The organism is Flavobacterium sp. TR2 (genome assembly GCF_025252405.1).
In the GTDB taxonomy this organism is placed as follows: Bacteria; Bacteroidota; Bacteroidia; order Flavobacteriales; family Flavobacteriaceae; genus Flavobacterium.
This window is the reverse complement of record NZ_CP104307.1, coordinates 2,767,305-3,690,050: the sequence shown is the minus strand read 5'-3', so window position 1 is coordinate 3,690,050 and position 922,746 is coordinate 2,767,305. Positions and strand designations below refer to the sequence as shown.

Annotated in this window: 817 protein-coding genes, 4 tRNA genes, 4 pseudogenes and 1 riboswitch (2 of these 826 running past the window's edge); of the genes and pseudogenes, 371 read left to right on the top strand and 454 right to left on the bottom strand. The window is 35.1% G+C overall.

Translation table 11 applies throughout. The annotated features are described in order from the left end of the window. The 8 genes from lon to N4T20_RS16230 all read left to right on the top strand — a co-directional run. A protein-coding gene (gene lon / locus N4T20_RS16265; RefSeq protein ID WP_260670176.1) for an endopeptidase La crosses the window boundary here: on the top strand, nucleotides 1-679 show its end. Its footprint begins 1,775 nt before the window's first position; 679 of the gene's 2,454 nt are visible here — the last part of the coding sequence; its start codon lies off the left edge, out of view; it ends in the stop codon at nucleotides 677-679. Nucleotides 680-820: 141 nt separating this feature from the next. Next, nucleotides 821-1,840, top strand: a complete 1,020-nt coding sequence (porQ, locus tag N4T20_RS16260; protein ID WP_260670175.1) for a type IX secretion system protein PorQ — start codon at nucleotides 821-823, stop codon at nucleotides 1,838-1,840. Then, on the top strand, nucleotides 1,841-2,029 hold the full coding sequence (locus N4T20_RS16255; protein ID WP_260670174.1) for a hypothetical protein: 189 nt from the start codon (nucleotides 1,841-1,843) through the stop codon (nucleotides 2,027-2,029). A gap of 2 nt (nucleotides 2,030-2,031) precedes the next feature. After that, entirely contained in the window at nucleotides 2,032-2,724 is a 693-nt protein-coding gene (gene cmk, locus N4T20_RS16250) for a (d)CMP kinase (protein ID WP_260670173.1), read from the top strand. 69 nt (nucleotides 2,725-2,793) lie between these two features. Beyond that, on the top strand, nucleotides 2,794-4,170 hold the full coding sequence (locus N4T20_RS16245; protein WP_260670172.1) for a nucleoside permease: 1,377 nt from the start codon (nucleotides 2,794-2,796) through the stop codon (nucleotides 4,168-4,170). A gap of 140 nt (nucleotides 4,171-4,310) precedes the next feature. Then, complete coding sequence (locus N4T20_RS16240) at nucleotides 4,311-5,012, top strand: hypothetical protein (protein ID WP_260670171.1); 702 nt, start codon at nucleotides 4,311-4,313, stop codon at nucleotides 5,010-5,012. Nucleotides 5,013-5,442: 430 nt separating this feature from the next. After that, complete coding sequence (gene rpsA / locus N4T20_RS16235) at nucleotides 5,443-7,218, top strand: 30S ribosomal protein S1 (RefSeq protein ID WP_012024823.1); 1,776 nt, start codon at nucleotides 5,443-5,445, stop codon at nucleotides 7,216-7,218. A gap of 146 nt (nucleotides 7,219-7,364) precedes the next feature. Continuing rightward, a complete protein-coding gene (locus N4T20_RS16230; protein WP_260670170.1) occupies nucleotides 7,365-11,060 on the top strand; it encodes a T9SS type A sorting domain-containing protein in 3,696 nt (1,231 codons plus the stop codon). Between the two features lie 126 nt (nucleotides 11,061-11,186). On the opposite strand, the gene N4T20_RS16225 is transcribed toward N4T20_RS16230, so the two are convergent. Then, on the bottom strand, nucleotides 11,187-11,726 hold the full coding sequence (locus N4T20_RS16225; protein WP_260670169.1) for an ExbD/TolR family protein: 540 nt from the start codon (nucleotides 11,724-11,726) through the stop codon (nucleotides 11,187-11,189). A 213-nt stretch (nucleotides 11,727-11,939) separates the two neighbouring features. Here N4T20_RS16225 and N4T20_RS16220 point away from each other — a divergent pair, with 213 nt between their 5' ends. After that, entirely contained in the window at nucleotides 11,940-12,494 is a 555-nt protein-coding gene (locus tag N4T20_RS16220) for a fasciclin domain-containing protein (protein ID WP_260670168.1), read from the top strand. Between the two features lie 83 nt (nucleotides 12,495-12,577). Here the strand turns inward: N4T20_RS16220 and N4T20_RS16215 are convergent, their stop codons facing one another. From N4T20_RS16215 to N4T20_RS16185, 7 genes are all read right to left on the bottom strand, one after another. Then, complete coding sequence (locus N4T20_RS16215) at nucleotides 12,578-13,423, bottom strand: EamA family transporter (RefSeq protein ID WP_260670167.1); 846 nt, start codon at nucleotides 13,421-13,423, stop codon at nucleotides 12,578-12,580. 61 nt (nucleotides 13,424-13,484) lie between these two features. Further along, nucleotides 13,485-13,628, bottom strand: a complete 144-nt coding sequence (locus N4T20_RS16210) for an SsrA-binding protein (protein WP_111368963.1) — start codon at nucleotides 13,626-13,628, stop codon at nucleotides 13,485-13,487. Between the two features lie 187 nt (nucleotides 13,629-13,815). Beyond that, entirely contained in the window at nucleotides 13,816-15,687 is a 1,872-nt protein-coding gene (locus tag N4T20_RS16205; protein WP_260670166.1) for a M56 family metallopeptidase, read from the bottom strand. A 10-nt stretch (nucleotides 15,688-15,697) separates the two neighbouring features. After that, entirely contained in the window at nucleotides 15,698-16,066 is a 369-nt protein-coding gene (locus tag N4T20_RS16200; RefSeq protein ID WP_008468912.1) for a BlaI/MecI/CopY family transcriptional regulator, read from the bottom strand. Between the two features lie 28 nt (nucleotides 16,067-16,094). Continuing rightward, a complete protein-coding gene (locus N4T20_RS16195) occupies nucleotides 16,095-17,699 on the bottom strand; it encodes a M56 family metallopeptidase (protein ID WP_260670165.1) in 1,605 nt (534 codons plus the stop codon). A gap of 7 nt (nucleotides 17,700-17,706) precedes the next feature. Next, nucleotides 17,707-18,075, bottom strand: a complete 369-nt coding sequence (locus N4T20_RS16190; protein WP_260670164.1) for a BlaI/MecI/CopY family transcriptional regulator — start codon at nucleotides 18,073-18,075, stop codon at nucleotides 17,707-17,709. A 168-nt stretch (nucleotides 18,076-18,243) separates the two neighbouring features. After that, nucleotides 18,244-19,458 (bottom strand): MDR family MFS transporter, encoded by a 1,215-nt coding sequence (locus N4T20_RS16185; protein ID WP_260670163.1) that lies wholly within the window; start codon nucleotides 19,456-19,458, stop codon nucleotides 18,244-18,246. Between the two features lie 99 nt (nucleotides 19,459-19,557). Between N4T20_RS16185 and N4T20_RS16180 the strand changes: the two genes are divergently transcribed. From N4T20_RS16180 to N4T20_RS16150, 7 genes are all read left to right on the top strand, one after another. Beyond that, the gene (locus N4T20_RS16180) at nucleotides 19,558-20,157 is read left to right on the top strand and encodes a DUF1684 domain-containing protein (protein WP_260670162.1); all 600 of its coding nucleotides are present in this window, start codon (nucleotides 19,558-19,560) and stop codon (nucleotides 20,155-20,157) included. Beyond that, nucleotides 20,157-20,804: a TatD family hydrolase gene (locus N4T20_RS16175; RefSeq protein ID WP_260670161.1), complete on the top strand. Its 648-nt coding sequence runs from the start codon at nucleotides 20,157-20,159 to the stop codon at nucleotides 20,802-20,804. The genes N4T20_RS16180 and N4T20_RS16175 overlap by 1 nt, the downstream gene beginning before the upstream one ends. A 179-nt stretch (nucleotides 20,805-20,983) precedes the next feature. Beyond that, nucleotides 20,984-21,697 carry a tRNA threonylcarbamoyladenosine dehydratase gene (locus N4T20_RS16170; RefSeq protein WP_260670160.1) on the top strand — a complete coding sequence of 238 codons (714 nt, stop codon included), beginning with the start codon at nucleotides 20,984-20,986 and terminating at the stop codon, nucleotides 21,695-21,697. Between the two features lie 187 nt (nucleotides 21,698-21,884). Then, complete coding sequence (locus N4T20_RS16165; protein ID WP_260670159.1) at nucleotides 21,885-22,547, top strand: HAD family phosphatase; 663 nt, start codon at nucleotides 21,885-21,887, stop codon at nucleotides 22,545-22,547. A 70-nt stretch (nucleotides 22,548-22,617) separates the two neighbouring features. Beyond that, nucleotides 22,618-23,460: a DUF2911 domain-containing protein gene (locus N4T20_RS16160; RefSeq protein ID WP_260670158.1), complete on the top strand. Its 843-nt coding sequence runs from the start codon at nucleotides 22,618-22,620 to the stop codon at nucleotides 23,458-23,460. Between the two features lie 175 nt (nucleotides 23,461-23,635). Continuing rightward, entirely contained in the window at nucleotides 23,636-24,163 is a 528-nt protein-coding gene (locus tag N4T20_RS16155) for a TetR/AcrR family transcriptional regulator (protein ID WP_260670157.1), read from the top strand. Further along, on the top strand, nucleotides 24,163-24,576 hold the full coding sequence (locus N4T20_RS16150) for a nuclear transport factor 2 family protein (RefSeq protein WP_260670156.1): 414 nt from the start codon (nucleotides 24,163-24,165) through the stop codon (nucleotides 24,574-24,576). Before N4T20_RS16155 ends, N4T20_RS16150 begins: the two co-directional genes overlap by 1 nt. Before the next feature lie 13 nt (nucleotides 24,577-24,589). Here the strand turns inward: N4T20_RS16150 and N4T20_RS16145 are convergent, their stop codons facing one another. The 13 genes from N4T20_RS16145 to N4T20_RS16085 all read right to left on the bottom strand — a co-directional run bounded on the left by N4T20_RS16145 (nucleotide 24,590) and on the right by N4T20_RS16085 (nucleotide 39,689). Then, a complete protein-coding gene (locus tag N4T20_RS16145) occupies nucleotides 24,590-25,219 on the bottom strand; it encodes an MCP four helix bundle domain-containing protein (RefSeq protein WP_260670155.1) in 630 nt (209 codons plus the stop codon). A 27-nt stretch (nucleotides 25,220-25,246) separates the two neighbouring features. Beyond that, nucleotides 25,247-25,849: a hypothetical protein gene (locus tag N4T20_RS16140; RefSeq protein ID WP_260670154.1), complete on the bottom strand. Its 603-nt coding sequence runs from the start codon at nucleotides 25,847-25,849 to the stop codon at nucleotides 25,247-25,249. A 254-nt stretch (nucleotides 25,850-26,103) separates the two neighbouring features. Then, on the bottom strand, nucleotides 26,104-27,828 hold the full coding sequence (locus N4T20_RS16135; RefSeq protein ID WP_260670153.1) for a sodium:solute symporter: 1,725 nt from the start codon (nucleotides 27,826-27,828) through the stop codon (nucleotides 26,104-26,106). Nucleotides 27,829-27,942: 114 nt separating this feature from the next. After that, nucleotides 27,943-30,474 carry a PIG-L family deacetylase gene (locus N4T20_RS16130; RefSeq protein ID WP_260670152.1) on the bottom strand — a complete coding sequence of 844 codons (2,532 nt, stop codon included), beginning with the start codon at nucleotides 30,472-30,474 and terminating at the stop codon, nucleotides 27,943-27,945. A gap of 172 nt (nucleotides 30,475-30,646) precedes the next feature. Continuing rightward, a complete protein-coding gene (locus tag N4T20_RS16125) occupies nucleotides 30,647-32,272 on the bottom strand; it encodes a hypothetical protein (RefSeq protein WP_260670151.1) in 1,626 nt (541 codons plus the stop codon). A 207-nt stretch (nucleotides 32,273-32,479) separates the two neighbouring features. After that, nucleotides 32,480-33,001, bottom strand: a complete 522-nt coding sequence (locus N4T20_RS16120; protein WP_260670150.1) for a hypothetical protein — start codon at nucleotides 32,999-33,001, stop codon at nucleotides 32,480-32,482. A 185-nt stretch (nucleotides 33,002-33,186) separates the two neighbouring features. Continuing rightward, nucleotides 33,187-34,971, bottom strand: a complete 1,785-nt coding sequence (locus tag N4T20_RS16115) for a hypothetical protein (protein WP_313771874.1) — start codon at nucleotides 34,969-34,971, stop codon at nucleotides 33,187-33,189. Between the two features lie 126 nt (nucleotides 34,972-35,097). Further along, a complete protein-coding gene (locus N4T20_RS16110) occupies nucleotides 35,098-36,198 on the bottom strand; it encodes an AI-2E family transporter (RefSeq protein ID WP_260670148.1) in 1,101 nt (366 codons plus the stop codon). A gap of 101 nt (nucleotides 36,199-36,299) precedes the next feature. Then, on the bottom strand, nucleotides 36,300-36,830 hold the full coding sequence (locus N4T20_RS16105) for a mechanosensitive ion channel family protein (RefSeq protein WP_260670147.1): 531 nt from the start codon (nucleotides 36,828-36,830) through the stop codon (nucleotides 36,300-36,302). Nucleotides 36,831-36,840: 10 nt separating this feature from the next. Next, nucleotides 36,841-37,425 carry a Maf-like protein gene (locus N4T20_RS16100; RefSeq protein WP_260670146.1) on the bottom strand — a complete coding sequence of 195 codons (585 nt, stop codon included), beginning with the start codon at nucleotides 37,423-37,425 and terminating at the stop codon, nucleotides 36,841-36,843. Continuing rightward, nucleotides 37,418-38,344, bottom strand: a complete 927-nt coding sequence (locus N4T20_RS16095) for a geranylgeranylglycerol-phosphate geranylgeranyltransferase (RefSeq protein WP_260670145.1) — start codon at nucleotides 38,342-38,344, stop codon at nucleotides 37,418-37,420. The genes N4T20_RS16100 and N4T20_RS16095 overlap by 8 nt, the downstream gene beginning before the upstream one ends. 72 nt (nucleotides 38,345-38,416) lie before the next feature. Next, the gene (locus N4T20_RS16090) at nucleotides 38,417-38,944 is read right to left on the bottom strand and encodes an HAD family hydrolase (RefSeq protein WP_260670144.1); all 528 of its coding nucleotides are present in this window, start codon (nucleotides 38,942-38,944) and stop codon (nucleotides 38,417-38,419) included. Continuing rightward, complete coding sequence (locus N4T20_RS16085; protein ID WP_260670143.1) at nucleotides 38,928-39,689, bottom strand: Rossmann-like and DUF2520 domain-containing protein; 762 nt, start codon at nucleotides 39,687-39,689, stop codon at nucleotides 38,928-38,930. The genes N4T20_RS16090 and N4T20_RS16085 overlap by 17 nt, the downstream gene beginning before the upstream one ends. Nucleotides 39,690-39,976: 287 nt before the next feature. On the opposite strand from N4T20_RS16085, the gene ccsA reads away from it, so the two are divergent. Then, on the top strand, nucleotides 39,977-43,198 hold the full coding sequence (gene ccsA, locus N4T20_RS16080; RefSeq protein WP_260670142.1) for a cytochrome c biogenesis protein CcsA: 3,222 nt from the start codon (nucleotides 39,977-39,979) through the stop codon (nucleotides 43,196-43,198). 67 nt (nucleotides 43,199-43,265) lie between these two features. Here ccsA and N4T20_RS16075 read toward each other — a convergent pair whose 3' ends face one another. From N4T20_RS16075 to N4T20_RS16060, 4 genes are all read right to left on the bottom strand, one after another. Next, a complete protein-coding gene (locus N4T20_RS16075) occupies nucleotides 43,266-43,997 on the bottom strand; it encodes a DUF3667 domain-containing protein (RefSeq protein WP_260670141.1) in 732 nt (243 codons plus the stop codon). Between the two features lie 24 nt (nucleotides 43,998-44,021). Next, on the bottom strand, nucleotides 44,022-44,411 hold the full coding sequence (locus N4T20_RS16070) for a DoxX family protein (protein WP_260670140.1): 390 nt from the start codon (nucleotides 44,409-44,411) through the stop codon (nucleotides 44,022-44,024). Between the two features lie 84 nt (nucleotides 44,412-44,495). Next, a complete protein-coding gene (locus tag N4T20_RS16065) occupies nucleotides 44,496-45,284 on the bottom strand; it encodes an anti-sigma factor (RefSeq protein ID WP_260670139.1) in 789 nt (262 codons plus the stop codon). Next, entirely contained in the window at nucleotides 45,284-45,814 is a 531-nt protein-coding gene (locus N4T20_RS16060; protein WP_260670138.1) for an RNA polymerase sigma factor, read from the bottom strand. The genes N4T20_RS16065 and N4T20_RS16060 overlap by 1 nt, the downstream gene beginning before the upstream one ends. Before the next feature lie 763 nt (nucleotides 45,815-46,577). Here N4T20_RS16060 and N4T20_RS16055 point away from each other — a divergent pair. Then, nucleotides 46,578-47,165 (top strand): glutathione peroxidase, encoded by a 588-nt coding sequence (locus N4T20_RS16055; protein WP_260670137.1) that lies wholly within the window; start codon nucleotides 46,578-46,580, stop codon nucleotides 47,163-47,165. Nucleotides 47,166-47,300: 135 nt separating this feature from the next. Here N4T20_RS16055 and N4T20_RS16050 read toward each other — a convergent pair whose 3' ends face one another. Both N4T20_RS16050 and N4T20_RS16045 read right to left on the bottom strand, forming a co-directional pair. Next, entirely contained in the window at nucleotides 47,301-47,798 is a 498-nt protein-coding gene (locus N4T20_RS16050) for a GNAT family N-acetyltransferase (protein ID WP_260670136.1), read from the bottom strand. 15 nt (nucleotides 47,799-47,813) lie between these two features. Continuing rightward, the gene (locus N4T20_RS16045) at nucleotides 47,814-48,989 is read right to left on the bottom strand and encodes a thioredoxin fold domain-containing protein (RefSeq protein ID WP_260670135.1); all 1,176 of its coding nucleotides are present in this window, start codon (nucleotides 48,987-48,989) and stop codon (nucleotides 47,814-47,816) included. A 177-nt stretch (nucleotides 48,990-49,166) separates the two neighbouring features. Here N4T20_RS16045 and menD point away from each other — a divergent pair, with 177 nt between their 5' ends. From menD to N4T20_RS16005, 8 genes are all read left to right on the top strand, one after another. Continuing rightward, nucleotides 49,167-50,828, top strand: coding sequence for a 2-succinyl-5-enolpyruvyl-6-hydroxy-3-cyclohexene-1-carboxylic-acid synthase (gene menD, locus N4T20_RS16040; RefSeq protein WP_260670134.1), 1,662 nt, complete (start codon nucleotides 49,167-49,169; stop codon nucleotides 50,826-50,828). A gap of 91 nt (nucleotides 50,829-50,919) precedes the next feature. After that, nucleotides 50,920-51,261, top strand: a complete 342-nt coding sequence (locus tag N4T20_RS16035; RefSeq protein ID WP_260670133.1) for a DUF2853 family protein — start codon at nucleotides 50,920-50,922, stop codon at nucleotides 51,259-51,261. Nucleotides 51,262-51,432: 171 nt separating this feature from the next. Continuing rightward, nucleotides 51,433-52,284 (top strand): S1 RNA-binding domain-containing protein, encoded by an 852-nt coding sequence (locus tag N4T20_RS16030; RefSeq protein WP_260670132.1) that lies wholly within the window; start codon nucleotides 51,433-51,435, stop codon nucleotides 52,282-52,284. Nucleotides 52,285-53,033: 749 nt separating this feature from the next. After that, nucleotides 53,034-53,867: a 1,4-dihydroxy-2-naphthoyl-CoA synthase gene (locus tag N4T20_RS16025; protein WP_111369033.1), complete on the top strand. Its 834-nt coding sequence runs from the start codon at nucleotides 53,034-53,036 to the stop codon at nucleotides 53,865-53,867. 101 nt (nucleotides 53,868-53,968) lie between these two features. After that, nucleotides 53,969-54,931, top strand: a complete 963-nt coding sequence (gene menA, locus N4T20_RS16020) for a 1,4-dihydroxy-2-naphthoate octaprenyltransferase (RefSeq protein WP_260670131.1) — start codon at nucleotides 53,969-53,971, stop codon at nucleotides 54,929-54,931. A gap of 33 nt (nucleotides 54,932-54,964) precedes the next feature. Then, a complete protein-coding gene (locus N4T20_RS16015) occupies nucleotides 54,965-55,642 on the top strand; it encodes a metal-dependent hydrolase (protein ID WP_260670130.1) in 678 nt (225 codons plus the stop codon). Between the two features lie 258 nt (nucleotides 55,643-55,900). Beyond that, nucleotides 55,901-57,139 (top strand): tetratricopeptide repeat protein, encoded by a 1,239-nt coding sequence (locus N4T20_RS16010; RefSeq protein ID WP_260670129.1) that lies wholly within the window; start codon nucleotides 55,901-55,903, stop codon nucleotides 57,137-57,139. A 106-nt stretch (nucleotides 57,140-57,245) separates the two neighbouring features. Next, nucleotides 57,246-58,280, top strand: coding sequence for an o-succinylbenzoate synthase (locus N4T20_RS16005; RefSeq protein ID WP_260670128.1), 1,035 nt, complete (start codon nucleotides 57,246-57,248; stop codon nucleotides 58,278-58,280). 314 nt (nucleotides 58,281-58,594) lie between these two features. Here the strand turns inward: N4T20_RS16005 and N4T20_RS16000 are convergent, their stop codons facing one another. Both N4T20_RS16000 and N4T20_RS15995 read right to left on the bottom strand, forming a co-directional pair. Continuing rightward, entirely contained in the window at nucleotides 58,595-59,140 is a 546-nt protein-coding gene (locus tag N4T20_RS16000; protein ID WP_260670127.1) for a hypothetical protein, read from the bottom strand. A gap of 18 nt (nucleotides 59,141-59,158) precedes the next feature. Then, nucleotides 59,159-60,070 carry an OmpA family protein gene (locus tag N4T20_RS15995; RefSeq protein WP_260670126.1) on the bottom strand — a complete coding sequence of 304 codons (912 nt, stop codon included), beginning with the start codon at nucleotides 60,068-60,070 and terminating at the stop codon, nucleotides 59,159-59,161. Nucleotides 60,071-60,253: 183 nt separating this feature from the next. Here N4T20_RS15995 and N4T20_RS15990 point away from each other — a divergent pair, with 183 nt between their 5' ends. Together N4T20_RS15990 and N4T20_RS15985 are read left to right on the top strand one after the other, a co-directional pair. Next, complete coding sequence (locus N4T20_RS15990) at nucleotides 60,254-60,727, top strand: CYTH domain-containing protein (RefSeq protein WP_260670125.1); 474 nt, start codon at nucleotides 60,254-60,256, stop codon at nucleotides 60,725-60,727. 1 nt (nucleotide 60,728) lies between these two features. Then, on the top strand, nucleotides 60,729-61,697 hold the full coding sequence (locus tag N4T20_RS15985) for a YpdA family putative bacillithiol disulfide reductase (RefSeq protein ID WP_260670124.1): 969 nt from the start codon (nucleotides 60,729-60,731) through the stop codon (nucleotides 61,695-61,697). A gap of 98 nt (nucleotides 61,698-61,795) precedes the next feature. Here N4T20_RS15985 and N4T20_RS15980 read toward each other — a convergent pair whose 3' ends face one another. Beyond that, entirely contained in the window at nucleotides 61,796-63,364 is a 1,569-nt protein-coding gene (locus N4T20_RS15980; RefSeq protein ID WP_260670123.1) for a protein adenylyltransferase SelO, read from the bottom strand. Nucleotides 63,365-63,532: 168 nt separating this feature from the next. Continuing rightward, nucleotides 63,533-64,066 carry a peptide-methionine (S)-S-oxide reductase MsrA gene (gene msrA / locus N4T20_RS15975; RefSeq protein ID WP_260670122.1) on the bottom strand — a complete coding sequence of 178 codons (534 nt, stop codon included), beginning with the start codon at nucleotides 64,064-64,066 and terminating at the stop codon, nucleotides 63,533-63,535. 184 nt (nucleotides 64,067-64,250) lie between these two features. Here msrA and N4T20_RS15970 point away from each other — a divergent pair, with 184 nt between their 5' ends. After that, nucleotides 64,251-65,738: an aminotransferase class V-fold PLP-dependent enzyme gene (locus tag N4T20_RS15970; RefSeq protein ID WP_260670121.1), complete on the top strand. Its 1,488-nt coding sequence runs from the start codon at nucleotides 64,251-64,253 to the stop codon at nucleotides 65,736-65,738. 497 nt (nucleotides 65,739-66,235) lie between these two features. On the opposite strand, the gene N4T20_RS15965 is transcribed toward N4T20_RS15970, so the two are convergent. The 6 genes from N4T20_RS15965 to N4T20_RS15940 all read right to left on the bottom strand — a co-directional run bounded on the left by N4T20_RS15965 (nucleotide 66,236) and on the right by N4T20_RS15940 (nucleotide 70,971). Next, complete coding sequence (locus N4T20_RS15965) at nucleotides 66,236-67,978, bottom strand: APC family permease (protein ID WP_260670120.1); 1,743 nt, start codon at nucleotides 67,976-67,978, stop codon at nucleotides 66,236-66,238. A 107-nt stretch (nucleotides 67,979-68,085) separates the two neighbouring features. Further along, nucleotides 68,086-68,556: a nuclear transport factor 2 family protein gene (locus tag N4T20_RS15960; RefSeq protein WP_260670119.1), complete on the bottom strand. Its 471-nt coding sequence runs from the start codon at nucleotides 68,554-68,556 to the stop codon at nucleotides 68,086-68,088. A 47-nt stretch (nucleotides 68,557-68,603) separates the two neighbouring features. Next, on the bottom strand, nucleotides 68,604-69,128 hold the full coding sequence (locus tag N4T20_RS15955; RefSeq protein ID WP_260670118.1) for a hypothetical protein: 525 nt from the start codon (nucleotides 69,126-69,128) through the stop codon (nucleotides 68,604-68,606). Between the two features lie 12 nt (nucleotides 69,129-69,140). After that, complete coding sequence (locus tag N4T20_RS15950) at nucleotides 69,141-69,617, bottom strand: hypothetical protein (RefSeq protein WP_260670117.1); 477 nt, start codon at nucleotides 69,615-69,617, stop codon at nucleotides 69,141-69,143. Nucleotides 69,618-69,623: 6 nt separating this feature from the next. After that, nucleotides 69,624-70,301 (bottom strand): peptidoglycan DD-metalloendopeptidase family protein, encoded by a 678-nt coding sequence (locus N4T20_RS15945; RefSeq protein ID WP_260670116.1) that lies wholly within the window; start codon nucleotides 70,299-70,301, stop codon nucleotides 69,624-69,626. A 4-nt stretch (nucleotides 70,302-70,305) separates the two neighbouring features. Next, the gene (locus tag N4T20_RS15940; RefSeq protein ID WP_260670115.1) at nucleotides 70,306-70,971 is read right to left on the bottom strand and encodes a spermidine synthase; all 666 of its coding nucleotides are present in this window, start codon (nucleotides 70,969-70,971) and stop codon (nucleotides 70,306-70,308) included. Nucleotides 70,972-71,035: 64 nt separating this feature from the next. On the opposite strand from N4T20_RS15940, the gene N4T20_RS15935 reads away from it, so the two are divergent. Beyond that, on the top strand, nucleotides 71,036-71,587 hold the full coding sequence (locus N4T20_RS15935; protein WP_260670114.1) for a 1-acyl-sn-glycerol-3-phosphate acyltransferase: 552 nt from the start codon (nucleotides 71,036-71,038) through the stop codon (nucleotides 71,585-71,587). Between the two features lie 84 nt (nucleotides 71,588-71,671). Here N4T20_RS15935 and N4T20_RS15930 read toward each other — a convergent pair whose 3' ends face one another. After that, the gene (locus N4T20_RS15930) at nucleotides 71,672-72,127 is read right to left on the bottom strand and encodes a helix-turn-helix transcriptional regulator (RefSeq protein ID WP_260670113.1); all 456 of its coding nucleotides are present in this window, start codon (nucleotides 72,125-72,127) and stop codon (nucleotides 71,672-71,674) included. Nucleotides 72,128-72,439: 312 nt separating this feature from the next. On the opposite strand from N4T20_RS15930, the gene N4T20_RS15925 reads away from it, so the two are divergent. From N4T20_RS15925 to N4T20_RS15910, 4 genes are all read left to right on the top strand, one after another. Further along, on the top strand, nucleotides 72,440-73,594 hold the full coding sequence (locus tag N4T20_RS15925) for a M14 metallopeptidase family protein (RefSeq protein WP_260670112.1): 1,155 nt from the start codon (nucleotides 72,440-72,442) through the stop codon (nucleotides 73,592-73,594). Nucleotides 73,595-73,671: 77 nt separating this feature from the next. Continuing rightward, the gene (locus tag N4T20_RS15920; RefSeq protein ID WP_008468989.1) at nucleotides 73,672-74,151 is read left to right on the top strand and encodes an Lrp/AsnC family transcriptional regulator; all 480 of its coding nucleotides are present in this window, start codon (nucleotides 73,672-73,674) and stop codon (nucleotides 74,149-74,151) included. 92 nt (nucleotides 74,152-74,243) lie between these two features. After that, nucleotides 74,244-76,829, top strand: coding sequence for a phosphoenolpyruvate carboxylase (locus N4T20_RS15915; protein ID WP_260670111.1), 2,586 nt, complete (start codon nucleotides 74,244-74,246; stop codon nucleotides 76,827-76,829). A gap of 11 nt (nucleotides 76,830-76,840) precedes the next feature. After that, the gene (locus tag N4T20_RS15910; protein ID WP_260670110.1) at nucleotides 76,841-77,356 is read left to right on the top strand and encodes a DinB family protein; all 516 of its coding nucleotides are present in this window, start codon (nucleotides 76,841-76,843) and stop codon (nucleotides 77,354-77,356) included. Between the two features lie 211 nt (nucleotides 77,357-77,567). On the opposite strand, the gene recQ is transcribed toward N4T20_RS15910, so the two are convergent. The 6 genes from recQ to N4T20_RS15880 all read right to left on the bottom strand — a co-directional run bounded on the left by recQ (nucleotide 77,568) and on the right by N4T20_RS15880 (nucleotide 86,937). Then, nucleotides 77,568-79,682 (bottom strand): DNA helicase RecQ, encoded by a 2,115-nt coding sequence (gene recQ / locus N4T20_RS15905; protein WP_260670109.1) that lies wholly within the window; start codon nucleotides 79,680-79,682, stop codon nucleotides 77,568-77,570. Nucleotides 79,683-79,818: 136 nt separating this feature from the next. Continuing rightward, the gene (locus tag N4T20_RS15900) at nucleotides 79,819-80,235 is read right to left on the bottom strand and encodes a DNA primase (protein ID WP_260670108.1); all 417 of its coding nucleotides are present in this window, start codon (nucleotides 80,233-80,235) and stop codon (nucleotides 79,819-79,821) included. 8 nt (nucleotides 80,236-80,243) lie between these two features. Continuing rightward, the gene (locus N4T20_RS15895; RefSeq protein ID WP_057117936.1) at nucleotides 80,244-81,212 is read right to left on the bottom strand and encodes a deoxyhypusine synthase family protein; all 969 of its coding nucleotides are present in this window, start codon (nucleotides 81,210-81,212) and stop codon (nucleotides 80,244-80,246) included. A 99-nt stretch (nucleotides 81,213-81,311) separates the two neighbouring features. Next, nucleotides 81,312-82,715 (bottom strand): arginine decarboxylase, encoded by a 1,404-nt coding sequence (locus N4T20_RS15890; RefSeq protein ID WP_260670107.1) that lies wholly within the window; start codon nucleotides 82,713-82,715, stop codon nucleotides 81,312-81,314. 303 nt (nucleotides 82,716-83,018) lie between these two features. After that, nucleotides 83,019-84,086: a 3-dehydroquinate synthase gene (gene aroB, locus N4T20_RS15885; protein ID WP_260670106.1), complete on the bottom strand. Its 1,068-nt coding sequence runs from the start codon at nucleotides 84,084-84,086 to the stop codon at nucleotides 83,019-83,021. Between the two features lie 142 nt (nucleotides 84,087-84,228). After that, the gene (locus N4T20_RS15880) at nucleotides 84,229-86,937 is read right to left on the bottom strand and encodes an O-antigen ligase family protein (RefSeq protein ID WP_260670105.1); all 2,709 of its coding nucleotides are present in this window, start codon (nucleotides 86,935-86,937) and stop codon (nucleotides 84,229-84,231) included. A gap of 158 nt (nucleotides 86,938-87,095) precedes the next feature. Between N4T20_RS15880 and N4T20_RS15875 the strand changes: the two genes are divergently transcribed. Next, nucleotides 87,096-88,265, top strand: a complete 1,170-nt coding sequence (locus N4T20_RS15875) for a proline dehydrogenase family protein (protein WP_260670104.1) — start codon at nucleotides 87,096-87,098, stop codon at nucleotides 88,263-88,265. Between the two features lie 176 nt (nucleotides 88,266-88,441). Here the strand turns inward: N4T20_RS15875 and N4T20_RS15870 are convergent, their stop codons facing one another. Further along, on the bottom strand, nucleotides 88,442-90,226 hold the full coding sequence (locus tag N4T20_RS15870) for an ABC transporter ATP-binding protein (protein WP_260670103.1): 1,785 nt from the start codon (nucleotides 90,224-90,226) through the stop codon (nucleotides 88,442-88,444). Between the two features lie 359 nt (nucleotides 90,227-90,585). Here N4T20_RS15870 and N4T20_RS15865 point away from each other — a divergent pair. From N4T20_RS15865 to N4T20_RS15850, 4 genes are all read left to right on the top strand, one after another. Further along, nucleotides 90,586-90,660: transfer RNA gene (locus tag N4T20_RS15865), tRNA-Val, on the top strand. A gap of 59 nt (nucleotides 90,661-90,719) precedes the next feature. Next, on the top strand, nucleotides 90,720-90,971 hold the full coding sequence (locus N4T20_RS15860) for a GIY-YIG nuclease family protein (protein WP_260670102.1): 252 nt from the start codon (nucleotides 90,720-90,722) through the stop codon (nucleotides 90,969-90,971). 790 nt (nucleotides 90,972-91,761) lie between these two features. Continuing rightward, nucleotides 91,762-91,836, top strand: a tRNA-Val gene (locus N4T20_RS15855). Between the two features lie 79 nt (nucleotides 91,837-91,915). Continuing rightward, nucleotides 91,916-91,996: transfer RNA gene (locus N4T20_RS15850), tRNA-Tyr, on the top strand. A gap of 119 nt (nucleotides 91,997-92,115) precedes the next feature. On the opposite strand, the gene N4T20_RS15845 is transcribed toward N4T20_RS15850, so the two are convergent. From N4T20_RS15845 to N4T20_RS15825, 5 genes are all read right to left on the bottom strand, one after another. Next, a complete protein-coding gene (locus N4T20_RS15845; RefSeq protein WP_260670101.1) occupies nucleotides 92,116-92,910 on the bottom strand; it encodes an MBL fold metallo-hydrolase in 795 nt (264 codons plus the stop codon). 73 nt (nucleotides 92,911-92,983) lie between these two features. Further along, nucleotides 92,984-93,547 (bottom strand): Crp/Fnr family transcriptional regulator, encoded by a 564-nt coding sequence (locus tag N4T20_RS15840; protein WP_260670100.1) that lies wholly within the window; start codon nucleotides 93,545-93,547, stop codon nucleotides 92,984-92,986. Nucleotides 93,548-93,555: 8 nt separating this feature from the next. Continuing rightward, a complete protein-coding gene (locus N4T20_RS15835; protein WP_260670099.1) occupies nucleotides 93,556-94,032 on the bottom strand; it encodes a hypothetical protein in 477 nt (158 codons plus the stop codon). Between the two features lie 258 nt (nucleotides 94,033-94,290). Next, nucleotides 94,291-95,349 carry a serine hydrolase gene (locus tag N4T20_RS15830; RefSeq protein ID WP_260670098.1) on the bottom strand — a complete coding sequence of 353 codons (1,059 nt, stop codon included), beginning with the start codon at nucleotides 95,347-95,349 and terminating at the stop codon, nucleotides 94,291-94,293. A gap of 170 nt (nucleotides 95,350-95,519) precedes the next feature. After that, a complete protein-coding gene (locus N4T20_RS15825; RefSeq protein WP_260670097.1) occupies nucleotides 95,520-96,050 on the bottom strand; it encodes an endonuclease V in 531 nt (176 codons plus the stop codon). Between the two features lie 188 nt (nucleotides 96,051-96,238). On the opposite strand from N4T20_RS15825, the gene N4T20_RS15820 reads away from it, so the two are divergent. The 3 genes from N4T20_RS15820 to N4T20_RS15810 all read left to right on the top strand — a co-directional run bounded on the left by N4T20_RS15820 (nucleotide 96,239) and on the right by N4T20_RS15810 (nucleotide 98,136). After that, the gene (locus tag N4T20_RS15820; RefSeq protein ID WP_260670096.1) at nucleotides 96,239-97,081 is read left to right on the top strand and encodes a chromate resistance protein ChrB domain-containing protein; all 843 of its coding nucleotides are present in this window, start codon (nucleotides 96,239-96,241) and stop codon (nucleotides 97,079-97,081) included. 82 nt (nucleotides 97,082-97,163) lie between these two features. After that, nucleotides 97,164-97,661: a hypothetical protein gene (locus tag N4T20_RS15815; protein ID WP_260670095.1), complete on the top strand. Its 498-nt coding sequence runs from the start codon at nucleotides 97,164-97,166 to the stop codon at nucleotides 97,659-97,661. Nucleotides 97,662-97,740: 79 nt separating this feature from the next. Further along, nucleotides 97,741-98,136 carry a VOC family protein gene (locus tag N4T20_RS15810; RefSeq protein WP_260670094.1) on the top strand — a complete coding sequence of 132 codons (396 nt, stop codon included), beginning with the start codon at nucleotides 97,741-97,743 and terminating at the stop codon, nucleotides 98,134-98,136. Here N4T20_RS15810 and N4T20_RS15805 read toward each other — a convergent pair. After that, the gene (locus N4T20_RS15805) at nucleotides 98,116-98,547 is read right to left on the bottom strand and encodes a serine acetyltransferase (RefSeq protein WP_260670093.1); all 432 of its coding nucleotides are present in this window, start codon (nucleotides 98,545-98,547) and stop codon (nucleotides 98,116-98,118) included. The genes N4T20_RS15810 and N4T20_RS15805 overlap by 21 nt on opposite strands. A 172-nt stretch (nucleotides 98,548-98,719) precedes the next feature. After that, nucleotides 98,720-99,118 carry a VOC family protein gene (locus tag N4T20_RS15800; protein WP_260670092.1) on the bottom strand — a complete coding sequence of 133 codons (399 nt, stop codon included), beginning with the start codon at nucleotides 99,116-99,118 and terminating at the stop codon, nucleotides 98,720-98,722. A gap of 120 nt (nucleotides 99,119-99,238) precedes the next feature. Between N4T20_RS15800 and N4T20_RS15795 the strand changes: the two genes are divergently transcribed. Next, the gene (locus N4T20_RS15795) at nucleotides 99,239-99,589 is read left to right on the top strand and encodes a DUF2200 domain-containing protein (protein ID WP_260670091.1); all 351 of its coding nucleotides are present in this window, start codon (nucleotides 99,239-99,241) and stop codon (nucleotides 99,587-99,589) included. Nucleotides 99,590-99,660: 71 nt separating this feature from the next. Here N4T20_RS15795 and N4T20_RS15790 read toward each other — a convergent pair whose 3' ends face one another. From N4T20_RS15790 to N4T20_RS15720, 15 genes are all read right to left on the bottom strand, one after another. Then, nucleotides 99,661-100,218: a DUF4256 domain-containing protein gene (locus tag N4T20_RS15790; protein WP_260670090.1), complete on the bottom strand. Its 558-nt coding sequence runs from the start codon at nucleotides 100,216-100,218 to the stop codon at nucleotides 99,661-99,663. Nucleotides 100,219-100,231: 13 nt separating this feature from the next. Continuing rightward, nucleotides 100,232-100,609, bottom strand: a complete 378-nt coding sequence (locus tag N4T20_RS15785; RefSeq protein WP_260670089.1) for a DoxX family protein — start codon at nucleotides 100,607-100,609, stop codon at nucleotides 100,232-100,234. A 5-nt stretch (nucleotides 100,610-100,614) separates the two neighbouring features. Beyond that, a complete protein-coding gene (locus N4T20_RS15780; RefSeq protein ID WP_260670088.1) occupies nucleotides 100,615-101,082 on the bottom strand; it encodes an SRPBCC domain-containing protein in 468 nt (155 codons plus the stop codon). Between the two features lie 3 nt (nucleotides 101,083-101,085). Then, a complete protein-coding gene (locus tag N4T20_RS15775; protein WP_111369098.1) occupies nucleotides 101,086-101,403 on the bottom strand; it encodes an ArsR/SmtB family transcription factor in 318 nt (105 codons plus the stop codon). A 136-nt stretch (nucleotides 101,404-101,539) separates the two neighbouring features. Then, nucleotides 101,540-102,592, bottom strand: coding sequence for a linear amide C-N hydrolase (locus N4T20_RS15770; protein WP_260670087.1), 1,053 nt, complete (start codon nucleotides 102,590-102,592; stop codon nucleotides 101,540-101,542). Nucleotides 102,593-102,768: 176 nt separating this feature from the next. Further along, complete coding sequence (gene abc-f, locus N4T20_RS15765; protein ID WP_260670086.1) at nucleotides 102,769-104,361, bottom strand: ribosomal protection-like ABC-F family protein; 1,593 nt, start codon at nucleotides 104,359-104,361, stop codon at nucleotides 102,769-102,771. A 201-nt stretch (nucleotides 104,362-104,562) separates the two neighbouring features. Then, nucleotides 104,563-104,934 carry a hypothetical protein gene (locus tag N4T20_RS15760; protein WP_260670085.1) on the bottom strand — a complete coding sequence of 124 codons (372 nt, stop codon included), beginning with the start codon at nucleotides 104,932-104,934 and terminating at the stop codon, nucleotides 104,563-104,565. A gap of 216 nt (nucleotides 104,935-105,150) precedes the next feature. After that, nucleotides 105,151-106,083, bottom strand: a complete 933-nt coding sequence (locus N4T20_RS15755) for a transglutaminase (protein WP_260670084.1) — start codon at nucleotides 106,081-106,083, stop codon at nucleotides 105,151-105,153. A gap of 19 nt (nucleotides 106,084-106,102) precedes the next feature. Then, nucleotides 106,103-106,954, bottom strand: coding sequence for a substrate-binding domain-containing protein (locus tag N4T20_RS15750; RefSeq protein ID WP_260670083.1), 852 nt, complete (start codon nucleotides 106,952-106,954; stop codon nucleotides 106,103-106,105). 66 nt (nucleotides 106,955-107,020) lie between these two features. After that, the gene (locus N4T20_RS15745) at nucleotides 107,021-107,497 is read right to left on the bottom strand and encodes a DUF4265 domain-containing protein (RefSeq protein WP_260670082.1); all 477 of its coding nucleotides are present in this window, start codon (nucleotides 107,495-107,497) and stop codon (nucleotides 107,021-107,023) included. After that, the gene (locus tag N4T20_RS15740; RefSeq protein WP_260670081.1) at nucleotides 107,497-107,889 is read right to left on the bottom strand and encodes a VOC family protein; all 393 of its coding nucleotides are present in this window, start codon (nucleotides 107,887-107,889) and stop codon (nucleotides 107,497-107,499) included. The genes N4T20_RS15745 and N4T20_RS15740 overlap by 1 nt, the downstream gene beginning before the upstream one ends. A 3-nt stretch (nucleotides 107,890-107,892) precedes the next feature. Further along, nucleotides 107,893-108,333: a DinB family protein gene (locus tag N4T20_RS15735; RefSeq protein ID WP_260670080.1), complete on the bottom strand. Its 441-nt coding sequence runs from the start codon at nucleotides 108,331-108,333 to the stop codon at nucleotides 107,893-107,895. Between the two features lie 11 nt (nucleotides 108,334-108,344). Further along, complete coding sequence (locus tag N4T20_RS15730) at nucleotides 108,345-109,214, bottom strand: nucleoside phosphorylase (protein WP_260670079.1); 870 nt, start codon at nucleotides 109,212-109,214, stop codon at nucleotides 108,345-108,347. A gap of 144 nt (nucleotides 109,215-109,358) precedes the next feature. Continuing rightward, nucleotides 109,359-109,691, bottom strand: coding sequence for a translation initiation factor (locus N4T20_RS15725; RefSeq protein WP_091497835.1), 333 nt, complete (start codon nucleotides 109,689-109,691; stop codon nucleotides 109,359-109,361). Between the two features lie 111 nt (nucleotides 109,692-109,802). Further along, a complete protein-coding gene (locus N4T20_RS15720; protein ID WP_260670078.1) occupies nucleotides 109,803-110,753 on the bottom strand; it encodes an isopenicillin N synthase family dioxygenase in 951 nt (316 codons plus the stop codon). Nucleotides 110,754-110,940: 187 nt separating this feature from the next. Here N4T20_RS15720 and N4T20_RS15715 point away from each other — a divergent pair, with 187 nt between their 5' ends. Continuing rightward, nucleotides 110,941-112,917 carry a dehydrogenase E1 component subunit alpha/beta gene (locus N4T20_RS15715; protein WP_260670077.1) on the top strand — a complete coding sequence of 659 codons (1,977 nt, stop codon included), beginning with the start codon at nucleotides 110,941-110,943 and terminating at the stop codon, nucleotides 112,915-112,917. Nucleotides 112,918-112,958: 41 nt separating this feature from the next. Here N4T20_RS15715 and N4T20_RS15710 read toward each other — a convergent pair whose 3' ends face one another. Continuing rightward, nucleotides 112,959-113,432 carry a hypothetical protein gene (locus N4T20_RS15710; protein ID WP_260670076.1) on the bottom strand — a complete coding sequence of 158 codons (474 nt, stop codon included), beginning with the start codon at nucleotides 113,430-113,432 and terminating at the stop codon, nucleotides 112,959-112,961. Nucleotides 113,433-113,443: 11 nt separating this feature from the next. Further along, nucleotides 113,444-113,845, bottom strand: coding sequence for a glyoxalase (locus N4T20_RS15705; protein ID WP_202002736.1), 402 nt, complete (start codon nucleotides 113,843-113,845; stop codon nucleotides 113,444-113,446). 81 nt (nucleotides 113,846-113,926) lie between these two features. Between N4T20_RS15705 and N4T20_RS15700 the strand changes: the two genes are divergently transcribed. After that, the gene (locus N4T20_RS15700) at nucleotides 113,927-114,346 is read left to right on the top strand and encodes a hypothetical protein (protein WP_260670075.1); all 420 of its coding nucleotides are present in this window, start codon (nucleotides 113,927-113,929) and stop codon (nucleotides 114,344-114,346) included. Nucleotides 114,347-114,573: 227 nt separating this feature from the next. Here N4T20_RS15700 and N4T20_RS15695 read toward each other — a convergent pair whose 3' ends face one another. Together N4T20_RS15695 and N4T20_RS15690 are read right to left on the bottom strand one after the other, a co-directional pair. Then, the gene (locus N4T20_RS15695; RefSeq protein WP_260670074.1) at nucleotides 114,574-115,821 is read right to left on the bottom strand and encodes a mechanosensitive ion channel family protein; all 1,248 of its coding nucleotides are present in this window, start codon (nucleotides 115,819-115,821) and stop codon (nucleotides 114,574-114,576) included. Beyond that, on the bottom strand, nucleotides 115,814-116,107 hold the full coding sequence (locus N4T20_RS15690; RefSeq protein WP_008464118.1) for a DUF3817 domain-containing protein: 294 nt from the start codon (nucleotides 116,105-116,107) through the stop codon (nucleotides 115,814-115,816). The genes N4T20_RS15695 and N4T20_RS15690 overlap by 8 nt, the downstream gene beginning before the upstream one ends. A gap of 104 nt (nucleotides 116,108-116,211) precedes the next feature. On the opposite strand from N4T20_RS15690, the gene N4T20_RS15685 reads away from it, so the two are divergent. The 4 genes from N4T20_RS15685 to N4T20_RS15670 all read left to right on the top strand — a co-directional run bounded on the left by N4T20_RS15685 (nucleotide 116,212) and on the right by N4T20_RS15670 (nucleotide 121,266). Continuing rightward, entirely contained in the window at nucleotides 116,212-116,745 is a 534-nt protein-coding gene (locus N4T20_RS15685; protein WP_260670073.1) for a DUF6155 family protein, read from the top strand. Between the two features lie 110 nt (nucleotides 116,746-116,855). Next, a complete protein-coding gene (locus N4T20_RS15680; protein ID WP_260670072.1) occupies nucleotides 116,856-118,391 on the top strand; it encodes a DEAD/DEAH box helicase in 1,536 nt (511 codons plus the stop codon). Nucleotides 118,392-118,586: 195 nt separating this feature from the next. Beyond that, nucleotides 118,587-119,921, top strand: a complete 1,335-nt coding sequence (locus N4T20_RS15675; protein WP_260670071.1) for a DEAD/DEAH box helicase — start codon at nucleotides 118,587-118,589, stop codon at nucleotides 119,919-119,921. Between the two features lie 79 nt (nucleotides 119,922-120,000). After that, nucleotides 120,001-121,266 (top strand): NAD(P)/FAD-dependent oxidoreductase, encoded by a 1,266-nt coding sequence (locus tag N4T20_RS15670; protein WP_260670070.1) that lies wholly within the window; start codon nucleotides 120,001-120,003, stop codon nucleotides 121,264-121,266. A 116-nt stretch (nucleotides 121,267-121,382) separates the two neighbouring features. Here the strand turns inward: N4T20_RS15670 and N4T20_RS15665 are convergent, their stop codons facing one another. Beyond that, the gene (locus N4T20_RS15665) at nucleotides 121,383-122,612 is read right to left on the bottom strand and encodes a multidrug effflux MFS transporter (RefSeq protein WP_260670069.1); all 1,230 of its coding nucleotides are present in this window, start codon (nucleotides 122,610-122,612) and stop codon (nucleotides 121,383-121,385) included. A 144-nt stretch (nucleotides 122,613-122,756) separates the two neighbouring features. Between N4T20_RS15665 and N4T20_RS15660 the strand changes: the two genes are divergently transcribed. Then, the gene (locus N4T20_RS15660) at nucleotides 122,757-123,173 is read left to right on the top strand and encodes a hypothetical protein (protein WP_260670068.1); all 417 of its coding nucleotides are present in this window, start codon (nucleotides 122,757-122,759) and stop codon (nucleotides 123,171-123,173) included. A gap of 86 nt (nucleotides 123,174-123,259) precedes the next feature. Further along, the gene (locus N4T20_RS15655; RefSeq protein WP_260670067.1) at nucleotides 123,260-123,643 is read left to right on the top strand and encodes a hypothetical protein; all 384 of its coding nucleotides are present in this window, start codon (nucleotides 123,260-123,262) and stop codon (nucleotides 123,641-123,643) included. Nucleotides 123,644-123,826: 183 nt separating this feature from the next. Here the strand turns inward: N4T20_RS15655 and N4T20_RS15650 are convergent, their stop codons facing one another. Both N4T20_RS15650 and N4T20_RS15645 read right to left on the bottom strand, forming a co-directional pair. Then, nucleotides 123,827-124,129: a hypothetical protein gene (locus N4T20_RS15650; protein WP_260670066.1), complete on the bottom strand. Its 303-nt coding sequence runs from the start codon at nucleotides 124,127-124,129 to the stop codon at nucleotides 123,827-123,829. A 60-nt stretch (nucleotides 124,130-124,189) separates the two neighbouring features. Continuing rightward, complete coding sequence (locus N4T20_RS15645) at nucleotides 124,190-124,633, bottom strand: hypothetical protein (RefSeq protein WP_260670065.1); 444 nt, start codon at nucleotides 124,631-124,633, stop codon at nucleotides 124,190-124,192. Between the two features lie 157 nt (nucleotides 124,634-124,790). Between N4T20_RS15645 and N4T20_RS15640 the strand changes: the two genes are divergently transcribed. Further along, a complete protein-coding gene (locus N4T20_RS15640) occupies nucleotides 124,791-124,973 on the top strand; it encodes a hypothetical protein (protein WP_260670064.1) in 183 nt (60 codons plus the stop codon). Between the two features lie 244 nt (nucleotides 124,974-125,217). Here N4T20_RS15640 and N4T20_RS15635 read toward each other — a convergent pair whose 3' ends face one another. From N4T20_RS15635 to N4T20_RS15590, 10 genes are all read right to left on the bottom strand, one after another. Next, entirely contained in the window at nucleotides 125,218-126,069 is an 852-nt protein-coding gene (locus N4T20_RS15635; RefSeq protein ID WP_260670063.1) for a hypothetical protein, read from the bottom strand. 6 nt (nucleotides 126,070-126,075) lie between these two features. Further along, complete coding sequence (locus N4T20_RS15630) at nucleotides 126,076-126,597, bottom strand: hypothetical protein (protein ID WP_260670062.1); 522 nt, start codon at nucleotides 126,595-126,597, stop codon at nucleotides 126,076-126,078. A gap of 157 nt (nucleotides 126,598-126,754) precedes the next feature. Beyond that, nucleotides 126,755-127,300 (bottom strand): hypothetical protein, encoded by a 546-nt coding sequence (locus N4T20_RS15625; protein WP_204251808.1) that lies wholly within the window; start codon nucleotides 127,298-127,300, stop codon nucleotides 126,755-126,757. After that, nucleotides 127,293-127,469, bottom strand: coding sequence for a hypothetical protein (locus tag N4T20_RS15620; protein ID WP_260670061.1), 177 nt, complete (start codon nucleotides 127,467-127,469; stop codon nucleotides 127,293-127,295). Before N4T20_RS15620 ends, N4T20_RS15625 begins: the two co-directional genes overlap by 8 nt. Before the next feature lie 103 nt (nucleotides 127,470-127,572). Further along, a complete protein-coding gene (locus N4T20_RS15615; protein ID WP_111369146.1) occupies nucleotides 127,573-127,968 on the bottom strand; it encodes a hypothetical protein in 396 nt (131 codons plus the stop codon). A gap of 111 nt (nucleotides 127,969-128,079) precedes the next feature. Then, a complete protein-coding gene (locus N4T20_RS15610; protein ID WP_111369148.1) occupies nucleotides 128,080-128,559 on the bottom strand; it encodes a hypothetical protein in 480 nt (159 codons plus the stop codon). A 3-nt stretch (nucleotides 128,560-128,562) separates the two neighbouring features. Beyond that, a complete protein-coding gene (locus N4T20_RS15605; protein WP_260670060.1) occupies nucleotides 128,563-129,282 on the bottom strand; it encodes a hypothetical protein in 720 nt (239 codons plus the stop codon). A 110-nt stretch (nucleotides 129,283-129,392) separates the two neighbouring features. Next, complete coding sequence (locus N4T20_RS15600; protein WP_179004504.1) at nucleotides 129,393-129,563, bottom strand: hypothetical protein; 171 nt, start codon at nucleotides 129,561-129,563, stop codon at nucleotides 129,393-129,395. A gap of 3 nt (nucleotides 129,564-129,566) precedes the next feature. Then, a complete protein-coding gene (locus N4T20_RS15595; protein ID WP_260670059.1) occupies nucleotides 129,567-130,760 on the bottom strand; it encodes a hypothetical protein in 1,194 nt (397 codons plus the stop codon). A 293-nt stretch (nucleotides 130,761-131,053) separates the two neighbouring features. After that, nucleotides 131,054-131,380: a hypothetical protein gene (locus tag N4T20_RS15590; protein ID WP_260670058.1), complete on the bottom strand. Its 327-nt coding sequence runs from the start codon at nucleotides 131,378-131,380 to the stop codon at nucleotides 131,054-131,056. A gap of 969 nt (nucleotides 131,381-132,349) precedes the next feature. On the opposite strand from N4T20_RS15590, the gene N4T20_RS15585 reads away from it, so the two are divergent. The 3 genes from N4T20_RS15585 to N4T20_RS15575 all read left to right on the top strand — a co-directional run bounded on the left by N4T20_RS15585 (nucleotide 132,350) and on the right by N4T20_RS15575 (nucleotide 135,567). Continuing rightward, on the top strand, nucleotides 132,350-134,266 hold the full coding sequence (locus N4T20_RS15585; RefSeq protein ID WP_260670057.1) for a DUF294 nucleotidyltransferase-like domain-containing protein: 1,917 nt from the start codon (nucleotides 132,350-132,352) through the stop codon (nucleotides 134,264-134,266). Nucleotides 134,267-134,269: 3 nt separating this feature from the next. Then, complete coding sequence (locus N4T20_RS15580; RefSeq protein ID WP_260670056.1) at nucleotides 134,270-134,866, top strand: 3'-5' exonuclease; 597 nt, start codon at nucleotides 134,270-134,272, stop codon at nucleotides 134,864-134,866. Between the two features lie 308 nt (nucleotides 134,867-135,174). Continuing rightward, a complete protein-coding gene (locus N4T20_RS15575; protein ID WP_260670055.1) occupies nucleotides 135,175-135,567 on the top strand; it encodes a hypothetical protein in 393 nt (130 codons plus the stop codon). Nucleotides 135,568-135,625: 58 nt separating this feature from the next. Here N4T20_RS15575 and acs read toward each other — a convergent pair whose 3' ends face one another. From acs to N4T20_RS15540, 7 genes are all read right to left on the bottom strand, one after another. Next, nucleotides 135,626-137,536, bottom strand: a complete 1,911-nt coding sequence (gene acs, locus N4T20_RS15570) for an acetate--CoA ligase (protein WP_260670054.1) — start codon at nucleotides 137,534-137,536, stop codon at nucleotides 135,626-135,628. Nucleotides 137,537-138,029: 493 nt separating this feature from the next. Further along, nucleotides 138,030-139,499, bottom strand: a complete 1,470-nt coding sequence (gene ilvC, locus N4T20_RS15565) for a ketol-acid reductoisomerase (RefSeq protein WP_260670053.1) — start codon at nucleotides 139,497-139,499, stop codon at nucleotides 138,030-138,032. Nucleotides 139,500-139,563: 64 nt separating this feature from the next. Then, the gene (ilvN, locus tag N4T20_RS15560; protein WP_260670052.1) at nucleotides 139,564-140,082 is read right to left on the bottom strand and encodes an acetolactate synthase small subunit; all 519 of its coding nucleotides are present in this window, start codon (nucleotides 140,080-140,082) and stop codon (nucleotides 139,564-139,566) included. Between the two features lie 88 nt (nucleotides 140,083-140,170). Then, entirely contained in the window at nucleotides 140,171-141,859 is a 1,689-nt protein-coding gene (ilvB, locus tag N4T20_RS15555; protein ID WP_260670051.1) for a biosynthetic-type acetolactate synthase large subunit, read from the bottom strand. Between the two features lie 59 nt (nucleotides 141,860-141,918). Next, the gene (ilvD, locus tag N4T20_RS15550; protein WP_260670050.1) at nucleotides 141,919-143,592 is read right to left on the bottom strand and encodes a dihydroxy-acid dehydratase; all 1,674 of its coding nucleotides are present in this window, start codon (nucleotides 143,590-143,592) and stop codon (nucleotides 141,919-141,921) included. Between the two features lie 270 nt (nucleotides 143,593-143,862). Continuing rightward, nucleotides 143,863-144,981, bottom strand: coding sequence for a 3-isopropylmalate dehydrogenase (gene leuB, locus N4T20_RS15545; RefSeq protein WP_260670049.1), 1,119 nt, complete (start codon nucleotides 144,979-144,981; stop codon nucleotides 143,863-143,865). Between the two features lie 50 nt (nucleotides 144,982-145,031). After that, a complete protein-coding gene (locus N4T20_RS15540) occupies nucleotides 145,032-146,198 on the bottom strand; it encodes a 2-isopropylmalate synthase (RefSeq protein WP_260670048.1) in 1,167 nt (388 codons plus the stop codon). 155 nt (nucleotides 146,199-146,353) lie between these two features. Here N4T20_RS15540 and N4T20_RS15535 point away from each other — a divergent pair, with 155 nt between their 5' ends. Further along, complete coding sequence (locus N4T20_RS15535; RefSeq protein ID WP_260670047.1) at nucleotides 146,354-147,898, top strand: hypothetical protein; 1,545 nt, start codon at nucleotides 146,354-146,356, stop codon at nucleotides 147,896-147,898. Between the two features lie 239 nt (nucleotides 147,899-148,137). Here the strand turns inward: N4T20_RS15535 and N4T20_RS15530 are convergent, their stop codons facing one another. From N4T20_RS15530 to N4T20_RS15520, 3 genes are all read right to left on the bottom strand, one after another. Then, on the bottom strand, nucleotides 148,138-148,995 hold the full coding sequence (locus N4T20_RS15530) for a penicillin-binding transpeptidase domain-containing protein (protein WP_260670046.1): 858 nt from the start codon (nucleotides 148,993-148,995) through the stop codon (nucleotides 148,138-148,140). Between the two features lie 22 nt (nucleotides 148,996-149,017). Then, nucleotides 149,018-150,673 (bottom strand): M1 family metallopeptidase, encoded by a 1,656-nt coding sequence (locus N4T20_RS15525; protein WP_260670045.1) that lies wholly within the window; start codon nucleotides 150,671-150,673, stop codon nucleotides 149,018-149,020. A gap of 164 nt (nucleotides 150,674-150,837) precedes the next feature. Next, on the bottom strand, nucleotides 150,838-152,496 hold the full coding sequence (locus N4T20_RS15520) for a M1 family metallopeptidase (RefSeq protein WP_260670044.1): 1,659 nt from the start codon (nucleotides 152,494-152,496) through the stop codon (nucleotides 150,838-150,840). 144 nt (nucleotides 152,497-152,640) lie between these two features. On the opposite strand from N4T20_RS15520, the gene N4T20_RS15515 reads away from it, so the two are divergent. After that, nucleotides 152,641-153,339, top strand: a complete 699-nt coding sequence (locus N4T20_RS15515; RefSeq protein ID WP_260670043.1) for a carbohydrate-binding family 9-like protein — start codon at nucleotides 152,641-152,643, stop codon at nucleotides 153,337-153,339. Here N4T20_RS15515 and N4T20_RS15510 read toward each other — a convergent pair whose 3' ends face one another. From N4T20_RS15510 to N4T20_RS15460, 11 genes are all read right to left on the bottom strand, one after another. Then, the gene (locus tag N4T20_RS15510) at nucleotides 153,340-153,870 is read right to left on the bottom strand and encodes a hypothetical protein (RefSeq protein ID WP_260670042.1); all 531 of its coding nucleotides are present in this window, start codon (nucleotides 153,868-153,870) and stop codon (nucleotides 153,340-153,342) included. A gap of 183 nt (nucleotides 153,871-154,053) precedes the next feature. Next, nucleotides 154,054-154,650, bottom strand: a complete 597-nt coding sequence (gene hisIE, locus N4T20_RS15505) for a bifunctional phosphoribosyl-AMP cyclohydrolase/phosphoribosyl-ATP diphosphatase HisIE (protein WP_260670041.1) — start codon at nucleotides 154,648-154,650, stop codon at nucleotides 154,054-154,056. Nucleotides 154,651-154,750: 100 nt separating this feature from the next. Beyond that, nucleotides 154,751-155,506, bottom strand: coding sequence for an imidazole glycerol phosphate synthase subunit HisF (gene hisF, locus N4T20_RS15500; RefSeq protein WP_260670040.1), 756 nt, complete (start codon nucleotides 155,504-155,506; stop codon nucleotides 154,751-154,753). Between the two features lie 78 nt (nucleotides 155,507-155,584). Next, nucleotides 155,585-156,325, bottom strand: coding sequence for a 1-(5-phosphoribosyl)-5-[(5-phosphoribosylamino)methylideneamino]imidazole-4-carboxamide isomerase (gene hisA, locus N4T20_RS15495; RefSeq protein ID WP_260670039.1), 741 nt, complete (start codon nucleotides 156,323-156,325; stop codon nucleotides 155,585-155,587). Nucleotides 156,326-156,403: 78 nt separating this feature from the next. Further along, nucleotides 156,404-156,997, bottom strand: coding sequence for an imidazole glycerol phosphate synthase subunit HisH (gene hisH / locus N4T20_RS15490; RefSeq protein WP_260670038.1), 594 nt, complete (start codon nucleotides 156,995-156,997; stop codon nucleotides 156,404-156,406). A gap of 89 nt (nucleotides 156,998-157,086) precedes the next feature. After that, on the bottom strand, nucleotides 157,087-158,223 hold the full coding sequence (hisB, locus tag N4T20_RS15485) for a bifunctional histidinol-phosphatase/imidazoleglycerol-phosphate dehydratase HisB (protein WP_260670036.1): 1,137 nt from the start codon (nucleotides 158,221-158,223) through the stop codon (nucleotides 157,087-157,089). A gap of 163 nt (nucleotides 158,224-158,386) precedes the next feature. Beyond that, on the bottom strand, nucleotides 158,387-159,436 hold the full coding sequence (hisC, locus tag N4T20_RS15480) for a histidinol-phosphate transaminase (protein WP_260670035.1): 1,050 nt from the start codon (nucleotides 159,434-159,436) through the stop codon (nucleotides 158,387-158,389). A gap of 79 nt (nucleotides 159,437-159,515) precedes the next feature. Further along, a complete protein-coding gene (hisD, locus tag N4T20_RS15475; RefSeq protein WP_260670034.1) occupies nucleotides 159,516-160,814 on the bottom strand; it encodes a histidinol dehydrogenase in 1,299 nt (432 codons plus the stop codon). A 117-nt stretch (nucleotides 160,815-160,931) separates the two neighbouring features. Continuing rightward, a complete protein-coding gene (hisG, locus tag N4T20_RS15470) occupies nucleotides 160,932-161,789 on the bottom strand; it encodes an ATP phosphoribosyltransferase (RefSeq protein WP_260670033.1) in 858 nt (285 codons plus the stop codon). Between the two features lie 312 nt (nucleotides 161,790-162,101). Then, nucleotides 162,102-163,502, bottom strand: coding sequence for a sensor histidine kinase (locus N4T20_RS15465; protein WP_260670032.1), 1,401 nt, complete (start codon nucleotides 163,500-163,502; stop codon nucleotides 162,102-162,104). A gap of 4 nt (nucleotides 163,503-163,506) precedes the next feature. Continuing rightward, nucleotides 163,507-164,169, bottom strand: a complete 663-nt coding sequence (locus N4T20_RS15460) for a response regulator transcription factor (RefSeq protein ID WP_260670031.1) — start codon at nucleotides 164,167-164,169, stop codon at nucleotides 163,507-163,509. 200 nt (nucleotides 164,170-164,369) lie between these two features. Here N4T20_RS15460 and N4T20_RS15455 point away from each other — a divergent pair, with 200 nt between their 5' ends. Next, nucleotides 164,370-166,505: an LTA synthase family protein gene (locus N4T20_RS15455; RefSeq protein WP_260670030.1), complete on the top strand. Its 2,136-nt coding sequence runs from the start codon at nucleotides 164,370-164,372 to the stop codon at nucleotides 166,503-166,505. Between the two features lie 200 nt (nucleotides 166,506-166,705). On the opposite strand, the gene N4T20_RS15450 is transcribed toward N4T20_RS15455, so the two are convergent. Further along, nucleotides 166,706-167,704: a zinc dependent phospholipase C family protein gene (locus N4T20_RS15450; RefSeq protein WP_260670029.1), complete on the bottom strand. Its 999-nt coding sequence runs from the start codon at nucleotides 167,702-167,704 to the stop codon at nucleotides 166,706-166,708. A 325-nt stretch (nucleotides 167,705-168,029) separates the two neighbouring features. On the opposite strand from N4T20_RS15450, the gene N4T20_RS15445 reads away from it, so the two are divergent. After that, nucleotides 168,030-168,830 (top strand): hypothetical protein, encoded by an 801-nt coding sequence (locus N4T20_RS15445; protein ID WP_260670028.1) that lies wholly within the window; start codon nucleotides 168,030-168,032, stop codon nucleotides 168,828-168,830. A gap of 152 nt (nucleotides 168,831-168,982) precedes the next feature. On the opposite strand, the gene N4T20_RS15440 is transcribed toward N4T20_RS15445, so the two are convergent. From N4T20_RS15440 to N4T20_RS15335, 22 genes are all read right to left on the bottom strand, one after another. Continuing rightward, the gene (locus tag N4T20_RS15440) at nucleotides 168,983-169,948 is read right to left on the bottom strand and encodes a YeiH family protein (protein WP_260670027.1); all 966 of its coding nucleotides are present in this window, start codon (nucleotides 169,946-169,948) and stop codon (nucleotides 168,983-168,985) included. A 74-nt stretch (nucleotides 169,949-170,022) separates the two neighbouring features. Continuing rightward, nucleotides 170,023-170,919: a LysR family transcriptional regulator gene (locus tag N4T20_RS15435; protein WP_260670026.1), complete on the bottom strand. Its 897-nt coding sequence runs from the start codon at nucleotides 170,917-170,919 to the stop codon at nucleotides 170,023-170,025. A gap of 249 nt (nucleotides 170,920-171,168) precedes the next feature. Beyond that, nucleotides 171,169-171,528: a hypothetical protein gene (locus tag N4T20_RS15430; protein WP_260670025.1), complete on the bottom strand. Its 360-nt coding sequence runs from the start codon at nucleotides 171,526-171,528 to the stop codon at nucleotides 171,169-171,171. Between the two features lie 388 nt (nucleotides 171,529-171,916). Then, a complete protein-coding gene (locus N4T20_RS15425) occupies nucleotides 171,917-173,944 on the bottom strand; it encodes a hypothetical protein (RefSeq protein ID WP_260670024.1) in 2,028 nt (675 codons plus the stop codon). Nucleotides 173,945-174,023: 79 nt separating this feature from the next. Further along, nucleotides 174,024-174,770 (bottom strand): 3-oxoacyl-[acyl-carrier-protein] reductase, encoded by a 747-nt coding sequence (fabG, locus tag N4T20_RS15420; RefSeq protein WP_111369193.1) that lies wholly within the window; start codon nucleotides 174,768-174,770, stop codon nucleotides 174,024-174,026. A gap of 172 nt (nucleotides 174,771-174,942) precedes the next feature. Beyond that, complete coding sequence (locus tag N4T20_RS15415; protein WP_260670023.1) at nucleotides 174,943-175,218, bottom strand: hypothetical protein; 276 nt, start codon at nucleotides 175,216-175,218, stop codon at nucleotides 174,943-174,945. A 112-nt stretch (nucleotides 175,219-175,330) separates the two neighbouring features. After that, the gene (locus tag N4T20_RS15410) at nucleotides 175,331-176,695 is read right to left on the bottom strand and encodes a DUF4302 domain-containing protein (protein ID WP_260670022.1); all 1,365 of its coding nucleotides are present in this window, start codon (nucleotides 176,693-176,695) and stop codon (nucleotides 175,331-175,333) included. Between the two features lie 30 nt (nucleotides 176,696-176,725). Beyond that, the gene (locus tag N4T20_RS15405) at nucleotides 176,726-177,583 is read right to left on the bottom strand and encodes a putative zinc-binding metallopeptidase (protein WP_260670021.1); all 858 of its coding nucleotides are present in this window, start codon (nucleotides 177,581-177,583) and stop codon (nucleotides 176,726-176,728) included. 20 nt (nucleotides 177,584-177,603) lie between these two features. After that, on the bottom strand, nucleotides 177,604-179,091 hold the full coding sequence (locus tag N4T20_RS15400) for a RagB/SusD family nutrient uptake outer membrane protein (protein WP_260670020.1): 1,488 nt from the start codon (nucleotides 179,089-179,091) through the stop codon (nucleotides 177,604-177,606). 13 nt (nucleotides 179,092-179,104) lie between these two features. Continuing rightward, on the bottom strand, nucleotides 179,105-182,815 hold the full coding sequence (locus N4T20_RS15395) for a SusC/RagA family TonB-linked outer membrane protein (RefSeq protein WP_260670019.1): 3,711 nt from the start codon (nucleotides 182,813-182,815) through the stop codon (nucleotides 179,105-179,107). Between the two features lie 230 nt (nucleotides 182,816-183,045). Beyond that, nucleotides 183,046-184,161: a FecR family protein gene (locus N4T20_RS15390; RefSeq protein ID WP_260670018.1), complete on the bottom strand. Its 1,116-nt coding sequence runs from the start codon at nucleotides 184,159-184,161 to the stop codon at nucleotides 183,046-183,048. A gap of 91 nt (nucleotides 184,162-184,252) precedes the next feature. Next, nucleotides 184,253-184,858, bottom strand: coding sequence for an RNA polymerase sigma factor (locus N4T20_RS15385; RefSeq protein ID WP_260670017.1), 606 nt, complete (start codon nucleotides 184,856-184,858; stop codon nucleotides 184,253-184,255). A gap of 474 nt (nucleotides 184,859-185,332) precedes the next feature. Next, nucleotides 185,333-187,777: a T9SS type A sorting domain-containing protein gene (locus N4T20_RS15380; protein WP_260670016.1), complete on the bottom strand. Its 2,445-nt coding sequence runs from the start codon at nucleotides 187,775-187,777 to the stop codon at nucleotides 185,333-185,335. Between the two features lie 122 nt (nucleotides 187,778-187,899). Further along, nucleotides 187,900-188,328: a hypothetical protein gene (locus N4T20_RS15375; protein ID WP_260670015.1), complete on the bottom strand. Its 429-nt coding sequence runs from the start codon at nucleotides 188,326-188,328 to the stop codon at nucleotides 187,900-187,902. 152 nt (nucleotides 188,329-188,480) lie between these two features. After that, nucleotides 188,481-189,353, bottom strand: coding sequence for a succinate--CoA ligase subunit alpha (sucD, locus tag N4T20_RS15370; RefSeq protein WP_057118027.1), 873 nt, complete (start codon nucleotides 189,351-189,353; stop codon nucleotides 188,481-188,483). A gap of 86 nt (nucleotides 189,354-189,439) precedes the next feature. Continuing rightward, nucleotides 189,440-189,802, bottom strand: coding sequence for a nuclear transport factor 2 family protein (locus tag N4T20_RS15365; protein ID WP_260670014.1), 363 nt, complete (start codon nucleotides 189,800-189,802; stop codon nucleotides 189,440-189,442). A gap of 49 nt (nucleotides 189,803-189,851) precedes the next feature. After that, nucleotides 189,852-190,733, bottom strand: a complete 882-nt coding sequence (locus tag N4T20_RS15360) for a UDP-3-O-(3-hydroxymyristoyl)glucosamine N-acyltransferase (RefSeq protein ID WP_260670013.1) — start codon at nucleotides 190,731-190,733, stop codon at nucleotides 189,852-189,854. A 121-nt stretch (nucleotides 190,734-190,854) separates the two neighbouring features. Further along, nucleotides 190,855-191,421 carry an elongation factor P gene (efp, locus tag N4T20_RS15355; RefSeq protein WP_260670012.1) on the bottom strand — a complete coding sequence of 189 codons (567 nt, stop codon included), beginning with the start codon at nucleotides 191,419-191,421 and terminating at the stop codon, nucleotides 190,855-190,857. A 129-nt stretch (nucleotides 191,422-191,550) separates the two neighbouring features. Further along, entirely contained in the window at nucleotides 191,551-192,336 is a 786-nt protein-coding gene (gene lpxA / locus N4T20_RS15350; RefSeq protein WP_260670011.1) for an acyl-ACP--UDP-N-acetylglucosamine O-acyltransferase, read from the bottom strand. Between the two features lie 74 nt (nucleotides 192,337-192,410). Further along, the gene (locus N4T20_RS15345; protein ID WP_260670010.1) at nucleotides 192,411-193,799 is read right to left on the bottom strand and encodes a bifunctional UDP-3-O-[3-hydroxymyristoyl] N-acetylglucosamine deacetylase/3-hydroxyacyl-ACP dehydratase; all 1,389 of its coding nucleotides are present in this window, start codon (nucleotides 193,797-193,799) and stop codon (nucleotides 192,411-192,413) included. Continuing rightward, nucleotides 193,792-194,835 (bottom strand): UDP-3-O-(3-hydroxymyristoyl)glucosamine N-acyltransferase, encoded by a 1,044-nt coding sequence (lpxD, locus tag N4T20_RS15340; RefSeq protein WP_260670009.1) that lies wholly within the window; start codon nucleotides 194,833-194,835, stop codon nucleotides 193,792-193,794. The genes N4T20_RS15345 and lpxD (N4T20_RS15340) overlap by 8 nt, the downstream gene beginning before the upstream one ends. Nucleotides 194,836-194,874: 39 nt before the next feature. Further along, nucleotides 194,875-196,104, bottom strand: coding sequence for an HD domain-containing protein (locus N4T20_RS15335; protein WP_260670008.1), 1,230 nt, complete (start codon nucleotides 196,102-196,104; stop codon nucleotides 194,875-194,877). Between the two features lie 223 nt (nucleotides 196,105-196,327). Here N4T20_RS15335 and N4T20_RS15330 point away from each other — a divergent pair, with 223 nt between their 5' ends. The 4 genes from N4T20_RS15330 (at nucleotide 196,328) to N4T20_RS15315 (ending at nucleotide 200,140) form a co-directional block, all read left to right on the top strand. Next, a complete protein-coding gene (locus N4T20_RS15330; RefSeq protein WP_260670007.1) occupies nucleotides 196,328-197,881 on the top strand; it encodes a bifunctional response regulator/alkaline phosphatase family protein in 1,554 nt (517 codons plus the stop codon). Between the two features lie 101 nt (nucleotides 197,882-197,982). Further along, complete coding sequence (gene tsaE, locus N4T20_RS15325; RefSeq protein WP_260670006.1) at nucleotides 197,983-198,390, top strand: tRNA (adenosine(37)-N6)-threonylcarbamoyltransferase complex ATPase subunit type 1 TsaE; 408 nt, start codon at nucleotides 197,983-197,985, stop codon at nucleotides 198,388-198,390. A 139-nt stretch (nucleotides 198,391-198,529) separates the two neighbouring features. Further along, nucleotides 198,530-199,729 carry an alanine dehydrogenase gene (locus tag N4T20_RS15320; RefSeq protein WP_260670005.1) on the top strand — a complete coding sequence of 400 codons (1,200 nt, stop codon included), beginning with the start codon at nucleotides 198,530-198,532 and terminating at the stop codon, nucleotides 199,727-199,729. A 36-nt stretch (nucleotides 199,730-199,765) separates the two neighbouring features. Next, the gene (locus N4T20_RS15315; RefSeq protein WP_260670004.1) at nucleotides 199,766-200,140 is read left to right on the top strand and encodes a DUF4258 domain-containing protein; all 375 of its coding nucleotides are present in this window, start codon (nucleotides 199,766-199,768) and stop codon (nucleotides 200,138-200,140) included. A 112-nt stretch (nucleotides 200,141-200,252) separates the two neighbouring features. Here the strand turns inward: N4T20_RS15315 and N4T20_RS15310 are convergent, their stop codons facing one another. Further along, the gene (locus N4T20_RS15310) at nucleotides 200,253-200,921 is read right to left on the bottom strand and encodes a uracil-DNA glycosylase (protein ID WP_260670003.1); all 669 of its coding nucleotides are present in this window, start codon (nucleotides 200,919-200,921) and stop codon (nucleotides 200,253-200,255) included. A 112-nt stretch (nucleotides 200,922-201,033) separates the two neighbouring features. On the opposite strand from N4T20_RS15310, the gene N4T20_RS15305 reads away from it, so the two are divergent. Beyond that, on the top strand, nucleotides 201,034-203,199 hold the full coding sequence (locus tag N4T20_RS15305; protein ID WP_260670002.1) for an endonuclease MutS2: 2,166 nt from the start codon (nucleotides 201,034-201,036) through the stop codon (nucleotides 203,197-203,199). Nucleotides 203,200-203,565: 366 nt separating this feature from the next. Next, complete coding sequence (locus N4T20_RS15300; protein ID WP_260670001.1) at nucleotides 203,566-203,979, top strand: thiol-disulfide oxidoreductase DCC family protein; 414 nt, start codon at nucleotides 203,566-203,568, stop codon at nucleotides 203,977-203,979. A 153-nt stretch (nucleotides 203,980-204,132) separates the two neighbouring features. On the opposite strand, the gene ettA is transcribed toward N4T20_RS15300, so the two are convergent. The 3 genes from ettA to holA form a co-directional block, all read right to left on the bottom strand. Beyond that, entirely contained in the window at nucleotides 204,133-205,824 is a 1,692-nt protein-coding gene (ettA, locus tag N4T20_RS15295; protein ID WP_260670000.1) for an energy-dependent translational throttle protein EttA, read from the bottom strand. A 57-nt stretch (nucleotides 205,825-205,881) separates the two neighbouring features. Then, the gene (locus N4T20_RS15290; protein ID WP_008464023.1) at nucleotides 205,882-206,064 is read right to left on the bottom strand and encodes a CAL67264 family membrane protein; all 183 of its coding nucleotides are present in this window, start codon (nucleotides 206,062-206,064) and stop codon (nucleotides 205,882-205,884) included. A gap of 64 nt (nucleotides 206,065-206,128) precedes the next feature. Then, nucleotides 206,129-207,133 (bottom strand): DNA polymerase III subunit delta, encoded by a 1,005-nt coding sequence (gene holA / locus N4T20_RS15285; RefSeq protein ID WP_260669999.1) that lies wholly within the window; start codon nucleotides 207,131-207,133, stop codon nucleotides 206,129-206,131. Between the two features lie 105 nt (nucleotides 207,134-207,238). Here holA and N4T20_RS15280 point away from each other — a divergent pair, with 105 nt between their 5' ends. Genes N4T20_RS15280 through N4T20_RS15270 form a run of 3 tightly spaced genes read left to right on the top strand, consistent with a single transcriptional unit; the run spans nucleotide 207,239 to nucleotide 209,602 of the window. Next, nucleotides 207,239-207,691, top strand: coding sequence for a type I restriction enzyme HsdR N-terminal domain-containing protein (locus N4T20_RS15280; protein ID WP_260669998.1), 453 nt, complete (start codon nucleotides 207,239-207,241; stop codon nucleotides 207,689-207,691). Between the two features lie 24 nt (nucleotides 207,692-207,715). Then, the gene (locus N4T20_RS15275) at nucleotides 207,716-208,735 is read left to right on the top strand and encodes a glycosyltransferase family 2 protein (RefSeq protein WP_260669997.1); all 1,020 of its coding nucleotides are present in this window, start codon (nucleotides 207,716-207,718) and stop codon (nucleotides 208,733-208,735) included. 33 nt (nucleotides 208,736-208,768) lie between these two features. Next, nucleotides 208,769-209,602, top strand: coding sequence for a flagellar motor protein MotB (locus N4T20_RS15270; protein ID WP_109193363.1), 834 nt, complete (start codon nucleotides 208,769-208,771; stop codon nucleotides 209,600-209,602). Between the two features lie 187 nt (nucleotides 209,603-209,789). Here the strand turns inward: N4T20_RS15270 and N4T20_RS15265 are convergent, their stop codons facing one another. From N4T20_RS15265 to N4T20_RS15250, 4 genes are all read right to left on the bottom strand, one after another. Further along, entirely contained in the window at nucleotides 209,790-210,410 is a 621-nt protein-coding gene (locus N4T20_RS15265) for an L-threonylcarbamoyladenylate synthase (RefSeq protein ID WP_125720625.1), read from the bottom strand. 135 nt (nucleotides 210,411-210,545) lie between these two features. Next, nucleotides 210,546-212,882 carry an ATP-dependent helicase gene (locus N4T20_RS15260; RefSeq protein ID WP_260669996.1) on the bottom strand — a complete coding sequence of 779 codons (2,337 nt, stop codon included), beginning with the start codon at nucleotides 212,880-212,882 and terminating at the stop codon, nucleotides 210,546-210,548. 577 nt (nucleotides 212,883-213,459) lie between these two features. Then, a complete protein-coding gene (locus N4T20_RS15255) occupies nucleotides 213,460-213,759 on the bottom strand; it encodes a hypothetical protein (RefSeq protein WP_260669995.1) in 300 nt (99 codons plus the stop codon). 118 nt (nucleotides 213,760-213,877) lie between these two features. After that, the gene (locus N4T20_RS15250; protein WP_260669994.1) at nucleotides 213,878-214,645 is read right to left on the bottom strand and encodes a sulfite exporter TauE/SafE family protein; all 768 of its coding nucleotides are present in this window, start codon (nucleotides 214,643-214,645) and stop codon (nucleotides 213,878-213,880) included. Nucleotides 214,646-214,769: 124 nt separating this feature from the next. Between N4T20_RS15250 and N4T20_RS15245 the strand changes: the two genes are divergently transcribed. Continuing rightward, entirely contained in the window at nucleotides 214,770-215,294 is a 525-nt protein-coding gene (locus N4T20_RS15245) for a hypothetical protein (protein ID WP_260669993.1), read from the top strand. A gap of 15 nt (nucleotides 215,295-215,309) precedes the next feature. On the opposite strand, the gene N4T20_RS15240 is transcribed toward N4T20_RS15245, so the two are convergent. The 3 genes from N4T20_RS15240 to N4T20_RS15230 all read right to left on the bottom strand — a co-directional run bounded on the left by N4T20_RS15240 (nucleotide 215,310) and on the right by N4T20_RS15230 (nucleotide 218,864). Continuing rightward, nucleotides 215,310-215,744, bottom strand: coding sequence for a hypothetical protein (locus N4T20_RS15240; protein ID WP_260669992.1), 435 nt, complete (start codon nucleotides 215,742-215,744; stop codon nucleotides 215,310-215,312). A gap of 20 nt (nucleotides 215,745-215,764) precedes the next feature. Next, complete coding sequence (locus tag N4T20_RS15235) at nucleotides 215,765-216,673, bottom strand: patatin family protein (protein WP_260669991.1); 909 nt, start codon at nucleotides 216,671-216,673, stop codon at nucleotides 215,765-215,767. Nucleotides 216,674-216,803: 130 nt separating this feature from the next. Beyond that, on the bottom strand, nucleotides 216,804-218,864 hold the full coding sequence (locus N4T20_RS15230; protein WP_260669990.1) for a M1 family metallopeptidase: 2,061 nt from the start codon (nucleotides 218,862-218,864) through the stop codon (nucleotides 216,804-216,806). 94 nt (nucleotides 218,865-218,958) lie between these two features. On the opposite strand from N4T20_RS15230, the gene N4T20_RS15225 reads away from it, so the two are divergent. The 3 genes from N4T20_RS15225 to N4T20_RS15215 are packed head-to-tail and all read left to right on the top strand — an operon-like array spanning nucleotide 218,959 to nucleotide 220,588. Further along, nucleotides 218,959-219,702, top strand: a complete 744-nt coding sequence (locus tag N4T20_RS15225; protein WP_260669989.1) for a diphthine--ammonia ligase — start codon at nucleotides 218,959-218,961, stop codon at nucleotides 219,700-219,702. Beyond that, nucleotides 219,703-220,083, top strand: coding sequence for a hypothetical protein (locus N4T20_RS15220; RefSeq protein WP_260669988.1), 381 nt, complete (start codon nucleotides 219,703-219,705; stop codon nucleotides 220,081-220,083). A gap of 1 nt (nucleotide 220,084) precedes the next feature. Next, nucleotides 220,085-220,588 (top strand): hypothetical protein, encoded by a 504-nt coding sequence (locus tag N4T20_RS15215; protein ID WP_260669987.1) that lies wholly within the window; start codon nucleotides 220,085-220,087, stop codon nucleotides 220,586-220,588. Between the two features lie 3 nt (nucleotides 220,589-220,591). Here the strand turns inward: N4T20_RS15215 and N4T20_RS15210 are convergent, their stop codons facing one another. The 4 genes from N4T20_RS15210 to N4T20_RS15195 all read right to left on the bottom strand — a co-directional run bounded on the left by N4T20_RS15210 (nucleotide 220,592) and on the right by N4T20_RS15195 (nucleotide 223,902). Then, nucleotides 220,592-220,993 (bottom strand): DUF4348 domain-containing protein, encoded by a 402-nt coding sequence (locus N4T20_RS15210; protein WP_260669986.1) that lies wholly within the window; start codon nucleotides 220,991-220,993, stop codon nucleotides 220,592-220,594. Then, a complete protein-coding gene (locus N4T20_RS15205; RefSeq protein WP_260669985.1) occupies nucleotides 220,993-221,532 on the bottom strand; it encodes a DUF1697 domain-containing protein in 540 nt (179 codons plus the stop codon). Before N4T20_RS15205 ends, N4T20_RS15210 begins: the two co-directional genes overlap by 1 nt. 32 nt (nucleotides 221,533-221,564) lie before the next feature. After that, nucleotides 221,565-223,337: a hypothetical protein gene (locus tag N4T20_RS15200; protein ID WP_260669984.1), complete on the bottom strand. Its 1,773-nt coding sequence runs from the start codon at nucleotides 223,335-223,337 to the stop codon at nucleotides 221,565-221,567. Between the two features lie 133 nt (nucleotides 223,338-223,470). Then, nucleotides 223,471-223,902 carry a hypothetical protein gene (locus N4T20_RS15195; protein WP_260669983.1) on the bottom strand — a complete coding sequence of 144 codons (432 nt, stop codon included), beginning with the start codon at nucleotides 223,900-223,902 and terminating at the stop codon, nucleotides 223,471-223,473. A 242-nt stretch (nucleotides 223,903-224,144) separates the two neighbouring features. On the opposite strand from N4T20_RS15195, the gene recG reads away from it, so the two are divergent. Then, complete coding sequence (recG, locus tag N4T20_RS15190; protein WP_260669982.1) at nucleotides 224,145-226,253, top strand: ATP-dependent DNA helicase RecG; 2,109 nt, start codon at nucleotides 224,145-224,147, stop codon at nucleotides 226,251-226,253. A gap of 197 nt (nucleotides 226,254-226,450) precedes the next feature. Here recG and N4T20_RS15185 read toward each other — a convergent pair whose 3' ends face one another. The 3 genes from N4T20_RS15185 to N4T20_RS15175 form a co-directional block, all read right to left on the bottom strand. Continuing rightward, on the bottom strand, nucleotides 226,451-227,053 hold the full coding sequence (locus tag N4T20_RS15185; protein ID WP_260669981.1) for a PAS domain-containing protein: 603 nt from the start codon (nucleotides 227,051-227,053) through the stop codon (nucleotides 226,451-226,453). 93 nt (nucleotides 227,054-227,146) lie between these two features. After that, nucleotides 227,147-228,001, bottom strand: a complete 855-nt coding sequence (locus N4T20_RS15180; RefSeq protein WP_260669980.1) for a hypothetical protein — start codon at nucleotides 227,999-228,001, stop codon at nucleotides 227,147-227,149. Between the two features lie 29 nt (nucleotides 228,002-228,030). Next, nucleotides 228,031-228,630, bottom strand: a complete 600-nt coding sequence (locus tag N4T20_RS15175; protein ID WP_260669979.1) for a redoxin domain-containing protein — start codon at nucleotides 228,628-228,630, stop codon at nucleotides 228,031-228,033. A 477-nt stretch (nucleotides 228,631-229,107) separates the two neighbouring features. Here N4T20_RS15175 and N4T20_RS15170 point away from each other — a divergent pair, with 477 nt between their 5' ends. From N4T20_RS15170 to N4T20_RS15150, 5 genes are all read left to right on the top strand, one after another. Continuing rightward, nucleotides 229,108-230,166, top strand: coding sequence for an efflux RND transporter periplasmic adaptor subunit (locus N4T20_RS15170; RefSeq protein WP_260669978.1), 1,059 nt, complete (start codon nucleotides 229,108-229,110; stop codon nucleotides 230,164-230,166). A gap of 121 nt (nucleotides 230,167-230,287) precedes the next feature. Further along, complete coding sequence (locus N4T20_RS15165) at nucleotides 230,288-233,386, top strand: efflux RND transporter permease subunit (RefSeq protein WP_260669977.1); 3,099 nt, start codon at nucleotides 230,288-230,290, stop codon at nucleotides 233,384-233,386. Between the two features lie 34 nt (nucleotides 233,387-233,420). After that, entirely contained in the window at nucleotides 233,421-234,731 is a 1,311-nt protein-coding gene (locus tag N4T20_RS15160) for a TolC family protein (protein WP_260669976.1), read from the top strand. A 243-nt stretch (nucleotides 234,732-234,974) separates the two neighbouring features. After that, nucleotides 234,975-235,838: a bestrophin family protein gene (locus N4T20_RS15155; RefSeq protein WP_260669975.1), complete on the top strand. Its 864-nt coding sequence runs from the start codon at nucleotides 234,975-234,977 to the stop codon at nucleotides 235,836-235,838. 73 nt (nucleotides 235,839-235,911) lie between these two features. Then, complete coding sequence (locus N4T20_RS15150) at nucleotides 235,912-236,835, top strand: AraC family transcriptional regulator (RefSeq protein WP_260669974.1); 924 nt, start codon at nucleotides 235,912-235,914, stop codon at nucleotides 236,833-236,835. A 378-nt stretch (nucleotides 236,836-237,213) separates the two neighbouring features. On the opposite strand, the gene N4T20_RS15145 is transcribed toward N4T20_RS15150, so the two are convergent. The 3 genes from N4T20_RS15145 to N4T20_RS15135 form a co-directional block, all read right to left on the bottom strand. Next, complete coding sequence (locus tag N4T20_RS15145) at nucleotides 237,214-237,585, bottom strand: DUF779 domain-containing protein (RefSeq protein ID WP_260669973.1); 372 nt, start codon at nucleotides 237,583-237,585, stop codon at nucleotides 237,214-237,216. 66 nt (nucleotides 237,586-237,651) lie between these two features. Next, complete coding sequence (adhP, locus tag N4T20_RS15140; RefSeq protein WP_260669972.1) at nucleotides 237,652-238,686, bottom strand: alcohol dehydrogenase AdhP; 1,035 nt, start codon at nucleotides 238,684-238,686, stop codon at nucleotides 237,652-237,654. A 62-nt stretch (nucleotides 238,687-238,748) separates the two neighbouring features. After that, complete coding sequence (locus N4T20_RS15135; protein WP_260669971.1) at nucleotides 238,749-240,254, bottom strand: aldehyde dehydrogenase family protein; 1,506 nt, start codon at nucleotides 240,252-240,254, stop codon at nucleotides 238,749-238,751. A gap of 273 nt (nucleotides 240,255-240,527) precedes the next feature. Here N4T20_RS15135 and pheT point away from each other — a divergent pair, with 273 nt between their 5' ends. Next, nucleotides 240,528-242,948, top strand: coding sequence for a phenylalanine--tRNA ligase subunit beta (gene pheT / locus N4T20_RS15130; protein ID WP_260669970.1), 2,421 nt, complete (start codon nucleotides 240,528-240,530; stop codon nucleotides 242,946-242,948). A 353-nt stretch (nucleotides 242,949-243,301) separates the two neighbouring features. On the opposite strand, the gene N4T20_RS15125 is transcribed toward pheT, so the two are convergent. From N4T20_RS15125 to N4T20_RS15115, 3 genes are all read right to left on the bottom strand, one after another. Then, complete coding sequence (locus N4T20_RS15125) at nucleotides 243,302-244,126, bottom strand: N-acetylmuramidase family protein (protein WP_313771873.1); 825 nt, start codon at nucleotides 244,124-244,126, stop codon at nucleotides 243,302-243,304. Continuing rightward, nucleotides 244,123-246,267 (bottom strand): hypothetical protein, encoded by a 2,145-nt coding sequence (locus tag N4T20_RS15120; protein ID WP_260669969.1) that lies wholly within the window; start codon nucleotides 246,265-246,267, stop codon nucleotides 244,123-244,125. Before N4T20_RS15120 ends, N4T20_RS15125 begins: the two co-directional genes overlap by 4 nt. A 77-nt stretch (nucleotides 246,268-246,344) precedes the next feature. Beyond that, nucleotides 246,345-248,360 carry a hypothetical protein gene (locus N4T20_RS15115; RefSeq protein WP_260669968.1) on the bottom strand — a complete coding sequence of 672 codons (2,016 nt, stop codon included), beginning with the start codon at nucleotides 248,358-248,360 and terminating at the stop codon, nucleotides 246,345-246,347. Between the two features lie 257 nt (nucleotides 248,361-248,617). Between N4T20_RS15115 and N4T20_RS15110 the strand changes: the two genes are divergently transcribed. From N4T20_RS15110 to N4T20_RS15095, 4 genes are read left to right on the top strand one after another with little or no spacing between them, the layout of a single operon-like run. Next, nucleotides 248,618-249,043 (top strand): hypothetical protein, encoded by a 426-nt coding sequence (locus N4T20_RS15110; RefSeq protein ID WP_260669967.1) that lies wholly within the window; start codon nucleotides 248,618-248,620, stop codon nucleotides 249,041-249,043. A gap of 5 nt (nucleotides 249,044-249,048) precedes the next feature. Continuing rightward, nucleotides 249,049-249,696: a hypothetical protein gene (locus N4T20_RS15105; protein ID WP_260669966.1), complete on the top strand. Its 648-nt coding sequence runs from the start codon at nucleotides 249,049-249,051 to the stop codon at nucleotides 249,694-249,696. Further along, nucleotides 249,669-250,451 carry a sensor histidine kinase gene (locus N4T20_RS15100; protein WP_260669965.1) on the top strand — a complete coding sequence of 261 codons (783 nt, stop codon included), beginning with the start codon at nucleotides 249,669-249,671 and terminating at the stop codon, nucleotides 250,449-250,451. Before N4T20_RS15105 ends, N4T20_RS15100 begins: the two co-directional genes overlap by 28 nt. Beyond that, nucleotides 250,441-251,091, top strand: a complete 651-nt coding sequence (locus N4T20_RS15095) for a response regulator transcription factor (RefSeq protein WP_260669964.1) — start codon at nucleotides 250,441-250,443, stop codon at nucleotides 251,089-251,091. The genes N4T20_RS15100 and N4T20_RS15095 overlap by 11 nt, the downstream gene beginning before the upstream one ends. Here N4T20_RS15095 and N4T20_RS15090 read toward each other — a convergent pair. Further along, complete coding sequence (locus N4T20_RS15090; protein ID WP_260669963.1) at nucleotides 251,088-251,600, bottom strand: adenine phosphoribosyltransferase; 513 nt, start codon at nucleotides 251,598-251,600, stop codon at nucleotides 251,088-251,090. The genes N4T20_RS15095 and N4T20_RS15090 overlap by 4 nt on opposite strands. 114 nt (nucleotides 251,601-251,714) lie before the next feature. On the opposite strand from N4T20_RS15090, the gene N4T20_RS15085 reads away from it, so the two are divergent. From N4T20_RS15085 to N4T20_RS15045, 9 genes are all read left to right on the top strand, one after another. Beyond that, nucleotides 251,715-251,788 (top strand) — tRNA-Arg (locus N4T20_RS15085). Between the two features lie 298 nt (nucleotides 251,789-252,086). Further along, on the top strand, nucleotides 252,087-252,419 hold the full coding sequence (locus N4T20_RS15080) for an ArsR/SmtB family transcription factor (RefSeq protein ID WP_260669962.1): 333 nt from the start codon (nucleotides 252,087-252,089) through the stop codon (nucleotides 252,417-252,419). A 10-nt stretch (nucleotides 252,420-252,429) separates the two neighbouring features. Then, entirely contained in the window at nucleotides 252,430-252,915 is a 486-nt protein-coding gene (locus N4T20_RS15075) for a GNAT family N-acetyltransferase (protein ID WP_260669961.1), read from the top strand. 32 nt (nucleotides 252,916-252,947) lie between these two features. Continuing rightward, nucleotides 252,948-253,421 carry a DUF6428 family protein gene (locus tag N4T20_RS15070; RefSeq protein ID WP_260669960.1) on the top strand — a complete coding sequence of 158 codons (474 nt, stop codon included), beginning with the start codon at nucleotides 252,948-252,950 and terminating at the stop codon, nucleotides 253,419-253,421. Between the two features lie 27 nt (nucleotides 253,422-253,448). Next, entirely contained in the window at nucleotides 253,449-254,063 is a 615-nt protein-coding gene (locus tag N4T20_RS15065) for a low molecular weight phosphatase family protein (RefSeq protein WP_260669959.1), read from the top strand. A 1-nt stretch (nucleotide 254,064) separates the two neighbouring features. Continuing rightward, nucleotides 254,065-255,150, top strand: a complete 1,086-nt coding sequence (arsB, locus tag N4T20_RS15060; protein WP_260669958.1) for an ACR3 family arsenite efflux transporter — start codon at nucleotides 254,065-254,067, stop codon at nucleotides 255,148-255,150. 5 nt (nucleotides 255,151-255,155) lie between these two features. Continuing rightward, nucleotides 255,156-255,671: a metallophosphoesterase family protein gene (locus N4T20_RS15055; protein WP_260669957.1), complete on the top strand. Its 516-nt coding sequence runs from the start codon at nucleotides 255,156-255,158 to the stop codon at nucleotides 255,669-255,671. Between the two features lie 255 nt (nucleotides 255,672-255,926). Then, the gene (locus tag N4T20_RS15050) at nucleotides 255,927-256,565 is read left to right on the top strand and encodes a Crp/Fnr family transcriptional regulator (RefSeq protein ID WP_260669956.1); all 639 of its coding nucleotides are present in this window, start codon (nucleotides 255,927-255,929) and stop codon (nucleotides 256,563-256,565) included. A 6-nt stretch (nucleotides 256,566-256,571) separates the two neighbouring features. Next, the gene (locus N4T20_RS15045) at nucleotides 256,572-257,144 is read left to right on the top strand and encodes a hypothetical protein (protein WP_260669955.1); all 573 of its coding nucleotides are present in this window, start codon (nucleotides 256,572-256,574) and stop codon (nucleotides 257,142-257,144) included. Nucleotides 257,145-257,841: 697 nt separating this feature from the next. Here N4T20_RS15045 and N4T20_RS15040 read toward each other — a convergent pair. Both N4T20_RS15040 and dinD read right to left on the bottom strand, forming a co-directional pair. Then, the gene (locus tag N4T20_RS15040) at nucleotides 257,842-258,282 is read right to left on the bottom strand and encodes a hypothetical protein (protein ID WP_260669954.1); all 441 of its coding nucleotides are present in this window, start codon (nucleotides 258,280-258,282) and stop codon (nucleotides 257,842-257,844) included. 62 nt (nucleotides 258,283-258,344) lie between these two features. After that, nucleotides 258,345-259,199 carry a DNA damage-inducible protein D gene (gene dinD / locus N4T20_RS15035; RefSeq protein WP_260669953.1) on the bottom strand — a complete coding sequence of 285 codons (855 nt, stop codon included), beginning with the start codon at nucleotides 259,197-259,199 and terminating at the stop codon, nucleotides 258,345-258,347. 240 nt (nucleotides 259,200-259,439) lie between these two features. Here dinD and N4T20_RS15030 point away from each other — a divergent pair, with 240 nt between their 5' ends. The 6 genes from N4T20_RS15030 to N4T20_RS15005 all read left to right on the top strand — a co-directional run bounded on the left by N4T20_RS15030 (nucleotide 259,440) and on the right by N4T20_RS15005 (nucleotide 265,750). Then, complete coding sequence (locus N4T20_RS15030) at nucleotides 259,440-260,429, top strand: PEP/pyruvate-binding domain-containing protein (protein WP_260669952.1); 990 nt, start codon at nucleotides 259,440-259,442, stop codon at nucleotides 260,427-260,429. 258 nt (nucleotides 260,430-260,687) lie between these two features. Beyond that, a complete protein-coding gene (locus N4T20_RS15025) occupies nucleotides 260,688-261,875 on the top strand; it encodes a PAS domain-containing sensor histidine kinase (protein WP_260669951.1) in 1,188 nt (395 codons plus the stop codon). Next, nucleotides 261,872-262,921 (top strand): response regulator, encoded by a 1,050-nt coding sequence (locus tag N4T20_RS15020; RefSeq protein ID WP_260669950.1) that lies wholly within the window; start codon nucleotides 261,872-261,874, stop codon nucleotides 262,919-262,921. Before N4T20_RS15025 ends, N4T20_RS15020 begins: the two co-directional genes overlap by 4 nt. 117 nt (nucleotides 262,922-263,038) lie before the next feature. Next, nucleotides 263,039-263,491 (top strand): Hsp20/alpha crystallin family protein, encoded by a 453-nt coding sequence (locus N4T20_RS15015; protein ID WP_260669949.1) that lies wholly within the window; start codon nucleotides 263,039-263,041, stop codon nucleotides 263,489-263,491. Nucleotides 263,492-263,562: 71 nt separating this feature from the next. After that, a complete protein-coding gene (locus N4T20_RS15010) occupies nucleotides 263,563-264,393 on the top strand; it encodes an ATP cone domain-containing protein (protein ID WP_260669948.1) in 831 nt (276 codons plus the stop codon). Nucleotide 264,394: 1 nt separating this feature from the next. Further along, a complete protein-coding gene (locus N4T20_RS15005) occupies nucleotides 264,395-265,750 on the top strand; it encodes an MBL fold metallo-hydrolase (RefSeq protein ID WP_260669947.1) in 1,356 nt (451 codons plus the stop codon). On the opposite strand, the gene N4T20_RS15000 is transcribed toward N4T20_RS15005, so the two are convergent. Both N4T20_RS15000 and N4T20_RS14995 read right to left on the bottom strand, forming a co-directional pair. Further along, a complete protein-coding gene (locus N4T20_RS15000; protein ID WP_260669946.1) occupies nucleotides 265,747-268,245 on the bottom strand; it encodes a cation-translocating P-type ATPase in 2,499 nt (832 codons plus the stop codon). The genes N4T20_RS15005 and N4T20_RS15000 overlap by 4 nt on opposite strands. 84 nt (nucleotides 268,246-268,329) lie before the next feature. After that, nucleotides 268,330-268,767, bottom strand: coding sequence for an OsmC family protein (locus N4T20_RS14995; protein WP_260669945.1), 438 nt, complete (start codon nucleotides 268,765-268,767; stop codon nucleotides 268,330-268,332). A 290-nt stretch (nucleotides 268,768-269,057) separates the two neighbouring features. On the opposite strand from N4T20_RS14995, the gene N4T20_RS14990 reads away from it, so the two are divergent. The 5 genes from N4T20_RS14990 (at nucleotide 269,058) to N4T20_RS14970 (ending at nucleotide 272,072) form a co-directional block, all read left to right on the top strand. Then, nucleotides 269,058-269,570 (top strand): hypothetical protein, encoded by a 513-nt coding sequence (locus N4T20_RS14990; protein ID WP_260669944.1) that lies wholly within the window; start codon nucleotides 269,058-269,060, stop codon nucleotides 269,568-269,570. A gap of 51 nt (nucleotides 269,571-269,621) precedes the next feature. Continuing rightward, complete coding sequence (locus N4T20_RS14985; protein ID WP_260669943.1) at nucleotides 269,622-270,290, top strand: BON domain-containing protein; 669 nt, start codon at nucleotides 269,622-269,624, stop codon at nucleotides 270,288-270,290. 194 nt (nucleotides 270,291-270,484) lie between these two features. Next, nucleotides 270,485-270,646, top strand: coding sequence for a hypothetical protein (locus N4T20_RS14980; RefSeq protein WP_260669942.1), 162 nt, complete (start codon nucleotides 270,485-270,487; stop codon nucleotides 270,644-270,646). Nucleotides 270,647-270,694: 48 nt separating this feature from the next. Further along, nucleotides 270,695-271,186, top strand: a complete 492-nt coding sequence (locus N4T20_RS14975) for a hypothetical protein (RefSeq protein ID WP_260669941.1) — start codon at nucleotides 270,695-270,697, stop codon at nucleotides 271,184-271,186. A 52-nt stretch (nucleotides 271,187-271,238) separates the two neighbouring features. Beyond that, complete coding sequence (locus N4T20_RS14970) at nucleotides 271,239-272,072, top strand: universal stress protein (RefSeq protein WP_260669940.1); 834 nt, start codon at nucleotides 271,239-271,241, stop codon at nucleotides 272,070-272,072. 92 nt (nucleotides 272,073-272,164) lie between these two features. On the opposite strand, the gene N4T20_RS14965 is transcribed toward N4T20_RS14970, so the two are convergent. Next, nucleotides 272,165-272,605, bottom strand: a complete 441-nt coding sequence (locus N4T20_RS14965) for a hypothetical protein (protein ID WP_260669939.1) — start codon at nucleotides 272,603-272,605, stop codon at nucleotides 272,165-272,167. 250 nt (nucleotides 272,606-272,855) lie between these two features. Between N4T20_RS14965 and N4T20_RS14960 the strand changes: the two genes are divergently transcribed. Next, nucleotides 272,856-273,494 carry a hypothetical protein gene (locus N4T20_RS14960; RefSeq protein WP_260669938.1) on the top strand — a complete coding sequence of 213 codons (639 nt, stop codon included), beginning with the start codon at nucleotides 272,856-272,858 and terminating at the stop codon, nucleotides 273,492-273,494. A 52-nt stretch (nucleotides 273,495-273,546) separates the two neighbouring features. On the opposite strand, the gene N4T20_RS14955 is transcribed toward N4T20_RS14960, so the two are convergent. The 3 genes from N4T20_RS14955 to N4T20_RS14945 are packed head-to-tail and all read right to left on the bottom strand — an operon-like array spanning nucleotide 273,547 to nucleotide 275,655. Then, nucleotides 273,547-274,242 (bottom strand): TIGR00730 family Rossman fold protein, encoded by a 696-nt coding sequence (locus N4T20_RS14955; RefSeq protein WP_260669937.1) that lies wholly within the window; start codon nucleotides 274,240-274,242, stop codon nucleotides 273,547-273,549. Between the two features lie 57 nt (nucleotides 274,243-274,299). Beyond that, entirely contained in the window at nucleotides 274,300-274,971 is a 672-nt protein-coding gene (locus N4T20_RS14950; protein WP_260669936.1) for a BON domain-containing protein, read from the bottom strand. 24 nt (nucleotides 274,972-274,995) lie between these two features. Then, the gene (locus tag N4T20_RS14945; RefSeq protein ID WP_260669935.1) at nucleotides 274,996-275,655 is read right to left on the bottom strand and encodes a BON domain-containing protein; all 660 of its coding nucleotides are present in this window, start codon (nucleotides 275,653-275,655) and stop codon (nucleotides 274,996-274,998) included. Nucleotides 275,656-276,389: 734 nt separating this feature from the next. Between N4T20_RS14945 and N4T20_RS14940 the strand changes: the two genes are divergently transcribed. From N4T20_RS14940 to N4T20_RS14925, 4 genes are all read left to right on the top strand, one after another. After that, nucleotides 276,390-277,268: a helix-turn-helix domain-containing protein gene (locus tag N4T20_RS14940; protein WP_260669934.1), complete on the top strand. Its 879-nt coding sequence runs from the start codon at nucleotides 276,390-276,392 to the stop codon at nucleotides 277,266-277,268. Nucleotides 277,269-277,356: 88 nt separating this feature from the next. Beyond that, the gene (locus N4T20_RS14935) at nucleotides 277,357-278,409 is read left to right on the top strand and encodes an alpha/beta hydrolase (RefSeq protein WP_260669933.1); all 1,053 of its coding nucleotides are present in this window, start codon (nucleotides 277,357-277,359) and stop codon (nucleotides 278,407-278,409) included. 10 nt (nucleotides 278,410-278,419) lie between these two features. Next, nucleotides 278,420-278,992 carry a sugar O-acetyltransferase gene (locus N4T20_RS14930; RefSeq protein ID WP_260669932.1) on the top strand — a complete coding sequence of 191 codons (573 nt, stop codon included), beginning with the start codon at nucleotides 278,420-278,422 and terminating at the stop codon, nucleotides 278,990-278,992. A 102-nt stretch (nucleotides 278,993-279,094) separates the two neighbouring features. Then, nucleotides 279,095-279,499, top strand: coding sequence for a cupin domain-containing protein (locus N4T20_RS14925; protein WP_260669931.1), 405 nt, complete (start codon nucleotides 279,095-279,097; stop codon nucleotides 279,497-279,499). 576 nt (nucleotides 279,500-280,075) lie between these two features. Here the strand turns inward: N4T20_RS14925 and N4T20_RS14920 are convergent. From N4T20_RS14920 to N4T20_RS14890, 7 genes are all read right to left on the bottom strand, one after another. Further along, nucleotides 280,076-280,441: an AraC family transcriptional regulator gene (locus N4T20_RS14920; protein WP_260669930.1), complete on the bottom strand. Its 366-nt coding sequence runs from the start codon at nucleotides 280,439-280,441 to the stop codon at nucleotides 280,076-280,078. Between the two features lie 167 nt (nucleotides 280,442-280,608). Further along, nucleotides 280,609-281,418, bottom strand: coding sequence for a hypothetical protein (locus tag N4T20_RS14915; protein WP_260669929.1), 810 nt, complete (start codon nucleotides 281,416-281,418; stop codon nucleotides 280,609-280,611). 37 nt (nucleotides 281,419-281,455) lie between these two features. Beyond that, the gene (locus N4T20_RS14910) at nucleotides 281,456-283,015 is read right to left on the bottom strand and encodes a DUF1254 domain-containing protein (protein ID WP_260669928.1); all 1,560 of its coding nucleotides are present in this window, start codon (nucleotides 283,013-283,015) and stop codon (nucleotides 281,456-281,458) included. An 80-nt stretch (nucleotides 283,016-283,095) separates the two neighbouring features. Further along, nucleotides 283,096-284,628 carry a DUF1254 domain-containing protein gene (locus N4T20_RS14905; RefSeq protein ID WP_260669927.1) on the bottom strand — a complete coding sequence of 511 codons (1,533 nt, stop codon included), beginning with the start codon at nucleotides 284,626-284,628 and terminating at the stop codon, nucleotides 283,096-283,098. Nucleotides 284,629-285,689: 1,061 nt separating this feature from the next. Beyond that, nucleotides 285,690-286,994 carry a glutamyl-tRNA reductase gene (gene hemA, locus N4T20_RS14900; RefSeq protein WP_260669926.1) on the bottom strand — a complete coding sequence of 435 codons (1,305 nt, stop codon included), beginning with the start codon at nucleotides 286,992-286,994 and terminating at the stop codon, nucleotides 285,690-285,692. A gap of 277 nt (nucleotides 286,995-287,271) precedes the next feature. Then, entirely contained in the window at nucleotides 287,272-287,859 is a 588-nt protein-coding gene (locus N4T20_RS14895) for a hypothetical protein (RefSeq protein ID WP_260669925.1), read from the bottom strand. Nucleotides 287,860-287,878: 19 nt separating this feature from the next. Continuing rightward, entirely contained in the window at nucleotides 287,879-288,313 is a 435-nt protein-coding gene (locus N4T20_RS14890; RefSeq protein ID WP_260669924.1) for a hypothetical protein, read from the bottom strand. 311 nt (nucleotides 288,314-288,624) lie between these two features. Between N4T20_RS14890 and N4T20_RS14885 the strand changes: the two genes are divergently transcribed. From N4T20_RS14885 to N4T20_RS14860, 6 genes are all read left to right on the top strand, one after another. Continuing rightward, the gene (locus tag N4T20_RS14885; RefSeq protein WP_260669923.1) at nucleotides 288,625-288,993 is read left to right on the top strand and encodes a hypothetical protein; all 369 of its coding nucleotides are present in this window, start codon (nucleotides 288,625-288,627) and stop codon (nucleotides 288,991-288,993) included. Between the two features lie 548 nt (nucleotides 288,994-289,541). Further along, nucleotides 289,542-290,231, top strand: a complete 690-nt coding sequence (locus N4T20_RS14880) for a VIT family protein (protein WP_129748776.1) — start codon at nucleotides 289,542-289,544, stop codon at nucleotides 290,229-290,231. Nucleotides 290,232-290,344: 113 nt separating this feature from the next. Then, complete coding sequence (locus N4T20_RS14875; RefSeq protein WP_260669922.1) at nucleotides 290,345-290,782, top strand: thioredoxin family protein; 438 nt, start codon at nucleotides 290,345-290,347, stop codon at nucleotides 290,780-290,782. A gap of 40 nt (nucleotides 290,783-290,822) precedes the next feature. Continuing rightward, nucleotides 290,823-291,716 (top strand): FAD:protein FMN transferase, encoded by an 894-nt coding sequence (locus N4T20_RS14870; protein ID WP_260669921.1) that lies wholly within the window; start codon nucleotides 290,823-290,825, stop codon nucleotides 291,714-291,716. Then, nucleotides 291,713-291,946 (top strand): DUF4266 domain-containing protein, encoded by a 234-nt coding sequence (locus N4T20_RS14865; RefSeq protein ID WP_260669920.1) that lies wholly within the window; start codon nucleotides 291,713-291,715, stop codon nucleotides 291,944-291,946. Before N4T20_RS14870 ends, N4T20_RS14865 begins: the two co-directional genes overlap by 4 nt. A gap of 21 nt (nucleotides 291,947-291,967) precedes the next feature. Next, complete coding sequence (locus tag N4T20_RS14860) at nucleotides 291,968-293,152, top strand: DUF3570 domain-containing protein (RefSeq protein ID WP_260669919.1); 1,185 nt, start codon at nucleotides 291,968-291,970, stop codon at nucleotides 293,150-293,152. A gap of 518 nt (nucleotides 293,153-293,670) precedes the next feature. Here N4T20_RS14860 and N4T20_RS14855 read toward each other — a convergent pair. Together N4T20_RS14855 and N4T20_RS14850 are read right to left on the bottom strand one after the other, a co-directional pair. Continuing rightward, nucleotides 293,671-293,835 (bottom strand): hypothetical protein, encoded by a 165-nt coding sequence (locus N4T20_RS14855; protein ID WP_025572058.1) that lies wholly within the window; start codon nucleotides 293,833-293,835, stop codon nucleotides 293,671-293,673. After that, a complete protein-coding gene (locus N4T20_RS14850; protein ID WP_260669918.1) occupies nucleotides 293,822-295,303 on the bottom strand; it encodes a recombinase family protein in 1,482 nt (493 codons plus the stop codon). Before N4T20_RS14850 ends, N4T20_RS14855 begins: the two co-directional genes overlap by 14 nt. 342 nt (nucleotides 295,304-295,645) lie before the next feature. Here N4T20_RS14850 and N4T20_RS14845 point away from each other — a divergent pair, with 342 nt between their 5' ends. The 21 genes from N4T20_RS14845 (at nucleotide 295,646) to N4T20_RS14745 (ending at nucleotide 331,188) form a co-directional block, all read left to right on the top strand. Continuing rightward, a complete protein-coding gene (locus N4T20_RS14845) occupies nucleotides 295,646-296,530 on the top strand; it encodes a nucleoside triphosphate pyrophosphohydrolase family protein (RefSeq protein WP_260669917.1) in 885 nt (294 codons plus the stop codon). Between the two features lie 21 nt (nucleotides 296,531-296,551). Further along, entirely contained in the window at nucleotides 296,552-297,559 is a 1,008-nt protein-coding gene (locus tag N4T20_RS14840) for a nucleotide kinase domain-containing protein (protein WP_260669916.1), read from the top strand. Between the two features lie 12 nt (nucleotides 297,560-297,571). Next, nucleotides 297,572-298,063, top strand: a complete 492-nt coding sequence (locus N4T20_RS14835; protein ID WP_260669915.1) for a TIR domain-containing protein — start codon at nucleotides 297,572-297,574, stop codon at nucleotides 298,061-298,063. After that, complete coding sequence (locus N4T20_RS14830) at nucleotides 298,063-298,677, top strand: hypothetical protein (protein WP_260669914.1); 615 nt, start codon at nucleotides 298,063-298,065, stop codon at nucleotides 298,675-298,677. The genes N4T20_RS14835 and N4T20_RS14830 overlap by 1 nt, the downstream gene beginning before the upstream one ends. A 4-nt stretch (nucleotides 298,678-298,681) precedes the next feature. Further along, complete coding sequence (locus tag N4T20_RS14825) at nucleotides 298,682-299,245, top strand: toll/interleukin-1 receptor domain-containing protein (protein WP_260669913.1); 564 nt, start codon at nucleotides 298,682-298,684, stop codon at nucleotides 299,243-299,245. A 16-nt stretch (nucleotides 299,246-299,261) separates the two neighbouring features. Continuing rightward, nucleotides 299,262-300,050, top strand: a complete 789-nt coding sequence (locus N4T20_RS14820; RefSeq protein WP_260669912.1) for a TIR domain-containing protein — start codon at nucleotides 299,262-299,264, stop codon at nucleotides 300,048-300,050. Further along, complete coding sequence (locus N4T20_RS14815; RefSeq protein ID WP_260669911.1) at nucleotides 300,043-301,230, top strand: toll/interleukin-1 receptor domain-containing protein; 1,188 nt, start codon at nucleotides 300,043-300,045, stop codon at nucleotides 301,228-301,230. Before N4T20_RS14820 ends, N4T20_RS14815 begins: the two co-directional genes overlap by 8 nt. Continuing rightward, nucleotides 301,227-302,159 carry a hypothetical protein gene (locus tag N4T20_RS14810; RefSeq protein WP_260669910.1) on the top strand — a complete coding sequence of 311 codons (933 nt, stop codon included), beginning with the start codon at nucleotides 301,227-301,229 and terminating at the stop codon, nucleotides 302,157-302,159. The genes N4T20_RS14815 and N4T20_RS14810 overlap by 4 nt, the downstream gene beginning before the upstream one ends. Nucleotides 302,160-302,305: 146 nt before the next feature. After that, on the top strand, nucleotides 302,306-303,211 hold the full coding sequence (locus tag N4T20_RS14805) for a toll/interleukin-1 receptor domain-containing protein (RefSeq protein WP_260669909.1): 906 nt from the start codon (nucleotides 302,306-302,308) through the stop codon (nucleotides 303,209-303,211). Between the two features lie 816 nt (nucleotides 303,212-304,027). Further along, a complete protein-coding gene (locus N4T20_RS14800; RefSeq protein WP_260669908.1) occupies nucleotides 304,028-305,230 on the top strand; it encodes a glycoside hydrolase family 88 protein in 1,203 nt (400 codons plus the stop codon). Between the two features lie 11 nt (nucleotides 305,231-305,241). Next, on the top strand, nucleotides 305,242-307,224 hold the full coding sequence (gene hepC / locus N4T20_RS14795; protein WP_260669907.1) for a heparin-sulfate lyase HepC: 1,983 nt from the start codon (nucleotides 305,242-305,244) through the stop codon (nucleotides 307,222-307,224). Nucleotides 307,225-307,381: 157 nt separating this feature from the next. Beyond that, nucleotides 307,382-309,358, top strand: coding sequence for a heparin-sulfate lyase HepC (gene hepC, locus N4T20_RS14790; protein ID WP_260669906.1), 1,977 nt, complete (start codon nucleotides 307,382-307,384; stop codon nucleotides 309,356-309,358). A gap of 952 nt (nucleotides 309,359-310,310) precedes the next feature. Further along, complete coding sequence (locus N4T20_RS14785; protein WP_260669905.1) at nucleotides 310,311-313,463, top strand: SusC/RagA family TonB-linked outer membrane protein; 3,153 nt, start codon at nucleotides 310,311-310,313, stop codon at nucleotides 313,461-313,463. 16 nt (nucleotides 313,464-313,479) lie between these two features. Further along, entirely contained in the window at nucleotides 313,480-315,366 is a 1,887-nt protein-coding gene (locus N4T20_RS14780) for a RagB/SusD family nutrient uptake outer membrane protein (RefSeq protein ID WP_260669904.1), read from the top strand. 225 nt (nucleotides 315,367-315,591) lie between these two features. Continuing rightward, entirely contained in the window at nucleotides 315,592-316,971 is a 1,380-nt protein-coding gene (locus N4T20_RS14775; protein ID WP_260669903.1) for a sulfatase, read from the top strand. A 19-nt stretch (nucleotides 316,972-316,990) separates the two neighbouring features. Further along, the gene (locus N4T20_RS14770) at nucleotides 316,991-319,675 is read left to right on the top strand and encodes a DUF4962 domain-containing protein (protein WP_260669902.1); all 2,685 of its coding nucleotides are present in this window, start codon (nucleotides 316,991-316,993) and stop codon (nucleotides 319,673-319,675) included. A gap of 75 nt (nucleotides 319,676-319,750) precedes the next feature. Further along, entirely contained in the window at nucleotides 319,751-323,788 is a 4,038-nt protein-coding gene (locus tag N4T20_RS14765) for a two-component regulator propeller domain-containing protein (RefSeq protein ID WP_260669901.1), read from the top strand. A gap of 190 nt (nucleotides 323,789-323,978) precedes the next feature. Next, entirely contained in the window at nucleotides 323,979-325,106 is a 1,128-nt protein-coding gene (locus tag N4T20_RS14760; protein WP_260669900.1) for a DUF4861 domain-containing protein, read from the top strand. A gap of 53 nt (nucleotides 325,107-325,159) precedes the next feature. Beyond that, on the top strand, nucleotides 325,160-325,951 hold the full coding sequence (locus N4T20_RS14755) for a gluconate 5-dehydrogenase (RefSeq protein ID WP_260669899.1): 792 nt from the start codon (nucleotides 325,160-325,162) through the stop codon (nucleotides 325,949-325,951). 392 nt (nucleotides 325,952-326,343) lie between these two features. Continuing rightward, a complete protein-coding gene (locus tag N4T20_RS14750) occupies nucleotides 326,344-329,943 on the top strand; it encodes a heparin lyase I family protein (RefSeq protein ID WP_260669898.1) in 3,600 nt (1,199 codons plus the stop codon). A 360-nt stretch (nucleotides 329,944-330,303) separates the two neighbouring features. Continuing rightward, complete coding sequence (locus N4T20_RS14745; RefSeq protein ID WP_260669897.1) at nucleotides 330,304-331,188, top strand: AraC family transcriptional regulator; 885 nt, start codon at nucleotides 330,304-330,306, stop codon at nucleotides 331,186-331,188. Between the two features lie 120 nt (nucleotides 331,189-331,308). Here the strand turns inward: N4T20_RS14745 and N4T20_RS14740 are convergent, their stop codons facing one another. The 15 genes from N4T20_RS14740 to N4T20_RS14670 form a co-directional block, all read right to left on the bottom strand. Next, nucleotides 331,309-332,535 carry a RidA family protein gene (locus tag N4T20_RS14740; RefSeq protein ID WP_260669896.1) on the bottom strand — a complete coding sequence of 409 codons (1,227 nt, stop codon included), beginning with the start codon at nucleotides 332,533-332,535 and terminating at the stop codon, nucleotides 331,309-331,311. Nucleotides 332,536-332,600: 65 nt separating this feature from the next. Then, on the bottom strand, nucleotides 332,601-333,404 hold the full coding sequence (locus N4T20_RS14735) for a DUF2490 domain-containing protein (RefSeq protein ID WP_260669895.1): 804 nt from the start codon (nucleotides 333,402-333,404) through the stop codon (nucleotides 332,601-332,603). 12 nt (nucleotides 333,405-333,416) lie between these two features. After that, nucleotides 333,417-335,459: a TonB-dependent receptor gene (locus N4T20_RS14730; RefSeq protein WP_260669894.1), complete on the bottom strand. Its 2,043-nt coding sequence runs from the start codon at nucleotides 335,457-335,459 to the stop codon at nucleotides 333,417-333,419. Nucleotides 335,460-335,461: 2 nt separating this feature from the next. Next, nucleotides 335,462-336,349: an urea transporter gene (locus tag N4T20_RS14725; protein ID WP_260669893.1), complete on the bottom strand. Its 888-nt coding sequence runs from the start codon at nucleotides 336,347-336,349 to the stop codon at nucleotides 335,462-335,464. A gap of 33 nt (nucleotides 336,350-336,382) precedes the next feature. Continuing rightward, a complete protein-coding gene (locus N4T20_RS14720) occupies nucleotides 336,383-337,081 on the bottom strand; it encodes a hypothetical protein (RefSeq protein ID WP_260669892.1) in 699 nt (232 codons plus the stop codon). Nucleotides 337,082-337,087: 6 nt separating this feature from the next. Further along, nucleotides 337,088-337,885, bottom strand: coding sequence for an urease accessory protein UreD (locus N4T20_RS14715; RefSeq protein WP_260669891.1), 798 nt, complete (start codon nucleotides 337,883-337,885; stop codon nucleotides 337,088-337,090). A gap of 4 nt (nucleotides 337,886-337,889) precedes the next feature. After that, the gene (ureG, locus tag N4T20_RS14710; protein ID WP_260669890.1) at nucleotides 337,890-338,528 is read right to left on the bottom strand and encodes an urease accessory protein UreG; all 639 of its coding nucleotides are present in this window, start codon (nucleotides 338,526-338,528) and stop codon (nucleotides 337,890-337,892) included. Nucleotides 338,529-338,540: 12 nt separating this feature from the next. After that, the gene (locus N4T20_RS14705) at nucleotides 338,541-339,230 is read right to left on the bottom strand and encodes an urease accessory protein UreF (RefSeq protein ID WP_260673117.1); all 690 of its coding nucleotides are present in this window, start codon (nucleotides 339,228-339,230) and stop codon (nucleotides 338,541-338,543) included. A 1-nt stretch (nucleotide 339,231) separates the two neighbouring features. After that, nucleotides 339,232-339,735 (bottom strand): urease accessory protein UreE, encoded by a 504-nt coding sequence (gene ureE / locus N4T20_RS14700; RefSeq protein ID WP_260669889.1) that lies wholly within the window; start codon nucleotides 339,733-339,735, stop codon nucleotides 339,232-339,234. Beyond that, the gene (locus N4T20_RS14695; RefSeq protein ID WP_260669888.1) at nucleotides 339,735-340,322 is read right to left on the bottom strand and encodes a hypothetical protein; all 588 of its coding nucleotides are present in this window, start codon (nucleotides 340,320-340,322) and stop codon (nucleotides 339,735-339,737) included. The genes ureE and N4T20_RS14695 overlap by 1 nt, the downstream gene beginning before the upstream one ends. Nucleotides 340,323-340,403: 81 nt before the next feature. Further along, nucleotides 340,404-342,125 carry an urease subunit alpha gene (gene ureC / locus N4T20_RS14690; RefSeq protein WP_260669887.1) on the bottom strand — a complete coding sequence of 574 codons (1,722 nt, stop codon included), beginning with the start codon at nucleotides 342,123-342,125 and terminating at the stop codon, nucleotides 340,404-340,406. Continuing rightward, on the bottom strand, nucleotides 342,122-342,493 hold the full coding sequence (gene ureB, locus N4T20_RS14685) for an urease subunit beta (RefSeq protein WP_260669886.1): 372 nt from the start codon (nucleotides 342,491-342,493) through the stop codon (nucleotides 342,122-342,124). Before ureB ends, ureC begins: the two co-directional genes overlap by 4 nt. A gap of 13 nt (nucleotides 342,494-342,506) precedes the next feature. Continuing rightward, a complete protein-coding gene (gene ureA, locus N4T20_RS14680; protein WP_260669885.1) occupies nucleotides 342,507-342,809 on the bottom strand; it encodes an urease subunit gamma in 303 nt (100 codons plus the stop codon). A gap of 346 nt (nucleotides 342,810-343,155) precedes the next feature. Beyond that, nucleotides 343,156-343,548 (bottom strand): hypothetical protein, encoded by a 393-nt coding sequence (locus N4T20_RS14675; RefSeq protein ID WP_260669884.1) that lies wholly within the window; start codon nucleotides 343,546-343,548, stop codon nucleotides 343,156-343,158. Nucleotides 343,549-343,938: 390 nt separating this feature from the next. Beyond that, a complete protein-coding gene (locus N4T20_RS14670; protein ID WP_260669883.1) occupies nucleotides 343,939-344,484 on the bottom strand; it encodes an alkyl sulfatase C-terminal domain-containing protein in 546 nt (181 codons plus the stop codon). A 33-nt stretch (nucleotides 344,485-344,517) separates the two neighbouring features. On the opposite strand from N4T20_RS14670, the gene N4T20_RS14665 reads away from it, so the two are divergent. The 4 genes from N4T20_RS14665 (at nucleotide 344,518) to N4T20_RS14650 (ending at nucleotide 348,575) form a co-directional block, all read left to right on the top strand. Continuing rightward, nucleotides 344,518-344,907 carry a sensor histidine kinase gene (locus N4T20_RS14665; RefSeq protein ID WP_260669882.1) on the top strand — a complete coding sequence of 130 codons (390 nt, stop codon included), beginning with the start codon at nucleotides 344,518-344,520 and terminating at the stop codon, nucleotides 344,905-344,907. 201 nt (nucleotides 344,908-345,108) lie between these two features. Then, nucleotides 345,109-347,253, top strand: a complete 2,145-nt coding sequence (locus N4T20_RS14660) for a catalase (protein ID WP_260669881.1) — start codon at nucleotides 345,109-345,111, stop codon at nucleotides 347,251-347,253. 143 nt (nucleotides 347,254-347,396) lie between these two features. After that, nucleotides 347,397-348,185 (top strand): ferritin-like domain-containing protein, encoded by a 789-nt coding sequence (locus tag N4T20_RS21800; RefSeq protein WP_313771872.1) that lies wholly within the window; start codon nucleotides 347,397-347,399, stop codon nucleotides 348,183-348,185. Nucleotides 348,186-348,188: 3 nt separating this feature from the next. After that, entirely contained in the window at nucleotides 348,189-348,575 is a 387-nt protein-coding gene (locus N4T20_RS14650; protein ID WP_260669880.1) for a hypothetical protein, read from the top strand. A 910-nt stretch (nucleotides 348,576-349,485) separates the two neighbouring features. Here N4T20_RS14650 and N4T20_RS14645 read toward each other — a convergent pair. The 18 genes from N4T20_RS14645 to N4T20_RS14560 all read right to left on the bottom strand — a co-directional run bounded on the left by N4T20_RS14645 (nucleotide 349,486) and on the right by N4T20_RS14560 (nucleotide 376,922). Continuing rightward, nucleotides 349,486-350,142 (bottom strand): porin family protein, encoded by a 657-nt coding sequence (locus tag N4T20_RS14645; RefSeq protein ID WP_260669879.1) that lies wholly within the window; start codon nucleotides 350,140-350,142, stop codon nucleotides 349,486-349,488. A gap of 433 nt (nucleotides 350,143-350,575) precedes the next feature. Then, nucleotides 350,576-351,043, bottom strand: a complete 468-nt coding sequence (locus N4T20_RS14640; protein WP_260669878.1) for a hypothetical protein — start codon at nucleotides 351,041-351,043, stop codon at nucleotides 350,576-350,578. A 407-nt stretch (nucleotides 351,044-351,450) separates the two neighbouring features. Next, the gene (locus N4T20_RS14635; RefSeq protein WP_260669877.1) at nucleotides 351,451-352,476 is read right to left on the bottom strand and encodes an META domain-containing protein; all 1,026 of its coding nucleotides are present in this window, start codon (nucleotides 352,474-352,476) and stop codon (nucleotides 351,451-351,453) included. A 312-nt stretch (nucleotides 352,477-352,788) separates the two neighbouring features. Beyond that, nucleotides 352,789-353,424 (bottom strand): MEDS domain-containing protein, encoded by a 636-nt coding sequence (locus tag N4T20_RS14630; RefSeq protein WP_260669876.1) that lies wholly within the window; start codon nucleotides 353,422-353,424, stop codon nucleotides 352,789-352,791. A 27-nt stretch (nucleotides 353,425-353,451) separates the two neighbouring features. After that, on the bottom strand, nucleotides 353,452-354,150 hold the full coding sequence (locus N4T20_RS14625) for a DUF1826 domain-containing protein (protein WP_260669875.1): 699 nt from the start codon (nucleotides 354,148-354,150) through the stop codon (nucleotides 353,452-353,454). Nucleotides 354,151-354,180: 30 nt separating this feature from the next. Further along, nucleotides 354,181-354,795 carry a YdeI/OmpD-associated family protein gene (locus N4T20_RS14620; protein ID WP_260669874.1) on the bottom strand — a complete coding sequence of 205 codons (615 nt, stop codon included), beginning with the start codon at nucleotides 354,793-354,795 and terminating at the stop codon, nucleotides 354,181-354,183. Between the two features lie 211 nt (nucleotides 354,796-355,006). Then, nucleotides 355,007-356,431, bottom strand: coding sequence for an amino acid permease (locus N4T20_RS14615; protein WP_260669873.1), 1,425 nt, complete (start codon nucleotides 356,429-356,431; stop codon nucleotides 355,007-355,009). Nucleotides 356,432-356,519: 88 nt separating this feature from the next. Then, nucleotides 356,520-357,239, bottom strand: coding sequence for a hypothetical protein (locus N4T20_RS14610; RefSeq protein WP_260669872.1), 720 nt, complete (start codon nucleotides 357,237-357,239; stop codon nucleotides 356,520-356,522). A gap of 87 nt (nucleotides 357,240-357,326) precedes the next feature. Further along, complete coding sequence (locus N4T20_RS14605) at nucleotides 357,327-358,268, bottom strand: glycosyltransferase family 4 protein (protein WP_260669871.1); 942 nt, start codon at nucleotides 358,266-358,268, stop codon at nucleotides 357,327-357,329. A gap of 246 nt (nucleotides 358,269-358,514) precedes the next feature. Beyond that, nucleotides 358,515-359,465 (bottom strand): aldo/keto reductase, encoded by a 951-nt coding sequence (locus N4T20_RS14600; RefSeq protein WP_260669870.1) that lies wholly within the window; start codon nucleotides 359,463-359,465, stop codon nucleotides 358,515-358,517. A 98-nt stretch (nucleotides 359,466-359,563) separates the two neighbouring features. Continuing rightward, nucleotides 359,564-362,512, bottom strand: a complete 2,949-nt coding sequence (locus tag N4T20_RS14595; protein WP_260669869.1) for an FAD-binding and (Fe-S)-binding domain-containing protein — start codon at nucleotides 362,510-362,512, stop codon at nucleotides 359,564-359,566. A 178-nt stretch (nucleotides 362,513-362,690) separates the two neighbouring features. Beyond that, a complete protein-coding gene (locus tag N4T20_RS14590; protein ID WP_260669868.1) occupies nucleotides 362,691-364,988 on the bottom strand; it encodes an aminotransferase class III-fold pyridoxal phosphate-dependent enzyme in 2,298 nt (765 codons plus the stop codon). Nucleotides 364,989-365,176: 188 nt separating this feature from the next. Continuing rightward, a complete protein-coding gene (locus N4T20_RS14585; protein WP_260669867.1) occupies nucleotides 365,177-367,312 on the bottom strand; it encodes a beta-galactosidase in 2,136 nt (711 codons plus the stop codon). 236 nt (nucleotides 367,313-367,548) lie between these two features. Next, nucleotides 367,549-369,555: an MGH1-like glycoside hydrolase domain-containing protein gene (locus N4T20_RS14580; RefSeq protein WP_260669866.1), complete on the bottom strand. Its 2,007-nt coding sequence runs from the start codon at nucleotides 369,553-369,555 to the stop codon at nucleotides 367,549-367,551. A gap of 136 nt (nucleotides 369,556-369,691) precedes the next feature. Further along, nucleotides 369,692-371,191: a RagB/SusD family nutrient uptake outer membrane protein gene (locus N4T20_RS14575; RefSeq protein ID WP_260669865.1), complete on the bottom strand. Its 1,500-nt coding sequence runs from the start codon at nucleotides 371,189-371,191 to the stop codon at nucleotides 369,692-369,694. Nucleotides 371,192-371,213: 22 nt separating this feature from the next. Next, nucleotides 371,214-374,336: a SusC/RagA family TonB-linked outer membrane protein gene (locus N4T20_RS14570; protein WP_260669864.1), complete on the bottom strand. Its 3,123-nt coding sequence runs from the start codon at nucleotides 374,334-374,336 to the stop codon at nucleotides 371,214-371,216. A 170-nt stretch (nucleotides 374,337-374,506) separates the two neighbouring features. Beyond that, the gene (locus tag N4T20_RS14565) at nucleotides 374,507-376,060 is read right to left on the bottom strand and encodes an aldehyde dehydrogenase family protein (RefSeq protein ID WP_260669863.1); all 1,554 of its coding nucleotides are present in this window, start codon (nucleotides 376,058-376,060) and stop codon (nucleotides 374,507-374,509) included. 52 nt (nucleotides 376,061-376,112) lie between these two features. Then, complete coding sequence (locus N4T20_RS14560) at nucleotides 376,113-376,922, bottom strand: DUF1338 domain-containing protein (RefSeq protein WP_260669861.1); 810 nt, start codon at nucleotides 376,920-376,922, stop codon at nucleotides 376,113-376,115. 190 nt (nucleotides 376,923-377,112) lie between these two features. On the opposite strand from N4T20_RS14560, the gene N4T20_RS14555 reads away from it, so the two are divergent. After that, complete coding sequence (locus tag N4T20_RS14555; protein ID WP_260669859.1) at nucleotides 377,113-377,583, top strand: Lrp/AsnC family transcriptional regulator; 471 nt, start codon at nucleotides 377,113-377,115, stop codon at nucleotides 377,581-377,583. Between the two features lie 250 nt (nucleotides 377,584-377,833). On the opposite strand, the gene katG is transcribed toward N4T20_RS14555, so the two are convergent. Then, entirely contained in the window at nucleotides 377,834-380,110 is a 2,277-nt protein-coding gene (gene katG, locus N4T20_RS14550; RefSeq protein WP_260669858.1) for a catalase/peroxidase HPI, read from the bottom strand. A gap of 496 nt (nucleotides 380,111-380,606) precedes the next feature. On the opposite strand from katG, the gene N4T20_RS14545 reads away from it, so the two are divergent. Next, on the top strand, nucleotides 380,607-381,398 hold the full coding sequence (locus N4T20_RS14545) for a polysaccharide lyase (RefSeq protein ID WP_260669857.1): 792 nt from the start codon (nucleotides 380,607-380,609) through the stop codon (nucleotides 381,396-381,398). A 279-nt stretch (nucleotides 381,399-381,677) separates the two neighbouring features. Then, nucleotides 381,678-382,844, top strand: coding sequence for a chromate transporter (locus tag N4T20_RS14540; protein WP_260669856.1), 1,167 nt, complete (start codon nucleotides 381,678-381,680; stop codon nucleotides 382,842-382,844). A gap of 69 nt (nucleotides 382,845-382,913) precedes the next feature. On the opposite strand, the gene N4T20_RS14535 is transcribed toward N4T20_RS14540, so the two are convergent. Further along, nucleotides 382,914-383,936 (bottom strand): LLM class flavin-dependent oxidoreductase, encoded by a 1,023-nt coding sequence (locus N4T20_RS14535; RefSeq protein WP_260669855.1) that lies wholly within the window; start codon nucleotides 383,934-383,936, stop codon nucleotides 382,914-382,916. Nucleotides 383,937-384,087: 151 nt separating this feature from the next. After that, nucleotides 384,088-385,608, bottom strand: a complete 1,521-nt coding sequence (locus tag N4T20_RS14530; protein WP_260669854.1) for an arylsulfatase — start codon at nucleotides 385,606-385,608, stop codon at nucleotides 384,088-384,090. 380 nt (nucleotides 385,609-385,988) lie between these two features. Between N4T20_RS14530 and N4T20_RS14525 the strand changes: the two genes are divergently transcribed. From N4T20_RS14525 to N4T20_RS14505, 5 genes are all read left to right on the top strand, one after another. Then, nucleotides 385,989-387,464, top strand: a complete 1,476-nt coding sequence (locus N4T20_RS14525; RefSeq protein ID WP_260669853.1) for a DUF1254 domain-containing protein — start codon at nucleotides 385,989-385,991, stop codon at nucleotides 387,462-387,464. Between the two features lie 358 nt (nucleotides 387,465-387,822). Next, a complete protein-coding gene (aspT, locus tag N4T20_RS14520) occupies nucleotides 387,823-389,517 on the top strand; it encodes an aspartate-alanine antiporter (RefSeq protein WP_260669852.1) in 1,695 nt (564 codons plus the stop codon). A 34-nt stretch (nucleotides 389,518-389,551) separates the two neighbouring features. Next, the gene (aspD, locus tag N4T20_RS14515; protein ID WP_260669851.1) at nucleotides 389,552-391,198 is read left to right on the top strand and encodes an aspartate 4-decarboxylase; all 1,647 of its coding nucleotides are present in this window, start codon (nucleotides 389,552-389,554) and stop codon (nucleotides 391,196-391,198) included. Nucleotides 391,199-391,227: 29 nt separating this feature from the next. Further along, nucleotides 391,228-392,277 (top strand): type II asparaginase, encoded by a 1,050-nt coding sequence (locus tag N4T20_RS14510; protein ID WP_260669850.1) that lies wholly within the window; start codon nucleotides 391,228-391,230, stop codon nucleotides 392,275-392,277. A 20-nt stretch (nucleotides 392,278-392,297) separates the two neighbouring features. Beyond that, nucleotides 392,298-393,491 (top strand): OprO/OprP family phosphate-selective porin, encoded by a 1,194-nt coding sequence (locus N4T20_RS14505; RefSeq protein ID WP_260669849.1) that lies wholly within the window; start codon nucleotides 392,298-392,300, stop codon nucleotides 393,489-393,491. Nucleotides 393,492-394,006: 515 nt separating this feature from the next. On the opposite strand, the gene N4T20_RS14500 is transcribed toward N4T20_RS14505, so the two are convergent. The 4 genes from N4T20_RS14500 to N4T20_RS14485 are packed head-to-tail and all read right to left on the bottom strand — an operon-like array spanning nucleotide 394,007 to nucleotide 398,698. Continuing rightward, the gene (locus tag N4T20_RS14500) at nucleotides 394,007-395,167 is read right to left on the bottom strand and encodes an ABC transporter permease (protein WP_260669848.1); all 1,161 of its coding nucleotides are present in this window, start codon (nucleotides 395,165-395,167) and stop codon (nucleotides 394,007-394,009) included. After that, nucleotides 395,136-396,320, bottom strand: coding sequence for an ABC transporter permease (locus N4T20_RS14495; protein ID WP_260669847.1), 1,185 nt, complete (start codon nucleotides 396,318-396,320; stop codon nucleotides 395,136-395,138). Before N4T20_RS14495 ends, N4T20_RS14500 begins: the two co-directional genes overlap by 32 nt. Further along, a complete protein-coding gene (locus N4T20_RS14490) occupies nucleotides 396,320-397,309 on the bottom strand; it encodes an HlyD family secretion protein (protein WP_260669846.1) in 990 nt (329 codons plus the stop codon). Before N4T20_RS14490 ends, N4T20_RS14495 begins: the two co-directional genes overlap by 1 nt. Beyond that, on the bottom strand, nucleotides 397,310-398,698 hold the full coding sequence (locus N4T20_RS14485) for a TolC family protein (RefSeq protein ID WP_260669845.1): 1,389 nt from the start codon (nucleotides 398,696-398,698) through the stop codon (nucleotides 397,310-397,312). It lies immediately after the preceding gene. A gap of 482 nt (nucleotides 398,699-399,180) precedes the next feature. Between N4T20_RS14485 and N4T20_RS14480 the strand changes: the two genes are divergently transcribed. From N4T20_RS14480 to N4T20_RS14460, 5 genes are all read left to right on the top strand, one after another. Then, nucleotides 399,181-400,284, top strand: coding sequence for an IS3 family transposase (locus N4T20_RS14480; RefSeq protein ID WP_260669844.1), 1,104 nt, complete (start codon nucleotides 399,181-399,183; stop codon nucleotides 400,282-400,284). Nucleotides 400,285-400,311: 27 nt separating this feature from the next. After that, nucleotides 400,312-401,469: an IS3 family transposase gene (locus N4T20_RS14475; RefSeq protein ID WP_260669843.1), complete on the top strand. Its 1,158-nt coding sequence runs from the start codon at nucleotides 400,312-400,314 to the stop codon at nucleotides 401,467-401,469. Nucleotides 401,470-401,557: 88 nt separating this feature from the next. Next, nucleotides 401,558-401,701 carry a hypothetical protein gene (locus N4T20_RS14470; protein ID WP_260669842.1) on the top strand — a complete coding sequence of 48 codons (144 nt, stop codon included), beginning with the start codon at nucleotides 401,558-401,560 and terminating at the stop codon, nucleotides 401,699-401,701. Between the two features lie 1,265 nt (nucleotides 401,702-402,966). Then, nucleotides 402,967-403,425: a hypothetical protein gene (locus tag N4T20_RS14465; RefSeq protein ID WP_260669841.1), complete on the top strand. Its 459-nt coding sequence runs from the start codon at nucleotides 402,967-402,969 to the stop codon at nucleotides 403,423-403,425. A 4-nt stretch (nucleotides 403,426-403,429) separates the two neighbouring features. Further along, nucleotides 403,430-403,759, top strand: coding sequence for a hypothetical protein (locus N4T20_RS14460; RefSeq protein WP_260669840.1), 330 nt, complete (start codon nucleotides 403,430-403,432; stop codon nucleotides 403,757-403,759). A gap of 50 nt (nucleotides 403,760-403,809) precedes the next feature. On the opposite strand, the gene N4T20_RS14455 is transcribed toward N4T20_RS14460, so the two are convergent. Then, nucleotides 403,810-404,727 (bottom strand): hypothetical protein, encoded by a 918-nt coding sequence (locus N4T20_RS14455; RefSeq protein ID WP_260669839.1) that lies wholly within the window; start codon nucleotides 404,725-404,727, stop codon nucleotides 403,810-403,812. A 334-nt stretch (nucleotides 404,728-405,061) separates the two neighbouring features. Here N4T20_RS14455 and N4T20_RS14450 point away from each other — a divergent pair, with 334 nt between their 5' ends. Beyond that, on the top strand, nucleotides 405,062-405,454 hold the full coding sequence (locus N4T20_RS14450) for a hypothetical protein (RefSeq protein ID WP_260669838.1): 393 nt from the start codon (nucleotides 405,062-405,064) through the stop codon (nucleotides 405,452-405,454). Here the strand turns inward: N4T20_RS14450 and N4T20_RS14445 are convergent. From N4T20_RS14445 to N4T20_RS14435, 3 genes are all read right to left on the bottom strand, one after another. Continuing rightward, nucleotides 405,451-405,621, bottom strand: a complete 171-nt coding sequence (locus tag N4T20_RS14445) for a hypothetical protein (RefSeq protein WP_260669837.1) — start codon at nucleotides 405,619-405,621, stop codon at nucleotides 405,451-405,453. The two genes, N4T20_RS14450 and N4T20_RS14445, sit on opposite strands and share 4 nt — an antisense overlap. A gap of 18 nt (nucleotides 405,622-405,639) precedes the next feature. After that, the gene (locus N4T20_RS14440; RefSeq protein ID WP_260669836.1) at nucleotides 405,640-406,884 is read right to left on the bottom strand and encodes an IS1595 family transposase; all 1,245 of its coding nucleotides are present in this window, start codon (nucleotides 406,882-406,884) and stop codon (nucleotides 405,640-405,642) included. A gap of 524 nt (nucleotides 406,885-407,408) precedes the next feature. Next, nucleotides 407,409-408,329, bottom strand: coding sequence for an NAD-dependent epimerase/dehydratase family protein (locus N4T20_RS14435; protein WP_260669835.1), 921 nt, complete (start codon nucleotides 408,327-408,329; stop codon nucleotides 407,409-407,411). Between the two features lie 176 nt (nucleotides 408,330-408,505). Between N4T20_RS14435 and N4T20_RS14430 the strand changes: the two genes are divergently transcribed. Then, on the top strand, nucleotides 408,506-409,324 hold the full coding sequence (locus N4T20_RS14430) for a helix-turn-helix transcriptional regulator (protein WP_260669834.1): 819 nt from the start codon (nucleotides 408,506-408,508) through the stop codon (nucleotides 409,322-409,324). Here the strand turns inward: N4T20_RS14430 and N4T20_RS14425 are convergent. Beyond that, on the bottom strand, nucleotides 409,321-409,773 hold the full coding sequence (locus tag N4T20_RS14425) for a hypothetical protein (RefSeq protein ID WP_260669833.1): 453 nt from the start codon (nucleotides 409,771-409,773) through the stop codon (nucleotides 409,321-409,323). The two genes, N4T20_RS14430 and N4T20_RS14425, sit on opposite strands and share 4 nt — an antisense overlap. A gap of 110 nt (nucleotides 409,774-409,883) precedes the next feature. On the opposite strand from N4T20_RS14425, the gene N4T20_RS14420 reads away from it, so the two are divergent. From N4T20_RS14420 to N4T20_RS14410, 3 genes are read left to right on the top strand one after another with little or no spacing between them, the layout of a single operon-like run. Beyond that, nucleotides 409,884-410,750, top strand: a complete 867-nt coding sequence (locus tag N4T20_RS14420; protein ID WP_260669832.1) for an AraC family transcriptional regulator — start codon at nucleotides 409,884-409,886, stop codon at nucleotides 410,748-410,750. Nucleotides 410,751-410,810: 60 nt separating this feature from the next. After that, entirely contained in the window at nucleotides 410,811-412,019 is a 1,209-nt protein-coding gene (locus N4T20_RS14415; protein ID WP_260669831.1) for an MFS transporter, read from the top strand. Between the two features lie 3 nt (nucleotides 412,020-412,022). Then, the gene (locus N4T20_RS14410; protein WP_260669830.1) at nucleotides 412,023-412,823 is read left to right on the top strand and encodes a siderophore-interacting protein; all 801 of its coding nucleotides are present in this window, start codon (nucleotides 412,023-412,025) and stop codon (nucleotides 412,821-412,823) included. Nucleotides 412,824-413,159: 336 nt separating this feature from the next. Here N4T20_RS14410 and N4T20_RS14405 read toward each other — a convergent pair whose 3' ends face one another. From N4T20_RS14405 to N4T20_RS14385, 5 genes are all read right to left on the bottom strand, one after another. Further along, the gene (locus tag N4T20_RS14405; RefSeq protein WP_260669829.1) at nucleotides 413,160-414,584 is read right to left on the bottom strand and encodes a SusD/RagB family nutrient-binding outer membrane lipoprotein; all 1,425 of its coding nucleotides are present in this window, start codon (nucleotides 414,582-414,584) and stop codon (nucleotides 413,160-413,162) included. Between the two features lie 12 nt (nucleotides 414,585-414,596). Continuing rightward, on the bottom strand, nucleotides 414,597-417,788 hold the full coding sequence (locus N4T20_RS14400; RefSeq protein WP_260669828.1) for a SusC/RagA family TonB-linked outer membrane protein: 3,192 nt from the start codon (nucleotides 417,786-417,788) through the stop codon (nucleotides 414,597-414,599). Between the two features lie 1,502 nt (nucleotides 417,789-419,290). Next, nucleotides 419,291-419,734, bottom strand: coding sequence for a hypothetical protein (locus N4T20_RS14395; protein WP_111375968.1), 444 nt, complete (start codon nucleotides 419,732-419,734; stop codon nucleotides 419,291-419,293). Between the two features lie 184 nt (nucleotides 419,735-419,918). After that, nucleotides 419,919-420,491, bottom strand: coding sequence for a hypothetical protein (locus N4T20_RS14390; protein ID WP_260669827.1), 573 nt, complete (start codon nucleotides 420,489-420,491; stop codon nucleotides 419,919-419,921). Nucleotides 420,492-420,753: 262 nt separating this feature from the next. Further along, a complete protein-coding gene (locus N4T20_RS14385; RefSeq protein WP_260669826.1) occupies nucleotides 420,754-420,957 on the bottom strand; it encodes a hypothetical protein in 204 nt (67 codons plus the stop codon). 211 nt (nucleotides 420,958-421,168) lie between these two features. Between N4T20_RS14385 and N4T20_RS14380 the strand changes: the two genes are divergently transcribed. Continuing rightward, entirely contained in the window at nucleotides 421,169-422,593 is a 1,425-nt protein-coding gene (locus N4T20_RS14380) for an NAD(P)/FAD-dependent oxidoreductase (RefSeq protein ID WP_260669825.1), read from the top strand. 232 nt (nucleotides 422,594-422,825) lie between these two features. Next, complete coding sequence (locus N4T20_RS14375) at nucleotides 422,826-423,029, top strand: hypothetical protein (RefSeq protein WP_260669824.1); 204 nt, start codon at nucleotides 422,826-422,828, stop codon at nucleotides 423,027-423,029. A 39-nt stretch (nucleotides 423,030-423,068) separates the two neighbouring features. Here N4T20_RS14375 and N4T20_RS14370 read toward each other — a convergent pair whose 3' ends face one another. The 6 genes from N4T20_RS14370 to N4T20_RS14345 all read right to left on the bottom strand — a co-directional run bounded on the left by N4T20_RS14370 (nucleotide 423,069) and on the right by N4T20_RS14345 (nucleotide 429,281). Continuing rightward, nucleotides 423,069-423,317, bottom strand: a complete 249-nt coding sequence (locus N4T20_RS14370) for a hypothetical protein (RefSeq protein WP_260669823.1) — start codon at nucleotides 423,315-423,317, stop codon at nucleotides 423,069-423,071. Between the two features lie 173 nt (nucleotides 423,318-423,490). Then, a complete protein-coding gene (locus tag N4T20_RS14365) occupies nucleotides 423,491-424,510 on the bottom strand; it encodes a cytochrome-c peroxidase (RefSeq protein ID WP_260669822.1) in 1,020 nt (339 codons plus the stop codon). A gap of 220 nt (nucleotides 424,511-424,730) precedes the next feature. Beyond that, nucleotides 424,731-425,597, bottom strand: a complete 867-nt coding sequence (locus N4T20_RS14360; protein ID WP_260669821.1) for an MbnP family protein — start codon at nucleotides 425,595-425,597, stop codon at nucleotides 424,731-424,733. A gap of 44 nt (nucleotides 425,598-425,641) precedes the next feature. Beyond that, nucleotides 425,642-427,621 (bottom strand): TonB-dependent receptor plug domain-containing protein, encoded by a 1,980-nt coding sequence (locus N4T20_RS14355; protein WP_260669820.1) that lies wholly within the window; start codon nucleotides 427,619-427,621, stop codon nucleotides 425,642-425,644. Nucleotides 427,622-427,625: 4 nt separating this feature from the next. Further along, entirely contained in the window at nucleotides 427,626-428,549 is a 924-nt protein-coding gene (locus tag N4T20_RS14350) for a FixH family protein (protein WP_260669819.1), read from the bottom strand. Nucleotides 428,550-428,879: 330 nt separating this feature from the next. After that, a complete protein-coding gene (locus N4T20_RS14345) occupies nucleotides 428,880-429,281 on the bottom strand; it encodes a hypothetical protein (RefSeq protein ID WP_260669818.1) in 402 nt (133 codons plus the stop codon). Nucleotides 429,282-429,660: 379 nt separating this feature from the next. Here N4T20_RS14345 and N4T20_RS14340 point away from each other — a divergent pair, with 379 nt between their 5' ends. The 5 genes from N4T20_RS14340 to N4T20_RS14320 all read left to right on the top strand — a co-directional run bounded on the left by N4T20_RS14340 (nucleotide 429,661) and on the right by N4T20_RS14320 (nucleotide 433,340). Next, entirely contained in the window at nucleotides 429,661-430,476 is an 816-nt protein-coding gene (locus N4T20_RS14340) for an alpha/beta fold hydrolase (RefSeq protein ID WP_260669817.1), read from the top strand. Between the two features lie 163 nt (nucleotides 430,477-430,639). Beyond that, complete coding sequence (locus tag N4T20_RS14335; protein WP_260669816.1) at nucleotides 430,640-430,930, top strand: GNAT family N-acetyltransferase; 291 nt, start codon at nucleotides 430,640-430,642, stop codon at nucleotides 430,928-430,930. 159 nt (nucleotides 430,931-431,089) lie between these two features. Then, complete coding sequence (locus N4T20_RS14330; protein WP_260669815.1) at nucleotides 431,090-431,710, top strand: alpha/beta hydrolase; 621 nt, start codon at nucleotides 431,090-431,092, stop codon at nucleotides 431,708-431,710. Continuing rightward, entirely contained in the window at nucleotides 431,710-432,060 is a 351-nt protein-coding gene (locus N4T20_RS14325; protein WP_260669814.1) for a hypothetical protein, read from the top strand. The genes N4T20_RS14330 and N4T20_RS14325 overlap by 1 nt, the downstream gene beginning before the upstream one ends. A 341-nt stretch (nucleotides 432,061-432,401) precedes the next feature. Next, nucleotides 432,402-433,340: a ring-cleaving dioxygenase gene (locus N4T20_RS14320; RefSeq protein ID WP_260669813.1), complete on the top strand. Its 939-nt coding sequence runs from the start codon at nucleotides 432,402-432,404 to the stop codon at nucleotides 433,338-433,340. 546 nt (nucleotides 433,341-433,886) lie between these two features. On the opposite strand, the gene N4T20_RS14315 is transcribed toward N4T20_RS14320, so the two are convergent. The 9 genes from N4T20_RS14315 to N4T20_RS14275 all read right to left on the bottom strand — a co-directional run bounded on the left by N4T20_RS14315 (nucleotide 433,887) and on the right by N4T20_RS14275 (nucleotide 446,812). Further along, entirely contained in the window at nucleotides 433,887-434,669 is a 783-nt protein-coding gene (locus tag N4T20_RS14315) for a hypothetical protein (RefSeq protein WP_260669812.1), read from the bottom strand. Between the two features lie 80 nt (nucleotides 434,670-434,749). Beyond that, the gene (locus tag N4T20_RS14310; protein ID WP_260669811.1) at nucleotides 434,750-436,159 is read right to left on the bottom strand and encodes an efflux transporter outer membrane subunit; all 1,410 of its coding nucleotides are present in this window, start codon (nucleotides 436,157-436,159) and stop codon (nucleotides 434,750-434,752) included. A 2-nt stretch (nucleotides 436,160-436,161) separates the two neighbouring features. Then, entirely contained in the window at nucleotides 436,162-439,317 is a 3,156-nt protein-coding gene (locus N4T20_RS14305; protein WP_260669810.1) for an efflux RND transporter permease subunit, read from the bottom strand. A gap of 27 nt (nucleotides 439,318-439,344) precedes the next feature. Then, nucleotides 439,345-440,478 (bottom strand): efflux RND transporter periplasmic adaptor subunit, encoded by a 1,134-nt coding sequence (locus N4T20_RS14300; RefSeq protein WP_260669809.1) that lies wholly within the window; start codon nucleotides 440,476-440,478, stop codon nucleotides 439,345-439,347. Between the two features lie 447 nt (nucleotides 440,479-440,925). Then, entirely contained in the window at nucleotides 440,926-441,681 is a 756-nt protein-coding gene (locus tag N4T20_RS14295; RefSeq protein WP_260669808.1) for a LytR/AlgR family response regulator transcription factor, read from the bottom strand. 5 nt (nucleotides 441,682-441,686) lie between these two features. After that, nucleotides 441,687-442,781: a sensor histidine kinase gene (locus tag N4T20_RS14290; RefSeq protein ID WP_260669807.1), complete on the bottom strand. Its 1,095-nt coding sequence runs from the start codon at nucleotides 442,779-442,781 to the stop codon at nucleotides 441,687-441,689. Between the two features lie 38 nt (nucleotides 442,782-442,819). Beyond that, the gene (locus N4T20_RS14285) at nucleotides 442,820-443,866 is read right to left on the bottom strand and encodes a beta-ketoacyl-ACP synthase III (RefSeq protein WP_260669806.1); all 1,047 of its coding nucleotides are present in this window, start codon (nucleotides 443,864-443,866) and stop codon (nucleotides 442,820-442,822) included. A gap of 613 nt (nucleotides 443,867-444,479) precedes the next feature. Next, entirely contained in the window at nucleotides 444,480-445,313 is an 834-nt protein-coding gene (locus N4T20_RS14280; RefSeq protein ID WP_260669805.1) for a universal stress protein, read from the bottom strand. Nucleotides 445,314-446,068: 755 nt separating this feature from the next. Next, a complete protein-coding gene (locus N4T20_RS14275) occupies nucleotides 446,069-446,812 on the bottom strand; it encodes an SDR family oxidoreductase (protein ID WP_260669804.1) in 744 nt (247 codons plus the stop codon). A gap of 249 nt (nucleotides 446,813-447,061) precedes the next feature. Here N4T20_RS14275 and N4T20_RS14270 point away from each other — a divergent pair, with 249 nt between their 5' ends. Continuing rightward, nucleotides 447,062-447,397, top strand: a complete 336-nt coding sequence (locus N4T20_RS14270; protein WP_008463411.1) for a winged helix-turn-helix transcriptional regulator — start codon at nucleotides 447,062-447,064, stop codon at nucleotides 447,395-447,397. 243 nt (nucleotides 447,398-447,640) lie between these two features. Here the strand turns inward: N4T20_RS14270 and N4T20_RS14265 are convergent, their stop codons facing one another. Continuing rightward, on the bottom strand, nucleotides 447,641-449,401 hold the full coding sequence (locus N4T20_RS14265) for a carboxypeptidase-like regulatory domain-containing protein (RefSeq protein WP_260669803.1): 1,761 nt from the start codon (nucleotides 449,399-449,401) through the stop codon (nucleotides 447,641-447,643). Nucleotides 449,402-449,835: 434 nt separating this feature from the next. Between N4T20_RS14265 and gndA the strand changes: the two genes are divergently transcribed. The 4 genes from gndA (at nucleotide 449,836) to N4T20_RS14245 (ending at nucleotide 455,550) form a co-directional block, all read left to right on the top strand. Continuing rightward, nucleotides 449,836-451,245: an NADP-dependent phosphogluconate dehydrogenase gene (gndA, locus tag N4T20_RS14260; protein WP_260669802.1), complete on the top strand. Its 1,410-nt coding sequence runs from the start codon at nucleotides 449,836-449,838 to the stop codon at nucleotides 451,243-451,245. Nucleotides 451,246-451,275: 30 nt separating this feature from the next. Further along, nucleotides 451,276-452,808, top strand: a complete 1,533-nt coding sequence (gene zwf / locus N4T20_RS14255; protein ID WP_260669801.1) for a glucose-6-phosphate dehydrogenase — start codon at nucleotides 451,276-451,278, stop codon at nucleotides 452,806-452,808. Beyond that, entirely contained in the window at nucleotides 452,789-453,505 is a 717-nt protein-coding gene (pgl, locus tag N4T20_RS14250; RefSeq protein ID WP_260669800.1) for a 6-phosphogluconolactonase, read from the top strand. Before zwf ends, pgl begins: the two co-directional genes overlap by 20 nt. Nucleotides 453,506-453,825: 320 nt before the next feature. After that, the gene (locus N4T20_RS14245) at nucleotides 453,826-455,550 is read left to right on the top strand and encodes a hypothetical protein (protein WP_260669799.1); all 1,725 of its coding nucleotides are present in this window, start codon (nucleotides 453,826-453,828) and stop codon (nucleotides 455,548-455,550) included. A gap of 172 nt (nucleotides 455,551-455,722) precedes the next feature. Here the strand turns inward: N4T20_RS14245 and N4T20_RS14240 are convergent, their stop codons facing one another. The 3 genes from N4T20_RS14240 to N4T20_RS14230 all read right to left on the bottom strand — a co-directional run bounded on the left by N4T20_RS14240 (nucleotide 455,723) and on the right by N4T20_RS14230 (nucleotide 458,217). After that, nucleotides 455,723-456,091 carry a hypothetical protein gene (locus N4T20_RS14240; protein WP_260669798.1) on the bottom strand — a complete coding sequence of 123 codons (369 nt, stop codon included), beginning with the start codon at nucleotides 456,089-456,091 and terminating at the stop codon, nucleotides 455,723-455,725. 673 nt (nucleotides 456,092-456,764) lie between these two features. Then, nucleotides 456,765-457,364 (bottom strand): REP-associated tyrosine transposase, encoded by a 600-nt coding sequence (locus tag N4T20_RS14235; protein ID WP_260669797.1) that lies wholly within the window; start codon nucleotides 457,362-457,364, stop codon nucleotides 456,765-456,767. A 523-nt stretch (nucleotides 457,365-457,887) separates the two neighbouring features. Beyond that, a complete protein-coding gene (locus N4T20_RS14230) occupies nucleotides 457,888-458,217 on the bottom strand; it encodes a hypothetical protein (protein ID WP_260669796.1) in 330 nt (109 codons plus the stop codon). Between the two features lie 467 nt (nucleotides 458,218-458,684). Between N4T20_RS14230 and N4T20_RS14225 the strand changes: the two genes are divergently transcribed. The 7 genes from N4T20_RS14225 (at nucleotide 458,685) to N4T20_RS14195 (ending at nucleotide 467,654) form a co-directional block, all read left to right on the top strand. Next, nucleotides 458,685-459,035, top strand: a complete 351-nt coding sequence (locus tag N4T20_RS14225; RefSeq protein WP_260669795.1) for a hypothetical protein — start codon at nucleotides 458,685-458,687, stop codon at nucleotides 459,033-459,035. A 215-nt stretch (nucleotides 459,036-459,250) separates the two neighbouring features. Then, nucleotides 459,251-460,345 carry an efflux RND transporter periplasmic adaptor subunit gene (locus tag N4T20_RS14220; RefSeq protein WP_260669794.1) on the top strand — a complete coding sequence of 365 codons (1,095 nt, stop codon included), beginning with the start codon at nucleotides 459,251-459,253 and terminating at the stop codon, nucleotides 460,343-460,345. Nucleotides 460,346-460,395: 50 nt separating this feature from the next. After that, entirely contained in the window at nucleotides 460,396-463,512 is a 3,117-nt protein-coding gene (locus N4T20_RS14215) for an efflux RND transporter permease subunit (protein WP_260669793.1), read from the top strand. 248 nt (nucleotides 463,513-463,760) lie between these two features. Continuing rightward, nucleotides 463,761-465,245 carry a TolC family protein gene (locus tag N4T20_RS14210; protein ID WP_260669792.1) on the top strand — a complete coding sequence of 495 codons (1,485 nt, stop codon included), beginning with the start codon at nucleotides 463,761-463,763 and terminating at the stop codon, nucleotides 465,243-465,245. A gap of 406 nt (nucleotides 465,246-465,651) precedes the next feature. Further along, nucleotides 465,652-466,212, top strand: coding sequence for a Crp/Fnr family transcriptional regulator (locus tag N4T20_RS14205; RefSeq protein WP_260669791.1), 561 nt, complete (start codon nucleotides 465,652-465,654; stop codon nucleotides 466,210-466,212). Between the two features lie 200 nt (nucleotides 466,213-466,412). Then, nucleotides 466,413-466,739 carry a DMT family transporter gene (locus N4T20_RS14200; protein ID WP_111376437.1) on the top strand — a complete coding sequence of 109 codons (327 nt, stop codon included), beginning with the start codon at nucleotides 466,413-466,415 and terminating at the stop codon, nucleotides 466,737-466,739. A 468-nt stretch (nucleotides 466,740-467,207) separates the two neighbouring features. Next, nucleotides 467,208-467,654, top strand: a complete 447-nt coding sequence (locus tag N4T20_RS14195; protein WP_260669790.1) for a GNAT family N-acetyltransferase — start codon at nucleotides 467,208-467,210, stop codon at nucleotides 467,652-467,654. Nucleotides 467,655-467,658: 4 nt separating this feature from the next. Here N4T20_RS14195 and N4T20_RS14190 read toward each other — a convergent pair whose 3' ends face one another. Further along, the gene (locus N4T20_RS14190; RefSeq protein WP_260669789.1) at nucleotides 467,659-468,522 is read right to left on the bottom strand and encodes a LysR family transcriptional regulator; all 864 of its coding nucleotides are present in this window, start codon (nucleotides 468,520-468,522) and stop codon (nucleotides 467,659-467,661) included. Nucleotides 468,523-468,585: 63 nt separating this feature from the next. On the opposite strand from N4T20_RS14190, the gene N4T20_RS14185 reads away from it, so the two are divergent. After that, nucleotides 468,586-469,107 carry a GNAT family N-acetyltransferase gene (locus N4T20_RS14185; RefSeq protein WP_260669788.1) on the top strand — a complete coding sequence of 174 codons (522 nt, stop codon included), beginning with the start codon at nucleotides 468,586-468,588 and terminating at the stop codon, nucleotides 469,105-469,107. Between the two features lie 11 nt (nucleotides 469,108-469,118). Continuing rightward, on the top strand, nucleotides 469,119-470,012 hold the full coding sequence (locus N4T20_RS14180) for a DMT family transporter (RefSeq protein ID WP_260669787.1): 894 nt from the start codon (nucleotides 469,119-469,121) through the stop codon (nucleotides 470,010-470,012). A gap of 91 nt (nucleotides 470,013-470,103) precedes the next feature. Here the strand turns inward: N4T20_RS14180 and N4T20_RS14175 are convergent, their stop codons facing one another. Both N4T20_RS14175 and N4T20_RS14170 read right to left on the bottom strand, forming a co-directional pair. Next, on the bottom strand, nucleotides 470,104-471,438 hold the full coding sequence (locus N4T20_RS14175) for a sensor histidine kinase (RefSeq protein WP_260669786.1): 1,335 nt from the start codon (nucleotides 471,436-471,438) through the stop codon (nucleotides 470,104-470,106). Nucleotides 471,439-471,440: 2 nt separating this feature from the next. Continuing rightward, the gene (locus tag N4T20_RS14170; protein WP_260669785.1) at nucleotides 471,441-472,790 is read right to left on the bottom strand and encodes a sigma-54-dependent transcriptional regulator; all 1,350 of its coding nucleotides are present in this window, start codon (nucleotides 472,788-472,790) and stop codon (nucleotides 471,441-471,443) included. A gap of 285 nt (nucleotides 472,791-473,075) precedes the next feature. Here N4T20_RS14170 and N4T20_RS14165 point away from each other — a divergent pair, with 285 nt between their 5' ends. Next, nucleotides 473,076-473,786, top strand: a complete 711-nt coding sequence (locus tag N4T20_RS14165) for an ABC transporter ATP-binding protein (protein ID WP_260669784.1) — start codon at nucleotides 473,076-473,078, stop codon at nucleotides 473,784-473,786. A gap of 4 nt (nucleotides 473,787-473,790) precedes the next feature. Then, complete coding sequence (locus tag N4T20_RS14160) at nucleotides 473,791-476,202, top strand: ABC transporter permease (RefSeq protein WP_260669783.1); 2,412 nt, start codon at nucleotides 473,791-473,793, stop codon at nucleotides 476,200-476,202. A 169-nt stretch (nucleotides 476,203-476,371) separates the two neighbouring features. On the opposite strand, the gene N4T20_RS14155 is transcribed toward N4T20_RS14160, so the two are convergent. Continuing rightward, the gene (locus tag N4T20_RS14155) at nucleotides 476,372-476,926 is read right to left on the bottom strand and encodes an NAD(P)-binding domain-containing protein (protein ID WP_260669782.1); all 555 of its coding nucleotides are present in this window, start codon (nucleotides 476,924-476,926) and stop codon (nucleotides 476,372-476,374) included. Between the two features lie 217 nt (nucleotides 476,927-477,143). Between N4T20_RS14155 and N4T20_RS14150 the strand changes: the two genes are divergently transcribed. After that, nucleotides 477,144-480,104: a sensor histidine kinase gene (locus N4T20_RS14150; RefSeq protein WP_260669781.1), complete on the top strand. Its 2,961-nt coding sequence runs from the start codon at nucleotides 477,144-477,146 to the stop codon at nucleotides 480,102-480,104. Here the strand turns inward: N4T20_RS14150 and N4T20_RS14145 are convergent. The 16 genes from N4T20_RS14145 to N4T20_RS14070 form a co-directional block, all read right to left on the bottom strand. Next, nucleotides 480,101-480,730, bottom strand: coding sequence for a response regulator (locus tag N4T20_RS14145; protein ID WP_260669780.1), 630 nt, complete (start codon nucleotides 480,728-480,730; stop codon nucleotides 480,101-480,103). The two genes, N4T20_RS14150 and N4T20_RS14145, sit on opposite strands and share 4 nt — an antisense overlap. Nucleotides 480,731-480,733: 3 nt before the next feature. After that, nucleotides 480,734-482,167 carry a glycosyltransferase family 2 protein gene (locus tag N4T20_RS14140; RefSeq protein ID WP_260669779.1) on the bottom strand — a complete coding sequence of 478 codons (1,434 nt, stop codon included), beginning with the start codon at nucleotides 482,165-482,167 and terminating at the stop codon, nucleotides 480,734-480,736. Between the two features lie 13 nt (nucleotides 482,168-482,180). After that, complete coding sequence (locus N4T20_RS14135) at nucleotides 482,181-483,002, bottom strand: hypothetical protein (RefSeq protein WP_260669778.1); 822 nt, start codon at nucleotides 483,000-483,002, stop codon at nucleotides 482,181-482,183. 1 nt (nucleotide 483,003) lies between these two features. After that, nucleotides 483,004-484,218, bottom strand: coding sequence for a tetratricopeptide repeat protein (locus N4T20_RS14130; RefSeq protein ID WP_260669777.1), 1,215 nt, complete (start codon nucleotides 484,216-484,218; stop codon nucleotides 483,004-483,006). Next, nucleotides 484,218-484,583, bottom strand: coding sequence for a response regulator transcription factor (locus N4T20_RS14125; RefSeq protein ID WP_260669776.1), 366 nt, complete (start codon nucleotides 484,581-484,583; stop codon nucleotides 484,218-484,220). Before N4T20_RS14125 ends, N4T20_RS14130 begins: the two co-directional genes overlap by 1 nt. Nucleotides 484,584-484,657: 74 nt before the next feature. Next, complete coding sequence (locus N4T20_RS14120; protein WP_260669775.1) at nucleotides 484,658-486,643, bottom strand: GAF domain-containing hybrid sensor histidine kinase/response regulator; 1,986 nt, start codon at nucleotides 486,641-486,643, stop codon at nucleotides 484,658-484,660. 166 nt (nucleotides 486,644-486,809) lie between these two features. Further along, nucleotides 486,810-487,448, bottom strand: coding sequence for an NAD(P)H-binding protein (locus tag N4T20_RS14115; protein WP_260669774.1), 639 nt, complete (start codon nucleotides 487,446-487,448; stop codon nucleotides 486,810-486,812). A gap of 353 nt (nucleotides 487,449-487,801) precedes the next feature. Next, nucleotides 487,802-490,081 (bottom strand): DUF5074 domain-containing protein, encoded by a 2,280-nt coding sequence (locus N4T20_RS14110; protein ID WP_260669773.1) that lies wholly within the window; start codon nucleotides 490,079-490,081, stop codon nucleotides 487,802-487,804. Between the two features lie 150 nt (nucleotides 490,082-490,231). Beyond that, nucleotides 490,232-491,431, bottom strand: coding sequence for a cell surface protein (locus N4T20_RS14105; protein WP_260673116.1), 1,200 nt, complete (start codon nucleotides 491,429-491,431; stop codon nucleotides 490,232-490,234). A 10-nt stretch (nucleotides 491,432-491,441) separates the two neighbouring features. After that, nucleotides 491,442-492,587 carry a DUF5074 domain-containing protein gene (locus N4T20_RS14100; RefSeq protein WP_260669772.1) on the bottom strand — a complete coding sequence of 382 codons (1,146 nt, stop codon included), beginning with the start codon at nucleotides 492,585-492,587 and terminating at the stop codon, nucleotides 491,442-491,444. Then, on the bottom strand, nucleotides 492,584-494,632 hold the full coding sequence (locus N4T20_RS14095) for a TonB-dependent receptor (protein ID WP_260669771.1): 2,049 nt from the start codon (nucleotides 494,630-494,632) through the stop codon (nucleotides 492,584-492,586). The genes N4T20_RS14100 and N4T20_RS14095 overlap by 4 nt, the downstream gene beginning before the upstream one ends. 109 nt (nucleotides 494,633-494,741) lie before the next feature. Beyond that, nucleotides 494,742-494,946, bottom strand: a riboswitch (cobalamin riboswitch). Between the two features lie 152 nt (nucleotides 494,947-495,098). Beyond that, on the bottom strand, nucleotides 495,099-495,746 hold the full coding sequence (locus N4T20_RS14090) for a porin family protein (protein ID WP_260669770.1): 648 nt from the start codon (nucleotides 495,744-495,746) through the stop codon (nucleotides 495,099-495,101). A 65-nt stretch (nucleotides 495,747-495,811) separates the two neighbouring features. After that, on the bottom strand, nucleotides 495,812-501,949 hold the full coding sequence (locus N4T20_RS14085; protein ID WP_260669769.1) for a M4 family metallopeptidase: 6,138 nt from the start codon (nucleotides 501,947-501,949) through the stop codon (nucleotides 495,812-495,814). A gap of 391 nt (nucleotides 501,950-502,340) precedes the next feature. Continuing rightward, the gene (locus N4T20_RS14080; RefSeq protein WP_260669768.1) at nucleotides 502,341-503,822 is read right to left on the bottom strand and encodes a tetratricopeptide repeat protein; all 1,482 of its coding nucleotides are present in this window, start codon (nucleotides 503,820-503,822) and stop codon (nucleotides 502,341-502,343) included. A gap of 244 nt (nucleotides 503,823-504,066) precedes the next feature. Further along, nucleotides 504,067-504,978, bottom strand: a complete 912-nt coding sequence (locus tag N4T20_RS14075; protein ID WP_260669767.1) for a YybH family protein — start codon at nucleotides 504,976-504,978, stop codon at nucleotides 504,067-504,069. Nucleotides 504,979-505,068: 90 nt separating this feature from the next. After that, complete coding sequence (locus N4T20_RS14070; protein ID WP_260669766.1) at nucleotides 505,069-506,133, bottom strand: NAD(P)H-dependent flavin oxidoreductase; 1,065 nt, start codon at nucleotides 506,131-506,133, stop codon at nucleotides 505,069-505,071. 244 nt (nucleotides 506,134-506,377) lie between these two features. Between N4T20_RS14070 and N4T20_RS14065 the strand changes: the two genes are divergently transcribed. The 3 genes from N4T20_RS14065 to N4T20_RS14055 all read left to right on the top strand — a co-directional run bounded on the left by N4T20_RS14065 (nucleotide 506,378) and on the right by N4T20_RS14055 (nucleotide 508,062). Then, the gene (locus N4T20_RS14065; protein WP_260669765.1) at nucleotides 506,378-506,968 is read left to right on the top strand and encodes a hypothetical protein; all 591 of its coding nucleotides are present in this window, start codon (nucleotides 506,378-506,380) and stop codon (nucleotides 506,966-506,968) included. A gap of 126 nt (nucleotides 506,969-507,094) precedes the next feature. After that, on the top strand, nucleotides 507,095-507,580 hold the full coding sequence (locus N4T20_RS14060; protein ID WP_260669764.1) for a GNAT family N-acetyltransferase: 486 nt from the start codon (nucleotides 507,095-507,097) through the stop codon (nucleotides 507,578-507,580). Nucleotides 507,581-507,582: 2 nt separating this feature from the next. Beyond that, the gene (locus N4T20_RS14055; protein ID WP_260669763.1) at nucleotides 507,583-508,062 is read left to right on the top strand and encodes a MarR family winged helix-turn-helix transcriptional regulator; all 480 of its coding nucleotides are present in this window, start codon (nucleotides 507,583-507,585) and stop codon (nucleotides 508,060-508,062) included. Here N4T20_RS14055 and N4T20_RS14050 read toward each other — a convergent pair. Continuing rightward, on the bottom strand, nucleotides 508,059-508,415 hold the full coding sequence (locus N4T20_RS14050; RefSeq protein WP_260669762.1) for a winged helix-turn-helix transcriptional regulator: 357 nt from the start codon (nucleotides 508,413-508,415) through the stop codon (nucleotides 508,059-508,061). The two genes, N4T20_RS14055 and N4T20_RS14050, sit on opposite strands and share 4 nt — an antisense overlap. A 109-nt stretch (nucleotides 508,416-508,524) precedes the next feature. Between N4T20_RS14050 and N4T20_RS14045 the strand changes: the two genes are divergently transcribed. From N4T20_RS14045 to N4T20_RS14035, 3 genes and pseudogenes are all read left to right on the top strand, one after another. Then, on the top strand, nucleotides 508,525-509,157 hold the full coding sequence (locus N4T20_RS14045; RefSeq protein WP_260669761.1) for a nitroreductase family protein: 633 nt from the start codon (nucleotides 508,525-508,527) through the stop codon (nucleotides 509,155-509,157). Between the two features lie 270 nt (nucleotides 509,158-509,427). Beyond that, the gene (locus N4T20_RS14040) at nucleotides 509,428-509,805 is read left to right on the top strand and encodes a hypothetical protein (protein WP_260669760.1); all 378 of its coding nucleotides are present in this window, start codon (nucleotides 509,428-509,430) and stop codon (nucleotides 509,803-509,805) included. A 317-nt stretch (nucleotides 509,806-510,122) separates the two neighbouring features. After that, nucleotides 510,123-510,566 (top strand): annotated as a pseudogene (locus N4T20_RS14035) (transposase); the annotation flags it as partial. Between the two features lie 555 nt (nucleotides 510,567-511,121). Here N4T20_RS14035 and N4T20_RS14030 read toward each other — a convergent pair. Beyond that, nucleotides 511,122-511,628 (bottom strand): hypothetical protein, encoded by a 507-nt coding sequence (locus N4T20_RS14030; protein ID WP_260669759.1) that lies wholly within the window; start codon nucleotides 511,626-511,628, stop codon nucleotides 511,122-511,124. Nucleotides 511,629-511,938: 310 nt separating this feature from the next. Between N4T20_RS14030 and N4T20_RS14025 the strand changes: the two genes are divergently transcribed. From N4T20_RS14025 to N4T20_RS14015, 3 genes are all read left to right on the top strand, one after another. Beyond that, complete coding sequence (locus N4T20_RS14025) at nucleotides 511,939-512,697, top strand: helix-turn-helix domain-containing protein (protein ID WP_260669758.1); 759 nt, start codon at nucleotides 511,939-511,941, stop codon at nucleotides 512,695-512,697. 31 nt (nucleotides 512,698-512,728) lie between these two features. Continuing rightward, the gene (locus tag N4T20_RS14020) at nucleotides 512,729-513,925 is read left to right on the top strand and encodes an NAD(P)/FAD-dependent oxidoreductase (protein WP_260669757.1); all 1,197 of its coding nucleotides are present in this window, start codon (nucleotides 512,729-512,731) and stop codon (nucleotides 513,923-513,925) included. A 114-nt stretch (nucleotides 513,926-514,039) separates the two neighbouring features. Then, nucleotides 514,040-515,107, top strand: a complete 1,068-nt coding sequence (locus tag N4T20_RS14015) for an outer membrane protein assembly factor (protein WP_260669756.1) — start codon at nucleotides 514,040-514,042, stop codon at nucleotides 515,105-515,107. A gap of 77 nt (nucleotides 515,108-515,184) precedes the next feature. Here the strand turns inward: N4T20_RS14015 and N4T20_RS14010 are convergent, their stop codons facing one another. The 3 genes from N4T20_RS14010 to N4T20_RS14000 all read right to left on the bottom strand — a co-directional run bounded on the left by N4T20_RS14010 (nucleotide 515,185) and on the right by N4T20_RS14000 (nucleotide 518,324). Further along, nucleotides 515,185-515,598: a 3-hydroxyacyl-ACP dehydratase FabZ family protein gene (locus N4T20_RS14010; protein WP_260669755.1), complete on the bottom strand. Its 414-nt coding sequence runs from the start codon at nucleotides 515,596-515,598 to the stop codon at nucleotides 515,185-515,187. 1,183 nt (nucleotides 515,599-516,781) lie between these two features. Then, nucleotides 516,782-517,168 (bottom strand): DoxX family protein, encoded by a 387-nt coding sequence (locus tag N4T20_RS14005; protein ID WP_260669754.1) that lies wholly within the window; start codon nucleotides 517,166-517,168, stop codon nucleotides 516,782-516,784. Nucleotides 517,169-517,310: 142 nt separating this feature from the next. Further along, nucleotides 517,311-518,324 carry a zinc-binding alcohol dehydrogenase family protein gene (locus N4T20_RS14000; protein ID WP_260669753.1) on the bottom strand — a complete coding sequence of 338 codons (1,014 nt, stop codon included), beginning with the start codon at nucleotides 518,322-518,324 and terminating at the stop codon, nucleotides 517,311-517,313. 243 nt (nucleotides 518,325-518,567) lie between these two features. On the opposite strand from N4T20_RS14000, the gene N4T20_RS13995 reads away from it, so the two are divergent. The 5 genes from N4T20_RS13995 (at nucleotide 518,568) to N4T20_RS13975 (ending at nucleotide 522,050) form a co-directional block, all read left to right on the top strand. Next, nucleotides 518,568-519,125, top strand: coding sequence for a GNAT family N-acetyltransferase (locus N4T20_RS13995; RefSeq protein ID WP_260669752.1), 558 nt, complete (start codon nucleotides 518,568-518,570; stop codon nucleotides 519,123-519,125). Nucleotides 519,126-519,132: 7 nt separating this feature from the next. After that, a complete protein-coding gene (locus N4T20_RS13990; protein WP_260669751.1) occupies nucleotides 519,133-519,567 on the top strand; it encodes a DoxX family membrane protein in 435 nt (144 codons plus the stop codon). A gap of 145 nt (nucleotides 519,568-519,712) precedes the next feature. Further along, nucleotides 519,713-520,549, top strand: a complete 837-nt coding sequence (locus N4T20_RS13985; RefSeq protein WP_129746830.1) for a sulfite exporter TauE/SafE family protein — start codon at nucleotides 519,713-519,715, stop codon at nucleotides 520,547-520,549. Beyond that, nucleotides 520,536-520,943, top strand: coding sequence for a DUF1634 domain-containing protein (locus N4T20_RS13980; protein WP_260669750.1), 408 nt, complete (start codon nucleotides 520,536-520,538; stop codon nucleotides 520,941-520,943). Before N4T20_RS13985 ends, N4T20_RS13980 begins: the two co-directional genes overlap by 14 nt. An 84-nt stretch (nucleotides 520,944-521,027) precedes the next feature. Next, nucleotides 521,028-522,050 carry an LLM class flavin-dependent oxidoreductase gene (locus N4T20_RS13975; RefSeq protein WP_260669749.1) on the top strand — a complete coding sequence of 341 codons (1,023 nt, stop codon included), beginning with the start codon at nucleotides 521,028-521,030 and terminating at the stop codon, nucleotides 522,048-522,050. Between the two features lie 305 nt (nucleotides 522,051-522,355). Here the strand turns inward: N4T20_RS13975 and N4T20_RS13970 are convergent, their stop codons facing one another. Then, a complete protein-coding gene (locus N4T20_RS13970) occupies nucleotides 522,356-524,791 on the bottom strand; it encodes a TonB-dependent receptor (protein WP_260669748.1) in 2,436 nt (811 codons plus the stop codon). A gap of 236 nt (nucleotides 524,792-525,027) precedes the next feature. Here N4T20_RS13970 and N4T20_RS13965 point away from each other — a divergent pair, with 236 nt between their 5' ends. From N4T20_RS13965 to N4T20_RS13955, 3 genes are all read left to right on the top strand, one after another. Further along, the gene (locus N4T20_RS13965) at nucleotides 525,028-526,305 is read left to right on the top strand and encodes an acetyl-CoA C-acetyltransferase (protein ID WP_260669747.1); all 1,278 of its coding nucleotides are present in this window, start codon (nucleotides 525,028-525,030) and stop codon (nucleotides 526,303-526,305) included. 280 nt (nucleotides 526,306-526,585) lie between these two features. Continuing rightward, the gene (locus N4T20_RS13960) at nucleotides 526,586-528,496 is read left to right on the top strand and encodes a fumarate reductase/succinate dehydrogenase flavoprotein subunit (protein ID WP_260669746.1); all 1,911 of its coding nucleotides are present in this window, start codon (nucleotides 526,586-526,588) and stop codon (nucleotides 528,494-528,496) included. An 84-nt stretch (nucleotides 528,497-528,580) separates the two neighbouring features. Then, a complete protein-coding gene (locus N4T20_RS13955) occupies nucleotides 528,581-529,327 on the top strand; it encodes a succinate dehydrogenase/fumarate reductase iron-sulfur subunit (RefSeq protein WP_260669745.1) in 747 nt (248 codons plus the stop codon). Nucleotides 529,328-529,514: 187 nt separating this feature from the next. Here N4T20_RS13955 and N4T20_RS13950 read toward each other — a convergent pair whose 3' ends face one another. Beyond that, nucleotides 529,515-530,264, bottom strand: a complete 750-nt coding sequence (locus N4T20_RS13950) for a 4-hydroxy-tetrahydrodipicolinate reductase (RefSeq protein WP_260669744.1) — start codon at nucleotides 530,262-530,264, stop codon at nucleotides 529,515-529,517. 357 nt (nucleotides 530,265-530,621) lie between these two features. On the opposite strand from N4T20_RS13950, the gene N4T20_RS13945 reads away from it, so the two are divergent. The 3 genes from N4T20_RS13945 (at nucleotide 530,622) to N4T20_RS13935 (ending at nucleotide 531,849) form a co-directional block, all read left to right on the top strand. Next, nucleotides 530,622-531,053, top strand: a complete 432-nt coding sequence (locus N4T20_RS13945; RefSeq protein WP_260669743.1) for a DUF1810 domain-containing protein — start codon at nucleotides 530,622-530,624, stop codon at nucleotides 531,051-531,053. Nucleotides 531,054-531,199: 146 nt separating this feature from the next. Then, the gene (locus tag N4T20_RS13940) at nucleotides 531,200-531,442 is read left to right on the top strand and encodes a VOC family protein (protein ID WP_260669742.1); all 243 of its coding nucleotides are present in this window, start codon (nucleotides 531,200-531,202) and stop codon (nucleotides 531,440-531,442) included. 2 nt (nucleotides 531,443-531,444) lie between these two features. Further along, a complete protein-coding gene (locus N4T20_RS13935) occupies nucleotides 531,445-531,849 on the top strand; it encodes a hypothetical protein (protein WP_260669741.1) in 405 nt (134 codons plus the stop codon). Between the two features lie 59 nt (nucleotides 531,850-531,908). Here the strand turns inward: N4T20_RS13935 and N4T20_RS13930 are convergent, their stop codons facing one another. From N4T20_RS13930 to N4T20_RS13910, 5 genes are all read right to left on the bottom strand, one after another. Beyond that, on the bottom strand, nucleotides 531,909-533,909 hold the full coding sequence (locus N4T20_RS13930; protein ID WP_260669740.1) for a heavy metal translocating P-type ATPase: 2,001 nt from the start codon (nucleotides 533,907-533,909) through the stop codon (nucleotides 531,909-531,911). A gap of 740 nt (nucleotides 533,910-534,649) precedes the next feature. Next, nucleotides 534,650-535,924, bottom strand: a complete 1,275-nt coding sequence (locus tag N4T20_RS13925) for an efflux RND transporter periplasmic adaptor subunit (RefSeq protein ID WP_260669739.1) — start codon at nucleotides 535,922-535,924, stop codon at nucleotides 534,650-534,652. A 1-nt stretch (nucleotide 535,925) separates the two neighbouring features. After that, nucleotides 535,926-537,167 (bottom strand): TolC family protein, encoded by a 1,242-nt coding sequence (locus N4T20_RS13920; RefSeq protein WP_260669738.1) that lies wholly within the window; start codon nucleotides 537,165-537,167, stop codon nucleotides 535,926-535,928. A 137-nt stretch (nucleotides 537,168-537,304) separates the two neighbouring features. Continuing rightward, nucleotides 537,305-540,424 (bottom strand): efflux RND transporter permease subunit, encoded by a 3,120-nt coding sequence (locus N4T20_RS13915; RefSeq protein ID WP_260669737.1) that lies wholly within the window; start codon nucleotides 540,422-540,424, stop codon nucleotides 537,305-537,307. A 120-nt stretch (nucleotides 540,425-540,544) separates the two neighbouring features. Next, on the bottom strand, nucleotides 540,545-540,868 hold the full coding sequence (locus tag N4T20_RS13910; protein ID WP_294963660.1) for a DUF6660 family protein: 324 nt from the start codon (nucleotides 540,866-540,868) through the stop codon (nucleotides 540,545-540,547). 294 nt (nucleotides 540,869-541,162) lie between these two features. On the opposite strand from N4T20_RS13910, the gene N4T20_RS13905 reads away from it, so the two are divergent. Further along, nucleotides 541,163-542,284, top strand: coding sequence for a hypothetical protein (locus tag N4T20_RS13905; RefSeq protein WP_260669735.1), 1,122 nt, complete (start codon nucleotides 541,163-541,165; stop codon nucleotides 542,282-542,284). Nucleotides 542,285-542,296: 12 nt separating this feature from the next. Then, nucleotides 542,297-543,067 carry a porin family protein gene (locus tag N4T20_RS13900; RefSeq protein WP_260669734.1) on the top strand — a complete coding sequence of 257 codons (771 nt, stop codon included), beginning with the start codon at nucleotides 542,297-542,299 and terminating at the stop codon, nucleotides 543,065-543,067. Between the two features lie 248 nt (nucleotides 543,068-543,315). On the opposite strand, the gene N4T20_RS13895 is transcribed toward N4T20_RS13900, so the two are convergent. Genes N4T20_RS13895 through N4T20_RS13875 form a run of 5 tightly spaced genes read right to left on the bottom strand, consistent with a single transcriptional unit; the run spans nucleotide 543,316 to nucleotide 549,896 of the window. Then, entirely contained in the window at nucleotides 543,316-543,915 is a 600-nt protein-coding gene (locus N4T20_RS13895) for a chemotaxis protein CheB (protein ID WP_260669733.1), read from the bottom strand. Beyond that, entirely contained in the window at nucleotides 543,894-544,706 is an 813-nt protein-coding gene (locus N4T20_RS13890) for a CheR family methyltransferase (protein ID WP_260669732.1), read from the bottom strand. Before N4T20_RS13890 ends, N4T20_RS13895 begins: the two co-directional genes overlap by 22 nt. After that, nucleotides 544,703-545,080: a response regulator gene (locus N4T20_RS13885; protein WP_260669731.1), complete on the bottom strand. Its 378-nt coding sequence runs from the start codon at nucleotides 545,078-545,080 to the stop codon at nucleotides 544,703-544,705. The genes N4T20_RS13890 and N4T20_RS13885 overlap by 4 nt, the downstream gene beginning before the upstream one ends. An 18-nt stretch (nucleotides 545,081-545,098) precedes the next feature. Continuing rightward, entirely contained in the window at nucleotides 545,099-548,665 is a 3,567-nt protein-coding gene (locus N4T20_RS13880; RefSeq protein WP_260669730.1) for a response regulator, read from the bottom strand. 16 nt (nucleotides 548,666-548,681) lie between these two features. Next, complete coding sequence (locus tag N4T20_RS13875) at nucleotides 548,682-549,896, bottom strand: response regulator (protein WP_260669729.1); 1,215 nt, start codon at nucleotides 549,894-549,896, stop codon at nucleotides 548,682-548,684. Between the two features lie 391 nt (nucleotides 549,897-550,287). On the opposite strand from N4T20_RS13875, the gene N4T20_RS13870 reads away from it, so the two are divergent. Both N4T20_RS13870 and N4T20_RS13865 read left to right on the top strand, forming a co-directional pair. Beyond that, nucleotides 550,288-551,133, top strand: a complete 846-nt coding sequence (locus tag N4T20_RS13870; protein WP_260669728.1) for an SDR family oxidoreductase — start codon at nucleotides 550,288-550,290, stop codon at nucleotides 551,131-551,133. A 144-nt stretch (nucleotides 551,134-551,277) separates the two neighbouring features. Continuing rightward, nucleotides 551,278-551,538 (top strand): SemiSWEET family sugar transporter, encoded by a 261-nt coding sequence (locus N4T20_RS13865; RefSeq protein ID WP_260669727.1) that lies wholly within the window; start codon nucleotides 551,278-551,280, stop codon nucleotides 551,536-551,538. 64 nt (nucleotides 551,539-551,602) lie between these two features. Here the strand turns inward: N4T20_RS13865 and N4T20_RS13860 are convergent, their stop codons facing one another. Next, nucleotides 551,603-552,427: a hypothetical protein gene (locus N4T20_RS13860; protein WP_260669726.1), complete on the bottom strand. Its 825-nt coding sequence runs from the start codon at nucleotides 552,425-552,427 to the stop codon at nucleotides 551,603-551,605. A gap of 1,561 nt (nucleotides 552,428-553,988) precedes the next feature. Then, nucleotides 553,989-554,330, bottom strand: a complete 342-nt coding sequence (locus N4T20_RS13855; protein WP_260669725.1) for a hypothetical protein — start codon at nucleotides 554,328-554,330, stop codon at nucleotides 553,989-553,991. 198 nt (nucleotides 554,331-554,528) lie between these two features. Between N4T20_RS13855 and N4T20_RS13850 the strand changes: the two genes are divergently transcribed. Continuing rightward, a complete protein-coding gene (locus N4T20_RS13850; RefSeq protein WP_260669724.1) occupies nucleotides 554,529-557,351 on the top strand; it encodes a PAS domain-containing protein in 2,823 nt (940 codons plus the stop codon). On the opposite strand, the gene N4T20_RS13845 is transcribed toward N4T20_RS13850, so the two are convergent. Further along, a complete protein-coding gene (locus N4T20_RS13845; RefSeq protein ID WP_260669723.1) occupies nucleotides 557,341-557,772 on the bottom strand; it encodes a response regulator in 432 nt (143 codons plus the stop codon). The two genes, N4T20_RS13850 and N4T20_RS13845, sit on opposite strands and share 11 nt — an antisense overlap. A gap of 231 nt (nucleotides 557,773-558,003) precedes the next feature. Here N4T20_RS13845 and N4T20_RS13840 point away from each other — a divergent pair, with 231 nt between their 5' ends. After that, on the top strand, nucleotides 558,004-558,504 hold the full coding sequence (locus N4T20_RS13840) for a pyridoxamine 5'-phosphate oxidase family protein (protein ID WP_260669722.1): 501 nt from the start codon (nucleotides 558,004-558,006) through the stop codon (nucleotides 558,502-558,504). 132 nt (nucleotides 558,505-558,636) lie between these two features. Here the strand turns inward: N4T20_RS13840 and N4T20_RS13835 are convergent, their stop codons facing one another. The 3 genes from N4T20_RS13835 to N4T20_RS13825 all read right to left on the bottom strand — a co-directional run bounded on the left by N4T20_RS13835 (nucleotide 558,637) and on the right by N4T20_RS13825 (nucleotide 560,731). Continuing rightward, nucleotides 558,637-559,350 carry a DUF72 domain-containing protein gene (locus tag N4T20_RS13835; RefSeq protein WP_260669721.1) on the bottom strand — a complete coding sequence of 238 codons (714 nt, stop codon included), beginning with the start codon at nucleotides 559,348-559,350 and terminating at the stop codon, nucleotides 558,637-558,639. Next, nucleotides 559,347-560,078: a DNA-formamidopyrimidine glycosylase family protein gene (locus N4T20_RS13830; RefSeq protein WP_260669720.1), complete on the bottom strand. Its 732-nt coding sequence runs from the start codon at nucleotides 560,076-560,078 to the stop codon at nucleotides 559,347-559,349. The genes N4T20_RS13835 and N4T20_RS13830 overlap by 4 nt, the downstream gene beginning before the upstream one ends. A 68-nt stretch (nucleotides 560,079-560,146) precedes the next feature. Beyond that, nucleotides 560,147-560,731: a ferritin-like domain-containing protein gene (locus N4T20_RS13825; protein ID WP_260669719.1), complete on the bottom strand. Its 585-nt coding sequence runs from the start codon at nucleotides 560,729-560,731 to the stop codon at nucleotides 560,147-560,149. Between the two features lie 187 nt (nucleotides 560,732-560,918). Here N4T20_RS13825 and N4T20_RS13820 point away from each other — a divergent pair, with 187 nt between their 5' ends. Further along, entirely contained in the window at nucleotides 560,919-561,464 is a 546-nt protein-coding gene (locus tag N4T20_RS13820; RefSeq protein ID WP_260669718.1) for a hypothetical protein, read from the top strand. A gap of 76 nt (nucleotides 561,465-561,540) precedes the next feature. Here the strand turns inward: N4T20_RS13820 and N4T20_RS13815 are convergent, their stop codons facing one another. From N4T20_RS13815 to N4T20_RS13780, 8 genes are all read right to left on the bottom strand, one after another. Next, on the bottom strand, nucleotides 561,541-562,188 hold the full coding sequence (locus N4T20_RS13815) for a DUF5661 family protein (protein ID WP_260669717.1): 648 nt from the start codon (nucleotides 562,186-562,188) through the stop codon (nucleotides 561,541-561,543). Between the two features lie 92 nt (nucleotides 562,189-562,280). Then, entirely contained in the window at nucleotides 562,281-562,445 is a 165-nt protein-coding gene (locus N4T20_RS13810; RefSeq protein WP_008463190.1) for a DUF1328 domain-containing protein, read from the bottom strand. Nucleotides 562,446-562,522: 77 nt separating this feature from the next. After that, nucleotides 562,523-563,617 (bottom strand): DNA topoisomerase IB, encoded by a 1,095-nt coding sequence (locus N4T20_RS13805; RefSeq protein ID WP_260669716.1) that lies wholly within the window; start codon nucleotides 563,615-563,617, stop codon nucleotides 562,523-562,525. A gap of 42 nt (nucleotides 563,618-563,659) precedes the next feature. Then, nucleotides 563,660-563,899, bottom strand: a complete 240-nt coding sequence (locus N4T20_RS13800; RefSeq protein WP_260669715.1) for a Rho termination factor — start codon at nucleotides 563,897-563,899, stop codon at nucleotides 563,660-563,662. A gap of 246 nt (nucleotides 563,900-564,145) precedes the next feature. Further along, on the bottom strand, nucleotides 564,146-564,739 hold the full coding sequence (locus tag N4T20_RS13795) for a hypothetical protein (protein ID WP_260669714.1): 594 nt from the start codon (nucleotides 564,737-564,739) through the stop codon (nucleotides 564,146-564,148). Nucleotides 564,740-564,753: 14 nt separating this feature from the next. After that, nucleotides 564,754-565,149, bottom strand: coding sequence for a hypothetical protein (locus N4T20_RS13790; protein ID WP_260669713.1), 396 nt, complete (start codon nucleotides 565,147-565,149; stop codon nucleotides 564,754-564,756). A 24-nt stretch (nucleotides 565,150-565,173) separates the two neighbouring features. Further along, complete coding sequence (locus tag N4T20_RS13785) at nucleotides 565,174-566,040, bottom strand: XAC2610-related protein (RefSeq protein ID WP_260669712.1); 867 nt, start codon at nucleotides 566,038-566,040, stop codon at nucleotides 565,174-565,176. A gap of 35 nt (nucleotides 566,041-566,075) precedes the next feature. Next, on the bottom strand, nucleotides 566,076-566,312 hold the full coding sequence (locus N4T20_RS13780) for a hypothetical protein (protein WP_260669711.1): 237 nt from the start codon (nucleotides 566,310-566,312) through the stop codon (nucleotides 566,076-566,078). 123 nt (nucleotides 566,313-566,435) lie between these two features. On the opposite strand from N4T20_RS13780, the gene N4T20_RS13775 reads away from it, so the two are divergent. Beyond that, nucleotides 566,436-567,023 (top strand): DUF4142 domain-containing protein, encoded by a 588-nt coding sequence (locus tag N4T20_RS13775; protein WP_260669710.1) that lies wholly within the window; start codon nucleotides 566,436-566,438, stop codon nucleotides 567,021-567,023. Nucleotides 567,024-567,235: 212 nt separating this feature from the next. Here N4T20_RS13775 and N4T20_RS13770 read toward each other — a convergent pair whose 3' ends face one another. The 5 genes from N4T20_RS13770 to galA all read right to left on the bottom strand — a co-directional run bounded on the left by N4T20_RS13770 (nucleotide 567,236) and on the right by galA (nucleotide 575,665). Then, entirely contained in the window at nucleotides 567,236-568,219 is a 984-nt protein-coding gene (locus tag N4T20_RS13770) for an aldo/keto reductase (RefSeq protein ID WP_260669709.1), read from the bottom strand. A 1,286-nt stretch (nucleotides 568,220-569,505) separates the two neighbouring features. Continuing rightward, nucleotides 569,506-570,558: an NAD(P)-dependent alcohol dehydrogenase gene (locus tag N4T20_RS13765; protein WP_260669708.1), complete on the bottom strand. Its 1,053-nt coding sequence runs from the start codon at nucleotides 570,556-570,558 to the stop codon at nucleotides 569,506-569,508. Between the two features lie 389 nt (nucleotides 570,559-570,947). After that, a complete protein-coding gene (locus N4T20_RS13760) occupies nucleotides 570,948-571,346 on the bottom strand; it encodes a cupin domain-containing protein (RefSeq protein ID WP_260669707.1) in 399 nt (132 codons plus the stop codon). Between the two features lie 308 nt (nucleotides 571,347-571,654). Next, nucleotides 571,655-572,524, bottom strand: coding sequence for a helix-turn-helix domain-containing protein (locus N4T20_RS13755; protein ID WP_260669706.1), 870 nt, complete (start codon nucleotides 572,522-572,524; stop codon nucleotides 571,655-571,657). A gap of 318 nt (nucleotides 572,525-572,842) precedes the next feature. Further along, on the bottom strand, nucleotides 572,843-575,665 hold the full coding sequence (galA, locus tag N4T20_RS13750) for a beta-galactosidase GalA (RefSeq protein WP_260669705.1): 2,823 nt from the start codon (nucleotides 575,663-575,665) through the stop codon (nucleotides 572,843-572,845). Nucleotides 575,666-575,878: 213 nt separating this feature from the next. Between galA and N4T20_RS13745 the strand changes: the two genes are divergently transcribed. After that, on the top strand, nucleotides 575,879-576,259 hold the full coding sequence (locus tag N4T20_RS13745; protein ID WP_260669704.1) for a hypothetical protein: 381 nt from the start codon (nucleotides 575,879-575,881) through the stop codon (nucleotides 576,257-576,259). 237 nt (nucleotides 576,260-576,496) lie between these two features. Here the strand turns inward: N4T20_RS13745 and N4T20_RS13740 are convergent, their stop codons facing one another. Beyond that, nucleotides 576,497-576,991 (bottom strand): TlpA disulfide reductase family protein, encoded by a 495-nt coding sequence (locus N4T20_RS13740; RefSeq protein WP_260669703.1) that lies wholly within the window; start codon nucleotides 576,989-576,991, stop codon nucleotides 576,497-576,499. Nucleotides 576,992-577,230: 239 nt separating this feature from the next. Between N4T20_RS13740 and N4T20_RS13735 the strand changes: the two genes are divergently transcribed. After that, on the top strand, nucleotides 577,231-577,533 hold the full coding sequence (locus N4T20_RS13735) for an ArsR/SmtB family transcription factor (protein WP_260669702.1): 303 nt from the start codon (nucleotides 577,231-577,233) through the stop codon (nucleotides 577,531-577,533). 7 nt (nucleotides 577,534-577,540) lie between these two features. Then, complete coding sequence (locus tag N4T20_RS13730) at nucleotides 577,541-578,647, top strand: NADH:flavin oxidoreductase (protein WP_260669701.1); 1,107 nt, start codon at nucleotides 577,541-577,543, stop codon at nucleotides 578,645-578,647. A 260-nt stretch (nucleotides 578,648-578,907) separates the two neighbouring features. On the opposite strand, the gene N4T20_RS13725 is transcribed toward N4T20_RS13730, so the two are convergent. The 4 genes from N4T20_RS13725 to N4T20_RS13710 form a co-directional block, all read right to left on the bottom strand. Further along, the gene (locus tag N4T20_RS13725) at nucleotides 578,908-580,047 is read right to left on the bottom strand and encodes an acyltransferase family protein (protein ID WP_260669700.1); all 1,140 of its coding nucleotides are present in this window, start codon (nucleotides 580,045-580,047) and stop codon (nucleotides 578,908-578,910) included. 105 nt (nucleotides 580,048-580,152) lie between these two features. Beyond that, complete coding sequence (locus tag N4T20_RS13720; protein ID WP_260669699.1) at nucleotides 580,153-580,800, bottom strand: DUF1349 domain-containing protein; 648 nt, start codon at nucleotides 580,798-580,800, stop codon at nucleotides 580,153-580,155. Between the two features lie 141 nt (nucleotides 580,801-580,941). Next, entirely contained in the window at nucleotides 580,942-583,158 is a 2,217-nt protein-coding gene (locus N4T20_RS13715; protein WP_260669698.1) for a glycoside hydrolase family 3 C-terminal domain-containing protein, read from the bottom strand. Between the two features lie 206 nt (nucleotides 583,159-583,364). Beyond that, nucleotides 583,365-585,008, bottom strand: a complete 1,644-nt coding sequence (locus N4T20_RS13710; protein ID WP_260669697.1) for a DUF6377 domain-containing protein — start codon at nucleotides 585,006-585,008, stop codon at nucleotides 583,365-583,367. 114 nt (nucleotides 585,009-585,122) lie between these two features. On the opposite strand from N4T20_RS13710, the gene N4T20_RS13705 reads away from it, so the two are divergent. Continuing rightward, the gene (locus tag N4T20_RS13705; protein ID WP_260669696.1) at nucleotides 585,123-585,467 is read left to right on the top strand and encodes a 5-carboxymethyl-2-hydroxymuconate Delta-isomerase; all 345 of its coding nucleotides are present in this window, start codon (nucleotides 585,123-585,125) and stop codon (nucleotides 585,465-585,467) included. 122 nt (nucleotides 585,468-585,589) lie between these two features. Here N4T20_RS13705 and N4T20_RS13700 read toward each other — a convergent pair whose 3' ends face one another. Further along, nucleotides 585,590-587,848, bottom strand: coding sequence for an acyl-CoA dehydrogenase (locus N4T20_RS13700; RefSeq protein WP_260669695.1), 2,259 nt, complete (start codon nucleotides 587,846-587,848; stop codon nucleotides 585,590-585,592). Between the two features lie 218 nt (nucleotides 587,849-588,066). Then, nucleotides 588,067-588,981, bottom strand: a complete 915-nt coding sequence (locus N4T20_RS13695; protein WP_260669694.1) for an EamA family transporter — start codon at nucleotides 588,979-588,981, stop codon at nucleotides 588,067-588,069. A gap of 108 nt (nucleotides 588,982-589,089) precedes the next feature. Between N4T20_RS13695 and N4T20_RS13690 the strand changes: the two genes are divergently transcribed. Further along, the gene (locus tag N4T20_RS13690) at nucleotides 589,090-590,511 is read left to right on the top strand and encodes a PLP-dependent aminotransferase family protein (RefSeq protein WP_260669693.1); all 1,422 of its coding nucleotides are present in this window, start codon (nucleotides 589,090-589,092) and stop codon (nucleotides 590,509-590,511) included. Nucleotides 590,512-590,946: 435 nt separating this feature from the next. Here the strand turns inward: N4T20_RS13690 and N4T20_RS13685 are convergent, their stop codons facing one another. From N4T20_RS13685 to aspA, 6 genes are all read right to left on the bottom strand, one after another. After that, nucleotides 590,947-591,894, bottom strand: a complete 948-nt coding sequence (locus tag N4T20_RS13685) for a bestrophin family protein (RefSeq protein ID WP_260669692.1) — start codon at nucleotides 591,892-591,894, stop codon at nucleotides 590,947-590,949. A gap of 123 nt (nucleotides 591,895-592,017) precedes the next feature. After that, nucleotides 592,018-592,740: a hypothetical protein gene (locus N4T20_RS13680; protein ID WP_260669691.1), complete on the bottom strand. Its 723-nt coding sequence runs from the start codon at nucleotides 592,738-592,740 to the stop codon at nucleotides 592,018-592,020. Nucleotides 592,741-592,822: 82 nt separating this feature from the next. Further along, nucleotides 592,823-594,205, bottom strand: a complete 1,383-nt coding sequence (locus tag N4T20_RS13675; protein ID WP_260669690.1) for a HAMP domain-containing sensor histidine kinase — start codon at nucleotides 594,203-594,205, stop codon at nucleotides 592,823-592,825. Between the two features lies 1 nt (nucleotide 594,206). Further along, nucleotides 594,207-594,881: a response regulator transcription factor gene (locus tag N4T20_RS13670; protein ID WP_260669689.1), complete on the bottom strand. Its 675-nt coding sequence runs from the start codon at nucleotides 594,879-594,881 to the stop codon at nucleotides 594,207-594,209. Between the two features lie 193 nt (nucleotides 594,882-595,074). Beyond that, nucleotides 595,075-596,346: an outer membrane protein assembly factor gene (locus N4T20_RS13665; protein WP_260669688.1), complete on the bottom strand. Its 1,272-nt coding sequence runs from the start codon at nucleotides 596,344-596,346 to the stop codon at nucleotides 595,075-595,077. Nucleotides 596,347-596,502: 156 nt separating this feature from the next. Then, nucleotides 596,503-597,912, bottom strand: coding sequence for an aspartate ammonia-lyase (gene aspA / locus N4T20_RS13660; RefSeq protein ID WP_260669687.1), 1,410 nt, complete (start codon nucleotides 597,910-597,912; stop codon nucleotides 596,503-596,505). A gap of 154 nt (nucleotides 597,913-598,066) precedes the next feature. Between aspA and N4T20_RS13655 the strand changes: the two genes are divergently transcribed. Both N4T20_RS13655 and N4T20_RS13650 read left to right on the top strand, forming a co-directional pair. Then, on the top strand, nucleotides 598,067-598,645 hold the full coding sequence (locus N4T20_RS13655) for a pentapeptide repeat-containing protein (RefSeq protein ID WP_260669686.1): 579 nt from the start codon (nucleotides 598,067-598,069) through the stop codon (nucleotides 598,643-598,645). 34 nt (nucleotides 598,646-598,679) lie between these two features. Continuing rightward, the gene (locus tag N4T20_RS13650; protein ID WP_260669685.1) at nucleotides 598,680-599,153 is read left to right on the top strand and encodes a hypothetical protein; all 474 of its coding nucleotides are present in this window, start codon (nucleotides 598,680-598,682) and stop codon (nucleotides 599,151-599,153) included. Between the two features lies 1 nt (nucleotide 599,154). Here N4T20_RS13650 and N4T20_RS13645 read toward each other — a convergent pair whose 3' ends face one another. The 4 genes from N4T20_RS13645 to glyA all read right to left on the bottom strand — a co-directional run bounded on the left by N4T20_RS13645 (nucleotide 599,155) and on the right by glyA (nucleotide 603,109). Then, nucleotides 599,155-599,652, bottom strand: a complete 498-nt coding sequence (locus N4T20_RS13645) for a GNAT family N-acetyltransferase (protein ID WP_260669684.1) — start codon at nucleotides 599,650-599,652, stop codon at nucleotides 599,155-599,157. A gap of 1 nt (nucleotide 599,653) precedes the next feature. Continuing rightward, nucleotides 599,654-600,694 carry a GMP reductase gene (locus N4T20_RS13640; RefSeq protein WP_260669683.1) on the bottom strand — a complete coding sequence of 347 codons (1,041 nt, stop codon included), beginning with the start codon at nucleotides 600,692-600,694 and terminating at the stop codon, nucleotides 599,654-599,656. A gap of 399 nt (nucleotides 600,695-601,093) precedes the next feature. Further along, on the bottom strand, nucleotides 601,094-601,687 hold the full coding sequence (locus N4T20_RS13635) for a tRNA-(ms[2]io[6]A)-hydroxylase (RefSeq protein WP_091496894.1): 594 nt from the start codon (nucleotides 601,685-601,687) through the stop codon (nucleotides 601,094-601,096). 147 nt (nucleotides 601,688-601,834) lie between these two features. Beyond that, entirely contained in the window at nucleotides 601,835-603,109 is a 1,275-nt protein-coding gene (gene glyA / locus N4T20_RS13630; protein WP_260669682.1) for a serine hydroxymethyltransferase, read from the bottom strand. 110 nt (nucleotides 603,110-603,219) lie between these two features. On the opposite strand from glyA, the gene fahA reads away from it, so the two are divergent. After that, entirely contained in the window at nucleotides 603,220-604,503 is a 1,284-nt protein-coding gene (gene fahA / locus N4T20_RS13625) for a fumarylacetoacetase (protein WP_260669681.1), read from the top strand. A 102-nt stretch (nucleotides 604,504-604,605) separates the two neighbouring features. On the opposite strand, the gene N4T20_RS13620 is transcribed toward fahA, so the two are convergent. Together N4T20_RS13620 and N4T20_RS13615 are read right to left on the bottom strand one after the other, a co-directional pair. Next, nucleotides 604,606-605,790, bottom strand: coding sequence for an endonuclease/exonuclease/phosphatase family protein (locus N4T20_RS13620; RefSeq protein ID WP_260669680.1), 1,185 nt, complete (start codon nucleotides 605,788-605,790; stop codon nucleotides 604,606-604,608). A 200-nt stretch (nucleotides 605,791-605,990) separates the two neighbouring features. After that, a complete protein-coding gene (locus N4T20_RS13615; RefSeq protein WP_260669679.1) occupies nucleotides 605,991-607,031 on the bottom strand; it encodes an agmatine/peptidylarginine deiminase in 1,041 nt (346 codons plus the stop codon). A gap of 185 nt (nucleotides 607,032-607,216) precedes the next feature. Between N4T20_RS13615 and N4T20_RS13610 the strand changes: the two genes are divergently transcribed. Beyond that, complete coding sequence (locus tag N4T20_RS13610; protein ID WP_260669678.1) at nucleotides 607,217-608,737, top strand: choice-of-anchor I family protein; 1,521 nt, start codon at nucleotides 607,217-607,219, stop codon at nucleotides 608,735-608,737. Between the two features lie 201 nt (nucleotides 608,738-608,938). Then, complete coding sequence (locus tag N4T20_RS13605) at nucleotides 608,939-610,198, top strand: OmpA family protein (RefSeq protein WP_260669677.1); 1,260 nt, start codon at nucleotides 608,939-608,941, stop codon at nucleotides 610,196-610,198. A gap of 290 nt (nucleotides 610,199-610,488) precedes the next feature. Here N4T20_RS13605 and N4T20_RS13600 read toward each other — a convergent pair whose 3' ends face one another. The 4 genes from N4T20_RS13600 to clpB form a co-directional block, all read right to left on the bottom strand. Beyond that, nucleotides 610,489-611,379, bottom strand: coding sequence for a carbon-nitrogen hydrolase (locus N4T20_RS13600; protein ID WP_260669676.1), 891 nt, complete (start codon nucleotides 611,377-611,379; stop codon nucleotides 610,489-610,491). Between the two features lie 185 nt (nucleotides 611,380-611,564). Beyond that, nucleotides 611,565-611,981 carry a hypothetical protein gene (locus N4T20_RS13595; protein ID WP_260669675.1) on the bottom strand — a complete coding sequence of 139 codons (417 nt, stop codon included), beginning with the start codon at nucleotides 611,979-611,981 and terminating at the stop codon, nucleotides 611,565-611,567. A gap of 345 nt (nucleotides 611,982-612,326) precedes the next feature. Further along, complete coding sequence (locus N4T20_RS13590; RefSeq protein WP_260669674.1) at nucleotides 612,327-613,205, bottom strand: DUF808 domain-containing protein; 879 nt, start codon at nucleotides 613,203-613,205, stop codon at nucleotides 612,327-612,329. Nucleotides 613,206-613,602: 397 nt separating this feature from the next. Then, nucleotides 613,603-616,200: an ATP-dependent chaperone ClpB gene (clpB, locus tag N4T20_RS13585; protein WP_260669673.1), complete on the bottom strand. Its 2,598-nt coding sequence runs from the start codon at nucleotides 616,198-616,200 to the stop codon at nucleotides 613,603-613,605. A gap of 206 nt (nucleotides 616,201-616,406) precedes the next feature. Here clpB and ytxJ point away from each other — a divergent pair, with 206 nt between their 5' ends. Then, nucleotides 616,407-616,796 (top strand): bacillithiol system redox-active protein YtxJ, encoded by a 390-nt coding sequence (gene ytxJ, locus N4T20_RS13580; protein WP_260669672.1) that lies wholly within the window; start codon nucleotides 616,407-616,409, stop codon nucleotides 616,794-616,796. Nucleotides 616,797-616,879: 83 nt separating this feature from the next. Here ytxJ and N4T20_RS13575 read toward each other — a convergent pair whose 3' ends face one another. After that, nucleotides 616,880-618,043: a hypothetical protein gene (locus N4T20_RS13575; RefSeq protein WP_260669671.1), complete on the bottom strand. Its 1,164-nt coding sequence runs from the start codon at nucleotides 618,041-618,043 to the stop codon at nucleotides 616,880-616,882. Further along, the gene (locus N4T20_RS13570; RefSeq protein ID WP_260669670.1) at nucleotides 618,040-619,041 is read right to left on the bottom strand and encodes a DUF2157 domain-containing protein; all 1,002 of its coding nucleotides are present in this window, start codon (nucleotides 619,039-619,041) and stop codon (nucleotides 618,040-618,042) included. Before N4T20_RS13570 ends, N4T20_RS13575 begins: the two co-directional genes overlap by 4 nt. A gap of 225 nt (nucleotides 619,042-619,266) precedes the next feature. Here N4T20_RS13570 and N4T20_RS13565 point away from each other — a divergent pair, with 225 nt between their 5' ends. Further along, nucleotides 619,267-620,583: a T9SS type A sorting domain-containing protein gene (locus N4T20_RS13565; RefSeq protein ID WP_260669669.1), complete on the top strand. Its 1,317-nt coding sequence runs from the start codon at nucleotides 619,267-619,269 to the stop codon at nucleotides 620,581-620,583. Nucleotides 620,584-620,670: 87 nt separating this feature from the next. Here the strand turns inward: N4T20_RS13565 and argH are convergent, their stop codons facing one another. From argH to N4T20_RS13515, 10 genes are all read right to left on the bottom strand, one after another. After that, nucleotides 620,671-621,951 carry an argininosuccinate lyase gene (gene argH / locus N4T20_RS13560; RefSeq protein ID WP_260669668.1) on the bottom strand — a complete coding sequence of 427 codons (1,281 nt, stop codon included), beginning with the start codon at nucleotides 621,949-621,951 and terminating at the stop codon, nucleotides 620,671-620,673. A gap of 168 nt (nucleotides 621,952-622,119) precedes the next feature. After that, entirely contained in the window at nucleotides 622,120-623,190 is a 1,071-nt protein-coding gene (locus N4T20_RS13555) for a M20 family metallo-hydrolase (RefSeq protein ID WP_260669667.1), read from the bottom strand. Nucleotides 623,191-623,482: 292 nt separating this feature from the next. After that, nucleotides 623,483-624,256, bottom strand: a complete 774-nt coding sequence (gene argB / locus N4T20_RS13550; RefSeq protein WP_260669666.1) for an acetylglutamate kinase — start codon at nucleotides 624,254-624,256, stop codon at nucleotides 623,483-623,485. 101 nt (nucleotides 624,257-624,357) lie between these two features. After that, nucleotides 624,358-625,305 carry an N-acetylornithine carbamoyltransferase gene (locus N4T20_RS13545; protein WP_260669665.1) on the bottom strand — a complete coding sequence of 316 codons (948 nt, stop codon included), beginning with the start codon at nucleotides 625,303-625,305 and terminating at the stop codon, nucleotides 624,358-624,360. 137 nt (nucleotides 625,306-625,442) lie between these two features. Further along, complete coding sequence (proB, locus tag N4T20_RS13540; protein WP_260669664.1) at nucleotides 625,443-626,204, bottom strand: glutamate 5-kinase; 762 nt, start codon at nucleotides 626,202-626,204, stop codon at nucleotides 625,443-625,445. Between the two features lie 218 nt (nucleotides 626,205-626,422). Then, nucleotides 626,423-627,616 carry a glutamate-5-semialdehyde dehydrogenase gene (locus N4T20_RS13535; protein WP_260669663.1) on the bottom strand — a complete coding sequence of 398 codons (1,194 nt, stop codon included), beginning with the start codon at nucleotides 627,614-627,616 and terminating at the stop codon, nucleotides 626,423-626,425. Nucleotides 627,617-627,698: 82 nt separating this feature from the next. Beyond that, nucleotides 627,699-628,832, bottom strand: coding sequence for an aspartate aminotransferase family protein (locus tag N4T20_RS13530; RefSeq protein WP_260669662.1), 1,134 nt, complete (start codon nucleotides 628,830-628,832; stop codon nucleotides 627,699-627,701). A 159-nt stretch (nucleotides 628,833-628,991) separates the two neighbouring features. After that, entirely contained in the window at nucleotides 628,992-629,969 is a 978-nt protein-coding gene (argC, locus tag N4T20_RS13525) for an N-acetyl-gamma-glutamyl-phosphate reductase (RefSeq protein ID WP_260669661.1), read from the bottom strand. Continuing rightward, complete coding sequence (locus N4T20_RS13520) at nucleotides 629,962-631,155, bottom strand: argininosuccinate synthase (RefSeq protein ID WP_260669660.1); 1,194 nt, start codon at nucleotides 631,153-631,155, stop codon at nucleotides 629,962-629,964. The genes argC and N4T20_RS13520 overlap by 8 nt, the downstream gene beginning before the upstream one ends. Before the next feature lie 55 nt (nucleotides 631,156-631,210). Then, complete coding sequence (locus N4T20_RS13515) at nucleotides 631,211-631,858, bottom strand: GNAT family N-acetyltransferase (RefSeq protein ID WP_260669659.1); 648 nt, start codon at nucleotides 631,856-631,858, stop codon at nucleotides 631,211-631,213. Nucleotides 631,859-632,059: 201 nt separating this feature from the next. Here N4T20_RS13515 and N4T20_RS13510 point away from each other — a divergent pair, with 201 nt between their 5' ends. Next, complete coding sequence (locus N4T20_RS13510) at nucleotides 632,060-632,227, top strand: hypothetical protein (RefSeq protein ID WP_260669658.1); 168 nt, start codon at nucleotides 632,060-632,062, stop codon at nucleotides 632,225-632,227. Between the two features lie 270 nt (nucleotides 632,228-632,497). Here N4T20_RS13510 and N4T20_RS13505 read toward each other — a convergent pair whose 3' ends face one another. Next, on the bottom strand, nucleotides 632,498-634,768 hold the full coding sequence (locus tag N4T20_RS13505; protein ID WP_260669657.1) for a M1 family metallopeptidase: 2,271 nt from the start codon (nucleotides 634,766-634,768) through the stop codon (nucleotides 632,498-632,500). 185 nt (nucleotides 634,769-634,953) lie between these two features. On the opposite strand from N4T20_RS13505, the gene N4T20_RS13500 reads away from it, so the two are divergent. The 3 genes from N4T20_RS13500 (at nucleotide 634,954) to N4T20_RS13490 (ending at nucleotide 637,030) form a co-directional block, all read left to right on the top strand. Beyond that, the gene (locus tag N4T20_RS13500) at nucleotides 634,954-635,808 is read left to right on the top strand and encodes an aldose 1-epimerase family protein (protein WP_260669656.1); all 855 of its coding nucleotides are present in this window, start codon (nucleotides 634,954-634,956) and stop codon (nucleotides 635,806-635,808) included. Nucleotides 635,809-635,815: 7 nt separating this feature from the next. Continuing rightward, a complete protein-coding gene (locus tag N4T20_RS13495) occupies nucleotides 635,816-636,364 on the top strand; it encodes a GNAT family N-acetyltransferase (protein ID WP_260669655.1) in 549 nt (182 codons plus the stop codon). A 111-nt stretch (nucleotides 636,365-636,475) separates the two neighbouring features. Continuing rightward, entirely contained in the window at nucleotides 636,476-637,030 is a 555-nt protein-coding gene (locus tag N4T20_RS13490) for a DUF3575 domain-containing protein (RefSeq protein ID WP_260669654.1), read from the top strand. A 4-nt stretch (nucleotides 637,031-637,034) separates the two neighbouring features. Here the strand turns inward: N4T20_RS13490 and N4T20_RS13485 are convergent, their stop codons facing one another. Together N4T20_RS13485 and N4T20_RS13480 are read right to left on the bottom strand one after the other, a co-directional pair. Continuing rightward, nucleotides 637,035-637,259, bottom strand: coding sequence for a VF530 family protein (locus N4T20_RS13485; RefSeq protein WP_260669653.1), 225 nt, complete (start codon nucleotides 637,257-637,259; stop codon nucleotides 637,035-637,037). A gap of 103 nt (nucleotides 637,260-637,362) precedes the next feature. Next, the gene (locus N4T20_RS13480; RefSeq protein WP_260669652.1) at nucleotides 637,363-638,019 is read right to left on the bottom strand and encodes a porin family protein; all 657 of its coding nucleotides are present in this window, start codon (nucleotides 638,017-638,019) and stop codon (nucleotides 637,363-637,365) included. A gap of 141 nt (nucleotides 638,020-638,160) precedes the next feature. On the opposite strand from N4T20_RS13480, the gene smpB reads away from it, so the two are divergent. The 3 genes from smpB to N4T20_RS13465 all read left to right on the top strand — a co-directional run bounded on the left by smpB (nucleotide 638,161) and on the right by N4T20_RS13465 (nucleotide 640,428). Continuing rightward, nucleotides 638,161-638,616, top strand: coding sequence for an SsrA-binding protein SmpB (gene smpB / locus N4T20_RS13475; RefSeq protein ID WP_095951591.1), 456 nt, complete (start codon nucleotides 638,161-638,163; stop codon nucleotides 638,614-638,616). An 80-nt stretch (nucleotides 638,617-638,696) separates the two neighbouring features. Beyond that, nucleotides 638,697-639,335 carry a hypothetical protein gene (locus N4T20_RS13470; protein WP_260669651.1) on the top strand — a complete coding sequence of 213 codons (639 nt, stop codon included), beginning with the start codon at nucleotides 638,697-638,699 and terminating at the stop codon, nucleotides 639,333-639,335. Nucleotides 639,336-639,420: 85 nt separating this feature from the next. Continuing rightward, nucleotides 639,421-640,428 carry a helix-turn-helix domain-containing protein gene (locus N4T20_RS13465; protein ID WP_260669650.1) on the top strand — a complete coding sequence of 336 codons (1,008 nt, stop codon included), beginning with the start codon at nucleotides 639,421-639,423 and terminating at the stop codon, nucleotides 640,426-640,428. 30 nt (nucleotides 640,429-640,458) lie between these two features. On the opposite strand, the gene N4T20_RS13460 is transcribed toward N4T20_RS13465, so the two are convergent. Beyond that, entirely contained in the window at nucleotides 640,459-641,100 is a 642-nt protein-coding gene (locus tag N4T20_RS13460) for a protein-L-isoaspartate(D-aspartate) O-methyltransferase (protein WP_260669649.1), read from the bottom strand. A gap of 470 nt (nucleotides 641,101-641,570) precedes the next feature. On the opposite strand from N4T20_RS13460, the gene N4T20_RS13455 reads away from it, so the two are divergent. The 7 genes from N4T20_RS13455 to N4T20_RS13425 all read left to right on the top strand — a co-directional run bounded on the left by N4T20_RS13455 (nucleotide 641,571) and on the right by N4T20_RS13425 (nucleotide 648,322). Continuing rightward, nucleotides 641,571-642,536: a Gfo/Idh/MocA family protein gene (locus tag N4T20_RS13455; protein ID WP_260669648.1), complete on the top strand. Its 966-nt coding sequence runs from the start codon at nucleotides 641,571-641,573 to the stop codon at nucleotides 642,534-642,536. Between the two features lie 84 nt (nucleotides 642,537-642,620). Beyond that, on the top strand, nucleotides 642,621-643,508 hold the full coding sequence (locus N4T20_RS13450) for a 3-hydroxyacyl-CoA dehydrogenase family protein (RefSeq protein ID WP_260669647.1): 888 nt from the start codon (nucleotides 642,621-642,623) through the stop codon (nucleotides 643,506-643,508). 11 nt (nucleotides 643,509-643,519) lie between these two features. After that, complete coding sequence (locus N4T20_RS13445; RefSeq protein WP_260669646.1) at nucleotides 643,520-644,179, top strand: YggS family pyridoxal phosphate-dependent enzyme; 660 nt, start codon at nucleotides 643,520-643,522, stop codon at nucleotides 644,177-644,179. Between the two features lie 73 nt (nucleotides 644,180-644,252). Next, a complete protein-coding gene (locus tag N4T20_RS13440) occupies nucleotides 644,253-645,614 on the top strand; it encodes an exonuclease domain-containing protein (protein WP_260669645.1) in 1,362 nt (453 codons plus the stop codon). A 30-nt stretch (nucleotides 645,615-645,644) separates the two neighbouring features. Further along, entirely contained in the window at nucleotides 645,645-646,484 is an 840-nt protein-coding gene (locus N4T20_RS13435) for an ion transporter (RefSeq protein ID WP_260669644.1), read from the top strand. 153 nt (nucleotides 646,485-646,637) lie between these two features. Continuing rightward, entirely contained in the window at nucleotides 646,638-647,567 is a 930-nt protein-coding gene (gene miaA, locus N4T20_RS13430) for a tRNA (adenosine(37)-N6)-dimethylallyltransferase MiaA (protein WP_260669643.1), read from the top strand. A gap of 8 nt (nucleotides 647,568-647,575) precedes the next feature. After that, nucleotides 647,576-648,322, top strand: a complete 747-nt coding sequence (locus N4T20_RS13425; RefSeq protein ID WP_260669642.1) for an acyl-[acyl-carrier-protein] thioesterase — start codon at nucleotides 647,576-647,578, stop codon at nucleotides 648,320-648,322. Between the two features lie 93 nt (nucleotides 648,323-648,415). Here the strand turns inward: N4T20_RS13425 and N4T20_RS13420 are convergent, their stop codons facing one another. From N4T20_RS13420 to N4T20_RS13335, 18 genes are all read right to left on the bottom strand, one after another. After that, entirely contained in the window at nucleotides 648,416-648,949 is a 534-nt protein-coding gene (locus tag N4T20_RS13420) for a hypothetical protein (RefSeq protein WP_260669641.1), read from the bottom strand. Nucleotides 648,950-649,023: 74 nt separating this feature from the next. Then, a complete protein-coding gene (prfH, locus tag N4T20_RS13415) occupies nucleotides 649,024-649,713 on the bottom strand; it encodes a peptide chain release factor H (RefSeq protein WP_260669640.1) in 690 nt (229 codons plus the stop codon). Next, nucleotides 649,701-650,306, bottom strand: coding sequence for a hypothetical protein (locus tag N4T20_RS13410; protein WP_260669639.1), 606 nt, complete (start codon nucleotides 650,304-650,306; stop codon nucleotides 649,701-649,703). The genes prfH and N4T20_RS13410 overlap by 13 nt, the downstream gene beginning before the upstream one ends. A gap of 13 nt (nucleotides 650,307-650,319) precedes the next feature. Continuing rightward, the gene (locus N4T20_RS13405; RefSeq protein WP_260669638.1) at nucleotides 650,320-651,711 is read right to left on the bottom strand and encodes an RtcB family protein; all 1,392 of its coding nucleotides are present in this window, start codon (nucleotides 651,709-651,711) and stop codon (nucleotides 650,320-650,322) included. Further along, nucleotides 651,701-652,462 carry a hypothetical protein gene (locus tag N4T20_RS13400; protein ID WP_260669637.1) on the bottom strand — a complete coding sequence of 254 codons (762 nt, stop codon included), beginning with the start codon at nucleotides 652,460-652,462 and terminating at the stop codon, nucleotides 651,701-651,703. Before N4T20_RS13400 ends, N4T20_RS13405 begins: the two co-directional genes overlap by 11 nt. A 491-nt stretch (nucleotides 652,463-652,953) precedes the next feature. Then, complete coding sequence (locus N4T20_RS13395) at nucleotides 652,954-653,670, bottom strand: response regulator transcription factor (protein WP_091496987.1); 717 nt, start codon at nucleotides 653,668-653,670, stop codon at nucleotides 652,954-652,956. A 3-nt stretch (nucleotides 653,671-653,673) separates the two neighbouring features. Next, nucleotides 653,674-655,260 (bottom strand): sensor histidine kinase KdpD, encoded by a 1,587-nt coding sequence (locus N4T20_RS13390; RefSeq protein WP_260669636.1) that lies wholly within the window; start codon nucleotides 655,258-655,260, stop codon nucleotides 653,674-653,676. A 59-nt stretch (nucleotides 655,261-655,319) separates the two neighbouring features. Then, on the bottom strand, nucleotides 655,320-655,916 hold the full coding sequence (coaE, locus tag N4T20_RS13385) for a dephospho-CoA kinase (protein ID WP_260669635.1): 597 nt from the start codon (nucleotides 655,914-655,916) through the stop codon (nucleotides 655,320-655,322). 2 nt (nucleotides 655,917-655,918) lie between these two features. Next, nucleotides 655,919-656,917, bottom strand: coding sequence for a glycosyltransferase (locus N4T20_RS13380; protein WP_260669634.1), 999 nt, complete (start codon nucleotides 656,915-656,917; stop codon nucleotides 655,919-655,921). Nucleotides 656,918-657,043: 126 nt separating this feature from the next. Further along, nucleotides 657,044-658,234, bottom strand: coding sequence for an enoyl-ACP reductase FabV (fabV, locus tag N4T20_RS13375; RefSeq protein WP_260669633.1), 1,191 nt, complete (start codon nucleotides 658,232-658,234; stop codon nucleotides 657,044-657,046). Between the two features lie 21 nt (nucleotides 658,235-658,255). Further along, nucleotides 658,256-658,777 carry a hypothetical protein gene (locus tag N4T20_RS13370; protein ID WP_260669632.1) on the bottom strand — a complete coding sequence of 174 codons (522 nt, stop codon included), beginning with the start codon at nucleotides 658,775-658,777 and terminating at the stop codon, nucleotides 658,256-658,258. A 9-nt stretch (nucleotides 658,778-658,786) separates the two neighbouring features. After that, the gene (gene recN, locus N4T20_RS13365) at nucleotides 658,787-660,439 is read right to left on the bottom strand and encodes a DNA repair protein RecN (protein WP_260669631.1); all 1,653 of its coding nucleotides are present in this window, start codon (nucleotides 660,437-660,439) and stop codon (nucleotides 658,787-658,789) included. 56 nt (nucleotides 660,440-660,495) lie between these two features. Next, nucleotides 660,496-661,380 (bottom strand): DUF4835 family protein, encoded by an 885-nt coding sequence (locus N4T20_RS13360; protein WP_260669630.1) that lies wholly within the window; start codon nucleotides 661,378-661,380, stop codon nucleotides 660,496-660,498. A 64-nt stretch (nucleotides 661,381-661,444) separates the two neighbouring features. After that, complete coding sequence (gene coaBC, locus N4T20_RS13355; protein WP_260669629.1) at nucleotides 661,445-662,665, bottom strand: bifunctional phosphopantothenoylcysteine decarboxylase/phosphopantothenate--cysteine ligase CoaBC; 1,221 nt, start codon at nucleotides 662,663-662,665, stop codon at nucleotides 661,445-661,447. 7 nt (nucleotides 662,666-662,672) lie between these two features. Next, nucleotides 662,673-662,990, bottom strand: coding sequence for a DNA-directed RNA polymerase subunit omega (locus N4T20_RS13350; RefSeq protein ID WP_008463064.1), 318 nt, complete (start codon nucleotides 662,988-662,990; stop codon nucleotides 662,673-662,675). A gap of 9 nt (nucleotides 662,991-662,999) precedes the next feature. After that, a complete protein-coding gene (locus N4T20_RS13345) occupies nucleotides 663,000-663,794 on the bottom strand; it encodes an outer membrane protein assembly factor BamD (protein WP_260669628.1) in 795 nt (264 codons plus the stop codon). A gap of 137 nt (nucleotides 663,795-663,931) precedes the next feature. After that, on the bottom strand, nucleotides 663,932-664,813 hold the full coding sequence (gene dapA / locus N4T20_RS13340) for a 4-hydroxy-tetrahydrodipicolinate synthase (RefSeq protein ID WP_260669627.1): 882 nt from the start codon (nucleotides 664,811-664,813) through the stop codon (nucleotides 663,932-663,934). A gap of 15 nt (nucleotides 664,814-664,828) precedes the next feature. Next, complete coding sequence (locus N4T20_RS13335) at nucleotides 664,829-665,341, bottom strand: DUF6913 domain-containing protein (RefSeq protein WP_260669626.1); 513 nt, start codon at nucleotides 665,339-665,341, stop codon at nucleotides 664,829-664,831. 47 nt (nucleotides 665,342-665,388) lie between these two features. Here N4T20_RS13335 and N4T20_RS13330 point away from each other — a divergent pair, with 47 nt between their 5' ends. Both N4T20_RS13330 and N4T20_RS13325 read left to right on the top strand, forming a co-directional pair. Then, the gene (locus tag N4T20_RS13330; protein WP_260669625.1) at nucleotides 665,389-666,168 is read left to right on the top strand and encodes a 5'-nucleotidase C-terminal domain-containing protein; all 780 of its coding nucleotides are present in this window, start codon (nucleotides 665,389-665,391) and stop codon (nucleotides 666,166-666,168) included. A gap of 131 nt (nucleotides 666,169-666,299) precedes the next feature. Beyond that, nucleotides 666,300-667,211, top strand: a complete 912-nt coding sequence (locus N4T20_RS13325) for a bifunctional metallophosphatase/5'-nucleotidase (RefSeq protein ID WP_260669624.1) — start codon at nucleotides 666,300-666,302, stop codon at nucleotides 667,209-667,211. On the opposite strand, the gene N4T20_RS13320 is transcribed toward N4T20_RS13325, so the two are convergent. The 9 genes from N4T20_RS13320 to rpsF form a co-directional block, all read right to left on the bottom strand. Next, the gene (locus N4T20_RS13320) at nucleotides 667,198-667,890 is read right to left on the bottom strand and encodes a hypothetical protein (RefSeq protein ID WP_260669623.1); all 693 of its coding nucleotides are present in this window, start codon (nucleotides 667,888-667,890) and stop codon (nucleotides 667,198-667,200) included. The genes N4T20_RS13325 and N4T20_RS13320 overlap by 14 nt on opposite strands. After that, nucleotides 667,880-669,883 carry an NAD-dependent DNA ligase LigA gene (ligA, locus tag N4T20_RS13315; RefSeq protein WP_260669622.1) on the bottom strand — a complete coding sequence of 668 codons (2,004 nt, stop codon included), beginning with the start codon at nucleotides 669,881-669,883 and terminating at the stop codon, nucleotides 667,880-667,882. The genes N4T20_RS13320 and ligA overlap by 11 nt, the downstream gene beginning before the upstream one ends. A 243-nt stretch (nucleotides 669,884-670,126) precedes the next feature. Further along, nucleotides 670,127-672,064, bottom strand: a complete 1,938-nt coding sequence (locus tag N4T20_RS13310) for an OmpA family protein (protein ID WP_260669621.1) — start codon at nucleotides 672,062-672,064, stop codon at nucleotides 670,127-670,129. An 11-nt stretch (nucleotides 672,065-672,075) separates the two neighbouring features. Next, a complete protein-coding gene (locus N4T20_RS13305) occupies nucleotides 672,076-673,008 on the bottom strand; it encodes a type IX secretion system membrane protein PorP/SprF (protein ID WP_260669620.1) in 933 nt (310 codons plus the stop codon). Between the two features lie 47 nt (nucleotides 673,009-673,055). Next, nucleotides 673,056-682,964: a gliding motility-associated C-terminal domain-containing protein gene (locus N4T20_RS13300; protein ID WP_260669619.1), complete on the bottom strand. Its 9,909-nt coding sequence runs from the start codon at nucleotides 682,962-682,964 to the stop codon at nucleotides 673,056-673,058. Nucleotides 682,965-684,127: 1,163 nt separating this feature from the next. After that, on the bottom strand, nucleotides 684,128-684,601 hold the full coding sequence (locus N4T20_RS13295; protein ID WP_260669618.1) for a DUF6495 family protein: 474 nt from the start codon (nucleotides 684,599-684,601) through the stop codon (nucleotides 684,128-684,130). A 125-nt stretch (nucleotides 684,602-684,726) separates the two neighbouring features. Further along, nucleotides 684,727-685,167 (bottom strand): 50S ribosomal protein L9, encoded by a 441-nt coding sequence (gene rplI / locus N4T20_RS13290; protein WP_260669617.1) that lies wholly within the window; start codon nucleotides 685,165-685,167, stop codon nucleotides 684,727-684,729. Between the two features lie 68 nt (nucleotides 685,168-685,235). Beyond that, nucleotides 685,236-685,532, bottom strand: coding sequence for a 30S ribosomal protein S18 (gene rpsR / locus N4T20_RS13285; RefSeq protein WP_002987043.1), 297 nt, complete (start codon nucleotides 685,530-685,532; stop codon nucleotides 685,236-685,238). A gap of 5 nt (nucleotides 685,533-685,537) precedes the next feature. Next, the gene (gene rpsF, locus N4T20_RS13280) at nucleotides 685,538-685,879 is read right to left on the bottom strand and encodes a 30S ribosomal protein S6 (protein ID WP_068842999.1); all 342 of its coding nucleotides are present in this window, start codon (nucleotides 685,877-685,879) and stop codon (nucleotides 685,538-685,540) included. Nucleotides 685,880-686,056: 177 nt separating this feature from the next. Here rpsF and N4T20_RS13275 point away from each other — a divergent pair, with 177 nt between their 5' ends. Beyond that, nucleotides 686,057-686,755 (top strand): LytR/AlgR family response regulator transcription factor, encoded by a 699-nt coding sequence (locus N4T20_RS13275; protein WP_008463025.1) that lies wholly within the window; start codon nucleotides 686,057-686,059, stop codon nucleotides 686,753-686,755. 8 nt (nucleotides 686,756-686,763) lie between these two features. On the opposite strand, the gene priA is transcribed toward N4T20_RS13275, so the two are convergent. From priA to nadC, 7 genes are all read right to left on the bottom strand, one after another. Then, the gene (gene priA, locus N4T20_RS13270) at nucleotides 686,764-689,214 is read right to left on the bottom strand and encodes a primosomal protein N' (protein WP_260669616.1); all 2,451 of its coding nucleotides are present in this window, start codon (nucleotides 689,212-689,214) and stop codon (nucleotides 686,764-686,766) included. 47 nt (nucleotides 689,215-689,261) lie between these two features. Next, on the bottom strand, nucleotides 689,262-689,666 hold the full coding sequence (locus N4T20_RS13265) for a PIN domain-containing protein (protein ID WP_260669615.1): 405 nt from the start codon (nucleotides 689,664-689,666) through the stop codon (nucleotides 689,262-689,264). After that, nucleotides 689,666-689,929, bottom strand: a complete 264-nt coding sequence (locus N4T20_RS13260) for a hypothetical protein (protein ID WP_260669614.1) — start codon at nucleotides 689,927-689,929, stop codon at nucleotides 689,666-689,668. Before N4T20_RS13260 ends, N4T20_RS13265 begins: the two co-directional genes overlap by 1 nt. Nucleotides 689,930-689,989: 60 nt before the next feature. Continuing rightward, complete coding sequence (gene bla-B1-FLAV, locus N4T20_RS13255; RefSeq protein ID WP_260669613.1) at nucleotides 689,990-690,724, bottom strand: subclass B1 metallo-beta-lactamase; 735 nt, start codon at nucleotides 690,722-690,724, stop codon at nucleotides 689,990-689,992. A 10-nt stretch (nucleotides 690,725-690,734) separates the two neighbouring features. Further along, entirely contained in the window at nucleotides 690,735-691,163 is a 429-nt protein-coding gene (locus N4T20_RS13250; RefSeq protein ID WP_260669612.1) for a DUF2147 domain-containing protein, read from the bottom strand. A gap of 1 nt (nucleotide 691,164) precedes the next feature. Continuing rightward, the gene (locus N4T20_RS13245) at nucleotides 691,165-692,088 is read right to left on the bottom strand and encodes a YihY/virulence factor BrkB family protein (protein ID WP_260669611.1); all 924 of its coding nucleotides are present in this window, start codon (nucleotides 692,086-692,088) and stop codon (nucleotides 691,165-691,167) included. A 133-nt stretch (nucleotides 692,089-692,221) separates the two neighbouring features. Next, nucleotides 692,222-693,079 (bottom strand): carboxylating nicotinate-nucleotide diphosphorylase, encoded by an 858-nt coding sequence (gene nadC / locus N4T20_RS13240; RefSeq protein ID WP_260669610.1) that lies wholly within the window; start codon nucleotides 693,077-693,079, stop codon nucleotides 692,222-692,224. Nucleotides 693,080-693,283: 204 nt separating this feature from the next. Here nadC and N4T20_RS13235 point away from each other — a divergent pair, with 204 nt between their 5' ends. From N4T20_RS13235 to rlmH, 7 genes are all read left to right on the top strand, one after another. After that, complete coding sequence (locus N4T20_RS13235; RefSeq protein WP_260669609.1) at nucleotides 693,284-694,384, top strand: DNA alkylation repair protein; 1,101 nt, start codon at nucleotides 693,284-693,286, stop codon at nucleotides 694,382-694,384. Nucleotides 694,385-695,054: 670 nt separating this feature from the next. Further along, nucleotides 695,055-695,936 carry a pirin family protein gene (locus tag N4T20_RS13230; RefSeq protein ID WP_260669608.1) on the top strand — a complete coding sequence of 294 codons (882 nt, stop codon included), beginning with the start codon at nucleotides 695,055-695,057 and terminating at the stop codon, nucleotides 695,934-695,936. Between the two features lie 2 nt (nucleotides 695,937-695,938). Next, a complete protein-coding gene (locus tag N4T20_RS13225; protein WP_260669607.1) occupies nucleotides 695,939-696,334 on the top strand; it encodes an OsmC family protein in 396 nt (131 codons plus the stop codon). 5 nt (nucleotides 696,335-696,339) lie between these two features. Beyond that, complete coding sequence (locus tag N4T20_RS13220; protein ID WP_260669606.1) at nucleotides 696,340-696,624, top strand: GNAT family N-acetyltransferase; 285 nt, start codon at nucleotides 696,340-696,342, stop codon at nucleotides 696,622-696,624. 197 nt (nucleotides 696,625-696,821) lie between these two features. Beyond that, on the top strand, nucleotides 696,822-698,237 hold the full coding sequence (locus N4T20_RS13215) for an adenosine deaminase (RefSeq protein WP_260669605.1): 1,416 nt from the start codon (nucleotides 696,822-696,824) through the stop codon (nucleotides 698,235-698,237). Nucleotides 698,238-698,390: 153 nt separating this feature from the next. Continuing rightward, nucleotides 698,391-698,696 carry an antibiotic biosynthesis monooxygenase family protein gene (locus N4T20_RS13210; protein WP_260669604.1) on the top strand — a complete coding sequence of 102 codons (306 nt, stop codon included), beginning with the start codon at nucleotides 698,391-698,393 and terminating at the stop codon, nucleotides 698,694-698,696. Nucleotides 698,697-698,885: 189 nt separating this feature from the next. Then, complete coding sequence (gene rlmH / locus N4T20_RS13205) at nucleotides 698,886-699,359, top strand: 23S rRNA (pseudouridine(1915)-N(3))-methyltransferase RlmH (protein ID WP_111283719.1); 474 nt, start codon at nucleotides 698,886-698,888, stop codon at nucleotides 699,357-699,359. A 178-nt stretch (nucleotides 699,360-699,537) separates the two neighbouring features. Here rlmH and N4T20_RS13200 read toward each other — a convergent pair whose 3' ends face one another. Then, a complete protein-coding gene (locus tag N4T20_RS13200; protein ID WP_260669603.1) occupies nucleotides 699,538-700,170 on the bottom strand; it encodes a hypothetical protein in 633 nt (210 codons plus the stop codon). A gap of 132 nt (nucleotides 700,171-700,302) precedes the next feature. After that, nucleotides 700,303-701,127, bottom strand: a complete 825-nt coding sequence (folP, locus tag N4T20_RS13195; protein ID WP_260669602.1) for a dihydropteroate synthase — start codon at nucleotides 701,125-701,127, stop codon at nucleotides 700,303-700,305. A gap of 215 nt (nucleotides 701,128-701,342) precedes the next feature. Here folP and N4T20_RS13190 point away from each other — a divergent pair, with 215 nt between their 5' ends. The 17 genes from N4T20_RS13190 (at nucleotide 701,343) to N4T20_RS13110 (ending at nucleotide 714,754) form a co-directional block, all read left to right on the top strand. Then, a complete protein-coding gene (locus N4T20_RS13190) occupies nucleotides 701,343-701,885 on the top strand; it encodes a DUF1599 domain-containing protein (protein ID WP_260669601.1) in 543 nt (180 codons plus the stop codon). 91 nt (nucleotides 701,886-701,976) lie between these two features. Beyond that, nucleotides 701,977-703,077 (top strand): BT_3928 family protein, encoded by a 1,101-nt coding sequence (locus N4T20_RS13185; protein ID WP_260669600.1) that lies wholly within the window; start codon nucleotides 701,977-701,979, stop codon nucleotides 703,075-703,077. A 147-nt stretch (nucleotides 703,078-703,224) separates the two neighbouring features. After that, nucleotides 703,225-703,677: a hypothetical protein gene (locus N4T20_RS13180; RefSeq protein WP_260669599.1), complete on the top strand. Its 453-nt coding sequence runs from the start codon at nucleotides 703,225-703,227 to the stop codon at nucleotides 703,675-703,677. 323 nt (nucleotides 703,678-704,000) lie between these two features. Continuing rightward, nucleotides 704,001-704,501 carry a TlpA family protein disulfide reductase gene (locus N4T20_RS13175; RefSeq protein WP_260669598.1) on the top strand — a complete coding sequence of 167 codons (501 nt, stop codon included), beginning with the start codon at nucleotides 704,001-704,003 and terminating at the stop codon, nucleotides 704,499-704,501. Between the two features lie 51 nt (nucleotides 704,502-704,552). Beyond that, a complete protein-coding gene (tpiA, locus tag N4T20_RS13170; RefSeq protein ID WP_260669597.1) occupies nucleotides 704,553-705,305 on the top strand; it encodes a triose-phosphate isomerase in 753 nt (250 codons plus the stop codon). Between the two features lie 215 nt (nucleotides 705,306-705,520). After that, nucleotides 705,521-706,354: a 50S ribosomal protein L11 methyltransferase gene (gene prmA / locus N4T20_RS13165; protein WP_260669596.1), complete on the top strand. Its 834-nt coding sequence runs from the start codon at nucleotides 705,521-705,523 to the stop codon at nucleotides 706,352-706,354. Nucleotides 706,355-706,390: 36 nt separating this feature from the next. Beyond that, a complete protein-coding gene (locus tag N4T20_RS13160) occupies nucleotides 706,391-706,666 on the top strand; it encodes an ATP-dependent Clp protease adaptor ClpS (protein ID WP_111376979.1) in 276 nt (91 codons plus the stop codon). 86 nt (nucleotides 706,667-706,752) lie between these two features. After that, entirely contained in the window at nucleotides 706,753-708,264 is a 1,512-nt protein-coding gene (locus N4T20_RS13155) for a WG repeat-containing protein (protein ID WP_260669595.1), read from the top strand. A 109-nt stretch (nucleotides 708,265-708,373) separates the two neighbouring features. Next, nucleotides 708,374-709,645 carry a sterol desaturase family protein gene (locus N4T20_RS13150; protein WP_260669594.1) on the top strand — a complete coding sequence of 424 codons (1,272 nt, stop codon included), beginning with the start codon at nucleotides 708,374-708,376 and terminating at the stop codon, nucleotides 709,643-709,645. 8 nt (nucleotides 709,646-709,653) lie between these two features. After that, nucleotides 709,654-710,340: a lysoplasmalogenase gene (locus tag N4T20_RS13145; RefSeq protein ID WP_260669593.1), complete on the top strand. Its 687-nt coding sequence runs from the start codon at nucleotides 709,654-709,656 to the stop codon at nucleotides 710,338-710,340. 17 nt (nucleotides 710,341-710,357) lie between these two features. Then, nucleotides 710,358-710,804 carry a 2-dehydro-3-deoxyphosphooctonate aldolase gene (locus N4T20_RS13140; RefSeq protein WP_260669592.1) on the top strand — a complete coding sequence of 149 codons (447 nt, stop codon included), beginning with the start codon at nucleotides 710,358-710,360 and terminating at the stop codon, nucleotides 710,802-710,804. 74 nt (nucleotides 710,805-710,878) lie between these two features. Then, nucleotides 710,879-711,160, top strand: coding sequence for a hypothetical protein (locus N4T20_RS13135; RefSeq protein WP_260669591.1), 282 nt, complete (start codon nucleotides 710,879-710,881; stop codon nucleotides 711,158-711,160). 229 nt (nucleotides 711,161-711,389) lie between these two features. Continuing rightward, nucleotides 711,390-712,208, top strand: coding sequence for a 3-deoxy-8-phosphooctulonate synthase (gene kdsA, locus N4T20_RS13130; RefSeq protein ID WP_260669590.1), 819 nt, complete (start codon nucleotides 711,390-711,392; stop codon nucleotides 712,206-712,208). Between the two features lie 19 nt (nucleotides 712,209-712,227). Continuing rightward, entirely contained in the window at nucleotides 712,228-713,133 is a 906-nt protein-coding gene (locus tag N4T20_RS13125) for a hypothetical protein (protein ID WP_260669589.1), read from the top strand. A 99-nt stretch (nucleotides 713,134-713,232) separates the two neighbouring features. Beyond that, nucleotides 713,233-713,907 (top strand): YiiX family permuted papain-like enzyme, encoded by a 675-nt coding sequence (locus N4T20_RS13120; RefSeq protein ID WP_260669588.1) that lies wholly within the window; start codon nucleotides 713,233-713,235, stop codon nucleotides 713,905-713,907. A gap of 86 nt (nucleotides 713,908-713,993) precedes the next feature. After that, on the top strand, nucleotides 713,994-714,446 hold the full coding sequence (locus tag N4T20_RS13115; protein WP_260669587.1) for a ubiquinone biosynthesis protein COQ4: 453 nt from the start codon (nucleotides 713,994-713,996) through the stop codon (nucleotides 714,444-714,446). Between the two features lie 5 nt (nucleotides 714,447-714,451). After that, nucleotides 714,452-714,754, top strand: coding sequence for a hypothetical protein (locus N4T20_RS13110; RefSeq protein WP_260669586.1), 303 nt, complete (start codon nucleotides 714,452-714,454; stop codon nucleotides 714,752-714,754). A gap of 213 nt (nucleotides 714,755-714,967) precedes the next feature. Here the strand turns inward: N4T20_RS13110 and N4T20_RS13105 are convergent, their stop codons facing one another. The 13 genes from N4T20_RS13105 to dnaK form a co-directional block, all read right to left on the bottom strand. Further along, nucleotides 714,968-716,359 carry a M20/M25/M40 family metallo-hydrolase gene (locus N4T20_RS13105; protein WP_260669585.1) on the bottom strand — a complete coding sequence of 464 codons (1,392 nt, stop codon included), beginning with the start codon at nucleotides 716,357-716,359 and terminating at the stop codon, nucleotides 714,968-714,970. A gap of 166 nt (nucleotides 716,360-716,525) precedes the next feature. Further along, complete coding sequence (locus N4T20_RS13100; RefSeq protein WP_260669584.1) at nucleotides 716,526-718,445, bottom strand: discoidin domain-containing protein; 1,920 nt, start codon at nucleotides 718,443-718,445, stop codon at nucleotides 716,526-716,528. A 32-nt stretch (nucleotides 718,446-718,477) separates the two neighbouring features. Then, nucleotides 718,478-719,251, bottom strand: a complete 774-nt coding sequence (locus N4T20_RS13095) for a glycerophosphodiester phosphodiesterase family protein (protein WP_260669583.1) — start codon at nucleotides 719,249-719,251, stop codon at nucleotides 718,478-718,480. 90 nt (nucleotides 719,252-719,341) lie between these two features. Continuing rightward, complete coding sequence (gene bglX / locus N4T20_RS13090; RefSeq protein WP_260669582.1) at nucleotides 719,342-721,642, bottom strand: beta-glucosidase BglX; 2,301 nt, start codon at nucleotides 721,640-721,642, stop codon at nucleotides 719,342-719,344. 93 nt (nucleotides 721,643-721,735) lie between these two features. Next, nucleotides 721,736-722,449: a prolyl oligopeptidase family serine peptidase gene (locus N4T20_RS13085; protein WP_260669581.1), complete on the bottom strand. Its 714-nt coding sequence runs from the start codon at nucleotides 722,447-722,449 to the stop codon at nucleotides 721,736-721,738. Nucleotides 722,450-722,455: 6 nt separating this feature from the next. Next, nucleotides 722,456-723,829 (bottom strand): glucoamylase family protein, encoded by a 1,374-nt coding sequence (locus N4T20_RS13080; RefSeq protein WP_260669580.1) that lies wholly within the window; start codon nucleotides 723,827-723,829, stop codon nucleotides 722,456-722,458. A 73-nt stretch (nucleotides 723,830-723,902) separates the two neighbouring features. Then, nucleotides 723,903-725,387 carry a RagB/SusD family nutrient uptake outer membrane protein gene (locus N4T20_RS13075; protein WP_260669579.1) on the bottom strand — a complete coding sequence of 495 codons (1,485 nt, stop codon included), beginning with the start codon at nucleotides 725,385-725,387 and terminating at the stop codon, nucleotides 723,903-723,905. Nucleotides 725,388-725,391: 4 nt separating this feature from the next. Then, a complete protein-coding gene (locus N4T20_RS13070) occupies nucleotides 725,392-728,421 on the bottom strand; it encodes a SusC/RagA family TonB-linked outer membrane protein (protein WP_260669578.1) in 3,030 nt (1,009 codons plus the stop codon). Nucleotides 728,422-728,665: 244 nt separating this feature from the next. Then, nucleotides 728,666-731,410 carry a LuxR C-terminal-related transcriptional regulator gene (locus tag N4T20_RS13065; RefSeq protein ID WP_260669577.1) on the bottom strand — a complete coding sequence of 915 codons (2,745 nt, stop codon included), beginning with the start codon at nucleotides 731,408-731,410 and terminating at the stop codon, nucleotides 728,666-728,668. Nucleotides 731,411-731,512: 102 nt separating this feature from the next. Beyond that, nucleotides 731,513-732,697 carry an acetate/propionate family kinase gene (locus N4T20_RS13060; protein ID WP_260669576.1) on the bottom strand — a complete coding sequence of 395 codons (1,185 nt, stop codon included), beginning with the start codon at nucleotides 732,695-732,697 and terminating at the stop codon, nucleotides 731,513-731,515. 86 nt (nucleotides 732,698-732,783) lie between these two features. Further along, the gene (pta, locus tag N4T20_RS13055) at nucleotides 732,784-734,877 is read right to left on the bottom strand and encodes a phosphate acetyltransferase (protein WP_260669575.1); all 2,094 of its coding nucleotides are present in this window, start codon (nucleotides 734,875-734,877) and stop codon (nucleotides 732,784-732,786) included. 66 nt (nucleotides 734,878-734,943) lie between these two features. Next, nucleotides 734,944-736,017 carry a magnesium/cobalt transporter CorA gene (gene corA, locus N4T20_RS13050; RefSeq protein ID WP_260669574.1) on the bottom strand — a complete coding sequence of 358 codons (1,074 nt, stop codon included), beginning with the start codon at nucleotides 736,015-736,017 and terminating at the stop codon, nucleotides 734,944-734,946. A 201-nt stretch (nucleotides 736,018-736,218) separates the two neighbouring features. Continuing rightward, complete coding sequence (gene dnaK, locus N4T20_RS13045) at nucleotides 736,219-738,102, bottom strand: molecular chaperone DnaK (protein ID WP_260669573.1); 1,884 nt, start codon at nucleotides 738,100-738,102, stop codon at nucleotides 736,219-736,221. A gap of 384 nt (nucleotides 738,103-738,486) precedes the next feature. Here dnaK and N4T20_RS13040 point away from each other — a divergent pair, with 384 nt between their 5' ends. The 5 genes from N4T20_RS13040 to N4T20_RS13020 all read left to right on the top strand — a co-directional run bounded on the left by N4T20_RS13040 (nucleotide 738,487) and on the right by N4T20_RS13020 (nucleotide 741,092). Then, entirely contained in the window at nucleotides 738,487-738,975 is a 489-nt protein-coding gene (locus tag N4T20_RS13040) for a hypothetical protein (RefSeq protein ID WP_260669572.1), read from the top strand. A 44-nt stretch (nucleotides 738,976-739,019) separates the two neighbouring features. Next, nucleotides 739,020-739,418 (top strand): NUDIX hydrolase, encoded by a 399-nt coding sequence (locus N4T20_RS13035; RefSeq protein WP_260669571.1) that lies wholly within the window; start codon nucleotides 739,020-739,022, stop codon nucleotides 739,416-739,418. A gap of 95 nt (nucleotides 739,419-739,513) precedes the next feature. Next, nucleotides 739,514-739,975, top strand: coding sequence for an SRPBCC family protein (locus N4T20_RS13030; protein ID WP_260669570.1), 462 nt, complete (start codon nucleotides 739,514-739,516; stop codon nucleotides 739,973-739,975). Nucleotides 739,976-740,053: 78 nt separating this feature from the next. Continuing rightward, nucleotides 740,054-740,527 carry a DUF1203 domain-containing protein gene (locus tag N4T20_RS13025; RefSeq protein WP_260669569.1) on the top strand — a complete coding sequence of 158 codons (474 nt, stop codon included), beginning with the start codon at nucleotides 740,054-740,056 and terminating at the stop codon, nucleotides 740,525-740,527. Between the two features lie 127 nt (nucleotides 740,528-740,654). Continuing rightward, nucleotides 740,655-741,092 (top strand): acyl-CoA thioesterase, encoded by a 438-nt coding sequence (locus N4T20_RS13020; protein WP_057122622.1) that lies wholly within the window; start codon nucleotides 740,655-740,657, stop codon nucleotides 741,090-741,092. Between the two features lie 93 nt (nucleotides 741,093-741,185). Here the strand turns inward: N4T20_RS13020 and N4T20_RS13015 are convergent, their stop codons facing one another. Further along, nucleotides 741,186-741,878 (bottom strand): hypothetical protein, encoded by a 693-nt coding sequence (locus N4T20_RS13015; protein WP_260669568.1) that lies wholly within the window; start codon nucleotides 741,876-741,878, stop codon nucleotides 741,186-741,188. A 281-nt stretch (nucleotides 741,879-742,159) separates the two neighbouring features. Here N4T20_RS13015 and N4T20_RS13010 point away from each other — a divergent pair, with 281 nt between their 5' ends. The 7 genes from N4T20_RS13010 (at nucleotide 742,160) to N4T20_RS12980 (ending at nucleotide 748,213) form a co-directional block, all read left to right on the top strand. After that, a complete protein-coding gene (locus N4T20_RS13010; protein ID WP_260669567.1) occupies nucleotides 742,160-743,149 on the top strand; it encodes an alpha/beta fold hydrolase in 990 nt (329 codons plus the stop codon). A gap of 50 nt (nucleotides 743,150-743,199) precedes the next feature. Next, entirely contained in the window at nucleotides 743,200-743,589 is a 390-nt protein-coding gene (locus N4T20_RS13005; protein ID WP_260669566.1) for a DUF1398 domain-containing protein, read from the top strand. Nucleotides 743,590-743,603: 14 nt separating this feature from the next. Beyond that, entirely contained in the window at nucleotides 743,604-744,461 is an 858-nt protein-coding gene (locus tag N4T20_RS13000) for a ThuA domain-containing protein (protein ID WP_260669565.1), read from the top strand. A 43-nt stretch (nucleotides 744,462-744,504) separates the two neighbouring features. Beyond that, nucleotides 744,505-745,302 (top strand): hypothetical protein, encoded by a 798-nt coding sequence (locus N4T20_RS12995; protein WP_260669564.1) that lies wholly within the window; start codon nucleotides 744,505-744,507, stop codon nucleotides 745,300-745,302. 34 nt (nucleotides 745,303-745,336) lie between these two features. Beyond that, nucleotides 745,337-746,185: a sulfurtransferase gene (locus N4T20_RS12990; protein WP_260669563.1), complete on the top strand. Its 849-nt coding sequence runs from the start codon at nucleotides 745,337-745,339 to the stop codon at nucleotides 746,183-746,185. Between the two features lie 168 nt (nucleotides 746,186-746,353). Continuing rightward, nucleotides 746,354-747,595, top strand: a complete 1,242-nt coding sequence (locus tag N4T20_RS12985) for an ATP-binding cassette domain-containing protein (protein ID WP_260669562.1) — start codon at nucleotides 746,354-746,356, stop codon at nucleotides 747,593-747,595. Beyond that, nucleotides 747,596-748,213 carry a hypothetical protein gene (locus tag N4T20_RS12980; protein WP_260669561.1) on the top strand — a complete coding sequence of 206 codons (618 nt, stop codon included), beginning with the start codon at nucleotides 747,596-747,598 and terminating at the stop codon, nucleotides 748,211-748,213. Between the two features lie 185 nt (nucleotides 748,214-748,398). Here the strand turns inward: N4T20_RS12980 and N4T20_RS12975 are convergent, their stop codons facing one another. Continuing rightward, on the bottom strand, nucleotides 748,399-749,442 hold the full coding sequence (locus N4T20_RS12975) for an RluA family pseudouridine synthase (protein WP_260669560.1): 1,044 nt from the start codon (nucleotides 749,440-749,442) through the stop codon (nucleotides 748,399-748,401). Continuing rightward, entirely contained in the window at nucleotides 749,432-750,052 is a 621-nt protein-coding gene (locus tag N4T20_RS12970; RefSeq protein ID WP_260669559.1) for a PASTA domain-containing protein, read from the bottom strand. Before N4T20_RS12970 ends, N4T20_RS12975 begins: the two co-directional genes overlap by 11 nt. 435 nt (nucleotides 750,053-750,487) lie before the next feature. Between N4T20_RS12970 and N4T20_RS12965 the strand changes: the two genes are divergently transcribed. From N4T20_RS12965 to N4T20_RS12955, 3 genes are all read left to right on the top strand, one after another. Continuing rightward, complete coding sequence (locus N4T20_RS12965) at nucleotides 750,488-751,459, top strand: D-alanine--D-alanine ligase (RefSeq protein ID WP_260669558.1); 972 nt, start codon at nucleotides 750,488-750,490, stop codon at nucleotides 751,457-751,459. Nucleotides 751,460-751,603: 144 nt separating this feature from the next. After that, nucleotides 751,604-752,062 carry a pantetheine-phosphate adenylyltransferase gene (gene coaD, locus N4T20_RS12960; RefSeq protein WP_095954720.1) on the top strand — a complete coding sequence of 153 codons (459 nt, stop codon included), beginning with the start codon at nucleotides 751,604-751,606 and terminating at the stop codon, nucleotides 752,060-752,062. A 79-nt stretch (nucleotides 752,063-752,141) separates the two neighbouring features. Beyond that, nucleotides 752,142-752,720, top strand: coding sequence for an alkylphosphonate utilization protein (locus N4T20_RS12955; RefSeq protein ID WP_260669557.1), 579 nt, complete (start codon nucleotides 752,142-752,144; stop codon nucleotides 752,718-752,720). Nucleotides 752,721-752,923: 203 nt separating this feature from the next. On the opposite strand, the gene N4T20_RS12950 is transcribed toward N4T20_RS12955, so the two are convergent. Together N4T20_RS12950 and N4T20_RS12945 are read right to left on the bottom strand one after the other, a co-directional pair. After that, entirely contained in the window at nucleotides 752,924-753,370 is a 447-nt protein-coding gene (locus tag N4T20_RS12950) for a hypothetical protein (protein ID WP_260669556.1), read from the bottom strand. Between the two features lie 267 nt (nucleotides 753,371-753,637). Further along, on the bottom strand, nucleotides 753,638-755,002 hold the full coding sequence (locus N4T20_RS12945) for a DEAD/DEAH box helicase (protein ID WP_260669555.1): 1,365 nt from the start codon (nucleotides 755,000-755,002) through the stop codon (nucleotides 753,638-753,640). 164 nt (nucleotides 755,003-755,166) lie between these two features. Here N4T20_RS12945 and N4T20_RS12940 point away from each other — a divergent pair, with 164 nt between their 5' ends. After that, nucleotides 755,167-756,894 carry a M14 family metallopeptidase gene (locus N4T20_RS12940; protein WP_260669554.1) on the top strand — a complete coding sequence of 576 codons (1,728 nt, stop codon included), beginning with the start codon at nucleotides 755,167-755,169 and terminating at the stop codon, nucleotides 756,892-756,894. A 289-nt stretch (nucleotides 756,895-757,183) separates the two neighbouring features. On the opposite strand, the gene N4T20_RS12935 is transcribed toward N4T20_RS12940, so the two are convergent. Together N4T20_RS12935 and N4T20_RS12930 are read right to left on the bottom strand one after the other, a co-directional pair. Then, nucleotides 757,184-757,579 (bottom strand): hypothetical protein, encoded by a 396-nt coding sequence (locus N4T20_RS12935; protein WP_260669553.1) that lies wholly within the window; start codon nucleotides 757,577-757,579, stop codon nucleotides 757,184-757,186. Nucleotides 757,580-757,648: 69 nt separating this feature from the next. Further along, nucleotides 757,649-759,001: a hypothetical protein gene (locus N4T20_RS12930; protein WP_260669552.1), complete on the bottom strand. Its 1,353-nt coding sequence runs from the start codon at nucleotides 758,999-759,001 to the stop codon at nucleotides 757,649-757,651. Nucleotides 759,002-759,553: 552 nt separating this feature from the next. On the opposite strand from N4T20_RS12930, the gene N4T20_RS12925 reads away from it, so the two are divergent. Both N4T20_RS12925 and N4T20_RS12920 read left to right on the top strand, forming a co-directional pair. Further along, a complete protein-coding gene (locus N4T20_RS12925) occupies nucleotides 759,554-760,138 on the top strand; it encodes a hypothetical protein (RefSeq protein WP_260669551.1) in 585 nt (194 codons plus the stop codon). Nucleotides 760,139-760,369: 231 nt separating this feature from the next. Then, nucleotides 760,370-760,600: a DUF4287 domain-containing protein gene (locus tag N4T20_RS12920; protein WP_260669550.1), complete on the top strand. Its 231-nt coding sequence runs from the start codon at nucleotides 760,370-760,372 to the stop codon at nucleotides 760,598-760,600. Nucleotides 760,601-760,804: 204 nt separating this feature from the next. Here N4T20_RS12920 and N4T20_RS12915 read toward each other — a convergent pair whose 3' ends face one another. Beyond that, the gene (locus tag N4T20_RS12915) at nucleotides 760,805-761,455 is read right to left on the bottom strand and encodes an NUDIX hydrolase (protein ID WP_260669549.1); all 651 of its coding nucleotides are present in this window, start codon (nucleotides 761,453-761,455) and stop codon (nucleotides 760,805-760,807) included. Nucleotides 761,456-761,462: 7 nt separating this feature from the next. On the opposite strand from N4T20_RS12915, the gene pyrE reads away from it, so the two are divergent. Beyond that, entirely contained in the window at nucleotides 761,463-762,107 is a 645-nt protein-coding gene (gene pyrE, locus N4T20_RS12910) for an orotate phosphoribosyltransferase (RefSeq protein WP_260669548.1), read from the top strand. Between the two features lie 213 nt (nucleotides 762,108-762,320). Continuing rightward, entirely contained in the window at nucleotides 762,321-762,713 is a 393-nt protein-coding gene (locus tag N4T20_RS12905) for an SRPBCC family protein (protein WP_202001231.1), read from the top strand. Nucleotides 762,714-762,896: 183 nt separating this feature from the next. On the opposite strand, the gene N4T20_RS12900 is transcribed toward N4T20_RS12905, so the two are convergent. Beyond that, nucleotides 762,897-763,625 carry a biotin--[acetyl-CoA-carboxylase] ligase gene (locus tag N4T20_RS12900; RefSeq protein ID WP_260669547.1) on the bottom strand — a complete coding sequence of 243 codons (729 nt, stop codon included), beginning with the start codon at nucleotides 763,623-763,625 and terminating at the stop codon, nucleotides 762,897-762,899. 92 nt (nucleotides 763,626-763,717) lie between these two features. On the opposite strand from N4T20_RS12900, the gene rsfS reads away from it, so the two are divergent. The 8 genes from rsfS (at nucleotide 763,718) to N4T20_RS12860 (ending at nucleotide 770,472) form a co-directional block, all read left to right on the top strand. Continuing rightward, on the top strand, nucleotides 763,718-764,089 hold the full coding sequence (gene rsfS, locus N4T20_RS12895; protein WP_177210090.1) for a ribosome silencing factor: 372 nt from the start codon (nucleotides 763,718-763,720) through the stop codon (nucleotides 764,087-764,089). Nucleotides 764,090-764,104: 15 nt separating this feature from the next. Then, entirely contained in the window at nucleotides 764,105-766,030 is a 1,926-nt protein-coding gene (ftsH, locus tag N4T20_RS12890; RefSeq protein WP_260669546.1) for an ATP-dependent zinc metalloprotease FtsH, read from the top strand. 118 nt (nucleotides 766,031-766,148) lie between these two features. Continuing rightward, nucleotides 766,149-766,754 carry a lactate utilization protein B/C gene (locus N4T20_RS12885; protein ID WP_260669545.1) on the top strand — a complete coding sequence of 202 codons (606 nt, stop codon included), beginning with the start codon at nucleotides 766,149-766,151 and terminating at the stop codon, nucleotides 766,752-766,754. A 1-nt stretch (nucleotide 766,755) separates the two neighbouring features. After that, nucleotides 766,756-767,646 carry a phosphatidate cytidylyltransferase gene (locus N4T20_RS12880; protein WP_260669544.1) on the top strand — a complete coding sequence of 297 codons (891 nt, stop codon included), beginning with the start codon at nucleotides 766,756-766,758 and terminating at the stop codon, nucleotides 767,644-767,646. Next, nucleotides 767,636-768,289: a phosphatidylserine decarboxylase family protein gene (locus N4T20_RS12875; RefSeq protein ID WP_198857211.1), complete on the top strand. Its 654-nt coding sequence runs from the start codon at nucleotides 767,636-767,638 to the stop codon at nucleotides 768,287-768,289. Before N4T20_RS12880 ends, N4T20_RS12875 begins: the two co-directional genes overlap by 11 nt. Then, nucleotides 768,290-768,559: an acyl-CoA-binding protein gene (locus N4T20_RS12870; protein WP_260669543.1), complete on the top strand. Its 270-nt coding sequence runs from the start codon at nucleotides 768,290-768,292 to the stop codon at nucleotides 768,557-768,559. A gap of 8 nt (nucleotides 768,560-768,567) precedes the next feature. Further along, entirely contained in the window at nucleotides 768,568-769,347 is a 780-nt protein-coding gene (locus N4T20_RS12865) for a superoxide dismutase (protein WP_260669542.1), read from the top strand. 66 nt (nucleotides 769,348-769,413) lie between these two features. Continuing rightward, nucleotides 769,414-770,472: a glycoside hydrolase family 130 protein gene (locus N4T20_RS12860; RefSeq protein WP_260669541.1), complete on the top strand. Its 1,059-nt coding sequence runs from the start codon at nucleotides 769,414-769,416 to the stop codon at nucleotides 770,470-770,472. Nucleotides 770,473-770,651: 179 nt separating this feature from the next. Here the strand turns inward: N4T20_RS12860 and N4T20_RS12855 are convergent, their stop codons facing one another. Next, nucleotides 770,652-772,523: an alpha-amylase family protein gene (locus N4T20_RS12855; protein WP_260669540.1), complete on the bottom strand. Its 1,872-nt coding sequence runs from the start codon at nucleotides 772,521-772,523 to the stop codon at nucleotides 770,652-770,654. A 282-nt stretch (nucleotides 772,524-772,805) separates the two neighbouring features. Between N4T20_RS12855 and N4T20_RS12850 the strand changes: the two genes are divergently transcribed. From N4T20_RS12850 to N4T20_RS12820, 7 genes are all read left to right on the top strand, one after another. After that, nucleotides 772,806-774,482, top strand: coding sequence for an OstA-like protein (locus tag N4T20_RS12850; protein ID WP_260669539.1), 1,677 nt, complete (start codon nucleotides 772,806-772,808; stop codon nucleotides 774,480-774,482). A 140-nt stretch (nucleotides 774,483-774,622) separates the two neighbouring features. Beyond that, nucleotides 774,623-775,816, top strand: coding sequence for an aspartate aminotransferase family protein (locus N4T20_RS12845; protein WP_260669538.1), 1,194 nt, complete (start codon nucleotides 774,623-774,625; stop codon nucleotides 775,814-775,816). 264 nt (nucleotides 775,817-776,080) lie between these two features. Continuing rightward, entirely contained in the window at nucleotides 776,081-777,475 is a 1,395-nt protein-coding gene (locus tag N4T20_RS12840; protein WP_260669537.1) for a tetratricopeptide repeat protein, read from the top strand. A gap of 2 nt (nucleotides 777,476-777,477) precedes the next feature. Further along, the gene (locus N4T20_RS12835; protein WP_111378469.1) at nucleotides 777,478-778,230 is read left to right on the top strand and encodes a shikimate dehydrogenase family protein; all 753 of its coding nucleotides are present in this window, start codon (nucleotides 777,478-777,480) and stop codon (nucleotides 778,228-778,230) included. A gap of 55 nt (nucleotides 778,231-778,285) precedes the next feature. Beyond that, on the top strand, nucleotides 778,286-779,038 hold the full coding sequence (locus N4T20_RS12830) for a lipid A phosphoethanolamine transferase (protein WP_260669536.1): 753 nt from the start codon (nucleotides 778,286-778,288) through the stop codon (nucleotides 779,036-779,038). Between the two features lie 250 nt (nucleotides 779,039-779,288). After that, nucleotides 779,289-781,268 (top strand): DUF349 domain-containing protein, encoded by a 1,980-nt coding sequence (locus N4T20_RS12825; RefSeq protein ID WP_260669535.1) that lies wholly within the window; start codon nucleotides 779,289-779,291, stop codon nucleotides 781,266-781,268. A gap of 423 nt (nucleotides 781,269-781,691) precedes the next feature. Further along, nucleotides 781,692-782,111: an OsmC family protein gene (locus N4T20_RS12820; protein ID WP_111283188.1), complete on the top strand. Its 420-nt coding sequence runs from the start codon at nucleotides 781,692-781,694 to the stop codon at nucleotides 782,109-782,111. Between the two features lie 59 nt (nucleotides 782,112-782,170). On the opposite strand, the gene N4T20_RS12815 is transcribed toward N4T20_RS12820, so the two are convergent. Together N4T20_RS12815 and gyrA are read right to left on the bottom strand one after the other, a co-directional pair. Then, nucleotides 782,171-783,439 (bottom strand): tetratricopeptide repeat protein, encoded by a 1,269-nt coding sequence (locus N4T20_RS12815; protein ID WP_260669534.1) that lies wholly within the window; start codon nucleotides 783,437-783,439, stop codon nucleotides 782,171-782,173. 37 nt (nucleotides 783,440-783,476) lie between these two features. Continuing rightward, nucleotides 783,477-786,122: a DNA gyrase subunit A gene (gyrA, locus tag N4T20_RS12810; protein ID WP_260669532.1), complete on the bottom strand. Its 2,646-nt coding sequence runs from the start codon at nucleotides 786,120-786,122 to the stop codon at nucleotides 783,477-783,479. A 258-nt stretch (nucleotides 786,123-786,380) separates the two neighbouring features. Here gyrA and N4T20_RS12805 point away from each other — a divergent pair, with 258 nt between their 5' ends. The 3 genes from N4T20_RS12805 (at nucleotide 786,381) to N4T20_RS12795 (ending at nucleotide 791,264) form a co-directional block, all read left to right on the top strand. After that, nucleotides 786,381-788,927: an ATP-dependent Clp protease ATP-binding subunit gene (locus tag N4T20_RS12805; protein ID WP_119789945.1), complete on the top strand. Its 2,547-nt coding sequence runs from the start codon at nucleotides 786,381-786,383 to the stop codon at nucleotides 788,925-788,927. Nucleotides 788,928-789,276: 349 nt separating this feature from the next. After that, on the top strand, nucleotides 789,277-790,644 hold the full coding sequence (gene rimK / locus N4T20_RS12800) for a 30S ribosomal protein S6--L-glutamate ligase (protein ID WP_008462738.1): 1,368 nt from the start codon (nucleotides 789,277-789,279) through the stop codon (nucleotides 790,642-790,644). A gap of 101 nt (nucleotides 790,645-790,745) precedes the next feature. After that, complete coding sequence (locus N4T20_RS12795; RefSeq protein ID WP_260669531.1) at nucleotides 790,746-791,264, top strand: DUF421 domain-containing protein; 519 nt, start codon at nucleotides 790,746-790,748, stop codon at nucleotides 791,262-791,264. 2 nt (nucleotides 791,265-791,266) lie between these two features. Here the strand turns inward: N4T20_RS12795 and N4T20_RS12790 are convergent, their stop codons facing one another. From N4T20_RS12790 to hutH, 4 genes are all read right to left on the bottom strand, one after another. Further along, nucleotides 791,267-792,262, bottom strand: coding sequence for a WG repeat-containing protein (locus N4T20_RS12790; protein ID WP_260669530.1), 996 nt, complete (start codon nucleotides 792,260-792,262; stop codon nucleotides 791,267-791,269). Between the two features lie 190 nt (nucleotides 792,263-792,452). Beyond that, on the bottom strand, nucleotides 792,453-793,784 hold the full coding sequence (locus N4T20_RS12785; protein ID WP_260669529.1) for an inorganic phosphate transporter: 1,332 nt from the start codon (nucleotides 793,782-793,784) through the stop codon (nucleotides 792,453-792,455). 30 nt (nucleotides 793,785-793,814) lie between these two features. Then, nucleotides 793,815-794,459 carry a DUF47 domain-containing protein gene (locus N4T20_RS12780; RefSeq protein WP_008462731.1) on the bottom strand — a complete coding sequence of 215 codons (645 nt, stop codon included), beginning with the start codon at nucleotides 794,457-794,459 and terminating at the stop codon, nucleotides 793,815-793,817. Between the two features lie 49 nt (nucleotides 794,460-794,508). Continuing rightward, complete coding sequence (hutH, locus tag N4T20_RS12775; protein ID WP_260669528.1) at nucleotides 794,509-796,023, bottom strand: histidine ammonia-lyase; 1,515 nt, start codon at nucleotides 796,021-796,023, stop codon at nucleotides 794,509-794,511. Nucleotides 796,024-796,589: 566 nt separating this feature from the next. Between hutH and thrA the strand changes: the two genes are divergently transcribed. From thrA to N4T20_RS12735, 8 genes are all read left to right on the top strand, one after another. Beyond that, the gene (gene thrA, locus N4T20_RS12770; RefSeq protein WP_260669527.1) at nucleotides 796,590-799,037 is read left to right on the top strand and encodes a bifunctional aspartate kinase/homoserine dehydrogenase I; all 2,448 of its coding nucleotides are present in this window, start codon (nucleotides 796,590-796,592) and stop codon (nucleotides 799,035-799,037) included. A 159-nt stretch (nucleotides 799,038-799,196) separates the two neighbouring features. Beyond that, nucleotides 799,197-800,117, top strand: coding sequence for a homoserine kinase (locus tag N4T20_RS12765; RefSeq protein ID WP_260669526.1), 921 nt, complete (start codon nucleotides 799,197-799,199; stop codon nucleotides 800,115-800,117). Nucleotides 800,118-800,267: 150 nt separating this feature from the next. Further along, nucleotides 800,268-801,557, top strand: coding sequence for a threonine synthase (gene thrC, locus N4T20_RS12760; protein WP_260669525.1), 1,290 nt, complete (start codon nucleotides 800,268-800,270; stop codon nucleotides 801,555-801,557). Nucleotides 801,558-801,828: 271 nt separating this feature from the next. After that, nucleotides 801,829-803,010 carry a hypothetical protein gene (locus tag N4T20_RS12755; protein ID WP_260669524.1) on the top strand — a complete coding sequence of 394 codons (1,182 nt, stop codon included), beginning with the start codon at nucleotides 801,829-801,831 and terminating at the stop codon, nucleotides 803,008-803,010. 180 nt (nucleotides 803,011-803,190) lie between these two features. Beyond that, on the top strand, nucleotides 803,191-803,538 hold the full coding sequence (locus tag N4T20_RS12750; RefSeq protein WP_260669523.1) for a hypothetical protein: 348 nt from the start codon (nucleotides 803,191-803,193) through the stop codon (nucleotides 803,536-803,538). A gap of 82 nt (nucleotides 803,539-803,620) precedes the next feature. Then, nucleotides 803,621-804,109 (top strand): hypothetical protein, encoded by a 489-nt coding sequence (locus N4T20_RS12745; RefSeq protein WP_260669522.1) that lies wholly within the window; start codon nucleotides 803,621-803,623, stop codon nucleotides 804,107-804,109. 330 nt (nucleotides 804,110-804,439) lie between these two features. After that, entirely contained in the window at nucleotides 804,440-804,946 is a 507-nt protein-coding gene (locus tag N4T20_RS12740; RefSeq protein WP_260669521.1) for a GNAT family N-acetyltransferase, read from the top strand. Between the two features lie 244 nt (nucleotides 804,947-805,190). After that, a complete protein-coding gene (locus N4T20_RS12735) occupies nucleotides 805,191-805,739 on the top strand; it encodes a HutD family protein (RefSeq protein ID WP_260669520.1) in 549 nt (182 codons plus the stop codon). Nucleotides 805,740-805,900: 161 nt separating this feature from the next. On the opposite strand, the gene N4T20_RS12730 is transcribed toward N4T20_RS12735, so the two are convergent. Beyond that, nucleotides 805,901-806,473, bottom strand: a complete 573-nt coding sequence (locus N4T20_RS12730) for a Crp/Fnr family transcriptional regulator (protein ID WP_260669519.1) — start codon at nucleotides 806,471-806,473, stop codon at nucleotides 805,901-805,903. Nucleotides 806,474-806,721: 248 nt separating this feature from the next. Here N4T20_RS12730 and N4T20_RS12725 point away from each other — a divergent pair, with 248 nt between their 5' ends. Beyond that, on the top strand, nucleotides 806,722-807,840 hold the full coding sequence (locus N4T20_RS12725; RefSeq protein WP_260669518.1) for a polysaccharide lyase family 1 protein: 1,119 nt from the start codon (nucleotides 806,722-806,724) through the stop codon (nucleotides 807,838-807,840). 221 nt (nucleotides 807,841-808,061) lie between these two features. Here the strand turns inward: N4T20_RS12725 and N4T20_RS12720 are convergent, their stop codons facing one another. From N4T20_RS12720 to N4T20_RS12710, 3 genes are all read right to left on the bottom strand, one after another. Beyond that, complete coding sequence (locus tag N4T20_RS12720) at nucleotides 808,062-808,445, bottom strand: DUF3037 domain-containing protein (protein ID WP_260669517.1); 384 nt, start codon at nucleotides 808,443-808,445, stop codon at nucleotides 808,062-808,064. Then, nucleotides 808,435-809,217, bottom strand: coding sequence for a HipA family kinase (locus tag N4T20_RS12715; protein WP_260669516.1), 783 nt, complete (start codon nucleotides 809,215-809,217; stop codon nucleotides 808,435-808,437). Before N4T20_RS12715 ends, N4T20_RS12720 begins: the two co-directional genes overlap by 11 nt. Nucleotides 809,218-809,771: 554 nt before the next feature. Beyond that, on the bottom strand, nucleotides 809,772-810,629 hold the full coding sequence (locus N4T20_RS12710) for an NAD(P)H-hydrate dehydratase (protein ID WP_260669515.1): 858 nt from the start codon (nucleotides 810,627-810,629) through the stop codon (nucleotides 809,772-809,774). 347 nt (nucleotides 810,630-810,976) lie between these two features. Here N4T20_RS12710 and gcvT point away from each other — a divergent pair, with 347 nt between their 5' ends. The 4 genes from gcvT to N4T20_RS12690 all read left to right on the top strand — a co-directional run bounded on the left by gcvT (nucleotide 810,977) and on the right by N4T20_RS12690 (nucleotide 815,673). After that, nucleotides 810,977-812,059 (top strand): glycine cleavage system aminomethyltransferase GcvT, encoded by a 1,083-nt coding sequence (gene gcvT, locus N4T20_RS12705; protein WP_260669514.1) that lies wholly within the window; start codon nucleotides 810,977-810,979, stop codon nucleotides 812,057-812,059. 198 nt (nucleotides 812,060-812,257) lie between these two features. Continuing rightward, the gene (locus tag N4T20_RS12700) at nucleotides 812,258-814,288 is read left to right on the top strand and encodes a S41 family peptidase (protein ID WP_260669513.1); all 2,031 of its coding nucleotides are present in this window, start codon (nucleotides 812,258-812,260) and stop codon (nucleotides 814,286-814,288) included. Nucleotides 814,289-814,565: 277 nt separating this feature from the next. Beyond that, complete coding sequence (locus N4T20_RS12695; protein WP_012024626.1) at nucleotides 814,566-815,279, top strand: YebC/PmpR family DNA-binding transcriptional regulator; 714 nt, start codon at nucleotides 814,566-814,568, stop codon at nucleotides 815,277-815,279. A gap of 184 nt (nucleotides 815,280-815,463) precedes the next feature. Beyond that, complete coding sequence (locus tag N4T20_RS12690; protein WP_260669512.1) at nucleotides 815,464-815,673, top strand: hypothetical protein; 210 nt, start codon at nucleotides 815,464-815,466, stop codon at nucleotides 815,671-815,673. Nucleotides 815,674-815,714: 41 nt separating this feature from the next. Here N4T20_RS12690 and N4T20_RS12685 read toward each other — a convergent pair whose 3' ends face one another. Further along, a complete protein-coding gene (locus N4T20_RS12685; protein WP_260669511.1) occupies nucleotides 815,715-816,620 on the bottom strand; it encodes a LamG domain-containing protein in 906 nt (301 codons plus the stop codon). 347 nt (nucleotides 816,621-816,967) lie between these two features. On the opposite strand from N4T20_RS12685, the gene N4T20_RS12680 reads away from it, so the two are divergent. Continuing rightward, complete coding sequence (locus N4T20_RS12680; RefSeq protein ID WP_260669510.1) at nucleotides 816,968-817,987, top strand: DUF481 domain-containing protein; 1,020 nt, start codon at nucleotides 816,968-816,970, stop codon at nucleotides 817,985-817,987. Nucleotides 817,988-818,089: 102 nt separating this feature from the next. Here N4T20_RS12680 and N4T20_RS12675 read toward each other — a convergent pair whose 3' ends face one another. The 3 genes from N4T20_RS12675 to N4T20_RS12665 all read right to left on the bottom strand — a co-directional run bounded on the left by N4T20_RS12675 (nucleotide 818,090) and on the right by N4T20_RS12665 (nucleotide 822,581). Beyond that, the gene (locus tag N4T20_RS12675; protein WP_260669509.1) at nucleotides 818,090-818,989 is read right to left on the bottom strand and encodes a LamG domain-containing protein; all 900 of its coding nucleotides are present in this window, start codon (nucleotides 818,987-818,989) and stop codon (nucleotides 818,090-818,092) included. Nucleotides 818,990-819,333: 344 nt separating this feature from the next. After that, nucleotides 819,334-820,374: a PLP-dependent cysteine synthase family protein gene (locus N4T20_RS12670; protein ID WP_125719571.1), complete on the bottom strand. Its 1,041-nt coding sequence runs from the start codon at nucleotides 820,372-820,374 to the stop codon at nucleotides 819,334-819,336. A 71-nt stretch (nucleotides 820,375-820,445) separates the two neighbouring features. Next, complete coding sequence (locus tag N4T20_RS12665; protein WP_260669508.1) at nucleotides 820,446-822,581, bottom strand: S9 family peptidase; 2,136 nt, start codon at nucleotides 822,579-822,581, stop codon at nucleotides 820,446-820,448. A gap of 69 nt (nucleotides 822,582-822,650) precedes the next feature. Between N4T20_RS12665 and N4T20_RS12660 the strand changes: the two genes are divergently transcribed. Beyond that, nucleotides 822,651-822,971: a YbaB/EbfC family nucleoid-associated protein gene (locus N4T20_RS12660; protein ID WP_008462685.1), complete on the top strand. Its 321-nt coding sequence runs from the start codon at nucleotides 822,651-822,653 to the stop codon at nucleotides 822,969-822,971. Nucleotides 822,972-823,101: 130 nt separating this feature from the next. Here N4T20_RS12660 and N4T20_RS12655 read toward each other — a convergent pair whose 3' ends face one another. Next, nucleotides 823,102-824,121: a threonine aldolase family protein gene (locus N4T20_RS12655; protein WP_111366620.1), complete on the bottom strand. Its 1,020-nt coding sequence runs from the start codon at nucleotides 824,119-824,121 to the stop codon at nucleotides 823,102-823,104. A gap of 151 nt (nucleotides 824,122-824,272) precedes the next feature. Between N4T20_RS12655 and prfB the strand changes: the two genes are divergently transcribed. The 8 genes from prfB to hemN all read left to right on the top strand — a co-directional run bounded on the left by prfB (nucleotide 824,273) and on the right by hemN (nucleotide 832,086). Continuing rightward, a protein-coding gene (prfB, locus tag N4T20_RS12650) for a peptide chain release factor 2 (RefSeq protein ID WP_111366622.1) occupies nucleotides 824,273-825,371 on the top strand; the annotation gives its coding sequence in 2 pieces (ribosomal slippage) (nucleotides 824,273-824,335 and nucleotides 824,337-825,371; 1,098 coding nt in all). A 100-nt stretch (nucleotides 825,372-825,471) separates the two neighbouring features. Next, the gene (msrB, locus tag N4T20_RS12645; RefSeq protein WP_260669507.1) at nucleotides 825,472-825,918 is read left to right on the top strand and encodes a peptide-methionine (R)-S-oxide reductase MsrB; all 447 of its coding nucleotides are present in this window, start codon (nucleotides 825,472-825,474) and stop codon (nucleotides 825,916-825,918) included. A gap of 329 nt (nucleotides 825,919-826,247) precedes the next feature. Next, nucleotides 826,248-827,246, top strand: a complete 999-nt coding sequence (gene lpxD, locus N4T20_RS12640; RefSeq protein ID WP_260669506.1) for a UDP-3-O-(3-hydroxymyristoyl)glucosamine N-acyltransferase — start codon at nucleotides 826,248-826,250, stop codon at nucleotides 827,244-827,246. 154 nt (nucleotides 827,247-827,400) lie between these two features. Further along, nucleotides 827,401-829,029: an acyl-CoA carboxylase subunit beta gene (locus N4T20_RS12635; RefSeq protein ID WP_260669505.1), complete on the top strand. Its 1,629-nt coding sequence runs from the start codon at nucleotides 827,401-827,403 to the stop codon at nucleotides 829,027-829,029. Between the two features lie 123 nt (nucleotides 829,030-829,152). Further along, nucleotides 829,153-829,575 (top strand): DoxX family protein, encoded by a 423-nt coding sequence (locus N4T20_RS12630; RefSeq protein ID WP_260669504.1) that lies wholly within the window; start codon nucleotides 829,153-829,155, stop codon nucleotides 829,573-829,575. Between the two features lie 96 nt (nucleotides 829,576-829,671). Then, the gene (locus tag N4T20_RS12625) at nucleotides 829,672-830,019 is read left to right on the top strand and encodes a hypothetical protein (protein WP_260669503.1); all 348 of its coding nucleotides are present in this window, start codon (nucleotides 829,672-829,674) and stop codon (nucleotides 830,017-830,019) included. 106 nt (nucleotides 830,020-830,125) lie between these two features. Then, nucleotides 830,126-830,602 (top strand): hypothetical protein, encoded by a 477-nt coding sequence (locus N4T20_RS12620; protein ID WP_260669502.1) that lies wholly within the window; start codon nucleotides 830,126-830,128, stop codon nucleotides 830,600-830,602. 119 nt (nucleotides 830,603-830,721) lie between these two features. Further along, the gene (gene hemN / locus N4T20_RS12615) at nucleotides 830,722-832,086 is read left to right on the top strand and encodes an oxygen-independent coproporphyrinogen III oxidase (protein ID WP_260669501.1); all 1,365 of its coding nucleotides are present in this window, start codon (nucleotides 830,722-830,724) and stop codon (nucleotides 832,084-832,086) included. A 109-nt stretch (nucleotides 832,087-832,195) separates the two neighbouring features. Here the strand turns inward: hemN and N4T20_RS12610 are convergent, their stop codons facing one another. From N4T20_RS12610 to N4T20_RS12575, 8 genes are all read right to left on the bottom strand, one after another. Then, a complete protein-coding gene (locus N4T20_RS12610; protein ID WP_260669500.1) occupies nucleotides 832,196-832,897 on the bottom strand; it encodes a sulfite exporter TauE/SafE family protein in 702 nt (233 codons plus the stop codon). A 182-nt stretch (nucleotides 832,898-833,079) separates the two neighbouring features. Next, complete coding sequence (locus N4T20_RS12605; protein ID WP_260669499.1) at nucleotides 833,080-833,529, bottom strand: FixH family protein; 450 nt, start codon at nucleotides 833,527-833,529, stop codon at nucleotides 833,080-833,082. 101 nt (nucleotides 833,530-833,630) lie between these two features. Continuing rightward, the gene (gene ccoG, locus N4T20_RS12600) at nucleotides 833,631-835,049 is read right to left on the bottom strand and encodes a cytochrome c oxidase accessory protein CcoG (RefSeq protein ID WP_260669498.1); all 1,419 of its coding nucleotides are present in this window, start codon (nucleotides 835,047-835,049) and stop codon (nucleotides 833,631-833,633) included. Nucleotides 835,050-835,059: 10 nt separating this feature from the next. Beyond that, entirely contained in the window at nucleotides 835,060-835,998 is a 939-nt protein-coding gene (locus N4T20_RS12595; RefSeq protein ID WP_260669497.1) for a cbb3-type cytochrome c oxidase N-terminal domain-containing protein, read from the bottom strand. 2 nt (nucleotides 835,999-836,000) lie between these two features. Then, nucleotides 836,001-836,195 carry a cbb3-type cytochrome oxidase subunit 3 gene (locus tag N4T20_RS12590; protein ID WP_202001081.1) on the bottom strand — a complete coding sequence of 65 codons (195 nt, stop codon included), beginning with the start codon at nucleotides 836,193-836,195 and terminating at the stop codon, nucleotides 836,001-836,003. 7 nt (nucleotides 836,196-836,202) lie between these two features. Then, entirely contained in the window at nucleotides 836,203-838,386 is a 2,184-nt protein-coding gene (ccoN, locus tag N4T20_RS12585; RefSeq protein WP_260669496.1) for a cytochrome-c oxidase, cbb3-type subunit I, read from the bottom strand. Nucleotides 838,387-838,388: 2 nt separating this feature from the next. Beyond that, a complete protein-coding gene (gene ccoS / locus N4T20_RS12580) occupies nucleotides 838,389-838,580 on the bottom strand; it encodes a cbb3-type cytochrome oxidase assembly protein CcoS (RefSeq protein WP_095930917.1) in 192 nt (63 codons plus the stop codon). 115 nt (nucleotides 838,581-838,695) lie between these two features. Beyond that, a complete protein-coding gene (locus tag N4T20_RS12575) occupies nucleotides 838,696-841,083 on the bottom strand; it encodes a heavy metal translocating P-type ATPase metal-binding domain-containing protein (protein ID WP_260669495.1) in 2,388 nt (795 codons plus the stop codon). Between the two features lie 202 nt (nucleotides 841,084-841,285). Here N4T20_RS12575 and N4T20_RS12570 point away from each other — a divergent pair, with 202 nt between their 5' ends. Continuing rightward, complete coding sequence (locus N4T20_RS12570) at nucleotides 841,286-841,969, top strand: Crp/Fnr family transcriptional regulator (protein WP_260669494.1); 684 nt, start codon at nucleotides 841,286-841,288, stop codon at nucleotides 841,967-841,969. Here the strand turns inward: N4T20_RS12570 and mazG are convergent. The 3 genes from mazG to def form a co-directional block, all read right to left on the bottom strand. Then, nucleotides 841,966-842,736 carry a nucleoside triphosphate pyrophosphohydrolase gene (gene mazG, locus N4T20_RS12565; RefSeq protein ID WP_260669493.1) on the bottom strand — a complete coding sequence of 257 codons (771 nt, stop codon included), beginning with the start codon at nucleotides 842,734-842,736 and terminating at the stop codon, nucleotides 841,966-841,968. The genes N4T20_RS12570 and mazG overlap by 4 nt on opposite strands. A 98-nt stretch (nucleotides 842,737-842,834) precedes the next feature. After that, nucleotides 842,835-843,320 carry a DUF5606 domain-containing protein gene (locus N4T20_RS12560; protein WP_008462651.1) on the bottom strand — a complete coding sequence of 162 codons (486 nt, stop codon included), beginning with the start codon at nucleotides 843,318-843,320 and terminating at the stop codon, nucleotides 842,835-842,837. A 60-nt stretch (nucleotides 843,321-843,380) separates the two neighbouring features. Further along, complete coding sequence (gene def / locus N4T20_RS12555; RefSeq protein ID WP_260669492.1) at nucleotides 843,381-843,971, bottom strand: peptide deformylase; 591 nt, start codon at nucleotides 843,969-843,971, stop codon at nucleotides 843,381-843,383. A 202-nt stretch (nucleotides 843,972-844,173) separates the two neighbouring features. Here def and N4T20_RS12550 point away from each other — a divergent pair, with 202 nt between their 5' ends. Further along, nucleotides 844,174-846,396: an FUSC family membrane protein gene (locus tag N4T20_RS12550; protein ID WP_260669491.1), complete on the top strand. Its 2,223-nt coding sequence runs from the start codon at nucleotides 844,174-844,176 to the stop codon at nucleotides 846,394-846,396. Nucleotides 846,397-846,435: 39 nt separating this feature from the next. On the opposite strand, the gene N4T20_RS12545 is transcribed toward N4T20_RS12550, so the two are convergent. The 5 genes from N4T20_RS12545 to N4T20_RS12525 all read right to left on the bottom strand — a co-directional run bounded on the left by N4T20_RS12545 (nucleotide 846,436) and on the right by N4T20_RS12525 (nucleotide 849,827). Beyond that, nucleotides 846,436-847,929: a malate:quinone oxidoreductase gene (locus N4T20_RS12545; protein WP_260669490.1), complete on the bottom strand. Its 1,494-nt coding sequence runs from the start codon at nucleotides 847,927-847,929 to the stop codon at nucleotides 846,436-846,438. 126 nt (nucleotides 847,930-848,055) lie between these two features. After that, nucleotides 848,056-848,469 carry a Holliday junction resolvase RuvX gene (gene ruvX / locus N4T20_RS12540; RefSeq protein WP_008462647.1) on the bottom strand — a complete coding sequence of 138 codons (414 nt, stop codon included), beginning with the start codon at nucleotides 848,467-848,469 and terminating at the stop codon, nucleotides 848,056-848,058. A gap of 45 nt (nucleotides 848,470-848,514) precedes the next feature. Further along, nucleotides 848,515-848,796 carry a type II toxin-antitoxin system RelE/ParE family toxin gene (locus N4T20_RS12535; protein ID WP_260669489.1) on the bottom strand — a complete coding sequence of 94 codons (282 nt, stop codon included), beginning with the start codon at nucleotides 848,794-848,796 and terminating at the stop codon, nucleotides 848,515-848,517. Then, nucleotides 848,786-849,019: a hypothetical protein gene (locus tag N4T20_RS12530; RefSeq protein ID WP_260669488.1), complete on the bottom strand. Its 234-nt coding sequence runs from the start codon at nucleotides 849,017-849,019 to the stop codon at nucleotides 848,786-848,788. Before N4T20_RS12530 ends, N4T20_RS12535 begins: the two co-directional genes overlap by 11 nt. A 175-nt stretch (nucleotides 849,020-849,194) precedes the next feature. Beyond that, a complete protein-coding gene (locus N4T20_RS12525) occupies nucleotides 849,195-849,827 on the bottom strand; it encodes a PAS domain-containing protein (protein ID WP_260669487.1) in 633 nt (210 codons plus the stop codon). A 264-nt stretch (nucleotides 849,828-850,091) separates the two neighbouring features. Between N4T20_RS12525 and N4T20_RS12520 the strand changes: the two genes are divergently transcribed. Next, a complete protein-coding gene (locus N4T20_RS12520) occupies nucleotides 850,092-850,907 on the top strand; it encodes a 2,3,4,5-tetrahydropyridine-2,6-dicarboxylate N-succinyltransferase (protein ID WP_008462641.1) in 816 nt (271 codons plus the stop codon). A 55-nt stretch (nucleotides 850,908-850,962) separates the two neighbouring features. On the opposite strand, the gene N4T20_RS12515 is transcribed toward N4T20_RS12520, so the two are convergent. The 3 genes from N4T20_RS12515 to N4T20_RS12505 all read right to left on the bottom strand — a co-directional run bounded on the left by N4T20_RS12515 (nucleotide 850,963) and on the right by N4T20_RS12505 (nucleotide 853,480). After that, on the bottom strand, nucleotides 850,963-851,712 hold the full coding sequence (locus N4T20_RS12515; RefSeq protein WP_260669486.1) for a glycosyltransferase family 2 protein: 750 nt from the start codon (nucleotides 851,710-851,712) through the stop codon (nucleotides 850,963-850,965). Between the two features lie 9 nt (nucleotides 851,713-851,721). Continuing rightward, on the bottom strand, nucleotides 851,722-852,435 hold the full coding sequence (locus N4T20_RS12510; RefSeq protein ID WP_260669485.1) for a polysaccharide deacetylase family protein: 714 nt from the start codon (nucleotides 852,433-852,435) through the stop codon (nucleotides 851,722-851,724). 295 nt (nucleotides 852,436-852,730) lie between these two features. Continuing rightward, complete coding sequence (locus tag N4T20_RS12505; protein ID WP_260669484.1) at nucleotides 852,731-853,480, bottom strand: glycosyltransferase family 2 protein; 750 nt, start codon at nucleotides 853,478-853,480, stop codon at nucleotides 852,731-852,733. Between the two features lie 127 nt (nucleotides 853,481-853,607). Here N4T20_RS12505 and N4T20_RS12500 point away from each other — a divergent pair, with 127 nt between their 5' ends. Then, complete coding sequence (locus N4T20_RS12500; protein WP_260669483.1) at nucleotides 853,608-854,672, top strand: glycosyltransferase family 9 protein; 1,065 nt, start codon at nucleotides 853,608-853,610, stop codon at nucleotides 854,670-854,672. Nucleotides 854,673-854,694: 22 nt separating this feature from the next. After that, nucleotides 854,695-855,465, top strand: a complete 771-nt coding sequence (locus N4T20_RS12495) for a glycosyltransferase family 2 protein (RefSeq protein WP_260669482.1) — start codon at nucleotides 854,695-854,697, stop codon at nucleotides 855,463-855,465. Here the strand turns inward: N4T20_RS12495 and N4T20_RS12490 are convergent. Then, nucleotides 855,446-856,213, bottom strand: a complete 768-nt coding sequence (locus tag N4T20_RS12490; RefSeq protein ID WP_260669481.1) for a lipopolysaccharide kinase InaA family protein — start codon at nucleotides 856,211-856,213, stop codon at nucleotides 855,446-855,448. The two genes, N4T20_RS12495 and N4T20_RS12490, sit on opposite strands and share 20 nt — an antisense overlap. 60 nt (nucleotides 856,214-856,273) lie before the next feature. On the opposite strand from N4T20_RS12490, the gene N4T20_RS12485 reads away from it, so the two are divergent. The 3 genes from N4T20_RS12485 (at nucleotide 856,274) to N4T20_RS12475 (ending at nucleotide 859,217) form a co-directional block, all read left to right on the top strand. Next, nucleotides 856,274-857,233: a hypothetical protein gene (locus N4T20_RS12485; protein WP_260669480.1), complete on the top strand. Its 960-nt coding sequence runs from the start codon at nucleotides 856,274-856,276 to the stop codon at nucleotides 857,231-857,233. 156 nt (nucleotides 857,234-857,389) lie between these two features. After that, nucleotides 857,390-858,553 (top strand): acyltransferase family protein, encoded by a 1,164-nt coding sequence (locus tag N4T20_RS12480; RefSeq protein ID WP_260669479.1) that lies wholly within the window; start codon nucleotides 857,390-857,392, stop codon nucleotides 858,551-858,553. Nucleotides 858,554-858,656: 103 nt separating this feature from the next. Continuing rightward, nucleotides 858,657-859,217: an L-threonylcarbamoyladenylate synthase gene (locus tag N4T20_RS12475; protein WP_260669478.1), complete on the top strand. Its 561-nt coding sequence runs from the start codon at nucleotides 858,657-858,659 to the stop codon at nucleotides 859,215-859,217. Nucleotides 859,218-859,495: 278 nt separating this feature from the next. Here N4T20_RS12475 and N4T20_RS12470 read toward each other — a convergent pair whose 3' ends face one another. After that, the gene (locus tag N4T20_RS12470) at nucleotides 859,496-860,620 is read right to left on the bottom strand and encodes a cysteine desulfurase family protein (protein WP_260669477.1); all 1,125 of its coding nucleotides are present in this window, start codon (nucleotides 860,618-860,620) and stop codon (nucleotides 859,496-859,498) included. Nucleotides 860,621-860,707: 87 nt separating this feature from the next. On the opposite strand from N4T20_RS12470, the gene N4T20_RS12465 reads away from it, so the two are divergent. Then, entirely contained in the window at nucleotides 860,708-861,706 is a 999-nt protein-coding gene (locus N4T20_RS12465) for a hypothetical protein (protein ID WP_260669476.1), read from the top strand. Nucleotides 861,707-861,856: 150 nt separating this feature from the next. Here the strand turns inward: N4T20_RS12465 and N4T20_RS12460 are convergent, their stop codons facing one another. Further along, nucleotides 861,857-862,408, bottom strand: a complete 552-nt coding sequence (locus N4T20_RS12460) for a Smr/MutS family protein (protein ID WP_260669475.1) — start codon at nucleotides 862,406-862,408, stop codon at nucleotides 861,857-861,859. Nucleotide 862,409: 1 nt separating this feature from the next. Continuing rightward, complete coding sequence (locus N4T20_RS12455) at nucleotides 862,410-862,583, bottom strand: hypothetical protein (protein WP_008462622.1); 174 nt, start codon at nucleotides 862,581-862,583, stop codon at nucleotides 862,410-862,412. A gap of 108 nt (nucleotides 862,584-862,691) precedes the next feature. Between N4T20_RS12455 and N4T20_RS12450 the strand changes: the two genes are divergently transcribed. After that, nucleotides 862,692-862,976 (top strand): DUF2752 domain-containing protein, encoded by a 285-nt coding sequence (locus N4T20_RS12450; protein ID WP_260669474.1) that lies wholly within the window; start codon nucleotides 862,692-862,694, stop codon nucleotides 862,974-862,976. An 86-nt stretch (nucleotides 862,977-863,062) separates the two neighbouring features. Here the strand turns inward: N4T20_RS12450 and N4T20_RS12445 are convergent, their stop codons facing one another. After that, complete coding sequence (locus N4T20_RS12445; RefSeq protein ID WP_260669473.1) at nucleotides 863,063-863,764, bottom strand: DUF1003 domain-containing protein; 702 nt, start codon at nucleotides 863,762-863,764, stop codon at nucleotides 863,063-863,065. Nucleotides 863,765-863,955: 191 nt separating this feature from the next. Here N4T20_RS12445 and N4T20_RS12440 point away from each other — a divergent pair, with 191 nt between their 5' ends. The 3 genes from N4T20_RS12440 to N4T20_RS12430 all read left to right on the top strand — a co-directional run bounded on the left by N4T20_RS12440 (nucleotide 863,956) and on the right by N4T20_RS12430 (nucleotide 866,739). Further along, the gene (locus tag N4T20_RS12440; RefSeq protein WP_035690666.1) at nucleotides 863,956-864,747 is read left to right on the top strand and encodes a serine O-acetyltransferase; all 792 of its coding nucleotides are present in this window, start codon (nucleotides 863,956-863,958) and stop codon (nucleotides 864,745-864,747) included. A 1-nt stretch (nucleotide 864,748) separates the two neighbouring features. Continuing rightward, nucleotides 864,749-865,636: a cysteine synthase CysM gene (gene cysM, locus N4T20_RS12435; RefSeq protein ID WP_260669472.1), complete on the top strand. Its 888-nt coding sequence runs from the start codon at nucleotides 864,749-864,751 to the stop codon at nucleotides 865,634-865,636. A gap of 116 nt (nucleotides 865,637-865,752) precedes the next feature. Further along, entirely contained in the window at nucleotides 865,753-866,739 is a 987-nt protein-coding gene (locus tag N4T20_RS12430) for an aldo/keto reductase (RefSeq protein WP_260669471.1), read from the top strand. Between the two features lie 60 nt (nucleotides 866,740-866,799). On the opposite strand, the gene N4T20_RS12425 is transcribed toward N4T20_RS12430, so the two are convergent. Further along, nucleotides 866,800-867,849: a sensor histidine kinase gene (locus N4T20_RS12425; RefSeq protein WP_260669470.1), complete on the bottom strand. Its 1,050-nt coding sequence runs from the start codon at nucleotides 867,847-867,849 to the stop codon at nucleotides 866,800-866,802. A gap of 159 nt (nucleotides 867,850-868,008) precedes the next feature. Here N4T20_RS12425 and rlmD point away from each other — a divergent pair, with 159 nt between their 5' ends. From rlmD to N4T20_RS12410, 3 genes are read left to right on the top strand one after another with little or no spacing between them, the layout of a single operon-like run. Then, a complete protein-coding gene (gene rlmD / locus N4T20_RS12420) occupies nucleotides 868,009-869,421 on the top strand; it encodes a 23S rRNA (uracil(1939)-C(5))-methyltransferase RlmD (protein ID WP_260669469.1) in 1,413 nt (470 codons plus the stop codon). Nucleotides 869,422-869,427: 6 nt separating this feature from the next. After that, nucleotides 869,428-869,967, top strand: coding sequence for a DUF6452 family protein (locus tag N4T20_RS12415; RefSeq protein WP_260669468.1), 540 nt, complete (start codon nucleotides 869,428-869,430; stop codon nucleotides 869,965-869,967). Then, entirely contained in the window at nucleotides 869,939-870,778 is an 840-nt protein-coding gene (locus N4T20_RS12410; RefSeq protein WP_260669467.1) for a DUF6048 family protein, read from the top strand. The genes N4T20_RS12415 and N4T20_RS12410 overlap by 29 nt, the downstream gene beginning before the upstream one ends. Before the next feature lie 148 nt (nucleotides 870,779-870,926). Here the strand turns inward: N4T20_RS12410 and N4T20_RS12405 are convergent, their stop codons facing one another. The 3 genes from N4T20_RS12405 to N4T20_RS12395 all read right to left on the bottom strand — a co-directional run bounded on the left by N4T20_RS12405 (nucleotide 870,927) and on the right by N4T20_RS12395 (nucleotide 873,224). Continuing rightward, nucleotides 870,927-871,619, bottom strand: a complete 693-nt coding sequence (locus tag N4T20_RS12405) for an aspartate/glutamate racemase family protein (protein ID WP_260669466.1) — start codon at nucleotides 871,617-871,619, stop codon at nucleotides 870,927-870,929. Between the two features lie 15 nt (nucleotides 871,620-871,634). Continuing rightward, on the bottom strand, nucleotides 871,635-871,871 hold the full coding sequence (locus N4T20_RS12400) for a hypothetical protein (protein ID WP_260669465.1): 237 nt from the start codon (nucleotides 871,869-871,871) through the stop codon (nucleotides 871,635-871,637). A 189-nt stretch (nucleotides 871,872-872,060) separates the two neighbouring features. Further along, nucleotides 872,061-873,224: a class I SAM-dependent RNA methyltransferase gene (locus tag N4T20_RS12395; protein ID WP_260669464.1), complete on the bottom strand. Its 1,164-nt coding sequence runs from the start codon at nucleotides 873,222-873,224 to the stop codon at nucleotides 872,061-872,063. Between the two features lie 136 nt (nucleotides 873,225-873,360). Between N4T20_RS12395 and N4T20_RS12390 the strand changes: the two genes are divergently transcribed. The 5 genes from N4T20_RS12390 to N4T20_RS12370 all read left to right on the top strand — a co-directional run bounded on the left by N4T20_RS12390 (nucleotide 873,361) and on the right by N4T20_RS12370 (nucleotide 877,239). Further along, nucleotides 873,361-874,125, top strand: coding sequence for a class I SAM-dependent methyltransferase (locus tag N4T20_RS12390; protein ID WP_260669463.1), 765 nt, complete (start codon nucleotides 873,361-873,363; stop codon nucleotides 874,123-874,125). A 97-nt stretch (nucleotides 874,126-874,222) separates the two neighbouring features. Further along, complete coding sequence (locus N4T20_RS12385) at nucleotides 874,223-874,891, top strand: ZIP family metal transporter (protein ID WP_260669462.1); 669 nt, start codon at nucleotides 874,223-874,225, stop codon at nucleotides 874,889-874,891. 589 nt (nucleotides 874,892-875,480) lie between these two features. Then, complete coding sequence (murQ, locus tag N4T20_RS12380) at nucleotides 875,481-876,293, top strand: N-acetylmuramic acid 6-phosphate etherase (protein ID WP_260669461.1); 813 nt, start codon at nucleotides 875,481-875,483, stop codon at nucleotides 876,291-876,293. Between the two features lie 76 nt (nucleotides 876,294-876,369). Further along, nucleotides 876,370-876,591, top strand: a complete 222-nt coding sequence (locus N4T20_RS12375) for a DUF6095 family protein (protein ID WP_260669460.1) — start codon at nucleotides 876,370-876,372, stop codon at nucleotides 876,589-876,591. A 75-nt stretch (nucleotides 876,592-876,666) separates the two neighbouring features. Next, nucleotides 876,667-877,239, top strand: a complete 573-nt coding sequence (locus N4T20_RS12370) for a pentapeptide repeat-containing protein (RefSeq protein ID WP_260669459.1) — start codon at nucleotides 876,667-876,669, stop codon at nucleotides 877,237-877,239. 95 nt (nucleotides 877,240-877,334) lie between these two features. Here N4T20_RS12370 and N4T20_RS12365 read toward each other — a convergent pair whose 3' ends face one another. Continuing rightward, nucleotides 877,335-878,138 (bottom strand): DNA alkylation repair protein, encoded by an 804-nt coding sequence (locus tag N4T20_RS12365; RefSeq protein ID WP_260669458.1) that lies wholly within the window; start codon nucleotides 878,136-878,138, stop codon nucleotides 877,335-877,337. A 131-nt stretch (nucleotides 878,139-878,269) separates the two neighbouring features. Here N4T20_RS12365 and N4T20_RS12360 point away from each other — a divergent pair, with 131 nt between their 5' ends. The 7 genes from N4T20_RS12360 (at nucleotide 878,270) to N4T20_RS12330 (ending at nucleotide 886,112) form a co-directional block, all read left to right on the top strand. Then, nucleotides 878,270-878,620 (top strand): winged helix-turn-helix transcriptional regulator, encoded by a 351-nt coding sequence (locus tag N4T20_RS12360; RefSeq protein WP_260669457.1) that lies wholly within the window; start codon nucleotides 878,270-878,272, stop codon nucleotides 878,618-878,620. Between the two features lie 11 nt (nucleotides 878,621-878,631). Next, nucleotides 878,632-879,207 carry a DUF1572 domain-containing protein gene (locus tag N4T20_RS12355; RefSeq protein WP_260669456.1) on the top strand — a complete coding sequence of 192 codons (576 nt, stop codon included), beginning with the start codon at nucleotides 878,632-878,634 and terminating at the stop codon, nucleotides 879,205-879,207. Between the two features lie 296 nt (nucleotides 879,208-879,503). Continuing rightward, on the top strand, nucleotides 879,504-879,875 hold the full coding sequence (locus N4T20_RS12350) for a DNA topoisomerase IV (RefSeq protein ID WP_260669455.1): 372 nt from the start codon (nucleotides 879,504-879,506) through the stop codon (nucleotides 879,873-879,875). 195 nt (nucleotides 879,876-880,070) lie between these two features. Then, nucleotides 880,071-881,990 carry a DUF294 nucleotidyltransferase-like domain-containing protein gene (locus N4T20_RS12345; protein ID WP_260669454.1) on the top strand — a complete coding sequence of 640 codons (1,920 nt, stop codon included), beginning with the start codon at nucleotides 880,071-880,073 and terminating at the stop codon, nucleotides 881,988-881,990. Next, nucleotides 881,990-882,619 carry a PolC-type DNA polymerase III gene (locus tag N4T20_RS12340; protein WP_260669453.1) on the top strand — a complete coding sequence of 210 codons (630 nt, stop codon included), beginning with the start codon at nucleotides 881,990-881,992 and terminating at the stop codon, nucleotides 882,617-882,619. The genes N4T20_RS12345 and N4T20_RS12340 overlap by 1 nt, the downstream gene beginning before the upstream one ends. A 163-nt stretch (nucleotides 882,620-882,782) precedes the next feature. Next, nucleotides 882,783-884,258, top strand: coding sequence for a hypothetical protein (locus N4T20_RS12335; RefSeq protein WP_260669452.1), 1,476 nt, complete (start codon nucleotides 882,783-882,785; stop codon nucleotides 884,256-884,258). Between the two features lie 69 nt (nucleotides 884,259-884,327). Further along, nucleotides 884,328-886,112, top strand: a complete 1,785-nt coding sequence (locus tag N4T20_RS12330) for a cytochrome-c peroxidase (protein WP_260669451.1) — start codon at nucleotides 884,328-884,330, stop codon at nucleotides 886,110-886,112. A gap of 59 nt (nucleotides 886,113-886,171) precedes the next feature. Here the strand turns inward: N4T20_RS12330 and N4T20_RS12325 are convergent, their stop codons facing one another. After that, complete coding sequence (locus N4T20_RS12325) at nucleotides 886,172-886,669, bottom strand: hypothetical protein (protein ID WP_260669450.1); 498 nt, start codon at nucleotides 886,667-886,669, stop codon at nucleotides 886,172-886,174. Between N4T20_RS12325 and N4T20_RS12320 the strand changes: the two are divergent. After that, nucleotides 886,649-887,380: pseudogene (locus N4T20_RS12320) on the top strand (AAA family ATPase); the annotation flags it as partial. The gene N4T20_RS12325 and the pseudogene N4T20_RS12320 overlap by 21 nt on opposite strands. A gap of 46 nt (nucleotides 887,381-887,426) precedes the next feature. On the opposite strand, the gene N4T20_RS12315 reads toward N4T20_RS12320, so the two are convergent. From N4T20_RS12315 to ychF, 9 genes are all read right to left on the bottom strand, one after another. Beyond that, the gene (locus N4T20_RS12315; protein ID WP_260669449.1) at nucleotides 887,427-890,141 is read right to left on the bottom strand and encodes a DNA gyrase/topoisomerase IV subunit A; all 2,715 of its coding nucleotides are present in this window, start codon (nucleotides 890,139-890,141) and stop codon (nucleotides 887,427-887,429) included. A gap of 22 nt (nucleotides 890,142-890,163) precedes the next feature. After that, nucleotides 890,164-891,267, bottom strand: coding sequence for a YhcG family protein (locus N4T20_RS12310; RefSeq protein ID WP_260669448.1), 1,104 nt, complete (start codon nucleotides 891,265-891,267; stop codon nucleotides 890,164-890,166). A gap of 20 nt (nucleotides 891,268-891,287) precedes the next feature. Further along, nucleotides 891,288-893,156 (bottom strand): DNA topoisomerase IV subunit B, encoded by a 1,869-nt coding sequence (locus tag N4T20_RS12305; protein WP_260669447.1) that lies wholly within the window; start codon nucleotides 893,154-893,156, stop codon nucleotides 891,288-891,290. Nucleotides 893,157-893,319: 163 nt separating this feature from the next. Next, nucleotides 893,320-894,495, bottom strand: a complete 1,176-nt coding sequence (gene pncB / locus N4T20_RS12300) for a nicotinate phosphoribosyltransferase (protein WP_260669446.1) — start codon at nucleotides 894,493-894,495, stop codon at nucleotides 893,320-893,322. Nucleotides 894,496-894,571: 76 nt separating this feature from the next. Beyond that, on the bottom strand, nucleotides 894,572-895,552 hold the full coding sequence (locus tag N4T20_RS12295) for a transglutaminase domain-containing protein (RefSeq protein ID WP_260669445.1): 981 nt from the start codon (nucleotides 895,550-895,552) through the stop codon (nucleotides 894,572-894,574). Then, entirely contained in the window at nucleotides 895,553-896,077 is a 525-nt protein-coding gene (locus N4T20_RS12290) for an NADPH-dependent FMN reductase (RefSeq protein ID WP_260669444.1), read from the bottom strand. 116 nt (nucleotides 896,078-896,193) lie between these two features. Continuing rightward, nucleotides 896,194-897,108 (bottom strand): YihY/virulence factor BrkB family protein, encoded by a 915-nt coding sequence (locus N4T20_RS12285; RefSeq protein WP_260669443.1) that lies wholly within the window; start codon nucleotides 897,106-897,108, stop codon nucleotides 896,194-896,196. 248 nt (nucleotides 897,109-897,356) lie between these two features. Beyond that, nucleotides 897,357-898,034, bottom strand: a complete 678-nt coding sequence (locus N4T20_RS12280; protein WP_260669442.1) for a TIGR02117 family protein — start codon at nucleotides 898,032-898,034, stop codon at nucleotides 897,357-897,359. Nucleotides 898,035-898,433: 399 nt separating this feature from the next. After that, on the bottom strand, nucleotides 898,434-899,528 hold the full coding sequence (gene ychF / locus N4T20_RS12275) for a redox-regulated ATPase YchF (RefSeq protein WP_260669441.1): 1,095 nt from the start codon (nucleotides 899,526-899,528) through the stop codon (nucleotides 898,434-898,436). 297 nt (nucleotides 899,529-899,825) lie between these two features. Here ychF and N4T20_RS12270 point away from each other — a divergent pair, with 297 nt between their 5' ends. Beyond that, nucleotides 899,826-902,492, top strand: a complete 2,667-nt coding sequence (locus tag N4T20_RS12270) for a TonB-dependent receptor (protein ID WP_260669440.1) — start codon at nucleotides 899,826-899,828, stop codon at nucleotides 902,490-902,492. A gap of 205 nt (nucleotides 902,493-902,697) precedes the next feature. On the opposite strand, the gene N4T20_RS12265 is transcribed toward N4T20_RS12270, so the two are convergent. Both N4T20_RS12265 and N4T20_RS12260 read right to left on the bottom strand, forming a co-directional pair. Continuing rightward, a complete protein-coding gene (locus N4T20_RS12265) occupies nucleotides 902,698-903,861 on the bottom strand; it encodes a hypothetical protein (RefSeq protein ID WP_260669439.1) in 1,164 nt (387 codons plus the stop codon). A gap of 171 nt (nucleotides 903,862-904,032) precedes the next feature. After that, nucleotides 904,033-904,383, bottom strand: a complete 351-nt coding sequence (locus N4T20_RS12260; protein WP_260669438.1) for a 4Fe-4S dicluster domain-containing protein — start codon at nucleotides 904,381-904,383, stop codon at nucleotides 904,033-904,035. A gap of 148 nt (nucleotides 904,384-904,531) precedes the next feature. Here N4T20_RS12260 and N4T20_RS12255 point away from each other — a divergent pair, with 148 nt between their 5' ends. From N4T20_RS12255 to N4T20_RS12230, 6 genes are all read left to right on the top strand, one after another. Then, nucleotides 904,532-905,599: an acyl-CoA reductase gene (locus tag N4T20_RS12255; protein WP_260669437.1), complete on the top strand. Its 1,068-nt coding sequence runs from the start codon at nucleotides 904,532-904,534 to the stop codon at nucleotides 905,597-905,599. A 93-nt stretch (nucleotides 905,600-905,692) separates the two neighbouring features. Continuing rightward, nucleotides 905,693-906,763: a 3-phosphoserine/phosphohydroxythreonine transaminase gene (serC, locus tag N4T20_RS12250; RefSeq protein ID WP_260669436.1), complete on the top strand. Its 1,071-nt coding sequence runs from the start codon at nucleotides 905,693-905,695 to the stop codon at nucleotides 906,761-906,763. Between the two features lie 106 nt (nucleotides 906,764-906,869). Further along, entirely contained in the window at nucleotides 906,870-907,820 is a 951-nt protein-coding gene (locus N4T20_RS12245) for a D-2-hydroxyacid dehydrogenase (RefSeq protein WP_260669435.1), read from the top strand. A 103-nt stretch (nucleotides 907,821-907,923) separates the two neighbouring features. Beyond that, nucleotides 907,924-908,487 (top strand): DUF937 domain-containing protein, encoded by a 564-nt coding sequence (locus tag N4T20_RS12240; protein WP_260669434.1) that lies wholly within the window; start codon nucleotides 907,924-907,926, stop codon nucleotides 908,485-908,487. Nucleotides 908,488-908,684: 197 nt separating this feature from the next. After that, on the top strand, nucleotides 908,685-909,119 hold the full coding sequence (locus N4T20_RS12235) for a DUF6146 family protein (RefSeq protein ID WP_260669433.1): 435 nt from the start codon (nucleotides 908,685-908,687) through the stop codon (nucleotides 909,117-909,119). A 31-nt stretch (nucleotides 909,120-909,150) separates the two neighbouring features. Next, the gene (locus N4T20_RS12230) at nucleotides 909,151-909,453 is read left to right on the top strand and encodes a DUF6787 family protein (protein ID WP_111424094.1); all 303 of its coding nucleotides are present in this window, start codon (nucleotides 909,151-909,153) and stop codon (nucleotides 909,451-909,453) included. Here N4T20_RS12230 and N4T20_RS12225 read toward each other — a convergent pair. Beyond that, nucleotides 909,450-909,749, bottom strand: a complete 300-nt coding sequence (locus tag N4T20_RS12225; protein ID WP_260669432.1) for a hypothetical protein — start codon at nucleotides 909,747-909,749, stop codon at nucleotides 909,450-909,452. The two genes, N4T20_RS12230 and N4T20_RS12225, sit on opposite strands and share 4 nt — an antisense overlap. A 210-nt stretch (nucleotides 909,750-909,959) precedes the next feature. On the opposite strand from N4T20_RS12225, the pseudogene N4T20_RS21795 reads away from it, so the two are divergent. The 4 genes and pseudogenes from N4T20_RS21795 to N4T20_RS12210 all read left to right on the top strand — a co-directional run. Continuing rightward, a pseudogene (locus N4T20_RS21795) lies at nucleotides 909,960-910,172 on the top strand (ATP-binding cassette domain-containing protein); the annotation flags it as partial. 216 nt (nucleotides 910,173-910,388) lie between these two features. Next, nucleotides 910,389-910,838: pseudogene (locus N4T20_RS21790) on the top strand (ABC transporter ATP-binding protein); the annotation flags it as partial. 130 nt (nucleotides 910,839-910,968) lie between these two features. Then, on the top strand, nucleotides 910,969-911,733 hold the full coding sequence (locus N4T20_RS12215) for a TIGR02757 family protein (RefSeq protein WP_260669430.1): 765 nt from the start codon (nucleotides 910,969-910,971) through the stop codon (nucleotides 911,731-911,733). Nucleotides 911,734-911,889: 156 nt separating this feature from the next. Beyond that, nucleotides 911,890-913,236: a DEAD/DEAH box helicase gene (locus N4T20_RS12210; RefSeq protein WP_260669429.1), complete on the top strand. Its 1,347-nt coding sequence runs from the start codon at nucleotides 911,890-911,892 to the stop codon at nucleotides 913,234-913,236. Between the two features lie 109 nt (nucleotides 913,237-913,345). On the opposite strand, the gene N4T20_RS12205 is transcribed toward N4T20_RS12210, so the two are convergent. Further along, nucleotides 913,346-914,458 carry a lactonase family protein gene (locus tag N4T20_RS12205; protein WP_260669428.1) on the bottom strand — a complete coding sequence of 371 codons (1,113 nt, stop codon included), beginning with the start codon at nucleotides 914,456-914,458 and terminating at the stop codon, nucleotides 913,346-913,348. Between the two features lie 256 nt (nucleotides 914,459-914,714). Between N4T20_RS12205 and N4T20_RS12200 the strand changes: the two genes are divergently transcribed. The 7 genes from N4T20_RS12200 (at nucleotide 914,715) to N4T20_RS12170 (ending at nucleotide 920,417) form a co-directional block, all read left to right on the top strand. Further along, nucleotides 914,715-916,643 carry a BatA and WFA domain-containing protein gene (locus N4T20_RS12200; protein WP_260669427.1) on the top strand — a complete coding sequence of 643 codons (1,929 nt, stop codon included), beginning with the start codon at nucleotides 914,715-914,717 and terminating at the stop codon, nucleotides 916,641-916,643. Between the two features lie 66 nt (nucleotides 916,644-916,709). Next, the gene (locus tag N4T20_RS12195; protein ID WP_260669426.1) at nucleotides 916,710-917,960 is read left to right on the top strand and encodes a dihydroorotase family protein; all 1,251 of its coding nucleotides are present in this window, start codon (nucleotides 916,710-916,712) and stop codon (nucleotides 917,958-917,960) included. A gap of 4 nt (nucleotides 917,961-917,964) precedes the next feature. After that, nucleotides 917,965-918,291, top strand: coding sequence for a hypothetical protein (locus N4T20_RS12190; RefSeq protein ID WP_260669425.1), 327 nt, complete (start codon nucleotides 917,965-917,967; stop codon nucleotides 918,289-918,291). 38 nt (nucleotides 918,292-918,329) lie between these two features. Then, the gene (locus N4T20_RS12185; RefSeq protein ID WP_260669424.1) at nucleotides 918,330-918,974 is read left to right on the top strand and encodes an alpha/beta hydrolase; all 645 of its coding nucleotides are present in this window, start codon (nucleotides 918,330-918,332) and stop codon (nucleotides 918,972-918,974) included. A gap of 171 nt (nucleotides 918,975-919,145) precedes the next feature. Further along, a complete protein-coding gene (locus N4T20_RS12180; RefSeq protein WP_260669423.1) occupies nucleotides 919,146-919,484 on the top strand; it encodes a type II toxin-antitoxin system RelE/ParE family toxin in 339 nt (112 codons plus the stop codon). Between the two features lie 16 nt (nucleotides 919,485-919,500). Further along, nucleotides 919,501-919,815, top strand: coding sequence for a helix-turn-helix transcriptional regulator (locus N4T20_RS12175; RefSeq protein ID WP_260669422.1), 315 nt, complete (start codon nucleotides 919,501-919,503; stop codon nucleotides 919,813-919,815). Between the two features lie 32 nt (nucleotides 919,816-919,847). Next, on the top strand, nucleotides 919,848-920,417 hold the full coding sequence (locus N4T20_RS12170; protein WP_260669421.1) for a cysteine hydrolase family protein: 570 nt from the start codon (nucleotides 919,848-919,850) through the stop codon (nucleotides 920,415-920,417). An 89-nt stretch (nucleotides 920,418-920,506) separates the two neighbouring features. Here the strand turns inward: N4T20_RS12170 and N4T20_RS12165 are convergent, their stop codons facing one another. The 3 genes from N4T20_RS12165 to N4T20_RS12155 are packed head-to-tail and all read right to left on the bottom strand — an operon-like array spanning nucleotide 920,507 to nucleotide 922,265. Further along, nucleotides 920,507-920,935, bottom strand: a complete 429-nt coding sequence (locus tag N4T20_RS12165; RefSeq protein WP_260669420.1) for a hypothetical protein — start codon at nucleotides 920,933-920,935, stop codon at nucleotides 920,507-920,509. A 49-nt stretch (nucleotides 920,936-920,984) separates the two neighbouring features. Further along, on the bottom strand, nucleotides 920,985-921,488 hold the full coding sequence (locus N4T20_RS12160; protein ID WP_260669419.1) for a hypothetical protein: 504 nt from the start codon (nucleotides 921,486-921,488) through the stop codon (nucleotides 920,985-920,987). A 12-nt stretch (nucleotides 921,489-921,500) separates the two neighbouring features. Next, entirely contained in the window at nucleotides 921,501-922,265 is a 765-nt protein-coding gene (locus tag N4T20_RS12155) for an MBL fold metallo-hydrolase (RefSeq protein ID WP_260669418.1), read from the bottom strand. Nucleotides 922,266-922,354: 89 nt separating this feature from the next. Here N4T20_RS12155 and N4T20_RS12150 point away from each other — a divergent pair, with 89 nt between their 5' ends. Beyond that, nucleotides 922,355-922,746, top strand: partial view of a TonB-dependent receptor gene (locus tag N4T20_RS12150; RefSeq protein WP_260669417.1) — the beginning only. 1,069 nt of this gene lie beyond the right edge of the window; the window shows 392 of its 1,461 coding nt (coding positions 1-392); it begins with the start codon at nucleotides 922,355-922,357; the stop codon falls past the right edge of the window.

The window sequence follows — 922,746 nt, the reverse complement described above, 5'->3', positions numbered from 1 at the left end:
ATCTGTTGCAATGGAAGAGGAGTACAACAAAAAAGTTACTGATGAAGACATTGTAGCAATTTTGGGAGTGCCAAGATTAGAGCGTGATAAATACGAAAACAATGATGTTGCTGGTGTTGTAACAGGTTTGGCTTGGACAAGTGTTGGCGGAGATATTTTATTTATTGAATCTTTGATTTCTGAAGGAAAAGGCTCATTGAGCATTACAGGAAATCTTGGAACTGTAATGAAAGAATCAGCTACAATTGCATTAGAATACATAAAGGCAAATGCTAAGAAATTAGGCATTAGCACTGAGCTTTTTCAAAAATATAACATTCACTTGCACGTTCCCGAAGGAGCGACTCCAAAAGACGGGCCAAGTGCAGGTATTGCAATGCTTACTTCTTTAGTTTCGCTTTTAACTCAGAAAAAAATTAAGAAGAGCCTAGCTATGACAGGTGAAATCACTCTTCGCGGAAAAGTGTTGCCTGTTGGCGGAATTAAAGAAAAAATCTTAGCAGCCAAAAGAGCGGGAATTAAGGAAATCATTCTTTGCCACGAAAACAAAAGTGATATAGACGAAATCAAAGCAGAGTATTTAGAAGGCTTGACTTTTCATTATGTTAAAGAAATGAGCGAAGTCTTAGCAATAGCTTTGACTGATCAAAAAGTTAAAAATGCTAAAGATTTGAAGTGAAATTTTAAATCTAAATATATAAAATCCAAATTCCAATTTTCATGATTGGGATTTGGATTTTTTTTGTTCAGCGTTATTTTTAGAGTGATATAATTTTATATTTGCAGTTGCGTTATTGCCCTATAGGTGCGCCAAAAACAAATGCTTAAAAAAGTTGTTTTATTTTTTGTATTCTTAATTTGTTCGTACTCTTTCGGACAAGTTGGAGGGCGCTACACCTATCAATTTTTAAATCTAACCACTTCACCAAGACAGGCAGCATTAGGAGGAGATATTATTACGATATATGACGAAGATGTTAATCAGGCCATGTCAAATCCTGCTCTTATAAATGCTGATATGGACAATCATTTGGCATTAAATTACGGAAGTTATTACGGTGAAACCTCTTATGGAACTGCTTCATACGCTTACACGTACGATAGGCACCTGCAAACTTTTTATGCTGGGGTCACTTATGTAAACTACGGCACATTTGAGGGCTATGACGAAAATGGTGAAGCAACTTCTAATTTTACAGGAAGCGAAGGCGCGTTGTCGCTTGGATATGCGTACAATGTTCCCTATACAGATTTTTATATAGGAGCAAGCGCTAAATTGATAACATCGTCTCTTGAAAGTTATAATTCGATCGGAGGTGCAGTTGATTTGGGTTTTTTATATGTAAATGAAATGAATGATCTGAATTTTGCTCTTGTCTTTAGAAATATGGGAACACAGTTTACGACTTATTCAGGAATTAAAGAAAATCTGCCTTTTGAAATCGTTGCTGGTGTTTCGCAAGAGTTAGAACACGTGCCAATTCGCTGGCATCTTTCTTTGGAAAACCTCCAGCAGTGGAATATTTCTTTTTCGAATCCCGTTCGAGGAGAAACCAATATTGACGGATCTACAAGTCCAGAAAAAGTTTCATTTGTAAACAATGCATTGAGACACGTGGCATTTGGTGTTGAACTTTTTCCTAAAAAAGCTTTTAATTTTCGCATAGGATATAATTTCAGAAGAGGAGAGGAATTAAGAGTTGATGAGCAGCGCAATTTTTCAGGTGTTTCGTTAGGTTTTGGTTTAAAAATGAATAAGTTGAAATTTAATTATTCATATTCTAGATATACATTGGCCGCTAATACAAGTCTTTTTGGTCTGACATTAAATTTTCAATAATTGCATGAAACTGTTTTATCTGGCTTTTTTTTATTGTCAGATGGTAAAGTTTTTGTTTTATCATTTATTCGCGATAAAACAAATAATTTAGATGCTTTGTATAAAAATAAAGATGGCTACATTTGCAATAGCTTTGGCTGTTTATGGCTTGAAAAAGCCTTTGAAAAGAATAAAAATTTAAAAATATAAAATTGAAAAAAATTACCATTGCCATCGACGGATTTTCATCTACAGGTAAAAGCACTCTTGCAAAACAATTGGCAAAAGAATTAGGATATGTTTATGTAGATACTGGGGCAATGTATCGTGCTATTGCCTATTTTGCTATGCAGCATAACCTGATTGGCGCTGATTTTTTTAAGAAAGAAGCTTTGATTGAAGCATTAGCAGCTATTAAACTTGAATTTAAGTTTAATGCCGATTTAGGTTTTGCTGAAATGTATTTGAATGGTGAAAATGTAGAGAAACAAATTAGAACTATTGAAGTTTCTAATTTTGTAAGCACTGTAGCGGCAGTTTCAGAAGTTCGTGCCAAGCTTGTAGAACAGCAGCAGGAAATGGGTGTTAATAAAGCTATCGTTATGGATGGCCGCGATATTGGAACCGTAGTTTTTCCGAATGCAGAACTAAAAATCTTTATGACTGCCAGCGCAGAAACCCGCGCCCAAAGACGTTTTGACGAATTGCAGCAAAAAGGAGATAATGTGTCTTATGAAGAAGTTTTGAAAAATGTAATGGAAAGAGATTATATTGATACACACCGCGAAGATTCTCCATTGATAATTGCAGATGATGCAATTGAGATTGATAATTCTTACTTAAATAAAGAAGAACAATTTACCGCAGTTCTAGAATTGGTGAATGATGTTGTTAAAACAGTATAATTTTTTGTAGATATTATTTTTAATGGTAGTTTTACCGCCTATTTTTTACTTTAAAGACAATTTCATTATATGGGGATTAAAAACAGATTGATTTTAATGAGCTTTCTTCAATTTTTTGTTTGGGGAGCCTGGCTTATAACAATTGGAAATTATTGGTTTGGTACAAAAAACTGGGAAGGCACACAGTTTGGATTAGTTTTTGGAACCATGGGAATTGCTTCTCTTTTTATGCCAACTCTAACAGGTATTATTGCTGACAGATGGGTAAATGCTGAAAAACTTTACGGAATTCTTCATATTTTGTACGCAGCGGTTTTGTTTGGAATTGCACAAGTTACAACGCCTGATACTTTTATTGTAGTGATGCTTTTGGCAATGTGCTGTTATATGCCGACAATCGCTCTTAGCAATTCTATATCTTATACTTCGCTCAAATTAAATAATAAAAACATTGTAAAAGATTTTCCGCCAATTCGTGTTTGGGGTACAATCGGTTTTATTGTTGCTATGTGGATTACCAATTTAAGCGGAAGCAAGGCAACAGAATATCAATTTTATATAGCTGGTGTCGGCGCTTTAATCCTTGGAATTTATGCTTTTACATTGCCAAAATGTGAGCCGCAGCGTTTGATTAAAGAAAATGCAACTTGGATTGAAACCTTCGGTTTAGAATCGTTTAAGCTTTTTGTAAACTATAAAATGGCTTTGTTTTTTGTTTTTTCTATGTTTTTAGGAGGAGCGCTTCAGCTGACAAATGCTTATGGGGATGTGTTTTTGGATGAATTTAAACACTTCCCAAAGTATGCTGATTCTTTTGTGATACAATACTCAACGATAATTATGTCAATTTCTCAAGTTTCTGAGACATTATTCATTTTGGCAATTCCGTTTTTCTTAAGACGTTTTGGAATCAAACAAGTAATGCTGATCAGTATGCTGGCTTGGGTTTTGCGTTTCGGATTGTTTGCTTTTGGAGATCCTGTAAACGGTTTATGGATGATTATCCTTTCTTGCATTGTGTACGGAATGGCATTTGATTTTTTCAATATTTCTGGATCATTGTTCGTAGAGAGCAATACCGATTCTAAAATTCGTTCTTCTGCGCAAGGTTTGTTTATGATGATGACCAATGGAGTAGGAGCGGTTTTAGGAAGCTTGACTTCTGGTTGGGCAATTGACCGTTTCTTTACAAAATCATTTAATAATAGCGCTGAACTTGCTGGATTTTTACAGACAGATGCAGCCAATGAAAAAATGGTCGAGTTTGTAAAAAGCCAAGGGAATTCAATTTCTAGTGAAGGTATTTTTGCAAATCCGGTTTTAATGAAAGATTGGCATACAATCTGGCTGTCTTTTGCAGCTTATGCTTTGGTAATTGCAATTGCCTTTGCTGTTTTGTTTAAACACAAGCACGATCCAAAAGAAATCGAGAACTTGAGTCATTAATATTTAGATCTTTAAATAGATAAAATCCGCTTTGAATTTTAAAAGCGGATTTTTTTATGATTCGAAAATATAAGTTTATTATGTTGATGCATTATTGTGCATCAAATTTGCTTTTTGTATTTAGTTAAGCCGTTTTAGCTATGGAAAATAGAAAAGATAAAGTACCGCCTGTTTTTGAACCTGTAACGTCTATTCCGCTAACGTTCATTAATTATAGTTTGGGTATCCTGTTTATGCTGCCTATTCTGCTGCTTTTTGCTAGCATATTTGCATTTGTTTATGAAGGCAATATTGAAGCGGCATTATCTGTTTCTGTTTTCGCTTTTATCATTATTGTTCTATTCGTAGTTTATATAATTGGAAAACGCAAAAAAGCGTATACCACAATATTGATCAATCACAACGGCATTCAGTATTTTAATAAGTTTAATGGCAAATTGATGAAAGAAATTGCTTGGGATAATTTTGTAAAAGGAAAAGAAAATTTTAATGAAGCAGTGGGGATTAAATATGACATAACAACAGTATTGCCTAGAAAAGCATTCTATTCTTATTTTAACTTTGAAGTTTTGGTTGGTAAAGAAGCGATTATTCAAAAAGAATTTTTCCATGGAAGCCACATTTTTTATCTTTTGTATGCTAACAGATTGAAATTGATAAGGGCTTTTCTGTTGGGAATAAAACATTTTAGGCCAGATTTAAGAGTTGATCCTAAGGCTTTTAGAGATCATTATATTAATCCAGAAAGTTTTGAAATTGATTTTAAACAGCGAAACCTCTTGGTTTTTTTCGCATTTTTAGTTCTTATTGCAATCTTGATAGGCATTTGTTATTTTGTTTAAGTACGAGCATGACTTAAAAGAAATTGAAAATCTGAGTCGTTAAGACTTTTGATTGTAATTTAAAATTAAGCCCTACAGGTTTTAAAGGCCTGTAAGGTTTTTGTTGTCTTGTGAAAGCTAAAATTTCTAAACTAGCCCCGATAGTCCCGAAGCATCGGGAGGATATCCTTTTATGGTGGGGTTCGCCATAAAAGATAGAAAGCAAAGCGGGACTAAACGTCTTTTGGAACCTCAAATTTCCTGCTCCTTAATAATCTGCTGATAATCATATCGGTTTTGTTTTGTTAATTCAGAAAAATGTATTAATTTTGCAGTCCTTTTGGCAGAGAAGAGTTTCCATTAGGAATCAACCATTTATGTAAAACAACTTCTGTATTTTCTATCGCATAGAGAAACTCGAGAAAAACAGAATACAAATTTTTTTATCAGCATGTCTGAACAAACAAAATCACAAGAAGAGTTTTTAGCAAATTTTAACTGGCACAACTTCCAAGAAGGAATCGATGCAGTAGATGAGAAAAACTTGCAAGAGTTTGAAGAACTAGTATCAAAAACTTTCATCGCTACAGATCAAGAAGAAGTAGTTGAAGGAGTTGTAGTTAGAATTACAGATAGAGACGTTATCGTTGACATCAATGCTAAATCTGAAGGTGTTATTTCTTTAAACGAATTTCGTTACAACCCAAACTTAAAAGTAGGTGACAAAGTTGAAGTATTAATCGACATCCGTGAGGATAAAACAGGTCAATTAGTATTATCTCACAGAAAAGCACGTACTATCAAATCTTGGGATAGAGTTATTGCAGCTAATGAAACTGGAGAAATCGTTAACGGTTTTGTTAAATGCAGAACTAAAGGAGGTATGATTGTTGACGTATTCGGAATCGAAGCGTTCTTACCTGGATCTCAAATTGACGTTAAGCCAATTAGAGACTACGATGTATATGTAAACAAAATGATGGAATTCAAAGTGGTAAAAATCAACCACGAATTCAAAAACGTTGTTGTATCTCATAAAGCTCTTATCGAGGCTGATATTGAAGTACAGAAAAAAGAGATCATCGGTCAATTACAAAAAGGACAAGTATTAGAAGGTGTTGTTAAAAACATCACTTCTTATGGTGTGTTCATTGACTTAGGTGGTGTTGATGGATTAATTCACATTACTGACCTTTCTTGGAGCAGAATCAACCACCCAAGTGAAGTTCTTGAATTAGACCAAAAATTAAACGTTGTAATCCTTGATTTCGATGATGAGAAAACAAGAATTCAATTAGGATTGAAACAATTAAACGCTCACCCATGGGATGCTTTAGATGCTAACTTAACTGTTGGTGATAAAGTAAAAGGTAAAGTAGTTGTAATCGCTGATTACGGTGCATTTATCGAAGTTGCTGAAGGTGTTGAAGGTTTAATCCACGTTTCTGAAATGTCATGGTCAACTCACTTACGTTCTGCACAGGACTTCGTGAAAGTTGGAGATGTTGTTGAAGCAGTTATCTTAACTCTTGACAGAGAAGATCGTAAGATGTCATTAGGTATCAAACAATTGACTCAAGATCCATGGACTGACATTACTTCTAAATACCCAGTAGGTTCTAAACATACAGGTATCGTTAGAAACTTTACAAACTTTGGTATTTTCGTAGAATTAGAAGAAGGAATTGATGGATTAATCTACATTTCTGACCTTTCTTGGACTAAGAAAATTAAACACCCATCTGAGTTTGTAAACGTTGGTGAAAAACTTGATGTTGTAGTATTAGAATTAGATGTTGAAGGACGTAAATTATCTTTAGGTCACAAACAAACTACTGCTAATCCTTGGGATCAATACGAAGATTCTTTCGCTGTAGGAACTATCCACAACGGTGAGATTTCTGAAATCGTTGACAAAGGAGCTACTGTAGAATTCGGAGATGATATCGTTGCTTTCATTCCTACTCGTCACTTAGAAAAAGAAGACGGAAAGAAATTGAAAAAAGGTGATACAGCTGATTTCAAAGTAATTGAATTCAATAAAGAATTCAAAAGAGTAGTTGCTTCTCACACTGCTATCTTCAGAGAAGAAGAAGAGAAAAACGTGAAAGCTGCTGCTGAAACTACTGCATCTGCATCTACAAACGCACCAGCTGCGACTTTAGGTGATAACAATGATGTATTAGCTGCTTTAAAAGCTAAAATGGAAAAAACTGAGAAAAAATAATTCTTAGTAGAGACGCACAGCAGTGCGTCTTTACATCCATATAAAAGTCCCACAGTAATGTGGGGCTTTTTTTTTGCTTTATACTTTTAATTTTAAGAAGTTTTAACAAATAAAGTTGTGTTATTATCTCAAAAAGTTATTTTTGTATGAAAATACCACCTATGAAGAAACTTTACTTTTTACTTACAGCTTTATGCTTTTTTAACGGTTTGAGTGCTCAGTATATTAATTTTCCTGATGCCGTTTTTAAAAATATTTTGATTTCTACAAATTGTGTCGACACTAATAATGATGGTATAGGCGATCGTGATGCTGATACAAATAATGATAATGAGATTGATTATAATGAAGCTAGTGCAATTAACAATCTATATTTGGATGGAAACATTAGCTCTTTAGAAGGTTTTGATTCTAATAATTTTTCAGGATTAAAAAACTTGAGCATTAAAAATACCTCTTTAACTAAAATAAACCTTTCTTATTTTACTTTTATAAAGATTTTAAAAATAAATAATAATTCACAATTAAAATCTTTGCTTTTAACTTATCTGACTTCTTTATCAACTCTCGATTGTTCCAATAATCAATTGAATTATATTAAAAGAGATTATACCAATAATATTGCTAATGTTAATTGTAGCTTTAATAATTTGACTACACTATATTTTTCAGATGTAAACGCATTAACTAATTTAAACTGTTCGAATAATAACATTTCAAGTTTATATTTAAATCGGCCATATAACGTTTTTAGTTCTTTAGAGTTTAATAATAATATGAATTTAAACTCTATTTGCGCATATCAAAGTGATATTGCATTAATTCAAAATAAATTGGCAGAATATGGAATTTCTAATGTTACCGTAGTAAATTCTTGTACTTTACCTCAATGTGTGGAAGGAACCATCTGTTTTGATGATGAAAATTTTAAAAATTCCATTTTAAATTATACCAGTATTGATTCAAATTTTGACGGTGAAATTCAATTTTCTGAAGCATTACAAGTCACTAAAATGAGCATAGCTTCAAATGTTAAGTCAATTAATACAATTAAGTATTTTGCCAACTTAAAAAGTTTAACTATTGTTAGCACTCAAATCGGGGGATCAGTAGATTTAACCAGCTTGGTTAATTTAGAAGATTTGACTGTACAATGGAACAGTCTTTTTTCAGAATTAAAAATTGATAATTTAGTTAACTTAAAGACCTTAAATATTAGTGATAATAGTAATTTGTTCAGTTTGTATGCAAATGGACTTACAAATCTTAGCAGTGTTAAATGTAATATTAATAAAAATTTATCTGTTTTTCAAATGAAAAACGCCTCTAATTTAGTAACTATTGATTGCTCAGACAATGCTATAACCTCTTTGGATTTGGTAAATGGTACAAATATAAAATCCATTAAATGCAGTAATAATAACATAACTTATTTAAATACTGGTTCTACAACAAATTTAATTGATCTAAATTTTTCCGGAAATAGAATTAACTCTTTTAATTTTTTACCATTTGTAAATTTGCAAACGCTAAATTTTTCTGCAAACTCAATATCAACTTTTGATTTAACGGGGTTAAATAATTTGCAAAAACTTGAATGTCAAAGCGCAAAGCTTTCAAAAATAGATGTTTCCTATTTGCCTAATCTAAAAGAATTAAATTGTGGATTCAACAATATTTTAACTGATATTTTTATTAAAAATAATAATCCCAATCAGGATTTGATAGTATTAAACCTTGGTGAAAATTTAAACCTTAAACATATTTGTGCAGATATTGCAGATTTTAATGTTATTCAAAAAAGCATCGATTTAAGTGGTTTAAAAAATGTTTTATTAGATTCTAGTTGTAGCTGCGTAGGTGCTTGCAGTGATGCAATTATTAATATTCCAGATCCAATTTTTAAAGCAAAATTATTATCTGCAACTAATCAAAATTATGTGGCAAGGAATTTATATGGTTCTTATTTTAAAATTGATGCCAATAATGATAAAGAAATACAAATGAGCGAAGCGTTTAATGTTTATTCTTTGACTTTAAACGAAAGCAACATTTCTTCTTTGCTTGGAATTGAGTATTTTGTAAATGTGGGAGTATTAGATTGTTATCTTAATAAGATTAAAACGCTTAATGTCAGTAATTTATCCAAATTAGCTTATTTTCGATGCCACCTCAATGGTTTAACTTCATTAAATATAAGTGGTTTAACAAAAATTCAAGAGCTTATTTGTTCTTCAAATAATTTGACATCTTTGGATCTTAGCAATTTAACTGAATTAACTCATCTTAATTGTTCCGCAAACCAATTGTCGTCATTAATAATAAAAAATGGAATAAATGAAGAGAGGCTTTATCTTACTCCAAATCCAAATTTAAAATACATTTGTGCTGACGAATCTCAAATTCCAGCTATACAAGCACAACTTTTAGCAGCAAATATTAAGGATTGTAATGTTAATTCGTATTGTACATTTAAACCTGGAGGTAAGTTTTATTCAATTAAAGGAAATAATAGATTAGATTTAAATAATAATGGATGTGATAATGGAGATATTAAATTTCAAAATATGAAAGTTAATATTGCAAGTCAAACTATAACAAACAGTTCGGCATCTGATGAAAATGGCGATTACAATTATTATGTTAAATCGGGATCTTCTTATGATGTTACACCAATACTAGAAGACCCAGCATATTTTAATGTTTATCCAACAACTGTAAAAGTTACTTTTCCAACAGAATCCAGTCCATTTACTCAAGATTTTTGTATCACTGCAAACGGTGTTCATCCAGATTTAGAGGTTGTTTTATTACCGTTAGAACCTGCAAGACCCGGTTTTAATGCTGTGTACAAAATTGTCTATAAAAATAAAGGAAATACCATGCAATCTGGTTCTGTAAATTTAAACTTTGATGATGCTGTTTTAGATTTCGTTAGTGCAAAACCGATACCGGTGGCTCAATCCTTAAATAATTTATCTTGGAATTTTGTTAATCTATTGCCATATGAAACTCGTGAAATTAAATTTACTGTAAATGCAAATTCTCCAATAGAAAAACCAGCATTAAATATCGGGGATATATTAAAATTTAAAGCAACAATAATAGGGGCTGTAACAGACGAAACTCCAATTGATAATACATTTGTTTTAGATCAGACGGTTGTTGGTTCGTATGATCCAAACGATAAAACCTGCTTAGAAGGAACAGTTATTACACCAAGTTTAATTGGTGGATATGTGCATTACATGATCCGCTTTGAGAATACAGGAAACTATGCTGCACAAAATATCGTTGTAAAGGACATGATTGATTTATCTAAATTTGATATTTCAACTTTAATTACAACAAGTTCAAGCCATCCCTTTGTAATTAATATATCAGAAGGAAATAAAGTAGAATTTATATTCGAAAACATCAATCTTCCTTTTGACGATGCAAATAATGACGGTTATGTAGCTTTTAAAATCAAAACCAAACCAACACTTGTTGTGGGAGATTCTTTTACAAACGAAGCAAATATTTACTTCGATTATAATTTTCCAATTTTAACCAATAAAGCAACTTCTACATTTAAAACATTGGGAATTAAGGATTTTGAATTTTCAAAGTACCTTACATTGTATCCAAATCCGGCGAATCAGTTTTTGAATATTTCACAGAACCAGAATATTGAAATACAATCATTTGAAATTTATGATGTTTTAGGCCAATTGGTAATTGCGGTTCCAAATGCAAAAACAACTTCGAATATTGATATTTCTAAACTTAGAGTGGGGAATTACTTTATAAGAGTAAAGTCAGATAAAGGAAGTTCAAGTATGAAATTCATTAAGAATTAAATAGAAATCCCCACAGTGATGTGGGGATTTTTTTTTTGGTTTGTAATATTTTAGTTTCGAGTTATTCCTCTATTGTCAGTTCAAGCGGAGTCGAGAACCCGTTTTGAAAAACGATATTTATTGATATTAGTTTGAAGCTAATAATTTTGATTCTTCTGGGGTGTATTCTGGCACAATCACATAAGTATCAATTTTAGCAACAGCCATTTCATTCAAAATATCGACTAAATTTTTAAAGTTACTTTTTTTGCTTGGCTTAATAATTACAATTGGGCCATTCTTAGGTTTTCCCATTGATGTGGAATATTCAAGAATAGCTCTTTTTTTGCTAAATAGTTCCTTACGAATTCCATTTTGTCCATAATTAATTTCCTTTGCTTTTCCAATAGGATCAAATAAAAGACCAGAATACATTATAATTTTATCATCTTGATCTAATAGAATTGTTACTAAGCGATTATCAATACTTGCACCACAATTGATAACTCTTCCAAATTCTTCGTCGCAATGTCTCTCCGGCATCGCCAGATCTAATAATTTCGGTTTCGACAACTCTCCAACAACCATAAAAAATATAATCAGTAAAAAAGAAACACTGACCATTGCGGTTAAATCTACTCTCGAATTTAACTTTCTGCTTCTGACTTTTTGAGGCAAATTTTTCATAATTAGTAAGTTTTGATTTTAAAATTAATAATAAAAACAAAGCAAAAGTTAGATGTTTTTAAAATTTTTTGAAAAAATATTAGAATATTTTAGTTGCTGTTTTGCTGATAGTTAAAGAGAAAATCAGCACATTTTGATATAATATTAATTTTATGTGAAAACCAAAACAAGTTTATCACCGTAAATGAGCTTATAACTTAAAATCATTTAAATATGAAAACTAGAAAATTTTTAGCCCTTGCAGTTTTAGCTTTAGGATTTGCATTTACATCAAATGCACAAAAATCAGTAATGGTTGGTGGAGCAGCAATGTATCCTAACAAAAATATTATTGAGAACGCTGTCAACTCAAAAGATCATACAACTTTGGTTGCAGCTGTAAAAGCAGCCGACTTAGTTGAAACTTTAAAAGGAAAAGGCCCTTTTACGGTTTTTGCCCCAACTAATGAAGCATTTGATAAATTGCCTAAAGGAACTGTTGAGACATTGCTAAAACCAGAGAATAAAAAAATGCTTCAAAACATTTTGACTTATCATGTGGCGGCAGGAAAATGGAATGCTTCAGATATTGCAAAAGCAATAAAAGAGGGTAAAGGAAAAGCAACTATAAAAGCCGTAAATGGCGGAACTCTAACAGCTTGGATGAAAGGCAAAGATCTGTACATTACAGATGAAAATGGCAATAAAGCAAAAGTCACTATTGCAGATGTGAACCAATCAAACGGAGTAATTCATGTAGTTGATGCAGTATTGCTTCCTAAAAAGTAAATAGGCTCTAATTCTAAAAAATAAAATTCCAAGTTCCAAGTTTTGCGTTGGAATTTGGAATTTTATTTTTGAACTATTTAATGCTACTTTTTAGCTGTCAAAGTGCTTCCAGCAGAAGCAATTACAACGCAGACTACGGCTAGAATTTCATTAACATTTAAACTTTCCTTAAGGAAAAGAAAAGCGCATATAGATGCAGCCGCAGGCTCTAAACTCATTAGAATGCTAAAAGTGCGAGGCGGAAGTTTTCCTAAAGCTTTCATCTCTAAAGTAAACGGAATTGCGCTTGATAAAAGAGCAAGAGCAACACCCATTCCGAATAGTTTTGGGGTAAGATTGATTAATCCGTTTTCAAGAAAGCCAAATGGCAAGACTAGAATTGCGGCAAATAACATTCCTATGGTTACTGCATCTCCGTCATTCATTACTTTTGAAGCTTTGCCTCCTAAAACAATATAAGCGCTCCAAAAAGCACCTGCTAAAAGGGCGCATATAATTCCAAAAGTATCTAAGTGATTGCTTGTCCAAGGGGCAATTAATAAGATGCCAATCGCGGCAATAATTGCCCAGCAATAATCAACCAAACGTTTTGATCCAACAATTGCAAGCAATAATGGTCCAACAAATTCTAAGGTTACTGCTAAACCAATTGGAATTCTTTCTATTGCGAGATAGTAAATTAAATTCATTGCGCCTAACGATAAACCGTACGGAATTACAACTTTCCATTGTTGTGCTGTAATTGTTTTTAATTTTGGTCTGAAGGCCAACAATAAAATTAATGCCGAAATGCCAATGCGCATTGATGCTGTACCTGCTGAGCCAATTGTTGGGAAAAGTGTTTTTGCAATTGCGGCACCAAATTGTACGCTAATAATTGCTAATAATACTGCTGGAACAGGAGGAAGACTTATTTCTCTGTTTTTCATAAAAGTATGACAGAACTATATAAAATATACCTCTGTCGGATAAATAATAATGTATTCTAAATTAATTGCCTAAAGCTTTTTTTGTCACATACGCCCGATAACCAATAATTGCCATTTGCCATTTCTTTGCTTTCGAAATATCTAGACCTTGTTTGGTAAAACTTGGCAAAAGCAGTTTATTTAGTTTAGCTAATAATTTATACATGGTAGATTTGTTTCGGCAAAGATAAAAAAAAAGACTTTGTGTTTGAAACAAAGTCTTTTAGATAGTAAAGTGTAAAAGTATTTAATTCTGAGAGTTAGGCTTTCAGTACCAGTAGTTTAGCAATTTATGGCTTTTTCGGCGCTTTCATCCATCCTGTTTTATTAATGGCAAGCTTAAAAAGATGTGGTTATGCTTTTTTATTTTGCTTTTCCATCAGTTTCATTTCTTTTTCATGCTGCTTCATATCTTTCTCATGTTGCTTCATGTTTTTTTCGTGCTGCTTCATATTTTTTTCATGCTGTTTCATATCAAGCTCATACTGTTTCATGTCTTGTTCGTATTGCTTCATACTATTTTCATAGTCTTTAGAATCATCTCCAAAGTTAAATTTGAAGTCAAAGTTTAACTTTTCCATTTGAGCATTGAACTTTTCCATTGCAATCTCATATTTCTCCATTTCTTTCTCAAAGATCGCCTCACGCTTAGACATGATTTCGCTTACTGCATCTCCGTACGCAGACATGGCATCAATGTTTGGCTGAAATTTTTCCATTTTCTTTTCAAATTCCTCCATATCTTTTTCAAACTTTTGCATAGCAACTTTATCCTTTGGATTTCTTGGAGCAACAGGAGGTTTAGGCATTTTTGACATATCTACAGCTGGTGCAACTGGCAGCGGTCCAGAAGGAAATGCTGGAGGAGTAGGAGGTGCTGGAGCTGCAACATCAGAATCTCCGTGATTTCGAACAATAACTCTTTCATTTCTAATTATTACAGGCATTTTAAAATTTCGATCTGTATTAATATTAATAGATTTTGTTCCATTCTCATCTGTTCCAATTGCTAATTCGCAATCTTTTATAGCTTCGTCTCCGTCAATTTTGATGGTTTGTTTTTTGCCGGAATCCGATTTTACTTTGATCTGTATGGCAGTCAATTCCTCTTTTGTATTTCTTTTTACATCAGAAATTTCAACATCAAGATTGTGATTTGTTTTTAACTTTCCAGGAAGTTCGTTCAATTCCTTGTCGGTTGTGTTTTTTGTTATTTTGATAGTTTCTTCAGTGTCTTTTATGGTGTCTCTTTGAATTACAGGAACTTCATTTTGCTTTTTTTCTTGTGCAATAGTCTTTATTTGAAATAAAAGAACAAAAGCGCCAAGAGCAGGAATTACCGCTGAATATTTCCAGTAGTTTCTTTTCTTTGATTGATTTTTGTTTAACATGACAATTCGTTTTTTGATTAATGATTGATAAAAATGATTGGTGATTGCAACGCAAGTTTCATGCGTTGTTATTTTTAAAAGTGTGTACTGATAAGCTTTTTTGTCTGCAATTTTTTTAGAAGCTTCGCTATCAGCAATAAATTCTAGATTTTGTAAAATGGCCTTTTTGTAAAGCCATACAATAGGATTAAACCAAAATAAGATGCAGAATATTCTAGAAATCAAAACATCTACAGTGTGTTTTTGATCGCTATGCACTTTTTCATGCTCTAAAATATTCTCTAATTCTGCTGCCGTATATAGTGATGAGTTATATACAATGTAATCGAAATAAGAGAAAGGAGCAATATTTTCATCCACATCAATAAATTTGAAATCGGCTTGCTGTTCTATTTTTTTTCCTTTTAAAACAGAGTTTAAGCTGTAGAAATCAAGAGCAAATTTGATCATAAAAGCCAAAAAGCCAATTCCGTAAACTGCAGCCAAAACCAAGCTCCAATTGATTTCAAAATTTTCCTCTTCAACAACCGTTACCGTTGTTGGTTTGTATTTAGGTGTGTAAGCAATGACGTCGTTGGTTGAAACTGGAATGTTTTTTACAGTATTTGCGGTAGTCGTAATTATTGGAGCTGGCGCAGGAACGGGAGGCGCTTCGACCCAAATTACTTTAGTGTAAACCACAAAAGGCAGCACAACAGAAGTAATTAAACCAGCAATTAGAAACCAGCGGCTACTGTTGAAAAAAGTCTCTTTGCGAAGTAAAAAAATGTAAGCAAAATAAAACATTGCTAATAACCCGCTTGATTTTAGGATAAAAATGAAAAGTGCTTCCATAATATATTGATTATTTACCTTCTTTTGGATTTTCGATCATGTCTAAGATTTCACGCAATTCATCTGCCGAAATTTTTTCTTCTTTGGCAAAAAAAGAAACCATGCTTTTGTAAGAGCTATTGAAATAATTATCAATGGCAGTGCTCATAAAACCTTTTCTATAATCTTCTATGCTTACGGCTGGATAATACTGATGCGTATTTCCGAAGGCATTGTGCGCGACATAACCTTTCTCTTCCAGATTACGAACAATGGTAGACAAAGTGTTGTAATGCGGCTGATCTTCTAAAATCTCTGCTTGAATCTCTTTTACAAAAGCCTTTTTTAGCTTCCATAAAATATGCATGATTTCTTCTTCTTTGTTGGTTAGTTTTTGCATTTATCTTCTATTTAAAATTAGAAACCTCTTATTTTTTGGTTACAATTTCCATTACCCCATTCGAGCCTTTATCGCCGTATTGGGCAATTGCATTCGTTCCAGTTAAAACACTTACAGACTCAATATCATTTGCTTTAATGCTGTTGTAATCAAAACCTGCAGGCATTTCTTCTCCATTTACAATTATGAGCGGACTAGATATTTTAACATTCGTTTTTGCGCCATTTGAAACGGCAACAGCTGTATTTCCTGTCGTAATAACTTTTGTGTTATTGTCTTTATTAATGATTACAGTAGTGCTAATATTTGCATTAGTATCACTGTCAGTTTTTGTACTAGCAATAGAATTAGTGTTAACATTGGTTTCTGTATTAGTAGTTATATTTTTAATTTCTGTAGTGCTTTTGGCTTTGTCTCCCATAGAGACTTTGTTGCTCACAGCTGTTTTTTCGTCATACGTTTTAATGCCAGTTCTTTTTGCACCATTTTTGCCGGTAACAACAACTATCCCGAAATCTTTTATGGCTACTTTTCCGCCTGTTTGGATAGATTGAGATCTCTGGTTTTCATAAGCTATTTCAACTTTAAGTGAGGTTAGCTGATTTGCTGAGTTTCTTTTAACTCTAGAAGCTTCAAATTCGACATTGTGCAACATTTTTAATTGCGTTTTGATTCTTTTTAGCTCTAAATCAGTAGTGTTCTTTTGAATGGTGTAAACATCAACGGCTTCAATTTCATTTGAAACAGATTTTACAGTTTGAGGCCTTTCTTTTGCAATTACTTCAATTTGAAATAATAATACAAACGCTGTCAAAGCTGGTATTACAGCATAATACTTCCAAGAATTACTCTTTTTTGATTGATTTCTGTTTAACATAACGATTCGTTTTTTGATTAATGATTGATAAAAGTGATTGGTGATTGCAACACAGTTTTCATGCGTTGTTATTTTTAAAAGCGTGTATTGATATGCTTTTTTATCTAAAAGTTTTTTTGCAGCCTCACTGTCAGCAATAAATTCTAAGTTTTGAGTTATTGCTTTCTTGTAAAACCAAACAATAGGATTGAACCAGAAAATAATGCTGAATATTCTCGAAATCAATACGTCTAAAGTATGATTTTGATCGCTATGCACTTTTTCGTGTTCAATAATGCTTTCCAATTCTGAAGGCGTATACAGTGATGAGTTGTAAACGATGTACTCGAAATAGGAGAAAGGAGCAATATTTTCGTTTATGTCTATGAATTTGAAATCGGCTTGCTGTTTGATTTTTTTTCCTTTAATAATCGAATTCAGACTATAAAAATCAATTGCAAGTTTTATCAGAAAGATCAAAAGGCCAACGGCGTAAAGACCAAGTATTATATAATTCCAATCAAATTCTGAAGTTTCGCTTTTAGCTGAGTCTGATACAATTGTTTGAAAATCGGCATCAAATTGAGGAGCTGCATTTATCCATATCACCTTTGTAAAAGTCAGCAGCGGTAAAATTACTGAGGTCATTAAACCAGACAAAAGAAACCATCTGTTGCTGTTAAAAAATGTTTCTTTGCGCAGTAAGAAAAAATAAGCGCAATAAAACAAGAGCATTAAACTGCTTGATTTGGCGATATAAATAAAAAGTGCTTCCATGAGCCGACTATTTTTTTTCTTCTTTATTTTCGATCATATTTAAAATTTCACGCAATTCATCTGCTGAAATTTTTTCTTCTTTAGCAAAAAAGGAAACCATGCTTTTATAAGAACTATTAAAGTAATTGTCAATTGCGGTTTTCATAAATCCTTTTCTGTAATCTTCAATTGGCACAATCGGAAAGTACTGATGTGTGTTTCCAAAAGCATTATGCCCAACATATCCTTTTTCTTCCAAATTGCGCACAATAGTAGATAAGGTGTTGTAATGGGGCTGATCTTCTGTGATTTCGGCTTGAATTTCTTTTACAAAAGCTTTTTTAAGCTTCCATAAAATCATCATAATTTCTTCTTCTTTGTTTGTTAGCTTCTGCATCTTCTCTAATTTTAATTCAAACCTACAACTATTTTTTTAGTTACGCAACTATAAAAATAGTTATTTAACTAAAAATTAAGTTTGATCACAGTTTTAGACACAAAAAAGCCATTCAAATTTAATGGTAATAAATTGAATGGCAATGTTTTAAAAAGTTAAAAGTCGTTATTAAGCCTTTTGGTTTATTAGAGCGTTTTTAATCCAAATACAGCATCCAGTAGCGACTACGCCGATGCAAGCCATAAAGAGCCAGTTGATTTGATAGCCATATCGGCTTATAATTTCAAACCCGAGTTTAGAGCTGATAATATGCGCAAGGCTAAAACTCATTGTGTAAAGTGCCATATAGCGTCCTTCTTGCCCTCGTGGCGCGCGACTGAGTGCAAAAGCATTCGAAAACGGAAAAGTAAGAACTTCACCAATAGAAATGCAAACCATGCTAACTACGAGTATTCCTGCCCAAAAATTAATAAGAAGCAAAAAGAAACTAGATGCCATTACAAAAGAGCCCACAATTATAATTCGGATTTTAGGAAAAGCTTTTCGTTCTAAAAATCCAACTGTTGGCATTTCTAGAGAAAAAATCAGAAGACCGTTTAAAGTCATTAAAAGACCTGTCTGGAATTCGCTTAAGCCAAATTTTTCATTATGATACAAAGGAAGGGTGGTAAACAGCTGAAAGAAAATCATAGCCGTGATAAAGCTTACAAATAAGAAAACCCAGAATATTTTATCATGAAAAACCGATTTTACGTCAGAAGCGCTTTCTGCTTTATCGTCGTGAGCCGCTTTTTTCTTTTCTTTTACCAATAGAGCAAAAATTGAGATCGAAATAATGCATGAAGCTCCGTCAACCCAGAAAAGGCCAGAATATCCTATTCCCATAATAATCAAGCCTCCAAGTGCAGGACCAGCTGCGAAACCTAAATTTACAGCCAAACGCACCAGTGTGAGCGCGCGAGTTCTGTTTTCTGGTTTGGCATAAGCTCCCAAAGACACAAACATGGCAGGGCGAAACATATCTGCAATGGTCATTAGAAGGAACATGGCAACGCAAAGCGCCCAAAAAGTGGTGATATATTGTACAAAGAAAAGAGAAACTCCGCTGGTAAATAAACTAAAAATCATGATTTTATAGAACCCTATTTTATCTGATAGTTTACCTCCTAACCAAGAACCGAGCATTGACCCAAAACCAAAAGCCACCATAATCCATCCGACTTGATTGTATGTAAAATGAAGATCTTCTTTTAAATATTTGGATAAAAAAGGAAGAACCATTGTCCCAGCGCGGTTAATAAAAGTAATGATGGCAAGAATCCAAACTTCTCTGGTAAAACCTCGAAAGTTGTTAATGTAATGGGATAGGGCGTTTTTAAGCATTTTGTTTGATAGATTATCGTCACAAAGTTAGGAAACTTTGTCCCGTTAAGTGGTTGTTGTTTTGTTACTTTTGAACTATTTTTGCATAAAATTTCTAAGATGAAAACTATAAATGCCCTAGCTTTATTGTTGGTTTTTAATTTTGGTTTTGCACAAAAAAAGTTTAATAAAACTGATGCTCAAAAATTTCAAAAGAAAATCAATGCAGAATATGCTGATCCTAAGACAAGTCCGTTGATGGCCGAAGATCTGAAAACGTTCAAAAGCTTAGATTTTTTTCCTATTTCTGAAACGTATTTTGTAAATGCAACTTTAGTGAGGGCAAAAGGAGGAAAGGCTTTTGAAATGAAAACTTCTGGTACTCGCACACCAAAATATATAAAGTACGGAACTTTAAATTTCAAAATAAACGGAAAAGCTTTTCAGCTTGCGGTTTACCAAAGTCTGGATCTTATCGTGCAGGAGAAGTATAAAAACCATTTGTTTCTGCCTTTTTCAGATTTAACAACAGGTAAAGAAAGCTACATTGGCGGCCGTTACATTGATTTGGAAATTCCAAAAGGAAATACAATCGCAGTCGATTTCAATCAAGCGTACAATCCGTATTGCGCTTATAACTATAAGTACTCTTGTCCGCTTGTGCCTCAAGAAAATGATTTAAAAATTGAAATTAAAGCTGGCGTAAAAGCTTTTCATTAATGAAATATTTTAATCTTCATACGCATCAATTTACCAATCAATCAGACGTTTTAGAATTGGTCAATCAATATCCGAAAGATTTTGATGCGTCAATTCCGTTTTATTCAATAGGAATCCATCCTTGGTATATTGACGAAAATCGACTTGATGAAGATTTGAAAATTATGGAAGAAAAGCTGCAAACTGAAAATTGTCTGGCAATTGGCGAATGCGGTTTGGACAAAAGAATAGAAGTCCCGTTCGATTTGCAAATTTCTGTTTTTGAAAAGCAATTGGAATTAGCGACAAAATTTAAAAAACCTGTAGTAATTCATTGCGTTGCGGCCTTTCAGGAAGTAATGGCAATCAAGAAAAAAATGAAGATAAGTGTTCCAATGATTATTCACGGTTTTTCAAAAAATAATCAGTTGGCATCACAATTAACCTCTGCTGGATTTTATCTTTCGTTTGGGAAATATCTGCTAAAAAATCAAGATTTGAAATCTGTTTTTCAAAATGTTCCAAATGATCGTTTTTTCTTAGAGACAGATACTATAGAAGAATCAATTAAGCAAGTTTACGATTTGGCTTGTGAATATAAAGAATTAAATTTAAAAGAATTAGAAGGTATTATTTCAAGTAATTATATAAGTGTATTTAAAGAATAAAAAGTTTCCGTGAGCGAAGTCAAAGGGAGTTCCAATTAGGACGGGGGCTTCTCCCGAAACCTCGGGATCGCTCAGCCTGACAACCGAGTAAACTTGATCCCGAAGCTTCGGGTGAAACATGAAACCTGAAACATTGAAACATTGAAACAAAAAAAATAAAAAACAACAAAAAAGAATATATGGCAGAATGGACAGAAAGAGCTGAGCTTTTGTTTTCTAAAGAAGGATTAGAAAATTTACAAAAATCTAATGTTTTAGTTGTGGGGCTTGGAGGAGTTGGATCTTTTGCAGCTGAATTTTTAGCGAGAGCAGGAGTAGGAAACATGACAATTGTAGACGGAGACGTTGTAGATATCACCAATATTAACCGTCAGTTGCCAGCTTTGCATTCGACGGTAGGCCAGCCAAAAATAAAAATTGTAGGCGACCGTTTGATGGATATTAATCCGGAGCTAAATCTAACGCGTGTTCAAGAATTTCTTTCGCCAGAGCGTGCGTTTGAGATAGTTTCTCCAGAGTTTGATTATGTTTTAGACTGCATTGACAGCATTACTCCAAAATTAAATCTGATTATTGCTGCAAAACGCAAAAGAGTAAAAATCATCAGCAGTATGGGAGCTGGCGGAAAAATGCTGGCGTCAAAAGTAAAAGTGACTGACATTTCAAAAACGATTAACTGCTATTTTTCAAAAACAATCCGCAAACGTTTAAAAGAAGCAAAAATCAATAAATTGAAAGTAGTTTTCTCTTCTGAAATTCAAGACGAAAAAAGCTTAAAATTGACAGACGGTAAAAACTTCAAAAAGTCTTTTTACGGAACAAACAGCTATATGCCTGGATTATTTGGCTTGCACGCTGCAGAAACGGTGATTAGACATTTGCTTAAAAAGTAAGGCTCTGAGAAGCTAAGATTCTAAGGTGCTAAGGTTTTCTACTGAAACACTGAATCTTAATTCTTTTGTACTTATAATAAAACGTAAAGCAACTTTGTCAAAGTTTAAAACTTGGACAAAGTTAAACACACAAAGAGATAAAACTTATAATCTTAGCATCTTAGAGTCTCAAAAACTTAAAAAAAGAATGATTAAAACAGTAATTTTTGATATGGATGGCGTTATAGTTGACACGGAGCCCGTTCATCGTTATGCCTATTATTTGCAATTTTCAGAATTGAATATCGAAGTTCCAGAAGAAATGTACACCACATTTACTGGATTTTCTACCAGAAACACCTTTCAGGCTTTAAAAAATCATTTTCCAACTGTAGAGCAGGAAGTTGAAGATTTGATTCAGAGAAAAAGAACTATCTTTAATAATGCTTTTGATACTAAGGAAGATTTATATCTTTTAGACGGTGTTGAAGATTTGATTAAAGATTTGTACCATAGCGGAATGCAGTTAATTTTAGCTTCTTCGGCTTCAAAGGTTACAATAGATCGTGTTTTTACGAGATTCAATCTGCATCAGTATTTTACCCATATTGTGAGCGGAGAAGATTTTCCTCAATCAAAACCGAATCCGGCCATCTTTATTCATGCAGCTTCATTGTCTATTGCGCCAAAAGAAGAATGCATTATTATTGAAGACAGTACTAATGGGGTTAAAGCGGCAAAAGGAGCGGGAATTTATTGCGTTGGCTACAAAAGCGAGCATTCGCATCATCAGGATTTATCAGAAGCTGACTTAGTTATCGACCATTTTAGCGAATTAAATGCTGTAAAAATATCACAGTTAAAGGGTTGAATTATATAAAATTTAACATTTGTTACCTGATTGAATTTGTAAATTTGAACTAAATAAAAAACTGAAAAAAATGAAGAAACTACTTATTGCTTTAGCCCTGATTCTGGGACCATTAGCATCAGAAGCACAAGTAAAAACGCCGCAAGCAAGTCCAAAAGGATATATTAAACAAACTGTTGGTTTAACGGATGTTGAAGTTACCTATTCAAGACCGGGAGCAAGAGGGAGAGCCGTGTTCGGAAATTTAGTTCCGTTTGGAAAATTATGGAGAACTGGTGCTAACGAAAACACAATCATTAACTTTAGCGATGACGTAATAATTGACGGAAAAACGCTTAAGAAAGGAAAATATGCAATTTATACCGTTCCTAGAATCGAAAGCTGGGATATCATTTTTTATCTTTCTACAGACAACTGGGGATTGCCAGAAAACTGGAGCGATGCTTATGTAGCGTTGAAAACTACTGTAAAAGAAGATGCTTTGCCAACTCCTGTTGAAACATTTACAATCGGAATTAACGGTTTAGATCCAAATTTTGGCTATTTAGACATTTCTTGGGAAAACTCTCATGTAGCTTTAAAATTTGAAGTTCCAACTGCTAAAATTGCTACAGCAAGTATCGAAAAAGCTTTGGCTGGTCCTACTTGGAATGATTATTTTGCTGCTTCTCAATATTTATTCCAATCAAACGGAAATATAGAAACGGCTAGAAATTACGTAGACAAAGCTCTTGATATGAGTTCAGACAAACCATATTATGTATCAAGATTAAAATCATTGATTCAAGCTAAACAAGGAGATAAAAAAGGAGCAATCGAAACTGCAAAAGCTTCTTTAGCGTCTGCTGAGGCAGCAAACAATGCTGATTACGTAAAATTGAACAAAGACAGCATCGCTGAATGGAGCAGATAATATTTCTTTGAATTATTAGATTTCAATTATAAAAATTACAAATTCCAAAACTTTCGGGTTTTGGAATTTTTTTTAGAAATAATATAGACAGACTTGTCTGTATGTTTTAATTTTTATTACATTTGTAACTGTTTAGCTCTAGTTTAGAACGAGATAAAAATAAACTTATTTGAAGATGCAGCCTAAAGAACGAATTTTAGAGAAAACTTTTGCCTTGTTTCATAAACAGGGGTATAATGCCACAGGAATAAATCAGATTATTGAAGAAGCTCAAGTAGCGAAAGCTAGTTTTTACTATCACTTTAAGTCAAAAGAGGATTTATGTGTCGCTTTTTTAGAACAGCGCCATTCTTTTTGGTTTAATGAGTTGTTGAAATTTACTTCAAATGCAGAGGATTCAAATTCGAAAGTTTTAGCGGCATTTGATTTCATAATTTTCATGAATAAAAATGAAAATTTTAGAGGCTGCAGCTTTTTAAATATACTTTCTGAGATTCCGTCTGACAGCACCAAAATACTTGGAGCTATCCAAAATCATAAAAATGATCTGCGTCTTTTTTTTAAAGACATTTTGAAGGCTGATTTGCTATCAGACCACATCTATTTATTGTTTGAAAGCTGTATAGTAGAAAGTCAGTTATTTAAGTCGAATCATTTAATAGAACAGTCAAAAAAAATAGTTCAAACTTTAATTTTTAAATAATGGAACAGAAATTACCATTGCCTCCTTTTTCTTTAGAAACGGCAAAAGAAAAAATTCAGTTGGCAGAAGACGCTTGGAATAGCCAAGATCCCGAAAGAGTTTCAAAAGCATACACCATTGACAGTGAGTGGAGAAACAGAGATAAGTTTGTAAACGGACGAGACGAAATCATTCTTTTTTTAACCGAAAAATGGAAAAAAGAGAAAAACTATAAATTAAAAAAAGAATATTGGGCTCATACCGAAAACAGAATAGCAGTACGATTTGAGTACGAATATCAAGATGCTGACGGAAACTGGTTTAGAGCTTACGGAAATGAAAATTGGGAATTTGATGCAAATGGTTTAATGCAGAAAAGATTTGCCAGTATTAACGACCTTCAAATTTCTGAAGAAGACAGGAAATTTAAATAAAATGAACGATGTTCTAATTCATGCTAGGCGGTTCAGGAATTTTTATCTTTTGCTTAATTTTCTTTACAATCAAAAGATAAAAAGTAATGCCGCCTAAAATGATCAGTAAAGCAATTTGAAGCTGGCCTAAACTATTGTTTCTGCTATACATTGCATTCGCGGCCGCAAGTTTGGCTTTTCCTTCTTCGATCTGAATTTCAGAAAGAGATTCGAGCGTTTTTAAAGCTTGACCACTAGAATTGGCTATTTTATCCCAGTTTTTGTTCTCGACTTGTTTGTTTATCTCTTTGCAGGAAAGCAAAAAAGCATCAAAGTATTGTTTTTCTTTATTTGTTAAAACCGTTTTAGCGTACAAATCATCAATGCCATGAATAATGTCAAGTGTATGTATTATTTCGCTTTTTTTAATATTATCGCTTAAATTCAGCTTTTCAGCTTCAGCTTTTATAAAATGAAGCTCTTTTGAATATTGAAAAATATAATGCGCAACCACCAATCGGTCTTTGTAAATCGCATTGATATTGTCGTTTACGTTTTTGGAGTTTCGAAGTGTGTTAAAATTCCCCAATAAAATAATCAGCATCACTATTAATAGAATAAAAGCAGCCTTTGTTTTGTTGCTGTATTTTTTTGAATCTTTCATGGCGCTGGTTTTCAGGTAAATAAAGTTTTAGTCAATCATCTTGTTTTGGATAAGCTCAATATTTTTTATGGAGGCCAGAGGAGTAATTTTTACCTTTTTATCGCCTTTAACAAGATAGAAATAATACAAACTATTGTTTCCGATGATGAAAACATTCTTAGATACTCCGTCATTAAAATCAAGCTGATGGCTGTATTCTAATGTATTTTCTTTTAATTTTTTTGTATTAAAATAACCGCCAGCCATTCCGTAGCCAAGAAAAAAGGATAATAAGAAAACTACAAGTGATTTTATTGCAACACCATTATAGTAGCTTTTGGTTTCTTGTGGAGATAATTCGTCAGTTGATTTCAATTCAAAGGATCTTTTTACAAACGGCAAATCTTTATTCTTAGCTAGAAAAGAGGGCAGATAAAAATGCAGCACAAAAAGCAGAATGATTGCGCTTAAAATAATGGGGTTTGAAGTAAATTCAGCAATCGGACTAAGTAAAACATCCATGATTGTGGAGTATCTTAATATATTGATTCCGAATTGATAATAATATATGCTATCCTTTAGGATTCCCATTAAAATCAAGAAAAGATAACCAAAAGGCAATAGTTTTTCTAAATCGTCTGAAATCTTCATTTCTCCAGTTTAAAATTATTTTAGTTTTACGGCTAGGTTTACAGCACACTAAAATAATCTTTTTTACTTACAATATTGGAGAACTGTTTTTCAAATAAAAAGTATTTTCAATATAAATTTTCAGGAGCAATTCCTGCTGTCCGCTGTATCTTTAGTGGCGAACACCGCCACTAAAGGATGCCGCTTCCATCAGGGCTAGGTCATCAGTACTATTTGAGAGATTTCTTTTTAATTAAGAATAGACTGTTTATAATCTATTCAAGGACTAACTCATTATCACCCGATTTTCCTCTGAAAAACAAAAACTGCAATAAAAGCGCTAATACAATTGTCAAGATTGCGCCAATAAAATTCAGCCATAAATAACCTAGTTTTTCCTGACTGTAGATCATGAAATAGTAAATTACAAAAATAGTAAGCTGGCTAATTATTGCACTGATAAACATGGGCTTTGCCTGAACTTTTTTGGTGTAAAAACCAACAAGGAATATTCCTAAAACGGTTCCGTAGAAGATAGAGCCAATAATGTTTACGAGCTGGATTAAATTTTCAAATAAAGTTCCAACGCAAGCAAAAAGTATCGCTACAATTCCCCAGAAAAGAGTAAAAAACTTTGTAACGTGCAAATAATGTTTGTCTGATTTCTCTTCTTTCTGATTTCGTTTGTAAATGTCAATTGCTGTAGTAGAAGCCAAAGCTGTTAATCCGGAAGCCGTAGACGACATAGCGGCTGAAAGTATAACGGCCAATAGCAACCCGATTAAACCTTTCGGCAAATAATGCAGAATGAAATGGAAGAACACATAATCTTTGTCATTTGTCTCCGAATTGCTATCAGCTCTCGAAATGATTTCTTTGGCTTTATCTCGAAGATCTTTTTCTTTGTTTGACAATGCAACCAATTCTTTACGCAAAATAGGATTGTCATAATCTTGATTCAGCTGATCGATATACAATAGATTAATCACTTTCTTGTCTTCTGAAAGTTTTACCAGTTTTTCTTCTAAAGCGTGATATTCTGCCTTATAAACAGATTTTTCGATAGCCGTTTTATTATTCGGATTAAAATTTAGCGGCACAGGATTGAACTGAAAAAAGACAAAAACCATTACTCCTGTCAGAAGAATAAAGAATTGCATTGGCACTTTCAGCAATCCGTTCATAATTAATCCCATTTGGCTTTCACGAACCGATTTTCCAGATAGATAACGCCCAACCTGCGATTGGTCTGTGCCAAAATAGGCAAGGGCTAAAAAGAAACCTCCTGTAATACCGCTCCAAAAAGTATACTTTTCTTCGGGATCAAAAGAAAAATTAACAATATTCATTTTGTCATTTGCACCTGCAATATGAAGCGCACTATTAAAAGTCATATCGTTTGGCAAGTAGTGCAGAATTAGGAAAAACGTGATAAACATTCCGGACATGATGACAAACATCTGCTGTTTTTGGGTAACGTTTACGGCTTTTGTTCCTCCTGAGAAAGTATAAATAATAACCATAACTCCGATAATGATGTTCATTACCGTCAGGTTCCAACCTAGAAGGGCAGACAAAATAATGGCTGGAGCATAAATAGTTAATCCTGTTCCTAAACCTCTTTGCACAAGAAACAGAATAGCGGCAAGCGAGCGCGTTTTGACATCAAATCTTCGCTCCAAAAATTCGTATGCGGTGAAAACTTTACTTTTATGATAAAGTGGAATAAAAGTCAAGCAAATGATGATCATTGCAATTGGCAGACCAAAATAGAACTGGACAAAACCCATTCCGTCATGATAAGCTTGCCCAGGCGTAGACAGAAAGGTGATCGCGCTAGCCTGTGTTGCCATTACAGAAAGTCCGACAGTATACCAAGGGGTTTCATTATTTCCTAAAATGAAATCTTCTACGTTTTTACTGCCTCGGGTTTTCCAAGAGCCGTATCCAACAATAAATAATAAGGTGACAATAAGTACAATCCAGTCAAATAGCTGCATAGGTTATGAGTATAATTGCATGATTAAAAGAAAAATAGCTATGTAAATCGCATTCACTATCAGAACATAAGTGTAGCTTTTCTTCCATTTTTTTGTTTTTTTAGCTTCCATATTTTATTGCTTTAAATCTTGTTTTGGAGCTTCAATAGGCTGTTTTAGAGAAATAATATTCGATAATAATCGATACGCTCCAGAAACGCCTTCTGGCAATTCTCTAAAGAAACTCAAACCGGTGTAAATATAGTATCCTTTTCCGTATGGCGCTACAAGCAAAGCTCCGTCTTTTGCAGATTCTCCTTTGTCATGAGACGAAATAATAGGAGTGAAGGCAGGATCATATTCGTTAGGATAATACAAACCTTGCTCTTGCGTCCAACCTTCAAAATCTTTTGTAGTGATTTTGTTCGGAGTATTTAAAACAGGATGATTTGGCGCCAAAAATGTAATTTTAGCATTTTCTTCCGTTACACGATCATTTGACAATTTTAACGGATACGGCGCAATTTTATCAGTGACCAATTTGCCGTTTGTATTGTACTGCACAATCATGTTTTTACCGCTTTTTACAAAATTGAAAAGTATGTTTTGTTTGTTTGCCAAAGCATTTACAGTATTGTAGGCACGAACTCCCGTAATTACAGTATTGAAAGAATCTAATTTTTGAGGCGTAATTTCTTCAGGTTTTAAGATCGAAACTTTGTATCCCATTTGCGTTAAACTTTCTGGAACTTCGTCACCCGCACCCATAATGTATGCAATGGCGTCTCCAGAAATTTTCAAATCAATTCGAATGCATTTTGATTCTGCAGGTTTTAAAACCATTTGTTTGGTAATATGAGGAAAATCTATAATGGTCTGGTCTTCGTCAAAGCGTTTGTTGTCAACAATAGCAACACTTTTTGCAGTAACTTCTTCTGGATTTACTGGAGGAGTCACTTCAAAATAAAAAACTTGTTCAGTGCCTTTTTTGTCTAAAGCAAACGGAATTTCTTTTGGCGAAACATTCCAGCTCTTTGGCAGTTCTAGTTGAAGATTTCCTTTTACATCGTCTTTTCCTGCGCGAACTTTTACTGGAATCATTTTGCTTTTGGTATTTCCAAAAATCAAAACTCTTTCCAAGATAGAAGTAGTAACCTCTGGCACAATATCAAGAAAGTTATACATTTCGCCTTTTACGCCATCATTATATTTATAGACAACTGTACGTTCAAAGGGAATTTCGACATCATTGATTTTTACATTAAAAATCACTTTTGTGTCTCGTATAATATCTGGAATCCCTCTGTTTTCTTGGTTCGAAACCGTATACATTCCTACTGTTGCTTTTTCTTTTAGCCAATAAGGCTGTGTGTACTCGATAGTAGCAGGAAGCTGCACTTGCAGATTGATTTTCTGATCATTATTATTCTTTAAAACGATATTCTGAGCTGTTGTCTGGTTATCTGGAAGTGTTGTTACGCTAACTAGCTGCATTCCAACGGCACATCTGTTGATCGCTTCAAGACTTAGTTTAATAGTGCTTCCTGGAGTTGCTTCTTGTTCGCTGGCAACGGCTTCAAGATATAAGCCAGAACAAGAGGCGATAATGTTTTTTATGGCAGCCGATTTAATTTCTTTCCAATGCGTGTCCTCTAAAGTTTGAATCATAGAATACGCTTTGACCAAATCTGGAATGCTTGCTGAAGGATTGCTGAAATTGTAATTTGAAATAATGGAAGAAATTAACTCGCCAACAGGTTTACCATTTTTCACACGGTTCCAACTCGTATCGATTCCGTCAAATAAATTGTCTTGTTCTTTTGGAGCTTCTCCATTAATTAGCTCTAAATATTCCGTTTCCTGACCGCGGACTCCCGTGCTTCCAAAACCTTGCGATTGATGGCGGCTTCGGCTCAAAGCTGCAATTTCTTGATTCGATTTTCCAATACCAGTGTAGTAGACTCCTGTTTCTAGCTTTGTAAATTTCGATTTATTAGCGGCATCAAATTTTTCCTGGCTTCCGTAGAACCACCATGATGTATTAAAAAATTGGCGTTTTACCTGCCAAGGCGAAACATATTTTAATTGTTCAGGATAAATTTTGGCGTCATTTGTCAATTTGAAACTTTCTACGCTCAACATTGCAGACGAAGTGTGATGCCCGTGCGTTGTGCCTGGCGAGCGATGGTCAAAACGATTGATGATAATATCTGGCTGGAATTTTCTGATTGTCCAAACTACATCGGCCAAGACTTTATCTTTGTCCCAAATATCTAAAGTTTCGTCGGGATTTTTAGAAAAACCAAAATCATTTGCTCTCGAAAAAAACTGTTCGCCACCATCAATTTTTCTGGCTTCTATTAACTCTTGGGTTCTTATGACGCCTAATAATTCACGCAATTGAGGACCAATTAAATTTTGGCCTCCGTCACCTCGAGTCAATGACAAATAACCGGTTCTGGCATTCATTTCATTGGCCAAATACGAAATCAGTCTAGTATTCTCATCATCAGGATGTGCGGCAATATACAATACAGAACCCAGAAAGTTTAGCTTTTTGATTTGATTGTAAATTTCAACTGAATTTGGTTTTTGTGGCTGCTGCGCAAATGAAACCTGAAAACCGATAAAAAATAAAAGAAAGATATAAATCCGTATTTTTTGCATGGTGAGTGTTAGGTGTTTTTTTGAAATTATTCCAAAAATAGTAATTATTTTATGTAAGATTATTTAAATGAATTGTTAACGCACAATAATTGTACCTTTCTTTGAAGTAATAAAAACAAAAAAAGCTGTTAGAATCTAATCTAACAGCTTTTACATATGTGTTTTGAAAATGTTACTTCAGTTTGTTTTCGGTGTCTTTATAAGTCCCCGTAATGGTTACGTTGCTTCCTTTGGTCACTTTACCGTAAATTGTTATAGAAGAATCGTTTCCAATAAAATTAATTTTAGCACCGCTGTTTAATCTCAAGTCTCCCCAGATTACAACAGAACCCTCAATTTGCAAAAGAGCATTGCTATTGATTATTAGCTCAGTTGGGTTAGATTGCTGGTATTTTCCTTGAGACAAGCTTCCAGTCATGTTAAAAGTACCGTTGCTGTTTAAAGTTAAGCCGTTTTGAACTGTTATTGAACCGCAATGCGTTAAAGTAGCATTAGAATTAATAATTGCCGAGTTAATAGAAGTTCCTCCTTGATACGATTTTATTTCGTTCGAATTCAAAATTAAATCTTTTCCTTGATTGTAGACGCTATAAGAGGTACAGTTTGCAAAAGCTGTATTTGGCTTTTCCATTTTAATGATTTTCAAACCGCCTGTACCGCTTGCAACATAAATGTAATTGCCGCTCGATTTAACATAGTTTGAAGAACCCGCAATTCCAATAGAACCCAATAAATTAAGCTGCGTTGAAGATTGATACACATTTAGTCCGAGAGCTCCATTTGCTACAAAAGCATAGCCGTCATTAAAAGAAACAGCATTTGTCACATTATCTTCTCCAGCAGTTGCGATTGCAATTTTCTGCAATTTTGAGCCGCTGTTAATATCGTATACGCCAAGACCATTTGGACCTTCAGAGACAAAAAGTTTAGTTCCGTCAATATCCATTGTTCTTTTTGCGCCGCTCACATCTGTAGATGTTGTAAAGCTTTTTTGCAGAGCAAGTGTAGATTGGCTGTAAACATTAACACCTTTCGTACCGCTCAAAGTAACCACTTTATCACTTGTTAAAGCTATTGAGCGCAAGTCGGCTACAGCAGTTTTTCCTGCAATCTCTTTAGTAGAACTGCTTATTTTGAACAAACTTCCGTTGTCTCCTGTTACGGCAAAATAATTAGACGCATTAGCGGCAACATCTGTCGTCACTCTGTTTTCTAAATAATTTGTTTTTAATTTATCTGTCAGCAGTCCAGAGCTCAATTCCATATTAAGCACAATTGCCGGATTTGTACCCAAAAGCGGATCTTTATCTACATCTTTTGCTGCTCCAATAATTAAATTTGATCCAGAAAAAGTAAGAGATGTAATGTCTGTATTAGGAATTAACGCAGAAGTAACCAATTTTGGTTTGTAAGGATCTGAAACATCAATTACATCAATTGCTCCAGAATAAGCGTCGCCTCTCATGATATAAGAAACATAAGCATAATTTCCGTTTACAGTAACATGGCTTGCTTGAAGTGTTTTTCCGTTAGCATCAACTGGCGGTTTGACCTCGGCAATTTGAACTAATGGAAAAGAAGTGTTGGCTGTCTCCGCAGATTTTCCTGTCAGAGAACCATTTTCAATCGAAATTACCCCCGAATTTGTCAAGTCAAGTCTTTTGTTTAGAGTAGATTGATCTGAGGTAATGGTAATGTTGTTTAACGATTGACCATCGTTTTTGTTGTCATTATTATCGTCACAGCCTATTAACAGTGACAGGGCTAAAAATGAAAGCAAATAAACATTCTTTTTCATAAAATTCTTTTAGGGAGTTAAAAAATCGCTGCAAATATAGGTCATAATTGCATTAAACAAAGGTTAATTTTATCAAATCTATCTGTTTTACAGTGATTTATATTCAAAATGTAAATTTTTAACAAAACTTCAAAGCTAAATTATCATAAAAAAAGAGAGTATCATTTTTTTGATACTCTCTTGTGTTGATTGCTACTAATTTAGCAATTATCTTCTTCCGTGCCCGTGGCCATGGTCATGATCGTCATCGTGATCGTGATGGTCGTGCTTATCGTGGTGTTTATCGTAGTGCTTGTCGTGTTTGTCGTAACGTCTGTAATCTCTTCTGTCATTGTAGCCATATACAGGTCTTGGTTTGTATGGTCTTTGTGGAGCTCCGTAATATCCTTTATAATATTTTACTTTATGACGGTCAAAGTATACATATGGAGTTCTACCATGATAATCAGTTAAAACTACTTTGTAGCCTCCGTACAAATCATAGTTTCTATATTGTCTTGGTAAGTAAGTTGCTCTTACCCATCTTCCTCCTCCGAAATAGATAAATTGAGCAGCACGAACATCATAATAAGCCTCAATATCTGGAAGGTAGTAATATTCCATTTCTGTATATCCTACTGGTCCCCATGCTGGTGGAGCTCCAACGTTTACGTTAATCGATACTTGGGCTTGTGTGGCGTTTGCAACCAGTAGAAATAATCCGGCGATTGCTAATTTTATCGTTTTCATCTTTTTTGTTTTTTTAAATGTTAATCTTGAATAGGGATATTCATATACTGTGCCAAAAAAAATATTGAAGTGTATTTTGTCGAATAAAAATGCATTTCGACGAGAAAACTAAAACAGAAAAACTATTAACTATTTGATTTACAAAGGTTTTTGATTTCTTAAAAAAAATCAAAAAAAAGTAAAAATTATCGATAATTGACCACTCTAGGTTTGGCTAGTTCAAAACTTTGGAGTCCATAATCGGTGGTTTCAAAAGTATTTGTTTTGAATACATTATCGCCCTGCTGCGGAATGCTTGGGTAATACGATAGCGATAGCTGGAACGAACTGAAAACTAAGTAGTCATTGCTTATCAATAGTCCTACGGTAAGTTTAGAGTAAGGCTTGCTCTTCGTCATTGCTACTTCGGGGCTTCCTAAGACGGCGATTGAGTAATTAAAAAAAGGATTTAAACGGAATCCTAATAATGCATGGGGCGAATACGTCTGTGTCTGCAGTGATAAAACGGCTTTACTCGTTCCGAACAAATAAGAATTGAATCCTGCCAGACCATTTTCTTCATTGATGTTCAATTGATCGCCAATAATATCATCGCGATTTATTCCAATTACAACTTTCGGATTTACGAATTGTCTAATCTTCCAATTTCCAATGCTATATAATTTTGTAAAATAATTGGATTCAAATAAAAATGAGGTCTGATAGGTTTTGGACTGATGGAAAAAAGTGCCGGCTTCAAAATTCATGCTCAGAAAACCTAAACGGTAATAATTTCCAAAAGAGAATTGAGCTCCAACATAAGGTCTCCAAAACGTGTTTTTGTATTGATAGCCAAAAGTTACGCCATATATTCGTCCTATCGGAACGTCTTCTGTCTGTCCATTTCTAAAAATATAACTGTCCTTGATAAATTTTCGCGTATTCAATCCAATTCCGCTCAGAATTAGCTTTTCAGAAGAATAAAAGTGATTGGGATCATAAAGATCTGAAGGCGATTCGCTGTAATTGACGTTCAAGAAACGAGCTGTTGCAATAAGGTTGGTTATGGCTTTATTATTATCCTCATACATTTTAAAAGCATGGCCAGCCCAAACATCTTGCGAAGTGTATTTTTTTGGCTGATAGGCAAATGTTGAATCTGGAGCCTGAAGCGTATCTTTTCTGAAACTTTCGTCCATATAAAAACCTCCTGCCCATTTGGTCAGAGGAGAGTAGAAGTCTCGCTCAATATCTATACTTTTAATATAGTTATTGTCTAAATCCATATTATAATGCAAGACAGTACCAATGTAGGTATTTTTGATATTTGGAACTGTGTAGGTCACTTCGTTAGCATTTCGGCCATCATCAAAACGGTTGGTAAAACGATATTCCAACTGCTGTCCGCTTCCAAAAAAGTCTTTTTCCTTAAAACCAACCGAAACTTGATTGCTGGAAATAGAAAACCTCGGAATTGTACTCCAGGAATCTAAAACACGAATCGTAACGTCTACCGAATCTGAGGCTTGTCCAACACTTTGATTGGAAATTCTAACTGCTGTAACATAACGCTGGGCACGAATCAAACGCTCGGTCTCTAAAACTTTATACGTATTGTATGGCGTGTTTTTCTTAAAAAGCAGCAAATTGTGGATGGCAATTTTTTTGGTTTTTAAGTGAAGTCTGTTACCCATTCTTTCTCCCCAATTTTTAGGAACCTGCGTGGTATCTGCAACTGAGTATCCAAATGGATCTAAAGTGATAATATTGATTTTTCGAATAATTTTTCCTTCGTAATTGGTCGAATCAATGGCAACAAGCAATTCTTCTTTTTTCTTTGGTTTTTTAGATCTGAAAAACAATTTATGCATGGTCTGCGTAAATTTATTTTTCTTAGAGTAATTCCTGATTTTAGTATAGATTTCTGTAGTGTCCTTTTCCTTTTTCGGTTCTTTTTTGTTTTCATTTACTTGTGCTTGGGCGCATTGCATACAAAGGCACAGCAAAATAAAAAACAATATTTTTTGGGATAAAGACATTCGGTAGTTTTCTTCAGATAGTTTTATGTATTATGAATATAAGGAATAAATAAATGTTATGCTAGCATAACGCTTTTTTTAATTTTCTGTTGTGACTTTTCTTTTTCGCCATACAAATTTTCTCGGAACGTGATTGCCCATAAGATAACCCCAAGCGGAAAGCGATTCAATTCGATCAAAAATAATTTTCAAAATAGCCAAAAGAGGGATAGCCAGAAACATTCCGGCAACTCCTGCTGCGGCGCCTCCAACTATAATTCCCATAATAGAAACAAAAGCATTTATTTCTACTTTAGAATTAATAATTAAAGGAACAAGAAGATTATTGTCAATAAACTGAACAATAATATTTACAATTAAAATTCCGAGAATTACAGATGTTTCTCCAGATCCTGTCAATGAAGCCAGAATGGTAATAATTCCTGCAATCGTAATTCCGATGTAGGGAATCAGATTCAAAATTCCTGTAATTAATCCGAGCAGAATGAAATATTTGATGCCGATAATCCACAAACCTAAGCTGGTAAGCACAGAGACTACGATCATTTCGATAATTAGGCTTACAATATAGTTGTTGATCGAAACTTTGATCTGAGATAAAATATCCTGCAAAACGGAATGATTTTCCTGTTTGATCAATTTGGCAAAAAATAATTTGAAATGTTCTTTATAAATTAAAAACAGAAAAGTATAGACAATAATAATCATGCTGTCTAAGAGAACATCGCTTACAGAAATTATAAACGAGCCTAGTTTTGCCTGACCCGTTTTGACAGAATCTTTGGTAACCGAATCCAGATATTTTTTCTGGTCTCCTATGCTTACCTGGAAATTCTCCCTTATAAATTTATGAATTTCAAGAATAAAAGAGTTGGCATTTTTCTTAATGGTATCAAAGTCATTTGCCATATAAGTCACTTGGTAAGAGATAAAAACCAAAATTCCGACAATGACAGATATAAAAATAATGAGGCAGACTATTGCTGCGAGATGCCTCGGAAATTTAAATTTTGTGTTTAAAAAAGTAAAAATCGGAAGCAGTAAAACAGCAAAAAGAAATGCCATTAAGATGGGCGTAAGAATATCTTTTCCGATGCAAAAAATAAATGCAAAACAAATTAAGGTAACCAGTATAAAAGAAAGTTTTGCATAAAAGGGTAATGTTATGGGCCGAGTCATTTTAATTTTATTTAGCTGAATTTATAGAACAAATATTACACTTTATTTGCCTTTTTATGTTCCAGCTTTTCTTTTGCCCGTTATAAAATTTCCATTACATTTTAATCAAAAAACTCACGTTCCTCGTATTTTGCCGGAATAATAGAAATCCCTTTTTGCAGCAGTAAATTGTTAGGGAAAATAATTTTTTCGCCTTCTTTGGTTTTTAAGCTTACGTGGAAGGTATTAATATCTTCAATTTCAGCCTCAATAGGAAAATCTTTATCATGTATTTTGATTGTGTCTCCAATTCGAAAAGGAAAAGAGAAAAATAAAACCATTCCTGAAGTGATATTGCTCAAAATAGACCATTGCGCAAACATGGCAACACCAATTACAGTTGCAATAGAAGAAATGGTAATGAAAATATCTTCCGTCTGAACTCCCCAAATTATAATTAAGATCGTCACCACAAGTATATTCATCAAAATATTAATATACTTTATAACGAGATTGGTTCGGTGTTCAAACAATTGGCTTGTAGCCGCAAATCGTCTTATTAGTTTGGCAATTACCATACGAAGCACAATCAAAATTCCAATAAGAATGATTGTGGCTATTATTTCGCGGCTATACTCTTTAAAAGAAAACATAAATAATTTTTTACACTAATGTAGTCAAAAATTCATAAACTTTGGCTGTCGGAAGTCCCATAACGTTGGTATAAGAACCTTCTACTTTTGCAACTGCCATAAAACCAAACCATTCCTGAATTCCATACGCGCCAGCTTTATCATAAGGTTTGTAATTTTCGATATAATACAAAATCGCTTCGTCTGATAGATCGTTGAATGTTACTTTGGTAATATCATGCAATAGAGTAGAGGAGTGGGCAGTTTTAAAACAAACCGAAGTTATTACATCGTGAGTGGCATTGGACATCGATTTGATCATTGCAAATGCTTCTTCGGCATTTTTGGGTTTTCCTAAAGCTTTATTCTGGTGCCAAACAATAGTGTCACTTGTAACCAAAATTTCGTTTTCTTTCAGTTCTCCTTCAAACGCACTAGCTTTCAATTCGGCAAGATAATCGGTAATTTCAGCAGCTTTCAATTCAGGCGGATAAATTTCCTCAATATCTTTTAAGCGAATTTCAAAATCTAAATCTAAATCCTTAAAAAACTGCTGTCTGCGAGGCGATCCCGAAGCTAGAATGATTTTATATTTTTTTAATTTTTCTTTAAGCATTGTATTTGATATTTAAGGCAATAACCAGAATGGATAAAATTCCGAAGAACAGAATGAGTTTTAAGATAGTGCTTAAATGATGAAAATCTTTTTGAGATTTAGCGTCAAATATTTTTACAATAAAATATAATAAAGGGGCCAAAACAGTGATAAAAGCATAAAAAACAGCAAAATATAGCTTATTCTGCATAAAATAGGTATTGCAGTAAAGGCCAGATAGAATAAATGCGATAATGGCAAAACCTAATGCTATTTTTGCCGCTCGTTTTACGCCAATTGCGACAGGCAGCGTGTTCATTCCCATATTATAATCGCCATTTACATCTTCAATGTCTTTTATAATCTCTCGAATAAAATTAATCATAAAAGCAAATAGCGCATAATCGATCAGGATAGAGAAAAGACTTGCCATCTGAGCCTGATTTTCGTTAGTGGTGGCCGGAAAAATATCAAAAACTCCAATAATTAGAACGCTCACAGCCAAAAGCAGCGCTACAACAAAATTGCCTAAAATCATGATTTGTTTTAGTGTCGTTGCATAAAAATATAGGAGCGATGCGATTAGAATAAAAAGTGAAGCAAAAGTTGGCCTCATTATGATGTTTGAAAGAATAAACCCGATTGCAACTCCAGAAATATTCAAACCGATATAAATGTTATAGGCGGCCGTTTCTGTAATTCCTTTTCCGACAACAACATCATTAGGTTTGTTGATGCTATCGGTTCCAACATCATAAATATTATTGATAACGTAACCTGCAGCAGCCAGTAAAACAGTGCTTAAAACGAGCAGTCCGTATTGCCAGTCAGACAGCGCAAGCGGAATTTCCTGCTGTTTTAAAAAGGCATAACGAAAAAGCAGCTGCATAAAAGCAAGCATTAAAAGGTTTTTATAACGAATGAGTTTGAGGAATTTCATTTTTTTGAAGTTACAAAGGTTTTGAGGAACAAAGGTTCAAAGGGGCGACGCTAACTGAAAACTGCGGCTTATTTAATCGTGTTGTCCGTTAAAGTACTCCATCCATTTTCCTTGTACTTTCATTACCTGCTCGATAACGTCTCTTACAGCGCCGCGTCCGCCTTTTACGTGCGAAATGTAACGGCAAATATTTTTAATTTCAGGGCTTGCATCTTGAGGACAGGTTGGAAGCCCAACTAATTTCATGACATGATAATCAGGTATATCATCTCCCATATATAAAACATTTTCAGGTTTAATAGCATGAGTTTCAGTATATGCTGTAAAAGTTTTTACTTTATCTGGAGTTCCTAAATGGATGTCTGTAATGCCCAAATTGCGAAGACGTATGCGTACGCCTTCATTGCTTCCGCCAGAAATAATGCATACATGATATCCGCTTTCAATTGCCGCTTTCATCGCAAAACCATCACGGATATTCATTGTTCTTAACATTTCACCTTCATTGGTTACAAAAACAGAACTGTCTGTAAGTACGCCGTCTACATCAAAAACAAAGGTTGTGATGTCATTCATTAATTCTTTATAACTTTTTGCCATTATGCTGTATAGATTGTGTTAGGATTTTATAGATATTTTTTTTGTTTTCGTCTTGTAAAAAAGCCAAATGCGCATTAATCGTACTTGAATCATGGCGTATGGCTGGCCCTGTTTGGGCGTCAATAGGATTGAGAGTATTTATTTTATCAGCGGTTTCCTGAATTAAAGGCCTTAAAATAGCAAAAGGAACTTGATTCTCTTCACAGATTTCCTGTCCCATTTGGTATAAATGATTCGTAAAATTGCTCACAAAAACCGCGGCTACATGAAGTGCTTTTCGCTGTTCGGAGCTGATTGAATATACCGCAGTAGAAACACTCTTTGCAACGGTTTCTAAAAGTTTAAAATCGGCTGTGTTTTCTGCTTCAAGACAGAAAGGCACTACAGAATAATCTAATTCTTTGCTCTTAGAAAATGTCTGCAGCGGATAAAATACGCCTCGACGATTTTTGGGGTTTAGAAACTCAATTGAAGATGTTCCTGAGGTATGAACCACTAGCTGGTTGTTAAACGGAAGCTGTTCTGAAACTTCTGGAATAGCATTGTCTGAAACTGAAATAATATGTAAATCAGCTGTTTGCAATTGGCTTAAATCGGTTATGATTTTTTCATCATTAATTAAATGCTGAAGGGGTTCTTTCTTTCTCGAAAAAACCTGTTTGATTTCAACAATTTTGCTGGCAGAAAAAGCCTTTATCAAATGCTGCGCAACGTTGCCGGAACCGATTATTGTTATCTGAATCATGAAAGCAAAATTAGTATTATTTTTTTTAATGCAGGGCGGTTTGAATATAGATAATGCTTTTTTGAACTTTTTATTGCCTGCTGTTTTTTACCAGAATTGCAACGCTTTTTTGGCAAAACCAATTAATCAAAAAATGGATATTAATTTTGTAGGTTTAAACTTTCTATATTATCAATTTGTTTGAAAAATAGTTCCTATTTTTGGTTTTTATTAACAAAAGGCAAAGACTGCTAATCAACATTTTTAAGTACTTTTGTCGCACTTTTATACAATGTAATTCCTAAGAAATGGATAAAAAAATATTCTCTTTTTTGTTTTCTACACGATTAATGGCCGTTCTTTTTTTAGCATTTGCAATTGCAATGGGTGTTGGAACTTTTATCGAAAGTAAATACAATACCGATACGGCTAGAATACTAATTTACAATACATGGTGGTTTGAGGCAATTATGGCCATCTTTATGATTAATTTCTTCGGAAATATCAAAAAATACCAACTGCATAAAAAAGAAAAATGGGCAACGCTAATATTACACCTTGCTTTTGTTTTTATCATTTTGGGAGCTTTTATTACGCGTTACATCAGTTATGAAGGAATGATGCCAATTCGCGAAGGCGCGGCAGAAAACCAAATATATTCAGATAAGACTTTTCTAACTATTTTCGCTGATGGCGAATATAAAGGCGAAATGAAGAGAAGAGTTTTCGAAAAAAGCCTTTTACTTTCTCCTGCGACAAACAATGATTTCAGCATTTCAGGAAAATTCGATGAAACTCCTTTTGAAGTTACGTATTCAAACTATATCATGGGAGCCAAAGAAGTGGTTAAGCCAGATCCAAATGGAACTTTATACCTTAAATTGGTTGAAGCCGGAGCTGGCGGACGTGAAGAACATTACCTAAAAGAAGGTGAAGTTCAAAATATCCACAATGTTCTATTTGCTTTAAATAAGCAGACAGATGGAGCAATCAATATTAATACAACTGGAAAAGAATACACGATTCAAACTCCTTTTGAGGGTGAGTTTATGCGAATGGCAGATCAGTTTAAAGGAAAAGTTACAAAAGATAATGTACAGCCTTTAATGATGCGCTCTTTATACAGCATTGGAGATATTAGAATTGTATTTCCAGAACCTCCATTGAAAGGTAAAGTGGATTACGAATCCAATAATGACTTTAAAGCAAAATCTCATACTGATGCTTTGGTTGTAAAAGTAAAAGCAGAAGGACAAGAAAAAGAAGTAATGCTTTTTGGTTCTAAAGGACAAATTGGAGAACCAAAAACAGTGAAAATAGGTAAGGTTGAGTATTCTTTATTCTACGGAAGTAAAGCTTATGTTTTACCATTTAAAATTCGTTTAAACGATTTTATTGCAGATAAATATCCAGGAACAGAAAAGAGTTATTCTGCTTTTAAAAGTAAAGTAACCGTTCAAGATTCTACAGAAACTTTTGATGCAGACATTTTTATGAACCATGTTTTGGATCATAAAGGCTACCGTTTCTTTCAATCTTCATTTGATCCAGACGAAAAAGGAACAGTTTTATCTGTAAACCATGATTTTTGGGGAACTAATATTACGTATTTAGGTTATTTTCTTTTATACATCGGTTTAATGGCTATTATGTTTACAAAACATTCTCGTTTCGGAGATTTGAAACGCAAACTTGATGCGATTCAGAAGAAAAAGGAAAAATTAATCACCATTTTAATTTTATTGATTGGTTTAAACGGTTTTGCACAGCAAACGCCTCATGTTCATTCACACGATCACACTCATGATCACGCGCATTCTGCAGATCCAAATGACCATGCAAATCATGTTACGGCTCCGCCTAGTCAGAAACAGTTAGATTCTTTATTGACTATTTATAAAGCGCCAGAGTCTCACGCGGCAAAATTTGGACGTTTGATTATTCAGGATGCTGGAGGTAGAATGAAGCCAATTAACACGTTTTCATCTGAGTTGCTTCGTAAAGTAAGCCATAAAGACACGTACAACGGAATGAATTCAGATCAAGTGTTTTTATCTATGACACAGTATGCTCAGGTTTGGATTCAGATACCATTAATTTATATTAAATCTGGAAACGATAGTATTCGTAAAATCATCGGAATTGATTCAAAAGATCAGTACGCTCCATTTGTAAAATTCTTTGATGAGCAAGGAAATTATAAATTATCTCCTTATTTAGATGCGGCATATAAAGCGGCAAATCCAAATAATTTTGAGAAAGATTTTGTCGAAACAGACAAGAAAGTAAACTTAATGGAATCTGCTTTAAGTGGCCGTATTTTAAAAATATTTCCTGTTCCAAATGATCCTGGAAACAAATGGGTTTCTTACTTAGAACGTGATAATGCAGGTTTTAAAGGAATGGATTCTACTTATGTTCAACAAATCCTTCCATTATATTTTAGTGCTTTAAACAATGGTTCAATTCAGAAAAACTTTGATACAGCTGATAATTTGGTAGAAAGCATTAATGGTTTCCAAAAGAAATTTGGAGCTAAAGTAAGGCCAAGCGAAGATAAAATTGATGCTGAGATCGCTTATAATAAGTATGATGTTTTCAAAGTATTGCCTTATTGGTACATTACAGCATCTATTCTTATGCTGATGTTTACTATTCTTAATATTTTCTTTGAGAAAAAGTGGCTTAGAATTACTATAAACGGTTTCCATATTATCATCGGATTGTTATTTGGGCTTCATACCTTAGGCTTAATTGCACGCTGGTATATTTCGGGTCACGCACCTTGGAGTAATGCTTACGAATCTATTGTATATGTGGCTTGGTCAACCATGTTCTTCGGATTGGCTTTTGATAGAAAATCGAAACTTACAGTGGCTTCATCAGCGTTTGTTACCGCAATGATTTTAATGGCGGCATACATGAACTGGATCGATCCAGAAATTGCAAACTTGCAGCCAGTTCTTAATTCTTATTGGCTAATGATTCACGTTGCAGTAATTGTAGCAAGTTATGGTCCGACTGCTTTAGGAATGATTTTAGGATTTGTGGCTCTTTTATTGATTTTCTTTACGAATGATAAAAACAAAGCCAAAATGGATCTGCATATCAAAGAAGTAAGTTACATCAACGAAATGGCTCTTACAATTGGTCTTATCATGCTTACAATTGGAAACTTCTTAGGAGGACAATGGGCAAACGAAAGCTGGGGACGTTACTGGGGTTGGGATCCAAAAGAAACTTGGGCTTTAATCTCAATTATGGTTTATGCCTTTGTAATTCACGCGCGTTTTGTTCCAGCATTAAGAGGAAAATGGTTCTTTAACTTAATGAGTATGTATGCTTTTGTATCAATCTTGTTTACTTATTACGGAGTAAACTTCCACTTAGTGGGGCTACACTCTTATGCAAGCGGTGAAGCACATTCGTTAAACTGGATTTATTATTGTTTGATAACAATTTCTATAATTGGAGCAGTTACTTATCCAAAATATAGAAAATACTATAAAACTAAAAAAGTAAAAAAATAATCATTCGTATTTCATAGAAAAAGGGTTCAAATTTTGAACCCTTTTTTATTGCTTAAAATTTGATTTCTTAAGAAAACTTTCCGCTCAATAAAAACACAATCGTTAAGAAAGCAAAAAACGAAATGAAAAATATGATATGGCTTAAAATAGACAGTAAAAAAGCCTTTGTTTTTGATAGTTTGTTGAAAAACTGAATATTAGTCCAGAATATTAAAATCAAACCTATAGCATAAGTTATATTTGAGAATTGCTGTATATGATTTGTTTTGTTTAGATATAGCAAAACAGGAAACATTAAAATCTGAACAAAAAGCCTCTGAGAAGCCTTAAATGTATTAAGCACAAAAAACTCTACAAAATTGTATCCTTGATTTCTAAAAACTGCGTACGTTCCTATGGTGTAAAACGGAATTGTCGCAATTGTAACCCAAGAAAAATGAGTTGCAAACCATTCATTCAAATGATCATAATCTAGATACTCGCTTGATGAATTTTTGAAAAAATTAATTTCAAAATAGTGGCACATAAAGCCGTAAAGCGTTGCCAAAACTACAACAAGAGATAAAGGTTTAAAGTGACGAACTCTTTTGCCTTCAATAAATTCACGGATAGAATGGCCAGGTCTGGTAAACAATTGTTTTAAAGAGTACAGAATTCCTTTGTCAAAATGCAATAAACCGTGCTGAATATCGTGCCATAAAAAATGAGCGTTTATCTTGTGTGTTTCTGCGGGCTGTCCGCAATTGCTGCAATAATGACCTTTAAAAATCTGATGGCAGTTTTTGCACGTTATCTCCATTTTAACTCTAAATTTTATTAATGTTTATGAATTGCTTTGTTTTCTTGAGATGCCATCAGGGAACATAATTGCTAATAAAACAATTATCAGGAGAAAATTATATTCGACACCGTTTCTTCCGCCGCCTACAACAAACCAGCCTTCTTTGAAATGTACTAGAATAATGCCCATCATAAGAACAAAAATGGTAACAAAACCAGCAAGTTTAACGTATCTATTGGCAAGCAGAAGTATTGCTGCTGCAACATGAGACAATTTGATGCTCCAGGCAAGAAACACGCCATAAGGAGCAAAACCGATCTGATTTAGAAAAAGATTTCCAAAATCGTTTATGCCATTATTAAACATTCCAAAAACGGAATGGGTAAGAAGAATAATAGCCATAGCAATTCTTAAAAGTAAGGTTCCTGTCATAAAGTGGTTTTGGTCAAATAAAAATAATAAAAAAACGCATATTACAGTAAATATGCGTTTTTAGCTTTTTATGAAAGATTAAAATTAAACTTTTCCTAAAGTATAAAGCTGTTCCATTGTCGGAGTTGGGCTTCCGCCAGCTGGCTCTAAAGTGATTCCAAAAGCTTCTGCTGAATCGGTTTGATTTACAGCAAATATTTTCTGCTTGTTTCCTTCAAAATTATCCAGTAGGCCAATGCTTGTTGGAGTAAGAACAGGACTTAATTTTAAAGACCATACCTGATAGACCATTCCTTTTGGAGGAGCTGGCAAACCGGCAGCATCAATATAAGTTGTTTTAGTCTGCTTATTCCAGTATACTTTTGCAAAAGATGTTGGCGATACAGCCTGTCCGCCTAGGGTTACTCCAGTATTTTTAATATCTCTTACAATAGTCAGGTTTTTCTCAGTTTCTTTATTCTGCTGATCTAAAAAGGCATATTCTCTTTGAATTTTATTCTTTTCATTCCCAACAGTAGAAATTGCTTCTTTGGTTTTTGTTAATTCTAAAGTTTGGTATCCTAAACCTAACAGTAAAAGTACAGCTGCAGCCCAGCCCACATATTGCGCCCAATTTGAAGCAGGCTTCATTTCGACTACTTTTCCGTGTTTCAGTTCAAGGCGAGCTTTAATCTTCTCAAAATTCTCTACAGAATGGAAAGGAGAGAAGCTTGAAGAAAGAGCAATCACAGCTTTTTCTATCGAAATAATTTCCTGATCCATTTCTGGATTCTTTTTGGCCATTTCGGCTATTTCAAGATTTTCTTTTTCACTTAGCAAGCCATAAACGTACAGCTCTAAGATTCCTGATTCTATATATTCTTGTGCTTCCATTATATCTTCAAATAATTACGTAAATCGTTAATACAGTTTCTGTTTTGCGTTTTGATAGTTCCCAGTGGCAGTGCCAATTCTTCTGAAGCTTCTTGCTGGGTATATCCTTTAAAGAATAATAAATTGATTATTTCAATACATTTTGGTTTCAGTTTTTTTACAAATTCCTGAATTCCGATTGCATCAAGTTTATGGCTCAATTTGTTGCTCTCATCTAAGAGATTTACGAAATTATCTGATGAAAGGTTTTTTTGGCTGTTATTGAAGTCTTTAGAACGAAGTTTATCGATCGACGTGTTTCGGGCGATATTGAGAATCCAAGTATAAAATCGGCCTTTGCTCTCGTTGTAGGAATCTATGTTTTTCCAGATTTTAACAAAAACATCCTGAAGCACATCTTCTGCCTCTTCGCGATTCTTGATTAGGACATGAATGACAGAAAACAAACTTTTTGAGTACATATCGTACAAATGCGTAAAAGCTTTTTCGTCCTTTTTGTAAATTAAAACTAACAGTTCTTCTTGACTCATAGATTTGGATTTTTAAGTTTAAACATTAAATGTTAAGCTATTAGGCGTTAACCCGTTTATAAAGTTAATTTATTTTTTTCTGATTTTTTTATTTTTTTTTAATAGTCCAAAACCTAAGAAAATAAAGGGGTCAGAAAAATAATGCACTTTTTTTTACTTTTTTTAAAACCAAAAACAATCCAATTACGTAAATGAATTTAAATGCGATAAGAAAAATCTTAGATGTGTTATACAGAGTCAAAAAAAGCTGTTGTTAAAATATTATTAAGAGGCATATGGATAGCAAAATAATAGTCAAAATATTAATAGTTGGATTAACAACAGTTTTGTCATTAGCTCTTTTTACTGATAAAGATTTTTTAAAAGATGTTTTGTCAGAACGGACAATTACGAATTCTGGCAATTAAAGAAAAAAACATTTAATAGTTGATGTGCTCGGACTTCCAGACTGACGATTTTTTTAATATGTCTCGGATATTTTAGGATTTAATTTTACATCAATACAAGCCATTTTAAAGATTTTTGAAAGACGTTTGACATATGGGGGTTAAACAAATTTTCAGTAAAACCGAGACATCAACTATAACTTATAAAAGATTGCATAATAATTAATTCATGGTTTGATTTGTTTGTATGGGGGGAAGCCTAACGTCTGATTAACGTTAGGCTTCATTTATATATTTAACTTTTGATTGGCAAAAATTAAAGACCCAAAATCATTCTTGTGAAATGGATTTTAGCTAATTTTATAAAAAATTAAAAGATGAAAAAAATACTTTTTATGCTATTTGGAGCATTAACATTGTCTGCGACGGGGTTAAATGCTCAAACCAGTACAAACAAATTATCTAAAAAAGATAAAGCCATGGCAAAAGAAACAATTTATCAATTTAAAGTAGAAGATCTATCGGGAGACACTTTTGATTTTGCATCTTTGAAAGGCAAAAAAATTATGATTGTCAATACTGCTTCAAAATGTGGTTTAACTCCGCAGTATAAAGATTTAGAAGCGATTTACAAAGAGTATAAAGATAAAGGCTTTGTAATTGTTGGTTTCCCTGCAAATAATTTTGCCTCTCAAGAACCGGGAACAAATAAAGAGATCGAAACATTCTGCCAGCAAAACTATGGAGTTTCTTTTCCTATGATGAGTAAAGTTTCTGTAAAAGGAAGCGATATGTGCGAGGTCTATAAATTCTTAACCGAAAAATCAAGAAACGGCTTGCAAGATTCTGAAGTAGAGTGGAATTTTCAAAAATATCTAATCAATGAAAAAGGTGAATTGGTTAAAGTAATCAAGCCAAAAACGTTACCTACAGATCCAGAAGTAATCAATTGGATTAAAAGTTAATACTTTTAAAAAAAAACTCAAATTTGAATATTCAAATTTGAGTTTTTTTTTGAGTTTCAAAGTTGCAAAGAAGCAAAGGAACAGAGTTTTTTAAATACTTTGCGTCACTTCCGTAATGTTTAGTGTGCTTTGCGGTTAAACCAGAATCAGCTGCATAAAAACCAGATCTAACCAATGGTCAAATTTATAGCCTACTTCTCGGATAGTTCCCGTAGCCACAAATCCGAATTTTTCATGAAAAGCAATACTTCCTGCATTATCAGCATCAATGGCGCCAATCATAACGTGATATCCTTGTTCTTTAGCCAAACGAATTAACTCTGTTAAAAGCTTAGACCCAATTCCTTTCCCAATGATGTTATCCATCACATAAACAGAATGTTCTACGGTATATTGATAGCCTATCTTTTCTCTAAACTGCCCATAACTTCCAAAACCAACCACTTCGCCATCTAAATCGGCCACAATTACAGGAAGGTTTTTAGCCATTTTATCTTCAAACCATTTAGTCTGAACTTCCAAAGTCTGGATTTCGTAACTGTAATTGGCCGTAGTATGTAAAATAGAATGATTTACAATTTCTAGAATTTTTTGCAAATCGCTTGCCGCTGCAGGTCTTAAAATAACGCTCATTGATAATTATACAGATTATTTAGTATTCAGTTCAGCTAATAAAGTATCCACTTCCTTAGAATTCCAATCCATTTCCTTTGCTATGGCTTTGGCATTTTTAGCATATTCTAAAGCTTTCTTTTTATCCTTTATTTTATTGTAGAGTTTGGCTTCAAGCAAATTGCCATCATACGAATCATTTAATTCTAAAGAACGGTTTACCCAGAAAATAGCTTTCTTCAAACTTTCAACATCTTTAATATGTTTGAAATACGTATTTCCGATATCTTTTAAAAAACTGGCATCATTCCAAACCAATTTCTGCGTATCCTCTAGTGTAACTTTTTTATAGAAGTTCCATTTTTCAGTTCTTTCAGCCAATGTCAAATCGTACTTGAAAACCAAAGAATCGGTCTTTTGCAATCGGATAGATTTGGCCACTTCTCTCTGTTTGTAATAATTTACAGTATCTAAATTGTCAACCAAAGGACGTAGCAGCTCGTTTACGATGCTTTCAATTTTACGGTCAATTCTATTTTGAGAAGCAACAGCGGCAAACTCTTTCTGGTGATTCAAAACATATTGAAACTCCCTAGACTTAATATCGGTGACTCCGTTTGCAATAACGCGCCAGTTCAATTCACTGACCAATTGCTTATCAGATTGAGTGTTTAGATAAGTATGCGTTGGTACAGACAATTCTGTTCTGTCTTTTCCTTTTTTTAATGTATTTAAATAGCTAAAAAACTTGTCTGAATTGCTCGGATCATCAAGAAACTGTTTTTCTAGATAAGGCAATTGCAATTTAGGATTCAACGAATTATTAAGCTCGTTTAAGAATTCAGGCTTTTTCATTTCACCTTTCAATGCATAAACCAAAGTTTCATTATTGTCCAAAAATAAAAAAGTAGGAAGCGATTTGGTGTTGAATTTGTTTTTTAAAGCAATTCCTTCTTCTTTTTCGATATTTTTATAAGTGCAGACAAAATTTTTGTTCAAAAAGTCCATAACAGCAGAATCACTCAAAACTTCTGTTTTCATTAAATGGCAATGCGGACACCAATCTGCATAAAGCATAATAAAAAGCGGTTTTCCTTCTTTTTTTGCATTTTCTAAAGCTGTTTTGTACGGAATATCAACAGGAACAAATTGATTCTGAGAAGTTACGGTTTGGAAAGCAACAGATAAAAAAAGTATAAATAGGAAACGCATATCAGGTCAGGCTTTTATTAATTATTCGATTTTACAAATATATTCCCTTTTTCGAGAAAGAGCCTTAATATATTCCTAATTATAATATAAATCAAGTGTGAACTTTGTAACTTTGTAAGCAAGATGAAGAAAAATCAAATAGAAGATTTTCTTTAAAAAAAGTAATATACGACCGGAATGATTTACCCCAAAATAGCGCTTGCACAAAGCATTATCGAAATTTTATCTGCCAAAGGCATTGTTAATATTATAATTTCTCCAGGATCTAGAAATGCACCGTTAACTATCGGTTTTGCTCAAAATCCAAATTTTACCTGTTACAGTATTGCAGACGAACGTTGTGCAGCTTTTTTTGCTTTAGGAATTGCACAGCAGACCAAACAGCCGACCGCCATAGTCTGTACTTCAGGATCAGCTTTATTAAATTATTACCCTGCTCTTGCAGAAGCATTCTACAGTCAGATCCCATTGATTGTAATTTCGGCTGACCGCCCGCAAAGCAAAATTGATATTGGTGACGGACAGACGATTCGCCAAGAAAATGTTTTTGCTAATCATTCTGTTTTCAATGCCAATTTAACCGAAGAAGCCTCAGAAGAAAATGATATAAAAATCAACCTGGCAATTGAAACTGCTATTCTAAAAAAAGGCCCTGTCCATATCAATGCGCCTTTTGAAGAACCGCTTTATGAAACGACAGAAGAACTTTCTATACAGCCAAAAATCACTCATTTAGAAGAGGGAAACAATTCTAAAACAATAGAAAACAGCGATGAAATTGTTTCTGTTTGGAATAGCGCAAAACGAAAATTAGTTTTAGTAGGAGTAAATGAGGCCAACAGTATCGATCAGGAAGTTATAGAAAATTTAGCTTCAGATCCGTCAGTTGTAGTGCTTACAGAAACTACTTCCAATCTTCATCATGAGAGTTTTATCAATTCGATAGATACTTTAATTACACCATTTGATGATTCTGATTTTAAAGAGTTTAATCCAGAGGTTTTGATAACCTTTGGCGGAATGGTAGTTTCAAAAAGAATTAAAGGATTTTTACGAAAATACAAACCCAAACACCATTGGCATATTGACACTTTGCGTGCATATGACACATTTGGCGCATTGACCAAACATTTTGAAATGAAGCCAAATGATTTCTTTAAAGACTTGCTTGCTAAAACTTCTTTAGTTAAAAGCAATTATTACAAAAACATCGATTCCATTTACAAAACGAGACTTGCTAAAAGGAAAGAATATTTGCGCCAGATTGAATTTTCGGATTTTAAAGTTTTTGAAAAAGTAATTGAATCGCTTCCTAAAAATAGTATGCTGCAAATTAGCAACAGTTCTGCTATTCGCTATGCGCAATTAATCGATATTGATCAATCGATTGAAGTTTTTTGCAATCGAGGAACTAGCGGAATCGACGGAAGCACTTCTACAGCAATTGGCGCAGCAGTAGGAAACGAAAAACAAACTGTTTTTGTAACGGGAGACATCAGCTTTTTATACGACAGCAATGCTTTATGGAATTCTTATATTCCTAAAAACTTTAAAATCATTTTAATTAATAATGGAGGAGGAGGAATCTTTAGAATTCTTCCTGGACATCAGGAAAAACCGGTTTTCAATACTTACTTTGAAACTTCTCATAAACTGACTGCAGAACATTTGGCTAAGATGTATCAGATGAATTATTTTACGGCTAAAGACATTGATTCATTAGAAAACGCAATACAGTCATTATACAGCTCTGATGATGTTCCGTGTATTTTAGAGATTTTTACGCCAACGACAGAGAATGATCTTATTCTAAAACAATACTTCAAATACTTAGTTTAAAATTGAAAGAAAATATTTGTTAAAAATATTGTTTTTGTTACTGCTTTAGCTATAACTTTGGTCTATTATTCACCAAATTAATTATATAGTTATGAGCAGAAGAGAAGATTTAATTGAAAAGTATACAGCTGATCTAAAAGAAAAGTGCGGAATTACAGCCGATGCAGATTTGCTAACAAAAGTTACAATAGCTTGCGGGCCGTCAATTTACAATGATGACGCTTCTACGGTAGCTTCTTCGCAGCAATCGGAATTAGATACTGTAAAAAATAATTTTTTAATTAAGAAATTAGGCTTAACAGATGGACCAGATTTAGAAGAAGGAATTAATGCTGTGATGGAAAAGTACGGAAAATCAAATAAGCAAAAATTTAGAGCTGTTGTATATTATTTATTGACTGTACACTTTAAAAAAGAAAGCGTCTTTAATTAATTGACATTATAATATAATTTGAAATCCCTTTATGGCATCTGTTATAAAGGGATTTTCTATTTTTTGTAGGCAACTTAAGTTTTGTTACAATTAATTTCTTTCTACCGTGTCAAACTTCGTACCTTTGCGCCTCAGAAACTTAGCAGTCTTACTGCTTAGAAATTTATAAAAATGTTAGAAATAGGAAAATACAATACCTTAACTATATTGCGTGATACTAAAGTTGGTTTGTTTTTAGGAGACCCTGAAAATGATCCAGATGGTGTTCACGATGTCTTGCTTCCCAATAAATATGTGCCAAAAGTATTTGAAATTGGTGAAGAATTAATTGTTTTTGTGTACTTAGACCACGAACAGCGACCAGTTGCAACTACTTTGGTACCGTATATTTTATTGAATGAATTTGCACTTTTGAGAGTAAATTATATCAACAATGTCGGCGCATTTATGGATTGGGGAATGGAAAAAGATATTCTTGTTCCGTTTAAAGAGCAGGCGCGTCCAATGGAAAAAGGAAAACGCTACTTGGTTTATCTGTATATGGATAAACAAACGAATCGTTTGGTCGCTTCAAGCAAGACCAATCAATTCTTAAGCAACGATCAATTGACAGTTGAAAAAGGCGAAGAAGTAGATTTAATTGTTTCGCATATTACTGATATGGGAATCAATGTTATCATAAACGAGCGTCACAAAGGACTTTTGTACAAAGATGAAGTTTACGATGATTCGATAAGAACGGGAGATAGAATGCGCGGCTATATCAAAAATATTCGTCCTGACAATAAAATTGATGTAGCGCTTCAGGCACAAGGTTTTGAAAGCATTGAGCCAAATGCCGAAAAAATATTAAGCGAACTGAGAGCCAGCAGAGGTTTTCTTAGATTAAATGATAATTCTCATCCTGAAGACATTAAAACGGTTTTAAAAATGAGTAAAAAATCATTTAAAAAAGCAATCGGAGCTTTGTATAAAGAAAAACTGATTGAAATAAAAGAAGACGGGATTTATTTGGTGAAATAAATGCCAAGATTGATTTAATGCAATCCATTGGAATTTGGAAAACCGTAAAGTTATAAAACCACAAAAGGCTGCTCATTACAAGCAGCCTTTCGCTTTTTATTCAGTTTTAAAAAAAATTGTAATTAAAAAAAAACAGAAATAAAATAATTCGAATCCATCTCAGAACAATAGCTTTACGTATTTTAGAAATTATCCCATTGATGGTATGTCTTTTAAATAATTGATGCACCTATCTTAAAAGCAAAAAAACAATTTCACGGCTCATCCATTGGTTTTATAAAATAACTTTTAGAAAGTGTGAATTAGTACTTTTTCCTCTTTTCGTTATCATTCCTATACTAATTATATAACAATTCTAACATTTAACCTTAGGTGTTACTTTTTTGTTTTTGAAGTTTCGACAAACACATAAATCATTTGCTCTTTTAATTGAGGTTTGTAACTAAAAACCCTAAAAAAATGAGCGACAAATTTTTTAAATTTTCTCAAAAAAATCATTTTTTAGGTTAATAAATCAGTGAAAGAAAATCAATCTGAAATCTTTGAAATATTTTGTATCTCATTGATTTCTAGGCTGTAAAATTAATTATTATTTTTCTAAACTAATGTTAAAAAATGTTATTTTTTGTAAGTAAATACCAATTGTTAACATTGCAGGCCAATTTAGCAAAGACTTAAGACAGATTGAGTAGGTAAACTAGTAAAAATGCTTTATTTTTACCGTATAATTATTTAAACAAAAAATCAAAATGGATTGGATTACAGCCAGAGAATTTGAAGATATAACTTATAAAAAATGCAATGGAGTAGCAAGAATAGCTTTTAACAGACCAAATGTAAGAAACGCATTCCGCCCTAAAACAACTTCAGAATTATACCAAGCTTTTTACGATGCGCAGGAAGACACTTCGATTGGAGTTGTTTTGCTTTCTGCAGAAGGGCCTTCAACAAAAGACGGAGTGTATTCTTTCTGCAGCGGAGGAGATCAGAATGCACGCGGACATCAAGGATATGTAGGAGACGATGGGCAGCACCGTTTAAATATTTTAGAAGTGCAGCGTTTAATTCGCTTCATGCCTAAAGTGGTTATTGCAGTTGTTCCAGGTTGGGCTGTAGGAGGCGGACATAGTTTGCACGTAGTTTGCGATATGACGCTTGCTAGTAAAGAACACGCTATTTTTAAGCAGACAGATGCAGACGTAACTAGTTTTGACGGCGGTTACGGATCAGCATATTTGGCTAAAATGGTAGGACAGAAAAAAGCGCGTGAAATTTTCTTTTTAGGACGTAACTACTCTGCTCAAGAAGCTTTTGAAATGGGAATGGTAAATGCCGTAATTCCTCATGACGAACTTGAAGCTACGGCGTACGAATGGGCGCAGGAAATTCTTCAAAAATCGCCAACATCTATTAAAATGCTGAAATTTGCAATGAACTTAACAGATGACGGAATGGTCGGACAGCAAGTTTTTGCAGGCGAAGCAACCCGTTTAGCTTATATGACCGAAGAAGCAAAAGAAGGAAGAAATGCTTTCTTAGAAAAGAGAAAACCAAACTTTGGAGAAAACAAGTGGATTCCTTAATAATTTTAGATTTCTGATTTTAGATTCTAGATTTTCAGTCTATAATTTCAAATCAGAATATAATAATCTAAAATCTATATTCTAAAATCTAAAATTAAAACATGAAACATTGGATTGAAGCCGCAAGACTGCGCACATTACCTTTATCCGTTTCCGGAATTATAGTTGGAAGCATTTATGCTTTGTCAAATCCAACAGAAACTATTAATACCCCAACCGAAGTATTCAGCTGGAAGGTTTTTGGTTTTGCTTTATTGACAACGTTAGGATTACAGGTTTTATCCAATTTTGCAAACGATTATGGAGATGGAGTAAAAGGAACGGATAATGCAGACCGTGTTGGGCCTCAGCGTGCTATTCAGAGTGGCGTTATTACGCCTCAGGCAATGAAAAAAGCCATTATTATCACTTCATTCCTTACGTTGCTGTCTGCAATAATATTGATTTATTTTGCTTTTGGGAAAGACAATTTCGGGTATTCCATCTTTTTTCTGCTGTTAGGAATCGCTGCTATTATCTCTGCAATTCGCTACACCGTTGGTAATTCTGCTTATGGTTACAGAGGATTTGGAGATTTATTTGTTTTTATTTTCTTCGGATTGGTGAGCACTTTGGGCGTTAACTTTTTGTACGCAAAAGAAGTTGATCCGCTTTTAATTCTTCCAGCCGTAGCAATCGGATTATTGAGCGTTGGCGTTTTAAACCTAAACAATATGCGCGATCAGGAATCAGATAAAAAATCAGGAAAAAATACGATCGTAGTGCAGATTGGAGCTAAAAAAGCTAAAAATTATCACTTTTTCCTAATCATTACTGCGATGGTTTTAGTAGTTGCATTTGCTGTTTTGAGCGATTATAACTTTGATCAATACTTATTTGTACTGGCTTATATTCCGTTGACAAAACACTTGATTACGGTTTACAAAAATCAAGATCCAAAATTATTAGACCCAGAATTGAAAAAACTGGCACTGAGCACATTCTTGCTTTCTATATTGCTTACAGTGTGTATGATTTCACTGATTTCAGATATTATTGTAAACCTCTTTTTAGGAGGAAGATAAAAAACAAATGTTTAATTTTAAAAAGGTAACAAAATGAAAATTACATACTACGGACACGCTTCATTAGGAATTGAAGTAGGAGGAAAACACATTATTGTGGATCCATTTATTACCGGAAACCCACAAGCGGCATCAATCAATCTTAGCACCATAAAAGCCGATTATATTTTGCTGACTCATGCGCACGCAGATCACGTGTTGGACGTTGAAGCTATTGCCAAAAATACAAATGCTGTTATCGTTTCTAACGCCGAAATTGCTAGCTACTATGCAAAAAAAGGATTCAATTCGCACCCTATGAATCATGGCGGAAGCTGGAAATTTGATTTCGGGAAAGTGAAATATGTAAACGCAATCCATTCAAGCAGTTTTCCTGACGGTGCGTACGGAGGAAATCCTGGAGGTTTTGTTATTGAAGGCGAACACAAAAACATCTACATCGCTGGAGATACTGCATTGACATATGATATGAAACTAATTCCGCTTCGCACAAAACTGGATTTGGTAATTCTCCCAATCGGAAACAACTTTACCATGGATGTTGAAGACGCTATTATTGCTTCAGATTTTGTAGAATGCGACAAAGTACTTGGATACCACTATGATACTTTTGGCTATATCGAAATCAATCATGAAGAAGCAATTCGTAAATTTTTCGATAAAGGAAAAGATTTAATGCTTTTACCAATCGGAGATTCTATTGAATTATAATTGTCATCCTGAGCGGAGTCGATGGAAGGAGCTAATCCCGCTTTCGGCTAAATTCCCGATTAACAAAAACTACGGCTGAAAAAGCCTTGTTTTTCTAAATCGGGAGATACCGCCTCAAACGAAGTTCACTGAACTCCAATTAAAATAAAAGTTTAGTGAAGTAATCGGGGCTAGGGCACTCAATTCCATAAGAAAGTTATTTGGCATAATCTATGTTAATTGAATTAAAGTTTTTTAAAATAAAAATCATTTTAATCTGTGAAATCTGTGGCAATTAAAGCATCATCACAAAATACAACTTTCAAACAAATCATTCTTTTACTATTTATCGCGGTTTCAGGTAACGCTTTTGCTCAAAAAGACGGTTATTGGGACAAAGAACGGGCTACAACCAAAGAAATTATGGTTCCGGCACGTGATAGGATTTCTATACCAACAGAAGATTTACCCGTTGGAACCACAGAAATTGTATATAGAATCACACTTTTAGACAAAAATCAAGAAATGGCCAATAGCTTGGTCTCTTTATTAAAAGCAATTCCAGATCCAACAGGCATTAGCCAAGGTTCGGCAGGAGCTGTATTCTTAATGTCAAAAATCTCGGGCGATGACGAATGCACGTATTCGATTTTTACCTCAAATGAAAATGCAAAAAAGTATGTAGCAGACGGTAAAATTGATAAAGCCTGTTATTCTCAGGCAGAGCCTGTTAGCAAAGATGCCAAACGACTGTCTGTCAATAAATCATCTTGCTTAAAAGAAAACATCAGTACGATTTGGTTTGGTTTCGAAAGCAAAAACTGGCTACTAAGCCAAAAAGTAGTTCTAGAAGTAGTGCCGTGGGTAGATGCAAAACTCAACCGCGGATGGAATCAGGACAACAAAAACGAAATTATTAGCTTGTGCAAAACTTCTACAATGGCACAAAAAATGGCTAATTCAGATGATTTTTGCGTTTGCATTCTCAACAAAATCATGAAACAATATCGTTATGATGAGTTTCAAAAATTGTTGGCTGTCGAAAAAACAAAAGTGTATAAAGATTTTGGAAACAGCTGTTACAGAGATGCTGATATTTCTAAAAATGTATTTAACGATTTAAGAGTCCAAGTGGCTTCTTTAATCAAAGCTCAAAAATACAACGAGGCAATTCCAAAATTAAATACAATTGTAAATGAAGGCAAAGCTACAGCGTTAGATTACAGTTCGTTGGGATATTGCTATATTTTGACCAAACAATACGCAAAAGCATTAAAAGCACTTCAAGAAGGCGAAAAGCTGGATGATACAGAATTATTGATCAAATTAAATTTGGCTCATACTTATTTGGTAAACGACGACTACAGCGCAGCCAAAGCGATTTACAAAAAGTATCAGACTCAAAATGTAACGGACAGTTTAAGTTGGATTGCAAAAACAAAACTTGATTTTCAAACTTTTGAAAAAGCAGGTTTGCCTTCAAAAGATTTTGAAAAAATCTTAAAATTATATAATTAAGTTTCTAAGCTGCTGAGATACTAAGTTGCTTAAATGTGAGATGCTTTTTAAAGCATACTTTTTTAACTCAGTATCTCAGAACTTAGCATCTTAGCACCTTAAAGAAATGAAAGCATCTTATCATAAATACCTTCTAGAATTTAAACGTCCGTCTGGAACTTCCCGAGGAATTATGACCGAGAAAGAGACTTGGTTTATTGTTCTGGAAGAAAACGGCAAAAAAGGAATAGGAGAGTGCGGTATATTGCGTGGATTAAGTGCAGACGATCGTACAGATTACGAAGAAAAACTAAAATGGGCTTGCGATAATATTCATTTAGAAGAAACAGCTCTTTGGAACCAATTATTAGAATTTCCTTCTATACAATTCGGAATCGAAATGGCTTTTTTGTCATTGAAAAGTGAAAATCCATATCTCTTATTTCCGTCTAATTTTACCAGAAGTTCAAGTTCAATTGCCATAAATGGATTAGTTTGGATGGGTGAATCTGCTTTTATGAAGCAGCAGATAGAAGAAAAATTGGCTGATGGTTTTAGCTGTATCAAACTTAAAATTGGAGCGATTGATTTTAATAAAGAACTGGAACTGCTGCAATTCATTAGAAGTCATTTTTCTCCAGAAGAAATAGAAATCAGAGTGGATGCCAATGGCGCTTTTTCTTCGATGGAAGCTTTAGATAAATTAAATCAATTAAATCAATTTCAGCTTCATAGCATCGAGCAGCCTATTAAAAAAGGCCAAGTTTTAGAAATGGCTGAACTTTGTAAACAAACGCCTTTTCCGATTGCTTTAGATGAAGAGCTTATAGGCGTATTTTCATTTGAAGAAAAAGAAAAACTGCTGCAGAATATAAAGCCTCAATACATCATTTTAAAGCCAAGTTTCATTGGCGGTTTCCGCGGCACGCAAGAATGGATCACTCTTGCAGAAAAATACAATATCGGCTGGTGGATTACTTCGGCATTAGAAAGCAATATCGGGTTGAATGCGATAGCCCAATGGACCTTTACATTAAACTCAGATATGCCTCAAGGTTTAGGAACAGGAGCTTTATATGCTAATAATATAGATTGTCCATTAGAAGTTAAAAATGGAAAACTATGGTATAATCCTAAAATGGAATGGAGTACTTTTTTTTAGTGACAAAGGTTCAAAGGTACAAAGGTACAAAGGTACAAAGGTACAAAGGTGCAAAGGTTCAGAGATGCAAAGGTTCAAAGTAGTAGAGGCTCAAAGGTGCAAAGTTGCAAAGGCTCAAAGATGCAAAACACAATGTAGAAAACCTCTGTCCCTTTGCACCTCTGAACCTCTGAACCTTTTTTAAAGCAGCAAGGCTCAAAGATGGAAAACACAAAGTAAGAAAACCTCTGTCCCTTTGCGCCTCTGAACCTCTGAACCTTTTTAAAGCAGAAAAAACTCTGTCCCTTTGCACCTTTAAACCTCAGAACCTTTTTTCACTCTTTTCCGCCCAAAAGGCTATCTTGCCACTCTTTCAAATCTTGCCATTTTCCTTGATAAGCCATTAATGCTTGTCTTGCCCATGTACTCGGATTATGCATGGCATAATTTTCTCCTCCTGCATCCAAAATAGACTGTAATTTTTCTGTAGAAGCTTGAGAAAGATCATACCAAGTATTGATTCCTGCAGCATTAAACAAAGCTTCGATTTTAGGGCCGATTCCTTCAACTATTTTTAAGTCATTCTCTTTTATTTTTTTGCCCAACACATTTGCCGCTAAGGCCGCATCAAAAGGAATTGTTATGGGAGCAGCTGCCGCAAATGACTGGACTGAAGATTTAGCTTTTGCAGCCAGATCTGCTTCAAGAGTAGAAATTCTTGCATTCAAGTTTTTTGTATTGGCCTTGCACGCGTCCAAATCTGCTTGAAGTGACGCAGCAAGCGAATCATCATTTTTCGAATTCATTTTTCCTAGTAAGTAACCTAAAATTCCGCAGATTAATCCCACTAGCACAGGTATTAAGATACAAGGTATATTCATGATCGTATATTTTGATTGTTATTTAATGGTAATTACTGTCCTTCTGTTTTCTGCCTTTCCTTCTGCAGTGCCATTGTCACCAATTGGCTCGTCAGGACCTTTCGACTGCGTTTCAATTCGCTCAGAATCAATTCCGTTTTTAGAAAGATAATCTTTAGAAAAGTCAGCTCTTTTTTGGGCTAAAGCAATATTCGAGCTGCGGTTTCCAATATTGTCAGAATGTCCTACTACTAGAATAACAGCATCCTTAACATTTTCTGTGTATTTTGCAATATCGGCCACTTTTTGTTTCTCAGCATCGCTTAAGGTCTGACTAGATCGGTTTGTATTGAAATGTAGAATCAATGGCTGTGCATTTATTTTATCTTTTAATGCACTCCATTCATTATTTGTGACAGCTGTTGAGTCAATAATTTCAAACGAATAATTAGCAGGTCCAAGAAGTGTGTCTGCATTCATTTTCCATTTGTCTAGAATTTCTCCTTTCGTATTAAATTGATTTTCAGAAAGTCCTTTTGAAACAAAATAATTCCTTACATCATTTGCCCTCGCAAGGCCAAGGTTTTCAAAAGTGGTGGAATTTGTTTCGTCAGAAGTGGCATAACCGGTTATGGTTATTTTTTGTTTCGGATTTGATTTCAAAAACATTTGTAACTTTTCGATACCAGTTATTACAGAATCACTTACAGGCATTATTAATTTCGCGCTGTTTTTTAGGAACTTGAGATTATCATTTGTATGATATTCAATTCCCGAACCATTTAATACAAACGGAACAAAATTGGGCTCTTGGACAGTATCTGAAACTGTTTTAGGAGTATCATCCGTTATTGCTTTTTCGCAGCAGTTGCAACAAAATTTCAGATATAAAAATGTACCCAAAACAATAGTAATTGCAATGCCTAATAGATAAAGTGCTTTTTTAGACATAGGTGACGGATTAAGATTCTATCAAATTTACTTAAAATAATATTCTTAACGTGTTAATTATCAGTTATTTTCATGTTGCGTATTTGTACTGAGACAAAATAAATTAACTTATTTTTCATTTTTTATAAGCTCAAAGGCTTGATTAAAATGAGTAACTTGCATAAAAAATAATCTACATTTAAAATGGTTGAAATAGAAAGAAAATTTCTTGTAAAATCTGACAGCTTCAAAAAGCAAGCCTTTGCTCAAAATAAGATTGCTCAAGGCTACTTGAGTTCTGCTCCTGAGCGCACAGTGAGGGTTAGGATTAAAGGACACAAAGGCTTTATTACGATAAAAGGAATAAGCCATAGCGGCGGTATGTCGCGTTTTGAATGGGAGAATGAAATTCCGCTTGATGAAGCTCAGGAACTATTAAAATTATGCGAAAAAGGTAAAATTGAAAAAACTCGCTACGAAATAAAATATGGAGAGCACGTATTTGAGGTTGACGAATTTTATGGCGAAAATGAGGGCTTGGTAATGGCTGAAATAGAGTTAAATTCGGAAGATGAAGTTTTTGAAAAACCAGAATGGCTTGGAGAAGAAGTAACAAACGACGAAAGATATTACAATGCTTATTTAAGCAAAAATCCTTATAAAGACTGGCAAAAATAAAATGACAGAATCAATATACGACCTTGTTATTGTGGGTGGCGGACCAATTGGACTTGCCTGCGCAATAGAAGCTGAAAAGAAAAAATTAAAATATCTCATTATTGAAAAAGGAGCGATCGTTAACAGCATTTTTAATTATCCTCTTTACATGACCTTTTTCTCAACCGCAGAAAGATTAGAAATTGGCGGAATTCCGTTTAACTGCTTGGCACCCAAACCTGGAAGGCAGGAAGCGCTAGAATACTATCGAAATATTCATCGTTATTTTAAATTCAATATTAATTTATTTGAAAAAGTAACTGATATACTGAAGAACCAAGATATTTTTAAGATCACAACCGATAAACATAAGTATGAATCAAAGAATGTTATAATGGCAACAGGCTTTTATGACATTCCGATAGAAATGAACGTTTTTGGGGAACATCTTTCAAAAGTGCGCCATTACTACAAAGAAGCGCACGAATATGCTTTTAGGAAAGTTTTGGTTGTGGGAGCAAACAACTCTTCGGTAGATGCGGCTTTGGAATGCTGGAGAAAAGGAGCAGAGGTTACAATGGTAATCCGTAAAAACGAAATTAATAATCGTGTCAAATATTGGGTAAAGCCTGATATTGAAAACCGTATTGCTGAAGGAAGCATTAAGGCGTATTTTGAATCTAATATAACCGAAATTCGCGAGGATGAAGTAGAAATTCTAACGCCAAACGGAAAGATTACAATAGAAAATGATTTTGTGCTTGCATTAACAGGCTACAAACCAGATTTGAATTTTCTAGAAAAAATCGGAATTCAGCTTTCTGATGATGAATTAAAAATTCCAGTTTATAATCCTGAGACAATGGAAACCAATGTGGAAGGTTTATTTCTCGCAGGTGTTGTGTGTGGAGGAATGCAGACGCATAAATGGTTTATTGAAAACTCTAGAATTCATGCTAGTATGATTGTAGATTATTTAAGTTCGAAATAAGAGTTTTTCGAATACTGTTTTAGGCGCTAAAAAGCATTTCGACTCTGCTCAATGTGATAAAACTATAAATAGAGCAGAGTCGAGAACCTTTTAATTAGTTAAGAACTGCAAGAAAGCATAGAACAGCCAACCTTTGTTCTTGCCCAATCTGGACGTTTTGCAAACCATTTTTCAGATTCTGGCTGTTCGTCATACGGATTTTTTAAAAGCTGAAATAATTCGTCTACCAAAGAGTAATCTTCTTTATCTGCTGCATCAATGGCTAATTGTGCCATATAATTTCGCAATACATATTTTGGATTAATTTGATTCATTTTTTCTGAGCGTTCTTCATCAGAAAGCGATTCGGCATTTAATCTTTTCAAATAAACACTCAACCATTTTTGCCAAGCATCCAGAATATTTTCTTTGATTTCTTCTGGAATGTAGAATGCATATTCTATTTTTTCGAATGCTTGTTCTACAGAGTCATCTTTTTTAATTTTGCTCAGACTTCTAAAAAATATGGTCATATCAGTTTCTGAGAGCTGCAAAATTTCTTCTAAACCTTTAATGATTTTATTGTCAGTTTCACTTGAAGTAAATATTCCTAATTTACTTAAAAACACTATTTTATAATCATTGTCGAAATCAATTATAAATGAATCTAAGACTTTTTCTAAAGGTGCAGCTTCATTGATTAAAGGATAAAGCGCATTTGCCAATTGGAACAAATTCCATTGGGCCACATGAGGCTGATTCCCGAAACGATATCTTCTATTTTGACTGTCTGTTGTGTTTGGAGTCCAATCGGGATCGTAGTTTTCTAGCCAGCCATACGGACCGTAATCTATCGTAATTCCATGAATAGACATATTATCGGTATTCATTACGCCATGAACAAATCCGACACGCTGCCAATGCAAAATCATTTCACGAGTTGTATCCGCAACTTTCTGAAAGAACTGTAGGTACTGCTCTTTTGGTTCTCCTGAAATTTCAGGAAAATAATGCTTAATTGTAAATTCTACAAATTGTTTCAGGTTTTTAAGCTCATTTCTGGCCGTCAACATTTCGTAGCTTCCAAAACGGATAAATGAAGGAGCCACACGGCAAACCACAGCACCTTTTTCATAAGCAGGATTTCCGTTATACAAAATATCTCTTAAAACCTGATCTCCAGAAAGAGCAAGCGAAAGTGATCGGGTAGTGGGTACACCTAGATAATGCATTGCCTCTGCGCATAAATACTCTCTTATAGAAGAACGCAAAACAGCCAAACCATCTGCAGTTCTTGAGTATGGAGTTTTTCCAGCACCTTTTAGCTGTAGTATATAAAATTGATTATTGTTTTCAACTTCTGCCAAATTGATTGCGCGGCCGTCTCCCAATTGCCCTGCCCAATTTCCAAACTGATGTCCCGCGTAGCACATAGCATACGGCTGAGTTTCTGGAAGAATTTCTTTTCCGGAAAAAACATTCAAAAATTCTTCTGATTGTATTTCTTCCTTGGAAATTCCAACCAATGCAGCAACTTCCTCAGAAGCGTGAATCAATTTCGGATTTGAGGGTTTTGTCGGATTTACGTACGAGAACAGCGTGTTTTTAACCTGACGAATTTCATTTGTCAAATCTGAATCTGCTGGCAATTCGGCAGTAAATCGATTATTTATTTTTAGATTTTTCATTTTGTTGATTTTCTTTTTGCCATAGATTACAAAGATTAAACTTTGTCAGGCTGAGCGAAGTCGAAGCTCAAGTCCAATTGGAACTCTCTTCGACTTCGCTCAGGGTGACAAGCTAATTGATTAATAATTTCAACCTCGAATCTTTTTAATCTGTAGCTAAAACTAAATTTAGCTGATCAACTTATCAGCATACATTTTTTTAAGTTTCTGAATTTTCGGATCGATTACAACTTGGCAATATCCTGCTTCCTGATTTTCATTATAATAATTTTGATGATAGTCTTCGGCTTCGTAAAAAACTTCAAAAGGTTTCAGCTGCGTTACAATTGGATCTGCATAAGCAGGCTGTACTTCATCAAAAACTTTTTCAGCAATTTCTTTCTGTGTGTCATCATGATACAGAATTATAGAACGATACTGGGTTCCGCTATCACCGCCTTGACGATTTAAAGTTGTCGGGTCATGACTTGTCATGAATATGAAAATTAAGTCATTGTATGAAATTATGTCAGGGTTGAAAGTCACTTGTATTACTTCAGCGTGTCCTGTTTTTCCTGTACACACTTCGCGATACGCTGGATTTTTGATAAATCCGTCTGAATAGCCTGATTTTATTGATTCTACACCTTTTAAACGCTGAATTACAGCTTCAATACACCAAAAACATCCACCACCAAAGGTAGCTACTGATAAATTTCCCATAAATAATGCTTTCTTTAGATTTAATGCCTATTAATTCGATAGGATATTATGATAATTTATTAAAAAAAAGTTGTTTTAACTAAAAATACTAAATGGTAATATAGCGTTTGAAGTTTACTATTGATAAATTCGCAATTTTATAAAAAAACTATATATATTTGCAGTCAAACACAAGGCACAACTAATGAATAGCAAAAATAGTACCATGACACTGGAAACTTATTTCCAGGAATTTAGACAGAATATTGTTGGTATAAATCAAGAATTTACTTCGCCGTATGGCAGAAAATCAATAATTTACACCGACTGGACTGCCAGCGGAAGATTATATCGTCCGATTGAAGAAAAACTGCTAAATGAGTTTGGTCCATTTGTTGCCAATACACATACCGAAACTACAGTATCTGGCACTGCTATGACAAAAGCCTATCATCATGCCAGACATATTATTAAGCGTCATGCCAATGCAAACAGCGATGATGTTTTAATTACAGATGGAACTGGAATGACGGGAGTTATCAATAAATTCCAGCGAATTTTAGGTTTAAAAATTCCTGAAAACCTAAAAAGTTTCACCAATGTTCCTGCAGAGAAAAAACCTATCGTTTTTATTTCGCATATGGAGCATCATTCTAACCAAACTTCCTGGTTAGAGACTATTGCAGATGTAGAGATTATTCCTTCTTGCGAAAAAGGCCTTTTTAATCTCGAAAACCTTGAAGCTTTATTAGAAAAATATAAAGATAGAACAATCAAAATTGCTTCTATTACAGCTTGCTCAAACGTTACAGGTTTAAGAACTCCTTTTCACGAAGCCGCAAAACTAATGCATCAATATAATGGTGTCTGTTTTGTTGATTTTGCCTGTTCTGGACCTTATGTTGAAATTGATATGCATCCTGCGGATCCAGAAGCGTATTTGGACGCTGTTTTTATGTCTCCTCATAAATTCTTAGGCGGTCCGGGAACTTCTGGAGTTTTAATTTTCAACAAAAAATTATACAATAACATGATCCCTGATTGTCCGGGCGGAGGAACGGTAAGTTGGACAAATCCGTGGGGAGAACATAAATATATTGATAATATTGAAGATCGTGAAGATGGGGGAACGCCTGGTTTTCTTCAAGTTATCAAAACTGCATTGGCAATTGAGCTGAAAGAAGAAATGGGAATTGAAAACATCATGCAGCGCGAGCATGAAATTGTCGATTATGTTTTCTCTCAATTAGAGCCAATTTCGAATATTAAAATCCTAGCTGGACAGCACAAAGAACGTCTTGGCGTGATATCTTTTTTTATTGATGATCTTCACTTTAATTTAGGGGTTAAAATTTTAAACGACCGTTTTGGAATCCAGACTAGAGGAGGATGCAGCTGTGCAGGAACTTATGGACACTATTTATTGCACGTTGATCAGGAAACTTCGAATAAATTGGTTAACGAAATCACAATAGGCGATTTAATTAAAAAACCGGGATGGATTAGAATGTCAATTCATCCAACGACAACTGATGAAGAAATTGCTTTTGTATGTAAAAGCATAAAAGAGATGGCGGCCAATCATAAAACTTGGGCTTTGGATTATTCTTATGATAAAAAACGTAATGAATTTATTCATAAAGATGCTACTTCATTTGAAGATGAATTGGTAGAAAGCTGGTTTAAATCTTAGATTGATAGCCTCAATTCGCTAAAGATTTTTAGCCACATATTATACGGATTATCAGTTATTTTTTTTTAAATCTTTTAATTCTTATAATCTGTGGCTATTTTTTTCTAACGCAGAGAACGCTAAGTTTTTTTTAAAATTTTACTAGATAATCTTTACGCTTATTAAGGTCGCAAAGCAGCATTATACCTTTCGGGTCTTTCTAATCTGTGGCTTTTTTTAACGCAGAGAACGCTAAGTTTTTTTTAAATTTTACTAGATAATCTTTACGCTTATTAAGGTCGCAAAGCAGCATTATACCTTTCGGGTCTTTCTAATCTGTGGCTTTTTTTTAACGCAGAGAACGCTAAGTTTTTTTTTAAATTTTATTAGATAATATTTACGCTTATTGAGATCGCAAAGCAATAATACACCTGACAGGTTTTAAAAACCTGTCAGGTGTATTACTTTTAAAGTATATTTTGCAAAAGACGCACTTGGGTGCGCCTCTACAAAAAAAATCACATAATCAATCTTACACCGCCGAGATCGGCTATCCGATATGAAAATTTATTTCCTGGAGAGCCTATAAACATGAAGTTCTTCGGGATTTTCCATTTTTCAGAAAGTTCATCAATAATTTCTGGACCGAATTCGCCTTCTATTTCTATGTATTCTATGTCAAGACCATCGTAAGCGCGATCTAAGACTTCTAAATCTTTTTTGAGCGCTTCATTGTCCACCGGGTCTTTTTTGACATAAACAATTTTCAGTTTCTTAGTAGTTTCGTTGTCTTCAACGTACTGCAATACTTTGTTCAAAATGGTAATATCGTCGCCTTTTGTAAAGAAAACAAATTCTTGAGAATTGATTTTGGAGCTTAAACTTTCTAAGTAACGATTGCTGAGAATAACCATTTTACGCAATGGCTGATAAAAATATTCTAGAGCTTCGATCAATAAACGTATCAAAGTAACACGATTGAGCATGATTCCAATAAAGATTAATGCAGGAATCATATATTGGAGAAATGTATAAAAAGAATTGATATTCAGATACATATTTCCAACAAATGCTGCAATAACAAAAAATACGGCTGTCACAACAGCAATACCTCGGGCGCGTTCGGGTCTAGGAAGCTTTTTGCGTTTGTATTTTAAAAGTAAATTTCCAATCCCGAAAAGTGCCATAACAGCCAAAAAAGAAAAGGTATAAACTCCTGCTAGAGATTCTAAATGTCCGTTTGTAGCAAAAAGAACGGATAAGCAAAGAATCAAAAAGCTTATAACGATTCGGTAATGAGAACCTCTTTTGTTTTGCTTTAGGAAGTAATTGGGTAGAATTCTATCTAATGTCATTCGGTTTAGAAGCCCTGAAACTCCAACAAATGAAGTCAAAACCGCTCCGCAAAGTACCATAACGGCGTCTATAGAAATAAGCCACGCAAGCCAAGCTCCACCAGTCGTATCGCCTAAGTGTGCGAGAAGCGATTCTTTGTTTTCTCCAACTTCTGTCAACGGAATTACGCTAATCAATAATATAGCAATTACTGGATTGAAGAAACTCACGATTGCCCACATATTGCGAAGAGTTTTAGGGAAAATGCCGTGTTCTTGTTCTTCCACAAAATTGGCTGAACTTTCGAAACCTGAAATTCCTAACATTGCCGCAGAAAAACCAAGGAAAAGTGCAGTTTTAATGCTTCCCGAAGCAATTGGTGTCTGCCAGTTAATGTGAAAAGTATCTAAACCATGCGTTAAAACAAACCAAGCCGATGCCAAAACCAGCAATGTCAAAGTCGCAATATGTGTCATGAAAATGATGACAGCAACAAATGCAGATTCTCCGATTCCTAAAATAGCCAATCCTGTAAAGAGCACTAAAACAACAACCGTTGCAATGGTGACATTTAGACTTTCAAAAATTCCGTGCAGATAATGCATTCCTTCAGAAGCCGAAATGACAGCAGTCGCCATATAGGATAAAACGGTTAGTGTTGCTGCTATAGAAGCTAGCCGTTTTGTCGAAGTATTCAATAAAACGTTGTAAGCGCCTCCATTTAAAGGAATTGCTCCAACAACTTCGGCATAAATTTTTCTGAAAAGAAATAATACAACAGCAACAATAAGAAGGGAAATCCATGCGTATTGTCCCGCGTACAAAATGGTTAAAGCAGAAACATATAGGCAAGAAGAACTAATATCGTTTCCGCAGATTGCAGTTGCCTGTAATTGATTTAATTTTTTGTGTACGATTTCTTTCATTACTATCTGGCATTAATACTTTTAGCAAAATAATGAGCAACAAAATAATTATAATCGGGGCGTAAGGCTAATATTTAGATTCTAGACCAAATAGAAAGCAGTATATTTTAATTGGCGTTCTGAAACTGTTTTAATGCTGAAAGTGCTTGTGCCTGCACTTTTTTCTGAAAAAAACCTGTCCAGCCTAACAGATAACCAGTAATGCCAAATGCTTGTTTCGACCATTTCCAAACATCAAAATTATCAGTATGTTTGATAATTAATCCGTCTTGAAAGATAAATTCGGCTGAAATTTTATTGATGACTTTTCTGTTTGTCTTGCTAAAATTGTAAGTAGCGATCCAAGTTGCTGAACCGGTAGTTTCGTCTGCCTTAACATTTGAAAATTCAATTTTTAAATTGCCTTTACTCTTTAAAAGCAGCATTTCCCACATTTTAGAAACCTGTTCTTCTTTTAATAAACCAAAAGCAGGATCTATAAAATGAACTTTCGGATGATAGCATTCGCTCATTGTTTTGGCGTCAGCATTCGCGAAGGCGGTATAAAATTTTGCAATCAAGGCTTCATTTGAGTTCATAAAAAAATATTTATGTTAAATATAAGATTTATTATATTAAAAAATCACTACAAAACACTAATTTCTTTAGCTGTATCAAATGTTTTTTTAGATTTATCAAATGCTGTAGAAAAATATTTTACTTTGCTATAAGCTGTAAAATGGCCCGTTAGATTTCCAGAAATATCTGGTCCGCCGGCAATAATGAATCTTATGGCATAAATATCAGTTTTTTTAAGCTTCAGCCATTCTGCTGGTGTAAAATAATAGTAAGCAGTGGTTTTTCCGTCCGCAGATTCTTTTACATTTTTGTCTGTGCAGGCGATAACATCGGCATTTGTCAAATCAACGTAAACGCCTCCAGCAATTTTTGCTTTATCGCTTGCTGTTGAGATGGTTAATTTTAAAATACCTCCTTTGTCTGTTTTGGCTATCTGTACATTTATTTCACCGGAATAAGCATATTTTTCGCAGATGAAAGTATATTCTTGTGTTGCGGGATAGGGTGCAGATCCTTTTACACTAATCGTTTGCTGTGCTGAAGCAAATGTTGAAACAAATAATAAAAGAAGAAGCGGTAGTTTAAAATTCATAAGTATTGCAATTTATTGATCGGCTAATTTCACATCAAATTTTTCATCCCAATCCATAGATTTTATGGCAGAAATGAGATTGTCTTCATTTACAAAGATGCGCAATTCTTTATTGGCAACTTTTTTTGTATACAAAGCATGATAGCGGTAAATGACTTCATGTTTGGTTTTGTAAACTCCATCTAATTTTAAATCTATAAAACTTCCGTAGTATTGTCTAAATCTCTGGCAGGTTTTGGTCAAACGTTCTTCTGTTGTGTTTTCCATAACCGTTTTAGTCACTTCAGTTTCATTAAAAGGTTTAAATTTTGAAGTATTACACGTTTCCAAAACTCTCTTTCCTAAATCATACGCTTTGCGCTGCTGATTTGCATTCACATCTGCTCCAGAAACCTTTTTAATTTTTAAATCTTCTGTATCTCTGCTAACGGTTTTAGACTTACATCCGATTAATAACAACAAACATATAATCAATCCTGCTTTCTTCATAACTATTTAAGTAATTTTTAATAATAAGTTAGGATCGGGACAATTTTCTATATAGAAGTTTAGGTCTTTTGTATTGCAGACTCCTGGATAATCTCCCCAATAATTTCCAATGTTATGGATGATTTGAAAATGGACGTGAGGTGCATAATCGCCATTTACTGAGGCATTTCCTAAAGTCGCAATTTTTTCGCCTTTCTTAAAATTGTCTCCGACATTTAAATTCTCTATACTTTCTAACGATAAATGTCCGTATAAAGTATAAAATTTCTCATTTTCCACTTCATGTTCCAATATAATAGTTGGGCCATAATCGCCTAAACCAACATTATTTTTAAAACTGTGCACTGTTCCGTCAAGGGCTGCAAGCACGGCAGTTCCTTCTTCAGCCCATAAATCTAATCCGATGTGAATATTGCGTTCTGGTTTTGAAGCATCTAAGAAAATGGAGCTTCTTTGATACAAAAATCGGCCTTCTATATAACCGCCAAATGCGACTTTAGCATTGTTTTCTTTAAGAAAGCTAGAAATATATTTTTCAAAATCTTCTGAAGTATCTAATTTCTGATTTACCAATTCTTGATTCGAAACCGATAGATTTAACGGCGTATATTCAGAAATAGTAATGGAATCATCAATAACTTTAGCAGGCGGCAGGGAATTTAAGATTGAGGCAAGGGGTTTCATAAAATTAAGCTACTTTATTTATAATTATTAATTCATTATGCGATTCTATGCGAGGCAGCATTTTTGTTTTAAATATTTTCGGATTTACTTCTGCAACATATTTTCTGTTTCGAACATTGTGCGCTTCATCCAATATCATGGTGTTAAACAAAACAAAACCATTGTCTTTTAAAATAGTGCAGACTCTGTCGACAAAAAACTTTTCGAACAAAAAATTAGGCATATGCGTATCTTCAAAAATATCAATGATGATGAGATCGTATCTGTCCTTTGTTTTCAGAACAAATTCAAATGCATCATCAATGATAACTTCTAACTGCTTAATTTGATTAAGGTTGAAATATTGATTGGCAATCTGAATCATATCTGGATCGATTTCTACTCCAGTAATTTTTTCTTTGTATGCAATCTCGTCTACCAAAGTCTTTACCACGCTTCCGCCAGCAACCCCCAGTAGCAGAATATGCTCCATTTCTAAGATTTTATCATAGCCTATATTTCGAAGTCCATACCTTAATATGCGTTGCAGACTTCCGTATGAATAATTTGTGTTTTCAGTGTCCAATACTAACTCGCCATTTGCCCAAGTAACTTCGATCATTTTGCTTCTAGCTGATTTTTTCTTAAATATTTTTATTGGAATTATATAACTGAAAATTTTTCGAATCATTTTTTACGCTTTTACTCAAATTTACCATTAAATCTTTTATTTTGCACTAAATATTAAATCTTTCATGAAAAAACTATTATACAAATTCATCTTTTACAAGCTAATGGGCTGGAAGATAGTGGGAATGGAGAATGCTGAAGTAAAAAAATGTGTGTTAGTAGTGATGCCTCACACGAGCAATCATGACTTTTATATAGGTCTTTTTACTCGCGGTATCTCTGGATTGCAGATGAATTTTGTAGCAAAAAAGGAGTTATTTAAATTTCCTTTTGGTTTTTATTTTAGAAATGTTGGCGGAGAACCATTAGACCGTTCGGGTGGTTTGAATAAAGTAGATGCGATTGCTTCAATTTTTGATAGAAAAGAAATCTTTCGTTTGGCCGTTGCTCCGGAAGGAACCAGAAAAAAAGTTAACGAAATAAAAACTGGGTTTTATTTTATTGCGCTTAAAGCGAATGTACCAATTGTTCCCGTTGCTTTTGATTGGGGCAAAAAAGAAGTGAATATTGGCAAACCTTTTTATCCGACTGGAAATTACGAAGCCGATTACGAGGTTTTAAAAAAACATTATGAAGGAGTTCTAGGCAAAATTCCTGAAAATGGCATCAAATTGTAATTTCTGAGAATTATTCCAAACGCGTGAGAATGGCGTATTTGAAAATTTTCTGAACACAGAGTCAAATACGCGCTAATTTTTACATTATGGAGAATAAGCCTTAAAAGTGCCATTTTTATAGAACAAGACGATTTTTTCAATTTCTTCATCTTCAAAATTCAAATTTTCATTTCTGAGAACAGGAGATTTTTTGGTTTCTCTTTTTTCTTCTTCCAAATTTATTTCTATAGCCGAAAATAAATCATTTTCTATATCCGGATTCGATGGAAGAGGAGAAGAAAATTTTTGAGATTCGATTGTTTCATCACTATTACTTTTTGGAAAACTGCCTTTTCCAATCAAAAGCCAATATAAATCTACATCAGGAAAAACCTCCAAAATTTTCATCACAAAATCTAAACTAGGTTTGTTTCTGCCTGACAATAGATGGGACATACTTGAACGCTGCACACCAATTTTATCAGCAAAGGCAGATGCATTCAAACCATGATATTCTAATACAGCTTCAAGTCTTTTTACAAAATCATCGATGTTTACCATTGTAAATTCTTTCTTAAAATTTTACTATTTACAAATGTAAACAAAAAGAAAAGATATCCACATATTATTGTTGCAATTTTAAATAGTGCTCATTTTTATGTTAAATTTAAAATTTATATAAAAACTTATAACAGACTGAAATATATTAAATTACACATCTATTTACTTTGTAATAATCTCTAGCAAAAGAAGTTAGATGAGCTCAAACAACTTGTACTTGAAAACTGTTTACAATTCTAAATTATTAAATTTTTTATCAGTTTACAATTGTAAAAATAAAGATATTTACTTTTGTAAACTAATCGAAACACAATGAATTTAGAACAGCTTTTTACAGAATACAAAGAACAGTCTATATCTGGTAAATATCTTACATTGGATCATATAAAACCGCTTTTGGATAAGTTAAATACAAATGGCCAAGTACAGATTATTGGAACATCTGTTCTTGGTGAACCTATATATAGTTATCAAATTGGAACAGGAAAAATACGCGCGTACCTATGGTCGCAAATGCATGGTAACGAAAGTACAACCACAAAAGCTCTATTCGATTTCATTAATCTGTTAAATGACAATACGGATTTTGCAAAACAAATGTTGGATACGTTTACCTTTTTCTGTATTCCAATGCTTAACCCAGATGGTGCAAGACTTTATACGAGAGCTAATGCAAATGAAGTTGATTTGAATCGTGATTCGCAAGATTTAACGCAGCCTGAAAGCAATGTTTTGCGTCAAGTTTTTGAGCAATTTAAGCCAGATTTCTGTTTTAATCTTCATGATCAGCGAACTATATTTGGCGCGGGCACAACAGGCAAGCCTGCAACAGTTTCTTTTTTGGCTCCATCTTATAATGAAGAAAGAGAAGTAAATGATAATAGGCTAAAAGCTATAAATATCATTGCAGGAATCAATGAAGAGCTTCAAAAGTATATTCCCGGACAAGTTGGACGTTTCGATGATTCATTCAATATTAATTGTATAGGAGACACTTTTCAGTTTTTAGGCGTTCCTACAATACTTTTTGAAGCAGGGCACTTTCCAGACGATTACGAGAGAGAAATCACAAGAAAATACATATTTTTCGCGTTAATTTTAAGCTTTAAATTGATACTCGAAAACGATTTAGTTAATAATAGATTCTCTGAATATTTGAATATTTCACAAAATAATGTCGTTTTTTATGATTTTATGTATAAAAATGTCAAAATAAATTATGATGGTATCGAAATTATTACGAATTTTGTCGCACAATACAAAGAAGAATTAATCGAAAATAAGATTCATTTTAACGCTTACATAGTTGAAGTAGGCGAATTGGAAAATTATTTTGGACATTACGAATACGATGCAAAAGGCGCAGAATATTCGGACGATTTCCAAAACTTTCCAAAAACGGGTCAAAAAGCAAATTTTTATTTAAATAAAAATGTTAAATTTGTTAACGGATTAATAAAAAGTTAATTTTTATGTGAATTTGTTGTTTTTTATATATAATTTTATACTTTGTAATAGCAATTAGTAATATTAATTAAACAATTATGAGTAAATTTCGTTTAGATGAAGTAGATCACCAGATTTTAGATATGTTAATAGACAATACGAGAGTTCCGTTTACTGACATTGCAAAAAAACTTTTGATATCTGCTGGTACAGTACACGTTAGAGTTAAAAAGATGGAAGATGCCGGTATCATCATGGGATCTTCATTAGCATTAGATTACGATAAATTAGGTTATTCATTTATTGCTTATGTAGGGGTTTTCCTTAATAATACATCTCAAACTAAATTTGTATTAGAGAGAATCAATCAAATTCCATTCGTAACTGTAGCTTCTGTAACTACAGGAAAATTCAACATCTTTTGCAAAATTAGAGCAAAAGACACAAAGCACGCGAAAGAAGTTATCTTCATGATTGACGATATTGACGGTGTTTACAGAACAGAAACAATGATTTCATTAGAGGAAAGTATTAACGACAAAAAGCGTTTGATGCATACTATTTTCAAAAATATGTAAGAACTTTTCTTGAATGCTATATTAAAATATAACCTCAAGTTTATTCTTGGGGTTTTTTTATGACTAATTAACCAACCAACTATAACACGATTATGTATACGTTGCCCAAAATTGAGCGTTTTAATCAAGACGTTCTCTCAAAATACCACATTTATAATAGTGTTTTTATAACATTACCTTTTGATTCTATAGATAATACCGGAGTTTTACTTCCTTTATTTACAGAAACTTGCGAAACAGGCTTTAAAAAACAGGAAACTCCTAAAGAAATTGTAGATTTCTTCTCAAATAAATTCTTAAGCAACGCTTCTGAAGAGGAAAAAATCGATCTTATGTTTCGATTTATTCAATATATAGAGCGCCAAATTGTATTGTTTGATGCGATCGAAGATGCTGCTTTTCCAGAGGTGAATAACATGGAAGGACGCGGATCTCTTCGTGATATTAAAGAGAAATCAGATGCCAAAGAGAAAGATGATGAGTTAATTGAATTTCTTGAAAGCTTCAATGTCCGTACCGTTTTAACAGCGCACCCTACACAGTTTTACCCTGGGCCGGTGTTAGGAATTATAAATGATTTGACAGAAGCAATTCGTCAAAATGATTTGCTGCAAATTAAACAATTACTCGCGCAATTAGGAAAAACGCCTTTCATTCAGAAAGAAAAGCCAAATCCTTACGATGAAGCAGTAAGTTTAATTTGGTACCTTGAAAATGTCTTTTATGCCACAGCAGGAGAAATTGTGCATTACCTGCAAAAAAATATTTTAGAAGGAAACCCAATTCACAATCAATTAATCAAACTTGGTTTCTGGCCTGGAGGTGATCGTGATGGAAATCCTTTTGTTACTACAGACATTACGCTTAAAGTTGCCGATCGTTTACGCACGTCAATTTTAAAGTGCTATTATGTAGAAATGAGAAACTTAAAACGTAAGCTAACTTTCTCAGGTGTAGACGCTTTAGTAGCTGAACTTGAACATAAACTTTATCGTTCTGTATTTTATTCTAAAGGCGATATTTTTATCACATTAGAAGAATTATTATCACAATTGAACAAAATTCGAGCTATAATTATTGAAAAACATCAATCTTTATATTTGGATGAATTAGATGCGCTTCTAGTAAAAATTAATTTGTTTGGATTCCATTTTGCAACTTTAGATATTCGCCAGAATAGCAAAATTCACAATGCAGTTTTCAAAGATGTTGTAAACTATTATTTAAATTCTGGTTCAGATGTTTTTCCGAAAAATTATTTCGAATTGACAGAAGATCAAAAAATTAATGTTTTATCTAAAGTTAAAGGAAATCTGAATCCTAGCGATTTTGAAAATGAAATCACCAGATATACTTTAGAATCAGTTCATGCTATTAAAACGATTCAGCAAAACAATGGAGAAGAAGGGGCTAACCGCTATATTATCAGCAATAACGAAAGCGCCTTGAATGTTATGGAAACTTTTGCCATGATTCGTTTGAATAATTGGGAAAAACCGACCGTAGATATTATTCCGCTTTTTGAATCTGTAGACGATTTGCAGAATGCGCATACTATTATGGAACAATTGTACACGAATCCAGAATATGCTAAGCATTTGAAATCTAGAGGAAACAAACAGACTATCATGCTTGGATTCTCTGACGGAACAAAAGATGGCGGATACTTGATGGCAAACTGGAGTATTTATCAAGCTAAAATTTCATTGACTAAAATTTCTAGAGAATACGGAATTAAAGCCATTTTCTTTGATGGACGTGGTGGGCCTCCAGCTCGTGGCGGTGGAAAAACACATAAATTTTATGCGTCTCTTGGACCAAAAATTGAAAACAACGAAATTCAGATTACAGTTCAAGGCCAAACAATCAGTTCTAATTTTGGGACTTTAGATTCTTGCCGTTATAATATCGAAAACTTATTGAGTGCCGGTGTTACAAATCAGGTATTCAGTAAAGAGAAAAACGAATTGACTTCGGAAGAAACTCAAATTTTGACTGATTTGGCTAATTTGGGTTATGATAAATATTTAAGCTTCAAAAATCATCCGAAGTTTATTCCGTACTTAGAAAAAATGAGTACGCTAAAATATTATTCGAAAACAAACATTGGAAGCCGTCCTTCAAAAAGAAGCAAATCTGAGTCATTAGATTTTGCCGATTTAAGAGCAATTCCGTTTGTGGGTTCATGGAGCCAGTTAAAACAAAACGTACCTGGATTCTTTGGAGTAGGTTCAGCTTTAAAACATTTTGAAGAAAATGGGCAATGGGATAAAGTGAGTGATTTATATCATAATTCATTGTTTTTCAAAACATTGCTTGAAAACAGTATGATGTCATTAGCCAAATCATTCTTGCCATTGACAGCTTATATGAAAAACGATCCTGAATTTGGTGAATTCTGGCAGATTATCTATGATGAATTCTCAGAAACAAAACGTCTTTTATTGAAAATTGCTGGGCATAAAACCTTGATGGAAAATTATCCTGATGGTATTGCTTCAATTCAGATTAGAGAGCGTATTGTTTTACCTTTATTGACTATTCAGCAATATGCGTTGTTGAGAATCAATGAATTGAACAAAGCGGCAGTTCCTAACGAAGAACTGGTTAAAGTTTATGAAAAAATCGTTACGAGATCATTGTTTGGAAATACTAACGCAAGCAGAAACTCAGCTTAAAATATAAAAAAATGAAAGCAGCAGAATTATTAGACACTGAATATTCAGGGCATTTTGGTACGTATGTCAAAGCCGCTGGCGATGGAATTTTAATCGAACAATTAGAAATTTCACTTCACGAGTTTATCCGATTTGTGCAAAACATTCCAATGGATAAGTTTGATTATCGTTACGCGGAAGGGAAGTGGACAATAAAAGATATTATTCAGCATATTATTGATACCGAACGAATTTTTGCCTACCGCGCTTTGCGTTTTTCGAGAAATGATAAAACGCCTTTGCCAAGTTTTGAAGAAAATGATTATGCAGAAAACACCAATTCAAATAGCAGAAGCATTCAAGATTTATTAACTGAATTTTCTGCGGTAAGACACTCAACTTTACTATTTTACAAAAGCTTATCTGACGAACAGCTTAAAAGAATTGGCACAGCATCTAACAATCAAATTTCGGTTCGTGCCTTAGGTTTTGTCATGATTGGACATCAAAAGCATCATCAGAAAGTTTTTGAAGAGAGATATTTGTAAAAAAAATATTTGAAAATTTAAAATCCCAAATTCCAATTTTGTTGGAGTTTGGGATTTTTACAATTCTAAAAAGCCGACAGGTTTTAAAATCTGTCGGGTTTGATATTTTGTATAATTATTGCATTCTGGAAAACGAGGGCTTCGACTTCGCTCAGCCTGACAATTGTGTTCTAACTATCATTAAAGGCTGAGCGAAGTCGAAGCCTTTCTTCTAGACCTTTTTATTCTTTCTTTCCAAAAAAGCCAAACCAAATCTAATTTTATCATAAGACATTTTCTCTTCAAAATAATCAAAGTAAGGTCTTAATGCATTTGGATTTTCTAATTCTGCTTGGGCTTTTTCTATTTGAAGAATTTCATCTTCAGAAACAAACTGGCTTAAATCTAGATCTTGACCGTCAACATATAATTTTGCCAAATGCGAAATGATTGTAGTTGGACTTAAATCGCGCTGTTCTGCTATTTCTTCAACCGAAACGCCATTCTGAAATAATTCCAGCGTCTTTTTATAAGTATTGTCTTTTTTTTCTTTTTTGGCTACAGATTTATTTCTTTCAAACTCAATAATGGCTTTGATGAAATCTGCTCCGTATTTTTCTAATTTTGCTTTTCCGACACCTTCAACAGCAAGAAAATCTTCATCACTCATTGGTCTTAGTATTTCCATTTGACGAAGAGATGCATCGCTAAAAATAACATAAGCAGGAACTTCTTCTTCTTGAGCAATTTCATAACGTAATTTGCGAAGTGTTTCAAATAAAGAATTTTTACCAGCTTTTGGTTTTGCTTCTTTAACTTCACTTTTATCAATTGCTTTTTTAACCACTGTTGTCAGCTTAACTTTTTCGCCTTCAAACAAAACTTTCTTTGCAAAAGGAGTAAGCAGAATTTTATTATGCTGATGAAAAGCAATTTCGCAATATCCTAAATTTATAAGCTGAATAAGGTATTGGTTCCAGTCATACCAAGAAACGTCATGGCCAATTCCGTACGTTTTTAGCTCTTGATAATTTTTTTCGTAGATATACGCGTTTCTCGAACCTCTCAAAAAATCGACAATTACAGCCAAAGGCTCAGATTCTTTCAAACGCACAATAGCAGACAAAGCTTTTTGCGCGAGAATCGTCCCATCGAAAAAAGTTGGCGGATTTTTGCAAATATCGCAGTTTCCGCAATTCTCAGTTACGAGTTCGCCAAAATAGGACAGCAAAATTTTTCTTCTACAGCTCACAGCATCTGCATATTGTTTCATACGATCCAATTTTGCCAGCTGAATATCGGAGTTAAGCCCCTCTGAAGCAAACTTCTGCAATTGGATCACATCGGCATAACTTTCAAATAAAATTGTTTCAGCTGGAAGACCATCACGCCCGGCACGTCCAATTTCCTGATAATATCCTTCTATATTTTTTGGAAGATTGTAATGAATTACCCATCGAACATTCGATTTGTCGATTCCCATCCCAAAAGCGATTGTTGCGCAAACGACTTGGCAGTCATCATTTATGAATTGATCCTGCGTTTTGGCACGAGTCTCATTGTCTAAACCAGCATGATAGGCCTTGGTTTTAATGCCATTTTTCTTCAGCTTTTCTGCAAGTTCTTCCGTAGTTTTACGGCTCAAGCAGTAGATTATTCCAGATTCGCTGGGTTTATTTTCAATGAAATCAATTATTTGTTTCACACGATCCAAAGCTGGACGAACTTCAAGACTTAAATTTTTACGGTCAAAAGAAGCGATAAAGGTTTTCGGATGCTTTAAATTCAGTTGTTTGGAGATATCTGTTCGTGTTGCTTTATCGGCTGTAGCAGTCAATGCTAAGATTGGAGTAGAAGGGAAGCGGCTTTTCAAATAGCCTAAATTGGTATAAGCAGGTCTGAAATCATGTCCCCAAGACGAAATACAATGCGCTTCGTCTATAGCTATTAAGCTAATATTCAATTCATTGAAAGCCATATCCAAATAAGAAAGACTTTCTGGCGCTATGTAAACTAATTTAAAATAGTTTGATTTTAAGTTATCTATATAATACTGCTGCTCTTGCGATGATTGTGTACTATTGATATAACAAGCAGAAATTCCGTTTGTCTTCAGACTATCTACTTGATCTTTCATTAAAGCAATCAAAGGCGATATCACAATAGTTATTCCAGGCAAGATTAAAGCGGGAAGCTGGAAACATATCGATTTTCCGCCACCAGTAGGCATAATCGCCAAAGCATCTTGTCCAGATAGTACGGTATTGATTATAGTTTCTTGATTGGGTCTGAATTTTTCAAAACCAAAATTTTCTTTTAATGTCGCGTGTAAAATTTCTGAAGTCATAGGCCTATACTTTTTGTTTAAGACTTAAATGTAAAAATAATCTTATAAAAACAAAAATATATTTATTTAGTAATACTGTGTCACAAAAAAAGGAACCCTAAACAGAGTTCCTTTTAATTATTAGAAAGAAAATGAATTAATCTTCATCATCTTCGTCTTCTTCATCATAATCAGTATCAGCTTTGTCATCATCATCATCGTCATCGTCATCATCGCCACCATCTGTATCAGGCTTATCGTGATTATCATCGTCATCATCATCGTCACTTATATCATCATCAAGATCTATACCTTTAACTGGTGCAATTGCATCTACATCAACATCTAAATCGTCATCCTCATCGTAGTTTTCAATTCTGTCAGCAAGTTTTGTACTAATTTTTACCAAGTAAATTGTATCTTCAGTACGAACTTCAACAGCTTCAACCAATTCGTTTTTAGCATTTCTAAAACGGATTACATCCGAATCATCATAACCATCAGGAAATTTTTCAACCAAAAGGTTTAAAATTTCGTTGGTAAGTTTGGCGTAGTCTACTATAACTCTTTTCATAAATTATCTTATAAATCTAATAAGTATGCAAAAATTAACGGAGCTACAATTGTAGCATCCGATTCAATAATAAATTTTGGGGTTTTGATGTCTAATTTACCCCAAGTGATTTTCTCATTTGGAACTGCCCCAGAGTAAGAACCATAACTAGTTGTTGAATCTGAGATCTGGCAGAAATAGCTCCAAAATGGAACATCGTGCATTTCCATATCTTGGTATAGCATTGGCACTACACAGATAGGGAAGTCACCCGCAATACCACCACCGATTTGGAAGAATCCAATTCCGTTTGAACTGTTTTTAGAATACCAATCCGCAAGAAAAGTCATGTATTCTATACCAGATTTCATAGTAGATGCTTTTAAATCTCCTTTAATTACGTATGAAGCAAAGATATTACCCATTGTGCTATCTTCCCATCCTGGAACGATAATTGGTAAATTTTTCTCTGCAGCTGCATACATCCAGCTATCTTTTAGATCAATTTCGTAGTATTCTTCTAAAACGCCAGACAATAACATTTTGTACATAAATTCGTGTGGGAAGTAGCGCTCACCTTTATCGTCAGCATCTTTCCAAATTTTGTAAATATGTTTTTGTAAACGACGGAAAGCTTCATGCTCAGGAATACAAGTGTCTGTAACACGATTTAATCCTCTTTCTAATAAAGCCCATTCGTCTTCTGGTGTCAAATCACGGTAATTAGGAACTCTCTCGTAGTGAGAATGAGCTACTAAATTCATGATGTCTTCTTCTAAATTTGCTCCAGTACATGAAATAATATGCACTTTGTCTTGTCTGATTACTTCGGCAAAAATTTTACCAATTTCTGCAGTACTCATTGCGCCAGCCATACTTACCAGCATCTTCGCACCATCAGCTAATTGCTGCTCGTATGCTTTTGCAGCATCAACTAACGAAGCAGAGTTAAAATGCAAATAATGTTTCTCAATAAACTGACTGATTGGTCCTTTCATTTTTTTTGTTTTTTTTTGAATTAAAAAGTTTAACCTTTTTGGATGTTAATGCAAATTAAGAATTTTTTAAGAAAAATTATTACTTAATCTGCCGTTTTTTTACAACTTTTTTTTGTAGCCTAAGATCTTTAAAACATCGTCTGAAGTCTGTTGTTCTGAGAACACTTCGGTTGCCAGAATTCCATTTTCATCACGGTCAATCAAGATATGTTTCGGCTGCGGAATCAAACAGTGGTGCAGACCTCCGTATCCTCCAATTGTTTCTTGATAAGCTCCAGTATTAAAGAAACCAATATATAAAGGCTTCTCTTTATTGTACTTAGGCAGGTAAATTGCATTCATGTTTTGCTCAGAGTTGTAATAGTCGTCACTATCACAAGTCAGACCTCCCAACAGTACCCGCTCGTAAGTATCATTCCAGCGGTTGATTGCCAGCATGATAAAACGTTTATTTATAGCCCAAGTATCTGGTAAAGTGGTAATGAAAGATGAATCGATCATATTCCATTTTTCTCTATCATTTTGTTGTTTTTGATACAAAATCTGATAGATTGCACCACCGCTTTCGCCTACAGTAAACGATCCAAATTCCGTAAAAATATTTGGAACATCAACTTCAGCTTCATCACAAGCAATTTTAATCTGATTGATAATTTCATCAATCATATATTGATAATCATACTCAAAGGCAAGTGAGTTTTTAATAGGGAAACCGCCGCCAATGTTCAGTCCGTCCAAAGTCGGACATTCTTTTTTGAGCGCAATGTAAACTTTAATACATTTTACAAGCTCATTCCAATAATATGATGTATCGTTGATTCCGGTATTGATAAAGAAGTGAAGCATTTTCAGCTCTAGTTTATCATTTTCCTGAATTTGTTTTTTATAGAAAGAAACGATGTTTTTGTAACCAATACCTAAACGAGAAGTATAGAACTCAAATTTAGGCTCTTCCTCGGCAGCAATACGGATTCCAATTTTGAATTTCCCTTTAATTTCTGCCTGAAGCAAATCTAACTCTTCGTAATTATCAATAATCGGAATAGTGTTTTTATGTCCGTTGTTGATTAACCTGCCTATGTTAGTAATGTATTCGTCTCTTTTAAAACCATTACAAATCACATACGTGCTTTTGTTGATTTTTCCATTTTCTAATAAATTCTCCACAATATTAACATCAAAAGCAGATGACGTCTCGATGTGAATGTTATTCTTGAAAGCTTCATTCATAATATATTCAAAATGAGAGCTTTTTGTGCAATAACAATAGTAATATTTTGCGTCGTATTTGTTCTTTTCCATAGATTTTCTGAACCAAGCTTTTGCTTTGTTGATGTTTTCAGAAATCTGAGGAAGGTAAGTAAACTTTAATGGCGTACCATACTGTTCAACCAATTTCATCAAATCGATATTGTGAAACAATAAGTTGTCTTTGTTTAGTTTAAATTCCTCTTGCGGAAAGTAGTATGTTTGGTTTATTAGATCAGAATATTTTGTATTCATTTATTTGTCAATGTTTAGAGATTGTAATTTTAATTTAATTTAGGTTTTTGGGGACTTAATCTTAAATTCAAACTCTAATATTGGCAAATATAATAGGCAGTTTTTCATGCTCTGCTTTTGTACATTGGAACACATCAAAACAGAAAGGGCTTTTACTATTATAGAAACGGTTCAACATTCTTAATAAAGAACTGTTGAGTCTGTTTCGGTAAGAGCTGAAGTGCCTTTGCTGCTTGTTTGTTTTCATGGGGCAAATGTAAAAAATAATATATACCAAATGCAACGCTTTTGATTAAAAAAAGTTTAAGATTTATAATCTTCAAACGCCTCTAGAATCAATTTATTTTCAACGGATTGGTTAATTTTTATTTTTCCGATTCCTTCAATTAACGCAAATTGAATCAAACCGTATTCATTTTTTTTGTCATGAATTAACAATTCTAAGATCGGATCAATGTCATTTTCGTCAAAAATCACATCATCATAAATGTCTTTTATGACAGCTTTGATTTCTCTGTATTCTTCAGCAGAAATTAATCCTTTTTGAAGAGAGATATAACTTTCTAAAATCATTCCTACTGCAATAGCTTCTCCATGCAATAAAGTTGCTTTTTCTTCGCTTTCCAAAAAGTACCCCTCAATGGCGTGTCCCAAAGTATGTCCGAAATTCAATGCTTTACGAATATTCTTTTCTGTTGGATCCTGAATAACGATTTCATTTTTTATTTCAACAGAACGGTAAATCAATTGATCTAATTCGTCAAAAACGATCGACTTTAAATCTGAAAACTGTCTCCAATACGGGGCATCATATATTAAACCGTGTTTTAGCATTTCTGCCAAACCAGAGCGCATTTCGCTTTGCGGTAAAGTTTCCAAATACTGAGTGTCTATCAATACCATTTGAGGCACATTAATTACTCCAATCTGGTTTTTAAGATTTCCCAAATCAACTCCTGTTTTTCCTCCAACAGAAGCATCAACCATCGATAATAGAGTAGTAGGGATGTTTATAAAATCTACGCCTCTCTTAAAAGTAGAAGCAACAAAGCCTCCTAAGTCTGTTACGACACCGCCACCTAAATTAATAATAAGCGATTTTCTGTCTGCTCCAAGTTCTGTCAATATATTCCAGATCTCAATGCAGGTTTCGACATTTTTATTTGCTTCACCAGCTTCAAATTCTATGATTTCGATTGCCAAATCTGTTTCCAAAAGCGGAATAAATTTAGACAAACAATATTCATTAGTCTGATCATCAACAATTATAAAAATATTAGAATATTTACTTTCTCTTAAATGAGTATTTAAAGCAGTGTATGCATTTTGATTAAAATGCACAAAGTAGTTATTGGCTTGAATAGATTTCATACTTCTAAGTTAATTGAAACGGCAAAAATAAGGCTTTTTGAGCTAAAAAATATTCAAATTTTACTTCTAATTTGTTTTAAAATGAAGGTTTTGGATTTATGAAATAAACTAAAAAGCAAATGCTGCTCTATTTTAAATAAAATTATCGGCAGAATTTTTTGATCATTTGACCCGCTTCAGAATAATTCTTGCTTTTTGATGCATCTAGATATTTGCACGCATTAGCAGCATCATTCTGCTGAATGTAACAAATGGCTAAAAAATATTCTGTTTTGCCATCATTTAAGCCTGGAGATTTTAAGGCATTCAATAAATAATTTATCGCTTTTTTGGATTGCCCCGTTTTTAAATAATAGAAACCAATATTTTGAGCCGCGTAAATATTTTTAGGATCAATTTTTTCTGCTTTTTGGTAAGACAAAAGCGCCTCCCTCATTTTGTTCTGTTCTTCATTTTTTTGCCCTTCTGCAATATATTCAGCAATCAAATGATCATTTTTTCGTTTTGTTAGAGCCTTTTGATCGACTCCTTTTATGTTCTGGATTTCAGTTATAATCTGTTCTGCTGCAGGATAGCCCTTGTCTTTTGATAAATTAAGGTATTTTAAGCCATTTGCTTTATCATTTTCTTTAAAATAGCAAATGCCCAGAAAAAACTCTGTTTTTCCATCGGTAAGTCCCGGATGCTGCGATGCTTTCAGCAAACTGCTGATTGCGTTTTTGGTTTTGCCCTGCTTCAAATAATTAAAACCGATATTTTGCAACGCATAAACATTTTGAGAGTCGATCTTTAAAATTTGTTCGTACGAACTCAAGGCTTTATTTAAATCAGATTGCATTTCTAGATTTTGCCCGCCAATAAGATAATCGCTTATTAAAAGATTATTTTTCATTGCTGTTAATATGCTGTCTTTAGGGAAAGCTTCCAATCCTTGATTCACAAAAACAAGTAAATTTTTATAATTATACCCCGAAGCTCTTAGGGCTTTAGCTGCATCAATCCAAGTTTGACTTGCTGGTCTGTACTCGTTAAATAATTTATGCTCTTTTATCATCTCCAAAGTATCTTTTCTTAAAGCAGCAAAGTTGAATGAAGCCTGATAAAAATCAGAATTTCGCGGGCGTAAATAAAAGGCTTGCTTTGAGTAAAAGTAAGCACTGTCTAGATCTTTTTTATTTCTGGAAATTACAGCTTTATAAAACAAAACTCGCCCTGTGTAGCCATTTATCTTATTAGCCTCTGAAAGGCATTTTAACGCCTTATCATATTGTTTTTCACGGATATAATAAATTCCTGCATATTCATAAAACGATTCCGAAGTATTAAAAACATTAGGATACGCCGACATTCTTTTAATGACTTCATCGCCACTTAGCTCTCCTTTATCTTTCATATTAATGTCATCAAGAAAAATCAAATATTCTAAATGAGAAGCTTTGTAAATTTCATATGCTGAAAAGCTGGTTATTAATGATGTTGCAATTAATACTGCAATCATAATTTTAATTACAGAATTACTTATTGATCTTGCTTCCAAAGTTTTAGCATTATTCAACAAGCTAAGAGCAAGCAAAAGGCTGAAGAAGATAGCCATCGTTGGCCTGTACATTGGGAAATTAAACAGAGAATCTATTCCGTAAACAATAAGCAGCATTAAAATTAAAATAGAACGCAACTCAGATTCTTTATTGCTGGATTTAATTGCATTCTTCACGCTGACAATTAAAAGACAAACAAAAAGCGAAAAGTAAATTAGTCCATTGATAATTCCGGTTTCTGCTAAAATTTCAAGAAAATCATTGTGTGCGTGGAGGGAAACAACGAGATCATTCGAAATTGTTCTTTCATACGGAATTGATTCTATCTGATAATTGCCTAAACCAATCCCTAAAAATGGATATTTATGACTCATTTGGAGCGCATTTTTCCAGTACGAAAGACGCGCTTTAGATGAAGCATCTTCAGCATTGATTCGTTCAACTCTATTTTCTAGTGAAACATATCGCTCATTATCTCTTGTCTTATCGAATATTGAATTAGAAAAAATGATGGCAAGCAATAGCGGTAAAATCAAATAGGAAATTCTGATGAAAGCGGCTTTTTTAAAAGCATATTCTCTAAGTATATATGCTGTATAAATTAAGCACAATAAAAATATATTTATTAAAGGTGTTCTCGCTCCAGTTAAAAAAATGACTGACGCAACTGAAAAAAGCGCGATTAGAAGAAAAAGTCTTTTGTAATTCCTATAATAAAGCATTGCAGTCAGTATAAATGGGATTTTTATAGTTAAACTGGCCGCTAGAATGTTTATGTTTCCTGTATTGCCTTTCATTCCGTCCAAAAGGTCGATTATTGCAACGTTTTTTGGTGTAATGACAAACTGTGCCAATTGTTGCCAGGCCTGAAAAAAAGCGCTAATGGAAACAATGAAAGCTATTTTATAAATGAGATTTAATTTGTCTTTAAGAAGAATAGAGAGGTTTACAAATAAGCAAAATACAATTGCTATTTCTGTAATTTTTGTAAATACTAGCGATGTGTTTTTAGCGCCAAAATAGGATAGTGCACAGAAAAAAACAAAACCAGAATACAGTTTTAAAACATAACTTTTCTTAAAAATTGAAATAATATCCTTAGAAATTAAACTTGAATTCGTATACAAATAAATCGCTGTCAAGACATTAACAAGCGAAAGATAGAAAAACTGAGGATTAATGATTTCTAAACTTTTAAAATAGGGAAAAAAATCAATTGCTAATAAAGAGACTATAAAACACAGAATTATGGCGCTTGGAAATGTGTTTTTTCCTTTAGTTTCATTTATTATATTTTCGACGGTTTCTATCATGACACATTTTTTTTGCAAAAATATAGAAAAACAACAGAAAATTCCTACTTATTGAAAAGAAATAAATTATAATTTCATTAAAGATATTAAAAAATATGGCATCGTTTTATGAATAATATTCAAAACACTCTCTATATTTGCATAAAAAATAAATTTTAATGGAAAAGATATTCGATAACACGCAGGTTGCATTTTCACTAAAGAGTGACACGGAACTTGATAGAGCTTATTTTCTTTTCAAAATGATTGACAGTGAGCCTTTAGTAAGAATAGGGACTGCTGTAACTAATTTTGCAATTAAAGCTCATTTACCAGTAGAAGGATTAATTCGAGCAACGGTTTTTGACCATTTTTGTGGTGGTGTAAACGAAAATGACTGTCTTACTGTGGTAGACAAAATGTTTACAAAAGGAGTTTCTTCTGTCTTGGACTATTCTGTTGAAGGAAAAGAAGAAGAGGAGCAATTTGATGCTGCTTTGGAAATGACTTTAAGAACAGTCGATTTTGCTAAAGAGCGATTAGCTATTCCGTTTGCCGTTTTCAAGCCAACAGGTTTAGGACGTTTTGAATTGTATGAAAAATTAGGAGAAAAACAAACTTTGAACCCAGCCGAGCAAGCAGAATGGGATAGAGTAGTGGCTCGTTTTGACAAAATATGCAGTGAAGCGCACAAAAAAGATGTTGCCTTATTAATTGATGGTGAGGAAAGCTGGATGCAGGATGCTGCCGATGATTTAGTTACCGATATGATGCGTAAATACAATAAAGAAAAAGCAATTGTATTTAACACTTTACAAATGTACCGTTGGGATCGTCTAGACTACTTGAAAAAACTTCACGAAGTTGCCAAAGCTGAAGGTTTCTATATCGGAATGAAATTGGTTCGTGGCGCTTACATGGAAAAAGAAAACAAAAGAGCGGAAGAAAAAGGTTATGTTTCTCCAATCTGCGTTTCTAAAGAAGCTACAGACGTGAACTACGATAATGCTGTACATTATATGTTGGAGCATCTTGATAAAATGGCCATTTTTGCTGGAACTCACAACGAATTGAGTTCATACAAATTAATGGAAATGATGGCTGAGAAAGGAATTGCTAAAAACGATTCTAGAATTTGGTTTGGACAGTTATATGGAATGAGCGACAATATTAGCTACAACTTAGCTGAAAACGGCTATAATGTTGCAAAATACTTGCCATTCGGACCTGTGAAAGATGTTATGCCATATTTAATTCGTCGCGCTGAAGAAAATACTTCTGTGGCTGGCCAAACAAGCCGTGAATTATCTATGATTAAAGCTGAACGTAACAGAAGAAAAGGGAAATAATCTTAGTTTTCTCAATTTACTGTTTATAGAAATAGTAAGCCCGACAGATTTTAAAAAACTGTCGGGCTTTCTTTTGAATAATATTTAAATAAAAAAACTGCATTTGAAAACCAAATGCAGTTTTTTTTTATTACAATTTAGCCTCGAAGCTTCGGGACTAAGAAAAGAATTTTCTTTTAAGAGTTGCTAAATTGCAAGTTGCTTAAGTTTTTATAAATTCCGTTCTCTAAATTTATTAATTCTTGGTGAGTTCCTTCTTCAGAAATTTTTCCATTATCTAAAACTAGGATTTTATCAGCGTTTCTAATCGTAGAAAGACGATGAGCAATGATAATGCTTGTTCTTCCTTCCATTAATACTTCTAGAGCTTCCTGAACAAGTTTTTCGCTTTCGCTGTCTAAAGATGATGTAGCTTCATCTAAAATCAAGATGCTTGGATTTTTAAGTAAAGCTCTCGCAATAGCAATACGCTGGCGCTGTCCTCCAGAAAGTTTGACACCACGTTCTCCAACCAAAGTTTCGAATTTTTCAGGAAAACCATCCACAAAATTGAAAGCATTGGCTTGTTTTGCAGCTTGGATAATTTCTTCGTCAGTTGCATCTGGTTTCCCGTACGCGATGTTTTCTCTAATTGTTCCTCCAAATAAAATTACATCCTGAGGCACGATACTCATATTGCCGCGAAGATTTTCTAAGTCATAATCGTAAATGTTTTTGCCGTCAACTGTAATTTCGCCGGAAGTAATGTCATAAAAACGAAGAAGAAGAGATGAAATAGTCGATTTTCCGGCGCCGCTTGGACCAACAATAGCGATTTTCTGACCGAATTCTGCTGAAAAGTTTACATCCTTAAGAACTTGAATTTCCTGACGCGTAGGGTAACTAAATGCTACATTCTTGAAAGTAACATTTCCTTTAATTTTTTCCTGATTTTTAGTTGAACCCAAATTGATTTTTTCTGGACTTTCATCCAATAATTCAAAAACACGTTCTGTAGCGCCAATTGCTTTTTGAATCTGAGCGTATAATTCGGCAATTCCGCCAAAAGAAGCACCAACAAAAGTAGAATATAATACGAATGAAATTAATTGTCCAACGCTCATTTCGCCGGCAATACTCAAACGAACTCCGTACCAAACAACCGCCACGATTGCGCCAAATAAACAGAAAATAATGAACGAAGCAAAATAACCACGGTATTTACCGCCTTTGATGGCCAGTTTTACCACTTCATTAATTTTTCCTTTATAACGGGCGATTTCATACCATTCATTAGCAAAAGCCTTTACGATACTAATTCCCTGCATCGTTTCTTCTACAATTACCTGGCTTTCTGCTACCTGATCTTGAACTTTTTTAGAATATTTTCTAATAAATCGTCCGAATACTACAGCCGCAATTGCAACTAGCGGAACTACAGAAAGCATTAATAAAGTCAATTTGAAACTTTCTGTCGCTAAAAGGATAATTCCTCCAATAATTAAAATAAATTGACGTAAAAACTCTGCAATTGTAGTGGTTAATGTATCTTGAATTTGCGTAATATCGGCACTGATCCTGCTATTCAATTCCCCGACCCTTTTTTGAGAGAAGAAAGTCATGGGCAGCTTTACCAGATTGGTATATAAAGCCAAACGCAGATTGGCCAATGTGTTTTCGGTAAAGTTTACAAATAATGAAAGTCTGAAAAATGAAAAGAAAGATTGCAAAAAAAGAATCACAATCAATCCTAATGCAATTTGATTAGCCTCGTCATTATCTTTATTTTTTACACAATCTACCAACATTCCCATCAATTTAGGAAAGGCTAGGGCAGTGGCGCCGGTGAGTAAAAGAAAAATCAAGCCAATGAAAAATTTCCATTTGTGATGTCCCGCGTATGTAAAAATTGTTTTTGCTTTGTGAAGTGAAGTAGCCGTTATTTTTGATTTAGGTAAATCATTTTCTTTAAATCGTGCCATTAGAATATACTATTTTTAGGTTTACAAATGTATGATTAAGTCGAATCACTGCAAAAGATTATTAAGAATTAGAACTCTTAATTTGGCATTTTAACGAAATAATAAGAAAACTTAAAATTTTCTCTGTTTTTAAATGGCTTAAAAATAGAGATCTAGAAAAAAGTTTTCTTTTTTTTCTCAAAAACACTTGCAAATACAAAATCTAGGTGTAAATTTGCAATCGCAATCACAAACGATAGTAGCCTAGTAAAATAGGGCGATTAGCTCAGCTGGATACAGAGCATTCCGATTTTTTATCGGAAGAGGTCGATAGCCGATAATTTTACTCGCAATTGCAAAGGATAGCAACCTAATAAATAGGGCGATTAGCTCAGCTGGTTCAGAGCACCTCGTTTACACCGAGGGGGTCGGGGGTTCGAACCCCTCATCGCCCACAAACTTCCAAAAACTCCAAAGTCATTTGATTTTGGAGTTTTTTGCTTTACATACTTTTATGAATTTTATTGTCTACATATTATTTAGCGAAAGCAAAAATAGATACTACATTGGATTTACTTCAAATTTAGAAGAAAGGCTGATTCGGCACAATCAAAAAAGCAACGGTTTTACTGGAAATGCAAATGACTGGAAAGTAGTTTATACCGAAAACTACGAAACAAAAGAACTTGCCTATAAAAGAGAACTCCAAATAAAATCATGGAAAAGCAGAATTAAAATTGAGAAACTGATAAAAAATAAAGATTAGCCCAGCTGGCTCAGAGCATTCCGATTTTTATCGGAAGCGGTCGCGGGTTCGAATCTTTTCTGATTTTATAGCTATTTGATAAACAATGCAGTAAAAAATATTTTACTTTTTTTTTTCTAAAAAACACTTGCAAATATAAAATCTAGCTTTAGCTGTGCTGTCACATACGAAAGACAACCTAATGAAATAGGGCGATTAGCCCAGCTGGCTCAGAGCATTCCGATTTTTAATCGGAAGCGGTCGGGAGGGTTCGAACCTTTTCTGATTTTATAGCTATTTGATAAACAATGCAGTAAAAAATAGTTTACTTTTTTTTTCTAAAAAACACTTGCAAATATAAATCTAGTTTTAGCTGTGCTGTCACATACGAAAGACAACCTAATGAAATAGGGCGATTAGCCCAGCTGGCTCAGAGCATTCCGATTTTTAATCGGAAGCGGTCGGGAGGTCGAACCTTTTCTGATTTTATAGCTATTTGATAAACAATGCAGTAAAAAATAGTTTACTTTTTTTTTCTAAAAAACACTTGCAAATATAAATCTAGCTTTAGCCGTGCTGTCACATACGAAAGACAACCTAATGAAATAGGGTGATTAGCCCAGCTGGATCAGAGCATTCCGATTTTTAATCGGAAGCGGTCGGGGGTTCGAACCTTTTCTGATTTTATAGCTATTTGATAAACAATACAGTAAAAAATATTTTGCTTTTTTTTCTAAAAAACACTTGCAAATATAAAATCTAGCTGTATATTTGCACTCGCAATCACAAACGATAGCAACCTAATAAAATAGGGCGATTAGCTCAGCTGGTTCAGAGCACCTCGTTTACACCGAGGGGGTCGGGGGTTCGAACCCCTCATCGCCCACAAAAGACTCCTTAAGAAATTAGGGATTTTTTTTTTGACTTTCCTGAATGCAATAAATTATAATTTGCGCTCAGATTTTGGGGAGATACTCAAGCGGCCAACGAGGGCAGACTGTAAATCTGCTGTGTGAACTTCGCAGGTTCGAATCCTGCTCTCCCCACAAAAAACAAAGCCTGTAAATCGAAAGACTTACAGGCTTTTTGCTTTTACTAGTTTTTATCATGAGCATAATCATTCACAAATAAAGAAATTCGGTTATGCTAATTGTAATTCTTAAATTTAGAGAATGGTTTGGACACCACTTTCCAGCCAGAGAAATTTTTCTTTCACAACAGATTTTTCAATTTCGTTCTTTAAAGATTTTACAGACTGCTTAAAATGCCACCATCCTTCGTAGTGTATCGGAATCACAATATTTGGATTCAAAAGCTGCGTTGCTGCAATTGCTTCTTCGCCATTCATAGTTACTCTTAAATTCTTTTTTAAGTACGGAAATGCTCCCGCGCCTAGGTGTAAAATGGCTATATCGACTTTCTTTCTTTTCTCCAATTCGTACAATCCGTCAAAAAGCACAGTATCTCCCGAGATATACAAACAGCCATTTTGCTGACCTTCCCATTCTATAACAAAACCAATTACCTTTCCCATAACTTTGTTCAATCTTTTGATATTGGTGTGCTGAGCAGGTATCGCAGTAATTTTTAGATTTTTTACTTTTTCAGTTTCAATACTATATTCTTGCCAGTCGTCAAGCCCTATTGTATTGGTGTTTTTTAAGCGTTTTACGGCATCTTTTGTTGAGAGAACAATTGGAACTGTTTGAATAAAAATACGCCCTTTTTTATCTAAATTATCGCTATGATGATCGTGGCTTAATAAAACCAAATCTATTGTACCTATTTCATCAAGTGACAAAGCAGGACTGCAGTACTTTTTTGAAAATGCCATCGGACTGCTGACATATTGCGGAAAAAATCCATCTTTTTGATCCAAAGTGGGATCAGTCAGAATTTTAAAGCCATTTATGTTTATCAGCACGCAAGCCGTGTCGATATGTGTAATTGTAACCTTCATTTGCATTTGATTTTAATTGTTAAAATATTGATGCAAATCTGGGTTTAATAACTGGTTCGAAAATTGACTTCGATCAAGAAATGCGTTTCCTAATCCTGCTTAATGTTTCTGGCACTACGCCAATGTAAGAAGCAAGGTATTTTAGCGGAATCTGCTGAATGTATTTTGGCTGCTCCAATAAAAGTCTTTCATATCGTTCTTGCGGAGTTTTGGTCAAAAGATCCAATTCTCTTTTTACTTTCTTTTCCAAGAGATATTCTGTTGCAATGCGACCAAGTTTTTTTGCCGTTTCGCATTTTTCGTAAAGGCGCTGTAGATTTTCGTAGGATATAGAATAGAGTTGGCATTCAGTCAAGGTCTGAACATAAACTTCCGTTTTGGTTCGATTATAGAAAGAATCGTAGGCGCAATAAAAGGAATTCTTGAAAGCAAAATCAAACGTAATTTCTTTATCATTTGCAACCACATAATATCTGACAACTCCTGTGTCAATAAATGACAAATAGTTTTCTAGCTGTCCTTGTGCTAAAATCAGCTCATTTGCAGAAAATTGCCTTGTTTTTATACAGCTCAAAAATTCTTCTAAAGTATGTTCTGGAAAACCCAGTTTTTCAAAATATTCTATTATAGATGTCATTTAAAACTTTATTTATCAAACTGTTGTTGAATAGTTGTAAAATACTTGGATTTTAAATTTCGGTCTTCAAAAATTAAATCTTTTATAGAAGTATTATCCGTAAAATAGGTAATTTTTACAAAATCTCCAACCTGAATCTGATTGTAATCCTTTTTATAAATTGAAATGTTCCTATATTTTTCTTCAATTGGAGAATAAATGGTTATTTCATGAGAAAGTGTATCCGATTCATAGCCTTCATTAGTAACAACTTCTTTTTTCAAAATGCTTACATTTCCTTCAATCTTTTTTTGCAGCAACAAATTCTGCTTTTCTTCTCTAACATCTATAATTCCTTTGACGGCTATATAAGTCCAAAAGCTAAAAACCACAATCACCATCAGCAATGCAAATTCTTTATCTTCAGCATATGACTTGACAGTAATTAAATAAATAAAATAAGCAGGCAGTACAATGCCGATTAGCGCTAAAAAAAGTGCAACCATGTACGACTTTTTTAAGTCTCTTTTAAGAAATTGGATATCCTCAGTATTTAATTCTTTAATTTCTAAAATTTCGTGCATCGTAAGAGACATATTAGATAGCTAGATTTTGGTACGCTAATATAAATGAAATCCTTTAACCTTCATTTTTATAAAACTTAAATTTAAATGTTGCAGATTTTTGGAAAAAGCAATACATACATTCAATAAAAATATGACAACAAAACTCCCCAAATTGATTGAGGAGTTTTTTGTTTCAGTTTATTTTAAAACATTGTCATAGATTGCGTTAAGCAAATTTTGTCTCATTTTTGAATTTCGCTGATCCAATAATATGATGATTCCCCATTTTTTGTCTCTGTTATAGCATATAATTGAAGACTGCCCCATAGAATCTCCTGATTTAGAATAAATGGTGTTTTTATCATCTGTCATGATGCCTAAACCTAATCCCATTTCTCTTTTTTGGTCTTTATAATAGATTTTTTCTGCAATCAATTCTGCTTTTCCAACAGCACTCTTGTCGTTCAAAATAGCTTTTAGATAAACAATCATATCTGCCGCATTTGATTTTACCAATCCTGCTGGAGCTGTAATATTCCATTTAAAAAACTCTTGAATCCCGCCATCTGGATTGTGGCTTGTGGTGATGTTTTTTACATTAAAATCTTTAGTCAGCGTTTGTTTCATTTTTAATGGTTGAAAAATCTTTTCTCTTATAATTTCATCATAACTTTTATTGTAAATTTTTTCTAGTATTTGACCAAGTAGAGTATAGCCAATGGTAGAATAGCGGTATTTGCCGTAATCGACTAATTCTGTGCAATTATTAACTAAGGAAGTCAAACTTTCTTGTGTTACGCTGCTTACTGGCTGTTGCGGATTCAATTCGATCAGTTTTCCAAAATCTATATCAGGCAAACCAGATTGATGAGAAGCCAAATCTGAAATTCTTATTTTGCTTTGAAGATTTGGGTGCAATTTATATGCAGTCGGAAGATAGGTATCTATAAAATCATCTGTTTTAAGTTTATTTTCATTCACTGCCTGCGCAATTAAATTAGAAGTTAAAATTTTAGTGATAGAGGCAATTTCAAATATTGAGTTTTTATCAATTTTAGCATCGCTTTTTGAATTCAAATTGCCATACGAAGTATAGTATTCTTTATTGTTATTGATAAAACCAACGCTAATGCCTACATTAGGATTTTTTTGATAATTATCTTTTATTATAGAATCTATTTTTTTTGCGGCATCTTGTCCAAAAGAAATATTGCTTATTGCTAAAATTACAGCTAAGATTTTTACTGAAGCTTTCATGGTATCGATTTTTTAGGTTAAAAATTTATTTCGATACAAAATTGAAAAAGAACCCGCTCTTAGGCGACCGAATAAAAAAAGTCGAACGCATTTTCTCAAAAAAAATGGTACGACTATTTTAAAACAGGCGTTCGAATATTCACAAAACACTAACAATCAATAATTTGACACTAGTCATTTTCTTGTTTTTGGAATTCTAAATTTTCCTTTGTTAATCTATCCAATTCTTTCAATAGAGTCGGCATTCTAAATTCTCCATGCATACTTTCGACTTTTTTAAAAGCATCGTCCAAATCAATTCCGATTGCAGTAATGTACAGCGGTTTTTTACTGTCACCTCTAAAAAGAGCTTTTTTATTCTTTTCTATAGAAGCAAAATTCGTTTTGGCAACCCCAATAATCGGAATTCTTTCATTTAGTTTTTCATATAAATAACCGCCCAAACCATATTTTTGCTCATCATTTAAGTACACAAAACCGTCAACAACGATTGCTTCAACCTGAGACAGGTCAATTTGATTTAACAAGCTTAAAATGCACGGCAATTCTCTTTTGTAAAATTCTCCTGGAATGTATTCTGCAACATTATCAATTATTTCAGAATGAATTTTGAAGTTTTTGTCTTCATTCCACTCTGCAAATTCAAGGCAGATTGTTTTTGCTTTTTGGTCAAAATAATAAGTATCAAAGGCTAGAATCATGGTATTTCTATAAAATATTTAGACTCTAAAAGTAGAAAAAGCTTTAATAGCGAACTACTCATCGCTAGAAAAACCTAAATCTTTTTTAAACAATATCCTTAGACTTTAAAATTCAAGCTTTTGAAAAAATCATAAATAAGCGTAGTTTAGCTAAAATTTTAAGTAACATTCCTCAATAGTATTTCAAAATGAAATGGATTACCAGAGAAAGACCCAAAATAGATCGAATCGCCTGTCCGTGGCTGATTCGAAAATTTGTTGATCCAGAATCTGAATTCATTTATGTTCCTTTTGAAGATGTATTAGTAAAATCAAAAGAGCTTGATGCTATTCCGTTTGACATTCCGAATGTTGAGTTTACGCATTACAATGAAGAATGCACTTTTGATTACATCGTAAAGAAATACGAAATTAAAGATCCGGCTGTCAAAATTATTGCAGGAATTGTGCGTGGCGCGGATACGGACAGGCACGAAATCGCGAAAGAATCGGCTGGGCTTTGGGCTATTTCTGCCGGGCTGGCTTACAATATTAAAGACGATTATGAACTATTAGAAAGCGGAATGATGGTATATGATGCCTTGTACAGCTGGGCCACGCATCTGTATCAGCAAAATCATCTGCAAAATAGTCCGTTTGAGAAACTGCTGCACGAGGTTTACAACAAATTTCTAAAAGACAAAAAAGCATCAGCCAAAACACCTTCATGGGTCAAGGAATTGAAAAATATCATTCAAGACCAAATTGATGCGCAGTTTGCTTTTGATTTAAAGAAAATTTCGAGCGAATTAGATTTAAATCCGTCCTATTTATCGCGAGAGTTTTCCAAACATTTTGAAGATTTGAATTTTGGCGAATATGTTAGAAAGCTTCGCATCGAAAAAGCAATTCATCTCATTGAAAATTCAACTCACACTTTAACGGAAATAGCTTATATGACTGGCTTTTCAGACCAGAGCCATTTTACTCGAATTTTCAAACTTCACACAGGAAAAAATCCTTCTGCATACAGAAAAAAGTCAAAAAAGTAAACCAGATACAAAAGGTAAACTGAGTTCTATTTTTTGGCTTCAGATGCTTTTAGCTTTGTTTTTATAACCAAAATTTCAAACAATGTCTTTTAAGCACACTCTTATTATTGCCATACTATTTAGGGGTTTTACTGTTTTTTCGCAAACTACTTATCCAAAAATAACGGGATACTTTGGCATATTGCACCCAATAGTGACCATTAATGAAGATGAAACTACAATAAACTTTAGAGATTACTACGCTGTAGGTTTTCCGACGGGAATAAATATTTGGAAAAATGAAAAAATCGGGTTTTCATTTGAAATGGTTCCAAACATAAAAGACGATAAAGGAACAAGCAAAGTAACCAATTTGCTATTTCATCCTGGAGTTTTAGTTGCCTTAGGAAAAGGTTACACGTTTGCCGGAAGAGCCGCTTTTGAAACTAGCGGAAGATATGGTTTTACTCCCGTTTTTAATAAAACAATTGTAAAAAGCGCCAATTGCAGTTATTTTGTTGCGGTACCTTTGCCAGTACGTTTTGGCAACGATCATCCTGCCAGTTTTACAGTTGGCTTTCAGTTTGGAATTGCTTTTTAATAGTTTACAGACAAAAAATATTTGTTCAAATTTCATTGATTATCATTAACTTAGTTGCAATCAATTAAAACTAAAGTTTATGAAAACTAAAATGATATGGGCCAACTTGGTTTCAAACGATTTACAGCAGACCATTAAATTTTACTCTGCTTTAGGATTCAAGCAAAATGGGCAAAACACAGAAGAACTCGTAAGTTTTTCTATTGCAGAGAATAATTTCATCATCAACTTTTTTACCGTTGAAAGATTTAAAACAGCCTTAAAAGGGGAACTGGTCAACGCTAAAAATGAAAACGAAATTATCTTTTCGCTTTCTGCAGAGAGCAGGGAAGAAGTAGATCTTTGGTATGATGAAGTCAAAAAAGCTGGCGGAACTATTTTTTCTGAGCCAGAAAACTACCAATTGGGCTATACTTTCGGTTTTGCCGATCCGGATGGGCATAAATTCAACTTTTTATATTGGCCCGGAATGTGATTCGTTTTGCTGATTGAATGCTGTTACTAATTTTTTATTGGTATGTATGATTTTCTGCGGATTAATCATGTTTGGATTAAATATCAAATCATAGTTTTTGTCCTTTGGTTTAAACTGATTCACGCCATAAGCTACACTGTTTGAAGGGATATTTTTTGTAATGATGGCTCCAGCACCGATAACAGAATTTTCGCCAATAACGATTGGACCTAAAATTTTGGCTCCGTCGGCGATAATGACATTCTTAGCAATGATAGGATTTCCTACGTTTTCCCATTCATTGCTCGATTTATTGAATTTTAAATTAGCCCCAATAGAGACGTTTTGAAAAATAACCACATTTTCGCAGATTTTAGATGCTACGATTGTGCATCCGCGTGCGTGATGGGCAAACAGAACGCTTTTGTCCATTTCTGCACAGTTTATTTCGCAGCAATACAGCTTTTCCAATAACTGCGCGGCAATCTTTTTAAAGAATCTATTTTTTGAATGGCAATTGATTCTAACCAGCTTATCAAACATATTATTTTTCAGTATTTTTCAATAGCAAATTCACGCATAACTCATAATTCATTAACTAAATTTAAGGTTCCCAAAGTTCAATTTTATTGCCTTCAGTATCCATGATGTGCACAAACTTTCCGTATTCATACGTTTCAATATCGTCTAAAACAGTCACACCGTTTGCTTTCAGTTTTTCTAAAAGCCCTTCAATATTCTGAACGCGATAGTTTACCATAAATTCTTTTTTAGACGGAGAGAAATACTCATCTCCTTTCTTAAACGAGCACCATTGCGTAGACTCTATCTCTTCTGGGTTTTCCAGATTTCTAGACTCAAAACTTGCCGATCCCCATTCGTTGATTTCTAATCCTAAATTTTTAGCATACCATTCTTTAGTTTCTTTCGGATTATCCATAAAAAAGAAAATACCGCCAAGTCCAGTCACTTTTGGCGTTGTATCGTTTGAATTGTTTTCCATAATAGTATTTTTTAAGATTATTTTTCAAAAATCTAAGTTATAAATAATTCTTGTATCCGAGTTTTTTTTAAGTTTTGATTTATATTTACATAAAACCAAATTGGCGCTAAAAAGAATAAAATGAAAAACGAAAGAGTATATAAGCTGTTATTTTCTAGCGTTTATCCTTTATACATTCAGAAAGCTGAAAAGAAAGGGAGAACAAAAGAAGAATTAGACATCATAATTAAATGGTTAACAAGATATAACGATAAGCAGCTTCAAGAACAAATTGAGAAAAAAGTTGATTTTGAAACTTTCTTTGCCGAAGCTCCAGAACTAAATGCAAACGCTTCCAAAATCACGGGTGTGATCTGCGGTTACCGTGTAGAAGAAATCGAAGATCCGTTGATACGGAAAATTCGATATTTAGATAAATTGATAGATGAATTGGCAAAAGGCAAGAAAATGGAGAAAATTTTAAGGGATTAAAAAAAGAGGCGTTTTAAAGCCTCTTCTTTATTGATAATTTAAAACTCTAAATCTAATTTCGTGCAATTATCTTAAACCCTCAGCAAAGCGCGAAAACCTCTCGCTGCATAATATGATTCTGCGCCATTATGATAAACAAAAACGGTATTATATCTGAAATCTGAGAAAATTGCACCGCCGAGTTTTCTAATTTCTGGCGGAGTTAAAATCCAGCTCGAAGTTTTGGCATCAAATTTTCCTAATTTTTGGAGCGCTTTGTATTGCTCTTCATTTAAGATTTCAACTCCCATTTGTTCTGCCATATTTACAGCACTGTCGGCAGGTTTGTGTTCCTTTCTTTTTTCGAGCGCCTCATGATCGTAGCAAATACTTCTGCGCCCTTTTGGACTTTCAGCAGAACAATCTGCAAAAAGAAATTCGTCCGTTTTAGCATCATATCCAATCACGTCTGGTTCGCCTTCAGTTCTTTCCATTTCGTCAAGAGACCACAATTTTGACGGATTTGCCTTTAGTTTTGCTTCAATTTTTGACCAATCGAGATTCTCATGACGGTTTTTATTCTTTTCAAAACGTTTTTCGAGTATGCTCAATAGTTCGTCCTGTTCGTTTGCGGTAAGTTGCTTTTTCATTTTCTAAAGTTTTTTAATTAGAACTGCATCTTCTGGTTTCTGGTCTGAAATACCAAGAAACTAAAGTTAAAACAATCAATAATATTGGTCCAAAAAGAGATGAAGCGTCATCTTTTATCGCCAAATGCGAAACCACAGCGCCAGACATTGCAAAAAAGAAACCTGCATAAGCCCATTCTTTCAATAAACCGAATTTAGGAATTAAAATAGCAATTACTCCCAAAAGCTTCCAAACGCCTAAAAGGGTTAAAAAATAAAGCGGATACCCTAAACGCTGTATCATTTCTGCTTCTTCTTTTAACGGAATCAGCTGTACGATTCCCGTTGATGTCATTCCTAACGCCAGCCATAAAGTGGCAACCCAATACATAATTTTATTTCTTTTGCTCATGATTCTTATTTTAGTTTAGTTACAATTTCTTCCAATCGGTTATGCGCCATATTTAATCCTTGTGCAAATGGCAGTTTTAACTGCGTTGTTCTGTGCTCAATCGATTTATAAATAATTTGCATAGTCAGTTTGCTGGTTTCTTCGGTTAGTTTTTCAAACTCCAAAAATTCTAATTGAGGCGCAAAATTGATATTATCCATTTCAAAAGTGCGGACTATTTTTTCATTCGGAACAAAATCATGAAAAACACCATTCGCTTTAAAAACTACATTCCCGTTAGAATCGCTGGTTTCATATTCCCATCCGCCATTTTTTTTGCTTTCAAGTTTCAAAACTTTTGTGTTCATCCATTGCGCGACAATATCCGATTCTGTGTGAGCCTTAAATAAAAGTTCAACAGGCAGATCAAATTCTCTCGTAATTACAAGATCCAATCTGTCATCTTCTGCGTGAATTTTTGTTTTCTTTTCCATGGTTTATTTTTTATAGTTTTTCATAATTGCTTCTAACTTATTAAAACGATCGTCCCACATTTTTCTGAATGGTTCGATGAACTTGTCAATTTCTTTCATTTTTTCTGGATTTAAATGATAATAAATTTCTCTCCCGTTTTGTGTCTGGTGTAATAGTTCACATTCGTTCAAAATCTGAATATGTTTTGAAATAGTCTGTCTTGACGAATTAAAATTCTCGGCAATTGCTCCAGGCGTCATGGCCTGAATAGCAACTAAACTTAAAATAGCTCTTCGGGTAGGATCGGCTATGGCTTGAAAAACATCTCTTCTAATTTCCATTATGCAGTTATTTGACTGCAAATATAATGAAGTCATTTGACTGCGCAATATTTTTTCTGACTTTTTTTCAAAAAGAAACCTTCAAACTTTTCAATTTGAAGGTTTTATGATGTTTATAGTAATTGAGAAAACATTTTTAATCGAGTCCAGCAAACTGAAAAGGCTTGGTTTCTTTAAAGTTTAGCAATGAATCGCCAGCATAATTCTCATTATTTGCCAAGCTCAATTTTTTGATTTTTCCTTTTTCGCTAAAATCAATTTTACTGAATTCAACCCAAATAACATTCGGATTTAAGACATTGTCAAAATAATAAACCAGGTTTTTCTGGTCGGCAACTGTTCTCCAGCGGGTAGAGGAGATGTTAGGTTCTGTTTCTGATGAAATTCCTAAAGGGACAGAGCAATTTCTAATTACGCCAAAAACACTAGATAAAGCTGTTCTGATATTATCCGTTTTCGGAATAGCATCAATATAATAAGAGGCTCTCACAAAGCGGTCTGCGGCGCGATTGGTTCCCGGAAGCATAATTGTGCCTGGAATTCCTTTCCAATACGCATTTATAGCCAATTGCTGCTCAAAAATAGGGGAGTTGGTCATTGCCACATATTTTCTGTCATGATGAATTACCAGTTCTCCATTTATGTATTCGAAAATAGCATTATCACCACTAGAATCTGAAATCGATAAATGCACTGTTGCAAAAATATTGGTTCCCGGAATATGAGAGGAAGTAATGACAAATTCCTTTTTAGCCAATGCATTTACAGCTTCAGATACGGTCGAAAAATTATCAAGCACATATTGAAGCCACAATGACACCGCTAAACCTTTTACTTTTCCGTTTTTCTCAAATGCAGGATATTGCGATTCTACAAGCCATAAAAGATTGCCTACGAGCCCTTTTTCGTTCATGCCGTCAGAAGAGGCAATGTCCCAAGAACTGGTAACAACGCTTCCGTACTTGGATTTCCATTTGATCGAACTGGTTCCAACTTCTCCAGCTCTTTCAATTCCACGCGGAAAAATCCACAAATTGGCTGGAATTTCGCCACGCCAATCCATAGAGCGGGCAGTAATGACTGTTCCGTTTAAGCCTTCGTAGACGATTCGCGTGCAAGGCAGAACAGTTTCGGTTATCAATAATGTAAAAGCAAGAAGAGCGGGAAAAATTCTGTTTCGTGATTTCATAAAATTATAGATTTTGAATAAACATTACGGTTTGGATTTTCTAAGAATTTCATTTCGAAAAACAAACTTAAATTTATAAGCTTTTTCTGCAATTTACGGAATTTTTATTTTACTATCCTGAATTTCAAACGAATGCTAAAAGAAAAACGCTGAGATAATTCTCAGCGTTTCCAGTTTTAGTTTTTAAGCAATATGTTTTTCTCGATGTTAATCTGGTCCAAAAATGACTGATCGTGCGAAATTACTATTAATGTCCCCCGATATTCATTGATTGCCGCGGTAAGTATTTCAATGTTCTGAATGTCCAGATTATTGGTTGGCTCGTCCAAAATAATAATCTCAGGAGATTCGTTGCTAATGGTTAAACAGCAGAGCATCAAACGCATTCTTTCGCCCCCGCTTAGCGCGTTGCAGGGTTTATCCCAGTCATTTCGAGAAAATAGAAAGCGATTTAGCCTCATTTTTATTTCATGCTCTTCCAAACCGCTGTCATTGAAAGCTTGAGCCTGCTCGTAAATTTTAAGATTCTGATTCAATAGTGAATAATCCTGATCTATATAAATTGCTTTTTTAGCCAATGAATCCGTTTGTCCCTGCGATGGAATCAATGCCTCAAGAATAATTTTGATTAAAGTTGTTTTTCCTGAACCGTTTAAGCCTTTTATGGCAATGCGTTCTCCAGAAAGAATTTCAAAATTGAGATTTTCATTCCAAAGGAATTTAGTACCATAAGCATAATTAACATCAGATGCTTTAAAAAGTGTTTTTCCTTTAAGAAATGAAGTAGTGTCAAATCCAAATTTCATTTGATCTATAGCCGGGAGAGAAGAGCGCAACTGCCTCAAATCTTCAGAAATACCGCTTATTTTTTCAGCATGAACGTCTTTGAGCTTAGAACTGCTATTTTCGGCTTTATTTCTAAGCGTGTTCATCATGATTCTGGCAACACCCGATTTCTCCTGTTTCTTTTTGCCTCTAGAATCTAATTTATTTTGACGTTCAATAGTTTCCCGTTCTTTTTCTTTGGCTTTTCGCAATGCCTTTTCTTTGCTCTGAACGTCTTGTTCTAAAGCATTGTTTTCAACTTTTTTCTGTTCGCTATAAAAATCGTAACCGCCGCCATAGACCGAAATTTCATTTTTTGTCATTTCTAACGTCTTATTCAAAAGATTCAGCAGTGTTCTGTCGTGGCTTACAACCAATAACGTGCAGGAAGTAGATTTTATAAAATCATACAACAATGTTCTACCGGCAAAATCCAAATGATTGCTAGGTTCGTCGAGCAAAACGAAATCGGGTTCATGAATCATAATTCCCGCCAAAAAGACTTTTGTTTTTTGTCCTCCGCTTAAAGTTTCCATTTTCTGATCCAAATCCAAATCATGGAGCTGCCAATAAGACAAAGCTTCCTTACAGCGTTCCTCAATTGTCCAGTCATCATTCAGCAGCAGCAGGTTTTCTTCTGTGACAACACCTTCAAGTATTTGTTTAAGTGAAGTTATTTTTTCCTTTATTTGCAAAGCTTCTGCAATAGTAAGATTATTAAACTGCCCAAAAAGCTGAGGAACAAAATAGTTTTTCGAATCCTGCATTATCTGACCTGAAAAAGGCTTTAATTCGCCTGCGATAACTTTTAACAATGTAGATTTTCCAACACCATTATTACCGACCAAAGCGGTTTTGTCATGATGGTTTAGTGCAAAACTGATGTTTTGAAACAGCATATCTTTATTCTCATGCTGATAGGAGATATTTTGGAGAATAAGCATAATTCCTTTCTTTTATAGATAAATATTCTAGCAGCCACTAGGTGTGGTTGCTTGCTAAATTTTCCTGAAAGAAATTATTTTTCACATAGAGCAGTGCTTATTAAAAGAGGTGCAAAGATACTTATTTTAATTCTATAAATCAAAAAACCATTCAGTACTAGTGTAGCGAATGGTTTTTGAATTGAATTAAAATGTTAATTCTTAAATTTTATCAAATGTTAGTTTGGCTTCTTTGGTGTCTAGAATTAATTTATCGTCTGTGATGGTGCTTTCACAAACATATGGCGTACCAACTTCGTCTTTAATGACAAGTTTTTTTCCTTTTTGCGTTAACGCATAAGTTCCGTCGGTGATTTCACGAAGCAGATATCCTGTTACGTGCCCATCTTCGGTAAAAGTTAGCATTCCATTGGCTAAAATCGCGTTTTTTGTAGAATCAGAAACAGCTTCCTTCGGTTCTACAGCAGTAACTTTCCATGAATTCACAAGCTTGTCTCTTTTCAGATGGCATGAAACAATTAATACAACGACAGCAATGGCAATTACGAGGGTAAATAATTTAGAGTTTTTCATGATTTTGTGATTAAAAGTTAAACAGGAAAAAGTTACAAAAAAAAATAACATTAAAACATTCGAAATCAAATATTTATAAAGATTTTTTTTACTTCTAAAATTGAATTGCTTTTAATCTGAAAAACCGTTATTTTCGGGGCTTTTATTGATAATCAGCTATATACAAATCAGTTATTTTAAGCATGAAAATCAGTAAAAGAAACTTTTTAAAACGCGTTAATTAAGCGTTAAAGCTCCCAAAATTTCTTCGTACATAAATGGACCGCCAGGATATGTTGCAGTATAATCGAGATTCATCCAGACCTGACCGCGCTCATCTATGTGATAGTGCAGTTTTTTGCCGTAGCTTTCTTTTGCAAAAAGCACATTTTTAATTAAATAATTGACTTTTTCCAAGTCAATCATCGAACCGATTAAAATTTCTGGATAAATATGCCCTTTGGTATGAATAAGGCGTGGAGTTCCGCCGATGGAGCGCACAGCAGCAGCCATCAAAATAGAGTGATCATCGCAATCGCCAGAGAAATATTCTAGAGATTCGCTGGCGGTTGCAATATAATCACCTTCTTTTGGATCGTTTACATAATTCCATCTGCTGTTTATTTCTTTAAAAACAGCAAAACACTGAATTATAGTTCGATAATCTGAATAGCCGCGAATTCCTTTAAAATGCTTGGTTGTTGCCATAATAGCAAAATTTCGCACTTTTGGGTTCTGGTACTCTATAGCATTGATAATCTTTGATTTATTTGGAAATGGAAGCAGTTTGGCCACAATAATATCCTGCGGATACGGATTGTCGGACATGGTGTAAATCATCGAATTATAATCTTCTGAGATTTCGCTGAAACCATAGTTTCCAATTACAGAGCCGTAAAATAATATCAATAAATAAACTGCAACGCAAAGAATTATAATCGTTCTGAGATACATCAGAAGAAAAAATATGGCTGCAAAAACAAAAATAAATATAAATATGCGGTCTAGATTGAATGCCCATTCTAGATCGATCAAGTTTTGATGCAGTATGATGAAAATCGGAATTGTGATTAAAAGACTTAAAATCGAAATAATAATCCTGTCCCACGGTGATTTCACCTGTAGTTTAGATTTTAATAGCGGCAAGTCAATTTTAGGGAATTTCATCATACGAATCAAAAAGCAATATCTACAATGCTTTTACGGTTTCTACAAAAATACTTTTTTTATCAATAATTCCCAGATCAAATAATTGATTTTGAATTTTATTAAAAGACTTTTCAGTCAGGTTTTTCTGAGACCACTGGGTCAATTTCAGCCATTCTTTAATATCTTCTGCTTTTTGATTAAACAGTTTAGATAGTTTCTTGTCTATTTCTGGAATCTCTTTAAAATCAACAGTTGTTTTGTTGATGATTTTAAGGATCGTTTCTACGGTTTTAGCATTCTTTTTTAAGAATTCGTCACGAACGACAATAATAAATGATGGCCAAGGAGTTGGACAGTCGTCAATACGTCTGAAAACGCCTTTATCTACAAGAGGTTTCGTCATAAAACGTTCCCACATAAAATAATCGGCTTTTTTATTGGTCAAAGCATCAACAGCTCCATCAATTGTATTTACGATTTCAAATTCAAGATCATCCATTTCCCAGCCTTGCTCATTGGCATTCACATAAGCCATTAATTGAGATCCTGAACCCACTCTCGAAATTGCCGCTTTTTTGTTCTTTAGATCTTTCAGCGTTTGAAAATCTGATTTTGCATCAACGTGAATTCCCCATATCAGAGGAGACTGCACATAAATCTGCACAATTTTGCTCGGATTTCCGGCTGCGATATCTTTTAGAATTCCTTCGGTTAGAATAACAGCCAAATCTGTTTCTCCGTCACGAAGCATTTGACACATTTTCCCGGTTCCTTCGGGAACATTTGTCCATTGTAAGTCGATGTTCTCTTCTTCAAATTCGCCGTTTTCAATGCATAGATGCCACGGCAAATTGAAGTGTTCCGGAACACCTGCAATTTTGACAGTTTTCATTTATTTTAAGTTTAAGTTAAGTTGCTTGGTATGGTATGCGTAATCTTATGGTTAAATTTGGTTTTTTTAGTTTTTTAATAAATCTGCTCTGTGTTTTTCTGATAGGCAAGGCTCAGCAAATTCGATAATTTCTTGAGATTCATATTCATTCAGAAGGCTTCTCACCAAAGAATAATCAACATCTTTGGCTATTTCTGCGGCAAAAAAAGTTTCATTCAATCCTTCAGATAAACAATTGAGCGCTTTTAGTTTTTCTCGGATAATTTCTTTATCAAAACCTTTTTCCAAAACAGCAACCTGAATGATCGAATTTCCTGAATTCTGAATCGTTTTTCGATGCATAAAACGCTCTTCATCTTCATCATATTCTGCATAAAAAATGTCGTCTGTAGCAATTAAAGGCCCAAAAAAAGGAATGTTATCAAGTTTGAAAAGACCTTTTTCCAGATCAATAATTTCTGCCCACATCGTTTCAGATACTACTTCGTCCAGATAATCACTATAGTATTTAAATAATATTTTTTTATGAGTTTCTTGTTCCATTATTCTATTTCGCTTATTACAGCTTTCAAAGGAGATATCACGATTCTATAGCCATCTGGATCCTGAATCATTTTTCCGTTTTCGTTCCAAAAAGGATTCAGCGATGGTATGACTGCAATATTATGCTGCGTTAATTTATTCACTAATTTATCGTAATCTGCAATAGTTTTGGGGTATAAGACCATAACATCGTCTTCATCAAAAGTATGCTTGGCTTTAACATCAGATTGAGTAAACTCAAAATGCCAGTCTAAACCAGGTTTACCGATAAAAACGCCATCATAATTATTGTGATGTTCAAATCCGCCCAAGCGTTTAAATTCGAGCACATCAACATAGAAATTTTCAATTCTTTCTAAATCATTCGTATGTCTGGCCACTCTCAAAAACATAATTTACGCTCTTATTTGATTAATATGATGTTCTAAATGCTCCACGTAATCGGTCATTAAAAACCTCAAATCAATTTCAGATTCGTCGGCCAAAATGATTTTATAATCCAAGGCTTTTTCATCAACAGACTTCATCAGTCGAACCATCTGCCTGTTTATTGTAAACCATAACTGCGTCAGTTCCTGAATGTCTATTTCCTGATACTGATTTAAATTTACTAAATCCATTTGATTATATGGTCTGTGGCGATATGGTTTTTCTGCATAATTAATCTCTGTAAAACGAACCAGATTGTGAACAGCAGAATCTACCAAATGTCCTAAAATCTCTTTTTTAGACCATTTCCCAGGATTTTTAACTTCTAAAACTTCATTATTTATTGTCGGAATATAATTGACATTCTCGTTTAATAATTGCTCAAATTTAAGAATCGCGTTTTGCATAAATGATCTGATTAATTACCTGCCAATTTATTCAATGTATAAGCAATCAATTCATCAACAGCTTTGTACGGATCTGCACTGAAAGTTCCAGAAGCACGGTTGGCAATAATAGCGTTTAACGATAAAGCATTGTGTCCTAAAAGAGCCGAAAGCCCGTAGATTGCTGCGGTTTCCATTTCTAAATTAGTGATTTTAGTTCCATCAAAACTAAAATTATCCATTTTATTATTCAGTTGCTCATCTTGAATATTCAATCGTAAAACTCTTCCTTGCGGTCCGTAGAATCCTCCAGCTGTTGCAGTAATTCCTTTAAAAATTCGATCAGATTCGATTAATTTTTCTAATTTTTCAGAACATTGTGTTACGTAAGGCTTTCCTTTTTTAGGATCCCAATTGGTGTGCGCTACAAATGCGTCTTCAATTTCCGTAATTGAAACGTCATCAATTAAATAGGAGCGAAGCATATTATCCAAACCTAAACCAAACTTAGACATTACAAAACTGTCTACTGGAATATCTTCCTGCAAAGAACCCGAAGTTCCAATTCTGATAATGTTTAAAGAAGTCAGTTTCTCTTTTGGCTGGCGTGTTTTTAAATCGATATTTACTAAAGCATCCAATTCGTTTAGTACAATATCAATATTATCAGGGCCAATTCCTGTAGAAACCACAGAAATTCTTTTGCCTTTGTAAATACCGGTTTGGGTTTTGAATTCTCTTTTTTGAGCAGAATGCTCGATTGAATCAAAAAATTGAGTGATTTTTTCTACTCTGTTCTGGTCACCAACAAAAATAATGTCGTGTGCTATATGCTCAGGACGAAGATTTAAGTGGTAAACGCTTCCGTCTGGGTTTAATATCAATTCTGAGGATTGTATCATATTTTTTTTATAGTTGCTAAGTTTCTGAGATGCTAAGGTTTTTGTTTCAAGTTTCAAGTTTCATGTTTCATGTTTCATGTTTCATGTTTCATGTTTCGTGTTTCGTGTTATTAGAAAAACTTGAAACATGAAACTTGAAACTTTTTACCCTCCTACACGTTTGGTTTTGAATCCTTTTTCTTTTAAGATTGCCATTATTTTATCTCGGTAATCGCCTTGAATTATAATCGAATCGTCTTTAAAAGTTCCGCCAACGCTTAATTTGGTTTTGATTTCTTTGGCTAAGATTTTAAAATCTTCGTCAGAACCTTCATAACCTTCAATAATGGTGGTTGGTTTTCCTTTTCTTTTTTCAAATTTGCAAATCATAGGTTCTTTCTGAACATAAAGAACGTGTTCTTGTTCTTCAACCTGTTCAGGTTCATTTGTTTCAACATGATCTGGAAATAGATTCTTTAATTGATCTTTTAAGTCCATATTCTTTTATTCTAAAAATAAATTTTCAAGCATAAAGATATTTAAAAATTAAATTCCAAACCCCAAGAAAAACTTGGAATTTGGAATTTTATGTTTGGAAATTAGTTAAGTTTATTTCTTAATTAAACCTAATTCTACTAAACGTTCGTATAAGAACTCTCCAGCTGTAATATCTTCGTATTTCTTTGGGTTTTCTTCATCAATGCAGTTTTCAAGGCAATCCAGACGCATATCGCTTACTGGGTGCATGAAAAACGGAATTGAATAGCGTGAAGTTCCCCATAATTCTCTTGGCGGATTTACCACCTGATGAATTGTAGATTTCAACTTATTGTTAGTGTGTCTAGACAACATATCACCAACATTGATTACCAACTCGTCGTCTTCAGCAATAGCATCAATCCAATCGCCATTGTGATTCTGAACCTGCAATCCTTTACCTTGAGCCCCCATCAATAATGTGATCAAATTGATATCTCCGTGAGCTGCCGCGCGAATTGCGTTTTCTGGCTCAGAAGTAATAGGAGGGTAATGGATTGGTCTTAAAATAGAGTTTCCTTCTTTTGCATATTCATCAAAATAAAACTCATCAAGGCCTAAATGTAAAGCTAAAGCTCTTAAAACATAAACACCCGTTTTTTCCAATTTTTGATACGCTTCTTTACCAACTGCGTTAAAACGTGGTAATTCTTTAACTTCAACATTGTCTGGGTATTCAGAAGCCCATCTTGAATCTTTGTCAACGTATTGGCCAAAATGCCAAAATTCTTTCAAATCTCCTTCTTTGCGTCCTTTAGCATGTTCTTTACCAAAAGATACATAACCTCTTTGTCCGCCAATTCCAGGAATTTCATAATTATGCTTAGTTTCTATTGGCAAGGCGAAAAAGTTTCTAATTTCACCATAAAGTTCGTTTACCAATTGATCATCCAGAAAATGACCTTTTAAGGCTACGAAGCCAATGTTTTCAAATGCACTGCCGATTTCATTTACAAATTTTTGTTTACGTTTCGGGTCGTCCGAAAGGAAATCACGTAAGTCTACACTAGGAATGTTTTGCATACTTTACATTTTATATTTAAAGAAGAAAGGTGTCATAAATACCTTTCGCTAACAAAGGTAGATAATATTTTAGAAAATAATCTTAAGCTCAGGCATTAAAAACAAATTTCTGCTCAAAATTTTATTTCATAATTTAATAAAATAGCTACAAATTGTTATATTTGAAACACCTAAAACTAAAAATTACATGCTTTTTTATCGCCAAAACCTGACTGACGCGCAATTATTAGATTTATACAAGAAAATATTAAAACCCAGACTGATCGAAGAAAAGATGCTCATCTTAATTCGGCAGGGAAAAGTTTCCAAATGGTTTTCTGGAATTGGGCAAGAAGCTATTGCCGTTGGAGTTACTGCCGTTTTAGATCAGTCAGAATATATACTTCCAATGCACCGAAATCTAGGTGTGTTTACAACGAGAGAAATCCCCCTTCATCGGCTGTTTTCGCAATGGCAGGGAAAAGCTGATGGTTTTACTAAAGGACGGGACAGAAGTTTTCACTTTGGGACACAGGAATATAATATTATTGGAATGATTTCGCATCTTGGTCCGCAACTTGGAATTGCTGACGGAATTGCTCTTGCAAATAAACTTCAAGACAATAAAAAAATAACCGCAGTTTTTACCGGTGAAGGCGCCACAAGCGAAGGTGATTTTCATGAAGCTTTAAATATTGCAGCGGTTTGGAAGCTACCTGTCATGTTTGTCATCGAAAATAATGGCTACGGACTTTCTACACCTACCAACGAGCAATATGCGTGTGAAAATCTTGCCGATAAAGGAATTGGCTACGGAATTGAAAGTTGGATTATTGACGGAAATAATATTGTAGAGATTTACAATAAACTGTCTCAACTAAAGAAAGAAATGCAGGAAAATCCACGTCCTATTTTGTTGGAATTTAAAACTTTCAGAATGCGCGGGCACGAAGAGGCAAGCGGCACTAAATATGTTCCTCAGGATTTAATGGATCAATGGGAGTTGAGAGATCCTGTTACGAACTACAGAAAATATTTGACCGAAAACGGAATTCTAACTCCAGAATTAGACGAGCAATTTCATGCAGAAATTAAAGCTGAAATTGACGAAAATTGGGCTATAGCCAATGCCGAACCGGAAATAGAACCAACTTATAGCGGAGAATTAGATGATGTCTACGAAGAGTTTCAATATGAAGAATATAGCCCAGGCACAGAATTAGAAAATATTCGTTTTATAGACGCTATCCGAAATAGTTTGGAGCAATCGATGTGGCGCCATAAAAACCTTGTCATCATGGGACAGGATATTGCTGAATATGGTGGAGCTTTTAAAATTACAGACAATTTTGTGGATGTTTTCGGAAAAGACAGAATTCGTAATACGCCAATCTGCGAAAGTGCTGTAATTTCGACAGGAATGGGACTTTCTATAAATGGCTATAAAGCGATTGTAGAAATGCAATTTGCTGATTTTGTTTCGACTGGATTTAATCCGATTGTAAATCTTTTGGCAAAATCTCATTACCGCTGGGGCGAAAAGGCCGATGTTGTCATTCGTATGCCTTGCGGGGGCGGAACGCAGGCAGGACCATTTCATTCGCAGACCAATGAAGCTTGGTTTACCAAAACTCCTGGCTTAAAAGTGGTATATCCTGCATTTCCGTATGACGCAAAAGGACTTTTGAATACTGCAATCAATGATCCGAATCCAGTTTTATTCTTCGAACATAAATTATTGTATCGCAGTATTTATCAAGATGTTCCGAAAGACTATTATACCATTCCTTTAGGTAAAGCAGCTTTGGTTAAAGAAGGAAAATCGGTAACTATTATATCGTTTGGAGCTCCTGTTCATTGGGCTTTAGATACTTTAGCCAAACATCCGGAAATCGATGCAGATTTAATCGATTTAAGAACTTTACAGCCTTTGGATACCGAAACTATTTTTACTTCAGTTAAAAAAACAGGAAAAGCCATAATCTATCAAGAAGACACTATGTTTGGCGGAATCGCAAGTGATATTTCAGCTTTAATTATGGAAAATTGCTTTGAATATCTGGATGCCCCAGTAAAACGCGTGGCAAGTTTAGATTCTCCAATTCCGTTTACAAAAGCGCTCGAAGATCAGTTTTTGCCTAAGAATAGGTTTGAAGAGTCCTTGAAAGATTTATTAAAATATTAAAATAGAAAAGCGTTTAAATAAACTTAAACGCTTTTTATTTCTTAATCTGAATTAAATCCAGTTCTCATCACCAAAATATGAATAATAATTAAATTTTTATAGTATAAATATTGATCATTAATTTCCAAAGAGATTTTCTGTGGAGAATTCCACATTTTCTGTTTTGTTTGAGCAATTTTAATTCCCTTTAATGAATAAGAATAATTTTGATTCAAATCAAAAAAGTCGTCTTTTTGTCTTTTCAAATTTTCATTTTTATTAAACAAAATATAATCATAAGTAAAATCTTTGATTACTTTTTCTTCTATCGTTTTTTGAAATAAAATTTTGATTTTTTGTAATTTAAAGGGCAATTGAAGAATTTCAATTTCCAAAATCAAATCATCTTTATCGTCGAAAATCTTTATAATATTCTTTTTTGTCCATTTAAAATCAATTGTCGAGTAGAATAATAGTATATCATTTTCGTAAACATACAAACTTTGTTTTTTATTTTCTACGAGTTCAATTTTCATCAAAAAATATATTAGTTTGATTCCACTTCAAACAGCTGCACCTGATTTTTCAATCTATCAATCAGCAAATTCATCATTCTTTTATTTAAGTCCGAAGAATTTTGGATATAAGTATTGTATTCGTCGACTGTAAAAAGCGCCATTACGATTCCTTTTAGCGAATTTCTAAACTTAATGTCTTTTTGAATGGAATTTTCGATTGTCTGAAGTTTCTTTTCTACCGAGTACGAATAAAAATCAGGTTTGTTTTTGTTTACATAATTGATAAAAACGGCAATGAATAAGTCATTTTGGAGCTTCAAAATAGGTCTGATGGTTTGGTTTTGAAAGATCTCATCTGCTGAAGATTGAGCGCTTACGGTTCCTAAAGTTTCGCCTCTGAATTCTTTTAAAAAAGTGTCTCTATCTTCCATGATGTTCGTTTAAAGTTTTTCTTAAAGTTAACTAAATAATCCCACAGTAAAAACCTATTTTTGTTTTTCTAAAAATAAATTATGCGATTTTTTCTGTTTCTATGCTTATTGTTAGCTTCTTGCAATTCAAAAGAAGACAAAGAAAAATACAATCATCAATTGTACCGTGCCGTAAATAATAAAGACACAGCCGTTTTAGATATTCATATAAACGACAAACGTTTTTATGGGCGCTACGAGATTTCGCATTACGGAACCGGAAAAGATTCTGGAGATGTCAGAGGCGATTTGAGAGGCGATACGCTTCGAGGAGATTATCATTATATTTCTTTTGGAGGCGCTTGGAAAAGAGTTCCTTTAGCACTTTTAAAGAAAGACGGAAAACTTTATTTGGGTAAAGGCGTAATCGGAACCTATTTCAATCTTCCGTGCTACGTTCCAGAAGTTCCTATTGAATATAAAAATCCAGAGTTCCTTTTTGAAAGGATAGAGAAGGAGTGAAGGAATGTTTCAAGTTTCAGGTTTCAGGTTTTAGGTTGAATGGCTTGTGTATTTTAACGCAAAGAACGCAAGGTTTTGTTATATGCCAAACTTAATATAAACGCAAAGTTCACAAAGCTTTATCTAAAAAACTTTGCGAACTTTGCGTAAAACTTTGCGTTCTTTGCGGTAAAATACACGCAATCTATTTCAACTTGAAACTTGAAACCTGAAACGTGAAATAAAAATCAATTTAACGTTGAAGGCAGTTCAAAAATTTCAAGATCAAAATACCTTACAGATGCCATAACGTGGTCAAAAATATCGGCCATGATATATTCGTAATTTGCCCAGCGTTTGTCGCTTGAAAAAACATAAATTTCCAACGGGACTCCGTGCGCGGTTGATTGCAACTGCCTACACATAATATGCATATTTTTGTTCAATCCCGGATGGTCATGCAAATACTGCATAATGTATTTTCTAAACAACCCTAAATTGGTCATGTTTCGGCCATTTAGCGAAAGCGTTTTATCAATTCCTCTAAGGTCATTGTACTTGTCAATTTCCGCTTGACGGCTGTCAATATAAGAGGTTATCAGCTGTACTCTTCGCAATTGGCGCAAATCTTCATCATTTAAAAAACGAATTGTACTGCTTTTTATCAAAATATGCCTTTTAATACGCCTCCCATCAGATTTCTGCATTCCGCGCCAGTTCTGAAAGGAATCGGAACTTAAAGCATAAGTCGGAATTGTGGTAATGGTGTTGTCAAAGTTTCGAACTTTTACAGTGGTCAGATTGATTTCGATAACATCACCATCAGCTCCAAATTTATCCATTGTAATCCAGTCGCCAATTCGAACCATATCGTTTATCGCAACCTGAACACTTGAAACGAACCCAAGGATTGTATCTCTGAAAATTAAGATGATAATTGCCGAAAGTGTTCCTAGAATAGTTAATAGTTCGCCTTTTTTGATTCCGAATAAAGTCGAAATAATCATGGCAACGCCAAAAATCCAGAGCACAATCATAATAACCTGAACAAAACTGTCAATTGGTTTGTCGCTATACTCAGGTTTTTGTTTTAAATAATCGCGCAACGAATTAAAAATAGTTCTAACAATCCATAATCCGAGCAGAACGATGTAGATGCCGACGATTTTTCCAAACATGGATTCCCAATACTCGTATTTATCCAAAATAACGGGAACAGCTTTATAGATAAAGAAAAACGGAATTAGGTAGGCGGTATATCTAGTTGTTTTATTCTGAATTAGATAATCGTCAAATTTAGTTTTGGTTCGCTGAGCAAACACAGCAGTCAAAGTGACCAAGATAAATTTGGCTGCGTAATAAATTACATAAGCCAGCGCTATCAAAATAGCAATATTAATGACTAGACTGGTATAAGACGCCACATTACGGCTCATTCCCCAATCTCTAAAAACAGGATATAAAAAATTAAATATTTTCTCCAAAAGCTTATGCATTTGCCTTAGTTTCTAGATATTTTTTCTCAATATAAAAAGTTCCAAACGGAATAAGAGAAGCAACTAAAATGATTGCAAAAGTTTTTAAATCCCAGTTCATTGATTTTTTCAATAAAAAGGCCAAAAGAATGTATCCGATAAATAAAACGCCGTGTGTCATTCCTAACGGACGCAATAAAGTATGATAAAGTTCAGGATTATTATTTTTGATAATCAACATATTAGCAAATAACACTAAATAAGAGATCCCCTCTAAAATGGCAGTAACTTTGAAAATCTTGAGCATGTATATATTTTTTAAGTTTTATTGGGGCAAAATTACGGATTATCGTTGGTTTTTCGGATATTTATAAGGAAAGTAATTTACTTTTGTAACCTTAAGTTTTGAGAATGAGTAAAAGAGATTTAAAAAAATATTTAGGCGAATTAACCAAAGAGCAATTGGAGGAACAATTGATAGAATTGTACGAGAAATTTGCTCCTGTAAAAGTATATTATGACTTTGTTTTTAACCCAAAAGAAGACAAATTGCTTCAGGAAGCAAAAGTCAAAATCTCGCACGAATATTTCCCGATCAAAAAACCTGGAGCAAAATGGCGTCCAAAAGCCAAAATGCGAAGATCGGTTGCTCAAAAATTAATCAAACATTTTATGATGTTGGGCGTAGACTCATATGTTGTTGCCGATATTATGCTTTACAATATAGAAATTGCGCAAACGTTTTCTTCGCAAAATTTCATCAAGCAGGAATTATTCTACAAAAGCATCTTCAATTCTTTTGAACAGGCGGTAAATTTTATTGTCTCTAATGGAATTTTTAATGATTTTAAATTGCGAATTAATGCAATTCAGGAGGAAACTTTAGCGCAAAAATGGAAAAATAAGTACGATTTTGAGGCCATTTTAGAGAAAATCGGCTACTAAATGCCTTTCTCATAAAAAATCTTTATTCAAAAAAAAATATTTATTTTAGGTTAAAAGAAGATGAATAACTGTTTTTTCGATGTATTTTTGCAAAAATCCAAAAATAAACAATGTCTCAAACTTTAGAAATACAAAGAGAAGATAAAAAAGAACTGTATGCATACCAAAAAGGCGATATTGATGCCATTTTTGACCGTTTAGATAATGCTCCTCCAAAACACCATTTACTGTATCAGCTTCCGACAGGGGGAGGAAAAACAGTAATATTTTCTGAAATCGTTCGCCGCTATTTGTCTAATAATGACAAAAAAGTGGTTGTTTTAACGCACCGTATCGAACTTTGCAAGCAAACTTCAAAAATGCTGACAGGTTTTGGCGTTACAAACAAAATAATCAATAGTAAAGTAAAAGAATTGCCGGATCAAAATGATTTTTCTTGTTTTGTGGCAATGGTTGAAACATTAAAAAACCGTATTAATGATGAAAAGCTTCATCTGGACAATATTGGTTTAGTTATTATTGATGAGGCACACTACAACTCATTTAGAAAATTATTAAACTCATTTAAAAATGCTTTTATTCTTGGAGTAACGGCAACGCCTTTGAGTTCTAATATTAAATTGCCAATGCACCAAAGCTACCACGAACTTATTGTTGGCGACACTATTGGTTCATTGATTGATAAAGGATTTTTGGCTAGAGCAACGACTTATAGCTACGATGTTGGATTGACTTCGCTGAAAGTAGGTATCAACGGTGATTATACCGTAAAATCTTCAGACGATTTATATACGAATACTTTGATGCAGGAGAAACTGCTTCATGCGTACACAGAACGTTCTCTAGGAAAGAAAACATTGATTTTTAATAACGGTATCCATACTTCTTTATATGTATATGAAACTTTTAGAGAAGCAGGTTACGATATTAGACACTTAGATAATACAAGCAGTTCTGAAGAGCGTAAAGACATTTTGCAATGGTTTAAAAAGACTCCGGATGCAATTTTGACTTCTGTCGGAATTTTAACAACTGGTTTTGATGAGCCGACTGTAGAAACGATCATTTTGAACAGAGCAACAAAATCTCTGACATTGTATTTCCAAATGATTGGCCGAGGTTCTCGTAAATTGCCTGGAAAAGATGAGTTTACAGTTATTGATTTAGGAAACAATGCGGCCCGTTTTGGTTTATGGAGCGATCCTGTAAACTGGCAGCATATTTTTAAATCGCCAGAGTTTTACTTGGAAAATCTGCGTGACGACCATGAAATTGAAATGTTCTTTAAATACAGTATGCCGCCAGAATTGCGAGCAAAATTCAGCAAAACAGCCGATGTAGGTTTTGATGTAGATGAAGAGCACAAATTAATCATTAAACAAAATCTTCGTTCTAAAGTCGTTTTAGATAAATCTCTAGATCAGCACGCTTCGATGTGTGTAGACAATACAGAAACGCTGCAGGAAGCAAAAATGCTGGCTAAAGAACTAGAAGATGATATCGAAGACCGTATTAAACGTTATTCTAAATGTTTAAGCCAATGCAGTAAAAACTACCGCGAATGGCTGGTGGACGATTACAAACAAAGATTAACTTTATTGATTGGTAAAAAGTATCGTGAAAAAATCATGAACGAACCAGATTGATAAATTTAGTCTGAAAGTCTAAAGTTTAAAAGCCATAAAGTTCCTTTACAGAACTTTAAATAAAATAAACCATTAATATATTTAGAAGCAACTCTAAATATATTAATGGTTCAATAATTTTAAGGAGAAATAAAATCTTTAAAAGATTTTGGCAAAATCAAAAATCTAAAGTCAAAAATCTAAAATTAAAAAATCATGTCTCAACCATTCTCAACATTAGGAATTTCAGCACCAATTTTAAAGGCTTTAAGCGAATTAAATATTGTTGAACCAACAGAAATTCAGCAGAAAACAATTCCGTTATTTTTGGGCGAAACCCATGATATTGTAGGTTTAGCTAAAACAGGAACAGGAAAAACTGCCGCTTTTGGACTCCCGCTGCTTCAATTGGCAAACACAGAATCGAATGCCGTTCAAGCTGTAGTTCTAGTGCCAACAAGAGAATTGGGACAGCAGATTTTTAGAAACTTAGAAAGTTTTTCAAAATATATTCCTAATATATCTATCGCTCAAATTTGTGGAGGAACTCCAATAAAACCTCAAATAGAGCGATTGAAAGAAGGCGCTCAAATCGTTGTGGCAACTCCGGGACGTTTAATTGATTTGATTCAGCGCAAAGCGATCGATTTGAAGCAGACGGATTATTTAGTTTTAGACGAAGCTGACGAAATGGTGGCAATACTAAAAGAAAGCTTAGATGAAATTGTTGCCGAACTGCCTAAAAAACACCGCACTTTATTATTTTCGGCAACGCTCCCTGGAACGATCAAACAGCTGATACAGAATTATTTACATAAAAATGTAGTTCAGATAAGCGCCAGCATGGAAACAGTTGGAAACGAAGGAATTGACCACGAATATATTGTGGTGGATCCTATTGAAAAACTGGAAGTTTTAATGCATTTTTTAAATTCTAGAGACGGAGAACGTGGAATTATCTTCTGCAAAACAAAAGCTGCTGTGAATAAATTAGCTAAAAATCTGGCGATAAATAAGTTCTCATCGGGTGCGCTTCATGGAAGTTTGACACAGGGAATTCGTGATAGAATCATGGAGCAGTTTCGTGAAGGGCACATCAATATTCTGGTTGCAACCGATCTGGCGGCAAGAGGAATTGACGTAAAAGAAATCTCATATGTGATTAATTACCATCTTCCTGACACTTACGAAAATTACGTTCACCGAAGCGGAAGAACTGCAAGGGCGGGGGCAAAAGGACTTTCTTTAACTGTTTTGCAGCAAGAAGAAGTTTTTGAAATTGCAGATTTTGAAAGAGAATTGGGAATTAGATTTTCAGAGTTTAAAAAACCTTCAGCTGCGAGTCTAGAAGAAAACAATATGCTTTTATGGGCCAAACAGATCTTTAAAACAAAACCAAATCATGAACTTTCAGGAGATTTAAAAACTAAGGTTAAAACCATTTTTCACCATTTGACTAAAGACGAACTAATCGAGAAATTAATGGCAAGTTATGTCCTACAGAACAAAATCGATATAGTTGATAAAACCGTTAAAAAATTCAAAAAGTAATAAATATGACAATTGTCATTGCATATTAAAGTTGTATATTTATAAGGAATTATTTTATAATCCCCTTAATTAAATATATATGAAGATAGTCATTATTGGAGGCGGATTTGCAGGAATCAATCTAGCAAAAGAGCTTGTAAATCAGCCTCAAATACAAGTAACGCTTGTAGACAAGAATAATTATAACTTTTTCCCTCCACTTATATATCAGGTTGCAACGGCATTTTTAGAACCATCGAGCATCAGCTATCCTTTTAGGAAATTTTTTGCCGGTAAAAAAAATCTACAGTTTCGTTTAGGCGAACTATTGTCTGTTTCTCCTGCTGAAAAGAAAATCACTTTAAGCAACGGAGAACTAGAATACGATTACCTTGTTTTTGCCACTGGAGCTGAAACGAGCTATTTTGGAATGGAAAACGTGATGAAAAACGCTATTCCGATGAAAACCTTAAATGATGCCATCGTAATGCGTAATACACTGCTTAAAAACCTTGAAAAAGCTGCCATATGCAAGGATATGCGCAAAAGACGTAAATTACTTACAATTGTAGTAGCAGGAGGGGGGCCAACAGGAGTGGAAGTTTCTGGAATGTTTGCTGAAATGAGAAAAAATATTCTGCTGAAAGAATATCCAGAATTAGACACCTCTGCCAGCAATGTTTATTTAGTCGATGGCGGTGATGCGCTTTTGTCGCCAATGAGCAAAGATTCACAAAAAGATACTTTAGAAGCGCTAACAAAACTTGGAGTTGTAGTAAAATTAAACACCAAAGTAGTTGATTATGTAGACGATACTGTAGTTTTTGAAAATGGAGAAACCATTAAAACCAAAAACTTAATTTGGGCTGCAGGAGTATCTGCCAGAATTTTCGAAGGAATTCCTAAAGAAAGCTATGGGCGCGGCAGACGTATGGCAACTGATGAATTTAATAAAGTAAAGGGTGTAGAGAATATCTATGCAATTGGAGATACCGCTATTTTAGCAGGAGATAAAAATTTCCCTGACGGTCACCCGCAGGTTGCACAGGTGGCTATTCAGCAAGGTTTAAATCTGGCGAAGAATTTTAAAGCCATGGTTGCCAATAAACCTCTTAAACCATTCGCTTACAAAGACAAAGGATCAATGGCAATTATCGGAAAAGCAAAAGCAGTTGTAGATTTGCCAAGTCCAAAATGGCATTTTAAAGGTTTCTTTGCTTGGATCATCTGGCTGTTTATCCATTTAATTTCTTTGATTACGTACAGAAACAGATTAAACACATTTTGGAACTGGATGGTTGCGTATTTCGCAAAAGACCAATCTCTCAGAATGATTATCAGACCAGATAAAAAGACGCAAAATTAGAGTTTTAAATTCCAATTTATAGAAAAGCCAAGATCAAAAGATTTTGGCTTTTTATTTTTAAATCATCGAAGTTTTAGTTTTGGAATTTGGAATTTCTTTTTTGGAATTTAAAACTTTTAATGGCCTACTATAACATCGTCGCTATCAGACAATTCTACTTTTTGTTTAATGAAACGTTTTCCGATATTTAGAACAATAAATGCTGTAATAGTTGTAGTGGTCATGATTGCAACCATAGGAGTAACAGAATTTTTAACAAAAACACCAACCGCAAACGATGCCAAAGCTCCAATTCCTAACTGAATTGCGCCCATTAATGCAGAAGCGCTTCCAGTATTCTTTGCAAAAGGAGCAAGCGTCAATCCAGCAGTATTTGGATTTGAGATTCCCAAACAAGCCAGAAACAAGAACAGCATGACGATAGTTTGATACAATCCCAAAAGGTCATTTAAAGCCAAAATTAAGAACACAATACTTATAACAGATTGAGAAATTAAAGCACCAAAAATCATCTGTTCGCTTGAAAAACGCTTTAACAGCATAGAATTCAACTGACTTGAGCCGATAAAACTAACAGACATCAAGGCAAAAATCCATCCATAAGTTTTAGCATCAACTTTATAAATATCCATAAAAACCAGTGGAGAGGCTGCCACATAAGAAAATAATCCTGAAAAAGCGACCGCACCTGTAAATGCGTAAGTGTAAAATTGAGGTTCTTTTAAAACCAAAGCAAAATTAGAAAGAATCGGTTTTGGCTTTAACGAAATTGAAGTATCTGGCTGATATGTATTTGGCAACCCAAATTGCGAAGCCAATAAAATAACAATTCCCATGCACATCAGTATAAAAAAGACAGCGTGCCAGCCTAAATCTTCGGTAACATAGCCGCCAATAGTGGGTGCCAGCATAGGAGAAAGTCCAACAACAAGCATTAAAAGCGAAAACACTTTAGGAATATCTTTTACAGGAAATAAATCGCGAACCATTGCCACAGAAGCTACGGTTGCGGCACAGCTTCCTATGGCTTGAACAAAACGCAGCAGTATAAAAGAATCAATATCAGCAACATAAATACAGCCCAAAGAAGCAAGAATATAGATCAGAAGCCCAATAAATAAAGGCTTTTTGCGTCCAAAACGATCCAAAAGAGGCCCATAAAGCAACTGTCCAGCAGAAATTCCGATAAAATAGCTCGATAAACTCATAGAAACTTTAGCCACAGAAGTATTTAAGTCTTTTGCAATTCCTGAGAAACCAGGCAGGTACATATCTATTGAAAAAGGACCAAGAGCGGTTAAAGAACCTAATATCAGGATGAGCTGTATGTATTTTTTTGTTGTCATTTTCTTAAAAAAAGGCGTATAATTTTTTACAAAGGTAAAGATTTCATATCTTGTAGTATGACTTGAAAAAGTTTAAAACAATAAATTAAAGTAATTGTCAACTTATTTAGTGTAACTCTTTATGAATCTTTAAATTAGAAAATTATGAAAAAGTACCTTTTACTATTAGCAGTTTTATGCACGTCAATTTCATTTGCACAAACCATTACATCTAAACAAGAAGAAGCGAGTATAGACCAATACGAACTTCTGAAAAAAGTAAATCAGTATTACCCGGACATTACATTAAGCAAATCGGTCACAAATTTTTATGCAGACGGAAAAATTATCGATTCGCAGCAGGATTTTGATTTGAGAGGAACAAAATTTTCAAGTTACAAATTAGGAATTGAGCCAGGAAACAAAAAAGTTAAATTTGATTATAATTCTGATGCAACTGGCCATGTTTATGGAGACGTTACTATTTTTAATGGAAATGCTCTTCGAACAACTTTTAATGAAAAGACAAATCAGATTGATGTATCATTAAATGGAAAATCGGTTTATTTGAAAAAATTATAAATTTAATACGATTTAGAAAAAGCATCGCAGACCTGTGATGCTTTTTTAGTTTATATTTGATTCAGATTTTAATAAAACAAAATACAATGAAAAAATTTCTTTTCCTAGCATTTTTAATTTCCATGCAGGCATTCGCACAACAAAATAAATTTTCTGGAACATGGGGAAATCAAAAATGCAAAGACTGCAAGAAAGAATATATTTTTACAATTACGATTGCACAGTCTAATTATAAGGTTTTTGGAACCGCCGAAGTTACAAGCGAACATAAAGAATTAAACTCAGGCATTCTAGAAGTTTCTGGACACGTTTATCCGCATGGCGATAAAGCGCAGATAAAATTGATAGATAAAAACGGAAATAAATCTAGTGCAGTTTTATTTGTAAGTGACGCGGTAATTCAATTTACTAAAAATGGAGGAAGCGACATTGTACCAAAAGACATGATTTTGAACAAATTATACGAATAAGCTCTTTTCTGGAGCTATTTCATTTTGAACTATAATTTATAGTATGATTTGCAGTATGTCCAAGAAGATGTTAACAACTTTATTAACAGTATAATTTAGCCTTATTTTTGAAGAAATCTAATATATAAAAATTCGGAACATAAAAAAAGCCCCGTTTTATTGGGGCTTATTTATTGGTTATTATTACCTGTATTGCTTGTGATCAATAGCTATGAGCACATCAAATTGAATTCTGTTGGTATTCACTATTGACGAATTACTTTCCGTTTTACCACCAACTTGAAAAATCTGAGCAACTGTAATTTTACCACCTACGTCATCTTTATTTCCTTCACTTGATTGAACACCAATATCAAAATTTATTTTTCTATAATTATTACTTACACCTTCTGAATTGGGTGATTTTTCTTTGATATATTGCTGACCTTCGATAAGTCCATCGACAATTTGTTTTATAGATTCTGATATAAATTCTTTTAATTCCATTCTTTAAAACGTGTATTGGTTAATATTAGTTAATTTCTGTAAATAACAATTTATATTTTTTTATCCTTTTACCTCATTAATTAATTTACCATTAATAAAATATTGCATTAAAGATTTTCCTTTATCAAGTTTATACAATGTCCTTACTGTATTACCATCAAACGTTCTTACTTCACCAAATGTCAAAACATCGTCTGGAGTTAAAAATGTGTATGATAAACAGCGATTATCTAAAATTGTGACATTGTACATTTTATATTTTGAAACATTTTCATAAACAACATCAGCAGAAAGAAACTCATTTGTTTTAAAATTGTTTTTAAATTTATTCTTAACCTGCTTACTAAGCATAATATCAGGATAAAATGAATTAACTTTTTTTATCAGTTCATACTGCTCGATCGTTGCAACATCTGTTTTTTCAAGATAGACTTTCATATCTGAATCCTGAGCAAAAACAGGGATTGAAAGTAATATTAAAAGCAATAAAGTAATTTTTTTCATGTGGTTTTGTTTTGTGAGTTTATAATTACTAAAGATTTCCAAATATAGTGCCAATAATTTTAATTTCACTTTGTCAATTGCTATAAAAGAATAAATAATTATACCTTAAAAAAAAGTTTTATATTCGTCATATATAAATAACATAAACCTAATAAATATGAAATTCATTGAATTAACAACAGAAAGTGGCAAAACGTATTTTATTAACATCAATTCAATTGATTGCATTTATGGAACAGCTGGCAAAGGGTCAACAACACTTAAATTTGCAGGCGAAACTATAACATTTAATGTTGAACTTACTGAATTAAGCAAAAAATTAAAAGGCGAGGAAAAATAAAAAAAAAACAGAACAAGCCTTTGTAAATTAATACAAAGGCTTATCTATAATATACTCATTATAGTACTGTCTTGAAATGTACTTACCTGTTTTACGGTTGTAAATATTAATGTAATGATAATCAAATTTGATATTCTTACACCAGTTATGCAAGTAAAATATTGATTTACAAAACTCAACTTTTATTGGTCTTACAGATTTATCTTTATTAAAGATTGTACAGCTATAAGGAGTAGGGGTAGTATTAGCCATAAATCGTACTGATTTGTATTTCTACATCTTGAAGAAGATTTTTAATTTTGAAACCGCCATTTACACAAACAAATGTTGAAATGTCAAATTCTCCTTTTTTGATGATACTTGTACCTTGTTCAATGTAATTTGTCAAAATCCAAAATTCATTAGTTCTTATATCAGTGAAAATGTAAACTCTTAATCCGTAAGGATATGAGGTTTTGCTAGTTGTCATTTTTACGTAAAAATCTCCAAACTGAATGATACCGCCGTTATTCTGAACGGGGAACGATGTAACCAAATCATAACCATTTCGAATATAATTTGGGGTTTCACCCTGAAATTCAATTGTATCTACGTGAGTAGAATTCGGGTAAGTATCATAACTACCAATGTAAAATTTGTTATCTCCCTGAATTGTTCCGAGATTAAGCATTGAATAAACCCTACGATCAAATGTATAGCCTGAACCCTGAGAAAATCTGCCATCGATACGAAATTGAGGTAGCTTATATTCTTTAAGGTATCTCAAAGGTTTTTTCTGAAAATCACTAAAATTTGAAATTTCTACACTTGATGAGCTACTTCCATTAGGAATGATAAAATAAATTTCTGTAAATGCAGTAGCAAAGTAATTTTCTGGAATAACATTTAAATCGACATTGCCTAAATCATTAATAACTGATAACATAGGTAAACTATCGTAATTCAAAAAATCAACACCCTGAACACGTTTATTGTCGACAAATACAGATAAAATGAAAAATGGCGTTTGAATTCCTCTAATTAAATATCCCTCAGAAGATTCAATCTCTTTAACTTTGACAGCATAAGTATCATCTATATATTGAATAAAATCCATATCTGATTAATTAAATAACGGAACTTTTTTCAAGTCCGAGGTTGATAAATATTTTTTCAAATCGGCTTTTAAGTCACGTCTTGTTATAACGTAATAACAGCCAATCACTAAAGGAACAGTTGTAACTTGTCTTACTTTTAATAACTCGTTAATTGTCTCTTTTTCATTTTCGAAATTTGACATTGGCTCAGTTAACCAAGTGTACCAAGGCGCGTCTTTTGTCTGCTTATTTGTTCCTAACCAAACCGCTAAAGATTCTGCTATATTATGAACTTCTTTACGAGGTGTAATTTTGTTCAGTTCAATCTCTTTCGTCATTGGGTTAGAAACAGCAATTTTTAAATCTTTTTCTGCATCTTCCAAAGCTTTTTCCTCGGCATCTTGCGTGAATTTAGCATACCACTTTTTCAATAATGGATAACACACAATGATACCAACACATAAAAGCCAGTATTTCTGCAGAAAATCAAAGAGCCAAACAGTATTGGCTTGGCTCTTTGTTCTATTAACTATCTCTCTTTGAGCCATAATTATTTTTTCTTGAATAATTTATAAGCTAAAAATCCTGCTAAAGCAACTAATACAACATTTGCAATAGTCTTATTGTTTGCGTAAAAAAGTTTGATTTTATCTAACATCTTGTTTAAATTTTGAATTAATAATTTTTATCGTTTTCGGCGTTTGTTTAGACTGTAACGCTGTAAACAGTATAAAAAAAAAGCAGTACGGGAATAATCAAATAATTGAATCTGAATTTCTTTTTTGCATTTACGGTAACGCTTGCAAGATTGTAATCTCCCATAATATCGATTGCATCCTGAATATCAGAATCGTAAATTAAATTATGATCGGGAGCGCATTCGTGCTTAATAATTGCCCTTGCAATAACCATGTAAAACTTTGCATCTACAATTTTAATTGTTTGGTCAGGGTCTAAACCGACAGCTTTTGAAATAACCTCAATATACTTTTGCGTATCATTTTCAAATGGCGGTGCATATTCGGTTATAAGTTTTCTTACCGTATTTTTTCCTTTGTCAATGTCGTTTGTCAAATCTCGCAACATGGCACGAATACCGTATTTTACTTCTGTAAACTGCTCAAAATGTTTGTCGGTATTTTGTGCATTTGGTATTTTTCCCTGCCAAGCAATATTTGTCAAAACCAAGTTACCCGGATTATTATTTCGAATACCTCGTGTTAAGTCCTTTCTACCTAAAAAATTACTCATTTTCTTCTACAATTTGAGGTTTAGCAGAGGTTTCAGGCTCGTCTTTTCCGAAATCAAGTTTGCCTAATTCATCAGAAACAACCTGAATACCTTTTAAAATGGCAGTAACAACCGCACCATATTTCACGATAATACCAATTATCGAAACAATTCCTTTCAAATTTTTCATAACTTATTTTGTTTTAATTGTTTTCTTTTTTCTAAATGTTCTTTGAGTAAATCAACTCCCTCATGAAGTATAAGAGGGAGGAACTTTAATATAAACCTAAACATTAGTTCGAACGAATAAATGTTCCTGCATAACCACCGTTTTTTGCACGAGGATTAATTACAAATGCCATACTGTCAATTACGACCTTACCGCCGTTTTTCTGCATTGTTCCCCAATGAAAAGATTGAACACCAGTTTTAGTGTTAGTAAAAGTGCATGCCACAGAACCAAACCAACCTTTGTCTGAAAGATTTGACTTTGTTGTTGTCACACATTTAATTGCAATCAATTCTCCTTTAGCTAATCTCCAACCAGTTGTTAGATGCTGTTCAACACCTTTATTTGGACCCGAAACAGGGGTGTAAGTAGTGTACTTTGCACCTGAATGCTTTACTTTTTGTTTATTATTGTTATAATTCTGATTATTGTAATTATAACTTTTTCTATTTTGTGCCATTACTTTATAATGTGTTTAATTAATAATATGATTTCAGCCAGTTTTTTAATTATGATTACTGCCGAATCTATCAGAAATACAATAAGATAGATTCGATAGTAATTTTTAGGCTTACGATCTTTTTCGAGCAACTCTTTTTCCTGAATTATTGCTATCACGTCTTAAAAACCAAATCAATGCAATAAGACCAGCGACAGCACCTAAGACAATTTTCCAGTTTCTTTCGAACCAAACCTTAATAGTTGAACTCACTACAGTAGCACCAACCTGACCTGAACCCTGAACAAAACCAGTACTTAAACCGTCATTTATTCCAGTTGTTACAGCTTTCGCAAAAATCTGAGAACCTGCGTTTGCTACAGCACCAACCGTTTGACTTGCAGTATTTAAAGCCAGTTGTTTGTTATATTCTTCCTCAGCTTGTTTGTTTGCTTTTTTCGCTTCGTGAGCGTCCTGCAAATTCTGCGATATATTTTGAACAGTTCCGCCAACGAAAGGAATTGCCCCCATAATAGGAGTAGCAACCTTTACCAAATTTTTGAACGAAACATTTTTCTTAATCGCAGTTCCAATTTTTTTGAAAAATCCCATAGTTTACACAGTTTTTAAACATCTTACGACGAAATTAATAATCGAGCCTTGAGACTTATTAATCTCAATTCCAACGACAGCCACCAAAGGGAGAGTTAATCTATCCGCTAAACCTTGAACAACTTTTCCGTCTGAAAGCACAGCTTGGATTGGGTCAATATCACGGCTTAAAGTCTGCAATTCAAAAGGAAGATACTTAACGACTTGACCGTTTGAATATTGGTAAGACAAATCACTTACTGAATTATCTACAGTCATGACAGCCAAGTCAAACCCTTGAACATCAATTTTTTTGTTGAACTCCTCTGACGCAACAGATTTTTGTTCGAAGAAAAATAAATTGTTGGTTTGTTGTGGCTCTTCAATACCGTGCAAATCGTAACGTTTTCCTGCGATTAAATCTTCAAGAGTAATTTTAATACTCTCTTTATCTGCAAGATAAATCGAACCTTCGTCTGCCAATTCGCATAATGCAATCAAAGCATTATCTTCATCGGATTGAGTGTTTTCAGTTCCGTAGGTACTTGCTAAAATGAAATCTTTAAGCAACACTTTGTTTGCTAAAATGACATTCGAACCGTTTCCACGTTCAATGTAAATACTGATTTTTTCAGTAGTTAAGGCTGATAAAGCCACATCACTTGAAACAATCAAAGCACCGATTGCTTTTGTTACTTGTAATTCTGGCGATTTTGTAACGCCTGTAATAGTTGCAATTTTCATTTGTTATAATTTTATTTGTTTAAATTTCTTTCACAAAGGTTATTGCAACTATTATTTGACGTTTTCTATTTCTTTCTATTCCTTTCTAATTTTTTCTATTTTTTTCCAGTTTAAGAAAGAATTTTGTACTCAATTAAATCCGAAATCATTAAATATTTCCTTTTTAATGCGAGACTATCTAAAATGATTTGATACTCTTTTCTTGCTGTAGGGTAGCTGACTTCAAGAATGTGCATTAATTGAGTTTTGGTAACTTTTTGGCTTGTATTCTGTGTTTTCATGGCTTATAAAAATAAAAGTTGGTGTTCGTGGAATAATTCAAAGTCAAAATCATTTACTAATTTTTCCTTTGTTCTAAACTCATGCATATAGAAATGTAATTTGTTTCTGAACCAATTTATAAGTGGTTTTTCAGTAATCATGTCTAAATCTTCAAGTAAAAGATTTAGAGCAACGATATAAGATATATCCTGATTGTTTGCGTAATATTCTCTAAATAGAGATTTTGCAAGACGTTTTTTAATGGTTGTAGAAGAAAGAACAACCTTTTTCAAGCGTTTAATTATAGGATTGAACTTGGTAATTTGAGATTGCAAAAAATCAAAATCAAACAAAACTATTTGCTTTTCTTTATTGATTTGGCTTTTACCAGTATTCTCACGAAGTTCAAAAAATCCTTTATTTGCAATCTTCAATAATTCATAAAGGTTAGCTTTATCAAAAACACCCCAAGTCATTGCTTGACTGATATTTACATTTCCTTTCGAATGTTCGTTTAACCCTCTAAAAAACGCTGAATTTAACTGATATTCAAAACGCCAAACATTCTCATTTTTCAAACCATTATTTGCGTAATATTCGTTTATATATGGCTTTTCAGTTAATTGCAAAGACAGCGTTTTGTTATAACATCGAATTATTTTGTCGGATGTTCTTTTTCCTATTTGGAAACCGTTAAGTATTGATTTTCCTTTGTACGTTTCAAAATAGCTTTGTAAATTTTTCGGACGCCCTGAAATAAGGTAGTTACCTGCAACCACATTACTATATAAATTACGGTAAGAATTGTTGATATCAGACTTGTCAAGACATATATCCAGTCTATTAACAGACTTAAATAAGTAGTTCGTTTCATCGCAAAAAGCATTTATGACACCTTTTAAAGCGTCGTTAGATAATGTATAAAATAGATTGTTTTCAAATTGAAGCTGTGCAAATTGTTCGCTCATAATTGCAGAACGTGGTTTTGCTGTGTAAATACCGATTTTTAAATCTTCATAATATAAGTCTGCTCTAATCTCAAAAATCTTAGTTCCGTATTCATAAGGTTTTAAGCGAAACTTTGAATGTTCAGGAAATTCTCCAAACGGTTGACCCTCTAAATTGATAATTAAGTAGTCTATATTTATAAGAGTAGGTTTTAAATTATTGTTTTTGAATTTTGTTTGGGCTTGATGCCTTTCTCTATATGAAATCATTGTTTTTAGTAGGTTTTGAGTGAGTTAGTTGCCGTTATACCCAACGGCAACGAGAAAAATTTTGAACTAATATTTCTTTGATTCATTTTTAACCCAATCTAAAAAGGCGAAAAATGTATCTTTAATATATTGGGGGAGACCTATGGTTTTAATTTCATAGCAGTAAAACAATTTACCATCCTGAGTATATGATTTGTATTTAAATTTCAAAAAGCACAGATTCTCAGTCGCTATATCTTTCAATACTTCGTAATGAAGTTTTCTATAAATTTTTACTTCCATAAATTATTTATTTAAGAGGTTACGTTTTGCCACAGCGAATAATGATTCTTTGGTAAATCATTGACAGTAAACTGCTTTTTAGAAATTGCTTCTGAAATTTTCTTTTCAAATTCTAAGAACTTAGTTTTATAATGGATTATCTGAGAATTAGACAAAACATTTATTTTTTGCGCAATCTGTTGAATTTCTCTAATTAAAAAATCATGCTGATATTTTAAGCCAATTAAGTCTACAGTTTCCACAGGATTTTTTGAATATTCATTCAAATCAAAGTTTAAACTGGCTAATTCAAAGATTAAATTTTCTCTTTTTTGAATTAATTTTAGAATTTCAGACATATATTAAGGTATTAGCAGATTATGTTTAAGAAGTTTTGAAATCAGGGTTTTCATAGAATTACAATAAAAAATAAATTCATGAACACAAAAAGATTGAGTTACTATAAAGCAATCCGTACAAACTTTAATTGTAATTCCTATATTTGAACCACGGATTCTTAGAAATAATGTTTTAAACTTTAAGTGTGAAGTTTTGCAAAAGGGGCGCATCTTTTTCAAGAATGTTTTAGCATTGAAATTTGTGTGACGCATTTTGTTTAATTCTACAAGTAATAGAGTGTAATTCTCTAAAGATGTTCGTTTTAAGGCCATGTGGTATATGTTAATTAGTTATACCACAAATGAACTATAATTTATATTATGTAAAATAGAATATTTTAAAAACCACTCTATAAATGAGCTGTACGTCTTTTTGTTTGAAATATTTTCTTTTATCGAAAATTTATACGCCCTACTTATTTATTAGATGTTCACTCTTTAAATAAATGATAGTTTTATTTCGCTAAGCCAAATTTTAAATCTCGTATAAATGCGCTGTATGATATTTATTTTTTTTTAAATCAAATATTGAAAAATTAGCTAGCTTGAGATATTGATAACTCCGTAAATCTTCCTTGAATTCAAATCAATCATAAATGCGTTAAATGATTTTGAAATCAAAATATTTTCAAATATTGAAAAATTGGCTTCACAAATTATGGATTAATTTGAAAAATCTTCTTAGAATTCAAATCGGTCATAAATATATGTTTTTAGATTAAAAAATTATCAAATATTGAAAAATTATGAGGCTTGCTTCAAAAAGTTTATTTAACTTGTTTTTTAAAACACAATACATTTATAACCCTTATTGGCATTAACTTTTAACATTTCCTTAAAATAAATAGTTTCTGCTAAAGATACTTTCGAAGTAAGACTTTATTTTACTATTTTTACATTCGATACTTTAAAAAATAAATTATCAGATATATGAATACAGTTGCTGAACATATTGCAGATTTTTTAAAAGAATACAAACCGTTTGATAATTTAACTTTTCAAGAATTATCTGACATTGCTACGAATATTCGTGTCATTAATTTAGAAAAGCATGCGGTATTATTTCAAAATAACGATCCGCTTCATGAAAGTTTTTATGTTGTAGCTTCTGGTGTCATTAATCTTACCACAATTGCTGACGCTGAGGAGACTATTATCAATAAATGTCATGAGGGAGATATTTTTGGTTTGCGTCCGTTTTTTGCTAAAAACAACTATATGATGACTGCTAAAGCGCGCGAGGAAAGTATTATTTATGCTATTCCAATCGCTGTTTTCAGACCATTTGTAGCCAATAATTCTGACGTTTTAAACTTTCTGCTGGAGAGTTTTGCTGTAAATTCTCGTCATACTAAAGACAGTATGAGCTCGAATGGCAAATTGATCTCTGACAGCGATTATATTGATCAGCAGACTGAAATGCAATACATTCAGTCACTTAACTACAATAATTCGCCTCTAACTACTCAGGCAAACTCTATAATTAAAGATGTAGCCATTTTGATGACAGATGCTATGGTAGATAATATCATAATTTGCGGTGAAAAAAACCATCCAATCGGTATTGTGACCAACGCTGATTTATCGTCAAAAATTGCAACAGGCCGCTATCCTATTACAGAAACTATCGACAAAATTATGTCCTCTCCGGTTGTGACGGTTTTAGAAAATGTTTCATTGGCAGAGGCGCAATTGCTAATGCTAAAACATAACGTAACCCACTTATGCGTTACCAAAGACGGGACTAGCAAATCTGTTGTAAAAGGAATTATTTCAGAACACGATCTTATTGTAGCTCAAGCTAGTAACCCTGGTGTTTTAATCAAAGAGATTAAGCGTTCGCAGCTTCCAAAAGATTTAAAGCAAATACGCGATCGTCTATCAGATTTAATACAGAATTCAATTCAAAAGAATATTCCAATATCTCATGTTAGCAATATTGCAAGTGAGATTAATCTCGCTATCATTAAAAGAGCTGTAGAATTAGCAATTTTAGATTTAGGCTCCCCTCCTGCACGTTTTGCATGGTTAAGCATTGGGAGTCAAGGGCGTAAGGAACAATTATTGCTTACAGATCAGGACAGTATCTTGATTTTTGAAGATGTTACTCCTGAGAAATATAGAGAAGTAAAAGACTATTTCTTAAGATTGGCAAAACGCGCAACTTCTATATTGGAAAAAGTAGGCTACGATTATTGTCCAAACGGACATATGGCGAGCAATATGCTTTGGTGTAAATCATTGAGCGACTGGACAAAACAGTATAACAGCTGGATGAATACTCCAGGTGAAAACAGCAATGATTTGAGCAGTATTTTCTTTGATTACGAAATTGTTTTTGGAGAGCCAAAAATCGAAGAAGCTATAGAAAGCGTTATCTTTAAAAATGCCGTTAACAATACTTTGTTTTTTGACTTTTTAGGAAATGATGCATTAAAAAGAAATTCTCCTTTAACTTTCTTCAAAAAATTTGTAACCGAAGAAGACGGCCCTAACAAAGATAAATTTGACATTAAGACAAGAGCTTTGATGCCATTAATTGACGGTGCTCGTTTACTAATATTAAATGCCAACATAAAAGGAATTCAGAATACTTATTTAAGATTTAAACAATTAGCAATTACAGATTCTAAAAATGCCGAAATATATTTAAGCTGTGCAGAAGCATTCTTAACCCTTTCTAAATTTAGAACTGTTGAAGGATTAAAAAATGACGACTCTGGCCAATATATTAATCTAAGAGAAATGTCAAAATCTGACAAAGAGAAATTAAAAAATGCATTGTCCCCAATGAAAGATCTGGAGGAGCTTATTAAAAGTAAATTTCAATTGACGCAATTCTCATAAAATATGCTAGACTGGCTAAAAAATATCAATAAAGACTATCCAGACTTCTGGAAAGAGTATTTAACTAAATTCGAAACTAAACCTAATAAGTTTGTTGTCCTATCAACTGAAACTTCTGGCTTAAATCCGGATAAGGATGTTATATTATCGCTTGGAGCCTTTTCTGTTATTGATGATAGCATTGTTATTAAAGAAAATTTCGAAACAGTTTTATTGCAATATAAATACCTTCAGGACAACGGACTGTCAAATGAATTTATCATTGAAAGTAAAATGATGAAGATGCCTGAGCCTGATGCGCTTGAGGCCTTTGTGAATTTTATAGGCAATTCAATTTTAGTTGGACATCATATCAATTTTGATATTGAGATGCTAAATGCAGCTTTAGAACGTCTAGATTGCGGCCGTCTAAAAAACGAAGCTCTTGACGTAGATGTCATGTACAGAAAATTGACTGATATCAATGACAAACAATTTTCTCTAGATGATTTATGCGGTATTTATAAAATTCCAAAAAGCGATAGAAATTCTTCTTCTGAAGATGCATATAGAATTGGGCTTCTCTTCTTAAAGCTAAAATCTAGATTAGGAATTAAATAATTTTTTTAAAATTCTAATCAAAGTCATGAAAAAAAGCTGTCTCAAAAGGATAGCTTTTTTTTATGACTGAATATTTCTAAAATTTATTTTATTTGTAAAACTCTCAGAAGGAAAAAAAAATATTTTGCTTCTCTTAGGCTTAGACAGAAATCCATCCTTTTCGCCTCTCTTATCTATTCTTCTACTTGTAAGAATTAACAGAAAATTACAAGTTCATTGATTTTTCAAATTAATCAAAATCGTAATTTTATAATAAATTATATCTTTAAAATATAATAGTGCTAAATTCTTTTTAAAATTAAAACTCTATGAAAAAGCTATTATTTGTTGTGCCATTGCTATTTTATGTTTCAGCAATTTTTGCACAAGACCAAGATCCTTCATCTAAACGTATTTTAGGAAATTGGTATTCCAAAACCAACCGAAGTATAAAATGGGTTTTTACCCAAGATGGAAAAGTTTATAATTACAACAACGACAAGATGAGCGTAATGTACAAATATACGGTTTCTAACAGTTGTCAGAACTTTTCGGACGATACGGCTGAGTTTATAACTTTACGAGATAAAGACGGAAATGAGTTTTGTTTTAGAATAAATGGAATTAACGAAAATAAAAATGGAATTCTGTCGCTTACTAACTTAAGCAATATGCAACAGCTCCTTTTTTTGAACGATGCAGGTTTAAAAAGCATACAATAATTACGATAAAAAAGCCTCTTAAAAAAATTAAGAGGCTTTTTTAGATTTATATTTTCAGTTAAGAAATTTTACCTTTAATAATTTCATCCACAATTTCTGGATTTAATAATGTTGAAGTATCTCCAAAATTAGAATTATCCCCTTCAGCTATTTTACGTAAAATTCTACGCATGATTTTTCCTGAACGAGTTTTTGGCAAACCAGAAACAAACTGAATTTTATCCAATTTTGCAATTGGTCCAATATGATCAGAAATATATTGATTAATCTCTTTACTCAAATTCGTTCTATCTCTAACTTCTCCAGTTTCTTTCAGAATTACATAACCATATAATGCATTTCCTTTAATGTCATGTGGAAATCCAACAATAGCAGATTCTGCTACAGCTGGGTGTTCGTTGATAGCATCTTCAATTGGCGCAGTTCCAAGATTATGACCAGAAACAATTACCACGTCATCTACTCGACCTGTAATTCTGTAGTAACCAACTTCGTCTCTTAAGGCTCCGTCTCCTGTAAAATATTTTCCAGGGAAAGCAGAGAAATAAGTGTCTTTATAGCGCTGGTGATCTCCCCAGATAGTTCTGGCGATTCCAGGCCATGGGAATTTTATGCACAAACTTCCAACTACTTGATTTCCTTCAATTTCATTGCGCTTTTCATCCATTAAAACAGGCTGGATTCCTGGCAACGGCAATGTAGCATAAGTTGGTTTTGTTGGCGTTACAAAAGCGATTGGCGAAATCATGATTCCTCCGGTTTCTGTCTGCCACCAAGTATCAACAACAGGACATCTCTTGTCTCCAACGTGATCGTTAAACCAGTGCCAAGCCTCTTCGTTGATTGGCTCTCCAACAGATCCAATAACTTTAAGAGACTTAAGAGGGTATTTTTGAATATAATCTAAACTTTCTTTTGCCAACGAACGGATTGCTGTTGGAGCAGTATAGAATTGTGTAATTTTATGTTTTTCGATAATGTCCCAAAAACGGCTAAAATCTGGGTACGAAGGAACTCCTTCAAAAATAACAGTTGTAGCTCCATTTAATAATGGTCCGTACAATATATAAGAGTGACCTGTGATCCATCCGATATCTGCTGTACACCAAAAAATATCATTGTCTTCGTAGTTGAAAACATTTTTAAAAGTATAGGCTGTATAAACCATGTAACCAGCCGTAGTATGAACCATTCCTTTTGGTTTTCCTGTTGATCCAGAAGTATATAAAATAAACAACGGATCTTCAGCGTCCATAATTTCAGCAACACTGTTATCAAGAGCGGCATCTAATAATGGCTGCAACCAAATATCACGGCCATCTTTCATTTTAACTTCAGTATTAGTTCTTTTTGCAACCAAAACTTTTGTTACAGAAGGACAAGTTTCTAGAGCTTCGTCTACAATTCCTTTTAAATCAATTGTTTTATTTCCTCTATAACCTCCGTCTGATGTAATGACCATCTTACACTCGCAGTCATTAATTCTTGCTGAAACTGCAGAAGCAGAAAATCCAGCAAAAACAACAGAATGTATAGCCCCTATTCTAGCGCAAGCCAAAACAGCAACTGCCAATTCTGGAATCATTGGCAAATAAATACAAACTCTATCTCCTTTACGCACGCCCTGCTCGCGCAAAACATTGGCCATTTTTGAAACGCGTTCGTATAATTCGTTATATGTTATATGCAAAGCTTCTTCAGACGGATCGTTCGGTTCAAAAATAATAGCCGTTTTTTCGCCTCTTTTGCTTAAATGTCTATCTATACAGTTTTTAGTAATATTTACTTTAGCATCTGTAAACCATTTTACTTCAGCATCGGCCATATTAAAATCAACTACTTTTTCCCATTGCTGGTACCAAGTAAAATTCTCTTCGGCAATTTTGCCCCAAAATTTTCTCGGTTCCCTTATTGACTTATTGTAATGTTTAAAATATTGTTCTAAATTTTCAATTTTATAATAACTCATATGTTTTTGGAATTTTTTTTATAAATGTATTAAATCTCACTGTATTCTTAAAATTATTTAATTTATAAATTTTAGCAAATAAAAACACATATTAAAAAAAATATCTCTTTTTATTGCATTTAATACAAAAAAACACTTTTTTACATTAAAAAGCATATTACAAAAAAGGCGCAGCAAATAATTACCACGCCTTTTTGTTTTTAACAATTTCAATAACAATTAATTTCGTAATTATAGAATTACAATACTTTCTCTATTTTGAAAATAGCAGCATCTTTATTAATTAAAATAGAAATTTCAACAAGTACATTTTTTTCAAAATATACCCCATTTTAGGGATCCGCTTTCACTTAACTCACTCTCACAGAAGTTAAGTGAATGCAATATGCATCTATATCTATTATCTTAATAAGTGCTTACTAATTCAAAATATTACAAATCATTGATACAGTGCAAATTCCGCAGAATCGGATTCTGCGGAGTTCCCAAATTATTATCCAATTTTTTTCATTGCTGTCATAGACTCTCTCAACCAAGCTCCTACTTCTTCAATAGGATGCTGACGGATTTCTTTGTTTACAGCAATCAATACAGTATTATCTACTCCGTTTGAAGTTGAAAATGGCTTACCAATAATATTAGTTTCAACTTTTTTCATGAATTCAGTCAATAATGGCTTACAAGCGTGATCAAATAAATAACATCCGTATTCAGCAGTATCAGAAATTACACGGTTCATTTCGAATAATTTCTTTCTTGCAATCGTGTTTGCAATCAATGGCAATTCGTGCAATGACTCATAATAAGCAGATTCTTCAATGATTCCAGCTTCAGTCATTGTTTCAAAAGCCAATTCAACACCAGCTTTTACCATTGCAATCATTAACACTCCGTTATCAAAATATTCTTGCTCTGAGATTGGAGCTTCTTGCGGAGCTGTTTTTTCGAAGTTCGTTTCTCCTGTTGCAGCTCTCCATTTTAATAAATTCACATCGTCATTTGCCCAGTCAATCATCATAGTTCTTGAGAATTCTCCAGAAATGATGTCATCTTGGTGTTTTTGGAATAATGGACGCATGATATCTTTCAATTCTTCAGCCAATTCGTAAGCTTCAATTTTTGAAGGATTATTTAAACGATCCATCATATTTGTAATACCACCGTGTTTCAAAGCTTCAGTGATAGTTTCCCATCCGTATTGGATTAATTTAGATGCGTAAGCAGGATCGATTCCTTTTTCAACCATTTTATCGAAACATAAAATAGATCCAGTTTGCAATAATCCGCAAAGAATTGTCTGCTCACCCATTAAATCTGATTTTACTTCAGCCACGAAAGATGATCTTAAAACTCCTGCTCTGTGTCCTCCTGTAGCAACAGCATAAGCTTTTGCCTGATCTAAACCAAATCCGTTTGGATCATTCTCTGGGTGAACAGCGATAAGAGTTGGAACTCCAAATCCTCTTTTGTACTCTTCACGCACCTCAGAACCTGGACATTTAGGAGCACACATAATAACAGTGATGTCTTTACGAATCTGCATTCCTTCTTCTACGATGTTGAATCCGTGAGAATAAGCCAAAGTAGAACCTTGTTTCATTAATGGCATAATAGCAGTCACTACCGCTGTGTGCTGTTTGTCTGGTGTAAGGTTGCAAACTAAATCTGCTGTTGGAATCAATTCTTCATAAGTTCCTACAGTGAAACCATTTTCAGTTGCATTTTTATAAGAAGCTCTTTTTTCTGCGATTGCATCTGCGCGCAATGCATAAGAAATGTCTAAACCAGAATCTCTCATGTTTAAACCTTGATTCAAACCTTGTGCTCCACAACCAACAATTACAACTTTTTTTCCAGCTAATGCTGCAATTCCGTCTGCAAATTCTGATTGCTCCATAAATTCGCAAACTCCTAATTGTTCTAATTGTAATCTAAGTGGTAATGTATTGAAATAATTTGCCATTTTTGTTTTAATATTTAATGAAATGAAATTTAATATTGATTATATATAACTAAGATTTTATTATTTAGAAGGTTTCCAATAATGAAGAAATTTCCATTTTTTGCTTAGAAACCGATATTCTTCCCGAACGTACAAACTGCATAATTCCGTATGGTTTGAACTTTTGGTATAATTCTTCTATTTCAGAACGTCTTCCTGATTTTGAAATCACAAAGAAATCGCGAGAAACTGTTACAATTGTAGACTGGCTCTCTTTGATGATATTCTGAATTTGCTTCTCGTCAAACAACAAACTTGAAGCGATTTTAAACAAAGCATTTTCTAAGAAAATAGTCTCTTCATCTGTATGATAAAATGCTTTTATAACCTCAATCTGTTTTTCGATTTGTCCCACGATATTCTGAACCCATTTTTCTGTTGTATTAACTACAATGATAAACCTTGAAACATTCTCTATTTCTGATTCTGAAACATTTAAACTTAATATATTAATGTGACGCTTTAAGAATATCCCTGATATTCTGTTTAACAAACCCACGTTATTTTCTGAGTATACCGATATGGTAAATGTTTTATCTTCCATTTGTTTTTTAGTTTTTTTTTGTTTCAAGTTTCACGCTTCAAGTTCTGCTGAGAACGTAAAACCTGAAACTTAAAACATGAAACTTTTTTTAGCTTAATCTAATTTCTGACACACAAGCTCCCGTTGGAATCATTGGGAAAACGTTGTTTTCTTTTTCGACTACAACTTCCAAGAAGTATGAATCTTTTGAAGCCAGCATCTCAGCGACCGCTGCGTCCAAATCTTCTCGCTGTGTAACTTTTTTAGATTTGATATGATACCCTTCAGCAATTGCAATGAAATTTGGATTAATCATTCTTGTTGAAGCATATCTGTTATCAAAGAATAATTCTTGCCATTGGCGAACCATTCCTAAGAATTCGTTGTTTAAAACCACAATTTTTACCGGAACCTCCGTTTGGAAGATTGTCCCAAGCTCCTGTATTGTCATCTGGAAACCTCCATCACCAATAATCGCTACTACTTCGCGTTCTGGTTTTCCCATTTTCGCTCCAATCGCAGCAGGCAATGCGAATCCCATTGTACCCAATCCGCCAGAAGTAATATTACTTTTTGTTGAATTGAATTTTGCGTAACGGCAGGCAAACATCTGGTGCTGTCCAACATCTGAAACGATAATGGCATCTCCTTTTGAGTGTTTGTTGATCATTTCGATAGTTTCTCCCATCGAAATTCCTTTACCGTTTGTCGGGTTTAATTCTTCTTTTATTACAGAATCGTATTCAACCTTACTTAATTCTTTAAATTCATTATGCCATAAATCGTGAGATTTAGCATCAAGAAGTGGCAATAAAGCGGCTAAAGATTCTTTTACGTCTCCTAAAACAGCGATTTCCGTTTTAACGTTTTTATCAATCTCAGCAGGATCAATTTCAAAGTGAACTACTTTTGCTTGTTTTGCATAAGTGCTTAATTTACCTGTAACACGGTCGTCAAAACGCATTCCGAAAGCAATTAAAACATCGCACTCATTTGTCAATAAATTTGGCGCATAATTTCCGTGCATTCCAAGCATACCTACATTCAAAGGATGATCTGTTGGCAAAGCTGACAATCCTAAGATTGTCCAAGCAGCTGGAATTCCAGCTTTTTCAACTACTGCTTTAAATTCAGCTTCGGCCTGGCCTAAGATAATTCCCTGACCAAAAACAATAAGCGGTTTTTTTGCACTATTGATTAAAGCTGCTGCTTCGGCAACTTTATCTAAATTTAATTTTGGAACTGGAATATAACTTCTGATTCCAGTACATTTTTCATAACTAAAATCTAACTCATCAAACTGAGCGTTTTTAGTAATATCAACCAAAACTGGTCCTGGACGACCAGAACGAGCAATGTAAAATGCTTTTGCAATAATTTCAGGAATCTGCGAAGCTTCAGTTACTTGAAAATTCCATTTTGTAACCGGAGTTGAAATCCCGATAATATCTGTTTCCTGAAATGCATCAGATCCTAATAAATGTCTTCCCACCTGTCCTGTTATACAAACTAAAGGCGTTGAATCGATTTGAGCATCTGCAATACCAGTAACTAAATTTGTTGCTCCCGGTCCCGAAGTAGCTATTGCCACTCCTACTTTTCCTGTAGCTCTCGCATAGCCTTGAGCTGCATGAGTAGCACCTTGTTCGTGACGCACTAAAACGTGGTGCAACTGATCTTGAAATTTATATAATTCGTCGTAAACTGGCATTATCGCACCACCTGGGTAACCATAAATTAAATCTACTCCTTCTGCTAATAAACATCTTATAACGGCTTCTGCCCCTGATATTTTCATAGTATATTGTTTTTATCAATTTCAATGCTTTTGAAACTGATTTTTGATTTTTTTTATAATTATTTATCGGTTACACATCCTGTTGATGCGCTCGAAACCGATTTAGCGTATTTAAGTAAAACCCCTCTGTCAACTTTTAAAGCCGGCTGAACCCATGCCGCTTTTCTTGCTGCAAATTCTTCGTCAGATATCTTCAGGTCGATTGTATTTTTCACAGCATCGATAGCAATTAAATCACCGTCTTTTACTAATGCAATACCACCACCGTCATATGCTTCTGGTGTAACGTGACCTACCACGAAACCGTGCGAACCGCCCGAGAATCTGCCGTCTGTAATTAGTGCACAACTGCTTCCTAATCCAGCACCGATAATAGCAGATGTAGGCTTCAGCATTTCAGGCATTCCCGGACCACCTTTTGGTCCACAACCTCTGATGACGACTACATTACCTGGTTTAATTTTTCCGGCTTGAAGACCTGGAATTACTTCAAATTCGCCTTCAAATACAACAGCTGGCCCTTCGAAATATTCTCCTTCTTTTCCACTGATTTTTGCTACAGCACCTTCAGAAGCAAGATTTCCGTATAAAACCTGAATGTTACCTGTTGGTTTTAATGCTTTTTGAATTTCATGAATCACTTCTTGCCCATCTTGTAAATCTGGAGTTGAAGCTAAGTTTTCAGCAACTGTTTTACCTGTTACTGTTAAACAGTCTCCGTGGATAAGTCCCACTTTCAGTAAATATTTCATAACTGCTGGAATACCTCCAACTTCGTGAATGTCTTCCATCATATATTTACCGCTTGGCTTCATATCTGCCAACACTGGTGTTCTATCGTTAATCGCCTGGAAATCATCTAATGTGATTGTAATTCCAACCGAGTGAGCCATTGCAATTAAGTGCATAACAGCATTTGTAGAACCACCTAAAACGGCTACAATTGTAATAGCGTTTTCAAAAGCCTTACGAGTCATAATGTCTCTTGGCTTAATATCTTTTTCTAATAATATTTTGATTGCTTTTCCAGCTTCAAGACATTCGTCTCTTTTTTCTTGGCTTAAAGCAGGGTTAGAAGAGCTGTATGGCAAACTCATTCCTAATGCTTCAATTGCAGAAGACATTGTGTTTGCAGTATACATACCACCGCAAGCACCTGCTCCTGGACAAGCATTTTGAATAACACCTTTAAAATCTTCTGGAGTAATTTCGCCTTTTACTTTTTTTCCTAATGCTTCAAAAGCAGAAACGATGTTTAAAGACTCTCCTTTCCATTTTCCAGAGTGGATAGAGCCACCGTAAATCATCATTGACGGGCGATTCAATCTTCCCATTGCAATTAATGCTCCAGGCATATTTTTATCACAACCAGGAATAGCTATAATACTGTCATACCATTGTGCTCCAGCAACAGTTTCAATAGAATCTGCGATTACATCACGAGAAACTAGCGAATAGCGCATACCTTCAGTTCCGTTCGAAATACCGTCACTGACACCAATGGTATTAAAAATAAGTCCGACAAGATCTGCATCCCAAACACCTTTTTTAACATCTTTTGCTAAATCGTTCAAGTGCATATTACACGTGTTACCATCGTAACCCATGCTCACAATACCAACTTGTGCTTTCTTTAAATCTTCTTCAGTTAAACCAATTCCGTACAACATCGCTTGCGCCGCTGGCTGTGTTTGATCTTGTGTGATGGTCTTGCTGTACTTATTTAATTCCATTATAGTTTTATTTTTTTTTAATTTTTTATTCAAAAAAAAACCTTCCAGTATTTGGAAGGTTTGTAATATAGTCTTTCAATTATATTTATAACATTCCCGATGCAGATGTGTGAATCACATTGACAACAACGACAGAAGTAATAATAATTGAGATTTGCATCTTTTATTTTTTTAGTGTGACAAAAGTAAAGAAACTTCTGGAACTAAAAAAATAAAATCTCAACATTTCCGATACTTCTTGTTATTATCTTCACATTTTAACAAAAAATATTAAACAATTGTAGATTGCCCAATACTTACATTGTCATTATTGAAATACAGCAAATCATCTTTGCTAAAAATAAAATTAGAAACGAACTCTCCTACTTCGTTGGTTCCAAATTTTGAATCTGGTTTCAAATCAACTGTAACTACTTTGTATTCAATTGCTTTTTCTACCGCTTTATAGATTACGTGAGCTTCTTTAGTTAATCCGAAATGCTCTAACAGAAGAGCTGCAGCTAAAATCGAAGCGATCGGATTGGCAATGTTTTTTCCTTTTGCTTGCGGGTATGATCCGTGAATTGGCTCAAACAAAGCATTTTTTTCTCCTAAAGAAACTGATGGCAATAAACCAATCGAACCTGTAATTACACTGGCTTCATCAGATAAAATATCTCCAAACAAGTTCTCTGTCAAAATCACATCAAATTGTTTCGGATTTAAGATTAACTGCATTGCCGCATTGTCAACAAATAAAAAATCAAGTTTAACATCTGAATACTCTTCGCTCACTTTCTGAACTACTTTTCTCCACAATCTTGAAGTTTCCAAAACATTTGCTTTATCAACCATCGTTAGCTTTTTGCGTCGTTTTTGTGCCGCTTTAAAAGCTAAATGTGCAATTCTCGTGATTTCTTCTTCTGAATATTCACATAAATCTGAAGCGTGTGTCCCTTCTTCATTAAGTGTTTTTGTTCCGAAATAAGCACCACCCGTTAATTCTCTAAAAATGGTAAAATCTGCTCCTTCGATAATCTCTCTTTTTAAAGGAGAAGCTTCAATTAAGGCCTTATAAGGTTTTATAGGACGAATATTTGCAAACAAACCAAGTTCTTTACGCAGTTTCAGCAAACCTTGCTCGGGACGGACTTTTGCATTTGGGTTATTATCGTACTTAGGATCTCCAATCGCGCCGAGTAAAACTGCATCTGTATTTAAGCACAGATTCAGAGTCTGCTCTGGCAAAGGGTTTCCTGTCTTATCGATAGCAACCGCTCCCATCAGCGCTTCTTCAAAAACAAATTCGTGATTGTACACTTCGCCAATGGCGTACAAAGCTTTTTTAGCCTGTAATATTACTTCAGGTCCAATTCCATCTCCTGGTAAAACTGCAATTTTTAAATTCATAATCTCTCGCTCTTTATGTCTTTAAATCCTTATTGTTCCTAGTTTATTTTTTAAATATTAACTTCAATTTTAGAAGCTTCAATAATTTGGTGGATATCTGCGTCTACAACTTCTTTTTTAATGTCAGCAAATTTTAAGAATTCGATGTAAACGATATCCAATTGTGTTTTTGTCAATTCGTAACCTACTTTTTTAGCGCGGTAAGCCAAAGCTGCTCTTCCGCTTCTTGCCGTTAAAATGATCGAAGATTCATTTACACCTACATCTAGCGGATCCATGATCTCGTAAGTTGCTCTGTTTTTAATCACACCATCTTGGTGAATACCAGAACTGTGCGCAAAAGCATTTGCTCCAACGATTGCTTTATTTGGCTGTACAATCATTCCCATACTTTCAGAAACCAAACGGCTCATTTCGTTCAATTCTCTTGTATTGATGTTTGTATCTAAATTTAAGTAAGGATGCTGTTTGAAAATCATTACCACTTCTTCAAGTGCAGTGTTTCCAGCTCTTTCGCCAATACCATTAATAGTACATTCAATTTGTCTTGCTCCATTTATAGCTCCTGCGATTGAGTTTGCAGTTGCCATTCCTAAATCATTATGGCAGTGGCATGAAAGGATTACGTTTTCGATTCCTTTTACGTTTTCTTTTAAGTATTTAATTTTTGCTCCGTATTCTTCTGGAAGGCAATATCCAGTTGTATCAGGAATATTCAATACCGTCGCTCCAGATTTGATAACTTCTTCACAAACTTTAGCCAAGAACGCATTATCTGTTCTACCTGCGTCTTCTGCGTAGAATTCTACATCTTCTACATAAGATTTAGCGTGTGATACAGCATATTTTGCTCTTGCAATAATATCTTCAGGCGTAGTATTTAATTTGTGGAGTATATGAGATTCCGAAGTTCCGATTCCAGTATGGATTCTAGGTTTCTTAGCGTGCTTTAAAGCAGCTGCAGCAACATCAATGTCGTTTTTTACGGCTCTTGTTAGTCCGCAGACGGTTGCATTTTCTACAATTTTACAAATCTCAGAGACCGATAAAAAATCGCCCGGACTTGACACAGGAAAGCCTGCTTCGATAATGTCAACTCCCATTTTGTCTAGTCGTTCTGCGATAACTAATTTCTGTTTAGTATCTAACTTACATCCTGGAACTTGTTCACCATCTCGCAATGTGGTGTCAAAAATTTGAACTTTCTCTCTATTCATATTCATTTATTTAATGTAATTTCACATCTTGATAACAAATATATATTGTACTATTACAGTGTGAAATTCATTTTCATTAAATTATACTGTTTATAAAACGTTTTATCCTATACTAACTAACTTATATTCAATAAGTTATATTATTATTTTTTACAATGGCTAACCATCAAAAAGATTTCTTATTTGTTCTAATCAAATCACTTTCGAAATCAGAAAAAAGGCAATTTAAAATTTTTGCAAGCCGATTAGAAACGAGTTCAAATACAAAATTTATCGAATTATTCAATATTTTAGATAAATCTGAGGTTTACGATGAAAAACTCATTCTAAAGAGCGGTGTTATCCAAAAAGTACAGTTATCTAACTTAAAATCATACCTATACAAGCAAATTCTAGTTAGCATAAGATTAAACATCCCAAGCCAGAATATTCGTTATCAGCTTCGTGAGCAAATGGATTTTGCTGTTATTCTTTATAATAAAGGATTATACAAACAGAGTTTAAAAATATTAGACAAAACAAAACAGCAGGCTCTTGAAAATGATGAAAAATATATGGCGTATGAAATTGTGGAGTTTGAAAAATTAATCGAATCGCAATATATCACTCGAAGTATTCAAGGACGCGCCGACGAATTGGTTGTTCAGGCCAAAGAATTGAACTATAGAAATACCATTTCGAGCAAATTGTCCAATTTATCACTTCAGCTTTACGGAATCATGCTAAAAACAGGTTACGTAAAAAATGATGAAGAGTACCGATATATAGATGATTATTTTAACAAGCATATTTCCAAACTTGACGAAAGCAAATTTGGTTTCCGCGAAAAATACTGGTTTTACAATGCCAATCTTTGGCGAAGCTTTCTAGTGCAGGATTTCTTGGCGAGTTATAAATTTGCCTATAAATGGGTTCAGCTTTTCTATGATAATCCGAATATGATTTATCTTAATCCTGTATTTTTTCTAAAAGGAAATCATTATTTCTTAGAATCGCTTTATATGTTAAAGTATAAATCGAATTTTAAAAAATACTTGAATCTTTTGGAAGAAACGATTGCAGACCCAAAGTTTCCTGCAAATGACAATCTTGCTTCGTTGTCTTTTCTGTATGTGTACAACAACAAATTAAATCTACACATTTTAGAAGGCACTTTCGCGGAAAGCGAATATTTGATTCCTGAGATTTTAAGCAAGCTTAAATTGCATAGCGAACATCTTGATGAGCACCACGAGATGCTGTTTTTCTATAAAATTGCTTCTATTTATTTTGGTAACGAAAAGTACAATGAGTGTATCAATTATTTAGATAAAATCATCAACAATAAAAACTTGACGATGCGCGAGGATTTAATGTGTTTTGCCAGATTATTGTCGCTCATTGCACATTATGAGCTTGGAAAAGATTATTATTTGGAAAATCATTTAAAAAGCACTTATAAGTTCTTGTTAAAAATGAACGACTTGCACGAAGTTCAAAAAGAAATCATCAAATTTTTAAGAAACTTAAACAACTTCTACCCTGCTGATATCAAAAAAGAGTTCAAGAAAATGCATACTCGTTTTGTAGAACTTGAAAAGAATACGTACGAAAAAAGGGCTTTCTTATACCTTGACATCATTTCTTGGCTGGAAAGTAAAATTGAGAATAGAAAAATCGCTGATATAATTAAGGAGAAAGCGAAACTTAACAATCGTTAAAAATTCTAATAAAGAAATTCCAAATTCCAATAAAAAAGGGTTGAAAAATGAAGTTTTTCAACCCTTTTTGTCATTCTGAGGAACGAAGGGCCACACTAAAAATTATTGAATAGTAATTCTCCTATCTTTGTTCATTTACGAGTATGATCCTTCGTTCCTCAGGATGACAAACTAAACGCTAAAAACAACAAACCCGACAGGTTTTAAAAACTTGTCGAGTTTACTTTTTTATATAAATTTTAAAAATTACAAATTTGTAATTCTTTAAATACGGCTTTAGTTATATCTTTTCGGCAACTACCAAAATCACTCCTGTTATTTTTCCTATCCTGTAAAAGTCTAGTAGCAAAAAAATAACTTCTACTCTCTTTCTCAATATAGCCTACCCACCAACCAATATTAACGCCTTTTTCTCTTGTCCATCCAGTTTTTGAATAAACTTTATAATCTGAACCTTCATCGCTTAACATTACATTTTTCACTATTTGAATATTTCTTCTCGAAAACGGCAACTTCTCATCGTATAGTTTCTTTAGAAATTCAACTTGATTAATTGGGGAAATTCCAAAATCTCCAAAGTTCCAAAAATCGCTATCCTTTTGAGAGAGATTGACATTTCCATAGTTGCATAACTGCAAATACTTTTCGTAATTCTTCTTACCAATTTTCTTTGCTAATTCTACAAATACCCATCCAGCAGAAACTTTAAAAGCTTCCTTTACCGTCATATCATGATATATTTCAGGTCTATAACCATACCTTACAGTATCCGTTTTTCCTACCCATTTTACTATATCATTCTCACTGCTTATAGTTTTTGTTTCAAGCGCAATAAGAAGATTAACGATCTTAAAAGTAGATGCTGGCAATGTTTGTGCATTGTCAGCATCCTTATCAGACAAAATCCATTTGTGGTTTACGTTATCATAAATAGCAATTGAACCCGTAACACCACAAGAATCAAAATATTTTTTAAAATCTTGGCGAACTATAACAGTATCTTTTGCATTTAACAAAACACTATTTTTATTTGTGCCCTTAGACAGGCAAGAAATTAATATTGCGCTTGTTAAACTTAAGAATACTTTATATGTCATTTTTAAGATGGATTATTAAAGCTTATTCGACAATATTAGAAGTCGTTACATAGAAATCTTTATCTACTTCTAGTTTTCTATCTTCATTATCTGTTTTTACAGATTGCCATTCTGTTGTTGGCTTCAGCCAAGTTTCAACACCATTTAATTTTACTCTTACCGGCATATCAAATTTAGAAACACAGTTAGTCCAATGATATCCGAAAGTTCCGTTTTTAAACATATATTCAAAAACCGGAATTTGTGTTGTAGTCAAATATTGCGCAAAAACTCTGTTGAAGTTAATTCCAGACTGTTCATTCATATAATCCTGAATCTGCTTTCCTGTAACGGTTTGATGATAAAAAGTCTTGTTCATGCCTCTTAAAATCGATTTCCATTTTGCATCATCATTGATGATCTGGCGTATCATATGAAGCATCGAAGCCCCTTTTGGATACATATCGCCAGATCCTTCATTGTTTACATCATAATGTCCAATAATCGGAATATCATTTTGAATGTTTTTTCTGCATCCAATTATATATTCTGCAGCAGCATCTTTTCCGTAATAATACTCCACAAAAAGACTTTCTGAATAATTGGTGAAACTCTCATGAACCCACATATCTGCAATATCTTTGTACGTAATATTGTTAGCGTACCATTCGTGTCCAGATTCATGAATAATGATAAAGTCAAACTTTAATCCCCAACCGGTTCCGCTCAAATCTCGTCCTAGATAACCATTTTTATACTGGTTTCCGTAGGTTACAGAACTTTGGTGCTCCATCCCTAAATATGGAACTTCAACCAATTTATAGCTGTCTTCGTAGAATGGATAAGGCCCAAACCAGTTTTCAAAAGCTTTCAGCATTCTGGGAGCATCTTTAAATTGCTCTTTTGCCAAAGCCAAATTATCTTTTAACACATAATAATTACAGTCTAAATTTCCTTTTTCTCCTTTAAAGACTTCTGAAAAATTCACATAATCGCCAATATTGATGTTAACTCCATAATTATTGATCGGATTTGAAACATACCAGTTGAAAGTTTTTGTTCCGTCTTTTTCTTTTTTAACGCTTTGCAGTCTTCCATTAGAAACCTCTGTCAAGTCACCAGGAACATTTACGCTAATAAGCATATTCTCAACTTCGTCGTACATATGATCCTTGCAAGGCCACCACACGCTCGCGCCTAAACCCTGACAAGAAGTGGCAATAAAATCTTTTCCGTTTTTATCTTTTTTCCAAGAAAATCCGCCGTCCCAAGGAGCTCTTACAGCTTCCTTTGGTTTTCCTTCAAAGAAGACTACGATTTCTTTTACATCACCCACTTTCTGTTTTTCGTTTAGAGTAATAAAAAAAGCATTTCCATCTCTTTCAAATTTCAAATCTTTGCCGCTCTGCGTTACTTTAGTAATGTTCATTGGTTCCTGCAAATCGATCTGCATACGGTTGTTTTCTGTCAAAACAGTGTAACGAACTGTATTGGATCCCGAAATTGATTTTTCAGATGGCTTAACTTTTACATTAAGATGATAATATTTCAAATCCCACCAAGCTCTTTCCTTTGTGATGCTTCCGCGTAAAGTATCCTGATGCGTAAAAACGGTTGCTGACTTATTTAAAAGTCCTTGTGCGTTGGCGGTAAAACCAAATAGAAAAGCAGTTAGAATGCTTCCAAAGTATTTTCTCATTATTTACAATTTTGCAATAAAGGCTTTTAAACCTATTTAATCTGTAACAAATGTAAACATTCATATTAATTATTTTAGGTTTTTATGATTTGTCAAAACAAAAAATAAACCCAGCTGAAACTTAAACAATTCAACTGGGTTTGATTTTTAAACTTTTACAAGAATTAATCTGTAATATCAGACGTAATAATATAAAAGTTTTTATCTACAGCAAGCGTTGGCTTATCGCTTTTAACATCTAATTCTTGCCATTCCTTTTTAGGTTTAAGCCAAGTTTCGACACCATTTATTTTTACCTTTAAAGGCATATTGAATTTGGGCGTGCAATTGATCCAGTGATATCCTAACTTTTGGTTATAGAAAAAATACTCAAAAGTTGGCACTTGGTTCGTTCTTAAATACTGATTGAAAACATTGCTTAAATCGATTCCTGATTCTTTACTCATATAGTCCTCAATTTCTTTTGTGCCAACGGTTTTATGGTAAAAAGTGCTATTTAAGCCCCTTAGGATATTTTTCCATTTTGCATCGTCATTTACAAGCTGACGGATGGTATGCAGCATATTGGCTCCTTTGGGATACATATCGCCAGAACCTTCTTGGTTAACATCGTAAATGCCAATAATTGGAATATCATTGCTAATTAATTTTCTTTGCCCGATAATATATGCCGCAGCAGCATCTTTGCCGTAATAATATTCAAGAAAAAGGCTCTCAGAATAAGTTGTAAAACTTTCATGAATCCACATATCGGCCATATCCTTGTAGGTGATATTATTAGCAAACCATTCGTGTCCAGATTCGTGAATAATGATATAATCAAATTTTAGCCCCCAACCTGTTCTGCTCATATCATGACCCAAATAGCCATTTTTAAACTCGTTCCCATAAGTTACAGAACTTTGGTGTTCCATACCCAAATAAGGCGCTTCGACCAATTTATAGCTGTCTTCGTAGAATGGATATGGTCCAAACCAATTTTCAAGCGCTTTCAGCATCTTTGGCGCGTCTTTAAAATGTTCTTTGGCAATGGCTAAATTGTCTCTCAAAACATAGTAACTGCAGTCTAAATTGCCTTTTTCTCCTTTAAATTTTTCTGTAAAATTGACATAATCCCCGATGTTGATATTGACTCCGTAATTGTTTATCGGATTGGCCACATACCAGTTAAAAGTTTTGGTTCCATCTTTTTGTTTTTTAACGCTCTGAAGCCTTCCATTTGAAACATCAGTTAAATGCCCAGGAACATTTACGCTGATCAGCATATTCTCTACTTCATCGTACATATGATCCTTGCAAGGCCACCATACGCTTGCGCCTAACCCTTGACAAGACGATGCAATAAAATCTTTTCCGTTTTTATCTTTCCGCCAAGTAATTCCTCCATCCCAAGGCGGATCAACAGCTTCTTTAGGAATACCGCCAAAGGACACTATAATTTCTTTTGTTTCGCCAACTTTTTGATTTTCGTTCAAAGTAATAAAAAAAGCATTCCCGTCTCTTTCAAATTTCAGTTCTTTTCCATTCTGAGTTACTTTTGTAATATTCATTGGTTCCTGAAGATCTATCTGCATACGATTGTATGGTGTCAGAACCTCATAACGAACTGTATTGGTTCCCGAAATAGTTTTATCTGCGGGATTCACTTTAATATCAAGATGATAATATTTCAGATTCCACCAGGCCCTTTCCTTTGTTATGCTGCCGCGTAAAGTATCCTGATGTGTAAAAACCTTTCCAGACTTATCGCTCAAAAGTCCCTGAGCATTGACAGTAAAACCAATTAGAAAAGCAACTAAAATGCTTCCAAGATAATGTTTCATATTTAAAAAAATTGGAGTGAGATATTTTGCTGTTTTTAAACAAATGTAAGCATTCAAGTTAATTTTTTATTTTATATTATTAAAAAACAACACTTTATTAAAATATTCTTCTCTATTTTAGCTTTTAATTTATATTTTAACTCTATGAAACTGCCGTTTTCTATCATCGCCTTATTCTTAACCATACAATTCTCAACTTACTCCCAGACATTTCCTGTTCATAAAACAAAAGAAAAAATTAATATTGACGGTGATTTATCAGAATGGAAAATGCCGTTTCTTGGCCCCTTTGTTATTCACAATACAGGAGAAAAAGCCACGCAGCAGACTTTTGTTTCGCTTTTATGGGATAACGAAAATCTTTATGTCGCTTACAAATGCACCGATTCTAAAATCGTTGGAAAGGCGCAAGCCAAAGATTCACAGATTTTTGACACAGACGATTTAGCAGAAATTTTTCTAGATCCTGATGGAGACAGCCAAAATTATATAGAAATCGGAGTTAATGCATTTTCTACCCACTATGATTTGCTTTTAAAATGCATTTCGCCAGAATGCGGAGGATGGAATACCTCTATGAATTTTGATATTAATGACCTAGAATCTATAAGTAAAATAACGGCTGAAGGCTATACGGTCGAAATTAAAATTCCGTTTTCAAGCCTTGAAAAAATTGAAAATGGCGGTTTCCAAAAACCCAAAATCGGAACAAAATGGAAAGGAAATGCTTTTAGAATTGATTACGGTAACACAACCGAATATCTTGCTTTACAGCCTTATAAAAGTTTGCAGTTTGGTTTTCATCAGCCACAAGAATTTACGGTTTTTGAATTTGTGAAGTAATTAAATTACGGAAAAAAAATGCACTTCTGTTGGGTTAAAATATTCTACATCATCAACTAAAAACTTAAAAGCCGAATTAGTTTTTGTCATTTTATAAACTTCGAAAATGGACTTATTACGCATGAAATTTATACTTTGATAAAATCTACCATTAAAATTTCCGTAAAACATATACGTTTCCAAGAACATAGAAATCCCTTTCTTTACAATTATCGGATTTAAAAAATCTTTCGGCAAGAATATGTCTAGAAAAGCATTATTATCAACATATAACTCTCCAGTACTTTCATTAATTGGATAAAAATTCCCATAAGGTGATCTTTCTAAAAATAAAATTAACCTTTGTCCCTTTTTTAATTCTTTAATTCTGGAATCACATAGCCATCCTTTCCAGATTGCTACATTAATTTTCGAACTCGATTTCCCTTTTATGAACTGACTTATAGTGAATTCATATTCATTTTTGGAAACTTTAGAAACAGTTCCGTCAACAATCAAAACAGCTTTAGATATAACCAATGAATATGGCATTATATCTTTCTTAAATCCGTAATTAAACACAGAGTAAAACAAAAACACTAAACAAAAATTAAGCCTCATAAAAGTTCTTATTAATAAACTAAAAGTACTTTTTTTTTAGATATTAAGACATAAAAAAATCGTATTATGAACCACAATACGATTTGATTTATTTCATAAGAAAGAGCTAACAGACTACTTCTGGCGTTTCTTCAAAACTTCAATAACATCATTTAACTGAAAACCTTTTGCCTGCAATAAGATCAGGTAATGAAATAGTAAATCGGCGCTTTCGCTAAGGAACAAATCGTCGTTGTCATCTTTTGCTTCAATAACTACTTCTACAGCCTCTTCACCCACTTTTTGAGCAATTTTATTGATTCCTTTTTCGAATAATGACGCTACATAACTCTTCTCAGAATCTGCATTTTCTCTACGCATTTTAATGGTATTCTCCAATTGCGAAATAAAACCGTAATTCGCATCATTTGGTTCCTGCCAGCAAGTATCTGCGCCCGTATGACACGTTGGCCCGACAGGTTTTGCCTGAATTAAAAGCGTATCGCTATCGCAGTCGTTTTTTATATCGACTAAATTCAAAAAGTTGCCACTCTCCTCGCCTTTTGTCCAAAGTCTTTGTTTGGAACGGCTGTAAAAAGTCACTTTTTGAGTTTCTATTGTCTTTTGAAGCGATTCTTCGTTCATATAACCCAACATCAGAACATTTTTTGTTTCTGAATCCTGAATAATTGCTGGAATTAATCCGTGTGCGCTTTTGATATCAATTTCCATTTTAATTTTAGAATTTAGAATTCAGATTTTAGATTCTCTGAATTCTTGTTATTTTAGATTTAATCTATTCTCTCTTCTTATTTCTTGCTTCTTCCTTCTTTCAAAGTCTAACCTCAATTCCATTCCCTCTAAGTTCTTCTTTCAGCGCTTTGATTTCGATTTCTTTAAAGTGAAAAACACTCGCTGCTAAAGCTGCATCGGCTTTTCCGACTTTGAATGAATCAACAAAATGCTGTATATTTCCAGCACCTCCAGAAGCAATGATCGGAATATTTATTAATTCTGACAGCTTCGCCAAAGCTTCGTTTGCAAAACCATTTTTGGTTCCGTCGTTATCCATTGATGTGAATAGTATTTCGCCGGCACCTCGTTCTGCAACTTCTACAGCCCAGTCAAATAAATTCAACTCTGTTGGAACTTTTCCGCCAACCAAATGTACAATCCATTGCCCTTCGATTTGTTTGGCGTCGATGGCAACAACAACGCATTGACTTCCAAATTTCTGCGCCAAATCGTTTATCAACTGTGGATTTTTTACAGCCGATGAATTTATCGAAACTTTGTCAGCTCCGTTGTTCAGCAAAATTTCAACATCTTCAACAGACGAAATTCCGCCACCAACCGTAAACGGAATATTGATTTTCTCCGCCACACTTCGCACCATGTTTACCAGCGTTTTACGTCTTTCTTCCGTTGCCGAAATATCCAGAAAAACCAATTCATCTGCTCCTTCTGCTGAATAGATTTCAGCTAATTCCACAGGGTCGCCTGCATCACGCAAGTCAACGAAATTAACGCCTTTTACGGTTCTTCCGTTTTTTATATCTAAGCAAGGTATGATTCTTTTTGCTAACATTTATTTAATGTGTTAATTTGATAATTAGTCAATTAGATAATTCTATGCGTTTGCTAAATTAATTATCTAATTAACTCATTATCTAATTATATAATTCTCAAGTTGTTTCAAAGTAATTCTTCCTTCGTAAATCGCTTTTCCGATAATTGTTCCTTCACAGCCTAATTCTGCAAGTTTTGGTAATTCATCGAAAGTTGAAATTCCGCCAGAAGCGATTAGTTTAATCTCGGCTCCACTTGATTTGTCATTACAGTTTTCCAAAATTTTACCGTACAAATCAAAACTTGGCCCCTGAAGCATTCCGTCTTTGGCAATATCCGTGCAGATAACGTACTGAATCCCTTGTTTTTGATAATTTTGAATGAACGGAATCAAATCTTCATTTGACTCTTCCAGCCAACCAGAAACGGCAATTTTTTCATCTTTGGCGTCAGCGCCTAAAATAATTTTATCTGAACCATATTCTGAAATCCATTTTTCAAAAATCGCTCTGTTTTTTACGGCAATACTTCCACCTGTAACCTGACTTGCACCACTTTCAAAAGCGATTCTCAAATCATCATCTGATTTCAATCCTCCTCCAAAATCAATTTGCAGATCAGTTTGTGTCGCAATTTGCTCCAATATTTTGTAGTTGACAATTTTACTGGATTTTGCACCGTCTAAATCAACTAAATGCAAATATTGAATTCCGTGCGCTTCAAATGATTTCGCCACTTCAAGCGGATTCTCGTTGTAAATTATTTTGGTATCATAATCACCTTTGGACAAACGCACGCATTTTCCGTCAATGATGTCTATGGCTGGTATTATTCTCATGTCTGCTATTTTAGATTTTAGATTTCTAATTTTAGATTCTCTAAATTTGATATTTTATTACCTTTGATTTTTTGAAATTTATAAATTGGAATTTAACTTTAAGAAGTTCCCTAAAATTTTCTCCCCAACATCACCGCTTTTTTCTGGGTGAAATTGTGTTCCGTAAAAATTATCCTTTTGCAAAGCAGATGCGTATTCAAGATCATAATGGGTTGTTGCAATAGTTTCAGGGCATTTTGGCGCGTAAAAACTATGAACCAGATACATGAATTCTTTCTCTGAAACTCCTTTAAACAAATCGGTTTTCAGATCGTAAATCTGATTCCAGCCCATTTGAGGCACTTTTACGTTGTTTGAAAATTTCAAAACATCAACATCAAAAATCCCTAAACCTTGAGTATTTCCTTCTTCGGTTTTATTGCACATCAGCTGCATTCCGAGACAAATTCCTAAAACGGGTTGTTTCAATTGCGGAATTAAATTATCCAAACCGCTTTCGCGAAGCTTCATCATAGCAGAGCTCGCCTCGCCCACGCCAGGAAAAACCACTTTATCCGCCCCTTTAATCTCCTCTGGATTATTGCTCAAAACCGCTGTAAAACCAAGTCTTTCAATAGCAAACATAATGCTCTGAATATTTCCTGCTCCGTAGTTTATAATTACTATTTTCATTAGTTTTTTGTTTGTTTTGTTTCAGGTTTAAAGTTTCAAGTTGCGTATAGAAGGTAAAACCTGAAACTTTAAACTTGAAACAAAATTTATTAAAGCATTCCTTTCGTTGAAGGTAAAATCATTTTTTCTGTATCTCTTTTTACGGCTACTTTTATTGCTTTCGCGAAAGCTTTAAAGATGGCTTCAATTTTATGATGCTCGTTGATTCCTTCTGCTTTGATGTTTAAATTGGCCTTTGCGCCGTCTGTGAATGATTTGAAGAAATGATAAAACATTTCTGTTGGCATTTTCCCTACCATTTCACGCTTGAATTCGGTTTCCCAAATCAGCCAGTTTCTTCCACCAAAATCAATTGCTGCCTGTGCTAAGCAATCATCCATTGGTAAGCAGAATCCGTAACGCTCGATTCCCAGTTTGTTTCCTAGCGCTTTCGCGAAAACTTCTCCCAAAGCAATTGCCGTGTCTTCGATGGTATGGTGCTCATCAACTTCCAAATCACCTTTTACAGTGATTTCCAAGTCCATTTGACCGTGACGTGCGATTTGATCCAACATATGATCAAAAAAAGCAATTCCGGTATCGATTTTGCTTTTTCCCGTTCCGTCAAGATTTAAATTGATGTAAATATCTGTTTCATTGGTTTTACGTGTAATTGAAGCTGAACGTGCTTCTAACTTCAAAAACTCATAGATTTTCTTCCAATCCATTGTCTGTAAAACAATTGTCTCGTTCAATTCTTCACGTTTTGATGAGATTTCGTTGCTTCCGATTCCGTCAGTATCATTCATGAAAATTGCTTTTGCCCCAAGATTTTTAGCCAGTTCAACATCTGTCAAACGATCTCCTAAAACAAATGAATTCTCCAAATCATATTCAGGATTATTCAGGTATTTTGTCAACATTCCGGTTCTAGGCTTGCGGGTTGGCGCATTATCTTCAGGAAACGATCTGTCGACAAAAATCTCATCAAACAAAACACCTTCATTTTCAAAAGCTCTTAAAATAAAATTTTGTGTTGGCCAAAACGTATCTTCCGGAAAACTATCTGTTCCCAGTCCGTCCTGATTGGTTACCATTGCCAATTCATAATCCAGTTCATTGGCTATTTTAGCCAGATATTGAAATGCTTTTGGATAAAACTCTAGTTTATCCAAACTGTCTAATTGATAATTTTCTGGTTCTAAAACGATCGTTCCGTCACGATCGATAAAAAGTACTTTTTTCATAGTTTATATTTTTCTGCCACAGATTGCACAGATTATAATTATTTTTTTTGCCACGAATTACACAAATTATCACGAATTTAATTAGTGGAAATTCGCGTAATTCGTGGCTAAAAATCACACACAGAAAGAAATCATTTTAATCATTCGAATCTGTGGCTATATTTTAATTCAATAGCTTCAATTCTTTTATAACAACTGCATTTTCTTCTTTTGTTCCAATCGTAAAACGAAGGCAATTTTCGCATAAAGGCTGAGTTGTTCTGTTACGAATAACAATTCCTTTTTCGATTAACTGATCGTATCTTTTGTTGGCATCATCAACTTTTGCCAAAATGAAATTGGCTTCTGTTGGATATACTTTTTCAACGAAACTTACCTCAAGTAATACTTTAAGCAGTTCTTCTCTTTGTTCTATAATAGAAGCTATTTCCTGTTTTATTTTTTCAGAATCCTGCAAACGTTCTTTTGCTCTTTGCTGCGTTAATTCGTTTACGTTATAAGGTGGCTTGATTTTATTTAAAATTGAAATTACTTCTTCTGAAGCATAGCAAATTCCTAAACGAATTCCAGCCAGACCATACGCTTTTGAAAGTGTTTGCGTAATCACTAAATTAGGATATTCATCAATCTCGGTCAGCCAACTTTCTTTGTCTGAAAAATCGATATAAGCTTCGTCAATGACTACCAAACCTTTAAAATTTTGAAGCAATTTAACGACACTTTCATCCGAGAAAGAGTTTCCTGTTGGGTTATTCGGCGAACATAAAAAGATGATTTTGGTGTTTTCATCAACAGCTTCCAAAATCTTTTCGACCTGAGGCTGAAAGTCTCTCGAAAGTAAAATTTCTCTGTTTTCAACTGCGTTAATATTCGCCAAAACGCCATACATTCCGTAGGTTGGTGGCAGCGAAATAATATTGTCTTTGTTAGGTTCGCAGAAAGTTCTGAAAAGTAAATCCAAAACTTCATCACTTCCGTTTCCTAACAGAATCTGGCTTTGTTTTGTATTATTCTTTTTAGCTAAAATCGCTTTAACCGAATTCTGCTGCGGGTCTGGATAACGATTTACACCATTCTGAAACGGATTTTCGTTTGCATCCAGAAAAATCATCTCAGCGGTATCAAAATCTTCAAACTCATCTCTTGCCGACGAATATGGTTTTAATGATTTTACGTTTTCACGTGTTATTGTATTTATATCGAAAGTATTCATTGTATTTTCTTTATTCCTGAAAGGTTTCTAAAACCTTGTAGGCATTAATTTATTAAGTTTCTAAATCGTAAATCTAGACCTACGAGGTTTTAGAAACCTCGCAGGACTGCAGACGTAAGGTCACAGCATTTTTATGCGCCTGCAAACCTTCGGCTTCAGCCATAAGCTCGATTGCTTTCCCTATATTTTGAATTCCTTTTTCTGAAATTTTCTGAAATGTCATCGATTTCATAAAACTATCCAGATTTACGCCGCTGTAATTCTTTGCGTAACCGTTTGTTGGCAAAGTGTGATTGGTTCCCGAAGCATAATCTCCAGCACTTTCTGGAGTGTAATTTCCGATAAAGACAGAACCTGCATTTACGATTCCGTTACAATAGAAATCATCGTATTCTGAGCAGATTATAAAGTGTTCAGGGCCATATTCGTTGATTAAATCCAAAGCAACTTGATCATTTTCGACGTAAATCAATTTTGAATTTTCAATCGCTTTTTCTGCAATCGCTTTTCTAGGAAGCACTTCTAACTGTGATTGAACTTCTTTTTCTACTTCAGCAATTAATTTTCTAGAAGTCGAAACTAAAATTACCTGACTATCAGTTCCGTGTTCGGCTTGAGACAATAAATCTGAAGCTACAAAAGCTGGAACAGCTGAATCATCGGCTACAATCAAGAGCTCTGAAGGTCCTGCCGGCATATCTATCGCCACACCAAACTGAGTCGCCAATTGTTTTGCCACCGTAACAAATTGATTTCCTGGCCCGAAAATTTTATAAACCTGCGGAATAGATTGAGTTCCAAATGTCATTCCGGCAATCGCCTGAATTCCGCCCACTTTTAAAATTTTGGTAACACCACATAAATTTGCCGCGTATAAAATCGCCGGATTAATTTTTCCTGTTTTATCTGGCGGAGAACATAAAACAATTTCTTTGCAACCCGCAATTTCAGCAGGAACAGCCAGCATTAAAACCGTTGAAAACAAAGGCGCGGTTCCGCCGGGAATATACAATCCAATTTTTTGAATTGGTCTTTTTTCCTGCCAGCAGCTCACTCCTTCAATCGTTTCAACAGAAACGCGGTCTGTTTTTTGAGCGTTGTGAAATTTATAAATATTACTTTTCGCTAATTCGATTGCTTCTTTCAATTCGTTCGGAATCAAACTAATCGCTTCTTCAATCTCTGCTTGTGAAACTTCATAATTATCTAATGAAATTCCGTCGAAAATTGAAGTATATTTTGCAACGGCTTCGTCACCTTTTCTTTGAACTTCTTTAAAAATTTCTTTTACCGTAAATTCGATATCATCTACAGTTTTAGTCGGTCTTTTTAATATTTCAGACCAGTTTTCTGGTTTTGGATTGTCTATTTTATTCATTTTTTTTTATGCTTTATGCTTATTTTGCTATAGGCAATAAGCTATAGGCTTTAAGCTTTATTAACTTTGTCTTTTTAGCTTAAAGCATATTGCTTAAAGCCTAAAGCGGGCAAAGCCCTAAAGAACCATTTTCTCAATTGGGCAAACTAAAATTCCTTCGGCTCCTACTTCTTTTAACTGATCTATTACATCCCAAAAAGTATCTTTATCAATTACAGAGTGAACGCTGCTCCAACCTTCTTGAGCTAGAGGAAGAACGGTTAAACTTCTCAGAACCGGAAGGATTTTTCCAACTGCTTCAATTTTGTCGTTTGGAACGTTCATTAAAATATATTTCGAATTTCTTGCTCTTAATACCGCTTGAATTCTAAACTTTAAAGTATCAATGTGTTTTTGGATTTCTGGAGAAACTTTTGGCGAAACAGCTAAAACAGCCTCACTTTTCAAAATAACTTCAACTTCTTTTAGGTTATTTTTAAATAAAGTGCTTCCGCTTGAAACGATATCTACAATCGCATCTGCAAGGCCAATATTTGGCGCAATTTCTACAGAACCAGAAATTTGATGAATATCTACAGTTAAACCAAATTTATTGAAATATTCGGTAACTGTATTTGGGTAAGATGTTGCTATACGAAGATTCGCTAAATCTTTTACCGAATTGTATTCGAAGGTTTTAGGAACAGCAACAGAAACTTTACATTTTGAAAATCCTAATTTCTGAACCACTTCAATTCCTTTTCCTTTTTCTACCAAAAGATTGTCGCCAACAATAGCTAAATCTACCACTCCGTCAATTAAATACTGCGGAATATCAGAGTTTCTAAGGTATAAAACCTCAAGAGGAAAATTTGAAGCTTCTGCTTTTAACTGGTCAATTCCGTTGTTGATTGAAATACCGCAGTCTTTTAGAATTTGAATGCTGTCTTCGTTTAAACGACCCGATTTTTGAATTGCAATTTTTAAAGTACTCATTTTTTTAGTTGTTTGTTAAATTAATAGTTTGAGTACAAAGAGAGCTTGAATTAAAAAACCCGTTTGATGTACTCAAACGGGTTTTAAAATATGATGATTTACACGCATACCATTAACACATCGCTTGAGAGCAATAATGTAAATGATGATGATGTAATTGAATTGAAATCATGATTTGTTTTGTTTTTTACTTCTTTGATTCGGTTGCAAATATAATAGATAAAATAATTAAAAAGCAATTTTTATTTTAACTTAACAGAAGTTTATTGTTAAAAATCGTTTTGAACGGCATTTTACTTAATGATTTTAAAATTACTTTAACGAATTGTCATATTCTTCAAAAACCAGTAAAACTTTAGTTCCGACCCCAATTTCACTTTCAATTTTAAATTTAATTTTAAGCAGATCGGTCATTCGTTTTACAATAAACAATCCAAGACCTGTTCCTTTAATTTCTGAATGATTTAAAGAATCTGATCTGAAAAAAGGATTCAAAATAGATTCGAGATCTTTTTTGGCAATTCCTATTCCGTGATCCAAAATGTTGCAGATTATCTTCTGGTTTTCTCTTGATAATGAAATTCTAACCGTACTGTCAGGCTTTGAGTATTTTACAGCATTTGAAATGATATTTCGAAGAATAGTTACTGTTAAATAATGGTCAGAATAAATGTAAAACTCTTCTGAGGCATCTAAAATCACATTTATTTTTCCAGATTTAATTTTCTCTGTATTCAATTTCAGAACATCTAAAATCACCGAATTTAGATATATATTTTCTTTGAGAATATTCTGCTTTTGGTTCTCAAAACGAGCCATCATAAGCAGCTGGTCTACAAGAGAATTCAAATGATCCACTTCATTAATGCAATAATTTATCTTCTCTTCGTACTCCTTGTTATTACGTGGTTTACGAATCAATACTTCAAGTGTTCCTTTAATTACCGTAAGCGGTGTTCTAAGCTCATGTGAAGCGTCAGATGTAAATTGTTTTTCACGTTCTATTGCATCTTCAATTCGGTTCAATAAATTATTGATGGTTTTAGAAAGCGTAAATAATTCGTCTCTTGTTTTTGGCAATGGAATGCGCGCTTTAAGATTATCTTTCGTAATAATCTTCGATGTCTGAATAATGCTGTTTATTGGCTTGATGCTTCGCCCGGCATAAAATCTGGCCAGAAAAAACAAAATAAGCAGAATAATGGGAAAAGTAATCAATAAAGTATCCATCAGATTATCCAACACTTTTGAAGAATCTGAAAGCGACATGGCAATAATCAGATAACCGACTTTCTTTTCATGCACGTGAAGCGGAACTTGTATCTGGCGAATTTTATTCCCTAATAATTTAGCGTCAAATGGGTTAAAATGCTCTTTGCTTTCATGAAAAACGAGTTTCTCATTTTTTAAATTAGGCGATTTTTCGATAATTTTTTTGTTCAAATCTAAAAACTGAACAAAAATAGGATTTACATCTACCGAATTATGCTCTCTTTCCTCCCATTCTTCGGCATCCATAAACACTACAGCACCTTTTTCTATTCTTAACTCTTTTAAATGATCCTGAATTTCAATATTCAAATTCTCATCAATATGATTGTAAACCGTAAGTTTCACAATAAAATAAATAGCAGAAAAGACCGCTAAAACCAACAGTCCTGTTCCGACTATATAATTTAACGCTATTCTGTTTTTAAAAGATAAGGATGTCATTGGGCTAATCATTGGCAATATATCCAATGCCTCGGATGGTTTTTATATAGTCTTCCTCAATTTTAAGATTCAGCTTTTTTCGAATTGCATTCATAAAAACATCAATAACGCCTGTATCATACTCAAAATTGATTTCCCAAACGTCTCTTAAAATCTGATTTCTTGTGCAGACTTTACCTTTATGCTGAATTAAATAAGCCAGCAATTCGAACTCACGCTGTGTAAGCGAAATTTCTTCTTCTCCTTTTAATACAATATGTCTGGATAAATCCATCGTAATGTTTCCAAGCGTCAGAGTTTCGGTTTGTTTTTTATTTCTAAAGTGAACTTTAATTCGCTCAACCAGTTCCTCGAAGCTAAAAGGTTTTTTGATGTAATCGTTTGCCCCAGCTTTTAAGCCTTCTATAGTTTCTTGAACTGTATCTTTTGCAGTTAAAAAGATAATCGGTGTAGTTTGATCCTTAACTCTTATCGCCTTGCATAAATCAAGACCGTTAATTTTTGGCAGCATCCAATCTAAAAGAATTAAGTCAAATTTTTGCTCTTGAAGCAGTTCAAAACCTTTAGAGCCATCACCTGCAGTAGTGATTTGATAGCCTTCTTCTTGCAAACCTTGTTTTAGAAATTGAACAATTCCTACTTCGTCTTCAACTATTAAAATATGCATTTATCGTATCTGATTAAAATTTGAATTTCATTTTTTCAATTCAAAGATAGATAATTTAGCCCTGAGAAATAGTCTGATGTGCCAATAAATAGAGAAAAATAGTATCTTAAGCAAACATTAAGTTAATATTAAGTAAGGTAAAAGTTTAACTTAATCTCACATTAATGATTCGAAATTAATTTTGTAAAAAAATTAATCCGATGAACTTTCACAAAAAACTTTCTCCTTTCTACAATCTTGCTTTACTGTATTTTATTGTAAGTTTCACGCTTAGATTGGTATTGCTTTTTCATCCCATTACCCAAAGTTCTTTCACTTTTGCAGAAAGCTTAAAAATATTCTCTTTTGGCTTGCTGTCAGATTCTTTAGTATTTGTACTGGCTTCGGCGTTTTTGTGGCTTTATCTTATTTTTATTTCAAATTCAAAATATAACAAACCATACGGATATATTATACTGGCAGGTTTTCTAGCGCTTTTAATCTATATAGCTTCTGGAAAAAGTATTTTTGATGAATACGGTGGCGCTTTGCCTAAAATCGTTTTGATTTTTGTTTTGATAAAAACAATTTTGTTTTCACTTTTTCTTTTTCTTCCAAAGCACAGAGACAAAATTAGATTCTGGCTTTTTGCTTTTGTGATCTTTTTATACGTTTTATTGATTCTGCAAAATGCAATCAGTGAGTTCTTCTTTTGGAATGAGTTTGGCGTAAAATACAATTTCATAGCTGTTAATTACTTGATTTACACCAATGAAGTAATCGGAAACATCATGCAGTCTTATCCTGTTGTTCCGATATTCTCTGCTTTGTTTCTCATTACCGGAACCATTACTTATTTTATTATCAAGAAATCTAGAAATTATATAGATGAGATTCCTTCTTTTAATGAAAAACTAAAAATTTCGGCTTTGTATGCTGTTTTATTTATTTTTTCACTATTGGCCATTCCTGAATTAGCCAAAACAGAAAATTCGAAAAATGTTTTTGTTAACGAACTTCAATCAAACGGAATCTATAAATTCTATCTGGCTTTCCAGAATAACAAATTGGATTATTTTAAATTCTACAAAACAATTCCTAACGAAAAAGCTTTTGCTTTATTAAAACAAGACTTCCCTGCTATTTCAGGAAAAAATACATTGCGCCAAATTAAAGAAGATTCTTTGGAACAGCGCAAAAATGTGGTACTAATTACTATTGAAAGCTTAAGTGCCGATTTCATGAAAATGTATGGAAACGAACAGAACATTACGCCATTCTTAGACAGTCTTGCGCAAAAAAGCTTGCTCTTTACCAATATATATGCCGCAGGAAACCGTACAGTTCGCGGTCTTGAAGCTGTAACCTTATGTTTGCCACCTACTGCTGGCGAAAGTGTTGTAAAAAGAGAAGACAATAAAAATAAATTCTCAACAGGATCTGTTTTCCTTAAAAAAGGCTACAATGTGAAGTTTATGTATGGCGGAGATGCTTTTTTTGATAATATGCAGGATTTTTTCACTGGTAATGGTTATCAAATAATTGACAAATCGAGTTTTGCTGAAAATGAAATCACTTTTTCAAATGTATGGGGAGTCTGCGATGAAGATATGTACAATAAGGCAATCAAAGTTATGAATGGTGAAGCTAAAGAAAACAAGCCTTTCTTTAATCACATCATGACTGTAAGCAACCACAGGCCTTTTACTTATCCTAACAACAAAATTGACATTCCAGGAAACATAAAATCTCGTGACGGTGGCGTGAAATATACCGATTATGCGCTGAAACAATTCTTTAAACAAGCGGCAAAACAGCCTTGGTTTAAGAATACGGTATTTGTAATTGTAGCCGATCACTGCGCTTCTAGTGCCGGAAAAACCGAACTGCCATTAGACAAATACAGGATTCCTGCTTTAATTTATACGCCAGACATGAAACCTGAGAAATACAACAAACTGATGTCTCAGATTGATCTTATGCCAACATTATTTGGGCTTTTGAATTTTGATTATGAAAGCAAATTCTTTGGACGCGATGTGTTTCAACCAGATTATCAGCCTAGAGCCTTTATTGCAACTTATCAGGATTTGGGACTGATAAAAGATAATGTTTTGACGATTTTATCTCCAAAACAGCAGATAAAACAGTTTCAGTTGAAACTTAATGAAAAAGCTGGAATTTCTCCTGAATTTCAAATATATTATGATGAAATTCCGATGAAATCTCAAAACCAAAGTCTTATCGACCAAACGATTTCTTATTATCAATCAGCTTCTTATGTGTTAAAAGAGAAAGAATATCAGTTTAAAGACTTAGCTAAAAAGAACAAAGAATTATACGCAAAAGTTCGTTAATTTTTGAAAGTTAACTCCAACAGGTTTTTTAAAATCTGATTTAATACAAACCCGACAGTTTTTTTGAAACCTGTCGGGTTTATCTTTTCGATTATCTCCTTAGAATAAAAAAGGCCTCAAATTCGTAAAGAGTTTGAGGCTTTTTTTACAGTTACACTTCAACTTGAAACATGAAACTTTAAAACTTAAAACAAAAAAGATTAGTCGTTTTGATTTTTCATTCCAAACAAATCTCCTTTTTGGAATAATTTTAAATCATCCTGCAGAAACTGATAATTTCTTTGTGTAACTGCTGGTGAATCTAAATCACTTAAATCTGGTTTTCCTGCATTCACCCATGCTGTATACCAGAAACTTGCAGTTGCTGCAATCGCTTTTCTCATTTGGCTTTCAACCATTCCGTTTAACTGTTCGTGAAGTATTTTAGCATAATCATCAGAGAAAACAGGCGTGTTGTATTTGCTTTTTAACACTTTTCCTTCAGCATCCATTTTAAAAACTTTGTCTTCAGCGGTACCTAATCTTAATTTCTTATCAATATCCAATAAAGGCTGTGCTAAGCTGTGAGTATCATTAATCATATCCCAAATTGCTTTATGAACATCAGGATAAAATTGCGCTTCAGGAACATTTAATTTGTAGTTTTTAACAAATAGTTCCGGCAATCTGCTTTCCCAAAGAGAATGAATTCCTTTTTGGTCAGTCAATTGTCCGTCGTGATTTTTAGAAGTATGCAATGGCATATGCGCATCACCAATATAGTGACCTAAATCTGCAGCCAAGAATAAAATTTCAGCTCTGTTTTTTTCTTTAAAAGCTTTAGTCAATTTTGCCATCATATCTTCAATATACCAAGGCAAGATTCCATTATCGCTTAAAAATTTAGCGTCATATTTTTGTTTCGCTTCTTCTAGTGTCTGCGGATAAGTGTCTGCAGCACCAAAATTTTCCATATCAAAATAATGCCTAGCCCCTTCTTCTTTATAATTTAAAGCATACTTGCGGATATCTGGAACCGAAGCTTCTTGTGTAATAAAATCAATGTGATTGTAAAAAAATATCTGTAATTGTTTTGGTAAAGCCATTACAGCTGCTTTGTTAATACGCTCATGGCCAACATTTCCCCATGATAACATAATAAAGCCAATAATTAAAGCACCGAAAGCGATTAATTTTGGTCTCATTTGGATTTTTTTCATTTGTTTTTTTATTAGAGGGAGCAAATTTAGCTTTAATTAAAGAATACGCAAAAAATACTGTTATTAAGATTCTCTTATTTTAGCATTTTGATATTTTTCGCCTTAAAATCGACAAGAAGCCCATATTAACAATAATTTTCTTTATACCTTTGGTTTTATAAACAAATACCATTTTATGCGCCAGATTACTTTAAATCTATTCATTTTATTTTCCTCGTTCTGCTTCGCGCAAGAAACTGATTTACAGTTAAAAAATATAAGTGATACTATATTAAATCCAAAACGGACTCTCAAAGTTTCTGATCCATTAGACGGTGTAAAAACAATGCAGAAACTGTTTGCTGGCAATCTGTATCATCTCACTGATAAAAACACTTTTATAAGCTGGAAATGCAAATCGTGCACTCCCTCGCCTTTTCTGGATGTAAATGGCGTAGAAGGCGACCAATTATTTCCGTATGCTGAAGGTGTTGCCACAAGACTTTTAGCAAATATTGATTATTCAGACTCTAAAGGAAATCAGTTCAAAATATTAGCTTTTAACCATTCGGTTCATGATGAAGACGGACTGCAGACGGGACGCTTTTCTGGAGGATTGCTAGGTTTGGCAAAATTTGCAAAAAATGGCAGTTCGTGGGATATGCGATCTTTTCAGCCTGCAGTTGCTGCTTTTGGCTCTTTTGCACAATGCCCAACTCCAAAATTGGTTGAAATTGGCGAAGATCAATTTGCTTTTACATTCTTGCACGTTAACGGTGGCGCAGGAGGTCCTTTTGAAGGATGGCTTTATCTGGTTGCTGGTTTTGATGGAAAATATCAGCCGATAATGGAAGTTGACAACTATCAGCTTACCAATGTTGAAAGCATAAAATGGTCTGGATCTTACACCGTTGTGAACGACAATGCTAAAAAACATTTTAGAGATATTATAATCAAAACAGCGGGATCCTATAACAAAGCTTTACAATCTAAAGACGAATTTGGCGCACCGATTCCCGAAGAGATTGCCGCAATGGCCAAAACAAAAAAGTCATTTAATTTTGAGATTGAAAGACGCTTTGCATTTAAAGGAAAATTCTACAAAATGATTGATAAACCAATTGTAAAATTTTCCAATGTAAAGTAATAGTTAAAACTTTGAGTATAGTTTTACCGCAAAGAAAGCAAACTTTATTTTATTCCTATTTTTTTAAGAAGTGAAAAGTTCGCAAAGCTAGATGTATAAAAACTTTGTGTGCCTTAGCGCAAAACCTTGCGCTTTTTGCGGTTAAAAAAATATTAATTCAAATAAATAATTGATACTAACGCTAAAACTGCAATAAAAACCCAAAGAAAAACTCCTTGAAGCAAGGGCTTTACTCCTACTGCTTTTAAAGTGGCAAAATTTAAAGTTGCTCCAATTAAAAACAAAGTGATAGTTAAGCCAATTTTTGCAATGCCTACCAAATGTCCTGTAAAAATAGCTGTTGACGGAAGGTAAGTATTGACCAGCATTGCCACAACAAACAAACCAATAAAATACGGAATTTTGATTTTTGAATTTTTACTTTTAAAAAGAAAAGCAGTCAGAATCGAAATAGGAATAATCCATAAGGCACGGGCTAATTTTACTGTTGTAGCAACTTGCAGTGCTTCTGCGCCGTATTTGTTTGCTGCACCGACTACAGAACTCGTGTCATGAATGGCAATGGCGCACCATAGTCCAAAATCTTTTTGTGATAAATCTAATTGGTGCCCAATAAACGGAAAAACAAATAAGGCAATTGAATTCAATATAAAAATAACTCCCAAAGCTATTGAAGTCTGATTTTCGTTTGATTTGATCACCGGAGAAATAGCTGCGATTGCGCTTCCTCCGCAGATTGCTGTGCCGCAAGAAATTAAATGAGACGTTTTTTTCTCTGTTTTAAGCCATTTCCCTAGCAGAAATCCAAAAATTATTGTACTGAATATTGAAAAAACAGTTAAAACGAACCCTTCTTTTCCCGCTGAAACGGCACTGTTGGCATTCATTCCAAAGCCTAAACCAACTACAGAAAACTGCAATAAAAAAGTGATGGCTTTATGATTGAATTCTACAAATGGATTTCCAAAAAGGTTTACAATCAAAACGCCTAACAAAAGTGCAATTGGAGGAGAAATAATCGAGAATAGGCATAAAAGAATTACAGCAAGAAAAAGTACTTGTTGCAGTGATTGACTAATTTCAAATAATTGTGCTGTTGTTTGTTTTTTTGTTTTCAAAATAAATGGTATTGATATTATGTTGCAAAGTTCCGCCGTTTATATTGAAAACACCAATCGCAAATTACAATTGGCTATAACTTCAAGTTATAATGATTTGCTAGATTTTGAATAAATAGTTCTGATAAAGCATCAGATTTCCCTTGTAAAGTGGCAATGTAAAAATATCTCTCTATTGATAGCTTTTCTACATCCAAAACAATCAATTCTTTGTTTTTCAACTCCTTACCTACAGCATGAATAGACATAAAAGCAAAACAATCTGAATTTAATAAATATGACTTTATGCTTTCTGTACTTCCAAGCTGCATTTCGATTTGTAAATCTGAAAATTTTAAGCCTGCTTTTTTTAAGGCAAATTCTATAACTTCAAGTGTTCCAGATCCCCGTTCGCGGGTTATGAATTTCATTGATTTTAAATCGTTTACTGAAATTTCATTATGTCGCACAAAAGGATTGTTGCTATTGCAGACCAAAACCAATTCGTCTTTTAAAAATGGAATATATTTTATGGATTGATTTTTTGAATGCCCTTCTACAATTCCAATTTCGATTTCTTTATTGATTAAGGCGTTTTCGATCTGTTCTGTGTTTCCATTCAGCAAATTGACTTTTATGTCTTTTTGTTTTTGATGAAAACTAGCCAAAACTGGCGAAATTATATATTGCGAAATGGTTGTGCTCGCTCCTAACCTAAGCAAACCCTGACGTTCTGAATTGAACGAACTCATTTCAAAATCTATCTCTCGGTAAATATCAAAAATACTCTTAGTATATTTTAGGAGCATTTTTCCCGCGGGTGTTAAAGCAATCTTAGAGCCGTTTCGTTCGAAGAGCTTCGTTTTATAGGTTTCTTCTAATTCTTGGATATGTTTGGAGACGGCTGGCTGTGTGATATATAATTCTGTTGCCGCTTTAGTAAAATTAAGGCGGAGCGCAACGGTGTAGAAAACCTTTAGCCTGAAGTCCATAACTATTGTTTGCTTTGTTTCATGTTTAAAGTTTCAAGTTATGCAAAAACTTTGAATCTTTTTTGTCTTATTTTACAACCTTACTGTATAGTCCCTACGGGACAATTTTGTTTGGTGCAATATTTTTTTTCTACCTATGTGAAACTCCTAGCGGAGTTTTTTTTATAAATATTGTTTTTATTGATCTTTTTTATCAGAATGAAATCCATAAAACATTTAACCGAAAATCCATATATTATTTTTCTCTAATTATTGCCGATCTATTGGGAACATTCCCGATTCATTTAACAATAGTACTAATTTATATTTATCTGTTTTTTTATCACTTCTGTAAATATATACTTTCTTTGAAAATGCTCTTTTTACTAAGCTGTCTTCTTTTTGAACATTTATTTTATAAGAATTAAAGTTTGCAAAACCGAATTCAGTTGCACTATCACTAACAGTCACCATTCCTTTTGCATCCTCGTCAATTTGAGTAATTACAAAACGATAATCTTTTCTATTTTCTCTTCTTACATTTATATAAATTAAAGAACAAATAACTAAAAAAAAAGATCCAAAGAAAATTAAAATCGTTTTTAGCGACATAATAAAATCGTTTTTCAAATTATTTTCAATTTAAATTTAGTCCCTACGGGACAATTTTACGTGGGGTCTTCTTTTCTTCCAATATGAAACTCCTAGCGGAGTTTTTTTTTATAAATATTGTTTTTATTGATCTTTTTAATCAGGCTGAAATCCATAAAATATTTAACCGAAAATCCATATATTATTTTTCTCTAATTATTGCCAATCTATCAGGAGAAACTCCTAGCGGAATTTTGTTTTATAAATATTGTTCTGAATGATCTTTTATCAGACTGAAACGTATAAAACAGTTTTATAAGACAGAAAAATTGCCAAAATTCTAAAGATAAAATTCTCGCAAAGATTAAATGCTGGTAACACCTCTCCTAATTTATCACTTTAGTCCCGTAGGAACTTAATATGAAAATTATAAAAGCCCATTATATTTTCTAACAAACCATTCAGCTGTTAAGAGCGCAACAATTAAAATCAACAGCCAAACCCAGTCGATAATTGGGGTTTTGCTTGAAATGTTTTTCTCAATTGATTTGTATTCTTTGTTCTCTAAAAGTGTGTTAATCAAATGATCGGCCTGATCTTCAAAAAATGCTTTTCCGCCTGTCTGTTGTGCCAATTGCTGTAATTTTACAACGTCTGGGTTCACAAACTGCTTTTCGATATCAAAATCTAATATTTCGAAATGGCTTGCGTATGAGGTATTTGAATTTAATTCTTTTACGGTAAAATTGTATTTTCCTGCCGAAAGCCCTTCCAGATTAGCCGAAAAAGAATTGCTTCCTTTCAGCAAATCGTAATTTTTGGTTTGTTTGGTTGCTGCGTTTACAACGCTAATTGTAAGTCTGGCTTTTTCGTCAAACTCATAATTTTTGTTGAAATATTGTGCGTTGATGATAATTTCTTCTCCAGAATTGTAAAAGCTTTCGTGCGTTACCACTAATGATTTTTTTGAAGCTGATGATGCTAAATATTGAACAATCTTATCAATGAAAACATCATATTTTTCGAAAGACTGGTTGTCAACATGGCTTTGCAAACGCCATTTCCAGCTATTTTCTCCAAGAAGAAAAGCGGTTCTTTTTCCTTGATTTTCGGCGAAAGCCAATAATGGCGCATTGGTAGAAACGTTTCTGATTTTTGACGAAAGTAAAACAGATACATTTCCGTTTGTACTTATATTTCCAAAAGGATTCTGCAGAGGCGGAAAATTTTCAAAACCGATATCATCGATGGCAAAAAGGTTAAAATCAGAATGAAATTCGCTAAGAAAATCTTCACGCTGATTGCTCATTTTAAAAATCAGATTGTTTTGCTGCTGATTCAAAAAGTTGAAATCGGTATTGTTTCCTGTTATGATAAAGGCATTTGTTCCTTTTAATTTGTTGTTGTCAAAAATGCCCTTGAAAGCAGCAGTAGGCTGATACATAACCAAAACAGAAATATCCTGCAAGTCATTAATTTGGTTTGGTTTAACCAATATTACTTTACGCTGTGCATTAACTTCTATCGAACGTTTTAAAGCTGCAATATCAGGATGGTTTATTGCCGAAACAATGGCAATTGTCGACTTCTGGTCGATAATTTCGACTGCAAAATTTTTAATATTGTTGTAGCTGTTTTTTTCTTTAGCCGAAGATTGAATACTGGCTTTATAAACTTGCAATCCTACTTTATCTGCTGGCAACAGCAAATTTAAAGAAGCTGTTTTTTTTGATGGCGAAAAGGAAAGCTTTTCTTTTGCCACAACTGTATTTCCTTGTGAAATGGTGAATTCTGCATTGGCAGTTTTGTCGCCGGCATATTGCAGAAAAACTTCGACAGGAAATTTATTTTTATGAAAAGCGTATTTGTTTACGTTGAGCTGATTGATTTTTAGATCAAAAAAAGTGGTTGTATCTCCCACAACCAAAGGATAAACTTTATTGACAGGGTCGAATCTATACACATAGTCGTTTCCTGTAGTTTGATTTCCGTCTGTAATAATTACGGTTGGGAAAATCAGGTTTTTGTTGATGCTTTTTAAATTCTTTGCCGCTTCGTCCAAATTGGTTTGATTTCCTTTAAAATCAAATTTATCTGAAGTTTTAAAATTGCTGTCAAATTGATAGGACTGAATGTCAAATTTTTCTTTTAGAGCAGGATTTGAAATTAGTTTTTGATATAATTCGACTGCTTTTTTATCTGATTTTAAAGCTGCAATAGAACTTGAATTGTCTACTACAATTGCCAAAGGCGTTTTGGTAATCTCCAAAGAATTTTTAGAAATTATGGGATTGATCAATAAAACCAGTAATCCGAAAATGGCCAAAAAACGTAAAAAAGCCAAAAGCATAATCACATTGGATTTACTTTTGGCTTTGAAAAAATATTGAAAATACGATAAACCACCCGCAATTACTAAAGAAAGCAATAATAAAAGAATCGTGTTTGTCGTCATAATTTATTTAGTAATTGGAAGATTAATAATTCAAAGATTTCAAAACCTTTGAACCTTTGCAACTTAGTACCTCAGTACTTTAGGTTAGCATTCCTCCGCAAACATTAAGCACTTGTCCTGTAATGTATCCGCTCATATCTGAAGCAAGGAATAAACAAGCGTTTGCAACGTCTTCTGGAGTTCCTCCGCGTTTCAAAGGAATACCTTCTCTCCATCCTTTTACTACATCTTCTGATAGTTTTGCAGTCATTTCAGTTTCGATAAAACCTGGAGCGATTGCATTGCAACGAATGTTACGAGAACCTAATTCTAGGGCTACAGATTTAGTGAAACCGATTGCACCCGCTTTAGAAGCAGCGTAGTTTGTCTGACCTGCGTTTCCAGAAACTCCAACAACAGAACTAATATTAATGATAGATCCTGCTCTTTGCTTCAAGAAAGTTTTCTGAATCGCTTTTGTCATATTAAAAACCGATTTCAAGTTTACATCAATTACTTGGTCAAAATCTGCCTCAGACATACGCATTAAGAGGTTGTCTTTAGTAATTCCGGCATTATTGATTAAGATATCTACTGTTCCGAAATCAGCTAAAACAGCGTCAACAAAGGTTTGAGCTTCGTTAAAATCTGCTGCGTTAGATTGGTATCCTTTCGCTTTTACTCCTAAACTATTTAATTCTGCTTCTAAAGCTTCTGCAGATGCTGCAGATGAGCTGTATGTAAAAGCTACGTTTGCTCCATGTTTAGCAAAAACTTCTGCAATTCCTTTTCCAATTCCACGGCTTGCACCAGTAATAATTGCAACTTTTCCTTCTAGTAATTTCATATTAAGGTATTCGTTTTTATTTTTTGAATTACAAATATAGATTATTTGGCCGTTTAATAAAATTTGTAATCCAAAAATTGGCTTAAGAATTTTAGATGCTGCTAAAACAAAAAAAACAGCTCATAAAAATGAGCTGTTTTCCCCCAAAATAAAAAAACAAAACTAAAAAAGTTTAAATGTGATTTTGTCTCGTTATAAAAAATACAATAATCATGAATGCCATCATAATTAGCATTCTGAAAATCGAAGTTCTAAATTCTTTTGTTTCTTCTACTTTATCCTTTTTCCATTCCTTGGTAAGATTCCAAACCATAAAAGGAAAAATTACAATTAGAGATAAATACAAATAATATCTAACGTATTCGCGGTAAGATTGATTTATAAGTAAAAGACCTATTCCCCACAAGAAAATTGCAATAAAGCCAGGTTTTAACACTTTTTTCATCATAAAATCTATAAATAAAAAGTTTGATTGTTTTAGTTCAGAAATTATGTTTGGTAAAAGCAGCCCAAAAATGAGCTGCTTTTTTCTACAATAAAAATTATTTCAAAAATCTTAATTATTGAAATGCATAAGTAGTGATTCTAAAACTGCTAGATGCTCCCGTGAAAGTATAAATAGCGTTTGAAGCACCACCAAATCTGAAACTTTCTCTATTAACATATAAACCTTTTGGATCCATTAATTTATCATCAAGATTTTTCACTAAAGCATCTGCTGGAATAACTGCAGTTCCGTTATGCCATAATGAATGTTTTAAGATGATTGTTTTATTAACAGCATCTTCTGTGATAGTTGCTCTATGGTAAACGGTTGCTTTTCCTCCTGTAAAACTGTACATAATGTCTACAGTACGATTATTATAAAAAGTAAATTGCACTCTATTTACTTTTGCTGCTGATGCACTGTTAATTTGATTTAGCAAAAACTTACATAATGGCGTATTTGTTGGAGCGCTTGCAAGATTAGCAGCGATATAGCCATAAGCAGTTGACGGAGCTCCGGCAGCAGGCAATGTCACTTTGTAATCGTCTGTAAGTCTTGGCGGTACATTTGAATACATGATAGTAGCCTTAACGCCATCTTTTCCTGTAGCTACAAAAGTGTTGGTCGCACTATCGTAAACAAAATCTGTAAGTTTTTGACCTTTAACATCTAATGGAAGTTTTGTAAAAGCTCCTTTTGGATTAAACGAAAATGCAAGGTCATAACTTGTATTAACAGCAGGATCTAAAGAATAAGCTGTACCAAAACGGGCACTTGTGTTATAATCAAAATCATAATTTTTGGTTGTTGTGCCATCATTTATTGCTAAAATTCTAAACAACGGACTATTCATATCTCCTGTAATTGCTTTGATGATTGGAACATTTCCCGCCAAATCAGCCCAGTCTTTTGGGGTAGCTTTTACAAAACGAAGAAAATGGCTATTTCTATTGGTTCTGAAAATAATGTCGCCATTTTTTTCTCCATAGTAATAAAACTGAAAATCTCCTAAATATCCTTTAGCAAGAAGCGCACCAGTTGGAAAATTGCTCGCATCTGATAAAAGATGGATTCTATTCTGTGTAGTAAAAACTAAACTTACTGTACTTCCTACCTGCATTTCGTATTGACTTTGATATATTTTTGTATCTATCTCGCCGTCTAAACCTGTAAAATCTGATGCCATATCTACTTTCATATTTGGCAAAAATTTAAACAGGTGTGTCCATCCTCCCAATTGCGTACTATCAGTATAGTAAACGGCTTTCCAACCATCTGCAGACGAAAGGAGCAAATCGTTTAATTCCTTTTGGCGTCCGCTTAATCGGTCTGTAGCATTTTGATCAAATTTTGCATCTACTTCTGGACTTGAACATGATCCCAAAAGCAAAGCTGCAAAAGCGATCATTAAGCACTTATATATATTTTTTACTTTCATAATATTGATTTTTATAAAAATTTATTGTCCTTAATTGTTTATTACAGCATCTGTATTTTTTTGAGCTTCGTCTCTTAATGCGTAAAAGTCTATATTGAAAGAATCTTTATAATATTTAACCACCAAAGCTTCTTTTGCTTTAATATTATTTCTAGCATTGACATCTGTAATGCTTGCTAAAATTGCATCGTACTCTGCTTTTGAACTGGTTAAGATTGTAGCTGCGGTTTCTGCAAAATCTTCGTAAATGTTTAATCTCGCATAACTTGTAATAAAACCTAATGATCTAGATGTAGCTATTGCTTCTGTATACCAAGTAGTAGTATATCCAGATGGTGTTATTTTTGCCCACGCCTGCTCATCAAAAGGTTTGGTCTGGTTTAAAATATGTACGTATTCGTGCTGAATGGTGTGAATGAATTGCGTCACACTCGATCTGTTCTTTTTATTAAGATTATCAACTTGAAAAAGAGACACTCTTTGACCCGCTTCTGCTAGTCCAAGCGTTACTGTACCATTTGTATTTAAGTTTACGCCTCCAACAAGCACAAATTCTCTTGGAGCAATTTTCTTTACAAAATCCTTTCCTCCAATAGTGCTATAACTATCGATCCAGATTTTCTTTACAACTTCCATTGCTGGCTGTACTTTATCTCCTTTTGGCGGATATAAGTATCTGTTTTCGTCTACCAAATTCTGGTTCCATTCGTAATAGACATTGATATTATAAGGATTTAAAAAATTTGCACCTATCCAATTGTCTAATTCTGTCTTTTGCGGTGTAGAAAAATCTAACTGACTTTCTTTTGGCTGATCTTCGTGTGCGCATGATGCAAGCAATAAGGCGCCCGCAATAACTACTGTTTTATATGTTTTGAATATCTTCATAATACTTTCTAATTAAAAATTTACCTAGGATTTTTTTCAATACCATTATCTGAAGCTCTAAGCGGTATTTGCAATGCTCTTCTTTTGTCGTCTTTTTCTAAGACATTGTTTTTTACCACTTTTCCAAATTCAAGCGTATTATGCGTTACAACAAGATTAAAACGTTTAATATCAAACCATCTAAGACCTTCTCTGATAAAATCTCTTCTTCTTGCTTCGGCAATTGCTTTTATATACGATTTCTGAAGATCTGTTAAGGCATAAAATGGAGTAAATTCATCTGCAATCACAGGAAACTTAGCCGTAATAATTGCTTCAGTCAATATATCTGTCGCTGCATTATATCCAGAAGTTCTAGTTCCTAAAAAGTATGCTAATTCTGTATTCACTTCAGCGATTCTGTTTTTCATCACCAAAGCTTCAATACGGTTCAAATACATTTCGTCATTGCTAAATAATACAGAACCGGTATAAGGCTCACCTGTACGAGATGTCAAATTCGTGTATTTAAAATATTCGTAAAGTTTCGGAACAAATACATTGGTTCCTCCAAAATATTGGCCGTTTGCTCTAATTAAATTAGGTTTAGCCCACACATTAGTCTGTGTTCCTAATATTTCATCAGATCTGTTTCCTGGAAGCGCAAATCTGTATGCTGCCGATCTGTTTGCAATTGAATTTGGATAAGCAACCAATAAATTGGTTTCTTGTTCAACTTTTGAATATTCGATTGGCATTTGAGCAAAAGGCGCTGCATTAAAAGCAGTATAATTTCTAATTTTTGTCGGTTTAGAACCAAGTCCTTCAGAATATTCCAATACTTTGTCCCAATCTCCTTTTATTAAGTAAAAACGGCAAGCAAATGCTTTTGCTGCATCTACGTTAAAGTGGTATTTCGGCTCTTTGTAATCGCTTGTAATGTATTTCATTCCTTCAATCAGGTCTTGCTCAATAAAGTCAAAAACTTCCTTAACAGTATTACGCTTATATTTTACCAATAATTCTGTTTCTGGTTTAGTTATATAAGGAACTCCCAAATCTGTCGCTGCGGTTGCAGGATTATAACGATTTGACCAAAGCGAAACTAGCATAAAATGATTGTAAGCTCTTGCTATTAACGCCTCTCCTTTTAACGGGTTAAGAGTTTCTTTGCCTCCAAGCTTTTCGATAGCATCCAAAGCCTGATTTGCCGCAGCAATTGCTTCGTAAGATGACATCCAGAATGCATTTTCACTATCAGTTCCGATTTGACTCTGCATTTCCCAGTTGTAACTCTCCTCATTAATTATGCTCACAGACTGTAATGACTCAGTATCAAAAACGTTGTCTGACATTACTTCCGCAATTGGAAAATACGATCTGTCAGGATAAGCGGTAACTAATAATTCTGCTATTTTTTCTGGAGTATCTATCTGTGTTCTATTATCTGGCACCTCTGAAAGGAAATCATCACAACTGCTAATTGTAACTAGTAATAATAATGACAGTGCTATTTTTATATTTTTCATAATCAATTTATTATTAGAATGAAATATTAACTGCAAACGTATATTGTGCCGTAATTGGGAAAGCTACCCCTCCTGTGTTACGGAATTCAGGATCTTGTCCGTTCAATTTTTTATCTGAATAAATCAGCCAAGGATTAACCGCAGAACCTTTCAAAGTGAAAGTTGACAATCCTAATTTTCTCTTATAATCGCTTGGGAATTCCCAGCTTAAAGAGATGTTTTTTAAACGTACAAAGTCACCGCTTGCAATTCTAACATCAGAGAAATTATAAGTGTTGTAAGCAATCTGCAAGTCGCTAGAACCATAATTTCTATTCAACAATTTATCTGCAATTACAGGAACATTAGTATAATTTTCGTCTCCTGGATTAATCCATCTGTTTGCAAAATCTTTTGTAAAAACTGTTTGATCTGTATACTTGTTGCTATACACAGGGTTTAGTCTTACTTTGTTTCCTCCAGATCCAACTACGAATACATAAAGCGACCAATTTTTGTATGTGAATGTATTAGCAAAACCAATAGATTTATTAGGCTCAACAGATCCTTCATATTTCAAATACTTTGTTACGTCGTTTGTGTCTTGAAAATTAGCTTCTGTTATATTATTATCTGCTCCGTCTTGTAAAATAAAAGTTGGAAGCCCTTCATTATTCAAACCTGTAAATTGGTAAGAATACAATGCGTTTCTTGGATGTCCTACTGTATTTCCTCCGTTTGTAGCAATCAAATCAAAAACAGCAGGTTTATTGGCCAATTTTGTAATTTTTTGATCATACACAGAGAAGTTTACTGTTGTAGACCATTTAAAATCTTTTGAAACAATGTTTTGAGTAGTAAAACCAACTTCAAGACCTTTTGTTTCCATGTCAGCATTGTTACCTTGCTTAATAGACTCTCCTCCAACTCCCGATGTAATTACGTAATCGATCAAATCGAATGCTTTACGACGGTAAACATCTGTTGTAAGCTGCACTCTATTTCTGAACATTCCAAGATCAACACCAATATTGGTTTCATACTGCTTTTCCCAAGTCAAATCTTTATTCTGCAAATCTTCTATACGAATTGCATTTTCTCTATCTCCAACAGCAAAACGGTCTGTAATGAAACTTTTATAAATTGCCAATGAGTTGGTTGCTGGACCAGCAGTTGCAGTTAAACCGTAAGATGCTCTAAGTGCCAATGTATTAATAGGCTCAACATCTTTCATAAAACTTTCTTCTTTAACATTCCATTTACCACTCACAGTGTACGTAGGCAGCCATCTAGAAGAACCAACATCTCCTTGTCTGTTTGAACCGTCATAACGACCTGTTAATGAAGCCGTATAACGACGATCATAAGTATATCCGATTTTACCAAAGAAACCAACAGTACGCTCTCTTTCTGCTCCAAACTCATAATAAGAGTTTCCTTCATTTACCAATTTTTCTATCAGCTTAGGATCAACAAAAGAAGTAAGACCTTTTTCGAACTGAATACCAGCAGCGGTAAAGTTGTCATTATTTCTATCTACAGATCTAAATTCTGTACCAAAGAATCCTTCCAATTCGTGTTTATCATTAATTGTATTTCTATACGTAATACTATTTCTAACATTGTACGAAGTCATATCGTTCGTAAACTTTCTTAAAAACCCACCGTTTGGCAATACAGAAACTTTAGGCGCTGTTAAATCATTTGGATTTTGATATAAAAACACGTTGTCTTTTTGAATTTGAGTATTCAAAGTCTCGCCTACACCCGCATTATACGCTCCTACTACGTTTGAATCTTCGTAGATTTTGTGCTCTCTTGAAGTATTAGCATAACGCGCTGAAGCGGTAAGGTTGTAGCTCAAGTTCTTGTTGATTTTATAATCTAAATCAGCTTGAAAACGAATGTCGTTTACTTTAATATCTAAAGTATTATTTTCCAATTCGTTAAGAATATTCATTGGCGCCCAGTTATTTTGATAATATTCTAGGTTTCCATTATCATCATAAGGTCTCAACGTTCTGCTTGTGCTTAATACATAATTGAATGGGTTGATGTCAAAATCTCTAACTACTTTACCAAAAACAAGATCATTTTTACTGTCGTAAGCACCAGGAGCCTCTTGATCACGCATCGATCCTAAAGTAGACAAAGTAATATTTAATTTATCGTTGATGTAAAAAGTACCTTTAATATTAGCCGATAATTGTTTTACATTATCTGCTACAGTCCATCCTGGATCTGTGTAATATCCTAAAGAAGCATAAAATGTGTTGTTTTTTCCTCCTCCAGAAAAACTTAATGAGTGATTTTGAGTAATTGATGGTCTAAATAAAACTTTAAACCAATCTGTATTTGCCAATTCGTACTTTTTCAAGAATTGATTAATATATGGCTGCTCATTTCTAATTCCGAACTGGCCATTTGAACTATCATATAAATTAATCTGCTTTGCCAAAATACCATAAACACCACTAAATCTAGCTGTTAATGAAGAACTTTGATCCAAATATCCTTTAGTTCTCATTTCTTGGAAAACACTCATAGATTCTTGAGAGTTTAAGATGTCAAACTGAGTGTAGCTCGGTACTGTTCTTACTGTATTTTCTACAGAATAGTTTATTTTTAAAGGAGAATCTCTTCGTCCTTGTTTTGTAGTAACAACCACAACTCCGTTTAATGATCTTGAACCATAGATTGAAGTAGCAGATGCATCTTTAAGAATTTCAATACTTTGAATGTCATTTGCATTTAAACCTGCAACAGCAGAACTTAATAATGTTGCAGAGTTTCCAGAGGCTAAATCTGCAAACGTCACATTAATGATATCTTCTTGAACAACACCATCAATTACCCATAATGGTTTGGTATCGCCAAAAATAGAAGAAGATCCACGAACTGTAATTTTTGGAGTTGCACCAAAAGATCCTGTCACGTTTTGCACAGTAACCCCTGCCGCTTTTCCTTCAATCATTCGGCTTACATCAACCACACCATCAACTTTTAACTCAGCTCCAGAAATCTTACTGATTGCACCTGTAAATGTTCTTTTTGAAGTTTTTTCGTAACCAGTAGTAACTACAACTTCTTTAAGATTCTGTCCAGCCTCTGTTAAAACCACAGTTGGCGTAGGATTAGTAATTCCGATTTCTTTTGTTTCCATACCAACATAAGAAATAACCAAACGGTCTACATTAGCAGGCATTTCAATAGAAAAATTTCCATCAAAATCTGTTAATACAGCTGTTTTTGTCCCTTTAGCCAGTACAGTTGCTCCAGGAAGCGGGCTTCCGCTCTGGTCTGTAACTTTTCCTTTAATGATTGGTCCAAAAGTTAAAATTTCAAACAAAGAATCATGATTGTTTGCATTAGAAAATGAAACAGCACTTTTTTGAAGCACGATCTGATTGCTAACTTCCGAAAAAGTGATATTAAAAGGAACCAATATTCGGCTAAGTATACTTGACAAAGTTTCTTGGTTTGCTTCTATACTTACCTTCTCTCCAAGTTGAGGAAGTCTTGAATTGTAGGAAAATTTTACATGAGCAGATTTTTCGATTTTCGATAAAGCATTGTCTAAAGTCAGGTTTTCAACTGTTATAGTTACTTTAGTATCTAATTTTTTCTGCCCATTTACATTATTTGCGAGAGTAACACTTGAAAACACAAGCGCTAACACAAACTGAAACAGCGTTATTTTCATGATTTGGTGAAGTAATCGTTGCTTGACAACAGGTTTTTTCATAATTTTGGTTTGTTTTGATTAATACTATTCGAGTGTATTTTAAGAAACATCATAAATTACCCTTTACAGAGAGTGATTTATTCAGATTTAAGTGTCGATAATGTTACAGCATTCTCGGCACTTTTTTTATGTATTTGTTTTTTACATAGGCAGTTGCAGTTTTTCTTTTAGTTTTTAATTAGTTTAATTTTGGATTTTATTTTTCTATTTTTTTTGATTGAATTAAAACTCTAGTTACAGCCAGAAGTCGTAATTACAATCTGATTTCCATTCATTTCATAATTGGTGTCATTGCCAATACTCTTACAGATTATTTTAAGTTTTTCTGCCAGCGGCTGATCGCTTAATGAAGTGGTCAATCTGCAGTCTTTCAATTTGTCATGAGGAAAATCGATGTCTACTAAATAAGCCTGCTCAATAGTTTCTAAAATTTGCGCTACAGGAATATCTGTAAACTCAAAGCTCAACTGCTCAATATTCCTAACGCTATTTACTAGGATCGGATCTGCGGTAATATTGGTTATTTTATTAAAAACCAAATCTTTACGAACAAACCGCAATGCCTGATTTGGAAGCAGAACAATCTCTTTGTTTTCGACAGTGCGAACCAAATCATTAGACTTTACCTTTACTTTACCGGTGCGAACAAGAACTTCAACATTCTGTTGATCTGGATAAGCCTTTATTCTAAAGCTTGTACCCACAACACGAGTTACAATTTCGTTAGCATAAACAAAAAAAGGCTTTTTAGGATTTTTACTAATTTCAAAGAAACCTTCGCCGGATAAATACACCTTTCTTTCGTTCCCGGTAAAGATTTTAGGGTAACTTAATTTACTATTGGGCTGTAATAAGACCGAACTTCCATCTGATAAAGTTACGATCTGTGATTTTTCAGAATTGTTGGTTTGTTCAACCAAACCTTCGTCAGTTTCCTGAACCAATTCATTGTATGTAACGACATTGTCGCTTGATATTAGATCATTTTTAAAAAACCATACAGAAAAAACGCCAATCAAGACAGCGGCTGCAGCACCGCCAATCCAGTAGCTTCGTGTTTTTAGTTTCTTAATTTTTGAAGTTTTTTGAGAAAGTTCTTCTCTATGTTCAATTTTACGCCAAGTTTGCTGCAGGGCTTCATGAACTTCATTTGAAGACAGATTCGATTTTGGAACTCGCATGGCCAGCAGTACAAGTCTGGCATCTTCGACAAGTTTTGCTCTTTGCAAATTTTCCAAAGTCCACTCTTCCCAGCCTTGTTCATCAATTTTAGACAAAATCCATAATTGAAAAGAATCATCAGCTAAAAAGTCTTCTATGTCGGTATAATTATTACGTTTTTGCATCGCACTATTTAGGGTTACAAAAACATAGAGGACAGGTTTTTTATTATATACTCACCTATTTAAGATTTTTTTTTAATTTTTTCTTAATTTTTTAAAAAACCCCTGAGGATATAAGGACTAGAAGCGGAATACTTCCTTTCCATTCTTTGCGAAGACTCAATAAGCCTCGATGAAGAAGATTGCTCGCAGACTGATAATTGACATCCAATAAATCGGCTATCTGATCTACACTTAATCCTTGATGATAACGCAAATACAGCGCTTCTTTCTGGCGCCCGGGCAAATCATTTAATAATTTATTCAAAAGCAGCACACGTTCGGCTGTTACTTCATCTTCAACCAAATCGTTTTCTATAGAAAAGTCAAAAAGAAATTCTAAAGCATCTGTAGTAGTCGTTTTTCTAAAAACATGATCTCTTTCATGCAGCCGAGCAATTCTCTTTCTAACACTCGAAAGCAAATATGCCTTAACAATAACATTATCTTGCAAAGAGTTACGATACAGCCAAATATCAGCAAAAACATCTTGAATACAATCTTGCACTTTTTCGGCATATGGACAAAGCGAATTGCCATAACTAATCAAGTCTCTATAGTATTTTTCAAAAAGCAATGAAAATGATTTCTCATTACCATTTTTCAAATTATTCCATAAAATAAAATCGTCTAAAACTTTGTTCTTTAAAATTTGGCTCATACAAAAATGCTTAGGGCGCAAAAAATCAAATTATTTAAGATTCATCTTAAAATTGTATAGATTAATTACAGGGGGTTAAAAAATTCTCAAAAATTTTAATTCCTTCTTGAATCAAAGTAAAGGCGAAATAAATTCAATTTAACAAAAATTTAACAAGTATTTCGTATTTCACCAGCTTAAATCAGAGAAAGAAAAAATCAAATTTTAACATTATTTTTTGTTTTTGTGTGATAAATATAGAAAAGCAAATAATTAAAACCCAATAATTCGCTAAAATTTGCCATTTTTTTCAAATTTATCAGTAATTACTCCATTTTTTTGATTAAACTTAAAATTTACCGTAATTTAAATTTTAATTAACAGAATTAAATTAAGCGATTCAAAATCGCTAGCGCTATTTCTATCCAAAAAAATATTCCACAAAAAAAGCCTCACATATTGTAAGGCTTTATTTTTTTCGGAAAAAGAATGCTTTTAAATTTTAATAAACTTCGCAGAAGAAGTTCCCTTTGCGGTTTTGATTTGAAGTATATAGTTCCCAGATTGAAATTTCGAAACATCAATTTTAGAAGTATTGCCAGCGCTTGAAATCACCTGAACCAATTGTCCTACAACATTATAAACATAGATTGACTCCACTTCAACCAAATCTTTTGAATCTATTTGCAGATAATTTTGAACTGGATTCGGATAAACATTAAAAGAAGATGAAAGCTCAAAATCTTGTCTTCCTAAAGTTTTAAAAGTCGAGGTTTCTTTATTTGTAAGAATTGGAAAATTATAGTCAAAATAAATATTAGCCTCATTTTCAAAAGAATCACCTACATTTAAAGTCGGTAAAGTTTTAATTTTAAAAGCAATATAACCATCGTTATAGGCATCGTCGAAAGGAAGATTTATTTTTTCGAAAATAAATTCAACCTTATTTCCATCAGAAATTTTAACTCTGTAAGAATGGCTTGCACTCGTAGGAACTAAAGTTGAAACATCAAATTTTAACGTATCAATTATATCCTTAACCACAACATTTTCAGCTTTGTAAGTTCCTGTATTTTCAAAGCGAATGAGATAATGAACATATTTGCCAATAAGTTCTGGCTTAATAACATTTCCTTCTAAACATTTTTTATCATTTGGGTCGTAAGATCCCACCACTGTCTGATTAAGTTTAAAAGCATTATCATCCAATGATTCATCTGTTTCTGTAGAGGCAATTGCTGCCGTATACTTCAGCACATCTCCATTATTTACCGCTGGAGATTCAATAGGAGAATTGACATTCAAAACCAATACAATTTCTCTGCTTTCAAAAGGTTTTAGATTTGAAAAATTCCAGACTAGTTTATCAGAAGTTTGACTAGAAACGCTATAATTTGAAGAAACGAAATCCAAAATTGAATCGTCAAAACTCAGATTTACAGTTCCTGATTGAACTGTATTTCCTTTGTTTTTGTAAACTAATTTATAATTTGCGTCAAAACCAGGTCGCGCCGCATCGATTGGTATCATAGTGATTTCTAAATCGTTATGAATACCATTTGGAGCAATGCAAAAATTTTGATTGAAAGGGCTTGCCTGCGTTGGAAAAACAACATCGACATAAGATGGCGAAACTGTAAAATAGCTTGAATTTTCTACAATAGGAGTTATTTTATAAGAACCAGCAGGAACCTTTAAAGCATATTCGCCATTAGAATCTGCAGTAAAATTCTGTGACTTTGCACCATCAAAAATTGAAAATTTTAAGTACACAGCTCCTGAATCACCAACATCACAGCCATTACTATCACTATCAATCTGGCTTTTGCCCTTTACAGCGTAATTTATACCGCCGGGCTCAAACGAGCAATAATTTCCAACTAAGCAATTTTCGTATTTATATGGCGCTATCTTTTCTGAAATCGCCACCAAATTAGAATCATCATCGCAGATATATTGCAGCTTAGGACAATTTGACAAATTAAAACCATTGTAGCCTAACGAACTTAAAGGCGCCTCTAAAAAACTTAAATTTTTAACAGCTCCGTTTTTAATATTAAGAAACTCTAAATTTGGACAATCTGATACATTTAAATCTTTCAAGTTTTTCAAATTACTTAAATCTAAAGATTTAATCGATGTGTGCCCAATCCATAAAGTTTTTAAAAGCACTTGGTTAGATAAATCAATAGATTCAATTGGATTCGCCCCGCCATAACAATCTGTTAGTTTTTTAGCGTTCGAGAAATCAAGAGCGGTTATCTTATTATCCCAAAAATCAAAATATTCAAGACCAGACAATCTTGCAATGTCTAAGCTTGGCAATAAATTTTGAGCACATTTTAAAAACCATAATACCGAAGAATTAGGAAGTTTTAACTCAGTAAGTTTGTTTTTGTAACAAACGAGTTCTTGTAAATGCGAACTATTTGAAACATCCAATGATTGCAAATCATTATTATTGCACTCGATTATATTTAACTCTGTTAAATTGCTAACATTCAAAGAAGTTAACTTGTTTTGCGCACAAATAAGTAAGCTCACTTTACTTAAATCTGAAAGGTTCAAATCGGTAATTAAATTTGATGAACATACTAACCTTGTAAGTTTTTTCAAATTACCAAGATCCAACACTCCTAAATTATTATTGGAACAGTTAAAATTAGTGAGATTAGAAAAATTTGATAATTGATCTAGCGATGATATATTAGATTCTCTAAGGTCTAAATAACTTACGTTTAAAGCTTCAGCAACTTCAATTTCGCCATTGCTGTTAGCATCAATTTTAAAATAACTTGAATTTAAATCTTTTGCGATCGTATTAGAACTATTTGCCTGAAGCAATTTTGCCTTGAAATTAGCATCCGGAATGTTAATTATTTGCGCTTTTAAGGAAGAAAAAAAGCACAAAGCCAGTAATGGCAGGTAGTTTTTTATCATAGGTTTTATTAGTTTTTGGTGTTTAAATATATAAAACCCCCAACTAAAAACCTATAGCTTCATAAAAAAAACCTTACTAATTAAATTAATAAGGTTTTAATAATCTGTTATTTAAAAGCAGCTTAAAAAGCTACATTCCATCTTGGCAATTTGGCATTTTCATCTAAGAAATTTTGCAGAACCTGCCCTTCAACAGCAGTTGGTATTGCTTTTACATCTCCAGCAAAAGTTTCATACCAAACTACTTCCAAAGCATCAATGTTTTCTAATTTCATTTGCGCTGGCCAAGAATATTTTCTTCCTGTTTTAGCAAACTGGTGTCCGTTTACGATTTTGTCATAAAGTCCGCCATTTTTACTTTTCAAAGTTCCGTCATTCTGAACCGTTCCTGTAGAACCAACCATGATCAGTTCTTTTGCATCACCCTCGACAGCGTATACAATAAAGATTCCCGCACTCCCTTCTGGTGCATTGCAAGCCTCTTCAAGACTATCATTTACGGTAAAAGTAAAACTGTTTGTTGATTTAAATTTTTCTAATTCTTTGTACATATTTTCTTTTTAAGCTTCTAAGATACTGAGGTTCTGAGATGCTAGGTTTATTTCATTTACGCCTCAGCCTTTAAAATGTAAAAAAGTCTCAACAATAATATTGAGACTTTTTTTTGAATTTATTATTTTTCCCCGAAACTTCGGGATGAAAATTATCCAAGTACTTCTTTTACTTTTTTACCAATTTCAGCTGGTGAATCAACAACGTGAATTCCGTTGTCTCTCATGATTTGTTTTTTAGCAGCAGCTGTATCATCAGAACCTCCAACGATTGCACCTGCGTGACCCATTGTTCTACCAGCAGGAGCAGTTTCTCCAGCGATAAAACCAATAACTGGCTTACGGTTACCGTCAGCTTTTACCCATCTTGCAGCATCAGCTTCAAGTTGACCACCGATTTCACCAATCATAATGATAGCTTCAGTTTCTGGATCATTCATTAATAATTCTACAGCTTCTTTAGTTGTAGTTCCAATAATTGGATCTCCACCAATACCAATTGCAGTAGTGATACCTAAACCTTGTTTTACAACTTGGTCTGCAGCTTCATAAGTTAAAGTTCCAGATTTAGAAACGATACCAACTGTTCCTTTTTTGAAAACGAAACCTGGCATAATACCCACTTTAGCTTCACCTGGAGTAATCACACCTGGACAGTTTGGACCAATTAATCTTGAATTTCTTTCTTTAACATAATTATTTGCTTTAATCATATCTGCTACAGGAATTCCTTCTGTAATAGCAATAATTACTTTAATTCCAGCATCAGCAGCTTCCATAATTGCATCAGCAGCAAAAGCTGGCGGAACAAAAATGATAGAAGTATCAGCACCAGCTTGGTCAACAGCATCTTTTACTGTATTAAAAACTGGACGATCTAAATGGCTAGTACCACCTTTTCCTGGAGTAACCCCTCCAACAACATTAGTACCGTACTCAATCATTTGAGAAGCGTGGAAAGTTCCTTCACTTCCTGTAAATCCCTGAACAATTATTTTGGAATCTTTATTAACTAAAACACTCATGATATATATTTTATGTAGTTTTTAAATTTGTGTTGCAAAAATAAGGTTTTGTAATGTATTTTGACTCTTTTATTGTCAAAAAAATATTAAGAAAATTGACTCATTTGATAACCTCTATAAAGTTTATCATCTTTTATCTGCCAAATGGTTGCAAAATGTGCTAAAAGCATTTCTTCTCTTGGATTCTCGATTGTTTTCACAAAATGAGAGTAACGCACTGATACTAAATCATCTTCGGCAATAATATGACTGATTCTAACCTTAGATCGCACATATGCACGGCTAAGCTCATTGGCCATTTCGATTATCGAATCATAATCCATCTGAATAAACCCCTTACTGCTGTTCCATTCAAGCGTAACATCAGGATGCAGATATGTTTTTAAAATTTCGCTATCAATTAGGGCATCTGACTTATAAAATTTCTGAACAAATTCTTTAATAGACATATTACTTCAATTTACTTAAAATTTCAGGAATCTTCTTGATATTGGCTAATTATTTCAATTTTTCACGCGACTCTTCAATTGGGGTGCCAAAATATGATTTTCCGCCTTCAACAGACTTAGTTACACCTGTCTGCCCCATAACAACGGCTTTTGCTCCAATTGTTATGCCGCTCGTAGTGCCTACTTGTCCCCATAAAGTTACTTCGTCCTCAATAATCACGCAGCCCGCAATACCGGTTTGAGAAGCAATCAGACATTTTTTACCAATTACAGTATCGTGACCAACGTGCACTTGATTATCTAATTTTGAGCCCGCACCAATGGTCGTATCTCCAGTAACGCCTTTGTCAATTGTACATAAAGCGCCAATGCCAACATTATCTTCAATAACCACTCTACCGCCAGAAACCAATTGATCGAAACCTTCTGGACGTTTTTTATAATAAAAAGCATCAGCTCCTAAAATAGTTCCCGCATGGATAATTACATTGTCGCCAATTACAGTATGATCATAAATAGACACATTAGAATGTATCAAACAGTTCTTACCTATTTTAACATTATTGCCAACAAAAGTATTTGGCTGAATTACAGTCCCTTCCCCTATTTCAGCAGAAGGCGCAATGGCAACATTAGCGAATTGGAATGGTTTAAAATGCTTTGTAAGAATATTAAAATCTCTAAATGGATCATCAGAAATTAAAAGAGCTTTACCTTCTGGGCATTCTACTTCTTTGTTTATCAAAACAATAGTCGCTGCCGATTGTAAAGCTTTGTCGTAATATTTTGGGTGGTCAACAAAAACAATGTCTCCAGGCTCCACAACGTGTATCTCGTTCATGCCTAAAACTTGAAAGTCTTTGTCTCCGATAAATTTGCAGTTAAGCAAATTGGCAATTTCTTGTAAAGAATGACTCTTTGGAAATTTCATATATTATAATTAGAAAATTTGTCAATCAGAAAATGAGTCAATTAGAATGTGAATATACGAAAATAATGTCTATTCACAGATTATCTAATTGACTCATTGTCAAATTTATCTTAATTAAAAACTACTCTTTTACACGCTCCATGTAAGAACCTGTAGCAGTATCAATTTTAATTTTATCTCCTTCATTGATAAACAAAGGAACGTTGATGTTTGCTCCTGTTTCTACTGTAGCATTTTTTGTTGCGTTTGTAGCTGTATTTCCTTTTACTCCTGGCTCTGCATAAGTAACTTCAAGAATTACAGATGCTGGCATATCTACTGATAAAGGCAAATCTGTTTCTGTGTTAATTTGAACCATTACGTTTGTACCTTCTTTTAACAAATCTGGAGCATCTAAGATGTTTTTGTTTAAAGAAATTTGCTCAAACGTTTCAGCATTCATGAAGTGAAATTCATCTCCTTCTGGATACAAAAACTGGAATGTATGCGTTTCAACACGGATAACATCAATCTTGTGACCTGCAGAAAATGTATTGTCTAATACTTTTCCTGAAGTTAAACTTTTCAATTTAGTTCTTACGAAAGCCGGACCTTTTCCAGGCTTTACGTGAAGGAATTCGATAATTTTATAGATATCGTGATTAAACTTAATACACAATCCGTTTCTAATATCTGATGTAGATGCCATTTTTTTTTATTTTAGATTTAAGAATGTAGATTTTAGATTTAAATCGGTCTACATTATATTTTTTTTTATTTTTAATATACTAATTTTGTAAAGTTTAGAAATCTAAAATCAGAAATCTAAACTCTAAAATTAATAGTTTCCTGAGTAACCTTTCATAATTCCTCTAGATGAATTTCTAATAAAATCTAGAATTTCATCTCTTTCAGGAGTCGCTTCCATTTCAGCCTCAATAATACTTAAAGCTTGAGTTGTATTGTAGTTCTTTTGGTATAAAATTCTATAGATTTCCTGAATTTCTCTAATCTTTTCAGTTGTAAACCCTCTTCTTCTTAAACCAACAGAATTAATTCCAACATAGGACAAAGGTTCCTTTGCTGCTTTTGTAAACGGAGGAACGTCTTTTCTTACCAACGAACCACCAGAAATCATAGCATGATCTCCAATATGGATAAATTGGTGAATTGCCGCCAAACCTCCAATAACAGCGTGATTTCCAACAACTACGTGACCTGCCAAAGCAACACCATTTACAATAATAGCATTGTTTCCAATCTCGCAATCGTGCGCGATGTGTGCATAAGCCATTATTAGACAATTGTTTCCAATTACAGTCTGGCCAGAAGCTACTGTTCCTCTATTTATGGTTACGCATTCTCTAATTGTACAATTATCACCGATAATCGCAAGAGAATCTTCGCCGCCGAATTTTAAATCTTGTGGCACTGCAGAAATTACAGCTCCTGGAAAAATATTACAATTTTTTCCAATTCGAGCACCTTCCATAATGGTCACGTTTGAACCAATCCAAGTACCATCACCAATAACAACATTATTGTGAATTGTTGTAAATGGCTCTATTACAACATTTTTAGCGATTTTTGCGCCTGGATGAACATATGCTAATGGTTGATTCATCTGTATGTTTTATATTTTTAATTAAAATATTCTGATTTGAAGCAACAAACCTAAACAATAAATTTGATAATTTATTATTGTTTTCTTGCTATTTGTGCCATTAATTCTGCTTCAGTAACCAATTTACCATTTGCATAAGCGTTTGCCTGCATATGGCAAATTCCTCTTCTGATAGGAGAAATTAACTCACATTTAAAGATTAAAGTATCACCTGGCAATACTTTATGCTTAAATTTAACATTATCAATTTTCATGAAATAGGTCAAATAATTTTCAGGATCTGGAACAGTGCTTAACACTAAAATTCCTCCAGTTTGCGCCATTGCTTCTACAATTAATACACCTGGCATAACTGGAGCTTCCGGAAAGTGTCCTACGAAGAAATTCTCGTTCATAGTAACATTTTTCAAACCAACAACATGACGATCAGACATTTCGATAATTCTGTCAATCAACAAGAATGGAGGTCTGTGAGGAAGCATAGACATAATTTTATGAATATCCATCAAAGGTTCTTGATGCAAATCATAAGTAGGAACATGATTTCTCTGCTCTATTTTGATAATTTTGGCTAATTTCTTTGCAAATTGAGTATTTACAAAGTGTCCAGGTTTATTAGCAATAATTTTTCCTTGAATACGAACTCCTATTAAAGATAAGTCTCCAATTACATCAAGCAATTTGTGTCTTGCCGCTTCGTTTGGATAATGTAAAGTAAGGTTGTCTAAAACGCCGTTTGGCTTTACAGAAATCTCATCTTTACCAAATGCTTTCTTTAAATTAGCCATTGTAGACTCAGAGATTTCTTTATCTACATATACAATTGCATTATTTAAATCTCCCCCTTTAATAAGTCCGTGCTCTAACAAAGATTCTAATTCGTGAAGGAAGCTAAAAGTTCTTGAACTTGCGATTTCAGATTTAAAATCTGCTATACTTTTAAGAGTAGCGTTTTGAGTACCTAAAACTTTTGTACCAAAATCTACCATTGTTGTAACCTGATATTCATCGCTTGGCATCACCAAAATTTCGCTTCCAGTGGCTTCGTCAGTAAAAGAGATTACTTCTTTAACTACGTAAACATTGCGTTGCGCATCTTGCTCTTCAATTCCTGCCTTTTCAATCGCTTCAACAAAATATTTTGATGAACCATCCATAATAGGAAGTTCAGAGGCATTCAATTCAATAATAATGTTATCCAAATCGCAGCCAACTACTGCAGCTAAAACGTGTTCTGGTGTTTGGATTTTTACTCCTAATTTCTCAAGATTTGTTCCTCTTTGAGTGTTAACAACATAATTAGCATCAGCCTCAATGACTGGTTGACCTTGCAAATCTACTCTTACAAAAGTGAAACCATTATTAACGGGTGCAGGTTTAAAAGTCATTGTAACTTCTTTTCCAGTGTGTAAACCAACTCCTGTTAGCGAAATTTCATTTTTGATGGTTTTCTGTTTAACCATTATTTCCATTTTTTGGGTTTATTATTTGTTTTTTTAATTCTTCAACTTCAGCCACAATTTTAGGCAGATTCTTAAAATGAACGTACGATTTATTAAAATCTGTATATCCAAGAGATGGCGTTCCTTGCAGAACTTCATCGTCTTTAATGTTTCTGGCTACACCCGACTGCGCTTGAAGCCTAACATTATTGCCTATTGTTAAATGACCTGCAATACCTACTTGTCCTCCAATCATACAATTTTCGCCAATTTTTGTAGAACCTGCTACGCCACTCTGAGCGGCTATCACAGTATTTTTTCCAATTTCTACATTATGGGCAATCTGAATCTGATTGTCTAATTTAACTCCTTTTCTAATTATCGTAGAACCAAGAGTTGCTCTATCTATAGTGGTATTAGCACCAATATCTACATTATCTTCAATAATAACATTTCCAATTTGAGGCACTTTGCTGTATTCTCCGTTTTCATTTGGCGCAAAACCAAAACCGTCAGCACCTATAATAACACCCGAATGAACTGTACAATTATTGCCGATAACAGTTTCAGAATAGATTTTTGCACCAGCAAAAATGAATACATTATCTCCAATGACAACATTATCGCCAATAAAGCTATTTGGGTAAATTTTTACATTATTACCTAAAACCACATTTTGTCCGATATAACTAAAACTTCCTAAATATAGGTTTTCACCATACTTAGTTCCTTCAGACATAAATGACTGGGGCTCGATACCGTTTTTGTTTAATTTTACCTGATTATAAAAATGCAAAAGTTTAGAAAACGCCGCATAAGCATCTTCTACCTTTATTAGTGTAGTAGTAATTTCCTGTTCAGGAATAAAGCTGTCATTAACAATTGTTACTGTCGCCTTTGTCGTATATATATAATTGATATACTTTGGGTTAGCCAAAAAAGTAAGAGAACCTTCCTCTCCTTCTTCGATTTTAGAAAGCTTAGAAACTTCTGCATTGGGATTCCCAACAACTTCTCCTTCTAAAATTCCTGCTATTTGTTCTGCTGTAAATTTCATCGCGACAAAAATATAAAAAATAGGTTTTAAATGTTAATTTTATATAAGTTGTTTTGGAAAACAGATATAATATTTTGTCACCAATTTAGATAACGATTTCAGATTCAGCTGGTCAGAAGCCTCAACAACATCTTCAATTGTTTTATCTTTTTTCAAAATACGAATAGGTTCCGCTTCTTTACTATAAGCTTGGTTTTTAATTTTCCCTCTAAAAATAAAATATCCTGCCTCCAATTGCGAAATATGGTGCTTATTGGCAAACTGCTCTTTCAAAGACTGAGACTCTTCCATAGAAACTTTCTCGGCGCTCATTTTTATTTTAAGCAAATCTCTGTTGATTATCATTTTACTCAAAGTGCTTAAAACAAAATCATCTTGTCTCTGCCAAGCTTTTAGAGCACTAATAATATCAAAATCATCTAACTGTGAAAATAAATCTAACTTTTCAGCATCAAAATCTTCAAGCGTAATTTTGTTATGCATAAAATAAGAAAGCGGTTCACTGCAAGGAAGATCTACACCTTTTAAAACCAGTTCTTTTGCTCTTTTTAAAACTTTCATCAAAATTAATTCGGCAACCAGACTTGTTTTATGCAAATAGGCCTGCCAGTACATTAATCTTCTAGAAAGCAGAAATTTTTCTACAGAATAAATTCCTTTTTCTTCAATCACCAAAACGTCATTTTCTACATTCATCATCTGAATCAATCGTTCAGAATTTACATTTCCTTCAGCAACACCTGTATAAAAACTATCGCGTTTCAAGTAATCCATTCGATCCATATCCAACTGACTTGAAATCAATTGAAGCATGAATTTTCTATGGTATTCTCCCTTAAAAACCTGAATCGCCAGACTCAATCTTCCGCCAAACTCTTCATTCAGCTGATTCATAAACAATAGCGAAATGGCTTCATGATGCACATCTTCCACAATACTTTTTTCCATAGCGTGCGAAAATGGCCCATGTCCTATATCATGAAGTAAAATTGCTATCAGGAGCGCATTTTCTTCTTCATCCGAAATAACAACATCTTTAAAACGAAGCGTATCAATGGCTTTCTTCATCAAATGCATACAGCCTAGCGCATGATGAAAACGGGTATGATTGGCTCCTGGGTATACCAAATACGATAATCCCATCTGTGAAATACGACGCAGACGCTGAAAATAAGGATGCTGAATTAAGTCGTAAACCAGCTCATTCGGAATCGTAATGAATCCATATATAGGATCGTTGAATATTTTAAGTTTATTGATCTGAGTCACAGTCTGGTTATTTTTTTGGTCAACAAATATAAGTAAATAAGTATAAAGAGTTCGGTGTTTTTTATTTAAAAATAACAATCGAAATCACAATGATTATCAATACAATACATTAAAAAATGTTAATTTTCAAAATAAAATCGCGTTTCATCTTTGGTAATTTTATACTATTTTTAATACTTTTTTAGTTCTATAACTTTAAATTGCAGTAAAATTAAATTGATTTATGGATAAGATAAAAATACTTTGGGTCGACGATGAAATCGATCTTTTAAAGCCTCACATATTATTTCTAGAAAAAAAGAATTACGAAGTAACGACTTGCAATAACGGTCTCGATGCGATTGCCTTATTTGAGGAAGATAATTTTGACATTGTTTTTCTAGATGAAAATATGCCAGGAATGAGCGGATTGGAAACGCTTTCTGAAATGAAAGAAAAAAAATCTGCCATCCCAATGATTATGATCACCAAAAGCGAGGAAGAATACATTATGGAAGAAGCCATTGGTTCTAAAATCGCCGATTATTTGATAAAACCTGTAAACCCGAATCAGATTTTATTGAGTTTGAAGAAAAATCTGGATGATTCGCGATTAATTACAGAAAAGACAACCTTAGATTATCAAAAAGAATTCAGAAAGATTTCAATGGAATTGGCTATGGTTAATTCTTATGAAGACTGGATCGAGCTGTATAAAAAACTGCTTTTTTGGGAACTAAAACTCGAAGACATCAACGATACGGCAATGATCGAAATTTTGGAGTCTCAGAAAGTAGAAGCCAATTCGCAATTTGGAAAGTACATCGAAAGAAACTATGAAGACTGGTTTGCGCCAAAAGCTGATAAACCAATCCAGTCCAACACTTTATTTAAAGAATTGGTTGTTCCAGAAATAAAAAAGAAAGACAAACCGATTCTTTTTGTTGTAATTGACAACCTTCGTTACGACCAATGGAAAGCTTTTGAAGGCGTAGTTTCAAACTATTACAAATTGGAAAAAGAAGTTCCGTACTACTCTATTCTTCCAACTGCCACACAATATGCCAGAAATTCGATTTTTTCAGGTTTAATGCCTTTAGAAATGGAAAAGCAATTTCCGGAATACTGGAAAAATGATGTGGAAGACGGCGGAAAAAACCTTTACGAAGCAGAATTTCTGTCGGCACAATTAAAACGTTTAGGATTGAATATTAAGGAAGATTATTTTAAAATCACCAACTACGCAGGCGGAAAAAAATTGGCAGAAAATTTCAAGGCTTTAAAAGGGAACGATTTAGTGACGGTCGTCTACAACTTTGTTGATATGCTTTCGCACGCTAAAACCGAAATGGAAGTCGTAAAAGAATTGGCTTCAGACGACAAAGCATATCGTTCTTTAACCCTAAGCTGGTTCAAAAATTCTCCTTTATTAGAAATTATTCAGCAGGCACAGCTTTTAGGCTTCAAACTGATTCTAACAACAGACCACGGAACTATTAATGTAAAAAATCCGTCGAAAGTTGTGGGAGACAAAAACACAAGTCTAAATTTACGCTACAAAACCGGGCGCAGTTTAACATACGAACAAAAAGACGTTTATGTAGTCAAAGAACCAAAATCAATTGGTTTGCCTGCAATAAACATGAGCAGTTCGTTTATTTTTGCCAAAAATGATTTTTTCTTGGCTTACGTAAACAACTACAATCATTATGTGAGCTATTACAAAAACACTTACCAGCACGGAGGAATTTCATTAGAAGAAATGATTATTCCGTTCCTGGTTTTTAATCCTAAATAAAAGCACTAGCCGCGAATTTCACTAATTGATTTGAAAATTCTAAAAAAATAAAACTTTAATTCGCGAAAATTCGTGAAATTCGTGGCAAAAAATAAACAACAATGAACATCGTTTTTTCATTAGATCAAATTCAAGAAGTTGCCGAACAGATTATAGCTTCAAACCCAAAAAAAATCATTCTTTTTAATGGAGAAATGGGAGTTGGAAAAACTACTTTAATCAAACAGCTATGCAAAAGTTTGGGAGTTCAAGATGCTACAAGCAGCCCGACTTTTTCTTTAGTGAATGAATACCACACCACTAACAATCAAACGGTCTATCACTTTGATTTTTACAGATTAAACAAAGAAACCGAGGCGCTAGATATGGGTGTCGATGATTATTTGTATTCGGGAGGCTGGTGTTTTATCGAATGGTCTGAAAAAATTGCAAGTTTGATTCCCGAAGAACATTCTACCATAAACATAGAATTGCTTCCTGACGGAAAAAGAGAATTAGAACTGGTTTAAAATTCTTCTAAAGCAAAATCGATACTTTTATTGAAAGCTATTATGGTTTCTTAACTTTTAAGTGTGAGTATTAGCAGAATTTTTACACTAATTTTAAAACTTTTTACGTAATTTGTACTTTTAATTTTTTGCACTATCCATGTCAATCACGTTAACTCCATTTACAAAACAACAATTAATACCGCAGGAAGAAAAACTTGAGGTTGGTCGTTTTAAAAGAGAACTTTTTATAGGAATTCCTAAAGAAACAAGTTATCAAGAACGTCGTATCTGTCTTACGCCTGATGCAGTCGCTTCCTTAACTTATGAAGGGCATCGCGTTATGATCGAATCTGGCGCTGGAGAAAGTTCGAGTTATACAGACAAAGAATATGCAGATGCTGGTGCAGAAATTACAAAAGACACTAAAAGAGTTTTTGGCTGTCCGTTTCTATTAAAAGTAGAACCGCCAACTTTAACTGAAATCGAAATGATCAATCCAGAAACGGTAATTATTTCTGCTATTCAGCTTAAAACCAAAAAGAAAGAATACTTCGAAGCTTTGGCCAAAAAGAAAATTACCGCTTTTGCTTTTGAATATATAAAAGACCAAGACGGTTCTTATCCAGCAGTAAAATCTTTAAGTGAAATTGCGGGAACTGCTTCGATTCTTATTGCAGCCGAATTAATGATCACAAATGAATTCGGAAAAGGACTTTTATTCGGAAATATAACTGGCGTTCCTCCTACGGAAGTTGTAATTCTTGGGGCTGGAACTGTTGGCGAGTTTGCTGCTAAAACTGCGATTGGACTAGGCGCAAACGTAAAAGTTTTTGATAATTCTATTACTAAATTACGCCGTCTGCAAAACAATTTAAATCAAAGAATTTTCACTTCAACCATACAGCAAAAAGGCTTATTAAAAGCTTTAAGACGCTGTGACGTCGCAATTGGCGCTATGCGAGGCAAAGAACGCTGTCCGATTGTGGTCAATGAAACAATGGTGGAACACATGAAAAAAGGTGCCGTAATTGTTGACGTGAGCATTGATACCGGTGGCTGCTTCGAAACTTCTGAAGTTACCACTCACGAAAAACCGACGTTTATAAAAAGTAATGTTTTACACTATTGCGTACCAAACATTCCATCAAGATATTCCAAAACTGCTTCATTATCAATCAGTAACATCTTAACACCGTATCTGCATCAGATAGCTGAAGATGGTGGTATTGAAAGCGCAATTCGATGCAACAAAGGACTTAAAAATGGAATTTATCTTTATCACGGAATTTTGACCAATAAAGCCATCGGCGACTGGTTCGACCTTCCGGATAACGATATTAATTTACTTGTATTTTAAAGGAACTTTAGCGTACCTTTGCAAAAATTTTATTTCATGAAGTTCGCATACCGCTTAGCATATTATTTGATTGGTCTCGTAATGGGATGTTTTATTGTATCAGGATTTTTTATCGGAAAAGACACCCGATGCAATTATTTTCCAAATGCCCGAGTTTTAAACAATCTCAGAACAAAACCTTTCCAATATTCTGAAAAAGCTGTTCAGACTTTAAACGAAAAATGGGTCGATACTGCTGATATCAAAAATACCTTAACTTACGGAGACGTAAATTTCGATCAAAGCAACATTCCATTCAAAAAAGGAAAATTGTATATCATTGAAGGAAAAACAGTAAAAAATCAAGAAATTATTCTGAAAGTGGTTAATTACGAAAACAAAGCCGTTTTAGAAGAAATTGTAAAAAAATAAAAAATTAAATCTTTTGCTTCTCGCAGTTTTTGCAGATTCAAAAGATTTTTTTTTAGTAGTAAATTTTTCCCTTTGTCACTTTACAGCTCTGAAACTTTATAAATTCAAAAAATTACCATTCAATTTCTTTCAATCCTTTAGATTTTAAAAATTCATTTGTTTGGCTAAAATGTTTATTTCCAAACCATTTACCTTGATTAGCACTCATTGGCGAGGGGTGTCCAGATTCCAAAACAAAATGCTTTGATCTATCAATTTTTGATCCTTTTTTCTGGGCAAAACTTCCCCATAATAGAAAAACAACATTTTTTTTCTTATCAGAAATGGCTCGAATCACTGCATCTGTAAAAAGATTCCATTTTAAATGTTTATGACTATTTGGACTATCCTTTCTAACGGTCAGAGACGCATTCAAAAGTAAAACACCTTGACGAGCCCAGTTTTCAAGATTACCAGAAGTTGGCATAAAGATAGAATCAAAATCAGTATTAATTTCCTTGAATATATTACGCAATGAAGGCGGTATCTTAACATTATCATTTACAGAAAAACTTAGACCACTGGCCTCTCCTTCCCCATGATAAGGATCTTGTCCGATAATCACAACTTTCAAAGCTTCAAAACTGCAATTATCAAAAGCAGAAAAAATCAATTCTGCAGGAGGGTAACAGGTATGAGTGTCGTATTCTTGGTCAAGTGCAATCATTAATTCCTTAAAATACGGTTTTTCGATTTCATCCTTTAAAACAATCTGCCAGTCTTGAGCTAAATTAATTTCCATTTTATAATTTTTACTACAAATTACGCAAAGTTTTCTTCAAACTACCAATTATTAGTGCGGTTAAGTTTTTAAAACTTTGTAACTTTGAAATCTTTACAATTTACGATATATAATGATATCTATTACAGAAAAAACGTTACAAGACTTACAATTTCCAACCGTTCTCGAAACCATTTCAGATGGCTGCAATACCGATATTGGAAAAGAAAAGGCTTTACAAATAAAACCATTTAGAGATAAAGAAGAATTAATGCAAGCTTTGATGCAGACATCAGAGTATGTGTCTTCTTTCCAAAATAATAATGCAATTCCGAATCATGGATTTGATGCTATAACGCACGAAATTAAGTTTCTTGCCATCGAAGACAGTTTTCTTGAAGTAGGAAGTTTTAGAAAAATCGCCAATCTTTCTTTAACAACAAATGTCCTATTGAATTTCTTGAAAAAGTTTGATGATTATTATCCAAACTTAAATGCAAGAGCTTCTCGCGTAGAATTAACCAAAGACATTATAACTGCAATTGACGCAATTGTAGACAAATATGGAGAAATAAAAGACAATGCTTCTCCTGCACTAGCTGGAATTCGCCAAAACATGAATTTGGTTCGCGGAAAAGTGAATCAAAGCTTTGGCGTGGCTTTAACTCAATACAACAGTTTAGGATATTTAGACGATATCAAAGAGAGCTTTGTGCAGAATCGTAGAGTTTTAGCGGTATTGGCTATGTATCGCAGAAAAGTAAAAGGTTCAATTTTAGGAAGTTCTAAAACTGGAAGTATTGCTTATATCGAACCTGAAGCTACTCTAAAATATTCTAGAGAATTAGCCAATTTGGAATATGAAGAAAAGGAAGAAATTACGAGAATTTTAAAGAATTTATCCAATGTAATTCGCCCTTATCTTCCTTTGTTAGTTGAATATCAAGACTTTTTGAGTGATATCGATGTGGTTGCCGGAAAAGCAAAGTATGCAAATCGCATTAACGGAATTTTGCCTGCCATTACAGAAGAAAGAAGATTGTTTTTTAGAGAAGCGTATCACCCGATTTTGTATTTGAATAATAAACAAAAACAAGAAGTTACGCACCCGCAGACCATTGAACTGAAACAAGAAAATCGAATAATCGTAATTTCTGGCCCAAATGCTGGAGGAAAAACAATTTCCTTAAAAACGGTTGGTTTGTTGCAATTAATGCTGCAGTCTGGAATTTTGATTCCAGTTCACGAAAGAAGTGAAACTTTCTTATTTGATAGAATCTTGACAGATATCGGTGATAATCAATCTATTGAGAATCACTTGAGTACCTATTCATATCGTTTAAAAAACATGAATTACTTTTTAAAGAAATGTAATCGAAAAACCATGTTTTTGATTGATGAATTTGGTACAGGTTCTGACCCAGAACTCGGTGGCGCCTTGGCTGAAATTTTCTTAGAAGAATTTTATCATCGTGAAGCTTTCGGAATTATCACAACACATTATGCAAATTTAAAAATACTTGCAAACGAATTACCATACGCAACCAACGCAAACATGATGTTTGATGAAAAGACTCTTGAACCAATGTACAAACTGGCTTTGGGTCAGGCAGGAAGTTCTTTTACTTTTGAAGTTGCTCAAAAAAATGGAATTCCGTTTGGATTGATTAATCGTGCGAAAAAGAAAATTGAAGTTGGAAAAGTTCGTTTTGATAAAACAATCGCGAATCTTCAAAAAGAAAGATCGAAACTTGAAAAAACTTCTCTCAATTTGAAAGAAGAAGAAACTCGTGCGCGTGAGGAGAGTAAAAAGATGGAAACCATCAATACTAAGATTCAGCAAAAACTGGAAAGCTATCAGGAATTATACGATAGCAATCAGAAGATTATATATATAGGACAAAAAATTGATGATATTGCTGAGAAGTACTTTAACAACAAAAATAAAAAAGAACTTATTGGCGAGTTTTTGAAAATCGTTGAAATTGAAAATTCAAAACGCAAAAAAGCAACTCCAAAAGAGGTTAAAGCTAAAGTTGAAAAACAAAAAGAGATTATTGCTGAAGTACAGGTAAAAGTTGAAGAAATTCGAAAAGAGAAAAAAGAGAAAAAACTTAAACCTGTTGTAGAAAAACCAAAACCTATTTTAAAAGTTGGTGACCGAGTAAGAATGCTTGACGGAAGATCTGTTGGAAGCATAGACTTAATCGAAAAAAATAAAGCAACTGTAAATTATGGCATTTTTACTTCGAAAGTAAGTTTGGATGAACTGGAATTGGTTGAGGCTGTAAAAAAATAACTTTTCAGTCTCAATTGCAGTTTTTCAGCCTTGAAAAATGGCTAAAAAACCTAAAAATTAAAATAAAGCGATTTAAGAAACGATTTTTAAAAATACGCAAAAGAAGATTGCTAATTTTTAAAAAGCTATTTAAAACGATTTGTAGAGGTTGTTTTTGATTTATTAAATTTATTAAAATTTAATTTTAAATAAATTTTATCAATACATCTTTTCTTTTCTCATTTTTGTCATTTCGAGGAACGAGGAATCTCCGCAAGTAGCTCCGCAAACTATTTCCAATCAATACGGAATTTTGTCGCGGAGATTCCTCGTTCCTCGGAATGACAAACTAGAAAAATTCGTTAAACTCGAAACAAAGAAATTAAAATGGAAGACCTTCCAAAAAATAAAAAAATAGTTCTTTTTGACGGAGTCTGTAACCTCTGCAATTCTGCTGTACAGTTTATTATCAAACACGACCGAAAAGATATTTTTAGATTTGTCGCATTGCAATCTGATTTAGGAATTTCGATTTGTAAACATCTAGGAATCAGTTTTTCAAAGATGGACAGTATTATTTTATACAATCCTGGAATAGCATATTTTTATAAATCTTCTGCAGTTATTGAAATAGCTAAAAATTTTGACGGTCTTTGGAAACTAAGTCCAATTTTTAGAATCGTACCAATTTTTATCAGCGACAGAATTTACGATTACATTGCAAAGAACAGATACAATTGGTATGGCAAAAAAGAGAGCTGCATGATTCCAACCCCTGAGCTAAAATCTAAATTTCTTTAAATTTTCAATTTCTTAAATTCCAAAAACACACTTTACTTAAAATATATTCAATTCAAACCTAACAGTTTTTTTTTGAGCATATAATTCAAATAAAAATCCCAAACTCCGATAAATTTGGAATTTGGGATTTTTTATTGAAATTATCAGGTACTATTATCTGATTAATTTTCTGTATTTCAAACGTTTTGGAGTTAAGTCACCGCCAAGACGTTTCTTTTTATTTTCTTCATAATCAGAGAAACTTCCTTCAAAGAAATAAACTTCAGAATCTCCTTCAAACGCTAAGATGTGCGTACAAATTCTGTCTAAGAACCATCTGTCGTGTGAAATAATTACTGCACAACCCGCAAAATTCTCCAAACCTTCTTCTAGTGCACGAAGCGTATTTACATCCAAGTCGTTTGTAGGCTCATCCAGTAAAAGTACGTTTCCTTCTTCTTTCAAAGTCATTGCCAAGTGCAGACGGTTACGCTCACCACCTGAAAGCATTGATACTTTTTTGTTCTGCTCGCCACCGCCAAAATTGAAACGCGATAAATAAGCTCTTGAATTTACTTGCTTACCTCCCATCATAATCAACTCCTGACCATCGGCAAAGTTTTCCCAAATTGATTTGTTCGGATCAATATTTGCGTGCGATTGATCTACGTAGGCAATTTTTACAGTATCACCAACAGTAAATTCTCCACTATCAGTTTGCTGTTCGCCCATTATCATTTTGAAAATAGTAGACTTACCAGCACCGTTTGGCCCGATAATTCCAACAATACCCGCTTGCGGCAAAGTAAAATTCAAATTATCGTATAATAATTTATCGCCAAAAGCTTTAGCGACATTTTTTGCTTCAATAACATTTGTTCCTAAACGAGGACCATTTGGAATGTAAATCTCTAATTTTTCATCCAATTGTTTTTGATCTTCATTTAATAATTTGTCGTAGTTCTGCAAACGTGCCTTTTGTTTTGTCTGACGACCTTTTGCACCTTGGCGAACCCACTCCAACTCACGCTCTAAAGTTTTTCTTCTTTTAGAAGCCACTTTTTCTTCTTGAGCCAAACGGTTTGATTTTTGATCCAACCAAGAAGAGTAGTTTCCTTTCCACGGAATACCTTCTCCTCTATCTAACTCAAGAATCCAACCTGCCACATTATCAAGGAAATAACGGTCGTGTGTTACGGCAATTACAGTACCTGAATATTGTGCCAAGTGTTGCTCTAACCATAGAACTGACTCAGCATCAAGGTGGTTGGTAGGCTCATCCAATAGCAATACATCTGGCTGTTGCAACAGCAAACGGCATAATGCTACACGACGACGCTCTCCTCCCGAAAGGTTTTTGATAGGTGTATCACCTTCTGGAGTACGCAATGCATCCATTGCGATTTCTAATTTTGTATCGATTTCCCAAGCACCAAGAGCATCAATTTTATCTTGTAATGCCGCTTGACGGTCCATCAATTTATCCATTTTATCTTGATCTTCATAATATTCTGGAAGACCAAATAAGTCATTAATTTGATTGTACTCTTCTAAAACTGCCATAGTCTCAGCTGCTCCTTCTCGAACAATTTCGATAACCGTTTTAGAATCATCAAGAATTGGCTCTTGCTCCAAGTACCCAACTGTATAGCCTGGTTGGAAAACCACATCACCTTGGTAGTTTTTATCAACTCCCGCAATAATTTTTAAAAGCGAAGATTTTCCAGAACCGTTAAGTCCTAAAATACCGATTTTAGCTCCATAAAAGAAACTAAGATAAATATTCTTAAGAACCGGTTTGTCTGCTCCTTGATAGGTTTTACTCAATTTCTGCATTGAGAAAATTACTTTCTTATCGTCTGACATTTGTTTTATTTTTTATTTATATTGTTTATTATCATCAAATTATTCAATCAAAAAAGATTAAACCCTGCCTTTTAAAGCATTGAATACCCAGGCATTAGCAAAAAAACCAACTCCAACAGCACCAAATCCCCAGCCTGAAACATCACTGTACCTAAAGATTCCAAGACCTATAAGTAACAATCCCATAAGCACCATTATTAAAGTAGCCCATCCTAAAATGGTATTTTTATTCATTCCCATAATTGCATAATTATTTTTAACCTGATTAATTTTTAGAAAGGCAAATATCGTGAATTATTACGGCTTAATTAAATATTTTATACAGCATTTCTTTTAACAAATCTGACTGAGGCAAAGCGTTCGCTCCCACACCTTTACTTTTAATATCAATATCGCGTAAAGCGCCAACAATCTGGCTCACTTTTCGCATTGGATAATTTTTTACAGCCAAATCATATTCTTTTAAGAAGTACGGATTAACCCCAAGCGCTGTTGCGACATTTTTAGGGCTTTTATCTTTTAATCCGTGATATTTAAGAAGCTGTACAAAAAAACCGAATACCAAACCTGTAGTCATTACGAGAGGATATTCTTTCGGATTATGTGCAAAATTCTCCGCAATCTTATACGCTTTCAATTGATTGCGTTCTCCAATAGCTTTTCTAAGTTCGAATACATTATAATCTTTACTAAAGCCAATATTCTCTTCAATATGTTCTGCAGTAATCATGGTTCCTTTCGGCAAAATAATCTGCAGCTTTTCTAGCTCATTATTAATTTTGCTCAAATCTGTACCTAAAAACTCAACCAGCATAGCATTGGCTTTGGGATCTATAGTATATTTTTTACCAGCCAAAACACGTTTAATCCAGTCTCCAACCTGATTCTCGTATAACTTTTTACTTTCGTAAACAATGCCTTTTTGAGCTAAAAGCTTGGTAACTTTTTTTCTTTTGTCTAGTGTTTTATATTTATAGCAAAAAACCAAAACGGTGGTCTGCATCGGATTATCGACATACGATTCGATTTTATCGATTGTTCTGGACAAATCTTGCGCTTCTTTTACTATAACAACTTGACGTTCAGCCATCATAGGATAGCGCTTGGCCGTTGCAACAATATCTTCGACTGATACATCTCTTCCGTACAAAACTGTCTGATTAAAGCCCTTTTCTTCTTCAGCCAAAACATTCTCCTCAATATATTCAGACAACTTATCTATATAATAAGGTTCTTCGCCCATTAAAAAATAAATCGGTTTAATATCTCCGGCTTTTATATCATTAACAATTTTTACTACTTCGTCCATTCAAATCTTTTCTTTCAGGTCCAAAATTTCAGGTTCTGTTTCAAAACTTGAAACTTTATCCCGAGACTTCGGGAGAAACCTGAAACTATTTTATATTTTTGCTTTATGCTTAAACTTAATTTCCCAGCTTACACTTTCCGATTCAAAAATAGCGAAAATAAAGTGTCTATTTTTGATGAAATCAGGAAAAAATTTATAATTCTTACGCCGGAAGAATGGGTTCGCCAACACGTTGTTCATTTTCTGATGCATGAAAAAAAATACCCCAAATCACTCATTAACGTAGAAAAAGTTTTAACTGTCAACGGATTACGAAAACGATACGATGTTGTGGTGTATAATCCAGATGGCTCTATACATATATTAGTAGAGTGCAAAGCGCCCGAAGTTAAAATCTCTCAGGCAACTTTTGATCAAATTGCCCGTTATAATATGACAATGCAGGCACGGTTTTTGAAGGTCACAAACGGACTAAACCATTTTTATTGTCAAATGGATTTTGAAAACGAAAAATATGAGTTTTTAAGAAGCCTGCCTGACTATAAGCAAAACCATTAACAAAGAATAAATAACTAAGTACTTTTGGATAAAATAGCAGTTGTAATTTTAAATTGGAACGGAGTAAAATTGCTGGAGCAATTTTTACCATCTGTTATTCAGTTTTCAGAAGGCGCAGCAATTTATGTTGCTGACAATGATTCTACGGATAATTCTGTTGCATTTGTTACAGAAAATTTCCCTACCGTAAAAATCGTAAAAAACTCTGGCAATCATGGTTTTGCGAAAGGCTATAATGATGCTCTACAACATATTGATGCAGAAATTTATGCATTGGTAAATTCAGATATTGAAGTGACGGAAAACTGGCTTGGGCCAATTCTTGACACTTTCGAAAAAGAAAAGCAAACCGCCATTATCCAGCCTAAAATTCTTGATTTTAAAAATAAGGAATACTTTGAATACGCAGGAGCTGCGGGCGGTTTTATCGATAAATATGGCTTTCCATTTTGCAGAGGAAGAATATTCGATACAGTCGAAAAAGATAACGGACAATATAATGATAATATTGAATTGTTTTGGGCTTCAGGCGCTTGCTTTTTTATCAGAAAAAATGTTTACCACGAATTAGACGGTTTTGATGAGAGCTTTTTTGCCCATCAGGAAGAGATTGATTTATGCTGGCGCGCCGCAAACGAAGGACATATTATAAAGTATAATTCGCAGTCTGTTGTTTATCACGTTGGCGGTGCAACCTTACAGCAAGGCAACCCGAAGAAAACGTATCTGAATTTTAGAAATTCACTGCTAATGATGGTCAAAAATCTTCCAAAGAAAGGATTATTTTTTGTGATTTTCTTCCGAATGATTTTAGATGGCATTGCAGGTATCCGTTTTCTTACACAGGGCAAATTAGCACATACTTTTGCCATTCTAAAGGCGCATTTTTCATTTTATTGCTTATCTTTAAGCTATCTCAAAAAGCGAAAAGATTTTCAAATGCAGCAATACTATTCGGTAAAAAGCATCGTTTTCCTTTATTATATCAAGAAACAGACCGTATTTAAAGAAATCTTTAACAGTATTCAAAATATTAAAAACTAAATTTGTAATTCAAGTCTAATTAAAATTAAATTTATGAGAAAAATAGTTATCGCACTATCAGTATTAATGGCCCTAACATCATGTGTTTCTAAAAAGAAATATGCTGAGTTGGAAGCTAAAAACAAAGAGACTCAAGATTTGTTAAACTCATGTACTGTAAAATTAAATACGTGCTTAGAAGAAAAAGCTGGATTGGCTGCAACAGCTGAAAGCTACAAACAGCATAATCAAGATCTTATCAATAGTTCTAAAGATTTAACTATCTTAACTACTAAAGGTGCTGAAAACCTTGAAAAATCTCTTGAAAGTTTAAAAGAAAAAGATTTAAAAATCTCTAGACTTCAAGATGCTTTAACTAAAAAAGACAGTGTTACATTAGCATTAGTTACAAGCTTAAAAGGAGCAGTTGGAATCAACGATCCAGACATCGAAATCAATGTTGAAAAAGGAGTTGTATTTATCTCTATCGCTGATAAATTATTATTCAAAAGCGGTAGCTACGACGTAAGTGATAAAGCTAAAACTGTTTTGGCTAAAGTTGCTAAAGTTGTAAACGACAAACCTGATTTTGAGTGCATGGTTGAAGGACACACAGATGATGTTCCTTACAAAAGCAACGGAATTATCTTAGACAACTGGGATTTAAGTGTTAAACGTTCTACTTCTATCGTTCGTGTATTAACAAACGATCTTGGTGTTAACCCAGCTAAATTAATTGCTGCAGGTAGAAGCTCTTACGTACCATTAGTTGCTAATGATTCTGCTGAGAACAAAGCTCGTAACAGAAGAACTCGTATCGTAGTTATGCCAAAAATCGATCAATTCTATGATATGATTGAAAAAGAAATGAAAAAACAAGCGAAATAATCCTTGTTTCACATATTATAAAAACAGAAAAAGCAGGTCAATCGACCTGCTTTTATGTATCCTTAATCTTTTTTTAATAACCAATTAAATATAATTAAGAATAGCATTATCGTTAAGTAACTAACTAAATTTTAACATAATAAAGTTACTCATATTTTTTATACTATTATACTTTTAGTGTATTTTTTTACAAAATATCAATATCACCCTTACCTTCTCTAACTATAACCGGCTCATGCTCAGAAAGATCGATAATTGTTGACCCGACATTATCTCCATAACCACCATCGATTACCATATCAACGAGATGCTGCCATTTTTCAAAAATCAATTCTGGATCTGTGGTATATTCGATTACATCATCTTCATCGCGAATAGAAGTCGAAACAACTGGATTTCCCAACTGACGGACTATTTCCAAAATAATATTGTTATCAGGCACACGAATACCAACAGTTGTTTTCTTTTTAAACTCTTTCGGCAAGCTATTATTTCCAGGCAAAATAAACGTGTAAGGCCCAGGAAGCGCTCTCTTTAAGATTTTAAAAGTCGATGTATTAATCTGACGCACATAATCTGATAAATTACTCAAATCGTGACAGATAAACGAGAAATTTGCTTTTTCTAGTTTTACACCCTTTATTTTAGCAATTTTTTCCAATGCACGCGAATTGGTAATATCACAACCTAAACCGTAAACGGTATCTGTCGGATAAATTACCAAACCTCCATTCTGAAGCACTTTAACCACTTTCGCAATTGCCGCTTCGCTAGGTTTATCTGGATATATTTTTATAAATTCAGCCATTTTGTTTTTGTTTTCAAGTTTATTTTGTTTCAGGTTTCGGGTTTGTCAGGCTGAGCGGAATCGAAACCTTCATTAGTTAAAAAGCTCTTCGACTCCGCTCAGAGTGACAAATGTTTTTGAAACTTGAAACACTTTTTATCCCACAACATCTAATTTAGCAAATCTTAACAACAATTTCTTAATTCCGCCTACCTCAAATTTAATTTCTGCTTTTCGGTCTGCTCCTGCGCCTTCAAGATTTATAACTTCTCCTTTTCCGAAACGTTCGTGCATCACCACATTTCCAACTGTCAATTTACTGTCAAATAAATTCGAATTTCCGCTGCTTGGCGCATTTCCCGAAACAGGTTTCAATTTACGGATATTCAAATCTGGTTTAGGCTCATTGTTAGTAATATGAGCTGGCGGAGTTCCTCCAACAGGTTTGTTTAACCTTAATTTTGATTTATCTACATCGCCAAAAATATCACCATCAATTGGCGATTTATAACGATAGCTCGTTTCAGCTGGAGTCAGATATTCTAAATATTGATCGTCGATTTCTTCGATAAAACGAGAAGGTTCGCTATCAGTCAGTTTTCCCCAACGGTAACGTGACTGGGCATATGTCAAATACGCCTGATGTTCTGCACGAGTCAATGCTACGTAAAACAAACGGCGTTCTTCTTCCAGTTCGCTTCTCGTACTCATACTCATTGCGCTCGGAAACAAATCTTCTTCCATTCCCACTACAAAAACGTGCGGGAACTCCAATCCTTTTGCCAAGTGAATGGTCATCAATGCCACACGATCTTCGTCATTGGTATCTTTATCCAAATCTGTAGCCAAAGCCACATCTTCCATAAATTCAGAAAGAGCGCCTCTTGCTCCATCAATCTCTCTCTGCCCTTCAGTAAAATCTTTAATACCGTTTAAAAGCTCTTCTATATTCTGAATTTTAGCCATTCCTTCTGGAGTAGCATCTTTCTTCAATTCTTGAACCAATCCTGTTTTTTTCGCAACGTGATCCGTCAAGTAAAAAGCATCCTGATTCTGATCGATAACCTGAAAACTCTGAATCATCGTTACAAAATCTTTCAATTTGTTCTTCGTACCGGCATTCAGCTTCAAATCGATTTTATCGATATTCACCATTACCTCCCAAATCGAACGTTTGTAATGATTGGCCGCGATCGTTAATTTTTCTACTGTCGTATCTCCAATTCCACGAGCTGGATAATTGATTACACGAATCAGAGCCTCTTCATCTTTCGGATTCAGAACCAAACGCAAATAGCACAAAACGTCTTTAATTTCTTTACGCTGGTAGAATGACAAGCCACCGTAAATTCTATACGGAATATCACGTTTTCTCAGCGCATCCTCCATGGCACGCGACTGCGCATTGGTACGATACAAAATCGCAAAAGATCCATTATGAAGCTGATTTTGCATTTTTTGCTCAAAAATCGTACTCGCTACAAAACGGCCTTCTTCAGCATCGGTCAAACTCCTATGAACCTTAATTTTTGGTCCAAAATCGTTTGCTGTCCAAACTACCTTATCCAGTTTCGTTTTATTGTGGTCCATAACCGTATTGGCAGCTTCCACAATATTTCTCGTCGAACGGTAATTTTGCTCTAAACGGAACATCACAACACCTTCGTAATCTTTCTGAAAGTTTAAAATATTATTGATATTCGCGCCACGGAAAGCATAAATACTCTGCGCATCATCACCAACCACACAAATATTCTGAAACTTATCAGACAAAGCCCTAACGATCAAATACTGTGAATGGTTTGTATCCTGGTACTCATCAACCAGAATGTAGCGGAAACGGTTTTGATATTTCGCCAAAACTTCTGGAAAACGAGTCAATAATTCGTTGGTTTTCAACAATAAATCATCAAAATCCATTGCGCCTGCTTTAAAACAGCGCTCTACATATTGCTGATAAATTTCTCCCAATCTAGGCTTTTTAGACATCGCATCGGCCTCTATTAGCTCTGGATTGTTAAAATACGCCTTTACCGTAATCAAACTGTTCTTATAAGTAGATATACGTCCTAAGACCTGTTTTGGTTTATAAATATCACGATCCAGCTGCATTTCTTTGATAATCGAAGAAATCAATCGCGCCGAATCCTGAGAATCGTAAATGGTAAAATTAGAAGGATACCCCAAAAGTTCCGATTCTGCACGAAGAATACGCGCAAATATCGAGTGAAACGTTCCCATCCAAAGGTTTTTGGCCTCAGAAGCTCCCACAATATCCGAAATTCTATGCTTCATTTCTCTTGCCGCTTTATTGGTAAAAGTCAGCGACAAAATATTGAACGCATCAATTCCCTGATGCATCAAATAAGCAATTCTAATTGTTAAAACACGGGTTTTTCCCGAACCTGCACCAGCAATAATAATCATTGGCCCGTCTTTCTTTAAAACAGGCGCTCTCTGCGCTTCGTTGAGCTGGTCAATATATTTCTGCATGTAATTTTCTCCTTTTAGGCAAAAATAAGAATTAATGATTTAAAAAGCTACTAAGTTGCTAAGCTACTAAGGCGCTAAGTTTTTTGTTTTGCTTAAAACCTTTAAGTTGCTAAGCTTTTTAGATGCTAATTTTTTTTGAAGCCAAACATTAGGCATTTTTATAAACATGGTTTCCCGCTTTCGGCTATATCTCTCCGCTCCACTCCGAGGATACCGCCTCAATCGGGGCTAGAAACAAACAATTAAATTATTTTTTTTTGAAAGAAAATTCTTTAAATTATTTATATCTTTGTAAAATTTAATTTTAAGATAAATGAACGTCAAATTAACAGAACACGCCGAAAAAACGTTCTCGCAAATAATAAATAAATATAGTGATTCCAAAGCCGCTACGTTTTCAGATCAAACTATCGGCATAATCGAAATAATCGTCCAAAATAATTATATTGGTTCAAAATATAAAAAAACTTCCTACCGGAAGTTTCTAATATCAAATCAAGTCTATTTATTTTACACAATTGAAAAACAGACTCTATATATTGTCCTATTTTGGGATAATAAAAGAAATCCTTTAGAATTAGATATTATACTTAGCTCTTAATTTTTGCTTGAAATCTTCAAAATCGATTGTTCTTCCTGCCTTAATGTCTTCTTCACTTTTTTGTAATTCCTGCATCAAAATTTCTTCTGGAAACAACAAAGAGGTAATAAGCTTTACTTCTTGATGTGTAAAGCTATTTGATTTTAATTTTCTATAATAAGTAGCATGTTTTAAACCCAATTTTTGAATAAAAAACTCAGCTTTAAAATAGGATTTATTAATTAATTCTGGCAATGAATTAACGTATTTCTCATAATTTTCAACTATCTCTATCATTACAAAACATTTAAATTATCAAATAATGATACAAAAATAATCATTTTACAATAAAAAATCACTTTAAAAAAATTATAATTACAAAAAAAGAAATTTGAAGTCTTAGCAACATAGAACCTTACTTAAAAAACACATCATAAGCAAATCGAATCAATGTCCCGACAACTACAATCAAAAAGAAAATTCTAATAAATCCGTTGCCTTTATTGATGGCTAGTTTTGCTCCTAGCCAGCCGCCAAGTCCGTTGCTGATTGCCATTGGAATTGCAATTGCCCAAATGATTTTTCCTTTGATCATAAAGAGACAAATCGAACCGAAATTGGTTGCCAGATTTACCATTTTAGCATTCGCAGAAGCATGAAGAAAATCAAAACCTAAGAGTGCAATAAAAGCCACTACAAAGAAACTTCCTGTTCCTGGACCAATAAATCCGTCGTAAAATCCAACAACCATACTGATAATTACCGCATAAAATATTTGAGTTGCTTCTGAATGATCTTTTACTTCATGCTGCCCAAAGTTTTTCTTTGCATACGTGTACACAAACAGCAAGGACAAAACCACCAGTAAAAGCGGTTTCATAAAATCATTGCTTACCAAGGTCAAAATCGTCGAGCCTAAAAATGCTGACGGAACAGCCAGACACATCATAATAATAAGAAGCTTCCACTGAATAACAACTTTCTTTACATACTGAAAAGCAGCAAAGGCAGTTCCGCTAAAAGCAGGGATTTTTAGAGTCCCGATTACAGTCGAAACTGGAAGATTGGGCAGTAAAATTAATCCCATCGGTGTTTGGATTAATCCGCCACCGCCAACAATTGCATCAATAAAACCGGCTGCAAAAGCCGCTAAACAAAGGAAAAGTATTATGTATGAATCCATTAAAAAGATATTTCGGTCTCAATAAAAAACAAGTTGTAAAAGTACGTCTTCCTTTTTGTTTATTGCCATAAATTTAGAGTTGATTTTTGATCAAAAAGTATATTTTTGCTTAAAAATTATTCCGATGGATTTCAACAAAATAATAGAACTTGCGAGTTATACTTTACCAGCCTTAGTTACAGGAGTTGTAGCGTATCGTTTCTTTGAACTGCATATTAAAAACAATGACAGAAAGCGTGCTTTTTTACTAAACAAGCAAGCGAATAAAGAATCTCTTCCTGTGCGTTTGCAGGCATACGAGCGTATGACTTTATTTTTAGAGCGCATCAACTTGACAAAATTGCTCATTAGACTTTCTCCTATTTCTCAGAATAAACACGATTATGAAAATTACGTAATCGATCAAATCGAACAGGAATTTGAGCACAATCTTACACAGCAGATTTATATGTCTGAAGAATGCTGGACGATTATTTCAACTGCAAAAAATGCAACCATCCAAATGATCCGTAAAGCCGCAATGAGCGACAAAGTAGAAAACGCTGATAAACTTCGCGAAGTAATCTTGAATGATTTATTAGAAAAACAATCGCCAAGCAATGCTGCTTTGAGTTTCATTAAAAGTGAAGTTGCAGATCTTTGGTACTAGAATACATTGTAGATTTTAGATTGATTTTAAAATTGATTGTTTCCAATCCTTATCTGCTTCAGAAATTACAATTACTTTAAAGCCATATTTTTCACCTTCCATTTGAACTCCCTTTGAATCGTCAATATGAAGATCTATATTAAATAAAGGTGGGAATTTTGAGCAATAAATATTTTTATTCAATAAACTTCTTTGGTGTTTCTGCTGGTTAATAATGTAATCAACAGAAATACCATATGAATAAAACATCCATTTTATTTTGGAAACACTTCTGTAAGAAGTAGTATAAATATAAATTTTATGCTTTCTCCTTTTCAATTCTTTAAATAGAACTATTGTATCTTTTCTTAGCTTTTCAATTCTGAAGATCTTTTGAAATAGATTTATTTTCTCCAAATCAAATTTATTGTTTGCTATCAAAGTATCGTCAAGATCAAAAGAGATTATCATAAAAACTAAACCTTATAATCTTAAATCAATATTTTATTGTCACTCATAACTTCAGACTTATTCTGAGCATATTCGTAGCCTTGTTCCCACCACTCCTTCATCACTTCTTTATTAAAAATCAAAGCATTATCGGTTAATTTTATAGGAGTGTAATATAAATTTAATTTCACATTCTTGTTGTTTGCCATAAGTTTTCCTATAGCAATATCGTGTTTTTCTACTTGATCCAAAGCAATTCGGAACAAATCGATCATTAATGAAAATGGATTTTTACCAATAACCGTTTTTGTTGTATTCACCTCTGTTTCGAGTACGATTACATCTATTTCTGTAGCTCCTCTATTGATCGCTTCACGAATTGGCACTAAACTAGAGAATCCTCCGTCTCCATACTCGCAATTATTCTTTTCAACCAAACTCATGAAAGGAACGTAATTACTTGAAATCCAAGACCATTCACAAAATTCTTCATAAGTGCAGTCTTTTACCGACTTGTATTCAGATTCGTTTTTAGTAAAATTGGTCACTGTAACGATAACATCAGTTTTTAGCTTTTTGAGTTTATTGAAATCAGAAAGAGAAAAGTTGTTCTGAATATACTTTTTCAGTCCTTTGCTTTCTCCAAAAGTGCGTTTCCCCTTAAAAAACTGGCGGATTACATTAAAGTGATTAATAGTCACAATATCAACTCCATCCTTCGTTTTTACAACAAACGGGCAAATATTAAAAATACTTGACATCGTTACATTGGTATAAACAGAATGGATTTTCTTGATGTGTCCTAGAGCCAAATGCGGAATCAGCAGACTTCCTGTGGAGGTTCCTAAAAACAGATCGTATTCGTGTTTTTTCTCTTCAATTAAATATTGGGCAACACCGCCGGCAAATGCGCCTTTACTGCCGCCACCTGAAATAACCAATGCTCTCATAAATTATAATCTAGGTTTTATTTTTGGGGATATTTTTTTTTAGATTTAACAAGAGGAAAGAAGCAAGAAGAGAAATTTTCAGAGATTTTTACTCTCAATTCTTGCTTTTTTTATCTATGCACTCTAATATTTACTCTTTCAACAAACGATTCAATTGGAACTGCTCATCGGGTGTCAAATTAGGTAAAATTCTATTAAAAGAAGCACGCATTTCAGGATTTTTTAACAATAGCCTTATCGTATCTCTTCCAAATTTCGAAAATTGCCACATATGATGCGTAGTAGCAGCGACTAAATTACTCAAAACCTGATCGTTGATAATCTTAAAAGCAATCAATTTTTCTAACGCATTTTGTCGTGTTGTGGCTTCGTATTTTGCAGATGAAAATGCAATCAGCTCATTCGCTAAAACATCTTTTTCATTAGTGTAATTTGGTGTCGATAAAGCTAGAGAGAGCCATAAAGTCCTTAAATTGTAATCATTAAAACCAATCCAATTTTTAGCTTTATCCAAATATTGCGTTCTATGGTCTGGAAAATTTCTCCAAAGCCAATAAAGTGCCATTTCTTGCGTCTGATATGATTTATCATCCAAAAGTGTTTCATAATCTGCTCGAAAATCTTCTGGAATTTTGGTTAAAGAACCTGCAAGATTCTGACGGACTTTGACATTATTGGTTTGCAATGCCAAAAGCAAAAGCTCCTTTTTGTCTTCGTATTTTTCATTTTCCAACTGATCGACAACCGCTTCTTTTACAGACTGATATACGTCAGATTCTAAAATTGCTTTCAGAATATCTTTCTTCTCTGCAAAAGGCATTTTTTTCAATTTATCGATTTCCAATCGCTTTTGAATCGCATTGTTTTTACTCAACAATGCATTTGCTGTTGGCGTATCAAAAACAGTCGATTCCAGCCAGGTTTTCTGAAATTGATCAAGATCAAAATCTGAAACTTTTTTTATTTCATCGAAAAAATTCTGCGTGTTTACGGTTTGATAAGCATATTTATTCAGATAACTTTTAATTGCTTTTTTAAAAGCTTTATCTCCAATTGCTTCATGCAAAACAAATAATGCCCAAGCGCCTTTCTCATAAAATGTCAGCGAACTTGCTTTAGCGTTTAAAACAGGAATAGTGTCTGTGCGAGACGCAAACTTAATTTGCTGTGCTGTGTCATACAATTTAGAGTAGAAATAGTCGTCTCCGTAAATGTCTCTTTCTGCCAGCAAAGCAAAATAGGTTGCAAATCCTTCCTGAAGCCAGTGATGCGTGCTGCTCTCGGCGGTAATAAGATCGCCAAACCAATGATGCGCCAATTCATGCGCGTCTACATTGGTGTAATTGCGATCGCAAAAACCTGTTGAATCTACTACATACCGCGTTGCAAAAAGTGTCGAAGTAGTATTTTCCATTCCTGCGTACAAAAAGTCCCTTACCGGAATCTGTCTATTTATTTTCCAAGGATACTTCACGCCGATTTCTTTTTCAAGAAAATCAAAAATTCGTTTTGAATAGCGATAAGTAGGCTCAAAACGATCTGCATCTTTAGGTTCGTAGTAATATTCTAAGGGAACTCTGCTCTTAGATTTAAATTCTTTTTTATCAAATTTCCCAATTGCAAGCATCAGCAAATATGAACTCATTGGTTTTTCCATTTGAAACTGCCACTTATTCAGATTTCCGTATGCTGTTTTTTCTTTTAAAACTCCGTTCGAGATTACCTGATACTCTTTATCATAAGAAATAGCTAAATTGAAAATCAATTTTTCATTCACATCATCAAAACTCGGAAACCAATTGCTGGTATATCTGCCCTGTCCTTGCGTCCAAATTTGCACTTCGTCATTGCCCATATCAACAAAATAAAGAGCCTGTTTTGGTTTTGCCGTATAATCGAATGTCAAATGATTCTGCCCTTTTTTAAAAGGAAAAACCAATTTTAATTCTTTGTTAGTATTTACAAAAATGATTTCATTATCATTGATTTTCACATTCGAAAAACTCATGTTTTTAGCGTCTAGCGAAATAGTATCAGTATCTTTTAAGACCTCAAATTGATAGTCGACAGTTCCAGAAATCAATTTGTCTTTTGGATTTACAGACAATTGCACTGAAACCGATTTAAAATCAACGTATTGTGTTTGCTGCGCAAATAGAAAACTGGTAAATAAGAGAAAAATGTATTTCATTGAAACAATTTTGAAGGCGAAATCCCAAAGTTACAAAGGTTTCCTTTACAAATAGAATGAAATTTGTAAGTTTACAATATTAAAATTCCAAATCGTGCCAGAACCACAAATAGCCTTATTTAACTGGAGCAGCGGAAAAGATTCTGCTCTTGCCTTATACAAAACGTTACAAAATACTGATTTTAAAATTGAGTGTTTGCTGACTAGCGTAAGCCAGCAATACCAGCGCATTTCTATGCACGGGATTCGTGTGGAGCTACTGCACGCGCAAGCGCAAAGCATCGGAATTCCTTTAAAAATTCTTGAGGTGCCCGAAATGCCAACAATGGAAGTCTACGAAAAAGTGATGACGGAAACTTTGGCAGAACTAAAGCAAAACGGCATAACACATTCTATTTTTGGAGATATTTTTTTGGAGGATTTACGCCAATACAGAGAAAAGCAATTGGCTAAAATTGGATTTACAGGCGTTTTTCCGATTTGGAAAATTCCGACTCAAGATTTGATACAAGAATTTATTTCTTTGGGGTTCAAAACGATCGTGGTTTGCGTAAACGAAAAGTATTTGGACAAAAGTTTTGTCGGCAGAATAATCGATCAGGATTTCATCAATGATTTGCCTGAAAATGTCGATGTCTGCGGAGAAAATGGCGAATTCCATACGTTTACTTTTGATGGCCCAATTTTCTCAAAACCTATTGATTTTGAAATTGGCGAAATTGTTTATCGAAAATATGAAAAGCCTGAAAAACAAGATTCATCAGAAACGGCTTGCGATACAAATGATGAAACTGCTTTCGATTTTGGATTTTGGTATTGCGATTTAATAAAAAAATAAATGAAGCTCTTTTTGAAACTCTTTTTACTAACGTTTGTTTCTTTTTCTCTGCAAAGCTGTCTGGTCAACCGATGCAAGAGGCCACAGATTACGGGATATATTTATGATGCAGAAACAAAACAGCCTATTGGAAACTGTACAGTTGGAGAGACTTTAAGCCTGTCTAACGGCTATTTTTCATTAAAAGAAAAAAGGTATCGCCAATTTACATTTTTTGGTTTCGAAGCTCCCACTTTATCGGTAAACGAACCGATACAAAAGGAAGGATACGAAACAGAAAGCCTTCGATTTATGCAGCCTTTTGGCGGTGGAATGAAAAAAGGGGCTTTGCATCATGCAGATACGATTTACATCAAGAAAAGCATTTTAAAAACAAATTGACATGGATTTAAAAGAAAATGAAGAAGTAAAAAAAGTAATATTCTTTTTGGAAGAAATTGGCATCGCTATTCTTGAAAAAGAGCTTGGAGAAACTTTTTTGCCTGGTTTAGATTTAGGCCCCGACTGCATTTATATCGATTACAATAAACTGCTATATCCGGGAGATATTTTACATGAAGCCGGGCATCTTGCCGTAACGGTTTCGGCTGAAAGAAAATTAGTAGGCACGGCTGAAATTTCTAAAGACTGGCCAACTCAGGGCGACGAAATTGCTGCGCTTTTATGGTCGTATGCGGCGTTACATCATTTACAGCTTCCTGCTGATTTTGTATTTCACTCAAATGGCTATAAAGGCAATTCTGAATGGTTTATTTCAAACTTCACTTCAGGAAATTATATGGGGCTCCCGCTTTTAGAATGGATGGGATTGTGTCTTGGAAATGAAAAAGCTGAAAAAGAACAAAAATTGCCTTTTCCAGCTATGCAAAAATGGATTCGAGATTAACCGTTAAGTAGATTGGTCAACCCAAGTTTTCAGAAACCACTGGTTGTCTTTCAATTCAAAGATATAATCAACGTAAATGCCATTGTCAAGTCCGCGCTGCTCGAGAGTGGCTTTGCTTTTCTTTACCGACAGTGTTCTTTTCAAATGTTTCTCATCAGCTTTATTGTTCAAATGAAGTGTTCTATACTTCTCTTTAGTCATGGTATAATCCGTTAACTCAAAATCATCATTGTTCATTTTGTATTTTAAAGGAAAAATCACTCTGCTAATTTGAAATTTCGGATCTGAATTAAATTTCGCAAAAAAAGAATTGAAATCTTCCGAAACTGTTTTTGAGGTTTGAGCAAATGCTCCAGAACTAATGCTTAGTCCCAAAAAGAAGATTACACAAAAATATTTTTTCATTATTCATTATACATTTTAAGCAAGTTCGTAACCGTATTCCAGTTTCGAATTGTTGCGGTTACATTTAATTTTTTCTCGATGTATTTTTGATCAAAGCGCGTCTTTCCTGCACCAACAGCATATTTAATAAAAATCCTGTTTTCGTCAATACTTGCTTCGTCTGGCTTAAACTGACTTATTTTCAAATCGTTTATGCTTTCTTTTTTTAGAGCCATCGAAACGAAAGCCACATAAAGTTTTTTCATGTCAATGTCTTTCTCTTTCAAGAACAGATTATTTGCAAAACACGATTCTAAGTTTTCTTTTGTGATCATAACAACAGGAACTTCGTGCCCGAAAACTTTAAAGATTTCCTGTTTGATCATAAAACCAACTTTTGAGGCTTCTTCTTCGCTGTCTACAAAAACATTTCCAGATTGCAGATATGTGCGCACATTGTGAAAGCCAAGATTTTCAAGCATCGCTTTCAAAGCTTCCATTTTCATCATATTATGGCCAGAAACGTTGATTCCGCGTAAAAGTGCTAAATGTGTTTTCATTTTTCTAATTTTAATGCAAAGATAAAAAACTGCTATTCATCATCATCTTCCTCACTAATTTCAATGCCAAATTTTACTAAGAAATCATTGAATTTCTGCTTGTATTTTTTTTGCGCTTCTGCTACAATTTCATCTGCTTCTTCTTCAGATTCTATCGCATCCAAATTAAATTCTTTTTTTACCCATTCGTGAAACTCTTCGATATTTTCGCTCTCTTCATAGTATTCATCATCTTTATAAAAATAAGCTTTATCAAAATCAACAGAGATTTCCGTATCAAAAGTCAGAAGATGAATTAATTTTTGAGTGTTTTCTGCTACAACGTGAACTCCGCCTTCATCTCCAAAAACAACGATCGGGCAATTATTCAAATCTTTATCCACAATCCAGTATGCATACGAACTTCCTGAGCCGTTTGCACCAGCAAATTCGATAAAACTATTATAGAATTCCTCTTCTTCAGACCATGTTTTTATGCCCGTTTTATCCTCATTTATTGTAAGTCCAAAACATTCCGAATACGTTTCAACTCCATATTCCTGCTCAAATCCATACAGTTTTACTAAATCGTCTGGCAAATTGTAATCGCCAAATTGAGCGGCAAATTCCTCCAACGAAAATCTATTGCTGTAATCTGAATATTCTGTCTCCTCCTCTTCGTCATCCTCCTCAACAACTTCAGCCGTCAATATTTCAAAAGTTTTCATGACAGCATTTTTCACGCAGAAAAGCTCAATTCCCGGGGCATTCTCGTCGTTCATCCATTGGTATTTTGGGTCACCGTTTTCGTCAAGATATTCCAGAATAAGCATAATTTCCTGGTCTTCATGGCACCATAAAGCACGCATTCTGATGCCAAAACCATTCGAAATCTCTTCTGAAATCTGGCTGTATTTTTTTCCTTCATAATCAAAAGGAATAAACAAGTACGTGGTTCCAGAAATATGTCTAACGATTTTTCCGTTTTCTTTCTGTTCTTCAGTTTCAGACAGAACTTCGACCATATTGATAAACTGATTGCGAAAATCAGCATACAAGTATTTATTTTTTTTATCGTAATCTAAAATTGAAAGGCCTTCTTTAAATATTTCCAGATAATTATTGCCTAATATTTCTTCATTGTAATCTGAATTTTCGATAAAAGAATCTTCTACAATATCAGACAATTTGTGGGTTGAAGGCAGATAATTCTCAACCGTTATGATAGCCCCATCAGTATCTTGAACATTACTGCAGATCAAAATATCGGGTCTGTTGGCGCTTATAATGGCCTGAACGTCTGTAAAACGCTCAAAATGAAACAGCATATCATCGCTATAAATCAGCCACGCCGTAAGATCGCCTTTTACAAAAAGTTCTCCATGATTATACTCGCCCGCGAGCGTGTCGCATTGCAAACCTCCGCCCAAATAATGCACACTCCCGAACAAATTGATATTTACTGTCGTCGTTTTTCCTAACACAATCAGCGCAGGAGAATTGTCTGTATCGTAAGAACTGATCAGTTTTGTAACGGTTAGATTTCCTTTAAAAATAAAACCTAAAATAAAAATATCGGGATGTTCTTCTGTGCTGAAATCCATTTCAAACAAATCCATTTCGACATCATTTTCGGCTAACAGAAATATCGGATTTTCTTCGTAATCTGGAAATCGCCAAGTGTTTTCAAAAACATTATAGATTTTCTGATTGTTGAAATCGGTAAGATCGCCAATAATATCGTGGGCTTGCTGTCGGTTAATCACTTTGAATGTAACACCCGAAAACACCATTGTTTCAAAAGGAATATTCTCTTCTTTAATCATAATTGGGGGCTTATATCTTAAATAGTCTAACAAATCTAGCAATTATCTTTATTTAATAAAATAGTGGCGGTAAAATAAAAAACTCCGTCAGAAACGGAGTTTAAAAAAATCTGAATTAGTAAGCATTCAAAAATTATTTCTTTTTCTCATAGACCAGTATAGGTCCATCGCATATACTCCACGTTCCATACAAATTCCCAATACTATTAATGATATATAAACTTTCTTTTGTCTTTGATGTACAGCTGCTAACTATATCGCTTTCTTTAGTATAAACTAACTCAAATCGAATTTGGTCAGCTGTTTTGACTACAGAATAAGTTCCAGAAACAGTAATCGTTTTGCCTTCTTTCTTTCTTGTTTTGGAGAATGTATTATTAGAATTGAAAGTATACGATTCCTCCCATTCTAAAACATCAATCGAATTTACAGCGGGATTACCGCTGCCCATTTTAGTAAGAATCCATTTTCCGTGATAACTTTCGGCTGGTTTATTGTCATTGTCATCGTTAGAGCAAGATACAAGCGAAAAAATTACCGCAATTAAAAGTCCAATTTTTTTCATTATTAAAGTTTTTGATGGTTAACTATTATTAAGATTTTACTTTCTTAAAATAGTTGCGTCTACAAACTAGGATTTAATGATAAGTTAATATTCAATCACTTGAAAACAGCAAATCATTTTCAAAATTCCCAATTAAAATCTATCTTCGCTTTCTAAAGAAAAAAAGAGCCGAGAAGAAAGAAATATTGAATAAACTGGACTTTTTTCTTTCTTCTTGGCTCTTTTATTAATCTAATCGTCGAATGTCTAATAATCTTCTTGAAACTCCAATTGAATACTTAAAAGGTGTTGGTCCGAGTCGTGGCCAGCTGCTTCGCAAGGAATTGGGCATTCATAAATATGGAGATTTAGTCAATCTTTTTCCGAATCGATATATTGACAGAACACGTTATTATAAGATTAACGAACTGCAGAATACGGGGTCTGAAGTCCAAATTATTGGAAAAATAATCAACATTAAAACGGTTGAGTTTGCTAAAAACAAAAAACGTCTTGTCGCGAGTTTTGTTGACGACACTGGGCAAATGGACTTAAACTGGTTTCAGGGCCACAAATGGATTCGCGAAAGTTTAAAGCTGAATGAGCCCTTGGTAATTTTTGGAAAATGCTCTCTTTACGGAAGCCAATTCAGTATGGCGCATCCTGAAATTGAATTGTTAAGCGAACATGAAAGAAGCTTGCGTTCGGCTATGCAGCCCGTTTATCCATCGACAGAAGCTTTAGCTAATAAAGGCATTTCGAACCGTACGATCAATAAATTGATGGAACAGCTTTTTCTGGAAACACAAGCGCTGTTTACGGAAACTTTTCCTCCGTTTTTAATCGAAGAGCTAAAACTGATTCCGAAACGTGCCGCGCTATTCAATATTCATTTTCCTAAAAGTGCTGAAATTTTATCGAAAGCGCAATTCAGATTGAAATTTGAAGAATTGTTCTTTATTCAGCTCCAGCTAATTACTAAAAATCTTATTCGAAAACATAAAATAAAAGGACATCCATTTGATAAAGTGGGCGAACTTTTTAATGCATTTTATAAAAATCACCTTCCGTTTGATTTAACGAATGCTCAAAAAAGAGTAATCAAAGAAATCAGAACTGATATGGGAAGCAACGCCCAAATGAACCGTCTGCTTCAGGGCGATGTGGGTTCTGGAAAAACAATCGTGGCTTTTATGAGTATGCTTTTGGCTATTGATAACGGTTTTCAGGCTTGCTTGATGGCGCCTACAGAAATCTTGGCAAATCAGCATTTTCTTGGTTTGTCTGAATTTGCTAAAACGCTAAATATCAATATTCGAATATTGACTGGCTCTACCAAAACTTCTGAAAGAAAAATTATTCATGAAGAATTAGAAAGCGGAGAGCTTAAAATTCTGATTGGAACCCATGCTTTACTGGAAGATAAAGTTCAGTTTCAAAACTTAGGTTTGGCTGTAATTGATGAGCAGCATCGTTTTGGCGTAGAGCAAAGATCTAAACTGTGGAAAAAAAATGATATTCCGCCACACGTTTTGGTAATGACCGCCACTCCTATCCCGCGAACATTGGCGATGAGCCTGTATGGCGATTTGGATATTTCGGTTATTGATGAATTGCCTCCGGGAAGAAAACCAATTCAGACGGTGCATCGCTATGATACGAATCGTTTGAAGGTCTGGAAGTTTCTTCGTGACGAAATCGCAAAAGGAAGACAGATCTACATTGTATATCCGCTGATTCAAGAATCTGAAAAAATGGATTATAAGGATTTGATGGACGGTTACGAAAGCATTTCTCGTGATTTTCCGCTTCCGCAGTATTCGATTTCGATACTTCACGGTAAAATGAAGCCTGCTGACAAAGATGCTGAAATGAAACGTTTCTCCGATGGAAAAACTAATATAATGGTGGCTACAACAGTTATTGAAGTTGGGGTAAATGTGCCAAATGCCAGTGTAATGATTATTGAAAGTGCCGAAAGATTTGGGCTTTCACAATTGCACCAGCTGCGCGGACGCGTAGGCCGTGGCGCAGAACAAAGTTATTGCATCCTAATGACGGGACATAAATTAAGTTCTGACAGCAAAACCCGAATGGAAACCATGGTTCAGACCAATGACGGTTTTGAAATTGCCGAAGTAGATTTAAAACTTCGCGGTCCTGGCGATATGATGGGAACACAGCAAAGCGGCGTATTAAACCTTCAAATTGCTGATATTGTAAAAGATAGAGAAATTTTGTCTTTAGCGCGAAATTATGCCATGAAGATTTTAAAAGAGGATTCTGCTCTTCAAAAACCCGAAAACGCCATTTTGAGAGCGATTTTTATTGAATTGACCAAGAAGAAGAATATTTGGAATTATATTAGTTAAGTAGCAAAGCTGCAAAGACACAAAGGCTCAAAGGTTTGAACTTAAAGCAAAACCTTTGAGCCTTTGCTCCTTTGGAGCTTTGAACCTAAAAAAATACTTCATTGGACTCTAATATTCATGTGATTTAGTTTTGCTGGGGGAACAAATTTAAAGGGGTGAATATTTTTATTAGACACAATGAAGTATATAGCCCATTGTTATTTTTTTGCGTCGCTTTTCTTTTCAAAAAGACCGCTGAATAAGCCTTTGCTTATTTTATTTTTATCGTCCTTGCCAGTTGCAATCAAATGATCTATATATTCCATGTACGTTTTCTTTCTCTCTTCCAGAAACCCTACCAGATATTCTTCAGAAGCGTGCATACCGCTGGTTTCTTCAATCTGCAAAAGTTTCTTGTACAAAGGCTCTATAAATTTTACGATAATATCATTTGGAACCGATTTTCGGGTACAAAAGAAGCCTACGATCTCGTCATCTGTGTCTGCAACAATTTTAAAATCGGTTACAACCCAGTAATAGCGTCCTGTTTTGGCCATATTCTTGATGATAACATGAATGTTTTCGCTAGATTTAATGCTATCCCATAAGAATTTAAAAATAACCTTAGGCATATCCGGATGACGGATTACATTATGCGGCTGGCCGACAAGCTCAAATTCATCATAACCAGAAACATCTATAAAGTCTTCGTTGGCATATAAAATGGTTCCTTTTTTATCAGTTTTACTTAGCAGTACTTTATTCTTATTCCAGTCCACTTCTCTATCAGAAGGTGTCGGACGGTGCAATCTGGTATCCATAAATTTTACATTTAAATTAATTTACATTTCAATTAAGCATATAAAATGAATCCTTAAACCTTTTTCAATTTGATTTAACCTGAAATCTAAATTCTAACTCCTGCTATTTGTAGATTTTACGTGAATATCATTAACCAAATCATCAATTTTTTTGGCGCTTTCTCTCATCATTTCGAGATAGCTCAGCAATTTATCATTGTCGGTATGCCCTTTTGAAACATCAATAAGTTTTAAAACAGAATTTACGGGCAGTTTTAAATCTAAAGTAGTTCTGTGGATAAAATCATTGTAATCTTTTGTTGCCGACATAGAGCTGTATTTTGCAGAAGCCAATTTCATGTTTTCCAATTCATATTCATCTGAAATTTTGGAGATATGGTTCTCGCTATGTTCTTTGAAATAGTAAGCCCAGTAGCCATTCATAAAAAATACTACAGCTGCCAAAACGGTATGGATAATTAAAGTCTCTAGATCAAAATTTACTTGAGAAAAATAAACCTGAAGTCCATTTGCATCATTATAAATATAGTTTTGCAGATAAGCCAATCCCGCATGATGCAGTACAACCAGCAAGGTAAGCGGAATTTGGAGCCTCCAGTTCTGATAAATGATCAAAATGGTGCTGGCAATAAATACCGTAAAATGCATTTCGAACATACCGTGCATCTGATAAATGTACTGCGCCATAAAAATAGCCAGAACAACTGATAAGACGTACTGGTAAAATTTAGAATTTTTCATGAAAAATTTGGCCGAATAATAAAGCAAAAGGTTTAATGTTCCCACGCCAACGCCAATTTCAAAAGTATCGTATTTAAAAGACAGTCCGATACCCAGAAGAAAATATACTGCAAGTACATAATTAATAATCGTATCTGATTTTTGCGTCATTGTAGACATAAAACTGTGCAGATAATCTTGTTCGTTTAAGCTAGCTTTTGTTCTCATAGGTTTTAGTTTTTGGGTTTTGGAAATAGTTATTTAGTGCATTTTGGTAATGAACATCCGTACGCTCTAAGAGCTAAAGCGTTAAAAGATGGGGTGACTTTTCGTCTCAGAAGAGAATCAATCGCCATTTGGGCATAATTGCTTTGCGCATCTGTGCAATATCTCGACTTATTGTAATTGCCTCTGAAATACAAATTATGCGACTGATCTAGCAAAACAGCTTGAGGTGTCGAAATAACGCCACATTTTTTAGCAATTGTTTCATCAAAATAAACTGGAATTTCAGCGTCAAACTTTTGCTGGATTTCATCAATCGTAAATTTCTTCTGTTTGTTTAACACCACAATTTTAAAATTGATCTGATCACCATATTTTTTTATCAAATCGCTTACATGAGGCACATTAAATCGCGAACATGGGCATTCGGGATTAAAAAAATGAATAAAAATAGGCTTATTATCAAAGGCACAGCACGGACCCAGTTCTATTTTTGATCCCATTGCAATAGCGTGATAATTCTTAGGAATTGGAGTTGGAAGACTGTATTTAAATTCATTCTGCCAAAACAAGTAGCCAATCGATAGAAGTAAAAGTGTAAACCATAAACTTAGAAGTAATTTTTTCTTCATACATTATTTTTTTTATATTATTCAACAATAAAGAATAAACACTTGTTAATATAATTATTCATTATATCTAACTAAAACCAAAAAAAAACAACTTCTACATACGTATTTTAACACAAAACCCGAACTCAATCGTTAGATAATGCATTAAACTTTTTCATTTTGTTTAACATATCAATGTTACAAATAAAATCGATAAAGTGCAAAAAAAATCAGACAAATTGCCAAAAAATTCTTTCATTGCAGAAATAGCCTGCCTTTGCACAACTTACCGAAGCTCACTTTTGATGAAGTTCTATTTATTTTCTTCAAAAAAATTAATATTTAATTAAACCTTTTTCTCCGCCTGCAGTCTAAATGCAAACCTTTGTACATACAAATGTTAAATAAAAGCTAACAGCTTTCGATTTCATATCAAAAAGTTAAATTTGTAAGCTTACCTAAAAACAGAAACCAAAAATCTATATTCACCTCAATTTTATGAAAGTAAAACACCTCATTTACACCCTTTTAATTATTACAATTGGAGGATTTATCACCTACAGGATCGTATCTAATAAGAGCAAAAACGATGACTCCAAAAAGTTTAATGACAAAAAATCCCCAACAACTGTTAACGGACTTGTAATAAAAACGGCCACTTTTGACAATAATTTAGCATTGTCCGGCTCTATTGAAGCAAACGAACAAGTAGAAATACATAGTGAGGTTTCTGGAATTGTTGAAGGAATATTTTTTAACGAAGGCACCAATGTCACAAAAGGGCAAGTGCTTCTTAAAGTAAATGATATTGAATTAAAAGCGCAATTAAGACAAGCTGTAACCAGAGAAGGTTTGGCAGCTGAGAACGAAAGAAGAGCCAAATTACTGCTGCAGAAAGAGGCTATCAGCCAAGAAGAAGCAGATGTTGCAAAAGCCGATCTTGCCTCTGCACAGGCTCAGTCTCAATTAATCAGAGCACAGATTTCTAAAACTTCTGTTAGAGCACCATTTTCAGGAAAAATCGGTTTGCGCAATATTTCTCCGGGAACTTATATCACTCCAACTGTTTTGGTAGCAAAATTGGTAAATACAAACAAATTAAAAATTACTTTTTCAATTCCGGAAAAATATGCTGCAGAAGTAAAATCGGGATCTGTAATCGATTTTAAAGTTTCTGGCTCAGACAAAACCTATAATGCTAAAATTTATGCCATAGAACCAGAAGTAGCTGTTGCAACACGTACGCTTCAGATTCGCGCACTTGCTGATAATGCAGACGGAAAACTTTTCCCTGGAACTTTTGCCGATATAAAATTGCCTTTAAATATCATTAAAGATGCTATAGTCGTTCCCTCTCAAGCTATTGTGCCTATTCAAGATGGTAAAAAAGTATATATCGCCAACAACGGGCAGGCAAAAGAAGTAATGGTTGACGCCACAACAAGAACAGATTCGTCTATTTTAATTTTAGCAGGATTAAAGCCTGGAGACACTTTAATCACAAGCGGTGTGATGTCCTTAAAAGACGAAGCTCCTATTAAAGTTAAAGTAAAATAATTCTAAAGCCCAAAGTCTTAAAGTCAAAAGTCGCAAGACTTGAATATAGATGGAAGAAAACAGTGTGATTTAGCAATAAATCAGAAATCTGAGGTCTGAAATCTAAAATATAAAATCACAAATGAGTTTATCAACTACAAGTATAAGAAGACCCGTTTTAACAATAGTACTGAATTTATTAATTATATTATTCGGTTTTATTGGCTATACTTTTCTAGGCGTCAGAGAGTTCCCTTCTATTGACCCAGCGCAGGTATCCATTCGCACCAATTATACGGGAGCCAATGCCGATATTATTGAATCGCAAATTACAGAACCGCTCGAAAAAGCGGTAAATGCAATCGACGGAATTAGAAATATCACATCATCCAGCAACCAAGGAAGCAGCAATATCACAATCGAGTTTAACCTAGATAAAGATTTAGAAGAAGCCGCAAACGACGTCCGTGACAAAGTTTCGCAAGCCATTAGAAATCTTCCACAAGATATTGATGCGCCGCCTGTTGTATCTAAAGCAGATGCTGATAGTGACGCAATTATTTCGATGACTGTTCAAAGTGATTCGAGAAACTCTTTAGAATTAAGCGATTATGCAGAAAATGTTATCTCCCAGCGTTTAGAAACCATTCCGGGAGTGAGTGGCGTGCAAATCTGGGGACAGAAGCGCTACGCCATGCGTTTATGGATTGACCCTGCAAAACTTACCGCTTACGGCTGTACGGTAGCCGATGTGCGTACCGCATTAAACGCGCAAAATGTGGAACTACCATCAGGAAAACTTACAGGTAACAACACGGAACTTACGGTAAAAACAATTGGAAATCTTTCTAAAGCAGAAGAATTCAACAACATCATCATTAGAACCGATGGAGACAAAATTGTTCGTTTAAGCGATGTTGGAGGTGCAGAATTAGGCCCAGAAAATATTGAAACCAAATTAAGCCAGTCTGGTCTGCCAATGATTGGTTTGGCAATTGTGCCAATGCCAGGAGCAAATTACCTTGATATTTCAGCCGAATTTTACAAAAAGTACGAAGCCTTAAAAAAGGATCTTCCAAAAGATATTAAACTAAACATTGCGCTTGACAATACGATTTTCGTAAAGAAATCAGTATTGGAGGTTGCAGAAACATTAGGAATCTCGGTGATACTGGTAATCATCATTATCTACTTATTTTTTAGAGATTGGGCCATTGCTTTCAGACCTTTAATTGATATTCCAGTATCCTTAATTGCAACATTTTTCATCATGTGGCTATTTGGATTCTCAATCAACGTACTGACTTTATTAGCAATTGTACTCGCAACGGGACTTGTGGTAGATGACGGAATTGTTGTAACCGAAAATATCTTCAAAAAAGTAGAAGAAGGAATGTCTCCAATCGAAGCTGCGATAAAAGGTTCTAACGAAATTTTTTATGCCGTAATTTCGATTTCGGTAACCTTGGCGGCGGTATTTTTGCCCGTAATTTTCTTGGAAGGTTTCGTGGGAAGGCTCTTTAGGGAATTTGGAGTTGTAATTGGTGCCGCGGTATTAATTTCGGCTTTCGTTTCTTTGACTTTAACGCCAATGCTGAACGCTTATTTGATGAAAGGCGGAGAACAGAAAAAATCGAAATTTTACATTAAAACAGAACCTTTCTTTGAAAAAATGAACAGCAGTTATGCTGAGGCGCTTTCAAAATTCATGGAAAGAAAATGGATCAGCTTCCCTATTCTTATTGCTTGTTTCGGACTGATTTACTTATTCTTTACCATTCTTCCAAAAGAAACAGCGCCTTATGACGACAGAAGTTCGGTAACGATGCGTATGACAACGCCTGAGGGATCTTCATACGAATACACAGACCGTTTCATGCAGGAAATTTCAAAACTGGTTGATGATTCAATTCCTGAAAAAAAAGTAAGCCTAGTAATTACTGCGCCTGGTTTTGGAGCTTCGGCAACTAATACAGGTTTTATAAGGCTTTCATTAAAAGAACCAGACGAAAGAACCGTATCTCAAAAAGAGATTGCAGACAAACTGACCAAATGGACCAAACAGTATCCTGATGCTAAAACTGCTGTAATCCAACAGCCTACTATCGCGGTTAACAGACGTGGAGGCTTACCGATCCAGTACATCATCCAAGCTCCTAATTTTGATAAATTGAGAGAAAAAATTCCTCTTTTTATGAATGAGGTGAATAAAAGCGATGTATTTTCGACAACAGATGTAAATTTGAAATTTAACAAGCCCGAAATCAACGTTTCCATTGACCGAGCAAAGGCAGAAAGTTTAGGAATTTCTATTCTTGACATTGCGCAGACATTACAGCTTTCTTTAAGCGGACAGCGTTTTGGGTATTTCATTAAAAACGGAAAACAATATCAGGTAATTGGACAGTTTGACCAAAAAGACAGATCTAAGCCGTTGGATTTGACCTCTATTTTTGTAAAAAGCAAAAATGGCCAATTAATTCAGATGGATAACGTTGTGAAGGTTTACGAACAAAGTAATCCGCCGCAATTGTTCCATAACAACAGGTATATGTCGGCAACTGTTTCTGCTGGTTTGGCGCCAGGAAAAAGTATGGGAGACGGTATTGTAGAAATGGACCGAATTAAAGCGAAAGTTTTGGATGAAAGCTTTACTACCGATTTAGCTGGAGAATCTCGAGATTTCGTAGAAAGTAGTTCCAACACTTCTTTCGCATTCGGATTGGCTTTATTGCTTATTTTCTTAATTCTTGCAGCGCAGTTTGAAAGTTTTATAGATCCGTTTATCATCATTTTGACAGTTCCGATGGCGGTAGCGGGGGCTTTATTCTCATTGTGGCTATTCAACCAGACCTGGAATATTTTCAGTCAGATTGGTACGGTAATGCTTATTGGTCTGGTAACCAAAAACGGTATTTTGATTGTAGAATTTGCCAATCAGCTGCGAGAACAGGGCAAACCAAAATTAGAGGCTATTTTAGAAGCTTCAGAAGCACGTTTGCGTCCAATTTTGATGACGAGCTTAGCCATTGCCTTAGGAGCGCTTCCGATTGCATTGTCACTTGGAGCGGCATCAACCAGCAGAATTGGCATGGGGGTTGTAATTGTGGGAGGAACCATTTTTTCATTAGCCTTAACGCTTTTTGTAATTCCTGCCATTTATCTAATGTGGTCTAAAGCCAGAAAACATTATCCGGAGTTTGACCATATTGACGAATACGAAAGAGAAAGCATCAAATAAGCCAAAACTTGATTTTGGGTTAAAGAAAATAAATATGAATATCAAAAAAATATATTGTACAGCACTCATCCTCTTCTTTTGCATTATTCAGGCAAAGGCACAGGAAGTTCTTACCATTGAACAAGCTATGACCATAGCTTTGGAAAATAATTTTGAAATTAAAATTGCTAAAAACAATTCTAAAATAAACGAAACAAACGCGACAGTTGGAAATGCAGGAATGCTTCCGACAGCAACAGCAAATATTACCGACAACAACAGCGTTACCAATTCTACTCAAGTGCGACAAGACGGCACATCGACCTCATTGAATAATGCCAAAAACAACAGTTTGACGTATGGCGTCAGTATAGGATGGACTGTTTTTGACGGAATGAAAATGTTTGCCAAACTAGATCAATTGAAAGAACTTCAAAAATTGGGTGACGCTGAACTTAAAAGAACCATTTTAGTCAAAATTGCTCAGGTCAATTCGGCTTATTACGATTTAGTTCAGATGCAACAGCAATTGGCAGCTCTAGACACCACAATTGTAATTTCAAACCAGCGTTTGACTTTGGCTAAAAACCGTTTCAGCATTGGGAAAGCTTCAAAACTGGAGGTTTTAAATGCACAGGTTGATTTAAACTCTGATCAAGTTGCATTATTGAGACAAAAAGAAGCGTATGCCAATGGCAAAATCTTACTGAACCAGCATTTGGCACGCGACCCAAAAATTGATTTCAAAGTTACAGACCAAGTAAAGGTTGACAATAAATTAGTTTTAGCAGATCTAATGGACTTAGCTCAGAAACAAAATCCAGGTTTAGAAGCTCAGATCATCAGCAAACGCATTGCCGAATTGCAATTAAAACAAGTTAAAGCCGATCGTTATCCGACATTAAGACTAACTTCAGGTTATAATTTTTCTGAAAGCCAATCGAGTTTAGGTTTTACGAGCGAAACTTCCAATAGAGGTTTAAATTACGGTTTTAATGCTTCTATGAATATATTTGACGGTTTTAATCAGCATCGCAATGAGAAAGTGGCCAAATTGCAGATCGAAAATTCTCAGCTTGCAATAGAACAGCAAAATACGCTTTTAAATACGCAATTGAGCACGGCTTTCCAGACCTATCTGACAAACTTAGAACTCATTGATTTAGAAGAAAACAATGAAAATATTGCTCGGCAGAATTTAGAAATCACATTAGATAAATTTAAAATCGGAACCATTACAACGCTTGATTTTAGAACGGCTCAGCTGAATTATGTGAATGCAAAAGTACGTTACAGCAACGCGCAATATGAGGCAAAATTATCTGAAATCGCTTTAAAAGAATTGGCAGGAAATATCAATTTTTAACTTTCCTGCAACCGCATAACATCTGTTGAATCTGCTAAATCTGCGAGTCTTTTTATTTTCTCGCAGATCCAGCAGATTTTTTTTTAAAATTTCACGAAGACTTTCATCTACATAAACATACACATAGTTGTCCGCGAAGCATCTTTTTAATAGTAAAGAATACAGCAACGAACTGAAATATTTCTTTCCACTTTACGTTCAATACATTATTTTTAATTTAAATTTGTTTCAAAAGACGCTTCAATGATCACATACAATACCAAAGACTGGTTTACATTTATCTTTCATTTCCATAAATCAGATACAGTCCGAAAACTGTTTACGATTATGATTGCAATTGGAATATATTCTGCAATCGTATGTTATCTTGAGCTTCATTATTTCAAAGTAACCAAAAACGATTACATCCACAACATTCCAATCATGCACGGAATGCTTGGCTTTGTCATTTCGCTTTTGCTGGTTTTTAGAACAAATACGGCTTATGACAGATGGTGGGAAGGCCGTAAACTTTGGGGTAGTCTTGTAAACAACAGCCGTAATTTTGCCATAAAACTATCAGCCATTTTAAAAGATGAGAATGATAGAAAGTTTTTTAGAAAATACATTCCCATGTATGCCGACATTCTTCATAAACATTTAAAAGATGAAGACACCAGCAAACAACTTTTTGAAGATGTTGATTTAGAAATTGACCATCACAAACACAAACCAAACCAGCTGAAAAGAATCATGTATCATAAAATCAATGATTTGTATGATGCAGGAAAAATAACCGGAGAACAGCTCATTACTCTAAATGACGAATTGGTTGCTTTTACCGATATATGCGGAGCGTGCGAGCGTATCAAAAACACGCCTATTCCCTACTCTTACAGTGCTTTTATAAAGAAATTCATTTTCTTTTACACCATGACGCTTCCGTTTGGATATTCTGTAAGTCTTGGTTATCTGGTTGCGCCGGTAGTGGTTTTTATATTTTATGTCTTAGCCAGTTTAGAGCTTATTGCCGAAGAAATTGAAGATCCGTTTGGAGATGATGAAAATGATCTTCCAACGAGAAAAATCTCCGAAAACATCAAAAAACACGTTGAAGAACTGATTTAATAAAACGTTAAATCTGCTTCTTTCTAAACTTATTTTCATTAAATTTAAAGTCTTCACCCAAAAATTAAATTTAATGAACAATCAACGATTTTTAGTCAATCCGCTTCAATTATCGCAAGAGAAATCATTAAAGACTCTTGTAGAAAACAGAACTATTTACAATTTGAATCATTGTGAATTAAATCTATTTGAAACCTACGAATCGACTCAGAAAGTTCCGTTAAAATTTAATGACTTGGTGGTAACCAGTATGCTTAGAGGCAAAAAAATCATGCATCTTTTTGATGATCCTGAATTTGTTTACCTTCCGGGCGAAACGGTTATCGTGCCTTCAAATGTAGAAATGAAAATTGATTTTCCTGAAGCTTCAAAAAACAATCCGACGCAGTGTTTGGCATTGGCGATAGATCAGGATAAAATTGCCGAAATCTTAAATTTCTTAAACGAGCAATATCCAAAAGAAGGAAGCAATATGTACTGGCAGTTAAACTATCAGAATTATTTCTTTTACAATAATGTAGAAATGGCCGCGACAATCAATAAGCTCATCAAAGAATGCATGAGCACTTCTGTCGCCAAAGATATTTTTGCCGATTTGACTTTAAAAGAATTATTGATCCGAATTATCCAGACACAGACGGTAAAATCTCTAGATCAGGGGCAATTTCTAGACGCAAACAATCCGATTAAGGAAGTTACAGAGTACATCAAACAAAACTTAAAGGAAAATATAAGCTTAAAATCGCTGAGCGAAAAAGCCTGTATGAGCACCACTTCTTTCTATCGTTTCTTTAAGCGCGAGCTCGGAATGAGTCCGATTGAATATATTTTGAATGAAAAAATAAAATGTGCCAAAAATCTATTGAAGAATCCAACGCTCCAAATCAACGAAGTCTGTTATTTAGCTGGTTTTGAAGATGCAAATTACTTTATTAGATTATTTAAAAAGCATGAAGGAATTACTCCAAAACAGTATCAGTTACTTTATATAAATTAGGTGCAAAGTTGCAAAGGTTCAGAGGCACAAAGTTTAAAAACCTTTGACCCTTTGCAAATTTGTTACTTTATGCAAATTAGGCTCAAAGAGGCAAAGGCACATAGGTACAGAGTCATAAAACCTTTGGTCCTTTGTTACTTTATATAAATTTAGGCGCAAAGTTGCAAAGGTTCAGAGGCACAAAGTTTAAAAACCTTTGATACTTTGCAAATTGTTACTTTATTTAAATTAGGCTCAAAGAGGCAAAGATACATAGGTACAGAGTCTTAAAACCTTTGATCCTTTGTCACTTTATATAAATTTAGGCGCAAAGTTGCAAAGGTTCAGAGGCACAAAGTTTAAAAACCTTTGACCCTTTGCAACTTTGCCTCTTTGAACCTAAAAAAAAGTTATCGGTTCCAAATTCTTCTCTTCTTCTGGGGTAAAAATGCGGTATTCTATTTGAAAAGTTTTCTTTAGTGGCGTTTCCAACGAAAAACCTCCTACTCCGAATGCATCGATTACAGTCAAAGTAAAATGGGCGTGTTTCCAATATTCGAATAAATCTTTGTCTACCCAAAATTCAACATCTTCAACTGTACCAATGCAGATATCTCCCGAACGCTGGTAATAACCGCCTTTTTCAAAGCATTGCGGCTGAGTGCCTTCGCAGCATCCGCCTGCTTGGTAAAACATCAGATCACCGTGTTTTTCTTTTAGAATCTTTATCAGTTCTACTGCTTTTTCTGTGGCATCAATTCGTTTAATCATAACTTTTAAAATTAAAAAAGCAGTAAATTCAATTACGAAATTTACTGCTTTCACATAACCAACTATTTATGATTGCGCTATGTCTAGCACAATTCTGCCTTCTATCTGTCCTTTTTTCATTTTGTCAAAAACAGTATTGATGTCTTCCAATTTTGAAGGCATCACTGTCGCTTTGACTTTTCCATCAACAGCAAATTCAATCGCTTCCTTCATGTCTTTTCTCGTTCCAACTATCGACCCCCTAATAGTGATTCTGTTTAAGACGGTATCGAAAATAGACAAATCAAAATTGCCTGGAGGAAGTCCGTTTAATGCCATTGTACCTTTTCTTCTCAACGTTTCAAGCCCTTGTTTGAAAGCTATTGGAGAAACTGCGGTAACCAATGCCCCATGCATTCCACCGACTTCTTTCTTTAAGAATTCTCCAGGATTTTGATTTTTAGCATTAACGACCAAATCGGCGCCTAATTTTTTTGCCAGTTCCAGTTTGTCGTCTCCAACATCTATAGCTGCAACATTCATTCCCATAGCTTTTGCATATTGCACAGCAACGTGCCCTAAACCTCCAATTCCAGAAATTGCGACCCATTCGCCAGGTTTCACTTCTGTTTCTTTCAATCCTTTGTAAACTGTAACGCCAGCGCATAAAATAGGAGCCATTTCAATAAAATTTACATTTGAAGGCAAAATTCCAACGTATCGAGCATCTGCAATAACAAATTCTGCAAATCCGCCGTCTACACTATAACCGCCGTTCTGCTGGCTTTCGCATAAAGTTTCCCAACCTGTAATGCAATGATCGCAGCCACCGCAGGCGCTATACAGCCAGGGCACGCCAACGGCATCGCCTTCTTTTACATTCTTTACGTCCTGTCCCACTGCAGCCACGTAGCCAACAGCTTCGTGACCCGGAATCAATGGCATTTTGGGTTTAACTGGCCAATCGCCTTCTACAGCGTGTAAATCGGTGTGGCACACTCCGCTTGCAATTACTTTTACAAGAATTTCATTTCTACCTGGGCGTTTGACTTCGACCTCTTCAATTTTTAAAAGAGATCCGAATTCTCTAACGACCGCAGCTTTCATTGTTTTTGGAAGCATAATTCTATGGTTTTAAGAGAGTAAAAAACCGATTGGCTTTTTACTCTCAAGTTTATATTCTCTTAGAAGAATCCTAATTTCTTTTTGTCGTAAGAAATCAGCATATTTTTGGTCTGACGGTATTGGCTCAACATCATTTTATGGTTTTCACGGCCAATTCCAGATTGCTTGTAACCTCCAAACGGAGCGCCTGCCGGATAAGAATGATACTGATTGATCCATACACGTCCTGACTGAATAGCTCTTGGAACCTGATAAATTTCGTGCGCATCGCGTGTCCATACCCCTGCGCCTAACCCGTACATGGTGTCATTTGCAATTTCAATAGCTTCTTCGGTGGTTTTGAAAGTCGTAACCGCCAGAACAGGCCCGAAAATCTCTTCTTGAAAAATGCGCATTTTGTTATGACCTTTAAACAGCGTTGGCTTGATGTAATAACCGCCTTCTAGTTCGCCTCCCAATTTATTTTCGTCACCTCCGGTCAACAATTCTGCACCTTCTTCTTTTCCTAATTTAATGTAGGACATAATCTTTTCTTTCTGAACAATCGAAGTCTGAGCACCAATCATTGTAGCTTTATCCAACGGATTTCCAGCTATAATCGCTTCAGTTCTTTCGATCACTTTTGCAATAAATTTGTCGTAAATATCCTCATGAATTAATAATCTAGAAGGACAAGTACAGATTTCGCCTTGATTTAAAGCAAATAAAACAGCGCCTTCAACCGCTTTATCAAAGAAATCATCGTCGTGATCTGCCACTGACGGGAAGAAAATATTCGGTGATTTTCCGCCTAATTCTAAAGTTACCGGAATAATGTTTTCTGTTGCATACTGCATCACCAAACGTCCTGTTGTGGTAGAACCTGTAAATGCAGCTTTTGACACTTTTTTATTGGTCACTAACGGACGTCCTAATTCGGCACCGAAACCGTTTACAATATTTAAAACTCCAGGAGGCAGAATATCGCCAATTAATTCCATTAAAACCATAATAGAAATTGGCGTGCTTTCTGCCGGTTTTAAAACAATTGTGTTTCCTGCCGCAAGTGCTGGAGCAATTTTCCAAACTGCCATTAAAATCGGGAAATTCCACGGAATAATTTGTGCCACAACACCAAGAGGTTCGCTTAACGCTATGGAAACGGTCTGCGAATCTAGTTCAGAAATGGCGCTTTCTTCTGCACGTATTACGCCTGCAAAATATCTAAAATGGTCAATAGCCAGCGGAATATCGGCAGCAAGAGTTTCGCGAATAGGTTTTCCGTTGTCTACTGTTTCTACTGCTGCAATGTATTCTAAATTGTCTTCAATTTTCTGTGCAATCTTATTTAGTAAAATGCTTCTTTCTGTTACAGAAGTTTTCCCCCATGTCTTAAACGCTTCATAGGCTGTATCTACTGCCAATTCTAAATCTTCTTTTCCAGAATGTGCCGCCTTTGTAAATACTTTGCCATCAATTGGAGAAACTACATCAAAGTATTCTCCTGTAATTGGTGCTGTAAATTTTCCACCAATATAATTATCATACTTTGCCTTAAATTCAGGTCTTTTTACTGAGGTGCTCATAATTTTCTTTTTTTGATTTACTCCAAATTTAGTTTCATAAAAAGAAACAGAATAGCATTTTTCATTCATCTTGTAGCACAAAAATTACACATTCCTTTTTTTTAGCCTTCTCAATCATTCATTTGCTAAAAAACGTATGCGTAAATTATCAAAAGCTTAAAGCATAGCATTTTCTCACCAATAAAAAACAAGTCGAAAAAACCGCTTAATTTTTTCTTACTCCAAAGCGCAATCCTTATATTTGTAACCTTATTCAAGAATTAAATCATTACAATGAAAATATCTTACAACTGGTTAAAACAATTTATTAAAACAGATTGGACATCTGAGCAGACTTCTGAATTGCTAACAGATTTAGGTTTAGAAGTAGAAGTTGTCGAAAAATACGAATCAATTAAAGGAGGTTTGGCTGGCGTTGTCGTTGGACACGTTTTGACTTGCGAAAAACATCCTGATGCTGATAGATTGAAAGTAACTACAGTTGATGTTGGCTTAGAAGCTCCTGTACAAATTGTCTGCGGTGCTGCAAACGTTGCTGCGGGCCAAAAAGTTCCAGTTGCAACAATTGGAACGGTTCTATATGATAAAGAAGGAGCTGAATTTACTATTAAAAAAGGAAAAATCCGCGGACAGGAAAGCCACGGAATGATTTGTGCTGAAGATGAATTAGGTTTAGGAACAGGCCATGACGGAATTATGGTTCTGGCTGAAGATCTAGTTCCTGGAACTCCTGCATCTGAAGTTTTCCAAATTGCAAATGATGAGGTTTTCGAAATCGGATTGACGCCAAACCGTGCCGATGCAATGAGCCATTTTGGAACTGCACGCGATTTGAGAGCTGGAATGCTGCAGCGCGGCGTAAACGTAGAATTGATTACGCCTTCTGTAAGCAATTTTAGAGTGGATATGCGCACGCTAAAAATTGACGTAAATGTTGAAGATACTCATTTAGCTCCAAGATATTGCGGTGTGACTATTTCTGGAATTTCAGTTCACGAATCTCCAAGCTGGCTGCAAGACCGTTTAAAAGCAATTGGATTAACTCCAAAAAATAATATTGTTGACGTTACCAATTATGTTCTGCACGAATTAGGACAGCCTTTACACGCTTTTGACGCTGCAAAAATCAACGGAAAAGTGATTGTAAAAACAGTTGCTGAAGGAACTAAATTTGTAACTCTTGACGACGTTGAAAGAACGCTTCACAAAGAAGATTTAATGATTTGCGACGAAAAAGGTCCGCTTTGCATTGCTGGAGTTTTCGGAGGAAAAAAATCTGGAGTTTCTGAAGGAACGACTTCTATCTTCTTAGAAAGTGCTTATTTTGACCCGGTAAGCATTCGTAAAACAGCAAAAAGACACCAATTGAGCACAGATGCTTCTTTCAGATTTGAAAGAGGAATCGACCCAACGATTACAGAATATGCTTTGAAACGTGCAGCGCTTTTAATTCAAGAAGTTGCTGGCGGAAAAATCACTTCTGATGTCATAGAGGTTTATCCTAAAAAAGTTGAAGATTTCTCTGTATTATTGAACTTCAGCCATGTTTCTAAAATTATTGGACAGGAAATTCCAAAAGATACGATCAAAAAAATCTTGGTTTCTTTAGATATTAAAGTAAACAGTGTTTCAGATACAGGTTTAGGCTTAACTATTCCTGCGTACCGCGTAGACGTTCAGCGCGAAATTGACGTAATCGAAGAAATTCTGAGAGTTTACGGTTATAACAACATTAATTTCTCTAAGAAGTTTAATGCAACTGTAGCCAATTCGCCAAGAACAGAAGATTATAAAGTGCAGAATGTGATTGCTTCCCAATTAAATTCTCAAGGCTTCCACGAAATGATGGCCAATTCATTGACAACTGCAGCTTACGCTAAATTATCTGCTTCATTAAAAGAAGAGCATAATGTATCGATGCTGAATCCGTTGAGCAGTGATTTAGCAACACTTCGCCAATCTTTATTATTTTCTGGCTTAGAAGCGGTTTCATACAACATTAACAGAAAAAATTCAGATTTAAAATTATTTGAATTCGGAAAAACATACCACAAGTATTTAAACGGATACGAAGAGCACAAGCATCTTTCTTTATTGATTTCTGGAAACAGAAACAAAGAAAACTGGACAAACCCGCAAAAAACAACAGATTTCTTCTTACTGAAAGGATATGTAAAAGCGATTTTGTCTCGTTTAGGAATTGAAAAAATTTCAAATGCGCCTGTTCAATCTGATATTTATTCTGAAGGAACGGCAATTACATACAATAATGATATTTTGGTTGAAATGGGGGTTATTAAAAAGCCTATTTTAAAGCATTTCGGCATTAAACAAGATGTTTATTACGCAGATTTCAACTGGGATTTGGTTTTAAAAATCATTACAGGAAAAATTAAGTATACTGAAATTCCTAAATATCCAGAAGTTCGCAGAGATTTGGCGTTATTAATTGACCAAAGTACAACTTACGAAAGCATCTTCAATTTGGCTAAACAAACAGAGAAAACGCTTTTAAAAGATGTTAATCTATTTGATGTTTACCAAGGCAGCAAATTGCCAGAAGGAAAAAAATCGTATGCTTTAAGTTTTACCATTCAAGACAATACCAAAACATTAACCGACGCGCAGATCGATAAAATCATGTCTAAATTACAGCAGACATTTGAAACTGAGCTTGGAGCAAGTTTGAGATAGATTCTTTCTAGTTCTAAAATATGCAAACCCGACTTGTTTAAAAAAAAACTTGTCGGGTTTTGTTTTTTTTGTTTCACGTTTCACGTTTCAAGTTTCAGGTTTCATGTTTCATGTTTCATGTTTCATGTTTCAAGTTGATAAACTTTGAGTATAGTTTTACCGCGAAGAACGCAAAGATTTTTCGCAAAGATTCGCAAAGTTTTTATTCATGAAGCATTGCGAACTTTTTTGCGCTCTGCTACAAGTTTGCAAAAAAAACCTTGCGTGCTTTGCGGTTAAAAAAAACTTGAAACGTGAAACGTGAAACTTGAAACCTGAAACTTGAAACTTGAAACTTGAAACAAAAAAAGCTCTCAAGCATACTTCGCATAAACTCTTGCTAATTTTTCATCATATTTATTGGTTTTATAAGCTGGCCCGTTATATTTTAAAGCAAATGAAGCCCAGTTTTTACTTCGTAAAAGCCCTAAGAGATTATTTTTTTCCAGAAACATTCCGAAAGCCTTAAGATGTTCGCCTTCATTGAGATTCATTTTTTCGACATACTCGTCAATACTGCCATATCCGATAGAAATTGCATTAAAACCCATAATCTGAAAAAGTCCCCACGAAGCCGAACTATTTGCTGCATCAGCTATTTTTTTGTCTGAACCGAGATTTCTTGCCTTTTCCAAACGTACATATTCAACAGTTCCGCCTACGTAATACTTTTTAGTGTAATTTTCAAATAAAATATCCTGCGTATTGGCATTTACGTAAGCCCTCGGATTGATATTTCGTTTCTCCAGTTCGTTCCAAAAGATATGGCCTTCAAACAAAATCTTCGCACGTCCGTCAATTAGAAAACCTTTTCCGTTGCTTTCTACTTCGTTTACCGCTTTTACGGCAGCGAGTTCTAAATTAAACTGGTTTGAAAAATCGATTAAATTCTGTTCTGACAATAATTTACCGTTTGCCGAAAAACCATTGCTATTTTTCTCTAAAAGTGCCGACCATGTTTTAAGCCCCACCACTCCATCAACCACAAGATTGTTTTTTAACTGAAAATCTTTGATTGCTTTGTCCGTTTCGGTTCCGAAATAATCGGTAACCATCACGCTGTAATTCAACTTGGCCAAAAGCTCATTTAAGTAATATACTTCTGGAGATTTTGTGCCAGCTTTTATGGTTCTCATCATTTTTTATTTATGGTGATAATTGATGTTTTGGAGAAATCAAAGACATCATTTTTAGAACTCGTCAGATTATCATTTTTATCAAAATAATTGACTTTGTATGAAATGAGCGTATTATTGTTCGCTGTATTTTTTACGATAAAGTTGAACAATATTGGGATCGAAAACTCAGATTTTAAACGCTCGACAGCAAATTTGCTTCCTGTTTCCTGAACTGTCAATTCAATTGTAATCCTGCTTGTTGCGGCAGCTTGGCTTTTAATCTGTACTTGAACATACCGATTGTAAGATGTTGATTGCGAAACAATCTGGCTAAATTCAGAAGTGATATTTTCAATGTTTTCAAAATCAAAAAACACATTTTTCAGCTCCCCAGAAGAACTTGGATTGAGTGCGGAGAAATCTAAAAATTTAATGTCGTTGCTTATTAGCTGCGGATAATTTTTAAAGAAAGCACTGTTTAAATAGGTTGAGTTTTGATTGTAAAGCAGCAAAATGGAATTCAACTTGCAATTTGAAATAGACTGGTTGCTGATTTGAATTTTCTTTGTCGGATTATCTACCAAAGCACCCAAAACTTCGCCAATGGTCTGCTCAAGATTGAGTTCGATCACACTGGTGTCTTTTATTTCTTTATACTTAAAATTGATATTTGCATACTGCGTAATCGTGTTATTTAAAGCATTAATCAAAATACTGGCTTCAGATAGATTTTCGGTGGAGAGGTCAAAAATATAGTGCTTGCCATCGGCTGTCACTTGTGCTTTCTGAAGAAAATAATTTCCATTCACTTCAAATTCGGCTCCCATATCATTTGGAAACAAAAATTGCACTTTATCAAAATAATCGGCTGGATCTCCGTCTATAAAGTTGTTTTGGAGTAAAGCTATTTTCAATTTAGCCAGATCAAAATCGGACAGATTGGGGCGAACTGCAAAGTTGAAGCTGATGGTAGAAATTTCTTCTGCAGTTCCTGCGCCTTCCTCGTACGCATGGAAAATGGTTGTAACGCAAGGCTTCATACTATTTAAATCTTTCGAGAGACTGTAAATTTTGGAAACAAGCAAAAATGTATTGGGCTGAACCATTGATTTGTATATCGAGAGTATATTAAAATTGTATCCCGAAACAAATATTTGCTTAAACTCCGAAAAATCTTCATTTAAATTGAACGGATTGTTAGAGAAAGGCCCGTCGCTATTTTGATAGAGAGTTGTCGCCACATTAGGCAAACGCGGATAATTTACCGTTTTATTGATTTTAAGCAAAAAAGTGCTTTTTACGTATTCTTCTTGAACTTCGCCTTCAATGTCATTATCTCTTCTGATTCCCGAAATGACCATTTTTGGCGCGACAGTTCCCGTTCTTGCCGTTTTCACCATCAACGGACTCGATATAAGCGTTGCTTTTGGCTGCAGGGCGGTTTTGGCCGACAAATCTGTTTTGGTGATAATAGGGCTTCTTAAAATCGCTATATCTTTTGCAAACAAAAAATTGCGCTTTACTTTAGAATATCCTTTAAAATCAAAAAACAAATCGACATTGCACATTAAATTATCTATTTTTGAAATCAAATTGGCGTACGCAATTTTTACAGCTTCATCAATTAAGTCAAATTGAATTTCCTGAGTCGCCGTATTTACGGTTCCGTTTACCCTAACAATATCATTTTTTACTTTTAAATTTAAAACAGCCTGTCTCAAATTTAAAGCAATACTTCTCTGATCGGCTTGCAACGGTCTGTTTTTAATGCTGTACTTCAAAGTAACCCTTCCCATAAATCCGCTATCATCTGCAGATTTCCCTGGGACTTCTTCATAGTAAAATAAAGTTCCATTGTTTGGTTCTACTTCTACTTGAGGAAAAAATAGGGTAATTTCATTTTTAAAATAGTCCTTAAAGGAATCGTTCTCCGTAACCTCTTTATCTCCTTCTATCAGCGGAAAATAGCTTTCCGAAATTGGAAAAATTAAAATTGGCTTAATATCTATCGAATGAATGATCGGGTGTTCGATTACTTTAAATTCAGGTTCTTTTGCAACTGCTGCCGTAAATGCCGTACTGGGTTTGGCAGGCTCGAGATTGAATCGGTTTATGGGAACCAATTTGGTTCCGTCAAGCTTAAATGTATTTAAATCTGGCATGGTGTTTAGGTTTAATGGTTAATGAGTTAAGAAACAAAAGGGACATTACGTCCCTTTTGCAAAATGTCTCAAAAAAATTATTCCATAAATGGAGCTCTGATTTTCTCGATATCGGCATTTTGAGCTGCTGTTCCTGTTGGAATTTCAAATAAAACATCGCCTTCCTGATAATCCAGCTTGATGTAATCTGTTGAAACAGAAACTTTTTTAGACTTTTTGCCTATTTTACCGCTGCAAGTATATTTTACTTTGTATTCAGTCGGTTTAACTGTATAATCTGCTTCATACCAAGCTCTGTACGGAATGGCATCTTCAAAATTATCAACTGTAAATTTGTACTTTTTAGAAGACATTTTATCTGCTTTTAAAGTCACTTCGAGCGTATCGCAATCATATAGCTCTTCTGTTGACAACGTATAATTGATCATGTTCTGAATTGGAAGCGGCACAAATATTTTGGTTCCTTCAAATTCATACTCTCTAACAGTGTCTTTCAATTTGATTCTCTTGTCTTTTTCGTACATTACTTCCTGTCTTACTTTAACTTTAGAAGAACCGTTGTTTTTTACGAAATCAAATACAAAAGCATTTTTTTCTTTCGATTTATCATTCCATGTCGCAGGGAAAATCGCATCGATTTCTTTACCTGATTTGCTAGTATTTTTAACATACGGAGTTCCTTCAGGAGCAATCATTCTGCCAGAACTTTTCCAGATTATTTTGCCTTTTGAATCTGGATATCCCACTTCAATAGAAACTTGACTTACCGGATTATCATTCACAATATCACTGTCTTTATCCAGCTTAATTAAACCTCCATTTAAAGACGCAATTACTTGTACTTTTGAAAAATCTTCGTCTAATTGAATTTCAGTAATGTAATTTTTCAAATCAGCTTTTGCATCGGCACCAGATTTTAAAGTCAAAGGCGTTAGATTTCCGCTGATTTTTGAATCTAAAACTTCGATGGCTGAGAATTTTATTTCGTCTGCAAATTTCACTTCTCTAATTTGGCTTCCATGTTTTAAACTCACGCCTACGCTTCCGCCGCCGAAAAGAATTCTAAAAAATCCTCCTGGCTTTTCTGGAGTTGATGCTGGCGTAAATTGTTTTTCTGGAGCATCAAAAATCTGTTTCTGCACCATTTGAAAAGCAAATTCTCTCTGTTTGGTAAATAGCGCTTCCTCAACTTTTTTTCTTTCTTCGTTAGAAAACTGGTTGTCTGTAATGATTTCGCTTACGATGCCTCCTTGAGTTAGGATTTTTTCGTATTCACTTTCCCAATTTACATCGACAAACGACCAGCTTACATTGGCTTTTGCCGAAAAATAGGTATGCACTTTTTTCACATCAACTGTAGTTTTGATAGTCGTTGTAGGCATATAGCCTTTGTATTTTATGTTATTTTCGACTACCAGATTGTTAGATCCAGCTTCTAATGCATTTTTGACCAATGAAGCACTGTTGCGTCCCATAAGCACAGAAAGCGCGTTGTCTCCAAGTCCAAATGTAGTTCCCGCTCCTTCTCCTTGAATGTTGAACGTCCAAGGATTTGCGCCTCCAAAAGGGTTGTTTGGAGATTTTTCGCCCACAACGTGCATTGTTATTGTATTTTCTGTTAATTGAATAGGCCTAACATTAGTTTCGTTAAAATCGCGATCGACACCTTTCAGATAAGAAAATAACCCAAAAAGTTTTGATTGTCTCTGGTTATTGTAATTGGTATGCAATGTTGTTTTTAACTTGTCGATTGCTTTTTTCAGCAATGCTTCTGGCAGATCAATTGTACTAGTTAAAGTAGTGTATGCTCCTGCTTCTTCTTCTAATCCTTCGGCACCAATTACGGTCGAAGAATCTCCTTCTGATTTAAAAACCTGCATAGCAAATTTAAATCTTCCATCTGGGTGTTTAGCTAGACGTGGCGCTTTTGGATAATAATAAAACTGCATTGGCAGACCGGCATCGCGTAATAAAATATTATTAGGATCTGGTGAAAAAAGCACTGCGAAATCTGCTCCATCTTCTTTTTCTAAAAGAATTTCTACTGTTCCGGCTCCTGCGTGAGGATAGCCTAGAGGTGTTGGTTGTGACATAATTTAAAAAATTTAATTGATTACTTAATAGGTTACATTTATGATTGCCTGTTTTTTAGCTCAAAACTGACGATGTAAAATTCTATTTTTATAAAATATTATGTAACAGCACTTTAACCCATTTTTTTAAATAATTTTACCTAAACAAAAAAGGGTATATTTCCCCTTGCCGAAATTTTTTGTTTCAGATAATTTTGCCCTGTAAACAACTCAAAAAGCTGTTAGCTAAACCTTTAACCAATTAATAAATAAAAAACATGAAAAATCCACCCGCAAAACCGAGTCAGTTGATCACTAAAGAATTTGCCAGACAATTAAATGTGAACTACAACAATAAAAGAGCTTCTCTAAGAGCGCTAAAAGACGAAAAAGAAGATGCCAATGCAATTTGGTATTCTTTGGAAGAATTGGAAAACTATATCCATTATATCAAAACCAATGGCGCAAAAGATGGTTATAACGTAGATGGAATCCGTTTTTATTTTGGAGTTTATCCAAATGATGAAAAACACGGAGAAAAAGCTGGATTAACTACCTTATTTCTTGTTCCTACAGGCAAAAAAGCAGCAGATAGCGCAAAAGTACAGAGTTTTGCCATGATGCAAGAAGCTTCTTCAGACATACAAAGCATTGAACCGATGAATTACGGAAACATAGGAAGACCGCCTAGCTTATTATACTAAAAAATATGTTCGAATTTCTAAGATCTTATATCATCTATATGGCTTTATTGTCAGGAACGATTGGTTTGTTTGCACTGCCAAAACTTCCTGGCAATAAAGCTAAATTTTTAGTAATTTTAATCTGGTTTTCTATTGTAATCGAAATTGTAGGCTATTATTTCACCCAATGGACGGGTTTATTGAATTTTTATGTGTACAATTTCTATATGTTTGCCAGCCTCTCTGCCTATATTTTACTTCTAAGAGCCCTGCTTACCAAAAAAGATCACAGAATTTCGGCTGTACTTTTTTTAATGCTGTTTATCGTTTCCTTTTTCTTAAATATTTTATATTTCAAAGAAGACATAAACCGTTCTTTTACCTATAGTTTTGCAATTGGTGTACTATTAGTTTTGATATTATCCTGCCTGTATCTGATTGAGATTTTCAATTCGGAAAAAATACTGAATTTAAAAAAATCGGTCTTTTTCTGGTACATTCTCGGAATACTTGTTTTTCATGTTCCTTTTACACCTTTTATGCTGGCTATCAATTGGTTTCTAATCAAGCAAGACGATTCTATCTTTAGCCTCGTCGTGTTTATTTTAAATTTACTGGCGCATAGCTGTTTTATAATAGGATTTATATGGAGCGAAAAGAAATACAACTATTAGTTATTTCCTTAGGTATTGTCTTCTTTACCTTAGTCGTTATTGTACTTGTCATTTTCTTCTATTTCTTGAAGAAAAGAAACAAGTTTTTAGTAGAAAAAATGGAAGCCGATTTGTATTTCCAGTCCGAATTGGTAAAAACTAGGATTGAAATAAAAGACCAGACTCTATCTGAAATCAGCAAAGAGCTGCACGACAATATCGGACAGATTATTTCGGTTGCCATAATGCAGCTTAATATTTGCATCAGCAGTAAAAATGTACAAATTAATGAACTCAAAGATTTAAAAGCTGTTCTCGCAAAATCTTTAGATGAACTAAGAATCCTCTCGCGGATTATAAACAAGGACAATCTTCTTCAAAATAACTTTCTCGAAGCTATTCAACAGGATTTGGAACGAATTAAGAAACTGAAAAAGATCAAATTCAATTTTAATCAAATTGGAACTGTTCCAGCAATAAGTGAAGAGCACGAACTCATTATTTACAGAATTTTCCAAGAAGCGCTTCACAACAGCTTAAAACATTCCAGAAGCGATTTGTTTGATGTTCATATTGAAACGACCGATTCTCTTTTTATTTTAAAATTAAAAGACTTCGGAATCGGATACGACATCAAAAAGTCAAATTCAGGAATCGGATTAAACAATATGAAATTAAGAGCCAAACTCATTGGCGCTCATCTAATCTTAAACTCAGACAATACTGGAACCAGTGTAACCATCGAATATCCTTTAACCCAAGACCATGAAGACTAATTCTAAAAAAAAGATACTAATTGTAGACGACCATTTGCTTTTTTCCCAGTCTCTAGAACTGCTGATTAAAAGTTTTGGCGATTATGATGTTATAGAACGTTTTGAAAACGGGAAAGTATTTATAGACTATCTCGAAGAGCATAACTCTGTTGATGTTGATTTAATTTTATTGGATGTAAATATGCCTGTCCTCGACGGATTAAGCACCATGAAATGGCTTAAAGACAATAGGCCTGATTTAAAAGTAATTGCTTTGTCTGTGAATGATGATGAAGAAATTATCATTAAAATGATTACAAACGGAGCAAAAGGTTATCTGCTGAAAGACACTTCGCCTGAAATTTTTAAAGAGGCGATTGAATGCGTTGTAGAAAAGGGCTTTTATTTTACCGAACTAGTTTCTGGAATGCTGATCAATAAAGTCAATAGCGATAACAAAAAGATCAGCTTAAAAGAAAAAGAAATTGTTTTTATCAAACACGCCTGCACCGAAATGACGTATAAGGAAATCGCGTCTGAAATGTGTTTGAGCCCAAAGACCATTGACGGCTATAGAGAATCGCTTTTTGATAAACTCGAAATAAAAACCCGAATCGGATTGGTGCTTTATGCCATTAAGCATAAAATTGTTTTTGTTTAATAGGTTAAAGCTGCAAAAACGGGATATTTCTTAATTTTTTCTCTTCCGTTAAGAAAAGTCAGTTCCATCAAGAAATTGCATTGTACGATTTCGCCCCCAAGTTTCTCAACCAATTCACAAACTGCTTTTGCGGTTCCTCCTGTAGCCAAAACATCATCGTGAATTAAAACGCGATCTCCTTTTTTAATGGCATCAGTATGCATTTCGAGACTATCAACTCCATATTCTAACTCATAAGAAGCTGAAATCGTCTCAAACGGAAGCTTTTTTGGCTTCCTTACTGGAACAAATCCAGCATTCAATTCCTGAGCAAGCAGCATACCAAAGAAAAAACCACGCGATTCGGCACCCGCAACTTTGTCTATTTTTTGATTTTCTAAAGAGTTTACCAAAATTCTTAAGCAATTTGTTCGCGCTTCAGGGTTAATTAGCAAAGGTGTGATATCTTTAAACAAAATTCCTTCTTTTGGAAATCCCTGAATATCACGTATATAATTTTCAATCTTCATTTTTTTTTATTTTTCTGTTATTTTTCGCTTGTATATCTCACATTTATGTCTATCTTTGCACCCGCAATAAGCAATCAACAAAGCTACAAAAAAATAGCTAATTGATAATAAAAAGGCCTCGTGGCGCAACTGAATAGCGCATCTGATTACGGCTCAGAAGGTTACAGGTTTGAATCCTGTCGAGGTCACTCTCAAAGAAACGTTAAATTTTCGGATTTAGCGTTTTTTTTATGCCTTTTACACACCATTTAACCAGCTTTTACTTGAAAAAATAGATGGTTTGTAAATCCTGTCAAGTTAACTATTCAGGATTCAAACCACTCAGTTACCCAGCAAACACAAAGACCAGAATACTGCCTTAACAATATTTTAAGAGACTTTTCAAATTAAATCACTCTCAAAGTAATTAAACAAATTAAAAATAAAAACATAAAATCATTGTCTATTGAACTTTATATCGTAATATTGCAATATAAATATAAAACGATGGGAGCAACAAAAACAGATCACTTTACAGAAAGCCAGAATGAGCTGGCTGTTTTAGCCAAAGCGTTAGGGCATCCTGCGCGTATCGCTATTATGGAATATTTATTAAAAGTAGATGCCTGCATCTGCGGAGATATTGTAAACGAACTTCCACTCTCGCAACCTACGGTTTCGCAGCATCTTAAAGAATTAAAAAATGCAGGGCTGATTAAAGGAAGTATCGAAGGAAATTCAATTTGCTACTGCATCAACGAACCTGGACTCGAAAAGATAAAAGGATTCTTTGAGCATATATCAAATCATCTTGCCAAAAAAAGAAACGAATGCTGCTAATTTAAGAAATATGGAAATAAGAAATCTTTTAGCCGAAGACTGGGATCAAGTAAAAAAAATATACCAACAAGGAATGGATACTGGCAATGCCACTTTTCAGACCAACGCACCATCATGGGAAGATTGGGATCAGTCACATCTTAAGTCTTGCCGAATTGTAATGGAAGAAGATCGTAAAATAATCGGATGGGCTGCCCTTACCCCTATTTCTTCACGCTGCGTTTATGCAGGAGTTGCAGAAGTAAGCGTATATGTCGATCCTGCACATTCTGGAAAAGGAATCGGACTTGCCCTTTTAAATGAACTTGTCCGACAGAGCGAAAAAGAAGGAATATGGACACTTCAGGCAGGGATTTTTCCTGAGAATACTGCAAGTCTTCGCATCCATGAAAAAGCAGGCTTCAGGACACTTGGAATAAGGGAAAAAATTGGAAAACAGAATGGTATCTGGAGAGATACTGTACTTCTTGAAAGAAGAAGCTCTATTATTATTTAATAAAAATATAGTTTAACTAAATATAAAAAATTATGAAACTTTCAGAAATTAAAGAATTGCTTAAAACAGTTGAGGCTGTGAATTTTGAGTTGCCAAATGGCACATTTGTACCAGAATACTTTCATGTAACGGAAGTAGGCTTGGTTACCAAAAACTTCATTGACTGCGGTGGAACAGTAAGAAAAGAAACTGTTGTAAACTTCCAGCTTTGGGATGCCAATGATTATGAGCATAGGCTTAAACCTCAGAAACTGATCCACATCATCGAACTTTCGGAGAAAGTATTGGGAATTGAAGACAATGAAATTGAAGTGGAGTACCAAAACAATACTATAGGGAAATACGATTTGGATTTTAACGGCAAAAACTTCACTCTGCTTAATAAACAGACAGCCTGCCTTGCTCAAGAGCAGTGCGGAATCCCATCAGACAAGCCTAAAGTAAAATTATCTCAGTTAAATGCAGACAATGCTAATTCATGCACTCCTGGCGGAGGATGCTGCTAATCAATAAACCATAACAGCCAAAAAACTATGTTATACCCACAAATTGAGAATACCGTTAAATCATTTGATTTTAAGCAGATCTCCGAAGATCGCAAAGCAGTCCTGCAGCCATTAATCGACTTCATTCAGACTAAAGTTCACAGTAAGCTGGAAACCAGATTAAACCTAATCTGCACGCACAATTCCAGAAGAAGCCACTTATCGCAGGTTTGGGCGCAGACTGCGGCCGCCTATTACGGCATCAAAAACGTTTCATGCTATTCAGGAGGAACCGAGGCTACCGCCCTTTTCCCAATGGCAGCGGAGACTTTGAAGGATTCAGGATTCAACATCAAAACCCTTTCAGAGGGATCAAACCCTATTTATTCCATAAAATATTCAGCTGATGAACTTCCTGTTATCGGTTTTTCAAAGCCCTATGATGATGATTTCAATCCTGAAAGCGGATTCGTCGCAATAATGACCTGCTCGCAGGCCGACGGCGGATGCCCGTTTATAGCAGGCGCTGAGAAAAGAATCCCGATTACTTTTGAAGATCCAAAAATCTCTGACGGAACGCCTCAGCAGAAAGAAACTTATTTGGAGCGCAGCCTGCAGATAGGAACTGAAATGTTTTATGTATTCTCACAAATAAAAAAATAAAATGTCAGCAAATAACTGTGCACCAGTGGTCGGACGCAAAAAACTAGGCTTCCTTGACCGCTTCTTGACCCTCTGGATTTTCCTTGCCATGGCTATTGGCGTGGCTATCGGATACTTTATTCCTTCCAGCGGAGATTTCATCAATTCTTTCTCCAGCGGAACAACAAACATTCCATTGGCAATAGGGCTTATCCTTATGATGTATCCGCCCCTGGCAAAAGTAAAATACGAACAGATGGGACAGGTTTTCAAGAACACTAAAGTCTTGGGCGCCTCTTTACTGCTGAACTGGATTGTAGGCCCTATTATAATGTTTTTGCTTGCGTTGCTATTTTTGAATGGATATCCTGAATATATGATCGGAGTGATCCTGATCGGTCTGGCACGCTGCATCGCCATGGTTGTGGTATGGAACGATCTGGCAGACGGAAACCGTGAATATGCAGCAGGACTTATTGCCCTAAACAGCATTTTTCAGGTGCTGCTTTACAGTGTATACGCTTACATTTTTATAACCATTCTACCTCCCTATTTTGGATATGATGGTTTTGAAGTAAATATCAGCATTGGACAGATTGCTGAGAGCGTCGGTATCTATCTAGGTATTCCTTTTGCTCTTGGAATCATAAGCCGTTATACTTTGATAGTATTAAAAGGTTCTAAGTGGTTCGAAACTAAGTATGTGCCGTTTATCTCGCCGATTACTCTTATTTCACTGCTCTTTACAATCATTGTAATGTTCAGCCTGAAAGGAGAACTGATTGTTCAAATCCCAATGGACGTTGTTCGTATTGCTATACCGCTTGTGATTTATTTTACTTTGATGTTTGTCATCAGCTTTTTTACAGGAAAATATTTTGGGGCTGACTATTCAAAGGCTACATCTATTGCGTTTACAGCTACTGGAAATAATTTCGAGCTTGCCATTGCCGTGGCAATCGGGGTATTCGGCATAAACAGCGGCCAGGCTTTTGCAGGTGTTATAGGTCCATTGGTAGAAGTGCCTGCTCTTATAGCACTGGTAAACCTTGCATTCTGGTTCAGAAAAAAGTATTTCACAAAACAGATATCTGCAGAAACTGCTTAAACAAAATGAGAATTGCAATAATATCGGAGATACATGCAAACTTCCCCGCATTGGAGCAGACCCTAAAAAGTATTGAAGAGCAGAATATTGATGCTGTTTACTGCCTAGGAGATTTAGTAGGCTACAATTTATGCCCCAATGCGATGATCAACGAGATCCGTAAAAAGCATATCCCTACCCTTGCAGGAAATCACGATGTCAAAGCTGTCGAAATAAACAATGACGGTTCAAATGACATTGAAAGCTACGCATATCAGATTGTGGGTAAAGAGCAGATAAAATATCTTTCTGCTCTTCCTGCCCATATTAAACTTGAATACCAGACAGCCAACAAACTTATAAAGATTTTGATGGTTCATGGGAATCCTTACAGCAACAGGGAATATCTGCTTGAGGACAAAAATGAGAAAGATTTCACTGACATCTTTCTTGATTCCAATACAGACATTCTTATCTGCGGACATTCTCATCTGCGGACATTCTCATCTGCCGTATCATCGAATACTAGAAAATCCCAATAAAAAAGGCAGTTATTTTCATGCCATTAATGCAGGGGCAGTTGGAAAACCAAAAGATAGAAATCCAGACAGCTGTTATGCGGTCATAACCATTGAAAAAAGCAGCAATCTTTCCAAAAAAGACGGTATAAAAGTGGAATTCATAAGAGTTCCTTGTGATATTGAAAAAGCAGCCCGCGCTATTGAAAAAGTCCTCTTCCTGACGTTTACGCGTTTATGCTTAGAAAAGCATATTAAAGTATCGAAATAAAACCTGCTATGGAAAGTTTTAAATTGTTTTTAAAGAGCATCGTGCCTCTCAGCGATCAGGAGTTTGAAAATTACAGTCCGTATTTCAAAACAAGGACATTATCCCGAAACAGTTATTTTGCAGAAATCGGGAAAACCTCACATGAAGCCGCTTTTATTAAAAAAGGGCTGCTCAGAACTTACTATGTAAATGAAAAATCCGAAGAAGTGACTTCCTGCTTCTGCACTGAAAATAATCTCACAGCTTCATATAAAAGCTTTATCTCCCAGCAGCCTTCGGAACTTTCCATTCAGGCTGTAGAAGATACCGAACTTATAACAATCAGTTACACTGAACTCCAAATTCTCTATCAGAAGAGTACTCTCTGGCAGAATATAGGAAGGACAATTGCCGAACGGCAGTATATGGTGATGGAGCAGTATGCCAGTGTCTTATGCAATGAAAACGCAAAGGAAAAATACATTCGTATGCTTAAAGAACAGCCTGCTGTTGTAAACAAGGCTTCAGTATATGACATTGCAAGCTATCTTGGAATAACACGCAGGACTTTAAGCCGCATAAGAAAAGAAATCACCCAGCAAATTCGAGGACATTTGTCCTTTCATCCATTACGGACGGCTTCCTATTTTTGCTTTCTATTAAATTAAAAATAAATGGAAACAGCAATTATCATTACCACAATTTTACTTATCCTTTTCTCCATCCTTGCAGTATATGACGGGTTCTACCTCCATATCTTCAAATATAGACTCCACGATCACCCCGAAAGCCGAACAGAACATCTTACGCACACATTAAGAGCAGTTTTCTTTCCAGCGATTCTATATTTCTTATTCCTTAATCAGGACTGCCAGATCAAATTTATAATAGGTTTAGCAGTTGTGATTCTCGACCTTTTAGTACTTGCCGTAGACGCATACATTGAAAAAGACAGCAGGGAATTTATAGGAGGGCTTCCTCGATGGGAATACATTCTGCACCTTTTTGTCAACGGATTTCATTTTGCATCTATAGCAGTGTTTTTATCACTGAAATTAAAGTATAAAAATGATGGCATAACGATCATGCCTAATATAACTGAATATCATAACTATGAATTATTTTATACAATTGTCATAAATCTTTTACCTGGTGCCATAATCATTGCATTACTTCATATTTTATTAATCAATTCTAAATCCCGCTTTATTTGGAATCGTATAAGTAATAAAATGCAATGCTGCTAAATGAAAGGGATTACTTTTGTGCCACAAAACCTAAATTGCATAAAAGTAATTCATAGAGCCAAAGAAAGACAATCCTGCCTTAACTATAACAATCTTTTCAAATGCTCCATAATATTTATAAATTTATATATCAGTTTAATGCCATGAATCAATTGAGTTTTCACAATTTTTGCGTCAATCCTACTCAGGACATCTATACCAAAATTATAAAGCCAATGAAAGACAGACCCTACATTTAGTAAGCCAATTTCTTCAAATCATCCAAAAATGACGTTGTAATTTGTCCCGTCGAGGTCACAAAGCCAAATGGCGCCAATTGAAGACAATTGGCACCATTTTTTTATTAGTTCTACTAAATGCAATAGCTATATATCATTTTTGCTTTCACTTTCAAATAATACTAAAGAAAATCGTCAGCTGCATCATTCCGTATATTTTATACGATAAACAACAGAAATGATAAATTTAGCAATCGATAACTTAACAAACCTCATGCCCCTAGAATGAAAAAAAAAAACATGAATTTATAATATCTTATTTTCTAAATATTGTTCAATTTCAGAATACGAAATCCCATTTTAAAAGATATAATATTTCATGATGATCTGAATTTAGCGCTTATCATAATTATATAATTGTCACTTAAGTGAAGCAAAAAAGTGGTTAATTTCATTTCCATCTTATAAAGCGATTTATATTATCTTAATTTGCTTAATGAATGGTCCAGCATTAATTTCTCCTCTATACAATCTTGTTTTAAAGAGTCAAGAGTATGCTCTAAAGCAGGATCAAAATCTTCTATATGAGATACAAAAATGCGTATGTTTTGTACTTTATTTTTAAAACGATCAAGGTGCTGCTGGGTTTCATCAATACAGCTGCCTATGTACTGGCGTTCATCTTGCGGGTGAAATTCTATCTGGTCATTCTGTTGATCAATTATTAACTTTGCCGACTTCATTATGCTGTCTGACTGCTTATCCAATAAAAGCCATTTTTTTACTGTCTTGTCATCAATGTTTGAAAAGCGGACTAAGCTGGAATCAATGCTGTTTTCGTTTGAATCTGTCCAATCCTTTTTCTGACAGCAGTGAAATAGAGCCGCACCTAATACAAATAATGTAATCCTTGTTTTCATGTCTTGCTTATCTTTTGCCTAATCCCTAAATAAAAATAAGTAATTTCAAATCGGAAAAACTTTCATTTTTTAGTGCTCTTTTTAGAAGTCAATTCTTTTCCTTTTACCTTTGGCAATATAACTTTTTCTATTACCGGAAGATTCTCTGGCAAAGTTTCTCGCGTCTTTTCAATTGCTCGACGTATTTTTGATCCTACTGCAAAATGGATGCTATTAGCATCAACATTATCATTGGCTTTATCATTATTGAGCAATTCAGCAGTTTGTTTTACTCGCAATAAATTCACTGCCAGCTCAGCGCTGTCCATATGATCCAGAATATTCTCATCAGGATCAAGTTCTCTTAGTTCGCGAATTGCTTTTACATCGAGCCCTCCATAAAGCCCTCTATATCCATGATTTTGAAATAATGCATAATCTTTTGGTTTTATGATGCCTGCTTGGCGTGCTGCTCCTGCAAGCTGAAGGTTATATTTAGAGAGTTCATTTCGAAGGAAAACCCTTCTCTTCTTTACAATTTTTAAACTATTTTGTCTTTGTAATGCACTGATTTCGGCAAATCGGGTCTGCGTTGCCAGATAAGTCTGTGCTATCGCTACAGGCTTTAATGCAGGATTTGAATTTTGTATTACAAGATAGCATGCGTATCGAGACAGATTTATGTCCTCACATTCAAAAGCGCCATTTTTCTGTGTTTTTTTAACTGCAATTTCCTTAAAATGATGCTCCTGCTTTTGTCCCGCATTCCTGCAGGCTGTTTCAGCTTTTTTAATAACAGGCAAGAATAATTTAAAATCAGCATAACCTAACTGGACTGCAAGTTCCTTTGAACTCCAAAACTCGTTGCCTTCTCTATCAAATCTGCGCATTTTGTCAAAAACTGACATACTTCTTTTTGGTGTTTTTTTTGTTTTCATGATACTCTAGAATAACATCTGCAATAAAATAGAAACGGCTAATACCTTACTTGGCATTAACGCATACAGCAAATTTCATCAATAAACCAGTACGCAAAAATGACCTTCATCACAAAACTGAATTCTCGTAACATAACGTATAAATTAGGACTATGATCCATATCATTTTAGGCTGGGCTGTAATGTCATACTTTTAGATCATTATAACCAACACAAGTTGCAGATTGATTCGACAAAAAAATGGAAGAACTGATTTTAAAATTTAACGAAATAGGCATTTATAATATAAATAAAGTTGGACGAAAAAATGCCACTTTGGGAGAGATGTACAATAACCTTGCTTCTAAAGGGGTACGGATTCCGAATGGATTTGCAATTACAGCAAAAGCATATAAGTACTTTATAGAATATAATAAGCTCCGCAGCCCGCTACAGGAACTTATGTCCAAATTGGAAACTGCTGAATTTTCCAATTTAACCGAAATAGGGTCTAAAGCACGTAAGCTGATCCTTGAGGGCAGATTTCCGCTGGATCTTGAAACAAGCATAGCAACTGCTTACAATTGCTTGTCGAATAATAAAAAAAGAGAGATTGTGGTGGTCGTAAGAAGCAGTCCTTCGGCAGAAAACAACTTTACAGACAATTTTTCCGGACTCCATGATTCCTTTCTCAACATAAAAGGCATTGTTCCATTGGTATATGCCGTAAAGTGCTGCTTTGCCTCGCTCTATACAGATAGGGCAATTAAACACAGACAGAATAAATGTTTTGATCACAACAAAGTATTTCTTTCTGTCGGAATACAGAAAATGGTGCGCTCTGATCTTGGCTGCTCTGGAACTGGTTTTACACTTGAATCCGAGTCAGCCTTACCTGGAATGGTGCACATTGCCGGAACATGGGGATTAGGTGAAACTATAACAGAAGGAACAGTTGCTCCTGATGAATTTATTGTACTTAAAAATTCTCTTAAAAACAATAAGATAGCGATACTGCAAAAAAAACTTGGCAGTAAAAGCAAAATCCTAGTATCTAATGAAAATGCTTCTGGCATCAACTCTACTGTAATGAAAATAACGCCAAGAAAATGTACCGAAAGATTTGTATTGGAAGACCAAGAAATTGAGTATCTGGCAAGATGGGCTGTCATAATCGAAGACTATTATCAAAGACCCGTTGATTTCGAGTGGGCAAAAGACGGCCTAAGCGGTGAACTCTACATTATTTAGTACTCATGCTGTCCCCTTGCATTTACTTCATTTATTCTGTATAGAAAAATATTCATCTTTTTACTGCCTTATAAAAGATATACATTTACCCTATTTCAGGATGACGTAATAAACTTGCCCGACAGTGGAGAATCGACTTTAAAAAACGCGCAAAAATTCCCCAAAAAAAAGCTAGCATTTTCTAATATTTTCAGAGCTTACATCATTGATTTTCAAAAACATTTGACGATATTTGTTAGTGTGTAATTCCAATGGCAAATGAAAAACCAGGCGCTTTTAAATGCTATAATTGAAAATGCAATCGACGGGATCATTACAATTAATGATAACGGTATTGTGGAGTCGATAAATCCTTCAGCATGCCGGCTTTTTTTATATGAACCTGAAGATGTTATCGGAAAAAACATCTCCATTCTAATGCCTTCACCAGACCGTGAGAAGCATGATTCTTATCTGGAAAGCTACAAGTCTTCGGGAGTACCACATATTATTGGTCATGGAAGAGATGTCCTTGGACGAAAAAAAGACGGCAATATATTTCCTTTCCGACTTGGAGTGAGTGAAGTCAAATTTGAGGACACTAGAATTTTTGCAGGTTTTATACATGATCTAAGCCATCAGAAAGAAGCAGAAAACCGTCTGATGCAGTACACGCAGCATCTGGAAGAGCTTGTAAAGGACCGCACCATCACATTGAACGAAACTATAGAGGCTCTAACAAATGCCAAAGAAGAAGTAAGCACTACTCTGGAGAAAGAAAAAGAACTGCATCAGATAAAAAGCAGGCTTTTATCAATGGCCTCACATGAATTTAGGACTCCATTGAGCACCATCCAGCTTTCCTCCTCATTGATGCAGCGCTATGCCGAAGGACTGGACAGCCCAAAGATTGACGCCCATCTGCTGAAAATCAAAAGTGCAGTTGCCAATCTGACTGTTATACTGGATGATTTTCTTCTTCTTGAAAAAGCAGAAGCCAATAAAATAACATTGCAGATTTCGTGTTTCGATATTCAGGTCTTTATTAAAGAATTATTGGGAGAACTCAAGCTTCTTACCAAAAAGAAACAGAAAATACTTAGCAGACCTAATAACGAAATCACGCTTGTAAAACTCGATAAGAACCTTCTTAAAAACTGCATCATCAATCTGGTCTCCAATGCTATAAAATATTCAGGCGAGGAAACAGAAATTGAAATCTGGACGACCATTGACAAAAATAAGATAACCATCAATGTTAAAGATAACGGCATCGGCATACCACAAGAAGATCATGAACATTTGTTTGAAGCCTTTTTCAGAGCCCACAACACAGGAAATATTCCCGGCACCGGTTTAGGACTGCATATAGTTTCTCGTTACGTAAAAATTATGAATGGCTCAATATCTTTTAAAAGTGCCATTGATAAAGGAACCTTGTTTACCATTGAACTGCCACGTTTATGAATAAAGTGCTTATTATTGAAGACAATGACAATATTAGAGAAAATGTTGTCGAAATACTGGAACTTTCAGGATATGAGGTTTTTTCAGCTGAAAATGGAAAAAAAGGAGTTGAATTGGCCCTCAAAACCATTCCTGATATAGTCTTATGTGATATCATGATGCCAGAACTAGATGGTTACGGCGTAGTGCACATTCTGCATAAAAATCCACAGACATTAGCAATTCCTATCATCTTTTTAACCGCTAAAGCAGAAAGGGCCGACCTTCGAAAAGGTATGGAATTTGGCGTTGACGACTACCTTACCAAACCCTTCGACGATCTGGAACTTCTCAAAGCAATAGAAGCCCGGCTCAAAAAGAAAGAGGCATACCAGCTATTTTTCGGACAGACCCCTGAGAACCTCGATGCAATAATTTCAAAAGAAGACGGACTCTCTAAACTTAAGGAAATTATGCTTGAAAGGAGTTCCAGAAAGTATAAAAAAAACCAGTATATACATTATGAAGGTGATCGTGTTACAGGCATATATTACATCATAAGCGGAAAAGTTAAAACGGTGAAGCTTACAGAAGAAGGACGTGAGCTTATTACTGGCATTTATAAAGAAAATGATTATCTGGACATCAGTGTATTATTTTCAAATGATACGTATAAGGACACTACAATCACCCTGGAGGAAACAGAACTCAGCTTTCTTCCTATTGAACAGCTCGACAAGCTGCTGTTTCTCTATCCGGATGTAGGCACTAAATTTATCAAGATCCTTTCCAATGATATGAAGGACAAGGAATCCCGCCTGCTGCAGATTGCCTATATGTCGGTCAGAAAAAGAATTGCGCAAGCGATAGTCCAATTATTGCAGCAGCACGGTAATGATGGCTCTACAATCAAATTCAGCCGAGATGATCTGGCCGCTTTCTCAGGGACCTCTCCTGAAACGGTAAGCCGAACTTTAAGTGATTTTAAGGAAGAGGGATTAATTGAAAAAACTTCAGGCACAATCCGTATTCTTAATCTGGAAAAACTCAGCAAAATCAAAAACTGAGTTTCAATTATGATCGGGATCATTTAATGCAGTGATTTTCCTCATTCTTCAGACTGCCAATACTTTGTATTTTTGAGTAATTCATTTCAGAATGTTTAACTTAAATTTTTTTACACCATGACAACACTTGTTCCAACAAAGAAGAAAAACAGCAATGGTCTGGGCATTTTTGAAGATTTTTTTACCGATCGTTTTCTTGATATTCCATCTTTTTTTGCCTTTGCAAATCAAAATGGGTCATCGATCCCTCAGGCAAACATCATCGAGAACAATGCTGATTTTGAAATTGAGATTGCTGCGCCGGGTCTTGCAAGCAAAGACTTTAAGGCCGAAATAAAAAATGGCGTTTTGAACATCAGTGCCCAGAAAGAAGAGGAATCTGAACAGGAAGATAAAAATTTCAGAAAAAAAGAATTTTCCTTTACCTCTTTCAGCCGCTCTTTTGTACTGCCTGAAAATATAGCAGAAGATAAAATCGATGCTAAATATAATAACGGGGTCCTAAAACTGACCCTTCCTAAAAAGAAAAGCAGTCCCGAAAAACCGGTGCAGCAAATTGCAATTAACTGACTCTGAATCGGGATGATCCACATACCATCCCGATTTTTGCATCAAGCCCATTGAGAACCAAACCGCCTGTTATGAAAGTTATAAAACACTCAGGACATGTTGTTCCATTCGACAAACAAAAATTAAAGCGTTCGCTTCAAAAATCCGGCGCCAGCCCAGAACTTATAGAACAGACTTTACAGAGTATCGAAAATCAGCTGTATGAGGGCGTCAGTACAAATGAAATATACAAACTGGCTTTTGCAATCTTAAAAAAAGCCTCAAGCGGCCATGCGGCACGCTACAACCTTCGTCATGCCCTCCAGCTTCTTGGCCCCGATGGCTTTTTCTTTGAAAAATTCATTTCCAGATTATATCAGGCAGAAGGCTATGACGCCAAAACAAACCTGACCCTTCAGGGCAAATGCGTATCGCATGAGGTGGACATTGCACTTAAAAAAAACAATACGGTCTGGATGGCTGAATGCAAATTCCACAGCAGCAGGGAGAGTGCCTCCGATGTGAAGGTTCCCATGTATATTCTCTCACGTTTCAATGATCTTAAAGCACTTCAGCATACTATCTTCTCGGGCAGGGAAACTTTTACCTCCTGCCTGTTGGTAACCAATAACCGTTTTACAAAAGATGCCGAAACTTTTGCACTATGCTCGGGCATCTGTCTTTTGAGCTGGGACTTTCCCAAAGACAACGGAATTAAAAACAAAATTGACAAAGGAATGCTTTATCCGATAACCTGCCTGACAACCCTTTCACTGGTTGAAAAAGAAAAACTGCTGATTCTGAACCAGCTGTTGGTCAAGGATGTTTTAAATGATTCAAAGAGTCTTTCAAAAATCGGACTGAGCGAAAACCGAATTAGAAATGTATTAAAAGAGGCTTCACAAATTTGTAAATTTATATAAAATGAAAATAAAATTTATAGGAGGTGCAGGAACCGTGACAGGTTCAAAAACCCTCATAGAAAGTAATGGTACACGAATTTTGGTTGACTGCGGTCTTTTTCAGGGCCTCAAAGCGCTTCGTAAACTCAATTGGGAGCCTCTGCCCGTTCCTGCTTCTACTATCGACATCGTGTTGCTCACCCATGGCCATCTGGATCATTGCGGCTGGCTACCGAGGCTTGTTGATCAAGGATTTAAAGGAAAAATCTATTGCACCGCTCCCACTAAGGCAGTTACAGAGCTTGTACTTCTGGACAGCGCCAAAATACAGCAGGAAGAAGCTGAAAGGGCCAACAGGGAGCATTATTCAAAACATAATCCCGCAGAACCGCTCTACACCTTGCAGCAGGCAGCGTCAGTTTTTCCGCTCTTTAAAGTCGTCCATCCCAATAAATCCATAGTTATAACCAATGAAATAGATGCTGTTTTTTCCAATGCCGGACATATAATAGGCGCCTGCAGCATAAGCGTAAAATTGGAAGGCAAGACATTGGTCTTCTCCGGCGATATTGGCCGCGATGATGATGTTTTGATGTATGCCCCGCAAAAGCCCGTTCAAGGTGATTATCTCCTTTTGGAAAGTACCTATGGCAATCGTATTCATCCAGCTATCGACCCAAAGACAGAACTGGAAAAATACATCAATGAGACCATAAAAGACAACGGAACCGTCATCATCCCTGGATTTGCAGTAGAAAGAGCCCAGTCTATTATGTATCTGCTATGGGAACTTAAAAAAGAAGGGCGTATTCCAAATGTACCCTATATACTTGATACTCCCATGGGCGCAAGTGTATTGAATATTTTTTTAGAAAACCTGAAATGGCACAAGCTGTCTGCTGACGACTGCCATCAGATGTGCGGTATGTTCAGGATAATTTCTGAATTTGAACAGACCATGCGTATTATTGAAGATCCATCGCCAAAAGTTGTCTTAGCGGCAAGCGGTATGGCTACAGGCGGGCGTGTATTGTCCTACTTTGAACATTATCTAGGCATCGGGAAAAACACTGTTATAATTGTTGGTTATCAGGCCGAAGGCACTCGTGGAAGAAAGCTTCTCGATGGAGCTGATGAAATCAAAATATATGGAAATTATTATTCAGTCAAAGCCAAAATCGTACAGATAGAAGGCTTATCGGCTCATGCAGACCAAAAAGGTCTTGTAAACTGGCTGTCAGATCTAAGAAGTCCTCCCAAGTGCATTTATTTGGTTCATGGCGAAAACCAGCCTGCAGATGAACTGCGCATTAAAATTAAAGAACAATATGGATATAAATGCAGGGTTGCTTTAATGGGGACTGAAGTAGAAATTTAACTGAATCTGTTTTTAAAATACTTCACTCCCTCAAACCATAAAACAGACAAGGCTCCAACAGCAAAGCAGAGTCCAGCATGAAAAAATGAAATGACTTCAAAATCAAAAAGAGAGCGCAAAAATGGTATTGTAAATAGCAGGACGACAAGCAATATTGTTATGCCACTTATAACGGGCACCAGCGGATTTTTATACTTCAGTGTGGTAAATAATGAATGCTGAAAAGATCTGTTGACAAGGGTGAGCAGGATATTGGCTGTAATTAAAACCAGAAAAACCATGCTTCTGGTACATTTTTCACCTAAACTCATTTTTACAGACAATTGATAGATCAACAGTACGCCCACAGTTATCATCATTCCCTGAATAAGACTGCCTATAATCTCTTTGCCTTTAAAAAAAGTTGTTCTTGGCGAGCGTGGCTTTTCTAGCATAATGTTATCCTCAGCAGGTTCGTTTTCATATAAAATGGAACAGGTGGGCCCCATTACGAGTTCAAGCAGAATGACGTGTATAGGATTTAAGATATTGGGATAGATCCATCCCAGAGCAAGCGGAACAAAAACAATCATTATAATAGGGATATGTATCGATATGATATAACGTATCGCTTTTTTTAGATTGACATAAATTTTTCGTCCCATTGCTACAGCTTCTGTCATTTTTGAAAGGTCGTCTTCAGCAAGTATAAGGGAAGCAGCTTCTTTTGCTATGGCTGTGCCTTTTTTCCCCATTGCAATCCCAATATGAGCCGCTTTGAGCGACGGTCCATCATTAACGCCATCTCCGGTCATTGCAACAATCTGTCCGTTTGCTTTCAAAGCGTTGACAATACGTAATTTGGCATCTGGAAACATCCGGCTGAAAACATTAATATCCATAACGTTGCTTTGAAGCTCTGAATCGCTCATTTCCATAAGTTCTTTACCGGTAATGGATTTTTCATAACCCCTAAATTCGATTTGCTTCGCAATTGATGCTGTCGTTCCAGCATTGTCCCCGGTAATGATTTTGACTGAAATGCCTGCATCATAAAAGGATTTAAGCACTTCTCGAATATTATCTTTTGGAGGATCGTAAAAAGCAATCAGGCCTTTGAAGGCAAATGAAATTTCCTGCTGATTTGCCGGATAATCAGATCCCTGCAGATCGCCCTTGGCGACACCAAGCACTCTGTAGCCTTTTAGTGTCAGTTTATCAAGCGCTGCAACAATTCTTTTGTATTCCTGTGATGAAAGGCTACAGACTCCCAAAATCCCTTCAGGCGCACCTTTAGCCGCAATGATCCTGGTGCCTGAATTATTTTCAAAAACATGGGTCATCATTGGCGGAGTGCCCGACAAAGGATATTCATGGACCATTTTAAAATCCGCCCGCCAATCTTGATCCGTGCTTTTTTTATATGCATTATGAAGTGCGGCCTCCATCGGGTCAAATGCAATGGGCTCGCTTGCCCACATTGCATTTCTTATGAGGCTGCGCGAAGCTTCTGTTTCTGAAAAAGCCTCCGCTGTTATCTCTGCCCCAGAGGGGAGATACAGCTTTGCAAGCTCCATTTTATTCTGGGTGATTGTCCCTGTTTTGTCTGTACAGATAACTGTCGCACTTCCGAGGGTTTCAACGGTCTTCATTTGTTTAACCACTATGCCTTTTTTCATCATTCTTTGTGCTCCCAACGCCATAAAAGCTGTAAAAGCTACCGGAATTTCCTCAGGTAGTATGCTCATCGCCAAAGTAAGCGACATCAATAAGCTTTTTTCTAGACTGCCTATTTTTGAATAATTAAGTATCCATACCAAAATAAATACAATGGCTCCCACAAGAACCATCTTTTTTACAAAACTGCCAATCTGCGCTTCAAGAGGCGTTTTTTCCTCTTTTATAGTTTCAATGCTTGATCCTATTCGGCCTAATCTGGTCTGGAGACCAATATTTGTTACTTTTACAAATGCCAGTCCGCTTACCACTATGGTTCCTGAAAATACTTTATTGTCATCTGTTTGCGAGTTCTTGAAAACAGCCAGAGATTCGCCCGTTAATATAGATTCGTCGACAGAAAAATCATTTGAACGCATTATAGTACCGTCAGCCGGAACTAAACTTCCTTCTTCAATAATAATTAAATCCCCAAGAACAATATCCTGTACAGGTATCCTTTGCTGCTCTCCCTGACGAACAACCTTATATGACGGTTGTGTAAATTCTTGAAGTTTTCTTAAGGCATTTCGGCTTCTTTTATCCTGATAAATCGATATTCCTGCAATAAGCAAGATGGAAACCGAAAGGAAGATGGCATCACTATACTGCTGATTGGTGTAATAGATTCCAGAGGCCACAAGCAGTAAAATAATCATCGGTTCTGAAAAAATACTTTTTAAAAACAAATAAACTTTGTTCTGTTTCTTATAATCAAGTTTGTTCAGACCATGCCTTTTTCTGCTCTCAGCAACTTCTTCAAGACTTAACCCTGTCAATTCCTTCTCTTTCAAATCCATAAAAATTATTAATTAAGATTAAAGCAAATACTTAAAAAGATCTGCGCGCTGTCTTTATAGCCATGCAATGTGGCATACCTGGTCCTATCCCAAAACAACAGAAGGGAATATATGTATCCTGATCTTTAAAGCTTTCAGCACCAGACTGTGCTCTCTGCACAATGAGAAAATTTTTAATGCTTTATTGATTTGGCTGCTTTTAATGATTTCGACCGTCGGCCTTATCAGGACATCTGTTATTTCGGAAACCTCGTCTGAAATCGTAAAAGATGCTCGGCCGGTGCTTTTGAAACCTTTATAATCAATCCCTTTATTTTTAGCAGTTCTTAAATATGCTGTCATGTATGAACTTAAAATAGAAGCAATGAAAAGATGCTCTGCCGTCCATTTGCCATTTTTAGAATGACTGAGGCACCATCGTTCTGCTGTCTCAATTTTATCGCTGAAAAGCATTGAACTCACCTCTGCATTTTGATCCTCTTTCCAGTAAAGATCTACTTGATATTCCTCTGAAGTTTCCATAGCAGCTTTTAAGATGATTAAATTAATTCAACTATACTTTAATAGATTAGATTGTTTCACAGAATATAATCATGCTACTAAATTAGCTATAATCCAGCAAAAACTACATGACAATCATCACATTACAACAATTCTCCTAATAATTCAACCTGACCAAGATCATTTTTAATAATGATTAATGTCATTTCTTTTTTTTAAGTTTTAAAGCAATTTTACCAGATGAAACTAATTGAAAAAAGCTCGAAATTTTATCTTCCGAATCAAAAAATTAATCATCAAATTACAGGGCCATGAAAAATCATAAATTGTTTGTAGCGCATTTTCAAACCCAGCAGCAGGCTGAGGATGCCATTATAAAGCTTAAAAAACACGGATACGATATTACAAAATTATCACTGATTGGAACAGACTGCTATACCGAGCAGAATGTCATGGGATACTACAGTATTTATGACCAAATGGAAAAATGGAGCTCCATAGGGCTGTTTGCAGTCGGACTGACTTCAGTCATATTTGGCACATTGTTCTTCTTTAATCTGGGAGCAAGCCTGCCTATGGTAAAAATGCCAATAATCTATGCCTGTATCGCTGTATTAATTTCGGCCGCGATTCCACTGATTATCATCTCGTTTTCAAAAGACAAGACCATTGAATACAAAACAGAAATCAGAGCTCATAAGTTTATGCTTTGCGCAGAAGAATCTGCCGCTAACATTGAAAAAATGCAGTCAGTTCTCCATGTGCATATTCCTAAAGAGAATTCTCTTTCTGAGAAAGAAAATCAGGTACTGCTGGAAAATTGATTACAACAGATCAAGGAACTTTATTAATTAACTAAAGTAAATAGGAATAAAATGAAAACAAATGAAGAATTGCAGAGAGATGTGCAGAATGCCATCAAATGGGAACCGCAGCTTCATGCTGCGGAAATTGGGGTAACAGCAAAAGATGGCATTGTAACGCTTATGGGAACGGTTGATGCTTATTTCAAGAAAATCGAAGCGGAAAATGCCGCTAAAAATGTAGATGGCGTGAAAGCAATTGTTGAAGAAATTAATGTAAGATATTCCAACAGCCAGAAATCGGACACCGATATCGCTAATGATGTGATTAAAGCCTTAATCGACTGCTGGTCAGTTCCAAACGAAAAATTAAAGGTAAAAGTAGAAGACGGATGGATTACTCTTGAAGGACATCTCACTTGGAACTATCAAAAAGAAGCAGCCGAAAAAGCAATTGCCTATCTGCCGGGAGTCAAAGGAATTAATAATCAGATCAAAATCAAATCTGAAATACAGGATCAAATTGAGAAAAAAGATGTTGAAAGGGCTTTAAAAAGCAACTGGACACTTCATTCCCAAGAAATCCTGGTTCGTGTAGATGGCACAAAAGTTATTTTAACAGGTGCCGTTTCGTCATTGTATCAGAAAGACCTCGCCGAAAAGACTGCTTGGAAAACACCTGGTGTCTGGTCAGTTGACAACCAGCTAGTTGTGGAGCAAAAATATGCAACTGTTATCTAGTCAGAGAAAAATCTTATTGTAATTATAACAGTTAAAGTACCGCAAAACAATTCTGAAAAATCTGATCCAAAAGAAAATCGATAAAAACGTAATCTCAATCAGAAGTAGTTTTTTTTCGGCTCTGCAAATTTTGACACCTGCAATATTGGATTGAATCATATCTGAGAAATAATAAAATTTAAAATTCTAATGACATGGAACCAAGCTGGATTATTTTAACCTTCTCAGTATTGATAGTATTAGCAGTCCTGATTTTTGTGTTCATCCAAAACGCAAAAGACAAAAAAAAGTACGAAGAAGATTTAAACAGGCCCTTATATCCTTACGAAGAGGAATCAGAAGTTCATGATTTATAACAAAATTAATTAGCAGAGCCGCTTATTACAAATTAAAATATTAAATACATGAAAAAAGCCATAATTTATATTATTTTCTTAAGTACGAGCGCTTTGATACTATTAAACCGCTATACTGAACTATACATCAATAATTCAATTGTGCATTTTATTATTTTTTATGCCTCTGCTCTTTCTTTGGTTTTTATAATAGGTCGTTTTTTGGGTAAGCTAAAAACTTCAATATCAATATTTTCCACTGTATTTATTGTCGGAGTGTTATGTTTTATTAACGCATTCCTGACATGGAGCGGAGATTGGAAAACACAAAACATTCTGTATCAGAACATAAACGCTCCCAGAAAAACTATAGAATTCCAAATGAGAGGCGATCGTTTTTCTTTTGGATACAAAAAACGGATCGTAAACCGCACTAGATTATTTCCTGCCTTTGACTGGATTACCGATATAGATACAGCAGCTATCAACACCAAAGAATGGAAAAAAAATGAAATCTATGTAAACGAAATGAAATTTCATTCGCAAAACACAGTTGACTAATTACCTGTCTTTTGCCAACTCACTTACTTTTTTTATCTTAAATTTTATAGCCATGAAAAAAATACTTGTGACAACAGACTTATCCATTAATTCAAAGACAGCCTTGCGTTTTGCCATACAGCTTGCGTCTCAGACTCCTTGCGAACTGTTTTTTTACCATGTGGATTCCGCCTATATAATAGATCCGTTTGCTGGGGCAACATTTGTTGATATACCTGCGGCCGACACTAAAATACAGCAAAAAGAACTTGTGAAATTTGTAAACACGCTATATAGACAAACCGGAAAAATTCCGGAAAAAATAAACTTTATCGTCGAAAACAGACTTGATATCAGCACCGCAATAATAGAATGCGCCGTGAAGGTTAAAGCAGATTACATATGTATTGGCACCCGTGGGGGCGGATTAATCAATAAACTGCTGGGCAGCCATGCATCAAGAATTTTAAGTGAATCGCCGGTTCCAATTTTTGTAGTGCCCCGACATTACCGCGTCAAACCTTTAAAATCGATCCTCTACCCTTCGGATGTGGAGAATTTTTCTCATGAAATTCATCTGGTTAAGAAGTTTGGAGCATTATTTGACGCCGAAATCTCTGTCTATCACTATGATTATTTTACCAATGAACAGGAGATCAAAAATAAACTGCATGACATTGAGCACAAATTTCAGAACGATAAAATCAGTTTTAATTTTAAAAAACTTTCTCCAGAAAAATCTTTATTCAGGAATCTTCAAATTGATATCATAAGCACCAAACCTTCTATCGTCGTTATGTTTGCAAAAGAAGACCGCACTTGGTTTGAACAGCTCCTGCAATCTGTTAAAACAGCCGAAAAAGGATTTGATACCAGGACGCCAATGCTTGTTTACAGAAAAGAATAAAAAAAGCAGACCATTAGTATTGATGGCCTGCTTCTTTTTGGGAATTAGTTATTCCTAAATTTTAATTGGTTAAGGCTGGCCGTTATCAAATTTTACGGCACTTCATAAGTATTAAATTCGCACAGAGCTGCTTCGAGTTTTATTTTTTCATTGAGATAATCAACCCTTAAAGAGTCTAATGTATGGTGTACGCCTTTGTCAAAATGATCCGTATTGGCCGCATACTCTTTTATATACTTAACTTTCTTCTTGAATTCTCCCAGATGGTAGCTAGCAATTAAAACATTATTTTTAGTCTTCCCGATCATCTCATGGTGATCAGTCTCAAATTCAATAGCTGTTTCTGCCGCTGAAATTAAACTGTCAGCTTCTCTATTGAAGGAAAACCATTTTCTAAGGGTCTGCTGTTCAATACTCGCTGTCTGAATCGAATCCTCACTGATTTCATCTTCGGCAGAATTTATATCTATTTTTTCCTGACAGCAATACATCAGTGCTGCTATCAATCCCATTATGCTCAATTTTGTTTTCATACTTTATTGATTTAAAATGTTGGATTTATTTTTTAATCATTTATTATTTTTCCCAAAACGTTGTTCTAGATCCATTGAGGACTAAACAACAGCTGGTAATGCGATATGCTGCTGCAGGCTGATAACCAATATCAAAAAGCCTTTTTAACTTCAAGCAGATTAAAAGAAATGGATGCTTAAAAATGATCTGGGTCATATTTCATTTTTTGGGATATCAATAACTTTACTTTGTATTTTAATATTCATTCTTATGAAAGCAGCTCCATACATTATTGCATTTTCCTCCCTTATATTGATTCAGTGTTCAAGCAGCAGGATCACTAGCTCTTATGTATCACCAAAGAAGGTAAACCTTGAAAAAGAAAAAATTATAGTGGCTGCTTTGGCAAAAGAATCGGATTATGAGCTGCAGAAAAAAATGGAAAATCATTTAGCCGATGATTTATGCAATCTGGGGTATAATGCCATGTGCTCTACTGATCTTTTTGATTTAAGCGCTTCTAATATCACGGATGAAAAACTGATCTTAAAAAAACTGCAGCAGGCTGGTGCAGATGCGGTGTTGACTATTGTCCTGCTTAGCCGTGACAAAGAAAAATATCATGTCCCTGCCACTATGTATGGCATTGCAGATCAATACAGTTACAACCGTTTTTATCCATACTATGCAGCTATTTATAGTAAAATTTATGACGAAGGCTATTATATAAATGATACCTCATATTTTTGGGAAAGCAATTTATATAGTGTGCCTGATCAAAACCTGGTCTATTCTGTTCGTACAGAATCCTTTAATCCTTTAAGTATTTCAAGTCTTGCGCATCAATATGGGAGACTGATAATACAGGATATGTTTGCAAAAAAAGTGATCAAAAATCTGAAGAAATAATTTTTCTAATATGCCGAAGTTATAACGTACTGAAACATTCCTGGCTATTAACCTAAAATTTTGGTTTAAGTCCGTAGCGCTTGATGCTATCTTCAATAATAAAAAGTCTTGCCTGCTCAATATCGTCCGTTACAATAAAAAGCTTTAAGTCAGCTTCATTTATAGTTCCCTTTTCTTTCAATGAATTGATGTGCTCAACTAGCTGCTTATGGTATTGGGTATTGAATATGATGATGGGAAAATTTCTGATTTTGCCTGTCTGAATTAGTGTCAAGGATTCAAAAAATTCATCTAGAGTCCCAATACCTCCCGGCATTACAATAAAGGCAAAGGAATACTTGACCAAAAGTATCTTGCGTACAAAAAAATGCTTTGCCTCTACCCATTTATCAAGGTAAGAATTTGGGCTCTGATCAATGGGAAGCTTAATGTTGCATCCAACGGATTTTCCGCCAGCTTCTCTGGCTCCACGATTTGCGGCTTCCATTAAACCCGGACCGCCGCCGGTCATAATGGTAAATCCAAGTTTGGCATACTCGCCAGCCGCCTCTCTGGCAAATTCGTAGTAAGGATGGCCTTCTCTAAAACGTGCCGATCCGAAAAAAGTGATGCAGGGGCCAATTGAACGAAGCTTGCTAAAACATCTTACCAGTTCCAGCAAAGTTGAAACAATAAATTTCAGCTCCGTTAATCTTGACTGTGGGCCTTCCAAAAACTTAATTTCCGCCTTTTCTTTTTGATTGATCATAATCTTTAATTTAAATTATGAAGATTATTTGGCTGTCTTGTTAAAGTCTTTTCGATTCTAACATAAATAAGGCTGTTCCAAATTTACTTTCAAATGATTTACAACTTTTATTACTCCAGGAGTCTTATAAGCAATCCTTTCAGCTTCTTCCTTTTGAAAAATGGAACCCACCGTACCTGAAAGCTGAACGGTTGCTCCAGCAACCTGAATGTCTATTTCATCCATATCAAAAGCCCAATGTCTGCGAAGCGCTTTTTCCAGTATCTCCTTCTCAGCCTGATCATAAAGCTCCCTTTTTAATTTTATATTATTTGTAACATCTCTTACTCCTGCTTGGTTTCTAATAATATCCAGAGCAGTCTCTCTTTGAAAGTTCCAAGGCACAATTCCTTCTGCTGTTACATTTCCGTTCTCGACGGTAAGGCTAATTGTATTTTGCGGGACAACTAGATTTTCTTTCAGCTTTTTTACAATTTTTGCTGCAATATCCTGATCGGAAACAACCAGAGAATTGTCAAGCTTCACTTCAATTTCATCTACAATTGCTGCCACTCCTTTGATTTTTTTTGCAGCATGCAATGCCTCGGTTTTCTTTATCAGGTTATCTACAGTCCCGTTAAGGGTAACAATGCCTTCTTTGACAGCGACACCAATTTCGGCGGCATGAAGCATTGGTTCGAACTTCATTGCTTCCTGTATTTCCTGCTGTAATGCTTCATTGTTTTTCATAACTTTATATTTTGATTATCCATTTCAGTTAAACTCCACCAAAAGCTCATTATCCACAAAGCAGACACCGGGCGTATTCCAGGCAATTCTCTCTGCTTCTTCTTTTTCGAAAAGCGAATCGACATTTCCGCTCAAAAAGATTGTTTTCCCATCTACTCTGACTTTGATATTATCGACATCTAAGAGCCAGCTGTGCCGCAGCGCCTTTTCAACAATTTCTTTCTCAATTTCATTTTTGATCTCAGCTTCTATTTTGATCTCATCAATAACGCCCCTCACTCCATTAAGATAGCGGATTGCTTCATCAGCTGCCTTTCTTTGGAAATTCCAATGCAGTATTCCTTTAAGAGTAACCCAGCCGTCTTTGACCGTAATTGTCAATCTATGGTTTGGGACTGCCCAGTTTTCCTTCAGGGTTTTAATGACTAAATCTGTTATTTCCTTGTCACTTCTAATATCTGATGTAAACAAATCAACTTTTACATTATTAACCACATCCCTAACCCCTGGAATTTTTTTAACAACATGTTCCGCTTCCTTTTTCTGAGCATAGGTATCTACAGTCCCTCCCAGATCAACTGCACCTTCGTTGACATGCACATCAATTTCAGTACTATGTAAAATAGGCTCCCATTTTAGGGCTTCTTTTACTTCTTTTCTTAAAATGTCATTATTCTTTTTCATGGCGCTTTTTAGTTTAAAAAATTAATTCAGTGCTGCAGATCAAACCTCTACAGCAAACCTCCTGTTTGTGATAAAACAAAATTGATTAAAGAATAGGGGGGAAAAAATGATGTACATCAATCTCAAAAATGACCTGAATCATTATTGGAACTAGTAATTTTTTTTACCGCAAAAAGTTAACACGGTTCTTTAATTTTTTTGGAAATTCTAAGTTTTATTCTAAATATTACAGCAACGAATTATAAGTGTCAAAGGCATTACATTTGTGCGAAAAACCTAAATCGCATGAAGTAATTCATATAGCCAAATAAAGACAATTGAACACTAACTATAACATTCTTTTCATATACTCCAAAATATTTGTAGAATTATATATTACTTTAATGGAATAAACGATTAAGCTTTTTATATTTTTTTTGCATCATTCCCCAACAGGACATCTAAACCAAATTCACAAAGCCAATCAAAGACATTCACTAAATATAGTAAGCCAATCTCTTCAAATCATCCAAAAAAGATGTTGTAATTTGTCCTGTCGAGGTCACAAAGCCAAATGGCGCCAATTGAAGAGAATTGGCGCCATTTTTTTATACTTCTTGCTATTACTTCTAACACAAATTAATTTCTCATTTCATAACTGCAAGGAATTTTCCAAATATTAGGAACGGATATAATTCCCACTTCGTTGATACCACATTTCTATTAATTAGATTTGATTTTATTAACTTTGCATCATGGAAGAAAAAACAGTTCGCAGTGTTTCTGAGTTTAACAATGAGCTTAAGCTAAAAGGTTTCAAAGCTTTTCAAATAGAAGATGACAGTAATGCGACCCGTATTTACAGCAGAAAAGATTTCTTTAAAATATGTCTGACTACGGGGCACAGTAAAATTCATTATGCTGATAAAAGCTTTGATCAGCAGGGAACTATATTGTTTTTCGGCAATCCGCATATACCCTATTCATGGGAAACAATTTCTACAACATACACTGGTTACACGATTTTATTTTCTGAGGAATTTTTAAAACAGTCCGAACGTTCCGAAAGTCTTCATCAATCGCCTTTTTTTAAAATTGGAGGAACACCTGTTCTTCGCATTTCAGAAGAACAGAGATTGTTTCTTAATACTCTTTTTCAAAAAATGATTGAAGAACAAAAAAGCGATTATACCTATAAAGATGAACTCATACGCAGTTACATACATTTAATCATCCATGAATCTTTGAAATTGCAACCTTCCGAAAATAATAATGAAAGCAGAAGCGGGACATCAAGAATTGCTTCTGTATTTCTTGAGCTCTTAGAAAGACAATTTCCTATAGAAAGTGCTGACAGCCCGCTTCGTATGACAACAGCGAAAGATTATGCACAAAACTTAAACATTCATGTGAACTATTTAAACCGAGCGGTTAAAGAAATCACTGGCAAATCAACCACATCACACATAACAGAAAGAATTGCGACAGAAGCAAAAGCACTCTTGCAGCATACAGACTGGAATATTGCAGAAATTGCATATGCACTCGGATTTGAGTACCCAACCTATTTTAACAACTTTTTTAAAAAACATACAGGAACTAATCCAAAGTCACATAGAAAAATCGAGGTTTGATATTCTTAATTTTTGGTTTGATATTCTTTAACGGCGCCTGATGGTGCCGTTTTAATTTTGCAGCTGTAATCTAAAACACTTTAAACAGATGAAAATAACAGCATTAGCGGCTATGTCTCTTTTAGTTATCGGACAAGCTTTTTCACAAAACAAAGAATCAATTCAAAATAAAAAGAAAATGAATACGACAGAAGAACATTATACATTTAAATTAAGCGATAAAGTAATCCGACAAAAAGTAACTTTTAAGAATCGTTACGGCATTACTCTTTCAGGTGATCTTTATCTTCCAAAAAACTCAGACAAAGCATTGCTTGCTGCAATAGCAATTAGCGGTCCTTTTGGGGCAGTTAAAGAACAATCATCAGGTTTATACGCCAATCAAATGGCGGAACGCGGATTTGCTGCATTGGCTTTTGATCCGTCTTATACGGGAGAAAGCAGTGGCGAACCTCGTAATTTAGCATCATCTGATATCAATACGGAAGATTTTAGTGCTGCAGTTGACTTTTTAGGTCTTCAAAAAAACATTAATAGAGAAAAAATCGGAATTATAGGCATCTGCGGATTTGGAGGTTTTGCTTTAAATGCAGCAACTGTCGATAAACGTATAAAAGCTGTTGTTACAACAAGCATGTATGATATACCGCGCGCAGCATCAAAAGGATATTATGACAAGGTTACCTTAGAAGAACGCACTAAAACTTTGGAAAAAATAAGCCAGCAACGTTGGACAGATGCTGAAAATGGAAAACCAGCATACGGACAATGTCCAAACCCAGACAAGCTAAATGGTGATGAGCCTGAATTTATTAAAGGCTATTTTGACTATTATAAAACGCCTAGAGGGTTTCATACACGTTCAATTAATTCAAATGGAGCTTGGACTGTGACAAATGGATTTTCTTTGATGAATATGCCCATTCTATCTTACATTAAAGAAATCAGCCCAAGACCTATATTGATTATCGCGGGAGAAAATGCACATTCGAGATATTTTAGCGAGGATATTTTTAAGGCAGCAGCCGAACCTAAAGAATTAATGATTATACCAAATGCCGTACACGTTGATTTGTATGACCGATTGGATAAAATTCCGTTTGAAAAACTACAGTCTTTCTTTCTAGATAATTTAAAATAATTTTTTATTCATGAATTCAAACGAAATTACAGAAGATATTTTTGAGAGGCTTCTAAAAGGCGAAACAATAACGCCAAAGGATCCACAAGCTCAACGCCTTCAAGAATCTTCTTATGCAACAAAACAGTTGCTGGTGAAGATGAACAACTCTAGTGATCCTTCTGAAATCAGAGCTCTATTAAGTGAGATTACAGGAAGTATTATTGACGAAAGCACCTCTGTATTTACGCCTTCTTACATTAATTACGGAAAAAACATCAAAATAGGAAAAAACGTTTTTATCAATTTCAATTGTACCCTTTTGGATTTGGGAGGAATCATTATTGAAGACAATGTTTTAATAGCGCCAAACGTAAGTCTGCTATCAGAAGCACATCCTTCAGAACCTGAAAATAGACATTCACTTGTACCCGGTCTTGTGCACATCAAAAAAAATGTATGGATTGGAGCAAATGCAACTATTCTTCCAGGTGTTACAATTGGAGAAAATTCTATTGTAGCTTCTGGTGCAGTCGTTACAAAAGATGTTTCTGATAATACCATCGTTGGCGGGATACCGGCAAAGACTATCAAAACCCTTTAACCAAACAAAATCAGCAAGTTATAGTAAAAAGAGGAAATAAATGAAAAAATTAATCATTATATTCACAGTAATTTTAACTGCATGTAATTCTAAAAAAATATTATGAATTCAACAGAAATATTTCCAAAAGGAGAACCGCTTCCTAAAGATTGGTTTACAGGCAATGCTTTTTTAAAGCCCTTAATTGCAAGAGATGCAAACAATGAATTCTCAGCAGGCAGCGTAACTTTCGAGCCTGGCGCGAGAACAAACTGGCATACGCATCCAAAAGGTCAGGTTTTATTGGTCATTGAAGGCCAAGGACTTTATCAAGAAAAGGACAAACCTGCTCAAATAATTCAAAAAGGTGACGTTGTGAATATTCCCGAAAATGTAGAACATTGGCATGGCGCGAGCGCAGAGACCAAAATGGTTCATGTTGCAATCACTAATTTTAAGGAAGATACTCAAGTCACTTGGCTTAGCCCAGTTACTGATGAAGAATACGATTCAGCAACCAGGGAATAATTTAATTCTTAGAGCCAAAGAAAGACAACTCTACCTTAAGTATAAAAATCTTTTCAAATCCTCCATATTATTTGTAAAATTGTATATTAGTTTATTGCCATAAACTTTTTTAGTTTTTTATGTTTTTTTACATCAATCCCCAACAGGACATCTAAACCAAATTTACAAAGCCAATGGAAGACAGACATTACATATAGTACGCCAATTTCTTCAAATCATCCAAAAATGATGTTGAAATTTGTCCTGTCGATCACTTAAGGAGACAACTAGCAATTAGTTGTCTCTTTTTTACGCTCTAATGTATAGATTTTTCAAGCCTTTACAGCCTAACATTTACGGTTCGATTTTTCACAAGAAATTCTTAGTCTGTTTGAAATAAACAGTCTTAAAGTGGCGCTATCGGAGATTTAATCGAAGCTGAACGATGGTTCAAAATCCCGCTAAGGATATAGGATTTTTTTCTCTTTTGGTTTATCGTAATTTTTTGATATTAAATATTGTCGTTCAACTGAAGTTAAAAATTGGTTTATTTCTTGTTTTAATTGCTGCTCATCTACAACTAAAAATTGGTTATTCCTACTCTGTTCTTATTGTTTTTAAGTATTCCTCGGGCCCCAGCCCTAAATGCCGCTTAAATGACCTGTAACTTGTAGTCCTGCAGGTAAATCCTGAAGCTTCCGTCATCATTTTGACTGTAAAGCCATTCCATTCGGATGTAAGTACTTTTTCTTTGAAATATCTTATTCGCATCAAATTTATGTAATCATTAAAATTATACCCAGCTTGCGAATTAATTAAATATGAAAGCGCGTTGCGATGAATTCCCGTTTCCAAAGACAGCTGGTCGAGTGAAAAGCCGGCCTGCAAAAAAAGTTTCTTTAAAATTACAGCTTTATTTACGGCATCCAAAGATACTCCATCTAATGTTTTACTGTTTTTCATAGCCTAAAGCGCAATTATCCAACAAGCGGACCATACCGACTGCCAGTTGCTATATATTATTTTTTGGATGTCACACAGTTCTGACTTATTGAAGCCCTATTATTATTTTCCTGAATTCTATTGCACAATCCTAATTTTCAATCCAATTTCAAATTCTTATCGTGCTATCAAAAAATGACTTGAAATTGTAAAATAGCCTGCCAATTTCCGATTAAATCTGGTCTCACTACATTATAAAAAGCTTGAGCGCCTGCAGAATAAAAAAGTTTGCTTTTTTGTCCTATTTGGAATGTTTTTCCTGGGCCTCCGCCAATGGGAACCAGCCATTTATCATTGTCTGATGCCAGCCAGTTGACTTCAACCGTAGCATTGCTTTCAATAAACCATCCTTTAGAAAAGTTATAATAAGCGATATATTGAATACTTCCTGAATTTACTTTATTTGCTTCATCACCTCCGAGCGACCAATAGTTTTGCGCTACAATTCCGCCTGAAAATTTATCTCCTGCTAGATACAATAAAGCAGTTGGCCCAATGCTCAATTGGTTGCTTCCCAAAGCTGGATTTGTTCGGGTAGGAATTTGCATTGCTGGCCCTATTCCCCAACTAAATTTTCCTTTTTTCTGAATGCTTGAAAAATAACCGTTAAACAATATATTTCCCATTCCTCCTTCATGTGTACCGCCAGGAGTTAAAGGCGGTACACTTTGAAAAGGAATAATGGTATACGTTATCAATTTTAGATTACTTCCCAATTTAAAAGGATAAACGGGTTGTATCGAGAATGAACTCGCTGTGCCATCTGCAACGGGCAATAAAACCTCCTGCAGAAAAACACTTCGCAAACCACTTACGGGATCTTGCCTTTTTTTGCTCATTTCTTCGATAGAAGTTTTTTCTGGTTCATTCTCTTGACTGAAAACCGGAAGCCAAAAGAAACTAAATAAAAAGATTAAAATATATGATTTTAAATTCATTGCTTATCATTTTATTAGTCATGTAGGTTTAACCAAACTATTCAAATTTTTCAAAATCGCCCGGCACCCACGAGTTATCCAGTGCTTTTTCGGTTGGGCCATATAAACGTAGAATAGCGAAATAGCCTTTACCCGGAACCGTTTTTAGCCAATTTTTAGTTTTGCCTTCCGGTGCTTTTGGACCAACGTATAAATCAGTAGAGCCGTCTGCATTTTGTACCGGTTTATCTTTTGAACCAAGTGATGGGAAAGGCTGACCATTAGCATAACCAGAAGCATTTTCTGCTTCGTAAAGTGTTAGCGACCAGAAATTAGCAGCCGGAACATTTGCAGGAAGTGTTACTTTGTATGTTGTAGAAGGATTAAGGTATTTGCCTTCTTTATCGCGGAAACCTACCACATATTTAGCACCTTTACCCGGTGTTTGCGATGCCATTCCAGGACTCCAAGAATAATAATCCGTAAAGAACCATATACGTGTATCAAGATCCATATATCCTCCTTCTTTACGTTTCCAGTCCAACTCTTTCGTAAAAGGCCCAGAAATATTATCGCGAGTAGCGCCAGTCATTGGATTTACCCATTGGCGATCAGGATACATTAAAAACGAACGTCCACTGACTTTGTTGCTCATACCTACTACACGACTCATTCTATAAGCGGCTTTGGCTGCTTTATCCAGAATATCCTTAGTATGCTGGTCAGGATTAAAAGGCTGTCCTTTTATTATACCCAATGAAGCCAACATTCCTAGCCAGTCTGCTGAACCAAGGTTTGCAGAATCTTCTGTATCAACAAGATGTTTTAATTGTTCGAATGCTGAAAAATCACGAGCAGGAAGCATATTTGCCTTTACACCCGAAGCATCCGGAAATTTCATTGGCAATGCACTGCTTTCTTTACCCAAAGGATAAATTTTAGATTTCTCTACCAAAGAAACTGCAGGTGTCAATTCGGTAGGCAATTCATAAAAAGAACGAAGGAAAATAAATAGATTATTAGTTTGCGAACGATACACAAAATAACCTGAAGGTACGGTTCCTTTGTAATTTGGTGGCAATATCAAAAATTTACCTCCTTTACCCGCATCTGGACCAAAAAAGCCAAGATCTCCGAAATATTTGCCTCCATCTACCGGAATTGGACGTTGCCAAAAATCCAGTAAAATTCCTTGCAACATTGGTGGTGCTTCAAAAACGATTGGTCCATCTTTACCCAGATCAACATAACTCATTGCATAAATAACATCAGAGTTTGGTGTTGTTACTAATGTATTAGCATCCAATCGTTTTTTCCATATTGGCAAAACATTATAGCCTGCACCAAAGGTTTTTTCTGAACCTTCTTTCATACTAATTGTATTGATTAAAGGCAAAGCCCAAAGATACGTTTGGCAAGCGCGTTGAAATAATAATTCATCTGCCAAAGTTTTTGCCTGTTCTTCTGTTGGACGGTTTTCTTCAAAAGACATATTGGCCAATTCATCAAACTTCGAACTTCCATTTGATGAAACTGTTTGCGTTTCTGTAGTTTTATTTTGTTTGCAGGCTACAAATAGTGCAATCAATAATACTGCTATTACAATTTTATTTTTCATAACGTAGTTTTGTTTTGTTCTTAAAAAACTCATGATAAATCATTAATAATCCTAAACAGAATATTAAGAAACCTTAAAACTTAAATCTTTGTAATAACTGGTGGCGTCCATGTGCCTTTGGTAACTCCTTCTTTTCCCCAATACGCGCGGATGTACAAAGAAAATGTTCCGTTAGGTGATGGAAGCCAATTGCTTTCTTTATCAGCTCCAGGAGATACTGAGCTTACGTAAATCGTTAAAGAACCATCTGCGTTCTTTTTAAGACCTTTATTTTTTGTACCTAATGAATATCGGTTTATTTTGTTTTTAGAGAATAAATGATGCTCATTGTACAAAGTCAGTGACCAAAATCCCTGTACAGGCGGTTCTTCTCCTTTTGCGAACGTTACCGTATAATTATTTTTGCCATCTAACTGCGATTTATCTGAAGCATTATCTGTGTAGTAATACTGTGTCTCATTTGGTCTGTTATCAAACATGTTTGATTTAGCAGTTGCAGCTCTGTTGTAGTAATCATAACTTCCTGAACCTTCCCAGTCTGCACTATAATACGAACGATTCCACCCGTTTCCTGCTGCTACTCCATTATTTTTCCAAAGAAAGAAACTATGAATGATACTTTCTTCTGTTTTTTGAGCTGTTTTAACAAGTGCTTCTTTTATTGCCGGATCTGATTTTGCTGCCGCCAATAATTCTTTAAGCTGTGCATATAATTCTTCTTCCCCTTTAAGCGGAGGCAAAATTTCCAGCACTTTACCTAATTCATTTTCATCAAAAAACTTTTCAGGAACAACCCATTTTGTTTCTTTACCATCAGAAGCTGGACCTTTTATAGATGGCAGATTTTTATATATAACAGTTTTCATTTTACCATCAAATTCAGCAACAGGATAAGCAACAATCTGATTTATGGTAGCCTGAATGGCTTGTTTGTCTTCTTTTGAGTCATTTTGGAATACTCTAGGGATAATATTTGCTAATGTTGTTGGACATTTCACAACATCTGTAATTCCTTTTGGTGCTTCGCCTTTCCAATTAGGTCCGGTTAAAAGATAAAATCCCGGTTTGGTGTCATAAGGTTTTCCCAATTGCCCAAACTGATTTGTTCTATGATCGTACATTGCATAAACCCAAAAACGGTCTCCAAAATCTGGAACTTGAACGACTACAGGCTGTGAATCTAAATCAAAAAATCCAAGACCATAAACCACATCCTGATTGGGACAGGTAACAAACGTTTCATCTGGAGTAATATAATCGTTAAGCATCGCCAATTGTCCCTGAGGAGCTACTGGCAAGACGCCATTTAAATAAGCTGGCTTAGGCGCTTGGGTTATGGCTGTGCGTCTGTTTAGCATATTTATCATTGGCCATGCCCAAACGTAGGCAAACTCTCCTAGTTTTTGTGCGTATTCTACGCTCATTTTCTCCTTTTTTGGAAGTACTAGAGAAAAATCACTGCCTGCTTCTGTATTTTTTATTTCTAAAGCGGCTGCAACTGTTGCTGCTTCCTCTGTTTTAACGATTTCCTCATCGGATTTTTTTTTGCATGAAGTCGTTACTCCAACTGCTAGCAAAAATAGCAGGGCTATTTGTAATAGTTTCTTTGTCATGATATGGTTTGATTAAATTATCCTTACATAGTTACAGTTTATTTGAAGCATAAATTTACAACTACGCGCTTTATAATATCAAATAAAAATGGTTGCAAATTATAATTTGCAACATCAAAATACATGCATACAAACTGAAACCTAATAAAAACACAGACTAATCATCTAACAAATTCACTTGAAAAGAGGCTAATTTCTTTAAATCATCCTTAAAGTCTTTTGCAAATTGTGAACTATACGTTACAAAGCCAGATAGTGCCAAGTGACGCCAATTGGAACCATTTTTTTTACTACTCTTACTAAATATGATAACTTCGAATCATTCTTGCTTTTATTTTTTTTCTTTAAAATAATGCTTTAGTAAGTAAACTAATGTGATGATTCTAGGTAATTTGTGCAAGTGGCACTTGCACAAATTCATTTTCTGACTATGCCAGCGGACTAATTGAGAAAAAGAGATGATAATTCACTAATAATAGTTTGCAGGAGTGTCAAAAAGTACACAACGACAATTCTTCTGACTGCAAAAGTTGGTAAATCATATAATATTGTAGAATTGTATATTAGTTTACTGCCATAAACTAATTTAGTTTTTATAATTTTTACATCAATCCCCAACAGGACATCTAAACCAAATTTACAAAGCCAATAAAAGACAGACACTACATATAAAAAGCCAATTTCTTCAAATCATCCAAAAATGATGTTGTAATTTGTCCTGTCCCCGTCACAACGCCAAATGGCGCCAATTGAAGACAATTGGCGCCATTTTTTTATTAAACATAATTGCTGATGGACTACAGCTGAAAATTGATTTATTCCTCACTAAAATAAAGCACAAAATGGCCCCGATAGCAGCGGACATCCTTTTTGCGCCGGGGTTCGGCGCAGAAGATTGAAGCGAATAGCGGGAAAAAGCTCCCAAAAAAACAAACCTAAAAAAACAAAAAATCAGCTTAAGAATTCCGCTTCAAAAAAACACCTGAAGCGCATCATTTATAGATATGCCCTATATGCCCGGCTCTGCCTGGTCTGCCTGGCCTTTGAATTCCAGTTTATTTTTATGACAGATCGATTTTGTATTTTTCTTCAATTGGTGAAGAAGATTTACCTGGTGCAAACTGCCCTATTTGGAATACTTTTTCAATAAATTCAATGCTCTGGTCCAATGACGTATTTTCGTCTTTTAAATGGCTTGCAAAATGGCCTATTAATTTTTGGATAATCCTCGAACTGATCAAATCCATCTGAACTTCATCAAAATTGATTGTTTTCTTCTTTTGAAAAGCAAACTCAGCCGACACAATATCATTCAGTTTGGTTTTTAATGCATGGATGGTCGGTGCGCTTTTTCGGCCGTTTACCCATGTATTCAGTTCTGATTTCAGATCCTCAATAATGGCTTCTGCAGCAGGAATATGCTGTTTTCTTCTTTCCAGCGTGTCATCGGCAATTTGAGATAAATGATCCAGATGTATTAAAGTTACACCGGGTATCTCTTCCACATCGGAATCTACATTGCACGGAATGGACAGGTCCAGAATTAATAAGGGTTTATGCAGGGCAAGCGATGTCTTGTCAATAGTGGGGCTTTGTGCTCCTGTAGCCACGACCAGCACATCTGTCCGTTGCAGTTCTTCTTTCAAATTGCAGTAATCCTTTACGATGACATTCAGTCTTCGCGCCAGTAATTCAGCTTTGTGTTTTGTTCTGTTTATAAGGGCAATATGGCTGTTTTTAGTATGCTTTAATAAATTTACGCATGTATTCCTGCCTATTTTTCCTGTTCCGAAAAGCAAAATATTTTTATTCCCGACATCTGCGACATTTTGGATTATATACTGCACCGATGCAAAAGAAACCGATGCAGCGCCGGAAGAAATTTTTGTCTCTGTCTTAACTTTTTTGCTTGCCTGGATTACAGTATTTACCAAACGTTCCAGAAATGTGTTTGCCAAACCTTTCTCTTTGCTGTGGTTAAAAGCAGTCTTAATCTGGCTGATGATTTCAAAATCACCCAGGATCTGGCTGTCTAAGCCTGTCCCTACCCGGAACATGTGGCTCACGGCTTCGTTATTTTTATAGATGTAGCCAGACTGCTGAAATTCCTCCACGCTGCCTTTTGTATGGCTGCAAAGCAGTTTTATCAATTCATAGGGATGAGAAGCCCAGCCATAGATTTCAGTCCTGTTGCAGGTGGAAATCACAAGTAATGACTCTATTCCTTCATCTTTAGCCTGCGCCAGCAGTTCAGTCTGTACTTTAGGGTCCAGGCTGAATTTTCCCCTGATCAGGGCATCTGCTTTTTTATAGCTTAATCCTAAGGCGTAAAAGGTCGTGTTTTGGGACAGCTTAAAATTTTCCATGGGATAACTTTAATTTAAGATTCGAAAATTTAGGGAAGTCTGCGTTATAACATCAATTCGCAATGATGTTTTTACAGGTATGCCGATAAACGGCTCCAAGGCAAAGCCGGTGGCAATCATTTCACTCCATGTATCATGATATGGCCAAAGATGGCATAAAAGAAATTTATACTGAAAAGAGGTTTCTTTAGGCAGGCATGCTCATTTTGGAATAAAAAAATGTTTAAAACAAAAACGCCGCCCGCAGAAAAAGGCGGCGTTTTTTTGGGAAGATTACTTATTTTTGGACGATAGGCGTTCTCAATGATTCCAAAACTGCCACAATATCCGTATAGAGTTCTGTGTTTGAGGCAACGCCGTTCGCATTGGCCGCCGCTCCCACATAACCTTCGAATTTTGTATAGTCCGCACTGCTGGATTTTGTTCCCATTCTAGGATTTGTCGCAGGGTTGTGCGCCGCCGCCATGCTCAGGCCCGAATACGTATTTACTGCATTGGTGCCTCCGGTGTTGAATGAAAAGAAATCAGTCAGGTTATCTGATAATTTTGCAATATTTGTAGCTTGGGTTGTTCCGGTTTCGGCCAAAAGGGGTGCAAAATGAGCCTGCAGGTTTCCTGATGCATTGGACTGGATATCGGCAACTATCAATCCGATGGTTGAATTGACCACTTTACGGAAGCTCAGGCGCCCCTGCTCGATCATCTGTCCCGAATTATCAGGATCTGCAACCATTTTAGTGCCTCCCAATCGCTCATATATGGATGCTTTTACAGGAGCCGGAGTCTCATCATCATTGCTGCAGGATGTAAAAACAGCTGCTGAAAAGAATAACACGCATAAGGCAATTTTAGAATAATTTTTCATAACAATTATATTTAAAGGGTTAATTAAAAAAATGATTGATCTTCTGGGACAACTTATAGCCCAGACTGTTTTGGTCCATAGGACAAACTTCTTTGGAAGCCAGATTTTCAGGCAGTATATAAGGCTGGGCATCATAATGCCTTTTGGCCATCAGCTGCGCATAGACCTTTTTCGAATTTGTGATTCTGTTATTATGGAAATAAACCACCACGTTTCTCTTGATAATGATGGAATCTGAGGTCAGCCCTTTAATGGATCTCAAATCAGCGCAAATCTGTATGGCCTGCGCAGAATCGATAGCTTCCTTGAAATCAATGCGGCTCACCTGCAGGTTTGGAGTGTCATAAACCGCAGGCTTGGCAGTAATGATATGGAAAAGAAGAATTGCCGAAAATAGGACCGCAATTCCCATTGCGATCCAAAGTGCTTTTTTGATGTACTTGTTGATTTTCATAAGTGATTTTTATAGCGGTTAGATTTAAGGTCATATACGGAAACTTTTTTAGGATGGTTTTAACAAGTAAAAAGAAAACTTTAGTTTAGAATTATTTTAAATAGTTTGAATCTTTTCCCCAGCATCAGCTATGATAAAAACAGCATCCCTCACGCTCTATTTTTTATACAGCCCGTAAAAGTCTTAATCTGAATTTGAATGGATAAAAAAAGTACTTCTTAAAATCTGTAAAATAAATTTTGACGTATATAGGTGAAAAGCATTCCTTGAGATGAAAATCATGTCTGCTTTGTAAACTAAAAAAACACGTTATGAAACTACAAAAAGCATGTGCCGTTTTATTAGCCGCCATAATCCTTGCAGGCTGCTCAAATGATGATTCCTCCGCTCCAATGAACACCACCGCGCCTGCCGGATCAGTAACATATGACAAGGATGTAAAATCAATTATTGACAATAATTGCATTGTCTGCCATGCAGCGGTTCCTACAAACGGTGCCCCTATATCTCTTGTCACATATGCCCAAGTCAAAGATGCTGTTTTAAAACGAAGCCTCATTATCCGAATTTCCCTGGAAAACGGCAATAGTGTGCTGATGCCTAAAGGAGGCCCAAGAATGCCCCAGGAAACTATAGATATAGTCAAGCAATGGGAAAAGGATGGATTATTTGAAAAATGATTTTATCTGCAGGCTTTTTCAAAAATAATGCAGTCCAGGGAAATTTAGGCGATACATCTCCATAAAAGCCCTGAACTGCTCCATTTGGGTCTGCGTAAAACAGACCGCATGTTTATCCTGCGCCTCAATCCTGTTCCATCTAGTGCCAGCCAGCATTTTCACGCAGTCAGGAAGACAGGCAGGCAAAAAAGGCAAGCCGGGTATAATTGAAAGAGCACTTCATAAGGCATTCTTTTTTTTGCATAAATCTCACACGGCAGTAGGAATCTTCCTTTTAATTTTGGGCTAACAAAGAACGATATACAATATAAATATAATTTCCTATTAAATTTAGAATCATTCTAATGGTATTATTCTCATATCCAAAAAGGATTTAAGTTAATTTTATTATGAATTTCAAGCCGGCTAAAATGAGCATTGCTGATAAAGACCATGTGCAGAGAGCCCTTACAGGCATAGATAAAAAAATAAACAGCGTAAAAACAATTTTGGAGGCACAGAAAAAACCTCTGAAGACCGTGACTGGGTAAAACTGCTAAATAAAAATTATGGAATCTGAGGTTCATTATATTAACAGAAGCGGCTGGCTCCGGGCGGCAGTACTTGGAGCCAATGATGGGATACTTTCAACCACCAGTCTTACGATTGGCGTCGCAGCGGCAAGCACAGCCAGAGAGCCTGTTCTGCTTGCTGCAGTTGCTGGACTGGTTGCAGGCGCGCTGTCCATGGCTGCCGGGGAATATGTATCGGTCAGTTCGCAATCAGATGTTGAATCAGCTGATCTCGAAAGGGAAAAATTGGCACTGCAGAATATGCCGCAAGAGGAACTTGAAGAATTAGCGGAGATTTATATACGAAGGGGGCTGAATGAAGAACTGGCTAGGCAGGTGGCCTCTGAATTGATGGCTCATGACGCCCTTGAAGCACATGCAAGGGATGAATTGGGGATCAACGAAATCACGCAGGCCAATCCTCTGGCAGCTGCGTTTGCATCGGCGGTATCTTTTATTATTGGAGGTTTTCTTCCCCTGCTGGTAGCAATTTTTGCCCCCATTAAAGACATGATTTTCTGCCAATATGCCTTTTCCATTCTTTTTCTGGCTTTCTCAGGGATTCTTGCCGCTAAGGCGGGAGGCTCAAATATCCTTAAATCAGTCCTTCGGATCTGCATCTGGGGTACTTTTGCTATGGCTGCCTCAGCCCTGGTCGGATATATTTTTGGAGTCCAGACTGCCTGAAACAAGAAAACAGGGCTTGTAACCGCTTAAAAATATTAATCCAATCTTAAGCGAGCCGCAAAAATAACAAACCATGCTTTTCGTTATTTCGTATATACAAAAAAAAGAAAAAGATGAAACTGATAACTATATTCCTTGCACTGACAATGACGCTTTCCATAAACTGGGAACCTGACTTTAATAATGCAAAAAAAACTGCAAAAGAAAAACACAAATTAATCCTCTTGAATTTCTCGGGTTCTGACTGGTGCGGGCCTTGTATCTTGACGAGAAGGGACTATCTGGAAAGCGCAGTTTTTACTGCTATGGCAAATGAAAATTTAGTATTGGTCAATGCTGATTTTCCCAGAAAAAAGAAAAATATTGGAACTCCGGAGCAAGTAAAGCGAAACGAGGATTTAGCAGAAATTTATAATAAGGAAGGAAGTTTTCCTCTTACGCTTCTTCTGGACGCGGATGGCAAAGAAATCAAAACCTGGCATGGAAAACCAGAAAAGACTCCTGATGAGTGGACAGCCGAAATAAAAGCGATCTGTGAGAGCCGAAAATAACATATCTGAAAATCAAAAATATTCCGAGTCCCTAAAACTCATGGGCAACAGCTTTACCATTACGGTTGTCGCCCATAATGAGAAAACAGGAAATGAGAATATCAACCTGGCCATTGAAGAAATCAAGCGGATTGAAAAACTTCTGACTACTTACAAAGAAGACAGCCAGACCAATCTGATCAATCAAAATGCTGGAATCAAACCTGTCAAAGTAGATCTGGAAGTTTTTAATCTTATCGAAAGATCGATAGGGATTTCTAGAATTACACAAGGTGCATTTGATATTTCCTACGGAAGCATCGACAAAAGCCTTTGGAATTTTGATAAAACAATGACCAGCCTTCCTGATTCGCTCACAGCAAAAAAGATGGTGCATCTTATTGATTACAGAAACATAATTCTGGACAAAGAAAATACAACTGTATTCTTGAAAGAAAAAGGAATGCGGATTGGTTTTGGAGGTATCGGAAAAGGTTATGCCGCCGAAATGGCAAAAAAAGTGCTGCTTAAAAATAATGTCCAGAGCGGGATTATTAATGCAAGCGGAGATCTTTCGGCTTGGGGGCTGCAACCAGACGGCCGGAAATGGACCATCGGCGTGGCAGATCCCGATTCGCCAAACGCAGCATTCTCTTATATGGAAATCTCCAATAAAGCAGTGGCAACCTCTGGAAATTATGAAAAGTTCGTAACAATTAACGGCAAAAAGTATTCTCACACTATTGACCCGAAAACAGGACTGCCGATAAGCGGAATAAAAAGTGTGACCATCATAGCTTCAAATGCAGAATTTGCCGATGCAATGGCGACTCCAATTGCGGTGATGGGCATTAAAGCCGGCCTGTTTTTAATAGATCAGATACCGGATCTCTACTGCATCATCATAGACGACAACAATAAAATTTACAATTCAAAAAACATTAACCTGAAATGAAAAAGCCTAAGCAAAAAAATCTCGTGCTACTATGCAGTATTGCTTTAATGGGCATACTGTCCGCGTCCTGTACTTCGGTAAAGGAATATCAGAAAGGAAAAATCAATGATTCTGAAATGGTACTTTCTAATAGGAAAATCGAAAAGACAGAACTCAGTTTTCAATCCTACCGTGAAGGAGCTTCCGGGGCAAATTCAGGAAAAAGCGGCGGTGGCTGCGGCTGTAACTAATTTTCACACAATCAAAAAAAAATGAAAAGAATATTCATTACAGGATTTGCCTTACTCGCTCTATTTCAGACAAGAGCACAAAATGTCCCTGCTGATTCTACGGGTTATAAAAGCAAAAAATTAAAATTGGAAGAGGTAAATCTGGTTTCCAGTTATTATAAACAGGACGGAAATAATTCGGCTGTTACCGGTGGAATTGGCTCTGAACACCTTACTGATATCGCCAATACTATTGATGTTAGACTTGTAAAATATGGTGAAACTGGAATAAAACATACCTTTGATATCGAGGCAGGTATTGACCATTATACTTCTGCATCATCAGATATGATCGATTTGAGCGCAAATTCGTCTGCTTCATCTTCAGACAACCGCTTCTACCCTTCCCTGACTTATCTGAGGGAAAATGAAGAAAAAGGAAGAACGCTTGGAATCGGCATTTCATCATCTACCGAATTTGATTATCAGTCCTTTGGAGGAAACATCAGCTTTTCCCAAAAAACAAAAGACAGGAATGGTGAATTTACTGCTAAATTCCAGACATTCATCGATCAATTGAAACTGATTATGCCAGTAGAACTCAGACCGCCTGGCCAGGAAGGCTACGATAGCGCCAACCGTAATACTTTTGCAGGAACTTTGAGTTATTCTCAGGTTATAAATAAAGATCTTCAGGTCATACTTGTTGGGGATGTTATCAGCCAGAACGGCTATTTAAGTCTTCCTTTTCACAGGGTTTATTTCCAAGATGGTTCTGTTCATCAGGAAAAAATGCCCGATACACGACTTAAAATCCCACTAGGGATCAGAGCCAGTTATTTTATGGGAGACAATGTAATTATCCGTGCCTATTATAGATATTATACTGACGACTGGAGCTTAAAAGCGCATACAGCCGATCTTGAAATTCCGGTGAAATTAACTCAGGCTTTCTCCCTGAGTCCTTTTTACAGGTATTACACCCAGAGCGGAACGAAATATTTCAAACCATACGGGGAACATACTGCAGCTGATGAATACTACACCAGCAACTATGATTTGTCTAAGTTTGACAGCAGTTTTTTCGGAATGGGAATGAAATTTACCCCGCTTAACGGAATTTTTGGCCTTAAGCACTGGAATACCTTAGAGATACGTTACGGGCATTATACCCGAACCACCAATATGACTTCGGATATTATCTCCATTAATATAAAATATAAATAGTCAAAGTTAAAAAACGCCAGCATCAAGTAAAATTCCTGTCCTAAACAAATTTTGATATTTATTTAGTACAAAGATTTATATAATTTTAAATATTATTTGAATCAAACTCTTGTAATAATAAATCAAATAATCTTATGGATTTTAATCTAATAAATATTCTTTAAAGATTCAATTATATTTAAATAACCTTTTTAACTTTTAACCTCTACGATACATACAAACCGCTTTTAAGTGAAAATACAAAATAATTATCTTACAAATTCACTTAAAAATAAGCCAATTTCTTTAAATCATTCATAAAATGGTTTGTAAATTGTTCAGTGAGGTCACTTAAGGAGACAACTAGCAATTAGTTGTCTCTTTTTTTATACCCTAATGTGTAGATTTTTCAAGCCTTCGCAGCCTAATAATTGTGGTTCGATTTTTTCACAAGAAATTCTTAGTCTGTTTGAAATAAACAGTCTTAAAGTGGCACTATTAGAGATTTAATCGAAGCTGAACGATAGTTCGAAATCCCGTTAAGGATATAGGATTTTTTTCTCTTTTGGTTTATCGTAATTTTTTGATACTAAATACAGTAATTCCAAAATAATTTTAGCTTCCTTCTCATCTACCTGAATGCCGTTTTTAGAAAGAATAATAACGGCTTTCTCTACTGAAACATTCTTCTCAATGAAATTCATTTTTTCTATTGTTTTTTCGGTTTCTTTTTTTTGATAATATTTTTAAAAATGCTTGATTTAAGCCTAAAGATAGATCTCCTGTTTTAAAATTAATTTCCGTCGGTGGAATAAGATTTACAAGATGTCTTTTATCTGAAGCCTCAAATTCAGAAAATCTTTGAAAGATTTCAACTAATGCTTTTTCTTCTATTTGATTTTTTCTATCAATCCCTTTTAATTTAACGGCAATATCATGCACTTCCTTTTTAAGATTTTTAGTGCTGACTTGATTCTCTTTTCTTAATTGGTTGTAGTCATCAATTTTTAATATTCCAGCTATAAATAATTTTCTGCCTCGAGAAAGGGTTAGCTCCTCCTCATTTATTTTCCTCTCCAATACCTTTTGGGTACATAAATAACTTGCTTTCTGTGTTTTTATATTCTGATCTTCCAAAACTTTTTTAAATAATTCAACTGCATTCTTTGAGAGCATTAATTGTCGAAGCTTGTTATAATAACAGTCATTAAGGAATAATGCATTTATTCTTGTTCTACATCCATTATGACAATGATAATATGGATAGTTTTTTGATCTGCCTTTTGAAACACTTCCGCAAAGTTTTCGATTACAAACAGGGTATATTAAAAAACTTCTAAGAAAAAATAATGATTGTAAATCATCTTTCTTGGCAGTAATTCTTCTTCTTGTATTAATAACGGACTGAACCTGATTAAACAATGACTCAGAAATCAATGGCTCGTGTAATGCTTTTACCACTCCCTCATTACCAGAGTCAAGTGTTACCGGTATAAGCCCGCAATAAACAGGATTATGTAAAATCCTGAAAAAGTGTGATCTTGAGCATACTAATCCTTTATCATTGACTATTTTAATGATTTTGGATATTTTATGATCGTTCCTCGCAACTTGATAAAAGGCCCATTTTATAATTTCGGCTTCTGGCTCTTTAGGAGCAATGCCTTTCCTACCATCCATCATTGTCAAATTGATAAATCCTAATGGTGCCTTACTGGGATGTCTGCCCATCAGCTTCGCCCGACGAATACCATTTGAAGTGTTTTGAGCTCTCCGTGTATTTTCTGCTTTCGGGACAGCCAAATATACAGCCAGCATAACTGTGCTTTCAGGTACAGAGAAATCGATTGGCTGATCAATAGCCTTTGCAGTTGCTTTGCATTTCCGGAGCTTCCCAATCATTTCGTACGCATACTCAACATTACGACTGAATCGATCCCATTTGATAAATAATATATTTTTGTCTTCTCCTGAGGATTTCTTTTTGATTTCTGAAAACAATCGATTCCATTCCGGTCTATTGAAATTCTTTGCAGAGTAATCTTCGCGATAAATTCCTTTGACCTCGATATCATAATATTTCAATAACCTGTCCTCCTGCTCCGGCAAAGAGTAACCTTTTCTTTTTTGTTCGTCCGTACTTACACGAACGTATAAATAGGCTGACTTCATATGATTAATGTATTTGTTAGATTTACTATTTTTTAAACAAATGAAATGATTAATTAAAAGAGAATTCGATGGAGTATTAAATAAAACGTTATCAACTTACTCTATATTTTACAAAATAGTAATTGAAAATATTTTCCTCAAAGATTGTATTTAACACAATCTTTTAAAACAGGTATTTATACTTACATAGGGTTTCTATATAGTTGTATTTTTGAGATGTAAAAATCTAAATTTCAAGATTATTTAAAAATAATAATTTTATGATTACGGTTTTACGTAATAAAGAAAAATACTATTTAAATATATTTGTTTAAACGCAATTATTAACTAACTATATAAAGTATGCTATTTTCAGAATATCAAAACCAAGCTAAAAATACCATCCAAGATTATGTGAAAGGAAAAGAAGTTAATAATATAGTCCCCTTTTTAGGACTTATTGGTGAAGCTGGATCTGTTATTACAGAATTGAAAAAGAATTTAAGAGATGGGAATGCCTATATAAATTACACAAATAAGCTAAAAGAAGAATTGGGTGACGTTCTTTGGTATATATCTACAATAGCTACTGAAAATAATCTAAATCTAGAGGAGGTAGCTAAAGAAAATCTAAAAAAAATAAAAGATCGTTTTGATTCGGAACAACCAGAAAATTTTATAGTTTATGATGAAAATTATCCTAAATCAGAACAATTTCCGAGAGAATTTGAAGTAGAGTTTAAGATTGTTAATGAAGCTGGAAAGGAAAAAGTAAGGATAATCAATAATACTACTAAAAAACAGCTAGGCGATGATATCACAGACAATTCTCATAAAAAAGACGGATATAGATTTCACGATATATTTCATCTAGGTTATGTTGCCTATCTAGGGTGGTCTCCTGTGATAAGAAAATTAATGGAAATAAAAAGAAAAAGTGATAATGCTACAGATGAAGTGGAAGATGGTGCTAGAGCAGCTATCACAGAGGAATTAGTTAGCTTATATATCTATAATTATGCAGTAGATCATCAATTGTTTAAGTATAGCAACAGTGTAGATACTGAAGTTTTAAAAACAATTAAAAAGCTGGTTAGTGGTATTGAAGTAGAAAACTGTACGCAAAAACAGTGGGAAACAGCAATTATAAATTCGTATAAGGTTTTTGATGAATTGAAGAACAACAAAGGAGGCCGAGTTTTAGTCAGTATTAAAAATAAAAAGCTGACTTATTTAGGTAAAAACTAATGTTCGAATTATAAAACGATAATGATAGAAAAAAATAATAATCCCAAAAGTGTCTCATTCTTAATAAAAAAAAATAAACCTAAACCAAGTATTGTGTATAATACATATTGGGAGTTCATCTCAAAGAGACAAGATATTTTTTTTAAACGAATTAATAATGTCGAATTTCCTTGGTCAAATGATGATATTCTCAATAACTACAAATTTACTAATGTATACCGTGCTACAGATAGAGTAAGTCAATATTTGATACGAGATATTATATACAAAGGTAGTCAGGAACCTGATGAATTATTTTTTCGCATTGTGTTATTCAAAATCTTTAATAGAATTTCTACATGGGAATTTATTAAAGATGAGTTGGGAGAAATATCATTTAAAAATTATTCCTTCAAGGCTTATGATGAATTATTGCTCGAAGTACTGAAAAGTAAAGAAGCTATATATTCTCCTGCTTACATAATGGCATCAGGGAAATCTGCTTTTGGAAAAGAAAGAAAGCATCAAAATCATTTATTACTAATAGAAAAGATGATAAATGATAAACTTCCTCATGGACTTCAACAATGTAAATCTATGAAAGGCATATATGAGTTATTATTATCTTATCCTACAATAGGTGAGTTTTTAGCGTATCAATATACTATTGATCTCAATTATAGTAATCTCACTAATTTTAGTGAAATGGAATTTGTAAAAGCTGGACCAGGAGCAAAAGATGGCATTACTAAATGTTTTACAAGTTTAGGAGATTATAATTATGAAGATATTATAAAAATGATGGCAGACAATCAACATAAAGAATTTGAAAGATTAGGAATAAAGTTTCAGAATTTAGGAGGCAGAAGTTTGCAATTAATAGATTGTCAAAATGTTTTTTGTGAAGTAGATAAATATTCTAGACTGTTTCATCCTGAAATTGCGGGAGTTTCAAATCGAACACGTATAAAACAGAAATTTAAAATAGAGAAGAAAGAACAAATTAATTATTTCTTTCCTCCTAAATGGAATATTAACAAACTAATTTAAGCATTATAGATTATGAGCACATCAAAAAATGTTTTTATAAGTCATCATCATAAAGATGATGCTGCTGTTACAGGTTTTACAAATTTATTGGCTGGTAAAGAATATGGTATTAGGAATAGTTCTATAAGAGCTAATCCAAAAAACCAAGATAGGTTAGATAAAAAACAAATCCCTGAAAAAACTTTGAAACGACTTCTAACAATGAAAATGCGCTGGGCAGGAACGGTTGTCGTGCTAATTGGTTCTCAGACTCATTCGAGAGAATGGGTGAATTGGGAAATTGAACAAGCTGCTAAACTTGGAAAAAGAATTGTTGGTGTATTCATGCATGGAGGTAAAGATTCGGATATACCTGAAAATCTGGAAAAATTCGGTGATGGTTTAGTTGGCTGGAATTCTGAAAAAATAATTGATGCTTTAGATGGTAAAGATGTCGGATGGTGTAGTTCAAATGGATCTCCTAGAACACCAGTAAATAATGTTAAAAGAATTGGTTGTCAATAATGAGCATTTATGCATACAAAATTACTCGTGATTATGGTTTTGCGCCAAACCCATTCGGAGAGTATTGTACATTAGCTTGTTGTAAACCTCATATAAGAAAAAAAGCAATTGTCGGAGATTGGATTATTGGAACAGGAGCTGTTGAAAATAAATTGCTAAATCATTTGATTTTTCTAATGAAAGTAACTGAAAAATTAACTTTTCAAGAATATTGGGAAGATGAGAGATTTAGTTATAAAAAGCCTGTTTTGAATGGCAGTCTAAAACAAATACATGGAGATAATATTTATCACAACGAAAATGGTGAGTGGATCCAATTAGATTCTCACCATAGCTTATATGATGGACAAATAAACGAAGGAAATCTTAAACAAGATTTAAGCGGTGAATATGTTTTAATATCAAATAACTTTTTATATCTGGGAATAAATGCATGGAAAGTTCCTGATAAATATCTGGAAATTTGTCCTGGAACTCGTCATAGAGATTATATAACAATTAAAAATGAGCCATTAGCAGAAGATCTTATTAGAGCCACAAAAAGTAAATACGATTTAGGAATAAATGGCATACCAATTCATTGGAAAGATTATGAACAGACAAAATTATTTTAATTAAATGGCATTAAACAGATATTATTACCCAACAAAGTATGACTCTAGAAATAAAGTCTTGTCTTTGGGAATAAAATGTGTATTTATATCGCATCAACACAAAGATAAGGATTCAGCAAAGAAGGTTGCAGATTATTTGATAAAGACAGGTATCGATGTTTATTTTGACGCTTATGACGGAGATTTAAGAATTCATCATCAATCTAATAACGCTAAAGCTGTTACTGATTCAATCAGAAAAGGGATAAACAATAGTTCTCATATGCTAGTATTAGTTTCTCCCAATACATTATATTCTACTTGGGTGCCTTTTGAAATAGGTTATGGTTATGATAAAACAGAATTATTTGTGTTATGCCTAAAAGGAATTCCCAAAGGAGGATTGCCTGAGTATGTAAGGTCTGCTACTATTATTAGAGACATTTATGATTTAAACAATCTGATTAGTAGAATCTCAAATATTAATAAAGAAATCCTACTTGAAACAAAAATGATGAGTGATTATGGAAACTCAACAAATCCCCTTTCGGGAGTAATGGATACACTCATAAATGATCCATACAATTAATTTAAGATAAAACATTATGGCTAAATGGGAAGATTATGTCATCACAAAAATATCCTTTAACGAAAAAGGAAATTTAATTGACAAAGTTATAGTTCATGATGATTTTGAAGAACATATCGGTGATGCTATGCTTAAAGATCGTCAGTGGTTGGTCGAACAAGTTAATAAAGGAAAAACTTTTTGCTGTGCCGAAAGAAAAACTGATGGCTGGTCAAGAATTTGTTCATTTACTAAGAAAGCTGGTGCTGGATTTAATTGGAGTGCTAAGCTTCCAAAAGAAATAACAAAAAGAAAGACATTTATAAGTTATTATCATTCTGAAGATCAAGAACATAAAGAGGATTTTAAAAAAATATTTGGTGATTTGATTACTCATAAATCTGTCGAAGATGGAGATATAGATTCCGACAATTCGGATGGTTACATTAAACAGTTAATTCAAAAAGGTTACTTGGCAGATACAACTGTTTTGGTTGTTTTGATAGGTCTTAACACCAAACATCGGAAACATATTGACTGGGAAATATCTGGGGCATTGAACTATAAAGTTGGAGATAAGTATTCTGGATTATTAGGTTTAATATTACCCAATCATCCTGATTTTGGTACGGGTAAGGCTACTTATAATTTAATGCCAACTAGATTAGCAGACAATTTTAAGTCAAAATATGCAGTCATAAGAGACTGGACACATGATAGATCAAAAATGCAAGAATATATAGAACTTGCATTTGAAAAAAGAAATACGCATTCGGATAATATAGATAATTCTTTAAAACAAATGATAAAAAACACCAATGAATAATATTAAATATCCACTAAATATATATGTAGTTTGGCATCCTAATTTTGAAGCTGGAAAAAAAATTGCGGAAGAACTGTATTCTACATTTTGTCGAGATTATCAAAATCCCTTATCAAGAGGTATTAATATTCCAGTCTATTTTCGATATGCAAAACTAGAAGATAATAAACCTTTAGAAATAGACTTATCCAATGCAGAAAAGAATGCTATCGTATTACTTATAGATGAAGAATATATTTTAGATGAAGATTTTCGTTCTTATACTGAAGGGCTTACTGAAAAAATCGATGACAATAATAGAATATTTCCCATCTCACTTTGCAACAAGGCTTATTCTATAGGTTGTGGTCTAAGTACTCTTCAATTTACAGATGGAACAAAGTTTTTTGATAAAGATTTAAATCTTCAAAATAATAAAGATTTAGAAAAGTCTATTAAAAAAATTAAAACAGAATTATTACAAGATTGTTCCAGACTTATTTTAAGTTTTCATCCAAAACAAAACGATAAAGAACATCATAGAATAGGTTCTCCTGTAAAGTTATTTTTAAGTCATGCTAAAAAGGATGGAGAAACTACCACTATCAAATTTAAAAAGTTTATCGAGAACAATCTTAAACTTGATGTATTTTTTGATACTGTTGATATTGCAAATGGATATGATTTTGCAGAGCAATTTGAGCAAGAAATTAAGCATTCAGCTCTAGTAGTCTTTCATACAGACGAATATTCTAACAGAGAATGGTGCCGACGTGAAATATTAATTGCAAAGAAACATAAGTCTCCCATAGTAGTTGTACATAATATCTTAATAGGTGAAAGAAGAGCATTTCCGTATTTAGGTAATATGCCAACAACAGTTATAGGCAAGAAAGAGATAATAGGGTTTTATAAAATTGTAAATTTGACATTATATCAAGTTCTAAATAACTTATATCAGAATAGACTTTTAGAAGGATATTCAAATATAGGATCGGATGATTATAACGAAATTAAAGTTATAACTTCTCCTCCTGAGTTGTTTAACTTTTTAGATATAAAGAAATATAAGGAAGATCTAGAGGGTAAAAAATTAATTATACTGTATCCCGATCCTCCATTAGGATTAGAAGAACTCAACATTTTAAATGAGCTAGATGAAGATGTAGAATTTACAACTCCTATTAATTTGAATTTATGAAAAAAAATAAAATAGATATTTCAGGTGTAGACTCCGATTTAATATTGCAACAAAAAAAACAAGCTACAAAATCAAAAATATTAAACAATAAAAAAATCGCCATTTCTGTATCAGTAAATGAAGATTTAGAAAAAATAGGATTTTCTGAACAGCATTTGAATGATATTTCAATTGAAATTGCAAGGTATATTATCGCTAATGATGGAATAGCTTTATACGGTGGAGACTTAAGGGAAAATGGTTTTACTCACTATTTTTCAGAACTTTCGAACCAATATAAAAAGGCAAATGATAAAGACTTTAAGTTTGTTAACTATTTTGTATTTCCTAATACTAAACGTTTAACACGTGATGTTAGAATAGATTTTCATTCAAAACAAATTGAAATAAAAGAAATTTCAGCTCCGAAAACTATCTCTATCGATCAGCAAAAAGAATATAATCCCTTCACATCTAAAGAAGATCGATATTCCTTTTGCGAATGTTTTAAAGAAATGAGGATTCAAATGGCAAAAGATTGTTCAGCCAGAATTTTAGTTGGAGGAAAAACTACAAATTATTTAGGATATGTACCTGGAGTTATTGAAGAGGCTCTTTACACTTTAAAAGAAAGTAAGCCTCTCTTTTTAGTCGGAGGATTTGGTGGAGCGACTGAAAGGCTAATAAGGCTAATTAAAGATGAGGTTGTCGAAGAGTTGACTAATGATTTTCAATACAATACCGATTTTCTAAAAGAATTTAAAAGTTATGCCAATTCTAAATGTGATTATACTGACTTAGTCATATTAAAAAACGAATTATCGAAATTTGATGTAAAGAAAATTTCAGAACTCAATGGACTTAGTATTGAAGAAAATGAGGTGCTATTTTCAAGCAAAAATATTCATCAAATATTATATTTATTAATGAAAGGCTTAAAAAAACTTTAGACTCAAAATTAAAACGAGAATGATAAAGTTTGAGATTACAAATGACTAACTATTTAATCAACTTCTTGAAGTCATTTAAAAGACTTCAGTAGAAAGTGATTAAACATTAGCATTAACTTTCAGCAATATTTAATTTAAAAGCAATAATGAAAAACAAAGATTTGTTCATAAGTCATGCTTCAGAAGATAAAGATGACTTTGTTCGTCCATTGGCTAATTTATTAAATGAATACGGTTTAAAGGTTTGGTACGATGAATTCGAATTAAAAATTGGAACCAGCTTAAGTCGAAGCATTGATAAGGGTATTTCTAATTCAAATTATGGACTTATAGTTCTTTCAAAATCTTTCTTTAGTAAAAACTGGACCGAATACGAATTAAAAAGTTTGAACTCTTATGAAATTGAAAATGGGGATATTCTTCTTCCAGTTTGGAAAGATGTAACAGTTAAAGAAGTTAGAGAATTTAGCCCATATTTAGCTGATAAATTTGCTCTAACAACAAAAAATACTATCGAAGACATAGCATTGAAAATTATAGAAAATTGTAACCCAAAATTATTTTCTGAAATACATTATAAAATCAGAATTAATGAATTACTTAAAACGGCTAAGGTAGAAAAAAAAATTGCCAGTGAATTGAAAGCTGCTCCAATAAGGCATTTAAAATTAAATGAAAACTTAATTTCTAGAATCAGGTTAATACGCTCTTCATTGTTGCTATGTTACCCTCACTCAATGGCATTTTGGCTAGATGGTTTTCAAAGAGATTTGAATATAGAGAATGAGGTAAGATATTGGGAACATATATCTAGTTGCTTTCTAGAAATTATTGTTGACCCTGAAATGTTTAAATTATATAAACGAGAAAGAGAAAATTTTTATAAAGATGTATTTCAATTATTATTTTTAATTAATAATTCAGATTCTTCACAGAATAATTTTTTAGAGAATTTTGATTCAGAATTTATAGAAAAAGCTTCAGACATTTTTTCACATAATATTCCCATTTACGATTTTGACGAGGAATTACCATTTAAAGAAAACTATTGAAAAATGCCAAAAATGAACATTGTAAAAGATGATTGCATAAAAACTTTTATATTTTGAAAATATAAAAGTTTCTTAATTTGATTTTTTAGTCGAAAATTTATATAGTAAAACCATAAGTCGAGATGCAAGAACTTTTTTAAATTAACAATTTCTAATACTTAACCCCTACAGGACAGACAAACCACTTCATGATAGAAAACAAAATAATTATCTTACAAATCAACTTGAAAATAGGCTAATTTCTTTAAATCTTGCATAAAATGATTTGGAATTTGTATCGTAGAGGTCACAACGCCAAATGGCGCCAATTGAAGACAATTAGCGCCATATTTTTATTTATCCTACTAAATGCGCTGAGTTTTGATCATTTTTGCTTTTATTTTTTTATTTTGAGATAAGACAAAAACAAAGGTTCACCTACATAAAAGTATATTTTTTTTATAAAAAACAATATAAATAGTTGATTTGCCATTCGCTAACTTAATAGGATTCGAACACCAAGAATGAAGCAAAAAAATGGAATCTTATTTTAAAATTGTCTAATATTTCAAAATTATTTGAATTTCATGCTCTCCTTTTTTCAAATGTAATTGTTGCTCGACTGAAGCAATAAATTGGTTTATTTCTCAATCTTCAATTATTGTCTGTTGCTCGACTGGAACAAAAAATCGCGCAGTTCCAAAAATGCGATTTAATAAAGCATTTAGACAAATTCAAAACATTTAAATCAAAAACTGAAACACACTTTTCGTAGTCCTATTTAATTTCGCTCTAAAGATATTCACCCAAAGCGAATATCAATAAACCGATTACACTATGAAAAAAACCTTTAGACTGTTTCTGGCACTTACATTAACCGCATTAAGTTCTTCTGCAAAACCTATTCAAGAAGATCCGTCACCACTTTGGTTTACAAAAACGACCGAAGTAATTCATTTTCAATTAAACAAAGCTGCACAAACTTACAAACCTGGAAAAAATCCGCGATCTGTTAATCCAGACGGAACTGTTCGTCTTGCAGGAATAACCGACTGGACAACGGGTTTCTTTCCAGGAAGTCTTTGGTACGGATATGAACTTACAGGCGATAAAACAATGGCCGAAGAAGCTAAAAAATTTACCCTTGCCTTAGACTCCATCAGAAACATCAAGAACACACACGACGTAGGTTTTATGCTGTATTGCTCTTACGGAAATGCCTACAGAATTACGGGAGACAAAACATATCTTCCTGCTTTGGCTGATGGCGCGGCAAATCTTTATGCTCGTTTTAGTCCAGTAGTAGGCACTATCCGTTCTTGGGATTTCCCTTGGCTGCATTATCCCGTAATTATAGACAATATGATGAATTTGGAGTACTTATACTGGAGTGCCAATCAGTTTTATAAACCTGAATATGCCAAAGCCGCCAGTACACACGCTTTAACAACTATGAAAAATCATTTTAGAAAAGATTACAGCTCATATCATTTAGTAGATTATGACCCAAAAACGGGTAAGGTCTTACACAAAGGAACTCATCAGGGTGTTACGCATGAATCTTCATGGGCGCGCGGACAAGCTTGGGGATTATACGGTTATACGATGTGTTACTCAAATAGCAAAAATCCTAAGTTTTTGCAACAAGCAGAAAACATTGCATCTTTTATTATGAATCATCCACGAATGCCAAAAGACAAAGTTCCTGTTTGGGATTTTGATGTGCATAATGCTTTAGACACTGCAGAACTTGCTCCACGAGATGCTTCGGCTGCTGCTGTTATTGCTTCGGCCCTTTTAGATTTGAGCACTCAGGTAAAAGATGGAAAAAAATATGTTGACTATGCCGAAGAAATACTAAAATCTTTATCATCTGATGCTTATCTGGCAAAACCTGGAGAAAACCATTTCTTTTTATTAAAACATAGCGTGGGCGCTTTTCTGTACAATTCAGAAATTGATACACCGCTAGATTATGCCGATTACTACTATCTTGAAGCATTAAAGAGATATGCTGTGATAAAAAAACTTGAAATCTAAATTAGATGAAAATGAGTCTTTCTGCAAAAACTTTCGTCTTACTCTTTGTTTTACTTTTAATGCAAAAAAATCTTGCACAAGAAGTTAAGATAACCAAATCTAGCTTTAATGCTATAAATCTAGGTTATAAAGGACTTGAAAAAGTAAAAAAACTAGTTTCTTCATCAAAATATGAAGAAGCTGCAAACCGGCTACTTGATTATTATCGAAATCGCACCGATGTTCAGCATTTGAATTTTAATGCAGCTGATGTAGAAAAATTAAAAGGAAGAAAGGTGAACAAAAATACCTTAGAACTTGCCAATAATATTCTGCTACACAAATTTAAACCACATAAAGGTTATCCAGCATATGATTACGGACAAGACATTAATTGGCAATATCGTCCTGTACAAGATCAATTACTGTCTACTTTTTTACATAGAACTGCTTTCTGGGAATCATTAGGTATTGTTTACAATAGTACGGGAGATGAAAAATATGCCAAAGAATGGGTTTTACAAGTACGCGATTGGATTAAAAAAAACAAGCAAGGCACCTATCCTGACGAAAAAGATTTTGCGTGGAAAGCTTTTGTGGTTTCTTTCAGACTTAATCATTGGTCTTCGTATTTCAATATGTTTTTGAATTCGCCAAACTTCACCCCTGCTTTTTTAATGGATTTTTTGAATTCTTATAATGAACAGGCAGAATATGTATCCAACAATTATACAGATGTTGGAAATCATAGGTTGTACGAAGCCCTACATATGATGTACGCAGGTAGTTTTTTTCCAGAAATGAAAAGTGCTGCTCCTTGGCGTAAAAGCGGAATTACTGTCTTAAACGAAGAAATTCAAAAACAGCTATTGCCTGATGGCGTTCAATTTGAACTTTCACCTTCTTACCATATTGGTACCATTAAAATATTTTTAGATGCTTTACAGATAGCCCAATTAAATGGAATAGAGAATGAATTTCAAGAAAGCTATAAAAATCTAGTCGAAAAAATGGTTCTTGCAGTTGGTAAATATTCCTTTCCAGATTATACTTTTCCGTTGTATGGAAACTCTTTTTTAACAACCAAAAGCGCTATGTTAAGGAATTATCAGATCTGGGAGAAAGCTTTTCCAAAAAATGAAACTATTAAGTATTATGCATCAAACTTTAAATCAGGAAAAAAGCCTGACTATTTATCAAGCAGTCTTCCATATGCTGGTTTTTATGCTTTTAGAAATGGCCTGGATACCACTGCAACCGTAATGCAGATTAAAGCTGGGCCTCCAGCTGAGTTTCATTCTCATCCTGACAATGGCAATTTTGCACTTTGGGTAAAAGGTCGAAATTTCACTCCAGATTCAGGCAGTTTTGTCTATGCAAACGTGGGCGATCAAGAAAACTCTAAAAGAGATTGGTACCGCTCTACTAAAGCGCATCAAACTTTAACACTTGATAATCAAAACATAACAAACGATGCTAAACTATTAGAATGGCAACCTGATGGAAACACTCAGATTTTGTCTTACAGCAATCCGAGTTATAAAGATTTAAGCCACGTAAGAACTTTTCTTTTTATCGATAACACTTTCTTTCTCATTATTGATCAAGCAATTGGAAATGCAGCTGGTAATCTAGGAATTCATTATAATCTTAAAGAAGACAGCAATGCTTCAACCAATTCTTTAGACAATAGCATTACAACTCATTATGAAGATGGAAATAATTTATTGATACAAGTCGCTGATAAAGACAAAATTGCTTTAAAAGAAGAATCTAGTTTTGTTTCGTATGAATATCAAAAAGAAACACCAAGGCCTGCTTTTGTTTTTGAAAAAATAAAAAACAATCAGCAGACACAAGGCTTTATTACCTTATTACTTCCATTCGATGGTCAAAAAGCTCCAACAGTAAAAATTACAGAAAACCCCGAGCATAATATTTCTCAGGGAAAAATTGATCTAAATATTACTATCAATGGAAAAGAAAGGCACATAAAGAAAAACCTTGTTCATTAGATCTAATGTAACGAAAAAATCAATCAAAACTATAGTTTTATTTGAGCTTTTTCCAAAATTAAAAACAATACAAAGCTATCTTTGATATGATAATATCAACTGGATAGCTTTTTAATTATAACAACAAATTACCTAACTCACTTAATTAAAAACCTAAATGAAGAATTTAAAAAAAACAGCCCTCTTGTGCTTTCTCTTCCTGTCTTGGTTCTTGGGCAATGCGCAAGAAAAACCAATAAAAAAAGAAAGCTTTGACATTATCAATCTAAACTATAAAGGCTTAGAAAAAGTAAACAGTCTTTTTAACGCAGCCAAATACGATGAAGCAGCGCAAGAACTGCTGAATTATTATCGCAATAGAAAAACCGTTAAACATCCTGATTTTAATACGGGAGACGAAAATAGATTTCGAGGAAAAGAAATTGGTAAAGCAAATCAGGAAAAAGCAGATAATGCTCTGGAACATAAATTTCAGCCTCAAAAAGGGTATGGATTTTATGATTACGGAAAAGATATTAACTGGGAATATTGGCCCGTAAAAGACAATGAAGTCCGCTGGCAATTGCACCGAGTTACATGGTGGCTGCCAATGGGAATGGCGTATCGCAGTTCTGGAGATGAAAAATATGCCAAAGAATGGATTTCACAGTTTCGTGACTGGGAGAAAAAGAACTATTTAGGAAGTTCTAAAGAAAATGATTCTTTTGCATGGCGTCCGCTAGAAGTATCAGATCGTGTACAGAGCTTGCCTCCTACATTCAATCTATTTGTAAATTCTCCGAACTTTACTCCTGCTTTTTTAATGGAGTTTTTAAATTCTTATAACAAACAAGCCGCATATATTCCGGAACATTATAGCAAAGAAGGCAATCATTTATTGTTTGAAGCACAGCGTATTTTGGGAGCTGGAGCATTTTTTCCTGAATTGAAACAAGCCGAAGCATGGCGCAAAAGCGGTATAGAAATCCTAAACCGCGAAATAAAACTGCAAGTACTTCCTGACGGCATACAATGGGAACTCTCTCCTACTTACCATGTTGCTTGTATCGATATTTTTCTGAAAGCGTACAATTCGGCTAAAATGGCTGGTGTAGAAAAAGAATTTCCAGATACATATTCGAAAACCATCGAAAAAATGATTTTAGCTTCAGCAAGCATGATGTTTCCTAATTACAACAATCCAATGTTTGGCGATTCTTGGCTGATTGAAAAAGAAAGCCGCTTAAAACAGTTTAAGATTTGGTCTAAAGTGTTTCCCGAAAATGCACAAATCAAATATTTTGCAACCGACGGCGCAGAAGGAAAAAGTCCTGATTATTTATCGAATGCCTTACCAAACGGCGGATTCTATACTTTTAGAAACGGTTGGAACGACCAATCTACGGTAATGATTGTAAAAGCGGGACCTCCAGCAGAATTTCATGCTCAGCCAGATAACGGAACTTTTGAACTTTGGATAAAAGGAAGAAATTTTACACCAGACACAGGCTGCTACATTTATAGTGGCGATGAAGAAGTTACTAAAAAAAGAAATTGGTTTCGTCAGACTAAAGTCCATAGCACTTTGACACTAGACGATCAGAATATGGTGATTACTAAAGCAGAACAAAACAAGTGGCAAACGGCCAAAAACCTAGATATTTTAACCTATACCAATCCAAGCTATACCGATTTGAACCATCAGCGAAGTGTTTTGTTTATTGATAATCAATACTTTTTAATAATAGATAAAGCAATCGGAAAAGCAACTGGTAAACTAGGTGTTCATTTTCAGCTAAAAGAAGACAGCAAACCTGTTTTTGATCAAACAAATAATAAAGTGTACACCACTTATGAAGATGGAAACAATCTCTTAATTCAATCCTTAAATACGGATAAAATTGCATTAAACGAAGAAACTGGAAAAGTCTCTTACGCTTACGCGAAAGAATTGGCAAGACCTGCATTTGTCTTTGAAAAGGTCAAAAAAGATACTAAAACAGAACAGTTTATCAGCATTCTTTACCCTTTTACAGATAAAGCACCAGATATTAAAGTTCAACCCAATAAGGACAATGATTTTGAAAAAGGAATCATTAGTTTAAACATTTTAATTGATGGCAAAAAAAGCGAGATTAGAACTCGACTAAACTAAACATTACAATTACTCTTCTAAAAAAACGTCTAAATTAATTTTAGACGTTTTTTTTGATAATTATTAAAATATAGCCTGTGGTTTCAACCACGGGAACACCATCAAAAAACAATCCGTATCTCCCGTGGTTGAAACCGCGGGCTATGTTTTTCAAATCTTTGTAAAGCTTGCAAAAAATAATGCTCTCAAGAATAAAACCAATCAATTGCCTCCAGCTTTAGCTGGAGGTAAGCTAACAACCCCTAAAGCCCTTAACTTTATCCTCAAAAAACCTCCAGCTAAAGCAGGAGGCAATTGAAAGCTAAACTTTGTCAAAGTAAACCGTAAAAGCATCTTCACTTTTTCAGACTGCATAATCTTGAAACTTCTACATTTTTCTTTGCCTTCTAAATATTTCAATATTTTTCAAATCATAAGTCTATTCTGAAATCATTTTTACATAAACAAAATCTTCGGTCTAGATTAAGATTTGTAAAGATAATTTTACTTAACATTTCACTTTGTTTGGCTTAACATATAATTTTTACGCAAACGATATAGAGATACTTCGTAATTATTAGCTTTGCGGCAAAAACTAAAAGAGCAAAACACCTTTAAAACTGCATTATACCTTGATTTTAAAGGACTTTAAATATCAAATTAATCAAATTCAATAGTATTTTGGACGCATTCAAAACTGTCATGGAAGCCCGATTTCTATATTTGTTTTAATTAAAAATCAAAAAAACATGACTAATCCAAAAAAAATGACCAAGCCTTTACAAAACTTACATCTATTCCCAAAACCCAAAATTCCATTGCCTAATTTTTCCAGTTAATTAATTGTTATGATTTTCTCCACAACAGCTATCTAAAAAATATTGTGGTGATTTTTTAACAAAACCTAAAACCAACTGAAATAACATCAATAGGAATTATACTCAGTACTTATTCCTCTTTTAAAGAAAAAATTATGAAAAGGATTATATTTTTATGCTTACTGCTAACCACATGTAAGATGATGTACGGGCAGGACAAAGTAACCGTGACGGGTAAAGTAACCGATGCTCAAAATCTACCAATGCCAGGAGCAACTGTTACAGAAAAAGGAACTAAGAATGCTACCCTAACATCTATGGACGGGGACTATCAAATTAAGGTAAAACCAAATGCCACGCTTGTGTTTTCTTTTATTGGTACCAAGACAAAAGAAGAACAAGTTAAAAACAGAACGCAAATCAATACCAAACTGATTGATGACACCAACAATCTTGACGAGGTAGTTGTTGTTGGTTATGGAACTAAAACCAGAAAAGATCTTACTGGAGCTATTTCTTCTGTAAAAGGTCAGGAATTGGCCAAAGTTCCTGTACAGAACGTAGCACAGGCGTTGCAAGGTCGAATTGCAGGTATGCAGGTAACTATGTCTGACGGAACTCCAGGATCTGAACCTTCATTAAAAATTAGAGGCGGAACTTCTATTACTCAAAGCAACGAACCTTTGTATGTTGTTGACGGAGTAGCACAAACGGGCGGATTAGGATTTTTAGATCCAATGGACATCGAATCTATCGATGTTTTAAAAGATGCCGCGTCGACATCTATTTATGGTGCGCAAGGTGCAAACGGAGTGGTATTGGTAACAACCAAAAAAGCTAAAGGCGGAAAACTTACAATAAGCTACGATACTTATGGCGGTATAAAAACGATTGCCAAAGAACTTAAAGTAATGAATCCGTATGATTATACCAAGTTAATATACGAATCTGCTACAGATGATGCCAGAATGCAAAAATTTGTAGGCGCTTATGGAACGTATGATGAATTAGAAGGTTTATACAAAAACAGAAAAGGAATTAACTGGCAAGATGAAGTTTTTGGAAACGCTGTTGTAAATCAGTATCATAAAATTAGCATTAGCGGAGGTGAAAATGACACTAAATACAATGCTTTTTACTCTGTAAATGAGGATGAAGGAATTATGCTTGGAACGGGTTCTGTAAAAAATATCGTGAAATTGAACGTAATCAATAACATCAGCAAGAAATTCTCTGTAAATGCAATTGTAAACTATTCGAATCAAAAAATTACCGGACTTTCTACTTCTGATGGCGGAAATGCGAGATTGAGCATGCTGCAGAATTTATTGCAATACAGACCTACAATTGGAAAAACAGGTTCTGACGAAGATCTAAAAACTTTAGTAGTTGATCCGTTAGACAATCAGGATTCGCCAACATTTCAAAGTCCGCTTATTACAATTGACAGCCAGAAAAGAGAAGCCATCAACAGATCGATTAACATGAGCTTACAGCTGCAATATAATATTACGCCAAACCTGATTTACCGCGGATTGGTAAGTTATACAGACAACAGTAATAAAAGCAAGTTTTTTAACGACTCGAGAGGTATTCAGGCTATTAGAGCTGGTGGTGCAAATGGAGGCGTAACGCATAATATTGGAACGCGTTTAAACTATAACAACGTTTTAACGTACAGCAATACTTTCAGCAAAAACCATAAATTTGACGCTACTCTTGGACAAGAATACATCTACAATTATGCAGAAGGCGTTACCGCATCAGCATCAGCTTTTCCTAATGTAAACTTAAGCTGGGATAAATTACAGCTTGGAACCATTGCTGGAATTCCGACAACTTTTGCAGAAGATGACAAATTGCTTTCATTCTTCGGAAAAGCCAATTATGCCTTCAAAAACAAGTATTTATTCGCGGCTAGTTTAAGAGCAGATGGATCTTCAAAATTTGGAACCGAAAACCAATGGGGCTATTTCCCTTCTGCATCAGTTGCTTGGAGAGTTATTGAAGAGAATTTCATGCAGAAACTTCCTGTGTTTTCAGATCTTAAGCTTCGTTTAAGCTATGGTGAAGCAGGAAACAACAGAATTGCTAATTATGCTGCTTTAGGAATTTTTAATTCTGGTTCTTATCCGTTAAACAACCAGACAAATATTACCGCTTTTCAAAACAACCTTCCTAATCCGTTCTTAAAATGGGAAGCGACAAAATCGACTAATATTGGTCTTGATTTAGGATTTTTTAAACAAAGAATCTCGTTAACGACTGAATTGTATGAAAATAAATCAAAAGATCTTCTTTACAACACTCGTGTACCAGCTAGTTCTGGCTTCAAAAAGCAGTTTCAAAATATTGGGGCAACTTCTAATCGCGGTTTAGAGTTTACGCTGAATACGATTAATGTTAAAAACGATAATTTTATCTGGAATACTACTTTTAATATTGCTTTCAATAAAACAAAAGTGTTGGCTTTAAGCGAAGGCGAAACTTCATTAATCACAAACAGTTACACTGACAAAAACGATTATATTCTGAAAGTTGGACAGCCAGTTGGAACCATGTACGGTTATGTAAATGATGGTTTGTATCAAGTTAGCGATTTTGATTACAATGCAACCACAAAAGTGTATACTTTAAAATCGGGCGTTCCAAGCGATAATATTGTGGTACAGCCAGGATTTATCAAATTTAAAGACATAAGCGGTCCTGACGGAAAGCCTGATGGCGTGATAAACGATTTGGACAGAACGATTATCGGAAATGCAAATCCAAAATATACTGGCGGTCTAAACAATACTTTCAGCTACAAAGGAATAGACTTGAGTGTTTTCCTTGATTTTACGGTGGGTAATGATATTTACAATGCCAACGTTTTAAACAATTCAAGACTTAACCTAGACAACTTAAACACTTTTGCCATCTACGCTGATCGATGGACTACGATTAATAACGCTGGACAACGCGTTACCGATCCAGATGAATTGACAGCTTTAAACGTGGGCAAAAAGTATCCAGCTTTTAATGGCAATACTACTGGACGTTTATATAGCGATATTATCGAAGATGGTTCTTTCTTAAGAATTAACAACATCAGCTTAGGTTATACATTGCCAAAAGATTGGCTTAAAAAATCTAAAATCTCAAACCTAAGAATCTATTTTACGGCTTATAACTTATATGTATTTACTAAATATTCTGGTTATGATCCTGAGGTAAATGTTCTTAACAATGCCATTACCAGAGGAGTTGATTTTAGTGCCTATCCTAGAAGCAAATCCTTTGTTACAGGATTAAATATTTCATTATAATTTAAAGTTTAAAAAGATGAAACACAATATATTTTCACGCAAAGCAATGGTTATCGCAGGTGTAGCCTGTCTCCTATTGCCTCTTAATTCCTGTGACAAAGATTTAGACGTTACTCCATACTCTTACTTTACCACAGCCAACTTTTTTTCTGATGTAAACGAGGCCAATATGGCAACGCTTGGAGTTTACGAAGCGATGTCTTCTATGGACAGTTATGGATGGAACATTTCGCTAATTTTTGATGCTGATACCGACATTGAACAAATGTCGGGAATTGGAGCCGACGACTGGCGAACAATTGCACATTATCAAGGCATTTCTCAAACCAATACTTTTTATCTGGCTTGGAGCAAATTGTACGAAGGAATCGACAGAGCAAATGTGGTGATCGAAAGGATTCCGCAAATGGAACTGTATACTAACGGAACAGAAACTCAAAAACAGCAATTAAACCGTTTTCTTGGAGAAGCTAAATTCCTTCGCGGATTTTACTATTCAGAATTGGTGCGTTTATGGGGAGATGTGCCATTTAAAACAAAAAGTTCACAATCGGGAGATAAACTTAGCGGGGCTTTGGTAGATCGTCAGGAAATATACACTCAGGTTATAAAAGATATGCAGGAAGCTGCTTTACTTCTGCCAGACCAGATGCCAACAGATGAACGCATCAATAAATGGGGCGCAAAATCTATGCTTGCCAGAGTAGCTTTATTTGCTGGAGGATACTCTTTAGGTGCAGACGGCGTTATAAAACGTCCTGCCAATTATAAAGACTATTATAAAATTGCGCAAAAGGAAATCAATGATGTAATGGCGCAAAATCCGTACAAATTGAACCCATCTTATGCCAAAGTATTTAAAAACCAATGTCAGCATATTTTAGAACCAACCGAAAATATTTTCCAAGTTGCCTTCTATAATCCATCAGGAAATATTGGAAATGCTTCATGGATTGGCAATTTTAATGGTCCAACAACTGCAAGCGGCGTATATCCGTCAAATATTGCTAGATGTTTGGTTCCGAAACCTTTTTACAACAGTTATAACGCTGCAGATCAAAGAAGAGATTTCTCGATTGCCACTTATCAGATTAATAATTTGGGAAATAAAATTCCGCTTTTGACTACCAATCAGGACGAAAGATGGACCGTTTCAAAATGGAACAGAGAATTTATGACCAATGCAACCGCAGAAAGAGTCTACACGCACATCAATTGGGTAATTATGCGTTATTCTGACTTGCTTTTAATGCGTGCAGAAGTAGAAAATGAATTAAACGAAGGTCCAAATGCACTTGCTTACGAAGCTATAAATCAAGTTCGAAAAAGAGCTTTTGGGGCTGACATTCAAGGAAGCCGAATTGCGATTGACTTAAAAACAAAAGGAACCGGATATACCAATGCGGCAAATGTGGTTATTCAAATTACAGGCGGTGGCGGTACAGATGCTGCCGCTGCAGTCGTTAACCTTGCCAGCGGAGGCGTAAATACTATTGCTATGCTTCGTTCTGGAGATGGTTATACTTCTGTGCCAACAGTGACCATTACCAGCACAGACGGAAAAGGTTCTGGAGCAACAGCAACAGCGAGATTATTGCCTAAACCGACAACTGCCGAAATAAACCTGCCAAGCGGACTTGATAAAGTGGCATTCTTTAAAGCTTTACAGCAAGAAAGAGCGTGGGAACTTTCTTTTGAAGGAATGCGCAGGGCCGACTTAATCAGATGGGGAATTCTAGCAGATAAACTGGCAGAAACAAATGCAGCCGTAAAACAAATACGTGCTACGTACTTCTACCCTTCTATCACCAATTTTGTTACCGGAAAACACGAATTATATCCTTTTCCACAAAATGAGACTGATGTCAATAAAAGTATCACACGTCAAAATCCCAAATACTAAGTGCTTACTACCTATTTTAGAAACCATTCATGTTTAATGTTAGTGCAGAGCTTCGGTTCTGCATTAACTGTTATTAAAGAAAGCTGATTTTAGACGAAAAAGCGTTGATTTTAGCTAAATCTAATAGCATTTTGAACAAATTCAAAACTATAAATAAACAATGATTGGTATTTTCGTTTTTAGATTCAAAGCATCAAAATAAAAGAATCCACTAGTAAAATAGAGATGAAATTTCAAAAAAACATATTTGTTTTGTGCCTCTTCGGAATTTTAAATATTCCATTGCTAAATCGTGCGCAAAATGCTAGCCGTCCGAACATTTTAATCATTATGACCGATCAGCAAACCGCTGATGCGATGAGCAATGCAGGAAACTCAAACCTGCATACGCCAGCGATGGATAAACTGGCTCAAAACGGAGTTCGTTTTACCAAAGCCTATTGTGCACAGCCCTTGTGTTCGCCATCACGTTCTGCCATTATGAGCGGTAAAATGCCTTATGAAACTGGTTTTATTGGAAATGCACCAGAAAAAGACGGACAATGGCCAGATGATCTATTGATGATGGGGAAAATTTTCCAAAATGGAGGATATAAAACGGGTTATGTCGGAAAATGGCATCTTCCCGTTCCTACTTCCAAAAAAAGCCAGCATGGTTTTGAATATATAGAAAACACCAATTTTCAGGATTATAACGATGCTGCAACGCCTTCTTTCTGTGCACGATTTATTAAAGAAAATAAAAATACGCCTTTTTTACTTGTAGCCTCTTTTTTAAATCCGCATGACATTTGCGAATGGGCACGCGGAGAAGCTCTTAAAATGGATGTTTTAGAAAATGCTCCATCTCCAGAACAATGTCCGCCACTTCCTGCCAATTGGAAAATTCCAGAATACGAACCCAAAATAGTGCGCGAACAGCAAAAAGTAAGCTTTAGAACTTATCCATCAGTAAACTGGACTGCCGATCAATGGCGTCAATATCGTTGGGCGTACAATAGACTGATTGAAAAAGTAGACAGTTATATTGAAATGGTTTTGGCTTCGCTAAAAAAATACGGAATCGAAAAAAACACAATCATTGTATTTACTGCCGATCATGGCGATGGTTATGCAGGACACAGCTGGAATCAGAAACAGATTTTATATGAAGAATCTGCCAAGATTCCGTTTATTATTTCAAAAATTGGAGAATGGAAACCAAGTACAGACGAAATGTTAGTTTGCAATGGTACGGACATTATTCCAACCATCTGCGGTTTTACTGGAGTTACGAAACCTTCTGATTTAAAAGGAGTTGATTTAAGCAGAAAAATAGCAAATCCGGCTCTAAAACTTCGCGATACTTTGGTTATAGAAACCGATTTTGCCGATAACGAAGAACTTTTAGGAATTAGCGGACGTGCCGTAATTACTCAAAATTACAAATACATTGTTTACAATAAAGGCGATTTAAAAGAACAGCTTTTTGATCTAACCACAGATCCAAGCGAAATTACAAATCTAGCCGTAAACAAAACGTATAAAAAAGAACTGCTTAATATGCGCCGTTATCTAAAAGAATGGTGCAAAAAGAACGGCGATTCGTTTCAATCTGGGTTATAAATCATTCAATACCAAACAAATGATCAATAAAAAAACATATACAGTTGCGTTACTTTTGGCAACCTTCTCTGTTTTCAGTCAGAAACAGCAGGCTGTCATAAAGTTAACCGCCGAAAAACTGCACGCAAGAGTGCGCGAATGGCCATATCCTGTAAACGGCGTAACGGTTCCAACAAACGCTCCTGCCCTGCTATGGCCAGGAACTAATGGCAAAGAAATGGTGAAGCCAATGGAAAGCGGCAGTGCAGTTCCTGAAGATCCTAATATTGGCAACGTACGTTACAAAGTGATGCTGGCTACTGATAAAGATTTTACCAAAAATCTAATTGCGAGCAGCGAACAGCGTTGGGCGGTTTATCCGTTGCATCAGGCTCTCCAAGCTGGAAAATGGTACTGGAAATATGGTTATGCCCTAAAAAACAGCAATCAATGGGCGTGGTCACCCACTTACGATTTTGTAATTGATGCAAAATATGCTAACGAAAAAGTTTCTCCGCCAGTAAGCGAAGTTTTGAAACGAAATGAAGGTGCGCATCCGCTTTTATGGAATATGAACACTATTGGCGAAGACTTCTATCGCAATAACCTTGATAATCCCGAAGCTAAAAAGTTTATCGCTTACGCGGAAAAACTAATGCTAGCTCCTCTTCCAACCGAAAAACCACAGCGCGTAATTGATACCACGGGCAAAAATCCGTTAGAAAAAAAGATTATCATCGAACGAATGTATCATGGTTTTGGAGATGCTGTCGGCACGCCTGTCCGCAATTTATGCATTGCCTATCAGCTTACTAAAGACGAGCGTTTTATTTTGGATGCGAAACGCAGAGCGATAAATATTGCCAACATGAATCCTGACGGACTGGCAACGGGCGATGACTTTACAGGCGGCGCCGTACTCGAAGCTTTAGGATGGTTTTATGATGCAGGTTATGAATTCTTATCTCCGCAGGAAAAAGAACTTTTTAAAAACAGTATTAAACTGAGAGCCAAAAGAGTTTACGATCATTTGCCAAATCGTTTTGAATTGCACGTTAGCGACAATCACGTTTGGCAGATTACCATGCGTAACCTTGTTATTGCAACAGTTGCGGTTATAAATGATGTGCCTGAAGCAAAAGAATGGCTTACGTATTTGTATGAAGTCTGGTCAGCCCGCTTTCCTGTTTTAGGCACAACCGATGGCGGCTGGCATGAAGGAAACGGCTATTTTAGAGTCAATTTTAAGTCGATTATTTATTTGTCGCAGATGTTTGGCGATTTCAGCGGTGTCGATTACTTCAAATTGCCTTGGATGCAGAATCTGCCATATTATATGCTTTACACTCATCCAAACAAGTCGGCAAGCACTGCTATTGGCGATATGTGGGAAAACATTCCGTACATTACAAAAGGCGAAGCCTGGTTTTCAGATGCGCTTACGTATAAAATTGAAAACCCGTATTTGAACTGGTATGTTGACGGCATAAAAAGGGACTATTCGAAGTATTATCATGGTACAGACGACTATCTTCTTTTCCGCCTTTTAAATTATAAACCAAACCGAAATTTACCTGCTTCCTCGCCTTCTGTTTTACCAAAAACACGCAAATTTGGAGATGTCGGTGTTGTCGCGATGCATGAAGATTTAGCTAATGCCGATAAAACGCTAAGCAGTTATTTATTCAGCAGTCCATTTGGTTCTTCTGGACATGGGCACGCTTCGCAAAATGCATTTACCATCAATTATAAAGGAAAAGTAATTTTTGGAGGAACGGGTTATTACAGCAATTTCAGCGATAAACACAATCTTTTAGATTATAGATCAACAAAAGCTTATAATACCATTTTAGCTGACAGTCTAAACCAAAAAATTGGTGAAGAAGGCTATGGATGGATTCCGAGAGCGATTTCTGGAAAACGCATTCAGTATGCTTTGGGAGACGCCAGCAATGCTTATGGCGAAATTAAAAGTGAGTTCTGGCTCAATAGATTTGAACAGATTAAAGTTGTGCCAAGCAAAGAAAACGGTTACGGAGAATCTGGCGTAACTTTATACAGAAGGCATATGCTGCAATTAGAAGGCGGATACATTGTTTTGTATGATGAATTGGAAGCCAAAAATCCTGTAAAATGGACGACACAGTTTCATTGTCCTTATTACACTATTGAAGGCAAAAACTCGGAAAATTCAAACCAGCAGCAATTTTCAGTTAAAACCGATTTAGGAAATGTTACGGCGAATGTTTATGCTGAAAGTCCGTTAAAAATGGCTGTACACAACCAGTTTTTTGAAGCTGCTGTAAACTGGAATAAAGTAACCAACGATGAAGGTCAGATTAAAGATTTTAAAGATCAATGGCACGCTGGAATCACTTCTCAGCCAAAACAAAAATTTAGATTCTTAACTATCATTCAGATTAAAGACGGCAAAACAGAAGCCATTAAAACACTATCCAACAAAGATGGTTTTGCAGATTTGCAAGTTGGCGAATGGAACATAAAAGCGCAATTGGACGGAGAAAAATCTGCTGCGCTTCAAATTACGGAAAATAAAGCGAAATCAATGTTCAGCTACGGGAATCTTCCTATTCGATTTGAAGGAAAAAAATATACGCTAAACATCGATGGAAGTTCTTTGTTGCTTGAAATTGATCATGCTAAAGTAATCCGACAAGAAGCGATAGATGAATTGCCAGATGTGGCTAAATATGACAAAAAATAAGAATAAAAGTGTTTTCTTTTTGTTTAAATTTAAACATTCAGTAAAAACAAACAACAAATTATAATTCAAACCTTTATGAAGAAAACGATTCTCTTTTTTACGTTCTTCTACATAACTCTTTTCAGTGCGAAAAGTTATGCCCAAGTGCAAGAACGCTATTTCCGAACCATTTCGGTCGATAAAGGCTTGTCGCAAAGTTCTGTTTTTGCCATTCAGCAGGATACTTTGGGTTTTATATGGATTGGAACGCAAGACGGATTAAATCGTTATGATAGTAAAGGTTTTAAAGTGTATCGCCCAATAAAAGACGTTAAAAACAGTCTGCAATCGTATTACATTCGAAGTTTGTTTACCGATCATAAGGGGCAATTATGGGTTGGCGGAAATCATGGTATTAGTGTTTACAATTACAATACAGATAGTTTTATCAATTATCCGCTTCAGCGAAATATTGGCGAATGGTACATTTCTGCCATTACCGAAGACAATCAGCATAGAATCTGGGCTTCTTCTATTGCAGGAGATGTTTTTGTGCTTTCTCCAAATGAAAAGAATTTTGTTCCGATAAAGTTTAATGCTTCTTCGCATGAAATCAAAAAAATCGCATACATCGGCATTTGGCAAAAACAGATTTTATTGGGAACAGATGTTGGTCTTTTTCAACTGGATTCCAAATCTCATCAGCTTTCAAAAATAAATCTGACCTCTAAAAAACCTTATATCAATGATGTTTTTATTGAAGGAAAAAAATTATGGATCGCTACAGAAGGCGAAGGTGTAATTGAATACAATACAGAGAATAGAACTCTTACCTCGCTTCTTCATCATGCCGGAAACAATAGTATTGCTGATAATAATATTAGATGCATTAACAAAGATACCGAAGGAAATTTATGGTTTGGAACGTTTAAAGGTCTGAGCATTTATAATCTTAAAAACAAATCTTTTAGCAATTATTCGCACCAAATTTCACAGCCTTATACAATCAGCCAGAATTCGGTACGCTGTATTTTTAGAGATAAACAAAACGGAATCTGGTTGGGAACGTATTATGGAGGTTTGAACTATTATCATAAAAACGATATTAAGTTTAATCTTTTAAGCCAGAATTCAGGAAAACCATCTTTAAACGATGAAGTTATTGGCGTTATCAAACAAGATGCTAAAGGCAATTTTTGGATTGGAAGCAACGATAAAGGACTGAATTACTGGAACAAAAATGCCAATACCATCAGCTATTATTCCAATAGCGAAAACAATCCGAACAGTTTAAGTTCGAACAATATTAAAGCCATTGAATTTGATAATAACGGAAATGTTTTAGTGGGAACGCATAACGGCGGATTGAATATTTTGAATCCGAATACGGGTTTGGTACAGCGTTTTCGCCACGACGAAAACAATCCAAACAGTATATCAGGAGATTTGGTTTATAGTTTACTGAAAGATTCTAAAGGCAGAATTTGGGTCGGAACACGATCTGGATTGGATCAGTTTCATCCCGAAACCAAAACATTTACTCATATTCATTTGGATAAAGCAGGAAAAAGACCCGCTTCTGACGATATTACTTTTCTTTTTGAAGACAGCAAAAAACGAATCTGGATTGGCACCACCAACGGCGTAACGCTTTTTTATCCAGAAACACAATTATTCGGCACTATTGGCCACGGAAAATTAAGCGATGACATTGTAAACTGCATTACCGAAGATGAGAAAAATCGAATCTGGATTGGAACGCGAGAGGGCTTGCGATTGTATGATGAAGCGCAGGAATCTTTTATCAGTTTTAAAGCCAGAAAAGATTTCTTCAAAGAAACGATTTACGGCATAATTCCAGACGAAAACAATCTGTGGATTTCAACCAACACAGGTTTAATCAAATTTAACCCTGACAAAGGCTCTGTGCAGACTTTTGACGAAAGTGACGGTTTACAAAACAAACAATTCAACGATTATGCATTCTGCAAAGCAACGGACGGAATGCTGCTTTTTGGCGGTATAAAAGGCGTTTCCTATTTCTATCCGTCGATGATCAAACAGAGTCCGCTTCCTTTAAAACTAAGTTTTACGGCTTTAGAAGTTTTAAATAAAACGGTTGCCGTAGACGACGAAACTGATATTTTGGAACAGCATATTGATCAGGCTAAAGAATTGGAAATTGGCCCAGAATACAAGCAGTTCAGTATCTTTTTTAATACGTTCAATTACATTTCTTCCAACAGAACTTACTATTTCTACAAAATGGAAGGAGTCGATAAAGACTGGCAAAGAACAGATGATTTGAAGGTAAGCTACAGCAATTTATCTGCAGGAAAATACAATTTTCAGATAAAAGCGGTTGGTCCAAATGGCGAAATGAGCGGTGTTAGAAGCTTGCAAATTGTAATACTTCCGCCTTGGTACAGAACATTATGGTTTTCATTGTTATTGCTTGCTGTTATTGGTACGGCTGTCTGCATTGGTTTCAAAATCATTAAAGAAAGAATTCAAGCCGAACAGCAGTTAAAACTGGAAAGAATTGAGAAAGAGCGCGTGAGTTACATTAACCAGATTAAAATGGATTTCTTTACTAATGTATCACATGAATTAAGAACACCTTTAACACTGATTTTAGCGCCTTTAGAAGAATTATTAAAAACTCCGTTTGCCGATAAAATCACGAAAAAGAAACACGAATTAATGTTTATTAATGCCAAAAGACTTTACAATTTGGTCGATCAGCTGTTTGAGTTTAGAAAAACAGAAATGGGAACGCGCCCGTTAAAAGTGGGCAAAAGTGATCTGGTTCGTTTCACGCAGGAAATTTTTGAATCGTTTAAACCGCTTTCAGAAAAAAACAATATTCATTATACTTTTCATTCAGCAGAATCACAGCTTGTGTTTCTATTTGATAAAGATGCGATGGAGAAAATTTTGTTTAATCTCTTGTCTAATGCTTTTAAATACACCAAAGAAGGACAAAGCATTCATGTGGAATTATTGAAAAAAAACGATTTGGTACAAATAAAAGTAGCTGACACGGGAGTCGGAATCAGCGCGGAAAATTTATCTAAAGTTTTTGATCGTTTCTATCAGGTAAACAACCGCGAAATGAATTTGGGCTCTGGTGTTGGTCTGGCTTTTACAAAACGTTTGGTCGAGCTGCATCATGGCGAGATTAGTGCCGAAAGCGCCGAAGAACAAGGAAGTACTTTTACCGTTGCCATTCCGATTTTGGATCAGGTTTACAAAAACGATCAGCAGATTGAAGAATCTTTGTATGATTTGTCTATTGTTACTGATAACGAACTGGATAATGAAAATGAAATAGAAGAAGAAAATGAAGTAATAGACAGCAATCAGCCTATTAAACTGCTGATTGTAGACGATAACAAAGAAATTTTAGATTATCTGCAAGACTATTTTAGCAAAACCTACGATGTAACAGTGGCTTACAACGGACAAATGGCTTTAGATTTACTGGAAATCAATCCTTTTGATCTCATCATCAGCGATGTCATGATGCCTGAACTGGATGGTTTGCACTTTTGTAAACGTGTGAAACAAAATATCAATACATCGCATATTCCGCTAATGCTTTTAACGGCTCGAAACGAAACCAGCCAACAGATAAAAGGTCTTGAAATGGGTGCAGACGATTATATTACAAAGCCGTTTTCGACGCCATTATTGGCTGCAAAAATTACGAATCTGCTGCGTTCCCGCAAAAGGTTAAAGGAATATTATTCTGTTGGAAAAGAAATGGTTCCCGAAAATATTGCTTTTAATACGCTAGATGAGGAATTCTTGAAAGAAGCCATTCGCATTGTCGAAGAACATTTGGCAGATTCTGAATTTACTGTGGATCATTTCAGCCGCGAAATCGGAATGAGCCGTTCAAATCTTTATATCAAATTAAAGGCGATTACAGGGGAATCGGCAATGGATTTTATCAAAAGAATTCGTTTTAAGAAAGCTGTCGAATTGATGCAGAGTAAGCGTTATACCATAGCTCAGATTACGTATATGTGCGGTTTCAATTCGCCATCGTACTTCTCTACCGCCTTTAAACAGCATTACGGTTGTATGCCAAGCGAATATTTGGCCCGCTTAGAAAACGCAAAAGAATAACTCAACACAACATAACTTCTCTATAATGCAAAATTTTATCAGTTCCTCTTAGTCTTTAAAAACCTCAACAAGGTTTAAAATCAACTTTCAACAATTCAACAACGCATCCGAAAAAGACTTTTAGTGTTCGGACTGCATAACTCATGCCTGAACCGAACCTTTTTATTCAAAAAATATCAAAATAAATCTCATGAAATTTTCACACTTTATCTTAATGGTTTGTGCTTTACCATCAGCCATAATAGCTCAAAACAAAGCCACCATCACCATTGCAAACAATTCTGTTTTAGATAGAAAAGAAACGGTTACCGCTATAAAATGGAAAAGCCTTCTTGTCTCCTATCCTCAGATTGACACTGCCAATTTTGTGGTCATTAACAGTAAAACCAAAAAGCAGATTCCGTTTCAATTGGAACACAAAGGACAAGCTGCGATTCAAAATTTATTGGTTCAAGTAGACATTAAAGCCAAAAGTTCATTGCAACTTTTCATTCAAAAAGGAAAACCAGAAAAATTTACTGCTAAAACTTTCGCTCGATTTGTACCCGAAAGATTAGACGATTTTGCTTGGGAGAATGACAAAATTGCTTTTCGCGCGTACGGAAAAGCTTTAGAAAAAACAGAAGGCGATGCTTATGGTTTTGATGTTTGGGTAAAAAACACTTCTAGTTTGGTTTTAAATGACCGCTACAAACGCAATGATTATCATATAGATCACGGCGACGGACTAGATTATTATCATGTTGGCTATACTTTAGGCGCAGGAAACATGGCTCCTTTTGTGAAAGATACGATTCGCTATTCTGGAAATTACCATCGATGGAAGATTTTAGACAATGGTCCGCTTCGCACTACTTTTCAGTTAATTTATGACAGCTGGAATGCTGGCGGAATCAAAGTTCAGGCTATTAAAACGATTTCTATCGATGCTGGGTCGCAATTAAATCGCATTGAGAATCTGTACACTTTCAATGATAACAAACCTTTGTCTGTTGTTGTCGGCATTATTCGAAGAGAAAAAGCTGGAGCTATACTGCTAAACGAACAGCAAGGCATTATGGGGTATTGGGAACCTACTTTTGAAAAAGACGGCACAACAGCTGTCGGTTCTATACTAACTACACCAGCCGATGCAATGTGGGCTAATAAAGAACAATTATTATCTAAAACTTCTGTGAAAAATAATGAGTCAATTGTTTATTACACTGGCGCCGCTTGGGACAAAGCAGGAAAAATTACCAGTTCGCAACAATGGTTTGACTATCTGAATCATTTTAATGAGGAGCTAAAAAATCCGCTTGCTGTAAGCGTAAAATAATCGTAAAGAGAAAAACAAAAACTGAAGAATACTATTAACTAAAAAACAAAAAAATGTCAATTAACTTATTTGATTTAACAGGGAAAACAGCTTTAATTACAGGAGGAGTTCACGGATTAGGAATGGCGATGGCGAAAGGTCTTGGACATGCGGGAGCAAAAATTGTGGTAAACGATCATTCGTCGCAAGAAGCTGTAGACAATGCAATTGCAGAATACAAAGCAGAAGGAATTGAAGCTTACGGATATTTGTTTGACGTGACTGATGAAAATGCTGTAATCGATGCCATCAATAAAATTGAAGCAGAAGTTGGTCCAATCGATATTTTGATCAATAATGCGGGAATAATCAAAAGAACTCCTATTATCGAAATGGAAGTTGCCGACTTTGAAGCGGTAATAAAAGTAGATTTAACCGGGCCTTTTATCGTTTCTAAAAATGTAGTAAAAGGAATGATCAACCGCGGAGGCGGAAAAATCATCAATATGTGTTCGATGATGAGCGAACTGGGAAGAGATTCTGTAAGTGCTTATGCTTCCGCAAAAGGAGGTTTGAAAATGCTGACCAAAAATATGGCAACTGAATGGGCCAAATACAATATTCAAACTAACGGAATCGGTCCTGGTTATTTTGCGACGAGCCAGACAGCGCCTATCCGCGTAAATGGTCATCCGTTTAACGAATTTATTATGGGAAGAACTCCCGCAGGACGCTGGGGAGATCCTGAAGATTTGCAAGGAGCCGCAATCTTTCTAAGTTCAAAAGCCAGTGATTTTGTAAACGGGCACGTAGTGTATGTCGATGGCGGAATTTTGGCAACGATTGGAAAACCTTCAAACGAATAATACTTTCTACAGCTGGTGCATTAATCTGTTTTGATTGATGCACCAGTTTCATTTTAAAACCAAAAGGTAATTTCTGTCAAATGGTAAATTCACTTGGGCAAGAATAGACCTTTACACAAATTCAAAACATTTATAACCGAATTTGAAATATCATTTTCATTACCGCATTCAAATTAGCGATACCAAACATTCATCAAATTTAGAAACCTCATAACGCTGATGAATGTCTATGCAGCTCTGAAATCAAAAATTGAACTTAAAAAACAGCTTTATTGAATTAAAAACGAACATTAAAACATATTTTCTATAAAAACAACAAGCTTTTCTTTGGCTTGAAAATGCAATCTAGCCAAGAATCGCTGATTTACTAACTCAACCAAAACCACTTTATTATGAAAAAAAGTTTACTTGTTTTACTCTGCGCTTTTTCTTTATTCGAAGCAAAGGCGCAAAATTTAAGTTGGGAATACAACTTTGGCATCACCTCCTTAATGCCCTATACTTCCACTGCTTATAGTTCAACTTACCTGCCTTCACCCATGACTGGCGGAGGCAATGCTAGCGTAAGGGCTTCGTCCGCTACTGAAGGTTCTATTGAGCTCTCCTCTACTAATTTTGCAGGAGGCGCAGGAGCCGAACTTAAAATGAATGCTGGCACAACCACAACGGGTGCAAAATTTGGTCTGGCTCCTTTTACAGGCACTGCTGTTGCCGCTTTTGAATGCAAAATCAATGTTGCCTCCGGAACTAATGGCAGATTTCTAATCTATTTTGGCAACGGCAGCAATTTTACTGGCGGTAGCGGCATAAGTTTACCGCAAACATTTGCTGCTTTAAGGCTATCTCCTACTTCTACTGCCGTCAACCTCGAATGGCTTTCGTCTGCGACAAGTCCAAACTATACCACAGCGGGACTTTTACAGACTGCAATAAACAAAGGACAAGTTTATGTCCTAAAATTTTTTCTTAACAACAGCAATACCGACACCAGCTATATCACAGGGACTGCGCCTAACATAACTACGCATAACCTTGCAGCAGGAACTTTTGATGTCTGGATTGATAATATTAAAGTGCTTGCCAATGCAGATCCAGGAGCAGGTTTTCTTCCGCAAGGCAGTAATATTAACGGTATGAATTTGCTGAATGTGGGAGCAGGATCATCGGCGCCAGTACTGTATGTTGATGATATCGTTTACTCCAATTTTTTAACAGCTGCGCCTCCCACGCCTCCAGCAACGATTACCAATACTCTTGTTACGGTAGACTACGAAAGCGGTACCGTAAACTCTGGAATTTCAGATTTAACCACAACACACGCCACTGCTGCTGATGCCGAATATGTAGTAAGCCCAGGCCGAACTGGCAATTATGCTATTGCCCACCGTGTAACCATTGGAGATTCGGGTTATTTTTCTGACAACCATTGGCGAAGCGAAGCTGCTACTGCTCAAATGTTTTCAGACGGAAAATATTATCCCGGAGATGAACGCCGTTTTGAAGTGAGTCTGCAACTGAAAGATTGGGAGCCCTATACTCCGGGGATGGCTCAAAATGGAGACATTATTTTTCAAGGCAAACAAAGTGGAGGGGAAAATCCCGCTTGGTATTTAAGCGCAAAACGCAATAGCATTACCTTTCGTATACCTAATGACAATATTGAACCCTCTATCATAGACGATTTTCGTCCCTATATTAATCAATGGATTGATTTTAGGATTGATGCAAAAATGACAACTGACAACACGGGCTATTACAAGGTTTATTATAGGTTACCAGGGCAGACAGATTATACTTTGGCTTGGCAAGTGAATAATTTTAAAACTTTCAATCAGGATGTTCCTGAAGCTAATCCTTCTGGATATTTGAAATGGGGTTTGTATCGCCCGGGTCAATCCATTACAACTGATCCTCCAAATGTAATGACGCGTATTATTTATCATGATGACATCAAAATTTTTGAATTGAATAATAATAGCGCGCCAGTGCAAATCTGGGGCAACACATTCACTGGAAACAATGTTGAATTTATTGCGCCGATTACAGCAGGTAACACTACGAATCCTAATGTAGCCAGCGATGGAAATACAGCACCAAATTTTTATTATGGCACTAGCGGTGGCCTCAATACCGCAGGCGTAATTAGTGGCCGTGTTTTACTAAATGGCTGGACTAGCAAAGCTAATGCTTCAGACCCTGCTACTTCACTTAATCCTGATCAGTATTTTGAATTTAAATTGCAACCAAAAAATGGCTACAAAATAGATTTTTCTAATTTTAAATTTACAGCGAGAAAAGGAAATGCTTCTGATCCAAGCACATTTGTTATAAGATCCAGCATAGACGGTTTTACAAGTGATATTACGGCACCTCAAACCTTCACTGGAACTGCTGCAACTTTGCTTACTTATGACCTAAGCCCTCTGACCAATATTAAAACTCCAATCACATTGCGTTTATACTGGTACGGATCAAACAGAACCTCTGGAACTTCTTTAGTAGGTATCGATGACTTTTCATTCAACGGTCAGGTTAAACCCGTATTTTATCTCCCTGAGAAGCAAGATATTATTACAAACACCAATACAGGTTTATCCACATACACAGCTCACGATAATGAATTTGACATCACCGCATTAAACAACTGCAGTAATGTTGCCTACAGCTATTTGCTTACTGGAGCAACGTCTGCTACTGGTAATACTACATTAGCCAACAAAGTTTTTAATAAAGGAATTACAACTGTTACATGGACAGCAGCCGATGGATGTAACAATAGTTCGACTTCTTTTACTGTTACGGTTAACGATACGGAAAAGCCAGTTTTTACCATACCAGCTCCCATAACAGTCTCCAATGACGAAAATCAATGTGGTGCAGCATTAATAGTAAACCAACCAATAGTTAGTGATAATTGCGGTGTAACAAGCATTACTAACAATGCGCCAGCATTATTTCCAAATGGCACAACAACTATAATATGGACTGCGATCGACGAAAGCGGCAACACAGCCACAATTCCGCAGACTATAACGGTTATTGATGCACAAACTCCAACTGTAAACTCAGTTGCTTCTGTTGTTCTTTGTTATGAATCAAGCGGAAATTACAATATCCCTTTAGTAACTGCTACCGATAATTGTGCAATTGATACCGTTACTTATATAATTACAGGTGCAACTACAAGAAGCGGAAATGGATTAGACGCAAGCGGTAATTTTAATGTAGGAACATCAACCATAACATGGACCGTTACTGATAACGCAGGAAATAACAGTACCAGCACCTCAACAGTAACCATCAATAGTCAAATTACTGCTCATATTCCAGATGTTTATGCTGTAAATCCGGGAGGAGACGCTAATACTATTTACTTAGGATATGGCCCTTCTTCATTAACTTTAAGCGTACTGCCTTCAAATGGAACAGCACCTTTTACTTATTTATGGAGCAACGGAGCTACAACAGATACTATTTCTATTAATCCGTCAACACCGGGAGTTCACGATTACAGCGTAACTATTACTGATGCGAAAGGCTGCTATATTACCATAACAAAACAAATAAATGTTATCGATATTAGCTGTGGTGCCAAAAAAATAATGATATGCCATACGAACAATAAAAGTCTTTGCATTTCTACCAACGCTGTGTCAGCACATTTAGCACATGGCTGTCATCTAGGCTCATGCGAGGCTACTTTGTCTTTAAAAAATACTGCGGCTAAAACTTCAGAATCTCAAATCGATGATTTTATTGTCAATGCATCACCAAATCCAACAAAAACTGAATTTCAGATAAACATCATGGGAGGAGATCAAACGCAAACCATTTATATCAATGTGTTTGACATATTAGGAAGAAAAATAGATGCTGTGAAATCAAATTATACCTCGTCTATAATGCTAAAAAGCAATTTTAGCGCAGGAACTTATCTTGCCGAAATATGCAATGGAACAAATACAAAAACCATTAAACTTGTAAAGCAATGAGACAATTTTCATTGAAGAACATCTAAACCAAAAATGCAAAGCCAATGAAAGACGGACACTATATATAGTAAGCCAATTTCTTCAAATCTTCCATAAAATGATTTTGTAAATTGTTCAGTAAGTGTCACTCTAAAGGGAAAAAGATAAAAAATATCTTTTTCCCTTTTCTCATATTTTAACTTCCTGTTAACTCCCTATTAGCCATATATTCTACACTTTTGTTTTACTGAAACCAATAAAAAAACAGCTCATCTTATTGCTTCAATTTTACTAGATAACCAATTTTTAAAAGTTCATCTTTAATCGCTTATTCCTACCCATTAATTTACATTCGCAGCTATAGCATAAAATCAGGTTTTAATGAAAAACAACCCTAAACTACTCAGCAATTATGAATACAAGAAATTCTTTCTTCCAGACATATCTACTCATAATCTCTTTAATAATTCGAATGTACAGCTATATCGAATAGAAAATTATTTAAAGAAAATCGTAATCCCCGTAAATCCATATCAGACGACTTTTAACTTTTTGATTTTTGTAACAAAAGGTTTTGTAAAACAACAGTTGGAAACATCTGTTTTTGAAATCAATGCAAATCAAGCTCTTAGTATCAAACAAGGAAATTTTACAGCAACCTTAGAATTGTCAGATGACGTTGAAGGCTTTTTTGTTATTTATGAAAATGAAGTAATCACTGAAATTGCATTAACAACAAGCGATCTCAACTTCTTTTACACTTCGCCCTTCTCTATTTTAAACCCTGATCAGATCGATTGGCTTATCCGCTTATTTGAATTGCTAGAAGAAGAATTGAATCAGGCCGAGAATATTAATGCGATAACTACGGCACTACTCCAATCTGCATTATTAAAAATTATTAGAACCGAAAATACAGACAACAAATCGCTAAGCCGTGCAAGTTTTATTTCTTTTCAGTTTAGGGAATTGGTGCAGAAAAACCACATTCAACATAAGAACATAGATTTTTATTCCAATTTATTAAAAATATCTGATAATTATTTGAACAAATGCATAAAAGAAACCACTGGAAAAGCACCAAAACAATGGATTAATGAAATTACGATTCAGCACAGCCAAATTCTTCTGCAGGATAATTCGAAAGAAATTGCAGAAATAGCATTTGAATTGCATTTTCAATCTCCTTCCTATTTTTCACGTATGTTTAAAAAAGTGACTGGAGAATCCCCTTCTGATTATCGAACACAGTTTTTAAAACATTAAGATTTACAATTCATTCATAATAATAAAAAGAAAACGCTTAAACAGGATGTTTAAGAATCCTGTCTAAGCGTTTTTTAAGAAACTCTGTTTTATAAATTGAAAGAGCGCTTTATGAATAAGTTAAGCAGGCGTACCTTCACTATTAGATACAACAGCATCAATTTGAATTAAAGCATTCGAAGGAATTGCCGAAACACCAATTACTGTTCTTGCAGGCAAATCTCCGCTGAAAAATGAAGTGTAAATTTCGTTTACAGCCGTAATATCAGCCACATTTTTAAGCTGAATATTCACTTTAACAATATCATCCATCTTATGGTTGATGCTTTCTACAATTGCCCTGATATTGTTTAAACATTGTGAAGCTTGTTCTTTAATACCGCTGCCTACTATTTGATTGTTTCCAGGAACCAATGGCAATTGCCCGGAAATATGATTATAATGCGAATAAGCAACAGTATGCGAATATGAAACTTTTGGAGCTTTTTCTGTATTGTTTGCTTCGATTGCCAAAAAACGTGCATCCTCAGGAAGTTGCGGAGGCGTTCCGTCACCATGCGAAACTGCGGTATCAATCTGAATCAAAGCATCCATAGGCAAAGCTGAAGCGTTGATAATCGTTCTCGCAGGAACGTAGCTTGGAAAGAAGTTTGCTAAAACTTCATTTACTATCACTGCATCTGAAATGTCTTTAAGAAAAATAGTGGTTTTAACCACATCATTCATAACATGGCCAATGCTTTCTAAAATTGCTTGAATATTTTTTAAGCACTGTTCTGCCTGCTCTTTTACACCGCCAGCAACAATTTTACCAGACTGTGGATTAATAGGCAATTGAGCTGAAATATTGCTATAGTGAGAAAATGCTACGTTATGGGCGTGTATGCTCTTTGGTGCGTTTTCTGTATTTCTGGTTATCTTAACAAGTTCCAAAGCCTTTTGCGGAGTAGTTCCTTCTCCATTTGAGATAAGAGCATCTATCTGAATTAAAGCGCCATCTAGAGGCAAAGCTTCTACTACAACAGTTGTGCGTGTAGGCAAATGGCTTTTGAAGAATGTTTTGTAAACTTCATCAACAGCATCTGCGTCCGAAATATTCTTTAGGAAAACGGTTAGTTTTACCGCATCATCCATAACATGACCAATGCTTTCTACAATCGATTGAATATTTTTCAAGCATTGTTCTGTTTGTTCTTTAATATCGCTGCTGATAATTTCTCCCGTTTTAGGGTCGATAGGTAATTGTCCCGAAAAATTGTTGTAATGTGAAAACGCTACTGTTTGCGTTGAAAATGGGCTTTTTGGAGCGTTTTCTGTGTTTCTCGAATTCTTTTTAATTTCACTCATAAATCTGTTTGTTTTTCTGTTTTTATAATTGCTTTTTCTATGCTTTGAGTATTTCTATTATCTTATCATGCCCCGAAAGGATCCTTCCAAACTACATCTAGAGCCAAATAATTCACGTCTGTAACATCAGATCCTTTACCAATAAGATTATACATATAGCCTAGATCGAAAACAAATGGAATCTCATGCGGGCTAAGTGAATAATAAAGCGTAAACCTGCTTTCTTTGTAATCAAACTTTGACCATTCCTTCTCAGGTTCATTTTCTTTACTGATGGCAAAAAGCACTTCTGCACCTCCTATAATATGATGTGTTTTACTGTTTCCTAAATCTAGGCTCAGCTGTGTTTTGAAACGTGTTCGCAGCTGAAAATTCTCTTCAGCATTACTAAAATCAGGATTAAAAAATTTCCTAAACTCTTGCCTTACCGTATTTTTCCATTTCAATCCGCTGCCTTCTGTGATATAAGAATAGCGCCCGTATAATCTAAATTCCTGTTCAATTGCCGGATTCAATTCTTCATATGGCACTTCAGAATCATAATTATTAGCTCTTCTATAGCTAAACGCATACGAGTATTCCCAGTTCTTCTTATAGCGATTTGAAATTTCCTCGTTAAGTACTAGAATAGCCATTTTAGAAAACGGATTATTCTCGTCTGGACTGCTCTTTAGACCTACGCCTACGTAAGTAGTAGATTCTTTTTGCTTAAGGGAATCTAAAGATTGCCTGACGCCAAAGGCAAACCAAGAAGCATTTTTTGCTTCTCCCAACCCTGGTGGACTTAATTGTGCGTATGATTTGTTAAATGTGACCACAAAAATGACCACTGCGAATAGCAATTTGCTTTTTGCAGACACTTTTTTCATGTTTTATAAAGTTTAAAATTTATAGCTTACTCCTGCTTTTACGGCGAAAGGGGTGCCTGGAGTAAAACATAATTCGGATACTGAGTTAGTCTCGCCCCTAAGTCTCGTTTCGGTTTCAAATTGCGCTTCGTTCCATTTGACATTAAAGATATTCTGAAACTGCAGATTTACCTCCCAGTTTCTTTTACCGTACCCCAGCACAAGATCATTGACAAAATAGCCGCGTGTGCGTACCGAATTATCTTCGATAGCTGGTCTTGCATCCATATAGCGGTATCTTAGGTTTGCCGAAAAACCAGAAGGAAGCTTAACCGCCACTCCTCCTGTACTGGTTAAAGTTGGGACTAAAGGAATATAATCTTCTCCCTTAGGCACATCAATAAAGCGTGCGTGAGCATAATTGAGGTCTCCGTCTAGATATAGCCATGAAATTGGCTGATATCTCAAACTCAAGTCAAACCCTAAACGTTGTGTTTTTCCAGACGGCTCTACTACAGCTTCGTCTCCAACATATACAAACTCCTGCTGCAAAAACATATGCCAAATGGCAGGCTGAATAATCATATTGGCTGTCGGGCGAAGGATAACGCCTAAATCACTTCCGAAAGAATAAGGAAGAATGTCTTTTCCATCCTGCGCCACTACAACTCTTACGTCGTTAGAGTGAAAACCAAAACCAGATTTAATATACCATTGCACATTTTGGTTCTGCGTAAAAGAAATATTCAATTTTGGACTTACTCTAGCTGCCGAAGCCTCTTTTGCCGAAGGCAAACTAAAAAGACGATCGTGAAGGCTAAAAGTAAAATAGTCCAACCTTGCTGATGGATTAATAAGCCATTTTCCAACTCTATAATCGATTGAAGTATAGCCGTGAACATTAATTTCAGAGGCTGATGCATCTGACATTCTGTCCAACAATAAATCGCGCTGAAAAACATGGTTTAACTGCAAATCCTTGATATCATCAAAACGGAAACCTGCTCCTGATGTCCAAGTCATTCTGCTATTCTCAAACTCAAATCGTCGGATATACTTATTTTCGAGACCATAAATAGAGCGATGATCGGTCTGTTGGATTTCATCTCCATAAACAGGATCATTTAGAAAAAAAGTGAAATTCGAGAACAGATTAAAATCATATTTCGAATAGAACAGATTACTAGAAAACTCTTCATTTTCATTGGCTAAATATCTATAATTTAAGGCAAGATTTGTTCGCGATGTACTTCCGCCTTCTGTTGGATCAATAGATCCCCATCTGCTTATAATACCTTCTTCTACTGCTCTTTCTGGGATCTGTCCAGAGGCATTCCAACCAGAACTGAATGTAGACCCGAGAATAGAGATATAATGTTTTTCATCAATCCATTGATTGTACTTTGCCAAAACATTAATTCGCGTAAAATCCTGCTTGACATCAAATGGGCCATCGGAATAATTGAACTCACCCGCTACATAAAAATTCTTATCCTTGTTGTTTTTATTTAAAAGATTGAGCATTGTCACCGCTCGCATGGTATTAAAAGAACCGCCTTCAATTTTAAAAAGATTATTGTCCAATTTGTCGAATGTGCTAAAATTCACATATCCAGAGGTATTAAAATCTCCCTTATCGGCATAATAAGCCCCTTTTCCAAAATCGATATCTTTGATCGTTTCTGGAATAAGAAAATGCAAATCGGCATACCCTTGCCCATGTGCGTGCGAGACTATATTTACTGGAATTCCATCAGCCATAACGCTAATATCTGTTCCATGATCATTATCAAATCCGCGCAAAAATATCTGTTCCGCCTTACCCCCGCCCGCGTGCTGGGCAATAAAAAGTCCAGGAACTTTTCTCAATACATCCTGTGCAGAATTTACAGGCGTCATTTTTAGATCAACTTTCATTATCTGTTTTCTGAAGTCGATATTGGTTATCGCTACTTTGCCCAGATGCACTGTATCTGCCTCTGGTCTATTTATTTCTGACTTATCTGCTTCTTGCGCAAATCCGTTTTGCACTGCCAACAATACTATTACAATCCCTGTAAAAAGTTTGTTTTTCATTATTATTTATTTTCTTCTACAATTGCCATTTTATTTTCAAAATGGCCCACTAATTTTTTTAAGGAAACGATTATCCACATCGATAAAACAAATGGAAACGTAAGTGTAATCCATCCATTATGCATCATAAAAATGTCAAAGCACGTCGCTATGACAGTTGCGAGCAACACATATAATCCATCTCTAGGTTTTGTTCCGCTGCAGGCAATTCCGCACAATACAGCATTGAAACTAAACATTCCGTCCTCGATTAATTTTGCAGAATCGCGGTCAAAATATGCAATTGCTCCCGCAATTACAGCCGCTACGAATCCGTATAATGCCGCCGTAGGATTATTTAGAAAAACTCCTATAAAGAACAGGAGCCCCGCTGCAATAGTCCCTTGAAAAATCACTTCGCTATACGCGTGCGCCGCTACTTCAAAAACCTCAAGTTCAGGTATCTCTTCATTTACTCCAGGTACTCTTGCCGCTGCCAGTCCGAAATGCTGTATCATCAAAATAGCTATCACAGTAATCGCAATAAAAGGAAAGGTGAAAAAAGGAATTTTTCTTCGAATTGAAAATTCCATAAGCAGAGTGCTTAATACAGAACCTAAAACAACCAAAAACCATATCAATGGACTGGTTTGGAAAAAGAAAACCAATCCTACTCCAATTAATGTTGCATTAAATCCATACAAGCCTGCTTTTATATTTTCGTCGTTAAACTTACAGACTTTTGCTGTTGCGGTTCCAATTATGGCACTCACCAAGGCTCCAGCCCCCATAAGCAAAGAGTCATAAAAAATCGCTATTAAAAAAAACAAACCAGTCCAAGCGCTTTCTTGAAGCATGATCTGGCCTATGCCTTTAAGCACAGTTTCTATTACTATTTTTATTTTTTTCATTTATATATTTCTAGAAGTGAAAAATTGTTTGAATTACCAGCCTAAAAAGACCATCCCAAAACCGCAGGCCAAAACTACTGCTCCGCTAATTGCGGGAGTATAGCGCTCAAATTTTTCTGTTTTGAAAAAAGAGTATCCATAAACTCCCAAAAGCACCATTCCGAGCATAGTCAAAACTGTGGACAATGTAAAGACGCCGATGATTGTAGAAATTTCAGCAACAGAACGATTGAGTCCTGAATAGAATAGTAAAGGAATTAACGGCTCGCTCGGCCCCATCACAAATATGGCAAACAAAACTAAGGGCGTTACTTTAACTCGATTGGCCGGCATAACCACTTCGCCATGTTTGTGCGAATACACAAATACATCTTCTCCCATTACGTCAAAGTGTTTGTGCGCTTTGTTTTTGTAAGCGGCCCAAAGTCCGTAGCAAAGGTAAATTGCGCCAAATAACAGTAGCGCCCAACTTGCAATATTGCCTCTAAAATCTTGAAAAAATGTTATTTTGTTGATTTGCCATCCTAAAAAAACTCCAATAATTCCTAAAACTACCGAACTTAAAATATGTCCTAAACCGCAAACTATTGTTAACATAATGGTCTTAGATAGGCTCCATTTGCGTGATCGCGATAGAACAATAAAGGGCAGATAATGATCTGGACCAGATGCGGTATGAAAGAAACTGATACTGATAGCTGTAATTGATAATGCTATTAAATTTGAATCCATAACTGCTTAAATTTGTATTGCTGTTTTTTCTTCCCAAAGCACGTCCTGCACTTTTCTGAAGAAGTTAAACATTTGCTCACCACCATGCCCTAGAATTCTAATGACAAAACCTTTAGATTCTAGCTCGCTAATTCCGAATGCCACATTTTCTAATACTTCCAATTCTTTAAAGAAGTATTCAATATGATCTTCTACGTCTTCATTTTTTGTATTGAGATACACAAAAGTTCCTTGATGGGTAAAGCCCTCTAGCAATCCCATAGCCCATAAAGGCATAATATCGGGTCTTAACAAAACATTGTCTTTTAGAATAAGCCGATCATGATGATACACTTCAAGAAGATTCTGAAAATGAGCATATTTAAAAGTTTCCCCGTGATGTTTACGTCCACAGGTTATGATTTCGCTTATAGTTAGATCACAATCATCTTCAAGATTGATTTTATTATGACTTTTGAAAGTAGAATCTTCATGAGGCACCACAGGATGAGGCACATACGAGAATGAAGTTCCTTTTTCCATTTTGACATTCATAATTTGCGCTGCACTGCCTTCCATATTGAACAATCGCTGATAGGACTGTGATTGCAATTGCAGACGGGCATTTTCTTTTATATGCACTTGTATATCATAAGAATCACCGCTTAAAATTCCAGGCGATGAACTCATAATCATCAAATACGAAGCTCCATCAGATTTGTATTGTCCCACAGGCATAATCCTGAAAGGTTGCGTCACGTATGCATCTCTTAAAAATGATTCTCCTTCCCTTTCTTCTATTTCTATTTTTAGGGTACTTACCATTCGATTAACGAATTAAATTTGGTTCTTCAATATCTTCTAGCAATGCGTATTTCTTGATCCAGCCTATAACTTCGTCAATTCCTTCTGTAGATCTAAGATTTGAAAACACAAATGGCGCTCCTTTTCTCATTCTTCTCGCATCATTTTCCATCACCTCTAAACTAGCTCCCACATAAGGTGCTAAATCAATTTTGTTGATTAAAAGCAAATCTGATCTTGTAATGCCTGGCCCGCCTTTACGAGGAATTTTTTCTCCTTCTGCCACATCAATTACGAAAATCGTCACATCGGCTAAATCCGGTGAAAAGGTTGCAGAAAGATTATCTCCGCCACTTTCAATTAGAATTAATTCGATATCAGGAAAACGAGAAACCATTTCATCCACCGCTTCCAAGTTCATGCTCGCATCTTCTCGAATTGCCGTGTGAGGGCATCCGCCAGTTTCTACTCCAATGATTTTCTCTTTTGGCAGCAGACTATTCTTTACCATAAATTCAGCATCTTCTTTAGTATAGATATCATTGGTAATTACGCCCAAATTATAATCGTTTAGCATTTTTCGGCTTAAACGTTCTAACAATGCAGTTTTTCCTGAACCTACAGGTCCTGCAACTCCTATTTTTACATATTTTCTATTTTCCATTTTTTTATTTTTTTATGACATATATAATCTTGAATAAAGTCTCTCGTGCTGCATACATCGAATATCAAAAGCGATGCTGCAAAGACCTACAAGTTCTCTGTCTATTGTTAAGGTTTCTTTTGCTAATTTTTTAATAAGTGGCTGCAATTCAAATAAAACATCTTGCCCTTCCAATTGTCCCAGAGGTACTAGTTTTACTGAATTTGTAATCATTCCGATGGCTGCATTGTAATAAAATGCAAACAAAGCTTCGTCTAAAGGAATTCCCAAGAGTTGCGCGTACAATCCGAAAGCGATGCAATAGTGGGCTGATGCGTCTTTATTGGCAATTGCTTGTTCATAACCGTTAATGAGATCAAACGCTTTCTGTCTTCGAAAAATCTTGATTAATCGAATTCCAAGTTTTTGACTTGCCTCTCGTATTTCCCGCGGACTCTTTAAAGCGCTGCATTCTTGATCTAACTTAATTACAGTTTCTAAATCATTTTCTGCAGCCGCTACATATGCAAGTTTTAAAAAAGAAGCATCATTATATTTAATGTTATACATTAACATATTGGTCACAAACTCTTTTGCTGAAGCCACAGAATTTACCGCCTCATCCTGAACATAAGTCTCCAACCCGTTGGAGTGTGTGTATCCCCCAATTGGCAAAGTAGGATCTGCCAAATGCAGAAGACTTCCTAAATAGGTATTTTCTATATTAGTCATTTGAAGAGGCCATATTTAGAATTTTGGTAAAAAGCGATGAGTTTCCGTGGCCGTGAGGCGCTACATTTGATTTAAGTAAATGCAGAAGTTTTATCTCCTGTTTTTCAGGGGCATAACCACTTGCTTCAAGCCATCGAAACATCGGCATTTCAAATGGCATCATAATCTGGTCATTCTGTATGAATAATGGAAGATGCTTATTCCCTATTTCGTAGCAGATTGTCCCCATTTCTAACAAAGATGAAGGTGTCATTACAATCGCTTCACACGGTTTAATATTTACCACAACTGCTTTTTTGCTGTCTTGATAAAGAATGTCGTCCTGATTCAATCGCTGTCCTTCCTGAATAAACTTAATGGCAATTTCCATCTCTGAATTTGTACGCTTACGCTGAATTCGCTTAGTAGTTTCAAACCATTCAATTTCCAGAAAATCGACCTCTAACCCTTCAATCGAATGCGTATTCGTATTGCCTATTATCTGTTGTATAATCATTATTTCGTTTTTTTAAAGGAGATGTTTTTTGAAACTCCTAGTCCTAATGTTGATCCATTTATTCCGGCAATAAATGTTCTATTGCTCGTTTTATTTGCATCATTTCCGGTAGTGTTTTCATAAGATAGCTCACAGAATTTAGCTTTTAACGCCCATCCATTGCCAAGAAATACTGCAACAATCGGATAAATTCTTCCCAGATATCCATTATAGCTATAGGATTCTGGAGTATTCATAAGCGTATTTCCCCATACATAATGTGCGTCGGCCTGCGCGATGATTGCAAAATGCTCTCCAATATTCCAAGAGTCACTATAAAAAGGACCAATTTCGTGTTTAGAATCTGTAAGGTTCCCTAATCCGTTTTTCTCTCTGTCAAAAGCATAATTCATTCCTGCGACGACATGATCATTAAAAAAATATCCTACCCCGATTGGGTTTGCGCCAAAACTGCTCCCCGTATTATTATTGTCTTTATAGGTTAAAGAACCATAAAGCATTAAAGATCCTTTCTGTGCGCTAACCGCTGTTAGACTTCCACATACTAGGAGAAGAATTAACCCTAAATTAATTTTCCAAGTATTCATAAAGTTCTTCTTGATATTTTTATTTCTAATCTCACTGCGACAAAAACAAACTGTTGCAGTGAGAAGTAGAATATTTATTAATTAAAACAGATAATACAATTGCGCTAATGGAAGTTTATCCAATGGCTCGCAAGTGATTTTTTCTCCGTCGATTGTCACCGTATAGTTTTCAGCATTTACCATGATTTCTGGAGTTGCATTGTTGTGAATCATATCGGCTTTTCCAATGTTTCTGCAATTTGAAACCGCTAATAATTTCTTTTCCAAACCATATTTTTCAGCAATATTATTCTCAATCCCAGCTTGAGAAACAAAGGTGAATGCCGTTTTTGTCAACGCTCTTCCATAAGTTCCGAACATATTACGCATAATTATAGGCTGCGGTGTCGGAATAGAAGCATTGGCATCTCCCATTTTGCTTGCTGCAATAAAACCTCCTTTTACGATAATTTCAGGTTTTACACCAAAAAGTGCTGGCTTCCAAATTACCAGATCGGCAATTTTTCCTGCTTCAATAGACCCAACATAATTCGAAATTCCGTGCGCGATTGCAGGATTGATGGTATATTTAGAAACATATCTTTTTGCACGGAAGTTGTCATTTTTATTTTCCTGATCTTCGGCCAAATGACCTTTTTGTTTCTTCATCTTATCTGCCGTCTGCCAAGTACGGGTAATTACCTCTCCTACACGCCCCATCGCCTGCGAATCCGAACTCATAATGCTAAACACTCCCATATCCTGCAATACATCTTCTGCTGCAATAGTTTCTGGACGAATACGCGAATCGGCAAAAGCTACGTCCTCAGGGATTTTTGGGCTCAAATGATGGCAAACCATCAGCATATCCAAATGCTCATCGATAGTATTTGTCGTGTAAGGCCTAGTCGGATTTGTAGAGGCCGGCAGCACATTTGGATACATTGCCGCTTTGATGATATCTGGCGCGTGGCCACCGCCCGCTCCTTCCGTATGGAACGTATGAATAACGCGCCCTGCGATAGCATTCATAGTATCTTCTAGAAATCCTGCTTCGTTAAGCGTGTCGGTATGAATGGCTACTTGTACATCGTACTTGTCGGCTACTTTCAGAGAAGCGTCTATCACGGCAGGCGTCGCTCCCCAATCTTCGTGAATTTTCACTCCCAATGCTCCAGCTTCAATTTGTTCTTCAATTGGAGCCTCTGTAGCCACATTCCCTTTTCCGAAGAAACCAACATTTACAGGAAACGCTTCTGCAGCCTGCAGCATTCTCTTAATGTTATGTTTTCCTGGGGTAACTGTTGTAGCATTTGTCCCATCAGCAGGACCAGTTCCTCCACCTATCATGGTAGTGACTCCACTATACAAAGCGGTTTCAATTTGAGTGGGACTAATAAAATGTATATGCGTATCAATTCCGCCAGCAGTAACAATATATCCATGTCCTCCATGAACCTCGGTAGAAGCGCCAATAATCATATTTGGAGTAATATTATCCATAATATCAGGATTTCCTGCTCTACCTACCCCAACGATTTTTCCATCTTTGATACCAATGTCTGCCTTTACAATTCCCCAATGGTCAATAACTGTAGCACCAGTTATTACAAAATCGAGAACACCTCCGTCACGTAAAGCCGTTGAAGATTGACACATACCGTCTCTTACGGTTTTTCCTCCGCCAAACTTTGCTTCATCCCCATAAGAACAAAAATCTTTTTCAATTTCTATAATAAGATCTGTATCTCCTAAACGTATTTGGTCTCCTACGGTTGGACCAAAAATACTTGTATAATTTTTTCTAGTTACTTCTAAACTCATGATTTCACATTTTTAAATTTTCCTTCTTCTAAGCGTTCTAATGCAAGAGCTTTATTATGCGGAGATAAGTCTCCGTCTACTAAATTGTTATGGCCAAAAAGACGCTGATTTCCTCCAAATTGAGTCAGTTCAACTTCTTTTTCTTCACCTGGCTCAAATCTCACTGCGGTACTGGCAATAATATTCAATCGCATTCCGAATGCTTTTTCTCTGTCAAACGACATCATTCTATTCACTTCAAAAAAGTGAAAATGTGAACCTACCTGGATTGGTCTGTCTCCAGTATTTGTAACTTTTATAGTTAACGTTTCACGGCTATCATTACATATAATAGCACTGTCTTTTAATATAATCTCTCCTGGAATCATTTCTGTTTTTTTTTTATCGCACAGGATTGTGCACGGTTACTAATTTGGTTCCATCGGGAAATGTCGCTTCAATCTGAATATCATGAATCATTTCCGGAACGCCTTCCATTACATCTTCCCTGCGGAGCAGTGTCGCGCCGTATTGCATTAATTCGGCTACAGTCCTTCCGTCTCTAGCACATTCCATCAGTTCACTGCTGATAAGGGCAATAGTCTCAGGATAATTTAGTTTTAAACCACGGGCTTTTCTCTTTTTAGCCAATTCGCCAGCAGTATGAAGCATAAGCTTCTCAATTTCTCTTGGTGTTAAATGCATAATAAAAATATTATAGTTAAAAAATAACGTATGCTGCTGAAAGCTTCATAATCGATCTCTTTTTGAATCAATTATGATCTTTTCAGATGTAATAAAAATGTTGGAGGGAGATTGGAATCGAGGCAATATATGCCTTTTCCAAATAGAATTCTAATGGGATGAATTAGTTGTGCATTTATAAAAAGGCCGTGCACCTGCCTTAATTACTGAAAATGCAATGGCATAGGGATACGAGCGTTTTTTCGCTATGCGCTACCATGCCGGAAATTTTTTCCATTCATGACAAGAAACTGCATTTCAGCATGAACATCGTGTGCTAAAGATCAATTTAGCTCTCTCGAAAAAATTAAAAGGGAATTTGTAAACTGTGAAATAGGATATTTCGTGGTATATTTCTAAAAGGAGCAATATTTCGTACTAATAACCCCTGACTGTTCAATTTTACGCTTTCTGTGCAAACTAAACAGTGGACTCTTAAGTCCATGCCATCAAAATGAAATGGAGATGCAGGCAAATTACTGTTGCATTTCTCCGTTTCAGAAGTATTTTCCAAAACATCAAATTTGAATTGATCAGAATCTGAAAATGCTTTTTCAAATATAGCTTTGCTAGGAGATGAAATCTCGAAAAAAGATTCAGTTGTGGCATTGCCATTTATCTTATTTACAATGCCTTTGCCATAACTATTTGGGATAGTCAATAAACAGATTTGTAAAAATAAAATATAAGCTAACTTCATCTCGAAGACTTCAATTATTATAGTATAATTCCTTTTGTATATGCAAATTTAGCAGGGCTTAAATACAATTGAGTAGCACAAATCTTGACTTTTCTTTTCCAAATTTAGCAACGATACAACTTTAACATTTTTTTTCATAATGTCAGAGTCAAGTCGCCGACTCTTCAACTAAAAAAGAATTGATAATTTATTGATGGTTGGCACATTAAAATTGAGAGAAAATAGGTTAATTTCCTTAAATCATTCAAAAATGGTTTGTAATTTCTATCATAGAGGTCACCACAGCCAAAAGGCGCCAATTGAAAACAATTGGCGCCTTTTTTATTATTCCTTATAAAAAATGAATACTCTGATTCACTTTGTGGATGACATCCTTAATTAGTTTTTTTATTAAGGCTCAACGATATTGAACCAGAAATTAAAGTTGTCTATTTTACTTAGAAAATTTGTAAACGCGTTTTTATCCCCTGTGATTTTTATTGTGCCATTGTCAACGAGGTCTTTAAATGAAGTTTCTCCGAGACTTATGCGATCTAAATCTTTTCTGTTTATGGTCAGACTTGCAGTAACATCCTCATTCACATTACTGCCTATGCGCGGGTTAACGACTCCATTTTCTATTAGTAGGGCAACTTTTTCGTTAACATCTGGCATTGTAATATTGAAATTGTATTTCATTGCCGCAGCATCAGGATCTGTACCCTTGAACTTCATGGCTAAGAAATTAAAAAATAAACTGGTAGACATTCCTCTTACCATATCTGGACCAGCCGTGTTTGGTGATGGAAGCACTTTTACACCATCTCGCAGCTCTTTTGCTCCTGAAAGATAAAAATTTCTCCACGGTCCAGACTCTGCCTGATATCCCAACTGTTCATAAGTGTCTGCAAGCAGATTTCTCGCACTCTGATTTTTAGGATCTGCAAATACCAACAAAAGGCAGAAATCGAGATAACATCACTACCTGAATTGCGCATTATTCCGTCACAAATACATCAGCTGTTTATACATTTAATTACAAATTCTATAAAATATGCCAAGAAGGACACTAATCCGAAAATCAGAATTGGCATTGAGGAAATTACATCTGATGAAATTATAGATTTTGGAGCCGATCCTGACATTGATTATATAAAAATAGCTATTGCTGATAATGGAATTGGTTTTCATAAAAACTTTGAAACCCTCATATTCAATCCGTTTTACAAACTGCAAAACAGTAACGAACACTATGGAAGCGGACTCGGACTAACATTAGTTCAAAAAATAGTCTACAATCACAAAGGATTTATTAAAGTTTCCAGCGAGCCTAATAAAGGCACTGTCGTTTATATCTACCTCCCCTATGAATCAAATTGATAACTAAATCTCCATTTCTGGAGATTTTTTTAATTATAAAGTCTATGGCAATTGTAGAATAATCATTTTTAATTCTATAAAAAAGCTTCAATCTGAGCATTTATATTTGAAATATTAGAAAAATGCATATGTAAACACTTGTAAACCTGAAAGTAAGAATGTATTTCTAATCATAAGTTATTTAACTAATTAAGAGATATTATGAAAAATTTTCAAGACGAAAAACAACGAGATTTATCCATCAATACCTCCGATGGTACCAACAAGTTTTTAACCACAGATCAAGGTGTAAGAATTAATGATGATAATAATTCGCTAAAAGCCGGCGATCGCGGACCTTCACTGCTAGAAGATTTTATTTTAAGAGAAAAAATTACGCATTTTGACCATGAACGAATTCCTGAAAGAATTGTTCACGCACGCGGTTCAGGTGCGCACGGTTTTTTTGAAGTGACTAATCCAATTCCAGAGTTGACAAAAGCGGGTTTTCTTCAGGAAAAAGGACAAATAACACCTGTTTTTGCCCGATTTTCTACCGTTGCAGGATCAAGGGGCTCTACAGATCTTGCGAGAGATGCGAGAGGTTTTGCTGTAAAGTTTTATACCCAAGAAGGAATTTACGATTTGGTGGCCAACAATATTCCAGTATTTTTTATTCAGGATGCTTCAAAATTTCCAGATCTTATTCATGCTGTAAAACCAGAGCCGCATAACGAAATACCACAGGCTGCATCGGCTCATGATACGTTTTGGGATTTTATCTCGCTAATGCCCGAATCTATGCACATGATTATGTGGGTAATGTCGGATCGAGCCATCCCGAGAAGCTATAGAATGATGGAAGGTTTTGGCGTTCACACTTTTAGATTGATAAATGCTCAGGAAGAATCTGTTTTTGTAAAATTTCATTGGAAACCTAAATTAGGAACTCATGCGGTTGCTTGGGATGAAGCACAGAAAATTTCGGGTAAAAATCCTGATTTTCATCGCCAAGATTTATGGGAAGCCATAGAAATGGGCAATTTCCCAGAATGGGAACTAGGAATCCAGATTATTCCAACTGAAGACGAACATAAATACGATTTTGATTTGCTTGACCCTACCAAAATTGTTCCAGAAGAATTGGTTCCTGTCACTGTAATTGGAAGAATGGTTTTGAATAAAAATCCTGAGAATTTCTTTGCAGAAACAGAACAAATCGCTTTTCATCCCGGTCATGTGGTTCCAGGAATTGATTTTACAAACGACCCGCTATTGCAAGGACGTCTATTTTCGTATACCGATACGCAATTATCAAGATTAGGAAGCCCTAATTTTCATGAAATACCAATTAACAGAAGCGTTGCTCCTATTCACAACAATCAGCGTGATGGGCATATGCGTCAGGAGATCAATAAAGGCAGGGTAAGCTATCATCCCAATTCTTTGGGCGGAGGCTGCCCATATCAGGCAAAAATTGCTGAAGGAGGTTTTGCAAGCTTCAACGAGCGTGTCGATTCTCATAAAGTAAGAGCTAGAAGCGAAAGTTTTAGAGATCATTTTGGGCAGGCCAAATTGTTCTTTAACAGTCAGACACCCGAAGAAAAAAGTCATATTGTAAAAGCTTTGCGATTTGAACTTGGAAAAGTGCAAACCACGGCAATTAGAGTCAGAATGTTGGGTTTATTATCTCAAGTTGATACTGAACTCGCAGAAAAAGTTGCTTTGGGTCTTGGAGCAACTGTGCCGCCTATTTTGGAAACACCAATAAATAAGGGAGTATCTCCAGAAACAGAGGAAGCCAAAACTCAAGAACCTCAAACCGTTGCATCTTCTATCGAATCTTCTCAGGCTTTGAGCATGATTAAAAATCCAACCAATTCGCCTACAATAGAATCTAGAAAAGTTGCCATTCTGGTAACCGATGGTGTTTCTGAGTCTTCTGTAATGAACATGAAAAATGCATTGAAAAAAGAAGGCGCAAAAGGCTGTTTAGTAGCTCCTCATTTGGGTTCTGTTATAACCGATAAAGATGGCACAATTCCAGCAGAATTTAGTTTCCTGACTGCTTCATCCGTTTTATTTGATGCTGTTTACGTGCCGCATGGACTAGGTCTTAATGCATTGGCAGAAAATGAAGATGTCTTGGAATATTTAAATGATGCTTACAAACACTGCAAAGTAATTGGCGCCGATGGCGAAGCTTCAGAAATTATAAGTGGAACTCCTTTTTCAGGAAAAATTACAAATAATGATCCCGGAATTATCGTCACGAGCGAAATCGCCAGCGAAGCATTTGCTCAGGAATTTATCACTGCTATGACCATGCATCGATTTTGGCAGCGTGAACCAAACTTATATAACTAATTCTCAAAAAATACAAAAAATGAAAAATTCAGAAAAACAAGGTCAGACTAATGCGGCCACACCAAAAGCAAGTCAGACAAAAGATATAAAAAAACAACGCAAAATTTAATATTGTAGAACCAGCCTCAGATGCTGCCGAAGAGTTGAAAGATTTATTTATAGACAGCCTCAAAGATATTTACTGGGCAGAAAATGCTTTAGTCAGTGCTTTGCCAAAGATGGCAGCCAACGCATCGTCTGCGGGTCTTTCGGGAACTATTTTAGAACATCTTTCTGTGACTCAAAATCAGGTTTCAAGACTAGAAAAAGTTTTTGATTTGCTGGGAGAAAAAGTTGAAGGCAAAAAATGTGAGGCAATGGCAGGCTTATTAAAAGAAGGCGACAACATTCTTTCAGAAACGGCTCCTGGAGCAGTTAGAGATGCAGGAATCATTGCTGCATCGCAAAAAATAGAGCATTATGAAATTGCATCGTACGGAACATTGGTGGCTTTTGCAAAAGCCATTGGAGAAAATGATGCCGCAAAATTGTTGACACAGACTCTTGCAGAAGAAAAAGAAGCAGGAACTGGTAGAGACCAAGGAGGTCTTTGGTGTACAGGAAGGGCTAAAAATATTTTAATGACTTCACTAATTGATGCAGGTTATTCAGAAGATGAAGCTGAAGCTTTGATTGATAAATTGATGTGGTACAATACTCCTGAATTTCCTACTGCAGGTGAAATGTTAGATGCAGGTTTTGTAGGTGCTGATTATTATTTTAAAAACGATAAAAATAAAGTTATGCACTTAAATTTTGATTTTGGTAAAACAGCTCAAAATGAGGAAGATTCAAAAAAGAAAGCTAGTGGATTGTCTGATTTAATATCTAATTTTACAAACTTATCTTCTGGTACATATAAATGGAATGGAACGTCTTGGGCAAAACAATAACATATGAAAACAATAATATTAAAGAAATCGTTAATAATTATTATCACAATAATTCTCCTTTTTGTAGGATATAAGCAATATGAAGTTGAAACTTATATAAATAAACAAAAAGAAACGTATGGAATATTAAAAGATAAAAAAAGAATACATTATATGCCTTTTGCTGTTCATTTTTTAAGTGGGGAAATTAATAATACACGAAATTATCGAGCAGAAGCGAAAGCATTTTTTATGGCGTATGATATTGTTAATGTTAAATCTGCATACACTGATAAAGATTTTGATAGTTATATGGTTTATTGCTATTTTTCTAAGGAAGAAATTGATAGATATTATAATCAGAGGAAGAAAAAAGATTCACCTAAAAAGCGTTTACGTTCTTCTATGTGAAACAATTAAAGTAATTGAAGCCATTCCATAACGGAGTGGCTTTTTTATAATCCAAATAGTTATATTAGCTTAATTCAAAAACTAAAAGTTATGACAGCAGAGCAAATAATATCAGTAGTAGGTTTAGTTGGATTCGGTGGGATTCTTAAAACTTCTTTCGATTTTTTGGTTGCTACCCGAAAAGCCAAACAAGATGCTAAGCAGACAATGAAAGAGACCAGATACAAAGCTATAATCTTACCCCCCGCTCTCCGAAGAGTTCAACTGAAAAAGCTGCGCAAATGTCTCTGACTTTGCGCAATTTTTTTTCACCTTAGAAATTACAGCCATGATAAAAGTCTCTGACTTTTTGCGATCACTTATTAAAAAATAGAAATGCTTAAATCTCTATAATTTGTATTAAATTTGGTTTTAAAGTCAGAGACTTTTAGAGGTTTGCGTTTTTTAAAGAGGAAGATGGGCAGCGCAAAGTCGGAGACATTTGCGCTGCCTGAGTTACAATTCATCATGAATTACTACTTTTAAACCAACAGACTACTAATCAAAAAACTAAAAAGGATGCAAACTGAAAACCTAGAAATCCCAAAAATAAGTTTTGATGCAAATGGAGAATTAATAATTACGGTCTCTCCCACTTCGTCTAAAGATGTTTTTATTTTTTTTTGAAGGAAAATGGAAACCTAATCTGCTTAAAAGTCTATCAAGGAGATTGGGGAAGCTGGGATGAAAAACCTGAAAGCGACTCAGAATGCAGTCAAGAAATTAAAGTAGATTACACTGATTGATTTTGGAATATATCTCCAAATACAAATAACAAACCTCTATAAAAAAAGACAGATATTTTTATATCTGTCTTTTTTATAAACATTCAAAAATAAATGCTTTTAATATTTTGTCCAAAAACTAGTGACTATTTGCTGAAATCATAGCTTAGAGAAGCGCCAAGCCCGAACTGAAATGTTGATGCATAATCATTAACTGCTATTGGTCCCCAATAGTAGTCCCAATAATAGTCGTATCCTACAGCAGCAGACATAGACTGCAGATATGCGTGAAGATTAATTGACAATGGCGAGTTCGTTTTTACCTTCACACCGCCTTTAATCTCCCAAGCAAAATAAGTTCCGTTACCGCTTCTTGGCGTTTCAAGAATCGAAACCCCTAAGCCCGCACCAAGAAAAGGAAGCGCTTTTTGGGAGCTTGAGCCAAAGTAATACGTATAATCTGCCAGTATGTAATTGATCGCACCTTTATCATCGCCAGCGTTAATCTGAGTTCCTGCAGGAATAGTGTTTGCGCCATTGTCTATACGAACTTTTGTATACAGAGGCATATGGGTATCAAGTCTGTTATACTTCAATTCTATCGAAGCATTATCCATTATAAAATATTCCAAACCTAAACCGTACTCAAAACCATCTTCTACCTTTGCGTAAGAAGAATCAAAATCTACTCTGTCGGAAAAAGTATACCCTCCATACAGGTTAAGCAAAAAAGACTGAGCGCTTTGCGCCGACATTGCCAGTGAAAAGAAAAAAAAGACAGATAATAAATGATACTTTTTCATAATTTAAAATTTTAGTTTGTAATAATGGGAAGTTATTATTCTCAAGCCCGTCAGTTTAATTGAAAAATAATTAGCGTCTGTATTAAGGCCTTAATTCTTATCCAAAGTTATCTTACAAAACTGATTTTCAGCTAAAATACCTGCTCAATTATGTTTCAAATTATAAAATGAAACCATATTTTATAATATTTCTAGAAAATTATGTGTCTTATTTTAAAATGAAAGCATCAGTTTAAACCTTCTATTCAGTTTACGAAGGTTTTCGATAGCTAAGTTTGCGCCAAGCTGCATCTATAATTTAAAAATTTGTGGGTTTTGTGAGTGCTAAATAAAAAAACCTGTTCTCCGAAGTATTCTTATGAAAAGCTGCACAGATGTCTCTGAACTGCTCGAAAAAAGTTAAACACTTCATGGAACAGAGGATTACTTAATTTTAAAAATTAGAATACTCCCAATCAACCTCGTATTTAAAAATTTTATCTCTCACTTTTTCAAGTATAAAAATTTTTAAATACGCTTGATATCCAGCTGGTGGATAAGCAAGTTTAACTTTCTTTATTTTTTCCACTTCTTCCTTTTTCTTTTTGTAAAACTTATATGCATCATTTTGCAAATTAGCTGGATTTTCAAGTTTTATATTATCTAAAACATCAAGTGAGCAACTTTCTTTTTTGTTCTTTTTTACATCAAACTTGAATCGCTCATCATTAATTCCAAAATATGTTATGCCATTTTTTTCATTCTTTCTATTTTCACTTAAGGCAGAATCAAACATAATGTATTTAACTGGTTTTAAATACTTATCTCCGCCTTTATATAAAACAAAATAATCATTTGATTTTTCTTGTCCACTTATCAGATTAATTGTTAGTAATACTAACAGACAAATATTTTTTTTCATATTTAATTACAATTAGAAGGTCCTTGATAAAAATTTTCTTTTATTAAATTAGTAATATTCACTGCTCTCCGAAGTATTCTTATGAAAAGCTGCGCAAATGTCTCCGACTTTGCGCTTTTCAAACTAAATATATTTAAAAAATGTTAACTTCTTAAAGTCTCCGACTTTAAACCAAATCTGTTGATAGTTTATGTAAGGCTTCGTCTCATTTAAAATACCTGAGATGTTCTGTAAAAGTCAGAGCCTTTTGGGTGCAGTTTAGTGAAATTTGCGCAGTTTTTCAGTTGAACTTTCATGAATTGCTAAAATAATTATATCCATAAAAAAAACCAGTGAATCAACTTCACTGGTTTTTTTATTAATTTTCATAAATCATCATCAATTTTAAGATGACTTATAGAACAGATTTATTTTGTGATGCCAAACATCATGACCAATTTATCGTTAAGATAAAAATTAAGCGTTTGGTCTGCTACGTCAAAACGCAGGTCTTTATTGTTTAAATAAGACAATATTTTTTGCTCTGTTTTATTCCCTTCTTCACCAATACACGCCATTAATGTAGCTGCTATTTTATCAAAAGAAATAGTATCACCGCTAGTTTCATAAGTTCCAGCGAAATTGTTGCAACCTGTATTTCCGCTCACCTTTTTTTCTGCCACATTAAACTTAATAGAAGCTTTTCCGTAATCCTGTCCAACATTTTCAAGTGCGATTAGTTTCCAGTTGTTTTTTCCAATAAAAGCCCATAACTCGTTTTGAGTTGGTATAGAAAATTCCATAACAACTTTGTTCTTAGTGTTTTTAAACTGCACTTTATTGTTTTTCTTTACAATTTTGAACTTTTTATTGGTTATTGCAGCGCTAAAATCTTGTTCCAATTTCATGCTTTCGCTATCACAAGCCATTAAAGTTCCCATAGGAGAATTGGTCTTGATTTGATTTTTTGAAGAAAGCTTGGTATACTTTACATTAAAATTATTACATCCGTTTTTACCGCTTATTGTACCAGTTTCATCATTAATGGTGATAAATGCTTTTCCGCTGTTTATCTTTTTACCGTTTAACTGAGTCAAAACCATTTTTGTATTATAAATTCCTTTTTCCTTGCTTACAGGGGTTTTCGAAATAATGCTTTTCAATTTATATTGGTATGCAGAAGCATCAGCAGGAATCGGTTCTTGCCTTTTTGTTCTCGTTACCATTATCTCATATCGATTTCCTTTTTCAAAATTAAAACCTTCAATATGATCATAAAAAAGCTGCCATTCTTTGTCGTTATCGTACTTAACCTGTAGACATTCCATAGGTCCCACACCTGTACATGGCACTTTGCTTTCTTTTACAAACATTTTTAAACTTTCCTGACCGTACGTGAATGTTGATAATAACACTACTACAAAAACATACATACATTTAAATCTTTTCATCATTTTTTAATTTTTTAGAATACCGATTAAGCATTCTGATTATTCATGGTCTTCCGGTAGGCATGAATTGTGCCACTTTAAAACAAAGAATGTTTTTAACTTTTTTTTATAAGCCCTGAATACTGCTTTTTCATTAACAATAAAAACATTACACACTCATAATCAGTTCGTTTGCATAAATATAACAAAAATTACCCATTCTGTTATATTTAATATTATTTTTGTAGGATTTTTATCTGTTTTAAATTTAAACTGCCATCATTGATTGTGTGACATAGTTCTTAACTCATCGCTGAATTAAACCAAAAATAGGATTTAGGATTTAAGCGCACCAGTTCGAGAAGTAAGACTAGAAAGCAATTCTAGAGGCTCTACATAATGCGGGTTTTTGCTAATTTTTCCATCCTTGATCACATAAGGATGTGTCAGCAATATATCTGTGAGCGCACTTTGGCTGAAACTGCTGATATCGTACATACAAATTAATGAAACTGAATGTTGCGGAGTAAGCAAGTTCAGTCTAGCCTCGTACTCTAAAAGTTCTTCGGTTCCTGGTAGGTTCTTGAGAGCCCATACCATATCGCCGCACGCTCTAACACTATCATAACCCGCTCTTGAAGCTGATAATAAAGTCTGTTCGAGCATTTTGTACATTTTTTCGGCAGCAAACTCTCCATCCTTTATATAAGAATTCTCAGAAGCTAGTACTTCCAATTGGCCAGTTGACAGTTTTTCGGCAATAGATATTCCATTATCGGCTAAGCAACGGCAGTGCTCCCCATGACGGTTTCCTTCAAGGATATTAATTACTTTATCATTTGCTTTCAATCCTTCCATGATATAAGGAATGATTACTTCATATTGCTGTTCTCTGGAATCGAAAAAACCGCAAATGTGCATTGGAGCTGTCAATGGTTCTCCACATACCGTAAAAGAAGTTTCTTTAGTCATAGCTCAAATATACGTAATTAATTTTCCTCAACAAATAAGTAACAAACGATATTCTCCTTCGTTTTCTAGTGGCGCTCTATGAATGCAGGGCTGCACTTCTTGTTTTGGATGATCCACAGCCAGACGCCAAAGATGTCCTGTGCCTAAGTTAATAGGCTTGGCATTGGCGTGTACCTGATAATGCAAATCAAAATAATTTTCTTTCAAAAAGTCTTCAAACTCCTCTTCTGCTCCATCATGAAGCTCTTTCAGTTTTGCTCGAATTTCTGGAATCAGGATTTTTTGTTCTGCTTGAGGATTAGAAACAATATCGCTTGCCGCTCCATGATAGGTGCATAAAAAAGTATCTGTTGCAATGGGCGAACGATCGACATGAAACGAATACACATCAGTAGATATGAAGTCAAATTCATCGTCGCGTTCGTAGCACTTCAGTAAATTAAGAGAAGGCGAAGCTCCAAAATCGGCTAATAATTGCAAATCATTTAAAATTGTTTCTCTTGCGATGCTTCCTTGTTCTGAGAGTTGAAGCGCTTTTAAGTCTTCAGGAAAAACTTCTGTTATATTTTCTTTTAACGATAACTTGTCTGCAATTTCTTTGAAGTCGCCCTCTAAGTTTCTGTACCAGCAAAGCGCATTCATCTCATCTTTGAAATTGGTTTGCACAAGTTCGGAGAAGGTAGATACTACTCCAATTTGGCTGTTATCAGAAAATATATTGGTCATGTACTCGTTTATAATGTTGTTTTTTTATGATTATTTCTTGGATTGCCAAAACCTATCTTTTCCTTCTGCAATCCATTCTAGTGCTTGCGCAATTCTTTTATTTCTAGTTTCGTCTGTCTTTGCATCTGCAATCCAAATAATATAATTTTTACGGAATGACGGCGATTTGCTTTCAAAAATTTCGATTGCTTTGCTGTCCTTTTTTAAGGCATCCATAAATTCTTGAGGAGCTACAACTTCTGCAGTTGATTTTTCTTTTGTTGGTTTGGGTTTAGCAGTTCCATTTTCATTCAAAATCATTGCCTCTCTAATATATGCGGCCAATATTTCTTTGCTTGGCAGCTCAGACAAATCTTTGATTTTGTCCATATACCCAAATTTTTTACCTGCTTTTACACTTGCTTGAATCTCCTTGTCTTTCATCAATTCAGCTTTGTATAGACTAAAAGAACAATGCTGTTTAAAACCGCCCATCATAACTAAATGATCTCCTTTATAAGAATAATGAGGCGTTCCCCATTTAATATTTTCTTCCACTTCGGGACAGGTGCTAAAAATTACTTCTCGCAAATGGTTCAAAATAGGTTTTGCAAAGTCAGCCATTTTTGCAATGTAAGCCGTAACGTCTTGGTTATATTTTTCCATCGATAGAACTATTTATATTTGTGATAAAATTTCAAACTACTTGAATATTAATATACTTTAATGCAAAACAGTTTTGCATTTTTTTATCGAATTTATGACAAATCTACTTAAATGAGCATATATTTTGATTATTTAAATAGATAAATTTTCTTATAAATCTATATTTAATTAAAAATCCCATTTCTAGTGAAATGGGATTTTTAAGAGCTTCTTATTTTTTTACTTTAAAAATTTTATAAAATACAAAAAGAATGCCTAGCCATATCGGAATTAATTCTACAGATAACTTCATGTCTGTCATCCACATGATAGATAAAATACCTAATAAGAACACAAAACAGATGTAATTGCTTACTGGATAAAATATTGAAGCAAACTTGGTTTTAATGTTCGCTTTGTCTTTTGTGCGTCTAAATTGCAGGTGCGTATACGAGATCATAACCCAGTTTATAACTAAACACGACACCACTAAAGACATTAAAATACTAAAGGCTTCTTCTGGAATTACTTTATTGATTAAAATACAGATGGCTGCAAAACAGGAAGAAATTAAAATAGCATTAATTGGCACCGATTGTTTGTTTAGCTTCTTTAAAAACTTAGGAGCACTGCCTTGATCAGCTAAACCAAATAACATTCTCGAGTTGCTGTACACACTGCTGTTATACACTGATAAAGCTGCGGTTAATACAATGAGATTAAGCACATTGGCAATAAGACGTGTAAAGTATATTTTGTTGCCAAACAGCTCAAACTCCATTCCGTTTAAGTTTTGAAAAACCATTACAAACGGACTGCTGTCTGTTGTAATCTGTCTCCAAGGCGATAACGCAAATAAAATAACCAAGGCTCCAACATAAAATATAAGAATTCTATAAATAACCTGATTGGTTGCTTTTGGGATGTTCTTTTCTGGATTTTCAGCCTCAGCTGCCGTAATTCCGATTAGTTCTAAACCTCCAAAAGAAAACATAATTAGCGCCATTGCAGACAATAAACCTTGAAAGCTGCCATTTGCCGTTTTTTCGAAGAAACCTTTTGGAAAGAAACCTCCATCGTTATACAAATTATGAATTGTAGCGTGTTCTCCTCCCGTACCGCTTACGAGCAGGTAAGTTCCAAAAAGAATCATGGCTATAATGGCGACAACTTTTATGATAGAAAACCAAAATTCAGTTTCTCCGTACACTTTTACAGAGGCAAAATTCAGCGCATTAATAACGAGAAAGAAAAATAAACTGGATGCCCAAAGCGGAATTTCAGGCCACCAAAACTGCACGTAAACACCAATGGCTGTGAGTTCGGCCATACTCACCAGAATATATAAAATCCAATAATTCCAACCGGATGCAAAACCAGCAAAAGAGCCGCAATACTTATAAGCAAAATAGCTAAAGCTTCCTGAAACAGGTTCTTCGACAACCATTTCGCCAAGCTGTCTCATAATAAAAAAAGCGATGATTCCGGCAATGGCATATCCTAAAATTACAGACGGTCCTGCTAATACAGCCGCTGGTCCAATGCCAAGGAAAAGACCTGTTCCTATTGATCCGCCTAGGGCAATTAATTGAATGTGGCGGTTAGTCAGCCCGCGTTTAAGCTGATTGTCTTCTGCGGCATCATTATTATTTTTCACAAATGAAGTTTTAAAGGTGTAAAATGTTTTTCAAAAATCTATAAACAGCGAAGATAAGTTAAAATCTGAGAATTTTAATAATTTGCATTTAGAACAATACCGAAAATCCTTTTGCATATTTTGTAAACAGATCGATTGCTAGCAGAATGATCATAAGTAGTATAAAAATGATCAAATACGTAATTCTTTGCGCTTTTACATTGAATTCGAAAGTCTCAGGGTTTATAAAATAATCGGCATAAACGACTTTAGAAACTTTTATATGAGGACAAAATAAAGCAACTCCCTGCAAGAAATGAGCCGTTAACTGATTTTTATTCTTGGGCAAATAAGACAATCCATTCTCGGATGTGGCAAAATGAATGGGAATGCGTTTGCCTTCTTTAAAACCAAAAATATACCCAGCGGTATATTTTGTTCCCGTTTTTCGATCAATATCGCTTACATAAGCCTCTGTACTGGCTTCTAAATCTTTGTACAAAACGCTTTGAATCTTTCCATCAAACTGGTGGTGATGCAGACCGAAACGATCTACAGAGATCAAAGTAACTTTTTTCAGCCTTTGCTTTTGGTAGTTTTTATAAAGAGCCCAAATGCCCAAAAGAAGTAAAGGAAAATAGATACAATTGAAAATTATCTCTCCATTAGACAAACGGCTATTGTGCTCCAGCTGAATGCTTAGAGGAATTGCAACAAATAAAGAAAGCATTGCAACACTCAAAAGTCCGAACAATGCATACATTAAAATTGTAGCTCCTAAATTGCGTTGCGAATGTATTTCTGGAAAGTTTGCTTGACTATAAATCATTAAAAAGCATCTTTAAAATTAAATGAGGCACTATTGGATTATCATGAGAGTTTAATGATAACTATAAACTTATAAAATTTTAAATATCTAGCTAATTATTTCAATGTATTTTTGAGCTATGATGGAGTAATCGAAATTTTCTTCTGCATATTTTCGTATTTGCTTCCGATAGAGACCATTTTCATTTATCGCTTTTTCTGCATTTTCTAAGACTTCATCAATGGTATCACATACATATACCCACGGAAGACTAAGGTCTAAGTTGGCAGAGGCTTCTTTTGAAATCACAAGTGAAAGTCCCGCTGCCATTGCTTCTAATACCACTAAAGGGTGCGCCTCTCCATCACTAAATAATATTAAACAGGAATAATTTGTTAGGTTTTCATGCACTTCGGCCCTATTCCATTCGCCCAAATAATTGACATATTTATGATCAACTTTAAAATCAGGAGTGCCTATTGGACCGACAAAATCACAAATTATGCTTCTTTTTTCTACAATTTTTCTAGTTACTTCATTTTGCCTGTTCCTTGCTTCAATTCTGCCTAGATAAATTGCCTTTTTATACAAAGTCTTTTCTTTAAATGAAAACTGTTTCATTTCGACACCATTAGGAAGCACTTCAATTTTTCCCTTAAATCCGTTGCTTAGAAATACATTTGATATCTCTTGACTAAAAACAATCAAACGTTTGCTTTTCATCAAATTTTTAAAAGTAATCTCATATCCGCAATCCCATTTCTTTTGAAAAGCAGCATAAGCATAATGGCTTGTAATGAATAATTTAAATCCGAAATAGATAGAAAGTGTGTCCCAAAATTTTGTCAGCGGATCAAAATGCAGATGCACAACATCATAACTCCAAGGTTTAGCCAATACTGCAGCCTTCAATCCTCCTTTGTTTAAAATATCAACTTTATGGCCAAGCGCCTCGCAATATATTTTCTGATTCCAAATAAGTGTTTCAATAGCACCCCAACCGTCTGATGGAATTGGCATAATTCCAGGTCCTACAAGGAGTATTTTCATAAAAAAGAATTGTATTTTTAGGTAAAATTAGTATTCGTTGCTTCTAATGAAACTAAATTGCTTTTTTAGCCGCAAATATCTTTTGCTTTTAGCATATAAATTAATCCTATATTATCTCTAAAACATACAATGTTACCCGAAAGGCAAACTTCAAATAATTCTAATGGTAAAAAATCGCAAACCAAAAAGCCCATCTCAAACGAGATGGGCTTTCTAAACATTTATTCTATCAAACCAAAGGCTAATTTAGCTCCACTCTGGAAACTGAGTCTTGTTTAAATCCAGTTTTTCAATCGCATTCATATCGGTATCGTCAAGCTGGAAATCAAATATGGCGAGGTTTTCTGCAATATGCGCTTTTTGCGATGATCTAGGAATAGCGACAATACCGCGCTGCAGATGCCATCTCAAACTTACTTGTGCGGTAGTTTTGCTATGTTTCTTAGCAATCTGCATTAATACTTCATTGGTAAAAAGACCATTGCGCCCTTCTGCAAAAGGTGCCCACGCCTCCATTTGAATATTATGGTGTTTTAGCACTTTATAATCATCGGACTGCTGAAAAAAAGCATGAGTTTCGATCTGATTCACAACTGGTTTTACTTGAGCGTAAGATAAAAGATCGTCCATTTGCGCAGGATCAAAGTTGCTTATGCCTATAGCTTTTATTTTTCCGGCATTGTAAAGTTCTTCCATAGCTTTCCAAGATCCTTTTACGTCCCCTCTCGGGCGGTGTATCAGGTACAAGTCAAGATATTCTACCTGCAATTTTTTTAATGTTTCCTCAAAACCTTTTTTTGCATTTTCATACCCAGCATCATCAACCCAAAGTTTGGAGGTAACAAAAAGCTGTTTTCTGTCAATTCCGCTTTGTTTAATAGCGCTTCCAACCTCTTTTTCATTTCCGTATACTTTTGCGGTATCAATAAGACGATAGCCTGCTGCAATCGCCTCTACAACAGATCGCTGACAAACTTCGCCACTAAGTCCGTATGTTCCAAACCCGAGCATTGGCATTTTTAAACCATTATTAAGTTTAACATTTGGAATCGCCTTTGCATCTTTATCCGTCAAGATATTTCCGAACAATTCGGGCATACCGAATACGCCTAAATAAATTCCTGCTGCCGCAAATTTTGCAGTACTCTGTAAAAACTTGCGACGGTTTATTTCGTTTTTTTGGTTTTGAGAACTCATCTTTTTTGGTTTATTAGTCAATTCATAATCAGCTAATAAAAGTATAGATTATATTTTAAACGAAAAAGAGTCCGCTTCGAGATTCTTCCAAACAAAACTTATTTTAAAGCTTGAAATAATATCTCTACCGGGTGCTGTGCTTTTCGTCCAGTTCCATCGGCGATCTGGTGCCTGCAGCTAGTTCCTGAAGCAGAAATTAAAGTTGCTGTTTCTTCTGCCCTAATTGCGGGAAATAAAACCAGTTCTCCAATTTTCATAGAAATATCATAGTGCTCTTTTTCATAACCAAATGAACCTGCCATACCGCAACACCCGCTTGGAATATTTAAAACAGTATAATTCTCTGGCAGTGAAAGTATCTTTTTTAGCGGCACTAAAGAAGACAGACTTTTTTGAAAGCAGTGCCCATGCATACGCACGCGCTCAGCTTGATTGGTAAAACTATCAGGCGAAATGTGTCCTGCTTCCAATTCTTTCGCCAAGAATTCCTCAATTAAAAAAGTTCTTCCAGCAAAAAGTTTTGCCTTCTCTTTGAGATCTGAACGGCATAAATCAGGGTATTCGTCGCGAAAACTTAATATCGCCGAAGGCTCAATTCCAATTAAAACTCCGTCTGCTGGAATCGCCGCCTCAAAATCTCTCGTGTTCTTTTCTGCAATTTCGCGCGCTTCTTTCAGCATTCCTTTAGAAAGATAGGTTCTTCCACTGATTCCAATTTTAGGAATCTCAACTTCATAGCCTAATCTGTTTAAAAGTTTTACAGCCGTCTGCCCTATTTCAACATCATAATAATTCAAGAATTCGTCATTGTACAAATACACCTTTCCGTTTGTAAAATCGCCTGTTTGATTGTAATTTTTCATCCATTTTCCAAAAGTAATTTTGTGCATTAAAGGCAGTTGTCGCTGTACCGCAAAACCAGTTCCTCTCTTAATCCACTTGCCCAAAAGGCCTTGAGCAGATAAATTATACAGCCAAGGCACTGAGGCAAACAGCTGATTTATTTTTGGGGTGTGTCCAATTAGTTTTGAACGCAATTTCACGCCATTTTTATCATGATACTGCTGCAATGTTTCTGCTTTTAATTTGGCCATATCCACATTTGACGGGCATTCAGATTTACAGCCTTTACAGCTTAAACATAAATCTAGAACATCAAGCAGATTTTCATCATCAAACCGATTGTTTTTTGCTGAATTTGTTATCGTCTCCCTGAGCATATTGGCACGCGCTCTGGTGGTGTGTTTTTCGTCTCGGGTTGCCATATAGCTTGGACACATCGTGCCACCGCTTTTTTCGGTTTTTCTGCAATCTCCCGATCCGTTGCACATTTCGGCTGCGCGAAGAATTCCGTTGTGTTCTGAGAAATCAAAATAAGTCTCGGGCATTGGCGTATCCTGACCTGCCTTATATCGCAAACTCGTATCCATAGGAGGCGTGTTTACAATTTTTCCGGGATTAAAAATGCCCCACGGGTCCCAAACCTTTTTTATCTGAACAAATAACTGGTAAATTTCGTCTCCAAGCATCAGCGGAATAAACTCTCCGCGAAGCCTTCCGTCACCGTGTTCTCCACTCAAAGAGCCCTGGTATTTTTTTACCAAATGCGCAATATCTGTTGCAATAGTCCTAAAAAGGGCTGTTCCTTCTTCGGTTTTTAGATCAATAATAGGACGCAGATGCAACTCGCCCGTTGCGGCGTGCGCATAATGCACACAGTTTAAATTTCTTTCTTGTAAAATAGCATTAAAATCTGCTATAAAGTCAGGCAAATCATTAACGTCTACGGCTGTATCTTCAATTACGGCAACTGCTTTGGCGTCTCCCGGAATATTAGACAGCAAACCTAATCCAGCTTTTCTTAATGCCCAGACTTTATTAGTGTCTTCACCGTAAACAATCGGAAAATGATACCCCAAATTTTTAGATCGCATTAAAGCTTCCATTTCCCTAGCAATGTGGTCGATTTCTTCTTGCGAATCTCTCAAAAACTCGACCGCCAAAATAGCCTGAGGGTCTCCTTTTACGAAAAAACGATTCTTGCTTTGTTCAATATTTTCTTTGGTGCATTCCAAAATATAGTGATCGATTAGCTCAACACTGTCCGGATTAAATTTCAATGCTTCAATATTGGCTTTTAAAGATTCATGTATGCTTTCAAAATGCACACAAATCAATGCAGAAAAAGGTTTTAAGGCATCGACCAGATTTAATTTTATTGCGGTAGAAAAAAACAGCGTTCCTTCAGATCCTGCTATCAGTTTGCAGAAATTAAATCTTTCTTCAGCATCGGTAAATGGACTGCTGTCTGCCAATAAATCTAAGGCATATCCTGTATTTCTTCTTGGAATCGTTTTTTTAGGAAAATTAGCTTCAAATAAATTTCTGTTGCTCTCAGACGACAGTATTTCTTTGGCTTGAAGATAAATAGCCTGCTCTAACGGACTCACGACATTAATTCCGTTGCACTTTTCTTCAAATTCGGCATTGGTCAACGAACCAAAAACAGCTTCATTTCCGTCTGCCAGAAAACCTTTTATCTCCAGCACGTGCTCGCGAGTTGATCCATACACAACAGATCGCGCCCCGCAGGCATTATTTCCTACCATACCGCCAATCATGCAGCGATTGCTGGTAGAAGTTTCTGGTCCGAAAAAAAGCTTATACGGTTTTAAATAAAGATTTAGTTCATCGCGAATTACTCCGGGTTCGACCCAAGCCGACTTCTCTTCTTGATTTACGGCAATAATCTTGGTGAATTCCTGCGAAATATCTACGACAATTCCATTTCCTACCACTTGTCCCGCTAGTGAAGTCCCAGCCGCACGAGGAATTATGCTGCTATTGTTTTCTTTCGCAAAAAGAATAATTTTTCGAATATCGTCTTTAGTTTTCGGAATCGCCACAGCCAAAGGCATTTCTTTGTAAGCGCTCGCATCTGTTGCGTAAAGCAGACGCATCGTATGGTCGTAAAATAATTTGCCCTCTAATTCCTTTTCTAAATCTTCAAGTTTAGCTGCAATCTTTGGAAGGATATTATGATTCATTTTTATTTGTTGTTAACTATTGTTTTAACACATAGAAACATAGATTTATATCTTAAAAAAAAGACAATAGAAAAGGACTCATTTCTTAACACATAGCCCCAAAGCGTCGAAAGGCATTCATTTTAGGCGAAACGCTCCTTGCACGATATAAAAATCTATGTTTCCATCTGAAAAAATTCTATAATTCGCTTAATGCAACATCTAGCAATGCTACCATTTCATCGGCATTTTGTTTGTTAAACGGCATTGGCGGCTTTATTTTCAAAACGTTGTGCAAAGGTCCGTCTGTGCTTAATAAATAGCCATTTGCTTTTAATTTTTCGACTACAATATCTATTTCAGGAATAGCAGGCTCCATCGTTGTTCTGTCTTTTACCATTTCTGCGCCAATAAACAGTCCGTGCCCTCTAACATCGCTGATAATAGGGTGTTTCTTCATTAACTCTTTTAGCCCTTCCATCAAATAATTTCCAGTTTCGAGCGCGTGCTGCTGCATTTCTTCCTGTTCAATTACTTCTAAAACGGCCAGTCCTGTCGCCATAGAAACAGGGTTTCCTCCAAAAGTATTAAAGTACTCTAAACCATTATTGAAAGCTTCTGCAATTTCCTCGGTAACGATTACCGCTGCAAGCGGATGCCCATTTCCTATTGGTTTTCCTAGAACAACAATATCCGGAACCACATTCTGCAGTTCGAATCCCCAGAAATGATCTCCAATTCGTCCAAAACCAACCTGAACTTCATCTGCAATGCAAACGCCTCCAGCTGCTCGAACATACTCATACACCGTTTTTAAATAGTTCTGAGGCAACGGAATCTGGCCTCCTACTCCCAATAAAGTTTCACAAATAAATACAGCTGGCGCTTTGTCTTCTTTTTTAAGATCTTCAATAATTCGCTGAACATCTGCGGCATATTTTTCACCTGCTGTTTCATCGCCATATTTGTACGGACCACGGTACAAATCTGGATTAATTGCTTTATGAATCCACGGCATTTGGCCAGAACCTCCTTTGCTGTCAAATTTATACGGACTCATCTCCATGGCAACTGTCGAAGTTCCGTGGTAGGCATGATCCAGTACTATAATATCTTTCTGTTTGGTAAAATGACGGCTCATGCGAATTGCTAAATCATTGGCCTCGCTACCAGAATTGACAAAATAGCAAACGCTTAGTTTTTCTGGTAAAGTTGCAGTCAGTTTTTTTGCATAATCGGTAATGGCATCATTTAAATATCTTGTATTTGTGTTTAAAGTCGCTATTTGATGCTGCATTTTTCTCACCACAACAGGATGGCAATGTCCCACGTGCGAAGGGTTATTTACACAATCCACAAAGGTTCTTCCTTTGTCATCATACAGATACTGCAAAGCTCCTTTTACAATTTTGAGTTTGTCTTTGTAGCCAATGCTTAGATTTCGTCCTATTTTCTTTTTCCTGATTTCAAGCAGTTCCGAATAGTCGTCACTGTTTATCAATCCGTCAAAACCGCAGGCTTTTCTAAATGCATCCTGTGCTTTGATCGGGTTAATTTTTATTAATTTGTATAATAAATCCCATGCTGGCTTTTCGGTAACAAAATGGTGCTCGTTATTGCTGTCTAATGAAGCGTTGTACGCAGATTGCGTTACGCTGATGCAAAGTCTTCCTGCAATCAAATAGTACAGCAGATCTAATTCCTGTTCTGTAAGTGCGTATGACTCATGATATCCTTTCACAATTGTCGCCGCTACGCCCAACGGATCTTCTTCATCCAACATAGCATACACGCAAGCAATCGCCAGATTATTGATTAAAGCGGTGTATACCATATCGCCAAAATCAATCAGACCGCTGACACGGTTTCCTTGCACTAATACATTGTAGTCATTTGCATCATTATGAATATAGGCGTGCCTCAAACGGTGTATGTTGGGCAGTACTTCAGTATCAAACTGCAATAGAAAATAACCCGCAATACGTCTTCTTTCGTGATTTAGAATATATTTTAAGTTATCTCCCGCCTCACTTGCACGGCTAATATCCCAAGTATAATTTCGATGCATTGCCGGATGAGAAAAATTGGCCAGCGCAGCGTCCATATTACCTAGAAACGAACCTAAATTGTAATGCAGTTCGCTGTTTTTGTTCTTTTCTTCAACCCAAAAAATTCCTTCTAGAAAGTTTAAAATTCGGATATAATACGTTTGAGAATCCGTTGCTATTTTTGTGAGCTCCTCTCCTTCTTTATTCAAGCAAAAATGCTGAAAACAATCTGAAATGCTGCTTTTGGTCAGATGCCTGATAATGGCTGCCTGCGCTTCCAAAAATGGAAATGGATGACTCTCATTGGATACCTTTAGAATATATTTTTCATTTTTCTCATTAGAAAGAAGAAAGTTCAATTCATCATATCCATTTAATGCTTTTACGGCTACATTTAATCCGTAGTGTTCTTTTACTAAATCCTGAATAATTGCTTCTGAAAAAGTCATTGTTATTCTATTAAATTGTTATTTCTGTGTTTTTTTAGCCACGAATTACACGAATTCTCTTCCTCTATTGACATTATCCTGCAAGGTCTTTTTCTGACCTTGTAGGTATTTTAAAGGATTCTACAATATTCTCGCGTCATAATTAAATACCTACAAGGTTTTAAAAACCTTGCAGGAGAGCTATATAATTATTTCCAAATAACGGCTTGTGCCGGTTCTAATGGATTTTTTCCAACCAGTATTTTACTTCCTGCAGGAATTGGCAGATTTACAGTTTCATTGGTATAATTTACACCTACATAAAAACCGTCGCGCCATTCTACATAAACGCCTTTTGGCAGATCGTCAATAGCAACTTTTGCGCGCTCGTATACCGTTCTCACCACTTGTCTTTCCAGATTTCCATCTTTACTTTCGGCACCGATATACGTAACTGTTCCTTTTCCTAGTTTTCTGGTAATTGCCGCAGCCTTGCCTTTGTAAAACTGATCGGCATAAGAAGCCAAAACTTCTGTTCCTTGTTTCGGATTTAAAACATCTGCCCAAACGTTCCATTTATAGGTATTGTTTCCTGCATTAATTGTTCCGTTGACATCTTCAACCAGCATATCAAAAAACTCCACGTCAGCCCCTATCAATGGCACGATTGGCCCGCTCCAATTGGCTTCAAAGAAGTGGCCGTTTTTATCTTTTTGGCCTGTACGGCACGAAAGGATTAAATTTCCGCCATTTTCAACATATTTGGTCCATTTGTCTACCAGTTTTTGATCAATTAATTGATAAGCTGGCGCAACGATAAACGGATAAGCAGAAAAATCGCTTTCTTCTGTAATAAAATCCATTGGCGCACCTGTCGATTTTACAGCCGAAGTATAGGTATTTCTATGTCTCCAAGTGCTCCAAAATTCGGTTTGCTTCTGATTTTCCAAATCCCACAGGTTTTCGTGGCTCCATAAAAAACCCGTTTTTCTTTTTGCAATTTCCTGCGGAATCACTGCTTTTGGATCATATTCTTTACGAAGCAATTTCATGTCTTCAATTGATTGCACAAACTCTTTTCCTCCTGTTGTCAAAGTCACGCCATCTGTTCCCACAATTCCATCATGATACATTTCGCTGCTTCCTAGAGGGTGTCTGTATCTATACGTGCAGGTAAAAGAACAGCCTCCGCCAAAAGCTTGAGAAATCCACATATGAACGGTTCCAGGAAGCAATTGCGGATTAATGCTCGCCCAGTTTACTTGTCCCGGCTGCATTTCCATAACTCCTGTCACGCCATTTATAGATCGGTAATAATCATTGGCTTCAGAAATTTTATTAGGATGCCCCATTCTAAAGTTTTGTCCGCCCAACTGATTTCTGCCGCTTACCGGATACATCGTGTAGGTTGCAAAGTCCATTTTATCAGTTCTTCGAGGGTCTGCTCCATAAACGACATTGGTATAATTTGTTGTTATCCATTGTTTTGGATCGATGTATTTTCGAAGTGTTTCGGCCTGCAGATTCAAATATTCTGCTTGTGAGTCTGCCGTGTATCTTTTGAAATCCAAAATAGCATGGGGACTTAGTTTGTCTTCAAAATAAATCTCAGCATTTGGAATGGCAATCTGTTCAAAATTATTGTATCTAATGCTCCAGAAACTGGCTACCCATTCTGCATTTAATTTTTCGATTGTGCCATATTTTGCTTTCAGCCACTTCTGAAAACCTTTTTGTGCCGAAGGGCTAAAATCATCTGGCGCTCCTGGTTCGTTATCCACCTGCCAGCCTATGACGTTTTTATTTTTACCGTACCTTTTTCCTAATTCAGTCACAATTTTAGCCACAAATTCTCTGTACTTTTCATTAGAAACCGATTGGTTTGCTCTGTTTCCGTGCTCTCTGCGTCGCCCGCTTGCATCTACCAGATAAATTTCCGGATATTTCTCTCCCATCCACGCAGGAGGTGTTGGCGTTGGCGTGCACATAATTACTTTCAGACCTTGTTTTTCGGCAATTGCCAACGCATCGTCCAGCCATTTAAAGTCGTATTTGCCTTCTTCAGGTTCCATGAAAGTCCATGCGAATTCGGCAAAATGCGTAAACTCAAATCCAAGTTTTTTAATGTTTTTTAAATCGCGTTCCCATTGTTCTCTTGGCCATTGTTCAGGATAATAATAAACCCCAATCTGCATTAAATCTGGCTTTGAGAAAAATCGCTGTGGGTCTTTATTTTCTGAAACTGCGCTTTTTTTGCTCTGCGCAAAAACAGGCGTCAAATTACAGCTGGCTATAAGCAAACCAGCCGTTATTATTTTTGTAAAAGGTATATTGTAGTTAAACATACTTTGTGTTGTTATTAATTAAATGTAGGATCTTGTTTTAAACTAGTCGAGTGCAATGTATAAACTAAATTAAATACATAGAAACATAGATTTTTTTCTTTAAAAAGGGCAATTGAAAGAAACTAGTTTCTAACACATAGCTATGTCTGCTTTGAAAAGTGAAACGCCTTCTATGCAACTAGAAAGTCTATGTTTCTATGTGTTAAAAATCTATGCGATTTTCTTCATTTTTTTTATTATTTATCCTCTAAAAGCAGCATTAAATAATGCGAAGCCGACCAGCTGAAGTTGAAAGCTTCTAATCCTTTTCCTGTTACGGGCTGATAGTTTTCTCGTATTGACGTACCTTTATCCAAAACTCCTTCAGCATTATGCATAAGTTTATGCGCCAATTCATTTGCTTCGTTTGTGTAGCCGTATTTTTCTAATCCGTTGATGCCGAAATAACTTTGATCCAGCCAAACTGGGCCTCTCCAGTAACCGTTATCCGGTTTGAACTTTGGGTGGTTGGCCGCCAATGTAGGCAGCGGAACAAAAGTATTCAGACTAGCAGTATCAAGCATATTGCTTTTTGCCGATTTTACTTGTTCAGCAGAAGCTGCTTCTGCCCATATCGGACAATATCCCTCGCATCCCATTGCTTTTATCAATGTTTTGCCGTCAATTGTAGTATCATAAAACCAGCCTGTTGCCGCATCCCAAAACTGATTTTGAATTTTCAGTTTCAAAGCGGCACTTTCTTCGCTCCATTTTTTGGCTTCTTCATTTAGTTTTAAAACTGCGGCCATTTTATTGAGATAGTTTTTTTCGGCAAATAAAAATGAATTCAAATCGACGCTTTCCTGGTCTAATGAATATGCTTTTTCGCCGTTTTTCAGAATCTTGCTGTCATCAAAACGAACTGCGTTATCCATGCCGCTCTCCCATTTTGCTGCAATCACAGTTCCATCAGTTGATCCAAACTCACACAGACCATCCTGATCGTGATCTCGTTCTTTGTACCACCAATTATGGTATAATTTCAACTTAGGATAAAATTCTTTTATGAAGCCAATATCTTTTGTCTTTTCATAAATTTTCCAGATGGCCCAAGCTGCAAGTGGCGCTTTTGTATTGCGGTAGTTATTTTCTTCCAGAAGATTATTTCTATAAATGCAATCAGGGATAAAACCATTTGGTTCCTGATAATCAAATAGAGCACGCATTTGATTTTTGGCTAATTCTGAATCATAGTTAGCAACTGCCACAGCGTGTTTCCAGCTGTCCCACGCCCAAAAACCATGAAACCACTCGTAATTGTAACTCGGAAAAAGGCCTTCGTGTTTTAAGCCTTCGGCTGCGATTCGGGTATTGGTTTGTAAGGTCAATACCAGTTTTGAAACCAAATCAGAATAAATTTGGTCTTTATAAATGTTTTTCTTTTTAGCAATTAATTGTGCCAATTGCTTTTCTTTTTCTTTTTGTGTGTTGTTTAATAGTGTAGTAAAAACCGTTTTTTGTATGGTTTCGTTTTCTGTTTTCCATGAATATTGCGGAAAAATAAAACTTTGAGAAACGATAATTTCTTTGGTTTCATTTGGCTTCAAGACCAGTTTTTCTGTCTGCGCTTGGTATCCTTGTTTTGAAATTTCAATCTCAGCTTTTGATCTCAGGAATTGGATGTAACCTACAGCAATGCTTTTAGCAGAACTGATTTTTAGAATGTTATTCTCTTTCGACAATTGCAAATCATCTAAAAAAAGAGTGGCATTATACGAAGGAAAAATAGTTATTGTCTTCGCTGTTTTGTTTGTTATGGCTGTTTTTTGCAAAGCTGAATGACCTGACAAAAACACCAACTGCTGTTTTACTTCTAATTTTTCATTCTTAAACTGCTGTTCCAAATGGCTGTTGTAGCTGTTTTGTGCTGCAAGTGTATTTTTCCAGCTGATGATTTCCTGTTTGTTTTCGTCTTTTAATTGTAATGAAACAAAAGAAGCGCTTAACCAAACTCCATTTTGTTCGGTCATTAGGAAAGGTCCTGAAAATCCACCCTGAATGTCGGATGGTTCCAAAAATCCAAATCCGAACCAAGCGCCTTTATCTGAAAAAGCTAATGATTTTCTATCAGTGGCATTTTTGGGGTTTCCTTTAAAATTGATACTGTTTTTACCTGACTCTAAATTTGGAAAGCTCTTCTGAGACCAACCTGCTTGTATTATAAAAAAGGCAGCAAGAATAAAAAGTTTTTTCTTTTTGTCCATGTTTTTATGTTTTTTACTTGGTGTTTTTATTTCGATTAAGTCCTGTACTTTTTGTTCACAAGACATCATCTTTAGACAAAAAGAATAGCCCAAGAAATATAGGCTATTCTTTTTTAATTTAAAATCATTTCGAAAATTAATTCGTTTGTGTTTCTGTCAACGGAATTGGGTAAAAGTTATTTTTTGTAGCATCAAAACCTGTACGTCCTACAGCATCAAGCGCTTCTTTTGTTTTTCCCCAACGGCGCAAATCATAAAAACGGTAATTTTCAAGAGGGAACTCCAAAATTCTTTCATGTTCAATTTGTGCCTTTACCTGCGCAGCGGTTGTTCCTGTCATGGCTGGCATATCTGCTCTTTCACGAACTTTGTTGATATACGGAATTGCTTCTCCCGGGCGTCCCAATTCGTTTAAAGCTTCTGCCTGCATCAATAATACATTTGAATAACGCATTAAAGGAACGTTGATTGCTGTAAATTCCTGATCCATTTTTTCCTGCGTACTTGGAATAAATTTGCGGTACACCGGTTTGTCTGTATCTCCAAACTTATCGTCGTATGTTGTTCCTAATACCAATGGATTATCAGGATCATTAAAATACGGATCTTTGAAGAAAATTGTGCTGTACAAACGTGAATCGTAGTTTCCTGTAGTTGCTATTTTCCCTTCTTTTTTAAACTCATTTACAAGCATTGGGCTAGGAAGAATTTCGTCCCATCCGCCAAGTTCTGCTGCCGCCATCCAGTAGTGAAGCGCATTGCGGTAAAATGCACCGTTTGCCGTAGTTTCTGAAAACTGAAGTTCGAAGATTGATTCTTTGGTGTTTTTCACTGTTCCGTCAAACATAGAAACATAATCTTTAACCAACTCATATCCTTGCACTTTATTCAATGCTGTTAAAGCTTCATTTAAGAAAGTCTGTTTCTGAGCTGTTTCTTCATAAGCTCTGGTCAAATAGGCAAATCCTAAATAGCTGTTGGCTGCACCGCTTGTTGCGCGTCCTGTTTTATCTGCAGATTGTTTGGCAGGCAAGATAGCCGCTACCGCTTTAAACTCGCTTGTAATAAAATCCCAAGCTTCTGCACGGCTTGACAAAGGAACGTTTAGATCGCTTTCTTTTGTAACGTATTTGTTTCTGATGTAAATCTTATCCCAGTTCAAAATCAGTTTCATATGGTAATATGCACGTAAGAAACGTGCTTCTGCCTCAATTTGCTTACGGTCCTCTTCAGTTATTTTTGCTGCAGGAACCTGTGGCAATTTATCGATAACCTGATTGGCATTACTGATTCCTCTATAGTTAATTCTCCAATAGCTCGTAAACTGGCTGTTTCCGTTTGTATAGGTAAAAGTCGAAAGTTCTACCCAGTTTTGGTAGTTCAAGGCATCGCTTCCCAATTCGTTTATGTCTTCACGATACGCCTCAACCGGCCATTTTACTTCGGCGAAAGCCCATTCGTCTACAGCACATTCTAACTGTGCATAAGTTGCCGCCAAAGCTGATTCGGCATCGGCTTTGTTTCTCCAGAAATTCTCTGACGTAAGCTGATCGGGAGATTGCTGGTCCAGATAGTCATCACAGCTTGCAAAAGTGAATAAACCTAAAGCGGATAATATTAAAAATATCTTTTTCATGATAATGTCGTATTAAATAGAATTAAAATATATACTGAACTCCAGAAACAAACGATCTTGTAAATGGATAAACAAAACGGTCAACACCTGTATCGATTACAGAGGCACGTGAAAATTCTGGATCAATACCTGAATAATTGGTAATGGTAAACAAGTTTTCGGCGCTGATGTAAAATCTAAGTTTGTCGATTTTTGCTTTTCCTAACAATTTGTTTGGAATCGTATATCCAAATTGCAATTGGCGCATTCTGATAAAATCTCCGCTTTCAAGAAAACGATCTGATTCACGGCTGTTTCCGTTAGGATCCTGCAATACGGCACGAGGAATATTGCTGTGGTTTTCTGGTGTCCAAGAGTTTAATGTAGAAGCCAACATATTGGTTCCTGCATTCATAGACTCATAAAAATATCTATTTCCGTTGTATAATTTATTCCCCCATCCGCTTCCGATCAAGGCAGAAAAATCAAATCCTTTATAGCTTGCACCCAAACTAAGGTTTACTTCCAGTTTTGGCAATCCTGTTCCTGCATACGCTTTATCATTTTCGTCGATAACACCGTCTCCGTTCAAATCTTTGAAACGAATATCTCCAGGCTGAGCATTTGGCTGCAATAAAACACCGTTTTTATTGTGTGCCGCCACTTCTTCTGCTGATTGGAAAATACCGTCTGTTTTGTATAAATAGAATCCGCTGATTGGGCTTCCTACACGAGCCTGTGTTGGAAAGTGTTCGTCTCCGTACTTTAATCCTTCACCATAAATAGTCTGTCCGTCATTAGCCAATTGTTCTACTCTGTTTTTAAGTGTCGTAAAGTTTAATCCTACGTTGTACTTAAATTCGTTAACCTGATCGCGGTAGCTTGCTTCAAATTCAAATCCGCTATTGCTGATTTTACCTACGTTAAGAACTGGATCATCAATTCCAGCTGATGGAGCAAGTTTTTTTGTAATCAATAAGTTATCTGTCACGTTATGGTAGTAGTTCATCGAACCGCTAATTTTTCCATTTAAAAGCGTATAATCTATACCGATATTTTTAGAATCTGTGGTCTCCCATTGCAGGTTTCTATTTTCTAAAGCTGTCGCAATGCTTCCTGGCCAAGGGTTGCTTCCTATTCCTTGAACATAACCGCTTCCTAATGAATTACCCGTTTTGATTAAAGTATTTGCAGAATAATATCCTAGAGCAGCTTCGTTACCCAATTGTCCCCAGCTTGCACGCAATTTTAAAGTAGAAAGAATCATGTCTTTTGGGAAGAAATCTTCCTGTTCGATTTTCCATCCTAAAGCGATAGATGGGAAAGTTCCCCAACGGCTGTCTTGTCCAAATTTAGAAGAACCATCTTTTCTAACTGTTACTTGCAATAAGTAACGATCGTTGTAAGAGTAATTTAACCTGCTAAAGAATGATACTCTGTTGTATTGAAATTTTGAGCCATCGGCAGAATACGTACCTCCTTTTCCTGCGCCAATGGTTTCAAAACCAGGGTCAAGAAATCCAGAAGGGCGGTCAATTGAAACCAGCTGTCCGTTTTCTACAGTATAATCTGTTGTTTTACCTTCAACGCTAACATCATTCCAGTTTGATGCCTGACTGTTGAACGTATTACCCAACATTAAACCAAAAACGTGTTTTCCGAAAGTTTTATCAATAGTGATAATATTATCCAATATCTGCTCGTTCCAAGTTGTTCTCAACTCTCTATGCAACGGATAAAGGTGCACCTCTTTTGGATTTGCAATATATGGAGGAAAATGGAATGTCTGCTGATTGTTTTTTACGCGGTAAGAATAAGCCAGTTTGTATTTTAGCCAAGGCGCAATGTTTGCTGTTGCTGCAATGTTAGCGGTAATGTCTTGTCCGATATCATTGCTTTTTCTAAAATGTTCTTCGGCAACTGGGTTTGTTCCTGCCGGTAAACCATTTTTATTGGCAAGTCCGTAACCGTATTCTTCTGTATCGTCATAAACTGGAACCAAAGGAGCCATAGTGTAAACCTCTTTCAACTGAAAATTTGGCAATGCGTTTTGAGTTCCCATGTAAGCCATTTTTCCATCAATATCAAAAATCGATTTTTTGAAACTAACTCTCGCGCTACCTGTTTGCTGCCCAAATTCGTTATCGATTACGATACCTTTTTGCTTTACGTAGTTACCATAAAGTGCAAATTTAAAATCGCCTTGTCTTCCTTGAATTCCTAAACCATAGTTTTGAGTAAGTCCCGAACGGAAAACTTCGTCCTGCCAATCTGTATTTACATCTGACGGTTCTGTAATATAAGCTGGAAGCGGTTTTGGCGAAGTTGCATATTTGTTGTATTCATCATACATTCTTTTGTTGACCGTACGATAACCGTCAGCATCTAACATATCTAATGTTTTTGATGGGTTTGTAATGCTTAAGAAAGAACTGAAATCTACTTTTACGCCTTCTTTCTGTCCGTTTTTAGTGGTTACGATAATTACCCCATTTGCAGCTACAGATCCGTAAATTGCGGCTGCGGCACCATCTTTAAGAACCTCCATCGATTCTATATTTGTTGGGTTTACAGTGTTAATAGAACCTTGAAATCCATCAATGATATAAAGCGGTTCTGTTGCTCCAAAAGTATTTACACCACGAATTTTTACGCTCACAGAGGCTCCTGCCACACCACCGCTCTTTTGCACGTTTACCCCCGCAACTAGACCCTGAAGCGCCTCAGACGGACTTGTTGTGGCACGAGTTTCCAAGCTTTCTTTCTTAACCGTAGAAATGGCTCCCGTAACATTACTTTTCTTTTGAGAACCATAACCGATAATAACAACCTCATTCAGTTTATTGGTTTCTTCCTGCATAACCAGATTAAGTTCTGAACGATTGTTTATGCTCTCGCTTACGGATATAAATCCTACATAAGAAAAAACAATAACCGGATTCTCCAACGTCGATGGATATACTAAGGTGTAATTTCCATCAATGTCTGTTCCTGCATTGTATTTAGAATCTTTGATCGAAATACTTACGCCAGGCAGCGTATTATTTTTATCATCCGTAACTTTTCCTGAAATTGTTTTTTGCGCTTGTGCAAAACTGATGTTTGGCAGCCACAAGCATAACAGCAGAGGAATAAAATAAATTACCCTAATTAGTTTTCTGTTCATCTTGCAATGGTTTTAGTTAGTAAATTTTTTAGTTTTCGTTTTTAATTTTTAATTTTTAGCTTTTTTATTATATGTATATACATCTTGTTCGATAATGTCTTGAAAACATTACCAAACAAAATTCAGTATTCTCGTTAATATTTTTTGTTAAACTCTAGCTCTTCTGCGAGTTACAAGTCAAATTTTATTCCTTGAGCCAAAGGCAGGCTCGTAGTGTAGTTGATTGTATTGGTTTGTCTTCTCATGTAAACTTTCCAAGCATCAGATCCAGATTCCCGACCGCCGCCAGTTTCTTTTTCACCACCAAAAGCGCCTCCAATTTCAGCTCCCGATGTTCCGATATTTACATTTGCAATACCGCAATCAGAACCTGTAACCGATAGAAACAGTTCGGCTTCTCTTAGATTATTGGTCATAATCGCAGAAGACAATCCTTGCATTACACCATTCTGAATCTCAATTGCCGACTCGACAGTTCCTGAATATTTTAGCAAGTATAAAACAGGTGCAAAAGTCTCATGCTGTACAATTTCAAAAGAATTATCAGCTTCTGCAATTGCGGGTTTTACATAACAGCCGCTTTCATATCCATCACCTGAAAGCACGCCACCCTCTACTAAAATTTTACCGCCTTGAGCTACCACTTTTTCTAAGGCCTGATTATACATCTCAACAGCCTGTTTATCAATTAAAGGACCTACGTGATTTTTTTCGTCTAAAGGATTCCCGATTCGCAATTGCCCGTAAGCAGAAATCAGAGCTTCTTTAACTTTATCATAAATGCTTTCATGAATAATTAAACGGCGTGTAGAAGTGCATCGCTGTCCTGCTGTTCCGACAGCGCCAAAAACGGCACCAATAACGGTCATTTTTATATCTGCATCTGGGGTTACAATGATTGCATTGTTTCCTCCTAGTTCTAAAAGCGATTTACCCAAACGTTCTGCAACTACCTGCGCTACAATTTTTCCCATTCTGGTAGAACCTGTAGCCGAAACTAGCGGCACGCGTTTGTCTTTGGCCAGTAATTCTCCGATTTTATAATCGCCATTGATTAAACACGAAATACCTTCCGGAAGATTATTTTCCTTGATAATCTCAGCTATAATATTTTGACAGGCAATTGCGCAAATCGGTGTTTTTTCTGAAGGCTTCCAAACACATACGTCACCACAAATCCAAGCCAGTGCAGTATTCCATGCCCAAACCGCAACTGGAAAGTTAAATGCCGAAATAATGCCGACAACTCCCAACGAGTGATACTGCTCATACATTCTATGGCCTGGACGCTCAGAGTGCATTGTCAATCCGTGCAGCTGACGAGAAAGTCCCACCGCAAAGTCGCAGATGTCTATCATTTCCTGAACTTCGCCATAACCTTCCTGAAGTGATTTCCCCATTTCATAAGAAACCAGCTTGCCTAAGGCTTCTTTATTTTTGCGCAATTTTTCTCCAAATTGTCGCACTATTTCTCCACGCTGAGGAGCTGGCATTAGTCTGAATTGTTTAAAAGCAGCCGTTGCCGAGTCCATCACTTTTTCGTAATCTGCACTAGTAGAGGTCTTAACCTTTGCAATCAATTCTCCATCTACAGGTGAGAAGCTTTCTAAAATTTCCCCATCCGAAAAATTAGTCTGCCCTATCCAAGTTCCATTATTAACTGCTTTAATATTCAGCTGTTCTAAAGCTTCTTTTATGCCAAATTGCAATTCTGTATTCGTCATTGTGACTTTTTTAAAATTAGTTTTCTAACTTGTCTATCAAAAATCTGAGTTATTATTTTTGCAATTTTACATCTGTACTTTCAAAAATCTTATCTGCAGATGATGCGACAAATCCTTGATACAATTCTCCATTTGCCATTGGATAACGAAGCGCAAATTCATAGTAGCAAGATGGCACGTCTAGAGTTCCTTCTTCAAAATGTATAGGGTATAAATCGGCAAGGGTGCTTGACTGCTCTAAAAGCTGTTCTGGTGTTCCTTTGATTTTTCCTCCCGAAGCATTCAGTTTCCATCCATTAGATTCTAAAAAGTTATTTAGCTCTTCTAATGTTTTAAATTCTTTTAATGCATTGGTATTAATGGTAAAATGGTTGGCTCTAAAACCATAAACATACATCCAAGCGGCATATTCAGATTCTTCCAATAATGATTTATAAACCGATTGCGAATTTCCATTCCAAACCGATCCGCTTAAAACCAATTCTGGATTGTTAAACGCATTTTGGTCGCAGCTGTTTAATAAATTCGCTACCGCAGCCTGCAAGTCAGCAGAACATTTTTCTAATTCCAATTCAGAAATAAAAATTCTAGGCGCGTCTTTATCTGTAGAATGCTCGTAATGTCTCGCAAAAAGTTTTTTAGCCTCAAAGTGATACTCTCCTTTTGCCTCATAACCCACATTTAAAAATGGTTTTTCCAGCACTTCGATATTCACACGCTTATCATTGAAAGTACGAATTGCGATATGATCGTTTTTAATCTCTTCTCCTTTATCTTCAAGAAGCTGATGTATTTTTAATGCAGATGGAGTAATTTCAACATATTGCTCCCATAGTTTTGTAAGTAGTTGATCTTTATTCATTTTGTAGTTATGTTAAAATAGTGTTATTATGACACAAATCTATACATATCAGTGTTATTATAACAGTATAACAGTTCGATTATTTACAATTAGACATTTACTAAGTTATTTTTTGTAATTTTGACACTTTAAAATCCTTTTTTAGCGGAAGAATTGTCAAAATAATAGAATCATCAATAAAACAGCACGCATGGCAAAAGTTAAGAAGAACGAAAATACTGACTATTTAGATCGAGAAATCATACAAAAGCTCAGTGAGAATGCAAGAATCCCATTTTCTGATTTGGCTAAAGAATTGAATATTTCAAATTCTCTGGTCCATTTAAGGGTTAAAAAACTGCAAGATGCAGGAGTGATTAATAGTTTCTCGGTAAAATTAAATCCAAAAGAACTTGGTTTTGAAACTATTACCTACACGGGAATCGTTACTAAAGAAGCTCATTTTTCCTATTCAATCGCCGAAAAACTTAAGGAAATACCTGAAGTGATCGAGTGCCATTGGGTGTCTGGAAAATATGCTTTATTCATAAAAATTGTAGCGGCAAATAATGAAGAGCTTCGCAAAATTCTTTACGAACAAGTTCATCAGATTGAAGGGGTTGGAAGCACCGATTCTTTCTTTTCCTTTGGCTCTGCGTTTGAGAAAAATCTGCCTGTTTAATAGTCAAAAGAAGAAAGGTGAGAGAGGCAAGACAATGGGAGATGGAAGATGGAAGATGGAAGATGGAAGATGGAGGATGGAAGATGCAAGATGTAAATGGAAGATAGAGAGAAAAGAAGCAATTTATAAATATCTCATAAAAAAAGCAGAGGATTATTGAATGTGGAGCTAAAGAAACGACATACATTGAGGCTGCAAAAAAAAAGAGGCTATTGACAGCCTCTTTTAAGTTTATTATTTTCTTGCAAAATTATTTTTTTAAGTCAAATCTATCCAGATTCATCACTTTAGTCCAAACTGCAATAAAATCTTGTACAAATTTTTCGTGCGCATCAGCAGATGCATATACTTCTGCTATCGCTCTCAATTCTGAATTTGAACCGAAAACAAGGTCGGCACGTGTTCCAATCCATTTAGGTTGGCCAGTGCTTCTGTCGTTTCCTGCATAAAGCTCTTGATCATTCGAAACTGATTGCCATTGCGTATTCATATCCAATAAGTTTATGAAAAAGTCATTTGTCAAGCGGCCTGGCCTATTGGTAAAAACACCATTTTTACTGCCGTCTGCGTTAATATCCAAAACGCGAAGCCCTCCTAAAAGCACTGTTAATTCTGGTGCTGTAAGCGTCAATAAATTTGCTTTATCGATAAGAAGTTCTTCTGTTAAAACAGATGATTTTGTTTTTCTGTAGTTTCTAAAACCATCTGCTTTAGGTTCAAGATAACCAAATGATTCAATATCTGTCTGTTCTGCAGATGCATCCATACGTCCTGGAGAAAAAGGAACTGTTACTGAAGCTCCCGCATCTTTAGCCGCTTTCTCAACGGCAGCTGAACCTCCCAAAACGATTAAATCGGCCAATGAAACTTTTTTCCCGTCGCCTTGTGCAGCATTAAATTCTTTCTGAATAGCTTCCAATTTATCTAAAACCACTTTTAACGCAGCAGGATTGTTTACTTCCCAATCTTTTTGTGGAGCAAGTCTTATTCTTCCGCCATTTGCACCGCCTCGTTTGTCAGATCCTCTAAAAGTAGAAGCTGAAGCCCATGCTGTTGAAACTAACTGAGAAATGCTTAATCCCGAATTTACTATTTTTTCTTTCAGCTGTGCTGTGTCTTGATCATTTATTAAGGCATGATTCACTTCTGGGATTGGATCTTGCCACAATAATTCTTCAGCAGGCACTTCAGAACCCAAATAAAGAGCTCGAGGTCCCATATCACGGTGTGTCAGTTTAAACCATGCTCTTGCAAAAGCATCTGCAAACTGGTCTGGATTTTCTAAAAATCTGCGAGAAATTTTCTCATAAGCTGGATCCAGTCTTAAAGATAAATCGGTTGTAAGCATTGTCGGCAAGTGCTTTTTGTTGGCATCAAAAGCATCTGGAATAATAGCTTCAGCATTTTTTGCCACCCATTGGTGTGCTCCTGCAGGGCTTTTAGAAAGCTCCCACTCAAAACCAAATAGATTTTCAAAAAAGTTATTGCTCCACTGTGTTGGCGTTTTAGTCCAAGTCACTTCAAGTCCGCTTGTAATGGCATCTGGACCTTTTCCAGAACCGTAGCTATTTTTCCATCCAAATCCCTGCAATTCTAAACCAGCTGCTTCAGGCTCAGCCCCCACATGATCTGAAGAAGCAGCTCCATGAGTTTTACCAAAAGTGTGTCCGCCAGCTATCAATGCAACGGTTTCTTCGTCATCCATTGCCATACGTCCAAAAGTATCTCTGATATCTTTGGCTGCTGCAATAGGATCAGGATTTCCGTCTGGCCCCTCTGGATTTACATATATAAGTCCCATTTGAACGGCTGCAAGAGGTTTTTCCAAATTTCTGCTATGAATATTACCATCTGCATTATCATCTGATGAAACCACGCCATGGTCTTTTGGAACGCCTTCAGAACCATCTTTATAACGTTCGTCACCACCTAGCCATGTAGTTTCAGATCCCCAATATACAGACTCGTCTGCTTCCCATACATCTGCACGTCCGCCTGCAAAACCAAATGTTTTAAAGCCCATTGATTCTAGCGCTACATTTCCTGTCAAAATCATTAAATCGGCCCACGAAATCTTTTGTCCATACTTTTGTTTGATTGGCCAAAGCAGTCTTCGTGCTTTGTCAAGGCTCACATTGTCAGGCCAGCTGTTAAGAGGCGCAAAACGCTGCTGCCCTGCTCCTGCTCCTCCGCGTCCGTCATGAACTCTGTACGTACCAGCGCTATGCCAAGCCATTCTAATGAAAAGTCCTCCATAATGTCCAAAATCAGCAGGCCACCAATCTTGTGAATCAGTCATAAGAGCGTGTAAATCTTTTTTTACTGCTTCGAGATCCAAACTTTTAAAAGCTTCTGCATAATTAAAATCCTTATTCAGCGGATTTGACAATGCCGAGTTTTGTCTCAGGATATTTACCTTTAATTGTTTAGGCCACCAGTCACGATTCTTCGTACCCGTAGCGGCTTGCTTGTCCATGCTCCCATTATGAAAAGGGCATTTGCTGATGTCATTTGATTGATTGTCCATAGTTTAAGTATTTTTTATTTTTGACTAAATTACAAACTAATGAAAGAGATAATTAGGGCTGTGCATCGTTAATACTACTTCCGAAATAGACAAAATCTATTCATGAGCATTTTTTGCATCTAAAATCCTTATAAATCAGATAGTTCCAAAAAGAAAGGTTTTTCTTAAAAAAAGAACTTTTTTTAAATAAGATTATAATTACATAAATTTAATAAAAAGATCTTTTGTTTTTATAAAAATTTATAATTCAGCTATTTGCTGTTTTTCCATCTTTACCCAGGCATTTTTGGGTTCCTTCTTCCCAAAAAACAAATGTTATTGTTTTTAAAGTTTCAGAAAAATAGACAAAAAATATAGCTTGTATTTTTGTGTACGTAAAAACGTACTTTATTACTCCTCATACCCATTAATAATCTTCACCTTTACATCTTTCGGTTCAAATGCTATCTACTATCTATTTACTAACTATTAGTTTACTAACCTTAAAATTTAAAAAATGAAGAAAATCTTAAAATTAACTTGTATGCTATTTACCGTAGCATTGGCACTTAATTCCTGCGAAAAGGAGCAAGAAGATTTAAATGCGTCCCAAACTGCTAAAAAAGAACTGCCGCAAGCTGCCAGCAAAGATACTCTTTCGGCTAACGCAGCATTTGAAGGCAGCGCAACAGCAAAAGGTACAGCTGGAGCAAGAACCATCACTTTGCAGACCAATACTTTATCATGTCCTGGCGGTTTATGCACATCTTATGGCGTTTGGTCTACGGGAGTTTATACGGTTTGGTTCCAAATGAAATTTAATAACGGATTTTACTGGAGCCGAGGCGGAAAATGCGGTTATGGAATCTTAATTGGAGACCAAAATACTGGCGGTGACGCGGCATGGGATGGAAATGGCGGAAGTGCCAGATTTATGTGGTATTGCCCAAATGGCTCTAATACTGCTAAAGGAAGCGGCGCTTATCTTCAGCCTTATGTTTATTATAGAGACCAGCCTGGACAGTATGGTAATGATTTTGGAAAAAAATATTACATACAAGAGGGCGTAACGTATAATTGTCAGATCTCTGTTAAACTGAATACCGGATCGAATACGGATGGATATGTGAAATATTATGTAAATGGCACGGAAATATTGAATGAAAAAATTCGCTGGGTGACGAACGATTCTAAGCGAAACGTAAATGCTGTAAGTCTTCATACTTTCCGTGGCGGAAGCCAAGATTACTGGACGGCTCCTGTAACAAGCTCTATCTACTATCCGAGCGCCTCTTGGGATGCTCTATAAGCTGTAAACCTTAAACCCATTTGAACCGAAAAAATATACAGCTTCGATGTTTTTATTGTTTGATAATAAAAATATCGAAGCTGTTTTTTTATTTAAATTTTTCTAGGTAGTTTTTGTTTTCATTTTTGGCTTTTTACTAGAATTATAAACTAGCCGTATTGGAGCTCTTTTGTACAAAAAGTAATCTGTATACAAAAGGTAAATAAGATTCTATTTAAAGCCTCTATTTCGTTCTAGTTTTGTTTAAAACTAAATCCATCATTTTTAAACGGACAGAATATGATCGAGAAACCTAAATATAATCTGAGAGAACTAATACTATATTTTTTGAAACTGGGCACAATTGGTTTTGGAGGCCCTGTTGCGCTCGTGGGCTATATGTACAAAGATTTGGTAGAAAATAAAAAATGGATTTCTGATGAAGAATACAAAGAAGGTCTAGCGTTAGCGCAATTGGCTCCAGGCCCTTTGGCCGCACAACTTGGCATTTATATAGGCTATGTTCACTACAATATTCTTGGAGCTACTTTAGCAGGTTTTGCCTTTATTGCCCCTTCGTTCTTTATGGTTTTAATTCTTGGAATGATCTATCAAGCTTACGGCGGATTGTTATGGATCCAAGCTGTTTTTTATGGGGTGAGTGCAGCTGTTATCGGAATCATTACTTTAAGTTCTTATAAACTTACCATAAAATCAATTGGAAAATTTAATCTGGACTCTTTTAAAGAAAAATGGATTTTATGGTTCTTCTTTGCCTCAGCTATCATAATAACATACATTACAGAAAAGGAGCATATTTTACTATTTGTAGCCGCGGGACTTATTTATATGATAATAAAATCAGGTTCTCATTTTAAAGTTGCCAAAACAACCAATATCTTGATTGTTGTTTCATCTGGTTTTTGGGATTTTGAAAGTTCAACTTTAATGAAAATTGCCATTTTCTTTACTAAAGCAGGGGCTTTCGTATTTGGAAGCGGCCTTGCAATTGTTCCTTTTCTACATTCAGGAGTTGTCGTTGAAAACAAATGGCTTACAGAACAGCAGTTTCTAGATTCGGTAGCTATCGCTATGATAACGCCGGGTCCTGTGGTAATAACTGTTGGTTTTATAGGTTATCTTGTAAATGGCATTTTAGGCGCTATCACTGCCGCTTTAGCCACATTTTTGCCTTGCTATTTTTTTACCATCGCTTTGGCACCATTCTTTAAAAAAATTGTAAACAACAAACCTGTCAAAGCATTTGTCGAAGGAATAACAGCAGCTGTAGTTGGAGCTCTGGTTGGTTCTGTCATTATTATTGCGAAAAGAAGCATTGTAGATGTTTCGACAATACTGATAGCTTTTACGAGCATTCTTTCTCTAATTTATATCAAGAAAATTCAAGAGCCTTATATTATTTTAATTGCTGCTGTTTTAGGTGTCTTAATTAAATTATCTTTTTAATAAATAAGAAATTCAATTAAAAAAGCCCTCGTTTCATCAACAGAGGGCTTTTTCTCTCTTTATAAAAACTCATCGCCAGCCCAATGCAGGTGCAACGTGTTCTAGTATTGACGATAAAATGTGAACATTATAATCGACTCCTAAAGTGTTTGGAATAGTTAGCAGCAATGTATCTGCTTCTTGAATTGCTTCATCCTGAGCCAATTCTTCAATCAGTTTATCGGGTTCTGCGGTATAGCTTTTGCCAAAGATTGCTCTTTTGTCTTGTTCGATATACCCAAAACTGTCATTGCCTTTAGCCTGTGCTCCAAAATAATACTTATCCTGATCATTGACTAGCGCAAAAATCGAGCGGCTCACAGAAACTCTTGCTTCACGCTGATGCCCTGCTTTTTTCCAAGCCTCCTTGTATAATCTAATTTGTTCTGCCTGCTGAATATGGAATGGCTTTCCGTTTTCGTCATATTTAAGGGTAGAACTCTGAAGATGCATACCGTTTTCGGCTGCCCAAATAGCAGTTGCATTCGAGGCTGCTCCCCACCAGATTCGTTCTCTTAATCCTTCCGAATGCGGCTCGATGCGCAGCAATCCAGGCGGATTTGGAAACATCGGGTACGGATTTGGTTCTGCAAATCCTTCTCCATTCAGCCTTTCCAAAAACTCCAATGCTTTTTTACGGCCCATATCGGCATCGGTTTCTCCTTTTTCAGGTTCGTAGCCAAAGTAGCGCCATCCGTCAATGACTTGTTCTGGTGATCCTCTGCTTATTCCCAATTGCAACCTTCCTTCCGATATCAAATCGGCAGCTCCGGCGTCTTCAACCATATACATCGGGTTTTCGTACCGCATATCGATTACACCCGTTCCAATCTCTATTTTGCTTGTCTTAGCGCCTACGGCCGAAAGCAAAGGAAAAGGAGATGCTAACTGCTGTGCAAAATGGTGTACTCTAAAATAAGCGCCATCAATTCCTATTTCTTCTGCAGCAACTGCCAAATCAATAGATTGCAACAAGGTATCTGCCGCTGTACGAGTCTTGTATGATGGATGATTTGCCCAATGCCCAAATGATAAAAATCCTATTTTCTTCATAGTGGCTTTTATTTTTTTATTCTCTCAAATATACGCATCAAAACCGAGTAATGCTTTATTTTACTTCATAATTGAATCATAAATTATTTGATTTATTAAATGCTTTTTGAATGATAAAAAAAGGCCGGGCAACTGCCCAGCCATTCTTTTTCTATTGTTTAGAATCAACACTCAAAGGAGGAAGATTCACTTTCTTTTCATTCATCATTTTTTTCACTTGCTCGATTGTTCTATAGCGTTCAATCTGCATCTCGCCTGTAAAAGTTTCGCTCTGAGGCGCTCTCGGAGGTATTTGCGCATAAGTTTTCATCAAATCGGCAATTGCCTGATTAAAAATTATAGCAGTCCAAGTTTTCTCTGTCCAGCTGTTCATAAACAAGTCATAGCGCTCTTGCGGATCTTGCCATAAATTATAAATAGCTGGAACTGTTGCCACATAAGTTTCATCGCCTCTCCAGCCCAATTGCTGTCCTGGCGCATCGCTGCCCGCGATAGCGCCATTATCTCCTCGGGTATTAAATACTGCTTTGAATTTTCCGATGCGAACGGCTCCTGGAGATAATTCAGCTTCTGTAAAATAAAACCATCTGTCACGAAGCGGTGTTCCTTTTTTAAACAATACATTAGACATATCATAGCTGTCAAAAACCATGTCGGCACCTGCTCTGTCTTTTTTAGGAAGCTCTACGCCTGCAAGACTAGCAAATGTTGCCATAAGATCAAGTCCGCCCACAATATCATGGCTTTGGCTTCCTGCCTCGATTTGCCCTGGCCACCAAGCAATTGCCGGTACACGGCTACCGCCTTCTCTGTCTGTTCCTTTAGTACCTCTAAAAGGAGTATATCCAGAATCTGGATGCACATCTTGCCAAGCGCCATTATCTACAGTGTAAATCACAATCGTATTTTCTGCAATGCCTAGAGAACGAATCTTATCCATGATACGTCCTACATTATAATCCATTTCTACTACTGCATCAGAATATTTGCTTTTACCTGGCGATTTGCCTACAAACTGTTTTGAAGGAAGATTCGGCTGGTGATTTTTAGCAAAATTGATGCACATAAAGAAAGGATCTTTACTTTTTCCATATTCATCAAGCTGTTTCAAATTATTCTCCACCATCATCATGTCCAGTTCGGCAATATTCTCTTCAGTAACTTTACTTTCCTCACGTGCTTTTCCGCCTGCTTCGCCTTCAAGCACACCAGTAGTCACTTTTTTGAAAAGTTCTAACATCTCTGGAGACATCTCTGGATTCCAGGACTGAAAAGCATATGTATAAGCATTCAAATGATACAGCACTACATTCTGCATTTTGTCAAAACCATGAGCTATAGGCATAGAATAATCTGCTTCTCCAAGGTGCCATTTTCCTGAAAAATACGTTTTGTAATTGGCTTTTTTAAGCACAGAAGCCAAAGTCCATTCTTCTTTTGGCAGACCACCTACTTGTCCCTGAAAAGCAACGGTAGTCATTCCGCTTCGATTTGGGATACGTCCTGTAAGCATTGCGGCTCTACCCGGCGTACAGCTTGGCTGTCCGTAAAAAGACCAAAACTGCATTCCTTCTTTTGCCATTCTGTCTAGATTTGGCGTTGGCATTCCGCGTCCGACACCTCCCCCATACACTCCTAAGTCTCCCCAACCAGTATCATCAGAAATGACCATAATAATATTAGGTTTCTTTTTAGTCTATCCGTCTGCGTTTCCTATAATAGTGCAACACAGCAAACCTGCAAAAATAAGTTTCAAGGCATTTTTTTTCATGGTTTTTAAGGTTTAAATTAATATAGCCTGTAGAAATCTTAATAAAAAAATGTAGTGGCTAATAAAGGCAAGTATGTTTTTGAAGCTTTCATTTTCTCTATTTTTTCATAAGAAAATCTTTCTTTTAAAGCTGAAAATTACGATTTATAGATGTGCTAAATTTTTAAAAATGGTTGCAAATTATAAGTTGAAACATGATCAGACAGAAAAACCCCATCAGATTATATTGCATGAAGTACATTTACTATTGAACTAGTAAATAAACTCTAAATCTGAAGCTTATGAAAAAAGTCTTTCTAATTTTACTCGCGCTTTCGATCTTGAATTCGTGCAAAAAAAATGAAAATAATATCGAGAATACCGATTCTACTTCTGTAACTGCCAAAAAAGGCGATAGCCTTAAGTTAGCAACTGCCAGTACTGATGTAAAACTGCATCCCGAATATGCCAAAACTCTAGCTAGAATGGCGTATATATGGGGCTACCCTATGGTTAATATGTTAAATCGAAAAAATACTCTGGCCAAAGCACCACAACCTGGGCGTATGGACGGAGTGCTTCCTGTTGCTCCCACAGGCCGCGTAGGAATGCTTTATGATTATATTAATCCAGCACAAACTTTTATTGCCTGCCCTAATCAGGATGTTGTATATGGTTTAGGCTTTTTTTCGCTTGATGAACAGCCAGTTGTGATTCAGGTTCCCGATTTTGGCAAACGTTTTTGGGTATATGCAATTTACGACGCACGCACAGATCAAGTTGGGCAATTGGGTCAGCCTTATGGATCTAAACCCGGTTTTTATCTGCTAAAAGGTCCTAAATGGAACGGCAAAGTTCCCGATGGCATTACCGGAGTGATAACTAGCCCTACTACTTTGGCCAATTGCATTCCTCGTATTTTTCAAGATGACACTCCTGAAGATAAAGCCGCGATACAGCCCTTAATCAATCAGGTAAATGTTTATCCTCTTACGGAATTTGACGGCAAAATGAAAACAACGATTTGGAAAGACGCTCCGATTATTCCAAATCCTAATCCGAGCACTGGAGGAGCTGAAACAAAATGGGTAAAACCAGAAGTTTTCTTTGACCAGTTTCCAACAGTATTAGAAACTGTTCCTCCATTGGCAGGCGAAGAAGCATTATACGGACAGTTTAAATCTCTTGTTGCTGCCGCTAAAAATGATCCTGCTATTAAAAAACTAATAACAGACGAAGTAATTGCTTTGGATAAAACTTTAATAAAAGATTATATCCGTTGGGAATATAACGGAAAACCAGCAGGAAACGGATGGAATCGTTCGCAAAATAATGCCGAATGGGGTCTTGATTATTATAATCGTATTGGAAGCGCTAAGTCGAATATGTTTGATAATCGTCCGAATGAAACACAATATTTCTATACGGACAATACTACAGACGGACAGAAACTTACCGGAAATAATAATTATAAAATCACTTTTAAAGTGTTACCGCCTGTAAAAGGTTTCTGGTCGCTAACATTGTACAATAAAGAACATTTCTTTTATCCAAATGCTTTAAAACGCTATTCACTGGGAACAAAAAATAAAAGCCTTAAGAAAAACGCTGATGGCACATTAACGCTTTATGCCGGAAATAAAAATCCTGGAGCAGACAAAGAAAGCAACTGGCTTCCTTCTCCAACAGATGATTTTTCATTATACATTCGTTCATACTGGGGAGATACCCCAATTATAGATGGCTCTTGGACGCCTCCAGTGGTGGAAAAGTATTGATATTCCGAAAATCATATCCAATGAACTTATTTAGCGTCTAAAATATTTTAGAAATAAAAAACCTCCGATTGAACTGCCCTCAAATTGTCTCTAAACTTTTGGGTGCAGGCCAATCGGAGGTTTTTCATTTAAACAACTCATTATCAGTACAAAAAACAACCACTTTACGTTGCAACTTTTCTTGTTCCAAATTATAATTTGAAACATCTCCACTCATCATTTCATGCAATTATTCTCACTTTCTGGCATATTTTTGAAGTGCCTAAAAAAATCTGTTCTTACAAGCCATTAATCTTTTTCCTACTCCTTCGATTTTCATAATCAATTATTGATATATCTAAACTAAAAACAAATAATTATGGATTGGATTATTACTACATTAAAAGATTATCCCGAATTGGCTATTTTTCTCACCTTATCTCTAGGCTACTTTATTGGAAAATTTAAAGTCGGAAGCTTTTCTTTAGGAACGGTTACCAGTGTTTTGCTTGTCGGTGTTTTAGTCGGGCAATTGGACATTGTGATTTCTCCTAACGTTAAATCGGTTTTTTTCCTGATGTTTCTTTTTGCTGTTGGATACAGCGTGGGGCCTCAATTTTTTGGAGGTCTAAAAAAAGACGGATTGCCTCAAATGCTTTATGCTGCGGTAGTTTGCGTCTTATGCCTGATATGTCCGTATGCTATAGGCAAAATCATGGGATATGATATGGGACTGACTGCTGGTATGCTCGCCGGTTCTCAAACCATTTCGGCTGTTATTGGCGTTGCATCAGACACCATCAATCAGCTAGGGATTCCTGCCGATCAAAAAACGGCTTTAATAAACAAAATTCCAGTTGCATATGCTGTAACCTATATTTTCGGAACAGCGGGATCTGCTTGGCTATTGGCTTCTATTGGCCCAAAATTATTAGGAGGCAATCTGGTAGAAAAAGCAAAAGAACTTGAAATCCAGCTTGGAGGAGACGCTATTGGCGATGATCCGAGCATTGCCTCTGCTTACGATCGCGTGATATACAATGCCTATGTGATTTCTGCGCAATCTTACGCCTGCAACAAAACAGTCTTGGAAATCGAAAATGAACTCGAAAGTAAAGGCAGACGCTTATTTATACAGCGCATTAGAAAAGGTAAAGAAATTATAGACGCTTCTCCAGAAATCGTCATTCACGAAAATGATGTTATCGCTTTGGGTGGCAGAAGAGAATTCATGATGAATTATGTTGCGGTTAATGAAAAGGAAGTTCTAGACATTGAACTGCTTAATTTTCCTGTCGAAGTTTTAAGCGTTTTGATTGTAAATAAAGAAGTGGTAGACAAAACGCTTGCCGATTTGCGTCATTTAAAATATATGCATGGCGTTGTAGTCAGATCATTAAAACGATCAGGAATTCAGATGCCGATTTTACCTAATACGGTTATGCAAAAAGGAGACATGATCGAACTTATTGGCATTAAACGCGATGTTGATCAAGTTGCAACGCATATTGGCTATCCTGACCGTCCCACAAATTCTACAGATATGGCTTTTGTTGGTTTAGGAATAGTGCTAGGAGGATTGCTTGGCGCATTGACGATAAAAATTGGCGGAGTGCCTATTAGCCTTAGTACCAGCGGAGGCGCCTTAATCTCGGGACTTTTCTTCGGATGGTTAAGAGGCCAGCACCCTACTTTTGGACGCATTCCAGAACCTGCTTTGTGGATTATGAATAATGTTGGATTGAACATTTTTATAGCCGTAGTAGGTATTACTGCTGGCCCAAGTTTTATTGTAGGATTTCAAGAGGCCGGTTGGGGACTTTTCATTGCGGGTGCGGCGGCAACTGCGATACCGTTAATTCTTGGACTTCTCATCGGAAGATATATTTTCAAATTCCACCCTATTATAACCTTAGGATGCGCTGCTGGTGCAAGAACTACCACTGCCGCCTTAGGAGCTTTGCAAGATGCTGTAAAAAGCAAAACACCTGCTCTGGGGTATACCGTAACCTATGCGGTGGGCAATACGCTGCTCATTATATGGGGCGTCGTCATCATTTTAATCATGAGTTAATCGAATTTTTATATAATCTCTAAACATTTTGGATATGGCAATTGATATTTCTAAAATAAAGACATCACGAGAGGTAGAAAAAACACTTCAGACTCTCAGCCCATTTGAAATTAAAAATGAATTAATTCATTTGGCAGAAGAAAGCGCGCTGAAATCGACAGCAATAACACTTAATGCCGGTAGAGGAAACCCAAACTGGATTGCTACCGTTCCTAGAGAAGCTTTTTTCCTTTTTGGTCAATTCGCATTAGAAGAATGCCGCAATGTTATGGAAGAGCAAGGCATACTGGCAGGAATTGTGCAGAACAAAACTGGAGTAGCTTCTCGTTTTGAAGCATTTTTAGCCAAACATAAAGATGCACCAGGAGCTTCGCTTTTAGAAAAAACATACCATTACGGTGTCGATAAACATGATTTTGATGGCGATGCATGGATTCGCGAATGGATAGAAGCCGTAATCGGGTTTAACTATCCTGTCCCTGATCGTATGTTAAGCCAGATAGAAATCGTAGTTCATGATTATTTGGTGCAGGAAATGTGCGGCGTTGGAAACGACAAAGGCAAATATGATATTTTTGCTGTTGAAGGGGGAACAGCTGCAATGTGCTATATTTTTGATTCGTTTATGCAAAATCACCTTACCGAACGCGGTGATAAAATAGCACTCCTTACTCCTACGTTTACGCCATATATCGAAATTCCGCAATTAGAGCGATACAAATTTGATGTTGTATATGTCGAAGCAAGCGGAACTGGTGAAAATGGTTTTCATACTTGGCAATATCCAAATTCTGAATTGGACAAACTGAAAGATCCAGCAGTAAAAGTGGCTTTTGTGGTAAATCCAAGCAATCCGCCATCATCTGCCATGAGCAGCGAAACATTAAATTACATAGCAGATATTGTAAAAAATCATAATCCGGAACTGATGATTATTACTGATGATGTTTATGGAACATTCATTAATAATTTTAGATCCTTAATGGCTGTTATTCCGCATAATACGATTACAGTATATTCATTCTCCAAATATTTTGGCTGCACTGGCTGGAGATTGGGCACTATAGCGATTCATCAGGACAATATTTTTGATAAAAAAATAGCCCATTTAAGTCCTGCTCTTAAAAAAGAACTGCACGAGCGTTATTCGACTTTGACACTAGAGCCAGAAAAAATCAAATTTATTGACAGACTTGTTGCCGACAGCCGACAAGTGGCTTTAAATCATACTGCTGGATTATCTTTACCTCAGCAATTTCAAATGATGCTTTTTTCTGCATTTTGTCTCTTAGATACGCAGGATGTTTACAAAACTCTTACGCAATCTATTATCCGCAAACGTCTTAATTTGTTATGGGAAGGATTAGAAGTTCCAATTCTTGAAGATCCGATGCGAGCGGGATATTACTCTGAAATTGATGTTATGGTAGCTGCAAAACACTTTTATGGTGATGATTTTGCCAATTGGCTGAAAACGAATTTCGAACCTGTTGATGTCTTATTCCGTTTAGCAGAAAAAACAGCAATCGTACTTTTAAATGGAGGCGGTTTTGCAGGCCCGGAATGGAGCATCAGGGTTTCTCTTGCCAATCTTCCAACTGAAAGTTATCTGATATTAGGAAAAAATATCCGTAAAATTTTAATGGAATATGTTACCAGTTGGGAAAACTCAAAAAAATAATAGAATCTTCAATTATAAACATTTAATCTATGAAAAATCTATTTACTTTATTATTATCCGTTTTATTAGTAACGGGCATTTGCGCTCAGAAATTGCCTAGAATCAAAATACTTGCAACTGGAGGAACAATTGCAGGACAAGGTGCTTCAGCAGACCGTTCGGCTTATACTTCTGGACAATTGCCCATAAAAGACTTAATAGCAGCCGTGCCAGGAATTGAGAAAGTTGCAGAAATTTCGGGAGAACAGATTTCGAATGTAGGAAGTCAGGATATGACGGTGGATATTTGGATTAAGCTGAATAAAAGAATCAACGAAATTTATAAAAACAACGAAGCCGACGGGATTGTAATCACGCACGGAACCGACACGCAGGAAGAAACCGCTTATTTTTTATCGCTTACCATACGATATGACAAACCTGTGATCATTACTGGTTCTATGCGTCCTGCAACAGCCATAAGCGCAGACGGTCCAAAAAATTTGTACGATGCAGTCACTCTTGCTGCCTCAAAACAGGCGGCTCACAGTGGTGTTTTGCTAGTGTTTAATGAATATATTTTTACGGGAAGAAATGCTGTAAAAACCAGCACCACACATTTAAATGCCTTTACAGCTCCAAACAGCGGTCCGATCGGGCAGGTTTATGACGGGAAAGTCAGCCTGTATGAAACTCCGTTAAGAAAAACCAACAAAAATACACCGTTTGATATTACAGGATTGACCACTTTGCCTGAAGTAGATGTAGTCGAATTGTACGCAGATGCTCCAGCAACGGCGATAAATGCTTATGTGGCTAACGGTGCAAAAGGCATTATAACAGGCGGGCTCGGCAACGGAAATTTAAATAAAGCCAACTCAGATGCTGTGGCTAGTGCTGTTAAAAAAGGGGTTGTTGTGGCAAGAGCTTCTAGAGTTCCGTCTGGAAGAGTGACTTTGTTAGATGAAACAGACGATCAGAAACTTGGGACTATAGTTGCAGATGATTTAATTCCGCAAAAAGCGAGAATCTTATTAATGCTGGGACTTACCCAAACCAATGACAGTAAAAAACTGCAAGAGTATTTCTTTGAGTACTAAATAACTTGAACTTGTAAATTATGCGTATCTTAACTTCAATAATTTTAAGCGTTTTTCTGGCTGCGGGTGCATACGCACAGCAGGAAAAACAGGCTGATACGGTTCTTAACCATAAAACTCCCTTAATAAAAGCGACCAAAGTTGATTTGCTGAATAATGTTGATTTAATTTTCAATACTCAATTAGGCTTTAATACTTATATAGAGGATGGAAAATATACTGGCAGTAAATTTGAAGTAAACCAGTTTAGATTGGAAGTAAAAGGGAAAGTGTATAAGGACAAAGTGTTTTTTAGGTTTAGAGACCGATATACTAAAGAAACTGAACCGCAGTCTACAGATAACATTTCAAGTTCTACAGACTTGGCTTTTATTGGGTACAATATATCCAACAGAACAAGTATTGCAATTGGAAAAATGACAGCAAACTGGGGCGGTTATGAGTTTGATATGAATCCCATTGACATTTATCAGTACAATGATATTGTGGATAATTCGGATAACTTTTTAACCGGAGTTCAAGTAAACTGGAAACTAAATGCCAATCATACCTTTTCGGGACAGATTTTAAATTCCAGAACCAAAACTTTTTCTGAATTGTATCAGAATGTGCCAGATGTTGAAGAAGCAAAATTTCCTGCGGCTTATGTTGGAAACTGGAACGGAAGTTTTTTGGACGGAAAATTTAAAACCATTTATAGTTTCAGTATTTTTCAGGAAGCTACAAAAAATGGAAGGCCTGTAAATATGTATTATACCGCATTAGGTAATCAGTTTAGAACTAAAAAATGGCTTTTCCAGTATGATTTCAAATGGAGCAGCGAAGATTTAGACCGGACGGGGGTTGTTACCAATATTATTCCAGATACTGTATTAGATCACGCTGCAGAAAATGTATATTACATAGAACATTGGCTAAGAACTGTATATTCTCTGAATGAGCAATGGAAAATTTCGGCTATCGGAATGGTAAGCAAAGCTTCTTGGAAAGAAATACCAGACCCTAATGTGAGTTCGAACCGAATTCGCACGGCATGGGGCGTTATTCCTACTGTAGAATTTTATCCGATTAAAAACTTCAACTTAAAGTTTTTTGCCACTTATGTAGCCCGATTCTACAATTACAGCGATTATGCCAAAACTGACTTAGGGCAATCTAATTCTACAAGCGGAAGAATTATGCTTGGTGTGATTTCTCCTCTAGTGGTATTATAACGTATTTTAATAACTAGCTCAATAAGAAATGCTGGGATAAAATCGTAAAACACAGTTTATTCCAGCATTTTGCTTATTTTATTTTTCTCTTGCAGATTTGGCAGATTGAGCAGATTATCGTTTTTATTTTATTTGATTCTTTCTCGATAGCTATCAGGCAAATGCCATTAAGCAAGCAACCTTTCTAAATATTAAAATTTATTGAATTGCCTCTAGCTAAAGCTAGAGGGATTTAAAGATGGCTCCTAAAAGGCTTTAGCCAAATCGCGCAATTTTTGGCTAAAGCCTTTTTGATTCGCTTTATATAAACTCCAGCTAAAGCTGGAGCCTATTCAAAAAAAACCGTGGTTGAAACCACGGGCTATGTTTTGAATATTTCGAAAATCGTTTATGCGCATATCAACCGTATTCCCGTGGTTGAAACCACGGGCTATGCTTGATTATATACGTATAGAGCAAAAAAAAATTATGAGCTATTAATGCAACATCACAATTCACAATTCATAATTCATAATTCATAACTCCTTACGTGTCAAATGGCTTAAGCGAACAAAACAGATCGTACTATAAAAAGCAAAAAGCAGTATAAGATGCAATAAAACCGATGGGTTATCCCATAAACTCGCACCCGATTGCACGATAGACGTATACAGCACAATAAAGGGCGTTGTCGGCAAAAGGTTGGATAACCATTGCAATACCAGCGGAAGTGATTCAAACGGCCAGCTGTACCCTGTAATCAAGAAAATCGGATAGGTTGAAAAAGCCATCACCTGCAGACAGAGCAGCTGAGATTTAAACAAGGAACCTATAAACTGAGCCATCGGAATTAAGGTAAGAATGAACAAAAGCAGCAGTACACTTAGTTCGAATCCGTTGCCTCTCATGGGTAAATTAAGCAGTTTGTAATTTACATTTAAAAAGAAAAAGCCGTACGAAGAAAAAAGAATCAGATAAAATAATCCTTTGCCCCAAATGCCATTTGAAATGCCTGAACCCAACCATTCGCCTATGCGCGAACGCTGACGCTCGCCTGCAACGCTTTCGCATAAGCCAATCAAAAGTGTTTGCTGCAAAATAAGGGCAAGCAATCCTGGCAGCAAAAATGCACCGTAACTCGATCTTTCATTAAATAATGGGCGATAATCTAAATTTACAGGCATTACATTTTCCATAGCAATAGTCGTGCTCATGCCTTCTTTCTTTTGGTAATACTGAAGCCTCACTCCTGCTCCAATCGTCAGACATATTTGTTGGACATTCAATAAGAGATCGCTCGAAGGCAGAAATCTTGCGGCATTAATTGCCAATACGACATTGCTTTGCTTTAAGCTCAGCAAATTGGCTTCTGTTCCTTCTGGAATATAAAAATAGCCCTGACAATTGCCTTGATACATCTGTTCTTTGGCCTGTTCAAGATTAGAAAAATGAATAAGTTCTACTATCGGAGAATCGTCAATATTTTGCTGCAACAAACGGGACAATCTGGAATTATCATCATCAACAACCGCCAGTTTTACGTCAAATTCTTCTTTATTAATGTAAATGCTCCCGTAAAAAAAAGCATAAAGCAACGGAGCAATCAGAAGCGTCAGCAGCAAGCTATGATCTTTTACCACTTGTGAAGCTTCTCTCAAAAAAAGCTTAATCAGTGATTGTTGCGGTTTCTTTTTCATTTTTAATCGAATTAAATTGACGTTTAAACAACAACATAGCAGTCGGATACATTACGACGCAAAACAGCAAGAGTTTGGACAAATCTCCGAGAGCGTATTTCAATGGCAGATTCATATAATAAACCTTAAAAAATCCATCCAAAAACGAGGTGTAAGGCATAATAAGCGCATAATACTGATCGTACCAAGGCATTGCCCATCTGGGGAAAGTAAATCCGCTGAAGACAAAAGCTGGAGAAGTATAAAATAGGGCGACATCTCCTGAAAGCATTACATCTTTGAACAAAGCCGATATAAACATACCAATGCCAATGCAAGCTAGAGAAAGCATTGTATACATTACAAAAAAATTGCCTGTTGCCGCAGGAATACCAATATCAAAAAAAGGAAAAATAATGCCAACAATTATGATAAAATTAATCCAGCTGATGACAAGATGCGCTATAGTTTTTCCTACAATCGCTATAACTGCAGAACCTCTTGAGGCGTCATACAAATCGTGCATCGTTCCTGTAATCCATTCATAATTTAAAGCCAGCATACAGCTTATAATGAGAATCATCTGCATTCCGACCGTTATTAATCCAGGAACTAAGTATTCCTGATAATTGTAAGTCGGATTGTAAAGCTGATAGGTATTTAGGCTTATCGGATTTGCAATAGCCATTGCCTGATCAGATTTCATTCCTGTTTTTACAAGCTTCTGCAAAGTTATGCCTGTACTGCCCGTAATGATCACTTCGGCGACAGCCTTATAAACCAATTTGGCAGGAACAAGCGCGGCCGCATTGGTGTACAAAGTCACGGTGCTTGGATGTCGGCTGTAGATATTCGTTTGGAGATTTGCAGGAAAATGCACGGCTCCCAATATTTTGCCTTCCTGTATCAGTTTTTTTACTTCTGCTTCACTTCCTACCCTTCTGGTAATCTGTAAGGCTTCTTTTTGTTCCAATAGAAAAATCAATTCTCTGCTGACAGCGCTTTGATCTTCATCCCAAACAGCAAATGCAAGATGTTTGGCTTCTTGTTTCTGATAAATGAAAGCGTAAAACGAAAACAATACTATAGGAACGACAAGCATGACTAAGTAAAAAACTTTCAAGCTCAGAATCCGCTTCCATTCCCTAATGATTATGCTGGCAAGAAAATTCATTAACGAAGAATTAGAGAAGCAGTCATGCCAGAGCGAAGCCCTTTAATTTGTGCAAGGTTTTCAGGTTTTACCTCTATGGTAAAAGTTCTCAATTCAAACTCTCCTTTATCTTTGGAAGGCACCCAATTTGCAAACTCCAATGTAGGCGCAATAGTGTGCACAACGGCATCAAAAGTCTCTGGTTCGCAGCCTGGAACCTTAACCGATACCTTACTTCCTACTTTAAGCAGATTTGATTTGTCTTGTCTGATATTAAATTTAATGATGGTCGAATTTTTCTTCTCAATAGTCATAATCGGATAACCTATTGAGATAATTTCGCCCTGATGCGTCACCAAGCTAGAAATCACTCCATCTGCTGGAGCATACACTCTTGTATTATCTCCAAGCGCCTTGGTGAGTTCGTAAGCCTGTTCGGCTTGTTTTACAATCGCATTGGCCGTTTTTAATAATTCTGGTCGAGTGCCATTTTTTAGCATCTGCAGGTTTAACTGAGCGGTTTCCATTTCCTTTTTTGCCGCTTGAAACTTAAAATAGGAAACATCCTTTTCCTGTCCCGATATTACGTCTTCATTATACAGCCGTTCCATGCGGTCATAAGTTGTACTGAACAGCTTATACTGTTCCTGACTGATTTGATAGAGCTTAGAAGTGGCTTCAATAAGTTCTGGTCTTGCGCCTTGCGTAAGGAGTTCCTGCTGTCCTTTTGCCGCATCTATAGCCGATAACGCCTGTGCTTTGATAGCATTTATTTCATTAGATCGAAGCACTGCCAATAACTGCCCTGTTTTTACCGTATCGCCCTGCTTAACCAGTAATGAATCTAATCTGCCTGGAAATTCTGCGGCAACATCAACACTAGATGCATCTACCATTCCAATAAAATTGTCATCGGTATCATTATTATTTTTTAAGAAAAAAATCAATCCCGCCAGTACTACAAAAATCGGAATGATCAGCGCCCAGTAGTTTTTAAATATTTCTTTCATCTATTTAATAAATTGCGTTATTTGACTTGGATTTCCTAAACTATTGAAATATTCGGCTAATGCCAGATAATATCCTAAAACTGCCGTATAATATCCTTTCTCTATTTCTGTTTCTATCAATAAAGCATCATTCACATCTTTTGGTGATGACAGCTGATTGTTCATTCTTTTGGTAATTAAACTGCTTGTCGTTGTGGCTTCTTTTCTGGCTGCATCCATAGCATCAACATCATTTTGCAGTGAACTCATTTTGTTTTTTGCAACTCTGGATTGCACCTGAAGCATTAAACTGGAATTCTCCTCTCCTAACTTGGCTTCTTCTATCAGCTGTTTTGCAGCCAAAGTCTTTTTGCTCGTCTGTCCATTGTATAAAGTCCATTGCAATTCTAGACCTACAAACCAGTCTGGAATAGAGACCGGCAAATCTTTCTGATACAGATTGTAATTTCCTATCGCAAAAATATTAGGCAAAGCCATTGATTTACTGATTCTTTCTGCGGTCTCGGCATACGTAATTTTGTTGTTTGCAATTCTGTAAACCGGATTTGTAAGCCAATACTCTTTCATAGGTTTCTCTAGATTGATTTCGGCATATCGCAAAGTATCCGAAATCACTATTTGGGTATCAAGATCAACTCCCATCAGTTTATTCAATTCAAGATGGGCATTTTGTTTTTCCAGTTTAATGTTATTATACTGGCTTTGCGCCTGAATTAAAACAACATTTGTCCAATTTTTTTGGTACGGAGGCAGTATTTTATTTTTAACTAATTCTTCTGCGTAATTTTTATTTTTGTCTAAAGCATTTACAATCTGTTCTTGTTTTTTAATTAAAGAATTGAGATACAATATTCTGAGGTATTGCACTGCAATTAAAAAATCAACTTCTTTACCCGCAAGCTCCACACCGATTCCTGCCGAGTTGGCAACCGATTGAGCCAAATCGATGCTTGAATTTATTTTGTTTCCAAGAAAAATAGGCTGGCGAACTCCCACTCCAGCAATAAAATAAGACTGTTTGCTTAAACTAGGATTATAATCTGGATAAATGCCGCTAATCACTTTTTTTGAAGCATCGTAAATGCGGTCCTGCGCTGCTTGCGGTAAATTTCCTCCTGTAATTTCATGATAAATTTCGTTGGCCGTATTTACGCTCTGCTGTGACGAACCTTCTACAATACCATCCTTAACGGTCTGTAAATTTATCGTCAGCGGATTCCCTAAATAAGAATAACTCGACAAAAGATCAACCTTAGGAAGATAGCCTTTCTTCTCGGCTTGCAGATTGTATTCGCCCGTTAGCAATGCAGACTGAGCCTGCTTTATAGTGAGGTTGTTTTGCTTAGCTATAGAAAAACATTCTTCAAGAGAAGTCGTTTGTGCTTTCATTTTCGAACAGGAAAACAGAAAACAAAACAGAATAAAAAGCTTTAGAAAATTTAGTTTTATGTGCATCTATATAATATTCTTAAAATTGAAATAACTTAACCAGCGACTTCTTCTGCCGTTTAACTTAAACAGCAGGATAAAATAGAAATGTGATAAAAACTTATTGTTTCAAATAAATTCGGAATTACCAGAACAACCGAATTAGATTTAAAAAATACACTGTTTATGAAAATATGGGGTTCTTAACCTAAACAGCCGTTAAAAATATAGCAGCAGAATACATCTATTTACTGACATACCAACTAGTTAAAGATAAGATTTTTGATAATAATATATCCTGTGTACCAAATATAAATCTTTAATACCACAAGATTTTTTAATAAAGATAATGATATCTGCATGTCATTATCTTTTTATTGTTTTATATATATTCACGTCATTTTATTTCTTAAATTCATGTAATAGAACCTGAACTTTAGGAAATGAAAAAAGGTAGCAGAGTTTACGATCGTAACTTTAAAGTAGAGGCAGTCCAATTAGGATATCGAATAGGTTGCTACATAGGCGCAAGAGAACTTGGAATTTCACCGTCACTTATAATTCGGTGGAGACAAGAACTTCGTGAATATGGAGAAGCAAGTTTTTGCGGTCATGGCTTCACGAGATTAAACGATGAACAAAAAAGATTTTGTGAACAAAAAAGAAAGCTTAAAAAGGAGCTTAAAAACACAGAACTTAAAATTGAAATCTTCAAAAATGCAAGCAAATATACTTCTGGAGGAAAAATTGCCATTTTTCAATTTATTAAAGACCATTCTGACAAGTATGCAATTTCAAAAATGTGTAATATTTTAGGGACATCTGTTATAGCATATAAGAAATGGAAGAATCAGCTACTTACTCCTACAAAACGCCAAACTCAAATATTAAAAGAAGAAATAATTTCCATATTTTATGAATACAAAGAACTTTATGGTGGTCCGAAAATTGCCGCAGAATTGCAAAGTCGAGGGTTTAAAATAAAAACAGGTCAAGTGTGTATTCATATGAGGAATCTTGGACTAGTTAGCAAGATTAGGAGAAACTATAGACTTAAGACTGCTTCAATTTATAATCCTTATATGTTTCCTAACATTTTAAATCAGAAGTTTATAGTTGAAGAACCTTCTAAAGTATGGGTTTCGGGGATAATTAGATTAAAAACATCCAATGGATTTTTATTTTTAACAATTATTATGGATTTATTTGACAGGAAAATTATTGGATGGAATTTAAGTAATGGATTAACTGTTAAAGAGACTACTCTTCCTGTGTGGGAAATGGCTGTTAAAAATAGAAAAGTGATGAAAGGATTAATATTTCATTCTCATTCAAGTAGTCAATACGCTAGCAGAATTTTTAGTAATAAACTAGACTCTTATAAATTTATTAGACGAAGTATGGATAGAAAGGTAAATCGTTCTGATAATACTATATCTGGAGACTCTTTTAATTCGCTTAAATCTGAGTTGATTGATTCAAAAATGCTTATTACAAAAAAGCAAATGCAAGAAAAAATATTTGAATATTTCGAAAATCAAAAATAGGCTCACATTCATTATTAAATTTATAGTATGAAAACATACGAACGTACTTTTAAAGTGAATGCAGTTAAATTAAGTTATGAGCGAGGTAAAGGACAACTAGCGTGTCTTGCAAGAGAGTTGGGAATAAGTTCGGATAATTTGTACAAATGGCGAAAAGACTTTGAAAAATTTGGAGAAAGAAGTTTTCCAGGTGCTGGTAACCCTAATTTAACTACGGAACAAGCTGTCATTAGAGAGCTTAAAAGAAAAGTTGAAAATTCGAAAATTACGTTCGAGATATTAAAAAGAGGAACCAAATATGTTTCACAAGGAAAAATAATGACTAAAAATTTCATTGAAAATAATAAATCAGAATTTTCAATTGCAAAAATGTTAGCTGTATTAGAAGTATCAGAAACTACGTATTACAGAACAAAAAAACAGGAACTTACAGATACAGAAGCTAGAGTTATTTTATTAAAGAAAGAAATTGCATCTATTTATTATGAATTTAAGCGAAGATATGGATGCTTCAAAATTACAAGAGAGCTTCAAAGTAGAGGATTTAAAATAAAAAACTCTTCAGTAAAAAAATACATGAGAATGTTGGGTCTGCGCAGAAAAATTAAAAGAAAATACAAGGTCACAACCGATTCATTTCATAATCATTATGTAGTTCCAAATATTTTAAATAGAGAATTTACAGTTACGGAGTGTGCTAAAGCGTGGGTTTCAGATATAACATACATACAGACTACAAAAGGCTTTTTGTATCTTACCATTGTAATGGATTTATTTGATAGGAAAATCATAGGATGGAATTTAAGTACAAGAATGAGCACTAAAGAAACAACTTTGCCCGCTTTGAAAATGGCCGTCAATAATAGAAAAATTACTAAAGAATTAATATTCCATTCCGATCGAGGTGTTCAATATGCTAATAAACTTTTTACCAATGCGCTAGACTCTTATAAATTTGTTAAAAGAAGCATGAGCCGTAGAGAAGATCATAATGACAATGCCGTTTGCGAAAGCTTTTTTTGCTATTTTAAATCTGAGTTACTAACAGGAAATAAACTGTTATCGAGAAAACAGTTAAGAATTGAAGTATTCGAATACATCGAAAACTGGTACAACAAGAAAAGGAGGCATTCAGCTATAGGTTATATGACGATCGAAGAATTTGATAAATTACATCTAATATAATATACATTATCTCAGAAATCTTTTAGTACCACTCAGGGTGATTGTTTTATTATACATATATACCAATATAATATTAAAACAATATATCATGAAAACACTTTCAAATCACATTCAAGAAAGTTTTGCACCTGTAAAAGAAGAACAAATTGTTATCGAGAATCAAATTGACAGCAAGGAAGAGGAGGCTGTTAATGAAGATGAATCTAAGGAAAAAGAAAAACCGTCTGAATAAGACGGTTTTTCCTTTAAATATTCCTAACAGATAAATTTGAAGAGATATGAAAGTATTGATTTTGTATTATAATACATGAATTCCTGATTGTTGATAATTATGTTAATAACTAGTTCTAATTATTGTTTGTGAAAAATGTACGAAAACAAATAAAAACAAACATATTTTTGACATTACGGGGGTAGTTTCAGCTAAAAAGTATGCATTATTTGTTCGTTTATAGCTGTTTGGGGTAGATTTGATATTTTCTCCAATAAGGCAGTATATTTGTGATGCAGATGAGTAAGTCATTTGAAGCCATAAAAAAAACCAAAAGCTTCCGACTTTTGGTTTTGAAGTTGGAATTATTAATCAATCCCAATTATTTTCGTTGTGATGAAAATACTATTATCATTATGCGGGGCTTTGATATTGTCTCAGGCAGCCCACCTTGTCAAGGAAGTTAGAAAACTTATCTTGGCATGCAAAAAATAATCTTTTTAACCACTAGACTTCTTTTCAGGTTCTGGTGGTTTTTTCTATGGTACAAAAGTAATTAAAAATACAATTCAGTAATATATTATATTACTTTATAACATATTTTATTAGTCATATCCAATTTTCATTCATCGCTTTTTTTGCAATCAATCTTCCTGTTTTCGTATTTAAAAACTAAACAATAAGATTCCTGAAACTACTGAAAACACCATAATAAAAATTCTTTTCTTCTTTACTTAGGATATACATTTGCATGAGAAATGATTTAACCTGTTGATTGTTGTTTAATTATACATACTATATAACTTAAACAAAGATATCATGAAAACACTTTCAAATCACATTCAAGAAAGTTTTGCACCTGTAAAAGAAGAACAATAAACAGTTTTAGAGAATCAGCTTGACAACAAGAAAGAAGTTGTTAACGAAGATTAATCTGCGGAAAAAGAAAAACCGTCTGGTGGTGCAGACGGCCTATAGTCTCTAATTTTCACCTTGCAAATGTGTTCAATTTCTTTACAGCAAATTTTTTCTTCGGAATTTTATACCGAAATTTGCATTTAACTATCTACAATAAGACTAAAATTTATTGAATTGACTTGTTTTATTCGAATTTTAATAATACTTTTGTTGCATGATACTGAAGTTTTTTATCTTCGAACATTCGTTCGAAGATAAAAAACTTCAGTAATGTTCATTTCTTCACAATGTGTAAATTGTAACGATTTGTTGCTATATTTGCAATGTAAATTGTAATAAAAAAGTAAAATTATATAACATATTTTTTTATGTCATTATTACTTTTGAATACGGAAAACCGTAAACACAGCCAAAAACCATTCCAAAACAACCAAATAACATTTAAATCAAAAAAGATGAATCAAGAAGCAAACATAGACATAGTAAGAAAAGATGGCAAATTAGCATCAGTCTCTGTTGTTATGCCTATCTGGGATAAACAAGGAGAGGACGATATTTTTGCTGTTGAAATTCCTTTATTAGGGATGAAAACTTTTGCTAAAGATGAGGTTGATGCAGAAATAGCTGTACAAGAATCTATTGAGTTATTTTGTCTGAACGCTGAAAAATTTGGTAAAGGATTAGAATCAGAATTAAAAATCTTAGGTTGGAGTTTTAATGATCAAAACAAGGATTTTATTTCTATGTCATTTAATTCCACAAATGTTGTTTATGATCATATAATGCAGACTGGTGAACAAGTTGCTCATAAATTAGAACTGGCATAAGCGTATGGGAGATAATTACTACCCAACAGTTGACACAGCTTTCATTGTTGCTAATATTATAAAAAGTGGGAAGGTTATTCCTGATAGCCAATTAAAAGTTGGTAGTTCAATTACTTTTGTATTAAAAGGAAATAAAGCTCTTCATAAAAGACTTGTAAAAATGAGAGAGGTCGATGGATCGATTAACTACATGCAAGCAACAGGATTAGCTGTAATTTTCGGTTTTATCGGTGATTTACTGGCATGGTGTGAAGAAAATAGAGATTGGAAAGAAGGTGGATATTTCGTTCGCGAAAATGGAATTCTTGAATTAGAAGAAACTGAAGAAGAATAAAATATTTTATAAAAGAAACCCTGCTCTAATGAAGCAGGGTTTTTCTTTTATTACATCCCGAGAACGCCCTTAGAAGCTCCCAAGTTATCAGTAAATTGCTGTCTCAAACCCATCATCCTATCAAACGGAGTAAATGAGTAATTGCCAGCATATTGTTCTTCCAGCTTTGCAATTTGGTTATTAAGTTTTTGTGCTTGCGTAGTTGCATTTTTCCAAGCATTTATATTAGCAGTTGACATTTTGTTTCTTTGTATACGATAAAGCCCAATATATTTGTCAAGATTTTTTGAATGCGGGACGGTTTGCTGAACTAATGATTTTAGTTTAATTTGGTAATTATCCAAAGAATTTATGTACGATGGATTCTTTTTCAATTCATTGTAAGTCCAGTTATCCAGTTTGACTTCACAAGTTTTAGATTTAATGTAATAGTAGTTCTCGTAATAAGTTTCATTCGTCTCATAAACCTTGTACCCCAATTTTTGTACAATTTTTATCATTTCTTGAGCTTGGACATAATCTTTAAGAAGTTTTAAGTTTTCTTCTCTTATTCCGTATAATTTGTTCGTTGAGTTGTTTTTATAGAGGAAGAAAACAATTTCTGAAAGTCCATAGTTATTAAATTCTTTCGTTTTGTCGACTAACTCATTTTCTATATAATTTCCTTGACGATCATCTCTTCGAGCATACAGATATGGAGTTGGAATTGCGGAATACGTACCTACTATTTCTTCGTCATTTAGGATTTTATTACCGAGAAAAATTATAGGTCTTTTAGTCTCGATAATTGTGTCATGAAGTATTTGTAACAATTTCAAATCTTTCTCTTTCATGTATCTACAGATGTCTTCAGTGATTAATAGCGAATTGTTTTCTTGACCGACTGCCCGTGTAGTAAATAAGATTGTGGAAATGGAAATAATGGCGTACGCGAAATGCGTGCAGTACTTTTGGTAATGCTTTTTCATTTTTGTGGTAGTTAGGATTTATAAATGTTTAGTGCAAAAAGAAGCGTGGACATTTACACCAAGCTAAATCCTGGGCTACCACACCCTCAACAAGCAATGATGCAAAGCCACGCCATATCGGCGCACCTCACATACATTATTGGCTTGTTAAATCGAGAAGCTATTGAGCCTCAGGGTGGTAGTTTAGATTTAGCAATAACGTATTTAAGCACGAATATTTTTACAATACAAAAATAATTAAAAAGGATAACGTGGAGAAATGAAAGGGAACAATGTTTTGACTGTTTGTTAACAGATTGTTGTTTAATTATACATAATCAAAAACAGCTATATCATGTTTAAACTTCGTTTATATAAATTTTTAAGTATCTTTATTCCTTACTTTAAAAAGAAAATGAATCAAGTAATCTTAAATCATATAGAAAATCATATTCAAAATCAAATCAATGATTATAAGAATAAACGATTATTTAAATTTCATGAATTTAATAAAGAATATAATAAAGATGAGAACTCTTATATTGTAACAATCAATATTGAATATCAAGATATTTTATTTTATGTAGGATTAAAATATCAATCTAATGAAATTGAATTTTTAAGTGATGTAAGTATGACTCATAAAAACTTTGATGATTTGAATAAAATATCCAAATTCATGAAGCATATTTCTAAAATCGATAAAAATTATTTAAAAAGAAAATTTGAATATAGAAATAAATTTTAATCTTTTTTATCCTCCTTGTCTCCTATAGTCCCTCGCATTAGTCCACCTCCCTTTGCAGGATTGGTTCTCATTATATCTGATAAATCTTCTTCAACAGGTTTTTCTTCAATTTTCTTTGTTGACTTATTGTTTAAAGATTCTTGAATGTGTTGAGTTAATGTTTTCATAGGTTTTTTATTTATGTATTAAACCTTTGCAATCAACCGTTTATAACTCAATCTTTCGTCGCAATTAATCAAGGTTAGATTAAACTGTTCTCCGACACTCATTGTTCTAATATTATATCTATAAGCAAATTCATCACAATAACGATGCAAATGCTTATCACTCGTTTTATGATATACTCCAATTATACCTCGTTTTAGTTGTCCCCAAAATCCTTCAATTCCATTTGTATGGTACGATCCTTTCTTGAAATAGCCTAAATTATGCTGGATCACTTTATGACTATAGTGTTTATATAATCCGGTATATCCCCTCCATCCATCACTTACAATAGTAGAACCTTTTTTAACTTTCGCATTAATTATGCTTTTAAGAGTATCACCTTCTGTATTCTCAACTACTTCAGTGTAAACAATTCCATTATTAAGCATTCCAAACACAGGAGTTTTTGTTTTAGTACTTCTACCTTGCGTATTATCAACCTTTTTTCCTTTGCTACGATTTTTATTTTTTCCTCCAACAAAAGTCTCATCAACTTGAGTAATACCGTCAAATTCAAAATCTTCTCTGCAACGAACTGAATTACGAATTCTGCTTAGCATAAACCATGCAGTCTTTTGCGTTACACCTATTTCTCGCATTAATTCGTAACTACTCATACCTTTCTTATTTGTTGTGAATTTAAAAATAGCTCTGAACCATTTTTGTAAAGGAACAGTTGATTTTTCAAATATAGTTCCAACAGTTACAGTAAATGGTAATCGACAATCTTTGCATTTGTAACGAAATTTTTCCTCAGTTCTTCCTTTAATCTTATAATGATTTTCACGCTGACTTCCACAATGGGGGCATATTGGTTCTCCATTCCAACGCAATTTTTCTAGGTGTTCTCGACATGCCATTTCTGTGTTTAAGACCTTTCCCATGTCATATACAGACTTAAAAATCTGTACGGTATCAAGTTCAATATCAATATGTTTACTCATATTTGTTTTATTAAAAATAATACTTTTTGGTGTAATAGGTAAGGTTTTTCTTGCTTTTTTTGAACGAGTTATTAACAATTTCATAGCGTCTGAAAGAACCACAGGTTTTGGCTTTGGTGCTTCTTCTAAACCCCATTTAATAAGTAAATCTCTTAGTATATCTTCACAAGCCTCTTGAAATGAAGTTGGTTCTAAATCGGTATTGATTTCTTCATAATCAACATGTGAAAAGTCGTATGCATCGTAACAAGATTTGAAGTCGTATTTTATTGAAGTCATAATTTTGATTTTTAGAATTATGACAATTCAACAATATTGTTCTACAAAAAAATTCAAACTTGAAAAAGTGTTGTAAAACCTTTAGAACACGGTGGTTGAGTTAAATGAAAAAAAGCCATCTGTTTATACAGATGGCTTTAAAATCTTTAGAATTCTTGCGTACAAGACCCTTAATCATTGTTATATTGTATTAGAATCTATTTACCAAAATTTAAAGTGGTACACAGGATATATTATTATCAGATTTTATTTAATAAGTTCCTCCTAATTTTTTAAAAATCATACCCTTTGGTTTATAAAACTAGAACAGAATCATATTTTCAAATCTATCCTAAAACGTCTGTGCCGCTCCGCTGGAGCTTTCTCTTGTTGCGAAATGAAATTTGCTATAAATATTTTGCTCCGCTGGAGCATTTGGCAAACTTCAATTCAATTGCCTAAAGCTTCATCTGGAGGTTTATGAAAAACTATAGCATTAAATATAAAAAACCCGTATCAATTTAAGACACGGGCTTTTCATTATACTATTCGTTTTTTATCTGTTTGATTCCTTCTTTATAATTTGTGACGGCAAAATCTGGGAAACGCGTTCTAAATTTTGAATCATCAAAAATGTTATGGTATTCATATCTAGGAAGCAGTTCCTGCAGTTCTTTTGCATTTTTATTAAAAATTGCCCCTATTTTAAACACAAACTTTGGCATTACGCTATACCTTAACTCTCTGCCATATATTTCGGAAGCCAATTCAATAAATTCTTTGTATGTAGGGCGGCTTTCATCGACAGGCAAATGCCAGGTTTGTCCAAAAGCATCGGGCGTGTTTCCTATCAGTGCTGTGGCACGGCTTGCATCTGGCGTCCAAATCAGACTTCGTTTTTTAGAGTCGCTCAAAGGCACTTTCAGTTTTTTATTATCTTTAATGGCATTAAAAACCAAAGTATTGGTAATACTCTGCGTTTTGGCAGGACCATAAAACTCGGGCGCACGGCATATGACCGCTTGCAACTGACCCAATTTTATTTCGTCTAAAACCATCTCTGCCATTTCTTTTCTCACTTTTCCTTTTCTTCCCACAGGCTCAAAAGCAGTTTCTTCTGTCAAAACTCTGCCGTCTTGCGGGTACATATAGGTATTGTCAAAAAATACGAGTTTTGTTTTATTGATTTTACAAGCTTCAATAACATTTTTTAAAATCAGCAAAAATTGTCTTTCCCATAAATCAGAATCCATTGGAAGCCCTAGCGTAAAATAAGCAATTTCACTGCCTTTTACGGCTTCTATCGCTTGTTCCTTATTAGTTAAATCTGCTGAAAAAACAATATCGGTATCATTTACTTTTTTTGCTCGACGGCTTACAATTCGTATATCAGAAGTATACTTTCTTTTCAGCTCTCTTGCCAGTTCTTCGCCAATTTGCCCGTTTGCTCCTAATATTGTCTGCATCTATTTCGCTTTTTTTATTGATTCATTACCGATTTTACTTACCTGATGGCGCATCTAAATTATAGAAAATTGCAAGAACATCTGCGAAACTTTAATTCGTTTATATTGTATTTATTATTAATTTAGAACTTGCTATAAATCAGTTAATTTACTTCTAAATTACAACAAAAAACGATATGCAGATTTTACCGTCCGCCAGTTTAGCGCCGTTTATAAAAAATTATACTGTTGTTACAATCGAAAAAGATCTCGACAATGAAGTATTTTATCCAAGCGCATATGTCGATTTGATTGTAAATATTTCTGGAGGATTTGCGGCTACCATTATCAACGGCAAACAGAAAGATACTCCGGCAATAGAATTATTGGGGCATCTAACGCTTCCAACACGTCTTTCTGTAGCAAAAGGAACCTCGGTGCTCATTGCCCGAATTTATCCGCACGCGAGCGCACTATTTTTCTCAGATCCTTTATCTGAATTTACAAATTATGCTACTGATATGTATGACGTAGCCTTGGGAGAAAACAGAGATTTGTATGACCAGATTATGGAAACAGGCGATTTATTGTCTAAAATCAACATTTTAGAGGCGTATTTTCTGCAAAAACTAAAGAAAAATGAAACTCGGCTAAAAAAGGTTTCAATTGTCCAAAACCTGAGTCAGGAGCTTTTCCGCAATCATCAGCAATTGGATTTACCTTTCCTTGCCCGCCATTCGGGATTGTCAGAAAGGTATATCCAAAAACTTTATCTGTCTAATATTGGCATAAGTCCTGCGGCTTTTACTTCTGTAGTCCGATTTAATAAAAGTCTGGATCTGGTACTCAATACAGCAGAATCATTGACCAATATAGCTTATGACTGCGGTTATTATGACCAAGCTCATTTTATTAAAGATTTTAAGAAGTTTACAGGCATTACGCCATCTGCATCCCGAAATTCGCTGCTAAAAAACGATACCGATTTACAGCAGGCCGTTAATATTGGCTTCTAGCTTTGTTTTGCAGGATGGTTGCTGCTAAACATATCGCGATGCATTTTCCAGCCGTCTTTTGTTTTCTTCCAGATTACAATTACTTTTCCGTCATCTAGTTTTTTGCCGCTCATATCGGTCATTTCATAAAAACTTTCTTCTGTCACGGCTGATTTTGCATCTCCATAAAGATGCTGAATAGTAAATTTGACGTGCACTTGAGGTCCGCCTCTGAAAAAAGAATCAATTTGCTGCCCTCCGCATTTCGGCTCTGCATTTGGAGGAAACAGACAAGCATCTTCTGTGTACCTTGCAAGTATAGAACCATCGTTCTTATTCGTAAAATCTGAAAAAGTTTTGTTGCTGGCTTCGATAATTTTTTTTACCTCTTTCAAAGCAGGATCTGTCGTTTGGGCATTACTCCAAAAAGTAAGCAGCATGAATGTGCCTAAAATGATTTTTGTTTTCATGGTTTATAGATTTTTTTACAAAGGAAATTATTCTGCTTAGGCAAAAATTGTAAAATAACGAACAACTTCTTCTAATTCCTTTTACCTTTGGATACAATTCAATAAAAAAAATGAACCTGAATCATATTGAAATACATCGGGATGAAATGAAAACTATTGGAATAGATGTTATTCCAATTGGTGCATTTTCAGAAAAAGCGCGAGCGCCTCATCGTGATGATCATTATATGTTTATTGTACTGGCTCAGGGTACTTTTGAATTGGAACTTGATTTTAAACCAATTGCCATGTCTGGTCACTGCGCTTACTTTATTGCGCCAGGACAGGTGCATTCGTATACGAATCAGGACAACTGCAAAGGATGGTATATTTTTATGGATTCGCTTTTGATTTCTGAGAAATACACTCAAATCTTAAATACTTACTTAAATAGCAGACAGGGCATTCAGCTGGCAGAAGATAATCTTCTTTTTGCTGTTATTCCGATACTTGAAAATCTTCTGAAACAGAAAAACGAATTCTTTCAGGACCAAACCGAATATTCTCTTGCCGATGCTGTTTTAGGATTTTTTATAGGAGCCCTTGTACAGGAAGATTCGGCTAAGGCACTTATTGGCGGGCAGAAATACCAGACAGTCAATGCATTTAAACAGCTTTTGCAAGAACGCTATAAAGAATGCAAGCAGGTAAAAGATTATGCAGGTTTGCTAAACATTACTCCTTTGTATTTAAACGAAATCGTAAAACAGGTTACCGGTTTTACTGTAAGCTACTGGATACAGCAAGCTATTACACTAGAAGCCAAACGTTTATTGTATTATACTGAGCTGGATATAAAACAAATTGCTTTTGAATTGGGTTATGACGATCATGCTTACTTCTCGCGTTTTATGAAAAAAAACACTGGCATGACCGCTTCCGAGTTTAGATCAAAAAACCATGATTTATCCAATAACTCCCCTGTTATAGACAACTAATAAGACTGAACGCAGTCCTAATTTTGCCTTTGTAAAATTATTAATATACAAAGTAAAATTATGACAGAAAGTTCAACTACAAACAATGCTCCCCAATCTAATATCAAGCTTTTAATTCCTATTGTAATAACAGTTTTGGCAGTTTATACAACAATTGGCATTTCTATAGGCATACTTCCAAAATTTATAAAACAAGAATTAGGATTTGGCAATCTTGCCGTTGGTTTAGTTATTGGCTTACAGGCAATGGCAACGCTGCTTACACGTGCCTACGCAGGAAAAACAACCGATGTTTTGGGGTCAAAAACCAGTACGACACGCGGCATTTTACTGGTTTTATCGGCTGGTTTTTTATATATGTTCGCTTGTTCTGCAGCATCAGTTTCTTTATTATCGCTTTGCTTGCTGCTTTTGTCGCGAATCGTGCACGGAATAGCCGAAAGTTTTCTGGTAACAGGAATGCTTACTTGGGGAATCGGGCTTTTGGGACAGCAGAATTCTGGCAAGGTAATGACTTGGAACGGAATTGCCATGTATGCCGGAATTGCAGTAGGCGCTCCATTTGGGCTATGGATTGTCCAATTTGGAACAATCCTGGCATTTTCTTCGGTTCTGCTTCTGGCATTTGTAAGCTGGATTGCCGCTAAAAAATTGCCAATAGTTCCTGTACATAAAGGACATTTGAGGACTCCTTTCTATAAAGTAATCGGAAAAGTATTCCCTCAAGGAATTGCGCTCGCCTTCTCCTCTATTGCTTTCGCGTGCATCGCATCATTTATTGCGTTATTATTCAGCCAGAAAAATTGGGAAGGAGCTTCTCTAGGATTTCTGTTCTTTGGAGGCTCATATATTTTGACTCGCGTTTTTTTCTCTTCTTATCCCGATCGTTTTGGCGGATTTAAAGTTGCTATGATTTCTTTTCTAATTGAGATTGCAGGTCAGTTGTGCATCGGTTTATCTGCTAACGGCTGGACAGCAATTTTAGGATGTGCTCTTATTGGCATTGGGTTTTCGCTTGTTTTTCCATCTTTAGGCGTATTAGCCATACAAAAAATAAGTCCGCAAATGAGAGGAACTGCCTTAGGTGCTTATGCCGCTTTTTTTGATCTTTCTTTAGGAATTGCGGGACCAATGGCAGGTTTAATTGCAGGATGGTTCAGCTACCAGTCCATCTATTTTTTTGGAGCATTCAGCTGTGTTATCGCCATTGCAAGCCTCCTTCAATCAGAGCGAAAAGAAATTCAGGCAATTGTAAACCCAAACATCTAATTTATGGATAAACCAATACGAAATACCGCACGCTCTATTTTTGTGGTAAAAGAAAAGATATTCATTACACCGCATTATATCAGGATAATCTTTAAAATGTCTGATGAACAGCTGGTTCTGTTTCAAAATATGCGTTCTGGAAGCCATAATAAAATTTATATCCCTTCAGAAAAAGCAATGTATTGCGCTGATTATGAAGAATCAATTTGGAATTCTGACTTTTTTACGGCAGTGCGAACGTATACCACACGCGATATTGATTTTAATGCTAAAACTCTTCAAATCGATTTTGTGGCGCATGGAGATAGCGGACCTGCTTCTAAATGGGCAGAAAATGCTAAATCGGGAGATTTTCTGGGCATTGCGATGAAAGAAAGCCAAAAACCTCTTGTCCCTTCTGCTCAAAACTATTTTATTGTTGGAGATAGCACTGCCATTCCAGTCATTTCAGTTATTTTAGAAACATTGCCTTCGACTGCAAATGTTATGCTTCTGCTCGAAGTAAACTCTTATCGAGATACGTTTGTTCTGCATAGCAAAGCCAATCTCAATGTTAGATGGATCTATAATTCATCTCCGCTAAGCGGAAGCAAACTGGCAGAAGAATGCATCGCTTTGTTAGCGGAAGAAAAACAGTTTTATATATATGCTGCGGCAGAATTTGAAGTAATCAAAAAAATACGAAGATATCTAAAAGAAGCGCTTCAATTGGAACGGGATCGCTATTATGCGGTTTCATACTGGACACGAGGAATTTCGGAAGAAGAATCAAACCAGGAAAGGCAGAAGCAGCGAATGGAATAATACAAAAACCCCCGCATCAAATTTTAATGCAGTGCTTCTTCATTCCGTAGGAATGTCTGATCGGTAAACAAAAATAGCGAATGGAATAATACAAAAAGCCCCGCATCAAATTTTGATGCAGGGCTCCTCATTCCGTAGGAATGTTTGATTGGTAAAAATAATTCGGATTATGAATTTACGTTCCGTAGGAACGTTTGATCAAACGTTAAACAAATTGTTTCCGCAAAACAGGTGTCCCTACGGGACACTATGTATAACGTCCCGTTTTTTTTTACCGATCAGATGTTCCTACGGAATAATTATTATAGGAAAATCTCAAAAAAATAATTCCATTTATTATTTCACATCAAACCATAATTTGGTGGTCAATAAATCTTTTCCTTGATCTGCAACAGCGGCTTGATAACTAGCGCCATTAAGAGATTGTTCTGTACCCGGATAGAAAAGACGCGAAGGAATTTTTCCATCCAAAACAGTACTAGGGCCCGCTTTTAATACTGGATAATCTAATCTTCTCCACTCCGTAAATGCGTCAAGACCTTGTCCGAAGAACGCAATCCATTTTTGCGTACCGATTGATTTGGCATAGTTTGAAGCATCATATTTCACACTTGCCTGATTCAAATATGTAGAAATAGTTGCTGCATTTGTTATTCCAAATTGATTGAAAGATGCCGTAATAGCATTTTTATAATATTGTTCTGCATCTCCTGAAATGTAACCCCTTGCCGCAGCTTCTGCAAGATTAAATAGTGTTTCGGAGTAAGAAGCAATTACCGCTGGCGAAGCCGACGTAAGGAAATATGTCCCAGGTTTTGAGGTTTTAGCAAAACCTTGGCTATTTGCATCACTATTTGACAATCCGTTTGCACCTCCAACATATTTGCCTACGCTCGCATCTGATGGCAATTGCGCAAATACCGGCAAACGAGGATCTGACAATGCATATAATTGATCAACCATAGTTTTTGAAATACGGAAATCATCTCGTGTCTCAAACCAAGCCGAAGCAGGGTTTTGCTGTGGCGAACTCGTATAAGTAAATTTAAATGTTTCGCTTTCACTGCTGATTACTCCCGCAGCATCGCTTGTTGCATCAATTGCAGCCTGTTTTGCTAATGTAGGTTCCTTGTCAGAAATTCTTAATGCAATTCTCAAACGAAGCGAATTCACAAATTTTTTCCATTTCGATATATCACCTTTATACACCAAATCTCCAATAACAGAACCATTTGCAGCGTTCAATAAAGATTGTGCTTGTTTCAAATCTTCAAGCAGACCTGTGTAAACTTCTTTTTGAGTATTATACGCTGGCGTTACTTTCTGCCCCGCTTCTTTGTACGGAATGCTTCCGTAGGCATCTGTCAGCAGCAAAAATGTCCATGAACGTAGTGTTAGGGCGATTCCTTTATAATTAGAATTGGCTTGCGCTTCTGGAAATTTTATAATCGTGTTCAAATCTGTAATTAGAGTTGAATATCCCTTATCCCATAAGGATGTGAAAGAAGCATTCGAAACATCGTATCGATCTGGTTCTGTATATTGAATTTTAGCCCAATGCTGTACAAAAAGCAAAGTTGAGTTAAAGTTATTGGCATCTCCCCAATACAAATCTGCTCCTTGTTTCAAAGTACCCGTCAAAAGGTATGGCGCAAGCGGAGTTTCAGTCGCATTTGGATTTTTATTTATATCGTCCAGAGTGTCGCTGCAAGAGCTCAGTGTCAATGCAAACAATATTGTATATGATAGTTTTTTTAGCATGATTCCGAGTTTTTAAAATTTAACATTAAGATTAAGACTGAAATTTCTGGTTGTTGGCAGCGCTAAACTTTCCAATCCTTGTGCATTTCCAGTGTTGAAAGCGGTTTCAGGGTCAATATTTGGCGCGTCTTTGTAGATAAAGAATAAGTTACGTCCAGCGGCAGTAATGCTTGCTCCTTCTAATCCTAGTTTTTTAACCAGCTTTTTATCAACATTATAAGTTAGTTTTATCTCTCTCATTTTTACAAAAGTAGAGCTGTAGATATACGCTTCGCTAATGTTGTATGATGCTTTGTAATATTCTTGTGCGCTAATCAATTTATTATTTGGCGTTCCATCTGCAAATACACCTCCGAATATCATTCCGTCATCATAAACCGTTACACCGCTTGGAGCAGCTCCTCCGCTCACAAGAGTTTTTGGATTAGCCGTATTGTTTCCTGGATAATAGTAGCTTAAACCTCCATTTTCAGCACCACGTCCCGGAAGCGTCTGCGCCAATACTCCTGTGTAATTACCTGTTCTGTTGGTTCCCGAGAAAAGTTCACCGCCAACACTAGCATCAATAAGAAATGACAGATCAAAATTTTTGTAAGTCAAGGTATTTGTCAGTCCAGCCAGATAATCAGGCGTATAGTGTCCTAAAACTCTTTTTGTCGGATCTGCTTTTGGCAAACCGTTTGCTCCCACCACAATATTTCCGCTTGCATCACGCTGATAAGCTGTTCCGTACAATGCACCATAAGCCTGCCCAACAGACGCCAATACATCGACACCTCCAGAAGAACCAATAGTATAGTTTTTAATATCTCCTGCGTAATCTAGAATTTCTACTTTACTCTTATTTTTTGAATAGTTTAAAGCCACATTCCACTTGAATTTTTCAGTCTGAATAGGATTTCCATCCAATTGCACCTCGATACCTTGGTTGTTAATTTTACCTGCATTGATTAATTGCGAAGTATAACCGCTTGATGCTGTAGTTTTAATTTCTAAAATTTGGTCAAAACTGTTTGTGTTATAGTACGCTACATCAAAATGAAGTCTGTTTTTCCAGAAAGAAGCTTCAAGACCTACCTCTGTAGAACGAGTTGTTTCTGGCTTTAGATTCTCATTTAATTTCTTTTGAGAAGAAGTCTGGATTGGGTTTCCGTCAAAAGCAGTTTGGAAATTGTAAACCGTAGCCAACTGATACGGATCTGCATCGTTACCAACTTCAGACCATCCGCCTCGAACTTTTAAGAAATCTAACGTACTGCTTTTGATATCCAATGCATCTGTCAATACCACACTACCATTAATAGATGGATAAAAATAAGAACGGTTGCTGCTTGGCAATGTAGAAGACCAGTCATTACGTGCTGTAACGTTTAAGAAAGCATAGTTTCTAAATCCTACCTGAGCAGACGCATAAGCACTATACACTCTTAATCTTGACAATGAGTTAGATGATGTCAACGGATCTCGAGAATTTGTTAAAGTGTACAAATCTGGTACCGCTAAACGGGGCGCTTTCTGATAGTTGTTGGCATCGCTATGGTTACGAATATTGAAACCTGCAAGCGCGTCTAAACTGAAATCGTCATTTAGCTGTTTTGTATATTGAAATATACCCTCAGTATTTTGCTCATTTACCGTGTAAGCATCTTCTGCATACGATCCGAAAGGAGTTCCGTTTGTACCATACTTAATCGTATATTTTCTGCGGTCGTTATAATAATCAACTCCTGTACGGAATCTGAAGTTAAGTCCGTCAGCCAATTTTGCATCTAAGTGAACATCCCCAATTATACGGTTACGCTGCTGGCTTGTTGTATTGTAATACGCATTCCAATACGGGTTGCTGTAGTAGCTGTTGTTCCAGTTAGTCGTCCAATCTTTATCCAGCTGATTGATGTCAACCTGACGTCCGAACCAAAGAAACTGCAGCATCACACCCGCAGCACGCCCGCCTGACGGACCTCCTGGCAATTGTGGTGCATTTGTTACAATATAATTAGCATTAACTCCAACTTTCACATTTTCAGAAATCTGATAATTGGTATTCACCGTAAAGTTTGTTTTGTTTATTTCACTATTTGGAACAGTTCCAAGCTGTTTCTGATTGTTTACTCCTAAACGGAAATCTGATTTTTCATTTGCTTTTGCAATAGAAACGCTATTGTCGTAAGTAAGACCTGTATTAAAAAAGTCCTTCACATTGTTCGGATGCGCTACAAAAGGAACCGCTTCGCCTTTCGAATAAAACTGCGGAATAAGGCGTCCGTCCATTCTTGGCCCCCAACTTTCATCAACTCCATCGTTAACTCCACCACCTTTACCATCGACATAGCTGAATTTTCCATTAGAGCCTTGTCCAAAAGTATTCTGAAAAGAAGGCAAAGTCGCTACTTGAGAAACTGTTATACCCGAATTGAAAGTGACTCCATATCCTCCTTTTTGTCCTTTTCCAGATTTTGTCGTAATCAGCACTACACCATGCGCAGCACGCGATCCGTAAAGCGCAGCAGCATTTGGGCCTTTTAAAACCGTCAAGGTCTCAATATCCTGCGGATTTAAATCGGCAATAGCATTTCTGAAATCGCGCGTGGCTCCTCCATAGTTCAATTGTGAATTATCGACAGGAACACCGTCTACCACAAAAAGCGGCTGGTTGTTTCCTGCAATCGAAGTTTCTCCACGAATAATAATACGTGACGATCCCATGTCTCCTTGTGAATTTGTAATACGAACACCTGCCAGTTTACCCGAAAGGCCATTCAAAAAGTTGGTTTCTTTGGTAGTTGCCAATTCTTTTCCTTTTAATGCCTGAGTCGTATATCCTAAAGATTTCTTTTCTTTAGAAATTCCAAGTGCCGTAACCACTACTTCAGATAATGCATTTTGCTCTTCAGTAAGAGCAATCACAATTGCATTTTTGTTGACTATTGCTTCTTCTTTTTTATATCCTAGATAGCTAATTAAAAGCGTATAAGGAAATTTTTGTCCCGTTTGGAAGAAAAATTTTCCATCTGTATCTGTAATAACACCATGTGTAGTTCCTTTTATCGTTACCGAAGCCCCGATAATAGGCTCTTTTGTAATAGCATCGACAACTGTTCCTTCCAGTTTAGACTGAATTAACGGCTTCGTATCTTGAGCTTTAACTCCTATGGAAATCAACAAAATACATAGCCAAGCATATCTTTTTAATTTTTTTTTCATTACTTTGTTTTAGTTTAATAAATAAGGTAAGCCCAGAATAGTTTTATGCTATTCATGCTTTCCTTTTAGAGATGACAATTTCTTTAAACTCTTACCATTTCTGCTGCAACAGAAATGGTTTTTCTTTTTATCGGCAACACATTCGTTTTTTCATTTTTACTTTTTTTAGATTACTATTCTTTTAAATTGGCCTATACAGTTCTAACCCTGTTTAGAGGATTAGGTTATTAAAATTTATAATGAATTTAAAAAGAGGAATTTTAACCGTAGTGATGCATAAGTTGCAAATGTCTCATGCTTTTATATTTCTGAAAATGAAATGATAAGGTTTTAATCTCTGTATTTCTAACTAAATTTTAAACTCTACTAATTTGATAGAACAAAAGTATGTTAAAAATTTTAGTTCCCAAATTTTAATTAAACTTTTTGCAAAAAAAATGTTAATCCGCACAAACAAAAAAACTTAAACATCTAAATATAAAAGAGTTAAAGCCGATGCCGTTTTTTACTTTTTTATAAGAATTCTACTAAAAGGGGAATATTTTGAAACGATTTTAGTCTTTAAAGATTCTGCTTTGCGAAAAACCTTTGCGCTCTTTGCGTTACATTTTTATCGCAAAGCTTTGAGAACTTACATTTTTTAATGATTCTCAGAAAAGCTTAGCTTCCTTTGCGAAAAGCCTTTGCGCTCCTTGCGTTACATTTTTATCGCAAAGCACGCTAAGACATTTTATTGCAAGGCTAAACTGAACATAATCAAAGTTCACAAAGCTTTGTGAACTTACATTTTTTAATGATTCCCAAACAAAGCTTAGCTTCCTTTGCGAAAAGCCTTTGCGCTCTTTGCGTTACATTTTTATCGCAAAGCTTTGAGAACTTACATTTTTTAATGATTCTCAGACAAAGCTCAGCTTGCTTTGCGAAAAACCTTTGCGCTCTTTGCGTTACATTTTTATCACAAAACTTAGTGAACTTGCATTTTTTAATGATTCTCAGACAAAGCTCAGCTTGCTTTGCGAAAAACCTTTACGCTCTTTGCGTTACATTTTTATCGCAAAGCACGCTAAGACATTTTATTGCAAGGCTAAACTGAACATAATCAAAGTTCACAAAGCTTAGTGAACTTACATTTTTTAATGATTCTCAGGCAAAGCTTAGCTTCCTTTGCGAAAAACCTTTGCGCTCTTTGCGTTACATTTTTATCGCAAAGCTTTGCCAACCTACATTTTTTAATGATTCTCAAACAAAGCTTAGTTTCCTTTGCGAAAAACCTTTGCGCTCTTTGCGTTACATTTTTATCGCAAAGCTTTGCGAACTTACATTATTTAATGATTCTCAGAAAAACTTAGCTTCCTTTGCGAAAAACCTTTGCGCTCTTTGCGTTACATTTTGCACTAAGACATTTTACGAGACCAAGAAAACTTAAATTAAGTAAAGTATAAACAAAAAAAAACTCCAAGATCATCAGACCTTGGAGTTTGTATTTTCTAACTTTTAATTTATTATAGCTCGTTGAATTCGTGTAAAGATTTCAATGTAGTTTCATAGAATAAAATTGCAGCGATAAGATTTCCTTTATCCGAATACGGCATCATTTTTCTTTGAAAATCTACTGTCGTATCTAAGAAAACGGTTGTGCCTTCTGCTTGTCCATCTAAGATTTTTTTATTCTCGCCAGTATCTGGAATACCTAAATCTGCCATTGTTACGCCAGGTTTAGTAACCAAAGCAATGTAAGGAAGTGTTTTTACTAAAACTTTAATACGCTCAATATACAATTCTAAAAGTTCTCCTTTTTGCATACCACTTAATTCTTTTTGATCATGGTATTTGCGAATTAATGCTGTTGTACTAATGATACTTCTTGGTGCATTTTTTGCCTGTGCAGAAACGGCAGCAGTCGTCAAGAAGAAAAGGACACATAATAAAATAATCTTGCTCTTCATTTTCTTAATAGATTTGGTTCTTGAATGAAACAAAAATATATAAATTATGTTAAAATGCAACTTTTATAAATTCTTTTTCACAATAAAATCATAATTGTTACGTTGCGATAAGGAAAAGATTACAGCATAAAACAGGAATCTACACTATTTGAGTACATATTTCCAAAAGCTGCTTTTACGGTTTTTATGACTTGATTATCCTAAAACGGCTCGGATACTTAATCCACAGACTCTTTTTGTTTCCATAATAGTCCATAAATTCTCCACACACAAAAACAGCGTGCACTTTTGACCAGGCCACAACACCGCAATAATCTGTTCCCGATTCTTTTTTTAATTTTTGAATCTGTTTGCCTAAGGCAAATCCTAAGTACTTATAGATTGTTGGAGTATAAACTGTACCGTCTTCTAAATCTTCCAATGCTTTATCAAAAGTAGACTCTTTATCAATAATCTGCTTGTATTTTGCCATTACCGCATAGGTCAGCTCTGCATAATCGGTAATTTTTTCGCTGTCACAATTGTCTTTGATATAGACAAAACCAGCAGATTCTTTGGCTTTGCTTATTTCGCTGCTGTTCAAATTGAATGAAGCGTTATTCTTGAGTGTAATTTTATATAAATCGTCGTTTACCTTTTCGCTTACAAAAAGATTATCCAATCCGTAAACATTCAAAGAAGCTTTAATAAAAGCGATAGATGAACAATTGGTACGCTCACCTTGCTTGAAACTTTCGAATATTTTATCAGAACTCAATTGAGAATATGCATTTGAACAGACAAATATTAAAAGTAAAAAAACTGAAGTAACCGATTTCATGCCTTGTATTGTATATGTTTCCCAATTTAGGATTGGGGAGATTGTATTAGAATTTTACAAATCTATAAAAATCATGTCATATTTTTTACTTCTTCACTTTTATCTCTTAAAAAAAAGTCATTTGAAGATATTAAATGAATTTGCCAATAAAAAAGAAATGCAAAAAAAGCGCCTCAAATAAACTTTGGGCGCTTTCGCATTATTTTTTTTCTTCATTATTCAATTTATCATCGAGTTCAGGTTCTTCACCTTTAAACTTTTTGGTGTCAGCATCATAATTTTCATCATTGGTCAAAACTTCATCATGCTCTTTATATTGATGTTTCCTTGTATCATTTCGATGATCTCCTCCGCCCTGCTGTTTAGGATTCGGATTTTTCTGGGTTTGATTATTCTTTTCCATAACTCTCGTTTTTAAATGATTATTAAAATTAGGATATATAAAATGATCTGATTTATATAATCATTTTTAAAAATTATAAAATATCAGGACAAGAAGTTCCTGAATAATTACGCTTTATGATGCCGATATATCAAGAACATTTCTCTATTTTTGCATCTTCTTTGAATAAAGCGTTATACGCTATTTTACAGTAAATTACAGCAAAAAAAAAATGTGGACGATATGCCATGAATGCCAGGGACAGGGCAAAATAAATCGCGGACTGAGTAAAAAAGCGCAACGCCGGTATCAAACGGAATTGGCAGCATACGAGCAGTCGCAAAGCCACGCACCTGCACCAATTCGTCCTAAAGCTCACCTGCATTTGTGCCAAAATTGTTCTGGATCAGGATTAATTCAATCTGAAAATTATCTTGAACCCGATCTCACAAAGCCTCATGTTGCTATTGTGGGCGCAGGCATTGGCGGTGTTGCTTTGGCTGTGGCTTGTTTACATCGCGGAATTCCTTTTACAATTTATGAAAGAGACCATGACTTTGACGCTCGATCTCAAGGCTACGGACTTACATTACAGCAAGCCAGTAAAGCCATAAAAGGACTGGGAATCAATTCTCTAGGCGGCGTAATTTCGACTAAACATATCGTACACAATCCAGAAGGAAAAGTTTTGGGTGAATGGGGAACCAGAAAATGGCTGGAAACCGAAATTAAATCGCCTGCAAAACGCACCAATATGCATATCGCAAGACAATCGCTTCGATCTGCGCTTTTGGAACAGCTTGGCGGAAATGATAAAGTGCAATGGGGGCATCAATTATTAAATCTAAAAGAGTCTGCAGAAGGTGTTGAACTAAGTTTTCAGACCAATGCGGAAATCAAAACCGTAAAAGCTGATCTTGTTGTTGGTGCAGATGGCATCAGAAGCGCTGTTAGAAGGCTTACAATTGGTGAGGAAACAACACCGCTTCGCTATTTAGATTGCCTAGTAATTTTAGGCATTTGCCCTTTAAGTTCTCTAGAAGGATTTTCGAGCGAATTGTTGGATGGCGCAACGATATTTCAGACTGCCAACGGAAATGAACGCATTTATGTAATGCCTTATACTGCAGATTCTGTAATGTGGCAGCTTAGTTTTCCGATGTCTGAAAAAGATGCTAAGGAATTGAGTGCAAAAGGAGTTCAAGCGCTGAAAGATGAAGCTCGCAGAAGAACGCAATGGCACACTCCTATTCCTCAGATTTTAGAAGCCACTTCAGAGAATCTAATTTCTGGGTATCCTGTTTATGACCGCGAACTGCTTAGTTCTGCATTATTAGCAAAAAATAAAAACATCACCTTAATTGGCGATGCGGCACATCCAATGAGTCCGTTTAAAGGTCAAGGCGCCAATCAAGCACTATTGGATGCTTTAAAACTAGCCAGAAAAATTTCTAAAGGCTGCAATGCAAAGTCAAAATGGAGAGAAACTGGATTAAGGCAAAACGTCTTAAATGATTTTGAAGCCGAAATGCTCGAACGCAGTGCTGAAAAAGTAAAAGGCTCTGCAGATGCGGCTCAGTTTTTACATTCTGAAATTATACTCCAAGAAGGCGATGAACCTCGAGGAAGATGCTTAAAAAGAAAGATTGAAGATTGAAGATTGAAGATTGAAGATTGAAGATTGAAGATTGAAGATTGAAGATTGAAGAGGAAAGATTAAAACTCCATAAAAAATGCTAATCAAAATTGGTTAGCATTTTTTTATAACATTAATTTTCAACCTATTATATGCAAATTAAACAATAATTTAATATTATTTTATAACTAAATCTAACCGCATATTTTTAATTTTATAATCTCATTTACAAACAATTATAAACAATTACGTCATGAAAAATTTACAAATGAATTTCAGTCCAAACAATGAAACCTGTCCAGACCGAACTTTGGTTTGTAATGGTGATAATAACGAATTAATATTTCGTAAAACTTATATTGGAGATTGGGGAGATTGGGATGAGAAACCAGATGACGCCTTAAAAGATCAGCCTCTTTATCTGGATCAAAATACAAGTTTTACAAATGCAGTTTAAACTTTTTTAAGCATTACAATTGTGGCATCTAACAAACTATTATGCTAGAACACTAATTGTATTGCTTAAATTTTCTTTGTTTATAAAATCTAAAATAAATTCTTTTACTTCATTGCTTGCCTCTGTTCTGGTTGCAAATGAGTTGATGTAAAATTCATCGTCCTTATCGCTAATATGGATAATTTCTGTGTAGCCTTTAGTGATTAAACTGCCCTTTAGCTTAATTACATTTAGCTGCTGCTTCCCGTCAAGTTCTTTGCGAACCTGTAATTTTATAGCTCTTTCCATATTCAAATACTTTTAAATAATTAACTATCATTCAGTTACTAAATTTAAAACATTTAATCTATCGAAATCAGATTTTAACACTATCTGCAACGCATTATTTATCAACATATTGTGAACATTTTTTTTTCATAAAAAAGAAATGCCAAATACCAGTAAAATCAACACTTTACACATTAATTTCCTGTAAATTCTTTGTCGCTCAAGGTTTTCATAAACGCTATTAGATTTTCTTTTTCCTGTTCAGTTAGCGGAATTCTGTTTCCGTTATTTTTAAAAATTGGGTCCAGATTCTCAGCATTTAGCACTCCATTGTCAAAATAATCCAAGACAGATTTTAAAGTTGCAAATTGTCCAAAACTGCCGTAAGGCGCGGTATACTCGACATTTCTTAAACTCGGAACTCTAAAACTCATAAAATCGGCTGGAATTCCGGTAACCCTGCCTCGTCCTGCTTCGTTAGAATCTGTGTTTAAAGGAAAGCCAATATTTCTGAAACTTTGATCTGTAAACAATTCGGTGCTATGACAGCTTGCGCATTTTTGCTTAAAGGTTGCAAAACCTGCCGCCTCGCTTTCAGTAAACGATTGGCCTTGATTACGTTTTACTTTATCGTATTTGCTGTTAGCTGAAATCAGGGTATATTCAAACTGTGCAATGCTTTTATAAATCCTGTCAGCGGTAATTTCCTGATCTCCAAAAGCTTTTTTAACTAATTCTTTATAAGAGGCATCGTCTTTAATTTTTCCGATCACTTCCAAAATCGAAGAATCCATTTCTTCATGAGTAATAATAGGAACAAGCGGCTGCGTCTCTAGCTGCAGTCTGCTTCCATCCCAATTAAAAAACTTCAAAAACATCAAATTCTGTAGTGGCGGCGCATTTCTAAGTCCGACTCTGCCTTCAATGCCAATTGCTCGCGCATTATGATCTGCAAACGCATTTCCTTGAATATGGCAACTTGAGCATGAAATCGTATTGTCTTTACTAAATCTTTTATCTGAGAAAAGCTTTTCTCCTAATTCTGCGCCATATTTTGTAGGCTTGTTCAAACTCACATAACTGTTTACCTCTGGAAAATCAGTCGGAATATGCAATGAAAGTTCAGGATTATCAAAATAAGTTTCATCAGAATCACTACTGCTGCAAGAAGTGAAAAAGATTGCGATTATGATAAAGCTAAATATTTTTTTCATTTTAATAAATTTAAGAGCTGCCCTTTTAATAGGTTAGATTTAATCTGTGTAAATCTGCTGAAAACGTTTTTTTCAATAGCCCCTAGTTTTAATTAGGGGGATTCTAAAGATGTAAATAATAGGCTTTAGCCAAACTAGCATATTTAAACTAAAGCCTAGTTTTTACTAATTTTATTAACCTCCACCTAAAGATGGAGGCATTTTTTTTAAAATCAGCGAATTAATTCTCTACGCTAGTTACAGAAAACATTCCTGAAATATCATTTGTTCCGTTTCCTCCCAAATTATCCACAAATTTTACCATTTGAGCTGCGGTATGAATGTTTGGAGTTGCATTGTCTGCCATCGTTGTTCCAGTTGACAGTGTAATCGTGTTGATTTTTCCGCTTAATAACTTATCAAAATCAGCTTTAATTTTGATTTTTGGAGCTTTGCTTCCTACTACTGCATTTGTCGTAAGGCTTAATGTAATGTCTCTATAGGCATTTACACCTTGCGTATACGCGCCTTCTTTTCCAGCTACAGTGCTTCCTGTGTGAATAGACATTACTTTATTATCAGCATCATAAAACCCTTCTACTTTTGTAAAACGGTAACCTGTTCCCCACTCCCACATCATTTCGGTATCATTTGCTCTCGCTGCGGCATAAAATTTAGGAAATCTTGTCTGATCTAGAGTATTTTGCTCTGTTTTGATACCCAAACCAAATTTAATCTGCTTGTAGGTTGCAGATGGAACATTGCTCAAAACATAACTCAAAGAAGCCGTTTTTGCCTGATCGATTACTGTTGCCCCTTTGTCTAAGTCATTTACGTTATAAGGCACTTCGCTTCCATCGTCTTTTATAAGTCGGATATTGCTGATTACGTATTTTACCTCAGAAAAATGGTGAATTTGTCCAGCTGCAGAAGTATTTGCTGTTGCCGAAGCCGAAGTCGCATCGCCTAAGACAATTGTCTTGTCTTTGAAGGTGTTATTGAATTCCAGCGTTAGGTTGTTTGCCGCAGGAGTGTTGTCATCGCTTGAACATGATGCTAATGTTAATGCCGCAGCAGATAATAAAAGGTATTTTTTTAAAGTTTCCATTTTGTGATTTTATTTTATTGTGTTTTATTTTGATATCTTTCTGATTAGAAATTCAATTTTAAAGACGTGAAAATATTACGTCCCATTCTCGGGATATTTCCCCAGTCAGCATACGTGCTGTAATATTCGTTTAGTATATTCTCAGCTCCAATTTGTATGGTGCTTCTCACTTTATTGATTTTAAAAGAATAATCGGCAGAAATATTCCAAATCGCATAAGCCGCTGTCAAATCTTCTCCATATTCAGGACTGTAATTAACCTGCTCAAAATCGCCATTTACAGAAGTCTGGACGCCGAAATTCTTATACATATAATGAAGCGACGTCAGATAACTCAACGGGCGGATAAAAGGCAGATTTCCTCCTTTGTTATCCATTCCTCGGGCATACGTCAGCGTTCCTTTCCAATGCAAATGTTCCAAAATATCGTAGCTTACATTCGCCGACATATTCAAAAGCGTAGCATAATCTAATGAAGTATATCCTTTTACACCAACCGACTGGTAATTCATCGGACTTCCTAAACTCAAGATTTTACCAATAATATAATTATCAATGTAGAAATAGTTTATTTTTCCCTGAATGCTTAATCTTTCCGTTTTAAAGCCTGCACTTGCATTTCCTTCATACGAAATTTCATTTTTCAGATTAGGATCACCGATATAGTCGTAACGGTCAAAACTATTGTAAATGTAGTAACCGTAACCTTCAGAAACAGAAGGCGCTCTATGTCCGTAACCCGTTCCTACTGAAAAATTAAACTGATCTATATTTAACTGATAGCTGGCATTTAAACTTGGCAGAAATCTCGTTTTTTCCTGAGGCGCTCCCGGATGAAAAATCCAATTAAACTCAATGTATTTAGAGTAATTGTAATTTACTCCCAAAGAGCCCCCTAAATTCACCGTGCTTTTCTCCGAAAGTTCCCAAGAATTATTCATAGAAAGTCCTGCAAAACGAGTCGTTACCCAAGGCCAGCTATAGGCAAACATGGTTCTCTCGCTTCGATCCTGCGGATACATACGCATTTCTGCAATCGACAAATTATTGTAGGCATTCAACTGAATTTCAGACGAATAATTATTTTTTCTCAAATTGGCTTTAGAAACCAATCCGTAGGTTGTGCTCCAGCCTGGCATATCCATGTGAACCAAATTTTCAGGGCGTGTAGTATCATCCATATAATGCTCAATGGCATTAAAATATACTTTTGTATCTACCGCTCTAACCAGCCCTTCTTCAAACAATTGCTTATAAGTAGCCGAAGTGATAAGCGCTCGCGAAAGCCACAAATCCATTGGCAAGGCAGGATAGCCTACATTTTTTGCCACATCAAAAATAGCATCTAACCTTAAAGACGATAAATCGCTGGTTTTATAGGCCAATCCTAATGAAGTATTGAATTTATTGTATTGCGAATGTTTTACTTCATCGTTATTACCGTCATAATAATTGTCTGCAGTACGGTACGAAATGCTTCCGTCTGCAACAAATTTAGTTCCCGAATAAGAGATGTTTCCTAAATTGAAAAATTGTTTATTATTAAACTCAAATCCTGTCTGATAGGCTCCATTCCATTTCTTTTGAAGTCCAAATGGCGTACTTTTTCTTCTTAAATCGATGCTTCCTGCAATTGTCGAACCATGAAGGCTTCCTTCCTGTCCCGATTTAATGTCGATTGCCGCTAGATTATTGCTTTCCACATAAGACGTAATGGGATCCATTTTATCGGTACAAGCGCCAAAAACGTGCATTCCGTCAATAGTAACCGTAGAACGTTCGGTGCTCATATTGTTCAATAAAGGCTCCCAAGCATAGGCTCCACGTTTTATAAAACTGATATTTTCTGATGAAGACAAAAATTCATCAACAGAAACTGCCATTTTCATCTCAGTCTCAATTTTCTTTTTCGCCGCATTTTTGACTGTTACTTCTTCTAAGTTTTTTATGCTGTCGTGATGTGCGTGCTGATTTTGAGCTGTGACAGACATTCCTAAAAAAAGCAGCATTATAATATATTTCATGTTATTAAAATAAAGTATCAATATATAGTTCGCTTTTCACGCCTGCTACGCCTGGCGTATGATCAGTTGGAACTACGGTTCCTTTTACGATTAAACCATTTTGATTCATCATAATTAAATTCAATGTCCAATTTCCCGTCATCGTATAATTGACCACCCCATGATACAAACCGTCATTTCCTTGCGTCAAATCTTTGTTATTTGGCGAAGAATGATTTCCCATTGAAGGTTCTGGCATTCTAGGATCTAACTTTAAAGTATATCCCGCAACTTCTGAATACGAGAACTGCGTTGGATCTGGAAAAATTCCGGCAGAAACTGTTGGCTTGTTGTATTTGTAAACCCCAGCCACAAGCGGATTTTCTGAAACTGTAGGCTTCTGAGGCGAAATCAATGCAATAATATATTGTTCGCCATCATTTCCTGCAAAGGCGGTCATGTTCAGATTTTTATTGGTTTGCTGCGCAACTGTAACATCTTTATTGATCTCATATTTCTGATTATCAGCCGTAAAACTGATGTACAATTTCCAGCTTGCAGTAGTAGAACTTTCGGCAGTAAAAACAGAATAACCGCTGTAGTATTTATTGGCAGTATCGTACGCCACATTATACTCATGCGGACAGGAACTTTTGCTTCCGTCAGCATTGCTCAGAATAGGCAGAAAAGTTACCGCAGACGAAGTCACTTCCTGATTATTTTGAGTATTTACAATTTTTAAATGAAGCTCATTATAGCCCTTATAAAATGTTCCGTTTAGGGCATCTATAGTTATTTTATAATTACCGCTAGTAAACGAAGTCGCTTCTTTAAATTCGTAACTTTCAGGAACTTCAGAACCGGTTTCAGCTTCGTAATCTGTTTTATCAATTGTACAGGAAGTAACCGCAAACAATAGTGCAATTATCCAAAAATTAAAAGATTTCATTTGATGATGTTATAAAAAACGTTTTAAAATATAGCGCTTTGACATAAATTTTTGAATATCAAAATAGAAGACAAAATGCTGTGAATTAGCCAAAAAAAGGCAGTTTAAATGAAAATGGAAATGTTTCCCTTTTCAATTGCAGAGAAGATCAAAATCAGTTTTAGGAAAATAAATTAAGCCATTTTAGTTCAAACTTAGAATGTTAGCACAAATAAAAAAGCGCCAACAAAACATTTTGAAATTTCAAATTTCAGCATTTGAATTTGTCCCTCCCGATGCCTCGAGAATGGGATAAAAATTGGAATTTATAAAGTAACCGAATTTAAATCCTTACACTGTGTAGAGAGGAGGATGAAAAGTAAGATTAGAAGTCTTGATAGGCTTCTTTTCAAACAAAATTGAAGAATTTTCTTTTGATTCGATAACTGGAATTATGCTAAAATTTATTTCAGCAATATTTTGAACGTATACAAGCTCTAATTTATCTTTTAGGCTATCCTGCATTTTTCGTTCGTTATCTGAGTATTTTTTAATGCTTTTTTGAAGTTCACATCGGCCGTTACAGCTGTTGAAGGCTTGCTTGCGCTGCACACAAATTGTTTTTGCGATTTCTTTCTGATTGATTTTAAAAGAAGCGTAAACGAACAAGCTGCCAAAAGATGGCGACAGAATTAAAATAGAAAGCGCTATGATGATTACCCTTTTCAATGCTTGTTCAATAGTTGCTGGCAAAAGTACATACTATTTTGTTTTTATTTTAAGGTATTCATCATTTTTTATCAGATAAAGACTTTTTCTGTCTCATCTTCAAAAAAACGAACTGATTACAAATTAACGAAATATTGCAAGTAAAAAACTTCATATATTTGATAAATACTTAAAAATAAAACAGTTACAAACAAAAACATTAATCAGCCAATGTGCGTCAATTATTTATTACAGCCATAAAATCACTTCTTAATCTAGATTAACCCATTCAGATTTTACTCTGCAATACATTTGCATTGTAATCATAACAAAACGCATTACCACTTTTAAGTTTAAATTTTAAACCCTTAGATCAATTTAAATTAAAAGCATAAACAAATATTAATCTTAAAATCAAAAAACCATGAGCACATTTACAGTAAAAGACGGAGCAGAAATTTATTACAAAGATTGGGGAACAGGACAGCCTATTGTTTTTCACCACGGATGGCCTTTATCAAGCGACGATTGGGACGCGCAGATGATGTTTTTTCTTCAGAAAGGATATAGAGTCATTGCGCACGATCGCAGAGGACATGGGCGTTCAAGCCAAACTTCTGAAGGAAACAATATGGAAACTTATGCTTCTGACATTGCTCAATTAGTAGAAGCTCTAGATTTAAAAGATGCCATTCATGTTGGGCACTCAACAGGAGGCGGAGAAGTAATTCGCTATGCGGCAAAATATGGAAAAGGACGCATCTCAAAAGCTGTAATTATAAGTGCTGTACCGCCAATTATGGTTCAAAGCGAATCAAATCCTGAAGGCGTTCCTTTGTCTGTTTTTGACGAAATAAGAAAAGGAACAGGTTTTACCAGATCGCAGTATTTCTATGATTTTCCTATTCCTTTTTATGGATGGAATCGCGAAGGGCAAACAGTTCAAGAAGGCATTAAGCAAAATTGGTGGCGCCAAGGAATGATGGGGTCTGTTTTAGCACATTATGAAGGAATTAAGGCTTTCTCAGAAACCGATTTTAGAGAAGATCTTAAAAGTTTGGATATTCCGGTTCTCGTATTGCACGGAGAAGATGATCAGATTGTGCCTTATCATCAAGCGCCAAAATCGGCAGCATTGCTAAAAAACGGAAAATTGATTTCATACCCTGGTTTTCCTCACGGAATGCCTACTACAGAGGCAGAAACAATCAATAATGATATTCTGGATTTTATAAAATAACCCTTAAAAATACAGCTGTCTGCAAAATTTTTTGCAGACAGTTTAACCTCCATCGAGATAACCTGTAAACACACATTTTGGAATTGCAGTTTCCTGATAATTATAGTAACTTTAAAGAACGGCTTTGCATTCAAAACAAAAAATAAGATCATAACGAAAAAATATGGAAACAATACAATTAGAATTAGACGAGAAAAAACACGGCGCTTTTAATCTTTATGTGGATGGCAAAAAACTAGGTGAAATGACGGTAAGCCTAAAACCTGACCTCCTAACTGTTTACCACACTGGAGTTCAACCAGAAGCGGAAGGAAAAGGTTATGCAAAGAAACTTTTAGAAGAAATGGTATCATACGTTCGCGCCAGTAATCTGAAAGTTCTGCCGCTTTGTCCTTATGTTCATGCGCAATTCAAAAGGCATCCAGATGAATATGCAGATATTTGGAAGAAATAATTCCTAACCAAGAACTGAAAAGATTTTTTTCTCACAGATTCGGCAGATAATGCAGATTTTTTATAATCAGCTCAAAAATTAAATCTGCCAAAATCTATTAATTCCAAAGCTATTGGAAGCGAGAAAAACTAATTTGTCTCACTACTAAAATATAATAACATGAATACAGAAGTTTTAACAGACGGCGTTCCTTTAAATGAAGCAAAAAAAGCGCTAATCATGATTCATGGACGCGGCGCGAGTGCGCATGATATTCTTTCGATTGCAAAACACCTTAGAGTCGAAGATTTTGCATTGGTCGCTCCGCAGGCAGAAAACAGAACTTGGTATCCATATTCATTTTTGGCTCCTTTGAACGAAAATGAGCCTTCGTTTTCAAAATCTTTAGAATCAATTCATCAGGTCGTTGTTGCTATTCAGCAAAACGGAATCGAAAAAGAGAATATTTATTTTTTAGGTTTTTCTCAAGGGGCTTGCCTTGCTTTGGAGTTTACTACTCGAAATGCTGCAAAATACGGAGGAATTGTAGCTTTTACAGGCGGATTAATTGGCGATAAAATCTACGAAAATCGCTATTCAGGAAATTTTGAAAACACTCCTGTTTTTATCGGAACGAGCGATCCTGATTTTCATGTTCCTGTTGAAAGAGTCAATGATACGGAAGCGTTTATGGAAAAAATGGGTGCCGATGTTACAAAAAAAATCTACCCTAATATGGGGCATACCATCAGTCAAGATGAAGTAAATTGTGCAAATGCACTGATTTTCAATAAAAAATAATGATTACCATAACTCGTGTTTACAGCGATTCTGACGGAGAAAGCCGTTTTGAAGACTTTGAAGTTCCGCTGAAAAACAATGGCGACATCGGATTTTTATCTGATGATGAGCCTGTAAAATCTATTGTTTTTAGAGAAGTAAGTCCATCTTACGATTACGATTTTCACAATGCGCCAGACCGCCAGTATATTGTTTTGCTGGAAGGAGGCGTAGAAATCGAAACTTCTCTGGGAGAAAAAAGAACATTCCCTTGCGGTTCAATTTTATTGGTAGAAGATACTACTGGAAAAGGGCACAAAACAAAAAATATCGAACCCAAGCTTCGAAAATCAATATTTATAAAATTATAATTTTCGATCTCCCCAAGTCTTTTTAAATCTGCATGAAAAGATTAAAAATAAGCACAGAAACTATGTGTTTTTTTATAAGTAAAGCGCCTTTTATGCGTCCCAAAAAAAGCTATCGGGATAAACGATCCAATGAAATTGGTTCAATTTAAATCTGCCCAAATCTTTTAAATCTGCGCGAAAACATTCATCCTAAAAACATTCATTTTTTAGTTGGCTGTTCTTTCAAAATAGTTCAAAACCGCACCGCATTTCATTTCTTAATCTAGGTTAATCGATGCAGAAGCATTACGGACGTAAATTTGTAAAAGAAAATCAAACAACAATTTAATATAACAAATACCATGGAAAATAAAATATTAGGCTTACATCATATTACTGCAATTGCAGGTGACGCTAAACGCAATTTTGACTTTTATTCAAAAGTTTTAGGATTAAGATTCATCAAAAAAACAGTAAACTTTGACGATCCAGGAACATACCATTTTTACTTTGGCGACGAAGTGGGAAGCGCTGGAACTATTTTAACTTTTTTCCCTTGGGGAGCAGGAATCCAGCAAGGAAGAAAAGGTTCTGGAATGGCAACCGAAATTGGCTACTCTGTTCCAAAAGGAAGTCTAGATTTCTGGCAGAAACGTTTTGAAAAATACAATGTGATTTACAACAAACCGGCTGAAAAGTTTGGAGAAAAATACTTGACTTTCTTAGATCCAGATGGGCTAAAATTAGAGTTAATCGAATCTAAAACAGATGATAACAGAAAAGCTTGGGAAACTGACGAAGTAAAAGCAGATGTGGCGACAAAAGGTTTTCATAACATCACTTTGACTTTGAATAGCATCAAAGCAACTGCTGCCATCTTAACAGACATATTCGGTTACAAATTAATCGATCAAGAAGTAAACCGTTACCGTTATGCAACAGATGCTGTAGAAAATGCCGCAATTGTTGACTTGGTAGAATTGCCAGAGGAAAAACGCGGTTTGAATGCCAACGGAACTATTCATCACGTAGCGTTCCGTGTTCCAAATGATGAAATTTTGATGAAATTCAGAGAAAAAATCGAAGATTACGGATTGTCTATTACTCCGCAAATTGATAGACAGTATTTCCACTCTTTATATTTCAGAGAACCAGGAGGCGTTTTGTTTGAAATTGCCACCGATAATCCTGGGTTTACAGTAGATGAAAGTGTAGAAGAATTAGGCAAAAACCTAAAACTTCCTGCTCAATACGAACCTCAAAGAGAAGCTATTGAAGCGCATTTGGTGAAGATCAATTAATTTATAGACTTCCTTTTGCAAGCTTTGGAGAAGCAGAATATCTATAGATATTTTGCTCCGCTGGGCTTTAATGTACAATTTGCAATGCAAAGCTTCGGAGAAGCGGAATATTTATAGCAACCATTACAACATTTACAATAAAAAGCTCCATCGGAGCGACATATATGCGTATCAAATATGTCGCTCCTCCGGAGCTTTTTTCATCCGTCTTATTGAAATTCTATAAATATTTTGCCCCGATGGGGCTTTAACCTAAAATTTGCAATGCAAAGCTTCGGAGAAGCGGAATATTTATAGCAAATAATAGCTACAAACAATAGTAAAGCTCCATCGGAGCGACATATATTAGGTTCAAAATATGTCGCTCCGATGGAGCTTTTTTTCTTTCGTCTTATTGGAATCTATAAATATTTTGCCCCGCTGGGGCTTTCTTTCATTAATCTTATTGTTTTTTAGCTTCGGAGAAGCGGAATATTGATAGAAAACAAATAACCCCACACAAAAAAAAGCTCCGGAGGAGCGGCATATTTTACCCCAATTCAAAATCTAATCTTCTGCAGCCATTAATTCTAATTTAGCCATAATTAATGCGAGATTATCTTCTAGAATAATTCTTCCTTCACGCCATTCTTTTTTATTTGATCCTTTGGAAATTCTAAAAATAAAATCGCCCGTAAAAATATATCCTGAAGTTTCCCTGAGACCATTTTTAAATAATCTTTTCTGCGCTTCTCTCAAATCGACTTTAATTTCGCTGCCGTTCTTAAAAATAACCGTATCCAATCCGTCGAGACCTTTTGAAAATTTATGTCCACGGTACTGAACTAGTCTAATAAAAGCATCCATAAAAAGCAAGGCGCGATCCACGTTTTCTTCAGAAACGCTCAAATCCAGAATCTCCAATTTATCGGCTAGAGCGTCTTGATCCAAAATTTTGCGTTCCCAATATTCCTTTGTTGATTTAATGATTCCAATATTATTTTCTAGCTTTTCGCTAATATCCAAAGGCGCCTGAGCATCGTTTTTGATGCTTAGAGCTAAATCTAGCAAGGGTGTAGATTTTGCAGGAACTCTCAACTGCATTTCATATCTCTTTTTCAAAATGGCAACTTCGTTATTGCCTTTAAAATCTAATGACAGCTCAGGAATATTCTTTCGCTTATATTCAGGTCTAATCCAGTGTCTGCTTTTGGGAAGCGGAATATTCATTTTTTCGCAGGCATTTTTAATTCCCATACTCGAAATTTCATAATGTTTTGCAATCTGCGGAATCGGAAATTTCCAAACCAAATCATAAAGTTCTGATCGGGTAAAAGTAATTTTGTCCATAAATCAGTAAATTCAATTTAAACGAAATTCACCACCTCTATAATTGCTTACAGAAATGGTGAACCATCAAAAATTAAGTGTTACTCTACTCCGCCGCCTAAAGCACGGTACAGGTTAATTGCTGCATTCAGCTTTTCGAGTTTTATTGTTACAAGATCCAATTCGTTTTGGAGCGAACTGTTCTGTGCCGCGATTACTTCAAGATAATTTGCCATTCCGCTTTTGTAAAGCAAAGAAGCATCTGAAGTTGCTTTGTCTAAAGACTGCGCTTTATCTTTTGCCAAAACGATACGTTCATCGGCATATTTCAGTCTAGACATGGCATCGTTTACTTCGCCAACTGCCGTTATGAAAGACTGTTTGAATTGCACCACAGCTTTCTCCTGTTCTAAAACCGCCACTTCATAAGCGGTTCTCAATTCTTTTTTCCTAAAAATAGGCTGTGCTAAATTGGCGGCGATGGTTTTGGTGACAGAACCTGGAAAATTAAACCAGTTTTCAAACTCAAAAGAATTGACTCCAATTGAAGGATTCAAACTTAAAGTCGGATACATGGTTGCTTTTGCCAATCCTGTTTTTGCATTGGCAGACATCACTGCATATTCACTGGCTTTTACATCTGGTCTTCGGCTCAACAGCGAAGCTGGAACTCCTGTTGGGAAAAGTACCGAAACTTCAGCCGCATCGATATTTCCTGCTCTTTCAATCTTATCCGGATATTCTCCGCACAAAATCTGTAAAGCATTTTCTTGAACTGCAATGTTTGCTTTCGCTAAAGGGACAAGCAATTCGGCTGTTTTTTTCTGCGCTTCGGTCTGGTTTACTGCCAAAGAACTGATAGAACCCGATTGATACTGCAATTGCATCATACTCAAAGTATTGGTACTCAATTCAATGTTTTTCTCTGCAATTTTAAGCTGTTCGTCTAAACCTAACAGATTGTAATACGACTGTGCCACTTCAACAATAATTCGGGTTTTTAATGCCGACAGATTCTCTTTTTGAGCAAAATAAGCCGCTTTGGCATCTCTTTTCTGCATAGCTGCTTTTCCCCAAATATCAACTTCCCACGAAAGGCGGAGATTAGCGCTGTAATCATCCATATAATCTTTACCAATAAATTGCTGGCTCAATGATCCGTTCAAGGAATTTTTTGATGGATAAGCACGGCTTGCGCCAGCATCGAAATCAAGCGTTGGCATCAAAGACAATTTGGCTTGTTTGTAGTTAAGATCAAGCTGTTCCATGCTTTTCATCGCAATAACGATCTCATTATTTTTAACCAAAGCTTTCTCTATCAAAGCAACCAGCAAAGGATCTTTGTAATAGCTTTTCCACGGAAGCAAAACCGTATCTCCAGTTACCGCAATTTCTTCTCGGAATTTTTCTGGAGCATTCAAATCTGTACGGGAATATTTTTTTCCTACCACGCACGATGTCATGATCGTTGCGGCAAGTAAAACAATTCCGATTTTATATAGTGTTTTCATTCTTATTCTTTTATCGTTTGAATTTGAGTCGCAATCTTTTTCCTTGATACTTTTTCCTGCAAATATTGGAATACAATGAAAAGCAACGGAATCACAAAAACGCCCAGTACAACACCGCTAAACATTCCAACTGCGGCGCTCACGCTTATCGATCGGTTTCCAACTGCGGTTCCGCCAGAAGCAAACATCAGCGGAATCATCCCTACAATAAAAGCCAGCGAAGTCATGATAATAGGCCTTAACCTTGATCTCGATCCTTCTATTGCCGCTTCGATAATTGTTAATCCTGCAAGACGTCTCTGCAAGGCAAACTCTACAATCAAAATGGCGTTTTTAGCCAAAAGCCCCACAAGCATGATTAATCCGACCTGAACATAAATATTGTTGTCTAAACCAACCGCTTTAATTCCGGCGAAAGCCCCTAAAATTCCTGTCGGGATAGAAAGCAATACGGCAAGCGGCAACAAATAACTTTCGTATTGTGCGGCCAAAAGGAAAAACACAAACAGCAGACACAATCCGAAGATGGCAATTGTCTGGCTTCCTCCTGCTTTTTCTTCCAAACTTAAACCTGTCCATTCATAAGTATAATCAGAAGGCAGTTTATCTAAAACTTTTTCTAGATTTTCCATAATCTGTCCGTTACTATAACCAGGCAGTGCCATTGCAGTAATATTCACCGAATTATAAAGATTGTAACGGTTTACCGATTCTGGTCCGTAGACTTTATGGAACTTCACAATTGATTTTACTGGAACCATCTGCATATCGTTATTTCTGACGAAAATTTCATTAAATGCATCTTCATCCATTCTAAAAATACCGTCAGCTTTTACATTTACTCGGTAAAACTTACCAAATCTCGAAAAGTCTGCTGACTGATCTCCTGCAAAATACGTTTGGATATTTCCTAAAAGTTCTTTGATATTCACTCCCATTTGGCGTGCTTTATCTTCGTCTACTTCCAATTCCAATTGCGGATAATCGGCTCTAAAAGTCGTGTAAGCGTATTGCACACCCGGCTGCTGCATAATCTGCCCGATTACTTTGTCAGACATGGCTTTTAAAGTTTCTGGACTTCTCGCCATTCTGTCCTGCAGCACGATTTCGGCACCGCTCGTTACTCCAAATCCTTCTACCGGAGGCATTCTGAAAACCATGATCTGACCTTCTTTAATTTTAGCCAATTTTCCGCTTACGATATTCATGATTTCTTCAATATCTTTAACCGCTCCCCTGTCTTTCTTTGGTTTTAGTTTAATAAACCCTAATCCATAAGCTGGACTGGCGCTGTTGCTCAAAATATTGAATCCCGTAATACTCGTATTGACATCAATGGCTTCTAGCGGAGCCAATTCTTTTTCTAATTTCTGAATTACAGCTGTAGTTCTGTCGAGTGCCGTTCCTGGCGGCATTGATAAACTGTACACCATAAAACCGTCATCTTCAAGAGGCACAAAACTTTTTGGCGTAGAGGCCATCGTATAAACCGCAATGGCAGTTATCCCTGCAACTAACCCCGCAGCAAGCCATTTTTTGCCCACTAAAAAACGAACGCCTTTAATGTATCTTCCCGTTAAATTATTGAAACCGCTATTAAATCCAACGAAAAAACGGTCTTTAAAACTCGTTTTATGTTCGTGATTTCCGTGTTTATCTCCGTGATTTTTTAGCAATAGCGCGCATAATGCAGGAGTAAGCGTCAAAGCATTTACTGCTGAAATGATAATTGCAATAGCCAGCGTGTAAGCAAACTGTTTATAGAAAATTCCCGAAGAACCTGTCATAAATCCGATAGGAATAAATACAGCCGACATCACCAAAGTGATCGAGATTACGGCTCCTGTAATTTCTGCCATTGCACTGTGAGTTGCTTCTTTGGCTGAAATTCCTTCATCTTCTTCCATTTTACTATGTACGGCTTCGACAACCACAATGGCATCATCGACGACAATACCAATCGCCAGCACCAGAGCAAATAGTGTCAGGATGTTAATCGTAAATCCGAAAACCAGAAGGAAGAAAAATGTTCCCACAATAGCAACCGGAACTGCAATAGCCGGGATAATCGTCGAGCGAATGTCCTGAAGGAAAATAAAAACCACAATAAATACTAGAATAAAAGCTTCTATCAAAGTTGATTTTACTTGTCCCGTTGCTTCGTCCAATCTTTCCTTTGTACTCATTACGTTAACGTATTTGATGCCTGGAGGAAAAGATTTAGACAATCTTTCTACTTCTTTGTTAATTCCGATTTCAATATCATTTGCGTTTGAACCCGAAGTCTGTAAAATGGCCATTGTAACGGCATTTTTGCTGTTCGATTTATTATCTCCGCTGTACGAAATAGAACCAAATTCTACTCTTGCGACATCTTTTAGCCTCAAAACATTGCTTCCGACGTTTTTAACCACAATATTTTCATACTGCTCTGGTTTGTTCTTTTTTCCTTTGTAACGAATAACATATTCTAAAGCCGCAGAAGATTCTTCTCCCAATTTTCCCGGAGCCGATTCTAAACTCTGTTCTGCAATGGCTTGAGTAACATCTGAAGGCACTAAACCTGCATTAGCCATTTTGCGAGGATCCAGCCAGATTCGCATCGAATAATCCTTCACTCCAAAAATCTGAACCTGCCCTACTCCCGGAACACGTTTCATTTGAGGCACTAGGTTAATATTGGCATAATTCTGCAAAAACAGCTCGTCGTATTTGCTATTATCATCTGTATATAAGTTGAAAATAACAATCATGCTATTTTGCTGTTTAGAAGTCGTTAATCCCATACGGATAACTTCTTGAGGCAGTTTTGGAGTCGCCTGCTGCACTCTGTTCTGTACGTTTACAGCTGCCTGATCTGGATCTACTCCCTGCTTGAAAATGACACTGATCGAAAAAGACCCGTCATTACTGGCAGTAGATTTGATGTACTGCATATTTTCAACTCCGTTAATCTGCTCTTCCAAAGGCGTTACCACCGAACGGATAACGGTCTCGCTGTTTCCTCCCGGGTACGAACCGCTTACCATAACTGTTGGAGGCGAAATATCTGGGAATCGCGTTACCGATAGTCGGGTCAGACCTATAATCCCCAGTATAACCAGTACAATAGAGATAACTGTGGCCAATACTGGCCTGTCTATTATTTTCTTTAACATGGAAATGTTATTTTATTAAATGAAAAATTATTTGCTGCTGGTATTTTTTGCAGCGTCTTTTGGAACTACTTCCATACCATCATAAAGCACGTCGATATTGTTAAGCGCCACTTTATCTCCTGACTTTAATCCAGATTTTACAAAATAATCTGCTCCGGCGCTTCCTGCGATTTCAATAGGAACCATAGCAACTTTGTTTCCTCCTTTTAGTACGAAAACAAAAAATTTATCCTGAATATCTTTTACGCTTGCCATCGGAACTGTGATGACAGATGATAAGCTTTTGTTTAAAACGATTCTTGCAGAACCTCCCGCGCGCAATTGCTTTTTAGGATTTGGAAAGATGGCTTTTAAAGCAATCGTTCCCGTTGCACGATCGATATTTCCGCTGGCAACTTCCAATTTTCCTTTTTGATCGTACTCACTGTCATCGGCCATAATTAAACTTACAGTCTGATTGTTTTTTGCATCTTTTGAAAAGGCTAAATAGTCGGCCTCTGTTAGTGAGAAATAAACAAAAACGTTATTGATTTCAGATAAAACAGTCAGCGGAACAGCATCTGCTGGGGTAACTAAATTTCCAATTCGGTTTGGAATACGGCTAATATAACCGCTTACCGGAGCTTTTATTAAAGAGAAATCTGCATTTAATTGAGACGATCCCAACGCTGCTTTTGCCTGAGCTACCTGTGCAGTTGCAGCTTCGTAATTGGCTTGCGCGGTTTTTAACTGCATATCCGAGAAGACTTTCCCTTCAACTAAAGGCTTGATTTTCTCTACTTCCAGTTTTGCATTTGCCTGATTAGCCAAAGCGCTTTTGTATGCTGCGCGGCTGTTGTTTACCTGCTCGGCATAAACATCTCCTTTTATTTTAAAAAGAGACTGCCCTTTGGTAACATAATCACCTTCTTTTACATAAATAGCTTCTAGATAGCCTGATACCTGAGCTTTTATATCGACGTTTACACTACCTTCAACCGTTCCTGGATATTTTTTTTCTACTTCTCCCGTTGCCGAACTAGTCTGAAGAAAATCTACTTCTGGCTTTGGCGGAGCCATCTGCGCGTCACCGCTTTTCCCGCATGAAGAAAGAGAAACCAATATCAATAAAATGGCAATCCTGCCAAATGCTTTATTATTTTTAAAAAACTGCTTTGTCATTTTACTTTTCATTTTTAAATGAATTACCTCAAATTTGGCAGCAAAATAACAGCCTAATACCGCTTTTTTAAGGAAGAAATTTACCCAAACGACATTTTTTGATACTGAAACGGATGTTTTTTATAAGGTTCTAAGTCACTAAGATGCTAAGATTCTAAGTTTTTTTTGTGCCACTAATTTTTGCCACGAAGACGCTAAGACGCAAAGTTTTTTTAGAATAAAGAAAAGGAATCTCGCAAAGTCGCAGAATTGCGAAGTTTCTTTTTGCCACGGATTAAAAGAATTAAAGAGGATTTTTTTCTCGAAGATTAAGCGTATTCTTTGTCAGGATGACAAACTACGTGTAAACCAAACTTTTCGAAGAAAAGAAAAAGCCTCTGAACCTTTGTCCCTATGAACCTAAAAACCTTAGTGCCTTAGCATCTCAGAACCTTAGCAACTTAAAAACTATCTATCCATCCACTGCTTAAAGAAAGGCGTTTTTTCCCTGCTGATGATCACCTCGCGTTCTGGGTCTAGTCTTAATTGGATTTTAAGTTTTGCGTTGAAGTAGTTCGCAATTGATTTGATGCTTTCTGCACGAATGAAAAACTGGCGGTTGGCTCGAAAAAAGATATTCGGATCCAATTCCTGCTCCAATTCTTCCATAGTTTGCGTAATAGAAATGACTGCACCTGATTTTAAGAATAAATTAGTGGTTTTGAATTCAGAATATATAAAGTCGATATCGGAAACATCTACGCTTTTATAGCCATCACGATAAGTTACTAAAAAGCGCATTCTGAATACTGGCTTCTCAATCAGTTCTTTTAGGATTCCAGCAATGTTGGTAACGCTGGCTTCATTTTTATTTAAAGATTTGAATTTGTCTAAAGCAAATTCCAACTCGTTCTTTTCGATAGGCTTCATCAAATAATCGATGCTGTTTACCTTAAAAGCGCGAATTGCATATTCGTCGTAAGCCGTTGTAAAAATTACGGGACAGGTAATATTGATTTCGTCAAAAATGGCAAAACTTAGTCCGTCGGCTAAACGAATGTCCATTGTTATTAAGTCTGGGCATGGGTTCGATTTTAGCCAAGCAACAGTATCTACAACTGTGTCAATGATGCCTAAAATTTCGCAAGCGGGCTCCAACTCTTCCAGCAGTCTTTTTAAGCGGCTGGCGTTAATGCTTTCATCTTCTACAATTAAAATTTTCATAACTCTTAAATTAACGGCAGACGAACCTCATAATAACCGTTTGTTTCGGTAAAAATCGGCATTCTCTGAGATAAAATTTTATAACGGAATTTGATGTTTTTATTTCCAATTCCTGTAGAAACCAACGTTTTTCCAGCGGTTCTCTGCAGATTATTTCGAACAATGATATCGCCAGAATCAGAAAAAACCGAAATCGTAAGCGGGTTAGCCAAGGTTGCCATATTGTGTTTTACCGCATTTTCTACCAATAGCTGTAAAGTTAAAGGCGGTAAATGAAGCGCTAGCGCAGTAGAATCGATTTCAATTTTCAAATCGATTTTTTCGCCCAATCTTTTCTTCAATAAATAAAAATATGCATTTAGAAATTCGATTTCCTCTTTTACAGTAATGGTATCTTTATTTGAATTTGAAATCATATAGCGATATACTCTCGTTATATTTTCTAAGAACGAAGCCGCTTCTTTCTGATCATCGTAAATCAATTCGGTCAAAGTGCTGAAATTATTGAACACAAAATGCGGATCTAACTGCATTTTTAAAGATTCTAATTTCGAACGTGTTACCGCCTCTTGCAATTCTGATGCTTTAACTTTTAATTCAGCAGTTTCTATCGCATTTAAACGCCATCTGTTCAAAAGAAATATTCCGGTATGAATGGCACTTATGAACAATGAAATAATGGCCGCCATAATTTTAGACTGCCAAATGGTAACCAAATCATTTACTTCTAAAGCTGTACAGGGGTATAAATAATCCCAAAGCCAAGAAAAAAAGTAATTGAGAAGAATGTTTCCTGCAATTAAGCAGATAAATTGGGCAATGGCCCTAAAAACGGGATTTTGCTCCCAGCTTATGTAATAATTTAATTTGCGTCCAACAAACAAAGTCAGTTCTGTAAGTATGGCGCAATATAATAAAATGATGAAGATATCGAAGGTTTGGTCTAAATCGAGCAAACCTTCCTCTTCAAAATTTCTATACGGATTTAGGAAATAATAAGAAGAAAGATATACCAAAAAAACGGCTGGAATTACTATAACCCTGTAATATTTATAGAAAAAATTCTTGCTTGTTTTTTTATTTTGGTTCTTTCTACCCATTAATTCACCCAACTGTAAAATTGAAAAATCCTATCTTATTAGTGTTCTACTAGAACGCCTTCTTCTTTTTTGCTTGCCTTTATTGCTGCAACTGGATTTTTCTCACGCATTACGCCCCATTTCAAGCACGTTGCGCCCCAAGAAAATCCTGCACCAAAAGTAGTTATCAACAAATTCTGGCCTTCTTTGAAATCATCTTTAAAATCCCATAAACATAATGGCACTGTTGCAGATGTCGTGTTTCCGTAACGGTCAATGTTTACTTTTACTTTTTCAAAATCAATGCCTAAACTTTCGCCTACAGCAGTGATAATTCTCAAATTAGCCTGATGCGGAATCACCCAGTCAATTTGGTCTGCTTCCATTTCATTTTTTAACAAAGCATCTTGCGAAACCTGGCTCATTGCTGCAACGGCTCTTTTAAATACAAAAGCTCCGTCTTGTTTTAAATAGTGTGTTCTGTGCAAAAGACTCTGCATAGAAGTTGGATTTCTAGAACCTCCAGCCGGTACAGCTAAAGAAGAAACTCCGCTTCCGTCAGTTTTTAGGATTGTTTTCATTAGACCGGCATCAGATTCTGATTTTTCTAATAAAACTGCTCCTGCTCCATCTCCGAAAAGAATACAGGTATTGCGGTCTTCATAATCTACGATAGAACTCATTTTATCTGCTCCTACGATGATTAATTTTTTGTATCGGCCGCTCTCGATCATGTTTGCCCCCATTTCCAGCGCATACAAAAATCCGCTGCAGGCTGCATTCATGTCAATTCCAAAAGCATTTGTAAGTCCGCTTTTATCGCAAACTATACTTGCTGTTGGTGCTAAAATGTGATCTGGAGTTGCTGTTGCTACAAGCAAAGCTTCAATCTCATTGCGATCTACATTATAATTTTCGATAAGATTTTCGATCGCTGCTGCGGCAAGATCAGATGTTGCCGTGTCGTCGTCTGCGATTCTTCGTTCTCTAATTCCAGTTCTTTTAATGATCCATTCCTCCGATGTATCAACAGTTTCTGAAATTTTCTTGTTGGTCAGAATTGATGATGGTACGTAACCACCTATAGCTGTAATTACTGCGCTCATTGTTTTTTTGTTTTTTTAGCTTTGCACTCTTAGAACTCAATGCTTACTATTTTTTTCTTCTTTTTGACAGCTCATGATAGAGGTGAAAAATATCTTTTAGAGACGCCACAGAAAAACAATAATAGTGTTTCTTAAAGCCGATTAAATCTGCTGGCAATTGCTTTTTTTGAGAAATTAATTTTTTAAAAACCTTAACAAACTAAAAACAGTATACAAAATCCAATTAAAATAGATTAAAAACCTATACAAAGTGTTCTCTCGGCATTACTCGGTATAGAATCTTTAATTTATCTTATTTTTAAAATCATACAATGCGGTCAGTTTGCAGATAATTCTCAATTTTGGCTGTTGCCATGCTGATAAAAAACCTATCTGCATTATGTTTTTTAGAGTGTTGCAAAATTAATTTAAAAATATCTTAAACGAGCAGACAATTAAGAATAATTAACAAAACTGCCCGAAATGTTAAGAAATAATTTTGAAATTAGGCAACAAGCTCTAAAAATTATAGAATCCCTAAAATCAAAAAAAATCTGTTAAATTTTATTTTGATACCATTTCTTTAAAAAAACCTTATAATTTTTATATCATTATTTTTAAATCAAATCAATCTTTAATAATTCGGAAACGACAATAATGGGATATCAAGCCCCGCTGCCAGGATCCTCGTTTTGCTTCTGTGCACTAAAGAATCCCAAAAACCATATTTTTGAGGCACCATAATCAGAAGATCGGCCTCATAATTTTTAATTTCTTTCTTAATTTCGTTAATAACGGCATTCGATCGAACCGTTTTATACAGATATTTTACGTCTTCAAATTCTTTTTCAATATTTGAATTCATTAAAATTTTCTGCTGTTCTTCTTTCAAATCATCCAATTTATCATCGACAGTGAAAAATTCAATTTCAGCCTCAAAATCTCCTAAAGCATTTTTTATCCAACTGAATTTTTTAATAGCCGAAAAACTTAAGCTGTCACAAGCGTATAATACTTTTTTTATGTCCACAAAACGTGCATTCTGAGGAACTGCCAAAACTGGAATCTGTAAGTTCTTAATCGCTGTTGTGGTTGAGTTTCCTAATAATTCCTGCTCAAAAGAACGCTCTGCCATTCCCATTACCACAACATCTGCGTTTGTTTCCTTAATAATTTTCGGAAGTTCATCTTCCAAAAAAGAATATGTGCAGATGGCCGCTGTTTCAATTTGAAATGAGTTGGCTGTTTCTTGGGCCAAATTTTCAAGTTTTGAAATTGCCCTGTCAATCTGCTTTTGCATTGCATCTGCCGTTATATGGGAGTTTGCACTGTGTACGCTTAGAGAAAATGAATTAAATAAAACCAATTTTGCGCCTGTAGCTTTTGCCAATCCAGCAGCATAAGCAAGGGCGTTGTTTGCAATATCAGAAAAATTTGTCGCGGCGATTATAGTAAGAGGTGAAATCATAAATAAGTAATTAAGCTTTCTGCAAAATTGCCTAAATAAACCCTTTACGTCTTTTTTATATCACCGAATAATCATTTTTTACGACTCAACCGTAAAATATCATTCCTGAAAAAACAGGCTTTCCTTTTTTGTTTCTTACTTTAAAAACGATAAAATGTACGCAAATTTTAAGCGCAAAGCACACAAGAATTTTTACTCGTTGGAATTTGTAAAAACGTAAAGATCGCAAAACTGTATGCAAATAGCTCATGCAAATTGCTCGCAAAGTCTCGAAGTTTTTTACTCTCGCAGATTTAGCAGATTTATATTTTTAAATATGGAAAAAACCTGTTCTAATCTGCTTAAATCATTTAAAATCTGCGTGAAATAAACCTTTGCGACTTTACAAGATTATAAACCACAATATTTTCACACAAAGCTTTGCGAACTTAAAAACACAATCAAAATCAAAAAAAAACCTTGCGCACTTTGCGTTAAAAAAACACCAAACCCTGTACTGTCCAGTTCACCCTAAAGTTTGTCCATTTCAACAAAATTCTGATTTCGTTTTTAGCACTTTCAACGCACATTTGTACCGTTAAATAACTTTAAATATCAAAATCATGAACTCAAAAACAACAAAAATTATCTATTGGACAGGCGCAGTATTAACTTCTTTATGGTTTGGCGCAAGCGGATTTTTTGTAAAAATTAAAACCCTCAGTTCTTTAGAAGATTGAGGGTTTTAATTTCAATGGAAATGTTTTTTATAGAATTCACCCCAAACTCATCCCACCATCCATAATAACATCAGCGCCAGTCATAAAAATCGCAGCTTCACTACTTAGATATGAAACCATTTGAGCCACATCTTCTGCCCTTCCCATTTGTTTTAGCGGGACTTTTTCTACTACGACATCCATAATGCCTTTTACGGTGGCTTCGTCTAGGCCTACTTTGTTCATGACTTCGGTTTGAGTTGGTCCTGGGCTAATGGAATTTACACGAATATTTCTTGGCGCCAATTCTAAAGCCGCCGATCTCATAAACGAATTCAAAGCTGTTTTACTCGCCGAATAAACCGAAGACCCTGGCCCAGGCATACTTGCAGTATTCGAAGAAAGAAATACCACCGAAGCTCCCTCTTTCAAAATCGGAATGAATTTGCTTAAAGTGAAAAAAGCGCCTTTTAGATTCACATTCATAATATTATCATACAGCTCTTCGGTGGTTTGTTCGATCGTGCCTAAACCCGCGATTCCTGCATTGATAAACAAAATATCAACCAAACCGAAATCGGCTTTTACCTGAGCGGCTAGTTTTTCTATATCCGAAATATTCGATTGGTCTGCAGTGACGGCTGTAACGCCTAGTTCTAAAGCAGCTTTTTCTATAGCTTCTTTTCTTCTTCCTGTGATAATGACGTTTGCTCCTTGCTCTTTTAAATGTTTGGCTGTTGCGTAGCCTATTCCGCTGTTTCCGCCTGTTATAACAGCTGTTTTATTTTTTAGATTTTCCATCTTTTTGATTGTTTTAAAATTGATTTGGCAAATTTAAATTCAAAATGGTATAACTTTGTAACCAGTATCATGGAGTATACCAAACTAATTCTAACTTCTACAATGGAAAAAATTATAGCCACGAATTCACGAATTTATTTTTATAATCTTTGTCTAAAAATATAATTCGTGAGGAAAATTTTGGAAAAAAATTCGTGAATTACTTCGTCTGTCCCGTCGGTCGAGTCGTGGCGGAAAAAAATAAACAAGATGGAAAGAAACCAGAAAGAAGAAGTACAAGCGCTTCAGGACACGTTGCACGTTTTAGGCGGAAAGTGGCGTTTGCCGATCATCAATTCAATCTGTAACGGAAATCATCGTTTCAGGGAAATCGAACGCAGCATTCCGGGTATTACGACACGTATGCTCTCGCGTGAACTCAAAGAAATGGAACTGAATATGCTCATTAAAAGAACCGAAGACCGAGATGCAGAAATTCAAGTAAAATATGAATCGACGCCATATTGCAAATCGTTTGGTCCAGTCATTGAAGAAATGATCAAATGGGGAAAATCACATCGCGAGGAGATTATTCGAAATTCTTAAAAATAGTCTCCCGCAGATTTTGCATATTATACAAATCAAAAAAACTGCTTTATCAGCTGAATCTGCCAGAAAAAAAAGAGAGACGCTAAAACTGTTTTAAATACATAGAAACATAGATGCAGATTCTGTATAAAAGGCGTTTCACTTACATTAATTCACATAGTTACTATGCGTTAGAAACTAGTTTATTTTTTTATTCTCTTTACGGGTTAAAAAAATCTATCCCGAAGCCTCGGGAAATTCCTAGAAAAAAGTCAATCCAAAACTCCAGCCTATCCATCCCAGAATATCTTTGCTGTTGTTTTTAATTACAGTATAATTCTTGGTGCGATCCTGAACAAATGTAGAAGTGTTTGCGTTACCGTACTTATCTTGTTTCTCAGACCAATAAAAATTCAAAGAAGGGCCTGCTGAAATTGCTACGCCTTTACACAATTGAAAAGAAAAGGAAGAGTCAAATTTAGATAAGGAATTATAGATATCCCAATTTCCTAAATAAAGATACTGCGTGCTAAATTCGGGATTAAAAGTGAAGCGTTTCCCTAAAGAAATGTTCTTGCCTAGACCAATTCCAAAAGAAAATAGCTTTTCTTCGTCTTTTCGATCGCTTCTTCCCGCCATCAAAATCGTATACATTTTATTATCTCCCGTTTTTACCGCAAGATTTATATCTGAAATTTCATTGCTTGTAATACTGATTTTTTTATAACCGCCTTTTTTAAAGTTTAGTAAACCAAAACTGTAACCAGATGGCGAATCTGTAATGTTGACTAATCCAAATTGGACTCCTTCTAATTCTTTTGCATAATTAAAAAGTCCAGTAATTTGAGCACCGCGCACTGTGTCTTTTCCAATATTGCAAATCCCTGAAAACTGTAATCCGTTTTGTGAGCCCTTTACAGTGTTGCTAATTCCTGTAATTTGAAGCCCTTTTGAATCTTTATAGACGTTGTTGTAAATACCGCTCATTTGCAATCCAATTTGCGAGCCTTTCACACTATTATGAATACCGCTTATCTGCAATCCTCTTAAATTGCCAAAAACATTATTATAGATTCCAGCTAACTGAATTCCGTTTACAGAACCTCCCACAGTATTAAATATTCCAGCCATTTGAAGCGCATCGACATTCATACGGTTAATATTATAAAGCCCAGCCATTTCTAATCCGCGAACTCCTGCATTATAGCCTCCCAAAATATTTAAAGAAAAATTATTGACAATTTGAGTATTCAGCATTCCTCGTGTACTGATACTCGGAATTAGAGAAGCCTGCACGGGAACTTGAGAAATAAATCCACCCAGATTGAGCGATTGTATTTTTTGTTTGGAAGAAATAAAGAAGCGCCCAATTCCTGATCTTTCAATGGCAGAAAAATCGCCATCGATATAATCTGTTTTATTCTTTTTGTCTCCCATCTGGATTTTAATTTCAGAAAGAAACACCATCGACACCGTTTTATAATTCTCCTTAACTGCTGTCAGTTCTATGGCTTGGGGTGCATTTTTTAATCGAAGTTCAAAAAAACCATCTTTATTGGTCAATGTAGACAGCAGTGCATTTTTCTCCAATACACTAACATTCTCAAGGCGGTTGTTCGTTTTTGTATCGATAATATAACCGACTACAATTTGCTGTCCGTCACTCATAACGGTATTTTTCTCTAATACAAGAGCCAATTCTAAAGGAGCATAACGCACAATAATATATCCTGGCGATTCTTTAAATTCATATTTGGCACCTAGCAACTGATCTAAAACTCCTTTTATAGTAGTATTATCAGCATGAATGCTAACGATACTATCTTTTACCGCCAGTTTGCCATAATAAGCAAATCTAAAACTTCCCTTTTCTTCCATTAAGTCCAAAACACTGCCTAATGGTTTCTTGTCTGCACGAACAGATATTTCGTTTTCTAATATTGATTGCGCATTTCCTTTAAAAAAGACGCTCGAAATGATAAAGAAAATGACTGTAAAAACAAGCTTTGTGTTACTTGGCATATAAAAAAGGGATATGATAATTTAATGAATTAAACTTTGGATCCAATGATTGAGTTTTCAAAAATACCTCAATTCCTATATTTTCAATAAACATTTTTATACTTTTTTACTTCTTTTTTCTTACTAACATGAAGCTGCTTCTAATAAAAGTATTCACAAATGACATTAGCAGTATTACAACGATTTAGTTGAAAAACAGCAATAATAAGCGTGTTTTTTACACATAAAAAAGTATCACAATAAAGACCAAAAGTGAACTATTTCACCCCTCATTTTTCAGCATTTTTCTCTAACTTAGCGCTCTACATTTTGAAATGTAAGATTAAAATAACCATTGTTTTGCTGCAAAACATTGAATGAAAAAGAATTACCATACTTTCTCTTACTTTTTGCTGCTAAAACATTTCTTCTAATAATTTAGTTAATTGAAAACTATGAGCAAATTTGATTTTGGAATTGTAGGACTCGGTGTAATGGGCCGTAACTTACTTTTAAATATCGCCAGCCATAACTTTGCGGCTGCTGGTTTAGACTTAGACACCGAAAAAGTCAATTCTCTTCAACAAGAAGCCGATGCAAATCACACTATTGAAGCTACGACAGATGTAAAGCATTTTGTTGAGCTTATTCAGCAGCCAAGAGCGATTATGCTATTAGTTCCTGCTGGAAAACCGGTTGACAGCGCTATTGCAAGTTTATTGCCTCACTTAGATAAAGGAGACATTATAATTGATGGCGGAAACACTTATTTTACTGATACAGACAGAAGATTTTTAGAGCTTTCTGAAAAAGGAATCCACTTCTTTGGGATGGGAATTTCGGGCGGAGAAAAAGGGGCTCGTTTTGGTCCTGCTATGATGCCAGGTGGAGATCAAAAAGCGTATGAAAGACTGCGTCCTATTTTTGAAGCAATTGCTGCAAAAGTAGATGGAGAACCTTGCGTTGAATATTTAGGAAACGGTTCTGCTGGAAACTATGTAAAAATGGTTCACAACGGAATTGAATACGGAATCATGCAACTGATCTCTGAGATTTATGACTTGATGAAAAGAGGTTATAACTTGGATGACGAAACGATTCAAAAAACTTTTGCCGAATGGAATCAAACCGATGATTTAAGATCGTATTTGATTGAAATTACCGGAAACATTTTAAAACAGAAAGATGAAGACGGAACGCAATTAATCAACAAAATCTCAGATTGGGCAAGATCTAAAGGTACAGGAAAATGGACTTCGCAAAATGCAATGGATTTACAAGTTCCAGTTCCAACTATTGACGCAGCGGTTAATATGCGCGATATGTCTAAAACTAAACCTGAAAGAATTGAAGCTGCCAAAAAATTAGTTTGGAACTCAGCCGAATCAAATATTCCTCAAAGCGAAGCAATTGCAGCTTTAAAATCGGCTTTGTATTTTTCTATCGTCGTGACTTATGCTCAAGGTTTAGCACAGCTTCACACGGCTTCTAAAGAATACAATTACGGATTAAATCTAGAAACGGTTGCTAAAATCTGGCGCGGAGGATGCATCATTCGTGCTACAATTTTAGAAGATTTTAGAAAAGCGTATGTTGCAAAATCAGATTTGCCAAACTTGCTTTTAGATGGCGGAATCGCTTCAAAATTAACAGAAAACCAATCAGGAATGAGAGCGGTGATTCAGTTTGCAGTTCAAAAAGGATTGCCTGTTGCAGGGTTAATGAACTCGCTTGCTTATTTTGACGCTTACCGTTCTGCTAATCTCCCAACCAATTTAATTCAGGCACAGCGTGATTATTTTGGAGCGCATACTTACGAGCGTATCGACAAAGAAGGCGTTTTCCATACACAATGGGCTGAATAACAACTTAAAACAACACAACTAAACCACACAATGACTAAAAATAAACTAAAGAATCCAACAATCATTGTTATTTTTGGAGGAACCGGAGACTTGGCAAAGAGAAAACTCTTTCCCGCTTTTCAAAATCTGTACCTTGATGGACGTATGTCTGAAAAGTTTCAGATTATTGCTCTCGGAAGGGCAGAAAAAACCAATGAAGATTTTCGCAGTTATGTTTTAGATAACCTGAATCTTTTTTCAAGAAAAAAAGGAATTGCAGATCCAGAAACAGAAAAGTTTCTTTCGCACATCACCTACCACAGTCTCGATATTGACAAGGAAGAATCGTACATCGGATTAAACGAAAAAATCAATAATTTTGATCTGGCTTTTGGCGAGCGCGCTAACCGCCTTTTCTATCTTTCGATTACGCCCTCTTTTATTTCGACAATTTCAAACAATATCAAAAAAATTGGACTTGCCGCAAATCCGAAACAAGATCGCATCATTATTGAAAAGCCGTTTGGTTACGATAAAGCCTCTGCAATTGAATTGAACGAAATGCTTTCTCAGACTTTCAAAGAAGAGCAGATTTATAGAATCGACCACTATTTAGGAAAAGAAACCGTTCAGAATATTCTAGCTTTCCGTTTTGGAAATTCGATGTTTGAGCCATTGTGGAGCCGTAATTTTATTGATTTTGTCCAAATTACCGTGGCGGAAGAAGTTGGAGTTGAAGAACGCGGCGGATTCTATGAAGGTGTCGGAGCATTAAAAGATATGATTCAGAATCACTTGCTGCAGATTTTATGCATGACCGCTATGGAAGCGCCTGCATCACTAAACGCAGACGACATTCGTAATCGTAAAGCAGATGTTTTAAAGTCAATTCGTCGTATTAAACCAGAAGAAGTCGATCATTATATCGTGAGAGGCCAATACGGTGCAGGCGAAATAAAGGGAGTTCCTGTTCCAGGTTACCGCCAAGATAAAGGCATCGCACCAGATTCTAACACTGAAACTTACGTGGCTATGAAGATTTATCTGGACAACTGGAGATGGCAGGGAATTCCGTTCTATCTGCGTTCTGGAAAAAGAATGGAAGAAAAACAATCTTCGATCATTATTCAGTTTAAGCCAGTGCCGCACTCTTCATTTTCTTATGGAAAAGAAGGCATGACACCAAACCGACTAATTATCAATATTCAGCCTGCAATGGACATTAAACTGCAGTTTATGACCAAAAAACCGGGACTTTCGCTAGCCTTACGTCCAGCTGAAATGGTTTTTGACTATTTTGCCTGTTCAACCATGTCTCCAGAAGCTTACGAAACATTAATTGCCGATGCTTTGGCAGGAGATCCGACCCTATTCATGCGCTGGGATCAGGTGGAAGAAGCTTGGGACGCTATCGATACGATTCAACAGGTTTGGAAAACCACGCCTCCAACCAATTTCCCAAATTACAAAGCAGGAAGCTGGGGACCTGAAGAAGCCGACGAATTACTGGCAAGACAAGGCCACAAATGGATTCCGAATACACAAACAAAAGAAGAAATTTTAAATGATACAGATACACAATAATACAGAAGAAATTAATAGTGCCGCTGCAGAAATTTTTGTCGATTCTGCACAAAAAGCTATTGCCGCAAAAGGCAAATTTACAGCGGTTCTTACAGGAGGTTCTTCTCCTGCGGGAATCTACAAATTATTGGCTTCTGACGCTTACAAAAACAAAATAGACTGGAGTAAAGTTTATATTTTTTGGGGTGATGAAAGATGGGTTCCATTAAATGATGATTTGAGTAATGCTAAAATGTCTTATTCAACCTTATTGAGCCACGTTCCTATCCCTAAGGAAAACATTTTTGAAATGTACAAAGATGACGTTACACCTGAAAATTATGCAGCTGAATACGAAAAGTCTATCAGAACTGTTTTAGGCGAAGAAGGCAAATTTGATCTGATTTTATTAGGAATGGGAGACGACGGACACACAGCTTCTCTTTTTCCAGGCGAACCAGTTCTGCAAGAACAGACCAAATGGGTTGATGCCTATTATTTAGCTCCGCAAAAAATGCATCGCATCACGCTTACGGCACCATTAATCAATAAAGCAGAAAAAATTGTAGTGGTTGCTTTTGGAGAGAAAAAAGTTCACGCTTTGAAAGAAGTGACAACTGGCGAATACAATCCGACGCTCTATCCAATGCAATTGATTAAACCTGTTTCTGGCGAATTATTGTTTTTAGTAGATAAAGTCGCTGCAGGAACAAACTAAGAAATTGTTTTGTTTTACACAATACAAGGTCTATGCTGAAAAGTGTAGGCCTTATTTTTTTTTCCTCTTTGTTTCTCTCGCAGATTTGGCAGATATTGTAATTAAAAAATCTGCTGAATCTGCGAAATCTTCGGAGAACTATACACTCAAAGCAAATCAAAACAGACTACAAAATACTGAATAACAAATAATTACATAAACTTATTTCTTTTTTATTTAATTTTGTTTAATACTCTCCGTATCAAATCATTATAATACAAGCATCATTTTTCTCCTTTCGAGCTTTTACACTGATTATATAATTTCAAATCTATTTGGTGATGAAATATAATTACTTTCTAATCGCGGTTTTTCTTCTTTTTGTTTGCTGTAAAGAAAAAAACACAGAACCCAAAACAGTTAAAGTCAGCGCTTCGCAAGGGTGCTATATCCCGAAAACGAACGATAAAGATTGGTACACCCAAAACAAAAAAGCGCCAAAGTTTAAAGGTCTTGATGGAGTGAATTTTAAAATTACGACCAATAATCCCGAAGCGCAAGAATATTTCAACCAAGGAATGATGCTTGCCTATGGATTTAATCATGCTGAAGCTGCGAGATCGTTTTATGAAGCCAGCCGTTTAGATCCAAATTGCGCCATGGCATATTGGGGATTTGCGTATGTTTTGGGCCCGAATTATAATGCCGGAATGGAAGAAGATAATTTTCAGCGTGCTTATGATGCGGTTCAAAAAGCCAAAAAACTTTCTGCGAAATGTTCTCCAAAAGAAGTTGCGATGATTGATGCTTTGTCGGTGCGTTATGCTAAAAATCCTCCTGCGGACAGAAAACCATTGGATACAGCTTATGCCGCAGCCATGAAAAAAGTCTACTTTAAGTTTTCTTCTGATCCTGATGTTGGTGCACTCTATGCCGAATCTTTAATGAATCTGCATCCTTGGGATTTATATGAAAAAGATACCGAAGTGCTCAAAAAATGGACACCACAAATATTGGCTGTTTTAAACGAATTAATTAAAAAGAATCCCAAACATCCCGGTGCCCATCATTTTTTAGTCCATGCTGTAGAAGCTTCTCCACATCCAGAAAACGGACTCAAAAGCGCAAAATTATTAGAAACTTTAGTTCCAGGATCGGGACATTTGGTGCATATACCTTCTCATATTTACATTCGCACAGGAGATTATCACGAAGGCACACTTTCTAACATTGAAGCTGTCCGAATTGATAGTTTGTATTCCACCGCCTGCAATGCACAAGGCGCTTATCCTCTCGCCTATTATCCGCACAATTATCATTTTTTGGTAGCAACGGCTGCTTTAGAAGGAAATTCAAAATTGGCTTGGGAATCTGCACAAATATTGCAGAAGCATATGTCGCCCAAAATTATGCGTGAAGCTGGCTGGGGAACTCTACAGCATTATTACAGCATTCCGTATTATATAGCCGTAAAATTCTCAATGTGGGATAAAATTATGGCGATTCCCAAACCCGACAAAGATCTCGTTTATCCAAATGCAATTTGGCATTATGCAAGAGGAATAGCATATCTCGGAAAAAATGATATTGCCAATGCCGAAAAACAGCTTGCTTCTCTCAAAGAATTAGCCAAAGACAAAACTTTAAAAGACGTTACCATTTGGAATATCAATACCACATACGATCTTGTACAGATTGCTACTAATGTACTTTCAGCAGGAGTTGAAGCTAAAAAAAATAATTTAGATAAAGCTATTGTTCTTTTAAACAAAGCTATAGCAATTGAAGATCAATTAAATTACAACGAACCACCAGATTGGTTTTTCTCCGTTAGACATTATTTAGGAGCTGTTTTAATCAAAGCAGGAAAATACGCCGAAGCAGAAAAAGTATACAAACAAGATTTACAGACGCTCCCAAAAAACGGCTTCGCCCTAATCGGACTTTATAATGCTTTAACTTTTCAGAAAAAAGAAAAAGAGGCTTTGCAAATTAAAACCTCTTTTGACAATGCGTGGCAATATGCCGATTTTGAGATTAAGGGTTCTTCTAGTATTTTGGAATGAACTGACTTTTAGTAATTTTTCCTTAATTTATTTTTTTAGAAGTAATCGTAAAAAGTCGGAGACTTTTATCGGGTTTATAGTTTCTAAGACCAAAAAAAAATGCGCAAAGTCGGAGACATTTGCGCAGCTTTTTAATTCCAGTTTGGAACTCTTTGCAGAGCGAGAAGAACAACTACTCGCTCAACAATACCTCATAACTTATCTCTTTACATTTTATTATAAACGCTGAATTGGGATTTTCTTCTAAGTAATCGAAATGATCGATTGGAAAAAAATCAATTGTTATTAAATCATTTTCATTATTAATATAAATTTCATCTAAGAATAAACTCGGATTATCATTGAATTGATTGAATTTCAAAATTTCGATTTTTTTTAAAATTAATTTTATTATTTCCTTTTTATTCCCCTTTTTTATGTTAAAACAACTCAAAATAATTTCTATAATACTCTCTGATGTTTTTGAAATAGGAGTAAAATTTACTTTTTCTATAAAACTATCAGGAAATTTTGCGTACTCGGATGTGATTTTTTCTAACATAATTATTTACCAAATTTAATTAACCCAGAGCTCCCCGAAGTCTTCCTCACCAGTGCTGCGCAAATGTCTCCGACTTTGCGCCACTTCTAATTCTCTAAAAAACAAAAACTCCTAAAAAGTCTCTGACTTTAAACTAGTACAAATTATAAAGATTTATAGACCCCCCAGCTCCCCGAAGTCTTCCTTACCAGTGCTACGCAAATGTCTCCGACTTTGCGCCACTTCTAATTCTCTAAAAAACAAAAACTTCTAAAAAGTCTCCGACTTTAAACTAGTACAAATTATAAAGATTTATAGATTTCGGATCTAACACATTTACTATTGGATTATCAGCTTTCTCAATTTCCCCAGCTCCCCGAAGTCTTCCTCACCAGTGCTGCGCAAATGTCTCCGACTTTGCGCTACTTCTAATTCTCTAAAAAACAAAAACTCCTAAAAAGTCTCTGACTTTAAATTAGTACAAATTATAAAGATTTATAGATTTCGGGATACTAATCGTTAAATCTAAATTTCAAATTACTTTAATTATTATTCAAAATTAAAGGAACCTTATTTGAAATTATTGTTCCCAGCTCCCCGAAGTCTTCCTCACCAGTGCTGCGCAAATGTCTCCGACTTTGCGCCACTTCTAATTCTCTAAAAAACAAAAACCTAAAAAGTCTCTGACTTTAAACTAGTACAAATTATAAAAATTTATAGACTTCGGATCCAACACATTTACTATTGGATTATCAGCTTTCTCAATTTCCAATAAGCCTGAATTGCTTACATAGTTACTTGCACTCGAATAAATATAATCTAAAGCTTTTGCCACTAGTCCGGCTCTCACAGGATTCAAATGTACATAATGCAACTTTGACCACATAAATTCTAAAGAATAAATTTCTTCAGCATGGTTTCCGTACTGCCAAAACTGGTATCTTTTATTTCTCTGATGGCCTTCAGCTGCAAGTTCAAAACGTTGCAGCATCCATTCTTTCCTGCTTTCAGGACTATTTTGAATTTTTTCTAAAATATTTTTTGCAACAAACTTTTTAAAATCTCTTATCAAATCTGACAGTTTTCCATCTTCAGATTGTATTATTAAATGAATATGATTACTCATAATCACGTAACCGTATAAAATCATTCCTTTGTTTTTAATGCAATAATCTAGAGACTCTATAACTATATCGCGATAACATTGACGCGTAAAAACATCAATCCAGTCTACAACTGTAGGCGTAATAAAATGCGGCAATTTCTGATCTCGAATAACATATCCTTCTTTCATTTTTTTATTCAAAAATAATGATTTTTCTTACTTATTGTATCTTTAAGAAGAAATCGCAAAAAGTCGGAGACTTTTATCGGGTTTAAGTTTCTAAGAGCAAAAAAAATTGCGCAAAGTCGGAGACATTTGCGCAGCTTTTCAATTTAAGTTTAGAACTCTTTGCAGAGCGGAGTTCATAATTTATAAGACAAAAAAATGCGCAAAGTCTAAGAGACATTTGCGCAACTTTTTCAATTCAAGTTTAGAATTCACTCTTCAAAGAGCGGGAGAAATCGCAAAAAGTCGGAGATTTTTATCAGGTTTATAATTTCTGAGACAAAAAAAATTGCGCAAAGTCAAAGACATTTGCGCAGCTTTTTAATTTAAGTTTAGAACTCTTTGCAGAGCGGGAGACATTTGCGCAGCCTTTTAATTTAAGTTTAGATTTTTTTGCAGAGCGGGGGCTGGGGGGCTACTGTAGTAAACACTCCCACCCCAAAAAAACAGCTTTATCAGTATTCGTAGCTGGTCAGTCTATTTAAATTTAGAACTCTTCGAGGAGCAGGGCTACTTCTGTAGTCAGATCTTGTATTACAGACCATTTTTGACTATTCAAAAAAGAATCAACATTCCAATCCTTATCCTCAATATCTTGCAAAAGAACAAATAGCCGTTCCAATTTAAATTTAACTTCACCGTCAATCAAGTTTTCTGAATGCAGTTTATTAAGATTAATAGGATTCATAAAAGTATAAAAATCTCCTTCTAATTCTTCCAAATTAAATTCAATTAAATGATTTCTTTCATTAATGTTAACAGAGTTTGGAACTATCATTAATTTTAATGTATTCTCTAAAGACTTATAGATACTCATTATATTGTTATCTTTTTTTTGCATAAAATATTCTTGATTTATCATTAGCTGTTGCTCTATAACGTTCCCAGCTCCCCTAAGTCTTCCTTACCAGTGCTGCGCAAATGTCTCCGACTTTGCGCTACTTCTAATTCTCTAAAAAACAAAAACTCCTAAAAAGTCTCCGACTTTAAATTAATACAAGTATAGAAATTTATTGATTTGGATTCCAAAATTTACTGATGAAATATCAGCTTTTTCATTTTCAGATAAGCTTAAAGCATTCATACAATTCCTTTTATTCAAATAAATATATTCAATCTCCTAAAAACCAACCTCAATTATTATCAAATTTTTAAATCTCATGGTTTTTAGAATAATTTTAAGAAACCTTATTTTTCAAATTACTATATTTGGCGCACGTTAAACAAAATAAATACTCTTTTTAAGGAGCAAGATTATAACTACCGCTGCACTGAATGAAACCCATGAAGTTCATATATATCGTCCTACTATCGCTGCTTTGCTTTTTCAGAGGCACCGAAACGTATCAGCCGATTTATCATTTCAGCAACTGTATTGCTTTAGATACTGTTGCGGCAGACGATACCCAGATTTTTTCTTCTGACTTTTCTTCTTCTAAAAACCTAGAAGTTCATTATAAGCTTAAAAAGAAAATGAAATGCAGAGCGACTACTTTGGAACAAAGTACGATCAAAGCTCCGTATCTCAGCAATTTGGTTAATTTCAAGCTTTATAAAGAAAGCTTAATCTATGGTATAGCTTCAATATACCACATTGAGAGACATCCTCACCTTCATTTGTACCAACTTTTCTAGGCTGCAAAATTTCGTCGTTTTTATATTCTAGTATTCTGGAACAATACCTCATTTGCATATGTGATTGAGCTGTTATTGCTATAAAAACATTTCTCTAAAACGGTACTTTTTCAAATAAAAACATCCGTACACCTTATTATTTTCAAAATCCAAATACATACTCCCGATATTTAGTGTCAAGGGAGCACATCTATTTATTCAAAAATTTAAACCTAATGATGAGCATTTATAAAAATAAATTTCTTTTATGCACCTTGGCTTTATTCGTTTTAGTCTCGTGCGGCGATAAAGCAAAAAAAGATTCAAACAACATAAAAACGGTTCCTGTTTATAAAGTAACTTTAAAAGACACCATAGTTTCTAGCAAATTTGTTGCCGATGTGCACGCTAAAAACAATGTAGAAATTCACGTTCGCATTCCCGGTCTGTTAGACAAAGTGTACGTTAGCGAAGGTCAAAAAGTAAAAAAAGGACAAATCCTTTTCAAAATAAGCGATGTTGAGCTTCAGATTCAGCTACTGAAAGCCGAAGCCGTTTACAAAAATTCAAGAGCAGATTTAAGAATTGCAAATGTAGAATTGGAACAAGCTCAAACACTTTTCAATAAAAAAGTAATTGCAGACAAAGAATTAGAATTATCTAAAGCAAAATATGAAGCCGCTTCCGCGAAAGTAGCGCACGCAGCTGCAGAAAAAAAAGCTATCAACCAGCAGATCAGCTTCACCACGATCCGCGCACCTTTTGACGGAACAATCGATCGTATTCCGTTCAAAGAAGGAAGCTTGGTAGAAAACGGTTCGTTACTGACCACTGTTTCTCAACTGGATGATGTTTATGCTTATTTCTCAATTCCTGAGAACACCTATTTCCAAATGATGAAAGACAAAACTTTCAACACGCAGGGCGATATTAAATTGGTATTGCCAAACGGACAAGTTTACGATCAAAAAGGAGAATTAAGAACCGCTGATGGCGAAATCGACAGACAAACAGGTTCTATTCAATACAAAGCAAAATTTCACAATCCGCAAGGGTTTATCAAACACGGAACTTCTGGCAAGCTGATTATTTCAGAGCCAAAAACCAATGCAATTTTAATTCCGCAGAAAGCTGTTTTTTCTATTCAAGACAAGCAATATGTTTTCCGCGTGAACAAAGATGGAGTAGTTAAAATGACGAATGTTACGATCGAAACCACTCTAGATGATGTGTACATCTTAAATGAAGGTCTAAAAAGCGACGATCTGATTGTACAAGAAGGTACGCAATCATTAAGAGACGGCGATAAAATCAACATGAAACAAATGTAGGTTATCGACCTGTAAAACAGTTATTTAATTATTTATCTAAAACATTTAAAATGATAGAGTTATTTATCAGAAGGAAAATATTGTCTTTAATCATCTCGGTTATGATAGTCCTTCTGGGATTGCTGGCGTTGTTTCAGCTTCCCATTACCCAATTCCCAGACATTGTACCGCCGTCTGTAACCGTTACAGCAAAATATACAGGAGCAAACGCAGAAGTTTCGGCCAATGCCGTTGCTCTTCCGTTAGAAAGAGCCATAAACGGAGTTCCCGGAATGACGTATATGTCAACCGTAACTTCCAACGACGGTTTAACTTTAATTCAGGTTTTCTTCGAAGTAGGAACCGATCCAGATCTGGCTGCCGTAAACGTGCAAAACCGTGTAACGACAATACTTGACGAACTTCCAGAAGAGGTAATTCGTGCGGGAGTTACAACCGAAAAAGAGGTAAACAGTATGCTGATGTACTTGAACATTACAAGTACCGACAAAACTCAGGATGAGCAGTTTATCTTCAACTTTACCGATATTAATATTCTTCAAGAATTAAAACGTATTGATGGTGTCGGACGTGCCGAAATCATGGGGCAGAAAGAATATTCGATGCGTGTTTGGCTGGATCCAGAAAAGATGCTTTCGTACAATATTTCGGCAAATGAAGTAATTAATTCGCTTCAAAAACAAAACATTTCTGCGGCGCCCGGTAAAGTTGGTGAAGGTTCAGGACAAATGAACAATCAGCTGCAATACGTGATTAAATACGGAGGAAAATTCTTCGAGCCAAAGCAATACGAAGAAATTCCGTTAAGAGCCAATCCAGACGGAACGATTTTAAGATTGAAAGACATTTCGAAAATCGAATTTGGTGCCATGAGTTACGGAATGGTTTCTAAAACTGACGGAAAACCTTCTGCATCGATCATGCTAAAACAGCGTCCGGGTTCGAACGCTTCTGAAGTTATTGCGAGCGTAAAAGAAAAAATGGCAGAACTGAAAGTATCATCTTTTCCTCCTGGAATGGAATTCAACATTGCTTATGACGTTTCGCGTTTCCTTGATGCTTCGATTCACGAAGTATTGAGAACGTTGGTCGAAGCCTTTATTTTGGTGGCATTTGTAGTTTTCCTTTTCCTTCAAGATTGGAGATCGACTTTGATTCCGGTTTTAGCAGTTCCAGTCGCGCTTATCGGTTCGTTTACCTTTATGTCGATGATGGGATTCTCGATCAACCTATTGACGCTTTTCGCATTAGTGCTTTCTATCGGAATTGTGGTCGATAACGCGATTGTCGTCGTCGAAGCTGTTCACGTAAAAATTTCCGAAGAACATATGTCGCCAATGGACGCTACAATCAGTGCCATGAAAGAAATTACAGGTGCCGTTATTGCAATTACCATTGTTATGGCTGCGGTATTTATTCCGGTTGCTTTCTTGAGCGGTCCTGTGGGGGTTTTCTACCGACAATTCTCATTAACAATGGCCATTAGTATTGTAATTTCGGGTATTAACGCCCTTACGCTTACCCCTGCCCTTTGTGCCATTATGCTAAAACCGCACGATCCAAACAAAGAGAAGAAATCATTATTGGACAGATTCTTCAGCAGATTCAACCATTGGTTTGACAATATTACTTCAAAATACATCAAAGTATTGGTAAAATTTGCTGATCGCAACACTGTAACCGTTGGTTTATTAGTGCTGTTTTGCGTTTTGACTTGGGGAACCACAAAATTCTTAGCCTCAGGATTTATTCCAACTGAAGATCAGGGAATGGTTTACGTAAGTGTTACAACTCCGCAAGGAGCAACCGTAGAGCGTACCGAAAAAGCTTTGGACGAAGTAACCAAAATTGCACAAGGCATAAAAGGTGTAGACAACGTAACAACACTTGCGGGTTATAGCATTGTAACTGAAATCGCTGGAGCTTCTTACGGTATGGGGATGATCAACTTAAAAGATTGGAGCGAACGTGATATTTCGGTAACCGAATTTATGGCCGAACTCACAGAAAAGACTAAGAACATTGCCGATGCTCAAATCGAAATCTTTGCACCGCCAACCGTTCCGGGTTTTGGAAATACGAGTGGTTTCGAACTTCGTTTGCTGGATAAATCCGGAGGAAGCATTACCAATACCGATAAAGTAACCAAAGAATTCATCAAAGAACTGAATGCTTCTCCAGAAATTCAGAACTCTTTTTCGAGCTTTGATGCTACTTTCCCGCAGTATCTAATTCATATTGATTATGATCTGGCGGCCAAAAAAGGAATTTCAGTAGACAATGCCATGAGTACTTTACAGACTATGCTGGGTTCTTTTTATGCTACCAATTTTATCCGTTTTTCTCAAATGTATAAAGTAATGGTACAAGCAAGTCCGCAATTTCGTCAAAACCCAGAAAGCATTCTGGATATGTATTTGAAGAATGAAGCAGGAGAAATGGTTCCGTTCTCCACATTCATTAAATTAGAAAGAGTTTACGGACCAGAAGTTTTAACGCGTTACAATATGTATATGTCGGCTATGATTAACGGCGAACCAGCAGAAGGATACAGTTCTGGAGATGCTATCGCCGCTGTAGAAAGAATTGCCGCAGAAAAACTGCCAAGCCGCTTTGAAGTAGAATGGTCGGGTATGACGCGTGAAGAGATTTTGTCTGGTAACCAAACGATATACATTTTTGCGCTTTGTATACTTTTTGTATACTTATTGCTTGCCGCTCAATACGAAAGTTTATTGCTTCCGTTCCCAGTATTGTTAAGCCTTCCGGTTGGAGTTTTCGGTTCTTACCTGGCACTTGTAATGGTCGGACTCGACAATAACATTTATGCCCAAGTGGCGCTCGTTATGCTGATTGGTCTTCTCGCCAAAAACGCCATCTTGATCGTAGAATTTGCCATGGCACAGAATAAACTCGGACGTGATATTGTCGAAGCAGCGATTGAAGGAGCAAGACTTCGTTTCCGACCAATTCTTATGACCTCATTTGCTTTTATTTCAGGATTAATTCCGTTGTGTATTGCTTCTGGAGCTGGTGCAATTGGAAACCGCTCTATCGGAACAGCTGCTGCGGGAGGAATGTTAATCGGAACCGTGTTTGGTCTTTTAATTATTCCTGGACTTTACATCCTGTTTGCAAAATTGGAAAAACGAATGAGTAAATCTTAATGTATAATTTTTAAACACATAGAATCATAGGATTTGGAAGGCGTAGAAAGGCGTTTCACTTTCTTTAAATCACATAGCAGTAAATCTCAAAACTCAAAGTCAGAAACTTTGCAATATCTTGAATACTGTATGAGAAGTAAAAGATATGTCTATGTGTTAGAAACTAGTTTCTTTCAACTCCCTTTGTTAAAGAAAAGAACCTATGTTTCTATGTGTTAAAAAACAGATTGAACAAATAAAATTAAACAATGAAAGAAATATTAAATCAATATAAAAATACTGATGTAATAAGGACAACCAAAAGTGCCGTTGTAATAACCGGAATTTTACTTTTGACCGCTTGTTCTGCGCCAAAAGTCAGTACAAAACTAGACGCTGCAAAGCTTCCTGAGAATTTTGATACGGAAAGAAAAGAAGCTGCTGCCGAAACTTTTATTCCATTAAAAACAGAAACTTTTTTTAAAGACCCAAAATTAGAGGAATTATTAAAGAAAGCCATTGCCAAAAATCCTGATTATTTAATCATGCAGGAAAGAATCCTCATTGCCAATTCGCACTTAAAAGTGGCAAAACTGGCACTTCTTCCCTCTTTAGATTTTGTAGCAGATGCTTCTGGAACACATTACGGAAAATATACAATGGAGGGTGTTGGTAACTATGACACTAACTTTTCTCAGAATATTACAGACAAACAAAAAATCAACGAAAATGTTACTCCTAACTTTTTTCTGGGGGCGAAAGTCTCTTGGGAAGCTGACATCTGGGGAAAATTGAGCAATCGTAAAAAAGCTGCCCAACAGCGATTTTTTGCTTCTCAGCAAGGAATGCGCCTCTTGCAGACGCGTCTCTTGGGCGATATTGCCGACCTGTATTTCAAATTGGTTGCTTTAGACAAACAAGCGGCTATTTACGACAAAAACTTGAAAACGCAGGAAAAAGCGCTAGATATCGTTTCGGCACAAAGATCGGTCGGAAAGGCTACAGAATTGGCTGTACAGCAGTTTAATGCGCAAAACAATAACATTCATGCCGAAGCTTCAGAACTGAAATTAAGCATCGATCAGACCGAAAAAGCTTTATTGACGCTTTTAGGCGAATATGGCGGAAAAATTGACAGAAGCACTGATTTTCTAGCGGGCCATTTAGAAGTTTTAAACCAAAAAATAAGCGTAGATTCTATCATTCATAAACGACCAGACGTATCTGAAGCTTATTTCGAATTGCTTGCCAGCAACGCAGATGCTAAATCGGCTCGAGCTGCCTTTTTCCCAACGGTGAATCTGGGCGGATATGCAGGTTTCAACTCGTTTTCATTCAACACTCTTTTTGATGCAGGCTCTTTCGCTTGGCAGTTATTGGGCGGATTGACGGCTCCTGTTTTCAACAAAGGACAGATCAAACAGGAATTTTATGTTTCCAACAGAAGGCAGGAAATCTCGTTTCTTCAATATCAGAATGCTGTCACAACAGCTTTCAACGAGTTAAGCGCTTTGCTGCATAGAAATGAAGCTTATGAAGACGTTTTAAAATATAAATTGAACGAAATTGATCATCTCGAAATTGCGGTAAACGTCTCAAACGATTTGTATTTGAGCGGTTACGCCAATTATCTCGAAATCATCAATGCACAAAAAAATAAATTGCAGGCCGAATTGGATTTTGTTGATATCCAGCTTCGAAACGCAAACTCTCAAGTATTGCTGTACAAAGCTTTAGGCGGAGGAATAAATTAGTTTATATGTTGGTCAAAAATTGCTTCTGTTTATAATAGCTCATCGCAGAGGCTGTTTTATATCCCATTTCAATTTGAAATGGGATTTTTTTATTAAAACATGACCCATAGGACTAAATTATTTTTAACACATAGATAAAAGCCATATATTTTACCGCAAAGTCCGCAAAAGATTTTACGCAAAGTGCGCAAAGTTTTTTTGGAATCATTACAATGAAAAAGTTCGTAAAGCTATGTCTGCACAAAGCTTTGCAAACTTAAAATATTGATTGGTATTAGTCTCAGAATAAAAATGTCTTTGCGGACTTTGCGTTAATTTTATGCCCTTCAACAGGAAAGCTAATGTTTTTTATCGAAATTTTTCGGTTACACTTAACATCTATTATCTTTATTCCAAAAAACAAAAAATGGATATTTCCAACATTCTTGATCGCATACACCAACTTCCTGAGCAGTCTAAAATTGCTTTGCAAAACAACGTTACAGAAATAGCTTTTGCTAAAGGACATATTTTGCTAAAGGCCAACAAAGTAGAATCGAATATCTATTTTATAAAAAAAGGATTGGTTAGAGCCTATGTAGAACGCGATAACGAAGTCACTTTTTGGTTTGGAAAAGAAGGCGAAACCATAATCTCAATGAAAAGTTACGTTGAAGATCAGCCCGGATATGAAACCATCGAACTTTTGGAAGATTGCGAATTGTACGAACTCAAAACAGAAAACCTTAGAAAACTCTTTAATCAAGACGTTCACATTGCCAATTGGGGAAGAAAATTTGCTGAAAAGGAATTAATAAAAACAGAAGAACGTTTGATTTCTAAACAATTCAAAAATGCTTCTGAACGCTATTTGGAACTAATGAAAGACCATCCTGAACTCCTGCAAAGAGTTCAATTAGGACATATCGCTTCTTATTTGGGGATTACACAGGTCAGTTTAAGCAGAATACGTTCAGAATTAAAATAACAATTAGAGAAAAATTATTTTAACAGATAGAAACAATCGCTTTTAGAAACTTTAAAAAGGCGTTTCATTAATTTCAATACACATCGCTAGTTGCTAAAGCTTCCTTTTTTTGTAATTTTAAAAATAACTTCATTTTTTATCATTTGTTAAATTATTTCTGATTTTGATCGCGGAACTTTGCATCACAAAATTTTAACTATATGAACTGGATTATCTTAATCATTGCAGGCCTATTTGAAGTAGCTTTTGCCTCATGTCTCGGAAAAGCAAAAGCAACTACAGGAACCGAAATGTACTATTGGTATATTGGTTTCTTCATATCATTAACGATAAGTATGCTTTTATTAATGAAAGCTACAGAAACATTACCGCTAGGAACTGCTTATGCTGTTTGGACAGGAATTGGCGCAGTCGGAACGGTATTGGTCGGAATCTTTATTTTTAAAGAACCTGCAGCGTTCTGGAGATTATTTTTTCTAGCCACTTTGGTTGGTTCTATTGTTGGTTTAAAAGCGGTTTCCCACTAAAAACATATCATCCTAATTGGAGACAACTTTGTCAAAGTTTCAAGCTTTGACAAAGTTTTTTTGTTTTTTAACACATAGAAACATAGGTTTTTCTTTGTCTAAAAAGGTAATGGAAAGAAACTAGTTTCTAACACATAGAATGTTCACGCAATCTTGTCATTCCGAGGAACGAGACCCGAGCGATAGCGAACAGGCGAAGCAAATCTCCACAAGAAACTCTACAAAGATTGGCAACACATTCTGAGCGGAGCTACTTGCGGAGATTCCTCGTTCCTCGGAATGACAAACTGTTCGTAAAGCTTAAAAATAAAGCCTTTAGTTTTTTGTCTTTTCATCTTGGAATTTGGGATTTAAAGTTTGGAATTTAAAAAAACTAATGCATTTCCAGCATCACATGATAAAAAAATAGCATTTTTAATCATTATTCTCTCGTTTATCTTTGTCAAAAATTAAAGCCAAAAATAAAAAATGACATTCAGCCATTCCATTAAATCTTTTGACGAATTAACCAATCACGAAATGTACAATATGCTTCGATTAAGAAGCGATGTGTTTGTGGTCGAACAAAACTGCCCTTATCTCGATTTGGACAATAAAGATCAGAAAGGTTTTCATTTATTGTATTATGCCGATGGCGAATTGGCTGGCATAACACGCTTGCTTCCTAAAGGGGTATCGTACGATGAAGTTTCGATAGGAAGAGTGGTAATTGCAAGATCTCATCGCGGATTAGGTCTAGGAGTAAAACTAATGGAGGCTTCGATTGCGGGATGCGAAGAAAAATTTGGAAAAGGTCCAATCAGAATCAGTGCGCAATATCATTTGTCCAAATTCTACCAATCGTTAGGATTTGCAGAGCAGGGAGAAGTTTATGATGAAGACGGAATTCCGCATATCGGAATGCTAAGAGCTTAACGGCTTACGGAATAATCAGTTTCAAAACATTGGCCAGCACAGGGTTATGATCTTCGGTTCTCCAGTTGACATATAAATCGGTTTCTAAAGGCAATTTGATAAATCGGATTCCTGGAATTTCATGAAAAACATACGAATCTGGCAAAATGGCGATTCCGAGTCCTTTACGAACCAAAGCGATAATGGCAGAACCAAATTCAGAATAAAGATACACTTCGGGAGCATTCTCGAAAGAGTTGAATAACCTTCGGATAAGATCGCTGTAACTGCTTCCTTCATCATTGGTTGGCAAGATAAATTTTTGAGAAGCAAGCGTTTCCTTGGTTAAATCGGCAGGTGTCTGATAAGGATGATCTTCTGGAACGACAATCGCCAAATAATCGGTTTGGATTTTTTGAGACTGAATATCTTTATCGGTATTAATGTCTCTGGTAAATGCCAAATCTATTTTGTAATTGCGGAGAAAATCCTGCTGATTCTCGTATAAAACCTGAACCAGTTTGATTTTAAGCTTTGGAAAAGCATCTGAAATACGGGACAAAATTTCGGGCATAATAGAAGCCGAAATAGAATCGGGATGAGAAATGGTAATGGTGCCGCTCTCCCCTAACTGAATCTGGCGGGCAGATTGATGAATAAATTCAAGTTTACTCAATTCTACCTCCCATTTTTCTTTTAAGAATTGGCCTGCCGCAGTCAGTTTGACATTGCGTTTGTTTCGCTCAAACAACTGAACGCCAAGCTGATTCTCAAGAGACTGAATCTGACGGCTGAGCGCTGATTGTGTAATATTCATTTTTCCGGCAGTATTCCAGAAATGAAGTTCGCGCGCCAAAGCCAAAAAATATTTAATCTGCTGTAAATCCATTGATGCAATTTACGCATTTATCAAAAACAAAAAATAGCTTTTAACGCATTAAAGAAATAAAAAATGAATGCTCTAAAAATAACCAAAGCCACGATAGACGACGTTTTAACGCTTCAAACCATCGGCAGACAAACTTTTTCTGAAACTTTTGCCGATGTCAACAGCGAAGAAAACATGAAAAAATATCTGGACGAAAGCTTCGCTACAGCAAAACTAAGTGCCGAATTAAACAATCCATCATCATATTTCTATCTAGCTCTTTTAGACGAAAAAATCGTGGGCTACCTAAAATTGAATACAGCTGATGCCCAAACCGAAAAAGAAGATTTAAATGCCTTAGAAATTGAACGCATTTATGTGGCAAAAGAATTTCACGGCAAAAAAGTCGCACAGGCCTTATATGCTCAGGCAGAAGAAATCGCTGGCACGCTAAAGGCAGCGTATATGTGGCTTGGCGTTTGGGAGAAAAATTTCAGAGCCGTGAGTTTCTACACTAAAAATGGTTTTGTGCAATTTGACACGCATATTTTTAGGTTAGGCGACGACGAACAAACCGATTTAATGATGAAAAAAGTATTGATTTAAATACATTTGAAATGGAAAGAAGACAGCTTTTATTGTTTTTATTAATTCTTGGAACCGCTTTTTGGGGAATATCGTACTCTGTAACCAAAATGGCAATTGGCGAGTATTCTCTAAATATATTTTTATTCTACCGCTTCCTGCTGGCTGTTGCTGTATTGAGTGTCATATTTTGGAAATATGTGAAAGACATCAATCGAGTAGCCATCAAAACAGGCTTTTTGCTTGCTGTGCCAATGTTTTTAGGCATTCAGCTGCAGACTGTTGGGCTTAAATATACAGATGCTTCGCAATGCTCCTTTATCGCAGGATTAACGGTTATTATTATTCCGCTCTTAAAACTGGCCGTTTACAAAACCAATCCTTCGCTAAAAATCTGGATTGCGGCTTTTACTGCTTTAGCCGGTCTCTTTATTATTGCGATTCAGGATAAGTTTACCATAAACTTTGGAGATTTATTTACCATCGCCGGAGCCTTCGCCTTTGCGGTTTATTTAATTGCTGTTGAGAAACATTCAGCTACCAAAAACCTCTTGTACTCCATTGTTCCAATGTTTGCGTTCTGTGCGCTTTTTACTTTTTTAATAGCGTTAACAGACAGTTCGTCAGAATGGTTTCCGCAAAACAATACGTTCTGGATGGGCGTAGTTTATTGCGCTTTGTTTTCTACGGCTTTTATGTACACGGTTTCAAATGTCTCTCAGCGCTATTTATCGGCAGAACGCGTGGCGGTAATTTATCTGTTTGAACCTGTTTTTGGGGCGATTGGCGCTTTCTTTATTTTGGGCGAAAACTTAACTTGGCGCTTGCTTCTAGGCGGAGCTTTGATTTTTTCAGCGACTATTATTTCAGAAGTGAATTTTAAAAGCAACAGATTAAAACTGCTGAATCTGCGTGAAAAAAACTAAGACATTTTTTAATTCAATAAGCATAAACCTTGTCAAAGTTTGAAACTTTGACAAAGTTCCAGCCAATATTGCGTAAATAACCGAGAAAATATCATTCCTCAATCAAACTGATTTCAAAAGTCGTTTTTCCGTTTTCGCTTTTTTGCGAAATATAACCGCCGTGCGCTTCAACAATATTTTTAGATAAAGTCAGGCCGATTCCCGCGCCTTCGGGTCTGGTGGTGAAAAACGGAAGAAATATTTTGTCTTCAATTTCTTTTTCTACTCCTTTTCCGCTGTCAGAAACCTTTATAAAAATGCGATTGTTTTTGGCTTCTGCCAAAATCGAAATTTGTTTCAAACCGCTATTTTCCAAAGCATTGATTGAGTTTGTCAAGAGATTAATCAGCACCTGTTCGATCTGTTGCGAATCTACATTTATTAGATAGTTTTGCGTGACCGCATTCAACATTTCGATATTATTTTTCTTCAAAAGCGGATTCATAATTTGAATGCAGTTTTCAACCACCTGCTGCAATGACACTTTTTCTTTTTTAGGAGAAGGCAGCATGGCCAGTTTTCGATACCCCTCGACAAACTTCTGCAAATGGTCGCTTCGTTTCAGCATCGTTTGCACGCTTTGTTTCATATCTTCCAAATCTTCTGTCGAAAGCGACTCTTGCTCCACTAAATCTTCCAAATTCTGGCAGATCGAACGAATTGGCGTTATAGAATTTAATAATTCATGCGAAATCACTTTCATCAAATTGATCCACGCATCTTTTTCTTTTTTCTCCACTACATTCTGAATCGAGTCGAGTAAAACAATAAAATAATCCTGCCCAAAAATTTCGGTGCGAGAAGCCTGCAAAACAAAAGTCTGCTTGCTCTGTTCGTTTATGCTCAGTTCTATAGAGGTTTTTATTTCGTTAAAATCATCTTCTTCGATAATTTCGCACAAAGACGGCAGCTGATTTTTCAAGTATTTCCATTTCGAAACTTTCGGAACATTAAAATGGCCAGAAAAATAATCGTTCATTAAAAAAATGTTCCAATCGGCTTCTTGCTTTTGCAAAATAATAACACCCGATTCTATATTATTTAAGATCGAACGGTAAATAATATCTCTCGTAACTTGCTCATTTTGCTTATTTTTTAATGTCTCGTACAAAGTGAACAATTCATTATACGTACTATTGAATTTATGCTTAGAAAAATCGGAACTAAAGTCATCCTGCAATATTGAAGAAATGGTTTTGTTGTAGATTAGAACCAGATTGCGTACATAAAAATACATTTCGCGAGACAGCAGAAAAACTATGCAGAGACCAAAAATTCCTGTAAAAAGCAAACCAATTCTAAAGAAATATAGCGACAATTCGATTCCGATCACGATAAAAATCAACCGCAAAAAAAGAAGTTTATAAGTCTGTAAAGCGTTCCACATTTTTAACCGATATTGATATTAAATTTCTCCAAACGTCTGTAGAGCGCGCCTCGCGACAAGCCCAATTCTTCGGCAGTTTTACTGATATTATTGTTATTTTTAAGAAGTGCTTTTTCAACAGCGGCCTTTTCGACCGAAGAAAGCTGAATATCATCTGAGTTTTCTTCGTATGGCGTTATTGTTTCTAAATCCAAATCAGAAACGGTGATCGAATTGTTTTCGCAAAGAATAACCGCTCGTTCAATTTTATTTTCCATCTCGCGGATGTTTCCATTCCAAGCGTGTTTTTCAATCTGCTCCAAGACTTTTTTATCAAAAGCAATTTCGTCACGGCCATATTTTTCAATCATTTTATCCAAAAGATATTCGGCAAGCGGAATTTTATCTTCGTGGCGTTCTCTCAGCGGAGGCAAAACAATTTCCATCGTATTGATGCGATAATACAAGTCTTCGCGGAAATTTTTATCGGCTACTTCTAGTTTTAAGTTCAAATTTGTTGCTGTAATAATTCTTACGTTCAAAGGCCTTGCTTTCGTTTCTCCTAATCTTGTTACAGTTTTCGTCTGAATCACTTGAAGCAATTTTGATTGCAAATGAAGCGGCACATTTCCTATTTCATCCAAAAAGATAGTCCCGTTCTGCGCCATTTCAAAACGTCCTGCCGTATCCGTTTTAGCATCGGTAAAAGCGCCTTTGGCATAGCCAAACAATTCACTTTCAAAAATATTCGAATTTAAAGAACCCAAATCTACCGCTATAAACGGCTGATTTTTTCTTTCAGACTGCGTATGAATATGATGCGCCATAACAAATTTTCCTGTTCCGTTTTCGCCTAAAATCAAAACATTGGCGTCGGTTTTTGCCACTTTGTCTGCTAATGCATAGGCTTTTTTTATAATTTCAGAACTACCGACAAAGAATTCTTCTTTTATCTCAACATCTTTGTTTTTCCTCTGTTCTTTACGGGCTTTATCTACAGCTTGTTTTACCGATTCTAAGAGCTTTTTATTTTCCCAAGGTTTTAGAATATAGTCAAAAGCTCCCGATTTTAAACCTTCAACAGCCGTTTCCACTTTTCCGAATGCGGTCATTAGTATTACCACCGTTTTTGGCGAAAGCGTTTTGATTTCCTTCAGCAAATAGAGCCCTTCTCTCCCATCTTCAAAACCTAATCTGTAATTCATGTCTAAAAGGACTACATCAATCGCATTTTTAGACAATAATTCGACAATATTTTTCGGATTATTGAGTGTATAAATGTTCTCGAAATACTTTTTCAGGTAGACTTTTGATGCAAAAAGAATATCTTCTTGGTCGTCGATGATTAAAATAGATGCGTTGGTCTTTTTCATTATTGTTCAGTTTTGGACGAAAGGTGTCCATTAATGGACAGTTAAGATTTTTATCGAAAAATAATCCCTTAAAAACAAGGCGTTTACAATGTTTAATTTATTGGCACGAAAATCACATTAGAACTTGTAAATCATTAATTATTAACCTCTTTCGGAAATACAAATAACAAAATAAATAGCGATAAATTAAAAATAATTTATCTTAATTTTCAGACTTGTTTCTGTCATTTCCGAAGGGGCTAAAAATTTTAAAAGAAAATCAATCAAAATTAAAACAGTCAAATTATGATTACCATTACAAAACTTTCAAAAGTATTTAGAACTGAGGAATTAGAAACCAAAGCATTAAGCGAAATTTCGCTGACCATCAATCAAGGCGATTTTGTATCGATTATGGGACCTTCGGGAAGTGGAAAATCGACTTTATTGAACATCGTCGGGCTTTTGGACAGTGCTTCAAGCGGAAGCTACAAGCTTCTAGATCAGGAAATGGTTGGCTTAAAAGAAAAGCAAAAGTCGCAGGTTAGAAAAGAAAACATCGGGTTCATCTTTCAGAATTTCAACTTGATTGACGAATTGTCTGTTTTTGATAATATCGAACTGCCTTTAATTTACAGCAATGTTCCTTCTGCAGAAAGAAAATCTCGCGTAAACGAAATGGCAAAAATATTAGGAATCGACCATCGGCTGAAACATTTCCCGCAGCAGCTTTCGGGCGGACAGCAGCAGCGCGTGGCGGTAGCAAGAGCTTTAATCAATAATCCAAAAATTATTCTGGCCGATGAGCCGACAGGAAATCTGGACAGCAGAAACGGAAACGAAGTGATGGAATTACTGACTGATCTTCATGCCAGCGGATCGACAATCTTAATGGTAACGCACTCCGATTATGACGCTTCTTTTTCTCAGAGAACCATTTTGATGAAAGATGGCGCAATTCTTTCTGAAAAAGCAAATCATAGAAATGTGGATGTTTTGGTAAATTCTAACAACTAAGGTCATGCTTAAGAACTGGACAAACATATTTGTTTATCATATTAAGAATAACAAATTCTTTACTGTGCTCAATATATTGGGCTTGAGTATTGGAATTGCGGGTTTGATTTTTGCAATCCTATACTGGAACGACGAACATTCGTATGACCAATGGAATCCTGAAAAGGATAAGATTTATAGCGTAATGAATGATTTTGGCGGAGGCAATATTTGGACAACAAACTCCCCGATTCCTGGCCGAATGCTAAAAGAAACTACTTCCTATTTGGATCAATACTGTTATTTTAGACCATTTTATACCAAAGAAACGATTCAGTATAACGGAAAAATCGAATTGGTTGACAAAATCTTTTCGGCTCAGACTACTTTCTTTTCTTTTTTTCCTTTTGAATTTATTCAAGGTAATGCTAAAACTGCTTTGAGCGATCGCAACAGCATGGTACTTTCTAAAGAAACCGCTTTGCGCATTTTTAAGAATGAAAACCCAATGGGCAAACAGGTAAAATATGCCGATCGAATTTTTGTTGTTCGCGGTGTTTACAAAATGCCTGAAAAATCATCGGTAATGCCGGCTGTTATAACTCCCGTGGTTGAAGAAGAATTGGAAAAAAATAAAGACAACTGGGGCTTTAGCTACGGATTAATGCTTAAGCTGAAAAGACAAAGCGATACGACAGCAGTTATCCAAAATTTGGATAAAATTTTTCTTGAAGACAACTATAAAAAGCAGGCAAAAGCTGAAGGTTTATCTATTGAACAGTTTATAAAACAATACGGAGATCCTATAAAATCTAGACTCCTGCCATTTACAAGAGCGAGACTTTATCAGGGAAATTATGCTTTTCCTGAACAGAATGCCAATTTGCAGTTTCTAAAAATCGTAATGGGGCTATCGATCCTAATTTTAATTCTTTCGATTGTAAATTACATTAATATGGCTACTGCAAATGCTGTAAAACGTGCTAAAGAAGTTGGAGTCCGAAAAATAGTTGGCGCTACAAAATCGCAGATTGTTGCGCAGTTTGTTTTTGAAACCACGCTCATTACCTTGTTTTCGGTTTTACTGGCAATGGTAATAGTAGAACTTTCGCTTCCGTTTTATAATGCTTTTCTAAACAAAAATCTATCCCTGATAGGAACTCAATTCTATTTGCAGCTAATCTTGATTTTCTTTTTTGTTATTATTGTTTCTGGCGTTTTCCCAGCAGTTTATATTTCCAATTTTGAAACTTTAAAAGTTCTAAAAGGCAATTTTTCGAGAAGCAAAAATGGTGTCTGGATTCGTAACGGAATGCTTGTTTTACAGTTTTCTATTGCCACTCTTTTTATTATCGGGTCGTTTATTGTTTACAAACAGGTAAACTTTATGATGGCAAAAGATTTAGGTTTTAATGGTGCTCAGGTCATGGATATTTCGTTTAAGCCGCAAAAAGGCAAAAACCAATATGAAAGATATAAACTTATTAAACAAGAACTGCTGAAAATTAAAGGTGTTGAAGCCGTTTCTGCCGGAATGTTTTCTATAGGAAGCAATGAGAACTCATGGCAAGGACTTCATTACAAATCGAACAAAGAAGTTGTGACACAGCAAATGCCTGTTGATTTTGGCGAATTAAAGCTTTTAGGCATCAAAATATACAAAGGAAGAGACTTGAATCCTGAATTGGCTACAGACAGCATTTCGAGCGCTTTACTGAATGAAACCGCCGCAAAAACGCTGCAGGTAAAAGATCCTGTAAATCAAGACATCACTTTTGGCGGACAGAAATTTAAAGTTGTCGGTGTTGTCAAAAATTTCCATTATATCGGTTTAGAATATAATGTTGCTCCAATGATTTTCTTCCATATCAAGGCTTTTGATTGGATGACAAATGATATGCGAAATGTTTCTGTCAAAATATCTCCTGAGGGAATGCCTGAAACGATCGCGGCAATTGATAAATTCTGGAAATCTAAAGTCGATCAGGAATATCCGTTTGAGTATGATTTTGTAGATAAAAACTTTGCAAGAACCTATAAAAAATATCAAGATCAGAGAAATTTGTTTGCACTATTGAATGTTGTGGTAATATTAATTGCCATCTTCGGATTATTTGCTTTGGCTTCTTTTTCTATGGAAAGAAGATTAAGAGAAATTGCCATCAGAAAAACGCTTGGCGCAGAAACCAATACTTTGCTGAAAGAATTATCCAAACAGTATGTAGTTTTCTGCGTAATTGGTTTCTTCATCGGAATTGTTCCTGCTTTTCTATTAATGCAAAAATGGCTCGAGAACTTTGCTTCTCGAATTGATATTCCGTTCCTGCCTTTTCTCGCAGCTTTTGTTTCGCTGCTATTTTTAACGCTGACCATTGTTTTGGCAAAAGCGTATCAGGTAACAAAAGTCGATGTGCTGAAATATTTAAAATATGAGTAATTAGTTTTGAGTTTTTTCCAAAAAGCTGTGCAAGTCTGAGCCCTTGCGCAGCTTTTTATATTCTGGCTAAGTGTTATACAAAAAAAATGCCCCAAGAAGTTAGCTTTCCTGAGACATTTCGGGGTTTGAACAATTTTATTATTCAAAGCTGGTTTCTTTATAAAAAATCCTAGTTCATCAAATGGGCTGGTATTGGAGGTAAAGAGAAATCTTCGAAATCTACCCCAGCAAGGTTTAGGCTTTTAAAAAAAGTTTTTGCCTTATCTTTTGCGTGCTTATCTTTTCCTGCAAAAAATATTTCATTTCCTGTATGTCTTTGATTTAAGAGCGAAAGCACACTCGGATTCACAATATTAAGCACCTTTATTATATGAGCTTCTGGCAAAAGCGAAGCAATTATTTCGCACGATGCTTTTGAATTTGGCCTCAGGCATTCTAAACTGAAAATAGGATTGCTCGCATGGATCAATATTTTTTCGTTCATATTGGGCAAATCGGTTAAAAATAGTTCGACATCTTCGCGAGGAATAAATAAAAGCAGTATGTCAGCGGCTACAGCTTCGTTTCTGCTTACCAATTTCACATTCTCCCCCATTTTCTGAGCCAGATCTTTAAACTGCCGATTCTCGCGGGTAGAACTTAACAGTACCTGATGTCCAGCCTTTATTGAACGATTCATAAAATCCATTGTAAAACTACATAACCCAATTACTCCTATCCTCATACATTTTGAACGTTGACATTAATCTTTTGAGACAAATATAGCCTTACAAAGTATCAGAGGACACATTTTTGCTGTGCCAATAAATCTACAACGTTGTAGATTTAAAACTACAAAGAGCAATTTCTGCTATATGTTTTTTAAGTTTGCATGGTATAAAACTAGTTGAATGTTCAAAATAAGGGCCTCACTTTATCTTCGTTGTTTTTTGCTGCTGCTTATGACAACCAAAATGGTCTGCCAAGAAAACTACAGAGCCAGATGGTACACTGCGGACAATAACGAACTGCAACAGAATAGCGTAAAAGCAATCGTTCAGGACAAACATCATTTTATATGGATGACAACAGAAAATGGGATTGTCCGTTATGACGGAAATAATTTTCTTGCTTTTAATTCCTCCAACACCTCTTTAGAACACACCCGTTTCACCGATATTTTTGGAAACATCGAAAAAGACAGTCTTACAAGTTTTAATGAAAGCAAAAAAGAGCTTGTCTTAATCAAAAACACCAAAGTTCATATACTCAAAAAAAATGCTCCTACTTATAATCTAATCCGAAACGGCAGACGTTATTTTTTCCATGATGGGCTTCCTTCAAACAATACGGTTGATAAACACGAACCTTATTATATTAAACTCACCAACGGAAATATCTTTTTTATAGATAATGAAACTGTAGAATTGTACGATTCTAAAATAAAAATCATTTCTAAAACCGCATTCCAAAATGATAATATTTTCAACTTTTTTACGATAAACAATACTCTTTTCTATCTCACCGATACTGGCAATTATTATTGTTTCTCTAAAAATGGCAAGACTTCTGGAAAACTAAATGCGCTATTGTTAAAAGGCAATCACAAATTATATTGGAATATTACAACAGGACAGGTCTTTCTTTCCGTAAAAAATAAAATATATCAGTTAAAAAATCAGAATAGCCAATTAACAGCGCAGCTAATCGTAGAGTATAAGGATTTTGAAACAAGCAATATCATTGCCGTTTATTTCGATTCAGAAAATCAAAAACTGTATTTAGGGAGCGGCACCAACGGTTTGTGCATTATTTCTTTTCCTGCTTTTAAATCGATCACAAACAACAGCGGGAGAGCTGAAGTGTACTATGCTGCGCAAGCTCTCAACGACAGCACTGTTATCACTTCTGAAGGGTTAATCATTAACAGCAAAAAAGTTATAGACAGTATTTCATTTCCTAAAAGTGTTTTTCTGGATGAGCGTCTGAATATCGCGCTCGATGATGAAAAAAACATCTGGATCAGCCGATCGATGAATGTATTTTGCTACTTAAAAAAATCGGGATACAAAAAACATCTCACCTATCGCTTTAATCAAAATCCGAAAACAATATTCAAGGATAATAGCAATACCATCTGGGTTGCTGTGGGTATTGATGAATTTCATAAACCCAAACTGTATGCTATAAAAAAAGGAGCTGTAAAGCTAGAGGCTATTTTCAGGCATAACATTAATTACATAGCCCAACAAGGCAGCACTCTTTATTTGGGAGGAAATGATGGATTGTTTGAATATAATTTAAAGTCAAAAAAAATACATTTTGCCACGGGTACCGAAAAATTAAGCATTAGGAGCATTTTTATCGATAGCAATCAGAAAATGTGGCTCACGACATACGAGAAGGGATTTTACTTGTATTCTGACCATGTTTTACATTCTTTTCCAACAGACGAAGAGTACGCGCTAAATACCGCACATTGCATCATAGAGGATCAAAATCATTTTTTCTGGATCTCAACCAATAAAGGTCTCTTTCAGGTTTCAAGAAAAGCGCTGCTTAACTATTGCAGAAATAAAAAAACGGTTATCTACTACCACCAATACAACAAAGTCGATGGCTTTTTGACTAGCGAATTTAATGGCGGATGCCAGCCTTGCGGAAATTTGCTGAAAAATAATGAGATTGTTTTTCCTTCTATGAATGGTATGGTGTTTTTTAATCCATATAAAGTGTCTCCTCTGCTGCCAGGCAAAGAACTTTTTATAGATAAGGTTCTTTTGGATCAGAAAACACTTTTGCCGAAAGACACCATTTTTTTAGAGAATAATTTTCAAAGGGTCAGTTTTCTTGTTTCTTATCCTTATTATGGCAATCCTAAAAATCTGACAATTGAAGCCAAAATGGACAAAATTGGCAGTGATCGCTGGGAAAGGCTAAAGGCGGATAAATCGATATCTTTTACCACACTACCTCCAGGAACTTATACCCTAACTTTTAGAAGCTTGTCTGGTTTTGCTGCCAATTATGCCTACAAAAAAGTAATTCTGGTTGTGCCGGCAAAATTTTACCAGACCATTTGGTTCACCGTTCTATGCTGGATTCTCGCCATTGGTTTTGTAATTGCCATCTGGTACATTAGGCTGTATTACTTGAAAATGAAAAGCATAAAACTGGAAGAGGTAATTGCGAAAAAAACCAAAAAATTGGCTTCTACCGTTAAAAAATTGGAGAAAACCGAAAATAACTTGAAACAGGAAATTAAACAGCACGAAATGCTGGTTAAAAGTGTTAGCCATGACATCAAAAGTCCTTTAAAGTTCTTGTCTTCTTCTATAAAACATCTTTTTGAGAATAGCATTATTCAAGACGATCCAAAGCTCAAACAGCAATTGGGAACTTTGCAAACCTCAACTTCTCAATTGTATGAATATGTCGAAAATCTTATCAAATATTCGTCTATTTTTATTGAAGGCAAAAAACTAGAAGAAGAAAGTTATTCTTTATACCAATTAATCGAGGAAAGAATTCAGATTTTTGAAAAGATTGCCGAAGCAGAAAATAATGCCATTATCAACAATGTAGACAGAGATTTCTGCGTTAGAACAAACAAAAAAGCGCTCTCAATCATTATTCACAACTTAATTGATAATGCCATTAAAAATACTAGAAACGGAAGAATCGAACTGTTGTCTGCTGCTGAAAAAAATATGCTTACCTTGAAAATTGTAGATAATGGGAAAGGCATGAGCAAAGAGCTTATTGACTATTACCATAATTTTTATAAAAATCCGATTTCAAAAAATTACCACCTCGGACTTCATATGATTATTGAACTTCTTATTCTTATTGAAGGAAACATCAACATTATAAGCGACATCGATAAAGGAACAACAATCGAGATAATGGTTGAATACAATTAGCTTTGAAAAGTTTTGTACAAATTAATGAGCTCCACTAGATTATTGACTTTTAATTTTTCAAAAACCCTTGCTTTATAAGTGCTCACAGTCGACACATGAATATTCAGAATATTTGAAATTTCTAAATTGCCGTTTCCCTGCACCAGCAAATCTGTAATCTGAAGTTCTCTTTTTGATAGCCCTTCCAACGGATTTGTTTTTCTTTTATTGGACTGATTGCCTACTAATTTACTGACCAATTCTGGAGAAACATAAGTTCCCGATTCCAAAATTGAAGTAATGGCAAACATGATTTTTTCTTCACTGCACAATTTGTCTACATAGCCATTGGCGCCGCAGGACAGATATTTTATAGCATACTGTTCTTCTTCATGCGCTGAGAAAACCAATATTTTTACATCGGGCTGAATGGCTCGTATTTCGGTAATCATATCGGTATTTTTTCCGCCCGGAATATTGATGTCCAAAATAACCAAATCAAAAGGAAGGTTTTTCAAAAGCGTTACTGCTTCAAAGAAATTTTCGGCATTCGAAATGGCAACATCTTCAAATTGCCTTTCCAAGATCATTGCCACTCCATTTCTCACAACCAAATGATCATCAACTATTAAAATTTTCTTTGTCATTTTTTACTCTTTCTTAGTAAATCCTTTTCTAGTCATTTCGCCCCAACCTTTAGTTCCCATAATTTTTTCTTTATAGCCAATCAAAGCAGCGTATACAGTAAGCGGATGAAAATAAAACGGTTCTATAAAAGCGGCCATTAAAAGTTTGAAAAAATCTGCTTGTTTAGGGTATTTATGATAGGTTTTCTCTTCGCTGTACAAAGCTATAACCGAAAAGAAAACTGCGAACGAATATACGAAAAGCAGCAGCAAAAAGAAAAAATGCCAGTTAAGCAAACCGAATATTATAAATACAGCGGTTATGGCCAAACCGATAAATTCTATTGCTGGAGCTAAAAATTCAAACAAAGTCCAATACGGCACGCTCAACATTCCCAACAGCTTATATTTCGGATTAAGAAACATTCTGCGGTGTATGCTTAATGTTTCAATTGTTCCTCTCATCCAGCGGGAGCGCTGTTTTTTGAATATCTTAAAATCTTCAGGAGTTTCGGTCCAACAAAGGGGATCTGGAATATAGCTCACCGAATAAGGCAGATTATTATCCAGCATATAACGGCGCATTCTCACTATAAGCTCCATATCTTCACCAACTGTTTTGGTGCTGTAACCGCCAGAAAGCAGGGCAATTTCTTTATCAAAAGCTCCAAAAGCACCGCTTATCAATAATAATCCGTCCAGTTTTCCCCAAGCCATTCTTCCCAAAAGAAAAGCTCTAAGGTATTCTAAAACCTGAATTCTTGACAGCATAATATCTGGCACATGAACCTCGACCAAACGTCCGTTTTTAATCACACATTGATTCGCAATTCGCACCACGCCTCCAGTTGCAATAATGCGTTTGCCATGAGACTCCAAAAAGGGTTTTGCCAACTTTAAAAGCGAATCTTTATCAAGAATGCAATCTACATCAATACAAACCACATAAGGATTTTGCGCAATGTTGAGCCCGACATTTAAGGCATCTGCTTTGCCTCCGTTTTCTTTGTCAACGACAATCAGTTTTTTGAAAGCGGCATTTCTTGAAGTGTAAATTCCTTTAACTTTTTTAGTTCCGATTTTTGGATGAATATCTAAATCTGTTAAAACAAGATCGTACGTTTTGGTCAGGATTTCCATCGAATTATCCTTGCTCCCATCATTTACGACAATAACCTGATAATTATTGTAATTCAGCGAAAGCAACGATTTTACATTTTCTTCTATTGTAAGCCCTTCGTTATATGAGGGTGCAATCAGCGAAAGTTTTGGCGCAAATTCGCTGGTCAATAAAACATCGTAATCTACAAAACTGTTTCTTTTGAGATAATTCCTGAGTTCTTTTGTAGAAAGGTAAGCCAAAATCAGATAAGAAGACATGATTAATATGGCATAACCAAGAATCACGAGAATGTATGCATCCAAAAACCATGTTATTTCAGTAGTAAAAAAAGTCATTTCATTATCTCATTTATACTGTTAATGTCTGCAGAATGCTCTGTGCTTCGTATTTTATGATTGTATTTGTTGAGTGAGCTGCCAATTGGGCTACATGAGGAACTTTCTGCGTAAGTTTAAGTTCTTTTATAAGTTTTAGTCCAAGCGTAATGACTGTTGTATTCTGCGATTCCAACAAATGCTCAATTCCCTCTCTGTCACCAAGATCATGTTTTTTAAAGGCACCAATAATATTCAACTGCATCCAATCATCAATTGGATCAGAATGGTCTACTAAATATTTGATGCTTTTAGCGCCTTGAAGTTTTATACAGGCATTTAAAGCAACAATTTTCAATGTTTTATTTCTGGCTTTAGAATAAACTATAGTTTTAGCAAATGCTTCTTTAATATTAAACTCTGCCAATTCTGTAATTCCTTTACATTTTACTTCCCATTTTAAACTTTTAAGTTTTCTAAAGGAAACTTTTACTAAACTAGAATCTTTATAAAACTGTTCCAATTTCTGCGCATAAACGCCTTCATAATTTTTATGCAGATTGATAAGGGAATCCATTAAAACCTCTCTAAAAAAAGAGGTGTCAAAAAGCACTTGAAAATTTTTGTCTTTTATAATTTCAGCATACGGGACATCTTCAAAAATAACGGCCGACAGTACTTTGTCTATCGCTGCACCGTATTCTTTACTAAGCCTTTCTTTCTTTATTTTGCTGCTTCTGCTGGCTACAATACTTAGATATAAAATGAATGAGGCCACTACAAACAGATATATGGAAAAAGTGAGAAAAGGCACTTCCCACTGACCGTGTTTATATAGCTCCCAGATTTCTGTCATCTTAAAAACGTTTGGTTACAATTAACTGTACATTAAACTTATTTCTATATTCTCCTGGGGTATATTCTTCGTATTCGTAAAGGAAAATAGGGCGAACAAAAAAGGAGTCTCCAAAACGATGCTGATACTGAATTCCGGCACGATATGCTTTTAAAGGCTGTGTAAAACTATTGTAGAGATACAAATAAGGAACATTTCCGTATTGCAGCTCCAATCTTATGAGACGTTCTTTTTCTTCATTTACACGCTGAACGCTTAAAACATGAGAAAAAAGTTCGTTCGAAACATCATAATAAGGTCTGTAAGCAAAACTGTAAATTCCTGCATTGTATGCCACTTGCCCTGTCAGCAGCGTAATATCGTCTGCATCAAAATGCATAAATCTTGCGCCTAGCGAAAAATCAAACTTTTTTTGCGGAGCAAAATAATATTCTAAACCTGCTTTGGCAACAGGAAATATGGTTTCTCCCGTAGATACCCCAGCATTTGCATACAAATAGCTTTTGTTTGAAAAGGTCTGATAAAAATCGGTTTCGAACATCATTTGAGTTTCGCTTCCTATGTTTCCGATATTCGCTCTTCCGACGATTGCCGATTTGCTGAATTTATGCGAATACTCTACATATCCGTAATGAAATGGCGGCTGCCCTGGATCTGATGTTGAAATGTTTAGGTAAGAAGCCGAAACTGCATTTTTTGCTTTACGCCCGATAAGGGTTCGGATCCCTCTAAAAGCTTGAGTGCTATTATCGATATAAGCCGATTTTTCTATTAGATCTAATGCTTCTTGATCGCGATTGAGTTTTTCCAGACAGGTTGCCTTAATTTTCAAAACCTCAACCGATTTTGGATCTATAGCGAGATATTTATCACAATAGGAAATACACTTTTCATAATCTTCTGTCCAGAAATAAACGTTTATAAGCGCCTGCAACGCTTCTGGATTCGGATTGTTTCGATCAGCTATTGGAGATAAAACTTTCACCGCTGTTTTATAGTCTTTTTTCCAGCTGTAAATTCTTCCTGCAAAAGTCTGTACGTCCTCGTTTTCTGGATATTTCGTGCGTAGAGGCTCAATAAGAGACAAGGCTTTATCATAATTTCCTTTTTCTGCTTCCTGTCTTGCATTTGCTAAAGTCTCCTCTACATTGATTTCTTGGCCAATAGCAATTGAAGAAATAAAAAGCAGTAGAATGCAATTATAAATATACTTCATCAGATTCGGGTTTTTAGCAATTTATTAATCCTAACTAAAAGTACGGCTGGACTTACAGGCTTGGCAATAAATTCGTTAGCCCCAATATCAAAAGAATCAAGCTCAGTTTGCTCAACCCCAGAAGAAGTCAATATAATGACAGGGATATCAGATTTTAGGTTCTCTCTAACGTGCTGGGTAATTTCCATTCCGCTGATTCCTGGCATATTTATATCGGTCAGTATTAAATCATAGTTTTCTTTTTCGATCGCTTCTAGAGCTTCTTTTCCATCAGAAAACTGGTCAACCGTAAACCCTTTAGACTCTAAGAAAAAAGACAACGATTTGCGTAGGATATCATTATCTTCGGCTACAATAATTCTCATTTTTTATTTTTTTTCTCTTTGGGACAAACTAAATTATCATCATTAGTATAAAGCTACTGCATATTTCCCTTATATCATAGCTCTTTTAAAATTTTAACGACTTCCTCTATTCCGCAGCTAAAAATATTTACTTTATCTAATGTTTCGGCAGTAAATTTGCCAAATGACGCTTCTTCTTCAATAATCGACAGACAATTGCTCAAATCCTGCAGCATAAAAATGTCCATGCTTGATTTCATATTATGCGCCAGTTTCTTTACGCTGTCATAATCGGTATTTTTAAATGCTTCTTCCAATTGTGCCACTTGATTCGGAATTTTTTCAACAAAAAGATTTACCATATCCTTCTTAAATTCAGAATCGCCGCCAGACATTTCGTCTAGGAAAGACATATCAATAATTCTTTTATGATGTGTGTCTCTATCTGGAGTCATTACTGTTTTTATGGCTTTTAGAAGAACGGCTTGTTTAAAAGGCTTCGGCACATAGGCATCCATACCCGATTTATAGCAGCGCTCCTGCTCTCCTACCAGAGAATGCGCCGTCATGGCGATAATCGGAATATTGGAATTCATTTCATTTCGAATGTATTCTGTGGTTTGGTATCCGTCTTTAACTGGCATCTGCAAGTCCATTAAAACCAAATCATATTCGTTTTTCGATAAAAGTTCAATCCCTTCTTCTCCATTATTGGCAATATCCAGATCAAAGCCAAAATTATTAATTACGCTTTTTGCTAGCTTTTGGTTTAAGACATTGTCCTCGCAAAGCAATATTTTAAGATTTCCTAAATCATTTTTAGAAATGGTTTTTACTGCAGTTTCTTCAAAATTTGTTTTTTCATACGAGATAATTACGTAAAACTCAGAACCGCGGTTTAAAGTGCTTTTTACATGAACTTCTCCTTTCTGCAGTTCAACCAGCTGTTTTACGATGTTAAGTCCAAGCCCTGTCCCGCCAAATGTTCGCGTGGTGCTTTCTTCTCCTTGAGTAAATCGTTCAAAAATGGTTTCCAGTTTATCTTTTGCGATTCCGATTCCAGTATCTTTTACCGAAAATTTAAGCGTATAGCGATCTTCTGTTTCCTCTATTTTTTTTACTGAAACCGTAACTTCTCCTTCAGTTGTAAATTTAAGCGCATTACCAATAAGATTTACCAAAATCTGGCTTAATCGCCCCTGATCGCCTACAACCATATCTGGCATTTCAGCATCCAGAAAGAGATTAAAATCGACATCGCTTTTTACTTTCACCTTTAGCAGATTATAAATATGCTTAAGCGTTTTCTTTAAATTGAATGGATTTGACTCGATCGTTAAATTACCCGACTCAATTTTAGAAAGGTCTAAAATATCATTTACTATCAAAAGCAATCTTTCTCCGGCAATTTGAACGCTTTCGATATAATCATGCTGAGTTTCGTCTAACTTAGTTTGGACAAGCAAATCTGTAAAACCAACAATAGCATTTAAAGGTGTTCTAATCTCGTGGCTCATATTCGCCAAAAAGCTGTCTCGCGCCAAAACCGCGCGCTCAGCAATTTTTCTCTGGGCATACAATTGGCTGTTTTTTGTTCCCAACTCTAACTGTGCAATAACGTGTTTTGCCACGATAGAAAGGGCATTGCGCTGGTTTTCATTCAGTTCTTTTACAACATGGTCAATTGCGCAAATCGTCCCAATATTATAGCCGTCTGGTGTTGTAAGAGGCACGCCTGCATAAAATCTTATGTTAAAACCTCCTGTAACATTCGGATCATCCTTAAAGCGTTCGTTCAAAAAAGTGTCGTTTATTTCAACCATTTTCGTATCCAATATGGTATACTGGCAAAAAGTGATTTCACGAGGCACTTCAGAAACTCCTATTCCGATTTCAGACTTGAACCATTGCCTGTTTTCATCAATAAAAGAAATATGGGCAATAGGAACACCGCAGATATACGAAACTAGCTTTGTGGCATCGTCAAAAGCATCATCTGGAAGTGTGTCAAGTATATTATAGCGCTTTAAGGCGGCTAAACGCTGTAACTCGTTGTCGGGAATAGGGAAATCTTGATTCATTTTTAGCGTGATAAAAGTGTATAAAGGTAGCGCAAATTAGTCTAAAAGCCTTTTTCTGGAGCGTGTTTGTTCTAAATTTATAACCAAAAAGATTTAAGTATTACAGTTTGGATTACGCATCTTGTTCTAATCCGATTTCTCTTGTGCGGTTGCTAGCAAACTTATCTTACAGCTTAAGAATTTGGTTTAATTCAAGTATTGTCAACCCTTCTGGAAGTGTTTTTGGAGCTTTGGCTAATTTCTCGGCTAAAAAAGCTGTTGTTATGGGCTTCAGATTTTTAAAAAGTCCGATTGCATTGAAGAATTTTATGACTTTTACTGAAATCTTTTCGCCCAAACGATCCGTATTTTCTCGAATTAAAGGCCCTGGCCTAAAAATGATGTATTGCGCAAAATGGAGTCCTTCTAGATAGTCTTCTAGCTTTCCTTTCATCATCGAATAATAGACGCTGCTTTTTGCCGAAGCCCCGTAAGAAGAAACCAAAACCAACGATTTTACGTTGTTCTCTTTTGCGGCAGCTGCAAATTGGGCAGGAATATCATAATCGATTGTCCATTGTTTTTCTTTTGAACCGGCATCTTTTAAAGTCGTTCCAATACAAGAAAAAAACACATCGCCTTCAATTAAATTCTGAAACGGATTAACGTCTGAAAAATCAACTATATGTTCCGTGAGTTTTGGATGCGATTTCCCTGTCGGACGTCTCACAAAAATTGAAACGGCTGTATAATCATTGTTTTCTAAAAGCAGATCAACCAGCTCTTTTCCTGTTGCGCCTGTACCTCCAATTACTAATGCTTTCATAATGTTCGGAATTTTGTATCGTAAATATAACGATTATACCAATATATCGGTCTACCGATATGTTGCTCCTACGGAGCAATTCTCTTGGATCCAATGGTTAAAACCATTGGCTGTGTGGCTACCGATATTTCGCTACCGATATTTTGCTCCTACGGAGCATTTCCTAGATTATCTTAGATTCAATGGTTGAAACCATTGGCTGTGTGGCTACCGATATGTTGTTACCGATATGCCTACCGATATTTCGCTCCTACGGAGCTTTTTTTTTCTTATCTATTATGCTCCTATGGAGCATTTTGTCAAAAAAAAGCTGCCACAAAAGTGGCAGCTCATTAATTAGACTATTCTAAATCTTATCTTTTAATAAATTTGTGTGTATACTTCGCTTTATCGGTTACAATATTGATAATGTAAAATCCTTTAGCAAAATGGCTTACATCAATTTGATTGTTATTGATTCTCGTGTTGATGGCTCTTCCGTTAACATCATAAATTACAGCTTCGACAATTTCATCTTCTGAACTGATATTCAGATAATCTGAAACTGGATTTGGATAAATGGATAATTGCACTTTCGTGAATTCGTCTCTTCCTAAAACAGCTGTATCAACTAAAATCGATTTTTCAACTACTTTCCCATTAGAATTAAAACTGATTACAATTGTTGCTTTTCCTCCTATTTTTGGAGTTAAAATCAGTTCTTCATTGGCATTTATTTCTGCCGAGACAATAGCTTCGTCACTATTGGATTTGATTGTTTTTACAATGGCGGCAGCTAAATTGTCTTCATCTGAAACCACTGTTTTTAAGTCAATAACTGTCGGGCTTCCCGTTGAAACCTGCGATGGCAGAATGGAATTGACAACGGGTGCTGCATTGTCTGGAAATACGGTCATAGCTGGAAACCAGTAATAATCGTTTAAAATTTTAGTATCGATTAATTTTCCCGTATTGTCAAAAGTATGAATCCAGTTTTTTTGATAATGTAGACCAAATCCGCTCTCGGTAGTGTTTACAATTAAATTGTCTGAAACTGGATCGATTCTCAATGCTGCTCCATAAGGAATTTGCTTAAAAGTTCCTGTTTGTCCCGGAAGTGTTGCAAAACTTTCATTGAATTTCTTGGTTGCCACATCAAATTTTATAATTTGAACGCCTGAAGTAAATGCGTTGACGGAATTCATCCAATACAAAGCATTTTCTTTATTGCTATACGTAAAGCTACCCGCATTCCACGCTCCCCAAGATCCCAAATATTGGGTGGTTGGAATGGCATATTCAATCGTTGCAAAAGTCAGCTGGTCAATATTAATTAATTTCTTGTTTTGAATTCCCCAAATACTTCCGTCTTTAGATTGCGTAACCGAATGAAATGCACCTGCAATAGTTTTAATTACCGTATTTGTTTTAGGATCAATGACCAAAATTCCAGCATTTTGTTTTACGGCAAAAACATATTGAGAAGTACGAATCATGTTTCCAATCTGACCCGCATACTGGCTTCCGCCTCCTGTTCCTGCAATGAGAGTTCCTACTTTCTTATTGACAATATCAAAAACAAAAACTCCGTTTGAAGCGCCTATATATCCTGTTTTTTCATCAACTCCAACAAAAGAGCGTCCATCTCCTCCTCCTATATTATCAAATTCTGCAAGAGTTTTCATTGTTAGAGCATCGGCAACAACTAGCCTTCCGCCTGGAGTATATTGCGTATCGCCTCCATCTTTAGCTTGCTTAGAAACAAAATAAAATTTATCTCCATAAATAGTTCCATATTGCGTAGTAGCGCCAAAAGCTTTATTTTCATTTACACCACTATAAACCCTATAATTAATTTTCCCATCATTACTGACAAAGTTTACAGATCCATTAGTATGTCCAAACCATTCTTCATTTACCATGAAATACCCTTTTGTAAAGTCTATTGCGTTCGAGTAAGGTGCTACAGGGGTAAATGTTGCAATAGGCTCTTCTACGAACGAAACATTAAAATTCCAAACGTCCCAAGAGCCATTTTGCAACACTCGGCTCGATGCACCTAATCCAGAATAATCAAAACTATTATTCACATCATCTCTTACCCAATACGACCAATATCCTTTAGCAGTCCAGCCAGATTGCCAGTGATCTGATGCATCAATTGGCGTATACTCGTCAAAATCATAAGCTGCTGTGTTTACAATACCGCTCACAGGATAATAAGGATAAGTCAAATTGCCGCTTTTGTACAATCCAATTGTGTTGGCTCCGTCCAAATCGAAACCAAACCCTCCAATCGCAGTTCCAAATTGCGTTCCTTGCAGCAGCAGAGTGTAAAAACGAGGGTCGGCTTTTGCAATGGCTTTCATCATATCTTCGCCAGTTGCACTTCCATCCCATTTAAATCCCCAGATTAAGGCGTCTGCATTTTTCCCATCGTTCCATTGCACGGCAAATGCTGCTTTATTGGCACCTGTACCGACCCAAAACTGAATATCATTAAAAGTAGTTGCAGTGGCATTTTTTGCATTTAATTGTTTTTGCGTTGCTGTTTTTAATTTAATATCATTTCTAAGAACGCCTTGCACTTTTGTCTGCGCATGGGCAAGAAATGCAAAAAATAACAGCAGTGCTATAAAGTAGTTTTTCTTCATAATGTTATGGTTTTAAAATGTTGTGTTACTATTTTTTTTAACACATAGAAAAAATCGAGATGTGTCTTGTTTGTCTTAAACTTTGTCAAAGTTCTAATAAGAAATCACAAGGCTAAATCTATGTTTCTATGTGTTAAAAATTTAATTGTATTAGTTAAGATGCAAATCGTAAGCGCCCGATACTTCTGTAGAAACTTCGCCCAGCCAGCCTGCTTCTTGATTAATTGCGGTGTATATTTTTACGAAATCAATTCCGGGAAGCTTTATGTATTTTCCGTTTTTATCTACTGCCCACGAAATATCAATATTTGAAGCTTCGTCATTGTTTGGCGCATTATCGGCATAACCAAATTCAAATGACTTGCCTACCCAATACGATCCTTCGCCGCTTTGATCGTAGAAATTATCGGCTATTCGGGTTCCTTTCAAAGTGTAAGAAGCATCGGTAATCCAAAGGGGATAATAACTTTGGTCATGAAAGACATTTTGAGCTTTATAGCCTGATTTTCCAGCATTATCCTGCCATTTAATATATTCGGTGTTAACCTGCCAAAACTCTGTTCCTGCAACAGGCGTTTTACTGGCATCGGGTTTGAAATAGGTGATTTCGTAGTTTTTTACTGTGGTGTTTTTAAAGTATTCGCTTCCAGCAATTTCGTACCATTCATCTTCATCTGGTTTTCCGTTTTTATTTCTGTCGTAAGCAACCATGATAATTCCAGGCTCACACGATCCTGCACGCGCTTCGTTGGCTTCATTTCCCCAAAAAGCATTTCCTAAAACCTTAAAATCACGCCCGTTCATATTTGGAATGGTGTGATCAAAACCAAAAACAACGTAACCGCCAAAACCGCCCAACGAAATCATAGTCGTATTTGAACCCACGATTGCTTTTTTTGCTGCGGCAATCATACTTGATACTGTATTTCCTGAGACATATTCTGGAATTCCGTTTGTAAACTGTCCGACTGCGGGACGAAAATCGAATACATTAGAAATATATTTGCTATATGTTCCCGTTTCTTTTGTCACGTTGATTGCTGAGCTATAGATCTTTATTTCTCCGTTCATTTCGACTTTTAAAGTCAGTGGATAATTTTTCTGAAACGGACTGATAAAATCCAAATCTGCTGCTTCTGAGATAATAGAATCTTTAACACTCCAAGTCAGTTTTGCTGTAGCTGGAAGAGCCGTTGCAATATTCAGCACTTTAAAACGCTCAATTGTGTACGATTCTTTCAGCACTTCTGAGGGGAGCAGATTTTCATCAGTATCACTGTCTTTATCGCAGGCCGCAAATCCTAAAAAGAGAATTGAAAACAAAGCGATTTTAAAAAGGTTTTTATTCATCATTTAATGGTTATTTTTTAGTTATAAAAGCAATATGAGCAGGAATATTCCCTGCGGTAGTTTTCCATTTTAGTTTTCCGTCGGGCGTAAAACAGTAGATATAGCCTGTTACGACATAGTTTTGAGCATCGGTAATGTAGATTTCTTTGGTTTCTGGATTGACTTGAAGTCCGTACGGAATCATGATTTTTTTGTCGGTTCCGTCTGTAATAATCTGGTCTGTAATCACTTTTTTGGTTTTGGTGTCCAAAATTCCGTAACTCACCTTATTACTGCCAATCAAATAACTCCAAGAAACGCTGTAGTAGTAAAGCAGATCATCGACCAGACAGGTTCCCGAAACAGGAATGTCGAGCTGCATTTTCTTTTCGTCCGTCTTGGTATCGATCACAAAAAGATTAGATGGCGTGTTGTAGTAATCGCCTCTTGAACTCACATAAATATCGCCTCGACTGTCAATCTGCATACTGTACAAATTGATGCCCACATCTATTTTTTTGATTTCTGTGAAAGTCGCCAGATCAATAACCGAAACCGTTCTGTCGTAATTTGGCACTCTGTAACCGCCAGAATTGGCCACATACAATTTTCCGTTGTGAATAACCATTTGTTCGGGCTGATAGCCCACGGTCACTTTTCTTTTTATTTCTAATGAGGCGGTATCAATTTCGGCTACAAAACCGATCTCAGCATTCGGATTGATTGCAACTGGTCCAGAATACGAACTCACATACGCTTTGTCTTTATAAAATGCCACGTAACGGCAATTCGGAATATCTATTTTTTTGATGCGTTTTGCCGTCCATTTTTCTAAAACCTCAACTTTGTTGGAGCAATTGATGACGGCATACACTTTATTGCCATAGATTTTAATGTCGTTTCCAACATCTCCCAATTCTTTTACGACACTCGGGTTTCGCTCTGAATATACATCTGTAGTATAATTTCCTGTTCTGTAATTGAAAACGTCCAGACTCGCGCGATTCATTCCCATATTGCCTTCATTCAGAAGATAAAAACCTTCAATATTGCCGTCGCTTCTGGGTGCGGCAACAGCGGTATCTTGAGAAAGAAATATCGTTTCGTCTTCACGGCAGGAAACCAAAGAAATAGCTATGCTAAAACCAAATATTATTTTTAAAAATATCTTTTTCATAACTCAAAACTGATTATAAATTTGAATGTTCGTCCCGGCATCGGATAATTGTAGATTACTTCATACTGCTGGTTAAAAGCGTTGTTGACTTCAACTGTTCCGTTCAATTTGTAATTTTTGAATGCAAAAGATTTCTGAATTGCCAAATCGTGCGTATACCATGGCTGGACTTCATTGACTTTGATATTATTGACGTTACCATTGTAGCGTTTTCCAACGTAAATAAAGCTGTAATTGAAGTTCCAAGATTCGTAATTGGCGTTTAAAATTCCCGAACCGCTATGCCAAGGCGTATACGGAATCTGATCTCCGTAAGACGACATTTCCAATCCTACAACCTTTGTAAAGTCCTGACTTTGCGAATACGTATACGTTAGGTTTGCGGTTAGATTTACTTTCTGAATGTGAGCTGCCATATTCAAAACCGTTTCGATTCCTTTTCCTTTTACCTGTCCGATATTGGTCATCATCCAACGGAATAAATTTCCTGTTGGGGCGGCTACAATTTTGTCTTTTGTGCTGGTATAATAGGCATCTGCCTGAAAAGAAAATGCATCAAAAAAACTTTCCTTTACGCGAAAATTATAGGTAAAGCCAACATCGTACTGATTCATATATTCTGGCTTCAAAGTGCTTGAACCAATCATGGTGTAATACAAATCATTGAAAGTCGGCATTCTGAAAATGCGTTTGGCAAATGCTCTTAAATTGAAATCGTATTTTTTAAATGGCGTGTAACCCAAAAATATAGCAGGAGTAAATTCAGTTTTATTGGGAGCTTTGGCGTTATACTTTACCTCTTCGATGACGCGGGTTGCGAGTACATTTCCTAAAACTTTAAAGCCTTCATATCGATAGGAAGTTGCCAGAGAAACAAGCGCTGTATAACGCTGCGGAAAAGAAAATTGTGTCTGGATGCCTCTTCTTGTCGCATTTAATTTATTGTACTGAAAATCGGTTGAGAGCGAAACATCCCAAGTGGGCAAAATGCTGTACATATTGACGGCCGAGAAATAGGTTTCCTGCTGATAATAGCTGTCATCAGATTGTGCGCCTTCAGTCACGGTTTCGCCCAAAACATTGGTGGTATCTCGTGCAATGTAATGCGTGTAATCGTAGGCGAACTTTCCTTTTAGCTGCAATTTATATTTTTCTGAAACCTCTTTCGTTAGAGAAGATTGTCCAAAAAAATTCTTGTCGAATTGTCTAAAACCATCTTTAAACTTGTTTTCTACAATTGCTCCGGGAGCACCTCTTTCAGAATCATAATAATAGATTTTTGCGTCCCAAGTTCCTTTGTTGATTTTGCCAAAAACGCCCGATTCAAATCGAAAAGCTTCTATATCGCTGTTCCAACGTGTTGCTGTGGTGTCGTAGGCAATGCTTCCGTCTAGATTTTTTCTTTTGTATCTAAATTTATACTGCCCGTTTGATTTGATGTACTCAGAACTTACACTCATGCTGACTTTGTCGCTCAGCTTTTGTTCCCATCTGAAAGAAGGATCATGATAATTGATGGACATTGTTTTGTACCGAACCAGCAGATTTGTTTTTTTATTGCCTGCAAAAACAGGGCGTTTGGTTCGTAAATAAATTGCTGAAGCTGATGCAAAGTCTTTAGCAGACTGAAAAATTTCGCTTTTCTGGCCATTATACATGGTAAGCGATTCCATATCGTCGAGCGAATATTTGCCTAAATCGGTTACACCGTTTTGGGCATTTCCAAGCTGAATTCCGTCATAAAAAACACCAACATGATGTGTTCCCATGTTTCGAACATCAACTGTTTTGAGTCCGCCAACTCCGCCATAATCTTTAATTTGCGTTCCTGCAAAATAGCGAAGCGCATCGGCCACGTTATGACTGGCAAGTTTTTCGAGCAGAACTCCCGAAAGGCTTTGTACGGGAATGACTTCCTGATAGAGTTTTCCTTTTAAAACGACTTCTTTTAAAACCCGCGAACTATCGGTCACTGCTTGAGAATGAAGCAAAAAAGGAATCAATACAATAAAAGCGGCTAAAAGCGTTTTTCTACAATTATACATCACGATTTAATTAAATAAACTTTGTGTGATGCAGTAATTATACAACAGTAGTAATCCCACTACGCAATAGCAGGTTATTATCTTGTCATCAACTTCATACCACGAAAGTCTTAAACTATGTGATCGTGGCAGGTCTCCTGACTTATTCTATCTTTAAACGGCCTTCTCACTCCAAAAACGGAACAATGGCATTAGTAATGTTTAAAGACTTTGTGTAGAACTTACAGTAGCGGGTCTGTTCAGGATTTACACCTGATTCCCTTTTAACTGCTTTTTCTGAATTGAAAAAACAGACCAAAATCAGGCGCAAATATATGACGCAGGTATGGTGTCTGCAAATTAGAATCTGTTTTTTTGGAAAATAAGACCTATCCATTGCAATTATTTAGGACTTATTAATTATTCTAAAAACAAAAAACCACTCCTAGAAAAGAGTGGTTTTAAACAGTTATGAAGGTTACTAACTCTATTTAAAAAAATAACCGATTGTTATTTGAAAAACTTTATTCTTCATATCACTGTTGATAATGTAATTTGTGTTTGCCGTTACATCTTTAAACACATTTGTATAAGAAGCATTATATCTTACATCGGCATAAAACTTGTCTTTAAACTGATAGCCTAAGCCAAAATTTACAGATGCATCTACTCCATTGGCGTAATCTTTTAAATCTAAATTTTCGCGATTATCATAGCCTAAAAAGTTGTCCTGATATTCATTGTTTGCTTTTAATAAAATTCCAACCTGAGGTCCTGCCTGAACGCTAAGTCCTTTTACTACATAGTATTTCAGCATTACAGGAATATTCAAATAATTTAATTTGATGGTGCTTTTATAATGCGAATTCTGAACGTCTGGATCCGAATACGAGATTTTCATTCCCTGCTGGCTGTACAATAATTCTGGCTGCACCGAGAAGTTTTTTGCTACAGGAATTTCTGCCATCAGACCTGCTGCAAATCCTGTTTTATCAGATGACTTCAATTCATTTTCATCAAATGTTAGGCTTGAGATATTTAAACCTGCTTTTACTCCCAGTTTAACCTTTTCGGTTTGGGCCATTGCACCTGCACACATTAGCAATGCACAGATTATTAGCTTTGATTTTTTCATTGTATTGATTTGTTTTTAAGAAGGGCAGTTCTACGCGAGAACTGCCGTTTCTATCTGTAATTTTGTTACTTTTTGATAATCTTAGCTGTATACTTTTTACCTTGAACTGTACAGTCTAAAATGTAGACTCCTGTAGTCAGCTGGCTTACATTTACACTTGACGGAACCGCTGTATAGGTTTTACTCCAAACTGCGCTGCCCTCCATTGAGTAAATTTTCATTTGAGCTTCGCCCTCAGCTTTTTCAGCCAAAAAGATGTTTACATTGTCGACAGCAGGATTTGGAAATACTCTGAAAGAATTCGTCAGTTTTCCGATAAGGAGACCTTTAGAATCAATTGGAGCAGACATACTTGTGCAGCCATGCGCATTTGTTGTCTGAAGGCTGTAGCTTCCTTCCCAAATTGTTGCAACTGTTTTTTCGGTAGCATTAGGAATAACTCTTCCGTTTAAATACCACTGATAACCTGCAGCATCAGCAGAAGCTGTTATTTTATTGCCTCCTAATGCTTGAATTTCAGGAACGATGTTTTCAAGAACATTAATAGTTGCTGTGAAAATTTTACCTAATCCGTGTTCGTTGTAAACAGTTACATAATACTCACCGCTTTCTGTTGTAGTGAAAGTAGGATCTGTTGAACCGTCAAACCATTCGTAAGCAGCATAATTTCCTGGATTTAAAACTACTTCTGGTCCGCAAACATCGCCGTTTGGCAGGTTAGACTCGAAAGCGTCAAATGTTACAGTCACTTTTTCTGTCAGAGTACATCCGTTTTCGAGCACTGCGGTTACGATATAATCTCCAGGTTTGGTCACTTCAATAGCGTTTGTTGCTTCTCCCGTATTCCATTTGTATGAAACTGCGTCTAATTCTTTCGTCAATAAGTTAGATTCAGCATTGATGTAGACGCTTTTTCCAGCATAACCATGAATTGACGCATTGTCAAATAATTTAAAATCACCTGAAACTCCTTGATAGTTATAGTTTTCAATGATATTGTTTTGGTCAATAATATCACCTTCTACTTTGGCTGTGAAATTGAAGATATGCGAATCGCCCATTCCGTCTAATTTCGGCTGTTTTTTGAAGGTATATTCAATACTTTCGCCAACCGGAATTCCAGCTTCAACAGTCTCAGAAATAGTCTCAGAGGTATTCATATACTGCACTTGCACCTGAATTGAATTTTCTTTGATCGCATTCTGGCCTTCATTCGTCAGTTTCACTTTATATTCCTGACTGCCGCAAATATCTTTTGGAGATAAAACCTGCATGGCAACATCTGTAACGGCATCATTAAAGATTTTTAAATCGTCTAAAACCATATAAGAATATCCGGCAGCTTTTGCGTGTCTAAAACGGAACATTACCAGCTTTCCTCTATATTTACTGATATTCAATGCTGCTCTCTTCCATTCTGTATCTATGTAGCTGCCTTCTTTGTTTCTTCTCCAAAGTTCTGTCCACTCGCCTCCAGCAGCTTTAATATCTACAAGCAAAATATCATTTACATTGCTCTGCATTGCATAATAAAACTCTACAGCAGAAGCGTTTTCAGACAATTTGTACATTGGCGAAATCAATTCTCCATAATAAGATAAATTTTCTAATTGGCTATACAGCATTTTCGCAGATGTATCGCCTGTATGATCTTTTTTAGGAACTGTTAAGTTCGCATTATCTGGAGTTGTTACAATTCTCCAAGGATAATTATCGTCACTTAGACTTGAGACAAATCCTTTTGCTCCTAATAATGATCCAGCTGTTACATCTGAAAAACTTTCCAGATTTAATTCAGGCGCTTTTGCAACAACTTGAAAAACACCTGTTATTGCCTTTGCCTGATCTTTTGGTTCATCGGCTGTAAAAGCTTTAATTGCAATTTCATAATTTCCTGCTGGCAATTTCGGCAAATTGTCAATTGTATAGGTAATCGTCTGACCCACTAATACTTCATCGTTTCTCTCTAAAGCAATTGGAGCACCAACAGGAGTTCCATTTTGAGAAATCTGGTATTCAATTGTAACTTTATTTATCGGTTTGTATGCAGAATTTCTGGCGCTTACCACAAATTCATGCGAAGCCGAATCTTCGTTTACATTTTCTGCAACACTCAGGTTTGATAATCTTACATTCGATTTCGTCTCTTTAATTTCAATATTATCTACTGCAAAACCGTTTGCAAAATATCCATTATCATTGTGCTGAAATGCGATCATAACACAAGATTTTCCTGCATATTCGGTCAAATCAACTCCATATTCCCACCAGCTGCCATAATAAGGCATTTTAAACACTTCTTTCCATGTTTCTCCACCGTCTGTACTTACTTTTACATATCCGTCAGAAAGCTGTTGAGAATCTCCAAAACCATCAAAAGTTAAGTGTGCCGTTTTGTAGTTTGTCAAATCAAATACTGGAGAAACCAGCATATCATTTGACGCATCGCAATTGCATTTGTCGTCATTGCTTGCCATAAATTTGGTATGATCTGCAATAAACCATCCTGGCGAGCCCAAATCTGGACGCAATCCGTGTTTCCAGCCCGCAGAACCTTTGTTCTCAGCTGTTCTCCATCCTTTGTATTTAGAAGCATCTTCAAAATCCATCTTATAAGGAAGAACAGAAACTTTCATGTCTTCATTATTCCAGTTGTCATAAGTAAGCGTTACGGCATTATTTGCTTGTTTAACATCTTTTGCCATGTCTTCAGGAAAAACAGTCACCGTAATGGTATGCTCTCCAACACTTTCTAAACTAACATTTGGAACTGAATAGGTTATGGTATCTTTAAATCTTGTAAAGTTTAAAGTCGTTTTTTCTATTTTTGAGAAAACCTCTTTTTTTGCGGCATCAAGAACTTTAGTGGTAACATTGACTACCTGATTGCTTGTTGCAAAATTATTTGTGATTTTTGCGCTAATGGTAACATTGTTTTTATTGACCTCACATTTACCAGCATCTAATTTTGCCGAAAGAACTTCTAAGTCATAAGGAGCATCGCTTACTAAAATATTGTCTATAAAACCTCCTAAAAATCCGTCATAATAATCATCCGATTTTACACGAAAACGAATTGCCGCTTTTTTGCCAGCAAGCTCATTTAAACGTATCTGATAAGGATCTTTTTTCAGATTATTATTTACCCCCGTAAACCATCCTCCATCAAATAAGTCGCTTAAATGTTTGGTTTCTGGATAATTTACAGTTTCAATTTTTTTCCAGTTTTGTCCTTTATCTTCAGAATATTCAACTACCAATCCGTCGTATCCTGTATGAAGCAGATAATACAAATCAAACTCCACATAAGGAGAAACCACATTTGTAAAGTCAAAAATTGGAGATTCTAGAACAAAATCAGAGTTAAGTCCCATTCTTTCTGTGGTTTTAAAATCTACCATTCCCCACATATATTGCGATTTAACGGTTCTAAATGATGCAGGGTAATTTTGGAATAAAAACTTCTGATTTCCAGCCAATGCTTTTGTATTCCATCCGCCAGCGGTTCTTTCAAACCCCTCAGAGTATGGAAACTGTGCAATAATACCGTTATACGCAGCATTTATAATACTGTTATTTGTGGTAATTGGATCCTGAGCCAATGTTACAAATCCTTCGTAAGTATGCAGACCAGGCGCAGATAGATCGAAAGTATTATCAAAAACAACTGTCATTTCTGAGTTTCCTTTAAAATCTGCTGCAAGCGTAACGTCTTTCCAAACGGTTGTACTTCCGACAGCTGTATTAGCATATCCAACTTTAAGTACCGTTCCTGCCGGAATAGCAGCACAACCTAAATTAAAAATTGTCATCGATGACTGATAGTTTGAAGGAAGCACGCCTCCTGTATAGTTAGGCATACTCAATGCGGTTGCTCTAAGATCGTAATCTTTTTGCGCCGCAGGAACAACAAGGGTCGAAATAAAGGTATAGCCTTCTTTTGCTCCAAATTCTACGATAGGATTTAAATCTACTTTTACTTCCACATAGTTTGTAGCACCGTTTCCTTGATATGGAATATTACTTTTTAGCGGTAAAATAGTTTCTTCACCTGGATTTAAATCTTTGCCAAAAGCAACTTTTCCGTCATAAGTATAAAAAGTGATTAATTTTCCTAGAGCGCTTGCCATTGCTCTTAGTTTGAAATTTAAATTCTCATTGGCTTTAATTACTGTAGTGCCGGTATTTTTAATTTTCACGTAAAAAGGCTCTTCTCCTTTTAATGGCCCGCATGGAACCGATGGATTCTCTACAGAAACCAAAAGGATTTGTCTTTCTCCATAAGCCGGTCCTACGCCAATAGCATACCAAGCATTGGTTACTTGCTTGTATTCTTCAGAACCTAAACCGTATAAATCTTCTGTCGCCAACAAACTTGCCTGACGCATTGCCATGAAATTTGAAGAAGGCGATAAATATTCGGTAAGTGTCGTATAAGCAATTTTTTCTGCTTTCTCCAGACCAATAGCTTTTACGCTGTAGCTATTATTCAAATCATTCACTCCTGATCCACCCTCAACTAAAAGATAGTACCAGTAATTGGTAATACCGCTGTTTTGGTGAACACCTCCATTGTCAACACTAGTATTGGCAGGATTTGTCCAAAATTCTCCTCCATATGTATCTGGCTGACCAGCCGCTTTTGGATTGGCCATACTTCTTAAACTTCCGTGTTTGTACAATTCGTCTCCCAACATCCAGATGTCATTTTTAGAATCTTTGCCCGCATAAAGCTCAATAGAAATACCAAAAATATCACTGAAAGATTCGTTCATAGCTCCAGATTCTCCCATATAAATCAATCCGGCAGAAAATTGGGTTACGGCGTGAGTCATTTCATGTCCTGTAATTCCTAAACTTACAAACGGCTGTTTATCTCCATCGCCAAACTGTGCCCATCCACCTGTCCAAGACGCATTCTGAACATTAGTTCCTAAGTGCGCAAGACCAAAAATGGTCATTCCTTTATCGTCAACACTATTACGGTCAAATTTTTCTTCGAAGTAATTCAATGTTTTTTGCAATCCCCAATGAATATCGATTGCTGCTTCATCGTGATCTTTATTGTACAGATCATTCCAGTTGTTATCTTCATCGATATATTCTGTCAGCACTTCGTCAGATGCGTGCGCTGCATGATTCATATTCAAGGTATAAATTGGCACCTTATATTTTCCTAATAAAGTCTCCAATCTATAACCGTCTGCATATTGCGTTGTGCCAAAAGTAACATCTCCTGCAAAACGGGCTTTTCCTTTACCAGTTGCAAGTCTTCCGTCTGCAGCAGGCAAAGCAGATGAACGAAAATCTCTGCTCAAATCAATTTTTAAGATTACCTTTCCTGTATTGGCATCTACATAAATCGTCTGGCTAGACTGCGGATTTGTAGCGAAAATATCGTATTTCCAAGCCAAATGATATTCTTTCAATTCTGTAGAAAAATTGGGTCCTACGTAAACCAATTCTCCCTCTGGTTTTGTGCTGATTTTTTTATGCACCAAAGAAGAAAGTTTTTTGCTCTGCCATACATATTCTTTAGCATTTACAGTATTTAAAGCATTTTGCAATGCCGCCGACGCATTTACTTTATAATTACTGTTTGCTGGCAGTTTTTTGCTAGTCTGCCCAAATGCATCTATTTTATTTTTTCTTTCCCTAACCTTGTAAATTGCACCTTCTACAGGAACAGAATTATGCATTTGCTGATACGTCGCCAAACTTCTGCCGTGTTTATCTGAAACCGATTTTAACTGCATTCTGTCTGCATTAGACAATTCGAAATCGGCTTTTTTGACTTCAAATACGTTGCGTATCGTTAAATTAGAAGATTTTGCAAAAGATCTGACTTTTGTAGTGTCCAAACTTTGCACATTTTTAGCTGTAGCTGCGCTTTGGCTTTTGTCAAAAAACTTCTGGCTTGCCTTTAATCGCTTTTGTACGTCATCGCTCTCTTCCTGCGAAAGCGCTGTACCTTTAACACTCGTCTGAGTTAAAAGAATAGCATCATCTTGCTGATTATTATTTTGATCGGTCGTTTTCTTAAAAACTTGATCCTTTTTCTGAGTAGCAGCTGGCGACTGTATGGCCGACTGCGCAGTAGCTGTTTTGTTTTTTGGCAATGGTGACTGAGCCATTCCTGCGGAACAGACCAGCAAACCTAACAAAAGAAACAAATACCTAGCTTTAGAGTAAATCTGGTTCATTTTTTTTAAATTTAAAATTAGTATTAAGGCTGTTTAAGTTAATAGTGCATTACTTCGCCAAGGGTTGGTAGAAACCAAAAAAAGCAAGCCCTAAGAATCAATTCGGCGGTTGATTCTTAGAACCTGCTTTTGTTATTTTTTGCAGAATTTTTAAAAGTGCGCTCTTTTTTGTTTTTGTTTCCTCCAAAAGCTCTTCCAAACTTTTATTGGGTTCATTTTTCTTTGTGTCCATCCAAACGTTTTTTTATCGTTTGGTAAATGTAGAAGGGCAATCTCAGACTCAGAAAAAAAGGACTATTGCAAAAACACTCTTAGGCAGAAAAGCATCACTCAACTAGCACTCATTTTAATTTAAAACAAACAAAATCAAAATGTTACACTAAAATTTAATTTACATATTTTCAGGCTTAAAACTATTCAGATAAGTGGAAAGATTTACTTTTTCATTGGTCAAATCAAACTTTTTTCGAAGTCTGGTTCGAGCATTTTCTATCGATTTAAATGACTGCCCCGTAATTTGCGAAATCTCTTTTGTAGTCAAATCCAAATATAACAGCGCACAAAGTCGTCGCTCTTTTGGAGTAAGTGTCGGGTAATCGACGGTTAATTTGTCGAAGAAAGATTTATGAACCTGCTCAAAACTTATCTCAAATTCTTTCCAGATATCAGTATTCAAATCTTTTTCCAGACGTTTTAAAACAATGTCAATTGCCTGCTGCATTTCTTTACTGGCCGTTTTAAGTCTGATCTTTTTAAGATCGTTCAAGATTTCATTGATATTATCGGTGCGGTGAATTTCAGACATCGCTTTGCCTACCAAAACCATATTTTTAGCTTCAAGGCTTTGTTTGAGTTCTTGCTGTTTTGCTTTTAATTTCTCCTGCTCAAGCTGATTTTTGATATGCTTATTGCGATATCTGATTAATAAAATAATGAGCACTAATATTCCGACCACCAATATTAATCCGACAACATAATATTTAAACCTAGTTTTTTCTTCGACTAATGTCCTAATCTGGCTTCTTACTTTGTAATCTTGTTCTAGCCGTATTCTTTCCAGATTTACAGCTTTCTGTTCAATATTAATGCTGTCGCTAATTTTGTTGTATTCCTGAAAATAATAAACCGCATTCTTATAATCAGCTTTTTTAAGATAGGCCACATAAAGCATTTTATTCAATCGCATATTCGAGAAACCAAAAGGCTTATCTTTATTAAATTCAAAAGCCTTTTTTGCATTTGCAATAGCAGCATCAAATTTATTCTCTTCCATATTATACTCTGAAAGAGACTCGTATACAAATGATTTTAGCGAATTATCAATATTAGACTCCACCAAAGAAAAAGCCTTTTCAAAATAAAGATCGGCATTCTTCTTGTCTTTCTTTGCCTTATAGGCTCTTGCCAAATTAGTATAAATGTATACCGTCAAAGTGTTATTTCGTAGTTTATCGGTTATCAGTTGCGCTTTCTGATAATAGTGCAAAGAAGAATCGGCATTTTTGTCGAGATAGATGGTGCCAATGTTGTTTAGAATCTTAACCAGTTTAATCGAATCTTTTTTGGTTTTCTGATATTTATAGACATTCAAGAAAAATTTTAGGGCTTTTTCCTGATTATTGCTTTTTGCATACAAAATGGCAAGATTATTTTCGGCGCTGGTAATTTCTGCAGCGCTGTTTTTTTCTTTATAAATATCATAAGCCTTTAAATAATATTGCAGCGCCACATCCAAAACATCTTTTGAATCGTAAATATTTCCCGCAGCAGTATATACTTTGGCCAAAATTTCGTTTGGTTTTTCCGTTTTCTTGGCTTCGGTTTCAGCCAATTCTATGTATTTGACGGCCCGTTCCCAGTCGCTCTTGCTCAATTTTAAGGCAATTTTGCAGCACAAATCAGCCTTACGGGCAGGATCGCTGACCGTGTTTAAATTGTCTATCAGCTCTTTTGTTGAAGATTGGGGATAAACACCTAAAGTAATAAAAATAAAAAATATGCAAAGTAATCGACCCATTGTGTGTAGAAATCATAAAGATGGGTTCAAAATTATATAAAAATACCAACATTTAACAACAAACAGAAGAAATAAACAAAACCGAAATTTAGCTGAAAAGTTAATCATGATTTACCATCTGACGAAAAAGCAGCAATTCTCCTTCATTATTTTTCTTCCACACATTTATGCTTTTTCCTTTCACATTTCCGCTGCTCTCGCCATCTCGCCAATCCACGTTATAAAAGCCAAATTCTACAATGGCTTCCCGTGCGAAGATAATATTCGAAGTCTGAATTGAAATTTGTTCAATGCGCAGCGTACCTGGTTTTTCATGTTCTGTAAAATAGTCTGTAATTTCTTTTTCGCCAGAAAGAATTGGCGTATAATAGGTTAAATACATTGCATCTGGCATAAACATTTTGGCGTGCTCTGCTCCTTGCCTATTTTGAACCAGTTTTTTAATGGTATTGTTTCTTTCTTTTACCTCAGAAGTTAATTTGTCAGACGGAATATATGCTGTGGTTGGCAGGATGGCACTGTCATCTATATTCGGAATGTTTTTATCATCAAAATAACTGGATGCGCCCCAAATTTCAGCCGCAATCGTCAAGGGCAGTTTTCTGTTGGAAGACTTCTTCCAGAGAACTGAATACTTTCCAGAATAAGAAAAAGGCTTTTGTTCGTTTACGTTTAGGTTTTCAGCAAAAGTCCCAATTTCTAAAATGTAATTTCCGAGATTTTGTATCTCTACAATAGTTTTTTGATAAGAAGCAATTTTCGCCTGACTCAGCCATTGCTTATAAAACGCTTGAATCTCTTTTGTCCCTGTTCGCTGCCTGCTGTGTTCAGGCATAAAGATAGATTGGTCGGTATACGCTTTTATTAAATCCTCCTGATTTCCTTTTACAAAAGCGGCTTCAAATGAAGCATTATACGCTTCAATCTGCTTTCTAGCAATCGAATCTGTTTTGCTTTCTTGAGCAAAAACACCAATGGCAAAAAGTAAAAAGATAAAGCTAAACCTATTCATGCGTGAAGTTATTTAATTGAACAATAAATATACAAAATATTAACATTCAATTATTTACATTTAAAATCACTCCCATAGATTTACCAAATATCAAGCAAAATTTTCTGTTTCTTCTATTAAGTTCCTAATGATAATCTCAGTCGAAACCTCATTAAAACCAGAAATCGACTGTCCTGCCCAAATGCTCACTAAATCAGCATTCTTTTCTAGTTTTGCAATTTTTCTAAGTTCGGCAGTCAGCTTATTTTGATATGGATATGGCAAAATAAATTCAGAATCTTCTATTTCTTTTATAAAACTATTTCGAATTCCGCGCGCGTATCTTCCTGAAAAACTTTTGGTTAAGACGATTTCATTTTCTTTTACATTTCTAAGGCGATGTTTTTCAAAATCCTGCAAAGCGCTTTCAGCAGTAGCCAAAAACAGACTTCCCAACTGAAAACCATCGGCACCTAAAGTTTTGGATGCCAGCAGCGTTTTGGCATTATAAATTCCGCCAGCATAAATAAGCGGCGCATTTACCGTTTCGCTTACCTGAGAAAGCAGTGATAATCCACCAATCTGCGGAATCGTTTCTTCTAAAAAACTGCCTCGATGCCCTCCAGCTTCAATTCCTTGAACGCAAATAATATCGATGCCGCTCTTTTCCAAAACAATAGCCTCTTGAACCGAAGTGCAGGTTCCAATTAAAAGCACCTTATTCTCTTTTAAAGCGGCAATACTTTCCTGATCCAAATTTCCAAAAGTAAAACTCACTATGCCACAGTTTTCCAAAAGAATCGCTTCAATCTGATCGTGATAATCAGTAAGCTGAATTTCGTTTATATCAGGAAAATCGGTTTGAACGCCCAACTTCTCGGTAAATTTCTGCAAGTATTTTTTCGTTTTCGCATAATCAGCCTCAAGTTTTGGCGTAATCGGATCTATTTTATGAACAAAAATATTTACAGCAAAAGGTTTGTTGGTCAATTTCTTCGTTTCTCTTATCAATTCAATGCATTTTTCTGCCGCAAGATCGCCTAATGCCAGCGATCCTAAAGCTCCCGCATTGCTTGCAGCCGCAGCCATTTGCGGAGTGGTAACGCCCAGCATTGGCGCTTGTATTATCGGGTAGTCGATTTTAAATAACTCGGTAAGAACATTTTTCCATTCCATAATATTTTGATTTTTGTTCGAAAAAAAATCATCTTCAAAGATTAAGATTTTCAAGAACTTAATAACATATAAAGATAAGCCAGTTTAAGCACAAAACAGTAGAATTTGGCTTTAAAAGAAGTTAATTTTTCGACAAATAATTCATAACAAGACAATAATTGGCCCCATAAAATGGTTATAGATAAAAGATTATGATGCATCTCATTTTTTTATCAATACCACTCAAGATTAATAGTACAAAAACATGAAAAAATTTTTGATAATAGCCTTTGTTTCTTTTTCTCTGCATAGTTTTGCTCAGGAACTTGATAATAAATTCAAATCGATTCCAGCAAAACAATCTCCCAAAAAAGAAGTTATACCGCCTAAAGAAGCTGCGCCGAAAGAAAATCCGCCAGCGCCAATCGAGAAACCTGCACCGCTTCAGGTTAATCCAGACGAATTATTTAAAAACACCAATCTTTATAAGCCAGAGGCCAATGTAGAAGGGATTTTTTACAGAAGAAATCAGTTTTTAGGAAATTTCAACACCACAGCCGTTACTTCGACAATTATGTACCGTGATGCAGCTTTTGTAGACGGAGATAAAGTAAAAGTATATTTGAATGATAAAGTAATTGAGCCTGAAGTCTTTTTGAACGGCGATTTTAAAAGTGTCAAAATAAATCTGGAAAAAGGAATCAATAAAATTGACATCGAAGCGCTAAATGAAGGTTTTGCTTCTCCGAACACCGCCGAATTTAAGGTTTATGACGATAAAGGACAGGTTATTTCGTCAAGCGAATGGAATGTCGGAACAGGCTACAAAGCTGTTATCGTATTAGTTAAAGAATAAAAACTGGAAATTAAAAACTGCAATAAATCATAATAAATACTTAAAACTGTCGGTTTCGGCAGTTTTTTGTTTGGATATATGTAGTTAACTACGTAGTTTTGTACCTATATTTAATTCAGCATACAAATGAACATTCAAACTATACAAAATGAGTACGAAAATGAAATCGTCGATTTGATTTTAAACATTCAGCAAAAAGAATTTAATGTGCCGATCACTCTAGAAGATCAGCCAGATTTATTGGATATCCAAAACTTTTATTTTAAATCGGGCGGTACTTTTTTAGGTGCTTTTATTGATGGAAAACTGGTTGGAACTATTGCTTTGGTAAAATTTAATCCAGAAGCTGCTGCCATCAGAAAAATGTTTGTCAAGAAAGAATTTAGAGGAAAAGAATTTCAAATTGCCCAGCAATTATTGGAGCGATTAGTTGCATATAGCAAAGAAAACGGAATTAAAAACCTATATTTAGGAACGGTTTCTTTATTGCAGGCTGCTTTGCGCTTTTATGAAAAGAATGATTTTATCAGAATACAAAAAGAAGCGCTTCCTGCTGACTTTCCGTTAATGAAACCTGACAATGTTTTTTGCCATTTAAAACTAAATCCATAGAAATGAATAGTATTGACGAAATCGGCATATTGGCCATATCTACCCGTTTGCAGCGCCTGAGCGAGCAATTGCGAAAAGATGGCGCACAAATTTACACTTATTTTAATATTGATTTTGAACCGAAATGGTTTCCGGTCATTTACACCCTGCACGTCAAAGAGATGCTGAGTGTGGTTGAAATTGCCAACGAAATTGGCTACAGCCATCCTTCAACCATTAGTTTATTAAAGGAGCTAGAGAAGGAAAAAATGATTAGTTCTAAGAAAGACAAGCAGGACGAACGCAAGAGGTTAATTATCTTAACGCCAAAAGGCCAAGAACTAGTTACTAAAATGCAGCCCGTTTGGGAGATTATGAGGAAAACTCTACACGAAATCACCAATACTCAGAACAACCTGCTTAAAGCGATTGAAGAAGCAGAACAAAATCTGACTAAACAAGGTCTTTTTCAGAGAGCTATAGAGCTAAAAAGCGCTGACTAATCTTTACCTGTAATTTTTTTTCTATGGTTGTGCCCCCATTTTGCCAAAGAATCTATCACTTCTTTTAAGGAATGTCCATATTCGGTCAATTCATATTCAACCGTTATGGGCTGTGTGTTTAGTACGGTACGGGTTACCAATTGGTTTTCTTCGAGATTTTTGAGTTCTCTGCTTAGCATTTTTCCCGAGATTCCTTCGACTTCCCTAAGCAAATCGGTAAATCTCAACGTGTTGAAACAAAGAGACGCAATTATAGAAATTTTCCATCTTCCGTTCAAAATATACATGGCGTCGTGCACTGCCATAATATGCTGGTTGCAAGATTTTTTATCGTGTACTTGTTCTTTTATCATGTTTTGTCAGTAAGTTACCTCGATGTTACAGTTACTTTTGGTAATCAGATGACAAAAATACACTTAAAGTTTTTTACATTTGAATACAATTTTAATCAATTAAAAAAAAATGGCCTTAATAGATGCACTAAAGTGGCGCTACGCTACAAAAAAAATGAACGGACAAGCTGTTCCGCAAGAAAAAGTAGATTATATTCTTGAAGCTGCAAAACTAGCTCCGTCTTCTTCTGGTTTACAGCCTTACAAGGTTTTTGTAATTACCAACAAAGAATTGAAAGAAAAACTTAAAGCTGTAAGTTTTGATCAAAGTCAGGTTACTGATGCTTCACACGTTCTGGTTTGGGCTGCTTGGGATGGCTACAGCTTAGAAAAAATTTCTGCCGTATTTGACAGAACAATTGCAGAAAGAGGAATTCCTGCTGATGCAATGGACGAATACAAACAAAGACTTTGGGGTATGTATGAGCCTCTTGGACAAGAATGGCACGCTAACCACGCTGCAAAACAAGCTTATATTTCGTTTGGTGTAGCAATCGCTGCAGCTGCAGAACAGCAAGTAGACGCAACGCCAATGGAAGGTTTTATTCCTGCTGAAGTAGATAAACTTTTAGGTTTGAACGAACTTGGACTAAAAAGCGTTTTGGTTTTGCCTCTAGGTTATAGAGACGATGCAAATGACTGGCTGGTAAATCTTAAAAAAGTGAGAACTCCACAAGAGGAATTTATAACAGAAATCAAGTAAAAAATTAATTTTTGCTTAATTTAAGAATGCTTTTGAAAAGGTGCAATAGCGCTTTTTCAAAAGCATTTTCAGTTTAAATATTTCATTTTCAAATTAAAACATCAATCCGTTTAAGAGAAAAGAAAAACCAATTTTATCAGACGTGTGTTATTTTTTAATTATGCATAAAAAAAGGTACGCAATGCGGATAATTAAATAATATTGTATCCCTAATTTTGCTTTTATCCAAAACAATTCAATCTTATTTACAACAATTTAAATTCTAACATTATGTCTGATTTTTTAACGCAATTTGGGGAAGACCTAAAAAAGAACGTCCCAGGGTTCATCGCAGTTTCTGTAGCTGAAATTGCAAGCGGTATGTCATACTATTCTCAATCTGTAGTTGCAGATTTTGATCCAGAACTAGCATCGGCATATAATCTTGAAGTAGTAAAAGCAAAAATGAACGCTATTAAAGCTTTAGGGCTACACGGACAAACAATTGACAATGTCATGATTACCTTAAGTTCACAAATTCACATTATTGACGTTTCTGACAATCAGGATTATTTTATTTACCTGGCTGTAGATTCTACAAAAGCTAATTTAGGGATGACAAAATCGATCCTTAATAAGTACAAAAAAGAAATCGTAGCTAAATTATAACACAATTTTACCTTTCTTAAAAAGGAATATTCGTTTTCGAATATTCCTTTTTTTATGCCGTAAACAAAAATGCAATTCGCCTAAAGCTGAGCCCTTCTACGCATAAAAGCACAGCCCTAACGAGATAATATTTCCAGACAAATATCCAGAACTGCAGAAAAACTAAATATTTGGTAAACGCCACATTGGTGCGAAATATATTTCAACAAATAATACCTATTTAAAAAACCAAAAAACCTTTTTATTTTTTTTTACGAATTGCCATTCGTTTCTTTTAAATTATTTTATATTCGAAACGTAAATAGGGACTTGTATAAATGGAATTACGCGCTTATTTTGAAAAATATTCTGATGAAAAGACCTGCATTGAGGTACTCAAAAACAAGCGTTTAGAGAATGGGCTTCTGTGCAGGAAATGCGGGCACAATGTTCATTCTTTCCGACAGAATGATTTAAAATTTCAATGTCGAAAATGCGGCAGCCGTACAAGTCTGCGATCTGGAACCGTAATGGAAAACTCGAACCTCCCGATTCGATACTGGATGATTTGCATTGAATTGATGACGCTTTCGCACAGGAGATTATCGATACTTAAAATTCAGTATTTGTTAGGTCATAAACGTTACGAACCTATCTGGATGATGGTGCAAAAAATTCGTCTGGTTATGAAAATACGAGACGAAAAATACAGATTAAAGGCTTATTCTGAATTTGATCCTGAATTTCTTCAGAAAATTGATAAACTTATAGTACAGAAAAAAGCTCTAAATTGTAAGTTGTGAATTGTAAATTGTAAATTGTGAATTGTGAAATGATTCTTGAAAATCTGTGTTAATCTTATAATCTGCAGCTTTAAATTTTATTCGTGCGGAGCTTAAAAAACTTGTCAGGCTGAGCGAAGTCGAAGCCTAAATTTATGCCACATAAAAATAGCCACAAATTATACGATTAAAAGGATTTTTGAAAATCTGTGTTAATCTTATAATCTGTGGCTTTAAATTTTATTGCGCAGAAGAGCTTCGACTTCGCTCAGCCTGACAAACTTTTTATAGCCAGAAATTATAGGATTAATAAGGATTTAAAAAATCTGTGCTAATCTTACAATCTGTGGCTTTAAATTTTATTTGTACGGAGCTTAAAAAACTTGTCAGGCTGAGCGAAGTCGAAGCCCAAACTTATGCCACATAAAAATAGCCACAAATTATACGATTAAAAGGATTCTTGAAAATCTGTGCTAATCTTATAATCTGTGGCTTTAAATTTTATTGGTGAGGAAGAGCTTCGACTCCACTCAGCTTGACAATTCGAACTAAGAATTATTTTTTCTTGTTCTTCTTTGCTTTAGATCTTTTTGCTTTATTTTTAGCGATCTTTTTGGCTTTTGCTTTGTCTTTTGCCTTTTTTGCTTTTGCTTTCTTTTTAGCCTTAGCTTTTAGTTTTGCTTTTTTCGCTTTTTCCTTCTTTTTATCTTTTGCTTTTTCTTTTTTCTTAGCAGCAGCTTTTTTCTTTTTCAGTTTTTCTTTTTTCTCTTTGTCTTTCATCTTTTTATTTTTTTTAGATTTCGGCTGTTCTTCGTTTTCTTCTGCTGTTGCCTCTTCAGCTTCAGATACAGCCTCTGTTTCTGCTTCAGCTTCTTTATTTTCCACTGCTTCCTCAGTTGTTGCTTTTCTAGGAGCTCTTTTAAGTTTTGGTTTTGATTCTGAAATTTCAACAGCCGATTCTGTTTCTGGAACTGGAGTCCCCTGTTCGTTTTCTTCATTGGAGATAACTGGAGCAGCTTCTACTTCCTGATCGATTTCATTAGTAAGCACTTCTTTTGTCATTATTCTGTTAATTTTAAGAAATTGATTAAATTTATTTTGGATTAAACTAATTTTTAATGTTATTAAATCATTAAATTAACATCAAAAAATAATAAACAAAGATAAATTGAAAAACCTATTCGCCAATGTTAAGTTTTTCAGGCGCGTAAAAAACCAATTGTACTTATTTAAAAATCAACAACTTATCCAATGTTAAGTTTTTCATTGCCTTTTTTCCGAAATCAAAAACGCCTTTACAAGCTTTTTAGACTCACTTTTTCTTCGCAGCAATGAATAGCGAATTGCATAATTTCGCCTTAAATTTGATGGAATGATCAACGATTTAACATACCAATCTATTGAACCGAGTCAAAATCTCTCCGATTTTGTGGATAGTTTTTGGCGTATGGAGAATAAATCAGACCAAACTTTAGAAACAATCGGTCTTCCTGATGGGCGAATTGACTTGTCTCTCATAAAAACCGCAAAAACCCCTTTTCAAATAAGACTTCTAGGCTTAAGCACACAGCAATACGAAAAAGGAAAGATTCCTGCCAACAGCCTAACCTTAACAATCAGCTTTAAACTTCCTGTAGTAGAATATATTTTTCGCGAAAGCGTTGCAGACCTCGTAAATTCAGGAAAACTGCTTAACGATAATTTTTGGGATTTTAACGAAAATGATCTGGAAGATTTTGAATTGTTTAGCGCAAAAGCTTCTTCGAAGATCAATTCTTTACTCGTAAAAGAAATTGATAATAGAAAACAAAAACTATTCAGGCTTCTTTACGCAACTAAAGGAAATATGACAGTAAAAGAGTTTTCAGAAAAATCCAATTGGAGCAGCCGTCAGATCAATCGATATTTTACTCAGCATTTTGGAATTTCACTAAAAGCATTCTGCTCGATTCTTCGTTTTCGTGCATCTCTCGAGCATATTGCAAAAGGAAATTTATTCCCAGAAGAGAATTTTTCAGATCAGACACACTTTATCAAAGAAATCAAAAAGATTTCTGGCTCGCTTCCGAAAGAGTTATTTCAAAACAAAAACGACCGATTTATACTATTATCAGCCCTCTCCTCCAAATAATTTTGCAACATAGATTTTTAAACACAAAACTATGTTACTAAAAAACAAACAAGTTGCCATAATTGGCGGCGGAATGGGCGGTTTAATGTTAGCACGCCTTTTACAGCTTCAGCGTATTGACGCAAAAGTCTACGAGAGAGACCTCGACCCAAACGTACGCGTACAAGGATCTCCGCTAGACCTACATGAAGATTCGGGTTTAATAGCCATGAAACAAGCTGACCTATTAGCCGAATTTTATAAAAACATTAGGCCAAATGCCAGCAAAGCCCGAATTGTTAATCCGAAATTTGAATTGAAATTTGACGAACATAATGTTTCAAGAACGATATCTAAAAAAGTTTTGGAGGACAATCAAGATTCTCTGCAAGATATTTCAAAACCGCGTCCCGAAATAGACCGTTCGGCACTAAGAAATATTTTACTGGATTCTCTTTCTCCCGAATCGATTGTATGGAATAGCCAGTTTACTTCTATGGAAAAAGAAAACAAAGGCTGGCGAGTGGGGTTTAAAAACAAAACAGCCGTTTACGCAGATTTGGTAATTGCTGCAGATGGCGCAAATTCTAAAGTTCGCCCTTTTATAAGCGCAGAAAAACCAATTTACTCCGGAATTGCCATGATTGAAGGGACGATTTACAATGCCAAAGAAAATGCTCCCAACCTTTTTGAATTTTCAAAAGGCGGAAAAGTTCTTGCCATCGGAAAGGAACAAACCATCATGTATGGAACAAAAGGCGACGGTTCTCTGATGTTCTTGCTCAGCAGCAAAATACCCGAGAACCGGATTGCAGCAAACGATCTCGATTTTAAAAACAATCAGAAGATTTTTGAATGGTTTAAAGAAGTGTATCAGGATTGGAGTTCGGAATGGGATGAGCTTTTTAAGAGCAAGGATTTGTATTTTATTCCGCGTCCGCAATACTATTTTCAGCCTAAGCAAACTTGGGAAACGCTCGAAAATCTCACTATGATCGGCGATGCAGCGCATAGAATGCCTCCTTTTGCCGGAAAAGGCGCTAATTTGGCTTTGCTCGATGCTTTTGATTTGGCCGATTGCTTAACTAATAATCAATTTTCTGACATGAAAACAGCCATCTCCTACTTTGAAAAGCGAATGACAGATAGAGCCGCAATAGCCTTAGAACAAACACTTAAAAATGGCGAACAGCTGCATTCTAAAAACGCTTTAGAAAAACTGCTTTCCGTTTTTAACCAAACACCATAGCCTTAATTCATTTTAATTCAATTGCTTATATTTTTTATTTAAATTTACAGATACCAGAAAACGACATTTAAGTTATGCTACGCCAATATTAAGTTTCATTAACAAATTTATACTATGAGGCATTTTCTACTTTTATTCTTTCTTATAGCCTTTACATACTCTTCTTTTGGGCAAAAAATTACGGACTCCGTTGCCAAAAAAGCAAAAGAAAAAAGAGTCGAATTTAGGGTAATGCCTTATTTGAGCTATAACCGAAATCTAGAATTTATGTTTGGCGCCATTCCGATGACCATGTACAAATTGAATCCAGCCGATACTATTTCGCCCAAATCATTGTCTGGCATGACAGCAATTTACACAAGCAACAAATCGTATGTTTTGGCGCTTTTTAACAAATGGTACCTAAACGAAGACAAATGGCGTTTGAAACTTTTCTTTTTTACCGGGAACCAGAATTCGCAGTTTTACGTTGATGATATTGACCAGCCCGATTTTTACGATTACGGAACCAAAACAACGGTTTTAAGCCTTGGAGCCCAGCGCAAAATTATCGGAAAGTTCTACGGCGGACTTTCATACACCTATGCGCATTACAATACGGTTTATGAAGACGACATTTCTCCTTCTTCTGTTTCACATAGCAATGCTGTTGTCGTTAATTTATTGTACGACACGAGAGACGCAGTCTATTATCCGACCAAAGGCTACAAAATCAAGTTGGATTGGTCGAGTTATCCAAAATTTTTAGATAACGAATTGGCTTCCAATCGAATCTCTTTTCAAGCCAACAAATATATTCCAAACCGTGACAGCAAAGATGTCATTGCAGCACGTCTTTATGGCAAATTTGCTCTTGGAAATGTAGCGTTCGAACAGCAGAGCACGATTGGCGGAACAGATATTCGAGGGTACTCTCAAGGTAAATATCGCGGCTCTGGATTAATGGACATTCAAGGAGAATACCGTTACAATTTTGCCAAAAAGATGGGATTGGTTGGCTTTTTTGGTATCGCCACAATTTATGGTTCTGACACTCCGAGCTTTGACTGGAAAATCTACCCTGGAGGCGGTGTGGGCTACCGATACAACCCTTTCAAGAAATCAAAATTTAATGTTGGTCTGGATGGTGCAGTCGGAAAAGGAGATTGGGGAGTTTATTTTAGAATTGGTGAAGCTTTTTAATTTTGAAAATGTATAAAAAGCTGTCACCAATAATCTGCAGTCAAAAGTTTGGCATTTTTTTTTAAAATTATTCGATCTCACTGAAGCTTCACACACATCCATTCCCCTTTCATAATCAATCTATCTTCATCAAAAGCTTCGCCTGACTGTTTTATGATTTTTTCACTAGTTCGGATGTTTTTTACCACAAATTTAACCAGTTTATTAAACTCAACACCTGCAAAAAACTCAACATTATCGAGACTTACCAAGCCAAAAACACCGTCTGCTATTCCTAAAAGCTTGATTCCTGCGCCCCCACATTGCGCCATAGCTTCGATTAAAATAGTTCCGGGAACAAAATTAAAATCCGGAAAACTGCCTTGAAGCCAAGAATCTTTTTCTGTAAACGTCTTTAAACCAACGATTGTGTCTGTTGTATAAGATATAATTTCATCAACAAAAAGAAATGGAGCACGATGCGGAATTAAGTCTTCTATTTTTTTAGTCATGATCTGTATTTTTCAACAATGTACGAATCTGATATGAAATAAGCAATGTTTTAAATTATATCTCTATTAACACGATGCTGCCGCTTCGTTTTTAAAACAGAAAAAAAAGCATCAGAGCATTTCTTCATCTTTCAATTCTGCCATAAAGATTTGACAACAGCAATCAAACCTGTTCGACAAGGGTATTTTTATTCTTTTTAACAAACAAAAAAGATAAAAACAACCCCAAAGATTCAAATTAAATATTAAAGCTTAAAAAACCACCTATAAACGCCACAAGCAAAATTGTACCGAAAAAATCTAAGATTCCAAAAACTTTCTTGCTTCAAATCTTCTTTTTTAAATTCTAATCCATTTTGCGTTGCCGACATTTGAAAAAATCCCTCTTGTTTTTTCGTTCAAAAAATAAATTCTGTTTTTCGTAAAAAAATCAGATTTGCGAGTGAGCTGATTTTGTCTTTTGAAACCATTTTTTAAGCCATTTTTTTCTCTTAAAAAACAGACATTAAGGAATAAAACATCTTCTCAAGATAAAAATGCCTTCTAGGTTTCATTATTAAACCTATTATTTAATTAATACATTTTAAAAACTAACATTCAAATAGTTAAAACTTTACTATAGAAAAACTCTATGATTAAAATTCATCGAAAAAAACAACGATTTTATGCGAAAAAGTTTCATTTAAATTTTCTATGAAAGACTAAAAAAATCTCTCTCAGATTGAATTTGAACTGATAGATTTTAACTGAAAATTTTACTGTTTTTCTGTAAAAAAATAATTTAAAGAAGCCTTTTGCCTCTTCTCTCCTGCTTTTATCTATTTTAACCGATTTGGTTCTTCTCAAAGGCACTGGATTTCTAGAGCATAAGCAGTCTTAAAATTGTAATTTAGGTTCGTATTTTACTACATTTATTTTCATATAGAAAATTAATAATCAATAAATTAAATATTAACACATAAAGCAATACATTAAAAAAGATATTTCTACCATCTCTTCTGCAAACAAAACCTTTTTCATTAATTTTTAGGACATACTAAAACCATGAATTGCCCGAGAGATGTATAATGTTTCCACGGTTGAAACCGTGGGCTATATTGGAAAATTGGATGCAATTATTCATTAAAAAAAAAGCTCTAAATCGAAATTTAGAGCCTTTATGATTATATGATTGCTTCGCAGGTTAGTCCCACTTATTGTTTTTGGAAACGGCAAATTTGCCAGCTCCTGTAAAGAACAACGCAAGAGCGCCAAAAAAGTAAAGCATTAACAATTCTAAAGCGTAACCCCCATGCTCGCTGATAGAGAAAATCTCCTGAGAATGAACTGTTGCAACTGCCACCACACAAGTTATTGCTAAAAGAACTGCTGCAATTCTAGTTCTGAATCCCAGTAAAATAGCAATTGGAGCTAAAACTTCGCCAATATAAACTGCATATCCAAATGCGCCCATATTTTCTACAAGAAATGAAATTCCGTGAATCAGTTTTGAAACACCGTGAAAAAGCATTAGTCCGCCAGTGCTGATACGCAATAGTAATAGTCCAAGGTCTGTGTTTTTTGAAATCATAGATAATTTTGTTTTAGGTTAAAAATTTATATCCAATTGGGTTTAAAGCCGACTAAAATACAAAAATTTCTTATTTAAAAACAACGCTATTTAAAACAGTTCCAAATAACCGTATTAAACCATCCTACAATGTTTTTAAGCTTTAAAACTTAATCGCAATCTTTCCAATTGTCTTTCCTGATTCTAAAAGTTCATGCGCTTTTTTTACATTTTCTGCCGAGAGTCCGTTTAAAGTTGTGTTTAAAGTTGTTTTCAGAATACCGTCGTCCAACAGATCTGCTACTATATTTAAAATATTATGCTGTTCAACCATATCCTCCGTCTGATACATAGATCGGGTGTACATTAATTCCCACGAAAAAGAAACGCTTTTGCTTTTAAGTTTCGTTAATGCAACAGGATCGCTTCCTCCAGTAATTGAGGCAATATGCCCTTGCGGTTTAATCAATTCAACCATAGTGTCCCAATAAGCATTGGTGTCTACGAAATCTAAAATAAAGTCAACGTACTCAAAACCAGCTTCTCTGACAGAAGAAATCAAATCTTTATGATCTACCACAAAATCTGCTCCCTGTTTCTTGCACCATTCGATGGTTTCATAACGCGACGCTGTTGCAATAACGGTTAGGCCAGCGATTTTCTTGGCCAATTGGATGGCAATAGAACCTACTCCTCCTGCACCGCCAATAATTAAAATAGATTTTCCTTTGTCTTTATCGGCACTTATTCTAATTCTGTCAAATAAAATTTCCCAAGCGGTTAAAGCGGTTAGCGGTATAACGGCTGATTCTTCAATGCTTAGCGATTTTGGTTTTCTGCCGACTATTCTTTCATCAATAATCTGATATTCGGCATTGCTTCCCTGTTTGGTAATGTCTCCTGCGTAATACACGGGGTCTCCCACTTCAAACAAAGTTACATCCTGCCCGACAGCCTGAACAATTCCGACAGCATCCCAGCCTATAATTTTTGGCGTTTCTAAAACGGTATCTTTCTCACTATTCTGGCGAATCTTAAAATCGACCGGATTTACTGAAATCGCGTCAATTTTAACTAATAAATCGTGTGGTCCAGGAATTGGCTTTACAGTTTCAAATTCGATAAAACTTTCCGGGTTTTCTATGGGTAATGATGTTTTAAATCCTATTGCTTTCATTTTCTTTTTAATATTTAAATTAAAACTATACTACAAATATAAGGCGAGTCCAAATCTCTTGATTGGTATATATTGAGCGTATATTTGTACATTTTTTTCAAAAACTCTATTTTTTTCTCCCGCAGATTTAGCGAATTATGCTGCTATTCCAAATATTAATCTGCTAAATCTGCATAGATCTTTTAATCTGCTTGAAATAGTTTAAACTCATAAAAGCCTTAAATTTGCTAAAAATACTTTACTATGAATATAAGAAAAGCAGAAAAAAGAGACTCAAAATATATTGCACCTATATTGCTATTAGCAATGGAAGATATTATCTATAAGTTTATTGCGAAAGAAGATTACGCTTGCGCGAAAGACTTTCTGCAGCATTTCGTTGAAAGTGAAAACAACCAGTATTCTTATCAAAACTGCTTTGTTGCTGAAGATAATAACGAGATCATTGGCGCAGTAAACATTTATAACGGTGCTGACATTGAAAAATTGAGAAATCCTATAGTGGAATATGTCCGAAAGCATTATAATCCAGAATTTGATCCTGAGTTTGAAACCCGTGAGGGCGAATATTATATCGATTCATTGGGCGTAAATCCGAAATATCAGGGAAAAGGAATTGGTTCTCAATTATTGCAATTTTTGATTGATAAATACGTTCATAAAAATAAAGAGGTTTTAGGCCTGCTGGTTGAAGTAGACAATCCGAATGCAAAAAAACTGTATTTAAAACTTGGTTTTAAGGTAGTTGGCAATAAAACTTTGGTTAAGAAGAACCTAGAACACCTCCAAATCAAAAATTAATTATAGAATGAAAAATATCACAATATTAGAAGCAGGTTTAATTTTAAGAATAGTTTTAGGAATCACAATGTTGTCGGCTGTAGCAGACCGATTTGGAATTTGGGGCGCACCCGGCTCAAACGCAGTCGCTTGGGGAAATTGGGAAAACTTTGTTATTTATACCCAAACCCTAAATTCATTTGCCAACAAAGCCACAGCTGAAATTCTGGCAGGAATTGCCACTTTCTTTGAAGTTTTACTGAGCCTGCTGCTATTAGTTGGCTTCAAAACCAGACTTGCTGCTTTAGGAACTACTGTTTTAATGTTCTTTTTTGCTTTTGCAATGTCTGTCTCGGTTTCTGTAAAAGCTCCTCTAGATTATTCAGTCTGGACAAGTGCTGCGGCAGCTTTACTTTTGGCTAATATTGGCAAGACATCTTACGCAGTTGACAATAGAATATAATTTTTTGTAGCAACTTTGTCAAAGTTTGCAAGAAACAATCAACCATCACCTAACAAACCCAAAACAACAAACATTTTTAAGGTATATTTAAGTTCATGAACAAATATGTATTCGTAAATTAGCAGATACAAAAACATATCACTAAATGACAATACTTACCTTTACGCTTATAATGATTCTGGGCGCTTTTTTAGCAGGCTTTATCGGTTCATTATCAGGCTTGGGCGGAGGAATTATCATCATTCCGCTTCTCACAATTATTCTTGGCGTCGATATTCATTATGCTATTGGAGCGGCTTTAGTCTCTGTTATCGCCACTTCTTCAGGCTCAGCCGCAGCTTACGTAAAAGAAGGAATCACCAATATGCGAATGGGAATTTTTCTCGAAATTGCCACTACTATCGGAGCTGTTTGCGGTGCATTGCTTTCTACAATTGCCCCAACTTCTTTTATTGCCGTTTTATTTGGTTTAACGCTAATTTTTTCTGCAATTAATTCGCTTCGAAAAAAAGAAGAACACATTGTTTTAGAATCCAGTCCGTTGGCTAAAAAGCTAAAATTGGATGGAACTTATCCTTCTCATGACGGTGAAGTCATAAAATACGGAACTAAAAACGTACTTGGCGGTTTCAGCATGATGGGAGTTGCGGGAATGATGTCTGGTCTTCTCGGAATTGGTTCTGGCGCCTTTAAAGTAATTGCAATGGACAATATTATGCGTGTCCCGTTTAAAGTTTCAACTACAACCAGTAATTTTATGATGGGTGTTACTGCAATGGCAAGTTCTGTAATTTATATTCAAAAAGGATATATTGAACCCGGAATCTGTATGCCGGTTGTAATTGGAGTTTTGTTTGGAGCAATGGCAGGAGCAAAAATCTTAGTGCGAACAAACCCGAAGAAATTGAGAATATTTTTTGCCTGCCTGATTTTTGTTTTGGCAATAAACATGATTTATAACGGACTAAATGGAAAAATCTAATATGGTACAGGAAGAAAAATTTGGAGAAAAAGATTTTCAGACCATCATAGGGAACTTGCTTCGTTACGGCGTTTGGATCTCTTTATCAGTAGCCTTTATTGGCGGTATTGTTTATTTGATTCATAACGGAAATCAGATTGAAGATTATTCAGTTTTTAAAGAAAACGACCGAAATATATTTGAAGTAATTGCCGCGATTTATGACGGAGCAATTCAAGGAAATGGCGAATCCTTAATATTTACAGGAATTATTTTCTTGTTCATGACACCCGTTTTGCGCGTATTGCTTTCGCTTTTCTCGTTTTTATTGGAGAAAGATTATTTATATGTCGGCATTACCTTAATCGTAATTGCCATTATCATTATTAGTATTTCATTTGGATTTTCACATTAATATTGCTTGAGGCTATAAGCCGTAAGCTTTAGGCTTTCTAAAATGCTTACAGCCCTATAGTGTAAAGCTTAAAGCTAAAAAAATATGGAAATAGGAATAGACAGTTTTGCTTCGGCAATGTATGGCGACAACAATACTCTGAGCAGTGTTGATGCAATGGAGCAGCTGCTCCAGCGAATAGAATTTGCAGATCAGGTTGGTCTAGATGTTTTCGGAATTGGAGAACATCACAAAAAAGAGTTTTTAGATTCTGCTACAGCAGTTATTCTGAGTGCGGCGGCGGCAAGGACAAAAAGTATTCGTTTGGCAAGCGCTGTTTCGGTTTTGAGTGCCGCAGATCCTGTGAGAGTTTATCAGAGTTTTGCAACTTTAGATTTAATTTCAAAGGGAAGAGCCGAAATCGTAGTGGGTCGCGGTTCTTCTATCGAGGCCTATCCCCTTTTCGGATTTAATTTAAATGATTATGATGCGCTTTTCAGCGAAAAATTAGATCTTCTTTTACAGATTCGGGACAATGAATTTGTAAGTTGGGAAGGAAAATTTCGTCCGGCCATAAATAATCTTCCTGTTTATCCGAGAGCCATTCAGGAAAAATTGCCAATATGGCTTGGAGTTGGCGGAACGCCTGAGTCTTTTATCAGAGCTGGTTCGCTAGGGCTTCCATTAATGGTAGCGGTTATTGGCGGACAAACACATCGTTTTAAGCCTTTAGTCGATTTATACCGTCAGGCTGGAAAAGCTGCTGGCTATAAACCTGAAGAATTAAAGGTAGGCTTGCATTCGCCTGGCTATATTGGCACAACAACAGAAAGTGCTATTGCAGATTATTACCCAGGTTATGCCGAATTATGGACCAAATTAGGATACGAAAGAGGCTGGCCTCCTGTAACAAAAGGCAAATTTGATGGTTTAATTGATGATTTAGGCGTTTTAATTGTTGGAAGTCCCGAAAGGGCTGCAGAGAAAATTCTGCGCCACAGCGAAGCCCTAGGTGGCGTTGACCGATTTACTTTCCAAATGGATAATGCCGGTTTGACTCACAAACAATTAATGAGCGCCATAGAATTGATAGGCACAAAATTGATTCCGTTGATTAAGAAGGGATGATTTTTTGCCGCAGATTAAAGGTTTTTTCTTTCTATTTCTTTTTGCAAATGGCAGCGCTAAAAATTTTTCTCGCAGATTTAAAATGATTCAAGCAGATAATTTTTTGTACAATTTAAATCTATAGAAAATGACTCTTTTTTATAGCAATAATTGAATAGCGTCCAGCTTTAGCTGGATGAAAGATATAGCAAAGGAAAAGGCTTTAGCCAAACATCACCAGTTTGGCTAAAGCCTTTTTTCTTTAAATTTCAAACCTCAAGCCTTAGAAACTTAGAAGCTTAGCAACTCAGAACCTTTAAAAAGATTTAGAATTTATAAGTAACCCCAACTCTAAAGTTTCTTGGCGCTTCAGTCTGCCAGTAATAAGCGCTTAACCAAGCATAGTATGAACCGCTGTGAAGATATTTATCTAAGATATTGAATACGTTTGCAGTCACTTTAATTTTTCCTGTCTCATAAGATAATCCTCCATCTAGTTTAAAGTATGTTGGAAGCGATACAACTCCTGGGCTCCAAGTATCTGTCTGGCGTCCGTCAAGGAAAGTTCCTCCAATAGAAGCCCCAAATCCTTTCAGTTTGCCATTTTGAAGCGTATAATTTAACCACGCATTTGCCGTATGTTTTGCATAACCTGGTACAACGTCTCCAACTTTAATGCCATTAGCTTCAGAAACATCGGGATCAACTTTAGTCACAGTTGATTCTGTAAAAGCATAATTTGCAATAAGATTTAAGCCGTCAAAGATTTTTCCTCTTAGGTCAAATTCAACACCGCGAGCTCTTTTTTCACCCAGAACAATTTTATATTGCTCATTTGGCTGATTATTAGGATCTCCTGTTAACTCATTCTTCTTTAAGATATTGTAAACCGATAAACTTGTATTCCAAGAACCGTCAAACCAATCTTTTTTAATTCCAAATTCAACATTATTTCCTGTAAGCGGTTTTACATCACCATTTCTCACCACACCCGATTGAGGCGTAAAGGCTTGGTCGTATAACCCGTAAACCGCAAAATCATCAGTAATAGAATAACTTAAACCGGCACGAGGCGTAATGTGACTATCTTCTTGCGGCTGATCGTAGCTGCTAGTTTGGCTAATCCAAGTATATCTTGCTGCAAGAGTCAATCTCAATCTATTTTCAAGAAAACCAAGTTCATCCTGCACATATCCAGCCGCATATTTCGAACCGTAACGTCCTACTGCTCTTTGGCTTAAAGGAGTATCGTGATCAAATTGAGGCAAACCATTTGCTGGCGTTCCATAATTTGGATTGTAAACATTAAACGGATTTGCATAAGTATCCAAATCATGCGATTGTCCCCAATCTGCCATATAATCTTTGCTTCCTAAATCTACTCCGCCCAATACTTTATGAGAAACATTTCCAGTACTGAATTTTCCGTTCACAAAAATTTGACCTAAATACATATTGCTTTCTGCATCCCAAATGCCAACATTTCTAATAATATCTCCTTTAGCAAGAAAAACATCTGGATTTTTATCTCCATTAGTATCAATTTCGGCTGGTCCAACTAAACTTGGCCATGAGCTATATCCCTGCTGAATGTATTTAAAATAAGACGTTTGAGCCGTAAGTTTCCAGTTTTCATCAAACTTGTGTTCAAACTGAAGATAACCGCTATGGTCCTGAATGTTAGTATCAGGCAATCCTGGCTGTGTCATCGTAAAACTGCGAGGCAAAGTAGCATATCCATCAGACTGAGGTCCAAAAACGTAGTAAGAACCTACCTCTGTCATATTTGCGTATTGAAAATTATATTCGGCAGTGATTTTCGTTTTATCATCAATCTGATATGAAATCACAGGAGCAATTACATAGCGATCATTGTGTTCAAATGGACGATGCGATCCTTTGTTTTGTGCAGCTCCATTAAATCTGTACAATAATTTTCCTTTTTTATCCAATTTCCCGTCAAAATCAACGCTCACTCTATAAAAATCATAGCTTCCGCCAATTACACTCACCTCTCCTTTTGTAACTCCCGTTGGCTTTTTAGTCACCACATTGTACAATCCGCTTGGATCGCCGCTTGAAAGCATAAATCCAGCAGGACCTTTCACAAACTCGATATGGTCTACAAAACTCATATCTTCTGTTAATGGTCCCCAGAAAGAAGAAACCACATTAAAACCATTTCTAAAAGCCTGAATTTGAGAACCTCTCATGGTAATATTCGTATACAAATCTCCCCAGTGCTCCAGACGCACCGCTCCGCTCACGTTACGAATCACACCGTCACTCATACTCGTAATCTGCTGATCTTTTAAAGTCTGCCCGCTTACAATTTGTATATTTTGAGGAATTTCTAAAACCGGAGTCTGAAGACGCAAAGACAACGAAGGCTTGTCTTGCTTGTATTTATTCTTTTTGATTACCACCTCTTCAAGGTCTTCCTGACTTTCTGAAAGAGAAAAATTCTTAGTCGTCGTTTGTTTTGAGTTGACTACAATTTTATCCTCAACAGGTTGAATTCCTACTCCATTTAACACGATAGTGTATGTTCCCGGCTTTACATTTTTAATTTCATAATGTCCTGAAACGGTTGTAATATCTGAATATTTTGTTCCTTTTAAAGCCACAGCAATATTTTCTGCTGGTTTATTGCCACTCAAAAAAACTTTTCCGTTTACAGTTCCAAACTGTTGCGCCATCATATTTAATGAGCTCAAAAACAGTATAAAAAAATAAACTCTGGCATTAATAATTATTTTCATTTGGTTTTGATTTTAAATTGAGCGACAAAAGTAGATGCAAATCTCAACTTTTCCAAATTATTTTAATTCATTCTAAATAAATAAAACAAAATAAATAAAATCAGTCGAAATAATTTAAAACGGATGTTTTTAACCTATTTCTTGGCAATCTTAATCTGGATTAAGCAGGAAACCGAAATCTATAGCTATCTTTATACTTCTAAATTTCAAAAAACGAAAACAAATAACTTCCTGATATGAAAGTAAATACAATAAAAAAAGTCGCCATTGTGGGCTATAACAGAATTCCTTTTGCAAGAGCCAATACAGCTTATTCTAATGTAGGAAACAAAGAAATGATGACCGCAGCGCTCAATGGTCTTATTGATAAATACAATCTGAAGGGCAAATTATTGGGTGAAGTCGCAGGAGGTGCTGTAATCAAACATACTTACGACAACAATTTGATTCGCGAATGTGTCATGCAGACTAGCCTTGACCCTGCTACTCCTGCCTGCGATTTGCAGCAAGCCTGCGATACGGGAATTGAAAGCGCAATTTATATTGCCAATAAAATTGCTCTCGGACAAATAGATTCTGGAATTGCCGGCGGTGTAGATTCTATCAGCGATATGCCAATTGCTGTCAGCGAAAAACTCCGAAAAATATTGCTCGACGCTCGAAAAGCAAAATCATCGGGCGAGAAAATTAAAACATTTCTAAAACTTCGTCCAAAAGATTTATCGCCTTTGGTGCCACGAAATGAAGAATCGCAAACAGGGCTTTCGATGGGCGGACATACTGAAATCACTGCAAAATATTACAAAATTTCACGAGAAGAACAAGATGAGTTTGCTCTAAAAAGTCATCTGAATATGGCAAAAGCGTATGACGAAGGCTTTTTTAATGATATGATTACGCCCTTCAATGGCTTAGAAAAAGATAATAATCTTAGAAGAGACAGCACGATTGAAAAACTAGCCAAACTAACTCCTGCTTTTGATAAAGTAAACGGAACTCTGACAGCAGGAAATTCAACTCCTTTGACAGACGGAGCTTCCTGTGTTCTTTTGGCCAGCGAAGAATGGGCAAAAGAACAAGGACTGCCTATTTTGGCTTACATTACCTTTGGCGAGATTGCGGCGATCGAATATGTCAAAAAGCAGCAGAACCTTTTACTGGCTCCATTGTTTGCGGTTTCTCGAATGCTCGAAAAAGCAAACTTAAATCTTCAGGATTTCGATTATTACGAAATTCATGAAGCTTTTGCCGCTCAGGTTTTGGCAACTTTAAAAATTTGGGAAAGCCCAGAACTAAGTGCTGAAATAGGTTTAAAGAAAGCTTTAGGCGCCATCGACCGAAATAAGCTAAATGTAAAAGGGAGCAGTTTGGCCGCAGCACACCCTTTTGCGGCTACTGGAGGAAGAATTATTGGCGTAATGGCAAAACTGCTCAGCGAAAAAGGTTCTGGAAAAGGATTAATTTCTATCTGTGCCGCAGGCGGTCAGGGAGTAACAATGATAATCGAAAAGTAATTTATCTGATTTTATAAATCTGCTGAATCTGCTTGAGAAATTTTTGCTCGCAGATTTAGCAGATTTAGCAGATTTTTTTAATACTTATACGCTAAAACCAATAGTTTTTTAAAACCTGTCAAGTTTAAATAGGCAATCAAACAACATCCCTTAATTCGTATAACTTGATATTCATTTTTTTTAAATATTTTCATACAAAAAACAGCTAACTATCAATATTTTATATTAAATTTAGTTTTCTTTTTAAGCTTTTGTATCAATTCATTTTAAACGACTAAAAATGATGGAATCAAAAATACCCGAAGGTCCTCTTGCAGACAAATGGAGTCTTTATAAGTCTAAAGCCAAACTAGTCAACCCTGCAAATCGGAAAAAACTAAATGTAATAGTAGTAGGAACAGGTCTAGCTGGTGCTTCATGCGCTGCATCTCTTGCCGAACAAGGCTATAATATAAAATCTTTCTGCTTTCAGGATTCTCCCAGACGCGCACATTCTGTTGCCGCTCAAGGCGGAGTAAATGCTGCCAAAAACTATAAAAATGATGGCGACAGCACGTTTAGAATGTTTTACGACACTATAAAAGGGGGCGATTTCAGATCCCGCGAGGCCAATGTCTATCGTTTAGCAGAATGTTCGGCACACCTTATCGATCACGCAGTTGCTCAAGGCGTTCCTTTTGCCCGCGAATATGCAGGCTATTTGAACAACAGATCTTTTGGAGGCGTTCAGGTTTCCCGAACTTTTTATGCAAGAGGCCAGACTGGACAGCAGCTTCTTTTGGGGGCTTATCAGGCCCTTGAGCGTCAGGCGGCTTTGGGAAAAGTCGCTTTGTATACCCGCCATGAAATGCTCGAACTTGTTGTCATTGAGGGTAAAGCTAAGGGAATAATTGCACGAAATCTTGAAACTGGCCAACTCGAACGTCACGCTGCAGATGCTGTAGTATTGGCTTCTGGCGGTTACGGAAAAGTATATTATCTGTCTACACTTGCCATGGGCTGCAACAGCTCTGCCATTTGGCGCGCGCACAAAAAAGGCGCATACATGGCGGGTGTGAGCTGGATTCAGTTTCACCCTACTTCGCTCCCGCAGCATGGAGAAAACCAGTCAAAACTGACTTTAATGTCGGAGTCGCTTCGAAATGACGGCCGAATTTGGGTTCCTAAAAAAGCCGCAGACGACCGAAATGCAAATGCTATTCCTGAAGAAGAACGCGATTATTATTTAGAGCGCCGTTATCCTTCATTTGGAAATCTGGCGCCAAGAGATATTTCTTCAAGAGCCGCAAAAGAAAGAATTGATGCCGGTCATGGCGTTGGCCCAATGAAAAATGCCATTTACCTTGATTTTTCTGACGCCATCAAAGCGCAGGGAAAAGATAAGATTGAAGCCAAATACAGCAATCTTTTTGCAATGTACGAAAAGATTACAGGCATAAATGCCTACAAAGAGCCTATGCTGATTTCGCCTTCGGCACATTTTACAATGGGCGGACTTTGGGTCGATTATGAACTTATGACCACTATTCCTGGGTTGTTTGCGTTAGGCGAAGCCAATTTTGCCGATCATGGCGCCAACCGTCTTGGTGCAAATTCACTGCTTCAAGCTTGCGTCGACGGCTATTTTATTGCTCCTTACACTATTCCTAATTATTTGGCAGGCGAATTGAATCTGCCAAGACCCGATATTTCGCATCCTGCATTTGAGGAAGCTGAAAAAGAAGTCAGAAGACAGCTCGATCGTTTTTTACATACTAACGGAACTCTTTCTGCAGATTATTTTCATAAAAAAATTGGACGCCTTCTTTACGAAAAATGCGGTCTTTCGCGAAGCAGAAAAAAACTGGAAGAAGCTTTAATCGAAATCCGCGAACTCAAAACTTCGTTTGAAAATGATCTCAGAATTACTGGCGACAATACTTTAAACAGTGAACTCGAAAAAGCTGGCCGAATTGCCGATTATATCGAATTGGCAGAATTAATGTGTTACGATGCTTTGCAGCGCGAAGAATCTTGCGGTGCGCACTTTAGAGAAGAATACCAAACTGCCGACGGAGAAGCTGTCCGCAACGATAATGAGTTCTGTTATGTATCGGCCTGGGAATGGAAAGGTTTAAACAACGAACCTGAACTTCACAAAGAGCCTTTAACCTTTGAATCGGTAGAGCTTGCAGTGAGAAGCTATAAATAAATGGTGAATTGTGAATTGTTAATTATTAATTGACAACTCAAAATTCATAACTCAAAATTCATAACTCATAACTCATAATTATCTATGAAACTTTATCTAAAAATATGGCGACAGTTTAATTCTTCATCAAAAGGAGAAATGACAGATTATGAAATTGATGGAGTATCAGAGCATATGTCGTTTCTGGAAATGCTGGATCTTTTGAATGAATCGCTTATTCAGCAGGGAGAACGCGTCATCGAATTTGATCATGACTGCCGTGAAGGAATCTGCGGGCAATGCGGCGTAATGATTAACGGACGCGCTCATGGACCTTTAAAAAACACCACAACCTGCCAGCTTCATATGAGAAGTTTTAAAGATGGGGACACTATTTATATTGAGCCTTTTCGTGCAAAAGCGTTTCCTGTTTTACGCGATCTCAAAATTGACCGCAAAGCTTTTGATTCGATTATTGCAACAGGTGGTTTTATTGGTGCTTCAACGGGTCAGGCGCCAGAGGCAAATAGCATTCCGATTACGTATGAAACTGCCGAAGCTGCTTTTGATGCTGCGGCCTGTATTGGCTGCGGAGCTTGTGTTGCTTCATGCAAAAATGCTAGCGCAGCTTTGTTTGTTGGTGCCAAAATAACTCATCTGGCACTTTTACCGCAAGGAAAATTGGAAGCTTCTAAACGCGCTCTTTCAATGGTAAAGCAGATGGATGAAGAAGGCTTTGGCGCTTGCTCCGATACGAGAGCCTGCGAGATTGAATGCCCGCAGGGAATTTCGGTGCTTTCGATTGCTAAAATGAATTTAGAATATATGAAGGCTTTGACTTTTAGGAAGTAATTTTTTTTTTGCCTCTAAGTCGCAAAGTTTTTCTTTTTTAAAGTTTTAAAACTTTGCTGCTTTGCGAGATTAAAATACATAATGAACTGATCCTTCTCCCGAAGTTTCGGGATCGCTCAGGAAAACAAACAGCACCAGCATTTAAAAAAAACTTAGTGTCTTAGTGACTTTGCGGCAAAAAAAAAACTTAAACTGTAAAATAAGGCGTCAGAATATCTTCAAAATTATACAATCCTTTTTCTTTCTCTTTAAGGTTTTCGGCTACGAAAATAACTCCGTTTCCAAAAGCTTCTCTAGAAATTGATTCGTGTATCAAACGCACTGTTTGGAAAGGAAAACCAAAAATAACTTCATGTTTTCCGACAATTCCTCCTGCTCTAACCGAATTGATATTCTCTTTATCCACATCTAATGCTTCGGCAATTTTTACAGCTGTTCCAGATGTTCCCTGTTTGGTTTTAAAATGCTCTTCATTTACTTCAATATCAACCCAAGGTGCAATTTTCTTCAAAAATTTAGCGGCAAATAATAAATAGTTGACTCCCAAAGTAATATTTGGCGACCAAAAGACTGTTGTTTTTTTTGACAGCGATTTTAGAAAAGCCAGTTCTTTGTCTTTATAATGAGAAATAGCAGAAATAATTTTTACCTGCTTTTTTGCAGCCACTTCTCCGTATGTATAAATTCCCTGATGTGATGAAAAATCTATAATGACATCGACAGGATGTTTTTCTAATAATTCGTCAATAGATGTTTTTGAACTGGAATAGATTAAGCCGGGTTCTTCTGACTGCACTCCAAAAAATTCTGGAACCGATCTGTGTTCTAAAACCGTACTTTGGCGTAAAACCCATTCTAGGCAGAATTTTTTATTTTCTAATAATATTGAGGCTACTGATTTTCCAGTTTTTCCGAATCCGATTAATCCTATTTTCATAAGCATTTATTTTTTTATGGGCGAAGCTTGCCCGGTTGACAATATTGATACTGTAAGATGGCTAATATCAATCCTAATTGTAATTTTTGAGATCGGTTTTAGAACCGTCTGTCCATAAAAATAGAAAAATCATAACAGAATCACCAATTAAAACCGTCTTTTATAACACTTAAGTCATTTATTAATACGATTTTATCTGTTAATGAAATTTCCGAGTGCGGAATTTATAATAGCTTTTCTAAATTATTCGATTTAAAATGTTAAAAATTGATTTTAAAAAATACTTCGGATAGTACTCAAGTAAGCATATTTTGTTTAGATTTATCACCAGATATCCCCAAATTAATATCGTAAATAATGGCTTACAATAACAATGGACTACTTCGGTTTCTAGATGCTCAAAACAAATTGTACTTAACAGCTCTGGAGGAAATCAGGAAAGGAAAAAAAGAATCTCCTTGGATGTGGTTTATATTTCCGCAGATAAAAGGAATGGGTTCTAATGATACATCCAAATTTTACGAAATCAAGAATGCCGACGAGGCGATTGCTTTTCTTGAACACCCAATTTTAGGAAAACATCTGGTCGAAATTACTTCTGAACTCATTAAAAAGGAAGAAAGCGTTTCGGATATTTTTGAAAGTCTTGATGCAGAACAACTCCAATCCTGCATGACTTTGTTTGCCAGCGTTCAGAATACAGAACCTATTTTTCAGGAAGTGCTTCACAAGTACTTTGACGGTTCATCTGATTTTCATACGCTGCAGTTATTGTATAGCAATCTTTAAAGTTATTTTTAACCTGAGGTTTACTCGCGATATTATTTTACAATGCTTCCATTGATGCATAAAATGGAAACGTCTCTTTATTTTGAAAGCGATTTTTTAAATTTGATAGCAACTCAAGAGAAATTTCTTTACAAAAAAATAATATCATGAAAATAGATCAGATCGAAATCAAAACAAACGATATCCAGAAAACGAAAGCATTTTACCAGAAACTGTTTGGACTTGCTATTTTGGAGAATGACGAGAAATCGATAACATTTCAGGCTGGGAATTCTATTTTAAAATTTATTGAAGATTCTAAATTTAATTCCGTTTATCATTTTGCCTTTAATATTCCCGAAATCAGCTCGAAGAAGCCATTTTATGGTGCAGGAACAAAGTCGATTTAATTGTGCTCGAAGATAAAACTGTAGTTACGCATTTCGAAAATTGGAATGCGCATTCTATATATTTCTTCGATCATAGCGGCAATTTGCTAGAATTTATTGCGAGACATGATCTTAATAATGAACAAATTGGCGAATTTAACTCTGCTTCTATTTTAAGCATAAGCGAAATCGGAATCGTTACGGAGAACCCATTAAAATTAGGCAACCAATTAATTGAAGAACACGGACTCCAGTTCTTTTCTCAAAATGCAAATACTGAAAAATTTGCTGCAATGGGCGATCATGAAGGTTTATTAATTCTCGTTCAGCCTACTAGAAATTGGTATCCGACCCAAATTCCGTCAGAAAGCAACCCGATTAGGATTACTTTGGAGAATAACGATAATATAGTTAATCTCCATTTTTAACTCAAAAAGTCCAATTCAAACAAATGGATTGGACTTTTTGATATACTTAAAATGATGATTTAAAACCTCATTCTCTGAATTCTTACGGCATTCAAAATCGCTAACAGCGCTACTCCAACATCAGCAAAAACAGCTTCCCACATCGTGGCAAGTCCGCCTGCACCAAGAATTAATACAAAAGCTTTTACGACAAAAGCCAAAGTAATATTCTGCCAGACAATTTTTTTGGTCTGTTTTCCGATATTGATTGCCATTGCAATTTTACTCGGTTTATCATCCTGAATTACAACATCGGCAGTTTCTATGGCAGCATCGCTTCCTAAACCTCCCATAGCAATTCCAACCGTGCTTAAGGCAATTACAGGAGCATCATTTACGCCGTCGCCGACAAAAGCAATTGTTTCGTTTTTCGCTTTAATTTCATTGACTTTATCCACTTTATCTTCTGGGAGCAAATCGCCAAAAGCTCTTGTGATTCCTAGTTTTTCGGCTACAAACTCTACAACGTTGGTCTTATCTCCGCTCAGCATGGTCAATTTTACTCCTAAAGATTTTAGTTTCGAAACCGTTTCTTTGGCATCTGCTTTAATTTCGTCTGCAATAGTAAGATAACCCGCAAATTTACCTTCGTAAGCAATTGCAATTGTGGTATAAACTATAGAGGATGGGTCAATATCATACGTAATTGAATATTTATCCAAGAGTTTAAAATTCCCTACAAACAGTTCTTTTCCGTTGTATGCTGCTTTTAATCCGTATCCAGATATTTCTTCGATTTCTTTTAGCTCTACCGACGGATCAACGGGCCCCACATGATTATGAATAGCTGTTGCAACGGGATGTGTGCTCCTATTTTCAAGCGCATTGACCAATTTTAAGATTTCGTCCTTATCAAATTCGGGTTTTATAATGACTTCTTGAACTTTAAAAACACCTTCGGTCATCGTTCCGGTTTTGTCTACCACTACATTTTGAATCGTCGAAATACTATCTAGAAAATTACTTCCCTTAAACAAGATTCCGTTTCTGCTCGCAGCGCCAATTCCGCCAAAATATCCAAGCGGAATACTTATGACTAAAGCGCAAGGGCAAGAAATTACAAGGAAAACCAACGATCTGTAAAGCCAATCTGTGAAGACATAATTATCGACAAAAAGCATCGGAATCAAACAAATTCCAATAGCAAGAAACACCACAATGGGCGTATAGATTTTAGCAAACTTTCTAATGAACAGTTCGGCTGGCGCCTTTTTGGTTGTGGCGTTTTGCACCAACTCCAAAATTTTAGATAATTTACTGTCGCTGTAAGCTGCTGTTACTTTTACTTCGGCAATTGTATTGCCATTTATCATTCCGGCCAAAACGGTTTCGCCATTCTTTTTGGTATCGGGTTTGCTTTCTCCAGTCAAAGCCGCTGTATTAAAGGAAGCGAAGTCTGACAATAATTCGCCATCTAAGCCTAGTTTTTCTCCTGCTTTAAGCTGGATAACAGCACCGATCTGTACATCTTTGGCTTTGACTTTTACTGCAATATTGTTTTCCAAAACATGAACCTCATCGGGACGCTGATCCAACAGGCTTTTAATGCTCGATTTTGCTCTGCTAACTGCCATTCCCTGAAAAGTTTCTCCAATCGTATAAAAAAGCATTACGGCAACTCCTTCTGGATATTCTCCAATGGCAAATGCTCCAAGTGTGGCAATGCACATCAGAAAAAATTCAGAGAAAACATCTCCTTTTATAATGCTTTCGTAAGCTTCTCGCAGAACAGGAAGCCCTACTGGAAGATATGCAACTGCATACCATGCAATTCTAACATATCCAGCAAACCATTCCTGTGGAAAATAGTTATCAAAACCAATTCCGATGATCAATAAAAGAAAGGAAATAATAGATGGGAGAAACAACTTAAACAAATTGCCGCTCGCGTTGTGCTCATGGTCATGACCGCCATGATCGTGCCCGTCATTGTCGGAATGTATAGGTTCATCATGTGAACAGCTGCAAGAAGGTTTGGCTTTATTTTTTGTGATTTTTGCTTCTTTATCTTGATGTATCATTTTTTTGAGTTTCAAGTTTCAGGTTTAATCCCGATAACTATCGGGACACGTTTTTATGCCTGAAGTTTTGTTTAAATAATGTTCTAAATTTAAGCATTTTGTGGCAAAGTTTATTGCTATGAAGGCACTAAGATGCTAAGTTTTTTGTTTCACGCTGATTTAAAAAAGATTTAAGCTGATTTATACAAATGATTCTAAATTAAATCTGCTAAAATTTGAAAAAATCTGCGTAAAAAAATATTTGAATTCTTTTAATGTTTAGCAAAACTTTCTTTTTTCAATTGCCTCCAGCTTTAGCTCGAGTTATTGTAGAATACAAAGAAGGCTATAGCCTAAAATGCGTCAGTTTGGCTAAAGCCCTATACAATCTTATTAAATACCTCCAGCTGAAGCTGGAGGCAATTCAAATTAATATTATAATTGCTTCGAAGGCACTACACTTTTTAAGTGAAAAAACATTAATCTCGCAAAGATGTACTTTTGAAACTTCTTGAGCAAAGTTTATCAATTGAGTTGCCTCCAGCTTTAGCTGGAGACATTATAATAGACACAAAGAAGGCTTTAGCCTAAAATGCGCCAGTTTGGCTAAAGCCCTATACAATCTTATTAAATACCTCCAGCTAAAGCTGGAGGCAATTCAATTAATATTATAAAAAACTGTTTCGTGCTGCTCTTGCGAACAAATTCAACTTTAAAAAACTCAACAGCTTAGCAGCTTAGAACCTTAGCATCTTAAAAAATTAATGCGTATGCTCTCCTCCGCCCTTCATTGCTGAAAGCAGATAAAATGCTCCTTTCGTTACAATTTTAGCATTTTCTGGAATATCATTTACAAATTTAACTTCTGTAAAACCTAAATCGGTTGTTCCGGGAATTACTTCTATGGCTTTAAAATGAATTTCTTTTTCATGCGCTTCTTCCTTTTCACCTTCTTTATGCTCGTGTTTTTCTTCCGCGTGTTCTTTCTCTTCAACAAAAACAAAATACTTGTCGGCATTTTTGACCACTGCATCTTTCGGAAGAGCCGGAACTGTCGCGTTTGTAATATTAATATTTGCAGAAACGTACATTCCTGGAATCAGGCCTTTTGCGTCGGCAGGATCAATTTTAGCATGAACAGCAACCGTTTTGCTTTCGTTAGAAAAAGATTTATTGATTCCGAAAATCTTTCCTTTAATCGATTTATTCGACTGATTTGTCAGAACAAAATCGATTACCTGACCAATGGAAATTGAGCCTAAGTCTTTTTCGTATACATTCAAATCCAAATGCATCTGGCTATTGTCAACTACTTCAAAAAGCGAAACGCCTGTATTGGCAAAAGCTCCTTTTGCAATATTGATTTTTCCCACATAGCCATTTATTGGCGAAACAATAGGCACAACCGATGTTGCTCCTTTTGCATTAACATTCAGAGCATCTAATTTGTTTTTTGCTGCCTGCGCACGAGCTCTTTCGGCTGCCAGTTTGGCTTTTACTTCCTGAAAAGTCTTTCTCGGATTTACATTTTCATCGCTCAACGTTTTCTGGCGGTTGTATTCTAACTGAAGGTATTCTACATTGGCAACAGCCGACTGGTAATCTTCCTGCATTCCTATAACTTCCAGATTCTGAATTGTTGCCAGCACTTTTCCTTTGTTTACATAGGTTCCTTCCAAAACAAAAATATCTTTTACCGTTCCGCCAATCAAAGTCGAAACCTCTGCTGAGTTTTGCGGCGGAACTGTCGTGTAGCCATTTGCTTTAATGACTTTGTTTAGATTTCGGTCTTCTACAGTACCGGTTTCTATGCCCACGGTTTTGTACTGAGAAATGGTCAGTGCCACTTCAGTCGTTTCTTTTTCTTCTTCCTGCGGTTCTTCGGCTTTATTCTGATTGCAGCTTATTAAGGTAACCACAAAGAGCGCAAAGGTTCCGCAAAGGACGCTAGGTTTTACTCCCTTGCGAACTTTGCGCTTTGTCTTTGCGTGCTTTGCGGTTAAATTCTCAATTAAATTCATAACTATATTTTTCATTTTAATTGTTTTTGATGGTTGGAAATTGAAGTTCGATTGCACTTTGATTATAGCTGTGAGTTGCTTCTGCAAATTGTTTTTTAATATCAATGGCCTGATTTAAAAAACTGATATACGACCAATAACTCATGTCGCCATTGGCATAGCTTTTTTGTGCCGTTTCAATAATCTGATCGGCATAATGCAGACCTTCATTCTGAAAATAGGCTAAGTTTTTCTGCTGTTTTTTGAAGTTATTCTGCAATTCTTCCCTTTGCAGACTCAGCATCATTTTATTTCTGTCTAAAGCCAGTTGCGACTGCGAAATACTGATTTCTGCCGCCTTTGCTTTTGTGGTGTTAACTCCCCCAAATAACGGAATCTGTAATCCAGCCGTAAAACCCTGAAACAGCGATTCTGTATTGATAGTCTGTGCAAAATATCCCAAACCGACTTTTGGCGTACGCAGCGCCTTAAATGTTCCCGCTTCTTTCTGATACACTGAAATCTGCTGCTGATAGAAATCGGTCATTAGGCTCTCGGCCTTTGTGTTTTCTTGATTTTCTATAAATGTATACTGCAAATTAGTTTTGGAATCGGGAACTATATTTTCGTCTGTCTGAATAAAAAACTGCAATTGTTTCTGATAAATCGCCAGATCATATTCTAACTGCGCTTTCTGAGTTTCAATTTCTTTTACTTTGGCTTTGGCACTAATTACTTCGATATTTCCGCTTTCTCCAGTTTTAAAACGCAATTCGGCATTTTTTAGGAATTTCGTGTATATATCATTCAATTCTGAATTGAGTTTCTGGATTGAAACGCCATATAAATATTGGTAATACGCCAATGTAACCGCTTTTTCAATTTCATACGAAGACAGGGCTTTTTGCTTCTCGGCCAATTTTGCCAATTCTTCCTGCAATTGTCGGTTGGCTTTTGTAATATTTCCTAACGGAAAAAACTGTTGCACCGAAACGTTGTGATCAAAATCGGCACTATTAAACTGACCGCCCTGATACTGCACTTGCAAAGGATCTGGCTGAAATGCAGCTTTCTTCAAAACGGTTTGTTTTTCAATCTCTTTGTCAGCGATTTTTAAGTCAATGTTGTTAGATTTTGCCAGTTCTATTGCCTTTTCCAAACTGATGGATTGTTGTGCTGAAACAACAGTGCTTGCCAATAGAAATGCACTTAACCCCAATCCTGTTAGCCATCGGGAGCGAAGCTTTTTCAATTTGGTATTATATATTGATTTTTTCATTATTTTATTTTTTATTTCTCGCAGATTTTGCAGATTTAGGAGATTTTTTTTAATTAATCTGCCAGATCTGCTGAATCTTCGAGAGGAATTTTCTATACGCAGTACTAAATTATCTGATTATCAAATTTTCTCATTTACTAATTATCTCTGCGGTTAAACTTCTCCAACAGTAAATACAAAATCGGCAGAACGATTAACGTTAATAAAGTTGCTGAGATTAGTCCGCCGATTACAACGGTTGCCAATGGTTTCTGCACTTCTGCTCCCCCGCTTGTCGATAATGCCATTGGAAGAAATCCTAAGGAAGCCACGGCAGCAGTCATTAAAACGGGACGCAAACGTGTTTTAGTTCCGATCAAGATTCTCTGAAACGGATCTAAAATGCCTTCTGCTTTTAATTGATTGAAATACGAAATCAATACAATTCCATTTAAAACTGCAATTCCGAACAAAGCAATAAAACCAATTCCGGCAGAAATGCTAAAAGGCATTCCCCTCAGCGAAAGCGCAAAAACGCCTCCAATTGCCGACAACGGAATGGCACTAAAAATAAGCAGCGCTTGTTTGGCACTTTTAAAAGTAAAATACAGCAAGACTAAAATAAGTCCCAAAGCAATTGGCAAGGCTACAGAAAGCCTTTTGGATGCTTCAATCAGATTTTCAAATTGTCCTCCGTAAGTCACATAATAACCTACTGGAAGCTTATAGCTTTTATCTAATTTTGCCTGAATTTCCTCCACTACACTTTTAATATCTCTTCCTCGAACGTTCAATCCAACGGTTATTCTCCGTTTTCCGTCTTCGCGGATGACCTGTACAGGACCTTGTTCGTAGTCAACAGAAGCAACTTGCGATAAAGGAACCTGTTGCCCATTTGGAAGCGGTATAAACAAATTGCTTACATCTGTGATATCGCTACGATTATTTTCGTCCATTCTTACCACAACATCAAATCTTTTGCTTTCGTCATAAATCTTTCCTGCAACCTCTCCTGCAAAAGACGAACGGATAATTTGATTGATATCAGAAATATTCAATCCATAAAGTGCAATTTTGTCGTAGTCGTATTTGATGGTAATTTGCGGCAGACCTGTGACTTTATCGGCTTTTAAATCTCCGATTCCTTCAATTCCTTTTATTTTCGAAATTAATTCAGTCGCTTTGGCATCCAAAATATCCAAGTCATCGCCAAAAATTTTAATGGCGATATCCGATCGGCTGCCCGTCATCAATTCGTTAAAACGCATTTGGATGGGCTGAGAAATCTCGATATTGGCTCCTGGTATAATTTCCATTTCCTTTTTCATCGCATTGGCCAGTTCTTCCCAATTATGGTATTTGCCTTTCCATTCTTTTTTGTCTTTCAAAACAATAATCAAGTCGCCGCTTTCAATTGGCATTGGGTCGGTTGGAATTTCACCGCTTCCAATTTTGGTCACAATAGTTTTGATTTCTGGAAATTTGGCTTTCAGAATCTGCTCATATTTTGTCGTAGTTTCAACCATCTGCGTAAGCGAACTTCCCGTCATAATGGTAGCATTGATTGCCAGATCGCCTTCTTCGATTGTCGGAATAAATTCTCCCCCCATATTTTGGAAAACGATAAAGGCAAAAGCAAATAATCCAACTGCAACAGAAAGCACAACTTTTTTAAATTCCAGCGCTTTTTTCAATAGCGGCATATAACGGCTTTCTAACCAGGCAATCATACGATCACTAAAGTTTTCTTTGTGTTCTGTTTTTTTCGAAAGAAACAAAGCACTCATCATCGGAATATAGGTGAGCGAAAGTATAAATGCTCCAATAATTGCAAAACCTACTGTCATGGCCATTGGCTTAAACATTTTTCCTTCGGTTCCTATTAAGGCTAGAATCGGCAGATACACAATCAAAATGATAATTTCACCAAAAGCCGCACTATTCCTTATTTTTGAAGCCGAATTGTAAACCTCAGCATCCATTTCTTCCTGGGTTAATTCTTTTTTGTTTTTGAATTTCTGCAGGTGATGCATCGTAGCTTCGACAATAATCACAGCGCCATCGACTATAATTCCGAAATCTATAGCGCCGAGGCTCATTAGATTTCCGCTTACGCCAAAGGCATTCATTAAAATAACGGCAAACAGCATTGCCAATGGAATTACAGAAGCGACGATTAGTCCCGCGCGAAGATTTCCTAAAAATAAAATCAGGACAAAAATTACGATTAAAGCTCCTTCCAATAAATTCTTGGCTACAGTTCTAATAGAGTTATCTACCAGTTTTCCTCTATCAATAAAGGCTTCGGCAACCACTCCTTCAGGCAGGCTTTTGTTTATTTGAGCCATTTTTTCGTGAACACGATTTACAACAGCGCTCGAATTTTCTCCTTTCAGCATCAAAACCATTCCAGAAACGATTTCACCTTTTCCGTCTTTTGTCGAAGCCCCGTAGCGTAATGCAATGCCCTCACGCACCTTTGCAACGTTTCGAACCAAAACTGGAGAACCATTTCGGTTTTTTACAACCACATTTTCAAGGTCTTTGATGCCTGTTGCCATTCCGACACCACGAATGAAATAGGTATATTGGTCTTTCTCGATATAAGCACCTCCTGTATTTTGATTGTTTTTTTCTAAAGCATCAAAAATTTCAGTAATGGTCACTCCAAGGCTGTTGAGCATATTTGGATTTACGGCAATTTCGAATTGCTTGAGTTTTCCGCCCCAAGTGCTGACCTCTGCAACACCTTTAATTCCCTGCAATTGCGGAATGATAATCCAGTCCTGAATAGTTCTAAGCTCTATCGCGCTGTATTTGTTTTCGTAGCCCTTTTTGGCGTAAACATCATACTGGTAAATTTCTCCTAATCCTGTAGAAATTGGTGCTAATTCGGGTGAATTTACATAATCTGGAATATTCTCTTCGGCTTGTTTTAAGCGCTGGAATATCTGTTCTCGCGCCCAATAAATATCGACGTCGTCTTCAAAAACAACGGTGACTACCGATAATCCGAAGCGGGAGATGCTGCGGAGTTCTATTACATTTGGAATTGTTTTTACCGCTCTCTCTAAGGGATAGGTAATTAATTGCTCTACTTCCTGGCTTGCCAGTGTCGGTGCAGTAGTAATAATCTGAACCTGATTGTTGGTTACATCTGGCAGGGCATCTAGCGGCAATTTTTTAAGCGAATAGCTTCCCCACGCTATAAGCGCAAGGGTAAATAATAGTACCACGAATTTGTTTCGTATACTAAACTGAATGATTTTATCTAACATTTGAATATATAATGACGTGAGAAATGAGACAATTAAATTGTCTGTAAACGTGTGGAAAGTCCACAACTCTCTCGCCCGTTTCCAATTCCGATAGCTATCGGAGCTGAACAGGCATAATCATTATGCTATCTGAGGGGGCTGCCAAATACTTCCGTAGAAATTGGAAATAAAAACAGAATTATAATTGGGTACAGCTATAGAAATCTGATTGTAGGCTTTAGGAAATTCGAAAACCACAGCAGAATGGTAGCTTAAAACTTGTGCGCCACAGCAATTGCAGGCACAAAAAGGAGAACATAAGTCATTGGTTTTATCATGCGAATGATTGTCTTCGGAGGCAAACTGAGCTGTTTTGTGCATAGCGCTGTTTACTTCCATATCTGCACATGGCATATTTGACAATGCCAATAGATAAATTGATAATATGACTGTTATCCATTTCACAGCTGTAAAAATACAATTTTCCAGTAAACAAATAAAAGATAATATTAAAAATAATAATGGCTTTAAGCACTTGAAAATTATTTCGGTAGTTTTTCTATTTTATCCAAAAAAATTATCCGAGGTAAGAAAATTTCGTTAACTTTAACAATAATTTTAACAATTCTTTAAGTTCCTAATTTTAATTCCTAAAAAACATTTTTCTATAAGCCAAAAAAATAACAGAGATTTCTTTTACGCACATTAGTACAATTTATTTTTCGCAGTCTAATTAATTAATTTTAAATATTCTAATCAATGAAATGTAATACACTAATATCAGCCTCTTTATTATTTTTCAGCATACAGATTTTCGGACAAGTTTATACCGATAAAATTGTAGGAGAAAAAAACCAAACGTTAAAAGACAGCCTTAAAACAGAAGAATATCCTTATGCTCTTCCTATTTGGGGAGAAAAAGTAGCCCAAAAGGGATATAAACTTCCTTATTCAGCCGGAGTATCAGTAAATTGGTTCTGGCAAGAATCAGAAATTGTTATCAATAATCTACAAGTTGGTTTTAATCATGGCCAGCTTTACAATCTGGATGAAATTGTACGATTTGACAAATCAACTGTAGAAGCAAGTGCTTTAACTGTTCGTCCCGATGTCTGGCTTCTTCCTTTTTTAAACATTTATGGAATTTTTGGAAAAGCCAATACTTCAACAAAAATAAATGCAGGCATTTGGGTTCCTGATGCCGATAATAATTGGTCTCAAATTGCTACTTTCAGCACGAAAGCAAATTTTAATGCCACTACATTTGGTATTGGTATGACACCTACAATTGGTATTGGCGGAGGCTGGTTTGCACTAGATATGAACATGGCTTGGACCGATATCAGTTCGCTTGACAAACCTGCTTTTTCTTATATTTTTGGCCCTAGATTTGGAAAAACATTCAAATTCAACAAACCTGATCAAAATGTGGCCATCTGGGTTGGGGGTTTTAGAGTTCATATTTCTGGTGACACCAATGGAGATTTGCCATTGTCTGACTTTATAGATCTAAGCAATGCTCAGGCTAAAGTGGACAGCGGTTTGGAAAAAGTAACCGAAAATCAAAATAAAGTAAATGCATGGTGGGACGGTTTGACTCCTGCCGAGCAAAAAAATCCAGCCAATATTGCCAAACACAATACGGCAAACAGAGCTTTAGAAAGCGCAGGCAATATTTTAACCACATTGGATGGGGCATTAAGCACTGCCGAAAATTCTTCTGTACAATATTCGCTTCAAAAAAGACCTAAAGATATGTGGAACTTTATTATTGGATCTCAGTATCAATTCAACAAACATTTTATGTTTCGTGCAGAATGCGGTTTCTTAGGTTCTCGTACGCAGGTATTAGGAAGTCTTCAGTATCGTTTTGGACTTTAATTCGGAAATGGTATGAAAAAAGGTTTTCTAATCTTTACTGCTTTTTTTTGCATTGCTACGGCACAATCGCAAGTTTTGATTTCCTTAATATTTGGAGATAAACTCAATTCTGAATTTTTAGAGTTTGGTCTGGAAGGCGGCGCTAATTTTTCTACGATTTCAAATATGGGGTCTTCTGCCTTAAATCCGGGCTTTAATCTTGGCTTTTACTTTGACCTGAGGTCTAGGAAAAACCCAGCTTGGATGATTAATACGGGAGTAATTGTAAAATCGCCTATGGGAGCTAAAGAAATTCCTTTGTATTCTCTAAACGATGAAAACCTCGACAATACTTTTGCCGGCGGGCATATAAATCGTGAAATTCGTTATTTTAATGTTCCGATATTAATTAAGTACCAATTCAAAAACAACATTTATCTCAAAACAGGGCCTCAATTTGGTTTGCTGGCCAAAGCCTTTGATGAGTTTAAAAACGAAATCAACAACGACGATGTGGTGTACAAGAAAAACATTAGAGATCAGGTTCATGTTATAGATGCCGGACTTGCATTTGGCGCTGGCTATCATATGAATGTTGGAAACGGTTTAAATATTACGGTTCAATATTATTACGGACTTGTTACTGTAATGAAAGGAGATGGTCCAAATAATCAATATAACAGATCCTTGTATGTTACTGCAGGATTGCCAATTGGAAAAGGAAAAGCTGCACAAAAGAGAGCCGAAAAAGAAGCTGAACTCAATAAAGTAGTTCTTCCGGAAGACGAAAAAAATAAACCTTAAAATTTTAGATTAAGGATTAACGATTTTTGATTTTAGATTTGATTCCATTAAATATTTTATGAAATCTCTTCCATCTGAAGTCAAAAATAAGCAATCTTGGTTTTAACATATCGTTATTTGGCTATAAATATTTTGTACCGATGGAACTAATTCTAAATTACCATACGCCAAGAAAAAGCTTCGGAGAAGCTAAATATATCGCATAATGTATCGGCATCTGAAAAGCCCCAGAGGGGTGACACTTTATTTCAAATAACTTCCGGTTCCTGATTTATTTCTTTTATAAACTCAAGAATTTCTTCGGTGCTTAAAACAAAGTCTGGAACGGTATGCAGAATTGCATTATTAGGCATAAAAGGCATTTCTGCAGAAAGCGGATTCTGAACCACGCTTATTCCTCCAGCTGCCTGGATTGCACGAAGTCCTATTGTTCCGTCAGAATTGGAGCCCGAAAATAAAATTCCAACCAAATGTTCGCGATATATTTCTGCAGCAGATTCAAAAGAAACATCTATGCTTGGCCTGCTGTAGTTTATTTTTTCTGAAGTGTCTAATGAAAGCGTCTCATTTTTCTCGAATAGCAAATGATAATTGGAAGGAGCGATATAAATAAATCCTTGTTCGAGTTTTACTTTATCTTCTACTTCTTTTACTTTTATTTTAGATTTTAAAGCAATTAGGTCTTCTAAGGTTTGTTCGTCTGAGTTTTTTCTATGAACCACAATTACTATAGCAAAAGAAATAGTTTTTTCTAGAAAGGGCAAAATCTGCAATAATGCCTGCAAACTTCCTGCCGAACCGCCCATGATCACGACTTTACAATCTGTTATTCTTTTATTTTTCTCCATATTTTCTCTTTAGCAAATTGTTTGTATTTGGTTTGAGATATAGAATATTTTATCGTTTCTTTTGTTCCGAGTGCCAAAAAACCCAAAACAGCTAGACTGTCATCAAATAAGTTAACGACCCGTTTCTGTAGATTATTATCAAAATAAATCAAAACATTGCGACATAAAATAAGGTCAAACTCATTAAATGAATTGTCTGAAACCAAATTATGCTGTGAGAAAACCATTTTTTCAGAAAGGCTTTCATTAAATTTTGCAAAACCGTAATTGGCGATATAATAATCCGAAAAATCTTCCTGCCCCCCTGCATCGCGATAATTATCGGCATAATCTTTTATCATTCGCAACGGAAAAATACCGCTTTTGGCTGTTTCCAAAACCGTTGCGTTTATGTCTGTTGCGTATAATATCGATTTATGCAGCAAACCCGCTTCTTTCAGCATAATAGCCATTGAGTAGACTTCTTCTCCCGTAGAGCATCCTGCGTGCCAGATGCGTATAAAAGGTTTTGTTCCTAATAATGGAAGAACTTCTTTTCGGAGTGTCAAATAAAATGAAGGGTCGCGAAACATCTCGGTCACATTAACCGTAATTTCGTCAATCATTCTTTTGCAATATTCTGGATCTGTACGGACTTTAGATAAAAAATCATGAAAATGCTTAAATCCATCCAAATAGAAAACCCGGCTTACACGTCTTTTGAGTGATGCTCTGGAGTAGCTTCCAAAATCAAAACCATAATATTCGTAAACATCATTTATAAGAGTTTCTAATTCAATATCTTCAATCATAATTCATTTAAGTTTCCTCCCAAAATCTGAAGCAATTTATCAACATCAACAGGTTTTGAGATGTAAGCATCAGCTCCAGCTTGTAAACATTTTTCTTTATCTCCCGCCATTGCCTGCGCTGTTACGGCAACCACCAAAGCAGCTTCTTGCGACGGAATTGCTCTTATAAGCGGAATTGCCTCATAACCATCCATTTCTGGCATCATCATATCGAGTAAAACGGCATCGATCGATGCGTCTTCGCGCAATATTCTTAGCGCTTCTTCGGCGCTTTGGCAAGATATGCAATCATACGATTTTGCTTTTAAGGTATTCACCAAAGCAAAAATATTTCTAGAATCGTCATCTACAATCAACACACGTTTCTTTCCCATTTACAGCATTTTAAAAAATTAGATTTTATCGTAAAGCCATACTCGCAGCAAGGATAACAGCTGGTCAACATCTACAGGTTTTGTAATATAATCTGAGGCTCCTGCCTTAATACATTTTTCTCTATCGCCTGTCATTGCCTTGGCAGTAACAGCTATTACGGCTAAGTTAAGAAATTTAGGATTGCTTCTTATTTTTTCTGCTGTTTCGTAACCATCCATATTTGGCATCATCATGTCTAACAACACGACATCTGTATCTGGATTTTCGTCCAAAATCTTAATGGCTTCTTTTCCGTCAAAAGCAGTGATGACATTCATTTTAAAGGCTTCTAAAGCTTTAGAAAGCGAATATATGTTTCGTACGTCATCGTCTACGATTAATACTTTTTTCTCAAATAGGATATTATTAAGCGAGTTGAGTTTTTTATGGGCTTCTTTTTTATGGTCTCCATTCTTTTTTTCTTCTACCAAATGAAGGAAAAGCGAAACCTCATCGAGCATTCTTTGGTATGAATGTGCCGTTTTTACAATAATCGAATCGGCATATTTCCTAATTTTTAATTCTTCTTTTATTGACAGACTTTTTCCTGTAAAGACAATTACCGGCAGATTTTCTAATCCTGGGCTTTTCTTTACGCCATCTAGAATTTCGTAAGCCTGTTTGTCTGGAATTCCCATATCCAGAATTACACAATCTACCTCTTCTTTTGTTAAAGCTGACAAACCTGCCGAAACTTCGCTTTTAATTTCAGAATTGATATTATACGTTTCTAAGAAATAAGCCAGAGCCTTTGCGTGTTTCGGATTATCTTCGATAATTAAAACCTTTTGCGATTCTTTGTTGATAATGTGTTCTATACGCATAAAGACTTCAGGAATTTTATCAAAAGCAACTGGCTTGTCTAAGAAATCTACAGCTCCCTTCAACAGACTTTCCTGTTTCAATTTGTGCGATGACATAATGTGAACCGAAATATGTTTGGTTTGAGAATGGTTTTTCAGTTCTTCCAAAACTTCCCAACCGCTCTTAATTGGCAATTCGATATCCAATAAAATTCCGATTGGTTTGTAGATCAAAGCAAAATTCAAGGCATAATCTCCCCTTACGGCAACAATTCCCTTGTACCCTTTTTTCTGTGTAAAGGCCAGTAGCGACTTAGCAAAGCTAATATCATCTTCTACAATCAAAATCACTTTATCGCCTTCTACAATGGAGTCTCTGTCGTCTTCAATTTCTTCTGGAACAACCTCGCTGATGTATTTTGGTTTTGCTTCTTCATCTTCAGATTCAACTTCGATCTCTTCTGCTTCAGGAATTTTGCTTACCGAAATTTTATTGATTGCAAAGCCAAAAACTGGAAGGCACAAAGTAAATGTACTTCCTTCGTTTACTTTACTATGCAGAATGATTTCTCCTCTTAATAATTTAGCGAGTTCGCGGCTTATTGATAGCCCTAAACCAGTTCCGCCATATTTGCGTTTTGTTGAACCGTCGGCTTGCTGGAATGCTTCAAAAATTAAAGGCTGTTTTTCTAACGGAATTCCGATTCCGGTATCTTTTACAATAAAGCAGATTATCTTATCATCATCTGTATCCACTTTAATTTCAAGAGAAACGGTTCCTTTTTCTGTAAATTTAATGGCATTAGAAATCAGGTTTTTTAGAATCTGCTCCAAACGCATTTTGTCTGTTTTAATAACAATTGGCGCTTCTTTGGCAATAATTTCAAAATTAATTCCCTTCTCTTTTGCCACCATATAAAACAGATTATGAAGGTTGTCTGTAATTTCTTTAGTAGAAACGTCCAAAAACTCCAAATCCATTTTACCTGCTTCAATCTTAGATAAATCCAGAATTTCATCGATCAATCCCAAAAGGCTGTTACCTGAACTCTGAATTACTTTTGCAAACTCAATTTCTTCATTGTTCATGGTTTTATTATTGTTTTCAGACAATAAACGGCTCAACAATAAAATAGAATTCAGCGGTGTTCTCAGCTCGTGCGACATATTGGCCAAAAACTCTGATTTGTAACGAGTTGTCAATTCTAAAGCTTCCGATTTCTTTTGAATTTCAGTATTTTTTTCTTCTAATAAAACACTTCTTTCGGATAATTCTTCATTGGTTTGCTCCAATTCTTCCTGCTGCACGCGAAGCTCTTCTTCTGAGGCCTGCAATTTCTCGGTCTGTGCTTCCAATTCTGCATTTATAGCTTCCAATTCGCTGTGCTGAATCTGAAGTTCTTCTGCCTGAGATTTTGTTTCTTCCAGAAGTTCCATTACTCTTTTACGGTTTTGCGTTGCTTTTAAAGCAATTCCGATATTATTGGCGACCAAATTCAGAAACTCTAACTGAAGTACAGAAAAACCATAAATGCTAGCCAATTCAACTGCTCCTTCTACCTTAAAATCCATTAACGGAAGCGCCACAATATGAGTCGGTTTGATCTCGCCTAATGCGTAATTGATTTGGATATTATCTGGAGAGAGCGCTTTCAATTCGAGCATTTTACCAGAAACAATCGCTTGGCCTATTAAACCCTCGCCCTTTTTGATTCGTTCGCGATTTTTACTCGGAATATAGCTGTAACCGCCAGAAATTGCCATTTCCTCGCCATCAACCACATACAAAACTCCCGCACTGCTGTTGGTATATTGGCACAAAAATTCGATTACATCTTTAGATAGCTTCTGAATGGTTTTTTCGCCCAGCATTTTATCATTCAACATTGCAACACCCGATTGAAGCCATTCTTTTTGGGATAACAAATCAAAAGAGTTTTTTAAAGAATCTTTCATTTCGTGAATAGAAGATCCCAAAGCGCCCAATGTATCTGCTTTTCGGTCATCGATCTGAACATCGTAATTCCCTTTAGAAATCTGAGATGCGATTCCGCCAATTACTTCCAACCTTTCAGCAGTTTCCTTATCTTTCTTGATCAATTCTTGCTGTAATAGAGACCTTTCGTTGTAATCTTTCAAGATTCTGATCATGAAAACAATGGAAATAAGAAAGGCAATAAAAAAAGCAATAACAATTAAAATTAAACTGTAAGTACCGTAACGTTCTGAATTTGAGTTACGTTCTTCTAGCAGCTGCTGTTCAGTATTTTCTATTTTTTTGATGATTGCTCTTATATCGTTCATCATTTTCCTTCCTTCATTCAAATCGAAAATCAGCGTTTGTTTGCTTAAACGTTTTTTTACAATCTGATTATTCAAATACTTAAAGAACCCCGAACGTTTAGTGCGCAATTCTTCCAGCAATTTTCTCTGCGAAGGGTTATCTGCTGTGAGTTCATCCAATTTTTCGAAATAAGTGTTTGATTTGGCCTCTGCATCATTAAATCGTTCTACAAACTGCTCGTCTCCTGTAAGCAGATACCCCCTCATGCTAGTTTGAGCTTCTGTAATAATCGATGAACCCTCATTCAGGTTATAAATTACATCCTGCGTATGGTTGACCCAAAAGTTGCTGTTTAATAAACTTTTGATGCTAATAAACGAAGCTACAGAACTAATGGTAAGCACAAGCAATGAAACTAGCGAACTAATTAATAAGTTTCTTTTAAAATTGCCATTCATATATTTCTCAGTTATTTTATTCGTATTTTAAAGGAAGTACAATGATAAAACTTGCACCTTCTCCTGGTTTGCTTTTTGCAGTGATTAATCCGTTATGCTTTTCTATAATTTTCTTTGCAATTGCCAATCCTATTCCGGTTCCTTCATAAGTTTGGCGGTCGTTTAAGCTTTGAAAAATAATAAAGATGCGATCCAGATACATTTCATCAAAACCAATTCCGTTATCTTTCACTGTGATTCGGCAAAATTTACCTTCTGGAGCAGTAGGACTTTCGATTGATTTTTCTAAAATAGTCTCGGAAGTTATTTCGATTATCGGTTTCTCTTCATTGCCCGAAAACTTCAAAGCGTTGCCTATCAAATTTTGAAAAACCTGACGCATCTGACTCGGAATACTGTCAATCGTTGGCAGTTCGTTGGTTTTTATAACAGCATTTTTACGCTCGATCAAATAATCAAAATCGCCCAGCACCTCCTGTAAAACCACATTCAAATCGGTTTTTTCGGGTTTAACCTGTGCAGAAAGCCTTGAATAAGCCAAAAGATCGGTAATCAAAGTCTGCATTCTCTCTGCCGATTTTATGGTTCGGTCTACATAATCTACCGCTTTATCATCTGCTTTTAAGTAAAGGTCTTTTATGATTTTAATGAAAATCTGAATTTTACGGATAGGCTCGTTCAAATCATGCGAAACTACCCACGAAAACTGTTGCAATTCATGATTTCGAAGTTCCAGCTCTTCATTTTTCTGAACCAGTTCTTTGGTTCTCTCAGCAATTTTGATTTCCAGATTATCCTGCGCTTCTTTTCTAATTTTGATTTCTTTAGAAAGCAGGTCTTTCATCGCTTTCAGTTCGTTTTGCTGTTCGTAGATTTTTATGAAAGTCTTCACTTTCAGCATCAGCAAATCGGTATCTACGGGTTTTGTAATATACTCAACGCCACCAGTTTCGTAACCTTTAAATATATATTTTTTCTCGGTATTAAGTGCCGACAGAAAAATCACCGGAATATCTTTGGTGCGTTGATTTCCCGAAAGAATTTTTACGACTTCAAAGCCATCAAGTCCTGGCATTTGAACGTCCATAATAATCAGACAGTAATCTGTTTTAAGAATTTTTTTGAGTGCCTCTTCTCCAGATTCAGCACTATCAACATCGATATTATGCAGCTCTAATGTTTTTTTTAGGGCGATAATATTTGCCCTTATATCGTCTACAATTAATACCATGTCGGAAAACTAAATCGGTTGTAAATCAAAATACTCAATTTTAATAAAATATAAAAATTTTCTTATTTTTTAAACAAATTGTAAAATCGTCTGTTAAAAAATGATGCGGAAATTCTCAAATGTATAAAAAAAATGACGGGTAGCTTTTTTATTTAAATCGCAAATAATTACAAAATTCCCATCTTTTGGCATCATTTTAAGCGTTCTGCATGATTGCTAACCTATTATGCATTGCCAATTATTTTTAGACTTTTTCTAAATTGAATGTAATTTCATACAACATTAGCTTTTTATTTTGATTGAGCTAAACATTATTTCTTTCAAGACAAAGATAACTTTATCTAAAAGCTAATTTTAAATAGCTCATTAATGGCTTAAACAGAAAGAAATCATGAAAAAGAAACAAACATTCCCTGAACAGAAACAAAATCTTCCTGGCAACGAATATATGATGACTCCCGAGCCAGAAATTATACGAGAAAATTATACCGGAAGCGGTAAGCTATTAGGAAAAACAGCTTTTATCACAGGAGGCGACAGCGGCATTGGCCGCAGCGTTGCGGTACATTTTGCCAGAGAGGGCGCTAATATTGCCATTGTCTATTTGAAAGAAGACAAAGATGCCCACGAAACAAAAGCTCTGATCGAAAAAGAAGGCCAGCAATGCCTCTTGATAAGCGGCGATTTGAAAGACGAAAAGTTTTGCCGTGCAGCTATAAAAAAATGCCATACCGTTTTTAAAAATATTAATATTCTGGTGAATAATGCTGCGGTTCATTTTCCTCAAAATGAATTGGAGAAGATAACAAACGCTCAGCTCCATAAAACTTTTGAGACAAATATTTATCCGTTTTTTTATGTCACCAAAGCTGCGCTTCCATTCTTAAAAGAAGGTGATGCTATCATCAATACCACTTCTGTAACGGCTTTTCGCGGAAGCGAACACCTAGCGGATTATGCGAGTACAAAAGGTGCTATTGTAAGTTTTACGCGCTCACTTTCGAGTATGCTGGCTAAAAAGAAAATTCGTGTCAATGGTGTAGCGCCTGGGCCAATTTGGACGCCTCTGATTGTAGCAAGCTTCGATAAATTATCTGAATTTGGAAAAGATAATCCGATGGAAAGAGCTGGACAGCCTTCGGAGGTGGCGCCTGCTTATGTGTTTTTGGCTTCTCAAGACAGCAGTTATATTACAGGGCAGTTTATTCATGTCAATGGCGGGGAATTGGTGGGGTGAAAAATTTCTAAGCTTCTAAGTTTCTAAGCTACTAAGATGCTGAGCTTTTTTTTTATGTAATCTACCTAAAAAAACCTAAAAAACTATAAATAAACATCTTAACCCTTAAAAACTTAGAATCTCAGAATCTTAAAAAAATAAAAAATGAATTTTATTGATGCAATAGGACTTTTTGCGGGAGCGTGTGTCACGATATCGACAGTTCCGCAAATTCTGAAGGTTTGGAAAACCAAAAAAGTGAAGCAGATTTCGCTTAGAATGTTTGGCACGCTTACTTTTGGGATTGCCATATGGGTTGTTTATGGCATTTTGAAAAACGATTTGCCTATTATTATCACCAACAGTATTTCTCTCATTTTAAACCTTATAATGGTATATTTTATTCTTTATTTTGAAAAAGAATAAAAAAGAAAAAAACAGCTCGATAGAAGCTGTTTTTTTTTGAAAGTGAAGGATATAATAATGCTTACTAGCTAGCTAATTTTTGGTTATAAGGTTTTAATTCTAAGTACTTTTCCTTGAGAACTCGCGATTGCATATTTCTCTTAAAAAATAATACTGGCGCTAAAATATGGCCTAAATTGATGTCTGACAATTTTTTCATTTCACTAAGCTGTTTAACTGCAAAGTCCAAAACAGGCTTAAGCGGAGTCAAGTAATTATAACTATGCTGCGCTATCTCCAGCTCCAGAATTTCATGCAGAATTTTTTTCATCAGCAAATAACGGACAGTTCCTTTTTGCGGAATCGTTTTAAGCTCTTGAAGCTTCCCTTCTATTTGCATATTCTCAGCTCCTATATATAAATAATTTCCAGATTCGTGCGTAAATCTCTTTTTAATCTGAAAAGCAAAATCAGCATTCTCTGCAGCATCGAGATTTGTCGGTATTCCGATCAATGAAAACTTGATCTGTTTATGGCTTTCAAAATACAATACGCTATTAATTGAAGATGAATTGCTCATAATGCCAGACTGCTGTTTTTTTAAGCTTCTAACAGCACCATTGGCACCAAAACTGTGTAAAACATTTCCTTTTTCGCAATACGCAAAAAATACAGGCATAAAAGGATTGGATTCTACACTTAAAATAACATCTTGATTGAAAGTCAAATCAAAATTGAGATACGACATATCTTTTTCAAAATGCACTCCAGAGATGCTTCCCGCTGCCCATTTTGATTTAATCGCCAATTTATATTCGTTAGCGCCACTAGATAAGTCTCCGCCAAAACTCTCTTTCAGATTATTAAAAACAGCATCAAAACTGCCAGTATTTATGTAAAGTTTTTTCATATTAGGATTGGTTTTAATAAACGGGTTAGTAACTATTTACGTACAAAAACCAATTTTGGTTTTTACTCCATTTCTATAATCCAAATTTCGTTTATATTGGCAGTCAATTCTTTATACAATTTTGGAGAGATATTTCATAATTTTTATTTTTAAGGAACAAAGGTTCTGAGGTACAAAGGCTCAAAGGTTTATAACCTTTGTCTTACAAACCTTTAGACAAAGAAAAATCTTTGTCACTTTGAACCTTTGCTTCTTTGCGCCTTTCCACCAAAAAAACTAAGGTTCTGAGGTACAAAGGCTCAAAGGTTTATAACCTTTGTCTTCCAATCTTTGTCACTTTGAACCTTTGCTTCTTTGCGCCTTTCCACCAAAAAAAACTAAAGTTCTGAGGTACAAAGGCTCAAAGGTTTATAACCTTTGTCTTCCAATCTTTGTCACTTTGAACCTTTGCTTCTTTGCGCCTTTCCACCAAAAAAAAAATAAGGTTCTGAGGTACAAAGGCTCAAAGGTTTATAACCTTTGTCTTCCAATCTTTGTCACTTTGAACCTTTGCTTCTTTGCGCCTTTCCACCAAAAAAAGCTAAAGTTCTGAGATACAAAGGCTCAAAGGTTTATAACCTTTGTCTTCCAATCTTTGTCACTTTGAACCTTTGCTTCTTTGCGCCTTTCCACCAAAAAAAAAATAAGGTTCTGAGGTACAAAGGCTCAAAGGTTTATAACCTTTGTCTTCCAATCTTTGTCACTTTGAACCTTTGCTTCTTTGCGCCTTTCCACCAAAAAAAGCTAAAGTTCTGAGATACAAAGGCTCAAAGGTTTATAACCTTTGTCTTACAATCTTTGTCACTTTGAACCTTTGCTTCTTTGCGCCTTTCCACCAAAAAAAAAATAAGGTTCTGAGGTACAAAGGCTCAAAGGTTTATAACCTTTGTCTTCCAATCTTTGTCACTTTGAACCTTTGCTTCTTTGCGCCTTTCCACCAAAAAAAGCTAAAGTTCTGAGATACAAAGGCTCAAAGGTTTATAACCTTTGTCTTCCAATCTTTGTCACTTTGAACCTTTGCTTCTTTGCGCCTTTCCACCAAAAAAAAAATAAGGTTCTGAGGTACAAAGGCTCAAAGGTTTATAACCTTTGTCTTCCAATCTTTGTCACTTTGAACCTTTGCTTCTTTGCGCCTTTCCACCAAAAAAAGCTAAAGTTCTGAGATACAAAGGCTCAAAGGTTTATAACCTTTGTCTTACAATCTTTGTCACTTTGAACCTTTGCTTCTTTGCGCCTTTCCACCAAAAAAACTAAAGTTCTGAGATACAAAGGCTCAAAGGTTTATAACCTTTGTCTTCCAATCTTTGTCACTTTGAACCTTTGCTTCTTTGCGCCTTCCCACCAAAAAAAACTAAGGTTCTGAGGCACAAAGGCTCAAAGGTTTATAACCTTTGTCTTCCAATCTTTGTCACTTTGAACCTTTGCTTCTTTGCGCCTTCCAACCAAAAAAAGCAGCTGCCTCAAATAAATTTGAAACAACTGCTCATCAGCAAAATAAAAATACCAATCTATTTTTATTCTTTTAAGTCAATTCGTTTATGTCAGCATTTTTAGAATAATTGGCTTTCGGAATATCTTTAAAAAATTCGGCTTCTTCCAAATCGGCCGTCGGACCATATCCTAACAAATGTGTTCCTTTTCTTTTATCCTTTGTTTCGATAACGTACAAAATCGACATATCGTCAGGATCGCTCATTCCTTCGTATCGATGGTGCGCTACAATAAATATATCTTCTGGGGTATACGCTTCTTTAGTTTCTGCATCTATTAAACGATCATTTTCGAATAGATAGCTGGCAGTGTAACCTTCTTCCTGATATCTCTTTATATTGTCGATTTCATGTTTTGAATCTTCTCGTTTCATATCTTTTAACTTTTCTGTTTATCAAATTTCCGCATAGAAAGAAGATAAAATTAACTCAATTGATTTTAATGTTGCCTCATTCAAAAATCGCCTTCAAATGAATATTTATTTTTTCTTAATTTTAACTAAGGCTAATTTGAAACACAAAATATTCTTTGAAAATTAGCTGATTTTGAGACCAATAAATACAACCCTTAAATGAGTAATAACTATTCTTTTCTGGCAAATGGAGGAGAAATGGGACAACTAACCCGTGCTAAAGATTGGAGCAAAACGGCTGTTGGACCGATAGAATTATGGCCGCAGAGTCTGCGCACTACTTTAGGAATTCTTTTAAACTCCAAATTCCCCATGTTTCTTTTTTGGGGACCAGACCATATTTGTTTTTATAATGATGCCTATCGCCCGAGTTTAGGAAATGATGGCAAACATCCGTCAATTCTTGGTAAAAAAGGAGCCGAATACTGGGCCGAGATCTGGGATTTTATTAAACCCTTGATAGATCAGGTTTTAGACAAAGGTGAAGCCACATGGCACGAAGACCAATTGCTGCCGATCTACAGAAATGGCAAAATGGAAGATGTTTACTGGACGTTTAGCTATAGCCCCGTAAACGATGAAAATGGAAAAACAAATGGCGTTTTGGTAATTTGCAATGAAACTACAAATCAGGTACTCACACGCAAAAATCTCGAAGAAAGCGAAAGGCGTTTCAGAAATACCGTTAAGCAGCTTCCTCTCGGAATCTGCGTTTTAAAGGGCGCTGATCTTATTGCCGAAATGGCCAATACGACTTATCTGCACATTGTCGATAAAAAAGAAAGCGATATTCTCGATAAACCTATTTTTGATTCGCTTCCTGAAACAAAAGAAACGGTTTATCCTCTGCTCAAAAACGTTTTCGAAACTGGCGTTCCTTATTTTCAAGACGAATTTGCCGTAACCTTAAACCGATACAACAAAGAAGAATTAGCTTATTTTAATCTCGTATTTTATCCATTAAAAGAAGAAAATGATAAAATCACAGGAGTAATAGTAGCTGCTTACGAAGTCACTGCAGAAGTAAGAGGAAGGCATCTGCTTACAGAAAATGAAGCGGCTTTTCGCAATATCGTAATGGAATCTCCTATTGCTATGGCCATTTTTAGAGGGAAAGATTATGTGATCGAAATGGCCAATGCTACCATGATGCATGATATTTGGCAAAAAGAGGAAAAGGATTTTATTGGCAAGCCTTTATTAGAAGTTTTTCCCGAATTGCACAATCAAAAATATCCTGAATTATTGCATGAAGTGCTGGCTAATGGTAAAAAAATTCGTGAAAACGAAGCTGTCGCCTATGTCGAAATTAAAGGAAAACTTAAAAAATTCTATCTCGATTACGAGTATACTACTCTGTACGAAAAAAACGGGAAGGCATCTGGAATTATGTGCACTGTTTATGATGTGACTTCTAAAGTAAAATCTCGAAAAAAAGTGGAAACCGCAGAAGAAAGGGCACGATTGGCAGCCGAAATTGGAGAAATTGCTACTTGGGATTTAAATCTTCAAACCAAAAAATTAATTTATAGCGATAACATTCTGAATATTTTTGGATTTGAAAAAGGCACTAAAATAATTCATGATGATATTCGAAGCCGAGTGCTCCCTGAAGATGATCATATTGTAGTAGAAGCTTTTGCAAAAGCGGCAAAAGAAGGAATTTATAAATATGAAGCGCGCATTTTAAAATTAGATCATTCTATAGGATGGATTAAAGTGCACGGAAGAATCTTTTTTGATGATAACAATAATCCGTCAAAAATGATTGGAACCGTGATGGATGTTACCTTAGAGAAAAATATGCAGCAGGTTTTAATAAAAAGCGAACAAAAGTTCCGACTCCTCGCCGATTCTATGCCTCAGCTTATCTGGACAAGCGATACGCTCGGAAATTTAAATTATTTTAACAAAACCGTTTACAACTATTCTGGACTGTCTAAAGAGAATATTGAAAAAAATGGATGGCTCCAGATTGTGCATCCAGACGATCGCGAAGAAAATGTAAAACTTTGGATGGAATCTGTAAAAACGGGAAATGATTTTCTTTTCATTCATCGTTTTAAACGTTATGATGGCGAATACAGATGGCAGCTCAGCCGTGCGATTGCGCAATTGGACGAGACTGGCAAGATCTCAATGTGGGTTGGAACCAGTACCGATATAGAAGAACAAAAAAACTTTACCAATAGGCTCGAAGAGCAAATTATAGAGCGGACCACACAGCTGGAACTCAAAAACAGAGATTTAGTTAATATGAATATCGAACTGCAGTCGTTTGCTTATATCTCAAGCCATGATCTTCAGGAACCTTTGAGAAAAATACAGACTTTTGCCAGCCGATTGGCCGATTTGGATGAGCAGAATATTTCGGCAAATGCCAAGTCTTATTTGGCAAGAATTGAATTTTCTGCTAAAAAAATGCAGAATCTCATACAAGATTTGTTAACCTATTCCCGCGCCAATTCTGCCGATCGTGTCTTTACAACGGTTAAAATTGACGAAATTGCAGAAGAAGTAATCAGTGATTTTTCGGATCGTATTGAAGAAAAAAATGCTGTTGTGGAATATCACGATTTGGGCGAAGCGACACTTATACAGTTTCAGTTCAGACAATTGCTTCACAATTTGGTAGAAAATGCCTTAAAATTTTCAAAGCCTGGCATTCCTCCAAAAGTGAAAATATCGGTTACGCCTGTTGATGGAAAATTGCTCCCAAACGCTGAGTTTAAGGACAAAGTGTATCATCACATCCAAGTTTCGGATAACGGAATTGGTTTTGAACTTGTTTATAAAGAAAAAATCTTTGAAGTTTTTCAGCGTCTCAATACTGAAAGCGAATATAAAGGAACCGGAATTGGTCTCGCCATTGTGAAAAAAATCGTAGAAAACCACAAAGGTTTTATTACCGTATTCAGCGAAAAAGATAAAGGTTCAATTTTCAATATTTACATTCCTGACTTATCAGAGATCAATATTTAAATACAAAATTGGATTGGTTCGGAATAAATTTTTTCCAGTCAATCTGTATTGCGTGTTCTATGGCCTTTATAATATCGCTCATTAAAACCGGTTTGGTAATAAAGCAATTGGCGCCTAGATTAAGGCATCTCTCAATATTCCCCGGTTCGCTCGAAGTTGAATAAATTACTACCGGAATATCTTTTTTGTCTTCAGAATCTCGAAGTTCTTTCAGCACATCAAATCCATTTTTTCCAGGCATATTCAAGTCTAAGAAAACTACAGACGGAATAACAGCTGGATCAGAAATAGCATTTAAAAAATTCTGGCTTCCTGAGTACGTTTTCAATTTGATATTCTGGGGTATAGATTCCACTGCATCTGCAAAAATACTTAAATCGTCTTCGTCGTCATCAGTATAGAATATAGTGAAATCTGTCATTGTAATTTGTGGCTTAGAATTTTAAAGTCCCAAATATAGTGCAATTTTATGTAACAAATAAAAATCAGAGTCAATTTCTTACAAATCGAATTGAAATCTCATAATTTATAAGTTTAATTATATAATTTAAAAAAGGGCAAAAAGCGCCAACTTTACTTTGGTATTTTTTTTCAAGAAATATCTATTTGTCTGTCAATTAATTAAACATTAAACAACTTAAAATATACTATTATGGGCGATCATAAAGACCTTACAGATGCATTTGCAGTAGACAAAATAAAAGATCTGGCTGCACATATTAAAACTTGTATGTTTTGTACATATAACGAATACAGAATACAATCTCGGCCTATGTCTGTTCAGAAAATTGATGATTTGGGAAACTTATGGTTTTTATCGGACAGAAACAGCGGACAAAATGCTGAAATTACATTGAATCCGATGGTCGAAGTTTTCTTTGCCGAACCGCACGACAAGTTTTTAACGCTTCACGGAACGGCAAGCATTTCATACGATCGAGAAACTATCGAAAAATTATGGGATCCGGCAGTAAAAATTTGGATGCCAGGCGGCGTAGATGATCCGAATTTAAGCGTTATAAAATTTGTTCCGGAAGATGGTTATTATTGGAATAACAAAAACGGAAAAATGGTGGCTATTGCTAAAATGACAGCCGCGTTTATTACAGGAAAAACAATGGATGATGGTATTGAAGGAACTCTAAAATTGTAGTTTTTTAGTTTAACTGTTTTTTTAAACCGTAAAGTCCTCAAAGTTTTACGCTAAGTTCGCTAAGATTGTTTTCTTTTGCGTACTTTGCGTAAAACTTTGAGGACTTTGTTTCTCAGCACTAACAAAAACAATTCAAACAGCCATTCTTTTCAATTCTAAAGCATTCAGAATACCTGCTTCACTTGCCGTATTGTTAAAGTACACAAATCCTTTTTTGGAATGAATCTGGCGTTTCACCTCCTGTAGTTCTTCTATAGAATAGCTGGAATGAAACAATCTCGGAATTCCGTGAAAACGCACATACAGTATTGGAAAATCCTTGAAGATAGTTTGAGGAAGATTCGGATAGCTCACACTGCAAAACGTGATATTGTTTTCTTTAAATGCATCCCAAACCTCATCATTCCACCAGCTTTCATGGCGAAATTCAACTACATTTTTAAAATCACGATCTAAAATTTGGATTATGGCGTCTAATTTTTCTTTGCTAAAAGCATAACTTGGAGGAAATTGAAACAAAATAGCTGCGAGTTTGTCTTTCATGCCTTCTTTGCAAATTTTATAAAAGTCATTCAAGCGGCTTTCGCAGTCTACAAGCTTTTTAATATGCGTAATTTCTTTCGGGACTTTGACCGAAAACAAGAAAGATTCGGGCGTTTTATGATACCAATTTTGAAAAATGCGGACAGTTGGGAATTTATAAAAACTGCCATTAAACTCATAAGTGTCAAAATGCTGGCAGTAAAACTCAAACCACTTTTTGGAAGGAAGATTTTGAGGATAAAAAACAGTCTTCCAAAAGCTGTTGTAAAAGCTGGAACATCCTATAGTTACTTGGTTTTTCATACATATAATTGTTGGCAGTTAGTGCAGAAAAAACTTCTGCGTTTTCGTACTCCCGTCTGTTTTTTCTGAAACGGGAGATTGCATCGCAAGCAGACACTTTTTGTATATGCTTCCCAATGCTTTTTGAGCTCAAATTTCTTTTTCCAATACAAAAATTCAAAGCTGTAAATGGAGCATTCCGCGATTAGCTGGCTTTTGACATGGGGCGGGATTTTTTCTATAATCGATTCTGGATGCACGTGACAGCGATACAAAACCTCATTTTTAATGATATTGCCAACTCCAGAAAAAATATCCTGATCTAAGATTACATCACAAATCATTTTTTTGGGCATATCTTCCATGCTAAGCTGTGCCTTTTTCGGATCCCAATTTTCGTTCATCACGTCAACGCTCCAATCGTAATGAGAATTGATATCGCCTTCTAAAATTTTAACCGAGCAGGTGTAAAAATTAAGCTCTCCGTTTTCAAAAACCAAACTCAGTCTTGGTTTGGCAATTTTGCGCTCATTTATTCGGTAAGTTCCAAACATGAGCATATGGATTTTTACCGTAAAAGAATCAAAACAAATTAAAAAATGTTTTCCCCAGGTTTTAAATGCAAGAATCGTTTTATCCTGCAGCCTAGAAATATCAATATGCGTATTGCCAGATACAGAAATGATTTTCTGTCCTGCAAATTGCTGCACTTCTTCTTTTAAGATTACTATAGATGGACCTTCGGGCATATAATAGATTTTCAATTAACTAAAAAAGTGCAGTCCGAAAACTGCACTTTTATTCTTTTCTGAATGCTTTATTCAATTTCTGCAGCTTCAAGATTTACTGCATTGACAGCCACTTCTGTGAGTGTTTTGTCGGCTCCTTTTTCTTCATCAAGAGTTTGTTCCAACAATGTTGCTGCTTCAGGAAGCCCTAGAGTTTCTGCAAATTGTCTTAAAGTGCCATAAGTTGCAATTTCATAATGCTCTATTTTCTGGCTTGCCGCAATAATTCCGGCATCGCGCACGACTCCTAGCTCTGTTTCTTCAAGCATTCCTTTGGCTTCCTCAATCAAGCCTTCCATAGCATCACATTTTTTTGCTGTTGCTTTTTTGCCGATAATTTTAAATACTTCCTCTAAACGGGCAATCTGCTCTTCTGTTTCGGTCAAGTGGTTGTCGATCGCGTCTTTCAATTCAACAGAAGAAGCATTTTTAACCATTAGTGGCAATGCTTTTGTCAAAGCTTTTTCTGCCCAATAAATATCTTTCAGCCCGTCTTCAAATAATTCTGTCAATCCTGATGCTGCGTTCGATTTTGGCTTGGTAACACCTCTTGGCGTGGTTTCTTTTGTAGTTTTTTTTGCAGGAGCTGCATTTTTACTATCTGTAGTTTTCATGGTAATAATTTTTATAATTAATATGATGGTAAAATTACTGCCTATACTACCAGAAGGGTTATATCATTTTAAATTAAAATTCCATTCTAAGCATCTGTCAATTATACAATTACATTTAAAAATTCTATAATCGATTCCGTCATCTTCGCGCTAGCTTTGTAAGTATTAATCATAAAAACAAGATGTCATGAATACTATCAATAAAAAAAACAGTTATAATACAGATTTGAAAAATCATTTTTCTGATGATCGAAATTTAGCCGACGATCTAAAAGACGACAGAAGACAAACAGATAATGATAATCGAGAAATTGCAGAACGCGGCTATACCGTTAGAAATGGATATAATCCGAATAGGCCAAATCCAGATCAAGAAGATTACACTGGCGATGATGATCTAGACGATCTAAATGACGATTTTCATAATGACAGAGATCTAGAAGACAACAACGATGATATTTATGAAGTCGAATTGGAAGATGATAATTATGCCGAAGAAAATGACGAATTCGACAATCCTTCAGATTTGAAAGAAGACGAATATGACTTTAACGAAACCGAAGATGCCTTGGAAGACATTGACGATGAAGAAGAAGATGATGATGATGATGATGATGATGATAATTACATTGAAGAAGATATTGACGAAGGCGATAATGACTATGTCGAAGATGATGTTCAGGAAGACAATGACGACGAGGAATATCCTGAAAATGATCCGCGCCGATTTTAATATTTTCAGCATAAAAATAAAAAACCGTCCCGTTATTTAATGGGACGGTTTTTTTTTGAGTCTAAAATTTAACTACTTAATCTCCAATAATTTTCAATACTGGAATATCGTCCATTCTTGCCAGGCGTTCGGCCAATCCGGCTCTGGCTTCATTAAGTTCTTGCTCGGCTTTTCCCAATTCTTTATACCACTTTTCTTTACCAATTGGCGATGTCTCGAGTTTTCGGAGAATTTCATAAATTTCGCCCTCTGCCTCCATTACTTTTAGCCTCTTGTAATAAGTCAGGCTTTCGGTCATATGTGCAAGGGCAATCATAGCGGTCAAAAAAGGATGATTGTTGGTAACATTTACATCTTTTACCCTGCCGTGTTCCAGCTCTACTTTTAATGCAAAAGCAAATTCTTCCATATTAAAAGCTTCGTGTTTGCTCTTCGGGTTCAGATACGCTTTTATGGCGTGCGCATTGTTCATTGTAGAAAGATCAACGTCAGTCTGTTTGGCATCATCTAAATCTTTAAAAACAACATTTGCAATTGCCCGCGCCTCTGCAGCTGTCGGATCGTTTTTAGGATCTTCAAAATCACGGACCGACCAATCCCAATTTTCAGGATGAACAGGTTTTATATACCTTTCACAAAAATCTGTCACATCATTTTTCAAGCTTACCATTGCATCTTCTCTCTTAATGTAAACATCTTGATAAGCACCGCTTTGTGTTCCCATGACTTCCTTTTTTTTAAATTTATTGCAACCGCAAAACGACACATTATCGAAATAAATGTGCCGTTTGATCTATTTTTTATTTACTGCTATTTTTATACTCTTGTTGATCTTCCGCTTATCAGAGAAATAACGAATAGAACTAAAAATATAAAGAATAAAATTTTAGCGATACTAGCGGCTCCAGCGGCAATTCCGCCAAAACCAAATATTCCTGCCACTATGGCTAGAATAATAAAAGTGACTGTCCAACGTAACATAATAATAGTTTTTTAGTTAATAATGATTTTGTCTGTAATTCAAACTTTTAAGCTTTTGGAGAGATGCAGTAACTCTTTTATGAGCAAGGCGTTTCTAAATTGATTTCGTAATTCTGAATCAATTCCGAAAATGCTATTTCTGACTTTGTAAAATATTTTTTTTCGCTTTGGCTTTTTTTGGCCCTATCAAAATATTTCTGAATAGTACCGTCTTCATAAGTCGAAATTAGAAGCGGATGAACGTAATAATCTTTGCAGACCTTTCTCGTATTCCCGAGCGCTTCGGCCGTGAGATCAAAAGCAGTTATGATGTTCTGCTTGATTTCTTTTTCGTCTGAAGCGACTCCAATTTCCATTAAACTTTCAAAGAAAATGATTGATGCTGCCCAGGTTCTGAAATCTTTCGCGCTGAAATATTCGCCCGAAATGCTATGCAGATATTCATTTACGGCATGGCTGTCTAAAACTTTCTTTTCGCCATTCTTATCGTAATATTTAAAAACTTCGTAACCTGGAATTTCTTCACAGCGGCTGACCAATTTAACCAATTGTTTGTTTCGGGTCGTAATCGTATGCTGTTTTCCTTTTTTGCCGATAAACTCAAATCGAAGCGAATTTTTATTGATATTGATATGGCGCTTTCTTAAAGTCGAAAGTCCGTACGATTTATTGTCTTTGGCATATTTCTCATTCCCGATTCTGATGTGTGTTTCTTCCATTAATCGAATCACCAGAGCTGTTACTTTCTCTTTGGACCATTCTTTCTTTTCCAAATCGAGATCGACTTGTTTTCTTATTGATGGAAGTTTTGCGCCAAATTCGGCGATTTTATAAAACTTAGTCTGGTTCCGAATCAAATTCCATCTTGGATGATAACGATACTGTTTTCTGTTTTTAAGATCGGTTCCAACGGCTTGCAAATGTCCGTTTGTAACATCTGTAATGCGAACGTTTTCCCAAGCCGGTGGAAGAACAAGGCTATTAATGCGTTTAATTTCATCTTTGCTTTTTACGTTCTTTCCGTTCTTTTTATAAACAAAATTTTCCCCTTCGCGGCAGCGCACAATAGTCAGCTGATGATCATTAATGTACTCTAAGTCTAGTTTTTCAATTACTAGATGTGGCGCTTTTATCAGCTGATTCATTAAATTTTCTTTTCTCGCCGCGTTCATGGTATTTATTTTTTTATCACAGAAATAGTTTTGAATTAATTTTTAGTTATTTCTCAAAGATTCGATTAAGTCTTTTTTATTCATATACGATCTTCCTTTTATGCCTACTTTACTGGCTTGTTTCAAAAGTTCATCTTTTGTCCATTCGTCATAAGGCTTTGCTTTTCCTCCCTTCTTTCCTGCATCTGGCGTGTTGGCGATACGAGCCGATTTTTCTTTGCTGTATCCTTTTTTTACCAATGCTTCATACTGCTCTTCATTTTTAATTCTTGGATCTGGCATGACTTTAATTTTTATGGTTAACATTTTGACATTCTCTATGTCGAAATCTGTTATGTCAAAATTCATCATTAACTCAGCATTTTCTGTTATAGAATTTTAGCTCTAAATTTCATTTTTGTGGGATGGGAATTTTGAAAGCGGAAATATAAATTTTTCTTTTTTTGTGAAATGTGAGATGTGGAATGTTAGATGCAAAAAAAATCCCAACTCTTTTGGAAGTTGGGATCATAATCTTCTTTTATAGTCTTATTTCTCTGAATAGCAATATTCTTTAAATTTGATTGTTCTCAAGGCATTGACAAATTGTTGTTGCGTTCTCTGTTTTAGATTATAACCATAAAAACACATTCTAACCTTAGTAAAATCCTTAGAATTACCTCTCAAACTATCTATGTAAATACCTGTTACACCTAAGCCACTTTTTCTAGGTGTTATGAATTTAGCTTGGAAACAATCAACTTTTTCAACAACAAATTTCTGTCTTCGATATTTTTCTCTATCAACTTCCTGAGAAATAGAATCGATAATTAAATAGTTTTCTTTTTTCAAAAGCTTCTTTTCATTTTCATTCAATTCATTATATCTTCTTTTATCATAAATTATTACGAAGTCTTCTTCAGTTATATCGCTAGAATATCTTCCTATGTCAAAAATCAAAGAATCTTTTTCTGGCGTTATTATGCCACCAACATAACTATCAATTCCTTTGAATTTTAATTCGTTCCATTGTCGTGGAACCGTTATTTCAAATTCCACGAAATCAATCGTCTTAAATTCTGATTTAGGTTTACATGAAATTATTAAAATTGATCCAAAAATTGAGATAACTATTTGTTTCATTTTAAATGTATTTATTAACTCCAACTCATATTGATTAAAACTTTACTTCCAGTAATTTCAACCCTTCCTCCATAAGATTGTAAACTTTTTGGATGAATTTCATAAACCTTAGTGTTTTTTCTAATTTCTGGAATATTATTTTCGAAACCTTTGCTTTGCTGCATCCATTTCTTTATTTCAGATTCAGAACTTTCAAATTCAATTATAAATTGTCGTGTAAAAATAGAACCTCTTTTTTCTATACTAATGATTTCTGCTTTTTCAGGTAGATTTTCAAGTTGTCCCCAACTTAAAACGCATTTAATAGCATCTTCTTTTTGCCAAGGCATTACAAAAGAAGAAAAGTAGTTTAGGTATAAGCAAAACATTCCAAGCAAAAAAAATACTGCAATTATCTTAGTAACCTTCATTTGATAATAGATTTAAAAGAACAATTAATCACATTTAATCTTTTTGTAATCTTGTGTTTTGTCATCATATTCTAAGCAAGTCTTTTTTACTAAGACCATTTTGTTATTGACAACTTTATATTCAGCTCTTTCTACGCTTCTTCCGGCGCAGCACTGATTATGTTCGTAAATTCTTTTGGTTTTGCTGTCAAATTCTAAAGAAGTGCCGCTAAAACCGCTTTCGAAATATTTTCCTGTTTTTGGATTGTACAGAAAATATATTCTTGAAGTATTTGGACCTGCATAACTAGATTCGAAAACGGAGAATTCTTCAAATCCATCAAAATTATAATCGCCTACATTTACATTATACAATCCCCAAAGCTGGCATTGCACATCAACTTTCTGAATTAATTTATCGGTCTTTTTTTCGATAATTTTTATTCCAGAAACTGTAGAAGGGTCTTCTTTCGAAATGATTAATTTAAAATACCGGTCTTTTAAAGAAACAGGCTGCAAAATTTCTCTTTCGGTTCCTTCTTCGCCATTATTATAGCTCAGATCAAACTGTTTTGCCAAACTGATTTTAAGTTCTTTTCCTGAATTTAAATCTTTCCATATTCCGTTTAACTCATTATTTTCTGCATTGTAATTTTCGAAACTCAGTTTTACAGTTTCCTTACCACTTTTATCTTGTTCAGTAAATACCAATGTTTTTCCTGCCAAATTGGCTTTTAAAACAATCGGAGAATCATAATTACAATAAGCATAAATTGCAGTTCCTTGTCCGTCTGAGTAAATATCGGTTACAAACTCAACTGGATATTTATCAATGAAACCTTTATAACTGATTTGGGCTGATACAAAAGCTGTGGCTGTTAAAAGAAATAGGATTGTAATTTTTTGTTTCATGAATAAGCTTTCTGATTACAAGTTTTAAATTAAAATTATTTTAATGATCCATCATCATTAATGAATTGAAATGAATAGCTACTACCTAAAATTTTACCTCCCATTGCAATAAATGTTGCAAATTGACCTCGCCAATCTTCAGTGTCATTTTCTTTAGGCGTATCCCAACGAATTAATCCACAAAAATTCGACTGATTTACTTTATCTTTTATAACAATACCAAATTCATCATCTAATGAAACTTTCATGCCATAAATAAAATCTTTTTCCATAAATTGATTTTAGGCTAATATAAAAATTTACATCTTAATCCTATAACAATCTCTAAAAATCCTGTAAGGCATTCCTTTAACTTCTCAATAATTTTACATCATAACATTTAAACTATTAAAATCATGAAAAAGTTATTATTAGCCGGAAAAGCCATTTTAGGAGCAGGACTTATCATTATATTCCTTCAATCTTGTAAAAACGAAACCAAACAAGAAGATCCAAAAGAGGTTGCTGAAGATGCAAACGAAACAAAATTTGATTCTATTGACAGCAAAGAAGATGATTCTCAGTTTTTAGTAGATCAGGCAGAAGTTAACTTAGCTGAAATCGAAATTGGTAAACTGGCACAAACAAAAGGCACAAACCCAGAGGTGAAAAAATTTGGTAAAATGCTTGTTGATGAGCACACTAAATCTGCTTCTGAAGTAAGTGCTTTAGCAAAAGTGAAAAACTTTACTCTTCCAACTTCTTTAACTGAAGAAGGTCAAGAAGAATACAATAAATTAAACGAAAAATCAGGCACTGATTTTGACAAAAAATTTGCTGACATGATGATCGACGGTCACGAAAAAGCAATCAAAAAACTGGAAAAAGCCGCAAAAGATGCTAATGATCAGGAAGTAAGAACTTGGGCTTCTAACAATATTGCAGGTTTAACAGCGCATTTGGAACACGCTAAAATGCTGAAACAAAACCTGGACAAAAAGTAAAATAAATTTAATTGGTTATTATTTTAAGATGCTAAGATTCTGAGATTCTAAGCAATAGAATTATCTAAGAATCTCAAATTTTGCAAAAACCCCTTCAAGAGTTGAATTGCTTGAAGGGGTTTCTTTTTTTAGCTTCTAAGCTTTTTGAGAAATTAAGAATTAAAGGAAAGCTTAGTAGCTTAGCATCTTAGAACCTCAGTAGCTTACAAAACCTATTTCCCAGCTATCTTCTGCAAATGCTCTGGGTATCTTGAGCCTTCAATGATGATTTTTGAAGCGGCTTCGTTGATTTCTGCTAAATCTTGTACGGAAAGCTTTAAGTCTACTGCGCCTAAATTTTCTTCTAAACGATGCAGTTTAGTTGTTCCGGGAATTGGTGCAATCCATGGTTTTTGGGCTAAAATCCAAGCAAGGGCAATTTGCGCGTTTGTTGCTCCTTTTTCTGCAGCGATTTTCGACACCAAATCAACTAGCGCCTGATTTACTTTTCTAGCTTCTGGAGTAAAACGAGGCAGCGTATTTCTAAAATCTGTGCTATCAAACTGCGTATTTTCATCGATTTTAGCGGTTAGAAAACCTCTTCCCAACGGACTAAAAGGGACAAAACCAATTCCTAATTCTTCTAAGACTGGAAAAATTTCTTCTTCTGGTGTTCTCCACCAAAGCGAGTATTCGCTTTGCAATGCCGTTACAGGCTGAACTGCGTGCGCACGACGAATGCTTTCGACCCCAGCTTCTGAAAGTCCAAAATGTTTTACTTTTCCTTCCTGAATTAAATCTTTTATCGTGCCTGCAACCTCTTCCATTGGCACATTTGGATCAACGCGATGCTGATAATACAAATCAATGACATCGGTATTTAATCTTTTTAAAGAACCTTCAATGCTTTTTCTAATCCATTCGGGACGGCTGTCTAATCCTTTTTTAGAATCGCCTTCCAAAAAACCGAATTTCGTTGCAATGACAACTTTATCTCTGAAAGGCGCCAAAGCCTCTCCCAACAATTCTTCGTTCAAAAATGGCCCATAACATTCTGCCGTATCAAAAAAAGTGATTCCTTTTTCGTAAGCTGAACGCAGCAGACTTATCATTTCGTTTTTATCATGAGCTGGCCCATAACCAAAACTCATTCCCATGCAGCCAAGTCCCAACGCTGAAACTTCAAGACTGCTATTTCCTAGTTTACGTGTTTGCATTTTTTCCTTTTTAGGTGCAAAGGTTCAGAGGTACAGAGCCACAAAGGTTTTACTCTCTACTTCTTTATTCCTTTGCTATTCTTTTTAACTTGATGTAGTAATTTTATTTTCAACTCAAAGATTAGAAACCTTTGTTACTCTGAGCCTTTACCACTTTGAACCTTATTTAAGCGAAGCCATATCATTCAGAGGTACAGAGCCACAAAGGTTTTACTCTCTACTTCTTTATTCCTTTGCTATTCTTTTTAACTTGATGCAGTAATTTTCTTTTCAACTCAAAGATTAGAAACCTTTGTTACTCTGAGCCTTTGCCACTTTGAACCTTATTTAAGCGAAGCCATATCATTCAGAGGCACAGAGCCACAAAGGTTTACTCTCTGCTTCTTTATTCCTTTGCTATTCTTTTTAATTTGATGTTGTAATTTTCTTTTCAACTCAAAGATTAGAAACCTTTGTTACTCTGAGCCTTTACCACTTTGAACCTTATTTAAGCGAAGCCATATCATTCAGAGGTACAGAGCCACAAAGGTTTTACTCTCTACTTCTTTATTCCTTTGCTATTCTTTTTAACTTGATGCAGTAATTTTCTTTTCAACTCAAAGATTAGAAACCTTTGTTACTCTGAGCCTTTGCCACTTTGAACCTTATTTAAGCGAAGCCATATCATTCAGAGGCACAGAGCCACAAAGGTTTACTCTCTGCTTCTTTATTCCTTTGCTATTCTTTTTAATTTGATGTTGTAATTTTCTTTTCAACTCAAAGATTAGAAACCTTTGTTACTCTGAGCCTTTACCACTTTGAACCTTATTTAAGCGAAGCCATATCATTCAGAGGTACAGAGCCACAAAGGTTTTACTCTCTACTTCTTTATTCCTTTGCTATTCTTTTTAACTTGATGCAGTAATTTTCTTTTCAACTCAAAGATTAGAAACCTTTGTTACTCTGAGCCTTTGCCACTTTGAACCTTATTTAAGCGAAGCCATATCATTCAGAGGCACAGAGCCACAAAGGTTTACTCTCTGCTTCTTTATTCCTTTGCTATTCTTTTTAATTTGATGTTGTAATTTTCTTTTCAACTCAAAGATTAGAAACCTTTGTTACTCTGAGCCTTTACCACTTTGAACCTTATTTAAGCGAAGCCATATCATTCAGAGGTACAGAGCCACAAAGGTTTTACTCTCTACTTCTTTATTCCTTTGCTATTCTTTTTAACTTGATGTAGTAATTTTCTTTTCAACTCAAAGATTAGAAACCTTTGTTACTCTGAGCCTTTGCCACTTTGAACCTTATTTAAGCGAAGCCATATCAATCACAAAACGATATTTGATATCTCCTTTTAGTAATCTTTCGTAGGCGTCGTTTACACCATTGACTCCGATTACTTCTACGTCTGCAGTAATGTTATGCTCAGCACAGAAATCAAGCATTTCTTGAGTTTCTGCAATTCCGCCGATAGCAGAACCTGCAAAGCTTCTTCTTCCTAAAATAAGGCTGAAAGAAGTTACAGGAAGCGGATCCATTGGTGCTCCCACAAGCGTTAGCGTTCCGTCTACTTTCAGTAAATTTAAATACGAATCGATATTATGCTCTGCCGAAACACAGTCTAAAATAAAGTTCATGCTTTTGGCGTGTTTTGCCATCTGTGCTGGATCTGTCGACAAAATAACCTCATCAGCACCCAAACGCTTTGCATCTTCAACTTTAGACAAAGAAGTAGTTAAAACCACTACGTGAGCTCCCATTGCTTTTGCCAATTTGATTCCCATATGGCCTAAACCTCCAATTCCAACTATTCCCACTTTTTGTCCAGGCCCCACTTTCCAGTGTTTTAATGGAGAATAGGTTGTAATTCCTGCACATAATAGTGGCGCAACTGCCGAAAGCTCTAATTTATCTGAAATATGCAATACGAAATTTTCGTCAACAACAATACTTTGAGAATATCCTCCAAAAGTTTGTCCGCCCAAATGCGCATCAGGAGAGTTAAATGTCAAGATGCTTCCTGGATCGCAATATTGCTCCAAACCTTCTTTACACTGCTCGCACTCTCTGCAAGAATCAACCATACAGCCTACACCTGCCAAATCGCCAACTTTAAACCCTTTTACATGATCTCCAACTTTTGTAACACGCCCTACAATCTCATGTCCCGGAACAATCGGATAAATAGTGCCATGCCATTCGTTTCTAGCCGAGTGCAAATCGGAGTGGCAGATTCCGCAATACAAAATTTCGATTTCTACGTCGTGTGCCTGTACTGCTCTTCTTTTAATATCTAAGGTTTTTAATGGTGCTTCGGCAGCTTCTGTACCAAAGGCTTTAATGCTTTTTGTTTCCATAATTTTTTATAGTTTGTTGTTATTTGTTTTTTTGTTTCAAGTTTCAGGTTTCAGGTTTCAAGTTTCTCCCGAAGCTTCGGGATCAAGTTTCTCCTGAAGCCTCGGGATCAGGTTTTGATTTTGATTGTCAGGCTGAGCGAAGTCGAAGCCCCTATTTGTGCCCTTCGATTTCACTGAGGGGAAAAATATCTTTATAAGACATACAAAAACCACTTGATTTACACTGATAACCAAACGATTATATAAATTTCGATTATTTTTATCTAATCAAAAAATATAATCTGTTATAAATCAATAACCCGAGTGATAGCGAACAGGCGAAGCAAATCTGCGTAAAAAAACTTTGCGGCTAGAAGCCTAGGATCTTAGCGACTTAGTAGCTCAGAAGCTCAAAAAGAATAATACTCTTCATCGGTAACACTATCCAGCCATATTCCAAAACCTTTGTCTACTTCTGTCACAATGGTAATGTGAGAATATTTAGTATTGGGCGTTGCTCCGTACCAATGTTCTACTCCTGGTAAAACCGTGATTACTTTTCCTTTTTCGATAAGATTTATTTGTCCGCCTCTTTCTTGGTAATAGCCAACCCCATCTGTTACAATGATTAACTGAAGACTTGCGTTACTGTGCCAATTTGTTCTTGCTCCGGGTTCAAAAGAAATATCTTTGATGACAGTGTTTTCAGGGTGAATTTCGCTCGTCTGTTTTTTATATGACACTTCGCCTGTCATATAAGTATTTGGAATTTTACCTTCTTCGATTACAGCAGTGAAATGTGTCGACATAATTTCGTTGTTTTAGGTTAATAATTAATTTTAAAATTCTTATAAGCTTATTTGAATGAAATAATCAGTACATCGAATCTCTTTTAGAAGGAGATTTTGATTTTTTAGTAATGCTTTAAAAATTTATATTTTTTCTATTATCAAAATTTAAAACTAAATGTAAAGCTGGACATCGCTTTTGTGAAGTATAATTTAGCTTTTTAAAAACTGATACAAAGAGTTCGTTGTTTATTTCAGGGCAAATGTAGTGCAATACTGCAATGCTGAAATAACAATATTCAAACAAAAAATTAAGAAATTGAAACAATTTACATTCGAAGCGATTTCGGAACCGTTCCTGTAAGCCTTTTAAAATAATTATTAAAATAACTCGGATACTCAAATCCAAGCGAGTAGCCAATGTCAGAAATGCTCCAGTCTGTATGCTGCAGCAAAGCTTTTGCTTCGTTGATTACTCTTTCGGTAATGTGTGCGGTGGTTGGTTTTCCTGTAACTTCTTTTACAGAACGATTTAAATGATTTACGTGCACAGACAGGCTCTGCGCATAATCCTGAGGTGTTTTTAAAGCCAAAGGCTGATTTTTGGTTTCTATTGGAAATTGCCTTTCTAATAATTCCAAAAACAAAGAAGTAATTCGCGAAGACGCATTTTTATGTTTAAAAAAGTTCTCCGAAGGCTGCATTTTCATCGATTCATGAATAATCAAATTGACGTAGCTGCGCATTAAATCGTCTTTAAAAGCATAATCGGTTTCATATTCTTGGATCATTTTCTGGAATAATGAATCGATAAACACCTTTTGTTCAGCATTTAAAGTAAAGATTGGAGTTCCTCCTATTTTAAACAAAGGCGATTCTTGAAGTGTTTCTGATCGGTCTTTGGTTTTAAAGAACTCTTCAGTAAAGACACAGGCATAGCCTTCAAATTTTTCAGAAACCGTTTCCCAAGAATACGGAATAATCGGATTGCCGAAAAACAGAATCGTTCCATCGGTTTCTATTCCGCGGTCAGCATATTGTATGATACTTTTACTGGTGTTAATGCAGATTTTATAAAAGTCTCTTCGGCTATAAACTGGAACTTTACTGAAATCCCCATTTATCGGGTACACCTTAAAGCCCTTCATTTTCAAATCTGAAGTAAAATCGCAACTCTGAGTTTCTGTCTGATTATTCATTTTGCAAAGTTATGAAAATCAAACATTATTCTTTTGTTAATTTTTTGTTTCAGGTTTAAAGTTTCAAGTTTACACGTAAAGTTGTTAAGCCTCAAAATTATTTTTGAATTGCCTCCAGCTTTAGCTGAAGGTCTAAAGAATCAAGCCGAGAAAAGGCTTTAGCCAAACTACCCGTAATTTGGCTAAAGCCCTTAAACTATATAATTTTCTACATCCAGCTAAAGCTGGACGCAATTCATTTATTGGTATTAAAAAAACTTTGCTCCCAATAACTTCGGGATTGCGAGCAAATTTCTTGTAGAATTGCAAAACCTGAAACTATTTCACCACAATCACACCATTATTCAATCCCTTCGCAGAAGCAGATAAAACTACTTCTTTTGCATTTTCTGCTTTCTGAATAATGATTTGAGCATAACCATTAAAAAGTTTTCTTTTCCAAGATTCTGCAGGAGTAATAACTTGAATGATTCCAGGATCGGTGTTCATTACATCCCAATCTTTTACTTTTTGCAAAGGTGTTGCTGCAATGTGAATTGTATTTTTTCCTACTTTTAAAATAGATGCATTCAGAATATATTTTTGCGAATCTTCTTTGCTTGGTTCCACTTTACTTCCGTTAACGAAAACCACTGTCTCTGCTCCAATTTTTTTATAAAAAAAGCTCACATTATTAGAAGCTGAATTATGCTGCAATTCAAACTCTCCTTTATAAATGTATGATGGCGCTTGCTTTTTATAATCACGATCTTTAAAAGCTTCTATCCATTCCTTTTCATCATAATCTGGCAATTGCTGAGGCAAAGATGCATTTGAACCTTTTTGCTCCTTAAGATTATTTATAGCAACCAAGGCAATTCCATCAATAAACTGATCGCTCTCGAGCGAAGTTGGATCTCCGTTGCTCACTCCTAAAATTTTGCCACCTTTTATAGAAAAAGCAATCTCATTATCTGCTGTTGGCACGTGCAAACTGTTTTTATCTGTAGTTTCAACTGTCAGAACAGCGACATTCCCCTTCAATACATTTTCCTTATCCAAGGACAACTTGATATTTTCTGCTTTTCCAGTGGTTTTCTGAATGTCTGAAAGCACTTTTTTTCCGTTTTTATATCCAACTGCTTCCAAAGTGCCTGGAGCATACTTTACTTTCCATTCCAAATGGCCATTTTGTTCCATTTTCTTTTTTCCTAAACTTTTTTTGTTGAGAAAAAGCTCCAATTCATCACAATTCGAATATACCCAAACATCGATTTCTTTACCTTCCATCCCGCTCCAATTCCAATGAGGCAGCAAATGCAGAACAGGTTCTCTTCCCCACCATGATTTTAAGTAAAAAACATTGTCTTTCGGAAAACCGCAAACGTCCATCATTCCAAAATAAGAAGTCACAGACGGCCAGCCATAGGGAGTTGGTTCGCCGCGATAATCAAAACCTGTCCAAATAAATATTCCTGCCAAATATGGCCTTTCAGCGTAGAATTTCCAACCTTCCTCAATGCTGTAAAAAGTTGGCCTTGGCTTTTTATCATAAGCGCTCTGGTAATGTTTGGCATCGTCGGTGAAATAAATGCCGCGGGTCGCAAAAGTCGAGCCTTCTTCGGTTCCCATTCCCGGCTGCAGCTTAAACTGACTTCTATGCGCGTCAATATCTCCGTTTCCTAAATAATTATAACCCATTATTTCGACTACCGAAGAAATCCCGCTTTTAAATCCGCTGCTGATTCCTATTGTTACAGGTCTTGTGGGGTCAATGCTTTTACTGAAATCCTGCATTATATTGGTAATTCTTTCACCAGTAATGCCACCTTCAATCTGCCATTCTTCATTTCCAACCGACCAGCAGAAAATGCTCGGATGATTACGGTCACGCTCCATCATTTGCTGTAGACCATTCAAATGATACTCGTTGATTCCCATCAGACGGGTTTCATCAATAACCAGCATTCCTAATTTGTCGCACGCCTCCAATAATTCTGGCGTTGGCGGATGGTGCGAACATCGATATGCATTTGCCCCCATTTCTTTCAGTTTTGCAATTCTGTAATACTGAATTTCATCTGGAAGCGCTGTTCCAAGACCTGCATGATCTTGATGGTTGTTTGTCCCTTTTAGTTTTACGTGCTTTCCGTTAAGGAAAAATCCGTTTTCTGGATCAAATTTTATAGTTCTGATTCCGAAAGAAGTTTTGTATTGATCTATTACTTTACCTTCACTTTTAATTTCGGTAATTAGCTGATATAAATTGGGGTTGTCAACATCCCACAAAAGCGGATTTTTGACATTTAAATTTGACGAATATGATTTTGTTTTATAAAATTCTGGAACTGTTACATTAGCAGAAACAGCGGCTACTTGTTTTCCTGAAGCATCCAAAATAGTTTGGCTTATTTCAACATTTCCTTTAAAATAGCCTTTATTCTCCAATTTTACTTCTGCTGTTATTAAAGCGTTTTCCTTATCGATTTTCGAAGTTACATACGTTCCGTTTTGCGCCACATGAAGGGGATTTGTTTTCTGAAGATATACGTGCCTGTAAATTCCTGCTCCCTCATAAAACCAGCCTTCTTCCATCGAAGCATCGACACGGACTACAATGGTATTTTCGCCTCCATAATTTACATAGGCCGTTACATCATACTCAAAACCATTATAGCCGCTTTCTTGGGTTCCTAAATAAAATCCGTTAAAAAAGACTTTTGAATTTCTAAAAACCCCATCAAATTTTAAAGAAATGGTTTTTCCTAAATCATCATTTGAAATGTTTATTCTCTTTCTATACCAGCCAATGCTTTTCTCTGGGAAATTTTTGCCAGCAGCTTTAAATCCGTGGCTAAAACTTGCGCTTGCGCTAAAGGGCTGTTCTACTGCCCAATCGTGCGGAAGATCTAATTTTCTCCAAGCGCGATCGTCAAAATCTTTTGCGGCAGGCCCATCGCCAAAACCCGTTTTGGTTAAATAGGAAAAATAGCCTTCTGCATGACCAAAATCTTTCTTAGTGTCGTATAAATGTCCAAATGAGAACCGCCAGTCTTTGTCGATCAAAATAAGCTCTCTTTCTGATTTGTTTTGAGCATAGAAAGGATTTGAATACAGAATTAAAAAGCAAAGAATTGTTCTCAAGAAAAAAGTGGTTTTCATAAGTTTAGCTGTTAGTAAAATCTAATAGCGATAAAAATAAGGCTTTTATAGAAGCAAGATTAATAGTATTTTATCAAAACATGATAATTCATTCATAACAAACACTTCTAAGGCAGGTTTTAAAATTTAGAATGAATCTAATGGCTTCAGATTCAAAAATGATTTTCTTTTGGCGTAATTTTATATTTAAATCTAAAAAAGCAAATTTATACTATGAGTACTATTATTAATGAGAATAGACTCCAAAGTACTTTTAAAAGCCTCGATCATAAGATTAGCAAACTTAATGATCAGAAGATTAACGCTTTTTTTGAATCTTTAGGATTATTAGAAAGAAAAGATGTTCCAAAGGACTTTTTGAATTGGGAAAATATACTAATTGTTGTTCCAAATCGTCATGTTTCTCACGAATTGAAATATTATAAATATACGATTTCACGAATTTCATTTTTAACTAATCCTTACGCAGATCAAATTCATATTTATGATCTGAAAGATTGGAAAAGCGCTTCGCAAAATAAAACTCAGTTTCAGATTAGAGAAATGCTGAAAACGAGTTTTGGAGGGGTTAAGAAAGTTATTAAAGAGTCTTAGAAAAAGAATTAAAAATCTTCAATTAAAAATCTTCAATTAAAAATTAAGCCCTAATCTTTATTGATTGGGCTTTTTGTTTCTAATGCCTATTTAACTAGAGTAAAATTTAACTCATTTTTTGTCTTCCTGAGCGAAGTCGAAGGATACGTTTCTCATTCCACAACAATACTTTGCGCATATCCTTCGACTTCGCTCAGGAGGACAAACTGAAGCCGTTTAATCAGTCAGAAGAAAAAACTATTGCACTTCTAAAAGTTCTTTAATTTTAGCTTCTAAAGCCTGTCCGTGAATGTTTTTTGCTAGAATAATTCCGTTTTTATCGATCAAAAAATTCAACGGAACAGATTGCAGCATATAATCTCCGACAACTGGAGACTGCCAATATTTTAAATCGCTAACATTTGTCCAAGGCAGTTTTGCTTTTGCAATTGCACCTGTCCATAATGGCTTTTTGGTATCCATAGAGACTCCGTAAATCGATAATTTGTCTGGATAGGCATTGTGCAATTTTATCAATAAAGGCTGTTCTTTAATGCAAGGTCCGCACCAAGAGGCCCAAAAATCAACAAGAACCAAAGTTCCTCTTAAAGAAGAAAGCGCTACTTTTTCTCCTTTTGTATCCGGAAGATCAATTTCTGGAGCAATATCTCCAACATCTACACCTACAACTTGAGCTTTAGAATTGGTAATTACACAACATAAGAATGTTAGAATGAGTACAGTTTTTTTCATAATCATCGGTTAAGTTTTATTTATTCGGGGATTGTTTTAATCTCGTAGAGCTGCAAAGTTTTTAGTTTTGGCAATTCAAAAATAACTTTTGCGGCTCCGCGAGATTAATACAGTAGCAAATATAAATTCTTTATTAAATCTTTCATATTTTTTGTTTCACCATTCTCTCCCAATCATAAAATTATCCTAAATATTTTTCTTTAAATCCATATATCGGGAAAAGTCGATATATTTGCATCATGGAAACGATAGAAATTTTTAAAGCATTATCTAATAAGTCCAGACTGCAAATGTTGGAATGGCTAAAAGAACCCGAAATTAACTTTCCTGGGCAGCTTGAACATTCAGGATTTGAGCACGGAGTCTGCGTTGGGCAGATTCAGGCAAAAGCAGGCTTGACACAATCTACAGTATCTGAATACCTGTCTATTTTACAGCGTGCTGGTTTTATCGAAGCTAAGCGTGTTGGGCAATGGACTTATTATAAACGTAACGAAGGTGCCTTTGAAGCACTTAGTAAATTAATTCAATCTAATTTGTAAAATTACTATGAGTACAAACAACCTCTTTTCAGAATTTAACTTAAAATCGTTAAACCTGAAAAACCGAATCGTAATGGCGCCAATGACGCGCTCTTTTTCTCCTAACGGAGTTCCAACTGATGATGTAGCAGCTTACTACCAAAAAAGAGCTGAAGGCGAAGTTGGATTAATTCTGTCTGAAGGAACTGTTATTGACAGAAAATCATCTTCTAATGATGCAAATGTTCCTCACTTTTATGGCGATTTAGCCTTAAACGGATGGAAAAAAGTAATTGATGAAGTTCATACTGCGGGCGGAAAAATGGGACCGCAGATCTGGCATATGGGAATTATGGATAATCACCATTCTGGATGGGTTCCTCCTGTTCCTTTTGAAGGCCCTTCTGGATTAAACAGACCTGATTTTAGAAACGGTGTTACCATGTCTGAAAAAGACATTGAAGATACTATTCTGGCTTTTGGAAAAGCTGCTGCAGATGCCAAAAGATTAGGATTTGACACTGTTGAAATTCATGGTGCTCACGGTTATCTAATTGATCAGTTCTTTAGAGCTGAAACGAATTTACGTGATGATATTTATGGCGGAAAAACTTTGCCAGAACGTAACAGATTTGCTATTGAAGTGGTTAAAGAAGTGAGAAGACAAGTTGGTGATGATTTTGCCGTAATTATGCGTTTTTCGCAATTCAAACCTTCTGACTACAACTATAAATTGGCTAAAAATCCGCAAGAATTAGAAGCTTGGCTTACTCCTCTTGTTGATGCTGGTGTTGATATTATCCACGCTTCGCAACGCCGTTTCTGGGAACCTGAATTTGAAGGTTCTGATTTGAACTTTGCAGGATGGGCTAAGAAAGTAACAGGTGCGCCAACTATTACTGTGGGTTCTGTTGGGTTATCTAGTGATTTCTTTGGCGCTTTTGCTGGAGAAAGTTCACAGCCAACTTCTTTAGAAGAATTAAACAGACGTTTCGACAGAGGCGATTTTGATTTGGTTGCCGTAGGAAGACCTCTTTTATCTGATCCAAATTGGGTGGCTAAAATCAAAGCAGGAAAAACGGATGAGCTAAAAGGTTTCTCTAAAGAAGCTCTTAGCCAGCTAGTTTTAGAATAATTTTTTTCTAAGGTTCAAAGGGACAGAGAAACAAAGTGGCAAAGGTTTTCTGCTAAACTGCTTATTCTTTGTCTTGTTAAATCAAAAAAAACACAAAATAGAAAGGGATGAAGTCAGACTTCATCCCTTTTTGAATATCTATAACTAACAAAATTTAGAAATTCAATACTTTTTTAAGGTTCAGAGTTACAGAGGCTCAAAGGGTCAAAGTTTTTTATCTCTGCAGCTTTGAGCCTTTGCCCCTTTGTCCCTTTGTCCCTTTACAAAGAAACTTTTCTTTTTTGAAATTTCTTCATCAGCCATTTTCTAACTGGTTCATCGTACAATTTTAAGCAGACAAAAGCCAGTACAATACTTACAATCAACACTCCGATTCCTTCTAAATAGCCTTTTTCCATAGTTACTTTATTATCTACAACCCACGCTGTAAACCAGTAAATTAATGGATAGTGCGTAATGTAAATCGGATAAGAAATATCTCCTAGAAGTTTGCAGATTTTTAATGAAAATTCGTTTTTAATCTCTCCTCCCGCTCCAATTGCTACAATTATTGGGAAAATAAAAATAATGCAGATCGACTCGTACAAACCATTGATCCAAAGGCTGTTTTCGTCTCCAAATCTTGGCAATGCCAGAACAATTGTTATTAGAATACTGCAAACCCAAAAAGCATTTTTTACATGGATAAGCTTACCTAAGCGGCACAATAAAACTCCTGCAAAAAACGGATATAGTAAACGGGTAAAACCAACATACATCTGCTCCACATTGAACGACCATCCTCCGATTACGTCACCTTTTGGTCCAAAAACAGTATAATGAATTAACAGTCCGGCAAATAGCAGCACAAAAACTGACATAACTTTATTCGAAAATTTACGGAAGATTAAGGCGTACAAGATGTTTGCAATATATTCGAAAAAAAGCGACCATGCCGGACCGTTTAAAGGATGCATTTCTCCCCAGCCTCTAATTTCCATAGAAGGCGGAATGGGCAATAGTGTAAATCCGATTATCATTGTCAGGATAACTTTCCACACTTCCATGCCTGCAATTTGCGGAAAAAGTATATTTGAGGCTTGAAAGTAGTAAAATAGAGCTCCAATGATCATCCCGAGAATTACCATTGGCTGCAAACGGATCAAACGGCGTTTGTAAAACTCCCACTGCCCCATTTTTCCCCAACGGTCATCGTATGCGTAGGCAACAACAAATCCAGACAAAAGGAAAAAGAAATCAACAGCCAAATAGCCATGATTTATAATTTGAACAAAACGATTTCCGCCGGCAAAGGCTTCAAAAATATGAAAAGCAACTACTAAAATGGCTGCAACTCCACGCAATCCGTCCAGAATTTCGTAGTGTTTTTTTGGTTTAATGTCAATTGAAATTGAACTCATTTGTTTTTGGTTTAAGTTAAGCTAGGTTTTAATTTTAGATTGTAGATTGTAGATTTTAGATTGCAGATTTTAGATTTTCTGCACTGTTAAAAATTGAAATTCACTTTATTGATGATTCTTAAGCCATTCTGATCTTCTTTGATCTGGCAAATGTTTTACAGAGAAGTTTTCAAATTTGGCTTCAAAACCTTTTCCGTCTGGCGAAGCGGCCATTAGTCCCACCATAACTGGTGTGTTATCCTGCAAAGGCGCATTTCTGGTCATGATATAATTTTTATCATCAAAAGAATAAAATACCTCAACAGCGTCTAATCTTCGAACTGCTTTAATCCAAATAAATGGCGGCGCTTTTTCTAAAGTTGTTACGCTCCAATCGCTTTTATCGTGTGTTACCACGGTGCTTACATTAAATTTTCCGTCAACAAACTCTACTCCTGTTTTAATGTAATTCTTTTCGTCAATACGGATCATTAGCCCCATTTGGTCAAAACGAGCAATGTAGTTTCCAGTCAATTTTACTTTTGCTTCAAATTCTCCTCCATAAGTTGCATAGTAAAAAGGCGCATCATCGACCGTGAAACCATAATGCGAAATTCTCCAGTAATCGCTATTTGCGGTAACATTCATAATTAACGCGTTGTTTTTAATTTCCCACTTTTCAGGTTCATTAAACCATTGCATTTTATTTAAACTCTGAGCTGAAAGGTTTTGAGACAGAACAAACCCTGTAATAAATAGTACTATTCGTTTCATTATAATTTGATTTTTTATTTAATAAAAAGCAAAACTTCTAACGTTTCACATTTAACTTCTAACTTTTTAAGACAAAAGCAAAGCTGCAAATTTTTACACTTGCAGCTTTACAAACCAACCAATTTTTAGAAATAAAAAAACTTATTTAAGCGAAAAATTCACTTTAGATTTAATATCTGTTGAAGAAGCACCAATAATCGCTTCAAAATCTCCAGGTTCAGCAACCCAGTCATGTTTTTTATCGTCGAAGAAACTTAACGCTGCTTTATCAATTGTAAACGTTACTGTTTTTTCTTCGCCAGCTTTAAGAGCAACTTTCTCAAAACCTTTTAATTCTTTTATAGGACGAGGCAATGAAGATTTTAAATCTGAAATGTACAATTGGACCACTTCAGAACCTTCTCTGCTTCCTGTATTTTTTACGTTTACTGAGAATGTGATTTTATCTCCAGCATTCATTTGTTTTTTGTCTGCTGTTACTTTTCCGTAAGCAAAAGTTGTATAGCTTAAACCGTGTCCAAAAGGGAACAAAGGTTTGATTTTGTTTTTGTCTGTCCAACGGTATCCAACAAAGATTCCTTCGTTGTATTTTACGTCATCACCGCCTGGGAATTCTCCTAAAGCGTGAGCTCCGTTATCAGCAAGTTTTACTGGGAAAGTGAAAGATAATTTTCCTGATGGATTTACATCTCCAACCAAAACATTTGCTAAAGCATTTCCTGCTTCTGTTCCTAAAAACCATCCTTGAACAACTCCCGGAACTTCTTTAATCCAAGGCATTGCAACTGCATTTCCAGAAATATTTACGTAAACAATGTTTTTATTTACTTTCGCCAATTCGCTGATTAATTTATCCTGACCATAAGATAAGTTTAATCCTTTACGATCGTGTCCTTCATCATCTTGATTTTCGCTTTTGTTCAAACCTCCAATAAAAAGAACAATATCAGCATCTTTAGCCACTTTTAAAGCTTCTGCTGTTAATTCTGCCTGAGGACGTTTTTCTTCTAAACTTACTTTGGCAATAACACCATTGTAGTTGCTTGTAGGATCACCAACATAACCTCTTGCGTAAACGATTTCAGCTTGGTTGCCGATTCTTTTCTTCAAACCTTCAAGCGGCGTGATTTCGTAACGCGCTTTAAGTGAAGAACTTCCTCCTCCAACTGTCATCATTTTAATGGCATTCTCTCCAATTACAGCAATCTTTTTAGTTTTTGCAAGATTGATTGGCAGAATGTTATTGTTGTTTTGCAGTAAAACGATTCCTTCTTCAGCAATTTTGCGTCCTGCCAAAGCGTGTTCTTCTGTTCCAAAAGACCCGAAAGGACGGTTTCTATCCATTGTAGTAAGGAAAGACAAACGCAGAATGCGACGCACTTTTTCGTCTAATTCTTTAGTTCCAACCTCACCTTTTCTGATCATTTCTGAATATGGTTTTGCTAAATAGTAGTTGTCATAAGCATTGCTAGTTCCCCAAGAAAGACCATTTGTCCAAGAACCAAATTCCATATCCAAACCATTGTGGATTGCTTGTTTTGTATCATTAACTCCTCCCCAATCTGAAACTACAACTCCTTTAAAACCCCATTCTCCGCGAAGAATATCGTTTAACAAATATTCGTTGTGGCAACATTGCTGACCTTTGTATTTGTTGTAAGATCCCATAATCGACCAAACATCTCCTTCTTGAACCGCTGCTTTAAAAGCTGGAAGATAAATTTCGTACAATGCGCGATCATCAACAATTACGTTAACCGAATTACGGTTTGTTTCCTGATTGTTTAAAGCAAAGTGTTTTACACAGGCTGCAACACCGTTTGACTGCACTCCTTTAATATAAGGAACTACCATTTTTGAAGCCAAAAACGGGTCTTCTCCCATGTATTCGAAGTTACGACCATTTAAGGGACTTCTGTAAATGTTTACACCTGGCCCTAATAATACATTTTTGTTACGGTAACGCGCTTCTTCTCCGATAGATTTGCCATATAAAGAAGCCAATTCTTTGTTCCAAGTTGACGAAAGTGCTGTAAGTGCAGGGAAAGCGATACAAGAATCGTTTGTCCATCCTGCCTGATCCCATTCGTCCCATTTTACCTCTGTACGAATTCCGTGTGGCCCATCGGTCATCCAGTTTTCTGGAATTCCAAGACGTTTTACGCCTGGAGAACTAAATTTTGACTGGGCATGAATGAAGGCAATTTTCTCATCGGTAGTCATTCGTTTAAGCGCATCTTCTACACGCTCCTCAATCGGTTTTTTATCGTCTAGATAAACTGGAACTTTGTTCTGGGCATTGGCTCCCAAAGAACTTAGCAAAAGTAAAACAACAATTGTTTTAACGTTTTTTAACATAACAGTAATTATTAAAGCATTAGTTTATTAATAGGAAAGTCTTTCTTGAGAAAAAACTTTTTTATCATATTGTAAAACTAAAACGTTATCGTACAAGTTACATTTTTAGACAGAAAAAAGTAGTGAATTAAAAAATCAAAATATTGATTTACAGCAATTTAAATTTTAAAAAGGCCTTAAAAAAGTAGTGGATTTAAAATATTTTTTTAGGCTTTCAAAGCCATTGAACCAATTTTCATGACCATTTCTTCGAAATCATTTCGAGAAACTGCGGCCTTATTTCGAGCTCTTGTGCGGTAGTTGTAAATTGTGCTTAAAGAATAACGTAAAAATGCCGCTATTTTAACACTATCTGTAATTCCAAGTCTGATTAAGGCAAAAATTCGAAGTTCTGTATTTAGCAATTCATTTTGTTTGAGAACAATCTGCTCTTCTGGAATTAATAATGTATTGAAGTCTTTGACAAATGTTGGATATAAATTCAAAAAGATAATATCGAAATTCTTGTACAATTCTTCCAGCTCATTATCAACCAAAGTAGTTGATTTTAAAATTTTATAAATTTCATCAAACTGTTTTGCCGTTGCTTTTTTGTTTAGAATGATTCGGTAATTTTCGAGCTTGTTGATATATGTCGAACAAAGATTGAAGAAATGTGCAATATATTCTTCTTTAACCAAATTAGATTCAGACAATTGGAGATTGCTTTGCTGAAGCTGACTGTTGGTTTCGGTAATATCTTTGTTTAATTCTGCCAATTTCTGACTGGTTTCGTAAAGTTCCGTTTTAATTTTCGAAACCTTTTTCATCTGTATGTACACATAAATAACCGCAACGATCAAAAACAGAGAAAGCAGGCTAATGCAAAGCAGGTAAATCTGCAATTCGCTTTTTCTTTGGGCTTCGCGCTCTAAATAAACGGTATTGATAATCGAATATACTTCTGACATCAGCAAAGTTCTAAATTGAACATTGCAATAAAGCGCATCTTCAATAGCCGACTGCGTGAGTTTATATGCCATATCGACATCGCCGATTTCATAAAAAACCAAAGCTAATTCTTGCAATGAAGCATTATCTTTATTGGCATTTTTTATATCTGAAGTTGCAGAAAGTGCGTAGTATTTTTTTCTTAATTCGATGTCATGAGTAGCTTCAGCAATTTTACCTAACAAATATGTAATCATTGCATATTGCGGATTCTCCTCTTTAGTTTTTGCCAACAAGGCCACTAATTGCTTCCTCGGCTTATCATACTTTTTGTTGAAAATGTCCTGCTGAATTCTATTTATCTTATAATCTAAAGTATTCGGATTTAAAACTCCCAACAACGAATCTCGATACTTGCCAATTTGATTCTTATATTCTAAGCTGTAGCTGTTTGCTGCGTAATGCTCAAAAAATTCACGATACGAAACATAATAGTTTGGAATCAGAGAAGGTGCTAAATTTTTTTTGTTGATGCTCTTTAAAATAGCTTCTGATTCGCGGTATTTTCCAGAAGAAGAATAAAGCGTTACCAATTGCAGCTGGGCTAAATCGTAGAGCTCTTTGTTTTGAAGTTCTTCAGCAATTTTGATATTCTTTTTTACGTATTGAATGGCCGAATCAGAATTTAGTTTCTGATATTCAAAATATAGCGTTTTGTTGTAATTGTACTCCTGCTCTTTGGTAAGATTATCTGATTTTATTTTCTTAAAATTCAGGATTCGCTCTTCCTTAATCTTTACATAGTGCTGTTTATTTTTGATCGCCTCGTTTAATTCTTTTAAAATAACATCTGTGCCCTCCGATGCAAAAAGTGGAAAGCTGATAAGAACTATAAAAAAGGACAGAAATAGATTTTTCAAACCGACAAAAAAATAAATAAGATATACAAATATAATAAAGTGCGTATTCTAAAATATTACAAGTATCCTTTTTTATAATTTTGTTACAGCAAACCTTATCTAAAACTTAAAATTATGCCACATTTTATACTTGACTGCTCAGAAAATGTACTACGCCGACGAACTGCTGACGAAATAATGCAGGAGGTTTTTGACGCTGCTTTATCAACTGGCCTTTTTGCCGGTTCTGAAATTAAAGTACGCATCAATCCTTTTACTTATTATAACAACGGAAATTCCTTGGATGATTTCATCCATGTTTTCAGTTATATTATGGAAGGAAGAACTGACGAACAAAAGAGCAACTTATCCAAAGTAATAGTCACAAAACTAAATGCATTGCTTCCAGAAGTTCCCGTAATTTCTATTAATGTTCAAGAATTTGAAAAGTCTAATTATTTCAATAAAACGATGATATAAAAGCTTTTATGTTATTACTAATTTTATATCTTAAACTTTAATGATATAAAAAATCTTTGTCAAAGCTTTAAACTTTGACAAAGATTCTCTTAAAACTTAAATTCCTTATCATGGTTTAAAAATTAAACCGCAATTGGCGCCGCCAAACAGCTTTCGGGAATATTAAAAGCATTTACCAAAGCCACGGCATCTGGGCGAATATCCCAGCAAAGCTGATTGACCATTTTACGGACAGCTTTGGTTTTAACCGCTTCCATATAACCGTCTTCAAGATACCAGGCTTTGTTTTTTTCAATTTGCGAAAGCGCATACAACTGATTCAGTTTTGTCAAAATATCTTTTGATGGCTGGTCTTCAATAGCATTTATAGCGAGCTGGAATTGCTCTAAAACGATTCTTTCCAAATAGGCCTGCGCTACATCTATCATTTGATGCTGAACAACATTGAAGGCGTCGTAAGGCTCCAATCCCCCATCGATTAATTTCTTGATGCGTCGCGCTGCCGAAGCCAAAATTGTTTTTTCTCTATGAACAAATGCCTGAAGATGAAATTCTCCATCCAATAAATGCTCATCTTCTGTTCTGCGGGTTGCAATTGGGTTCTTTTCTGCAATAGCGGTTTTTGCATTTTCGTACACATAATTAATGATTCCCAACGACCCCATTTCTCCAAACGATTTTCTAAATTCTGCCAAACGGTTTTTAGCCACCAATTGCATCAAAACTGTATTATCGCCTTCAAAAGTGGTATAGATTTCAGTATCATTTTTAAGCGCATCTATTCGATTTTCAGACAAATAGCCTTTTCCTCCGCAAGCTTCTCTGCATTCCTGCAAAATATCTCTGGTGCTCCAAGTAGAATAGGATTTCATTCCCGCTGCCAAAGCTTCAATTTCCTGCATTTCGGCTTCAGTTCTGTTTAAAAACCTCTTGGTTAAATATTGGAGCGCAAAATGAACCGCATAAGTTTTTGCCAAATGCGGCAGTAATCTGCGCTGATGCATTCTATAATTTAAAATTGGAACTTCAGAGCCGCCTTCTGGTCCAAATTGTCTTCTTTGATCGCTATAGCGAATGGCAATTGTTAATCCAGATTTTGCTGCCGCTAAAGCCGAACGGGGAATCCCGATTCGTCCGCCAACCAACGTGCCTAACATGGTGAAGAATCTACGATTGTCACTCGGAATCGGGCTTTCAAATTCGCCATGTTCATTCACAGAAGCAAAACGATCCAACATATTGTCTTTCGGAATCACTACATTATCAAAACTGATCGTTCCGTTGTCAACACCGTTTAACCCCATTTTATGGCCACAATCGCCTATTGTTACTCCGTTTAGCACATTTCCGTTTGGATCGCGCAGAGGCACAACAAAAGCATTTACGCCATAATCATGATCGTCGATAATCAGTTTAGCAAAAACGGTCGCCATTTGTCCATGAACCGCTGCGTTTCCGATATATTCTTTTTGAGCGTTTTGGTTTGGCGTATGGATGGTAAAAGTCTGATCGTTATGATTGTAGGTTGCTGTAGTTTCAAGCCCTTTTACATTTGATCCGTGATGTGTTTCGGTCATGGCAAAACAGCCTGGAAGTTTTAGCGAACCGATGTCTTTTAAATATTTTGCATAATGCTTTTCGGTTCCTAAAGACTGAACGCTCATTCCCCAAAGCCCGAACTGAACGCCAAATTTAATTACCAGACTCAAATCATGATAACTCAGCGTTTCCATAATCGCAAAATAATCTTCGATATTTCCTCCTCCACCGTATTCTTTTGGATAAGCCATACTTCCAAGACTTTCATCGGCTAGAATTTTGCACCATTTGTATACGGTCTGTCTAAAAACATTTATGTCGGTAGAGGTTTCATAAGCAAATTCGGGTCTTGAGATGATTGATTTTACCCTTTCGATTATCGCGGCTTCCTTTCCATCTAAAATTTGAGTGATTTTCTGAATATCAAAACTCGCATTGGTATGAGAATTGGCGGTAAAAGAGCCTGCTTTGGTTTTGAAATTCTGAAGCGCCTCTTCGCCTAAAATTCCTAAATCATTTTCTAGTTTCTTGAAATCTGATTCTATCGGCGTTAAATCCAAATCGCTGCCTGAAAGCGCTTTTGCAATATCAAAAATCGACTTGATCGAAGAGGTATCCTGAATACTTTTCTCGATATCTGATTTCCATTGCGTGAGTTCATTTCGCGAAGGCGGATTTGAAATATCTGCTTTAGAAAGCAAATATTCTTTTTCTTCTTGAGATAAAACAGTAAGCGAATTTATAAACTCTTTTAAGGTTGCAAATTCTTTCTGTGTCAGCAAATCATCTGACCATACTAAATAAAATAACGGAGTAAAGGCTTGAAGTTTGGTATTTTGCATATCAATAGTATTCGGTTTGGAAATAGTTTTTTGTTTGCCACGAATTCACGAATTTTTTCAATCTAATTTTTAAATTAATTCGTGAATTCGTGGCTATCCTTTTTACGCGTTATCGCATAAAAAAAACAGGAATGAAATATACTCATTCCTGTTTAAACATCCTGTTAAGATTCTGACAATTTTCGATTTTAAACCAATAAAAATATGAAAACTAAGAATTAAGAACCTTTGGATATTGAGGTCATTTTTTGCTTTATGGCAAAAATATGATGTGAATTAAAAACTAACACTGCGGTAAAAATGATACCGTATGCGGTAATCTGTAAAGGCGTAATATTTTCTTTGAAAAAAAAGGCTGCCAAACCAAATGCAATCATCGGATTAATGTTTAACAACATTCCAACAGTCGAAGAGTTGATTCCTGAGAGTGCATACAAATTGAGAAATAACGGAATTATCGTAAATACAATTGCAATGGTTTCAATGCAGAGATAAAACTTAAATTCCGTTGGAACCGGTCCCCCAAAAACCGGATAAAACGGTAATAATACTAATGCTGCCAAAGTAATATGGAAAGTCAGTACAATAAATTTGTCAAAACCTTTATTGGCGCGCTGACTTACTAGATAAGATGCATAAGTGAGTCCGATAATGATGCTGAAAACCATGTCCATTATAGCGGCATACGACAATAAAACGCAGCCAGAAATGCTTAATCCTACAGAAATCCACTGTGTTTTGGACAATTTTTCGTGCAATATAAAATAAGCTAATATGGTTGTCAGAATAGGACAAACTAAATATGCCAAAGAGGTCGCTTTGACGCTGACATGATTCATTACATAAATATACGTAAACCAATTTCCCATCAAAAATGCGCTTCCGCCAATATTAAGCAGAATTGATTTTGTTTTTTCAGATTTTGGCAACGCTTTAAAGATTTCGATGGTTTCTTTTATTTGTTTTCTTTTGAATAGCAAGGCAATCAAAAGCATCAAAATGCTACAGCTGAAAACACGGAAAAATAAAATATCTAATGAAGGATATTCATGAATTGGCCTTAAAACCAAACTGAAAAGTCCCCATGTTGTAAAGGCAGAAATAGCTGCGATATAATATTTTGTTGTTTTCACTAAAGTTGTTTTTGAAATATTTTCTTTGATGAAGCAAATTTCTAAAAAATAACACAGCAATACAGATACAGTTTTTGTAAATTGCAGCATAACAGTTTTTATTTTCTCATGAAAAATTCGAATTACTTATATCTTCAATTTGCAGACCGAATCGAAAAGCAGATTAAATCGGGTGTTTTAAATGTGGGCGACAAACTTCCTTCTATACGCGAAGTGTGTGCGGAGACAGGCTACAGCATGAGCACCGTTAGCAAAGCGTATTATGAAGTAGAAAGCCGTTCTTTGATCGAAGCACGTCCGCAATCGGGGTATTATGTAAGTAATATTTCGGCTCGAGTAATACCAGAACCATCAGCGAGCACGCCTATTTTAGCACTGGAAAATATTGAGCGAGAAGATTTGGTCGATTTGGTTTATAGCGATATGCGCAAAAAAGACATTACGATGCTTTCGCTTGGCTTTCCTTCAAATGAATTGCTTCCAATTGCGAAACTCAATAAAGGAATGGTTCAGGCCATGCGCCAATTGCCAAATAGCGGTACGAGTTATGAAGAAATTGAAGGAAATAGCAATTTAAGGAAAGAAATTGCTCGCTGGTCTTTTACTTGGGGCGGCTCTCTGACCGAAGATGATATTATAACGACTCCGGGCTGCATTTCGGCAATTTCAGACTGTTTACTGACACTGACTAAACCCGGTGATACTATTATAACAGAAAGTCCCGTTTACTTTGGGATTCTCCAGCTTGCGCGATCTTTAGGGTTGTATGTTATGGAACTCCCAACCAATATGACAACGGGAATTGAACTCGAAGCGGTAAAAAAAACACTTGCTTCAAACAAAGTAAAAGCCTGCGTTTTAATGAGCAATTTCAGTAATCCGTCGGGAAGTATGCTGCCCAACGAGCATAAAAAAGAAATTGTCCGCTTAATGGATTTTTATAATGTTCCTCTAATTGAAGACGATATTCATGGCGATTTATATTTTGGCTCTAGCCGCCCGACCAACTGCAAAACCTATGACGAAAGCGGTATTGTTTTGTGCTGCAGTTCGGTTTCCAAAACTTTGGCGCCAGGCTATCGCGTTGGCTGGGTTTCTCCAGGAAAATTTAAAAAAGAGCTTTTACGAACCAAATTGTATCACACCATCTCCTCGCCTACCATTACGCACGAGGTAGTGGGAGATTTTCTAAAAAATGGCCGCTATGAAAATCATCTTAGAAAAATTCGACAGATTCTAAATCGAAACTGCACGAACTATATTAATACTGTTTTAGAATCTTTTCCAGCAGGTACAAAAGTGAGCCAGCCTCAAGGCGGTTTTTTCCTTTGGGTAGAATTGGATAAAAAAATCGATACTGCGGCTTTTTACCATTTGGCGCTAAAACATAATATTAGCATTGCTCCGGGAAGGATTTTCTCGTTTCAAAACCAGTTTTCTAATTGTATGCGATTGAGTTTTGGTCTGCCTTGGTCTAATGAATTGCGAACTGCTATTCAGACGCTTGGAAGATTGGCGAAGCAGTTGTAAGTATTTAAGAGCTCCATCAAATTAAATCCTTTAAAAAAACATAACCCGTGGTTTCAACCACGGGGACACATAGCAGGGTTTGACATTCTTTGCGTTTCAGCGGTTGAAACCGATGGCTATGTTTAAAATTATTCTCTATAATATGACTGAGTTCCAGCGGTTGAAACCGCTGGCTATGTTTAAAATGTTTCTCTATAATATGGATGGAACTTCCTTGCAATAAAGCCGTTTTTTTTTAAGATTCTAAGTTGCCATAACCCGTGGTTTCAACCACGGAGGACACATAGCAGGATTTGACATTCTTTGCGTTTCAGCGGTTGAAACCGCTAGCTATGATTTAGATTTTCGCTAACTACTCTCATTCAAAAACAAAAAACTGGACAGTGCAACTACTCACTGTCCAGCCAACAATTAAAGAAGACCAAAATTAAATTCTTATAAGACGAAATAAGCGTCTTTTTCTACTTTCTTAGGTTCGTCTTTGAGATCAAATTCGTTCAAAATATCAAACTCGCTTTGATATTCATTCAGCATCTGTTTGATGTTTTTTTCAATTGTATTTGCAATTGCAGTAACTGGCGTATCTGTCGGTCTATTTTCAAACGGATCCTGCAAATGAATCGCCATTCTTTCGATCAAAAAGAAAGCGGCTCCGATTGCAGTAATCAGCGGAATAGCAAACCAGCTCAATACGCTTGTTAAACCAAAAGGCAATAACAGAATAAATAAACACAGCGTCAATCGAATGTACATACTGTAAGTGGTTGGGAAAATTGTGTTTTTAATTCGTTCACACTTCCCCATTTCATCACATAATCTTGACAAAGTATTATCGATCTCAACCTGCTGATACATATTGATTTTCTTTTCGTTTTTCGCATTTCGCAGGTCTCTTGCGTGTAGCATTAAAATCGCATTCGGAATGTTTTGATGATTTTTAATGTATTTAATTTCATCTTCGTTTAGCAATCCTTCGAGCGGTTTTATTGCGTTTCTATTTCTAAGCGATTCTCCTAAACTATAGCACCATGCAATTTGTCTTTTGGCAAAATTTTCTTTGAACTCGCTCGCTTCAACAGAAAAATCAGGATCTTCATAGAAGGTTAAAACCTGACGGATTAAGGTTCTCGAATCGTTTACAACAGCTCCCCAGACAATTCTTGCTTCCCACCATCTGTCATAAGCCTGATTGGACTTAAAAGCCAATAATAAAGAAATAATGGTTCCGATCATGGTCGGAATGGCAATCGGGATATCTACAGGAAGGTTAATAAAATAATGATGGAAAATTTCGAATAGTATCGTATAAGCCAATACAAGTGCAATTTCTACTTTAATTTTCCCGAGAACGTACTTCATTGGTATTCTTTTCTTTAATAACATATTTTCGGTTTTAATTAAATTAATATTTTTTTAAAGGCTCTAAGGGGCTAAGGTTCTGAGATTCTAAAGGCCTAAGTCCAAAAATTACAAAACTTAGTACCTTAGAATCTGAGTGCCTTAGTCTCAAACCATCTCTTCGTACAATGAAAGGACTGGAAGGCCTAGTTTTTCATTGACATTTTCTTTTTTAGCTTTTTTAAATTTGATTTTTTCGCCTTTTCTAGTTTCTACCAGCATATCGATGTTGTGTTTTGAAATAGCTTCAGATAAAAACGGAGCCACATTTTCGTAATTATCCTCAAAACTGGCCGTCTGGCTTACGATTTCAAAAGAAAAATTGGCACTCAAAAATTCCTGCACATCTTTTACATGAATGTTCATGCTAGAATTTTCTACATAAAGTGCTTTATGGAAAACCTCTTTTCTGGTTTTTGTGCTTAAATGCAGGATCGGACATTTTTGGTTTCCTGCCAATTGCACCAGATATTGATGAATTCTTTTGGTTTCCTGCTTATAAGAATGGGTAAGAATGACCAATTTTACTGAAAAAACATCAATTAGTCTTTTAAAAATTGGTGCTGAAAGTCCGTATTGATTGTGAACTTTCAATTTAATATTTGAGGTGTGGTCAATGATATAACGGCAGGTTTCTAGAACTTCTTCCTGACTTTTAGTAAGTCCAGATTTCATTTCTCTTAAAAAACCCGATGATGAAAACGTATCGGGAGCTTCTGAAACTAATACTAAAATAATTTCTGATTCAGTATTCTTAGACTGATTTACCGCAGATTTAACAGCCGAAATGGTGTCATCTTTTAAAGTTGTAGGTATAAGAAAATTTTTCATAAGTATATCTTTTAGTTTATACCTACAAAATAACTTTCAGGAAATTAGACTCTTATTAATCTAAAATTAGAATTTTCTAAAATTAAACATTAGATTTTTTAATGTTACCCTTTTTGAAGATAATTGTAACAATAGTTCCTTTGTTTTGCTCCGATTGCACCTGAAGTTCGCCATCATGCATTCTAATGATTTTAGATGCCAAAGGAAGCCCTAAACCATATCCAATGTATTTGGCAGCAATTTTACCTCTAAAGAAAGGCTCATACAAATGCGGAATATCTTCTGGAGGAATTCCGATTCCGATATCGTTGATCGCAATTTTGATCATTTCTTTGTTTGCAGAAAGATTTACAAATACCTCGTTATTATCAGAATACTTTACTCCATTGGTAATAATATTGTTAATTGCCAGCTCTAAAAGCGGTTTATTGCATGGCAGCAAGAGCAGATTGGAATCTTCTGGAGCAAAATTAAGTTTAATGCTAACGCGATTATCCGGATAGATTTTGTCAAGATCAGATTTGACATCCAATAATAATTCGTCCATTCGGGCAATGTCTGACACTTGTTTTTGTCCGTCATAACCTGTTTGCGTCAATTTTAGAAGACTTTCAGTTAAGTTTCCTAATCTTGAAGCCTGGCTGTATATATTTTGCAAAGATTCTACATATTCATGCTTTTCTCTTTCTTTAAGCAGCATAATCTCTGACTCGGCAATAATGGTTGTTATTGGCGTTTTGAGTTCATGAGAAGCATTATTGATAAAGTTTGCCTGAATCTCAAAAGAAGTTTCCAGTCGATCCAGCATATTATTGAATGTATTGGTCAAATCTGAAATTTCATCAGAGTTTTTAACTTCCGGAAGACGGTTGTGCAAGTTAGAAGCACTGATTCTTTTTACTTCTTTGGTAATTCTTGCTACGGGATTGATAACTCGTTTTGCCAAGTATCGTCCTAAAAGAAAAGCCAAAATCACAAAACCAATACCGCCAAAAAGCATAATTTTGACAATGTAAACCGTTGTATCTTTTCCTTTACGATCTCTAGCACCAACAATTACAATATATTTCTGGTTGTTTTCTTCAAAAATCTGTCCCAAATAATACTTGTTATCTTTTTCGTAAGAATCTTTTCCCGTGCTTAAAATATTAGTGTAAAAAGTATTCGGCAGATTCAGATTCGTATTATAATCAAAACTGTTATGGCTATTTATTTTTAGCACATACTCTTCTTCTTCGATTAGTTCTTCAAGACCATTTTTTTGAAGATTTTTGTAATATTTAATTTTTTCAGGGTCTTTTTGAAAATGAATCGAAGCTACAATTTTGGCTCTATCATCTAAACGCTTTAAAAAATGGTATCGATTATTTTCTCTGAACAAGAAAAAAACAATGATACACAATAGCGAAGTACTAAAGGTAGAAAGGGCAACGTAATTAAAAGTAATTTTTTTTCTAATATCCATATTATGGTTTTATAACATACCCCAAACCTTTCATCGTATGAATAAGTTTGGTCGAATAAGGCTTATCTATCTTTCTTCTTAAGTACGTAATATACACATCGACAACGTTGGTATTCATATCAAAATTAATATCCCAGACATTATCCAAAATTTGGTCGCGCGAAACGATGCGTCCGGTATTTTTTGCCAAATAATACAAAAGCTTAAATTCTTTGGCAGTCAAAATGATGTTTTCGCCATCTCTTTTTACCGTTTTTGCGCGTCCGTTTATTTCTAAATCACCAATTGTGATGGTATCAATTTTCTCTGTTTCCTGTTGCGATCGTCTGTACAGCGCATTTACTCTGGCATCTAATTCTCCAAATTTAAAAGGCTTAACCAAATAATCATCGGCGCCAGCATTAAGTCCTGTCACAATGTTTTCTGAAGTCCCTAAAGCAGTTAGAAGTAAAATTGGAACAAAATTTTTGGCTGCACGAAGTCTTCTGCAGATTTCAATTCCGTTAACATCAGGAAGCATAACGTCTAAAATTACCACATCGAAGGTATAATTATGAATCATTTCCATGGCAGTTTTACCATCCATAGCAACGCTTACTTCATTATTATTTTCTGCAAAACCTTTTCGTAATATCGATAATAGATTTGGCTCATCTTCAACTATCAGTAATTTCATATTAAGAAGTTTGTATATACAACAAAAATAAGAATACAATTTAAAATAATTTTAAACAACTTTACAAATTATGATTTTATTGTGAAGAATAAAAAAAACAGACGTCATTGCCTGCTTTTTGATAGTATTTCAGAGTTAAAGTTTTTGATTCTTAATTTTTAAAGCCAAATTATTCTTTACAAAACTTCAGCTATTAAAAAGTCTCTCCTGCATTCAAATAAAAGCCTTTTGAATTATTCCCCCAAGCATAATCTGCGATAAGATTGGTTTTTGTTGCTTTATCGATTAAAACACGAAGTCCGAAACCAAAAGCTGGCTGCACATATTCAAAAAGCTTGGTATTGGTATCTGGATTGCTTGTGGTTACAAAATTCGTAAAAACGGTACCGCTCAGCATTTGATTGCAGGTTATTGGAAACCTAAATTCAGTTGCCAGATACACCAAATTTGTACCTCTAAACAATCCCTGCGTATACCCCTCACCGCTTCGGCTGCGCTGATCCCAACCAATTGCAGGCAAATTTAAATACGGAACTTTTCCTTTGGTAACAAACTGTCCGTAAGTCCAAAGTGCCAAAATATATCTTTTGTCTTTCTGCGAAACCGGTATAAAATTTCGGTATTCGGCATACAAAACATTACTTACTTCCTGATTATCAAATATTTCTGGATTAAAACGATAATTTATGTTTGCAAACCATCCGCGAGATGCATTAACCTGATTATCTCTGGAATCATAAACCAAATTAAGACTCACACCGTTTAAGAAATATTCCGCTTCATCGAATCCATATTTCTGATTGTAATTATAATGATACGTGAAGTTTCCATTGGCAATATCGAGATTTTTATCGACAATGCTAGAATACCAATCGATATTTATACCGCCGCCAACATAAAAGTTTGGACGAACCTGAAAAGAAACGGATTGATGAAATTTAAAATAATTATAATCCATTGGCTGTGCAATAGAATCAATGCTAAAACCTGGCTCTTGTTCGCGGCGAGGCGGAATAATATTTGTTCCTAAACCATAATTGGGTTGCGAAAAAATATACAAACGATAATCGCCGCTCAAAAATATCTTGTTGTTTTTGAGCAAAATATTATTCTTGACATTTACCAGCCATTGTTTTTTTGTGGTATAGGTTATTCCAACATTTGCTATTGAATATTTATCGGCCTCTTCTTTTCCTTTAAAAGTATATTGCGCCACTGCGCCATAAAAAAAGCCTGTTGCTGGCTGGGAACCTATCGCTGGAATAATCAAGAAAAAGCTGTTTTTTATGGGCTTGACAACATAAACAGAATCCTTTTTTTTGAAGATTTCTAATATTGTTTTAGGAGGGCAGATTTTGGAGTTTTGAATTTCTTCCTGAGCACATAAATTAAAGGAAATAAGAAATATTAATCCTAAGATTTTTGACTTGTACTGAACGGCATTATTTTGAAAAAAAAGCACCATTTACAAAGTTTAGTTTTAGAAATAAGACTCAATCTTAATGTAAATATAAGTCTTATTTTCAACATCTTAAGAACAAACAACAAAATAAATTTAAAATATTTTAACAAAAAAAGCCGTCAAAAAAAGTTGACGGCTTCGATAAATATTGTTGCATTCTTATTTGGTGATAAACTTTGGGTGAATTAAATTCTCTAGAGAATAAATTTCGTTCCATTTTTCCTGTGTGATTAATTTCCTTTCCAGAACTGCAATCTGATGCACGCTTTTACCTGTTTTTAAAGCTTCGCCCGCAATACTGGCACTTTCTTCATAACCAATAATCGGGTTTAACTGCGTTACAATTCCAATGCTGTTCATCACCATATTGTAGCAGTGGTCTACATTTGCCGTAATTCCGTTAATGCATTTATCGATTAATGTTTGAATCGCATTTGAAAGATAATCTAACGAAGTAAACATAGCAAAAGCAATAACTGGCTCCATAACATTCAGCTGCAATTGCCCAGCTTCTGCCGCCATCGTAACGGTTAAATCTTGGCCAATAACATAAAAACAAGTCTGATTTACCACTTCTGGAATCACCGGATTCACTTTTCCCGGCATAATAGACGAACCTGGCTGGCGTGCCGGAAGGTTAATTTCATTCAAACCTGTTCTTGGCCCTGAACTCAATAAACGCAAGTCGTTGCAGATTTTAGAGATCTTAACCGCAGAACGCTTTAGAGTCCCCATAATCTGAACGTAAGCTCCCGTGTCTACAGTAGCTTCAATTAAATCTGGAGAAAGTGTCAACGGAATTCCAACCTCATCTGCTAAATATTTCACGCAAATCTCAGGATAGCCTTCGGGAGCATTTACTTTTGTTCCAATGGCTGTTGCGCCCATATTGATTTCCAACAGCAATTCCTGAGCATTTTTTAAACGCTGTATATCTTCCCCAATTGTAGTAGCATAAGCTTTAAATTCCTGTCCTAAAGTCATAGGAACCGCATCTTGCAGTTGCGTCCTTCCCATCTTTAAAACATCCTTAAATTCTTCTCCTTTTTTAGCGAAAGCGACTTCTAAACCTGCAAAAGTTTTAATAAAGCTTTCCATTTTAAGGTACAAAGCAATTCTAAAAGCCGACGGATAAGCATCATTTGTAGACTGAGAGCAGTTTACATGATTATTGGGATGCAGAAAATTGTATTCTCCTTTTTTATGCCCCAAATATTCTAAACCGATATTAGCAATAACTTCGTTGGCATTCATATTAACAGAAGTCCCTGCACCGCCTTGAATCAAATCGCTCACAAACTCCTGATCAAATTTACCGGCAATAACCTGATCGCTTCCATAACAGATGGCTTCAGCTATTTTAGAATCAATAGCACCACAATCTTTGTTAGCCATAGCTGCCGCTTTTTTCACATAACCTAAAGCTTTGATAAACAAAGGTTCTTTTGAAATTGGAATTCCAGTAATATTAAAGTTCTCTACTGCTCTAAAAGTCTGGATTCCGTAGTATAAATGATTTGGAATTTCTAATTCTCCTAGAAAATCATGTTCTTTTCTTGTTGAGTCCATATTGTGAAATTGATAAATTTTAGCTTAAATAATAACTGTAAAGCTACATTAAATTTATTCTAAAGTCGTTAATAATTTCAAAATGATTGCAATTTTCATCGAAAATTCTATGGCAAATTATTACCTTTTCAGCCTCAAATAATTACCCAAAAAGTTGAAAAAAGAAAGCGAATATTTTCTTGATAAAGAGTACAATACAATTATTTACGCCAAAGATGACTTGAATTTTAAGGACTTTGAATCTTGCGTTTTCAATAATTGCGATTTTTCTGCCTGCACTTTTCTTGCCGTTACTTTTATCGACTGCGTTTTTAATGATTGCATTTTCAATCAGGCAAAAATTAATTACGTTGCTTTGAGAACGGTTACTTTTAACCGATGCGAAATTAAGGAAGTAAATTTTGCCATGTGCGACAAACTCATTTTTGAAGTTCGATTTAATGATTGCATCCTCGATTTTTCAAAATTCTACACCTTAAAATTAAAAGGAACTCCGTTTACCAACTGCAGTCTAATAGCTGTAGATTTTATGGCCACAGATTTAACCAGCGTAATTTTTGACAATTGCGATTTGTATCGTTCTGAATTTGCCAAAGCCATCGCCAATAAAGCCGATTTTAAAACGAGTTATAATTATACTATTGATCCTTCTAAAACTAAACTGAAGAAAGCTGTTTTTTCTTTGAATGAAGTAAAAGGTTTATTGTTTAAGCATGATGTGATTGTTTCTTAAATAAGTTTTATATGAATCTCCTAAAGAACTAAAAATGAAAAAACCAATTATTGTCTTTTTCTTACTTCTTCAACAACTATCTTATTCACAAAAAGTTGTTTCGTATAAAAATATTGGGGTTATATTTTCTGAAAAATACGATTGTTATCTTTTTACGAATTTTAAACGTTTTACTCCAAATCAAGATGAGATTAATCAATTTGAAACATTATTAAATAAAAATATTCAGAATATCAATATTAATAAGTTTAAACCTTTAATACATGAGAATTTAAACAATTATAACAGGCAATATATTGGTATTTTTAACGAGAAAGGCGAAAAAATTATTCATATAAATTTTTTTTGGAGAGAAGATGAAAATCAACCTTTTTTCAACAAAATCAAATATGACAAATGGAAAACTGAATGGTTTGAAATTCAAGATGGTGGCAGTTATTATTGGAATATAAAATATAATTTAATCCATAATACTTTCTTTGATTTTCGTGTAAATAGTCATGGCTAAATTAAAGTTTTTTCCTCATCACGTAATCCTCCATCAAGTACCCATTTCCAATTTCAGTATCTAGCGTTTCTTTAATTTCAAAACCTAGTTTTTTATAAAAATTCAAAGCGGTATTGAAACGGTTTACATTTAATAAAAGTTCTTTTGAATTGTTTTCTAATGCCATTGTTCCAATTTCTCCAAAAACAATTTTCCCGTATCCTTTTCCTTGCGTTTGGGGCAAAAGATAAATTTTATGAATTTTAGTAATGGCTTTTTCTTTATAATTATGCTCAATTCCGATAAAACCTATTACGGAATCAGCATCTGAAATCATGTAAAACAGCTGTTCTTTATTCTGAATCTGTTTAGATAACGCTTCATCAGAATAAATTAGATCCAGCATATAATCTAATTGCTCCTTTGTTAGAATTTCGCCATAAGTTATGGGCCATGTTATATGTACAATCTCTTGAATTTTAGCTATATCTTCAATAGATGCTTCGGTAATCTTAATCATATTATTTTGTAAAAACTTGATTTTCCTGTTCGCTTACGCGAATGAAAGTCGTTCTTTTTGTTAATTCTTTTAATCTTGAAGCTCCCACATAGGTGCAAGTGCTTCTAATTCCGCCTAAAATATCCAAAACAGTATAAATTACATCTCCTTTAAAAGGAACCTGAACTGTTTTTCCTTCGCTTGCGCGATATTCTGCAACGCCGCCAGAATGTTTGTCCATTGCTGTTTTTGAACTCATTCCGTAAAACTGCTTGAATTTTTCGCCTTTTACTTCGATTAATTCTCCACCGCTTTCTGTATGTCCCGCCAGCATTCCGCCAAGCATGACAAAATCGGCACCAGCTCCAAAAGCTTTCGCAACATCGCCTGGAGTTGTACACCCGCCATCGCTTATAATGTGCCCGCCTAGACCGTGAGCTGCGTCGGCACATTCGATAATTGCAGAAAGCTGCGGATACCCAACTCCCGTTTTAACACGTGTGGTGCAGACAGAACCCGGTCCAATTCCGACTTTTACAATATCTGCTCCAGCCAATAACAGTTCTTCGGTCATTTCTCCTGTTACTACATTTCCAGCGATAATTATTTTATCAGGATATTGTTTACGTGTTTTCTTTAAAAACTGGACAAAATGTTCTGAATAGCCGTTGGCAACATCGATGCAGATAAATTTCAATAACGGATTAGCGGTAATTATTGCTTCAATTTTATCAAAATCTTCTTTGCCGGTTCCAGTGCTTACAGCAATATAATCATAAAAATCTGGAGTAACGTTTTTTAGAAACTTATTCCATTCTTCTAAAGTGTAATGTTTATGAATGGCTGTAAAAAGCTTTTCTTTTGCCAAAATCTTTGCCATTTCAAAAGTTCCTACTGTATCCATATTGGCTGCCATAATTGGAATTCCTGTCCAACTGGCATTGCTATGCAAATACTTGAAATTTTGTTCTAAGGAAACTTCAGATCTGCTTTTAAGCGTTGATCTTTTAGGTCTAAACATGACATCTTTAAACCCCAATTTTAGGTCCATTTCTATTCTCATAGTTCGAGATTTTGGTTACTCTCAAATGTAAGAATTTCTGATTTTAGATTTTAAAGATTAGATTAACAAAAAGTTGAACTTTTGAACAATTGGATTGCTAATCTGCTTTAAAATGCACAAAGATTCACAAAGTTTAATGGCTAAAAAACGTTTCGACTTCGCTCAACGTGACAAACTTGAAACTAAAAACTGCAACTGATCTCTAAAAAACTGAACGCTGATACAACTGATTCGCTTTCGCGAAGACGCCGATTTGCACAGATTTTTATTTTAAAATTTGATATGCTTTGCACAGGCTTCTTCCAAACTTCGAAATCGCTCAACGTGGCAAACTTGAAACTTGATCCCGAGGCTTCGGGAGAAACTCGAAACTTGAAACAAACCAAACAAAATCAAAAACTACCCGTGAATCGTTTCGTTTTTTCCGTAATTGGAAATAATCGACTCCTCAAAAGCCAGCCACTCTCTCCAGCGTTTTTCAACATCGATTCCTACTCCGTACTTGCGTGCGTAGGTAATGAATGTTGTGTAATGTCCTGCTTCACTTTCCATTAATTCTCTGTAAAAAACTGCCAATTCTTCATCTTGAATATTTTCAGAAAGCACTTTAAAGCGCTCGCAGCTTCTAGCTTCGATCATCGCAGAGAAAAGAAGTCTTTCTACAAGACCAGAAACACGGCTCCCGTCTCCACTTCTCTTCATATATTGGTACAGTTCGTTTACATATTCATCTTTACGCTCACGTCCTAGTTTCAATCCTCTTTTGATGATGATGTTATGGACCTGTTCAAAATGATCTACTTCTTCTTTTACTAAAGCCAGCAAGTCCTGAACCAAATCTTGATGCTCTGGATTGTTTGTAATGATTGTAATCGCATTGGTTGCCGCTTTTTGTTCGCACCAAGCGTGATCTGTCAAGATTTCTTCTATGTTTTTCTCAACAATATTTACCCATCTTGGGTCGGTTGGCAATTGTAATCTTAATACGCCCATTTTATTTAAGTCTTAAAGTTTAAAGTCGAAAGTCATAAAGTCATTAGAAAACCTTAAAAGAAAAATCGAAGATCAAAAACTAAAGATAGAAATTTACATTCCATTTTTAGGCTTTCGACCTTCGACTTTATGACTTTTGACTAATTTTTAATAAGCAAAAATTGGTCTTTCGCTCATCATTTCGTTTACTTGTTCAGCAACTTCTTCGATAACATTTTCATCTGTATGGTTAGATAAAACTTTATCGATAAGCTCAACAATAGTTTCCATATCTTTTTCAACTAAACCGCGAGTTGTGATCGCAGCTGTTCCAACACGAATTCCAGAAGTGATAAACGGAGATTTATCGTCAAAAGGAACCATGTTTTTGTTTACTGTAATTTCAGCTTTTACTAATGCATTTTCAGCTTCTTTACCAGAAATGTTTTTATTTCTTAAGTCAATAAGCATCATGTGGTTATCAGTTCCGCCAGAGATGATGTTGTAACCTCTTTTTACGAAAGCATCAGCCATTGCGTTTGCATTTTTTTGCAATTGCATTGCGTAAGTAAAGAACTCGTCTTTTAATGCTTCACCAAAAGCAACCGCTTTTGCAGCGATAATGTGCATTAAAGGCCCTCCTTGATTTCCTGGAAAAACAGCTAAATCTAATAATGAAGACATCATTCTGATTTCTCCTTTTGGAGTTGTTAATCCTTGTGGATTTGGGAAGTCTTTCCCCATTAAAATAAGACCTCCACGTGGTCCTCTTAAGGTTTTGTGAGTTGTTGTAGAAACAATATGGCAATGTGGAATTGGATCGTTCATTAACCCTTTTGCAATAAGACCTGCTGGGTGAGAAATATCAGCAAATAAGATCGCTCCTACGCTGTCAGCAATTTGTCTGAAACGAGCAAAATCCATATCACGAGAATAAGCAGAAGCTCCTGCGATGATTAATTTTGGCTGTTCTTTAGTTGCAATTTCTTGGATTTTATCATAATCTAAACGGCCAGTTTCAGCATCTACACCGTAAAAAACTGGACGGTATAAACGACCTGAGAAGTTTACTGGAGAACCGTGAGTTAAGTGTCCACCGTGAGACAAATCGAAACCTAAAATAGTATCGCCAGGATTCAAACAAGCATGGTAAACAGATGTATTTGCTTGAGAACCTGAGTGAGGCTGCACGTTTGCATATTCAGCGCCAAATAATTCTTTAGCTCTGTCAATTGCAATCTGCTCAATAACGTCAACTACCTCGCAACCGCCATAGTATCTTTTGCCAGGATAACCCTCGGCATATTTATTAGTTAAAACAGACCCTGCTGCTGCCATTACTTCATCACTTACAAAATTCTCAGAAGCAATAAGCTCTAGTCCGTGAATTTGTCTTTCTTTCTCCTCTTGGATAAGATCAAAAATTTGTTCGTCGCGTTGCATTTTTTTGTTTTTCGTTAATTTCACGCAAAAATACAAAAAAACGTTTGTCAAACTGCTAGATTATGATATATTTGACAAGTAATTTTTCAACAAATAATTAACATTAGAACATGCCAATCACCGCCAACGATACCAGTAGAAAATCATGGTTAGAAGTGCCAGAAAATAGTGACTTCCCTATTCAGAATATTCCTTTTGGAGTATTTCTTACTAAAGAAAATGTCGTTACTGTAGGAACTCGAATTGGCGACTACGCCATAGATTTAGGAGCTTTACAGCAATTAAACTATTTTGAAGGAATAGAATTAACCGATGATATGTTTATGCAGGATACGCTAAATGATTTTATTTCTGACGGAAAAAAAACATGGCGTTTGGTTCGAAATCGTATCGCTGATATTTTCGACGAAACTAATCCGCAGCTAAGAGATTCAACAAAACACAGAGATATTGTTATATTTAAAATTGAAGATGTAGAAATGCAGCTTCCTGTTTTAATTGGCGACTATACTGACTTTTATTCGAGCAGAGAACACGCTACAAACGTAGGTAAAATGTTCCGCGATCCCGATAATGCTTTATTGCCAAACTGGCTTCATATTCCAGTTGGATATCACGGAAGAAGCTCGACAATTGTGCCATCGGGAATTCCGGTTCACAGACCAATGGGACAGACTTTGCCTGTTGGCCATGACACTCCTGTTTTTGGAGCTTCTCGTTTGGTAGATTTCGAGTTAGAAACTGCTTTTATTACTACAGATGTAAATGTAATGGGCGAAAATATTTCAACTTACGAAGCTGAAGATTATATTTTCGGAATGGTTTTACTAAATGATTGGAGTGCGCGCGACATTCAGAAATGGGAATACGTGCCTCTTGGACCATTCTTGGCTAAAAACTTTGCAACTTCAATTTCACCTTGGATTGTGACTATGGACGCTTTAGAACCTTTTAGAACTAAAGGCCCTAAACAAGATCCATCTCCGCTTCCTTATTTACAAACAAAAGGAAAAAAAGCTTTTGATATTCATTTAGAAGTTTCCCTAAAACCTGAAGATCAGGAAGAAACTGTGATTTCAAAATCTAACTTCAAATATATGTACTGGTCTATGGCTCAGCAATTGACACACCATACCTCAAACGGATGCCGTGTAAATTCTGGCGATATGATGGGTTCTGGTACTATTTCTGGTCCAACTCCTGATAGTTTTGGTTCTATGTTGGAATTAACTTGGGGCGGAAAAAATCCGCTTACGCTAAATGACGGAAGCGAACGTAAATTTATTGAAGATAACGACACCGTAATTATCCGCGGTTTCTGCGAAAACAATGAAGTACGAATTGGTTTTGGAGAAGTTTCAAGCCAGTTGCTGCCTCCTTTTACCAGACAATGAAGAGCAGATCAGTCTGAAGAGATATAGAAAATAAAAACCTTGGTGAGAACCAAGGTTTTTTTATGCTCTATTTAAATCTAGAAAAATGAAAAGAAAAGCTATTTATTCTAAAATCATCTTTACCCAAACCAAACGATGATCCGAACTTGATTCTCGTTTTTCAACTAATTCTGACATTGGCTCATCTTTTGCTGGCCAGAAAACACCACTGCTAACAACCTTAAATCCAAGTCTAGACGGCAATACATAATCGGCGCGCATTCTCCAAAAGGCAGTATGATTAATTCCAAAAGGATTTTTGGGACTAAATTCAGCACCGCCTTTGCTAGCAGGCGTAAAATCGCTATTAATTTTCGGATTCTCTACTAAAGACTTTATACCTTCCCTAATAGCATCTCCCTCAACCGGCGAAGCGTTTTGATCACCCAATATGACAAATCGAGAATTCGGAGACAAACCACCTTTAACTCCTTTATCATCATAAATATACGAAGCCGAATTGTCTGAAATATAATCTTTCCAGAATCGAATTTCGTCATGATTTCTTTTTCCATTGCGGTCTTCATCACCATCAAAAGTAGGAGGAGTTGGATGACTGACTAAGACATGAACTATTTCATTATCAATCTCTACAGGAACATCCCAATGAGATTTTGAAGACAATGGAAATTCCTTCCATGCTTTCTTGCTATACCAATCCGATCCATCGGCTTTTTTGGTAAGCAATGCTCCCGGCATATCTTTCCATTTAAAGTGTTGAAAAGTACGAACCGCTTTTACATCAATAGGATATTTAGACAAAAGCATCATTCCATATTGACCAGGATACATACCAAACGCCCATGCATCATTTCCAAAATTATCCAACTTTCCGTCATTATTCAAATCGTAAGGGCTTGGTTGGCCGGTATTCACTGTCGAATAATAATAGTAAGGATAATCGATAGCTGCTGCTCCGCCTTGGCCCACATTCAAATAATTTTTTATAAATGCCTTTACACCAAGTTCAGGGTCTTTAATATAATCAAATTCGTTTAACAGAATAACATCCGGTCTAACGGTCTGAATAATCTGGGCAATATTTCTGATTTGAGTATTGCGTCCTGAATTAAGCTGATAAATCAATATCTGCTCCGATTTTCCCATTGCGCCTTTTGGAGAATAATTATCTGACTCCATACTTACATTATAAGTCGCAAATGTAAGTTCTGTTTTTTTCTTTGAATCAGATTGTGAAAATAGCACTCCGGAAGAAAGCACGGAAAGGATAAAAAATATTTTCTTCATATAAAATTAAATCTGCATTGTTGAACATACGAATATAAGAAGGATGTTGAGACACACCGCAAATCCGTCTGTTAAATATAAAACAAAAAAACTGCCACTTTTGATGACAGCTCAAATCATAAGAAAGTCTCTGTATATTTTACAATTTCCTCACAGATTAAAAAATTAAAACAATTATTTTATAATCTATGGCTCTATTTTTATGCGGGAATCTGCTGGCTTAAACAATGTAAAGTTCCGAATCCCCAGATAAAATCGATGCAGCTTATTCCGATTACTTCTCTATCAGGGAAGCATTCTGCCAAAATATTTAAAGCTACGCGATCATTACTGTCATTGAATGTCGGCACTAAAACACAATTATTCAAAATCAAGAAATTAGCATAACTTGCCGGCAAGCGCAAATCTTCAAAATCTACGCGTTTTGGCATTGGCAATGCTACAATTACTGGAGATTTTCCATTTTCTAATTTTGCATTTTGCAAGCGTTTCAAATTATCCTGCAAAGGTTTGTAGTTTGAATCGTTTTTATCAGTTTCTACAATTGTTACAATAGTATCTTCATTTACAAATCGGCACAAATCGTCGATGTGACCGTGCGTATCATCACCTTCAATTCCGTCACCAAGCCAAATTACATTTGTAACCCCAAGATATTCTTTAAAAACAGCTTCGTAATCTTCTTTGGTAAAACCAGGGTTTCTAACCTGAATTGTTGGATGCATTAGACATTCTTCTGATGTCAACAAAGTTCCTTTTCCATTTACATCAATCGCCCCACCTTCAACAATTACTGGTTTTCCTTTGTACATTACCTGAGTTAGCGGCACATCAATAAAATCAGCTACTTTACCTGGAACAAATTTGTCCAGCTGATAGTTTTTATATTTTGCCCAACCGTTGAAATTAAAGTTTAAGGCTTCTCTTTTTGAACCGTTTTTTACGATAATTGGTCCAGAGTCGCGCATCCAGCTTCTGTTGGTTTTATGAATAATATAAGAAACGTTTTTAATGTTTACACGGGCTCTCTCCAGCATATCAGCAACTTTTTCTTTTAATTTTTCATCGGCTACAACCAGAAAAACAGTTTCAAAAGTGGCCACTTTTTTAATAAATTCTACAAAAGCCCATTGAACAGCTTCATATTTTCCTGGCCAATCGTTACCATTATGCGGAAAACACAATACAATTCCTTGCTGTTTTTCCCATTCTGCAGGAAATCTTCTATTATTTGTTGACATAAATACGTTCTAATTTAAGAAAGTGCAAAGATAAGCATTCGTTAGGATTATAAAACATTTGATCAAAATTCCTCTTTAATTTCACATAAAATATCCTGCAAAAACTAAGTTAAAGATTAAATAATACACGCTTAATATTTAACAGAGAGCTCAGAATTACTTTTGCCAAAACTAAAAACTAACACATGAAAAATTTATCTCTCTCATTATTGGCTGCGCTATTCATACTGGCAAGCTGTAACAATGATGAAAATTCTAATGGCGAACCTGAAGTTGTGGCAAACGAAAACCCAGGGACTTTTAAAGAAATTGGTTCAATTACAATTGGCGGTGAAGCGGCAGCTGAGATTTCTGCTTACTGCGAAAAAACAAAAAGACTTTTTACAGTAAACAATAGCGGCGTAAATCAAATCGATGTTATTGATATTACTGATCCGACAAAACCTCTTAAAATCGGAAAAATTGATTTGACTGCTTACGAAGGTGCTGCAAACAGTGTTGCTGTTTTTGACGGAAAACTGGCTGTTGCTTTAGAATCGACTGTAAATAAGCAAGCAAATGGAAAAGTGGCAGTTTTTAATACTTCAGATTATAGCTTAATCAAACAGGTTACGGTTGGAGCTTTACCAGACATGATTACTTTTTCTCCTGATGGAAAATACATCATGACTGCAAACGAAGGAGAGCCAAATGCAGATTACTCACAAGATCCAAACGGAACTGTTTCTATTATTGAAACTAGCTCTTATAGTGTAACAACTTTAGATTTCGCTTCATTTGCTGGTCAAGCTGAGGCTTTAAAAAAAGACGGATTCAGAATCTCAAAATTTGCTAAAACTAGTTTTGCGCAAGATATCGAACCTGAATACATTACAATTTCCGATGATTCTAAAACTGCTTGGGTAACTTTACAGGAAAACAATGGTGTCGCAAAAATTGATTTAACTGCTAAAACTATTACTGCAATCTATCCTCTAGGTTTAAAAGATTACAACACTGCCGAAAATGCAATTGACGTGAGCGATAGCGACAATAAAATTGCCTTTAACCCTTGGAAAGTAAAAGGCCTTTATATGCCAGACGCAATCAGCCATTTTACTGTAAACAATACTCCTTATTTTGTTACAGCCAACGAAGGCGATGCGAGAGAATACACTGCGTATACTGATGTGAAACGCATGAAAAGCATGACACTTGACGCTACGGTTTTTCCGGATGCTGCTACTTTAAAATTAGATGCCAATTTGGGGAGATTAAATCTTGTTGCCGACATGGGAGATACTGACGGTGACGGAGATTTAGATCAAATGGTAAGCTTTGGAGGAAGATCGTTTTCTATATGGAATGGAAACACAGGAAAAATTGTTTTTGACAGCAAAAATGATGTAGATAAAAAGACCAACGAAATAGGCACATACGATGATAAAAGAAGTGACGATAAAGGTTCTGAACCAGAAGCTGTAGTTGCGGCTAAAATGGGAAGCCAAAACATTTTATTTGTCGGTTTAGAAAGATCGGATGCCTTTATGGTATATGATGCTACAAACCCAACTGCACCACAATATTTGCAAACTGTAAAAACTGGCGATGCTCCAGAAGGAATTCTTTTTATTCCGGCTTCTAAAAGCCCTACAAAAAGAAGCTTGCTGGTAGTAAGCAGCGAAGGTGATGGTTCTGTTAAAATTTATCAGCCAGATTTGAAATAATACTCTTTTTTCAGGATAGCGAAAGGACAAAATGTGAATTTTGTCCTTTTTTATGCTTTCTATTAAGCTTATTTTAACGGATTTACATAATTAAAAGCCAAAAGATGGGAATTATGTAACAGCATATACAACACATTCTAGAATTCGACTTCTAATTTTGTCTATGAGTTTAAAATAAAAAACAATTTAATTTTTGATATCATGAAAAAGAAATTAGTATCAGTATCCTTATTATTACTATCATTTGCTGCAGGCGCTCAAAATATGGCTACCACTTCTACTAAACCTAACGTAGATCAAGAATACAACAAATGGTCGATCGAACTGAATGGCGGGGTTAACAAACCAACCAGAACAATGACTCCAGGCTATACTACAGAAACATTAAATTTTTTCCATGGAGATTTAGGTGTAAGATATATGTTTAGTCCGAAATTTGGTGTAAAATTAGATGTGGGTTACGACCAATTTAAAGAGAAAAAAAATACTCCCGATTTTGAAAGCCGTTACGTTAGAGCAAGTTTACAAGGAGTTATCAATGTTGGCCGCGCTTTAAACTTTGAGACTTGGACCAATACAATCGGGCTTTTGGCTCATGGTGGTTTCGGGGTTTCTCAAATTAGCACTGAAACAGGATTTGGAGGCCAAGATTATATGGCTCACGGAATTGCCGGTTTAACAGGGCAAATCAGATTAAGCGACCGAGTGGCTTTAACAGGAGATCTTACCGGAATTGTAAACGGTAGACAAAACTGGAACTTTGACGGAATGGGCAATACTTCTACAGGTGCTTTTGATGGCGTTTTATTAAATGCTTCTGTTGGTTTGACATTCTATTTGGGTAAAAACCAGAAACACGCTGACTGGGTTGGCGAAGAAGATAGAATTAGTGAATTGGAACAAAGAGTGGACTTAATCGAAACTGGTCTTATCGACACAGACAAAGATGGAGTTGCTGATTTGTACGATTTAGAACCAAATTCTATCGCTGGAGTTGCTGTTAACACAAAAGGGCAGTCTATCGATACCAATCAAAATGGTGTGCCTGATGAGCTAGAAAGCTACTTAGACAAAACTTATGAAAAGAAAGGAAGCGGAACTGCTACAAACAATACTGTTGAAGAATTAATTAATGGCGGTTACGTAAATGTTTATTTCGATTTCAACTCTTCGAAACCGACAAACGCTTCTTTATCTGGTGTTGATTTCTTAGTGAAATATTTGAAAAACAATCCTGGAAAATCGGCTGATATTATTGGTTATGCTGATGAAATCGGAAATTCAAACTACAACACTGAATTATCTAGAAAAAGAGCTGAGGCTGTGAAAAAAGTAGCAGTAAATGCTGGAATTGATGCTTCTAGACTGAACGTAATTGCTAATGGAGAAGATACTTCTGTTAACAAAAATTCTAAAGAGGCACGTCAAATTGTAAGACGAGTTACTTTCCAAGTGAAGTAATCTAAATATAAAGCTAAAAACAAGAAAAGGGGCTGTTTCAGAAATGAAGCAGCTTCTTTTTGTTTTAAAAAAATATGTCCCTCCGTTGGAACTTTATATTGCAACCGCTACCCTTTTCTATAAATATTTCGCCTCTCCGAAGCTTTAAAAAAAAGCAAAAAGCTCCGCTGGAGCTTTACATTGCAACTGCTATTCTTTTCTATAAACATTTCGCTTCTCCTAAAGTTACAAAAAAAAAGAAAGAGCTATCTGCAAAAGATAGCTCTTCTTAATATCATAGATAAATTTAATTATTTATCGATTGCTCTTTTTGTGATGTCCCCGAAAGCATCAATTCTTCTGTCTCTGAAGAACGGCCAATTTTGGCGAACATTTTCTTGCAAATCTAAATCAACCTCAGCAATTAAGATTTCTTCTTTATCGTGCGAAGCCTGAGCTAAAATCTCTCCTTGCGGTCCAGCAATGAAAGAAGCTCCCCAGAATTGGATTCCTTCTGTTCCATCGATATACTTTTCTAGGCCAATTCTATTCGCTGCTGCAACGAAAACTCCGTTTGCTACAGCGTGACCTTTCATTACATTCATCCAAGCGCCATACTGATTTTCTCCGTATTGCTCTTTTTCTTTAGGATGCCATCCTATAGCTGTTGGGTAAAACAAAACCTCAGCACCTTTTAGAGCTGTAATACGAGCTGCTTCTGGATACCACTGATCCCAGCAGATTAAAGTTCCAACAGTTCCTTTTTTAGTTTCAATAGCTTGGAAACCTAAATCACCTGGAGTGAAATAGAATTTTTCATAAAAATGCGGATCGTCTGGAATATGCATTTTACGGTACAACCCTGCTTCAGTTCCATCAGTATCAATAATATAAGCACTATTATGATAAATTCCAGCCATTCTTTTCTCAAAGAAAGGAACAATAATTACTACTCCTAATTCTTTTGCCAATTCGCTAAATGCAATAAATGAAGTGCTGTATAGCGGTTCTGCTAATGCAAAATTATCTACATCTTCACTTTGACAAAAATAATGACTACTATATAATTCAGGCAATAAGATAACTTCTGCGCCTTGACTTGCAGCGTCTCTTACCCAGCTAATACATTTTTTAAGATTATTTTCGGCAACATCATTCAGATTTAACTGAATAACCGATACTTTATATTTTCTTTTCGGCATGACATAAAATTTAGAGTGCAAAAATAATACTTTTTAAAGGAATGACAAAGTTGATAACTTTTATATAACAACTAATAGCTCCATATTAATTGATTCAAAATTAAAAGCCATTTCGCAGCAGTTTAAAATTTAAACTTTTGCAAAACGGCTTATAAACCTAAAAATAATCAAACTAAGAGTCTAGGCTATTCTATCACTACTTTTTTAGTCAAGAATTCTGTTTCTGATTTTTTGAATTTAATTTCAAAAGTGCCTTTTGTAGCAGACTTAAACTTATAAACAGTTTTTTGCGGATCTGGCACTTGCATCGTACAAGCTCCAGTAGCTGGGTATTTTGCAACTACCTGTAAACCTTTTTCTGTTCCTATTGTCACTTCTGAGATTTTATCAAATTGTCCACAGGCATTATCTATAATATAAGTTACATCATAGCTTAGCTCTTCATTTACTTTTCCTGTCTCCGGCCCTTTAATTTCTGTTACTAAAGCAGCCTTTTCAGTTGGAGCTGGTGTTTTATCGTTATCATCGTCGTTACTGCATGAAACAAATCCAATTGATAAAAATAATACTACTAAAACTGATTTTAATCTAAAACTTTTCATATAAAATAATAATTAATTGTTAATTACTATGAAGATGTCGCTTAGTTGCGATGGTTGCTTGAGATAAAATGTTAAAAAAAACAATTAAAAACTAAACAACTAAAAATCAACAACTTATTCAGTGTAAAATTTTAAAAAAAATGCTGCTATTTCTCATGAAAATAAAAATTTCTAGCTTAGCCCCGATAGAAACGGCATCCTTTTTCCTGCTGGCAGCAGCAGGGAAAAGATAGAGTTGATAGCGGGAGCGAACTTTCTTTTGAAAACGATTTGAACTGCTCCAAAAACAAAAAAACACCAGCGTTAACTGATGTTTTTTCTTTACTGTTTTTTATCTAGGCTTAATTAAGCTGCTTTCTTTTTAAAAATCTTTTTGAAGATATTTACAATTCCCAAGACAATAAAACCAATGATAAGTCCGATTGCAAATTCTTTTATAATGGACGGAAAGTTTGGCAAAAGATGGTGGAAAAACTCGATATTGTGAACAAATAATCCGCCTGCAACCAAAATTAAGGCAATTGTACCAATAACAGTCAATGCTTTAATCACTTTTGGAAGCGCTTGAACCAATATATTTCCAATGCTTTTTAAAAGGCTTTTTTCTTTTTTGCTGTGCTGAATCATTTTGAAGCCCACTTCATCCATACGAACAATAAGCGCCACAATTCCGTAAACTCCAACCGTAGCAATCACTGCGATAATTGAAACCGTAATAATCTGCGACAGCAATGGCTTCCCGATTACAGTTCCCAAGGCAATAATTACAATTTCTACCGATAGGATAAAATCGGTTACAATTGCTGATTTTACTTTGTCTTTTTCGATTACTAAAATTTCTTCTTCAGTAAGCACTTCATCAGTTATTCCTTCTGATTCTTCGTGTGCATGAGGAACTATAAATTCATAAATTTTCTCCGCACCTTCGTAAGCCAAAAACAATCCTCCCAATACTAAAATCACCATAATGGCAATTGGAAAAAATGCGCTTAACAAAAATGCAATTGGAAGAATGATAATTTTGTTTAATAAAGAACCTTTGCTAATTGCCCATAAAACAGGAAGTTCTCTTGACGAAGCAAATCCAGAAGCTTTTTCAGCATTTACTGCTAAATCATCACCAAGAATTCCGGCTGTTTTTTTGGCTGCAACTTTGCTCATTACGGCAACATCATCCATAATTGCTGCGATATCATCTAATAGTGCGAAAAAACCTGAACCCATTTTTTAAATTTATTTTTAGTGATGCGAATCTAGACATTTTGACTTAATCTGCCCAATAATATTGCATCAAAATTTATTCTTTTTATTCGTCTTTTTCTGAATAGAATTTTTAATTGCACTGTCCTAAAAGAACCCACAGAATTATAAAAACTATAATGGTTCCGAAACATCCTCCTCCTAGTTTTTTGGCGCCGTATCCTGCCAATAATCCTCTGAAAATATTATTCATATCTTTAATTTTTAAATTAATAATTTGCTGATTTTTACAAATTTAAAATTGAATATTTATTCAAAATTTATTGTTATAAGAATTGCGCAAAAAGTTTCAGAATTCACGGGCAAAAAAAAAGCACCAGCTTTAATGCTGATGCTTCTTTAAGATTAACTAAAAAAAAAATTATTTTGCGGTCTGGTTTCTAAAAACCAATTTGCCATCGAAAGCATCTAACAAAATGATACTTTCTGTTGTTATGTTTCCTGCCAGAATTTCTTTTGACAATTGATTTAAAACTTCTCTTTGAACAACACGTTTTACAGGTCTTGCTCCAAAATGAGGATCGTAACCTTTATCTGCCAGATATGCGATAGCTTCTGGAGTAGCATCCATTGTGATGCCTTGCAGAGCCAGCATTTTGGTCACGCTCTTCAACTGTAAACCTACAATTCTTGAGATATTCTCTACTGTAAGCGGCGTAAACATTACAATTTCATCGATACGGTTAATAAACTCAGGACGAACAGTTTGTTTTAACAATCCTAAAACTTCGTTCTTAGCTGCTTCTGTTGCCGCTTCAACGCTACCTTTTAGGTTTTCAAATTTCTCCTGAATTATATTACTTCCCATATTTGAGGTCATAATAATAATTGTATTTCTAAAATCGGCCAGACGTCCTTTGTTATCTGTCAAACGTCCCTCATCTAGAACTTGCAATAAAATATTGAAAGTGTCTGGATGCGCTTTTTCGATCTCGTCTAACAGTACAACAGAATAAGGTTTTCTACGAACGGCTTCTGTCAGCTGACCTCCTTCATCGTATCCAACGTATCCTGGAGGCGCACCAACCAAACGGCTTACGCTGTGACGCTCCTGATATTCGCTCATATCGATACGAGTCATAGCATTTTCATCATCAAAAAGATATTCTGCCAAAGCTTTTGCCAGCTCGGTTTTACCAACTCCGGTTGTTCCTAAGAACAAGAATGATCCCACAGGTTTTTTCATGTCCTGCAAACCGGCGCGGCTTCGTCGCACAGCATCGCTCACCGCTTCTATTGCTTCTTCCTGCCCTACTACACGTTTGTGCAATTCGTCTTCAAGATGCAATAGTTTTTCTCTTTCTGTCTGAAGCATTTTGGTTACTGGAATTCCAGTCCATTTTGCTACAACTTCTGCAATATCTTCTCTGGTAACTTCTTCTTTGATTAAAGAGTTTCCAGATTGGAATTCTAACAGCTGTTTTTGCAAAGTTTCTTGGCGTTCCTGCGCTTCTTTAATTTTTCCGTAACGAATTTCGGCTACTTTTCCGTAATCGCCTTCACGTTCGGCACGTTCAGCTTCATACTTAAAGTCTTCAATTTCGTGTTTTACCGCCTGAATTCCGTCAACGATATCTTTTTCAGATTTCCATCTTGCATAAATTTCGTTTCGCTCTTCTTTCAGATTGGCTAAATCTAGGTGAAGGATTTTTAATTTACTTTCTTCCTTTTCACGTTTAATAGCCTCAATCTCAATTTCCAGCTGCATGATCTTACGGTCCAAAACATCTAATTCTTCTGGTTTGGAATTGATTTCCATACGAAGTTTCGAAGCTGCTTCGTCCATCAAGTCAATCGCTTTATCGGGCAAGAAACGATTCGTAATGTATCTTTGCGAAAGTTCTACCGCTGCGATAATCGCTTCGTCTTTAATCTGAACTTTATGATGCGTTTCGTATTTTTCTTTAATTCCACGAAGAATCGAAATAGCACTTTCTGTATCCGGTTCGTCGATCAATACCTTTTGGAAACGTCTTTCAAGCGCTTTATCTTTTTCAAAATACTTTTGGTATTCATCTAAAGTCGTAGCACCAATTGCTCTCAATTCTCCACGAGCCAGAGCTGGTTTTAAGATGTTAGCGGCATCCATTGCGCCTTCGCCTCCACCCGCTCCTACAAGCGTATGAATCTCGTCAATAAACAACACGATATCACCCTCTGCAGCTGTAACTTCTTTTACAACCGATTTTAAACGCTCTTCGAATTCCCCTTTATATTTGGCTCCGGCAATCAAAGCTCCCATATCTAGTGAGAAAACGATTTTTTCTTTTAAGTTTTCTGGAACGTCTCCATCTACAATTCTATGCGCTAAACCTTCTGCGATTGCGGTTTTACCAACTCCCGGTTCCCCAATAAGCATCGGGTTGTTTTTGGTTCTACGAGTCAGAATCTGCAATACGCGGCGAATTTCTTCATCACGTCCGATAACGGGATCCAGTTTTCCTGTACGAGCTAATTCGTTTAAGTTTTTAGCATATTTATTCAGCGAATTATAAGTTTCTTCAGCCGAAGCAGAAGTTACTCTTTCGCCTTTTCTTAATTCTTCAATAGCCGCTTTTAATCCTTTTCCTGTAACTCCCTGATCTTTTAAAATCTGAGAAACTTTACTTTTTGAGTCAAAAATGGCTAAAATTAAATGCTCGATCGAAACATATTCGTCGTTCATTTTTTGTGCAATGATTTCAGCTTCATTCAAAGCTTTGTTTGCGTCTCTCGAAAGCATAACGTCGCCTCCAGAAACTTTTGGAAAACTCTGAATTGTACTGTCTAAAATTTGTAAAAACAATGGCACATTTACATTTAATTTTTTCAGAATAAATGGCGCCACGTTTTCATCCACTTCAAAAATAGCTTTGAAAATGTGTTCATTTTCAATTTGCTGCTGGCCATTTCGCTGCGCTAACTGCTGAGACAACTGAATGGCTTCCTGCGATTTAATAGTAAACTTATTTATATTCATATTTTTACGATTTTGATTGATTTTATTTGTTTGACATTTTATAAGATTAAAGTTACGATTTATTGAGGTACTTTTTTAACTCAAATAATTTAACTTTGCAATCAAATATTCAAAATATATTCCATAGCGTAAAAACAGACAAAATGGCGGTAAAAATGTTTTTTTTATTAATTTAGCACGTCAAAAAGTCATAAAACAAGCCAAACATGAGTTTTTTTAATTCAATCTTCGGAAGTTCAGAGAACTCAGAAGCAGCAAAAAGTAAAGTAAATTGGACAGAATTGACTGATATGCTTCAATTAATGGAAATAGAAGCGATCTCAAATGAAAAACCAGTTGTAATTTTCAAACACAGCACAAGATGCAGCATTAGCCGTATGGCTTTAAAACAATTTGAAAGAGAATATGATCTTGAAGGGGTTGTTGATGCTTATTTTTTAGATCTGATAGCACACAGAGATGTTTCAAACGAAATTGCAAGCAGATTTGGAGTGTATCACGAATCTCCACAACTGATTTTAATCAAAAACGGAAAAGCCGTTTACGATGTTTCGCACAGTGACATTGATGCGGAAGCATTGAAAAGCAAAGTGTAGTTTTTTTTTTCGCCACGAATTCACGAATTATTTTTTATAATCTTTGAAGATATAAATTCGTGAATTCGTGGCGAAAAAACAATTTAAAAATTTCCTTCTGACCCTCCACCGCTAAAGCCTCCGCCTCCAAATTCCATTGGAGAATCTGTTTTGACTTCTGGCTTCATTCCGAAAGTTGAAGCTACAACTAAAGCTTCTGCATTTAATAAACTATCTGAATGATTGATTCTATCGGGCTTAAAAGTCAATCCGCTCTCTTTTTCTTTTAATTTTCTAATTGAAAAGTAAGCAATTGCAAATAAAACGGCTCCGCCAAGCGTAAGCGCAACTTCAATCGGCAAAACTGAATGATAAAATCGAATGGTATAAATTGAAAATGCGATTGCTAAAAAACTAATCCAAAGCATTATCCTATCTTTTGTTTTTAAAGCCTGAACTAAATAAACGATTGGAACAATAAAAGTGAATGCGTAAAAGAAAAATGCAAACGGAATATCGGTTCCTGGTTTTACTTCTGCTCCTAAAAGTGCTGCTGAAAGTTCTCTTACAACCAAATAATTGCAAGAAAGGTAAAACAGTACCAGACAAAAACTATTTGCCAATAATAATCCGTTATAATAGTAGTTCTCCGTTAAGCGATTCATTATTTTTTTGGTCAAAAAGTAAAAAGCTCCTGCAAAAATCATGGCTACAAACGGCAGAATCGCTTTTCCGATATCTCCAAACTCAAACATTCCGTAAAACAAAAACGCAGTCGCCGAAAGACAGAACACAAGCATCGATAAGATATGCAAGTATCTCAAAAACATAAAAAGGGCTCCAACTGCTACGAAAAATGCAATAACAATTTCGTACCCTTCTGTTGTTACAGCAATTGCAACTCCTACATTTAATAGTGCTCCTAAAATAAAGGCATCGTCTAAACCATGATTATGGTAATTTTGATTTGCCAATAATTCCGTCCCTGCAAATCCGACTATTGCAAAAAGATAACAGCAGATTTGAAAAAAAGCATTTTCGGCACTTAACCCAAATACAGAGATTGAACCACAAACTGAACCGTATAATAAGCATCCAAGCAAAAAGAAACCTAACCTCACGAGGATATTATTCTGGCTTTTTAAACCTGACAGTTCTTTTTCTATAAATTTCTTCTGTTCTTTACTGATAAAACCTCCTTTAAATAACGAATCAGCTTCATCAGCCAAAATTCCATTATTTAACTTCTCCTTATTGTATGCTATCATTCTGAAATTTCTTTATGAAAGTTTTTAATTAATCTAATAAAAAGCACGATTGAGCCAACGAAATATGCGGGCAATACGAAGAAAAACAACTCCCAAATATCTGAGAAGTCAACGTTTTCAAAAACTCTAAACAAAAAAATGTTTCCTCCAATGTACGCGTAGACAATCATGAATACATATAAAGACATTACTCTATATTGATAACTCGCTTTATAGAAATAATATGTTGAGCCAGCTAAAATTATAGCAAATATCATCCATGTTAAAGTGTCATAACCTGTTAGATTGCTAATTGCCGCAATACTTACAATGTGCAGCGCAAAAGTGAGGAACACCAAACCAAAATGAATTTTGAGCGAAATTCGACGGCTATAGATTGTCCATAAAACCAATAAAACTCCTAACAACACTGCAGAATAGCTTAAACTCTGGCTTGCATACAAATTATTGCTGTCATTAAATATATCTTGTGGCGTAACCGAAAGCCCAACATAGGCAGCCAAACCAGTAATGGCTATTGTCAAAACACTTCGATTATCAAAATAGTAAGCACAAAAGAAACTCACCACGGTCGGCACTAAAGTCGCCAATCCGTAATGTTCTCCAAAAGGTTTGTATTGAAATTGAAGGTATCCGATGAAAATACAGGTCAGAATGTTACCTGCCAAAACTAAATACTCTAAAACAGGATGCTCAAACGTTGTTTCTGTTTTCTGAAAACCTTTAGAATTTTTAAAACAATAGTAAAAACAAACTGCAATCACAATTAAAAGCAATGACAATATTGCAATATGCCCTATAGAATCGATGTTTTCATAAATCAAAATTCCGATTCCCGAAGTAAATAATAAAACGGATAAATAAAGAAATAATTTTAATTCTGCGTTTAATGAAAAGATGTTTAAGTTTCGATACTCTTTAACTTCATCAAACTGATTTTCTGTAATTAAACCTTTCTCAAATAGTTTGAGCGTAGATTGTTCGTTAAATTTTTTCATTATGATTTTAAGCTAGTAAAATCAAATATATGTATTTAGCATGAATTTTCTCCTTATTAAAACAGAAAAATCCTGATTCTAACATTCATAATTAATATAAAAACAACAATTATAATTCTTGAAATCAAAACTATATAGCTAAAAAAATATAAAATCAATTTGAAATTATTTTAATTCTTTTACATTTGTGCAATCGATTACACAAGCCAATAAAACCATATTTAAATGAAAACAAAACTTATTCTATTTGCACTGCTTCTGCCTTGCTCCTTTCTGTTTGCTCAAAACTATTATATGAGTGCTCCAGAAGGATTTGGCGCTTCTGCTACTGGAGGCGGTAACGCAACTCCTGTAACGGTAACCACTTTAGCCGAATTAACTGCTAAATTAAAACTGACTACTCCACAGGTTATTTTAGTTTCAGGAACTATAAATTGCACCTACACCAGTCTTCAGGTAAATGACAAAACCATAATTGGGCTTCCGGGCGCAAGATTAGTAAATCTGGATCAAACGGCTGCAGGATCAGGGATTCTAAGTTTAAAAACAGGTTCGAATAATATTATCATCAGAAATTTAATTTTTGAAGGGCCAGGCGCTTACGATGTTGACGGACGCGACAATCTGACTTCTGAGGCAACCAACATTTGGGTAGACCACTGTGAATTTCAGGATGGAATGGATGGGAATTTTGACAATAAAGGAGCTGCAGATAATGTGACTGTTTCATGGTGTAAATTTACTTATCTAAAAGCTCCAAAAGCTGGAGGTTCTGGCGGAGCCGATGACCACCGTTTTTCTGACTTGGTTGGCTCTTCTAAAACAGATGCCCCTTCTGACGGACATTACAGTATTACTTTTAAAAACTGCTATTGGGCTGAAGGATGCAAAGAAAGAATGCCGAGAGCCAGAAATGCTGAACTTCATATTCTAAATTGCTATTACAATACTTCTGTTTCTGGTTCGCTTGCCATTGGTTTAGGTGGCGGAAGCAATAATACAACTTGTTATGTTGAAGGAACTGATTTTGCCAAAATTGGAACTGCTTTCAAAAATTACATAAGTACAGACGGCGGTACAATCGGAATTGCTTTTACAGATTGTTTGAATGCTCCTGCAAATTCAGGAACTACAGCAGCAAAACCTTCTTATACCTATAGTGTGTTGCCAATTGGAAATGTAGGAGGATATATTTCGAACCCGACTTGCGGCGCTGGGGCAACACTTCAAGTTACCGCTCAAGGTGTTTTATCTACGAGCTGCAATAATCTTGGATTAAACGATAATGCCAACAATCTGAATTTAAAATATTATCCATCGATAATTAATCGTCTTTTAAATATTGATTTTTCAAGTTCTGACAATGGTTTGGCAGAAGTAAATTTGTTCTCCTCAAATGGATCAAAAGTATATTCGAATTCCAAAAATATTTCTCCCGATGAGAAACTTGAGCTAAACGTCGGAAATCTTGCAAAAGGAATTTATATCTGTAAAGTTCAGTTAGATAATAAAATAAAGACTTTCAAAGTAATAAAAATCTAATTTCCCAAAATAAAAAACGGTTATTGACAACTCCAATAACCGTTTTTTTATGACTTTTGACTTTTGACTTACAAACTTTTGACTTACTTATAAAGCCGCTTTCATTTTATTTTTAATCGCGTCTAAGCATAAATTATTGATACTTCCTTCGTGCGTATGTTTGGTTTCTTTAGGAGATTTATATGTTCCTGCTTCCAATTGCTCTGCAACGGCTTTGTAAGCATCTCTAAACGGCATTCCTTCCACAACCATTTCGTTTAATGTATCAACTGTAAACAAGTAGTCGTATTTTTTATCTTCTAAAATATGATCTTTAACCGTAATATCTTTTATTGAAAATATAGCAATATCCAAACACGCTTTTAAGTTTTGAATCGCTGGAAACAAACCTTCTTTTAAAAGCTGTAAATCTCTGTGATAACCGCTAGGAAGATTGTTTGTAATTAAAGTGATTTCGTATGGAAGCGCCTGAATCTTGTTGCATTTCCCTCTGATTAATTCGAAAACATCCGGATTTTTCTTGTGAGGCATAATGCTTGAACCCGTTGTAAGATGCGCAGGAAGACCAATAAAGTCGAAATTCTGGCTCATATACAAACAAACGTCCATAGCGAATTTTGATAATGTTCCTGCAACGCTTGTCATGGCAAAAGCAACTGTTTTTTCTGCTTTTCCACGGCTCATTTGTGCTGCAACGGCATTGTATTTTAAGGTTTCGAAACCTAATTCTTTTGTTGTAAATGTTCTGTTGATTGGGAATGAACTTCCGTAACCTGCCGCAGATCCTAACGGATTCTGATCTACAATTTTTGAAGCCGCATTCAGCATCGTAACGTCATCAATCAAGCTTTCGGCGTAAGCAGAAAACCACATTCCGAATGATGATGGCATTGCGATTTGCAAATGCGTGTAACCTGGCAATAAAACATTTTGATGTTTTTCTGCCGATTCCATCAACAAATCAAATAGTGTTTTTACCTGTTCTTTTATTGCTTTTAATTCGTCTTTTAAATACAAATGAACGTCTACCAAAACCTGATCGTTACGGGAACGAGCAGTGTGGATTTTCTTTCCAGCATCGCCTAGTTTTACCGTTAAAAGATATTCGATTTTAGAATGCACGTCTTCAAAACTGTCTTCAATTTCGAAATTCCCAACTACGATATCGGCAATGATTTCGTTTAAGGCATCAACTAACGAAGTGGTTTCTTCCTGAGTTAGCAAGCCAATCTGACCCAACATTTTGGCGTGCGCGATTGAACCTAAAGCATCGTATTTTGCTAAAACCAAATCCAGTTCACGATCGTTTCCAACGGTGAATTGCTCGATTTGTTTATCTGTTGGTATTCCTTTTTCCCAAAGTTTCATAGGTGCTATTTTTTTTTTGCCACGACTCGAGCGCTAGCGAACTGGCGAAGCAATTCACGAATTATTTTTTTTCAAATCTTTGCGATTATTTTTTCCGAATTAATTAGAATTAATATTCCGTTTAGATAATAAAAAACAATTCGTGAATTCGTGGCGGTTTTTCTTTTCTTATAATTTAAAGAAATCAGTTAGTATTTTGATATATAAATCGACTCCTTCTTCAATTTCATTTACAAAAATAAATTCGTCTGCTGAATGCGAACGCAACGTTTCTCCTGGTCCTAATTTTAAAGACTGACAGCTCAAAACTGATTGGTCTGAAAGCGTTGGCGAACCGTATGTTGTTCTTCCTAAAGCAATTCCGGCCTGAACCAAACCGTGCGCGATTGGAATTGACGATGCATTTAAATGCATTGATCTTGGCGTCACTTCTGCATTTACATTTGATTTTACAACTTCTAAGATTTCAGCATTGGTATAACGGTCTGTCACACGAATATCGACTACCAAATCACATTCTGACGGAACCACATTGTGCTGTTTTCCTGCATTGATCTGTGTTACGGTCATTTTTACAGGACCTAAAACGTCTGATATTTTGTCGAATTTATAATTTTTAAACCATTCCATTACCGGAATTGATTTGTATAAAGCATTATCATCGTTTTGATGTGCTGCGTGACTTGCAGTTCCTTTTACTTTTACATCTAAAACTAAAAGTCCTTTTTCAGCAACTGCCAATTGCATTAATGTTGGCTCTCCAACAATCGCGCAATCCAACTCTGGCAAGTGTTTCAAAACACTATTTAAACCATTTTTTCCGCTGCTTTCTTCTTCGGCGGAAGCCACAATTACCAAATTATGTGACAAATTTTGATTTTCGTAAAAATGTACAAAAGTTGCCAGTAATGAAACTAAACAGCCTCCGGCATCATTACTTCCTAAACCAAATAATTTTCCGTCTTTTTCAATCGCTTTGAATGGGTCGTTTGTATAAGCCTGGTTTGGTCTTACGGTATCGTGATGTGAATTTAATAAAAGTGTTGGTTTGTTTTCGTCGAAATATTTGTTGAAAGCCCACACATTATTGTTTTCTCTTTTAAAAGGAATTTCATTCTGATGGAACCAATTTTCGATTAAAAGAGCCGTTTGATCTTCTTCACTAGAAAATGAAGGGGTTTCGATTAGGCTTTTTAATAAACTAATTGCTTCCTGAGTAAGCGTATCTATATTTTTCATTTTGTTGTGCTCTTGCCGCAAAGGCGCTAAGTCGCTAAGTTTTTTTTTTAAGATTTTACTTTCTTAACTAAATAATATGCGACATTTTTAATTTGCGCAAATTTCTAAAATTAATATTTAAAAGCACTGCGCAGTTCTGTTTTTTTGCCAGTAAATGCACGAATTTTCACAAATTATCTTTTTGTCATTGATTTAAAATCAAAATGAACTTTTTCATGTATTTTAAAAATTATTTTCTCTTTTTTAAACAGAAAAAAATTAGTGTCAATTCGTGTAATTCGTGGCTATATCTTTACAACGTAATTGTTGTATGCAGAATATCTGAATTTTGAAGCATTCTATGATGCCCAATTTTGATTTTCTGAACTCCTCGTGATAAACTGTTGAAGCAATTATCCAGTTTTGGAATCATTCCGGAATGGATTACTTTTTCTTCTTTCAGTTTATTGTATAATGTTTCGTTGATTTCTGTTATTACAGATGAATCGTCTTCTGAATCCTGCAAAACGCCTTGTTTTTCAAAACAATATGTAAGCATTACATCAAAAACCTCTGATAATGCGATTGATAATTCGCTTGCAATTGTGTCTGCATTGGTGTTTAGCAATTGTCCGTTTTTGTCGTGCGTAATCGCGCAGAAAACAGGCACAATTCCAGCTTCAAGTAAAGTAGCTAATAATTTGGTATTGACCTGTTTTACATCGCCTACAAATCCGTAGTCGATGGTTGGGTGGTTTCTTTTTACGGATTGAATTAAATTCCCATCAGCTCCAGAAAAACCAACTGCATTATTATCTTTTGCCTGCAATTGCGCAACAATATGTTTGTTGATTTGCCCGGCGTAAATCATGACCACAACATCAAGCATCGGAGCATCTGTAATTCGGCGTCCGTCAATCATTTGCGGAACCAATCCAATACTCTGAGCCATTTTTGTAGCTGATTTTCCACCGCCGTGAACTAAAACTTTATGTCCTTCAATTTTAGAAAAATCAGTCAAAAACTGTTCTAATTCTGCCGGATTGTCGATGATGTTTCCACCTATTTTTATTACTGATACGTTCATTGTCTTCAAGGTTCAAAGAGGCAGAGGTTCAAAGGTTCAAAGGTTTTCTCAAGGCTGTAAAACCTCTGTCCCTTTGCAACTTTGAGCCTTTGTATCTTTATTTACATTTTCTTCAAAATCTTTTGCAACACTAATTGTGCCGAGTACGTTCTATTATTCGCTTGTTCGATTACGATTGAATTTTCTCCGTCAAGAACTTCGTCGCTTACAATTACATTACGACGAACAGGAAGGCAATGCATGAACTTACCGTTGTTGGTTAAAGCCATTTTTTCAGCTGTTACCGTCCAGTTTGGATCGCTGTTGGTTACTTTTCCGTAGTCGTTGAAGTTGCTCCAGTTTTTTACGTAAACGAAATCGGCATTTTCAAATGCTTTGTTTTGATCGTATTCGATTTTACAGTCTTTTGTAATTTCAGGACTCAGTTCATAACCTTCAGGATGTGTGATTACAAAATCCATATCTTTTTGCATCTGCATCATTTCTACGAATGAATTTGCAACTGCCTGAGGCAAAGCTTTTGGGTGCGGCGCCCATGAAAGCACTACTTTTGGCTTGTGTTTCGTTTTGAATTCTTCCATCGTAATCGCATCTGCCAAAGACTGTAATGGGTGACGAACAGCACTTTCCATATTGACAATCGGTACTGTCGCGTGTTTTAAAAATCCTGAAATTACCGTTTCCTGATAATCTTTTTCCTTGTCAACCAAACCGGCAAAAGCACGAATCGCGATGATATCACAATATTGAGAAACTACTTCCGCTGCCTCTTTAATGTGTTCTGAAGCGCCAGAATTCATAATAGCTCCATCTTCAAATTCTAATGTCCAGCCTTCATTGGTAAAATTCATTACCATAACGTTCATCCCTAAGTTTAAAGCCGCTTTTTGAGTACTCAAACGCGTTCTTAAACTTGGGTTGAAGAATAACATTCCAAGAGTCTTATTCTTTCCTAAACTCTGATTTTTAAGCGGATTCTTTTTGATTTTAATCGCTTGTTTTACCCATTTTGATAATGAGTTGATGTCTTTTATTGAAATATAGTTCATGTTTTTTGCTTTTATGTTGTTTTTTCCGCCACGAATTCACGAATTATTTTTTTCAATCTTTGCGCTTATTTTTTTTCGAATGAATTCGAATTAATATTTAGTTTAGATAGCAAAAAGAACAATTCGTGAATTCGTGGCTATAAAATTTTAGTAAATGGAATGTCGTCATTCAATGCCCGGAGAATAAAATTATCATTTAAACCATTCACAATCCAGGTTTCGATATTGGCTGCTTTTGAAATTGCGGCAGCTTCTATTTTGGATTGCATCCCTCCTGTTCCGTGAGATGATTTTGAATCTCCTATTTCCTTTTCGAGCGTTTTTAAATCATTTACTAATTTAATCGTTTCCGGAACTTCATCGTGAATTGATTCTTTAGTATAAATTCCGTTTGTATTGGTGGCAATTATCAGAATATCAACATTTAAAAGAACCGCCGTTAAAGCCGCTAATTTGTCATTATCTCCAAACCGAATCTCATCTGTGGCAACGGTATCATTTTCATTAATGATCGGGATGTAATTGTTTTTAACTAGTACATTAATCGTATTTACAATGTTCTTCTTGGTCTGCTCTTTTTCGAAATCAGAATAAGAAAGCAAACACTGTGAAGTATTCAATCCTAAATCCTTAAAATTTTCATTGTAAATCCGCATTAAATGAGGCTGTCCGATTGAAGCTAAAGCCTGCTTTACAAAAACATCTTTATCCTGATTATCCAGTTTTACAAATTGCTTTGCCGCAGCAATCGCTCCTGAACTTACTATGATAAACTCATATTCGTCGTTTAAAGCTGCAATCTGTATCCCAAGGTCTTCAATCTTTCCCCGCGAAATATGATTGGTTTCTTTGGTTAAAGTATTACTTCCTATTTTTAATAAAATCCTTTTTTTTGCCATGTCTTTTGTTTTTGCCACGAAGGCGCTAAGGCACTAAGTTATTTTTAACGCAAGGGCGCTATGTTTTTTTTATTGTTTGTGTTTACAAACGCTATCTCGAAGCCTCGGGACGCAATGCTTTATCTATAGTTGAATTCCAAATTCCAATAATCTGCAATCAAAAATCGTTAATCATCAATCTAAAATTCTAAGAAGTCTAACAATCTAAGAAAGTCTAACTATCTAATTTGTCCTTCTCCGTACACGTACCATTTGTTGGTTACGAGATGTTGAAGACCGATTGGGCCTCTTTGATGGAGTTTATCAGTGCTTATGGCTAATTCTCCTCCTAAACCAAATTGCCCGCCGTCTGTGAATCTGGTTGAGGCATTTTGGTAAACTGCCGCTGCATCTATCGATTCCATAAATTGCTGCGCTGCTTCATCATCTTTTGTAATAATTGCTGCTGAATGCCCTCCGCAGTACTTATTAATCATTTCGATTGCACTTTCCTGAGAATCAATTGTTCCGATTACGATTTTGTAATCTAAAAACTCCTCATACCAAATATCTTCATTTTCGATGGTTTTGGTATTTTCAAAATGCTCTAATGATTTATCTACGATAACCTCAACTTTTGCTTCTATTAAAGCCTCAATCAGCATTGCTGTGAAACCTTCAAAATTTGGCAATTTTGCATCGATTAAAACTTTATCCAAAGCATTGCAAGCCGAAATCTTAGCTGTTTTAGCATTTAAAATTACTTTTAAAGCCAAATCTGTATCTGCTTTTTCGTGAACGTAAACAAAATTATTTCCGCGTCCGCTTACGATTACCGGGCAGGTTGCGTGGGCTTTTACAAACTCTATTAATTTTTCTCCGCCTCTTGGAACAATTAGATCGACTTTTTGAGTTGGCTTTTCTAAAAAAGCCTGAGTTTCTGTTCTGTTATAATTCAGATATTCCACCCAATCTTTTGAAACTCCGTTTTCTTCCAAAGCTCTGTGCCAAAGACTTACTATTTTCAAATTCGATTTTAAAGATTCTTTTCCGCCTTTCAATAAGATCTTATTTCCAGATTTAAAAGCTATTCCGCCCGCTTCGATGGTTACATCGGGACGGGATTCGTAGATAATTAAAATCGTTCCGAAAGCAGCAGTTTTATTTATGACTTTGATTCCATTATCATGTGTAAAATGAAAACGCTCCACGCCAACGGGGTCTTCCTGTGAAGCTAACTGATTAAGCGACAAAATCATTTCATCGACTTTTTTATCATCTACTTTCAGGCGTTCTTCCATTGCTAAGTCAGAACCGTCGTATGCCGCAAGATCTTCCTGATTGGTCAGGATTATTTGATTTCGCTCCTGCTCGACCAGCTTTGCCATAGTCCGCAAAACCGCATTACGTATTTCAATTGATAATGGTTTCATTTTTTTGGTTTAATTGGTTAGTTGGTTTAATCGTTAATTCGTTTAACCGGTTAATCGATTAAACGAATTAACGATTAAACGATTAAAGCTCTTCCAAACTTTCTTTCAACGCTTTTACAAACGTATCGATATCCGTTTTTTTCACTGTTAATGGCGGTAAAATTCTTAATAGATTTTTATTGTTCGCACTTCCTGTAAAAATGTGTTTTTCGATAATTAATTTCTTTCTTAAAGCCGCTACATCAAAATCAAATTCTACTCCTAGCATTAAGCCTTTTCCTTTTACTTGTTTGATCCCTTCCACTTCTTTGATTTTCTCTAAGAAATATTCGTAAACTTCATTTACATTTTTCTGTAAATCCAGTTTTTCAATTACATCAAGAACAGCAATTCCTGCGGCACAAGATAAGTGGCTTCCACCGAAAGTCGTTCCTAATAATCCGAAACTTGCTTCAAATTTTGGAGAAATTAAAATCGCTCCAACAGGGAAACCATTCCCCATTCCTTTCGCAACTGAGATAATATCAGCGTTGATTCCGTGGTGTTGGAAAGCAAAGAATTTCCCGCTTCTTCCGTATCCTGATTGTACTTCGTCTAAAATCAAAACAACTTCGTGTTTTTTACAAGCTGCTTCTAAAGCCTGAAAAAATTCAGTTGTTCCCTGATCCAAACCTCCAACTCCCTGAATTCCTTCAATAATTACAGCTGTAACATCTCCTTTAGCCAATTCAGCTTCAACCAATTCGATTTGGTTTAGAGGTAAAAAAGTAACTTCTTGTTGTGCATTTATTGGCGCTACAATCTTTTTATTATCTGTAACAGCAACTGCTGCAGAAGTTCTTCCGTGGAAAGAATTATGAAAAGCCACCACTCTTGATTTTCCGTTGTGGAAAGAAGCCAATTTTAAAGCATTTTCGTTTGCCTCAGCACCAGAACTGCACAAAAACAATTCATAATCTTCAAGGCCAGAAAGTTTTCCTAGTTTCTGAGCCAATTCAACCTGCAAAGGATTTTGAATCGCATTTGAATAAAATCCTAAATGGTCTAATTGATTCTTCAATTTAGCTACATAATCTGGTTGTGTATGTCCAATAGAAATCACACCGTGTCCGCTGTATAAATCTAAATATTCTACTCCTTTGTCGTCAATAATGGTACAATCAATTGCTTTTACTGGAGTTATGTCGTATAATGGGTAAACGTTGAATAAGTTCATATTTGTTTTGTTTGTTTTTGTTTCAGGTTTCATGTTTCAAGTTACTCACTGAACGTGAAAACTAAAACTTCAAACCTTAAAACTAGTTATGTTTCTTCGTATCTATTTCAAGTAACGTACAGAACGTGAAACCTGAAACTTTAAACTTGAAACTAAAAATTAAAATCCGCTTGGTTTCAAATGCAAACCTGTAGTTTCTTCTAAACCAAACATTAAATTCATGTTTTGAATCGCTTGTCCCGAAGCACCTTTGGTTAAGTTATCTATAATTGATGTTATGAGAACCCGGTTTCCTTTTTTCAATAAACTAATAATACATTTATTCGTTTGCACCACTTGTTTCATGTTGATGTTTGTTGTGGTAACGGTTACAAAAGGCTCATTCTTATAGAACTCTTCGTATTTTGCAACCAATTGCTCCAAACTGTCATCACATAATGTATAAAGTGTAGCAAAAATTCCTCTTGGAAAATCTCCTCTGTTTGGGATAAAAAGCAACTCACTGTCAAAATCATCCTGAAGCTGTACCAAACTTTCTGAAATTTCACCCAAATGTTGGTGTTCAAAAGCTTTATAGTGCGACATATTGTTGTTTCTCCAACTGAAATGAGACGTTTCTGAAAGACCTACTCCTGCTCCCGTGCTTCCTGTTGTAGCGTTTATATGCACATCGTTATTCAACAAATTATGCTTTGCTAAAGGCAATAAGGCCAATTGAATAGCAGTTGCAAAACAACCTGGATTGGCAATATAATTTGTCTTTTTGATTTCTGCTTTATTGATTTCAGGTAATCCGTAAACAAAATCTTTTCCTTCGAAATGCGCATCTTTATTCAGTCTGAAATCATTTCCTAAATCGATGATTTTCGTATGGCTTGCAAACTGATTTTCTTTCAAAAATGAAATCGATTTTCCGTGACCTAAACACAAGAAAACAACATTCACATTCGGATTGATTTCTGCAGTGAAATTCATTTCGATATCGCCCATCAAATCGTGGTGCGCTACAGAAAGTGGTTTTCCGGCATTTGTAGTGCTGTAAACAAAATCGATGTTTACATTTGGATGATACATTAAAATTCTGATGAGTTCTCCGGCCGTATAGCCCGAACCACCAATAATTCCGACATTAATCATGATCTAATTTGTTTACAGATGAGAATATGTTTTGTGCATTTCCTAAAATCTTGATAAATCCTTTTGCATCTTCAGATGTCCAGGCATTGTTCATTTCGCCGTACTGACCAAAACCTGTATTCATCAAATCATTTTCAGATTCGATTCCGTCAAGTGAGAAATGGTATGGCTTTAATGAAACGGTTACTGTTCCATTTACTGTTTTTTGAGTGTCTTGCAAGAAAGTTTCAATGTTTCTCATAACTGGATCTAGAAACTGACCTTCGTGAAATAACATTCCGTACCAGTTTCCTAGTTGTTCTTTCCAGTATTGCTGCCATTTTCCAAGAGTATGTTTCTCTAATAAATGGTGTGCTTTTATGATAATTAACGGAGCAGCGGCTTCAAAACCAACTCTTCCTTTAATTCCGATAATAGTATCCCCAACATGAATATCTCTACCAATTGCGTAAGCGTTTGCCAATTTTTCAAGCGCTACAATATTGTTTGAAGGCTTATCCGTTTTACCATTGATTCCAACTAATTCTCCTTGCTCGAAATGAAGTGTTACTTTCTCTTCTCCTTCTTTTTTCAATTGAGAAGGATACGCTTCACTTGGCAAAGGCTGTCCGGAAGTTAGCGTTTCTTTACCTCCAACGCTGGTTCCCCAAAGCCCTTTATTGATTGAATATTGTGCTTTTTCCCAAGAATAGTGAACTCCATTTTTAGACAGATAATCTACTTCTTCCTGTCTTGATAATTTTAAATCTCTAATTGGAGTAATGATTTCGATTTCCGGAGCAATAGTCTGGAAAATCAAATCGAAACGAATTTGATCATTTCCTGCACCTGTGCTTCCGTGTGCGATAGCGCTTGCTCCAACTTTTTTAGCATATTTTATAGCTTCAATTGCCTGAAAAACACGTTCAGCACTTACAGATAATGGATATGTATTGTTTTTCAACACGTTTCCGAAAATCAAATATTTGATTGCTTTATCGTAATATTTATCTACGATAGTAAGATTTGCGTGCTGTGCACTTCCTAATTCATACGCTCTTTTTTCGATTGCTGATAATTCTTCTGCACTAAACCCTCCTGTATCAACAAGAACGGTATGAACTTCATAACCTTTTTCGTTTTTTAAATATTTCAAACAATACGAGGTATCTAATCCTCCGCTATAAGCTAATACTACTTTTTTCATTTTTTATAATTTAGGCTAATACTTTCGTATATAGCAGTTTGAGATTTCTTTTTAATTAAATTTTGAATAAAAAAATAAATGACAAGATTTTGTTTAAGAATAAAGCTTGTTTTATTTTTCTAAGCCTGTTCAAAACAGCCTCATTAAAAGGATGTCTTGGCGGTGTTTTTTGTTTTTCTTTTGGGTCGTACAGCATTCCGGTGCAAAGGCACATTTTGTTTTCTTTGCTTTGCAGAATTGGGTAATTTGTACACGTTTTGCAGCCAGCCCAGAAACTTGGATCGGTTGTGAGTTCTGAGAAAGGAACTGGCTTATAACCTAATTCTGAGTTAATTTTCATTACAGCCAAACCAGTTGTGATTCCAAATATTTTAGCGTCTGGAAATCTTTTTAAAGAATACTCAAAAACTTTTGATTTGATCTTTTTAGCCAAACCATGACTTCTATAATCTGGATGTACGATTAAGCCAGAATGCGCTACAAATTTTCCGTGCTGCCAGCTTTCTATATAGCAAAAACCTGCAAATTTCCCATCTGCCAGCGCTATCATCGCATCGCCATTTGCCATTTTTTTCTGAATGTACTCAGGAGTTCTTTTAGCAATCCCCGTACCTCTTAACAAGGCAGATGATTCTATCGTATCGCAAATTTCCTGCGCATACTTGAAATGTTCTTCTTGAGTTACAACAATAGAGATCTTCATTTCAATTATTGAAGTTAGAGTTAAAAATTAAAGCATATTGATTCGTTTGAAATCCAGAATTGAATCCAATAAAATTAAGCAAAAAAGAAGTAACACCTTCAAAATCAAAATATTGATTAAGAAAATTTACAAAATAATAAATACTTTTAGGATATGTTTGTCCAATGGACAAATTATGTGATTTCAAAATGAAAAATGGATATGAATAAATATACGGCTATAAAACTCAGTGAACACTATATAGCAAGTGTCCGTACTTCGGGAGAAGTAATCGGTGAGTTTGTCCGTGACAAAGAAGTTATATGTAAACTTATTTTATTCATCGGTGCAAAAGTACATTATTTTTTAATTCACAAAACAAAAATTTAAAATTCTAACATTTTTTTTACGTTTTGTTGTTTTTTGAAGGTTCTAAGATTCTAAGATACTGAGCTCCTAAGGCTTTACTTTTGCAACTGAAACCGCCAAACTTGAAACTTGAAACTTGAAACTTGAAACTTGAAACTTGAAACCTGAAACTTGAAACCTGAAACTTGAAACCTGAAACTTGAAACTTGAAACCTCAAAAAACTTGAAACAAAAAGAAAAACCCGACAGTTAAAATAACTATCGGGTTTTAAACTTCTAATTTTATTTCTTTTACTTTCTAGTAAATGGAATTACTTGTCCGTTTCCTACAAGAATCAAATCGAAACCGTTTTTAGCTTCATTAAACTTAAGCTTCAAACCAGCTCTAGACGATTCGAATGTATCTTTTTCGTTTGCTACAGGATCCAAAGCAAATTTTGGGTAATTTGGCAGTTCTGCATTTAAAACACTGTTTTTCTCTGTCAATTCAATTGTCAAAGGAGATTTTGAAGTGATATAATTACCTAAATATGGATCTAAAATAAGATCTTTTTCTACTTTCCCTTTCCCTGCTGTCCAAACATTATTAGCTGTATTATTGTCTGGAAAAGCATGATCTGGGTCTAAAGTGATGCTTTCAATTTCTTCAGTAGAATTGTGCTTGAAAGACCAAGAATTGTTTCTCTGCCAAATTTCTACCGGTAAATTTACCCTTGTAGTTTTTCCGCTTTTAGTTTTAACATCCAAAACAATTGGCATTGGCATTTTATCAAAATTTTCTACTGTGATCACAGCGCCTTTAGCTGGATCGTTTTTCACATATTTAACCGAATTGACACCTTGGTCAAAACGCCAGTTGTTTACATACCAGCTTCTCCAGAACCAGCTTAAATCTTCTCCAGCAACATTTTCCATAGATCTAAAGAAATCATCTGGCTGTGGATGTTTGTATGCCCAACGCTGAATATAGGTTCTAAATGCATTGTCAAAACGCTCTTTTCCTAAAATCTGTTCTCTTAAAATTACTAGACCTGCGCTTGGCTTAAAGTAGCATAGCATACCAATATTAGCTTCCTTCATATTATCAGGAGAACTCATAATAGTTTCTAAATCAGGTCTTGTAAATGGTTCTGCCTGATTATGCAAATCTGTTGGCTGTTCTTTGTACTCGCCGTTATTAAACGCTGCAGTACTTATTGAATTGATAAATGTATTAAATCCTTCATCCATCCAAGCAAAAAGCCTTTCATTTGAACCCACAATCATTGGGAACCAAATATGTCCAAATTCATGATCTGTAACTCCCCAAAGGTCTTGCCCTTTAGATTTCCATCCGCAGAAAACAATTCCCGGATATTCCATTCCACCCTCATTTCCTGCCACGTTGGTAGCCGCTGGATAAGGATATTCGAACCATTGTTTAGAATAATGCTCAATTGATGCTTTTACATATTCTGTCGAGCGTCCATAAGCGCCTTGCCCATCACTTTCAACAGGATAAGCAGATAAAGCCAATGATTTTTTACCGCTTGGAAGATTAATTTTTGCTCCATCTAAAATGAAAGCTGGTGACGATGCCCAAGAAAAATCGCGAGCATTTTTGATTCTATAATGCCATGTTTTTTCTGTTCCAGCATTGCTGTTAGCAGTTGCATTAACTTCGCTTGCGGTACGAATCATAACTGTTTTGTCGCTGTTTGAAGCGTCTTTGTACCTCTTTAATTGTTCTGCAGAAAATACTTCCTGACCGTTTAGCAACTCTCCTGAAGCTACAACATAGTGATTTCCAGGAACTGTAAGTTTCACATCAAAATCACCATATTCCAAATAAAACTCAGATGCTCCTAAATATGGTGCTGTGTTCCATCCTCGCACATCATCGTACACACACATACGCGGGTACCATTGTGCAATTGTAAAGATTTTTCCGTTTTTTGTTTCCAAAACTCCCATTCTGTCAGAACCTTCAAAAGGCGCAATGAAAGAGAATTCGATTTTAATTTTTACAGAACCTCCTTTTGCAGCCAATTCTTGCGGAAGGAAAATCTGCATTCTAGTGTCCGTAACAATATATTTTGCTTCAACTTCTGTTTTAGTTTTTCCGCCAGAAATTACTTTAACCGATTTAATTTTGTTCCCGCCATCAAAAACCTGTCCTTGAGCTCCATTACGGCTTCCTGTCAAAGGCACGACTGCGTTTCCTCTAGAATCATCTTTAAATAGATTCTGATCTAAATTTAGCCAAAGAAACCCTAATTTATCTGGACTGTTATTTGTATAGGTAATTTCATCTGTACCTACAATTTCATTTGTAACACCGTTTAATTTTGCCGTAATCTGATAATCTGCTCTATTTTGCCAATACTCTATTCCTGGCTGACCACTCGCAGTACGGGTTGGAGTGCCATTTTTGGTGTAGAAATTAGGACCAAAGGCATCATGATAATTGTAATTGTTTACTGGATTTGCTGCTGGTGCTGACGGAGTTTGCTGCGCCCAAACTGAAGAAATCCCAAAAAATAAAGCCGCGGTTAAAATGGCTTTTGCAGATTGCTTTTTCATATTTTTTAGCTATTTATTTAGCAAATAAATGAAAAAAAAAGCTATTTAAAGAGAAGTTTTGAAACATAAATTTAATTTTAGCATAATTTTATCAATAAAATAATTTAGTCCATTTTCTTAAAAAACTAAATTTTATAAAATATATTTACAACTATTAAAAGTACATTCATTTTAGATTCAACATTGTGACTACAACTATATCAAATTCTATATTAAAAGCTTCTATTAAATATGCAGGAGCCGAATTATTTTCTATAAAAGACAATCAAAACAATGAATATATCTGGGAAGGCAATCCCGATTTCTGGGGAAAACATTCTCCTGTTCTTTTTCCGATTGTAGGAACTTTAAAAAACAACACTTACTCAATCAATGAAAAAGAATATCACCTGCCACGCCATGGTTTTGCCCGTGACATGGATTTTGAATTGATTGAAAAGACTGAAAACAAAGCTATTTTCTCGCTTAAATCTTCTGAAGAAACATTGCAGAAATATCCTTTTGAATTTGAATTGCAGCTTATTTATACACTTAATGAGAACTCACTGGAGCTTGAATATAAAATCATCAATAAAGGAAAAGAAAAAATGCCTTTTTCTATAGGCGCACATCCTGCAATTGCGCTTCCAGACCTTTTTGAAAATTATGCTTTTCAATTTGAAAAAGAAGAAAACTTGAAATACTACCTTCTTGAGAACGATTTGATTTCTTCTAAGACAAAAATTTTAGAGACAAAAGACCATTTAGTTCCTTTAAATTATGAGCTGTTCAAAAACGACGCTTTAATCTTTAAAACTTTAGAATCAAAATCATTAACCATACTTAACAATTCAAAACCTTATGTAAAAGTTGCGTACAATGATTTTCCAAGTTTAGGAATCTGGACAAAAGAAAATGCCCCTTTTATCTGCATAGAACCTTGGCTTGGCTATTCTGATACGGATGAAAATTCAGGAGATTTGTATAAAAAAGAAGGGACTTTGACATTGGACGAAAACAAAACTTTCAGCGCAAAATTTAGTATTACTATATTACAATAAAACACAAATGTTAGATTTCAATTTTACTCCATTTCCAATAATAGAAACAGAACGTTTAATTTTAGACAGGCTGACAGATCAAGATGTACAGGAAGTCTTTGATTTGCGTTCTAATCCTGATAATATGAAATATATTCCGAGGCCCTTGGCAAAAGATCATGAGGATGCTTTGGAACTTATAAGAATGATTGATGAAAAAATTGATACTAATGAAGGAATAAACTGGGGAGTGCGATTTAAAAATGATTCTAAATTAATTGGAATTATTGGTTTTTATCGAATGCAACCAGAAAATTACCGTGCCGAAATAGGTTATATTCTTTCACCTGAACATCATGGAAAAGGAATCATTCCGGAAGCAGTAAACCGGCTGATTCACTATGGCTTTGAAGATTTAAAGCTACATTCTATTGAAGCTGTAATTGATCCAGAAAATTATGCCTCTGAAAAGGTATTGCAAAAATGCGGCTTTGTCAAAGAAGCTCATTTAAGGGAAGTAGAATTCTGGGAAGGAAAATTTATAGACAAGGTAATCTATTCATTGCTAGAAAAGTAAGATTTTCTACTTGTTAAAAAAATCTTATAGGCAATCGTTATCTTTCACAATCCCTTATATTTGCGCTCGAAATCAGCAGAAAACAGCTGTTTTGAACAACAAAAAATCTTTATGAAAAATTTATTCGCCCTGATTGCTCTTTCATTTTGTGCGCAAATGCAAAGTCAGACTTTTGTGAAATTTAATGGCGCAAGTGCTTTATTATTAGTTCCAAATGTTGGAATTGAAACCAGCATTGGAGAAAAAACCACTTTTAGCGCCGATGTAATGGCTTCTTTCTGGGAGTCTTTCAATGGAAATAGTCCAATGAAATTTGTTACTGTTACTCCTGAAATTCGTTACCATTTTAAAGAAAAATATAATGGTTTTTATGCTGGAGCTCACATAGGCGCCGACAAATACGAAATACAAAAATGGAACTACTGGGATACTAACCAATACGAAGACGGATTCGGTTATAGAATTGGAGCTACAGTAGGTTACAATCTAAAATTAAATGATAAATTTTTACTTGACTTTTTTGTAGGCGGAGGATGGCACCAAGGATTTTATCATGGATATTATAACGACGGAACTCCTGGAAGATATGAAAAAGCCGTTAACTGGAATAAAAGTGGCGAATGGCTACCATATCGCGGAGGGGTGATGATTTCTTACAAATTATAAAAAATCAGCTAAGTTTAGGAAGCGTTTTTATATAAAGCTCTTCCACTTTCTTGCGAGCCCAGTCGGTTTTTCTTAAAAAAGTAAGACTAGACTTTACACTTGGATTTGAATTAAAACACTTTATCGGAATTAATTCGCCCAAAGTATCAAAGCCATAATAATCGACTAATGTTTCGACAACTTTTTGAAGTGTAATTCCATGTAAAGGATCTTTTGACTGATTCTGCATTTTATACTTTTTAAATAATACTAAAAAGACCGTATTTTAAAGTACGGTCTTTTTTTTTGTAAAATTACTAAAAGAATTTCACGTTAATCAAATAAAGAATAAATTAGAATACAAATTTAAATCCAACAGAAATTGGAGTTGTTAAGTTTGGAGCACTTCCACCCAATTTAGTATTGTAATAGGAATCAACGTTTGCCACGTGGGCTAATCCAAAATTTGTAACAGTTGTTTTTTCTCCGTTCTCTGGTTTTAGAGTTGTAGAAGTAAAATTCACCAAATCATAAGAAAACTCAACTGAGAAGTTCTTAGTCACAAAATAGTCAAAACCTCCTGATACTGATACGCCAACTTGATTTACCTTTAAGTTGCTTTCTTTTTCTTTTCCTGTAATAACTGGTATCGCTGCTTGTCCAAAGAAATATAAAGAACCTGCTACATTCCAGTATTTTCTAGCCAATGGCTGAATAACAATTAAATTGGTATTCCCTAAAGTTTTCAGATTTGGATTAGTTCCATCATAACCTTCCGATTTAATGTTAATATAGCCTATTCCCGCTCCTACTGCTATAGACGGCGTAATAAAGGTTCCTACAATTGGAAGCACTGACAAATTGGTCCCTTTTACATCTCCTGTTTTGGTCTGCTGATAACCAAATTGAGAAGTAGCAAACCAAGCCCCTTTTAACCCTTGAGACGAATCCTGAGCTTTAGCAGTTAATCCGATTAGCACGATACTAACTAATGTTACAAACTTTTTCATTTTATTTCGTTTTTTTTTAATTACAGAGCAAACTTATGAGTAAGCTTTCTGCTTAAGACTGATTTAAATCATAGATTAAAAGAAAACTTTAATTATCTTTAACTGCCACATTTTTTTCAATTTTGTCTTACATTTGCAATCATGATAAAATCAGTCAACATACTTAATAAAAGAGCGCGATTCGATTACGAAATAATCGATACTTATACTGCTGGAATTGTTTTGGCGGGAACAGAAATTAAATCTATACGTTTAGGAAAAGCAAACATTACTGAAAGCTTTTGCGAATTTAGCGGGATGGAACTTTTTGCTATTAATACTTATATTGAAGAGTATTCTTTTGGAAACCAATTCAATCATAAATCAAGAAGCGAAAGAAAATTGCTTTTAAACAAAAAAGAGTTAAAAACGCTTCATAAAAATGTTCAGGCAAAAGGTCTCACTATTGTACCTCTAAAACTATTTACAAACGAAAAAGGCTTAGCCAAACTTCAAATTGGCCTTTGCAAAGGGAAGAAGAATTACGACAAACGTGAATCATTAAAAGAACAAGACACCAAACGCGATTTGGACCGTATTAAAAAAGCTTTCAATTAAAACAAACTTTAATTCTCTTTAAATGATATATTTATAATATTTTATCGTTATTTTTACTACAAATAATTTAACTGTAAAATATGAAAAAGTACTTCGTTTTGTTTTTCGCTATTGCAGCGTTATCAAGTTGTGGCAGTAATACTTCTATTGTAAACAGCTGGAGAGATCCTGATGTAACCATTACTCAGGAACAATTTAAAAAGGTTTTGGTTGTCGCTTTAGTAAAAGACGAAGCTTCGAGACGAATTACCGAAAATAGAATTGCGGCAAGCAATCCGGTATTTAAGACTTCATATCAATATTTAAACGCAACCTCTCAATTAACACAAGAACAAAAACTAAAAGTTTTACAAGACGAGAACTTTGATGGAGTAATCAGTATGCGTTTAGTCAGCAAAGAAAAAGAAGTTAACTATGTTCCAGGCACTTATACTGGAATGTATTACGGAGGTTTTGACGGAATGTACACAGGTATGTACGGATATGGTTTTGGAAACTGGTACGGAATGTATTCTCCAAACTTTTATGATCCAGGTTACTACCAAGAAACCACTTCTTATATGGTAGAAACGAATGTATTTTCATTAAAGCAAAATAAATTAATCTGGACTGGAACAACAGAATCACAATATGTTACAGATTTAGGCCAAACAGTAGATGCAATTATGCAAGCTGTCGTTAAAGAAATGAGAAAAGACGGTTCGCTTCCTCCAAAATAAAATATTTAGAAAGCAGTATCTGAAATACTGCTTTTATTTTGCTTAAAAAAATGACTAAATTTGTCAAGACTAAAATTTTCATTAAATGAAATCTTTGCTAAAAAACGCCAGAGAACAAAAAGGTTTAAAAACTCGCGAATTGGCGCAACTTGCAGGAATTGATCAAGCATTAATCAGCAAATTTGAATCGGGAACACGAAAACCTACCAAAGATCAAATCGTTAAACTTTCTCAACTCTTAGAAATTGATTACGAAACTTTGATGGTCGCTTGGCTTAAAGAAAAAATTCTTTATGAAATTGGGGATGATGAGTTTGCTTTGAAAGCCCTTCTTTTAGCCGAACAGGAAATTCAAAACAATAAAAAGCAGATCAATTCTGCAATCATATCTTCGATACAAAATATTCTAGATGAAATTGAAACACTAAAAATTAGAGTTCAATCCTTCAATTCTTTACAATTACGTCAAATCCATAAAACTTTAGAATTAGATTTTATTTTCAAAAGCATTTTCTTAAATGGGAATTCTCTAACATTAGAAGAAACAAAATCAGTTATTAATGACGGAAATACTATTCTGGAAAAAAGCATGGAAGAACATCTTGAAGCTATTAACTTTCAAGAAGCGACTTTACTCGTAAAAGATCTAAGTCAAAAGAAAGCGGCATTTAGTGAAAGAGAATTGCTTTTTCTTCACAATTTAATCTTTAAAGGAATAGATTCTAAAAACGCAGGAAAATACAAAAATGACTCCTTGATTATCAAGGAAATGAATTTATTCTTTAATTGGTATGAAACACAAAAAAAAAGTATTCATCCAATAATTCTTGCCTCAGAAGCGCATTTAAAAATAATTAAAATAAATCCTTTTGAAAATGGAAATATTCAAATAGCGAATCTGATTTTAAATTTGATCTTACTGCTAAACAATTATGTTTATGTTGTGGCAGAAGCAGATAGCAAAAGTAAAAATGAATATTTAGCGGCAATAGAAGAAAGTCAAAACAAAAACGACAAATCAATTTTTATTAATTATGTTCTAAAGATAGAAAAGCAAAATCTAGACAAAGCAATAGAACTGATTGCAACATGACAAAAGCCCAGCTTAAACTGGGCTTTTACTTTAATTTTTATCTTCTAATAAAGGAACAAATCTAAATTCTCCAAACTCGTGTTTTTCAAATTGCGTCTCATTCTTTCTAATCAACAAAGTCATAATCTGAACATCTTCTCCCAACGGAATAACCAATCTTCCTCCAATTTTTAATTGAGCCATTAAAGGCTGTGGAATAAATGGCGCACCTGCTGTAACTATAATGCTGTCAAACGGCGCAAAATTAGGCAATCCTTTATATCCATCTCCAAAAGTAACGTGCTTAGGACGAATATTTAATTTCGGAAATAAGTTCGACGTCGTTTTAAACAATTCACTTTGCCTCTCAACCGTATATACTTTAGCTCCAAGCATAAACAAAACAGCTGTCTGGTAACCAGATCCTGTTCCGATTTCAAGAACTTTATGATCTCTTTTTACTTCTAACAACTGTGATTGAAAGGCCACTGTATAAGGTTGCGAGATAGTTTGCCCCGCACCAATAGGAAAAGCCTTATCTTGATAAGCATAATCTTCAAAACTAGAATTCAAAAAAAGGTGTCTCGGGATTTTTTTTATCGCATCCAAAACCGCTCTGTCAGTAATTCCCTTTTGTTCTAAAGTCGTTACTAATTGATTGCGAAGTCCTTGATGTTTGGCAGTGTCTTTCAAAATAGGTAGGTTTTATTTTCGCAAAAATAAGAAACAAAACAGGATTTCAAATATTGATTTTTAAATATTAAATTAATACAGTTGAAAGTCGAAAGTCGAAGGTCGAAAGTCGAAAGCCGAAAGTCGAAAGTCGAAAGTGGAAAGTCGAAAGTCGAAAGTGGAAAGTGGAAAGCTGAAAGTCGAAAGTGGAAAGCTGAAGGTCGAAGAGGAAAGTCGAAAGTCGAAGGCCGAAAGCGGAAAGTGAAAAACCGAAAGTCGAAGGTCGAAAGTTCTAAATTGTCAGGCTGAGCGAAGTCGAAGCCCTACTCATTCTAGCTATATACCCTTCAACTTCGCTCAGGATGACAAACCAAAAAGAGAAGCTCTAGTCGTAACCTACAATTTATAACTCATAACTCATAACTCACAATTCGCTAAATTCATTTTCACGGTAAACAAATAAATTATATTTTTGTTTAAAATACATTCTCATGTTAAAAGTAGGAGTTTTAGGTGCTGGTCATCTTGGTAAAATACATTTACGCTTATTACAACAATCTGACAAATACGAATTAGTTGGATTTTACGACGAAAATCAAGAAAATGCCGAAAGAATCTCAAAAGAGTTTGGCTATAAAAATTTCAGCACAATTGCAAAACTCATTCACGCTGTCGACGTGATTGATATTGTTACTCCAACCCTTTCACACTACAAATGCGCGAAGGTTGCCATAAAATCGGGAAAGCACATCTTTATTGAAAAACCAATTGCCAATACAGTTGAAGAAGCTGAAGAAATTATTGCTTTGGCCAAAGAATACAATGTAAAAGGACAAGTTGGTCATGTGGAGCGCTTTAACCCTGCTTTCATTGCTACAAAAAACATGATCGAAAACCCGATGTTTATAGAAACGCATCGTTTGGCTGAGTTTAACCCGCGTGGTACAGACGTTCCTGTTGTTTTAGATTTAATGATTCATGACATCGATGCTATTTTAAGCGTTGTCAATTCAAAAGTAAAAGATATTCATGCCAGCGGTGTTTCTGTAATTAGTGACACTCCAGATATTGCCAATGCCAGAATCGAATTCGAAAATGGCTGTGTTGCCAACTTAACTGCTAGCAGAATTTCGTTGAAAAATATGCGCAAATCGCGTTTCTTCCAAAAAGACGCTTATATTTCTGTTGACTTTTTAGAGAAAAAATGTGAAGTGGTTCGCATGAAAGACGCGCCAGAAGTTCCGGGAGATTTTGATATGATTCTTCAAAATGCTGAAGGCGTAAAAAAACAAATCTATTTCACTAATCCTGATGTAGAGCAAAACAATGCCATTTTAGACGAATTAAATTCGTTTGCAGATGCAATAAATAATGACACTACTCCAGTTGTAACACTTGAACAGGCTACAGATGCGTTGCGCGTTGCCTATCAAATTATCGACTGTTTCAAAAAATAATAAATTCAAAAAACAAATTAGCCACGAATTCACGAATTATTTGGTGATTTCGTGGCTAAATCATAAAAAAATATCTAGCATAAAATGAAAACAATAGCTGTAATCGGAGCAGGAACAATGGGTAACGGAATTGCTCATACTTTTGCACAAAGCGGTTTTACCGTAAAATTAATTGATGTTTCTGAGAAATCATTAGATAAAGGAATGGCAACCATTGCGGCCAACTTAGACCGTATGTTGTCTAAAGGAACCATCACTCAGGAAGAAGTTACTAAAACCATTACCAATATCATCACTTATACAGATTTAAAAGATGGTGTTGTTGGCGTAGATTTAGTAGTTGAAGCAGCAACAGAAAATGTGGAATTAAAACTGAACATCTTCAAACAATTAAACGAGTATTGCGCTCACAATACGATTTTAGCGACTAATACTTCTTCGATCTCAATTACACAAATCGGAGCTGTTGTGGCACATCCTGAGCGCGTTATCGGAATGCACTTTATGAACCCGGTGCCTATTATGAAATTGGTTGAAATCATCCGCGGATATAACACAAGCGATGAAGTGACTAAAATCATCATGACTTTATCTGAAAAATTAGGAAAAGTTCCTGTTGAAGTAAACGATTATCCAGGTTTTGTGGCAAACAGAATTTTAATGCCAATGCTAAACGAAGCTATCGAAACGTTATACAATAAAGTTGCTGGGGTTTACGAAATTGATACGGTGATGAAATTAGGAATGGGACACCCAATGGGACCATTACAATTAGCTGATTTTATTGGTCTTGATGTATGTCTTGCCATTTTAAATGTAATGTACGACGGATTCAAAAACCCTAAATATGCTCCTTGCCCGCTTTTAGTAAATATGGTAAGAGCTGGAAAATTGGGCGTTAAATCTGGCGAAGGTTTTTACGACTATAGCGAAAGCAAAAAAGCAGAGAAAATCTCGAAGCAGTTTTTATAAAAAGAAATACCATGTCGATTCAATCGAATTTAAATACAATTAAAGCCGGTTTACCTGAACACGTAACGCTCGTTGCCGTTTCAAAAACAAAGCCTGTTTTAGATTTGATACAGGCTTACGAAGCAGGCCAGCGCATTTTCGGAGAAAACAAAATTCAGGAAATGACTGAAAAATGGGAACAGATGCCAAAAGATATCCAATGGCATATGATTGGTCATGTTCAGTCCAATAAAGTCAAATTTATGGCGCCTTATGTGACTTTAATTCACGGTGTTGACAGTTTGAAATTATTGCAGGAAATTAACAAACAAGCTTTAAAAAATAACAGAATAATAGATTGTCTTCTTCAAATTTATATTGCCGAAGAAGAATCTAAATTTGGTCTGGACGAAAATGAATTAAATCAACTTTTAACTTCTGCGGAGTTTAAAGAGTTAAAAAATATTCGTATCTTAGGTTTAATGGGAATGGCCACTTTTACCGACGACCAAAACCAGATTAAAAAAGAATTTACCCATTTAAAAAACATTTTTGATTCGATAAAAGATCTGCAAACAGAAAACTGCAGTCTGAACACGATATCAATGGGAATGTCTGGAGATTATCAATTGGCAATAGAATGCGGAAGCACAATGGTTCGCATTGGAAGCAGCATTTTTGGCGGTCGTTAATGCCTGCTGTAAAGACGCAGTGCAGTACGTCTCTACAAACCTAATACTAAAAACTGAACACTGAGCACTTAATTTGTACGCAATACTAGACATAGAAACCACTGGGGGACAATTTAATGAAGAGGGAATTACCGAAATCGCTATCTACAAATTTGATGGGCATGAAGTAGTTGACCAATTCATCAGCCTTGTCAATCCAGAAATTCCGATTCAGCCTTTCGTAGTAAAACTGACTGGAATTAATAATGCTATGCTGCGTTCTGCTCCAAAATTCTATGAAGTTGCTAAACGAATTATAGAAATTACTCAAGATTGTGTTATCGTAGCGCATAATGCCTCTTTCGACTATAGAATTCTTCGAACAGAATTTCGTCGCTTAGGATACGATTTTGAAGCCAAAACACTCTGTACAGTAGAATTAGCAAAAAAACTAATTCCAGAACAGCCTTCATACAGTCTAGGAAAACTAGTGCGCTCACTCGGAATTCCTATGGCAGACAGACATCGCGCGAGCGGAGACGCAATGGCAACCACAAAGCTTTTTAAAATGCTTTTGGAAAAAGATGTCGAAAAAACAATCGTAAAAGATTTTATAAAACTCGAAGTAGAAAAAGGAATTTCTCCAAAATTCTTAGATATTTTAAATCAAATGCCAACAAAAACGGGCGTTTACTATATTTATAATGAAGCTGGCACTTTAATTTATATCGGCAAAAGCCAAAACATCAAAAAAAGAGTCAATCAGCATTTTACAGGAATAACAAACAAAAGCAAAAGAATTCAGGCAGAAGTTTTTACAATCACGTATGACGAAACTGGAAGCGAACTGATTGCACTCTTAAAAGAAAGTCAGGAAATAAAAGTAAATCGTCCGCGACATAATCGTTCGCAGAAAAAAACGGTATTTCCTGTCGCTTTATATGCAGAAAAAGATTCAAACGGTTATATCATCCTAAAATTGGAGAAAGCCGACGGACGCAAAAAAGAAATCATCTCTTTTGCTTCGCTACAAGAAGGCAAAAATGCCCTTTTCAGATTTACTGCAAAATATCATTTGTGCCAAAAACTCACCGGTTTGTACCAGACCAAAAAAGAGTGTTTTCAATATACGATCAAAGAATGCGACGGCGCTTGCATTGGCGAAGTTACGCCTGAAATTTACAATTTAAGAGTACAGCAATTCATCTCAGAAAACAGTTTTGAAAACAAAAGCATGGTTCTCATTGATAGAGGCAGAAATGTAAACGAACGCAGTGCCATTTTGATCGAAAATGGAATCTACAAAGGTTACGCTTACTATGATCTTAATTATCAAATCACCAATATCGATATCTTAAAAAATATCCTTGTGTCAATGGACCACAACCGCGATGTAAAAAACATAATTCAAAGCTACATCCGTAAAAGCAAATCATTAAAAATACTTCATTTTTAACACAACAAAACTTTGATTATCTTTAAGGATATGAAAAAGACAAAATCACAATACGAAATCTTTAGAGAAAAAGTCAAAATCATTCTATATGGCACCAACACCATTTTAGGACGAATGTTCGATTTAGTATTGCTGGGGCTAATTTTGCTGAGCGTTCTTCTCATAATGTTGGATACTGTTGAAGGCATTAGCGCAAAATACCACGATCAATTATTAATCTGCGAATGGATTATTACAGTATTTTTTACGGTCGAATATATTTTAAGAATAATATCTATTCAAAAACCTGTTAAATACATTTTCAGCTTTTACGGAATTATCGATTTACTCGCCGTCCTGCCCATGTATTTATCCATATTTTTTCCTAGCGCGAGCATTCTATCAATCATAAGAGCTTTGCGTTTTCTTCGATTGTTCAAAATTTTGCATATTCCGCAAATCAACCACCAATCATTACAATTAAAGGAAGCCATTGAAGCCAGTAAAGAAAAAATTCTGGTTTTCATTTATTTTGTCCTAATCAGCACCGTTATAATAGGAACCATAATGTATTTGGTTGAAGGACGAGAATCAGGTTTTACCAGCATCCCAATGGGAATTTATTGGACAATTGTAACCTTAACCACAGTTGGTTATGGAGACATTTCTCCACAAACTCCTTTAGGCCAATTTATTGCTGCATTTGTAATGATTTTAGGTTACGGAATCATAGCCGTTCCGACCGGAATCGTAACTGCCGAATTTGCCAAAAGCAGTTTAAAAAACAATGCAGTAAGCGGCAGAAAAATATGTAAAAAATGTCAGTCGCAAGTTCATTTTGACAACGCCAAATATTGCTATGAATGCGGAACTCAACTGCCAAACAATTAATTTTTAGAAGCCAATCCAGCTGTACATTCCAACTCCTCCTTATATTTGTAATTTTTTAAGGCATAAAAGAAGCTTCTTCCAGTCGCTCTTTTATACCAAAAAAATGCAACAAATATAAGTCCGGGGTTTCCATTTCCATCTGGGCTAAAAAATATGAAATACCTAATTACCATTGTCGGACCCACAGCTATAGGCAAAACCGCCTTGAGCATTGCCTTGGCACAACATTTTAAATGCGAAATAGTTTCTTGCGACAGTCGCCAATTTTTCAAAGAAATGACCATCGGAACCGCCGTTCCTAGCTTAGAAGAACTAAATGCCGCCAAACATCATTTTATCCAAAATAAATCGATTTTTGAAAATTACACCGTTGGCGATTACGAAAAAGAAGCTTTAGCCAAAATCGATGAACTGTTTCAAACCAATGATTTTGCAATTCTTATTGGCGGATCTGGTTTGTATGTCGATGCCATTTTAAAAGGCTTTGATGAATTTCCTGAAATAGATCCAGAAGTTCGTACTGAAGTAAATTTAAACTACGAAAAACTCGGAATTGAATATCTTCAGGAACAACTGAAAAATTTAGATCCAGAATATTATCAAAAAATAACAGCTGAGAATCCTCAAACGCTGCAAAACCCACAGCGAATGATGCGTTTTGTAGAAGTTTGCATGGGTTCTCAAAAACCATATTCTTCGTTTCTAAATCAAAAGAAAAACAACAGAAACTTCACTCCTATTCTAATTGGCTTAGATGCCGACAGAGAAATCATTTACAGCAGAATCAACCAGCGTGTTGACATTATGATGAATGAAGGACTATTAAAAGAAGCCGAAGCACTATATCCTAACAAAGCGTTAAATGCGCTTCAAACCGTGGGTTATAGAGAATTATTTAGTTATTTTGACGGAGATTTCACTTTGCCATTTGCAATAGAAGAAATCAAAAAGAACACGAGAAGATTTTCCAAAAGACAATTAACGTGGTTCAAACGAAACGAAAACACAAAATGGTTTGATTATTCGACCGAAAGAAATGAGATTATTCATTACGTCGAAGAAAATCTAAAATCTAAAATCTAAAATTAGCAATGCCAATATCTCCAAATTTCACATCGGTTTTAAGCAAAGACTGGGAAATTAACTTCACACAATGCACGCCAAACGGCTACTTGAAATATACCGATTTGTGCAACCTTTTACAATTAACCGCCGCTGCACATTCTGAAGTTGGCGGAATCAGCTTTTCTGATATGCAGGAATTTGATCAAGCATGGGTTTTGAGCCGAATGCGTGTTGAAATTACTGCATTGCCAAAATGGCAAGATGTTGTCACCGTAAAAACATGGATTAACAGTTTAGAAAATTCGCGTTCTGTCCGTGCCTTAGAAATGTATGTAAACGGAAAAAAGATTGTCGGAAGCGAAACCTATTGGGCTGTTTTTAATACCAAAGCACGTCGTCCAGAAGCTTTGGCACTGCCTTTTGAGCATTTCGAACTATTCCCAGAAAAAAGAGCGACAGAAGAAGGTTTTTCTAAGATAAATATCAACCACGAAAAGGAAGCCGTTTTCGAGAAAACAGTTTATTTGTCAGATTTAGACATTGTAAATCACGTAAATAACGTAAAATATTTGGAATGGTGCCTTGATCATGTCGATCCAAAAAGAATCATAAAACAAGAAGTAAAAAGCTTTGAAATGAATTTCATGAAAGAGCTTTCACTTGAAGATAATGTCGTAATTCACGAAAGTGAAGACGATGATCATACAACAGCAACATTTAGCATTACAAAAGACGAGAAAACTTGTTTTGCTTTAGAGTTGCATTGGAAGTAAACTCCGATTTCATTCCTTCAAGGTTTTAAAAACCTTGCAGGAACATTATAAACAAAAAAAACGATGCAAATTGCATCGTTTTTTTTTGTAAAATCATTTCGATTTCTTTTTAAAACCTTTCTTAGATTTCTTCTCTTTCTTCTTTTTCATTAAATCAATTTTATTCTCAATTCTCTTCTCTACATCCGTAATATCAGATTCATAATTGAATTGCAGCGAATGAAGTTTCGCATTTTTAATTTCTTTTAATGCCTCCTCAAACTCATTTTGCGCTTCAAAAAGAATTGCTTTTTTCACATAAATCTCCGATTTATTTATTCCTTTTACCGTTAAAGCAAAGTCAATTAATTTCTGTGCTTCTTCATAATCTTCGTTTAAAATCAGTGTTTTTAAATAATACGGATATACTTCAAGAGCATGAATATTAATTGCTAAAGCTTGCTGGAAATACGCTTTTGCTTCTTCATAATTCATTAATTGCTCTGCCTGAATTCTTCCGTACAAACACAAAACCATCGTGTTTTTATCATCATATGAAAAAGCATAATCTAAAGATTCTATTGTTCCTTCCAACCAAAACGGATAATTATCCAAGGCTTGAAAAAGGTATTTATCAGTTGCTTTCATTTTAGGTGTCGATATTTATTGTTTTTTTTGGGTCACATTTAACTCGCATTATCATTATTCTTTCGACCAAGTTTTTAATTATGCTCATTTCGTAAATCACTTTTTAATTTCTGACGAGTCCCTTTGTAGCTTTTCTCTACTTTATTCTTTTTAAAATCGCTACCTGTGAAAATTCTCACAGGATTTCCGCGCTCTACATGAAGCTGATTTTCCCATTGTTTTCCCACATGATTTTTAAGCTGAATCAATTTTTCCTCTTCTAATTTTTTTAATAATCTTTCTGTTGCCAGTTTTTTGTTTTGATGCTGCGAACGGCTGTCCATAGCAACAACCGCAATTCCAGTAGGAATATGAGTCGCCCGAATTGCCGAACTTACTTTATTTATATGCTGTCCTCCCGCTCCAGAGCTTCGCATGGCCTGATACTGAATATCATTTTCCGAAATTGAACTATTTTGCTGCGGTTCGATTTCAAAAATTCCTATAAACCAGTTTTTGCGTTTATGCATCTTCCTAAACTGGCTCTGGCCAATCCATTGAATGGTGCCTGTCCAGGATTTCACAAACTGATCTACACTCTTTCCTTTTATAGCAATCGATGCTGTTTCAATTGTTCCGTTTTCAGTTCCCGGTTCTCTTTGGAGCAAAACAGTTTCTAATTTTTGATCCTGAGCCTCTTCCAAAACTTTTTTAAGCACTTGGGCAACAACCCATGTGCATTCTGCGGGTCCGCGACCCGCTGTTATCTGAATTATTCTTTCCATTTTTCTAATATTTTAAGAAGCTTTTCTCTATTTTTCCCTTCTTTAATAAATTTTGGAAGCCTCGAAACCATCGTTCTGTTACCACTTCCATTATTATTTCTTTCTCTTAAATCGGCTTTAATATATCTTTCCAAATAGATAATATGTTCCTGATTATAAGCCCAAAAAACATTTCCTTTGACTTCTTTCTGAAACCAAAGAAGAAGATTATGCCAAGGCTCTCTTATTAAACCATTTTTTTTAGCTTCTTTTCTAATTCTAGAAACTCCTGGCTTTATTTCTTCCTGAAAACTGCAATGCGGACATTTAACCTGATATGTTTCTGGAATCTCTTTAAAAATCTGGGATTCGTAGTCGAATTTTTCAAAACAATTACTGCAATAATGTTTTCCGTATGCTTTGTATTGATAAACTGGTTCATTGATCTTATAAAAGCACGTTTTGCATTCAAAAGCCATTGCAGTACATTTTCCGCATTGACAATTTCTAGGCACTTCTTTCAAAACTCCTTTGCACTCACATTTAGGACATTGCACAAAAATTTCATTATAGAAGTTCCCTAACCATTTATTTTCATCTTGCAACCTTTCCATATTCTCTATTTTTTTAGCGATCCATTCTAACAATTTTTGGCGTAAAAGTTCCTAAAACTTCCACCAGATCTGTTTGGTTTGCCATTACTTTTGTAATGTCTTTGTAGGCCATTGGAGCTTCGTCAATATTCCCGCCAATCAAAGTTACATCATGTTTCTTCAGCTCTTTGTTAATCAGACTTTGGGTAAAACTGCTTTTACATTTAGCTCTTGAGAATAAACGACCAGCGCCATGCGAAGCTGAGTTTAAGCTCTCTGGATTTCCTTTGCCCTTAACAATATAACCTGGCGCAGTCATCGAACCTGGGATAATTCCCAATTGCCCCTCTCCCGCAGGAGTTGCTCCTTTTCTGTGCACAATACATTCCTGACCGTTTACAATTTCTTTCCATGCAAAATTATGATGATTTTCAATCGTCACGACTACTCTTTTCCCGATCGCTTTGGCAATTCGTCTATGAATATCGTCATGGCAGGCTTTTGCATATTCACCCGCCAGATTCATAGCCAGCCAATATTCCTGACCATCGTGCGTATTCAGATCTAGCCAGGCCAAATGCTGCACATTTTTAGGCAGCGGACATTGTTTTGTCGCCAAATAAGTATAATGCTTCGCAATATTGGCTCCTAAACCACGAGAACCGCTATGCGAAAGAACAGCAAAATATTCTCCTTTTTCCAGCTTCCATTCGTTTTCAGGATTTTCAATTTTAGCAATTCCAAATTCTACAAAATGGTTTCCTCCTCCAGAAGTTCCTAATTGTTTATAGGCTTTAGGAAGAAGATTTTTTAATAATGGAATATCCTGAAATTCACTTTTATAAAACACATCATGATCTGCTCTTGAGGTATGCGTTTCATACATTCCAAACTTGGTATTATCTCTTAAAATCGCTTCTAATTGATGTTCTCTTCCTTTGAAATGAGAAGCTGGCAAGTCAAAAATTGAAAGGCTCATTCGGCACCCAATATCAACACCAACTCCATACGGAATAACGGCATTGTCAGTCGCTAAAACCCCGCCTATCGGAAGTCCATATCCCGAATGCGCATCTGGCATTAAAGCTCCTGCAACTGAAATTGGCAGTTTCAAAGAATCGAACAATTGAAATTTTGCCTGCTCATCAATTTCATTTTCGCCAAAAATTTTAAAAGGCGCTCTGGTATTTTTCAGCTGATGCATTCTTACCTGAACGGGTTTAATCAAACCTTCGGCAACTTTTCCCCAAGTGCCATTTCCTTCGTACTTTTCAGGATTTAACAACACGTCTTTAGCTTCTGTTAGAATAGATTCTTTTTTTTCTCTTTTTCTATATCTGTTTATCTGCCCTAAGGCAATGTTTATTGAATTGTTTTTTGGAAAACCTAATTTCATCAGGTCTTTTCCAGATAATTTATTTCCCATGATTTATATCATTATCGTCTAAATATTGCTGATACAAGATGTTTAGACTTATGTTTTTAATTGGACTTGTCTCTTTTGGATTTTCTTTTTCATAGTAACTCCATTTACGAGAACTGCCATGTATTAATCTATTTGTTTTATCTCTAAGATTGTGATCAACAATATAATTTTCAAGAAGCTGAATTTCACTTTCTAAATCTGTATCAACCATTTTTGTATGCGTTATCATATAAGGGCTAACACGAAGCACATATCTCCAAGACTCATTAAATACATAATGAATTTTGTATCGTTTACAATTGCTGCACCAGCGCTCTCTTTTATAAAAATGTGCTTTTTCTTTTTCAGTCAATTCGATTTTTGAACTTTTCCATTCCCGCTCCGAAAATTCTTTTACAGTCTGAATCTTTTCAACATAAAGATGCCTGCTTTTTCTCTTTTTCTTCCTTTTAAAAGATTTTTCGGGAGAAAACTGCCATGTATTTATCTTTTCCAATAAATTTCTAAAAAATTCTGCCTCAGCTGATCGCGCAACATCATCTCTTAACTTGAAATTACGCTGCCAGCCTTTTTGATAAGGAATTTTTAAAGGTACTAATGGCAAATTTTTGCGTTTTTCCCATAGTTCAACTTCAAGCTTTCTTAACTGAATTAAATGTTTTTCAAAATCTTCTTTTACTAATCTTTTTTTTCTTCTTTTACTTCTAAAACGAGTACACAAAGCATACTCATCTACAGTATAATTTTCCATAAAAAATTATCATGCATTAAATTAATAGCCAAACTTGGCTAAACCATCTTATCCAAAAGGATAAATTTTAAAATCGCTTTTTCGGGAAAATTTTGAAGTGTCTAGAATAAAAAAAGCCCGAAACTTATTGTCTTCGGGCTTTTTTTATATATCTAAAAATGTATTTCTAGGATTGAAATAAGCCACGAAGAATTGCTTCACCAAATACGTTTGGTGTAAAGCTCTGAGATGTCGATGTAAGTACAAACATTTTTTCTTCGTTTTAAAGAGTTATTATTTTTTTCGTGTGCAAATATTCAGAATTGTTTTTTGATTTTCCAAATTATTGTAAAGAAAATTCTTTAAAATAATTTTAAGCCAGAAGTAAACCAACCAGTAAAACCTTTATACAAACCTAATACTCAAAAGATTAAACAATAAAAAACAATTCAATCTATAGCAAAAAAAAAGCTCTGATTTCTCAGAGCTTGTATTTTATTTCGGTGAATTAATTATTCAGAAACTTTGCTTTTTACTACTAATCTGAAACCTTCTCCGTGAATGTTTAAGATTTCAACATCTTCATCAGCTTTTAAGTATTTTCTCAATTTAGCGATGTAAACGTCCATACTTCTTGAAGTAAAGTAGTTATCGTCTCTCCAGATTTTTGTTAAAGCCAATTCTCTCGGCATTAAGTCATTTTCATGAAGAATTAACATTTTAAGCAATTCATTCTCTTTCGGAGACAATTTGATTGGCTCTTCATCTTGATAAGTCAAGAATCTTAATTTTGAATTTAAGTGGAACTTTCCAATATTAAATTCAAACTGTACTTGTTCTGCTTTTGTATCAGCCGATTTTCTTTGAATGATTGCTTTAATTTTCATTAAAAGAACTTCTGAATCAAAAGGTTTATTTAAATAGTCATCAGCACCTGCTTTATATCCTTTTAAAACATCTTCTTTCATAGATTTTGCTGTCAAGAATATAATTGGCACTTCACTGTTCTTCTCTCTAATTTCTTTGGCCAAAGTGTAACCATCTTTATAAGGCATCATTACATCCAAAATGCATAAATCATATACATCCTTCTTGAATTTCTCGAAACCTTCCATACCGTTTTTAGCTAAAGTAACTTCAAAGTCATTTAACATTAGATAATCTTTAAGAACCGCCCCAAAATTTAGGTCATCTTCTACTAAAAGTATTCTTTTGTTAGTATTTTCCATATTTTAATTTATTAATGGTATTTTTATTATAAAGGTGCTACCTTTTCCTTTTTCGCTTTCTACATATACTTGACCATTGTGATCCTCCACTATTCTTTTTACATAAGCCAACCCTAAACCATGTCCTTTTACATTATGAAGGTCACCGGTATGCTCTCTGTAAAACTTCTCAAAAACTCGTTTCTGAGCTATCTTACTCATTCCCAAACCATGATCTTTTACTTTTATCAGAATCATGTCCTTCACATTTTCTGTAAAAATTTCAATCTTAGGCGCATCTGGGGAATACTTGATTGCATTTTCTAAAATATTAACCACAACGTTTGTAAAGTGAACTTCATTTATCAAAACTGTTGTTCTGGCGGCATTATAATGCTTTTCGACAGTTCCCTGTCTATCTTCTAATATCAGGTTTACGTGCTCAATCGCATCATCAATTATATCTGTAACTACAGTAGGTTCTTTTGTAATATCAAGTTCCCTCTTTTCCAGTTTAGAAATACGCAAAACGTTTTCAACCTGAGCGTGCATTCTTTTATTTTCATCCCGAATCATCTGAAGATAGCGATAAACTTTTTCTTTATCTTCAATAACTTTCGGACTTCTAATAGCATCGAGTGCTAGATTTATAGTTGCAATAGGAGTTTTAAACTCGTGCGTCATGTTATTTATAAAATCTGTCTTGATTTCAGAAATATGCTTCTGACGCAATAATTGATTTAACGCGCTTGTGTATGCGACTATTATAATTAATGTAAAAACTATCGATAAAATAGTAATACTTAATAATTCTGATAGTAAGAACTTCTTTTTGTGAGGAAATGTAACTGATAGCTCATATCTGCTATTTCCTTCATTGTCAGTATAAACTGGAATAGTATAAGTAGCATCCTTATCATAATGAAATCCGTCAGACTTTATCTTAGTAGGACTCCCACTGCTATATATTCCGAATTCAAATTTGGTTTTTACACCGTATTCTTCAAGCTCTTTTTTCAATAATTTATAAAGCTTGTCTTTTGTTATTCTTCCTTCAATTGGTGTTAAAGAAGCAATATCTTTATATTGAATCTGCTGCTGAACTTTATTTAATATATCTAAACTTCCTGATTTTTCAATTTTTAGATCAGGAATAATACTTTGCCCTAAACTATTATTATCAATTCCGTTATTGTTATTATAAACTTCTGTTACTCTTTTAGAACTAAAGTTTTTAAAACGCTCACTGCTAAATTTTTTGTTAAAAACTGAACCATTAATATCGTAATCCTCAGATGTCAACGTATTGGAATAAACAATTGTTTTATTCGTTTTAGTATTTCTCTGTACGTAGAATACTTCTAGTAAATCTTCTTTTTTTGGAATTTTTCCCGTACTGTCTTTTATACGGTTGTATTTATCGTAAAAACTGTACTCTTCTTGTTGTTCCAGCTTGTCTGCAACATTTCCAATTACTTGAGTAACGTGGTATTTAAATTGTTCTTCATTATTTTTGAACGAAGAATTGAACCAAAACACTTGTACCAGAATTATCCCTATCAAGGACAGACTCATCAATAAAACAAGTATTCTAAAAAATAATTTATTCATCGAAACAAAATTAATATTTTAACAATATACTAAATAATACATTAACCAAATATTAACATTTAAGACTGTTTTTGTTTTATATTTAAAATTTTAAGAATTTTAACAACATCTTCTTTAGCTTTTTTAAGATTATTGTTATTAATCACGAAATTGCTCTTAGAAATTCGTTTTTCATCATTCCACTGCATTTTCATTCTACTTACAACTTGTTCTCTGGTAGTTTTATCTCTTTTTATAACGCGGTCAATTCTCACTTCTTCTGGAGCCGTAACGGTTATAATTACATCACAATCTTTATATCGGCCGCTTTCAAACAAAATAGCGGCTTCATAAATTACATAATCTTTATTTTTATGTTCTTTCACCCATTCTTCAAAATCTAATTTTACTGCTGGATGCACAATTGCATTCAATTTTGCCAATTGCTCTTTATCATTAAAAACTACTTGTGCTAATTTGGCACGGTTTAAAACATCACCATCAAAAATATTGCCACCAAAAGCAGATTTCACTTCTTTTAGAATATTTTTTGACTGCATCACTCTTTTAGCACCGTCATCAGCGATATAAACAGGAACGCCCATTTCTTCAAAATAGTTTGCGACAGTTGTTTTACCACTGCCTATTCCTCCTGTAAGACCAATAACTTTTGTCATTCTTATAATTTAAAAAACATACGCGGAAACGCTTCTTGCGGTTTTTTCTTTAATAAAATCACTTTAATATATGATTTTAAAAATCCTGTTCCATAACCATAAAACTGTTTCCACACTGCGATTACAGACAGATACCCAATTTTGATGCTTTTATTTTGAATACTTGCTGTAAGAAAAATTATAACGAAATATACGAAATATAATTGTAATAAAATATCTATATTAAAAATTAACAATAAAAAAGCTAATAATAATCCTAGTATAAAAAAGGTTGGGAAGAAAAAGGTAAGCTTATTATGTTCTGGATACCAACTATTTAAAATTGGTCTCGCAATACCAAACTTGTTTACTTGAATAGAGAATTTTTCCCAGTCAATTCTTCTTTTATGATACACATACGCCTCCTTAAAAAGTCTTGTTTCGAATCCTAGATTCCATAAACGAATAGATAAATCAGGGTCTTCTCCCGGGTGGATGTTGCCAAAACCTTTTGAAGCCTCAAAAGCTTTCTTAGAAATCCCCATATTAAAACTACGCGGCTGGAATTTATTAATTTTTTCAGAACCACCTCTAATTCCGCCAGTTGTCAAGAAAGAAGTCATAGCAAAATTGATGGCTTTTTGAATATCCGAAAAACTGTCAAGCGCTTTATCTGGTCCTCCGAAGCAGTCTACATAATTTGCATCTAATTCTTTACGAACTTCTGTTAAATACTGTGACGGAATAATGCAGTCTGAATCAAAAATGATAAAATAATCTCCTCTTGCTCTTTGCATTCCGAAATTTCTAGAATCTCCCGGACCTGAATTTTCTTTAAAATAATATGATATATTTAATTTTCCTTGATAATTCATTACCACATCTCGACAAGGAACGGAAGATCCATCTTCGACAAGAACAATTTCAAAAGCTTCATTATAATCAGATTTTGAGAGACTTTCCAAAAGCTCATCAACTTCATCTGGACGATTATACACGGGTATAATTAAAGAAAAAATCATAGCAGAATGCGCGTTATTAAAGGGTATGTTTTATTGTTTCAAAAATTTTAACAAAGATATGGTATATTCACAAAAAAACCATCACTTTTTGGGTGATGGTTTTTCGGTTTACTAAGTAAACTAGTATTATTTGATGCTTTCTATCGCAACAACTTCGTTAGTATCTGCGTTGTAATCAACACCAGGAACTTCGAATCCAAATAAGTTTAAGAAATCGCTTCTGTATCCAGCTAGATCACCAATTTCAGGCAATGTTTCAGTTGTAGCTTCCAACCAAAGTTTAGCCACTTTTTCCTGAACATCTTCGCGCATTTCCCAATCATCAATTCTGATTCTTCCCTTTTCATCAACAGGAACTTCAGAACCGTTGTATAATCTGTCTTGGAATAAACGTTGGATTTGTTCGATACAACCTTCGTGAATTCCTTCTTCTTTCATGATTTTATATAAAAGCGAAATATATAATGGAATTACTGGAATTGCAGAACTTGCTTGTGTAACCAAAGCTTTGTTTACAGAAACATACGCTTTTCCTCCAATAGATTTCAAAGAATCTCCAATAGTAAATGCAGTAGCTTCTAAATGATCTTTTGCACGACCGATTGTTCCTTTACGGTAAACCGCTTCAGTTAACGCTGGCCCGATATAAGAATAAGCAACCGTTGTAGCTCCCTCTGCCAATAAATTTTCATTTTTTAAAGCTTCAATCCACATTGCCCAATCTTCTCCACCCATAACAGCAACTGTATTTTCAATATCTTCCTCATTTGCAGGAGCAATAGAAACATCTGAAACTTTTCCTGTATGAAAATCAACTGTTTTGTTTGTAAATGTTTGCCCGATTGGTTTTAAAACTGAACGGTGCGTAACGCCTGTGTTTGGATTTGTACGTACTGGAGAAGCCAAACTATAAATTACAAGATCTACCTGACCTAAATCTGCTTTGATTAAATCTAAAGTTTCTCTCTTAATTTCGTTTGAGAACGCATCACCATTAATACTTTTTGCATATAAACCTGCTTTATGAGCTTCTTTTTCAAACGCTGCAGAATTATACCATCCCGGAGAAGCGGTTTTTCCTTCAACTGGCGGTTTTTCAAAAAACACTCCAATTGTCGATGCACCAGAACCAAAAGCACTAGTAATTCTTGAAGCCAATCCGAAACCTGTAGAAGCACCAATCACTAAAACTTTTTTAGCGCCAGCGATTTCTCCTTTAGATTTTACGTATTCGATTTGATTTTTTACATTTTGTTCAGCTCCCGTTGGGTGGGCAGTCAAACAAATAAATCCTCTCATTCTAGGTTCTATAATCATCTTGCAATTATTTTTTTTGTATTATTTCAATTTCAGTTTTAATTTTTCAAAAATAGACATTTTATCCTTAACCCTTTTCATATTAGCCTTCATATTGTCAATAAAATTTGGGTTTAATGCGTTTTTATTTGCTTCTCTATAATAGTTATAAGCTAAAGTGTATTCGCTTTCATATTCTGCCATTCTCCCTAATTCACTGTTATAAGAAGAGTTATCTGCATTTTCTAGATTTGCCAACGTAAATTTAATGTGCTCTTTTGCTTCGGCATAACGTCCGATGTCAATAAGCAGATAGGTGTAATTTATATAAGGAGCTGCATATTTAGGATCAAATTTCATGGCCAATTTGTAATGAAAGATTCCTTTTTCATAATCACTTAATTTATTGTAGTAAATCCACCCTAAGTGATTATGGGCCTTTCCAAAATCAGGATATTGCAATAAAATTTCCTCCAATAGTTCTTTCGCATCTGCCGAATTTCCTTCAGAGATTAAAGAATCTGCTTTTATAAACTGATTTTCGTAAAAACTTAGACTTTCCATTTTTATCTTTTAATTCAATAACTCTTTTGCGTGATTTAATGCCGAATCAGAGATATTTGCACCCGATAACATTTGGGCTATTTCGGTAATTCTTTCGTTATGAGCTAAAAGTTTTAATTCAGACTGCGTATCATCTCCAATCGTAGATTTTGAAACTTTAAAATGAGAATCTCCTTTTGCAGCAATTTGAGGTAAATGCGTAATAGCAAAAATCTGCATCGTGGCACTCATTTCCTTCATAATCTCTCCCATTCTAATTGCAATTTCTCCAGAAACTCCAGTATCAATTTCGTCAAAAATCAAGGTTGGCAGTTTTGAATATTTAGCTAAAATTGCTTTCACAGCGAGCATAATACGAGACATTTCTCCTCCTGAAGCCACTTTTTTCAGCAAGCCAAAATCAGTTCCTTTATTTGCGGAGAACAAAAATTGCAATTCGTCCTTTCCGTTCTGAAAATATGTTTCTGAAGGAAGCAATTCCATATTGAAACGAGCATTAGGCATTCCCAATGTTTCCAAAATAGCAACCAGCTGTTCTGATAATCTTGGGATTGCATTTACTCTATTTTCATGTATTTTTGAAGCGTAATTATCTAATTCTATAGCTTTTTCTTCGATAATTTTAGTCAAAGAAGCTATTTCTTCATCCATATTATCAAGCTCCAGCAAAGAGTTTCCTAGATCTGACTGTATTTGAAGCAACTCATCTACAGAACTCACTTGATGTTTTTTCTGCAAATTATAAATGGATTGCAGTTTTTGATTTATTAATTCTAACTGCGCGGGATCATTTAATAATTTCTCCGAGCAATTTTCCAATTCTTTCGAAACATCATCAAATTCAATAGCCAGACTCGTTATCCTTTCGAACAAATTGTGATATTCTACAGAAAAAGGAGCCACTTTTTGCAATGCATTTTTGATTTCATTCAAATTATGAAAAACACCAAATTGCTCTTCGTTTGCAATCGCTAAAGATTTATCGAGAGATTCCTTAATTGTCTCTACATTATTCAGTTTTTCGTAGTCTGCTTCTAATTCTTCTTGTTCTCCAGATTTTAATTGAGCTGCGACTAATTCATTTAATAAAAAGGTGTGGTATTCTTGCTCTTTTCCTGCATCGCTCTGTTTTTTGAGCAAAGCATTCAATTTAGATTTATCTGCCTTATACGATTTCAGCAGTTTTTGATATTCAGCAATTACATCTGCATTATTTGCAATGGCATCAATAATTTTAAACTGAACATTTTCATCTGATAATTCTTGAGTTTGCTGCTGCGAATGAATATCAATCAGAAACAAACTTAAATCTTGCAGTTCCTGAAGATTAACAGGGCTGTCGTTTATAAAAGCACGAGATTTACCCGAAGGCAAAATTTCTCTTCTAATGATTGTTTCTTCTTCATAATCCAAATCATTAGCTTCAAAAAATTCTTTTAAATTGTATTTCCCGATTTCAAACTGTGCTTCAATAACACATTTTTCTTCTTTATTTTTTAACGAAGTAAGATCTGCCCTTTTGCCCAAAACAAGACCAATAGCTCCTAAAATAATCGATTTTCCTGCACCTGTCTCACCTGTAATTATAGAAAAACCTTTAGAAAAATCTATGGAGAGCTTTTCGATAAGAGCATAATTTTTAATAGACAGCGATGTAATCATAGGGCAGTTTTGTAAAAATGAAAATTTAAGTTAATGATGATAAATAAAAAGCAGGATTAATATTTAATCTGCGACCATTTAGTAGAGTTTAGTGGCGAAACTTTATTCAAAACATCCGTCAAATCAGTAATTGGAATACTTGGCCCTCCTGAAAAAATAGAAACAATTTCATCTGATTTTGCGTCAAAGAAAACTCGGGTTATAAAAGCATTCGGCTTTACAGAATTTAATTTCCCTATTAGCAATAAGGCATTTTTTATTTTTTCTTTAGCCGCTTTTTGATCCAAAGTCATTGCATCTAATCCAGTATGGTAAGCATAAGTTGTCTGGCGTAGATCGCTATAAGTTGGCGCGATCATATCGTTAATCAAATAATAGCGATTTTGCAGTCCGTCAGATTGATTCCATCCTTTGAATCCGCCTTGCTGTGCTACGTTTGCAATATTTTGAGCGGTTTGAAGATACGGATTTCCAGCACCCATTTGAAACGTATCAGCATCCATGCCTAAAATCACATAACAATAAAAGGAGATTACAGATACTAAATTTGAATCGTAAGTATTTGGATTAAATAGCAAAGGTTCGTATTCTGTATATCTAAAATTGAAGTCTTTATCGTTATAATTTAAAACAGGAGAAGAATAAGTCGAGTTAAAAATTAACCTTGAAGATTGAACCTGAATTGTTCCCGTAAACTGATCCGAACTATTAGATGACAAGGTTATATACATCGAGCAGTTTATTCTCTCGTTCTGCTTTAAAGCCGATCCTGTCCAGTCTGTTTTATTTACAAATTCAGCCAAAGAAGTCTGAAGCGTTTTAAAAACCTGATTATTTGGATTTGTTAAACGTTCTGTATTAATAGTTACTGTACAATTTAGCTGTTGAGCTTGTACAAAACCAAAGCTTAAAAATACTAATAGTGTAACTATTCTATTCATAATCGTCTATATATTTAATTTTACAAACATAAATTGCTTCCAAATTATGCTTTCGGCGTATATTTTAAATTGATGATTTTGAAAAATGCAGAATAACTTTATTCAAAATATCAGCCGCAACAGATTCTTTTGATTTTAACTCCATTGGTTCGATTTCAAAATTACGATCAATAAATGTTACTTTATTGGTTTCTTTTTTAAAACCGGCACCTTTATCTTGTAAGGAATTTAAAACAATCAAATCTAAGTTTTTTTTCTGAATTTTCAACTTAGCATTTTCAATTTCATTTTCAGTCTCTAACGCAAAGCCTATTAAAAACTGATTTTTTTTGATAGCACCCAATGAAGACAATATATCTTTTGTCTTTTCTAGTTCTATCGAAAATTCTTCTGTATTTTTTTTAATTTTCTGATCTGCAACAAATTTAGGCCTGTAATCTGCAACAGCTGCAGCCGCGATTGCCGCATCAACTTCATTAAAATACAGATGGCAAGCATCGTACATTTCTTGAGCCGAAACAACATCAACCACTTTTATCAGACTATTTTTAGCCTTTAAATGCGTTGGACCTGCAATTAAAAATACTTCTGCTCCTAAATTTGCAGCTTCATTGGCGATATCAAATCCCATTTTTCCAGAAGAATGATTTCCAATAAAACGCACAGGATCTATGGCTTCGTATGTTGGGCCAGCTGTAACTAGTATTTTTTTTCCTTTTAGCGGCAATTTGCTTTCTAAATCGGCTTCTAGAAAAGCAACAATATTCTCAGGTTCAGCCATTCTGCCTTCTCCTGACAAACCGCTTGCCAGTTCACCGCTTTCAGCAGGAATCATAATATTTCCATACTGCTTTAATGCGGCAAAGCTCGATAAAGTCGAGGGATGTTTGTACATATCCAAATCCATTGCAGGCGCAAAATAAACTGGACATTTTGCCGATAAATAGGTTGCAATTAAAAGATTATCGCAGTTTCCTGTGGCCATTTTAGACAAAGTGTTTGCAGTGGCAGGCGCAATCAGCATAAAATCTGCCCAAAGAGCCAATTCTACATGATTGTTCCAAACTTCGTCTTCATCATCTTGATTAAAGAAACTTGAATGTACTGGATTTTTTGATAAAGTAGATAATGTAAGCGGTGTTACAAAATCCTTAGAAGCAGGTGTCATGATCACTTGGACATGTGCACCTGCTTTTATAAAAAGTCGTACTAAAGTGGCTGTTTTATAGGCTGCAATTCCACCGGAAACACCCAGTAAAATCTTTTTCCCGTTTAAAACTGACATTGTACTATTATTTGTTTGAACTTCTGTGGTAAGTTTTACCGTCTAACCATTCTTGAACAGCTAGTGCGTGTGGTTTTGGTAATTTTTCGTAAAATTTAGAAACTTCAATTTGTTCTTTATTTTCAAAAACTTCCTCTAGACTATCATTGTAAGTAGCAAACTCTTCTAATTTTTCAGTCAATTCTTTTTTAATCTCTGAATTAATTTGATTTGCTCTTTTAGCCATAATGGTAATTGCCTCATACACATTTCCTGTTGGCTCTTCAATAACTGTTTTGTTGTAAGTTATTGTGTTTACAGGAGCATTCGTCTTTTTTAAATCCATGACTTTATTTTATTTAGTAAATTTTTGTAAATCTGTTTCAACTCTGGCATTCATTTGATCTGCCTTTTCTTTGTATTTTGTATCGCTTTTAAATTTCATCAGATTAGCATAAGCTGTCTGTGCAATATGCAAACGCTCTTCCATTTTTGAAGGAACGCTGTTAATTGCCAATTGATATGCTGAATCATATTTATAAAACAATGCATCTTCTTTTAAAGGCGTTCCAGGAAAATCAGCGATAAAATTATCAAAAGCAATTAAAGCTGATTTGTAATCTGAAATAGTATTATATCCTTTAGCATTTTCGTATGCTTTTTTCTCTAATTTTCCATTTAACTTCTGTACAGCCTCATTCGCTTGAGGAATGTATTCTGAATTTGGATAATTATCAATAAAAGCTTGTAATTTTTCTAATGCTTTTATAGTATCTGCTTGATCTAAGCTATAAACTGGCGATAATTTAGAGTAGCTGTATGCTCCTAAAAAAGCAGCTTCCTGCACTTTTTCGCTTCGCGGATAACCCGAAACAAACGCTTCAAACTGATAACCAGCTAAATAATATTGTTTCGTTTTGTAATACGATTGTGAAAACATATAAAACAGCTTTTCTGCCTGAGGCTTTCCTCGGTAAGAAGTGGCCAATTGCTCAAAAAGACGAATCGCTTTTGTGTATTTACCGGCATCATACATTTTTGTTGCCATTTCAAATTTTGCTGCAACATCTTCATTTTTCAACGCTTTTTGATATTCTCCACAAGAATAAAAAAGAGTCACAACAATTAATAGCGATAGTATTTTTTTCATTTTCTTACTGTTATTACAATCTCTCAGACAATTATGCCAAAGTGAAATCGCACCGAAGTTTCGGTGGCAAATTTAGTTATTAATTTAGCTACTGCAAAATAATTTTTTAGTATCTTAAAATACTAACACTTTAACAATTATTTAATGCTGTTTTTTACAAACTCATTAAGTCTTGCCGCAAGAGAATCATCAACAGAAACTAATGGAAGACGAACTGTATTCTCAGCAATTCCAAGTGCTTGGAAGATTTGTTTGATTCCAGCTGGATTTCCCTGCTCAAAAATCATATCGATGCTGTCTGATAAAAAGTAATGCGTTTTGAAAGCGTCTGCTGCTTTTTTATTCAATCCTAAACGAATCATTTCTGAAAATTCTTTAGGAAAACCTTGTCCGATTACAGAAATAACTCCTGCTCCACCCGCTAAAACGATTGGAAGCGCCAGCATATCGTCTCCAGAAATCACTACGAAATCTTTTGGAGCATTTTTAATGATCTGCATTGCTTGAGCCATATCTCCTGCCGCTTCTTTAATTGCGACAACATTTTTAAAATCGTTTGCCAAGCGCACCACTGTCGAAGGAAGCATATTGCTTGCCGTTCTTCCTGGCACATTATATAGGATTACCGGAACTGGAGATGCCTCTGCAATTGCTTTAAAGTGCTGATAAATTCCTTCCTGAGTAGGTTTATTATAATATGGAGAAACAGATAAAATCGCTTCAAAAGCAGAAAAATCTCTTGTTTTCAATTCTTCAACAATCTGCATAGTATTATTGCCTCCAACACCTAAAACTAGAGGCAGTCTTCCCTTATTCACATCGATTACAGTCTTTATAACCAATTCTTTCTCTTCTGCTGTAAGGGTTGCATTTTCTGCGGTTGTTCCCATTACAACAAGATACTCCACTCCGCCATCTATAGAAAAGTTTACAATTCGTTGTAAAGCTTCAATGTCAACTGAAAAATCTTTTTTAAATGGCGTCACAAGTGCAACACCAGTTCCTATTAATGATTGCATATTATTAATTAAAATTTATTTTATATTTTTTAAATACCTAAACAATTCTGAAACGAATAGTTTATAGCTTCCTAATCCTGTATTAATCATCAATCGGTTTAAATTTTGATCGACAGCAGAAAATCCGACTTTAAATTTAGCTTTTGACTTGCTTGTCACCAACATTAAAAAAACATTTTCAACATCGTAGTAACTCAGCAAAAGATCAAATTCTGAATTTATAAATCCATTTAAAAAGCCTTCTGTAATTTCGCCGTTCCAACTGATGTGTTTTTTACCAAAAGTTGGACGAGAATAAGTCTCTTTTTCCTTAAATTTTTCTCTATAAGCAAGAACTTTTATATTTTCTAAAGCGATTCCGTGGAGGGTCAACTCTTTTATTAATGCTTCAGAAGATTCAAAAGTACTCTCATCTATCAATAAACCAATTGTTTGAACGTTTTTAGTAAATACTTCGCTTTTTTCATTATTTAAATTAACATTTAATGATTTTTTTACAAAAAACTCCTTTATATAATTCAAAAACATAGTACTTTTACCAGATTACAAAATTAATTATTTAAGTTGCATTTAAAATGGTAAAACTAAAAAAGTATAACGGATTTTTAAAACTTTTTGTTATATTCTTAACACTTTTTTCAATCTCCTCATGTAGTACAAAAAACTACAATTTAACTAAAATTGAAGGGAAACAACTTCCTGTTACCGAAAAGACTGGGGAAACTTCTGAAATTGAAAACTTTATTAAGCCTTATCGCGATCACATCAATAAAGATTTGGATAATGTATTGGCGTATTGCCCTGAGACTCTTGACAAAAGCACTGGAAAATGGCAAACTGGCATTGGAAGTCTGATGGCAGATGTTTGCGTGCAAAGAGGAAACATTGTTTTTAACGCTCGTGAAAAGAAAAATATTGATGTATGTCTTTTAAATCATGGCGGTATTCGCGCTATTCTTCCTAAAGGAAATGTGACCACTAGAACGGCTTTTGAAATTATGCCTTTTGAAAACAGTTTGGTTGTGATGGCTTTAAAAGGAGATCAGATCTTAGAAATTGCATCGTATATTATTAAGGAGAAAAAACCTCAGCCATTGTCTGGAATGACTTTTACAATTACAAAAGATAATAAGGCAAAAGATATTATGGTGCAGGGCAAACCGCTTGATCTGAACAAGACGTATTATGTTGCTACAAATGACTATTTGGCAAATGGTGGCGATAGCATGACTTTCTTTGCAAAAAGCACTCAAAAGTTTGACTTAAATTACAAACTTAGAGATGTTTTAATTGATTATTTTAAAGAGGTAGACACAGTAGTTGCTCCAAAAAATATCAGAATTACAGAAGAATAAAAGAGTTTGCCGCGAATTACACAAATTTGCACAAATTTTTAAATGATTGAAAAACCAATTCGTGTTAATTCGTGAAATTGGTGGCAAAAAAGAAATTAAAACTACATAGCCTCTGGCAAAAAACATATAAAATGAAAAGAAGAGAGTTTATCGAAAAAACAGCAGCAAGTACTGCCCTACTAAGTTTAGGATTGTCTTTGAGCAGTTTTGAAAGTAACGATATTAAGCATTTAACAATTTTACATACTAATGATGTGCACAGCCACATTGATCCTTTTCCTGCTGACGATCCTCGCAATCCTAATAAAGGCGGTGTTTCTCGTCGTGCTGCATTGATTGAAACAATCCGCAGAGAAAACCCAAATGTGCTTTTATTGGATGCCGGTGATATTTTTCAGGGAACGCCATATTTTAATTATTATGGAGGCGAATTGGAGTTTAAATTGATGAGCATGATGAAATATGATGCTTCGACAATTGGAAACCACGATTTTGACAATGGTCTTGAGGGTTTGTATGCACAGCTTCCTCACGCAACTTTCGATTTTATCAACTCTAATTATGATTTTAAAAACACGGTTATGAACGGACACGTTAAACCGTACAAAATCTTTAATAAAAACGGAATTAAGGTTGGCGTTTTTGGCGTTGGAATTGAATTGCAAGGTTTGGTAGATAAAAAATTATACCTTGAAACGGTTTACAACAATCCTGTTGAAATTGCTCAGGATATGACAAAGCTTTTAAAACAAGAACAGAAATGTGATTTGATCATTTGTCTTTCGCATTTAGGCTATAAATACAAAGACGAGCCAACAAAAATTAGTGATTTGACATTTGCCGCACAGACTCAAGATATTGATCTGATTATTGGAGGCCACACGCATACTTTTTTGGACAAACCTACAGTTGTAAAAAATAAAGCTGGTAAAGATGTTTTGGTAAATCAAGTGGGATGTTACGGGATTAATTTAGGCCGTATCGATTTCTATTTTGATAAAGATAAACCTCATACCAATCAAAGCGCCACTATTGTGGTATAGCCTTTTTTTGAATTCTAGCTTTTTCTAAAAAGTATTCTACCATAAAGAAATAAGCTAGAATTTGAGTTGTATCTCGTATTAGGACCAGAACAACCGAATACGAGAAATACTCATTAAATATATAAAAGATATCAGAGAAAATGTAGCTTATTGCCATGAGCGACATTAATAGGGCGATATGTGTTCCTTTTGTAATATAGCTTACAAAACAGAAATAGCTTAATACGCTCAACACGATTCCGTAAACAGAATAAAGCACAATAAACTTTCTCATATTATCGAGTTGCAAACTCAAAACAGAGATTAATAAGTAGACGATAAATACCACCACGATAGAGATTGGCAGAATGTCCCGTTTGGTTAGTTTTATCCGTTCGTGTTCCCGAATAAATATGACAATGATTAGCGCATAAACGATCAGAAAACTAAGCACTCCTCCTATTTCGGAACTTTCAACATCCATTAAATCATATACCTGCCCCACGAAGCAAAAGAAGAAAATAAGACCTTCGATCTTTCTGATTTTAAACTCACTGCTGATTAAATAATAAATAAAAATTGCAGGAAGAACAATCGCTTTTGCATATGTCGCAAAAAAGTCTTGCTTTGCCCAATCAAAAATGATCGTGCAAAACAATGCCAGAAAGAACAAAATTAATGATGGTTTATTAGGCTTCATTCAATTTGTTTATAAAATCTTCTTCTGATAATATGGTGATGTTTAGCTTTGTTGCTTTTTCCAGTTTTGCTGGTCCCATATTATCTCCCGCGACTACAAAATCTGTTTTTGCAGAAATTGAGCTTCCTACTTTTCCTCCGTTATCTTCAATGGCTTTCTTTAATTCGTCTCTAGAAAATTGACTAAAGACGCCAGAAACCACAAAAGTTTTTCCAGCAAATTTATCAGTAGCGTTTGGGTTTATTTTTTCTTCAATTTCAAATTGAATACCATAACTTTTTAATCGTTCAATAATTTTTCTATTCTCTTCATTTTCGAAGAATTCGATAACGCTCTTGGCAATTCTTTCTCCGATTTCATCAACCAAAACCAAATCCATCAGCGAAGCTTGGCTTAAGGCATCAATATTTTTATAATGTTTTGCCAGTTTTTTGGCAACTGTCTCGCCTACAAAGCGAATTCCAAGCGCAAACAAAACGCTTTCAAACGGAATTTCTTTTGATTTCTGAACTCCGTTCACCAGATTTTCAGCCGATTTTTGAGCCATTCTTTCTAAATGCAGAATGTCTTCTACTTTTAATTCGTACAAATCAGCATAATTATGGACTAAGCCATTTTTGAATAATAAAGCAACTGTTTCGCCTCCAAGCCCTTCGATATCCATTGCTTTTCTTGAAATATAGTGCTGAATTCTTCCTATAATCTGCGGAGGGCATCCGTAAAAATTAGGGCAGTAATGATTGGCTTCACCAACATTTCGAACCAATTCGGTGTGGCATTCTGGACAGTAAGCAATATAATGTGTCGGTTCTGAATTTTCAGGACGTTTGTCTAAGTCTACGGCAATAATTTTTGGAATAATTTCTCCTCCTTTTTCGACAAAAACAGTGTCATTTATTCTAATATCTAATTTTTCAATCTGATCGGCATTATGCAGAGAGGCTCTTTTTACAATAGTTCCCGCAAGCTGTACAGGTTCTAAATTGGCAACTGGCGTAATGGCTCCTGTTCTTCCAACTTGATATGAAATTGACTTTAATTTGGTTGAAACCTGCTCCGATTTAAATTTGTACGCAATTGCCCAACGTGGAGATTTTGCGGTATATCCTAGTTCTTCCTGATGCTGAATGCTGTTCACTTTTACCACAACACCATCGGTTTCGTAAGGCAAATTGTGGCGGTGCACATCCCAATAATCAATAAAGTCAAAAACTTCGTGCATACTGTTGACAAGCTTTGCTTCTTTTGGCACCTTGAACCCCCAGCTTCTAGCCAGTTCCAATCCTTCATATTGTGTTTTAAAAGGCAGATTGTTTCCTGTTACAAAATAAAGCAAACACTCCAGCGGACGTTTGGCAACCTCAGCGCTGTCTTGCAATTTTAAACTTCCTGAAGCTGTATTTCTTGGATTTGAATAAGGCGTTTCTCCGATTTCGATTAATTCCTGATTCATTTTTTCAAAACCAGCAAATGGCAGAATTATTTCGCCACGAATATCAAATTTATCTGGATAATTTCCTTTTAAATGCAAAGGAACTGATTTGATCGTTTTTATATTGGTTGTCACCTCATCTCCCTGAAAACCATCTCCTCGAGTTAAGGCTTGAACTAATTTTCCGTTCTCGTAAGTAATGCTTATCGAGGCTCCATCGTATTTTAATTCGCAAGTATATTGCAAACTAACATTTCCTAAAACTTTCTGGATGCGGTTTTCCCAATCCAAAAGATCTTCTTTAGAATAAGAGTTATCCAAAGAGTACATTCTGTATTGATGTGCAATTGTTTTAAAGTTTTTGGTTACTGCTCCACCTACTCTTTGAGTTGGTGAATTTTCGTCAAAAAACTCCGGATGTTTATTTTCTAAATCCTGAAGCTCTTTCAGCTTAATGTCAAAATCGTAATCTGAAATCGTGGCATTGTCTAACACATAGTAATTATAATTGTGCTGATTAAGTTCATTTCGTAATGCTTGAATGGTCTCTTGAATGCTCATAAATGGAAAAATATTGCAGATTATTATAATGAAAAACTGAGTATCAAAATTAGAATTTATTTTTGTTCAAATGCAGAAAAAATAAAAGTTTTAGAAAATCAAAAATCAGACTGCAAATTCATGCAATCTGATTTTCTCCTTGTCCATTATTCTTAAAAAAGAATTAAAAAAACCAACTTCCAAATGGTTTCGACGTTTTATATTTTTAACTGAATATCAATATTTTACAGCGAAAATATAAAATTATTTTTGAATAATGATAAAGTCTGAACGTCTATTTAAGAGGTGCTCCTCTTCAGAACATTTTACACCATTTTTGCATTTATTAATTAATCGGGTTTCTCCATAACCAATTGCGCTCTCAATTCTAGAAGCATCTATGCCTTGCGAAAGAATGTAATCTCGTGTTGATTTTGCTCTATTGTCTGAAAGTTTTAAGTTATAGGAATCTTTTCCGCGCGAATCTGTGTGAGATTCAATTTTGATTTTGATGTTTGGAAACTTCTGCATAATAAATACAACCTTAGATAATTCTTCTACAGCTTTTGGCGTAATATCGTACTTGTCATAGTCGAAATAAATTGGGTTTACATCTACTTTTTCAACTCCTTGTTTTTTAACAACCAAATCATCATAATTGCTCAACTCAAAATTCACGTCTTTTATTTCGCCACCATTTTCACCAGTGGTTTCTACCGTTTTGTCGTCACTGCTGTAATTTGGTTTTGCCGCAATCATTTTGATTACTTTGTTGCAAGGAACTTCTATGGCATATTTTCCGTCAAAATTTGTTTTGGTTTCGCCTAAAACTTCGCTGAAAGAATTGTATGCCATGATGGTTACATCTGTCAAAGGCTTTTTCGTTTTATGGTCGATGGCCATTCCAGAAATACTCTGATTGCAGACTGGTTTTCCTTTTACAAAAGAATAAATGTCGTCATCTCCTTTTCCTCCTGCTCTATTTGAAGAAAAATAGCCGTAAGCATCTGTCTTGTCAATTATAAAAGAAAAGTCGTCTTTGTTGCTATTAATAGGTGCTCCAAGATTTTTTGGCACTGAAAAAGTGCCGTCAGCCTGAAGTTTGCTTTCGTAAACATCCAAATCTCCCCAGCCATAATGTCCATCGGACGAGAAATATAAAACTCCGTTTTGATAAAATGGAAACACTTCATTACCGATAGTATTAATATTTGGCCCAAGATTCTGAGGTGAGCTCATAGTTCCATCTGCCGCAATTTTTACCATGTATAAATCTGTTTCTCCTTGTCCGCCAGGCATATCTGAAGCAAAGAAAAGCAATCGCCCGTCTTCGCTTAATGCAGGATGCCCTACAGAGTAATCATCGCTATCAAAAAATACTTTCTCCGGATTTTCTAACTTATTATTGACGATCGATCCTTTCACAATCTGGAAATTATTTACTCTTGCCTCGTCCACTACCAATTTATTTTTCTTTACAATATTGGTTGAATAATAAATTGTCTTCCCTTGACTATCAAAACTTGCTGTAGCTTCATGATACTTAGTCATTACGTTCGGAAGAAAAACTGTTTCGTTGAATAGGCTTCCATCTGCCGGATTTCTTTCTGCTATATACAGATTAAGAAAAGGCTGGTTGTTCCAAGTGTACAGCTTTTCACTAAACTTTGTCGTATCGCGAGCGGATGTAAAGACTACATTGTCTTTAAAAAATGTAGCTCCAAAATCTGACTTACTGGTATTGATATCTAAATTTTTAATGGTATAAAGAGGTTTAGCTTTTGCTACGCTGTCCATGTATTTCTTTTGGGCAACATATCTGTTAATCTCTGTCTTATCTCCTTTTTTGTTTAGATATTCTTTTGTGATTTTGTCTGCTTCATCATAATCCATAACTGCTTTCATAGATTGGATATAGCGCAAATAGTAAATATCAGTCAGATTATTTCCCTGCACTTCGTAAAGTTTTCTGTACCATTTTAGTGCATTTCTAGAATCGGAAATAAAATAGTAGGAATCTGCCGCATTCTTCAAAGTCTGGGCTGATGGATCTTTTATGTTTTGCAAGCATTCTTCATAAGCTTTGGAAGCATCCTGATAAGAAAAGCTTCTAAACAAAGCATCAGCTTTCTTTAAATTAGTTTTTTGAGCGAAACTAAACGTAACGCTCAAAATTAAACATAGGATATATAGTTTTCTCATAAGTTTTATTTTTAGAAGAATCGAGGAGACTTAATTTTGCTTTGTTTTTGCACAAATTGATAACGCAAGATGAATTCGTGCGAACCATCGTTGTATTTGTTCAATTGGCTTACAGTATAATCAAAAGCATATCCAAGGTAGAAACTTGGCGATATCTGAAAACCTGCCAATATACTTACCGAATCGTCTGTTCGATAAGCTCCTCCTATAACAAACTTTTCCTGAATCATGAAATTTGCCGATATATCTGCAGTAATTGGAGCTCCGCTCACTGCTTTTACTAAAAATGCTGGTTTAAATTTTAAATTTGGATTCAAATCAAAAACATAACCTCCCATTAAGTAATAATGCATACGGTCATAATCGATAGATTCACGAACATCGTCATAGTAATCATTCTGAATAAAACTCGGAACAGAAAGCCCTACATACCATTTTTCTGTATAATAGTAAATTCCCGCTCCTACTGCTAGTTTCATTTGATTGTTAATGTTCTGATTTAACAGTACATCGTCATTATCATAATATCTTCCTTTTGACCAATCGACGTTCAACATTCTGGTACCGGCTTTAATACCAAAAGCCAATCTTTTTTCATAACCGAGAGGCAACGAATAAGAGAAGTTTCCGTCAAGATACAGTTCATTTGAAGGTCCGATTTTATCATTTACAACACTCAAACCTAATCCTAGTTTTTCATTTCTCAGAGGAGAATGAACGGAGAAAGACTGTGTTTCTGGAGCGCCGGGCATTCCAACCCACTGAGAACGATATAAAAGTGCTGCCTCTATGGTTCCGGTAGATCCAGCATATGCTGGATTTACCGCCATAGTGTTATACATATACTGGGTATACTCGGGATCTTGTTGTGCCGAAGCGCAAACCGAAATAAAAGAACATATTAAAATGAAATATGTTTCTAATGATTTTATATATAGTTTCATAACGATACTTATTTAGTTTAATTAATTAGATGATTAATAGAAGTGGGTTATCTCATGATAGACAACCAGCCTTTTTTAACCGTTCCATCTCCAATGGTTATCACATAAAAATAAGTACCTGTTGGCAGCATATCTCCTCTATTAACAACTCCGGAAACATTTGCTGTTCCGTTCCAATCATTTTCATAATGCGCTTTGCTATACACTAATGCTCCGTATCTGTTAAATACTTTCAGCTCGTTGTTAGGATAAGACTCAATACAGTCAATTCTGAACAAATCGTTTTTACCATCATTATTTGGAGTAAACTCATTGTAAACAGTTAGACAAATTGGTTCTAATGTAACTGAAGCCGAATTATTTGATGCATCAACATCTAAAGGAGTTGAAGTTTCTACGGTTGCCACAGTTGTATAATTGCCATTTGGCAACACTTCTGCAACAATTGTCAATACTACGCTCTGACCTGCGTTTAGCGTTGGAATTGTCCAAAGCTGTGTTGCCGGATCATATGTTCCTGATGTTGCAGATGAACTTACTAATTGTAATCCGCTAGGAAGTAAATCACTAACCAAAGTATTAATGAAATCGCCTTCTCCAACATTGTTTACCGTTATTGTAAATGTCACCTTATCTCCAAAATTCGGAGTTGGATTATCTACAGTATGAGTAATCGTTAAATCTGAACAGCTTGCTACGGTAACATTTAAAGTTTTAATTGTTCTTTCGTCACAATTATTCACATAAGCTACAGTTACAGTTCCCGGACCAATATCTGACCAAGAAACCGTTACAGAACCGTCATTTGTACCACCGCCAGAAACAATTGTACCTCCATTGATAGTCCACACATAATTAGATTTACCGTTTGCAATAGAATAAGTTACTCCTTTGAATACACATGGTGTATCATCTGTAGAAGCAATTTGAACTGCTGCATCGTTTTCAAATGCGATTGTAACTCCTAATCTTGGTCCGTTATCACAACCATTGAATGTATTAGCTAATGATCCTGCATAATAAGTTGTTGCAGTTAGCGGAGTTGTATTAGCCAATGGTGTTCCGCCTGTTGCAGACGCATACCAAACCACATTTGTTTCGTTTACCAAAATATTAGCCAATGTCGGTAAAGCAGATAAACAGAATGTCTGTGTGGTTCTTGACGTTGTTATCACGCTTGGTGAATTTACATTTACCGTTACAGCCAATCTTGCTGGATTTTCGCAACCAACTGTACTTGCAACTGCTCCATAATAAGTGCCTGTCGTAAGAGCTGTTGTTGGCGGAATTGCTGTTCCTCCTGTTGCTGTACTATACCACACCACATTTGCTTCGTTTACTTGAATATTAGCCACTGTAGGCGAATTTAAAGTACAGAAGTTTTGAGTGGTGTTAGCTGTAGTCGGTGTCGGACTAGGATTAACCACTGTAACAGTTACTTGCAAACGAGTTGAGCTTTCGCAACCCGCTGGATCAACAATATTTCCGAAATACACTCCAGAAGTAAGCGCTGTTCCTGCAGGAATTGCAGTTCCTCCTGTTGAAGCTGTATACCAAGTTACATTACTTTCGTTTACTTGAATATTTGCAATTGTTGGTGCATTTGCAGAACAGAAACTCTGCGCTGTATTGTTTGTTGTCGGATTTATTGTATTGCCAACCGTTACAGCCACTTGCAATCTTACACTGCTTTCGCATCCTGTCGCTGGATCTTTAATTGCTCCAAAATAAGTTTGTGTAGTTAGCGCAGCTGTAGAAGCTAAGGCTGTACCTCCTGTTTGCGTTGTGTACCAAACTACATTGCTTTCATTCACTTGAATATTAGCCACTGTCGGATTTGTACCTGTACAGAAAGTCTGTGCTGCAGCGTTTGTTGTTGGTGTTGCCGGGTCTGTTACATTCACATCAACTGGTAATCTGGTAGCGCTCTCGCAGCTCGTTGCCGGATCTGAGATCGCGGCAAAATACTGTCCTGTTGTCAAGGCTGTTGTTGGTGCAATCAATGTTCCGCCTGTTAAAGCTGTGTACCAAACGATGTTCGTTTGATTAAACTGAATGCTTGCAAAAGTAGGCGCATTTACTAAACAGAAGTTCTGCGGTCCTGTTGTCACCAAAGTCGGCGTTCCTGGATCAGTAACATTTGCTGTTATTGCTGATCGAACTGAGCTTTCACAGCCTGCCACATCTTTTATAGCTCCATAATAGATTGTTCCGTTAACCAATGCTGTTGTCGGATCTAATGAAGTTCCTCCTGTAGCAGAAAGATACCATACAACGCCTGTCTCATTTGCCTGAAGGTCAGCAACAGTCGGTGCATTTGCCAAACAGAAATTCTGAGGATTATTGGTAGATGTCGGTGTTCCCGGATCGGCAACATTTGCTGTTATTGCTGATCTAACTGAACTTTCGCAGCCTGCAACATCTTTAATGGCTCCATAATAGACTGTTCCATTAACCAATGCTGTTGTCGGATCTAATGAAGTTCCTCCTGTAGCAGAAAGATACCACACAACGCCTGTCTCATTTGCCTGAAGGTCAGCAACAGTCGGTGCATTTGCCAAACAGAAATTCTGAGGATTATTTGTAGATGTCGGTGTCCCCGGATCGGCAACATTTGCTGTTATTGCTGATCGAACTGAACTCTCGCAGCCTGCCACATCTTTAATGGCTCCATAATAGACTGTTCCATTAACCAATGCTGTTGTCGGATCTAACGAAGTTCCTCCTGTAGCAGAAAGATACCACACAACGCCTGTCTCATTTGCCTGAAGGTCAGCAACAGTCGGTGCATTTGCCAAACAGAAATTCTGAGGATTATTTGTAGATGTCGGTGTCCCCGGATCGGCAACATTTGCTGTTATTGCTGATCGAACTGAACTCTCGCAGCCTGCCACATCTTTAATGGCTCCATAATAGATTGTTCCGTTAACCAATGCTGTTGTAGGATCCAATGAAGTTCCTCCTGTAGCAGAAAGATACCATACAACGCCTGTCTCATTTGTCTGAAGGTCAGCAACAGTTGGCGCATTTGCCAAACAGAAGTTCTGAGGATTATTGGTAGATGTCGGTGTTCCCGGATCGGTAACATTTGCTGTTATTTGTGATCTAACTGAACTCTCGCAGCCTGCAACATCTTTTATAGCTCCATAATAAACTGTTCCGTTAACCAATGCTGTTGTCGGATCTAACGAAGTTCCTCCTGTAGCAGAAAGATACCACACAACGCCTGTCTCATTTGTCTGAAGGTCAGCAACAGTCGGCGCATTTGCCAAACAGAAGTTCTGAGGATTATTTGTAGATGTCGGTGTTCCCGGATCGGCAACATTTGCTGTTATTGCTGATCGAACTGAGCTTTCGCAGCCTGCAACATCTTTTATGGCTCCATAATAGATTGTTCCGTTAACCAATGCTGTTGTCGGATCCAATGAAGTTCCTCCTGTAGCAGAAAGATACCATACAACGCCTGTCTCATTTGTCTGAAGGTCAGCAACAGTCGGCGCATTTGCCAAACAGAAATTCTGAGGATTATTTGTAGATGTCGGTGTTCCAGGATCAGTAACATTTGCTGTTATTGCTGATCGAACTGAGCTTTCGCAGCCTGCAACATCTTTTATAGCTCCATAATAGATTGTTCCGTTAACCAATGCTGTTGTCGGATCTAATGAAGTTCCTCCTGTAGCAGAAAGATACCACACAACGCCTGCCTCATTTGCCTGAAGGTCAGCAACAGTTGGCGCATTTACCAAGCAGAAATTCTGAGGATTATTGGTAGATGTTGGAGTCGCTGGATCATTTACATTTACTGTGACTTCTAATCTTACTGAGCTTTCACATGACGTAGCCGCATCAGTTGCAGCTCCATAATAAATTCTGCTTACTAATGGAGTAGTTGAAGCAATTACGTTGCCTCCCGTAGCTGCATCATACCAAACAACATTGCTCTCGTTTACCTTAATATCAGCAACCGTTGGCGCGGCAGATAAACAGAAATTCTGAGTGCTGTTTGTAGTTGTCGGCGTATTTGGATCGCTAACAATGATTACCGCATCTTGCAATGTTCCTGCTAAATTTTCGCAAGTATTAGCGCTTGCAACAGCTACATAATATGTTTTCGGACTTACTGCTTTTGTTAAACCTGTAACGGTTAAAACACCCGCTGCATCTATTGCATAGGTAACTCCTGCTATTACAGCTCCGTTTGTTATTGGCTGTGTTTTATTAGCATCTAAGTACCAAGTAAATACTGGACTCGTTAATGTTGGTGCTGACGGAGTCAATGATGCTGGAACACCATTACAAACCGTTACATCATCAACCAAAATATCGTTTACTGTTGAAGGAGGCAAGATTGTGAATGTAATTTGTTTTCTGTCTGCTGCTGCAGTTTCACATAATTCATCCGAACTCACTCCAACAAAATAAGTATAAGTTCCCGGATCCAATCCGTTTACAATCAGCTGTGCAGTTGTTTCACCTGGAATTAACTGACTTGCTGTTCCATCAAAACGATACCAGTGATAAACAGGATTTGTTAAAACTGGCGTTCCGCTTAGGCTCGTTGCTAAAGTTACGGTTCCAGAAGCAGAACAAATTGATGTTGCTGTTCCTCCGTTTAAAGTAATATCTGTTAAAGCATTTACTGGTGCAGAAGCTTTTACCTCAACAGTAACTTCTCCTCTTGCATAACTTTCACAACCGTAACGTACTGGTTGTACATAGTATTTGTAAATACCTGCGGTTAAATTATCTGGCACCGTAAAAGTAGGTCCGCTTGCAACTAAGTTTCCACCTGTCTCTGCATCGTACCATCGATAAGTCGAACAGGACACTTCGGGTATTTGAAGCGTAATATCGGAACCCGGACAGACCGTTATTTTATTCTGAGGATCTGCCCCAATTACGGTCGTATTTGCTGTTCTCTCTACAGTATGAACTCTTAAGAAATCTAATACTCCAACAACACCTCCTAAACGGATTCTAACTCTGTCATAAATTTCTGTTGGAGAAGACACTAACACCATTGCCAATGAATTTCCTGGCAATAATTTTATGCTTAATAATGTACTTGTATTTTGAATTGGAGCACCAACTGCCACATTTCCTAAATAACGTTGAATTGTAAATCCTGTAAGCAGGTTCACGCTCAAAAGAGTTCCTGGTTTTGAAACCACAATTCTTAACGTATCGCTAAGAACAGAAGGTGTTTTAAATTGCACGGTTAAATCTGCAGACGCTAAAGCATCTACCCCGCTGTACATTGTTGCAAAAGTAGTGATATCATTATCAGCAATATTCCAAGCGTCACTAACCCCTACCGCTGCGGTTACAGCACCAACTGGCAGTCCTAAATCTGTTGCTCCGTAAAAAATATCTTGAATATCTCCTGAAGTACACGTTACGGAAGTAACCGGTTTTTTATAGTAAGCATCAAACACTTTTGTATTTAAAGCAACACTTAAAAGTGAAGAAGATTGAATACGAATACCGTCATAAGCTTGCGGTCCCGATGCATCTGAAGGCACAAAAGTAAATTCATAAGTGTTATCTCCTGAAATTAATTTTAAAAGTGATCCTGACACAGGCTGCATTGCGCCTATAGGAGCTCCTCCGATCGTTCCTACCACTGATAAGTTCTCACCAACAGCCAATAAACTATATTCAGAACCTAATTTAACCGTTACAGGAGTACCTTTTGCAATAGGAGATGCCCATGTTAAATTCTGCCATGTTGTTCCAACTCCTAAAAGCCCTAAACCTGTAGTAATTGTTGAGAATGTCTGAGGATTTCCGTCAACTGCATTAGGTCCATTTGAAACAGTTCCAGTTAGTATATTACCTTGAGATTGTGCAGATGCATAAACTCGTTCTGTCAAGTTTTGACAGCTTGTAAGATCTATTACATTGATTACCTTAGTTGCAGTTGCAGTACAGATTCCGTTGCTCGCAACCGCTGTATAAGTGTAAATTCCTGGAGTATTCAACGGGCCTGTTGTAAATGGAGGGCCTGCAATTGGATTTCCTTGCGGATCAAACCATGTAATAGTTCCTGTAGAAACTGCATTTAATGGCACATCTGTTCCAACATTTACAGATTCTTGCGGATTTGTCACTGTCAAACTTGGCACAGCATTTATTGTTACTGTAACAGTTTGTTTAGCTGAAGGACAAGTATTGGAAGCATCTTGAGCTTCTATAGAATAAATACCGCTTGTTGTTATGTTAGCTGCCGCATCGGCACTTATAACATTATTTGAAGGATCATAGAAAGTATAAGTAGTAGCTCCAGATGAATCAAAACCAACGATTGCATTTACCAAATTAGCACTTCCGCAAGCTTGCAGTGGAGTAGTGATAAGTGTTAAAGGTGTTCTCGAAGGAGAGTTGATTACAACTTCTTTTAATGATCCATTTGCATTCTCGCAAGTGCCGCCGTTAACTGCAGAGATAAAATAATTATAAGTAGTTCCGCTAGCTAAACCAGAAATAGAAAGTACTCCATTCGCATCTTTTGCATATGTTATGGTACCATCGATACTCCCATCTACAATTTCTCCTGTTTTGTTTTGATTTTTATAATATCTAAACTGAACACCTGCTATATTAGAAGATGGAGCTAAAACTGCCTCACCTGTACAAGTAGCCTCAATTGGACTTGCTATTACAATATTTGCATCTGTAGGAATTTGTAAAACAGGAACCGTAACCGGCTGACGAACGCTATTTACACATATTCCTCTTACAGATTCTACGTAATAAGTTGTTTCAGCTGTCAAAGCACCAGTATTGTAAGTATTGGTGTTTGTTGCTAAAGCAGTTCCGCCGCTCGCATCAGCAAACCAGCTAATTGTATCTCCTGCTGTAGTAGTTGCCGTTAATGTTGCCGATTGTCCAGAACAAATTGCAGGTGATATACCCGTAATAGTTGCCGCTTTATATTTAAATGAAGCCCCATAAATATCCAATTCGCTTAAAACTGATGCAACCCCGCCTAAACGTACTTGAACTCCAGAAAAACTATTCCCAGCAACAAAACTAGCTCTAAAACGATTTCCGCCTAAAAGCTGCACATTTAAAAGACTATTGATAGAACCTCCGTCACCATTATTTGTACCTCCATTATAACTTTCTAAAGAAATATAAGAAAGAGCACCAATATCTAAAACCCCAGTTGGCAAGCCAAGTTCTACTTCAATAATATCTCCTGCAAATCCAAAATTCGAAAAATCAAGTTTTTGCTGTATATAAGCTCCTACTCCAACTACATTTCGAAGAGTTGTTGCAGTATCAAAATCATTATCTATAGAATTTCCTTCTGTGCCTAAAACAGCCGAACAGCCAATACATAATCCATTTGTAAAAATTGTCTGCTGAAAAGGTCTCAAGCAAGAAGTAATTGCCGCTGGAGGTGTTACAACAACATTAATTGCTGTTCTAACACTGCTTAAACAATCAGAATTATTTCTTGCAGCAACATAAAATGTTTTGTCTGCAGTTAATGCTGGTGATGGCGTATAACTAGGACTATTAGTTACGAGAGCTCCTCCACCAGTTGGCACATCGTACCAGTCATAAGCAATTTGAGGAACAGGATTAGAAACTTGTAAAGTCACTACTTGTCCTGACTGAATAACTACTGTTGACGATGCTACTGTAGGTGCTGCAGGCAGTGGGCTCACATTAAGCGTAACTTGAGCGCGAGTTGGACTCGAACAATTTCCTATTACCCCTTCTACAAAATAATCTGTTGTTGCGTTCAATGCTGGAGTTGTAAAGACATTGCCTGTAAATACTAAATTCCCGCCTGTATCATACCAATTATAAGTAGTTCCAGCCACTGGCGCCTGCACCGTAATAGTAGATGTTTGTCCGGCACAAAGATTCACTGGAGTTGGCGTAACAGCTGGTGCAACAGGATTATCAATTAATACCTCAACCGAAGATCTTACGCTATTCACACAACCATTTCTTGTCACTTCTAGATAATAAGTCGCTGGTGCTGTTAAAGCTGGCGTTGTAAAAGATGCTGTTGACGCCAAAGAAGTTCCGCCTGTCGCCACATTATACCAGTTAACTGTTTCTCCTACCGCAAGCGCAGCAGTTAAAGTTGTGGTTGTTCCGCTGCAAATAGTTGTATTTCCAGAAACAGCGGGAGCTTTATATCTGTAGGATGCCTGATAAATATCTAAATTAGTTAAAAGACCTGCCACACCGCCTAGACGAACTTCTACGCGATCAAAATTGGCTCCTGCCGTAACACTTGCTCTATATCGAGTACCACTTAATAGTTGTAAAGTAATAAGAGGGTTGCTAATCGCAACTCTATCATTATTATAAGTTGCACCGTTATAAGTTGCCAGACTGACTGCACTCAATAGCTGAACATCGGCTAAACCACCCGGTAAATCTAACTCAACATCAACAATATCTCCAGCTTTTCCCGGATTAGCAAATTGCAATGTTTGCTGCATAGATCCTAAAACATTAGCAGGAATAGTAAGTCTTGTTGCAGTTGCAGGATTTCCGTCTACAGAAAAATTCGGATTTGTAGCACTACACAATAAACATACCCCTACTTGGGAAACCTGCTGGCTTCCTGCTTCAAGACAGCCCATTAAAGAGGCTGGCTGGACTGTAACAGTCACAGGAACTCTCGTTGCGCTAACACAATTTCCATTTGAACTTTGTGCTTCTACATAATAGGTTTTGGTAGCGGTTAAAATTGGAGTCGTAAAATTAGCTGTATTTGTCGCAACTGCATTTCCTCCAGCAGCCGTTTCGTACCAATTTAATTGCGCACCTGCATCGGGAGTTGAAGCGCTTAAAGTTGCGTTCTGGCCTGATTGTATTGTTACACTTTGAGTAAGAACTGTAGGCGTAGTCGGAACTGCTGTAGAAACAACATTCGTCTGTATTCTATTGCTGATACAGCTTCCAATAGAAGCTTCTACAAAAAATGGAGTAGTTCCTAAAGGAACAGTTGGAGAATACGTTGTACCAGTCGCCAATGCAGGACCGCCTGTCGAAGCCGAATACCATGAATAAGTCGTTCCTGGTACAGGATTTACAACCGATAAAGTAGTCTGCTGTGTAGCTCCTGTAGAACACACCGTAAGACCAGTGTTGCTAATTGCCGGTGCAACCGGATTAGAAACATTTAAAACAACAGGCACGCGAACATTTCCTTCGCATCCTGCTGCTCTAGTTATTCCTATATAATATGTTGTATTTGCTGTTAAAGCAGGAGTGGTATAAGTATTTCCTACCGCTAAAGCTGTTGTAGAAAATTCAGAACTATACCAGGCCAGCGTAGTGCCAGCTGCAGGTGTTGCAGTAAGAGTTGTTGGAACTCCTGCACAAACAGTCTGTGTTAAACCTCCCGTTACGGTTGGCTGCGCAAATTCTAATCTAACATCATAAACTCTTAAGTTTACCAAAAGACTTACCAAACCTCCAACCTGAATTTGAATTTGGTTGGTATCGCCCGTTACGGGAAACTTTGCAACAGCAACAGTATTGCCGCTTAATAAATTTAAATTCAAAAGCGGACTGTTTAAAGCCACACTTGAACCTACATTTACCCCAGAATTTTTAGCTTGTATTGAAGCATTTGACAATAAACTTAAATCAAGCAAGCCATTACCTGTGCCAAAATAAATAGCAATTTGGTCACCAGCCCGAGCCGTTTGGTTTAAAGTCATTGTCTCTTCGGCAACACATCCTAACAATCCGACACCGTTTGTTAGTGTTGCGTAAGTAGATAAGCCAGCACTATCATAAGCATTGGCTGGACTATTAACATCTACTCCAATACACAAAAGTCCTCCCCCTGCACTATTTGTTTGAGACACAGGTCTACAAATAGTCTGAGAGAATACATTAGTGCATATAAAGAATAAAGTTAAAAGTCCCAATAATCTCTTTTGAAAGAGATCACAAAAAGTAAATTTTTTTTTCATAATTTGGAAGATTAGAAAATGGACAATAAAACACCTCTTGCAGTAAGTGCACGCACCTACGCAATTAAACAATCAATTAAAAATCAAACAGTTAAAACAATTCTTAGTGGTTTAAAAAAAACCTCTAAATTTTGTTTTAATAAAAAAAATTATGTTGAATTCGACATACCGAAATATGCCGGAGAACAAACTTGATCTCTCTGAGATAAAATTTGTTCCGCTTTTTTTGAGGAAAAATGATTGTAGTCAGTTTTCCAAGAGGAGTGATTTGTTGCAGGTCTAATTTTCATAATGAAAATTTTTAGTTGAAGTAGAACTGGGGATTCTTTTTATATATGTAAATTCATTTGTTTAGAGAAAGTTGATTACTCTTTCCTAAAATCATAGCTGCAAAGGCTAACTTGAATTTATTTATATCCAACAAAATTATTGCTCTCTGTAATCTGCCCGCCGAATGGGGTAATTACAAGAAAGCAAACTAAAATGCAAACCTTTTAAAAAAAAATGAAATATTGTATCGCGATTAAATTTATCGCTGAGACGAAGTAAGCTTAATAGAATAAAATATAAAGCCGAAATAAAGTAAACAACTAAAGTAAATTTGATAAAGAAAGTAATTGTCAATTCCATACACAGACTTATTAAGTTATTATATAATTTTTCTAATTCAATCTCAACAATAAAATAATGATCTATTATTGCAGAAACACAAAAGAAAAACTTTGTTTAACTTTTGTTACCTAAAATTAGGAAAAACAAAAACATAAAACAAGCCTAAAATTCTTATAATTTATTCTTAAAACTTTAATTTAAAAATTGTACACATAGAAAAACATCAGAAAAAACGCTACTTTTAACATAATTTTACTGCCTTTTATTACTTAACCAAAATATCAAACAAAATATGTTAAATCAATAAAAAAGAAGTATATTCCTACATAAAAGAGAAATATTTCGACAAAACCATCATTAATAAAGACTAAAAGTATGTTTCTTTGACAAAAAACTTAAATGCAAGGAATAAATTGAAAAATATTTAAAAAACCACGTAGAAATACGGGGATAAAACCATCAAAAAGATTAAACAAAAGTTAAAAAGCAACAAAAAAAGGCAAACAATTAATATTCAACTGTTTGCCTTTTTGAAATCTTTAAAAATATAATTAAGACTCAATAATTGTATTAATTTGATTAAATAACTGACCATCACTTAAAAAAGCCCCTTGTTGGATCAATTCAAAAATCGAAGCATTTCGTTCCTCTGTAAAAACCTTCTTCCCAACTTTCATTTCTATATTATCCGTAAACATATTATCACTCAACCATTGAAGCCCATCTTTAGTCAAAAAATCAACCTCTGGAGAAAATGATTTCAAAACAATCGATTTAATATAAGTATCAAAACAATGAAATAGAAATATATGATTTTTAGAAAAATGTTCTAAGTATTCTGCTCTCGTCAATACTCCTTCCCAAATCAAATCAGAAAAAACATCGAGTTCTTGCTCAGCAACTTCTGGCTTATTAACCTTTAGCTCCTCCCATTCTTTTCTATCTATTGCTTGTGTGGCCAAAAAACTTGCAAATTCAGCGTGCAATTCATCAAATTGCTCTTTTGTCAATCTTGCGTATTTCATTTTGTTTTGTGCTTTACGCTTTAAGCCTTAACCATACAGAAAATTAAACGCTTAAAGACTAATTATTTTTATTGTAAAAAAAAATCCCGATTTTCATCGGGATTCTTATATAGATTTACAAACTATTACTTTTCAGCAACAATTTCGTAAGCTAAGTCAACGATAACATCTCTGTGTAAACGAACTGTAGCATTGTATTTTCCAATACGTTTTACAACACCGCTAGTGATGAATTTTCTATCGATAGCATTTCCAGATTTCTCTAAAGCTTCAGCGATATCAATGTTTGTGATAGAACCAAAAAGTTTCTCTCCACCAGCTTTTGCAGTAAGTTTAATTTCAAGAGCTTTTAAAGTTTCAGCTAATGCTTTAGCATCAGCAACAATTTTAGCTTCTTTGTGTGCTCTTTGTTTTAGGTTTTCAGCTAAAACTTTTTTAGCAGAAGGAGTTGCTAATGTAGCAAATCCTTGAGGAATTAAAAAGTTACGTCCGTAACCAGGTTTTACAGATACTACATCATCTTTAAATCCTAAGTTCTGTACGTCTTGTTTTAAAATAATTTCCATGTTGTTGTCCTTATATTTTAGAAGTTAGGTTCTGCTTGAACAGAAACCAGCGACTAGATTTTTTTATACTATTTTAATAAATCGGCCACGTATGGCATTAAAGCTAAGTGACGAGCTCTTTTTACAGCTACAGAAACTTTTCTTTGGTATTTTAATGAAGTTCCAGTTAAACGACGAGGAAGAATTTTTCCTTGCTCGTTAACGAATTTCAATAAGAAATCAGCATCTTTATAATCGATATATTTGATTCCAGATTTTTTGAAACGGCAATACTTTTTAGTTTTGTTAGTTTCAATGTTTAAAGGCGTTAAATATCTGATATCTCCGTCTTTTTTTCCTTTTGCAGATTGCTCAATTGTAGACATAATAATTACGCTTTAGTAGATTTTAATTTTGCTCTTCTTCTCTCAGCCCATGAAATAGCATGTTTATCTAAACTTACAGTTAAGAAACGCATAACTCTTTCGTCACGTCTGAATTCAGTTTCAAAAGCTAAAAGAACTTCTCCAGCTACTTTGAATTCGAATAAGTGATAAAAACCACTTTTTTTGTTTTGGATTTCGTAAGCCATTTTTTTAAGACCCCAATCCTCTTTCGATACCATTTCAGCTCCTCTACTAGTAAGAAATTCTTCAAATTTCGTTACTGTTTCCTTCACCTGAACCTCAGATAAAACGGGATTTAAAATGAAAACAGTTTCATAATGATTCATAAATAAAAAATTTATTTGTTAAAATTGGGTGCAAAAGTAAGCATTTAATTTATATATGCAACATTTTTTTTCTTTTATTCGTCATAATGCAAAAAATATGCCCCAACCTTAGTTTTTTTTACAAAAAAATAATACATTTACTATTGCTATCCTGAATTTATTCTAAATTTAAATGTTATGAAACTAAACTGTGTTGTTGTAGATGATAGTTCTATACAAAGGACAATTATTGCCAAATTGGTTAATAATCACCCAGGCTTGCATTTAATCGGGGATTTTTCTAATGCAATTGAAGCAAAAAGTTGTATCTCATTAAATAATATTGATTTAATATTTCTTGATATAGAAATGCCAGTTATTAACGGATTTGATTTTCTTGACGGATTAAAATCAAAACCGCAGATTATATTTATTACTTCTAAAGCTGAATATGCCTTAAAAGCTTTTGACTATGACGCTACCGATTATCTTCAAAAACCGATTGCAGTGGATCGTTTTAATGCCTCTGTAAAAAGAGCAATCGATATGCATCTGCTTAAAAAGGATATTAAAGAAGAAGAAGGCGAGCATATTTTCATCAAAAGTAATCTAAAAAAACTAAAAATATTCACTTCAAAAATAAAGTGGATTGAAGCTTTTGGAGATTATGTAAGAGTAGTAACCGAAGACGACAGCAATCTTGTCCTTTCTACTATGAAATCTTTTGAAAACGATTTATCAAAAGATAAATTTATCCGTGTCCACAAATCGTACATCATTAATATTGATAAGGTAGAGCGCTTTAACAGCAAATTTGCCGAAATAGGCATTACCAAAATACCATTAAGCCGCAATAAAAAAGAAGATCTTGTAAAAGCGCTTTCAACTTCTTCTTAAATAACAGCTTAATAGAAATCTACATTAATCACAACTTTTATAGCTCTGTATTGAGCCACAGCTTCAAAACTATTCAGCATTTTCTGGATAGTTTTTTTTGTATTTCCTAAATGTAGGTTTTGCGGAATCTTAATCAAAATGGTTCTGATGTATTCATTTCGTATTCTGCTAATCGCTGGCTCTTCTGGCCCTAAAACCGGCATTCCTAAATTCTGGCTCAAAACCTGATACAGCCACATTGCCCCTTCTTTCAGCTTATCAAAATCTTTGTGCTTTAGCGTCAATTTTATAATCCTGAAATATGGCGGATATCTGTAGATTTGCCTGTCATACAACTGCTCTTTATACATACCTATATAATTATGGTCTGTAACCTGCTGAATTGTATTATGGTTGGGGTTATAGGTTTGAATCACAACTTTCCCTTGCTTTTCAGATCTTCCTGCTCTTCCCGCAACCTGTGTCATCATCTGAAAACTACGCTCAAAAGCCCTAAAATCTGGGTGATGAAGCATATTATCTGCATTCATAATCCCGACCAGACCCACATTATCAAAATCAAGCCCTTTAGCCAGCATTTGCGTACCGACTAAAATATCAATTTCACGATTTTTAAACGTATCGATTATTTTTTCAAAACCAAATTTGCCTCGAGTCGTATCCTGATCCATTCTAGCTGTTTTAGCCTTTGGAAAAAGCGAAGACAACTCCTGTTCTATTTGCTCAGTTCCAAATCCTTTTGTAGTCAAATCTATACTCGAACAGCTGTGGCAATTAGTAGGTTTTGCAATTGAATAGCCGCAATAATGGCAGCGAAGCTGATTTTTATGTTTATGATAAGTCAAGCTCACATCGCACTGCTGGCAATGCGGAACGTGTCCACAGGTTAAACATTCAATTATAGGCGAATATCCTCTTCTGTTTTGAAACAAAATAACTTGTTCGCCCAACGACAATGATTCAGTGATTTCTTCTATCAGAAGATCGCTAAAATGACCTGTCATTCTTTTTCTAAAATGTTTGTCTTTTATATCAACCAAAACCACTTCAGGCAAACGGACATTTTTATAACGTTCAAAAAGCGTTACCAATCCGTATTTATCATTTTGGGTATTAAAATAAGTTTCTATGCTAGGTGTTGCCGAGCCTAATAAAACTTTGGCTTTATGAAAATTAGCCAAAACAATCGCAGCATCTCTCGCGTGATATCTAGGCGCAGGATCGGTCTGTTTGAAAGTCTGCTCGTGCTCTTCGTCAACGATTAATAATCCTAAATCATTAAAAGGCAAGAACAGAGCCGATCTCGCTCCTATTACAATTTGCGCTTTTGGCGAATTTTCAAGCGTCTGCTTCCAAACCTCAACCCTTTCATTATTGCTATATTTAGAATGAAAAACAGCTACTTTATCGCCAAAATGAAGATGAAGCCTGTAAACCAGCTGAGTAGTAAGCGCAATTTCTGGCAAGAGATACAAAACTTGTTTTCCAGTATGCAGATATTCCTCAATTAACTTGATATAAATTTCGGTTTTTCCGCTCGAAGTTACACCGTGCAGCAGGCATACTTCTTTTTCTAAAAAACTATTCTTTATCCCCAAAAAAGCATTTTCTTGAGCTTTGCTTAATTGCAGTTCTTTTTCTGTTTTTTCACCGTTAAATGCAACTCGATCATGCTGCAAATAATATTCTTCGAATATTTCTTTTTCTACTAATGATTTTACCGCTGTAGAGCCCGCATTTGAAACTTCTACAAGCTTCTTAACCGTAATTGGCTTTTTTTCTGAAGCACTGATTTGAAAATAAGCCAAAACAATTTCCCTTTGTTTATTGGCATTTTTCAATACTGCCAGCAGCTCTTCCAAACCACTGTCAGATTCGTATTTTGAATGCAGTTTTACATATCTAACCAGCTTTGGCTTGTATGTCTCTTTTATTTCTTCTTCTAAAAAAATAATATCCTTAGCGATTAGCTTTTGCAGAATCGGAAGTATATTTTTTTTATTTAAAATTGAAGTGATTTCCTGAACTTTCAACGAACTCTGATGATGCAACGCTTCATAAATTAGAAATTCATCATCAGAAAGTTCGCTGTCATTTACCACAACATCGGGTTTATGCGAAATAATGGTTTCGCTCTCAAGCAATAATCCGCTTGGAAATGCGCCTCGATACACATCGCCAATGCCGCACATATAGTAGCTTGCTACCCAAAGCCAGTGTTTAATCTGGATTTCGGTCGCGATTGGTTTTTCATCCAAAATCTGATGAATTTCTTTGGCTTCATACAATGTCGGCGCATTTTCATGAACATCCAGAACAAGCGCCGTATATATTTTGCTTTTGCCAAAGGGCACAGCAACACGCATTCCTTTTTTAATGAAATGAAATTCGGCTTCAGAAATTCGGTATGTAAATGTCTTAGCTAAAGAAAGCGGTAAAATGACTTCGATGAAATGCATACAGATATTTTATAAGATTTGAGAAATGAATCTAAGCGAAATCATAATTAGTTTCTTTCAAACCAATTCTCCATTATAATTCCTTCTAAAAGCTTAAAATCATTTGTATTATCTGTAACCAAAGTCAATTGATTCTCAACTGCGGTAACTCCAATTAAAAGATCAAATTCATCATTAATAGGTTTTCCAATTCTTCTAAGCCTAACTTTTTCAATAGCATATCTTTTAATAGAACCAAAAATCGGAAGTATTGTCAACCCTTTCAAAAATATATCTACAGCTTTATTAGATTTTAAAGGATCATCACTATTTTCAGCACCAAAACGAAGTTCTGCAACTGTTATTTCAGAAATATAACAATTTTCAAGACCAACTTCTTTAATAATTTTATCAAGATTAAGCTTTCCTCTCAGAAAGAAAACACAAATACTTGTATCTAACAAATAGCCCATTAAAACTTAATTTCTTTATTTTTGAAGTTTCTATTAGATTTTATTTCAGAAACAATTTCTTCTGCAGATTTTTCAGATGCAAAAGCTCCAAAAGATTTATAAAAGTTATTCTCTTTTAATTTGCTACTTTTTATCGATTTTGTTAGTCTTTCTATGAGTTCAATTTTATTAGAAAAACTAAGCCCCTCAAATAAATTTGAATAAGCTTCAAGTATATTTTTATCCGTTACAGTCATTCTATCTTTCTTTACTGATTCAAACACAAAATTAAGCTATTTTTAAACTCTAAACGCAGATTGCCAGTTTTAAAAATTCATTTTTTCTTATGACTTTGTTGCCAAATACTCTTTAACCATCTTCAAGGTATGATCTATAGATTTGCTTGTTGTTCCGCCATCATGCCCTGGAATAACGTATTTTGGATTTTTAAATTTTGACTGAACCTTTTTAATAGATTTTTCCCATTCTTTGACATCAGCGTCTCCCAAATAGCCCAAATCTTTTGCTTCTTCACTTTTTACAAAACATCCTCCGTAAAGAATCTTGTCTTTCCCAAACCATGCAACAATATTGTCTGGTGCGTGCCCTTTTCCTGGGTAATACATTTCAAACTTATATTGTCCAACAGTAAAAACGGTATCATTCGGAATTACAAATTCAGCTCTTGGCTCGTTTTTCTTTTTCAGAATATCATCGGTCAACTTTATAGAATACGTTTTAATTCCCTTTTTTCTATAAAAATCAAATCCTCCAGCACGATCTTCATGCGAATGTGTGCCAAAAAGCATCACAACCTGTTTGTTATGCTTAGCTTTTATACTGTCCAACAAGGGTTGAAACTGAGTTTTATCCCATGGGGCATCAAAAAGCACCACGCCTTTATCTGTAACAAGATACATGGCATTGGCAGAAATAAGTGTTCCATTATAATCATGAAACGTCTTATAAACATAAAAGTCACCTGTTAGATGACTTATTAGCAATGGCGAATTCTTAGATTGTCCAAAACTATTTGAAACTGTGGCTAAGAATAAAATTATCGCAGTTAATTTTCGCATTAGATTTTAATTAATTTTTTACTCTCGTCCAATATTGTGTTCTTCCCATTAAAGAAATTCCAACATAACCGCGAAGCTTTAATTTATCGGCAGATTCTAATGTAACATAACATTTGTATTTCTTACCGCTTGTTGGATCTAGAATTGTCCCTCCGTTATACTCAGAACCGTCTTTCTTAAGTCCGTTTATGATAACCATTCCTAAAATTGGCTTATTCTTTTCAGCGCCTTCACATTTTACACATACATCTTTTTTGTGGCTTTCACGAAGTATATCTACGATCTTGCCATATATTTTTCCAGATTTCTCGTAAATCTCTACAACAGATTTTGCTTCGCCAGTTTCATCGTCAATTGTCTTCCATTTTCCAATTACACTTTGACTTTGCATGGTTAGTGCAAAGAAGAACACTCCGATAGTTAGCATCAAATTTTTCATATTATTTTTCTTTTTTTTGTTTTAATTTTCTGATAGAAGCATTCAATTCGAACCCTAAAAGCAGAATCATACAGTTTATCCAAATATAAAACATTAGAATTAATAATGTCCCAATTGAACCATAAAGTTCGTTGTATTTTGAAAATTTTATAACCCAAATCCCAAAAAAGAACGAAGATATAACAATTAAGATCGTTGTAAAAACAGAACCAATGCTAATAAAAGGCACTTTGTTGTACTGTTTTGTACCATAACGCAATAATATTGAAGATGTTATCAAAATCATTAAAATGACAAACAAATATCGCCCTAAAATTATCAGCGGAATTCGGTCGCTCAACACATCTTGAATAATTGTTTTTTGAATAAAAACCTCAAATACAACGATTGTAGCCACGGTTACAAACAGAATGACAGTCATAACCAACGAAATAGCTAAGGCAACAAGATACTGTCTAAAAAATCCGCGTTTATCAAAAACGTGTTTAGAGGATTCAAAACCGCTTAATATTCCGTTAATTCCATTGGCCATTAAAAAAATCGAAAGCAAAAATCCAGACGACAATAATCCTGAGTGACTATTATTTAAAATGTCGCTGATAATTTTACTGATTGCATCGAAGGTATTTGGAGGAACACTCTGCTGTACGAACTGTAGAAAATCTTCCTGAAAATTATCTATCGGAATAAACGGAATTAAGTTTAAGATAAATAGCGCAAAAGGAAATAAAGCCATAAAAAAGCTAAAAGAAACCGCACTCGCATGATATGAAAATGCTCCTTCAAGAATACCTAAAGTGTACATTTCAAGCAAATCATACAAAGAAAATCCCTCTAGCCAAGGGAATTTTATTCTTTTAAAAAGTCGGGCCAGATTGCGAATTACAGGCAATTTTTCAATCTGATCTTCTATCTCTTGCGACATATTTTTTTTAGATTTTTAGACTTCTTAGACCTTTTAGACGTTAGACTTCTTAGAACTTTTAGACGTTAGACTTCTTAGAACTTTTAGACATTAGGCTTTATAGATATAAATTAATAATTTACAATTAACCATTTTAAAAAGCCTTCAAGCTCAAATCCATATTGTAAACAGAATGCGTTAAAGCACCAGACGAAATGTAATCTACACCACATAACGCATATTCGCGAACAGTTTTTTCGCTAATATTTCCAGAAGATTCTGTTTGGCATTTTGTACCAATTAGAGCAACAGCCGTTTTTGTGTCTTCATAATTGAAATTATCGATAAGAATTCGATGAATGCCGTCGCTCAACAGAATTTCTCTTATTTCATCCAAATTACGGGCTTCAACAATAATTTTAAGATCAAGATTATTCTCCTTCAAATATTCTTTTGTTGTCGAAATAGCGCGTGTGATACCGCCAGCAAAGTCAATATGATTGTCTTTCAGCATAATCATATCATACAAAGCATATCGGTGGTTCTCGCCTCCTCCTATTTTTACGGCCCATTTTTCGGCTGCTCTAAAATTTGGAGTTGTTTTACGCGTATCTAAAATCTTGGCATTTGTTCCTTCCAAAAGTTTCATCAAATGATTTGTTTTTGTAGCAATTGCTGACATTCTCTGCATCGTATTCAAAACGACTCTTTCTGCTTTTAAAATAGATTGCGAGCTTCCAGAAACTTCAAAAACCACTTCTCCATATTCTACATGAGTTCCGTCTTCGATAAAAGTTTTTACTTTTAATTTTGGATCAACGTAGTCAAATATCATTTTAGCAAGTTCAACACCAGCGATGATTCCCTGATCTTTTACCAATAATTTTGCCTGTCCGTGAGCTGTATCCGGAATACAAGCCAACGAACTGTAATCGCCTGGTCCTACATCTTCTCTAATGGCATTCGTAATCAAAAGTTTTAATTCTGCTTGAAATTGAGCTTCGCTTATCATTTTTCTATTTTTAATAATACGCTAAATTAGGACTTATTTTATGGATTTGAAAATTCCAATAACATGAAAAGTTTTACCAAACATTAAATATCTCTTTTTTAGCCATTAAGATATTCCGCAAAATATAGTTACAATTCTTAACAACACTTAATCTCTTAATAAGCGTTCAATTAAATATCTTTGAGTTTTAATCAAACAAAAACCATGGGATTAATCAAAGATATTTACTCCGTTTCTTTTTACGAAAATTTTAGTCAGGCTGTTGCCGAAGTCTACCCAATATTCAACAAACAACAATTTATTGCTGCAATTTTCGAAGGCGATTTTGCGCAAAAAGAATGGAAAGAAAGAATGAAACATACAACAGTTGTGTTTCATGAGTTTATGCCTCAAAGTTTTCCCGAAGCGGTTTTACTGATTGATAAAATCATCGAAAACTTAAAGAAAAACAACTTCGCAGATAGCAATCTAGCTTTTATTTTCTTTGCCGATTATATCGAAATGTACGGTTTGGACGAATTTGAAACTTCGAAGAAAGCCTTTGTTTCGATAACACAATTTATAAGCTGTGAATTTGCCGTTCGCCCTTTCATTTTAAAATATAAAGAACAAATGATTGACGAAATGATACAATGGTCTCTACATGAAAACCATCACGTTCGCCGTTTAGCAAGCGAAGGTTCGCGCCCAAGATTACCGTGGGCGATGGCGATTCCGTTCCTTAAAAAAGATCCTTCTTCTATTCTGCCGATTTTAGAGAACCTAAAAAATGATCCTTCAGAATATGTCCGCAGAAGTGTCGCCAATAATTTAAATGATATTGCCAAAGATAATCCGCAGATTGTTCTGGAAATCGCTTCGAGATGGAAAGGCCACAGCAAAGAAACCGACGGAATTATCAAACACGGCTGCAGAACTTTATTAAAACAAGGCCATCCTGAAATATTAAGCCATTATGGTTTAGAAAGCGCTAATATTGAACTTTCGTCTTTTGAAATTAAAACACCTGTTGTAAAAATTGGCGATTATCTTCAATTCCAATTTCATTTAAACAATAAAAACGAAGAGCCAAAAACGATTCGTTTAGAATATGCTGTGCATTATAAAAAAGCAAAAGGTCATCTGGCAAAAAAAGTCTTTAAAATCAGCGAAAAGATTTATCATCCAAACCAATTAACCAAGATTGAGAGAAACCAGTCCTTTAAAGTGATCACAACGAGAGTTTTTTATACAGGAGCACATCAATTGTCGATTATAATTAATGGTACAGAAAGTGAGGTTTTGGAGTTTGAATTGATTAATTAAAAATGTAAACACATAGAATCATAGCTTTTTGTAGCCTTAAAAAGGCGTTTCACTTGCATTAACAAACATGGCTGTACGTACATTTCTATGTGTTAAAATCTAGATTTTTTAAAAACATCTTTTTTGAGAGATTTAAATCTATGTTTCTATGTGTTAAATTTAATCATCACCTAGAACCTTAACCAACGTTTTTACTTGTTTTGATTGAAGTTTTAGAATTTGAATTGATTGACTAAAAATTTAAACACATAGAATCATAGCTTTTTGGAGTCTAAAAAAGGCGTTTCACTTACATTAATAAACATAGCTACACGTACATTTCTATGTGTTAAAATCTAGATTTTTTTTTTAAAAATCTATTTTAGAGAGATTTAAATCTATGTTTCTATGTGTTAAATTTAATCATCACTTAGAACCTTAACCAAAGACTATAACTCTTCATCAGCATTGTCAGGCTGAGCGAAGTCGAAGCCCCGCAAAGTGATTTCGCAAACAAGGGCTTCGACTTCGCTCTGCCTAACACAAAACAAGGTGAAAATAGACGAATTTGAAAAAACATACATTTTCCTTACTTTTATAGATAATACAAAAAATAACTTTTCTTAATCTAAATTAAGTTACAGATTTCAATCGCAACTGTAATTTTGTTTTCAAATCAAATAATACCACTATGTCAAATATCAGTTTAATTATCGAAGAGCGCTCAGCGAATATCGGCAATTTTATGGTTGGAAGATTATTGCCTTTCCGCGAAAAAAGAGCCGTTGGACCGTTTGTTTTTATAGATCATATGGGACCAGCACATTTAAGTGACCATGAAAATATGGATGTTCCTCCGCATCCGCACATAGGGCTTTCGACTTTGACTTTTTTGTTTGAAGGAAGCATTATGCACCGCGATAGCTTAGGAACAGAATTGGAGATAAAACCTGGTGCCGTAAACTGGATGACTGCCGGAAAAGGAATCGTGCATTCTGAAAGAACGCCAGAATATTTAAGGCATTCAGACAAAATGCTTCACGGGTTGCAGATTTGGGTGGCACTTCCGAAAGATCTGGAACAGATGGATCCTAATTTTACTCACGTTGAAGCAGATGATATTCCGGCTTGGGAAGAAGATGGCGTTTCGTACAAATTAATTGCCGGCGAAGCTTTTGGTAAAAAATCGCCAGTTCCCGTTTACAGTCCGTTGTATTTTATTGAAATTAAAAGTAAGGAAGCTAAAAAAATCAATATTGGACATCATTTATTTGGCGAGAGCGGTCTGTATATTTTGGAAGGAAGCATCACAAATGGCGAACATACTTACGATCCAAGACAAATCTTAATTACAACTGAAGCTTCTCTTTGCGAATTTGAAATTGCCGAAAACTCGACAGTGTATATTTTTGGAGGACAACCTTTTCCTGAAGAACATTTTATCTTTTGGAACTTTGTCTCATCTGATAAAAACCTCATCGAAAAAGCAAAAGAAGACTGGACAGCTCAAACTTTCCCGAAAGTTCCTGGCGAAACCGAATTTGTCCCATTACCAGAACCAAGAATCAAATAATTATGGATACAGTTTCAGCAAAAATAGATACGCGTTTGTATCGAACAGAAATCACGTCTGCCAGCGGAAATATCTTAATTTCTGATGAACCTCAGCAATTAGGAGGCAAAAATTTAGGACTGAATCCAACAGAACTTTTAGCTTCATCATTAGCTTCTTGCACCTTAATTACGCTGCGAATGTACATCAATCGCAAACAATGGAACGTTGAAGAAATAAATGTCAAAATTGATTTTGATCGAGATTCTGAACGAAGCGTATCTGTATTTACCCGAAAAATTGAAGTTATCGGTGACGTTAACGAAGAACAAAGGCAAAGACTAGAAACGATTGCCAACAGCTGTCCGATTCATAAAACATTGACACATTCAATCGAAATTAAAACCACATTAATATAATTATCATGGAAATTCAACAAATAAACGATACAAAAAGAGGCTATTTTGAAGCCGTAGAAGATGGAAAAGAAGCTGGAAAAATGACATATACTTGGGCAGGAGACTCAAAATTCATCATTGACCATACCGAAGTAAGCCCCGATTTTAACGGAAAGGGAGTTGGCAAAAAGTTAGTTATGGCTGCCGTCGATTATGCTAGAAACAACAATTTAAAAATTATTCCGCTTTGCCCTTTTGCAAAAAGCGTTTTTGATAAAGTTCCTGAAATACATGATGTACTTTTTTCTTAAGGTTCAAAGTTACAAAGGTACATAGGTTCAAAGATTTTATTCTGGAGACGCGCTATTGTGCGTCTTTTATATTTTTTATAATACCCATTTCTTTAAAACTTTGCCCCTTTGCCTCTATGAACCTTTGTACCTTTGAAAACTTTGTTTTCAAATCTCCGCAGAAACTCGTATATTTGCGCGTAATTTAAACTTAATGTATGACAAGGATAATTACGCTTTTCTGTTTTTTTATAGCACAAATCGGCTTTTCTCAATCGGCTGAAAGTTATTTAGAAAAAATCAGAAATAATGAAGCTCTCTTAACAGCTTTCTTTCAACAAATGCCTAAAGGAGGCGATTTACACCACCATTTTTCAGGATCAATTTATGCAGAACCCCTTTTAGAAAGAGCCATTTCAGAAGATTTTTATTTGAATCTGGAAACTATGGCGGTTTCGAAAACCAAACCCGCTGATGGAAACTGGCAAACCTTCTCATCTTTAAAAAATCAAGGCAAACTAGATTACTACCAGCAGTTGGTTATGCAGACATGGTCAGTTAAAGACTACAATGGTTCCGTGCCTTCTGACGATCAGTTTTTTGACTCTTTTATGAAATTCGAACCTACAATTCAAGGCCATTTTGCAGAAGGAATGCTGGAACTAAAAAAGCGTGCCATTGCTGAAAATGTTACTTATATCGAAACGCAATTGTCAACAATTCCATGCGACATGAATGTTGCTGACTTAACTGATTTCAACACAAAACTTCGTCAATCTGCCAGCCAGAAAGATGAAAAAGCTGTTTTGAAACTTTTGGATGAATTGTATAAATCGCTTCAGAAAAAAGATGCTAAAAAATACGCAGATGATTTCAATAACAATTTTATTGCGAAACTGCATAAAGATTTAAAAATTGATGACGATAAATTCACTATGCGTTATCAAAACTTTGTGCTTCGTTTTATGGAACCTATAGATTTGTTCAAAAATCTGGTTATTGCTTTTATTTCGTCAAGCGAAAGCAAACTAACAGCGGGTGTCAATATTGTTTCTCCAGAACATGGCGAAAATTCAATGAAAGATTACTGGCTTCATATGGTAATGTTCAAATATTGCCATTCGAAATTTCCTGACGTAAAGTACACGCTTCATGCAGGCGAATTGACTTTAGGATTAGTTCAGCCTGAAGAATTAACTTGGCACATCAACGATGCAATTTATGTGGCGGGCGCAAACAGAATTGGTCACGGAGTAGATATTGCTTACGAAGCTAATTCGTATGATTTATTGAAATATATGGCTAAAAACAATATTCCAATCGAAATCAATTTGGCAAGCAACGAATTCATTTTGAAAGTAAAAGAAAATAGGCATCCGTTTACACTTTACAAAGAATTTAATGTTCCAATAGTTATAAGTACAGACGATGCGGGAATTTTAAGAAGCAGTATGACCGAACAATATGTTTTACTGGCAAAAAGATACCCTGATGTGAATTATGAAACAATAAAAAAATATGTTTACAACAGCATCAATTACAGTTTTATTCAAGACGCATCGGTTAAAAAGCAATTGATTAAAGATTTAGATACTCGTTTTAAAACTTTTGAAGCCAAGTTTTCTAAAAACTAATCTGTGTGAGATTGTACGCAGATTTTAAACAGATTTCAGCTGATTAGTGCAGATTCTTTTAAACAAAATACTAAAATAAAATCAGCTAAATCTGCGAGAGTATATTTTTCTCCCGCAGATTTAGCTGATCAAGCAGATAAAATTCATTTAAATATGATTCTAGAAGCAGCATTTCTTTATGTAAAACCAGAATTAGCCACTCAATTTGAAGCCGATTTTGCAAAAGCGAGCCAGTATATTTCATCAATCGATGGCTATTTGGGACATCGTTTAGAGAAATGCCTTGAAGTCGAAAACAAATATCTTTTGTTGGCTGATTGGAATACACTTGAAGATCATGCAATAGGTTTCAGAACTTCTGAAGCGTATTTGGAATGGAAAAAGATACTGCATCATTATTACGAACCGTTTCCAATTGTAGAACATTTTGAAACGGTTTTTGAGAATAAAAAACAATAAATTGCTTTGTATAAACACTTAAACACATAGAAAAATAGATAATAATTGTTTCTGTTTAAGATTACAAAAAAGCAAGTTTTAACACATAGCTATGTGTATTGCAATTAGTGAAACACCTTTTACAGACAAAGAAAAACTATGTCTCCATATGTTTAAATTTAATGCAATGCCTGGCAAAAAACTTAGCAAATGAACATCAAACTCATCGCAATAGGCAAAACAGACAATAAATCGCTTCAAACCCTGATTGACGATTATACCAAACGTTTGTCATTTTACATCAAATTTGAATTGGAGATTATTCCTGATATCAAAAACGTTAAGAACTTATCTGAGAGCCAGCAGAAGGAAAAAGAAGGCGAATTGATTCTGTCAAAACTTTCTGCAACAGATCAGTTGATTTTATTGGATGAAAACGGAAAAACATTTTCGAGCGTTGGTTTTTCAGAAGAACTGCAGAAGAAAATGAATTCTGGCGTAAAAACTCTGGTTTTTGTAATTGGAGGTCCGTATGGTTTTTCAGAAACCGTTTATAAAAAAGCGCAAGGAAAAGTTTCGCTTTCGCTGATGACGTTTTCACATCAAATGGTTCGTCTATTTTTTATCGAACAGTTGTACCGCGGGTTTACCATTTTACGAAATGAGCCTTATCACCATCAGTAAAATTTTGTTTTAGGTTTTCTTTGTTTCAGGTTTCAGGTTCATTTAAAAACCTTACAACCTAACATAGACAATTTATTAAAAATCAATATATTAAACTTCTAAATCTAAAAAATCAAAAGCCTATTCTGGATCTGAATAGGCTTTTGATTTTTTGTTTCTTTTCTTAGCAACAGCTTATTTAAAAAATAAATTCCATTGGAAGTTTATCAAGATTATGAGTCACCTCTTTATGCAATTGAATTTTGTACTGAATGTACTCTCCGTAACTCATATTCTTATCGAATAGAAACACCAAATCTGGTACTTTTTCAAACTTTATGCTATAAAAATGCTTTAATATTTCAGCTATTTTTATTTCTCTGTTTCCCATAAAGACTTGCTGTTTTCCTTTTTTAAAGTAAACTACAAAACTTCCTTGAGAAGGCCTCTCCATTCTGTAAAACACTTTCGTGAAAGGCAAAAAAGCTAAATTCTTTCCAATAGAATCTGCGTACGAATAATAGTTTTCAGATTCTTCGTTTTGATGCATTTTCTCGTTTCGCTTTTTGTCCTGCATTTTGATTACCTGTGGCATCACCAATTTCAAAGGCAGACGTTTGTCAATATTAAAAATCCAATTGGTCGAAATGATAGCGCTTTTTCTATTCAAATCTGCAATGGTGTCTTTTCCTTCAACTTTAAAGAAAATGTAAATCGGCGAATGATCTTGCACATCTTTTACGATTGAAACATTTGATTTTGGAAGTAAAACATCTTCTTTCTTTCCACAGGAAAAGAGAAGGAAAACTATAATTAGGGCAAAGTACTTCATAAAATTTAAAATTTTAAACACATAGAAACATAGATTTTGTAAACGTAGAAAAGGCGTTTCACTTATTTAAACAAACATAGTTAAATGACTGAACTTGTTTCATTTATTTTTTACATACAGTTTGTCAATAGCTTACAAACTCATCTTATTAAACAAAGTAACACATTCCACAGCTTCTTTCACATCATGAACTCTTAAAATTTTTGCTCCTTTAGTCAAAGCAATTGTATTTAAAAACGTTGTTCCGTTTAAAGCTTCTTGCGGTGTAATATCAAGCGTTTTATAAATCATAGATTTTCGTGAAATTCCTGCTAAAACGGGCAATTCTAAAAGATTAAAAAGTTCCATCTTTTGCATCACTTCATAATTCTGATCGGTTGTTTTGGCAAAACCGAAACCTGGATCTAAAATTAAATCATTGATTCCTAAGCTTCTCGCCTTTTTCACTTTCTCAGAAAAATAGAAAAGCATTTCTTTTACAATATCATCATATTCCGTCAAACTCTGCATGGTCTGCGGATTTCCGCGCATATGCATCATAATGTACGGAACGTTATACTTGGCAATAACGCCAAACATTTTATCGTCTAGCTCTCCTGCTGCAATATCATTTATAATTGCTGCGCCGCTTTCGATGCTTGCTTTCGCAACTTCAGCTCTAAAAGTATCAATTGATAATAAAGTTTCTGGAAAATACTTTAAAATCAATTCAATCGCTGGCACAATACGGTCGATTTCTTCTTGTTCTGAGACAAATTCGGCACTTGGCTTGCTCGAATAAGCGCCAATGTCAATAAAATCGGCTCCTTCAGAAAGCATTTTAGCAGTTTGCGAAATAATCTCGTCTTCGTTTTTATATTTTCCTCCATCAAAGAAGGAATTTGGCGTAACATTAAGAATTCCCATTACTTTCGGAATCGATAAATCTATAAGTTCGCCTTTGCAGTTAATTGTCATTTGTTTGTTTTGTTTCAGGTTTCAAGTTTCAGGTTATGTCAGATTACGTAAGTTCTAGAACTTGCAACCTTAAACCTGAAACATTTTTTAGTTTCAAGTTGCTGCCGTTAACACTTTGTTTAGAAAAAACTTGGAACAAAGAGAACCTCAAACTTGAAACTCTTAAAAAATTATCCTTATTTTTGAAGAAATTTTAGCAAATATACAGCATATAAATGAAGAATACTTCCGAAGAGTTTGATAATGTTATAGCGGTTTGCCGCACCTTGTTTATCAATAAAATGAAAGATTACGGCAGTGCGTGGAGAATTTTAAGATTGCCATCGCTGACAGATCAAATTTTTATAAAAGCACAGCGAATTAGGAGTTTACAGGAAAACGAAGTCCGTAAAGTTGATGAAGACGAAAAAGGAGAATTTATCGGAATCATCAATTATTCTATCATGGCTTTGATTCAGTTGGAGTTGGGCGTTGTAGACCAGCCAGATCTTGACGTTGAAAAAGCAACTGAATTATACGATGCTAAAGTAAAGCTGACCAAAGATTTAATGGAAGCCAAAAATCATGATTATGGAGAAGCTTGGCGCGATATGCGCGTGAGTTCTTTAACCGATTTAATTCTTCAAAAATTGCTTCGCGTTAAGCAGATTGAAGACAATAAAGGAAAAACTTTAGTTTCTGAAGGCATTGACGCTAATTATCAGGATATGATTAATTACTCTGTTTTTGCTTTAATCTTGAACCCAATCAAAAAGTAAAATTCCAATTTTAAAAATCCCAAATCCCAAAATTTTATTGAAAATTTGGAATTTGGAATTTTAGTTTTGGAATTTAAAAATTACTATTTTTATGAAAAACATCATTACCCAATTTTCCCGATTATTTGTCGGTGTTTTATTTATCATTTCCGGATTAATTAAATTAAACGATCCTGTTGGCTTCTCTTATAAATTAGCAGAATATTTCAGCGAACCTGTTTTCAATATGCCATTTTTAGAGCCATTGGCTTTAGGATTGGCCATCTTTTTAGTGATTTTAGAAGTAGTTTTGGGTGTAATGCTTCTAGTGGGGTATAAATCAAAATTGACCATTTGGGCATTATTGCTTTTAATCGTTTTCTTTACATTCCTTACTTTCTACTCGGCTTATTTTGATGTCGTGAAAGATTGCGGATGCTTCGGAGACGCATTACATTTAACACCTTGGCAGTCATTTACAAAAGATGTTGTTCTACTTTTCTTCATTCTGATTTTATTCATTAATAAAAAATTAGTAAAACCTTTGTTTTCAAAACTAGTTACCAATAGTATTACTTTGGTTAGCATCATTTTGTGTGTTTTCATGGCAGTATGGGTTATCAATCATAATCCTATCAAAGATTTTCGTCCGTATAAAGTGGGAACAAACATCGAAAAAGGAATGGAAATTCCAGAAGGTGCTCCAAAATCGGTTGTAGAAATGATTTTTATCTATAAAGTAAACGGAGTTGACAAAGAATTCACCGAAAAAGATTTGATGAATATTCCAGAAGGAGCTGTTTTTGTTGACCGTAAAGACAAAGTAATTTCTGAAGGCTACGTTCCTCCTATTCATGATTTTACCATGACAAAGGATGATTCTGACTACAAAGAAGAATTATTAAAAGAACCTAAATTATTAATTTTCGTTACTTACGATTTGAACTTATCAAATCCAGAAGGAATGAAAAAATTGGCTAAAGTTACGGCAGACGCAAAAGCAAAAGGCTACAAAGTAATAGGAATGACCGCTTCTGGTGCTGAGGAAATCGCTAAAGCTAAAAAAGATTACGCTTTAGACATTGATTTCTATTTCTGCGATGGAACGGCTTTAAAAACTGTCGAGAGAGCAAACCCAAGTATTGTGGTGGTTCATAACGGAACAATTGCCCAAAAAGTTCATTACAATGATGTAGATGATTTGAAATTGTAAAATCAAAAACAAAATAAATTTTAAAAGCGCTAATAAACAATACGTTTACTAGCGCTTTTTCTGTTTTTAGACATTTTTATTTAAAAACCACTGTTTGGATTTCGAATAATAATCCTACATTTGGTTAAACCAAAAACAAATTTAATCATGAAAAAATTTCTACCGATTTTATCATTGCTCACTTTACTTTTTATTTCAGGATGTAACTCAGAAGGCTCTCTTTGCTCTACAGGACCAGCTATAATTACTGTTGAATTTGTTGACAAAGACTCGGGAGCAAACTTGTTTGAAAACGGTACTTTTGACTCTAAAAAAGCAGTAACGATAACAGATTTAGATCAAAACAAAGTAATTGAATCTGCTTATGTGAATGGTGATAAACTATATCGTCTCTCTATAGATCTAGGATGGGAATCAAAATCTCTTAAATATGCCGTAACTATTGAAGGTAAAAGTGTTAGCGAAATATATGCTGTTACAGAAAAGAGAAAAAGTGAATGCACATCAGTAGTAATAAAATCTCTCGAAATCAAAAATGCAGAATCGAAGCAGGATAATACAACGGGAGTATATAAGATTTTGATTAATACTAAAAGCTAATAAGCATCCAAAAAAAAGCAAAAAAAAGTCTTCAATATTTTAATTTTATTGAAGGCTTTTTTTGTGATATCTGACGTTTTTTTGACTAGAATTTCTTTCTAAAAATATTTTTTCCTTCATTTTTTCGCTTCTAAAATATTTCCATCAGAAAAAAACGCGGTTTTTCACCTCAACTATTACGTTTTCAATACCGTTTTTTCAACCAAAAAACATCGATTTGTTACAAAATAAACGACTCTTCAAATTTTGTTAATCTGCAATTGGCATTCCATTTGTTTGTTTAACTTTGTGAATTCAGTATTTAAATTAAAATATAAACTTATATGAAACAATTAGCCCTAATCGTTATCGCATTTATTACATTTTCTTGTTCACAAGCGCAGAAAACAAGTTTTTCTAAAGAAGCATTGTCTGAAAAATTATTAGCCGTTGATGGAAGTCAAGTTGCGTTTAAAGACATTTTACAAAAATATAAAGGAAAAAATCTGGTTATTGAAGTTTGGGCTTCATGGTGCGGAGATTGCGTAAAAGCAATGCCAAAACTAAAAGCATTACAAGCTGCAAATCCAAACGTATCTTATTTATTCATTTCTGCTGATAAAACAGCTGATAAATGGATAGCAGGAATTGAAAAACACGAATTAAAAGGAGAGCACTTTATGTTGATTGACGGTATGAAAGGCGCTTTTGGAAAAGCAATTGATCTAGACTGGATTCCAAGATACATTGTTATTGACAGATTTGGCAAGATTGTACTATACCGTGCTATTGAAACTGATTTTGATAAAATCAATGAGACTGTAAAAGAAACACAATATGAATAAGTTTCAGACTTATTAAAAGCAAAAAATAAAAGAATAATAAAAACTACCAAAATGAGAAAATCGATTGTTGCAGGAAACTGGAAAATGCATAAAAATGCAGCGCAAACTGAAGAGTTGTTAAACGAATTAATTGCTAAAATTCCAGCAAAAACAAATGCACAAGTAATTGTAGCGCCAACTTTTGTGAACTTACAAGCGGCAGCGACAAAATTAAAAAATACAACTATCGGAGTTTCTGCTCAAAACGTTCACCAAGCTGAAGGTGGTGCTTTTACAGGAGAAATTTCTGCAGATATGTTAACAAGCATTGGTGTTAACACTGTAATTTTAGGCCACTCTGAGCGTAGAGCTATTTTTCACGAAACAGATGCTTTGATTGCAAACAAAGTAGACACTGCTTTGAAACATGACATGACAGTTATTTTCTGTTTTGGAGAAGAATTAAAAGACCGCCAGTCTGGAAATCACTTCAACATTGTTGAAAACCAATTGCGCGACGGAGTTTTCCATATCGCAAAAGAATCTTGGGCTAAAATTGTTTTAGCTTACGAGCCAGTTTGGGCTATCGGAACAGGAGAAACTGCTTCGCCAGAACAAGCGCAAGAAATGCACGAATTTATCAGAGAAACGATCCGCAAAGCTTTTGGAGCTGAAATCGCTGACGAAGTTTCTATCTTATACGGCGGTTCTGTTAAACCAGAAAACGCTAAAGAAATCTTCTCTAAACCAGACGTTGACGGTGGTTTAATTGGAGGTGCAGCTTTAAAAGCTGACGATTTCTTAGCAATTGTAACGGCTATCTAATTTTAGATTTTAGATTTTAGATTTTAGATTTTAGATTTTAGATTTTAGATTTTAGATTTTAGATTTTAGATTTTAGATTTTAGATTTTAGATTTTAGATTTTAGATTTTACAAAAAACCATTCGCTTTGCGAATGGTTTTTTCGTTTTTGGAATTTGGAATTTTAAAATTGAAAGTTTATAATTTAAGAATTACCTTTGCAAAAATTTTTTATTTATGTCGAATATATATTTAGGATATCATTTTACAATTGAGCCAAAAGAACTTGGTTCTGAAATTTTAGTGGCAGAATTGGGCGAAAAAGCGTTTGAAAGTTTTACAGAAACTGAAAACGGAATCTCTGCTTTTGTGAAAAAGGATTTATGGGATGAGAATATTCTGGATGATATTTACATTTTACAGTCTGAAGAATTTAAAATTGAATATACAATCGAAGAAATCGACCAGGTAAACTGGAACGAGGAATGGGAAAAAAACTTCGAACCAATTGATGTGGATGGAAAATGCCATGTTCGCGCTCCTTTTCACCCAAAAACTGATGCTGAATTTGATATTGTTATTGAACCTAAAATGAGTTTTGGAACTGGGCATCACGAAACAACTCACATGATGATTCAGCATTTGCTCGAAATGGATGTTACAGGTTTAAAAACACTTGATATGGGATGTGGAACAGCTATTTTGGCTATTTTGGCCGAAATGAAAGGTGCTGAACCAATTGATGCCATTGATATTGACAATTGGTGCTATTTAAACTCAATTGAAAATGCGGAACGCAATAATTGCAAACATATCAGCGTTTATGAAGGCGATGCCGCATTATTAGCCGGCAAAAAATACGATTTAATTATTGCCAATATCAACAGAAATATTCTGCTGAATGATATGCAGGCTTATGTTGATGCTTTGAACCCAAAAGGCATTATTCTTTTTAGCGGTTTCTACGAAGAAGACATTCCGTTTATTGATGCTTCTTGCGTTGAAAAAGGTTTAACTTATGTTAAAAAGCTTCAAAGAAACAACTGGGTATCTTTAAAATACGTAAATTAGACACTGATAATCAATTCAGTACAAAAACCATACAATATGAGTACTAAAGAAAAAGTAAGAGAAAGAGTTCGCGAAAAAGAAGCCATTGCTTTTAATAACGAGATCATTGTATACAACGATGATGTAAATACTTTTGATCACGTAATTGATACTCTTATGCGTGTTTGCAGCCACACGGCAGAACAAGCCGAGCAATGCTCTTTGATTGTACATTACAACGGGAAATGCACTGTAAAAACAGGCCCGATAGAAAAACTTAAACCTCAATGCACGCAACTTCTGGAAGCTGGTCTTAGCGCCGAAATTGTTTAATTGATCCAATAATTTTAAAACGCATTCTGTTTTATTCTATACTAGAATTGAATAGAATGCGTTTTTATTTGCAGTAAACTAAAATCATGAAAAACATCCTTCTTATCGCAATTCTGCTATGCTTTTTTACATCAAATGGGCAGAACAAATTTGAGGCTCTTCGCAAGCAATTGATGGAAAACAAGACTTATGAATATGTTTATAGTTTTGAAAATGATTATGCCGTATTTAGAACCTTTAAAGGGAAAATGGGATTAATTGATTCGCTTGGAAACGTAGTCATAAAACCTAATTATGACTACATCCATAATCAAAAAGATCTTAAAAATATATTTGAAGCAGGAATTGAAGTGAATAAAAATTTTAAAAGAGGCTATATCGATCTGCAAAGCAATATTAAAATTCCTTTTGTTTATGAAGATGTTTACTACTTGGGGCATAACCTGGTGCGCGTTTCAAAAAATAATAAAACCGGTGTTGTCGATACCGAAAACAAAATCATTTTGCCTATTAACTATACAGCCATAATGGGCAGCAGTGGTATTTTATTTGTCCAAAATAACAACAGCATTGATTTGTTTGATGCGAAAGGAAAACAAATTACCAATTTTCAAGCTTTTGATATTGAGTATTTTCAGCATAAAAGATCTATTGTTACACTTCAAAACAAAAGCACTTTTATAATTGATACTCTTGGAAATATTATTTTAAACACCATTAAAAGTCACAAGTTTGAAAGAGTTCTCGATCAAGATTCTTTCCTTATTCTTAATACTTTAACGAAGAAAAAGGGAATTATAAACTCAAATGGACAATATGAAATTGAATGCAAGTACGATGAAATTTATCCTTCGTATTCAATTTATATCGTAAAAAACAATGGAAAAGAAGGCCTTATCGATAAAAAAGATTCTATTTTGAAACCTTTGATTTATGATAACGTTTATGCCGATTTTTCTAAAGACAGCATTTCGTTTCAAAATCACTATTTTGCTTATAAAGGCAATTTGCAAGGCATTATAAATCCATATCTGGAAAAAGAAATCATTCCGATTTCATACAAATACATCGATCCTTTTTCTAGCTATTACATCACAACTAATGTGGAAAACAAGTGTGGATTATTTTCTGCCAAAGGCGAAATTATAATTCCTGAAGATTATGATTTTTATAGCGCCGCACAAAACAAGATTTTTGCTGTAAAAAACTCTAAAAAATACCTTCTAACAGTCGAAAATGATAGCTACGCAGAAACTGAAATCTTTGTAGATGAATTTGTAAAAAGCGATCTGCACATTAAAGGATTTTCAAAAAGCAATTTTCAGATTTTTAAAGACAAAAATAAACTTGGGCTTTTCAGCAATAAGAATAAAATAACAATTCCCGCAGCATACGATGCCATTACACAAATTTATGGAACGGGTGAATTTGTCGTAAAGAAAAATAACAAATATGGCGTTGTAAATGCTGAGAATGAAATACAGTTGGAACTAAAATATGATTCATTTCAAATTATAAAAGAAACAGTACGATTTACTATAAAAAACCAAAAAACGCCAAAATTTTATCCGATAAAATATCCTTTTGAGCCTCAATAATTTGCTTTTCTGTTTTGAATAAATATGAGAATAAAAATGGTTTAATTGCAAATAATTCAAAATGCATTCGTTTTTATTATATATTTGAACGAAATAGAATGCATTTTTTATGGAAGAATACGGAAAGATATTGATTATTGCAATGCCGGTTTTTTTAGCCTTAATTGTTATTGAAAAAATTTACGGCATTTATAAAAAAAATGATACTGCTCCATTAATAGACAGTGTATCAAGCATCAGCTCTGGCATTACCAATTCGGTTAAAGATGTTTTGGGACTGAGCGTTACTTTTCTTTCGTATGAATGGCTGGTTTCTAAAATTGCATTGCAGCATTTAGAAGCCAATGTCCTCTCCTATTGCATCGCCTTTTTTGTAATTGACTTTTATGGCTATTGGAGCCATCGTCTGGCGCATCAGATTAATTTTCTTTGGAACAAACACGCCATACACCATAGCAGTGAAGAATTTAATCTTGCGTGCGCACTGCGACAGCCCATTGCAAGTCTCGTCAACTTGTTTACCTTTTTATTGATACCGGCAGCTTTATTGGGCGTTCCTGCTTCTGTTATTGCAATTACGCTTCCTATTCATTTGTTTTTACAGTTTTGGTATCATACCAAACACATTAAGAAAATGGGTTTTGTCGAGTATATTTTAGTCACTCCATCTCATCACCGCGTGCATCATGCTATAAATCCGGAATATCTAGACAAAAACCATTCGCAGATTTTTATATTTTGGGATAAGCTTTTTGGTACTTTTCAAGAAGAATTAGACGATGTGCCGCCCGTTTTCGGAATCACTAGACCTGCCAATACATGGAATCCGATTAAAATCAATTTTCAGCATTTGAGCTTATTGATAAAAGACGCTTGGCGCGTTCCAAAGTGGAAAGACAAACTGACTATTTGGTTTAAACCAACAGGCTGGCGACCAGAAAACTTTGAAGAAAAATATCCTGTAAACAAAATTGAAAATGTTTTTAATTTTGAAAAATATGGCACACAAAACTCTCAAAAATTAATTTACTGGTCTGTTGCACAAGTATTAATAACATTACTATTTGTAAGCTATCTCTTTGACAACATAGCAAAAATTGGTCTTCCTAATATTTTTATCTACGGTTTTTTTATTTTTATAACCATATATAGCTATACAGAGTTAATGGACAAAAATAAGTTTGCTCTTTTATGGGAAGGAATCCGATTAGGAATCGTAATTTGTATTATTGGGTTTTATGGAGACTGGTTTGGTTTAAATCGTGTAATTCCAATTAGCAATTATATTATTTTCTCTTACCTGATCTTATCTTTTTTAACAACATTTTATTTTGTTAATTTTGACTTTAAAACCAACCAAAACCAATACATCACTTCATAACCCCTATTATGAGAAACTCTTCCTTTTTTAAAATTTACTTGGCATTTAGCGCAGTCTACCTCATCATTCTTCTTTCTGGATACGAGCGATTTGATCTTTTTCTTAAGCCCATTCTGATACCAATTATAGGGTTTGGAGCTTACTTCTACAGAAAATTTCCGACCCAGAATATTTTATTGGCTGCACTTGCGCTTTCTTGGCTTGGAGATGTCGTTTTGCTTTTTACAGAACTTGGAGAGATTTATTTTATTCTAGGACTTGTATTTTTTCTGACAGCGCATATAGTCTACTGCATCCTTTTTAATAAACAGAAGAGAATTAGAAAAAAACAAAACAAACCACTTTTTATTTTCGGAAGCATTCTAATCGCATTTTACTTAATTGGGATGGTTTATGTTTTAATGCCTTATTTAGGAGATCTCGAAATTCCTGTTGCTGTCTATGCTTCTGTAATTTCAATCATGCTTTTATTTGCTTTCAACGGATTTTTGGTCTGGGAAAAACCAGGCAATCTACTGGTGTTTTTAGGCGCTGCTTTTTTTATTATTTCTGACAGCATTCTGGCGGTCAATAAATTTTATGCGCCAATTCCAAAAAGTTCCTTTTTTATTATGCTGACTTATCTTCTGGCACAATATCTGATTGTAGTTGGTATTTTAAAACTAAACCCGAAAAAAGCAGAACAGACCGTTTAACCTTTGCAACCATCACCATGAAAAAAATAGCTCTTTTTATAGTTTTATTAATCAGCGCTTCTTCCTGCGTAAGTACAAAATCAACCTTAAAGAATGTTGATGACAATGCGCCAGATTTGATTTTAAAGCATGACAATACTTTCTCCATAACGCAATTTGCGAAAGACAAAAAGTATGGTTATGACCCTGATTATCCTGTTAATATTTTTTTTCAAAACACTAACAATGAAGCTTTAAACGAAACTCGTTTTTTAAATGCCTTAGCTGGTCCAAATGGTGAAAAAATAACGTATACCAGATTGGAAACCTGCTGCCCATTTCCTACCAAAAGAAGCAATATGGGCGCTGGATTTTTGAATGTCTACGAATTAAAATGGGAAGGACAGAAAAAACCGGTAAAACTGTATTTGAATATTTATGAAAAAGGAATTTTAATGGTTCCGATGGGATTGAGATTAAAATAATTTTAGCTATTGAAATTATGCTCGAAATATCACCTCTTTTATTGCTCACTCTTCCCCTATTGTTTCAATTAATAATGGGAACTAAAACAATCTATAAACCCGCTTTTCTCAAATTTAGTGCGGCATCTTGGATTAGTTTTACTTCTTATATTTTGTTCGCTTTTATCGCTTATTATATTGTCGATTATAATTTTTCAAAACAATACGAACAATATCCAAACCCAATCAGATGCGGAATGCCTCTTTTAGGTATCGTTATGGCTTCTTTCTTTTTATTTTTTATTCTGATTTTAATTGTTGCAATTCAGTTTCTAATTAAAAGAAGAAAATCAAAAAGGCCTATTAATCAAAACTAAAAACGGCATAAAACTGTAAAACTTCAGAACATGATAAATGTCATCTGTTAGTTTCTCTTCATGCTTTAATATTGCCTCGGAAAAAGCATTTAATCATTCTAAAGAAATTTTAGCAATTCGTTACTTTTACTATGCTCCTAGCCAGTTACTCGAGTTCTTAAAATAATCTTAAATCTTCATCTGCTATTCATAAATCATAACTACCTTTGCATTGCAAAAAAATAATTTTATGAACTTACAACATATTCCACAAATTAAGCATACTGACAGCGGGAATTTCTTTTTATTGGCGGGGCCTTGCGCTATCGAAGGAGAAGAAATGGCGCTAAGAATTGCTGAAAAATTAGTTGGCATTACCGACAATCTACAGATTCCTTACGTATTTAAAGGATCTTTCAAAAAAGCAAACCGTTCTAGAATTGACAGTTTTTCTGGAATTGGTGACGAAAAAGCATTAAAAATCTTAAGAAAAGTTTCTGAAACTTTTCATGTTCCAACCGTAACAGACATTCATACAAATGAGGATGCAGACAAAGCAGCCCAATATGTAGATGTATTGCAAATTCCTGCTTTCCTAGTGCGTCAGACTGATCTTGTTGTAGCTGCGGCAAATACAGGAAAAACGGTAAACTTGAAGAAAGGACAATTTATGAGTCCAGAAAGCATGAAACACGCGGTTCAAAAAGTGCTAGACTGCAATAATGAGAATGTTATGGTGACAGATCGCGGCACCATGTTTGGCTACCAAGACATGATTGTCGATTTTAGAGGAATTCCTACTATGCAGCAATATGCCTCTACAGTTTTGGACGTAACACACTCATTGCAACAGCCAAACCAAACAGCGGGAGTTACAGGAGGAAGACCAGACATGATCGAAACCGTTGCAAAAGCCGGAATCGCGGTTGGTGTTGACGGTATTTTTATCGAAACGCATTTTGATCCTGCAAATGCAAAAAGTGATGGCGCTAATATGCTTCATTTAGACTATTTTGAAGGTTTAATGAATAAGTTGGTTGCGATCAGAAAAACAGTTAACGCATTTTAATTTATAATACTTAAGTTCTTTGAAAACAAAAATTTTATTTTTCTTACTGGCTTGTGTTTCTTTAAACGCATTTGCTCAGGAAGAAATACCTGTACAAAAATATGCTGCTCACAACAAAGGAAAATTCTTTGTAATGTGGGGCGGTAATAGAGAAAGCTACTCAAAATCTGACGTAAACTTTAGAGGTAAAGATTACAACTTTACTGTTGAGAATATGGCGGCTCATGATAAGCCAAAAGGATGGCACGTTGACTATATCAATCCTGCAAATATGACTATTCCTCAAACCAATTTGAGATTTGGTTATTTTTTTAGCGATCATTACAGCGTTACCATTGGTGTTGACCACATGAAATATGTAATGGCACAGAATCAAATTGCTAATGTTACTGGAAATATCAATTTACCATCAGACGATCCCGCGTCAATTTACAATGGCAATTACAACCATACTCCTGTTGATATGTCTCAAGGAGGAGCTAAAGAAGGAGGTTATGGTAATGGTGAAGTAAATGTAAATGGACCAGCTTTTTTAATGTACGAACATACAGATGGTTTAAATTACATTAATACTGAAGTTGCCAGATTTGATGATGTTTCTAAATGGTTTGGATTGCCAAATATTGACAAAGTTCAGATTAACTTAACCGAAGGTATTGGTGCTGGGGTTTTATATCCAAAAACCAATACTACAATTTTAGGTAAAGAACGCCACGATGATTTTCATGTTTCTGGCTATGGAGTTTCTGCAAAAGCAGGTCTTAATGTTACTTTTTTCAAGCATTTTTATGTGCAAGGAGAGTTAAAAGGAGGTTATATCAATATGCAGGATATTAAAACTACTACAAGTCCTGAGGATAAAGCTTCTCAGCACTTTACTTATTTCCAACGAATCATTGCTGTTGGAGGTATTTTCAGAATCTAATATTGCATAAAAATAGTTGTAAAAATAGCTGCCATTTTATTTGGCAGCTATTTTTTTTATTATTTACTTTGCAACTCAAAGTACTTTAAAATATACTTTATGAAAATTAAAAAATATCTATTCCCGATCATAACTTTCTTCTTAAGTTTTGGGTGCGCTCTATTTGTTGCGATAAAAGTTTTCCCAAACAATCCGTTTACAGGAACTAAAGAAGAAAAAACGGCTGCAAGTAAGTTTAAGGATGGAGATCTTATTTTTCAGACGTCAGAATCTAAACAATGCGAAGCAGTTCGAATTGCGACCCATTCTGAATTTTCTCATTGCGGCATTATTTATGACATAAACGGAAAATGGTTTGTTTTTGAAGCTGTTCAGCCAGTAAAGCTTACTCCGCTTGAAGACTGGATTAAACATGGAAAAGACAGCAAATATCTAGTAAAAAGATTAAAAGACGATAACGCTTTGAGTCCGCAGGTTTTACAGAAAATGAAAGATTACAGCCAACAGTTTGACGGCAAAGAATATGACGCTTATTTTGAATGGACTGACAACAGAATATATTGCTCTGAATTGATCTGGAAGATTTATAAAAATGCGGCAGGAATCGAATTATCTAAACTTAGGGAGCTGAAAGATTTTAATTTACAAGATCCAAGAGTTCAGAAAATACTGAAAGAACGTTACGGCAACGCAATTCCATTAGAAGAAAAAGTTGTTGCCCCTTCTGATCTTGCCGATTCTAATCTATTGAAAACAGTAGTAGACACTTATTAATATTTTAAAAAGCTGGTTCGAATTCAATCTAGCTTTTTTATTTGTTAATTAACTTTGAAATTCAAAGAACTTTTAAAACCATATTTATGAGAGATTATTTGATTGAAAAACTGTATGAATGTTCGAAAAAACCATATCAAAAATATTTCAAAAAGAATGAACCTTGGAATATTGATAAAACGCTTTTAATGGATTATCCTGAAGAAACCTTAGGATTTGGCTTGGGAAATTTTCTTTACAAAAACCATTTTGATATTCAGGAAAAACTAGAAGATCATGACATCATTCATGTCTTGACCAATACTGGAGTTTCAGTTTACGAAGAAATCGGTATGCAGTATTATCTGCTCGGAAATGGAAAGAAAAGCTTGTATCTGTTTATGGTTATAACAAGTGGAACTATATTTTATCCTAAACGCATGAGGTATTTCATTCAGCAGTATAAAAGAGGGAAAAAAGCACATTCATTTCATTATCTGGATTTTTCAAAAATGCTTTTTATGCCCGTTCAAACTATTCAGCAAACTTTTAAAATATAAAAATCATGAAAACAATTCATAAACCGTTTGAAGAAAAACAGTCTATTGAACTAGCTGTTGGAACATTTATAATCAGTACGATTCTGTTTATGTTTTATATTCTTTCAAATGCAAGTTCTATGGTTTTGGTTATTGCCTGGCCATTTGCTTTGGCGGCCATTGTAGTCAACACGATAATGTTTATTCATTTGATGGAAAAGTTCATCCATTTACCTCATCAGCGAAAAGATATTGGCATTAAAATTCTAATCTTGCTTTCCAATATCCCAATCTTATTTTTTTATTATTTGATTGTGATGAAGTTTTAAGCACAAAATTATCTAATTAATTATTGTAAAAAATATGTCGCCCCTCTGGGGCTTTATCAAATGCACAATTATTATATTCTATAAATATTTAATCCCTCTGGGATTTTGACTTGGCGCTTATTTTTTTTCTCTTCTTTATAATTATGATTTGATGACAAACAAAAAAGGCTGTCCAAAAATGACAGCCTATTCTATACATTGATTTTAAAAATCTTAATTTGCTTTCTTAGTTTCGATTCCGTTTTGATCTAACAAATACATCAAGGAAGTCATTGTTGCCGCTCCCAGCTCCAATTCTCTCTTGTTGATGGCATCAAATTTATCGTTTGCTGCGTGGTGATAATCGAAATAACGCTGAGAATCTGGTTTTAAACCTGCTTTTACAATTGCTTGTGAAGTTAGATGATTAATGTCTGAACCGGCATGGCCAATTGTAAAACTGTGCACCAAATAAGGCTCAAAAAGATCTTTGTAACCTTGTATCTTTTTCAGATTAGCATCGTCAGCTTCAATTGAAAATCCTCTTGGAGAAAATCCTCCTGAATCACTTTCTAAAGCAAAAATATGGTTCTCTTTGTTTTGTTTTGAGACCTCTTCGTATTTAGCGCCTCCTTTTCCTCCATTCTCTTCATTCATAAACAATACTACACGAATGGTATTTTTAGGCTTATAGTTTAAGTTTTTCAAAATACGAATCACTTCCATACTCTGCACTACTCCTGCTCCATCATCATGAGAACCGTCAGCTAGATCCCAAGAATCTAAATGTCCCCCAACAACCATAATGTTTTCTGGAGTTACGCTTCCTGTCAATTCGCCAATTACGTTATAAGACAATGCGTCTGGCAACGTTTCGCAAGATTGCTTGAAGTAAAATTTCAAAGCTGGATTTGCTTTTAAAGATTTGCTCAACAATTCTGCTCCATTTGTGCTGATTGCCGCTGTCGGAATGTATTGTGCTTTTGGCAAATCGCCATAGCTTTGAGCTCCAGTATGAGGAAAATCGTCTAAACGCAAATTCATAGAACGAACAATTGTTCCAACGGCTCCGAGTTTTGCCGCTTCTTTTGCTCCAGCGTATCTTTGGTCAACGCAAGCTCCATAAGAAGTAAAAGTTTCAATGTTTTCGGGGTTCATTGGTCTGTTGTAGAAAACGATTTTGCCTTTTACTTTATCGGCTCCAAGTTCAGCTAATTCTTTTATTCCCTGTACTTCGATTATTTCAGCTGTAAGACCTGTTTTTGGTGTCGCAACCGAACCTCCCAATGCGCAAATTGGCACATTGGTTTTTACTTTTCCGTCAAGGATATACGCTGTTTCTTTTTCGCCGCGAACCCAATGAGGCACCATAACTTCTTGTAAATATACTTTATCAAGCCCTAAGCTTTCCAGTTGTCTTTTAGTGTACTCAACTGCTTGTTCTGCACCTTTAGATCCAGACAAACGAGCGCCGATATCATTTGACAAATATTCTAGCCAAGTGTAGCATTTTGCTTCGGTTAAAGCTTTTTTGTAAAATAATTTGATGTTTTTTTCATCATTTGTCTGAGCAAAAGATGTCAATCCGTTTAAAACTAAAGCAGTTAAAAGAATCGTTTTTTTCATAGTTTCTGTAGTAATTTGGAGTTTAGCATACCAAAGGTATATTCGCAAAGGAACAAAATTATCGACATTTCTGAAGCCTTTTTCTTTACCTTTTCTCAAAAAAAAAGCTCCAATTGCAAATTCTTCAATTTGCAATCGGAGCTTTTACATATTTTATAAATAAAGATTATTTTACTTCTATAATCTTATTTTTTGTTCCAATACCATTTTCATTAAAAGGTTCGATAGTGAAATAGTATTTTGTCCCTTTATCCAAACCTCTAAAATCGTATGTATTATCGCCGTACACCATAATGCTGTTGTACAATTTATCAGGAGCAATTCCGTAATAAATGTTATAACCAATTGCATCTGTCTGCTTTTTCCATGAAATCATGGCATTTCGAGAATCTGCCTTGTTTCTGTCTACTTTAAAGGAAGCAACTGCTTTTGGTTTAGCCGCCAATCCGTTTCCAAAAACTCTAAAATCTGAAATTGCAAACAATCCAGAGGCATTATGGATGTTTTCCATTTTAATGTAACGCGCTTTAAACGGTTTTGTAAGCTCTACATAGTCGTGAGGTGCATCTTTATCATTTCTAGATTTATCAACCACCAAAGTCCAATTTTGAGCGTCATCAGACATGAATATTTTGTATTGATAATAAATGTCCATCGCTTTATTAAACTGTGTTGCTTTATGATCTGCATAGTTTATTTGCAACGCATTGATTTCCATTTGCCTTCCTAAATCCATTTGAAGCCATTCGCCCGGATTGCTTGTTTTAGCAGACCAATAGGTTTGAATGTTTTCGTCTGTTAGATTTTCAGGTCCGTAACAGAATTTCTCATATACTTTTTTACCTCCATGATCCATTCTGTGCGTTTCAACTTCCATGCATTCTTCAGAAGACGAAACTGTTACTGGCTTTTTATACGACAGGAGCATCCATCCAGACGAAGCGCCTTTTGTCTGATCGCGCTCGCTTGTAGGCAGCACAATTGGAAAATCTCCATAAGCTGTAATAGAATACATGACATCATCTTTGTCAAATCCGGCAGGAAACATATCAATACGGCGCTCAAAACGATCTTTTATTGAAATTTTGCACGTTCCAGTATTCCAGTAATTGCCGTAATTATCTGCAAAAGTGTTTCCGTGTCCAGCACCAATCACAAATCCGCCTGGCTTATAAGACATCGGATTGTGTTTTTGGTATGTAAATGGCCCTAACGGATTATCTCCAACGTGAACACCATTTGCATAACCTTTAAATTCGGTTGCAGGCGCTCCATATTGCATATAATATTTTCCGTTGTGTTTGGTCATCCAAGCGCCTTCAATAAAGTTACCCCACGGTGCTGGTTCCATATCGTTGTTTGGTCCAAAACGCTCCCAGCCATGTGCTGAAGGTTCTAAAACGGCAACTTCTTTAATTTGACCGTAAGGTTTCTGAATATCTTCAACCTCAGTGGCTTTGTACAGCGTTGCATAATCTGCCTGATTCCCTTTTGGAAGCCAAGTTTTATAATCTACCTCAACCCCTACAAGCGGTAATTTCCCGCTTGATCCGTAATACATATAGACTTTTTTGTCATCGTCTTGAAAAATCGCCGGATCCCAAGTAGGCAGCATTGCTTTGTCTACGTGGCGTGTCCATCTTCCTGATTTTGGGTCAGCAGTTTTCCAAATCGGATGATCTCTCTTCCAAGTTGAACCTACATAAAATAAAGTGTCATTTACAACCCAAGCTGCTGGAGCACATTGATCGTCATCGCCCGGCTGTCTTTGGAAGCTTCCGTAAACAAAATTCCAATCTGACATATCTTTGCTCCAAAAGAAACCTGCCTGATTTGTCGCAAATAAATAATATTCGCCTTTGTAAGTAATAATTACAGGATCGGCACTAGAACGGCGCGATTCTGGAATTCCGTTATGATTATGGGTAGTGAAATTGTATCCAATATTTATAGGATTACAATAGGTTGTTGCGGGTCTGCTGGGATCAAACCATTCTGTCTTGCCAGAATTTTGTGCCGAAAGACCGCTTCCGAAAAGCATCGAAAGCAATACAATAGACGAGAGTTTTTTACATATCTTTTTCATGGTTAGATTTTCTGAGAAATTGGGTTTTGTCCTTACTTTTTAAGTTTTTTTCTCTCCTTTAAAAGTTCGGGTTCGTTTGTAGTAATGTAATTGAATTGGTGCGCAATGAGCCAATCCATGTCTTTCGCCTCATTAACGGTCCAAGCATTTAAAATCACTTTATTGTCCTTTGCTTCCTGAATCCATTCTGGATGTTTTTGAAAGACTGAATAATGATAATCTACTCCGTTAATTTTATCTGCTTTGACTTCTTTTGGAGATTTATTTCCTTCTAAATACTGCAGAGAAGTTTTAGAATCTATTTCTCTGATTTTCTTTAGAATATCATAATCAAAACTGATGTAGCAGGTATTTTTATCGGCTTTTAATTTTTTAATGGTTTCGACTGCTGCTACACCCGTTTTTTGTCCTCTTTCTTTACTTATTTCTGATGGTTTTATTTCGCAAACCAAAAGTGTGTGTTTATTGTTTCTCATTCCTTCTGAAATGTATTCACGAAGGGTTGGCAATTTTTCTCCGTTAGAAAGCTTAAACTTTATCAAATCTGCATAATTTGTTTCTTCAATTAGCAGTTTGTTGTAATGCGCATCGTGGTTGATCACAAGCGAATCATCTGCTGTTCTCCAAACGTCAAACTCTGATCCCGGCAATTTTAAATCAATGGCGTGTCTTAATGATGCGATTGAATTTTCAGGAAGATTATTCTTTTTCCAAGCTCCTCGATGTGCCACTATTGCATTTTTTTGTGCATAACTAGACGAAAAAGCAATAAGACAAACGGCACTAAATATTTTAAAAGTATTCATACAATCGTAGTTTAAAAATTACAAAAAGGTCTTTCGGTTTAGAAAAAAAGCCCTCCAAACGAAGGGCTTTTCACTAATCAAATAAACCAACTATTTAGTTAACTCAAAACTAACTTTCTTATCGGCGTTTGAATTTCCTCCAACAAAAATATCAAACTGCCCAGGCTCTGCTACAAATTGCAAATCAGAGTTATAGAATTTTAAATCTTCAACAGTAATGTCAAAACTTACGGTTTGTTTCTCACCTTTTTTAAGTGCTATTTTTTGGAATCCTTTTAGCTCTCTTACTGGTCTTGTTACCGAACCAACTAAATCTCTAATGTATAATTGAACCGTTTCTTTTCCGTCAAAATTTCCAGTGTTTGTTACATCAACAGTTACTTTCAATTTTCCAGATGCATTCATTTTATCTGAAGAAATTTTCAAGTTTGAGTAATCGAAAGTAGTGTAGCTTAAACCAAATCCGAATGGAAATAAAGGCTCGTTTCTTTCGTCAATATAATTTGATCTAAATTTTTCGAATTTACCTTCTGTGTTAGAAAGCGGTCTTCCTGTATTTTTGTGTGCATAGTAAATTGGCAATTGACCAACGCTTCTTGGGAAAGTTGAAGTCAATTTTCCTGAAGGGTTTACGTCTCCAAACAATACGTCAGCGATAGCATAACCAGCTTCTGTACCGGCAAACCAAACGTTTAAGATTGCAGGAACTGTTTTTTCTTCGTCAGTAATTACCAACGGACGTCCGTCAAATAAAACTAAAACAACTGGTTTTCCTGTTTTCAATAAAGCGTTTAATAAATCTTTTTGCGCTTGTGGAATTTCTAAGTTTGTACGGCTGCTTGATTCTCCGCTCATTTCAGCAGATTCTCCCAAAGCTGCTACAATTACATCTGACTGTTCTGCTACTTTTAAAGCTTCTGCCAATAATTCTTCTTTTGTACGAGCATCACGGTGTAATGTCTTACCGAACATTGTTGCATTCGTTTCAAAAGTTTCATCGTAATCTAAATTGCTTCCTTTAGCATATAAAACTTTAGTTCCAGCTCCAGCAACTTCTTTGATACCTCTCAATAATGAAACGGCATTTTCCATTTTTGTAGCCACACTCCAAGTTCCTGGCATATTTTCTTTAGCGTCTGCCAATGGACCGATCAAGCCAATTGTTCCAGATTTTTTAAGCGGCAACAACTGATTTTGGTTTTTTAATAATACTAAAGATTGTGCTGCAATTTCACGTGCTTCTTTTCTGCTGTCTGTAGTGAAAATTTCAGTTTTAGCTCTTTTTTCATCACAGTATTTGTATGGGTCTTGGAACAATCCTAAATCGTATTTTGCTTCTAGAATAAGTTTTACAGCATTATCGATAGTTTCGATTTTTACTTTTCCTTCGTCTAAAGATTTTTTCAAAGTTCCTAAGAAACCTTCTCCAACCATATCCATTTCAACTCCTGCATTTAAAGCCAAAGCTGAAACTTGCTGTAGATCTCCCATTCCGTGAGGAATCATTTCAGGAATACCTGTAAAATCTGTTACTACAAATCCTTTGAACCCCCATTGTTTTCTTAAAACATCTGTCATTAACCATTTGTTTCCAGTTGCAGGAATTCCGTCAACTTCGTTGAAAGAAGCCATTACAGATCCTACACCTGCGTCAACTGCTGCTTTGTACGGAGGAAAATAATCGTTAAACATTCTGATGTGGCTCATGTCTACGGTGTTGTAATCACGTCCAGCTTCTGGAGCTCCGTATAATGCGAAGTGTTTAACGCAAGCTAAAATTGAATTGTTTTTAGAAAGATCGCGCTGCTGGTAACCGTTTACCATCGCTTTTGCAATTTGGCTTCCTAAGTACGGATCTTCTCCTGAACCTTCAGAAACTCTTCCCCATCTTGGGTCACGAGAAATGTCAACCATTGGAGAGAATGTCCAGTTGATTCCGTCTGCACTCGCTTCTTTTGCCGCAATTTGAGCACTTCTTTCGATTAAGCCCATATCCCAAGTACAAGACAATCCAAGCGGAATTGGAAATGTTGTTTCGTAACCGTGAATTACATCCATACCAAAAAGCAATGGAATTTTCAAACGGCTTTTCTCAACAGCAATTTTCTGTACTTCTTTAATTTTTTGAACTGATTTAATGTTGAACAAACCGCCCACTTTTCCTTCAGCAATATTTTTTGCCACATTTGAGCTGCTTGCCTGACCTGTTGTTATGTCTCCAGATGTTGGCAAATTTAACTGGCCCAATTTCTCGTCTAAAGTCATTTTTGACATTAATTCCGCCACAAATTCAGACTTTGGTTTAATTTTCACTGTATTTTTAGCTGGCTTTTTTTGGGCATAACCCAAAACAGCGCATCCTAAAAAAAGTAAGACTAATTTGTTTTTCATGTGTATTTAATATTTGTTTTTAATCGGAACATGGAATCGCTTTTCTTCGTTTAGTTATTTATTTGAATCAAAGCGATTTCATTCTATTCTTTATTATTTGTTTGTATTCGTTTTCTTCTGCTGCAGCATCCAATCGTAGATTGCTGCATTATCATAAACTCTTGTCCAGCTGTCATGATTTGCGTCATCAAAAATGGTCAGCTTTACATCTTTGGCATTGCATTTTTTCAATTCTTTGTAAATCGTGATCGCATAGTTTACGTTTACCACATCATCGAGTAAACCGTGGAAAATTCTGGTTGGAATATTGGCTATTTCACAAGCGTGTTCTAACTGAATCAAATCTACAAAGCCAGCGACAGGTACATTTGCGGCAAATAGATCTGGATGTGCAAAAGCCAAATTCCAAGAAGCCCAACCTCCTGAGCTCAAACCAGTAACATAAATTCTTTCTGAATCAATTTTGTTTTCTTTCTGAATTTTTACAATCAGCTGGTAAATTGATTCTATATCCCAATTTTCATCTTCTTTACACTGCGGAGCCAAAACATAAGCGTCTAACTCATGCGTTTTCAGGTATTTTAAAGGACCATTAATTTTTACTTTTTCAAGATCGGTGCCTTTTTCTCCATCACCAGAAATAAAGACTATTAATGGCTTTTTCTCCTTCGTATTAGCCGGTTTGTGCAATACATAACCCAACTCATATTTAGACATTATAACTGTATTAATTTTGCCACTAGTTTCGTTTTGTCCCAAAACGGCTATCGAAAACAATAGAAATACAAATGCCAATTTATTTTTCATAGCGCCTTAAATTCCGTATTTACCAGATTTGAATCCAAGTTTTGTTAAACCTTGTTTTACTTCTGGCGCGTTCATAAACAGCTTCCACAATAATCCTGTTCTGTAATTTTCGATCATTACAACTTCTGGCCCTTGATCAATTGCTAAATAGCGTTTTGCCACCCATTTATTGCCTAAACTTAAAGCATCATAAAAACCGGCATCGCCCCAAGTTTCTTCTTTATGGTTTTCGTATAAGTTTCTAATCAAAGCCATCGATTCTTTTGGCGTATAAACAATAGAACTGATTGCTGCTGTTGGCGAAATCACGCCTTGATCATTGCTTGGCATATGCGCGTTGTACCCAATAGAGCCGTCAGGATTTCTTGAATACGATGCTGTTAATCCCCAGTATTCAGGGCCATAGCCCGCATTTTTGTTTGGGTTTTCAACGCAATATTGATAATTGATTTTGGTCTGATTTACATTTAAGTCCCAATAATTAGCGTATTTATCGCTTAATTGGTTCGGATCTAAACCTACATAAGAATAGTGTGCCCAGAATAACGGACCTCCAAATTCTTCTGCTCCATTGTGCTTTAAAATAAGCGGTATATTGTATTTTGTTTTTGAAGAAACAATGCCTCCGCTTCTCGCCCACCCTTCATGATACGCTTTTGCATCAATAGTATGAGTTGGAGAAGATGCTGCCATTACGTACATGATAAGGCACTCATTGTACCCTTGTAACGGAAAATTCATCTGCCAAGCATAGTTTGGCGACCAGTGCCAGTATAAGACGTTTTTGTTGTTTGTGTACCATTGCCAGTCAACACCTTTCCAAAGAGCATCATATTTTTGAGCTACAGCTTTTTCTTTTTCAGAACCATCTTTAAGATATTCACGAACGGTAATCATTCCTGCAACCAAAAATGAGGTTTCGACTAAATCTCCTCCGTTATCTTTGGTTCCAAAAGGTTTTACTTTTCCTGTATTTCCGTCAATCCAATGAGACCATGCCCCATGAAAACGATCTGCTTTGCCTAAAAAATCTGCAATTTTGTTAAGACGCTCTACGCCTTGATCTTTGGTAATATAACCTTGAGACATTCCTGAAACAAGTGCCATTAACCCAAAACCTGAGCCTCCTGTTGTTACGATATTCGAATCGTTTTCAGGATAAACTCCATCTGGATGATAGCGTTCTCTGGCTAATCCAGAATTTGGTTCTGCGTAATCCCAGAAATATTTAAATGTTTGTTTTTGAACAGCATCTAAAAGCTGTTCATCTGTTAATGTCGTAACGTCAGAAGTATTTTCCTGTACAATTTCTTTCGATTTATCTTTCGAACCACAACTAAAAAAAGCAAAAGCTAAAAATAAAACTGAAATTCTAACCATTATGATAATTTAAGATTTTTATAAAATAATCACTTCCTTCAGATTTGCTGAAGGAAGTGATTTCTGAGAATTTTTAATTGTATCCAGGGTTTTGAGAAGACATTCCTTCAGACACCAAAATAAATGATGCTGGAATTGGGAATAATTCATTTTTACCTACTGTAAATACTTTTCCATTAGGGAAAGCGGCACTCTTATCTGCTGCGAAAGCATCTTTTGCCTGACCTGTTCTAACTAAATCAAAGAATCTGTCAAATTCGAAAGCCAATTCAACTCTTCTTTCTTTCCAGATTGCAGTTCTAACAGCATCTTGAGAAACTGCTGGAGTATCACCTAATCCTGCTCTATGTCTGATTCTGTTTAATAACGGTATAGCTTCAGAAGTCTGTCCTAATTCATTTAAAGCTTCAGCTTTCATTAATAATACCTCAGCATATCTTAAGTATTTAATGTTAGCATCTGTTTCCCAAGCGCTTGTGTAAGCTGAAGAATAAGCTTTGAAATTATATCTCGGGTTAGGATCGTTTTCACTTACAACAGGAATTACTCTTCCGTCATATAAAGTTGTGCCTCTAAAAATAATAGTAGCATCTTTTCTAACATCTCCTGCTTCATAAGCATTTACCAAACTTTGAGATGGCTGATTGAATCCCCATCCCCATGCATCACGAACACCTTGAGTATTAGAATATCCTTGAATTCCACGAGCAGGTACAGCACCATTTCCGTTTATTTCAAAAATAGATTCTCCATCATTTTCTCCTTCTAATCTGAACATTTTAGCATAATCTGGAGAAATAACGTATCCAGTAACCAGGTTACAATTATCTATAACACTTTGCCATTTTTTCTGATACAAACTTACTTTTGCCAATAAAGCATAAGCAGCACCTTTTGAAGCTCTAGCTTTTTCGTCTGATGAATATTGCGATTTGTTTGGCAAAACTGCAGCTGCTTCAGTTAAGTCTTTTTCGATAAAAGCATAAACTTCTGCCGCACTTTTACGTGTTAACTGCATTGCTTTATCTTCTGCAGATAATGGAATTTTTGAAATATGATCTACAATAGGAACTCCTCCGTAACATTTTACTAAAGTAAAGTACATGAAAGCTCTTAAAAATTTTGCTTCTGCCATTAATCTATCTCTTAATGCAGGATCAGCTTTATCTAATTTTGGCAAAATTTCTAATGCTTGATTACATCTATTGATTCCATCATAGTTAGCATTAAATGTACTTTCTGCAGATGGGTTTGATGCATTGTAAGTTAAAGCATCCAAAACATCTTTATCTGTACCTGTATCACTTGGAGTTGAACCTTTGTCTGCATCATCAGATGTGATACTTGCCAATCCAATCCATCCGAATGAACTCATATCCCAGTCTAAAAATTTACTGTAGATTGAGGTAACGAAGCTTTTAGCTCCACTGTCATTATTAAGCAGCTCCATATCATCAGTAGAAATGGTTTCAGTTTGCTTAACATCTAGGTAATCATCAGCACACCCTGTAAAAGTAAATGCTGCTAACACGAAGATTGATATATATATCTTTTTCATAATATTAAAATTTTAAATTAGCACCAATTACAAATGATCTTAATGTTGGGTACGCATCCAATTCAATTCCTTGAAGTTTATAAGGATCTCCGTCTGCATTTAACTCAGGAGAGAATCCAGAAAATTTCTGTGTAATGAATGGGTTGATCGCATTAAAATAAATTCTGCAAGAACTAATGAATTGATCACCTCTTAAAGGAAGTTTATATCCTACAGTAATGTTGTTAATTCTAAAGAAATCTGCAGATTCCATATAGTAAGTTGAAGCAACTGGAACTGTATTAAATGGTCTTGGATTTTGTGAAGTTGTATTTGATGGTGTCCAATAATCATTAGTCATAGAAGCTTCAATATTTTCACCTCCAAAACGTTGCGCTTTTTTACCATTGTAAACTTTTGCTCCACCAGTACCATATCCGTCAACAGAGAAATCAATGTTTTTGTAAACCAATCCTAAAGAAACTCCGTAGTTAACTTTTGGCAAAATTGAACCTACATATTTTTTATCTTCAGTTGCTGATAAAGCATCTTGTGTTACTTTATTTCCTGCTGCATTATAATAAAGCATATTTCCGTTTGCTGGATCTACACCTGCGTACTCATATAGGTAAAAACTACCTAATGGCTGGCCAATTGAGTTGTTGTATAACAATTTAGTATCTTGTCCGTTTCCTAAATTACCTCCAATAACCTGAGATAACGAAACATCTTTTAAACTTGTAAGTTCGTTTTTATTGTGAGAGAAGTTACCTCCAACCCAGTAGCTTAAATCGTCTGTAATTTTATCATCCCAACGTAAAGAAACCTCATAACCTTTGTTTGAAACTTCACCAACATGAGAAGGAGAAGCTGTTGTAATTCCAGAAGTCGGATAAGGTTTTACATATAAAATTACGTTATCAGTGTTTTTATTGTACACATCAAAAGATCCTTTCAATCTGCTATCTAAAAATTCGAAATCAACACCAGCTGAAGATTCTTCTGTAATTTCCCATGTTAAAGTAGGGTCAATTTGAGAAGTGATACTTGTTCCTTCGTATAAAATTGAACCACCTAAATAACTGTTTAATCCAGAATTATAACTTTGGCTATTTAATGGCACATTTTGGTTACCCAATTTACCCCAGCTTCCTCTTAATTTGATTAAATCTACTCCTTTAATTTCAGACAAGAAGTTTTCTTTAGTCATAATCCATCCAAGACCTACAGATGGGAAAGTTCCCCAACGGTAATCTTTTGCAAAGTTTGAAGATCCGTCACGTCTAATAGTTCCAGTTACTAAGTATCTGTCCATTAATTTATATTGAACACGTCCAAAATAAGAAGCTAATTTACTCTCGTTGAATACGATATCTTGTAAATTTGTAACAGTACCAGAATAATCTACACCTTTAGCATCTTTTGCATTATATAAAGACCAATAGTTAGAATCTGGACTTACATTCTTTCTTGTAATAACTAATTTTTGTCTAGGACCTTTTACAGAAGTTTCGATACCTGCCGTTAATTCAACATCATGAATTTTTCCAAATACTTTATTATAAGTCAAATAGTTAGACAAGTTCCAGTTAAAATACTCCTCTCTACCTCTAGTTAGTAAATTGATAGGGTCTGTACTTGAATAATCAGCATCTTTACGAGTTGGATTAGCAGCTAACCAAACATTTTTAGTATCCTCAAAATTGTAATTTTTCCAAGTATAGTATTCACCATTAAATTGTGAAGTAAACTTTAAACCATCTAAGATTTCGTAATCCAATTTCACACCACCTTGAAGTGTTATACTTCTTTGTTCTTCATTGTAGAAATCTAATTGAGCTACAGGATTTCCAACATTATTAAAAGATGTACCGGTTGGGCTTGCTACTCCGCTTGCATCAGCAAAAGGTGCTCCATACTGGCCATTTGCAAAATGAACAGGAACAATTGATGATTGTTTGTATGCGTTTGTAAATGCACTCAATGGTTTTGGCGTAGAATTAGCTGATGTAAAGCTAAAGTTTTGATTAATAGTAACTTTTTTAGAAAGTTTGAATTCATTATTATTTCTAAAACTTGTACGGCTATAGTCTAAACCGTTAAGGATCGCTTTTTCCTGATAGTTACCTGCACTGAAAAAGTATTTAACATTTTCTGAAGCACCAGAAATTGAAATATTGTTTTGAGTATACGTACCAGTTCTTGTAATTTCATCAAACCAGTTTGTATTAACAGGCTGATTTGTAGAGAATCTGTTTGTTCCTAAAGCAGCATTTGTATAGCTAGCATATTGATTTGCATCGGCCATTTTAACTTTCTTAAGCGGTGTTCTAACACCACCAAAACTTTCAACTTCTACAGAAACTTTGTCTCCTTTACCTTTTTTAGTAGTAATAATGATAACCCCATTTGCTGCTCTTGTACCATAAATAGCAAGAGATGAAGCATCTTTAAGAATTTCATAAGACGTAATATCATTTGTATTAATGTTGTTGATGTTTTCAGTAGGCATTCCATCAACAATGTACAAAGGATTTCTTCCTCCTAATGCAGTACCTAAACCTCTAATTACTACAGAAGGTGTGCTTCCTGGAGCATCTGACGAAGTAACCTGAACTCCGGCAGCTTTACCTTGAATAGCTTGAGAAGCATTCATTACTTTTGTTCTGGTAACATCTTCTGCTTTTAATGAAGTAATTGCCGAAGTATTATCAATTTTCTTTCTGGTTCCGTAACCAATAACAACCACTTCTTTTAAGGCTGTATCGCCAGCTTCTTTTAAAGTGATCTTCATGTCTCCTGCAGTTGCTGGAATAGAAACTGAGTCGAAACCAAGCATGGAGATTTTTAAGGTTTCTCCAACTTTAGCATTAATGGTAAAATTACCATCGAAGTCAGCATCAGCAGTAGTTCTAGATTCTGAAGCACTAATAATTGCTCCCGGAACTCCCATTCCACTACTGTCTACTACTTTTCCTTTGATTGCTTGCGCTTGCCCCATCATATATGTAGGCAGCAACAAGAGCGCTAAAAAGCTAAAAATAAAATTTTTCATACAGTACGTAATCGTTTAAGTTAGTGGAGCCAAATTAAGCAATTACAACGTTGTAGTACATCAAATACCACTACAGCATAGCTACATCATTATGTTAAAATTTAACGTTATTACAATGATTATCAAATAGATAAATGTTAAATAAAATGCTTTAACATATCATTATGATGTAGTAATGATGTATCGTAATTATATAAAAAATGATACGGAAAAATATAAATTCTTTAAAAAATAAAATCAAATCTTACAGACTTAATAAAAACTTTGACAGGTTTTCGTCCTGAGTAAGATTTAGCTTCTTTCTCAAACGATACCTGTGCAATTCTACGCCTCTAAATGAGATATTCATCATAGGAGCAATTTCTTTAGAAGAAAGATTCATTTTAAGGTAAACACACAACTTTATATCCTTTGGAGTCAAGTGCGGATATTTTTTGGATAGATTAATAATAAACTCGTTATGGATTTGATTCAAATTGGTTTCAAAAGTTTCCCATTCGTGTTTATTTACTTCATTAATCTTAATTGCTTTTCTAATTTCATTTTTAAGTTTGCCAAAATCTTTTTCAGTTTCCAAAATACCTTGAATTTTATCAATCATTTCTGTCTGCTTGGCAATTGATAATGATTTGCCCGCCACTTCAGAAGATTTTGCCTGCAATTCTAGCTCCAAAATGTGTTTTTCGTATTCCTGTATATTGAGTTCATTTTCTTTCTTCAATTCCATCTCAAGAATTTCTCTCTGATGTTTTAATTCTTCAGCCTGCAATTTTAATTTCTGCATATAACGGAATTTGTTCCATTTATAATAGAAAAATAAAACGGCTCCTATAACAAGAAAATAGAGCAGAATCATCCAGAAAGAAAAATACCATGGTTGTGCCACTTTAAATTTATAGAATGCAACTTTGTCATATGTCGCACCATCGTGTTTAAATATTTCTACCGTATGATAGCCGCTGCTTAAATTATTCAAAACGATCGATCCCTCTGAGATGGCAAGAAAATCTTTGTCTTTATCTATTTTATAAAATAAATTTGGTTTGCTTGCTCCGTAAATTCCAGAGATCACATTAATCTTTAATTCGGTATTAAATTTAATTTTCTCTTCGTTTGGCGTTAAAACATCATTATTAAATGCTTCGACTTTTACTCCTGAATTTTGTTTGTTTTCATATTGGAGTTTAAGCGAAATAAATCCGTCATCTAGATTAAATAAATAATAATTGTCTTTCTTGAAAATTCTTAGATTCTCATTAATCAATTTTCCTTTATAATATTTCTCTTGAATAATATTCCAGACAAACTTGTTTCCTTGGGCATAAATATGATACAAGATTCCGTTTTGCAAAACCATAAAATGATCTTCGTCTATAGACACCACATCGGTTACATTCTTGAAACTTGTATTGAACAATTCATTTTCTTCCAATTTATTGGATATAGAATTATAAGTGTACCAAGAATCATTAATTAGAAAAAGTATTTCTTTTCTAAATTCAAAAATCTTAATGCCAAAATCGTTTTGAATTTTACTCTGCTGGGTAACATTTTCAACCTTTAGCGTGTTATAGTTGTCATCTAGCAGAACACGATACAAACCACGGTAATTGTCTGCCGCCCAAATTTCATTTTTTTTGTTTTGAGCCACATACTTTATGGGTTTTGCCAAATCTTTGATGATTTTATAATGAGACATATTTGATGGATCATCATAAACCAAAATGCCGCTATAGGTAGACTGAAAATAAGTATTGTTGATACTGCTTTTAGACATATTCCAGCCGCCGCTGACACCATTTATTTTGGTCAGCGTACCATTTTCGTATGAAAAAGTTCCGTCATTATGGCCAATAATATATTTTCCGTCAATTAGAGAGATGTTCCAGCCCTGCCCTTGCGTATTAGGCATCATGTTGAATTTTCCAGCGCTGTATTCAAAAATTCCATGATTAGAAGCAATTAGATACCCTTTATTAATTGCTGCCACCGCATACACAGATCCTAAAATTCCCGAATTATCGTAAAAGAACGAAATTGGAGAATTAACCTCAACGTGCGCAATACCGTTGTCTAAACCAACCCAAAGATCATTTTCTTTATCCAATCCTAAACTTAAGACCGAATTGTTCATTAAAACATTGTCGCGTTCAATATTTTTATAGGAATTATTTTTTAAGTCTAAAATGAATATTCCGCGGTTTCCAGTTCCGACAATCAGCTTATCATTTTTGACAAATTTTGCCACATTTATTGTTGCCGATTTTAGAGTTTCATTTATTGGATGTTCCCAGCTCTTTAATCCATTTTTTTCTACAATAAAAACACCTTTTTTCTGCGTAAAAATATAGGTTCTGTTTTGAAACTTTTCAATGGCGTGAACAACAGTATTTTTTAAAACGCCCCATCCTTTTGGATTGGCAATGTGCTTGCCATTCATTTTAAAAATTCCATCCCTTACCGAAGCAACATATAAATTTTCATCTACTCCAAAACAATACGAAATAAGAAAAGGGAACTTAATTTTCTTAATCTTTTTTCCGTTATAAATAAAAACATCATTAAAAGACTGAAAATAGAGAGAACCATTAAACCTAAATATTTTCCAGATTTCTTCATTATCCTTTTCATCAAATAATCTGAGATTTTTGGTAATCGAGACATAATGCATAGTTCCGTCTTTTCTATACCAATAACCAAACTCTTTGTAAGATCCTGAATAGATTTTATCGCCTTCAATCAAAATAGATCGAATAATGGTTTTGTTCGGAAGTGTATATTTTTCCCATTTTACTCCGTCGTAACGAAGCAAATAGTGATTATTGGCAAAATACATTGCATTGTCATTACCCTGCACCACATTCCAAATCTGATTATCTCCCTGATAATCTGATTTGCTATAATTTTCGACAAAAGGAAGTAATTCTTGGGCTTGAAGCTGTAAAGCGATGAAAAAGAAGAAAACGGTTTTAAAAAGTATCGATTTCAAGATGTTATTTTTTGAATTCAAAGATACTGACAAAAAACTTAAACTGAAAGCATAAAAAAGGCTCCCAAAGGAAGCCTATAGTTAAGTTTAAGATAAAACTTTTTAATTTTCAAGCAATTGAAAAACCTGATTGGCAATTTCATATTCTTCATCTGTCGGAACAACCAAAACTTTTACAATTGATTTTTCTGAATTGATTTCTCTTAATTCTTTTGAACGCAGTTCATTTTTTCCTGTGTCAATTTCAATTCCGAAATAATCCATATCCGTGCAAATCAAATTACGCATATAAGATGAATTTTCTCCAATTCCTGCTGTAAAAACAATGGCATCCAATCCGTTTAAAGCAGCCGCATAAGCACCAATCGTTTTTCTAATTCTGTAGGCATTCATCTGTAATGCCAGCACACAATCTTTATTGCCTTTTTCTGCTTCTGCTTCAATATCGCGTAAGTCGCTATAGCCAGTAAGACCAAGCATACCGCTTTGTTTAAGTAAAATTGCATTTACCTCATCTGGAGTGTATCCTAAATTTTTAATCATATAAAAAACAACAGACTGGTCAATATCACCTGCGCGTGTACCCATAATGAGACCGTTCGAAGGCGAGAATCCCATTGAGGTATCAATACATTTTCCGTTTTTAACAGCGGCCATACTGCAGCCATTTCCTAAGTGAATGGTAATTATTTTAGAATTGTTTTTTAAATAATTAATCGCTTTTTCAGAAACATACTTGTGGCTTGTTCCATGAAAACCATAAACACGAACTTTATTTTCTGTCAAAAGATAATTCGGAATAGCATATTTATAAGCTACTTCTGGCATTGTCTGATGAAAAGCAGTATCAAAAACAGCTATTTGCTCGGCAGAGCTAAAAATCTCCTCAGCTACATTAATTCCCTCCAAATTGGCAGGATTATGCAAAGGCGCCAATTCAAAAAGCTGCTTGATTTTTTCCTTAACTTTTTCGTCAATTTTTACTGTAGCGCTAAAATCGCTTCCGCCATGCACCACACGATGACCGACAGCCGCAATTTCTGAAGTCGATTTAATCACTCCTTTTTCAACATCCAAAAGCATATTGGCTACTTTTTGCAGACCTACTTTGTGATTTGGAATTGCAATTGTTTCTTCGCGAGAAGCTGCAGCGGTTTTAAAGGTTACGTTTGAAGTTTCTAAGCCAATTCGATCAATCATTCCAGAGCATATCACTTGGTTTTCTGGCATTACCATTAATTGGTATTTAATTGAAGAACTTCCTGAATTTATAATTAGTATTTTCATTTTTTATTAAAGTTGCTAAGATGCTGAGCTGCTAAGGTTCTAAGTTTTAACGCTGCAAACTCAAAGTAATTTATTTTTAATTGAATTTACATTCCTTGTGCCTGAATGGCGGTAATTACTACTGTATTGATAATATCATCTACAGTACAGCCACGACTCAAATCGTTTACAGGTTTGTTTAAACCTTGCAGCATTGGACCGATTGCCAAAGCCCCAGTTTCTCTCTGAACGGCTTTGTAGGTGTTGTTTCCTGTATTTAAATCAGGGAAAATCAATACGCTGGCTTGTCCAGCCACTTCTGAATCTGGCATTTTGCTTTTTCCGACGCTTAAATCAACTGCAGCATCATACTGAATTGGACCTTCAATTTTTAAATCAGGCCTTTTTTCTTTTACGATTGCTGTAGCCGTTCTTACTTTATCAACTTCATCTCCTTTTCCTGATGATCCAGAAGAATAAGAAAGCATGGCAATTTTAGGTTCAATTCCGAATGCTAAACTTGATTCGGCAGAAGAAATAGCGATTTCCGCCAATTGTTCTGCCGTCGGGTTAGGATTAATAGCGCAATCTCCAAAAACAGAAACGCGGTCTTCTAAGCACATAAAGAATACCGAAGAAACTACAGATGAATTTGGTTTTGTTTTAATGAATTGCAATGCTGGTAAAATGGTATGCTGTGTTGTATGCGCTGCACCAGAAACCATTCCGTCAGCGTGCCCTTTATAAACCATCATCGTTCCGAAATAAGAAACGTCTTCCATTAAATCTCTTGCCATTGTAATACTCACGTTTTTAGCTTTTCTAAGCTCATAATAAGTATTGGCATAATCTTCATACATTTCAGATTCTATTGGATTGATGATGTTTACTTTAGAAAAATCAAATGTAAGTCCGAGTTCTGCAACTTTGCTTTCTATTTGCTTTTTATCTCCAATAATCGAAATATCAACTACATCCATATCCAACAATCTTGATGCTGCCGTAATAATTCTATCATCATTTCCTTCTGGCAATACGATATGTTTTCTGTGCTGCTTGGCTCTTTTCACCATATTGTATTGAAACATTTTTGGCGTCATGCCTTCAGGCTGAAAAGTAATTACTCGTTGTGACAGAGCCTCAATTTCAACGTATTTTTCAAAAGTATTGATTGATGTTTCAATCTTATGTGTATTGTTGGCGTAAATCTCAGATTTTATAGAACCTATTTTATTGGTGATATGATACGTTCCTCCATCAACAGCAATAATTGGAACAATGGCAGAAAGTCCTTCAATAAGTTTTAAGATACTTTCTTCTGGCACTATATTTCCTGTTAGAATGATCCCTGAAATAGTTGGATAATTAGCCGATTCATTTGCTTGTAAAGCCCCTAAAATAATATCAGAACGGTCTCCTGGAGTAATCACCAAAGCATTGTCATTCAAATGCACCAAATAATTATGAAGCTGCATCGCTCCTACACTATAATGCCCAATTTCGTTGTTCAAATAGTTTTCGCCAAATAAGACTTTTGCATTCAGCTCGTTTACAATTTCCTGCATCGTCGGATTGTTCAAACTTGAAATAAGCGGAATTGTATTGATCAATACATTTGAAGGCAAACTTTTTTTCAGGCTATTGGTAACCAATTCGATATTTTCCGGCTGTACTTTATTCGCAAAAACAGACAAAACTTCAACCTCTTTGATTTTAAAGGAATCGTAAACTAAGTAAAGGCTATCTAAAAGTTCTTCTAAAGTTTTACCAACTCCTGAACCCACAATTATGGTCGGAATACCAAGATTTTTAGCAATTAAAACGTTCAAATCTAATTCGATAGAGGTTCCTTCTCCAGTAAAGCTTGTTCCTTCAACCAAAACAAAATCGAAACGTTCTTCTAGTTTTTTATATTTTTCAATGATCAAATCTAGAACCTCCCCTATTTTCCCTTTGTTCTTTTTCTTGATCAATCTGCTTTTGGTGATGGCATAGGCATCTTCAAACGCAATATCAAGGTTAAAATACGACAAAACAGTCTCAATATGATTGTCTACCTCACCATCGACAAAATCTTCGATTATAGGCCTAAAATATCCTACTTTGGCTGTTTTGCCAATCAAGATACTCATCAAACCTAGCGTGATAATCGATTTACCGCTATTATGGTCGCTTGTGGCTATATATATTGCTTTACTCATAATTATTATTTTTTTATTCTAAATACCAAATTTACGAAAATCAAATTCTTCAAATTTAAAAGGAAACTAAAACCAGCGTCGTTTTTTGAAATATATGATTAGGGCTATAACCAGCAAAAACATCACGCCCATAACTACAAAATAGCCGTTCTTCATTTTGAGTTCAGGCATATTTTCAAAGTTCATTCCGTACACTCCCACTATAAAAGTAAGCGGAATAAATATGGCTGATATAATCGTCAGCGTTTTCATGATTTCATTCATTTTTCGGCTTTGTTCCGAAAAATAAAAATTAGAAGCACTTTCTAAAGCGCTCATATCTGATTCTATCTGATCTAAAAGCTCCAAACTTTTCTGATGCAGCCTGATAAAGAAATTAAATGTCTCTTTTTGAATCAAACCATTATCCTCGTCATCATCTTTCTTCGTTTTCAAGTAATAAAGCGAATCTCGAAGCGGCACAATGGAACGTTTTAAGAAATTCAAATTATCGCGATGATTTTCAATTTTCTCCAAAATAACGGGTTTAGCATCTTTTTTAGTCAAATTGATTAAATCTTCGATTTTGTCTTCTTCATCTTCCAATGTAATGTAGAAATTTTCCATTACAGCATCTAAAAGCAGATACAAGAGATAATCTACCTTTTTGGTTCTAACGATTCCGGCGTGCGTACGCAGACGCTCACGGATATGCGTAAAAAAGTCGCTGCGTTTTTCTTGAAATGAAATTAAGATACCGTCCTTCAGAATAAAACTCAATTGTTCTACACTGATATTATCTGAATATTCAGAAGGAAGGAGCGATTTTATATTGAAGAACAGAATGTCTTGCTGATCTTCTAATTTAGTTCTTTTGGTAGTGTTCAAGATATCGGCAAGAAGAAAATCGTCCAATTTGAAATGTGCGCCGATTGTTTTAATGAGATTGATATCATTAAGCCCGTGAATATTGAGCCAATTGTTTTTTGTATAATCAAAACAAGAATTTAGAGCCAAAACAGTAAACTTATCATATTCGACAACATCAGCATCATTATATACAAAAAGCTGCATCTCTGTTTCGTGCTCTTTATGCGTGCCAGTGTACTCTAAAGTAATGTGTTGGAGCTTGCGTCCTTTCTTGTATTTTATCTTTCTCATTCACGAAAATTTTACAATAGTAATATTACGAAAAAGAATTTGAACAGGAAATGACAAATATCAGTTTGTAAAAAACCTAAGCTAGACGCAGCAGTGTGTCGATACAGTTAATTCATACCAATAAAAAAACCGAGCCATTTCTGACTCGGTTTTCAATATTCTTTTGTAAAGACGCACTGTAGCACGTCTTTACGGAGTAAATTATTTTACTTCTTCAAATTCAACGTCTTCAACATTGTCTCCAGAAGATTGCTCTTGTTGTGGAGCAGCTTGCTGTCCTTCACCTCCTTGAGCGTACATTGCTTCTGTAGCTGTTTTCCAAGCTGCATTTACATTGTCTAATCCTTTTTGGATTGCGTCAAGATCTTGAGATTGGTGAGCCATTCTCAATTCAGTTAAAGCATATTCGATAGCTGTTTTTTGCTCGTCTGTCAATTTATCTCCCAATTCTTTCAATTGACTTTCAGTTTGGAAAATAGTACTGTCAGCTTCGTTTAATTTCTCAGCTCTTTCTTTTGCAATTCTATCTGCATCAGCATTAGCTTCAGCATCTTTTTTCATTTTTTCGATTTCTTCAGCTGTTAATCCAGAAGAAGCTTCGATACGGATATCGTGAGATTTTCCTGTTCCTTTGTCAGTTGCAGAAACTTTGATGATACCATTAGCATCGATATCGAAAGTTACTTCGATTTGAGGAACTCCTCTTGGTGCTGGTGGAATACCATCTAAGTGGAAACGACCGATAGTTTTGTTATCTACAGCCATTGCTCTTTCTCCTTGCAATACGTGGATTTCAACAGATGGTTGAGAATCAGCAGCAGTAGAGAATACTTGAGATTTTTTAGTTGGGATAGTTGTGTTAGCCTCAATTAATTTAGTCAATACACCACCCATAGTTTCGATACCTAAAGAAAGAGGAGTTACGTCAAGTAACAATACATCTTTTACATCTCCAGATAAAACTCCACCTTGAATAGCAGCTCCAATAGCCACAACCTCATCAGGGTTAACTCCTTTAGAAGCTTTTTTACCGAAGAATTTCTCCACTTCGTCAGCGATTCTTGGCATACGAGTAGAACCTCCTACAAGGATAACTTCGTCAATATCAGATGTAGATAAACCTGCATCTTTTAATGCTTTAGCAACTGGCTCCATAGAACGTTTTACTAATGCATCTGATAATTGCTCAAATTTAGCTCTAGTTAATTTTTTCACTAAGTGTTTTGGTCCAGAAGCAGTAGCCGTTACGTATGGCAAGTTGATTTCTGTTTCAGCAGAAGAAGATAATTCAATCTTAGCTTTCTCAGCAGCTTCTTTCAAACGCTGTAAAGACATTGGATCTAAACGTAAGTCAATACCTTCTTCAGTTTTGAATTCATCAGCCAACCAGTCAATAATAACTTGGTCAAAATCATCACCACCTAAGTGAGTATCACCGTTTGTAGATAATACTTCAAATACACCGTCTCCTAATTCAAGAACAGAGATATCAAAAGTACCTCCACCTAAATCGTAAACAGCAATTTTTTGATCATTTCCTTTTTTATCTAATCCGTAAGCAAGTGCAGCAGCAGTTGGCTCGTTGATGATACGCATAACTTTAAGACCAGCGATTTCTCCAGCTTCTTTTGTAGCTTGACGCTGAGCATCGTTAAAGTATGCAGGAACTGTAATAACTGCCTCAGTTACTGTTTGACCTAAATAGTCTTCAGCAGTTTTTTTCATTTTTTGAAGTGTCATTGCAGACAATTCTTGAGCAGTGTATAAACGACCGTCAATATCCACACGTGGAGTATTGTTGTCACCTTTTACTACTTTGTAAGGAACTCTTTTTGCTTCACCTTCAGTTTCTGCAAAAGTGTGTCCCATGAAACGTTTAATAGAAGCAATCGTTTTTGTAGGGTTAGTTACTGCTTGTCTTTTTGCAGGATCACCTACTTTAATTTCTCCACCTTCAACAAAAGCGATGATAGATGGTGTAGTTCTTTTTCCTTCTGCGTTAGGGATAACAACTGCTTCGTTACCTTCCATTACAGAAACACAAGAGTTCGTCGTACCTAAGTCAATTCCGATTATTTTACCCATTTTTTATATATTTAATTTTTGATTTAATTTTAATAACTCAGGTGGCATAAGTCAATCTTTGTGCCAATATAAAAAACCGATGTAAATTGTCAGTTTTGCTTTTGGCACACCAATAATCGTCTGACAACATGACATTTTTAAGACATGACAAGTATGGCATAACAACACAATTATGTCATTTTAAGCACTGACTGACTTTCCTATTTCTTATTATGCCTTCATCAATTTATAAAACCAACCAATTAAAATATCTTTGATGAACCGTAATAAAAACAATATATTTACTCGTTTTTTTGAGTAGCTTTTTATGAATTTACTACAAATTAACCTAACGAGAAGTTTACGAAAAAACCAATTTTAAAAGCATCTGATAATTTAAAGAAAATGAAGAGATATATTGCAATTTTTATTATAAACCTTATCGCTTTACTTCTTTTCATTACTTCTTTTTCAACTACCTACTATAATGTAAAACATTTTGATAAAAGCGATATTGTAACAGGAACAGTTACCAAAGTAAATTTAGTTTCGAATTATAATAAGGGCGGAACATTATATGCATTCGAATATGAAATCAACAACAATAAAAATATTCTATATTTGACAGCACACGAAAGATTAAACTACACGATTAATGTTGGAGACAGAATAGTTTCTAAAAATTTACACGCAGGGAATACGAACTCAAAAATACTAACTATTAATGGTGAAAAAATTAATTCCTATTATGGAATATTTGACTTTTTAATGTTGATTGTAGTTGTTGCAGTTCCTTTGATATACTTTTTTTACTTTAGAATATTTAATAAAAGAAAATACAAAAATAGAACCGAAGAATATAAATTGATGTACAATAGAAAAAGACATCCATAAAAATAAAAGCCTAAAAAAAATATATAGTTTAAAAAAAAAGCATAATGATTGAAATTGATAAAATTGCATTAATTAAAATTGAAAACGGTCAAATTTTAAGCACAAGATCAAAAGGAAAAAATAAATATTACATTCCTGGCGGAAAAAGAGAGCATAACGAGACCGATGAGCAAACTTTAGTTAGAGAAATCCAAGAAGAATTAAATGTAGAAATCATACCAAAATCTATAGAGTATCTCGGAACTTTTAAAGCGCAATCAGATGGGGCAGCTGACGGAATTATTGTAAAGATGACCTGTTATAAAGCTGACTACGAAGGAACTCCACAGGAAAGCAATGAAATTGAAGAAATTAAATGGCTAAATTATAAGGATCTTGAAATAATATCCGAAGTTGACAAAATTATCTTTAAACACCTAAATGAAAACGGATTACTAGTTTAAATACAAATTAAGGCAGAAATGGATAAGTTTAAAAGTATCTAAAAATAACGTAACTTTATAACTGTCCATTTTTGTTTAATTTAAAACTTCAAAAAATGACCTCAGATATTCTTTCCACAACACCCGATTCAGAAATTGTCACGATACGAGTTTTGAATTTCCCGCAGGAACTTGTTTTTAAAGCATGGAGCCAGCCTGAACATTTAAAGAATTGGTGGGGACCAAAAGGTTTTACCAACACTTTTTACGAATTTGATTTTCGCGAAGGCGGAAGATGGAAATTTACAATGCATGGCCCTGAAAGAGGCAATTTTGAAAACGAATGCGAATTTATCAAAATAGACAGCCCCAATCTTATTGCATGGAAACGACATTCGAAACCACTTTTTCAGATTCTAGCAACATTTGAAACTGTTGCTGAAAACCAGACAAAAGTTGTTTTTAAAATGCTTTTTGAAACGGAAGCAGAATGCCAAAAACTGAAACCTTATGTAGTCGATAAAAATGAAGAAAACTTCGATAAACTGGAAGTTGAATTAGAGAAAATGGCACTGTAAATCTAGTTTTCAAAGAAATACAGCAAGATCTGGATTTTTTTATATTCTAACAAATAAGACTTTTGCTTAAAAAAAATCATGAAAGCAAATTTTAAAATTAAGCCTTTAGAGCATACCGAATTTTTAGGCTTATTCGACTTAACAGATTCAGAACTTGAAAAAATTGGCGCAATTAAAATGACTGTCGATAAGTTTCCTGGTTTTCCGTGCAGAATAAGCTTAGAAGATGCAGAAATTGGCGAAGAAGTCATTCTATTGCCATACAGCCATCATAAAACGGCTTCGCCTTATCAAGCTAGCGGACCAATTTTTGTACGAAAGAGAATCGCTACGTCAACATTCGAAACCAACCAAATTCCGCATATGCTTCATCACAGATTGCTTTCGTTGCGCGGTTACGACCAAAACGGCATAATGAAGGAAGCGTCTGTCACAGAAGGAAATACTCTTGAGGAAAGCATCATTAGAACTTTTGAAAACGAAAAAATAGCGTATATCCATATTCATAATGCAAGACCAGGGTGCTATAATTGTCTAGTCGAAAGAGCATAATTGAAAGTGTCTTACAGCATGATGCAAATTGGAAAACAATAAAAAAATATGCACGCATAGTAATTTTATGATATTCGTTTGTTTTTTATTCGTAATTTCGATTTCTCATTAAAATTACAACTACAAAATGGCTTCATTTACAAAAGAAATATCTTTCCGCTGGTCAGATCTTGACCCAAATTTTCACGTTCGCCACAGTGCTTATTACGATTTTGGCGCGCAACACCGTATCGAAATCTTAGAAGAATTAGGATTAACATTGAAAGTAATGCAGACACAAGGTTTTGGCCCTGTTTTGTTTAGAGAAGAATGTGTCTTCAGAAAAGAATTAAAGCTTTCAGACAAAATATTCATTCATACCAAAACATCAAAAATGAAAGCCGATGCTTCACGCTGGTCAATCATTCATGAGTTTAGAAGAGAAGATGATACGCTTTGTGCGACAATCACTGTTGATGGCGCTTGGATGGATACCAAACTGCGCAAACTAGCTTCTCCAACACCAGAAATTGCAATTCAAGCTTTGAGCATTTTCCCTAAAAGTGATGATTTTGTTGGGTTATAAAACCAGCAGCTAACCACATAAAAAATCCCCAAAACAACTACTGATATTGTTTTGGGGATTTTTCTTCTTAACTAAATTGCATTTTAAATTTCGTCATTCAAACTTTAATCCAAAATTTACCCTTTCAAAAGTGGTGCTGCAGGAAATTGCAAATCGTCCGACATTAAGAGTTCCAAAAATCCCCCCTACCGAATGACCAGAATAAAATCCTCCCGCAGAAAATCGGCGAACCTGATATTTTAGCGCAATATCATTTACTCTCGAACTCAGCTGTCCAAAAGCAATCACATTCGGGATAATTTCATAACTTCCAAAAACTTTGGGAACCAGTTTTTTATAATAATCAAAACTTTCGTCGGTATCATAATCAATTATGGACGAATGCAAATTTTCTAGATTTCCGCCGATGTAGGTGTTTTCAGAAAAATGCCATGAAATGCTAAAACCTGTAAAAGTTCCTTCGTAACCGCTTCTCGAATCTACATATCCTATTCCGATTGTAGCTCTAAATTTATCGCAAATTTTTCCGATGTAGCCGACATAAGTTCGATCAATTTCAGACTTGTCAATTCCAGCGCCAAAAATAATATCGTCTTCACACATCGTGAGAGCATACTGAAAATAAGCTGAGTATTGATCTTTATTTGCCGCAACAACGCTCCGGCCTTTATCGAGGTCAATATTTGCTGAAATTAAGGTAGAGTTGATAACAGCAAAGTCAAATGTATTGAGTTCTTGGGCAAATGTGGGGACTGTGAGCAGGAGCAAAAGTATTGTCTTTTTCATAATACTATTTTTTAGGCTTGCAACATTCTGATATTAAAATTACGTACTATTTTCCTGTTAATAAAAGAAGTCCTTTGAAGTGCTACATTATTCGTTAAAATACATTATTTTCATAATCAGCTTCATTTAATCGATAAAAACTTAATAAATCATCGATTATTAACACTAAAAACGCCGAAACCATTTCCAACGCTTTTTTTCTGATAACTTTAAGATTTTAAGCTTTGTTTTAAAAATGGTTCGGTTTAACTTTATAAATCATAAAAATAAATGCCTCCAAAATGAAAATCCTGAAACTATTACTGCTATTAATTCCCTGCTTAAGTTTTGGACAACAAGGAAATATAAAAGCGCTAGACATTAATTTAAGCAATTATGAATATCCTTTCCCAGTTGATTTTATAGAACTCAGCAGCCAGCGCCAATATCTCAAAATGAGCTATATGGATATCATTCCCGGCAACTACAATCAGAAAAATGTTCTTTTGCTTCACGGAAAAAACTTTAATGGCGCTTATTGGGAAACCACCATTAAAGCGCTAACAAAAGAAGGTTATCGTGTAATCGTTCCCGATCAGATTGGTTTTGGAAAATCGACAAAACCAGACAATTTTCAATATACTTTTCAGCAATTAGCCGAAAACACTAAAAAACTTCTAGATCATTTAGGAATTAGCAAAACAACTGTTTTAGGCCATTCGATGGGCGGAATGCTCGCCACCCGCTTTGCATTGATGTATCCGGAAACCACAGAAAAATTAGTTTTAGAAAACCCCATTGGTTTAGAAGACTGGAAACTGGTCGTGCCTTACAAACCTGTCGATTGGTGGTACGAATCGGAGTTAAAACAAAATTACGAAAGCATCAAGCAATACCAAATGGCCAATTATTATGACGGAAAATGGAATGCCAATTATCAAAAATGGGCCGAACTTGGCGCAGGATGGACAACAGCGCCAGATTATGATCTTGTTGCTTGGAATTCTGCTCTTTTGTACGATATGATTTTCACGCAGCCTGTTCTGTACGAATTTAAAAATATTAAATGTCCAACGCTATTGATTATCGGAACGAGGGATAAAACGGCTTTGGGAAAACCATTGGTTTCTGAAGAAGTGAGACAAACAATGGGAAATTATGCCGAATTAGGAAAAAAAACACAGAAAGAAATTCCAAATTCAAAACTGGTGGAGATTCCAAATACAGGACATTTGCCACATATAGAATCTTTTGATGCATTTATAAAATCATTAATCGTATTTTTGAAATAAAAACTCTTTTTACATCTAAAATTTAAAATCAACAATCTAAAATTATAAATATGTTTACAATAGAACAAATAAAAGAAGCCCATTCAAAAGTGAAAAGCGGTGCAGATTTTCCAAATTATATTCAAGATTTAATAATTCTTGGCGTAAAAGGATATGACACTTTTGTGCATGACGGAAGCACTGTCTACTATGGATTAAATAATTACACAGCGGCTGCAGAAGAAAAATATGCAGAAATTAAAGTGGCGGATTTTCCTAACAAAGAGCTTTTTATCGAAAATTTGGTAAAACATCAGCATGGAGAAACCGATTATATGACTTTCTGCAATCACTGTGCGCAATGCGGCATTGCAAAATGGCGAGTGGATATTATTGAAATGACTTGCACTTATTTTGACAAATCTGAGCATGAAATTTTAATCGAAAAAATTCCTGTTTAATTATTCTGCCCTTCATGACTATTTTTAACCAAAACCACCAAACCATTTTTAACAGAAGCATCTTATTTTTCTTTTTAATTCTTTCTTTTTCTGTCTTTTCGCAAAAGAAAAAAGAAAATCCAAAATTTAAAGTGATTGCTTTTTACACAGCAAAAAACGATCAGGCGCATATCAGTTTTGTGCATGAAGCCAATAAATACTTTCCGAAATTGGCAGAAGAAAATCATTTTCAGTATGATTCAACTAGCAATTGGGATAATTTAAACGCTAAGTTTTTATCCAAATATCAGATTGTTCTATTTCTAGATACGCGTCCTGAAAAAAAAGAACAGCGTGAAACTTTCCAGAAATATATGGAAAACGGAGGCGGTTTTATTGGGTTTCATTTCTCGGCATTTGCACTAAACAATTCGACATATCCGCAAGACTGGAACTGGTATCACAATACTTTTTTAGGTTCTGGCGAATACGGCAGCAATACTTGGAGACCGACTTCGGCAGTTTTGAGAGTAGAAAATCTGCATCCTGTGACCAAAAATCTGCCTAAAACCTTCTCCTCTGCTCCAAATGAATGGTACAGGTGGTTTAACGACTTGACCAAAAATCCAGATATTGAGATTTTGCTAGCGATAGACGAATCGAGTTTTCCGTTAGGAACTGGCCCAAAAGCCCATGAAATCTGGCATAGCGGCTACTACCCCGTTGTCTGGACCAATAAAAAATACAAAATGGCATACATAAATATGGGACATAATGATATTGATTATGAAAGCGGAACAAACAAAACCTTATCGTATACTTTTGAAAACAAAACACAGAGTCAGCTAATTTTGAATGCTTTGCTATGGCTTGGCAATTCTAAGAAAAAATAAATTACATAAAATAAACAAAATCTTTTAAACCATTACTTCTTTTATGAAAATCAAAATAGCTTTCGTTCTTCTTTCTCTAGTTTTATTTTCATGCAACACAAAACAGCAAGAGAAAACTAACACTAAAAAGGAAACGGTACACGAAAGCATCAAAACCACTAAAATTGATAATACTGACACCATTCATTATCAGATTTCTGTTTTTGACAACCCTAAATTTACAGACAGAATTCTTAATACAAGAGAAAATTTAAAACAGCTTTCTGACAAAAAACTTTTTTCAAATATCAGTGCTAAACTAACGGCAAAACTCAATGAAAAACAAAACCAATTTTTCAAAGAACACACTGATTACCAATTGCTTTCTTTTGCAAAAGGCAGTATATTTGAGAAAAACAGTGAAGATTATATTTTTATAGTTTATGACACAAAAAACAACAGAACTAAAATTTTACTGTTTAATGCAATAGCAAACACATACGCTGAACTTTATAAAGATCTGAAAGTCAAAAACGGTTTAGAAAATGCCGATTGCAACAGTTATTCTTTTGGAACGCTTGACTATCAGTTTGCCGAAGAACATTTAATTGCAAATGAAGACGCTATTACAATAAATCCCCAATACTATCTGGAAACGCCCCCTGTAAAAATTACGGACATCTCAAAAGACGAAGATTTTTTATTGAAAGACGGGTGTTTTTCAGAAAAAAGTTCCAAAACAAATTTAGAAAATACCCTTTGCATTTCGACAAGTTCTGTGTACAACAATTGGGAATGTCTTCGATATGATAAAACAAATAATACATTTTTAGTTTTTTACAGTCAGGCATTTGCTGATTAATCCATTTAAATAAATCATAAAAAAAGACCGTGATATGTCTGCTACACTTACATCTATTATAAACGTTGGGGAATTACTAAAGCTTCAAGATTCAATTGTCTTAATTGATGCTAGAGCTGGCGCAAACACGTTTGAAAATTATCAAAAAGAACATCTAAAAGGCGCGCGTTTTGCCGATTTAAATCGTGATCTGGCTGCAGTTCCTGATAATCCAGCAAATGGCGGAAGACACCCGTTGCCTTCTTCCGAAGATTTTTCGAAAACACTTTCTTCATTAGGAATTTCACCTTCAGATCATGTTGTTGTTTACGATGATAAAAACGGCTCCAATTTCGCCGCTAGATTCTGGTGGATGATTCGTGCAGTTGGGCATGAAAAAATTCAAGTTTTAAACGGAGGCTATCAATCAGCAATTCAAGCAGGTTTTCCTACCGAAGCAGGAATTGAAACTTTTGAAAAAACAGCTTATCCTTCTCAAGAATGGAAACTGCCTTTAGCCGATATTGAAGAAGTCGAAAAAGCCCGAAAAAACGATCAGAATATTGTAATCGATGTTCGCGATAAAAACAGATATGATGGTTTGATAGAACCTCTGGATTTAATCGCAGGACATATTCCAGGAGCTATCAATGTTCCGCTTACAGAAAATCTGGATGAAAACGGATTCTTTAAACCAGCCAATGAATTAGCTGAAAAGTATAAAGCTGTTCTAAAAGATATAAAACCAGAAAATACAATCGTCCATTGCGGTTCTGGAGTAACAGCCTGTCACACGCTATTAGCGATGGATTACGCCGGACTTCCGATTCCAAAATTATATGCGGGTTCGTGGAGCGAATGGTCAAGAAACGATCGCGAAATGGCAACACAAAAAACAGAATAAAATATATTTTAGCCACAGATTAAAAGGATTAAAAAATGCATTGCCACGACCCGAGCGATAGCGAACAGGCGAAGCAATTTCATGAATTCGCACAAATTTTTCATCAATTATAATTAGTAAAAATTCGTGTAATTAGTGGCTAAAAAAATAATACAAATAAAAAAAACAATGCAACACTGGGATATACTTTTATCAAATCAGGTAAATAAAAAGAAATTAATAGAAAACATATTAAACGGCGAAGCCACTGGAGATTTGGCTGTTTTTAACAATCAAAAAGGAATATTGTTTTCTGATATGGCAATCGAAAAATTTATAGAAAAAGAATTTCAGTATGACAGTGTCGAAGCTTCGCCAGATTCGCACAGACAGCTTCGAACTTTTTCATCTGGCGAACGCAAAAAAGAGTTTTTAAAATACTGCATCAATCAAAAACCGGATTACATTATTTTTGACAATCCTTTTGACCATTTGGATCAGGCTTCACGAGTAGTTTTAGCCAATTCGTTAAAAGATCTAACCAATGATGTTGCAATTATCCAGCTTTTAAATCGTACCGTTGATGTTCTTGAATTTGTGCCAAATAAAGCTCAAATCAAAGACAATACATTCGAATTGCATCCATTTAAAAAAGCTGAAAATCATTTTAAAACATTAAATACAACTGCAATTCCAAAAGCAACAGAAACGCATACTTTTCCTGAAAACGAATTAATCAGACTCGAAAATGTTTCGGTAAGCTATGAAGAGAGAAAGATTCTCAACAACATTTCTTGGACTATCAAACAAGGCGAATTCTGGCAGTTAGTTGGTCCCAATGGTTCGGGAAAAAGCACGATTTTATCTTTGATTACAGGAGACAATCCGAAAGGTTTTGGGCAGAATTTATTCTTATTTGGAAGAAAAAAAGGAACGGGAGAAAGTGTTTGGGATATCAAAAAACAAATCGGAATCTACGCCACTTCTATGATGGATCTGTTTCAAAAAGGCCACACATTGGAACAAATGGTTCTCTCAGGATTTTTTGACCAAATCGGATTGTATACAGAACCCACAACACATCAGAAAAATATCGTGACGCAATGGCTTGAAGTGATCGAAATGACTCATCTGAGAAAAAAGCGCTTTATAGATCTTTCTATTGGACAGCAGCGTGTCGCATTAATTGTTCGCGCCGTTTTAAAACATCCGCCTTTATTGATTTTAGATGAACCCGTAGAAGGTTTAGATGACGAAAATGTAGATTTAGTCATTCAGCTCATCAATACCATAAAGCAAGAAACCAATGTCGCTATCCTATATGTTTCACACCGTATAGAATCAGGCTTGGCTCCTACTTCTGTATTTGAGCTTTTGCCTGCTGAAACTGGATCGATTGGAAAAATAAAATACCATTCAGAATTAAATTAAATGAAAACAAAATTTGCACTATTTCTCCTTTTACAACTAATCTTGATTTCGTGTTCGGGCACCATTTCAACAGTAAAAAAAGAATATACTTTAAGTACATCAAAAGAACTAAAATCAAATTGGACGATTAATTCTAAAGAATGGATTCTAAAAAATGATACCCTTACAGGAAAAGGTTCTCTTTCGCCATGGGGCGTTTTGGTTTCAAAAAAACAGCTTCCAGAGAATTATGAAATCGATTTGAAAATCAATATGGCCAACGCATCTTTATTTGAAATCATGCTCAATTTGGACAAAGGAAAATATATTAGAACCTACTTGTATCAAATTGACCAAAACATTGTAATTGGTGACGGAGTCTATGATAAAAAAGATGACTCATATGGAAAAAGAGGCGGAAAAACCTTATTTAGAAAGCCAATGCAATTAGAAAACAACAAATGGTACGCTGTAAAAATTAAGGCCTTAAACAATCAATTATCATTCTCTGTTGACGATAAAACAAGTTTAGAATGCTCTCTTGAAAAAAGCAACTTAAACCAAAAAGGAAAGCTAGGTTTTATAACAAACGGAGAAATCAAAATAACAGATTTAAGAATAAAAAATCTTCCAGAATAAATTTCATGTAGAGACGCGCTGCAGTGCGTCTTCGCAACGGATATCCACAATACATGAGACGCACTGCGGTGCGTCTCTACAGAATACCAAATCAATAATAAAATTTGCAAAACAAAAAAGCTCCCAAAGGAGCTTTCTTTATAAGTATATGAATTATCTAATTATCTAATTGACAAATTATCTAATTAACTTTCATCCTCAGTATTATGCGACTTCACATAATTACGCCATTTCTCAATACAATCCTGAAAATCCTGAGGCAATTCTGTATCAAAACGCATTAATTCTCCTGTATTCGGATGCACAAATCCAAGCGTTTTCGCGTGCAGCGCCTGACGTGGCAAAGCTTTAAAACAATTTTCGATAAACTGTTTGTATTTGGTAAAAGTCGTTCCCTTCAAAATCAAATGACCGCCGTAACGCTCATCATTAAATAACGGATGACCAATATGCTTCATATGCGCGCGAATCTGGTGTGTTCTTCCTGTTTCCAATTTACAAGAGATAAGAGTCACATAACCAAAACGCTCCAAAACTTTATAATGTGTAATAGCAGGTTTTCCAATTTCCGGATCATCAAAAACGGCCATCTGCATTCTGTCTTTCAAATGTCTCGCTAAGTTTCCTTCAATTGTGCCGCTGTCAGCCGCAACATTTCCCCAAACCAGAGCAATATATTCACGTTCGGTAGTTTTAGCTTCAAACTGCTTTGCCAAATGCGTCATGGCAGCTTCTGTTTTGGCTACAACCAAAAGTCCAGAGGTATCCTTATCAATTCTATGAACTAAACCTGGACGTTCGCTGCTATTCATTGGCAGATTTTCAAAGTGAAATGCCAAAGCATTCACCAAAGTACCTGTATAATTGCCATGTCCAGGGTGCACCACCAATCCCGGCGGTTTATTGATAAGCAGTAACGCATCATCCTCATAAACAATATCCAACGGAATATCTTCTGGATCTACCCTATTTTCAAATGGAGGATGCGACAGCATAACTGTTATCACATCAAAAGGTTTTACTTTGTAATTTGATTTTACTGGAATATCATTCACAAAAATGTTTCCGTTAGTTGCCGCGTTCTGAATCTTATTTCGCGTGGCATTCGGAATCAAATACATCAAATATTTGTCAATACGCAAAAACGCCTGACCTTTTGGGACTTCAAATCTGTAGTGCTCAAATAATTCGTCTTCCAGATCTAAATTTTCTTCAATATTATTGTTCATCACTTGGGGTTTCTGCAGGCACCGCAGTACTGTCTGTTGCCTGGCTTTCATCTACATAACTTGCTTTTCCGTCACCTAAAACCAAATCAATTTTAGAAGCTTTAAGCACACGGTCTCCAACTTTTAAGTTTCTTCCTTTATAACGCATTTCTAAAACCATATCTTTTCCAAGGTTCGGAATATACGTAATCGTTCCTGGCTCAAGACCTAACGCTTTAAGTGTTGGCACAGCCTCACGATATGTTTTTTCGATCAAATCTGGAATTTTTACAGAAGAAAAACCAGAAGCATTAATCTTGATATAAATTTTTCTGCCCACTTTTACCATTGTCCCAGGAAGCGGATCCTGCTCAACAACACTATATTTTGGGTATTCACTTCTGTAATCAACACTATCCAATAGAACGTAATCCAAATCCAATTCGTCCAATTTGTTTTCCACTTGTTCCTCAGTCAGCTTAGACAAATTCGGCACTGCAATTTCGTGTCCGTGATCAGTCGTAAAAGTTAACCAATGCATAAATAAATAACCAATAACCGCAATAATAGCTGCGGCCGCAAGCAATTGCAAGAAAAAAACTCGGCTTGTTAAATACTGACGTAAACTCATAAATTTATTTTTAATAGCGACAAAGATAAAGTATTTCGTTTCAAAAAAAATGATAATTTTGTTTAAAACAAAGAACTTTGGAATTTGGAATTTTTAAAATTCTCGATTTCAAATTTCAGGAGCTGTTTCCTGCTATCCGCTGTATTCCCAATTAACAAAAACTACGGCTAAAAAGCCTTGTTTTTCTAAATCGGGAGATGCCGCTTCTATCAGGGCTAGGGCACTCAGGTTCTAAAGAAGATTTTGTTTTTATTTAAATAACGACAATATTGTCAGGCTGAGCAAAGTCGAAGTCATACAAAGTGATTCAGCACGCGCGACTTCGACTTCGTTCAGTCTGACAAAGAACAAAATAAAAAATTAGTGGGAATTCGTGCAATTCGTGGCGAAAACCAATTAAACAAATTAACGATTAAACAAAAAAGCAAAAAATCGATGAAAAACATTGCCATCATCATGGGCGGCTATTCCAGCGAATACAAAATATCTTTAATCAGCGGAAATGTCGTGTATCAATATCTTGACAAAACAAAATACAACGGATTCCGTATTCACATTTTCAAAGAAAAATGGGTCTATGTAGACGAAAATGAAGCCGAATTTCCAATTGATAGAAATGATTTTTCAGTTACAGTAAACGGTCAGAAAATTACTTTTGACTGTGTTTTCAATGCAATTCACGGAACTCCGGGAGAGGACGGATTAATGCAGGCGTATTTCGAATTGATTGGAATGCCGCAATCTTCTTGCGATTATTACCAATCGGCTCTTACATTCAACAAAAGAGACTTATTATCTGTTTTAAAACCTTACGGAATCAAAACAGCCGTTTCTTATTACCTAAACAAAGGTGATGTAATTAATACTGAGGAAATTGTAAAAAAAGTAGGTTTACCTTGTTTCGTTAAGCCAAATAAAGCAGGTTCTAGTTTCGGAATCTCAAAAGTGAAAACCGAAGCTGAATTGCCAATTGCAATTGAAGTGGCATACAAAGAAGATAACGAAATCATTATTGAAAGCTTCCTTGACGGAACAGAAGTTTCTGTGGGAGTTATCAATTACAAAGGCGAGATTAAAGTTCTTCCAATCACAGAAATTGTATCAGAAAATGATTTCTTTGATTATGAGGCGAAATACGAAGGAAAATCGCAAGAAATCACGCCAGCAAGAATCTCTGACGAACTGACTAAAAAAGTGTCAGAAACTGCAAAACGCGCGTACGAAGTTTTAAAAATGAAAGGTTTTTCAAGAAGCGAATTCATCATTGTAAATGGCGAACCGCATATGCTTGAAATGAATACCATTCCAGGTTTAACAACCGAAAGTTTGATTCCGCAGCAAGCAAAAGCAGCTGGAATTTCTTTGGAAGATTTATTTACAAACGCAATTGAACTAGCTTTGGCATAGCTTCTAAGATACTAAGGTGCTAAGATTCTAAGTTTTGGCACCTTATTTTTTATAACATAACTGTCAGACTGAGCGAAGTCGAAATCATCAAAAATACTTTGCGCCTTTGTGCCTTTGTAGCTTTGCACCTTAAAAAAGAAAAAAATGCGAAAAGCCATATTCCCAGGATCATTTGACCCAATTACTTTAGGACACGAAGACATTATCAAAAGAGGAATTCCTTTATTTGACGAAATTGTAATTGCTATTGGTGTCAATGCCGAAAAAAAATATATGTTTTCATTAGAAGAAAGAAAACGTTTTATCGAAGAAACCTTCAAAGACGAACCAAAAGTCTCTGTCATCACTTATGAAGGCTTAACCATCGATTTGGCAAAAAAACTAAAAGCCAATTTCATCCTAAGAGGTTTGCGCAACCCAGCCGATTTCGAATTCGAAAAAGCCATTGCGCATACTAACCGAAAACTTTCCAAAATAGAAACGGTTTTCTTGTTGACAGCCGCAAGTACCTCATTTATCAGTTCGAGCATTGTACGCGACGTATTGCGTCATGGGGGCGAATATGAAATGCTAGTTCCAGATGCAGTTAGGGTAAAGAAATAACCAAACAAACAACAAAGCATAAACTTGCCAGCGAAGCAAATTATAAGTAATTTCGCATTTTTAAAACAAACACCAAATAATGAGTATCGAGAGAGAATTAAGCAAACGAAGCGGATCTAAATGTGAACTTTGCGGTAATGAAGAGAATTTAAAAGTTTATCAAGTTCTTCCAACTAAAAAAGGAGGTCTTGACGAAGCTATATTTGCCTGCAACACTTGCATTGACCAGATTGAAAACCCAGACAATGTCGATTTAAATCACTGGAGATGCCTTAACGACAGTATGTGGAACGAGAATATTCCTGTACAAGTTGTAGCCTGGAGAATGCTTAGCCGTATGCGCGCCGCAGGATGGCCGCAGGAACTGCTTGACATGATGTACCTAGACGATGAAACGCTGGAATGGGCAAAAGCAACAGGAGAAGGCGAAGATGACGAAAATAAACTAGTACACCGTGACAGCAACGGAGTAGTGCTACAACACGGAGATTCTGTAGTTTTAATAAAAGATCTTAAAGTAAAAGGATCAAGTATGGTTGCCAAACAAGGAACTGCTGTGAGAAACATTCGCTTAGATCACGAAAACGCCGAATACATTGAAGGAAAAGTCGATGGACAGCAGATTGTGATTATTACGCAGTATGTTAAAAAGATATAGTTCTTTTTTAGGAACAAAGTAACAAAGGTTCAAAGGGATAAAGGTTTCTAACTGAAATCAAACCTTTGAACCTTTGTTATTTTGAACCTAAAACAAAAAAAGCTATTCTTGTTGAACAGCTTTTTTTGTTTATGTATTATAAGAGATAAGTAAAAAAAACTTTGTCCCTTTGAACCTTTGAGGCTTTAAACCTCAAAAAAGAATTATTTTTGGAATAATTTATTGATTTGGTCTTTTACGAAAGGCTCAGAAACGTTGTTTGTATCTGCATCTCTCTCTTTACTAGAAACCATGAATTGTACAGTCGCTTTGTCTGGAACCACATTTCCTGTGTAGTGCAACCAAATGTAGTTATTTGGCAATTCTAATTTGATATCGTACAAAGGAGTTGCTGTAAATCCTCCAACAATAATGTTATAAAGGTTATTGTAAGCATTATCGATGTTTTTGAATGAAAATTTTCTTAAGTTAGAAGAATCCTCATCGTTTTGGATAATAGTATAATACACCGTGTACTCATCTCCAATTTTTTGGATGTAATTGTTATTTACTTTTCCTAATTTCTCAACAGGAACTGTCTCTAGAACCTTAACTTGTGCGAAAGAAACAAAGCTAAAGAACAGAGTGGCAATGGTAATAATGTTTTTCATAATGAATTTGGGGTTTACAATTTTGCTGTAGCAAAAAAACATAGAAATATTGAAAAAACACCTATCAAATCATTATTTTTTTAACATAAAATCGTAAATCTTAAGCCATACAACTCTAAACTATTGAAATACAGATGAATAATTATCAAACTTCAAATCTTAAGAAAGAGCAAAGCGATTTCTCAAAAAATCTAAAATCTAAAATCAGAAATCTAAAATCAGAAATCTAAAATCATAAATCTAAAATCATAAATCTAAAATCAGAAATCAATACTTTCCTCTTTTCTCGTCTTCTACTTTTTTGATAACATTGCGGGCAACTTCGATTTTAAACTTCTTGCCTTTCATTTTTTCATCTTTGATATTCTTCAAAAGGTCTTTTACTTTATTGAATTTTACCGCAGCAAACGAAACAAAATCTTTCACTTCAATCAAACCTAAATCCTCTTTTTCCAATTTCCCTTTTTGAGAAAAGAATCCAACGATATCAAATTTATTCAGTTTAGTTTTCTTCCCTCCACTGATATAAATAGTCTGAAATTGCGGCGGTTTCGGCAGCGAAACTTTTCCTTCGACATCCAAAACCTCCATTTCACAATCAATATAATCCAATTGTTTTTCACTTTCGTGAATGATAACATATGCCGTTCCCGTCGCCTGCATACGCGCTGTACGCCCATTTCGGTGCGTAAATTCGTCTTCTTTTAACGGAAGATGGTAATGAATAACGTGTTTCATTTCTGGAATATCCAAACCTCTAGCAGCCAAATCGGTTGTAACCAAATAAGTTACGCTTCCATTCCTAAACTGAATCAAAGCCCTCTCCCGCTCGTCCTGATCCATTCCGCCATGATAATACACCGAATAAATTCCTTTCTCGTTCAATGTATCGCTAATACGTTCTGCCGCATCGCGATGGTTACAGAAAATAATCGCTGATTCTGATTTCAAAGAGCAAATCAGATTGAACAAACTCTGCAGTTTATCCTTGGCAGGCGAAATCACCATTTTCATCGAAAGATTGGTCTTTTCTTCCTCCTCTGGAATAAAATCTAAAACTGTCGGATTTACAACTCTCGTATATTTCGGAATCTCAATATCTGAAGTTGCAGAAACCAAAACTCTTTTATTCACTTTCGGCAATCTGCCAATGATGAAAGACATTTGTTCATGAAATCCTAATTGAAGCGATTTATCAAATTCATCCAAAATTAAAGTCTGAATTTTATCGGTTCTAAAAGATTCTCTGTCAATATGATCGGCAATTCTTCCAGGCGTTCCAATTAAAACCGCTGGCGGATTGCTTAAATTTTTCATTTCCGTTTCAATCGAGTGTCCGCCGTAGCAAATATTTACTTTGTACTGCGTTCCCATTTTCTTCCAAACTTGTTCAATTTGAAGCCCCAATTCGCGTGACGGAACCAAAATCAAACATTGAACCGATAAGATTTCTGGCTGCAATAATTCTAAAACTGGAAGCAAAAACGCTAAGGTTTTTCCAGATCCTGTTGGAGAAAGCAGTAAGACATTGTTATCGTTTAAAATAACATCGTGCGCAGTTTCCTGCATTTCGTTGAGGTTCTGAATCCCTAAATTCGAAAGTATATCGTTGGAATGGTGTTTTTTATTCATTTTGCAAAAGTAGTTAAAAAGTTCGCAGTTTTCTGTATTCAGTTCTCAGTCTCGATTCTTTTGCCACAAATTACACCAATTTTCACTAATTTAATTTGTGTTAATTCGTGTAATTCGTGGCAAACTAAAAAAAACTATATTTGATTCCTATTAAACCCAAAACCATGAAACTTTTCACCTTTCTTTTTTCACTTTTCACGATTGCCCTTTTCGCTCAAAACAATAAAAAATACGATACCTTTTTTGAGAAAGGAAACGGAAACCAATCTGCTTCGTATCAAGAAACAATAGCTTATTGGAAGATGCTCGCTGCCGATTTCCCAACGATTCAAATGAAAGAAATGGGACTAACAGATTCTGGCGAACCTTTGCATATGATTACTTTCAATCCTGACAAAGAATTTGATTTCGATAAAATCCAGAAAACCAAAGCGGTTTTATTTGTAAACAACGGAATCCACGCTGGAGAACCAGACGGAATTGACGCCACAATGCAATTTTACAGAGATTTGGCAACAGGAAAAATGAAAGCGCCAAAAAATACCGTTTTGGTAACGATTCCTGTTTACAATATTGGCGGAGCCTTGAATAGAAATTCGACAACGCGCGCCAATCAAGACGGTCCAGAGATTTATGGTTTTAGAGGAAATGCTAGAAACTACGATTTGAACCGTGATTTAATGAAATCGGATACCCGAAACACAAAGAGTTTTGTTGAGATTTTCCAGAAGATAAATGCCGATGTTTTTATCGATAATCACGTAAGCAACGGCTCTGATTATCAATACAAACTGACTTACATCATGACGCAGCACAACAAACTGGGAACGGTTTTAGGCGATTTTATGAATAACGAAATGATGCCGGCTCTGGTAAAAGATCTTCAGAAAAAGAAAATCGAAACTACGCCTTATGTCGATTCGTTTAAAGATACTCCCGATAAAGGTTTTGGGCAGTTTGTAGATAGTCCGCGATATACAACGGGTTATACTTCGCTGTTTAACACGATTGGTTTTGTGGTCGAAACCCATATGCTGAAAAAATACGCCGAACGCGTAAAAATGACCTATGAATACATGAAATCGACTTTGGATTTTACCGATGCTAATTATCAAAAGATAAAAGATTTACGAATAAAAAACTTGGAACAATACCAGCCTAAAAAATCTTATACATTAAAATGGGAATTGGACAGTACAAAGGCGACTACTTTTTCGTTTTTAGGTTATGAAGCGGGTTACAAAAAAAGCAATGCAACAACAGGAAACCGTTTGTATTACGACCGAAACAAACCGTATAGAAAAGACGTTCCGTACATAAAAGAATTTAAATCGGTTAAAGAAGTCGCGATTCCTACGGCTTATATTGTTACTAGAGGTTATTGGAATGTTATTGAGTTGCTGAAAAACAATAATATTTCCTTTAAACAAATTAAAAACGACACGATTATAGAAGTCGAAAGCTACAGAATTGCCGATTTTAAAACCGTTCCGTCTGCTTACGAAGGACATTATTTGCACAGGAACACAACGGTAACTTCCAAAATGGCTAAAATGGCTTTCGCTAAAGGAGATTACATTGTGCCAACAAACCAAAAAGGTGTAAAATATCTTCTGGAAGCTTTTGAACCAGAAGGCGTTGATTCATTCTTTAATTGGAATTTCTTCGATCCAATTTTACAGCAGAAAGAACACTACTCAGAATACATTTTTGAAGATACTGCGGCACAGCTTTTAAAAGAAAACCCAACTCTAAAAGCAGAATTAGAAGCTAAAAAACAAAATGATCGCGAGTTTGCTAAAAACGCCGAAGCACAATTGGATTGGATTTACAAGCATTCTGTTTATTATGAAAAAGCACATTTGCAGTATCCTGTTTATCGAGTGCTTTAGTTTTTTTTTCATTAAAAAAGAGCCTCTAATTTTTTTTTAGAGGCTCTTTTTTTGAAATTATTAATTGTTCTGTTTTTGTTTTCGAAGTTTAAAAAGATAAATAATTGTTCCAATTATTAAAATTAGTAAAACAGGAAAAAAATAACTCACCATGTAATAAGTATCGTAAATATTAATAGTTAAAAAATATTGGACAAAGTAAAAATAAACGAGCAATAAAGTAGAGATTGCTAAAAAAAATAGATAATTTCTAGTAAGCATTTTAATTTATTTTGATTGTTAAAAAAACTCAATCATAAATTTCAACGATTGGATTTACTTTAATGAATTCAGTTTTATTATTCTTTTTTCTAACTAAATAAACTGTAGCGTTACTAAAAAAGTTTACCAATTCAGCATTGTTTAATTTATTCTTCTTGTTTTTATTATAATATTGTGGGGTCCTTACAAAATCTTTCAGACACAGCACTTCATTAGGTTGCAAATCACTTACAACTTCAACTCCTTTAAAATAAAATTCCTCATCCTCATTTTTATCTTTTATCAAAAACGTATTGGCTTTAGTTTTCGATTCGATAATGTACGAATCATCTAATTTAAAAAAGAATGTGCCATTTAATTTTTCTTGAGCGTGTAAATTGAAACCCAATAAGAATATAGCTAATATATAGATATGTTTTTTCATAATTTGATTTTAAAAACAGGTAATTGAATTGTGTATCGAATATACAAAAAGTATTATTAGTAATGGCTTTTATGGGCAAGGAGCGGTTTTACCTAAAATAGGAACTCTGCTTGCCAATGAATTAATAGATGCTTTTTTATCTGCAGGCAAATTTGTCCAAGCTTTTACATTACTATCTTTTAAACCTCCCCATGCCATAGCCTCATAGAATTCATCACTTGGGGCTTCGCCATAATAATTCATATAGTTAATATAATCGTTACTTAGTACTGTTTTATGAAATTCCTTTAAAGCACCCGCCATACTGTTAAGATAGACTTGTGCCATTGCGTTGTGCTGAGTTTCATATGTTTCAAAAACCTTTTTAAAATCACTAGCATCAATATCTTTTGAATTTGCTGTATTTAACTTTCGATATATATCTGCGTGTATATATTCGTGCAAGATTATTCTAGCAGATTCCAAAGCTGCAATTCCATCTAATCTACTTGTGCTTATTTCTATAGTTATAAGACTATCCACCTTATTAAACCTTGTTGTTCCATTTACTTCTTGATTGGTTGGTGTATAAACATTAGGTAGTGAAATAATTTCAATATTAAATTCTGATTTCCCCGCAAATTGATTAAATATATATTTAACAAAATCATTTCCCCCACTACTTAATAAATTATTTATGCATTTTGCTTTTCCAGTAAGATTATCAATAATTCGTATTTCGGTTGACGGCGTACTTCCAGTACCGCCACCGCCTGCAATTGGTCCACCTCCATAAGTTGGTCCTCCATCATCAGAGCCACTTCCTCCATCACAATACAACAATTTTATTGGTTCAAAACTTCCATCTTCCCCTATCCAACCTAAAAAAGTACAGTCATAAAATTCTTCACGCCATTTAGATGTCGATGATGATTTAGATTGCTCACCATTTTTAAATTTAAGAACATTCGTTTTATTAGTTATTAAATCTTGAACAAAGACCTTACCATTATAATTTTCTTTCATAGCGTAATAACTGTAACTTTTATCTAAACTGCTAGAATTCTTATTATCAGTGAATATTTGAACATAATACGTTTTAAAGTTATTAGGCTCATTTTTTATAAACACCAAACGATGATGGTCATTGTACAGATTTCCTTGACCATTTGATGTTCGTAAATTGTCAGTTAGCGTAAATGGCACTTCGACTACTAATCCATCGATACCATCTGAGATTATCGCATTCTCCCATTTTAAATCACTTACATATTCTAAGACAGGCGAATTAAATTCTTCCTTATGAATATTGTACCAATTTTTTGCTTCATCCACAGCTTGCACATTTGAACTCTCTTCCGCTTCATTTGGTGCGCAATTCGTCATAAGAAGCACGAAAGTTAAAAACAGGACGCTTTTAACCAGTTTTGTAAATTTCTTCATAATCAATATAGCTAATAATTTGAGCGAAAATACATATATAATTAATAAACAAAGAAAAAACTTATAAACATAAAAATTACGAGAATCCGTAATGAAATTCAAAATTTAGCTTCTTATATCTCTCTAAAATCAAAATGATGTAAAAAACAAGTTTAATGCAAATTACAGATAGAAAAAATACCAAATATCAAAGAAAGCCGTTTAATGCAATTGTCTGCATAGAACTTTGTCAAAGTTTAAAACTTTGACAAAGTTGAATTCGATTTCAAAAAAGTCTTATTTTGCAATCTAAATGTCTTTTTGACAGTTAATACAGATAAAAGAAAGGTTATTTTAGCACACTAACTTTAATTTTAAAACTTAAAAAAAGAAGACTTTAAATATTATGGATGTTACGATAAAAGATTACGATTATACATTGATGGCTTGGCAATTTTTTTGTTTACTTATTGGAATAGCAATACTTTATTTACTGTATAAAGTTTATAAAAAAGTCAAGTGAGCTTCATCAATGTTTTAGACACATTTTAACATTACTTTTTTTTACCAAATATGATAACTGAAGTTTTAAAAAATATCGCATATTTATATTACCCAAAAAACATTTGTCCTTGGCCCCAAAAGGAGTTATATTTTGAAACGGTCGAATATAAAAGACTAAAAACAGTAGTGCAATATTTTAATTCGAATGTCAATAAGGAAACTCGAAATAGCATTAAAAAAGAATTCAACAAGGATCCTGTTTTAAGAGATTTTGAAGATTTTTCTAGGCTAGATTGCGAAGATCGTTGTTACACTTTTTTTCTGAATGTTGTTGAGGGAGGAGAATTATGCTCTATCACGTTATATTTAAGCATTCTGGTTCCTTATTATATAATTGATACCCTAGTTCATAAAGAACAAATGATCATTCCAAAATCTCGAATTGAAGAATTGGAAAAAGAAAATTTAGATCCGAGAAAAATTAAAGATTTAGTTTTAGAAGTAGAAAACATTGTTGAAAAGAAGTTGCTATATTCAAAATTTCCCAGAGAAATAGCAAACAATAAATTTGAGGATATTAGTTTTCAAGATTCTTATTTAGGTGAATTTAGAATGTTTAACGCCTTTTTTAATAATCATATTATTAGAAGCTAAAGCGAGCGTACCATTCTTGAGTGAAATTTCAACCAAGATACCCAAAATCATCCAGCAAGATGTTTGCGCCTATCAAAGATTTAAGAAAGTGGTTCAATACTTTTGCACGTAAAAAGCTTTGTCAAAGGTTAAAACTTTGACAAAGCTAAACTAAAGAAATCGAAAAAACCGAATACTAATCCTACTTTTAATTGTAATTTCGTCTTTACTTAATTTCTAACTTATATTTTTATGTCATTTCAAGGATACCTAAAAACAATTAAAGAAAAAACAGGAAATGGTCCTGCTGAGTTTAGAGCTCTTGCAGAACAAAAAGGTTTTACTGCAAACGGAGAATTAAAAGCCGAAGTAAAAGCTGGAGATATTGTAAACTGGCTTAAAAATGATTTTACCTTAGGACAAGGGCATTCAATGGCAATTTACGCTTTGCTTAAAGGCATTAAAAATGAGGATAGCGAATAAAAATTTAAATTAAAAAACAAAATGAACTTTTAATTCCGATTGCTCGCGTGAGGGATAGAGCCAATCCGCCGCCACGGAGGCGAAAGCCCGACAGCATCCCGATAAGAGGGCCAATAATCGTAAAGCATATTTGCCCTCTTATCGGGATGGTGGCACGCCCAAATGGTTAATTTTCAATTTCCGAATTAAAGCTGTAAAAATTGTTTATTTAGAATCTGGACCCGAGCGATAAGCAATAGGCGCAGCCATTTTTTCTGTTGATTTTTTTTCTTCTTCGAACAACAATTTGATGTTTTCGTATGAGTTTTTAAGTGCTTCTTTAATTTGTTCTGGGTTTAACCACGCTACTTTTTCAATTCCCTCTTCTAATTGTCCGTGTGGTGTTCCTTCAAAATCGGAAAACATTTCGAACCAATGGGTGATTTTAAGTTTGTATTTTCCGTTGCGTTTGAAGATATGATAGGTTTTTTGAAGTTTATTCGTAATACGAAGCTGGTTTACTCCTGTCTCCTCCTCTACCTCACGCATAGCCGTCGCTTCAATGTCTTCCCCCTTCTCGATTCCGCCTTTTGGCAGATCCCATTTTCCGTTTCTAAAGATAAACAAGACTTCGCCTTTCTTGTTATAGACAAAGCCTCCGCCCGCTTTATTTACCGGAATTTTGGCTTTTAGGGTCTTCATGATCTCACTTTCGTCTGGATGATATAGAATGGCTTTTTGAATTTTATTTTGAAAAATTTTTATAATAAGCTGTTCGATATCAATACTCTCCAACAAGAACAATTGGAAATCTGTTTCACGCGAGATTTCATTTGTCAAAAAAAGTGGTTTGTCGTTTACAAAAACTTTATACATTTGTACTATGATTTTTAATAAAGATACTGCCGAAAAAACAGCCGAATTGCTTTTGCAAATAAATGCAATTAAATTGAATCCCGAAAATCCTTTTACATGGGCTTCTGGTTGGAAATCTCCTATTTACTGTGATAATAGGTTAATTCTTTCATTTCCGAGCATTAGAAACTATGTTCGTGATGAGTTTGCTAAAAACATCGAAAAACAATTTGGAAAACCTGATGTGATTGCCGGTGTTGCTACTGGAGCCATTGGCGTTGGAATTTTGGTTGCCGAAAGTTTAGGACTTCCGTTCGTATATGTGCGTCCAGAGCCAAAAAAACACGGTAGACAAAACCAAGTGGAAGGTTTTTTACAAAAAGGACAGAATGTTGTGGTTGTAGAAGATTTAATCAGCACGGGAAAAAGCAGTTTACTGGCTGTTGAAGCTTTAAGAAATGAAGGCGCTAATATTAAAGGTATGGCGGCTGTTTTCACTTACGGTTTTAGCGTTGCCGAAGAAAACTTTAAAGAAGCTAATGTTGATTTATTCACATTGAGCAACTACGAAAATCTACTAGATTTAGCAGTTCAAAAACAATATATCACGGAAGACCAACAATCTACTCTTCAAGAATGGAGCGTTAGCCCATCAACTTGGGGACAGGAGTAAGATTTTAGATTTTAGTCCCGAAACCTCGGGATAGATTTTAGATTTTATAAAAGTCGCTTTACTCCTTTTGGAATTTGGGATTTAAAAAAATGAAATTTTATTTAAAGTTTCAGCTTTGCGAACTTAAATAAAGTCAAAGTAGCAAAAAAAAGGCTTTGCGTCCTTTGCGGTAAAAAACATTTGCGGTAAAAACAAAAAAATAAAAAAAACAATATGAACTTAGAAAGTCCAAAAGTTACTGTTCAGAAATCAGCTCAGGATTTATTCGATCAACTGACTGATGTAAAGAATTTCGAAAAATTAATGCCAGACAATATCGCTAAATTTGAGGTGACTGGCGAAGACGCTTTTATTTTTGGATTGAAAGGGATGCCGGAAATCAAATTAAAAATGAAAGATAAAGTAGCGCCAAACAAAATCGTTTTGGGTGCTGCAAGTGATAAGCTTCCGTTTACACTGACTTCAAACATTGACACTGTTTCTGATTCAGAAAGTGCTGTTCAATTATTCTTTGAAGGCGAATTCAACGCTATGATGGCGATGATGGTTAAAGGCCCAATAGGTAAGTTTATTGAAACTTTAGCAAACAATATGCACAAACTTTAATAATGGTAAATTATTAATTGTGAATTATAAATTAAAATGCCCGATTATTGTCGGGCATTTTTTTTTATACTCTCGCAAAGTCGCAGAAACGCAAAGTTTTTATTTCATCAATTGTTAGACGCACTGCAGTGCGTCTCTACAGAAAAACCTTTGTCACTCTGAACCTCTGTACCTTTGAACCTCTCAATAAAGCATTTTAACTTCCTTAATCTCAAATTCGGCAACCGAATCATCTTCTAGCAAAACCTGCAGTTTACCCATTGGAGTAACTCCTTGAATGATTCCCATAAAATCATTGTTGTTATTATCTCTAAATGCTGTTGGAATTCCTTTTTTAAATAAAAAATTAAGATAATCTTCCCAAAAAAGATGCGCTGAGGTGTTCCATAAATGAATTTTCTCTTTTAATTTTTCTACGATTAAAACTGCCAGCTCTTCTTTATCAAAAGATTTACCGGCAATTACTGCCATAGAAGAAGCGGTTGGCAATTCAGCAAAATCAGTTTGATTGACATTGATTCCGATTCCGGCAACTGACACGATTCTGCCATCACTTTTTAAAGTGTTTTCGATTAATATGCCAACCAACTTCTTATTATATGACAGAATGTCGTTTGGCCATTTAATATAAATATCAGGAATATTTAATGTTTTTAAAACCTCTGCAACCGACAAAGAGACAACAAGACTTAAATTGAAAACTTCTTCGTTATTAAAGAGAAAATCTTTAACCAAAACGCTCATAGTTAAGTTTTTACCAGCTTGAGTCTTCCATATGCCCCCTACTTGTCCCTTCCCTTTTGTCTGATTTTCAGCTGTTACCGTTGTAAAATTCTCCAGTTCATCCTGACTTGCCAAAGCCTTTAGAAAGTCATTTGTAGAATCTATGGCATCGAGTTTGATTAGTTTCATTAAATAATTTAAATATCTTAATTTAATATTTTGTTAAGGTTCAAAAATAATCACAAAATTTGGTAACTTTACAAATTCATATAAAATAATTCATGGCGAAAAAGACTGTTAATAATGATGTTCTACTGGCGAACATAATCAAAGGGATTGAGGAAGTAAAAGGAAATGATATCGATATTCTTGACTTAAGAGAGATAGATACAGCTGTATGCGACTATTTTGTTATTTGCAACGGTAGCTCAAACACCCAAGTAAACGCCATCGTAAACTCAATTCAAAAAATTGTATCAAAAGACTTAAAAGATAAACCTTGGCACGTAGAAGGAACCGATAACGCTGAATGGGTTCTAATGGATTATGTACACATTGTAGTACACGTTTTCCAGAAGCATATTCGCGAATATTACAACATCGAAAGCCTTTGGGGCGATGCCAAAATAACTTCAATCGAGAACAAATACTAAAGAAACTTTCATTAAATGGCTAAAGATAATAATCCAAATCCGAATAAATTTAAAATAAGTCCTTGGTTAATATACACCGCAATACTTTTAGTTTTTTTATTTATAAGTTTTGCTACAGGAGGATCTAGCTTAAGCGAACCTGCACAATTAACTTCTTCTAAATTCAACACTTTATTAGAAAAAGGTCAGATTGAAAAAGTTATTGTTTATAATAAAGCAGAAGCTGAGGTATATTTAAATGCTGCCGCTCTTAAAGACCCGGCAAATAAAAAAGTAGCTGAAGATATTTTCAAACAGCCAAACAAAGGCCCACACTATACTTTGGAAATTGGTAACGATCAGATCTTTCAGACTAAACTGGAAAAAGCAGTTAACGAACATAAGCTGAAAGATTATAATTTCCTTCAAAAAAATAACTGGAGCGATATTTTAATCAGCTTGCTTCCTATCATCATCATTGTTGGTGTATGGATTTTCATTATGCGCAAAATGTCTGGCGGAGGCGCTGGAGGTGGCGGACAGATTTTCAATATCGGAAAATCTAAAGCTAAATTGTTTGATGAAAAAACAGACATCAAAACTACTTTTAAAGATGTTGCAGGTTTAGAAGGTGCTAAAGAGGAAATTCAGGAAATTGTTGAATTCTTGAAAAACCCTGAAAAATATACTAACCTTGGAGGTAAAATTCCAAAAGGGGCTTTATTGGTAGGCCCTCCGGGAACTGGTAAAACTTTATTGGCAAAAGCTGTTGCTGGTGAAGCGCAAGTACCCTTCTTCTCTCTTTCAGGTTCTGATTTCGTAGAGATGTTCGTAGGAGTTGGTGCATCACGTGTACGTGACTTATTCAAACAAGCAAAAGAAAAATCTCCTGCCATTATTTTCATCGACGAGATTGATGCTGTTGGTAGAGCTAGAGGAAAAAGCAATATGTCTGGCGGAAACGATGAAAGAGAAAACACTTTGAACCAATTACTAACAGAAATGGACGGTTTTGGCACAAACTCTAACGTAATTGTTTTGGCAGCAACAAACAGAGCTGACGTTCTTGATAAAGCTTTAATGCGTGCAGGACGTTTTGACAGACAAATTTTTGTTGACTTACCAGACATTCGCGAAAGAGCTGAAATCTTTAAAGTACACTTAGCTCCTATCAAAAAAGTTGAAGGTCTTGATTTAGATTTCTTAGCAAAACAAACTCCAGGATTCTCAGGTGCAGATATTGCCAATGTTTGTAATGAAGCTGCCCTTATAGCTGCTCGCAACAATAAAGTTGCAGTAGACAGACAAGATTTCCTAGATGCTGTAGATAGAATCATTGGTGGTCTTGAAAAGAAAAACAAAATTATTACTCCAGAAGAAAAAAGAGCAATTGCAATTCACGAAGCTGGTCACGCCACTGTAAGCTGGATGCTGGAACACGCTGCACCGCTTATTAAGGTGACGATTGTACCTCGCGGACAAAGCTTAGGAGCTGCATGGTATTTGCCAGAAGAGAGACAAATCGTGAGAACAGATCAGATGCTGGACGAAATGTGTGCTACAATGGGCGGTAGAGCTGCTGAAAAAGTAACTTTTGACAGAATTTCTACTGGTGCATTAAGCGACTTAGAAAAAGTAACGCGCCAAGCTCGTGCAATGGTAACAATCTACGGATTGAACGATAAAATCGGAAACGTGACGTATTACGATTCAACCGGACAAAGCGAGTACAATTTCTCTAAACCATATTCTGACGAAACAGCAAAAGTTATTGACAAAGAAATTTCAGAATTAATCGAAGGTCAGTACCAAAGAGCGATTCAAATATTAGAAGAAAACAAAGACAAGTTAAACCAACTTGCTGATATTCTGATTGAAAAAGAGGTAATTTTTAAAGATGACTTAGAAAACATCTTCGGAAAACGTACATTTGATAAAAATTTAGAAGAGGTGGTTTCATAAGAAATTACGAAATACATAATAATATTTTTCAAAATCTTAATTCAAAACACCCTTTTGAATTAAGATTTTTTTATCTTTGAACGTTTTCAACTAACATGTAAAGCATTTCATATAAAAAATGAATTTTTTCAAAAAAATATTTGGCTCTAGTGAAGCCGCTTCTGACGAAGTGAACGAAAGCGAATATGCAGGAACTTCTGCGCAGAACAGTCATTTATCTTTGGACGAGCAATTTATTTTCAATTTCAAAAAAAACGGAGGTAAATTCTTGTACTGCGAGAATATGAGAGAGGTTTCTGAGCAGTTTGAAAACATTTTAGAAGAAAATGACTGGTTCGAACAAGAGGTTTTATGTTACGAACCTGCTTTATTTGGCTTACTAGACGAAAACAAATTATTTTACATTGCTCCAGCTAATCCAAAATTCTTATTGGCGAGCTGTGAAAACCTTATAGCCGACGAAGGTTCTATTTTATTTTCATCAAAACAAATCAGACAAAATAAACCAAACGAATTACCTGCAAATATTGTCATTATAGCTACAACCAGCCAAATCCTTCCAATGAAAAGCGACGGATTGAGCGCTATAAAACGCAAGTACGAAAGAGACATACCTACTAATATCACTACAATAAAATATTTCGAAAAAGCGAAAGACGAAGATTTCACGCAATACGGAAGTGTTGCAAAAAACCTTTATTTACTGCTTTTAGAAGATCTTTAAGATGAACGAAACACTGAAGAGAACCATTTCTGGTGCTGTTTATATCGCTTTATTATTAACTTCGATATTGTTTTCTACAGAAAGCTTCATTACCCTTTTTGGCGTTTTCCTGATTATCACGATATACGAGTTTTCTAATATTGTAAACCTAAACAAAGTATTTTCTATTCTCTTTGGGACTTTAGTCTATTCGTCTATTATCCTTGTAAGCCATTACAACAAACAGACAGCAAAATTTGTAAACGATACTTTTAATTCTAATATCAGTTTAGAAACCAATATCAAACAGCTGGATCTGATTCTTCTTGCTGTTACAATTGTCGTTTCAATAAAATGCATCATATTCTTGTTTTATGATTCGGTTCAAAAAGTAAGCACTTCTTCAAAATATTTATACCTATTAGGATATATTACGCTTCCATTTGTATTTATTGTAAAAATCTCTTTTGGAACAAACGATTATAATCCGAAAATCATTTTAGGCCTGTTTGTCTTAATTTGGACCAATGACACTTTTGCTTATTTGGTGGGCAAATCAATAGGAAAACATAAATTGTTTGAACGCGTATCTCCAAAAAAAACAATTGAAGGTTTTCTTGGCGGTGTAGTTTTTGCTGCATTTGCTGGCTTTCTAATTTCTAAGCTCTACATTCAGCCAAAACCTGAATTTAGCAATACTTCGATCTTAATCTGGACTATCATTGCATTAATTGTGAGTATTTTTGGAACTATTGGAGACTTAATAGAATCTAAATTTAAACGAATTGCAGGCATAAAAGACAGCGGTTCGATAATGCCTGGCCACGGAGGCATTCTAGATCGATTAGATAGTGTTATATTTGTAGCACCAATTATATTTTTATTTTATCAAATTTTATACTATGTTTCATAAAGAGGGAGGCCCGTCCATTTTACTAGGTACTGTATTTACTGTAGCTGTACTTTTAATTGCTGAAAGATTTATAGATATCAATTGGCTTAGAATGCTTGTTCAAATTGCAGCGCTTGTAATTTTGATCATTATTTTACAATTCTTTAGAAATCCTAAAAGAATTGCAGTTAGAAACAGCGATCACATCCTAGCTCCTGTTGATGGAAAAGTGGTGGTTATCGAAGAAGTTTATGAAGGAGAATATTTTAAAGACAAACGTTTACAGGTTTCTATTTTTATGTCGCCAATCAATGTGCACGTAACACGTTACGCTATGGATGGTATAATTAAATTTAGCAAATACCACCCTGGAAAATTCCTTGTTGCTTGGCATCCTAAAGCAAGTGAAGAAAACGAAAGAACCACTGTGGTAATTGAAAACGAGACTTTTGGCGCTATTTTGTACAGACAAATTGCTGGTGCTTTGGCTCGCAGAATTGTAAACTACGCTAAAGAAGGAATGCAGGTTGTACAGGGAACTGACGCTGGTTTTATTAAATTTGGATCAAGAGTAGATTTATTTTTACCTTTAGGTACACCAATCAATGTTGAGTTAAATCAAAAAGCAATTGGCGGAAAAACAATTATTGCTACAAAAGCATAAATGGCTGATAAAGATTTAGATATTCGCTTTGCAAAAGCCGTAGAAGTTGCCATGACAATGACTCAGGCTTCACTGCCCCAAGATGTGCAGCTGAGACTTTACGCTTTTTACAAACAGGCCACTTTTGGAACAGCCGTTTACAATCAATCTGAAAATTTTGATTTAAGAGACGCTTTTAAAACCAATGCCTGGATGCAGATCAGCCATATGTCTATTGACGAAGCTAAAGAAAGTTATATCGAAATCATCAATTCGCTAACATCAAAATAAAATACATTATGAAGAAAAACGTTGTTCTTTTCAGCACTTTAGCTTCATTTTTACTATTATTTTCCTGTAAAGAAGATAAACTGGTTGAAGTAGTTGAAGTACCTCTTCCAACAAAAGAAGAAAAAATAACTATTGGTTCGCCAAATGATGTTAAAGCCGACCCTGGTTCGTTTGAAATGACAAAACTGCCATTTAACTATGACGCGCTTGCTCCTGACATTAGAACCTTAACTTTAGAGACACATTATTCTAAGCATTATTTATCATACACAAATGCTTTTAATAAGGAAATCGTTTCGACTGAGTTTGAAAATATGCCAATTGAGGACATTTTAAAAAAAATGCCTCTTACCAATTTAAAACTTCGTCAGAATGCCGGAGGTTATTACAACCACACGCTTTATTTTAACATTCTGTCTCCAAAAGAACAGACGCCAAGAGACACTCTTGCAGGCTCGATTACTAAAGAATTTGGCTCTTTTAATAATTTGACAAATCAGTTTAAAGCTCAGTCTGAAAAGCAGTTTGGCTCTGGATGGGTTTGGCTCGTTGTGGATCGATATGGTAAACTACAGATTACGACGACAGATAATCAAGATAATCCATTGATGAAAAACGCTTTGATCCCGGGAACTCCAATTATGGGAATCGATCTTTGGGAACACGCTTATTATTTGGATTACCAAAACCGAAAAGGCAGTTATATTGATGCGTTTTACAACCATATCAACTGGGAAAAAGTAAACGAATATTATATTGAAGCACTCAAAAAGGTTAAAAAAGTATAGAAAAAAAGCTGATGCAATTAAGTATCAGCTTTTTTTTTATACCTTTTAGGTACATAAACGAAGATCATGAAAGATATTGCCAACCGTTTTGCAGAAAACCCTTTACTATCGCCATCGGATATGCCGCCTAGCAGAGAAGGTCTGGAAATTACCTGTCTTTTAAACCCTGGCGTATTTCAGTTTCAAGGCAAAATCTGGCTAGCTGTACGGGTTGCCGAAAGACCAAAACAAATTGAAAATAGTATTTCGTTTCCAATCTTAACAGAAACAGGAACAGTTCAAATTATTGAAATTTTAAAAAACCATCCAGAACTTATTGCCACAGATGCACGCGTGATTAATTATCAAGGCATTGATTATTTAACTACATTATCGCATATCCGACTATTGTGCAGTGAAGACGGAAAACGGTTTTATGAGCCTGAAGGTTATCCTCATTTGGTTGGCGAGGGAATATTAGAAACTTTCGGAATTGAAGATTGTCGCGTTTCTTTAATTGAAGGGAAATATTACCTGACTTTTACATCTGTCTCTCCCAGCGGTGTGGGTGTTGGCTTGCGAACCACTACCGATTGGCAGAATTTTCAAAAACACGGAATGATATTTCCTCCTCACAATAAAGACTGCGCTATCTTTGAGGAAAAAATAAACGGATTATTTTATGCGCTGCATCGCCCAAGCAGTGTCGATATCGGCGGAAATTACATCTGGATTGCTTCTTCTCTAGATGGCATTCATTGGGGAAATCATAAATGCATCATTAAAACCAGAAAAGAAAGCTGGGACAGTAAAAGAGTTGGCGCTGGCGCTGCTCCCATCAAAACAGAATCAGGCTGGCTTGAAATTTATCATGGGGCCAACGAATTTCATCAATATTGTTTAGGCGCTTTTTTATTGGATTTGGAAGATCCGGCAAAAGTGATTTCAAGAACTGAAACCCCAATTATGTTCCCTAAAACAAATTATGAATTAAGCGGTTTCTTTGGAAATGTCGTTTTTACCAACGGCCATATTCTTGATCCTGATGGCGATACATTGACAGTTTATTATGGTGCCTCGGACGAGTTTGTCTGCGGGGCAACATTTTCCATAAAAGAGATTTTTTCTTTGCTTAAAAAGATTTAAAAACAAAAGATATGTTTTAACACATAGAAACATCAATTTTTGTGCTGAGAAAAGAATGCAAAAGAAACTAGTTTCCAGACATAGCCAAACTGTATGCAATTAAACTATTGAAACTCCTTTCCCTAAGTTTACTGAACTATGTTTCTATGTGTTTAAAATCAACTCAAAAGCGAGCTAGTCTATTTCAATTCCAAAATCAGTGATTCTGAAGGCTGAATTGAGATTTTTGCTTCTCCTTGCCCATTTTGCACTTTCAATACAACCAATTTGTTTTGATACAGCTGATCTTTCAACTGATATTCGCCGTCTTTTAGATTCCACTTTGAAATAAGCGATGAAGGCACCTTTAAATCAAATTCGCTTCCTTTTTCTGAAGAAAAATTCGCAACTACAATCAGTTTTTGATTTTCAGACCAGCGCGCGTACGAATACAATAATGCATCATAACTATCATTATTTTGGCGATTTATGGACTGAATTTCTTCAAAATTTCCCATCAAAGCACTGCTGTTAAGGGTAAAATTCAATAATCGTTTATAAAAATCACGAAGGTTTTTTTCAGATTCTGATAGCTGTCCCCCATCAAATTTACCTTCATTCATCCAGCGCTGATGGCTTGGAACTCCGATATAATCAAAAATCGATGTTCTCGAGCGTTTTCCAAAACCTGCATCTTCATTTCCTGCCTCTCCTACCTCCTGTCCAAAATAAATCATCGTCGGAGAAGTGCTGATTGTTGCCGAAACCACCATTAAAGGCTTGCCTCTTTCTGGTGTTCCTGCAAATTCGGGACTTGCTAAACGCTGTTCATCATGATTATCCAAAAAATGAAGCATATGGTGTTCAATATCCGACATTCCGTTTTGGATTTTTGTCAATTCGTCAGGCGAAGATTTTCCTCGAATAATATCTTTTAGCTTATCATAAGTCTCCACTTTATCATACAGATAATCCATTTTTCCTAAACGAATATAATTGCGGTATTCATTCGGATTATAAACTTCTGCCAATAAAAAAGCATTCGGATTTTTCATTTTAATGGAAGAGTTCATATAGCTCCAAAATTCATACGGAACCATTTCGGCCATATCATAACGGAATCCGTCCACTCCTTTTGCTGTCCAGTATAAGGCAATATCTCTAAATTTCTTCCACGAATCAGGAACATCTTTATCTTGCCAAAAAGCAAAATGCTCTTGGTTCGATTTCTGGTCAAAACCAGCAGGAAGTTCAGGAAAATCTTTACTTCCGTCAGGGCGTACGCCATAATTTACCTTTACCGTTTCGTACCAGTCATTTTGATCTGGCTTAATTTTACGAGAACCATTTCCTGTCCATTTTGCCGGGTTCTCATCAAATTTTCCATCAATAAGCGGATTTTTTTCTCCATTTAAAGGAATATCTCCATCTGGAATCTCAAAATGCTGCTGCGGAATGTAGTAGAAATTATTGTCTCGTTTGTATTCAGCCGTGACGTCATCATCTGCACCAAAATCTTTTACTCCTGCTGGGTTTGATTTTCCTTCGTATTTTCTCGCAATATGATTTGGAACAATATCTATAATCAGTTTCAAACCCGCTTTATGAGTCCGTTTGATTAAAGCTTCAAACTCTTCTAATCGCTTTGCGGGATCTACAGCCAAATCTGGGTTCACATTATAATAATCTTTCACGGCATAAGGAGAACCTGCTCGCCCTTTTACCACTTCTGGATCATCATTTGAAATTCCGTACGTTGTATAATCACGCACTAAAGCGTGATGCGGAACGCCCGTATACCAAATATAAGTTACGCCTAGATCTTTTATTTCATGAAGCGCTTTGTCCGTAAAATCATTAAACTTTCCGACACCATTTTCCTCAATAGTTCCCCACGGTTTGTTGGCAGTTTTTTTATTTCCAAAAAGGCGCGTAAAAACTTGATAAACCACAACTTTCTTTTGTGTTGCAGTTTCTTCTTTTGCAGTACTCATTTTTAAATCTTTTGTTTTACAGGCTGACAATAGAACCGTCAATGTTATTCCGGCTGCAATTATTTTTTTACTTATCATATTTTGGGCTATTCTTAACTTATTTCTTTGGTTTCAATCCTAAAGGCATCAAAACAATTTTCTAAAAATAGCTCATTTTTTAAAACTCCGAAAACGATTTATCTAATTTACAAGGTTTTCAGCTTAAAAAACAACTACTACAACGTGTGAGTTTGAGTTTTTGTTGAAAAATTAAATAGCATCTAAATTCTACTTTAGACTGTTGATGACTTATTATAAATTAATCCTAATATCGGCCACAGGTTCTAACCTTTTTTATAAATTTGACAAAAATTTAATCAGTTGAAGAAATCACTCTTTTTCATATTCTATTGTCTGTTTCTTAGCGTACAATTTATATCTGCGCAGGCCAAAAAAACTGCACAAAACACAAAAACAATCGTCATCGAAAATGCTGACTTTTCTGATGTGGATCAGGTTAATGTGCCAGATGCGCTTTTACTTACCGGAAACGTAAAAGTAAATCACGACGGCGTGGTGCTAACTTGCAATAAAGCTTATTTTTTCCAAAAAGAGAATTACCTGAAAGCATTCGGAAATGTACAGTTGGTACAAGGAGACACTTTATTTTTAAATAGTAAATATGCAGAATATAGCGGTAACGAAAAAAAAGCTTTTGCCACAGGAAATGCAGTTCTAACCTCTCCTGATGCTACTTTGCAGACTGATACCATTAATTTTGACAGAAATATTCAAGAAGCCTTTTACAACACAAGAGGAACTATCATAAACAAAGACAACACTTTGGTAAGCAAATCTGGAAGGTATTATGTAAAAGAAAAAAAGTTTCAGTTTTTGACAGAAGTAACCATTACGAATCCAAAATATGTAATCAAATCGAACCATTTGGATTATTACAGCAATTCTGGGCACACCTATCTACTTGGCCCTTCGACCATTACCAGCAAAGCCAATTACATTTATACCGAAAAAGGTTTTTATGACACTAAGAAAAACTTAGCGCATTTTCTAAGAAAATCATACATCAAATATGACGATCGGCGCATAGAAGGCGATAGTTTGTTTTATAATCGAAATACCGAATTTGCTTCGGCAACACGAAATGTAAAAATCACCGATTCTATCAATAAAGGAATTGTAAAAGGCCATTATGCGGAGCTTTATAAATTGAAAGATTCGATGTTTGTAACCAAAAGAGCTGTCGCTATTAATCTGGTTGAGAATGATTCGGTTTACATTCATGGACAAAAATTAATGGTTACCGGAAAAGAAGGAGAAAGAATTTTACGAGCTTATAAAAATGTCCGTTTCTACAAAACAGACATGAGCGGCAAATGTGACTCTATACATTCTGACTCCAAAATAGCTTTAACGAAATTGATCGGAAATCCGATTCTTTGGAACGGTGAAAACCAAATTACAGGAGATGTAATGCACTTGATTGGCGACAATAAAACAAGAAAAATTGACTCTCTGAAAGTGCTGAACAATACTTTTGTCTTGTCCAAAGACACTCTAGGAACAGGATTTAACCAGGTCAAGGGGCTCAACTTGTTTGGAAAATTTCGGGATGGAAAACTTCATGATGTTGATGTCATCAAAAACACAGAAGTGATTTATTATATGCGAAATGATGCGCATGAACTTATTGGAATTAACAAGAATGTCAGCAGTAAAATCAATATGATATTGGAAAATAATGCCATTGAAACCATTACTTTCTTCAATAAAGTTGACGGAGATATTTTCCCTGAAGATGAACTCCCAGAAAATGCACGCAAACTGCGGGGAATGAATTGGCGAGGCGACGAAAGAATAAAATCCAAAGATGATATTTTTACCGCAGAAGACAATGAGATGAACGAAAAACTGATTAAACAAGGAAAAGACGAGCAGGAAAAAGGCAAAAATGTCCCGCTGAAAGTCAGGAAAGAAACCTTGAATTACGATAAGAAGAACCCTGCCCCTAAGACAGACACGAAAGCTAAAAATAAGTAGTTTATAGTCTCTTTGAAAGTTTTCAGTCGCGGCCACAGTTTACAATGATCTGCGATTATTTATATCGCAAAGTTAACTTAACCGTAAAGTTAAAAACCCTTGAACCTCAGTTCCTTTGCCACTTTGAACCTTAAAAAAAAATGAATCCAGATTTTATAAAATACCAAGCGCAAACCTCTCCTTACCCACTCGGTATGGAAGTTTCGCACGCCATTGGCTCTTACATTTACGACACAAACGATAAAAAATATTTAGATTTTGTCGCTGGAGTTTCAGCGTGCACTTTAGGACATCAGCACCCGAGAGTTAATCAGGCCATAAAAGACCAGTTGGATAAATATTCGCACGTCATGGTTTATGGTGAATATTCTCAGAGTCCGGCCGTTCAATATTGCAAAATGATGGCTTCTCTTCTTCCCGAATCTTTAAACAAAACCTATTTGGTCAATTCTGGTACAGAAGCGATTGAAGGTTCGTTAAAACTAGCCAAACGAGTTACAGGACGCAGCCAGCTTATTTCTTGCCATAACGCTTATCATGGAAACACAATGGGCTCCATGAGTGTTATGGGATTCGAAGAACGCAAACAAGCTTTTAGGCCTTTGCTTCCAGACGTTGATTTTATTACATTCAATAACGAAGAAGACCTGCAAAAAATAACAACAAGAACAGCTGCAATTCTTTTAGAAACAATTCAAGGCGGAGCTGGTTTTATTCAGCCCGAAAACAATTTTCTTCAAAAAGTGCGCAAACGCTGTGATGAGGTTGGAGCTTTGATGATTGTCGATGAAATTCAGCCTGGTTTTGGAAGAACGGGTAAACTCTTTGGTTTTCAAAATTATGATGTTGTTCCAGACATTGTGGTGATGGGTAAAGGAATGGGCGGCGGAATGCCGGTTGGCGCTTTTACAGCTTCTGCCGAAAAAATGGATCTATTAACGGAAAATCCAAAATTAGGTCATATAACGACTTTTGGTGGTCATCCTGTCATTGCGTCAGCTTGTCTCGCTACTTTGCAAGAATTAACTGAAACAAATTTAATGGCAGAAACGCTAGAAAAGGAAAAACTCTTCAGATCGCTTTTGGTACATCCTTTGATTACAGAAGTTAGAGGAAAAGGATTAATGCTTGCTGCCATGACAGAATCGGCAGACATTACCAACGAAGTCATTTTAACCTGTCAAGATAGAGGACTTATTTTATTCTGGCTTTTATTTGAAGGATGTGCCATACGAATTACACCTCCTTTGACCATTTCGGAAGACGAAATTAGAGAGGGCTGTGCGATTATTTTAGACGTGATGAACGAAATAATGAAGAAAAACAGCAACTAAAAAATATATTTTTTTGAGCACTGCTCTTAATAAAACCGACAGAATTTTACGCTCGATTTCTATTTCAAGAAAGTCTTCTGATACAAATATAAAAATGACAAAACCGAAGTTAATCCCTTAATAATAAAGGAGATTTCTTCCCAAAACAGAATAAAAAACGCCATATATTGTTAATTAAATTGTTCAAAACAATTAATTTCTTATCCTTACATCAATTATATGGTTGCCTAAATTTATAACAGGCTAATTTCAAAAATACGAAGTATGCAATTGAGCAACGAAGAAGAAGATTATAACCTATCCCTATCCAAATTTGAGTCGATGTTAAAAACCAACAAAGTACTCTTTTTTGATTCTGAAGAATTTGAAGAAATAATTCTTCATTATTTAGACATAGGTAAGGCTAATTTAGCAAAAAAGGCCTTAAAACTTGCATTAGACCAGCATCCAAAATCTACAGGCTTAAAATTAGTACAAGTAGAAATGCTAGTTTATGATGACAAACTCGACATTGCCGAAAAGCTTTTGAATGAGTTATACGCAATTGAACCTAACAACGAGGAAATTTACATCCAGAAAGCCAATATCTGTTCCAAAAGAGATCAGCACGAAAAAGCGGTCGAACTGTTAAAAATCGCATTGCAATACACTGATGATTATGCTGACGTGTATAATTTGATTGGAATGGAATATCTTTTTATGGATAATCTCGAAATGGCAAAAGACAGTTTTATCAAATGTCTCGAAGAAGACTTGGAAGATCAATCTGCTCTCTACAATGTAGTGTATTGTTTTGAATTTTTAGATCAAAATCAAGAAGCTATAGTTTACCTTAACGAATACATCAACAGAAATCCGTACAGCGAAATTGCATGGCATCAGCTTGGACGCCTACATTATGGCATAAAAGAATATGAAAATGCGATTCGTGCATTTGATTATGCAACGCTGATTGATGATGAATTTTTGGGTGCTTTCATGGAAAAAGCAAAAGCTTACGAGCGCCTTAAAAAATACAATGAAGCAATTGAAAGCTATAACAGAACCATCGAATTGGACGATGCAACTTCGTATGCGCTGTTACGAATTGGGAAATGTTATGAGAAGCTTGGAAATTTAGCGAAAGCGATCCAATACTATAATCAGACTGTTCATGAAGATCCGCTTTTAGACAAAGGATGGATTGCGATAACAGATTTTCACCTTCGCCAGAAAAACTACCAGAAAGCATTGTTTTTTGTCAATAAAGCATTGGCAATAGACAATCAGAACCGTTTGTACTGGAAAAGATATGCCACAATCAACAAACAGATGAATTTCTTTGAAGAAGCCGAATTTGGCTTTAGAAAAGCGGTAGAATTTGGAGATTATGCATTAGACACTTGGTTGTACTGGGTTGATATTCTTCAATTTTTAGGAGAATTTGAAACGGCTATTCAAACTTTATTGCAGGCAACAGAATATTTTCCTGAAGAAAACGAAATCGAATACCGTCTGGCAGGATTGTACTTTATGATTCAAGACAATACAAAAGCTAAATTTCACTTAAGCAATGGTTTACGTCTAAACTTTGACAACTACATCTTGATCGAAGATTTGTTTCCAGTGGTTTGGGCAAAAAAAATGGTTAAAAATTATATAGAAAAACATCGTAAATAAGAATGGTTGATATTTTATTGAGAAGACGTTTTGGATTATTAGGACGCAACATAAGCTACTCTTTTTCAAAAGGTTACTTTACAGAAAAATTTAATAATGAAGTTTTTGCTGGTAACAGCTACGAGAATTTTGACATTTCTGAGATTAATTACTTCACAGAGTTAATTAAAAATAATCCCGATCTAAAAGGGTTGAATGTAACAATTCCGTACAAAGAACAAGTTATTCCTTTCTTAGATAAACTATCAAAAAAAGCCGCTCTAATTGGCGCTGTGAATACTATTAAATTTACCAAAAGCGGTAAACTAAAAGGATACAACACCGATTATTACGGATTCAAAAAGTCTTTAAAACCATTATTGGAGCCTCACCATAAAAAAGCGCTTATTTTAGGAACTGGCGGCGCTTCTAAAGGTGTTGCTTTTGCTTTGGACGAATTAGACATTCCGTACACTTTTGTATCAAGAGAGGCAAAAGAAAACATCATTGATTACGATTTGATTAATGCTACCACTTTTGATAACTTTCAAATCATCATCAATTGTACTCCAGTTGGAACAAGTCCGAATATTGAGGCTTGTCCAAATTTGCCGTATGAGTTTTTTACAGAAAAGCATATTGCTTACGATTTAATCTACAATCCGGCAGAAACTACTTTCTTGCGAAAAGCAAAAGAAAAAGGCGCCGTAATTAAGAACGGGCACGATATGCTTATTTTTCAGGCCGAAAAAGCGTGGAAAATCTGGAACAAATAAAAAATAAAATGTTAAAGTAATTTTTGTAAATTAGTCTACTCATTTGCAGACGGTTATGAAAAAACAATTACTTTACTTTAGCATTTTTTTTCTTATTACAGTTCTTGCATCCGCCCAAGACGAAGATATTGATAGAAGCAATAGTCCGTTTGCCGAGCCTAGATATCATTATTTTCTACAGACTATTTTATTATACAACGAATATCTGGATACTAAGAATGGTTCGTATAACACCACAAATTTGCGCGTTTTACAGCCGATAGGCAACAAAGCTTGGAACTTGAGATTTGATTTGCCTTTGATTTCAACCAATTCCAATTCTATCAATCAAACCGGACTTGGTGATATTGGCGCTGGGCTTAGTTTTATACCCTACTTCAAAAAAAACAATGGCATTGGCCTTAGAACCCGCGTTATTTCAAATTCTGCAGCAGACCCCAGTTTTGGCAGCGGAAAATGGGTTGTTATCCCTGCCGGTATTTTTGCAAAATACTTCAATCATAAGAAATTTTTATGGATTGCAACTCTTGAACATTCTCAAAGTTTTGCAGGATCAAGCAACCGAAATGACGTAAGCGTAACCCTTTTGGAAAACAACTTTTTATGGTTTTTTGGCAAAAATTGGATTGCTACAGATGTCGCTTTCAGATACAATTATGTTTTGGACGGCTTCCAGAATAATGCTTTTATGGAATTTGGCCGAAAAATTACCCCAACAAATTTAGTTTATGTACACCCTAGCGTCGCTTTTGGCGGTGAAAAATCTTATAATTTCGGTGTAGAAGTCGGCCTCTTGGTTTTGTTTTAATTCAAAGCCAACCGCTGATTCAACTCCACTTTTTGCGATTCATTTATTTTTTCGTTCAAAAACAGTTAAAAATATTATTTCTATCTTATCAAATAAAACAGCAAAAATCAATATATCATACAGGTAAATTAAATTAAACAATAAGAATTTCATCGCAAATTAGCGTATAAACAAAGGATTTATTTTGTATTTAGAAACACCTTTACTATCTTTCGCACTGTTTAAAATAAAAACCTTATACATTTTTAAGATGTTAGAAGAAAAGAATGATAACCTGCATGAAGCAGACGGAAAAACTGGAATCGAAATAAATGATTCTGTAACGAATGAAGCAATTGAAACATCAGATTCTGAAACTTTGACAGAAGCTTTAGAGACAGAACCTGATAATGAATCTGTAAAACAAGAAGATGCCCATCAGGAAGCATTGGATGTGATTACAAATTCAAATGCTGCTGAAAGCGAAGACGAAACGCTGAAGGAACGCCACGACATTCCTATGCAGGATTACAACACGTTTTCTCTGGACGCTCTTGTTGACGAACTTAAAAAACTGGTTAATGCAGATAAAGTAATGTCTGTAAAAGATCATATAGAAGAAATTAAGAAAGCTTTCTTACTGCAATACCATCATCTTATAGAGGAGAAAAAAGAAGAATTCTTAGCTTCTAATCCAGATCCTAACGAAGAATTTGAATATCATCTGCCTTTAAAATCAAAATTTGACGAATATTATAATGTTTTTAGAGAAAAAAGAAATGCTCATTTTAAACATTTGCAGACCAATTTAAAAACCAATTTAGATAATCGTCTGGCTATTGTCGAAGAGTTAAAAGAATTAATCAATCCGCAGGAAAATATCAAAGACACTCTTAAGCATTTCAATGAATTAAGAGAAAGATGGAAAAATGCCGGAGCTATTCCGAAAGACAAGTACAACCACGTTTGGAATAATTACCATTTTCATGTAGAAAATTTCTACGACTATCTTCATCTAGATCGTGAGGCGAGAGATTTAGATTTTAAACATAATTTAGAATTAAAACAAAAAATTATAGCACGCGTTGAAGAACTGGTAAACGATGCCGATGTAAACAAATCTTTCCGAGAATTGCAGGATTTGCACCGAATCTGGAAAGAAGAAATCGGGCCTGTTTCTAAAGAACATCGTGACGCCATTTGGAATCAGTTTAGCGAGTTAACCAAAAAAATACACGATAAGAGAGAACTTTTGTTTGAAAGCCAAAGAGCCAACGAGCAAAAAAATCTTGAAGTTAAAAAAGAGATTATCGCTAAAATCGAAGCTCTTGGAAGCGAAAAAGTAAACGCCCACTCGCAATGGCTTGTTCAGATTCAAAAAGTTGAAGATTTAAGAAATGAGTTCTTTGCAGCTGGAAAAGTACCTTCTGAAGTGAATGAAGAAACTTGGGCAGCATTTAAAACTGCCGTTAGAAATTTCAATGCTTTCAAAAATTCGTTTTATAAGGATATTAAAAAAGATCAAAACGATAATCTAAATAAAAAACTGGCTCTTGTTGCAAAAGCAAAAGAACTGCAGGAAAGTACAGATTTTCAAGCCACAACTCCTGTAATGAAACAAATTCAGGAAGAATGGAAACAAATTGGACACGTTCCGAAGAAATACTCAGACAAAATCTGGAAAGAATTCAAAGATTCCTGCAACCATTATTTTGACAAGTTAAAAGAGCATAAATCTGAAGAAAACAGCGAAGAAGTGGCCGCTTTTGACAATAAAAAAGCCTACTTGGATGTTTTAAGAGCTTTCCAGCTAACAGGAGAACACAAAACAGATTTAGATGCCATAAAAGCACATATTGAAACCTGGAAAGGATTTGGAAAAGTTCCTTTTTCAAGAAGACACATCGAGGGAAAATTCAACAAAATACTAGATGCACTTTTTGAAAAACTAAGTTTAAGCAAAAAAGAATCTGAAATGATGCGTTTTGCAAACCGCATTGATTCTCTGACTGACAGTAACGATACGCGTAAATTGGACAATGAAAAAATCTTTATTATGCGTAAGATTGAGGAAGTTCAAAATGAGATCTTCCAGTTAGAAAACAACATTCAGTTCTTTACTAATACTAAAAATGCTAAAAAAGAAAATTCAATAGTTACAGAAGTACGCAAAAACATCGCTATTCACAAAGAAAGCCTTGAAGTATGGAAAGACAAATTGAAACAATTAAGAAACTTGGGACAAGAATAGAAATCTAGTTTTGACAAAATAATCAAAGGAGCTGCTTCACTGAAGACAGCTCTTTTTTTTTAAGCTTCAGAGAAGCTAAATATTTATAGCAAGAAATCAGATGATTAATGTAAAAAGCTCCAGAGGAGCGATATAATATAGATTTTAAAAATAATATGTCGCTCCTCTGGAGCTTTTTGTATTTGTCTCTATTAAAAATTCTATAAATATTTTACCCCTCTGGGGTATTGACTTCATGACATTTGTTTTAATAGCAACCACACCCACTGACACTATACTTTCAAATCATTTTTTTTGTGATTTTACTTTGAGCTAACAAATTGATAAAGCTACAATGCAAAAAATTAGGTATATTTGATAGATTGCTATTATTTGACAATCAACCTAATAACAAACCGAATTATTAATTTTAATAACTAAAAGATGAAATTTACAAGAAAAGCGCACGCCAACTGGAAAGGAACTGGTATGGAAGGAAAAGGGACCATCAGTACGCAAAGCACCACTTTAGATAATGCACAACTGTCATTTAAAACAAGATTTGCTGACGGTGTGGGCACAAATCCAGAAGAATTAGTTGCAGCAGCTCATTCTGGGTGTTTTACGATGCAATTAAGCTTTTTACTTAACGAAGCAGGTTTTACGGCAGACGATTTAACCACAGAAGCTACAGTAACCTTTGAAGACGGTTCAATTACATTAATCCATTTGGATTTAAAAGGCAAGGTTCCATCAATTTCTGCTGAAGAATTTGCTTCAACAGCAGCCAAAGCAAAAGAAATCTGTCCGATTTCAAAATTATTGAATACAACGATCACTTTGTCTGCTGAACTAATCAGTTAAAGACATAAAAAAACCATCCGCGGTGGCGGATGGTTTTTTCTATTTTAAAAAGCTAATAATTACATTTTTGCTTTTAAAGCTTTAGCTTCTGCAGTCATTTCAAGAGCACTGTAAACCCCTAATAATGTTTTAGAAACATCTTCGTTTTTAGGATCTAACTCGTTTGCTTTTTTAAGATAAGGAATAACTCCTTTGAAAACAGCTTCTCTTTGTGCTTTTAAAACATCGTAACGCTTCATATCTTTAGCAGAAGTACCCAATTTATTCATTTCATCAATGATTGGTTTTTCAGCTTCTAATTTTAAAGCAGCAAGATTTAAATAAGCATTTGTATATTCAGGATTGATTTCAATTGCTCTTAAGTAATATTTCTCAGCATCAGCATTGTTTTTAGCTCCTGCGCTAATAACACCTAAATTGAATACTAAATCAGCATTTTTAGGATCTTTCTCTAAAGCTTCATTAACTAATTTTTTGTACATATCGAAATCTTTAGTCTCAAGATATAAATTAGCTTCTGTTAAGATTAAAGAAGTATCTTCTGGATTTGCTTTTCTAGCATCAGCGATTGCTTTTTTAGCATCTTCAGTACGTCCTTTTTGAACTAAGATTAAGGCTAAATTTTTGTAGATTTCTCCTCTTTTTGAAGGAATAGCTTCAGTTTTAGGTTTTTCGTGAGTACCTAATTTAACAGCTAAATCTCTTTCTTTAGCATTAGCAAAGTTATCTTCATTTCCGTTAGCTTTGTTTACAGCTAGATATAAAGTTCCTTTTCCAGAATAGTTTAATTTTTTCAACTCTTCGTACATTGGCAGAGCAAGGTCAAAATCTTGTGAGTTTACAGCTGTAGAAGCCGCGTAATACAAGTTAATAGTATCCTTTTTGTCCAATTGGTATGCTTCGTACAATTTCTTTGCACCCTCAACGTGCTTGCTTGCTTGCGTATCAGCAATTGCAGAGTTAATCAATAATCCTTTAATGTTTGCAATTGATGCTGCAGCTTGTGTAGAATATTTTTGTTTTCCAGAAGTTTTTTCTACCTCGATTAATTTACTGTAGCTGCTTGCTGCTGCCAGCAAGTTTTTGCTTTCCTCTACTTTTTTATTAGCAAGCTCAAGAAAAGCATTTCCTTGAACAAAATAATATTGTGCTTGTTCTGTATCTTTTGCGTTTGCAATTAAGCTCTCCGCATCTTTCAATTGTGTAAGAGCACCTTGCGCATCCCCACCTTTTAATGCTTTTTCAGCATTTTTAATTTGATCTTTTTGAGCAAACGTAGCTACAGAGATCAGTAATGCTGATGCAAGTATTACATATTTACTTTTCATAATGATATTTGTTTGTATTTAATTTTTTGTTTTTTATTTATTCTTCAGATTCTTCGTCGTCTGCCTCAGCATCGTCTTCATCTTCTGCTTCCTCATCATCGGCGTCATCGTCATCTTCTGCAGATCCGTCATCTTCAAGAACTTCCATATCTGGCTTCACTCTCTCGATTGCAGATTCGATTACGTTTCCGTCTTCATCTACTTCTACTTCTTCTGCATCATCTTTCATTACTGTTGTTACAGCAGCGATAGAATCTTTACCTTTAAGGTTAATCAATCGGACACCTTGAGTTGCACGTCCCATAACACGCAAGTCTTCGATTGCCATTCTAATCGTTAATCCAGACTTGTTGATAATCATTAAATCGTCTGCATCTGTAACCGCGTTGATAGAAATCAGCTTACCTGTTTTCTCCGTGATGTTAAGCGTTTTAACCCCTTTACCTCCACGGTTTGTGATTCTATACACATCTTCTCCGTCGTCGTCTACCAATTTCGTACGTTTTCCGTACCCGTTTTCAGTTACCACTAAGATCTGAGATGTAGAAATATCATTTTTATCAACCGTAACCATTCCGATTACTTCATCTGTTTCGTCTTTTAAAGTAATTCCACGAACTCCAGAAGCCGTTCTTCCCATCGGACGTGTTTTAGTTTCTTCAAAACGAACCAATTTACCAGATTTAACTGCTAAGATAATCTGGCTTTCTCCGTTTGTCAACTGAGCACCAATTAGCTCATCACCTTCTTTAATGGTAATTGCAGCTACACCATTTGCTCTTGGTTTAGAATATTTCTCTAAAGAAGTTTTCTTAACCTGACCTTGTTTTGTCACCATAACAAGGTTATGCGTATTGATATAATCTTTATCTTTTAAGTCTTGCGTACAAATGAAAGCTTTTACTTTATCATCGCTTTCAATGTTTACCAAGTTCTGAATTGCTCTACCTTTTGCCGTTTTGCTTCCTTCTGGAATTTCATAAACACGCATCCAGAAACATTTTCCTTTTTGAGTAAAGAACATCATATATTGGTGATTTGTTGCCACGAACATATGCTCCAAGAAATCTTGATCTCTTGTACCTGCACTCTTCTGTCCAACTCCTCCTCTGTTTTGAGTTTTGTACTCAGATAAGTTTGTACGTTTGATGTAACCTGCGTGCGAAATAGTAATTACTACATTTTCGTCTGCAATTAAATCTTCAATACTTACATCTCCTCCAGAATATTCGATTTGAGAACGGCGATCATCACCATATTTATCGCGAATTTCTGTAAGCTCTTCTTTAATCAAGTCAATTCTTAAATTAATGTCTGCTAATAAAGCTTTTAAGTGCTCGATTAACTTCATCAATTCTTCAAACTCAGCTCTTAATTTATCTTGCTCCAGACCTGTTAACTGACGCAAACGCATCTCAACAATTGCACGAGCTTGAATATCAGAAAGCTTAAATCTTTCAATTAATTTTTCTCTTGCTTCATCTGTGTTTTTAGAACCTCTAATTAACGCAATTACTTCGTCGATATTGTCAGAAGCAATGATCAATCCTTCTAAGATATGCGCTCTTTCTTCTGCTTTACGCAATTCGAATTGTGTTCTTCTCACTACTACATCGTGACGGTGCTCAATAAAGTAGTGAATCATGTCTTTCAGATTCAATAATTGAGGACGTCCTTTTACTAATGCAATGTTGTTTACACTAAAAGAAGACTGTAATTGAGTGTATTTGTATAACGTATTTAAGACTACGTTTGGTGTAGCATCACGTTTTAAGATATAAACGATACGCATACCGCTTCTATCCGACTCATCGCGGATATTGGCAATACCTTCAATTTTTTTCTCGTTAACCAAATCAGCCGTACGTTTGATCATTTCGGCTTTGTTAACTTGGTATGGAATTTCAGTAACGATGATGCATTCTCTTCCGTCTACTTCTTCAAAACCAACTTTAGCGCGCATTACAATACGCCCTCTACCAGTTTTAAAAGCTTCACGAACTCCTTCGTATCCGTAGATAATACCTCCAGTCGGGAAATCTGGAGCTTTGATGTGAGTCATTAACTCATCAACTTCAATATCATTATTATCAAGGTAAGCTAAAGTACCATTGATAACTTCAGTTAAATTGTGTGGCGGCATATTGGTCGCCATACCAACTGCAATACCTGTTGCTCCATTTACTAATAAAGTAGGAACTCTTGTTGGCATTACTTTTGGCTCATATATTGTATCGTCAAAGTTCAATTGAAAATCAACTGTTTCTTTTTCGATATCGGCCATAATCTCTTCAGAAATTTTACGCATTCTGGCCTCAGTATAACGCATTGCTGCAGGACTGTCACCATCAACAGAACCAAAGTTACCCTGTCCGTCAACTAATAAATAACGCATACTCCATTCCTGCGCCATACGCACCATTGCATCATAAACAGAGATATCACCGTGCGGGTGATACTTACCCAGAACCTCCCCTACAATTCTCGCAGACTTTTTGTGGGCAGATCTTGATGTTACACCCAAATCATACATTCCGTAAAGAACTCTTCGATGCACTGGTTTCAAGCCATCTCTAACATCAGGAAGTGCTCTCGATACAATTACTGACATCGAATAATCGATGTAAGCTGACTTCATTTCATCCTCTATGTTAATAGGAATTAACTTTTCTCCTTCAGACATAAGTTGTTATATTAAATAATTATATTAGTTTTCAAAGCGTGCCAAGATACGTTTTTTTGAAATTTTTTCAGCTATTTCCTTACACTTATTTCAATGATTTATTAACAACTTTATTTTGGCTTTTAGTTAATAAATTAAACGTTTTTTAACGCTTTTATTGTCTATTTTTTCGTCTATTAGCTGACAGGAGATTTCGAAGGGTACGGTTTTTGTTTTTAAAACAGTAATTCACTAAATTTACAATACCAATTATATATTATGGATGATAATTTTTCACCAAGAGTAAAAGATGTTATTACGTACAGTAAGGAGGAGGCTCTACGTCTAGGGCACGACTTTATTGGTACAGAACATCTTATGCTAGGTATTTTAAGAGATGGTAACGGAAAAGCTATTCATATACTTAATAACCTAGCTGTCGATTTAGATCATTTACGCAGAAAAGTAGAAATACTGAGCCCTGCCAACCTGAGCGTTGAAGTAAATGCAGAAAAGAAAAACCTTCATCTTACCCGACAGGCCGAAAGAGCCCTGAAGACCACTTTTCTTGAAGCAAAAGTATTTCAAAGTTCATCAATTAGCACGGCACATTTGCTATTATGCATCTTGAGAAACGAAAACGATCCAACAACCAAGCTGCTGAATAAACTAAAAATAGATTATGATGTGGCTAAAGAACAGTATTTAAATATGACTCCAAACGAAGAAGAATTCTTAGAAAACTTGCCAAGAAACGAATCGTATAACGACGATTCAGGACAAGATGACAGTCTAAAAGAAAGCAGTTTTAATAATCCCGCCAATAAGTCAAACAAAAAATCTAAGACTCCAGTTTTAGATAATTTTGGGAGAGATTTAACAGAAATGGCTGAAGAGGGAAAATTAGACCCTGTTGTAGGACGAGAAAAAGAAATTGAGCGTGTATCGCAAATTTTAAGCCGTAGAAAAAAGAACAATCCGCTTCTTATTGGAGAGCCTGGAGTTGGTAAATCTGCTATTGCAGAAGGACTTGCTCTGCGTATTATCCAAAAGAAAGTATCTCGTATTCTTTTCCACAAACGCGTTGTCACTTTAGATCTTGCAAGTTTAGTTGCCGGAACTAAATACAGAGGACAATTTGAAGAAAGAATGAAAGCCGTCATGAACGAGCTTGAGAAAAACGATGATATTATTCTTTTTATAGACGAGATCCACACTATTGTAGGAGCTGGAGGAGCAACAGGTTCGCTTGATGCTTCAAATATGTTCAAACCTGCATTAGCCAGAGGTGAAATCCAATGTATTGGTGCTACTACTCTTGACGAGTACAGACAATATATTGAGAAAGATGGTGCTTTAGAAAGACGTTTCCAAAAAGTAATCGTTGAACCAACTTCTGTTGAAGAAACGATCGCTATCTTGAACAACGTAAAAGACAAATACGAAGATCACCACAATGTAACTTATACTCCTGAAGCTATCGAAGCCTGCGTTAAATTAACAAACAGATATATGTCTGAGCGTTTCTTACCAGACAAGGCAATCGATGCAATGGACGAAGCTGGTTCTCGCGTACATATTACAAATATTGATGTTCCGAAACAAATCTTGGATCTAGAACGTCAGTTGGAAGAAGTTCGCGAAATGAAAAATATGGTTGTTAAAAAACAAAAATATGAAGAAGCAGCCAAACTTCGCGATGATGAAAAACGTATCGAAAAAGATCTTGCTTTAGCACAAGAACAATGGGAAGAAGATTCTAAAAACAACAGAATTGAAGTTACAGAAGATAATGTGGCTGATGTTGTTTCGATGATGACTGGAATTCCTGTAAATAGAATTGCCCAAACAGAAAGCAACAAATTGGCTCAATTGCCAGAATTGATTCAGAATAAAGTAATTGGACAAAACGAAGCGGTTCTTAAAATTGCACGTTCTATCCAACGTAACAGAGCCGGACTTAAAGATCCTAATAAACCAATCGGTTCATTCATTTTCTTAGGTCAGACTGGTGTTGGTAAAACGCAATTGGCTAAAGTATTGGCTAAAGAATTATTCGATTCTGAAGATGCTTTAGTACGTATCGATATGAGCGAATACATGGAGAAATTTGCAATTTCCCGTTTAGTTGGAGCGCCTCCAGGATACGTTGGATACGAAGAAGGCGGCCAATTGACTGAAAAAGTTCGCAGAAAACCATACTGCGTGGTTCTTTTAGATGAGATCGAAAAAGCACACCCAGATGTATTCAACATGATGCTTCAGGTTTTAGACGATGGATATTTGACAGATAGTTTAGGCCGTAAAATTGACTTTAAAAACACTATCATCATCATGACCTCTAACGTTGGCGCACGCCAGTTGAAAGATTTCGGACAAGGTGTTGGATTTGGAACTGCAGCAAGAACAGCTCAGGCCGATGAAAATTCAAAAAGCATTATCGAAAATGCATTGAAGAAAACTTTTGCTCCAGAGTTCTTAAACAGAATTGATGACGTAATTGTATTTAATGCATTAGAAAAAGCTGATATCGATTTGATTATCGAAATCGAATTGAAAAAACTATATTCTCGCATTGCTGAGTTAGGCTACAAATTAAGCTTAACAGATAAAGCAAAAGCGTTTATTGCCGAAAAAGGTTTTGACAAACAGTTTGGAGCTAGACCGCTGAAAAGAGCAATTCAGAAATATGTTGAAGATTTGCTAGCTGAAGAAATCATCACTTCAAAAATACATTCTGGTGACGAAATCATGATGGACTTAAAAGATGATTCTCAAGAATTATCAGTAGAAATTCATAAAGCCGAAGAGCCGACGAATCAGTAAATTAATTGAAATTTATAACATTCATAATATGCCCGTTACGTTTTCATAACATAACGGGTATTTTTTTTATTAAAAATCACTATCTTTAGTAAAAGCAAATAGCTATTTTTGAATTTAAATTCTATAATAAAACCTGTTGGGCAGTCAAATCAAAAAAAACTTTTAAACACTTAGAAACATAGATTTTTATTTTACTAAAGAAAGGAAAACCAAAAGAAACTAACTTCTAACACATAGCAAACTATGCTAATTTATGCAAGTGAAACGCCTTTTATGCAGTTTCAAATACTATGTTTTCATGTGTTTAAAATAATTACAACCAACAGATCATAAAACTAAATAAAAACTTATGCTTCAAAACAAAGTCATTTTAGGCAGCGAAGAATGGTGCTCATTTCCAGAACTAGGAATCCCGACAATTAAGGCTCGTGTAGATTCTGGTGCCAAAACTTCGGCAATGCACGCTTTAAACATAGCGCCTTTCATAAAAAATGATGCTAATTGGGTTAAATTCGACATTAATCCAATTCAGAATAATATCAAAACCATTATTCACTGTGAAGCACCTTTGGTTGACAAGCGAATTGTTAAAAGCTCAAGCGGTTTTAGAGAACATCGTTATGTAATCCAGACCAGCTTAAAAATTGGCGATGCAAAATGGCCGATTGAAATGACTTTGACCAATCGTGATTCTATGGGCTTCAGAATGCTTTTAGGGCGTGAAGCTATGAGCGGAAGGGTTTTAGTCGACCCTGAACAAAAATACCTTTTAGGACAGCCAACAGCCGAATCTTTAAAAGAATTATACCAAAACTCTGAAAAAGCAAAAACAGGTTTGCGCATTGGCCTTCTTGCCAGCAATCCAGAATTATATAGCAATAAAAGAATCATGGAAGCCGGCGAAATGCGCGGTCACGAAATGCATTTCCTTAACATCAAGGAGTGCTACATGAAATTGGATGCCAAAAAACCTGAGATTCATTACAGAGGCGGAAAAATTCTAAACGAATTTGATGCTATCATTCCGAGAATTCGTCCGAGCATTACTTTTTATGGCTGTGCTCTAACGCGTCAATTTGAAGCATTGAAGGTTTTTGTTTTAAATTCGGCAACAGCTATAACACAATCTCGAGACAAATTATATTCTCTGCAATTATTGCTAAATAGCGGAATCGATATTCCAACCACAGGATTTGCCAATTCTCCGCTTGATACAGACAATTTAATCAAAATGGTTGGCGGTTCACCTTTAATTGTAAAATTATTGGAAGGAACGCAAGGAAAAGGCGTTGTTTTGGCCGAAACCAAAAAAGCGGCAGAAAGTGTTATCAATGCTTTTAAAAGTTTAAATGCCAACATTTTGGTTCAGGAATTTATTAAAGAAGCCAACGGAAAAGATATTCGCTGTTTTGTGATTGACGGAAAAGTAGTTGCTGCGATCCAGCGTGAAGCAATGCCGGGCGAATTTAGAGCCAACATTCACCTTGGCGGAACGGCATCTGTTATCAAAATTACTCCTGAAGAGAAAAAGATCGCCATCAAAGCCGCAAAAGCAATGGACTTAAAAGTAGCCGGTGTCGATATTATCCGTTCTTCTAAAGGTCCGTTATTGTTAGAAGTGAACTCTTCTCCAGGTCTTGAAGGAATTGAAGGCGCAACAAACAAAGATGTGGCTGGAGAGATGATTAGAGCTATTGAAAAGAATTTCAAACTATAATTAAGTTCATTCAAACTTAATTTCGCATAAATAATTTAGCAGCTTTGTCAAGGTTTAGAACTTTGACAAAGCTTTTTTATTTAACTTTAAAATAAAAAAACATGACTTTTCCTTATTTAGATATAATTATTCGAAGTATTGCCGTTTATTTTTTTATGACAATTGCGCTTCGTGTTTTTGGCAAAAAAGAACTTTCGCAATTAAATACCGCCGACATTATTCTTATTTTACTAATAAGCAACTCTGTTCAGAATGCAATGGTTGGCCCTGACACAAGTTTAATTGGAGGATTAGTCGCTGCATTGGTTTTGTTTTCGATCAACTTTGCCATCAAAAAACTAACAAAGAGATTCAAAACTCTTGGCGATTTGCTACTTGACAAACCAGAAATCTTAATTCATAACGGTATATTAGATTTTAAAACTTTGAGCAGATTAGATGTTTCGCACGAAGAATTAAAAGAAGCGGCACGCGAACACGGTTTAGAACATCTTACAGATATTAAACTAGCTATACTGGAGATTGATGGAACTATAAGCATAATTTCAAAGGATCAAAAACAACTTAAACAGACACATTACAAGCGAAAACACAATCATAAAAACCTTCAAAAATTTTGATGTTACTTTCCAACCTGAACCCTAACCGCTCCTAAACCATCTTTAAAATCATCAGCTTTTTCGTATTTCGGAGCTACAATTTCCTTCCCTTCTTTGTCAATAAATCCGTATTGGCCGTTCAACTTTACTACAGCAATTCCTTCTTTAAAAGATTCGATTAGGTCATATTTGGCCTCAACGATTTCTTTTCCTTCTTTGTTTATCAGACCATATTTATTTTCTGATTTTACTTGAAATAAGTCATCATTTAAAGCCATGAAATCATATTTTGCTGGCACAATTTCTTTTCCTTCATTATCCAAAATACCATATTTATTTTCCGCTTTTACAATAGATACATTGTCTTTAAAGTAAAAACTCATATCATACTTCGCCGGAATTACAATTTTCCCTTCTTCGCTCATCACTCCAAACTGATTATTTTGTTCTACAATTGCAAAACCTTCTTTGAAATTTTGAACATGATCATAAATTGGTGGCACAACCTCTTTCCCAATCTGATCTACAATACCAAATTTTCCATTTAACTTCACAACTGCAAACCTATCTGCAAAATCAATTATTTCATCGTATTTTGGACTTATTTCTTCTCCGACAACATCAATAAAACCCCATTTATTATTTAGTTTTACAGCCGTTATTTCAGGCGATAGCATTTTTGCTTCATCATATTTTTTAGTTAGCAGCACATCAGAAGACTTAACCAAGTACTGAGTTTTAGCATTTTTATTATTTACTATTATCCAATTCTGCTGGTTTATTATTTCATCATAAATACAGCGAATAACTTCTTTTCCGGTTTTATCCACTACCCCGCTTTTTCCTTTCAATTGCACAACCGCAAAACCATTTTCAAATGCGCTAATACCATCATATTTACAAGGAACAATTTCTTTTCCTGTCTGATCGACAAAACCGTACTTAAAACTTTTTTCTTTTGATTGAGCGAAACTAGATTTTACTATAAGCATTAAAACCAAAACAATTATTCTCTTCATTATTCTAAATATTAAACTATTTACAAAAAATCTGCAAAACTGGCTGTTGACACAGCCTGCAAAAAGCTTTTATACTTTTACTTTAAAACAAATTAAAACAAAAAAAAACCGATTTCAAATTTGAAATCGGTTTTCTATATTAACAAAATGCGATTTAATTTTCACATTTCACAAAATCCATTTTCTCAGCTTAAATAAAGACACTTAGAATAAAGTAAACCAAACCTGCTAGAATAGCCGAAATTGGAATAGTCAAAATCCAAGCCCAGATTAAACTTACGGTAACTCCCCATCTAACGGCAGAAACACGTTTTGTCAATCCAACTCCAATAATAGAACCTGTAATAGTGTGCGTTGTACTTACTGGAATTTTTAAGTGTTCAGTAAAGTAAAGCGTCAAAGCACCGGCTGTTTCAGCAGCAACACCTTCAAACGAACTTACTTTGGTAATTTTAGAACCCATCGTTTTTACAATCTTCCATCCACCGCTTAAAGTTCCTGCAGCAATTGCAGAATAACAAGCCAATGGAATCCAAGAAGGCATAACTCCTTTAATGCCCAAATCATCGTTTGGAAGCACAACATCTAACCAAGCATCCATATAAACTCCTGGATTTGTATTGATATAAACTGCTACAGCCGCAGCAATAATACCCATTACTTTTTGAGAATCGTTTCCTCCGTGGCCTAAACTAAAAGCCGCAGAAGATAATAATTGCATTTTCTTTAAAGCAGCATCTGCCTGATGAAGATTTAAACTGCTGAATATTAAACAAAATCCGCTTACTGTCAAGATAATAAAGGCTACTAAGAACCATTTAATATTATGAGCTTCAAAAGCAACGCTCCAAAAATGAGAATCAAATCTTGGCTTTTCAATCTTATCATAAGGCACCATTTGATAGTACACAAATACAATTGTAGCAATCATTAAAGCTGCAGTAAAGATTTTAGGCCCGATTGTTTTACGAGAAGCATTTAAAAGCCAAATCGAAATTAAATAAGAAGCCAATGCTCCTAATAATGGCGCTAAAACAATAAAAGCAATGATAATGAGAACTCCCGAAGGCATTGCTCCGTCTTTTCCTGCTTTGTACCAGCTTACAATTTCATACCAATAGTGAGTTGCTCCGTCTTCTCCAACATAACCAGAGAAACCGTGTACAGCAATAGCGTGTGCCACAGCTGCTCCTGCAAAACCTCCAATAAGCGTATGAGAAGAACTTGAAGGAATTCCTAACCACCAAGTCAATAAATTCCAACAGATTGCAGCGATAACTCCGGCCAAAATTACCACTAGGTTAATTTCCATAGTATGCGCTGTTTTAGCAACAGTATCTGCAACACCAAATCCAAAAACCCAATACGCCAGAAAGTTAAAAAATGCTGCCCAGACAACCGCCTGAAAAGGTGTCAAAACCTTTGTTGCAACAACAGTCGCTATAGCATTTGCCGCATCATGAAAACCATTGATGTAATCAAAAATTAAGGCAAGTACTATAATTAATATAAGTATAGTCATAAGATTATAACTTCAGATTGAAAAATTGAATTAAGAATGTTTTACAGAAATAGATTCTAGTATGTTCGCAACACTCTTACATTTATCTGTTGCTGATTCTAAAACAGATAGCACTTCTTTATATTTAATAATATTTTTAGCGTCTGTTTCGTTTTCAAAAATTTCAAAAACTGCTTTGTTATACACGTTATCAGATTTGTTTTCTAGTTTGTTAATTCTAGCACAAGCATCTTTAATAACTTTAAAGTTTTGTAAGTTTCTCAACTCTTTTACTGCACTGTCAATGTTTTGACAAGCTTCAAGGTTGATTTCTGTCATCTTTCTGATAGACTTTGTAATTTTATCAACCTGATACAATCTCATACGGCTAGATGCACCGTGAAGGTAATCTGCAACGTTGTCAATTGAAGTAATTAACGTATGAATATCTTCTCTGTCAAATGGAGTGATAAAGTTTCTGCTTAACTCCAAATTGGTCTGACGAGTAATGTCTTCTCCTTTTTGTTCTAATTCGTCAATTTTTTGAAAAAGAATTTCTCTTTCTTTTAATGGTAAATTTACAGCTTCGTGTAAGTTAGAAGCTAATTCAATTAAATTGCTTGAAGCCTCTTCAAAAAGTGGAAAGAATTTTTTGTCTTTCGGCACTAAAAATTGGAAAATACTGTTTATTGACATTGTTTTATTTTTGATAGTGCAAAATTACCTTCAATAACACGTTTCAGTGTTAAGCCATTGTTAACAAATCGTTTTCAATTTGAAAACTCGAAAGGAATAAAACCGTGTTTTCTATGTCATTATGTAAGATTCTGTCTTCTTTCACCAAAGGCACCATTTCTCGGTAGCTATTCAAGAACATTTGAATAAAATCGCTTGATTTTAGAGGCTCTCTGTAAGCAATAGCCTGCGAAGCATTCAGCAATTCGATCGCTAAAATGCGCTCCAAATTATCCAAAATTCGTAAGGCTTTTGTTGCCCCATTGGCTCCCATGCTCACGTGATCTTCTTGTCCGTTACTCGAAACAATGCTATCAATACTTGCAGGAGTTGCCAATTGTTTGTTTTGGCTCGCAATACTTGCTGCTGTATATTGCGGAATCATAAAACCAGAATTCAATCCCGGATTATCAACCAAAAATGCCGGAAGATTACGCAAACCAGAAATTAACTGATAGGTTCTTCTTTCAGAAATGCTTCCTAATTCTGCCAAAGCAATTGCCATAAAATCTAAAGCTAAAGCTAAAGGCTGTCCGTGGAAATTTCCGCCAGAAATAATCTGATCGGCTTCAATAAAAATATTAGGATTATCAGTCACTGAATTGATTTCTGTTTTAAATACTTTTCTAACATAATCAATCGCATCTTTTGAAGCTCCGTGAACCTGCGGCATACAGCGGAAAGAGTACGGATCTTGAACGTGTTTCTTTTCCTGAGCGATAATTTCGCTTCCTTCCAAGAATTCAGTAATTCTTTGTGCCGTTACGATTTGCCCTTTGTGCGGACGTATATAATGTATCAATTCGTTGAATGGCTCGATTCTTCCATCAAAACCTTCCATAGAAATAGTTCCGATCAAATCTGCCAAATACGAGTATTTATATGCTTTAATTAAAATATGAGCTCCATATGCACTCATAAACTGAGTTCCGTTCAGCAAAGCCAAACCTTCTTTTGACTGCAAAACAATTGGCTCCCAGTTAAAATGCTTTAAAACTTCAGCAGAAGCCACTTTTTTTCCTTCAAAAAGCACAATTCCCTCACCTATTAATGGCAAAGACAAATGTGCCAAAGGAGCTAAATCTCCTGAAGCTCCAAGCGAACCTTGCGTATAAATAATAGGCAGAATATCATTATTATAAAAATCAACTAAACGCTCCAGTGTTTTTAATTGAACACCAGAATGACCATAACTTAAAGATTGGATTTTCAGTAAAAGCATCATCTTTACAATGTCCGCTGGAACTTCTTCACCCGTTCCGCAAGCGTGCGATTTTACTAAGTTTTCTTGAAGTTTAGATAAATTTTCATTCGAGATCTTCACACTATACAATGATCCAAAACCTGTATTGATTCCATAAATTGGAGCCGTATGAGATGCCATTTTCTTATCTAAATAATCACGGCATTTCTGAACATTTGACTTAGCTTCTTCAGATAATTCAAGAATCTTATTCTGACCTAAAATTTCCTGTAATGTTTCTAAAGTGATGGTTTCCGAACTTATATAATGAATCTCTCTCATGATGATTTTAAATTTTAAACGCCAAAATTCAACAAATCAATATTAAAAAGCAACATTTTATCACAATAATTAAGATTTCAACAAAAACCAGTTGAGCAATTTTAACGCTCTATTTACTCTTCTTTTTATGTTTTAATCCGCTTTTAATGTCTTTTTGGACTAAACATCAATCTTTTGCATGGCCTAAACCTCAAAAAAACGCTGTCCAAAATCTATTAAAACCTCAATTTAGCATATCCAATTTTAACAAATACTCAATATTGAATTATTGAGATTTGAATTATTAAAATATTCGCAAAAAAGCTTTTGAAGTTTTTAACTCTTATAAAAAGCTGTACTTTTGAAAAATCAAAAATGAAAAGTAACAGCATAAAATATCAATCTACCATTATTACAGCTCAAACAGGAGTTGCAATTGCTGCTACCATTATTTCTACTACAACAACTACTACCCCTTAGGGGTATACATTTTTACATATAATCCAGTTCGCATATACTTTTTTTCTAAAAAGAAGAAAGGTAATGAATACATAAAAAATAGTTGCAAAAAAGAAAAATATCATAAAATGAAAGTATTAAAATTTGGCGGAACTTCAGTAGCCAATGCTCAAAATATAAAACTCGTTCTCGACATTGTTAACCAAAAAGCAAAACAGGACCAGCTTGTGGTTGTGGTTTCTGCATTAAGCAAAGTAACTGATTTACTGCAATTGGCAGCAGCAAAAGCGGCATCAAACGACGAAAGCTTTAGAGAAGTTGTTGCCGAAATCGAGAAAAAACACCTTGATACACTTAAAGAACTGATTCCGGTTAGCGAGCAAAGCAGTTTGCTAAGCCATGTAAAAAGAATCATCAATCACTTAGAAACTTTATTGGACGGCTGTTTTCTTTTAGGAGAATTGTCTCCAAGAACTGCCGATACCATTTTAAGTTTCGGAGAATTGCTTTCTTCATTTATCATCGCGCAAGCTTATCAGCAGATTAGCAAAGATGCGGTTTACAAAGACAGCCGCGAATTAATCAAAACGGATAATAACTTTGGAAAAGCAACTGTAAACTTCGAAGTTTCAAATCAGCTGATTAAAGATTACTTTGCTGAAAACAAGGCAAAAATCAATATTATGCCCGGTTTTATCGCACAGACTTTAGACGGAATTACTTCGACTTTAGGACGAGGCGGTTCCGATTATACTGCTGCAATTATCGCTGGAGCAATCGATGCAGAACAATTGGAAATTTGGACAGACGTAAACGGAATGTTTACTGCAAATCCGAAAATTGTAAAACAAGCACAGCCAATTGCTACTATTTCTTACCAAGAAGCGATGGAATTGTCGCATTTTGGAGCAAAAGTGCTGTATCCGCCAACAATTCAACCCGTTTTAAGAAAAAACATTCCAATTTTAATTAAAAACACTTTTGAGCCAGAAGCTGAAGGAACTTTAATCTCTAGCCAGGTTTCCTCAAAAGATACAGTTGTAAAAGGAATCAGCCATATTGATCATATTTCGCTTTTAACGCTTGAAGGTCCAGGAATGATTGGTGTTGCGGGTTCATCAAGAAGATTATTTGAAGTATTATCTCAAGAAAAAATCAATGTTATTTTTATTACTCAAGCTTCTTCTGAACATTCAATCTGTATCGGAATTCTAAATTCTGATGCTGATAATGCCGAAGCTGCAATAAATAGAGCTTTTGAAATCGAAATTTCGCAGAATAAAATCGATCCTTGCTATGTAGAAAAAGACCTTTGCATTATTGCTTTGGTGGGTGAAAACATGAAAAATCACCAAGGCTTGAGCGGAAGAATGTTCAGCACTTTAGGAAAAAACAACGTAAACATACGTGCGATTGCGCAAGGCGCTTCTGAAAGAAACATTTCGACTGTAATTAATGAAAGAGATGTTAAAAAAGCATTGAATACGTTGCACGAAAATTTCTTTGAAGAAAACACAAAACAGCTCAACTTATTTGTAATGGGAGTTGGAAATGTGGGCGAAAAATTCATCGAGCAGATTCACAATCAAAGAAAGTTCTTAAAAGATAATTTAAAGATCAATGTTCGTGTAATTGCTTTGTCTAACTCAAGAAAAATGATTTTTGACGAAGACGGAATTTCTTTGAAAAATTGGGATGCCGCTTTAAGCGAAGGCGAACCGGCAAGCATTGAAGAATTTATCAAAAAAGCAAAAGAGCTGAATTTGCGTAACAGCATTTTCGTAGACATCACTGCAAATGCAACGGTTTCTGAAGCCTACGAGAAATTCTTAAAAGAAAGTATTGCGGTTGTGACTTGCAACAAAATTGCCTGTTCATCTGCTTACGATAACTATAAAAAATTAAAAAGCTTATCACGCCAATACAACGCTCCTTTCTTGTTTGAAACGAATGTTGGTGCGGGATTACCTATTATTGACACTGTAAAAAACTTAATTGCTTCTGGCGATAAAGTGCATAAAATTCAAGCCGTTTTGTCTGGAAGTCTGAACTTTATTTTCAACAATTTTGATGAGAATAATTCTTTCCACGATGTAGTAAAAGAAGCGGGAGTTCAAGGTTTTACAGAACCAGATCCGAAAATCGACTTAAGCGGAATCGACGTTGCCCGTAAAATCCTAATTCTAATTCGCGAAAGCGGTTACGAAATGGATATTGACGCTATTGCAAATGAATCGTTCCTGCCAGCAGAATGTTTAGCAACCACAAACAACGACGACTTTTTTGCATCGTTAATCAAACACGCTGCTCATTTTGAAGGCATTTATAAAGAAGCTTTAGCCAAAGATTCAAGATTGAAATACGTAGCGCAATTCGAAAACGGAAAAGCTAGCGTTGGCCTGCAGTTCATTCCAAAAGATCATCCTTTCTATAATTTAGAAGGAAAAGACAATATCGTATTGTTCTACACAGATCGTTACGTAGACCAGCCTTTATTGATCAAAGGAGCCGGCGCCGGAGCCGCTGTTACAGCATCAGGAATTTTTGCAGATGTTATTAGAATAGGAAATATTTAGTAAAGGTGCAAAGGGTCAAAGGTGCAAAGGGACAAAGTTAAAACCTTTGCTACTATGAACCTTTGCTACTATGAACCTTTGCTACTATGAACCTTAAAAAACAATGAGTGGAAAACCTCTGAACCTCTGAGCCTTTGCCACTTTGAACCTTATAAAAAAATGGAAATAAAATTATTCTGTCCCGCTACAATCGCCAACCTCTCATGCGGATTTGACGTCTTGGGACTTTGCTTAGACAATGCGGGCGATGAAATGATTGTTCGAAAAGTCGATCAAAAAGGAGTTCGAATCACTAAAATTGTCGGTGCCGATTTACCTTTGGAAACCGAGAAAAACGTTTCCGGGGTTGCGGCTTTGGCCATGTTGGCTACTTTAGATGAATTGGATTTCGGATTTGAAATCGAAATTTACAAAAACATCAAAGCCGGAAGCGGAATCGGAAGCAGTGCTGCAAGTTCTGCCGGAGCGGTTTTCGGAATAAATGAATTATTAGGAAGACCTTATTCTCGTAAAGATTTGGTTCAATTTGCAATGCAGGGCGAGAAATTAGCCAGCGGAAACGCTCACGCCGACAACGTTGCCCCTGCCCTTTTGGGCGGATTTACGTTGGTAAGAAGTTACTCGCCGCTTGATATTATCAGAATTGACAGCCCAGAAGAATTGTACGCAACGGTGGTTCATCCGCAAATTGAATTGAAAACTTCTGACGCTCGTTCGGTTTTAAAACAAAACGTTTCCCTAAAAAGCGCCATCATGCAATGGGGTAACGTAGGCGGATTGGTCGCAGGACTTTACACCAAAGATTACGAATTGATCGGACGTTCGCTTCATGACGAAATCGTAGAGCCTTTAAGAAGTGTATTGATTCCAGGTTTCGATCAAATTAAACAAACGGCTTATGAAAACGGCGCTTTAGGTTCTGGAATTTCAGGTTCCGGCCCATCTATTTTCGCTTTAAGCAGAGGAAAAGAAACCGCTGAAAAAATCGCAAAAGCCATGAGCGACGTTTACGAAAAAATGAATTTACCGTATGAAATTCATGTTTCGAAGATTAATCCTGATGGTGTCCGCGTGCTTTAGCACGGGACGCTGCAAGCAATAGGCTTTAGGCACTAAGCTTGAAACCTTTGCGTATAATATAAAACCAAGAAAAAAATGAAAAAGCTAAAAGCTAAACGCATTCAGAAAAAGCCTAATGCCTAAAGCCTAAAGCTTAAAGCTACAAAAAAAATGAAATACTACAGTTTAAACCATAATGCCCCAAAAGTTTCTTTTCAGGAAGCTGTTATACAAGGATTAGCAACTGACAAAGGATTATATTTCCCAGAAAGCATAACACCGCTTGATCCGTCATTTTTTGATAAAATCGAAGGTTTAAGCCACGAAGAAATTGCTTTTGAAGCGATTAAACAATTTGTTGGCGACGAAATCCCGGCAGAAAAACTAAAAGAAATTATTGCCGAAACTTTAGTTTTTGATTTTCCGGTTGTGAAAGTCGAAAACGGAATCTATTCGTTAGAGTTATTTCACGGTCCGACAATGGCTTTTAAAGACGTTGGAGCGCGTTTTATGTCACGTTGTTTAGGTTATTTCAATAAAGACAAAAAAGATTCTAAAAATACTGTTTTAGTAGCTACTTCTGGTGATACAGGCGGAGCTGTTGCGAGCGGATTTTTAGGCGTTGACGGCGTTGATGTTGTCATTTTATATCCGTCAGGAAAAGTGAGCGACATTCAGGAAAAGCAATTGACAACTTTAGGGCAAAACATTAAAGCGCTAGAAGTTGACGGTGTTTTTGACGATTGTCAGGATATGGTGAAAAAAGCGTTTTTAGATGAAACTCTGGCGCATAAAAACCTGACTTCTGCAAACTCGATTAATATTGCACGTTGGTTACCGCAAATGTTTTATTTCTTCTTTGCATACAAAGCCTTGAAAAGCCAAAACAAACCTTTAGTTTTCTCTTGCCCAAGCGGAAACTTTGGGAATATCTGTGCCGGAATTATGGCAAAAAAATTAGGTTTGCCAATTGAGCATTTTGTAGCGTCTACCAACGTAAACGACACGGTGCCAAGATTCTTAGAAAACGGAAAATACGACCCAAAACCTTCTAAAGCGACCATCTCTAACGCCATGGACGTTGGAAATCCAAGCAACTTTATTAGAATTCAGGAATTGTACAATAATGACTTAAAAGCTTTCGAAAAAGACTTCTCTTCTTATAGCTATACTGATGAAGAAACATTAGTTGCTCTAAAGAAAATTTATAACACAGACGGTTATATCGCAGAACCACACGGTGCTGTTGGTTATTTAGGTTTGAAAAAAGAGCTTGAAAAACACCCTAACGCCATTGGTATTTTCTTAGAAACAGCACATCCTATTAAATTCTTAGATGTGGTTGAATCTGCTTTAGGAATTACGCTTCCGATTCCTGCTCAAATCGAGAGTGTTATTAATGAGGAGAAAGTTAGTGTGAAGATTAAGACTTATGAGGAGTTGAAGGATTTCCTAGGGTAATAAAGCTAATATGAAATGATATATCGAACGACTGATGTTTATTTTCAGTCGTTTTTTTATTGCTTGAAACCAAAATTATTTTGAGTTAGCAAATAAAAATATCAAGTACGGAAATCCGTAAAAATTGGCAAGAAATAATATATATATTTGAAAGTATAGAAAACGAATCACTTAGTCTAGCTACCCGAATTTAGGTGTAAATGCGAAAGTTTGTTTCGCGTATACAAGATTTACTAGCCACTTTACCGCACGATAAAAATAATTGAGAAATATGACAACAACAGAATTTCTAGCACATCCAGTTTCAATAAAGACTGAACAACTTCTGAATCGAATAAATGAAGAAGAGGTTATTAAAAATCTTGAAAATGACAAAATTGATTTCTTCAAAACTGCTTGCCTTTACTTATTGGACAGACTTAAAGTTGCAATTCCAAATCTTTTATCTTTAGCCGAATTAAATGCTATTTCATCAGAATATGAAAACGCATTAACCCAAATAAATAATTTCATTGGCAATGGTAATATTGGACATATAAACAATGCGGTAAATCATATAAATTCTGCATTACCCTATATCAAAAACTTTCCAATTCTCAATGTACCAGGAGATTTAGATTTTTCTAAAATAGTTTCACAATTCCAAAAGACAATTGAAGATAAACAAAATCAAACCGAAGAAAAAAGGGATGAAATAGAAGCTAAAATAAGTACTTTAAATTCTGAATTAGATATTAAACAAACCGAATTAGCAGAATTAACAACCAAAATTGGACTTAAAGAAAAAGAACTTGAAACAATAACTGCAAATTTTCAATTGCAGTTTGAAACATCAAATGCTTCATTTACAAAATTAGTTTCTGAAGATAGAGATACATTTAGAGCTGAAATTAACGCTGACCGTGAAAAAATAAAGACCGATACTGACGAAATAATAAAAGATTTAGAACGCAAACTAAATGATGCTACCAAATTAGTGAATGTTATTGGAAATGTTGGCATAACTGGTAATTACCAAATAATTGCAAACGAACATAAAAAAACAGCTGATAATTGGCGAAGTATTGCAACTATTTTTATGTGTATCCTTTCTGCTCTTTTGATCTATTCAATTTGGAAAATTGGAGATGTTAGCTATGATTGGCATAAAGCAATTATACGAATTGTTGCGTCTGCAATTTTAATATATCCAGCTGCTTATGCTTCCAGAGAATCCGGGAAACATAGAAAGCTAGAGAATCTTAACCGAAAATTAGAATTAGAATTGTCGTCAATAAGTCCATTTATCGAAATACTTGACGAAACAAAAAAACAGGAAATTAAAGCTAAACTTGTCGAAAAATATTTTGGCAACAATTATTCGACCGAAGAAGATGACAACAAAAACGAACTTATATCTGCAAATATGCTCGAAACTATTGTTAAATTAGTAACAAGTATAACGAAAAAATAAAAACAGCTGGTAACCGTGGTTTTACGAGATTGTGTATTTTGTGGTTATTTCACGTTTTCGTTTCGCAAGTTTTTTTTAGCCAAAAGTACTAGGTTACGAAGTTCACAACCGTAAAAAACTGCGAAACGTTATTGCCAATACTTATAGAAATGGAAAATTTAATAAATATTCAAAGATATTATGAGAGAAAAAGAGCTAGAAAAAATTGCTAAAGATTTAAAAGAAATTATCAATAAAATCCTGATAAATGGATTTAAAAACAGACAGCACAGAATTGTTGATTCAGTTGAACAAATTCAAATTCAAAATTACGAAATTGTTCAAGACGAAAACGATCGAGATCAAATTTACGTTCACAATATTCTTGTTGGAGCTCGAGTATTTGTAGTTTTTAGTAAGGATGCGAAAAGCTCTGATAACATTGTTTTAAAAAATCAAAAACCACTCTCTTTCACATATAAAAAAGAAATTGACAACTACGAGATTGAAGAAGATACTGCCATTTTTTTTGATGCCACAACATTTTAAACATTGCCCCCGCTAACGCGAGCGTCCCACTCGTGAACACAAAGAAATTCAAAATAAATTTTCCATTAAAAAAAATAACAAAATGAAAATAAAATCATTCATTATTTTATCATTTCTATTTTTAACATCATGTAAAAAAGAAATTGCTGAAAAAGAAATTGCTAAAAAAGAAACGGTTAAAAAAGAAATAACTAAAGATGAAATTATTAAATTAAATATTGAGAATAAATTAAAACAAAGATTGAAAAATCCTGATAGTTATGAATTTGTAAGTTTGAATTTAGCGAAATCCTTTACTGTAAAAGAAAGAAAAGAAACTATTACTAAGAAAGATTTAGAACAATTACGCGAACTTAATAAAACAATTTCTTCTCCAGATCTATTAAATAGAATGGAAGTCGAATATTCATTTTTGGAAAAACAAAAGGATGTAAATAAAATTGCTTTATATCGTTATGATTTCATTGCAAAAGGCACAAATAGTTTAGGAGGAATAATTCAGTCTAAATATTCTGCTGACGTTTTAAATGACAATAACTACACTGCATTAAGCATTAGTAAAAACGATTAAATTTAATTCTATCTCCTCATTAACCCAAACATCCCGCTCGTGCGCACAAAGAAATTCAAAAATCAGTTGGAACCTGCACGAGCGGGACGCTCGCGCTAGCCATCAAAAACATTTAATACCCTTTAAAATTTCAATAGCCTCCAGCTTTAGCTGGAGGTTTTCTTTTGCACGATAAAAAGGCTTTAGCCAAAAAACGTTAAAAATTAGGTTAAAGCCATTTTTCTAATGTAATTTTGTTCTTACAGCTAAAGCACTAGGCAATTCAATTTTATCTTTTGCTAAAGCAAAATTTCAATTCAAAACTTAAAAAAATTACAGCATATTATTACCATGATTACAAAAGCAACAATCGAAGACATTCCAGCATTAACAATTTTAGTAAACTCCGCATACAGAGGCGAAACTTCTAAAAAAGGCTGGACAACAGAAGCGCATTTACTGGAAGGCAAAAGAACTGACGAAGAAGAAATGACCGAAATTTTCCAGAATCCAAAAAATACGATTTTGAAATTTACGGAGAATGACAAAATTATTGGTTCGGTTTTATTGGTTGAAAAAGGATATCAATTGTATTTAGGAATGCTGACCGTTTCGCCTGAACTTCAAAACAGCGGAATCGGGAAAAAGCTTTTGGCTGAAGCCGAAAATCATGCTAAAACTCTTGGTTTGTCGAGTATTATTATGACGGTTATTTCGGTTCGTGAAGAACTTATTGCTTGGTACAAACGCCATGGTTATGTAGATACGGGCGAAAGAGAAGCTTTCCCGGAAAGCGGCATTCACGTTACGGTTTCTGAAGAACCTTTGGAGTTTATTTATTTGGAGAAAAATATTTAAGTTTTTGTTTTGCCACGAAGGCGCTAAGACACTAAGTTTTTTTAATCTCGCAATCCCGATAGCTATCGGGAGCTGAGACGCAAAGTTTTTGGCAAAGCTTCTATATAGTTTGTTTTCCTGAGCGGAGTCGAAGGATCGCGAAGCTATTCCGCAAACTTTAATTTCTTTGTCGAGCTACTTATTATCCTTCGACTTCGCTCAGGAGGACAAAAAATGAGAATAAAATCATTAAAACATTCAATAAATGAACATACAGCTTTTCTCTAAAAAAAACACTAAACCCTCTATTTGGACTGGCGGATTGACATATGAATATATGATCTATCCAAAAACAGCCAATTATTCTGATAGAGATTTTGCATTTAGAATCAGCAGTGCTACAATAGAGGAAGTGCCTTCAGAATTTACCAAATTTAAAGGCTATTACCGATACTTGGTGATGCTTGATAATCGTTTACAGATTGAGGTAAACAAAGAAAAAAAAGCATACGAGAAATATGAAATCTTCGAGTTTAACTCCGATGATGACGTAACTTCTTATACAAAAGGCACTGATTTTAATTGGATGGTTTCTGAAAAGATATCCCATCAGAAACTGGAAATCGCAAGTCATAATCAGAATTGTAATGCTGAAGTGGTGATTTTATTTTCTTTAGATACAACAGTGATTACAATTGATGGAAAGCCGTATCCTTTAGAACCTTATGATTTATTGGTCATTGAAAACCCAAAAAAGGAAAATGTAATGCTTCATTTTTCTACTGAATGCCTATTCGGGATGTTGGATTTTTAATTCTTGCCACGAAGACACAAAGACAGGAAGATTTTTTATTCTCGCGATCCCGATAGCTATCGGGATTGCGAGATTTTCACATGACGCTAGACACACTGCAGTGCGTCTCAACAGAAAACCTTTGTCACTTTGTTACTCTGCACCTTTGAACCTAAAAAAGACTAAGAAACCGTTCGCTTAATCTTCGAAAGAAACTCATGTGAAACACCCAGATACGAAGACAGATTCTTATTATTTATAGAACTTACTTTTTGCGGGTATCTCTCTTTAAAATCAAGATAACGCTGTTTTGAAGTTTTATGGAGCACATCTAAAAGCCGCTGCTGAATGGCTACATTGGCCCGTTCGATCATTAGAACGTGGAACTTTATGAGTTTCGGAATTACGGCAAACAAATACGCTTTTTGCATTTTACTGATAACCACTATTTCGCTGTCTTCAATAGCTTTAATGTTGTAGGTAGTTGGCTTTTGATGGTAAAAACTTTCCAGATCGCAGATCCATTCATTTTCGAAGGAAAAGAAAATGACGGTTTCTGTTCCGTTTTCGTTTAGAATGTAGGTTTTGAATGATCCTTTTAAAATAAATCCTTCGTAACTGCTATTTGAATTTTGGACTTGCAGAAATTGATTTTTTTTAAGTTTAATGAGTTCCGCTTTAGAAACAATAATGTCCCATTCTTCATCTGTGAGTCGAATTTTTCGCTCAATGTTTGCTCTTAGTAGGTTATACATCTGTGGTTTTTGTGGTTTTTTGTGAGGGTTAAATTTGTTTTTTTTCAACTCATTACTAATTAAGGGCTTAGATCAATGTAATCGATTACGTAAAAATACATATAAAATGCATTTTTGTAAATTTAGAAGTGTTAAAAAAATACATTCAGTAGATTTTTTTACAAAAGTTTGAACTTGTTCAACTTTTTTCCTACTTATAATATTGAGTTTTGCGTTGTTAAACTTTTTATAAATAACCAAACTTAATTATGAACTTAAAATCAACACTTTCAATGTTCGCAGCAACATTGATTTTCGGATTTACGGCGTGTAATTCTGAAGAAATCGCTTCAAACACAGAAGCAAGTATCGAACCAGCAAACGAAGCAACGATTGATGCCTCAACAACAAACCCTACAGCCAAAATTGGGAATTGCGCTGAGGTTCCAGGATGGGCTTCACAAAACGGAGGCACAACTGGCGGAGGTTCTTCTGCCGAAACTACAGTTACAACCTATGCACAGCTAAAATCGGCTATCGAAAACACTGCCGTAAAAGTGATTAAAGTTTCTGGAACTATCACAGTAACTGCAAGATTGTCATTTCAGGATCAGACTGGAAAAACGATTTACGGTGCAAGCGGTGCAAAACTGGTTTCAACAAATCAGACCAAAGATGCTTCTGGAATTATTAACATTAAAAGATGCAAAAACATCATCATCAGAAATTTGATTTTTGAAGGTCCAGGCGCTTATGACACCGACGGATGGGATAATGCCATTTTGGACGAATGTACAAATGTTTGGGTAGACCATTGCGAGTTTAGAGATGGCGTTGATGGAAACTTTGACATCAAGAACAAATCAGATTACATTTCGGTTACGTATTCTAAATTCCATTATCTAAAACCACCAAAAGCGGGAGGTTCAGGAGGAACTGATGATCATAGATTTTCTAACTTAATTGGTTCTAGCGATGGCGCAACGGGTGACCGCGGAAAATTAAGAATCACTTTTGCAAGATGCTGGTGGGCTCCAGGCTGCAAAGAAAGAATGCCAAGAGTTCGTTTTGGACAAGTGCATATTGTAAACAGTTATTTTAACAGCACTGTAAGCAATAAGTGTATTGCAGCAGGTTTTGAAGCAAATATTCGCGTAGAAAGCAATGTTTTTGAAGGCGTAAAAAATCCAATCGATTTAATGACGGGGTATACTGCGGTTACAGCTACAGATAATGTATTTACAAGTGTTACAGGAACTCAAGCTGGAAGCGGCACGGCTTTTACTCCACCTTATTCTATCGTGAAATTGGACAAAAACGCTGTCAAAGCTGATATTTCTGCTAATGCGGGACCTACTTTGGGCGGTAATGTTTGCGGCTCTTTCTAGTAGCTTTTATTGTTTGCCACAAAAGCGCTAAGACACGAAGTTTTTTTCTCTTTACCATATAAGTTATATAAGATAATTTAAGCTTTGCCTAAAATGAACTTATATAACTTATTTGGTTTAATTACTCTGCGTCTTTGCAAGATTTCTACAAGTGAGACGCACTGCATTACGCCTCTACGGAAAAACCTTTGAACCTTTGCCTCTCTGAACCTTTGAACCTATTATAAAACAAGTTCTTCAAACAAACGCTGAATTGTTTTCTCCAAATCCTGAGTCAATCCGGGATGAGGTCTTGAAGTTTGAATTGCAGAACTTCTTATAGCCGTTAGCCACCTAAAACGCTCTGGAATTTCGAATTCGGCGATTGGACCGCCATCTTTGGCTCCGTTGGCAATTTTCACTAATGATGTTAAGTTGCATTCTAATTGTTCAATGTCAAAATCGTTAGAAAGGGCTTGGATTTTTTCTTTATTTAAATGAAAAAGAACCTTTATAAATTTGGCTTTTTTGCAAAACAAAATGATTCCGATATTCAGGAATTCTTCGCGCTCTACCCTAGGCACAACGCGAATCACAGCATATTCGTATAAGTGGTTATCTTGCATTTTGAGCCTGATTTACAAATATTTCTGAATTCTCTAATCTTGTCTTTAAAAATTGCAAATACACATTTCGCAAGCCTTCTGGCGTTTCGTCTGCGTCTTCCCATTGCAGCCAATCTAATGGAATCGTATTTACAATTTCTTCTAAAATTTCTGGCTTTAAAATCGCTTTAAATTCGGCATCAACTTCTTTTAACATTGAGGCCTGAGGCAGTAAAACGTGATCTTTTATCAGCGCAAAAGGACTTTTAGAATGCTGTTCCCAATTGTTCCAAGAATGATGAAAATACAAACAAGCGCCATGATCAATCAGCCATAATTCTTTATGCCAAATAAGCATATTGGTATTTTTGAAAGTTCGGTCAACATTGGTGATATAAGCGTCTAACCATACAATTTGAGATGCTAATTTAGCATCGACAGTGGTTACGGCAGGATCAAAAGTAATGGCTCCTGATAAAAAATGAAGCGCCAAATTTAATCCTTGGCTCCCTTGAAGCAGATCTTGGATTTCTTCATCGGCCTCGGTTCTTCCAAAAGCTTCGTCGAGATTAGCGAATACTAATTCTGGCAATTGCAATTTTAAGGCTTTTGCTATTTGTCCGCCAACCAGTTCGGCTATCAAGGCTTTTACGCCATGTCCTGCACCTCTGAATTTTAATACATATTTAAAGTCGTCATCGGCTTCTGCTAAAGCTGGCAAAGAACCTCCTTCACGCAGTGGCGTTATGTAACGCATGACATTTACTGTTCTAAGATCGAAGTTGTTTTTCATAAATACAAACTTACTAAGGTTTTTGCCACGAAGGAGCAATGGCACAAAGTTTTTTTAAACTCACAAAGACGCAGAGTAGCAAAGTCTTCTTCCTCTCGTAGATTTTGCTGATTGAGCAGATTTATCCGCATTTTTTGTCTTCCTGAGCGAAGTCGAAGGATAACGATTAGCTCGAAAAAGAAACTAAACTTTGAGGAATAACTGGCTATCCTTCGACTTCGCTCAGGAGGACAAACGGCTCGGTGGAAATTATCTAATTTTCAAATTGATAAATTATCTTAATGGAGAGAATTTGCTCGCAAAGACGCAGAGTAGCAAAGTCTTATTCCTCTAGCAGATTTAAATGAATTAAGCTGATTATACTGATTTCTATTCTATTTTTTTGCTCTCGCAGATTTTGCTGATTAAGCAGATTTATCCGCATTTTTTGTCTTCCTTAGCGAAGTCGAAGGATAACGATTAGCTCGAAAAAGAAACTAAATATTGAGAAATAACTGGACAATCCTTCGACTTCGCTCAGGAGGATAAACGGCTCGGTGGAAATTATCTAATTTTCAAATTGATAAATTTTCTAATTCCAGAAAAGCTTTTCCCAAATACTTAATAATCGTAGAAGCCGTAAAAGATTCGTAACCTGTTTTGGGCAAAGCCAAATCGGCTGTTAATCCATGAATGAAAACACCCATTTTTGAGGCATATTTGGCTTCGTAGCCTTGCGCTAGAAGGCTGGTTAGAATTCCCGTTAAAACATCTCCGCTCCCTGCGGTTGCCAGCGCTGCGTTTCCGCTTGTGTTCTCGTAGACCGAGGTTCGGTTTATAATATAGGTCGGTGCGCCTTTCATGACTACAATGACTTTATACTTTTCTGAAAAAGCGATTGTTTTCTGAAATTTTTCTGATTCTGAATTCCATTTTCCAATCAAACGCTCCAATTCTTTGGGATGAGGTGTTAGAATAGTGTCTTCGGGAACCAATTCTAACCAAGACAAATTTTCTGAAATGATGTTTAATGCATCGGCATCTATGACTAAAGGAGCTTTATTAACCCTTAAAAATTCAAACAGAGCTTTTTGCGTTCCGAGTTCCTTTCCGATTCCAGGGCCGATTCCAACAGCTTGAGGAAGCAATGGAAGATGGATATTGGTTATAAAATTGGTATTCTCGTCGGTTACGGTCATTACTTCAGGAATGGAGATTTGAAGAATTTGATAACCGCATTTGGGGATAAAAGTCGTTACGAGTCCGCAGCCTGATTTTAAGCATGATTTTGAAGCCAGCACTCCTGCTCCTATTTTGCCGTAGCTTCCTGCAATAATCACTGCATGGCCTTGCATTCCTTTGTGAGTTTGAGGATTTACAGGTTTGTATAATTTCTGAATTTCTTCTTTATTGATTAAATATGGCGATTTCATTCTTTAGCGGATGTTAATTTTAAACACATAGAATCATATTTTTCTTTACACAGAAAGACGTTTCACTTATTTAAATAAACATAGCTCAACCGTAAAGGCGTGATTCTATACTAAAATTACATAAAAAATTGAAATACTGAATCTTCTTATGAAACTGTTGCCGTAGCCCTTATAGAAGCGGCATCTCCCGATTTAGAAAAATAAGGCTTTTTAGCCGTAGTTTTGTTTATCGGAAATACAGCGGATAGCAGGAAATAGCTCTAAATTATTGCGAAATTTATAATTTAAGCTATTTAAATTTGATATTTTTTGAATAGATTTGCAAAACAATTTTATAAAACAACACAATGAAAAATACTGCGCTTACGCACATACATGAAGGTTTAGGAGCAAAAATGCTTCCTTTTGCGGGTTATAATATGCCTATTACTTACGAAGGCGTTAATGCTGAACACGAAACGGTTCGTAATGGTGTCGGCGTTTTTGACGTTTCTCACATGGGTGAATTTTTGCTGACAGGTCCAAATGCTTTGGCTTTGATTCAGAAAGTAACTTCAAACGACGCATCGACTTTGACAATTGGAAGAGCTCAATATTCTTGTCTTCCTAATAATGAAGGCGGAATTGTTGACGATTTGATTATTTATAAAATGAAAGAGGAAGAGTATTTACTGGTTGTAAATGCTTCTAATATTGAAAAAGATTGGAACTGGATTTCGTCTCACAATGATTTGGGAGTTGAAATGAAGAATCTTTCTGACGAATATTCTTTATTGGCAATTCAAGGACCAAAAGCAGTTGAAGCTATGCAGTCTTTGACTTCTATTGATTTGTCTGCAATTACATATTACCATTTTGAAGTAGCTGATTTTGCAGGTTTTAGCGATGTTATCATTTCTGCAACTGGATACACTGGTTCTGGCGGATTTGAGATTTATTGCAAAAATGCAGATGCAGAGGCTATCTGGAACAAGGTTTTTGAAGCCGGTGCTTCTTTTGGCATTAAGCCAATTGGTCTTGCCGCTCGCGATACTTTACGTCTAGAAATGGGATTCTGCCTATACGGAAACGATATTAACGATACTACTTCTCCGCTTGAAGCTGGTTTAGGATGGATCACAAAATTTACTAAAGATTTTACCAATTCTGAAGCTCTTAAAAAACAGAAAGAAGCTGGAGTTGCTAGAAAATTAATTGCTTTTGAAATGCAAGAACGTGCTGTGCCAAGACATGATTACGAAATTGTTGATGGTTCAGGAGCAGTGATCGGAATTGTGACTTCTGGAACTATGTCTCCTTCTATGAATAAAGGAATTGGTTTAGGATACGTTACAACTCCTAACAGTGCGGTTGATAGCGATATTTTTATCAGAATCAGAAAAAATGATGTTCCTGCAAAAGTGGTTAAATTACCGTTTTACAAGAAATAATTTTTACTTTATAGTTTAAAAAATGCGTTACAACTGTAACGCATTTTTTTTGCTTTAAAATAAGCAGATTCAGGTTAAATTATTTACCGATTGTTCGTTTAACGTTTAAATACTTTTGGTTGTCGATATTTTGCTAAAAATACTACATTTTGTAAAAAAATTAGTGTAACTTTAATCATGAACCACGAATTTCCATTTATGAAAAAGATTTCACTACTCCTTTTTTTGCTGACATCAACACTATCATTTGGTCAAAACAGCGCAGAAACTTGTGAAATATTAAACAAAATAAATGCGCTTATTCAAGCAGAGCATCTTAGACCTAAACCCGTTGATGACAGCTTATCTGTGTTCGTTTTTGACAATTTAATTAACGAACTTGACCCTTCTCGCAATATCTTTTTTAAGAGCGAATATGATGAAATAGCTGAGAAATATCGCTACAATCTTGACGATATGATCCTAAAGAATGACTGCAGTTTTCTTACTGATATAAAAGCTAAATATGTAAATGGTCTAATACGCACTAAAAATGTCCTAGAAAAAATTAAGACCATCCCGATCGATTACACTAAAAAAGACACTATTCGCTTTTATAAAAAATCTTTTGCCTTCTATTTAAAGAAAGAAGATCTGGAAAAAGTATGGACAAAGAAATTGCGCTACCAGATTTTGGACAATATTGCCGAAATGAGCGAAAATTTAGACTCTTTAAAAACCAATTTCAAATCGATTGAGCAGGTTTCAAAAAATCAAATTCTTACCAACGAAATTTGCCGTTTTAGCACATTGATAGATGCTAGCTCTAAACAGGACGAAAAACTATACAATTTTTTCTGCACGTATTTTGACCCGCATACAGCTTATTTTAGCGATGATTCTAAAACCAGTTTTGTTGCTTCTTTATCAAAAGAACATTTGTCGCTTGGAATGACGGTAAACCTCAACGAAAAGAACGAAATCATTATTGATGAGGTAGATCCAAACGGACCAGCGTATCAGACAGGACAAGTAAAAAAAGGCGATCAGATTATCTCGATTTCCAATCAGAAAGAAACGCTTTTGGTTTCGTGCGCTTCGTTAGAATCTATATCATCTATGATTTTATCAGAAAACAACAAACATATTACGCTGACCTTAAAACGTAATTCGGGAAAAAGTTTTGATGTTTATATTGAAAAACAGATGATGAAAGATGAAGAAAATTCGGTTTTTAGTTTCATCATTGGCAAAGACAGCAAAATTGGGTACGTGAAAATTCCGAGCTTCTATGCAGATCTTGACGGCAACAGCAGAAAAGGATGCGCAGATGATGTGGCTCGAGAGGTGATAAAATTGCAGAGAGACAGCATACAAGGCCTTGTTATTGATCTTATTGACAATGGCGGAGGCTCGATGGAAGAGGCCATAAAACTGGCTGGAATGTTTGTAGATTACGGCCCTCTTTCGATTGTAATTGACAATAAAAAAGAGAAGTCTGTAATTAACGATCCTTTCAAGGGAGTGATTTACAGAGGGCCAATTGTAGTTTTGGTAAATAGCAATACGGCCTCGGCCAGCGAATTTTTCTCTTCTATCATGCAAGATTATAATCGTGCGCTTTTGCTGGGAAGCAATACACTTGGAAAAGCGACAATGCAAACCATTCTTCCGCTTGACGAAGAAAAAAATACGGATTTCTTAAAAATTACAATCAATAAATTTTATAGAATTACCGGCAAAAGCCACCAGTATATTGGCGTAAAACCAGATGTGGTGCTTCCTGAATTTTATGAAGATGTTTATCAGAAGGAAAGCGATTTTCCGACGGCCATAAAAAACGACAGTATCGAGCCTTTCTTAAAATACAAAACGTATGTCAAGCGAAATTTGATCGACAAAATTGCTAAAAACAGTTCAGCAAGATTGTCAGACAATTACTTTTTCAATAATATTAAAAAAATCAACTCTAAAATAGACCAGCTTGTAAATGCTCCTAAAGCTGAGATTCCGCTGACATTGGATGCGGTTTTCACGCAGAAAAAGACTTTAAGCGCTCTTTGGACAGAAATCAATACGTTTAATGATGAAAACAATCCGCTTGATGTTTACAATTCTAGTGTGAATCAGTTTCTTTTAGGCGCTTATCCAAATGATAAAACGATTAACCAATATCAAATGGATAACCTTAAAACAAATCCGTACCTCAACGAAGCCGTAAATATCATTAATGAGTTTAACGGGAAGTAAATATTTTTTTTTAGCCGCTAAGATTCTAAGTTTTTTTTACCGCAATGTCGATAGCTATTGGAAGCAAAGTTCTATTTGTATGCTTTGTGAACTTTTTACTTTATAGCTTAACTTAAAATTTCCTTGCGTGCTTTGCGCAAACCTTAGCGTTCTTTGCAGTTAAACTTAACACAACCAGAGTAATTTTAAGCCAGAAACCTGAAACAAAAAAGAACAATTTTGTTTTTGTAAAAATTAGGAAAACCGTATTTTTGCATCACAAAACTAAAAATTAGAAATGGGAAGAGCGTTCGAATTTAGAAAAGGAAGAAAAATGAAACGTTGGTCAGCAATGGCCAAAACATTTACCAGAATTGGTAAAGATATCGTAATGGCTGTTAAAGAAGGCGGACCAAACCCAGACGCCAATTCTAGATTAAGAGCTGTTATACAAAATGCAAAAGCGGCTAATATGCCTAAGGACAATGTTGAGCGCGCGATTAAAAATGCAAGCAATAAAGACACTGCCAACTATAAAGAAATTTTGTTTGAAGGATATGCTCCTCACGGAATTGCTATCTTAATTGAAACTGCTTCTGATAACAACAATAGAACTGTAGCTAACATCCGCAGTTATTTCAATAAATGTAACGGAACAATGGGAACTCAAGGTTCTGTTGAGTTTATGTTTGACCACACTTGCAACTTCAGAATTGCAAAAGATGGCATCGATGCTGAAGAATTAGAATTAGAATTAATTGATTTTGGTGCCGAGGAAGTTTTTGAAGACGAAGACGGAATCTTAATCTATGCTCCTTTTGGAAGTTTCGGAGCTTTGCAAAAAGAATTGGAAAACAGAGGCCTAGAAATTTTATCTTCTGGTTTTGAGCGTATTCCGCAAATCACAAAAGAATTAACTGAGGCTCAAATTGCTGACGTTGAGAAATTGATTGAAAAAATCGAAGAAGATGATGACGTAATGAACGTTTATCATACAATGAAAGAAGAATAGTCTTTCTTTGAAAATATATTTAAAGCTCCAGATCTTCTCGACTGGAGCTTTTTTATTTTGGGAAAATTGCTCTCAGAAAATATTTAAATCATTATTTGAACTCATTTTAAACTGAGGTTCGATAGCTCTAAAGACAACATTTCGATTATATTTGCAACACCTCAAATTAAATTTAAAACTTAAAATGCAGACATCAAAAATCACACGAATTGCTGTAGTAGTACTAGTTCTTTTGTTCTTAGTATTAAGTGTAATCAGCTGTAGCACGCATACGCACACTCACACTTACACACCTGCTCCATCGGGTAAAAAAATACCGCCAGGGCAAGCCAAAAAAATGAATGGGGACCAAAGTGCCAAAGCTTACGCACCAGGGCAGCAGAAGAAAAAATAATGCAGAAGCCTTTCAAAATCTGAAAGGCTTTTTTATTACGGCTATTTTTTATTCGAATTGATTACCTTGATTAAGTAAGTCCCTTCGGGCAAATCAGTAATATTAGAAGCATTTGTTCCCATTATTTGTCTTCCTTGCGAAAATACTTCAATAATTTTACCGCTTTTGTTGGTTTCAACAGGAGCTGCCGCGGGTGCAGATGCTTTCACAGGAGTTGCGACAGCCTTTTTGGGCACATTTGAAACCGCAGGACTTGAAACAGGGATACTTTCAGCAACTGCCACGCCGTGTGGCTTCGAGCTATTATACGCTTCCCTAACCTGTTCGTCTGTCATGGCAACACTATACAGCCTTAAATCGTCAATATCTGCATTGATACTGGTTGAGGCATTTAATTTTCCCAGATTCAAAATATATCCTTTAGCCGAACGCTGAATTCCTTCGACAGCTTTTAACAATTCGCCATTTCGGTAAATTTTTGAAACATTTCCGTCATAAGTCACACTATAAAAATACCAAACCTCCTTTACTAAAGGCACTGATACAATTACATTATTGGCGTCTCCCCAACCTACTAAACTCAAATCTGCATTGTTTCCAGACACTGGCTGCTGCACCAATCCGAAATATTGTCCGTTTATTGCTGCACCATAGCCAAAGATATAATTAGGAATATTTACGGCATTAAATTTTACCCAAATCGATATTGTTTTGGGCTTATTATCCTGAGGAAGCTCTCCCACTACTGCCTGATAAGCTTTATTGGCAAGTCTCAAAGCACTTTTAGGATTTCCCATTCTGTCGTTTACAAAAATTGGGGCACCTAAAAAAGAAATAGCATTATCAGTACTATTTAAATTTCCGTTGAAACCAAACTCCTGTACAGGATTTTGCGCATTAGCAGTTAAAAAATTTACAAACATTAAAGTGAGTAATATTTTTTTCATAATCATAACTTTTATCAGAATCGTTTTGGTATAAGGCAAATAGCTGTTTATTGTAAAAATCAAGTTTTACAATTTCAAAATTTCATTTATTATTTTTACAAAATTTGTTAAAACTATAATTTAAATTCAGCATATCCAAACAATTCCTACACACAAATACATAATTCTCACAAAAACACCTTTACGGTGCAAATGGCATTCTTTAAAAAAAACCTTCATCCATACTCCTAATTGCTTACAGGATTGATTCCCGCAAAATCAGGATTTTTTTATGATTCTACCCGACTTTGCATTTTTATTTCTAACTTTAACAGTACCAGCTGGCAATCAAAGAAATAGACTTAAATATGAAGAAAACCTTACTCCTATTTTTTCTTTTATCTTTCTTAAAAATCAGTGCACAGATTTCTGATACTCTTGTACTCAAAAACAACGATATCATTGTTGGCGAAATAAAAACAATGAACAAAGGTGTCGTACAAATAGAAACCGATTACAGCAAAGAAGATTTTAAAGTGGAATGGAAACACGTTAAAAGCATTGGCTCCGAAAGGATTCATATTATCAACCTTTCCAATGGCAGTTTGCTAAACGGAAAAATTACAAAAACCAAAACTCCTGATAAATGCGAGATCACTAATATTGAAACCCAAACTAAAAGCATTATTGACCTAAGCGATATTGTTGGCATAAGACCTGTAGACAATAATTTTTGGCACAGACTTGACGCTAGTTTTGATGCGGGCATTAAATTAACCAAAGCACAAAATTTACAGCAATTAACTATAAATGTAAATCTAGGCTACACTGCCAAAAAATGGTACGGAACTGCCACATATAAGCAGATCCAGTCTGTACAAGATGACAGCGATCCTATTAGAAGGATTGACACTGATTTAAGCTATATCCATTTGCTCCCAAAAGATTATTTTATTCCGCTATCGATTGTAACTTTAAAAAATACCGAGCAAGACATTGATATCCGTATAGTTTCAAAAGCAGGCTACGGAAAATACCTCATACACAGCAACAAAAAATACTGGGGAATTGCTTCGGGATTATCTTTTAACCATGAGCGCTTTACAGAAATGCCAGAAGCGAATAAAAGTTTGGAGTTGTTTTTGGGCAGTGACCTTAATTTATATGATATTGGCGATTTTAGCATTCAGTCTAAAGTGAATTTCTTTCCGAGCTTAACAGAAAGCAAAAGGATTCGTACCGATTTTTCTGTAGATACCAAATACGACTTGCCATTAGACTTTTTTATCAAGCTATCATTTATCTACAACTATGACAATAAGCCAAAAGAAGGCGCATCAAAAGATGATTATGTTTTTCAGACTACTTTTGGATGGAAATTAGATTAAAAAAAGCCTTCTGAAGACAGAAAGCTTTCCTTACTATTCCAAAAACCCAATTGCTTACGCAATAAAAACTAACTAACATTTAAAAACAAAGTAAAGAACCATTTATTTTGAGGTAATTTTTTTTGATGGAGTACTGGTAATTTTCAATAAATAAGTGCCTTCTGGCAGATCGCTTATGTTTGCTGCGTTACTTCCCACAATTTTTTGCCCCTGCGAATAAACTTCTACGTTTTTAAGGGTACCATTAACTTCGTTCGAAGCAATAATAGTTTCGTTTGCTGCTTTTGCTTTAACAGCTGTTTTTACGGTTTTATTTTCCACAACTGCTTTAGAAGGCAAATTAGCAACCTTTTCGTTATCATACAGCTCTTTTACCTGATCTGGCGTTAAAGCCACATCATAAATCTTCAGATCATCTATATCAGCATTGATCCCAACCATTGTGTTTATTTCGCCCAATCTAAAAATATTTCCGTGAGTAAATCTTGTCATACCTTCTAGATATTTCAACAATTTGCCGTCTCGATATATTTTAGAAATAGTGCCTTCATAAGTAATGGTATAGTTATACCAAATATTCTTTTCAAGAGGCGCAGAAACAATAACATCATTAGAAGCTCCCCAAGCCGCTAAACTTAAATCCGAGTTAGAAGTGCTTGTTCCTTGCTGTAATAAGCCGCAATATTGCGCATTAAGAGGATTTCCATAACCCCAAATATAGTTTGCGTTTGAAATATCATTAAATTTCACCCAGATACTAATTGTTCTGGCGCTTTTTCCTTGAGGCAAATCATCGATTACAGCTTCTAGAGCTTTATTATTTAATCGTTGTGCTCCTTTTATAGCTCCTGCTCTGTCAGCTACAAAATTGTTGGCACCAATAAATGAAGTCGTGTTTGCAGTATTGTTTAAAGTTCCATTAAAGTTAAATTCCTGAATCGGTGTTTGAGCGTTCACATTCAAATAACTTACAAACAATACTGTTAGTAGTAATTTTTTCATAATAGTAGATTTTAGGGATTAAACAACTATGTTATTTTAATACCTCAAAACTAGATTATTACGATTTGGAGCAAAAATATTTCCGACAACTGACCTAAAAACTCGTTAAAACAACATTTTTTGATCATTTTACTAGCAAACGCATTTACCAAAATTCATAAATTTCACAAAATAAATAAATTATAATCAATAAAAATCATAATTTCTTACGTATAAATACAGCTTACTCAGCGAACCCATATTTTTTTTTACTTTTATAAAAATAAAATTTCCTAAAAAGCTAAATAAAAAAAACTCCATTCGAAAAATACGAATGGAGTTTTATATTTTGAAAAGTGCTATTGCTACTTTACGAATTCAATTTTTTGAGCTTCTTCTTCATTAACGCTATCAAAGAAGCCTTGCTCGTTCATCCAGTCATCACTGAATACTTTACTCATGTAACGAGAACCATGATCTGGAAAAATGGCAATAATATTACTGTCTTTTGTAAATTCGCCTTCTTCAGCATATTGTTTAATAGCCTGCATTACTGCTCCAGAAGTATATCCAACAAATAAACCTTCTTTTCTAGTGATTTCTCTTGCAGAGTGGGCACTTTCTTCGTCGGTTACTTTCATGAATTTATCAATAATATCAAAATCTGTAGCAGACGGGATTAAGTTTTTACCAAGACCTTCTATACGATAAGGGTAAATTTCTTTACTGTCAAACTCTTTTGTTTCGTGGTATTTTTTCAATACAGATCCAAAAGCATCAACTCCGAGGATTCTAATATTTGGATTTTTTTCTTTTAAGAATTTTGCAGTTCCAGAGATAGTCCCTCCTGTTCCGCTGCAAGCAATTAAGTGCGTGATTTGTCCTTTTGTTTGTTCCCAAATCTCTGGACCTGTAGTGTTGTAATGAGCATCAATATTTAATTGGTTAAAATATTGATTAATGTAGACAGAACCTTTTGTTTCTTCGTGCAAACGTTTTGCCACATTATAATAAGATCTTTCATCATCTGCAGAAACGTGAGCCGGACAGACATACACTTTGGCGCCTAAACTTCTCAACATATCGATTTTATCCTTAGATGATTTTGAGCTTACGGCTAATATACAGTTGTAACCTTTAATAATGCTTACCATTGCTAAACTAAATCCTGTATTACCAGATGTGGTTTCGATAATGGTATCTCCCGGAGAAAGAATTCCTTTTCTTTCGGCTTCTTCAATAATATATAACGCTATTCTATCTTTTGAGGAATGACCTGGGTTGAAAGCTTCTACCTTTGCGTAAAAATTTCCTTCTAACTCTTCGGTAATTTTATTTAGCTTAATAAGGGGGGTGTTTCCTATTAACTCTAAAACATTATTATAAGCAGTTATTTCTTCTTTCATAAAAAAATAGTTAATCAAAGGCCTTTTTAAATTAACCTTGATAGGTTGCAAATTTAACAAAAAATTTCTAATTAGCTTTTAATTTTTTCTAAATCTAATAAAAAACTAAATTCCTTTGCTAAGTCTTTTAAAGCCTCAAAACGTCCCGAAGCCCCGCCATGGCCTGCATCCATGTTGGTATCTAAAAACAAAAGTTTATTATTTGTTTTTAAATCTCTCAATTTCGCAACCCATTTAGCTGGCTCCCAATATTGTACCTGCGAATCATGCAATCCGGTAGACACATACATATTAGGATATTCCTGTGCTTTTACATTATCGTAAGGTGAATACGACAACATATAATCGTAATATTTTTTATTGTTTGGGTTACCCCATTCGTCATACTCTCCAGTTGTAAGCGGAATACTGTCATCCAGCATTGTGGTAATTACGTCTACAAAAGGCACCTGAGCGATAACGCCATTATATAATTCAGGAGCTTCATTTACGATTACTCCCATTAAAAGTCCGCCAGCAGATCCTCCTTCTGCATATAGATGTTCTGGAGAAGTAAACTTTTGATCTATTACAAATTTAGAGCAATCGATGAAATCTGTAAAGGTATTTTTCTTTTTTAACAGTTTTCCGTCCTCATACCATTGTCTCCCTAAGTCTTCTCCCCCACGTATATGAGCGATCGCGTAAACAAATCCGCGGTCTAGAAGCGACAATCTTGTTGAAGAAAAATAAGTATCCATAGTAATTCCGTACGAACCATATGCATATAACAACAGCGGATTTTTACCGTTTTTCTCCAATCCTTTTCTGTAAACCATCGAAATAGGGACTTTTACCCCATCTCTTGCAGTTGCCCAAACTCTTTCTTCTACATAATTCTCTTTATCAAACTTACCTCCTAAAACCTGCTGTTCTTTTAAGATTTCTTTGGTTTTGGTCTTCATATTAAAATCAATTACAGAAGACGGCGTTGCCAATGACTGGTAGCTATAACGCAAAATATCTGTATCAAAATCAACATTGGTTGTAGTGTATGCATTATAAGTCTCGCTGCCAAAAGGAAGATAATAATCTGGTTCGTCGCCCCAAGGCATGATTCTAATATGATTTAATCCGTTAGAGCGTTCTTCAACAACCAAATAGTTCTTAAAAATCTCGATGTCTTCCAACAAAACATCTTCTCTATGCGGAATAAGATCTACCCAGTTTTTCTTTCCTGTTTTGCCTTCTGGCGTTTTCATCAATTTAAAATTGGTCGCCTTATCTTTATTGGTCAAAACATAAAATGAATCTTCGTAGTGCGAAATGCTATATTCTAATCCGCGAACACGTGGCTGAAAAACCGTAAATTCTCCGTCGGGATTATTAGATTCCAAAATTCTGTATTCAGTCGTCAAAGTGCTTCCAGAACCAATAACAATATATTTTCTTGATTTTTCTTTGCTGATCGACACATTAAAAGTATCATCAACTTCATCATAAACCAAAACATCATTTTCTGAATCAGTGTTTAATTTATGCCTAAAAACTTTATCAGCTCTTAATGTCACTTGATCTTGCCTCACATAAAAAATAGTATTGTTATCATTTGCCCAAACAGAGGCTCCTGTAACATTTTCTATCTTGTCTGCTAAGATTTCGCCTGTTTCTAAATTTTTAATCTGGATCGTATAGATTCTTCTCCCAATACTATCTACTCCAAAACTGGCAAATTTATTATCTGGGCTGATGCTTAAACCGCCTAACTTGAAATAAGCATGACCTTTTGCCATTTCATTACAGTCAAAAAGAATTTCTTCATCTGCAGAAAGGCTTCCTTTTTTTCGAGCAAAAATTGGATAATCCTGCCCTGTTTCAAAACGAGTTATATAAAAATATCCGTTATAAAAATAAGGAACAGAAGAATCATCTTCTTTAATTCTTCCTTTCATTTCTTCAAACAGGCTGTCTTTTAAATCTTGAGTATGAGCGGTCATACTTTCGTAATAAGCATTCTCTTGATTTAGGTAGTCAATCACCTCTTGATTTTCTCTGTCATTAAGCCAGAAATAGTTATCAATCCTAGTTTCTTTATGTTTTTTTAATGTCTTTGGAATTATTTTAGCCTTTGGGGCCGATATATCATTTTGCATTGATTGAGCATTAATTTTTAAATATGAAGACGCAAAAATAGCACAAACCCAACAGAACAGAATTAATTTTTTCATAAAATATTCTATTGAATTAACACAGCAATATACTAATTTTGTCTGAAATAATTTAAAAGATCAACAAAAATGGATTTAATGGGAATGATGGGTAAACTTAAAGAAACCCAACAAAAAATTGAAGATACAAAAAAGCGTCTAGATACTGTTTTGATTGATGAACAAAGCGCTGACGGATTATTAAAAGTTACTATTACAGCAAGCAGAAAAATAAAATCTCTTTCTATTGACGATTCTCTTTTGGAAGATAAAGAGCAATTGGAAGATTACTTAATTGTAACGCTAAATAAAGCTATTGAAAAAGCTACAAGTGTAAACGAAAGAGAATTAGACGCTGTAGCCAGAATGGATATGCCTTCTATTCCTGGAATGGACAATTTGTTTAAATAAGGCACAAAGGTTTCTGAGATGCAAAGGTGCAAAGGTTTTGTTTCTTTGCCTCACAAAAAAAGAGGATGCTAAAGCATCCTCTTTTTTTTAGCCTTTGTTCCTCTGCACCTTTGCCTCTATGAACCTTTTTCTAAAACTTCAAAAGTGTTTCCAACACATAAGTATGCATTACTTCTTTGTAATCTAAATGTGTTACAATTCTAAGTTTGTTGTGTCCAAGAGAACTTATTAATATATTTTTCTGTTTTAATTTTTCTATTAGCAATTGATCGCTGTACCCTTCTGCAAGCGAAAAAATCAAGATATTTGTTTCTACGGGTTCAATAGACGCAATCCAAGGTTTTGTACTTAAGATTTTTGCAATTTCTTTTGCTCTGCGGTGATCTTCTGCCAGCCTTTCGATATTATGAGCCAAAGCATATAATCCAGCGGCTGCCAAATAACCTACTTGACGCATTCCTCCACCCAATATCTTTCTGATTCTCAACGCTCTGTGAATATCAGCTTTACTTCCAAGCAGCACAGATCCAATTGGAGCTCCTAATCCTTTAGACAAACAAACCGAAATAGTATCAAAAATAGCCCCAAATTCTCTAGGATTCTGTCTTTTAGCCACTAATGCATTCCAAATTCTTGCTCCATCTAAGTGAAACTTCAAATTATGGGCGTCGCAAACTTTTTTTATTTCTCTTAAATCTTCTAATTCATAACACGCACCGCCGCCTTTGTTGGTTGTATTTTCAACACAAACCAAACTTGTTAGCGGACTATGGTAAAACTCTGGATCGTTTATCGCCGCTTTAACTTGCGCTGCCGTTATCATGCCTCGATTTCCATCCAATAGACAGCAAGAAACGCCACTATTAAAAGAAACACCTCCTCCTTCATAATGGTAAACATGGGCATATTTATCAGCAATCAATTGTTCTCCAGGCTGTGTATGCAGTTTTATTGCAGTCTGGTTTGCCATAGTTCCAGACGGAAAGAAAAGACCAGCTTCCATACCAAAAAACTCTGCTGTTCTATTTTCCAATTCAATCACCGTTGGGTCCTGTTTGTATACATCATCGCCGACATGAGCGTTAAACATATACTGAAGCATCTCATAAGTAGGCTTTGTTATGGTATCGCTGATTAAATTTATTTCCATATTCTAAAAACTATATCTTATTTTTGTATGCAAAATTACGTATTACTTATAGTTATTCTCAGCAAGTTTTCATAAAATTTAACTCGCTGGTTTCTCTAGACCAAATTAACGTAATAATTCTAAAAAACATATAAAACCTAGTAATTAATTTATGACAACAGCCGAACAAGTAAAAGGTATTGTGGAGCGCCTTGGTGCGTTGAGGAGGTATCTTTGACGTTGATGCCAAGCTAATCGAAATTGCGAACGAAGAAGAAAAAACGTTTGCTCCTGATTTCTGGAACAATCCAAAAGAAGCAGAAAACATCGTAAAAAATCTTCGAAACAAGAAAAAATGGATTGAAGATTATGACAAAGCAGTCTCTCTTACAGAAGAATTACAGCTTGCTTATGATTTTTACAAAGAAGGAGAGCTTTCTGTAGACGAATTGGATGAACAATATAATGCTGCTCAAGCGCATATTGAAAACATCGAATTCAAAAATATGCTTTCTGACGAAGGAGACAGCTTAAGCGCTGTAGTACAGATTACAGCTGGTGCTGGTGGTACCGAAAGCTGTGACTGGGCAGGAATGCTCATGCGTATGTACATGATGTGGGGAGAAAGTTATGGCTATAAAATAAAAGAGCTTAACTTTCAGGAAGGTGACGTTGCCGGAATTAAAACCGTAACTTTAGAATTTGAAGGAGATTATTCTTTCGGATACTTAAAAGGAGAAAATGGGGTTCACCGTCTGGTTAGAATTTCACCTTTTGACAGTAACGCTAAGCGTCATACTTCTTTCGTATCTGTATATGTGTATCCGCTTGTAGATGATAGTATCGAAATCGACATTAATCCTGCCGATATCGAAATTACAACTTCTCGTTCGAGCGGCGCTGGAGGACAAAACGTAAATAAAGTTGAAACTAAAGTGCAGCTTGTCCATAAACCAACCGGAATTCAGATTCAGTGTTCTGAAACAAGGTCACAGCAAGACAACAGACAGCGTGCCATGCAAATGCTTCGATCTCAATTGTATGAAATCGAATTAAAGAAACAGCAAGCACAGCGTGCTGACATTGAAGCTGGAAAAATGAAAATCGAATGGGGTTCGCAGATTCGTAATTACGTAATGCAGCCTTATAAATTGGTTAAAGATGTTCGTACAGGCTACGAAACCAGCGATGTTGATGGCGTTATGAACGGAAATATCGATCCTTTCCTGAAAGCCTATCTGATGATGATGGGACAGAAAGAAGAAGAATAGTTGCCAGTATATAGTGTTCAGTTTTTTAGCGTTCAATCTCAGGAAACTTGAAACTTGAAACCTTAAACTTGAAACCTTAAACTTTAAAACGAAAAAAGTTATGATAAAATGGGCAGATGTAATTCATTTTACAAATAAAGGAAATCCAACTCCAGACAAAAGAGTGGAAAAAACGGAGGAAGAATGGAAACAAATTCTAAGTCCTGAAGAATTTCAGGTAACGCGTTTAAAAGGAACTGAAAGATCTTTTAGCTCAGAAATGTGCAGCTTATTTGAACCAGGAATTTATGAATGCAAATGCTGTGGCACTTTATTGTTTGACGCAAGCGAAAAGTTTGAGTCTGGCACAGGATGGCCATCATTCACACAACCTGTAAAAGAAAATGCAATTGCGTATCACGCCGACAAATCACACGGAATGATTCGTGTTGAGGTAGTCTGCAATACCTGCGATTCGCATTTAGGACACGTTTTTCCTGACGGACCGCCACCAAGCGGCTTGCGCTACTGTATCAATGCGGTTTCATTATCAAAAATCAAAGAATAATTCATTAAAAAGCGGTTCATTAAAATGAATCGCTTTTTTTTAATCTTCACTAAATAAATGATTTAACAAAATAAATGTAAGCTATGGCCTAACAATTATTTTTTTTATTTCCTCCATCTCAGTTTTCATTTATTTTAAACATGAACACAAGCAATTACTAATCAGCTCATTAAAAAAACTTCATTAAATTAATACTCAAAATGTTAATTTTGTAAAAATTACCGCATTATTTTAAACATTTATTAAGAAACGTAAAAAAATAATTAGGTAATTAAAATGTAATTCATTTTATTTGGCAAAAAAATAACCCAAGTCGATTAAAATTGTCAATGAGATCCTATTCAATTCAAGAAATTAATGAAGTTATAAATGGCGTAATTTACGGCAGCACTTCGCAAAGCATTACTGCAACAGAACAATTAGAAAAAGCAACAACGTCAGAGATTTCATTTATTGGAAACAAAAAATACGAAAAATATTGGTCAGCCTCAAATGCTTCAATTGCAGTTGTAAATGAAGATATTTCGATTGAACCAGGAGAAAATCGAGCTTTTATCAAAGTAAAAAATGCCGATTTAGCCATGTCTCAAATTTTAGCTCTTTTTGCTCCTCCCGCCCCAATCTTTCATAACAATATTCATAAAACAGCCACTATAGACGAAACGGCTATAATTAGCGAAGGCGTTAAAATTGGCGCTGGCTGCTACATTGGTCCAAAAGTTGAAATTGGCGCTCACACAGTAATTTATCCAAATGTGACCATTTTAGACGAATGTACAATTGGAAAAAACACAATCATCTGGTCTGGAACCGTTATTCGTGAACGTTGCCATATTGGCAGCGAATGCATCATTCATCCAAATGCAACAATTGGTGCAGATGGTTTTGGATTTCGCCCTTGCGAAGAAAATGGACTTGTAAAAATCCCTCAAATCGGCAATGTAATAATTGGAAATAGGGTTGAGATTGGCGCAAATACCTGTGTTGACCGTGGAAAATTTAGTTCAACTATTGTTGGAGACGGATGTAAAATTGACAATTTGGTCCAAATTGGCCATAATAGCAAGCTGGGCAAATTTTGCATAATGGCTGGAAATAGCGGCTTAGCAGGTTCGGTGACTTTAGGAAACGGAGTTATAATTGGCGGAAGCGCATCTATAAAAGACCACACCACTATTGGAGATGGTACTGTCATTGGTGCCGGATCTGGCGTCACTGGAGATGTTCCTGCGGGAAAAACAATGCTTGGTTATCCTGCCGTCGAAGCTCGCGATGCTTTAAAGCAATGGGCTATGCTTAAACAAATGGTCTGCAGTCCTAAAAAATAATTCAAATTAAAACTCATAAAAAAGAAACATCCGCCCAACGGATGTTTTTTTGCAACTTCACAATAATACTTTTTCTTAATTCGCAAAGCAACTCGATTATTTCAATTGATTTTGTAAATTAGCCAACACTATTTTATAAAATCAATATTTTACCATGGATTTAAACTTCAATAAAAACGAAGATCACAATAAATTACTTCTTTCCGAATTAAAACAAAAAATTGCCAAAGTCAAATTGGGCGGAGGCGAAAAAAGAATCGAAAAACTGCATTCTGAAGGCAAAATGACTGCTCGCGAAAGAATTGCTTATTTATTGGATGAAAATTCTAAAAGTATTGAAATTGGAGGTTTTGCAGGCGAAGGAATGTACCCAGAACACGGTGGCTGTCCATGTGGAGGCGTTGTGGTAAAGATTGGCTACATCAGAGGGAAACAATGCATTGTAGTGGCTAACGATGCTACCGTAAAAGCCGGTGCTTGGTTTCCGATAACAGGAAAGAAAAACCTTCGCGCTCAGGAAATCGCAATGGAAAACCGACTTCCAATCATCTATCTTGTGGATAGCGCAGGAGTGTATCTGCCAATGCAGGATGAAATTTTTCCAGATAAAGAGCATTTCGGCCGCATTTTTAGAAACAACGCCCAAATGAGCAGTATGGGAATTACTCAAATTGCTGCTGTAATGGGAAGCTGCGTTGCCGGTGGTGCGTACCTTCCAATTATGAGTGATGAAGCTTTAATCGTTGACAAAACAGGAAGTATTTTCCTTGCTGGAAGTTATCTGGTAAAAGCAGCCATTGGAGAAACAATTGACAACGAAACTTTGGGCGGCGCCACAACGCACTGCGAAATTTCTGGCGTTACCGATTATAAAGCTAAAGACGATAAAGATGCTTTAGATAAAATTAAAAATATTGTAGATAAAATTGGCGATTTTGATAAAGCTGGCTACAGCAGAATTAAAGCTGAAAAACCTGCATTAGATCCAAATGAGATTTATGGCATTCTTCCAAAAGCAAGAACTGAGCAATATGACATGATGGAAATCATCAAACGTTTGGTCGATAATTCAGAATTTGAAGCTTACAAAGATGGTTATGGACAATCTCTTATTACAGGCTATGCTAGAATAGACGGCTGGGCTATAGGAATTGTAGCCAATCAGAGAAAAGTGGTAAAAACCAAAAAAGGCGAAATGCAGTTTGGCGGTGTCATCTACTCTGACAGTGCCGACAAAGCTACCCGTTTTATTGCCAACTGCAATCAGAAAAAAATTCCGTTGGTATTTTTACAAGACGTTACGGGCTTTATGGTTGGTTCAAAATCAGAACATGGCGGCATTATAAAAGATGGCGCCAAAATGGTAAATGCGGTGAGTAATTCTGTTGTTCCAAAATTCACAGTTATTGTCGGAAATTCATATGGAGCAGGGAATTACGCCATGTGCGGAAAAGCCTATGACCCAAGATTAATATTTGCTTGGCCAAGTGCCGAACTGGCTGTAATGGGCGGAACTCAGGCTGCAAAAGTATTAGCGCAAATTGAAGCTTCTTCTCTTAAAGCAAAAGGAGAAACTGTCGATGAAGCAAAAGAAGCTGAATTATTCGATAAAATAAAAGCCCGTTACGACGCGCAGACTTCTCCTTATTATGCCGCATCGAGACTTTGGACAGATGCCATCATCGACCCGTTAGAAACGCGTAATTGGATTTCTATCGGTATTGAAGCTGCCAACCACGCTCCTATTCAAAAACCGTTCAATTTGGGAGTCATTCAAGTGTAGCGATTTAAGAATTCTCAACAAGACGTTAAATAAAAAGCAAAAAACTTATTTTCAAGGTGTTAAAAATAAATATCTGATTAAAAATTAGTAACTTAGTATTATAATTTTTAATCACACAACATCATGGAAAATGTAAAAAGTTTGAATAAATGGGCAAATTCGCACACTTATTTACCAGTTGATTTAGTACGTATTGTTTTGGGTGGATTTTTATTTATGAAAGGTGTCTCTTTCGTCACCAATGTTCAATACCTGCATGATTTGATTTCCCCGATTGATAAGTTTGGAGGAGGTATGTTTATGCTGCATTACATTGCTCCAGCCCACATGATTGGTGGTATAATGATTATTTTTGGGCTTTTGACCAGATGGGCAATCGCTGCTCAATTACCCATTTTATTTGGTGCTGTTCTTGTCAATTCTATGGGAAGAATGCACTCTGAAAGTTTAGTTTTAGCTATAATAGTTTTATTAGTCTGCATATTCTTCTTATTTTATGGAAGCGGCAAACACTCGGCAGATTATTATTTTAAAATGCAACAATAAGCTCATAAGTCCTCAATTACGTTGAGGACTTTTTTTGAGTGTTAATTAATTCTATAAAATTTCTTTAATTGCGTTTTATGACTTAAATTCGCCGACATGAATTGGATTCGTAAAACCGTTATTCTTATTACGCTTATACTTGCAGGACTGTTTGCCTATCAGGCGGACCAAGCTTCTGCACGTGTAATTGAAACGGAAAAATCCGATAGCAACTTCTGCAAAGATATTCCCGATTCGTCTGCATTTATACAGCCTCAAGGGAGTTATCAGTTTGCGGCAAATATCAAAACAAATCCTACTGGAATAATTAAATGTTTTGACAATCTTTTACCGCTAATCCCGCAGCATCAAACTGTTGCATTTACTACAGCATATACTAAACTCTTTACAACTCAAAGTAAAAAAGTTTTAGTCATACTCTATGCTTTCCATTTTTTCTGGTAAATAAATACTTGATTTTTCATTAGAAGATTTATTCTTCTGCAAGCACTGAACTGTTTTCAAACCGAGAACTGTTTTGCATATCATTTATTTATTATATTAAAACATTATGGAAACTACTACCACAATAATGGGAATTGTGATTTTAATTATTGTTGCTATCCCAATATATTTTTCTGCACGTTCATCTGCAGCAAGCAAATCGAGAATTTTAAACATAAAAAAAAGATTCAATCCAACCCATCCTGAGGATTTTGATTTAACAGAATCAATCAATAATAAGACTTTGACAATTGATCAGAAAAGCAATAAGTTTATTTTGATGAATTTCAATCCAAATCAGCAAGAATCAATATATGTCGATCTAAATACAATTGCTTCATGCAAACTCATTCCAACAACAGATGCTGGTTCTGACACTATTGTTAAAATTGACTTTGATTTTCAGGAAAAAGAAACTGGCAAAAAAATAATAATTCCATTCTATGATTTTGACGATGACCGCATCAAACAGATTAGCGTCTATCAAGATCATCAGTTTGCGAAAAAATGGCTTAAAATCATCCAAGATTCTATATCACGTTAGTTATTTAATTCAGAAAAGAGGTTCTATTTTAGGCCTCTTTTTTTTGCTCTTTACATGACATTTGTCATTTTATGTCTAGGCTTGAACTTTTAATTTTGATGTAAACTAAATCCGTCATTATGAAACTTTCTTTGACTCAAAAGTACAATGTCCCAGGTCCAAGATACACTAGTTACCCGACAGTTCCATATTGGAATGAAGCTGACTTTACATCCGAAAAATGGATTACTACTTTAAGGCAATCATTTTCTGAAAGCAATTCAAAAAACGGGATAAGTTTATACATCCACCTGCCTTTTTGTGAAAGTATGTGTACTTTCTGCGGATGCAACAAGCGCATTACAAAAAATCACTCAGTAGAAGAAAAATACATTCAGGCAGTTCTGAAAGAATGGAAAATGTATTGTGATCTGCTTCCCGAAAAACCTGTAATCAAAGAGATTCATTTAGGTGGCGGAACTCCAACATTCTTTTCAAAAGAAAATTTAGAATGTCTTATTAATGGAATTTTTAATTATGCTGTAAAGGCAGAAAATCACGAATTTAGTTTTGAAGGACACCCAAACAACACTACTCACGAACAGCTCAAAAAATTATACGATTTAGGCTTTCGCCGAGTGAGTTTTGGCGTGCAAGATTATGCTCCTACAGTTCAAAAAGCGATCAATAGAATCCAGCCTTTTCATAATGTTGCCAAAGTGACTTTTTGGGCAAAAGAAATTGGCTACACTTCAATTGGACATGACATTATTTTTGGACTTCCATTTCAAACTATTGAAGATGTGGTTGATACGGTAGAGAAAACTAATTCTCTAAAACCAGATAGATTAGCTTTTTACAGCTATGCGCACGTGCCTTGGATAAAAGGAAATGGACAACGTGGATTTAATGACGAGAACCTGCCAAAAGATGCAGAAAAGAGAAAACTGTACGAAATTGGCAAAAAACTTCTCATTCAAAATGGTTATCACGAAATTGGTATGGATCATTTCGCGTTAGCTGATGACAGCTTATACAAAGCCGCACATAATGGAAAACTGCATAGAAATTTTATGGGCTACAGCGCTTCCAAGACTCAAGTTATGATTGGCTTAGGTGTTTCTTCAATAAGCGACAGCTGGTATAGTTTTGCTCAAAACACCAAAAGTCTAGAAGAATATTACGAGATTTTAGCATCTGACAAACTTCCTGTTGTAAAAGGCCATATTTTAAACAATGAAGATCTTATTATTAGAAAACACATTTTGAATTTAACCTGCGAACTAGAAACTTCCTGGGCTGGAGAATCTTTAAATTTTGCCGAACTTCCTGAAGTATTAACTGCTCTAGAAGAATTAGAAAACGATAGCTTAATTATCATTGAAGACCATAAAATCAAGATTACCGAAGCTGGAAGACCTTTTGTCCGCAACATCTGTATGGCATTTGACTTGCATCTAAAAAGAAAGTCACCGGAAACAAATCTGTTTTCGATGACTGTATGATTTAAATTGAGATTAAACTCTTAGTATATTTTTTAATGCATAGAAATATTCTTTGGGAATGTTTCTATGTGTTGAAATATTTTTTTTTAATTAAAGAGATAAGCTTTTTCTAGTGGCAGTTTGGAGTCTGCTGCACAAATAAACTCATGTTCGACGGAGAAATATACGGAATTCCTAATCCTAATCCGCGAAGGATAAATAAAACACCAATTATTACCGCTACATACGGAATTGCTTTTTGGATTTTATTTCTGAAAGGCAATTTTAATAACGAGTTGACATAAACCACAACTGTCATTAATGGTATGGTTCCAATTCCGAATAAAAGCATATAAAGTACGCCAAGACTAGCACTTTGCATTGCAATTGCTCCAAACAAAGCTACATAAACCATTCCGCATGGCAGAAATCCGTTTAGAAGACCAATTGTAAACAGCGATTTATAGCTTTTGTTTTTAAACTGACTTCCCAGATTCGATTTAATTTTAGAAATGATTTTATAAACAGGTTTAGAAAAATTGTATTGGGCAAATTTTTTCTCTGGTATTAAAACTGCAACAATCATGATTACACCAATAATTATTGACATTTTCTGCTGCAATCCTGCTAGAAAAAAACCTCTTCCCAGTAATCCAAAAATCAATCCGATTGTTGAATAAGCTGTTAATCTGCCAAAATGATAAGTCATGATCTGCGTAGCTTTTTTAGCTTCATTTTGCCTATCTACAGGAAGCATCATGGCAATTGGTCCGCACATTCCAACGCAATGCAGACTACTGATTAGACCTAAAAAGAAAGCAGAGAATAACATTTTGTATGTCTTTATATTATTTTACCAAACTATTTAATATGTAGTCCCTACGGGACATTCTCATATTAATGCATATTATTTTCTACAAATCTTTTGCTCCTAGCGGAACCTTAAATCTTGTAGAGATTAATATATAATCCCTGTCTCGCAAGGGCGATATAATTTTCTGTCTTAACTTTTTATCAATTTACGTAAATAACCTCTTTAGTGAGATATTTTTTGCCTTCATACTGCCATTCCATATTCACATCCCAGCGTCCTTTTATTAACTTTTTCTGCGGAATAATGATTTCTGAATTGGTTAAAGCAATTTGAGTGTTAAAATCGAATTTTTTGTTTGAAGGTCTATACAATTGAATGTTTCCTTTCACTTTGTCGCTTTCAAATCCTGCAGGAAATGTTACAGCCACACCTTCTCCAGTATATTTGATTGATGGTTTGTGCTGCAAATCGTGTGCGTTTTGAATTCTTGCCATTTCTTCCTGAAAGTGCGTATCGTGTTTGTAGTATTCTTCGACAACCAAATCATTATCGTATTTAGAATTTGACTGTACTTCAAACACAAAATATAAAATAAAGGTCATAAACAATCCAAATGCAATGACGATACCTGTACCCCAATTAAATTTCATATTTGTAGATTTTATTTGTTATTTGTCAAATATGTTATCGCCTTTTTTTGTGTTTTTGCTTCACAAAATCTATTTTGTGGCGATTTCATAATACTATATTTTTAATTAAAACTTCGCGGTCCTAAGAAATTTGTAGTTGTTGTTTCTAAAAGTTCAGAACCATTATAAACTCCAATTTTTACTTTCGTCTTATCGCTTTCTAACAAAACTTCATCAATTTCAATAAATAATGTTCCTTGAGAAATTCCTTCTTTAGCTATTTTAAAATGCTTTTTGCCAACGTTTTTAATTTCTCCTTTCTGATCAATTAATTCGAAATGTATATCGTTGTAATCTTTCATTGTTTTGTTTACAATTTTATAGGTATAAACATTACTGATTTTTTCTCCATTATGCTGGAACAGCTGGCCAGGCAAGCGTAAAACTACTGCTTGAACATCTGTTCTTAAAAACAGCATTCCAACAAAAATACTCAATAAAATGAAGAGAACAGCTGTATATCCTTTCATTCGTGCTGTAAACTTAAAAGGTTCTTTTTTGGCAATTTCGTCTTCAGAAGCGTATCGAATAAGACCTTTTGGCAATCCTACAGATTCCATAATATGATCGCATTCGTCTATACAAGCTGTACAGTTTGTACATTCTAGCTGTGTTCCGTTTCTAATGTCAATTCCCATAGGGCAAACATGAACACATTGAAGACAATCGATGCAATCTCCTTTTCCGGTTAAGGCTCTATCTTCATTTTTTTTGAATTTTGCACGTCCCTCTTCTTTTTCTCCACGCACAAAATCGTAGGCAACATTTATAGATTTATTGTCTAAAAGAACACCTTGAAGTCTTCCGTAAGGACAGGCGATAATACAAACTTGTTCGCGAAACCATACAAAAACGAAATAGAAAACGCTCGTAAAGATAAGCAGTGCTATAAAATTGCTTGCTTGTTTTACTGGACCTTGCTCAATCATTAAGAATAATGCATCGCTTCCTACCAAGTAAGCAAGGAAAACATTAGCAATAAGGAAAGAGATTAAGAAAAATATAGTCCATTTTAAAACTCTTTTTCTAATTTTCTCGCCATTCCATTCTTGTTTTGCCAAACGACTCTGAGAACCTCGGTCCCCATCGATCCAATATTCTATGCGACGGAAAACCATTTCTAAGAAAATAGTCTGCGGGCAGATCCAGCCACAAAATATCCTTCCAAAAACTACGGTAAACAAAATTATAAAGACAACGCCTACAAGCATTGAAATTACGAAGAGATAAAAATCCTGAGGCCAAAAAGGGAATCCAAAAATATTAAAACGACGTTCTAAGATATTGAACATCATGAACTGATTCCCATTAACCTTAATAAATGGATTTATGAATAAAATTGCCAATAAAACATAACTGACAATTTTCCTATAATCATAAAATTTACCAGACGGTTTTTTAGGAAATATAAATTTTCGTTTACCACCTTCATCTATTGTTCCAATGGTATTTCTAAAAGCTTCGTCTGGTAAATTTGACATGATATTCTAATTATTTTTTAACTTCTGTGGTATCTTTTGTGGTTGCGGCAGCAGCATCGGTTTTAGGGGCACTATCGTCTACCCAAACTTCTCCTTCTGCTTCTTTTGGATCTTTAGGATTACTTCCTTGTAGAGATAGAATATAACTCGCCACTTTTTGTATTTCTTTTGGTTTAAGGGTTCCTTTCCAGGCAATCATCCCTTTTCCATCTCTACCGCCATTTGTAATGGTGTGGAATAGATTTTTGATTCCTCCTCCTAAAATCCATTTATCATCTGTAAGGTTTGGTCCGATCTGTCCTCCTGCATCTGCACGGTGGCAAGCAGCGCAATTGGTCGTAAAAATTTCTTTTCCTGCTGCTAAACTTGGTTCATCAGTAAGCAGAACAACTGTTTTTTCATCCATTAGATCTGGAGCAGTTTTCATGTATTCTTCAACATCAATTTTTGCTTGCGCCATTTCTTTTTTCAGCTCCATTTCTTGATCATCGGCTCCTAAAACATCATAACGAACCACATAAATTACTCCAAAAATGATACAGATGTAGAATAAATATACCCACCATGGTGGCAAATTATTATCTAGCTCTTTGATTCCGTCATAATCATGATCCATTAACAAGTCGGCTTCTCTTTCAATTGGCTCTGTTTTAGTCAATTTGTGCATTAGGTTTTTAAACCAAGTGCTTTCTTTAAAGCTTAAACTTTCTTCAAGTTCTCTTTGTGCTTTTTCTTCAGGCGATAGTAATTGATACATCACTCGATTTACAGCGCTAAGCGTAATTTCGATAGCAATCAGAATAAACAAAAAGACAAATAAAAAGAGCGATACCATAGGATATTTTATAAAAGCCGGCTTATCGCCCGAGTCTATAAAAAATTCCATCAAAGCAAATACGATGAAGAAAATCAGCGGTACTCTAACATATACTGGGAAAAACTTTTTCATTTTTATCTATCTTTTGTGATTACACTAAGTCCTTCATCTAAAGGTATATTACTCATTTCTTGAATTTTTTCTTTTCTGTAAGAGAACACCCAAATGCCTAATCCTACGAAGAATAAGAAGAAAATTAAGAGGGAAATAATCGGGTAAATTTCTATACCCGATATCGTTTCCATATTGTGTTTTATCTGTTCAAACATAATGCTGCTATTTAGTTTCTTTTACTTTAATATCAGTACCAAGTCTTTGAATATAAGCGATCAAAGCAACGATTTCTCTTTCGTTCATCGGAATGAATTTCTCGCCTTTTGCTTCAGCTTTTTTACGGCTGTCTTCGTAACTCTTAACAAAATCAGGATCGCTTTCTAAGCTTTTCTCTATCTTAACTGCCTGCTCTCTTAACGTTTTCTGTGCATTTGCAACATCTTCTTGAGAATATGGCACACCTAATGAAATCATGGCCTGCATTTTCTTTTGAGTCAATGAAATGTCCATCGGTTTGTTATCAAACAGCCATTTGTAACCTGGCATAATTGATCCTGCAGATGTACTTTGCGGATTCCACATATGGTTAAAATGCCAATTATCATTGTATTTGCCACCTACTCTCAATAAGTCTGGCCCTGTACGTTTTGATCCCCACAAGAATGGGTGATCGTAAACAAATTCTCCTGCTTTTGACTGAACTCCATAACGCTCCACTTCACTTCTAAATGGACGTACTGATTGCGAGTGGCATCCTACACAACCTTCTCTGATATACAAGTCACGTCCTTCAAGTTCTAAAGGCGTATAAGGTTTTACGCTTGAAATGGTAGGAATATTTGATTTTACCATAATCGTTGGAACAATCTGAATGATACCTCCAATTAAAATTGCAATTGTAGCTAGAATAGTTAGCTGAATTGGTTTTCTCTCTAACCAAGAGTGGAATTTTTCTCCACTTAATCTACCACTTTTTATTGTTTGCAATGCTGGAGCCTGAGCCAATTCATCTTCGATTGTATTACCAGCTTTTACTGTCATAATGATATTATAAACCAATGTCAGCATTCCTACTAGATACAAAGTACCACCGATAGCTCTCATCCAATACATTGGCATAATAGCAGTTACTGTTTCAAGAAAGTTTCCATAAGTTAAAGTACCGTCTGGATTAAACTGTTTCCACATAGATGCTTGCTGGAAACCTGCCACATATAATGGAATTGTATAAACGATAATACCTAAAGTGCCAATCCAGAAATGGAAGTTTGCTAATTTCTTAGAGAACAACTCCGATTTTGTCATTCTTGGAATCAGCCAATAGATAATACCAAACGACATGAAACCATTCCAAGCCAAAGCCCCTACGTGAACGTGCGCTACGATCCAGTCTGTATAGTGCGCAATAGCATTTACATTTTTTAAAGATAGCATCGGCCCTTCAAAAGTTGCCATACCATAACCTGTAATTGCTACTACGAAGAATTTTAAAACTGGCTCTTCACGAACTTTATCCCAAGCTCCTCTTAATGTAAGAAGACCGTTGATCATACCTCCCCAAGACGGAGCAATTAGCATAACTGAGAATGCAACCCCAAGATTCTGAGCCCAGTTTGGCAATGCAGAATACAATAAGTGGTGTGGCCCAGCCCAGATATATATAAAGATTAAAGACCAAAAGTGAATAATAGATAATCTATAAGAGTAAACAGGTCTGTTTGCTATTTTTGGAACGAAATAATACATTAATCCTAAGAACGGAGTTGTAAGGAAGAATGCCACCGCGTTGTGCCCGTACCACCATTGTACAAGCGCATCTTGAACACCTGCATATACTGAGTAGCTTTTTAAACCTGAAACTGGAATTTCTATATTGTTAAAGATATGCAACACCGCTACTGTTACAAATGTGGCTAGATAAAACCAGATTGCAACATACAGGTGACGCTCTCTACGACGCAGCATGGTTCCAATCATATTAATTCCCATTACAACCCAAATTAAAGCGATTGTAATATCAATTGGCCACTCCAACTCTGCATATTCTTTAGAAGAAGTATAACCTAGAGGAAGTGTAATTGCGGCAGCCACAATAATCAACTGCCACCCCCAGAAGTGAAGATTGCTAAGAAAATCACTAAACATTCTGGCTTTTAATAATCGTTGCAGCGAGTAATACATACCGGCAAAAAAGGCATTACCCACAAAGGCAAAAATTACCGCATTGGTGTGCAACGGTCTTAGACGTCCGTAACTCAGCCACGAAATCCCATCTGTAAGGTTGGGAAAAAGGTACATTACCGCCAGGGTAAGCCCCACTAACATACCTACAACTCCAAAAAGAATTGTGGCATAAATGAATTTTTTTACAATTTTGTTGTCGTAATAAAACTGTTCCATTTCCATAATTATACTTGTTTTTCTTCGATTGGTGAATTATTATTTTGGGAATTAATTTTTGTTTCGTCATCAAAAAGAATTCTGACTGAAGGAGTATAATCATCATCGTACTGTCCAGATTTGACAGCCGCAATAAAGGCAATAAAGAAACAGATTGCCACAAAAATACTTACTGAAATTAAAAGATAAATAACACTCATACCTTAGATTTATATTAACAAAATTACTTCGTTAAGGGCGCATAAAATATGATAATTATCATAGAGAAAAGAATATGTTAAATTTAATAAAATATATTCTTTAAATAATTTATAATCATTCTAAATTTCTGTTACTGAAATAGTTAGACATAAAAGTCACAAAACTCACAATGGTAATTGTACTCAATGGCATGATGATCGCAGCAACCAGCGGAAGAAGATTTCCTGTAACCGCAAAAGCAAGCCCAACAACGTTATAAAGCAATGACAAAGCAAAACTCATTTTTATGATCAAAATGGCTTTATGGGAAAGTTTTAAAAAGTAATTGAGGCGCGAAAATTCTGCTGCGTCTAAGATTGCATCACAAGCAGGCGAAAAGACATTCACATTTTCAGATATGGAAACCCCAACATTACTTTGAGCGAGCGCTCCAGCATCATTGAGTCCATCACCGACCATCATTACATTTTGTCCTTTTTCCTGAAGCTTTTTTATATATTCGAGCTTTTGCTCTGGCTTTTGATTGAATATCAATTCGGTGCCTTTTGGCAAAATGGCTTCTAAATTTAATCTTTCGCCATCATTATCGCCAGAGAGCACTTTGATTTGGTAATCTTTGCTCAGCTTTGCAAAAAGCGCTTCTAAACCTTCTCGATATTGATTCTGGAAAGTAAATTTTCCAAAATAAATGCCTCCTATCTTAATGTGTAATGCTGTTTTTTCAATTTCCGAACCATCTGCAACTATATCATCTACGAATTGTCCAGAACCAACTTTAATTTCTTTATTTTCAGCAATTGCCAAAATTCCTTTTCCTGTAATTTCCTGAAAGTCTTCTATATTGATGCGTTTTGCTTCAGGCAGAAAATCATAAAGCATTCGGCTTAACGGATGATTTGAGCCTCTCAATACATTTTTAATCAATACAATATCTGAATCTGAAATAGGGTTTCCTTCATACATTATATTAGATTTTTTGTTGGTTGTAATGGTTCCTGTTTTATCAAAAACAATAGTATCAACTTTGGCAAGCTGCTCAATTACAATAGCATTTTTTAAATAAAATTTCTTTTTGCCCAAAATTCGCAATATGTTTCCAAAAGTAAAAGGAGCAGTTAGAGCCAATGCGCACGGACAAGCAACGATCAATACTGCCGTAAAAACGTTAAAAGCAATATTGGCATCTATAAAAATCCAATAGCCAAAACCAGCAAATGCAATGAGCAATAAAATGGGGGTAAAATATCGACTTATTGCATCTGTTATGGTTTTGTGTTTTTGGTCTACTTTTTTCTGAAAAATTTCGTTGCTCCATAATTGGGTTAAGTAACTTTGAGAAACAGAATTCAACACTTCCATTTCTATGACTTTACCAATCTGTTTTCCTCCTGCAAAGACTTTATCTCCAGATTTCTTGGTAATTGGCACCGCCTCTCCAGTAACAAAACTATAATCAATTTCTGCGCTTTCGCTAATGAGAATTCCGTCAACAGGAATAAGCTCCTGATTTCTTATTAGCAATCGGTCTCCCTTTAATACGTCATAAATCGCAACATTTTCTTCTGATGCATTTTTATTGATTTTTGTAACGGCAATCGGGAAATAGGATTTAAAATCTCTTTCGAAACTTAAAAAACTATAAGTTTTAGTTTGAAACATTTTACCGAGAAGCATAAAGAATACTAAACTGGCCAAACTGTCAAAAAAACCAGGACCGTGATCCATGACCATATCATAGGTGCTGCGCACAAACATCACGATAATTCCTAAAGCGATCGGAATATCAATATTGAGCATTCTGGTTTTAATACTATGATACGCAGAAACATAATATCCGCTTGCCGAATACAAGAAGCTTGGTAAGGCTAAAAGAAAAATAAGCAGTCTGAAAAACGGTTTGTAGCTATCGAGCCAGAATTCTTTCATTTCGAAATATTCTGGAAATGAAAGCAGCATAATATTCCCAAAGCAAAAAAAAGCAACACCCAATTTATAGGTTAGACTTCTGTCTACTTTTGCTTTTGCAGTTCCATAATTTTCTAAACTAATATAGGGCTCATAGCCTATCGAACTTAAGAGATATACGATTTCTTTTAAAGAGACCACATCAGAATTAAAGGTAATTCTAACTTTCTTTTCGTGAAAATTAACTTGAGAAATGCTAATTCCGGGCTGAAGACGATTTAGGTTTTCTAAAATCCAGATGCAAGAACTGCAATGGATATGCGGAATATTCAACGAAGCAATTGAAGTGTTTCCTTCCTGAAATTCCAAAACCTTTGCCAATATAGCTTCATTGTCCAAAAAATCATATTTCCCTTTGATATCTTGCGGTGTGGCTCCAGGAGACTTTTCAAAATCATAATAAGATGTCAGGTCGTTGCTACTGAAAATTTCGTAAACTGTTTTACAGCCAGTACAACAAAACTTTTTATCATCAAAATCAATTTCTTCATTTTGTTCAATAGTCAAACCACAATGAAAACAGCTTTGCTCCCTCATAAACTTGTTTTTATTTGTCACAAATTTCCAATTAAAGCACAATTATTAAGATGATAATTGTCATATTATTTTGAAATTGGAATACTAAATTTATAAAATAAAAAGCTCAAAAGAGCGCTGACCCTAATTTATAATAAATTTACCTTATAATGATGGTTAAAACCCCTAAATATCCTTATTTTTGCAGCAAACAAATATTGTCATGAGTAAATGTGATCAATGCATTGTACGCCAGCTAAGCTCATTAAAAGCCCTTAATAAAGAAGAAGTTATTAAATTAGCCAGCAGTAAAACAACTTACAAAATTAAAAAAGGTGAAGCTCTTTTTGAAGAAGGCGAAGTAACCAATGGTGTTTTCTGCGTAAAAGACGGTGTTGGAAAACTTTCAAAACTGAGTGCAAACGGAAAAGACCAAATTGTAAAATTGGTAAAATCTGGCGAACTTCTTGGACAGCGTTCTATGATTAGCAATGAGCCTGCAAATTTGACTGCAAAAGCAATTGCCGACATGGAAGTTTGTTTTATTCCTAAAACTGAAATCATCAATTTCTTTAATAATAACAATCAGTTTTCTTTAAATATGATGCAGTCTGTCTGCGAAGATTTAAAGGAATCTGAGAACGAAAAAATTGCCTTAGTTCAAAAAACGGTTAAGCAGAGGCTTGCCGAAACTTTGCTGCACCTGCACGATGAATTTGGCGAAGACACCGATAAAACACTTAAAGTACAGCTAACAAGAGAAGAGCTAGCCGGCATTATTGGCACGGCAACAGAAAGCTGTATTCGTCTATTATCTGATTTTAACAAACTGGGATTAATAGAATTAGTCGGTAAAAAAATTATGCTTAAAGATGTTCGCGCTTTAAAGAAATTGGCCGACAACTAGAGTTTCTTAGCTTCATTCCAGAAAACATCCATTTCTGTAAGGGTCATATCCATTAATGGCTTTCCTAATTCGTTTGCTTTGCTTTCCAAGTACTGAAAACGTTTTATAAACTTTTTATTGGTTCTTTCTAACGCATCTTCTGGGTTTACATTCAAAAATCGAGCGTAATTAATCATAGAAAACAAGACATCTCCAAACTCGTCTTCAATTTTATCCTGATCTCCTGTTTTTACTTCGTCTTCCAATTCCTGCAATTCTTCTTGCACTTTATCCCAAACCTGATGAGGTTCTTCCCAATCAAACCCTACTCCTTTTACTTTGTCTTGAATACGGCTCGCCTTAACCATTGCCGGAAGACTTCTAGGAACGCCTTCTAAAACCGATTTCTTGCCTTCTTTGAGCTTTAGTTTTTCCCAATTTTGTTTTACTTCTTCCTCATTTTCTACCTTCACATCTCCATAAATATGCGGGTGACGGTGAATCAATTTTTCACAGATTTCATTGCAAACATCTGCAATGTCAAAATCGTTTGTCTCACTGCCTATTTTAGCATAAAAAACAATATGAAGGAGTAAGTCTCCTAATTCTTTTTTAACTTCATTTAAATCATTATCCAAAATAGCATCTCCCAGCTCGTAGGTCTCTTCGATTGTTAAATGCCTTAACGTCTGAAGGGTCTGCTTTTTATCCCACGGACATTGTTCACGAAGTTCATCCATGATATTTAATAATCTTTCAAATGCTTTTAACTGGTTTTCTCTACTCATTTTGAAGTTTCTTTTGATTTAAACTCGATTTTGTAAAATTAAAAAATCCTGTCAAGAAAACATCTTAACAGGATTATTTTATGTTTAAAGAAAAAAGACTATTCTTCTTTTTTAGCTTTTGCTTTTTTAGCTGCTGGAGCTTTTTTAGGTTTTTCAGCAGCAACTGGAGCTTCTTCTTTTGGTTCTTCAGCTGCAGGAGCCAAATCTGTAACCAAACCTTTTGCTTGAAGCGTGTTGTACCAGCTTAATACTTTTTTGATATCTGATGGATAAACTCTTTCTTCATCGTAATCAGGAAGAATTTGTTTAAAATAAGCAGACAGAGTAGCGTTATCTTCTTTATGAGAGATCGCTTGTCCTTTATTTTCTTTAACGGCAATCTGCTGCATTACTTCAGTTAACGGTTTTTCGCCTTCATATGTATAAATCGAAATTTCAGACAATAAACTTACATTGCTTTTTAGATTTACAGTAATCTTCTTCCCATCAATTAATGATTCCGCCACAAAACCTGTACGAGTTTGTACTTTTAATTCGTATAAACCTGGTTTTCCTGAAATGGCTAAAATTTTCGTTAAATTCATTTTTATTAAAATTAGTATTAAGAATTTTATTTATTTTTTGTTTCTAAGCATTTAGAAAACTTATCTTGCTTTTTTAGCTGCGTAAAATTTCATTCTATATTCCTGAGATGTTTTACCTTCAGTAATATTTTTCAATTTCTTTTGGATCAAACGCTTTTTTAGAGATGATATTTTATCTGTAAACAAGATTCCTTCAATGTGGTCGTATTCATGCTGAATAACTCTTGCGATTAATCCGTCGAATACTTCCGTTTTCATTACAAAATCTTCTTCACAATATTCGATTGTAACGGTTGGTTTTCTGTAAACGTCTTCACGCACATCAGGAATACTCAAACAGCCTTCATTAAATCCCCACTCTTCTCCTTCTTCTTTAACGATTTTAGCATTGATAAAAGTCTTCTTAAAGCCATCTAAATCTTTTTGCTCCTCTGAAGGAAGATCCTCATCATCACTAAAAGGCGTTGTATCTATCACAAACAAACGAATTGGCAGTCCAACCTGCGGTGCTGCAAGTCCAACTCCATACGCATTGTACATCGTCTCGTACATATTTGCGATCGTTTCTTTTAGGTTTGGATATTCTGGTGTAATATCCTGCCCTACTTTTCTTAAAACAGGATCACCGTATCCTACAATTGGTAAAATCATTTGTTTTTATTTATGTTTTAATGTGCTGCAAAATCAGAATTTAAGTTCTGATATTTCAGCTGGCAAAAATAGTAAAAAATAGTCAATGAATAATTCTTATGCTACATTATATCGTATTTTTTACAAGCTACTCAAAAAACTCATCTATAATTATGCCAAAATCACTCCTACAATTCTTACCTTTGTTAGTAAACCTCTTTTTATGATTGATAAGATTTCGAAATTTACCAACAGTACTTCCTTTCTAAATGCCTCTAAAGTAACTATTGCTTCTGTTGTTCCTGTTTTAGTTTTAAATTTTTTAGGTCATTTTGAAATAGGTTTTACTATTGCACTTGGCGCTTTTTATACCTATCCCAGCGATATTCCGAGTTCTCTCAGCCATAAAATAAAAGGATTAATTGCGGCTTCTTTTATTGTTTCGGGCGTAAATCTTTTGGTGAATCTCGTTTATCCGTTTCCTTTTCTATTTTATATTTTTTTAGGCTTTCTTCTGTTTTTATGTTCTATGATTTCAGTTTACGGACAGCGAGCCACTTTAATATCTTTCTCTGCCTTATTATCCATTTCTCTATCTTTTGGTCATTTGCACGAAGGCTGGGAGGCTTTTGAATACTCAGGTTTTATTTTTATTGGAGGTATCCTATATTTAATAGTGTCTCTGGTTTTTCATTTTGTACAGCCATATAAATATGTGGAATTGCAAATTGCCGAGGGAATAAAACTTACTGCCAAATATCTCAAATTAAGAGGCGATTTGTGGAGTCCTGAAGCCAAAAGACAGACAATTATAGAAAAACAGCTGGCTGTACAGGTAGAATTGAATCTTATTCATGAAGATTTAAGAAAAATGCTGATTGGAAACCAAAACACATCTGGAACTACAAGCCAGAACCGAAAAATGCTTTTGGTTTTTATTACGCTGGTTGAAATTCAAGAATTGGCACTATACACTTCTTTTGATCATAGCAAACTTCATCAAAAATTTGCTAAACATCCTGACGTTTTAAGAACGTATCAAAATGTTGCCTACAAACTGGCTTCGACGCTCAAAAAGCTATCCAAAAACGTTAATCACATTAGCACCTATGTTGACAAGCATGATTTGAAAAATGAATTGGATGCTCTAGAGTTTGCCATATTTGATTATGAAAAAACTTTAGGAAAAGAAGAAGCCGCAGAAGGCGTACTTATGCTGACCAATATGCTGAAATATGCTAAAAATCAGGTTGGCAAAATAAAAACGATACAGCGAGCGCTTTCTTTAGCAATGCAGTCTTATAAATTGAAAGACAAAGATAAGGAGCTCGAAAAATTTCTTACGCCACAATATTATCCGCTTAGAACTTTAATTGAAAACTTAAGCTATTCATCTTCCATTTTCAGGCATTCGATACGATTGACCATTACCATTTTGATCGGTTTTTTTCTCGGACAAGTTTTGCCATTCCAAAATGTGTATTGGATCCTGCTCACGATTGTCGTAATTATGCGCCCTGGTTATGGACTGACAAAAGAGCGCTCCTACAACAGAATGTTCGGTACTGTTCTGGGAGGGATTATTGCTTTTGGAATTGTATCTGTTATTCAAAATCACGTAGCGCTGAGTATTTTCTCTATTATATGTATGCTTTTGGGAATTTCATTTACCCAAATCAATTATAAGATCAGTGCAACATTTGTTACGATGTATGTCGTTTTTATCTACGGAATTCTGACTCCTGATGTGAATGAGGTAATTCAATACAGAATATTAGATTCGCTTGCTGGAGCAATTTTGGCTTTTATTGCCAATCAGTTTTTATGGCCAGCTTGGGAATTTATCAATACGCCCATTCATATTGAGAATACCATTCGGGCCAATAGAAATTACCTAAAAGAAATTGCAGATTTTTATAATAAAAAAGGAGAAGTTCCTACTTCGTATCGTTTAGCACGAAAAAACGCTTTTGTCGAAATAGGAAATTTAATGACCTCTTTTCAGCGTATGATGCAGGAACCAAAATCAAAGCAAAAAACAATGCCTTTGGTAAACAAACTAGTAGTTTTAAATCATTCTCTGTTATCTGCTTTAGCATCGTTGTCAACTTATATTCAGTCGCATCAGACTACTTCTGCATCAGATTCTTTTAATTATATCATTAAAACTATTCTAGCCAATTTGGATCATTCTATTTCTGTTTTAAGAAACGAAGTTGTGGTACAGGATACTTTTTTTGAAAAAGAAGATGTGACTTTACAATTTGAAGAATTAAAGCGCAAACATTTTACGCGTTTGGCTGAGGATGATGATTTGGATAAAGAAACCCGCCAGGCAAAAATGCAAGAAGCGCAAATGGTAATCGAGCAATTAATCTGGATGAGCAATCTGGCAGAAAAAATTCTAAAAAACACAACCGACTTAAAAGCAACAAATCCAGATTAATTCATCTGGATTTGTTTTTTTTATATTCAATATTGAAGCTTACTTTAATTTTAAAACTTCTGCTGTTTGTTTTCTTAATTTTTCTAAAAGCTCTGGCTTATCATTTAACGTCTGCCCGTAAGACGGAATCATTGTTTTTAATTTTGCCTGCCATTCTGGCGATTTAATTTGATGAGTAAAACATCTGCTTACCAAATCAACCATAATTGCTACAGCTGTAGAAGCACCTGGAGAAGCACCTAATAAAACTGCTAAAGTTCCGTCGTGCGTATTGATCACTTCTGTACCAAATTCTAAAACTCCACCTTCTTTTTCATCTTTTTTAATAACCTGAACACGCTGTCCTGCTTTTTCTAATTTCCAGTCTTTTGAGCGAGCTGTTGGAAGATATTCGCGTAATGCCTTCATTCTGTCTTTTGGAGACTGACGCACTTGCTCGATCAAATATTTCGTTAATGGAATATTATGATATCCTGCAGCAAGCATCGGAATTAAGTTATTAGGCTTAATAGACATTGGCAAATCTAAATAAGAACCGTTTTTAAGGAAACGCGTTGAGAATCCTGCAAATGGTCCAAAAAGAAGCGCTTTTTCTCCATCAATTACACGTGTATCTATATGCGGAACAGACATTGGAGGAGCTCCAACACTTGCTTTTCCGTACACTTTTGCCTGGTGTTTTGCGATTACTTCTGGGTTGGTGCATTTCAGCCATTGCCCGCTTACAGGGAAACCTCCATATCCATTTCCTTCTGGAACATTGGCTTTTTCCAATAAAGGAAGAGAACCCCCTCCTGCACCAATAAACACAAATTTTGTATAAGCTTTACGAGTTTTTCCTGTCGATAAATCTTTAATTTTAATTCTCCAAGATTTGTCTTCGCGCTGTTTTAGCTTTTTAACTTCGTGATTGAAGAACAGAGAAACGCCGTCTAGTTTTTCTAAATAATTAAACATACTTCTTGTTAAAGCACCAAAATTAACATCGGTACCAATTTCCATATGTGTTGCTGCTAATTTTTCGTCAGCAGTTCTTCCTTCCATAACTAATGGCATCCATTTTTGAAGCTGTTCAAAATCGGTGCTAAAAGTCATGTCAGCAAAGATTGGGTTGCTTTGAAGCGCTTCAAACCTCTTTTTTAAATAATTTACGTTTTTATCTCCCCACACAAAACTCATATGAGGCACGCTTTTAATAAAATTATCCGGAGACGGCACTTTATTCTGCTGTACTAAGTAAGACCAAAACTGGCGAGAAATCTCAAATGATTCTGCTATGCTTATTGCTTTTTTAGGATCTATGCTTCCGTCTGCCTTTTCTGGAGTATAATTTAGTTCACAAAAAGCAGAGTGTCCAGTTCCTGCATTATTCCAAGCATCAGAGCTTTCTGCTGCAGCAACATCTAATCTTTCGTAAATTTCAATTTTTATATCTGGTTGTAATTCTTTCAAAATTACTCCGAGAGTGGCACTCATTATTCCAGCGCCAATGAGTACTACATCACTATTTGAACGTATGGTTTCGTCAGGCATAACAGTATTTTTATTTAAAGTGCAAAGGTACTTTTTTAATTGCAAAAAAAAACTAATTTTTAGATGATAAAAGTTAGGATTTTCTAAAAACCATTAAATTATAAATAAAAAATACGGTGAACAGCGCTATTTTTTTGCGGAAAGATAATCTTGAAGCAAAATTGTGGCGGAAATTTCGTCTATTAAACCTTTATTCTGACGCTGTTTTTTACTTAAACCGCTGTCGATCATGGTTTGAAATGCCATTTTTGAAGTAAAACGCTCGTCAACGCGAATCACTTTCATATCTGGAAAGATATTCGAAAAATGCTTTGCAAAACCATTAATCACAGAAGCACTTTCAGATGGCTGGCCGTTCATTTGTTTTGGTTCGCCAATCAAAACCGCTTCAACTTTTTCTTTAGCAAAATAATCTTTCAAAAAGTCAATCAAAGTATGGGTCGGAATTGTGGTTAAGCCCGAAGCAATAATCTGCATTTCGTCTGTCACTGCAATTCCTGTGCGTTTTTGTCCGTAATCTATGGAAAGGATTCTTGGCATGGTGTGAAGTTTTTATATAAAGATTAAAAAGTGAAATTTTAATCTTTAAATGGAGTCTCTATATTTTATAAAACCGAAAATAAAAACAATGTTTTTATCGATATTAATCTCATAAACAGAAACGTAACCTTTAAAAACATAATCCCTAATGTTTTCATTATCAAAATATCTTGATTTTTTAAAAAGAAAGGGATGTTTTAAATCTTTTTTAATATTTCTAAGCAAATCTTTCCTAAACTTTAGCGCTGCTTTAGGTTTATCTTTATAAATATAATGAACTTGTTCTTTTAATAATTTTAAAAATTCATTCGAAATTCTAATTGTCATATTGAGAAAATGTATCGTCTAAAATTGAATCTACTTCATCAATTGAATACAACTTTTCATTGCCACTTTTTAATTTAGCATAAGCTGCCTGCACTTTACTTTTATCATTTTCAAAATCAGAATCTTCTTCTATAATTGTCAATTCGCTAGGAGAAAACTCACTTAATAACTTAAGCACTTTCTCTCTGATTTCTGGCAGAAATTCTAATCTAATTGCTTCCATAACGCTTTCATTTTACAATACAAATATAAACCTTTTCAACCTATTATATTGTACTGAACAATCACTTAATTTAATATTCCCCTCGAGCTTTCTTAAATCAAGAAATAAAAAAATCCGCCCTGAAAACTCAAGACGGACTTTTATCCAAATATTCAAACCTAAAAAATAACTCAATTTATCTTCCGAACAAACGGCTGAAAAAACCTCTGTGTTCTTCTTCCTCTCCTCCATCCTCTTCTTCAGAATAATTAGCAAACTTAGATTGTGACTTTTCATGCTCGTAAATCAGCTCCTTAATATATTCGACGTAAGTCCTCTTTCTCTCTTCTAAGAATCCGATCAAGTACTTTTCGCTAAATTCTACTCCGCTTGCTGCTTCGATCTGCAATAATTTTTTATACAAAGGTTCAATGTGCATCGCAATTACTTCTTGCGGCACTGCTTGTCTTCTTCCGAAATAATTTACAATAACGTCGTTTTCGTCTCGAGCAATTTCAAAATCTGTAATTACCCAATAGTATCTTCCCGATTTTGCAAGGTTTTTTACAATAGCATGGAAGTTTTTCCCATTTTTAAGATTTTCCCAAAGCACTTTAAAGATTACTTTTGGCATATCCGGGTGACGTATGATATTATGAGGCTGTCCCATTAATTCATAGTCTTCATAACCACAAACATCTACAAACACTTCGTTGGCATATTCTATAATGCCATATGCATTTGTTTTACTCATGATAACCTGAGTTTTATCCCAGCTTACTTCTTTGTCTATAATAACTCTGTTTTGAAGGTGATTTTCTTGATTCATATTTTACTGCTTATATGATTTTATTTATGGAATGGTGTGTTGATCAACAGTGCGAAATTAAAGTGAAGAAAAAACAGAAATCCTGACTTTTGTCATATTATGATATAAAAAAACCTTTAATGGTAGTTATATTAATTAAAAACCCTTATGCATTTTATCCATTTCTACAAATAAGAAACAAAAAGTTAAATTTGTAACATTTTCAGGCTGTTTTGCTTTTTTGCATTTCTACAAATACGTTATCTTTGCCAAAAAATTAAACGTATGAATTCTTTACAGACTATAATTGAACAAGCTTGGGAAAACAGAGCTTTATTGCAAGAAACTACAACTACTGATGCCATTAGAGAAGTGATCGAATTGGTAGACGCAGGAAAATTACGTGTTGCTGAACCAGTTGGTGACAAATGGCAGGTAAACGAATGGGTTAAGAAAGCAGTTGTAATGTATTTCCCGATTCAGAAAATGGAAACATGGGAATCTGGTATTTTTGAGTACCATGATAAAATGTTGCTAAAAAGAAATTATGCTGAAAAAGGAATTCGTGTGGTGCCAAATGCTGTTGCTCGCTATGGCGCATACATCTCAAGCGGTGTAATCTTAATGCCAAGCTACGTAAACATTGGAGCGTATGTAGATGAAGGAACAATGGTTGACACTTGGGCAACTGTAGGAAGCTGTGCTCAAATTGGTAAAAACGTGCACTTAAGCGGTGGTGTTGGTATTGGCGGTGTTCTTGAGCCATTGCAAGCTGCTCCAGTAATTATTGAAGACGGGGCTTTTATCGGTTCTCGCTGTATTGTTGTTGAAGGTGTTCATGTTGGTAAAGAAGCCGTTCTTGGAGCTAATGTATGTCTGACAGCATCTACTAAAATTATCGACGTTACAGGTGATGAGCCAGTTGAAATGAAAGGTTATGTGCCTGCTCGTTCTGTAGTTATTCCTGGAAGCTACACTAAGAAATTTGCTGCAGGAGAATATCAAGTTCCTTGCGCATTGATTATAGGAACTCGCAAACCGTCTACAGATTTAAAAACTTCTTTAAACAATGCACTTCGTGAGTACGATGTTGCGGTATAGATTTTAAAAAATCCTAAAATTAAAAATCCAAATTCCAGCCGGAATTTGGATTTTTTTAATTGTTGTTTTTTTGAAGTTTTATGAGCTTGGCATATTTCATATACGAGAAAGAGGCTTGCATCATCGAAAATGTAAATCCATCCAATCCGTTTAAAAAACCCTTCTTAAAGAAATAACATCTTACAAAAGATACCGTTCCATTCAATACGGGCTTAAAACCACTTACTCTTTTGCCTTGGTCGTAAAGCTGTTGGGCGTGCCAAGTCGAATATAAGTTTTTCTTACTAATAAACTGCTCAAAACTGTCCCACGCATAGTGATGTATATGTACTTTTAAGTGTGCCTTATGGTTACCCGAAACCTTTTGATGCACTCTGTCTTTTGAAGGAGAAGCTGTTTTTTTATTAAAAAAGCGTGCTGTTTTATCAGGATACCAACCCGCAAAATCGATTTTCTTTCTTCCTAAATAATTATACAGTCTAAAAGTAAAAACATCAAAACTTTCATTTTTATACTTTCCAGACAATATAAAATTCTCGGCATCTTCGGCCAAAATCTCGTCAGCATCCAGATTTAGAATCCAGTCATTTTTACAATACTGTAGTCCATGAATTCTTTGAGGTCCATCTCCTAAAAACGCTTGAGAGATAACTCTCGCGCCTTTTTCTTCTGCAATTTTTACTGTATTATCGGCACTCAATGAATCTATAACAATTACTTCATCACAAATTCTAAACAGAGCATCTATACATTTCCCTATATTTTTTTCCTCATTATAGGCAATAACTAATCCACTGATTTCCATGCTTAATTCTCAAAATAATTTAAGTTTACCAACCTTTAATTTTAACCTGAATCTAAACAAACTGTCTTCCCCTTTAATATCAATTCTTTTGACTAAATAATTATTTTTAAAAGGAAATTTATTTACTCTGTTTCCAATTCTCAAACCATAGTTTATGCCGTTTTCGCGCATAATTTTTTCAAAAACCTGAAACTCGGCGTCTTTCTTTGCGTAATTGCCAAAAGGATATGCCAAAACAGGTTTTATATCTAATTGATGCTCTCTAATAAAGCTATTTGATTTAATAAAGTCTGCTTCCAATTCTTCTTTTGATAACGAACTATATCTTTTATGTTCAAAAGAATGGTATCCCAACTCAATTAAATTGTTATTTAGCCCTTTCAATTGCTCAATGCTCATTATTTTTTCTTTCCCTTCAATCCAGTAATCAAAATTTCCTACGAAAGAAAAAGGCACAAAAAAAGAAGCTTTGAGTTTATATTTTTCAAGCAAAGGCACTGCGTATGTAAGCTGACATTCTGTAACATCATCAAAAGTTATAATGATGCTTTTGGAAGGGAGACGATTTAAATTCTCCAAATCCTTAAAATGAAATGTTGTGTAATTATTGTCGCTAAGAAACTTTAATTGCGACTCTAATTTTGACACAGAAATACTTAAGTTCAAAGATTGGGCTTCATCTTGAACTACGTTATGATACATTAAAATGGGCAACTTTGACATACTTTTTTCCTTACAAATCTATAAGATAAATAGTATGGTTTAATGAGAAAATAAAAAATTAAGCAAAAAATAATATTACAATAAAATACATGATATTTTTTGCTTTATAATCCTTTAAAATAGTTGATTCTCAATCAATTAAAACACAATCACACATTAAGTAAATATTACATAATTGCAGTCAAAAACTCTTTTTTAGAAGAAATAAAAAAGCGTCTCAAAAACACTTATTTTTTTGCCCAACCAAAAAAGCGCTCAGTTAAGCAAAAAAAATAAATATCCGTGTTTTGTATTTTTATTTTAGCTTTTTTTGAAGTTTCAAAAGCTTGGCATATTTCATATAAGAGAAAAAAGCCTGAATCATTGCGATTGACAGTCCGTCAAGTCCATTAAAAATTCCTTTTTTAAAGAAATAGCAACGAATGAAAGCCACAGTTCCGTTAAGAACAGGTTTAAAAGCATTTATTCTTTTTCCTTGATCAAATAGCTGTTGCGCGTGCCATCCAGAATACTGGTTCTTCTTTGCAATAATTTGGTCTAAAGAATCCCAACCGTAATGAAGAATGTGTACGGCAACTTTTTTTTCATTTTGAGTTACAATTTTCTGATGCACTTTAGAATCTGAAGGATGTGCCGTTTGCTTATTAAAAAAACGAACTTTATGATCTGGGTACCATCCCGAGAAATCAATCAATTTATCTGCTAAAAAGTTTTTTACCCTAAAACTGAAAGCATCATAATTTCCTTCCAGATATTTTTTATTCAGAATGAATTTCTCTGCATCTTTATCCAAAAATTCATCCGCATCAAGATTTAAGATCCAGTCATTTTTACAAAAAGGCAATCCGTGCGTGCGCTGCGGACCATCTCCTAAAAATACCTGCTGAATAACCTGTGCTCCTTTTTCTTTAGCTATTTCTACTGTACGATCTTTACTGAAAGAGTCTACAATAATAACTTCGTCACAAACTTTAAATAAAGCATCTATACATTTTCCAATGTTTTTTTCTTCATTGAAAGTAATAACCAAACCGCTAATTCCCATTGTCAATTTTTAATTTCTTAACTGCAAAAATAAAACTTTTAATTTAGTTTACTCTTAATTAATACCATCACTTGTACACTTCATAAAATAGTTTGTACTTTAGCCTTCTAAATTGAACAGAAAAAAAATGAGAATATTAGTCATTCAGCAAAAAAGGATTGGAGACGTTTTAACAAGCACAATTATCTGCAACAATCTTAAAACCAAGTTTCCAGATTCTACAATTGACTATATGTGTTATCCCAATTCGATTGATGTACTGATAGAAAATCCGAATATCGACAACATTATACCGGTGACTAATAAAATTCGAAAATCGACTTTTGAGTTCATTAAATTCATTTTTGAGATTCGAAGAAAAAAATATGATGCAGTAATAGACGTTTACAGCAAACTGGGAACTAGTTTAATCACGTTTTTTTCTGGAGCAAAATATAAAGTTTCTTACCACAAATGGTACTCTAATATCTTTTACAATTATAGCTACAAACGTCTTGATGCCGTAAAATCAGAATTTGGTTTGGCAATTGAAAACAGATTAATGTTGCTAAAGCCATTCTTCTCTGAAAAGATAACAAACGTAAAACCGAAAATCTTTTTAAAAGAATCTGAAATTGCAGCGGCTAAAAACACTTTAAACAGCTACAACGTAGATCCTCAAAAACCGTTGATCATGTTTGGAATTTTAGGAAGCGAACATTATAAAACATATCCGCTGGACGGAATGGCAAAAATTATTGATTTTACAGTGGCAAAAACAAATGCGACTATTCTCTTTAATTATATTCCGAACCAAAAAGAGCAAGCCTTAGAGGTTTACAATCATTGTTCTGAAGAAACTAAAAGACATATTGTTTTCGATTTATACGCTACCGATTTACGAGAATTTTTGGCCATTCTTTCTCAATGTGAGATGCTAATTGGAAATGAAGGAGGCGCAGTAAATATGGCAAAAGCACTTGAAGTTCCGACTTTCTCTATTTTTACTCCTTCTGTAAGAAAAGAAACATGGCAAATATTTGAAAATGAAGCAAAAAACGTTTCTATTCATTTAAAAGACTTAAAACCTGAAATCTACGAAAAGCATACAGAACAATACATAAAAGAACATACTTTTGAATATTATGCTGAATATCCATTGGAATTAATGCTTCAAAAACTAGAAACTTATTTTCAAGAATATAAAAATTGAAAAAAAGCAAAAGGCATCTCCAATGAATAGTGAAAGGCAAAAATTATCAGTCCTGATTATTACGCTTAACGAAGAACAGCACATAAAATCGCTTCTTGAAGACATTGATTTTGCTGACGAGATCATTGTTGTTGATTCCTACAGTACCGATAAAACAGTAAGCATTGTTGAGTCTTTCAAAAATGTAAAATTAATTCAGAATCCTTTTGCAGATTACACTACCCAACGAAATTTCGCCTTAGACCAGGCCAAAAACTCGTGGGTTTTATTTATTGATGCTGATGAAAGATTGACGCCTGAATTAAAATCTGAAATTGCAGCCACAATTGGTTCTAAAAGTACAGCAAGTGCTTATTTTATCTATCGCACTTTTATGTTCAAAAATAGCAGACTGAATTTTAGCGGCTGGCAGACTGATAAGATTTTCAGACTTTTTGACAAATCAAAGTGTCGATACAATGAGGAAAGAACTGTTCATGAAAAATTAATCGTAAACGGGCGAATTGACACTTTAAAAAACAAAATCATACATTTTTCGTACGCTTCGTATAACGATTACAAATCTAAAATGTACCATTATGGCATTCTTAAAGCCAATGAAAAATTTGCAAAAGGAGTAAAACCTTATTTTTTACTGCTGTTTCTCCATCCGTTATATACCTTCTTGTATCAGTTTATCATCCGTTTAGGTTTTCTGGACGGTAAAAAAGGCGTAATCATTTGTTATTTGAATGCTTACAGCGTTTACATTCGATATAAAGAATTAAGAAAAATTACTTCTTCCAGAATTTAAGTTTCTTTTTCAAGCGTTTTTTTCTGTAAAATTGCTCTTGAAAATCTGACGTATATTTCCATAAAGTATCAAAAATCTTCTCTTCAGATTCTTCTTTATAATATTTAGCATATTCATTGCTCATTACCGCAACCATTTCTTCTAATGGCGTTAAACGGCACAGGTTTTTCATACGCATTTCAAAAGACATCGAATCGTGAAATTCCATTCTGTTTAAATCTACCAGAAAGAAATCGTAATTTCCGTTGGCATTCTTTTTTATTAAAGTATTTCCTGGCGAATGATCTAAGAACTCAATTCCTTTTTCGTGAAGGTCAAAACTGAATTTAGTGAACTGTCTTAAGATATTTTCTCGGTCTGGAAAATCGGGTATTTCTACCAATTCTCTATAAGTAAGGTCACATTCCAGCTGCTCGCTCACGTAAAAACTTTTTTCTAAACCCAATATCGACGAAAATTCAGCAAATGCAATAGGTTTTGGAGTTCCTACGCCCAATTCCAGCAATTTGTTTGCAAACTCAAAAGAGCGTTTTGCTTTGGATTTTCTGAAGTATTTGTAAGCAATTTTATTGATCAAGTGCGGAACTTTAAACGACTTTATATTTATTTTTTTATCGTCTAAATCAAAAAGTTTTATCTGATTGCGCTGGCCAATTACAAAGTCCTCTCCTTTTGTATTGAAAAAACGAATATATTCAAGAAGAATATTTTCAAATTTTTCATATCCGCGATTTAATCTTAAAATCATAAAAATTGTTTCAGCAAATTTAGCTAGTTTTACCAACTAATAAAAACTATTTCGAAGATAATGCATATTACTCTTATAAGTTTAGACAACTGGGGACTAAACAAACATATCGCTGCAGACTTAGAAAAACAAGGACATACAGTACGCCATATCGATTTCAATGCTTTCAAATATAAATACCCTTCTGTATTTCATAAAGCCTATAATGTTCTACTAAAAACGTTTTTCAAAACAAATCTAAAGCATCAGCATTACGGAAAAGAAATTATTAATGAGTTAAAGAAAAATGATCATATTCAAGATGTGATTTTGACCATTAAAGGAGATTTTATAACTCCTCAAAGCATTTTAGAATTTAAAAAATACACCAAAAAATCAATCGGTTTTTTTAATGACAACACGTATCGCTGTCCAAAAATCAAACGGGTTCTTCATTGCTTTGATGAGGTTTTTTCATTTGAAAAAGAAGACTGCGAGAAATTCAATTTAAAATTTGCTCCAAACTGGATTTACAATTCAGAAAACCCGACTAAAAACAGCGCATTCGAATACGATGTTTTCAATATCAGCTCCATTGACAAAAGGCTTCCGATACTAAAAAAAATTGCGGCAAATTTGGCTTCGCAGGGTTCAAAATTCAAATTCATTGTTTATGACAAAAAGCAGAAAGACAATGATAAAAACATCACATATATAAAAAGCCATATGCCTTTAAGCGAAGTAAACGATTACATCACTCGTTCAAAAGTGCTTTTAGACATTAACCGTCTTGGTCAAATTGGGCTTACTTTTAGGGTTTTTGAAAGTTTAGGTTTAGAAAAGAAACTCATCACAACCAATGCAGATATTAAAAACTACGATTTTTACAACCCAAATAATATTTTAATCATTGACGAAAAAGATCCAATTATTCCGGTATCATTTTTCGAAAATGAATATGAAAAAATTCCAGATTCCATATTAAATCAATACACATTAAAAGGCTGGACAAATCGTGTTATTTTTCAAGGCAATTCTTAGTTAGAACAAACGCTAAAAAACATCTTTTGCCCTGTAAGGACTCACTTTCTGTTTAAGATAATTTTAACCCTATTATTTTGCAATTAGAATGTGTTTTCTATTTTTGCAAAAGTTTAAAAATCTGTCAAACACAACAATACAAGCTATCCCTCAAAAATGACGTCCACTTTCTTTATTTGTTTTTTACTCATTCTATTAGCTTTAGTTATTTCGGTAATATTGACCAATAAAATAGTAAAAATCGATCTGCAAGAAATTCGTTATCCTGAAATTGACGGATTAAGAGGGTATCTCGCATTTTTTGTCTTTTTGCATCATAGCTATATTTGGCGTTTTTTCCTTAAAAATGGCAAATGGGAAGAACCTAAGGCAAATTTGTTTAATCATTTTGGGCAAACTACCGTTGCTTTTTTCTTTGTGATTACTGCTTTTTTATTCACTTTAAAATTAATACATAGCAAAAACAAAACAATCGATTGGAGGGGCTACATCACTGCACGCGTGTACAGACTTTTTCCTGCATATCTTTTTTCTGTTGGAATTATATTTTTTATTGCCGGCTATCTGACTGATTTCAAACCACAAGTTCCTTTTTCAGAAAATGCAGTAAGCATACTTTCATGGATCTTTTTCAACGTTAAAAAAGGGCTAAACATTAATGGTTTAGAAGATAGTTTCCTGCTAAATGCCGGCGTAACATGGACACTGCCTTACGAATGGGCTTTTTATTTTTTATTGCCTCTTATCGCTTTATTTTTTAAAATCAAGGTAAATTACAAAACTTTGCTATTATTTACAGCTTCAGCTGCTCTTGTAATGGTTATAAATGGGGCTTCATTGAGACATTTCTTGCCTTTTATTGGGGGAATTATCGCCGCATTAGTAATCAATAAAGGCACTTTTAGCACGGTTTTAAAACAAAAAAAATATACGCTTCTCGCTATTTTTCTGCTTGCTTGCTCTGTTTACTTCTTTAATAGCGGGAGAAAACCAATTCCGATCATTATCACTACAATTGCATTTATCATAATTGCTTCTGGAAATAACTTTTTCGGGATTCTATCAAGCGCCTTTTCACGAAAATTTGGACAAATAACATATAGCATTTATTTGCTTCACGGCATTTTGCTATTCGTTCTTTTCAATTTCGTTATCGGATTTGAAAGAGCCAAGAATTTGACTGAGTTTGAATTCTGGTCTATCATCGCATTATCTGTTTTTCCGTTAATTCTCATCAGTCAGCTGACATTCAAATACATTGAGCATCCGCTGATGGAAATGGCAAAACTGAAATTAAAATCTGCTTCTACAAAATCATAAGCCCTAATTTTATAAACGGTTTCTAAAAACTTCACGTTTTTGTATTGGCAAACAATTACAAGTAAAATGCATAACTTTGCAATCTTAATTGAGCATTATTAAAATGAACGAAGAAATCATCAACGCATACGAAGTAATTAAAAATGGAGGCATAATCTTGTACCCGACAGACACTGTTTGGGGAATTGGATGCGATGCCACAAATGCAGAAGCTGTTGCTAAAATCTACAAACTAAAACAACGCGCAGAAACTCAAAGCATGATTGTTTTAATGAACAGCGAAAAAATGATGTACAACGTTTTTAAGGACATTCCAGAAGTTGCATGGCAGATTATGGATTTATCTGAAAAACCAACTACTCTGATTCTTGACGATGCCAGAAACGTGGCGCCAAATATTATTGCCGCAGACAAATCTTTGGGAGTTAGGTTAGTAAAAGAACCTTTCTGCTACAAATTGATGGAAAGAATGAAAAAACCTTTGGTCTCTACTTCTGCAAATATTTCAGGACAGCCAACACCGCAAAGTTTCAAAGACATCAGCCCAGAAATCATCAATGGCGTAGATTATGTGGTAAAATTAAACCAAGACAAAGTCAACGGAAAATCTTCGACGATTATCAAGTTAACCAAAGATTCTCAGGTAAAAGTTATTCGTAAGTAGTTTTTGTTTCAGGTTTCTCCCGAAGCCTCGGGATCAGGTTTTTGAAAAACTTTGAGTAGCGTTTTTACCGCAAAGTATACAAAGAATAAAACAAAGGTGGCAAAGAAACTTTTGTTGAGAATCCAAATAGTTAAAAAAGTTCGCAAAGCTTTATCAAAATAAGCTTTGCGAACTTTTTTATTTTTAATGGCTTTAAAAAATTCTTAGCGGCCTTTGCGTAATTCTTAAAAAGTTCTACAATTAAGAAAGCTTAGAATCTCAGAACCTTAGCAAAAAACTTAGACCGTTTTCAAACTCTCAATCAGCCAATCGATATCTTCTTTGGTATTATAATGGCTAAATGAAATTCGGAGATTTGGCAATTTCAAATCGGTCTCCGAAAGCATTTCATTTAAGACATGAGAAGGCTTTATGCTTCCAGACTGGCAGGCGCTTCCTCTAGAAACTGCAATTCCTTTCATATCCAAACTAAAAAGCAGCATTGAAGTTTTGTCTGATGAAAATGGCAAAATGATATTGATGATATTATAAAAATCATCTTTCTTTCCGTTGATTCTAAAATCCGGAAAATGAATTTCCAATTGCTCTATCAGATAATTTTTTAATCCTAAGATATAAGCTCTTTCCTCATCCAGTTTTTCATACGAAAGAGCCAAAGCTTTTGCCATTCCAGCAATCTGATGCACGGCTTCGGTTCCTGCGCGAAGGCCTTTTTCTTGCTCACCGCCAAAAAGCAATGGCTGCAAACCAGAATTTTTTCGGATAAAAGCAAATCCAATTCCTTTTGGTCCGTGAAATTTATGCGCACTGGCCAAAATAAAATCAACAGGAGCCTTTTGAAGGTCGATTTCTGTCTTCCCTACAGACTGGACAGTATCTGAATGAAACAAAGCATTATACTGCTTGCAAATCAAACTTACGCGCTCCAAATCTAAAACAGTTCCTGTTTCGTTATTTATATGCATCAAGCTAACCAAAGTCTTTTGTTCCTCAGCCAATAAATTAGACAAATGCGTTAAGTCTAAGCTTCCGTCTGCATTTACCGTAACATAATCAACCTGAATGCCGTATTCTTCCTGCAATGCCCACACGGTATGCAGAACAGCATGATGTTCTATTTTAGAGGTAATGATTCTTTCGACTTTCAAATCTTCAACAGCAGAGCGCAAAATCCAGTTGTCGGATTCAGTCCCGCCAGAAGTGAAAATAATTTCCTGAGCAGTGCAATTTAGGTGTTTGGCAATACTCTTTCTTGAAAGTTCTAAAATTGTTTTGCCGTTTCGCCCAAAACTATGTGTAGACGACGGATTTCCGTAATCCTCAAGCATTATTTTCGTCATTTCCTGAATTACTTCAGGACGCATTGCTGTTGTCGAGGCATTATCTAGATATACTTTTTTCATTGCTGCAAAGTTAAGAAATATCAATTGTCAAATCTTAAATATCATTTGGCATTTTTTTCACTATTTTTGACGCAAATAAATTTTACGATGAAAAAATATGCTGCCCTCCTATTATTTGCACTTTTCCTTAACGGATGCGATGATGGAGATTTGACTGTAGATGAAATAGACTTTGCAGATGTTAAAGAGTCTCAAGCCTGTGATCCTACAACCAATACTTTGATTTATAAATTAAAAACTCAGGAAGCTCTTTTACTTCAAATGCCACAAGGAGCAATTATCAATGATAATGGCACTAAGACATACACAATAGATGCAAATGGCACAGGCTCGTATCGAGTGGTTTATAGAGCTTATGATGGAGCTGTAACAAAAGAAAATATTTGCGGAGTAATTCCGCCAAGCATTCCAAAAGTAACTGAAGAATGGCTTGGAGTTGAAGGACAAATAGAGATTGTGACTACACAAATAGATCCAGCCAATACTAATAATGATGGAGGAACCCGAATTACCGGTTACGAGCACAGTATCGTTTTTAGAAACATCACGTTTATGAAACCTGCAGGAAAACAAACAGAGAAAGAATTTGTGTTTGGAACATTTAACACTACCGTAACACCAGCCGATCTGACTTTTAAAACAAATCCGAATGGTTCTGCTTACGAGTGTGATGAAGTTAAAAGAGTTTACAATTACAACAATTCGTTCTATTTATCTATTGATGATATTGATCCAGCATTGCTTGTGAATGTTGTTACTCCGAGCAACCAGCCGCGTACAAGTTTAATAACAGCAACACAAAATAAAGTATTCTACAGAACGGCAAAAGCAGAAACCGGTTCGATTACGCCTCTTTATGTTTGCTCTAAAATACAGCCAACTTCTCCAATAATTGAAGAAACATGGACAGGCCAGCTTGGCAAACCAAATGAAAGCGGTATTATAGAAGTAACCACTACGCTAACAGGACAAGTTTATACGCATACAATCGTGCTCCGAAATGTAATTTTAGAAAAAGGGAATAGCAGTTTTAAACTTGGAAACAGCTTCGTTCTTGGAAAAATTGACAGGCAAGCAACCAACTAAAAAAATAGATTTCTGAAAAGAAACCAACCGAAATAATTCTTACAAAAAAACGTCTGTTTTTTGAAATGATTTTTGGACTAAATCATAACAGAAAACAGACGTTTTTTTATGCTTTAAATTGAAGCTTTAGCACTTAAAAAAAAGCTTGAATTATTTATTGTTTTGCCTTATATAAACTTCGGTGGCTCCTAGACCATATTTCTGATAATTGGCATCCTGAAAATCAATTCCGTCATAACGGCCTAACAAAAAATCAAGTTCCGCTTTTAAAATTCCTTCTCCGACACCATGTATAAAAACAATTTTAGGAATGCGATTTCTGATCGCAAATTCGATGTGTCTTTTTGCCGTTTCTGTCTGCAGCGTCAAAATATCATAGTTTGACATTCCGCGTTTATTAGGAACCAATTTTTCGATGTGCAGATCAAATTCTGGAACGCCAACATCCCGTTTTTCTTTCTTTTCTTTGACAAAACTTCTTGGTTTTGTTTCGGCTTTCTCTTTTGAAACTTCATCTAAATTAATTCTTTTAATAGAATTCATTAAATTACTGGTTTCTTGAATTTTAATAAGTTCGTTGACTAAAAATGTCATCATAAAACCATCCTCAGTTTCAATCAAAACCTCATTGTTTTTAACCGAAACTACCGTTCCGTTTATGGCTTCGTCAAGTACCGAAACCTTATCTCCTTTTGCCAGCATCCTACTCTTCTTTGTCGTTATTTTTACTTGGTGTTTTTGCACTCAGCTGCATCATTCCGAACATGAAAACTACTATTGCAGCAATCATGATATAAATATTCTTTTCTTCCGAAACCTGTTCGTACAGCGCAACAGAAATTGCAAGAATCATTATTATAATTTTAAAAGTCTTCATCTCTCCTTTGTTTTTAGATTTCAAAAATATAAAACTTTCATATAGCACTTCCATACTGCGCTAAACGTTTGTCATATTTTTTTAGTAAAATTGCAAAAAAGATCTGCCATGAATTTAGAGAAATATATGATCCCCTGTATGTTCAAAACCATATTTGGTTATGACTGTTTAGGGTGCGGTTTTCAGCGCTCATTATTCTTACTTTTTCAAGGCGATTTTTTAGCCGCTTTTAAAATGTACCCGGCGATTTATACCTGTCTTCTGCTCTTCATTTTTTCAGCATTTCATTTCTTAGACAAATCGAGAAATTACAAAAAGCTAATCTGGAGAATGGCCATCATAAATCTATTTTTTATGCTTGGCGGCTATTATTTCAAACACTTTTATTTTTAGATTTTAGATTTTAGATTTTAGATTTTAGATTTTAGATTTTAGATTTTATAAAAGTCGCTTTGCTCCTTTTGGAATTTTAAAAACTTTTATTTTTTAATCTGATTCAAAATATCATTCATCATTTCGATTTGAACTTTCTGAATTTCGATTAGCTCTTGCTGCTGATGCATAATTAAATGATCAATTTTATCATGAATTAACCTAATCTCCAATTCTGATTTCAGATTGATCATATAATCTTTTTTAGCTCGATTGCGGTCTTTTTCTTCCTGACGGTTTTGGCTCATCATAATAACAGGCGCCTGTAAGGCTGCAACGCAAGACAGAATTAGGTTTAAGAGAATAAATGGATACGGGTCAAAACCTTTATTTAAAAAAATATAAACGTTTGCAACGATCCAAATCGAAATAAAAACCACGAAAGAAATGATAAACGTCCAGCTTCCTCCAAAATCAGCTACTTTATCGGCTACTTTTTGCCCTATGCTCCTGATTTCTTCTTCATCCTCGACAATGCTTACTATCGATTTATCTTCTTTCAGTGAAGAAATAACGTTCTTCTCCATCGCAGAAAGCGCTCCAATTTCGCTAGAAAGATAATTTGAAATATATTTTTGGCGGTAAACATTTAATTCATTTATAGAAATGCAGTCCTCAGTACTAAAATCAGGATATTCCTTCTTGATTAATCCCAAAATAGGGTCATGAATTGCTCTTCCGTATATTTTCTCATTTTCAGGAAAAGAAATCCCTGAAATGTCACTTTTAAATGTTTGGTTGTTTTTCATTTTTAATATCTTTTAAAAGCTAATTTACGCAATAAACTTCTTAAGCATTGCATAAAAAAGAACAGTTTGCAATTCATTTTTTATCACAAATCAAACTTCACAAAGAAAATTTCTTTCGTTAAATCGTGATTTTATTTCCAAAAAACGCCTTACTTTTAACGTTCCAAAATTACTCACTCATTTTTACCATTGTGACAAAAGACAATATCATACAAAATATAAGAGCTTTAAAGAGCCATTCACACATAAATTACGGCATTAAAACCAAAACGGAAGACTTTACAGAAAAGCTTTTTTATACGCTATTTGATTCGAATGCGGCGCTAGACGAAAGCATTGACGAACTAGAGTTTCGTTTTAAAGAAATTGCTGTTTTGGCCTGCAAAAAGCCTCAAAATTTATGCGAATCTATTTGGGACCGCTTTTTAGAAAAACTTCCTGGAGTTTTAGAAAAGCTAAATCAAGATGCAGAGTATATTCTTGAAAACGATCCCGCTTCAAACAGCATTGATGAAGTGTACTTGGGATATCCGGGATTTTATGCAATCGCTATTTACAGATTGAGCCACGAATTATATCACCTCGATTTATTGCTTTTTTCCCGATTGATGAGCGAATATGCGCATAGAATTACGGGTACAGATATTCACGCAGGAGCCGATATTGCATCGCCGTTTTTTATCGATCACGCAACGGGCATTGTAATTGGAGAGACTACCGTTATTAAAAAACACGTAAAAATCTATCAAGGTGTTACACTTGGCGCTTTGAGCGTAAGCAAAGAAATGAAAAACGCTAAAAGACATCCGACTGTAGAAGCCAATGTCTGCATTTATGCCAACGCCACAATTTTGGGAGGAGAAACTGTAATTGGCAAAAACAGTATTGTTGGAGGAAATGCCTGGATTACAAAATCGATTCCAGAAGATTCTATCGTTTTAAACACCACTACTACTGAAGTTAAAATAAAAGAAAAAAAATAAAATGAATTCACATAAATTATTAAACCTAATTGGCAATACTCCGCTAATGGAAACGGTCAATCTAGTTAAAAATAAAAATGTAAAACTTTTACTGAAACTGGAAGGAAATAATCCGGGAGGAAGTGTAAAAGACAGGGCTGCATACAATATGATTGCTTCTGCATTAGAAAGAGGCGACATCAAAAAAGGCGATAAATTGATTGAAGCAACCAGCGGAAACACTGGAATTGCTTTAGCAATGATCGCGCAGCTTTTTGGCATCGAGATCGAATTGGTTTTGCCAGAAGACTCAACCAAAGAACGCACTCAGACCATGCGTGCTTATGGCGCGACAGTGATCCTTACGCCTGCGAGCGAAGGAATTATTGGCTCTAGAGATTATGCCGATAAAAAAGTGGCGCAAGGCGGATATTTGATGCTAAATCAGTTTGCCAATGATGACAACTGGAAAGCACACTACAAAACAACAGGGCCTGAAATATGGAATGATACTGACGGAACAGTAACCCATTTTGTTTCTGCTATGGGAACAACTGGAACCATTATTGGAACTTCGACTTACTTGAAAGAAAAGAATCCAAATGTTCAGATTATTGGTGCACAGCCTAGTGATGGTTCGCAGATTCCAGGTATCCGTAAATGGCCGCAAGAATATCTTCCAAAAATATTTGATGCTTCTAAAGTGGATACGGTTATCGATGTAAGCGAAGAAGAAGCACGCGCCATGACCAAAAGACTAGCGCTTGAAGAAGGCGTTTTTGCTGGAATGAGCAGCGGCGGTTCTGTAGCTGTTGCCCTTAAAATTGCAGAACAACTAGAATCTGGAGTTTTAGTTGCCGTAATCTGCGATAGAGGCGATCGCTATTTGTCTTCGGATTTGTTTGATTAATCCTTTAAGGTTCAAAGTCGCAAAGATGCAGAGGCGCAAAGTTTTTTTTTAAAACTTCTCTAAAGAAACCTTTGCCACTTTAAGCCTCTGAACCTTTGAACCTCAAAAAGAAAAAAATGAACTACAGAAAACTAGGAAAAACAAACTTTACGATCTCAGAGATCTCGCTTGGCACTTGGCAGGTTGGCGGAAAATGGGGATCGGGTTTTGATGATAAAAAGGCCGACGAACTTTTGAATACGGCTATTGACAACGGCGTAAACTTTATTGACACTGCGGATGTTTATGAAAATGGATTAAGCGAAACTGCTGTTGGAAGAGTGGTTCGTTCTCGTTCTGAAAGAATTTTTGTTGCCACAAAATGCGGCCGCCAGATAAATCCTCACGTTAATGAAGGATATACTCCGAAAGTACTTCAAAAATTTGTTGAAGAGAGTTTAAAAAGAACTGGTTTAGAAACGCTTGACCTGATTCAGCTGCATTGCCCCCCAACAGAAGTTTATTATCGCCCAGAAATATTCGAACTTTTTGACCGACTAAAAGATCAGGGGAAAATTCTTAATCTTGGAGTAAGCGTTGAAAAAGTTGAGGAGGCATTAAAAGCTATGGAATATTCTAATGTGACCACGGTTCAGATTATTTTCAATCTGTTTCGTCAGCGTCCGTCTGAATTGTTTTTCTCAGAAGCCAAAAAGAAAGACATTGGAATCATCGCAAGAGTTCCGTTGGCTAGCGGGCTTTTAACAGGTAAATTTGATTCAAAAACCACTTTTGAACCTCAGGATCACCGTAATTTTAATCGTAACGGAGAAGCGTTTGATAAAGGTGAGACTTTCTCTGGAATTGATTATGAATTGGGATTAAAGGCGGTTGATGAATTAAAAGCGTTATTTCCTGAATCGAAAAATCTGGCTGCCATTGCCCTTCAGTGGATTTTAAGCTTTAACGAAGTAAGCTGCATTATTCCGGGAGCATCAAAAACAGAGCATATTTTATCTAATTTATCAGTTTATGATACTCCGAAATTAACTTCAGAACAGATTGCAGCCATGAATAAAATCTACAGCGATCTAATCAAGCCATCAGTACATCAGCTTTGGTAGCACATAAAGAAAATCATAAAAGGGTTATTAAGTTTTTGTAAATCTTAATAACCCTTCTTTTTATATGTCAAATTCAACCCTGAATTCTGCACCTTTATTCTTTCCTTCGCTCGATGCGGTCAATCGTCCTTTATTTCTTTCAATGATCTTTTTGCACAAATAAAGCCCAATTCCCGTCGAACCTTCACTTGCAGTTCCAAGTCGGCTCATTTTAGTGAATTTTTTAAATAATTCTTCAATCTGGTTTTTATCAAAGCCTATCCCTTTGTCCCTTACCGTTACGATCAATTTTGAATTTTCTGAAAAGATTCTAACTTTTATTTCACTTTCAAAATAAGAAAACTTAACTGCGTTACTGATTAGATTTACCAAAACCTGAATCAAAAGTCCCTCGTCTATTTTCAGTTTGGCTTCTGAAGATTCTAAAATCACATCCAGCCTTATATTTTTATCCAATAAGCGCTGCTCGACTTGTTCATTTATAAAAGGAAGAATATTAGAAAACGAAATTATTCTAGCCTCTTGATTTGTTTTTTCTATTTTGTCCTGTTCCTTCAGCAGCTTGATAAAATTTTCGATATACCTAAACTGAAGATCAGTTGATTCGCAAATTAATTCGGCAAGGTTTTTAACCGATTCTGATGGATTTTCGCTTATAATCAATTGAGCCAAGCCTTGCGGATTTCCAGCAAAATTCTTCAAATCGTGCGAAAGCATATAGATCAAATCCTGCTTTTCATTAATAAAGTTCTCAGCTTCATTGATAGATTCCTGTATGTTGCACAAAAGCAGTCCCGCTTCATCAGTATATTCTGTTGGGAGGGCAGACAATTTTCTCGAATTTCTGTAGTCATCTAAAGCTTTTGAAGCTGTTGCAATTGGTCTGATAAGCTTGTTTAAAACCAAAAGTGTTACGGCAGTTGCCAGCAATGTCATGATCAAAGAAAAAACAAGAATGGAAGCCGATGAAACTTCATGTTCAAAAAATAAAACAAAAAACAGAATCCCAATTAAAGGAATATGGATGCCGATAAAAGCGACAAATAGAAATTTAAAAGCATAACTTTTTTTTAGGAAACCGATTTGCGAGAGTTTATGATACAACTTCATAAAAAGCGAGGAATAAGCGTAGGTTAATAGCTGTTTTTGTTGGGGTCATTGCAAAAACAAAATTAACTTTTATACCCAATTAAACTAATATTTTGAATAATTTCTAAATTTTTTCAAAAATTAAATTTGTAAAAGTTTTCAAAGGCTTATTTTTGCGCTATGGGAAGAAAAAATACAGACAAAATTGTCTTTCATCAAATTCAAGTTCTTGATGCTGGTGCAAAAGGCGTATCAGTAGCCAAAGCACCTGACGGAAAAGTAATCTTTATTCCGAATGTGGTACCTGGAGATGTTGTAGACGTACAGACATTAAAAAAGAGAAAGGCTTATTACGAAGGTAAAGCTGTAAAATTTCACGAATTATCTGAATACAGAGTAGATCCAATCTGCGAACATTTTGGAGTGTGCGGCGGCTGCAAATGGCAGAATATGAAATACAGCCAACAGCTTGCATTCAAACAAAATGAAGTTAAAAACCACTTGCAAAGAATAGGAAAAATTGAACTTCCAGAATTTGAAGATATTTTAGGTTCTGAGAAACAGTTTTTTTATAGAAATAAAATGGAATTTTCTTTTTCTAACAGCCGTTGGCTAACAGAAAAAGAAATTGGAAGCACTGAAGATTTAGGAAATAGAAACGCTCTAGGTTTTCATATTCCGAAAATGTGGGATAAAATTCTAGACATCAACAAATGTCACTTGCAGGAAGATCCTTCAAATGCTATTCGCAACGAAATAAGAGCATTTGCAAACGAGCATAATTTAGCTTTTTTTAATCCGAGAGAACATTCTGGATTATTGAGAACTGTTATGATTCGTACTGTTTCTACTGGAGAAATTATGGTTTTAATTCAGTTTTTTGAAGATGACCAAGAAAACAGAGAATTAATCCTGAACCATTTACACGAGAAATTTCCGCAAATTACTTCATTGCAATATGTGGTAAACGGAAAGCAAAATGATACAATTTACGATCAGGATGTTGTTCTTTACAAAGGAAGAGATTACATCTTGGAAGAAATGGAAGGTTTAAAATTCAGCATTAATGCAAAATCTTTTTACCAGACCAATTCTGATCAAGCTTACGAATTATACAAAATAACTAGAGATTTTGCTGGCCTTACAGGAAACGAGACTGTTTATGATTTATATACAGGAACGGGAACGATTGCTCAGTTCGTTTCTAAAAAAGCAAAAAAAGTAATCGGAGTAGAAAGCGTTCCTGAAGCTATTATTGATGCTAAAGCCAATGCAGAACGCAATAATATTACAAATTGTGAGTTTTTTGTTGGTGACATGAAAGTAGTCTTTAATGAAGCTTTTATAGCACAGCACGGAAAACCTGACGTTATTATTACAGATCCGCCTCGTGACGGAATGCATAAAGATGTTGTGGAGCAAATCTTAAAGATTGCGCCAAAAAGAGTCGTTTATGTAAGCTGTAATTCTGCAACTCAAGCACGTGATTTAGCTTTAATGGACGAAAAATACAAAGTGACGCGTGTGCGACCTGTAGATATGTTCCCGCAGACACATCATGTTGAAAATGTTGTACTTTTAGAACTTCGATAAAAATAGATGAAAAAACTAATCTCTCTTTTACTGCTCTTTACTTTTGGCTTGTCTAGCTGCGAGAAAGACGATATCTGCGACGCCAATACGCCAACTACTCCTAGATTGGTTATTACGTTTTATGATATTTCCAATCCTACGAAAACTAGAAATGTGAGTAACTTAAAAGTTATTGGCGAAGGAATGGATCAGGGAATTGTTTTTAATGAAAGTCTTGCTGTAGATGATCCGTTGAGATATGTAACCAACGGAAGCAGCGTTATGATTCCTTTAAAAGTAAACGACACCACAACAACCTTCAAGTTTATTTACAACTCTTTAAGCGAAACGCCTACAACAATTAATACAGATGTGCTTAAATTTAACTATAGCACACAAAATGTATATGTTTCGAGAGCCTGTGGCTTCAAAACTACTTTTCAGCTAAGAAGCACCTTACCTGTTGTTCAAACTGATCCAGACGGTAGTATCTGGATGACCGAAGTTGATTTAGAAAACCCTAACATTGAATTTGAAAATGAAACACACATTAAAGTTTATTTTTAGTCTTTCATTATTGTTTTCAATGTTTTTAGGTTTTGCTCAGGATGTGCCTGAGATTTCTAAAAATAAAGACACATTAACGACTAAAAAGCCTCAAACAGAAAAAACTGCAAAGACGGCAAAACCAGTAATTCAGGAAGCTCCAAAAGACAGTGTTGTAAAAACAGACCGCTACGGACTTCGAGTAGGTGTTGACCTGTACAAACTAACACGCGGACTTTATGACAAAAATTATAAAGGAGTGGAATTTGTTGGAGACTGGCGCTTGACCAAAAAATACTATATCGCTGCAGAATTAGGCTACGAGGATAAAACTACAGAAGATGACCGCTTAACTTCTTCGGCTAATGGAACTTATATTAAAGCAGGTTTTGACTATAATTTTTATCAAAACTGGCTGGACATGGAGAATCTTATCACGATAGGAATGCGTGGCGGTTTCAGCACTTTTAGCCAAGAATTGCATAACTATAAAATCTATAACCCTAATCCGTATTGGGGAGAATTGCCTCCAATAGCCACAGATCAAAAATACAGTGGTCTTACGGCAACATGGATTGAGGTTGCAATGGGATTAAAAGCTAAAGTTTTCAATAATGTATTTGTTGGTTTTGGCGTTCAGCTGAAACTTTTGGCTACCAATAAAGAACCAAATAATTTCGAGAATCTTTACATTCCGGGATTCAACAGAACTTATGACGGAAGTTTCGGAATTGGTTTCAATTACACCGTTTCGTACTTTATCCCGATTTACAAGAAAAAAACAATGGCTTCTGAAACTGTAAAGAAAGAAGAGCCTAAGAAGAAAAAATAGTTTTTTTTAGCTGCTAAGTTTCTGAGCTTCTAAGATTACTAAGGCTCTAAGTTAAAAAAGCGATAAATTCAGATTGAATTTATCGCTTTTTTATTGAAGTTACGAACCTTAGCAACTTAGAAGCTCAGTATCTTAGAAGCTTAGCAGCTTATAATAATTGAAAATTAATCGCTGCTTGCGTGTGTATTAGCGTAGTATCAAAAATTGGAACGTTTAAGTCGCCTTCTTTTATGACTAGCGGAATTTCAGTACATCCTAAAATGATTCCTTCTGCTCCGTTTTTAATCAATTCATTTGCAATTTCTAAGTAACGTTTTTTTGTTTCCTCTGTCGCGATTCCTCTTCCTAACTCTTCAAAAATAGTATAATGAATAAAATCTTTAACATCCTCGCTTGCAGGAATTATCGCTTCAATTCCTTTTTCAGCAAGTTTATCTTTAAAGAAATCCAATTCCATTGTAAATTTTGTTCCCAGCAGACCTACTTTTTTCAGCTGTTTTTTCTCAATTTCAACCGCGGTTTCTTCTGCGATATGAATAAGAGGAATCTCAATGGCCTGCTGCAATCTATCTGCAATTAAATGCATGGTATTGGCGCATAAAAGAATTGCTTCTGCCCCACCCGATTTTAAAACTTCTGCAGCTTTAAAAAGCATATTAAAAGTCGAATCCCAATCGTTGGCATCGTTATTCTTTTTAATATCGGCATAATTAAAAGAGTAAATCAAACATTCAGAGAAATTTAGTCCGCCGAGTTTTTCATTAATTCCTTTATTAATTAAAGTGTAATAATCTGATGTAGAAACCCAGCTGATTCCTCCAATAAGTCCAATTTTCCTCATATAGCCATTTTTAAATTACTGAATTTCTTTGATTCCTTTTACAAAAAGCCATTTCATAAAAAGCTTTTCGCCGTCTTTAGTTCTCACAGCTTGAAATTTAGGCCCAACAATAGTTCCAATTACAAATGCCGTCATCGGAATCCAAATTCCAGTTAGTCCTGTGTAAGCAGCAATCAAATATCTAAATGCAAGAAATAGGATTGCAAAAGCTGCCAATTGGTATAAAAAAGCTCGTAGTTGTAGTTTTGACATTTTTTTATTTTTAAGGTTCAAAGTCGCAAAGGCTCATAGGGACAAAGTTTTTCTTTGCACTTTTAAAGCTTTGCAGCTTGAACAGGTAATATAATTATACTTTTAATACTCTTTTGAAGGCAAAAGTTTAAGTTTTCAAAAACGACAAAGAATTTCCCTTTGTCCTTTTGAACCTTTGTTACTTTGCAACTATTCAGAAACTTGAAATTTCGTTCTCTTGCTTCCTTCGTACATTTCGTATTTCACCAAACGTGCTTCAAGGCTTCCGTTGAAAAGTTTGATTTTTCTTGACGGTTTTAATCCGACAAATTTTAAAGCTTCTAAATTTGCTGTGATAAACCAAGCGTTTGTTCCTGGATAATTTTTCTTTAAAGTATCTCCAATATTAGCATAGAATCTTTCCATGTGGATATCTAAACGCTCATCATAAGGCGGATTGAAAACGATATGAAGTTTTCCTTCTGTTTCTTTTTCCGTATCAAAGAAATTTTCTTCATAAACTTTAATGTAATCCTCTAAATTGGCATTTCTGATATTATCTTTTGCTTTGCTAACTGCACTAGGGGCTTTATCAAAACCTTTAATCGTATAATGAAATTCTCTTGTCTTTTTCATTAAACTATCCACAATCTTATCAAACAAATCATTATCCCAATCTTTCCATTTTTCAAAAGCAAATTCTTTTCTATTGATGTTTGCAGGAATATTGCAGGCAATCATAGCCGCTTCTGCCAAGAAAGTTCCCGAACCGCACATTGGATCAAGAAAATGGCTTTGCCCTTCCCATCCTGACAATAAAAGGATTCCAGCTGCTAAAACTTCATTAATTGGCGCAATATTAGTAGCCGTTCTGTAACCGCGCTGATGAAGCGAAGCTCCAGAAGTATCTAAAGCTACAGAAACCTGATCTTTATCGATATGAATATTAATACGCAAATCTGGATATTGCTTATCTATGCTTGGCCTTTGGCCTGTTCTCTCTCTAAATTGGTCTACAATTGCATCTTTACATTTCTGAGAAACAAATTCAGAATGATTGAAATAAGTAGAATGCACAGTTGTATCAATCACAAAAGTCTGATTCGCATTTAAATATTTTGACCAATTTAAACCCGAAATGCCTTTGTATAAAGCCTGTTCGTTATTGGCTCTAAAAGAATAAATTGGCTTTAAGACTTTAAGAGCCGTACGCAAAGAAAGATTGGCTTTATACATAAAACCTTTATCACCTTTAAAGCTCACCATTCTCACTCCTTTTTCAACATCCTGAGCTCCAAGTGTGCGCAATTCTTTTTCTAATATTTCTTCAAAGCCAAAAAAACATTTGGCAATCATTTTAAAATTTTCTTCCATTTCTTTTTTAATTAAAAAAAGCCAATCGCCATAACATTTTATTATACTGGTATAAATACGTATCGAAGCGAAATAGTTATTTTTCGGCAAAAATACACTAAATTTGCCGGACTTTGAATTAATTGAAATAGAATAAATGTCTGAAGAACATAACGCATCAACCCCAAACCAAGAAGACGATAATCAAAACTGGTATTCTTCATGGTTTGATACGCCATATTATCACATTCTTTATAAGGATCGTAATTATCGTGAAGCTCAGATTTTCATGGACAATTTAACGCATTACCTTAACTTGCCTGAGAAAGCAAAAGTATTGGATTTAGCGTGCGGAAAAGGCCGTCATTCTATTTATTTAAATCAGCTGGGCTATGATGTTTTAGGAGCAGATTTGTCTGAAAACAGTATTGCCGAAGCCAGCATAAACAGCAATAAAACACTGCATTTTAAAGTGCACGATATGCGTGAGCCATTTGACGAAAAGTTTGATGCTATTTTCAACCTTTTCACCAGTTTTGGCTACTTTGAAAGCGACGACGACAATCTGACTACCTTGAAGGCGATTAAGGAAAGTCTGTCTGAATATGGCTTTGCTGTTATCGATTTCATGAACGTGACAAATGTGATAGAAAACCTTGTGCCGGAAGAAATAAAAACAGTTGACGAAATTGATTTTCACATCAAAAGATACGTTGAAGATGGGCACATTTTCAAAGAAATCGATTTTGAAGACAAAGGCAGAAAATATCATTTTACAGAAAAAGTAAAAGCACTAACTTTGAAAGACTTTCAGGATTTAATGGACGAAGCTGGAATTTTCCTTCTGGATATTTTTGGAGACTACAAACTCAAAAAATTCCATAAAACCGAAAGCGAAAGATTAATCATGATTTTTAAATAGCGTTTAATCGTTTAACCGTTAATTTGTTTAATCGCCAGAACAAATTGACTAAAAAAACCGATTAAACAATTAAACAAATTAACGATTAAACAAACAGATGAACTATTTATTACCCTTATTTTCTGTACTTTTAGGATATAGCGCGGCTTTGTTTATAAAACCCGAAAACAAAACCAATTTAAAATTACTGCTGGCTTTCAGCGGTTCTTTTTTATTGTCTTTAACCGTAATGCATCTTCTTCCAGAAGTTTACGAATCGCACAATCATAATATCGGAATCTTTATAATGGTCGGAATTTTATTCCAGATCGTTCTCGAATTTTTCTCTAAAGGCGCCGAACACGGACACGTTCACGGACACGCAAAAATGTCTCAGATTCCGTGGCTGTTGTTCATCAGCCTTTGCATTCACGCCTTTTTAGAAGGTTTCCCAGTAAGCCACCATCACGGTTTGGCTGTCGGAATCGCTATCCATCACCTGCCGATTGCGGTAATCTTAACGACCTTTTTCATCAATGCCGATTTAAATAAAAAAGCCATTTTTGTGTTCATGCTTACATTTGCCATTATGACGCCTCTAGGAACTGTGGCTTCTGAATATTTGCCTTTTTTAAGTAAATATTACACCGAAATAACGGCAATCGTAATTGGTATTTTATTCCACATCTCCTCAACGATTATTTTTGAAAGCAGCGAAGGTCATAAATTCAATGTTGCCAAAGTTTCTATGATCGTTCTCGGAATCCTTTTGGCATTCTTTTTATAATTTGGGCGTGCCACCATCCCGATAAGAGGGCAAATTTACTTTGAGGTTATTCGCCCTCTTATCGGGACGCTGTCGGGCTATCCGCGCTACTTCGGTAACCAGCTCCTATCCCTCACGCAAAAACGTTTCATGTTTCTCCCGAAGCTTCGGGAGAAAGTTTCATGTTTCTCCCGAAGCTTCGAGATCAAGTTTCTCTCGAAGCTTCGGGATCAGGTTTGAAATTTCATATTAGAAGTTCTCTTTACCATGTCAGGCTGAGTGAAGTCGAAGCCCATTACGTTGCACTCTTCTACTTTACTCAGAGTGACATCAATAAAATTAAAGCATAATGTTTTAACAGTAACCCGAAAAAATGCCTTTAATAGGGAAACGAAAACAGAAATTCGAGCAATTCCCTGTAGTAAATCTAATTTGTCCGTTTATCTTTCATGAATATTAAACAATCATAATATTTTAGTTTATGTAACAATGATGGCAATGAAGCGTCTTCATTCAAAAAAAATTAAAAGAAAATGAAGATTATAAAGCTTTGAACTTTGCGAGATTGAGATAAAATATATTAATTTTGACGAGTCTAAATAACTATAAAATGACATTTACGAAAACTACTGAACAAGCATCAAAATATGAACATTTAGAGAAAATGTCTGTTCATGAATTGTTATCTAATATTAACCAAGAAGACAAAACTGTTCCTTACGCAGTAGAAAAAGCTTTGCCACAAATAGAAGCTTTGATTCCGCAGATTGTCGAGAAATTAAGACTGGGAGGCAGATTGTTTTATATTGGGGCAGGAACTTCTGGCCGTCTTGGTGTTGTCGATGCTTCAGAGTGTCCGCCCACTTTTGGCGTTCCTTTTGATTTAGTAAATGGCATTATTGCCGGTGGTGATACAGCTATAAGACGTGCTGTAGAAAACGCTGAAGACAGCACCACAAATGCTTGGATTGATCTTCAAAATCATAAAATCACCTCAACCGATGTTGTAATTGGAATCGCTGCTTCTGGCACAACTCCTTATGTTATAAGCGGTTTAGAAGCTTGCAATAAAAATAATATCATTACAGGATGCATAACTTGCAATGCAGGTAGTCCGCTCGCATTGACTGCACAATTTCCTATTGAAGTTGTAGTTGGGCCAGAGTTTGTAACTGGGAGCTCTAGAATGAAGGCTGGAACTGCACAGAAATTGGTTTTAAATATGATTTCGACCGCTGCGATGATTCAGCTTGGAAAAGTAAGAGGAAACAAGATGGTCGATATGCAGTTAAGCAATGTGAAACTCGTTGACCGCGGCGTAAAAATGATTATGGACGAAATTTCGGTTTCTTACGAAGAAGCTTCTGAATTATTAAAAAAATACGGCAGCGTGAGAAATGCTGTTGATAATTATAAAAAGTAAAAAGTTTTCTGTAAAATTTGAAATGTTCTTTCAAACTATAACTTGAAACGAAGAAAACTTGAAAAAAAAAAAAGAAATGGCTACAAATAAAGAATTACTAAAAAAAGGCGTGAAATATTTATCGGGCGCTCTGCCTCTGATGTTTCTTGGTCCAACAATGATTTATAATGCTTTTCAGAATCAAGGCAACAACTGGCATTACCTTGTTTTAGGAATCGGAATTGTGGCTTGTCTCTCTTCTATGCTTTTGATCTTTTTGGGATTGAAAATCATTATGAAAGGTATATTTAATGACTAAATTAGTCTTCTAAAATAGACTCGACAGGTTTTAAAAACCCGTCGGGTTTCATTCGATTTTTTAAACTAAATAAATATGGAAAGTCTAATTCACATTCAGAAAACATTTGAAAAAGTTGTTTACATCGATAAACGAATAAACAATCGGGAGTTTGAAGACTGCGTGTTTAAAAATTGTGATTTTTCTAGCAGTAATTTTGGCTCAAATACTTTTTTAGACTGCGAATTTATTGACTGCAATTTGTCTATGACTAGTTTGGCTGGAACGAGTCTCAAAAATGTAACTTTTAAGAACTGTAAACTTCTCGGAATCGCTTTTAACGAATGTGACGATTTTTTATTCCAAGTATATTTTGAAGATTGCGTTCTGGATTATGCGCTTTTTTCGAATAAAAAAATGCCTAAAACCAAGTTTATCAATTCCTCTGTACGCGAAGTGACTTTTATAGGAACGAATTTAACGAGTTCTATTTTTGATAACTGCGACCTTGACGGCGCTATTTTTAATGAAACGCAATTGGCAGGAGTTAATTTTAAAACGGCTTACAATTATAAAATTGACCCTGAGTTCAACCCAATGAAAAAAGCACAGTTTTCTACCGAGGGAATTGTTGGATTATTAGATAAATATGACATTAAAATAGTATAGATTTTTTAGCCACGATTTTTGGTTTTTATACTTCAGCATAAAATGATTGAAATTATAATTGGTGGAAATCATTGAATTCGAGGCTAAAACAAACCTTATTTTTCAATTGTTCGCATCGCTTTTTTAATAATAAAAAGAGTTTCTTTTGTCGGATTTTCCTTTTTCCACTTTTGGCATAAATCTATAACAAAATCTGGCCTAGTTTTACTGGCATCATTCAGCCAGTTTCCAACACTGTCTTGCACATATTTTGAAGGATCACTTTTTAAAGAATCTAGAATCTTTAAAGCTAATTCTGGTTCTTGTTTAAGTTTTTGGATATGCTCGCACCAAACTCCTCTTGGCCGGGTTGCTTCAGTGGCGAAACGCCTTATATTTTCATCTTTACTAAAAGTCCATTCCAGTAAAATTTCAAGGCTTTCTTCTAAATTGCTTATGATGTTGGATCGAATTGCTAACCATGAAATTTCTCTGACACCAAAATGTTTATCGGCCGACAGAAACTGTATTTTCTTTAAAATTTCTTTAATCTTAAGTTCTTGATTTTTTCCAATTGTATAAGCAGACCAGCATCTCACCACATCCGATTTGTGTGTCGCCATTATTGAAAGTATATCAGAATCGTTGTTAAGAATTGATTCTGTTAATATTCCTGTTCCAATTGCTTCATTTATAGTGTTTACGGTTTGTTTTTTCAAATTTCTAATATCTGTTATGATAGGTTCCAGATATTGAGTCCGATTAGACTCCTTCAATATATTTTCTAAAAGTAGAATTTGATTAACTGCAAGCCATTCAACCAAGTTTGCTGTTTCAATTTCTCCTTTATTGAGCTGTTCTAAAACAGAAGCTGGAATCTCTTTTGCAGACCTAGCCCCTTTACGTTTTATATCTTCCATAGTTTTTTACTTTGATTCACCCAATCGTTTATTATGCTTAAAATTTTGATTATTTTTGTAAAGATCGGAAAGCCTGGCAATACTGGCAATACCGCATATTTTTACCCCATAGGGATATAAAAGTCAATTTTATGCAAACAAAGGAACGAAAAGCCGAAAATAAAATTTGTCCACTAGAAATTGCTGTAAATTCCATTAGCGGAAAATGGAAAATTCCGATTGTCTGGCAGATAAATGATGGCAAAAAAAGACCTAGCGAATTTTTGCGCGGCATTGCAAAAGTGGATCGACGTGTTTTAAATCAGCAGCTAAATGAGATGGTGGAAGATGGTATATTGATAAAACATTCGTTTAACGAACTTCCTCCACGAGTTGAATATACTTTGACCGAAACTGGAAAACAATTGGTAGAGATTCTTTGGAAACTAAATGACTGGGGAAAAATTTTAATTCAGGAAAACAAAATCGAACTTCAATCTTAAAATAGCAGATCATGAAAGCTGATAAATCTTACCTAGAAAGTGTAAAAAAGCAATTTTTATATTACAAAATGCTTGGCGAAAAAGCTATCGATCAGCTCGAACCTCCACAGCTTTTTGTTTCTTTTAATGATGATACCAATAGCATTGCTACTATCGTAAAACACATTTCGGGCAATATGCTTTCGCGCTGGACAGATTTTTTAACTTCAGATGGAGAAAAAGAATGGCGAAACCGTGATGCCGAATTTGAAAACGATTTGCAATCTAAAGAAGAGGTTATAGATGTTTGGAATAAAGGCTGGATTTGCCTAGAAAATGCTCTAGAAAGTTTACAACCCGAACAGCTTTCTGACATCATTTATATTAGAAACGAAGGACACACGGTTATTGAGGCCATAAATCGTCAGTTGGCACACTATCCTTATCATGTCGGACAGATTGTTTTTTATGCCAAACAATTGAAAAACAGCGAATGGAATAGCTTATCGATTCCGAGGAATAAATCTGCAAATTATAATGCTGAAAAGTTTGCCAAAGAAAAAGAAATCAAGAACTTTACCGATGATGAATTGAAGAAGCTCAAATGATCGAATATCATGCTAATATGGGAGGTTTTTGTTACTGGATTTTAATTAAATTCTGTCAAACAAAATTGTCTGATGAACAAGCTGATATAAACAAAAGGCGAAATTTATTTTTTCTTTGTTTTATAAATATCATTTTTGTCTCAATTGGAACAATTCTTCTTATATCTTAATATTCTAGCCCTGATGGAAGCGGCATTTTCCGATTTATAAAAACAAGGCTTTTTAGCCGTAGTTTTTGTTTACAGGGAATACAGCAGACAGCAGGAATCAGCTCCTAAAAAAACAACTTAATTAAAATGAAAAAAATACTATTCTTATTTCCGGTACTGGCTTTAGTATCTTGTTATAATACCGAACACAATTGCAAAGATTTTAAAACTGGAAAATTCAAATTTGAAACAGAGGTCAATGGCGTAAAAAAAACAACTTTTTTTGAACGCAAAGACGATATTGAAATCGAAACTTTTGAAGGCAAAACAGATACGGCAACTATTCGCTGGGTAAGTGACTGCGAATATGTGCTGCAGAAAAAACATCCAAAAAATATGGCTGAAGAAAAAGCCATCAGCATGAAAATTCTAACGACTTCTAAAGATTCTTATACTTTTGAGTTTGGCTTGGTTGGTTCTGAGGAAAAGCAAAGAGGAACCGTTTACAAAGTTGATTAAGACTTAATTTAAAATAGTGAAGGCTCCAGTTTTGGGGCTTTTTTTATGCCCGAAGCCGCTAAGGCACAAAGTATTTTTATTCTCATTTTTAAAGACTTTGCAACTCTGCACCTTTGTTCCTTTGTAGCTAAAAAAAGAATGTGTTTCTTTTACATTTCTATTTTAAATAGTACATTAGAACTTTAATCTAACCAAATGAAAAATACCATTTCGCAGAGAGTTGCTGACTTTTTAAAGGGTTTTCCGCCGTTTAATTTTCTGCATCAGAGAGATTTAGAAAAGCTGTCTGAACAAATTTCAATTCTATATAAAGAAAAAGATGCTGTAATTTTTGCCGAGAACGACAAAACGCATGACTCTTTTTATGTCGTGCATAAAGGTGCTGTTGCCCTCAAAAAAAGCACCAAAAACACCGTTTTAGATATGTGCGATGAAGGCGACATTTTTGGACTTCGTCCGCTTTTGGCACAGGAAAATTATGTTATGGAAGCAGTGGCGCATGAAGAGAGTATTTTGTACGCCATTCCTATTGCCGTTTTTAAGCCTTATGCGCTTGAAAATAGAAATGTCGGCAATTTCCTGATTGAAAGTTACGCTTCTAATACCCGAAACCCCTATTCAGATATTCATAAAGATAAATTATATGGCGACGATCAGCTGAATGAAAATCTGCATTCTAGCAATCATTCTTTTGATTTGGCACCTATCAAATATTCGAAAAAAATCGTAACCTGCAGTCCGTCAACAACCGTTAAGGATATTGCAAAAATCATGAATAAGAAAAAAGTGGGAGCTATTTTGATTGTAGATGAAATGCTTCCAATTGGCATTTTGACGGATAAAGACCTTCGAAACAAAATTGTTACCGGCGATTTTCCGATAACCACAACCGCCGAAACGATAATGATAAAACCTGTTATTACGTATCCAAAAAAAATGACGGTCACAGAGGCGCAGATGGCTATGATGAAAAGCAATATCAGTCATTTGTGTTTGACCAAGGACGGAACCGTAAACACAAAAGCAGTAGGAATTTTATCGAAACATGACGTGATGGTAGCGCTCGGAAATAATCCAGCAGTTTTGATAAAGGCTCTGAAACGCACTAAAAAAATCAAAGAAATAAAACCAATTCGTAACCGAATCATGCAGCTTCTTCAAGGTTATTTGGATCAAAATATTCCGATGACATTGATTACCAAAATCATTACAGAATTGAATGAAGCCTGCACTACTCGAGTTATAGAAATCTGTCTGGAAAAAATGAGCAGTCCGCCGCCTGTAAAATTTGCTTGGCTCGCGCTCGGAAGCCAAGGGCGCGGTGAGCAGATGCTGCATACTGATCAGGATAATGCGATTGTTTATGAAAATGTAAACGAAGTTTTTAAAGAAGAAACTAAAATTTATTTCTTAAAATTTGCTAGGCTTGTAAACAAAGGCCTTTTTGAAATTGGCTACGATTATTGCCCAGCCGATATGATGGCTTCAAGTCCGAAATGGTGCATGAGTTTGGACGAATGGAAAGCTCAGGTACATCATTGGATTACAAATCCTGGAAAAAATGAAGTCCTGCTTTCATTCATTTTCTTCGATTACAGCAAAACTTATGGTGATTCAGAAATCGTTAATGAACTGTCTGAATCTATTTTCGAAAACGTGAAAGCAAATCCGATTTTTTATATGCATTTGGTTAGCGGTGCTTTGCAAAGTCCTTCTCCAACTGGTTTCTTCAGACAATTCTTGGTTGAACAAGACGGTGCCAATAAAGATAATTTTGATATTAAACGAAGAGCTTTAATGCCTTTAACCGACGCAGCGCGCGTTTTAATTTTATCTCATTCGATAAAAGGAATCAGCAATACGGCAGAACGTTTTGAAAAATTAGCCGAATTGGAACCAAATAATAGAGAACTGTATTTGTCATGCTCTTATTCGTTTAAGGCGCTATTAAAATTTAGAACCAAACAAGGATTGCTGCATCATGACTCTGGACAGTTTATCGAGCTGGAATCTTTAACCAAAATGGAAAAAATTAAGCTGAAACGTACTTTTAAAACTATTAAAGAGCTTCAGGAACTGATTTCGGTTCGTTTTAATATCTCAAATCTGGTATAATGAGTTTATTCAATTTTTGGAAGAAAGAAGAAAATAATCTGTTCGATGAAAGTGTTACCATCGAAGAGACTCGTTTTGTAGTTCTAGATACCGAAACTACAGGATTTGACTACGATAACGACCGCATTTTGTGCATTGGAGCACTGGTTCTTCAAAACGGGTCTATTAATATTCAGGAAACTTTTGAGGTTTATTTGGAACAAGATCATTATGATAAATCGACAGCTCAAATTCATGGCATTTTAAAAGATCTGCTTATCAAACGTCCGACTGAACTAGAAGCTTTACAGCAGTTTTTAGATTTTTTAGGAGATTCTATAATCATTGCACATCATACCATTTTTGATGTTATGATGATCAATAAAGCTTTAGAACGTAATGGACTGCCTCAATTGCAAAACAAAACTTTAGATACGGCATATTTATACAAAAAGACTTTAATTCAATCGCATTTATTTGAGCGAAAAGATCATTATACCCTAGACGATCTGGCTGATAAATTTGATATTTCAAAAAAAGACCGTCATACTGCTTTGGGTGATGCGTACATTACTGCGATTGCCTTTCTTAAGATTGTAAAAAAGCTAAAAGAAAAGAAATCGGTCAGTCTAAATCAGCTCTTTAAGTAATTTGAAAACTTTTTTATGAGTCTTAAATTTACATTCGAAACTTTCAATTTACCTTTTCATAATACAAGACTTACAATTATTAGCATTAAGAAAAAATTAACATAACTTGTACTTTGTTTTAGAGAGATAGCTTTGCCTCAATCAAAAAAATAAAAAACAATTTATGAAAGCTAACTTTTTAAAATCGATTACCTTGCTTGGAATTGCAGGTCTTTCTGCAATAAGCTGTCAAAATGACGACAAAGATTCAAATAGCGTAAATGCTAGTATAGATTTTACTTCACAATCAAAAGTGCCACCTTTTGTTTATGCAATGAGCGGTTTTGAAAACTTAAAAATCAGCACTTTAATTTCAAGTGCAGATGTTCTTCCAAATTCACCTTCTTTTGTTTACGGGGCACAGCCAGACGGAGCTGGATTAATGAAAGATCCAAATGGCGATGGATACATTATGATTACAAACCATGAAATTATTCAATCTGTATCAAGAGTTTATCTAGATAAAACTTTCAAACCTGTAAAAGGAGATTATATCGTTGATGGTGTTGGAGGTCTAACTCGTTTATGTTCTGCAACTTTAGCAACTCCAGAAATCCACGGATTTGGACCAATCTTTTTAACTGCTGGAGAAAGCGGTCAGGAAAGTATGGTTCACGGAATCAATCCGCTAGGATTATCTTCTGACAAAGCGAGAACTGATAGAGTTTTGCCAGCTTTAGGAAAAGCAAGTATGGAAAATGCGGTTCCGCTTCCTAAAGAAGCTTATCCTGGGAAAACTGTAATTCTAATCGGAGAAGATCAATCGTATGCAACTTCTCACGTAAGCGCTGGTCAATTAATTATGTATGTAAGCACAGTTGGTGATTTATCTAACGGAAAATTATACGCTTTAAAAAGAACAGACGGAAATCAGGTTGAAAAGTCTATGACTCTAAATAGTTCATATCCTGTTGAATTTGTTGAAATTCCTAATGCTAAAAATTTAACTGGAGCTGTTATCAATACAACAGTTAATGATTTAAAAGCGATTCGTTTTTCTAGAGTTGAAGACGTAGATTACAGAAAAGGAAGCGCAAGCAACAATAGAGAAATTTATTTTACAGCTACAGGTCAAGCAACCAACAATGCTCCTGTTGAAGGATATACTATGTGGGGAAGAGTTTATAAACTAAAATTGGATGCAACAAACCCATTAAAAGGAACTTTAGAATTGGCTGTTGAAGGCGACAGCACTCCAGGAACCGGAATCATCAATCCTGATAATTTATGCGTAACAGAAAACTACGTTTACATTCAGGAAGATGGCGATAGCTACTACGCCGATGCAAAACACGATTCGTATATCTGGCAATATAATATTGCTACAAAACAAAACAAAGCGTGGTTAAACATGAACCACAAGAGAACAGACACAGCTTGGAATACGCTTTACAACCAAACTGGCGAAATGAGATTTGGAAGCTGGGAGTTTGGCGCAATGCAAGATATTTCAGATATCATAGGTGTTCCAGATACTTTCACAGTAAATATTCACCCTCATACTTGGCAGAGTGATGCATTCAAAAATGCTGATGGCTCTGGTACTCAAACTAATAAAGAGGGAGGGCAAACTGTAATTATCAGAAACGTACAACGATAACAATCACAGCCAAAATCTATTTGACAACCCTTATTTTGCGATAAGGGTTGTTGCTATTACAATCCTATTATGAAATTAAAACATTTTACTTTCCTGTTCTTACTGCTTTGTTTTTCCTTTTCATGCCAAAAAAATGAAGTTTCAAAAGCAACTGTCAAACAAGAGCTACTTATAGATTTGACTAAACTAAATAATGAAATTGCCCAATTTCAGCAATTGGTCAGCCAAAATTCAGCACAAAAAGAAATTATATCACAATTCAAAAAATCTCGCTTAGCTTACAAAAAGGTCGAATGGGCGATTGAATATTTTATTCCAGAAACAGCCAGATTTATGAATGGCCCTGCTTTGGACGAAATGGAATTGGAAGAAAACAGATCTTTTGAGCCTCATGGCTTTCAGGTGATGGAAGAAATGATTTATCCTGAATATACTTCTGAGAGTAAAGAGGATTTAATAAGGGAATTGAATATTTTTCAATCTAATATCAAACAGTTAAAAAGCACTTTTGAGGTTATTACGATTAGTGATGATTACGTTCTGGATGCCATTCAGCAGAATGTCTTTAGAGTTATTGCTTTAGGAATCACAGGGTTTGACAGTCCAATTTTACAATCTTCAATTCCAGAAGCTGGAGAAAGTTTAACTTCAATTCCAGAAACGCTTGAAAAGATTAATCCACAAAATAAATCAGTGTCTCAATTAAAACAATTGACGAGAAACGCACAAAAATATTGCACTGAAAATAATAATTTCAATGCTTTCAATCGCGCTATTTTTATAACAGAATATCTAAATCCTATTTCGAAAAAACTGAAAGCTTTTCAGCAAGAAGAAAACATTAAAAATGTAAAGAAAAGCAGTCCGCTAAAACCAACAATTGAAACTTTATTTGACAAAGATGCTTTTGATGTAAATGCTTTTGTACTTTCTAAAGAATATAATTTCACTAAAGAAAAAGCCATTTTAGGAGAGAAATTGTTTTATGACAAAAGCCTTTCTAAAAACAATGACCGAAGCTGTGCAACTTGTCATAATCCTGAAAAAGCTTTTACAGATGGAATGAAAACTAATATTTCATTAACTGGAATAAATTTGCCAAGAAACACTCCTACTCTAACTTATGCTTCGCTGCAAAATGCACAGTTTTGGGATATGCGTCAGCTGGATTTGGAAAAACAAAGCGTCGATGTGATCCAGAATAAAGATGAAATGCATGGTTCTATGGAAAATATTCATGCTAAAATCCAATTGGATAAAGAATATGTAAAGCTGTTCAAAAAAGCTTATCCAAAAACCACCAAACCAGAAGCTTGGCAGATTCAAAATGCTATTGCGAGTTATGTACGTTCCTTAAATGCTTTTGACTCGAGATTTGATGAATATATGAGAGGAAATAAAAATGCTCTAACCCAAGAGGAAATTGAAGGAATGAATCTGTTTATGGGAAAAGCAAAATGTGCCACCTGCCATTTTACTCCCTTGTTTAACGGAACAGTTCCTCCAAGTTATTCTAAAACTGAGCATGAAGTTATAGGAACTCCAAATGAGCCTTCTGGAAAATCTTTAAGCTCAGATAAAGGACGTTACATATACAATCAGATGCCTCAATTGGTTGGTGCTTTTAAAACGCCAACGGTAAGAAATGCAGCTGTCACAGCTCCGTATATGCATAATGGAGTTTTCAGAACACTGGAAGAAGTCGTTTCTTTTTACAATAAAGGCGGCGGAATTGGTTTAGGTTACCAAGTAGAAAATCAGACGCTTCCTTTTGATAAACTCAATTTAACAGTAAAAGAAGAAAAAGCGATTGTTGCCTTTATGAAAGCGCTTACGGATAAAAAATACCAGTAAAACCAAAATAAATCTCAATTAAACCAAAACGCCGAAAAAACTTTTCGGCGTTTTAGATTTTAATCCACAAATACGCGATACGGAAACACATTTGAAGATCTATTTTTTAAGTTTTTTGCAAAGCTATCGCACAAATAATTCCACTCCGAATCTGACAAATGCTGCTTTTCATCAGGATTTGTCTTGATGTATATATCAACCGTTCTGCTAAAACCTGCTTTGACAGAGATTTCTTTTCGCGTGCCTTTTTCGATTCTGATATCTTCAATCGAACTTTTAAAATGATTAAATCCAAAAGCTTTAATATCGGCAAAAGTTACAATTCTCCCGCGTGTCAGCAAGGCATTTCTGTAGGCTAGGATTCTGTCTTTATTGTTTTGCCTATTTAGTCCTCCAACAGTATTTGTCATAAGTGTCGCGCTCTTACTTATAAAAAACGAATCTTTACATTCTAAAACTGTTCCTGCTTTTATATCATTTCCGTTTTCAGTGCACGTTGACCAATAATTTATTGTAAACTTTTTCCCTTTTAATTCTCCCACTTTGGGTTTAATCATCAGGTAAGGATCATTATTTTTAGAAAAGCTGCTTTCCTTGGCTTGCTGCTCAATGGTGCGCCTCCTGGCTATGTGGGGTATGAAGAGGGGGGCTTGCTGGTAAACAAGATTAGACAAAAACCCTACTCTATTGTTTTATTTGATGAAATCGAAAAAGCGCATCCTTCTGTCTTTGATGTTTTTCTGCAGATTATGGATGAAGGAAAACTGCACGATCGTTTAGGCAAAGAAGGCGACTTCTCTAATGCCATTATTCTTTTTACGTCAAATATCGGCGCAGATCATATTGTTGCTACATTCAATAATAATGAAATCCCAACTTCAAGCTCTTTGATGGAAATTATGGCAAATTATTTCCGTCCTGAATTTTTAGGGCGTTTAACTGAAATCATACCTTTTGCGCCTATTAGCAAAGAAAATGCTTTAAAAATATTCGAGATTCATCTTAAAAAGGAATTCATGGATTTATTAAAGAATATCAATGTTAAAGTAGAAATTCCAATGGAAGCCAAACTCTATCTTGCAGAAAATGGCTATAATGCTAAATATGGCGCAAGGCCCATTAAAACCATTATTCGCACTCATTTAAGAAGGCCTCTTGCTAAAAAAATAATTTCTGGTGAAATAAAAGACGGCGATACAATTTCTGTTCGTATTGAAAACAATGAAGTAAAATGGGTTAAAGAGGAAACTATTCCTATTGAAAATTAGCTGAGCCATAAAAAAACGCTAAGAAATTAATCTTAGCGTTTTCTTTTTATTCTAAAACCAAACCTATTTGGCCATCATCGTCTAATTCTGTCTCCACAGGATCATCTTCTGGGATTTCTGGTTTTTCTGGAACTTCTTCCACGGGCTCTTCATAAGGAAGCGGATCTAATAAATTGACTTGTCTTAATTTATCAGTTGTCAATTGATTTCCTAAAGCTTTAAAACCTTTTACAGCTATAAAGTCTTCTACATCAATATGCAAGTCGTCTTTTTGAACTCCTTTTACTTTTGCAAAAACCAATTGCGCTACCGGGCGGTAATCTGTCGAAACGATTTCCAGCTGCGAATTTGGATGGTCTGTAATAAAACTTTCTTCTTTTCCTTCATTTTCTACAAGGAAACGCTTCAAGAAGTAACGCTCTTTTTCACCATCATAATAAATCGCAGAAATTGGTTTTTTAGGTTTCCATTTCTCCAAAACAATCATGTCTTCATCAAAATGAGTTGACAACTCTGGAATGATTACTTTCAATTTCCCTGATTGACTAATTACTAAGATTTTATCTGTAGGTTTAAATTCTCCTAACAGCTCACCTCTTGCATCAACATTCAAACGTTTTACAGTATCGTCAAACCAAACTTTTCTTGGCAGTAAAGTCGAAATTCCTTTTTCTTTCAATTCAATTTTCTTAATTGGATATTTGGTCACCAAGTTTCCTTTAGAACCTCGTCCTTTAATAGCTAATTTAGCAAAATCAATATCGAATTTCAGTTTCTTAATAGTTCCAACCTGACGCAATAAAATAGTTACAACCTCAGCTTCTCCATTTGGATTATGCGAAAAATAAACCACCTGAGAACCATTTGTTCCGTTTGTTAAATCGTAAGCCTTATCACGCGTTACACCAGTAACATTAAAACGTTTTATATAAGATGGTCCTGATTTTCCATCTCGGTACATCATGTTATAAATGGTACGTTTATCGTTTTTATCAAAAACAGCCGCGTGAATGATGTCTTTCCCGATAAAGGTCTTCGCATCTACTTTTGTAATCATCATGGTTCCGTCTCGCAAAAACACGATAACATCATCAATATCAGAACAATCGCCTACATATTCATCTTTCTTTAAACTTGTTCCTACGAAACCTTCTTCACGATTTACATAAAGTTTTGTGTTTCTTAAAACTACTTTTGTAGCTTCAACGTTATCAAAAACACGCAGTTCTGTCTGGCGTTCGCGTCCTTTTCCGTATTTCTCCTTTAATTTTGTAAAATATGCAATAGCAAAATCGGTAAGATGTTCTAAATTGTATTCGACCTCTTTCATTTCTTCTTCTAACCTCGAAATCAATTCATCGGCTTTATCAGAGTCGAAACGGGTAATACGAATCATCGGGATTTGAGTCAAACGCTGTAAATCATCATCATTGATTTCTCTGACGAATGATTTTTTGAAAGGCTCAAAACGATCATATAAATATTTGTAAAGTGATTCTCTATCTCCGTATAATTTGAAGTCGATATACATTTCTTCACGAATGAATATTTTCTCCAAAGTAGAAAAGTGCCACTTATTTTTTAATTCTTCTAATTGAATTTCTAGTTCCTGACGAAGTAAATCTACTGTTCTTTGAGTTGAGATTTTCAGCATTTGTGAAACCCCTATAAACAACGGTTTATTATCTTCGATAACACATCCTAAAGGCGCGACAGAAGTTTCGCAGGCTGTAAATGCAAACAAAGCGTCAATAGTTTTGTCTGGTGAAACGCCTGGGAAAAGATGAATTAAAATTTCAACATCTGCAGCAGTATTGTCTTCAATTTTCTTGATTTTGATTTTGCCTTTTTCGTTGGCTTTCAAAATACTGTCAATTAAACTCGATGTATTGGTCGAAAACGGAATCTGGGTAATCACCAATGTATTTTTGTCTAACTGCGAAATTTTAGCACGCACACGCACACGTCCGCCACGCATTCCGTCGTTGTAGTTGGAAACGTCAGCAATACCCTGCGTCATAAAATCAGGATAAAGCGTAAACGGCTTTCCTTTTAAGATTTTAATCGAAGCATCGATTAATTCGTTAAAGTTATGAGGCAAAACTTTTGTAGAAAGTCCAACCGCAATACCTTCTGCACCTTGCGCTAAAAGCAATGGGAATTTTACAGGAAGATTGATTGGTTCGGCTTTTCTACCGTCATACGATAATCCCCATTCTGTAATTTTTGGAGAATATAAGACCTCCAAAGCAAATTTAGATAAACGTGCCTCGATATAACGGGGTGCTGCTGCACCATCACCAGTTAAAATATTTCCCCAGTTACCTTGGCAGTCAATCAATAAATCTTTCTGGCCAATTTGCACCATTGCATCACCAATACTCGCATCTCCGTGTGGGTGATACTGCATGGTGTGACCAACAACATTGGCAACTTTATTATAACGTCCATCATCCAGCTCTTTTAAAGAGTGCATAATACGACGTTGAACAGGCTTAAATCCGTCCTCGATAGCAGGAACCGCACGTTCCAAAATCACGTACGAAGCATAATCCAAGAACCAGTCTTTGTACATTCCTGTTACCTTCGTAATAACATCTTCACCTTCTTCTTCCTGATTTTCGTAGAAATGTGCTCCTTCAAAATGTTTTCCTTCACCATCAATCACATCATCATCTCCATCTTGAATGTTATCTAGATTTTCATCTTGATTATTCTCGTCGTCGTTTGGAATTATGTTATCGTCTTCTTCGTCTTTCATTTAATTATATCTAATTATAATTTTATTTGTTTTCGAGCAGTTCTTTTAAGGCTTCAACACTTGGTAAAACAGTTTTATACTTACTGGCAAAAATTTGTTCATTGTTTTCTGGCAACGTATATTTTACTACAGCTTCACTTTTATTCTGACAAAGCACAATTCCGATTGTTTTATTTTCATCTTCCAATCGCATTTCTCTGTCATAATAATTCACATACATTTGCATTTGCCCTAAATCCTGATGTTTTAATTCGCCAATTTTCAAATCTATAAGAACAAAACATTTTAATATCCTATTGTAAAAAACTAAATCAATCCTAAAATGTTTATCATCAAAAGTAATTCTTTCCTGTCTACCAACAAAAGTAAAACCGTGTCCTAATTCTAATAGAAAATGTTCTAATTTACCTATAATTTCTTTTTCTAATTGCGATTCAGAATATTGAGGCAATTCAGGCAATCCCAAAAACTCAAGAATATAAGGATCTTTAATAATATCTTTTGGTTTCTCAACAATCTGACCTTGTTCTGAAAGCTTTAAGATTCCTTCTTTATCTCGGCTTAAAGCTAGTCTTGTGTAAAGTGCTGTATCATACTGACGTTTTAGTTCACGAACACTCCAATTATTCTTTTCAGATTCAATTTTGTAAAACCGTCTTTCTCTTTCATCTTCAATTCGCATTAAAAAGACATAATGGCTAAATGTCAATTTAAAAAACGAAGATAATGTCTGATAATCTACTTTATCAAATTTCGCAGACACTGACTCCATTTTTTGAAATTTGAATTCCGCAGACACTGTCTGCGCTTTTTGAATTTGTAAAATCCGAGACAGTGTCTCGGATTTTGAGAAAGTCATATAGAACTGTCTTATTTGTTCCAAATTTCTAATCGAAAACCCTTTTCCAAACTCCTTTGTCAATTGTTGAGAAAGCCCTTTTAAAAGCTGTTTACCATATTCAGCCCTATCTTTTCCATTTTGTTCTTCTTCAACTATAATTCTTCCTATTTCAAAATAAGTAATGGTCATTGTTGAATTTACGGTACGCAAAACCTCTTGTCGGGCATTTTGCAATAACTCGGCAACCTGTTGAAAAATAACTTTATTTCGAAGGACGTCTGACACTATACTTTAATATTTGTCTTTTAAGCTTCCTCAAGCTCATCAATCTCAACCTTCAGATTCTTGATAATAAAGTCCTGTCTATCCGGTGTGTTTTTCCCCATGTAGAAAGATAACAACTGCTCGATAGAAGTATGTTTATCCATCATAACAGGATCAAGGCGAATGGTGTCTCCAATAAAGTTTTTAAACTCATCTGGTGAAATCTCCCCCAAACCTTTAAATCGGGTGATCTCTGGTTTTGGTTTTAATTTTTCGATGGCGTCTTTTCTTTCTTCTTCTGAGTAACAATAAATCGTTTCTTTTTTGTTTCGAACCCTGAAAAGCGGTGTCTGCAAAATATACAAATGCCCTTCTTTGATTAATTCTGGGAAAAACTGCAAAAAGAAAGTAATTAAAAGCAAACGAATGTGCATTCCGTCGACATCGGCATCGGTTGCGATTACGATGTTATTGTAACGTAATTTTTCCAGTCCGTCTTCAATATCAAGCGCTGCTTGAAGTAAGTTGAATTCTTCGTTTTCATACACAATCTTTTTCGACATTCCGTATGAATTCAACGGTTTACCACGCAAACTGAAAACCGCTTGCGTATTTACGTCACGCGACTTTGTAATCGATCCAGAAGCCGAATCTCCCTCAGTAATAAAAAGCGTACTTTCTAAGTTTCTTGGGTTTTTAGTATCTGGAAGATGCGCACGGCAATCTCGTAATTTTTTATTGTGAAGATTGGCTTTTTTAGCACGGTCTGTCGCCAGTTTTCTAATTCCTGACAGTTCTTTTCTTTCGCGCTCTGCCTGAAGAATTTTACGCAATAAAGCTTCTGCTGTCGGCGGATTTTTATGCAGGTAGTTGTCCAGTTTCGTTTTGATGAAATCGTTAACGAATGTACGAACAGAAACCGCTGGTGTTCCGTCATCAGAACCCATATCAGTAGAACCTAATTTTGTTTTAGTCTGAGACTCAAAAACCGGTTCCATTACTTTAATGCTAATCGCACTTACAATCGATTTACGAACATCTGACGCGTCGAAATTTTTATTGTAAAACTCACGAATGGTTTTTACAACTGCCTCACGATAAGCCGCTAAGTGTGTCCCCCCTTGTGTTGTGTTCTGACCGTTTACGAAAGAATGGTATTCTTCACTATATTGAGTTTTACTGTGCGTTAAGGCTACCTCAATGTCGTGGTCTTTCAGGTGGATAATTGGATATTCTAAATCTTCTTCATTGATGGTTTCTTCCAACAAATCACGAAGCCCGTTTTCTGAATAATATTTTTCTCCGTTAAAAATAATTGTCAAACCATTGTTTAAGTAACAATAGTTTTTAACCATTTTCACAACATATTCTAAACGGAATTTAAAGTTTTTAAAAATCGTTTCATCAGGCGTAAAAGTTACTTTTGTTCCTTTACGTTTTGTAGTTTCTATAATATCTTCTTCTGAAACTAAATTTCCTGCCGAAAATTCTGCCGCTTTTTGTTTGTCCTCACGAACAGATTCTACACGAAAATAGGTCGAAAGTGCATTCACCGCTTTTGTTCCGACCCCATTCAAACCTACTGATTTCTGGAAGGCTTTTGTATCGTACTTTCCTCCTGTATTCATTTTCGAAACTACATCGACCACTTTCCCTAACGGAATTCCACGGCCGTAATCACGAACCGTAACCGTTTTGTCTTTGATACTTACTTCAATAGTTTTTCCAGAGCCCATTACGAACTCGTCTATACAGTTGTCTAAAACCTCTTTTAGAAGAATGTAAATACCATCATCCGGCGCAGATCCGTCTCCAAGTTTTCCGATATACATCCCTGGACGCATACGGATATGTTCTTTCCAATCAAGCGAACGAATATTATCTTCGGTATATTGATTTTGCTCTAGCATATATGATTTTAGGATTTTTTGCTAATGTACCATTTCTTAACAAAAAATGAAAGCGTATTTTCTTTTTGTTATGAATAATAACAGTTCAAAATCTATTTAAATTGATTTTAAAATAAAACAGGCGCTAAAATGGCGCTAAAACTGATTTTTCAGCAAAAAAACACTATTTGATTCCCAACACCTCTTTTGCTAAAGCAATCATTTCGGGTGTTCCCGTATTTTTGTTTTTTTCGTCAGAAAGTTTTACAACGCCTTGCCAATGTATATTATCTGGTTTTGTATCTGTTAATTTTATAACCATATTCATCGCTGGAAGTCCAACATCATTGGTAAAATTTGTTCCAATGCCAAACGACATTTTTATTTTGTCATGACAGAAATCGGCAATCTTTTCTACTTTTTCGTAATTGAGCGAATCTGAAAAAACAATGACCTTTGATTTTGGATCTATCCCCAATTTGTTATAATGAGAAATTACTTTTTGAGCAAACTCAATTGGATCGCCACTGTCATGCCGAACGCCGTCAAAAAGTTTGGAATATTTTTTATCAAACTGATTGAAAAATATTTCTGTAGTATAAGTATCTGTTAAAGCGATTCCGAGATCACCGCCGTAAACTTTTGTCCAGTTTTCCAGACTGATAAAATTTGCCACCTGAAAACCGTATTGCGCCGCATGAAACATAAACCACTCATGGGCGTGCGTGCCCAAAGGCCTTCGGTTATTTACCATTGCAAAATGCACATTGCTGGTTCCTATAAAACTTTGCCCTCCATAAATTTGCAAAGTCTCATTTACAAGATTTTGCACATCATAAGAGTGACGGCGTCTTGTGCCAAATTCTAAAATAGAAACGCCAAGCCTATTATAATTCTGTATTTTTTCTTTCGTAAGACTTTTTACAGCTTCATCGTTTAAACGAATTAAATGATTCGATTTATAAAAAAGCTCCGAAATCAAAGCCATCAAAGGCACTTCCCACAAAATAGTCCTGTACCAAAATCCCTCAACAGTAACTTTTATTTCTGAACCTTCTTGGCTAATCTCAACCTCAGAAGGATCAAAACTATATCCTTGCAGAAAATCTAAATAAGTGGGATCGAGATATGGGCAATAATGAGCCAGATAATTCTTTTCTTCTTTTGTTAAACGAAGCTCAGACAATGCGTCTACAGATTTTCGAAGTAAATCGGCAAACCCTTCCGGAAAAATATGTTTGCCTCGATTTATAAAACCATACCGAACTTTTGCTTTTGGAAAAAGTTTAATTACAGCGTGCTGCATTGTAAATTTGTAGAAATCATTGTCTAGGATTGATTTCAGAAAAGTTGTTTCCATAGCATTCAAATTCGGATCATTCTTGCTAAGATACGGCAATTTCAGAAAAGATAAAAATTGCCGAATCCATTATCCTTTATTTTGAAACCACTTTAAAAGAAACCACACTGTTGCCATCTGCAAAAACAGTAATATAATCGCCTATATTGCTGTCAATTAGAAGCTGAAATTCTAAACTTCCCCGCTTCTCTTTTGGATTTTGAACTTTTACTGGCTGATTTCTTTTATTTAAATAAAAAACCTGGTTTGATTTTGAGAGATTTTTAATTTCAACTGTAATTTTATCTCCATTTCTGGCTTCAATTATTCCAGAATCTGGCGATTTAATTTTATAATCTTTTTCGATTGTCGTATTGTAAATCAAAGGGCCGTTTAGAAAATCTTCTTTACTCAATCTATTCCCTAAATACGAACCTGAGTCTGGAAAGTGCTTCGCAAAAAAGTATTCGGGATCTGTATCAAAATACACAGGGTTAAAATCATTCACCATTCTGCCTTTACTGCTGTCATAATAGCCTTGCCCCCAAGTCACATCAATTAAGCGCCATTTTTTATCAATCAAAACCATATTCCATGCATGATTCGATGAAGTAGTTTTTCGGCCAATATCTCTCACTGAAATTTTAGAATCACCACGAATTATTTCGCATTTAATTCCCATTGCAACAGCCAAGTGCTGATACAAAGCCGTAAAACCTTCGCAGACAGCTTTTTTAGATTTAAAAGCTTTCTGAATCAAATTATCATTTAACTGCTTTATTTTTCGCTGTTTTTCTGCTTCTGAAGAATAACTGAAGCTTTGCACACGCGATGGATTCAAATAAGCATTATAATCGTATCTTATATTGAAGGCAATCCAGCTGTAAATAGCACGTGCGCGATCATAATCTGAGTCAAAATCTTCTTCGATTCTGTCGGCCAATTTTTCAGTCGTATCGAAACTTTTCGGATATTTTGCAACTATTTTATCAACTTCGCTAATTTTTTGAGCGAAAGTAAAATTGATGAAAAGAATATTTAATAAAAGAAAAATAAGGGCAATCTTTTTTTGTGGCATTTAAAAATTTGATTTAATAATATCTTTCAGCTCTTGATCCAATTCAGGATTAGAGATTTTATTTTGCTGTAAATCAAAATTCGAGCCAAATGCTGGCAATGAGAAACTTCCTTTAATTTCTGCTCCATAACGCGGGAAAAGATTCTGTGCAATTCCTAATACCGATGCCCCGCCTCTTCCGCCTGGAGAAGTTGCCAATAATAGCATTGGCTTATGCTGAAAAACGTCTTTTTCAATTCGAGAACTCCAATCGAAAACATTCTTGAAAGCAACAGAATAGTTCCCGTTATTTTCTGCCATTGAAACAACCAGAATATCAGCTTCTTTAAGCTTATTCAAAAATTCCTGCGCTACTTTATGCTGGCCAATTTCTTTTTCAAGATCTACGCTAAAAACCGGCATTGCAAAATCATTAAGATCTAAAACTTCGACATCAGCATTTTCGAATAAACTAGATGCATAAGTTGCTAAACGTTTGTTGATCGACTGTGTACTGTTGCTTCCTCCAAAGGCTACTATTTTCATATTTGTGGTATTTGTTTGTTTTAAAGCATATAGGAATACAAGAAAATTCAAGTTTTTACCTTATTAAAATAAAGCAAATTTTAAATGCACTAATATTACTTATTTGGTTCATCTATTTATGATTCTATTTCGAAGATCTCTTTTTGTATTTCTACAGAATAATCATTTGGTGAAATGCTTCCTCCAAACGCTTTTGCATAGACTTTAGTAAATTCTGCTCCAAAATATAAAATAATTGCTGAATAATATACCCAAACCAAAATTATAATTACAGAACCCGCTGCGCCATAAACACTTGCAACAGTTGAATTTCCTAAATAGACTCCGATTGCAAATTTACCGATCATAAATAAAATCGCAGTGCAGGAAGCTCCAATAAAAGCATCTTTCCACCTGATAATTCCGTCTGGTAAAGTTCGGAATATAATAGCAAAAAGCAATGTAATACTGGCAAAAACAATCACGAGATTTACCACATAAAAAAGATATACCGTTGTATCTGGAAAATAAAGTTTCAAACGTGCATTTAATACATCGAGCGTGGCATTGAGCATCAAACTAACCAGCATCAAAAAACCAACCGAAACGATCATAGAAAATGACATGATTCTGTTTTGGATAAATTTGCGAAGCCCTTTATTGGGTTTTGCTCGAAGCCCCCAAATGTAATTGATGGAGCTCTGAATTTCGGCAAAAACTCCCGATGCTCCAATTAAAAGCATTACAACACCAAATACGCTTACAAACACATTGCTGTCTGATAGTTGAACATTTTTGATTGCCTCCTGAATTTGTACAGCAGCATTATTTCCAACCAATCGATTTATTTGACCATATAACTGACCTGTGACTGCCTCTTCCCCAAAAAAGAAGCCACAAATGGTAATTATAATAATCAGTAAAGGAGGCAAAGCAAAAATGGTATAATAAGATAACGCCGCACTTAACTTTATGGCGTTGTCATCGTTGAATTCTAAAAATGTTCTCTTTAATAAATACCAAGTTTTTGAAAAGATATTTTGATTTTTCATTTGCTGATCTTTTTGATACTTACTCAAATTTAATCAATAATGAAATGCTGGCTCTTCTCTGATTTTACTGGAATTTTATATTTTTTCCATCTACTGATATTGCATTCCTAATGAAATGCCATTTCTCAAATTCAACGCATTAACTGATTAAATTAACCCTTTAAAAAAATAATCTATTAGAGATTTAATATTAGGTAACTCAAAAAAATAGCCCTACAATTGTCCCATAGGAACTTTAATCTAAAACTTTATTTATAATGGCAGAAGATACCTTTATCATAAACCGTCCACAAACTTGCTTTTTGATTGGCTGCTTTTAAGGCGTTATTTGCCCAAGTATTGCAAGTATAAAAAAGGCTATAACTCCCTTTTGCCTCATAAAAAGCATCTTTTTTTCCGTAGCTGTGGCCTTCAATCCATTGCGGATGAAGCGGATTGCTGAAACTATTAGAAATATAATTCACCAGACTTTGGTAGTTTTCTTTAGAAACTAAAATGCGTTTGCAATCCTCTCCTTCTCTTAACTGCTTAAAAAATGTTGCGTGCACAGCAGACGAGCTAATTCCGAATGCGGCTTTGAAAGCTGTACTCGCCTTTAAATCTGACCACTCAGGCGTTTCTAGATAAAAGCCTTTATCGCCCCAGCCAAAAGCGATATAATTCATTAGCGAATCTTTTGATTGTGTCTGACTGAATTGAATTTCATTGCGCCAATCTTTAATTTCATTTTTAACAGGAACCACGATATCCGTATGGATTCCGTTTGAAAGAATGTAAATTGGAATTGCGTCTTGTTCTTCGACTTTTGCAATATCTGAATTGACTGTAATTTTAGAAATAATCAGAACAGAAGAAATGTACAGCGCTAGAAAACTAAAGATTCCGAAAAGTGTCCAGCCTAGAATTTTGAATGACTTTTTTAGCATTGTGATTGGTTGATTTTAGATTAGTAATTGGTTGATTTTTCTGTAACCAATTTTTAAGCCAAAAATTTTACTTGCTGAAAATAGCCCGCAGATTTTACGGATTCGCTTTCGCGAAGATGCAGATTTGAACGGATTTTTTATTAAGGATTGTCATCCTGAGCGGAGTCGAAGGACAGGCACGGAACTCGTCAAAGATTGGCGATTCTCTTTACGGGGGCTTCGACTCCGCTCAGCCTGACAAAACGAGGCTTTATCTAATTACCTGATTCAGAAACAAAAGGCTTCGTCTCCGCTCGGCCTAACAAACTTTGCGATTATTCATTTTTAGGCATAAAAAAACTGCTGAATCTCTCCAGCAGTTTAGTCTATCATCTTTCTTCTAGTATCTTTCGAAAAAGACTAAACGTTAAAACGGAAATGCATTACATCACCATCTTTTACCACGTATTCTTTTCCTTCAACTCTGAATTTTCCAGCTTCTTTTGCTTTTGCCTCAGAACCGTAGTGAACGTAATCTTCATATGAAATTACCTCAGCACGAATGAATCCTTTTTCGAAGTCAGTGTGGATAACTCCAGCAGCTTGTGGTGCAGTTGCTCCAATATTGATTGTCCAAGCGCGAACTTCTTTTACACCAGCTGTAAAATAAGTCTGCTGTTTTAATAATTTGTAAGCTGCACGAATTAAAACTGAAGCTCCTGGCTCTTCTAATCCCATATCTTCAAGGAAAACCTGACGCTCTTCGTAACTCTCCAATTCTGTAATATCAGCCTCTGCTCCTACTGAAAGCACAATCACTTCAGCATCTTCATCTTTTACCAATTCGCGAACTTGGTCAACATATTTGTTTCCGCTTACTGCAGAACTTTCATCAACGTTGCAAACATATAAAACTGGTTTTGCAGTAATTAATTGAAAACTTTCTAATAAAACCTCTTCGTCATTATTTTGAGGAACAATTGTTCTTGCAGATTTTGCCTGTAAAAGAGCTTCTCTAATTCTATTTAATAAAGCTTCTTCTGCCTGAGCTTCTTTATTTCCAGTTTTTGCAGCACGTTTTACTTTTTCTAAACGTTTTTCGATTGTTTCCAAATCTTTTAACTGCAATTCGATATCAATTGTTTCTTTGTCACGAATTGGGTTTACGTTTCCGTCAACGTGTACAATATTATCATTGTCAAAACAACGCAAAACGTGAATAATAGCATTACACTCTCTAATGTTTCCTAAAAACTGATTTCCAAGACCTTCACCTTTGCTCGCTCCTTTTACCAAACCTGCAATATCTACGATATCTACAGTTGCCATTTGAACACGCTCTGGCTTTACCAATTCTTCTAATTTGTTGATTCTTGGATCTGGAACGTTTACAACACCAATATTTGGTTCGATTGTACAAAACGGAAAGTTTGCACTCTGCGCTTTTGCATTAGATAAACAATTAAATAATGTTGATTTTCCAACATTTGGCAATCCTACAATTCCTGCTTTCATCTGTTTGTTTCTATTTATTTGTTGGGTCTTTTTTTTCAGACCTCAAACACTAAAGATTGTTTTTTAGTGCTTTATGATTTATCTGTATTTCCGATTTTATGCCAAAATAATATTTTTTAGCATTAAAATTTTGCAAATATAAGATTTAATAGCTCTTGCACGAAGTAAAAATGTCTAATAATATAATTTTTGACATACACAATGATTTTTTTAAACATCCTACTAATATTTTGTTAAAAAAGACTACTTTTATAAAACCGATAAACAAAAAAACAAAACCAAAAAAACCATTTTAACATGAAAAAGATTGCATTATTATTATTTCTGCTGAATTCAGCATTTATCTTTGCACAAAAGGAGGTCTCGGGTATTGTAAAAGACAAGACTGGCGCACCGCTCCCGGGTGTAAATATTGTCGAAAAAGGGACATCAAATGGTGTTTCTACCGATTTTGAAGGCAACTTTAGAATAAAAGTAAAAGAAGGAGCAACTTTAGTTTTTAGCTATGTAGGATTTACAACAGTCGAAAAAGCAGCTTCTGGAGATAAAATGGCCATTGTTTTAAGCGAAAATGATGGCCAGATTTTAAATGATGTCGTTGTCGTAGGTTCCAGAAATGCGAAACGAACGGTTGTAAATTCGGCAGTTCCTATTGATGTAATTAACGTAAAAGACGTTACTACACAAAGTGGAAAAATCGAAATTAATCAGCTGCTGCAATATGTAGCTCCTTCATTTAACGCAAATAAACAATCAGGATCTGATGGTGCCGACCACGTCGATCCAGCTTCTTTGAGAGGTATGGGGCCAGATCAGACTTTAGTTTTGATTAATGGAAAAAGAAGACATCAATCTTCTCTAATCAATTTATTTGGGACTCGCGGGCGTGGGAACACAGGAACAGATTTGAATGCGATTCCAGCAGCATCTATTAAAAGAATTGAAATTCTGCGTGATGGCGCTTCTGCTCAATATGGGTCTGATGCGATTGCAGGAGTTATTAATATTGTAACAAATGACGTTGTTGACGAACTAACGGGGTCTATTACTTATGGTGTTTTCAATACGCATGCAAAGGGCGATTTCTTGCCTGGAACTCCTAACACAAAAGGCTTTAGACTTGATCAAAACGGAAATGGAAATTCGTACGGAAAAGATCAGGATTTTGATGGAGGCTCTGTACGAGTTGCTGCAAACTACGGAACCGGAATTGGTTCTAAAGGTGGCTACGTAAACGTTACGGGAGAATTTTTAAACAAAAATAAAACACTAAGACCTGCTTACGATTTCAGAAAAGGTTTTGGTGATGCTGAAATGACAGGTGTTAACTTATTCGCCAATTTAGCAATTCCTCTTGCCGATAAAACAGAATTTTATGCTTTTGGCGGAAGTAATTTCAGAGACACAGATGCCTACGCTTTTACCAGAAATGACGGAGAAAGAGTTGTAGAATCAGTTTATCCAGGCGGTTATACTCCGAGAATTACTTCTAAAATCAATGACAATTCGATTGCTGCCGGAATTAGAACAGAATCTTCTGGAGGCTGGAAATGGGATTTTAGCAATACTTTCGGTAAGAATAAATTTCAATACGATATTAAAGGAACCATAAACGCCTCTCTTGAAGAAAAATCTCCACACGAATTTGATGCAGGAGGCCACAGTTTACTTCAAAACACTACAAATTTAGACATTTCAAAAAACTACGACAGTGTTCTTAAAGGCTTCAATATAGCCTTTGGAACAGAATTCAGAGTAGAAAAATTTGAAATTTTTGCTGGCGAGGAAGGTTCATACGCAACTTACGACACTAACGGAAAACCTATTACAGACCCAACAACACAAAGTCCGCCGACAGTTCCTAACCCTGATTATGATCCTACAGATCCAAATTCTTCACCAACAATTCCAAGACCTGGAGGCTCGCAAGGTTTTCCTGGATACAGTCCTGCCAACGAAGTAAATAAAAGCCGTACGAACTTTTCTCTTTATGCTGATGGAGAATTGGATATTACAGAAGCTTTAATGGTAAGCGGTGCAGTTCGTTTTGAAAATTACAGTGATTTTGGAAGCACTATTAACGGAAAATTAGCTTCAAGACTTAAAATTACAGATCATATTAATGCAAGAGGATCAATCAGTACGGGTTTTCGTGCACCATCTTTAGCTCAGATTTATTATAATTTGCGTTTTACCAACTTTAATGCAAGCGGTGCAACAGAAGTTTTACTGGCTCCAAATGATAGCGAGGTTACAAGAGCTTTTGGAATTAATAAATTAAATGAAGAAAAAGCGGTAAATGCTTCTCTTGGCTTGACAGCTTCATTTGGAAATTTTACAGCTACAATTGATGGCTATTACATTAAAGTGAAAGATCGTATCGTTTTGACAGGATATTTTGACGCAAGTTCTTTAAATCTAGGAGTTTCTGAAGCTCAATTTTTTGTGAATGGAGTTGACACAAGCACACACGGTTTGGATTTAGTTTTTTCTTGGAAGAAAAATTTTGATTTTGGACAGTTTGGAGCAACTTTAGTCGGTAATATTAATGATATGAAAATCGACAAAGTGAAAAATGGCACTCTTGATGAAGCTACTTTCTTTGGAAAACGCGAAAAAGCATTCTTATTGGCTTCTGCTCCGGACAATAAATTTGGCTTAAACCTAACATATGCTAAAAACAAATTTGATGCTGGACTAGCTTTTACTCGTTTCAGCAAAGTAGTTTTGGTTGATTATGCTGACGAGGACGATGTTTACAATCCAAGATTAATTACTGATTTAACTTTTGGATATCAGTTTACAAAAAGCTTAAAATTAACTCTAGGAAGCAACAACTTATTTAATGTATACCCAACCAAACAAGACGAACAAGGAAACACAGAAGCTGGAGGTTATTGGGATGCCGTTCAAATGGGTTTCAGCGGAGCTTACTACTATGCAAGACTTGGATTTAATTTTTAATGATAATTAACGAGGAGCTTCTACTCAGCTTAGCCTGACAATTGAATGAGTTGTTTTTTTTTGTCTGCCTGAGCGAAGTCGAAGGACACGCGAGAAGCTCTACAAAGTACGTCACAAATCATAAAAGGCTTCGACATTGCTTAGTCCGACATAAAACAAAAAAATCCTGAACGCCATGTTCAGGATTTTTCATTTCTATTTATAATTACAATTTAAACTCTAAAGATGCGATGATTGCTTTTTCTTCATCAGTTGCTGTAAATCCTGAAATATCCCAGTAATTGGTCAAGATTTTGTTTTTCTTATTGAAAAGCGATTTTTCCTTAAAAACATCACCTTCGTCATAAGTAAAGTTTTGTTTATTGAAGCCTGTCGTTACAAAACAATTTCTTACTTGAATATTTTTTGATTTTTCTTTTTGGACAAGCGTATAGCCAATTTCCTCATTAGAATTTAACAGATAATAATCATCTCCATTTAAACGATAGGCAACATTTACGAAAGATTTGGTCATGTTTTTTTCACCTTCTTTTGTTTTTTCTTCAATTTTATCGAGACTTGCCGGTGTAACAGAAATGGTAAACTCTACAATCAGTTTCTTTAACGGATCGTAAATGATTTCAAAATTATCAATAGCTTCTTTGGCTTTATCCAGCGGAATAACTGACATCACATAGTAATCCTTATTGGTCGAATGTCCTTTTATCGTAAAATCGTATGCTTTTTTTGACTTCGAATCTAACAACGGATCAAGATATTTAAAATTTAAATAATTCTCCATTATATTATTCAAATTATACCCTTTTAGATCAGAACTTACATCTGCTTCTAGCAAACCATAAGACCTATTTTGCTCAACCAATAAAGTCGTTGCATTATTATTTTTATCAAACTGAAAATTTACCAATCCATCATTATAATAAGTATACTGATTGTCCAGCATGAAAAACTCTCTTACATATACTTTCTGTCTATGCGAGGTACTGATTTTCTTTATAGAATTGTTGACTAATTTCTGCAGTATTTTTTCTGGAGATTCCTTAGACAAAACTACTTCGTCCAATTTATTGTTTTTACTTTTTAAATAAATAACAAACTTTTGCGCTCCATTTAAAGAAGTCCAGCGTACGGTCAAATTTTCATAATTAGTTTCAGAAACCTGAATATTAGATCCGCCAGTCAGCATAAAAGTTACTTTTCCCTCTTCATTGCTCAATAAAATCTGTTGGGTTTTCATTATTATAACCGTAGCATTTTGTATTGGCTCCAGTGTTTCTATATCCTTAACAATAATAGAATATTCTTCCTTTTGCGCAAAAACGCTTACACAGCTCAGTAAAAAGACAAATAAAAGTAGTAATCTCTTCATAGGCATTGTTATTTTTTTAACTAAAGTATTATTTTTCTAACAATAAAGCAATAGTTAAAGAAACAAAACACTAACTATCAGCAAACTAACTTTTGCAAATACCTGAAATCAGGGCAAAAAAAATCCCGAGCAATAAGGCTCGGGATCGTATTTTTTTAGCTGACAGAAAAATTACTCAGCATGCAAAAATGCTTGTCTTTGCAATAAAGTTTCTTCATCTTCAACATGATTATCATCAGGTACGCAACAATCAACAGGACAAACGGCAGCACACTGCGGCTCATCATGAAAACCTTTACATTCTGTACATTTTCCTGGTACTATATAGTAAATTTCGTCAGAAATTGGAGTTTGCGCATCCTCAGCGTCAACTTCAGTTCCGTCAGGTAATACAATTTTTCCAGAAAGACTTGTTCCGTCTTTATATCTCCAATCATCTGCTCCTTCATATATTGCTGTATTTGGGCACTCTGGTTCGCAAGCCCCGCAATTGATGCATTCGTCAGTTATAATTATTGCCATCGTTTATTAGTCTTAGAGTTAAAAGTCTTAAGTTCTAAAGTCAAAATAAAGACAAGCATAGCTTTTGACTTTATGGCTTTTGACTTTCGACTTAATTATGCTTATTTTTGTGCAAAATTACAATCAAAACAATTCATAAGCAAACATTATGACATTAGAAACAAAAAAAAGTGTTTTTGTTGAATTAGGAAAATTTCTAAGTCAGTTTTCTGAAGGCGCTTCTGCGCAAAAATCTGACGTTTTATATAATGACATCTTTTTTGATGATTTCGAAAATCTGATTCAGTTATCGCAATCTCACAACGGATGGTATACCCCTGAGCAGGTTTATTTTTCGATACAATCATGGGCAGAAGCTCTAACAAAAGAAAATATCGACAAATGGCTTTCTGCTTACAAAATTGATCCGAATGGCAATGATCCAAAAACTGTTGCTCTAATTTTAGCTGGAAATATACCTTTGGTAGGTTTTCATGATTTTTTATCGGTTTTAATTACTGGAAACAAAGCTTTAATTAAAACTTCATCAAACGATCAGCATTTATTGCCATTCTTGGCAAAATATTTAATTGCTGTTGATGAAAATTTAAAAGATAAAATCACTTTCGTTGAAGGAAAATTAGAAAATTTCGATGCGGTAATTGCTACTGGAAGCAACAATACTGCGCGTTATTTTGAATATTATTTTAAAGACAAACCGTCAATTATTCGAAAAAACAGAAATTCAGCAGCTATTTTGACTGGAAAAGAAACGAATGAAGAATTGGAAGCTCTTGGCGAAGACATTTTTAGATATTTTGGTTTAGGATGCCGAAATGTTTCCAAACTTTATGTCCCGAAGGATTATTCTTTTGATGCTTTTTTCCAAGCCATGTTCAAATATCAAGATGTTATTCATTACGAAAAATACGCTAATAATTACGATTACAATAAAGCCGTTTTTTTAATGAGCAATTTCAAATTATTAGATAACGGGTTCCTGACTTTAAAGGAAGATTCAAGTTATGCCTCTCCCATTTCGAGTGTTTTTTATGAATACTACGAAAGTCTGGAAGAACTTGAAAAACGCCTTCAAAACGATTCAGAACAAATTCAGTGCATCGTTAGCAGCAATTTAACTGCAAATAGTATTGCATTTGGCGAAACGCAAAAACCTCAATTGTGGGATTACGCAGACAATGTCGATACTATAACGTTTTTGTTAACAACAAAGTGATAAAATGTTTAATTATTTCGAATATTTTAACGCTTTTTCGGCTCTTATTACCGAAATTTGCGTCTTTAAAATTTTCGACTATTAACAACAACCATGAAAAAACACAACTACAGCGCAGGACCAAGTATTTTACCTCAGGAAGTTTTTGAGAAGGCATCAAAAGCAATTTTAAATTTTAATGATTCAGGGTTATCTATCCTTGAAATCTCGCACCGAAGTAAAGATTTCGTTGCAGTTATGGAGGAAGCTCGTTCCCTTGCTTTAGAATTATTAGGTCTTCAAGGAAAAGGTTATCAGGCTTTATTTTTACAAGGTGGTGCCAGCACTGCATTCTTAATGGCTCCATATAACTTAATGAAAGAAAACGGAAAAGCAGCTTATTTAGATTCAGGAACGTGGGCAACTGCGGCAATCAAAGAAGCAAAACTTTTCGGTGAAACTGTTGTCGTAGCTTCATCAAAAGATGACAATTATACGTATGTTCCAAAAGGTTACGAAATTCCGGCTGATGCTGATTATTTCCACTGCACAAGTAACAATACCATCTTTGGAACTCAAATGAAAGAATTCCCATCAACAAATGTCCCTGTTGTTTGCGATATGAGTTCTGATATTTTCTCACGCGAGTTAGATTTTTCTAAATTTGACATCATCTACGCTGGAGCTCAAAAAAATATGGGACCTGCCGGAACTACATTAGTAGTGATCAAAGAAGAAATTCTAGGCAAAAACGGAAGAACTATTCCAAGTATGCTAGATTACGCTAAACACATCAAAGGAGAAAGTATGTATAACACTCCTCCTGTATTTGCTGTTTACGTTTCTCTTTTAACATTGCAATGGATTAAAGAAAAAGGCGGAATAGCTGCTGTTGAAAAATTAAACAACGCTAAAGCTGCATTACTTTATGCTGAAATTGACAGAAACCCATTATTTAAAGGTGCCGCAAACGTAGAAGACCGTTCTAACATGAACGTAACTTTCTTATTGACAAATCCTGACCACACAGCAACTTTTGATGCTTTATGGAAAGAAGCTAACATCTCTGGTTTGCCAGGACACCGCTCAGTTGGCGGATACAGAGCTTCTATCTATAACGCTATGCCAATTGAAAGCGTTCAGGTTTTAGTTGACGTAATGAAAGCGTTAGAGTCTAAAGTTTAATTTTCGGTCACAGTTTACAAACAAAAAAGAAAAATCAAATAGTTGGTTGACCGATTAAACAATTAAACGTATAATACGATTAACCAAATAAACAATAAACCCTGCAATGAAAGTATTAGCAAATGATGGAATTTCTAAAAGCGGAATTCTAGCCTTAGAAAAAGGCGGTTTTGAAGTTATCACTACAAAAGTAGCTCAAGAACAAGTGGCTAACTATATTAATGATAACAATATTGACGTAATTTTAGTTCGTAGCGCGACTAAAGTTCGTAAAGATATTATCGATGCTTGTCCAGGCATCAAAATCATCGGACGTGGTGGTGTTGGTATGGATAACATCGATGTGGATTATGCAAAAAGCAAAGGAATCCATGTAATAAACACTCCTGCGTCATCTTCTGAGTCTGTTGCAGAATTAGTATTCGGACACTTATTTTCTGGCGTGCGTTTTTTACATGATTCTAACAGAAATATGCCTCTTGAAGGAGATTCAAACTTTGACGGTTTGAAAAAAGCTTATGCTAACGGAACTGAATTAAGAGGAAAAACTTTAGGTATTGTTGGTATTGGCCGTATCGGACAAGCTACTGCAAAAATGGCTCTTGGTTTAGGAATGAAAGTTATCGCTGCTGACAGCTTTATCCCTCAAGTTGATGTAAAAGTTGAATTTTTCGACGGACAATCAATCACAACTACAATCGTTTCTCAATCTTTAGAATCGTTATTTAAAGAAGCAGATTTCATTACATTGCACGTTCCTGCCCAAGATGGCTACATCATTGGCGAGAAAGAACTTGAAATCATGAAAGACGGCGTTGGAATCGTAAACTGCGCTCGTGGCGGTGTTATTGATGAAGTGGCTTTAGTAAAAGCTTTAGATTCAGGAAAAGTTGCCTTTGCAGGTTTAGACGTTTTCGAAAGCGAGCCAAAACCAGAAATGGCAATCTTAATGCATTCTAAAATCTCTTTAACTCCTCATATTGGGGCTGCAACAGGAGAAGCACAAGATAGAATTGGTACAGAATTAGCATCACAAATTATCACCTTGTTGAGCTAACCAATCAAAAAATAGATTATCTTTAAAGGGATTTACTGCTGTTTTGTAGTAAATCCCTTTCTTTTTATTTAATTTTGGTGTATAATCTAAAACTCTTAAAATCATGTTTGAACAATTAACACAATTAGTGCAGCAATACGGTGGCGATGCAGTTGTAAACAATTCTGCTGTTCCAAATGAGCACAATGAAGCGGTAATAAGCGAAACAAGCAGTTCTATCTTTGAAGGATTAAAAAAGATTGTTTCTGAAGGCGGAACCGATCAGATTGCTGGTTTATTTAATGGCAGTACAGCTATTGATAGTTCGAATCCTGTTGTTCAGCAAATTCAACAGCAATTAAGCGGAAATCTTGGAGAAAAATTTGGTTTAAGCAGTGCCGATTCAAATGGAGTTGCGTCCAACTTGATTCCGCAGATTTTAGGTTCTTTAGTCAATAAGGCAAAAGATCCTAATGACAGCAGTTTTCAAATTTCAGACATTATAAACTCCATTTCTGGAAACAGCGGACAAGCTTCTGGAATAATGGACACCATTTCTAAATACGGAATGCAGTTTGGCCTTGACCAAAACAATGACGGAAAAGTCGATGTTGCAGATGTTCTGGTTGTTACCAAAAGTAAAGGAGGAATAGCAGGTTTCATTGGAAAATTGTTTGGAAGTAAGTAAGGTGCTAAGCTTCTACGATATTAAATTTTTAAGGCTGTTTGCAAAGCAAACAGCTTTTTTTATTTGCTACATTCAACACCTCATAAGAAAGCTTAGAAGCTTAGCGCCTTAGCACCTCAGAAGCTCAGAAGTTCATAAAATCTTAGCGCCTTGTTAAAACCCTTCTCCTTTTGGCGATTAATTTGTAATTTTAAATTATGAAAAAATGCATTTCCATATTAATTGTTTTACTTACCATTATAGCTTGTTCTACAGCTTCGCAGCCTATTGCCAATGCTGATACAGCATCAATTAAAAAAGGAGGTGACACTGTTAGAATTGCAAACGACTCGTTAGAATACGAAGTAATTATAATAGACAACGGATTCACAAACTGGCTTACTACTAGAGCCTATCCTAGAAATTACCATTCATTGCAATATCTTGAAAACAAGAACTATTTGTACGTGACAGAGTGGAATAATCGTGTTTTGCAGCCGCAGCGTTATAACCCAAATTTATATGAAATGTCAATTGACTACCGTCCTGACATTCATTATGGCTACGAAGTAAATTACTTAATTTACAATTACATGATTTATTTTCAAAATACTTACAAACAAAAGCTTTGGGGTTATGTTCCCTCAAGATAATATACTATATTTGTAATCATTACAAATAGCAATGAACAGATTAAAAAAACGCTGGGGCATTACCTCCAATTTACAAGCCATCATTATACTTATTGTTTTTGCCATCACAGGATCGGCATCTGCTTGGCTGTCTAAACCTTTCTGCGTTTGGCTGGGAATTACTAAAGAAGATTTTGGCGGATGGTTTACGCTTATCCGGCTTATTATCATCTTCCCAATTTATCAGGTTTTATTAGTCGCGATCGGAACTATTTTTGGGCAGTTTAAATTCTTTTGGAACTTCGAAAAGAAAATGCTAAAAAATATGGGCCTTGGATTTCTGTTTAAAGATTAAGCATCATCATTGTTCTTCCTTGAGAAAAAGTAAGTATAAATCCAAGTCAAGGTAAAAGACGGAATCACATCTGTAAAAGGAATAATCTCTTCCAGAAAAGTCAAAACCCCTGCAACCTTCCCTACTCTTCCTTTGTACATTCTCGCCATAATTATACCCGCAATAGGCGCCCAAATTACATCTGAGAATTCACCCAAAAACGGAATCGAGAAAGAAATCATACCAATGCCATCCAAAACTAATCCGATAATTAATTTTGACATCCTGTTATCTTCTGCAACTTCTAAATCCTGCATAAATCATTCATTTTTAAGTTAAATCGAAATTAAAAAGAATTCGCGAAATTATATTATTTCTTTCCTAAATTTAATTTCCAAGATTCCCATATCAATTTGTGTACCGATTTTAGATTTCCAAAAAACGCTTCGCTCCTTTTGGAATTTAAAATTTTAGAAATTGGAATTTGACCATAATCTTCGTTTCTTTGTAAAAAACAGTTTCTGTACATGATACACGCAAAAAACATACATAAATTCTACGACAAACTTGAAGTTCTCAAAGGGGTCGATCTACATATAAAAAAAGGTGAAATTGTTTCTATAGTTGGCGCTTCAGGCGCTGGAAAAACAACACTATTGCAGATTCTAGGAACTCTTGACAAGCCTGATCATAATCCAGATTCATCGCTAACGATTAACGGTAAAAATGTTTTAGAACTGCAAAACATCAAAAACGAAAGCTCCAATCAAGAAAAGGCTTTCAAAATTATTACTTGGCTTGGAGTTCTTTATTTCATTCTATTGGCAGTGTTTGTATTGTTTTTTAGAAGTAAAATAGAAAACGACATTTTCGGTTACGGCACTTGGGCAGTAATCCTTACGCCAACCCTGCTCTTGCTGTTTTACTACAATCGTTATTTCAAAAAGAAAAGCAGACAAGACAAAGTATTATCCGATTTTAGAAATTTAAATTTAGGTTTCATTTTTCAGTTTCATCAGCTTTTGCCTGAGTTTACAGCCTTAGAAAACGTTTGTATTCCGGCTCACATTGCTGGCAAAAAAACAGCTGAGACCGAAGAAGAAGCCAAAAAACTGCTAAGATATTTAGGACTTTCACACCGAATAAACCATAAACCAAGCGAACTATCGGGTGGAGAACAGCAGCGTGTAGCAGTTGCAAGAGCTTTGATCAATAAACCTGATGTAATTTTTGCCGATGAGCCTTCAGGAAATCTGGACACGCATTCTGCCGAAAACCTGCATCAATTGTTTTTCCAGCTTCGAGACGAGTTTGGACAGACTTTTGTTATTGTAACCCACAACGAAGAATTGGCCAATATGGCTGATCGAAAATTAGTTATGGTCGACGGACAGATTAGCAATTAAAATAATCAGGAGCTATTCCCTGCTGTCCTTCCAATCTTTTGCCTCCCGATAGCGGTCGGAACCGGCATAAAAAGATTTTCTCTCCCATCAGGGCTAGGGCACTCATATACATAAGAAGATTTCATTCAAAATGAACCAAACAGAACTCAAAGAATTTCTAGACGAAAAAGTCATTCAATATAACAATCAGGATTTTATAGAAAGTGATCCCGTTCAAATTCCGCATCTCTTTTCTCAAAAAGAAGATATCGAAATCGCAGGTTTTCTAAGCGCTTCGATTGCTTGGGGAAACCGCAAAATGATCATTAAAAATTCGCACAAAATGATGGAATTAATGGGCAATACACCCTACGATTTCGTCATGTCTCATTCTGATGAAGACTTGGCAAGACTAGAAACTTTTGTCCACAGAACTTTCAATGGACATGATTTTGCAGGTTTCATAAAAGGCTTAAAACATATCTACAAAAACCACAACGGATTAGAAACTGTTTTTGCTAAAAATCAGGAAAAAGACAGTCTGCAGAAAAGCATCAGCGAATTTAAAAAGATATTTTTCGAAACAGATCATTTAGCGCGAACTCAAAAACACATTTCAGATCCGTTAAACAATTCGGCAGCCAAGAGAATCAATATGTACCTGAGATGGATGGTGCGCCAAGACGTAAAAGGAGTCGATTTGGGAATTTGGAAAAGCATTTCGCCATCCGTCTTATCTTGTCCGCTTGATGTACATTCTGGAAATGTTGCACGCAAACTCGGCATCCTTTCGCGAAAGCAAAACGACGCTAAAGCTTTATTGAAATTGGACACTAAATTAAGAGAAATGGATGCTCAAGATCCTGTAAAATACGATTTTGCTTTGTTTGGATTGGGCGTTTTTGAAGGGTTTTAATTTTTTTTGAGATTTAAAAATAAGCATTGTCAGGCTGAGCGAGGTTTCAATTGGCACGTCCCTTCGACTTCGCTCAGGGTGACAAAAGACATCAAAAATTACAAATTCAACAAAAAACCATGAATTTAACGTACATTTGCACAAAATTTAAAGCAAATGAGCACTTTCGAAAAATTTAATCTTCCAAAATCATTACAAAAAGCAGTTGACGAATTAGGATTTGTTACGCCTACTCCTATTCAGGAAAAATCTTTTTCTGTAATCATGTCTGGACGTGATATGATGGGGATTGCACAAACTGGAACTGGTAAAACATTTGCTTATTTACTGCCTCTTTTAAAGCTTTATAAGTTTACTCATACCAATACGCCAAAAATCGTTATCCTAGTTCCAACACGCGAACTAGTGGTTCAGGTGGTTGAAGAAGTAGAAAAACTGACTAAATATATGTCGGTTAAAACTTTAGGCATTTATGGTGGTGTAAACATCAATACACAGAAAAAAGCCGTTTACGAAGGTGTCGATATTTTAGTGGGAACACCTGGACGTACAATGGATTTAGCGCTTGACGCAGTTGTTCGTTTTGACGAAACTCAAAAACTGGTTATCGACGAGTTTGACGAAATGCTGAATTTAGGTTTCAGACCACAGCTTACTTCACTTTTTGCAATGATGAAAACAAAGCGTCAAAACATTCTGTTCTCGGCAACGATGACCGATGAAGTTGATGACCTCTTAAACGATTATTTTGATTTCCCTGAAGAAGTGACATTAGCTCCGTCAGGAACTCCTCTTGAAAAAATTACTCAGATTACCTATAATGTTTCAAACTTTAACACCAAAGTAAATCTGCTGAAGCATTTGCTTGAAACTGACGAAAGCATGAGCCGTATTTTGGTTTTCGTAAACAACAAAAAGATTTCAGATATGCTTTTCAATCGCATTGATGAGCTTTTTGACGGACAATTTGGTGTTATTCACTCCAACAAATCTCAAAATTACCGTTTGAGTACAATGGCTGAGTTTCAAGAAGGAAATCTTCGCGGTTTAATCACAACCGATGTTATGGCGAGAGGTTTGGATATTTCTAACATTACTCACGTAATAAACTTTGAACTTCCAGAAGAACCTGAACTGTATATGCACAGAATTGGCCGTACGGGTCGTGCAGATGCAACAGGAACAGCAATCAGCTTTGTTACTCCAAGAGAAGAAGAATTCAAAATTGCAACAGAACTTTTAATGGATCAGGAACTTGAAATTGCTGATTTCCCAGAAGATGTTGAAATTTCAGAGAAGCTTATCGAAGCTGAAAAAGATAAACTTCCAAGAAAATTTTTATTGAAAAAACCGAAACTGGAAGGTGAAGGGGCTTTTCATGAAAAATCTAAAAAGAATCAAAAAGTCAATCTTGGAGGCCCTTCAAAAACCAAAAAGAAAACACATGGCTCGGTTAACCGAAATATGCTGAAGACGAGAAATGAGAAGAAGAAGAAAAAGTAGCAAGTTTTTTTAAGCTACAAAGGCTCAAAGTTGCAAAGGTTCAAAGTTTTTACAAACTTACCTTCTCATCTTTGAGCCTTTGTAGCTTTGAACCTTTGTCCCTTAAAAATTAAATTTTCGTAAAAACCAACCCTACTGGAGAACACAATTGTATCCTTCTTCCGGTATCTGTTAATTTTCCTGTTGCAATATCTCTTTTAAAAATAACTATATCATTAGTATATTGATGGCCTACTAAAAGGTAATTTCCTGTTGGGTCAATTGCAAAATCACGCGGACCTTTTCCTAATGTGCTTTGCTGCTCTACCAGCTCCAAACTTCCTGTTTTAGAGATTTTGTAGACAGAAATAGCATTAGCATCAACACGGTCTGAAACATACAAAAAGTTTCCGTCAGGCGAAAGTTTGATTGCCGCTGCCCCTGTTCCTCCTTTAAAGTCTTTTGGCAGAATACTTGTTTCTGCAACTATTTTTAAGCTTCCCGCTTTATCCCAGCTTAATGTTGTTAAAGTTCCGTCTAGTTCCTGAACTAAATATACAAATTTGCCGTCTTTGCTAAATGTCAAATGTCTTGGCCCGCTTCCAGGTTTTACATCAACACTTCCTTTTAAGGTCAATATTTCGTTTTTTGAAGCTGGATTATATTTATAAATAAACACTTTATCCAAACCTAAATCGTTTGACAATACAAACTTTTTGTCTGGAGAAAACATAACCATATGTACGTGCGCTTTTTCCTGACGTGCGGCATTTGGTCCTTTTCCTTCATGCTGAATCAGCTGTTGCACTTCTGTAATGCTTCCGTCTGGATTCTTTTTAAATACCGCAATATTTCCCCCCGAATAATTGGCCGCAATTATATTTTTATCATCATTTATTAAGTGGCAAGGATCTGCTCCTTGAGCATCATTTTTATTCAAGAGACTGATCTTACCCGTTTGCGAATCATATGAAAAAGAACTTACCGTACTTTGCGTCCCGTTTTCGTTAACCGCATAAATAAATTTATTATCTGCTGAAACCGATAAATAGCTTGGACTAACAACATTTTCTGAGGAACTCTTTAATTTATAATCGCCTGTAGAAGCGTCAAAATCATAGACATAGATGCCGTTACTTTGACAGGTATTTGTATAAGTTCCAACCAGTAAATTGAATTTGTTTTGAGCTTTAACTGCGGTTAAGGATAAAGCTGAAAATAATACTAGATATATTTTTTTCATAATTTGTTTTTTTTTGAATTAGCTAAAATAAGCAATAATATCTGTTTGAGAGCGCTTCTTTGTTACAAAGAAATTACAAAAGTTACATTTTTTGATATTTTTTAAAACTCTACAAGTTCATGTAAGTCATACAAACTATTTTTATTTTTTACTGATAATCTCTTACATGAACTTATATGGTTAATAATTTTTAATTCGTATTTTTGACCAGCATCTTCGCGAAAAACAAAACGTACCGAAGTAAATCGAAGCCAGAATGCATTTTAAACATCCCGAAATTCTATACTTTCTGTTTTTATTGATCGTTCCAATTTTGGTTCACTTATTTCAATTAAGACGATTTAAAACTTCGTATTTTACCAATGTCCGATTCTTAAAAGAGCTTGCTATTCAGACTCGTAAAAGCTCTAAAATCAAAAAACGTCTTTTACTAGCTACTCGTTTACTATTGTTAACTTGTGCCATTATTGCTTTTGCGCAGCCTTTTTTTGAAGCTGCCGACAGTAAGAACGCTTCAAATGAGATGTATATTGTTCTGGACAATTCTTTCAGTATGCAGGCAAAAGGCAAAAAGGGCGAATTATTAAAAAGAGCCGTTCAAGAACTACTTGAAAATACACCTGAAAACACACAGTTTTCACTTTTAACGAATACCGAAAACTTCTGGAATACCGATATAAAATCATCTAAAAGCGCTTTACAGAACTTAAAATACAGCGCAACTTCATTTGATCTTACAGCAATCGCAGCCAAAATAAAAGCTCATAAATCGGCTCATAAAAAAGATATTATCATTATTACAGATGCTGTCGGTTTAAAAGAAACAGCTATTGCAGCGATAGATTTTGAAGAAAAACCATACTTTATCGTTCCAGAAGCCGAACAGAAAAACAACATCTCGATAGACAGTGTTTACATTAATCAAACGCTAGAAAATTTTTACGAAATTGGCATTAATTTATCGGCCTATGGCGAAGATTTCAAACCTGTTTCGACAGCGCTTTACAATCAAAACAAACTGGTCGCCAAAACAATCGTCAATTTTGATGCAAAGAAAAAGAAAATCAATTTTACCATTCCGAAAGAAGCTTTTCATGGATATGTGGCAATTGAAGATAATGGGTTGACTTACGATAACAAATTGTTTTTTAGCATTTCAAAAAATAAAAAGACAAATGTCATCAGCATTGGCGAACCTGAAAAAAGCAATTTCTTATCCAGAATTTACACTTCGGGCGAATTCAACTATAACAATTATTCTATCAGCGCTTTAGACTATAATAGCATAGAAAAGCAAAACACTATTATTTTAAATGAATTAATTGATATTCCGCAGGCATTGCAAACGACTTTAAAAGCTTTTGTTTCTAAAGGAGGAAATCTAGTTGTGATTCCGTCTGAGAAAACATCACTTTCCAGCCTAAATTCGTTGTTGGGCAATTTTGGAAAAATTCAGTTCGGAAATTTAGAAACCAACAGCAAATTAATCACGAAAATTAATTTTGACCATCCTTTATTTTCGGGCGTTTTCGAAAACAAGATAACCAATTTCCAATATCCAAAAGTAAACAGTTCGTTTGCCGTTTCGAGTCCATATCCCGCTGTTCTTTCGTTTGAAGATCAGACTGCATTTGTAACCGCTGTTCAAAATCAGGTTTCTGGAATAACTGTTTTTACAGCGCCAATCAATAGCTCAAATTCCAATTTTCAGCAATCGCCTTTAATTGTTCCTTTGTTTTATAAAATTGCTCAAAACAATCAGAAAACTGGCGTAAATGCTTTGACGATAGGAAACAATCAGCCTTATTTTGTTGATGTCCTTTTGACTAAAGATGCCATTTTAGAAGTAAAAGGAACAGAAGATTCCTTTATACCAGTTCAGCAGATTTTAAACAATAAAGTCAAACTAACCTTTAATGATTTCCCTGAAACCGCTGGAAACTATAGCGTTTTTGACAAAAAAGAATGGGTTGAAAATATCAGTTTTAATTATAAAAGAGCCGAAAGCGATTTGAGTCAGGTAAACACCAATGTTGTTTCTGATTTCAAAACCGCCGACACCATTTCGACCATTTTTAACACCTTACAAACTGAGCGAACTGACAGCCAAATTTGGAAATGGTTTGTTATCTTTGCACTGTTATTTTTAGCATTAGAAATGGCAATCATAAAATTTGTAAAATAGAATTCGCGTTTGTTTTAAAAGCATTTTACTTTGCAAAAATCATTTACGACAAAAAAATATCTACATATGAAACTAATCATCAAAAGCGCCAAAATTATCGACTCAAAAAGTCCGTTTCACAATCAGACCGTTGATCTTTTAATTGCAGATGGTTTAATAGAAAAAATAGGCGTTTCGCTTCCAAACGATGATGCCGAAGTAGTACGATTTGACAATCTTCATGTTTCCCAAGGCTGGTTTGACAGCAGTGTCTCACTGGGCGAACCTGGCTACGAAGACAGAGAAACTATCGCAAACGGATTGAATGTTGCTGCCAAAAGCGGTTTTACGGCAATCGCATTACAGCCAAATTCACTTCCAATAATTGACAATCAGTCTCAAGTTACTTTTGTAAAAAATAAAGCGAACGGTTTTGCTACAGAAATTTTCCCAATCGGGGCTTTAACCAAGGCAAGTGAAGGAAAAGATATGGCAGAGCTTTTTGATATGAAAAATGCCGGAGCCATTGCTTTTGGAGATTACAACAAAAGTATAGACAACGCGAATATCCTGAAAATCGCTCTACAATATGTACAGGATTTTGATGGTTTGGTAATTGCTTATTCGCAAGATCCAAACATTAAAGGAAATGGTGTTGTAAATGAAGGTGTTGTTTCTACCAGATTAGGTTTGAAAGGAATTCCGAACCTAGCAGAAGAACTTCAAATTTCAAGAAACTTATTTTTACTAGAATATACAGGCGGAAAACTTCATGTTCCGACAATTTCTACTGCAAAATCGGTTGAATTGATCAGAGAAGCAAAAGCAAAAGGACTAAACGTAACGGCTAGCGCGTCTGTACACCATTTGGTTTTAACTGATGAAAAATTAGATGGTTTTGACACTCGCTTTAAAGTAACTCCGCCATTAAGAACAGAAGTTGACAGACAGGCGCTGCTTAACGGAATCGCTGATGGAACAATCGATATGATTACTTCAGACCATAATCCGATTGATATTGAATTCAAAAAAATGGAATTTGATACTGCTAAAAATGGAACTATCGGTTTAGAAAGTGCTTTTGGCGCATTGCTAACGGTTTTACCTGTTGAAACGATCGTGACAAAATTAACTTCAGCAAGAACTATTTTCGGTTTGGAAAACAACACAATTCAAGAAGGCGCAAAAGCTAATTTTACTCTGTTTACCACCGACGGAAAATCAACTTTTACGAAAGAAAACATTCTTTCTAAATCTAAAAATTCTGCTTTCTTAGGGACTGAAATCAAAGGTTCTGTTTATGGAATTTTAAATCAAAATCAATTAGTTACAAAATAATAAAATGAATAATTCAGTCGAAGAAGGAAAACCAATTGCCATTACCAGCTATATTCTAATTATTGGCGTTTTAATCGCCATGAGCATGAACTCTGAGAACAAAAACAGTTTTGCTTCTTTTCATATCCGCCAATCTTTAGGACTATCCTTAACCTTCATTTCTTTAGGCGCAATCATCAGTAATTTTGACAGCTTTTATATCACTTTTCCAATGTGGATCTGCATTTCAATTCTATGGACTTTTGGAATTTTCAATGCCATCCAAGGACAAATGAGACCTATTCCTTTGGTTGGAGAATTGTTTCAGAAATGGTTTAAAAAAATCGGATAAAAAATCTACAATTCACAACTCACAATTCAAAATTAAAAATGAATCTATCTTTAGAATATAAAATAAGAGAACCAAAAGTAATTTTAGACAAAAATCCGTTATTGCTTTTATTGCACGGATATGGCAGCAACGAAGCAGATCTATTTTCTTTTGCTTCTGAACTTCCAGATAACTATTACATCATTTCTGCACGAGCTCCCTACGATTTGCAATACGGGGCTTACGCTTGGTATGCCATCAATTTTGATGCAGATCAAAATAAATTTTCAGATAATGAACAAGCTAAAACTTCTAGAGATGTAATTGCAACTTTCATTGATGAATTAGTAGCCAATTATCCGATTGATGCTAATGCTGTAACATTAATTGGATTCAGTCAAGGATCTATTTTAAGTTATGCGACAGCGCTTTCTTATCCAGAAAAAATTCAGAGAGTGGTTGCCATGAGCGGATATTTCAACGAAGAAATCATCAAAGAAGGTTTTGAAAACAATGATTTCAAAAACTTAAAATTCTTCGCTTCACACGGAACTGTTGACCAAGTTATTCCGATTGAATGGGCAAGAAAAACACCAGCCGCTCTAGAAAAACTAAACATTCCGCTTACTTACAAAGAATATCCTGTTGGGCATGGAGTTGCTCCGCAAAATTTCTTTGATTTTAAGAATTGGCTGGCTTTGTAAATCATTAAAAAAAAGAAAGAAAAAACTTATTTTTATTTACCTCTTTTAAATTTTATATCATATTTTAGCCTTAATAAAGCAAACTTAGTTTACTAAAAAGGATTAAAATAATTAAATACCCAAAAGTTTCTTCAAAAGGAAACTTTTGGGTATTTTTGTAATAGCAAGAGAATGGAAAAAAAATTTGATGTAATCTTTCTTGAAGAGGTTTTTGATTTTCTAAAAAATTTAGAACCGAAACATTCAGAGAAAATACTTTATAACATTCGAAAATCACAAACCAAAAATGACCCCGAGCTTTTTAAAAAGCTGAATAATGACATTTGGGAATTTCGAACTTTATATCAAGGAAATCACTATCGCTTATTAGCGTTTTGGGACAGAACCAATAAACAAAATACTCTAGTAATTTCTACGCATGGCTTTATAAAAAAGCAAGGAAAAGTATCTGAGAAAGAAATATCAAAAGCACAAAAACTGAGATTAGAATATTTTAAAGATAAAGATTAAATTCAATTTTAAAAATATGAAAACATATACTTTAAATCAAGTTACTGATGAGATTGTTGGCAAAATTGGAACTCCTTCAAGAGATCAATTTGAGTATGATTTACAAATGGATTTAATTGGAAACGCCATTAAACAGACCCGCAAAGAACGTAATTTAACTCAAGAAGAATTAGGAAAGCTAATTGGCGTACAAAAGGCACAGATATCCAAACTTGAAAAAAATGCTGGAAATGTGACACTAGAAACGGTAATCAAAGTTTTTACAGCGCTAAAAGCTACAGTCAAATTTCAAATAGAGCTAAAAGACTTGACTATTAGTTTAGATAAATAAATTTCACTCTCTTATCACTAAATACTTTATAAATGAACATTTCAAAACTTATTAATCCGGCATTAATTTTAATTGATATCCAAAAAGGTTTTCATGATGTTGGCTATTGGGGCGGAGATCGCAATAATGTCACTGCAGAAGAAAAAGCGGGCGAGCTTTTGGAAATTTGGCGAGATAAAAAACTGCCTATTTTTCACATACAGCATTGTTCTTCAAATCCTAATTCAATTTTAAATGAAACAAGTGCTGGAAATGAATTTCAAGATGTGGTAAAACCTCTTGAAGGAGAAATCATTATTAAAAAGAATGTAAATAGCGCTTTTATTGGAACGAATTTAAAAGAGCTTCTTGATACTGCTGAAATTACCAATCTTGTAATTGTAGGCTTAACTACAGACCATTGCGTTTCTACCACAACAAGAATGGCTGGGAATTTTGGCTACAACGTTTATTTAGTATCTGATGCTACCGCTACTTTCAACAAAAAAGGCATAAACGGAGAAGAATTCTCTGCCGAAGTAATACATCAGACTGCTTTGGCAAGTTTAAATGAAGAATTTGCTCAGGTTGTAAACTCTGAGTTTATTAAAGAGATTATTTAGTCTAGAACTTTGTCAAAGTTCGAAACTTTGACAAAGTTTTTTCAGATTTCTACTTTGGAATTCGAAATTTGAGAAATTAAATTTAGATTTTATTCTCCAGTGTAAAGAATCTCTCCTCCTTTTTTCAAAACATATCCTTTCCAAGGAATTAATTCCCAATCGCCATTTTTCCAAGAATCTCCTTCAGATTTTCTTTCTAAAACAACAGATTCTTTTTGAGTATCTAAGAAGAGCTCTGCCTTATTTCCGTCAAAAATCACATAAGAAACCGTAGAATACGTTTTTCCATCTTCAGCATGATTTAGTCTAGTGCTGTTTTCAAAAACTCGAATACATTCTTTTTTCAAAACCGACCAAGTGTAACCTGCCGAAGCTTTACAGCCATGTGAATCTGAATCTGCTCCTACAATAGTTTCTTTTTTAGCTTCTGTCGGAGTTGCGCCTGCATTGTCCTGAGAAACTTTTTTAGCACAAGAAAATGTGCTTGCAACAATCAAAAACAAAAATATCTTTTTCATAATCCTATATATTTATTTAAAGGTCAAAAAAAAATAGGATTATGAAATCCTATTTTTGATATAACCAAGTTTGATTTACTTCAAAGGTAATATTATCGTCGTTATCAACAAAGTATTTTAACAAGACTTCTCCCCATAGTTCTCCGTTGCTGTAATCTGCAATGATCCATCTGTGGTTTAAAATTTTTACTTTATTGATGATAAATTTGTTTGGTCCAATCTGATCTTGACCTGTATACGGATTCCCCTTTGGATTTGCATTGAAATCTAATAACTTTTCAGTTACAACTGGAATCAATTTTTCGTATAAAATCACTTTTCCGCCAGAAGCACTGTTATCAAAATAATTTTGTGCATTTTCGTTATGTTCTAAAGAAAAATAATCAGCCTCTGCCAATTTGTTTTTCATTAAACTAATGCTATCTCTTAATTTCTTAGTTGTTTTATCATATCTCGCCTGACCAAATTTTACTTCTCCACTGTAAAATGCGTAGGTAAACACATTCATTAAAATGGCAAGAATAAAAAGATAAAGCATTAAGGATTTTTTCATTGTGTGATATAATTAAATTGTAATTTCTAAATTGTCGTAAGCCAGAAAAACATTTTCAGGAAGCTGCTTCTGCACTTCTTCGTGAAAGCCTAAAACATGGCTGATATGGGTTAAATAAGCCTTCTCAGGTTTAACAAGATTAATAAAATCAAGTGCTTCTTGAAGATTAAAATGGGTTCCGTGAGGTTCAACGCGCAAAGCATTAACAACGAGAACTTTTATACCTTTCAGTTTGTCCACTTCTGATTGTTCAATTGTTTTCACATCTGTCAAGTAAGCAAAATCATCAATCCGATAGCCAAAAACCTGCAGATCGCCATGCATGGCATTTATCGGAATTGCCATTTTGTCTCCAACAGCAAAAGGCGCATTATTTTGCACCTCTATAGTTTTTACGCTTGGAGCTCCCGGGTACTTGTTTACCGTCTCAAAAACATAATCAAAACGGCGTCTCAAATTATCCAGAACCCGCTTATGCCCGTAAATCGGAATTTCTCCCTGACGGAAATTAAACGGACGAATATCATCTAAACCAGCAGTGTGATCTGCGTGCTCGTGAGTAAAAAGAATTGCATCCAGTTTTCGGCATCCGCACGAAAGCATTTGCTGCCTAAAATCGGGCCCGCAGTCTATCACATACGAATGCTCGCCCCATGTTATCCAGATGGACACACGAAGCCTTTTATCCTTAGCATCAGTGCTTTTACAAACTGGATGATCGATTCCGATAATTGGAATGCCTTGAGAAGTACCTGTACCTAAAAAATAAACCTTCAATTGAACTTAATTTTTTTACAAAAATAGATTATTTCTCTTTCATTAGACTCCTAATTTACTAACTTTGTAACAAATCTATTTAAAACAAAATGGGTACAGAAATAAAACTCAAAGGTGACAAGGTCATCGAACAGATTCCTTCTATAAAAGACAAAGCGTTACGCATTAATTTAAACGAAAATATTTACGGAACATTTGCTGAGATTGGCGCTGGACAAGAGACAGTTAGACACTTTTTCAGATCAGGAGGTTCATCTGGAACTATTGCAAAAGCAATGTCTGCCTATGATAAAGATTTTAGTGATGCTGTCTATGGCGCTGAAAACGACGGAAGATATGTTACCGAAGAGCGATTAAAAAAAATGCTTACCCATGAAGGACAAATCATCGAAGAGCGTTTAAGCCGAGAAAAACACCCTACAAAACTTTTTTTCAGTTACGCTAATACCGTTGCCACGATAGATTTTGCCAAACAATTTAA

Bases quoted from the DNA above. Each gene is read 5' to 3' on its own strand.
- porQ (WP_260670175.1), top strand. From the start codon at position 821: ATGCTTAAAAAAGTTGTTTTATTTTTTGTATTCTTAATTTGTTCGTAC.
- N4T20_RS16245 (WP_260670172.1), top strand. From the start codon at position 2,794: ATGGGGATTAAAAACAGATTGATTTTAATGAGCTTTCTTCAATTTTTT.
- N4T20_RS16240 (WP_260670171.1), top strand. From the start codon at position 4,311: ATGGAAAATAGAAAAGATAAAGTACCGCCTGTTTTTGAACCTGTAACG.
- rpsA (WP_012024823.1), top strand. From the start codon at position 5,443: ATGTCTGAACAAACAAAATCACAAGAAGAGTTTTTAGCAAATTTTAAC.
- N4T20_RS16230 (WP_260670170.1), top strand. From the start codon at position 7,365: ATGAAAATACCACCTATGAAGAAACTTTACTTTTTACTTACAGCTTTA.
- N4T20_RS16225 (WP_260670169.1), bottom strand. From the start codon at position 11,726: ATGAAAAATTTGCCTCAAAAAGTCAGAAGCAGAAAGTTAAATTCGAGA.
- N4T20_RS16220 (WP_260670168.1), top strand. From the start codon at position 11,940: ATGAAAACTAGAAAATTTTTAGCCCTTGCAGTTTTAGCTTTAGGATTT.
- N4T20_RS16215 (WP_260670167.1), bottom strand. From the start codon at position 13,423: ATGAAAAACAGAGAAATAAGTCTTCCTCCTGTTCCAGCAGTATTATTA.
- N4T20_RS16210 (WP_111368963.1), bottom strand. From the start codon at position 13,628: ATGTATAAATTATTAGCTAAACTAAATAAACTGCTTTTGCCAAGTTTT.
- N4T20_RS16205 (WP_260670166.1), bottom strand. From the start codon at position 15,687: ATGGAAGCACTTTTCATTTTTATCCTAAAATCAAGCGGGTTATTAGCA.
- N4T20_RS16200 (WP_008468912.1), bottom strand. From the start codon at position 16,066: ATGCAAAAACTAACCAACAAAGAAGAAGAAATCATGCATATTTTATGG.
- N4T20_RS16195 (WP_260670165.1), bottom strand. From the start codon at position 17,699: ATGGAAGCACTTTTTATTTATATCGCCAAATCAAGCAGTTTAATGCTC.
- N4T20_RS16190 (WP_260670164.1), bottom strand. From the start codon at position 18,075: ATGCAGAAGCTAACAAACAAAGAAGAAGAAATTATGATGATTTTATGG.
- N4T20_RS16185 (WP_260670163.1), bottom strand. From the start codon at position 19,458: ATGCTTAAAAACGCCCTATCCCATTACATTAACAACTTTCGAGGTTTT.
- N4T20_RS16180 (WP_260670162.1), top strand. From the start codon at position 19,558: ATGAAAACTATAAATGCCCTAGCTTTATTGTTGGTTTTTAATTTTGGT.
- N4T20_RS16175 (WP_260670161.1), top strand. From the start codon at position 20,157: ATGAAATATTTTAATCTTCATACGCATCAATTTACCAATCAATCAGAC.
- N4T20_RS16170 (WP_260670160.1), top strand. From the start codon at position 20,984: ATGGCAGAATGGACAGAAAGAGCTGAGCTTTTGTTTTCTAAAGAAGGA.
- N4T20_RS16165 (WP_260670159.1), top strand. From the start codon at position 21,885: ATGATTAAAACAGTAATTTTTGATATGGATGGCGTTATAGTTGACACG.
- N4T20_RS16160 (WP_260670158.1), top strand. From the start codon at position 22,618: ATGAAGAAACTACTTATTGCTTTAGCCCTGATTCTGGGACCATTAGCA.
- N4T20_RS16155 (WP_260670157.1), top strand. From the start codon at position 23,636: ATGCAGCCTAAAGAACGAATTTTAGAGAAAACTTTTGCCTTGTTTCAT.
- N4T20_RS16150 (WP_260670156.1), top strand. From the start codon at position 24,163: ATGGAACAGAAATTACCATTGCCTCCTTTTTCTTTAGAAACGGCAAAA.
- N4T20_RS16145 (WP_260670155.1), bottom strand. From the start codon at position 25,219: ATGAAAGATTCAAAAAAATACAGCAACAAAACAAAGGCTGCTTTTATT.
- N4T20_RS16140 (WP_260670154.1), bottom strand. From the start codon at position 25,849: ATGAAGATTTCAGACGATTTAGAAAAACTATTGCCTTTTGGTTATCTT.
- N4T20_RS16135 (WP_260670153.1), bottom strand. From the start codon at position 27,828: ATGCAGCTATTTGACTGGATTGTACTTATTGTCACCTTATTATTTATT.
- N4T20_RS16130 (WP_260670152.1), bottom strand. From the start codon at position 30,474: ATGCAAAAAATACGGATTTATATCTTTCTTTTATTTTTTATCGGTTTT.
- N4T20_RS16125 (WP_260670151.1), bottom strand. From the start codon at position 32,272: ATGAAAAAGAATGTTTATTTGCTTTCATTTTTAGCCCTGTCACTGTTA.
- N4T20_RS16120 (WP_260670150.1), bottom strand. From the start codon at position 33,001: ATGAAAACGATAAAATTAGCAATCGCCGGATTATTTCTACTGGTTGCA.
- N4T20_RS16115 (WP_313771874.1), bottom strand. From the start codon at position 34,971: ATGCAATGCGCCCAAGCACAAGTAAATGAAAACAAAAAAGAACCGAAA.
- N4T20_RS16110 (WP_260670148.1), bottom strand. From the start codon at position 36,198: ATGACTCGGCCCATAACATTACCCTTTTATGCAAAACTTTCTTTTATA.
- N4T20_RS16105 (WP_260670147.1), bottom strand. From the start codon at position 36,830: ATGTTTTCTTTTAAAGAGTATAGCCGCGAAATAATAGCCACAATCATT.
- N4T20_RS16100 (WP_260670146.1), bottom strand. From the start codon at position 37,425: ATGCTTAAAGAAAAATTAAAAAAATATAAAATCATTCTAGCTTCGGGA.
- N4T20_RS16095 (WP_260670145.1), bottom strand. From the start codon at position 38,344: ATGAAATTCCTCAAACTCATTCGTTATAAAAACCTTTTAATGCTTGCT.
- N4T20_RS16090 (WP_260670144.1), bottom strand. From the start codon at position 38,944: ATGGCAAAAAGTTATAAAGAATTAATGAATGACATCACAACCTTTGTT.
- N4T20_RS16085 (WP_260670143.1), bottom strand. From the start codon at position 39,689: ATGATTCAGATAACAATAATCGGTTCCGGCAACGTTGCGCAGCATTTG.
- ccsA (WP_260670142.1), top strand. From the start codon at position 39,977: ATGGATAAAAAAATATTCTCTTTTTTGTTTTCTACACGATTAATGGCC.
- N4T20_RS16075 (WP_260670141.1), bottom strand. From the start codon at position 43,997: ATGGAGATAACGTGCAAAAACTGCCATCAGATTTTTAAAGGTCATTAT.
- N4T20_RS16070 (WP_260670140.1), bottom strand. From the start codon at position 44,411: ATGACAGGAACCTTACTTTTAAGAATTGCTATGGCTATTATTCTTCTT.
- N4T20_RS16065 (WP_260670139.1), bottom strand. From the start codon at position 45,284: ATGGAAGCACAAGAATATATAGAATCAGGAATCTTAGAGCTGTACGTT.
- N4T20_RS16060 (WP_260670138.1), bottom strand. From the start codon at position 45,814: ATGAGTCAAGAAGAACTGTTAGTTTTAATTTACAAAAAGGACGAAAAA.
- N4T20_RS16055 (WP_260670137.1), top strand. From the start codon at position 46,578: ATGAAAAAAATACTTTTTATGCTATTTGGAGCATTAACATTGTCTGCG.
- N4T20_RS16050 (WP_260670136.1), bottom strand. From the start codon at position 47,798: ATGAGCGTTATTTTAAGACCTGCAGCGGCAAGCGATTTGCAAAAAATT.
- N4T20_RS16045 (WP_260670135.1), bottom strand. From the start codon at position 48,989: ATGCGTTTCCTATTTATACTTTTTTTATCTGTTGCTTTCCAAACCGTA.
- menD (WP_260670134.1), top strand. From the start codon at position 49,167: ATGATTTACCCCAAAATAGCGCTTGCACAAAGCATTATCGAAATTTTA.
- N4T20_RS16035 (WP_260670133.1), top strand. From the start codon at position 50,920: ATGAGCAGAAGAGAAGATTTAATTGAAAAGTATACAGCTGATCTAAAA.
- N4T20_RS16030 (WP_260670132.1), top strand. From the start codon at position 51,433: ATGTTAGAAATAGGAAAATACAATACCTTAACTATATTGCGTGATACT.
- N4T20_RS16025 (WP_111369033.1), top strand. From the start codon at position 53,034: ATGGATTGGATTACAGCCAGAGAATTTGAAGATATAACTTATAAAAAA.
- menA (WP_260670131.1), top strand. From the start codon at position 53,969: ATGAAACATTGGATTGAAGCCGCAAGACTGCGCACATTACCTTTATCC.
- N4T20_RS16015 (WP_260670130.1), top strand. From the start codon at position 54,965: ATGAAAATTACATACTACGGACACGCTTCATTAGGAATTGAAGTAGGA.
- N4T20_RS16005 (WP_260670128.1), top strand. From the start codon at position 57,246: ATGAAAGCATCTTATCATAAATACCTTCTAGAATTTAAACGTCCGTCT.
- N4T20_RS16000 (WP_260670127.1), bottom strand. From the start codon at position 59,140: ATGAATATACCTTGTATCTTAATACCTGTGCTAGTGGGATTAATCTGC.
- N4T20_RS15995 (WP_260670126.1), bottom strand. From the start codon at position 60,070: ATGTCTAAAAAAGCACTTTATCTATTAGGCATTGCAATTACTATTGTT.
- N4T20_RS15990 (WP_260670125.1), top strand. From the start codon at position 60,254: ATGGTTGAAATAGAAAGAAAATTTCTTGTAAAATCTGACAGCTTCAAA.
- N4T20_RS15985 (WP_260670124.1), top strand. From the start codon at position 60,729: ATGACAGAATCAATATACGACCTTGTTATTGTGGGTGGCGGACCAATT.
- N4T20_RS15980 (WP_260670123.1), bottom strand. From the start codon at position 63,364: ATGAAAAATCTAAAAATAAATAATCGATTTACTGCCGAATTGCCAGCA.
- msrA (WP_260670122.1), bottom strand. From the start codon at position 64,066: ATGGGAAATTTATCAGTAGCTACCTTTGGTGGTGGATGTTTTTGGTGT.
- N4T20_RS15970 (WP_260670121.1), top strand. From the start codon at position 64,251: ATGAATAGCAAAAATAGTACCATGACACTGGAAACTTATTTCCAGGAA.
- N4T20_RS15965 (WP_260670120.1), bottom strand. From the start codon at position 67,978: ATGAAAGAAATCGTACACAAAAAATTAAATCAATTACAGGCAACTGCA.
- N4T20_RS15960 (WP_260670119.1), bottom strand. From the start codon at position 68,556: ATGAACTCAAATGAAGCCTTGATTGCAAAATTTTATACCGCCTTCGCG.
- N4T20_RS15955 (WP_260670118.1), bottom strand. From the start codon at position 69,128: ATGAATTTTAAACTACCGCTTCTTCTTTTATTATTTGTTTCAACATTT.
- N4T20_RS15950 (WP_260670117.1), bottom strand. From the start codon at position 69,617: ATGAAGAAAGCAGGATTGATTATATGTTTGTTGTTATTAATCGGATGT.
- N4T20_RS15945 (WP_260670116.1), bottom strand. From the start codon at position 70,301: ATGAAACCCCTTGCCTCAATCTTAAATTCCCTGCCGCCTGCTAAAGTT.
- N4T20_RS15940 (WP_260670115.1), bottom strand. From the start codon at position 70,971: ATGATTCGAAAAATTTTCAGTTATATAATTCCAATAAAAATATTTAAG.
- N4T20_RS15935 (WP_260670114.1), top strand. From the start codon at position 71,036: ATGAAAAAACTATTATACAAATTCATCTTTTACAAGCTAATGGGCTGG.
- N4T20_RS15930 (WP_260670113.1), bottom strand. From the start codon at position 72,127: ATGGTAAACATCGATGATTTTGTAAAAAGACTTGAAGCTGTATTAGAA.
- N4T20_RS15925 (WP_260670112.1), top strand. From the start codon at position 72,440: ATGAATTTAGAACAGCTTTTTACAGAATACAAAGAACAGTCTATATCT.
- N4T20_RS15920 (WP_008468989.1), top strand. From the start codon at position 73,672: ATGAGTAAATTTCGTTTAGATGAAGTAGATCACCAGATTTTAGATATG.
- N4T20_RS15915 (WP_260670111.1), top strand. From the start codon at position 74,244: ATGTATACGTTGCCCAAAATTGAGCGTTTTAATCAAGACGTTCTCTCA.
- N4T20_RS15910 (WP_260670110.1), top strand. From the start codon at position 76,841: ATGAAAGCAGCAGAATTATTAGACACTGAATATTCAGGGCATTTTGGT.
- recQ (WP_260670109.1), bottom strand. From the start codon at position 79,682: ATGACTTCAGAAATTTTACACGCGACATTAAAAGAAAATTTTGGTTTT.
- N4T20_RS15900 (WP_260670108.1), bottom strand. From the start codon at position 80,235: ATGAAAAGAGTTATAGTAGACTACGCCAAACTTACCAACGAAATTTTA.
- N4T20_RS15895 (WP_057117936.1), bottom strand. From the start codon at position 81,212: ATGAAAGGACCAATCAGTCAGTTTATTGAGAAACATTATTTGCATTTT.
- N4T20_RS15890 (WP_260670107.1), bottom strand. From the start codon at position 82,715: ATGAATACAAAATATTCTGATCTAATAAACCAAACATACTACTTTCCG.
- aroB (WP_260670106.1), bottom strand. From the start codon at position 84,086: ATGAAATCTATTCAAGCCAATAACTACTTTGTGCATTTTAATCAAAAT.
- N4T20_RS15880 (WP_260670105.1), bottom strand. From the start codon at position 86,937: ATGATAGAAACCGTCGAAAATATAATAAATGAAACTAAAGGAAAAAAC.
- N4T20_RS15875 (WP_260670104.1), top strand. From the start codon at position 87,096: ATGGAAAAGATATTCGATAACACGCAGGTTGCATTTTCACTAAAGAGT.
- N4T20_RS15870 (WP_260670103.1), bottom strand. From the start codon at position 90,226: ATGGCACGATTTAAAGAAAATGATTTACCTAAATCAAAAATAACGGCT.
- N4T20_RS15860 (WP_260670102.1), top strand. From the start codon at position 90,720: ATGAATTTTATTGTCTACATATTATTTAGCGAAAGCAAAAATAGATAC.
- N4T20_RS15845 (WP_260670101.1), bottom strand. From the start codon at position 92,910: ATGAAGGTTACAATTACACATATCGACACGGCTTGCGTGCTGATAAAC.
- N4T20_RS15840 (WP_260670100.1), bottom strand. From the start codon at position 93,547: ATGACATCTATAATAGAATATTTTGAAAAACTGGGTTTTCCAGAACAT.
- N4T20_RS15835 (WP_260670099.1), bottom strand. From the start codon at position 94,032: ATGGTTGCACTTTTTTTAGCGCTAATCGGCATTGTACTGCCTGCTTAT.
- N4T20_RS15830 (WP_260670098.1), bottom strand. From the start codon at position 95,349: ATGAAAGCTTCAGTAAAAATCTTAGCTGTAATTTTAGCAATAAGCAAT.
- N4T20_RS15825 (WP_260670097.1), bottom strand. From the start codon at position 96,050: ATGATTCTAGCCTTTGATACTTATTATTTTGACCAAAAAGCAAAAACA.
- N4T20_RS15820 (WP_260670096.1), top strand. From the start codon at position 96,239: ATGAAATGGATTACCAGAGAAAGACCCAAAATAGATCGAATCGCCTGT.
- N4T20_RS15815 (WP_260670095.1), top strand. From the start codon at position 97,164: ATGTCTTTTAAGCACACTCTTATTATTGCCATACTATTTAGGGGTTTT.
- N4T20_RS15810 (WP_260670094.1), top strand. From the start codon at position 97,741: ATGAAAACTAAAATGATATGGGCCAACTTGGTTTCAAACGATTTACAG.
- N4T20_RS15805 (WP_260670093.1), bottom strand. From the start codon at position 98,547: ATGGACAAAAGCGTTCTGTTTGCCCATCACGCACGCGGATGCACAATC.
- N4T20_RS15800 (WP_260670092.1), bottom strand. From the start codon at position 99,118: ATGGAAAACAATTCAAACGATACAACGCCAAAAGTGACTGGACTTGGC.
- N4T20_RS15795 (WP_260670091.1), top strand. From the start codon at position 99,239: ATGAAAAACGAAAGAGTATATAAGCTGTTATTTTCTAGCGTTTATCCT.
- N4T20_RS15790 (WP_260670090.1), bottom strand. From the start codon at position 100,218: ATGAAAAAGCAACTTACCGCAAACGAACAGGACGAACTATTGAGCATA.
- N4T20_RS15785 (WP_260670089.1), bottom strand. From the start codon at position 100,609: ATGAGCAAAAGAAATAAAATTATGTATTGGGTTGCCACTTTATGGCTG.
- N4T20_RS15780 (WP_260670088.1), bottom strand. From the start codon at position 101,082: ATGGAAAAGAAAACAAAAATTCACGCAGAAGATGACAGATTGGATCTT.
- N4T20_RS15775 (WP_111369098.1), bottom strand. From the start codon at position 101,403: ATGGAAATTAGAAGAGATGTTTTTCAAGCCATAGCCGATCCTACCCGA.
- N4T20_RS15770 (WP_260670087.1), bottom strand. From the start codon at position 102,592: ATGAAATCACGAAACAGAATTTTTCCCGCTCTTCTTGCTTTTACATTA.
- abc-f (WP_260670086.1), bottom strand. From the start codon at position 104,361: ATGCTTATTCTCCAAAATATCTCCTATCAGCATGAGAATAAAGATATG.
- N4T20_RS15760 (WP_260670085.1), bottom strand. From the start codon at position 104,934: ATGAAAAACTCTAAATTATTTACCCTCGTAATTGCCATTGCTGTCGTT.
- N4T20_RS15755 (WP_260670084.1), bottom strand. From the start codon at position 106,083: ATGATGAAATTCCCTAAAATTGACTTGCCGCTATTAAAATCTAAACTA.
- N4T20_RS15750 (WP_260670083.1), bottom strand. From the start codon at position 106,954: ATGAAAACTGTCAAAATTGCAGGTGTTCCGGAACACTTCAATTTGCCG.
- N4T20_RS15745 (WP_260670082.1), bottom strand. From the start codon at position 107,497: ATGGAACAAGAAACTCATAAAAAAATATTATTTAAATACTATAGTGAT.
- N4T20_RS15740 (WP_260670081.1), bottom strand. From the start codon at position 107,889: ATGTTTTTGAGAGTGGCCAGACATACGAATGATTTAGAAAGAATTGAA.
- N4T20_RS15735 (WP_260670080.1), bottom strand. From the start codon at position 108,333: ATGCAAAACGCGATTCTTAAATTTGAGCAATTATTAAACGAGAATGTC.
- N4T20_RS15730 (WP_260670079.1), bottom strand. From the start codon at position 109,214: ATGATACAATCCTCAGAATTGATATTAAACCCAGACGGAAGCGTTTAC.
- N4T20_RS15725 (WP_091497835.1), bottom strand. From the start codon at position 109,691: ATGGACTTAAAAGATCAATTAAAGAATCTATTTCCAGATCATGTTGAA.
- N4T20_RS15720 (WP_260670078.1), bottom strand. From the start codon at position 110,753: ATGCAAAACATTCCTAGTGTAGACTTACGTGATTTCCTTTCGGACGAC.
- N4T20_RS15715 (WP_260670077.1), top strand. From the start codon at position 110,941: ATGCTTTTTTATCGCCAAAACCTGACTGACGCGCAATTATTAGATTTA.
- N4T20_RS15710 (WP_260670076.1), bottom strand. From the start codon at position 113,432: ATGAAAATTGAACTCGTAGAAAATAAAAAACAAAGTTTGTATGTTTAC.
- N4T20_RS15705 (WP_202002736.1), bottom strand. From the start codon at position 113,845: ATGGAAGATAGAGACACTTTTTTAAAAGAATTCAGAGGCGAAACTTTA.
- N4T20_RS15700 (WP_260670075.1), top strand. From the start codon at position 113,927: ATGCGATTTTTTCTGTTTCTATGCTTATTGTTAGCTTCTTGCAATTCA.
- N4T20_RS15695 (WP_260670074.1), bottom strand. From the start codon at position 115,821: ATGCATAAGCTTTTGGAGAAAATATTTAATTTTTTATATCCTGTTTTT.
- N4T20_RS15690 (WP_008464118.1), bottom strand. From the start codon at position 116,107: ATGCTCAAGATTTTCAAAGTTACTGCCATTTTAGAGGGGATCTCTTAT.
- N4T20_RS15685 (WP_260670073.1), top strand. From the start codon at position 116,212: ATGAGTAAAAGAGATTTAAAAAAATATTTAGGCGAATTAACCAAAGAG.
- N4T20_RS15680 (WP_260670072.1), top strand. From the start codon at position 116,856: ATGTCTCAAACTTTAGAAATACAAAGAGAAGATAAAAAAGAACTGTAT.
- N4T20_RS15675 (WP_260670071.1), top strand. From the start codon at position 118,587: ATGTCTCAACCATTCTCAACATTAGGAATTTCAGCACCAATTTTAAAG.
- N4T20_RS15670 (WP_260670070.1), top strand. From the start codon at position 120,001: ATGAAGATAGTCATTATTGGAGGCGGATTTGCAGGAATCAATCTAGCA.
- N4T20_RS15665 (WP_260670069.1), bottom strand. From the start codon at position 122,612: ATGACAACAAAAAAATACATACAGCTCATCCTGATATTAGGTTCTTTA.
- N4T20_RS15660 (WP_260670068.1), top strand. From the start codon at position 122,757: ATGAAAAAGTACCTTTTACTATTAGCAGTTTTATGCACGTCAATTTCA.
- N4T20_RS15655 (WP_260670067.1), top strand. From the start codon at position 123,260: ATGAAAAAATTTCTTTTCCTAGCATTTTTAATTTCCATGCAGGCATTC.
- N4T20_RS15650 (WP_260670066.1), bottom strand. From the start codon at position 124,129: ATGGAATTAAAAGAATTTATATCAGAATCTATAAAACAAATTGTCGAT.
- N4T20_RS15645 (WP_260670065.1), bottom strand. From the start codon at position 124,633: ATGAAAAAAATTACTTTATTGCTTTTAATATTACTTTCAATCCCTGTT.
- N4T20_RS15640 (WP_260670064.1), top strand. From the start codon at position 124,791: ATGAAATTCATTGAATTAACAACAGAAAGTGGCAAAACGTATTTTATT.
- N4T20_RS15635 (WP_260670063.1), bottom strand. From the start codon at position 126,069: ATGGATTTTATTCAATATATAGATGATACTTATGCTGTCAAAGTTAAA.
- N4T20_RS15630 (WP_260670062.1), bottom strand. From the start codon at position 126,597: ATGGCTCAAAGAGAGATAGTTAATAGAACAAAGAGCCAAGCCAATACT.
- N4T20_RS15625 (WP_204251808.1), bottom strand. From the start codon at position 127,300: ATGAGTAATTTTTTAGGTAGAAAGGACTTAACACGAGGTATTCGAAAT.
- N4T20_RS15620 (WP_260670061.1), bottom strand. From the start codon at position 127,469: ATGAAAAATTTGAAAGGAATTGTTTCGATAATTGGTATTATCGTGAAA.
- N4T20_RS15615 (WP_111369146.1), bottom strand. From the start codon at position 127,968: ATGGCACAAAATAGAAAAAGTTATAATTACAATAATCAGAATTATAAC.
- N4T20_RS15610 (WP_111369148.1), bottom strand. From the start codon at position 128,559: ATGGGATTTTTCAAAAAAATTGGAACTGCGATTAAGAAAAATGTTTCG.
- N4T20_RS15605 (WP_260670060.1), bottom strand. From the start codon at position 129,282: ATGAAAATTGCAACTATTACAGGCGTTACAAAATCGCCAGAATTACAA.
- N4T20_RS15600 (WP_179004504.1), bottom strand. From the start codon at position 129,563: ATGAAAACACAGAATACAAGCCAAAAAGTTACCAAAACTCAATTAATG.
- N4T20_RS15595 (WP_260670059.1), bottom strand. From the start codon at position 130,760: ATGATTTCATATAGAGAAAGGCATCAAGCCCAAACAAAATTCAAAAAC.
- N4T20_RS15590 (WP_260670058.1), bottom strand. From the start codon at position 131,380: ATGTCTGAAATTCTAAAATTAATTCAAAAAAGAGAAAATTTAATCTTT.
- N4T20_RS15585 (WP_260670057.1), top strand. From the start codon at position 132,350: ATGAATACAGTTGCTGAACATATTGCAGATTTTTTAAAAGAATACAAA.
- N4T20_RS15580 (WP_260670056.1), top strand. From the start codon at position 134,270: ATGCTAGACTGGCTAAAAAATATCAATAAAGACTATCCAGACTTCTGG.
- N4T20_RS15575 (WP_260670055.1), top strand. From the start codon at position 135,175: ATGAAAAAGCTATTATTTGTTGTGCCATTGCTATTTTATGTTTCAGCA.
- acs (WP_260670054.1), bottom strand. From the start codon at position 137,536: ATGAGTTATTATAAAATTGAAAATTTAGAACAATATTTTAAACATTAC.
- ilvC (WP_260670053.1), bottom strand. From the start codon at position 139,499: ATGGCAAATTATTTCAATACATTACCACTTAGATTACAATTAGAACAA.
- ilvN (WP_260670052.1), bottom strand. From the start codon at position 140,082: ATGGAAGATAAAACATTTACCATATCGGTATACTCAGAAAATAACGTG.
- ilvB (WP_260670051.1), bottom strand. From the start codon at position 141,859: ATGAAAATATCAGGGGCAGAAGCCGTTATAAGATGTTTATTAGCAGAA.
- ilvD (WP_260670050.1), bottom strand. From the start codon at position 143,592: ATGGAATTAAATAAGTACAGCAAGACCATCACACAAGATCAAACACAG.
- leuB (WP_260670049.1), bottom strand. From the start codon at position 144,981: ATGAATTTAAAAATTGCAGTTTTACCAGGAGATGGAATTGGACCTGAA.
- N4T20_RS15540 (WP_260670048.1), bottom strand. From the start codon at position 146,198: ATGAATAGAGAGAAAGTTCAAATTTTTGACACCACATTGCGAGATGGT.
- N4T20_RS15535 (WP_260670047.1), top strand. From the start codon at position 146,354: ATGGCTAACCATCAAAAAGATTTCTTATTTGTTCTAATCAAATCACTT.
- N4T20_RS15530 (WP_260670046.1), bottom strand. From the start codon at position 148,995: ATGACATATAAAGTATTCTTAAGTTTAACAAGCGCAATATTAATTTCT.
- N4T20_RS15525 (WP_260670045.1), bottom strand. From the start codon at position 150,673: ATGAGAAAATACTTTGGAAGCATTCTAACTGCTTTTCTATTTGGTTTT.
- N4T20_RS15520 (WP_260670044.1), bottom strand. From the start codon at position 152,496: ATGAAACATTATCTTGGAAGCATTTTAGTTGCTTTTCTAATTGGTTTT.
- N4T20_RS15515 (WP_260670043.1), top strand. From the start codon at position 152,641: ATGAAACTGCCGTTTTCTATCATCGCCTTATTCTTAACCATACAATTC.
- N4T20_RS15510 (WP_260670042.1), bottom strand. From the start codon at position 153,870: ATGCCATATTCATTGGTTATATCTAAAGCTGTTTTGATTGTTGACGGA.
- hisIE (WP_260670041.1), bottom strand. From the start codon at position 154,650: ATGGAAATTGATATCAAAAGCGCACACGGATTAATTCCAGCAATTATT.
- hisF (WP_260670040.1), bottom strand. From the start codon at position 155,506: ATGTTAGCAAAAAGAATCATACCTTGCTTAGATATAAAAAACGGAAGA.
- hisA (WP_260670039.1), bottom strand. From the start codon at position 156,325: ATGAGAATAATACCAGCCATAGACATCATTGACGGAAAATGCGTGCGT.
- hisH (WP_260670038.1), bottom strand. From the start codon at position 156,997: ATGAAAATAGTAATTATAAACTACGGAGCAGGAAATATTCAGAGCATT.
- hisB (WP_260670036.1), bottom strand. From the start codon at position 158,223: ATGAAAAAAGTACTTTTTATCGATCGTGACGGAACGATCGTTTTAGAA.
- hisC (WP_260670035.1), bottom strand. From the start codon at position 159,436: ATGAATACTTTCGATATAAATACAATAACACGTGAAAACGTAAAATCA.
- hisD (WP_260670034.1), bottom strand. From the start codon at position 160,814: ATGAATAAAATAGACAATCCAAAACCAGAAAACTGGTCTGAAATATTA.
- hisG (WP_260670033.1), bottom strand. From the start codon at position 161,789: ATGAGTACTTTAAAAATTGCAATTCAAAAATCGGGTCGTTTAAACGAA.
- N4T20_RS15465 (WP_260670032.1), bottom strand. From the start codon at position 163,502: ATGACATCCTTATCTTTTAAAAACAGAATAGCGTTAAATTATATAGTC.
- N4T20_RS15460 (WP_260670031.1), bottom strand. From the start codon at position 164,169: ATGCATATTTTAATAGTTGAAGACGAAGTAGGAATTGTTCAATTTCTA.
- N4T20_RS15455 (WP_260670030.1), top strand. From the start codon at position 164,370: ATGAACTTTCACAAAAAACTTTCTCCTTTCTACAATCTTGCTTTACTG.
- N4T20_RS15450 (WP_260670029.1), bottom strand. From the start codon at position 167,704: ATGAAAAAAATCCAAATGAGACCAAAATTAATCGCTTTCGGTGCTTTA.
- N4T20_RS15445 (WP_260670028.1), top strand. From the start codon at position 168,030: ATGCAGAAACTGTTTGCTGGCAATCTGTATCATCTCACTGATAAAAAC.
- N4T20_RS15435 (WP_260670026.1), bottom strand. From the start codon at position 170,919: ATGGACTTCAGGCTAAAGGTTTTCTACACCGTTGCGCTCCGCCTTAAT.
- N4T20_RS15425 (WP_260670024.1), bottom strand. From the start codon at position 173,944: ATGACGACAAACACGATTCTTTTATTATTGCTTTCTTTAGTAATTGCG.
- fabG (WP_111369193.1), bottom strand. From the start codon at position 174,770: ATGAAATTACTAGAAGGAAAAGTTGCAATTATTACTGGTGCAAGCCGT.
- N4T20_RS15415 (WP_260670023.1), bottom strand. From the start codon at position 175,218: ATGATGAAAAAAGTGTTAAAACCTGGCTTTATTGCAATTTTCTTGTGG.
- N4T20_RS15410 (WP_260670022.1), bottom strand. From the start codon at position 176,695: ATGAAAGTAAAAAATATATATAAGTGCTTAATGATCGCTTTTGCAGCT.
- N4T20_RS15405 (WP_260670021.1), bottom strand. From the start codon at position 177,583: ATGAAGATATTCAAAACATATAAAACAGTAGTTATTGCGGGCGCCTTA.
- N4T20_RS15400 (WP_260670020.1), bottom strand. From the start codon at position 179,091: ATGAAAAATATAAAAATAGCACTGTCATTATTATTACTAGTTACAATT.
- N4T20_RS15395 (WP_260670019.1), bottom strand. From the start codon at position 182,815: ATGAAAAAACCTGTTGTCAAGCAACGATTACTTCACCAAATCATGAAA.
- N4T20_RS15390 (WP_260670018.1), bottom strand. From the start codon at position 184,161: ATGCAAAAACGTAATAATTATACCGACATAGAAGACTTTTTAGCTGAT.
- N4T20_RS15385 (WP_260670017.1), bottom strand. From the start codon at position 184,858: ATGAGCCAAATTTTAAAGAACAAAGTTTTAGACGATTTTATTTTATGG.
- N4T20_RS15380 (WP_260670016.1), bottom strand. From the start codon at position 187,777: ATGATAAAAAACTACCTGCCATTACTGGCTTTGTGCTTTTTTTCTTCC.
- N4T20_RS15375 (WP_260670015.1), bottom strand. From the start codon at position 188,328: ATGTACAAAGAATTAGAAAAATTTAAATCAACAAACAGTTTTACTTTT.
- sucD (WP_057118027.1), bottom strand. From the start codon at position 189,353: ATGAGTGTTTTAGTTAATAAAGATTCCAAAATAATTGTTCAGGGATTT.
- N4T20_RS15365 (WP_260670014.1), bottom strand. From the start codon at position 189,802: ATGTCTATTAAAGAATTTGTTCAGAAATTTTATAAGTCAGATGCCCTA.
- N4T20_RS15360 (WP_260670013.1), bottom strand. From the start codon at position 190,733: ATGAAATTTCCAAAGAGTCATTCTTTACAAGAAATTGCCAATTTGCTT.
- efp (WP_260670012.1), bottom strand. From the start codon at position 191,421: ATGGCATCTACATCAGATATTAGAAACGGATTGTGTATTAAGTTTAAT.
- lpxA (WP_260670011.1), bottom strand. From the start codon at position 192,336: ATGAATCAACCATTAGCATATGTTCATCCAGGCGCAAAAATCGCTAAA.
- N4T20_RS15345 (WP_260670010.1), bottom strand. From the start codon at position 193,799: ATGGTTAAACAGAAAACCATCAAAAATGAAATTTCGCTAACAGGAGTT.
- lpxD (WP_260670009.1), bottom strand. From the start codon at position 194,835: ATGAAATTTACAGCAGAACAAATAGCAGGAATTTTAGAAGGAGAAGTT.
- N4T20_RS15330 (WP_260670007.1), top strand. From the start codon at position 196,328: ATGGATAAGATAAAAATACTTTGGGTCGACGATGAAATCGATCTTTTA.
- tsaE (WP_260670006.1), top strand. From the start codon at position 197,983: ATGAACATCGTTTTTTCATTAGATCAAATTCAAGAAGTTGCCGAACAG.
- N4T20_RS15320 (WP_260670005.1), top strand. From the start codon at position 198,530: ATGTCAATCACGTTAACTCCATTTACAAAACAACAATTAATACCGCAG.
- N4T20_RS15315 (WP_260670004.1), top strand. From the start codon at position 199,766: ATGAAGTTCGCATACCGCTTAGCATATTATTTGATTGGTCTCGTAATG.
- N4T20_RS15310 (WP_260670003.1), bottom strand. From the start codon at position 200,921: ATGGAAATTAATTTAGCTCAAGACTGGCAGATTGTTTTAAAGGATGAA.
- N4T20_RS15305 (WP_260670002.1), top strand. From the start codon at position 201,034: ATGATATCTATTACAGAAAAAACGTTACAAGACTTACAATTTCCAACC.
- N4T20_RS15300 (WP_260670001.1), top strand. From the start codon at position 203,566: ATGGAAGACCTTCCAAAAAATAAAAAAATAGTTCTTTTTGACGGAGTC.
- ettA (WP_260670000.1), bottom strand. From the start codon at position 205,824: ATGTCAGACGATAAGAAAGTAATTTTCTCAATGCAGAAATTGAGTAAA.
- N4T20_RS15290 (WP_008464023.1), bottom strand. From the start codon at position 206,064: ATGGGAATGAATAAAAATACCATTTTAGGATGGGCTACTTTAATAATG.
- holA (WP_260669999.1), bottom strand. From the start codon at position 207,133: ATGGACGAAGTAGTAAAAATTGTTAATGATATAAAAGCCGGAGATATT.
- N4T20_RS15280 (WP_260669998.1), top strand. From the start codon at position 207,239: ATGCTTAAACTTAATTTCCCAGCTTACACTTTCCGATTCAAAAATAGC.
- N4T20_RS15270 (WP_109193363.1), top strand. From the start codon at position 208,769: ATGAGAAAAATAGTTATCGCACTATCAGTATTAATGGCCCTAACATCA.
- N4T20_RS15265 (WP_125720625.1), bottom strand. From the start codon at position 210,410: ATGGCTGAATTTATAAAAATATATCCAGATAAACCTAGCGAAGCGGCA.
- N4T20_RS15260 (WP_260669996.1), bottom strand. From the start codon at position 212,882: ATGCAGAAATATATTGACCAGCTCAACGAAGCGCAGAGAGCGCCTGTT.
- N4T20_RS15255 (WP_260669995.1), bottom strand. From the start codon at position 213,759: ATGATAGAGATAGTTGAAAATTATGAGAAATACGTTAATTCATTGCCA.
- N4T20_RS15250 (WP_260669994.1), bottom strand. From the start codon at position 214,645: ATGGATTCATACATAATACTTTTCCTTTGTTTAGCGGCTTTTGCAGCC.
- N4T20_RS15245 (WP_260669993.1), top strand. From the start codon at position 214,770: ATGGATTTCAACAAAATAATAGAACTTGCGAGTTATACTTTACCAGCC.
- N4T20_RS15240 (WP_260669992.1), bottom strand. From the start codon at position 215,744: ATGATAATCTCTTTTGATCTTGACGATACTTTGATAGCAAACAATAAA.
- N4T20_RS15235 (WP_260669991.1), bottom strand. From the start codon at position 216,673: ATGAGAGCATTGGTTATTTCAGGTGGCGGCAGTAAAGGCGCATTTGCC.
- N4T20_RS15230 (WP_260669990.1), bottom strand. From the start codon at position 218,864: ATGAAATACATTTTTCTCTTATTTACCAGTTTTCTATTTGCGCAGCAA.
- N4T20_RS15220 (WP_260669988.1), top strand. From the start codon at position 219,703: ATGAAGCTCTTTTTGAAACTCTTTTTACTAACGTTTGTTTCTTTTTCT.
- N4T20_RS15215 (WP_260669987.1), top strand. From the start codon at position 220,085: ATGGATTTAAAAGAAAATGAAGAAGTAAAAAAAGTAATATTCTTTTTG.
- N4T20_RS15210 (WP_260669986.1), bottom strand. From the start codon at position 220,993: ATGAAAAAATATTTTTGTGTAATCTTCTTTTTGGGACTAAGCATTAGT.
- N4T20_RS15205 (WP_260669985.1), bottom strand. From the start codon at position 221,532: ATGAAAACACATTTAGCACTTTTACGCGGAATCAACGTTTCTGGCCAT.
- N4T20_RS15200 (WP_260669984.1), bottom strand. From the start codon at position 223,337: ATGATTAAAGAAGAGAATATTCCTTTTGAAACAATGGTGTTTTCGGGT.
- N4T20_RS15195 (WP_260669983.1), bottom strand. From the start codon at position 223,902: ATGAAAAAAATTGGACTTTTAATTGCGGTAATTTTTTCGCTTGTATCT.
- recG (WP_260669982.1), top strand. From the start codon at position 224,145: ATGTCTAATAATCTTCTTGAAACTCCAATTGAATACTTAAAAGGTGTT.
- N4T20_RS15185 (WP_260669981.1), bottom strand. From the start codon at position 227,053: ATGGATACCAGATTGCACCGTCCGACACCTTCTGATAGAGAAGTGGAC.
- N4T20_RS15180 (WP_260669980.1), bottom strand. From the start codon at position 228,001: ATGAGAACAAAAGCTAGCTTAAACGAACAAGATTATCTGCACAGTTTT.
- N4T20_RS15175 (WP_260669979.1), bottom strand. From the start codon at position 228,630: ATGAAGAAAAAATTACTTCTAAGTTTATGGTTTACACTTTTACTTCTA.
- N4T20_RS15170 (WP_260669978.1), top strand. From the start codon at position 229,108: ATGAAAGTAAAACACCTCATTTACACCCTTTTAATTATTACAATTGGA.
- N4T20_RS15165 (WP_260669977.1), top strand. From the start codon at position 230,288: ATGAGTTTATCAACTACAAGTATAAGAAGACCCGTTTTAACAATAGTA.
- N4T20_RS15160 (WP_260669976.1), top strand. From the start codon at position 233,421: ATGAATATCAAAAAAATATATTGTACAGCACTCATCCTCTTCTTTTGC.
- N4T20_RS15155 (WP_260669975.1), top strand. From the start codon at position 234,975: ATGATCACATACAATACCAAAGACTGGTTTACATTTATCTTTCATTTC.
- N4T20_RS15150 (WP_260669974.1), top strand. From the start codon at position 235,912: ATGAACAATCAACGATTTTTAGTCAATCCGCTTCAATTATCGCAAGAG.
- N4T20_RS15145 (WP_260669973.1), bottom strand. From the start codon at position 237,585: ATGATTAAACGAATTGATGCCACAGAAAAAGCAGTAGAACTGATAAAG.
- adhP (WP_260669972.1), bottom strand. From the start codon at position 238,686: ATGCTTCCAAAAACAATGAAAGCTGCGGTCGTTAGAGAATTCGGATCT.
- N4T20_RS15135 (WP_260669971.1), bottom strand. From the start codon at position 240,254: ATGAGCACCTCAGTAAAAAGACCTGAATTTAAGGCAAAGTATGATAAT.
- pheT (WP_260669970.1), top strand. From the start codon at position 240,528: ATGAAAATATCTTACAACTGGTTAAAACAATTTATTAAAACAGATTGG.
- N4T20_RS15125 (WP_313771873.1), bottom strand. From the start codon at position 244,126: ATGATGAGAACCATAAAAGCTGGCACAAAATCTCCAGAAGTATATTAC.
- N4T20_RS15120 (WP_260669969.1), bottom strand. From the start codon at position 246,267: ATGCCAGATTTAAATACATTTAAGCTTGACGGAACCAAATTGGTTCCC.
- N4T20_RS15115 (WP_260669968.1), bottom strand. From the start codon at position 248,360: ATGTCACAACCAACACCTCTAGGCTATCCTCACGCAGGAGCCGGAACA.
- N4T20_RS15110 (WP_260669967.1), top strand. From the start codon at position 248,618: ATGAAAAATCCACCCGCAAAACCGAGTCAGTTGATCACTAAAGAATTT.
- N4T20_RS15105 (WP_260669966.1), top strand. From the start codon at position 249,049: ATGTTCGAATTTCTAAGATCTTATATCATCTATATGGCTTTATTGTCA.
- N4T20_RS15100 (WP_260669965.1), top strand. From the start codon at position 249,669: ATGGAGCGAAAAGAAATACAACTATTAGTTATTTCCTTAGGTATTGTC.
- N4T20_RS15095 (WP_260669964.1), top strand. From the start codon at position 250,441: ATGAAGACTAATTCTAAAAAAAAGATACTAATTGTAGACGACCATTTG.
- N4T20_RS15090 (WP_260669963.1), bottom strand. From the start codon at position 251,600: ATGAAGATTGAAAATTATATACGTGATATTCAGGGATTTCCAAAAGAA.
- N4T20_RS15080 (WP_260669962.1), top strand. From the start codon at position 252,087: ATGGGAGCAACAAAAACAGATCACTTTACAGAAAGCCAGAATGAGCTG.
- N4T20_RS15075 (WP_260669961.1), top strand. From the start codon at position 252,430: ATGGAAATAAGAAATCTTTTAGCCGAAGACTGGGATCAAGTAAAAAAA.
- N4T20_RS15070 (WP_260669960.1), top strand. From the start codon at position 252,948: ATGAAACTTTCAGAAATTAAAGAATTGCTTAAAACAGTTGAGGCTGTG.
- N4T20_RS15065 (WP_260669959.1), top strand. From the start codon at position 253,449: ATGTTATACCCACAAATTGAGAATACCGTTAAATCATTTGATTTTAAG.
- arsB (WP_260669958.1), top strand. From the start codon at position 254,065: ATGTCAGCAAATAACTGTGCACCAGTGGTCGGACGCAAAAAACTAGGC.
- N4T20_RS15055 (WP_260669957.1), top strand. From the start codon at position 255,156: ATGAGAATTGCAATAATATCGGAGATACATGCAAACTTCCCCGCATTG.
- N4T20_RS15050 (WP_260669956.1), top strand. From the start codon at position 255,927: ATGGAAAGTTTTAAATTGTTTTTAAAGAGCATCGTGCCTCTCAGCGAT.
- N4T20_RS15045 (WP_260669955.1), top strand. From the start codon at position 256,572: ATGGAAACAGCAATTATCATTACCACAATTTTACTTATCCTTTTCTCC.
- N4T20_RS15040 (WP_260669954.1), bottom strand. From the start codon at position 258,282: ATGAAAACAAGGATTACATTATTTGTATTAGGTGCGGCTCTATTTCAC.
- dinD (WP_260669953.1), bottom strand. From the start codon at position 259,199: ATGAAAACAAAAAAAACACCAAAAAGAAGTATGTCAGTTTTTGACAAA.
- N4T20_RS15030 (WP_260669952.1), top strand. From the start codon at position 259,440: ATGGAAGAACTGATTTTAAAATTTAACGAAATAGGCATTTATAATATA.
- N4T20_RS15025 (WP_260669951.1), top strand. From the start codon at position 260,688: ATGAAAAACCAGGCGCTTTTAAATGCTATAATTGAAAATGCAATCGAC.
- N4T20_RS15020 (WP_260669950.1), top strand. From the start codon at position 261,872: ATGAATAAAGTGCTTATTATTGAAGACAATGACAATATTAGAGAAAAT.
- N4T20_RS15015 (WP_260669949.1), top strand. From the start codon at position 263,039: ATGACAACACTTGTTCCAACAAAGAAGAAAAACAGCAATGGTCTGGGC.
- N4T20_RS15010 (WP_260669948.1), top strand. From the start codon at position 263,563: ATGAAAGTTATAAAACACTCAGGACATGTTGTTCCATTCGACAAACAA.
- N4T20_RS15005 (WP_260669947.1), top strand. From the start codon at position 264,395: ATGAAAATAAAATTTATAGGAGGTGCAGGAACCGTGACAGGTTCAAAA.
- N4T20_RS15000 (WP_260669946.1), bottom strand. From the start codon at position 268,245: ATGGATTTGAAAGAGAAGGAATTGACAGGGTTAAGTCTTGAAGAAGTT.
- N4T20_RS14995 (WP_260669945.1), bottom strand. From the start codon at position 268,767: ATGGAAACTTCAGAGGAATATCAAGTAGATCTTTACTGGAAAGAGGAT.
- N4T20_RS14990 (WP_260669944.1), top strand. From the start codon at position 269,058: ATGAAAAATCATAAATTGTTTGTAGCGCATTTTCAAACCCAGCAGCAG.
- N4T20_RS14985 (WP_260669943.1), top strand. From the start codon at position 269,622: ATGAAAACAAATGAAGAATTGCAGAGAGATGTGCAGAATGCCATCAAA.
- N4T20_RS14980 (WP_260669942.1), top strand. From the start codon at position 270,485: ATGGAACCAAGCTGGATTATTTTAACCTTCTCAGTATTGATAGTATTA.
- N4T20_RS14975 (WP_260669941.1), top strand. From the start codon at position 270,695: ATGAAAAAAGCCATAATTTATATTATTTTCTTAAGTACGAGCGCTTTG.
- N4T20_RS14970 (WP_260669940.1), top strand. From the start codon at position 271,239: ATGAAAAAAATACTTGTGACAACAGACTTATCCATTAATTCAAAGACA.
- N4T20_RS14965 (WP_260669939.1), bottom strand. From the start codon at position 272,605: ATGAAAACAAAATTGAGCATAATGGGATTGATAGCAGCACTGATGTAT.
- N4T20_RS14960 (WP_260669938.1), top strand. From the start codon at position 272,856: ATGAAAGCAGCTCCATACATTATTGCATTTTCCTCCCTTATATTGATT.
- N4T20_RS14955 (WP_260669937.1), bottom strand. From the start codon at position 274,242: ATGATCAATCAAAAAGAAAAGGCGGAAATTAAGTTTTTGGAAGGCCCA.
- N4T20_RS14950 (WP_260669936.1), bottom strand. From the start codon at position 274,971: ATGAAAAACAATGAAGCATTACAGCAGGAAATACAGGAAGCAATGAAG.
- N4T20_RS14945 (WP_260669935.1), bottom strand. From the start codon at position 275,655: ATGAAAAAGAATAATGACATTTTAAGAAAAGAAGTAAAAGAAGCCCTA.
- N4T20_RS14940 (WP_260669934.1), top strand. From the start codon at position 276,390: ATGGAAGAAAAAACAGTTCGCAGTGTTTCTGAGTTTAACAATGAGCTT.
- N4T20_RS14935 (WP_260669933.1), top strand. From the start codon at position 277,357: ATGAAAATAACAGCATTAGCGGCTATGTCTCTTTTAGTTATCGGACAA.
- N4T20_RS14930 (WP_260669932.1), top strand. From the start codon at position 278,420: ATGAATTCAAACGAAATTACAGAAGATATTTTTGAGAGGCTTCTAAAA.
- N4T20_RS14925 (WP_260669931.1), top strand. From the start codon at position 279,095: ATGAATTCAACAGAAATATTTCCAAAAGGAGAACCGCTTCCTAAAGAT.
- N4T20_RS14920 (WP_260669930.1), bottom strand. From the start codon at position 280,441: ATGAAAAACAGTAAAACATTAGATGGAGTATCTTTGGATGCCGTAAAT.
- N4T20_RS14915 (WP_260669929.1), bottom strand. From the start codon at position 281,418: ATGAATTTAAAATCATATATTTTAATCTTTTTATTTAGTTTCTTTTGG.
- N4T20_RS14910 (WP_260669928.1), bottom strand. From the start codon at position 283,015: ATGAAAAATAAAATTGTAATAGCAGTATTATTGATTGCACTATTTGTA.
- N4T20_RS14905 (WP_260669927.1), bottom strand. From the start codon at position 284,628: ATGACAAAGAAACTATTACAAATAGCCCTGCTATTTTTGCTAGCAGTT.
- hemA (WP_260669926.1), bottom strand. From the start codon at position 286,994: ATGGAAAATTTTAAGCTGTCCCAAAACACGACCTTTTACGCCTTAGGA.
- N4T20_RS14895 (WP_260669925.1), bottom strand. From the start codon at position 287,859: ATGAAAAATTATTCTAAAATTGCCTTATGCGTGTTATTCTTTTCAGCA.
- N4T20_RS14890 (WP_260669924.1), bottom strand. From the start codon at position 288,313: ATGAAAATCAACAAGTACATCAAAAAAGCACTTTGGATCGCAATGGGA.
- N4T20_RS14885 (WP_260669923.1), top strand. From the start codon at position 288,625: ATGAAACTACAAAAAGCATGTGCCGTTTTATTAGCCGCCATAATCCTT.
- N4T20_RS14880 (WP_129748776.1), top strand. From the start codon at position 289,542: ATGGAATCTGAGGTTCATTATATTAACAGAAGCGGCTGGCTCCGGGCG.
- N4T20_RS14875 (WP_260669922.1), top strand. From the start codon at position 290,345: ATGAAACTGATAACTATATTCCTTGCACTGACAATGACGCTTTCCATA.
- N4T20_RS14870 (WP_260669921.1), top strand. From the start codon at position 290,823: ATGGGCAACAGCTTTACCATTACGGTTGTCGCCCATAATGAGAAAACA.
- N4T20_RS14865 (WP_260669920.1), top strand. From the start codon at position 291,713: ATGAAAAAGCCTAAGCAAAAAAATCTCGTGCTACTATGCAGTATTGCT.
- N4T20_RS14860 (WP_260669919.1), top strand. From the start codon at position 291,968: ATGAAAAGAATATTCATTACAGGATTTGCCTTACTCGCTCTATTTCAG.
- N4T20_RS14855 (WP_025572058.1), bottom strand. From the start codon at position 293,835: ATGAATTTCATTGAGAAGAATGTTTCAGTAGAGAAAGCCGTTATTATT.
- N4T20_RS14850 (WP_260669918.1), bottom strand. From the start codon at position 295,303: ATGAAGTCAGCCTATTTATACGTTCGTGTAAGTACGGACGAACAAAAA.
- N4T20_RS14845 (WP_260669917.1), top strand. From the start codon at position 295,646: ATGCTATTTTCAGAATATCAAAACCAAGCTAAAAATACCATCCAAGAT.
- N4T20_RS14840 (WP_260669916.1), top strand. From the start codon at position 296,552: ATGATAGAAAAAAATAATAATCCCAAAAGTGTCTCATTCTTAATAAAA.
- N4T20_RS14835 (WP_260669915.1), top strand. From the start codon at position 297,572: ATGAGCACATCAAAAAATGTTTTTATAAGTCATCATCATAAAGATGAT.
- N4T20_RS14830 (WP_260669914.1), top strand. From the start codon at position 298,063: ATGAGCATTTATGCATACAAAATTACTCGTGATTATGGTTTTGCGCCA.
- N4T20_RS14825 (WP_260669913.1), top strand. From the start codon at position 298,682: ATGGCATTAAACAGATATTATTACCCAACAAAGTATGACTCTAGAAAT.
- N4T20_RS14820 (WP_260669912.1), top strand. From the start codon at position 299,262: ATGGCTAAATGGGAAGATTATGTCATCACAAAAATATCCTTTAACGAA.
- N4T20_RS14815 (WP_260669911.1), top strand. From the start codon at position 300,043: ATGAATAATATTAAATATCCACTAAATATATATGTAGTTTGGCATCCT.
- N4T20_RS14810 (WP_260669910.1), top strand. From the start codon at position 301,227: ATGAAAAAAAATAAAATAGATATTTCAGGTGTAGACTCCGATTTAATA.
- N4T20_RS14805 (WP_260669909.1), top strand. From the start codon at position 302,306: ATGAAAAACAAAGATTTGTTCATAAGTCATGCTTCAGAAGATAAAGAT.
- N4T20_RS14800 (WP_260669908.1), top strand. From the start codon at position 304,028: ATGAAAAAAACCTTTAGACTGTTTCTGGCACTTACATTAACCGCATTA.
- hepC (WP_260669907.1), top strand. From the start codon at position 305,242: ATGAGTCTTTCTGCAAAAACTTTCGTCTTACTCTTTGTTTTACTTTTA.
- hepC (WP_260669906.1), top strand. From the start codon at position 307,382: ATGAAGAATTTAAAAAAAACAGCCCTCTTGTGCTTTCTCTTCCTGTCT.
- N4T20_RS14785 (WP_260669905.1), top strand. From the start codon at position 310,311: ATGAAAAGGATTATATTTTTATGCTTACTGCTAACCACATGTAAGATG.
- N4T20_RS14780 (WP_260669904.1), top strand. From the start codon at position 313,480: ATGAAACACAATATATTTTCACGCAAAGCAATGGTTATCGCAGGTGTA.
- N4T20_RS14775 (WP_260669903.1), top strand. From the start codon at position 315,592: ATGAAATTTCAAAAAAACATATTTGTTTTGTGCCTCTTCGGAATTTTA.
- N4T20_RS14770 (WP_260669902.1), top strand. From the start codon at position 316,991: ATGATCAATAAAAAAACATATACAGTTGCGTTACTTTTGGCAACCTTC.
- N4T20_RS14765 (WP_260669901.1), top strand. From the start codon at position 319,751: ATGAAGAAAACGATTCTCTTTTTTACGTTCTTCTACATAACTCTTTTC.
- N4T20_RS14760 (WP_260669900.1), top strand. From the start codon at position 323,979: ATGAAATTTTCACACTTTATCTTAATGGTTTGTGCTTTACCATCAGCC.
- N4T20_RS14755 (WP_260669899.1), top strand. From the start codon at position 325,160: ATGTCAATTAACTTATTTGATTTAACAGGGAAAACAGCTTTAATTACA.
- N4T20_RS14750 (WP_260669898.1), top strand. From the start codon at position 326,344: ATGAAAAAAAGTTTACTTGTTTTACTCTGCGCTTTTTCTTTATTCGAA.
- N4T20_RS14745 (WP_260669897.1), top strand. From the start codon at position 330,304: ATGAAAAACAACCCTAAACTACTCAGCAATTATGAATACAAGAAATTC.
- N4T20_RS14740 (WP_260669896.1), bottom strand. From the start codon at position 332,535: ATGAGTGAAATTAAAAAGAATTCGAGAAACACAGAAAACGCTCCAAAA.
- N4T20_RS14735 (WP_260669895.1), bottom strand. From the start codon at position 333,404: ATGAAAAAAGTGTCTGCAAAAAGCAAATTGCTATTCGCAGTGGTCATT.
- N4T20_RS14730 (WP_260669894.1), bottom strand. From the start codon at position 335,459: ATGAAAAACAAACTTTTTACAGGGATTGTAATAGTATTGTTGGCAGTG.
- N4T20_RS14725 (WP_260669893.1), bottom strand. From the start codon at position 336,349: ATGAAAAAAATAAAAATAGTAATAGAAACTGTGCTTAAAGGCATAGGC.
- N4T20_RS14720 (WP_260669892.1), bottom strand. From the start codon at position 337,081: ATGGATTCAAATTTAATAGCATTATCAATTACAGCTATCAGTATCAGT.
- N4T20_RS14715 (WP_260669891.1), bottom strand. From the start codon at position 337,885: ATGGTAAGTACCCTAAAAATAGAAATAGAAGAAAGGGAAGGAGAATCA.
- ureG (WP_260669890.1), bottom strand. From the start codon at position 338,528: ATGGAAAATAGAAAATATGTAAAAATAGGAGTTGCAGGACCTGTAGGT.
- ureE (WP_260669889.1), bottom strand. From the start codon at position 339,735: ATGATTATACAACAGATAATAGGCAATACGAATACGCATTCGATTGAA.
- N4T20_RS14695 (WP_260669888.1), bottom strand. From the start codon at position 340,322: ATGAATACTTGGAAAATTAATTTAGGGTTAATTCTTCTCCTAGTATGT.
- ureC (WP_260669887.1), bottom strand. From the start codon at position 342,125: ATGAGTTTAGAAGTAACTAGAAAAAATTATACAAGTATTTTTGGTCCA.
- ureB (WP_260669886.1), bottom strand. From the start codon at position 342,493: ATGATTCCAGGAGAGATTATATTAAAAGACAGTGCTATTATATGTAAT.
- ureA (WP_260669885.1), bottom strand. From the start codon at position 342,809: ATGCATTTAACACCAAGAGAAATTGAGAAGCTTATGCTTCATACTGCT.
- N4T20_RS14675 (WP_260669884.1), bottom strand. From the start codon at position 343,548: ATGAAGTTAGCTTATATTTTATTTTTACAAATCTGTTTATTGACTATC.
- N4T20_RS14660 (WP_260669881.1), top strand. From the start codon at position 345,109: ATGAAAAATTTTCAAGACGAAAAACAACGAGATTTATCCATCAATACC.
- N4T20_RS14650 (WP_260669880.1), top strand. From the start codon at position 348,189: ATGAAAACAATAATATTAAAGAAATCGTTAATAATTATTATCACAATA.
- N4T20_RS14645 (WP_260669879.1), bottom strand. From the start codon at position 350,142: ATGAAAAAGTATCATTTATTATCTGTCTTTTTTTTCTTTTCACTGGCA.
- N4T20_RS14640 (WP_260669878.1), bottom strand. From the start codon at position 351,043: ATGAAAAAAAATATTTGTCTGTTAGTATTACTAACAATTAATCTGATA.
- N4T20_RS14635 (WP_260669877.1), bottom strand. From the start codon at position 352,476: ATGATGAAAAGATTTAAATGTATGTATGTTTTTGTAGTAGTGTTATTA.
- N4T20_RS14630 (WP_260669876.1), bottom strand. From the start codon at position 353,424: ATGACTAAAGAAACTTCTTTTACGGTATGTGGAGAACCATTGACAGCT.
- N4T20_RS14625 (WP_260669875.1), bottom strand. From the start codon at position 354,150: ATGACCAATATATTTTCTGATAACAGCCAAATTGGAGTAGTATCTACC.
- N4T20_RS14620 (WP_260669874.1), bottom strand. From the start codon at position 354,795: ATGGAAAAATATAACCAAGACGTTACGGCTTACATTGCAAAAATGGCT.
- N4T20_RS14610 (WP_260669872.1), bottom strand. From the start codon at position 357,239: ATGATTTATAGTCAAGCAAACTTTCCAGAAATACATTCGCAACGCAAT.
- N4T20_RS14605 (WP_260669871.1), bottom strand. From the start codon at position 358,268: ATGAAAATACTCCTTGTAGGACCTGGAATTATGCCAATTCCATCAGAC.
- N4T20_RS14600 (WP_260669870.1), bottom strand. From the start codon at position 359,465: ATGAGTTCTCAAAACCAAAAAAACGAAATAAACCGTCGCAAGTTTTTA.
- N4T20_RS14595 (WP_260669869.1), bottom strand. From the start codon at position 362,512: ATGAATCATAATATCCTTCCAAAGATTGCAGCTAAACTTGAAGATTTA.
- N4T20_RS14590 (WP_260669868.1), bottom strand. From the start codon at position 364,988: ATGACTTTTTCAGAAGCAATTATTCAGGATTTAGTAAAAGAACACTAC.
- N4T20_RS14585 (WP_260669867.1), bottom strand. From the start codon at position 367,312: ATGTTTAACTACAATATACCTTTTACAAAAATAATAACGGCTGGTTTG.
- N4T20_RS14580 (WP_260669866.1), bottom strand. From the start codon at position 369,555: ATGGACAAAAAGAAAAAACTTTTTATTCTTGCTGCCTTTTTTATAATA.
- N4T20_RS14575 (WP_260669865.1), bottom strand. From the start codon at position 371,191: ATGAAAAAGATATTTTTAATATTATCCGCTTTAGGTTTATTCACTTTT.
- N4T20_RS14570 (WP_260669864.1), bottom strand. From the start codon at position 374,336: ATGAACAGAAAACTAATTAGGGTAATTTATTTTATTCCTCTGCTGTTA.
- N4T20_RS14565 (WP_260669863.1), bottom strand. From the start codon at position 376,060: ATGACGAATACAGAATTGCAATTTGGCATAAAAGAAGCTTTAGAACAG.
- N4T20_RS14560 (WP_260669861.1), bottom strand. From the start codon at position 376,922: ATGAATAAAGATCAACTACTTACAAAACTATGGGAGCAATATGTTGAA.
- N4T20_RS14555 (WP_260669859.1), top strand. From the start codon at position 377,113: ATGGCAAAAGTTAAGAAGAACGAAAATACTGACTATTTAGATCGAGAA.
- katG (WP_260669858.1), bottom strand. From the start codon at position 380,110: ATGGACAATCAATCAAATGACATCAGCAAATGCCCTTTTCATAATGGG.
- N4T20_RS14545 (WP_260669857.1), top strand. From the start codon at position 380,607: ATGAAGAAAATCTTAAAATTAACTTGTATGCTATTTACCGTAGCATTG.
- N4T20_RS14540 (WP_260669856.1), top strand. From the start codon at position 381,678: ATGATCGAGAAACCTAAATATAATCTGAGAGAACTAATACTATATTTT.
- N4T20_RS14535 (WP_260669855.1), bottom strand. From the start codon at position 383,936: ATGAAGAAAATAGGATTTTTATCATTTGGGCATTGGGCAAATCATCCA.
- N4T20_RS14530 (WP_260669854.1), bottom strand. From the start codon at position 385,608: ATGGTCATTTCTGATGATACTGGTTGGGGAGACTTAGGAGTGTATGGG.
- N4T20_RS14525 (WP_260669853.1), top strand. From the start codon at position 385,989: ATGAAAAAAGTCTTTCTAATTTTACTCGCGCTTTCGATCTTGAATTCG.
- aspT (WP_260669852.1), top strand. From the start codon at position 387,823: ATGGATTGGATTATTACTACATTAAAAGATTATCCCGAATTGGCTATT.
- aspD (WP_260669851.1), top strand. From the start codon at position 389,552: ATGGCAATTGATATTTCTAAAATAAAGACATCACGAGAGGTAGAAAAA.
- N4T20_RS14510 (WP_260669850.1), top strand. From the start codon at position 391,228: ATGAAAAATCTATTTACTTTATTATTATCCGTTTTATTAGTAACGGGC.
- N4T20_RS14505 (WP_260669849.1), top strand. From the start codon at position 392,298: ATGCGTATCTTAACTTCAATAATTTTAAGCGTTTTTCTGGCTGCGGGT.
- N4T20_RS14500 (WP_260669848.1), bottom strand. From the start codon at position 395,167: ATGAAAAAGAAACCGCAACAATCACTGATTAAGCTTTTTTTGAGAGAA.
- N4T20_RS14495 (WP_260669847.1), bottom strand. From the start codon at position 396,320: ATGAATTTTCTTGCCAGCATAATCATTAGGGAATGGAAGCGGATTCTG.
- N4T20_RS14490 (WP_260669846.1), bottom strand. From the start codon at position 397,309: ATGAAAGAAATATTTAAAAACTACTGGGCGCTGATCATTCCGATTTTT.
- N4T20_RS14485 (WP_260669845.1), bottom strand. From the start codon at position 398,698: ATGAAAGCACAAACGACTTCTCTTGAAGAATGTTTTTCTATAGCTAAG.
- N4T20_RS14480 (WP_260669844.1), top strand. From the start codon at position 399,181: ATGAAAAAAGGTAGCAGAGTTTACGATCGTAACTTTAAAGTAGAGGCA.
- N4T20_RS14475 (WP_260669843.1), top strand. From the start codon at position 400,312: ATGAAAACATACGAACGTACTTTTAAAGTGAATGCAGTTAAATTAAGT.
- N4T20_RS14470 (WP_260669842.1), top strand. From the start codon at position 401,558: ATGAAAACACTTTCAAATCACATTCAAGAAAGTTTTGCACCTGTAAAA.
- N4T20_RS14465 (WP_260669841.1), top strand. From the start codon at position 402,967: ATGTCATTATTACTTTTGAATACGGAAAACCGTAAACACAGCCAAAAA.
- N4T20_RS14460 (WP_260669840.1), top strand. From the start codon at position 403,430: ATGGGAGATAATTACTACCCAACAGTTGACACAGCTTTCATTGTTGCT.
- N4T20_RS14455 (WP_260669839.1), bottom strand. From the start codon at position 404,727: ATGAAAAAGCATTACCAAAAGTACTGCACGCATTTCGCGTACGCCATT.
- N4T20_RS14450 (WP_260669838.1), top strand. From the start codon at position 405,062: ATGTTTAAACTTCGTTTATATAAATTTTTAAGTATCTTTATTCCTTAC.
- N4T20_RS14445 (WP_260669837.1), bottom strand. From the start codon at position 405,621: ATGAAAACATTAACTCAACACATTCAAGAATCTTTAAACAATAAGTCA.
- N4T20_RS14440 (WP_260669836.1), bottom strand. From the start codon at position 406,884: ATGACTTCAATAAAATACGACTTCAAATCTTGTTACGATGCATACGAC.
- N4T20_RS14435 (WP_260669835.1), bottom strand. From the start codon at position 408,329: ATGCAGACAATATTAGGAGCAAACGGGCAAATTGGCGAAGAACTGGCA.
- N4T20_RS14430 (WP_260669834.1), top strand. From the start codon at position 408,506: ATGCAGATTTTACCGTCCGCCAGTTTAGCGCCGTTTATAAAAAATTAT.
- N4T20_RS14425 (WP_260669833.1), bottom strand. From the start codon at position 409,773: ATGAAAACAAAAATCATTTTAGGCACATTCATGCTGCTTACTTTTTGG.
- N4T20_RS14420 (WP_260669832.1), top strand. From the start codon at position 409,884: ATGAACCTGAATCATATTGAAATACATCGGGATGAAATGAAAACTATT.
- N4T20_RS14415 (WP_260669831.1), top strand. From the start codon at position 410,811: ATGACAGAAAGTTCAACTACAAACAATGCTCCCCAATCTAATATCAAG.
- N4T20_RS14410 (WP_260669830.1), top strand. From the start codon at position 412,023: ATGGATAAACCAATACGAAATACCGCACGCTCTATTTTTGTGGTAAAA.
- N4T20_RS14405 (WP_260669829.1), bottom strand. From the start codon at position 414,584: ATGCTAAAAAAACTATCATATACAATATTGTTTGCATTGACACTGAGC.
- N4T20_RS14400 (WP_260669828.1), bottom strand. From the start codon at position 417,788: ATGAAAAAAAAATTAAAAAGATATGCTTGGCTATGTATTTTGTTGATT.
- N4T20_RS14395 (WP_111375968.1), bottom strand. From the start codon at position 419,734: ATGAAGAGCAAGATTATTTTATTATGTGTCCTTTTCTTCTTGACGACT.
- N4T20_RS14385 (WP_260669826.1), bottom strand. From the start codon at position 420,957: ATGGAAAAGAATAATCAAACCCAGAAAAATCCGAATCCTAAACAGCAG.
- N4T20_RS14380 (WP_260669825.1), top strand. From the start codon at position 421,169: ATGTGGACGATATGCCATGAATGCCAGGGACAGGGCAAAATAAATCGC.
- N4T20_RS14375 (WP_260669824.1), top strand. From the start codon at position 422,826: ATGAAAAATTTACAAATGAATTTCAGTCCAAACAATGAAACCTGTCCA.
- N4T20_RS14370 (WP_260669823.1), bottom strand. From the start codon at position 423,317: ATGGAAAGAGCTATAAAATTACAGGTTCGCAAAGAACTTGACGGGAAG.
- N4T20_RS14365 (WP_260669822.1), bottom strand. From the start codon at position 424,510: ATGAAAAAAATATTTAGCTTTATCATAATCGCAATCTTTTTCACTTCT.
- N4T20_RS14360 (WP_260669821.1), bottom strand. From the start codon at position 425,597: ATGGAAACTTTAAAAAAATACCTTTTATTATCTGCTGCGGCATTAACA.
- N4T20_RS14355 (WP_260669820.1), bottom strand. From the start codon at position 427,621: ATGAAATATATTATAATGCTGCTTTTTTTAGGAATGTCTGTCACAGCT.
- N4T20_RS14350 (WP_260669819.1), bottom strand. From the start codon at position 428,549: ATGAAATCTTTTAATTTTTGGATAATTGCACTATTGTTTGCGGTTACT.
- N4T20_RS14340 (WP_260669817.1), top strand. From the start codon at position 429,661: ATGAGCACATTTACAGTAAAAGACGGAGCAGAAATTTATTACAAAGAT.
- N4T20_RS14335 (WP_260669816.1), top strand. From the start codon at position 430,640: ATGGAAACAATACAATTAGAATTAGACGAGAAAAAACACGGCGCTTTT.
- N4T20_RS14330 (WP_260669815.1), top strand. From the start codon at position 431,090: ATGAATACAGAAGTTTTAACAGACGGCGTTCCTTTAAATGAAGCAAAA.
- N4T20_RS14325 (WP_260669814.1), top strand. From the start codon at position 431,710: ATGATTACCATAACTCGTGTTTACAGCGATTCTGACGGAGAAAGCCGT.
- N4T20_RS14320 (WP_260669813.1), top strand. From the start codon at position 432,402: ATGGAAAATAAAATATTAGGCTTACATCATATTACTGCAATTGCAGGT.
- N4T20_RS14315 (WP_260669812.1), bottom strand. From the start codon at position 434,669: ATGGACAAAATTACTTTTACCCGATCAGAACTTTATGATTTGGTTTGG.
- N4T20_RS14310 (WP_260669811.1), bottom strand. From the start codon at position 436,159: ATGAAAACACTATATAAAATCGGAATTGTTTTACTTGCCGCAACGATC.
- N4T20_RS14305 (WP_260669810.1), bottom strand. From the start codon at position 439,317: ATGTTAAAGAAAATAATAGACAGGCCAGTATTGGCCACAGTTATCTCT.
- N4T20_RS14300 (WP_260669809.1), bottom strand. From the start codon at position 440,478: ATGACAAAGCAGTTTTTTAAAAATAATAAAGCATTTGGCAGGATTGCC.
- N4T20_RS14295 (WP_260669808.1), bottom strand. From the start codon at position 441,681: ATGAAAATTTTAATTGTAGAAGATGAAAGCATTAACGCCAGCCGCTTA.
- N4T20_RS14290 (WP_260669807.1), bottom strand. From the start codon at position 442,781: ATGGGTAGAAAGAACCAAAATAAAAAAACAAGCAAGAATTTTTTCTAT.
- N4T20_RS14285 (WP_260669806.1), bottom strand. From the start codon at position 443,866: ATGAGCGCAGTAATTACAGCTATAGGTGGTTACGTACCATCATCAATT.
- N4T20_RS14280 (WP_260669805.1), bottom strand. From the start codon at position 445,313: ATGATTTCACCTCTTACTATAATCGCCGCGACAAATTTTTCTGATATT.
- N4T20_RS14275 (WP_260669804.1), bottom strand. From the start codon at position 446,812: ATGGAAAATCTAAAAAATAAAACAGCTGTTATAACAGGCGGAAACAGC.
- N4T20_RS14270 (WP_008463411.1), top strand. From the start codon at position 447,062: ATGGAAAGAAACCAGAAAGAAGAAGTACAAGCGCTTCAGGACACGTTG.
- N4T20_RS14265 (WP_260669803.1), bottom strand. From the start codon at position 449,401: ATGCCAAGTAACACAAAGCTTGTTTTTACAGTCATTTTCTTTATCATT.
- gndA (WP_260669802.1), top strand. From the start codon at position 449,836: ATGAGCAAATTTGATTTTGGAATTGTAGGACTCGGTGTAATGGGCCGT.
- zwf (WP_260669801.1), top strand. From the start codon at position 451,276: ATGACTAAAAATAAACTAAAGAATCCAACAATCATTGTTATTTTTGGA.
- pgl (WP_260669800.1), top strand. From the start codon at position 452,789: ATGATACAGATACACAATAATACAGAAGAAATTAATAGTGCCGCTGCA.
- N4T20_RS14245 (WP_260669799.1), top strand. From the start codon at position 453,826: ATGAAATATAATTACTTTCTAATCGCGGTTTTTCTTCTTTTTGTTTGC.
- N4T20_RS14240 (WP_260669798.1), bottom strand. From the start codon at position 456,091: ATGTTAGAAAAAATCACATCCGAGTACGCAAAATTTCCTGATAGTTTT.
- N4T20_RS14235 (WP_260669797.1), bottom strand. From the start codon at position 457,364: ATGAAAGAAGGATATGTTATTCGAGATCAGAAATTGCCGCATTTTATT.
- N4T20_RS14230 (WP_260669796.1), bottom strand. From the start codon at position 458,217: ATGAGTATCTATAAGTCTTTAGAGAATACATTAAAATTAATGATAGTT.
- N4T20_RS14225 (WP_260669795.1), top strand. From the start codon at position 458,685: ATGAAGTTCATATATATCGTCCTACTATCGCTGCTTTGCTTTTTCAGA.
- N4T20_RS14220 (WP_260669794.1), top strand. From the start codon at position 459,251: ATGATGAGCATTTATAAAAATAAATTTCTTTTATGCACCTTGGCTTTA.
- N4T20_RS14215 (WP_260669793.1), top strand. From the start codon at position 460,396: ATGATAGAGTTATTTATCAGAAGGAAAATATTGTCTTTAATCATCTCG.
- N4T20_RS14210 (WP_260669792.1), top strand. From the start codon at position 463,761: ATGAAAGAAATATTAAATCAATATAAAAATACTGATGTAATAAGGACA.
- N4T20_RS14205 (WP_260669791.1), top strand. From the start codon at position 465,652: ATGGATATTTCCAACATTCTTGATCGCATACACCAACTTCCTGAGCAG.
- N4T20_RS14200 (WP_111376437.1), top strand. From the start codon at position 466,413: ATGAACTGGATTATCTTAATCATTGCAGGCCTATTTGAAGTAGCTTTT.
- N4T20_RS14195 (WP_260669790.1), top strand. From the start codon at position 467,208: ATGACATTCAGCCATTCCATTAAATCTTTTGACGAATTAACCAATCAC.
- N4T20_RS14190 (WP_260669789.1), bottom strand. From the start codon at position 468,522: ATGGATTTACAGCAGATTAAATATTTTTTGGCTTTGGCGCGCGAACTT.
- N4T20_RS14185 (WP_260669788.1), top strand. From the start codon at position 468,586: ATGAATGCTCTAAAAATAACCAAAGCCACGATAGACGACGTTTTAACG.
- N4T20_RS14180 (WP_260669787.1), top strand. From the start codon at position 469,119: ATGGAAAGAAGACAGCTTTTATTGTTTTTATTAATTCTTGGAACCGCT.
- N4T20_RS14175 (WP_260669786.1), bottom strand. From the start codon at position 471,438: ATGTGGAACGCTTTACAGACTTATAAACTTCTTTTTTTGCGGTTGATT.
- N4T20_RS14170 (WP_260669785.1), bottom strand. From the start codon at position 472,790: ATGAAAAAGACCAACGCATCTATTTTAATCATCGACGACCAAGAAGAT.
- N4T20_RS14165 (WP_260669784.1), top strand. From the start codon at position 473,076: ATGATTACCATTACAAAACTTTCAAAAGTATTTAGAACTGAGGAATTA.
- N4T20_RS14160 (WP_260669783.1), top strand. From the start codon at position 473,791: ATGCTTAAGAACTGGACAAACATATTTGTTTATCATATTAAGAATAAC.
- N4T20_RS14155 (WP_260669782.1), bottom strand. From the start codon at position 476,926: ATGAGGATAGGAGTAATTGGGTTATGTAGTTTTACAATGGATTTTATG.
- N4T20_RS14150 (WP_260669781.1), top strand. From the start codon at position 477,144: ATGACAACCAAAATGGTCTGCCAAGAAAACTACAGAGCCAGATGGTAC.
- N4T20_RS14145 (WP_260669780.1), bottom strand. From the start codon at position 480,730: ATGACAAAGAAAATTTTAATAGTTGATGATCATTTGGTTGTGAGAAAT.
- N4T20_RS14140 (WP_260669779.1), bottom strand. From the start codon at position 482,167: ATGACTTTTTTTACTACTGAAATAACATGGTTTTTGGATGCATACATT.
- N4T20_RS14135 (WP_260669778.1), bottom strand. From the start codon at position 483,002: ATGACAGAAATCTGGGAGCTATATAAACACGGTCAGTGGGAAGTGCCT.
- N4T20_RS14130 (WP_260669777.1), bottom strand. From the start codon at position 484,218: ATGAAGTATATTTATAATTGCATTCTACTGCTTTTTATTTCTTCAATT.
- N4T20_RS14125 (WP_260669776.1), bottom strand. From the start codon at position 484,583: ATGAGAATTATTGTAGCCGAAGATAATGATATCCTACGCAAATCGTTG.
- N4T20_RS14120 (WP_260669775.1), bottom strand. From the start codon at position 486,643: ATGAATCAAGATTTCCCTATTCCCGACAACGAGTTACAGCGTTTAGCC.
- N4T20_RS14115 (WP_260669774.1), bottom strand. From the start codon at position 487,448: ATGAAAGCATTAGTAATTGGAGGTACAGGCGCAACAGGAAAAGAGCTG.
- N4T20_RS14110 (WP_260669773.1), bottom strand. From the start codon at position 490,081: ATGAAGAAAAACTACTTTATAGCACTGCTGTTATTTTTTGCATTTCTT.
- N4T20_RS14105 (WP_260673116.1), bottom strand. From the start codon at position 491,431: ATGAATAAAAACCTTTTTAAAATCGCTTTGTTTTCAATTCTCTTTTTA.
- N4T20_RS14100 (WP_260669772.1), bottom strand. From the start codon at position 492,587: ATGAAAAAGATATTTTTAAAAATAATATTTGGTTTTAGCATAGCTATT.
- N4T20_RS14095 (WP_260669771.1), bottom strand. From the start codon at position 494,632: ATGTATAATTGTAGAAAAACGCTTTTAGCCGCTTTTATTGTATTGATT.
- N4T20_RS14090 (WP_260669770.1), bottom strand. From the start codon at position 495,746: ATGAAAAAATCAAAGCTAATAATCTGTGCATTGCTAATGTGTGCAGGT.
- N4T20_RS14085 (WP_260669769.1), bottom strand. From the start codon at position 501,949: ATGAACCAGATTTACTCTAAAGCTAGGTATTTGTTTCTTTTGTTAGGT.
- N4T20_RS14075 (WP_260669767.1), bottom strand. From the start codon at position 504,978: ATGAATAGGTTTAGCTTTATCTTTTTACTTTTTGCCATTGGTGTTTTT.
- N4T20_RS14070 (WP_260669766.1), bottom strand. From the start codon at position 506,133: ATGGAATGGAAAAATGTTCTTACCGAGTTATTTAAAATCGACTACCCG.
- N4T20_RS14065 (WP_260669765.1), top strand. From the start codon at position 506,378: ATGAAAAAATTTTTGATAATAGCCTTTGTTTCTTTTTCTCTGCATAGT.
- N4T20_RS14060 (WP_260669764.1), top strand. From the start codon at position 507,095: ATGAACATTCAAACTATACAAAATGAGTACGAAAATGAAATCGTCGAT.
- N4T20_RS14055 (WP_260669763.1), top strand. From the start codon at position 507,583: ATGAATAGTATTGACGAAATCGGCATATTGGCCATATCTACCCGTTTG.
- N4T20_RS14050 (WP_260669762.1), bottom strand. From the start codon at position 508,415: ATGATAAAAGAACAAGTACACGATAAAAAATCTTGCAACCAGCATATT.
- N4T20_RS14045 (WP_260669761.1), top strand. From the start codon at position 508,525: ATGGCCTTAATAGATGCACTAAAGTGGCGCTACGCTACAAAAAAAATG.
- N4T20_RS14040 (WP_260669760.1), top strand. From the start codon at position 509,428: ATGTCTGATTTTTTAACGCAATTTGGGGAAGACCTAAAAAAGAACGTC.
- N4T20_RS14030 (WP_260669759.1), bottom strand. From the start codon at position 511,628: ATGACAAAAGAAGTGCTTACTAATGAAATCGATCAGGAAGTAGAAGCT.
- N4T20_RS14025 (WP_260669758.1), top strand. From the start codon at position 511,939: ATGATCAACGATTTAACATACCAATCTATTGAACCGAGTCAAAATCTC.
- N4T20_RS14020 (WP_260669757.1), top strand. From the start codon at position 512,729: ATGTTACTAAAAAACAAACAAGTTGCCATAATTGGCGGCGGAATGGGC.
- N4T20_RS14015 (WP_260669756.1), top strand. From the start codon at position 514,040: ATGAGGCATTTTCTACTTTTATTCTTTCTTATAGCCTTTACATACTCT.
- N4T20_RS14010 (WP_260669755.1), bottom strand. From the start codon at position 515,598: ATGACTAAAAAAATAGAAGACTTAATTCCGCATCGTGCTCCATTTCTT.
- N4T20_RS14005 (WP_260669754.1), bottom strand. From the start codon at position 517,168: ATGATTTCAAAAAACACAGACCTTGGACTATTACTATTGCGTATCAGC.
- N4T20_RS14000 (WP_260669753.1), bottom strand. From the start codon at position 518,324: ATGAAAGCAATAGGATTTAAAACATCATTACCCATAGAAAACCCGGAA.
- N4T20_RS13995 (WP_260669752.1), top strand. From the start codon at position 518,568: ATGAATATAAGAAAAGCAGAAAAAAGAGACTCAAAATATATTGCACCT.
- N4T20_RS13990 (WP_260669751.1), top strand. From the start codon at position 519,133: ATGAAAAATATCACAATATTAGAAGCAGGTTTAATTTTAAGAATAGTT.
- N4T20_RS13985 (WP_129746830.1), top strand. From the start codon at position 519,713: ATGACAATACTTACCTTTACGCTTATAATGATTCTGGGCGCTTTTTTA.
- N4T20_RS13980 (WP_260669750.1), top strand. From the start codon at position 520,536: ATGGAAAAATCTAATATGGTACAGGAAGAAAAATTTGGAGAAAAAGAT.
- N4T20_RS13975 (WP_260669749.1), top strand. From the start codon at position 521,028: ATGGAAATAGGAATAGACAGTTTTGCTTCGGCAATGTATGGCGACAAC.
- N4T20_RS13970 (WP_260669748.1), bottom strand. From the start codon at position 524,791: ATGAAAATAATTATTAATGCCAGAGTTTATTTTTTTATACTGTTTTTG.
- N4T20_RS13965 (WP_260669747.1), top strand. From the start codon at position 525,028: ATGAAAGTAAATACAATAAAAAAAGTCGCCATTGTGGGCTATAACAGA.
- N4T20_RS13960 (WP_260669746.1), top strand. From the start codon at position 526,586: ATGATGGAATCAAAAATACCCGAAGGTCCTCTTGCAGACAAATGGAGT.
- N4T20_RS13955 (WP_260669745.1), top strand. From the start codon at position 528,581: ATGAAACTTTATCTAAAAATATGGCGACAGTTTAATTCTTCATCAAAA.
- N4T20_RS13950 (WP_260669744.1), bottom strand. From the start codon at position 530,264: ATGAAAATAGGATTAATCGGATTCGGAAAAACTGGAAAATCAGTAGCC.
- N4T20_RS13945 (WP_260669743.1), top strand. From the start codon at position 530,622: ATGGCTTACAATAACAATGGACTACTTCGGTTTCTAGATGCTCAAAAC.
- N4T20_RS13940 (WP_260669742.1), top strand. From the start codon at position 531,200: ATGAAAATAGATCAGATCGAAATCAAAACAAACGATATCCAGAAAACG.
- N4T20_RS13930 (WP_260669740.1), bottom strand. From the start codon at position 533,909: ATGATACATCAAGATAAAGAAGCAAAAATCACAAAAAATAAAGCCAAA.
- N4T20_RS13925 (WP_260669739.1), bottom strand. From the start codon at position 535,924: ATGAAAAATATAGTTATGAATTTAATTGAGAATTTAACCGCAAAGCAC.
- N4T20_RS13920 (WP_260669738.1), bottom strand. From the start codon at position 537,167: ATGAAAAAATCAATATATAATACCAAATTGAAAAAGCTTCGCTCCCGA.
- N4T20_RS13915 (WP_260669737.1), bottom strand. From the start codon at position 540,424: ATGTTAGATAAAATCATTCAGTTTAGTATACGAAACAAATTCGTGGTA.
- N4T20_RS13905 (WP_260669735.1), top strand. From the start codon at position 541,163: ATGAAATGTAATACACTAATATCAGCCTCTTTATTATTTTTCAGCATA.
- N4T20_RS13900 (WP_260669734.1), top strand. From the start codon at position 542,297: ATGAAAAAAGGTTTTCTAATCTTTACTGCTTTTTTTTGCATTGCTACG.
- N4T20_RS13895 (WP_260669733.1), bottom strand. From the start codon at position 543,915: ATGGAGAAAAATAAAAGAATAACAGATTGTAAAGTCGTGATCATGGGC.
- N4T20_RS13890 (WP_260669732.1), bottom strand. From the start codon at position 544,706: ATGATTGAAGATATTGAATTAGAAACTCTTATAAATGATGTTTACGAA.
- N4T20_RS13885 (WP_260669731.1), bottom strand. From the start codon at position 545,080: ATGGGAAAGAAACGTGTGTTGATTGTAGATGACGATTCTAGAAATATT.
- N4T20_RS13880 (WP_260669730.1), bottom strand. From the start codon at position 548,665: ATGAATGGCAATTTTAAAAGAAACTTATTAATTAGTTCGCTAGTTTCA.
- N4T20_RS13875 (WP_260669729.1), bottom strand. From the start codon at position 549,896: ATGGTATTAATTGTAGACGATATAAGGGCAAATATTATCGCCCTAAAA.
- N4T20_RS13870 (WP_260669728.1), top strand. From the start codon at position 550,288: ATGAAAAAGAAACAAACATTCCCTGAACAGAAACAAAATCTTCCTGGC.
- N4T20_RS13865 (WP_260669727.1), top strand. From the start codon at position 551,278: ATGAATTTTATTGATGCAATAGGACTTTTTGCGGGAGCGTGTGTCACG.
- N4T20_RS13860 (WP_260669726.1), bottom strand. From the start codon at position 552,427: ATGAAAAAACTTTACATAAATACTGGCAGTTTTGATGCTGTTTTTAAT.
- N4T20_RS13855 (WP_260669725.1), bottom strand. From the start codon at position 554,330: ATGAAACGAGAAGATTCAAAACATGAAATCGACAATATAAAGAGATAT.
- N4T20_RS13850 (WP_260669724.1), top strand. From the start codon at position 554,529: ATGAGTAATAACTATTCTTTTCTGGCAAATGGAGGAGAAATGGGACAA.
- N4T20_RS13845 (WP_260669723.1), bottom strand. From the start codon at position 557,772: ATGACAGATTTCACTATATTCTATACTGATGACGACGAAGACGATTTA.
- N4T20_RS13840 (WP_260669722.1), top strand. From the start codon at position 558,004: ATGGGCGATCATAAAGACCTTACAGATGCATTTGCAGTAGACAAAATA.
- N4T20_RS13835 (WP_260669721.1), bottom strand. From the start codon at position 559,350: ATGAAAAACCAAGTAACTATAGGATGTTCCAGCTTTTACAACAGCTTT.
- N4T20_RS13830 (WP_260669720.1), bottom strand. From the start codon at position 560,078: ATGCCCGAAGGTCCATCTATAGTAATCTTAAAAGAAGAAGTGCAGCAA.
- N4T20_RS13825 (WP_260669719.1), bottom strand. From the start codon at position 560,731: ATGAAAACTACAGATAGTAAAAATGCAGCTCCTGCAAAAAAAACTACA.
- N4T20_RS13820 (WP_260669718.1), top strand. From the start codon at position 560,919: ATGAATACTATCAATAAAAAAAACAGTTATAATACAGATTTGAAAAAT.
- N4T20_RS13815 (WP_260669717.1), bottom strand. From the start codon at position 562,188: ATGGGAACACAAAGCGGTGCTTATCAAGATGTTTACATTAAGAGAGAA.
- N4T20_RS13810 (WP_008463190.1), bottom strand. From the start codon at position 562,445: ATGTTACGTTGGACAGTCACTTTTATTATTCTAGCCATAGTGGCAGGA.
- N4T20_RS13805 (WP_260669716.1), bottom strand. From the start codon at position 563,617: ATGAACGCGGCGAGAAAAGAAAATTTAATGAATCAGCTGATAAAAGCG.
- N4T20_RS13800 (WP_260669715.1), bottom strand. From the start codon at position 563,899: ATGCCAGATCCAAGAATTAAAAATGAAGAGCAGTATGAAGCATTGGTA.
- N4T20_RS13795 (WP_260669714.1), bottom strand. From the start codon at position 564,739: ATGAAACAAATAGTTATCTCAATTTTTGGATCAATTTTAATAATTTCA.
- N4T20_RS13790 (WP_260669713.1), bottom strand. From the start codon at position 565,149: ATGAAGGTTACTAAGATAATTGCAGTATTTTTTTTGCTTGGAATGTTT.
- N4T20_RS13785 (WP_260669712.1), bottom strand. From the start codon at position 566,040: ATGAAACAAAAAATTACAATCCTATTTCTTTTAACAGCCACAGCTTTT.
- N4T20_RS13780 (WP_260669711.1), bottom strand. From the start codon at position 566,312: ATGGAAAAAGATTTTATTTATGGCATGAAAGTTTCATTAGATGATGAA.
- N4T20_RS13775 (WP_260669710.1), top strand. From the start codon at position 566,436: ATGAAAAAGTTATTATTAGCCGGAAAAGCCATTTTAGGAGCAGGACTT.
- N4T20_RS13770 (WP_260669709.1), bottom strand. From the start codon at position 568,219: ATGCAAACACGTAAACTAGGAAATAGCAGTCTTGAAGTTTCAGCGTTG.
- N4T20_RS13765 (WP_260669708.1), bottom strand. From the start codon at position 570,558: ATGGAAACAAAAAGCATTAAAGCCTTTGGTACAGAAGCTGCCGAAGCA.
- N4T20_RS13760 (WP_260669707.1), bottom strand. From the start codon at position 571,346: ATGTCGACACATTTCACTGCTGTAATCGAAGAAGGTAAAATTCCAAAT.
- N4T20_RS13755 (WP_260669706.1), bottom strand. From the start codon at position 572,524: ATGAATAATCAGACAGAAACTCAGAGTTGCGATTTTACTTCAGATTTG.
- galA (WP_260669705.1), bottom strand. From the start codon at position 575,665: ATGAAAACCACTTTTTTCTTGAGAACAATTCTTTGCTTTTTAATTCTG.
- N4T20_RS13745 (WP_260669704.1), top strand. From the start codon at position 575,879: ATGAGTACTATTATTAATGAGAATAGACTCCAAAGTACTTTTAAAAGC.
- N4T20_RS13740 (WP_260669703.1), bottom strand. From the start codon at position 576,991: ATGAAAAAAACTGTACTCATTCTAACATTCTTATGTTGTGTAATTACC.
- N4T20_RS13735 (WP_260669702.1), top strand. From the start codon at position 577,231: ATGGAAACGATAGAAATTTTTAAAGCATTATCTAATAAGTCCAGACTG.
- N4T20_RS13730 (WP_260669701.1), top strand. From the start codon at position 577,541: ATGAGTACAAACAACCTCTTTTCAGAATTTAACTTAAAATCGTTAAAC.
- N4T20_RS13725 (WP_260669700.1), bottom strand. From the start codon at position 580,047: ATGAGTTCAATTTCAATTGACATTAAACCAAAAAAACACTACGAAATT.
- N4T20_RS13720 (WP_260669699.1), bottom strand. From the start codon at position 580,800: ATGAAACGAATAGTACTATTTATTACAGGGTTTGTTCTGTCTCAAAAC.
- N4T20_RS13715 (WP_260669698.1), bottom strand. From the start codon at position 583,158: ATGTTAAAAAACGTTAAAACAATTGTTGTTTTACTTTTGCTAAGTTCT.
- N4T20_RS13705 (WP_260669696.1), top strand. From the start codon at position 585,123: ATGCCACATTTTATACTTGACTGCTCAGAAAATGTACTACGCCGACGA.
- N4T20_RS13700 (WP_260669695.1), bottom strand. From the start codon at position 587,848: ATGCAAAATACCAAACTTCAAGCCTTTACTCCGTTATTTTATTTAGTA.
- N4T20_RS13690 (WP_260669693.1), top strand. From the start codon at position 589,090: ATGAAAAATTCGAATTACTTATATCTTCAATTTGCAGACCGAATCGAA.
- N4T20_RS13685 (WP_260669692.1), bottom strand. From the start codon at position 591,894: ATGTTATTAAAGAAAAGAATACCAATGAAGTACGTTCTCGGGAAAATT.
- N4T20_RS13680 (WP_260669691.1), bottom strand. From the start codon at position 592,740: ATGAAAAATTTTCTTATACCTACAACTTTAAAAGATGACACCATTTCG.
- N4T20_RS13675 (WP_260669690.1), bottom strand. From the start codon at position 594,205: ATGGATATTAGAAAAAAAATTACTTTTAATTACGTTGCCCTTTCTACC.
- N4T20_RS13670 (WP_260669689.1), bottom strand. From the start codon at position 594,881: ATGAAATTACTGATAGTTGAAGATGAGCCAAATCTATTATCGATATTA.
- N4T20_RS13665 (WP_260669688.1), bottom strand. From the start codon at position 596,346: ATGGTGCTTTTTTTTCAAAATAATGCCGTTCAGTACAAGTCAAAAATC.
- aspA (WP_260669687.1), bottom strand. From the start codon at position 597,912: ATGGACTCAACAAGAAAAGAACATGATTTTCTAGGAGAATTAGAAATT.
- N4T20_RS13650 (WP_260669685.1), top strand. From the start codon at position 598,680: ATGAAAAAACCAATTATTGTCTTTTTCTTACTTCTTCAACAACTATCT.
- N4T20_RS13645 (WP_260669684.1), bottom strand. From the start codon at position 599,652: ATGATTAAGATTACCGAAGCATCTATTGAAGATATAGCTAAAATTCAA.
- N4T20_RS13640 (WP_260669683.1), bottom strand. From the start codon at position 600,694: ATGAGAATAGAAATGGACCTAAAATTGGGGTTTAAAGATGTCATGTTT.
- N4T20_RS13635 (WP_091496894.1), bottom strand. From the start codon at position 601,687: ATGGGCGTATTAAGATTACAATTGCCAACCGACCCAAGATGGGTAAAT.
- glyA (WP_260669682.1), bottom strand. From the start codon at position 603,109: ATGCAACGCGACGAACAAATTTTTGATCTTATCCAAGAGGAGAAAGAA.
- fahA (WP_260669681.1), top strand. From the start codon at position 603,220: ATGCCAATCACCGCCAACGATACCAGTAGAAAATCATGGTTAGAAGTG.
- N4T20_RS13620 (WP_260669680.1), bottom strand. From the start codon at position 605,790: ATGAAGAAAATATTTTTTATCCTTTCCGTGCTTTCTTCCGGAGTGCTA.
- N4T20_RS13615 (WP_260669679.1), bottom strand. From the start codon at position 607,031: ATGTCAACAAATAATAGAAGATTTCCTGCAGAATGGGAAAAACAGCAA.
- N4T20_RS13610 (WP_260669678.1), top strand. From the start codon at position 607,217: ATGAAAAATTTATCTCTCTCATTATTGGCTGCGCTATTCATACTGGCA.
- N4T20_RS13605 (WP_260669677.1), top strand. From the start codon at position 608,939: ATGAAAAAGAAATTAGTATCAGTATCCTTATTATTACTATCATTTGCT.
- N4T20_RS13600 (WP_260669676.1), bottom strand. From the start codon at position 611,379: ATGCCGAAAAGAAAATATAAAGTATCGGTTATTCAGTTAAATCTGAAT.
- N4T20_RS13595 (WP_260669675.1), bottom strand. From the start codon at position 611,981: ATGAAAAGTTTTAGATTAAAATCAGTTTTAGTAGTATTATTTTTATCA.
- N4T20_RS13590 (WP_260669674.1), bottom strand. From the start codon at position 613,205: ATGGGTTCAGGTTTTTTCGCACTATTAGATGATATCGCAGCAATTATG.
- clpB (WP_260669673.1), bottom strand. From the start codon at position 616,200: ATGAATATAAATAAGTTTACTATTAAATCGCAGGAAGCCATTCAGTTG.
- ytxJ (WP_260669672.1), top strand. From the start codon at position 616,407: ATGAGTTTTTTTAATTCAATCTTCGGAAGTTCAGAGAACTCAGAAGCA.
- N4T20_RS13575 (WP_260669671.1), bottom strand. From the start codon at position 618,043: ATGATAGCATACAATAAGGAGAAGTTAAATAATGGAATTTTGGCTGAT.
- N4T20_RS13570 (WP_260669670.1), bottom strand. From the start codon at position 619,041: ATGAAAAAATTTAACGAACAATCTACGCTCAAACTATTTGAGAAAGGT.
- N4T20_RS13565 (WP_260669669.1), top strand. From the start codon at position 619,267: ATGAAAACAAAACTTATTCTATTTGCACTGCTTCTGCCTTGCTCCTTT.
- argH (WP_260669668.1), bottom strand. From the start codon at position 621,951: ATGAAACTTTGGGAAAAAGGAATACCAACAGATAAACAAATCGAGCAA.
- N4T20_RS13555 (WP_260669667.1), bottom strand. From the start codon at position 623,190: ATGAAAAATATAGATACGCTTACTCAGGAAGCAATTAGTTTATTAAAA.
- argB (WP_260669666.1), bottom strand. From the start codon at position 624,256: ATGAACGTATCAGTAATAAAAATAGGTGGAAACATCATCGACAATCCG.
- N4T20_RS13545 (WP_260669665.1), bottom strand. From the start codon at position 625,305: ATGAACTATATTTCAATAAAAGACATCAACTCATTATCAAAATGGGTA.
- proB (WP_260669664.1), bottom strand. From the start codon at position 626,204: ATGGCAAAAAAAAGGATTTTATTAAAAATAGGAAGTAATACTTTAACC.
- N4T20_RS13535 (WP_260669663.1), bottom strand. From the start codon at position 627,616: ATGAAACCATTATCAATTGAAATACGTAATGCGGTTTTGCGGACTATG.
- N4T20_RS13530 (WP_260669662.1), bottom strand. From the start codon at position 628,832: ATGAACTTATTCAACGTTTACCCATTATACGACATAACTCCAGTAAAA.
- argC (WP_260669661.1), bottom strand. From the start codon at position 629,969: ATGATTAATGTCGGAATTATTGGTGGTTCGGGCTATACGGCCGGAGAA.
- N4T20_RS13520 (WP_260669660.1), bottom strand. From the start codon at position 631,155: ATGAAAAAAGTAGTATTAGCTTATAGCGGAGGATTAGATACCTCGTAT.
- N4T20_RS13515 (WP_260669659.1), bottom strand. From the start codon at position 631,858: ATGAAGATCTCTATTGTTGTAACTCAAGAAGAACATTTCAAGTATGCG.
- N4T20_RS13510 (WP_260669658.1), top strand. From the start codon at position 632,060: ATGAATAAATATACGGCTATAAAACTCAGTGAACACTATATAGCAAGT.
- N4T20_RS13505 (WP_260669657.1), bottom strand. From the start codon at position 634,768: ATGAAAAAGCAATCTGCAAAAGCCATTTTAACCGCGGCTTTATTTTTT.
- N4T20_RS13495 (WP_260669655.1), top strand. From the start codon at position 635,816: ATGTTAGATTTCAATTTTACTCCATTTCCAATAATAGAAACAGAACGT.
- N4T20_RS13490 (WP_260669654.1), top strand. From the start codon at position 636,476: ATGAAAAATTTATTCGCCCTGATTGCTCTTTCATTTTGTGCGCAAATG.
- N4T20_RS13485 (WP_260669653.1), bottom strand. From the start codon at position 637,259: ATGCAGAATCAGTCAAAAGATCCTTTACATGGAATTACACTTCAAAAA.
- N4T20_RS13480 (WP_260669652.1), bottom strand. From the start codon at position 638,019: ATGAAAAAGTTTGTAACATTAGTTAGTATCGTGCTAATCGGATTAACT.
- smpB (WP_095951591.1), top strand. From the start codon at position 638,161: ATGATAAAATCAGTCAACATACTTAATAAAAGAGCGCGATTCGATTAC.
- N4T20_RS13470 (WP_260669651.1), top strand. From the start codon at position 638,697: ATGAAAAAGTACTTCGTTTTGTTTTTCGCTATTGCAGCGTTATCAAGT.
- N4T20_RS13465 (WP_260669650.1), top strand. From the start codon at position 639,421: ATGAAATCTTTGCTAAAAAACGCCAGAGAACAAAAAGGTTTAAAAACT.
- N4T20_RS13455 (WP_260669648.1), top strand. From the start codon at position 641,571: ATGTTAAAAGTAGGAGTTTTAGGTGCTGGTCATCTTGGTAAAATACAT.
- N4T20_RS13450 (WP_260669647.1), top strand. From the start codon at position 642,621: ATGAAAACAATAGCTGTAATCGGAGCAGGAACAATGGGTAACGGAATT.
- N4T20_RS13445 (WP_260669646.1), top strand. From the start codon at position 643,520: ATGTCGATTCAATCGAATTTAAATACAATTAAAGCCGGTTTACCTGAA.
- N4T20_RS13435 (WP_260669644.1), top strand. From the start codon at position 645,645: ATGAAAAAGACAAAATCACAATACGAAATCTTTAGAGAAAAAGTCAAA.
- miaA (WP_260669643.1), top strand. From the start codon at position 646,638: ATGAAATACCTAATTACCATTGTCGGACCCACAGCTATAGGCAAAACC.
- N4T20_RS13425 (WP_260669642.1), top strand. From the start codon at position 647,576: ATGCCAATATCTCCAAATTTCACATCGGTTTTAAGCAAAGACTGGGAA.
- N4T20_RS13420 (WP_260669641.1), bottom strand. From the start codon at position 648,949: ATGAAAGCAACTGATAAATACCTTTTTCAAGCCTTGGATAATTATCCG.
- prfH (WP_260669640.1), bottom strand. From the start codon at position 649,713: ATGGAAAGAATAATTCAGATAACAGCGGGTCGCGGACCCGCAGAATGC.
- N4T20_RS13410 (WP_260669639.1), bottom strand. From the start codon at position 650,306: ATGGAAAGGTTGCAAGATGAAAATAAATGGTTAGGGAACTTCTATAAT.
- N4T20_RS13405 (WP_260669638.1), bottom strand. From the start codon at position 651,711: ATGGGAAATAAATTATCTGGAAAAGACCTGATGAAATTAGGTTTTCCA.
- N4T20_RS13400 (WP_260669637.1), bottom strand. From the start codon at position 652,462: ATGGAAAATTATACTGTAGATGAGTATGCTTTGTGTACTCGTTTTAGA.
- N4T20_RS13395 (WP_091496987.1), bottom strand. From the start codon at position 653,670: ATGGAAAATACTAACAAAAGAATACTTTTAGTAGAAGATGACCTAAAT.
- N4T20_RS13390 (WP_260669636.1), bottom strand. From the start codon at position 655,260: ATGAATAAATTATTTTTTAGAATACTTGTTTTATTGATGAGTCTGTCC.
- coaE (WP_260669635.1), bottom strand. From the start codon at position 655,916: ATGACAAAAGTTATTGGTCTTACAGGAGGAATAGGCAGTGGTAAAACA.
- N4T20_RS13380 (WP_260669634.1), bottom strand. From the start codon at position 656,917: ATGATTTTTTCTTTAATTATACCCGTGTATAATCGTCCAGATGAAGTT.
- fabV (WP_260669633.1), bottom strand. From the start codon at position 658,234: ATGATTATAGAACCTAGAATGAGAGGATTTATTTGTTTGACTGCCCAC.
- N4T20_RS13370 (WP_260669632.1), bottom strand. From the start codon at position 658,777: ATGGAAAGTCTAAGTTTTTACGAAAATCAGTTTATAAAAGCAGATTCT.
- recN (WP_260669631.1), bottom strand. From the start codon at position 660,439: ATGATTACATCGCTGTCTATTAAAAATTATGCTCTTATCGAAAAGCTC.
- N4T20_RS13360 (WP_260669630.1), bottom strand. From the start codon at position 661,380: ATGAATAGAATAGTTACACTATTAGTATTTTTAAGCTTTGGTTTTGTA.
- coaBC (WP_260669629.1), bottom strand. From the start codon at position 662,665: ATGTCAGTTTTAAACGGGAAAAAGATTTTACTGGGTGTTTCCGGTGGA.
- N4T20_RS13350 (WP_008463064.1), bottom strand. From the start codon at position 662,990: ATGGATTTAAAAAAGACGAATGCTCCTGTAAACACAATAACTTACAAC.
- N4T20_RS13345 (WP_260669628.1), bottom strand. From the start codon at position 663,794: ATGAAAAAAATACTATCGCTATTAATTGTTGTGACTCTTTTTTATTCT.
- dapA (WP_260669627.1), bottom strand. From the start codon at position 664,813: ATGCAATCATTAATAGGAACTGGTGTTGCACTTGTGACGCCATTTAAA.
- N4T20_RS13335 (WP_260669626.1), bottom strand. From the start codon at position 665,341: ATGTTTTTGAATTATATAAAGGAGTTTTTTGTAAAAAAATCATTAAAT.
- N4T20_RS13330 (WP_260669625.1), top strand. From the start codon at position 665,389: ATGGTAAAACTAAAAAAGTATAACGGATTTTTAAAACTTTTTGTTATA.
- N4T20_RS13325 (WP_260669624.1), top strand. From the start codon at position 666,300: ATGAAAAGAAGAGAGTTTATCGAAAAAACAGCAGCAAGTACTGCCCTA.
- N4T20_RS13320 (WP_260669623.1), bottom strand. From the start codon at position 667,890: ATGAAGCCTAATAAACCATCATTAATTTTGTTCTTTCTGGCATTGTTT.
- ligA (WP_260669622.1), bottom strand. From the start codon at position 669,883: ATGAGCATTCAAGAGACCATTCAAGCATTACGAAATGAACTTAATCAG.
- N4T20_RS13310 (WP_260669621.1), bottom strand. From the start codon at position 672,064: ATGAGAAAACTATATATCCTATGTTTAATTTTGAGCGTTACGTTTAGT.
- N4T20_RS13305 (WP_260669620.1), bottom strand. From the start codon at position 673,008: ATGAAACTATATATAAAATCATTAGAAACATATTTCATTTTAATATGT.
- N4T20_RS13300 (WP_260669619.1), bottom strand. From the start codon at position 682,964: ATGAAAAAAAAATTTACTTTTTGTGATCTCTTTCAAAAGAGATTATTG.
- N4T20_RS13295 (WP_260669618.1), bottom strand. From the start codon at position 684,601: ATGAAATACGCAAGATTGACAAAAGAGCAATTTGATGAATTGCACGCT.
- rplI (WP_260669617.1), bottom strand. From the start codon at position 685,167: ATGGAAATTATTTTAAAACAAGACGTACAGAACTTAGGATTTAAAGAT.
- rpsR (WP_002987043.1), bottom strand. From the start codon at position 685,532: ATGTCTACAATTGAGCAATCTGCAAAAGGAAAAAAAGACGGAGATATC.
- rpsF (WP_068842999.1), bottom strand. From the start codon at position 685,879: ATGAATCATTATGAAACTGTTTTCATTTTAAATCCCGTTTTATCTGAG.
- N4T20_RS13275 (WP_008463025.1), top strand. From the start codon at position 686,057: ATGAAACTAAACTGTGTTGTTGTAGATGATAGTTCTATACAAAGGACA.
- priA (WP_260669616.1), bottom strand. From the start codon at position 689,214: ATGCATTTCATCGAAGTCATTTTACCGCTTTCTTTAGCTAAGACATTT.
- N4T20_RS13265 (WP_260669615.1), bottom strand. From the start codon at position 689,666: ATGGGCTATTTGTTAGATACAAGTATTTGTGTTTTCTTTCTGAGAGGA.
- bla-B1-FLAV (WP_260669613.1), bottom strand. From the start codon at position 690,724: ATGCGAAAATTAACTGCGATAATTTTATTCTTAGCCACAGTTTCAAAT.
- N4T20_RS13250 (WP_260669612.1), bottom strand. From the start codon at position 691,163: ATGAAAAATTTGATGCTAACTATCGGAGTGTTCTTCTTTGCACTAACC.
- N4T20_RS13245 (WP_260669611.1), bottom strand. From the start codon at position 692,088: ATGTCGCAAGAGATAGAAGATCAGATTGAAAAATTGCCTGTAATTCGC.
- nadC (WP_260669610.1), bottom strand. From the start codon at position 693,079: ATGATAAGCGAAGCTCAATTTCAAGCAGAATTAAAACTTTTGATTACG.
- N4T20_RS13235 (WP_260669609.1), top strand. From the start codon at position 693,284: ATGGGATTAATCAAAGATATTTACTCCGTTTCTTTTTACGAAAATTTT.
- N4T20_RS13230 (WP_260669608.1), top strand. From the start codon at position 695,055: ATGTCAAATATCAGTTTAATTATCGAAGAGCGCTCAGCGAATATCGGC.
- N4T20_RS13225 (WP_260669607.1), top strand. From the start codon at position 695,939: ATGGATACAGTTTCAGCAAAAATAGATACGCGTTTGTATCGAACAGAA.
- N4T20_RS13220 (WP_260669606.1), top strand. From the start codon at position 696,340: ATGGAAATTCAACAAATAAACGATACAAAAAGAGGCTATTTTGAAGCC.
- N4T20_RS13215 (WP_260669605.1), top strand. From the start codon at position 696,822: ATGACAAGGATAATTACGCTTTTCTGTTTTTTTATAGCACAAATCGGC.
- N4T20_RS13210 (WP_260669604.1), top strand. From the start codon at position 698,391: ATGATTCTAGAAGCAGCATTTCTTTATGTAAAACCAGAATTAGCCACT.
- rlmH (WP_111283719.1), top strand. From the start codon at position 698,886: ATGAACATCAAACTCATCGCAATAGGCAAAACAGACAATAAATCGCTT.
- N4T20_RS13200 (WP_260669603.1), bottom strand. From the start codon at position 700,170: ATGAAGTACTTTGCCCTAATTATAGTTTTCCTTCTCTTTTCCTGTGGA.
- folP (WP_260669602.1), bottom strand. From the start codon at position 701,127: ATGACAATTAACTGCAAAGGCGAACTTATAGATTTATCGATTCCGAAA.
- N4T20_RS13190 (WP_260669601.1), top strand. From the start codon at position 701,343: ATGAAGAATACTTCCGAAGAGTTTGATAATGTTATAGCGGTTTGCCGC.
- N4T20_RS13185 (WP_260669600.1), top strand. From the start codon at position 701,977: ATGAAAAACATCATTACCCAATTTTCCCGATTATTTGTCGGTGTTTTA.
- N4T20_RS13180 (WP_260669599.1), top strand. From the start codon at position 703,225: ATGAAAAAATTTCTACCGATTTTATCATTGCTCACTTTACTTTTTATT.
- N4T20_RS13175 (WP_260669598.1), top strand. From the start codon at position 704,001: ATGAAACAATTAGCCCTAATCGTTATCGCATTTATTACATTTTCTTGT.
- tpiA (WP_260669597.1), top strand. From the start codon at position 704,553: ATGAGAAAATCGATTGTTGCAGGAAACTGGAAAATGCATAAAAATGCA.
- prmA (WP_260669596.1), top strand. From the start codon at position 705,521: ATGTCGAATATATATTTAGGATATCATTTTACAATTGAGCCAAAAGAA.
- N4T20_RS13160 (WP_111376979.1), top strand. From the start codon at position 706,391: ATGAGTACTAAAGAAAAAGTAAGAGAAAGAGTTCGCGAAAAAGAAGCC.
- N4T20_RS13155 (WP_260669595.1), top strand. From the start codon at position 706,753: ATGAAAAACATCCTTCTTATCGCAATTCTGCTATGCTTTTTTACATCA.
- N4T20_RS13150 (WP_260669594.1), top strand. From the start codon at position 708,374: ATGGAAGAATACGGAAAGATATTGATTATTGCAATGCCGGTTTTTTTA.
- N4T20_RS13145 (WP_260669593.1), top strand. From the start codon at position 709,654: ATGAGAAACTCTTCCTTTTTTAAAATTTACTTGGCATTTAGCGCAGTC.
- N4T20_RS13140 (WP_260669592.1), top strand. From the start codon at position 710,358: ATGAAAAAAATAGCTCTTTTTATAGTTTTATTAATCAGCGCTTCTTCC.
- N4T20_RS13135 (WP_260669591.1), top strand. From the start codon at position 710,879: ATGGGAACTAAAACAATCTATAAACCCGCTTTTCTCAAATTTAGTGCG.
- kdsA (WP_260669590.1), top strand. From the start codon at position 711,390: ATGAACTTACAACATATTCCACAAATTAAGCATACTGACAGCGGGAAT.
- N4T20_RS13120 (WP_260669588.1), top strand. From the start codon at position 713,233: ATGAAAATTAAAAAATATCTATTCCCGATCATAACTTTCTTCTTAAGT.
- N4T20_RS13115 (WP_260669587.1), top strand. From the start codon at position 713,994: ATGAGAGATTATTTGATTGAAAAACTGTATGAATGTTCGAAAAAACCA.
- N4T20_RS13110 (WP_260669586.1), top strand. From the start codon at position 714,452: ATGAAAACAATTCATAAACCGTTTGAAGAAAAACAGTCTATTGAACTA.
- N4T20_RS13105 (WP_260669585.1), bottom strand. From the start codon at position 716,359: ATGAAAAAAACGATTCTTTTAACTGCTTTAGTTTTAAACGGATTGACA.
- N4T20_RS13100 (WP_260669584.1), bottom strand. From the start codon at position 718,445: ATGAAAAAGATATGTAAAAAACTCTCGTCTATTGTATTGCTTTCGATG.
- N4T20_RS13095 (WP_260669583.1), bottom strand. From the start codon at position 719,251: ATGAATACTTTTAAAATATTTAGTGCCGTTTGTCTTATTGCTTTTTCG.
- bglX (WP_260669582.1), bottom strand. From the start codon at position 721,642: ATGAAAAACAAATTAGTCTTACTTTTTTTAGGATGCGCTGTTTTGGGT.
- N4T20_RS13085 (WP_260669581.1), bottom strand. From the start codon at position 722,449: ATGAAAAATAAATTGGCATTTGTATTTCTATTGTTTTCGATAGCCGTT.
- N4T20_RS13080 (WP_260669580.1), bottom strand. From the start codon at position 723,829: ATGGTTAGAATTTCAGTTTTATTTTTAGCTTTTGCTTTTTTTAGTTGT.
- N4T20_RS13075 (WP_260669579.1), bottom strand. From the start codon at position 725,387: ATGAAAAAGATATATATATCAATCTTCGTGTTAGCAGCATTTACTTTT.
- N4T20_RS13070 (WP_260669578.1), bottom strand. From the start codon at position 728,421: ATGAAAAATTTTATTTTTAGCTTTTTAGCGCTCTTGTTGCTGCCTACA.
- N4T20_RS13060 (WP_260669576.1), bottom strand. From the start codon at position 732,697: ATGAAAATACTAATTATAAATTCAGGAAGTTCTTCAATTAAATACCAA.
- pta (WP_260669575.1), bottom strand. From the start codon at position 734,877: ATGAGTAAAGCAATATATATAGCCACAAGCGACCATAATAGCGGTAAA.
- corA (WP_260669574.1), bottom strand. From the start codon at position 736,017: ATGAGAAAGATAAAATACAAGAAAGGACGCAAGCTCCAACACATTACT.
- dnaK (WP_260669573.1), bottom strand. From the start codon at position 738,102: ATGGGTAAAATAATCGGAATTGACTTAGGTACGACGAACTCTTGTGTT.
- N4T20_RS13040 (WP_260669572.1), top strand. From the start codon at position 738,487: ATGAAGAGATATATTGCAATTTTTATTATAAACCTTATCGCTTTACTT.
- N4T20_RS13035 (WP_260669571.1), top strand. From the start codon at position 739,020: ATGATTGAAATTGATAAAATTGCATTAATTAAAATTGAAAACGGTCAA.
- N4T20_RS13030 (WP_260669570.1), top strand. From the start codon at position 739,514: ATGACCTCAGATATTCTTTCCACAACACCCGATTCAGAAATTGTCACG.
- N4T20_RS13025 (WP_260669569.1), top strand. From the start codon at position 740,054: ATGAAAGCAAATTTTAAAATTAAGCCTTTAGAGCATACCGAATTTTTA.
- N4T20_RS13020 (WP_057122622.1), top strand. From the start codon at position 740,655: ATGGCTTCATTTACAAAAGAAATATCTTTCCGCTGGTCAGATCTTGAC.
- N4T20_RS13015 (WP_260669568.1), bottom strand. From the start codon at position 741,878: ATGAAAAAGACAATACTTTTGCTCCTGCTCACAGTCCCCACATTTGCC.
- N4T20_RS13010 (WP_260669567.1), top strand. From the start codon at position 742,160: ATGAAAATCCTGAAACTATTACTGCTATTAATTCCCTGCTTAAGTTTT.
- N4T20_RS13005 (WP_260669566.1), top strand. From the start codon at position 743,200: ATGTTTACAATAGAACAAATAAAAGAAGCCCATTCAAAAGTGAAAAGC.
- N4T20_RS13000 (WP_260669565.1), top strand. From the start codon at position 743,604: ATGACTATTTTTAACCAAAACCACCAAACCATTTTTAACAGAAGCATC.
- N4T20_RS12995 (WP_260669564.1), top strand. From the start codon at position 744,505: ATGAAAATCAAAATAGCTTTCGTTCTTCTTTCTCTAGTTTTATTTTCA.
- N4T20_RS12990 (WP_260669563.1), top strand. From the start codon at position 745,337: ATGTCTGCTACACTTACATCTATTATAAACGTTGGGGAATTACTAAAG.
- N4T20_RS12985 (WP_260669562.1), top strand. From the start codon at position 746,354: ATGCAACACTGGGATATACTTTTATCAAATCAGGTAAATAAAAAGAAA.
- N4T20_RS12980 (WP_260669561.1), top strand. From the start codon at position 747,596: ATGAAAACAAAATTTGCACTATTTCTCCTTTTACAACTAATCTTGATT.
- N4T20_RS12975 (WP_260669560.1), bottom strand. From the start codon at position 749,442: ATGAACAATAATATTGAAGAAAATTTAGATCTGGAAGACGAATTATTT.
- N4T20_RS12970 (WP_260669559.1), bottom strand. From the start codon at position 750,052: ATGAGTTTACGTCAGTATTTAACAAGCCGAGTTTTTTTCTTGCAATTG.
- N4T20_RS12965 (WP_260669558.1), top strand. From the start codon at position 750,488: ATGAAAAACATTGCCATCATCATGGGCGGCTATTCCAGCGAATACAAA.
- coaD (WP_095954720.1), top strand. From the start codon at position 751,604: ATGCGAAAAGCCATATTCCCAGGATCATTTGACCCAATTACTTTAGGA.
- N4T20_RS12955 (WP_260669557.1), top strand. From the start codon at position 752,142: ATGAGTATCGAGAGAGAATTAAGCAAACGAAGCGGATCTAAATGTGAA.
- N4T20_RS12950 (WP_260669556.1), bottom strand. From the start codon at position 753,370: ATGAAAAACATTATTACCATTGCCACTCTGTTCTTTAGCTTTGTTTCT.
- N4T20_RS12945 (WP_260669555.1), bottom strand. From the start codon at position 755,002: ATGAATAAAAAACACCATTCCAACGATATACTTTCGAATTTAGGGATT.
- N4T20_RS12940 (WP_260669554.1), top strand. From the start codon at position 755,167: ATGAAACTTTTCACCTTTCTTTTTTCACTTTTCACGATTGCCCTTTTC.
- N4T20_RS12935 (WP_260669553.1), bottom strand. From the start codon at position 757,579: ATGAAAAAACATATCTATATATTAGCTATATTCTTATTGGGTTTCAAT.
- N4T20_RS12930 (WP_260669552.1), bottom strand. From the start codon at position 759,001: ATGAAGAAATTTACAAAACTGGTTAAAAGCGTCCTGTTTTTAACTTTC.
- N4T20_RS12925 (WP_260669551.1), top strand. From the start codon at position 759,554: ATGATAACTGAAGTTTTAAAAAATATCGCATATTTATATTACCCAAAA.
- N4T20_RS12920 (WP_260669550.1), top strand. From the start codon at position 760,370: ATGTCATTTCAAGGATACCTAAAAACAATTAAAGAAAAAACAGGAAAT.
- N4T20_RS12915 (WP_260669549.1), bottom strand. From the start codon at position 761,455: ATGTATAAAGTTTTTGTAAACGACAAACCACTTTTTTTGACAAATGAA.
- pyrE (WP_260669548.1), top strand. From the start codon at position 761,463: ATGATTTTTAATAAAGATACTGCCGAAAAAACAGCCGAATTGCTTTTG.
- N4T20_RS12905 (WP_202001231.1), top strand. From the start codon at position 762,321: ATGAACTTAGAAAGTCCAAAAGTTACTGTTCAGAAATCAGCTCAGGAT.
- N4T20_RS12900 (WP_260669547.1), bottom strand. From the start codon at position 763,625: ATGAAACTAATCAAACTCGATGCCATAGATTCTACAAATGACTTTCTA.
- rsfS (WP_177210090.1), top strand. From the start codon at position 763,718: ATGGCGAAAAAGACTGTTAATAATGATGTTCTACTGGCGAACATAATC.
- ftsH (WP_260669546.1), top strand. From the start codon at position 764,105: ATGGCTAAAGATAATAATCCAAATCCGAATAAATTTAAAATAAGTCCT.
- N4T20_RS12885 (WP_260669545.1), top strand. From the start codon at position 766,149: ATGAATTTTTTCAAAAAAATATTTGGCTCTAGTGAAGCCGCTTCTGAC.
- N4T20_RS12880 (WP_260669544.1), top strand. From the start codon at position 766,756: ATGAACGAAACACTGAAGAGAACCATTTCTGGTGCTGTTTATATCGCT.
- N4T20_RS12875 (WP_198857211.1), top strand. From the start codon at position 767,636: ATGTTTCATAAAGAGGGAGGCCCGTCCATTTTACTAGGTACTGTATTT.
- N4T20_RS12870 (WP_260669543.1), top strand. From the start codon at position 768,290: ATGGCTGATAAAGATTTAGATATTCGCTTTGCAAAAGCCGTAGAAGTT.
- N4T20_RS12865 (WP_260669542.1), top strand. From the start codon at position 768,568: ATGAAGAAAAACGTTGTTCTTTTCAGCACTTTAGCTTCATTTTTACTA.
- N4T20_RS12860 (WP_260669541.1), top strand. From the start codon at position 769,414: ATGAAAGATATTGCCAACCGTTTTGCAGAAAACCCTTTACTATCGCCA.
- N4T20_RS12855 (WP_260669540.1), bottom strand. From the start codon at position 772,523: ATGATAAGTAAAAAAATAATTGCAGCCGGAATAACATTGACGGTTCTA.
- N4T20_RS12845 (WP_260669538.1), top strand. From the start codon at position 774,623: ATGAATCCAGATTTTATAAAATACCAAGCGCAAACCTCTCCTTACCCA.
- N4T20_RS12840 (WP_260669537.1), top strand. From the start codon at position 776,081: ATGCAATTGAGCAACGAAGAAGAAGATTATAACCTATCCCTATCCAAA.
- N4T20_RS12835 (WP_111378469.1), top strand. From the start codon at position 777,478: ATGGTTGATATTTTATTGAGAAGACGTTTTGGATTATTAGGACGCAAC.
- N4T20_RS12830 (WP_260669536.1), top strand. From the start codon at position 778,286: ATGAAAAAACAATTACTTTACTTTAGCATTTTTTTTCTTATTACAGTT.
- N4T20_RS12825 (WP_260669535.1), top strand. From the start codon at position 779,289: ATGTTAGAAGAAAAGAATGATAACCTGCATGAAGCAGACGGAAAAACT.
- N4T20_RS12820 (WP_111283188.1), top strand. From the start codon at position 781,692: ATGAAATTTACAAGAAAAGCGCACGCCAACTGGAAAGGAACTGGTATG.
- N4T20_RS12815 (WP_260669534.1), bottom strand. From the start codon at position 783,439: ATGAAAAGTAAATATGTAATACTTGCATCAGCATTACTGATCTCTGTA.
- gyrA (WP_260669532.1), bottom strand. From the start codon at position 786,122: ATGTCTGAAGGAGAAAAGTTAATTCCTATTAACATAGAGGATGAAATG.
- N4T20_RS12805 (WP_119789945.1), top strand. From the start codon at position 786,381: ATGGATGATAATTTTTCACCAAGAGTAAAAGATGTTATTACGTACAGT.
- rimK (WP_008462738.1), top strand. From the start codon at position 789,277: ATGCTTCAAAACAAAGTCATTTTAGGCAGCGAAGAATGGTGCTCATTT.
- N4T20_RS12795 (WP_260669531.1), top strand. From the start codon at position 790,746: ATGACTTTTCCTTATTTAGATATAATTATTCGAAGTATTGCCGTTTAT.
- N4T20_RS12790 (WP_260669530.1), bottom strand. From the start codon at position 792,262: ATGAAGAGAATAATTGTTTTGGTTTTAATGCTTATAGTAAAATCTAGT.
- N4T20_RS12785 (WP_260669529.1), bottom strand. From the start codon at position 793,784: ATGACTATACTTATATTAATTATAGTACTTGCCTTAATTTTTGATTAC.
- N4T20_RS12780 (WP_008462731.1), bottom strand. From the start codon at position 794,459: ATGTCAATAAACAGTATTTTCCAATTTTTAGTGCCGAAAGACAAAAAA.
- hutH (WP_260669528.1), bottom strand. From the start codon at position 796,023: ATGAGAGAGATTCATTATATAAGTTCGGAAACCATCACTTTAGAAACA.
- thrA (WP_260669527.1), top strand. From the start codon at position 796,590: ATGAAAGTATTAAAATTTGGCGGAACTTCAGTAGCCAATGCTCAAAAT.
- N4T20_RS12765 (WP_260669526.1), top strand. From the start codon at position 799,197: ATGGAAATAAAATTATTCTGTCCCGCTACAATCGCCAACCTCTCATGC.
- thrC (WP_260669525.1), top strand. From the start codon at position 800,268: ATGAAATACTACAGTTTAAACCATAATGCCCCAAAAGTTTCTTTTCAG.
- N4T20_RS12755 (WP_260669524.1), top strand. From the start codon at position 801,829: ATGACAACAACAGAATTTCTAGCACATCCAGTTTCAATAAAGACTGAA.
- N4T20_RS12750 (WP_260669523.1), top strand. From the start codon at position 803,191: ATGAGAGAAAAAGAGCTAGAAAAAATTGCTAAAGATTTAAAAGAAATT.
- N4T20_RS12745 (WP_260669522.1), top strand. From the start codon at position 803,621: ATGAAAATAAAATCATTCATTATTTTATCATTTCTATTTTTAACATCA.
- N4T20_RS12740 (WP_260669521.1), top strand. From the start codon at position 804,440: ATGATTACAAAAGCAACAATCGAAGACATTCCAGCATTAACAATTTTA.
- N4T20_RS12735 (WP_260669520.1), top strand. From the start codon at position 805,191: ATGAACATACAGCTTTTCTCTAAAAAAAACACTAAACCCTCTATTTGG.
- N4T20_RS12730 (WP_260669519.1), bottom strand. From the start codon at position 806,473: ATGTATAACCTACTAAGAGCAAACATTGAGCGAAAAATTCGACTCACA.
- N4T20_RS12725 (WP_260669518.1), top strand. From the start codon at position 806,722: ATGAACTTAAAATCAACACTTTCAATGTTCGCAGCAACATTGATTTTC.
- N4T20_RS12720 (WP_260669517.1), bottom strand. From the start codon at position 808,445: ATGCAAGATAACCACTTATACGAATATGCTGTGATTCGCGTTGTGCCT.
- N4T20_RS12715 (WP_260669516.1), bottom strand. From the start codon at position 809,217: ATGAAAAACAACTTCGATCTTAGAACAGTAAATGTCATGCGTTACATA.
- N4T20_RS12710 (WP_260669515.1), bottom strand. From the start codon at position 810,629: ATGAAATCGCCATATTTAATCAATAAAGAAGAAATTCAGAAATTATAC.
- gcvT (WP_260669514.1), top strand. From the start codon at position 810,977: ATGAAAAATACTGCGCTTACGCACATACATGAAGGTTTAGGAGCAAAA.
- N4T20_RS12700 (WP_260669513.1), top strand. From the start codon at position 812,258: ATGAAAAAGATTTCACTACTCCTTTTTTTGCTGACATCAACACTATCA.
- N4T20_RS12695 (WP_012024626.1), top strand. From the start codon at position 814,566: ATGGGAAGAGCGTTCGAATTTAGAAAAGGAAGAAAAATGAAACGTTGG.
- N4T20_RS12690 (WP_260669512.1), top strand. From the start codon at position 815,464: ATGCAGACATCAAAAATCACACGAATTGCTGTAGTAGTACTAGTTCTT.
- N4T20_RS12685 (WP_260669511.1), bottom strand. From the start codon at position 816,620: ATGAAAAAAATATTACTCACTTTAATGTTTGTAAATTTTTTAACTGCT.
- N4T20_RS12680 (WP_260669510.1), top strand. From the start codon at position 816,968: ATGAAGAAAACCTTACTCCTATTTTTTCTTTTATCTTTCTTAAAAATC.
- N4T20_RS12675 (WP_260669509.1), bottom strand. From the start codon at position 818,989: ATGAAAAAATTACTACTAACAGTATTGTTTGTAAGTTATTTGAATGTG.
- N4T20_RS12670 (WP_125719571.1), bottom strand. From the start codon at position 820,374: ATGAAAGAAGAAATAACTGCTTATAATAATGTTTTAGAGTTAATAGGA.
- N4T20_RS12665 (WP_260669508.1), bottom strand. From the start codon at position 822,581: ATGAAAAAATTAATTCTGTTCTGTTGGGTTTGTGCTATTTTTGCGTCT.
- N4T20_RS12660 (WP_008462685.1), top strand. From the start codon at position 822,651: ATGGATTTAATGGGAATGATGGGTAAACTTAAAGAAACCCAACAAAAA.
- N4T20_RS12655 (WP_111366620.1), bottom strand. From the start codon at position 824,121: ATGGAAATAAATTTAATCAGCGATACCATAACAAAGCCTACTTATGAG.
- msrB (WP_260669507.1), top strand. From the start codon at position 825,472: ATGATAAAATGGGCAGATGTAATTCATTTTACAAATAAAGGAAATCCA.
- lpxD (WP_260669506.1), top strand. From the start codon at position 826,248: ATGAGATCCTATTCAATTCAAGAAATTAATGAAGTTATAAATGGCGTA.
- N4T20_RS12635 (WP_260669505.1), top strand. From the start codon at position 827,401: ATGGATTTAAACTTCAATAAAAACGAAGATCACAATAAATTACTTCTT.
- N4T20_RS12630 (WP_260669504.1), top strand. From the start codon at position 829,153: ATGGAAAATGTAAAAAGTTTGAATAAATGGGCAAATTCGCACACTTAT.
- N4T20_RS12625 (WP_260669503.1), top strand. From the start codon at position 829,672: ATGAATTGGATTCGTAAAACCGTTATTCTTATTACGCTTATACTTGCA.
- N4T20_RS12620 (WP_260669502.1), top strand. From the start codon at position 830,126: ATGGAAACTACTACCACAATAATGGGAATTGTGATTTTAATTATTGTT.
- hemN (WP_260669501.1), top strand. From the start codon at position 830,722: ATGAAACTTTCTTTGACTCAAAAGTACAATGTCCCAGGTCCAAGATAC.
- N4T20_RS12610 (WP_260669500.1), bottom strand. From the start codon at position 832,897: ATGTTATTCTCTGCTTTCTTTTTAGGTCTAATCAGTAGTCTGCATTGC.
- N4T20_RS12605 (WP_260669499.1), bottom strand. From the start codon at position 833,529: ATGAAATTTAATTGGGGTACAGGTATCGTCATTGCATTTGGATTGTTT.
- ccoG (WP_260669498.1), bottom strand. From the start codon at position 835,049: ATGTCAAATTTACCAGACGAAGCTTTTAGAAATACCATTGGAACAATA.
- N4T20_RS12595 (WP_260669497.1), bottom strand. From the start codon at position 835,998: ATGAAAAAGTTTTTCCCAGTATATGTTAGAGTACCGCTGATTTTCTTC.
- N4T20_RS12590 (WP_202001081.1), bottom strand. From the start codon at position 836,195: ATGTTTGAACAGATAAAACACAATATGGAAACGATATCGGGTATAGAA.
- ccoN (WP_260669496.1), bottom strand. From the start codon at position 838,386: ATGGAAATGGAACAGTTTTATTACGACAACAAAATTGTAAAAAAATTC.
- ccoS (WP_095930917.1), bottom strand. From the start codon at position 838,580: ATGAGTGTTATTTATCTTTTAATTTCAGTAAGTATTTTTGTGGCAATC.
- N4T20_RS12575 (WP_260669495.1), bottom strand. From the start codon at position 841,083: ATGAGGGAGCAAAGCTGTTTTCATTGTGGTTTGACTATTGAACAAAAT.
- N4T20_RS12570 (WP_260669494.1), top strand. From the start codon at position 841,286: ATGAGTAAATGTGATCAATGCATTGTACGCCAGCTAAGCTCATTAAAA.
- mazG (WP_260669493.1), bottom strand. From the start codon at position 842,736: ATGAGTAGAGAAAACCAGTTAAAAGCATTTGAAAGATTATTAAATATC.
- N4T20_RS12560 (WP_008462651.1), bottom strand. From the start codon at position 843,320: ATGAATTTAACGAAAATTTTAGCCATTTCAGGAAAACCAGGTTTATAC.
- def (WP_260669492.1), bottom strand. From the start codon at position 843,971: ATGATTTTACCAATTGTAGGATACGGTGATCCTGTTTTAAGAAAAGTA.
- N4T20_RS12550 (WP_260669491.1), top strand. From the start codon at position 844,174: ATGATTGATAAGATTTCGAAATTTACCAACAGTACTTCCTTTCTAAAT.
- N4T20_RS12545 (WP_260669490.1), bottom strand. From the start codon at position 847,929: ATGCCTGACGAAACCATACGTTCAAATAGTGATGTAGTACTCATTGGC.
- ruvX (WP_008462647.1), bottom strand. From the start codon at position 848,469: ATGCCAAGAATCCTTTCCATAGATTACGGACAAAAACGCACAGGAATT.
- N4T20_RS12535 (WP_260669489.1), bottom strand. From the start codon at position 848,796: ATGACAATTAGAATTTCGAATGAATTTTTAAAATTATTAAAAGAACAA.
- N4T20_RS12530 (WP_260669488.1), bottom strand. From the start codon at position 849,019: ATGGAAGCAATTAGATTAGAATTTCTGCCAGAAATCAGAGAGAAAGTG.
- N4T20_RS12525 (WP_260669487.1), bottom strand. From the start codon at position 849,827: ATGAATCAAGAAAATCACCTTCAAAACAGAGTTATTATAGACAAAGAA.
- N4T20_RS12520 (WP_008462641.1), top strand. From the start codon at position 850,092: ATGAATTCTTTACAGACTATAATTGAACAAGCTTGGGAAAACAGAGCT.
- N4T20_RS12515 (WP_260669486.1), bottom strand. From the start codon at position 851,712: ATGGAAATCAGTGGATTAGTTATTGCCTATAATGAGGAAAAAAATATA.
- N4T20_RS12510 (WP_260669485.1), bottom strand. From the start codon at position 852,435: ATGTCAAAGTTGCCCATTTTAATGTATCATAACGTAGTTCAAGATGAA.
- N4T20_RS12505 (WP_260669484.1), bottom strand. From the start codon at position 853,480: ATGGGAATTAGCGGTTTGGTTATTACTTTCAATGAAGAAAAAAACATT.
- N4T20_RS12500 (WP_260669483.1), top strand. From the start codon at position 853,608: ATGAGAATATTAGTCATTCAGCAAAAAAGGATTGGAGACGTTTTAACA.
- N4T20_RS12495 (WP_260669482.1), top strand. From the start codon at position 854,695: ATGAATAGTGAAAGGCAAAAATTATCAGTCCTGATTATTACGCTTAAC.
- N4T20_RS12490 (WP_260669481.1), bottom strand. From the start codon at position 856,213: ATGATTTTAAGATTAAATCGCGGATATGAAAAATTTGAAAATATTCTT.
- N4T20_RS12485 (WP_260669480.1), top strand. From the start codon at position 856,274: ATGCATATTACTCTTATAAGTTTAGACAACTGGGGACTAAACAAACAT.
- N4T20_RS12480 (WP_260669479.1), top strand. From the start codon at position 857,390: ATGACGTCCACTTTCTTTATTTGTTTTTTACTCATTCTATTAGCTTTA.
- N4T20_RS12475 (WP_260669478.1), top strand. From the start codon at position 858,657: ATGAACGAAGAAATCATCAACGCATACGAAGTAATTAAAAATGGAGGC.
- N4T20_RS12470 (WP_260669477.1), bottom strand. From the start codon at position 860,620: ATGAAAAAAGTATATCTAGATAATGCCTCGACAACAGCAATGCGTCCT.
- N4T20_RS12465 (WP_260669476.1), top strand. From the start codon at position 860,708: ATGAAAAAATATGCTGCCCTCCTATTATTTGCACTTTTCCTTAACGGA.
- N4T20_RS12460 (WP_260669475.1), bottom strand. From the start codon at position 862,408: ATGCTGGCAAAAGGAGATAAGGTTTCGGTACTTGACGAAGCCATAAAC.
- N4T20_RS12455 (WP_008462622.1), bottom strand. From the start codon at position 862,583: ATGAAGACTTTTAAAATTATAATAATGATTCTTGCAATTTCTGTTGCG.
- N4T20_RS12450 (WP_260669474.1), top strand. From the start codon at position 862,692: ATGAATTTAGAGAAATATATGATCCCCTGTATGTTCAAAACCATATTT.
- N4T20_RS12445 (WP_260669473.1), bottom strand. From the start codon at position 863,764: ATGAAAAACAACCAAACATTTAAAAGTGACATTTCAGGGATTTCTTTT.
- cysM (WP_260669472.1), top strand. From the start codon at position 864,749: ATGAATTCACATAAATTATTAAACCTAATTGGCAATACTCCGCTAATG.
- N4T20_RS12430 (WP_260669471.1), top strand. From the start codon at position 865,753: ATGAACTACAGAAAACTAGGAAAAACAAACTTTACGATCTCAGAGATC.
- N4T20_RS12425 (WP_260669470.1), bottom strand. From the start codon at position 867,849: ATGAAGTTGTATCATAAACTCTCGCAAATCGGTTTCCTAAAAAAAAGT.
- rlmD (WP_260669469.1), top strand. From the start codon at position 868,009: ATGGGAAGAAAAAATACAGACAAAATTGTCTTTCATCAAATTCAAGTT.
- N4T20_RS12415 (WP_260669468.1), top strand. From the start codon at position 869,428: ATGAAAAAACTAATCTCTCTTTTACTGCTCTTTACTTTTGGCTTGTCT.
- N4T20_RS12410 (WP_260669467.1), top strand. From the start codon at position 869,939: ATGAAACACACATTAAAGTTTATTTTTAGTCTTTCATTATTGTTTTCA.
- N4T20_RS12405 (WP_260669466.1), bottom strand. From the start codon at position 871,619: ATGAGGAAAATTGGACTTATTGGAGGAATCAGCTGGGTTTCTACATCA.
- N4T20_RS12400 (WP_260669465.1), bottom strand. From the start codon at position 871,871: ATGTCAAAACTACAACTACGAGCTTTTTTATACCAATTGGCAGCTTTT.
- N4T20_RS12395 (WP_260669464.1), bottom strand. From the start codon at position 873,224: ATGGAAGAAAATTTTAAAATGATTGCCAAATGTTTTTTTGGCTTTGAA.
- N4T20_RS12390 (WP_260669463.1), top strand. From the start codon at position 873,361: ATGTCTGAAGAACATAACGCATCAACCCCAAACCAAGAAGACGATAAT.
- N4T20_RS12385 (WP_260669462.1), top strand. From the start codon at position 874,223: ATGAACTATTTATTACCCTTATTTTCTGTACTTTTAGGATATAGCGCG.
- murQ (WP_260669461.1), top strand. From the start codon at position 875,481: ATGACATTTACGAAAACTACTGAACAAGCATCAAAATATGAACATTTA.
- N4T20_RS12375 (WP_260669460.1), top strand. From the start codon at position 876,370: ATGGCTACAAATAAAGAATTACTAAAAAAAGGCGTGAAATATTTATCG.
- N4T20_RS12370 (WP_260669459.1), top strand. From the start codon at position 876,667: ATGGAAAGTCTAATTCACATTCAGAAAACATTTGAAAAAGTTGTTTAC.
- N4T20_RS12365 (WP_260669458.1), bottom strand. From the start codon at position 878,138: ATGGAAGATATAAAACGTAAAGGGGCTAGGTCTGCAAAAGAGATTCCA.
- N4T20_RS12360 (WP_260669457.1), top strand. From the start codon at position 878,270: ATGCAAACAAAGGAACGAAAAGCCGAAAATAAAATTTGTCCACTAGAA.
- N4T20_RS12355 (WP_260669456.1), top strand. From the start codon at position 878,632: ATGAAAGCTGATAAATCTTACCTAGAAAGTGTAAAAAAGCAATTTTTA.
- N4T20_RS12350 (WP_260669455.1), top strand. From the start codon at position 879,504: ATGAAAAAAATACTATTCTTATTTCCGGTACTGGCTTTAGTATCTTGT.
- N4T20_RS12345 (WP_260669454.1), top strand. From the start codon at position 880,071: ATGAAAAATACCATTTCGCAGAGAGTTGCTGACTTTTTAAAGGGTTTT.
- N4T20_RS12340 (WP_260669453.1), top strand. From the start codon at position 881,990: ATGAGTTTATTCAATTTTTGGAAGAAAGAAGAAAATAATCTGTTCGAT.
- N4T20_RS12335 (WP_260669452.1), top strand. From the start codon at position 882,783: ATGAAAGCTAACTTTTTAAAATCGATTACCTTGCTTGGAATTGCAGGT.
- N4T20_RS12330 (WP_260669451.1), top strand. From the start codon at position 884,328: ATGAAATTAAAACATTTTACTTTCCTGTTCTTACTGCTTTGTTTTTCC.
- N4T20_RS12325 (WP_260669450.1), bottom strand. From the start codon at position 886,669: ATGATTAAACCCAAAGTGGGAGAATTAAAAGGGAAAAAGTTTACAATA.
- N4T20_RS12315 (WP_260669449.1), bottom strand. From the start codon at position 890,141: ATGAAAGACGAAGAAGACGATAACATAATTCCAAACGACGACGAGAAT.
- N4T20_RS12305 (WP_260669447.1), bottom strand. From the start codon at position 893,156: ATGCTAGAGCAAAATCAATATACCGAAGATAATATTCGTTCGCTTGAT.
- pncB (WP_260669446.1), bottom strand. From the start codon at position 894,495: ATGGAAACAACTTTTCTGAAATCAATCCTAGACAATGATTTCTACAAA.
- N4T20_RS12295 (WP_260669445.1), bottom strand. From the start codon at position 895,552: ATGCCACAAAAAAAGATTGCCCTTATTTTTCTTTTATTAAATATTCTT.
- N4T20_RS12290 (WP_260669444.1), bottom strand. From the start codon at position 896,077: ATGAAAATAGTAGCCTTTGGAGGAAGCAACAGTACACAGTCGATCAAC.
- N4T20_RS12285 (WP_260669443.1), bottom strand. From the start codon at position 897,108: ATGAAAAATCAAAATATCTTTTCAAAAACTTGGTATTTATTAAAGAGA.
- N4T20_RS12280 (WP_260669442.1), bottom strand. From the start codon at position 898,034: ATGCTAAAAAAGTCATTCAAAATTCTAGGCTGGACACTTTTCGGAATC.
- ychF (WP_260669441.1), bottom strand. From the start codon at position 899,528: ATGAAAGCAGGAATTGTAGGATTGCCAAATGTTGGAAAATCAACATTA.
- N4T20_RS12270 (WP_260669440.1), top strand. From the start codon at position 899,826: ATGAAAAAGATTGCATTATTATTATTTCTGCTGAATTCAGCATTTATC.
- N4T20_RS12265 (WP_260669439.1), bottom strand. From the start codon at position 903,861: ATGAAGAGATTACTACTTTTATTTGTCTTTTTACTGAGCTGTGTAAGC.
- N4T20_RS12260 (WP_260669438.1), bottom strand. From the start codon at position 904,383: ATGGCAATAATTATAACTGACGAATGCATCAATTGCGGGGCTTGCGAA.
- N4T20_RS12255 (WP_260669437.1), top strand. From the start codon at position 904,532: ATGACATTAGAAACAAAAAAAAGTGTTTTTGTTGAATTAGGAAAATTT.
- serC (WP_260669436.1), top strand. From the start codon at position 905,693: ATGAAAAAACACAACTACAGCGCAGGACCAAGTATTTTACCTCAGGAA.
- N4T20_RS12245 (WP_260669435.1), top strand. From the start codon at position 906,870: ATGAAAGTATTAGCAAATGATGGAATTTCTAAAAGCGGAATTCTAGCC.
- N4T20_RS12240 (WP_260669434.1), top strand. From the start codon at position 907,924: ATGTTTGAACAATTAACACAATTAGTGCAGCAATACGGTGGCGATGCA.
- N4T20_RS12235 (WP_260669433.1), top strand. From the start codon at position 908,685: ATGAAAAAATGCATTTCCATATTAATTGTTTTACTTACCATTATAGCT.
- N4T20_RS12230 (WP_111424094.1), top strand. From the start codon at position 909,151: ATGAACAGATTAAAAAAACGCTGGGGCATTACCTCCAATTTACAAGCC.
- N4T20_RS12225 (WP_260669432.1), bottom strand. From the start codon at position 909,749: ATGCAGGATTTAGAAGTTGCAGAAGATAACAGGATGTCAAAATTAATT.
- N4T20_RS12215 (WP_260669430.1), top strand. From the start codon at position 910,969: ATGAACCAAACAGAACTCAAAGAATTTCTAGACGAAAAAGTCATTCAA.
- N4T20_RS12210 (WP_260669429.1), top strand. From the start codon at position 911,890: ATGAGCACTTTCGAAAAATTTAATCTTCCAAAATCATTACAAAAAGCA.
- N4T20_RS12205 (WP_260669428.1), bottom strand. From the start codon at position 914,458: ATGAAAAAAATATATCTAGTATTATTTTCAGCTTTATCCTTAACCGCA.
- N4T20_RS12200 (WP_260669427.1), top strand. From the start codon at position 914,715: ATGCATTTTAAACATCCCGAAATTCTATACTTTCTGTTTTTATTGATC.
- N4T20_RS12195 (WP_260669426.1), top strand. From the start codon at position 916,710: ATGAAACTAATCATCAAAAGCGCCAAAATTATCGACTCAAAAAGTCCG.
- N4T20_RS12190 (WP_260669425.1), top strand. From the start codon at position 917,965: ATGAATAATTCAGTCGAAGAAGGAAAACCAATTGCCATTACCAGCTAT.
- N4T20_RS12185 (WP_260669424.1), top strand. From the start codon at position 918,330: ATGAATCTATCTTTAGAATATAAAATAAGAGAACCAAAAGTAATTTTA.
- N4T20_RS12180 (WP_260669423.1), top strand. From the start codon at position 919,146: ATGGAAAAAAAATTTGATGTAATCTTTCTTGAAGAGGTTTTTGATTTT.
- N4T20_RS12175 (WP_260669422.1), top strand. From the start codon at position 919,501: ATGAAAACATATACTTTAAATCAAGTTACTGATGAGATTGTTGGCAAA.
- N4T20_RS12170 (WP_260669421.1), top strand. From the start codon at position 919,848: ATGAACATTTCAAAACTTATTAATCCGGCATTAATTTTAATTGATATC.
- N4T20_RS12165 (WP_260669420.1), bottom strand. From the start codon at position 920,935: ATGAAAAAGATATTTTTGTTTTTGATTGTTGCAAGCACATTTTCTTGT.
- N4T20_RS12160 (WP_260669419.1), bottom strand. From the start codon at position 921,488: ATGAAAAAATCCTTAATGCTTTATCTTTTTATTCTTGCCATTTTAATG.